Genomic DNA, 911,445 nt, shown 5'->3' on the forward strand with positions numbered 1-911,445 from the left:
AAGAACCTGCACGACGCGTCGATCGCGGCGATCCTCGAGCGCACCGGCGCTGAAGACGGCGACATCATCTTCTTCGCGGCCGACCGCGCGAAGGTCGTGAACGACAGCCTCGGCGCGCTGCGCCTGAAGATCGGCCATTCGGAATTCGGCAAGGCGAACGGCCTCGTTCAGGCCGGCTGGAAGCCGCTGTGGGTCGTCGACTTCCCGATGTTCGAATACGACGACGAAGACGCGCGCTACGTCGCCGCTCACCACCCGTTCACGAGCCCGAAGGACGAGCACCTCGAGTACCTCGAGACCGATCCGGGCCGTTGCCTCGCGAAGGCGTACGACATGGTGCTGAACGGCTGGGAAATCGGCGGCGGCTCGGTGCGGATCCACCGCGAGGAAGTGCAGAGCAAGGTGTTCCGCGCGCTGAAGATCGGTGCGGAAGAAGCGCAGGCGAAGTTCGGCTTCCTGCTCGACGCGCTGCAATACGGCGCGCCGCCGCACGGCGGTATCGCGTTCGGTCTCGACCGCATCGTCACGATGATGGCCGGCGCCGACTCGATCCGCGACGTGATCGCGTTCCCGAAGACGCAGCGCGCGCAGGATCTGCTCACGCAGGCGCCGAGCCCGGTCGACGAGCGCCAGCTGCGCGAGCTGCACATCCGCCTGCGCCAGCCGGAACAGCCGAAGGCGTAAGTTCGCAGTCATGCGTGTGCGCGGCGACGCGCACACGCGCACCCGATGAAAGAGGCGCATCCGATGCGCCTTTTTCGTTTTTTGCGGTACAGTCGCAGCACTTGCCGCCCGTTCCGGCACAGGCCCGGCGCACGGCCCTGTGCCGCATGAAACAACGATGACGAAGCCGCCGAAAATCCCCGAATCCGTTCTCGTCGTGATCTACACGCCCGAACTCGACGTGCTGGTGATCAAGCGCGCCGATCAGCCCGACTTCTGGCAATCGGTGACCGGCTCGAAGGACACGCCCGACGAGCCGCTCGCGCTCACCGCCGCGCGGGAAGTCGTCGAGGAAACCGGCATCGCGGTCGGCTCGCACGACGTGCCGGCCGCCGCGCTGACCGACTGGCGCCATCGGATCGAATACGCGATCTATCCGCAATACCTGCATCGCTATGCGCCGGGCGTCACGCGCAACGTCGAGCACTGGTTCGGGCTGTGCGTGCCGCGGCGTGTCGACGTGACGCTGTCGCCGCGCGAGCACGTCGACTACGCGTGGCTGCCGTACCGTGAAGCGGCCGCGCGCTGCTTTTCGCCGTCGAACGCCGAGGCGATCCTGCAACTGCCGGTGCGCGTCGCGCTCGCCGGCGCGACGCACGGCTCGTCCGCATGAATGGGCAGGCCCGCAAGCGCTTCGCGCAATTGCGGCAGATGTTCCTGCAGGAGCGCGGCTCCGCATCGCGGCTCGCGTTCACGACCGGCAACACGGTGCGGCTGTGCGAAACCGGCGCCGAATTCTTCCACGCGCTGATCGAGCGGATCGACGCGGCGCGCGAGCAGGTGATGCTCGAAACCTACATCTTCTGCGACGACGCGGCCGGCCGGCCGGTGTCGGACGCATTGATCCGCGCGACGCAGCGCGGCGTGCGCGTGCGCGTGATCACCGACGGCGTCGGCACCGCGCGCCTGCCGCTGTTCGACGCCTGGGCCGCGGCCGGCGTCGAGCACAGCATCTACAACCGCTATCTGTTCGGCCGCTTCGGCTTCTCGCGCACGCACCGCAAGCTCGCGGTGATCGATCATGCGGTCGCGTTCTGCGGCGGCATCAACATCGTCGACGACTACACGCAGGGCAGCGCGACGCTGCCGTTTCCGCGCTGGGATTTCGCGGTCGAGATGGCCGGGCCGGCGGTGGCCGACGTGCGCGCCGCGTTCGAGCTGCAATGGCACCGCATCCGCTTCGGCCACAAGCCGTATGCGCAGTACGCGGCCGGGCTGCACGGCGGCGAAGCGTTCCCGGACATGTTCCGGCGCTGGATGCGCAACCATCGCTGGATCAAGGCCGGCGCGCTGCGGGTCGTGACCGAGCCGAGCGTCGCGTTCGTCGCGCGCGACAACGTCGTGAACCGCCGCGCGATCGAGAAGGCGTATCTCGCCGCGATCGGCAAGGCGCGCGCGCAGATCCTGCTCGCGAATCCTTATTTCATGCCGGGTCGCAAGCTGCGCCGCGCATTGACGCGCGCGGCGCGCCGCGGCGTCGACGTGCGCATCCTGATCGGCCGCAAGGAGTTCACCGCGCTCGACGCCGCGGTGCCGTTCCTGTACCACGCGCTGCTGCGCGCCGGCGTGCGCGTGGCGGAATACGACAAGACGATCCTGCATGGCAAGGTGGCCGTGATCGACGACAATTGGGCGACGGTCGGTTCGTCGAATCTGGACGCGTTGAGCCTGATGTTGAACAATGAGGCCAACGTGGTGCTGGTGCGCTACGACAAGGTCACCAACGAGCTGCGCGACGCGATCGGCGCCGCGTTCGCCGAAGGCCGCGAAATCGACGCCGCGCTGTACGCGACGCGGCCGCGCATCGAGCGTATCCTGAACTGGCTCGCGTACAACACGTACCGCCTCGTGATGAAGGCGCTGACGGTCGGCGGTTACGACTAAGCGCCCGCTTCAAAAATCTGTCCGCACGTTCGTGCGGAAAAGCCGCTCCGGTCCCGCCGGAATCGCGCAAAATAGCGGCTCGGTTAGACACCGGTTTCTAATAATTTCCTTGTTTCACGAGCGGCCGCACTCAATAATAGTACGGCCGTTCGATTTTATTCGACCCCCCGAACGGTTACAGAAAAAGCTATGCGAAAAGGCGAACAGACGCGTGCCGCGATACTCGAAGCTGCTTTGGATCTCGCCAGCCGTGACGGGCTGGAGGGGCTGACGATCGGCCTGCTGGCCGAGCGCATGCAGATGAGCAAGAGCGGCGTGTTCGCGCACTTCGGATCGCGCGAGGATCTGCAGGTCGAGGTCGTCCGCGAATATCACCATCGTTTCGAGAACGAGGTGTTCTTTCCGAGCCTGCGCGAGCCGCGCGGTTTGCCGCGCCTGCGGGCGATGCTGGCGCGCTGGATCGAGAAGCGCATCCAGGAGGTGACGACTGGCTGCATCTACATCAGCGGGGCCGTCGAGTACGACGACCGGCCGGACAGCCCGGTGCGCGAGCAGTTGATCGCGAGCGTGACCGCCTGGCGTGCCGCGTTGCTGCGCGCCATTTCGCAGGCGAAGGAAGAGGGCCATCTGCGTGCGGATTCCGATCCGGACCTGATGCTCTTCGAGTTGTACAGCTTCACGCTCGGCCTGCATCACGACGCACGCTTCCTGCATTCGCCGGATGCCGTGCGCCTCACGTGGGCCGCGCTGGAAAAGACGATCGTTTCGTATCAGAGCGAGAGCCGTTAGCGGCGCGGGAACCGCCGCCAGGAGCTCGAGCCGTTTTGCCCACCTTTGGAGAGAGTCATGGGACAGTACGCCGCGCCGCTGCGCGACATGCAATTCGTGTTGCACGAGCTTCTGAACGTCGAAGCCGAGGTCAAGCAAATGCCGCGGCATGCGGACCTCGACGCCGACACGATCAACCAGGTCCTGGAGGAAGCGGGCAAGTTCTGCTCCGAGGTGCTGTTCCCGCTGAACCAGGTCGGCGATCGGGAAGGCTGTACCTATGAAGGCGACGGCGTCGTGAAGACGCCGACCGGCTTCAAGGAAGCGTACCGCCAGTACGTCGAGGCCGGCTGGCCCGCGCTCGGCTGCGACCCGGAATACGGCGGCCAGGGCCTGCCCGCGTTCGTCAACAACGCGCTCTACGAAATGCTGAACTCGGCGAACCAGGCCTGGACGATGTATCCCGGCCTGTCGCACGGCGCGTACGAATGCCTGCACGCCCACGGCGCGCCGGAGCTGCAGCAGCAATATCTGCCGAAGCTCGTGTCCGGCGAATGGACCGGCACGATGTGCCTGACCGAGCCGCACTGCGGCACCGACCTCGGCATCCTGCGCACCAAGGCCGAACCGAACGGCGACGGCTCGTACTCGATCAGCGGCACGAAGATCTTCATCTCGAGCGGCGAGCACGACATGTCGAAGAACATCGTCCACCTCGTGCTCGCGCGCCTGCCGGACGCGCCGCAAGGCACCAAGGGCATCTCGCTGTTCATCGTGCCGAAGTTCATTCCGGACGCGTCGGGCGAGCCGGGCGAGCGCAACGGCATCAAGTGCGGTTCGATCGAGCACAAGATGGGCATCCACGGCAACTCGACGTGCGTGATGAACCTCGACGGCGCGAAGGGCTGGATGGTCGGCGAGCCGAACAAGGGCCTCAACGCGATGTTCGTGATGATGAATGCCGCGCGCCTGGGCGTCGGCATGCAGGGCCTCGGTCTCACCGAAGTGGCGTACCAGAACTCGCTGACCTACGCGAAGGAACGCCTGCAGATGCGCTCGCTGACCGGCCCGAAGGCGCCGGACAAGCCGGCCGACCCGATCATCGTCCACCCGGACGTGCGCCGCATGCTGCTCACGCAGAAGGCCTATGCGGAAGGCGCGCGCGCGTTCACGTACTGGTCGGCGCTGCAGATCGACAAGGAGCTGTCGCACGCCGACGAAGCGGTGCGCAAGGAAGCCGCCGACCTCGTCGCGCTGCTCACGCCGATCATCAAGGCGTTCCTGACCGACAACGCGTTCGAGTCGACCAACCACGCGATGCAGATCTACGGCGGCCACGGCTTCATCTCCGAGTGGGGCATGGAGCAGTACGTGCGCGACGCGCGGATCAACATGATCTACGAAGGCACGAACTCGATCCAGTCGCTCGACCTGCTGGGCCGCAAGGTGCTCGGCGACATGGGTGCGAAGCTGAAGAAGTTCGGCAAGCTCGTGACCGAATTCGCGGAAGCCGAAGGCGTGAAGCCGGAGATGGCCGAGTTCATCAACCCGCTCGCCGACATCGGCGAGAAGGTGCAGAAGCTGACGATGGAAATCGGCATGAAGGCGATGCAGAACCCGGACGAAGTGGGCGCGGCTGCCGTGCCGTACCTGCGTACCGTCGGTCATCTGGTGTTCTCGTACTTCTGGGCGCGCATGGCGCGCATCGCGCTCGATCACGAAGCGTCGGGCGACCCGTTCTACAAGTCGAAGCTCGCGACGGCCCGCTTCTACTTCGCGCGCCTGCTGCCCGAAACGGCTGCGACGATCCGCGCCGCGCGCGCCGGATCGAAGACGCTGATGGAAGTCGACGAATCGCTGTTCTGACGCGAGTCCGGGCGGTGCGCATCGCGCGCCGCCCGAACGCAACGGTTCCTGGTACTCACTTCGCCGCGCAGCCCTCATAACCCGCGCTGCACGGCACTATCCGGAGACATCCCGTGAGCAATTTTCTGATTCGCAAGGTCGCCGTGCTCGGCGCCGGCGTGATGGGCGCGCAGATCGCCGCGCATCTCGTCAACGCGCGCGTGCCGGTGCTGCTGTTCGACCTGCCGGCCAAGGAAGGCCCGAAAAACGCGATCGCGCTGAAGGCGATCGAGAATCTGAAGAAGCTGTCGCCCGCGCCGTTCGGCGTGAAGGACGACGCGAAATACCTCGAAGCCGCGAACTACGAGGACGACATCGCGAAGCTGGCCGAATGCGACGTCGTGATCGAAGCGATCGCCGAGCGGATGGACTGGAAGCACGACCTGTACAAGAAGGTCGCACCGCATATCGGGCCGAACGCGATCTTCGCGACCAACACGTCGGGCCTGTCGATCACGAAGCTGTCCGAAGGCTTCTCCGACGAGCTGAAGGCACGCTTCTGCGGCGTGCACTTCTTCAACCCGCCGCGCTACATGCACCTCGTCGAGCTGATCCCGACCGCGCATACGCGCCCGGAGATCCTCGACCAGCTCGAGACGTTCCTGACGAGCGTCGTCGGCAAGGGCGTCGTGCGCGCGAAGGACACGCCGAACTTCATCGCGAACCGCGTCGGCATCTTCTCGATCCTCGCGGTGATCGCCGAGGCCGCGAAGTTCGGCCTGCGCTTCGACGAAGTCGACGATCTGACCGGCGCCCGCCTCGGCCGCGCGAAGTCGGCGACGTTCCGCACCGCGGACGTGGTCGGCCTCGATACGATGGCGCACGTGATCAAGACGATGCAGGACAACCTCGCCGACGATCCGTTCTTCCCGGTCTACGAAACGCCCGCGGTGCTCGCCGAACTGGTGAAGCAGGGCGCGCTCGGCCAGAAGACCGGCGACGGCTTCTACAAGAAGGAAGGCAAGGCGATCAAGGTGCTCGACGCGAAGACGGGCGCCTACGTCGACTCGGGCGCGAAGGCGGACGAAACCGTCGGCCGCATCCTGAAGCGCCCGCCGGCGGAACGCCTGAAGCTGCTGCGCGAGACGGACCATCCGCATGCGCAGTTCCTGTGGTCGATCTTCCGCGACGTGTTCCACTACATCGGCGTGCACCTCGAGTCGATCGCCGACAACGCGCGCGACGTCGACCTCGCGATCCGCTGGGGCTTCGGCTGGAACGAAGGTCCGTTCGAAGGCTGGCAGGCCGCCGGCTGGAAGCAGGTCGCCGAGTGGGTGCAGGAAGACATCGCGGCCGGCAAGGCGCTCGCCAACGTGCCGCTGCCGTCGTGGGTGCTCGAAGGCCCGGTCGCCGAGAAGGGCGGCGTGCATACGGCCGAGGGCTCGTGGGCGCCGGCGTCGAAGCGCTTCGTGCCGCGCTCGGATCTTGCCGTCTACGGCAAGCAGGTGTTCCGCGCTCCGCTGATCGGCGAAACTGGCGCGGACCCGAAGACCTACGGCAAGACGCTGTTCGAAACCGATGCGGTGCGTGCATGGGTCGACGACCGCGCGGGCGAGGACGACGTCGTGATCGTGTCGTTCAAGTCGAAGATGAACACGATCGGGCCGAGTGTGATCGACGGCCTCGTGCAGGCGATCGAGCTCGCGGAGCAGGATTACAAGGGCGTCGTGATCTGGCAGCCGACGTCGCTGAAGCTCGGCACGCCGGGCGGTCCGTTCTCGGCCGGCGCGAACCTCGAGGAGGCGATGCCCGCGTTCATGATGGGCGGCGCGAAGGGCATCGAGCCGTTCGTGAAGAAGTTCCAGGAAGGCATGCTGCGCGTGAAGTACGCGAACGTGCCGGTGGTCGCGGCCGTGTCGGGCATCGCGCTCGGCGGCGGTTGCGAGCTGATGCTGCACAGCGCGAAGCGCGTCGTGCACGTCGAGAGCTACATCGGGCTCGTCGAAGTGGGCGTCGGCCTCGTGCCGGCCGGCGGCGGCCTGAAGGAAGCGGCGCTGCGCGCGGCGGACGCCGCCACGGCCGCGAACGCGACGACCGACATCCTGAAGTTCGTCACTAAGTCGTTCGAGAACGCGGCGATGGCGAAGGTGTCGAGCTCCGCGCACGACGCGCGCGCGATGGGCTACGTGAAGCCGTCCGACACGATCGTCTTCAACGTGTTCGAGCTGCTCGACACTGCGAAGAAGGAAGCGCGCGCGCTGGCCGCGACCGGTTATCGCGCGCCGTTGCGCGCGAAGGACGTGCCGGTCGCCGGCCGCTCGGCGATCGCGACGATCAAGGCGTCGCTCGTCAACATGCGCGACGGCCGCTTCATCAGCGACCACGACTTCCTGATCGCGAGCCGCATCGCCGAAGTGGTGTGCGGCGGCGACGTCGAAGCCGGCAGCCTCGTCGACGAGCAATGGCTGCTCGCGCTCGAGCGCCGCGCGTTCGTCGAGCTGCTCGGCACGCAGAAGACGCAGGAGCGGATCATGGGCATGTTGCAGACCGGCAAGCCGGTGCGTAACTGAGTGAGCGAGCCGACAAGGAGCTTCAAATGAGCAAACAACTGCAAGACGCATACATCGTCGCCGCCAGCCGCACCCCGATCGGCAAGGCCCCGCGCGGTGTCTTCAAGAACACGCGCCCCGACGAGCTGCTGGTTCACGCGATCAAGTCGACGATCGCGCAGGTGCCGGGCTTCGACACGAAGCTGATCGAGGACGCGATCATCGGCTGTGCGATTCCCGAAGCCGAGCAGGGACTGAACGTCGCGCGCATGGGCGCGCTGCTCGCCGGGCTGCCGCAGACGGTCGGCGGCGTGACGGTCAACCGCTTCTGCGCGTCGGGCATCACGGCGCTCGCGATGGCGGCCGACCGCATTCGCGTCGGCGAGTCGGAGGCGCTGCTCGCGGGCGGCTGCGAATCGATGAGCATGGTGCCGATGATGGGCAACAAGCCGTCGATGTCGCCGCACATCTTCGATCGCAGCGAAGACTTCGGCATCGCGTACGGCATGGGCCTGACCGCCGAGCGCGTGGCCGAGCAGTGGAAGGTGAGCCGTGAAGACCAGGACGCGTTCTCGGTCGAATCGCACCGCAAGGCGCTCGCCGCGCAGCAGGCCGGCGAATTCGGCGACGAGATCGCCGCGTACACGATCACCGAGCGCTTCCCGAACCTCGCGACCGGCGAAGTCGACGTGAAGACCCGCGAGATCGCGCTCGACGAAGGCCCGCGTGCCGATACGTCGCTCGAGGGCCTCGCGAAGCTGCGCACGGTGTTCGCGAACAAGGGCTCGGTCACGGCCGGCAACAGCTCGCAGACGTCCGACGGCGCGGGCGCGCTGCTGGTCGTGTCGGAGAAGGTGCTGAAGGAGTTCAACCTGACGCCGCTCGCGCGTTTCGTGAGCTTCGCGGTGCGCGGCGTGCCGCCGCAAATCATGGGCATCGGGCCGAAGGAAGCGATCCCGGCCGCGCTGAAGGCAGCGGGCCTGAAGCAGGACGACATCGACTGGATCGAGCTGAACGAGGCGTTCGCCGCGCAATCGCTGGCGGTGATCCGCGATCTCGGCCTCGATCCGTCGAAGGTCAACCCGGTGGGCGGCGCGATCGCGCTCGGCCATCCGCTCGGCGCGACCGGCGCGATCCGCGCGGCGACCGTCGTGCACGGGCTGCGCCGCCGCAACCTGAAGTACGGGATGGTCACGATGTGCGTCGGCACCGGCATGGGTGCGGCGGGCATCATCGAACGCCTGTAAGCGGGACGCGACGAGCAGCGACGACGGTGCGCGGGCCACGAGCTCGCGCACCGTTTTTCATTCCGGTAGGGGAAAGTCAAAGGAGACGGTTGTGGCCGAAATTCAAGTGGAGCGCGCCGACGGCGTGATCACGATCACGATCGCGCGGGCGGCGAAGAAGAACGCGCTGACCGCGGCGATGTACCAGACGATGGCCGATGCGCTCGCCGATGCGCACGAGGACAACGCGATCCGCGCGATCCTGCTGCGCGGCAGCGACGGCAATTTCAGCTCGGGTAACGATCTGGAGGATTTCCTGAAGGCGCCGCCGACGGACGAGCACGCGCCGGTGTTCCAGTTCCTCGGCCGCATCAGCGGCGCGGCGAAGCCGATCGTCGCGGCGGTGCCGGGCATCGCGGTCGGCGTCGGCGTGACGATGCTGTTGCACTGCGATCTCGTCTATGCGGCCGACACCGCGACGTTCTCGCTGCCGTTCGCGCAGCTCGGGCTGTGCCCGGAGGCCGCGTCGAGCGTGCTGTTGCCGCGGCTGGCCGGACATCAGATCGCCGCCGAAAAGCTGCTGCTCGGCGAGCCGTTCGACGCGCTGGAGGCGCACCGGATCGGCATCGTCAATCGCGTGCTGCCGGCGGCCGAACTCGACGCGTTCGCGGCGAAGCAGGCCGCGAAGCTGGCGGCACTGCCCGCGTCGTCGCTGCGCGTGACGAAGGCGCTGCTCAAGGATACCGGCGGCGTCGCGGTGGCCGCGCGGATGGCGGAGGAGGCTGCGCATTTCTCGGCGATGCTGCGCGCGCCGGAAGCGCGCGAGGCGATGACGGCCTTTTTCGAGAAGCGGAAGCCGGATTTTCGGCAATTCGACTGATACGCGGCGCGAACGCTTCGCGATCCAGAACGAGCGCGCGGCCCGGCGCGGCCGAGCGGGACGCTCGGGCCGGCCGGCGGCTCGCCGCGCGGCCCGTCATCGGCGCGTAGGGAAGACGCGCCGAGCGGCATCTCGGTTCGATCCCGCATCGCCGCGCGTTCGCGTGGCACGCCATACCGCGGCAATCGTCGCCGATCGCCGCGCGCGATCGTCCCCCATATCTACTACCGTGCTCCCCGCCGACACTCACGTCGCGGTGTAGCGCCTTCGCTCCTGCCCCCAGCCTGAACGCGGCCCCACGCCGCGCCGCGAGCCCCGGCAACAGCGACAACCACCAAAAATCCCGCCCCGCCTACCGCGACCCGCTCCCGCTCGCAACGGCAAACCTTGTCCGCCGTCAAGTTGCGCTGCCGCAAATTTCCGTACAGTTCGCGGTCGGGTCGCCGCGGCCGGCTGCGTCGCGCGACGGCGGCGCGCGACCGGTGGTACTCCTCAACGACAATCAGGCGAACGAACAATGATCGGACGAATCACCGGCGGGGCGCGTGCGGCACCCGCCATCGGGCTGCTGGCTGGACTCGCCGGATGCAGCGACCTCCACGTGCTCGATCCGAAGGGCGCCGTCGGCGTCGCGGAAAAGTCGCTGATCGCGACGGCCACGTGGACGATGCTGATCGTCGTGGTCCCGGTGATCCTGCTCACGCTGTGGTTTGCATGGCGCTATCGCGCATCCAACCGCAACGCGACCTACGCGCCGAACTGGTCGCACTCGACCGCGATCGAAGTCGTGATCTGGACGGTCCCGACGCTGATCATCCTGTTCCTCGGCGTGCTCACGTGGCGCACGACGCACGAACTCGACCCGTACCGGCCGCTCGAGTCGTCGGTCAAGCCGATCGACGTCGAAGTCGTCGCGCTCGACTGGAAGTGGCTGTTCATCTATCCGCAGCTCGGCATCGCGTCGGTGAACCAGCTCGCGATTCCCGTCGGCACGCCGGTGAACTTCCGCATCACGTCCGATTCGGTGATGAATTCGTTCTTCATCCCGCAACTCGGCACGCAGGTCTATGCGATGGCCGGCATGCAGACGCGCCTGCACCTGATCGCCGACGAAGCCGGCGACTACGCCGGCGTGTCCGCGAACTACAGCGGTCGCGGCTTCTCGGACATGAAGTTCCGCACGCTCGCCGAGCCGCGCGAGCAGTTCGACGCGTGGGTGCAGAAAGTGAAGGCGTCGGCGGACCGGCTCGACATGACCGCGTACGGCACGGTCGCGCAGCCGAGCGAGAAGGCGCCGGTGCGCTATTTCTCGTCGGTGGACCCGAAGCTGTTCCACAACATCATCGCGAAGTACAACAACGGCCATGTCCTCGATCCGAAGGACGCCGCCTGCACGACGAAGGGGTAACGCATGCTAGGCAAACTCACACTATCGGCGATCCCGTTCGATCAGCCCATCATCATGGGCGCGAGCGCGTTCATGGGGCTCGTCGTGTTCGGCATCGTCGCCGCGCTGACGGTGACCGGACGGTGGAAATGGCTGTGGAGCGAGTGGCTGACGTCGGTCGACCACAAGAAGATCGGCGTGATGTATCTGATCGTCGCGGTGCTGATGCTGCTGCGCGGCTTCGCGGACGCCGTGATGATGCGCCTGCAGCTCGCGCTCGCATACAACTCGCCCGGCTATCTGCCGCCGCATCACTATGACCAGGTCTTCACCGCGCACGGCGTGATCATGATCTTCTTCATGGCGATGGCGCTGCTGGTCGCGTTCTTCAACCTGATCGTGCCGCTGCAGATCGGCGCGCGCGACGTCGCGTTCCCGTTCCTGAATTCGCTGTCCTTCTGGATGACGGCGGTCGCCGCGATCCTGATGAACATCTCGCTCGTGATCGGCGAATTCGCGCAGACGGGCTGGCTCGCCTATCCGCCGCTGTCGGAGCTGCAGTTCAGTCCGGGCGTAGGGGTCGACTACTACCTGTGGGCGCTGCAGATCTCGGGCGTCGGCACGCTGATCACCGCGATCAACTTCTTCGTGACGATCGTCAAGATGCGCGCGCCCGGCATGACGCTGATGAAGATGCCGGTGTTCACGTGGACGGCGCTGTGCTCGAACGTGCTGATCATGGCGACGTTCCCGATCCTGACGGTCGCGCTCGCGCTGCTCGGGCTCGATCGCTACCTCGACATGCACTTCTTCACGAACGATGCCGGCGGCAACGCGATGCTGTACCTGAACCTGATCTGGGCGTGGGGCCATCCGGAGGTGTACATCCTCGTGCTGCCCGCGTTCGGCATCTATTCGGAAGTGATCGCGACCTTCGCGAAGAAGCCGCTGTTCGGCTACAAGACGATGGTCTACGCGTCGTGCGTGATCATGGTGCTCGCGTTCCTGGTGTGGCTGCATCACTTCTTCACGATGGGCTCGGGCGCCGACGTCAACGCGTTCTTCGGGATCATGACGATGGTCATCGCGATCCCGACCGGCGTGAAGATCTTCAACTGGCTGTTCACGATGTACCGCGGCCGCATCGAATTCACGACGCCCGTGCTGTGGACGATCGGCTTCATGGTGACGTTCACGCTCGGCGGGATGACCGGCGTGATGATGGCGATTCCGGGCGCCGACTTCGTGCTGCACAACAGCCTGTTCCTGATCGCGCATTTCCACAACGCGATCATCGGCGGCGTCGTGTTCGGCTACTTCGCAGGCGTGCATTACTGGTTCCCGAAGGTGTTCGGGTTCCGGCTCGACGAGAAGTTCGGCAAGCGCGCGTTCTGGTGCTGGTTCCTCGGCTTCTACGCATCGTTCGTGCCGCTGTACGTGCTCGGCTTCATGGGCATGACGCGCCGTCTGAACCACTACGACAACCCGGCATGGCATCCGTGGCTGGTGGCCGCCGCGTGCGGCGTCGTGCTGATCGCGCTCGGCGTGCTCTGCCAGGTCGCATCGGTGTGGGTCGGCTGGCGCAATCGTCACCAGCCGCAGTATCGCGACGCGACCGGCGACCCGTGGAACGGCCGCACGCTCGAATGGGCGACGTCGTCGCCGCCCGCGGTCTACAACTTCGCGGTGATCCCGAACGTGCACGAACTCGACGAGCTCGCGTATCGCAAGGCGAAGGGCCTCGGGCTCGGCCTCGGCAAGAACGTCCGCTACGACGACATTCACATGCCGTCGAACACGAGCGCGGGCTTCTTCGTCGGCATCTTCAGCCTGCTGCTCGGCTTCGCGCTCGTCTGGCACATCTGGTGGCTCGCGATCGCCGCGCTCGTCGGCATCGTCGCGACGGTGGTGCTGTACAGCGCGCAGGACAACGACGGCTATTACATTCCGGCGGACACCGTCCGCCGCATCGAGGAACAACGCGCGGGCGTGCAGCTCGGCGCCGCGGCGCCGGAAGTTGAACTGGAGACGAACTGATGTCGTATCAATCTCTGTCGGGCGCCGCCCCTCATGCGGCCGCGCACCACCATCCGCCGTCGCATTCGGTGTTCGGCTTCTGGCTGTACCTGATGACGGACTGCGTGATCTTCGCGTCGCTGTTCGCCACGTTCGCCGTGCTCGGCAACCAGTTCGCGGGCGGTCCGACCGCGAAGGACCTGTTCGACATTCCGGGCGTCGCGCTCGAGACGGCCGCGCTGCTGCTGTCGAGCATCACGTACGGCTTCGCGATGCTCGGCGCGCAGCGCCGCCGGCGCGGCGCCGTGTTCGTGTGGCTCGCGGTGACGTTCGTGCTGGGCGCCGCGTTTCTCGCGATGGAACTGCGCGAGTTCTCGCACCTGATCGCCGACGGCGCAGGCCCGCAGCGCAGCGCGTTCCTGTCGGCGTTCTTCGCGCTGGTCGGCACGCACGGGCTGCACGTGGCGGTCGGCCTGTTGTGGATGGTGGTGCTGGTCGTGCAGATGGCGCGCGGCTCGGGCATGACCGAGCGCGACGTGCGGCGTCTCACGTGCCTGAGCCTCTTCTGGCACTTCCTCGACATCGTCTGGATCTGCGTGTTCTCCTTCGTCTACCTCGCGAGCGTGATCTAAATGGCTCATTCGGAACTCATCCACCACGACGAAGCGCACGGCACGGCCCGTGGCTACGTCGTCGGCTTCGTGCTGTCGGTGCTGCTCACGGCAGCGTCGTTCGGGCTGGTGATGGCAGGCGTGCTCGCGCCGAAGGCGGCGCTCATCGCGCTCGCGGTGCTCGCGTTCGCGCAGATCCTCGTGCATCTGGTGTGCTTCCTGCACATGAACACCGCGTCGAGCCAGCGCTGGAACGTGATGGCGTTCAGCTATACGGTGCTGACCGCGCTGATCCTGATCGTCGGGACATTGTGGGTGATGCACAACGTCAGCATGAACATGATGTCGCGCTAAGCGGCGCGGCTTCCCCTTTTCAGGCGCGCGTACCGCGCGCCTTCTCCGCATCATGAACAATCACGATACTCATACTCCGGTTCGCGCCGACGAGCCGATCCCGCATCGCAAGGTCATCCGCGCCTGGCTCGTGCCGTTCGCCACGCGCGAGATCGCGCGCCCGATCCTGCTGCTGGTGCTCGATTACCTGCTGCTGTTCGCCGCGTTCGCCGGCGCGCTGCTGCTCGGCTCGATCGTCGGCAAGATCGTCTGCGGGATGGCGGCCGGCTTCATCACCGGGCGACTGTTCATCATCGGGCACGACGCGTGCCATCAGAGCCTCACGCCGAACCGCGGGCTGAACCGCTGGCTCGGCCGCATCGCGTTTCTGCCGTCGCTGACGCCATACAGCCTGTGGGAAGTCGGGCACAACGTCGTGCACCACGGCTATACGAACCTGAAGGGCTTCGACTTCGTCTGGGCGCCGCATACGCCGGCGGAGTTCGCCGCGCTGTCGCCGACGCGCCGGCTGCTCGATCGCATCTACCGGAGCGGCTGGGCGCCGGGCCTCTACTATCTCGTCGAGATCTGGTGGCTGCGGATGTACTTCCCGAGCCGCGGCTATATCGGCGCGTCGCGGCCGGTGTTCCGGCGCGACTGCCTGCTGGTGACGGCTTTCGCCGCCGTGTGGATCGCCGCCGTCGTCGCGGTCGCGCTGCGCACGCATCAATCGGTCGCGCTGCTGCTCGCGACCGGCGTGCTCGTGCCGTTCCTGTTCTGGTGTTCGATGATCGGCTTCGTCGTGTACGTGCACCATACCGACCCGCGCATCGCATGGCACGCGAACCGCGCCGAATGGTCGAACGCCGCGCCGTTCGTGTCGACCACGCTGCACCTGACGTTCCCGTTCGGCATCGGCGGCCTGCTGCATCACATCATGGAGCACACCGCGCATCACGTCGACATGAGCGTGCCGCTGTACCGGCTCAAGCCGGCGCAGACGAAGCTGGAAGACATGCTGCCCGGCCGGATCGTCGTGCAGCGCTTCAGCCTGCGCTGGTACTTCGACACGGCGCGCCGCTGCAAGCTCTACGACACCGACCTCAAGCTGTGGACCGACTATCGCGGCAAGCGCACGAGCGATGCGGCGCCCGAGGTGCACACGGTGCAGCGTGCGGCGTCCGATGCGGCCGACACGGCGAACCATGCGCCGGCCGCGACCGCTCACGCGGTGCCGTAATCCACGTGGCCGGTCTCGCGGCAGAAGCTCACCAGCCGCAGGCCGGCCGTCTTTGCGATCGTGACCGCGAGCGACGACGGCGCCGAGATCGTCGCGACCATCGGAATGCCGACGCGCGCCGACTTGCGCACCAGTTCGTAGCTCGCGCGGCTCGACAAAAACACGAAGCCGTCGGTCAGGTCGGCGCGCGCGAGCACCAGCGAACCGATCAGCTTGTCGAGCGCGTTGTGGCGGCCGACGTCCTCGAACGCGGTGCGGATCGCGCCCGTTGCATCGCACCACGCGGCCGCATGCAGGCCGCCGGTCAGCTGCGTGAGCGCCTGATGGGCCGGTAGCGCGCGTGCGGCGCGCGCGAGCGCGTCGGGCGCGACGCGCGCGAGAAAGCCGGTGTCGGGCACGCGCTCCGGCGCGAGATCGAGCAGGTCGATGCTTTCGATGCCGCACACGCCGCAGCCGGTGCGGCCGGCGAGCGCGCGGCGCCGCTCCTTCAGCGCGGCGAACGCCTGCTGGACCACTTCGAGGTGCACCTGCGCATACGGCAGCGGCGCGTCGGCGTGCACGCTCACGTCGATGTCCTTGATGTCGCTGCCGCGCTCGACGATCCCTTCGGAGATCGCGAAGCCGACCGCGAACGCCTCGAGGTCGCGCGGCGTACACATCATCACCGCATGCGAGATGCCGTTGAAGACGAGCGCGACCGGCCATTCCTGGCCGACGTAATCGTGCGCGGCCTCGACCGCGCCGCCGCGCGTGCGACGCACCGGCAACTCGATCGCGCCGCGCGGTTCTTCTGTGTCAGTCGGATTCACGGGCACTCCGGTGGATGGGGCGGTTGCGGCGTCGATCATGTCGGCCGCGCGCGCCCGGAGGTTCTAAAATACCTCAGGCAGGCCGGCCGCGCCGGCATCCGACACTCAGGTAACGACCATGGGACTCAGCGACGCTCCGCTGCTATTCGATTTCGAACACGATTCGTCGGAAAACCTGACGTACATCCCGATGATCGTGCGCTTCAATCTCGACCGCTTCGGTCTGCGCATCTCGCTCGAGCAGTGGCAGCTGCTGCCGCTGGAGGACCGCAAGCTGCTCGCACGCTTTCCCGCCGACGACGATACCGCGATCGAGCCCAATTTCGATCACGCGCTGTTCGAGATGCTGCGCACGCATGCCGATCTCGAGCCGTCGTGGTTTCAGCCGGACGAGCAGCCGGGCTGGCGCGACACCGGCTCGGTGCCCGATGCGCTGGTGCAGCAAAGCGCGCTGGCCGGGCTGCCGCCGCCCGCGCTGGCGCAGTGGCAGCAGCTCGCGCCGTTTCAGCGCTACGTGCTGATGAAGCTGTCGCGCAAGCCGACGCTGAACCACGATTTCGTGCCGGCGATGCACGAGTTCGGGCTGACGGCTGCGCACTGACGCGCCTGCTGCGGCCCGTCGGCGCGGCTGCCGGTCACAGCGGCGGCAGCGGCCGCGGCTTGCGGTCGGCGCCGGTTGCGACGTAGGTGAGCGTGGCTTCGGTGACCTTCACGATTTCGCCCATCAGCCGCATGCGCTGCGCGTACACCTCGACGTCGACCGTCACCGACGTGTTGCCGGTGCGCATGATCGTCGCGTAGAAGCTCAGCACGTCGCCGACGAACACCGGCTGCTTGAACACGAACGAATTGACCGCGACCGTCGCGACGCGGCCGTTGGCACGCTGGCTCGCCGGAATCGAGCCGGCGATGTCGACCTGCGACATGATCCAGCCGCCGAACACGTCGCCGTGGACGTTGGCGTCGTGCGGTTGCGGGACGACGCGCAGGGCGGGCTGTTTCTGCGGGAGCTCGAGGATCGGATCGGTCATGGCGGGGGCTTTCATCCTGTAATAAATGCGCCGCCGCGCGCAGCCCGGCCGGCCGGGCCGCCGGCAGCGGCGCGTAGCGGCTTCTGCGACAATACAACGACCATAAATTGTACGAGAAAGCGGGCGAGCGGGCCGCCGCAGCCATGCGCCTGACGCCGCCGCCGATCCTCCCCATGCGCCGATATTCCGCTTCCGGCGAGCCCGCGCCGGCTCCCACCGGGCCCCGCAACGACTGGCAGACCATCCGCTCGCTGCTGCCTTACCTCGCGACCTACAAATGGCGCGTCGCGCTCGCGCTCGGCTGCCTGATCGGCGCGAAGGTCGCGAACCTCGGCGTGCCGGTCGTGATGAAGCGCATCGTCGATCATCTGTCCGCCGTGCAGCAGCTCACCGCGCTCGGCCGCGCCGAGCAGTCGGCCGGCATCGTGCTCGCGGGCGGCGTCGGGCTGCTCGTGGTGGCCTATGCGCTGGTGCGGCTGTCGACGTCGCTGTTTACCGAGTTGCGCGAAATTCTGTTCTCGAAGGTGACCGAGAGCGCGGTGCGCCAGCTCGCGCTGCAGGTGTTCCGGCATCTGCACGGGCTGTCGCTGCGGTTCCATCTCGAACGCCAGACGGGCGGCATGTCGCGCGACATCGAGCGCGGCACCCGCGGCATTCAGCAGCTGATTTCCTATTCGCTGTACAGCATCCTGCCGACGCTCGTCGAGGTCGGCCTCGTGCTCGGCTTCTTCGTGGTCAAGTACGAAGCGTATTACGCGTACGTGACGTTCGCGGCGCTCGTCACCTACATCGTGTTCACCGTGAAGGTCACCAACTGGCGCACGCACTTCCGCCGCACGATGAACGAGCTCGATTCGCGCGCGAACTCGCGGGCGATCGACTCGCTGATCAATTACGAAACGGTCAAGTACTTCGGCAACGAGGAGTGGGAGACGCAGCGCTACGACGAGAACCTGAAGCGCTACCGCCAGGCCGCGATCCGCTCGCAGAATTCGCTGTCGCTGCTGAACTTCGGGCAGCAGGCGATCATCGGCACGGGGCTCGTGTTCATCCTGTGGCGCGCGACGCAGGGCGTGCTGGCCGGCAAGCTGACGCTCGGCGATCTGGTGCTGATCAACACGTTCATGCTGCAGTTGTACATCCCGCTGAATTTTCTCGGCGTCGTCTATCGGGAGCTCAAGCAGAGCCTCACCGACATGGACCGGATGTTCGGGCTGCTGTCGGCTGCGAAGGAAGTCGCGGATCTGCCCGACGCGCGCGCGCTCGCGGTGGCCGGCGCGCAGGTGCGCTTCGAGCACGTGAACTTCGCATACGAGCCGGCGCGGCCGATCCTGCACGACGTGTCGTTCACGATCGATGCGGGCACGACGACCGCGGTGGTCGGCCATAGCGGGTCGGGCAAGTCGACGCTGTCGCGGCTGCTGTTTCGCTTCTACGACCTCGACCGGCACACGGGCGGCGCGATCCGGATCGACGGGCAGGACATCCGCGACGTCACGCAGGACTCGCTGCGCGCCTCGATCGGCATCGTGCCGCAGGACACCGTGCTGTTCAACGACTCGATCTACTACAACATCGCGTACGGCCGCCCGAGCGCGAGCCGCGACGAAGTGATCGCGGCCGCGCGCGCCGCGCACATCCACGACTTCATCGAAAGCCTGCCGAAGGGCTATGACACACCGGTCGGCGAGCGCGGGCTGAAATTGTCGGGCGGCGAGAAGCAGCGCGTCGCGATCGCGCGCACGCTGCTGAAGAACCCGCCGATCCTGCTGTTCGACGAGGCGACCTCCGCGCTCGATTCGCGCTCTGAGCGCGCGATCCAGCAGGAGCTCGACCAGATCGCCCGGCACCGGACCACGCTGGTGATCGCGCACCGGCTGTCGACGGTCGTGCACGCGCAGCAGATTCTCGTGATGGACCACGGGCGCATCGTCGAGCGCGGCACGCACGACGAACTCGTGCAAGCGGACGGGCTGTATGCGCAGATGTGGACGCTGCAGCAGCAGCGTGCGGCGACGGGTGGGGAGGCGGCGGAGGCTGCTTGAGTTGTTGCTTGAGGTGTTGTTTGCGAGCGCGGATGTTGCGGTGCGTGCCGAGGGCGCGCGCTACGCTGCGGGCGGTGAGGCGGTGAGGCGGTGAGGCGGTGCGCCGTTATCGCCGCGTTGCCCGGCGCGGCGATCCGCGCCGATTCAAGGCCTGCCGGTGGTCGTCGACCGCCGGGACGATGCCGCCGCATGCGGCACCCGCCCACCGCGTCGCGTCATGCCGCGCCGCCCCGCGTATCGATCAACCCGCGGCCCGCAGCCGCGCATCGAGTTCACCGAGCTGCGCCGGCGTGCCGACGTTCTCCCACACGCCGTCGTACCGTTCGCCGGTCGCGCGGCCCGCTTCGATCGCCGCACGATAGTACGGCGTCAGCGCGCGCCGCGTGCCGGGTTCGAGATCGCGGAACATCCGCGTGTCGTACAGGCCGATGTTGCCGAACGTGAGCCGCGCGGGGCCGTCGAGCGACAGGCGGTCGTCGTCGCCGAGCGCGAAGTCGCCGGCCGGATGGAACGGCGGGTTCGGGACCATCACCAGGTGCATCGCGGGCGCTTCGAGCGCGGCCATCGGCGCCGCGCGCGACGCGAGCGTGCGGTAGTCGAATTCGCAGAACACGTCGCCGCTGACGGCGGCGAACACCGTCGGCCGGCCGTCGCGCTCGAGCAGCGGCAGCGCCTGCGCGATGCCGCCGGCGGTCTCGAGCGCTTCGCGCTCGGCCGAATACGCGAGCCGCACGCCCCAGCGCGAACCGTCGCCGAGCGCCGCCTCGACCTGCGCGCCGAGCCACGCGTGGTTGATCACGATCGTGTCGATGCCGGCGCGCGCGAGCGCCTCGATCTGCCAGACGATCAGCGGCTTGCCGCCGGCTTCGAGCAACGGTTTCGGGCGGGTGTCGGTCAGCGGGCGCATCCGTTCGCCGCGCCCGGCGGCGAAGATCATCGCGGTGGTCAGGGTCGTGCTCATGTTCGGCAGGTCGTGCGGGCGCTCAGAACGTGTAGCCGACATCGGCCGCGCCCTTGCCCTCGAGCTCGTCGAGCAGCTTCGCGAACGGCACGAGCGGACGGTAGCGCAGCGCGACCTTGCGTGCATAGGCGACGAAGCGCGGCAGGTCGGCCAGGTAATGCGGCTTGCCGTCGCGATAGTTGATCCGCGCGAACAGGCCGAGAATCTTGATGTGGCGCTGCAGCCCCATCCATTCGAGCTGGCGGTAGAACTCGCCGAAATCCGGATCGACCGGCAGGCCGGCCTTCTTCGCCTTTTCCCAGTAATACGCGAAGCAGTCGAGTTCGAACTCCTCGTCCCAGCTGATGAACGCGTCGCGCAGCAGCGACACGACGTCGTAGGTCAGCGGCCCGTACACGGCGTCCTGGAAGTCCAGCACGCCGGGGTTCGGCTCGCACACCATCAGGTTGCGCGGCATGAAGTCGCGCAGCATGAAGCCCTGCGGCTGCGCGCGGGCGCTCGCGATCAGCAGCGCGAACGTGCGGTCGAGCGTGCCGCGCATCGCGTCGTCGACCGGTTTGCCGAGGTGCCGGCCGATCAGCCATTCGGGCAGCAGCTCCATCTCGCGGCGCAGGAACGTCTCGTCGAACGGCGGCAGCACGTCGGGCGCCGACGCCAGCTGGAAGCGGATCAGCGCGTCGAGCGCGGCGCGCATCAGCCCGCGTGCGGCAGCCGGATCGGCCGGATCGAGCACCGAGATGTACGACGTGCGGCCGAGGTCGGTCACGAGCATGAAGCCGGCGTCGAAGTCGTGGGCCAGTACCTCGGGCACGTGGTTGCCGGCCGCGGCGAGCAGTTGCGCGACCTGGACGAACTCGCGGCACTTCTCGGGCGGCGGCGCGTCGACCGCGATCAGCGAGCCGCCCGGGCTGTTTGCCGACGCGACGCGGAAATAGCGGCGGAAACTGGCGTCCGAAGACGCGGGCGCGAGGGTGGACAGATCGAGCGCGTGGCGCTCGGCGAGCGGGCGCAGCCACGCGGTGAGCGCGTCGAGGCGGGCGTCGGGCTGGGATGCGGCGGATGGGGGCGTCATGAAACTCGGCGGAGGGGGGAACGTCTTGCCATATAATACCCCACGACTTTTTTGACGCGCCCCGCGTCAGCTTCCGCCGCACCGGCCAGTTGCCTGTCGCGCCGTCCGCCCGCTCGCCTTCCCGGTTTGCGCTCAGCCGCAGTCGCGGTGCGACGGTGCGGCCCGCCGAGCGCGGCGGTGCCGTGCAGCGACGGTTGACAAGGGGCGATTCGCCAAACGATAGATGCCGCCCAAACCGCTATTCCCGAATGTCTTCCCCGGTGACGGGGCGCCGCGCAAAAGGCGGCTCGCGCTCGCGCTCCTGGCCGTGCCCGGCCTCGTGCCGGCCGTGTCGTACGCGCAGTTGTCGGGCGCGGCCGCGCAACCGCAGCCGCTCGGCTCGCCGTGGGACCTGCGCCTTGCCCCGCAGCTCGAGGATCACCCGCTGAAGGACGGCGCGAAGCCGGCCGCCTTCGTGATCGCCGACCACACGAGCGGCACGGCCGAGCAGGATCTGGCCGCGAAGGGCTCGGCCGAGCTGCGCCGCGGCGACGCGGTCGTGAAGGCCGACGCGATCCACTACGATCAGGACACCGACATGGCCGACGCGTACGGCCAGGTGAGGGTGATCAACGGCGGCACGTCGTTCGCTGGCCCCGAGGCGCATCTGAAGGTCGAGGCGAACCAGGGCTTCATGACGGCGCCGAAGTACCACTTCAACGTGACGGGCGGCTCGGGCAGCGCGGAGCGCGTCGACCTGCTCGACAGCGAGCGCTCGGTGTTCGTGAACGGCACCTACACCGCATGCCAGTGCGCGACCGATCCCGCGTGGTACATCAAGGGCAGCCGCTTCGACTTCGATACGGGCGCCGACGAAGGCACCGCGCGCAACGGCGTGCTGTTCTTCCAGGGCGTGCCGATCTTCGCGAGCCCGTGGCTCACGTTCCCGCTGTCGGGCGACCGGCGCAGCGGCCTGCTGCCGCCGACCTTCTCGATGAACTCGAACAACGGGTTCGAGCTGTCGCTGCCGTACTACTTCAACATCGCGCCGAACCGCGACCTGACGATCACGCCGCGCATCATCTCGCGGCGCGGCGTGCAGACGGAAGCGACGTTCCGCTATCTGTCGCCGTCGTACTCGGGCACGTTCACGGCCAACTACCTGCCGGACGACCGCCTCGCGCACCGCAACCGCTACGCGATCTACTGGCAGCACCAGCAGAACTTCGGCAGCGGTTTCGCCGGCTACGTCTACTACAACAAGGTCTCGGACAATACCTATCCCGAAGACCTTGGGTCGATGAACCAGTTCATCAACGGGACGCAGACGCTGTACCAGCAGGAAGCCGGCATCACGTACAACAAGGGTCCGTGGTCGGTGCTCGCGCGCTACCAGCACTGGCAGACGCTGCCGCCGTCGATCTCGCCGTACAGCCGCGAGCCGCAGTTGAACGTGAAGTACACGAAGTACAACGTCGGCGGCTTCGACTTCGGCGCGGAAGCCGACTATTCGCGCTTTCGCATCACGACCGCCGATTCGACCGAAGGCGACCGGATCGTCTTCAATCCGTACATCGCCTACGGCGTGTACGGGCCCGGCTACTTCGTCGTGCCGAAGGTCCAGTACCACCTCGCGTCGTACGACCTGAACCATCTGTCGTCGAGCACGCCGAACAGCCCGAAGCACTTCACCGAGTCGATCCCGACCGTGAGCTTCGACTCGGGCCTGATCTTCGACCGCTCGGTCCATCTGTTCGGCCAGGACTTCATCCAGACGCTCGAGCCGCGCCTGTACTACGTCTACACGCCGTATCGCGACCAGTCGAACGCGCCGCTGTTCGATACCGCCGAGTCGGATTTCGGGCTCGCGGAGATCTACCAGCCGAACACGTTCGTCGGCAACGACCGGATCGCGGACGCGAACCGGATCACGGCCGGCCTGACCTCGCGCTTCATCGATCCGCGTACCGGCGACGAGCGCGCGCGCTTCGTGGTCGCGCAGCAGTACTACTTCGCGAATCAGCGCGTGGCGCTGAACTCGAACCAGAGCGGCGTGCTGGCGCGCCATTCCGACCTGATCGTCGGCGCGGCGCTGAAGCTCGGCTCCGGCTTCATGTCGGAGACGGCGTTCCAGTACAACCAGAACAACAACCAGCTCGTGAAGTCGAGCATCGGTTTCGGCTTCAGCCCGGGCGAGCGCCGCGTGATCAACGTCGGCTACCGCTATACGCGCTCGAACACGACGCTCGACAACCAGCCGATCAACCAGTTCCTGGTGTCCGCGCAATGGCCGCTCACGCGGCGCCTGTATGCGGTCGGTCGCTTCAACTACGACCTGGCCGCCGATCGGGTCGTCGACGGTCTGCTCGGCTTACAATACGACGCGGATTGCTGGGCGCTCGGCGTCGGGATCCAGCGGTACGCGAACGGCGTGAACACGTCGGGGCAGCAGAACTCGTCGACGCGCTTCATGATGCAGCTCACGTTGAAGGGGCTGTCGAGCATCGACAACGGGCTCGTCGCCGCCTTCCGCGCCGGCGTGCCGGGCTACCAGCCGCTGCCGTCCGCGCCGCCGCCGATGTCCCGCTTCAGCAACTACGAGTAACGCCGGCTTGTCCGCACCGGTCAGCACGCTTTCAATGGAGTATCAGTGGCAATGAAGAAAACCCTTCGTTTCGCGGCAGTCGTGTCCAGCCTCGCCGCGTCCGCCGCGCTGCTCGCCGCTGCGCCGGCCGCGGCGCAGGCGCTCGGTTCGCAAGGCGCGCAACTGACCGACGAAGTCGTCGCGGTCGTCAACAACGACGTGATCACGGGCCGCGAACTCGACCAGCGGGTCGGCCTGATCGCGCGCCGGCTGCAGCAGCAGAACGCGCCCGTGCCGCCGGCCGAACAGTTGCGTGCGCAGGTGCTGAACCAGATGGTGCTCGAGCGCATCCAGGTGCAGAAGGCGAAGGACGACGGCATCCGCATCGACGACGCCACCGTGCAGTCCACGCTGCAGCGCCTCGCACAGGCGAACGGCATGACGCTCGACCAGTATCGCGCGCGCCTGGAGGCGCAAGGCGTGCCGTGGAGCGTCTTCACGAGCGATGCGCGCACCGAGCTGATGCTGTCGAAGCTGCGCGAGCGCGAGGTCGACGGCAAGATCACCGTGTCGGACGCCGAGGTCGCGAACTACATCGCGAGCCAGCGCGGGCCGAACGCGTCGCAGCAGCAGGATCTGCGCTTCCAGCACATCTTCATCAAGGCGCCCACCAACGCGCCGCAAGCCGACATCGAAGCCGCGCAGAAGAAGGCCGAGGCGCTGCTGCAGCAAGCGACGTCGGGCGCCGATTTCGAGAAGCTCGCACGCAACAATTCGGAAGCGAACGACGCGAAGAAGGGCGGCGACCTCGGCTTCAAGGCACCGAGCACGCTGCCGCCTGACGTCGTCGCGGCCGCGTCGAAGCTGCGTCCCGGCCAAGTCAATCCGACGCTGATCCGCGTGCCGGACGGCTTCGAGATCATCCGGCTGGTCGATCGCCGCCAGAGCCAGGGCGCGAGCGCGGCGGCGCCGAAGATCGTGCAGACGCACGTGCGCCACATCCTGCTGCGCGTCGGCGAAGGCAAGTCGGAAAACCAGGCGCGCCAGCAGCTGCTCGACATCCGCAAGCAGGTCGAGGCCGGCGGCGATTTCGCGAAGTTCGCGCGCACTTACTCGCAGGACGGGTCGGCGTCGCAGGGCGGCGATCTCGGCTGGATCAGCCCGGGCGAGACCGTGCCGGAATTCGAGCGCGCGATGAACAACCTGCAGGACGGCCAGATCAGCCAGCCGGTGCGCACCGAGTACGGCTATCACCTGATCCAGGTGATCGACCGGCGCGAGGCCGAAGGGTCGGTGCAGCAGCAGATGGACATCGCCCGCCAGGCGATCGGCCAGCGCAAGGCCGAGCAGGCATATGCCGACTGGCTGCGCGAGCTGCGCGACTCGTCGTACGTGCAGTACAAGATCGACGGCGTCGGGCCGGCGAACTGAGCGAGCTTCAGATGACGGCAGCCGCGTTGCAGATCGCGATCACGACTGGCGAGCCCGCGGGCGTCGGCCCTGAGCTGACCGTGCAGGCGTTGCAGGATGCCGCGCGGCGCTGGCCGGACGCGCAGTTCACCGTGCTCGGCGACGCCGCGCTGCTCGACGCACGCGCGGCTGCCGTCGGCGCCGACCGTGCGGTGCTCGCGGGCGGCCCGGTGTCGGTGCAACATCATCCGCTCGCGGCGCCCGCGCACGCGGGCACGCTGGACGCGGCCAACGGCCGCTACGTGCTCGCGCTGCTCGATGCGGCGATCGACGGCGCGCTGGCCGGCCGCTACGACGCGATCGTCACGGCCCCGCTGCAAAAGAGCACCATCAACGATGCCGGCGTACCGTTCACCGGCCATACCGAATACCTGGCCGAACGCACGCACACGCCGCGCGTCGTGATGATGCTGGCCGGTACCGGCGAGCGGCCGCTGCGCGTCGCGCTCGCGACCACGCATCTGCCGCTGAAGGACGTGTCGGCCGCGCTGACGATCGACGGGCTCGTCGACACGCTCGCGATCATCGATCGCGACCTGCGGCGCGACTTCGGTCTCGCGGCGCCGCGCATCCTCGTGACGGGGCTGAACCCGCACGCTGGGGAGAACGGCTATCTCGGCCGCGAGGAGATCGACGTGATCGCGCCGGCGCTGGCCCGCGCGAGCGAGCGCGGCATCGATGCGCGCGGCCCGTATCCGGCCGACACGCTGTTCCAGCCGCGCTATCTGGCCGGCGCCGATTGCGTGCTGGCGATGTTCCACGATCAGGGCCTGCCCGTGCTGAAGTATGCGACCTTCGGCGAGGGCATCAACGTCACGCTCGGGCTGCCGATCATCCGCACGTCGGTCGATCATGGCACCGCTCTGGATCTGGCCGGCACCGGCCGCGCCGATCCGGGCAGCATGGTCGCGGCGCTCGACACGGCCGTCACGATGGCGCGCCATCGCCGCGCATCCTGACGCGCGCAGTTCCACCTCATTCGTCGCATTTTTGGTTTTTCTCAGTCGATGTCGAACAGCAGACAGCACCAAGGCCACTTCGCGCGCAAGCGCTTCGGGCAGAACTTCCTCGTCGATCACGGTGTGATCGACTCGATCGTCGCGACGATCGGCCCCGTGCGCGGCCAGCGGATGGTCGAGATCGGCCCGGGCCTCGGCGCGCTGACCGAGCCGCTGATCGCGCGCGTCGCCACGCCGGAGTCGCCGCTGCACGCAGTCGAGCTCGACCGCGACCTGATCGGGCGCTTGCAGCAGCGCTTCGGCGCGCTGCTCGAACTGCACGCGGGCGATGCGCTCGCGTTCGACTTCGGCTCGCTCGCGGCGCCGGGCGACGCGCCGTCGCTGCGAATCGTCGGCAACCTGCCGTACAACATTTCGAGCCCGCTGCTGTTCCATCTGATGACGTTCGCGCCTGTCGTGATCGACCAGCATTTCATGCTGCAGAACGAAGTGGTCGAGCGGATGGTCGCGGAGCCGGGCACGAAGGCGTTCTCGCGGTTGTCGGTGATGCTGCAGTACCGCTACGTGATGGACAAGATGCTCGATGTGCCGCCGGAATCGTTCCAGCCGCCGCCGAAGGTCGATTCGGCGATCGTGCGGATGATTCCGTACGCACCGCACGAACTGCCGGACGTCGATCCGGTGCTGCTCGGCGAACTCGTCACGGCCGCGTTCTCGCAGCGCCGCAAGATGCTGCGCAACACGCTCGGCGAGTATCGCGACACGATCGATTTCGACGCGCTCGGCTTCGATCTGGCGCGGCGCGCGGAGGACGTGAGCGTGGCCGAATATGTCGGCGTCGCGCAGGCGCTTGCCCGCGCGCGCAACGTCGCGCAGTGACGCAAGCGCACGGGCGACCGTGCGCGGGTTCGGGGTTCGGAAGGCTGCCTTTGAGGGTGGCCTTTTTGTTTTTGGGGGCCGTGGCGGATGCGGCTGCCGATGCAGTTGTGGATGCGGGTGCGGTAGTGGCGGCGTTTGCGGAGGTGGATGTGGTCGCGGCTGCTGTTGAGGTTGATGCTCCGGATGCCGATGCCGATGCCGATGCGGCTGAGGCTACCGTTGCAGTCCCAGTCCCAGTCTCAGTCCCAGTCCCAGTCCCAGTCCCAGTCCCAGTCCCAGTCCCAGTCCCAGTCCCAGTCGTGGTCGTGGTCGTCGCCTTCATCGCGACCGGCGCGATTAGCGCGACCCGCGCCCTTGACCCCTCCGGCGTGCCGCCGCGCCCCGCTACGCGCGCCGACGCGCCGGTGCGTTGACCAGCGCGATGCCCGTCAGCACGAGCGCCGCGGCCGACATGAAGCGCCAGCCGACCGATTCGCCGAGCAGCAGCACGCCGAACGCGACGCCGAACAGCGGCGACAGGAACGTGAACACCGACAGCCGCGACGCGCTGTAGCGGGTCAGCAGCCAGAACCACGACAGATAGCTGACGAACGCGACGATCACCGACTGATACGCGAGGCTCGCGAGCGCGAGCGGTGTGACGCGCGCGAACGAGATCTGGCCGAGCAGCGCGGCGAGCGCGAGCAGCACGGCAGCCGACACCGCGAGCTGGTAGAACAGCGTCTTGCTGGCGCTGACGCGGGCGAGCGACGTCGAGCGCACGACGACCGTCGTCGCGGCCCACATCGCGCCGCCGAGAATGCCGAGTGCATCGCCGGCCAGCCCCGCGAGCACCGACGTGCCTGGCGCGCGCGGTTTCAGGAAGCCGTCCGCGAACGCGAGCGCGATGCCGGCGAACGCGAGGCCGACGCCGGCCCACTGTATCCGCTGCAGCCGCTCGCCGGGCGCGAACAGATGCAGGCCGAGGGCCGTGAAGCACGGCGCGGTGTACAGGAAGATCGCCATGTGCGACGCGCTCGTCAGCGTCAGCCCGAAGAACACACAAACGAACTCGCCGGCGAATAGCGCGCCGGCCGCGATGCCGGGCCCGAGCGTGCCGTCCGCGCGGAACAACGGCGTGCCGCGCGAGCGTGCCCAGCCCCATAGCAGCAGCGCGGCGATCACCGAGCGCAGCCCGGCCTGGAACATCGGCGCAATCGCGGCGTTGGTGCTCTTGATGGCGACTTGCTGGAAGCCCCAGATCGCGCACAGCAGCAGCATCACGCCGACCGCGCGTGCGTCCAGCGCGCCGCGCGTCGGCGATGCGGCGAGCGCGCTCATCGGCGGACCTCGCCGGCGTGACGCAGGACGGGCAGCGAACGAGACGGGCAGACGGCGCGTTGTTGGCGAACGAGTTGGCGATTTCGCACGGCGGGCAATGTGGCTGAATGGGAAGAGGCGGCGCGGGCCGGCGGCGGGCGGATGCCCACGTTTGGTGCGACGTGCGACGATGTTACCCGATCGATGGACTTGCCGGCGAGCCTCCGGCGGAGCGGTGCCGGTCCGCGCGTGGGCGCAGGCGGTCGGGTGATGGTCTCAAGCACGTCCGAACGCCGCCCAAAATCCCGCCCGATCGCCCCGGAACCGTGACAGCACCGCCCGCAAACCACCCCCAACCCCGCGCCTCCACCCCCGGCGGGATTCACCCGTCTCCGGTAGAATTTCCGGTTCCGGAAAGTCCCCACAGGAGTACACAGATGCGTTTGCTGCATACGATGCTGCGAGTCGGCGATCTCGACCGCTCGATCAAGTTCTACACCGAATTGCTCGGCATGAAGCTGCTGCGTCGCGACGATTATCCGGAAGGCCGGTTCACGCTCGCATTCGTCGGCTACGAAGCGGAAAGCACGGGCACCGTGCTCGAGCTGACCCACAACTGGGATACGCCGTCCTACGATCTCGGCAACGGCTTCGGCCATCTTGCGGTGGAAGTCGACGATGCGTACGCGGCTTGCGAGAAGATCAAGGCGCAGGGCGGCAAGGTCACGCGCGAAGCGGGCCCGATGAAGCACGGCACGACCGTGATCGCGTTCGTCGAGGATCCGGACGGCTACAAGATCGAGTTCATCCAGAAGAAGGCGCACTGAGCGCGGTGCGCGTCGCGGCGCACGCTGCGCGCCGCGCGCAATGAAAAACGGGCGATGCCGCAGGTTGCGCATCGCCCGTTTCGCTTCGCGGTGCGAAGCTCGGCGTTACAGCGACGGCAGCAGCTCGGGCGGATGATGCTTGAGCGTGTGCCGCGCTTCGCGGAATTCGGGGAAGATCGATTCGACGGTCTGCCAGAACGCCGGGCTGTGGTTCATTTCGCGCAGATGCGACAGCTCGTGCGCGACGACGTAGTCGATGATCGACATCGGGAAGTGGATCAGCCGCCAGTTCAGCCGGATCCTGCCGTCGCTCGAGCAGCTGCCCCAGCGCGTCGCAGCCGACGACAGCGCGTAGGTCGAATACGTGACGCCGAGCCTTTGCGCATAGACGGCGAGGCGCTCGCCGAAGATCCGCTTCGCTTCGCCTTGCAGCCAGCCCTGCACGCGGTCCTTGATCTGCTGCATGTCGGCCTGCGCGGGCAGCGGCAGCGACAGCCGCAGCGTGTCGGTATCGAAGGCGACGGCGCTCGCGCCGAGCGCGATCGTCACTGTCTTGCCGAGATACGGGAGTTGCGCGCCGTCGCGCCAGTCGATCTGCGGCAGCGCCCGCTGTTCGGTGCGGGTCTTCCACTCGGCGAGCTTCGCGAAGATCCAGCGCTGCTTTTCGGCGATCGCCGCTTCGATGTCGGTGAGCGTGACCCAGCGCGGCGCGGTGATCGACAGGCCGCTGCCGTCGATCGTGAAGCCGATCGTGCGGCGCGCCGAGCGCTTGAGCCGATATTCGAGCACGCGGCTGTCGATCGCGAACGTGCGCACGCGCGAGCGATCGCGCGCAGGCCCCGGATCGAGCGGCGCGGCAGGCGCGCCGGCCGCGGGCGTGGCCGGCGGTGCGGTGGCGGGAGCGGGCGTGGCAGGTGTAGCCGGCGCGGGCGACGCGGCTGCCGGCCCGTCGAACAGCGGCAGGTCCATCTGGCGATGATCGAGGGCCACGACGGCAGGCCGTGGCCGCGGACGCTTCTTCATCAGTTCGCTTCGTTTCGTCGTACGCAACGGCTGCAGTCCGCGGGAGTCAGACGCGCGCGGCATCGCGCGTGCCGGCATTGCCCGCCTGCCGATAGGCATCGGGATCGATGCGGCGCATTTCCGCTTCGATCCAGGCTTCGACCTGCGAGTTCAATACGTCGGGCGTCTTGCCTTCGACCGGAATCGGTTTGCCGATCGACACCGTGACGACGCCCGGAAATTTCGTGAACGAGTTGCGCGGCCACACGCGACCCGCGTTGTGCGCGATCGGCACGACCGGCGTGCCGGTCTCGATCGCGAAGCGCGCGCCGCCCGTCTTGTACTTGCCCTGCTTGCCGACCGGCGTGCGCGTGCCTTCCGGAAACATGATCATCCACGCGCCTTCGGACAGGCGCTTCTTGCCCTGGCGGATCACCGACACGAACGCGTTCTTGCCTTCCTTGCGGTTGATGTTGACCATGTGCAGCAGCCCGAGCGCCCAGCCGAAGAACGGCACGTACAGCAGCTCGCGCTTGAACACGTAGCAGAGCGGCTTCGGCATCAGCGCCGGAAACGCGAGCGTTTCCCACGCGGACTGGTGCTTCGACAGCAGCACGGCCGGCCCGTCGGGCAGGTTCTCCATCCCTTCGATCCGGTAGCGGATTCCGTTCAGCCAGCGCACGACCCACAGCGTCGACTTGCACCAGCCGGCCGCCATCCAGTAGCGGGCGTCGGGGCGCATGAACGGAAAGGCGATGAAGCACGCGGTGGCGTACGGCACCGTGTACAGGATGAAGTAGATCAGCAGCAGCAGGGAGCGGACGAAGCGCATCGGCGTGGGTCTGACAGTAGGGAGGATGCGCGCGGCCGCCGCATCACTCGTGTTCGTGTGAAAGGAAGTCGAGCGCGAACGCGCGCAGATCGTCGTGGACCTTCGTGCCGGCCGGCAGGTTGCCGGCGGCGAGCGTCTTCTTGCCCTTGCCGGTCAGCACCAGGTGCGGCCGGAAGCCGGACGCGACGCCGGCCTGCAGATCGCGCAGCGAATCGCCGACTGCCGGCGTGTGACCCGGATCGATCTCGAAGCGCTCGGCGATCATCTGCATCATGCCGGGCTTCGGCTTGCGGCAGTCGCACTGGTCCTCGGCCGTATGCGGGCAGAAGAACACCGCGTCGATGCGCGCGCCGACCGCGGCCGCCGCGCGATGCATCTTCAGATGCATCGCGTTGAGCGCGGCCATGTCGAACAGCCCGCGGCCGATGCCGGACTGGTTGGTCGCGACCACCACGCGGTAGCCCGCGTGATTGAGCCGCGCGATCGCCTCGAGGCTGCCGGGCAGCGCGACCCACTCGTCGGGCGTCTTGATGAACGCATCCGAATCGACGTTGATCACGCCGTCCCGGTCGAGGACGACGAGCTTGCGGTTGGGGCTGGTCGGCATCGTCGGGCCTTAAGCGGCGAGCTTCGAGATGTCGGCGACGCAGTTCATCTGCTGATGCAGCGCGAACAGCAGCGCGAGACGGTTCGCGCGCAGCGCCGGATCTTCCGCGTTGACCATCACGTCGTTGAAGAACGTGTCGACGGGCGCGCGCAGCGCGGCGAGCGCCGACAGCGCGCCCGTGTACGCCCGCGCGTCGAGCTGCGACTGCACGTGCGGCGTGACCGCGGCGAGTTGCTCGTGCAGCGCCTTCTCCGCGGCCTCGACGAGCAGCGCCGGCTGGACCGCGCCGTTCACGCCGCCTTCCGACTTCTTCAGGATGTTCGAGATCCGCTTGTTGGCGGCCGCGAGCGCTTCGGCTTCCGCGAGGCGCGTGAATTCGCGCACCGCGTCGAGGCGCGCGACGAGATCGTCGACGCGCGTCGGATTCAGGCTCAGCACCGCGTCGACTTCGCCGGCCGTGTAGCCGCGTTCGCGCAGCAGGCCGCGCAGGCGGTCCATGAAGAACGCGAAGATCGCGTCCGTCGCTTCGGCGACGCCCGGCACCTGCTCGAAGCGCGCATGCGCGGTGCGCAGCAGCGACACGAGATCGAGCGGCAGCTGCTTCTCGAGCAGCAGGCGCAGCACGCCGAGCGCGTGGCGGCGCAGCGCGAACGGGTCCTTCTCGCCGGTCGGCGCGAGGCCGATGCCCCAGATGCCGACGATCGTCTCGAGCTTGTCGGCCAGCGCGACGGCGGTGGACACCGGCGTGGTCGGCAGCGCGTCGCCCGAGAAGCGCGGCTGGTAGTGCTCCGCGCACGCGAGCGCGACGTCGTCGGGCTCGCCGTCGTGGCGCGCGTAGTAGGTGCCCATCGTGCCCTGCAGCTCCGGGAACTCGCCGACCATGTCGGTCAGCAGGTCGGCCTTCGCGAGGCGCGCGGCACGCTTCGCATGCGCGACGTCCGCGCCGATCGCGGGCGCGATCTCGCCGGCCAGCGCCTCGAGGCGCTCGACGCGCGCGAGCGCCGAGCCGAGCTTGTTGTGATAGACGACGTTCGCGAGCAGCGGGACGCGCTCGGCGAGCGGCTTCTTCTTGTCCTGCTCGAAGAAGAACTTCGCGTCGGCCAGGCGCGGGCGCACGACGCGCTCGTTGCCTTCGATGATTTCACCGGGCGTCTTCGTCTCGATGTTCGACACGATCAGGAAGCGCGAGCGCAGCTTGCCGGCGATATCGGTCAGCGCGAAGTACTTCTGGTTCGTCTGCATCGTGAGGATCAGGCATTCCTGCGGCACCTGCAGGAATTCGTCCTCGAAGCGGCACGGATAGACGACCGGCCATTCGACCAGCGACGTCACTTCGTCGAGCAGCGCGTCGGGCATCACGACCGTGTCGCCGTTCGCGTGCTCGTTCAGTTGCGTGCGGATCGTCTCGCGGCGATCGGCGAAATGCGCGATCACGCGGCCCTTGTCGCGCAGCGTGTCCGCATACGCGCGCGCATGCTGGATCGCGACGAGGCCGTCGGACAGGAAGCGATGGCCGAGCGTGGTGTCGCCGGCGTCGACGCCGAACGCGGCCACCGGCACGACGCGATCGTCGTGCAGCACGGTCAGGCGATGCACCGGGCGCACGAACTTGACGTCCGTGCCGTCCGGGCGCTGATAGGTCATGACCTTCGGAATCGGCAGCTTCTCGAGCGTTTCGTCGAGCGCGGCCTGCAGGCCGTCGGCGAGCGTCGCGCCGGCCGCCGAGTAGTTGACGAAGAACGCCTCGGCCTTGCCGTCGTGCGCGCGCTCGAGCTCGGCGATCGTCAGGTCCGGGTGGCCGAGCGCCGCGAGCTTCTTCGCGAGCGGGGCGGTCGGCTTGCCTTCGGCGTCGAGCGCGACCGACACGGGCAGCACTTTTTCGCGGACCTGCCGGTCCGGCGCGACGGCGCGCACGTTCTGCACGACCACCGCGAGGCGGCGCGGCGTCGCGTAGCGTTCGAACACGAGTTCGCCTTCGACGAGGTCGCGCGCCGCGAGGCGTTGCGCGAGACCTTCGGCGAATGCGTCGCCGAGGCGCGCGAGGGCCTTCGGCGGCAGCTCTTCGGTCAGCAGTTCGACGAGCAGGGGGGCGGGATGGTTATGCGTCATGTCTTGAATGAGTCTCGTCTCGTCAGTCCTGATCGATCTTGCGTTCGACCTTCAGCGGCGGCGCCCATGCCGGCTGCGCGGCGTCCTGGGCGTCGGTGGTGAGGCCCGGCACGCCCGGCGGATTGCCGAGCATCGGGAAGCCGAGCTTCTCGCGCGAGTTGTAGTAAGCCTGCGCGACGAGACGCGACAGCGCGCGGATGCGGCCGATGTACGCCGCACGTTCGGTGACCGAAATCGCGCCGCGCGCGTCGAGCAGGTTGAACGTGTGACCGGCCTTCAGCACGAGCTCGTACGCGGGCAGCGCGAGCTGCGCGTCGATCATCTTCTTCGCTTCCGCTTCGTAGCTGCTGAAGAACGTGAACAGCAGATCGACGTTCGCGTGCTCGAAGTTGTAGGTCGACTGCTCGACCTCGTTCTGGTGGTACACGTCGCCGTACGACAGGCGGCGCAGCTCGGGGCCGTTCGGGCCTTGCTCCTCCCATTCGGTCCACACGAGGTCGTACACGTTCTCGACCTTCTGCAGGTACATCGCGAGGCGTTCGAGGCCGTAGGTGATCTCGCCGAGCACCGGCTTGCAGTCGAGGCCGCCGACCTGCTGGAAATACGTGAACTGCGTGACTTCCATCCCGTTCAGCCACACTTCCCAGCCGAGGCCCCACGCGCCGAGCGTCGGGTTCTCCCAGTCGTCCTCGACGAAGCGGACGTCGTTCTGCTGCAGGTCGAAGCCGAGCGCTTCCAGCGAGCCGAGGTAGAGATCGAGGATGTTTTCCGGCGCCGGCTTCAGCACGACCTGGTACTGGTAGTAATGCTGCAGGCGGTTCGGGTTCTCGCCGTAGCGGCCGTCCTTCGGGCGGCGCGACGGCTGCACGTAGGCGGCGCGCCACGGCTCGGGGCCGACCGCGCGCAGGAACGTGTGGACGTGCGACGTGCCCGCGCCGACTTCCATGTCGATGGGCTGGAGCAGAGCGCAACCCTGCTTGTCCCAGTAGGACTGCAGCGTCAGGATGATTTGCTGAAACGTAAGCATGAAGAGCCTTCGTGGCGCTGGCGCTCCGTTGCGGGCGGCGCTCCGGGCAACGCCCGGAGGGTCGGCTCGCGCGGCGGCGCGGCTTGTTAGTGTGCTGAAACGTGCAATTTTACCGGATCGGCGAGCGGATGCGGCCGGAACGCCGCCGATGCGCTGCCGGCGGGGTTCCGGCGCGCCGGGCGCGGCGTGTCGACACGCGCGGCGCGCGCGGTCGTGCGGTGTCGCGACGCGCATGCCGCGCCGGCTTCCGCGCGGCGTTGCGCGCCGCTACGCGACGGCGTGCGGGCGTTAAGATGCGCGTATTGCGGCGCTCGCCGCAGGACCGCTCGCCTATCCCGATCGCATGCAAGACTCGAACGAACTCCTGATTCCGCTGCTGCCGCCGCTGCTCGCGCTGCTCGGCCACGCCGCCGACGCGCGTGCGCGCGGCGATGCCGATGTGCACGCACTGTGGCTGGCCGCGGCCGGCCAGCTGCACGCAGCCGATAGCGCGGCGCTCGCGCAGCTGACCACGACGCTCGTCGCGCGGCAGCGCATCGCCGACGCGCTCGCGCTGGCCGAATGCGCGGCGCGCGTGCATCCCGGTGTCGCGGCGCTGTTCAACCACGGCTACGCGCTGCAGATGGCCGGCCGTCACGCGGACGCGGTCGCGCCGTACCGCGCGGCCTATGCGCTCGATCCGCGCTGGCCGTCGCTGCGCAACAACCTCGCGATCGCGCTGCGGCTGTCGGGCGGCGATCGCAACGAGGAAATCGCGCTGCTCGACGCGGCCGTCGAGGCCGATCCGTACGACGTGCAGGCGTGGATCAACCTGGTCGTCGCGCGGCTCGCGGCGCTCGACCTCGACGGCGCGCTCGCATCCGCGGCGCGGCTCGCGGAGATCGCGCCCGACAACGCGCTCGCGCTGAACAACATCGCGATGGCGATGAAGGAGGCGCAGCGCTGGGACGACGCCGAGCGCTACGCGACGCGTGCGTGCGAACTCGCGCCCGACGACGCATCGTTCCGTTTCAACCTCGCGATCATCCAGCTCGTGCGCGGCAATTACGCGGCCGGCTGGCGCGGCCACGAGGCGCGCTGGGACGGCGCCGGCGAGCTGCGCGGCCGCCGCCCGGCGCTGCCGGGCCCGCGTTGGCAGGGCGAGCCGCTCGCCGGCGAGACCTTGCTCGTCTGGGGCGAGCAGGGGCTCGGCGACGTGCTGCAGTTCGCGCGCTTCGTCGCGCCGCTCGCCGAGCGCGCGCACCGCGAAGGCGGCCGGCTCGTGTGGAACACGTTTCCGCAGCTGGGCACGCTGATGCAGCGCAGCCTCGGCGCGCACGTGGACGCGTTCAGCGCCGGCGGCGGTGTCGACACGCTGCCGCCGTTCGATTACGAGGTGCCGCTGATCGGCCTGCCGTTGATGCTCGGGATGGAGACTTCGACGCTCGGCGCGTCGGTGCCGTACCTGCATGCGGAGCCACATGCGCGCGACGCGTGGCGCGCGCGGCTCGCGGGCGAGCGGCGGCTGAAGGTCGGGCTCGTGTGGACGGGCAGTGCGGGGCACCAGCGCAACCCGTTCCGGCGCGTCGGGCTCGCGCGCTATGCCGATGCGTTCGGCGGCATCGACGGCGTCGCGTTTTATTCGCTGCAGCCGGGCGCGGATGCCGATGTCGCCGCGGCGCGCGCGGCCGGTTTCGCGATCGAGGACTTTACCGCCGAGCTGAAGAGTTTCGACGACACGGCGGCGTTCATCGGCGCGCTCGATCTGGTGATCACGGTGTGCACGTCGGTTGCGCATCTGTCGGGCGCGCTCGGCGCGCGCACCTGGGTCGCGCTCGACGTGAATCCGCATTGGCCGTGGCTGCTCGATCGCACCGACAGCCCGTGGTATCCGAGCGCGACGCTCTACCGGCAGCCGACGTTCGGTGCGTGGGCGCCGGTGATGGACGCGCTCGCGCGCGATTTGCGTGGGCTCGCGGCTGGGCGGGGTTGAGCGGCTGGCAGTCGTTGGGTAGCGGCTCGCATTGGCGGTTGGCCTGAGCGATCAGCCTGAACGACTCGCCTGAGGGATCAGACGGGCCGGCCGGTCCGAGCGACCAACCCCCGCTCACACGTCGCCGCCCCCGTCGCGCATCGCCCGCTCGCGGCGGCGCAGCCCCGGCCCGAACGTGAAGCCGAACGCGAGCAGCATCAGCGACACGGCGAGCACGACGGCGTTGCCGCTCGTCACGTACGGCGTGAAGCCGCTGGTGCCTTCGATCCGCACGTCGAGCGAGCCGATCGTGTATGGCTTGAGCTGGCCGAGCACGCGGCCGCGTGCGTCGATCGCGGCCGTCATCCCGGTATTGGTCGAGCGCAGCATCGGCCGGCCGGTTTCGAGCGCGCGCATGCGGGCGATCTGCAGATGCTGGTCGAGCGCGATGGTGTCGCCGAACCACGCGAGGTTCGTCACGTTGACGAGCACGCCGGGCGGCTGCGGGTTGTCGCGGATCGTCGCGGCGATCTCCTCGCCGAACAAGTCCTCGTAGCAGATATCGGCCATCACCGGCTGGTTGTGAACGAGGAACGGCTTCTGCACCGGTGCGCCGCGCGCGAAGTCGCCGAGCGGCATCTTCATCAGGTCGACGAACCAGCGGAAGCCCCACGGAATGAACTCGCCGAACGGGACCAGATGGTGCTTGTCGTAGTGGTAAATGTCTCGCGAATGCGGCGTCACGCCATACAGGCTGTTCGTGTAGTCGACGTAATGGCCGTCCGGCGTCACCGATGCGCCGACCGCGCCGAACAGCACGGCCGAGCCCGTCGTGTCGCTGAACTTGCGGATCGCGACGGCGAACGGCTCGGGCAGCTCCTGGATCATCACCGCGATCGCGGTTTCCGGCGTGACGATCAGGTCGGCCGGCTTCTCGACGATCATCTGCGTGTACATCTTGATCGCCGCGTCGATGCCTTCCTGCTCGAACTTGATGTCCTGCTTCACGTTGCCCTGCAGCAGCCGCACCGTGAGCGGCGCGTTCGCGGGCACGGTCCAGCTCGCCTGCGACAGCCCGATGCCGAGCGCCGCCAGCGCGACCGCCAGCACGGCCGGCGCGGCCGCCCGGATCGCGGGCGCGCGTGCAGCGCCGGGAGCACCAAGCTCGGCGGTGCGCGGCCGGCGCGCGGCGACGAGCGCCTGCACGGCCAGCGCGGCGAACAGCGCGAGCACCCATGCGATCCCGTACACGCCGACGACCGGCGCGAACCCGGCGAGCGGCCCGTCGACCTGCGCGTAACCGCTCGCGAGCCACGGAAAGCCGGTGAACACGGTGCCGCGCAGCCATTCGCCGAACGCCCATGCGCTCGCGAACGCGAACGCGCCGTGCCACGTCGGCGCGAACGGCCGCGGGTCGGGCGCGCGGCGATGCCACGCGTGGCCCGCGCAAAACGACCACAACGCGGCCGAAAACGCCGGGTACAGCGACAGGTACAGCGCGAACAGCACCAGCGCGCCGCCCGCGAGCGGCGCGGCCATCTCGCCGTACACGTGCATGCTGATGTACAGCCACCAGATGCCGCTGATGAAGTTGCCGAACCCGAATGCGCCGCCGGTGAGCGCGGCGCCGCGCCAGCTCGACGTGCGCGTGAGCTGCGCGAAGAACCAGACGAATACGGCGAGCTGCAGCCAGCCGCCGTGCGGCGTCGGCGCGAAGCTGAGCGTATTGGCCGCGCCGGCGAGCAGCGCGGCCGGATAGTGCCAGCGCGGCAGCGCGCGCCCGGGGGCGGGCGCGAGGAGGCCGCCAGCCGGGCGGGACGGGATCGGATCGTCCATGTGAAGCGAAAGAGGGCGAGCGGTTGAGGAAGGCGCGGCCGGCGCGGCCGGTCAGGTCAGTCGTCGTGCGAGGTTTCGGCGCGCCGGCTCGCGAGCGGGTTGCGGCGCACCAGCAGCACGTGGACCTGCCGCGCATCGCCGCGCTGGATCTCGAACACGAGGTTGCCGAGCTGCAGCTTCTCGCCGCGATGCGGCACGCGGCCGAAATGATGGGTGATCAGCCCGCCGATCGTGTCGACCTCGTCGTCCGGGAAGTCGGTGCCGAAGGTCTCGTTGAACTGTTCGATCTCGGTGAGCGCGCGCACGCGGTAGCGGCCGTCGGGCGCCGAGATGATGTTGCCGGCCTCTTCGTCGAAGTCGTATTCGTCCTCGATGTCGCCGACGATCTGCTCGAGCACGTCCTCGATCGTGATCAGGCCCGCGACGCCGCCGTATTCGTCGACGACGATCGCCAGATGATTGCGGTTCACGCGGAAGTCGTGCAGCAGCACGTTCAGGCGCTTCGATTCGGGGATGAACACCGCCGGGCGCAGCATGCCGCGCACGTCGAATTCTTCCTCGGCGTAAAAGCGCAGCAGATCCTTCGCGAGCAGCACGCCGATCACGTTGTCGCGGTTCTCCTCGAACACCGGATAGCGCGAGTGCGCCTTCTCGAGGACGAACGGGATGAAATCTTCGGGCTTGTCGGTGATGTTGATCGCGTCCATCTGCGCACGCGGCACCATGATGTCGCGCGCACACAGGTCGGACACCTGGAACACCCCCTCGATCATCGACAGCGAATCGGCGTCGATCAGGTTGCGTTCGTGCGCATCCTGGAGGATTTCCAGCAGTTCCGTCCGGGATTCCGGCTCGGGCGAGATGAAGTCGGTCAGGCGCTCGAGCAGCGAGCGCTTTTCTTGCGGTTTGTCGATTGGCTTACGACTGGGATACGAATCGTTCATGGTGGTGCGCCCGGATCATGCCGGGGCGCGCGGTCACGGAGTAGGGAAGGATACACCAAGGGCATGGCGCGGCCGTGTCACCGGCCGTCCGGCCAGGCCGGGCGGCCCGCGCGTCGGCCGGGACTCGACCGCGCGCGGCACGGCGGCCCTGCTTCGGGTCCATCCTATCTCAGAAAGGGCCGGCAGCGCAGCGAAGGCAAAAATACCCGGGCGGGAGCGGGAGCGGCCGGCGGCCGGCGGCCGGCGGCCCGAGGCCCGAGGCCCGCGCGGCGGCATTTCGTCGCGCCGGCCCGGCGGGCGCCGCGTCAGAAGCGCATGCCGGCCGAGCAGCCGCCCGCGGCCGCGCCGTTGGTCGCGGCGCCGCCGCAGCCGAACATTCCGCAGCCCGACACCGCGACGCTCGCGGCGATCAGCAGCGCGGCGACGATGCAGCGCGATCTGGTTGACGGTTTCATCGTGGCCATCCTGGTTCGAATGCAGGGGCGCGGCGGCGCGCTCGCCCGGCGCGGACCGGCGTGCGGCGCCTCACCGGCATCGCGAGAGCAGCGCTTCCAGCGCGCGATCGGGGATGCCGCTCGCGCGCAGCGCGTCGACGGTGCGGCTCACGTAATCGAGCGTCGTGCCGTAGCGGCCCGCCGCGCTGTCGAACACCGCCTTCACGACGGGGTCGGGCAGCTTGCCCGTGTAGGTGGGCGCGTCGCGGCGCATCACGAACGCGAGCGCCTGCACGCGTTCGCCGGTCTCGAGCGAGCACGGCAGCCATGCGGGCCGGTACGAGCCCATCGGCATTTCGCGTTTCCACAGCGTCTCGAGATGCGGCTGGGCGGTCGGGCCCGCGATCCGGAATGCGATGCCCGCGCAGGAGCCGCCGCGATCGAGCGCGAGCACGAGGCCCGGATGCTCGGGCGTGCCGCGGTTCACGCGCGACCACAAATAGAGCCCGCGGTGATAGCCGTGCACCTTGCCGCGCACGGCGGCGACCGTCGGCAGGCCGGGGTTCCAGATCAGCGACCCATAGCCGAACAGCCACAGGTCTTGCCGGCCGTCCCAATCGCGCATCGTGTGCGCGAGCGACGCGGCGAGTTCCTCTTCCGTCAGCAGCCGGCCCTCGCCGATCGACGGCGGGTAGGCGGGCGGCAGCAGCGCGGCGTGGTGCATGGTGCGGACGGCGTTTACTGGTACGGGTTCGGGAAGCCCAGCTTCGCGAGAATGTCGATTTCGAGCGCTTCCATTTCGGCGGCGTCCGCGTCGCTCGTCTCGTGGTCGTAGCCTTGCGCGTGCAGCGCGCCGTGGACCAGCAGGTGCGCGTAGTGGGCCGCGAGCGGCTTGTTCTGCTCGCGCGCTTCCTTTTCGACGACCGGGCAGCACAGCACCAGATCGCCGATCACGGTGCCGTCCGGCGCCGGATCGTAGGCGAACGTCAACACGTTGGTCGGATAGTCCTTATGGCGATAGCCGGCGTTCAGCGTGCGGCCTTCTTCCTCGCCGACGAAGCGCACGGTGAGCTGCGCGCTCGCGAACAGCGCCGGCTCGATCCATTCGGCGATCAGCTTGCGCTTCGGCAGCGTTTTGCGCAGCTCGGCGGTGATTTCGTCGCCGTATTGCACGGACAGTTCGAACTCCAGTTCGCGGCCGCCTTCATCCATTTCTTCGTCGCGCGGCGCGAGTTCGGCGCCGACGTGCAGCGTCACGCTGTCGTAGTGCTCGGGCTGCAGCGCGAGCTTCGCGCGCATGGTCGGATCGTTGTGCTGAGCGACGATCGCGACGGCCGCGTCGCCCGAGCTGCCCGACAGGTCGAACATCAGGCTGCGGCCGTCCGGGAAGTCGATTCGCAGCCCTTGCGCGTTGACGCTCCGGGCCTTGCCCTTCGCATCGAACAGGGAAACACGGGGGGATTCTGGCGCGGCAGACTGCGCGCGCCCGGACTTGCGAGAACGGGATGATTTCATGACTGGGGCGGCGATTGGAACGCGTTGAGGATACACCAAACGGCCGATCGCACCCGAATGCGCCGCGTCCGGACGCGGGTGAAAAAATGCCCGGCGCGCCGTCGGGCGGGCCGGGCCGGTGGCTGCTGCGGCGCGCGGGCGCCGCAGCAGCGTCACGCGTCGTCAGGCGTCCTCATGCGTCCTTGTGTTGCGCGTGGAAGTCGTCGTACGCCTCGACGATGCGCGCGACGAGCGGATGGCGCACGACGTCCGCGCTCGTGAAGCGCGTGAGCGCGATCCCGCGCACGTCGCCGAGCACCTGCTGCGCCTCGACGAGCCCGCTCTTGTGCCCGCGCGGCAGGTCGACCTGGCTCGTGTCGCCGGTGACGACGGCCTTCGAGCCGAAGCCGATCCGCGTGAGGAACATCTTCATCTGCTCGGGCGTCGTGTTTTGCGCCTCGTCGAGGATGATGAACGCGTGGTTCAGCGTGCGTCCGCGCATGTACGCGAGCGGCGCGATCTCGATCATCTGGCGCTCGAACATCTTCGCGGTCTTGTCGAAGCCGAGCAGGTCGTACAGCGCGTCGTACAGCGGCCGCAGATACGGGTCGACCTTCTGCGCGAGGTCGCCCGGCAGGAAGCCGAGCCGCTCGCCGGCCTCGACGGCCGGGCGCGTCAGCACGATCCGCTTGACCTGGTCGCGCTCGAGCGCGTCGACCGCGCATGCAACCGCGAGGTAGGTCTTGCCCGTGCCGGCCGGTCCGATGCCGAACGTCACGTCGTGCTGCAGGATCTGCTTCAGGTATTCGCGCTGCGCGGGCGTGCGGCCGCGCAGGTCGGCGCGCCGCGTGTACAGCTTCGGCGCGGGCTCCTCGTCGGGCGCGGCGTCGTCGAGCGCCGCCGCCGGTTCGTCGAACGGATGGTCGGGATCGCCGCGAAAGCGCACGTCGACCGTGTGCTGCCGGCCGTTGCCGGCGGTGTGACGCACTTCGACCAGCGCGAGCTGGATGTCGTCGACCGACAGCGGATCGCGGGCGCGGTTGTAGAAGTTCTCGAGCGCCGCGAGTGCGAGCTTCGCGCCGCGGCCGCGGATCGTGATCCGGTGGCCGCGCCGCGCGAGCGTCACGTCGAGCGCCTGTTCGATCTGCCGCAGATTCTCGTCGAGCGGGCCGCAGAGGTTCGCGAGGCGCGCGTTGTCGTCGCGCGGTGCGGTGAATTCCAGTGCTTGGACGGTCTTCAAAGTAGCGTCGGGCTCCTGTGGAACGTCAGTCGGTCAGTGGGTGGCCGCGCTCGCGTCGTCGCTCACGAGCAGCAGCTCGCCGCGCAGCGAGTGCGGGTACGCATGGTTGATCTTCACGTCGATCATCTGGCCGATCAGGCGCGGGTGCGATGCGAGCGGCGCCGGGAAGTTCACCACGCGGTTGTTCTCGGTGCGGCCCGACAGCTCGTTCGGATCCTTGCGCGACGGGCCTTCGACGAGAATGCGCTCGACCTTGCCGACCATCGACTGGCTGATGCGCGCGACGTTCTCCTCGATGGTCGCCTGCAGATGTTGCAGGCGTTTGAGCTTGACCTCGCGCGGCGTGTCGTCGTGCAGGTTGGCGGCCGGCGTGCCGGGCCGCGGGCTGTAGATGAACGAGAAGCTGGTGTCGTAGCTCATCTCGTGGACGAGCGCCATCATCTTGTCGAAGTCGTCTTCGGTCTCGCCGGGGAAGCCGACGATCATGTCGGTCGACAGCGACAGGTCGGGGCGGATCGCACGCAGCTTGCGGATCACCGACTTGTATTCGAGCACCGTGTAGCCGCGCTTCATCGCCATCAGGATCCGGTCGGAGCCGTGCTGGACCGGCAGGTGCAGGTGGCTCACGAGCTTCGGCACCTTCGCGTAGGTGTCGATCAGGCGCTGCGTGAACTCCTTCGGATGCGACGTCGTGTAGCGGATCCGCTCGATGCCCGGAATGTCGGCGACGTATTCGATCAGCGTCGCGAAATCGGCGATGTCGGCCGAGCCGGCGCTCAGCGCGCCGCGGTACGCGTTCACGTTTTGGCCGAGCAGCGTCACTTCGCGCACGCCCTGGTCGGCGAGGCCGGCCACTTCGGTCAGCACGTCGTCGAGCGGGCGCGACACTTCATCGCCGCGCGTGTACGGGACCACGCAGTAGCTGCAGTACTTCGAGCAGCCTTCCATGATCGACACGAACGCGCTCGGGCCTTCGACGCGCGCGGGCGGCAGATGGTCGAACTTCTCGATCTCGGGGAACGTGATGTCGACCTGCGCGCGGCCGCTCGCGCGGCGCGCGTCGATCATCTGCGGCAGGCGGTGCAATGTTTGCGGGCCGAACACGAGGTCGACGTACGGCGCGCGCGACACGATCGATGCACCTTCCTGGCTCGCGACGCAGCCGCCGACGCCGATCAGCAGGCCGGGCTTCGCTTCCTTCAGCTCGCGCACGCGGCCGAGATCGGAGAACACCTTTTCCTGCGCCTTCTCGCGCACCGAGCACGTGTTGAACAGGATGATGTCCGCGTCTTCGGGCGTGTCGGTCTTCTCGAGGCCTTCGGCCGCATTCAGCACGTCCACCATCTTGTCCGAGTCGTACTCGTTCATCTGGCAGCCGAAGGTCTTTACGTAAACTTTCTTGGTCATGGGGTTCGCCGTTCGCAGTGGTTGACCTGGGGGCGTCGTCAAGGGTGAATCGGGACGGCCGCGCGCTGCATGCACGCTGCATGATATGGCGCGCATTGGACAGGAAAGGCCGTCGGGAAAGCTTTCCATTATAGCTTTTCGCGGCCCGCCGGACCGGTGGCCGGTTGCGGGCGCGCGCCGCCGTGCCGGTGCGTTCCGGCCCCTTGCTGGCCCCATCCCGGCAAGGGGCGAGCACAGACGTCGCGCGGAACACCCATTGCGCCGCGCTGCTGATAACGGTGTGAAGATAACTTCGTTTGCCCGCTCCGGGCCCGGTGATAGCGTGTCGATACGCGCCGTGCATGGCGCACTCCGATTCCGGCTTACCCCATTGCAGGGCCGCATCGCGGCCCGGAGGTCATGCTATGTCTACACCCCTGGCGCTGGTGCGCGACGTGTCTTCGTTCGAGTCCGGCGACGCCGCCGGCGCGCGGACGTCCGCTTCGCTCGACGCGCTCGAGCACGTCGTCGGCGTGAATCTCGCGCGCCTGCGTGCCGAGCGGCAACTGTCTCTCGATGCGCTCGCGCGGTTGTCCGGCGTGTCGCGCGCGATGCTCGCGCAGATCGAATCCGCGCGCAGCGTGCCGTCGATCAAGGTTCTCTGCAAGATCGCCGCGGCCCTGAAGGTGTCGGTCGCCGCCTTCCTGCGCCGTCACGCGGTGAACGGCTTCGAGCATCTGGCGGCCGAGCGCGCGGTGCGCGTCGTCAGCTCGAACGGCCGCTTTTCCGCGCGCGCGCTGTATCCGGAAGGCGAACCGGCCGCGGCCGAGTTCCACGAGCTGCGCATCGCGCCGCTGCATACGGAGCCTGGCACGCCGCGTGCGCCCGGCACGACGATCAATCTGGTGGTCAGCGAGGGCACGCTCGAAGTCAGCGTGCATGACCGTCGCCAGCTGCTCGCGACCGGCGACGCGATCGTGTTCGACGCCGACCAGCCGTACAGCCTGCGCAACCCCGGCGACAGCGATGCGCGCGCGTTCCGCGTGACGGTCGGCCCCGAGGCGCCGCCGCGCTGGCACGTGCGCGATGCGGCCGCGGCCGGCTCGGCGGCCGGCTGATTGCGCGCGAACGCCGCGATTGCCGCGGCGGGCGGCGGGCCGTAGCGGCGACTTCGTTAGACGGTGTCGCCGGTAAGGGTATAGCCGCGGTTCGCTGCGCGGCGTTTGCAGCTGAGGTATGCTTTGCCCGCTGGTTCCGGGATCGATGTCCCGGCCGGCAATCAGTGCGTCTTCAGGGCGGGGCGAAATTCCCCACCGGCGGTAGGCTGGCGAAAGCCGGCGAGCCCGCGAGCGCCCGCGCAGCTGCGCGGGGTCAGCAGATCTGGTCGAATGCCAGAGCCGACGGTCATAGTCCGGATGAGAGAAGATGTGCAGATAGTCATGTCCGTCAGGGCCGCTTCGCCGTGCGTGCGTAGCGGATTGTCGTTCTGTCTGTTTGCAATGCCCTGAAACGTTTTTCGCCCAAATCGTAATTGCGAGGAGCGTTTCACATGTCCTTCAAGTCCGTTTCGTCGGCACCCGCCGACGCCTTTGCCGATCTCCCGTTGCTCGAATCCGAACCGGTGCCGCCGCGCATCGCCGCCGCGCTCGACGCGTTGCGCGCGGGCCGCGCGGTCGTGTTGCAGGACGATCACGATCGTGAGAACGAGGCCGATCTGATCGTCGCCGCCGAGCGCATCACGCCCGAGACGATGGCGCTGCTGATCCGCGAGTGCAGCGGCATCGTGTGCCTGTGCCTGACCGACGACAAGGTCCGCGCGCTCGAGCTGCCGCCGATGGTGCAGACCAACGAGAGCCGCAACGGCACCGCGTTCACCGTGTCGATCGAGGCGCGCGAAGGCGTGCATACCGGCGTGTCCGCGGCCGACCGCGTGACGACGATCCGCGCGGCGATCGCCGACGATGCGAAGCCGTACGACATCGTCCGCCCCGGCCATGTGTTCCCGTTGCGTGCGCAACCGGGCGGCGTGCTCGCGCGCCGCGGTCACACCGAAGGGACGATCGATCTGTCGATCCTCGCGGGCCTGAGGCCGGCCGGCGTGCTGTGCGAGCTGATGAACCCGGACGGCACGATGACGCGCGGCGACGACGTCGAGCGCTTCGCGCAGCAGCACGGGCTGCCGATGCTGACGATCGCCGAACTCGTGGAATTCCGCGAGGCGCTGGCGGCCGCGCGCGAGCGCTGCTGCGAGCCGGCCTGAGCGTGGCGCACGGGCGCGTCGTTGCGCCCGGCGCACCGCGTGCGCGCAGCCGCGCGCACCAGTCGATTTATCGCGCGGCGGCCAACCGTCAGGACTGCACGTCGCCGAATTCGCCGCGTACGCCGGCCGCGACGAGCGCCGGCAGTTCGTCCATCCGGCGCATGATGCGCGTGATGCCCATCGCGCGCAGCGCGTCCGCGTAGTTGTCCGGGATGTGGCTCGCGCCGACGAACGCGATCGTCTTCATGCCGGCCGCGCGCGCCGCGTTCAGTCCCGACACGCTGTCCTCGACGACGACGCAACGCGTCGGCTCGACGCCGAGCGTCTGCGCCGCATGCAGATAGACGTCGGGGTAGGGCTTCGGCCGCGCGACCTGCTCGGAGCTGAACACGCGATCGCCGAAGATCTCGGTGAGTGCCGCGCGCTTGAGCGAGCTGCGCACGCGCACGAGCCGGCTGTTCGATACCACCGCGGCCGGCAGGCCGACCTGCATCAACGCGTCGCGCACGCCGGTGATCGGCGCGAGCGATTGCGCGAGACCGGTCTCGATGTTGTGCTCGACGGTTTCGATGAAGTTCTCCGGCATCCTGATCCCGAACCGCGCTTCGAGCCCCGCGAGAAAGCGTGACGTCTGCTGGCCGAAGGCCGACTTTGCAGCGTCTTCGAAATCGAGGTGGGGGAACGTGGCGGACAGCGTGTCGAACAGGACGCGGTCGGCGATGACTTCGCTGTCGACGAGCACGCCGTCGCAGTCGCAGATAAGGTGATCGAGCATGATGAAGAAGAGGCGGGGTGTCGGCGACGCCGAACGTGCCGCCATGATACGTGTTTTCGCGATGCGGCCAGCGGGCTTGGGGGATGTGCCGGCGGCGTGCGGCTGACAGATTCGGCTTCGGTGCAGATGATTGGCGACTGCGGCGAGCGGCGTCGGCTGGGTGCCGGCATGCGGGGGCGGGCCTGGCGTCGCTGCGCATGCGAGGCCGCCGTGGCGCGACGCGGCTCGCCCTCGCAATGCCGGGCGCGAGGCAGGCCAGATTCGGCTTCGAGGTAGATGAACGGCTGCCGCGGCGGGTGGCTTCGGCCGGGTGTCGGCATGCGTGAACGGGATGCGCGTTGACGAGCATGCGGAACCGCCGTGACGCGACGCGGTTCGCCACCGGCGATGCTGGCCGCAGGCAGCGGCGGCAGCAGCGGGCGTCACCGGCGCACTGCGCCGTGACGCCGCGTGAGGAGTTCATGAAGCGCGCGACGGCGGCCGCCGCGCGCCGTTTCGAAACCGCCAACCGCCAACCGCCAACCGCCGCCGCCGCCGCGCTCAGGCCATCGCGTGCAGGCGCAGATACAGGCCGGCAGCCGCGGCGCCGCCGAGCAGCGGGCCGATCACCGGCACCCACGCGTAGCGCCAGTCGCTGTCGCGCTTGCCGGGAATCGGCAGCAGCGCGTGCATGATGCGCGGCGACAGGTCGCGCGCCGGGCTCATCGCATAGCCGGTCGGGCCGCCGAGCGAGATGCCGATGCCGAGCACCAGCAGGCCAACGGGCAGCGCGTCGAGCGCGCCGAGGCCGACCTGCGGCGACGCAAGGTACAGCACGCCGAGGATCAGCACGAACGTGCAGATCGCTTCGGTCAGCACGTTGTGCGTGGTGCTGCGGATCGCGGGCGCCGTGCAGAACACCGCGAGCTTCAGGTCCGCGTCGGCTTCGTTCGCGAAGTGCTGGCGATACGCGAGCCACACGAGCAGCGCGCCGGCCATCCCGCCGAGCATCTGCGCGATGACGTAGCCGGCGACCTTCGACCACGCGAACTTGCCCGCCAGCGCGAGACTGATCGTGACGATCGGATTCAGGTGCGCGCCGCTGAACGACGCGGTCACGTAGACGGCGACGAACACCGCCATCGCCCAGCCCATCACGATGACGATCAGGTCCGCGCCTTTGCCCTTGGTCTTCGCAAGCAGCACGTTTGCGACCGCGCCGTTGCCGAGCAGCACGAGGATCGCCGTGCCGATGAATTCCGCAATATAAGGTGACATGTTGTCTCTCTTGGAGTGCGGCGGACTCGCGCATTGCGCGGCCCGCCGGTGTTGTTGTATTTCGTTTGGACGTGTTGCGGCCAGCGCCGCGCTTACTGCGTGTCGTCGGCCCACGCCTTGGCCGCGCGCACCGCGCGCTGCCAGCCGGCCATGCACTGCTTGACCTGCTCCTTCGGCATCGACGGCGAGAAGCGGCGATCGAGCTGCCACTGGCTGCGCACTTCGTCGAGGTTCTTCCAGTAGCCGATCGCGAGGCCCGCGAGGTAGGCCGCGCCGAGCGCGGTCGTCTCGGTGATCTGCGGACGCACCGCGTCGACGCCGAGCAGATCGGCCTGGAACTGCATCAGCAGGTTGTTCGCGCTCGCGCCGCCGTCGACGCGCAGCTCGCCGATGCTGATCCCCGAGTCGGCTTCCATCGCGGCCAGCACGTCGAGCGACTGATACGCGATCGCGTCGAGCGCCGCGCGCGCGAGATGGGCGGACGTCGTGCCGCGCGTGACGCCGAACACCGAGCCGCGCGCGCGGGCATTCCAGTGCGGTGCGCCGAGGCCCGCGAACGCCGGCACCAGATAGACGCCGTCGGTATGCGGCACGCGCGCGGCCAGCGCTTCGATTTCGGCGGCCGTCTTGATGATGCCCATCCCGTCGCGCAGCCATTGCACGACCGCGCCCGCGATGAAGATGCTGCCTTCGAGCGCGTACTGCACGTCGTCGCCGATCTGCCAGGCGATCGTCGTGACGAGGTTGTTCCTCGACTCGATCGGCTTGTCGCCGGTGTTCATCATCAGGAAGCAGCCGGTGCCGTAGGTGTTCTTGACCATGCCCGAGGTCGTGCACATCTGGCCGAACAGCGCCGCGTGCTGGTCGCCCGCGATGCCCGCGAGCGGAATCTTCGACGCGAACACCGTCGTCTTCGTATGGCCGTAGATTTCCGACGAAGCCTTCACTTCCGGCAGCATGCTGCGCGGGATGTCGAGCAGCTCGAGCAGCTCGCTGTCCCACTCGCGCGTATGGATGTTGAACAGCATCGTGCGCGATGCGTTCGTCACGTCGGTCACGTGCAGCTCGTGCTTCGTGAAGTTCCACACGAGCCAGCTGTCGACCGTGCCGAACGCGAGCTTGCCCTGGCGCGCCTTGTCGCGCGCGCCCGGCACGTTGTCGAGAATCCAGCGGATCTTGGTCGCGGAGAAGTACGAGTCGATCGGCAGGCCGGTCTTCGCGCGCACCTTCGCCTCGAAGCCCTGCTGCTTGAGCGAATCGCAGAAGTCGGCGGTGCGGCGGTCCTGCCACACGATCGCGTTGTAGACCGGCTGGCCGGTTTCGCGATCCCAGACGATGGTCGTCTCGCGCTGGTTGGTGATGCCGATCGCCGCGATCGACGTGCCGTTCAGGCCCGTGCGCGTGACGGCTTCGGCGGCGACGCCGGCTTGCGTCGACCAGATTTCCTGCGGGTCGTGCTCGACCCAGCCGGGTTGCGGGTAGATCTGTTCGAATTCCTTCTGGGCGATCGAAACGATGTTGCCCTGGCGATCGAACAGCATTGCGCGGGAGCTCGTCGTGCCCTGGTCAAGCGCGAGGATGTACTGGTCCTGCATGTCTCTCATCTCCATCCGTGGATCGGCGTAGTTGTGATGCGCGCCGCATATTACGCGGCGCGTCGGTGAATCGACATCGGTAAGGCCACTGCAAATGCAAACTGCAACTGCAAACGGGTCAGGCGTGCGGCGCGTGTGCGGCGGCGAACCACGCGTCGAGCGCGGCCGTCACCGCGTCGAGCGTGCCGGGCGCGACGTGCAGGCCGAGCTTCGAGCGGCGCCACAGCACGTCCTGCGCGCAGGTGGCCCACTCGACGTCGCGCAGATAGCGCAGCTCCGCGTCGAACAGGGCCGGTGCGACTTCGGCGCCGAGCTCGGCGAGCGACTGCGCGCCGTCGAGCATGCGCTCCGCGCGTGTGCCGTACGCGCGCGCATAGCGGCGCGCGAGCGCGGCGGGCAGCCACGGGTGGCGTGTCGCGAACGCATCGGCGAACGCGTCGAACTTCGCGCCGGGGATGTCGCCGCCGGGCAGCGGCGCGCCGGCCGTCCACGTCGGCGCGTCGCGGCCGAGCGCGCGGCACAGCATGTCGCCGGCTTCCTCCGCGAGCTTGCGGAAGGTCGTGATCTTGCCGCCGAACACCGACAGCAGCGGCGCGCCGGCGCCGTCGTCCATCTCGAGCCGGTAGTCGCGCGTGACGGCCGACGCGTTCGCGGCGTTTTCGTCTTCGAGCAGCGGGCGCACGCCCGAATAGGTCCAGTGCACGTCGGCCGGCGAGATCTTGCGTTTGAAATAGCGATTGATCGACTCGCACAGATACTGCGTCTCGTCGCGATCGATCGCGACCTTCGCGGGATCGCTGGTGTATTCGACGTCGGTCGTGCCGATCAGCGTGAAGTCGTGTTCGTACGGGATCGCGAAGATGATCCGCTTGTCCGGATTCTGGAAGATGTACGCGTGGTCGTGCTCGAACAGGCGGCGCGTGATGATGTGGCTGCCCTTCACGAGCCGCACGCTGTGATGCGCGCCGCGGCCCAGCGCGCCGTGCAGCACCTCGCCGACCCACGGGCCGGCCGCGTTCGCGACCGCGCGGGCGTGGACGACGCGCATCGAGCCGTCGGCAAGCTGGAGCCGCGCTTCCCATGCGTCGCCGACGCGCTGCGCCGACACGAGCTTGGTGCGCGTGAGGATCTCGGCGCCGCGCTCCTGCGCGTCGAGCGCGTTCAGCACGACGAGACGCGCGTCGTCGACCCAGCCGTCCGAATAGACGAAGCCGCGCTTGATCGAGTCGATCAGCGGCGCGCCGGCCGCGTGGCGGCGCATGTCGATGCCGCGCGAGCCGGGCAGCAGCTCGCGTTTCGCGAGGTGATCGTAGAGAAACAGGCCGACGCGGATCAGCCATGCCGGCCGCAGGTTCGGCATGTGCGGCATCACGAAGCGCAGCGGCCACATGATGTGCGGCGCCGCGCGCAGCAGCGTTTCACGCTCTTGCAGCGCCTTGCGGACGAGGCCGAACTCGTTGTATTCGAGGTAGCGCAGGCCGCCGTGAATCAGCTTCGTGCTGCACGACGACGTGTGCGACGCCAGGTCGTCCTGCTCGCAAAGCAGCACCGACAGGCCGCGGCCCGCCGCATCGCGCGCGATGCCGGCGCCGTTGATGCCGCCGCCGACGACGAGCAGATCGTAGCGATTCGGTTGTGTCACCTGCTGTCCTTATCGTCTGATGGAAATTGGCGAACATGAAATGTTCGAATTCGAAATTTAACGAACGGAATCGAAAAAGTAAAGTTCGAAAAAGCGGGCCAGTGGCGCGCGGCGCGACCGCGGGCGATACTGACGCAATCGACCGTTTCGCGAGGTGAATCATGCGTATTGGGATGTGGGCGGGCGCGTGCGCCGTGTTGCTGGCGGGGTGCGGCGTCGGTGTGCCGCCGCTGGCGGGCAACTGGCGCGCGCCGTCGTTCGTCGACCTGGAGACGAGCTGCGGCGGCGCCGCGCGCGATTGGGGCGACGACGCGGTGCCGGTCTATTCGACGCTGTACGACGCGTACGTGGCGAAACGCTATCGGGGGCTGACGGAAACGAACTATTGTGCGTTCGTAAACGAACTTTCAGCGCGCTACGCGGCGCCGAACTCGGCGCAGCGTGCCGCGTGGATCGCGTATTTCAACGGCGCACGCGCGCAGGCCATCAGTTGGCGCGCGGCGGTCGATCCGACGCTGCGCGGCGGCTGACGCGCGAACGCACGAAGGGCGGCAGGGAGGCGGAAAGCGGCGCGGCCGGGAATCCGGCCGGCGCGCGGGTCATCTGGAACGGCGGTGTGGCGGGCGCTTCATGAATAGCGGTATTTGATGGATCGCAGCGCGGCGTCGCCGGTTTCGGTCACGCAATATCGGCGTCCCGATCCCAGGCCTTCCAGCCGGACGAGTTGCTGTTCGAGCAGCGCGTCGAGTTCATCGCGCTCCATGTCGCCCTGGTCGGGGGCGTCCTTCACAAGCAATAGCGTGGCGAATTCATGCGGACTCAGCATCGTTCTCTCCATGGCAACCGGTCTGCCCGCGCGGCCGGCGTGAACGCCGGTGCGCGATACCCCGCGGGTAGGGCTTGGGGGGAAAAGCTGCATTCGCCGGCCGGGATGTCGCATACGCGCTGCCAGGAGCGGATCGTGCGACGGGCCGGGGAACTGGAGTCTAGTCGAGCGTGCGGGCAACGACAAATCGTGCCCCGTTAATTTTCCGTTTGACACAGGCGCGCGCCGCAAGCGGTTCGGCCGGCGCGCGAACTTCTTGATTTCACTTGAAGTTTCGCGTGCGGTGCAGCATCGCGGCGGTCATTCGGCGACGTACACCTGGGTGCCGGCGGCGGCCACCGTGTCGGTCATCTCGGGCGGCAGCGGCTTGTCGGTGAACAGCGCGTGCACCTGGCTCAGGTGCCCCTGGCGCACCAGCGCGGGACGGCCGACCTTCGAATGATCGGCGACCAGGTAGACGGTGCGCGCATGCTGCATGATCGCCTCGGCCACGCGCACCTCGCGCGTGTCGAAGTCGCGCAGCGTGCCGTCGGCCTCGATCGCCGACGTGCCGATGATCGCGTAGTCGACCTTGAACTGTCGGATGAAGTCGATCGCGAGCTCGCCGACGATCCCCTTGTCCCACGGCCGCACGATGCCGCCCGTGATCAGCACCTCGCAGTCGGGGTAGCCGCTCATCATCGACGCGACGTTCAGGTTGTTCGTGATCACGTGCAGGCCGTGATGGCGATTCAGCGCGCGCGCGACTTCCTCGGTCGTCGTGCCGAGGTTGATGAACAGCGATGCCTGATCGGGGATGTGCGACGCGGCCAGCGCCGCGATGCGCCGCTTCTCGTCGTGGAACATCCGCTGGCGCGCGGTGTAGGAGACGTTCTCCGAGCTGGTCGGCAGGCTCGCGCCGCCGTGGTAGCGGCGCAGCAGGTTCAGGTCGGCGAGCCAGTTCACGTCGCGGCGGATCGTCTGCGGCGTGACCGCGAAGTGCGACGCGAGATCGTCGACCGTCACGAAGCCGTCGCGCTGCACCCATTCGAGCAATTCCTGCTGGCGCGCGTTGAGGGTGAGGCGGGGATCTCGGGTCATGGCTCGGCGGTCGAATCGTGGTGCGGACCGGATATTGTAAGGGCGCGAACCGCGTTCGCAGCGGCCGGCGGCGCACCACGGCCGCGGATACAGTTCGCAGGTGCATGATTTCATGTCGCAAATGAATTTGCGCGAGCACGCGGATCGCGCTGCAATGACGGACCGTTCGCGCGCGGGGCGGGGAGCTCGAGTGCGGGCCGGGACGGCGCTGGAACGGCTCGCGAGCGGAGTCCGAGCCCGAGCCCGAGCCCGAGCCGAGGCCGAACCCCGCGCCCCGCGCGCTCATCCCAGCTTCCAACGAGGTAAAACCGACATGACAGGCTTCGACTGGCACAACCCGTATCCGACGACCCGCATCCCCGTATTCGCGCGCAACGTCGTGTCGACGTCGCATCCGCTCGCCGCGCAGGCCGGGCTGCGGATGCTGTGGAAGGGCGGCAACGCCGTCGATGCGGCGCTGGCCGCCGCGGCCGCGATCACGGTGGTTGAGCCGGTGTCGTGCGGGCTCGGCGGCGACGCGTTCGCGCTCGTATGGGACGGCGAGCGGCTGTCGGGGCTGAACGCGTCGGGCGTCGCGCCGGCGGCGTGGAATCCCGACTACTTCCGCCGGCGTCACGGCGAGGATGCGCACGGCATCGCCAAGCAGCCGACGCGCGGCTGGGACACCGTCACGGTGCCGGGCGTGATCGCCGGCTGGGAAGCGCTGCACGCGAAGTTCGGCTCGCTGCCGTTCGCCGATCTGCTCGAACCGGCGATCGAGCACGCGGAGCGCGGCTATTCGGTGTCGCCGATCGTCGCGCACAAATGGGCGGCCGCCGTGCCCGAGCTGCACGCGCTGCCGGGCTTCGCCCAGACCTTCATGCCGCGCGGGCGCGCGCCGCTCGTCGGCGAGCGCATGTGCCTGCCGGACCATGCGCAGACGCTGCGCACGCTCGCCCACGACGGGCCGCGCGCGTTCTACGAAGGCGCGCTCGCCGCGCGGCTCGCGGCGTTCGCGCGCGAAGGCGGCGGCGCGCTGACCGAGGCCGACCTGCGCGCGTACCGGCCGGAATGGGTCGAGCCGATCGGCAAGCGCTTCGGCCGCCATACGGTCCACGAGATTCCGCCGAACGGGCAGGGCATCGCCGCGCTGATCGCGCTCGGCATCGCGGAGCACGTGGGCGTGACCGACTGGCCCGTCGATTCGGCCGATTCGCAGCATCTGCAGATCGAGGCGATGAAGCTCGCGTTCGCGGACGTCTATCGCTACGTCGCCGACCCGCGCGCGATGGACGTGACGCCGGCCGAGATGCTCGACGACGCGTATCTCGCCGAACGCGCGAAGCTGATCGACCGCACGCGGGCGACGCACTTCGCGGCCGGCCGCCCGCATTCGGGCGGCACGATCTACCTGTCGGCGGCGGACGAGCGCGGGATGATGGTGAGCTTCATTCAGTCCAACTACATGGGCTTCGGTTCGGGGCTCGTCGTGCCCGGCACGGGCATTGCGCTGCAGAACCGCGGGCACGGTTTCTCGATGGACCCGCGCTCGCCGAACGTGGTCGCGGGCGGCAAGCGGCCGTTCCATACGATCATCCCGGCGTTCGTCACCGAGCAGGTCGACGGGCGCACCGAGGCGGTGATGAGCTTCGGCGTGATGGGCGGCGACATGCAGCCGCAAGGCCATCTGCAGACCATCGTGCGGATGCTCGGCTACCACCAGCAGCCGCAGGCCGCGTGCTGCGCGCCGCGCTGGAAGGTCAACCGCGACTTCACGCTCGACGTCGAGGCGACGATGAACCGCCGGACCGTCGACGCGCTCGCCGCGCGCGGCCATACGATCAAGTCGGTCGACGATCCTTACATGGATTTCGGCTCCGGGCAGTTCGTCTGGCGCCTCGATCCCGACGATCCCGAGCGCGGCTACGTGGCCGCGAGCGACAGCCGCCGCGACGGCCTCGCCGCCGGTTTCTGACGGAACGCTTCCAGTCGGTGGCGGCGCCGATCCGAGGGCGATCGGCCAAACAGCCAACCAGCCGACCAGCCGGCTTGACGTGGCGCATGTCGTGGCACGTGCGGGGTTCGAAGAACCCGTCTAACGAAGCGCAACATGGCGGGTGGAACTGCGCGCGCCGGGTACGGTCAGTGGTTGAAGCACGAACATAAATCTCCGGCTAAGATGCCAGGATGGTTCGGCCGGACCAAGTCACTATAAATGCAAGCAAAACGTCGCCTGCGGGCGCCGGGCCGGTGCCGAAGGGAAGGGCCGGCGCGCCGCGCGACGACTGGGAGCGCAACACCATGCCTACTGAAACGACGCATGTCATGCCGTGGCGTATCGAGGACATCGATCTGAACCGGATCGATCGTCAGCGTGCCGCCGCGAACGAGGATCTGCTGCTGCTGTTGTGCGCGTCGTCGTTCATCGAAAGCGGCTCGGATCTCTACACGAGCAATCTGAGCGAGTTCTTCAACGACGATCCGGAAGTATCCGCGTGGCTCAACAGTGCGTGGGAGCACGAAGAATTGCAGCACGGGCGCGCGCTGAAGGCGTACATCGCGCACGTGTGGCCCGAGTTCGACTGGGATACCGCGTTCGCGAATTTCTTCGCCGAGTATTCGAAGACCTGCTCGGTCGACGCGTTCGAGAAAACCCGCGCGCTCGAGATGGTCGCGCGCTGCGTCGTCGAGACGGGCACGGCCACGCTCTATCGCGCGATCAACGAATGCTCGGACGAGCCCGTGCTGAAGGAAATCACCGACAACATCCGCTCGGACGAAGTGCGCCACTACAAGCACTTCTTCAAGTTCTTCAAGAAGTACAACAAGCTCGAAGGAAACGGCCGGCTCGCGGTGCTCGGTGCGCTGATGCGCCGCGTGATGGAGATCAAGAACGAGGACTCCGAGATCGCGCTGCGCCACGTGTTCGCGGTGCGCTATCCCGATCGCGTCGGCGACAATCAGTACAACCGCGAGCGCGCCGCACGCATCAGCTCGCTCGTGCGGCGCAATCTGTCGGCCGACATGTGCGTGAAGATGCTGCTCAAGCCGCTCGACCTGCCCGCGAAGATCCAGCCGAGCGTCCACTATCCGCTCACCAAGATCACGCGGCACGTGTTCATGCGCTGAGCCCCCGGCGCGGCCCGTCGCGCGTATGCTGTCGCCTCGTGTTTCGCTTTCCACCGGGCCCGCCATCATGACCGATACCCATCGCCACGCGCTCGAACAATGGACGTTCGACGCGTGGCCGTCGGCCGTCGTCTCGCTGTTCGACGGCACCGCGCTCGAGCGCCATGCCGACGTTGCGGCGTCGCTGCTCGTCGCGACCGACGACGGCCAGCTGCGCACGACGCTGCTGAGCGCGGGCGAGATCTTCGCACGCGACGCACACACGCTGCTGCTCGCGCTATGGCCGCAATCGCGTGCGGCGCGCGCGCTCGCGCAGCGGCGCGCGGCCGCGCTGACGCTCGTCGCCGACGGCGCGTTCTTTCAGGCACAACTGAGTATCGAACCGCTCGACGCGGATGTCGGCGGCTTGCGCGGATTCGCTGCGACGATCGCACACGGCGATGCGCAGCGGGTCGGCTATGCGCGTCTCGCGACGGGTGTCACGTTCGCGCTGGAAGGGGAGACGCGCGCCGAGGTGCTCGCGCGCTGGCAACGCCAGATCGAGCACCTGCGGCGCGCGGCCGCGCGGCTTCAGTGACCGCGCTGGCCGCTGCGCGACGAACGGTTGCGGTTCGGGTGCGCGGCATTGCCGTTGGCGGGACGTGCGCCGTTGCCGCCGCCGGCCGGGCGGCCGCCGCCGTTGGCGTTACCGCTCGCACCGCCGGCCGCGCGCGGCTTGGCCGCCTTCGCGGCCTTCGGCTGCGCGTTGGCGTCGCGCTTCGCGCCGGCCTGGCCTGAGCCGCCCGCACGCGGCTGACGATTCCCACTGCCGCCGCCACCGCCGCCACCGTTGCCGCCGCCGCGCGGCTGCTGGCCGCGACGCTGCTGAATCGGCTCCGGCTTGACGTTCGGATCGGGTTCGAAGCCCGCGATCACTTCCTGCGGAATCTCGCGCTTGATCAGCCGCTCGATGTCGCGCAGCAACTGCTTCTCGTCGACGCACACCAGCGACACCGCTTCGCCGGTCGCGCCCGCGCGGCCCGTGCGGCCGATGCGGTGCACGTAGTCTTCCGGCACGTTCGGCAGGTCGAAGTTGACGACGTGCGGCAACTGGTCGATGTCGATACCGCGCGCGGCGATGTCGGTCGCGACGAGCACCTGCAGCGTGTTGTTCTTGAACTCGGCCAGCGCGCGCGTGCGGGCCGACTGGCTCTTGTTGCCGTGGATCGCCATCGCGCTGATGCCGTCCTTCGTCAACTGCTCGGCGAGCCGGTTCGCGCCGTGCTTGGTGCGCGTGAACACGAGCACCTGGAACCAGTTGTGCTCGCGGATCAGATGCGTGAGCAGCTCGCGCTTGCGATCGCGATCGACCGGGTGGATCTTCTGCGCGACGGTTTCCGCGGTCGTATTGCGGCGTGCGACTTCGATCAGCGCCGGCGAATCGAGCAGGCTGTCGGCGAGCGCCTTGATCTCGTCGGAGAAGGTCGCCGAGAACAGCAGGTTCTGACGCCGCGGCGGCAGCTTCGCGAGCACGCGCTTGATGTCGTGGATGAAGCCCATGTCGAGCATCCGGTCCGCTTCGTCGAGCACGAGGATGTCGAGATCCGACAGGTCGATCGTCTTCTGCTGCATGTGGTCGAGCAGACGGCCCGGCGTCGCGACGACGATGTCGACGCCGCGCTTGAGCGCGTCGATCTGCGGATTGATGCTGACGCCGCCGAACATCACGGTCGAGCGCAGCTTCACGTACTTGCTGTACGCGCGCACGCTTTCCTCGACCTGGGCGGCGAGTTCGCGCGTCGGCGTGAGGATCAGCGCGCGCACCGCACGCTTCGCGCCGCGATGCTCGGTGTAGAAGGTATGCAGCCGCTGCAGGATCGGCAGCGTGAAGCCGGCGGTCTTGCCGGTGCCGGTTTGTGCGCCGGCGAGCAGGTCGCCGCCGCCGAGGACGGCGGGGATCGCCTGCTGCTGGATCGGGGTCGGCGACGTGTAGCCGAGCTCGTTGACCGCCTTGACGAGCGGTTCGGCCAGGCCGAGAGATTCGAAAGACATAGATACCACTCTTGAGTTTTATGATCGGCGACGCCTCGCGCGGCCAGCGCGGGGAAGTGACGTCGCCAAAAGCAAAGGGGCGCCCCCGTCTGTGTCGCGCGTTATTTAGTCAAGCGGCGCGGAACGCAGGTCGCTCACCTGTTGCGGCGAGATCGGCGTACCGTTGTTGCCCCACGACATCCGGATATACGTGACGACCGCCGCGACTTCCTGGTTCGACAGCGATTGCGCGAACGGCGGCATCCCGTACGGACGCGGATTCTTGAACGTGCTCGGCGGATAGCCGCCATTCAGCACCATGCGGATCGGGTTGACTGCCGATTCCATCACGATCGAATGGTTGCCCGCGAGCGGCGGATAGGCCGGCGGCTTGCCCGCGCCGTTTTCGGCGTGGCAGGTCGCGCAGTTGTCGGCGTAGATCTTCTTGCCCTGGTCGAACAGCGCGTTGCCGAACTGCTTCGACGGCTCGTATTGCATGTTCTTCGGCGCTTCAGCCTTCTGCGGGATCGACTTCAGGTACGTCGACATCGCGCGCGTATCTTCGTCGGTCATGTACTGAAGGCTGTTGTGCACGACGTCGGCCATCGGGCCGAACACCGCGCCCTGGTGCGACACGCCGGCCTGCAGCAGGTCGGACAGCTCCTGCACGTGCCAGTCGCCGAGGCCGAGTTCCTTGTCGTTCGTCAGCGACGGCGCGTACCAGTTCTGCAGCGGGATCAGGCCGCCGGCGAACGCCGCGGAGTTCACCGGGCCGCCCATCATGTTGATCGACGTGTGGCACATCGAGCAGTGGCCGAGGCCTTCGACGAGGTAGGCGCCGCGGTTCCATTCGACCGACTTGGTCGGATCCGGCTTGTATTCGCCTTCCTTGAAGAACAGCGTGCGCCAGCCGATCAGCAGGTTGCGGTTGTTGAACGGGAACTTCAGTTCGTGCGGACGGCTCGGCACCGACACCGGCGCGACCGAGCGCAGGTACGCGTAGATCGCGTCCGAATCGGCACGCGTGACCTTCGTGTAGCTCGCGAACGGGAAGCCCGGGTAGAGCAGGCTGCCGTCCTTCGAACGGCCGGTGTGCATCGCGCGATAGAAGTCGTCCGACGTCCACTTGCCGATGCCGTCCTTGTCGTCCGGCGTGATGTTCGGCGTGTACATCGTGCCGAACGGCGTCGCCATCGGCAGGCCGCCGGCGAACGGCTTGCCGCCGCGCACCGTGTGGCACGCGATACAGTCGCCGACGCGCGCGAGGTATTCGCCCTTCTTGATCAGCGCGGCCTGGTCGGCCGGCGTGGCGGCGACGGCGGCAGCGCCGTGCAGCGTATCGTTGCCGGGCCACAGGACGGGCACGAGAGCGGCAGCCGCGACGATCGCGACGGCCGAGAGTGCAAACAGGGACTTGCGTTTCATTGTGTCTGTCTCCCTTGCCTTATTGCGGTTCGCTGCCGCAGGCGAGCGGAGTCTTCATCGAACGCGCCGGAGCCGGCACGGGGTTGGCGGGCGCCGGTTGTGCGGCGAGCCACGCGGTCACGGCCGTCACGTCTTCGTCGGACAGCTTCGACGCGATCTCGTGCATGCAGTCGGGCGCCTTCGCGCGACGGTTGCCCGAGCGCCATGCGCCGAGCTGTGCGCTCAGGTAATCGGCGTGCAGACCGACGAGACCCGGGATCGCCGGCTGCATGCCGGTCAGGCCCGCGCCGTGGCAGGCCACGCAGGCCGGCAGCTTGCGCGACGGATCGCCTTGCATCACGAGCTGCTTGCCGCGCGCGAGCGTGGCGGCCGGCAGCGTCGGCTTGGCCGGCGTCGGGTACGGCGGACGCTCGGCCGAGAAGTGCTCGGCGATCTCTTTCAGGTAGTCGTCGTTCAGGTACGTCAGCAGGTAGTTCATCGGCGGGTACTTGCGCCGGCCGTCACGGAAGTTGACGAGCTGGTTGTACAGGTACTCGGCCGGCTTGCCGGCAAGCCGCGGGAAGTAGTCGTTGTCGGTGCCCTGGCCGTGGACGCCGTGGCATGCGGTACAGCCGCGCACGCGCTCGGCCATCGTATCGGGTGCCTTGAGCGGCGCCTGCTGCGCGTGCGCTTGCTCCGTGGGCTTGGTCTGCGCTTGGGCAGCGCTCGTAAGGCCCGCGCCGCCGATCAACAGAACGGCGAGCAGCGGACGGAAGAGGCGTCTTGAAGACACACGAGACTCCATGTTTATTCGTCGGGGACCTGTCCGGGCTACGATCGGCTCGGCGCATGGACGGCAGGACAGCCGGGCTGCTGCGACGCGGCATTCTATCACCGATGGGTAATGACGGCTATTTGGCAAAAGGACGTCGGTTCCTGCCTGTTTGCGACTTGCGACAATTTGACGCGCTTTATATGGTCGCAGTCTGAACCGGCGTGCGCGTTGGCCGTCGAAGACCGTACACTCGCGGGTCGCGCGGCGCCGCCTCCGCCGCTGATCCAGTCATTTCTCCCGTTTCCGGATTCATCGATGACGTTCGTTACCGTGCCGTTGCCGTCTTCTCCCTGTCGTTGCACTCGCAGCCGTATCGCCCGCAGCCCGTTTCGCGGAGGTCGCGCATGACGAGGTTCGACAGTCTGTGGATCGGGCAGGTCGCGCTGGCGGCGTTGATGGACGCGACCTTCGCGATGGCGGCCGGCTCGGCGCTGCTCAAGGCGTGGCTCGGCAAGGACGGCGCGCGGCCGGTCGTCGCGCCGTCGCACCCCGCATGGCTGCGCGCGCAACATTCGCTCGTCGCGGCCGCGCTGGCGCTCGTGCTCGCCGATCTCGGCTGGCTGCTGTACGAGGCCGCGTCGATGAGCGGCACGGGGCTCGGCGGCGCATTCGGCGCGCTGCCGACGGTGCTCGCGCAGACCCACGTCGGCTTCGCGTGGAGCGTGGCGTTCGCGGGCGCCGTCGTGCTGGCGATCGTCGCGCTCGCCAAACCGGACGGCCCGCTCGCGCACGCGGTGCTGTGGCTCGCCGTCATCGCGATCGCGGCCGGCAAGGCGTCGCTCGGCCATGCGGCCGACACGGGCGCGCTGTCGGCGGCGGTCGGCGTGCAGACGCTGCATCTGCTCGCGACCGCGGTGTGGGGCGGCCTCGTGCTGGCGGGCGGGCTCGCGGTGCTGCCGACGCTCGGCTCGTCGGTCGCGCGCGGCGCGCTGATCCGGATCGGCCAGCAGCTGTCGCGCACGTCGACGATCGCAGTGGTGTTCGTGCTCGGCACCGGCGTGCTCAACGCGCTGCGCGGGCTCGGTGGCTCGCTCGCGCCGCTCGACGGCAGCACGTGGGGGCGCGTGCTGTTGCTCAAGCTGCTGCTGGTCGCGCTCGCGCTGGTGCTCGGCGGCCTGAATCGCTTCTCCGCGTTGCCGCGGCTGCGCCGCACCGCGTCGACCGAAGACGCGCATACGTTCCGCAACATCCTGCATCTCGAGGCGCTGCTGATGATCGGCGTGTTCGTCGCGGCCGCGGTGCTGTCGTTCAGCGTGCCGGGCTTTGCGGCGCTGGGCTGACCGCAGTTCGGCGCAGCCGCGCGCGCGGCCCGCGCACGGCGCAGATGCAACGACGGCCGCCCGTTCGGGCGGCCGTCTCGAATGCGACGCGCGGCGGGCGCACCGCGCCGCGCGTGCCGCCTTGCTTCACCACTCGGCGACGCTGCCGTCGCTGTGGCGCCATACCGGGTTGCGCCAGCGGTGGCCCGTCTTCGCCATTTCGCGCACCTTCTCCTCGTTGACGTCGATGCCGAGCCCCGGCCCTTGCGGGATCGCGACGAAGCCGTCGTCGTAGCGGAACACCTCGGGATTGCGCAGATAGTCGAGCAGGTCGTTGCCCTGGTTGTAATGGATGCCGAGGCTCTGTTCCTGGATGAACGCGTTGTAGCTGACCGCATCGAGCTGCAGGCACGCGGCCAGCGCGATCGGACCGAGCGGGCAGTGCAGCGCGAGCGCGACGTCGTAGCTTTCCGCGAGCGTCGCGATCTTGCGGCACTCGGTGATGCCGCCCGCGTGCGACGCGTCGGGCTGGATGATGTCGACGTAACCGCCCGCGAGGATGTGCTTGAAGTCCCAGCGCGAGTAGAGCCGCTCGCCGAGCGCGATCGGCGTGTTGGTCTGGTTCACGATGTCGCGCAGCGCTTCGGCGTTCTCCGACAGCACCGGCTCCTCGATGAACATCAGCTTGTACGGATCCAGCTCCTTCGCGAGCACCTTCGCCATCGGCTTGTGCACGCGGCCGTGGAAGTCGACGCCGATCCCGACGTGCGGGCCGACCGCGTCGCGCACCGCCGCGACGTTCGCGATCACCTGCTCGACCTTGTCGTAGGTGTCGACGATCTGCAGCTCTTCCGAGCCGTTCATCTTCACCGCCTTGAAGCCGCGCTCGACGACCGCGCGCGCGTTGTTGGCGACGTCGCTCGGGCGATCGCCGCCGATCCACGAATACACCTTGATGCGCTCGCGCACCTGGCCGCCGAGCAGCGCGTGCACGGGCACGCCGTGATGCTTGCCCTTGATGTCCCACAGCGCCTGATCGACGCCGGCGATCGCGCTCATCGTGATCGGGCCGCCGCGGTAGAACCCGGCGCGATACATCACCTGCCAGTGATCCTCGATCAGCAGCGGGTCCTTGCCGATCAGGTAATCGGCGAGTTCCTGCACCGCGGCCTCGACCGTGTGCGCGCGTCCTTCGACGATCGGCTCGCCCCAGCCGACGATTCCTTCGTCGGTTTCGATCTTGAGGAACAGCCAGCGCGGCGGGACGACGAAGGTTTCGAGGCGGGTGATTTTCATGTCGCGAGTCTCCGAAGGAGGCCGACGCGCCGTGCGATTGCGGTGCCGGCCGAATACATGACGGTGATCCTAGCGTAGCGTGCTAAAAAATAGTATTAATAGCACTATTGTGCAGATAGTGGGCAGTCGTCGCATTGCCCGCCCAACGGAGAACGATCATTCAACGCGACCTGCATGGACAGACGGCGTTCCGGCTTGCGACGGCGATCCTGCGCGGCGACTATCCGCCCGAATCGCTGCTGCCGCGCGAGGCGGACCTGATGGAGATGTTCGGCGTGAGCCGCACGGTGTTGCGCGAGGCGCTGCGCACGCTGACGTCGAAGGGGCTGGTCGAATCGCGGCCGAAGGTCGGCACGCGCGTGCGGCCGCGTCGCGCATGGAACCTGCTCGATGCCGACCTGCTCGACTGGTACGCGCGTGTCGCGCCGCCGATCGCGTTCGCGCTGAAGCTGCAGGAGATGCGCGAGATGATCGAGCCGCATGCGGCCGCGCTGGCCGCCCGCGCGCACGGGCCGGGCGGGTTCGACGCGATCGAGGCGGCGGTGCGCGCGATGGCGGCGGCGCGCAACGTCGACGAATGGGTGCGCGCCGACCTGCGCTTTCACATGAGCGTGCTCGAGGCCGGCGGCAACGAGCTGCTGGTGCCGCTCGGCGCGCTGATCGACCGCACGCTGGAGGCGCAGCTGCATCTGAACGCGCGGCGCGCTCACGTGTTCAACGCGTCGCTCGCCGAGCATACGGCCGTCAGCGATGCGATTCGCGGGCGCGACGAGGACGGCGCCCGTCGCGCGATGGCCGCGCTGCTCGCGGTGACGCGCGCGCGCATCGAGCGCTCGTGACGGCCGGGGCGGTCGCGCCGGCGCGCCGTCGGCGGCTGCGCGCGCTGCGTTCAGACCGATTCGTCGCGAGCGGAATGCCGGTCGGCGCGGTCATGTGACGCGTTCGTCGCGGCTGCCGCGATTGACGTCGCGGCGGCTCGCAGTACGTTGCGGCCGGCGCGGCGGCGCGCTACTGTGCTCGCTCGAGCGCATCCGCGTGACGGCGTCCCGCCGTCATGCGTCGATGCGCCGGTGCCGCTTCGGAGATCACCATGCTGTATCGCGGAAGCTGTCATTGCGGCGACGTGAAGTTCGACGCCCAAGGCGACCTGCAGGGCGTAATGGCCTGCAATTGCTCGATCTGCCGGCGCAAGGGCGCGCTGTTGTGGTTCGTGCCGCGCGCTCACGTCACGTTCTCGACGCCCGACGACAACCTCGCCACCTATACGTTCAACCAGCACACGATCCGGCATCGCTTCTGCAAGCGCTGCGGGATCCACACCTTCGCCGAGGCCACGCATCCGAACGGCACCGAGATGGTCTGCATCAACGTGCGGTGTCTCGAGGATGTCGATCCCGACGTGCTGCCGGTCACGCATTACGACGGCCGCTCGCGTTGAAGCGCGCGGCGCAGCTCGGCACCGGCGCGCGACGCGCCGCGGCCGTCACGACGGTAGCGGCTGCGGCGTTTCGGCCTGCGGTGCGTCGCCAGCCGTCCGCGTGCCGGCCGTCACGGGCCGCTCGATCAGCGGCGCGAGCGCCGGCGCCATCGACTTCAGCAGTTGCACGGCCATCGCGCTCGTGAAGTCGTAGCGCGCCGCGTACGGCTCGTGCGCGGTCGCGGTCAGCACGCCGAAGAAGCGGTCGCCCAGCACGAACACGAACGTGCCGCTGCGGTTGACCTTGCGCGATTCGATCAGCCGCGCGCCGCGTGCGTACACGTTGAAGCGCTGGTCGCCCGTCCCCGTCTTGCCGTACACCTCGAGCGTCTTGCCGTCGGGTAGCGTGAAGCCGCCTGCGAGGCGCCGTGCCGTGCCGTTCAGCACCACGTCGCGCAGCAGCGTGTGCGCCACCTTGACGATCTCCGGCGGCAGCAACGGCTGCGGTTGCGCGGCCGCGCGCACGAAGCGGGTTTCGTACGGCGTGCCCTTCGCGAAATCGAGGCGCGTGATCGTCTCGGTCGGCGCCTTTTGGCCGCCGTTCGCGATCAGCCCGATCAGCTTCGCGAGCGCGTCGGGCTGGTCGCCCGATGCCCCGATCGCGGCCGCGTACGACGGCGTGACTTCGGCGAACGGGTAGCCGAGCGCGCGCCACGCCTTCGTGATCTCTTCGTACGCGCGCAGCTCGACCATGTGGCGGATGCGCCGGTCCTGGGTCGCGTGGTAGCGCGTCTTGTAGAGCCACGAGTAGGTGTAGACGCGTGCGTCGCGGCTGTCGCGCTGCACGTCGCCGAGCGAGGCGTTCGGGTGCGCGCGCAGATAGTTGAGCGTCCACAGCGCGAGCGGATGGACGCTCGCGATGTAGCCGCGGTCGTTCAGGTTGAAGCGGTCGATCGCGTACTTCGCGTAGAGCGCGGCGAGATCGTCGTCGGACAGCGTCGCGGCCGGCGTGCCCTTCAACTGCGCGCGCATCTGCCCATCGAACCACGCGCGCGGCTCGTTCGGCGCGACGCTGCGCAACACCGTCGCGATCTTCGCCGGCGACTTGCGCACGTCGCGCAACATCAGCGCGAGCGCGTCGTCGGGCGCCTTGCCCGCATAGCGCGTGTAGTAGCGCTTCACGTAGACCTTGCTTTCGCCGTCGACGAATTGCGCGAGGTAGCGCTTGCGCTGCTCGGGGTCGCCGAGCCACGACGACGACGGGCCGGCCGCCTTCAGCATCTCGTAGTGCACGATGTCGCGCATCAGCCGCACGAACACGAGGTTCACCGAATGCTCGAACGCCCTATGCAGCGTGAGGATGCGGCCGTTGTCGGACTTCTCGAAGTTCGAGAACACCTGCGCGCCGCCGCCCGTGTAGAACACGTCGGGGCTCGCCGAATACTTGCGCTCGACCGCCGCGTCGAGCATCGCCTGCAGCGAGCGCTCGCGCGTATGCGACAGGTAGTCGACGGCCCAGCGCGACAAGCCGTCGAGCGGATCGAGCTTCACCTGCGCGAGCTGCGCGTTCGACAGGCCGCCGTAGCGCGCATGCAGCTCGGTCACGATCTGCAGGTAGGTGATCAGCGTGCGCAGCTTCGCCGTCGAGCCGAGGTTGATGCGACCGCCGCGATTCACGTCGAACGGCTGGTTCACGCTGTCGGTCTGCACGCGCAGCAGGTTCGCGCCGTTGCGATGCTCGTACAGCGTGAAGCTGTACGTCAGGTGTGACGGATCGTCCTTCGGCGCGAGCATCTCGAAGCCGTACAGGCCGGCGGCCTGCGCGCCGTCGCGCGTCGACGCCTGCGCGAGGCGTTCGGCGACCGCCTGCTGCACGCCGTTGTCGAGCGTGCTGGTCGCTTCGAGGTCGAGCTGATCGAGCTGGTACAGGTCGCTGATGCCGAGCGCGGACAACAGAGACGCGCGCGCCGACGACACCGCCTTGCGCGACACGAACGACTGCACGCGCGCGGCCGGCGGCGGCGCGCTGCGCTCGATCGACGCGGCGAGCGCCGCGTCGCGCAGCGCGGGCGAGATCACGCCGCCGTTCGCGAGCAGCCTCAGGTAGCTGTCGGTCAGCTTCTGCAGCGCCGGATAGCCGCGATTCAGGAAGAACGACGGCGCGCGTTGCGCGATGATCAGCGATAGCACCTCGCGGAACGCCTTGCCCTGTGCGTCGACGTTGTCGCCGGTGGTCGGCGCTGACAGGATCCGGTTCACGTCGTTGAAGTCGCGGCCGTACCACGCGGCGAGGCCGTCGCCGATGCCGGTGATTTCGCCCACGTGCGCGCGCGCCGCGAGCGGCACCGAATTCAGATAGCGCACCAGGATCGCGCGGCGCGCGAGCATCGTCTGCGGGCCGTTCAGGTACGCGAGCACCGACGCGGACGCGATCTGCCGCAGCTTCTCGGGCGGCGTCGCGGTGCGGCCGTCGGGCGAATGGCGGAACTTCTCGATCTGCGTCGCGAGCGTGCTGCCGCCGGGGCGCGCCTGATGACGGTTGACCACGTGCATCGCCTGGTCCGCCAGCGCGCGGCTGAAGCGGCCCCAGTCGATCGCCGGGTTGCGGTTCGGCTGGTTCGGGTCGAGCAGATAACGATCCTCGATGAACATCAGCGCGTCGGCGACCACGCGCGGCACCGCGTCGAAATCGGCATACACGCGTTGCGGGAACACGGTCGCGAACAGCGGCGCGCCGGTCGAATCGAACAGCATCAGCCCGGACTGGTCCTTCTCTTCATACGGGAGGAACAGCCCGCGATCGGCGAGCGACAGCATCCGCTGCGAGTCGCGGGCCTGCTTGCCGACGACGAAGCCGCGGGCGAGCAGCCGTTGCTGAAACGCGGGAATCATCGAGTAGCCGAGGCGCTCGTCGTACGGGCCGTTGGCGGGGAAGCGGATGTGGTCGCTCGGGCCGGCCTCGACCGTGTAGCTGAGGTCGCGGGTGAGTTCCGACAGGTAGTGCGCTTGCAGGCGCGACGTCTGGATCTCGGTTATCACCAGCCGGGCGACGATCGCGATCGCGATCAGCAGCGCGGCCAGCAAAGACCACTTGACCCACGTCCAGACCGATGCACTCCCGGTCATGCGCGGCAGGATGCGATTCAGCGGCCGATTCATGGCGGCGTCTCCCTGAAGGCGCAGGCTCCGGCCGCACCTCATAAAGGACTAGTGTAGTCCTCCGCAGCGGGCTGCCAAGGGTGTTCACTACCGAGATGCGCGGATGCAACGCACGTGCCCGGCCCGGGCCGTCGGCCGGGCGCGCTGCACCGCGTCCGTGCGTGGGGCGCGGGCGACAAATCGGGTTCGATCCCGTTGCCGCGCGACGGTACTACGGGTTGCGGCAAGGGTGGCGCGGCGCCGCTGCGGTACGATCGGCGGACCGCGGCGCCGTGCCGCCGTGCCCGTATTGGCGAGGACCACCATGTCGATCCATCCCGTCGCGCTCTTTTGTACGGCGATTCTCGGGCTGCTGTTGTTCGGGCTCGGGCTCGTCGTGTCGGTGTCGCGCTTTCTTCACACCACGGGTTCGGGATGTCTGCCCGATCCGACCGACCGGTTGCACAAGGTCGTGCGCGCGCACGGCAACACGGCCGAATACGCGCCGTTCCTCGCGGTGCTGTTCCTGTATGTCGGCGCGCATGCGCCGTCTCGCGCGATCCTGTCGCTGATCGTCGCGGCGACCGTGTGCCGCTGCCTGCTGGTGGTCGGATTGATTGTCTGGCCGACGATGGCCAGACCCAATCCGGTGCGCTTCACCGGCGCGTTCGGTACGTATCTGTGCGGCGCGGCGCTGTGCGTATCGTTGTTCTTCTGAGCGAGCGCGCGGCGGCGCGAACGCGGCGCCGGTGATGGGTGTTCGGTGCAGCGCGCGTGCGTGTTACAGCACGCTGCGTGCGAATGCGCTCGCCGTGGCGGCACGTCGCAATCTGAACCGGCCAGCCGCGACCGACGAACCGGCGTGGCGCGCGCGGTCAAACGCTGCCTGCGGATTCGATCACGAGGATGCGCGCTTCGCCGAGCGGATGCGCGACGTGTTCGGTGCCGATCGTCGCGTGGAACAGGTCGCCCGTTTCGAGCACCGTCGCGCGCTCGATGCCGGCTTCGCGATAGCGCATCTCGACGCGGCCGTCGAGCACCGCGAACACTTCCTCGCCGTCGTTCACGTGCCAGCGATACGGCCGATCGGTCCAGTGCAGCCGGACCGTGATGCCGTTCAGGTTCGCGATGTCGAGCGCGCCCCATGGGTGCGCGGCGGTGAAGGTCGTGCTGCGGATGATGTTCATCGACGGGTTCGCAGGTGCGGTTCGAATTTTGCAGGGAGCGACGAGGCCGTGCGGGCCTCGGATCAGGACGTGGATTCGACGCGTTTATCGCACTATCGCGCCATCGCACGCAATGCCGCGTCGATCGTCTGCCGGCGTTTTTCGAGGCCGGCCGCCGAGCGCTGCGTCACGCGCTCGAGGACCGACGCCGGCGCGGTATCCGGCGAGCCCGCGTCGAACGGCGGGGCCGGCGCATATTCGAGCGCGAGTTGAATCGACTGCGCTTCTTCGACGCCGGCGAGTTCGGCCGCGATCGTCAACGCGAAATCGATGCCGGCCGTCACGCCGCCGCCGGTGATCAGATTGCCGTCGCGCACCACGCGTTCGCGCACGGGCACCGCGCCGAGCGGTTCGAGCAACGAGTGAAACGCCCAGTGCGTCGTCGCGCGGCGGCCTTTCAGCAAGCCCGCCACGCCGAGCAGCAGCGCGCCGGTGCACACCGACGTGACGTAGCGCGCGGTGGCCGCGCGTTGCTGCACGAACGCGATCGTCTGCGCATCGAGCAGCAACTCGTTGATGCCGATCCCGCCCGGCACGCAGATCACGTCGAGCGGCGGGCAATCGTCGAACGTGCAGGTCGGCGCGAGCGCGAGGCCGCTGCTCGATGCGACGGTGTCGCGCGATTTCCAGACCAGATGGACGGCCGCATCGGGCAGTGACGCCAGCACGTCGTGCGGGCCGGTGAGATCGAGTTGCTGGACGCCCGGAAACACGAGAAGGCCGATATGCAGGGTCATGCGAACACTCCGGAAGAGAAGGACAAGCGCCGCTGCCGGCGCACGATGGACAGATCGATTCTAGGCGCGTAGTGTTTGGCGAAATTGCCATATCGCCCACGTTTTAAGCCAATCGCCATGCATGCCGCTCCCCGTTCGATCGTCGTCCTCGCGTTCCCTCGTGCGCAGTTGCTCGATGTGAGCGGGCCGCTGCAGGTGTTCGCGTCGGTCAACGAGCTCGCGCAGGAGCGCGGGCAACCGGCGCCCTATGCGCCGCGCGTCGTGGCGGCCGATGGCGGGCCGGTGGAGACGTCCGCCGGGCTCGTCGTGATGGCCGATTCGCTGCGCTCGGCCGGACGGCCGGATACGGTGATCGTCGCCGGCGGCAAGGGCGTGCATGCGGCGTCGCGGGATGCGCGCACGGTGCGCTGGGTGCGCCGGCAGGCGCAGCACGCGCGACGCGTCGCGTCCGTATGCACCGGCGCGTTCCTGCTGGCGGAGGCCGGCCTGCTCGACGGGCGGCGCGCCGTCACGCACTGGGCGCGTTGCGACGAATTCGCCGCGCGCTATCCGAACGTGCGCGTCGAGCCCGATCCGATCTTCATCCGCGACGGCGCGCTGTGGACGTCGGCCGGCGTGACGGCCGGCATCGATCTCGCGCTTGCGCTCGTCGAGGAGGACCTCGGGCGCGCGATCGCACTCGACGCCGCGCGCGAACTCGTCGTGTTCCTGAAGCGGCCGGGCGGGCAGGCGCAGTTCAGCGCGATGTTGTCGATGCAGCGCACCGACGACCGCTTCGGCGAACTGCATGCGTGGATCGCCGAACACCTCGCGGCCGATCTGTCGGTGCCCGCGCTTGCCGAGCGCGTCAGCATGAGCGAGCGCAGCTTCGTGCGTCACTATCGCGCGGGCACCGGCTGCACGCCCGCGCGGGCGGTCGAACAGATTCGGATCGAAGCGGCGCAACGGCTGCTCGGCGAGACCGACTGGCCGATCAAGCGGATCGCCACGCGCTGCGGCTTCGGGTCGGAGGAGACGCTGCGGCGCAGTTTCGTGCGTGTGCTCGGTGTGTCGCCGCAGGGGTATCGGGAGCGCTTCGTGCGGTGATGGGGCGAGGCGGGATGCTCACGATGCGATTACCGGATGTGGTCGGGTGCGATGTGAGGCAATCGCATGGAAGTCGCGCACTTTGAGGCCGAGGCGGCGCGTACTGTTCGGGCTTGCGGAACAATGGGCCGGGGCTTGTGCCGCGGCCGGTGGGCGCTCTATTCTGTCCTGTTGGCGATTTGTAGAGGGGCGCAGCATGGACCGCATTCAGGCAATGGAAGTTTTCACCCGCGTGGTCGACGCGAACAGCTTCACGCGCGCGGCGGACACGCTCGCGATGCCGCGCGCGTCGGTGACGACGATCATCCAGAATCTCGAGGCGCTGCTCGGCGTGCGCCTGATGCATCGGACGACGCGCCGGCTGTCGCTGACGCCGGAAGGTGCGGCGTACTACGAGCACTGCATGAAGATCATCGCGGAGATCGCCGAAGTCGATGCGAGCTTCCAGACCGGCAACCGCAAGCCGAGCGGCGTGCTGCGCGTGCATATGCCGAACTCGCTCGGGCGGCGTGTGGTGTTGCCGTCGCTGTCGATCTTTCGGCAGCGCTTTCCCGACATCGCGCTCGATCTCGGGCTGTCCGACCGCTATGTGGATCCGGTGGAGGAGGGGATCGACTGCATGATCCGCGTCGGTCCGCTGGAGGATTCGTCGATGGTCGCGCGACGGATCGGCATGCTCAAGCGCGTGACCTGCGCGTCGCCCGACTATCTGGCGCGTCATGGCGAGCCGCAGGAGATCGCCGATCTGGCCGACCATCATGCGGTGAATTTCCGGGCGAGCCACGGCGCGCGTCCGATTCCGTGGGTGTTCATGATCGACGGCAAGCCGGTCGAGGTGCGGATGGCCGGCACCGTCACCGTGAACGATTCGGATGCGTACGTGACGAGCGGCCTCGAAGGGTTCGGGATGATCCAGCCGACGCTGTTCATGGTGCTGCCGCATCTGCGCGACGGCTCGCTGGTCGAGGTGCTGCCCGAGTGCAATCCGAAGCCCAAGCCGATCTCGATCGTTTATCCGCACAACCGGCATCTGTCGCAGAAGGTGCGCGTGTTCGCTGACTGGATCGCGGAGCTGTTCGAGGCGACGCCGTCGCTGGAGGGCGGGGAGAACTGGCGCGGGAAGGGGCGGGCCGGAGGGACGGAGGTGCAGAGGGGGGCGGTGGTGGTTTGATTCGCGGGGCGCGCTCGCCGTGATGGTGGTGGGCGGGGGATGCGGGTGGGGCGGTAGCGCGGCAATGAAAAAAGCCGCTGTTCCGAAAGGAACAGCGGCTTTTCGCATTTGGTGGCGAATCAGCGAGATTTCATCTGTTTGGAGGATTTCCTGGTATATCAGCGTCTTAGCTAAAAATGACGGGTCGGCTGCAGAAAAAAGAGACACCAAGTGCCACACGTTCGTCACCGCTGAGCGTCTACCTGTAAAAATCTACAGGTGGGCCACTAACAAAAACTTGCGCTAAAGAAGTGTCGATGAATGTCGTTAACTTTGGCGGGCGACGTAAATTTATGAACAACGTCCTTATTTTCGGAGAAATTTTCATGAATAAATATCGAGTCTTTTACAGTTTTCGCAAAGGTAGTAGCTCAACGAGCGGCACCATTGATGTCGCTGCAGAGTCGGATTTCATGGCGGTGAAAATTGCCGAAGGACAGGCTCGACAAAGGAATAGTGGCCGTGATGGTTATGAGTTCATCGTTACCAAAGTTGAGCGCCGATGACATGGAAAGCGATGATGATAAGTACCTGAGCCTATCTGAGGATTGGTCGGAGCTTGTAGATGGCTATGGAGCGAAGGAGCGCTCTGTAGCCGGGCTTAAGATTTTGGGTAAAAGCATTTTCAATATCGGTAAGTTTGCGTTTACCGAAGCTCTCCCGAAAATAGCGGAGCAGACTGCCAGAATGGCAGAGGAGGCTGCCAAGAATAAAAAATAGTCATTTTTTATTAAAGAAGCCATCTATTTATAGGTGGCTTCTTTAATATGTGGTGCGCAAGCGGGAACAGATAAAATGGAGTCGGCCGGTGATATTCGGGCGTCGAGCCGTCCGTTAGGGCACCGGTCGATCGCAACGACGGGGTACCACGTCCGCTAGGGCAAGGGTGAGAAGGTTGATCCGACTAAGTGAGGTTGGTATGGCGGAAAAGCTGAATTCGATTGAGCGACAGCGCGAGTTTTGTAAGCGGTTTCGTCAGGCGGATGCGATCTCGCGGCAGGTATGAGGCAGGCGAATTTGAGAAGGTTCAGAAGTCGCGTGTGGTCACCGGCAAGATCGCGACGGAGAATTTATTGCGTTGACGGCGGAAGACGTTGGGAAGGGTGCTTTGGACGCGCGAGGACCCCTGGCAAAGATACGGATTTGCGATTATGAACGTTGCTCATCGAGGTCAAGCTGACCCTGAGCTCTCGAGGGGTCCTCTGGCAGCTCATCTGTCGATATCGCATGCAATCCAATAGAGCGTGCGAAGTTGCGCAAACCAGTGTCGTCAGAGTAAATGCACGTTGCAAGGCGACTGCGGGCGATCGCAACGATCTGGTGATCAAATTTGACCTTGCTCCAGGCCGCGTTTTGCTTCCCCTTCTTGTTACCGGTGGATAGCGCTGTGCGAATGCTGAGTGAACACTCGATCGCTGCACGTTGATCGAACGGCACAACTTCGAAGCCCGATGATCGACTGAATTCGTCCGCCAGGTCTGGGGCGTGAACGAGCAACTCGGACAACGCCGGAGTCGGGATGAGTATTTTTGTTCTAGCCTGACGTAGAGTGCGCACGAGAAAATCTAAGCGCTCTCTCTTGTGCAGCTCAGTCTTGCGGGGCGTGAGGAGACTGATAAGAACTCCAGCATCAAAAACAACCATTAATCACGTCCCCGGATCGTTTGGTGTTCTTTTAACGGATCTTCGAGTGTCGCCCATCCGTTACCCGGATGCAAAGCAAGTTTGGCAAGTAATTCGTCGACCGGCGTATCGTCAAGCTCCTCGAAATGAGCAATATGAAAGCTAACTAGACTCCAACCGCCTTCGCTTGAACGCTCCCAAACGCCTTGCCCGTGAACGCGAACGGGCTTGCCGAGGTAGTGGCCGACAAGTGCTCGTGCGGTCTCGGGGGTTGTCTCGATTCCCTTATAGATCGTCTGTTCATCGAGCGATTGCAGCCACACAGGAATCGTTCGGTCCGTACCGCCGATGCGAATGACGGTGCCGTCTAAGCTACCCGCCTCACGCAACCGATACGGCCTCTCATCGGGTATCTCTCGACCTAGAAACTTGACGTAGACGACATTCCCGGCCTTCAGCGTGGCCTTGGCATTGTCCGCTTTCAGAAGGCGATTGATCGCCTCAAACGGCCGCCGAATATCGTCCGGCGCATCGACTGAATGCGCAAGTTGCAGCCGTGCTTGAACCTTAGGTATAGCCGGATAGTCAACTTTGGCCTGGGGAATCGCGCTCCCCTTTTTCACACTCGTGAAGTGCACGTGCTCGTGGCTACCGAGCAAGTCAGCAAGCTGTGCCAAATACTCCGCCAGCCGCGACATCGGGAGCGTGTCCGGCGTGAAAGCGTCGATTCGAAATTGGATGAGTTCGGTCTTGTCCATGGCGCGGTCTTCGTTCCGATTATAAGGTGAAGACTGCCAGCGAGCCTACTGACCGTTGCGCCTTCGCTGCTCGGCGCGGTTGACACTTCGGTGACATGCAGAAACGAACAAGGGGTTACGTTTGCACGTAACCCCTTGATTTTTTTGGTGGCGAATCAGGGACTCGAACCCCGGACCTGCGGATTATGATTCCGTCGCTCTAACCGACTGAGCTAATTCGCCGAAGACTTGAATTATGTAGATCTACCGCCCGGCTGTCAACACCTTTTTCGATCTTCCCTGAAAAAAGTTGCCGACCGTCTCATGCCGGCGCCGACCGCGCGGGCGAAACACCGCCCGCGCACCCGTCGTCAATCCTGCGCGTAGATGTTCGAGTTCTTCGTGTCCTTCACGAACAGCACGCCGATCACGAACGTCGCCAGCGCGATCACGATCGGATACCAGAGCCCCGAATAGATGTCGCCCTTCGCCGCGACGATCGCGAACGCGGTCGCGGGCAGGAAGCCGCCGAACCAGCCGTTGCCGATGTGATACGGCAGCGACATCGACGTGTAGCGGATCCGCGTCGGGAACATCTCGACCAGCATCGCGGCGATCGGCCCGTACACCATCGTCACGTAGATCACGAGGATCGTCAGGATCACGATGGTCATCGGCCAGTTCAGTTGCGCCGGATCGGCCTTCGCCGGGTAGCCGGCGCCCTTCAGCGTCGACGCGAGCGTCTTGTCGAACGCCGCGCCTTGCGCCTTCGCATCGGTGGCTTTGCCGTCATAGGCCGGGATCACCGTGTCGCCCACCTTGATCTGCGCTATCGTACCGGCCGGCGCCGCGACGTTCTCGTAGTTCAGGCCGGCTTTCGCGAGCGCGCTCTTCGCGATGTCGCACGAGCTCGTGAACTTCGACGTACCCACCGGGTTGAACTGGAACGAGCAGGTGGCCGGATCGGCGAGCACCGTGATCGGCGCCTTCTGCGTCGCGAGTTCGAGCTGCGGGTTCGCGTAGTGCGTGAGCGCCTTGAACAGCGGGAAGTACGTGAGCGCCGCGATCAGGCAGCCGGCGAGGATGATCGGCTTGCGGCCGATCTTGTCCGACAGCGAGCCGAAGAACAGGAAGAACGGCGTGCCGATCAGCAGTGCGATCGCGATCAGGATGTTCGCGCTCGCACCGTCCACCTTCAGCGTCTGCGTGAGGAAGAACAGCGCATAGAACTGGCCCGTGTACCAGACGACGGCCTGGCCGGCGGTCAGCCCGACGAGCGCCAGAATCACGATCTTCAGGTTCTTCCACTGGCCGAACGCTTCGGTCAGCGGCGCCTTCGACGTCTTGCCCTCGGCCTTGATGCGCAGGAACACCGGCGACTCGTTCAGCTGCATCCGGATCCACACCGACACCGCGAGCAGCAGGATCGACGCGACGAACGGCACGCGCCAGCCCCAGTTGCCGAACGCTTCCTCGCCGATGAAGGTGCGCACGCCGAGGATCACGAGCAACGACAGGAACAGGCCGAGCGTCGCGGTGGTCTGGATCCACGCGGTGTAGAAGCCGCGGCGGTTGGCCGGCGCATGCTCGGCGACGTAGGTCGCCGCGCCGCCGTACTCGCCGCCGAGCGCAAGGCCCTGCAGCAGCCGCATCGCGATGAAGATCACCGGCGCAGCAATGCCGATCGACGTGTAGCCGGGCAGGAAGCCGACCACGAAGGTCGAGATGCCCATGAGGACGATCGTCACGAGGAACGTGTGCTTGCGGCCGACCAGGTCACCGAGGCGCCCGAACACGATCGCGCCGAACGGGCGCACCGCGAAGCCGGCCGCGAAGCCGAGCAGCGTGAAGATGAACGCGGCAGTCGGGTTGACCCCGGAGAAGAAGCTCTTGCTGATGTAGGCCGCGAGTGATCCGGCCAGATAAAAGTCGTACCACTCGAACACGGTGCCGAGCGACGACGCGAAGATCACCTTCTTTTCTTCGCCCGTCATCGGCGAGTGCGAAATTTGCTCGCCTAGCGTTGCCATGAATCGTCTCCAAGTCCCTTGATATAGATGTGCGGCCGCTTTGGGAGGGCGGGCCTGACGACGATTATTGGCACGGAAACTTACGGCGCACTGACTCGCATGCACAAATTGACTGCGCGTTAACCCGCGACGAATCGGCGGTTTCGCGGCCCGATCGTGCCGCAAACAGGCGGTAAAACACCGGTTTCGCCGCGATTCGTCACGCGCCTGTCAGGGTTAATCCGCAGCGCTGCCTGACAGCGGCAGGCTGATGCGCACCAGCGTGCCCGCGAGGCGCGGCGTCTGCTGGTACACGTGATCGTCGAGCGTCAGCGTGCCGCCGTGCTGCTCGGCGATCTCGCGCACGATCGACAGCCCCAGGCCGCTGCCGTCGCCTTCGCGGCCGAGGATCCGGTAGAAGCGCTCGACCACGCGGCCGCGTTCGGCCGCCGGGATGCCGGGGCCGGTGTCCTCCACTTCGAGGTGGACGCGCTGCGCGTCGCGCTCGGCGCGCACGCGCACCGTGATGCGGCCGCCGTCGGGCGTGTAGCGGATCGCGTTGTCCACCAGGTTGCCGAGCATTTCGCGCAGCATCATGGGGTTGCCGTCGACGTTGAGCGGCGCGTCGTCGTCCGGGCCTTCGTAGCCGAGATCCATCCCCTTCGCGAGCGCGGCCTGCACCCAGTCGCGCACCGTGCGGCGCGCGAGCTCGGCGATCTCGACCGGCTCCAACGTCAGCCCGCTCGCGCGGTTCTCGGCGCGCGCCAGCGCGAGCAGTTGCGTGACGAGCCGCGCGGCCTGTTCGGAACTGGTCGCGATCTGCTCGAGCGAGCGCTGCACGTCGGGCGGCACCGGATGACGCAGCGCGAATTCGGCCTGCGTGCGCAGCCCGGCGAGCGGCGTCTTCATCTGGTGCGCGGCGTCGGCGATGAAGCGCTTCTGCAGCGCCATGTTCTGTTCGAGGCGCGCCAGCAGATCGTTGAACGACGTGACGAGCGGCTCGATCTCGGGCGGCGCGCGCTGCGCCTCGACGGGCGACAGGTCGTCGGGCCGCCGCGCGCGGATGTGCGCCTGCAGCGCGTTGAGCGGCGCGAGCCCGCGCGACAGCCCGAACCAGACGAGCAGGATCGCGAGCGGCAGGATCACGAACTGCGGCAGGATCACGCCCTTGATGATGTCGTTCGCGAGCGCGTTGCGCTTGTCGAGCGTCTCGCCGACCTGCACGAGCACCGGCTGCGGGCCGCCCGGCGTCGGCAACGCGACGGTCGTGTACGCGACGCGCACGTCGTTGCCGCGCAGCAGATCGTCGCGGAACACGACGACGCCCGGCGGCGGCCGGTCTTCTTCGCGCGGCAGCGGCATGTCGGCCTCGCCCGCGACCAGCTCGCCGCGCGTGCCGAGCACCTGGAAATACACGCTGTCGACGTTGTCCGCGCGCAGGAAGTCGCGCGTCTGCTGCGGCAGCGTCAGCTCGGCGACGCCGTTGACCGGGTGGATCTGCCGCGCGAGCACGTACGCGTTGGTCTCCAGTGCGCGATCGAACGGGCCGTTGGCGATCGTCTTCGCGACCAGATAGGTGACGGCGATGCTCATCGGCCACAACAACAGGAGCGGCGCGAGCATCCAGTCGAGGATCTCGCCGAACAGCGAGCGCGGGCGCGCGGCCTCGGGCGTCTCGGTTTCGTCGGGCGGCGCGAACGGGTTCTCGTAGCGCGCATCGCGCGCGGCGTCGGCGGCGGACGGTTGCTCGCCGGCCGAAGGGCGGGAATGGACCGGCGAGGCCATCGCGGCGACGGCCGGGCTCAGCGCAGCGGCGTGCCGGCCGCCGCGGGCGGCGCAGCGGCAGCCGGGTCGGCCGGCGCCGCGGGCGCGGCTTTCTCGAGGCAGTAGCCGAGGCCGCGCACGGTGGAGATCCGCACGCCGCTCGGCTCGATCTTCTTGCGCAGCCGGTGTACGTACACTTCGATCGCGTTGTTGCTGACTTCCTCGCCCCATTCGCACAGATGGTCGACGAGCTGCTCTTTCGACACGAGCCGGCCGATGCGCTGCAGCAGCACTTCGAGCAGCCCGAGCTCGCGCGCGGACAAGTCGAGCACGCGCTCGTTCGCATACGCGATGCGGCCGACCTGGTCGAACGCGAGCGAGCCGTGGCGCACGACGGTCGGGCCGCCGCCGGCGCCGCGCCGGGTCAGCGCGCGCACGCGCGCCTCGAGTTCGTTGAGCGCGAACGGCTTGGCCATGTAATCGTCGGCGCCGAGGTCGAGCCCCTTCACGCGCTCGTCGACGCTGTCGGCGGCCGTCAGGATCAGGACGGGGAGGTTGGAATTGCGCGCGCGCAGGCGCTTGAGCACGTCGAGCCCGGACATTTTCGGCAACCCGAGATCGAGGATCAGGAGGTCGAAGCTTTGCATCGACAGGGCGGTATCGGCGTCGACGCCGGTCTTCACGTGGTCGACCGCATAGCCCGATTGGCGGAGTGACCGGGTGAGGCCGTCCGCGAGTATGCTGTCGTCTTCGGCGATGAGAATTCGCATGTTGCTGACCGATGGCCGGCGGGCGGGCGCGCCGGCGCGGCTGTCTCCGAACTGATCCGTGTACAACGCAGCCTGCATTGCGGGCTTGCATAAAACACTGTTTTTTTATACAGTGTCTGCATTCGTGGGCAGCGCTTGAAGCGGGCGCGCCTCTGACAGACGCTGCTCATCATAGCAAAGGACGATTCATGGAAGATAGCAAGAAGGGCTCCGGGATGACCGCCGAGAAGAGCAAGGCGCTGGCGGCCGCACTCGCGCAGATCGAGAAGCAGTTCGGCAAAGGGTCGATCATGCGGATGGGCGACGGCGACGTGAAGGAAGACATCCAGGTCGTCTCCACGGGCTCGCTGGGCCTCGATATCGCGCTCGGCGTCGGCGGCCTGCCGCGCGGCCGGGTGGTCGAAATCTACGGTCCGGAATCGTCCGGCAAGACCACGCTCACGCTGCAGGTGATCGCCGAGCTGCAGAAGCTGGGCGGCACGGCAGCCTTCATCGACGCCGAGCACGCGCTCGACGTCCAGTACGCGGCGAAGCTCGGCGTGAACGTGCCGGAGCTGCTGATCTCGCAGCCGGACACCGGCGAACAGGCGCTCGAAATCACCGACGCGCTCGTGCGCTCGGGCTCGATCGACATGATCGTCATCGACTCGGTCGCGGCACTGGTGCCGAAGGCCGAAATCGAAGGCGAGATGGGCGATTCGCTGCCGGGTCTGCAGGCGCGTCTGATGTCGCAGGCGCTGCGCAAGCTGACGGGCACGATCAAGCGCACGAACTGCCTCGTGATCTTCATCAACCAGATCCGGATGAAGATCGGCGTGATGTTCGGCAACCCGGAAACCACGACGGGCGGCAATGCACTGAAGTTCTATTCGTCGGTGCGTCTGGACATCCGCCGGATCGGCTCGATCAAGAAGAACGACGAGGTGATCGGCAACGAAACCCGCGTGAAGGTCGTCAAGAACAAGGTATCGCCGCCGTTCCGCGAAGCGATCTTCGACATCCTCTACGGCGAAGGCATTTCGCGTCAGGGCGAGATCATCGATCTCGGCGTGCAGGCGAAAATCGTCGACAAGGCCGGCGCCTGGTACAGCTACAACGGCGAGAAGATCGGTCAGGGCAAGGACAACGCGCGTGAATTCCTGCGCGAGAATCCCGAAATCGCACGCGAGATCGAGAACCGCATTCGCGAGTCGCTCGGTGTCGTCGCGATGCCCGATGGCGTGGTCGACGAAGCCGAGGCGATGGACGAAGAAGAGTGATGGCAGGGCGCCGAGGGCAGGCCGGCGAACCGGAAGCGAGCGACACGTCCGACGTGACGGGGCGCTCCGGCCGGCGAGCCGCATCCTCGGGCACCGACCGGCGCAGCGCGGGCAGTCGTGCCGAGCATCGCACCGAAACGAGGGCATCCGACGATGCCCTCGTTTCGTTTGAGATTGCGCCGCCGGTCGATCCGTTCGACGACGACGAATCGTTCGATGCGCACGACCGGTCGCGTCGGCGCGTGTCGGGTATCGGCATCCTCGGCGCGCGCGCGGCCGATGCCGCGGCGCCGGTCACGGAAGATGTCTACACGCGCAGCAGTCAGCATCCGCGCCGCACGCGTCGCGCGTCCGGCGGTGCTGCCGGCGAGCCTTCCGCCACTGCCGAGCGCAAATCGTCGAAGCCGCCGCGCTCGCTGAAGGGCCGCGCGCTCGGCTATCTGTCGCGGCGCGAGTACAGCCGCGCGGAGCTGGCCCGCAAGCTCGCACCGTACGTCGGCGAGGACGAATCCGTCGAGCCGGTGCTCGATGCGCTGGAGCAGGAAGGCTGGCTGTCCGACGCACGCTTTGCCGAGAGCCTCGTGCATCGTCGCGCATCGCGTGTCGGCGTCGCGCGCATCGTGAGCGAACTGAAACGCCATGCAGTCGGCGACACGCTCGTCGAAGAAGTGAATGCACAATTGCGCGAGACCGAATTGACCCGCGCGCAGGCCGTCTGGCGCAAGAAATTCGGTGCGCTGCCGCAAACTCCGGCGGAGCGCGCGAAGCAGGCGCGCTTTCTCGCGGCGCGGGGCTTCTCGAGCGCGACCATCGTGAAGTTGCTGAAGGCCGGCGACGATCTTCCGATCGACGACTGACGGGCTCCGTCGCGCGCGCTGCGCGCGATTTTGCTGCAACGCAACCGCTTCCGGACAGGCGGGAATACCCGCCGTCGCGCGCCCATGCCTCAGATACCCAATATGCTAAAATCCACGGGTTTTCCTCTTCGGCCTCAACCTCCAGCATGCCGCTATCCGAGCCCGTGCCCCGTCAGTTGCGACATCGACGCGCAATCCGAGCGGAAGCCTACGAGCGCGGCGACGGCTTGTGGGACATCGAAGCCTGCCTGACCGATCACAAGCCGCGCGATGTTGCGCTTGCGTCGGGCATTCGGCCCCAGGGCTTGCCGATTCACGAACTCTGGCTGCGCGTGACCATCGATCGTGACCTCAATGTCGTCGACGCCGAAGCGTCCTCGGAATGGGTTCCCTATCCCGGTCACTGCCAATCTGCTCCTCCCGCCTATCGGGCCCTCATCGGGCTCAACCTCTTCCGCAATTTCCGCCGTAACGCGAACCGGCTGCTCGCCGGCGTCGCAGGCTGCTCCCACCTCACCGAACTGTGCGCCGTGCTGCCGACGGCGGCGATCCAGGCGTTCGCCGGTGACGTGTGGAACGTGCGCGAGGAAGGCGGCGAAGGGCCGGGCCACGGCGTGGAGCACGTCGAGCCGCCGTTCCAGCTCGGCCGCTGCCAGGCGTTGCGGTTCGACGGCGAAGTCGTGCGGCAGTATTACCCGCGCTGGTATGGTCCGATCCGGCCCGATATGCGCGTTGAAGGCAGCACGAAGGAATGAACGGAAATCATTCGAAGAAGCGTCTTAAGCGACATTTCATCCATCTCTCAGACTGAAGGGAATCACGCATGAAGATTCACGAGTACCAGGGTAAGGAAATCCTGCGGAAATTCGGAGTCGCGGTACCGCGCGGCAAGCCGGCGTTCTCGGTTGACGAGGCCGTCAAGGTGGCAGAAGAGCTGGGCGGCCCGGTGTGGGTCGTGAAGGCTCAGATTCACGCGGGTGGTCGCGGCAAGGGCGGCGGCGTGAAAGTCGCGAAGACGATCGAGCAGGTTCGTGAATACGCGAACCAGATCCTCGGCATGCAGCTCGTTACGCACCAAACGGGTCCGGAAGGCCAGAAGGTCAACCGTCTGCTGATCGAAGAAGGCGCCGACATCAAGCAGGAGCTGTACGTCAGCCTCGTCGTCGATCGCGTGTCGCAAAAGATCGTTCTGATGGGTTCGAGCGAAGGCGGCATGGACATCGAAGAAGTTGCGGAAAAGCATCCGGAACTGATCCACAAGGTCATCGTCGAGCCGTCGACGGGCCTGCTCGACGCGCAGGCGGACGACCTCGCCGCGAAGATCGGCGTGCCGGCTGCATCGATCCCGCAAGCGCGCACGATCCTGCAAGGCCTGTACAAGGCATTCTGGGAAACCGACGCGTCGCTCGCCGAAATCAACCCGCTGAACGTTTCCGGCGACGGCAAGGTCACCGCACTCGACGCGAAGTTCAACTTCGACTCGAACGCGCTGTTCCGCCACCCGGAAATCGTCGCGTACCGCGATCTCGACGAAGAAGATCCGGCTGAAATCGAAGCATCGAAGTTCGATCTCGCGTACATCTCGCTCGACGGCAACATCGGCTGCCTCGTGAACGGCGCAGGCCTCGCGATGGCGACGATGGACACGATCAAGCTGTTCGGCGGCGAGCCGGCGAACTTCCTGGACGTCGGCGGCGGCGCGACGACCGAGAAGGTCACCGAAGCGTTCAAGCTGATGCTGAAGAACCCGGGCCTGAAGGCGATCCTCGTGAACATCTTCGGCGGCATCATGCGCTGCGACGTGATCGCGGAAGGCGTGATCGCCGGTTCGAAGGCCGTGAACCTGAACGTGCCGCTCGTCGTGCGCATGAAGGGCACGAACGAGGACCTCGGCAAGAAGATGCTGGCCGATTCGGGCCTGCCGATCATCTCGGCAGACAGCATGGAAGAGGCTGCGCAGAAGGTCGTCGCGGCTGCGGCAGGCAAGTAAGCGCGCTCAATGAACACGCATGGCGGCGCGGTGTGCACGCGACGCCAATCGAACAGAGGTCAAAATACATGTCGATTCTGATCAACAAGGACACGAAGGTCATCACGCAGGGCATTACCGGCAAGACCGGTCAGTTCCATACGCGCGCCTGCCGTGAATATGCAAACGGCCGCGAAGCGTTCGTCGCGGGCGTGAACCCGAAGAAGGCCGGCGAAGATTTCGAAGGCATTCCGATCTACGCAAGCGTCAAGGAAGCGAAGGCTGAAACCGGCGCGACCGTGTCGGTCATCTACGTTCCGCCGGCAGGCGCAGCTGCAGCGATCTGGGAAGCGGTCGAAGCCGACCTCGATCTCGCGATCTGCATCACCGAAGGCATTCCGGTGCGCGACATGATCGAAGTGAAGGACCGCATGCGTCGCGAAGGCCGCAAGACGCTGCTGCTCGGGCCGAACTGCCCGGGCACGATCACGCCGGACGAGCTCAAGATCGGCATCATGCCGGGCCACATCCACCGCAAGGGCCGCATCGGTGTCGTGTCGCGTTCGGGCACGCTGACGTATGAAGCCGTTGCGCAGCTGACGGCACTCGGCCTCGGCCAGTCGTCGGCGGTCGGTATCGGCGGCGACCCGATCAACGGTCTGAAGCACATCGACGTGATGCAGATGTTCAACGACGATCCGGATACGGATGCGGTCGTGATGATCGGCGAAATCGGCGGTCCGGACGAAGCCAACGCCGCTCAGTGGATCAAGGACAACATGAAGAAGCCGGTGGTCGGCTTCATCGCGGGCGTCACGGCGCCTCCGGGCAAGCGCATGGGCCACGCCGGCGCGCTGATCTCGGGCGGTGCGGACACGGCCGAAGCGAAGCTGGAAATCATGGAAGCGTGCGGCATCACCGTCACGCGCAACCCGTCGGAAATGGGCCGTCTGCTGAAGAAGGCGCTGTAAGTTCCGCGTGGTTCGTCCTGCAAGAAACGCCGGCCCAGCCGGCGTTTTTTGTTATGCTCGCGAAATTAATTTGTAAGCCGGGGCGCATGCGCACTGCGTGTGCCGACGACCAACCGGGCCGCCCGTCGGGCGGCCGTCATCCTGCACCTGCCGCCACTCATGCCTGAATTCCTGACGTCGCTGCACTGGGGCGCCGTGTTGCAGATCGTCGTCATCGACATCCTGCTCGGCGGCGACAACGCGGTCGTGATCGCGCTCGCGTGCCGCAACCTGCCGGCCAATCAGCGGCTGCGCGGCGTCGTGTGGGGTACGGCCGGCGCGATCATGCTGCGCGTCGCGCTGATTGCATTTGCAGTCACACTGCTCGACGTGCCGTTCCTGAAATTCGGCGGCGGCCTGCTGTTGCTGTGGATCGGCATCAAGCTGATGGCGCCGGCCGCCGACGCGCACGACAGCGTCAAGCCGGCCGATCGGCTGTGGGACGCGGTGAAGACGATCGTGCTCGCCGACGCCGTGATGAGCCTCGACAACGTGATCGCGATCGCGGGCGCGGCCGAGCAGGCCGATCCGCAGCACCGGCTGGCGCTGGTGATCTTCGGGCTGATCGTGAGCGTGCCGATCATCGTGTGGGGCAGCACGCTGGTGCTGCGGCTGCTCGATCGCTTCCCGATCATCGTCGCGTTCGGCGCCGGCCTGCTCGGCTGGATCGCGGGCGGTTTGATGGTCCACGATCCGGTCGGCGATGGCTGGCCGGTGCTCGATACGCCGGCCGCGATCTACGGCGCGAGCATTGCCGGCGCGCTGTTCGTCGTCGCCGCCGGCTTCCTGCTGCGGCGCCGCCGCGGCGTCCCGCAAGCGCATTGACGGTTGGCCGTCAGGCCGAGTGTCGGCCGCGCGGCCCGCTGGCTACGATCGAAACGCCTGCCCGATTCGGCAGGCGTTTTTCGTTTCTGGAGCCAGTCATGTTCGAAGCCTTTTCCGTTTCCCTGTTTCGTCGCTTTGCCGCCGATATGCGGCGCGCGCGCCGGCCGGTGCCGCGCTGGCATCCGGCCGGCTTCACGCTGATCGAGCTGATGATCGTGCTCGCGATCGTCGGCGTGATCGCCGCCTACGCGATACCCGCTTACCAGGATTACCTCGCGCGTTCGCGGGTGGGCGAGGGGCTTGCCCTTGCGTCGTCCGCGCGCCTTGCGGTAGCCGACAACGCCGCGAGCGGCGCGGCCCTCGACGGCGGCTACAGCGCGCCGGCCGCGACCCGCAACGTCGAATCCGTTCGGATCGACGGCGACACCGGCCAGATCACGGTTGCGTTCACGGCCCGCGTCGCCGCGGCGGGTGCGAATACGCTGGTGCTGGTGCCGTCGGCGCCGGACAAGGCCGACGCGCCGACCGCACGCGTGCCGCTCAAAAAGGGGACGATGCAGGCCGGCGCGATCGCGTGGGAGTGTTTTGCCGGCGGCAAGGACGCTTCGTCGCTGCCGGTGCCCGGCGCAGGCCCGATGCCGGCCGAGGCGGCGACCTTGCCTGCGAAATATGCACCGGCGGAATGCCGCGCGTAACGGCAGGCATGCGCGGGATGGTGCGGGCGGCACGCATCGCGGGGTGCCGGCCGGCCCGGGCCGGCCGCACATGGCGGCTGCCGGGGCGACGGCTCCCGCACAGAGTGGGGAAAGTTTTGTATAGTGCGCCGGTTGCTGACATCCGGTTCGCTCATGCCTTCTACTTTTTCCCGCTCGTTGTCGCTCGTTGCGCTGGCTGTCGCGCTGATCGTGCCGTACTCGATCACGAACCATACGTATCCGATTCCGACGTTCTATTCCGAGTTCGCCGCGCTGGTGCTGTATCTGCTGGTCGGGGTTTCCGTCGTGCTGCTCGCGCGCACCGGCCGCCCGGCCGAACCGTTCGCGGCGCCGGCCGCATTCGTCGCGCCGCTCGGGTTTGGCGCGGTGCTGCTCGCGCAGGTCGCGCTGTTGCCGCTGAAGGTGCCGTCGATGAACTGGCTGGCGCTCGGCTATCTGGCCGCGGCGCTGGTCGCGATGCAGGCCGGCTACACGCTCGCGCGCGGGGGGCTCGCCGAAGCCACCGCCCGGATGATGGCGGGCGCGTTGCTCGTGGGCGGAGTGTTCGCGGTTGCGACCCAGATCGTCCAGTTGTTCCATTTCGAGTCCGCGGTGTCGCCGTTCGTCGTGGTGTACAACATCGCGGTCGACCGTCGGCCGTACGGCAACATGGCGCAGGCGAACCACCTCGCGACCTATATCGCGTTCGCGCTCGCCGGCGCGCTTTATCTGGTGCAGACCCGCCGCCTCGCGGTATGGGCATGGCTCGCGCTGTCGATCGTGCTGTCGGCCGGGCTTGCGCTGACCGTGTCGCGCGGGCCGTGGCTGCAGGTTGCGGTGATGGTCGTCGCCGGTTTCTGGATGGCATGGGTCGAGTCGCGCCGTGCGCCGGGCAATCGCCGTGCGTGGCTGATCCCGGTCGTGCTCGCGCTGGCGTTCGTCGCGGTGAACGTCGCGGTGCGCTGGGCCAACGTGCATTTCCATCTGGGGCTCGCCGAATCGGCGGCCGAGCGCATGCGCGACGCGGGCCAGATTGCGCCGCGCCTTGCGCTGTGGAAGTACGGGCTCGCGATGTTCCGCGAGCATCCGCTGCTCGGCGTCGGCTGGGGCGAATTCCCGTCGCACCAGTTCGCGCTTGCGCGCGCGCTCGGCGGCGTCGAGATCGCGAACAACTCGCACGACATCTTCATCGACCTGCTCGCGAAGTCGGGCCTCGTCGGCCTCGGCGTGCTGGCCCTGGCGCTCGTCGCGTGGTTCGTGCGCGCGGTGCGCGCGCCGCAGTCGAGCACGCGCGTGTTCGGTTTCGCGCTGATCGGCGTGCTGCTGATGCACGCGCTCGTCGAGTATCCGCAGCAGTACATGTTCTTCCTGCTGCCGGCGATGTTCGTGATCGGGCTGCTCGACGTGAAGCCGCTGCGCTGGCTGCCCGGCCGCGCGGCGTTCGCGCTGTTTGCGGTGCTGTCGGTCGGCGGCGTGCTGGCGGCGGTGCCGGTGCTGCGCGACTACCAGCGGGCGGAAGTGCTGTATTACGGCACCGAGCCGGCCGTGCAGTATCGCGATGCGCCGTCGTTGCTGTTCGGCGCGTGGGGCGATTACGGGGCGGCGACGCTGTTGACGATTTCGCCGGACAACCTGCCGCTGAAGCTTGCCGCGCACGAGCGGGCGATCGCGCTGCTGCCCGGCGAGACGGTGCTGCGCCGTTATGCGGCGCTGCAGGCGCTGGCCGGTCGCGAAGCCGACGCGCTCGATACGGTCGAGCGGCTGCATGTGTTCGCGAAGGAATTGAAGGACTGGCCGCAACAACTGGCGTTGCTGTACAAGCTGTGCGACGAGCAGCCGGGGCTGAAGACGTTCAAGGCAGCCGTCGTCGCGAAGTACGGTGAAGTGCCGGCCGACGCGGAAGACGACGACTCCGAAGACGATTCGGAATAACGCGCGCCGCGCCGGGCGGGAAGTCCCGGCGCGCGCCGGATCGTGGTGAAGCGGCGGTGCGGTGGCGGCTCGTGACGGCGCGCACATTGCTTCCCGTCGCGAACGGGTAGCGACGGAATCGCGCGATTCGCGTCAACCATTGTCAAATCGTCGCCACGGGAAAGACGGCACGTGCACAATGCGCGGAAGCGTTCGCGTGCGCGCGGCGATGTCGGCCGCACGAGCGAGCGCAGGTCCGCAGATCCGGGAGCCTGCCTGGAACGATCGCGGCCGATGCCACGCGCGGCCATGCGGCCGTAGCGGGGCGCCGGTCCGATGGCCGCGGCGCGGGGCGATGCTGGCGGTGCGGCGGACGATGTCCGCCGGCGCGACGCTCGCCTGGAACAGTACTGAAGAACGATATTCGACCATGGCCCTTCGCTCGACCCTTCTGATCCTGCCGGCCGTCGCCGTGCTGTTTTCCGGCTGCGCGATGCTGTCGTCGTCGCAGGAAAGCAAGCTGACCTGCCACATTCCGCGCGCCGTCTATCCGGACAATGCGAAGCCGCTTACGCGCCGAGTCACCGTGCTCGTACGCGCGCTGATGACGACGTCCGGCGAAGCGCAGAACGTGACCGTGACGACGAGCAGCCGCAACGCGGCGGCGGACCGCGCGGCCGTCGACGCGATGACGCATGCGAGCTGCGCGCAGACCGGCGCGACCGCGAATCCGTTCCTGCTCACGCAACCATTCGTGTTCGAGCCGCGGCGCGGGGAGTAGTGGGGGCTGGTGCGGGTGATCGTGGTGTGGCGCACCGGCCGGTTGTGGTCGTTGACTGCCTGCCGGCGCGCCGCGGCCACGTCGCGCTTCGCCGCTTCGTCGAGTGGCCTACGCTCGGTGTCGCGGCAGCAGGTTCGCTCTATCGGCGCGCGAGCGCGCCGTTCGCGCGATCAGAAGGTGCGCTTTTTCAGCGTATATCCGTGCAACCAGTACAGCGTGTTGGTCTGCGCGTCGAAGTAACCGCCTTGTGCAACCTTGTCGGCGGTTTGATCCCACGACTTGCCGCCGTCGGTGCTGGTGAACGTGAGGTCGATCGGCGCACCGCCGCGACTGCCCGAGTTCGGGTCGGTGGCATAGACGAGCAGGAGGCCGTCACGGCCGACGCTCAGGCTGTCGAGCCTGAGCGTCTCGTCGAACGTGCGCAGTTGGCGCACCGACTCCGGATGGTCGTTCGTCCACATGGAAATGGCGCCCACCCGGCGGCCGTTGTCGCGACTCTCGCCGTTCTGCGGCTTGTCCAGACGTGACAGCGCGTACAGCGAATAGTGTGTCGCCGGTCCCGGCGTGGTATCGAGCGCAGTGATGACCTGGCCCGGCAGTTCGGTTTCGGTCACGAAGGCGTGCTGCTCCCAGTCGAGCCGGCCGATCACGCTGTGCGCCGGCGTCTCTGCAGTCGGAGCGATGGAGTAGGCGACACGCAGCACACCGTCAGGGCCGAGGCTCACCGCATTGAAATTCTTGCGCGTCTTGCCGGCGACGCGCGCATCGACCGGCACGTCGATCGCCTGCCACGTGTTGCCGCCGTCCGCGGTGCGCCATACTCGCGGACCCCAGCCGATTGCATAGCCGCGCTGCGGATCGATGAACAGCAGGCGGCCGATGTTCTGGTTTTCGGGCCACGCGAGCTGAACCCAGTTCCGCCCGCCGTTGGAGGACTTCCAGAGCTTGGTCGATTGCGGCGTCAGCCCGTCGGCGGGCTGCGGCGACTTGTAGTCCATCCATCCGGTGCTGATGAATACAACCGTCCAGTCCTTGCTACGCCACCAGGCTGCGTTTTGGCCGGCTTGCTTGAATTCGCGGGTCATCTCTGCGCCGACCGGGCCGCGCCAAAGTTCGACGGACGTCCTGTTCAGCGCTTCGCGGCTGTCGTTCATCCAGGCTTCGGCCGGCTCGGCTTTATCCTTGTCCTTCCACTCGGCGTACGGTTTGAACGTGATTTCAGGATCGGCGATCTTCAGCGTGATTGCTTCGTTTCCGGATATCGCGAAGTCGGCGCCGCCGTAGGGCTTGCTGTCTTTCATGAAATTACCGGAAACGATCTGCGAGTCGTCCGACCTGTACGCGTAGCCGACAATCAGAACAATCAGAACAATCAGCACGGCTGCCGCGCCCAGTGCCAGCTTCGTGAACCTTTTGGTCATTTCATTTCGATATCGGTTTTTCGAGCGCGCGCAAACTGGATCGAAGTGGTTTTCGTTGACCGATGGGATGCAGTGGACGGATGGATGTACTCGAACGTGCGAACGGCGCGCTCTCCGCTACGCAGCGGCCGCCTACCGGACCAAGGCGCCATGCGCATAGGCACATCGTTCGCCTCGGCGGCGTGTGGAATCTCCCCTCGCAGACAGCGAGCCGCCCTCAACCCGCCGCATCCTCCGCCGTCCAATCCCCCGACTTCCCGCCGCGCTTCTCCCTGACGCTCACATCGGTGATCACCATCCCGCGATCCACGGCCTTGCACATGTCATACACGGTCAGCAGCCCGACCTGCACGGCCGTCAGCGCTTCCATCTCGACGCCGGTGCGCCCGAACGTCTCGACCTGCGCGACGCAATGCACGCCGGGCAGCGCGTCGTCGAGTTCGAAGTCGACCGCCACGCGCGTCAGCGCGAGCGGATGACACAGCGGAATCAGATCGGCCGTGCGTTTCGCGCCCTGAATCGCGGCGATCCGCGCGACGCCGAGCACGTCGCCTTTCTTTGCCTTGCCGTCGCGGATCAGCGCGAACGTCGCGGGCAACATCCGGATCGTGCCGCGTGCAACCGCGACGCGCTGCGTTTCCTGCTTGCCGCCGACGTCGACCATATGCGCATGGCCGGCGGCGTCGAAGTGGGTAAGTCCTGACATGTCTGGCTCCAGTGGAACGCACGCGCGTGCGAGCGCGTACATCGATCCTGCTTCACGGCCGGCCGGGGCGTTCGATCCGCTATCCGCTTCCCGCTCTCCGCGCCGATCCAACGTTTCAACGGGCGCCTATCATAGCAGCGGCCTCAGCGGCCTCAGCGGCCTCAGCGGCCTCAGCGGCCTCAGCGCCCTCAACGGCGCCGCGCGCACCGGCGGCCGATGCGCCGCAACGAACCGTCGCGATCGCCCCGGTACAATGACCCGATTATCCGGACCACACGCCGCGATGCGCGCCGGGCGCGCGCAAGGCGCCGCTTTCACTCTGCCATGCGTGTCAAACAGTTGCTTGCCGTGTTGCTGTCGGCGGCGCTCGTGCTGCCGCCGAACGGCTATGCGCAGCGCGCGTCGACGCCGCCGCTCGAGTCGGCGGCCGGCGCGTCGCCGTCGATCTCCACCGTCCCGTCCGGCATCGCGACCGGCGTGTTCGGCACCTACGGCGGCGCGGAAAGCCGGTTCTCCGGCGCCGACGGCGCCTCCGCGCCCGTCGCGAACCTGCGCGCGCCGTTGCGCGCACTGGAACTGCCCGATCTCGGCGACGGCTCCGGCGGCTCGCTCACGCCGCAGGCCGAGCGCCGTCTCGGCGAGCGCGTGATGCGCGAGGTGCGGCGCGACCCCGACTATCTCGACGACTGGCTCGTGCGCGACTACCTGAATGCGATGGCGGCGCGGCTCGCGGCCGCGGCGGCCGCGCGCTTCATCGGCGGCTACATGCCCGACTTCGACCTGTTCGCGGTGCGCGACCCACAGATCAACGCGTTCTCGATGCCGGGCGGCTTCATCGGCGTCAACAGCGGCCTGGTCGTTGCGACGCAGACGGAATCCGAGCTCGCGTCGGTGGTCGGCCACGAGATGGGCCACGTGCTGCAGCGGCACATCGCCCGCATGATCGGCGCGAACGAAAAGACCGGCTACACGGCGCTCGCGACGATGCTGCTCGGCGTGCTGGCCGGCGTGCTCGCGCGCAGCGGCGATCTCGGCAGCGCGATCGCGATGGGCGGCCAGGCATACGCGGTCGACAACCAGCTGCGTTTCTCGCGCTCGGCCGAGCGCGAGGCCGATCGCGTCGGCTTCCAGCTGCTCGCGGGCGCCGGCTACGATCCGTACGGGATGCCGGGCTTCTTCGAGCGGCTCGATCGCGCGTCGATGGGCGACGCGGGCGTGCCGGCCTACGCGCGCACGCACCCGCTGACGGGCGAGCGGATCGCCGACATGGAAGATCGCGCCCGCCGCGCGCCGTACCGGCAACCGCGTCAGTCGGCCGAATACGGCTTCGTGCGCGCGCGGCTGCGGGTCCTGCAGAACCGCGCGCCGACCGACATCGCCGCCGAGGCGCACCGGATGCAGCTCGAGATCGACGATCGCACCGCGCCGAACGTCGCGGCGAACCATTACGGCATCGCGCTCGCGAACACGCTGCTCGGCCAGTACGACGCCGCGGACGGCGCGCTCGCGGCGGCGCGCGGCGCATTCGAAGCCGGCGAACGGCGCGCCGACGATCCGACGACGAGTTCGCCGAGCCTCGACGTGCTGGCCGCGGATCTCGCGCGCCGCGCGGGTCGTACCGACGACGCCGTGCGGCTGGCGGCGCTCGCGCAACGCCGCTGGCCCGCGTCGCATGCGGCGATCGTCGCGCACCTGCAGGCGCTGATCGCGGCGCGCCGCTTCGCCGAAGCGCAGACGCTGGCCCGCACGCAGGCGGACGCGGACCCCGAGCAGCCGGACTGGTGGGACTACCTCGCGAAGGCGAGCGACGGCAAGGGCGACGTGCTCACGCGGCGCCGCGCGCTCGCGGAGAAGCTGGCGCTCGACGGCGCGTGGCCGTCGGCGATTCGGCAGTTGAAGGAGGCGCGCGACGCGAAGGACGTGTCGTTCTACGATCAGTCGATCATCGGCGCGCGGCTGCTGGAATTCGAGGCGCGCTACAAGGAAGAGCGCGAAGACGAGAAGAACGGCCGCGGCTGACGACCTTCACACCTATGTGGCGACCGTGCGTCAGCCTTCGCCGCCGCCCGGATCCGCTGCAGCGGCGGTGTCGCGTGCGCGCTGCGCGGGGCTCGCGACGAAGCCGAAGGTCGCGGGCACGTCGGCGCGAGCGATGCTGCCGAGCGGCAGCGTGCGGCCGTCGCGCCAGCGCAGCACGGGCGGCGTCGCGTCGAAATCGGCGTGATCGGCAAAGAGGCCGAGATCGTGATCGTGCAGCACCGCGACGCGCGGCGGCGCGTTCGCAGCGCCCGCCGCACCCGCCGCACGAAACAGCACGCCGCCCGCATCGTCGAGCCACGCGGCCTCGGGCTCGAACGGCGCGCCGGTGTGATCGACGAGCTCGAGCTGCCCGTCGCGTTCGACGAGGCGCACGACCCACGGCGTATAGGCGAGCTCGACATAGACGCGCTGCGGGCCGTTCTGGAAGAACCACTGCCCATGCGCGTCGCATGCGTAGTTGCGGGCGATGAATGCGTTCAGCGCGTCATGCCGCACGGGCGAGCCGAGCTCGCCGGCGGCCTGCGCGGCGTCGTCGCGCAGCCGCCATGCGCCGCGCCGGTCGAGCAGCAGCCAGCCGGTGCAGTGCGGAACGTTCGGCCATTTGGCGATGGCCTGTCGGACGATGTCATCCATGGTCGACGAATTTCGAGCAATAGCCGAACACACGCGCCGACAGCCAGTCGAGTCGGCCGGGGAACGGCCCGGTCATGAATCCCGCGTGACCGCCGTGCGCCGGCTGATCGAGCTCGACGGCCGGCGACACGTCGGCGGCGCTCGGCAGCGCGGATTCGGGCAGGAACGGATCGTTGCGTGCATTGAGGATCAACGTCGGCACGTCGATCGCGCGCAGCAGCGGGCGCGTGGTGGCTTGGGTCCAGTAGTCGTCGGCGTTCGCGAAGCCGTGCAGCGGCGCGGTGACGACTTCGTCGAAGTCGCGCATCGTGACGGCGCGCAGCATCGCGTCGCGGTCGAACAGCCCCGGATATTGATCGAGCTTCGCGAGTGCCTTGCGCTTGAGCGTCTTGAGGAAGCTGCGCGTATAGACCATCGCGAAGCCCTGCGACAGCGCGCGGCCGCCCGCATGCACGTCGATCGGCGTCGAGATCGCCGCGGCCGCGTGCACGATCGACGTGTCGCTGCGATGCTCGCCGAGCCAGCGCAGCAGCACGTTGCCGCCGAGCGACACGCCGGCCGCGACGATCGGCCCGCGATGCTGCGCGGCGAGCCGGCGCAGGATCCAGTCGACTTCGGCGCTGTCGGCGAGATGATAAAAGCGCGGCTGGCGATTCAGCTCGCCGCTGCAGCTGCGAAAGTGCGGGACGACCGCGTGCCAGCCGTTCGCCTGCGCGGCGGCCATCATCGCGAGCGCATAGTGCGAGCCGGAGCTGCCCTCGAGGCCGTGGAACAGCACGAACAGCGGCGCATCGGGTGCCGGCGCCGCGCTGTCGAGGTGCGCGACCCAGTCGAGATCGATGAAGTCGTGGTCGGGGGTTTCCCAGCGCTCGCGTCGGTACGCGACGGCCGGACGCCGCGCGAACAGCGCGGGCACGATGGTCTGGACATGGCTGTTCGGCAGCCAGCGCGGTGCGCGATAGCGCAGTAGGTCGTCGGCGGGGGCCGAGGCCCCGGTCAGCGGCGAGGTAGGCGGGGAGGCCGTACTCATGATCGCCCTGCTAGTGCGTTGCTACGTTGCTTCGTCAGTGCAGCGGACCCTGCCCGTGACGGATCTTCGCGGCGAATTGTCCGGCCGCCTGTTCGGGAATCGGGCTCGCGTGGATATGCGCGATGCGCCACTCGCCACGCTCGTGAATCATCACGTACGTCGCGAACACCATGTCGGGTTCGGCCGTCAGGTCGGCCTGCTGATGGGCCTCGGCGATCGTATAGACGACGGTGCCGAGACTGTCGTACACGCGGATGTCGAGCGGCTCGATCGTCACCGGGCGGGTGGCGAGCCGGTTCGCGAGGCCGCTGCGGATCTGGTCGAGGCCGTGCAGATGCTCGCCGTCGGCCCACACGCAGCTGGCGAAGTCCTCGTCGATCCACAACCCCAGCAGCGCGTCGAGATTGGCGTCGGCGACGGCCTGGTAGTAAGCGTTCAGCGTATCGGCGGCGGCTTCGAAAAGGCGGGCAAAACGTGGCATCGGGGTTATCTCTCGCGCGCGTCGCGCGCCGTATTCAGCACGGCGGCCCGGATGAGGCCGCCGTACACCGGTGAATCGGATTGCCCGGCGCGTCGTGCGACGCCGCCGGCCAGGGTCAGCGCTGCCCGACGAGCATGCCGCGCAAGTCGCCGAATACCTGCTCCGGGCCGAGCTCGCGCAGGCAGTTCAGATGGCCGAGCGGGCATTCGCGTTCGAAGCAGGGACTGCATTCGAGATGCAGCCATTGTACCTTCGCCAGCTCCGACAGCGGAGGGGTGTGGCGCGGATCCGTCGACCCGTACAGCGCGACGAGCGGCCGGCGCAGCGCCGCGGCCACGTGCATCAGCCCGGAATCGTTGGTGACGACGGCGTTCGCGCGCGCGATCAGCGCGCATGCCTCGGACAGCGACGTCTGCCCGCACAGGTTGCGCACGTTCGGCGCGTGGTCGGCGATCGCCTGCGCGGCCGCGGCGTCCTTCTGCGAGCCGAGCGCGACGATCTGCGTATACGGGAACGACTGGTGAACGATCGTCGCCAGCGTCGCGAAATGCTCGGGCGGCCAGCGCTTGGCCGGGCCGTATTCGGCGCCCGGGCAGAACACGACGAGCGGCTTGCGCGTATCGAGATTGAAACGCGCCGACACGCGCGCCGTCTCGTTCAGATCGGCGTCGAGGCGCGGCGCGGGCAGCGTCTTCATCGACTCGGGCAGCTTCGCGCCCGGCGCATAGGCGAGCGCCGCGTAGTGGGTCGTCATCGGCGGCCGCTCGGCCGACTTGTCGGGGTTCGCGTGCCGCACGTTCAGCAAGCCGTAGCGGTGCTCGCCCGTGTAGCCGATCCGCAGCGGGATGTTCGCGAGCCACGGGATCACGGCCGACTTCAGCGAATTCGGCAGCACGTACGCCGCGTCGTAGCCGACGTCGCGCAGGTCGCTCGCGAGTTGCCAGCGGCGCAGCAGCTGCAGCTTGCCATGGGCGAGATCGGTCGCGTGGACATCGTGGATCTCCGGCATCCGCTCGAGCACCGGCGCGACCCAGCTGGGTGCGACGGCATCGATCGCGATGCGGGGATGGAGCTTCTTCAGCAGCGCAAAAAGCGGCTGCGCCATCAATGCGTCACCGATCCAGTTCGGTGCGATAACCAGCGCTCGACGCATCAGGTCGACTTCCGATGTCGTAATGAAGCACGGCGCGCATGCACCGCGTTCGGGTTGTCAGAAAGGGAAAAGGGCGGCGCGCCGGAAACTCCGGCGGCGCCGCCTCGCGTGCGACGGGCCCGCAGGCCCGCGGCCGGGCTCAGTGGCCCTTGACCACCTCGCCGTCGCGCAGCTTGTAGCGCGTGCCGCAGTACGGGCAGCGTGCCTCGCCGTGCGAGACGTCGATGAACACGCGCGGGTGCGCGCTCCAGCGCGCCATGGCCGGGTTCGGGCAATACGCGGGGAGGTCCTTGGCCGTCAGTTCGACCAGCGGCATTTCCTTGATTTCGCTCATGAGACTTTCTCTAATCACTCTTTTTGTGGGCGGTCGGCGGCGCGGCGCGCTCAGACCTTGGACAGCCAGTGCGCGTACTTCGCGTTCTTGCCCGACACGATATCGAAAAACGCCGACTGGAGCTTTTCCGTGACCGGGCCGCGTGCGCCGCTGCCGATCGTGCGGTTGTCGAGCTCGCGGATCGGCGTGACTTCGGCGGCCGTGCCCGTGAAGAACGCTTCGTCGGCCGTGTAGACCTCGTCGCGCGTGATGCGCTTCTCGATCACCTCGATGCCGGCGTCCTTCGCGAGCGTGATGATCGTGTCGCGCGTGATGCCGTCGAGGCACGACGACAGGTCGGGCGTGTAGAGCTTGCCGTGGTTGACCAGGAAGAAGTTTTCGCCGGAGCCTTCCGACACGTAGCCGTCGACGTCGAGCAGCAGCGCTTCGTCGTAGCCGTCGGCCGTGGCTTCCTGATTCGCGAGAATCGAGTTCACGTACCAGCCCGACGCCTTTGCCCGCACCATCGACACGTTGACGTGGTGGCGCGTGAACGACGACGTCTTCACGCGGATCCCCTTCGCGAGGCCATCCTCGCCGAGGTAGGCGCCCCACGGCCAGGCCGCGATCGCGACGTGGATCGTGTTGCCCTTCGCGGACACGCCGAGCTTTTCCGAGCCGACCCAGATGATCGGGCGCAGGTAGCACGATTCGAGCTTGTTTTCGCGCACGACTTCGAGCTGCGCGGCTTCGAGCGTTTCCCGGTCGAACGGCACGTCCATCTGGAAGATCTTCGCCGAATTCAGCAGCCGCTTCGTGTGCTCGCGCAGGCGGAAGATCGCGGTGCTGCCGTCGGCCGTCTTGTATGCGCGCACGCCCTCGAAGACGCCCATGCCGTAGTGCAGCGTATGGGTCAGGACGTGGATCTTGGCGTCGCGCCAGTCGATCAGCTTGCCGTCCATCCAGATCTTGCCGTCGCGGTCGGCCATTGACATAGGATTCTCCTGGAAGCAGTGGGGTGCTGCGGTGGTTGTGCAGCGTTGAACCGGAAAGACGCTTATTTTAGCGTCATTTGGCGCCGATCCGGTCGGTCGCCATGGGGCCGGGGCTATAATCGTCCGGTACCGATTCCAACGACGACGGGCCGTGCCGGCAGGAGACGCCGGAGCCCGGACGAACCGCCCGCTGCGGCCCGCCTCCCCATGCTCGCTCGCTTGTCCGCCACCGACCGCTTCGCGCTGATCCAGGGCGCGCGCGACTATTCCCCGACCTTGATGGCGATCCTCTCCTGGGGGCTCGTCACCGGCATCGCGATGAGCAAGTCGGTGATGACGCTCGGGCAGGCGAGCGCGATGTCGATCCTGGTGTACGCGGGTTCGTCGCAACTCGCGGTGCTGCCGCTGCTCGTCGCGAAGCTGCCGCTCTGGACGATCCTGCTCACCGCCACGATGGTCAACATGCGCTTCGTGATCTTCAGCGCCGGCCTCGCTCCCCATTTCTCCTACCTGCCGCTGTGGCGGCGCGTCGCGATCGGCTATTTCAACGGCGACGTGATCTACCTGCTGTTCCAGAAGCAGGGCTTCGCCTACGGCCACGTGCCGGGCAAGGAGGCGTACTTCTGGGGGATGGCGCTCGCGAGCTGGGCGTCGTGGCAGGCGTCGTCGCTCGCCGGCATCCTGCTCGCGAGCTTCTTTCCGGCGAGCTGGGGGCTCGAGCTGGCCGGCACGCTCGCGCTGATTCCGATCATGGTGTCGGCGGTCGCGAACCGCTCGACGCTCGTGGCGGTCGCGGTGGCCGGCATCGTGTCGCTCGTGCTGTTCGACCTGCCGTACCGGCTCGCGCTGCCGATCGCGGTGCTCGCGGCGCTGGCCGCCGGCTGCACCGCCGATTTCTTCGTCGAGCGCGCCGACTGGCGGCGCATCCGTACCGAAATCGTGCACGAGAAGGAGAGCGAGTGAGTGCGACCGAAATCTGGCTCGTGATCGTCGGGATGACCATCGTCACGGCCGTCACGCGCGCGTTGTTCCTGATCGGCGGCGAGCGCACCGTGCTGCCCGAGCGCGCGCAGCGCGCGCTGCGCTATGCGCCGGCCGCCGCCTTGGTTGCCGTGGTGCTGCCCGACGTGCTGGAGACGCCGGCCGGCCTGTCGTTCGCGCTGACCAATCATCCGTTTTACGCGGCGCTCGCCGGCCTCGGCTGGTTCCTGTGGCGCCGCAGCATGCTCGGCACGATCGTCAGCGGCATGCTCGTGTTCACCGTGCTGCGGATCCTGTTCTGATGAATCGCGGCGGCGGCCGGCCGGCGCCCGGTGCGCCGGCGCCAGCGGATTGCTGCATTGCAGCAGCATGCCGCCGGCCGCCCGCGCTCCCAAATAGGCGGAATTCGGCCGCGCACGGTCAGTCTGCCGGGTGGATCGGCTAGAATGCCCGTTCGAGATTTTTACCCGTGCGCGTCATGCGAACCGCCAGCCACGGCCGCATCCGGCGCCCTTTCGCGGCAGCCCGCGCACGTCCAGCGTGAAGCCCCTTTCCCCATCCACTACTTCAATCTGTCCACCATGAGCCAAGTCAAGCGTCTTACCGACCTGATCGCCGCCGGCCAGCTCGCCGGCAAGCGGGTGTTCATCCGCGCCGACCTGAACGTCCCGCAGGACGATCACGGCAACATCACCGAAGACACGCGCGTGCGCGCGTCCGTGCCGGCGATCCGCGCCGCGCTCGACGCCGGCGCGGCCGTGATGGTCACGTCGCACCTCGGCCGCCCGACCGAAGGCGAATTCAAGCCGGAAGACTCGCTCGCGCCGGTCGCGAAGCGTCTGGCCGAATTGCTCGGCCGCGACGTGCCGCTGGTGTCGAACTGGGTCGAGAACGGCGTGAACGTCGCGCCGGGCCAGGTCGTGCTGCTCGAGAACTGCCGCGTGAACAAGGGCGAGAAGAAGAATTCGGACGAGCTCGCGCAAAAAATGGCGAAGCTCTGCGATATCTACGTGAACGACGCGTTCGGCACCGCGCACCGCGCCGAGGCCACCACCCACGGGATCGCGAAGTACGCGCCGGTCGCCTGCGCGGGCCCGCTGCTTGCTGCCGAACTCGATGCGCTCGGCAAGGCGCTCGGCAACCCCGCGCGTCCGCTCGTCGCGATCGTCGCGGGCTCGAAGGTGTCGACCAAGCTGACCATCCTGAAGTCGCTGGCCGGCAAGGTCGACCAGCTGATCGTCGGCGGCGGCATCGCGAACACGTTCATGCTCGCGGCCGGCCTGTCGATCGGCAAGTCGCTCGCGGAAGCCGATCTGGTCGCCGAAGCGAAGGCGATCATCGACGAGGCGCGCGAGCGCGGCGCGTCGGTGCCGATCCCGACCGACGTCGTGACGGCCAAGGAATTCTCGCCGACGGCCGCGGCCACGGTGAAGCAGGTCGCCGACATCGAAGCGGACGACATGATCCTCGACATCGGTCCCGATACGGCCCGCGCGCTCGCGAGCCAGCTCGAGAAGGCCGGCACGATCGTGTGGAACGGCCCGGTCGGCGTGTTCGAGTTCGACCAGTTCGGCAACGGCACGAAGACGCTTGCCGACGCGATCGCCAAGTCGTCCGCGTTCTCGATCGCGGGCGGCGGCGACACGCTGGCGGCCATCGCGAAGTACGGCATCCACGACCAGGTCAGCTACATCTCGACGGGCGGCGGCGCATTCCTCGAGTTCCTCGAAGGGAAGAAGCTGCCGGCGGTGGAAGTGCTGGAAACGCGGGCGGCCTGAGCGTGGCGGTGCGCGCAGGGGTGACGAAGGCCGCGCGCTCCGCGACAGCGGAGCAGCGGGCCGGCGCGGGCAAGCGCAAACGCGCGCCCGCGCGGGCGGACACCACCCCGCGCGCAGCGGCGGCCGCCGGCGACGCGGTCGTGCAGCACCATGAGATTCAGAACAAAGCGATGCCGGGCGCAAGCACCGGCACGCTCCCCGGGACGGCCGCCGCTGGGCTCGCCGATTCCGGCTCTCGCAGCGTTTCACCCAGCGCATCAACCCTGATCCAGATGAGGAGTTTCATGCAGCGCGCCACCAAGATAGTCGCCACGATCGGTCCGGCCTCCAGTTCGCCGGAGATTCTGCTGCAGATGATGCAGGCGGGCCTCGACGTCGTGCGGCTCAATTTTTCGCACGGCACGGCCGACGATCATCGCCAGCGCGCCGAGATGGTGCGCGAGGCCGCCCGCAAGGTCGGCCGCGAGATCGCGATCATGGCCGACCTGCAGGGTCCGAAGATCCGCGTCGGCAAGTTCGAGAACGGCAAGACCACGCTGGCGCCGGGCCAGGCGTTCATCCTCGACGCGGGTTGCGAGCTCGGCAACGACGAGCGCGTCGGCCTCGACTACAAGGAACTGCCGCGCGACCTGAAGCCGGGCGACCTGCTGCTGCTGAACGACGGCCTGATCGTGCTGACCGTCGAGCGCGTGCTCGGCGAGGAGATCCACACGATCGTCAAGGTGGGCGGCGAGCTGTCGAACAACAAGGGCATCAATCGTCAGGGCGGCGGCCTGTCGGCGCCCGCGCTGACCGCGAAGGACATGGAGGACATCCGCACCGCGATGTCGCTCGGCGCGGATCTCGTCGCGGTGTCGTTCCCGAAGAATGCAACCGACATGGAAATGGCGCGCCAGCTCGCGAACATCGCGGGCGCGCCGTACGGCATCAAGCCGAAGATGATCGCGAAGATCGAGCGCGCCGAGGCGATTCCGGCGCTGCAGAGCATCCTCGATGCGTCCGACGGGATCATGGTCGCGCGCGGCGACCTCGCGGTCGAAGTGGGCAACGCGGCCGTGCCGGCGCTGCAGAAGCGGATGATCCGGATGGCGCGCGAGTCGAACAAGCTCGTGATCACCGCGACGCAGATGATGGAATCGATGATCCACGCGCCGGTGCCGACGCGCGCCGAAGTGTCGGACGTCGCGAACGCGGTGCTCGACGGCACCGACGCGGTGATGCTGTCGGCCGAAACGGCCGCCGGCAAGTATCCGGTCGTCACGATCGAGACGATGGCGGCGGTGTGCGTCGAAGCGGAAAAATCGGAGCACGTCGAACTCGACAAGGATTTCCTCGACCGCACGTTCACGCGTATCGACCAGTCGATTGCGATGGGCGCGCTGTTCACCGCGTATCACCTGGGTGCGAAGGCGATCGTCGCGCTGACCGAATCGGGCGCGACCGCGCTGTGGATGTCGCGTCACTACACGCACGTGCCGATCTTCGCGCTGACGCCGCGCGTCGGCAGCGAGCGCACGATGGCGCTGTACCGCAACGTGACGCCGCTGCACGTCGACTTCAACAGCGACCGCGACGCCGCGCTGCAGGCGGCGCTCGAGATGATCGTCAAGCAGGGCTACGTGCAGCACGGCGACATGGTCGTGCTGACCGTCGGCGAGCCGATGGGGCAGGCGGGCGGCACCAATACGCTGAAGATCGTGCGGGTCGGCGAGCACTATTGAGCGCCGGGCTGGCCGGGTTGCCTCGGGCCGTCGGCCCGGTCGATCCGGCACCGTTTGGACCGAAAAGCCGCGTGGGGTCGGATGCCCCGCGCGGCTTTTTTTCTGTTTTTTGGCGGATTGTGCCGTGCCAAGGTAACAAATTGCGAGCGGGCGCGCCGGCGCGGTCGGAATCGGCGGCGCTTCGCGATAAAATGCCGCTATTCGACGCTCAGCCGTGCCGTGCCGCCCCGTTTCAGGCGGGAGCGAGCGCCGCGCCGGCGTCAGGGCGCACCGGTTTTCATTCCAAGGAGTTCCACAATGCCTCTCGTATCAATGCGTCAATTGCTGGACCACGCGGCAGAGCACGGTTACGGCCTGCCGGCCTTCAACGTGAACAACCTGGAGCAGGTCCAGGCGATCATGGCGGCGGCGGACCAGGTCGGCGCGCCCGTGATCATGCAGGCATCGGCCGGCGCGCGTAAGTATGCGGGCGAGCCGTTCCTGCGCCACCTGATCGAAGCGGCGGTCGAGTCGTATCCGCACATCCCGGTCGTGATGCACCAGGACCACGGCCAGTCGCCGGCCGTGTGCATGGCCGCGATCCGCAGCGGTTTCACCAGCGTGATGATGGACGGTTCGCTCGAAGCCGACGGCAAGACGGTCGCCTCGTACGAGTACAACGTCGACGTGTCGCGCAAGGTCGTCGAGATGGCGCATTCGATCGGCGTGACGGTCGAGGCGGAACTCGGCGTGCTCGGCTCGCTCGAGACGATGAAGGGCGACAAGGAAGACGGCCACGGCGCGGAAGGCACGATGACCCGCGAGCAACTGCTGACCGATCCGGAGCAGGCTGCCGATTTCGTGAAGCTCACGCAGTGCGACGCGCTCGCGATCGCGATCGGCACGTCGCACGGCGCGTACAAGTTCTCGAAGAAGCCGACCGGCGACATCCTGTCGATCCAGCGCATCAAGGAAATCCACGCACGCATTCCGAACACGCACCTCGTGATGCACGGTTCGTCGTCGGTGCCGCAGGAGCTGCTGGCCGAGATCCGCGAATTCGGTGGCGACATGAAGGAAACCTACGGCGTGCCGGTCGAGGAAATCCAGGAAGGCATCAAGCACGGCGTGCGCAAGGTCAACATCGACACCGACCTGCGTCTCGCGATCACCGGCGCGATCCGCCGCTACCTGTTCGAGAACCCGGGCAAGTTCGATCCGCGCGACTACCTGAAGCCCGCGCGCGAAGCCGCGAAGAAGGTCTGCGTCGATCGCTACCTCGCGTTCGGCTGCGAAGGCCAGGCCGCGAAGATCAAGCCGGTGTCGCTCGACAAGATCGCCGAACAGTACAAGTCCGGCGCGCTCGCGCAGGTCGTGCGCTGAGACTGTAGTACGATTGCCCCGCCCGGCGTGGTCGCCGGGCGCGGCGGCTGCCCGCGGCGGACCTGATCCGGCCCCGGCAGCCGTTCCGTCCGGCCGAACGAGGGCCGGCCGGCAACCGCCCGGCGCGTTCGCGCCGGCGGTTCGCCGACGCATTGCAAGACCGCCGTTCCCGCCTGCCGCGGGGAACGGCGTTTCCCTTTTTGTTTGGCTCCTTATCTGCGAAAAGACGATGTCTACCCTTTACGAATCCACGCTCCGCTCGCTGCCGCTCCTCGGTCGCGGCAAGGTCCGCGACAACTACGCGGTCGGCAACGACAAGCTCCTGATCGTCACGACCGACCGTCTGTCGGCATTCGACGTGATCATGGGCGAGCCGATTCCGAACAAGGGCCGCGTGCTGAACCAGATGGCGAACTTCTGGTTCGACAAGCTCGCGCACATCGTGCCGAACCACCTGACCGGCGACGCGCCGGAAGCGGTCGTCGCGGCCGATGAAGTCGAGCAGGTCAAGGGCCGCGCGGCGGTCGTCAAGCGTCTCGAGCCGATCATGATCGAAGCGGTGGTGCGCGGTTATCTGGCCGGCAGCGGCTGGAAGGAATACCAGGCCTCGGGCGCGGTGTGCGGCGTGCCGCTGCCGGCCGGCCTGCAGAACGCGCAGAAGCTGCCGGAGCCGATCTTCACGCCGGCCGCGAAGGCCGAGCTCGGCGAGCACGACGAGAACATCACGTTCGAGGAAACCGAGCGCCGCATCGGCACCGAGCTGGCCGCGACGATCCGCGACATCTCTATCCGCCTGTACAAGGAAGCGGCCGACTATGCGGCGACGCGCGGCATCATCATCGCCGACACGAAGTTCGAGTTCGGCCTCGACAACCACGGCAAGCTGTACCTGATGGACGAAGTGCTGACGGCCGATTCGTCGCGCTTCTGGCCGGCCGACCAGTACCAGGTCGGCACCAACCCGCCGTCGTTCGACAAGCAGTTCGTGCGCGACTGGCTCGAGGCGCAGCCGTGGGGCAAGACGGCGCCGGCGCCGGCGCTGCCGGCCGACGTCGTCGCGAAGACGGCCGCGAAGTACCAGGAAGCGCTCGAGCGCATCACCGGCCAGCCGCTCGCGTAAGCAAGGACACATCGACATGACTGAAGTCCAGACTGCCCACACGCACAGCGCGCCGCTCGTCGGCGTGCTGATGGGTTCGAGTTCCGACTGGGACGTGATGAAGAACGCGGTCGCGATCCTGCAGGAATTCGGCGTGCCGTACGAAGCGAAGGTCGTGTCCGCGCACCGGATGCCCGACGAGATGTTCGACTATGCGGAGAAGGCGCGCGAGCGCGGGCTGCGTGCGATCATCGCGGGCGCCGGCGGCGCCGCGCATCTGCCCGGCATGCTGGCCGCGAAAACCACGGTGCCGGTGCTCGGCGTGCCCGTCGCCAGCAAGTATCTGAAGGGCGTCGATTCGCTGCACTCGATCGTGCAGATGCCGAAGGGCGTGCCGGTCGCGACGTTCGCGATCGGCGAGGCCGGCGCCGCGAACGCCGCGCTGTTCGCGGTGTCGATCCTGTCCGGCACGTCGGTCGACTACGCGAACCGGCTCGCCGCGTTCCGCGTGCGCCAGAACGAAGCCGCGCACGCGATGGTGCTGCCGCCGCTCGCTTGACGGCGCGCCGGCGGCCGCGCGTCGCGCGCGCCGCCTGACTTTCCCCACTGCGGCGGGCCGCGCCCGCCGCGATCGATCACTGACATGACCGCAACTCCTGATTCCGTTTCCCCGATCCTGCCCGGCGCGTGGCTGGGCATGGTCGGCGGCGGCCAGCTCGGCCGCATGTTCTGCTTTGCCGCCCAGTCGATGGGCTATCGCGTCGCCGTGCTCGATCCCGATCCGGCGAGCCCGGCCGGGTCGGTAGCCGACCGCCATCTGCGCGCGGCCTACGACGACGAAGCCGCGCTCGCCGAGCTGGCCGCGCTGTGCGAAGCCGTGTCGACGGAATTCGAGAACGTGCCGGCCGCGAGCCTCGATTTCCTCGCGCGCACGACGTTCGTCGCGCCGGCCGGCCGCTGCGTGGCCGTCGCGCAGGACCGCATCGCGGAGAAGCGTTTCATCGAGGCATCCGGCGTGCCGGTCGCGCCGCACGTCGTGATCGAGTCGCCGGCCGCGCTCGCCGCCCTCGACGATGCCGCGCTCGATGCGGTGCTGCCCGGCATCCTGAAGACCGCGCGGCTCGGCTACGACGGCAAGGGGCAGGTGCGCGTGAGCACCGCACGCGAAGCGCGCGACGCGCACGCGGCGCTCGGCGGCGTGCCGTGCGTGCTCGAAAAGCGCCTGCCGCTGAAATACGAAGTGTCGGCGCTGATCGCGCGCGGCGTGGACGGCCGCTCGGCCGCGTTCCCGCTCGCGCAGAACGTACATCACGACGGCATCCTCGCACTGACGGTGGTGCCGGCGCCGGCCGCCGATGCCGCGCGTGTCGAAGAGGCGCAGCAGGCCGCGATCCGGATCGCCGACAAGCTCGATTACGTCGGCGTGCTGTGCGTCGAATTCTTCGTGCTGGAAGACGGCTCGTTCGTCGCGAACGAAATGGCGCCGCGCCCGCACAACTCCGGCCACTACACGGTCGATGCGTGCGCAACCAGCCAGTTCGAGCAGCAGGTGCGCGCGATGACGCGCATGCCGCTCGGCAACCCGCGCCAGCATTCGCCGGCCGCGATGCTGAACATCCTCGGCGACGTGTGGTTCCCGAACGGCGCCGATGCCGAGCCGGTCACGCCGCCGTGGGACACGGTCGCGGCGATGCCGGCCGCGCATCTGCATCTGTACGGCAAGGAAGAGGCGCGCGTCGGCCGCAAGATGGGTCACGTGAACTTCACGGCCGAGACGCGCGACGACGCGGTCGCGGCCGCCAACGCGTGTGCGCAGCTGCTGCGCGTGCCGCTCGACTGAGGCGCCGGCCGATGTCCATCGCGCTCCCGAACACGGTGACGCCCGCGCAGATCGACGCGGCCGCGGCGCTGCTCGACGCCGGGCAGCTCGTCGCGTTCCCGACCGAAACCGTGTACGGGCTCGGCGGCGATGCGGCGAATCCGGAAGCCGTCGCGCGCATCTACGCGGCGAAAGGGCGTCCGGCGAACCATCCGGTGATCGTGCATCTGCCGCCCGGAGGCGATCCCGGCTACTGGGCCGCCGACGTTCCGGCCGATGCGCGGGCACTGATCGACGCGTTCTGGCCGGGCCCGCTGACGCTGATCCTGAAGCGCCATCCGCGCATCCCGGATGCCGTGAGCGGCGGCCAGGATTCGGTCGGTCTGCGCTGTCCGTCGCATCCGGTCGCGCAGGCGCTCTTGGCCGCGTTCAGCGCGCGCCGCGGCGGCCACGGCGGCGTGGCCGCACCGTCCGCGAACCGTTTCGGCCACGTGAGCCCGACCACGGCGCAGCACGTGCGCGACGAATTCGGCGACACCGTGCACGTGCTCGACGGCGGTGCGTCCGAAGTCGGGATCGAATCGACGATCGTCGATCTGTCGCGCGGCTTTCCCGCGCTGTTGCGGCCCGGTCACGTGACGCCGCAGCAGATCGCCGACGTGCTCGGCCGCGCGCCGCGTCTGCCCGACGGCAGCGACGCGACCGCGCCGCGCGCGTCCGGCACGCTGAAGGCGCATTACGCGCCGCGCACGCCGCTCGCGCTGCTGCCGTTCGATGCCCTCGAGCCGTTGCTCGCGGCCGCGCAGGCGGACGGCGAACGCGTCGCGCTCGTCGCCCGCGCGTCGCGTGCGGGGCGCTGGGCGCAGGCGGACGGCGTGCACTTCATCGCCGCGCCCGAAGATCCGCACGCATATGCGCGCGATCTGTACGGGATGCTGCGCGCGCTCGATCGCGCGCAGGTCGCACGCATTCTCGTCGAGAAGCTGCCCGAGACCGTCGAGTGGATCGCGGTCAACGACCGGCTCGGCCGCGCGGCCGCGGCGTTCGATGCGGGGGACGCGGCCGACTGACCCGGCTCGCTTCGGCCGCTTCGACGCGCACTGCAATGAAAAACGCCTGACCGGCGACTCGCCGGTCAGGCGTTTTCGTATCGGCGTGCCGCGAGCGCGTTACTTGCCGACGCCGGACTTCGCGATCTGCTGCTCGACGTACTGCGCGAACAGCGCATGCAGGCGCGTCGTCGGGTGCACGGTATCGGCGAACATGTAGGTCTGGTCCGCGTTCGGGACCGTGTAGGTCTGCGGCGAGCAGAACAGCGACGAGCCGAACGCGGTCGCGTTCGCGACGCCGTACTGCGTGGCCGCCTGGACCATCGCCTTCAGGTTGCACGCGGTGTCGGTGTTCTTCACGCTGAAGCCGTTCGCCTGGTAGTTGGCCGCGATGCCGTCCTGCCACGTGAACGTATCGACCAACGCGTACTTGGTCGGATCGACCTGCAGCGCGGCGAGCGTGCCGGCCAGCGTCTGGTTGAAGAGGCCCGACAGTTGCGTGAGCGCGGCCTGCGTGCCGCCTTGCAGCGCAAGCGGCGTGCCGCCGATGTCCGGCACGTTCGAGACGAACACGTGCGTCGCGCCGGCCGCGACGATCTGCTGGACGAGGCCGCCGAGCTGCTGCGCGGCGAGGCCGATCGCCTGCGCGGCCGCCAGTTGCGCGGCCGGCGTGTTGCCTTGCGCCTGCGCGACCTGCGCCTGATAGAAGATGTCGTTCGCGCCGCCGTTGATCAGCACGATCTGGCCGGCGTTGAAGCTGCCGTGCTGCGCCAGGTACTGCTTGACCTGATCGGCGATCGGCGTGGTGGTGGCCTGCGCATAGTCGGGGTTCGGCACGCTGGCGTCCGCGTGGCCGATGCCGGGCTGCAGCGTCACGCGCGAGCCGCCCTGCGCGTAGCCGAGGCCGCCGGTCGCCTGCAACGGGATGCCGAAGCCGCCCTGGTTCGCCGGCTGCAGCGTGTCGCCGTAGTACTGCGCGACGTTCTGCGTCCACACCTGGCCCGGGTTGGTCGTGAAGCGGCCGCCGCCGAAGCCGAGCTTGATCTGCGAGTAGGTGCCGACGTCCGACAGGCTGTCGCCGAACGACACGACCTGCATTTTCACGCCGGACGGCGGCGTGTTCGATGCGCTGCTGCTGTTGTCGCCGCCGCCGCCGCAGGCGGCGAGCAGCGCGAGCGCGGCGCCCGCGATCGCGACCTGGGCGGTGCGCAGCAGGCGTTGACGGTTACGCGACGGAGTGGATTGTCGTGACTGCATCGATGGATCTCCTCGTAGATATGGCCCGATGTGTTGTGCATCTGCCGTGTGCCCGCTCAGGTTCGGGCGGCACGGCGGCCGTTGGCTGAAGCGGTTTATTGGTCGCGCACGGCCGCAAGCGGCACGGTGCGCGGATCATGGTTTGCGGCCTCGGCGATCTGCGCATGATAAGCGCTCGCCCATTCGGGCGGGCCGAAAATCGCGCGCAGCCGGTTGCGCCATCCGTGTACGCGCAACGCGTCGGCCGCCATCGACACCCACTCGTGAAACGTCGCGACGAGCGGGTTGTTCGAGCCGAGCGGCTCGACGATTCCGTATTGCGGCGGATCGTCGGCCGATTCGTCGACGTAGCTGCCGAACAGGCGATCCCAGATCACCAGCACACCTGCGTAATTGCGGTCGATGTAGCGCGGGTTGCGCGCGTGGTGCGCGCGATGGATCGACGGCGTGTTCAGCACGTATTCGAGCCAGCCGAGCTTGCCGATCACCTGCGTGTGGACGAAGAACTGGAACGCGAGGTTGATCAGCACGATGCCGACGATCTGCTGCGGCGGAAAGCCGACGAACGCGAGCGGCAGCCAGAACACCCACATGCCCGCGACCGGATACATCAGGCTCTGGCGGAACGCGGTCGAGAAGTTCATCCGTTCGGACGAGTGATGCACGACGTGCGCGGCCCACAGCCAGCGCACGCGGTGGCTCGCGCGATGGAACACGTAGTAGAGGAAGTCCTGGCCGACGAACAGCACGGCGAACGACAGCCAGCCGTCGTGCCAGGTGAACAGCCGGAAATGTGCGTAGCAGTACGCATAAACGGGGATCACGAACAACCATGCGAGCTTGTCGGCGCCCTGGTGCATCAGCGCGAGCGCCGCGTTGCACAGCGTGTCGCGCCACGCATAGACGTGGTCCTGTGCGCGCGTGCGGGCGAGGTGCCAGGCTTCCCACGCGATGCACAGCAGGAAGACGGGCGCCAGCGCGAGCAGAAGCAATTCGACGTCGAATCGCATGGGCGTGTCTCCTCCTTTCCCCTGCAGGCCGTCAGGCCGGGCACGTGGCCCGTTGTAGATATCGTCAGGCCAACAGCCTACGCAATCGCCACGCGCTATGCGAGGGGGCAGCGTAGAGGGTTCCCTCAGAGGACAGGGTTTCTACGGAAGCCGCGCCGCACGGGGCCGGGCGGTGTGGCACCGTTTTGCCGGCACGGCGTGCGGGCGGTGCGCGGCGTGCCTGTGGCCGTGGCCGTTTCAAACCGCGGCCGGTGCTTTCGACGGTCGCGCGGAGGATGCGGGATGGGGTTATTGGCGGGCGAGGGTGAGGCGTGTCGCAGCGCGCTTTCGTACGTGGCGGCTAGTGTGGCACTAGCGCGTGCAGCGGGCGCCGGTAGGCAACAGCAGGCAGCACGAAGCCCGCGTCAGAGGGAGCACTCAGGTAGCAGAAAGAGGACACCGGCAGCCATCGGTAGCCGCCGGCTGACACCACATGCCGCCAGCCGCCCATGCAGCGCCGCAGGCCGAGCAACGGATCAACGGAGCAGGCCGCAGCTCAACCGAACCCAAGCTACAGCACCGCCCCGCATGACACCGTCAATGCGCGCCCGCGTAGATCCATTCGAGCAGCGTATCGTGCGCGGCGCGCGCGGCTTCCGCGTGCTCGTCGTTGATGAAGCTCACGACGACGTAGCTCTGTCCGTCGGCGCCCGCGACGTAGCCGGCAATCGCGCGCACGTCGCGCAGCGTGCCGGTCTTGATGTGGGCATTGCCGAGCACGCCCGCGTTGGTGAGCCGGTTCTTCATCGTGCCGTCGATGCCGGCGATCGGCAGCGAATCGATGAACGTCTGCGCGACCGGGCTCGCGTTCGCGGCCTGCAGCAGCGCGGCGAGCGACAGCGCGCTCACGTGCTCGTCGCGCGACAGCCCCGAGCCGTTCTCCAGTTCCAGCTCGGGCATCGCGATTCCGCTCCTCTGCAGGAACGCGTGAATCGCACGGCTCGACTGCTCGGGCGTCGCGGGCGGCTTGCCGGCCACCGCGCCGATCGTGAGGAACAGGTTGCGCGCCATCACGTTGTTGCTGAACTTGTTGATGTCGTACACGATGCTGCCGAGCACGGGGCTGTGGTGCACGGCGAGCGGCCGCGCGGTGTTCGGCACCTTGCCTTCGTCGACCGGGCCCGCGATCGTGCCGCCGTCCTGCTGCCACAGCGCGAGGAAGCCGCGCGCGAAGAACGCCGTGTGGTCGAGGATCGCGAGATTGGTCGTGTGCGCGCCGCAGCGCAGCGGATAGTCGCCGGAGAACGACGCGGTCATGATCCCGCCCGCCGTGCCGGCGCCCGACAGCGTCGGGCGTGCGGCCGCGGCCGCCGCGCCGCACGATCCGCCGCCCTCGACGAGCTGGTTGTCGATCGACAGGTTCGCGAGCGGCGGCAGCACGTCGACGGCCACCTTGCCGTCGTCGCCCGGCGTGACCGTGAACGACACGGCCTTGAACGCGTACAGCAGCGGATCGGGGCCGACGTTGTACGGCGCGCTCACGTCGTCGTCGAACGACGGCAGGTCGCGCGTCGACGCCGCGAAATAGCTCTTGTCGAGCACGAGGCGGCCGGCCACGCGCCGCACGCCGGCCTTGCGGATCTTGTCGACGAGGTCGATCAGCTCTTCGGGCACGAGCTTCGGGTCGCCGGTGCCCTTGATGTACAGGTTGCCCTGCAGCGTGCCGTCCGGGTCGATCGGACCGTCCGCGTACGCGGTGGTGCGCCAGCGGTAGTCGGGGCCGAGGATCGACAGGCCGGAGAACGTCGTGACCAGCTTCATCGTCGACGCCGGCAGCATCGGCCGGCTGCCGTTCCACGCGATCAGCGGCTCGGGGTCGCCGACGCGCTCGACGACGACGCTGATCGCGGATGCCGGCACGTTCGCGCGCTGCAGCGCGACCAGCACGGACGCCGGCAGGCCGGCCGCGCGCGCGGCGGGCGACACGACGACGGTCTTGCGTGCGTCCTTGTGGAGTTTCTTGCGGGCATGCGCGGGCGGCGCGAACGCAAGCGCGGTGCAGGCGGCGACGACGGCGGCCGTGCGCGCACACAGACGGGTGCGGCTGACGAACCGGGCGGACAGAGCGGAAATCGGCATGGGCGAATACGGGAAAGACACGAGGCTTCGAGCAGGGGCGCGCGGCGCCGGAGCGCACATTGTAGAGACAAGTGCGCATGCGCCACACGCGTGTCGCCTTACTGTTGCATTGCAGACGGCGCAAGCGAGCCGCGGCGCTACAATGGTCGCCATGTTTCACTCGTCCCATGGGTTCCGGTTCCGATGCGCATTCTGCTTGTTGAAGACGACCGCATGATCGCCGACGGCGTGCGCAAGGCGCTGCGCGCCGACGGCTTCGCGGTCGACTGGGTGCAGGACGGCGACGCGGCGCTCACGGCGCTCGGCGGCGAGACGTACGACCTGCTGCTGCTCGACCTGGGCCTGCCCAAGCGCGACGGCATCGACGTGCTGCGCACGCTGCGCGCGCGCGGCCTGGCGCTGCCGGTGCTGATCGTCACCGCGCGCGATGCGGTCGCCGATCGCGTGAAGGGCCTCGACGCGGGCGCCGACGACTACCTCGTCAAGCCGTTCGATCTCGACGAACTCGGCGCGCGCATGCGCGCGCTGATCCGCCGCCAGGCCGGCCGCAGCGAATCGCTGATTCGCCATGGCCCGCTCACGCTCGATCCGGCGTCTCACCAGGTGACGCTCGACGGCGCGCCCGTCGCGCTGTCCGCGCGGGAATTCGCGCTGCTCGAGGCGCTGCTCGTGCGGCCCGGCGCGGTGCTGTCGAAAAGCCAGCTCGAGGAGAAGATGTACGGCTGGGGCGAAGAGATCGGCAGCAACACGGTCGAGGTCTACATCCATGCGTTGCGCAAGAAGCTCGGTTCGGACCTGATCCGCAACGTGCGCGGCCTCGGCTACATGGTCGTCAAGGAAAGCTGACGCGTGAGGTCGATTCGTCATCAATTGCTGATCTGGCTGCTCGCGATCGTCGTCGCGGGCGTGGGCAGTGCCGGCTGGCTGATCTACCGGCAGGCGCTCGCCGAAGCGAACGAGCTGTTCGACTACCAGCTGCAGGAAATCGCGGCGGCGCTGCCGTCCGAACCGTTCTCGCAGGTGTTCGGCTCGCGCACCAACGGCGACGAAGGCATCGTGATCCAGATCTGGAATCGCAACGGCGTGCTGATGTACTTCTCGCATCCGCGCGCGCCGATCGCGCCGCGCGCGGAGCTCGGCTTCTCGACCGAGCGCACCGATCGCGGCGAATGGCGCGTGTACGGCGCGATCGTCGGCGACAACGTCGTGCAGCTCGCGCAGCCGCTGTCGGTGCGCAACCGGCTCGCCGCGAACGTCGCGCTGCGCACGCTGTGGCCGCTGATCGTGCTGTTGCCGTTCCTCGGTGCGGCGGTCTGGATGATCGTCGGGCGCGGCCTCGCGCCGCTCGGCCGCGTGACGCGCGCGGTGGAGGCGCGCCGCCCGGAAGCGCTCGATCCGCTGCCCGACGCGGGGCTGCCGCTCGAGGTGCAGCCGCTGGTGCGCGCGCTGAACGGGCTGCTCGCGCGGCTGTCGGCCGCGCTCGACACGCAGAAGGCGTTCGTCGCCGATGCCGCGCACGAGCTGCGCACGCCGCTCGCCGCCGTGCAGATCCAGGCGCAGCTCGTCGCGCGCGCGAAGGACGATGCGGCGCGCCGCGAGGCGGTCGCCGATCTGCAGGACGGCGTCACGCGCGCGACGCGCCTGACCGAACAGCTGCTCGCGCTCGCCCGCGCGGAGCCCGACGGCGCGTCGGTGCGCGAGCCGATCGACCTGCACGCGCTGCTGGCCGAATGCGTGGCCGCGCACGCGCCGCTCGCGCAGCGGCGCGGCATCGACCTCGGCTTCGAGGAGGCGTGCGCGGCGACCGTCGTCGCGGACGTCGGCGCATTGCGCGTGATGTTCGGCAACCTGCTCGACAACGCGGTGAAGTACACGCCCGACGGCGGGCGCATCGACGTGTCGCTGACGCACGACGCGGCCGGCCGCGCATGCGTGCAGATCGCCGACAGCGGCCCCGGCATCCCGGCCGAGGAGCGCGAGCGCGTGTTCGACCGCTTCTATCGCGACAGCTCGGCGCGCGCGCGGGCGGACGTGTCGGGCAGCGGGCTCGGGCTCGCGATCGTCAAGCGCGTCGCGGCGCAGCAGCGCGCGACGGTGTCGCTCGGCGATGCGGCCGCCGGCGGCCTGCTCGTGAGCGTCGTGTTCCGCGAGGCCGACACGGGGGCGCAGGCACGGTCGGCATCTGCGTAACCGTTCTCGCGCGGGGCTGCTTAAGCCCCGCTTAAGGGCGATTAAGCCTCCTTTAAGTCAGGGTCGTTACGCTGCGACCTAACAACGAGGAGGTCTCACGATGAACACCCGATTCCTTGCGCGTGGCGCCGTTGCGGTCGCCGTCGCTGCTGCGCTGTCCGCCGGCTACGTCGCGGGCACCCGCCATGCCGATCCGCAGATCATCACGCCCGCGCAGGCCGCCGCGCTGATGCCGGCCGAGGCCGCGGCCAAGACCGGCATTCCCGATTTCTCCGGGCTGGTCGAAACCTACGGCCCGGCGGTCGTGAACATCAGCGCGAAGCACGTGGTCAAGCAGGTGTCGCGCCGCGTGCAGCAGCCGCAGCTGCCGATGGATCCGAGCGACCCGTTCTACCAGTTCTTCAAGCACTTCTACGGCCAGGTGCCGGGCATGGGCGGCGACGCGCAGCCGGACGACCAGCCGAGCGCGAGCCTCGGCTCCGGGTTCATCGTCAGTCCCGACGGCTACATCCTCACCAACGCGCACGTGATCGACGGCGCGAACGTCGTCACCGTCAAGCTGACCGACAAGCGCGAGTACAAGGCGAAGGTCGTCGGCTCCGACAAGCAGTCCGACGTCGCGGTGCTGAAGATCGACGCGAGCGGCCTGCCGACCGTGAAGATCGGCGACCCGGCGCGCAGCAAGGTCGGCCAGTGGGTCGTCGCGATCGGTTCGCCGTACGGCTTCGACAACACGGTCACGTCCGGCATCATCAGCGCGAAGTCGCGCGCGCTGCCGGACGAGAACTACACGCCGTTCATCCAGACCGACGTGCCGGTCAACCCCGGCAACTCGGGCGGCCCGCTGTTCAACCTGCAGGGTGAAGTGATCGGCATCAACTCGATGATCTATTCGCAGACGGGCGGCTTCCAGGGCCTGTCGTTCGCGATCCCGATCAACGAGGCGATCAAGGTCAAGGACGAACTGGTGAAGACGGGCCACGTGAGCCGCGGCCGCCTCGGCGTCGCCGTGCAGGGGCTGAACCAGACGCTCGCAAGCTCGTTCGGGCTGCCGAAGCCGGACGGCGCGCTGGTCAGCTCGGTCGATCCGAGCGGCCCGGCCGCGAAGGCCGGCCTGCAACCGGGCGACGTGATCCTCGCGGTCAACGGTTCGCCGGTGGCCGATTCGACGTCGCTGCCCGCGCAGATCGCGAGCCTGAAGCCCGGCTCGCAGGCCGACCTGCAGATCTGGCGCGACAAGTCGAAGAAGTCGATCAGCGTGACGCTCGGCGCGATGACCGATGCGAAGCAGGCGTCGAACGACGGCGGCCCCGTCGAGCAGGGGCGCCTCGGCGTCGCGGTGCGGCCGCTGACGCCGCAGGAGCGCAGCGCGACGAACCTGTCGCACGGGCTGATGGTGCAGCAGGCGGGCGGCCCCGCGGCCAGCGCGGGCATCCAGCCGGGCGACGTGATCCTCGCGGTGAACGGCCGGCCGGTCACGAACCCCGAGCAATTGCGCGACGCCGTCAAGGGAGCGGGCAACAGTCTTGCTCTGCTGATCCAGCGCGATAATGCACAGATCTTCGTGCCGGTCGATCTGAGCTGACCGGCGGCCGCCTCAGGCCGGCTCGGCCGGTCTGGGCGGGCGTCGCCGGGCGTCCGGCGTCGTCGGCACCCGTGATGCAGTGTTCCGACCCGAAAGGAGAGAGCCATGCAACATCTACGCAACGTATCCCGATTCGCGGTGGCCGTCGCGCTGGTCGCGGGCGTCGCCGTCGCGGCGCCCGGCGCCTACGCGCAGTCGGACGGTTTGCCGGAGGCGAGCCAGCAGGGCGATGTCAGCTATGTGTCGGGCGGCATCGGCAAGGATCAGTCGACGGCCTTCGAGCACAACGAATCGGCGTGGCCGCTCGCGCTGCGCTTCACCGGCAAGGGCGGCGAATATCTGGCCGACGTCCATGTGCGGATCGTCGACGCGAAGGGCGCCGAGGTGCTGAGGACCGACGCGCGCGGGCCGTACATGCTGGTGAAGCTGCCGCCGGGGCGCTACACCGTCCATGCGTCGTACCAGGGCAGCGACGAATCGCGCGCGGTCACGGTGGGCGCGAAGGGCGGCACGAAGGCGGCGTTCCAGTGGAGCGCGCAGTAGCGCGGCGGCCCCGTCGCGGGGCGCGCAATCGGACCGAGTTTCGCCGATAATGAAAGCCACGGCCGCGTGCCGTGGCTTTTTCGTTTCCTGCGCCCGGCCTCGATGCCGCGGCCGCCCGGAGGAACAACGATGTCCGATGCCGCCGACCGTCGCCTCGAAATCGTGCCGAACCGCCATCGCGTGCGCGTGATTCACCGCGGCATCACCTATGCCGATTCGCTCGGCGCGCTGACGGTGCGCGAGACCGGTGCGCCGGACACCCATTACCTGCCGCGCGGCGACGTCAACATGCATCGGCTGGTGAAGTCGAGCGTCACGACGGCCTGCCCGCTGCGCGGCCTGGCCGTGTATTTCGATCTGCAGACAGAAGACGGCGTGATCCGCAGCGCCGCATGGAGTTACGAGGAACCAGGGGAGACGGCGTTCGCGCTCGCGCACTACGTCGCCTTCGATGTCGCACGGATCGACAGTCTCGTCGAGACGTCCTGATGCGACGTGTGGTCATCGGGGAGGCATCATGGAACTGAACGACACGTTACGCGTTCCGCTCGCGCCGGCGGTCGTGCGGGACGCGCTCGAGGATCTCGCGTTGCTGCGCGCGAGCTTCGACCATTGCGAATCGTTCGCGAAGCTCGCGCACGGCGAGTTCGCGCTGACGATCACGGTGCCGCTCGGCCCGCTGCGCGCGCGCTACGACGTGCGCGCGCATTCGGCCGGCCAGCAGGACGACGCGCGGCGCGTGATCAGCTTCAAGGCGCGGGCCGATGGACTCGGCGCGCTGCGCGGGCAGGTCGAGCTCGCGCTGCTGCCGGGCGACGACGCAACCACGACGCAGATCGACTACGTGGTGTGGGCGACCGCCAGCGGGCCGCTCGCCGAGCTGCCGGGCCGGCAGATCGAGCGCGCGCTGCACCAGTGGACCGACGATTTCTTCCGCGAATTCGGTGCGGTCGTGCAGGCCAAGCATGGCCTCGTGCCGAACCGTGCGGCGTCGAGCGCGCCGCGTCGCCAGCATGTGTTCCTGCGGCCCGCGTCGCTGATGGCCGCCGCGAAGCGGCCGCTGCCGCATCTCGGCGGCGCGCTGAGCGGCCGCGCGGCCAGTGCGGTGCAACCGCGCGCATCGGGGCCGCTGCCCTTGTGGGCGTGGGCCGCGATCATCCTGTTCGTTGCGGTGCTGTTGTACGCGGCGCGCTGGATCAACGGCGCCTGAGCCGTTGCGTCGCAGGGAGCGTGGGCTGCGCGCCGGCAGCCCGGCGCTCAGGCCGCGCGATGACCGCGACTTTTCCCCTCCGTCATATGCACGTCCGCGCCGTTCAACGACGGCCGCTTCAAGACGGTGCTCGACGCCGCGGCGCGGCGCTACGACATCGTCATCGTCGATCCCGCGCCGATCCTCGCGCTGCACGATGCGGCGAGCATCGGCCGCCGCGGCACGACACTGCTGCTGTGGCTCGGTGTGCCGGGCTTCACCGTGCACGCAGGGCGGCTGACGATCGACGAACCTAACCCCGGCGAAACCGTGTCCGCAGCCGCGGCGCTTTTGGGCGATCGGCCCTACCGCCGCCCGCCGGGCGCCGCGCCGCGAAATTCCCGCCGATAGGCCGACGGCGACGTGCCGAGCGTGCCCGCGAAATGCTGGCGCAACGACACGCTCGACCCGTAGCCGGCCGCCTGCGCGATTGCGTCGATCGATTGTCCGGTGGTTTCCAGCAGATGCTGCGCGTGGGTGAGCCGTTCGGCGTGCAGCCACGCCGTGACGGTCGTCCCCGTGGCCTGACGGAAGCGGCGCGTGAAGGTGCGCCGGCTCATCAGCACGCGCGCCGCGAGCGAATCGACGCTGTGCGCGACGTCGAGATGCGCGCGCACCCAGTCGAGCAGTTCCGCGAGCCGCGCGTCGCGCGGATGCGCGGCGACCGGTTGCGGCACGTATTGCGCCTGGCCGCCCTGGCGATGCGGCGGGATCACGAGCCGGCGCGCGATGCGGTTCGCCGCGTCGGCGCCGAAGCGTTGCCGCACGACGTGCAGGCAGCAGTCGAGCCCCGCCGCCGTGCCGGCCGACGTCATCAGGTTGCCGTCGTCGACGTACAGCACGTCGGGGTCGAGCTTCACGCGCGGAAAGCGCCGTGCAAAATCGTCGGCCCAGGCCCAGTGCGTGGTGGCCGGGCGCTCGTCGAGCAGACCCGCGGCGGCGAGCACGTACGCGCCCAGACACAGCCCGACGACCTGCGCGCCGCGTGCCGCGGCCGCGCGGACGGCGTCGACCAGCACGTCGGGCGGCGCTTCATCGGGGTCGCGCCATGCGGGCACGATGACGATGTCGGCGTCGGCGAGCGCGTCGAGACCGTGCGGCGCGGTGATCGTGAAGCCGCCGGTGGTCGCGAGCGGGCCGCGCTCGGCCGAACACACGCGGAAATCGAATACGGGCGTCGCGGCGGCATCGCGCTCGTTGCCGAACACGACGGACGGCACCGACAGGTGAAACGGGCTGATGCCGTCGTACGCGATCACGGCGACGACGGTCGGGGCGAGGGCGGCGGGCGACGCGGCGGCGGGCATGACGGGCTCCGGAATGGCGATGGCCCGATTCTATCGAAGAATGGCAAACGGGCCACTGTCCGGCCGCGCGGCGCGACCCGACAATGCCTCGCATCGCGTCGCTGGCCGCTCCGCTCCGGAGCAGCGCGGCGCGGCCGATTTTGGAGCTTCCCATGTCGAACGCCACGCCGTCGTCCCCGTCGTCAGTCGTTTCCCGCCGTGCCCTCATCGTGATCGACGTGCAGAACGAATACGTGAGCGGCAATCTGCCGATCGAGTATCCGCCGCTCGATGCGTCGCTGCCGAACATCGGCCGGGCGATCGACGCCGCGCATGCGGCCGGCGTGCCGGTGATCGTGGTCCAGCACGTCGCGCCGGCCGGCGCGCCGATCTTCGCGCCCGGCACCGACGGCGTCGCGCTTCACCCGGTCGTGGCCGAGCGTCCGTATGCGCATCTGATCGTGAAGGCGCAGGCCAGCGCGTTCGCCGCGACCGACCTCGCCGCATGGCTCGACGCGCGCGGCATCGACACGCTCGCGGTCGTCGGCTACATGACGCACAACTGCAATGCGGCGACCGTCCTGCACGCGGCGCACGCGGGGCTCGGCGTCGAGTACCTCGCCGATGCGACCGGCGCGTTGCCGTACGAGAACGAAGCGGGGGCGGCGAGCGCCGAGGAGATACACCGTGCGTACACGGTCGTGTTCCAGTCGAATTTCGCGGCGGTGATGTCGACCGACGCGTGGATCGCGGGCCTGGGCGGCGCGGCGATGCCTGCGCACGATTCGGTGGCGGCGTCGAACCGGCGGGCGCGGGCGCGGCGCGCGCAGGCGGCCTGAGCGGATGGGGTAGTTGAAAAGTCGATCGGACGGCGCGGTGCGCTCGCGATCGATTCAATCGCAGCACATGATGGGGCGATGAACCGCGCCGTCCCCGCGCCCCCCCGTCATCCCCCCGTCTTCAGCATCGCCGGGCTATAACGCATCATGTCGAAGCAGCCGTCGACCAGCTGCTCCGCGTGCTGTTCGGCGTCGATCTCGTCGGGCAGCATCAGCATGTCGCGCACGAAGCCGCTGACGAGCGTATGCAGCATCAGCGTCGCGCGCCACGTGTCGAGCCGCTCGGGCAGCAGCTTGAGCTGCACGGCGAGCGCGAGATCGGCGTCGAGCGCGTGCAGCGCCTCGCTCATGCCCGCGCGATTGCGCTGCAGCAGGGGCTCCAGGTCGGCCACGTATTCGCACTTCATGAACAGGATGCTGAACACGCGCCGCAACTGCGGATCGCGCTGCACGCCCAGCAGGCACCAGATCAGGATCTTGCGGATCTTTTCCAGCGGATCGGCGCCCGGCGCATCGGGCGGCATCCGCTTCAGCTCGTCGATCGGCAGGAACACGCGGTCGAACATCGCGTCGAACAACTCGCTCTTGTTGGCGAAATGCCAGTAGATCGCGCCGCGCGTGACGCCGGCGTGCTGGGCGATGTCCGCGAGCGACGTGTGCGACACGCCTTTCTCGAAGAACACGTGTTCGGCGGCGTCGAGAATGCGGTTGCGCGTCTCGAGTGCCTCCTCCTTGGTGCGTCTGACCATGTGCAGGCCTGAATGGATCGATCGTAGGTGTGAATAGGGGGCTGCGCCCCCGTTGCCGCTGCGGCGGCCGCCATGCTCACAATTCGTAATGTTTCGTAAGACTCAGCATGCGTGACGAGCGTAGGGGCTTTTTTACATACATCCGTGAATGTATATACAATACCACCCTACGATCGAATGACCCAAGGGGCAATCAGTTAATATCCCACTCTGCTGATTCCCGCCAAAGTACCAGGCCGCATTGCGGCATCGCGTCGGCCCGGAAGCCTCGTGCCGACGTACCGTATCCAGTAGTCCAGTAGTCCCGTAATTCAGGTGTTCGATCAGCGCCGCAAGGCGCATCCGTGTGACGCTCGGTCCGGGCGCCGCACTCATTCCAATGGTTATACACAGAGGTCGCTCCATGCGCGTCGAACGGGTTCCATACCGCTTACTCACTGTCGCGACGGCCGCCGTTTTCCTGGCCGCGTGCGGGAAAAAAGAATCGGCACCGCCGCCGCAAACGCCGGAAGTCGGCGTCGTCACCGTCCAACCGCAAGCCGTACCGATCTACACCGAACTGCCGGGCCGCACCAGTGCGTTCCTCGTCGCGCAGGTCCGCGCGCGGGTCGACGGCATCGTGCTGCGCCGTGAATTCGTCGAAGGCAGCGACGTCAAGGCCGGCCAGCGCCTCTACAAGATCGATCCGGCGCCGTATCTCGCGCAACTGAACAGCGCGAAGGCGACGCTCGCGAAGGCGCAGGCGAACCTCGTCACGCAGAACGCGCTGGTCGCGCGCTACAAGGTGCTGGTGGCCGCCAACGCGGTCAGCAAGCAGGACTACGACAACGCGGTGGCCACGCAGGGCCAGGCCGCGGCCGACGTCGCAGCCGGCAAGGCAGCGGTCGAAACCGCGCAGATCAACCTCGGCTATACGGACGTCGTGTCGCCGATCAGCGGCCGCGTCGGCATCTCGCAGGTGACGCCGGGCGCTTACGTGCAGGCGAGCCAGGCGACGCTGATGTCGACGGTGCAGCAGCTCGATCCGGTCTACGTCGACCTGACGCAATCGAGCCTCGAGGGGCTGAAGCTGCGCCAGGACGTGCAGAGCGGCCGCCTGAAGACGAGCGGCCCCGGCGCGGCGAAGGTGTCGCTGATCCTCGAGGACGGCAAGACCTACCCGGTGCCCGGCAAGCTGCAGTTCTCCGACGTGACGGTCGACCAGACGACGGGCTCGGTCACGATCCGCGCGGTGTTCCCGAACCCGAACCGCGTGCTGCTGCCGGGCATGTTCGTGCGCGCCCGCATCGAGGAAGGCGTGAACGAGAACGCGTTCCTGGTGCCGCAGATCGGCGTCACGCACGACCAGAAGGGCCAGGCGATCGCGATGGTGGTGAACGCGAGCAACAAGGTCGAGCCGCGTCCGCTGAAGACGACCGGCATGAACGGTCAGAACTGGATCGTCGAAGGCGGGCTGAACGCGGGCGACCGCGTGATCGTCCAGGGCGGCGACAAGGCGCGTCCGGGCACGACGGTGAAGACGGTCGCCGCGCAGCTGCCGGCAGCCGATGCCGCATCGGGTGCAGCCGCATCCGCCGCGCCGGCCGCCGCCGGTTCCGGTGCCGCAGCCGCGTCGGGCGCAGCGCCGGCCAGCGCCGCCGCTGCGTCGAGCGCGCAATAACAGGGAGCCTGCTTCATGGCAAAGTTTTTTATCGATCGCCCGATCTTCGCGTGGGTGATCGCCATCATCCTGATGCTGGCCGGGGTCGCGGCGATCTTCTCGCTGCCGATCGCGCAGTATCCGACGATCGCGCCGCCATCGATCCAGATCACCGCGAACTACCCGGGCGCTTCCGCGAAGACGGTGGAAGACACGGTGACGCAGGTGATCGAGCAGCAGATGAGCGGCCTCGACAACTTCCTGTACATGTCGTCGACGAGTGACGACTCGGGCAACGCGACGATCACGCTGACCTTCGCGCCGGGCACCAACGCCGACATCGCGCAGGTGCAGGTGCAGAACAAGCTGTCGCTCGCGACGCCGGTTCTGCCGCAGGTCGTGCAGCAGCTCGGTCTGTCGGTGACGAAGTCGAGCAGCAGCTTCCTGCTGGTGCTCGCGTTCAACTCCGAAGACGGCAGCATGAGCAAGTACGACCTCGCGAACTTCGTGGCGTCGCACGTGAAGGATCCGATCAGCCGGTTGAACGGCGTCGGCACCGTCACGCTGTTCGGCTCGCAGTACGCGATGCGGATCTGGCTCGATCCGAACCGCCTGACGAACTACGGCCTCACGCCGGTCGACGTGTCGAGCGCGATCACCGCGCAGAACGTGCAGATCGCGGGCGGCCAGATCGGCGGCACGCCGGCCAAGCCCGGCACCGTGCTGCAGGCGACGATCACCGAATCGACGCTGCTGCAGACGCCCGAGCAGTTCGGCAACATCCTGCTGAAGGTCAACCAGGACGGCTCGCAGGTGCGCCTGAAGGACGTCGCGCAGATCGGCCTCGGCGGCGAGAACTACAACTTCGACACCAAGTACAACGGTCAGCCGACCGCCGCGCTCGGTATCCAGCTCGCGACCAACGCGAACGCGCTCGCGACCGCGAAGGCCGTGCGCGCGAAGATCGACGAGCTCGCACCGTTCTTCCCGCACGGCCTCGTCGTCAAGTATCCGTACGACACGACGCCGTTCGTGAAGCTGTCGATCGAGGAAGTGGTCAAGACGCTGCTCGAAGGCATCGTGCTCGTGTTCCTCGTGATGTATCTGTTCCTGCAGAACCTGCGCGCGACGATCATCCCGACCATCGCCGTGCCGGTGGTGCTGCTCGGCACGTTCGCGATCATGTCGCTGGTGGGCTTCTCGATCAACACGCTGTCGATGTTCGGCCTCGTGCTCGCGATCGGCCTGCTGGTCGACGATGCGATCGTGGTGGTGGAGAACGTCGAGCGCGTGATGGCCGAAGAGGGCCTGTCGCCGAAGGAGGCGACCCGCAAGGCGATGGGCCAGATCACCGGCGCACTCGTCGGCGTGGCGCTGGTGCTGTCGGCGGTGTTCGTGCCGGTCGCGTTCTCCGGCGGTTCGGTCGGCGCCATCTACCGGCAGTTCTCGCTGACGATCGTGTCCGCGATGGTGCTGTCCGTGCTCGTCGCGCTGATTCTGACGCCGGCGCTGTGCGCGACGATCCTCAAGCCGATCCCGCAGGGCCATCACGAAGAGAAGAAGGGCTTCTTCGGCTGGTTCAACCGCACGTTCAACAACAGCCGCGACAAGTATCACGTCGGCGTCCACCACGTGATCAAGCGCTCGGGCCGCTGGCTCATCATCTATCTGGTCGTGATCGTCGCGGTCGGCCTGTTGTTCGTGCGCCTGCCGAAGTCGTTCCTGCCCGATGAAGACCAGGGGCTGATGTTCGTGATCGTGCAGACGCCGTCGGGCTCGACGCAGGAAACCACCGCGCGCACGCTTGCGAATATTTCCGACTATCTGCTGAAGGACGAGAAGGACATCGTCGAGTCCGCGTTCACGGTCAACGGCTTCAGCTTCGCCGGCCGCGGCCAGAACTCCGGTCTCGTGTTCGTGCGACTGAAGGATTACTCGCAGCGTCAGCACGCGAACCAGAAGGTCCAGGCGCTGATCGGCCGGATGTTCGGGCGCTACGGCAGCTACAAGGACGCGCTGGTGATCCCGTTCAACCCGCCGTCGATTCCGGAACTCGGTACGGCCGCCGGCTTCGACTTCGAGCTGACGGACAACGCCGGTCTCGGCCACGACGCGCTGATGGCCGCCCGCAACCAGCTGCTCGGGATGGCCGCGAAGGATCCGACGCTGCAGGGCGTGCGTCCGAACGGGCTGAACGATACGCCGCAGTACAAGGTCGACATCGACCGCGAGAAGGCCAACGCGCTCGGCGTGACGGCCGATGCGATCGACCAGACGTTCTCGATCGCGTGGGCGTCGAAGTACGTGAACAACTTCCTCGACACCGACGGCCGGATCAAGAAGGTGTACGTGCAGGCCGACGCGCCGTTCCGGATGACGCCGGAAGACATGAACATCTGGTACGTGCGCAACGGTTCGGGCGGGATGGTGCCGTTCAGCGCGTTCGCGACCGGTCACTGGACCTACGGTTCGCCGAAGCTCGAGCGCTACAACGGCGTGTCGGCGATGGAGATCCAGGGTCAGGCCGCGCCGGGCAAGTCGACCGGTCAGGCGATGACCGCGATGGAAGGGCTCGCGAAGAAGCTGCCGGTCGGTATCGGCTACTCGTGGACCGGCCTGTCGTTCCAGGAAATCCAGTCGGGCTCGCAGGCGCCGGTGCTGTACGCGATCTCGATCCTGGTCGTGTTCCTGTGTCTCGCGGCGCTGTATGAAAGCTGGTCGATCCCGTTCTCGGTGATCATGGTGGTGCCGCTCGGCGTGATCGGCGCACTGCTGGCGGCGACGCTGCGCGGCCTCGAGAACGACGTGTTCTTCCAGGTCGGTCTGCTGACCACGGTCGGCTTGTCGGCGAAGAACGCGATCCTGATCGTCGAATTCGCGCGCGAACTGCAGATGACGGAGAAGATGGGGCCGATCGAGGCCGCGCTGGAAGCGGCGCGTCTGCGGCTGCGTCCGATCCTGATGACGTCGCTCGCGTTCATTCTCGGCGTGATGCCGCTCGCGATCAGCAACGGCGCGGGTTCGGCGAGCCAGCACGCGATCGGTACGGGCGTGATTGGCGGGATGATCACCGCGACGTTCCTCGCGATCTTCATGATCCCGATGTTCTTCGTGAAGATCCGCGCGATCTTCAGCGGCGAGAAGGAAGACGCCGACGAGGCGCTGCGTCTGGCTCAGGAGCACTCGCACCACGAAGAGACGCCGGGCAACGGCGACGAAGGCAACAAGGGACAGTGATGATGCAAAAACACGCTTTGACTGCAATCGCGGTCGCGCTCCTTGCCACGGGCTGCACGATGGCGCCGCATTACACGCGGCCCGACGCGCCGGTCGCGCAGGCGTACCCGGCCGGCGGCGTCTACGCGACGCAGCCCGCCGCGGCCGGCACGCGCAGCGCCAACGGCCAGGCGGCGAGCGCCATCGGCTGGCGCGAATTCTTCGCCGATCCGCGCCTGCAGCGGCTGATCGAGATCGCGCTGAACAACAACCGCGACCTGCGCGTCGCGGTGCTGAACATCGAGGCGTCGCGCGCGCAGTACCAGATCACGCGCGCAGGGCTGTTCCCGACCCTCGACGGCACCGGCTCCGGCAACATCCAGCGCTATCCCGCTGGCGTGTCGACGACGCGCCAGCCGCTCATCACGCGCACCTACAGCGTCGGGCTTTCCGCGTCCTGGGAGCTCGACCTGTTCGGCCGCGTGCAGAGCCTGAAGGATCAGGCGCTCGCGCAGTATCTGTCGACCTCGTATGCACGGCAGGCCACCGAGATCTCGCTCGTGTCGCAGGTCGCGGACCAGTATCTGACGCTGCTGTCGACCGAGGACCTGCTGAAGGTCACGGAGAACACGCTGAAGACCGCGCAGGCGTCGTACGACCTGACCAAGCTGCAGTTCGACAACGGTACGGGCTCCGAGCTCGATCTGCGTCAGGCGCAGACGGTCGTCGAGCAGGCGCTCGCGAACCAGCAGGCGCAGGCGCGTGCGCGGGCGCAGGCGGTGAATGCGCTGGTGCTGCTGATCGGCGAGCCGCTGCCGGACGATCTGCCGGCCGGCATGTCGCTCGACGCGCAGAACCTGCTCACGGATGTGCCGGCGGGCCTGCCGTCGGACCTGCTCACGCGTCGTCCCGACGTGATGCAGGCCGAGCAGACGCTGCTGGCCGCGAACGCGAACATCGGCGCGGCGCGCGCGGCGTTCTTCCCGCGCATCTCGCTGACGGCCGCGTTCGGCACCGCGAGCCCGACGCTCGGCGGGCTGTTCAAGGCCGGCACGGCGGCGTGGTCATTCGCGCCGCAACTGACGATGCCGATCTTCGAAGGCGGGCAGAACATCGCGAACCTGAACCTCGCGAACGTGCAGAAGCGCATCGAGATCGCGAACTACGAGAAGGCGATCCAGTCGGCGTTCCGCGAGGTGTCGGACGGTCTTGCCGCGCGCGGCACGTACGATCTGCAGATCGCCGCGCTCGAGCGCAACGAGCACGCGCAGCAGCGTCGCTTCGATCTGTCGGACCTGCGTTACAAGAACGGTGTCGACAGCTATCTGTCGGTGCTGACCGCGCAGACGGATCTGTATTCCGCGCAGCAGTCGCTGATCAGCGCGCGCCTCGCGCGCTGGACCAACCTCGTCGATCTGTATCGTGCGCTGGGCGGCGGCTGGATTCAGCACGCCGGCGAGACGCCGCGCGCGCCGGACGTGACGGAAGGCTACGACAAGGCGGCCGCGCCGGCGCCGGCATCCGCCGCGGCGACGAACGGGTAGGCGCGGCGGCGTACGGGGGCAACGCGCCCGTACGCCGTTGCCCGCGCAGGCGACAACGCCACGGACGGAGGTCCGTGGCGTTTCTTTTTGCGCGGCCGCTCGGCGTGGCGATGTCGCGCGCAAGCCGGCGATCGCGCGTATCGCGGCCGCCGTCGCGTGCATGTGCTCGTAGGTCCCAAAAGCAGAACGCCACGGCAAGCCGTGGCGTTCTGCGCTTCCGGTACGCTGCCGGCCGGAGCCGGTCAGTGATGCACGTCGGCCGGGCGTCCGTCGAAGTCGTGGCCGGCGCGGCGAATCTCGCAGCGCGCGTCCTTCTCGCCTTTGACGCCGTTGAACACGATGTTCAGCAGTACGGCGGAAGCCGATGCGAGCAGGATGCCGCTGTGCAGGATCGGTGCGAGTGCGGGCGGCAGCTTCGAGAAGAAGTGCGGCGACACGACCGGCACGAGGCCCATGCCGACGCTCACCGCGACGATGAACAGGTTGTGCGTGTTGTTCACGAAGTCGACCTTCGACAGCACCTTGATGCCGTTCGCGGCCACCATCCCGAACATCACGATGCCCGCGCCGCCGAGCACGAACGGCGGCACTGACGCGACGACCTGCGCCATCTTCGGGAACAGCCCGAGCAGCACCAGGATCACGCCGCCCGTCGCGCATACGTAGCGGCTCTTCACGCCCGTCACGCCGATCAGGCCGACGTTCTGCGAGAACGACGTATGCGGAAACGAGTTGAAGATGCCGCCGATCAGCGTGCCGAGGCCGTCGACGCGCAGCCCGCGCACGAGGCGCTCCTGATCGACCGGCCGATCGACCATGTCGCCGACCGCGAGGAACATGCCGGTCGATTCGATGAACGTGACGAACATCACCGTGACCATCGTCGCGATCGACAGCGGGTCGAAGTGCGGGATCCCGAAATGAAACGGCATCACGAAGCCGACCCACGGCGCGTGCGCGACGCCATCGGTATTGACGCGGCCGATCGCGAACGCGATCGCGAAGCCGGCGACGATGCCGAGCAGCACCGAGATGTTCGCGATGAAGCCGCGACCGTACTTGTTGATCAGCAGGATCAGCGTGAGCACCAGCAGCGACAGGCCGAGATACACGGGGCTGCCGTAGTCGGGGTTGCCGACGCCGCCGGCCGCCCAGTTGATCCCGACCTCCATCAGCGACAGCCCGATCACCGCGATCACGGTGCCGACCACGACCGGCGGGAAGAACCGCAGCAGCTTGCCGATCGTCGGCGCGAGCACGATGCCGATGATGCCGGCCGCGATCGTCGAGCCGAAGATGTCGAGCATGCCGAGGCCGGGGTTGGTGCCGATCGCGATCATCGGGCCGACCGCCGCGAACGTGCAGCCCATGATGACGGGCAGGCGGATGCCGAAGATCCACAGGCCGAGCGTCTGGATCAGCGTCGCGATGCCGCACGAAAACAGATCGGCGCTGATCAGGAACGCGATCTGGTCTTTCGGCAGCTTCAGCGCGGCGCCGACGATAAGCGGCACGGCGACGGCGCCGGCGTACATGACGAGGACGTGCTGCAGACCAAGCGTTACCAGCTTGCCGGTCGGCAGCACCTCATCGCACGGATGGACCGTGTTCGATTGCATCTGTCTCACTCCATGATCTTGTTTTCGGGGTGGTACGAAGTTATGTGGAATGCACCATCGCAACAAGAGCACTGGGTTCTATTCCGTTCTTTGCTGGTTCGATATGCCGTCAGGGCAGGCGATTGGGTGTCGATCATCGGGAAACTCACGCGGGAGCAAGGTTTCCCACTTTTATAGCCGTTCAAAATAGCGCGGACCCCCATGTCAAATATGGCCGGCCTTATGGTCCGTATCGCCGCGCCGGCATAGTGGCAAAAACGACCTGGCGGAAATCGCGCCGGGTTAACCCGCGCGCCGAGGTTTTTGCCGGCGCGGCAGGGGACGCGCAGCATGCGCGCGCGGCGGCGTCGCGTTGCGGCCGTGTCGCGTTGCCGTGGCGTCGAAAAAACCGCGGCGAAGCGGGGCGCGCGGCGCGATCCCGCTATCATCGACATCCGTTCATTCGAATACTGCGTCCCGTCATGCGCCTGCTCGGAATCGACCTCGGCACCGGCTCCGTCAAACTCGTCACGCTCGATGCCGACGCCGTCGAGCGCGCGGTCGCGAGCGAACCTTATGCGTTGTCGTCGCCGCGGCCCGGCTGGGCCGAAATCGCGCCCGACACGTGGTGGCAGGCGCTGGTGCGCGCCGCTGCGCGGCTGCCGTCGGCGGAACGCGAGCAGGTCGCCGCGATCGGCTTCTCCGGACAGATGCACGGCGTCGTGCTGCTCGACGCCGCCGGCCGGCCGGTGCGGCCCGCGTTGTTGTGGCCCGACACGCGCGCGGTGCGCGAAGCCGATGCGTCTGCGTGGCCCGACGCGCCGAACCCCGTCGCGCCGGGGATGGCCGGCCCGCTGCTGAGATGGCTCGCCGTGCACGAGCCGCAGTCGCTGCGCGCCGCGCGCCACGCCGTGCAGCCGAAGGACTGGCTGCGCACCGCGCTCGGCGGCGAGCTCGCCGCCGATCCGAGCGACGCCTGCGCGACCGCGCTCGCGACGCCGGACGGCGCATGGGAGACGGCGCGCATCGACGCGCTCGGTTTGCCGCTCGACGCATTTGCGCCGCCGCGGCCGTCTGGCGCGCGCTGCGGCGTGCTCGACGCGAAGGCCGCGGCCGCGCTCGGCTTGCCGACCGGCGTGCCGCTGGCGACGGGCGCGGCCGACACCGCGTGCGCGGCGCTCGGCAGCGGGCTCGTCGCGGCCGGCGACGCGTTGCTGACCACCGGCAGCGGCGGCCAGATCGTCGTGCTCGCACACGCGTTGCCGCCCGCGCGGCGCGGGCTGCATCGCTATCGCACGGCGGCCGGCGGCGGCTACTACACGATGGCCGCGATGCAGAACGTCGGCCTCGCGCTCGAGGCCGTGCGCGGCTGGCTCGGCTATGCGCACTGGGCCGATGCCTATGACGACGCGTTCGCGCAGCCGGCGTCGGAGCGGCTTGGCTTCCTACCGTACCTGAGCGGCGAGCGCTCGCCGTGGATGAACCCCGACGCACGCGGCGGCTGGCTCGGTCTCGGGCTCGGCGACACGCGCGGCGTCATGATGCGCGCGGCGTTCGAAGGCGTCGCGTTCGCGCTGCGCGCGGGGCTCGATGCGATTCGCGACGCGAATCCGGCCGATCCGGTCGCGACGTTGCGGCTCGCGGGCGGCGGCTCCGTCGACCCGCGCTGGCGCCAGTTGCTCGCCGATGCGCTCGGTGCGTCGCTGGAGGCGGTCGATTGTCCGAACGCGGCGACGCGCGGCGCGGCGCTGCTCGCGGGCGTCGCGCTCGGACATTGGCGCGAGGACGCGCTGCGCGCACTCGCGCCGGCAGCGTCGCCGGTCGCGGCGCCGCGCGACGATCGCGCGCTGGCCGGGCGATATGCGCGCTTCATCGATCTGTATGCGCGAACCGACACGTGGTTCACGAGCGGCGTTTAAACTCGCGCACATGCCGGCGCGAGCCGGCGCATGCTGGCGATGACGTGTCGTGGCAAGCGGGCGGCCGATTCACGCGTGCGACAGTCGGCGCAATCGAGGATCATGGCGGCCACGATGGGGTTGCGGGGACGGTTGCCGGGGCGGTCTCGTTGCGGTTGGAGTTGCAGTCGACGCCGCCCCGCGCGCACGCCACCACGCACGAAGCTCGCCGACGGCTTCAACCGATGAACGCGGGCGATTCGATTGGCCCGGTCACGCAGTATTGAACGGAAGGGAATCCCATGCTCGAACTCATTTCTTCGCATGCTTGCCACTGCGGCGAGCAACGCTTCTATCGCCACGATTCGAAGGCGATCGGCCTGCCGATGAAGTTCTCGGTGTACCTGCCGCGCCAGGCGTCGCACGGTCGCGTGCCGGCGCTGTTCTACCTCGCCGGGCTCACGTGCACCGACGAGACCTTCGCGATCAAGGCCGGCGCGCAGCAGTACGCGGCCCAGTACGGGCTGGCGCTCGTGATGCCCGATACGAGCCCGCGCGGCGCGGGCGTGCCGGGCGAGACCGACGCGTGGGATTTCGGCGTCGGCGCGGGCTTCTACGTCGATGCGACGCAGGCGCCGTGGTCGACCCATTACCGGATGGAGTCGTACGTGACCGACGAGCTGCGCGCGCTGGTCGCGGCCGAGCTGCCGATCGACGGCACGCGGCTCGGGATCTTCGGCCATTCGATGGGCGGGCACGGCGCGCTGACGCTCGCGCTGCGTCATCCGGGCCTGTACCGGTCGGTGTCGGCGTTCGCACCGATCGCCGCGCCGTCGCGTTGCCCGTGGGGCGAGAAGGCGTTCAGCGGCTATCTCGGCGCCGATCGCGAAGCGTGGAAGCAGCATGACGCGAGCGAACTGGTCGCGCGCGCGGATGCGCCGAAGTTCGACGAAGGCATCCTGATCGATCAGGGGCTGGCCGATCAGTTCCTCGCGAACCAGCTGAACCCCGACGTGTTCGAAGCCGCGTGCGAGAAGGCCGGTCAGCCGCTGACGCTGCGCCGCCATCCCGGCTACGATCACGGCTACTACTTCATCTCGACGTTCATCGCCGATCACATCGCGCATCATGCGCGCGTGCTGAATCCGTGAGCTTCGTCCCCGCTGCGTGACCTGCGGCGCGCGCGCATGCCGCATAAGAAAACGCCGGCATGCGCGACGGCAAGCCGGCGTTGCGCGCCTCGTCGCGCGACGCTCAATGCCGCCGCAGCAGGCTCGCGCCGTACACGAGCGCGGACAGGGCCGTGATCCAGAAGCTCGTCGGCCAGTCGGTGTAATACGCGAGCGCGATGCCGACCCACGCTTCGAACAGCGCGAACAGCGCGGCGAGCAGCACGCCGGTCGACAGCCGCGTCGACAGGTTCTGCGCGGCCGCCGCCGGCCCGACCAGCAGCGTGAACACCAGCAGCACGCCGACGATCTGCGTCGCCGCGGCCACCGCCAGCGCACAGACCGCGAGGAACAGCACCGACACCGTGCGCAGCGATACGCCCTTCGCTTCGGCGAGTTCCGGCTGCAGCGACGCGAACAGCAACGGCCGCGCGATCAGCGCCAGCGCGACGAGGCTCACCGCGCCGATGCCGGCGAGCGCCGCGAGCGTGTCGCGGCTGACCGCCAGCACGTTGCCGAACAGCAGCGCGGTGACCTGCGTCGCGAACGACGTGTAGAAATGCAGGAACAGCAAGCCGAAGCCGAGCGCGCCCGACAGGATCACGCCGATCGCGACGTCGCGGCCCGCGAGCCGTTCGCCGAGCGCGCCCATCCCGATGCCGGCCGCGAGCGTGAAGCCGACCATCCCCCAGATCGGCGAAATGCCGAGCAGCACCGCGCCGGTCGCGCCGGTGAAGCCGACGTGCGACAGCGCGTGGCCCGCGAAGGTTTGTCCGCGCAGCACGAGGAAGTAGCCGACGATGCCCGCGAGCACCGCGACGATCCCCGCCGCGGCGAACGCGTTGATCATGAAATCGTATTCAAACATCGTGCGAATGCCCGGGATGAGCGTGTCCGTGGTGTTGATGAGCATGTGCGCCGCCGCCATGCGCGTGGCCATCGTCGTGCTCGTGTTCGTGGTCGTGCTTTTCGATCTCGACGTCGCCCGACATCACGAAGATCTTGCCGTTCACGCGCATCACGTCGATCGGCGAACCGTACAGGCGCGACAGCACCGGCTTCGTGATCACCTCGTCGACGGTGCCGAGCGCCGCGACGCCGTTGCCGAGATACAGCACGCGGTCGAGCGCGTTCAGCAGCGGATTCAGTTCGTGCGCGGAGAACAGCACGGTGATGCCGAGCTCGCGCTGCACGTTGCGCACCAGTTCGACGACGCCGCGCTGATGGTTCGGGTCGAGGCTGATCAGCGGCTCGTCGAGCAGCAGCAGCTTCGGATTGCCGAGCAGGCATTGCGCGAGCAGCAGCCGCTGCCGCTCGCCGCCCGACAGCTCGGACAGCGGGCGGCGCGCGAGCGTGGTCGCGCCGACCAGCTCGAGCACGCGGTCGACGTCGCGCCGCGTCGCGGCGCTCGTATGCGGCAGCCCCCAGCGGTGGCCGTCGGCCGCCATCGCGACGAAGTCGTAGCCGCGCATCCGGCGATTCGCGAGGCCGCTCCTGATCTGCGGCATGTAGCCGATCGACGCGTTGCCGCGCGCGAGCGCCACGCCGCCGACCGACAGCGTGCCGCCGCTGAGCGGCACGAGGCCGAGCACCGCGCGCATCAGCGTCGTCTTGCCCGCGCCGTTCGGGCCGAGCACGCCGACGAATTCGCCGGGTTCGATCGAGAAGCTGACGTCGCGCAGGATCGTGCGTCCGCCGAGTTCGAGCGTGACGCCCTCGAGTGCGAGTGCGGGGGGAGTGGCGTTCATGGCGTGATCGCGATCATTGCTTGCCGGCGGCCAGCGCGGCCGCGAGCGCATCGAGCTGGCCGGCCATCCATTGCTGGAACGTCTTGCCGGCCGGCTGCGTCTCGGTGACGCTCACGGTCGGCACGCCGCCGTCGCGCGCGAGCTTGAGCAGGCGCTTGGTCATCGGCGCTTCGGCCTGGCTGTTGTAGATCAGCACGCGCACCTGCCGCTTGCGCAGGTCGTTCTCGAACGCGGCGACGTCCTGCGCGCTCGCCTCGGTGTCGTTCATCGTCGCGAGCTGGAAGCGCTGGTTGCGCATGTCGAGGCCGATCGCATCCGACATGTAGCCGAACACCGGCTCGGTGGCCGTCACCGGCACGCCGTGGTACTGCGCGCGCAGCGCGGCGACCTTCGCGTCGATCGGCTGCAGCGACGCGACGAACTTCTGCAGGTTCGCGTCGTAGTCCGCCTTGTGCGCCGGATCGGCGCGGCCGAGCTCGGCCGCGAGCGCACGCGCGGCGGCCGGCATCGTCGCCGGCGCGTACCACAGGTGCGGGTTGTCGCCGGCCTTCTTGCCGACCAGATCGGCGACGACGATCGTCGCGCGCCGCGCCTGCGTCGAAGCACCGAGCAGCTTGGCCATCCACGGGTCGTAGTTCGCGCCGTTGTAGATGACGATCTGCGCGTGCTGCAGCGCGCGCGCCGTCTTCGGGCTCGCTTCGAACAGGTGCGGATCCTGGTCGGGATTGCTGAGGATGCTCGTGACCGCGACGTGGCGGCCGCCGATCTGCGACGCGACGTCGCCATAGAAATTTTCGGCGGCGACGACGTTGACGGTCGCGCTCTGTGCGAGCGCGGGCGTGGCGATCGACAGCGCGGCGGCGGCCACACCGAGCAGACGGACAAGCGACCGGGCGCGCCGCGGCGCGCGCTTCAGGGCAATGAACATGGAACTCCTCGTAGGAAGGGGCGGCGCTGCACGCCGCCCGATGCGGGATCAGCGTGACGCGAGCTTGCCCTTGCAGTGCCCGCACAGGCCGTTCAGCTCGACGACCTGGTGATGGACTTCGAAACCGTGCGCCGGCGCGCTCGCGGACAGCTGCTTCGCGAGGTCGCTGCCCGGAATTTCGACGGTTTCGCCGCAGGAATCGCAGATCAGGAACTGGCCTTCGTGCGGCACGCCGATCTCGCAGCACGCGAAGAACGCGTTTTTCGATTCGATCCGGTGGATGAAGCCGTGCTCGACGAGGAAATCCAGCGCGCGATAGACGGTGGTCGGCGGGACGCGGCCGCGCTGCGGCTCGAGCTCCGCGAGCAGGTCGTACGCGCCGATCGGCCGCTGCGCGGCCAGCACGCGTTCGTAGACCTGACGGCGCAGCGGCGTCCACGCGAGCCCGTGCTCGGCGGCGAATGCGTCGGCCCGGGACAGGCGGGCGTCGATGGGCGTTGAGGTAGCCATGGCAGCAAGCAGGCAAGGTGACGGAGTACCGCGATGATATAACGTATCTCGCCGATTTGCACCGCTCTTGCGGCGTCGCCGATGCGCGCCGCCGCACGCGCCGCGCCTCAGCCGCGCTGCACCGAACCCGCGCGCCTTTGCCGGACGGGCATGGACGGCCGCTGCCGCGCATCGGCGTGCCGCAGCGCATCATCGAAAGCCGCCGCGTCGCCTTGACAGCGCGAATCGCGTATCCGATCATTCGACCACAAACAGAGCAATTGATCGGCTGGCGAGCGTTCGCTCACCTCGCGGCCTTCATGCAGCAGAACGAACCGGAGACACCCAGTGAGACTGGAACAGAAGGTCGCGATCCTGACGGGCGCGGCAAGCGGCATCGGCGAGGCGGTCGCGCAACGCTATCTGGACGAGGGCGCGCGCTGCGTGCTGGTGGATCTGAAGCCGGCCAGCGGCTCGCTCGCGCGGTTGATCGAAGCGCATCCGGGCCGCGCGGCGGCGGTCACGGCGGACGTCACGCGGCGTGACGACATCGAGCGCATCGTCGCCACCGCGGTGGAGCGCTTCGGCGGCGTCGACATCCTGTTCAACAACGCGGCGCTGTTCGACATGCGTCCGCTCCTCGACGAATCGTGGGACGTGTTCGACCGGCTGTTCGCGGTCAACGTGAAAGGGCTGTTCTTCCTGATGCAGGCCGTCGCGCAGCGGATGGTCGAGCAGGGCCGCGGCGGCAAGATCATCAACATGTCGTCGCAGGCCGGGCGTCGCGGCGAGGCGCTCGTGTCGCACTACTGCGCGACCAAGGCGGCCGTGATCAGCTATACGCAATCGGCTGCGCTCGCGCTCGCGCCGCACCGGATCAACGTGAACGGCATCGCGCCGGGCGTGGTCGACACGCCGATGTGGGAGCAGGTCGACGCGCTCTTCGCACGCTACGAAAACCGCCCGCTCGGCGAGAAGAAGCGGCTCGTCGGCGAAGCGGTGCCGCTCGGCCGCATGGGCGTGCCGGGCGACCTGACGGGCGCCGCGCTGTTCCTCGCGTCGGCCGACGCCGACTACATCACCGCCCAGACGCTGAACGTCGACGGCGGCAACTGGATGAGCTGACATGCCGCCGCTCGCACGCGCCAGCCTGACGCAGCCGCCGCACGCGGCCGCCGTCGCACGAGGGCCTGCATGATGGCCGAGATCGTGATCGTCGGCGAACTGCTCGCCGAATTCGTCGCGCTCGAGCGCGGGCAGGGCTTCGACGCACCGGGCCTGTTCGCCGGCCCGTTCCCGAGCGGCGCGCCGGCGATCTTGGCCGACCAGGCCGCGCGGCTCGGCGCTCGCGTCGCCTATGCGGGCTGCGTCGGCCGCGATGCGTTCGGCGATGCGATCGTCGCGCGGCTCGAGCGCGACGGCGTGGACATCACGCGCATCCGCCGCGTCGAGCGCCCGACCGGCACCGCGTTCGTCGCGTATCGGGACGACGGCTCGCGCAGCTTCGTGTTCAATCTGGCGACCAGCGCGGCCGCCTGCATCGACGCCGGCGACGTCGATGCCGCGATGTTCGACGGCTGCCGCTACTTCCACGTGATGGGCTCGTCGCTGACGAGCGAGGCGGCGATCGCGGCGGTGCAGCGCGGCGTGATCGAGGCGGCGCGCGCGGGCGCGAAGGTGTCGTTCGATCCGAACGTGCGGCCCGAGATGCTGAGCTTCCCGCCGCTGCGCGCGGCGCTCGACGCGATGCTCGCCGCCTGCCATCTGTTCCTGCCGAGCGACGCCGATCTGCCGTTCTTCTGCGGGCCGCAGCCGGCCGAGCGCGCGATCGCCGGGCTGCTCGCCACGCATCCGCTGCTCGAGCGCGTCGTGCTCAAGCGCGGCGCGGCCGGCAGCGCCGCATTCGACCGGACGAGCCGCGTCGACGCGCCCGCGTGGCCCGTCGACGAACTCGATCCGACCGGCGCCGGCGACTGCTTCGGCGGCACGCTGGTCGCGGGCCTCGTCGCCGGCATGCCGACCGACGCCGCGCTGCGCCGCGCCAACGCGGCCGGCGCGATCGCGGTCACGCGGCGCGGCCCGATGGAGGGCAACAGCGACGCGGCCGAGATCGAGCGGTTCCTGACCGAGCGGGGTGTCGCATGCCCGGCCTGACGAGCACGGTCGAGCCGCCGCGCACCGCGCACGCGCACACCGTGCTGCGGATGATCTTCGACGCGAACCGCGGCGGCGCGCAGCGCGGCATCTATTCGGTCTGCAGCGCGCACCGGCTCGTGCTCGAGGCCGCGTGCGAGGCCGCGCGCGCGGACGGCTCGCCGCTGCTGATCGAGGCGACCTGCAACCAGGTGAACCACGTCGGCGGCTATACGGGGATGACGCCGGCCGATTTCCGGCGCGACGTCGACGCGATCGCGCAACGCTGCGGGCTCGCGCCGTCGGCGCTGGTGCTCGGCGGCGATCATCTCGGGCCGAATCCGTGGCGGCACCGCCGCGCGGCCGACGCGATGCGCGAGGCGGCCGCGATGGTCGCCGCGTACGTCGAAGCCGGGTTCGAGAAGATCCACCTCGATGCGAGCATGGCGTGCGCGGACGATCCGGCGCGGCTCGACGATCGCACGATCGCCGCGCGCGCGGCGCAGCTTTGCCGCGCGGCCGAGAGCGCCGCGTCGCGCGCCGGCCTCGCGCCGGTCTACGTGATCGGCACCGAAGTGCCGACGCCCGGCGGCGAGGTGTCGGCCGACGGCGACGCCGACGGCGCGGCCATCGCACGCATCGCCGTCACGCGCAGCGACAGCATCGGCGCGACGCTCGATGCGCATCGCAGCGCGTTCGCGGCGGCCGGGCTCGACGACGCATGGACGCGCGTGGTCGCGGTCGTCGCGCAGCCGGGCGTCGACTTCGACGATCGCCACGTGCTCGACTACGACAGCGCGAAGGCCGCGGCGCTCGGCGCGAGCATCCTGCGCGTGCCGCGCCTCGTGTTCGAAGCGCATTCGACCGACTATCAGACCGAGCACGCGCTCGCCGCGCTCGTGCGCGATCATTTCGCGGTGTTGAAGGTCGGCCCCGCGCTGACCTTCGCGCTGCGCGAGGCGCTGTTCGCGCTCAGTTTCATCGAGGACGCGCTGATCGGCGACGTTGCGCTGCGCTCGCGGCTGCGCGACGTGGTCGACGCGGCGATGCGCGCGCAGCCCGAACACTGGGCGCCGTACTACCGCGGCGACGAGGCCGAGCAGCGGCTCGCGCGTCAGTTCGGCTACAGCGACCGGATCCGCTATTACTGGCTGCAGCCGGCCGTCGCGGCGGCGGTCGAGCAGCTGTTCGACAACCTCGCGCGCCAGCCGGTGCCCGAGACGCTCGTCGCGCAGTGGCTGCCGGACGTGTACGCGGCGTGCCGCGCGGGCGTGCTCGCGAAGGCGCCGCGCGCGTGGGTGCGCCACCGGATCCGCGACGTGATCGCGCACTATGCGCGCGCATGCGGGATGCAGCGGCCGGTGTGACCGGCTGTGAACGCAGCGCAGCACGACGGATACAGCAACACGCAACAACACGCAACACCAACGCAACACGCACCACCGACGACAGTTCGAACAATCACAGGAGACATGCCATGCAACGAAAGACGCTCGATGCCGCCGTACGCTGCTTCGCCGGAGCCGCGCTCGCGACGGCTGCGTGCGCCGCGTGGGCCGGCACGCTGACGATCGCGACGCTGAACAACCCGGACATGATCGAGTTGAAGAAGCTGTCGCCGGCGTTCGAGAAGGCGAACCCGGACATCAAGCTGAACTGGGTGATCCTCGAGGAGAACGTGCTGCGCCAGCGCGCGACCACCGACATCACGACCGGCAGCGGCCAGTTCGACGTGATGGCGATCGGCACCTACGAGACGCCGCAGTGGGGCAAGCGCGGCTGGCTCGCGCCGATGACCGGGCTGCCCGCCGACTACGACCTCAACGACATCGTGAAGACCGCGCGCGACAGCCTGTCGTACAACGGCCAGCTGTACGCGCTGCCGTTCTACGTCGAAAGCTCGATGACGTTCTACCGCAAGGACCTGTTCGCGGCGAAGGGGCTCAAGATGCCCGATCAGCCGACCTACGACCAGGTCGCCGAGTTCGCCGACAAGCTCACCGACAAGTCGAAGGGCATCTACGGGATCTGCCTGCGCGGCAAGGCCGGCTGGGGCGAGAACATGGCGTACGTGTCGACGGTCGTGAACACGTTCGGCGGGCGCTGGTTCGACGAGAACTGGAACGCGCAGCTCACGTCGCCCGAATGGAAGAAGGCGATCGGCTTCTACGTGAACCTGCTGAAGAAGGACGGCCCGCCGGGAGCGAGCTCGAACGGCTTCAACGAAAACCTGACGCTGACCGCGTCGGGCAAGTGCGCGATGTGGATCGACGCGACGGTCGCGGCCGGGATGCTCTACAACAAGCAGCAGTCGCAGGTCGCCGACAAGATCGGCTTCGCGGCCGCGCCGGTCGCCGTCACGCCGAAGGGCTCGCACTGGCTGTGGGCGTGGGCGCTCGCGGTCCCGAAGACGTCGAAGCAGCAGGACGCCGCGCGCAAGTTCATCGCGTGGGCGACGTCGAAGCAGTACATCGAGATGGTCGGCAAGGACGAAGGCTGGGCGTCGGTGCCGCCGGGCACGCGCACGTCGACGTACCAGCGCGCCGAGTACAAGGCCGCCGCGCCGTTCTCGGAGTTCGTGCTGAAGGCGATCGAGACGGCCGACCCGAACGATCCGTCGCTGAAGAAGGTGCCGTACACGGGCGTGCAGTACGTCGGGATCCCTGAATTCCAGTCGTTCGGCACGGTGGTCGGGCAGGCGATCGCCGGTGCGGTCGCCGGGCAGATGTCGGTCGACCAGGCGCTCGCGGCCGGCCAGGCGGCGGCCGACCGCGCGGTGCGCCAGGCCGGCTACCGGAAGTAACGCAGGCCGCTCGCGCCGCGCCGTGGCGCGCACGTCGCGTGCGCCCCGGCCCGGCGCAGCGCAAGCGCGGGCAGGCCGCATCTGCCCGCGCATCAACCGGAGGAATCCGATCATGCGTCATCTACGTCTTCCCCTGAGCCACGCGCCGTCGGTCGGCGACGCGGCGACGCCGCCCGGTGCGCCGCGCCGCGCGCGCGGCGGCGCGAGCTGGCTCGTGTCGCCGTCCGTCGCGGTGCTGCTGCTGTGGATGTCGATCCCGCTCGCGATGACGATCTGGTATTCGTTCTCGCGCTACAACCTGCTGAACCCGGACGTGAAGGGCTTCGCCGGCTTCGACAACTACCGCTTTCTCGCGACCGATCCGTCGTTCCTGCCGGCCATCTGGCACACGCTCGTGCTGATCGGCGCGGTGCTCGCGATCACCGTGGTCGGCGGCGTGCTGATGGCCGTGCTGTTCGACCGCAAGTTCTACGGGCAGGGCATCGCGCGGCTGCTCGCGATCGCGCCGTTCTTCGTGATGCCGACGGTCGCCGCGCTGATCTGGAAGAACATGATCCTGCATCCGGTGTACGGGCTCGTCGCGAACGCGATGCGCGCGCTCGGGATGACGCCGGTCGACTGGTTCGCCGACTACCCGCTCACCGCGGTGATCGCGATCGTCGCGTGGCAGTGGCTGCCGTTCGCGTTCCTGATCCTGTTCACGGCGATCCAGTCGCTCGACCAGGAGCAGAAGGAAGCCGCGCGCATCGACGGCGCCGGCCCGATCGCGATGTTCTTCTACATCACGCTGCCGCATCTGAAGCGCGCGATCGCGGTGGTCGTGATGATGGAGACCATCTTCCTGCTGTCGATCTTCGCGGAGATCTACACGACGACGGGCGGCGGCCCCGGCAACGCGACCACCAACCTGTCGTACCTGATCTATGCGCTCGGCCTGCAGCAGTTCGACGTCGGCCTCGCGTCCGCGGGCGGGATCATCGCCGTCGTGGTCGCGAACGTCGTGTCGTTCTTCCTGGTGCGGATGCTCGCGCGCAACCTGAAAGGGGAGTACGAGAAATGAGCGACCTGACTTTCGCAAGCCGGCGTGCGCCGGCTCCGTTCGCGCTCGTGCGCCGCGCGCTGCCCGGCGCGCTCGCGTGGCTGATCGCGCTGCTGCTGTTCTTCCCGATCTTCTGGATGGCGATCACCGCGTTCAAGACCGAGCAGCAGGCGTATGCGTCGACGCTGCTGTTCGTGCCGACGCTCGACAGCTTCCGCGAGGTGTTCGCGCGCAGCGACTACTTCGCGTTCGCGTGGAACTCGGTGCTGATCTCGGCCGGCGTCACCGTGATCTCGCTGCTGCTCGCGGTGCCGGCCGCGTATGCGATGGCGTTCTTCCCGAACCGCCGCACGCAGAAGGTGCTGCTGTGGATGCTGTCGACCAAGATGATGCCGTCGGTCGGCGTGCTGGTGCCGATCTATCTGCTGTGGAAGAACGCGGGGCTGCTCGATACCGTGTCGGGCCTCGTGATCGTCTACACGCTGATCAACCTGCCGATCGCCGTGTGGATGACCTTCACGTACTTCAACGAGATTCCGAAGGACATCCTCGAAGCGGGCCGCATCGACGGCGCGTCGACGTGGCAGGAGATCGTCTACCTGCTGATGCCGATGGCGCTGCCGGGCCTCGCGTCGACCGCGCTGCTGCTCGTGATCCTGTCGTGGAACGAGGCGTTCTGGAGCATCAACCTGTCGAGCTCGAACGCGGCGCCGCTCACCGTGTTCATCGCGTCGTATTCGAGCCCCGAGGGCCTGTTCTGGGCGAAGCTGTCGGCCGCTTCGCTGCTCGCGGTCGCGCCGATCCTGATCGTCGGCTGGCTGTCGCAGAAGCAGCTGGTGCGCGGGCTCACGTTCGGGGCCGTCAAATGACGGCGGCCGGCCATGAACCGAGCGTGCTGATCTGCGATTGCGACGGCGTGCTGATCGACAGCGAGGCCGTCGCCGCCGACGTCCTCGTGCGCGAGCTCGAGGCGCGCTGGCCCGGCGTCGACGCGCGGCCGGCCGTGATGCCGCTGCTGGGCCTGCGCATCGAGCGCGTGCTGGCCGGTGCGGCCGGCGCGCTCGGCCGCGCGCTGACGGACGGCGACGTCGAAGCGATCCGGCGCGCGGTCGAGGCGGCGGCCGTCAACGCGCCGATGGTCGACGGCATCGATGCGGCGCTGGCCGAGATCGCGCTGACCACCGCGTGCGCGAGCAACAGCTATCGCGCGTACGTCGAGGCGGCGCTCGCGCGTACCGGGCTCACGCGCTTCTTCGGCGACCGGCTGTTCTGCGCGGACGCGGTCGCGCGGCCGAAGCCCGCGCCCGACGTCTATCTCGCGGCCGCGCGCACGCTCGGCGTCGCGCCCGCGCAATGCCTCGTCGTCGAGGACAGCGCGACGGGCATCACCGCGGCGGCGGCGGCGGGCATGACCGTGCTCGGCTTCGTCGGCGGCGGCCACGCGTCGGCCGCGCAGATCGACGCGCTGCGCGGGATCGGCGCGCGCCACGTATTCGACGACATGCACGAGCTGCCCGGCTACGTCGCGCGCTGGCAGGCGACGGGCGCCGTGCTGCCGAACTAGCAACGATTGCGCGTCGCGGCGAACGCGGCGCATCACGAACGAACGGAGACAGATCATGGCAAGCGTGCACCTGCGCAACATCGCGAAGCGCTACGACGACACCGAAGTGCTGCGCAACGTGAACCTCGACATCGCCGACGGCGAATTCGTCGTGTTCGTCGGGCCGAGCGGCTGCGGCAAATCCACGCTGATGCGGATGATCGCCGGGCTCGAGGACATCTCGAGCGGCGAGCTGCTGATCGACGGCGCGAAGGTCAACGACGTGCCGAGCGCGAAGCGCGGCATCGCGATGGTGTTCCAGTCGTACGCGCTGTATCCGCACATGACGCTGTACGACAACATGGCGTTCGGGCTGAAGCTCGCCGGCGCGAAGAAGCCGGAGATCGACCAGGCCGTGAAGCAGGCCGCGAAGATCCTGCACATCGATCACTTGCTCGACCGCAAGCCGAAGCAGCTGTCGGGCGGCCAGCGGCAGCGCGTCGCGATCGGCCGCGCGATCACGCGCAAGCCGAAGGTGTTCCTGTTCGACGAGCCGTTGTCGAACCTCGACGCCGCGCTGCGCGTGAAGATGCGGCTGGAGTTCGCGCGGCTGCACGACGAGCTGAAGACCACGATGATCTACGTGACGCACGATCAGGTCGAGGCGATGACGCTCGCCGACAAGATCGTCGTGCTGTCGGGCGGCGCGGTGCAGCAGGTCGGCACGCCGAACGAGCTGTATCACGCGCCGTCGAACCAGTTCGTCGCGGGCTTCATCGGCTCGCCGAAGATGAATTTCCTGAAGGGCACGGTCGAGTCGGCCGATGCGGGCGGCGTGCTGGTGCGGTTCGACAGCGGCGCGATGCAGCGCGTCGCCGTCGATGCGGCGGGACTGCAGCGCGGCGCGGCCGTGACGGTCGGCGTGCGGCCCGAGCATCTGCTGGTGGGCGACGCGGCCGACGGCGTGGCAGCGCGGACGATGGCCGTCGAATCGCTCGGCGACGCCGCGTATCTGTATGCGGAGTCGCCGGTCGCGCCGGACGGGCTGATCGCGCGCATTCCGCCGCTCGATACGTACCGCAGCGGCGAGTCGCTGCATCTGCATGCGCAGGCCGGGCATTGCCATCTGTTCGACGAACAGGGGCACGCGTTCCGGCGCCTGGCAGCGCATGCGAAGGCGGCGTGAGCGGGTGCGGGGGCTTGGGGCGGGGTTGTTGGCGAGGTTGTATTGCACGGCGGCGCGCCTAGCAGCAACGATCCGCGACGCACATCGGCCGACGATGCGCACGCATGGCGCAACGACGACGGCCGAGCGCGCGCTCGTTCACCACATGCTTCGCTAGCGATCGCCTGAAATCACGAAGCGGTCGCGATGACCGCCGCCCATTACGCGTCGAGCGCCGCCCGCGCGCAGCTCTCGTCGGTGACGAGCCCCGACAGCCAGCCGCCGCGCAGCGCCGCGATCACCGCGTCGCGCTTCTTCGTGCCGCCCGCGAACGCGATCGTCGGGCGCTTCGGCGGCGTGTCGAGCGCGACGCTCGTCACGCGCGCGCTGGTCGACACGTCGACCAGCTTGCCCTGCGCATCGATCGGCACGCCGAGCAGTTCGGCCACCGCGCCGCGCGCGGTCATCTCGTCGCGTTCCTGTTCGGTGATGAAGCCGTCCTCGTAGAGCGGGCAGTGCGGGCCGATGTTGCCGACGCCGACGAATGCGACGTCGGCCTGCGCCGACAGCGCGTCGACGATCCGGTACAGCCGGTGATTGCACCATTGCGCGCGCTCGGCATCGCTGTCGGCGAACAGCGGCGCCGGCAGCAGGAAGTGTTTGCTGCCGGTCTTCTCGGAGATGTACTGCGCGACGTCGTAGCGGTTCGACGAGCCGTCGGCGGCGATCGCGCCGACCATCGACACGAGCCGGTGCTGCGGCCGGTCGATCTGCGCGATCTGCGCGACGGCCGCCTTCAGCGTGCGGCCGCTGCTGACCGCGATCACCATCGGCCGCGTCTCGTTCAGATACCGCTCCATCACCTGCGCGCCGGCGACCGCGAGCTTGCGGTCGATCGCCTCGGGCGCATCCGCATCGACGGGCACGACTTCGCACATCGTGAGCCCGTAGCGTTTCGACAGCTGCGCGCCGAGGTCCAGGCAGTCGGCGAGCTGATGATCGACGCGTACGCGGATCAGGTTCTTCTCGACCGCGAACGCGACCAGCCGCTGCGCGACCGGGCGCGACACCTGCAGCTTCTCGGCGATTTCGTTCTGCGTGTCGCCGGCGACGTAGTAGAGCCACGCGGCGCGCGTGGCGAGATCGAGTTTTTCTGAGGACTTGGACACGATAGCGATTCGGTTCGGATCTGGGCAGGCCGTCGGGCGGCGCGGCGGCATCCACTGTAACGCATGCCGGGCGCGCCGCCGCGGCGCTCACGCGAGCCGCGCGCGCGACGGCTCGTACAGCGGACGCACGTGGCGATACAGCGCGCGGAACGCGTCGAGGCGCTCGCGCAGCAGCGCATGGCGCGCGGCGTCCGGCGTGTATTCGGCGCGCACCGGCGGCTTGGTCAGCACCGTCTGCGGATCGCCGCCGACGGCGAGCCAGCCGAGCCGCGCGGCGCCCAGCGCCGCACCGGTTTCGCCGCCGCCGTGCCGGCGGGTGCGCACGTTCAGCGCGTCGGCGATCAACTGCGCCCAGAACGCGCTGCGCGCGCCGCCGCCGATCAGCGACAGCCGGTCGGTTTCGACGCCGGCCGCATGCAGCGCGTCGAGGCCGTCGGCGAGGCCGAGCGTCACGCCTTCGAGCACCGCGTAGCCGAGATGCGCGCGCTCGGTCGCGTGCGTCATCCCGAAGAACACGCCTTGCGCATACGGATCGTTGTGCGGCGTGCGTTCGCCGGACAGGTAGGGCAGGAACAGCGGCGCCGTCGCGAGCGCGTCCGCGTCGAGCGCTTCGATCTCGGCGAGCAGCGCGGGCTCGTCGGTGCCCGTCAGCTTGCAGACCCAGCGCAGGCAGCTCGCCGCGGACAGCACGACGCTCATCAGTTGCCAGCGGTCGGGGATCGCATGGCAGAACGCGTGCACGGCCGACGCCGGATTCGGCATGAAGCGGTCGCCGACGACGCTCAGCACGCCCGACGTGCCGAGCGACACGAAGCCGTCGCCCGCGTGGATCGCGCCGATGCCGAGTGCGCTGGTCGCGTTGTCGCCGCCGCCGCCCGCGACGACGACCGCTTCGGACAGCCCCAGCTCGCGCGCGACGTCCGCGCGCAGCGTGCCCGACGGCGCGTTGCCTTCGACGATGCGCGGCATCTGCGCGCGCGTCATGTCGCAGGCGGCGAGCAGCGCGTCGGACCAGTCGCGGCGCGCGACGTCGAGCCACAGCGTGCCGGCCGCATCCGATGGGTCGGACACCTTCGCGCCGGTCAGACGGAAGCGCAGGTAGTCCTTCGGCATCAGCACGCAGGCCGTCGCGGCGAACACGTCGGGTTCGTGCTTCGCGACCCACAGCAGCTTCGGCGCGGTGAAGCCGGGCATCGCGAGGTTGCCGGCGAGGGTGTGCAGGTCGGGTGCGCGCTCGGTGAGCAGCGCGCATTCGTCGGCGCTGCGCATGTCGTTCCACAGGATCGCGGGGCGCAGCACGCGGTCGTCGCGACCGAGCAGCACCGCGCCGTGCATCTGGCCCGACAGGCCGATCCCGCGCACCTGCGCGAACGCTTCGCGGTGCTGCGCGCGCAGCGCCGCGAGCGCGGCCAGCGTGCCCTGCCACCAGTCGTCGGGATGCTGTTCCGCCCAGCGCGGATGCGGCCGCGACACGCTGAACGGCGTGCCGGCGGTGCCGACCACGGTGCCGTCCGGGGCGAGCAGCAGCACCTTCACTTCCGAGGTGCCGAGGTCGATGCCGAGATACATGAGCGATCCGCTCCGTCAGTGAGGAGCCGCTACTTTAGCCGCACGCATGCGTGCATGCCAACGCAGGTTCGCCCGAATGCGCGGGTGCTGGCGTGCTGCCGCGGCGACCGCGGCCGCGGCGGCGCGGGGCGCGCTCAGCGCTGCGCGAGCCATGCGTCCACGCGCGCGAGCGCGGTGCGCAGCGCGTCGAGCAGCGCCGCGTTGCCGGCGAGCGTGCCCCACAGCGCGCGCGATGCGCACAGGGCGAGCACCGGGTCGTCGGCGGCGACGATCGCGCGCGCGGCGCCTTCGTCCATCACGCCGTCCTGGTACGCATACGGCAGCCGGCCGCGCGCCCAGCGCTCCAGAAAGCGCAGGAACAGCGCGGGCAGCACCGCGGTGGCGATCGGCGCGGCGCCGCGCGCGAACGATTCGGCGAGCGTCGGCGCGATGAAGCCGGGGATCTTCGAGAAGCCGTCGGCCGCGACGCGCTGGTTGGTGTCGAGTACGTACGGGTTGCCGAAGCGCTCGAGCACGACGTCGCGGTAGCGTTCGAGGTCGAGCGGACTCGGCGTGAGGCACGGGATCACGTCCTGCGTCACGTAGTCGTGCGCGAAGCGGCGGATCCCGGCGTCGTGCGTGCCTTCGTGGATATACGTGTGGCCCGCGAGCGTGCCGGCCCACGCGATGCAGCTGTGGGTCGCGTTCAGGATGCGGATCTTCGCTTCCTCGTACGGGTGCACGTCGTCCACCAGCTCCGCGCCGGCCAGCTCCCAGCGCGGCCGGCTGGCCGCGAAGCGGTCCTCGATCACCCACTGGATGAAGGATTCGGCCATCACCGGGCAGGCGTCGTCGATGCCGGTCGCCACGCGCACGCGTTCGCGCACGTCCGGGGTCGGGCGCGGCGTGATGCGATCGACCATCGCGCTCGGCGTCGCCACGTGCGCATCGAACCACGCGAGCAGCGCGGTTTCGCCACGCTGCTCGAGGAACGCGCGCATCCCGGCGCGAAAGCGCGCGCCGTTGTTGCGCAGGTTGTCGCAGCTCTGCAGCGTGAGCGGGCCCGCGCCGCGCGCGACGCGTTCGGCCAGCAGCGCGGCGAGCGCGCCGTAGAGCGTCGTGCGCGCGCCTTGCAGATCGGCCGCGAGATCGGCGTTCGCGAGGTCGAGGCGGTTGTGCTCGTCGAGGTAGTAGCCGCCTTCGGTGACCGTGAACGACACGATCCGGCACGCCGGATCGGCGCCGGCATCGATCAGCGCGGCCAGATCGGGCGACCACGGCAGCACGCGCGAGATCGCGCGGATCGTCTCGTACGCGCGCTCGCCTTGCGGCGTGACGGTTTCGAGCGTGTAGGCGCCGTGCTGGGCGGCGAGCGCGTCCATCGTCGTGCGCATGTCGTCACGGATGTTACCGACGGTCAGCGTCCAGCGCTCGCCGGCCGGCACGGCCGCGTTCACGCGGTGCAGATACCACGCCTGGTGCGCGCGATGGAACGAGCCTGCGCCGATATGCAGCAGCACGGGCGGGTGCTCGGAAGGCGATGCGGTCATCCGGTGTCTCCTGTCGCGATCGGATGCCGGCCTGGCAGGGAAGCTGGCGATCCGCGCTGTCGAATACGATCATTTGCTCTGCGTGTGAGCGAATGATCGTATTGGGGCGAGCGAAAGTCAAGGCGGGGACGGGGCATTTCGATGGTGCGGTGCGGCGGGGTGGGGCAGGGAAGCGGGCGGCGAATCAGGCGGCGAATCGGACGGCGAATCGGACGGTGAATCGGACGGTGAATCAGGCGGCGAATCAGGTGGTGAATCAGACCGGCGCGGCGGCGCAGATAGCGGCAGCGTGCCGAAGCGGCTGCACCGGCGCGCCACGGTGGCGGAGGAACGCGTCGAGCGTCGTCTGACCGCCCGCGCCGGCCTTGCCGCGCGCATATGATGCGGCCCGCTCGTCGTCACGACGCGCGGGCCGCGTGAGCCGCGCGTGCGCTACAGCGTGGTGCGCACGTGCCAGAGCTCGGGGAACAGCACGACGTCGAGCATCTTGCGCAGATACGGCGCGCCGCTCGTGCCGCCGGTGCCCTGCTTGAAGCCGATGATGCGCTCGACGGTCGTCACGTGACGGAAGCGCCACTGACGGAACGCGTCCTCCAGATCGACGAGCTCCTCGGCCATCTCGTACAGCTCCCAATGCTGCTGCGGGTGACGATAGACCTCGAGCCACGCGGCCTCGACGGTCTCGTCGTGGCGCATCGGCTGCGTCCAGTCGCGCTCGAGCCGCTCCGGCGCGATCGGGAAACCGCGCCGCGCGAGCAGGCGCACGACTTCGTCGTAGAACGACGGCGCTTCGAGCGTCGCGCGCACCTCGGCGAGGATCTCGGGCCGGTGCGCATGCGGCTGCAGCATCTGCACGTTCTTGTTGCCGAGCAGGAATTCGAGCTGCCGGTACTGGTACGACTGAAAACCCGACGACTGGCCGAGATACGGGCGCATCGCCGAATACTCGGACGGCGTCATCGTCGACAGCACGTTCCACGCCTGCACGAGCTGCTCGAGGATCCGCGACACGCGCGCGAGCATCTTGAACGCGGGCGGCAGCGCGTCGCCGCGCACCGCGTCGAGCGCGCCGCGCAGCTCGAACAGCGCGAGCTTCATCCACAGCTCGCTGGTCTGATGCTGGATGATGAACAGCATCTCGTTGTGATCGGGCGAGAGCGGATGTTGCGCGTCGAGGATCGAATTCAGCGACAGGTAATCGCCGTAGCTCATCGACTTCGAGAAATCGAGCTGCGCGTTGTGCCAGCCCGGTTCGCCCGCGGCATCGCCCGGCGCCTGATGAGCGGACGGCGCGGCGCGCGTGCCCGAGAACGGGCAGCCGGCCGGCGCGTCGCCGCCGGGAGGCTGCATATGACCAGAATTCACGACTTTCTCCAGATTTGCATGACGGGGCCCGGCGCGCCGGGCGTAACGGATCAGGTCACCGCGCCGCGCTCGGCGAACTCGGGCGCCTTCCACGCGTCGGTGGCGAGGATGTCGCGCAGCGTGTCGACGGCGTCCCAGACGTCGACGAAGCGCGTATAGAGCGGCGTGAAGCCGAAGCGCAGCACGTCGGGCTCGCGGTAGTCGCCGATCACGCCGCGCGCGATCAGCGCCTGCATGACTTCATAGCCGTGCGGATGCTCGAAGCTCGCCTGCGAGCCGCGCTGGTGATGCGCGCGCGGCGTGACGAGCTTCAGCGACAGCCCCGCGCAGCGCGCTTCGACGAGCGCGATGAACGCGTCGGTCAGCGCCAGCGACTTGCGGCGGATCGCCTGCATGTCGGTCTGCAGGAACACGTCGAGCCCGCATTCGACCATCGACATCGACACGATCGGCTGCGTGCCGCACAGAAAGCGCGCGATGCCCGGGTCCGGCGCGAACGCCGGCTGCATCGCGAACGGCGCGCGGTGGCCCCACCAGCCGGACAGCGGCTGCGAGAAATGCGCGTGATGGCGATGCGGCACCCACACGAACGCCGGCGAGCCGGGGCCGCCGTTCAGGTATTTGTACGTGCAGCCGACCGCGCCGTCGGCACGCGCGCCGTTCAGGTCGACCGGCACCGCGCCGGCGGAGTGCGCGAGATCCCACAGCATCAGCGCGCCCGCGTCGTGCGCGAGCTGCGTGACGGCCGGCATGTCGTGCATGTAGCCGGTGCGGTAGTTCACGTGCGTGATCATCGCGACGGCCGTGTCGTCGCCGAGCGCGGCCGGCAATTCCGCCGGATCGTCGATCAGACGCAGCTCGTAGCCGCCGCCGAGCTGCTCGATCAGCCCTTGCGCGATGTACAGGTCGGTCGGGAAATTCGAGCGCTCGGACACGATCACGCGGCGCTGCGGCGCGCGCTCGGCCTGATGGCGCAGCATCGCAGACAGCAGCTTGAACAGGTTGATCGAGATCGTGTCGGTCACGACCGTTTCGCCGGCTACGCCGCCGATCAGCGTCGCGAGCTTGTCGCCGAGGCGGCGCGGCAGCGCGAACCAGCCGGCGGTGTTCCAGCTGCGGATCAGGCCTTCGCCCCATTCGGCGCCGATCACCTGTTGCGCGCGGGCGGCCGATGCGCGCGGCTGCGCGCCGAGCGAATTGCCGTCGAGATAGATCACGCCGTCGGGCAGCGCGAACTGGCCGCGCAGCGCGGCGAGCGGATCGTCGCGGTCGAGGGCGAGCGCGTCTTCACGGGTCTTGATCATGATGTCGATGAGGGGTTCGGTAATCAGGAGGAATGGCCGGGCAGCGCGCGCAGCACCGCACGCACGGGGCTCGCATCGAGCGTCGTGAACTTCAGCGGCAGCGCGATCAGCTCGTAATCGCCGGCCGGGACGTCGTCGAGCACGATGCCTTCGAGTATCGCCATCCGGTGCGCGCGCACGCGGTGATGCGCATCCATCGTCTTCGATTCCTGCGGGTCCAGCGACGGCGTGTCGATGCCGATCAGCTTCACGCCGCGGGCGGCGAGCAGGTCGATCGTCTCCGGCGCGACCGCGCTGAAATCGCTGTCCCACCGCTCGACGCTCGCGTGCGCGCAGGTGCGCAGCAGCACGCGCGGCGGCACGCGATCGAGCGCGGCCTCGACGTCGGGCGGCTGCACGCGCGGCGCTGCGCCGACGCAGTGGATCACGCGGCACGGGCCGAGATACGCGTCGAGCGGCACGGCGCCGATCGGCGCGCCGTCGGCGTCGTAATGCAGCGGCGCGTCGCAGTGCGCGCCGGTATGCGGCGACAGCGTCAGGCGCGCGACGTTGACCGGCGAGCCGGCCTCCATCCGCCATACGCGCTCGACCGACAGCGGCGTGTCGCCCGGCCACACGGGCGTGGCGGGGCTGAGCGGCGGCGAGATGTCCCAGAGTGTGTCCATGGCATGACGAATCGGTGAATCGATCCTTCGAATGATAGGTGGACGCTCGCAGAAAGTGCTTGCGAAATAACCATGGACAATCCGCCGGATTGGCAGATAATTCGACTCAGAGGGAAAAGGGGGACCAAAAATGCATGCGATCACGCTCGATGCCACCGACTGCCGGATTCTCGCCGTACTGCAGGAGGAAGGCAGAATCAGCAATCTGGACCTGGCCGAACGCATCTCGCTTTCGCCGTCGGCCTGTCTGCGCCGGATGCGGCTGCTCGAGGAGCAAGGGGTCATCGAACACTACCGTGCGTGCCTGAGCCGCGAGAAGCTCGGCTTCGAGCTCGAGGCGTTCGTGCAGGTGTCGATGCGCAACGAGGAAAACCAGTGGCACGAGCGCTTCGCGGAAGCGCTGCGCGAATGGCCGGAGGTGGTCGGCGCGTTCGTCGTGACCGGCGAAAGCCATTACCTGCTGCGCGTGCTCGCGCACAACCTCAAGCACTATTCGGATTTCGTGCTGAACCGCCTGTACAAGGCGCCCGGCGTGATGGACATCCGCTCGAACATCGTGCTGCAGACGCTGAAGGACGAAGCGGGCGCGCCGGTCGGGCTGGCGCGCACGGGGGCGATCAAAGCGGTGTGAGCCCGTGGAAGCCGCCGCCGTGGAACACCAGCGGCGGCGCGGCGTCGGCTGCGGCGCGCACGCCGCAACGCTCGACTTCGCCGACGAAGATCACATGGTCGCCTTCGTCGTAGCGGCTGCGGTTGTGGCATTCGAACCAGGCGAGCGCGCCGTCGAGCACCGGCATGCCCGAGTTGCCGGCCGCGTGCGCGATCCCTTCGAAGCGATCGCCCTTGTAGGTCGAGAAACGCTTGCACAGGTCGAGTTGCGACGCCGCGAGCACGTTCACCACGTAATGGCTGTTGCTGCGGAATACGGGCGTGGACGCCGATTTGTGCGCGAGGCTCCACAGCACCAGCGGCGGATCGAGCGACACCGAGTTGAACGAGCTCGCGGTGATGCCGATCAGTTGCCCGGACGGCGCACGCGTCGTGATGACGGTGACGCCGGTGGCGAACTGGCCGAGCGCCTGACGAAATGCGGCCGAGTCGAAATCGGGCGGAGTGGCGTGCTTCATCGGGCCGCCATCCACGACGAAACGGACGGGCGCGGCGCGCGGCGGATGCGACGGGCGCGGCGGACGAATGGCGACGGGGCCGGGGCGATCGGTTCGAAAGTGGTGCGCATGGCGCGATTCTAGCGGAATCGCGCGGGGCGGACCTCCGCGCCACGCCCAGCGCGGGGCGAGCGTGAGGTAGCGCACATTGGTGGGGGGCGTTGGCGCCATCGGGGCATCCGCAGCATTCGCGACACCGAATCGGCCGGCGGCATTCGGCATCCAGGGCATCCAACGGCGGCAACCGCGGCAACCGCGGCAACGGCGGCAGCGGCAACCACGCCAACTGCGGCATCCACGGCAACGCCGACATCCACGACGCCGCGCAGCCAGCTCACCGCCAGCGCCCTTCCCGCCATACCGCAGCCATCCGCCTACCGCGCCGCGGCGAGCCCGAGCGACAGCGCCCCGGTCAGTATCAGGCTCGACGCCCATACGGCATCGAGATTGAACCAGCTGCGCGCGACGAATTTCAGCCCCAGATAACGGTAGACCAGCCACGCGAGCACGCCGCCCGCGCCGACCATCGCCGCCGCATGGACGGCCGCGACGACGAGCGCCGTGCCGAGATGCGCGTCGATCAGCGTGGCGGCCGCGCGATGGCCGGCATCCCGGTCCGGCCCGCAGAGCCCGAGATAGATCGGCACCAGCATCAGCCCCGCGCCGTGTGCGAGCGCGACGGCGAACGACCACAGCCCGAGCCGCGCCGGCGCGATGCGGGCGAGCGCGCGCGGGTGCCGGCGCCGGATCAGCAGCGCCGCGCCGAAGCCGATCACGAGCACGCTCGCGCCGATCCGGATCGCCGGCTGCCACGCGAGCAACGCGGCGAGCAGCCCGAACGGCAGCATCACCATGAACACGGCGAGCGCGTGGCCGAGTGCGAGATAGCCGAGCGCCGCGACGAGCGCGTCGACGCGGCGCGTCATCAGCGCGTTCGACACGGCGAGCGGCCAGCCCATCGCGGGGTTCAGCCCATGGTAGACGCCGCTCGCGAGCACGGCCGCCCACAGCGCGAGCGACGCAGGCAGGGTGGCGCTCAACGCCTGACCGACGGGTAGCAGAAGGAATCGGTCGAGCAGTCGCCGCCGTCGAGCCGGATCTGATGCGCGCGATAGCCGTCGGGGAACTCGACCCAGTAGTCGTCGGCGAGCGTGAGGCCGCCGTCCGACCCCGCGTGCGCGAGCACCTGCGCGGCCGGCACGCCGTCCGGATAGAACTGGTCGTCCCAGGTCGAGTACAGCGAGTTGGTCCAGTACACGCGCCGGCCGTCGCGGCTGACTTCGACCATCTGCGGGCCGCCCGCGAACGCGCGGCCGTTCGGATGCGGCGCGCGCCGCACGATGCCGCCGATGCGCACCGAGCCCGCGAGCACCGGCCGATGCGGATCGGACACGTCGTACTGGCGCATCTCGCCGGTGCCCCAGCACGACACGTACAGGAAGCGATCGTCGAGCGACAGGTCGATGTCGGTCACGAGCGGCGGCACCGCGCCGAAGCCTTTCAGCAGCGGCGGCAATTCGTCGGCCGCGGCCGGCTCCGGCGGAATCGTCGCGGTCTTCTTCGCGTGGAACCTGCCGTCTTCGCGCCACCAGGTCCAGATCGAGCCTTCGAGCGTGGCCGTATCGACCACGACGCCGACGAACCCGTATTCGCGCGCCGGATCGTGCGCGGGCCGCACTTCGAGCGCCATCTGGTGCTGCGCGCCGAGGTCGATCGTCTGCACGTTGCGACGCGCGCGCAAGTCCCAGAAGTGCAGACGGTGACCGTAGCGGTTGGCGAGCAGGTCTTCCGGCACGATGCCGTTTTCGAATTGCGGCGGCAGCGCCCATTCGCTCGACACCATGTAGTCGCGCGGCAGGTTCCACCAGAAGTCGTAGTGCTTGTCCTGCGGGCCGCGGTCGATTTCCCAGCGGCCGAGCACGTCGAAGGTCTCGCAGTCCATGATGAAGATGCCGGGCGCGCCGTCGGTGCCGTCCTTGCCTGCGCCGCCGAGCGTGCTGACGTAGATGCCTTCCGGGCCGCAGTGGACCGTGTGCGGCCGCGAGTAGCCGGTCTTCGCGAACACTTCGTCGGGCTCGATGATCTTGTGGATGCGCGCCTGCGTCGGATGCGGCTTCGTGTCGATCACGTAGATGCGCGACGAGCGCAGGCCCGGAATGATCAGGAAGCGGCGCTCGAGAAAGGCGTGGCCCGTCAGCGGCGACAGCGACGACGAGCACGCATTCCACCCGAAGTGGTGAAACTCGTCGCCGGTGTGCGGCATCGTCACCGTGTGGACGATTTTCCCGTAGGTCGCCGAGCCGGGCTTCACGTCGATGACGGCGAGCGCGTCGGGTCTGGAAAAATCGGGGCTCAGCAACAACGTATAGGCGAACGCCTCGGGCGGCGCCTGCATCGCAAGCTCCGGTGAGGCGTGAAAGGTCGGATCGGGCCGCATGTTCATCGTGGTGCCTCCTGTCGGTGGTGTCGAATCACGGGTGCGCCGCGGTCCGGCCGTGCGTGGGCAAGCGCTGCGCGAGGCGAACGCGCCGACGCACGCACGCGCTGGCACGGCGCGCGCTGCGGTACGTCAGGTGGAAACGGTGCGGAAAGGTGCGGAAAGGTGCGGCATCCGACGCGCGCCGCTCACGCACGCGTGTTGCGTCGCAATGCGAGCGGATGAACGACGCGGCGCAATGCGCGTCGGTCGGTGCGCCTGCGAGGCGGACGGTATCTGCTAAGGCGTGCATATCGATGTTCCGGCGGATGATGTTGGCATCGGGGCGGGCATGCATCGGCGCTGCGTGCGGCCGCGGCGGGGTGCCGTCGCGGCGAAGCGTGCCTAAGTGTAGACGAGAAATGCGCGGCGGGTCGGGCGCGGCGCGCGCGTGCCTGCCTGCCGGATTTTCGTGCGAGTGAGATACTTGAACGCGTGCCGCTGCGCGCCGGGCGACCGGGCAGCGGCGATACGGACTGGCGAGCCGGGCACGCGCGCGTGCCGGCCGCTACCTTCAACGAGGTACTCAACTTCATGGTGAACGAGATGCTTGAAACCGCGACGCTCGGCGGCGGCTGCTTCTGGTGCACGGAGGCCGTGTTTCTCGACGTCGACGGCGTGACGGCCGTCCAGTCGGGCTATGCGGGCGGCCACACGCGCAATCCCGGTTATCGCGACGTGTGCGACGGCGACACCGGACACGCGGAAGTGGTGAACGTGACGTTCGATCCCGCGCGCATCGGTTATCGCGAGATCCTGGAGATCTTCTTCGCGACGCACGATCCGACTCAGCTGAACCGGCAGGGAAACGACGTCGGCACCCAATACCGTTCGGTCGTGTTCACGCATTCGGATGCGCAGCGCGACACCGCGCTCGACGTGATCGCCGAGCTCGAGCGCGAGCAGGTGTTCGGGCAGCCGATCGTCACGCAGGTCGTGCCGCTCGACGGCAACTACTGGCCGGCCGAGGATTATCACCAGAACTATTACGCGCGCAATCCGGGGCAAGGGTACTGCTCGGTCGTGATCGGGCCGAAGCTCGCGAAATTCCGGCAGAAGTTCGCGCATCGGCTGAAGTCGCAGCGCGGCGCGTGAGCGGTACGTGAGGGGCGCGTGAGGAGCGCGTCACTCGGCGGCGGCTCGCTGTCCGCCGCTACGTCGCTACGCCGCTTCACTGCTCCACCGCGCACACGCGGCGACGATCTCCCGCGCGAGCGCAATGCACGACAGCGGCGCCGAACCTTCCGCCTTGTTGTTGATCGTGATGATCACCGGCTGGCCGGCCAGCGCGTAGCGCGCGGCCAGCTCGGCGAGCGCCGAACGCGTGGCCGGGTCCTCGTCGACGAGCTGGTCGAACGGCTCGTACTTCGCCTTCGCCTGTTCGTACTTGAAACCGCCGTGCAGGCTCCAGCGCACGATCAGCGGGCCGGGCGCAGCGCCGTCGAGCAGCGCGAGCGCGGCCGCCTGGCGCAGCGGGTCCGGCATGCGCGCATGCAGGCCGACGCAGTAGCGAACGCCGAGCGCCGCAAGCGTCCGGATGAAGCGCGGCGTGAGCAGGCAGGCGTCGCGGATCTCGATCGCGTAGCGCGTGCCGTCCGGCTCCGGCGGCAGCGGCGGCAACGCCGCGAAGAACGCGGCCAGCCGCTCGATCAGCGCGGCCGGGTCGGCGAGCAACTGATCGGGCATCGGCGAAAACTGGAACACCAGCACGCCGGCCTTTTTGCCCAGGCCATCGATGCACGGCTGCACGAATTCATGCGTCGCGAGCGCGGCGTCGAGGAACGTCGGGTTCGGTCCCGACGGTTCGCCGCGCCGGCCGCGCACCACGGCGTCCGTTACGGACGCCGGCGCTTTCACGACGAAGCGGAAATCGTCCGGCACCTGCTGCGCGTAGCGCAGATAGTCGGCCACCGACAGCGGGCCGTAGAACGACCGGTCGAGGCTCACGCTCCGGAGCAGCGGATGCGCGCCATACGCGCCGAGCCCTTCGCGCGATAGCTTCGACTGCGCGAAGTCGCCGTCGAAGACGATGCCGTTCCAGCCGGGGAAGTACCACGACGACGTGCCGAGCCGCACGTTCGGCGGCAGCGCGGCCGCCAGTTCGGCGACCTCGGCGGACACCGGCGCAGGCGGCACGCCGCGCCCGCGCCGCGTGCGCTTCGGCGGTGCGGCCGGCGGAGGCGGCTCGTCCCACAGCAGGCCGGATTCAGGCGAGGGCGGTTCGGGGTCGTCGGTAGCGCGCGGCGACGCTCGATCAGCGCGCGCCGGGCGTCGTTCTTGCGGCGCCGCGTGCTCGCCGGCCGGTTCGGGATTGCCTGCGGCACCGGGGCCCGGGCCCGCGCATGCATCGTCGGCGGACGCGCCGAACAGGTCGAATTGCGCGTCGGCACCCGGTCCCGGCGTCCCGTCGCGCTGCTGTCGTTGCGGTCGCGCGTTGCGCCGCGTGCTGCCGTCACCCATGCATGCCCAGCGTGAAGCGCCGCCTAGCGCGGCAGCGCGTGTTCGTACATGTAGCGCCGCGACCACGGCAACGTTTTCGCGCTGCGGCCGGCCTTGCGGCACACGATCTGGAAGATCGACACGTCGTCGTGCTCGAACGCATACGCGCAGCCGGCGAGATACACGCGCCAGATACGGAATTTCTCGTCGTCGACGAGCCCGCGCGCCTGTTCGGCGTTCGCCTCGAAATTCTCCGTCCAGATTTCGAGCGTGCGCGCATAGTGCCGCCGCAGGCTCTCGATGTCGACCGCCTCGAGCCCGCCGCGCTGCGCCGCTTCGAGCGCGAGGCTGATGTGCGGCAGCTCGCCGTCCGGGAACACGTAGCGATCGATGAATTCGCCGCCGCCGAGCGCCGTTTCGCCGCTTTCCGCGTCGGTCGACGTGATGCCGTGGTTCATCGCGATGCCGTCGTCGACGAGCAGCTCGCGCACGCGCGAGAAGTAGAGCGGCAGATTCTTGCGGCCGACGTGCTCGAACATCCCGACGCTCGTGATGCGGTCGAATTGCCCGTCGATTTCGCGATAGTCCTGCAGGCGGATCTCGATCTTGTCCTCGAGGCCGGCGGCCTTCACGCGCGCGGTGGCGAGATCGAACTGGTTCTGCGACAGCGTCACGCCGAGACACGTCGCGCCGAACTTCTGCGCGGCGCGCAGCACGAGCGCGCCCCAGCCGCAGCCGATGTCGAGCAGCCGCTGGCCGGGCTCGAGCTGGATCTTCGTCAGGATATGGTCGATCTTCTTGATCTGCGCGGTCGCGAGATCTTCATCGCCGTTCTCGAAGTACGCGCACGAGTACACCATGTTCTCGTCGAGCCACAGCTTGTAGAACTCGTTCGACACGTCGTAGTGGTACTGGATCGCCTTCTTGTCGGTGCTCTTCGTGTGATTGAAGTAGCGCCGCACGCGCGCGAGCTTGCTCGCGCTGGTGACCGTGCTGCGCGCGAGCGAGTAGCTGATGTTGATGATGTCCGACAGCCGGCCTTCGATGTCGATCTTGCCCTTCACGTACGCCTCGCCGAGGTTGTCGAGGCTCGGCTCGAGCAGCAGCGGCAACGCCGATGCGCTGTTGACCTTCAGCGTGACCTGCGGCGCGCTGAACGTGCCGAAATCGAGTTGCTCGCCGTTCCACAACACGAGGCGCGCCGGTAAGTTCGCCTTCGTCCGTACTTCGTCCGCCCACTGTGCCAGCTTCTTTTCCCAGAACATTTGGAATCTCCGTTTGTTCGTTGAATCGAATACAGCCAGGTTTTCTGACCGGGCGCCGCATCTTGCGATGCGGGCGCCCGGTTGCAACACGAGATACGGCCGGCGCCGGCGCTGCTGCGGCGTCGCTTACGGCGCCAGGCGCGAGATCGACCAGCCCGTCGCCGCGGCGTCGTCGCGCGTATAGAGCAGTCGATCGTGCAGCCGCGACGGGCGGCCCTGCCAGAATTCGATCGCGTCGGGCACGAGGCGGTAGCCGCCCCAGTGCGGCGGGCGCGGCGGGTTCTCGCCGTAGCGGGCGGCGACTTCCTTCTCGCGCGCCTCGAGCGTCGCGCGGCTGTCGATCACCGTGCTCTGCTCGGACGCCCATGCGCCGATGCGCGAGCCGAGCGGGCGCGAGGCGAAATAGCGGTCGCTTTCGTCGGCGCTGGTCTTCTCGATCCGGCCTTCGATGCGCACCTGGCGCTCGAGCTCGATCCAGTAGAACAGCAGCGCCGCATGCGGATTGACGGCGAGGTCGTGCCCCTTGCGGCTTTCGTAATTGGTGAAGAAGACGAACCCGCGTTCGTCGACGGCCTTGATGAGCAGGATTCGGGCCGACGGCCGGCCGTCGTCGCCGACCGTGGCGACCGTCATCGTGTTCGGCTCGGGCAGCTTGGCGGCGAGCGCCTCCTTGAACCAGCGGTCGAACTGGACGAACGGGTCGGGGGCGGCGTCGGCCTCGTCGAGCGAAGCACGCGAATAGTTGATGCGGAGATCGGCGAGTGTCGTCATGTTATGCAAACGCTTCAATCGGGGGCCAGTATAGCGAACGCGCGAGAATCGTGCGTACACCGTCGCGAGGAAAGGCGGGGGAGTTCAGGCAAAATAGAGGGCCGCACGACTTACGTTTTCCTTGCTGCCATGCCCGCTGCCGACGCTGCCCTGCCCAGTTCCTCCGATCTTACCGCGAGCCCGCCGATCCAGCTTGACGTGGATCGCGAGCGCCGCTTCGGCGGTATCGCACGGCTGTACGGCGCCCCGGCGCTCGCCGCGTTCGAGCGCGCGCACGTGGCGGTGATCGGCATCGGCGGCGTCGGGTCGTGGACGGCCGAGGCGCTGGCGCGCAGCGCGGTCGGCACGCTGACGCTGATCGATCTCGACAACGTCGCCGAAAGCAATACGAACCGGCAGATCCACGCGCTCGACGGCAATTTCGGCAAGCCGAAGGTCGACGCGATGGCCGAGCGCATCGCGCTGATCGATCCCGCGTGTCGCGTGAACCGGGTCGAGGATTTCGTGGAGGCCGACAACTTCGATGCGCTGCTCGGCGGCGGCTTCGACTACGTGATCGACGCGATCGACAGCGTGCGCACGAAGGTCGCGCTGATCGCATGGTGCGTCGCGAAAGGGCAGCCGCTCGTGACGGTCGGCGGCGCGGGCGGGCAACTGGACCCGACCCGGATCCGCATCGACGATCTCGCGCTGACGATCCAGGACCCGCTGCTGTCGAAGGTGCGCGCGCAGTTGCGCAAGCAGCATGGCTTTGCGCGCGGCCCGAAGGCGCGCTTCAAGGTCAGCGCGGTGTATTCGGACGAGCCGCTGATCTATCCGGAAGCTGCCGCGTGCGACCTCGAGGACGGCGCGGAGCCGTCGGCCGCCGCGCACGTCGCGGGGCTCAATTGCGCGGGGTTCGGATCGAGCGTGTGCGTGACCGCGAGCTTCGGCTTCGCGGCCGCCGCGCATGCGTTGCGGGCGATTGCGGCGCGGGCCGTGCGCTGATCGGGGATCGGTGGCTGGCGGGTGCGCCTTGGGTGAAGTGGCGCGGCTGACGAGCGTTGTGCGGTGGGGGGTGGGGGCGCTGGTTGGATCGTTGTGGCCTGGGCAGGGAGCGGTGGTCGTCGCAGCTCGCGCATCGAGGACCCACCAACGAGGTATATCAGCGAGCCTCGTTCAGCTAGGCTCAACTAAGTGAGGCTCGACCGGTGAAGCCCGACCAGCGAGGCCCGACCAGCGAGGCCCGCTTAGCGAGGCCCAACCAGCGAGGCCCAACCAGCGAGGCCCAACCAGCGAGGCCCAACCAGCGAGGCCCAACCAGCGAGGCCCAACCAGCGAGGCCCAACCGGCGAGACTCAACCGGCGAGACTCAACCAGCTAGGCCCAACCAGCTAGACCCGATCAGCTAGACCCAACCAGCCAGCCCCCGCCTCCACCATCAATTGAGCGCCATGCTCAGCTTGCGCCGCCACGCGGCGACCAGCTCGGGGCGGTCGCCCGCCAGTTCGAACACCGAAATCATCGTGCGGCGGCCGAGGTCGTCGCCGTACGCGCGGTCGCGCAACACGATCTCCAGCAACTGCTCGAGCGCGCCTTCGTACGCGCGACGCGCGATCAGGCTCTGCGCGAGGTCGAAGCGCGCGTCCAGATCGCCGGGATTCGCGGCGATGCGGGCTTCGAGCGCGTCGGTCGGCGGCAGGTCGGCCGTCGCGTCCAGCGCGTCGAAACGGGTCTTGATCGCCTGGTAGCGCGGATCGGCCTGCAGCGTCTGCGGCGACAGGCGCTCGGCCTCGGCACGCGCCGCGTCGACCTCGTTGTTCGCGAGCAGCAGTTCGATCAGGTCGAGCCGTGCGTCGTCGAAGCCGGGGTTCAACGCGAGGGCCGCTTCGAGGTGCGCGAGCGCGTCGTCGAAGCGCGACTCGGCGAGCGCGTATTGTGCGGCGCGGCGTTCGGCTTCGTCGGGCGCCGGCAGCAGCCGATCGAGGAACTCGCGCAGTTGGCCTTCCGGCAGCACGCCGATGAACTGATCGACCGGGCGCCCGTCGGCGAACGCGATCACGTGCGGGATGCTGCGCGTCTGGAAATGCGCGGCAAGCTCCTGGTTCTCGTCGACGTTCACCTTGACGAGCTTCCAGCGGCCGGCGTAATCGGCTTCGAGCTTTTCGAGCAACGGCCCGAGCGTCTTGCAGGGGCCGCACCACGGCGCCCAGAAGTCGACCAGCACGGGCGTGTCCAGCGACGCCTCGATGACGTCTTTCTCGAAAGTGGCAAGCGTGGTGTCCATGTCGTTCTCTGCAGTTCGAATGTGTTCAGGATGGGGGCGGCGCGCGCGTTTTTCAACGCGGCTTCGCTGCGGGCAACGGAATCCACTCGGTTTCTCCGGGCACGTTGCCCATTTCCTGCTTCGTCCACGCCTGTTTCGCCTGCTCGATCGCATCGCGGCTGCTCGCGACGAAATTCCATTCGATGAAGCGCTCGCCGTCGAGCTTGTCGCCGCCGAGCAGCATCGCGCGCGCGCCGCCGCTGCTCGCGAGCGTGACGGTCGTGCCCGGCACGAGCACGGCCATCTGTTGCGCCGGCACCGGCGTGCCGTCGATCGTGAGGTCGCCGTCGACGACGTAGACGGCCCGCTCCTCGTGCGACGCGTCGAGCTCGAGACGGCTGCCGGCCGCGAACCGGGCGGCGACGTACAGCGTGCGCGAGAACGTCGTGACCGGCGAGCGCAGGCCGAAAGCGTCGCCGGCGATCACCGTCAGCGACACGCCGCCTTCGTCGCGCGTCGGCAGCGTGTCGGCCGCATGGTGCTCGAACGACGGCTCGGTGGTTTCGTGCGCGACCGGCAGCGCGACCCAGGTCTGGATCCCGTGCACGGTATGGCCGCTCTCACGCAGCGCGTCGGGCGTGCGCTCCGAGTGGACGATCCCGCGGCCGGCCGTCATCCAGTTGACGTCGCCCGGCACGATTTCCTGCAGCGAGCCGAGGCTGTCGCGGTGCAGGATCGCGCCGTCGAACAGATACGTGACGGTCGCGAGCCCGATATGCGGATGCGGGCGCACGTCGAGGCCGGTGCCCGGCGGCAGCGCCGCGGGCCCCATGTGATCGAAGAAGATGAACGGGCCGACGAGGCGGGCGGCGAGTGCGGGAAGCGTGCGGCGCACCTGCAGGTTGCCGATGTCGCGCAAGTGCGGTTTCAGCAGAGCTTTGATCGAATCGGTCATGACGGGTCTCGTGGGGAGCGGCGCGGTGCCGGTCATTGTACTGGGGCGGTGGCGGCGCGCGTGCGGGCAGCGTGGGCAATTCGGGGCGAGGCGGGCAAGGTGGGCGAGGCGGGCGAAGCGCACGAAGCGCATGAGGCGAGGTGGGTGAGGTGGGTGAGGTGGGTGAGGCGGGCGAGGTGGGCGAGGTGGGCGAGGCGGGCGAGGTGGGCGAGGTGGGCGAGGTGGGTGAGGCGGCGTGGCTCGGCGGCCGGGCGGCCGGGCGGCCGGGCCGCGACGGCGAAGCGGTGGGGCGGCGATGAGAAAGCGATTCGGATGCGGCGGCGAATCGGCGGTGCAGCGGCGGCGAATCGCAGCCGAATCGCCCGCGAAACGAAGTCACCTCGCGGGCACGCACGATGCGCCGCACCGCTCGTCGCGGCACGGCGCGATTCGATGCGCGCCGCGCGGGTCGCGGATCGCGCCGCGAATTCGGTAGACTGGCCGGCTCGGCACCCCGGCCGATTATCGAGGAGACTTCCCATGATGGCCCCGAAGGACCTGCTGCTTGCGCTGATCGTGATCCTCGCATGGGGCGTGAACTTCGTCGTGATCAAGGTCGGCCTGCACGGCATGCCGCCGATGCTGCTCGGTGCGCTGCGCTTCACGCTCGCGGCGGTGCCCGCGGTGTTCTTCGTGCGCAGGCCGCAGATCCCGTGGCGCATGCTGATCCTGTACGGCGCGACGATTCAGCTCGGCCAGTTCGTATTCCTGTTTACCGGCATGTACGTCGGGATGCCCGCCGGCCTCGCGTCGCTGGTGCTGCAGTCGCAGGCGTTCTTCACGCTGGTGTTCGCGATGCTGTTTCTCGGCGAGCGGCTGCGCGCCGAGAACCTCGCGGGGCTCGCGATCGCCGCGGCCGGGCTCGTCGTGATCGCGGTGCAGGGCGGCGCCGCGATGACGCTCGCCGGCTTCCTGCTGACCATCGGCTCGGCCGTGATGTGGGCGTTCGGCAATATCGTCACGAAGAAGGTCGGCCGCGCAAACCTCGTGTCGCTCGTCGTGTGGGCGAGCCTCGTGCCGCCGCTGCCGTTCTTCTTGCTGTCGCTGTGGTTCGAGGGGCCGCAGCGGATCGGCACCGCGCTCGCGGGGCTGAACGGTACGTCGATCTTCGCGGTGGTCTATCTGGCGTTCGTCGCGACGCTCGTCGGCTATGGCTTGTGGAGCCGTCTGATGTCGCGCTATCCGGCCGCGCAGGTCGCGCAATTCTCGCTGCTGGTGCCGATCGTCGGGCTCGCGTCGTCGGCGCTGCTGCTCGACGAGCACCTGAGCCGCATGCAGCTGATCGGCGCCGCGCTCGTGATGGGCGGGCTCGTGGTGAACGTGTTCGGCGGGAAACTGTTGCGCCGCTTCGCGGCGTCGTGATGCGCCGGCACGCGGCGCGTGCCGGCAGCGGGACAGGCAGCGGCCGGGAAGCCGGTGCAGACGCGGGACAGGTCGGCCAGGACGAGCGGGCCGTGCCGCTCGCACCGGCCGTACGTCAGGCCATCCGGTTCTTCGCGAGCGGCGGATTGGCCGCGAAGTAGCGCTTGATGCCGCGGAAGATCGCGTCGGCCATTTCCTCGCGATAGCTGTCGTCGTTGAGCCGGCGTTCTTCGTCCGGGTTGCTGATGAACGCGGTCTCGACCAGGATCGACGGAATGTCGGGCGCCTTCAGCACCGCGAACCCGGCCTGCTCGACCGAGCCCTTGTGCAGCTTGTTGATGCCGCCCACTTCCTTCAGCACGTAGTTGCCGTAGCGCAGCGAATCGCGGATCTGCGCGGTGGTCGACATGTCGAACAGCGCGCGGCTCACGGCCGCGTCCTGCGTCTTGATGTTGATGCCGCCGATCAGGTCGGATGCGTTTTCCTTGTTCGCGAGCCAGCGCGCGGCGGCGCTCGAGGCGCCGTGGTCGGACAGCGCGAACACCGACGAGCCGCTCGCGGACGGCGTCGTGAACGCGTCCGCGTGGATCGACACGAACAGGTCCGCGCCGACGCGGCGCGCCTTCTGCACGCGCACGTTCAGCGGCACGAAGAAGTCGGCGTCGCGGGTCATCATCGCGCGCATGTTGGGCGCGCCGTCGATCTTCGCGCGCAGCTTCTTCGCGATGTCGAGCGCGACGTGCTTCTCGTAGGTGCCGGCGCCGCCGATCGCGCCCGGATCCTCGCCGCCGTGGCCGGGATCGATCGCGACCGTCAGCAGCCGCATCGTGCCGCCCTTGCCGGATTTCGGCGCGGTGAACTTGTAGGTGTCGGCGTCGTCGTCGCTGTCGTCGCGGCGCGCGATGACGGGCGGCGGCTTGACGGCCGGCTTCGCCGGCGTCGAAGGCGCGGCCTGCGGCGTGCGCGGCGCGGCCGGCGTGTTCTGCGCGAAGCGCTGGAAGAACGCGTCGCTGTTGTCGGCCGCGGCGGGCGGCGTGGCCGGGCCCGTGAGCCTCGACGGCGGCTGCATCTGTTGCGCGCGCGCGCTGTCGTTCAGCGCCTGCTCCTTGCGTTCGGTCTGTGCGATCAGGTCGGTCAGCGGATCGGGCGCGACCGCCGGATACAGGTCGAACACGAGCCGGTACTTGTAGGTGCCCACCGGCGGCAGCGTGAACACCTGCGGTTTCACCGACCCCTTCAGGTCGAACACCATCCGCACCACGTGCGGCTGATACTGGCCGACGCGCACCGACTGGATCTGCGGATCGTTTGGCGCGATCTTCGACACGAGGTCGCGCAGCGCCTGGTCGAGATCGAGGCCGTTCAGGTCGACGACGAGGCGGTCCGGCCCCTGCAGCAGCTGCTGGCTGTTCTGCAGCGGCTGATCGGATTCGATCGTGACGCGCGTGTAGTCGCGCGCGGGCCAGACGCGCACGCCGAGCACCGAAGATGCGTGCGCGACGCGCGGCGCGACGAGACCGAGCACCAGCGTCGACGCACCGGCGCGCAGGATCTGGCGGCGCCGCCAGTTGTGCGTCGCGGTGGCCGCCGATTCGATCGAGCGGAACGGTTTGATCAACATCTTTCGAGACATGCCTTTCCTGAAGCGCTGAACGCCCGGACGGTGAGGGCGCGGCCGTCGCCGTCCACGTCGAGCGAGAAAACCAGATCGGGCACGCCGAGTAGCGCGCCTGCCTGTTGCGGCCATTCGACGAGGCAGATCGCGCTCGAATTGAAATATTCGCGAAAGCCTGCGTCGGACCATTCGGCCGGATCGTTGAATCGATACAGATCGAAGTGATAGACCTCGAGTTCCCCGTCGTCGCGCGCGAACGCGTATGGTTCGACGAGCGTGTAGGTCGGGCTGCGCACGCGCCCCGTGTGGCCGAGGCCGCGCAGGATCGCGCGCACGAGGGTCGTCTTGCCCGCGCCGAGATCGCCGATCAGCTGGATCTGCAGCCCCGCGAACGCGTGGGTGCGCGCCAGCTCGGTGCGTGCGGCGTCGAGCGCATGCGCGAAGCGGGCGCCGAAGGCCTCGGTCGCCGCTTCGTCGGCGAGTGCGATCACGCGCTGCGCGAGCGGAGCGGGCAGCGTGTCTGCATGAGGCGGATGGGGCGTGGCTGGCATTCTCGTAAAATAGTGCGATGAACCGCTTACCGGAACTCGCCGCATCCGACGGCCCTTCGACTCGTGCCGAGGGCGCGGCGCCGTGCGCGCTCGACGATGCGGCGTTGACTGCGCTCGCCGCGCGCATCAGGGCGTGGGGGCGCGAATTGGGTTTCGGGGCGATCGGCATCAGCGATACCGATCTCTCGGATGCCGAAGCGGGCCTCGCCGCCTGGCTGGAAGCCGGGTACCACGGCGAAATGGATTATATGGCGAAACATGGGATGAAACGCGCGCGGCCGGCCGAACTTGTGGCCGGTACGCGACGCGTGATCTCCGCGCGGCTCGCCTATCTGCCGGCCGCGACGCTCGCCGCCGACGCGCCCGACGCGTCGTCCGCGCCGCACGACTGGCGCGCCCGCGAGCGCGCCCGGCTCGACGATCCGCAGGCGGCCGTCGTGTCGATCTACGCGCGCGGCCGCGACTATCACAAGGTGCTGCGCAACCGGCTGCAGACGCTCGCGGAGCGCATCGAGCGCGAGATCGGCGCATACGGCTACCGGGTGTTCACCGATTCGGCGCCGGTGCTCGAGGTCGAACTCGCGCAGAAGGCCGGCGTCGGCTGGCGCGGCAAGCACACGCTGCTGCTGCAGCGCGACGCGGGCTCGCTCTTCTTCCTCGGCGAGATCTACGTCGACGTCGCGCTGCCGACCGATGCGCAGACGGCGCCCGATGCGGCGCCCGAAACGCCCGGCGCGCACTGCGGCAGCTGTACGCGCTGCCTCGGCGCGTGCCCGACCGGCGCGATCGTCGAGCCGTATCGCGTCGACGCGCGCCGCTGCATTTCGTATCTGACGATCGAGCTGAAGGGCAGCATTCCGGAGCCGCTGCGGCCGTTGATCGGCAATCGCGTGTACGGCTGCGACGACTGCCAGCTCGTGTGCCCGTGGAACAAGTTCGCGCAGGCCGCGCCGGTCGCCGATTTCGACGTGCGGCACGGGCTCGATCGCGCGACGCTCGTCGAGCTGTTCGGCTGGGACGCCGAAACCTTCGACACGCGGATGCAGGGCAGCGCGATCCGGCGCATCGGCCACGAAAGCTGGCTGCGCAATCTCGCGGTCGGGCTCGGCAACGCGCTGCGTGCGCCGGCCGGGCGGCTCGCGCCCGCTGCGCGCGACGCGATCGTCGCCGCGCTGCGCGCGCGAGCGGACGATCCGTCGCCGGTCGTGCGCGAGCACGTCGAATGGGCGCTGCGCGCCGCATGAACGCGGCGTAAAGTGTCGTCGGCGCGGCGGCGCCGCGCGTTTCACCGGGAGGAGAATGATGTTCAACGCAGTGATCGACGCACCGTTCGGCAAGGTCGGCATCCGCACCGACGCCGCGGTGGTGCGCGAGATCGTCTATCTGCCCGAATCGATCGGGTCGGTCGCGCCCGATTCGCCGCTCGCCGAGCGTGCGGTCGAGCAGATCGAGCGCTATTTCGAGCGGGCGTCGGCACGCTTCGACCTGCCGCTCGCGCCCGTAGGCAGCGCCTTCCAGCAGCGCGTGTGGGACGTGATCAGCGACATTCCGCCGGGCACGGTGCTGACCTACGGGCAGGTCGCGAAGCGCATCGGCAGCGCGCCGCGCGCGGTCGGCCAGGCGTGCGGCGCGAACTACTTTCCGCTCGTGATTCCGTGTCACCGCGTCGTCGCGGCGGGCGGCCTCGGCGGTTTCGCGAACCACGACGACGGCGGTTATTTCCAGACAGTGAAGCGCTGGCTGCTCGCGCATGAAGGCGTGCCGTACCGATGAACGAACCGTTGCTTTCCCCCGCTTCCGATGCCGATGCCGCCGGCGATCCGCTCGCCGCTTCGCCGGCGCAGCTCGCGAGCCGCGCGTCGATCGACCTGTTCTGCGACGCGCTGTGGCTCGAGCACGGGCTGTCGCGCAATACGCTCGATGCGTACCGGCGCGACCTGATGCTGTTTTCCCAATGGCTCGCGGCCACCCACCACGCGGCGCTCGACTCCGCCGACGAAGCGATGGTGACCGGCTATATCGCCGCGCGCAGCGACGGCAAGGCGACGTCGTCGAACCGGCGGCTGTCGGTGTTCCGTCGCTACTACGGCTGGGCCGTGCGCGAGCATCGCGCGAGCGCCGACCCGACGTTGCGGATCGCGTCCGCGAAACAGGGCGCGCGGTTTCCGTCGACGCTGTCGGAGGCGCAGGTCGAGGCGCTGCTCGGCGCACCGGACATCGGCACGCCGCTCGGGCTGCGCGATCGCACGATGCTGGAGCTGATGTACGCAAGCGGGCTGCGCGTGAGCGAACTCGTCACGCTGAAGACCGTCGAGGTGGGGCTCAACGAGGGCGTCGTGCGGGTGATGGGCAAGGGCTCGAAGGAGCGCCTCGTGCCGTTCGGCGAAGTCGCGCACGGCTGGATCGAGCGCTATCTGCGCGACGCGCGGCCGGCGCTGCTCGGCGCGCGCGCGGCCGACGCGCTGTTCGTGACCGCGCGCGGCGACGGGATGACGCGCCAGCAGTTCTGGAACATCATCAAGCGTCACGCGCAGCGCGCGGACGTGCGCGCGCACCTGTCGCCGCACACGCTGCGGCACGCGTTCGCGACGCACCTGCTGAACCACGGCGCGGACCTGCGCGTCGTGCAGCTGCTGCTCGGCCACAGCGACATCTCGACCACGCAGATCTATACGCACGTCGCGCGCGAGCGGCTCAGGACGCTGCACGCGCAGCACCATCCGCGCGGCTAGCGCCGGCGCCGCGCGCTACGCGAGGTCGCGCAGCCGGTGTTTCAGCACCTTGCCGGTAGAGGCGGCCGGCAGCGCGTCGAGCACGCGGATGCGGGCCGGGCGCTTGTACGGCGCGAGGCGTTGCGCGCACCACGCATGCAGTTCGGCGTCGGCCGCCGTCGCGCCGGGCGCGAGCTCGACGAACGCGAGCACTTCCTCGTTGCCATCGACCGCGCGCCCGATGACGGCCGCCTGCACGACGTCCGGATGTGCGTTCAGCACCTGTTCGACCTCCACCGGATACACGTTGAAGCCCGAGCGGATGATCAGCTCCTTGCTGCGGCCCGCGATCGTCACCGCGCCGTCGGCGTCCTGGCGGGCGAGATCGCCGGTGCTCAGCCAGCCGTCCGGCGACACGGCCGCGCGCGTCGCGTCCGCGTTGCGGTAGTAGCCGAGCATCACGTTCGGCCCGCGCACGCGGATTTCGCCGACCTCGCCGCGCGGCACGTCGGCGCCGTCCGGCGCGACGATCCGCATCTCGACGCCGGGAATCGGCGTACCGACCGAGCAGTCGGCGCGCGGCGCGTCGAGCGGCGTCTGCGTGATCGTCGGGCTGCTTTCGGTCATTCCGTAGCCGTTGTGCAACGGCACGCCGTACACGCGCTCGACGCGCGCCTTCAGGTCGGCGTCGAGCGGCGAGCCGCCCGAATACGCGAAGCGCAGCCGCGGCGCGCGCCACGCGTGCCTGTGCGTGTGCAAGTGCTCGAGCAGCTTCGCATGCATCGCGGGCACGCCCTGGAAGATCGTCACGCGTTCGTCCGCGAGCGCGACGCGCACCGCTTCGGGCGAGTAGCGCGGCGCGAGGCGCAGCGTCGCGCCTGCGTACAGGCTGCCGAGGCAGACCGACGCGAGCCCGTACACGTGCGACACGGGCAGCACCGTATAGACGACGTCGTCGGGCGACACGCGGCGCAGCGCGCTCGACGTCGCGGCGACGAACAGCAGGTTGCGATGCGACAGCATCACGCCTTTGGGCGCGCCCGTCGTGCCGGTCGTGTAGATCAGCGCCGCGCACTGAGCGGCGCCGTCGGCCGCGACCGGTTCGGCCGGCGCGTCGGCGTCGACGTGATGCGACCACGCGCCGATGTCGATCGGCAGCGCGTCGGCGGGCGCGGCGCGGTAGCGCGCGGCATGCGCGCGCGCATCGGGCGAGGCTTCGGTCGCGAACGCGATCAGCTTCGGGCGCGCATGCGCGGCGATCGCGTCGAGTTCGCTGGCTGCCAGGCGCGCGTTCGACACCAGCGCCCACGCATCGACGCGCGCGGCCGCGAGCAGCAGCACGATCTGCGCGACGCTGTTTTCCGCGACGATCATCACGCGATCGCCGCCGCGCACGCCGAGCGCGACGAGCCGGGCCGCGGCCGTGTCGACGGCCTCGGCGAGTTCGGCGTACGACAGGCGGCGCGCGTCCTCGATCAGCGCCGGGTGCGTGGGCGCTTGCGCGGCCCGCAGCGCGGGCACGTCGGCGATGCGAGCGGGCAGCGCGGCGAGCAGGGCCGCGACGTCGGGCGGCGCGGATGAGCGAACGGACGAGGACATGACGTCTCCATGAAGAAGGGCACGGGCAGCGGCGCGGGCAGCGTTGCGAACGATCGTGCCATGGCGGCCGGGCCGCCACAATCGGCCGTTCGGTCAATAGCGCGTCGCGATGTCCGCAATGATGGCGCAGCGGCCGGCCGGCTGGGCTGCGCCAGCGGGCCGCGAGTATACCGCCGACGTCCGCACGCGATCGTGCGATGGCGCAATGGCGCGCATGCCGGTCGTTCGCCATTAAAATGCGGCGATGAGCAAATCCAGACACGTGTCCGAAACCCCCGCGACCCAGTTGCTGCGCCGCCACGGCGTCGCGTTCGACGAATATCCGTACGACTACGTCGAGCACGGCGGCACCGGCGAGTCGGCGCGCCAGCTCGGCGTGGACGAGCACTGCGTCGTGAAGACGCTCGTGATGGAAGACGAGCACGCGAAGCCGCTGATCGTGCTGATGCACGGCGATCGTACGGTGTCGACCAAGAACCTCGCGCGGCAGATCGGCGCGAAGCGCGTCGAGCCGTGCAAGCCGGACGTCGCGAACCGCCACTCGGGCTATCTGGTCGGCGGCACGTCGCCGTTCGGCACCCGCAAGACGATGCCCGTCTACGTCGAGTCGACCATCCTCGAATTGCCGACGATCTATCTGAACGGCGGCCGCCGCGGCTATCTCGTGAGCCTCGCGCCGGCGGTGCTCACGACGCTGCTCGGCGCGACGCCCGTGCAGTGCGCGAGCGTCGACTGAGGGTTTCACCTTCGTCGCACGCGCTGCACGTTCGGTAGAATGGGCGCCGTTTCGGCCGGTCGGCCCGCCCGGCCGGCCGCCGCGGCTCGTGTGTAACGCGGCCGCGCTTCACCGCGCGGCGCGCGTGCCTGCCCGGCCGCCCCCATCATCGATACGTTGAAAGAAGAGTTCTCCGCATGCAGATCCTGCTCGCCGCACTTGTTGCCTATCTGATCGGTTCGGTGTCGTTCGCCGTCATCGTCAGCGCCGCGATGGGCCTGGCCGATCCCCGTTCGTACGGGTCGAAGAATCCCGGCGCGACCAACGTGCTGCGCAGCGGCAACAAGAAGGCCGCGATCCTGACGCTCGTCGGCGACGCGTTCAAGGGCTGGCTCGCCGTGTGGCTCGCGCGGCACTTCGGGATGCCCGACGTCGCCGTCGCATGGGTCGCCATCGCCGTGTTCGTCGGTCACCTGTATCCGGTGTTCTTCCGCTTCCAGGGCGGCAAGGGCGTCGCGACCGCTGCCGGCGTGCTGCTGGCCGTGCATCCGGTGCTCGGCCTCGCGACCGCGCTGACCTGGCTGATCGTCGCGTTCTTCTTCCGCTATTCGTCGCTCGCGGCGCTGGTGGCCGCCGTATTCGCGCCGGTGTTCGACGTGTTCCTGTTCGGCACGCGCAACAATCCGATCGCCTGGGCGGTGCTGGCGATGAGCGTGTTGCTGGTGTGGCGTCACCGCGGCAACATCGCGAAGCTGCTGGCGGGGCAGGAGAGCCGGATCGGCGACAAGAAGAAGGCTGCGGCCGACGGCGGCGCGCAAGGCGGCGGAAAGGTCTGACGCGCGGTGTCGAGGCGTCGCGGCTGCCGCGCGGTGCGGCAGCCGGTGTGCGCGGCCGGCCGACTTGGCGGCCGGCGACGTCGCTCAGTCGCGGAAGTTGTTGAAGTCGAGCGGCGTGTCGGTCACGTCCTTGCGCAGCATCGCGATCACGCTCTGCAGATCGTCGCGCTTCGTGCCGGCCACGCGCACCGCATCGCCCTGGATGCTCGCCTGCACCTTGATCTTGCTGTCTTTCACGAGCCTGACGATTTTCTTGGCGAGGTCGCCCGTCACGCCCTTTTTCACGGTGACGATCTGCTTGACCTTGTCGCCGCCGATCTTCTCGACCTTGCCGTAGTCGAGGAAGCGCACGTCGACGTTGCGCTTCGCGAGCTTGCCGATCAGTACGTCCTTGACCTGGCCGAGCTTGAAATCGTCGTCGGCGAACAGCGTCAGCTCGCGCTCCTTCTGCTCGACGCGCGCGTCCGAGCCCTTGAAGTCGAAGCGTGTCGAGATTTCCTTGTTCGACTGCTCGATGGCGTTCTTCACTTCGATCATGTTCGCTTCGGAAACGACGTCGAACGATGGCATGGCATTCTCCCTTGAGGTGCGGCGCCCGGCTCACGCGCGGGCACTCGCTATAATTGCGGACTGTTTGCCATTTTACCGATGCCCCTGCGTTTGCCCAAGGCCGGCCGTCCGGCCGCCCGGCTGACGCCACGCGAATGCCGATGCCTCCTGACGATTCCCCGCTGTCGCTGCTTCCCGACCATCCGCTCGCCGCGCACAACACGTTCGGCATCGCCGCGACCGCGCGCTATGCGGCGCGCATCACGCACGCCGCGCAGTTCGAGGCGCTGCACCGCGATCCGCGCGTCGCGTCGCTGCCGCAGCTCGTGCTCGGCGGCGGCAGCAACGTCGTGTTCACGCGCGATTTCGACGGCGTCGTGCTGCTCGACGAGATCGGCGGCCGCCGCGTGGTGCGCGAGGACGACGACGCGTGGTACGTCGAAGCCGGCGGCGGCGAGCCGTGGCACGCGTTCGTCGCGTGGACGCTCGAGCAGGGGATGCCGGGGCTCGAGAACCTCGCGTTGATTCCGGGCACCGTCGGCGCGGCGCCGATCCAGAACATCGGCGCATACGGCCTCGAGATGAAGGCGTACTTCGACTCGCTGATCGCGGTCGAGCTGGCGACGGGACGCAGCGAGCGCTTCGACGCCGCGCGCTGCGCGTTCGGCTATCGCGATAGCTTCTTCAAGCGGGACGGGCGCGGCCGCTTCGCGATCGTCGCGGTGACGTTCCGGCTCCCCAAGCGCTGGACGCCGCGGCTCGGCTACGCGGACGTCACGCGCGAACTCGACGCGCGCGGCATCGCGCCCGACGCGGCCACGCCGCGCGACGTGTTCGATGCGGTCGTCGCGATCCGCCGCGCGAAGCTGCCCGATCCGCGCGTACTCGGCAATGCCGGCAGCTTCTTCAAGAACCCGGTGATCGACGCCGCGCAATTCGATGCATTGCGCGCGCGCGCGCCGGACGTCGTGTCGTATCCGCAGCCGGACGGCCAGGTGAAGCTCGCGGCCGGCTGGCTGATCGACCAGTGCGGCTGGAAAGGGCGCGCGCTCGGCGCGGCGGCCGTACACGAGCGGCAGGCGCTCGTCCTGGTGAATCGCGGCGGCGCGACCGGCGTCGACGTGCTCGCGCTCGCGCGGGCGATCCAGCACGACGTGCGCGTGCGCTTCGGTGTGGAGCTGGAGCCCGAACCCGTCTGCCTGTAGCGCGGCCTCGGGTCGCGCGGCGCGTGGGCTGTCGCGGCGAAAAAAAGCGCCGATCGACGATCGGCGCTTCTTCGTTCGCACGTGCTGCATTGCGCGGCGATGCGGCTGCTGCGTTCAGTGCTTGAGGCGGCCCAGCAGCAGGAACTCCATCAGCGCCTTCTGCACGTGCAGGCGGTTTTCCGCCTCGTCCCACACGACGCTCTGCGGCCCGTCGATCACGCCGGCCGTCACTTCCTCGCCGCGGTGCGCGGGCAGGCAGTGCATGAACAGCGCGTCCGCGTTCGCATAGCCCATCATTTCCTCGTCGACGCACCAGTCGGCGAACGCCTGCTTGCGCGCTTCGTTCTCCGCTTCGAAGCCCATGCTCGTCCACACGTCGGTCGTCACGAGATCGGCGCCCTTGCACGCTTCGTTCGGATCGTCGAACACTTCGTAGAACGGCGCGCTGTCGGGCGACACGAGCTTCATGTCGAGCGCATAGCCCGGCGGCGTCGACAGGCGCAGCTTGAAGCCGAGAATCTGCGCGGCTTCGATCCACGTGTACAGCATGTTGTTCGCATCGCCGACCCACGCGACCGTCTTGCCGGCGATCGGGCCGCGGTGTTCGTAGTACGTGAAGATGTCGGCGAGGACCTGACACGGATGGTATTCGTTGGTCAGACCGTTGATCACCGGCACGCGCGAGTTTTGCGCGAAGCGCGTGATCACGTCCTGCTCGAACGTGCGGATCATGATGATGTCGACCATCCGCGAGATCACCTGCGCGGAATCCTCGACCGGCTCGCCGCGGCCGAGCTGCGTGTCGCGCGTGCTCATGAACACCGCGTGGCCGCCGAGCTGGAAGATGCCGGCTTCGAACGACAGCCGCGTGCGCGTCGAGCTCTTCTCGAAGATCATCGCGAGCGTGCGATCGTGCAGCGGATGGTAGGTCTCGTAGTTCTTGAACTTGCGCTTCAGGATACCCGTGCGTTCGAGCACGTACTCGTAGTCTTCCAGCGAGAAATCCTTGAACTGCAGGTAGTGACGAATGGTTTTGGCGGTCATGAAACGAAATACGGCGGGTCTCACCCGGCAGCGGAGCCGGACGGCGCCGCCGTCGGATGTGGATAACTCAAAGCAGCATAATGGATTTTCTGTGCTTTGACGAGCCGTGGCGAAAAGCGGGGAGCGATCGTCGCGCGCACGGGCCGCGAGTCGGGCAGTGGGGCTCGGCACGACGCGCGATGGCGCGCTGCGGTATAATTCAAAAGTTTTCTCCAGCCCGGCAGACAAGCCTCTTCGCGTACTGCCGGACACAAGCGGGTGCGCTGCACAAATCCGGTGCGGCGCGCTGGCGGCATGGCGCGACGGCCTCTTTTCGGGATGTCGGAGCATCTGCGCCGCCGTCCACTCCAGCTCGTGTTCGCATCTCCAGGCAGCGTCGCCTGGGCATTGCCGGGCCGTCACTTGGGTAACCACATGGCTGAAACCCCTCCGACCGAATTCTTCATCCAGGGCATCACGAAAGACGGGAAAAAGTTTCGCCCGAGCGACTGGTCGGAGCGTCTGGCCGGCGTGATGGCCTGTTTCGGGCCCGGTGCAAGCGGACCGAATGCACGGCTGAAGTATTCGCTGTACGTGCGCCCGACGATGCTCGGCGATCTGAAATGCGTGATTCTCGATTCGCGGCTGCGCGACATCGAGCCGATGGCATTCGATTTCGTGCTCAACTTCGCGAAGGACAACAACCTCGTCGTGACCGAAGCCTGCGAATTGCCGGACTACAACGACAAGAAGTGAGCGAGGCGCGCGACGCCTGCTTGCGCGTGGTGCCCATGCGGCCCGACGCGCGCGGCGCGCGCACAGCAAAAAAGCCCGCCTAGGCGGGCTTTTTCACGATCGCAGGAAACAGGGCGCCCGCCGAAGCGGGCACACCGGATTTACGCTGCTGCCTGCAGGCCCTTGACGGCTGCGGCGAGGCGGCTCTTGCTGCGAGCGGCCTTGTTCTTGTGAACGATCTTCTTGTCGGCGATCGTGTCGATCGTCTTCACGGCAGCCTTGAACAGCTCGGCAGCCTTTGCCTGGTCGCCGGCTTCAACAGCCTTGCGAACCGACTTGATCGCGGTGCGGAATTTCGAGCGCAGCGCCGAGTTGTGCGAATTTGCCTTCGCGGCCTGGCGGGCGCGCTTGCGTGCTTGTGCGGAGTTAGCCATGACGGTTCCTTATCCTGTCCTGTTTCCAGAGCTTGGAGCCTGACGGCCAAGCGCTGCTTTTCGATCCGTCCCCTGAGAACGATTGCCCAGGGGCGCATAAAAAAACGGTGATTTTAACCGAGGCCGAGACATGAAAACGACAGGCGCCGTGCATGTAACAGGCTCAGAAACCGGCGATTATAGCAACAAAATCAAGTGCGTGGCAAGCCGGAAGTGACTGGCGCCCGAGAGAGGCCGCGCGCGGCATGCGCTTTTCCGCATCCGTCCGTGCCGGCACACACAAGCCCCGTATAATAAGCGCCTCATGAATCTATTCCGAGCCCTGCTGACGGTCAGCGGCTTCACGCTGCTGTCGCGCGTGACCGGACTGGCCCGCGAGACGCTGATCGCCCGTGCGTTCGGCGCCAGTCAATACACCGACGCGTTCTACGTCGCGTTCCGCATTCCGAACCTGCTGCGCCGCCTGTCCGCCGAAGGTGCGTTCTCGCAGGCGTTCGTGCCGATCCTCGCCGAGTTCAAGAACCAGCAGGGGCACGACGCGACCAAGGCGCTCGTCGACGCGATGTCGACCGTGCTCGCGTGGGCGCTCGCCGCGCTGTCGGTGCTCGGCATCGCCGGCGCGTCGTGGGTCGTGTTCGCGGTCGCGTCCGGCCTGCACGCCGACGGGCAGGCGTTCCCGCTCGCGGTCACGATGACGCGGATCATGTTCCCGTACATCGTGTTCATCTCGCTGACGACGCTCGCGTCCGGCGTGCTGAACACCTACAAGAGCTTTTCGCTGCCCGCGTTCGCGCCGGTGCTGCTGAACGTCGCGTTCATCGCGGCGGCGCTGTTCGTCGCGCCGCACCTGAAGGTGCCGGTGTTCGCGCTCGCGTGGGCAGTGATCGCGGGCGGCGTGCTGCAGTTCATCGTGCAGCTGCCGGGCCTGAAGAAGATCGACATGGTGCCGCTGATCGGCCTCAACCCGGTGCGCGCGCTGCGTCACCGCGGCGTGAAGCGCGTGCTCGCGAAGATGGTGCCCGCCACCTTCGCCGTGTCGGTCGCGCAGCTGTCGCTGATCATCAACACCAACATCGCATCGCGGCTCGGGCAGGGCGCGGTATCGTGGATCAACTACGCGGACCGGCTGATGGAGTTCCCGACCGCGCTGCTCGGCGTCGCGCTCGGCACGATCCTGCTGCCGAGCCTGTCGAAGGCGCACGTCGATGCCGATACGCACGAATATTCCGCGCTGCTCGACTGGGGGCTGCGCGTCACGTTCCTGCTCGCCGCGCCGAGCGCGCTCGCGCTGTTCTTCTTCGCGACGCCGCTCACCGCGACGCTGTTCAACTACGGCAAGTTCGACGCGCACACGGTCACGATGGTGTCGCGCGCGCTTGCGACCTACGGGATCGGCCTCGTCGGCATCATCCTGATCAAGATCCTCGCGCCGGGCTTCTACGCGAAGCAGGACATCAAGACGCCGGTGAAGATCGCGATCATCGTGCTGATCGTCACGCAGATCTCGAACTACGTGTTCGTGCCGCTGATCGGCCATGCGGGTCTGACGCTGAGCATCGGCGTCGGCGCGTGCCTGAATTCGCTGCTGCTGTTTTTCGGCCTGCGCAAGCGCGGCATCTATCAGCCGTCGCCGGGCTGGCTGCGTTTCTTCGTGCAGCTGACGGGCGCCGCGCTCGTGCTCGCGGGCCTGATGCACTGGTGCGCGATCAATTTCGACTGGACCGGCATGCGCGCGCAGCCGCTCGATCGCATCGCGCTGATGGCCGCGTGCCTCGTGCTGTTCGCTGCACTATATTTCGGTATGTTGTGGGTGATGGGCTTCAAATACGCTTACTTCAAAAGGCGCGCCAAGTGACCACCGCAATGACCCGCGTCCTTGATTACTTCAGCACGCTCGTGGCGGACGACGACAGTCTGCCCGTCACGGAAGCCGCGCTGTCGCTCGCCCAGGACGCGTATCCGGACCTCGACCTGCAAGGCACGCTGGCCGAGATCGACATGCTCGCCGCGCGGCTGCGCCGTCGGCTCACCGACGATACGGGGCTGAAGGACCGCGTCGCCGCGCTCAACGAGTTCTTCTTTCGCGAGCTCGGCTTTGCGTGCAATCACAACGATTATTACGACCCCGATAACAGCCACCTGAACGCGGTGCTGAAACGCCGCCGCGGGATTCCGATCTCGCTGTCGGTGCTGTATCTCGAGCTCGCCGAGCAAATCGGCGTGCCGGCGCGCGGCGTATCGTTTCCCGGCCATTTCCTGCTGCGCGTGACGCTGCCGGACGGCGACCTGATCATCGATCCGACCAACGGCCATTCGCTGTCGGAAGCCGAAATGGTCGAGATGCTGGAGCCGTACGTCGCGCGGGCGGCGGGCGCGGTCGACAGCGCGTTGCGCGCGCTGCTGCAGCCGGCGACGAGCCGCGAGATCATCGCGCGCATGCTGCGCAACCTGAAGACGATCTATCTGCAGACCGAACGCTGGCAGCGGCTGCTCGCGGTGCAGCAGCGGCTCGTGATCCTGCTGCCCGAACAGCTCGACGAGGTGCGCGACCGCGGTTTCGCGTATGCGCGGCTCGATTACCTGCGCCCGGCGCTCGAGGACCTCGAGCAGTATCTCGGCGAACGGCCCGATGCCGACGACGCGACCGTCGTCGAATCGCAGGTGAGCGAGCTGCGGCAACGCATGCAGCGCGACGGCGAAGACTGACGCTGCACGCGCCCGCTCGGCTGCGGAGAATGGTAGCGCGCACAACGCCGAACGCGGCACGCCGCGCATCGCGGCCCGATGCCGGCCGCCACGGTCGAAAAAAAGCCGCCCCGACGGGGCGGCTTGCGGCTCACGGCCGATCGTGCTGCTTACTTCAGCGCGTCGAACGCACGCTCGCGGATTTCCTCGACGCTGCCGAGGCCCGAGATCTTCCGATACTGCGGCGCCTTCAGGCCGTTTTCCTCGCCGCGCTGCGCCCAGTCGCCGTAATACGTGATCAGCGGCTTGGTCTGCGCTTCGTACACTTCGAGGCGCTTCTTGACGGTTTCTTCCTTGTCGTCGTCGCGCTGGATCAGCGGCTCGCCCGTCACGTCGTCCTGGCCTTCGACCTTCGGCGGATTGAACTTCACGTGGTAGGTGCGGCCCGATGCCGGGTGCGTGCGACGACCGCTCATGCGCTCGACGATTTCCGAGAACGGCACGTCGATCTCGAGCACGTAGTCGATCGCGACGCCGGCTTCCTTCATCGCGTCGGCCTGCGCGATCGTGCGCGGGAAGCCGTCGAACAGGTAGCCGTTGGCGCAATCGGATTCCTTCAGGCGTTCCTTCACGAGGCCGATGATCAGCGCGTCGGGGACGAGCTTGCCGGCATCCATGTAGCCCTTCGCCTCGACGCCGAGCGGCGAGCCGGCCTTGACGGCCGCACGCAGCATGTCACCCGTCGAGATTTGCGGGATGCCGAATTTTTCCTTGATGAAGTTTGCCTGGGTGCCCTTTCCCGCGCCGGGCGCGCCCAACAGGATCAAACGCATGGTGATATCTCCGGTATGTAGATTCGTGTGGCGAGACGCTCAAGCGTCGGCGATAACGTGCGCGGGGCTTGCCTGGTGCGCGGCGGACCGGTCTGACGCGGCGCGTCGGCGATGGCGACGCGCGGCTGCCGGCACGGGTCGCGGCGGGGTCAAGCGAGGACGCGCGGGTCGCGGACGGCTCGCACAATCGCCTGATTATGCCACGGGTTATTTTGAACTCGGCCGAAAAAGGGCCTGCACGCGTGCGAGATCGGCCGGCGTATCGACGCCGGCTTCGGGTGCGCGCTCGGTAATCAGCACCGCGATGCGTTCGCCGTGCCACATCGCGCGCAGCTGTTCGAGCTGCTCGGCCTGCTCGATCGGCGCCTGCGCGAGCGACGGATAGGTGCGCAGAAAGCGCGCGCGATACGCGTAGAGACCGATGTGCCGATACACCGGAAAGGCCGGTGCGGGCATCGCCGCGACGTCGGGCCAGTGCGGCTGGTATGCGTCGCGGCTCCACGGAATCGGCGCGCGCGAGAAGTACATCGCGACGCTGCGCGCGTCGAGCGCGACCTTCACGACGTTCGGGTTGAACACGTCGGCCGCATCGTGGATCGGATGCGCGGCGGTCGCGATCGCGCAGTCCGGATGCGCGGCCAGGTGCGACGCTACGTCGCGCACCAGCGTCGGGTCGATCAGCGGTTCGTCGCCCTGCACGTTGACGACGACCGTGTCGTCACGCCATCCGAACGTCGCCGCGACTTCCGCGAGCCGATCGGTGCCGGACGGATGGTCGGCGCGCGTGAGCACCGCGTCGAAACCGTGATCGCGCGCGGCGTCGAGGACGGCCTGCGTGTCGGACGCGACGAGTACCTGCTGGGCGCCGGCTTCGCGGGCCCGCTCGGCGACGCGCACGACCATCGGCTTGCCGCCGACGTCGGCGAGCGGCTTGTTCGGCAGGCGCGTCGACGCGAGCCGGGCAGGAATGACGGCGATGAAGGGCTGCGGATGAGTCATCGGAACGGGGCGAAGAGAAGAGCGGGGCGGGCGGCGCGTCGAATGCGGGTGGCCCGGCAGGGTTCGGCGCGTACGACCGCGGAGGGCCGCGGTCGTGCGCCGTAGCGGCGTTCAGCTGCCGGCGGGGCCGGCCGGATCGACCGGTGTGCCTTCGACGGTCTGGCGCGCTTCGTCGACGAGCATCACGGGGATGCCGTCGCGGATCGGGTAGGCGAGCTTGTCCGCGTTGCAGATCAGCTCCTGCGCGGCACGGTCATAGTGGAGCGGGCCTTTGCAGATAGGGCACACAAGAATTTCAAGCAGGCGAGCGTCCACGGAGTTTCTCCACAACGAGGGCAATGAGGCGAGGATCGAGCGCGGCTTCGACGGGGACGACCCACAGCCGAGCGTCGCGCCAGGAAGCGCCCAATTTTACTGCATCCTTCTCGGTGATCAGGATCGCGTCGACGGCGTCGTCGACGAACGGATTGTCGGCGAACGCGTAATGGTCGGGCAGCGCGCGCGTCGCCGGGGTGAGGCCGGCCGCGCGCAGCGTCGCGAAGAAGCGCTCGGGCGCGCCGATGCCGGCCGCGGCGAGCACGCGCTCGTTCGCGAACTGCGACAGCGGACGGCGCAGCGTCGGCTGGTCGAGATGCCATGCGGCGCCCGGCGTGAGCGCGAGCGCGTAGGTGTCGGGCCACGGCGGCAGCGCGCCGCTGTACGGATCGTTGACGAGCGTCGCGTCGCGATGGCGCGACAGCGGCTCGCGCAACGGCCCGGCCGGCAGCAGGAAGCCGTTGCCGCCGAGCCGGTGGTCGAACACGACCAGTTCGACCGTGCGGGCGAGACGGTAGTGCTGCAGCCCGTCGTCGCTGACGATCACGTCGACCTCCGGATGCGCGGCGCGCAGCGCCTGCGCGGCCGCCACGCGGTCGGGGCACACCCACACGGGCGCGCCGGTGCGGCGGGCGATCAGCAACGGCTCGTCGCCGGCCGCGCTCGCGCGCGACGCGGCGGTGACGGCGGTCGGCGCCTGCACGTTCGCGCCGTAGCCGCGCGATACGACGCCCGGCGTGAAGCCGGCCGCGCGCAGGGCATCGACGAGCGCGATCACGGTCGGCGTCTTGCCGGTGCCGCCGACGGTCACGTTGCCGACCACGACGACCGGCACGCCGACGTCGATGGGCTGCTTCCAGCCCTGCGTGTACGCGGTCCGGCGCAGCGCCGCGCACAGGCCGAATACGCACGCGAACGGCGTGAGCGCCCACGCGAGCGCGCCGCGGCGCTGCCATTCGCGCGTGATGCGCGCTTCGAGCCGCGCGAGCGGGCCGCCGCGGGCGCTCATCGGGCCGGGCGCGGCGTGTCGTGCGCCGCGGCGTGGAACGGATTCGTCAACACGGATGCTCCGTTGGGCGGCGGATGCCGCTAGGTCTTCGGAAGGCGGCACTCTAGCGCGCCGCAGGCGCACGCGGCAAGCGCCGCCGCCCGACGCCGCTGGTGGGGCCGGATCGAGGTGGCCTGTGGACAACTCTGTGAAGAACTCCCCGTCCGCTCCCGCCGAATGCCCGTCGGACGGACATCGAATCGACTCCGAATCGCCTTGCAAGGTTTAAAAATATATAAAAATCAATGCGTTGCGAAGAATCGTCTGGCTTTTTCCGGGCTTTTCAAATGGTTTTGCCGGACGATTGTCGGAATGTGGAAACATTTTCAGCGGCGCGCCGCGGACGGTCGGCGCTGGACGCGGCGCGCGTGTCGGACTATCGTGTCGCCGCCAGCATTCATCCGACCGCTCATGCCTTCCGATACTCCTTTTTCCGCGCCCGGCGCCTCGCGCGGCGGCGACGAAGTGATCCCCGTTTCGGCGCTCAACCGGGCGATTTCGACGATGCTCGAGCGCTCGTTTCCGCTGCTGTGGATCGCGGGCGAAGTGTCGAACTTCACGCGCGCCGCGAGCGGGCACTGGTATTTCTCGATCAAGGACCAGCAGGCGCAGATGCGCTGCGTGATGTTTCGCGGCCGGGCGCAGTATGCGGAATTCACGCCGCGCGAGGGCGATCGCATCGAGGTGCGCGCGGTCGTCACGATGTACGAGCCGCGCGGCGAGGTGCAGCTCAACGTCGAGGCCGTGCGGCGCACCGGACAGGGGCGCCTGTACGAGGCGTTCCTGCGCCTGAAGGCGCAGCTCGAGGCCGAGGGGCTGTTCGCGCCCGAGCGCAAGCGGCCGTTGCCCGTGCATCCGCGCGCGATCGGCATCGTCACGTCGCTGCAGGCGGCCGCGCTGCGCGACGTGTTGACCACGCTCGCGCGCCGCGCGCCGCATCTGCCGGTGATCGTCTACCCGGCGCCCGTGCAGGGCGCGGGCGCCGCCGAGAAGCTCGTCGCGGCCGTGCAGACCGCGAACGCGCGGCACGAGGTGGACGTGCTGCTCGTGTGTCGCGGCGGCGGATCGATCGAGGATCTGTGGTCGTTCAACGACGAAGCGCTCGCGCGGGCGATCGCGGCGAGCGAGCTGCCGGTCGTCTGCGGCGTGGGCCACGAAACCGATTTCACGATCGCGGACTTCGCGGCCGACGTGCGCGCGCCGACGCCGACCGGCGCGGCCGAGCTCGCGAGTCCGCAGCGCGCGTTGTTGCTGCGAGAGTTGAGCGAGCGGCAACGTGCGCTCGCGCGCTGCGTCGCGCGCGGGCTCGAGCAGCGCGCGCAGCAGCTCGACTGGCTCGCGCGCCGGCTCGTCAGCCCGGCCGAGCGGCTGCAGCGGCAACGCGCCCACGTCGACCAACTGGCCGCGCGGCTCGCGTCGGCGGCGTCGCGCCCGGTGCGCGACGCGCGTGCGCGCTTCGCGCTCGCGCAGCTGCGCTGGCAACGCGCGCGTCCCGATCCGGCGCAGGCGCGTCACGTGCTCGCCGGTTTGTCGCAGCGTCTCGCGGTCGCGCTGCAGCGCCGCCACGAGCGCGACAGCGCGCGCGTGGCGGCATGCGCGGCGCGGCTCGAGGTGCTGAGCCCGCAACGCACGCTCGAGCGCGGCTACGCGGCGCTGATCGATGCGCAGACGGGCCGTGCGGTGCGCTCGCCGAGCGCGCTGAAGCCGCAGCGGCGCCTGACCGTGCATCTCGCCGAAGGCTCCGCCGACGTGTCGCTCGCCGACGTGCAGCCGCGGCTCACCGACACGATCTGACCGCCCGCGGCGGCTGCGCTGCGCACGTCGCGCGCACGTGTGCGCCGTGCGCGCGGCAGGAACGGATACTGCGCGCCGCATCGGCTTGCCCGCTATCCCGCCGGATGCAGCGCCAGCGCCGATTTTCCGCATACGGCGGACGAATACCCGTGAGTTTGCGGGGATATTCGGACTCGCCTACAATCGGACGCTCGGCAGCATTCAACACAGCCCCCCTACATACTCAACGAAGGAATTGCCATGGCTCATACGCTCCCGCCGCTCCCGTACGCAGAAGACGCACTCGCGCCGACCATCTCGAAAGAGACGATCGAGTACCACTACGGCAAGCATCACCAGGCATACGTCACGAACCTGAACAATCTGATCCCGGGCACGGAATTCGAAAACCTGCCGCTGGAAGAGATCGTGAAGAAGTCGTCGGGCGGCATCTTCAACAACGCCGCGCAAATCTGGAACCACACGTTCTTCTGGAACAGCCTGTCGCCGAACGGCGGCGGCGCACCGTCGGGCGCGCTGGGCGACGCGATCAACGCGAAGTGGGGTTCGTACGACGCATTCAAGGAAGCCTTCACGAAGGCTGCGGTCGGCACGTTCGGTTCGGGCTGGGCATGGCTCGTGAAGAAGGCCGACGGTTCGCTCGACATCGTGTCGACGAGCAACGCCGCGACGCCGCTGACGACGGCCGACAAGCCGCTGCTGACGATCGACGTGTGGGAACACGCGTACTACATCGACTACCGCAACGCACGTCCGAAGTTCGTCGAAGCGTTCTGGAACATCGTGAACTGGGACTTCGCAGCGAAGAACTTCGCGTAAGTCCGCGGGTGTAGCGTGACAATATAGTCTGGAAAGTGCAATAAAGATTGGAAAATCCAGACTGAGCAGTGCAATAAAGTTTTGAAACTGTAGTGAAATTGAAAGCCCTCGATATGAGGGCTTTCTGCTTTTTGTGCGCCCAGTATGGACGCAATCTTGTGGGTGCAGGCCCGCAAACCCAGCATCCAAGCTCGGCTCATTGCAGGGCGACTGTCGCTGCCTTAAAATCGCCCGACAACACATTGAACGCATCAAAAATTCGGGGAAGCCATGGATTGGTTGAAATACGTCGTCGCGGCCGTCGCAGCCATTGCAGCTGGATGGAGCGTAAAGGTGCTCATCTCGAATCGATCCACGCGTTCGAAACGCACAACAATCGTTTCACAAAAGAACAATCGCGCGGGCGGAGACATCGTCGGCGGGGACATGCACAAGAACAACCGTGAGTAGAGTTTGTGTTCACGAGCCAAAGTCACAATGACGTCGGCGGCGACCTCGTCGGCGGCGACAAGGTCGATAACAGCAAAACGACCGTCATCCAGCTCGTTACGAACGGCGGGGCTGGGCGAGAACTCGAGGCACTCTATGAGAAGCTCAAGGCTGACGGTGTCGGTGACCCGTCGCACGGGCAATTTTCAGCGAAACTGCAACATTACATGTCAACCACAACTGACGGTGATGTTCGCGGCCTCGAAGCCAAGCTTCGGGACAGCGGTCGGGAGGACCAGATTTGGTCGGCAACGGACCTGAAGGAACGTGCGTTCAAGTCGATCATGAGGCATCAGACATCGCGTACGGCGCAGCGGGTCTACACGATTGTCCTGTCGGAGCTGCACGCAGCGTTCACGCTGACAGTTACCCCGGTGATTCAACAAGGAGCCGACCGCGTTGCCGTCGACCAATGCATAAATGCCATTCTGCAAGGGACCAAAAACCTCCTTGGCGAAAACGTTCTTGAGTTCGATGCGATGGACCTGCTTGCGCTTCTGTACTACCTCGGTGGCAATTGCCATATAAGGTGGGACAAATGCTGATATATCACCCCGCATATGATGCCTACCACTGCGTGTTCCGCATGCTCCTCATTGCGGAGCACGTTACAAATATTGAGATAGAAAAAGCGCGATTATTAGATTTTTATCTCATCTTCCCCGGTATGGTTCGGACGATTCGGTTGCCTGATACGCTCAAAACGCTGCGTTCACAGGCCAAGGTGGCCGCCAATGTTTATCGCGACCCAGTTAGCGGACTATCGACCTTCCGTGATATGCGCCATATCCAGGAAGCGGCACTAAAATCCATCGCCGCGTCCGGGTTGATCAATATCAAACGATTCGAGCGCGGGTTTGTCACGCGCACGGAGATGCCCATTGCTCCAATATTGAAAGAGAAGCTCAACGCTTTCGTTTCTGCGAACGGACCGATGATCGAGGGTATTCTCACTGGCCTTTCGCAAATCCCTTTGCGCGGCCCTGACGGACTGAAGCATCGCTCTCAACTCATGGAACATCGGTATGACTTTGCTTGAACCCACGTTGAGAATCAACCGTCTTAAGGTTTATCAGGGGGGGCATGTCGCCTTTGATTGCCCTTTCCATCCCGGGGTGAACGTAATTCGTGGGCGGAACAGTTCGGGTAAAACGACAGTCATGGACCTACTGGCGTTTTCCCTTGGCGCGGAGAACATCCGGTGGAAGCCTGAAGCGCTGCGGTGTACATCCACCTACGTGGAGGTGCTACTCAACGGTGAGGTCGCTTGCTTGCGTCGAGACATCGACACGGCACTCCAGCGTCCGATGTCCATCTTCTGGGGAGCGATGGAAGAGTCGCTGAAGGCTGGTCCGCAGCTGTGGGAAACGTACCCGTTCAAGCGTAGTGCGCACCGCGTTAGCTTTTCGCAAGCGCTTTTCGAAGCCATGAACATGCCGCAGGCTCAAGGCGATGGAGCATCGAATCTGACGATGCACCAGTTACTGCGCGTGCTCTACGCCGACCAGCCATCCGTGCATAGCCCAATTTTCCGATTGGATAGTTTCGACAGCCCGCTAACTCGTGAGATGGTAGGCGGCTATCTCGGCGGCGTGTACGACGACGTGCTTTACTCTGCGCAGCTACGCGTTCGAGAACTAGACGCTCAAATCAGCAAGCAGGAAGCGGAGCTTCGCAGTATATTCAACGTGCTTGGACGTTCTGGCCAGTCCCCAGATCTAGAATTCCTCAACACCAAGATTGTTGAGCTTGAAGCAGCGCGTGGAGCCCTTTCGGCCTCGCTTGTAACACTCAAGCAAAAGCGAGAACTTCCGCGCAAAGACTCGAACAAGGCGCGCGCCTCGGCCGACGGGCTGCGTCAGAGTCTGAATGTTGCAAGGCAAGCTGAATCTGCTGCAAAGGACAAGCTCGCGGCCCTTGACCTCGATATCGCCGACTCCTATCTGTTCGTGAAGGAGCTTGAGTCGCGACTGCTGAGCCTCGACGAATCCAAGGAAACACGCAGCTATTTCAGCAACGTGCAATTCCGTTTCTGCCCAAGTTGTCTGAGTGAGCTTCCTCAAGCGCGAGCAGACGCCGAACATTGTCACCTCTGCACGACTGCTCTCGGTGATGGGCGTGGAGATTCGCAACTGCTTCGCATGCGCAACGAGCTGAATGTCCAGCTGAAGGAATCGAGGTCGCTTATTGACGGACGCACGCGAGAAGCGGACGCGCTGCGGGTCGAAATCCCGCTCTTGTCCCAGCGAGTGCGGAAGCTGGAACAGGATTACCGTGCCGAGGCGAACGCTTGGTCAAGTGATGTCGAAGTTGCACTGGAAGAGGTCGCACGCAAGCTCGGAGCTCTGGACGAAGAAATCAAGCAGGCGTATGAACGTCAGAAGCTGGCTAGCGTCATCTCCGACCTGCAAATGCGACGCGACGCATTGACGGCGGAAAGCAAGCGACTAGCAGAAAGCATTGAGCAGCTAGAGCAGAAGCAGGCGCAACGCAAGATTGAGGTTGCGAAAACGGTAAACGACGCGACCGTGCGACTCTTGAAGCTTGACCTTCCGCTCCAGCCCGAATTCGTAAATGCGAAAGAGGCGAACTTCGATTTCGTCGAGAACTCCGTCTATGTGAATGGCTCCCGAAACTTCTCGGAGAGTTCGGCGGTGGTTCTCCGTCACGTCTTCCACCTTGCGCTGTTGACGGCGAGCGTGCAGAAACCGTTCATGCGCCTTCCGCGCTTTCTGATGCTTGACGGCATTGACGATGGCGGGATGGAAAAGGATCGCAGCCACCGCCTTCAGGAAATTATCGTCGAAGAATGCGCGACGTATGAGGTGGACTACCAGCTCATTTTCGCGACGTCGGAAATCAATCCGGTTCTCGAAAAGTCTGAGCTTGTCGTCGGGCGCTTCTTCACACCGGAAGCGCGCTCTCTTGACGTACGCGACTCGTGACTTCGTGAAACGCCACACTCCAATTCGGTTGCTCGACGCCTTTAAAGGTACGTTGACCAACCAACTTGTGCCAAAATCAGGAATTAGGAATCGATCGAGGAGGGGGCTTTAATGGCTTTGGATTTCAACAGGCTGAATACTGCAACGGCCGCAAAACAAACGGATCCCAGGAAGATTTTTACCACTTTGAAGCGCGATGGACGCTTCAAGCGCCCGTCGGATGAGCAGGCGGATGTCCTTGACGCGTGGTATGAGCGTAAGACCGCGAAGGATCTGACAATTAAAATGAACACTGGCGGGGGTAAGACCGTAGTCGGCTTGCTCTGCCTTCAGAGTTCGCTGAACGAGAATGTCAAGCCTGCCGTCTACATAACTCCGGACAGCTTCCTTGTGGCGCAAGTACTCGCGGAAGCCAAGGCACTCGGGATTGCAGCTACGGACAATGAGCATGATCCGGACTTTATAGCGGGACGCTCCGTACTCGTGGCCAATGTCCACAAGCTTTTTAATGGTCGATCAGTCTTCGGAGTTGGTGAGAAAAAAATACCAATTGGCAGCATCGTCGTAGATGATGCCCATGCCTGCTTGAGCGTGGTGCATGATCAATTTTGTATAAAGTCAAAGGCCGGGAATCCGATTTACGACGGGCTTTTGAGCATGTTTGAAGCGGACCTAAAGGCGCAATCCCCGTCAAATTTGCTAGACGTAAAGGACGAAGATCCCAATGTTGTCATGACTGTTCCGTATTGGGCATGGATGGCTCGGCAGGATAAGGTCGTCGAGCTCTTGCACGCCCAACGGAAGGAAAGGGATCTTGAGTGGTCTTGGCCACTGTTGAGCGACTGCATACCGCAATGCACCTGCGTCTTTGGAGGCGGGCGACTAGAAGTCGCGCCCCGGTTTGTGCCAATTGACCGGATCCCGTCATTCGCTGGGGCGCAAAGGCGCATTTATATGACCGCAACCCTCGCAGATGACACAATTCTTGTCAGTCATTTTCAGGCCGACGCCGACGAGGTCGTTAAGCCGATTCGTCCAAAGGGTGGTGGAGACATAGGGGATCGGATGATTCTTGCGCCTCAGGAAATCAACCCTGAGTACACCTTCGAGGATATCAAGGCGTTGGTTGTCGAAATCGCAGTCGACCGCAACGTCGTTGTTATTGTCCCGTCAAAACAACGGGCTGGATCGTGGAATGACGTTGCCGCGCAGGTCTTGGACAAAGACACAATTCGTGAGGGCGTGGAGCGTCTTAGGACGGGGCATGTTGGTCTGACGGTGCTGATAAACAAGTACGACGGCATCGACCTTCCTTCAACAGCGTGCGAAATGCTTGTTATTGATGGTCTACCAGAGGTGTACGGTTTGGGCGAACGCCTAGAAATGCAACTGCTTGACGGTACGAAGAGGCAGTTAGTCCGGCAAGTCCAGCGAATCGAGCAGGGCATGGGCCGTGGCGTCCGGTCCAGTGACGACAACTGTGTCGTACTGCTTTTGGGCAGGAAGTTGACCCAAAAGCTTCACGAGCCCGAAGCAGAGGAAATGTTCTCGTCGGCGACTCGCGCGCAAATTGCTCTCGGGAAAGAAGTTGCGGCGCAAGTCCGCGGGAAGCCCCTTGAAGAACTCAAGCCGATTCTCAACTTGTGTCTGGATCAAAATGATGCTTGGACGGAAGCCGGCAGAAATGCCGTAGTGAATGCGCCACCGATTGAGGGTGGACGACTAGATTCGACCGAAGTCAAACTACGCGAGGCGTTCGATGCCATCCGCATTGCAAGAGCAGACACCGCTATCAAAAAGGCACAGGAAGCGGTAACGGAGACGACGGAAAAGAAAGTCAAGGGGTACCTAAAGCAACAACTGGCTGAGTACACGAATTTCGTTGATCAGGCAAAGGCGCAAGAGCTACAGTTGGCTGCACTGGGACTCAATCCGCGCTTGCTGAAGCCTATCGCTGGTGTCACCTATAACAAGGTCAGTGCACCGGTGAAGGGTCAGGCTGTGGCCGCTGCCATGTTCATGGAGCGATTCCTCGAAGGTAACGACCTTGTAATTTGGGTCAACGGTCTTATCGAGGATCTGGAATGGGGCGAGGAAGGCAGTAAGCGGTTCGAGGCCGCAATGCAAGAGTTGGGCGCATTTCTGGGGTTCGGATCTCAACGACCAGAAGAGCAGGTGGGCCGGGGCCCGGACAACTTGTGGGCTCTCGGAGAGAACAAATATCTAGTCATTGAATGTAAAAGCGGGGCGGTGTCGGCCGACAAGATTTCCAAAGGCGATACTAACCAGTTGAATGGCTCGATTGTTTGGTTCCATGAGAAGTATGGTGCGGATGCGTTCAGAACCCCGATCATGGTGCATCCCAAGACTGTCTTTGAATATGCTGCGTCGCCGAATCCGGACATTCGCATCATCAATAGCAAGGGGCTCTCGAAATTGCACGAAGCAATTCGGGCCTACTCGGTCGCGCTGGCTACCTCGGGAGCCTTTAAGGAAGTTAAGGAGGTGGAGAAGCAATTGCAGCAACATAAGCTCTCAGCCGCAAACATCGTGGTGCTGTGTACCGTTGCCCAAGGGTCGAAATAGTGGTGCAGTGACGTAACCCTCGCTAAGGCGGCATCGTTGTCGACAACGGTAATCGGGTATGGCTCACGTGGGCATGTGGGCCACACTCGGCGATATTGTCTCTGCAGGTTTTTTCCGAGCTTCGCATTGCAAACGTTGTACTTCACTGCAAGAACGCACTGACGCCGCGAACCGGCATAGTACGATCACTACAACGCTTCGCGCTCCAGCACCGCGCGATGGCCTTGAACCGCACCGGGAATCGTGGAGGCCGGTTGGTTTAAGTTAATGCAGGCACTTCAGCAGCATTTCTGAGTTGCCTGTAGTAGTTTGCCTCAGCCTCGGCGGGCGGGATATAGCCGAGCGGTTCCATCAGCCGATGATGGTTGTACCAGGCGACCCATTCCAGCGTTGCCAGTTCGACGGATTCCCTCGTTTTCCAAGGGGCGCGCCGATGAATCAGTTCCGTCTTGTAGAGACCGTTGATCGTTTCAGCCAGCGCGTTATCGTAGCTGTCGCCACGGCTGCCGACGGACGGCTCGATACCCGCCTCGGCCAAACGTTCGCTATACCGAATGCTGACGTATTGAGCCCCCCTATCGGAGTGGTGTATCAAGGTCCCATCGTCGCCCGGTTGGCGCGCGTACAGCGCCTGTTCGAGCGCATCCAGAACGAAGTCCGTGCTCATCGACGAACTGACGCGCCAACCGACGATGCGACGGGCAAACACGTCGATCACGAACGCCACGTACAGCCAACCCTGCCATGTCGAGACATAGGTGAAGTCAGACACCCAGAGCTGATTTGGGCGCTCAGCCTTGAACTGCCGGTTGACCCGGTCCAGCGGGCGCGGGGCGCTCGTATCGGGATTCGTCGTGCGAACTCGCTTGCCGCGAACTGTGCCTCGCAAGCCCTGCAGCTTCATCAGCCGCCCGACCGTGCAGCGTGCGACCACAATGCCCTCCCGGTTCATCTGCTTCCAGACCTTCGGCACACCGTAGACCTGCATGTTGGCCCGCCAGACACGCTTGATCTCGGGTTGCAGGACCTCATCGCGTTTGGCACGAGCGCAGCGTTTGGACGGATCACGAAGCTGCGCAGCATGGCGTCGGTAGCCCGACGGGGCGATCCGCAATACCTTGCAGATCGGCTCGACCCCGAAGGTGTCGCGATGCTGATCAACGAAGGCCTTCAGGACTTGAATCGGCGGTCGAGCTCCGCCTGGGCGAAAAACGCGCTCGCCAGCTTGAGAATCTCGTTGGTACGGCGCAGTTCCTTGACCTCACGCTCCAGGGCCTTGATGCGTTCACGCTCGGCCGTGCTCACGCCATCACGTTCCCCACGATCGATCTCCTCGCGCTTGACCCAATCCAGCAGCGTCTGCGGCGTACAGCCGATCATCGGCGCAATCGATTCGACCGCCGCCCACATCGACGGATGTTCGCTACGCTGCTCACGTACCAGACGCACTGCGCGCTCCCGGACTTCCGGGGAAAACTTGGTTGCCTTCTTGTTCATGGCTCGATTCTCTCAAGAATCCGAGCCTCCACAAAATTCGGTGCGGTTCAGCTCCCTCGTCGGCCCAGAGCAATCTTAGGAAAAACGCCCGTGCTCCGCTAGACGGAGTGGAGAGGTTCGTGTCGGCTGGGGCGCGAGCTGGCGAGTACCATGCGCGGCGGGCGCGAGGACTGAACGTTTGCGCATGCGGAACCCCTTTGAACGGGGACGTCCGCTGGACGTCATCACCGCGACACTGCGCCGAAGTCGCAGTGGAACTGGAGACCGACCACGTGGGTGGCGTCGCCTGCGGCGGTGTCGAAGTAGGTCAAGGTGCCGTCAGAAATCACGCTCGATCAACATTTCATCGTGAAAGACTGCAAAAACGGCGGGCAGAATTCGTTCAGAATTTCGCAAAGACGGTGTGGCGACGTCGTGTTTCTGGGTTCGATCGAGTATGAAATATCGTCAAATGCGTGCGATATCATATTGGTGATTTGATACGATGTTTGGCGTATCAATGGGATGAGCGTCGTTCTCCGTCGCCTACATTTTCCCAACAGTGATTTCGATACAGTGAGAGCGACGTGACCACCGGTCCGGACGTTCTTGCCTCCGCGGCCGTGCGGGGTATCTGAGAGGAAGGAAGAACAAAATGGAAGCCAGGGCATCCTCGGTCGGGGAGCTGTCGTCGAGCGGTCTTTTTGACGCTTTTCACCGGGGTATTTTGCAGAATGATCGGCTGCTGAAACTCGATACGCCCCTTGGCGCGAATACCCTCGTTGCATTACGTGCCGAGGGGTATGCAAAAATAGGGCGCGATTACCGGTGGACTGTCGATGTAGCGTCGATGCGCACCGATCTTACGCTTCTGTCGTTGATGCATCAGCCCGTCACGTTGTGGATTCAGCAGGAGACCGCGCCATTCGCTGAGTCGACCTACCTTCCCGTCCACGGCTTTGTACACCGTATCGGGATGCTGGGTGCAGATGGTGGCCTGGCTGTCTACCAGCTAGAGATCTCGTCGGCTTTGCACTTCCTCGGGCATACCCGCGACGATCATTTTTGGCTCGAAAAGGATGCACGGGAGATTCTGGCGAATGTGTTCGACCGATATCCGCAGCTGCAAGGTCTCTATCGATTCGACACCGTCAGCACCCCGCGGGTGCGCTCGTATTGCAGACAGGCAGAGTCCGACCTGAATTTCGTCCATCGGCTCCTCGAGGATGAGGGTTGGTATTTCTACTGGGAACATGCGACCACCCAGTCAGGGGAGCCACCGAAGACGACCCTAGTCATCGTCGACCGTGTTTCCTCGCTACCCCAGCCAAAGGATGCGACCTATACCCGCGGCAACGCGAGCAATGAAAGCAATGGCGTAGCGCAATGGGCAGCTATCCAGACACTCCAAAGCGTGCGTTATACAACGCGTTCATTCGACTACAAGCGCCCGAATTACGACTTCGAGGCAGTTAGCGAAATCGAGTCGACGACCTACGAGATCGAGCAGCGTCGACAACGTGAAACGCAAAGCATCCCGACGGTGCCAATGGAGGTCTTCGAATCGACGCCGTATGGGTATCCCACCACGGATGCCGGTGGATCTCGCGCGCAATTGCATACGCAGGCCTGGGATGCACAGGCATTGCGCTATGCGGCAGTCGCCGGATTGCGTTGGATCGACGCTGGGAGGCGTTTCGTGCTGCACGACCACCCCCGGCATTCGAACCCGGACGCCAAGCACCGCGAGTTTGTCGCAATCGAAGCGCGATGGCTCGTCGAAAATAATGTGCCTATCGCTCGCCAGGGAGCTGCTTTCCCGCACAGTTTGCAGCGGCGAGTTTCCGACGCAAAAGCAGTTCGCGGGAGCGATTTCCAGTCGCCGCCACACCCGGCCGACGGCGAAACTGGATTCTTCGTCGTCGACGTCGAAGCTCAACCTACGACTATCGAATATCGGAGCCCGTTCGAGCACCGCAAACCAATCATGCATATCGAGCATGCGATCGTGGTGGCGCCAGAGGGGGAAGAAGCTTGGGCCGACGAATCGAATCGAATTCGCGTGCGGCACGCATGGGACCGTCAGAGTCCTGCAGGGGCTTTCAATACATCGCCGTTGCTGTTGTCGTTGCAGTCCGACACTGGGAATTCGTACGGCTCCGTACACGTTCCGCGCGCGGGCGAATGGGTGGCGATTAGCCACTGGGGCGGCGATTGTGATCGCCCGTTCGTGCTTGGACGGCTCAATGGCGGTACGACTCCACCGCCTTGGCATACGAATGTGTTGCTATCGGGTTTTCAGTCGAGTGGGTTCGGCGGTACGGGCGCTTTCAACTCGTTCGTTCACGACGACTCAACCAATCAAGGTGCGACGCGACTGACCTCCTTCACGGGTTCAAGCTACAGCTCGTTCCATCAGGGATATCTGATCAGCCAAGACCGGAACAAACGTGGGCGTTACCTTGGTGCCGGTTTCCAGATTCACACCGACGACTACGGCGCGGTACGAGCGAACCGCGGCCTTTATTTGAGTACGCATGCCAAAGCGCACGACGCAGAGCAGCTCGACGTCGTTGAGGCGAGGGATCAGCTGACGCGATCGGGCATGCTTGTTGAATCGCTATCAAGCGCCAGCGCGACGGCGCAGGCTGAGTCGTTGGAGGGAAGTCAAGACACTCTGAAAGCCGTAGCCAAGGCCACCGAGCATCCCATTTCAGGACAAACGTCCGGGGGTAGGACCGATGGCGGCGGAACAGGGGAGGCCAACGGATTCGCCACACCGATGATCATGATGGCCACGCCAGCCGATATCGGATTAACGTCCCGACAGTCGACTAGCATCGCAGCGGATCGACACATCAATCTGACCAGCGGCGAACACACTCACGTTGCCACGGGCAAATCCCTCATCGTTGCGGCCGCAGAAAAGATCAGCCTGTTTGTGCAGAAGGCGGGGGTGAAGCTGTTCGCTGCAAAGGGCAAGGTCGAAATCGCTGCGCAAAGCGACGCGTTGAGCCTGTTCGCCGATCGCGACGTAACGGTTACCAGCAATCAAGGTAGAGTCGTAATCGAGGCGAAGCAGGAGCTGATTCTGAAGTGTGGTGGCTCGTACATTCGCATCACCGCGGAAGGTATCGAAGACGGCTCGCGAGGACCTCGTACGATCAAATCGGCCTCATTCAGTCGTCAAGGTCCGAGCTCGATCGCTGAACACATGAACAGCTTGCCTAAGACTGCGTTCAACGACCCCTATGTGCTTCGCCACTCCATCACAGGTGAAGTGCTCAAGAATCACCCGTACGAGTTCGTACGGAGCGATGGAACAGTCATCAAGGGCGTGACGGACGAACTCGGTAAGACTTCGGTGCAGAAGAACGTGGACGTCGAGACGATGACTGTGCGTGTGTTGCCTCGCACGCTCAACGACGTCGGCTAGCGGTCCGAATCGTGGATCGCGTCAATCGCCATCAGCACATCTTGAATCTCTCCGATCAACCGCAGTAATCGTAGGTACCGGTATGGGTCCGAACAATTCCGGCAGCAACAACGCAGCGAAGCAATCCGATACGGTCGTCATTCAAGGGCAGCACGAGCCAGGCGGCGGGTCGTCCGCAAAAGTGACGTTAACGCCGGATGCCAACAAATGCACTAAAGAGTTTCATTGCGATCCGCGGCCACCTATCCCGGTGATTTTTATTCCCGGGGTGATGGGCTCCCTGCTAATCAACAGAAATACCGGGCAGGAGATTTGGAATCCGCCGAATGAAACCAACCGCGCTGCGATAGCATTCGGCTGGAATGGATACTTCTCAGATGCGTCGGAGCGCGAAACAAAATACGACACATCGTCGGCAGTCGTCTCCACGCTCGGCGCGATCGTGACGACAGGTTGCGATCTGACGGCCGACGAAGCGCGAAGGCGAGGCTGGGGATCGGTCCATTCGAAGAGTTACCATGGATCGCTCGCTTGGCTTGAGCGCGAGCTCAACCACCCGATGAAGGCGGGAAAGCTCCTTGGCGCCTGGGCAAGCGGTGACCCGAAAGGTGAAGACTTCACTTTGAATCCGGTCATCGGGACAGCGCCATCGAGCTACGGCGCGAATGGTCCGGGTATCGACCCGCTTAAGGTCGACTCGGATGAATTTAAGAAGTTCTGCCAGTACCGATATCCGGTGTATGCGATCGGCTACAACTGGTTGCAATCGAATCTGCTGTCGGCCGAAGACACAGTGAAGGGCGTTGACTATGTCGATCAGAAAACCCACAAGAAATACCATTTGATGGGTATCAAGGAGATCTGCGCCGAGAACAAAGTAAAGAAGGCAATCATCATCACCCACTCCATGGGGGGGCTCGTCGCCCGCATGGCTTCAGTGATAGCGGGTTACGACGACTTGATGTACGGCGTGATCCACGGGGCGCAGCCAGCGACTGGCGCACCGTTGGCCGCACGACGGTTTCGCGCCGGCGCTGAAGGGGAGGGGGCAATCCTCAATAAGGTACTCGTGGGGCGAAACGCGCCGGAATTCACGGCAATCACGGTCAACGCACCCGGGCCGTTGGAGCTCCTTCCGATGCCCGACTATCACGACTATGAACCATGGTGGGTTGTTCGCGACATGAAGCGACAGGAAGTACTCGCCCTGCCGAAGAAGAACGACACGCTGAAGTTGTTCACGTCACAGGCGTGGTACGGCTTGGTCCCCAACCAGTCCGACGCAATGCTCGATCCTGCTGGAATTGCCAAACAGCGCCTGCAAACGACTCAGCCTGGCATGACGCTGCAGAAGAACTTTCTGACGACAATGCAGGACGTGGTTGACCGCCAGCATCAACTGATAAACAACTATCATCCGAACACCTTTGCCTTCTACGGTAACGGTCCCTTGCGACGGTCGAGCGAGGTTGACCCGACAAAGGGCGGTACAGCCAAGGCTCCTACCAAGCAGGAGACCACCGCACCAGCGGATAAGCTGCTCACCTTCGGCCGAATCTATTGGCGTGGTGACTTCCCAGCAGGTACGACCGAAGAGGACCTGATGAAGGCCGAACTCTTGAGCGACGACCAGAAGGGCCAGGTCCGTATCCGCGTCAAGGGGCTTGTCTGTACACTCTTTGCGGAGATCATGGATCCCAATTTTCCGCAGGAGCGAGGCTTGATCTTTGGGGATGGCACGGTGCCGAGCTGGTCTGGGGAATCCGTCGCACGTGGCTTGAAGGCCGGTGTCCCTGGCGAAAAGGCGAAGGGTGTGCAGATCGCCTTCACGCAGAACGGGTTTGATCACCAAGGCTGCTTCGGGCATCCGTGGGCGAAGTGGGCCACACTCTATAGTATGGTCAAGGTCGCAAAATCGATCGACGTTCCCGTATGACAACATTAAACCAGTTCACAAATCGAATCGCAGTCGCGCTCGTGGCCTTCTCGGTAGGGATGGCCGCGTGCTCGAAGAGTAATCCGTCGGAGTTGCCTATGACCACCCCCGTGATGCATGACACCCGCCCGTGGTGTATTGGCCGTTTCGTTGTCGACCTTCCCCATGATGCAGAGGTGTACAACCAAGAATATAAGTACATGGGGTACTCGATCGATGTAGCGAAGAACGTAGGTCAACAGGAATTCGTACGGAGAGTAGAGGCGCGCGAGCACGAGCTGAAGACCAAGCTGCGGGTTGATCCGCATAATTCCTTCTCGCCGACGAAGACACCGTGGCTCCATCAGGCGGTACAGCCCAATGACTACTCGCGTCTCTTTGTTTTCGGGCGATACGACGTCCCGCCCGCCGAGCTCTCATACGACGTGGAAGGGTACGCGTGGTCGCACGACACGCAATTCACCTTGAAGAACAAGTTCGGCGATGGCTATGACCAGAGCGCGGTCCAGAATGCGTCCGAGATCCTACGAAATATTCGTCCGCGTGATGAAGGGGACGTGCCGAACGATGGCGCATTTTGCTTTAACGGCGGCTTGATCGGCGGCAAGCAACTTCCGGCTTTCGATGCCACCGTCGCGGCCGGTCTTGTTCCGGGGCGGCCGTCTAATCTGATCGTGAAGCTGCGCGAATCTGTTGCTGCCGATCAGAAGGCGTCGCTGTTGAGCGGGCTTTCGGAATTTGAGGCTCAGCTGAAGCCGTACGCGGGGCACTATAAGGTATTGCGAAAGGGCAAGCGTCAAGTCGCCGGCATTCAAGCCGAGGAAATTCTCGTCGACATCCATGAAGATGGCGTCCAGAAGTACCAGTTCTATCTGTTGGCGGCCGGGGTAGAGGGAGATCCATCAAAACCGCACACCGCCATTCAATTGTTGTTCGGTGCGGAACCTGACGCGGTGAATCCCGCCTCCGTGACGACGTCACCAGTGAACGAGGAACAGGCCGTCCAGGCGTGGGATACGGTCCTGAACAGCTTCCACTATCGTGGTGCCGCGAAGTAAGGAGGACGTGGAGGAATGCCGCGCTATGACATTGTGAAGGGCGATCTGACAACCGTTGGCGGAGTGGTGCAGGACGGTGATGGGGCAGACTTGATAAACGGTCGCGAGCAAGCCTACGAACATGATCCCGTCTTTTGTCCAGTCTGCAAAACCGTCGGGAAAATCGCGTGCGATGGCCCGCGGATTTCCACCACCGGTCCCGATGGCCGGCAGGCAGCGCTCAGTGACGATCTTTGCATCTGTCTTTGTTCTCCGCCACCACGTCTGGTCGCCTCGCAGACGACGTCGTGCAGCGACACTTAACGTACCGCAAAAGACATGAATCTGATCACTCAACTTCCCGACAGCACCGCTCAAGCCACCGAAGATCTCACCTACTCACGCGTCTTGTGCTGGCGTGTGGTACAGCCCACCGGAAGCGAAAATCGCGTCTTCAACATTCTGCTGCGCTCGTCGCGCGAGGGATACCTTGTACGCCTGTCGGAGGTGCTCCGGAAACGCGAAGGCGATAGGGTTAATACCCGTGAATACGTCACGCTTACGAACCCTCCAAACATAGGCGCCCCGTCCGGTGAGTCGTTCTATAGGGAGCGGGTGCGGCTGCGCAACGAGATGATTGGCTGGATTAAGGCGCAGCTGGCGGTAGGTGCCGTTGCACTAACACGCGAGCTTCCAGTTCCGGTCGGGGTTACTGTCACGCGCGCGACTGGCGAGTACCATCTCCTGGCTTTCCCTCACCCGAGAGCGCGGATTGTCGAAGTCGTGGCGACGTCAGACGATCTGTCCGATCTCGACGGGGACATTAGCTGGCGGGTACCGACGGACGGTGATCAGTCGTGGGCCGACTGATCGATTCGACAGGGAAGATGCGGCTGGCACCGCCGCCGCAAGAGCGCCGGTGACCTAAGACACGGAAAGCGCGCTTAGCCAGGTCGGTGGCATCATCGTGGCGCTATGCGTCTCTCCTTAAACTAGGAGCGGTCGAAAATCCGAACCGGGAGCCTCGATCGACATTCAAGTATGTCGTAAGCCATTTCAAGATGTCGGGGTGCCAGCCAGACAGATGGAATGGTCCCTTCGTGCACAACGCAAAAAGGGCGAGGCCAGCGGTCCGTGCAGACTTTGAACAGAGCCCCCGGTACTCTGAATAGAAGGTCGCATTCGCTTCCCGACGGTGACTTCAGTTCACGGAGGCGCAGGATAGCCCCTCCCGTGAACTAAGCTAAGCATCGCATGAACGGCGCGCGACGAGCATAAGTTATTGCTGCATAAAGCTTTTCAAGATATTCTGGCTTGTAGATCCTGCACCTATATCTAGATACATTTTCCTAAAGTCGATAAATTCCGGTTCATCAGCTCAACGTCCGAAAGGAAGGACCAGATGAACAAGGAGTTGCTGCTTTTCTGCTTGGATTGGTTGTCGGCAAACGCGCCGTCGCTGGTCCAGCTGCTCGCCGCGCTGGTGCCCGTCATGGCGCTTGGGGTCGCCGGGTACGCGCTTTACGTCGCGTCGAAGAAGGGGGGCCAGAAGTGATCCGATCCTCGCAATGGCATCGACTGCCCTCCGCACCTGTGCTCGCGGCTCTGCCTGAGATGAAATGGAGCACTGCTGACAATGCGAGGCCTGCAGCTGAAACGTCGGCGCTGATGTTGTTTGTTGCGCTCAACTTCATGGCGACGGCATGGCTCGACGAGCAAGGGCGGTACGTGGCAGTCGCCGAAGGGACGTACGTTGATCTCGGCGAGGCGACCGGCTTATCGCGTGCGCTGATCTCGGCAGGACTGCAACGCCTGGTGGCGCTCGGTCTGATTGCGCCTGAGGGTTCGCATCAGAAGCGCCGCTATAAGATCAATTGGCCGGAGGAGCACCGCTTCTTCAAGTTGCCCTGCCATGCGATCGTGGCGGGCAATGTGATCAAGCCGTTCGCGCATTTCACAATGCGCTCGAAGCACGAACTGCACGCGATGAAGCTTTACCTCTACTTCGCGGCGGTTCGTAGCAACCACGCCTATTTTTCGATGGCATCGTACGAAACCATCTCCGAGCGGACTGGCATCTCCGAGCGGGACATCCGCAAGGCGATCAGTCTGCTGATCGGCACCGGGCTGCTGGTCGGAATCAACCGCGACCACAGCCACGTCTCGACCGTGAATGAGCCAAACAAGTACTACCTGACGGGCTATCAGGCGCTGGTGCAGCAGAAGAGCGGCACCCCCGACGGAGGGACCGCCGTCACGCCGCCATCGACGGTCGCAGTTACCATTACCTAGCGTGAGTGGGTGCACCGAGCAGGATTCCCGCGGCGGCTTCGTTCTGCCAACAGAAGAAGGAAACATCGCGGGCATGGTGTGCATGGCGGACAGGACGGAGTATGGGATGCAGGTAAGACAACTGAAGATCAGCAACTTTCGTGGGATCGGTGCACTCGACTGGAAACCGCAGTCTCCGCTCTGCTGTCTCATCGGCGTGGGCGATACCGGTAAATCCACGGTCCTCGACGCCATCGAGGCAGCCCTGTCCTCACGCTGGCTCACCTTCAGCGAAGTTGATTTCCTCGATGGAGATACGGCGACGCCAATCTGCGTCGAGGTCACGGTCGGAGAATTGTCGAAGGCACTGAAGTCAGACGAGCGCTTTGGCCTGTACATCGGCGGCTGGTCGGTAACTGGGACGCTGAACGACGAGCCGGAAGACGGCGATGAACCGGTGCTCACCGTGCGACTAACTGTCGACGCCACGATGGAACCAATATGGGAGCTAGTGCGCGACTCTGCCACCCACCCGCGCACACTCTCGAACAGGGACCGAGCGTTGTTCGGCCTGGTGCGGCTGGCAGGTGACGACGCCCGACACCTGACTTGGGGCCAAGGCTCGGTGCTTGCCAAGCTGACGGGTGATGCCGACGACGCCGCTCGCAACCTTGCCGATGCCTACCGCACGGCGCGCAGCAGCGCGAAGCTCGACAAGGTGACGGCACTTGCGGATGCCGCGAAAGTGGCGCAGGCGCAGGCCTCCTCCCTCGGCGCTTACGTGCAGGATGAGTACGGCCCCGGCCTTGAGCTGCTGCGGGGTGGGTTCTCCACCAGTTCGATCGCACTCCATGACGGCAGCGTCCCCTTGCGGCTCGCGGGCCTAGGAACCCGGCGGCTGGCGACGCTGGCAATTCAGCGTTCCGCCATCACGGAAGGTGCCATCGTCCTAATCGACGAAATCGAACATGGCCTTGAACCGCACCGTGTGATCGGCGCGATTGCACGCCTCAAGGAGGCACAGGCGGCCGCCGCGACGGAGAAGAGGGCGGTGGGACAGCTTCTCATGACCACGCATTCCGATGTCGCTATCGGCGAGATCGAGGCGCGCAACCTCTATGTCGGGCATCGCGACAGGGCCAGCAAGTGCGTCGAATTCCACGCACCTTTGATGCTCTCATCCTTTGCGAAGTTGATGAAGAAAACGCCGCGGGCTCTGTTCGCGCGCCGCATCGTCATCTGCGAGGGCGTGACAGAGGTGGGTCTGTTGCTTGGCTTTCGCGATCCCTTGTGCTCACGCAATAGGGGTGTCCCCGTCGAACAGCGCGGCGTCGCTTTTGCAGATGGCGAAGGAGCGCAAGCCCCGCAACTGGCAATAGCGCTTGCGGCGCTCGGCTACCCCGTCGCCTTGTATCGGGACTCCGACCGTCCGATGACACCGGACGAGACGCGCGACATCGTCGCCGCCGGCGTCGTAGTCTTCCAGTACGATGGCGCGATGGATACGGAGACGTCGCTGTTCACAGCAGCCAGCGATGCGCAGGTGCAGGCGCTGCTAGACTACGCTCGCGCCGAGAAGACCGAAGAATCGGTCGCTGCGACCCTGAAGGCCAGGGACGCCGAGCTGACGCCTGAGACGACGAGCCTTGCCTTCGACACGTGGGAACTGTTTGTTACCGCAGACGGGGCTGCCCTTCGCGCGACTCTGGCGGAAATTGCATCAAAGAAAAACTGGTTCAAGGAACTGCATTCGGGGCGCGCCATCGCGCCCATCGCATGGGAGATTGTCGAGCAAGCGCCCGCATCGGCTTTCTCGAGGTGCGTACGAGCGCTGGAGGCTTGGCTCTATGCCTGAGGCCCGCATCTTGGCCGAGCTTCCCGTCGGCTCTCTAATCGCACCGGCGGGCCACGGAAAGACCGAGGCCATCGCGAAGACGGCGGCGCTAGGTATCCGGACGCTTATCCTCACGCATACACATGCAGGCGTAAACGCGTTGCGCAGCAGGCTGAAGCGTCTCGGCATACCTGCAGGTGCGGCGAACGTAGACACCATCGATGGATGGTGCATGCGCTATGTGCGCGCCTTCCCCAAGCGCGGCCACCCGCCAGCGGGCATGCCCACCGGGGCCGAATGGAGCGCGCTTCGGCAGAACGCCCTCAACGTGCTGAAGATCTCGGCGGTCCGCGACGTGGTGCGATCCTCGTATGACCGTATCCTGATTGACGAGTATCAGGACTGCGATCCCGGCCAGCATGCGCTTGCCATCGCGCTCTCCGAGATTGTTCCTACGATCGTATTCGGCGATCCGATGCAGGGCATCTTCGAATTCGCGAACGCCCGGCTGCGCTGGCAGCGCGATGTTTATCCGATCTTCCCGCTCGCGCTCGAACTGGAAGAGCCGCGCCGCTGGCAGAAGAAAAACCCGGCCCTTGGTGCTTGGATCGCCGAGACGCGCCAGCGCCTCATCCGCGGCGAGCGCATCGATCTGGACTCCGGTCCGGTCACGTTTCGGTACACCGACGAAGCCTTCGACATGGGCGCGTTCTTCGAAGGCATCGGGGATCGCGAGGGAACATCCGCTGCGATCCATTGCCGCCGGGGCATGTGTGACAACCTGGCCCGCGCAACGCGAGGCATGTACCAGTCCATCGAGGAGGTTGCTGCTAGGCGGCTGACGAGATTCGCTTCCGACTGGGATGGCAGCGCAGACGCACAACAGCGTCTGGACACCGTCTTGGCCCTGAGCAAAGATTGCTTCCATAAGCGCGAGAAGCAACCCAACGAGGAGTTGTCGCCCGACCAAACGCAGGTCATCGACGAAATGAAGACTGCCGCGCGACAACTGGGAGGCGCTGACTGTGCCGAAGCGGCTCGCGAGTTCATGCGGCTCGCGCGGCGTCACCCGCGCTGGCGGTTATTCCGGGGGGAACTATGGCGCGACGCCGAGCGTGCACTGGGCGAACTGGCTGCCGATCGGGCGGCTAACCTCGCCGAAGCCGTGCTGAAGATCCGACTGCGTGTGAGTGCTGCGGGCCGCTCTCTGCAGCGACGGACGATCTCGACGCCCCTGCTGCTCAAGGGCCTGGAGTTCGATCACGTGCTGATTCCCGACGCCTCGCACTTCGGCAACGAGGACTACGCGCAGGCGAAGCTCTTCTACGTCGCAATCTCCCGAGCGACGCAGAGCCTGACTATCACCGCACCGGGTCGGTATGTTCAATTTCCACGGCCCGATCTATGAGGGGGATGCTCTTTAGGTGGGGCAATCGGGACACCGCGCGCACGACCTTGATGGCCGCTGTTCGTGCCTCGACGGCGGGGTTCTTGTACGGCGGCGGTGGAAGTCGTCGACAACCCAGAGTCTTCCGCAATTAACGCTGGCGGTGTGATCGTCTTTACCCGCCCACTGCGATTGCACAGATGAACAAAAAAGCTAGGAAATATGCTTTCAATGAGATTTCATGTCGGGCTGAAAACGCAGATGACATAGGAAACATACGCAATTTTTATGATTGAATAGAATTTCATGCGAAATTTGATATAAAGAGCCGATGATTTCCTGTTCCAACCGCGCATGCGCGAGGTTGGTGCGTTCCAAACTTAATTGCGAAACATTCCAGACTTTATTGTCACGGGACACGCAGGTGCCGCGCGCCGTCACGGCGCGCCGTGCGCTCCAGCTAAAAGCCCTCGAAACGGAACGCTTCGAGGGCTTTTTCGTTTTCCGTCGCGCTGCGCCTCACGCGGCGCGGGATCAGATCAACGTCGTCGCCGCCCAGCCGAGCGCCGCGCTCGCGATCACGACGGCCCACGGCGGCACGCGCCAGAACACCAGCGCAATGAACGCGACGAGCGCGGCCGCGAAATCGCGCGCCGACACGATCGTCTCGCGCCATACCGGCTGATACAGCGCGGCGAGCAGCAGCCCGACGACCGCCGCATTGACGCCCGCGAGCGCCGCCTGCATGCGCGTGCTGCGGCGCAGGCGTTCCCAGAACGGCGTGGTGCCCGCGACCAGCAGGAACGACGGCGCGAAGATCGACACGAGCGCGAGCGTTGCGCCGAGCCAGCCGTTCGGCGCATCGCGCAGCGCCGCGCCGAGGAACGCCGCGAACGTGAACAGCGGCCCCGGCACCGCCTGCGCGACACCGTAGCCGGCCAGAAACGCCGAATCGCCGACCCAGCCCGGCGCGACGACGGCGGCCTGCAGCAGCGGCAGCACCACGTGGCCGCCGCCGAACACCAGCGCACCGGTGCGGAAGAACGCGTCGACCACTGCGAGCGCGTGCGAATGGAGCGCATCGGCCGCGAGCGGCAGCGCGACGAGCAGTGCGGCGAACAGCACGAGCCACAACGCGCCCGCGCGGTGCGAGACGTGCAGCGGCAACGGCTCGTGCGCGCTGCGCTCGGGCTGCGGCAGTAGCACGAGGCCGGCCGCGCCGGCCGCCGCGATCACGACGACCTGCAGCCATGCGGCCGGCGCGAACAGCGCGACGCACGCGGCGAGCGCCATCAGGGTGACGCGGCGCGCATCCGGGCACAGCGTGCGCGCCATGCCCCACACCGCCTGCGCGATCACCGCGACCGACACGATCCGCAGCCCGTGCAGCGCGCCGGTCGCGACCGGCATGCCGGCCGCGTGCATGCCGAGCGCGACCAGCGTCATCGCGAGCGCGGACGGCAGCGTGAAGCCGAGCCACGCGGCGAACATCCCGGCATAGCCGGCGCGCGACAGCCCGATGGCCATCCCGACCTGGCTGCTCGCCGGGCCCGGCAGGAACTGGCACAAGCCGACGAGATCCGCATACGCGCGCTCGCTGAGCCAGCCGCGCCGCGTGACGAACGCCTCGCGGAAGTAGCCGAGATGCGCGACGGGACCGCCGAACGACGTGAGGCCAAGCCGCAGGAACGCGACGAACACGGGCCATGCGTGGCGCGGTGCAGCGGTGACGGTCGAGGTGTCGTGGTTCAAGAGTGGATTCGGGCAAGAGGTGAGAGGGGAGGCGTCGCCACGATAGCGGGATAGTGCGATCGTAACGACGGAAATGCGGCGCTGCGATAGCGCGGCGGCGTCATGCACGCGGCCGCAGCCGCCGTCACGGCATGTCGTCGGGCAGTCCGCTGGCGCGCCGCAGCGCGTCGAGGTCGACGATTTCGATTTCGCCGACGTGCAGCCGCACCGCGCCGTCCGCTTCCAGCGCCTTCAGCAGCTGGTTGGTGGTCTGCCGCGTCAGCGACAGCATTGCCGCCAGCTTCTCCTGCGACAGCCGGACCCGCGTGCGGCCGACGCTGACTCCGCCGTAGCCGTCCGCGATCATCGCGAGGCGCGCCGCCAGCCGCTGCGCGGCCGTCATCATGCTCAGCGATTCGACCGACACGAAGCTCAGCCGCAGCTTTTGCGCCATCAGCAGCGCGAACTCCCGCCAGTATTGCGGCGTCGCGTCGAGGATCGCGAGCAGCGCTGGCTGCGGCACGTGCAGCAGCAGCGTGTCGTCGAGCGCGGCTGCATCGTGGGTGCGCGCCAGGCCGTCGAACAGTGCGATTTCGCCGAACCACGTGACGGGCTCGGCGACCGTCAGCAGCGCTTCCTTGCCGTGCGCGTCGACGGCGCCTATCGTGATGGAGCCGCTCAGCACCGCATACAGCCCGCACGGCGGATCGCCGCGCCGGAACAGCGGATGGCCGGCCGGCAGGCGGCGCAGCGCGGCGCGCTCGAGCAGCGCCGCGCGCAACGCCGGCGGCAGCGCGGCGAACCACGGGTGCGCTTCGAGTTGCGGCAGGTACGGGGCGAGCGACGAGGTCATGGCGGCGCGATGTCGGATAGCTGACAGAGGTTCTCGGGCGTGACGCGCATCATAGCGCTCGATGACCGTTCAGGAGACGCGATGAAGACCCTCGAAGACTACCTGTCCCAGTATGCGGCCTACCACCGCGACGTGCGCAACATCGCGACCCATCTGGTCGGCATTCCGCTGATCGTGTTCGCGGTCGAAGTGCTGCTGTCGCGGCCGCTGCTCGGCACGCTGGCCGGCGTCGCGGGGTCGCCGGCGCTGCTGTTCGCGACCGCGTTCGCGGCGTTCTACCTGCGCCTGGATCTGCGCTTCGGGCTCGCGATGACCGCGCTGCTCGCCGTCGGCCTGTGGGCGGCGCACACCGTCGCGCTGTTGCCGACGGCGCGCTGGCTCGGCATCGGCATCGGCGCGTTCGTGGTCGGCTGGATCGTGCAGTTCGTCGGTCATTGGTTCGAGGGACGCAAGCCCGCGTTCGTCGACGATCTGATCGGGCTGGCGGTCGGGCCGCTGTTCGTCGTCGCCGAAGTGGCGTTTTTCGCCGGCCTGCGCGGCGACCTGCGCCGCGAAGTCGAGCGGCGCGCCGGGCCGCTGCGCGGCGGCGCGCATTCGCACGTGTGAGCGTCGCCCGCGCGGCGCAGCGGCTAAGATGCTGGGTGCGTCATCCGACGCTTACGTGGAGCAATCGCCATGGTGGATCGCCCGACTCTGGATGCGTACGACACGCATGCCGCGCAATTCGCGCAGGACTGGCTCGACCAGGCCGCGCCAGACGACATGTATGCGCTGCTCGAGCAGTATTTCACGCCGGGGCCGACGGCCGACGTCGGCTGCGGCGTCGGGCGCGACGCCGCGTGGCTCGCGTCGCAGGGATACGACGTGCGCGGCTACGACGCGAGCGCCGCGCTGCTCGCCGAGGCGCGCGCGTCGCATCCGTCGCTGACGTTCGAGCTCGCCGCGCTGCCGGCGCTCGACGGCGTGCCGTCCGGCGCGTTTCGTAACGTGCTGTGCGAGACGGTGGTGATGCACCTCGAGCATGCCGATGCGGCCGCGGCGGTTGCGCGGCTGGCCACGTTGCTGATGCCCGGCGGCACGCTCTATCTGAGCTGGCGAGTCGCCGGCAACGGCGCGCTGCGCGACGACCGCGGCCGGCTCTATACGCCGCTCGATGCGGCGCGCATGCGTGCCGCGCTCGGCGCCGGCATGGACGTGCTCGACGAGCACGAAGTGGTCAGTGCGTCGTCAGGCAAGCGCGTGCACCGGCTGATCGCGCGCCGCACGGCCACGGCATGAGCGCGGCCCGCGCGTTCATGCGCGGGTGAGCGCCGCTTCCCAGTTGATGTCGACGCAGAGCACCTGCATGCCCTGCGCGGCCGGCGCGGCGATCGACGCCGTCACGCACAGGTGCGCCTCGTTGATCGACAGGTACGGCGCCGTCAGATGTACGCGGCCCGGCGCGCGCATCGCTTCGATGAAGTACGGCCGGCGTTCCCAGCTCGCACCTTCCGAATGCAGCAGCGGCCGGAAGCGTTTCGCGCGCTGCGAAACGCTGCCGCGTGCGAGCACGTTGTCGCCGATCTGGCGGCCCGATGCGTCGAGCAGGAAGCAGCGCGCGGTCTCGGCCAGCCCGAGCACGCAGCCGGCCGCGTCGATCAGCGGTTCGCCCGCGGCGAGCTTGCGGCTCGCTTCCTCGAGCGCGGCGACGTACGGCGCGAGCCGTTCGGCCTGCGTGCGCTCGCGCTGCGCGACGCGCAGCCGCAACGCGGCCGACAGCGTATCCATGCAGCCGGCCGCGGCCTGCGGCTGCACCGGGTCGACGCTCGGACCGGCGAAGTATTGTCCCTGCACGAAATCGACGTCGCACTCGAGCGCGATCAGCGCGTCGCGCTCGGTCGCGAGCCCGCCCATCAGCACGAGCTGCCCGGATTCGTGCAGCAGCGACACGAGCCCCGGCAGCACGCGTTCCAGATGCGAGTGTTCGCTCGCCTGCGCGAGGATGCCGCGGTCGAGCGTGACGATGTCCGGATGCAGATGCCACACGCGGTCGATGTTCGAATGCTTCGCGCCGAAGCCGCCGAGCGCGATCAGGAAGCCGGCCTTGCGCAGCCCGTCGACGATCGCCGCGTAGCGCGGCGTCTCGCCGCCGGCCTGCTCGGGCACCTCGAGCACCACGCGATGCGGCGGCAGCCCGAGCGCCTTCAGGTTCGCGAGCAGCGCGTCGCCGTAGATGGTGTCCATCAGCGCGGCCGGATGCAGGCTCAGGAAGAGCCATTCGTCGTGACTGTCGAACGCGTGAAAGTTACCGAGGTGCAGTGATTCGGCGAGACGGCCGAGTTCGAGCAGATCGCCGCGCCGCGCCGCCTGCGTGAACACCTCGTGCGACGCGACCTGCCGGCCTTCCTCGTCGTGCGCGCGCAGCGACGCGTGATAGCCGATCGCGCGGCGATGCGACACCGAGAAGACCGGCTGGAACACGCTGAATACGGTGTAGGCGCCGTACAGCACGGTGCGGCGCTTGCCGTCGTCGCCGGCAACGGGGCGGGGTGGCTGAAAGCCGGGGGGATCGATGTCGATCATGCTCATGATGTCGGCCGGAGGAAGACTGCCAGTTTACCTACAGAATAGGTCAGCAAGAAGCATGCACGGCATTGCGCCCCGTGCAGCGGCCCGCCGCGACCGTCTGCCGTCCTTTGCTGCGGCCCGATGCGGCGGCGCTGCACCGACATGGTGCGCCACGCGCCGTCGTGGCGATCGCGGGCGTGCCGTGGCGATCGCGGGCGTGCCGTGGCGATCGTCGGCGCATGATCGGCGCCCGTGGGCGCGCATCATGTGCGTTCGGACGGATCGGTCTTGTGCTGCGCGCGGCCGCGGATTTCCGGCGCGAGCTGCGCGAAGATCCACGCGGACGCCGCGGTGATGATCCCGACGCAGACGAAGGTCGCGTGAAACGCCGGCAGCGTGTTGCTCGGCGTCACCGTGCGCAGCATTCCGGTGAAGGTGGCGAGCAACGCCCCCGCGACCGTGACGCCGAGGCTCATCGACAGCATCTGCACGAGCGAGAACAGGCTGTTGCCGCTGCTGGCGCCGCCGGTGCCGAGATCCTTCAGCGTCAGCGTGTTCATCGCGGTGAACTGCATCGAGTTGAAGCCGCCGAACAGCGCGAGGTGGACGACCTTCACCCAGACCGGCACCGTGTCGCGCATCAGCGCGAAGCTCGCCATCATCACGCCGACCATGATCGTGTTCACCAGCAGCACCTTGCGGTAGCCGTGCCGGGTGATCAGCTGCGTGATGATGGGCTTCGAGAACATGCCCGCGGCGGCGACCGGCAGCATCATCAGCCCGGCCTCGAACGCGGAATAGCCGAGGCTCACCTGCAGCAGCAGCGGGATCAGGTACGGCATCGCGCCGCTGCCGATGCGCGCGAACAGGTTGCCGAGCAGGCCGACGCTGAACGTGTGGATCCGGAACAGCTCGAGCGAGAAAATCGGCTGCGGCGCGCGCACCGCGTAGAGCCCGTACGCGACGAAGCACGCGAGGCTCAGGATCAGCAGCACGAGCACCGCCGCGTGCTGCATGCCGAGATCGGCGAGGCCGTCGAGCGACAGCGAGATCGCGACCATCCCGATCGTCAGCAGCAGATAGCCCTTCAGGTCGAAGCGGCCGACGGCCGGATTGCGCGAATCGGGCATCGAGTAGAACGTCGCGACGCAGCCGGCGATGCCGACCGGCACGTTGATCAGGAAGATCCAGTGCCACGACGCGATCTTCACGAGCCAGCCGCCGAGCGTCGGGCCGATCAGCGGGCCGATCAATCCCGGAATCGCGACGAACGACAGCGCGGGCAGATAGCGCTCGGCCGGAAAGGTGCGCAGCACCGCGAGCCGCCCGACCGGCAACAGCATCGCGCCGCCCACGCCCTGCACGACGCGGAACACGACGAGTTGCGACAGCGTATGCGCGTTCGCGCACAGCAGCGAACCGAGCGAGAACACGAGGATCGCGCTGAAGAACACGCGGCGCGTGCCGAACGTGTCGGCGAGCCAGCCCGACACGGGGATCATCACGGCCATCGTCAGCGAATACGCGATCACGACCGACTGCATCCGCAGCGGCGATTCGCCGAGGCTCACGGCCATCGACGGCAGCGCCGTGTTGACGATCGTCGCATCGAGCGTCTGCATGAAGAAGCCCGTTGCAACGAGCCAGAGCATCACGGTGAGGTTCTTTTCGCCGGGAGCGGCGGCGGGCGGGCGCTGGAACATGGAGTGGACCGATGGTGCGGGACAGCCGCCATTGTAGGGAAAGCCGCCGCACCCCGCAGAACGGGGCAGCCGCCGCAGCAGCGTCGAACGGACGCTCGTGCGCCGGCGCGCCGGTACAGTTCAGCCGAAACTGTCCGCAGGCGTATCTGTCGGCGTCGTGCCCGGGTCCGGAATACTGGAGCCATCGAAACCACGCGGACCGGAGGCGACCATGCGCGAACTGCGACTCTACGAAATGGACGGCAACGAACCGGCCGCGCGGTGGCGCATCGTCGATCGTACCGACCTGCACGTCGCCGACGGCGACCTGTGGGTGACGATCGAGGGCCGCCCGGCCGATTACTGGCTGCACGCCGGCGAATCGCTGGCGCTGCTGCCCGGCATGCGCGTGTGGGTCAGCGCGGCGGCCGGCGGTGCGGTGTTCGCGTTCGGTCCGCAGGCCGCTCGCGCTCGCCAGGCTGTGCCGCTCACGTGGCGCTGGCTCGACGCTGCGCGCGGCCGCGTGGGTCAGCCCGGCGCGTCGCTGCCGACGTAACGCGCGCGCGGCCGGATCAGCTTGCCGTCCGCATACTGTTCGATCGCATGCGCGATCCAGCCGGCCGTGCGGCCGGCCGCGAACAGCGTGAAGGCGGCGCCTGCGGGCAGCGCGAGCGTGCGCTCCAGCACCGCGAGCGCGAAATCGATCGTCGGCCGCAGGCCGGTCGCCGCCTCGACGCGAGCGGCCAGCGCGCCCGCTGCGCGCAGCGGCTGCCGTTCGGGCTGCGTCGCGCAAAGCGCATCGAGCAGCGCGCGTGCGCGCGGATCGCCGTCGGGATAGAGCGGATGCGCGAAGCCGGCCAGCGCCGTGCGCGCGCCCTCGCTGCGCTCGTCGCGCGCGAGCCGCTGCGCGAGGTAGCGATCGAGGTCGGCGGCGTGCGCCGCTTCGTCGAGCAGCGCACCGGCGCGCAACGTCTCGCCGCCGTGCCGCGGGCCCGACAGTGCGGCGAGCCCGCCCGCGATCGCGCCGAACAGATGGGTGCCCGTCGACGCGATGCAGCGCACCGCGAAGGTCGACGGGTTCAGCTCGTGGTCGGCGCACAGCACGAGCGCACGGCGCAGCAGATCGGCGTCGGCGCGCCGCCGGATGCCCCACGCGGCGGCGAGCTGCCGATGCACGGGCGCGTCGCGCGGCGCGACGCCGGCCAGCGCCGCGGCCGTCACGCGCAGCAGCAGCGCGGCGGTGTCGAGTTGCGCGTCGCATCCTGGCGCCCACCGGCCGGGCAGCGATGCGGCCGCGGCCGGCAGCAGCACCAGCGTGCGCTCGAGCGGCGCGAGATGCGCCCAGCGGCGCGCCCAGTCGCTCCATTGCGCGGCGTCGAAACCGGTCGACGCGAGCGACGCAGCGGCAAGCCGCGCCGGCGCGCAATCCCATAGCCGCGCGGCCGTTTCCTCGAGCGTCGCGTCGTGGGCGAGCGTGAGCGCATCGATGCCACGATAGTAGAGGCGGCCATCGGCGATCTGCGTGATCCTCGATTCGAGCACGGGCACACCCCAGTCGAGCGAGCGCTCGGCGACGCCGCCCGCGCGCTTCGCATCGGCGCGGCGGCGTGCGAGCAGACGCACTTCGTCGGCATCGTAGCGGCGGCGCTTGCTGGCGCCGTCCGGCAGCGAGCGCAGCAGGCCGCGGCTCACGTACGCATAGAGCGTGCTGATGCTGACGCCGAGAATGTCCGCGGCTTGCGGCGCGCTGAGAGACCTCATTCGATCACTCCTGTCGGTGCGCATGAAGCGCGGCCCGGCTACAACTATTCGTTATGCGTTGATTCGCGCAATCAAGATTGATCGCGTCCGTCGCGAATTCTAGACTCGATTCCGTTTTCCCAACGGCGCACTCGCACGATGACACCCGAACTCGCATTGACCCGTTTGTGGCAACTCGCACACGGCGAGCCCGACGCACTGGCTCGCGTGACCGTGACCGGGCAGGACCCGACGTTGCCGTCCACCTTCCACGTCGGCACGCTGGCCGCGGCGACGATCGCGGCGGCCGGGCTCGCGGCCGCCGAATGTCATCGGCTGCGCACGGGCGTCGCGCAGCGTGTCGACGTGTCGCTGCGCGACGCGCTCGTCGCGTTCCGCAGCGAGCGCTATCTGCGCGTCGACGGCGGGCCGCCGCCGGAGCCGCGCCATCCGGTCACCGGCTTCTATGCGACGCGCGATGCGCGCTGGATCCAGTTGCACGCGAACTTCCCGCACCATCTGCACGGGATTCTCGACGTGCTGGGCTGCGGCCCGCAGCCCGATGACGTCGCCGCGGCGATTCGCACCTGGGACGGCGCGGCGCTCGATACCGCGCTGGCCGAGGCCGGCCTGTGCGCGGCCTTGATCAGGAGCGCAGACGAATGGGCCACGCACGAGCAGGCGCGCGCGCTTGCGGCGCTGCCGTTGTTCGAGATCGAGCGGATCGGCGACGCGCCGGTCGAGGCGATCGGCCGCGGCGAGCCGGACCGGCCGCTCGCCGGCGTACGCGTGCTGGACCTCACGCGCATCATCGCGGGGCCGGTCGCCGGCCGCACGCTCGCATCGCACGGGGCGCAGACGCTGCTCGTCAACGGCCCGCACCTGCCGAACATCGCGTCGCTCGTGATCGACAACGGCCGCGGCAAGCGCTCGACGTGGATCGACCTGCGCGACGCCGCAGGCGCCGCCGCGCTGCATGCGCTGGCGCGCGACGCGGACGTGTTCGTGCAGTCGTACCGCCCGGGCGCGCTCGCGGCATGCGGCTTCGCGCCCGAGGCGCTCGCGCAGCGACGGCCGGGTATCGTCTGCGTGTCGGTGTCCGCGTACGGGCATGCGGGGCCGTGGTCGAAGCGGCGCGGCTTCGACAGCCTCGTGCAGTCGGCGAGCGGCATCGCGTGGCAGGAGCAGCACGCGGCCGGTGCGGCGAGCCCGCGCCATCTGCCGTGCCAGGCGCTCGACCATGCGACGGGTTATCTCGCGGCGTTCGGCGCGATGATCGCGCTCGCGCGGCGTGCGACGCAAGGCGGCAGTTGGCACGTGCGCGTATCGCTCGCGCAGACGGGGCGCTGGCTGCAATCGTTCGGTGTCGTGCCCGACGGCCTGCAAGCGCCGGAGTTCGCGCCGGACGACGTGCGCGACCGGCTGGCGCGGATGGCGTCGCCGTTCGGCACGATCGATGCCGTGCGTCCGGCCGAACGCCTGTCGGCGACGCCGCCGCGCTTCACGCAACCGCCGGTGCCGCTCGGCAGCGACGACGCGCGCTGGCTGTGAGCCAAGGCGGCGCGCCCCGCGCTACCTGCGCAGTTCGACGACGAAGTCGTAGTAGTCGTTGCGGCAGTAGGTGTCGGTCAGCTCGATCGCGCGCTGGTCGGCCGTGTAGCCGATGCGCGTGATCAGCAGCAGCGCGTCGTGCGGCGCGATGCCCATCTGCTGCGCGATCTCGTCGCTCGCGTTGACCGCGCGGAAATGCTGCAGCGCGCGCACGATCGGCGTGCCGCGTGCTTCGAGATAGCTGTACAGCGAACCGCTGATCGCCTGCGGATCGGGAATCAGCGTGGCCGGAAACGTCGAGTTCTCGACGGCCATCACGATGCCGTCGGCGAGGCGCAGGCGCTTGAGCCTCGTGACCGATGCGGCCGGCGACAGGCCGAGCTGGATCACTTCGTCGCGGTTCGCCGGCTGGATCTCGCGCTCGAGCCATTGCGAGCTCGGCTTGAAGCCGCGGCGCTCGAGCATCTCGCTGAAGCTCGATAGCCGCGACAGCGGATCCTCGTAGCGCGGCTGGATGAAATTGCCGGCGCCCTGCGTGCGGCGGATCAGCCCTTGCTCGACCAGCAGCGCGATCGCCTTGCGCGCGGTGATGCGCGACACGCCGAGCGCTTCGGACAGCACGCGCTCGGACGGCAGCGCCTCGCCGGCCGCCCAGCGGTTGTCGTGGATCGCGTCGCCGAGCTTGCGGGCGAGCTGCAGATAAAGCGGCGTGTCGTTGTCGGGGTCGGGGCGCAGGTCCTGCCAGCGGTCGTCCGTGGGTGCCTTCATGGAATGGGTATCGATCAGGTTGCCGGCCATTCTAAGTCAACATGCGGTGCCGTTATAACGGGATTTTGCCCAGTAACAGGCGGGCCGCGCGGCGATTGACTACACTGGCCCATGCGTCGGCCGCGGTGTGCGGCCGACTATCCGCAGCGAGGAGCGCATGACAGACACGATCGCCACGGTCGTCCTGCCGAACGGTGAGACGATTCCGAAGCTCGGCCTCGGTACTTGGGAAATGGGCGAGCGGCCCGCCCGGCGCGCGGACGAGATCGCCGCGCTGCGCGAGGGCATCGCGCTCGGGATGACGCTGATCGACACCGCGGAGATGTATGGCGACGGTGCGACCGAGGAATTGGTCGGCGACGCGCTCGCCGGCCTGCGCGACGATGTCTTCATCGTCAGCAAGGTGTATCCGCATCATGCGAGCCGGCGCGGCGTCGTCGCTGCGTGCGACGCGAGCCTGAAGCGCTTGCACACCGATCGCATCGACCTGTACCTGCTGCACTGGCGCGGCTCGGTGCCGCTCGACGAGACGGTCGACGGCTTCGAAGCGCTGCGGCGCGCCGGCAAGATCCGCCATTGGGGCGTCAGCAATTTCGACACGTCGGACATGGCCGAACTCGTCGACGACGCGGGCGGCGGCGCCTGCGCGACCAACCAGATCCTGTACAACCTGGCGCGCCGCGGTCCGGAATTCGATCTGCTGCCGTGGCTGCGCGAGCGCCGGATACCGGCGATGGCGTACAGCCCGGTCGATCACGGACGGTTGCCGAAGCATTCGCCGCTCGACGAGATCGCGCGGCAGCGCGGCGTGTCGGTCATGCGCGTCGCGCTTGCATGGGTGCTCGCGCAGCCGCAGGTGATCGCGATTCCGAAGGCGTCGCGGATCGAACACGTGCGCGACAATCGTGCGGCGCTCGATCTCGTGCTGAGCGTCGACGAGCGCGCGCAGCTCGACGCGTACTTCCGTCCGCCGCGCAGCAAGCGCGCGCTCGAAATGCTCTGAAGCGATCGCGGGATGCGGTGCGCCGGTTGGTGGCCGCAGGTGTTGCCGCGGTTGCCGTTGTCGTTCGTTTCTGCGCACACGGACGGCCGTGTACCACGCAGATGGCGAGCCTCGCGCCATCGATCGACTACGCGCCGATATGCCGCACGACAGCGCCGGAAACACCGTCGCCGGTGTGCGCTGTGTTGCCGCGATGAAGCGTCCGACTCCGTTCAGCGCGCCGTCGTGTCGGCCGCGCGCGGCCAGCGATGACAGAGGATCGACGCGACCCAGGCGACGACGAACAGCGCGACGATCCCGTAGCCGAGCGCGCCGAAGTGCTGAGCGACCGCATCGAGCGCATCGCGCACGGGGCCGGTCAACGACAGCTTGTCCGCCAGCAGGCCGGCCGCCTCGATCCCGCCGACCGCCAGTGCCACGACCGCCGACACCAACGTGATGCTCGCGTTGTAGAGCAGCTTGCGTTGCGGGTCGTCCATCGCCCATCCATACGCGTGCATCATCAGCACGTTGTCGGTCGAGTCGATCAGCGTCATGCCGGCCGCGAACAGCGCGGGGAACAGCATGACCGCATAGACCGGCAGCGCGTGACTCGCGTGTGCCGCCGCGATCGCGAGCAGCGCGATTTCCGTCGCGGTGTCGAAACCGAGTCCGAACAGCACGCCGACCGGATACATGTGCCAGCTCTTCGACACGAACCGGAACAGCGGGCGCAGCAGCCGCGCGACGAAGCCGGCCGGGCGATGCGTATGCGTGCCGCCGTGCGCGTGACCGGGCGCGCGGCGATAGCGCCGCCACACGTCGCGCAGGATCGCGAGGTTCATGCATGCGAGCACCAGCAGGAAGGCCGCCGACACCGCGGTGCCGAGCGTGCCGCCGAGTTCGCGGAACGCGTCGAAGCGCTCGCGCAGCGCGAACGCGGTCAGCGCGACGCCGAGCGTCGCGGCGACCACGATCGTCGAATGGCCGAGCGAGAAGAACAGGCCGACCGTGACCGGCCGCCGGCCGTCGTGCATCAGCTTGCGGGTCGCGACGTCGATCGCCGCGATGTGATCGGCGTCCACCGCATGACGCAGCCCGAGCCCGTACGCGACGGCGGCGGTGCCGAGCAGCAGCGGATGGTCGCGCAGCACCGCGAGCGCCCAAACCCAGACGGCGACGTTGGCGGCGATCAAGCCTGCATACAGCATCAGCAGGCGGCGCAGGGCAGGGGTTGGCGGCATCGCGGCGTTTCCTTCGGACGAATCGAGCGCCGATTGTGTCACGCGAAAAACTCGCCGGGTTTGCGGGTCAAAAACGCGTGCCCGCGCGCGGACGAAAAAAAGCCCGTCCGGATTCGGACGGGCTGGACGGATGGCAGCTTGCCGCGCAGCGGCGCGCGCCGCCCCGCGCTTACTTCGTTTTCGCGTTGATCACGGCTTCCGACACGTTCGCCGGCGTTTCCGCGTAGTGCTTGAACTCCATCGTGTAGGTCGCGCGGCCCTGCGTCGCCGAGCGCAGCGACGTCGAGTAGCCGAACATCTCGGCGAGCGGCACTTCGGCGCGCACCAGCTTGCCGCCGCCGCCCGCGATGTCCTCCATCCCCTGCACGATGCCGCGGCGGCTGGAGAGGTCGCCCATCACGTTGCCCATGAAGTCCTCGGGCGTCTCGACCTCGACGGCCATCATCGGCTCGAGCAGCACCGGCTTCGCGCGGCGCATCGCTTCCTTGAAAGCCATCGAGCCGGCCATCCGGAACGCGTTTTCGTTCGAGTCGACGTCGTGGTACGAGCCGAACACCAGATGCACCTTCACGTCGACGACCGGGTAGCCCGCGAGCACGCCGCTCTTGAGCGTGTCGACGATGCCCTTGTCGACGGCCGGGATGTATTCGCGCGGAATCACGCCGCCCTTGATCTCGTCGAGGAACTCGTAGCCCTTGCCGGGATTCGGTTCGAGCGTGATGACCGCGTGACCGTACTGGCCGCGCCCGCCCGACTGCTTGACGAACTTGCCCTCGACGTCGGTCGCCGTGGTGCGCACCGTTTCGCGATACGCGACCTGCGGCTTGCCGACCGTCGCCTCGACGCCGAATTCGCGCTTCATCCGGTCGACCAGGATTTCGAGGTGCAGCTCGCCCATCCCGGAGATAATCGTCTGGCCCGATTCCTCGTCGGTCTGCACGCGGAACGACGGATCTTCCTGCGCGAGACGGTTCAGCGCGAGGCCCATCTTTTCCTGGTCGGCCTTCGTCTTCGGCTCGACGGCCTGCGAGATCACCGGCTCCGGGAACTCCATCTTCTCGAGGATGATCGGCTTGGCCGGGTCGCACAGCGTGTCGCCGGTGGTCGCTTCCTTCAGGCCGACCGCCGCCGCGATGTCGCCCGCGCGCACCTCCTTGATTTCCTTGCGCTCGTTCGCGTGCATCTGCAGGATCCGGCCGAGCCGCTCCTTCTTGTCCTTGGTCGCGTTCAGCACGGTGTCGCCCGACTCGACGACCCCCGAATACACGCGGAAGAAGATCAGCTGGCCGACGAACGGGTCGGTCATGATCTTGAACGCGAGCGACGAGAACGGCTCGTCGTCGCTCGGATGACGTTCCGCAGGCTTGTCCGGATCGGCGAAGTCGTGGCCGAGGATCGCGGGCACGTCGACCGGCGACGGCAGATAGTCGATCACAGCGTCGAGCATCGCCTGCACGCCCTTGTTCTTGAACGCGCTGCCGCACAGCATCGGCACGATCTCGTTGGCGATCGTGCGTTTGCGCAATGCGCCCTTGATCTCGTCCTCGGTCAGCGATTCATGGTCGTGCAGGTACTTCTCGAGCAGCTCCTCGCTCGCTTCCGCAGCCGCCTCGACCATCTTCTCGCGCCACTCGTGCGCGAGCTCGACGAGATTCGCCGGGATGTCCTCGTACGTGAATTTCACGCCCTGGCTTTCGTCGTCCCACACGATCGCCTTCATCTTGACGAGGTCGACGACGCCCTGGAAATGATCTTCCGCGCCGATCGGAATCTGGATCGGCACGGCGACGCCCTTCAGGCGCTCGCCGATCTGCTTCTGCACGCGGAAGAAGTCCGCGCCGATGCGGTCCATCTTGTTGACGAACGCGATGCGCGGCACCTTGTACTTGTTCGCCTGACGCCACACCGTTTCGGACTGCGGCTGCACGCCGCCGACCGAGTCGTAGACCATGCACGCGCCGTCGAGCACGCGCATCGAGCGCTCGACCTCGATCGTGAAGTCGACGTGCCCGGGGGTGTCGATGATGTTGATGCGGTGTTCCGGATAGTTGCCGGCCATGCCCTTCCAGAAGGCCGTGGTGGCGGCCGACGTGATCGTGATGCCGCGTTCCTGCTCCTGCTCCATCCAGTCCATCGTGGCCGCGCCGTCGTGCACTTCACCGATCTTGTGGCTCACGCCGGTGTAAAACAGGATGCGCTCGGTCGTGGTGGTCTTGCCGGCATCGATGTGAGCGCTGATCCCGATATTGCGATAGCGCTCGATGGGGGTTTTGCGGGGCACGTGAACCTCCTGGTGGTTCGGATCGTAAGCGGGCCGGCTGATATGGCGGCCCGGACTGGAACTAGCGAGATTTAAAGGATAGCGCTTGTCCGTGGCTTTTGCAGATGCGGTCGGCGGCGACCGAATCAAGGCGAAGGCCGGCGGGCGGCGCAAAAAAAGCCGGTGCGCCACGGGCGACCGGCCTGGTTCGATGCGCGGCGGTGCCGCCGCCGATGTATTACGGGGCCTTGGGCAGCCCGTCGAGCTTCATGCCCGGCTTGATGCCTTTCGCCGCGAACCAGCCCTTGCTCATTTCGAGCGCATACACGCCGTTGTTGCGCGGGCAGTGGTTGTCGATCGTCTCGGCCTTCATCTCGTCGATGTCGGTGATCGTGCCGTCGGCGCGGATGAACGCGATGGACAGCGGGATCAGCGTGTTCTTCATCCAGAAGCAGTGCACGGCGTTCTCGTTGAACACGAACAGCATGCCTTCGTTCGGCGCGAGCTGCGAGCGGTACATCAGCCCCTGTTCGCGATCGGCGTCGTTGGCGGCGACGGCCGCGTCGATCACGTACATGCCGGCGCGCAGCTTCACGCGCGGGAACTCGCTCGGCTGCTTCGCGCCGGGCGGCACCTGGGCGTGGACGGTCTGCATGCCGAGCGCGAGCACGGCGAGCGCGGCGGGAAACACGGCGGCGCGCGCAAGGCGGCCGAGCGACGAGCGCAGGGAGAGTCGCACAGCAAGGCTCCTATCGGGAAAACGAGACCCGCATGGTACGCGAAGCGTAGCGGCGGGCACAAAAGGAAAAAGGCAGATCGCCTCGCGGTGATCTGCCTTTCAACGCCGTAAGAACGGCAAGACTGCGTGTTCTTGACTGCGTTATTACAGCAAGCTTGCTTAGTTCGAAGCAGCTGCCGGAGCTTCGGCTTCGCTAGCTGCCTTCTTAGCTGCGTGGTGCTTCTTCTTTGCGTGGTGCTTCTTGGCAGCGTGCTTTGCCGGTGCCGAAGCAGCTGCCGGAGCAGCAGCCGAAGCAGCTTCCGGAGCCGAAGCTTGTGCGAAAGCAGCCGTTGCGAAGAGGCCAGCGACCAGAGCGGCGATCAGTTTGTTCATGTTGTGTTCCTCAGCTTTAGTTAATTAACCAAATGACCCGGCATAGGAGTCATGACGTCTAACGGTGCCATCCACCTTTCGGTTGACAGACGCTTCGAGAAATTTCTCATTGCGCTGCGGGCGCCGAATCGTATTCGAAGAAAACGTCACTTTCGTGACGCAAACGCGTAAATAACGGCTCGGCTGCCAATGCCGGATAGCTCAGGGTGGCATCTGCGTGGTTTAACGCGCGATCTTCGCGGACGGTTGACGAAACAGATGACGAAAAAATCGACGCTCGATTTTCGGCCCGGCCGAGCTTTCAGTCGGCACGCGCGAAACCGTCCCATGGCGCCCGCGGCGGCAGCTCGATTGTTTCGCCCGGCGCAATGCCGAGCGCGAATATATCTAGTGCGCCGATGCCGACGCGCACGAGACGCAACGTCGGGAAGCCGACCGCGGCCGTCATCCGGCGCACCTGGCGGTTCTTTCCTTCGGTGATCGCGAGTTCGATCCAGGTGGTCGGGATCGCGGCGCGGTAGCGGATCGGCGGCGTGCGGGGCCACAGCGCGGCGGGCGGCTCGATGAATTCGGCGCGGCACGGGCGCGTCACATAGTCGCCGAGATCGACGCCGCGCGCGAGCGCCTTCAGGTCGGCCGCGTCCGGCGCGCCGTCGACCTGCGCCCAGTAGCGCTTGACGAGCTTGTGGCGCGGCTCGGCGATGCGCGCCTGCAGTGCGCCGTCGTCGGTGAGCAGCAGCAGCCCTTCGCTGTCGGCGTCGAGCCGGCCGGCCGCGTACACGCCGGGCGTTTTTACCCAGTCGCCGAGCGACGGCCGCGTCTCGTGCGCGGAAAACTGGCAAATCGTGCCGAACGGCTTGTTGAGGGCGATCAAGGTCATGGCGGGGCGGCCCGCAGCCTGTCGTGCGCAAGGCGCGGGCGGCGCGGCGGGCGGTCTATGGCAAATGGCGGAATCTTAATGCATAATACGGAACGGCAAGTCCTCTGTCTTATATAAGACATAAGGGAAGACTTGATACGCAGCGTCGCGCTTCGTGCCGCCGGCCGCGGTTGGGGCGCTAGAATAGCGGCTCGCTGTTGCCGTCACGACGGTGGCAAGGGCCACCCGCCGCGCGCGCAGTTTCGACCAGCATCACCTGCTCAGCCACGTCACTGGAGTCGATCATGCCGTATCAGCACATCAAGGTTCCGGAAGGCGGTGACAAGATCACCGTCAACAAGGACTTCTCGCTCAACGTTTCCGATCAGCCGATCATCCCTTACATCGAAGGCGACGGTACCGGCTTCGACATCACGCCGGTGATGATCAAGGTCGTCGATGCGGCGGTCGCGCATACGTACAAGGGCAAGCGCAAGATCCACTGGATGGAGATCTTCGCCGGCGAGAAGGCGACGAAGGTGTACGGCCCGGACGTATGGCTGCCCGACGAAACGCTGCAGGTGCTGAAGGAATATGTCGTTTCGATCAAGGGGCCGCTCACGACGCCGGTCGGCGGCGGCATCCGCTCGCTGAACGTCGCGCTGCGCCAGGAGCTCGACCTCTACGTGTGCCTGCGCCCGATCCAGTATTTCAAGGGCGTGCCGTCGCCGGTGCGCGAGCCGCAGAAGATCGACATGGTGATCTTCCGCGAGAACTCGGAAGACATCTACGCGGGCATCGAGTGGGCGGCCGGCTCCGAGCAGGCGAAGAAGGTCATCAAGTTCCTGCAGGACGAGATGGGCGTGAAGAAGATCCGCTTCCCGGAAACCTCGGGGATCGGCATCAAGCCCGTGTCGACCGAAGGCACCGAGCGTCTCGTGCGCAAGGCGATCCAGTACGCAATCGACAACGATCGCAAGTCGGTCACGCTGGTGCACAAGGGCAACATCATGAAGTTCACGGAAGGCCTGTTCCGTGACGCCGGTTATGCGCTCGCGCAGAAGGAATTCGGCGGCGAGCTGATCGACGGCGGCCCGTGGATGCGCGTGAAGAACCCGAAGACGGGCGCCGAGATCGTCATCAAGGATTCGATCGCCGACGCGTTCCTGCAGCAGATCCTGCTGCGTCCGGCCGAATACGACGTGATCGCCACGCTGAACCTGAACGGCGACTACGTCTCCGACGCACTGGCCGCGCAGGTCGGCGGGATCGGGATCGCGCCGGGTGCGAACCTGTCGGACTCGGTCGCGATGTTCGAGGCGACCCACGGCACGGCGCCGAAGTACGCGGGCAAGGACTACGTGAACCCCGGTTCCGAGATCCTGTCGGCCGAAATGATGCTGCGCCACCTCGGCTGGACGGAAGCGGCCGACACGATCATCGCCGCGATGGAGAAGTCGATCCTGCAGAAGCGCGTCACGTACGACTTCGCGCGCCTGATGGAAGGTGCGACGCAGGTGTCGTGCTCGGGCTTCGGCGACGTGCTGATCGAGAACATGTAAGCGCCCCTCGCGGGCAGGCCGGCGCATGCCGGCCGCCCCGGCGCCTACTGCCGGCGCCGGGGCGTTTCACGAACGGCAGGTTTGTTGGCAGGACGGTCCGGCATGCGGGCCGCGGCGCCGCGAAGCGGCGTGCATGCCCTGCAAGGTAGAACATGACGGCCCTCGCAACACCACCGCCCGGCTAGCCGGCGCGCTCCTTTCGCGATCCACCCGGTCGCTCCCCCGCCGGTTACCGCCGGCGCTATTCAGCCCCAAATTTTCACGTAGCAACGCATCGACCATGTCCACTTCGCCCAAGATCATCTACACCCTCACCGACGAAGCGCCCGCGCTCGCGACCTACTCGCTGCTGCCGATCGTCAAGGCCTTCACGCACTCGTCGGGCGTCGCCGTCGAAACGCGCGACATCTCGCTCGCCGGCCGCATCATCGCGGCATTCGCCGACGTGCTGCCGCCGGAGCAGAAGGGTTCCGACGATCTGGCCGACCTGGGCCAGCTCACGCTGAAGCCTGAAGCGAACATCATCAAGCTGCCGAACATCAGCGCATCGGTGCCGCAGCTGAAGGCGGCGATCGCCGAACTCCAGGCTCAGGGCTACAAGCTGCCCGCCTATCCGGAAGAGCCGTCGACCGACGAGGAAAAGGCGGTCAAGGCCCGTTACGACAAGATCAAGGGCAGCGCGGTGAACCCGGTGCTGCGCGAAGGCAACTCGGACCGCCGCGCGCCGCTGTCGGTGAAGAACTACGCACGCAAGCATCCGCACAAGATGGGCGCATGGAAGCCCACGTCGAAGTCGCACGTCGCGCACATGACCGACGGCGATTTCTACGGCAGCGAGAAGTCGGCGCTGATCGCCGACGCCGGCAGCGTCAAGATCGAACTCACGACGACCGACGGCGTGAAGAAGGTGCTGAAGGAAAAGACGGCCGTGAAGGCCGGTGAAGTCATCGACGCATCGGTGATGAGCCGCAAGGCGCTGCGCAGCTTCATCGAAGCGCAAATCGCCGACGCGAAGGCGCAGGACGTGCTGTTTTCGGTGCACCTGAAGGCGACCATGATGAAGGTCTCGGACCCGATCATGTTCGGCCACTTCGTGTCGGTGTTCTACGGCGACGTGCTCGCGAAGCACGCCGACGTGCTCGCGCAGGCCGGCTTCAACCCGAACAACGGGATCGGCGACCTGTACGCGCGCCTGAAGGACCTGCCGGCCGATACGCGCGAAGCGATCGAAGCCGACATCAAGGCCGAGTACGCGGTGCGCCCGCGCCTCGCGATGGTCAACTCGGACAAGGGCATCACCAACCTGCACGTGCCGAGCGACGTGATCGTCGACGCGTCGATGCCGGCGATGATCCGCGATTCGGGCGGCATGTGGGGCGCCGACGGCCAGCTGCACGACGCGAAGGCCGTGATTCCGGACCGCTGCTACGCGGGCGTCTATCAGGCGGTGATCGAGGACTGCAAGCAGCATGGCGCGTTCGACCCGGTCACGATGGGCAGCGTGCCGAACGTGGGCCTGATGGCGCAGGCGGCCGAGGAGTACGGTTCGCACGACAAGACGTTCCTGATCCCCGCTGACGGCGTGGTGCGCGTCACCGACGAAGCCGGCAACGTGCTGCTCGAACATGCGGTCGAGTCGGGCGACATCTGGCGCATGTGCCAGACGAAGGACGCACCGGTGCAGGACTGGGTCAAGCTCGCGGTCAACCGCGCGCGCGCGACCGGCGCACCGGCCGTGTTCTGGCTCGACCCGGTGCGCGCGCACGACGCGCAGATCATCGCGAAGGTCGAACGCTACCTGAAGGATCATGACACGAACGGCCTCGATATCCGCATCATGACGCCGGTCGACGCGACGCGCTTCTCGCTCGAGCGCATCCGTGCGGGCAAGGACACGATCTCGGTGACCGGCAACGTGCTGCGCGACTACCTGACCGACCTGTTCCCGATCATGGAACTCGGCACCAGCGCGAAGATGCTGTCGATCGTGCCGCTGATGGCCGGTGGCGGCATGTTCGAAACGGGTGCGGGCGGTTCGGCGCCGAAGCACGTGCAGCAGTTCGTCGAAGAAGGCTTCCTGCGCTGGGATTCGCTCGGCGAATTCCTCGCGCTGGCTGCGTCGCTCGAGCACCTCGGCAACGCGTACCACAACCCGAAGGCGCTGGTGCTCGCGAAGACGCTCGATCGCGCGACCGGCAAGTTCCTCGATGAAAACCGCTCGCCCGCGCGCAAGGTCGGCGGCATCGACAACCGCGGCAGCCACTTCTACCTGTGCATGTACTGGGCGCAGGCGCTGGCGGAGCAGACCGAGGACGCAGCACTGAAGGCGCAATTCGAAGGCGTCGCGAAGTCGCTCGCCGACAACGAAGCGCGCATTCTGGAAGAACTCGGTGCGGCGCAGGGCAAGGCGCAGGCGATCGGCGGCTACTACCGTCCGGACGTCGCGCTGACGAGCCAGGCGATGCGTCCGAGCGCGACGCTGAACGCGATCGTCGATGCAGTCGCCTGACAGCGGCCGCGTCGCGGCGACGGCAGCAGCCTGCGCGGCTCGCCGTCGCGCCGAACATGAAAACGCCCCGGTCGCCCGGGGCGTTTTGCGTTGCGGGGCGTTCATTCAGACGTGAACGATTTCCCATTCGGCGATTTCGTGCGGCACTTCGAGCGTGGCCGTGTCGAGGTCGGACAACTGCTCGCAGTCGCCGCGGGAGATGTGGTCGGCTGCGACTTCGGGGCACGAGAACGCGCCGAGCCGAGCGTTGCCGAAGCTGGCTTCCCAGCCGCCGTTGCCGGGCAGGATATAGAACGACCCGAGCGCCGAACCAAAGCGAAATCCCTTCATTTCCGTTCTCCCTATCTGATTGCAAGCGATTCTGTTGTGACGTCTGCCGGTTGGTCCGACGGTGGCCCGGCCGGTGGTCCGTGTCGGGTGCCGTGTCGAACGTCGCGGCGAAGCGTCAGTGCATGGAACAAAGTCTACGTCTGCGGCCGCGTCCGATGGTGCGCGTAGAGTGCTTTTTCGAGAGAAAAATATCGCTTTATAAACATTGGTTTACGTCGTGTGTTTTGTATTGCGGAACGATTTTTGGCATCGCGAAACAGCGAATTTGTGCCCTGCACCACGAATTTTTATAACGCAAGGCGTTGTTCCGCATCGTGAAAAATTGGCGGATTTTCGACCGGGCGCGCCTGTCGCGCGGGTTAGGCCGGTAGATACAACCGGCGAACGCTGTGTCGATTGCGCATAGCGTGTGGTGTGGCCGGGCTCGTTGGAGCGGGGTCTGGAGCGCGTCGGGGCGTCGGGAATCGCGCGCAGGCGCCGCTCGAGGCAGGCGAGTCATGCGAGCCCCCGAGCGCTGCGGCGTATTGACGCGGGCAGGCCCTTGGCGGCCCGCGCTGCGCCGTCGCCCGAGGCTGCGGTTATGATGGCGCGGCCATCCGGTTTCTCGTCGCGGCGGGTCCATTACGCACCGGCGGCACCGGCGGCACCGGCGGCACCGGTGGCACCGGTGTCGCGGCGGCCGCGCGATACAGCACCCATAACGAGGAACGATTGATGATACGGAGAACCTTCCTGTCGCACGCGATCGGTGTCGCAGCCGCATCGCTGTTTGCACGCAGCGCGTGGGCGCAGCATGCCGCTCATGCGGGCATGGCCGGCATGGAACCGATGGACGACATGCGCGGCATGGCGGGGATGGCGGATCACGCGCAGCACGCGAAGCCGGCACCGGCCGCGCTCGCGGCCGTCGACGCGCTGCCGGCCGGCGCGCCGCTCGCACCGTTGCGCACGCTCGCGAACGAAAGCGGCGAAGCCGGCACGTTCCGCGCGACGCTGGTCGCGCAGCCGGTCGCGCGTCCGATGTTGCAACATACGCATCCGACGACCTTCTGGCAGTTCGGCGCGGGCACTGCCGGGCCGGTGGTCGGCCCGCTGATCGACGTGCACGAGGGCGACACCGTCGAAATCCGCTTCGTGAACAAGCTGCCGCAGCCGTCGACGATCCACTGGCACGGCCTGCCGGTGCCGCCCGAGCAGGACGGCAACCCGTCGGATCCGGTCGCGCCGGGCGCGTCGCGGGTCTATCGCTTCACGCTGCCGAAGGGCAGTGCGGGCACGTACTGGTATCACCCGCATCCGCACATGATGACGGCCGAGCAGGCGTTTCGCGGGCTGGCCGGTCCGTTCATCGTGCGTGCGGCCGACGATCCGCTCGCCGGCTGGCCCGAGCGCCACCTGTTCGTGTCGGATCTGAAGCTCGCGAGCGACGGCTCGATTCCGCCGAACGACATGATGGACTGGATGAACGGCCGCGAAGGCCAGTTCGCGCTGGTCAACGGCGCGCGCCGGCCGCGCATCGACGTCGCGGGCGACGAGCGCTGGCGCGTCTGGAACGCATGCAGCGCGCGCTACGTGTGCGTCGCGTTCGACGACGGACGCGCATTCGAGCATGTCGGCACCGACGGCGGGCTGTTCGAAACGCCGCGTCGCGTGACGTCGCTGCTGCTGGCTCCGGGCGAGCGCGCGGAACTGCTGGTGCGGGCCGGCGATCGCGCGTCACGCGCCGTGCTGCAGGCGGCCGAATACGATCGCCGCAAGATGGCGATGTCGCACGACGGCGGCCGCGGCAGCCTGCCGCCCGATCCGGCGCTGCCGCTGGCCGACGTCACGTTCGTGCCGGCCGCCGCGCGGGCGCTGCCGGCCACGTTGCGCGCCGTGCCCGCGCCGGGCGAGCCGGTGGCGGACAAGGACGTCGCGCTCGGCGAGGCGATGGACATGAACGCGATGATGAGCGGCCCGGCGCACGGCCGGCCGGCCGGGATGCGCTTCATGATCAACGGCGCGACCTACGCGCCGCACCGGGCGACGCTGACGAGCCGGCGCGGCGAACTCGAGCGCTGGACGATCCGCAACACCACCGACATGGATCATCCGTTCCACTTGCACGGCACGCAGTTTCAGGTGACCGAACGTGCATCCGGCGGCACGCGCACGGCCGAGCCGTTCCGTGCCTGGCGCGATACGGTGAACGTGCGCAGCGGCGAAACCGTCACGCTACTGGTGAAGCAGGACATGCCCGGCGAGCGCATGTTTCACTGCCATATTCTGGAGCACGAGGACCTGGGCATGATGGGCACGCTGAAAGTCGTGTAACGGCGAATCATTTTGTTTCACGCGTATGAACGCATTCGATTTGCGTGTACGCGTGGACAATGCGCGTTCAATTATTGGGATTGAACGAAAAGGCCGGCCAATCGAATTAACGATTGGCCGGCCTGAAAAAAAGAAACCCGGCGCAATGCCGGGTTTCTTCGTCCGATATCCGGTGCCCTTACGCGGCCTGGATGTTCGACGCTTGCTTGCCCTTCGGCCCTTGAACGACCTCGAAGCTTACCTTCTGGCCTTCCTTCAGGGTCTTGAAGCCCTGCATGTTGATGGCCGAGAAGTGCGCAAACAGATCTTCACCGCCCTCGTCGGGAGTGATGAAACCGAAGCCCTTCGCGTCGTTGAACCACTTAACGATACCAGTTGCCATTTCCTACTTCCCCTGTCACACAGTCGCTGCTACTTACCACGAGCACGCTCGAAAAGCTAAACGACCGTAAATACAGCCGTTCCCCCCTCACAAGCTCACCTTCGGCCCTTTTCATTTCGCCAGCCGGCGAATGAAAAAAGGTGCCAGCTTGATTGTTGGCGCTCTTTATTTGAGTGTCAAGCGGAATTTTTAGACGTTTGGAGGGACGTTGTAAAGAACCCATTTTCAGGGTTTTTCCGGCTTTGCTTCGCAGCATGCCGCCGAGCGCGCGCACTTGAAAAGTCGCATAATCGGTCCATATACCAGGCTCGAGTGACACGCGATCGAGTCGTCCCGGCTTGTGGGATACTGGATGCGGATGCGACGGTCCGGTGCGGTTTCCTCCTGACGGTTCGTGTTCCGCGCCACGCGTGAAAGCCGGCACCGCAGCCGGCTTTCGCATGGCACGAAGACGATCGCGCGTCGTCGGGAACCACGAAGGGCGCCGGCCTGTCGGTCGGGTAATGGCAGGATTGCGGGCCTGTCCGAGTTGTTTAGAATGGGTGTATGGCGATTATCCCGGACAAGCAGGACAGCACCGTCCTGGAACGCAAGCAGCAGAAGCTCAAGCCGCCTTCGATGTACAAGGTGGTGCTGCTCAACGACGACTTCACGCCAATGGAGTTCGTCGTCATGGTCGTCCAGGAGTATTTCAAGAAGGATCGCGAGACGGCCACGCAGATCATGCTGAAGGTCCATCGCGAAGGGCGAGGGGTATGTGGGGTCTATACGCGGGACATCGCGTCGACCAAGGTTGAGCAAGTCGTTACCCATGCGCGGCAGGCCGGGCATCCGCTGCAGTGCGTGATGGAGGAAGCATGATTGCCCAGGAATTGGAAGTCAGCCTGCACATGGCGTTCATGGAAGCACGTCAGGCGCGCCATGAATTCATTACGGTAGAGCACCTGTTGCTGGCCCTGCTGGATAATCCGACGGCAGCCGAGGTGTTGCGCGCGTGTGCGGCCAATATCGAGGACTTGCGTCAGAACCTGCGCAATTTCATCCACGACAACACGCCGACCGTGCCGGGCACCGACGATGTCGATACCCAGCCGACGCTCGGTTTCCAGCGCGTGATCCAGCGCGCGATCATGCACGTCCAGTCGACGTCGAACGGCAAGAAGGAGGTCACCGGCGCGAACGTGCTGGTCGCGATCTTCGGCGAGAAGGATTCGCATGCCGTCTATTACCTGCAGCAGCAGGGCGTGACGCGTCTCGACGTGGTGAACTTCATTTCGCACGGCATCGCGAAGACGAACGGCGGCGAAGCCGCGAAGTCGACCGACGGCAATGCGGAAAGCGAAGACGCGAACGCGCAGAAGGAAACCCCGCTCGCCCAGTTCACGCAGAACCTGAACCAGATGGCGAAGGACGGCCGCATCGATCCGCTGATCGGCCGCGAGCCGGAGGTCGAGCGTGTGGTGCAGGTGCTGTGCCGTCGGCGCAAGAACAATCCGCTGCTCGTCGGCGAAGCCGGCGTCGGCAAGACGGCGATCGCCGAAGGGCTCGCCTATCGCATTACGCGCGGCGAGGTGCCGGACATTCTCGCGAACGCGCAGGTGTATTCGCTCGACATGGGCGCGCTGCTCGCGGGCACCAAGTATCGCGGCGACTTCGAGCAGCGTCTGAAGACGGTGCTCAAGGAGCTCAAGGAGCGTCCGCACGCGATCCTGTTCATCGACGAGATCCACACGCTGATCGGCGCGGGCGCCGCGTCGGGCGGCACGCTCGACGCATCGAACCTGCTGAAGCCCGCGCTGTCGTCGGGCACGCTCAAGTGCATCGGCGCGACCACCTTCACCGAATATCGCGGCATCTTCGAGAAGGATGCGGCGCTGTCGCGGCGCTTCCAGAAGGTCGACGTGTCGGAGCCGACCGTCGAGCAGACGGTCGCGATCCTGCGCGGGCTGAAGTCGCGCTTCGAGGAGCATCACGGCGTCAAGTATTCGTCGGGCGCGCTGTCGGCCGCGGCCGAACTGTCGGCGCGCTTCATCACCGACCGCCATCTGCCCGACAAGGCGATCGACGTGATCGACGAAGCGGGCGCCGCGCAACGCATCCTGCCGAAGTCGAAGCAGAAGAAGACGATCGGCAAGAGCGAGATCGAGGAAATCATCTCGAAGATCGCGCGCGTGCCGGCCCAGAGCGTGTCGCAGGACGACCGCAGCAAGCTGCAGACGCTCGATCGCGACCTGAAGAGCGTCGTGTTCGGCCAGGATCCGGCGATCGACGCGCTCGCGGCGTCGATCAAGATGGCGCGCGCGGGCCTCGGCAAGATGGACAAGCCGATCGGCGCATTCCTGTTCTCCGGCCCGACCGGCGTCGGCAAGACCGAAGTGGCGCGCCAGCTCGCGTTCACGCTCGGCATCGAGCTGATCCGCTTCGACATGTCGGAATACATGGAGCGTCATGCGGTGAGCCGTCTGATCGGCGCGCCGCCCGGCTACGTCGGGTTCGACCAGGGCGGGCTGCTGACCGAAGCCGTCACGAAGAAACCGCATTGCGTGCTGCTGCTCGACGAAATCGAGAAGGCGCATCCGGACATCTTCAACGTGCTGCTGCAGGTGATGGACCACGGCACGCTGACGGACAACAACGGCCGCAAGGCGGATTTCCGCAACGTCATCATCATCATGACGACGAACGCGGGCGCCGAGTCGATGCAGAAGGCGACCATCGGCTTCACGACGCGGCGCGAGACGGGCGACGAGATGAACGACATCAAGCGCCTGTTCACGCCGGAGTTCCGCAACCGTCTGGACGCGATCATCAGCTTCCGCTCGCTCGATGAGGAAATCATCATGCGCGTGGTCGACAAGTTCCTGATCCAGCTCGAGGAGCAGCTGCACGAGAAGAAGGTCGATGCGCTGTTCACCGACGCGCTGCGCAAGCATCTGGCCAAGCACGGGTTCGACCCGCTGATGGGCGCGCGGCCGATGCAGCGGCTGATCCAGGACACGATCCGTCGTGCGCTGGCGGACGAGCTGCTGTTCGGCAAGCTGGTCGCGGGCGGCCACGTGACGGTCGACGTCGACGAGAACGACAAGGTGCAGTTGTCGTTCGACAAGCTGGCGAATCCGCCGCACAAGCCGAACGAAGAGACGGTCGAAGTCGAGTAAGCGATAATTGGCGGTTCATGCGAACGGCGCGGGAAGTTCTCCGCGCCGTTTCGTTTTATCCGGCGCCAGCGGCGCCACGGCGGTGCAGGGGAGTGGTAACGCAGTGACACAACAACAACGATCGTTCGACAACATCGTCGCGCGCGAACAAGGGTTGCGCCACGCGCTCACATCGGGGCAGATGGCGATGATCGCGATCGGCGGCGCGATCGGCACGGGGCTGTTCCTCGGCAGCGGATTCGCGATCGGGCTCGCAGGCCCGAGCGTGCTGGTTTCGTATGCGATCGGCGCGCTGATCGCGCTGCTGCTGATGGGCGCGCTCGCCGAAATGACGGTCGCGCATCCGACGGCCGGCTCGTTCGGCGCCTATGCGGAGCACTACGTCGGCCCGCTCGCGGGCTTTCTGGTGCGCTACGCGTACTGGTTCGCCGTGGTGTTCGCGATCGGCACCGAGATCAGCGCGATCGCCGTGTTCATGAAGTACTGGTTTCCCGCCGTGCCCGGCTGGTACTGGGTGATCGGCTTCTCCGCGCTGCTGATCGCCGTGAACCTCGCGAGCGTCACGTTGTACGGGTCGGTCGAATACGCGTTCTCGCTGCTGAAGATCGCGGCGATCATCGTGTTCATCGTGCTCGGCGCCTATCTGGTGTGGTCGGCGCCGCCGGCGTCCGGCATCGGCTTCGCGAACTACACCGGCCACGGCGGCTTTATGCCGAAAGGGCCGTGGGGCACCTGGGTCGCGGTGATCGTCGCGATCTTCAGCTACATGAGCATCGAGGCGGTCGCGATCGCGGCCGGCGAGGCGCGCGATCCGCAGCATGCGGTCACGCGCGCGTTCCGCTCGACGGTATTCCGGCTCGTGCTGTTCTATCTGCTGACGCTGGCGCTGATGCTCGCGATCGTGCCGTGGACGCAGGCCGGCACCGACGAAAGCCCGTTCGTGAAGGTGATGGCCGCGACGCACGTGCCGTACGCGGCCGGCGTGATCAACTTCGTGCTGTTGATCGCGGCGCTGTCGGCGATGAACAGCCAGCTCTACGTGACGACGCGGATGATGTTCAGCCTGTCGCGCGCGCGGCTCGCGCCGGCGGTGTTCGGGCGGGTGGGCGACAACGGCGTGCCGCGTGCGGCGCTGTGGATCTCGACCAGCGGCGTCGCGGTCGCGGCCGTGCTGGTCGCGCTGTCGCCCGGCACCGCGTTCACCGTGATGATGGCGATCGCGATGTTCGGCGCGCTGTTCACGTGGCTGATGATCTTCGTCACGCACCTGCGCTTTCGTGCGCGTTACAGCGGCCCGGCGCTCGCGTTCCGCATGTGGGCGCATCCGTTCGGCAGCCTGCTCGGTGCGGCGCTCGTCGGCGCGATCCTGCTCACGACCGCGTTCACGCACGAATTCCGGATGACGATGGTGGTCGGCGTCGTGTTCGTCGTGCTGCTGACGCTCGCGTACGCGCTGCATTACCGGCACCAGCACGCGCGGTGATGCATGGCGGCACGCGGCCGGGCGTGCTGGCGAGCCGCTAAGCTTGCGTTAAGCCGGCGGCGCGTACAGTCGAACCCGTTCGCGATTCAGGGCCGCCTGGCGGCCCATCGCCATTCGCAAAGGGGTTCGGATGAAGAAGCTTCCTGAAATCACGCTCGCGTTCTGGATCATGAAGATCTGCGCGACGACGCTCGGCGAAACGGGCGGCGACCTGCTGTCGATGACCCTCGACGTCGGCTACGCGGCAAGCTCGCTGCTGCTGCTCGGTTTCTTTCTCGTCACGCTCGGCGCGCAGCTGCGGGCCACGCACTATCGCCCGGCGCTCTACTGGGCCGTGATCGTCGCGACCAGCACGGCTGGCACGACGATGTCCGACTTCATGGACCGCACGCTCGGCCTCGGCTACGCAGCCGGCTCGTCGATTCTCGTCGCGATCCTGCTGGCGACTTTCGCGGTGTGGCGGCTCAGCGGCGAATCGCTTTCGGTGGACCTGATCCGCACGCGTCGCGTCGAGCTGCTGTACTGGGTGGCGATCCTGTTCTCGAACACGCTCGGCACCGCGCTCGGCGACTTTCTCGCGGACAGTTCGGGCCTCGGTTTCGGCGGCGGCGCATTGCTGATCGGCAGCCTGCTCGCGGCGATCGTGCTCGCGCGCTATCTCACCCGCGTCTCCGGCGTGCTGTTGTTCTGGGCGGCGTTCGTGCTCACGCGTCCGTTCGGCGCGACGCTCGGGGACTGGCTCACGAAACCGGCCGCCAAGGGCGGCCTGGCACTCGGCACGGTCGGCTCGTCTGCCGTATTGCTCGGCGTGCTGGTCGCGATGGTGATCTACGCGAGCATCGCGCAGGCGCGGCGCCGCGAGCGGACACCCGTGCGCATCGCGCAAACGGCCGGCCGCTGAGCGGCACCCGGAAAAGCAAAAGGGGCCGCGCGGCCCCTTTTCGATGCGGCGCGGCTCAGTGCCGGCCGGTGCTGCCGAAGCCGCCTTCGCCGCGCTCGCTTTGCGCGAAGTCGTCGACGATGTTGAACTGCGCCTGCACGACCGGCACGATCACCAGTTGCGCGAGCCGTTCGAACGGGTTCAGCACGAACTCGCTCTGGCCGCGGTTCCACGTCGACACCATCAGCTGGCCCTGGTAGTCGGAATCGATCAGGCCGACGAGGTTGCCGAGCACGATCCCGTGCTTGTGACCGAGGCCCGAGCGCGGCAGGATCAGCGCCGCATAGCCGGGGTCCGCCAGATGGATCGCGAGGCCGGTCGGCACCAGCGTGGTTTCGCCCGGTTGCAGCGTGACGGGCGCGTCGAGGCACGCGCGCAGGTCGAGGCCTGCGCTGCCGGTAGTCGCATAGGCGGGCAGGTAGTCGCGCATGCGCGCGTCGAGAATCTTCAGATCGAGTTTCATGCGGTGGTCGAGTCGTTCGGGTAGGGCGCGGCGGCGCGAGCCGCCGCGCGGGAGATCAGATCAGTCGGTTGTCGGGCAGGCGCCGCGCGATTTCGGCGACGAGCACGTGGGCGAGTTCGTCCTTCGGCGCGCGCGGCAGCGGCGTGAGGCCGGCCGCCTCGAACAGCACCACTTCGTTGTCGTCGCGGCCGAACGTCAGCGGGCCGAGGTTGCCGATCAGCAGCGGCACGTTCTTGCGCTTGCGCTTTTCGTCGCCGTGCACGTCGAGGTCGCCGCTTTCGGCCGCGAAGCCGACGCAGTACGGCGGATCGGGCAGCGCGGCGACCGACGCGAGGATGTCGGGGTTCTCGACGAACGTGAGCGCCGGCATCTTGCGATCGGCGGTCTTCTTCATCTTGTGCTCGGCCGGCTGCTCGACGCGCCAGTCGGCGACCGCGGCCACCGCGATGAAGATGTCCGCGTCCGATACCGCATGCATGACCGCGTCGTACATCTGCTGCGCGGTCTGCACGTCCTGCCGGTACACGCCCCACGGCGTGTCGAGCGCGACCGGCCCGGCCACCAGATGCACGTCCGCGCCGGCCTGCTGCGCGGCGCGCGCGAGCGCGAAGCCCATCTTGCCGCTCGAGCGGTTCGTGAGGCCGCGCACCGGATCGAGCGGCTCGAACGTCGGGCCGGCCGTGATCAGCACGCGGCGGTGCGCGAGCAGCTTCGGCGCAAAGTGCGCGACGATCGCTTCGTAGATCGCCTCGGGCTCGAGCATGCGGCCGTCGCCGACCTCGCCGCACGCCTGCGCGCCCGAATCGGGGCCGAGCACCGACACGCCGTCGGCCCGCAGCTGCGCCGCATTGCGCTGGGTGGCCGGGTTCTGCCACATCTGCCGGTTCATCGCCGGCACGACGAGCAGCGGGCAGTCGCGCGCGACGCACAGCGTCGACAGCAGGTCGTCGGCGAACCCGTGCGCGAGCTTCGCGAGGAAGTCGGTGGAGGCCGGCGCGATCACGATCGCATCGGCTTCGCGCGACAGGTCGATGTGCGCCATGTTGTTGTCGACGCGGGCGTCCCACTGGCTCGTGTAGACGGGCCGGCCGGACAGCGCCTGCATCGTGACGGGCGTGATGAACTGCGCGGCGGCTTCGGTCATCACGACCTGGACGGTCGCGCCGGCCTTCGTCAGCAGCCGTGTGAGCTCGGCGATCTTGTAGCAGGCGATGCCGCCCGTGAGGCCGAGGACGAGGTGTTTTCCTGCGAGTTCTGCGTGTGCCAACTCGGGTCTCCAAGGATCAAACGGAACGGCCGGCGTGAAGCCGGCCGTCGACACGGAGTATGCGCGCTCAGCGCGTGCCGCGCACGCGACGCAGTTCGTCGTAGATCAGCAGCACCGCGCCGACCGTGATCGCGGAATCGGCGAGGTTGAACGCCGGGAAATGCCAGCCGCCGAGATGGAAATCGAGAAAGTCGATCACGTGGCCGTACAGCAGCCGGTCGATCACGTTGCCGAGCGCGCCGCCGAGGATCAGCGCGAGCGACAGGCTGAACAGCCGCTGCTGGCCGTGCCGGCGCAACAGGTAGCAGATCACCAGCGTCGCGCCGATGCCGAGCGCGGTGAACGCCCAGCGCTGCCAGCCGCTCGCGGTCGACAGGAAGCCGAACGCGGCGCCGCGGTTGTACACCAGCACGAGATTGAAGAACGACGTCAGCGCATGCTGCGCGCCGTACGCGAACGTTTTCAGGATCGCGATCTTCGACAGCTGGTCGAACAGGATCACGATCAGCGAAATGCCGAGCCAGGGCGCGAGCGCGCCGCTGGCCGGTTTCGACAGGGTTTTCGCCATGGTTACGCAGCGCTCCGGATTTCGCCGTTTTCAAACAGGTTCGAGAAGCAGCGGCCGCACAGCGTCGGATGCTCGGCGTGCGCGCCCACGTCTTCACGGTAGTGCCAGCAGCGTTCGCACTTCTGGTACTTCGACGCCGCGACGTCGACGCTTTCGTGCGCTTCGTCGTCGACCTTCACGACGCTTGCCGCCGACGTGATCAGCACGAACTTCAGATCGTCGCCGAGGCTCGTGAGCGCGTCGTAGCGCGCGCCGCTCGCGTGCACGGCCACTTCGGCCTGCAGCGACGAGCCGATGCGGTTGGCGGTGCGGGCTTCCTCGAGCGCCTTCGTCACGTTGCCGCGCACGTCGCGCAGCAGCGCCCACTTCTCGATCAGCGCGGCCGCGCCGGCGACTTCCGGATACGCGTAGTACGTCTCCGTGAACACGGTGTCGCTCGCCGGCTGGAACACCTTCCATGCCTCTTCCGCGGTGAACGACAGGAACGGCGCGAGCACGCGCAGCAGCCCCTGCGTCAGATGGTAGAGCGCCGTCTGCGCGGAGCGGCGCGCGCGCGAATCGGCCGCGCTTGTGTACAGCCGGTCCTTCAGCACGTCGAGGTAGAAGCCGCCGAGATCTTCGGAGCAGTACGTCTGCAGCTTCGCGACGACCGGATGGAACTCGTATTTCTCGTAGTGGCCGAGCAGCTCCGTCTGCAGTTGCGCGGAGAACGCGACCGCATAACGGTCGATCTCGAGCCATTCGTCGACCGGTACCGCGTGCTGCGCGAAGTCGAAGTCCGACAGGTTCGCGAGCAGGAAGCGCAGCGTGTTGCGGATGCGGCGGTAGCCTTCCGTCACGCGCTTGAGGATCTCTTCGGAGATCGCCAGTTCGCCCGAATAGTCGGTCGACGCGATCCACAGCCGGATGATTTCCGCGCCGAGGCGGTTCGCGACTTCATGCGGATCGATGCCGTTGCCGAGCGACTTGCTCATCTTGCGGCCTTCGCCGTCGACCGTGAAGCCGTGCGTGAGCAGCCCCTTGTACGGCGCGCGGCCGTCGATCATCGACGCGGTCAGCAGCGACGAGTGGAACCAGCCGCGATGCTGGTCCGAGCCTTCGAGGTAGAGGTCGGCCGGGAACTGCAGCTGATCCTTGTGCGAGCCGCGCAGCACGTGCCAGTGCGTCGTGCCCGAGTCGAACCACACGTCGAGCGTGTCGCGGTTCTTCTCGTAGAGGTTCGCGTCGTCGCCGATCAGCTCGCGCGGGTCGAGCGACTGCCACGCCTCGATGCCCGACTGCTCGACGCGCTTCGCGACTTCCTCGAGCAGCTCGAGCGTGCGCGGATGCAGCTCGCCGGTTTCCTTGTGCACGAAGAACGCCATCGGCACGCCCCATTGGCGCTGGCGCGACAGCGTCCAGTCGGGACGGTTCGCGATCATGCTGAACAGCCGCTGCTTGCCCCACGACGGGTAGAACGCGGTCGCGTCGATGCCTTCGAGCGCCGTTTCGCGCAGCGTCTTGCCGCCGGCGTGCGGCGTCACGTCCATGCCGGCGAACCACTGCGACGTCGCGCGGTAGATGATCGGCGTCTTGTGGCGCCAGCAGTGCATGTAGCTGTGCGTGTACTTCTCGCTGCGCAGCAGCGAGCCGGCCGCGCGCAGCGCCTCGACGACCTTCGGGTTTGCATCCCAGATCGACAGGCCGCCGAACAGCGGCAGCGATTCGATGTAGCGGCCGTCGCCCATCACCGGGTTGATGATGTCGGAGTCGGTCATCCCGTGCGACTTGCACGAGACGAAGTCTTCGATGCCGTACGCGGGCGACGAATGGACCACGCCGGTACCGGTGTCGGTCGTCACGTAGTCGCCGAGGTAGACGGGCGCGGTGCGCTTGTAGCCGGGGTGGGCCGAGGCGAGCGGATGGTGGAAGCGCAGGTTCGCGAGCTTCACGCCCGGCGCGGTCGCGACGATGCGGCCGGTCAGCTTGAAGTCGGCCATGCAGGCTTCGACGCGCTCCTCGGCGATGATCAGCAGCCCGCGCTCGGTGTCGACCAGCGCATAGACGATCTCGGGATGGAGGTTCAGCGCCTGGTTCGCCGGGATCGTCCACGGCGTGGTGGTCCAGATCACGATGCCGCCGTCGGCGCGCGGCAGCGCCGGCAGGCCGAACGCCTGTGCGGTCTTTTCCGGCTCCGCGAACGCGAACATCACGTCGATCGTCGGGTCGGTGCGGTCCTTGTACTCGACTTCCGCCTCGGCGAGCGCCGAGCCGCAGTCGAAGCACCAGTTCACCGGCTTGAGCCCGCGGTACACGTAGCCCTTCTCGATGATCTTGCCGAGCGCGCGGATCTCTTCCGCCTCGTTCACGAAGTTCATCGTCTTATACGGATTGGCCCAGTCGCCGAGCACGCCGAGGCGCTTGAAGCCGACCTTCTGCTTCTCGATCTGCTCGGTCGCGTACGCGCGCGCCTTGCTCATCACTTCGGCGGCCGGCAGCGACTTGCCGAACTGCTTTTCGATCTGGATCTCGATCGGCATCCCGTGGCAATCCCAGCCGGGCACGTACGGCGCGTCGAAGCCGGCCATGTTGCGCGACTTCACGACGATGTCCTTCAGGATCTTGTTGACCGCGTGACCGAGGTGGATGTCGCCGTTCGCATACGGCGGGCCGTCGTGCAGGATGAACTTCGGCCGGCCCTTGCTGGCCGCGCGGATTTTCTCGTAGATGCCGCGCTCTTCCCACTCCTTCACCCACTGCGGCTCGCGCTTGGGCAGATCGCCGCGCATCGGGAACGGCGTGTCGAGCAGGTTGACCGGATACTTGGCCTGCGGTTTCGAATCGGCTTTCTTGTTGCTCATGGTGGGATCGCTATCTAAATCGGGGGACGCTCGAGCGTCGTGAATCGGAGATGCGCGCGGTTCGGCGGCGCGAGGGTGCGGCGCGCGGCGCCGCCGTCCGGATCAGCTAATTCGGTCGGTCGCCGACGTCGAGAAGCCGGTCGCGCGGCTGCCCGGTGCGCGTGCGCGCTCCACGAAATACGCGCGCGCGTTCGCGACGTCGAGCGCGATCGCGCGCGACAGCGCCTCGAGATCGTCGTATTTGGCCTCGTCGCGCAGCTTCTTCAGGAATTCGACGCGGATCAGCTTGCCGTACGCGTCCCCATGCCAGTCGAGCAGGTGGACTTCGAGCAGCACGCGGCCGGAATCGTCGACGGTCGGGCGCACGCCGAGGCTCGCGACGCCCGGCAGCGGCGCCGGCTCGAGGCCGTGCACCTGCACGACGAAGATGCCGGCGAGCGCCGGCCGCTTGTGCGCGATCGGCAGGTTCAGCGTCGGGAAGCCGAGGTCGCGGCCGAGCTTCAGCCCGTGCGCGACGTGGCCGCTGATCGCGTAGCCGTGGCCGAGCGCCTGCGCGGCCGCGTCGAGATCGCCGGCGGCGAGCGCCGCGCGCACGCCGGAGCTCGAAATGCGCGTGCCGTCGCTGCCGGCCACCGTGTCCATCTGCTCGACCTCGAAGCCGTGCAGCTCGCCGGCGGCCTTCAGCGTGTCGAAGGTGCCCGCGCGCTTCGCGCCGTAGCAGAAATCGTCGCCGACCATCATCCAGCGCGTGTGCAGGCCGCCGACCAGCGTGCGTTCGACGAACGCCTGCGGCGACTGGCTCGCGAACGTGTGGTTGAAGTGCTCGACGACGACGCGATCGACGCCGTGCTCGCGCAGCGCCTCGAGCTTGTCGCGCAGCATCGCGATGCGCGGCGGCGCGCCGGCCGGGTTGAAGAACTCGCGCGGATGCGGCTCGAAGGTCATCACGCACACGGGCAGCCCACGCGCGTCCGCTGCCGCGCGCACGCGCGCGAGCAAGGCCTGGTGGCCGCGATGGACACCGTCGAAGTTGCCGATCGTCAGCGCGCAGGGCGCGCGGCTCTCGGCGTTGGGCAGGCCGCGGAAGACTTTCACGATAGCGGATGCAGCGTCGGGGAATGAGCGGTGGAATGCCGCAAAGCAGAAGATTATAAACGTTCGGGCGGCCTGGCGGCCGAGAAGGCAGGAAACGCGGGGGCGAATGGTAAAATTCGCGGATGAAAAAACTCGTGATCCTGATTTCCGGTCGCGGCAGCAACATGGAGGCCATCGTCCGCGCGTGCGCGCAGGAACGCTGGCCGGCCCAGGTCGCCGCCGTGATCGCCAACCGGCCCGACGCGGCCGGCCTGGCTTTTGCCGCGTCGCACGGCGTGGCGACCGCGGTGGTCGACCATCGCGCCTTCGACGGCCGCGACAGCTTCGACGCGGCGCTGGCCGCCGAAATCGACCGCTTCGCGCCCGATCTCGTCGTGCTGGCCGGCTTCATGCGCATTCTCACCCCCGATTTCGTCAGACGATATGAGGGCCGGCTGCTGAACATCCATCCGTCGCTCCTGCCGAGCTTCAAGGGCGTGCACACGCATCAGCAGGCGCTGGACGCCGGCGTCGCGCTGCACGGCGTGACCGTGCATTTCGTCAGCCCCGAACTCGACAGCGGCGCGATCGTCGCGCAGGGCGCGGTGCCCGTGCTGGCCGGCGACGACGCCGCGGCGCTCGCGCAGCGCGTGCTGGCGGTCGAGCACGTGCTGTATCCGCGTGCGGTGCGCTGGTTCGTCGAAGGCAGCCTGCGCCTCGAGAACGGCCGGGCAGTGGTGGCGCCGCAAGAGGCGCGCTGGATTTTCGCGGATCAACCGCATACCGAAACGAGCGAGGGCGTATGAAGCTGCACGGATTTCTGATTGGCCAGACCGAGACCTTGCTGGCGGAGGTGCTCAAGTTCGCCGGCCCGGCCGACGCGACCACGAGCCGGTTCTTCCGCGCGCACCCGAAGCTCGGCCATGCCGAGCGCGGCGTGATCGCCGAGGCGGTGTTCGCGGTGCTGCGCCGCAAGATGGAGTTTTCGCACCTCGCCGAAAGCGGCACGGGCAGCCCCGCGCGGCGCCTGACGCTGCTGGGCCTGATGCAGACGCTCGGCCGCAACGCGCTGAAGCCGTTCGTGTCGGACAACGAGGCCGCGTGGCTCGAGCACGTGTCGAAGATCGACCCGGCGAGCCTGCCGGTGCGCGTGCGCACGAACCTGCCGGACTGGATCTACCAGGCGCTGTCGGCGCGTTTCGATGCCGACGAGCTCGCGCAGCTCGCCGCCGCGCTGAACTACCCGGCGCCGCTCGACCTGCGCGCCAACGTGCAGAAGGCGACGCGCGACCAGGTGATCGACGCGCTGCGCGCGAACGGTATCGAGGCGGGCGCGACGCCGTTCGCGCCGAACGGCGTGCGCGTGGTCGGCAAGCCGGCGCTCACGCGCCTGAAGCTGTTCGAGGAAGGCCAGATCGAAGTGCAGGACGAGGGCAGCCAGCTGCTGTGCTCGCTGGTCGCGCCGCGTCGCGGCGAGATGGTCGTCGATTTCTGCGCGGGCGCCGGCGGCAAGACGCTCGCGCTCGGCGCGATGATGCGTTCGACCGGGCGCCTGTACGCGTTCGACGTGTCGGAAAAGCGTCTCGCGAAGCTCAAGCCGCGCCTCGCGCGCAGCGGGCTGTCGAACGTGAACCCGGTGTTGATCGACAGCGAGCACGATGCGAAGATCAAGCGGCTCGCCGGCAAGATCGACCGCGTGCTGGTCGACGCGCCGTGCAGCGGGCTCGGCACGCTGCGCCGCAATCCCGACCTGAAGTGGCGCCAGACGCGCACGTCGATCGACGAGCTCGCGCCGAAGCAGGCGTCGATCCTCGCGAGCGCCGCGCGGCTCGTGAAGAAGGGCGGCCGGCTCGTGTACGCGACCTGCAGCGTGCTGGACGCCGAGAACGAGGCGATCGTCGAGCAGTTCCTGGCCGATCACCCCGACTTCGTGCTCGTGCCCGCGCAGAAGGTGCTGGCCGACCAGCGCATCGAGCTCGATACCGGCGACTACCTGTCGCTGTGGCCGCATCGCCACGCGACCGACGGCTTCTTCGCCGCGGTGCTCGAGCGGCGTGCGCAGTAACGACGGCGGGCCGGCATGATGGAGAGTCTGCAGAGCCGTCTGCTGTCGCACCGGCTGGCGTCGGTGATTCGCGATTTCCACCAGCCGGTGATGATCTGGCAGGCGGCGATCCTCGTCGGCGCGCTGTGCTTCGCGTGGCTCGCCGCGCGCTTCGCGCATGCGCGCATCGACGCGCGCCGCCGGGCGGCCGGCCGCGCACCCGGCGCGGGCGCGCAGAGCCTGCAGCGTGCGCTGTTTCCGCTGTTCGGCGGGGTGTTCGTCGGCATTGCGGAGCTCGGTTTCGAGCCGTTCATGTCGACGTCGCTGCTGTCGCTCGCGCTGGTGCCGCTGTTCGGCATCGGCTTGATCTACGTGCTGTTCTTCTTCGCGCGGCGCGTGTTCGCGCGCGACGGACACACGCATGCGTGGCTGTCGATCGTCGAGAAGATCGTGTCGAGCGTCGTTTGGGTCGCGATGGTGCTGACCGTGCTCGGCATCCAGCGCGACGTGCTCGGCTGGCTCGACAGCGTGCAGTTTCGCGTCGCGAACGCGCATCTGACGCTGCTGTCGGTGATCTCCGGCGCGCTGTGGGTCTGCGTGACGCTGATGGTCGCGATGTGGCTCGGCTCGGTGCTGGAGGAGCGTCTTGCGCGCGCGACCACGCTCGACGCGAACCTGAAGGTCGTGATGTCGCGGGTCGGCCGCGCGCTGCTGGTGTTCGCGGCGGTCCTGATCGGCCTGTCGCTGGTCGGCATCGACGTGACCGTGCTCGGCGTGTTCGGCGGCGCGCTCGGCGTCGGCCTCGGCTTCGGCTTGCAGAAGATCGCCAGCAACTACGTATCGGGCTTCATCATCCTGCTCGATCGTTCGCTGCGGCTCGGCGATGCGATCAGCGTCGGCGGCCTGCAAGGCGTCGTCACGCAGATCCGCACGCGTTATACGGTCGTGCGCGGGCTGGACGGCAACGAGACGCTGATTCCGAACGAAAAACTGATCACGGACGTCGTGCAGAACCAGTCGTCGTACCTGACGCGCGGCTATGCGAAGCTCGCGGTCCAGGTCGCCTACACGAGCGACGTCGAGCAGGCACTCGCCTTGCTGGCAGAAGCGGCGCAGGGCGTGCCGCGCGTGCTCGACGAACCGGCGCCGACGCCGTATCTGGTCGGCTTCGGGGCGGACGGGATCGACCTCGAGCTGGGTTTCTGGATCGAGGATTCGGCGAAGGGCACGTCGGGCGTGCGTTCGGCCGTGAATCGCAACATCTGGCGGCTGTTCACCGAGCACGGCATCTCGATCCCGTTTCCGCAGCGGGAAGTGCGCGTGGTCGGGCTGCCGGAAGGTTTTGGTTTTGGCGCGACCGGCGTGGTGGCGGAAGGCTCGCCGGTTTCGGCCGATGCCAGCGCCCCGGCCGGGCATGCGTCGGCGGCGTAGCGCGGCGGGCGCTGCGAGTCTGACGCAGCGGCGGCCACAACCGGATCGTTGGCCGTCACCGGTCCGGAGGTGGACTATCGTCGTTGCGTCATGACAAGAAAATATTCATTTTTTACAAAGACTTGGAACGGTTGAAGTAAAATTCCGGTCTACACGCGGTATGCTTTCATTTTTCTGACGTCGGCTTGGCCGGCATCGCTCTCACCACAGGTAACTGCCTTGTTGAATTCCCTGCTCGATTTTCTTTCCCACGGGCTTCTGCGCTTTTCGTGGTGGCAGGTCGCGCTGTTCGCGCTGGCCGTCACGCACGTGACGATCATCGGCGTGACGGTGTATCTGCACCGCTGCCAGGCGCACCGCGCGCTGGAGCTGCATCCGATCGCCAGCCACTTCTTCCGCGTATGGCTGTGGATGACGACCGGCATGCTGACGGGTCAGTGGGCCGCGATCCACCGCAAGCATCACGCGAAGTGCGAAACCGAGGAAGACCCGCACAGCCCGCAGACGCGCGGCATCTGGAAGGTATTCCTCGAAGGCGCCGAGCTGTATCGCGCCGAAGCGAAGAACGAGGAGACGATGCGCAAGTTCAGTCACGGCACGCCGAACGACTGGATCGAGCGCAACGTGTACTCGAAGTATCCGATCCTCGGCGTGAGCCTGATGATGGTGATCGACGTCGCGCTGTTCGGCGTGCTCGGTCTGACCGTGTGGGCCGTGCAGATGGTCTGGATCCCGTTCTGGGCCGCCGGTGTCGTGAACGGTTTCGGCCACTTCTGGGGCTACCGCAACTTCAACTCGGCCGATGCGAGCACGAACCTGTTCCCGTGGGGCATCGTGATCGGTGGCGAAGAGCTGCACAACAACCACCACACGTTCGCGACGTCGGCGAAGCTGTCGAACAAGTGGTACGAGTTCGACATCGGCTGGATGTACATCCGCATCATGTCGGCATTCAGCCTCGCGAAGGTGAAGAAGATCGCGCCGACGCCGCGCCTGAACAAGCCGAAGACGGTGCTCGACCAGGAAACGCTGCAGGCCGTGCTGTCGAACCGCTACGAAGTGATGGCGCGCTACGGCAAGGCCGTCAAGCGTGCGTACCGTCAGGAGCTTGCGCATCTGAAGGAGCTCGGTTCGCGTGACAAGTACCAGCTGATGCGCGGCGCGCGCAAGTGGTTCCACAAGGATGCCGACGGTCTCGACGAGCCGCAGAAGAAGCTGCTCCCGGAGATTTTCGCGAACAGCCAGAAGTTGCATACGTACTACCAGCTGCGCCAGGATCTGGCTGCGATCTGGGATCGCTCTACCGCATCGCGAGAACAGCTGCTCGCGCAATTGCAGGATTGGTGCCATCGCGCGGAACAAAGCGGCATCAAGTCGCTGCAGGAATTTGCGACGCGCCTGCGTCGCTACGCCTGATTCGAAATCGATTAGAATCTTAGGACGTCACAAACCCCGCGCTGGCGGGGTTTTTTCTTTTGGGCCGACGTTCTGTCCAGGTCGGATGAAGGCGGCGGAATAGGGTTGAAACTTCGGGCGACCGGGAAGTGTGGAGTTCACGTAGGCGCTGAAGCGCCAAGGTGGGCCGACCGCAAAGCATGGGACCCACGCAAGCGCTGAAGCGCCAACGTGGGTCGACCGCGAAGCATGGGACTCACGTAAGCGCTAAAGCGCTAACGTGGGTCGACAGGAGATATGGAGATGGAATCGACGATCAAAGCCGTCGAGTACGACCGACCGGTCTCGGCCGGGACCGTCTGTAGCGTCGGGCAAGCATGGGCCAAAGTGCCCGATGCACCGTCCGCCGAAGAGCGCGCCGCTCTCAAGGCACGCATCAAGACGCTGCTCGCACGCGAAAAGGCCGTGCTGGTCGCCCACTATTACGTGGACGCCGAACTGCAGGAACTGGCCGACGAAACCGGCGGATGCGTCGCCGATTCGCTCGAAATGGCCCGCTTCGGCCGCGACCACGACGCACAAACGCTCGTCGTCGCCGGCGTGCGCTTCATGGGCGAAACCGCGAAGATCCTCAGCCCCGGCAAGCGCGTGCTGATGCCCGATCTCGACGCCACCTGCTCGCTCGACCTCGGCTGCCCGGCCGACGAATTCTCGGCGTTCTGCGACGCCCATCCCGATCGCACCGTCGTCGTCTATGCGAACACCAGCGCCGCCGTGAAAGCGCGCGCGGACTGGATGGTCACGTCGTCGATCGGCCTCGAGATCGTCGCCGACCTGCACGCACGCGGCGAAAAGATCATCTGGGCGCCGGATCGCCATCTCGGCAGCTATATCCAGAAGAAGACCGGCGCGGACATGCTGCTGTGGCAAGGCTCGTGCCTCGTGCACGACGAATTCAAGGGCATCGAGCTCGACTTGCTGCGCGCCGAATACTCGGACGCGAAGGTGCTCGTGCACCCCGAGTCGCCGGAAAACGTCGTCGCGCAGGCGGACGTCGTCGGTTCGACGACGCAGTTGATCGACGCCGCGGTGAAGCTCGACGCGACGCACTTCATCGTCGCGACCGATCTCGGCATTCTGCACAAGATGCAGCTCGCCGCACCGGGCAAGACCTTCATCGCCGCGCCGACGGCAGGCAACAGCGCAACCTGCAAGAGCTGCGCGCATTGCCCGTGGATGGCCATGAACGGCCTCGCGAACCTCGCCGACGTGCTCGAGCGCGGCCACAACGAGATCTTCGTCGATCCGGTGATCGCCGCGCGTGCGCGCGTGCCGATCGACCGGATGCTCGATTTCGCAGCGGCCCACAAGAAGCGCGTGCAGGCGAGCGGCGATCTGCAGCGCGATCAGCAACTGTTCGCGAACGTGGGGGCGGCATGAGCGACGCGGTATCCCCGCTGTTCGACAGCGTCCGTGTGCAATACGGCGCGGCATTCGACGAAGCGATCGCGCGCAACGTCGCCGACGCGATTGCCGAAGACGTCGGCGCTGGCGACCAGACCGGACGCCTCGTGCCGGCCGACGAGCGGCGGCGTGCGCGCATCATCGTCCGCGAGGAAGCGGTACTGTGCGGCGTGCCGTGGTTCGAGGCCGTGATCGCGCGCATCGATCCGTCGATCGTCGTGCAGTGGCGCTATCGCGAAGGCGACCGGATGATGGCCGACTCGACCGTCTGCGAGCTCGACGGGCCGGCGCGTGCGCTGCTCACCGCCGAGCGCAACGGCTTGAACTTCCTGCAGTTGCTGTCGGGCGTCGCGACGGCGACGCGCCGTTACGTCGATCGTGTCGAAGGCACGCGCGCGAAGATCCTCGATACGCGCAAGACGCTGCCGGGCCTGCGGCTCGCGCAGAAGTACGCGGTGCGCGTCGGCGGCGGCGAGAACCAGCGGCTCGCGCTGTACGACGGGATTCTGATCAAGGAAAACCACATCGCGGCGGCCGGCGGAGTGGGCGAGGCGCTCGACGCCGCGTTCGCGCTGAACGCCGGCGTGCCGGTGCAGATCGAGGTCGAGACGCTCGCGCAGCTCGACACGGCGCTCGCCCATGGCGCGCAGTCGGTGCTGCTCGACAACTTCACGCTCGACATGATGCGCGAGGCCGTGCGCGTCGCGGCCGGCAAGGCGGTGCTCGAAGTGTCGGGCGGCGTCAATTTCGATACGGTGCGCACGTTCGCGGAGACGGGCGTGGACCGCATCTCGATCGGCGCGCTGACGAAGGACGTGCGCGCAACGGACTATTCGATGCGCATCGTCGACTGAGCCCGACCTGTCGTCCGATATGAAAAGGCCGCCGGCGCTTGCACGCCGGCGGCTTTTTTTTGCGACCTGCGTAGCCGCTCAGCGGCGCGAGCGCGGCGTGAGCACGCTCGGCAGCGCCTTCGGCAGCGTGTGCGGCCAGTCGCGGCTGAAGTGCAGCCCGCGGCTTTCGCGGCGCGAATACGCGCTCTTCACGATCAGCGTCGCGACATCGACGAGATTGCGCAGTTCGAGCAGATCGCGCGTCACGCGGAAGTTCGCGTAATACTCCTGGATCTCGTCGCGCAGCAGCGACAGCCGGTGCTTCGCGCGTTCCAGGCGCTTGTCGGTGCGCACGATGCCGACGTAATTCCACATCAGGCGGCGCAGTTCGTCCCAGTTGTGCGCGACGACGACTTCCTCGTCCGCATCGGACACGCGGCTTTCGTCCCATGCGGGCAGCTCGGCCGGCGTCTGGGTGTCGAAGCCCGCCGCTTCGATCGCCTCGGCGGCCGCGCGGCCGATCACGAGACATTCGAGCAGCGAGTTGCTCGCGAGCCGGTTGGCGCCGTGCAGCCCGGTGTACGACGTTTCGCCGACCGCATACAGGCCGGTGAGGTCGGTGCGTCCGGCGAGGTCGGTGACGACGCCGCCGCACGTGTAGTGAGCGGCCGGCACGACCGGAATCGGCTGCTTCGCGATGTCGATGCCGAATTCGAGGCAGCGCGCGTAGATCGTCGGGAAGTGCTCGCGCAGGAACGCCTCCGGCTGATGGCTGATGTCGAGATACACGCAGTCGATGCCGCGCTTCTTGATTTCGAAGTCGATCGCGCGCGCGACGATGTCGCGCGGCGCCAGCTCGGCGCGCGGATCGTGCGCGGGCATGAAGCGCGTGCCGTCGGGCAGTTTCAGCAGGCCGCCTTCGCCGCGCACGGCTTCCGAAATCAGGAACGACTTCGCATACGGATGGAACAGGCAGGTCGGATGGAACTGGATGAACTCCATGTTCGACACGCGGCAGCCTGCGCGCCACGCCATCGCGATACCGTCGCCGGTCGCGGTGTCGGGATTGGTCGTGTACAGATAGACCTTGCCGGCGCCACCGGTGGCGAGCACCGTGTGCGGCGCCTCGATGGTGATCGTGCGGTCGTTGTCGACGTCGAGCGCGTACAACCCGTGACAGCGCCGGCCGGGCAGGCCGAGCCGGTCCGACGTGATCAGGTCGATCGCGTGGTGGTTCTCGAAGAACGTGATGTTCGGATGCTGGCGTGCGCGCTCGGACAGCGTCGCGAGCACCGCATGGCCGGTCGCGTCGGCCGCGTGGATGATCCGGCGGTGGCTATGGCCGCCTTCGCGCGTGAGGTGGAAGCCAAGTTCGGCCGCGTCGTCCTTCGTGAACGGCACGCCGTGGGAGATCAGCCATTCGATCGCTTCTCGGCCGTGCTCGACGATGTAGCGCGTCGCGCCTTCGTCGCATAGCCCGCCGCCGGCGACGAGCGTGTCGTCGACATGATTCTCGATGCTGTCCGCCGAGTCGAGCACGGCGGCGATGCCGCCTTGTGCGTAGTCGCTGGCGCCTTCCATCATCGATCGTTTCGCGATCAGCGCGACGCGCCGCGTGCTGGCCAGATTCAGCGCGACCGACAGCCCTGCCAGGCCGCTGCCGACGATCGCTACATCGAATTTCATGCTATCTCCATCTTTACGCTTCAGGTCTCGTGCGCTCCGTCGGCCGTCGCGACGGAAAGGGGAGAGCATACCGCGTCGGGCTTGCATGTGCGTGCGGAAACGTGCGTGCAAAACGAAAAGCCCCGCATGTGCGGGGCTTTTCGGTCGCCGTCAGGCTGCAGAAACCAGGAGATTACTTGATCTTGGTTTCTTTGTATTCCACATGCTTGCGGACGACGGGATCGAACTTCTTGATCGCCATCTTTTCCGGCATGTTGCGCTTGTTCTTCGTGGTCGTGTAGAAATGACCCGTACCAGCGGTCGACTCGAGCTTGATCTTGTCGCGTGCGCCTTTTGCCATGATTGTGCTCCTTGGGCTTAGGCTTCGCCGCGTGCGCGCAGGTCAGCGAGCACGGAATCGATGCCGTTCTTGTCGATCAGGCGCAGGCCGGCGTTCGAAACGCGCAGGCGCACCCAGCGGTTTTCGCTCTCTACCCAGAACCGGCGGTTTTGCAGGTTCGGCAGGAAGCGGCGCTTCGTCTTGTTGTTGGCGTGGGAAACGTTGTTGCCGCTCATCGGCGCTTTCCCAGTTACTTGGCATACGCGTGCCATGAGAGCACTCCTAATACGCTAAATTCGGGGTTCGATCGCCGGTGAAGGTTCTCATCGCACCGCCACGTGATCCATGGCTGCACTCAGAACGCCGAAGCCCTTACAGACAAGGCCCTTCGATGGCTAGAACTGGTTGGAAAAAAGACAGACGGCGATTCTAGCAGAAAAAGTTCAGAAAAATCAAACCTAATTTCGCGTTGCCGTCGCGGCGACCCGCAAACGGTTCGCCGGGCCACAGTCTACAGCCAACCGGCGCGTGCGAAGGAAAATGTATCGGCCGTGCCGACCACGACGTGATCGAGCAGCTTCGCGTCGACGAGCGCGAGCGCCTCGTGCAGCACGCGCGTGAGCCGACGGTCTTCCGCGCTCGGCTGCACGGCGCCCGACGGATGATTGTGCGCGATGATCAGCGACGCGGCATTGAGCATCAGCGCGCGCCGCACGATTTCGCGCGGATAGACGGCCATCCGCGTGAGCGAGCCGCGCGCGCTTTCCTCGACCTCGATGAGGCCGTGCCGCGCATCCAGATACAGCGTGACGAACACTTCGTACGGGCGCATGCCGATCCTGAGCCGCAGATAGTCCTCCACCGCGCCGGGCGAGTCGATCGGCATCCGCCTGCGCGCCTTCTCGACCAGCGCGCGCCGCGTGATCTCGGTCACGGCGATCAGCACCGCGGCGCGCGCGTCGCCGATGCCGGGATGCGTGGTGAATACGCCGGGCTGCGCATCGAGCATGTCGCGCAGCGAGTCGCCGAACCGGGCGAGCAGGGCGCGCGCGCTGTCGAACACGTCGCGGCCGCCGCCGCCGGTGCCGAGCAGCAGCGCGACCAGTTCCGCGTCGGTCAGCGCCGCCGGCCCGCGTTCGAGCAGCCGCTCGCGCGGCAGGTGCGGCTTCCAGTTCCGCGCGCGCCGCTTGCGCGGCCACTCGATGGCGACCCGGTGGGCCGGAGCGGGCGCGGGGTCCGCGAGGTCGCGACATTCCGTCGCCGGGGCGGCGACGCAGGATGAAGGCATGTTCGAAACTCCAATGGCGGCGGGCGCGGGCGCGACGTCGTCGCACTTTCAGCCTTGCGCGCGAAGGTGACTTACAATATTGACTTTGCGCCGGGCCTTGCGGCCCGTTCGGGCGCCGACGAACACGAGTCATTCATGAGCCTCATCGATCTATCCGAAGTGAAGCCCGGTTCCCATGTCACGCTGCATTACCGGCTTGCGCTGGCCGACGGCGCCGACATCGTCAACACCTTTTCCGACAAGCCAGCCACGCTGCTGCTCGGCGCTGGACAACTGGCGCCGTCGCTGGAACAGATTCTGCTCGGGCTGCGGGTCGGCGACCATTCGACTTTTCAGCTAACGCCGGAGCAAGGGTTCGGTCCCCGCAATCCCGAGATGCTGCAGCGCGTGACGCTGTCGACGCTGCGTGAGAACGGCATGGTCGGCGAAGACTTCACGCCGGGCGACCTGATCGAATTCAACGCGCCGGACGGCGGCCGCTATGCAGGTGTGCTGAAGGAAGTCAGCGAAACCTCGGCCCTGTTCGATTTCAATCATCCGCTCGCGGGCCAAGCGCTCACGTTCGAAGTGAAAATCATCGGAATTCTGTAACCATGAGCAACACCGATACGCTGCCCGGGCAGACCGTCGCAGCCGATGCCGAAATCCTGCTGGCACAGCCGCGCGGCTTCTGCGCCGGTGTCGACCGCGCGATCGAGATCGTCGAGCGCGCGATCGCGATGCACGGTGCACCGATCTACGTGCGTCACGAAATCGTCCACAACAAGTACGTGGTCGAGGATCTGAGGAAGAAGGGCGCGATCTTCGTCGAAGAGCTCGAGGAAGTGCCGGCCGGCAACACGGTGATCTTCAGTGCGCATGGCGTGTCGAAAGCCGTGCGCGACGAGGCCGACGTGCGCGGCCTGCGCATTTACGACGCGACCTGCCCGCTCGTCACGAAAGTGCACGTCGAAGTCGCGAAGATGCGCCAGGACGGCGTCGACATCGTGATGATCGGCCACAAGGGCCACCCGGAAGTCGAAGGCACGATGGGGCAGGTCGAGCGCGGCATGCATCTGGTCGAAAGCGTCGAGGACGTCCAGAAGCTCGAACTCGCCGATCCCGAGCGCATCGCGCTCGTCACGCAAACGACGCTGTCCGTTGATGACGCAGCCGAAATCATCGGCGCGCTGAAGGCGAAGTACCCGAAGATCCGCGAGCCGAAGAAGCAGGACATCTGCTATGCGACGCAGAACCGCCAGGACGCGGTGAAGTTCATGGCGCCGCAGTGCGACGTCGTGATCGTGGTCGGCAGCCCGAACAGTTCGAATTCCAGCCGCCTGCGCGAAGTCGCGGAGAAGCGCGGCGTGGCCGCGTACATGGTCGACGCGCCCGAGCAGATCGATCCGGCGTGGGTCGCCGGCAAGCGCCGCATCGGCGTGACGGCCGGCGCATCGGCGCCGGAAGTGCTCGCGCAGGCCGTGATCGCCCGGCTGCGCGAACTCGGCGTGCGCAATGTCCGCGCACTCGAAGGCATCGAGGAAAACGTGGCGTTTCCGCTGCCGCGCGGGCTGAATCTGCCGCCCGCCGCCTGATTGTCCGCTCCGCTTTCGCAATACCCGAAGCGCGCCTCCCGGCGCGCTTTTTTTTGCACCGCGAAAATGCAGGCGCAACCATTATTCACACCATTGGTGCAACCGGGTTGCTATCCGCGCGATTAAGCCCCTCTCAAAATTGGTTGCAATGCAGGAAAACCCCATCGCATCAGGATTATTGGCGTCTTGTAAATGGAGTTACAATGCGCCCGTTTTCAGGCCGGAATGGCTTTGAAATCGGGTTTTGGCAAGGCGCGGGAGACCTATTCAATGCATGTGAAGTTGGTGTACGCCATGTCCGTCGCCGCACCGGTTGCAATGCTCGGCCGGGGCAGCAAAAAGAGCGATGGCAGGGCAGTAGTGGCATATGCGGTTCCGGCAGCCAACGACGTGCGCGTTGCCATCACCGGTCATGCGCGGCGGGCCGTGTGCCGCATCGCGCAATCGGACAGTGATACGGATAACGGGGCAGGTTTGGCGAGCGACGCATTCAACGCGCAGCGCCCGAAGCACGGCATGCATTCGGCACGGTGCGCCGCGCGCGGCAGCGCAACGGGCACGGCGATTGCCGCAGCCCGCGCGGGCAACCGCGAGGCGACGACGGCGGCACGCGGCACACCGCCGGCGCGTGCGCTTTGCGGCCAGATTCGCGGCAAGACCCGCGGCAACGCAGGCGACGTGCAGATGGCACCGCTCTCCTTTCATATCGATTCGACCTGGCAGCGTGTCGGCACGACGCATCGCGTCGTGGCCGGCGGCCTGTTTCGGTCCATGAATTCCGACGCGTGCCGGACGAAAGTCGGGCGCGTTCTTCGCGCAGCCGGTTCCGGCGCCGCGCGGGCAGCGGACGGCGGGCTTGCAGCGCAGGCGGCGCCGTTCGGCATCGGAGTACAAACCCTTGGCGACATCGGCGCGTGCGTCGCCAAGGTGGTCGAGCCCGCGGGCGACGCGGCGCGGAACCTGATCGGCCCGGACACGGCGTTCGCCGCGGCCCGGACGGAAAAAGGCACGGATTCCGGACAGCCGGACGCCGGGCGTGTCGGCACGCTGCCCTACGACTTCAAGGAGGCCAAGTACACCGTCCTCGACGTCGTGACGATTTAGCGACAGGACTCATGATGGCACCGAAACAGTGCGGTGCCGTTTTTGTATCCGCTCCGGCGGCAAGCCCGGCCGTACAGGCCGGGCGGTGCGCGCCGGGACGATCCACCCTTACCGGTATCGACTAGTACCCGCAGTGTCGCCGAGAAGGCGCGATTCCTCGCTTACCCGCGGGGCGCAACGTCATCCGGCAGCATGGGCCAAGGAGCTTTAAATGGATATTTTCATCCAACAGATCCTCAACGGGCTGGTGCTCGGCAGTGTGTACGCCATCATCGCGTTGGGTTACACGATGGTGTACGGCATTCTCGGCATCATCAACTTCGCGCACGGCGACGTGCTGATGATCGGCGCAATGGTCGCCCTGTCGGCGATCACCGTGCTGCAGAATCACTTCCCCCAACTCGGCAACGTCGCGACGCTGACGATCGGCCTGGGTATCGCGGCGGTCGTCTGCGCGTGCGTGGGCTACACGATCGAGCGCGTCGCATACCGGCCGCTGCGCCGCGCGCCGCGTCTCGCACCGCTGATCACCGCAATCGGCGTGTCGATCCTGCTGCAGACGGCCGCGATGATCATCTGGTCGCGTAACCCGCTGCCGTTCCCGCAATTGCTGCCGACCGATCCGATCAACGTGATCAAGGCAACCGACACGACGCCGGGCGCCGTGATCTCGGTGACCGAAATCGTGATCATCGCGGTGGCGTTCATCGTGATGGCCGGCCTGCTGCTGCTGGTGCACAAGACCAAGCTCGGCCGCGCGATGCGTGCGATCGCCGAAAGCCCCAACACCGCGAGCCTGATGGGCGTGAACCCGAACTTCGTGATCTCGGCGACGTTCATGATCGGCTCCGCGCTCGCCGCGCTGGCCGGCGTGATGATCGCGTCCGAATACGGCAACGTGCACTTCTACATGGGCTTCATCCCCGGCATGAAGGCGTTCACCGCGGCGGTGCTCGGCGGGATCGGCAACCTCGGCGGCGCGATGGTCGGCGGCGTGGTGCTCGGTCTGATCGAGCAGCTGGGTGCGGGCTACATCGGCAACCTCACGGGCGGCGTGTTCGGCAGTAACTACCAGGACGTGTTCGCGTTCGTGGTGCTGATCATCGTGCTGGTGTTCCGTCCGTCGGGCCTGCTGGGCGAACGTGTCGCGGACCGCGCGTAACGGAAGGGGAGCAAACAACATGACATCCATTCAACCGATCGAATCGTCGACGTCGCTCGTCGAAGAGCGCAACACGACGAAGACCGTCCTCATCGGCATCCTGACCGCGGCCTTCGTGATTGCCGCGCCGATCATCATCGGCTCGGCAGGCGGCAACTACTGGGTCCGCGTGCTCGACTTCGCGATGCTGTACGTGATGCTCGCGCTGGGCCTGAACGTCGTGGTCGGCTTCGCCGGCCTGCTCGACCTGGGCTACATCGCGTTCTACGCGGTGGGCGCCTACACGGCCGCGCTGCTGAGCTCGCCGCACCTGACCTCGCAGTTCGAGTGGATCGCGGCGCTCGCGCCGAACGGGCTGCACATCCCGTTCCTGATCATCGTGCCGATCGCGATGGCGCTGGCGGCGACCTTCGGGATCCTGCTCGGTGCGCCGACGCTGCGCCTGCGCGGCGACTACCTGGCCATCGTGACGCTCGGCTTCGGTGAAATCGTCCGGATCTTCATGAACAACCTCGACCGTCCGGTGAACATCACGAACGGCCCGAAGGGGATCACGGGTATCGATCCGGTGCACATCGGCGGCTTCAACCTGTCGCAGACGCACTCGCTCTTCGGCTTCCAGCTGCCGTCGGTCTACATGTATTACTACCTGTTCGTGCTGTGCTCGCTGCTGGTGATCTGGGTCTGTACGCGTCTGCAGCACTCGCGTATCGGCCGTGCATGGGCGGCGATCCGCGAAGACGAAATCGCGGCGAAGGCGATGGGCATCAACACCCGTAACGTGAAGCTGCTCGCGTTCGCGATGGGCGCATCGTTCGGCGGCCTGTCGGGCGCGATGTTCGGCGCGTTCCAGGGCTTCGTGTCGCCCGAGTCGTTCACGTTCTGGGAATCGATCGTCGTGCTCGCATGCGTCGTGCTCGGCGGCATGGGCCACATCCCCGGCGTGATCCTCGGCGCGGTGCTGCTCGCGATCTTCCCGGAATTCCTGCGTTCGACGATGAGCCCGCTGCAGCACGCGCTGTTCGGCCACGACATCGTCGACACCGAAGTGATCCGTCAGGCGCTGTACGGCCTCGCGATGGTCGTCATCATGCTGTATCGCTCCGAAGGCCTGTGGCCGGCGCCGAAGCATGAGGACAAGATCGCGAAACTGGCGAAGCGCAACAGCAAGAAGCCGGTGCGCGCTTAACCAACGGACAAGGGGATATCACACATGAGCGACAAGCAAATCCGATTGTCCGTCCAGGGCGTGAACAAGCGCTTCGGCGGCCTGCAGGCGCTGTCCGACGTCGGCCTCCAGATCAGGGAGGGCGAGATCTACGGGCTGATCGGCCCGAACGGCGCCGGCAAGACCACGTTCTTCAACGTGATCACCGGCCTCTACACGCCGGACTCCGGCGACTTCAAGCTGGACGGCCAGAACTACACGCCGACGGCCGTGCACCAGGTCGCGAAGGCCGGCATCGCCCGTACGTTCCAGAACATTCGCCTGTTCGGCGGGATGACGGCGCTCGAGAACGTGATGGTGGGCCGCCACGTGCGCACCAAGCACGGCCTGCTCGGCGCAGTGTTCCAGACGCCGGCCGAGCGCCAGGAAGAGCGCGAGATCAAGGAGCGCGCGATCGAGCTGCTCGATTACGTGGGCGTGCTGCAGTACGCGGACTACACGTCGCGCAACCTGTCGTACGGCCACCAGCGCCGTCTCGAGATCGCCCGTGCGCTCGCGACCGATCCGAAGCTGCTCGCGCTCGACGAGCCGGCGGCCGGGATGAACGCGACCGAGAAGGTCGAACTCACGCGCCTGCTCGACAAGATCCGCTCGGATGGCCGCACGATCCTGCTGATCGAGCACGACGTGAAGCTCGTGATGGGTTTGTGCAACCGGATGACGGTGCTCGATTACGGCAAGGTGATCGCCGAGGGTCTGCCGCAGGACGTGCAGAAGGATCCGAAGGTGATTGAGGCATATCTCGGCGCAGGGGTGCACTGATGGCAGCGGCAATGTTGAAAATCAAGGGCTTGCAGGTCAACTACGGCGGCATCCAGGCCGTCAAGGGCGTTGACATGGAAGTTCGCCAGGGCGAGCTCGTGACGCTGATCGGCGCGAACGGCGCAGGCAAGACCACGACGATGAAGGCGATCACCGGCCTGAAGCCGTACTCGGCGGGCGACATCGAGTACGAGGGCAAGTCGATCAAGGGCATTCCGCCGCACGAGCTGCTCAAGCGCGGCCTCGCGATGGTGCCGGAAGGCCGCGGGATCTTCGCGCGGATGTCGATCATCGAGAACATGCAGATGGGCGCCTATCTGCGCAACGACAAGGACCAGATCAAGAAGGACGTCGACCGCATGTTCGGTTTCTTCCCGCGTCTGAAGGAGCGTGCGACGCAGCTCGCCGGCACGCTGTCGGGCGGCGAGCAGCAGATGCTCGCGATGTCGCGCGCGATCCTGTCGAAGCCGAAGCTGCTGCTGCTCGACGAGCCGTCGATGGGTCTGTCGCCGATCATGGTCGAGAAGATCTTCGAAGTGGTGCGCGAGATCTCGAAGGAAGGGATCACGGTGCTGCTGGTCGAGCAGAACGCACGCCTCGCGCTGCAGGCCGCCGACCGTGGCTACGTGATGGATTCCGGCATGGTGACGATGGAAGGCGACGCGAAGCAGATGCTCGACGACCCGAAGGTGCGCGCCGCGTATCTGGGCGAATGAACGCCGCGGCGATGCGCCGGCGCATGCCGGCGCGTCGCCGGGTGCTTTCGAAAGGCTGTCACGGGATACCGTGGCAGCCTTTTTTCATGCGGCGCGCCGCGCGGCGAACTGTGCGCGCGGATGCGACTCCATTGTCTCGACAGGACGCAAGCCGTGCAGGCGAATGCCGGCAGCCGGCGCTGCGCAAACCGAGACGCGGATTGCGTAGCATGGTCGATCCATCAGGACACGGAGAGCACGCATGAGTCTGGACTACGGTTTCGTGAAGGCCAAGGTGACGTCGGTGGCGCGGCTCAAGGGCTCGCCGCATGGCGGCGAGATCCAGTATCACGTCCACCTGACGCTCGCATTGCCGGGCGGCGACTGGGACGTCGCGATCAACGTCGGCACCAACGACGCGGACGACTTGCTGAACTACAAGCTCGTCTACGATTTCCACCATCCGCTCACGGCGACGCTCGCGGCGGCGGCCGAAGGCTATACCGATCTCACCGGGCAGAGCACGCTGCCGGCGCTCGACTATCTGCGCAGCGACATCCTGAACGAGACGGGCACCTGGCGCGCGAGCGCGGTGATGGACGGCACCGAGCACGCGGAGCCGATTCCGTCGCTGCTGCGGCTCGTGAACGCGGCGCAGTCGCACGGGCTCGACGTGGTCGTGTTCGGCCGCACCTATTCGGAAGGCAACGGGATTCACGACACGCACATGAACCAGGGCTCGACGGGCTCGAACTACCTGCATCGCGCCGGCGACGACCACAACGATCACAACGACGTGTGGCAGGACGGCGCGCTGTTCGTGCGCGTGAGCGAGTCGCAATGGGCCGCGTATTTCGCGGCGTTCGAGCAGCAGGCCGTGCCGACCGACGCGCTCGGCAACCCGCTGCCGGGCGCCGGGCCGATCACGCGCTGACGCCGGCGTGCGCCGGCGGGCCGGCGCCGTCAGGCAGCCGGCAGCGCCTTGCCGAAGGTGATGCGCTCCTCGACGCGATAGCCGAGCGCCGCATAGAAGCGGCATGCATCGTCGTTGCCCGGCAGCACCTGGAGATTGATCTTCAGGCAGCCGCGCGTGGCGAGTGCGCGCTCGGCATGATCGAGCAACGCGCGGCCGATGCCGAGTCGTCGCGCGTCGTTCGCCACGCCGAACGAGTAGAGCCAGCCGCGATGTCCGTCGAAGCCCGCCATCAGCGTGCCGACCAGCCGGCCACCGCAGATCGCGACGAAGAACAGCTCCGGCTGCGTCGCGAACTTCAGCTCGATCGATCGCAGCGGATCGCGATGCGGCGGCGCGCCGGCCGCGCTGTAGTTCGGGAACGCGTCGCGCCAGACGGCGAGGACCGCTGCGGTGTCGGCGCGTTCGAACGGACGGATGGTGACGACATCGGCGGCGGCATCCATCGCGGCGGTCTCCTTAGAGCGTGTCGAGAATCGACCGCAGCATCGCCATCATCTGGTCGATTTCTTCGGTCGTGACGTTCAGCGCCGGCATGAAGCGCAGCAGGTTCGGACGCGCGGCGTTCAGCAGCAGGCCGTCGGGCTGCATGTCGCGTGCCTTCTCGACGATCTGCGGGCCGATGTCCTTGCCGAGCAGCAGCGCGCGCAGCATGCCTTCGCCGCGTTCGCCCTCGAAGCCGCGCTCCTCCGACAGCTCGAGCAGCTTGCGCTTCAGGTATTCGCCGCGCGCACGCACGCCTTCGAGGAAGCCGGGCGCGACGAGTTGCGAGATCACCGAATAGCCGGCCGCCGTCATCAGCGGGTTGCCGTTGTAGGTGCCGCCCTGGTCGCCGGCCTCGAACACCGCGACGTCGGCCTTCGACAGCAGCGCGCCGAGCGGTACACCGCCGCCGATGCCCTTCGCGAGCGTCATGATGTCCGGCTCGATGCCCGACAGCTCGTACGCGAACAACGTGCCGGCGCGGCCGCAGCCGCTTTGCACTTCATCGACGATCAGCAGCAGGTTGTGCTGCCGCGTCAGCGCGCGCAGCGCCTGCATGAATTCACGCGTCGCGGGGATCACGCCGCCTTCGCCCTGGATCGGCTCGAGCATCACGGCGACGGTCTTGTCGGTGATCAGCTTCTCGACCGACTCGATGTTGTTCAGCTCGGCCTTCGGGAAGCCCGGCACCTGCGGTGCGTAGATCGTGTCCCAGCCCGGCTTGCCGCTCGCGGACATCGTCGCGAGCGTGCGGCCGTGGAAGCTGTGGTCGAACGTGATGATCTCGTATGCGCCGTTCCTGAACTTGCGGCCCCATTTGCGCGCGAGCTTGATCGCGCCTTCGTTCGCTTCCGCGCCGCTGTTGGTGAAGAACACCTTGTCGAACACGCTGTGCTGCGTGAGCAGGCCCGCGAGCTTCGCCATCGGTTCGTTGTAGAACGCCGGCGACGGGTTCAGCAGCTTTTCGGCCTGCGTCTTCAGCGCTTCGACGATGCCGTCGTTACAGTGACCGAGGCTGTTGACCGCCCAACCCTGGATGAAGTCCAGATAGCGCTTGCCCGTGTGATCGTAGAGCCACGAGCCCTTGCCGTGCGTAAACACGATGTCGGGGCGGTTCGTGATGTACATCAGCGAGTCGATCGGGTAATCGTTCAGGGGCATGGCAACAGACTCCAGCGGGCGTTGAAAGGGAAACGGGCAATAAAAAAGCCACGGAAGGCCGTGGCTGGTGGATCGAACAGCTTGTGCGTAACCGGTGAAGCGGAGGTGGGTTACGCGCGAGTCCGTGACGAGCCGGCGGCATCCGGGAGGAGCGGCGAGCGGCGACGTCGGAGAGCGGACAGGAAGCGGTTCATGTGCGCAAGCATAAGGCATCCCGCGCCCCACTGTAAACCGCCGCGATGCCACGGATGTGACACGGCGGCGCGCAGCGGGGCGCGCGTGCGCCCGGCGCTCAGACCGGATTCACGAGATCGGCGGCGCTCGTGAACGAGTCGGCGTAGAACTCGTCGGCCGGCAGCGCGTGGTGTTGCGTGAAGTCGCGCTGCGCGGATTCGACCATCACCGGCGCGCCGCATGCGTATACCTGGTAGCCGGACAGGTCGGGCAGATCCTCGATCACCGCGCGGTGGACGAAGCCGGTGCGGCCGGTCCACTGGTCGGCGTCTTCGGGTTCGGACAGCACCGGCACGTACTTGAAGTTCGGGATCTCGCGCGCCCATTGCTCGGCGAGTTCGCCGAGATAGATGTCCTGCTTGCGGCGCGCGCCCCAGTAGAGCGTCATCGGGCGCGTGATGCCCGCGTGCTTCACGTGCTCGATGATCGCCTTGATCGGCGCGAAGCCGGTGCCCGACGCGAGCAGCACGATCGGCTTGTCGGAATCCTCGCGAAGGAAGAACGTACCGAGCGGGCCTTCGAAGCGCAGGATGTCGCGTTCCTTCATCGCGCCGAACACGTGATCGGTGAACTTGCCGCCCGGCATGTGACGGATGTGCAGCTCGATCGGGCCTTCCTCGTGCGGCGCGTTCGCCATCGAGTAGCTGCGGCGCGAGCCGTCCTTCAGGATGAATTCGACGTACTGGCCGGCCAGGTATTGCAGGCGTTCGTTCGCCGGCAACTGCAGCTTCACGATCATCACGTCGTCGCCGCGGCGCTCGAGCGCGGCGACCCGGCACGGCAGCTTCTTGACCTGCACGCCGTCGACGCCGGCGATTTCACGCACGTCGATCTCGAGGTCGCATTGCGCCTTCGAGCAGCACAGCAGCGCGAGGCCGCGCGTGCGTTCGTCGCTGGACAGCGCCGATGCTGCGTGCGGGCCCTGTTCGATCTGGCCCGACACGATCTGCCCCTTGCAGGAGCCGCATGCGCCGTTCTTGCAGCCGTACGGCAGGTGGACGTTCTGGCGCAGCGCCGCCGCCAGCACGGTTTCGTCCGACTCGACCTGGAACTGCCGGCCGCTTTGCTTGAGAGTAACGTTGAATGCCATAGAACCGAATAGAACAAAATGGGGAAACCGTGCATGTCGCGCACGGCAGCTACAATGCAAAACCGTTGTGCGCCGCGCAACGGTGGCTACTCATTTCGCAACCAACATGATCGCGACTCGAATCCTTCGCCGGCCGCGCGCCTTGATCGTCGGCTGCGGCGACGTCGGGCTGCGGTGCGTCGCGCAATGGCGCGCCGCGCGCCGCGACCTGCGCATCGTCGCACTGACGAGCCATCCGGACCGCCGCGACGCATTGCGTGCGGCAGGCGTGACGCCGATCGTCGGCAACCTCGACCAGCGGGCCACGCTCGAGCGCATCGCGCGAGTCGCGCGCACGATCCTGCATCTCGCGCCGCCGCAATCCGACGGTCGCGACGACCGGCGCACTCGCGCGCTGATCGCCGCATTGTCCATGCCCGCGCGGCAGCTGCACGCGCCGGCGGTAGCGTCGGTCGGCCGGCTGCGCACGCTGCGCGCCGCGACCCGACAGGCCGGCGTGGTGCCGCGGGCAGCGCGTATTGTACCCGAGGCCCTTCGCGCGCCCACGCTCGTCTATGCCAGCACGACCGGCGTATACGGCGATTGCGGCGGCGCGCGGATCGACGAGACGCAGCCGCTGCGGCCCGCGAATCCGCGCGCGTTCCGGCGCGTGTCGGCCGAGCGTCAGCTGCGGGCGGCGACGGTGCGCGGCGTGGTGTCCGCCCGCATCGTGCGCATCCCGGGCATCTACGCGGCGAACCGCTTGCCGCTCGCGCGGCTCGAGCGCGGCACGCCGGCGCTGCTGCCGGCCGACGACGTCTATACGAACCACATCCACGCGGACGATCTCGCCGTGATCCTGCGGCGTGCGGCCGTGCGCGGCCGGCCGGCGCGCGCGGTGCACGCGTCGGACGACAGCGAACTGCGGATGGGAGAGTACTTCGACCGGGTCGCGCAGGCGTTCGGCCTGCCGCCGCCGCCACGCATCAGCCGCGCGGACGCCGAAGGCCGGCTCGAGCCGACGCTGTTGTCGTTCATGCGCGAGTCGCGGCGCCTGTCCAATGCCCGCCTCAAGGCCGAATTGTGCGTGACGCTGCGCTATCCGACCGTAGACGAATTCCTTCAAACGCTGGCGCAGCGTCGCGCGTCAGGTGAGGGCCGGTAGCGCCTCGATCAACAGGAAGCACAGCAACGCGCCGATCAGCGCGCCGATCAGGTTCGGGTGATAGCGGTGCTTCAGATGCATCGCGGCCAGCAGCGCGCCGATTGCCACGACACCGATGATCGCGAACGCGATCATCACGTACGATAGTTCGAAAGAGTGGTTGACGCCCATGATGTCTCCCCTGCTTCGCTGCTCGGACAGCTTGTGATTTGAGTATAGCGGGGGATCGGGCGGCCGCGATGCGCAGCGGCGTCGAACGGTCGTGCGGATTTTCCCTTACAGGGTTTCGACCGGATTGCGCAGCGCTGCGAGGTCAGCCTCTGCGAGCCAGCACCAGCTACCGGGCGCCAGCCCGGCCGGCAGCGCGAAACCGCCGATACGCTCGCGGTGCAGCGCCTCGACGCGGTTGCTGGCGGCCGCCACCATCCGCTTGACCTGATGGTATTTGCCTTCGAGGACGGTCAGCGCGAGCGTGTGGGTATCGCGCGCGACCGCCGCGACTGCCGCGATCGGCTTCGGCTCGCCGTGCAGCTGGACGCCGCTGCGCAGCGCGTTCAGCTGGGTTTCGTCGAGCGGATGGCGCACGGTCGCGACGTAGGTCTTCGGCACCTTGCGCTTCGGCGAGGTGTACGCGTGCACGAACTGGCCGTCGTCGGACAGCAGCAGCAGGCCGGTCGTGTCCTGGTCGAGGCGGCCGACGCACTGCACGCCGCGCGCGACGAGCGGCGCGGGCAGCAGGCTGAACACGCTCGCGTGGTGTTGCGGGTCGCGCGAGCATTCGTAGCCGGCCGGCTTGTTGAGCGCGAGATAGGCGCGCGCGTGAAACGGCCACGCGGTGCCGTCGAGCGTGAACACGAGGCCGTCCGTGTCGAAGGCTGCGTCCGGGTCGGTCGCGCTCGCGCCCGCGACGGTGACGCGGCCCGATTCGATCAGGCCGCGGCACTGGCGGCGCGAGCCGAAGCCCTGCGTGTAGAGAATGCTTTCGAGGTCCATAGCGCGCGCATTCTATCAAGCGGCGGCGCAGGGACGGCATGAACGCGCATGCGCCGGTAAGCTGCCGGAACGCCCGGCGGCGGCCGTTCGTTCAGTTCGAGCGTATCGGCGAGTTCGACGGCTACGGTTCGCTGACCGTGCGCGGGCTCGTCCACGACCTGTGCCGCCGCGACCGGCGGCATCTGGCCGGCATGCAGTGGCTGCTCGGCAAGATCGACGCGGCGCGCAGCCGCGCGCGCACTTCGCGCTCCATGCCGACCATGTTGCGCGCGTACGCGTACGCGTACGCGTACGGCGTGTCGCGCGCGCCAGCAGCACGGTGCCGGCCGGCCCGGCGCGCGAAGGATCAGCCGCCGACGCGCGGCGCGAGCAGATCGGCGAGCCCGATGTTCCTGAACATCTCGCGGCGGATGCGATCGCCGACGCGGAACACTTCCTCGGCGCCGTCCTGCGACGGGTCGACGAATACGCGGTAGGGGCGCTTGCCGGCCGGCGCCGCGACGAGTTCGGCAATGGCCGTGGCGACGGCGCCGGCGTCGGCGTCGGCCGGTTCGAGCGCGGCGAGGCCCTTCAACGCCTGATCGGCGACACCCGCGTACGGCCCGCCGTCGTAGGCGGCCTGCACGGCGGTATCGGCCGGCTTGCCCGCATGGAGGAAGTGATTCGTGCCCCGGGTGAACGCGCCCGGCACGACGATCGACGTTTCGATGCCCCAGCGGGCGAGCTCGGCCGCATAGGACACCGCGAGCGAGTCCATCGCGGCTTTCGCGGCGAAGTAGGGCGCGAGGAACGGCGGGGTGCCGCCGCGCGCCGACGAGGACGACACCCACACGAGCAGGCCACGGCGCTGGCGGCGCAGGTGCGGCAGCGCCGCGCGGTTCACGCGCTGGGTCGACACGACGTTGACGTCGTAGAGCTGCGCCAGCTGTTCGGGCGTGAACGCTTCGGCCGGCCCGAACACCATGTGACCGGCGTTGTGGACGACGATGTCGAGGCGGCCGTTGTCCGCGATCACGCGATCGATGGCGGCGTCGACCGATGCGTCGTCGCCGACGTCGAGTTCGACGCTGCGCAGATCGACGCCGTGTTGTTGCGCATAGGCGGCGACGGCGGCGACGCGCGGTGCATTGCGCCCGGCGCTCTCGCGCATCGAGGCGTAGACCGTGTGACCGGCGCGGGCGAGCGCCTGGGCCGTCAGCAAGCCGAAGCCGCTGGACGCGCCGGTGACGAGGACGACTTCCTTCATGAGCAATCTCCTGGCGGAAAGATGAGGGGGCGGCGAGCGGTCCGTCAGCACATGCCGCCGTTGGCGCGCAGGATCTGGCCGTTGATCCACGCGCCGTCCGGGCCGGCGAGGAACGCGACGATGCGCGCGATGTCGTCGGGCTGGCCGAGCCGCTCGAGCGGGTTCAGCTTCGCGAGCCGATCGATAAGTTCGGGGCTCTTGCCCTGCAGGAACAACTCGGTCGCGACCGGTCCCGGCGCGACGGCGTTCACGCGGATGCCGCGCCCGCGCATTTCCTGGGCGAGCACCTGCGTCATGCTTTCTACCGCCGCCTTGCTCGCGACGTACAGCCCGTAGGTCGGCATGCGCATCCCGATCACGCTGGTCGACAGGTTGACGATCCGGCCGCCGTCGCGCACGCGCTGCGCTGCCGCGCGGCATACGTTGAACGTGCCTTTCACGTTGATCGCGAACGTGTCGTCGAACACCGCGTCGTCGAACTCGGCGATCGCCGCGAGCTTCATCACGCCCGCCGAGTTCACCACCACGTCGATCCCGCCGAAGGCATCGCGGGCCGCGTCGAACAGCGCGGTGACGGCGGCCGGATCGGCGACGTTCGCCTGCACGGCGATCGCCTGACCGTCGTCGGCGATGATCGCGTCGACCACTTCGCGGGCCGGGCCGGCGCTCCCGGCATAGTCGACGACGACCCGGAAGCCGTCCCGGGCGAGTTGGCGCGCGATTTCCGCGCCGATGCCGCGCGACGAACCTGTGACGATGGCGACCTGTTCCGATGTGCTCATGTTCTGCTCCTGTCGAGTGGATGAGTGCCGTTCGATCCGGCGACAGGACCACTGTAGGCTTCCTCGATAAATAAAAATAATGAATAATGATCAGTCAATGAATGACTGAAAGTATGTCTCATGGGATTCGACAGCAGATTGCTCAGCGGTATCGGCGTGCTCTCCGCGGTGATCGAGGCGGGTACCTTCGCGCGGGCGGGCGAGGCGATGGGATTGACGCAGCCGGCGGTGAGCCGTGCGGTGGCGCGGCTGGAGGAGCGCGTCGGGATCCGGATCTTCAACCGGACGGCGCGTGCGATCACGCTGACCGACGAAGGGCGGCGCTTCTACGAGACGGTCGCGCCGCTGCTGGCCGGCATCGAGGAGGCGGCGCTCGACGCCGGTCAGTCGAAGGCGCGCGTGAGAGGGCGGCTGCGGGTCAATGTGGACGGCACGTTCGGCCACTACGTGCTGGCGCCGCGGATGGCGGAATTTCTCGATCGTTATCCGGAGCTGTCGGTCGAGATCAGTGTGCGCGACCGGATGGGCGACCTCGTCGCGGACGGCTTCGACGTGGCCGTGCGCTTCGGCATCCCGGAGCCGTCGTCATATCGCGCGCGATTGCTGCTCGAGACGCGCGTGCTGACGTGCGCGTCGGCGGCCTACATCGCGCGTCATGGCGAACCGCTGCACCCGCGGGATCTCGCTGACGGTCACCGGTGCGTGCTGATCCGCGATCCGGTGACCGGGCGGCCGTATGAATGGGAGTTTCATCGCGGCAACGAAGTCGTGCCGGTCGACGCCGTCGGCAGGCTGACGGTGAACGATACGGGCGGACTGCTCGGCGCGTGCCTGGGCGGCGTCGGCATTGCGCAGTTGCTCGAACTCTATGCGCGGGACGTCCTGGCCGACGGAAGGTTGGTGCAGTTGTTGCCCGAGTGGGCGGACGAGACTTTCCCGCTTTACGCGTATCACCATGCGTCGAATCTCGTTTCGGCGAAGGTGAGGGTGTTTCTGGACTTCGTCCGCGAGCTGATGGTCTGAGCGCACCGGGCGGCTGGCCGCCGCCGGTTAGCCGATGCGCTGCGGAACGCGCGGCACCAACAAAAAACCCGCGAAGCGGCGAGCTTGCGCGGGTGTCGACAGACGCAGCGCACGACGCTGCGAAAGACTGGTGCCAGGGCCTGAACGAAATAACCTTGCTAATTCATTGATATTTAACGGGTTCGTGGCGTGCCAGCAACGCTGGTACCCCTGTTTGTACCCCTGCGGCTGTCGGTTGTCCAAATGTGCGCGATGCGTTCGGACAAGGTGCGGCGACCCATTGTGTTGCGAACGAGTCGAAACGTTGGGGTACCTGACAGGCTAACGTGCATCTGCGGCGCATCAGCATAAGAAATGCGCCCGATGCTCGCGGAGAGCACGGGCGCGTCGGATTGAATGAAATACGCCGTCGAGCGTGACGACGGCAGCACCGATCCATCCTAGCGACGAGGCTTCGGGGCCATGCCAGCATCAATCAGCCACGTCGGCGTGCGGGCAATAGCGCCTTTTCGGCTGAGAATTTCAGCGAGTGGTACTTCTCGCTCCAACTGATGCGGGCAGTCTAGATTGATGCCACGCTTCCGAAAATAGCTCTTATGGCGTGCACGTGTCACATCCGCATAGAACATCCGCCAGTCGGCACCTAGCATGTGAAGAGCGAGAACAGGCCGCATGCGATCATCAATTTCTTCAAAACAAAACTCTGACAATGGGCCATACGAAATTCCCGTCAACGGAAGCCGACTAAAGTAATCTCGGAACACCTTTTTCGCAGTGTCGTCCGTCCAGTCGCAAACACGTGGCAGGCCGAGCTTGCGCAGTTCCGATCTTCTCAAACGAACTTCAACGCGAAGCAAGGATTCGCAGGCGATAACGAGGCGCTCGTAAAGAGGGTCATCATGGAACTTGGATTTTTTCGCACGCATTTGTGGGCCTTTGGCATAGGCAACGACTGAATACTCCTTGCTATTTTTAGGGGATAGTGCGGCGTAGCGTTCGTGAAGATGACACTGGCAGCGCTGTGCGGCGAGCAGATACTTCAGTTGCGTTAATGCAGAATCAACTTGATTTACTGAGTCAATTTGGAAATTTACTGCTAAATCGACACGATGAAGTTCGATATCGCCGTTGCACCACTTCTTTTGCGTGTCCTCGTCGGGTTTGAAATGAAGCTTCTCGCAGATATCGAAGATAACTGGAAGGGTTGCATCTGTCATGTCATCCGACGTCCATACGTTTTGGCCGTAAAAGTATGCGTACGGAGAACCTTCTATCGTTAATTCGCCTGATGGGGAATTTGGCGACGAGCGATGACGAATTTGCATTGCTGAGCCGCCATCAATTGAAAGCATCGCTTTACGATTCGACCGCTTTTGAATGATTTCGCCATCTGGCGTAACAATCAAGGCGGATAGCGTATCAGGGATGTCAACGTCAATGCCAGTAACGGAAAATGCTACGGTATCGATGTTGACCTGGAAATTGCCCGAAAGAATTTTGTTGTAAATATCTTTCATGTTGATGATCGACCAAGAATATCAAAATGATGATGGAGGTTATGTATTACTGTGAATCAGTGCGCGAGTATTTGATATCGCGATCACGTTTGCGATCGTTGATCCATTGAGTAATCTCGGCCAAAATCCATGCGACGCTGCGTGCGGACAAATTGATTTGGCGTGGGAACTTGCCTTCTTGCATGAGTGCGTAGATTTGCGTTTTCGACAGGCTTGTCATTTTTTCAACAGTCGTGCGATCGACCAACTGGATTGAACTGTCGGTGTTTGAAAGGTCGCTCATCGTTCCCTCGAATTGATTGGTGATGAAACGATTCTGCCAGCGACTCAGATGCTTGGCTCGGTGGGAATTTTTTAACGAAAACACTCCTGCGGAATTATTGTTTTGATGTCTTTGCTCCGCATTGGGGGTCGAAAGATATTCTGGTGGAGTGTTTTTGTAGATTTTTTGTTTCCGGGGAGTGTGGCGGTCGGCTTGCGTGCTTGATCTAATGTGGCGGAAGAGGTTTTTTAAAATATTTCTTCCGCCTGCCGTGCTATGCTGATTTGTCGTGCTGTGGTTTAATTTCCGCTCTTTGGTATTTTGCTTCTTGTTGATTTCGATGTCACAAGTGCAACGTAACCAAGTTCGATATACTTAATCGCTTCCGGATAAAGATGCTTTCGCGCAATCTCTCCGAGCGTGTCGCAGTCTCGTTGATCCTTGGCTGCGCGAAGAATTTCTCCGATGTCTTTCCATCGTCTCTCTCCAGAATTCTTTAGGTCGAAGCACCGAATTCGAAGGAGGTGATCGTCAAGGCTAATGGTTGGACTCGGGAGTTGTTGGGTTTGAGGGTATAGCCTTCGAAGATTGGTTGCACGTTGCTCAATTGCCTTCGTTACCAATTCGATCTGTCGAGGAAGCGCATCTTGTGAGTATATCGATGTTCGAAGGTCTAAGGTAATGGCGACCTGATGATGTTTTAAGGTGCGGGAGAATTTTAAATTCCGAACGCCATCGGGCGCGCGGGAGATTTCAAACTGTGCCGAAATGCCTTCGCCTCGACCAAGATTTTCTTCGCGAAAATCTTTGTACCTTCTGAGGAAAAACTCATCAGCGATATCTTGCATGCATTGTTCTGCGTCAGGGTCGCTTGCGTTCAATGCGAGACACTTTTTCTGAAAATTCCTGTTGCGTCGCGCATATTGCCATGCCAAATCTTGGTAGTTCCAAGACTCCCATTCATCATATTCGCTGATATCTTCCCCGCTCGGGAAGTAGGAATTCTTGTTCATATCGGTAAGTGAAAAGTGTTCAGCGCCGAGGTTGAGAGGCAATGGCTCGGCGTGCGTACGCTTGCGATTCGCAGCGTCGCATTGTTGAAAACAGCGGATGATGGGTGCGGTTGCCGTCGATGTAGTGCCGCGCTTCAGAGGCGCAAGACACCCTTCGCAACAATTGCGAAGAACGACAGTTCCATTTCACGAGTTGCCGACCGGCAACGAGGGTTTCTTGACGGTAGGCGCTGCCCCGATTGCCTGGGGTGGCGCGTCCGATGGACAGCATAGCGCGACCGCTACCGATCCCGCAAGGTGCGGTCGGTTGTGTGGTCGGTGGATTCGGGAATGGTGGTGGGGCCGATGCGCAGAAGAAAGCCGTCGTGATGACGGCTCCGGCTACGATACGTTTACTCTGCCAGTGACCGTTCGAGCTTCGCCTGTTCGATCAGCGAATCGAACTTGGCGACTCCTTCGCTTCCCGCTTTTTCCGCTCGGAAGTACCACGCAGCCAAACACGGCACGTCGTTGCACTGATTGCGCTGCTGTAGTGCAAGTCGCAGTGAGTCCGTGAATTTCTGAGCGAGCGCGGTTGAATTTGCCAGATTGTCAGCCGCTTGTGCACGATTCTTGAGTCCGAGCATGATGTGATCAAGCCGAACATCAGCAGCTGCAAGGTCCGCGTCGTGGCAGATCAGCCAGTACACTGCCCCTTTCTGTTTCGTGCAGTCGAACGACGGCTGATAGATGGGATCGTCGGTCGCAGCCGCCGAATCACGGCTTTGCAGTGCTGCGTACGGCGCTGACACGTAATCGCCGGTCAGGAAACTGCACGACGCGAAGCGGGGCGTAGCAAGGCCCTTGCCGTCACCCTGACAGGACAAGTCAATGATTTGTCCCGGCCGCACGTTCGCGACATCCTGTAGTCCGTCTGCATCGAAGCGTACCGACACGTGATCATTCGATGCCGGATCGGTCGGCTTCACGTACAGGAACGGTTTGTCGCCGATGTCCTTTTCGACGCTTCCGGCGACACCCCGGAAGTGCACCCATTTCCCCCGGTATTTATTGTCGCCGTCAACTTCGTTCGCCTTGTAGTCGGCGATGATCGTTGAGAGCGGCGTCACGATTCGCGCTTGCGCCTGCTGTCCGGCGATAGCGAGTTGCGCTTGCACCTGCGACGGGATATCCGAAGCGCTCGACGCGGCTTGCGCGGGTGCTGTGGCTGTCTGGTTCGCGCTGGTCGTCGCGACATCCGTGCCGCCGTCTTTTACGGCCCTAACTTCGTCCTGCGTCGGTGACAGGTGCTGAACCGCACCGAATTTTGTGGAGGCTCGGATTCTTGAGAGAATCGAGCCATGAACAAGAAGGCAACCAAGTTTTCCCCGGAAGTCCGGGAGCGCGCAGTGCGTCTGGTACGTGAGCAGCGTAGCGAACATCCGTCGATGTGGGCGGCGGTCGAATCGATTGCGCCGATGATCGGCTGTACGCCGCAGACGCTGCTGGATTGGGTCAAGCGCGAGGAGATCGATCGTGGGGAACGTGATGGCGTGAGCACGGCCGAGCGTGAACGCATCAAGGCCCTGGAGCGTGAGGTCAAGGAACTGCGCCGTACCAACGAGATTCTCAAGCTGGCGAGCGCGTTTTTCGCCCAGGCGGAGCTCGACCGCCGATTCAAGTCCTGAAGGCCTTCGTTGATCAGCATCGCGACACCTTCGGGGTCGAGCCGATCTGCAAGGTATTGCGGATCGCCCCGTCGGGCTACCGACGCCATGCTGCGCAGCTTCGTGATCCGTCCAAACGCTGCGCTCGTGCCAAACGCGATGAGGTCCTGCAACCCGAGATCAAGCGTGTCTGGCGGGCCAACATGCAGGTCTACGGTGTGCCGAAGGTCTGGAAGCAGATGAACCGGGAGGGCATTGTGGTCGCACGCTGCACGGTCGGGCGGCTGATGAAGCTGCAGGGCTTGCGAGGCACAGTTCGCGGCAAGCGAGTTCGCACGACGAATCCCGATACGAGCGCCCCGCGCCCGCTGGACCGGGTCAACCGGCAGTTCAAGGCTGAGCGCCCAAATCAGCTCTGGGTGTCTGACTTCACCTATGTCTCGACATGGCAGGGTTGGCTGTACGTGGCGTTCGTGATCGACGTGTTTGCCCGTCGCATCGTCGGTTGGCGCGTCAGTTCGTCGATGAGCACGGACTTCGTTCTGGATGCGCTCGAACAGGCGCTGTACGCGCGCCAACCGGGCGACGATGGGACCTTGATACACCACTCCGATAGGGGGGCTCAATACGTCAGCATTCGGTATAGCGAACGTTTGGCCGAGGCGGGTATCGAGCCGTCCGTCGGCAGCCGTGGCGACAGCTACGATAACGCGCTGGCTGAAACGATCAACGGTCTCTACAAGACGGAACTGATTCATCGGCGCGCCCCTTGGAAAACGAGGGAATCCGTCGAACTGGCAACGCTGGAATGGGTCGCCTGGTACAACCATCATCGGCTGATGGAACCGCTCGGCTATATCCCGCCCGCCGAGGCTGAGGCAAACTACTACAGGCAACTCAGAAATGCTGCTGAAGTGCCTGCATTAACTTAAACCAACCGGCCTCCACGATTCCCGGTGCGGTTCAGTGCTGCACCACGAAGGCCGTGATCGCTGCGGCGACAAGAGAGAGTCCTACGACTGCGGCGATCGCATTTTTCGTTCTGGATTGCATGTTGTTCCCCGTTTCATTGGCCGGACGTGTTGAACGTGCCTTTCTCGATGTACGTCTTTTCCCACGCCTGTACGTCGTTCTGCCACGAACCGATCGGGAGGCTGTACTTGAAGTCGGTGGCAGGTCCGACGCTGTAGACATCAATTTCGCCGTGCCTGCCCGGGTTCAAGAACTGGTACGCATGCCCCCAAGGATCGTTCGGGAGGCGCGTCAGATATCCGCTTTCCTTCCAGTTGTTCGGGATCGGATCGGTGGTCGGTTTCTCGATCAGTGCTTGCAGCCCCTGCGCTTGCGTCGGATACGCGCCGTTGTCGAGGTGGTAGAGCTTGAGAGCGACCGTGATGACCGCGACATCTTGCGCAGCGGCGATCCGCCTAATTTGGTACGCCCGATCCTCTTCGGCGGCGGCACCGACGTGCGATGCAGTGGCGTTGACGCAGTTCGGATCGGAGCGCAGTTCGCCGGGATTTGCGGCGCAGGCGGACAGCGCCGTTTGCCGCATCCCGAAATTGTTGGTGAACTCGCCCACGGTGTAGACGCGATCGAGCGCAGTGACTTTTGTTGCGGGTTTGTTGCAGGATGTGAGCGCTACGGCAAGTGGTAGCGCCGCCAGTATCCGGGTGATATTTTTGGTCTGCATGTATTTTCGTCGGTGTCTGTGGGGCGCGAGTGCGTCCGGCCCGCTGAATAAAAAGCGCCGACAGGGGACCATCGGCGAAAAGTAGTTCTGGCATCCGAGGTGTTGCCGCATTGCCAGAACCGGCCAAAGCTCTGTCGGGATCGATTTCGTACGGCGGCAGTATGCTACGAAAATCGTAGTATCCGGGTGTGTAGTTTATAACGATATTCGTAGCCTTTGGAACCACAGGCTATGCGATGTCAACCGAGGAACGATCTATTTTCGGGCTGCGCCTGAAGGAGGCGCGTCTGCGAGTTGGGCTATCGCAACGGCAACTCGGCATTGATGCGGGGCTAGACCCGTTTGTCGCCAGTACACGTGTCAATCGTTACGAGTTGGGTGTGCACAAGGTCGATTTTCAGTTCGCAAGTAAGCTGGCTGCAGTCCTCAAGGTTCCCGTGGCGTACTTCTATGCCGATGATCCCGAATTGGCAGAGTTGATCCGAACGTACGGCGCGCTCCCAAGTCGAGCGAAAACGCGGTTGCTGCGCAGTGCGCGGGAACTTGCCGGAACTTAGTTGCGGTATGTCGGTTAGTTGTTTCGACTCAGCGCCCCCCATGTTTCTTGGTGACAGAGGCGCAGTCGCAGATCGGAGCGTGATGCGTTACCAGAACCGGAAAATCCGATGCGCGATTTTGGGCGGCTCAGGGGCAGGCCGGAAGATGTTGCGTGCGGCACGAGGATCATCCGCTCGACTTTTGTGAAATAGCGTCAAATGCAATATTTGGGGCGCGACAGTCTGGTATAGGTTCGTTTGTTCTGATCTTCGAGAGAGCGAAGTGGCAAACGAACTCAAAGCGGGCGTGGGCGTCGGGCAATGGATTGCGGGCCGTCAGTCGTATTTCTTCGATGTCCCCGGCACCGACAGCGCAGCGGCACTTTCGGTCGTTTCTGTCGTTGCAACCGAAAAAATGGGTGCACCGACTGAGGTGCGCGTTGTGCTCACGCATCCGCAGCAACTTGCGTATGCGGACTACCTGAATCGTGATGCCGCTTGCACGATTGTCCCGGATGACGGTGTACCCCGGAGATTTTCGGGATTCATCGAGCGCTTCTCAACGTTGCAGACAACGAACGATTTCACCAAATACGAAATCGTCCTGAAGTCGCATTTCGCACGCCTCGAAGCGGTCACGACGAGCCGCATCTACCAGCAGCAAACCACCCCGCAAATCATTGAGTCGGTGTTGCGCAGCCACAGCCTTGAAGGCCATCAATTCGCCTTCCGCCTGCGTCGCGAGTATCCGCAACACCTCTTTCGCTTCCAGCATAAGACTGACGATCTGTCGTACGTGCAGATGCTGATGCAGAAAGCAGGCATCTACAGCTACATCGTGGAAACAGAATACGGCGATCAAGTCGTGTTCGCGGACGACATCGACCATTACCTGTGGGACCCACACCTGACGGTCCCGTATCGCGAAGTAGCAGGGCTGGAAGCGAGCGGGACCGAAGCCGTTAGGGCGCTCAAGACGCACACCACAACGGTTCCGCAGTCGTTCATCGTGGCGGATTACAACCCGGAACAGGCGTGGGAACGCTTCCGGGACGAGGCTAACATTGCGCCGCAGGACCCGACCACCTACGGCCAGCCGTACATCTACGGTACGCATCATCTTGATCAGGTGGGCGCGAAATGGGAAGCGCAGCTACGGCATGAGGCGGCGATTGCGTGGCAGGTCGTCTATGACGGCGAAAGCAATGTGCTGGCGCTACAGCCCGGTCGTGTGTTGGAACTCGACACGGCGTTACCCGATGCGCCGGATGGTCAAGTCGTCATCGAGGTGATCCACACGGGGGCGCGGGATCAGGCGTACACGAACACATACCAAGCCATCCCGGCGGACCGGCGTTTCCGGTTGAAACTCGATGAGGCGAAGTGGCCGAAGATTGCCGGTACGCTGAGCGCGCGGGTGACGAGTCCCGATAAATACAAATATGCGTATTTGAACGCCGCCGGGTACTACACCGTGCGCTTTGATGTGGATTTCGCGGACTGGCCGTCCGGCGGCGAAAGCGTGCCGCTACGGCTCGCCAAACCGTTCGCGGGCAAGCTACAGACAGGGATGCACTTCCCGGCGCTGGACAACGATGAAGCGGTCATTTCGTTCCGGGATGCAGACCCGGACAAGCCTGAAATCATCGCGTTCCACCACCATAGCCAAGCACGCGACTTGGTGACAAGCGATCGCCGCTGGCTGTCGCGCAACATGATCCGCACGCAGGCGAACAACAAACTGCGGATGGAGGATTGGGCCGGTCAGGAAGGTATCAAGCTCAGTACCGAGCACTCGGGCACGACGCATCTGGACCTTGGCTATCTGGTCGATGAAAAACTGGAACGGCGCGGCGAAGGTTTCGAGTTGCGCACGTCCGGTCATGGCGTCGGACGCGCGGGTAAGGGCCTGCATCTGACGGCATACGACCGGCCCGGTGCGACCGGTCAGCAACTCGATATGCAGGAGGCCCTTGCACAGATTGAAAGTGCGTTGGCGCTTGGGAAGTCGCTGGCGGATGCTGCGCGCACGGCAAAGGCGGTACCGGCCGATATCGATGCGCAGCAGAAGGTAAAGGACGAACTCGACGGACTGAAGGAACCCGGCATTTTGGCGAGCGCTCCCGCTTCAATCGGTATCGTAGCGGGCGGCGGTGTACAGATCGCCGCGCAGGACAACATTGCAGCCACGGCAGGCAAGAGCGCCGATTTCAGCGTCATGGGGCGGTTAACGGCCGCAGCGGGCGAACTCGTCTCGCTGTTCGCGCAGAAGCTCGGCATCAAGATATTTGCCGCGAAAGGGCCGGTTGAGGTGCAAGCCCAAAGCGACGCCATGTCACTCGCAGCAGCGAAGGATGTAACCGTCGCAAGCGTCAACGGCAAGGTCAAGGTGTCCGCCGCCAAAGAACTCATTCTGGAAAGCGGAGGCGCGTTCATCCAGCTGAAGGACGGCAACATCACACTCGGCGGTCCGCTCGACCTGTTCCTGAAGGTCATCACGATCCAGAAGAAAGGCCCGGAATCACTCTACGGTGTGACGCCTTGGTCGGTGCTTCCGCAGCCGACTATCTGTCTGGAATGCATGATTCACGCCGCATCGGTCGGTGCCGCAACGATGGAGCGCCAATGATCCCCGTATCCGTCGTGGAACGTTTTCGTACGTATCCAAACCGCCACTTCGACGCCATGCGCATCTATGCGCTGGTGGATGGCCTGCAGTATCAGCAACACACCGGCCAACCGCTGGAAGCCATTGACGACGTAGCGGCTTCGCTATTCGCGGGCACAACCGATATTGCGCTTGCCCATGCGGGGCCGTGGTTGATCTACACCAAGGACGCGCAAGGCCGGATCGCGGAATTGGACGATCTGGAAGCGGCGCGTCCCGGCGTCATCTGGTTGTTTGCATCGTTGGACCTCGAAGGTCTGGCGGGAAAGCTGCGCCCGCATCTAAGCGTCAGGTTACCGAACTCAAGGTCAGCGATGCTGCGCTTTTGGGACCCCCGCGTACTGCATGGCCTGAATCAGTCGTTTCAATCCAAGCAGGAGCGCACGCTGTTTAGCGCAGCGACCGAGTGGCTTTACCTCAACGAAGGGCAACGCCTGCATATCAATGCCGACACTTCAACTATCTGAAAAGACTTGGGCGGCGTTGCAAGCCGTTGACGAGCGCAATTTCGTTGCGACCGTGCGTGATGACATCGTGAGAGATTACCCGGCGGTGGCCGACGATCCGACCTTGCTCGAACGACTCAATGCGGCCTACGCGTGGACCAAGGAGCACGGCTTTACGCACGACGGACCCATCGTTGAATTCCTCGACACGGAGGCGTTGACACCGGGTTTCTACAAGAATCCGCCGGTCGCGACGTGGCTGAACAAACCGGGCGTGTCAGGCGAGCAGCGATTCGAAATGCTGATGCAGGCAACGCGGAAACGACAACAAGAAATGCAGGAGAACCACTGATGGGTATTCCATTTCCTCCCGTGCTTGGGAGCGCCGCGAACGCGATGGCGCAAGTACCGGTCCCTGTTTCCGTTCCTGTCCCGACGCCAGCACCGACGCCAGCACCGACCGCTGGTGCTCCGAGCGGTAGCGGCGCGGGCGCAGACGGCGGATGGGGATCGCTGCCGCGCGATCGCAGCCGCGAACGGGATCGGCCGTGCAAATGTCCGCCGGAGAAGGGCAGGCCGGAACCAGCCAACCACTCAATGTCAGAATTATCCGCTGAATATCAACAGTACATCACCAACTTTCCACGCGGCGTGGAATGGCTTTTTGCGTATACGGAATTCGATGGATTTGACAAGGCCCAATGCCTTCTGCAAGAAGCAAAGGCAAAGTACGATCAATTTTTCAACCCAAAAACAGGGAAGCCAAAGTTTTTCTTCTTGATCGGGAAAAGTGAAAAAACAGTTGGTGCGCCCCAAAAAATTTCTGGCTGGAAAAAGATGCTGGATCAAGCGACGAGGCAAAGCGATATAGTGCGGGAGAATGCTCCCGCCAAAATGAAATGGTATTTTATGCAACCTCTACTGTTCGGATATGCTACGAGTGAGTTTGCAAAGAGAGGGCTTTTTATTTCGACAGAGCACCGGCCGATGCCGGGAATGGTGGGCGACAAATGAATGCGAGTCTCAAGGATGTTGATGTCGATATTGATGTTTTGTTTCGCTTCAAGAATTCAAAGTTGCCATCCAATTTCGAGCAATGCCGAGATTTGTGGGTAATCGCGAAGGCGCTTGAGCGCGAAAGGATTGGTATCGGCCAGTGGGGAATTGGTGATGTAAGTGATGCGGGGAATCTTGTGAATACTCTCGCATTTTCGGATTCAGGGCCAACCGATGCGGCAGTCCAATCGGTAACAGAAACCCCTGATATCGGGGAGCAGTCAATTTCGGTTTGGAATGGCATCGAGGGGCAAGGTGGCGTATCTCTCTCGGTAAGCTACAGTCTGAGCAATCTTTCTGTATTTGAGCTTAAATCAGAAGGCTTGGAAGTGCTGTATTCATCAACAAAACTCGCCGATCTTCTTACCGAAGCGGTAAAGACATGGCCCGCCGCAGTGGCGCAAGTCGGACCATTTCTATATTCGCAGAAGAAAGTTTTCCCGGATCGACCCGGCGTCGGCTGGATGCTCTACCTACCGCACGCTCTTACGCCGTCTCAAGTACCCGAAGCACGCGCCCTGATTCCGGTCATGGGCGAAAATAAGCAGCAAGGCACGATTATTGTCAGCGTGACGGATGGGCCGTTCGACGTGAGTAATCGTGATCACGTCAAAGTGGCAAACGATATCGAAATCCGCCTTGCCGATCAGGACCTGTTACCGCGATACGTCGATCTTTGATGGTTTGAACCCGGCGTCGTGGGTGATGCCGGGTTGTAACTGATTGTGCGCTCACCGGCATCTTCATTGGAAGTGGGGTAATTGCTCAAATTGACCCATTAATTGCGGGGTGCAAATGCTACAAGAGTTTATGAACCGAACGATTGATATTTATATCGCCCTCGTGGCCGGGTTCTTGGCAGAAATTCAAGCCGATGGCATAAGGAGTGGAAATGGAGCCGCGCCAAGACAAGAGTGGTGATATTGAATTTAGGCTTTTTATTCGGACGATTTCACATCAGATTCCAGCCGCACAGCATCGGTGCGAAGAGTTGTGGAAATTTGCCAAGTTGCTAGAGGGTGTCGGACTAGGCATGAAACAATGGCTTGTCAATGGTGACTCGACCATTCCGGCTTTTGATTCGGCAGGTCCAACGAAAGCACTGACAACATCCGCTGAGGATGATCACAGTTCGCCCATTCAGTTTGCTGACGTTTGGAATGGGAGAGAGGGGGAGGGGGCTGCTGGCCTAATGTTGAAATACAGATTGAACCGGCCTTCCGGGTTCGATTTTCGTGCAATAGGGATTAATGGTCTGCAGTCTTACGATCGAGTTGCTGTTCTTATTGACGGCGCATTGGAAATCTGGTCAAGTCTTTTGGGCGAAGTCGCCCCGTATGCTTACTCTGATGAGAAAGTTTTCCCGGATCGACCCGGCGTCGGCTGGATGCTCTACCTACCGCACACTCTTACGCCGACTCAAGTACCCGAAGCACGCGCCCTGATTCCGGTCATGGGCGAAAATAAGCAGCAAGGCACGATTATTGTCAGCGTGACGGATGGGCCGTTCGACGTGAGTAATCATGATCACGTCAAAGTGGCAAACGATATCGAAATCCGCCTTGCTGATCAGGACCTTTTGCCGCGATACGTCGATCTTTGATGGTTTGAACCCGGCGTCGTGGGCGATGTTGGACCTCCAATGAATTGACCATTCCGCGGGAGTTTCAAACAGTGCCAAAAATGATGGCTGGCTTTTCCAAATTGGTCAGCGTGTATTGATCTGACGCGAAATCCGATTGGTGAATTTTCGATCATCCGCAGTCTCGGACGATTGTACAGCGTATCGGCACAAATTGGTTGGGTAATTGTCCGCTTCATGCTTGTTGAAAATAAATAATCTCTTATGTATTCTCCTTCAAAGATGCTGGCAAGGGCTTTTGGAAATGGGTGGTTTAAAATAATCATCATATTATTTTCAAGTCTGGTTCTGTCGGGTTGTGCTTTGGCTTACTTGGGCGTCTATGCTCTTTCGGGGAGAAGCGGAACGGGGTCAACCAAAACCACTACTTTTTTTGAGCCGGGAATCATCTATAAAATCGATGAAAATCGCGCGTTTGTTATTGTAAGCTCAGATGACCCATATGTCACCAAGACATACCTTCGAGGGAGAATTTGTCGAGGGTACGTCTATTACTGGACGCGCGGCAAGCGCCCTGTATTTTTATGGTCTGGACAGGTCGAGAATGTCAGCAAGGCGGGACTGCATATTTCAGTGGATTCCGATTGGGGGGTAACTCCGGATGTTTGGGGTGGGCTGAAGATTGTTACGGCGGATGGCGTGAAGAAATCTATTGTCCCGCAGCGAGAGGATGGACAAATTCCAACGGGTATCCAGCGATTGTTCATTGATTTTGTGGCCATTAAGGGTCACGATTTTGTTTATGCTGGAAGTATCGAAGATGGCGAATATTATTCTTATTCAATTAAAGATGGGGTGTGGAGTTTCATAAGGAAGGATGATATCCCGAAAATAAAAAGCCCATCGGGTGATATTGAGCCATACTGCTTCCCTGCGACGCCGCTGGCGAAGCCGCAGGAAATAAATTATGAAAGACCGCCTGAAGCGCTATTTGATAGCATCAAGATTGGCGGGAGTCCGTGACATGGTCTGAAAACTTCTGATCTGTGCGTTTGCAAGTGTCCGGCACTGCCGCTACTCGTCCCATTGCAGCAGGTCATGTCGGTGGATGCGTAAAGCCGCTAGTGATTGCTCGGCTGATAGTGGGGCGTCGTCGGGCGGTTCCATCACCCCGGATGCCTATGTATCAAGAAGTCCGTCCGGCACACTTCGATTTTTCCCATCCCACCAATCAGCGGTATTCGTCAATTTCGACCGTGCCGCCCATAGCTTCCATCATGCTTCGGATGTCGGCAGGTACGTCGGGTACGCGATCCCCCGTCTCGTTCATCCAGTAGCACCAAAACCGTACCTTTACCCCTTCGCGTTCCAGCAGTTCACGAAGGCCCGGGCGCGACAGGTCTAGGCGTTCGATGAGATATCGCAGGTGCGGTTCGAGTTGATCACTATGAACAAAGGATTTGCTTCCGACGCCCCACAATCCGACTCTCCCCGGTGCGCGACTAGGCCGACCGGAGGGCGTCGTGAAGTGCTTGCCTTTGGTAATGGCGGTATCCGGTTCAACGCCAAAATAGTCGGTCCAAAACGCGGGCGTTACCGAGTCACCCATTGCATGAAACGTTGCATGTGCGAGTTGATGCTCGTTCATCGGCGATCCTGACTGTTGATCAGGGACCGAATCTTGATCAGGCTGCTCGCGCACTGAGCGGAATAACTTCTGCCCCGACTTTTTGCCGCTCAAGATAGTCCGCCCATAGCTGCATCATTGCACGACGTTCCTTGATGAATTTAGTCCGGTTGTACGCCCCGCCAAGAGCGTCTGGTACAGCGTGCGCTAACTGGTGCTCGATGACTTCCGGCTTTTGCTCAAGTTCTTCGTGCAGGATGGTACGAGCCATCGCACGAAATCCGTGCCCGGTAATTTCGGTTCGTGTGTCATAACCCAAGCGGCGAAGTGCTGCGTTGATCGCGGCTTCGCTCATTGGTCGCTCGGCAGAACGGGCACCGGGAAAAACATAACGACCGCGACCTGTCAGCGCGTGCAGTTCACGCAAGATGACGACGGCTTGCTTAGCGAGCGGAACGAGGTGATCGGTCTTGGTTTTCGTGACGAGATAGCGCCATTCGCCCTTGTCGAGGTCGAACTGGCTCCATTCAGCCTTGCGCAGTTCGCCGGGGCGAACGAACAGCATTGGCGCAAGCTTGAGCGCGCAGAGTACCGGAAATGTGCCGCTGAACCCATCGAAAGCCCGCAGCATTTCACCGACCTTCTTCGGATCGGTGATCGCGGCAAAGTGCTTTTCGACTGCTGGCTCAATCGCGTCGAACAACTCCCTTGCAGGATCGATTTTGGCCGCGCCCTTCGTGATCGCGAAGCGGAAAATCCGGCTGATTTCGCTGCGAACGCGGTGTGCTGTGTATCGCGCGCCACGTTGGTCGACGCGCTCAAGTACCGACAGAATTTCCGGCGGGGTAATTTCCTTGATGGGGCGAGTGCCAAGCCACGGAAACACGTCTTTGTTCATCCGGGCCAGCGTCTTTGTGTACTGTCCGATTTCTACAACAGTCTTGCGATTTTCGAGCCAAGCAAGCGCAATCGCTTTGAACGTGTTGTCGGCGTTCAGCGTGGATTCGCGCTTCTCCATTTTCCTCGCTTCGCTTGGATCGATGCCGTCGGCGAGCTTGGAGCGTGCCTCGTCGCGCTTTCTGCGAGCTACGGCCAACGAAACATCGGGGTAGACGCCGAGCGCAAGCAGCTTTTCCTTCTTTGCAAAGTAATACTTGAGCCGCCAGTATTTTTGGCCGCTTGGCATGACTTGCAAGAACAGTCCGTTGCCGTCGTAGAGTTTTTGAATCTTTGGCCCGGGCTTGGCAGTCCGGATTGCCGTATCGGTCAAGGGCATCAGGGGTATCTCCGTTTGTTGGAGCCTCGAAGCGAGGACATACCCCTAAAAGTACCCCTGCGTACCCCCGGCTTTCAACGAACCGAGCCGGACTCTTCCGGAACGAAATTTCCCTCCGCGCCTTTATTTATCAAGGTTTTCGCGACCCGCCGGGAATTTCGAGGAACATTTGATGGTGCCCAGGGCCGGAATCGAACCGGCACGCCTTGCGGCGGGGGATTTTGAGTCCCCTGCGTCTACCAATTTCACCACCTGGGCTTGTGATCGTTGCCGCACCAGCGATGCTGCGCGGCGAAACGCGGATTATGGCGGAAAATGGGGCGCCGGGCAAGCCATCGGCGCGCCGCGCCGCCCGTTACCGGCTCAGGTAGACGAACCGGCCCTGTTTCACGATCCCCATCACGCTCGCGCGCTGATCGAGTCCGACGTGGTCCTTGTCGCTCGTGTTGACGACGCCGTTCGGCACGACCAGCTCGTGCGCCCGTTCGAGTTCGCGCCGCAGCGCCGTCCGGAACGCCGGCGTGCCCGGCTGCGCCGCCTTCAGCGCGCGGCCGACCGCGTCCGCGAGGCGCGGATACACGCCGGCCGCGTCGCCCGCGAACTGCGTGACCGTGCCCGCGCCGTAGCGCGCTTCATATGCATCGACGAACGCCAGCGCCGCCTTGCGCGCCGGGTCGTCGGCCGGCAACGTGCGGGCGACGACGACCGGCTGCGTCGGGAACAGCGTGCCTTCCACGTCCTTGCCGCCGAGCCGGATGAATTCCGGCGTCGCGATTCCGTGCGTCTGGTAGATCGCGCCCTTGTAGCCGCGCTCGATCAGCGTGCGCTGCGGCAGCACGGCCGGCGTGCCCGAGCCCGCGATCAGGACGGCATCCGGCTTCGCCGCGATCAGCTTCAGCGCCTGCCCGGTCACGCTCGCGTCGGTCCGGTTGAAGCGCTCGGTCGCGATCACGCGGATCTTGCGGATCTCGGCGAAGCGCGTGAACTCGTTCAGCCAGCTGTCGCCATAGCTGTCCGCGAAGCCGATGAAGCCGACCGTCTTCACGCCGTGATTGGCCATGTAGCGCGTCATCACGTCGGCCATCGCGCTGTCGCTCTGCGCCATCTTGAACGCCCAGGTGCGCGCGCCTTCCTGCGGCTCGACGATCGCGCCCGAGCCGACCAGCGTAATCATCGGCGTTTGCGACGCGGCCACCGCGTCCAGCGCCGCAAGCGCGGCCGGCGTGATGTTCGGCCCGACCACGACGTCGACGTGATCCTCGACGACCAGCTTGCGGATATTGCGCACGGCCGCGCCCGGATCGGACGCATCGTCGAGCACCGTCAGCTGCACCGGCTGGCCGGCGATCGTCTTCGGCCACATCAGGATCGCGTTCTTGCTGGTGATGCCGATCGCGGCGGCCGGGCCGGTCGACGACAGGTCGACGCCGACCTTCAGGTCGGCATGCGCGGCCGCGCAGCCGAGCAACAGGGCGCCGGCAGCGGCGCGGCGCAACAGGGCGGGAAGCGTCATGCGGAAGTCTCCATCTGCATCGGGCAACCAAAAGGGCGCGATATCGAACCGCGCCCCCGCGTTCATACCGCGTGTGTCAAAGCTCGTACGATTCGGCTTCGCCCTTGAGCGCCTGCTCGATCAGCTTGCGGTTCAGCGTCGGCGACAGCAGCTCGACGAGCGTATACACATAGCTGCGCAGGTACGCGCCCTGCTTGAGCGCGACGCGCGTCACGTTGCTGCCGAACAGATGGCCGACCGGAATCAGCCGCAGGTTGCGGTCGCGCTCCGGATTGAACGCGATGTCGGCCATGATCCCGACGCCCAGCCCGAGCTCGACGTAGGTCTTGATCACGTCGGCGTCGATCGCCTCGAGCACGATGTCCGGCGATAGCCCGCGCAGCGCGAACGCATGGTTGATCTTCTTGCGGCCGGCGAACGCGTTGTCATACGTGATCAGCGGATACTGCGCGAGGTCGTCGAGCGTGATCGGCTTGCGCTCGAGCAGCGGATGGTCGGCCGGCACCACGGCCGCGTGATGCCACTGGAAGCACGGCAGCGACACGAGCTCCTTGTAGTCGGAGATCGCCTCGGTCGCGATCGCGAGGTCGGCCTGGTCGTGGATGACCATCTCGGCGACCTGCGTCGGGCTGCCCTGCAGGATCGACAGATGCACCTTCGGGAAGCGCTTCTTGAATTCGGCGATCGCGGCCGGCAGCGAATAGCGCGCCTGCGTGTGCGTGGCGGCGATGGTCAGGTTGCCCTGGTCCTGCGCGGCGTAGTCCTTTCCGACCCTTTTGAGGCTCTCGACTTCCTGCAGGATCCGCTCGACCGACGCGAGTATGATTCTGCCCGGCTCGGTGAGCGAGCGAACCCGCTTGCCGTGGCGGGTGAAGATCTCGACGCCGAGCTCGTCCTCCAGCTCGATGATCGCCTTCGACACCCCCGGCTGCGACGTATAGAGCGCCTTGGCGGCCTCGGTGAGGTTGAAATTCTGCCGGACGGCCTCGCGCACGAAGCGAAATTGGTGCAGGTTCATTTATAACCCTTCCGCATATCAACAGAATTTTTTAGTCGTTTGAAATATAAGGCGAGTTTATTACGATTCACCGGAGTTTTTCAAATATGGATATCTGTTTTCGTCATTAGCAATCCAGCCGGGCAGCGGAAGGCCGGCCGGAGCGGCGAAACAGAGATTCGGGCGCGACGTGGCTAGGACGTCGCGCGGTCACCACGAACACCCTGGGGTCCCCGAATGTATCAGTACGACCAGTACGACCAGACGATCGTCGACGAGCGTGTCGCACAGTACCGCGATCAGGTGCGCCGCCGCCTGTCGGGCGAGTTGAGCGAAGACGAATTCCGTCCGCTGCGCCTGCAGAACGGCCTGTACATGCAGCGCCACGCGTACATGCACCGCATCGCGATTCCGTACGGCAACCTGCGCAGCAACCAGCTCCGCATGCTGGCGCGCATCGCCCGCGAGCACGACCGCGGCTACGGTCACTTCTCGACCCGCTCGAACATCCAGTTCAACTGGGTCGAGCTCGAAGACACGCCCGAGATCCTCGCGAAGCTCGCCTCGGTGCAGATGCACGCGATCCAGACGTCGGGCAACTGCATCCGCAACATCACGGCCGACCAGTTCGCCGGCGTCGCGCAGGACGAGGAGATCGATCCGCGTCCGTGGGCCGAGATCCTGCGTCAGTGGTCGACGTTCCATCCCGAATTCGCGTGGTTGCCGCGCAAGTTCAAGATCGCGGTGTCCGGCTCGCACGACGACCGCGCGGCCGTGCAGATCCACGACCTCGGCGTCTATCTGAAGAAGAACGCGCAGGGCGAGGTGGTCGCGAGCATCCTCGCGGGCGGCGGCCTCGGCCGCACGCCGATCGTCGGCGCGGTGATCAAGGAAGATCTGCCGTGGCAGCATCTGCTGACGTACTGCGAAGCCGTGCTGCGCGTGTACAACCGCTACGGCCGCCGCGACAACCTGTACAAGGCGCGGATCAAGATCCTCGTGAAGGCGCTGTCACCGGCGAAGTTCGCGCAGCAGGTCGAAGAAGAGTGGCAGCACCTGAAGGACGGCCCGTCCACGCTGACGCAGGCCGAACTCGACCGCGTGTCGCAGTATTTCGCGCCGCCCGTCTACGAGAAGCTGGCCGACACCGACGCGTCGTTCGAACAGCATCTGCTCGAGAACAAGGCGTTCGCGCGCTGGGTCGAGCGCAACGTCGCGCCGCACAAGGTGGCCGGCTACGCGGCGGTCACGCTGTCGCTGAAGGATCACCGCGTCGCGCCGGGCGACGCGAGCGCCGAGCAGATGGATCAAGTGGCCGAATGGGCCGACGCGTACTCGTTCGGCGAAGTGCGCGTATCGCACGAGCAGAACCTGATTCTGGCCAACGTGAAGAAGCGCGACCTGTTCGCGCTGTGGGAAAAGGCGAAGGCGGCCGGCTTCGCGACGCCGAACATCGGGCTGCTGACCGACATCATCGCGTGCCCGGGCGGCGACTTCTGCTCGCTCGCGAACGCGAAGTCGATCCCGATCGCGCTGGCGATCCAGCAGCGTTTCGACGATCTCGACTACGTGTACGACCTCGGCGACCTGTCGCTGAACATCTCCGGTTGCATGAACTCGTGCGGTCACCATCACGTCGGCAACATCGGCATCCTCGGCGTCGACAAGGACGGCGCCGAGTGGTACCAGGTGTCGCTCGGCGGCGAGCAGGGCACGGGCCAGAACGGCGCGCGCCTCGGCCGCGTGATCGGGCCGTCGTTCTCCGCCGACGAAGTGCCCGACGTGATCGCGAAGCTGATCGACACGTTCGTCGATGCGCGCGCCGACGGCGAGCGCTTCATCGATACGTACGACCGCATCGGCATCGCGCCGTTCAAGGAGCGCGTCTATGCGGCGCGCCAGGCAGTGAACGCCTAACCCACCGGCTAGAAGGAATTTGCAGATGGCTTCGATTATCAAGAACCGCGCAGTGATCGACGACGCATGGCAGGTCGTGCGCGCGGCGGAAGACGGCGCGCTGCCCGCGGTCGACGCACTGCCGGCCGGCAAGGTGCTGGTGCCGTTCGCGTTGTGGCAAGCGGAGCGCGCGGCGCTCGTCGCGGCGAAGACGAAGGACGAACTCGGCGTATGGCTCGCGCCGGACAGCGAGCCGGCCGAGCTGGCGGCCGACTTCGGCGCGATCTCGCTGATCGCGGTCGACTTCCCGCGGTTCGCGGACGGCCGCGGCTACAGCATCGCGCGGCTGCTGCGCGAGCGCTACGGCTGGACCGGCGAGCTGCGCGCGATCGGCGACGTGCTGCGCGATCAGTTGCTGTACATGTCGCGCTGCGGCTTCGACGCGTTCGCGGTGCGTGCCGACAAGGACATCCACGACGCGCTCAACGCGTTCGGCGAATTCACGCAGCGTTACCAGGGCGCGTTCGACGAGCCGGCGCCGCTGTTCCGCCGCCGCGCGGCTGCATCCGACGCGAAGGTGAACGCATGAGCGCCGCGACCGCACTCACGCCCGAACTGGCCGCCAAGGTCGAGCGGCTCGACGCGCTGCTCGCGCAGATCGGCGCGCGCCACGACAAGGTCAAGTTCGCGAGCAGCCTCGCCGCGGAAGACATGCTGCTGACGCACGCGATCCTGTCGAAGCAGGTGCCGATCGGCATCTTTTCTCTGAACACCGGCCGCCTGCACGCGGAGACGCTCGGCATGATCGACCGCGTGCGCGAGCGCTACGGCTACGAGATCGAGCAGTTCCATCCGAACCAGGAGGCGGTCGATCAGTACGTCGCCGAGCACGGCGCGAACGCGTTCTACGACAGCGTCGAGCTGCGCAAGTCGTGCTGCCACATCCGCAAGGTGGAGCCGCTGAACCGCGCGCTGGCCGACGTCGGCGCGTGGGTCACGGGCCAGCGTCGCGAGCAGTCGGTCACGCGCGCGGAGCTGCACGAGGAAGAAAGGGACGAATCGCGCGGGATCGCGAAGTACAACCCGCTCGCCGACTGGACGGAAGCCGACGTGTGGGCGTACCTTAACGCGTTCGAAGTGCCGGTCAATCCGCTGCACGCGCGCGGTTACCCGAGCATCGGCTGCGAGCCGTGTACGCGTGCGATTCGCCCCGGCGAGGACAGCCGCGCGGGCCGTTGGTGGTGGGAGTCGCGCGACACCAAGGAATGCGGTCTGCACATCACGACGATCACGCCGATTCCCGCGAGCGCCGAAGCCGGCGCCGCGCACTGAACGCCGACCAGAACCCGAATATTGCGCGGCCCGCGACAACGGGCCGCACGAACCCAGAAGAGAAGGACCGAAATCATGAGCACGACGCTCGAGCAATCCGCCTTTGCCCCGCCCGCCGGTGCCGACAACCGCATGGGCCACCTCGACTGGCTCGAAGCCGAGTCGATCCACATCCTGCGCGAACTGGTCGCCGAATGCAGCAAGCCGGCGCTGTTGTTCTCGGGCGGCAAGGATTCGGTCGTCGTGCTGCACCTCGCGCTGAAGGCGTTCGGCCTCGGCGCGAACCGCAAGACGACGCTGCCGTTCCCGCTCGTGCACATCGACACGGGCCACAACTACGAGGAAGTGATCGACTTCCGCGACCGCCGTGCACAACAGCTCGGCGCCGAGCTGGTGGTCGGCCACGTCGAGGATTCGATCAAGCGCGGCACGGTCGTGCTGCGCCGCGAAACCGATTCGCGCAACGCCGCGCAGGCCGTCACGCTGCTCGAGACGATCGAGCAGCACGGCTACACGGCGCTGATCGGCGGCGCGCGCCGCGACGAAGAGAAGGCGCGGGCGAAGGAGCGGATCTTCTCGTTCCGCGACGAATTTGGCCAGTGGGACCCGAAGGCGCAGCGCCCCGAGCTGTGGAGCCTGTACAACGCGCGTCTGCACAAGGGCGAACACCTGCGCGTGTTCCCGATCTCGAACTGGACCGAGCTCGACGTGTGGCAGTACATCGCCCGCGAAAACCTCGAACTGCCGTCGATCTACTACGCGCACCAGCGCGAGATCGTGCGCCGCAACGGGCTGCTCGTGCCGGTCACGCCGCTCACGCCGATGCGTGACGGCGAGACGAGCGAGCTCGCGCAGGTGCGCTTCCGCACGGTCGGCGACATCAGCTGCACGTGCCCGGTCGAGAGCGATGCGGACGACGTCGAGAAGATCATCGCCGAGACGGCCGTGACCGAGATCACCGAACGCGGCGCGACGCGGATGGACGATCAGGCGTCGGAAGCTGCGATGGAGCAGCGCAAGAAGCAAGGCTATTTCTGAAGCACACGAGGACATTCACATCATGAGCATCATCGAGAACACCGAAGACCTCGGCGTGCTGCGTTTCATCACCGCGGGCAGCGTCGACGACGGCAAGAGCACGCTGATCGGCCGCCTGCTTTACGACAGCAAGGCCGTGCTGTCGGACCAGCTGTCCGCGCTGTCGCGCGCGAAGAACAAGCGCACGGTCGGCGACGAGCTCGACCTCGCGCTGCTGACCGACGGGCTCGAGGCCGAGCGCGAGCAGGGCATCACGATCGACGTCGCGTACCGCTATTTCGCGACCGCGAAGCGCAAGTTCATCATCGCCGACACGCCGGGCCACGAGCAGTACACGCGCAACATGGTGACGGGCGCGTCGACCGCACACGCGGCGATCATCCTGGTCGACGCGACGCGCGTGACGATCGAGAACGGCGTCGCGCAGCTGCTGCCGCAGACGAAACGCCACAGCGCGATCGTCAAGCTGCTGGCGCTGCAGCACGTGATCGTCGCGATCAACAAGATGGACCTGGTCGACTACAGCGAAGCGCGCTTCAACGAGATCCGCGACGCGTACGTCGCGCTCGCGCAGCAGCTCGGCCTGACCGACGTGCGCTTCGTGCCGGTGTCGGCGCTCAAGGGCGACAACATCGTCGGCGCGAGCGAGCGCATGCCGTGGTACGCGGGCGAGCCGCTGCTCGACGTGCTCGAATCGCTGCCGGTCGAGACGCAGGCGCATGACGCGCTGCGCTTCCCGGTGCAGTGGGTCGCGCGCCAGGACGGCAGCTCGGCCGACGATTTCCGCGGCTACATGGGCCGGATCGAATCGGGCGAGGTGAAGGTCGGCGACGAGATCGTCGTGCTGCCGTCGAACCGCACCGCGACGATCGCCGAGATCATCGCGCCGGTGCCGGGCGGCACCGCGGCAGTCCCGTACGCGTTCGCGGGCCAGACGGTCACGATCCGCCTCGGCGAAGACGTCGACGTGTCGCGCGGCGACATGTTCGTGACGGCGGCCGAGCCGGTCGTACCGGCGAAGAAGCTCGACGCGGACCTGTGCTGGTTCGACGAGACGCCGCTGTCGCCGCAGCGCAAGTACCTGCTGAAGCAGACCACCAGCACGGTGTTCGCGAAGATCGGCGCGGTCAACGAGGTGCTCGACGTGCATACGCTGTCGCACGCGACCGACCGTCAGGAACTGAAGATGAACGACATCGGCCGCGTCGCACTGACGCTGCAGAAGCCGATCGTCTGCGACACCTACGACGCGCATCCGGGCACGGGCGCGTTCGTGCTGATCGACGAGGCGACGCATCACACGGTCGCCGCCGGCATGATCCGCGCCTTCTCGGCGTAACGGGCACTGCGGGGCACCGCGCGCCGCCTCTGCGGCGGCGCGCGAGCCGCCATGGCACGACTAGCGAAGCGACAAACATGGGCAAGGTGTATCTGATCGGAGCGGGGCCGGGCGCCGCGGACCTCATCACGGTGCGCGGCGCGCGGCTGCTCGAGCAAGCCGACGTCGTGCTGCACGACGCGCTCGTCGAGCCGGCGATGCTCGACTACGCGCCGAACGCGCGCCGCATCGCGGTGGGCAAGCGCTGCGGCCAGCGTTCGACCGCGCAGCACTTCATCAACAAGCAGATCGTCGATGCGGCGCGCGAGCATGCGTGCGTGGTGCGTCTGAAGGGCGGCGACCCGATGCTGTTCGGTCGCGCCGAAGAGGAAATGCGCGCGCTCGAGGCAGCCGGCATCGACTACGAGGTCGTGCCGGGCATCACCGCGGCGCTGGCCGGCGCGGCGACGCTGAAGCGCTCGCTGACGCTGCGCGGCGTGTCGCGCAGCGTCGCGTTCGCGACGCACAGCCGCGCGCCCGGCAGCGACGAGATCCGCGAGGCCGCGCGCGCCGATTCGATCGTCTACTACATGGGGCGCGACAGCGCGCCGGGCATCGCGCAGCAGCTGATCGACGCGGGCCGCGCCCCGGCGACGCCGGTGGCGATCGTCGAGGCATGCAGCACCGCGCGCGAACGCACGCTGACGCTGACGCTCGCGCAGATGGCCGCGGGCGACGCGCAGTCGTGGCTCGATCCGGCCGAACCGAGCCTGCTGATGATCGGCGACGCGTTCGCCGAACGCGCCGCGCGCGCGAACGAGGGTGATGCGTTGCGCAACGCCGCCTGAATCGACCTGGCGTCCGGGCAAAAAAAAGCGCTGGCTTCGATGAAGCCAGCGCTTTTTTGTTTGGATGCCGCCGATTCGGCTACGCGTCGCGGCCGATCTGATCGATGCAGTAGCGCGCGATCGCGTCGAGCACGCCGTCGTCCTCGCCGACGGCCGTCGCGCAGCGGATGTCGAGGTGCGGATGCGCGGCGCGGCACGCGTCGATCAGCTGCGGCAGGTCGCGCCGCACGTGGCCGCCTTGGCCGAAGAACACGGGCACCACGGTGATCCGCGTACATCCCGCCGCGACCTGCGCGGCGACGGCCGCGTCGAGCGACGGCGTCATCAGTTCGAGGAACGCGAGCGACACGTGAGCGGCCGGTTCGCCGGCGCCGCGCAACCGCGCGGCGAGCCGTTCGAACGGCTCGGCCCAGCGCGGATCGCGCGCGCCGTGACCGAACAGGACGATGCCGTGCGAACTCATGTCGTGATCTCCATCGTGGCGGCGCTCAGTGCCGGTCGACCCACTTCAGCGCGAACAGGCCGAGCGCGAGATAGATGAGGCCCGGCGTTGCCGCGGTGAGCGGCGCGGGCCACGTGTTCAGCGTGCCGATGTGCGAGAACAGCGTGTTGAGCAGCTGGAAGCTCATGCCGAGCATGATGCCGCCGAACACCTTCACGCCCACCACGCCGGCGCGCGTATGCAGGTACGCGAACGGCAGCGACAGCACTAGCATCACGAACACCGCGAACGGGTAGAGCAGCTTGCGCCACAACGCGATGTCGTAGCGCTGCGTGTCCTGCTGGTTCTCGCGCAGATGCTGGATGTAGCGGAACAGGTTGATCAGCGACATCCGTTCGGGCGACACGAGCAGCACCGACAGGATCTGCGGCGTCAGATCGGAGCGCAGCCGGTATTCGGGCAGCGACACCTGCTGCGACCGGTACACCGGGTTCAGCGCGTCGGCCGGCTGACCGGCGATCGGCTTGATCGGCGTCAGTTCGGTTTCCGTCACGCCCTTGAGCAGCCAGTGGCCGGGCGGCTCGTAGCGGCCTGTCTGCGCGATCCGAACGTTCTGCAGCTGGAATTTCGAATCGAACTCGTAGATGCGCACGTTGCTGATCGTCGAATCGGGCGACAGGCTGCCGACGTTGACGAAGCGCGTGACCTGCTCGCCGTTCTCGCGCGCCGCGAGCGTGTCCTTCACCCACACGCCCGACTGGAAGTTCGACGACACCGATGCGCCGAGCGCCTGCAATCGCACCCGCTCCGACAGCTGGTCGGCGTACGGGCCGACGAATTCGCCGATCAGATAGGTGATGATCACGAGCGGCACGCCGATCTTCAGCAGCGAGCGCAGCGCCTGGTTGGTCGCGAGGCCCGACACGCGGAAGATCGTGAATTCCGAGCTCGCGGCCATCTGCGCGAACACGTAGATCGCGCTGATCAGTGCGGCGACCGGGATGATCTCGTAGAAGCGCGACGGCGTCTGCAGCGCCACGCGCAGCACCGCGTAGCCGAACTTGTAATTGCCGTGGCCGACCGAGTTCAGTTCGCTGATCAGGTCGAAGAAGAAGAACAGCCCCGAGAACGCGAACAGGATGAAGACGAACGTGACGTAGATCTGTCGCGCGAAATACTTTTCATAGAGCCGCATCGATCATGCTCCCGAGCGGCCGAACAGCGCGCGTGTAAACAGCGGGCGATTGCGCACGCGCAACCAGAAGATCACCGCGACGATCACCGCGACGGCCAGATGCAGCCCGACGAGCCCGACGCCGAACGACATCTTGCCCTGCTCGATCTGCGCCTGCACGACGTTCAGCAGGTTCGAGTAGGTGAGGTAGATCAGCACGGCCATCACGAGGTTGATCGTGCGGCTGCGGCGCGGGTTCTGGTACGACAGCGGAATGCCGAGCACCATCAGGTTGATCGCGATCAGCGGCAGCCCCGCGCGCCATGCGAACTCGGCGAGGTTGTTGCGCGTCGGGTTGCTCAGCAGCTCCGGCGTCGGCGTGCTGTTGGTGGTCGGCACGTTGGTGACCGGCGTGCTCGTGATCTTCACGCCGTAACGCTGGAACTCCATGATCTTGAAGTTCGGCTGGCCCGGCGTGCCGTCGTAGCGGCGGCCGTCCTCCAGCACGACGAAGCGGTCGCCGTCGCGCGTCTCGGTATGGCCCGCGTGCGACACGACGACGTTGACCTTGCCGTTCTCCGTCGACGTGACGAACACGTTCTGGACCTTGCTCTGATCCGGCGACATTTTTTCGATGAAGAACACGCGATGGTTCGACGCCGATTCGCGGAACTGGCCCGGCGCGAGCAGCGAGATTTCGTCGCGCTGCTGGAAGCGCGCCTTGATCATCTTGCTCTGCTGGTTCGACCACGGCCAGCCGACGAACGCGAAGAACGCGATCAGCAGGATGATCGGCGTCGCGAACACGCCGATCGGCTTGATCAGGCGCGTGAGGCTGACGCCCGACGCGAGCCAGACGACCATTTCGGAGTCCCGGTACCACCGGGTCAGCACGAACAGGATCGACACGAACAGCGTGACGACGAGCATCACCGCGAGATAGCCGATCACGGTCAGGCCGATCAGCACGAGCACGTCCCGCGGATCGATTTCGCCGGACGCGGCGTAGCCGACGATGCGGATCATCATCGTCGTGAGCATGATCGTGAGCAGCACCATGAACACGGCGCCAGCCGTATACGCAAGCTCGCGCTGGAGGGAGCGTTCGAAGATCATTCTTGATGAGAAGAGGGCGGGAGGCTGCGCACGCGTGGTGGAGCGCTCGCGCCGCCACGGGAAAAATAGCGGATAATTGCGGCTTTCATCCTTAGCCCAGATTTTATCCGAGGACAAGCGCGATGGACTTTAGCATAAAAGGCTGTGATTGGAGCAAAGGCGAGGCCAAGGGGTTCCTGACCGGGAAGTCCGATTGCATCGTACTCGGCATCTTCGAGGCGCAAACTCTTTCGGGCGCGGCGCTCGACATCGACACGGCCACCAAGGGGCTGATCTCGCGCGTGGTGAAGGCCGGCGACATGGACGGCAAGCGCGGCAAGACGCTGTTCCTGCCGGAGGTCTCGGGGATCGGCGCATCGCGCGTGCTGCTGGTCGGTCTCGGCAAGCAGGATGCTTTCAATCAGAAAGCCTATAACGATGCGGCCACCGCCGCGTGGCGCGCGCTGCTGGCGACCAAGGTCGGGCAGGTCACGTTCACGCTCGCGCAGCTGCCGGTCGACGAGCGCGGCTCCGACTGGGGCGTGCGCGCCGCGATTCTCGCGCTGCGCAACGAAACGTACCGCTTCACGCAGATGAAGAGCAAGCCGGAGCCGGCGTCGCACGCGCTCAAGCGCGTCGTGTTCAGCGTCGATCCGTCCGACGAAAAGGCGGCGAAGCTCGCGGCGAAGCAGGCCGTCGCGCTGGCCAACGGGATGGACCTCACGCGCGATCTGGGCAATCTGCCGGGCAACGTGTGCACGCCGACCTATCTCGGCAACACCGCGAAGAAGCTCGCGAAGGATTGGGGCCTGAAGGCCGAGGTGCTCGGGCTCAAGCAGATCCAGGCGCTGAAGATGGGCTCGTTCCTGTCGGTCGCGCGCGCATCCGTCGAGCCGCCGCAGTTCATCGTGCTGCACTACCAGGGCGCCGCGGCGAAGGCCGCGCCGGTCGTGCTGGTGGGCAAGGGCATCACGTTCGACACCGGCGGCATCTCGCTGAAGCCGGGCGAAGGCATGGACGAGATGAAGTACGACATGTGCGGCGCCGGTTCGGTGCTCGGCACGATGCGTGCGGTCGCCGAAATGGGCCTGAAGATCAACGTCGTCGCGATCGTGCCGACCTGCGAGAACATGCCGGGCGGCAACGCGACGAAGCCGGGCGACATCGTCACGAGCATGAAGGGCCTGACGATCGAAGTGCTGAACACCGACGCCGAAGGCCGTCTGATCCTGTGCGACGCGCTCACCTATGCGGAGCGCTTCAAGCCGGCCGCGGTGATCGACGTGGCGACCCTCACGGGCGCGTGCGTGATCGCGCTCGGCGGCCACAACAGCGGCCTGTTCTCGAAGGACGATGCGCTCGCGGGCGAACTGCTCGACGCATCGCGCGAAGCGAACGATGCGGCGTGGCGCATGCCGCTCGACGACGAATACCAGGATCAGCTGAAGTCGAATTTCGCCGATATCGCGAACATCGGCGGCCGGCCGGCCGGCGCCGTGACGGCGGCGTGCTTCCTGTCGCGCTTCACCGAAAGCTACCCGTGGGCGCACCTGGACATCGCCGGCACCGCATGGAAGAGCGGCGCGGCGAAGGGCGCGACGGGCCGTCCGGTGCCGTTGCTCGCGCAATTCCTGATCGACCGCGCCGGGCAGTGATGGCCGGTCACACGACGATGCGGGCGAGCGGGCAATGACGCGAATCGATTTCCATTCAAACGTCGGCGATTCGCTCGCGTATGCATGCCGGCTGCTGCGCAAGGCCTATCAGGCCGGGCAGCCGGTCGTCGTGCTCGCCGAAGCCGCGCGCCTGCGCGCGCTCGACGAGCGGTTGTGGACCTTTTCGCCGCTCGACTTCATCCCGCACTGCAGCGTGGACAGCCCGCACGCGGCCGCCACGCCGATTCTGCTCACCGCCGATCTCGACCAGGCGCCGCATCATCAGGTGCTGCTGAACCTCGGCGCGACGGTGCCCGCGCAGTTCGCGCGCTTCGAGCGCCTGCTCGAAGTGGTCGGCAACGCGCCCGACGAGCTGGCTGCGGGCCGCGACCGCTACCGCTTCTACCGCGATCGCGGATACGCGCTGAACAATTACAAGCAGGGCAGCTAGCCGAAACCGGCGACGGAGCGTTCCCGTGACACAAGCCGAACCATTCTCGATCCCGACGCTGACCGACGTGCTGGTGCCCGGCAAGCCGGTGCCGGCCGCGCCGTCAGTGGGCGACGCACGATCGCGCGACGATGCCGACATTCCGGTGCTGAACGACATGATTGCGCGCGGCCGAACGGCAGCGTTCGACGCGCTCGATCACGACACGGTGGGCACCGAGGCGGTGATCGTCGAGCCGGTGCCGACGCCGTATCTGCCGACCGTCGAGCTGCCCGGCGACAGCGATGCGCCGGCGCAACCGGCCGCGGCCGGGCACGTGGTGGCCGAGGAAGCGGCCGCCACGCCGGCGCCGCTGCGCTCGGTCCTGGCGGACGATGCGCCGTCGCAGCCCGAGCTCGCCGCGGCGCCGCTCGACGACGCGACACTGCCGCAGGCACTCGTGCCGGCTGCGGCCGCTGCCGCGGCGCTCGCGGATCGACCGGCCGACGCGTCGCCGCCGCCGCTGGGCGCGCCCGCCGCCGCGGCGGCGCTGACGCCCGAGGACGCGCAGCATATCGCCGAGCGTTTGCGCAACCGGCTCACGAACTATTTGACCGGTGCCGGGCGCGACGCGATCGAGGCGCGCTGTCGCGACGCGCTGCACGACCACACGGCCTGGCTGGTCGGCCAGATCACGCGCGAAGTCGCGCTTGCGTTGGAAACCGAAGTGATGGAATGGGTGCGTGACGCGGTCGACGAAGAGATCGATCGTCGCCGCGCCGGTCATTCGGGCTGAGAGGCCGGCACGCGGCGTGTGTAGTCGTTTCGGGTAACGCGCTGCGCGGCTAGGATGACGCGCGCGGCCTGCTGCGCGGCGGCGTGCCGGAGCGGCCCGCGTCGCACGACGCCGCCGCGCGCGCCGGGTTGTGCCCGGAATTGCGTTAACGCAGCGACAGCACCCATTGCGCGAGCGTGTGCGCTTCGGCGCTCGTGAGCTGCGTATTGGCGGGCATCGGCACGCCGCTCCACACACCGACGCTGCCCTTCACGATCGACTGCGCGAGGTAGTCGGCCGCATCGGCGCGCGCCGCGTACTTGCCGGCGATGTCGCGGAATGACGGACCCATCAGTGGCTTGTTGACCGCGTGGCACGCCATGCAGTTCTTGCGTTGCGCGAGTGCGAGCCCGTCGCCGGCCGGCTCGGCGTGCGCCGCCGCTGCGCCGGCCGCCAACAGCGCCGCGAGCAGCGCGGCGGATATCGTCTGTTTCATGCAGTCCTCCGCCGGCGCGAACGGCCGGCTTCACGGTCCGCGCATTATAAGAGCAAAGGGAACGCGCGTTTTGCGCGTTTCCCGAGTCGGGGCGCGCTACGCGGTCGCAGGTGCGGTGCGCTGTATCGTGACGGTAGTCGCGCTGCGGTATGGCGGGCGCGGTGGCCGTGATGGCGAGGTCGGTGGGCGCGGCGCCTGCCGCTGACGCTGATGAAGCCGAAGCCGAAGGGCCAGTGCGCTCGACCGACCTCGCCGCGTCGCGACGCGTGATCTCCCGGCTTCGTTTGGCACCCGGCTTTTATGACATCATTACGGCCTGCTACGGTGCAGCCGGGCAAACCCGCCGATCGACCCGCAGGCGATTCAGATGCAGACGATCGTCAGCCTCGTGTCGGCCGGCCTGGATGTCGCACGGATGCCGCAGTCGCTGCGTAACCTGCGGCGCACCGGCGTGCTCGACGCGCCGGTCGTCGACGCGCGGCTCGTGTGGTGCACCGGTGACGTCGGCGCGGTGCTCGCCCGCTTCGTCGACGTCGCGCGTGCACGGAGTCGCCGCGCGATGCGAACGATGGCGCGCCGGCGCCGTCCAACGCGCGGTGCGTGCCCTGTGCGAGCCGTACCGCATTCGAAAACTTCATCGCGAACTCATGATCATTCACCCGAATTTCGACCCCGTAGCGATCCATCTCGGCCCGCTGGCCGTGCGCTGGTACGGCCTCATGTATCTCGTCGGCTTCATCGCGGCGATCGTCGTCGGCCGGGTCCGCCTGAAGCTGCCGCACGTCGCGGCGCAGGGCTGGACCGCGAAGGACATCGACGACATGATGTTCTACGGCGTGCTCGGCACCGTGCTCGGCGGCCGGCTCGGCTACGTGCTGTTCTACAAGGCCGACTTCTACCTGTCGCACCCGCTCGACATATTCAAGGTATGGGAAGGCGGGATGTCGTTTCACGGCGGCTTTCTCGGCGTGACGCTCGCGATGATCCTGTTCGCATGGCAGCGCAAGCGGCACTGGCTGCAAGTGACCGACTTCGTCGCGCCGATGGTGCCGACCGGGCTTGCGGCCGGGCGGCTCGGCAACTTCATCAACGGCGAGCTGTGGGGCCGCGTGACCGATCCGAGCGCGCCGTGGGCGATGCTGTTCCCGGGCGCGATGCGCGACGACGCCGCATGGCTGCCGAAGCACCCGGCGCTCGTCGAGAAGTGGCATCTCGCCGACGTGTTCATGCAGTACCAGATGCTGCCGCGCCATCCTTCGCAGCTCTATGAAATCGCGCTCGAAGGCGTCGTGCTGTTCTTCGTGCTGTTCTTCTTCTCGCGCAAGCCGCGGCCGATGGGCGCGGTGTCGGCGCTGTTCCTGATCGGTTACGGCCTCGCGCGCTTCACCGTCGAGTTCGCCCGCGAGCCCGACGATTTCCTCGGCCTGCTCGCGCTCGGCCTGTCGATGGGGCAATGGCTGTCGCTGCCGATGATCGTCGCCGGCATCGCGATGCTGGTGTGGGCGTATCGTCGCCGTGGAGCGAATGCGGCTGCGTGACATGCGTGACGCGCGACGCCACGCCGACGGGCTCGCCACACGTGCTCGTCGCATGCAGATGCTCGAACGAAAAACGCCGGCCCGAGGGCCGGCGTTTTCGCATCTGCGCGGCGTTGCGCGCCGCGCGTTGCTTCGTGCTTACTTCATCTGCACCGAGCCGTTGACCGTGACCGACACGGTGGCCTTGCCGCCTTCGACGGAAATCGGTGCGCTCATCTTCGCGTTGTCCATCGGCGCCGCGGCCATCGCCATCATGCGCGGATACGGCTGCACGTTGCGGCTGCCGCCGACGTTCACGTCGCGGATCGAGTAGCTGCTGTAGCCGAACGCCTTCGCGGCTTCGTCCGCGCGTGTGCGGAACGACTTGATCGCTTCGGTCGTCAGCTTCTGCTCGGCCGCGCGCTGCGCTTCGGGCGACAGCGAGAATTCGACGTTCGCGATCTGCATCTGGTTCGACAGCTGGCCCGCGAGCTTCGACGCGGCCGCGAAGTCGCGCGACTCGAGCACGACTTCCGTGCGGCCGCGCCATGCGGAAATCTTGCCGTCGCGATCGGTGCTCGGATAGACGGAGAACGCACCGGTATGCGCGGTGACGCCCGACACGCCCTTCGCCTGCGCGAGCGCGGCGTCGGCGCGCTGGTTCAGCGTAGCCGTCAGGCTACCGGCGTCCTTGGCCTGCTGTTCGTAGAACAGCGTGATATGAATGATGTCTTGCGGCACGTCGGCGCTCGCCTGCGACGACAGCGACAGCACGCCGGCCGGCTCCGGAAAATGCGGGTTGGCGGTTTGTGCGTGCGCGGCCGGCGACGCGAGCGTCAGCGCGACGGGCACGGCGGCGGCGAGCGCGAGCGACAGCGCGAGAGCGGATTTCTTGGTCATTGTTGGACTCCTTGTGCGAGAGCGCGCATGCGGATCGCGCGTGCGCGACGCGGGCGTACCGCGCGACGAAAAAACGGCCGTCGGCCCGTTCGGGCGACGGCCGTTGCTTAGGCTGCGCAAGCGCGCCGCGAGTTCCTCGACGGCCGCGCGTTCTGACCGGATTTGACCTTCGATGCGCGACTACTTCATCAGCCTTTCGGTGATGAAGCGCCATTCGGCGCGCGTGACCGGCGTGATCGACAGCCGGTTGCCGCGCGCGAGCACGCGCATGTCGGCGAGCTCGTCGTGTTCGCGCAGCGCGGCGAGCGGCACGAGCGCCGACTTCTTCACGAAGCGCACGTCGACGAGCAACCAGCGCGGCGTTTCGTGCGTCGACTTCGGGTCGTAATACGGGCTCTTCGGATCGAACTGGGTCGGGTCGGGGTAGGGCGCCGATGCAACTTCGGCGAGGCCCGCGATGCCCGGTTCGGGGCAACTCGAGTGATAGAACAGCACGCCGTCGCCGATCTTCATCGTGTCGCGCATGAAGTTGCGCGCCTGATAGTTGCGCACGCCGGTCCATGGCAGCGAGCGCTGCGGTGCGTGTGCGAGATCGTCGATGCTTGCTTCGTCCGGTTCGGACTTCATCAGCCAGTATTGCATGGATCGTGATCGACGCAGAAAGGGCTGTTGCAAAAGGAAACGGCATCGGGACAAGCCCGATGCCGTTGAATAGGCCCCCGCCTTGGCCGCTAGGCCGGCATCCTGAACCTGGGGTTCAGAATTGGTCGCAGTTAGCAGCACATCGGGTACATCAGACAGAGTGACGCGCGCGCCCGTGCTACAAATTTCCGCAACCGTGCACATGGCATTGGTTCAAGGAATATATGACCTTGGCGAACCAGGCAGGGAAGCTGACTAAACTGTGTTTCGTTGCGCCAATTTGAACACCGTTGATCGCCGAGATCAAGGGGAATCGACACAACAATCAAACGTTACTGCGCTTGTTACTGCGTCTCGTGCTGTGCGAGCACAGCGCCGAGCTGTTCGTTCATCTGGTGCATTGTACGACGGATTTCCTCGGCCGGAAATGCTTCACCGTGCCGCACGCTCGTTTGCAGCCGCAGCAATTCGGACGCGAGCGACAGCGCGGCCATCACCGCGATGCGATCGGTGCCGCGCACCGAGCTGTTCGCGCGGATCTTCGACATTTCGGCATCGACGCGCGCGACGGCCTCGAGCAGTGCCGCTTCGGTCTCGGCCGAACAGGCGAGCCGATACGGCTGACCGAGAATCGAGACTTCGATCTGCTTGGTGCTCATGCATGTTCTCCGTGGCTGGCCGCGTCGTCGCTATCGGGGCGCGCCTGCCCGTCCAGCAGGTCGAGCTGGTTGTCGGCTTGCTCCACGCTCTTCGTGCGCGGCAGCTTCTCGAGGATCGCGTTCAGTTTGACCTGGGCGTCGTCGATCTTTGCCGACAGCGTGTCGCGCTCGGCCGCAAGCGCATTGCGTTCTTCGCGCAGCTGCGCGAGTTCCGCACGGACCGTGTCCGCGTCCGCGCGCAATTGCGTGACCTGCTCCTCGAGCGCGAGCCGTTCCGAGTGATAGCGCTTGTTCAGCGAAATCAGACGGCCAATATTTTGAGATAAGGTTTCGAGTTCGTTGAGCATCTGCTGCGTCCTCTAAAGACCCAGCATTTTAGCGCGGAATACCCCGCTTTCCGACATCTGTAACGTTTCCAGTCGTAACACCCCGGCTTCTTGCCGCGAATATGCGCATCCGACGCATGCGCCGCGTGCGTGCCGACGCTTTCTTGACGCTCGCGCGGCCCGCTCCTAAACTGGCGCGGCCTCGGTGCTCGCGCGTGCGTCGCGCGGTTAAACGGGAAGCAGGGCGTGCGCTTCGCCAGGAGCTCGCCAACCTGCGCTGCCCCCGCAACGGTAAGCGGCCGCGTCGTACGACGCAGGCCGGCTCGGGCGCGTTTCGCATGCAAGTTGCGCATGCGGGCGCGGGCCACTGCGCGCGATGCGCGCGGGAAGGCGAGCCGGCACGCCGTCAGCCCGGATACCGGCCGAGACGAGGAGCCCGTCGGGCTTCATGACGCGCGCGCTGCGGGGAAGCAGGGTGCGCAGCGCTTCACGGGAACTGTCTTCGATGCCGACCCCAATCATTCGCACGACGCTGCGCATGCCGCCGCGTGCCGTGTGCCGCCGTCACGTTGCGTGCGGCCAGTGCGGCTGCGCCGGGCTCGGCGAGTTCGGCGAGTTCGGCGAGTGCGGCGGTCTCGCACGCGAGCGCGATGCCGCACGACCGGCAAGCGCGCGAGGCGCGAGCGTGCGCGCGACGCCGTGCGCGCGGACCGGCCGTTCGATGGATCTCGACCGTCACGGGCCGGCGTCGCCGAAGTGCGGCGCAGCAACTCGCCGTACGGGGGCCGGCAACCTGCACATCGGTTCGACACGTCGCAGCGCGACGTCCGTTCGGTGTTCGCCTCAGCGCAACGCAATCTCCGTCATGCGTTCGTCTCACCGCAGCGCCACGCGCGTGTGCTGCTGCTCGACCCTCGTCGGATGCGGCGCATGAATGCCGCGCGTGCCGTCGCGATCTGGACCGCGCTCGCCGGCGTGGTGGCGCTGCTGTTCGTCGCGTCGCTGTCGATCGGCAGTGTGCCGATGTCGCCGTGGCAGGCGCTCGCATCGCTCGTGTCGCACGGCGGCGACGCGCTGTTCGCCGACATCGTGCGCACGTTGCGCTTGCCGCGCGCGCTCGCGGGTTTCGCGTGCGGCGCGCTGCTCGCGCTGGCCGGCGCGCTGCTGCAGGTGCTGCTGCGCAACCCGCTCGCGGAACCGTACGTGCTCGGCGTGTCCGGCGGCGCGGCCGGCTTCGCGCTCGTCGCGATGATCGCCGGCGCCGCGTGGTGGCTCGTCGATGCGTGCGCGTTCGCGGGCGCGCTCGTGTCGATCACGCTCGTGCTCGGCCTGGCGCGCCGCGAATTGCGGCGCGGCGACTCGCGCGATGCATCGCCGCGGCTGCTCCTTACCGGCGTCGTGATTGCGGCCGGGTGGGGCGCGCTCGTCACGCTGCTGCTGTCGCTCGCGCCCGACGCGCGGCTGCGCGGCATCATCTTCTGGCTGACCGGCGACCTGAGCGGCGTGAGCGCGCCGTGGTTCGCATGGGGCGCGTTGCTGCTCGCCGCCGCGGCGGCGCTGCCGGCCGCGCCGCAGCTGAACGTGATGTTGCGCGGCGACGCGACAGCGCTGGCGCTCGGCGTGCCGGTCGCGCGCGTGCGCGTGCGCATTTACCTGGTCGCGTCGCTGGCCGCCGCGGCCGCGGTGACGACGGCCGGCACGATCGGCTTCGTTGGCCTCGTCGTGCCGCATGCGCTGCGGCTCGCGTTCGGCAACGACCAGCGCATGCTGCTGCCGGCCGCGATGCTCGCGGGCGGCGGCGGCGTGATGGCGGCCGACCTGCTCGCGCGCACCGCGATCGCGCCCGCGCAATTGCCGGTCGGCGTGATGACCGCATTGATCGGCGTCCCGGTGTTCCTGTGGATGCTGCTGAGGAGGCCGCCGCGATGACGCACGCTGCCGACGCGGATTGCACGGCGCTCGCGCTCACGCTCGAGGCCGGCGAGCGGACGCTGCTCGACGGCTTCACGCAGGCGTTCCGGCCGGGCGAGATCTGGTGCGTCGCCGGGCCGAACGGCGCCGGCAAGACGACGCTGCTCGCGACGCTCGCGGGTTTGCAGCAGCCGGCCGGCGGGCACGTCGAGTACGACGGCCGGCCGCTCGCGGCATGGCAGCCCGAGCAGCTCGCACGCCGCCGCGCGCTGATGCCGCAGCAACTGCACGACGCGTTCAGCGCGACGGTGTTCGATACGGTTTTGCTGAACCGTTTCCCCTATCTGGGCGGCTGGGGATGGGAGCGCGACGGCGACCGCGCCGCGGCGCGCGATGCACTCGCGACGTTCGGGCTCGCCGCGCTCGCCTCGCGCGACGTACTGTCGCTGTCGGGCGGCGAGCGGCAGCGCGTCGCGCTGGCTGCGACGCTGTGTCAGGACGCGCCGCTGCTGCTGCTCGACGAACCGCTCGCGCATCTCGACCTGCATCACCAGATCGACGCGCTGACCGCGCTCACCGCGTGGGTCGACGCAGGCCCGCGCACGGTGCTGTTCTCGTGTCACGACCTGAATCTCGCGCGCCGCTTCGCGACTCACGCGCTGTTGCTCGACGGCCGCGGCCATGCGTGGGCGGGCCGCGTGCACGACGTGCTGACGCCTGCGCGCGCGAGCGATGCGTTCGGCTATCCGCTCGTGCTGATTCGCGAGAGCGGCCGCGACGCGCTGCTGCCGGCCTGGCCCGAGCGACGATGATCCACCTTCCTTCTTTCGCACGCGGCACCGGCCGCGCCAACGAGGCACTTTCCCGATGACGAACCCGACCGACTTCCCGCCCGCGCTCGCGCCGCTCGACGCTACGCTGCGCGAGCGCCTGCAGCACGTGATCGATCACAAGACCAAGCCGCCCGGCAGTCTCGGCCAGCTCGAGGCGCTCGCGTTGCAGCTCGCGCTGATCCAGCGCACCGAGCGGCCGCAGGTGCAGCGTCCGGTCACGATCGTCTTCGCCGCCGACCACGGGATCGCGGCCGAGGGCGTGAGCCCGTATCCGCAATCGGTCACCGCGCAGATGGTCGCGAACTTCCTGGCCGGCGGCGCCGCGATCAACGCGTTCGCGGGCGTCGCGCAGAGCGTGCTGGAGATCGTCGACGCGGGCGTCGCGTCGCCGCTGCCGGCGTCGGAGCGGCTCGTGTCGCTGCCGATCGCGCGCGGTACGCGCAACTTCGCGCTCGAGCCCGCGATGACGCTCGACGAAGCGAACGCGGCGCTCGCCGCCGGCGCCGCGCGGGTCCGCCAGCACGCAGCGCTCGGCACGAACGTGATCGGCTTCGGCGAGATGGGGATCGCGAACACGTCGTCGGCCGCGTGCCTGATGAGCCGCCTGCTCGACGTGCCGATCGATGCGTGCGTCGGGCGCGGCACCGGCCTCGACGACCAGGGGCTCGCCCACAAGCGCGCGGTGCTCGGCCGCGCGCTCGCGCGGCATGCGCATGCGATCGCGCCGCTCGACGTGCTCGCCACGTTCGGCGGCTTCGAAATCGCGATGATGACCGGCGCGTATCTGGCCGCCGCGAGCGAGCGGATGACGATTCTCGTCGACGGGTTCATCGCGACGTCCGCGTTGCTCGTCGCGGAACGCATCGCGCCCGGCGTGCGCGACTACTGCGTGTTCTCGCACGCGTCGCACGAAGCCGGGCATCGGCGCATGCTCGAGCATTTCGGCGCGAAGCCGCTGCTCGCGCTCGACCTGCGGCTCGGCGAGGGCACGGGCGCCGCGCTCGCGCTGCCGCTGGTGCGCGCGGCCGCCGCGTTCCTGACCGAGATGGCGAGCTTCGAATCCGCAGGCGTCGACGATCGTGATGCGTGAGCGCGCACGCGGCGTGCGCGCGGAACTGCGCTACTTCTTCGTCGCGCTCGGCTATTTCACGCGCGTGCCGGTGCCGCGCGCGATCGGCTACGCGGCCGGCGATCTCGATCAGGCGGCGCGCTACTTCCCGCTGGTCGGCGCATGCGTCGGCGCATGGGGCGCGCTGGTCTATCTGGCCGCGCTGCGCGTGCTGCCCGCGGCGATCGCGGTCGGGCTGTCGATGGCCGCGACCTTGCTCGCGACCGGCGCGTTCCACGAGGACGGGCTGGCCGACAGCTGCGACGCGTTCGGCGGCGGCTACACGCGCGACGACGTGCTGCGGATCATGCACGATTCGCGGATCGGCACGTTCGGCGCGGCGGCGCTCGTGATCGCGCTCGGCCTGAAATGGCAGGCGCTGTCCGCCATGCCGCCGCTGCGCGCCGCGTGGACGATGATCGCCGCGCATGCGGCGAGCCGCGCGGCGGCGGTGAGCCTGCTGATGTCGCTCGACTACGTCCGCCCGGAAGGCAAGGCGAAGCCCGTCGCGCAACGCATGAGCGCGCGCGCGGCCGCCGCCGCCGCAGTGTTCGGGCTGCCGTGGCTGTTCTGGCCGGACTGGCGCGCGGGCGTCGCGGCGTTCATCGCGCTGGCGCTCGTGCGCGCGTGGGCCGCGCGCTACTTCGTGAAGCGGATCGGCGGTTATACGGGCGACTGCCTCGGCTTCGCGCAGCAGCTGAACGAACTGGCGATCTATCTCGTGGTGCTCGGATGGACGTCGTCCTGATTCGCCATCCGGCCGTCGGCGTCGAGCGCGGCGTGTGCTACGGGCGCAGCGACGTGCCGCTCGCGGAATCGGCGGACGCCGGTGCGCAGGCCGTGCGTGCGCGTCTCGCGGCGCTGGACGCGCCGTTGCCGGAGCAGATCTGGACGAGCCCGCTCGCGCGCTGCGCGTCGGTCGCCGCACGGCTCGCACACGTATTCGACGCGCCGTTGCGGCCGGACCCGCGCTGGCAGGAGATGGACTTCGGCGCGTGGGAGCTGCAGCGGTGGGACGACATCGACCGCGCCGCGCTCGATGCGTGGGCGGCCGATCTGCTGCATGCATGCGCGCACGGCGGCGAGAGCGTCGCGCAGTTCGCCGCGCGCGTCGCGCAGATGGCGGCTGCGGTCGAGCAGGCGGGCGTCGCGCAATGGGCGCTCACGCATGCGGGCGTGATTCGCGCGTTCGCCGCGCACGCGTTGCGCGTGCCGCTCGACACGCTGCTCGCGCGACCGGTGCCGACGGGCGGGGTCGTGTGGCTGCGGATGAGCGAGGCGGCCGGTGCGTGGAAGATCGTCCACTGGGACGCGTAGACGCCGCGTGCCGATCTTGGACCGGCGGGCGCTCGCGCGCCGCCCTCAATGCGCGGGCCGCCGTGCGCGCGCCGCGTCGAGATCCGCGCACAGCGCGGCCGCGCCCTGCGCGATCCGCGGCGACGGCCGCGTCAGCAGATCGCCGTCGATCGCGAACAGGTTGTTGCGTGCAACGGCCGTCAGCGCGGGCCACGCACGCCAGCGCGCGAGGCTCGGCAGCGGCGCGTCCGAGCGCGTCGCGCCGGCGCTCGTCGTCACGATCGCTTCCGGATTCGCGGCGAGCACGGCCTCGTCGGTGACGGTCGGTGCGAGCGGCTCGAGCGCGGCGAACACGTTGTGGCCGCCGCACAGCGCAATGACGTCGTTGAACAGGTGCGCGCCGTTGAGCGTGGTCAGCGGCCGGTCCCATACCTGAAAGAACATCGTGACGGCCGGGCGCGCCGCGTAGCGTGCGCGCAGTGCCGCGATGTCGCGCGAGTACGCGGCCGCGGCCGCATCGGCGGCAGCGTTGGTGCCCAGCAGCGTGCCGAGCCGGTGCAGCGACGTCGCGACGTCGTCGAGATGCTTCGGCTCGCTGAAGAACAGCGGAATGTGCAACGCACGCAGCGCATCGGTCTGCCGCTCGGCGTTGCCGTGCCGCCAGATGACGATCAGGTCGGGTTTGAGCGCGGCGATCCGTTCGAGGTCGAGCGCCTTGTTGTCGCCGACGCGCGGCACCGCGCGCGCGGCGGGCGGATAGTCGCTGTACGTCACGGTGCCGACCAGCTTCGCGCCGCCGCCGGCCGCGTAGATCAGTTCGGTCGCGTGCGGCGCGAGGCTGATCACGCGTTGCGCGGGCGCCGGCAGCGTGACGGTATTGCCGGCGTCGTCGTGGGCCGTGACGTCGGCGCGCGCGATCGGTGCGAACGCAACGATCGCCGCGAGCGCGGCCGGGACGCGCCACACGGCGGCGCTCATGCGGATGCCCGGTGCAGCATCGGCACGCACTGCGCGAGCGCATGCGCGAGGCGCTGCCATTGCGCGTCGTTGCCCGGCAGGCCGACGCGCACGCTCGGATGCGCGGCAAAGTACCGGGTCCAGATGCCTTGCGCGGCGAGCGCCTCGTGCAAGGCGGCTGCGCGCGGATCGTCGGTCCAGCTGAACAGCGGCGTCGCGCGCACCGCGAAGCCGTGTGCGCGCAGCAGCGCGGCGAGTCGTTCGCCGTCGGCCGTGAGCCGCGCGCGCGCGGCGGCCTGCCAGGCGCGATCGGCGAAGGCGGCCGTGACCGCGTGACGGGCGGGGCCGCTGACGGTCCACGCGCCGAGCATGTCGCCGAGCGCGGCGATCCGTTCCGGCTGCGCGAGCACGAAGCCCGCGCGGATCCCGGCGAGCCCGAAGAACTTGCCGACCGAGCGCAGCACGACGAGGCCGGGGCGATCGACGTGCGCGGCGAGCGACGGCGTCGCGCCCGTATCGGCGAACGCCTCGTCGACGATCAGCGTGCCGCCGCGCGCCGACAGCTGCGCATGCCAGCCCAGCAGTCGCTCGACCGGCACCGCGTCGGCGGTCGGATTGTTCGGGTTCCCGACGATCGCGTGCAGCAGCGTCGCGGGCAGGCGGTCGGCTTCGATGTCGAGCGCGACGATGCGATGGCCGTGACGCGAGAACGCTGGCGCATATTCGCCGTAGGCGAGCGCCGCGACGGCGGCGTCGCCGGGCGGCAACAGCGCGGGCAGCGCGCGGATCGCCGCCTGGCTGCCGGCGACCGGCAGCACGTGCGCGGCGTCGGGCGCGTGATAGTAAGCGGCCGCGCGCGCGGCGAGCGCGTCGCCGTCGTCGGGCAGGCGGCGCCATGCGTCGGCGGGCACCGGCGGCACCGGATAGCCGACCGGATTGATGCCGGTCGACAGATCGAGCCACGCGTCGTACGGAATGCGATGGCGACGCGCGGCTTCGTGCAGGTTGCCGCCGTGCGTGATACGTGCGTCAGACATGATGGGTAGCGAGGATGAGCGCGCCGCTCGCGACCAGTAGCGCGAGCCACAGGGCGAGCGTACGCGTGACGAGCGACAGCGCGGCCGCGACGTGGATGGCCGACGCCGGCGCGCCGGTGCCGAGCGTCGGGCGCTCCTCGAGCGCGCCGTGATAGACGGCCGGGCCGCCGAGCCGCACGTTCAGGCTGCCGGCGCCGGCAGCCATCACGGGCCCCGCGTTGGGGCTGTCCCAGTGGCGCGCCTGCGTGCGCCAGCAGCGCCATGCGGCGGCCGTGTCGCCGAGCAGCGCATAGCTCGCCGCCGTCAGTCGTGCGGGAATCCAGTTCAGCGCATCGTCGATGCGCGCGGCGGCCCAGCCGAAGGTCAGGAAGCGCGGCGTGCGATAGCCCCACATCGCGTCGAGCGTGTTCGCGAGCCGGAACAGCAGCGCGCCGGGGCCGCCCGCGACGATGAACCAGAACAGCGCGCCGAAGATCGCGTCGTTGCCGTTCTCCAGCGCCGATTCGACGGCCGCGCGCGACAGCGCGCCTTCGTCGGCGTCGCTCGTGTCGCGCGAGACGATGCGAGCGGTCAGCGCGCGCGCGGCGGCGAGATCGTGCCGCAGCAACGCGGCGGCGATCGGCGCGACGTGCTCGCCGAGGCTCTTCGCGCCGAGCGCGAACCACAGCAGCGCGACGTGCAGCGCGGCCGCGAGCGGCCACGGCAGCACGCTCGCGAGCCACGCGGCGACGGCCACCGGCGGCAGCACGGCCGCGCCCCACGCGGCGACGCCGACGATGCGGCCGCGCCGGCCCGTGTTCAGCGCGGCCTCGATGCGCGCGGCGAGCCGGCCGAACGCCACGAGCGGATGCCAGCCGGCCGGTTCGCCGATCAGCCGATCGACCAAGGCGGCGGCGACCGCGAGCACGGCGACGACCGGCAGCGACAGCATCAGCATGACGGCGCTCCGGCCTTGATCGTCAGCGGCAGCCCGGCGACCAGCAGCGTCACGCGCGTGGCGAGCGCGGCGATGCGCTGATTGAGCCGCCCGAGTTCGTCGACGTAGCGGCGGGTGACCGAGCCGAGCGGCACGACGCCGAGCCCGATTTCGTTGCTGACGACGATCACCTTCGCGCGCGTCTCGCACAAGGCGCGCTCGAGCCGCTCGACCTCCGCCGTGTACTGCGCGTCGTCGAGCGGCTCGCCGTCGAGCGGGCACAGCAGATTGGTGAGCCACAGCGTCAGGCAGTCGACGAGCACGCATGCGTGCGGATCGTCGAGCCGCGCGAGCGTGCCGGCGAGATCGACCGGCGCGGCGGCGAAGCCCCAGTCGGCCGGCCGGCGCGCGCGGTGATGGGCGATGCGGCGTTCGAATTCGGCGTCGTCGGCGCTTGGCGTCGCGGTCGCGACATAGGTGACGGGGCGGCCGCTGTCGGCGGCGAGACGCTCGGCGTGCGCGCTCTTGCCCGAACGCGCGCCGCCGAGGACGAAGGTGAGGTCGTGCGGAATCATCGCGTGATTGTAACGGCGCGCGCAGCACGACGCGGGCGATAATGCCCGCTTTGTGTCGCCACGATTTTTCTTCCCGATCCCCACGATTCCCACGATGAACGCACCCGAACCGCCGCGCGGCACGTTGATGATCCAGGGCACGACCTCCGACGCGGGCAAGAGCACGCTGGTCGCGGGCCTGTGCCGTCTCGCGCGGCGCGCGGGCGCGCGCGTCGCGCCATTCAAGCCGCAGAACATGGCGCTGAACAGCGCGGTGACGGCCGACGGCGGCGAGATCGGCCGCGCGCAGGCGCTGCAGGCGCTCGCGGCCGGCGTGGCGCCCCATACCGACTTCAACCCGGTGCTGCTGAAGCCGACCAGCGATCGCGGCGCGCAGGTGATCATCCACGGCGCCGCGCGGATGAACCTCGATGCGCGCGCGTATCACGACTACAAGCCGGTCGCGTTCGACGCGGTGCTCGAGTCGTATGCGCGTCTGCGCGACGGCTACGACACGGTGATCGTCGAAGGCGCCGGCAGCCCGGCCGAGATCAACCTGCGCGACGGCGACATCGCCAACATGGGGTTCGCCGAACGCGTCGATTGCCCGGTGGTGCTGGTGGCCGACATCGACCGCGGCGGCGTGTTCGCGCATCTGGTCGGCACGCTCGCGTGCCTGTCGGACAGCGAGCGTGCGCGCGTGCGCGGCTTCGTGATCAACCGCTTCCGCGGCGACATCGGACTGCTCGAGCCGGGGCTCGACTGGCTGCGCGCGCAGACGGGCAAGCCGGTGTTCGGCGTGCTGCCGTACCTGCACGGACTGCTGCTCGACGCCGAGGACATGCTGCCGCGGCAGGCGCGCAGCGCCGCCACGCGCGACGGCGCGGGCGTGCTGCGGGTGGTGGTGCCGGCGCTGCCGCGCATCAGCAACCATACGGATTTCGATCCGCTGCGTGCGCATCCGCAGGTCGAATTCACCTACTGGAAGAGCGGCCCGGTGCCGGCCGCCGATCTGCTGATCCTGCCCGGCTCGAAGAGCGTGCAGCGCGATCTCCAATGGCTGCGCGACGCGGGCTGGGACACGGTGATCCGCCGGCATCTGCGCTATGGCGGCAAGGTGATCGGCATCTGCGGCGGCATGCAGATGCTCGGCCGCACGCTCGACGATCCGCTCGGCCTGGAAGGCGCGCCGGGCAGCGTGCCGGGCCTCGGGTTGTTCGATTTCGACACGACGCTGCTGCCGCACAAGACGCTGAAGAACGTGACCGGCCAACTGGCGCTGCCCGGCGCGCCCGCCGTGCGCGGCTACGAGATCCACATGGGCGACACGCGCGGCCCCGCGCTCGCGGCACCGGCGCTGCAGCTGGCGGCGGACGATGCAGCGGGCGGCAGCCGCGCCGACGGCGCGCTGTCCGCCGACGGCCAGCTCCTCGCCACCTACGTGCACGGCCTGTTCGACACGCCCGCTGCGTGCGCGGCACTGCTCGCATGGGCGGGGCTCGACGGTGCGGAGCGCATCGATTACCCGGCGCTGCGCGAGGCGTCGATCGAGCGGCTCGCCGATTCGTTCGCCGAGCACCTCGACCTGCGCGCGCTGTACGCGGAATTTCGCTGACGGGGCCGAGAGGGCGGGCGCCGCATGGTGCGTGCGTCCGCGTTCGGCTTGGCCGGGCGGGAGTTCGGTGCGGCGGGTGCCGCATGGTGCGACAGCGGCGGCGCGGAGGCCGTCGCGCGGCAGAGGGCACAAGGCATAACCGGCCCACGGCCCACTCATGCCCCTTTTTGCGGGCCAATTCGTTCCTGTCGAGAATCATTCAAAGCCATATCGCGCATTTATCGGTGAAATAGCTTCGAATAGAGTGCGATCCATCGTCATCCACTCACGAAGGAATCCGCCATGAACCCCACCCGTCTGCAAGATCTCGGCGCGACGCTGCTGCGTGTCGCGCTCGGCGTGCTGTATCTCGCGCACGTCGCACAGAAGGTGTTCGTCTTCACGCTGCCCGGCACCGCGCAGTTCTTCGCGTCGATCGGCCTGCCCGGCTGGCTCGCGTATCTGACGACGGCCGTCGAGCTGGCCGGCGGCCTCGCGCTGCTCGCGGGCGTGCGCGTACGGACTGCCGCGCTCGTGCTGCTGCCGTTCATGCTCGGCGCGGTGTGCGCGCATTTGCCGAACGGCTGGAGCTTCGCGTCGCCGCACGGCGGTTGGGAATATCCGGCGTTCTGGGCCGTCACGCTGGCCGTCCAGGCGCTGCTCGGCGGCGGCGCGTTCGCGCTCGGCGCGCCGCGCAGCGCGTAACCGCCCGCCGCCCGCGTCGGCTCCACCGGTTTCGGTGATGCCCCGTTTGCCGATATCATCGCTCCCTGTATCCGCAATCGAGCGGCGCCTGCCGGACGGTGGGCGCCGCGCGGCTTTTTCGGGGGAATTCATGACGGTCATCGTGGTGGCGAATCCGAAGGGCGGCGTCGGCAAGAGCACGCTGTCCACCAATCTTGCCGGCTATTTCGCGGCGCAGGGCGCGTGGGTCGCGCTCGCCGATCTCGACCGGCAGCAGTCGGCGCATGCGTGGCTCGATCTGCGGCCGGCCGGGCTGCCGCAGATCGAGGCGTGGAATCTCGACCCCGACGCGCCTTCGAAGCCGCCGCGCGGCCTCGAATATGCGGTCATCGACACGCCGGCCGGGCTGCACGGCAACCGGCTCGACGTCGCGCTGCGGCTGGCCGACAAGGTGATCGTGCCGCTGCAGCCGTCGATGTTCGATATTCTCGCGACCCAGCAGTTTCTGGAGCGCCTCGCGGGCGAGAAGGCCGTGCGCAAGGGCAGCGTCGAGGTCGGGATCGTCGGGATGCGGGTCGACGCGCGCACGCGCTCGTCCGACCAACTGCACCGTTTCGTCGAAGGGCTCGGGCTGCCGGTGCTCGGCTACGTGCGCGACACGCAGAACTACGTGCAGATCGCCGCGCACGGCCTGACGCTGTGGGACGTCGCCAGGAGCCGCGTCGAGAAGGATCTCGAACAGTGGCGGCCGATCGTCGAATGGGCCGAGCGCCGCGCGCCGAAAGCGGAGAAGGCCGCCCGCGCGTCGTGAGTCGGCCGGCCGCTGCCGCGTCGGCGGCAGGCGGGCGTCGCCCGCCTGCCGGCTCGTTCAGTGACGCTCAGCGAAGCTCGGCCGAATGACGAAGGGCCTGATCCGGCAGCGTGCCCGATCAGGCCCTTCGTGCCTCGGCGGCGCAGCGGCCGCCTCGGGCAAGCCGCTGCGACGTGCCGGCGGCCGTGCGCATCAGGTCCAGCTCTGTGTCGGGACGTGATCGCGGTGGCCCTTGATCTTGTTGCCTTCGTCGATGAACACGAGCTTGGGCTTCCAGCCGGCCTGCAGCTCGGCTTCATCGACCATCGCGAACGCCGCGATGATCACGAGGTCGCCGAGTTGCGCGCGACGCGCGGCCGAACCGTTCAGCGAAATCATCCCGCTGCCGCGCTCGCCCTTGATCGCGTAGGTCGAGAAGCGCTCGCCGTTGTTGATGTTCCAGATGTCGATCCGTTCGTTTTCGATCAGGCCCGCCGCTTCGAGCAGGTCTTCGTCGATCGCGCACGAGCCTTCGTAGTGCAGCTCGCAGTGCGTGACGGCCGCACGGTGGATCTTCGATTTGAGCATATGGCGCTGCATGGTATCTCCGTGATGCGTGACAGGCGGCGCGGCCGGTCAGATTTCCAGGTTGTCGATGAGGCGCGTCGCGCCGAGTTTCGCGGCCGCGAGCACGACGAGCGGCTCGCCCGCCTCGAGCTCGGCGGCGCTCGGCGCGATCAGGTTCGCGCGGCGGCGGATCGCGATGTAGTCGGGCGCCCAGCCGCGTTCGGCCAGATGCGCGCGGGCGTGCTGCTCGAGCTTGCCGAGGTCGCGCTCGCCGCCCAGCACGCTTTCGCGCACGCGCTGCAGCGTTTTCACGAGCTCGGGCGCCTCGGTGCGTTCGTCGGCCGTCAGGTAGCGGTTGCGCGACGACAGCGCGAGGCCGTCTTCGTCGCGCACGGTCTCGGCCGCGATGATCTCGACCGGCAGCGCCAGCTGCTGGCACATGCGGCGCACGATCATCAGCTGCTGGTAGTCCTTCTTGCCGAACACGGCCACGCGCGGCTGCACGCACGACATCAGCTTCGTCACGACCGTGCATACGCCGGCGAAGAAGCCGGGCCGGAACTCGCCTTCGAGGATGCCGCCGAGGTCGTCGGGCGGCAGCACGCGATACTCCTGCGGCTCGGGATACATGTCGCGCTCGGTCGGCGCGAACAGCACGTAGACGTTTTCGTTCTGCAGCTTCTCGATATCGTCCTGCAGCGTGCGCGGATATTTGTCGAAATCCTCGTTCGGACCGAACTGCAGCCGGTTGACGAAGATGCTCGCCACGACCGGGTCGCCGTGCTGGCGCGCGAGGCGCATCAGCGACAGGTGACCTTCGTGCAGATTGCCCATCGTCGGCACGAACGCCGTGCGGTTCTGGCCGCGCAGCTGGTCGCGCAGTTCCTGGATCGGGCTGATGACTTTCATGATCGGGTAGCGGGTTCCTCGCGCATGCGCGCGTTGGCGCCGCAGCAGCGGCGTCGGGGTCGAAGCGGAGCACGCCGGTGCGCGGGCGGCGCATCGGGCGTCGGCGGATTGTAGAGGATTTGGCCGCCGCACGCACCGCAAAGAGAACGGTCGTTCACTTTTTATCCGGGCATGGCGCGGCGGGGCGGCGCGGGTGGGTGCGCGCTCGATGCTGCATTGCAGGGGAGGCGGGCGCTGCGACCGTGCCGGAATCAGGCGGGCAGGTAGGCGAGGCGCACGTAGATCGGCGCGAACGGTTCGGGTTGCGTGATCTCGACGAGCGATTCGCGCGCGAGCTCGAGCATCGCGATGAAGTTCACGACGACCACCGGCACGCCGCGCGACGTGTCGAACAGCTCGGCGAACTCCATGAAGCGCGCATTCTGCAGCCGGCGCAGGATCAGGCTCATGTGCTCGCGCACCGACAGCTCCTCGCGCGAGATCTTGTGATGCTGGACGAGCTTCGCGCGCTTGAGCACGTCGGCCCACGCGGCGCGCAGGTCGTCCGAGTTCACGTCGGGAAAGCGCGGCGTGATGCTCTGCTCGATATAGACCTCGGCGCGCAGGAAGTCGCGGCCGAGCTGCGGCAGTTGATCGAGGCGCTGCGCGGCGAGCTTCATCTGCTCGTATTCGAGCAGCCGGCGCACCAGCTCCGCGCGCGGATCCTCGGCTTCCTCGCCGGTGTCGGCCTTCTTGACCGGCAGCAGCATCCGCGACTTGATCTCGATCAGCATCGCGGCCATCAGCAGATATTCGGCTGCCAGCTCGAGATTCGACGTGCGGATCTGGTCGACATAACCGAGGTATTGCGCGGTGACCTGCGCCATCGGGATGTCGAGCACGTTGAAGTTCTGCTTGCGGATCAGGTACAGCAACAGGTCCAGCGGGCCTTCGAAGGTCTCGAGGAACACCTCGAGCGCATCGGGCGGGATGTACAGATCCTGCGGCAGCTTGAAGAGCGGCTCGCCGTACAGACGTGCGAACGCCGCGACACCGTCGACGGTGTCGGGCGTCGAATCGGCGCCCGCGGGCGCGGCGATCGCGTCGTCCTTGCGGGCGGCGCTGGCCTCGTCGGCGGCGCTCACGTCGTCAGAAGTTCTGGTAGTAGACGTAGGACGTTTGCTTCACGCGCGACTCCTGCTGCTCGGCGCGCTCGTCGAGGTCGATCGGCTGCTTGTCCCACAGCAGGGCACGACCCTTGCGTTGCTCTTCCTCGAGCGTCGGCTTCTGTTGCTTGAGCTGGTTCAGGAACTGCGTGACGTCGGACTGGTACGGCATGGCTTGGCTTTCCGTTTCTGGCGGCGCACGATGCGCCGGATTCGCGATGGCGGGATTTTACCGCATAGCGGGGAACAGCCGGTGTCAATCGCACGTCGAACGCGCTGGCCGGGCTGCCGGCCGCCGGCGTTGCGTGCAAGCATCAAAGCGGCGCCGCTGCGGGCGCGGCCGCGGCCGTGTGGTCAAATACAGGGTTTTCCACGAAATCACGACAACCGAGGGCGAGGTCATATTTGGCGGGTCCGGCGAACCACTACCACGCAGATACGGCGCACGACGCGGCCGCACGTTCGGCCCGCGATTCGCGCCGGCGCTCGCGGCGCGGCGCCGCCACCGCGGCGCGGGCCGCCGTCGCGGGCTGCGTCGCCGCATTCTTCGCGCTGCCCGCCTATGCCAAATACGACGTCGACATCGACGCGCCGCGCGCGATCCGCAAGCTGCTCGGCGCGCACCTCGACATCGCGCGCTTCGCGAAGCGCGACGACATCAGCGACGATCAATTCGACTTCCTCGTGACGGCCACGCCGCAGCAGGTGCGCGACCTGACCGCGACGGCCGGCTATTTCTCGCCGGTCGTGCGCACCGACGTGCGCAGCCGCGAGGGCAAGCGCGACGTGCGCGTCGCCGTCGACCCGGGGCCGCAAACCGTCGTCTCGGCGGTCGACCTGACGTTCAAGGGCCCGGTCGACGCCGAAGACCCGAAGCAGGAGGCCGCGACGCGCTTCGCGTTCTCGCTGAAACCGGGCGACCCATTCACGCAGTCCGACTGGGACGGCGCGAAGAACGCGGCGCTCAAGCAGTTGCAGTCGCGCCGCTACCTCGGCGCGAAGATCGTGTCGTCCGAGGCGCGCGTCGATCCGCGCACGCAGCGCGCGACGCTGGCCGTCACGTTCGACAGCGGCCCGACCTTCACGATCGGCAAGCTCGATGTCGACGGCGTGCGCCGCTATCCGGAAAAGATCGTCACGAACGTCAATCCGCTGTCGGAAGGCGAGATCTACGACGTGCAGCGCATCGCCGAGCTGCAGCGGCAGCTGCAGAACACGCCGTACTACGCGAGCGTCGCGATCGACGTCGGCGACGACACGTCGAAGCCCGAACGCACGCCCGTACACGTGAAGGTCAGCGAGTTTCCGTACAACAGCATCCGCGGCGGCGTCGGCTACGCGACGGACACGGGCCCGCACGTGCAGGGGTCGTACACGTACCTCGACACGTTCGGCGCCGCGTGGCCGCTCACCGTGTCGGGCCGGCTCGACCAGATCCAGCAGTACGGGCTGGTCCAGCTGTCGATGCCGCCCGGCCAGAAAGGATGGACCAACAGCGTGCTCGCGTCGTACACGAACACCAACGTGTCGGGCACGCGGATCTACAGCGCGCGGGTCGGCGCGCAGCGCACGCGCTCCGGCCAGTTCATCGACTACGCGTACTCGCTGATGTACTACCAGGACCGGCTCGACCAGAACAGCGCCGGCCCGACCACGAGCCGCGCGCTGGTGCCGCAGTGGTCGTGGACGCGCCGCAACGTCGACGATCCGCTGTTCCCGCGTTCGGGCAACCTGATCCACGCGGAAGCCGGCTTCGCGATCAAGGGCGTGCTGACCGACCAGACCTTCATCCGCGGCTACGCGCGCGGCCAGCAATACCTGCCGATCGGCAGGCGCGACCTGTTCGTGTTCCGCGCCGAGCTCGGCGGCGTGTTCACCAGCGGCAGCTCGGCCGGCGTGCCGGCATCGCTGCTGTTCCGCGCGGGCGGCTCGAACTCGGTGCGCGGCTACGGCTATCAGAGCATCGGCAACAACGTCGACGGCTCCGTGCTGCCGACCAAGTACCTCATGACCGGCACCGCCGAATACCAGCACTGGTTCAACCACGACTGGGGCGCCGCGACGTTCTTCGACATCGGCACCGCGACCGATGCGTGGGGCGAGCGCGTGTTCTATCCGGGCGTCGGCATCGGCGCGCGCTGGCGCAGCCCCGTCGGCCCGATCAACGTCGACGTCGCATACGGGCTGCGCAACCGCAGCGTGCGCCCGTACCTGACGCTCGGCATCGCTTTCTGACCTCGCAGCCCGATCCACGACGAACCGCATGACGAAGGACCCGAACGACACGCCGCCGCCTCACGATCCGGACTCGCCCGAGGGGGCGCCCCACGGTGAGCCCGACCCGCCGCCGCGTGCGCGGCGGCGCGGCCGCGCGTGGCGCGTCGTCGCGTGGACGCTCGCGACGCTCGTGTTGCTGGTCGTGCTGGCGGTCGCGCTCGTGCTGGCCGCGGCGACCACCGAGCGCGGCACGCGGCTCGCGTGGCAGAGCGCGGTGCGCGTGCTGGGCGGGCGCCTCGCCGGCACGCTCGAGGGCGGGTCGCTCGCGACCGGCGTGCGGCTGCGCGACTTCGCGTGGACCAGCCCGGCCGGCGCGGGCACCGAAGTGCGGATCGATCGGCTCGACGGCCGCTGGGCGCTGACGCGCGCGCCGTGGCGCCTGTCGATCGCGTATCTGCGCGCGGGCACCGTCGACGTGCGGATCGTGCCGGGACCGTCGAAGCCGTCGACGCCGCCGCAGGATCTGCGCGTGCCGCTGCAGTTGCGCATCGACGACCTGCGCGTCGATCATCTGGCGATCCACGAAGGCGCATCGACGACCCAGCTCGACCATCTCGCGCTGAACGGCCGCAGCGACGGCCGTCACCACGAGCTCGCGCTCGACGGCGTCGACACGCCGTACGGCGCGCTGACCGCGCGCGCCAAGCTCGACGGCGTGAAGCCGTTCGCGCTGACGGGCACCGCGACGTACGCGGGCAAGCTGTCGGACGAACCGGTCAACGCGAGCGCGAACGTGTCGGGTTCGCTCGAAGCGCTCGTCGCCGACGTGTCCGCGAGCGGGATGAAGCTGAACGGCCGCGCGCACGTCGAGGCCGCGGCGTTCGGCGCGGTGCCGCTCACGCGCGCGTCGCTGGCGTTCGATCACGTGAATCCGCAGGCGTTTGCGCCCGGCGCGCCGGCCGCCGACCTCGCGCTGCGCGCCGAGCTCGCGCCGGTCACCGCCGCGCCGGGCGCCGCGGCCGCGAAGGGCTTCGCCGTGACGGGACCGGTGTCGATCGTCAACGCGAAGCCGGGCACGCTCGGCGAGCACCTGCTGCCGGTCGTCGACGCGCATGCGACCGTGAAGCTCGACGCGCATGCGCAGCGCATCGACGGCCTCGCGCTGAAGCTGATCCGCGACGGCAGCGTGACGGGCGGCGGCACGCTGACGGGCGGCAAGGGCCGCTTCGATCTGAAGGCCGCGAATCTCGACCTCAACGCGTTCGTCGCCCAGTTGCGGCCGATGCGTCTGGGCGGCCTGCTCGGCGTGACGCTGGCCGGCGGCGTGACGACCGTCGACTTCGACCTGAACGATCCGAAGCTCGCACTGGGCGCGCGCGCGAAGGTCGCGCTGACGTCGCAGCAGACGGTGCTGTCCGACGCGCGCGTGACGGCCGGCAAGGGCCGCATCGACCTGACCGGCGTGTTCCGCCACGACGCGCATGCGAGCTACGACGCGAAGGCGACGCTGACCGCGTTCGATCCGCTGCTGCTCGCGGCGCTGCAGGCGCCGGCCGCAGGCGGCGGCAAGCAGCCGAAAGCGCCGGCGACGGCGCGGCCCAGGCGCGGCGAAACGCGCGTGTCGGGCACGCTGACCGCATCCGGCGCCTTGGCGCCGCAGTTGTCGACCAAGGCGACCTTCAAGCTCGGCGACAGCCTGTACGACGGCGTGCCGCTGACCGGCGCCGGTGTCGTGCAGCTCGCCGGGACGCGCATCCTGCCGAGCAACGTGAACCTGACGATTGCCGGCAACCACGTCGACCTGCACGGCAGCTTCGGCGCGCCGGGCGACCGGCTGCGCTTCGTCGTCGATGCGCCGGCGCTCGACCGGCTCGGCTTCGGCTTGCAGGGGCTCGTGCAGGCGCAGGGCGACCTGACCGGCAGCTTCGCGCATCCGAACGTGACGGCCGCCTACAAGGTGCAGCACTTGGTGATCGGCTCGAACCGGATCGGCGCCGCCGATGGGCACGCGGACATCCGCGACGGCGCGAACGGCACGCTGGTGTTCACCGCCGACGCGACCGACGTCGCGCTCGGCTCGCTGCAGCTGAAGTCGCTGCGCGCGAACCTGAACGGCACGCGCGCGAAGCACACGCTGGAGGCATCGGCGACGGGCGCGGCCGGCGGCCGCATGATCGACCTGACGGTCGCGGCCAACGGCGGCGTGGTCGAGAATCGCGACGGGATGCGCTGGGACGGCACCGTCACGCGCCTCGCGAACCGCGGCACGCCGACGCTCGCGCTGCAGGCGCCGCTCGCCGTGTCGGCCGGCGCCGGCCGGGTGACGCTCGGCGCCACGCAGCTCACGCTCGAAGGCGCCGCGATCGACCTGAAGTCGTTCGTGTTCGATCACGGCCAGATGCGCTCGGCCGGCGCCGTGCGCGGCGCGTCGGTCGCGCGCTTCCTCGAGATCCGCCAGGCGCTGACGGGGCAGCGCTCGCCGGTGCGAACCGACGTCGTGCTCGACGCCGACTGGGACTTCTCGCTCGGCGCGAACTCGACCGGCTACCTGCAGGTGAAGCGGCGCGGCGGCGACGTGACGATCGAGACGGGGCGCGGCATCGCATCGCTCGGGCTGACCGATCTGTCGGCGCGCGCGAACTTCGTGCCGGGCAACCGCCTCAACGTCGTGGCGCTCGCGAAGGCGAACCGGGTCGGCACGCTCGACGCGAACGTCACGGTGCCGGTGGCGCTGCGCGACGGCGTGTTCGGCGTCGTCGACGACGGCCCGCTGGCCGGCCGCATCGACGCCGACATCCCGTCGCTGCGGGCGACCGGCAACCTGTTCGGGCCGAGCTACCTGCTCGGCGGGCGCGCGGCGCTGAAGCTGACGATCGCCGGCACGCCGGTCAAGCCGAGCGTGTCCGGGATGCTGACGGGCGACGAGCTGTCCGCGACGCTGGTCGATCAGGGCGTGCAGCTGAAGGACGGCATCGTGCGCGTCAAGCTGGCGGAGAACCTCGTCGAATTCCAGCAGGTCGAGTTCCACGGCGGCGACGGCACGCTGCGCGCGATCGGCCGCGTGCGGCTCGACGGCGAGGCGCCCGACCTGACCGCGAGCATCGTCGCGGACAAGCTCGAGCTGTTCGCCGCGCCGGACCGCAAGCTGTCGCTGTCGGGCAAGGCGACCGTCGCGAACGACGGGCCGCGCGGCGCGCTGTCGATCGACGGCAAGTTCGTCGTCGATCACGCGCTGTTCGACCTGCCCGAGCAATCGGCGCCGCACCTGTCCGACGACGTCGTGATCGTCGGCCCCGAGGGCACGGTGCGCGGCGACGTGCAGACGGGTACCGCGGCGGCCAAGCCGCAGAAGGTCGAGAACAAGCCCGCGCCGTCGCTTGCACCGCGCGCGAACATCGACATCGGCCTCGGCAACGATTTCCGCTTCAAGGGGCACGGCGCGGATCTCGGCCTGCGCGGCACGATCACGGTGATGAGCGCGCCGGGCGTGCCGCTGCGCGCGGTCGGCAACGTGCGCGTGACCGAAGGCTCGACCTACACGTCGTTCGGCCGCAAGCTCGCGATCGAGAACGGCTTCTTCACGTTCAACGGCCCCGTGTCGAACCCCGGCGTGAACATCCTCGCGATGCGGCGCAATCAGGAGGTCGAGGCCGGCGTGCAGGTGACCGGCACGATCCAGTCGCTGACGGTCAAACTGGTGTCGGAGCCGAACGTCACCGACAACGAGAAGCTGTCGTGGCTGCTGTTCGGGCACGGCACCGACCAGGGCAACAACGTCGGCCAGCAGGGCACGATGACGGCCGCGCTCGCGCTGCTCGGCAGCGTGACGGGCAAGCGGGTCGCGCAGACCTTCGGCCTCGACGAATTCTCGATCGGCCGCAGCGACGTCGGCCTGACCGATCCGCAGGTGATCCAGGTGTCGAAGGCGATCAACGAGCGCTTCGTGCTCGGCTTCGAGCAGGGCTTGCAGTCGGCCAGCAACGCGTTCAAGGCGACCATCAACCTGACGCGCTTCTGGTCGGTGTCCGCGTACGGCGGCACGTTCCAGGGCGTCGATCTGAACTACACGCGGCGCTTCGACCGCTGGTTCAGCCAGCGCTGAGCGAGCCCACGCACGCACGGCCCGTGGCGCGACCATGAAAAAAGCCCCGCACGTCATCGTGCGGGGCTTTTTCGTTGTTGCGAGTGCGGTGCGCCGCTTACTTCACGCGCATGCCGGGCTTCGCGCCGCTGTGCGGCTCGAGGATGTAGAGGCCCGGCTCGGCCTTCTCGTCGGCGGCCGACGCGGCGAGCACCATCCCTTCGGACAGCCCGAACTTCATCTTGCGCGGCGCGAGGTTCGCGACCATCACCGTCAGCTTGCCGACGAGCTGCTCGGGCTGATACGCCGACTTGATGCCCGAGAACACGTTGCGGGTCTTTTCCTCGCCGACGTCGAGCGTGAGCTGCAGCAGCTTGTCCGAGCCTTCGACGGCCTGGCACGCGACGATCTTCGCGATGCGCAGATCGATCTTCGCGAAGTCGTCGATCGAGATCGGGCCGTCGTCCGCGGCGTTCGCGGCGGCGGCCTTCGCGTTCGCCTTGGCCGGCTTCGCGTCCTTCGCGGCGGCGGCGCCGGTCGCGCCCGAGGCGGCCGCCGCAGCAGCGCCGTCGGCCTGCAGCGAACCGCGGTTCGCGGCGAGCAGCGCGTCGATCTGCTTCGCGTCGACGCGCGTCATCAGATGCTGGTACGCGTTGATCGGCTGCGCGGACGACAGCGGCTTCGCGGCATCGGCCCATGCGAGCGGCGCGATCCCGAAGAACGCCTCGACGGCCTGCGCGACGCGCGGCATCACCGGCTTCAGCGCGAGCGACAGCAGGCGGAACGCCTCGAGGCTCACGCTGCAGGTCTCGTGCAGCGCGACCGCGTTGGCCGGATCCTTCGCGAGTTCCCACGGCTTCGCGCCGTCGACGTACGCGTTGACTTCGTCGGCGAGCTCCATCGTCTGGCGCAGCGCGCGGCTGTATTCGCGGGCTTCGTAGTGCGCGGCGATCGAGCCGATCGCGTTGCGCAGCTTCGCGACGAGCGGATGATTCATCGCGCTGTCCTGCACGCGGCCGTCGAAGCGCTTGATCAGGAAGCCGGCCGCGCGGCTCGCGATGTTCACGTACTTGCCGACCAGATCGCTGTTCACGCGCGCCTGGAAGTCGTCGAGGTTCAGGTCGATGTCTTCCATCGTCGCGTTCAGCTTCGCGGCGAAGTAGTAGCGCAGCCACTCGGGGTTCAGGCCCGTGTCGATGTAGCTCTGCGCGGTGATGAACGTGCCGCGCGACTTCGACATCTTCGCGCCGTCGACGGTCAGGAAGCCGTGCGCGAACACGTTGGTCGGCGTGCGGTGGCCCGAAAATTCGAGCATCGCCGGCCAGAACAGCGTGTGGAAATACAGGATGTCCTTGCCGATGAAGTGATACTGCTCGGCCGTCGCGCCCGGGCGGACCCACGCGTCGAAGTCGATGCCCTTGCGCTCGCACAGGTTCTTGAAGCTCGCGTAGTAGCCGACCGGCGCGTCGAGCCACACGTAGAAATACTTGCCGGGCGCGCCGGGGATTTCGAAGCCGAAGTAGGGCGCGTCGCGCGAGATGTCCCAGTCGGCGAGCTTCGCTTCGCCGGCGTCGCCGAGCCATTCGCGCATCTTGTTGGTCGCTTCGGGCTGCGCGAGGCCGCTGACCCAGTCGCGCAGGAACGACTCGCAGCGCGGGTCGGACAGGCGGAAGAAGTGGTGCGTCGACGTCTTGCGCACCGGCGTCGCGCCGGACACGACCGAGTACGGATTCAGCAGCTCGGTGGGCAGGTAGGTCGAGCCGCACACTTCGCAGCTGTCGCCGTACTGGTCCTTCGCGTGGCACTTCGGGCATTCGCCCTTGATGAAGCGGTCCGGCAGGAACATTTCCTTGACCGGGTCGTACGCCTGCTCGATCTCGCGCTCGGCGATCAGGCCGTTTTCCTTCAGCGCGACGTAGATCTTCTCGCTGAGCACGCGGTTTTCGTCCGAATCGGTCGAATAGAAATTGTCGAACGACACGCCGAAGCTGTCGAAGTCGCGCTTGTGCTCGGCCCACACGCGGTCGATCAGCTGCTTCGGCGTGAGGCCTTCCATCTCGGCGCGCAGCATGATCGGCGTGCCGTGCGTATCGTCGGCGCCGATGTAGTAGACCTCGTGCCCGTGCATTCGCAGCGTCCGCACCCAGATGTCGGTCTGGATGTACTCGACCAGATGGCCGATGTGGATCTGGCCGTTGGCATAGGGAAGGGCGGACGTAACGAGGATCTGGCGGCTGCCTTGCGGCGCCGCGGCCTGCACGGAAGCGAGGTCGGTTGCGGACATAGGGTCTGTAGAAGGAACGGCTAAACGACGGAAACTGCGATTCTAGCAGGGGCGCGGGTCGCCCAGTCGGGCCGGGGCGGTGCGAGGGCGGGCGCGGCGTGCGGCGCCCATGAAGTGCCGTGCCCGGCACTGCGATGTTGCATCGCAGCACGAAAATTCCGGGCAAAAAAAACCGGGGCGGATACGGCCCCGGAGCAACAACGACAAGAGGAGAATGGTGACGCGCCGGCTGCGCCAGCCGCGTACCGTAAAGACAGACCGCGGGTCGCGACAGAAGTTCGAAATTTTTTTCGATTTGTTACGGAGCCCGCGGCAAGCCTTGTGGCACGCGGCCGCGCGCCGAATGCGCGGCCTCGTCTCCGGTCGTCGTGCCGCTTACTGCTGCGCTGCGCGCAGGTAGATTTCGACGCGGCGGTTCTGCGCGCGGCCGGCTTCGGTCGCGTTGTCCGCGATCGGGTTCGACGCGCCCATGCCCTGCGCCGACAGGCGGCCGCCGGCGACGCCGCGCTGCACGAGCGCATTGACGACGCTCTGCGCGCGGTTCTGCGACAGCGTCTGGTTCAGCTGTGCCGAGCCCGTGCTGTCCGTGTAGCCGACGATCGAGGCCGTCACTTGCGGGTTCTGGTTCAGCGTCGTCGCCAGATCGTTCAGCAGCGGCGTGAATGCCGGCGTGATCGCGTACTGGTTGGTGGCGAACGTCACCGAGCTCGGCACGTTCAGCTTCAGCGAGCCGTCCGGCTGCTCGGTCACCTGCGTGCCCGTCTTCGCTGCCGACGGCGCGAGCTTGTTCTTGATCGCCTGCCAGTTGTAACCCGTCACGCCGCCGACCAGCGCGCCGACGCCCGCGCCGATCGCCGCGCCCTTGCCGCCGCCGGCCAGCGCGCCGATGCCCGCGCCCAGCGCCGCGCCCGTGCCGGTGCCGACGGCCGTGTTGTTGCCTTGCTGCGTGGCGCAGCCGGCGAGCAGTGCGCCGGCGAGTGCGAAGACGGACAGGCGAGTCGCGATTTTCATGTTCATCTTGGATTCCTCTGTTGGTTGAACGAGTCGACAACGACGACAAACATCAGGTGCGGCTCCGTTGCACGGACGCCCGGAAAACGGCGGGCAGGCCCGTGTAGACGGTTGCCGCGAAGGCGGCTGCATGCCCTGTTCGCCAGCGGGGCTGTTCGTACAGGGCGACGCATCAGCCTCTACAATATAGGCGGTTCGCGGCCGATTTGGCCCCATAGCATACCGCACGCGAAGATTGCGCCGTCGTGCGCATTCGCGCAATGGCGTGCAACAGATTCTTTCACTTTTCCTGATTTTTGCTGCGTAATTTGATCTTTTTTGACGATTGCGCGTGGAAAAACGATTTCACGGAGTTTCGATGAGCATTGACCGGGCACAAGTCGACGCCGCGCTGGCGGCTGTCGTCGACCCCAACACCGGCCGTCCGTATGCGGCCAACAAGGGCGTGCGCAACGTCGCGATCGATGGCGACGTCGTGGCGGTCGACGTGGTGCTCGGCTATCCGGCGCGCAGCCAGCACGATGACGTGCGCGCGCGCGTCGCGGCGGCCCTCCAGGCCGTGCCGGGCGTGCGTGACGCACGTGTCGCCGTGTCGCAGGAGATCGTCGCGCACACGGTGCAGCGCGGCGTGAAGCTGCTGCCGAACGTGAAGAACATCGTCGCGGTCGCGTCGGGCAAGGGCGGCGTCGGCAAGAGCACGACGGCCGTGAACCTGGCGCTCGCGCTCGCCGCCGAAGGCGCGTCGGTCGGCATTCTCGACGCCGACATCTACGGCCCGTCGCTGCCGACGATGCTCGGCATCCACGGCCAGCGCCCCGAGTCGCCGGACAACCAGTCGATGAACCCGCTGGTCGGTCACGGGCTGCAGGCGAACTCGATCGGCTTTCTGATCGACGAGGACAATCCGATGGTGTGGCGCGGCCCGATGGCGACGTCGGCGCTCGAGCAGCTGCTGCGGCAGACCAACTGGCGCGAGCTCGACTACCTGATCGTCGACATGCCGCCGGGCACCGGCGACATCCAGCTCACGCTCGCGCAGCGCGTGCCGGTGACGGGCGCGGTGATCGTGACGACGCCGCAGGACATCGCGCTGCTCGACGCGAAGAAGGGGCTGAAGATGTTCGAGAAGGTCGGCATTCCGATCCTCGGCATCGTCGAGAACATGAGCATCCACGTCTGCTCGAACTGCGGGCACGAGGAGTACATCTTCGGCGCGGGCGGCGCCGAGCGGATGGCGAAGGACTACGACGTCGACGTGCTCGGCAGCCTGCCGCTCGACATCGCGATCCGCGAGCGCGCCGACAGCGGCACGCCGACGGTCGTGGCCGACCCGGACGGCGCGCTGGCGCGGCGCTATCGCGACATCGCGCGCGGCGTCGCGCTGGCGATCGCGGAACGGGCGCGCGACATGACGTCGAAGTTCCCGTCGATCGTTGTTCAGAATACTTAAAGCCCTTGCGGGGCGGGCCTGCACGCTGTTTACGGCGCCGCGAGGCGCGGTATCATGGCGACTTTCCCCGGGTCCCTTTACCCGCCCGGCATGGCCGCCGTGTTACAACGGCCGCCAGCCGGCATGAGGATCGAATGAACCAACGACACCACGGCGCGCGCGTCGGCCGCGCGCGGCGCGCGCTGCTGACCGCCGCCGCGCTGGGCCTGCTGGCCGGCTGTACCTCCTTTTCCTCGACGCACGAGAAGCGCGCCGACGCCCAGTTGCAGCCGACCGTCGGCTCGCAGGCGCGCGGCGCGGTCACGTTCGTCGAGCGCCCGGACGGCGTCCAGGTCACTTACAACCTGGTCGGGCTGCCGCCGAACACCGATCACGCGCTGCAGGTGCACGAACGCGGCGACTGCAACGCCGGCGACGGCTCGAGCGCCGGCCAGGTGTTCGCGCCGGCCGCCGACCGGCTGCGCGCCGGCGCGCGCGTCGCCGGCGATCTCGGCAACATCCACGCGGACGCGAACGGCGTCGCCGCCGGCTTCATCGTCGCGCCCGATCTGGCCCTTGACGGCGTGCGCTCCGCGCTGAACCGCGCGGCGCTGGTCTACCGCGACCCGAGCGATCCGGCGTTCGCGCAGCACGGCGCGGGGCCCGCGCTCGCCTGCGGCGTGATCCGTTGAGCGCCGCCGCGTACACGCGGCGATCATCGCGTAAAATGTCCGGTTTTCCCGGCTGCCGCGTCGACGCGGCAGCCGCCGTCTGTCACCGTCACGCACCGTTTCCTGGCGCCCCGTTATGAGCATCAAGTCCGACAAGTGGATTCGGCGCATGGCCGAAGAACACAAGATGATCGAGCCGTTCGTGCCCGATCAGGTTCGCGCGTCCGAGGACGGCCGCAGGATCGTCAGCTACGGCACGTCGAGCTACGGCTACGACATCCGCTGCGCGGACGAATTCAAGATCTTCACCAACATCAACTCGACGATCGTCGATCCGAAGAACTTCGACGAAGGTTCGTTTGTCGATTTCAAGGGCGACGTGTGCATCATCCCGCCGAACTCGTTCGCGCTGGCCCGCACCGTCGAATATTTCCGCATCCCGCGCACGGTGCTGACCGTCTGCCTCGGCAAGTCGACGTACGCGCGCTGCGGAATCATCGTCAACGTGACGCCGTTCGAACCCGAATGGGAAGGCTACGTCACGCTGGAATTCTCGAATACCACGCCGCTGCCCGCGAAGATCTACGCGAACGAAGGCGTCGCGCAGGTGTTGTTCTTCGAAAGCGACGAAGTGTGCGACGTGTCGTACGCCGATCGCGGCGGCAAGTATCAGGGTCAGCGCGGTGTCACGCTGCCGAAAACCTGATCTGCTTGCATAACGTCTCACCAGTTTCCGGGTGACCGCTGCGCGTGACGCGCCGCGGTCGTTCTTTTTGGAGAATCGCCCATGAAGTTTCGTTTCCCCGTCGTCATCATCGACGAAGATTTCCGCTCCGAGAACATCTCGGGCTCCGGCATCCGGGCGTTGGCCGAAGCGATCGAGAAGGAGGGCGTCGAAGTCCTCGGCCTCACGAGCTACGGCGATCTGACGTCGTTCGCGCAGCAGTCGAGCCGCGCGTCGTGCTTCATCCTGTCGATCGACGACGACGAACTCATGCTCGGCGAAACGGGCCCGGACGGCGAGCTGCCCGAACTCGCGACCGCGATCATCGAGCTGCGCGCGTTCGTCACCGAAGTGCGCCGCCGCAATGCGGACATCCCGATCTTCCTGTACGGCGAGACGCGCACGTCGCGCCACCTGCCGAACGACATCCTGCGCGAGCTGCACGGCTTCATCCACATGTTCGAGGACACGCCGGAGTTCGTCGCGCGGCACATCATCCGCGAGGCGAAGGTCTATCTCGACTCGCTCGCGCCGCCGTTCTTCAAGGAACTCGTGAAGTACGCCGACGAAGGCTCGTACTCGTGGCACTGCCCCGGCCACTCGGGCGGCGTCGCGTTCCTGAAGAACCCGCTCGGCCAGATGTTCCATCAGTTCTTCGGCGAGAACATGCTGCGCGCCGACGTGTGCAACGCGGTCGACGAGCTCGGCCAGCTGCTCGATCACACCGGCCCGGTCGCCGCGTCCGAGCGCAACGCCGCGCGGATCTTCAGCGCCGATCACCTGTTCTTCGTGACCAACGGCACGTCGACGTCGAACAAGATCGTGTGGCACGCGACGGTCGCGCCCGGCGACATCGTGCTGGTCGACCGCAACTGCCACAAGTCGATCCTGCACGCGATCACGATGACCGGCGCGATTCCGGTGTTCCTCACGCCGACGCGCAACCACTTCGGCATCATCGGGCCGATCCCGCGCGACGAATTCAAGCCGGAGAACATCCGCAAGAAGATCGAGGCCAACCCGTTCGCGCGCGAGGCGCTGCGCGAGAACCCGGACATGAAGCCGCGTATCCTCACGATCACGCAGAGCACCTACGACGGCGTGATCTACAACGTCGAGATGATCAAGGACCTGCTCGGCGACCTGCTCGACACGCTGCACTTCGACGAAGCGTGGCTGCCGCACGCGACCTTCCACGACTTCTACCGCGACATGCACGCGATCGGCGACGGCCGGCCGCGCACCGGCGCGCTGGTGTTCGCGACGCACTCGACGCACAAGCTGCTCGCCGGCATCTCGCAGGCGTCGCAGATCGTCGTGCAGGATTCGGAGAATCGGACGTTCGACAAGCACCGCTTCAACGAGGCGTATCTGATGCACACGTCGACGAGCCCGCAGTACGCGATCATCGCGTCGTGCGACGTCGCGGCCGCGATGATGGAGCCGCCGGGCGGCACCGCGCTCGTCGAGGAATCGATCGCCGAAGCGATCGACTTCCGCCGCGCGATGCGCAAGGTCGACGCCGAATACGGCGACGACTGGTTCTTCAGCGTGTGGGGCCCGGACGACCTGTCGGCCGAGGGCATCGGCTCGCGCGAAGACTGGATGCTCAAGCCGAACGATCACTGGCACGGCTTCGGCTCGCTGGCCGAAGGCTTCAACATGCTCGACCCGATCAAGGCGACGATCATCACGCCGGGGCTCGACGTCGACGGAGAGTTCGGCGACACGGGCATCCCGGCCGCGATCGTCACGAAGTATCTGGCCGAGCACGGCATCATCGTCGAGAAGACGGGCCTGTACTCGTTCTTCATCATGTTCACGATCGGCATCACGAAGGGCCGCTGGAACTCGATGGTCACCGAGCTGCAGCAGTTCAAGGACGACTACGACAACAACCAGCCGCTGTGGCGCGTGCTGCCGGAGTTCGTCGCGCAGCATCCGCGCTACGAGCGCGTCGGCCTGCGCGACCTGTGCACGCAGATCCACGACGTGTACCGCGCGAACGACATCGCCCGCCTGACGACGGAGATGTACCTGTCCGACATGGAGCCGGCGATGAAGCCGTCGGATGCGTTCGCGAAGCTCGCGCACCGCAAGATCGACCGCGTGCCGCTCGACGAGCTCGAAGGCCGCGTGACGAGCATTCTGCTCACGCCGTATCCGCCGGGCATCCCGCTGCTGATTCCGGGCGAGCGCTTCAACAAGACGATCGTGAACTACCTGCGGTTCGCGCGCGACTTCAACGAGCGCTTCCCCGGCTTCCATACCGACATCCACGGTCTCGTCGCGGAAGAAGTGAACGGCCGCGTCGAGTACTTCGTCGATTGCGTGCGCGACTGATGGCGACGCGCGGACGAATCCGGACGATGCGCGCGGCGGCGGCCGCGCTCGTCGTCTGGGCGGCGGGGATCGCCGGGCAGGGCGCCGCGCACGCGGAAGTCGCGGCCGCCGACCCGATCGACGTCGCGATGCGGCAATGCCTCGCGCGGCGCGACCGGTCGTCGACGGCTGGCCAGATCCAGTGCATGGGCGAAGCGCAACGGCAGTGGCAGACGGTGATGGACGGCGCGTACCAGCGCCTGTCGAACGACGCGCCGGCCGACGTGAAGCGCGGCTGGCAGGATAGCCAGCGTCGCTGGGTCACGTGGCGCAAGGACGAGATTCAACTGCTGAAGGCCGTGTACGACACGACGCGCGGCACGTCGTATGCGATGTCGAGCGCCGACATGCAGCTGCAACCGGTGCGCGATCGCGCGCTGGCGCTGCGGGCGGCGGCCGACCGCTACGCGCCGCCGCCGGCGGCGGTGCCGGTCGCGGCCACGAGCGGCGCGGCAGCGGCCGCCGCGGCAACGGCCGCCGCGGCAACCGGCGGCAAGCCGGCGAACGCGGCGCCGCGCGATGCCGCGCTCGCCCGCGTGCGGCCGTGCGCGCAGGATGCTTCGTGCGAGCACGCGCTGTTCGACCTGAACCGCTATTACCAGAAGCTGCGCCGCAAGATGCCCGCGCATTCGGCGGCGACGCTGGTGCGCGCGCAGCGCGCGTGGGTCGCGTTCCGCGACGCGACCGCGCCGCTCGTCGGCGAGGAAGGGCGTGTCGATCTGATCGGCGCGCGGATCGCGACGATGAAGCGGCTGTCGGAGACGGCGGGGAACAAGTAACGCGCGTTGTACCGCCGGTTGGCGGGCACGTCACGCATGAACGAACGGGCACCTTCGGGTGCCCGTTTGCATATGGGCCGCGCCGGCCGCGCGGTGCCGGGCGTCAAGCCGGCTGCTGCGTGTCCAGACGGCCGAACCACGACGGCACGAGCGCGAGCGCGTCGTCGAGCGATGCCAGTACGTGCAGGCTCAGCGCGACGATCTCGGGCGTGGGCGCCTTCAGGTCGGGCACTGTGACGACCGCGGCGCCGGCGCCGGCCGCCGACTGCGCGCCGAAGTCGCTGTCCTCGAACGCGACGCACGCGTGCGCGGGCACGCCGAGGCGCTCGGCCGCGAGCCGGTAGACGGCCGGGTCGGGCTTGCCGCGCGCGACTTCGTCGCCGCCCGCGATCGCGTGGAAGTACGGCAGCACGCCGACGGCGTCGAGGCGCGTACGGATCACGTCGCGCGCGGACGACGACGCGACCGCGCACGGAATGCCGGCCTGCGCGAGCGTGTCGAGCAGCGCGCGCGCACCGGACTTCAGCGGAAACTTCGGATGCGGCTCGGGCGCGGCGAGTTGCTCGCGCACGCGGGTGCGTACGGCGTCGAACGTGTCGGCGTCGCCGATCAATCGCGCGAGGATCACCTGGCCTTCGGCGAACGAACGGCCGACGATCTGCAGGTAGTCGATCTCGGTGAGCACCACGCCGTGCGCGGTCGACACGTCGATCCACGTGTTCATGATGGTCCGCTCGGAATCGACGAGCAGGCCGTCCATGTCGAAGAGCGCGGCGGAGAAGGTCATCGTCGGTTTCCGGGAAGCGGCGAAGCGGGGCAGGCAACGGGCGGCGCGACGGCCGCCCGGATCATGGGAATGGGACGCCGAAGCGTCCGTGCGCGACGGCCGCTTACTCGCCGAGGGCGGCGCGCGCGGCCTTGATCGCCGCACGCACCTGGTCGGGTGCGGTGCCGCCCGGATGGTTGCGGCTCGCGACCGAACCTTCGAGCGTCAGGTAGCCGAACACGTCGTCGCCGATCAGGTGCGCGACGTTCGGCAGTTCCTGCTTCATCTCGTCGAGCGTCAGGTCGGCGAGATCGATGCCGCGATCGTCGCAGATCCGCACCGCGTGCGCGACGGCTTCGTGCGCGTCGCGGAACGGCAGGCCGCGCTTCACTAGGTAATCGGCGAGGTCGGTCGCGGTGGAGAAGCCCTGCAGCGCGGCCGCGCGCATCGCGTCCGGCTTCACGGTGATGCCCGCGACCATCTCGGCGAAGATCCGCAGCGTGTCGGCGACGGTGTCGACCGTGTCGAACAGCGGCTCCTTGTCTTCCTGGTTGTCCTTGTTGTACGCGAGCGGCTGGCCCTTCATCAGTGTGAGCAGCGCCATCAGGTGGCCGTTGACGCGGCCCGTCTTGCCGCGTGCGAGCTCGGGCACGTCGGGGTTCTTCTTCTGCGGCATGATCGAGCTGCCGGTGCAGAAGCGGTCGGCGATGTCGATGAAGCCGACGCGCGGGCTCATCCACAGCACGAGCTCTTCCGAGAAGCGCGACACGTGCGTCATCACGAGCGCGGACGCGGCCGTGAATTCGATCGCGAAGTCGCGATCCGACACCGCGTCGAGCGAATTCGCGCAGATGCCGTCGAAGCCGAGCGTCTTCGCGACCGCATGACGGTCGATCGGATAGCTGGTGCCGGCGAGCGCGGCCGCGCCGAGCGGCAGACGGTTCACGCGCGTGCGGCAGTCGCGCATGCGCTGCGCGTCGCGCGTGAACATCTCGACATAGGCGAGCAGATGGTGGCCGAACGTGACCGGCTGCGCGACCTGCAGGTGCGTGAAGCCCGGCATGATCGTGTCGGCGTTTTGTTCCGCGAGATCGAGCAGCGCGCCGCGCAGGTCGTTGAGCAGCCCGCCGATCCGGTCGATCTCGCCGCGCAGCCACAAGCGGATGTCGGTCGCGACCTGGTCGTTGCGCGAGCGGCCCGTGTGCAGACGCTTGCCGGCGTCGCCGATCAGCGCGGTGAGGCGCGCCTCGATGTTCAGGTGGACGTCCTCGAGATCCAGCTGCCATTCGAATTCGCCGCGCTCGATCTCGCCCTTGATCTGCGCCATCCCGCGTTCGATCGCGGCGAGGTCGTCGGCGCTGATGATCTTCTGCGCGGCGAGCATGCTCGCGTGCGCGAGCGAGCCGGCGATGTCGACGAGCGCGAGGCGCTTGTCGAAAAACACCGACGACGTGTAGCGCTTGACCAGCTCCGACATCGGTTCCGAGAAGCGGGCCGACCAGGCCTCGCCCTTTTTGTGCAGTTGGGACGTCATGGCGATTCTTCGAAGGGGAGTTGGGCGACCGTATGCCGCCGAGGGAATCCCGCAATTCTAGCATTCGTGACTCGCGCGGCCGCGCGGGGCATGGGGCGGCGTGGGGCGGAGGCCGGGACGTGCAGCCGTGCAGCGGGCCAGCGTGCAGATGCGCAGACGCCAGAGGTGCAGACGCGCTCAGGAGTGCAGGCGTACGGACGCGCCGGGGTTCAGGCGCCGGGCGCCCTGCCGCGCTGACATATCAGGCCCGGGCGCCGATGCCGGTGTCGCAGATCGCAAGTCGCGGACCGCAGATCGCAGATCGCGCACCAAGCACCGCCGCCCGCGCGCCTCCCCCGCCTCAGTCGCGCACGAGCACGACCAGCTTCAAATCTTCGCGGTGCGCGGGTTTCAGCGTGATCTGCTGATAGACGACGCGGCCGTCGGCCGGATGATCGAATTCGCGCCGACCGCCCTCGCGCTCGAACACGTCCTGCGACGCCCAGTACTGCGCGAACGCCTCGCTGCCGGCCATCAGCGCATCGATCAGCGCGCGGGTCGGCGCATCGGCGAGGTGGCGGATCGAGTCCGCGCGGAATTCGGCCGCGAGCCGGCGCGCGCGCGTCTCCCAGTCGACGATCAGCGTACGCGCGGACGGCGCCATGAACGTGAAGCGCAGCAGATTGCGATCGTGCTCGCCGTCGAGCCAGCCGGTAAACAACGCGGCGGCCGGCGCGTTCCACGCGAGCGCGTTCCATTGCCGGTCGAGTACGTACGCGGGCGTGGCGATCGCGGCGACGGTCGCCGCGAGCGTCGGCGGCAGGTCGCCCGCCGCGACGTCGGGCTCGGCCGGGTCGCGCTGCGCGGCCAGCTCGAACAGGTAGGCGCGCTCGGCCTTCGACAGCTGCAGCGCGACGGCGATGCGCGCGAGCGCGTCGGCCGACGCGGACACCGGCCGGCCCTGCTCGATCCACGTGTACCAGGTCGGGCTGACGCCGCACAGCTGCGCGACTTCCTCGCGCCGCAACCCCGGCGTACGGCGGCGCGGGCCGGGCGGCAGGCCGACGGCCTGCGGCGACAGACGTTCGCGGTGCGCGCGGATGAATTCGCCGAGCGCACGGGCGGGCGTGGCATCGAGCGGCGGGTGAGGGGCAGTGGACGGCTGGTTCATGCGAATGCGGCTGAAACGACTCGGGCGAACGGATCGACGTAAAAGGGCACGCCGGGCGCGGCAAGCGCCAGGCAGGTGTAACGAATACCAGAATAACCGCTTAACTTGTACTGGTACCAACGCGGCCCTATTGTAGCGATTCGCGCGCTGGCAGGCAGCGGGCGCATCCAACCAAGGAGCGAACGATGAAACACCACGACCAGGTCGCCGACGCATTCGGCACGACGGCTGCCGCCTATCTGACGAGCACGGTCCACGCGACGGGCGCCGATCTCGACATGCTGGCGGCCGCCGTGCGCGCGACGCCGGCGGCCGCGGTGCTCGATCTCGGCTGCGGCGCGGGCCATGCGAGCTTCGCGGTGGCGCCGCACGTGCGCGACGTGGTCGCGTACGATCTCGCGGCGCCGATGCTCGCGACCGTCGACGCCGCCGCGCGCGAGCGCGGGCTCGCGAACGTCCGCACGCAGCAGGGGCCGGCCGAGCGGCTGCCGTTCGAGGCGGCCAGCTTCGACTGGGTGATCAGCCGGATGAGCGCGCATCACTGGCACGACGTGCCGGCGGCGCTCGCCGACATGCGCCGCGTGCTGAAGCCGGGCGGGCGCGTGCTGATGATCGACATCGCGGGCAACGATCATCCGTTGCTTGACACGTATCTGCAGGCGGCCGAAGTGCTGCGCGATGCGTCCCATGTGCGCGATTACCGCGCCGACGAGTGGCTCACGATGTTCCGTGGCGCCGGGTTCGACGCGCAGGTGCAACGCCGCTGGCGTCTGCCGATCGATTTCGACACGTGGGTGCAGCGGATCCGCACGCCGGCCGACAGCGTCGCGGGCATCCGCGCGCTGTGGGCGCATGCACCGGACGAAGTGCGCGGCTACTACGCGGTGCAGCCGGACGGTTCGTTCGAGCACGATGCGCTGCTGATCGAAGCGTGCTGATCGGCGCGCAGTGACCGAAGCCCACTGAGCAACGCCCGCACCGACCGGCGCGCGCAACGCGCCGCGCCGTGCGATGAAAAAAGCCGCGATACGCAAGAGCGCGTATCGCGGCTTTCGTTTGGCCGCTGCCGTTCGCGGCGGCCATGGCGACCGTGGCGCGAACCCGGCGCGAAGCGATGCGCCACGCCCCCGCCACCGCCCCGGACGCGGATCAGCCCGTGTTGCGCAGCCCGGCCGCGATCCCGTTGATCGTCAGATGAATCCCGCGGCGCAGACGCGCGTTCGTGTCGCCCGCGCGGTGACGCTTGATCAGCTCGACCTGCAGGTGGTTCAGCGGATCGAGATACGGGAAGCGGTTCTTGATCGAGCGCGCGAGCAGCGGGTTGGTCGCGAGGCGCCCTTCGTGCCCGGTGATCTCCGCGAGCGCCTGCGCGGTGCGCTCCCATTCGGCGACGATCCGCTCGAACACGTGCTTGCGCAGCTTGCGGTCGGCGACCAGCTGCGCGTAGCGCGACGCGACCGCGAGATCGGTCTTCGCGAGCACCATGTCCATGTTCGACAGCAGGTTCGCGAAGAACGGCCAGGTCTTGTTCATCTTCTTCAGCAGCGCGACGCGCTTCGTGCGCGCGGCCACGTCCGGCGCGCCGTCGAGATACGCGCTCACCGCGCTGCCGAAGCCGTACCAGCCGGTCAGCAGCAAGCGGCACTGGCCCCACGAGAAGCCCCACGGAATCGCGCGCAGATCCTCGATCCGGCGGTTCTTCGGGTCCTGCAGCTTGCGCGACGCCGGGCGGCTGCCGATGTTCAGCTCGGCGATCTCGGTGATCGGCGTGGCCGCGAAGAAGTAGTCGGTGAAGCCGGGCGTTTCGTAGACGAGCGCGCGATACGACGCCATCGCCGCGTCCGACAGCGCCTGCATCGCGGCTTCGAACGCGGGCAGTTGCGCGGGCGCGTTCGACTGCGGCAGCAGCGACGCCTCGAGCGTCGCGGCCACCACGGTTTCGAGGTTGCGCCGGCCGATCTCCGGGTTGGCGAACTTGCTCGCGATCACCTCGCCCTGTTCGGTGAGGCGGATCTGGCCGTTCACGGTGCCCGGCGGCTGCGACAGGATCGCCTGATAGGTCGGGCCGCCGCCGCGGCCGACCGTGCCGCCGCGGCCGTGGAACAGGCGCAGCGTGATCTTGCGGTCGCGGAACAGGTCGACGAGCGCGAGCTCCGCGCGATACAGCTCCCAGTTCGACGTCAGGAAGCCGCCGTCCTTGTTGCTGTCCGAATAGCCGAGCATCACTTCCTGCTCGGCGCCCTGATGCGCGATCAGCGCCTCGATGCCCGGCAGCGCGAAGTATTCGCGCATGATGCGCGCGGCGTCGCGCAGGTCGGGAATGGTTTCGAACAGCGGGATCACCATCAGGCCGTTGCGCGCGCTGTCGTGCGCCGCGCCGAACGCACCTTCGAGCAGGCCCGTTTCCTTCTGCAGCAGCAGCACCTCGACGAGGTCGCTGACCGTCTCCGTGTGCGAGATGATGTAGTTGCGCACCGCGCGCGGCCCGAACTGCGCGCGCACCTCGCGTGCCTTCTCGAACACGCCCAGCTCGCTTTGCGCGAGCGCCGAGTATTCGATGTACGGCGAGCGCAGCGGGCGCGGATCGGCGAGCGCGGCCAGCAACGCGATCAGCTTGTCGTCCTCGGACAGCGACGCGTAGTCGGCATGCACGCCCGCGCGCGCGAACAGCTCGGCGACCACCGCTTCGTGGATGTCGGAGCTCTGGCGCAGGTCGATGCTCGCGAGGTGGAAGCCGAACACTTCGGCTGCGCGCATCAGCGGCGTGAGGCGCGGCGCGGCGAGCGACGCGCCGTGATGTTCTTCGAGCGACGCGGTCAGCACCTTCAGGTCGGCGACGAACGCTTCGGAATCGGCGTACGGCACCGCGCGCACCGGCGGCGCACCGCGGCCCGCGCTGCGCACCGGCACGGTGCCCTCGCCGAGGCGCACGCGCGCGCTCGCCGCGAGCCGCGTGTAGATGCCGATCAGCGCGCGGCGGTAGGGTTCGTCGACGCGGTGCGGCGACTGGTCCGGCGACGCGGCGGCGAGCGCCTTCACCGCGTCGTTCGCGCCCACCAGCAGGTTCGACACGGAGAGTTCGGCGCCGAGCTTGTGCACCTGTTCCAGATAGTGTTCGAGGATCACCGCGGCCTGGCGGTTGATCGCTTCGTCGAGCGTCGCGGCCGTCACGTTCGGGTTGCCGTCGCGATCGCCGCCGATCCAGCTGCCCATCTGGAAGAACGCGGGCACGCGTGCGGGCAGGCCGTGCTCGGCGAGCGCGGCTTCGATGTCGCCGTACAGCGCGGGCAGTTCGTCGAGGAAGGTGGCGCGGTAGTACGACAGCGCGTTCTCGATCTCGTCGCCGACCGTCAGGCGCGCGTCGCGCAGCATGCGCGTCTGCCACAGCGCGGTCACGCGCGCGCGCAGCATCGATTCGTTGTAGGCGCGTTCGCGCGCGGTCAGCGGCTGGTCGCGTTCGGCGAGCAGGCGCGCGATGTCGTGCTGCGCGTCGAGGATGCTCTTGCGCTGCACCTCGGTCGGGTGCGCAGTCAGCACCGGCACGATCAGCGCATCGTCGAAGAAGCGCTGCAGCACGCGCTTCGATGCGTTGCCGCTCGTCTTCAGCTGTTCGAGCGCGTACGCGACGGTGCCCGGTTGCGGCGCGGAGCCCGCGAGCGCGTGAATGCGGCGGCGGCGGTTGTGATGGCGATCTTCCGCGATGTTCGCGAGATGCGAGAAGTAGCTGAACGCGCGCACCACGCTCACCGTCTGTTCCGGCGTCAGCTTGCGCAGCTTCTTCTCGAGCGTCTGCGCGGCTTGGCTGTCGTCCTCGCGGCGAAACTTCACCGCGGTCTGACGAATCGTTTCGACGACGTCGAACACGGTGTCGCCTTCCTGTTCTCGCACGACGTCGCCGAGCAGGCGGCCGAGGAAGCGGATGTCCTCGAACAGCGGGCCGTCCTTGTCCTCGCGCGTGCGCGCGGCGGGCTTCGACGCGCCGGCCGCCTTCGTCGTGCGTTTTGTCTGACGTATCGAGTCTTTCGGTTTCGTTGCCGGTTTCGCACGGCCGTTCGCGACGGTGGCGAGGGCGCCCGTCTGGGCGTCGGTGGAGGGCAGGGCAGCATTGCGGCGCGCCGTACGCGCCGATCCGGAAGACTTCACGATGGGTTTCCTTGGGAAAGCTCGAGTCAAAAGGGACTGCGGGGACTGCGGAACTGCGATCAAGCAACCAGCTACGTGCGGCACATCCGCGCATTGGTGGCGCCGCGGTGGCGCCGCGCGCGCCCGGGCGCCGCGGATGCAGGCGCCGCGCCCGGGCGGGCGGGGGCCTGCGTGCTACCATTGTTCGGTCTTCAATCCCGTCCTTCGATGTTCCAGCAATGAATTCCGAGACCTTTTCGGCCGGGCCGAAATCGGCGCCAGCCCCCGCGACGTTGACGATTGCGTCGCGCGAGAGCCGCCTGGCGATGTGGCAAGCCGAACACGTGCGTGATGCGCTGCGCAAATTATATCCAGCTTGTGACGTGAAAATCCTCGGGATGACGACGCGCGGCGATCAGATTCTCGATCGCACGCTGTCGAAGGTCGGCGGCAAGGGCCTGTTCGTGAAAGAGCTGGAGAATGCGCTCGCCGACGGCCGTGCCGATCTCGCCGTGCATTCGCTGAAGGACGTGCCGATGGCGCTGCCCGACGGCTTCGCGCTGGCCGCGATCATGGCGCGCGAGGACGCGCGCGACGCGTTCGTGTCGAACGACTACGCATCGCTCGACGCGCTGCCGGCGGGCGCCGTCGTCGGCACGTCGAGCCTGCGCCGCGAAGCGATGCTGCGCGCCCGCTATCCGCATCTGAACGTGCTGCCGCTGCGCGGCAATCTCGACACGCGCCTCGCGAAGCTCGACCGCGGCGACTACGCGGCGATCATCCTCGCGGCCGCCGGCCTGAAGCGTCTCGGCCTCGAGGCGCGGATCCGCGCGCTGATCGACGTCGAAGACAGCCTGCCGGCCGCCGGCCAGGGCGCGCTCGGCATCGAGATCGCCGCGCACCGCAGCGACGTCGCGCAATGGCTCGCGCCGCTGCACGACCCGCACACCGCGCTCGCGGTCGAAGCCGAGCGGATGGTGTCGCGCGCGCTCGGCGGCAGCTGCGAAGTGCCGCTCGCCGCGCATGCGGTGTGGCGTGCCGGCGAGCTGTACCTGACCGGCCGCGTGTCGACCACCGACGGCCGGCGCGTGCTGAGCGCGCAAGCGTGCGGCGCGGTCATGACCGCCGCCGATGCGCTCGCGCTCGGCCGCGCGGTGTCCGACGAGCTCGACGCGCAGGGCGCGCGCGACATCGTCAATGCATTGCTCGCCGGCTCGCAGGTCGGCAAGGGCGACGCCTGATGGCGGGCGGCGCGCGCGCGTTCACCGCTGTCCTGACCCGCCCGGACGGCCAGTCGGCCGCCCTTGCGGCGCAGCTCGCCGACGCCGGCTGCGACGTGCTCGAATTTCCGCTGATTGACATCGCGCCGCTCGACGATCCGGCGCCGCTCGTCGCCGCGTTCGCGACGCTGGCCGACTACGCGCTCGTGATCTTCGTGTCGCCGAACGCGATCGACCGTGCGCTCGCGTACTACGGCGCGATCTGGCCGAATGCGCTGCCGGTCGGCGTCGTCGGCCCCGGCAGCGTCGCGGCGCTCGCGCGTCACGGGATCGCGGCGCCCGCGCATCGCGTGATCGCGCCGCAGGCCGGCGCCGACGGCGGCGTGCCGCGCTACGATTCGGAAAGCCTGTTCGCCTGCATCGAGGCCGCCTTCGGCGGCGCGCAGGCGCTCGCAGGCAAGCGCGTGCTGATCGTGCGCGGCGACGGCGGCCGCGAATGGCTCGCCGAGCGCCTGCGCGAAGCCGGCGCCGAGGTCACGCTGGTCGCGGCATACCGGCGCGTCGTGCCCGAGCCGCGGGTCGGCGCGTGGGAGCGCGTGCATGCGCTGCTGGCCGGCGCACCGCACGCGTGGCTCGTCACGAGTTCCGAAGGCGTGCGCAACCTGCACGAACTCGCGCGGACCCATTTGAACGACGCCGAGATCGACGCCTTGAAGCATGCGCGGCTCCTCGCGCCGCACCCGCGGATCGAGCAGACCGCGCGCGCACTCGGTTTTGATAGGATTACGCTGACCGGCGCGGGCGATGAGCGCATCGTCCGCGCGTTTCGAACGATGGCCGACGAGGCCGTCCAACCGGCGACAGCCGCACCGGTGACTAAACGCATGACAGATACCAACGATTCCAAAAGCGTCGCTTCCCAGCCGGCCGCTGCCTCCGCGCCGCCGCGCAGTCCCTCTTACGTTGCGTCCGAACCGCCGGCGCGCCGCGGCGGCAGCGCGGCGCTGTGGTTCGTCATCGTCGTGCTCGGCTGCGCGGCGGGCGTCGGCGGCTATGCGCTGAACCGCAAAGTCGACCGGCTCGACGCTTCGTTCGTCGCACGCCAGAAGTCGCTCGACGCGCAGACGGCCGAGCTGCGGACGAAGACCGAACAGGCGCTCACGGGCACGCACCAGGTCGACACGCAGCTCGCGCAGCTCGACGGCAAGCTCGCCGACGCGCAGAGCGCCCAGCAGGCGCTGCAGCAGCAATACCAGGACCTGTCGCGCAACCGCGACGCATGGATGCTCGAGGAAGTCGACCAGATGCTGTCGAGCGCGAGCCAGCAGCTGCAGCTGACCGGCAACACGCAGCTCGCGCTGATCGCGCTGCAGAATGCCGACGCGCGCCTCGCGACGTCGCAGAGCGCCCAGGCCGTCACGGTGCGCAAGGCGCTCGCGCAGGACATCGAGAAGCTGAAGGCCGCGCCGTCGGCCGACCTCACGGGCCTCGCGATCAAGCTCGACGACGCGATCGCGAAAATCGACGCGCTGCCGCTGTCGGGCGAGGCGATCGTCGCGCACGCGGCGCCGAAGGCCGCACCGTCCGCCGCCGCGTCGTCCGCTGCGCCCGCCGCCGCGGCCGGCGAGCCGCGCTGGAAGGTGTGGTGGCACGATTTCTCGGCGGGCCTCGGCCAGCAGTTGAAGGGCCTCGTGCAGGTGCGCCGCATCGACAACGCGGACGCGATGCTCGCGTCGCCCGACCAGGGCTACTTCGTGCGCGAGAACGTGAAGCTGCGCCTGCTCACCGCGCGGCTGTCGCTGCTCGCGCGCAACGACGCGGCGATGAAGTCCGACCTCCACGCTGCGCAGGCGTCGCTCGGCAAGTATTTCGATCAGGCCTCGAAGGACACGCAATCGGTCGAGGATCTGCTCAAGCAGGTCGACGGCGCATCGCTGACGGTCGCGGTGCCGAACCTGAACACGAGCCTGAACGCCGTTCAGCAGTTCAAGAGCCGGGGGTAACGATGACGCTTCGAGGAATCGTCTGGCTCGCGATCCTGTTCGCGATCGCCGCGGCACTCGCCACCGTCGGCCGCTTCGACGCGGGGCAGGTGCTGCTCGTCTATCCGCCGTACCGTGTCGACGTGTCGCTGAACCTGTTCGTGATCGGCATCGTCGTGCTGTTCATCGTCGTCTATGCGCTGATGCGCATCGTGCGCAACATCTGGCTGATGCCGCGGCGCGTCGCCGCGTATCGTGCGCGTGCGCGCAACGAGAAGGCGCAGTCGTCGCTGCGCGATGCGATCGCGAACCTGTACGCGGGCCGCTTCTCGCGCGCCGAGAAGGCCGCGCGCGATGCGATGGCGGTCGACGCGAACCAGGGTGCGGCGAGTCTCGTCGCCGCGACCGCCGCGCACCGCATGCACGAGTACACGCGTCGCGACGACTGGCTGTCGAAGGTCGACGCGCCCGAATGGCAGGACGCGCGGCTGCTCGCGACGGCCGACATGCGCGCCGATGCACGCGACGCCGACGGTGCGCTCGCCGCGCTGGCCGATTTGCAGGCGGGCGGCAAGCGCATCCATGCGCAGCAGGTCGCGCTGCGTGCGCAGCAGCAGCTGAAGAACTGGGCCGAGGTGCTGAAGCTGGCGAAGGCGCTCGAGAAGCGCGACGCGCTGCATCCGGCCGCGGCGGTCCGGCTGCGCCAGCAGGCAGCCGAGAATCTGCTGCGCGAGCGTCGGCACGATGCGGACGCGCTGCTCGAAGTGTGGCAGTCGCTGTCGGCGCTCGAGCGCCAGTCGCCGCGCCTCGCCGATCTCGCGGCCGAGCTGCTGGTGTCGCTGGAGCGCCGCACGGAGGCGCGCCGCATCGTCGAGGATGCGCTCGCGCACAACTGGGATGCTCGGCTGTTGCGCCGCTATCCGGACACGGCCGGCAACGACGCGCTGCCGCTGATCCAGAAGGCCGAGGGCTGGAAGAAGGATCATCCGGACGATGCCGACCTGCTGTTCGCGCTCGGCCGTCTGTGCCAGCAACAGCAGCTGTGGGGCAAGGCGCAGTCGTTCCTGGAGGCCGCGCTGAAGCAGGCCGACAACGACGCGCTGAAGGTGCGCACGCATCGCGCGCTGGCCCGCCTGTTCGAGCATCTCGGCGAAACCGACAAGGCCGCGAAGCACTATCGCGAAAGCGCGCTCGCGATCACGACGGTGTGACGCGCGCGGCGCGCGTTCGCCGCACGATCACAAGCCCCGAACGCCTTCCGGCTTCGGGGCTTTTTTGCGCGTGTGCGCGGCGGGGCGGCGGCCGGCCGCGGCGTCACGCCGCGCGCCTCATTTGTCGACGAGCCGCTTCGGCACCGACAGCGCGAGCAGGCCGCCGAGCACGAGGAACGCGGCGAGCAGATACATGCCGGCATCGTTGGCGCCCGTCGCCTGCTTGAGCCAGCCCATCATGTATGGGCTCAGGAAGCCCGCGAGGTTGCCGATCGAGTTGATCATCGCGATGCCGGCCGCGGCCGCCGCGCCGCCGAGGAACGCCGTCGGCAGGCTCCAGAACAGCGGCAGCGTCGTGAGGATGCCGATCGTCGCGAGCGTGAGACCGAGCATCGCCAGCGCCGTCTCGTGCGCCCACATCACCGACAGCACGAGCCCGAGCGCGCCGATCGCGGCCGGGATCGCGAGGTGCCAGCGCCGCTCGCGCCGCTTGTCCGCGCTGCGCGCGATCAGGATCATCGCGACCACCGCCGCCGCATACGGAATCGCGGACAGCAGGCCGATCTTCAGCGTGTCGGTCACGCCGGTCGCCTTGATGATCGTCGGCAACCAGAAGCCCACGCCGTATAGCCCCATCACGAACGAGAAGTAGATCAGCGCCATCAGCCACACGCGCGGGCTCGACATCACGGCGCCGAGCGCGAGGTCTTGCTTGGTCGCTTCCTCCGCGTCGACGTTGCGCGCGAGCAGCGCCTTTTCCTCGTCGGTGAGCCACGCCGCGCGCGCGATGCGGTCGTCGAGCGCGAAGAACACCAGCACGCCGGCCAGCACCGACGGAATCCCCTCGAGCAGGAACAGCCATTGCCAGCCGTGCCAGCCGCTCACGCCGTTGAACGCCTTCAGGATGAAGCCGGAGAGCGGCCCGCCGATCACGCCGGACAGCGCGACGGCCGTCATGAAGAAGGTGGTCATCCGGCCGCGCCGGTGCGCGGGATACCAGTACGTGAGGTACAGGATCACGCCGGGGAAGAAGCCGGCCTCGGCGACGCCGAGCAGGAAGCGCATCACGTAGAACATCGCGGGTGTCGTGACGAACATCGTCAGGATCGAGATCACGCCCCACGTGGCCATGATGCGTGCGATCCACACGCGCGCGCCGACCTTGTGCAGGATGATGTTGCTCGGCACCTCGAACAGGAAGTAGCCGAAGAAGAAGATCCCGGCGCCGAGCCCGTAGACGGTATCGCTCAGATTCAGGTCGCTCGCCATCTGCAGCTTCGCGAAACCGACGTTGACGCGATCGAGATACGCGACCACGTAGCACAGCAGCAGGAGCGGCGTGAGCCGCCACGACACCTTGCGGTAGGTCGCTTCCTCGAATGCGCCGGACGAGCCCGGCAGCGAATGCGTCGATGTTGCCATGTTGTCTCCTGTCCTTTCTTGTCGTGGGTCGTGATGGGCCGGATCGGGCGCGCGATCCGGTGTCGTGCGAAGCATGGCCGGTGCGTGACGCCGGCGCCGGCCGGCCGCGGCGGCGCGGCGCCGTTGCCGTCGTGCTAGATGCAGCGGCCGCCGTCGACTTCGAGGCAGACGCCCGTGATGAACTCGGCTTCGTCGGATGCAAGGTAGAGCGCGGCGTTCGCGATGTCCTGCGGCGTCGAGAAGCGGCCGAGCGGAATCGTCGACAGGAACCGGCGGCGGTTTTCGGGCGTGTCCTCGCAGCCCATGAACTCGGTCATCAGGCCCGTTTCGCCGAGCACCGGGTTGATGCAGTTCACGCGGATCCGGTCGGGGCCGAGCTCGGCTGCGAGCGACTTGCTGGCGGTGATCATCGCGCCCTTCGTGCTGTTGTACCAGACGAGGCCGGAGCGCGGCCGCACGCCGGCCGTCGATGCGACGTTGACGAACACGCCGCCGCCCTGCGCGCGGAAGTACGGGACGAAGGTCTGCACGCTCCAGAACAGGCTCTTCATGTTCACCGCGTACACGCGATCGAATTCGGCTTCCGTCACGTCGAGCACCGGCTTGTTGCGGTGCGTGGTGCCCGCGTTGTTGACGACGATCTGCACCGCATGGAAATCGTCGAGCGCGGCCTGCAGCAGCGCACGCCAGTCGGCGTCGCGCGACACGTCGCCGGCGAATGCGATCGCCTTGCCACCGGCCAGCGCGATCTCGCTCGCCACGCGCTCGGCCGCCGCGCCGTTCAGGTCGTTGACGACGACGTTCGCGCCTTCGCGCGCATACGTCTTCGCGATCCCTTCGCCGAAGCCCGAGCCGCCGCCCGTGACGACGGCCGTCTTGCCGCTCAACCGCATGGTTTGTCTCCTGTGTTGGAAGAGTGCAGGGTGCGCCGCTGCCGGCTGCTTCCGCCCGCGCGGCGCGGTTCAGCCGTGCCGGATCGCGATCGTCTTCAGCGCGGTGAAGCCGTACAGCGCCTCGAAGCCTTTCTCGCGCCCGTGGCCCGAATGGCCGACGCCGCCGAACGGCAGCTCGACGCCGCCGCCCGCGCCGTAGTTGTTGATGAACACCTGGCCCGCGCGCACGCGCCGCGCGAGGCGCAGCTGGCGCGCGCCGTCGCGCGTCCAGATGCCGGCGACGAGCCCGTACGGCGTGCCGTTCGCGAGCGCGACGGCTTCTTCCTCGTCGACGAAGCGCATCGCCGCGAGCACCGGGCCGAATACTTCCTCCTGCGCGAGCCGATGCGACGGCGGGACGTCGCGCAGCAGCGCGGGCGCCTGGTAGAAGCCGCTTTCCGGCGCGTCGGCGACGACCTGGCCTTGCGCGGCCATCGGAATGCCGTCGTGCTGCGCATCGGACAGGAAATCCCAGACGCGCTGCTGCTGCTTCGCGTTGATCAGCGGGCCGCAGTCGAGGTCCGCGCGGCTCGGGCCGACGCGCAGCGCGTTGAACGCGGTGGCGAGCCGCTCGACCAGCGGCTCGTAGGCCGCATGCTCGATCAGCACGCGGCTGCCGGCCGAGCAGGTCTGCCCGCCGTTCTGCACGATCGCCGACACGAGCACCGGCAGCGCGGCGTCGAGGTCGGCGTCGGCGAACACGATCTGGGGCGATTTGCCGCCGAGCTCGAGCGTGACGGGCACGTGATTCTCGGCGGCCATCTGGGCGACCAGCTTGCCGGTCGCGGGCGAGCCGGTGAACGAGATGTGGTCGATGCCGGGGTGGCGCGCGAGCGCGGCACCGGCTTCGTGACCGTAGCCGGTGACGACGTTCAGCGCACCGGCCGGCAGCCCGGCCTCGATAGCCAGCTCGGCGACGCGCAGCACCGACAGGCATGCGTCCTCGGCCGGTTTCACGACGCACGCGTTGCCGGCGGCCAGCGCCGCGCCGACGCTGCGCCCGAAGATCTGCATCGGGTAATTCCACGGCACGATGTGGCCGGTGACGCCATGCGGCTCACGCACCGTCAGCACCGTGTAGCCGGCTTGGTAGGGAAGCGTCTCGCCGTGCAGCTTGTCGGCGGCGCCCGCGTAGAACTCGAAATAGCGCGCGAGCGCGGCGGCGTCCGCGCGCGCCTGCTTCAGCGGCTTGCCGGTATCGCGCGCCTCGATCGTCGCGAGTTCTTCGATGCAATCGGTGACGCGCGCGGACAGCCGCATCAGCACGCGGCCGCGCTCGGCGGCGCTCGCCGCGCCCCACGGGCCCGCGAAGGCGTCGCGCGCCGCGGCGACGGCGCGCTCGATGTCCGGCGCCGTGCCGCGCGCGATCGTCGCGAACGGCCGGCCGTCGGACGGGTCGACGACGGCAATCGGCTCCAGCTGCGCGGGCAGCGTCCATTCGCCTGCGATGAAGTGCTTCGCCTGTTCCATGCGTGCTCCTGTCTCCGGGTGGGCGCGTACCGCGGGTGCCGCGGCGGCCGTGCATCGCGGCCGCCGTGCGGCATCGCTCGCGGTCAGTGGCAGAACGTCCGGACCGATTATCACGCCGATCGTCATCCGGACGCCACCGGTCGATTGGCTATAATGGCGCATTCCCTGCGGGGAGGCCCGCGGCCGCGCACCGGTCGAGGCACCCTGCGCCGCATTCCCATCGACCAACAGAGAGCGCTATGAGCTTCAATCATGTTCCGGCCGGCAAGGACCTGCCGCACGATTTCAACGTGATCATCGAGATCCCCGCGCAAAGCGATCCGGTGAAGTACGAAGCCGACAAGGAGCTGGGCCTCCTCGTCGTCGACCGCTTCATCGGTACCGGCATGCGTTATCCGGTGAACTACGGCTACATCCCGCAGACGCTGTCGGGCGACGGCGATCCGGTTGACGTGCTGGTGATCACGCCGTTCCCGCTGCTGGCCGGCTCGATCGTGCGTTCGCGCGTGCTCGGCATGCTGCAGATGACCGACGAGTCGGGCGTCGACGCGAAGCTCGTCGCGGTGCCGCACGACAAGGTCTGCCCGATGACGGCGAACCTGAAGTCGATCGACGACGTGCCCGAGTATCTGAAGGACCAGATCAAGCACTTCTTCGAGCAATACAAGGCGCTCGAGAAGGGCAAGTGGGTGAAGGTCGAAGGCTGGGCCGGCATCGACGCCGCGCACAAGGAAATCGCCGACGGCGCTGCGAACTACAAGAAGTAAGCCGAATGGCCGACTTCGCGGCCGGTTCGCTCGCATCGCAAACCGCGCGTGTCTCGTCAGGAGGCCGCGCGGTTTTGTTTTGTGTGCGGTTTGCCGCGGGCGCCGGGCGGGCGCGGTGCGGCGGAGGGCGGTGCGGATTGCGCGCGTTTCGCGGCGGTCGTGCGGCGGGGGGCGGTGGTGACGGGTGGGGTTGCGGCGTCCTTCGCAGCGGGTTTGGCGTCGGGCTTCGCACCCGACCTTGCGCCGGACTTCTCGTCGGATTTCGCTCGGAGCTTTGCGTCGGAGTTGGCCTGCGGCTTGGCAGCGGGCCTCGCACCTGGCCTCCTGCCGGACTTCACACCGGGCTTGGCGTCGGACTTGGCCTGCGGCTTAGCGGCGGGCTTCGAACCGGGCCTCGCATCGGACTTCTTGTCGGACTTGGCGTCGGGCTTCGCATCTGACTTGGCACCGCGCCTCACCCCAGACTTCGCTCGCGACTTCCGCGCGTCGCCGGCCGACACCTCGCTCTCGTTCGCGTTCTTCGCACCGCCCGACGCGACGCGTGCCTCGGCGCCCCCGTCGCTCGATATCCCATCCGGCAATACCGAAGCGAGCGTCCGCCCGCCAGCCGCCAGCTCCCGTTTCTGCGCGGCCGTGAGGCGTTTCACCCAATACTCGGCGCGCGATGCGCTCGACCGGTCGGGCAACGGGAACGACGCGAGCACCGCGCGCGGCTTGCGCGAGCGCGTGTAGCGGGCGCCCTTGCCGGACGCGTGCTCGTCGAAGCGGGCGGCGACGTCGGTCGTGATGCCCGTGTAGACGCTGTCGTCGGCGCACTCGATCAGATACAGAAACCAGGACATGGGAACGCGGCAGGCTGCGAAGCCGTCAGTGTCTCAGAAATGAAGGCGGCCGCCGCGAAACACGCGTGGCGCGAGCGTCGTCACGTGCCGCGGCGGAACGGATCGTGTTCGCGCAATTCGTCGACGTAGGCGTGGATATGCTCGGTCTCGCGCTCCAGAAAGCGCGCGACCGCATCGGAGAACGCCGGATGCGCGAGCCAGTGCGCGGAATGCGTGACGGTCGGCAGAAAGCCGCGCGCGAGCTTGTGCTCGCCTTGCGCGCCGCCCTCGAAGGTATCGAGCCCGGCCTCGATGCAGAACTCGAGCAACTGGTAGTACGCCGTCTCGAAATGGAGGCACGGCACGTGTTCGAGCGCGCCCCAGTAGCGGCCGTACAGCGTGCCGCCGCGGCCGTCGGCGCCGCGCCGGTACACGGCGAGCGAGCTCGCGATCGGCCGCCCGTCTGCTTCGGCGATGACCAGCAGCAGATTCTCGGGCATCGTCGCGCCGATCGTGCGGAAAAACTCGAGGTTCAGGTACGGGCTCGAATAGTGCTCGCGATAGGTCTGCCGGTAGCAACGCGTGAAGAAGCGCCAGTCGGCATCGGTGATCTGCTCGCCGGCGAGCCGCCGGAACGTGATGCCGGCGTCGCGCACCTTGCGCCGTTCCGCGCGGATGTTCTTGCGCTTCTTCTGCTCGAGCGTGCCGAGGAAGTCGTCGAAGTCGCGATAGCCGTCGTTGAGCCAGTGGAACTGCACGCCCTCGCGCAGCATCATGCCCATCGATTCGAGCAGGCGGGCCTCGTCGCCGGTCGGAAACAGCACGTGCAGCGACGACACGTCGCTCTGCTCCGCGAACGCGAGCAGCGTGGCCGCGAGGCGGCGGCGCGCGTCTTCGTCGGCGGCGAGCAGGCGCGTGCCCTGCACCGGCGTGAACGGCACCGCGCACAGCAGCTTCGGGTAGTAGGGCAGGTCGTTGCGCTGGTACGCGTCGGCCCATGCCCAGTCGAACACGTATTCGCCGTACGAATGCTGCTTCGCGTAGACGGGCGCAGCGGCCGCGAGGCGGCCCGTGTGCGCGTCGGTGAGTGTGACGAAGTGCGGCAACCAGCCGGTGTCGTCCACTGCGCAGCGCGCGACGTGCAGCGCGTCGAGGAACTCGTGGCGCAGGAACGGCGTCGGCTGCGCGTCGCGTTCGAGCAGCGCGTTCCATTCGTCGGCCGGCACCTCCGCGGGAGACGACAGGATGCCCGTGCGATAATCGATGCGTTCGTGTTTCAAGCGTGAATCCGTACTGTTGGATGCCGCCGGAAGCGTGCCGCGGTGGCTCGCGTCCGGGGCGTTTCGTCAACCGTTCAGCGCGCGCCGCCCGGCTGCGCCGATGCCGTCATGAAGACCCGACTCGCTCTTGCCCAGATCAACGTCACCGTCGGCGATTTCGCCGGCAACGTCGCGCGGATCGTCGCGGCCGCCCGCGCAGCGCACAACGATGGTGCGCATCTGATGATCGCGCCCGAACTCGCGCTGTCGGGCTATCCACCCGAAGACCTGCTGCTGCGGCCCGCGTTCTACACGGCGGCCGCCGCCGCGCTCGAGGCGCTCGCCGACGCATTGCGCGAGTTTAACGGGCTCGCGGTGCTGGTCGGCCATCCGCTGCGCAGCGCGGCGGGCGAGGCGGCCGGCGGCGAGCCCGCCGTCGATGGTAATGCAAACCGCCCGATCGAGCGCGGCGTGCCGCCGGTCGACACGTACAACGCGGCGTCGCTGATCGTCGGCGGCAAGATCGTCGGCACCTACCGCAAGCAGGATCTGCCGAACGCCGACGTGTTCGACGAGAAGCGCTACTTCGCGACCGACACCGAGCCGCTCGTGTTCGAGCTGAACGGCGTGAAATACGGCGTGATCATCTGCGAGGACGCGTGGCACGCATCGGCCGCGCAGATCGCCAAGGCCGCCGGCGCGCAAGTGTTGCTGATCCCGAACGGCTCGCCGTATCACATGAACAAGGAGGCGCTGCGCATCGACATCCTGCGCGCGCGGATCCGCGAGACCGGCTTGCCGATGGTGTACGTGAACCTGGTCGGCGGCCAGGACGAGCTCGTGTTCGACGGCGGCTCGTTCGTGCTGGACGGCGACGGTGTGCTGGTCGCGAAGATGCCGCTGTTCGACGAAGGCCACGCGATCGTCGAATTCGACGGCGCACGGCCGCTGCCGGGCGCGATCGCCCCCGAGTTGCCGGTCGACGCGCAGGTTTATCGCGCGCTCGTGACCGGCGTGCGCGACTACATCGGCAAGAACGGTTTTCCCGGCGTGCTGATCGGGTTGTCGGGCGGCGTCGATTCGGCGCTGGTGCTGGCCGTCGCATGCGATGCGCTCGGCCCCGAGCGCGTGCGCGCGGTGATGATGCCGTCGCGCTACACGGCCGACATTTCGACGACCGACGCGGCGGAGATGGCGCGGCGCGTGGGCGTGCGCTACGACGAGATTGCGATCGCGCCGATGTTCGACGCGTTCCGCGCGGCGCTCGCGGGCGAGTTCGCCGGCCGCGCGGAGGACGCGACGGAGGAGAACATCCAGGCGCGCATTCGCGGCACGCTGCTGATGGCGCTGTCGAACAAGTTCGGCTCGATCGTGCTGACGACCGGCAACAAGAGCGAGATGGCGGTCGGCTACTGCACGCTGTACGGCGACATGGCCGGCGGCTTCGCGGTGATCAAGGACATCGCGAAGACGCAGGTGTACCAGCTGTGCCGCTACCGCAACGCGACGCCCGATTACGGCACGCGCGACGTGATCCCCGAACGGATCCTGACGCGCGCGCCGTCGGCCGAGCTGCGCGAGAACCAGACCGACCAGGACAGCCTGCCGCCGTACGACGTGCTGGACGCGATCATGCGGATGTACATGGAAGAGGACCGGCCGCTCGGCGAGATCGTCGCGGCCGGCTACGCCGAGGCCGACGTCGCGCGGGTGACGCGGCTCATCAAGATCAACGAATACAAGCGCCGCCAGGCGCCGATCGGCATTCGCGTCACGCACCGGGCATTCGGACGCGACTGGCGCTATCCGATCACGTCGCGCTTCACCGAGCGGGTCGACTGACCGGCGCCCGGCTTAGCCCTGATTAGCGCCTACTAGCGCTTACAATCGGGATCGCGATTCTGCATCCAAACGAGCATTGAGGGACAACCATCATGAAACGCATCACCGCCATCATCAAGCCGTTCAAGCTGGACGAAGTCCGCGAAGCGCTCGCCGAAGTGGGCCTCACCGGCCTGACGGTGACGGAAGTGAAGGGCTTCGGCCGCCAGAAGGGCCACACCGAGCTGTACCGCGGCGCCGAATACGTCGTCGACTTCCTGCCGAAGATGAAGATCGAGGTGGTCGTCGCGGAAGCGCAGGTCGATCAGGTGATCGATGCGGTGATCGGCGCCGCGCGCACGGGCAAGATCGGCGACGGCAAGATCTTCGTGTCCGACGTCGAACGCGTGATCCGCATCCGCACCGGCGAAGAGAACGAAGCGGCGGTCTGAGCGTCGCCGCCGGCCCGCGCGGTCGTACCGCGCAGCGGGGCGCACGATTGCGGGCCGCCCAATAAAAAACGGTGCGGATACCCGGTTGGGTACCGCACCGATACGCGCCTCTCGCAGCAGCGTGGAAAGTGTTGTCGATTCGTTCTTTGACGGCGCCCGATCAGAACAGGTGCTGGATGCCGGCGTAGACGCCGGTCTGGCTGCCGCCCGGATGCGGGTTGCCGGTCGACACGGCGGTGCCTGCACCGTTCGCGTTCAGACCGAAGTTGGCCGTCGAGCTGTTGCGCACCGTCGCGGCCTGCAGGTCGAACAGCGTGCGCTTCGAGATGTTGTACGAACCGCCGATCGTGTAGATGTTCGCGTTGCCGCCGCCGTGGTTCGCGTTCACGTGATACACGGCCGCGATCAGCGCCGCTGCCGGCGTGGCCTGCCACGTCACGCCGCCCCACACCTGTTGCGTACCCGTCACGCCGGCGTTGACTGCCGGGCCGCCGCTGCCGTCGGCGCGCGAGGCCTGGTAGGCCGCCTGAACCTTGAACTGGCCGAGGAACACGTTCACGCCCGCGAAGTATTCACGCGAGTAGTTGAACACGTCCGAGAAGCGGCCGTTGCTGTCGCGCGTTTCGTCGTAGATGCCGCGCAACTGGAACAGCGAGTTCGTGTAGGTGACCTGACCGCCCATTGCACGACCCGGTTGGCCGGCCGTCGTGTTGCCGTTGAAGCTGGTCGAGTTCGAGAACGAGAACTGGCCGTAGAAGTCGAGGCCGTAGAGCGACGGCGACTGGTACGACACGTTGTTGCTGGTCTTGTTCCAGTTGCGGCCGCGCACCAGCGATGCCGTCGACCAGGCCGACTGGCCGAACGGGTCGAAGTCCCACACGCCGTTCGCGATCGCGAGTTCGCGACCCAACAGCAGCGTACCGTAGCGATCGTTCGAGATCCCGACCGTCGCGAAACGATCCCAGATCGAGCCGCTCGTGCCCAGGCCGCCGTTCATCGTGTTGAACGCGCCTTCGAGGTGGAACAGGACCTTGTTGCCGCCGCCGATGTCCTCGCTACCCTTCAAGCCCCACAGGCTCGTGCCCCAGTCGCCGCTTTCCGCGCGCACTTGGTGGCCGTTCTGAAGGCCGTTCAGGTACTCAATGCCGGCATCCAGGCGACCATACAGCGTCACGCTGCTCTGCGCGTGCGCCGTCACCACCCCAGCAGCCATCAGCGCGGCCGCGACCAAAGCTTTCTTCATCATCTCCTCCATACCCTGTCAAAAAGTCAACCCAGACTGCACGAGATGCCCGTAGCAGCGAGCGCCGGGCAAAAGCGAAAAGCGGGATAACCAGGGAGACCTCGTGCAAGGCCGGTTCGGCGCCGCACGCGGGCAAGCAGACGGAAAACCGTTGAGCGGTCCCGCGCGGCCGGGTGGGCTTGCGGGGTCTCCTTGTTGTGTCGTGAAGCTAAACTACATTTCACGAACTTCGTTTTGCTACTTTGGTTACTAATTTAGCAAAAATACAATTTTGTGGCGATGGAAATCGTTGTTTGACTAGCGCATGTCGCCAAATTGCCATGCAACACGGGTCGTCACGGTGGCAAGGACTACCGTCGATCGCCGGAAAACCCTTGTCCTGCAAGGGATACATGGATTCTCCAGACATGGGTCAAGGATTGCCACTATTGACGACGCCGCGGGTGTCGGCGTAAGCGGCGGGAAGGCAGGATTGGTAAGTAATTCGTAATAAGTTGGCGGCGCTTCGACGTCGTGTCGACGCGGCCGCGCACGGCCGTCGGCGCCCGTCGGCGGCGCGCGAGGCGGGGCTTGGGTGCGTGTCGGGTCAGTCGGGCGCCGGCCGCGCGGCGAGCAGTTGCGCGCGAAGCCAGCGATGCGCGTCGGTGCGCGCGTGCTTCGCGTGCGAGTAGATCTTCACCGTGTAGCGCGGGATGTCGAACGGCGCGGCGTAGATGCGGATCGGCGCCGCGTACTGCAGCACCTGCGCGGCGCGGTTCGGCACCGTCATCAGCAGCGTCGACCCGGCGATCACGAACGGCGCGGCCAGCACGCTCGGCAACTGCATGGCCACCTGCCGGGCAAGGCCGAGCCGGTCGAGCACGTAGTCGACCACGCCGCGCGGCTCGTTCCACGGCGTGACGACCACGTGGCGGGCTGCGAGGTACTGATCGAGCGTCAGCCGGCTGCCCACGTCCGGGTGCGTCGCGCTTGCGATCACCACGTAGTCGTCGGAGAACCAGTCGAAGTCCTCGATGCCCGGCGCGGCGGCGACCGATTCCTCGTGATAGCCGAGCGCGAAGTCGATCCGGCCTGCCGCCAGCTCGTCGATCGCGATCTTGCGGTCGGAGTGAACGATGCGGAAGCGCAGATGCGGCGCGACGCGCTCGATGCGCGCGAGCAGCGCCGGCAGCACGGCGAACGCCGTGTAGTCGCTGGCGGCGAGCACGAACGTGCGGTCACTCTCCGCGGGATCGAAGCGACGCGCGCGGGCGAGCCCCTTCGACATCGTGTCGAGCGCCTCGGCGGCCCAGCCGGCGATATCGTCGGCGCGCACGGTCGGCTGCATCTCGTTGCCGAGCCGCACGAACAGCGCGTCGCCGATCGCGTCGCGCAGCCGCGCGAGCGCGTGGCTCAGCGCCGACGGGCTCATCGCGAGTTCGTGCGCGGCAGCGGCGACCGAGCGGTGGCGGTACAGCGCGTCGAACGCGAGCAGCAGGTTCAGATCGAGACGGCGCAGGTCGGGATGCATCATGTTCAGATCCGGATGAAGAAACTGCACTTCCTGCAGCAGTGCCGCGACCGTAGCATGTCGCTACGCGCAGCGCCACGTGCAACCGCGCGCTCGCTGCAATCCGCCGTCAATCCGGGCCGAAGGAGGGCTCCCCGCCGTGCAAATCGACATCCGTTCCGCGACCGTCGCCGACGTGCCGCAAATCCTGCGTTTCATCACCGAACTGGCCGTCTACGAGAAGGCCGAGCATGAAGTGGTCGCGACGCCCGCGTCGCTCGAGCGCAGCCTGTTCGGCGAAGGCTCGCCCGCGCGTGCGCTGATCTGCGACGTCGACGGCGAGCCGGCCGGCTTCGCCGTGTATTTCTTCTCGTACTCGACGTGGCTCGGCCGGCAGGGGCTGTATCTGGAGGACTTGTACGTGTCGCCGCGCTTTCGCGGCGCGGGCGCCGGCCGGCGGCTGCTCAAGGCGCTCGCGCGGATCGCCGTGGACACCGGCTGCGGGCGGTTCGAATGGAGCGTGCTCGACTGGAACGAGCCGGCGATCCGCTTCTACGAAAGCGTCGGCGCGGCGCCGCAGGACGAATGGGTGCGCTACCGCCTCGCAGGCGACGCGCTGCGCGCGTTCGCCGACGGCGCGCCGGTCGACGCCGCGTAAACGCAAAAACGGGCGCCGCGTGGGCGCCCGCTTCGGGTTTACGCCGCGCCTGGCGGGCTTACTTGAGGCTGCCCGACAGGAACGCGCGCAGTCGCTCGCTCTTCGGGTTGGCGAACACGTCGGCCGGCACGCCTTGTTCCTCGACGCGCCCCTGATGCAGGAACATCACGTGGTTCGACACGTTGCGCGCGAAACCCATCTCGTGCGTGACGACGATCATCGTGCGGCCTTCCTCGGCGAGCTTCTGCATCACCTTCAGCACTTCGCCGACGAGCTCCGGATCGAGCGCCGAGGTCGGCTCGTCGAACAGCATCACGTCCGGATGCATCGCGAGCGCGCGCGCGATCGCGACGCGCTGCTGCTGGCCGCCGGACAGATGCGACGGATACTGCTTCTCGACGCGCGGCGCGAGGCCGACCTTCTCGAGGTATTCGCGCGCGCGGTCCTCGGCTTCCTTCTTCGGGATGCCGAGCACGTTCACGGGCGCTTCCATCACGTTCTCGAGCACGTTCATGTGCGACCACAGGTTGAAGTGCTGGAACACCATCGCCAGCTTGGTGCGCACGCGCTGCAGCTGCTTCGCATCGGCCGCGCGCAGCGCGCCGGTCTTGTCGGGCGTGGTGCGCACTTCCTCGCCGTCGACGACGATGCGGCCCGCGTTCGGCTGCTCGAGGAAGTTGATACAGCGCAGCATCGTGCTCTTGCCGGAGCCGGACGAGCCGATCACGCTGATCACGTCGCCGGAGTTCGCCTTCAGCGACACGCCCTTGAGCACCTCGTTGTCGCCGTACCGCTTGTGCAGATCGTCGACGAAAAGCTTCTGAGTCTGGGAATTCATCAATAGTCCTGCGAAAACTTACTTGCCTTGCGGGCGCAGATACGCGAGCCAGCGGCGCTCGGCCTGGCGGAACAGCCACACGAGCGTGAACGAGATCACGAGATAGAGCAGGGCGGCGATGCCGAATGCGTGGAACGACATGTAGGTCGCCGAGTTGACGTCGCGCGCGATCTTCAGGATGTCCGGCACGGTCGCGGTGAACGCGACGGTGGTGGCGTGCAGCATCAGGATCACTTCGTTGCTGTACAGCGGCAGCGCGCGCCGCAGCGCCGACGGCAGGATCACGCGACGGTACATCGTGAAGGTGGACATCCCGTACGCGCGCGCCGCTTCGATCTCGCCGTACGACGTCGCCTTGATCGCGCCGGCGAAGATCTCCGTGGTGTACGCGCAGGTGTTCAGCGTGAACGCGAGCAGCGTGCAGCGCATCCCGTCGCGGAAGAACGCATCGAGCAGCGGCGTGCCGCGCACGATCTGCAGGCTGTAGAGGCCCGTGTAGCAGAGCAGCAGCTGCACGTACAGCGGCGTGCCGCGGAACACGTAGGTGTAGAGCCACACCGCGCCCGACAGCCACTTGCGCTTCGACACGCGGGCGACCGCGAGCGGCACCGACAGGCAGAAGCCGAGGCCGATCGACACGACCAGCAGCCACAGCGTGATCGCGACGCCGGTGGTGCGGAAGCCGTCGGTATAGAGGTAGTTGCGCCAGTATTCTTGGATGAGTTCGATCATAGGTCAGCCTTGCGGACACCGGTCGAGTAGCGCTTTTCGAGCCACATCAGCACGAAGTTCGACATCGTCGTGATCGCGAGATACACCGCGCCGGCGATCAGCGTGAAGAAGAAGAACCGCAGCGTGCCCTTGCCGGCGTCCTGCGACGCCTTGACGACGTCGGCGAGGCCGATGATCGACACGAGCGCCGTCGATTTCACGAGCACCTGCCAGTTGTTGCCGATGCCCGGCAACGCGAAGCGCATCATCTGCGGGAACATGATCCGCGTGAACACCTGCCAGTTCGTCATCCCGTACGCGCTGCCGGCCTCGAGCTGGCCGCGCGGCACCGACAGGAACGCGCCGCGGAAGGTCTCGGTGAAGTAGGCGCCGTAGATGAAGCCGAGCACCAGCACGCCGGCGAGAAACGGATCGATGTCGATCTGGTCCCAGCCGAGCGCGTCGGTCGCCATGTTCAGCCAGATCTGCAGGCTGTAGAACAGCAGCAGCATCAGCACGAGGTCGGGGACGCCGCGAATCAGCGTCGTGTAGACGGTGCCGATGCCGTTCGTCAGGCGGTTGCGCGACAGCTTCGCGCCCGCGCCGAGCAAGCCCAGCAGGAACGACAGCGCGAGCGACAGCACCGACAGTTTGATGGTTTGCCAGGTGCCCGCGAGGATCAGCGGGCCGTAACCTTGTAGAAACATATGTGGTCCCTGGTGTGGTCCCAGAAGGCGCACGTCGTGCGCCGCGAAAGACGCGCCCGCCAAGCTGCGCGGAACGCCCCGTGCATATCATGACCGTCCGCCCCCGGCAGCGATGCCGGGCCGGCCTGCCGCGACCCATGACGGGCGGCAGGCGGTGGAGGCGGGCGGCGCGTGGTCGACTGCCTGTGTTGCGCGGATGCGGGGCCGCCCCCGCATCCGCTTCCCGTCATTGTCCGGGCTCAGCGAGCCGAATAGACGCTGAACGAAAAATACTTGTGCGACAGCCGGTCGAAGGTGCCGTCCTTGTGCATGTCGGCCAGCGCGTTGTTGATCTTCAGCTTCAGGTCGGTGTCCTGCTTGCGCAGGCCGATCGCGGTGCCGTCGCCGATCGTCTTCGGATCCTTCACTTCCGGCCCGGCGAACGCGAAGCCCTTGCCGCGCGGCGTGCGCAGGAAACCGTAGTCGGCCTGCAGCTCGTCCTGCAGCGTCGCGTCGAGGCGGCCCGAGCCGAGGTCGGTATAGACCTGGTCCTGGTTCTGGTAAGGAATGACCGTCACGCCTTGCGGTTCCCAGTAGGCCTTCGCGTAGCTTTCCTGCGTCGAACCCTGTTCGACGCCGACGCGCTTGCCCTTCAGCGATGCGACCGTCGGCTGCAGCGGCGAGCCGGCCTTCGCGATCATTCGCGCGGGCGCGTCGTAGACCTTGTCCGAGAAGTCGATCTGCTCGCGGCGCTTGTCGGTGACGGTCAGCGACGACACGATCACGTCGTACTTCTTCGCCTTCAGCGCCGGAATGATCCCGTCGAGATCCTGCGCGACCCACACGCACTTCACGTTGATCCGCTTGCAGATTTCCTTCGTGAGGTCGACGTCGAAACCGACGATCTCGCCGCTCGGCGCGGTCGACTCGAACGGCGGGTAGCTGGCATCGACACCGATCCGCACGGTCTTCCACTCTTTCGCGAAGGCGCTTCCCGCCACGAGGGCGAGGGCGGCGCACAGGGCGGCCTTCTTCATTTCCATCCTTTTGTCGCTCACTTCCGGGTGACGCTCGCGGCCGGTCGTGCCGGGCGCCGCGGCGTATTCTAGACGGCCAAAATTCGTGTTTCGGCGCGCTGACATCGGCGCTTGCCGCACGGGCGAACGCCAAAAGGGCGGTATTTTACCCGAACGCGAAAGCCGGAAAACGGCAATCCGGCTCGATCGACGGATTCTTCGAACCGGCTGTTGCGGCAATCGATGTATTGATAACGGGCAGCGCGTCGATTGGGCTCGTCAGTGCAACGATTCGATTGCGGCGCTCGTGGGCTCCACGTAAACCCCGGGGGGCAAGGAGGGCGACGGCAGGGCGGGCAGGGCGGGCGAAACGCGCGCGAAGCCCGCTCCGGACCGAGACGCGTTCGGACTTGGCCGGTTCGACGCTGCCTGAAATGAAACAGGAGACGCGGGCACGAAGCCACGCGTCTCCTGCAATGCCGCCGGCGAGCGGCCGACTTACTGCGGGCCGGCTTACTGCGCCGGTGCCGACGCGGCCTTCGCCGCGCGGTGCTGCTCCCAGCGCTGCTTCATCTTCTCGTGACGCTGCTCCATCCGCGCGAATTGCTGCTTGAGCGCCGTGCTGACGGTGGTCTTCTGCTGGTCGTTCAGCCCGTTGTAGAAGGCGAGCCATGCGGCGGCGCTCTGCTCGCGCAGCTGCGCGTTCTGCTGCTCGGCCTGCTGGCGGGCCGCGTGCATCGCGTTCAGGTCGAGAATCGGCTGGTTCTGCTGCGCGCTGAACTGCTCGCGCAATTGCTCGTGGCTCTTGCGCATCGCCTCGTGGTTCTGCTTCATCGTGTTGACGGCCGCTTGCCACTGCTGTTCCTGCGACGCGTTGAGCTTGAGTTGATCGTGCAGCTTCATGATCGCGCCGAACGGGCCGCCGTCGTGACCGCCATGCATCATGTGCATGCCGGGGCCGCCGGGCGGCGGCATGTCGGCGGGCGGCGCGGCATGCGCGGTGCCGAAGGCGAGAGCGAGCACGGTGGCGGCTGCGAGGGCCGCGCGGGAAGTCTTGTACATTTCGGAAACTCCTTGAATCGAACGGGTCCGGCGATGCGATGCGCGGGGTGGCCCGCGTGCCGCATCCGGTAAGACGCAGGTTAGCGGGGCGTCCGCAGGCCGGTGTTACGCGGGGAGGTTGGCGGGTTACCGCGCATTACAGTTGGCTTGCGCGGTAACCCGCAGTAACCCTTTCGCGCGTTTGTCCCGTTCTTTCATGCCGCGCTCGCGCGCTAAACTTGCGGCCATGACTACCCAGATCCTCATCGTCGACGACGACCAAGAACTCCGAGACCTGCTGCGCGACTATCTCGTGCGGCAGGGGATGGAAGTGTCCGTGCTGCACGACGCGGCGACGCTCGAAAAGCGCCTCGAGCGCGAGCGCCCCGACCTGATCGTGCTGGACCTGATGATGCCCGGCGTGGACGGCCTGACCGCGCTGCGCCAGCTGCGCGCGGCCGGCGACGACATCCCCGTGATCATGCTCACCGCACGCGCGGACGACGTCGATCGCATCGTCGGCCTCGAGCTCGGCGCCGACGACTATCTCGGCAAGCCGTTCAACCCGCGCGAACTGCTCGCGCGCGTGCAGGCGGTGCTGCGCCGGCGCCGCGCGACGCCGTCGGCGGCGGCGCCCGAACAGCGCGAGCCGTTCGCCTTCGGCCGCTTCGTGCTCGACTTCCAGGCGCGCACGCTGTCGGTCGACGGCAAGCCGGCCACGCTGTCGAGCAGCGAATTCGCGCTGCTCAAGATCTTCGTGAACCATGCGCTGCGCACGCTCACGCGCGAGCGGCTGCTCGAGCTGCTGCACGGGCCCGAGTACGACGGCACCGACCGCGGCATCGACGTCCAGGTGTGGCGCCTGCGGCGCATCCTCGAAACGGATCCGTCGACGCCGCGTTTCATCCAGACCGTCCGCGGGCGCGGCTACGTGTTCGTGCCCGACGGCGAGGCCCATGCGCAAACCCATTGATTCGCTGTTCGGGCGGCTCGCGCTGCTCGTGATCGGCGTGCTGCTGTTGTCGCACTTCGCGTGGTTCTTCGCGATCCGGCTCGAACGCAGCCAGATGCAGACGCGTTATGCGGTCGAGGAGGCCGCGTTCCTCGTCGATGCAGTGCGCCAGCACATCCAGCGCACGCCCGACCAGCCGCTGCCGTCGCGCGTGCGGCTGGTGGCGCCCGACAGCCCCGACGTGCCGAAGACCGACGATTCGAATCTGCCGGTGCCGCTCAAGCGTTTCCGCGACGATGTGAGCGAGCGGATGCCGCGCGGCACGCAGGTCGAGATCGGCGCGCCGGGCCATCCGCCGGTGCTGTGGGTCAAGGAGCCGACCGACCGCAACTGGATCGTCGTGCCGGTGCAGCCGTTGCGCCCGCCGCGCTCGCTCGACCGCATGCTGCTGTGGCTCGGCACGATCTTCTCGGCCGGCGTGATCGCCGCGCTGTTCGCCGCGTGGCAGCTGCAGCAGCCGCTGCGTTCGCTGGCGCGTGCGGTCGCACGCTTCGGCCGCGGCCAGCCGGTGCCGCCGCTGCGCGAGCGCGGCCCGCGCGAGCTGCGTCAGCTCACGCACGGCTTCAATCAGATGGTGGAACAGGTGTCGCAGGCGGAGAACGACCGCGCGGTGATGCTGGCCGGCGTCGCGCACGATCTGCGCACGCCGCTCGCGCGGATGCGCCTGCGCGCGGAAATGATGGACGACGCGCGGCTGCGCGACGGCGTGGTGCGCGATGTCGACTCGATGTCGCACGTCGTCGATCAGTTCCTGGTGTTCGCGCACGGCGGCGCGGACCGCAGCGAGCCCGTGCCGGTCGACGAGGCATGCGAGCGGATGGCGCGCAGCTATCGCGCGGTCGCGCCGAACGCACCGCCAGTCCAGACCCGTCTGACGGCCGGCGCAGGCTTCCTGCTGCCGACCGCGACGCTCGACCGGATTCTGTCGAACCTGCTCGACAATGCGCATGCGTATGGTGCGCCGCCCGTATTGATCGAGACGGCGCGGACTCAGGCGGGGTATCTGTTGTCGGTCAGCGACAGCGGCGGCGGGATCGCGCCGCGCGACCTCGCGGTTGCGACGCGGCCGTTCGTGCGGCTGGACCCAGCGCGCGGCGGGAACGGCCACAGCGGGCTCGGGCTCGCGATCGTCGAGCGGCTCGTGCTGAGGCTGGGTGGAGCGTGCGAGATCGGCAACCGCCCGGAGGGTGGCCTGCGCGTGGCGATGACGTTCCCGTTCGACGCGGTGCCGAAGGACGATCTGCGCGCACCAGGCGCGTAAGCGCCCGATGCGGCGCCTGCCCGGCAGGCGCCGCGCGGCATCATTCGCCGAACAGTGAGCCGAGCGTTTCGGCGGCGTTGCTGTCGATCGTGTTGTAGGTCACGCTCGTGGCCTCGAAGATATAGACGGTCGTATAGCGGCCGAGGCGCTCCAGGATTTCCTCCTGGAGCGATTCCGGTACGACGTTCATGTTCAGGTACCACGCCGTCGACGACAGCCGGGTCTGGAACGACCCGTATTCCTGCATCAGCTCGTAGAACGCATCGGCGTCCTGATCGCGGCAGACGATCACCAAGTTTCCTGCCATTCCCTTCCTCCCGCTGGTCGGTCGATCCCCGGCAGCGGTCGGACGACCGACGCCCGGGGGCCAGCCCCGATCATACCCGCTTCGTCGCGATCGCCCGTGACGCCCGACGCTGTTTGCGGCCGAGTGCGGCGGGCGGGTTCCCGCCCGGCCCGGATCACGGCATAATTCGGGCCTGCATGCTGGCTGAAAGACTGCGGCCGCGCTGCCTCGCGCCGCGGGGCCGCCGCATACGGCGCCGCGTGCGCGCCGGGCACGCACCGTGCGCTGCCCGCGCGGCGCCGTGCCGCTCCCGCACGGTTGTACCTGAAATACAGGTTGGTGTAGTGTCGTGCCGTCGCGGCCCGACTCGGCTCCGCCGGGGCGCAGCGTGCACGCACGGCGCATCGCGCCGGCGTGAGATCGTGAATCAATCGAATTACCGCGTCGAATTACCGCGCCCGTGCGCTTTGCCATGAATCAACATCGTCTGCCGGCTTCGTTCGGCCTTACCGGGGAGGGCGCCTGATGGACGTCGGATTCTTCAATCCGAACCGGACCGCCAACGCGTCCGCGTGGCGCGTCTTGCCGAACCGATGGGACTTCATCGCGTTCCCGCTGATCATCTGTCTGATCGCGATGGCGGTCGTCGGCTTCCACGAAACGATGGCGCCGATCGCAACGCTGCAGACGCAGAAGATCTCGCTCGACCCGTCGAACCTGCCCGAATACGCGTTGCGCACCACGCTGCGGATGCTCGCCGCGATGGTCGCGTCGCTCGCGTTCACGCTCATCTACGGCACGCTGGCCGCGAAAAGCCGGCGCGCGGGCATGGTGCTGATTCCGATCCTCGACATCCTGCAGTCGGTGCCGGTGCTCGGCTTCATCTCGTTTACGGTCACGTTCTTCCTCGCGCTGTTCCCGAGCCGCGTGCTCGGCGCGGAGCTCGCCGCGATCTTCGCGATCTTCACGAGCCAGGCGTGGAACATGACGTTCAGCTTCTATCAGTCGCTGCGCACCGTGCCGCGCGACCTCGACGAAGTCTCGCGCGGCTTCCATCTGACGTCGTGGCAGCGCTTCTGGAAGCTCGAGGTGCCGTTCTCGATGCCGGGGCTGATCTGGAACATGATGATGTCGATGTCGGGCGGCTGGTTCTTCGTCGTCGCGTCGGAGGCGATCACCGTCGGCAACCAGACGATCACGCTGCCCGGTATCGGCGCGTATCTCGCGCAGGCGATCTCGGACAAGAACCTCGGCGCGATCGGCTGGGTGATCCTGACGATGACCGTCGTGATCCTCGCTTACGACCAGTTGCTGTTCCGGCCGCTGATCGCGTGGGCCGACAAGTTCCGGATGGAGAACACCGCGTCTGGCGACACGCCGCAATCCTGGCTGCTCGACCTCGTGCGCCGCACGCGGCTGATCCATCAGCTGCTGGTGCCGGCCGGCTGGTTCTTCGCGAAGGCCGCGCGGATTCCGCTGCGCCTGCCGGTGTCCGGCGCGATGCGCTTCTCGCTGCCGAAAGTCGAGAAGAAGGCGTCGCGCACCGTCGACATCGTGTGGGCCGTGCTCGTGGTGCTCGCCACCGCGTACATCGTGTGGCGCGTCGTCAGCTTCGTGGCGACCGGCGTCACGCTGGCCGAGGTCGGCCACGTGATCGTGCTCGGGCTCATCACGCTGCTGCGGGTGGTCGTGCTGATCTCGATCGCGTCGGTGGTGTGGGTGCCGATCGGCGTGCTGGTCGGGCTGCGCCCGAAGCTCGCCGAGAAGCTGCAGCCGCTCGCGCAATTCCTCGCCGCGTTCCCGGCCAACCTGCTGTTCCCGGTGTTCGTGATCGTGATCGCGCGCTTTCACCTGAACCCCGACATCTGGCTGTCGCCGCTGATCGTGCTCGGCACGCAGTGGTATATCCTGTTCAACGTGATCGCGGGCGCGACGTCCTATCCGAACGACTATCGCGAAGCCGCGACGAATTTCCGCATCCGCGGCTGGCAGTGGTGGCGCCAGGCCATTTTGCCCGGCATCTTCCCGTACTACGTGACGGGCGCGATCACGGCCTCGGGCGGCGCGTGGAACGCGAGCATCGTGTCCGAAGCGGTGCAGTGGGGCACGACGAGGATCGAGGCGCACGGCCTCGGCGCGTACATCGCGCAGACCACCGCCGCGGGCGACTTTCCGAAGATCATCCTGGGTATCGCCGTGATGTCCCTGTTCGTTACCCTGTTCAACCGCCTGCTGTGGCGCCCGCTGTATGCCTTTGCCGAAGCGAAGCTGCGGCTCGACTGAGACCGATTGAGAGCGAAACGCGATGCACAATCCGAATGCTGTAAACGCCCCCGTCCAGACGTCCCAGCCGCTTCAGCCGCCGCGGCCCGGCGCCGAAATCCTGCGCGTCGACCACGTGAGCCGCGGCTTCAACAAGACGCAGGGCGAATTGCTCGTGCTCGACGACGCGAACCTGTCGCTGCGTGAAGGCGAAATCGTCGGGCTGCTCGGCCGTTCCGGCTCGGGCAAGTCCACGCTGCTGCGGATCATCGCCGGGCTGATCGAGCCGACCGGCGGCGAAGTGACCTATCTCGGCAAGCCGCTGACCGGCCCGGCCGAGGGCGTCGCGATGGTGTTCCAGACCTTCGCGCTGTTCCCGTGGCTGACCGTGCTGCAGAACGTCGAAGCCGGCCTCGAAGCGCTCGGCGTGGGCGCGCGCGAGCGTCGCGAGCGCGCGCTGGCCGCGATCGACCTGATCGGCCTGGACGGCTTCGAGAACGCGTACCCGCGCGAGCTGTCGGGCGGCATGCGTCAGCGCGTGGGCTTCGCGCGCGCGCTCGTCGTCGATCCGACCATCCTGCTGATGGACGAGCCGTTCTCCGCGCTCGACGTGCTGACCGCCGAGACGCTGCGTACCGACCTGCTGGACCTGTGGACGCAAGGCCGCATGCCGATCAAGTCGGTGCTGATCGTCACGCACAACATCGAGGAAGCGGTGTTCATGTGCGACCGGATTCTGGTGCTGTCGTCGAATCCGGGGCGCGTGATCGCGGAGATCAAGGTGCCGTTCAAGCATCCGCGCAACCGGCTGGACCCGGCGTTCCGCAAGCTGGTCGACGACATCTACGCGAAGATGACCGCGCGCCAGACCGGCGAGGCGACCAAGAAGGGGCTCGAGCTCGGCAGCTGGCTGCCGCAGGTGTCGACCAACCTGATGGCCGGTCTGATCGAAACGCTGGCGATGGCGCCGTACCACGGTCGCGCCGACATGCCGGAGATCGCGCGTACGCTGCATCTGGAGGTCGACGATCTGTTCCCGATCGCCGAGGTGCTGCAGTACCTGGGCTTTGCCGACGTGCGCGAAGGCGACGTGTTCCTGACGCCGCCGGGCCGCGTGTTCGCCGAATTCGGCACGCAGGAACGCAAGCTGATGTTCGCCGATCATTTGCTCAAGCACGTGCCGCTCGCCGCGCGGATCAAGAAGGTGCTGAACGAACGGCCGGGCCATCGCGCGCCGCGCGTGCGCTTCGAGCAGGAGCTGGAGGATTTCCTGTCCGACGGCGCGGCCGAGGAAACGCTCGACGCGGTGATCGACTGGGGGCGTTACGGCGAGATCTTCTCGTACAACGACCAGACCGAAATCTTCAGTCTCGAGGACGTCGAGTCCTGATTCGCCAGGCCGGGCCGCGCGGCCCGGCACACCGCAGCGCGGCGGCGTCCGGCCGCCGTGCCGCGCAGCATCACTGCAGCGCGCCCCAGCGGTCGACGGCCGGTTCGGCCGACGCCCATATCCATTGCTTGCCTTGCTGGCACGCGTTCGCGAAATACCAGTCGGCCTTGTCGCCATCCTTCACCGAGAACGCGAACTCCTTGCACAGCGCGAGCGCCGTCGAATAGGCGCGCGTCACGCGCACTTCGCCTTCGCCGTTCTCGAGCGGCAGCGTGTTGCTGACCTTCCACGGCTTCGCTTCGCCGACGGCCAGGCTGCCGGCCGCGTTCGCGATCGCGTCCTGCTGGTTCTGGTGAAGCTGTTTCATCGTGCGATTGACGGCTTCGTCGGTCGCCGCCTGCACCGCGATGCCGACACCGATGCCGACGGCCGGGTTCGCGGTCACGAGGCCCGTGGCCGCACCGGCGAGCGCGCCGCTCGCCGCGCCGACCGAGCCGCAGCCCGACAACGCCGCGCTCGCCGCCGCGCACAGCAGGCCGAGCGCCGCGATACGGATCGGGACGCTCATTGCAGCGCGCCCCAGCGTCCGGTGGCCGGCTCGGCCGACGCCCATTTCCACACCGGCCCGTCGCGGCAGATCGTGGCGACGTAGAACGCCGATTGCGCAGCCTTGTCGGCCTTGGCCGGCGTGTCGACGGCGAACACGATCTCCTTGCAGTCGAGCGGGCCGACGCTGATCATCCGGCTGACCGTCACGCGGCCTTGTTCGTCGTCTTCGATCGGAAACGAATGGTGCGTCGACCATGGCGCGACGCCGCCGACCTCGAGCGGGCCGGCAGCCTTCGCGATCTGCTCCTGCGTGTAGCGGTGCGCGACGCGCTGCGTGTACTGCACGCCCGCACGCGCGCCGGCCACGGCGCCGAGGCCGATGCCCGTCGCGACGGCCGCGTTGTTGGTGACCTTGGACGCGATTGCGGCGCCCGCGATACCGGCGCTGGCCGTCGCGCCCTCGCTGTACAGCGAGTTGCAGCCGGACAGTAGTGCGGCCGCGGCGAGCGCGGCCAGTGCGACGCGCGCCGGCATGACCGGGCGCCGCGGTTCGAAACGAATCTTCATCCCTGAGTGCAAGTCCTGTCTGGATGGGCGGCGCCGCATGCGCGCCCCGTGCCGCATCATTGTTTCGCAATTGTCATACGAAAACTGCAAAGCTTTGACAAATCGCCGTGCGACGGCTCGCGCGCGGACGCGCGGCGCTATTGTCGGACAGGCCGCCGGCGCAGGGTCGAATCGTTACAAATTGAAGGTAATTGTTACCTTCGCTCGCAATGAAGCGACCTAGACTCATTGTCTGTGGAATGTTTCAACGACGGCTTCGAGCCGCGCCGACCATGAGACACCCAGCCATGCACCGTTCGAAACGGTTTTCACCTCGGTCGTCCGATACGGGCGCCGAGCGCCCGCCGCCGCAGCCGGACGGGCCAGCGGCGCCGCCGGCCGGCGCACCCGACGATGCGCCCACCGACGGCGATCACAACCAGGGCGGCGCCCGCCCGGAAGGGCTCGACTATCAGCGCGACCTCGGCCACGAGCAGGACGCTTGATTTCGTCGGCGCATTCCACTGCCGTAGTTCCCGGCATTTCCCGCAACTGAATCGCCGCGCGTCCGCCTGCGGGCGGCCCGCGTCCGCCGCGGCTTGCGCTGCGCGGCGACCTATCGAATCGAGGAGGGAAGTCGCATGAGCAGATTGATCGTGGTATCGAACCGTGTCGCCGCCGGCGAGGACACGCGCCCGAGCGCCGGCGGCCTGGCGGTCGGCGTGATGGACGCGCTGAAGCAAACCGGCGGCGTGTGGTTCGGCTGGAACGGCGAGATCGTCGGGACGCCCGACGCCGCGCCCGCGGTGCGGCGCGACGGCAACGTCACGTATGCGACGCTCGGCCTCACCCGGCGCGACTACGATCAGTACTATCGCGGCTTCTCGAACGCGACGCTGTGGCCGGTATTCCACTACCGAAGCGATCTCGCGCGCTTCGACCGGCAGGAGTACGCGGGCTATCTGCGCGTGAACGCGATGCTCGCCCGGCAGCTCGCCGCGCTGTTGCGGCCCGACGATCTGATCTGGGTGCACGACTATCATCTGCTGCCGTTCGCGCATTGCCTGCGCGAGCTCGGCGTGAAGAACCCGATCGGCTTCTTCCTGCACATCCCGTTTCCGTCGCCCGACATACTGCGCGTCGTGCCGCCGCACGACGAGCTCGTGAAGTTCATGTGCGCGTACGACATCGCGGGGTTCCAGACCGACGCCGACAAGCGCGCGTTCACCGACTACATCGAGCGGCGCGGGATCGGCACGGCGAGCGACGACGGGATGCTGCATGCGCACGGCCGGGTCGTGAAGGTCGCGGCCTATCCGATCGGCGTGTATCCGGACGCGATTGCCGAGGCGGCCGTCCAGTACGGCGGGCGCAAGCCGGTGAAGATGCTGCGCGACGCGCTCGGCGGCCGCAAGCTCGTGATGAGCGTCGACCGTCTCGACTATTCGAAGGGGCTGGTCGAACGTTTCCAGTCGTTCGAGCGTATGCTCGCCGGCGCGCCGGACTGGCAAGGGCGTGTGTCGTTCGTGCAGATCGCGCCGCCGACGCGCTCGGACGTGCAGACCTACCAGCGCATTCGCGAGACGCTCGAACGCGAGGCCGGCCGCATCAACGGACGCTTCGCGCAACTCGACTGGACGCCGATCCAGTATCTGAACCGCAAGTACGAACGCAATCTGCTGATGGCGTTCTTCCGGATGTCGCAGGTCGGCTACGTGACGCCGCTACGCGACGGGATGAATCTGGTCGCGAAGGAATACGTCGCATCGCAGGACCCGGCCGATCCCGGCGTACTCGTGCTGTCGGAATTCGCCGGCGCGGCCGCCGAGCTGGGCGGCGCGCTGCTCGTCAATCCGTACGACCACGCGCAGATGGCCGATGCGCTCGCCCGCGCGCTGGCGATGCCGCTCGCCGAGCGGCAGGCGCGCCATGAGGAGAACCTCGCCCAGCTGCGCAACAACGACCTGTCGGTGTGGCGCGACACGTTCGTCGCCGATCTGCGCAGCGTCGCCGCCGCCGCCTCGGTCACCCAGCGCGCGGGCCGGCGGACCGCGCATGTCTGAGCGCGTCGACGGCGAAAGCCTCGACCAGGCGTGCGCGCGCTTCTTCGTCGTCACGGGCGGCCCGGGCTCCGGCAAGACGACCTTGCTCGATGCGCTGGAGCGCAGCGGCTTCGCGCGCTCGCACGAGGCCGGGCGCGGCGTGATTCGCGACCAGATGGCGATCGACGGCCCGGCGCTGCCGTGGCGCGACCGCGCCGCGTTCGCCGAGTTGATGCTGAACTGGGAACTGCGTTCGTACGAGCTGGCGCGACGCGCACGCGGGCCGGTGTTCTTCGATCGCGGCGTGCCGGACGTGCTCGGCTACCTGCGGCTGACGGGCCTCGAGGTGCCCGCGCACGCGGAGGCCGCGGCGCGGCGGTTTCGCTATCACCGGCGCGTGTTTGTCGCGCCGCCGTGGCGCGAGATCTACACGCAGGACGCCGAACGGCGGCAGGATTTCGACGAGGCCGTGCGTACCTTCGACGTGATGGTCGCGTGCTATACGGCGTATGGCTATCGGCCGATCGAGCTGCCGCGCGCGAGCGTGAAGGCGCGCGTGCGGTTCGTGATGGACGCGCTCGACGCCGCGTGAGCGGCGCGAGCGGCGAGCGGCGGCGTCACGCCGCGGTATCGGCCCGCGGCGACGCGATGCGTAGCGTGCTGACCACCGCGGCGACGGCTGCGAAGGCCGCCGCGGCATAGAGCGCGATGGTCGGCCCGTGCTGCGGCGCCACGCCGAAAATCAATGCGACCAGCGCGGCGCCGAGCGTCTGGCCGGTCAGCCGTGCGGTACTGAGCATCCCGCCTGCGCCGCCGCTTCGCTCGCGCGGCGCCGACGACAGCATCGCGCGATTGTTCGGCGACTGGAACAGCCCGAAGCCCGCGCCGCACAGCGCCATCCGCCACACGATGTCGACGGTGCCCGGATGCGCGCCGATCGTCGCCAGCGACAGCAGGCCGGCCGCGAACAGCGCGAGCCCGATGCCGCCGAGGATGCCGGCCGAGTAGCGATCGGACAGCACGCCCGCGAGCGGCGCGGCGAACACGATCACGAGCGGCCACGGCGTCATGTACAACCCGGTTTCGACCTGCGAGAAGCCGAGCGAATGCTGCAGCCAGAACGGCAGCGCGACGAACGCGAGCATCTGCGACGTGAAGGAGGCGACCGACGTGCCGATCGACAGCGCGAACATCGGAATGCGCATCAGGTCGACCGGCAGCAGCGGCGCCGGCTGCGACAACTGGCGCTTCACGAAGAAGTAGCCGATGCCGAGCGCGACCGCGAGTTCGGCCGCGACGTATGCGCGGCTTTCGCCGTGGCCGAGCCCGTCGACGGCCATGATCAGCAGCCCGAACACGCACGCGTTCATCAGCGCGCTCGCAAAGTCGTACGGTGCGTCGTGCAGCGGGTTCGCCGGCAACGCGCGCACGCTGCCGAACACTGCCGCGATGCCGATCGGCACGTTGACCGCGAACAGCCACGGCCACGGCGCGAACGACAGGATTGCGGAGGCGACCGTCGGCCCGATCGCCGACGACAGCGCGACCACCATCGCGTTGATCGAGAGCCCGCGTCCGAGCATCGACGACGGGTAGATCATCCGCACGAGCGCCGCGTTCACGCTCATGATGCCGGCCGCGCCGAAGCCCTGGATCACGCGCATCACGGCGAGCGTCGGCAGCGAGCCGGACAGCGCGCAGCCGAGCGACGCCGCGGTGAAAACCGCCAGCCCGGAGATGTAGACGCGGCGATAGCCGATGCGCTCGCCGAGCGATGCGAGCGGCAGCAGCGTGATCGTGACGGCGAGCTGATAGGCGTTGACGATCCAGATCGATGCGGCGTCGGAGGCGTGCAGGTCGCGCGCGATCGTCGGCAGCGCGACGTTCGCGATCGCGCCGTCGAGCACGGCGAGCGTGATGCCCAGTGCGACGCAGACGATCGCCCAGTAGCGTTGCGGAAGCGGCAGGCCGGTATCGGCGTTCATGTCGGGAGCGAAAGCGTGGTTGTCCGCGCGCCCGGGCGCCGGTTGCGTGCGCAACCACGCTCGCGGGCGCTGGCGATGGGGAATGACCCGGCCGGCACGACGGCGCCGAAGCGGGGCCGGTCGAGTGTATCACCGGGCCGCGTTGCGCGACGCCGGCGTACCGAGCCGCTTGCCGGCGCGCGCACTCAGCCTTCGAAGTCGAGCCCGCCGAGCCGTACCAGCGGTTCCGCCTGCGTGCGCGACGCGAGATCGATGTCGCGTGCGCTTTCCCAGGCATTCAGCTTCTTCGGCAGCGCGCTCAGGTAATGTTCGAAGCGCGCCGCGCCGTCGGGCTCCATCAGCCGTTCGATTTCGTCGGTGTCCCAGGTCAGTTCGAGGTTCAGCGGATAGGCGAAGCCGCTGACGTGCTCGTGCGGTGCGCTGCTGATGTGTACGCGGGTCGGTTGGCCGTGGCCGCCATACGGGACGACGTCGGCGTGCACGTGTTCGGCGAAGAAAGCGGCGATCGCGTGCGCGATGCGCGGCGCGAATTCGGTATCGAAACGGCGGGCGGTTTCGGGCTGCATGCGGGGCGTCTCCTATATGCCGAAAATCGTAGCACGGCAGCGCAGCGTTTCGCTGGGCGCGTGCCCGGTAATCGCGCGTTACCACTTGCTGCATCTATTACGGGCGGGCGCAGCCACAATGCATCGCATTCAGTACCACTTCGCGTGGGAGTCCATCATGAAGAAGATTGCCGCAGTATGTGTGCTCGCCGGTTCGCTCGTCGCGGCGGGGCCGGCCTCCGCGCACGGCCGCGACGGCGGTGCAGTGATCGGCGCGTTGATCGGCGGCGCGGTGCTCGGGGCGATCGTGACGTCGGCGATGAATCCGCCCGTCGCGTATCAGGCGCCCGTGTATCAGGCGCCGGCTTACCAGCCGCCGACCTACTACCAGGCGCCGGCGTATCAACAGCCCGCTTATCCGGCCTATCAGCAGGCGCAGTATCAGGACGACGGACCGAACTATTGCTACGACCGGTATCAGCGCGCGTATGTGTGCGGCGCGCCGGTGTCGGGCGGGTATGCGCAGCCCGGCGGATGGTGAGCGATTTCACCGCTGCACGCGGCGCCGAGCGGGGCGCGGCGTGCAGCATCACGTCACGGAAGGCGAAAGGCCCTCGCACGATGCGAGGGCCTTTCGTCATTTGATGGGGGGCTGGAGGAGCGCGGGCGGCCGGTGTGAGGATACAAACGGTTGCAATTGCGCGGCGCGACGATCAGTGGCGGTGGCCGCCGCCGTCGCCGGGACCGCGTCCGCCGTCGTTCCAGTCGCCCCGACGTCCGCCGCCGCGGCCCCAGCCGCCACGGTTGCCCCAGCCGCCGCGGTCGCGGTCCCAGTGGCGGTTGTCGCGGTGTCCGCGATCCCAGTCGCCGCCGCCGCCCCAGATATTGACGGTGCCATAGACCGGCGCGGCGCCGTAGGCCGGCCCGTAGGCATAGCCGGGATCGGAATAGTACGGCTGCCCGTAGCTGTATCCGGCGTCCGGGGCGACGACGCAACCGGCGAGCAGCGTGGCGACGCTGGCGGTGGCAATGAGCTTCAGCATGATGATCTCCGTGGGTTCCGCTATGAATACCGCGGGCGGAGATCGGCGGCTGTTTGCAATTGTGTCGCGAAATTACGGTGCCGTAAGGTCTTGAGGTGAAAGTGTTAGCATCGGGAGCCTATTTATCAGACAGGAGCACATCGATGAAATACGCGATCCGGGCCGCTTTGGCCGCCTTTTGCGTGACGACCGCCGGTGCGTGGGCGGCGGGGCCGGCATCGGCGCCTGCCGTGTCGGCCGAGTCGATCAAGATGTTCCCGCAACCGGCCGCCGGCCAGCAGCGCGCGGTGATCGCGCTGCCCGCGCTCGACAACGAGGCCGACGCGCGCGTCGAGCTGATGATCGGCAAGACACTGCCGACCGACTGCAATCAGCAGTGGTTCGGCGGCGAGCTTACCGCCGAGGACGTGAAGGGCTGGGGCTATACCTACTATCGGCTCACCGACGTGAAGGGGCCGGCGTCGACGCTGATGGCATGCCCCGGTCAAGCGCCGCAGCAACGCTTCGTGCAGGTGCGCGGCGATGGTCAGCTGTTGCGGTACAACAGCCGGTTGCCGTTGGTCGTGTATGTGCCGGAAGGGTTTGAGGTGCGGTATCGCGTCTGGCATGCGTCGAAGGATATGGGGCAGGCGGGGATGCAGTGAGGCGATGATGCGCGGCCGTGTTCTGCGCGGTGATGGGCTTGCGCATGGGGCCTCAGGCATTGATGAGGTCCGCGTGGGCGGAGAATGCGAGGGGCACTATGCCGTCGCCGAGCCGGGGACGTAGCGAGGCAATCGGCTACTCGCGCATTGCGATTACCGTTTGCCGCACCGTGTCGGAGCGCTCTGCCTAAGGCAGTTCTCGACCTCTTCATACTGAATCGCGGCCCAAGCCTCGCGTTCATCGGGTGAGGTTGCCTGAAACAGACTACTCAGATGCGGACGTCGCTAATGACCCATTGTCGACCTTCCGTAGACGCGCGAGTTGCTGAGAGGATCTCGCTCGATCAGAATAACTTTCCAAATTGCGGTGAGGCAGCGATGGTCAAACCCGTGGTGACAGCGTCGATGTTCCGCTGCGCTCGACCAATACTATTTCGGACCGGTCACCCTAGCTTTCCATTCTCCGTTTGTGGGTCGGGCTTCGTCGTTCGCTACTGCGATAGATTATTCGCAATAACGAGTCGTCATGCAGGTGCCAACTTTAATCTTGCTGATACGCGCGTCCAATATCATCCCAACGCACCAGAAGTTATTGTGACATCGCACTGGTACGTTATTCACGGCGGCAGCGCGTCCGATACAGACCAGTACGATATCGTCGTTCATGGAGCCGACGGTGCGCGGTTGGACTCATCGCTGTTCGGAAACTATCTCCCTTACAGTTTGCCCGACTTAGGTGCGCGGCCGGCTTTTGGCAGGGATTCAATCTTTGCTATCCAAGGGTATCCGACGCACTTACGGGAGTTCGAGTGCGATACAGAATGCGAGTCCATCATCTCTAGCGCAATGCTAATGGACGCAGAGTACGTAGGTCCTTGCAAGACTGCAGAGATGCACCGACTCCGAGTCCACTGCGCGAGCCAGATAGAGTCTTTTGACGGAATGAGCGGGGCACCGGTGTTTCAAGTGTCGGCGGATCATACGCAAGAGGGAAAACAGTGGTTCGCTGGGATGCTGCTCCGGGGCACCCCACAATCCGGCGAAGTCCAATTCCTCGGATACGAGAAAATAATTGGCGTACTCGCGAGGATTGTGAACGGCGACATCGCGCACGCTTACACCGCTCCTCCAACCGCGGTTTAACGGATGGCCAACTTATTGATGCCTTGATGGAGCGGAGTCGCTATCGGCTTACGCGATATGGACTATCTCGGCCCCGGGGGCGAGCGTCTTCTGCTTGCCAAGGAAGCGGTATGAGAAGCGCCAGAACTTCGCGCCGTTCGGGTGGACGAGCAAGGACATTCCATTGCCGTCCGTGAGTTTGTACGGGGCCGCGCCGGCCTTCGCGTTCCGTACCTGTATGTCAGTGAGAGGCATCGTTGGTATCTGTGTTGTTGGTATCTGCTGATACCAACAACACAGATACCAACACTTTCTCCGGCTGTTACTGAGCAACGTTGGGTAACGATGGGAGCTGGAGGTCCGCCAGACGGGCTTGAGCGATGGACTTCTTGTGAATCTTGGGAATGGTTTGAAGTCGACTGGTCCCCCGACAGAATTCATATCTACATGACTATATGGCAGTGGGCGTGGGTATTTGATGAAAAGACCCCCAAAAGAACCCCCAGGCAACCGAGGTCATGTGGGCGACTGCCGCTGACAGCCGCGGTGTCCGCTAAGTATCCTTTTCCGCGGCCATCAGGCGAACCACCGCTTCCTCCAGTGATTCGCCTGACAGAAGTGCTACATACGCGGCGCTGTTGCACGAGTAATCATCTGCTCAACCTGTGGGCTCACGTGAACTGGAACTAGCTCAACCTCAGGGTGGGCGTTCGCGTACACCCGGAAAATTTCGTCAGCAAAAGCCTGGCCTACTGTTTCCACATCTCGGAAGTCGAAGAGCACGACCTTGAACCGATCAACGCGAGCCAGGAGACGCTGTGCCTGTGATCGCGAAACCAAGCTCTCCGCTCCCATTCTCGCCAAACGAACAGGAACGATGGTTTTGCTGAATGTGTATTCGTCGGCCTGAGCAAATTCGTCGAAAACATCCGTCAGCAACCTCTCGGTATGATTGCCATGAGCCATCATGACCCATGTTCCTTCACGGGAGTGATCTCGTTCAAATAGATAATCATCTTCGCCATCAAGATGGTCGAACATCAATCCGCCAGATACGATGCAAAAATGATCGAATGCCCTCGAAGAGAAGAACACTCCCTCACCGGTATGGTTGTCCGGATCCGTAGTCAGCTTACCTTTCGCGAGCTCAAGAATTGCCTGCCGCTCGTCCGGGAGTTTACAGATGCGACTAATACGCTTGAAGATCCCCTCTCCATCATCCTCGATTGAACACACGGTTCCACCAGCATGTAGGTTTGCTCGAACAGTTACAGTCGTTCCCTGTGAGTGCTCAATTGCGTTGTTTAGCATCTCAGTGAAGCCATAGTCCCAAATTTTTAGTGCGTTCTCGCACATAACCTCGGAAAAACCCGGGCGAAAATCTTCTACCCAAACTACATGCTCCTCGATTGATTCGAGTGGATATTTCTTTTCGAGAGACGCGAGTGGAGGTTGCGTATATGTCTTGGGGCGCTTCCCGCTCCCCTCTGCGAGCAATCCGGCGGTCACTAGGCGCGACAGAAGTCCGTTCGCAGCTTGCCGAGAGATGCCGCGACGCTCCTGGAAAACATGGCTTAACGCCGCTTCTTTACCGTCAAATTGCCACAGGATGCGGCTGATTTCGGGGTCAAGTTTCTTCAGGTGCTCAATCGCTGTCATGGAAATTTCTCGTTAGCGCTATGTCAACATGGCGTTCATCGATGTTGACATAGAAGCCCCCCTCAGCGCAAGAAAAAAGCCCGCTTGCTTTCGCACAGCGGGCTTCGATGTTGGTTGCGGGGATAGGATTTGAACCTATGACCTTCGGGTTATGAGCCCGACGAGCTGCCAGACTGCTCCACCCCGCGGCACGGAGGGTAATTGTACTCCGGCACTGCGTCAAACGAATCGTCCTGGCGAGAGCGTTGCGGACTCAATGTTGCTAGGGTGCCACGCGTTCCACACTGGACCGAATTGTGGCCTCAGTTCGACCATCCTTTACAATCTTCTCCCAACTTTTCCAACATTTAGCCGGTATGACCGTTCAGCAATTCCTCGCCCGGCAGCGATCTGGCTTCGTCCTTGCCCGCGACTTGATCGCTCAAATGATGCGCACGAGCGAGTGTACGGAAGCGGAGGCCGCGGCGGCCCTCGAGCAACTGTTGCTGTCGGCCGGGGACGAAGCGCCTCGTTGGTATGAATGGCAAGGGTTCGGCGTTCCTGAAGAGCTGGAAGAGCACGGTGTCGGTAGTGCGCTCCTCATGTTGGCGGAGCTGCAGGGGGAGAACTCACTCTATGACCCACACGTTTCGAAAGCGGAGGTTTACGATCTGTGGATCAATGTCAGTCGCGCGGAGCTTCTGACGCATCACTCAGTTTGGTTCGCATATTCGTTTTGTGGGTTCCGTGCCCAAGAGATATACGCGTCGTTGCGTGGCAAGGAAATTCATATACCTGAAGCAGACGCGATTCTCGGTCCGGCCATGCAGGGCGACGGAAAGGCGTCCTCTGACGCTGCGCCATTGAGTGCCGCGGATAAGCGCGAGATTGCCCTGATGTACTGTGCTGGGGTGTCGGGGACAAAAATTGCGGCCAAATTTCGTAAAAGCCGCCGCACGATCTACGACGTTTTGGATGATGCGGATATCCCGAGGCGGGAGACTAGGCGCCGTAATTGATTGGGTGCGGGTTCACACAGGTTCACATACGCCTGCTTAATGGTCGCCGATACCTTATCGGGTAAGGCCGAGAGGTTCACATTTGCTTCACTCAACTTCACACGCGTAGCGTTGCGCCATGTTCAACTGACCGCGAGGTTCTAAGCATGGCCGCAAATATCCGCAATGCTCCGTCTGCTGGCGGTACAGAGCATGGGCCCCAATCGCTGCCGCTCGACGGCTATACCCGCTGGGGTGACCTGAAGCGCTTCGTTCCGCTGTCGCACGAGTCTGTCCGCAAGCGCGAACTGGCCGGTCGCTTTCCGCGCCGCGTGCAGCTCGGCTCGGCGCGCTGTGTCGCGTGGAAAAATTCCGAGGTTCATCGCTGGTTTGCCGATCCGGTTGGCTACCGCGCACCGGAGGCCCCATAGTGTTGGCTGTCGCGACTTGCGTTCGTGCGACGTTATGGCAGGATGTGGACGCCGTTTTCGCCTTACTGGCGGGATTCGGCAAGAGCGGCGGGAACGATGCGCCAACATCGTTCCCGTCTGACCGCAAAACAACCTATGACGAGGTTCGTTCTATGGCTATCGCCAATTCTACAGGGCAAACACGCCCGCACCTTCAAATCATTCGCGACACCTTGTGTGAAGCAGACCAGATCGCGCCAGCTGCGGGCGCCGAGGTCGAGTCGCTCTGCGACGGGCTCGTTGACCTGGCCTCGCGGCTGACCTCAATCATCGAAGCCGGTTCGACAGATGCCGCTCTTGTTGTCGCTGAACATCTGGCATGGGATCTGGTTGCGAAGGCCGACGATGCGGCGATGCGATTCGCGCCGGCGAAGTCGGTCGCGGACAACCGGCGCGACATCGGGGCCGTGAGGCACGCGTAAGCCCTTATAACCTGCATGCGCGTTTTCTCGGTGGAATCATGAAAATCGCATATTAGCCGATTTCGAGTGGAAAACGCTGGATTTTCAGGTGTGGATGGCGGCGAGCCTTGCTGGATCAGGCTTTCTCGGCTTTCCCCTGTTTCCTTTCTAAGTGAAGATTTGCTTTGGCTGATCTGGAAAAGAAAAAGGCCACCTGTAGCGAGGTGACCTTTGGAAATTCCAGATTTATCCAGCTACGAGAATGTGCCATTAGCGGCAGCGAGCGGATTAAAACGGACAAGTACAGTGAGATTGTGCGGCATGTGCAATTGCCGCACAAGTGAATTAGGCGTCCGACTGGTTGCCGCATCCTTTTCCGGGATGCCATGAAACTTTTGATAAATGAGCGCAGTGCTCTCACCGCTGCGCTCAAAGAAGTAACTCACTCCTATCTCGATTTCTGTGTGATCGTCAGGGGCTCCGTCACGTTTGCGTACAGAGGATTGCGTGGCGCGACTCGATCGCGAGGCGGTGCGCGATGAGCGTACAAGCGATGTCTTGGGCGATTGAGCAGCAGGTCATGCAAGACGCGCCCGCGCGGCACGTGCTTCTCTGTCTCGCGAATTATGCGGACAAGTGGGGCAAGACGGCGTTCCCGTCTGCGTCTACGCTTTCGGCCGATACCGGGTTGTCCGAGCGAACCGTGCGAACGAAGCTCGATCTGCTCGAGCAGGCTGGTTTGATCGCCAAGGGAAACCAGCGAATCGTCGCGGCGCAGATCCCCCGTGCTGACCGTCGCCCGGTTTGCTACGACCTCTGCATGCAACGACCTGAAAGTGTTGCACCCCGGAACCAAGAACGGGGTGCAGGAGACGACGCTACGGGGTGCAGCTCACGCGCGGACGGGGTGCAGCTCACGCAGGAACGGGGTGCGACAGCTGCAGCCAATCCGTCATGTAAACCGTCAATAGAACCGTCAATGATCCGTGAAGCTGCTTCGCTGGCGGCAAATCCGCCCGCTGCGCGCGCTTCGCGCTTGCCGCAAGACTGGGTATTGCCGAAGGCTTGGGGTGACTGGGCGCTTGAAGAGACGGCGCGGCTCGCTTCCGACCATGGTGCTTGGAGTAGCGGCGCGTGGACGGTGGAGCACGTGCGCTTCGAGGCGGAAAAGTTTCGCGACCACTGGCACGGCAAATCGGGCCGCGCCGCGGCGAAGGTGGACTGGCTGGCGACGTGGCGCAATTGGGTTCGCATTGCGGGGCCGATGCGAGGGGCTGAGAAGAAGTCGGGCAGTGCGTGGTGGCGGTCGGACGAGTCAGCGTTCGCGAAGGCGATGGAGGTCGGCGTCGGTTCGGCCCACTTCGGTGAATCGAAGGAGTCGTGGCACGCGCGCATCCAAGCCGCGATCGACAACGGCGGCAAGCCGCCGGCACCGGCCCAAACGCAGCGCCAGTTAGAGCCGATTGCATTGCCTTCGGACGACCGCACTGGCCCGTCCGACGCTAGTCGATCGGCGATGGGCAGCATCAGCTCGCTCCTGAAGACCAAGGTCATCGGCGGAGGGATCTCTGCATGACCGCTGGCCGGTGGATGGCGCCGGATTGGCTTTCGTGACGCGACCATATGTGTGACCGCAAGGTCGTTTCAAAATCCGCTTCTTTCTTGCGCCGCTCTCCGCGGCGCTTTTTTTGCCTGCCTTCCGATTGACGCACTTGGATCGTACAGCCCGGAGCAGTCGTGACGCGCAAATGAAACCTCTAAAACCGTTTGGAGTTTGCGATGAGATCGAATCCCTCGCGCATGAGCGCTGCGCAGATCGCCGAAGTTGCCGGCGTGGGAGTGGCCACGGTTCGCCGATGGGCTGCATGCGGCAACTTCCCGAAACCGATTGTGCTGGGCCCGCGGAGCCAATACTGGCCACGAGTTGATGTGGAGGCGTGGCTGTCCGCGCGTGGTGCGAGCGGCCATGTCGCGGCGCAGGAGGTCGTGTGATGGCGTTGTCGATTCGATGGACGCCTGAGGCCGTTGCGCGACGTGGAGCGGAGTTGCTGCGTGCGCAAGGGGCACTCCGCGATGCAAAGTACGCGTATCAGTGCGCCTGTCAGCGTTACAAAGAACGCATCGGTGGGGATATCGACGTGAGCTCACCGGCATTCCGCCGCGCTACCCGAAAGTCCTACGGGGCGTACCAGCAGGCTCGCGCCGGCACGTACAACGCGCGCCGTCGCTTTGAGACCGCCGTCCGCGGCAGCCGCGCATTCATGGAGGCGATACGATGACAGCGCTCATGAGCCTCAATCCCTCGCCGATCCTCAGCGGCCTGATGATGAGCAGCCGCGAGATCGCGGATCTGGTCGAGTCGCGCCACGACAACGTGAAGGTAACGATCGAGCGCCTTGTCTCGCGCGGGGTCATCGCTTCTCCTGCAATGCAGGAAAAGGCCACAGCAGGCCGCCCGGTGGTCGAGTATTTGGTCGGCAAGCGCGACAGCTACGTGATCGTCGCGCAGCTGTCGCCGGCATTCACCGCGCGACTGGTCGACCGCTGGCAGGAGCTCGAGGCAGCGGAGGCCAAAGCGCCGCAGCCGGGTGTCTCGTCGGGTTCGTTGCAACTCGCTCGCCATATGCTCGATGCGTTGGAGCACCAAGCGCATGAGCTTGCGCTGGCGCGAGCTGAGCAGGCGCAGCAAGCCGTTCAACTGCAAGCGATCGAGCGTCGCGTCGATGATCTCGGCCGGCGTTCGGCGCTTGTGACGGTCCTCGACGAGCGTCCGGCCGGCACAGAGTCGCTTACCCGTGCGACCGAGCGCGCATGGGCGACGTTTGGTCTGCCGACCGAGATTGCGAAGTTCGCCCTGACCGAGTCGGCGCACCAGATCGCACCGCTTCACGAAGTCAAGAACAAGCATGTGGCGAACGCGCCCCCGTACAAGGTGTATCAGCGCGCGCAGGTGACGGTAGCCATTCGCAAGTTCATCTCCGAATGCCACCTGGTATCGAGCTGCGTCGCAGAGCACTGGGCGTACGCGGCACCGTTCCGCATCAATCCGACGGTTTTCCGGATTCCTCGCACGGCGTGACAGCGTGCCGCTCGGGTGCTGCGGCGACCGGGTCGCTGAAGTTCGGCAGTGCGGCGACCGGCGCGACATACGTGCCGGTCTTACGGATCGACGGTAGCACCTCTCCGACGACCCACTCCTCGAAGCGCCCGGCAGACGGCAGCTTCGATCGCATGACGAGGCGGTACACGTCGCGCTCCGGGATGATCTTGAAGTGCCGAACCTGCCCCGAGGAATCCCCGGCATAGGTCTGCGCGCCCTTGCAGTGGGCTCGGATCGCATAATCCGTGTCGGCATAGCCGAGCACGCTTGCCACATCACGCGCCACGAACAACGGCTCCCCATCAACAGTCACCACGCGAACCTGCGCGCCATCGAAAGCGAAGGGGGCCCTGAATCGAGGCACCGTATCGTGCGTCCAAGCCATCAACTCACTGAAACGACGGAGAATTCTGCGCTTCGATCGGCTGCTCCTGGACGGGATGGACGGTCTTTCGTTGTCTGCCGTCCATCGTGACGTGAAACTTTGCTCATAATGGACGCGCCTCTGTAATCCGATGCCTAAGCGAATGCCAACCGATGTCGAGTGGGCCGCTGCACGTCACCGGTACGAAACTGAACCGGGTGTCGGGCTGTCCGCGATTGCCGTTTCTCTCGGAATATCAAAGGGTTCAGCGGGCAACAGGGCGAAAACCGAGAGCTGGCGGAAGTGCGAGAAGGGTACCGCTCTGCCTCATGAACGCGGCAATGGCGAAGCGGGAAAAGTTGCGGAAGGGCCAGCGCCGGCGCCTGAGAGCGCGGCCGCCGTTTACTCTCCGCCATCCACACCGGCTGTCGCGGTGGCTGTCGTCGCTGATGAGCGTGCGCAGGTGGTAGCCACTCATCGGCAAGAGGCCCGCGCGGTTCGTGGTGCCGTTTATCGGGCGCTGAAATCGAAGGATGCGGACGATGTTCGCCTGGCGAAGCTGGCGGCCGAGGCGATGCAGATCGTCCAGAATATGGAGCGTAAGGCGTGGGCGCTCGACGGTGAGCCGAACGTCGGGCCGGGACGGGCTCGGGCCATGTCGGGCCGTATCACCATCAATCGGAAGCCGGGGGTGTCGATTGTCTGATATGAATTTCGCTGACGTCCACGTCGGCGATGAACTGCTCGTCCGCGTCGATGCGATCGATGTCATCGACAATGCCCCACCGCCGGCGGATGAGCCGGATCCAGACGCGCTACTCGCCGATATGCCGGCTGCCGCCCCGGATGCCTCGGAGCGTGCGGCTCGTCTCGGGGCGCTCGTCGTACAGCAGCACGAGGACTGGCAGGCCAACCGGCGCATGGCGCTCGATGCCGCGGCGCGTGGTGATCCAGCCTCGGCTCGTGCTGCGTGGCGCAGCGCCGAGGCGTTGGCAATAGCGTGGCCGTGCCTGTTGGCGACTGCCTGACACGTGCTGCACCTACTATGCTGCGGCAGCATCGCGAAGACGCATGATGGTTTGTCGGGAGACACCGAGGGCTCGTGCAACTGCTGCAACTGTTTCGCCGGCACCGAGGCGTTCGGCGACTTCGGCACGCTTCCCGTCAGAGAGGACGCGTGGGCGGCCTAGCGCTTTTCCGTCCTGTCGTGCGCGTTCTAGCCCTGCTGCGGTGCGCTCGATCAGCAAGTCGCGCTCGAATTCGGCGATCGTCGTCAGGATGCCCATGATCATCTTGCCGGCCGGGCTGGTCAGGTCTGCGCCGCCCAACTGCAGGCAGTGGACGCGCACGCCGATCGCGGCGAGTCGCTCGATCGTTGCTCGCACATCCATTGCATTCCGGCCGAGGCGGTCGAGCTTTGTGACGACGAGCACGTCGCTGTCCTCGAGGCGGTCAAGCAGCTTGGCAAACCCGGGCCTCAATTCTGCGGCGACGCTCCCGCTGATTTTCTCGGTGATGATTCGTTTCGTGTCCACGTGGAATCCGGCTGACTGTACTTCGAGCACCTGATTGGCGGTGGTTTGGTCGGCAGTGCTCACCCGTGCGTATAGAAACGTTCGGCTCATCCCGTTTTCCCTTGTTCTTTGCTGCAAATGTCCAATAACGGTGTCCACACTACTGGGGGTGTCCAGAATTAGCAACCGTAGTTTTTGGACAGGTGGATTCAGGGTGTACAGATACGGTCGGTTTAGGACTGGGTACTGGCGCGCAAGTGCGCGTGGTGACCGTTGAGGGTGAGCCGTGGTTTGTTACGCGTGACCTCTGCGCGATTCTTGGGATCGCCAACTCGGGGAATGCCCTTGCCGGGCTGGAGGAAAACGAAAAGGGTATCCGTACTGTGGATACCCTTGGGGGCCCCAAAAAAGTCGGGGTATGTAATGAATCTGGCCTCTATGTGCTGATATTCGAAAGCCGAAAGCCCGACGCGAAGCGCTTCCGCCAGTGGGTGACGTCGGAGGTGCTGCCGTCGATCCGCAAGACGGGCGCGTACGTCGCGCTGGACTCGGTTTCGGGGGCGCTCGACCTGCGGACTCAAGTTCTCTCGAGGAGCTCGAGTAGCTGTCCGGCGTGGCAGTCGAATCCCGCGCACGGGAGGGGTGCTAGAGTCTAGCATCCGTTTTTTCGGTGAAATCGGGCGTCAGAGTCTGACATGGACGCGCCCTCAATTTGTATCGCATAGGAAGCGGCCGGCAGACTACGGCACCGCAGAGCCCGGCGTCGCTCAACATACTCGAGGCGCAACGAACGCTTTACGGTATTGGTATGCTCTGGTGGATGCTTGCATTCCTTGTGCGTTGCCCTATTGGGCGTCTGCGGGGCGAGCGACTCAAGTCGGCCGAGGCCGTGTAAAAACGCGCAGAACGGCCGACCGATCCCTCCCTGGCGGGAGCACAGTTGCGTTAGGACGTGACGCAGGCAAATGAAGTGATCGTGTTTTACTGGCAAACAGCGTCGGCGCACGCATTCACGCGCCTGCCAGCTTCATCGCTCGCATCGTCTTTGCGAATCCGAGGATCCTGATGACTCGCTTGAGGTTGTATGCCAGCACGTGCAAACTCATTTCAGCGGCGACATGGCCAAGTCCGCGCGTCTGGAAGTGCGTCGTCCCCATCCAGTGCTTGAGTGTGCCGAACACGTGCTCGACCGTGCGCCGTCGCATCGTCATGGCATCGAGCTGGCGATCCAGCCTGGACTGCATCGCCTCAAGCACCGCTTCGTGTTCCCATCGTCGAATACGCCGGTAGTCAGTGGGCGTACACCGGTTCTTTATCGGGCATTTCGGGCAAGCGCTGCTCCAGTAGGTACGCAGGGCCATCGGAGTTTCGCGCTCGACGGAAGTAAATCTGTAAATCGCCCGTTGCCCCGCTGGATATAGGTATTGGTCGTCTTTGGCGATGTAGACGAAGTCGGCCCGATCGAACCGTCCATCTGCCTTTGCACTGGAGGTTTGTGTTTTTGGCACCAGCGCTGCAATACCAGCGTCATCGCATGCTTTGATTTCCGTGGCGCTGTAGTACCCGCGATCGGCCAGCGCCTTGAGCTTCTTCTTGCCCATCGCTTCGCGTGCGGCTTTGGCCATCGGGCTTAGCTGAGCGCGGTCACTACCGACGTTCGTCACTTCGTGTGTCACGATGAGGTGGTGCTTCGTATCAACAGCCACCTGAACGTTGTAGCCCACCACGCCTGTGCCCTTGGCTTGCGACATCATCGAACGTGAGTCGGGATCAGTCAGCGAAACCTGTTTTTCCGGTAAATCATTCAACAGTTCCGCGGCCCGATCCAGATCGCGCATCTGCTCGCGCAGCGTCTCGATCTTTTCCCGCAGCCGTTTGGTTTTCGCTTCGACTTCTGCGGGTTGCGTGCGATCAGCAGTTTCCAGCGCATCCAGATAGCGCTGGATACTTTGCTCGATCTGCTCCTGACGCTTTGCGATCTTGTTGGGCGCGAAGTTGTTATCGCGGCTGTTGACCGCCTTGAACTTGCTGCCGTCGATGGCAACGACTGCTTGCGTGAACAGCTTCAGGTCGCGGCATATCACCACGAAGCGGCGGCATACATTGCGAACGCCGGCGCCATTGCTGCGTCTGAACTCGGCAATCCTCTTGAAGTCCGGCGCGAGGCGACCGGTCAGCCACATCAGTTCGACGTTACGCTGGCACTCGCGCTCCAGACGTCGGCTCGACTGCACGCGATTGAGATAGCCGTAGATGTAGAGTTTGAGCAGAACGGACGGATGGTAAGACGGTCGGCCCGTGATCGCCGGCGTGGTGCCTTCGAAGCCCATGGAAGCCAGATCGAGTTCGTCTACGAATGCGTCGACGATCCGCACGGGATTGTCTTCAGCGATAAAGTCTTCGAGACACTCCGGCAGCAACGTGGCCTGATTGCGGCTTGCACCTTCGACGAATCGCCCCATCTCCGCCTCTCGCGCTAACAGGTTGATTCAGTCTAGGCGATCGCGCGGGTTTTGACACACCCTCGACCCTGAGCGGACCTTGAAATTTTCGGAAACAGCCGTTCATGCTAGGGTGACGCCACTTATCGACGGGGCGATGTAAATGAACGTCATCGAAATTAAATCTTGCGACTCCCAGACAGTGCTGACGTTGTCACCGTACAGCCGGAAACCCGACGAGATTCTGTTTCTGGCCAAGATTTCGGCGGCCTCATTTTCAGGCGAAGTTGTTGCGTCCACTTACGTTAGCGGTCCTCCGACAACGCTGTTCGAAGACATGGCAACGTCGTGGACCGGCTGGAGCGGAGCGAAGGATTGGCATGCGATCGACGGTGACTTGTCATTTGCAGCAACGATTACTTCTCTTGGGAATGTGACGCTAGTCGTAGAGATGAGCGCAAACTCTGGCGGCGACACTCTCAAAGCGACATTGAAACTTGAGGCTGGCAGCCTTGATCGCATCGCCCACGACGTGCGCTCCGTTTTTCGATCTGAATGAGAGCGTTCCACAGAAGTTGTGTTTGGCGCGCCTCATGCAAAAGGCATATCCCGACCCGTTGCGGACATCCATCGGGAAAAATTTGGATGGCCGCTATCCATTGGAGATAGGTCATTGTTCCGAGCCTGCTAGAGGCACGAGTAGCGCAGACCTTTTGTTAACTCCGCACAGAGATTGCGTGCTGTCTACGGTTAGTGGCGTTAAAGTCACGTAGCACACAAGGCCCGAAGCGGCGAATAGAGATTATCAGAGTAGTTCTATCGGCCACGCCGCAGGATAATTCGAGCCTCGCGAACCCGCTAGGCAAGGCGGATCGACCTTGGCCCTGTTTCACGAATCCCAGAGCCGAGGCGATCAGGCCGCTTGTCCACGAGACATTGATTGACTCGTTGCGAATTGAGTACAACAACAAGCGACCGCACAGCTTGCTCGAATCGCTTACGCTTCCGCAATTCACCCGCGCGCACAAAAGCAGCCATTATTGATCTCGACCGCTAGCAGCGACCCGGACTAAAGCAGGAGGCAGATCAGTATCATTTCATATATCAAATATTCAATGTATCATAGCGAACATACATCACCGCGATGTTGTTAATTTTTTTTACATCGAAGTGATCGATGGTGAATTTCGTCGAATTAACATTAAAATTTTTGGATAAAACATGTTAGAAAAAATCATAACCATCGAAAATATTGGAAAATTCAAGAAATTTAGTGGCTCTTCGTCGGCAGAATGGGATGGGGGGCTGAGAAAAATAACAACAGTCTATGCGCCGAACGGGGCCGGGAAGACCACACTCTCGCTTATTATGCAATCACTTTCCGGAAAGCCGGGGTTGCTCAAGAGAAAACAGTCTTTCAAAGATGAAAATTCGGCATCAGATGAACAGTCCGTTTCTTTGCGATTTGATGGCGAGATAATAAAATATAAAAATGGCGCATGGTCATTGCGCAAGAATAATATTGAAGTGTTCAATATACATTTTATTGAGGATAATTTATTTTCTGGATCCATTCAGTCGCAGAAAACACGCCAAAGTCTCTTCTCCTTGATAAATTCGGAGGCGACTCGAGATCTGGCCGCGCGCTCTTCTGCGCTCGACGGTCAGATAAAGAGGCTACGCTCAGAACAGAGTCTTAAGAAACGGATGGGAAAAAAGGATGGATCGTACTATACGCCGAAATTTCGAGATTCTGCGAAAGAATACGGGATGACAATGAATTTACTGAGGCAGCAACGATCGGAAATAAACAACGAAATCGGGAAGGCTGCACAGGCGGCATTTTCTGCGTTCATAGCTGAAACAAACAAACACCTAAAAAAATTCTCTACAACGTTGTCATTGGAAAAAATTTCAAACTCGATAGAGAACGAGTCAACATTTTATGTGAAATATGGATCAAATAGAATTACTTTTGATGAAAATTCACCGCATCAGTTTAAATACACTTTGTCTGAGGCGGAAAGAAGTGCGCTCGCCTTCTCAATGTTTTTGGCGAAAATTTCACTTCGTAATAATATCGAAGAATTGGTTGTGGTGTTCGATGATCCGGTTTCAAGTTTCGATTCATCCCGTCGCTTTGTTACGATAAATGAGCTGGTAATCCTTGCTTCGAAAGTGGGCCAGCTTATTGTATTGACACATGATAATGTCTTTGCGTCCGAACTTGAGGCAAGGGCGGGGACGGATGCCGTCTCACTCTCTTTGCAGAGTGATATTAACGGAGTGAAATTCTCCCACGTTCGTCATAGTGACGGAACTCTAAGCGGGATGACAAGGGACATTCTATCGGTAACCAACTTTCTTAAATTCGGAGGTGCCGATCAAGGGCAGATGGTTGGCGTTGCGCGCTGTCTGCGTCCTATTTTGGAGGGCATTGCAAGAATCAAATATTGGGATGTTTTTTCGGGGCTTCAATGGCTTGGTGATTTCATTAAAATGATAAGAACAGCTGATGAACATTCCATTTTGAGTAGGCTGAAACGTGACGAAATATATGAGGAGCTCGTTGCGATAAATAACTACAGCTCACCTTTTCATCATTCGTCTCCTGGAAGCATTACCCCGCTAATAGACGAAGCTGAGCTCAGAATAATGGCAACGCGCACGCTCAATGTTCTTCGCCTCATTTGACGAACGGGACAGTCTCTAAGAGAGAGTGCGATGCTTGGCGAGGCCGGCTCTCCCTCGGGGTCAGCACGCCGAGCGTCTACGATGTAGTCAATGCGCCGGTGTACAGTAGGAAAGGGAGTTCGCTTCCAAACCGCTGTTGCGTATGTCTCGCGCGCGGACTGTGCGCAGGTCCGGAAATCGACCGGTAACGATCATACATACATGCATCGACGCCTGAATGTCACCAGAGGTCGAGGGAGAAAAGTACGTCTTCACCGACCGAATGGTCGGTTGCTGGGCAGAGCCAACGTCAGAGTGACCTAGTGAAGTCGCGAACAAACGGCGGCTCTTGGGCCGACAGCCGCCGGCCGTGATCTCCAACAACCGGCCGGATGGCGAACTTCGAGCCGTCCCGTTCAGGCCGCTGGTGAACTCAAGGACGCAAAGCAACTTTTCCCGATCACATGAGCACCCAACCCAACGCAGCACCTGCACCCGTCACCCCAATGATGCAGCAGTACCTTCACCTTATCTGACAAGGCGAAGATCAGAAACCTACGCCCAGACCTACGCCAGCCGTTTCAGCAATGGGCAGTTACTGACCCAAACTGTCCCTTTAGATTATTCGAGAACGGTCGTCCTTTCCCACGGAGAGGATCAATTTGGCTCCGTGCGGTCGGCGTCTAGATCCGGGGTGGCGCGGCATTTTTTTCCCTTGCTGGCTAGCGTCTTGAGTTCACATATCTGAAAATTTCGATGTCGACTGAACCCCGGCACTGCCAGCAGCAGGTGAGCCCCTCGTCGTCCCGTCAGGTTTCTGGAGAGTTGTTGGGCGCAGCATTAGCGTCTGTTTTGACAGGTCGCGGGGACCGATGCTGATCCCGCAGATGAACAGCGGTCTGGTCGATGCTGGGATATACGGTCGTTGCATTGATGTTGATTCGGTCGAGCTGTTCGAGAATGTGCGCCTTCTCCCGGATCGTGACCCGGCTGATTTCGATCCCACCCTGGCCGGCATCGGGAAGCGTCGCCTCGTGCCCGAACAGCAGGAAGGCGCCGGACTGCGATTTGATGCGCGTATTAGTGCGTTTTGCCTTCACGCAGATGATGGACCCTAGATCGTCCGGGACGATTCGCCCCTCGAAAAAGCCTTTCTCCGACTTAATGTGGTGGAGCAACTTTCCGGCGACGTCCGTTCCATTAAATTTTTCTTTGTCGAGGCTGAGATTGATTTCATTCTTCTGGGCATACGTCAGGTTGGAGAGATTTGAAAGGCAACTGACGGTATCCGAGTCATAGTATTTCACTAGCTCCGACGAGACTTGGAAGACGATGACCTCACCGTCAATTTCCGATTGGTCCGGCTCGAAGGAGCAGGCGAAGAAGAGCGCCACCAGCGGGTTGCCGGAGATGTCCAGCAGCCTCGTAGGCAAGCCGTAGTGCTGCATGCGCACAAGGCGGTCGAAGCAAAACTGATCGCCGTGGAACTCATCATGATGCGCAATCAATAGTTCCTTGCAGAGTCGATCCTCGCTCGGCATGAACTGCCAGTCGCCGTTGTCCCATTTGCGAAGCAATGACGGCGTCAGTTCATAACGAGCGTTACTGTGGCCTCGGAAGAAGGTCTCAGTCGCGGCTTTTCCCGGCGAGCCGTAGAGCAGTTGGAGGAAGGACTCCACACTGTCGGCGACGCCGAGGATCTTCTTGTCGCGTGGCGGAGGCTGGATTTCTGCATCGTCAGCAGCGGGCGTCACTTGCTCCGCAACGCGAGGAGCAAGGTCGGGATTAAGTTTGGTCAATCGGTCCAGCACCTCCCGCGCGTCGCCTTCACGGACTGCCCAGTGAGTGCGGTGGAGCTGGAACCGATCCGCGCCGAACACCTCCCCGGCTTCCTTAACGTCGTCGAATTCGACCTCGCCGAAATCGATCAATGTCTCGAAAGTGGTGGAGACTTCCTTCGGGCTGGGCGTGGTGCCGGAAATCCGACCGTACTTGATGAGCATGGAGACGGTGTTTTCGTTTAATTTGGTCTCGCTGCACAGAAAGGTCGGCAATTTTTCGAGAAAGGCGATTGCCGTCGAGTCGAGGCCTTCAAGCCGCTTTTCGGTGTCGGACGGCGTGTACTCGAACATGCGCCCCCGGCCCATGATGACGCGATCGACGTTTCCCTTGAGATATTCCCAGTTACCGAAGGAGATGTAGTTGTTGATTTTCACCGAATCTTGACCCACCGTTTTCATCTAAATCTGACCCACCCCGAGACAGCGTAGTACATCTATTCCGGTGTGGATAACTCCTCACTGCCTGCTGCTTTTGCTGCTCTCTTTCTGGTTGCCTTCGCCTTGGCAGAACTGGACTTGAAGCGCCAGGATTCATTGCCCGTTTCGACGATGTGGCAGTGATGGGTGACGCGGTCCAGCAGCGCCGTCGTCATCTTTGCGTCCCCGAACACGGTCGCCCACTCGCCGAAGCTGAGGTTGGTGGTGATCACGACACTCGTGTGTTCATACAGCTTCGAGAGCAAGTGGAACAGCAATGCGCCACCGGTCTGGCTGAACGGCAGGTAGCCCAGTTCGTCGAGGATTACCAGGTCGACGTACATCAGCTTATGGGCGATCTGGCCTTGTTTGCCGATGGACTTCTCCTGCTCCAGTGCGTTGGTCAGCTCGACGGTCGAGAAGTAGCGCACGCGCTTGCCGTGGCGCTGCACGGCCTCAATTCCGATCGCTGAGGCGAGGTGCGTTTTGCCGGTGCCGGGGCCACCGATGAACACGACGTTGTGTGCGCTTGCGAGGAACGACAGGTCACTGAGTTCTCGAACCAGCGCTTCGTCGACGTGCGCCTGCGCGAAGTCGAAGCCCTTCAGGTCGCGGTGAGCCGGGAAGCGAGCGGCGGTCATCTGATAGGCGATCGAGCGCACCTGTCGCTCCGCCGTCTCAGCCATCAGCAGCTGCTTCATGAAGCGCTCCGGGTCGAACTCCGTGTGACGCGACTGCGCCAGCAGCTCTGGCCAGGTGCTCGCCATGCCATGCAGTTTGAGCCCCTTGAGTTGGGCGGCGATGTCGTTAGACATGACGGTCCTCCGGTGGGTTGGCGCGCAGGGTTTCGTAGCGGCTCACGTCGGCAGCCGGCTCTTCGGTAAGCTGGAGTTTCGTCGTCGCGAGGTTGGTACTCGTGGTGGGCGCCTTCAACCGGCTCAGCACGTTCAGAACGTGCTCCCCACTGGGGCGTCCCGAGTCCAGCGCTGCCTGCACGGCAAGCAGCACGGCATCGAGTCCGTGTTCGCGCACCGCGGCGAGCACCTGCGTCATGATGCGATCGCCTCCCTGGTGCTTCAGTAGGTGTCGCTGCAACTGCTGCAGCGGCTGTGGCATCGTGACGAACGGAGCGCCGTTGCGCAACGCGCCGGGTTTGCGCTCAACCAGCGTGATGTAATGGCGCCAGTCGTAGAAGGTCATGTGCCGCTCGAAGCTGCGTTCGTGGCGTGCGATCTCCTGGGCGTCGGCGACGACGCTGAGATATGCCGGATAGCAGCGCACGCTCACCAGCTGGTTCGATACTCGGTGGGCACGCTGTAGCGGTTGCGCTGAAAGTGGATGAGGCTGGTCGACGACACCCGCAGGGTCTGCTCGACATAGCCGTCGAACGGGCGTGGATTGGGCATCAGCCTGGTGCGCTCGTCCTGCAGCACGTCCTCGACCGTCAGCTCGGGCCACTGCGGGTGCCGCATCTGCCAGGCCTGACGACACTGGCCCGCGACCCATTCGTTCAGAAGCTCCAGCGTTTCCCAGCGTCGTAGCGCAGCCTCGTGCCAGATCTGGCGGCGCCGGTCCTGCACGTTCTTCTCAACTATGCCCTTCTCCCAGCCGGCGGCACGGTTGCAGAATTCCGGCTCGAACAGGTAATGGCCGCACATTGCCTCGAAGCGGGCGTTGACCGCGCGCTCCTTGCCGCGGCCGACCTTGTCCACGGCGGTCTTCATGTTGTCGTAGATGCCGCGGCGCGGCACGCCGCCGAACGCGGCGAATGCGCGGGCGTGCGCATCGAACAGCATCTCGTGACTCTGGGTCGGATAGGCGACCAGCCAGAACGCCCGGCTGGCATTGAGCTTGACGTGGGCGACCTCCAGGCGTCGCCGCAACCCGCCGATGAAGGCATATTCGCAGCTCCAGTCAAACTGGAATGCTTCGCCGGGTTCGAAGGCCAGCGGTACATAGGCCTTCCTGCGCGGGGCTTCAGCCTGCTCCTCGTGCCAGCGTCTCACGAAGGCGCTGACGCGGCCGTAGCTGCCGGCGTAGCCCTCGCCGCGGATGGCCTCGAACATGAACCGGGCCGTGCGCCGGTCACGCTTCGGGCGATGACTGTCTGCCCGCAGCCAGCCCGTCAGTTGCGCGGCCCACTCGTCGACGACGCTCGGGCTGACGCGCTTCGGGTACTTCGGCTCAACGGCATCCGTCTGCCGAAGCCAGCTGCGCACCGTGTTCCGGGACAGGCCCGTGCGCCTGGCAATCTCGCGCAGCGGGACCTTCTCGCGGAAATACATCCGCCTGATCTTGGCCAATATGCCCACCGTGATCACCTCTGTATCCCCTGCTCAAAGATTGAGCAGGGCATTCAATCACGTGGGTCAAAATTCGATGAAAACTACAGCCTCAGGTGGGTCAGTTCTGCGTGGACATCAACAGTCGGGGAGACAGAATTTTCGGAACCCCCAGAACGACCCCCGTCAGGGGGGTGTTTGTGCTGGCGGTCGATTGCGGAAGTGTGCAACAAAAAACCCCGCAAAGCCAAGCTTGACGGGGTTCTCTTGTGAAAATTTGCGCAACCTTGGGGGATATCTGGTCCCCCCGACAGGAATCGAACCTGTATCTAGCGCTTAGGAGGCGCTTGTTCTATCCATTGAACTACGGGGAGGGCCATGTCCGCGATATCGCGTGCTCAAGACGCGACCGGGACGGCAAGGTGGACAGCGCGCAGAGTATAGCAAACGCGCGGCGCGCCGGCGGAGCGAATACGATTCGCTCCGCGCGATCGCCTCAGAAGCTGCGCCTCAGAAACCCCGCCTCAGAAATCGACAACCACGAAATCTTCCTTGCCCACATCGCACAGCGGGCATCGCCAGTCGGCGGGGATATCGGCGAAACGCGTGCCGGCGGGGATGCCGTCGTCCGGCAGGCCTTCCGCTTCGTTGTAGACCCACCCGCAAATCAGGCAGACCCAGCTCTGGTATTCGGTTACTTCGCTCATGTGGTGCTCGGGAGGATGAAAGTCGCTGACGTCGTCCGCGGCGCGGCCAGCGGACGAGAGGCGCAATGGTACCGGAATTCCGCCGAACGCCCGCGCAACGTCGTTCAAGCGTGCGCATCGCGAACAACGTTCGCCGTCGCGCGGCCGGGACGCGCAGTGTATGCTTCGTGAACCTTTCAATCCGAAGGAGAAAACATGCTCAACAAGAAGTGGATCGCGGGTGCGGTTTGTGTCGCGGCACTGGCCGTGTCGACGCTCGCGCGGGCCGAGGCGCGCGTGTTCTTCGTCGAGCCGCAGGACGGCGCGACGGTATCGAGCCCGGTGCACGTCAAGTTCGGCCTCGAAGGCATGGATCTGAAGCCGGCCGGCGACATGACGCCCGACACCGGTCACCATCACCTGCTGATCGACGGCAAGCCGGTGCCGAAAGGCGACGTGATTCCCGCCACCGACCATTCGCTGCACTTCGGCAAGGGCCAGACCGAAACCGACGTCAAGCTGCCGTCCGGCCAGCACACGTTGACGCTGCAACTCGGCGACGGCGCGCACCGCTCGTACGGGCCGGAGATGAGCTCGACGATCACGGTCAACGTGAAGTAAACGCGTCCTGCAAGCGGGCGCCCGGCTGCGAAGCGGCTGCCAGGAAGCGGCCGTCAAGCGGCGGCCGGCCGCCCGCCGCATCGTTCGCACGATGCCGGCGCCGCGGCGCGCCGACACGCTGCCGCCGTCAGCGCCGGCCGATACCCAAAAAGCCGCTCACCGCCATCGTCCATCCGGCCATCCCGGCGCACGCGTGCGCCACCGGTACAATGGGCGCTTCCGATTTCTCTCTTCGCCGTCTGCCCATGTCGCTTTATTCCATTACCGGTGCGCAACTCGCGTTCGGTCACGTCGCGTTGCTCGATCACGCGGACTTCTCGCTGGAGGCCGGCGAGCGCGTCGGTCTGATCGGTCGCAACGGTGCGGGCAAGTCGTCGCTGCTGAAGATCGTCGCGGGGCTCGCGAAGCCGGACGACGGGCTGATCACGCGCCAGCAGGAGCTCGTGACCGTCTACGTGCCGCAGGAGCCCGAATTCGAGCCGGGCGCGACTGTGTTCGATGCCGTTGCGTCGGGGCTCACGCACACGCGCGAAGTGCTCGAAGAATACGATTCGATCGCGCATCGCCTCGCCGAAACGCCCGAAGGCGCCGAGCACGACGCGCTGCTCGCGCGAATGAACGCGCTGCAGTCGTCGCTCGATACGCACGACGCGTGGAACTGGCGCACGCGCGTATCGATGACGCTCGCGCAGATCGGCCTGACCGACGGCGACGCGCCCGTCGACGCGCTGTCGGGCGGCATGCAAAAACGCGTCGCGCTGGCGCGCGCGCTGGTGCTGCAGCCCGACGTGCTGCTGCTCGACGAGCCGACCAACCATCTCGACTTCGACGGCATCCGCTGGCTGGAAGAGCTGCTCGTCGCGCAGCGCGCCGGCCTGCTGTTCATCACGCACGATCGCGCGTTCCTCGACCGTGTCGCCACGCGCATCGTCGAGCTCGATCGCGGCCGGCTGCTGTCCTATCCGGGCAATTTCTCGGCCTACCAGACGCGCAAGGCGCAGCAGCTCGAAGTCGAGCGCGTAGAAAACGAGAAGTTCGACAAGCTGCTCGCGCAGGAAGAAGTGTGGATCCGCAAGGGCGTCGAGGCGCGCCGCACGCGCAGCGTGGGCCGCGTCGCGCGGCTCGTGCAGATGCGCAACGAACGCGCGGAGCGTCGCAACGCGCAGGGCAACGTGAAGCTCGACGTCGCGCAGGGCGAGAAGTCCGGCAAGATCGTCGCGGAGCTGACCGACGTGACGAAGCGCTACGGCGAACGCACGGTCGTCGACAGGTTCTCGACGACGGTCATGCGCGGCGACAAGATCGGTTTCGTCGGTCCGAACGGCGCCGGCAAGACGACGCTGCTCAAGCTGATCCTCGGCGAGCTGAAGCCCGACGGCGGCACGGTGCGCATCGGCACGAACCTGCAGGTCGCGTACTTCGACCAGATGCGCGCGCAGCTCGACCAGGAAAAGAGCCTTGCCGACACGATCAGCCCGGGCAGCGAATGGATCGAGATCGGCGGCGTGCGCAAGCACGTGATGAGCTATCTCGGCGACTTCCTGTTCGCGCCGGAGCGCGCCCGCTCGCCGGTGAAGTCGCTGTCGGGCGGCGAACGCAACCGGCTGCTGCTCGCGCGCCTGTTCGCGCGTCCGGCGAACGTGCTGGTGCTCGACGAACCGACCAACGACCTCGACATCCCGACGCTCGAACTGCTCGAAGAACTGCTGGCCGATTACGACGGCACGGTGCTGCTGGTCAGCCACGATCGCGCGTTCCTCGACAACGTCGTGACGTCGGTGATCGCGGCCGAGGGCGACGGAAAGTGGCGCGAATACGTCGGCGGCTTCACCGACTGGCAGATCCAGAGCGAGCGCTCGCAGCAACTGGCGCAACAGGAAGCGGCGAAGCGCACGGTGAAGGAGGCCGCGCCGCTCAAGGACGACGCGGCAAAGAGCGCGGCCGGCCGTAATGCGCAACGCACGGTGAAGCTGTCGTTCAACGAGCAGCGCGAGCTCGATGCGCTGCCGGAAAAAATCGCGGCGCTCGAAGCGGAACAGAAAACGATCAATGCGCAGCTCGAGGACGGCTCGATCTTCGCGAAGGATCCGCAGGAAGGCACGCGCCTGACCGAGCGGTTCGCGGCGATCGACGATGAACTCCTCGCCGCGCTCGAGCGGTGGGAAACGCTCGAGGCGAAGCGCAAGCCGGTGTGACGGGCCGCCGCGGCGCGCCGCGGCCGGCAGCGGCCGGCCGCCGTCATCGCAACCGGGCCGTCGCGCGGAACCAGTAAAATACCGCGCGTTCCGGGCCGCGCATGTCGCGCCCGCTTTCGGAGCAGTCCGAGCACACCGTTGTTTCGATTCGCTTTTTTACGGAACTCAACGTTTTGTCCACGACGTTATCCACACGAGATGTGGACAACGTCCCGATGAATGACGAAATTCAGCATCTATGTCAACGAAGAAGCCCAGCGCGGCCTATAGCGAAGCATCGATCAAGGTGCTCAAGGGTCTCGAGCCGGTCAAGCAGCGGCCCGGCATGTACACCCGTACCGAAAATCCGCTGCACATCATCCAGGAAGTGATCGACAACGCGTCCGACGAAGCGCTCGGCGGCTACGGCAAGCAGATCACGGTCACGCTGCACGCCGATCAGTCGGTGTCGGTCGAGGACGACGGCCGCGGCATTCCGTTCGGGATGCACCCGGAAGAACGCGTGCCGGTCGTCGAGATCGTGTTCACGCGCCTGCACGCGGGCGGCAAGTTCGACAAGGCCGCCGGCGGCGCATACACGTTCTCGGGCGGTCTGCACGGCGTCGGCGTGTCGGTGACCAACGCGCTCGCGACGCGTCTGGACGTGACGGTCTGGCGCGAAGGCAAGATCGCCAGCCTCGGTTTCGCCGACGGCGACGTGGTGAAGCCGCTCGCGACGCAGGCGGCCGGCCGCGGCGAGAAGAAGTCCGGCACGCGCGTGCAGGTGTGGCCGAATCCGAAGTACTTCGATTCGCCGAACCTGCCGCTCGGCGAGCTGCAGCGCCTGCTGCGCTCGAAGGCCGTGCTGCTGCCGGGCGTCGAGGTCGTGCTCGTCAACGAGAAGACGGGCGAGCGCCAGGCGTGGAAATACGAAGACGGCCTGCGCGGCTACCTGCTCGACGAGATGAACGGCAGCGAGCTGCTGATTCCGTTGTTCGAGGGCGAGCGTTTCGCCGATGCGCGTTCGACCGACGACACCTTCGCCGAAGGCGAGGGCGCGTCGTGGGTCGTCGCATGGAGCGAGGAAGGCTCGCTCGTGCGCGAATCGTACGTGAACCTGATCCCGACGCCGGCCGGCGGCACGCACGAGTCGGGCCTGCGCGACGGGCTCTACCAGGCGGTGAAGAGCTTCGTCGAACTGCACAACCTGCAGCCGAAGGGCGTGAAGCTGCTGGCGGAAGACGTGTTCGCGCGCGTGTCGTTCGTGCTGTCCGCGAAGGTGCTCGATCCGCAGTTCCAGGGGCAGATCAAGGAGCGGCTGAACAGCCGCGACGCGGTCAAGCTGGTGTCGTCGTTCTCGCGTCCGGCGCTCGAACTGTGGCTGAACCAGCACGTCGAGCACGGCAAGAAGCTCGCCGAGCTCGTGATCAAGCAGGCGCAGGCGCGCACGCGCGCCGGCCAGAAGGTCGAGAAGCGCAAGAGCTCGGGCGTCGCGGTGCTGCCGGGCAAGCTGACCGACTGCGAGACGGAAGACATCGCGCGCAACGAGCTGTTCCTCGTCGAGGGCGACTCGGCGGGCGGCTCCGCGAAGATGGGCCGCGACAAGGAATACCAGGCGATCCTGCCGCTGCGCGGCAAGGTGCTGAACACGTGGGAAACCGAGCGCGACCGCCTGTTCGCGAACAACGAGGTGCACGACATCTCGGTCGCGATCGGCGTCGATCCGCACAGCCCGGACGATACCGTCGACCTGTCGAACCTGCGCTACGGCAAGATCTGCATCCTGTCGGACGCGGACGTCGACGGCTCGCACATCCAGGTGCTGCTGCTCACGCTGTTCTTCAAGCACTTCCCGCAGCTGATCGAGCGCGGCCACGTGTACGTCGCGCGCCCGCCGCTGTTCCGCGTCGACGCGCCGGCGCGCGGCAAGAAGCCCGCGCAGAAGCTCTACGCGCTCGACGAAGGCGAGCTCGAAGCGACGCTCGACAAGCTGCGCAAGGACGGTGTGCGCGACACGCAGTGGAGCATCAGCCGCTTCAAGGGCCTCGGCGAAATGAGCGCCGAGCAGCTGTGGGACACGACGATGAACCCCGACACGCGCCGCCTGATGCCGGTCAAGCTCGGCGAGCTCGACTACGAGGCGACCGTCGCGCGGATGACGATGCTGATGGGCAAGGGCGAGGCAGCCGCGCGGCGCGGCTGGCTCGAGGAAAAGGGCAACGACGTCGAAGCGGATATCTAAGCCGGGCATCCGCACGGCCGGGCCGCGCGCCCGGCCCGCCTCATGTCAGTTAAGAATACGGAATTCAGATGGACGACAACACTGCCGATCTCTTTGCCGGCCCCGACGCACCGGACACCGATGCGCTGACGCTCGGCAACTACGCCGAGCAGGCGTACCTCAGCTACGCGGTCAGCGTCGTGAAGAGCCGCGCGCTGCCGGACGTCTGCGACGGCCAGAAGCCGGTGCAGCGCCGCATCCTGTTCGCGATGAACGAAATGGGTCTCGGTCCCGACGCGAAGCCGGTGAAGTCGGCGCGCGTGGTGGGCGACGTGCTCGGTAAATACCACCCGCACGGCGACCAGTCGGCGTACGACGCGCTCGTGCGCCTCGCGCAGGATTTCTCGCTGCGCTATCCGCTGATCGACGGGCAGGGCAACTTCGGCTCGCGCGACGGCGACGGCGCGGCGGCGATGCGGTACACCGAAGCGCGCCTCACGCCGATCTCGAAGCTGCTGCTCGACGAGATCGACCAGGGCACGGTCGACTTCATGCCGAACTACGACGGCTCGTTCGAGGAGCCGAAGACGCTGCCGAGCCGCATGCCGTTCGTGCTGCTGAACGGCGCGTCGGGCATCGCGGTGGGCCTCGCGACGGAAATCCCGTCGCACAACCTGCGCGAGGTCGCGGCCGCCGCGGTCGCGTTGATCCGCAATCCGAAGCTCACGCACGCGGAGCTGATGAACCTGATCCCCGGCCCGGACTTCCCCGGCGGCGGTCAGATCATCTCGAGCGACGCTGAAATCTCGGCGGCGTACGAAACCGGCCGCGGCAGCCTGAAGGTGCGCGCGAAGTGGAAGATCGAGGATCTGGCGCGCGGCCAGTGGCAGCTGGTCGTCACCGAGCTGCCGCCGAACACGTCGGGCCAGAAGGTGCTCGAGGAAATCGAGGAGCTGACCAACCCGAAGCTCAAGCTCGGCAAGAAGACGCTCACGCCCGAGCAGCTCAACACGAAGAAAGCGATGCTCGACCTGCTCGACGCGGTGCGCGACGAGTCGGGCAAGGAAGCGGCGGTGCGGCTCGTGTTCGAGCCGAAGTCGCGCACGATCGACCAGACGGAATTCGTCAACACGCTGCTCGCCTACACGAGCCTCGAATCGAACGCGACGCTGAACCTCGTGATGATCGGCGCCGACGGCCGGCCGGGCCAGAAGGGCCTGCTGACGATCCTCGACGAATGGGTGAAGTACCGCCAGTCGACGATGACGCGGCGCTGCCGCCATCGTCTCGCGAAGGTCGACGACCGCATTCACATCCTCGAAGGGCGGATGATCGTCTTCCTGAACATCGACGAGGTGATCCGCATCATCCGCGAGTCGGACGAGCCGAAGAGCGCGCTGATGAGCGCGTTCGGCCTGACCGAGCGCCAGGCGGAAGACATCCTCGAGATCCGCCTGCGTCAGCTCGCGCGGCTCGAGAAGATCAAGATCGAGAAGGAACTCGACGCGCTGCGCGACGAGAAGGCGAAGCTCGAGGAGCTGCTCGCGAACGAAAGCGCGATGAAGCGGCTGATGATCAAGGAGATCGAAGCCGACGCGAAGCAGTACGGCGACGATCGCCGCACGCTGATCCAGCAGGAAAAGCGCGCGACGTTCGAGGCGAAGGTCGTCGACGAGCCGGTGACGGTGGTCGTCTCGCAAAAGGGCTGGGTACGTGCGCTGAAGGGTCACGGGCTCGACCCGGCCGGCTTCTCGTTCAAGGCCGGCGACGGCCTGTACGCGGCGTTCCAGTGCCGCACGCCCGATCGGCTGATCGCCTGGGGCAGCAGCGGACGCGTCTATTCGGTCGACGTGTCGGTGCTGCCGGGCGGGCGCGGCGACGGCGTGCCGGTCACCTCGCTGATCGAGCTCGAATCGGGCTCGCATCTGATGCACTACTACGCCGCGCCGGTCGATCAGCAATTGCTGCTGGCGTCGAGCAACGGCTTCGGCTTCCTCGCGAAGGTCGGCGACATGGTGAGCCGCGTGAAGGCCGGCAAGTCGTTCATGACGATCGACGCGGGCGCGGTGCCGCTCGCGCCGATGCCCGTGCTGCCGAATGCGACGCAGGTCGCGTGTCTGTCGAGCGGTGGCCGGCTGCTGGTGTTCGCGATGGACGAGATGAAGACGCTGTCCGGCGGCGGCCGCGGCGTGACGCTGATGGCGCTCGACGACAAGGAAACGCTCGTGCAGGCGCTCGCGATCGACCCGGCCGGCGTCGTACTGATCGGCACCGGCCGCGGCGGCAAGGTGCAGGACGAAACGCTGTCGTACGCGGGGCTCGCGCCGCACATCGGCAAGCGCGCACGCAAGGGCCGCGCGCCCGACACGAAGCTGAAGGTCGTCAACGAGCTGCGCCCGCTGCTCGGCTGACGACGCATCCGCCGGCGCGCGCCGGCACGACGGGCCGCACCCGCGCTTCGGCGCCGGTGCGGCCTGTGCTTTTGCGGCGACGAATGTGCGAAGAATGGGCGACGGCGCGGCGCTGGCGTCGTCGCGCGGAAGTTGCAAAATATTGTCAAATGCGGCCATGCGCCTGAACCGAGCGCTGGCCGGCCGGTCGAACGTCGCGCGAGACCGCGTGCGATGCGGTCGTTCGTTGCACTGAACCCGCTACCTCAGGATCGTCACCATGTCCCACGCCGTTGCCGTCGCGCTGTTTCTTCATCTGCTGGCCGTCGCCGTGTGGGTGGGCGGGATGGTGTTCGCGCACTTCTGCCTACGCCCGGCGCTGTCCGATCTGACGCCGCAGCTGCGGCTGCCGTTGATCGAGGGCGTGTTCGGCCGGTTTTTCAACTGGGTGTCGGGCGCGGTGCTCGTGATCCTGCTGTCGGGCGGCTTCCTGCTCACCGCGTTCGGTGGCGCGCACGCGACCTGGCCGCTGCATGCGATGGCCGGGCTCGGCGTCGTGATGATGCTGATCTTCGGCCACATCCGCTTCGCGCTGTTTCCCCGTATCCGTCGCGCGGTGCAGGCGCAGAACTGGCCGGACGGCGCGCGCGCGGTGAATGCGGTGCGGCTGCTGGTGGTCGTCAACCTCGTGCTCGGCGTCGTGACGATCGGCGTGGCCGTGTTGGCGCGCGGCTTCTGAGCGGGGCCGGCTGACGGGTTCGTGCCGCTCGGCGCGGCCCGGCGCTGGCGCCGACGCGGGCAGAGCGGCGCGCCGCTACGCGGCCAGCATCGCATCGAGCAGCCACGCGCCGGCCGGGCCGAGCGGCCGGTTGCGCGACCACACCGCATCGACGCGGACCCGGCGCGGCCAGCCGCGCGCACGCAATTCACACAGCCGGTCGCGCGCGAAGTGCTCGACCATCCAGCGCGGCAGTTCGGCCCAGCCGAACCCCAGCACCGCCATTTCCAGCAGCATCAGGTAGCTCGGCGCGAGCCAGCGCTGCGTGCCGACGACGATCCGGTCCTCCGCGCGCTGGTCCTCCGGTTTCACGTACGTGTTCAGGCGCAACTCGCGCGCGTCGCGCAGCGCCGCATGCGGCACCTCGGCGTCGCCGTAGGCGGCCAATGCATGCATGCGCCCGACGAACAGGCCGATCTCCGATTCCTCCGCGACCGTCGCCGCGCCGATATCGGCCGGGTAGACGGCCCGCGCCGCCATCAGCCCGAGCTGCGCGCGGCCTTGCTGGATCAGGTCGAGCACGTCGTCGTGCTCGGCGATCTGGCATTCGAGCTCGAGCGCCGGAAAACGCCGCTCGAGCGCCATCAAGGTTTCCTCGTAACGCTTCGACTGGTAGGTGTCCGACACGACCAGCGTCAGGCGCGCTTCCTCGCCGTGCGCGAGCCGCGCGGCGATGCGGTCGATCGCCGCGCCGGCCTCCAGCGCGCGCTGCACCTGCGGCAGCAGCGCGCGGCCGGCATCGGTCAGCGTCGGCGTGCGCGTCGCTCGGTCGAACAGCCGCACGCCGAGGTCGATCTCGAGGTTCGCGATCGCTTCGGATACCGTCGACTGGCGCTTGCCGAGCTTGCGCGCGGCGGCCGAGAACGAGCCGAGCTGGGCGGCTTCGGCAAAGGCGAGCAGGGCTTCGGGAGCGTGGCGCATGCGGCGGGTCTCATCTCGTTATATCGGCAAAACCGATGGTATCAAACTGGATGAGCGTCGTCGGACCGATCAGAATGGCCGCATCGGTTGAAACCAACGCATCGGAGGGAATCATGCAACAGACCAGCAAGACGCTGATGGAGCGCTTCGTTCACGCGCTGACGTTCGAACTCGTGGCGATCGCGCTGTGCGCGCCGCTCGGCGCGTGGCTGCTCGACATGCCGGTGTCGCACGTGGGCGCGTTGACGGTGATGGTGTCGTTGATCGCGATGGCGTGGAACATCGCGTTCAACGCGCTGTTCGACCGCTTCGAGCGCCGGGCGCGCGTCGCGCGTACGCTGCGCATGCGCGTCGTGCATGCGGTGGCGTTCGAGCTCGGCCTCGTCGCGATGGTGGTGCCGCTCGCCGCATGGTGGCTGAACGTCGGCATCGTCGACGCGCTGCTGCTGGATCTCGGCATCGTGCTGTTCTTTCTGCCGTACACGTTCGGCTTCAACCTCGCGTACGACGCGCTGCGCGCCCGCATCGTCGCGCGCCGCGTCGCCGCGCAGGCGGGCTGACCGCGCGCCGGCGGCGCACGGCGCGGCGTCAGTAAGTCAGTGCGCGGCGGCCCACAGCCACGCGCCGCACGCGATCGCGACCGCCCCGTACACCGCATACACGGGCGCCTTGAAGCGCGCGAAGCACAGCGTCGCGAACGCGCCGGTGAGCCAATAAACGGGATCGACCGGCTCGCGATGCAGGATCTTGACGACGGCGACGACGAGAAAGCCGGTGGTTGCCGCACGCAGCAGCCGCATTCCGTGCTCGAAGCGCGAATGGCGCTTGAGCCGCGACAGGTGGTTCTGCGCGAACACGACCAGACACCCGGACGGCACGAACAGCGCGGTCGTCGCGAGCAGCGCGCCGAGCCAGCCGTCGGTCAGATAGCCGAGAAACGGCACGACGTTCAGCAACGGGCCGGGCGAGACCGGCGACAGCGCGAACGCGAGCGTGAAGTCGTGATCGGAGATGCCGGTCGCGGGCGACACGAACAGCGTCTTGAGCACCGGCAGCGCGGAGAAGCCGCCGCCGAACAGCGTCATGCCGGCGCCGGCGAGCCGCGGCCACAACAGCGTCGCCTGGTAGTCGCCCGGCAGCGGCACGGCGAACACCGCGACGAGCACGGCGAGCAGCACGAGCAGGTTGCGATCGCGCGCGGACAGCGTGAAGTCGACCGCCGCGTGTTGCGGCGGCCCACTGAGCCAGCCCGCGGCGAACGCCGCGAACAGGATGCCGACGAACGCGGCCGGGCTGTGCGCGAAAGCGAGCAGGATCGTCGACAGCGCGGCGATCAGCTGCTCCAGCGGCGTGCGAGCGAGCGTGCGCAACTGCTTGAGCCACGTGACGCCGATCAGCGCGGCCAGCACCATCCCGAAGTGATTGATCAGCATCGGCGTGGTCAGCGAACGCACGATCGGCGTGCGATAGAACGCCGCGAACAGCGTCATCAGGAGGAAGAACGGCAATACGCTCGCGATGCCGGCGATCCATGCGCCCACGCGGCCGTGCAGCGTCTGCCCGACCTGGATCGCGACATTGCAGCCGACCGGGCCCGGCACGAGCCATGCGAGCGCGACGAGATCGGCGAATACCTGCGGGTCGATGCGCTGCAGGCGGTCGACATAGTGGCGTTCGAGTTGCGCCATCATCGACAGGCCGCCCCAGGACACGGCGGAAATGCCGGCGACGACCTTGAACAGGGTCCACAGCGACGCCTGAGCCTGATCGATACGTTCGGCCGCTTCGACTTCGACGGTAGTCATGACGAGTGCAGTTGGCGCCGGATCCGGTCGCGCGTGAGGGCGTGCCGGCGGAGCGCCGGCACGATGGCCCTCCCGATTGTCCGCCGCGCATCATGACACTGCCATGCGCGAAAACGCTAATTAATGAACTAAACAACCGGATCGGAAACCGAAACAATCGGCATGCAGCGCAACGCGCCGCGTATGGCGGAACGTCAGGTGCCCGTGCTGCCGGCGGCGCGCAGCGCGCCGCCGCTCGACCCGCCGCCGTACACGCCGTAGCGGGCGATCAGGGCGGGGATCGCGTCGGCCGGCACCGGCCGCGAGAACAGGAAGCCTTGCGCTTCGATCTCGCCGAGCGCCGACAGCCACGCGATCTGCTCCTCGGTCTCGGTGCCTTCGACGACCACCGTCAGGCCGAGCGAGCGCGCGAGATGCACGATCGACGACACCATCACGCACACGCTGCGATCATTCGGGATCGCCTGCACGAACGAGCGGTCGACCTTCAGCGTATCGACGGAGAAGCGGTGCAGGTACGACAGCGACGAGTAGCCGGTGCCGAAATCGTCGAGCGCGATGCGGATGCCGAGCTTCTTCAGCGCGACGATCTTCTCGGACACCAGCTCCGGATATTCCATCATCGCGGTCTCCGTGATCTCGAGTTCGAGCCGGCTCGCGTCGATGCCGGTGTCCTGCAGCGCCTGCGAAATCGTCTCGATCAGGTCGCCGCGCCAGAATTGCACCGGCGAGATGTTGACCGCGAGCGTCAGCGTGTCGTGGCCGTCGTCGCGCCAGCGCGCGAGCTGCTCGCACGCAGTGCGGATCACGAAGTCGCCGATCGGCACGATCAGCCCGGTCGATTCGGCCGTCGAAATGAATTCGTTCGCGGAGATGATGCCGTGTTCGGGGTGGTCCCAGCGCGCCAGCGCCTCGAAGCCGGTGATCGTGCGGTGGGTGAGATCGATCTTCGGCTGGTACGCGAGGAACAGCTGCGCTTCGGCGAGCGCGACGCGCAGCTGCTGTTCCCAGCGCATCAGGTGATCGGCGCGGTGCGACAGATGCGGCGCGTAGAACTGATAGCAGTTCTTGCCGGCGTCCTTCGCGCTGTACATCGCGAGGTCGGCCTTCTTCAGCAGGTCGATCTCGCTTTCGTTCGCGACCGTGTGCAGCGCGATGCCGATGCTGGCGTGCAGCACGAACGAGCTGCCGCGCACGTCGAACGGCTCGGCGAACATCCGGATCACCGATTCGGCGAGCCGCACCGCGCGGCGTTCGATGTCGTCGCCCTTCATCACGACGACGAACTCGTCGCCGCCGATCCGGGCGAGCGAGCCCTCGTCGCCGACGGCGTCCGACAGGCGCGACGCGGTCATCTGCAGCACGATGTCGCCGGCGTTGTGGCCGAGCGTGTCGTTGACGGTCTTGAAGTTGTCGAGGTCGATGAACAGCAGGCCGAGCCGCGACAGGCTGGCCGGCATCGACACGTCGTTGCGCAGCCCGCGCAGCGTCGCGTAGCGGTTCGCGAGCCCGGTCAGCAGATCGTATTCGGCGAGTTGCGTCATTTCGCGCTCGCGGCCGAGCAGCTTGCCGATCAGCCCGGTCGCGACGCCGAAGAACGCGAGCATCGCGAGCGTGATGAAGCTCGTCATCAGCAGATAGACGTTGCGCGTGTGATAGTAGTCCGCGAATTCTTCCCGCTGCGACAGCCCGACCATCACCGCGAGCGGATAGCCGTCGAGGTGGCGGTACGACACGATGCGCGTGACGCCGTCGATCGGGTCGACGATCGTGCCGGTCACGCGCTCGGCGATCGGATAGACGCCCGAGGCGGAGAACGCGCCCGGCGCGTTGCTGAACGAGCCGGTGCGCCGCGCGAGCACGGCGCCCGTGTCCGACACGACGGCGATCACGCCTTCCTTGCCGATCGCCGCGTTGTTGTAGAAGTCGTTGGTGAAGTAGCTCGGATCTTCGGATACCACGACGATGCCCGCGAAGCTGCCGTCCGGGTTGTTCAGGCGACGCGTCATCTGCAGCGTCCAGTGGCTCGACACGCGGCCGAGCACGGGCTTGCTGATGTACAGACGGTCGTCGTTGTGCGCGAGATGGACCTTGAAGTGCTCGCGATCGGCGAGGTTGATCGGCTTCGGATGCGGTTCGGTGGTGTTCGCGAACAGCACGCCCTTGGCGTTGACGAGCGATACCTGGATCAGCGTGTCGCTGGGCACCACGCCTTTCTCGACCGCGCTCGCGAGATTGAAGCGCGCGGGCGACTTCTCGAACTCGAACTTGACGAAGCGGGTGATCTGGTCGACCTGGTGAATCGCCTTCACCGTGTGCTGTTCGAGCGCGGACGACAGGATCGCCGCGGACGCCGCCGCTTCCTTGTACGCGCTGTCCTTCTCCACCGACAGCCGCGCGACGATCACCGCCCACAGCAGTGCAAGCGCCAGCATCCCGAGCAGCGGGATGGCGAACAGCGCACGCCGGCGCGACCTACGCGGCGCGCGCAGCGGCCGCGTCGGCGGCGTGTGATTTGACCGGGCGGAGCTCATCGAAGAGGGCGGCGTTCTGCTCGCGTGCGTCATCCCGTGTCGGGATGGTCGGCTAGGGTTGGGGCGCACCGGCGTCTGTTCGTTCGCGGGATGCGCAATCAAGGACAGACCCGCCGAAGCGACGGATTAGGCCCGATATTACTGGCTGGAACGCTTTTGCGATAGCCGGGGAATCGTAGGGGGCACCGGCATCGCCGGCGCCGTCGCACATTGCGAAACGTCAGGCGGGCAGGGAGAAGGTGCCGTCCACGATCGTGACGACGTTGCCGCCGATCCAGATCGTGCCGTCGTCGTCGTAGCGTACGGCGATGCGGCCGTCGCGGCCGATCGCGGTGCCCTGGCGCGCCGTATACGACGCGCCGGGCCGCCGTTGCTGGCGGCTCAGCAGGCCGGCGATCGCGGCGTTGGCGCTGCCGGTGACCGGGTCTTCGCCGGTCGCGAAGCCGCCGCCGCTCATCAGGCAGCGAATTTCGAACGTTGCCGGGCCGCCGTCGGGATGCGGCGCGTAAGCGGCGAGCCCGTGCGTGCCGTAGCGGTGGGTGAGCGCGGCCAGCGCGGCCGGATCGGGCGCGAGGCCGACGCACGCGTCGGCCGACGTCAGCCGCACGACGAGCCACGGCGCGCCGTTGTCGACCGCGCACGGTTCGGCGTCCGGATCGATCGCGTCGCTGCGCAGCGCGGCTGCCAACGCCGGGTAGTCCGAACGGTCGAGCGGCGTGAAGCGCGCCGGCGGCGCGGCGAAGGCCCAGCCGTCGGGCTGCTCGCGCAGCTCGACGCGGCCGACGCCGCACTGCTGGATCAGCCGGCCGGGCGTGCGCGGCCGCGCGCCGCTTTCGAGGAACGCGTGCGCGGTGCCGAGCGTCGGATGACCGGCGAACGGCAGTTCGCCGCCCGGCGTGAAGATCCGGACGCGATAATCGGCCTGCGGATCGCTCGGCGTGCAGACGAACGTGGTTTCCGACAGGTTGGTCCAGCGGGCGATCGTCAGCATGTCGTCGTCGCCGAGCGAGTCGGCGTCGAACACCACGGCGAGCGGGTTGCCCTTGAACGGTACCGACGTGAAGACGTCGACCTGTTTGAAACGGACGCGGCGGCCGGTCATCGCGATGCGCGCGTTACGCGACTTCGGCGATCAGCTCGATCTCGACGCACGCGCCGAGCGGGATCTGCGCGACGCCGAACGCCGAGCGCGCATGCTTGCCGGCGTCGCCGAACACTTCGGCGATCAGCTCCGACGCGCCGTTCGTGACGACGTGCTGCTCGGTGAAGTCGAGCGTCGAGTTGACGAGGCTCATCAGCTTCACGATGCGCGTGACCTTGTTCAGGTCGCCGGTGTGAGCGTGCAGCGTCGCGAGCAGGTCGATCGCGATCGAGCGCGCGGCCGCCTTGCCGTCTTCGGTGGTCAGATCGGCGCCGAGCTTGCCGGCCCAGACCTTGCCGTCCTTCTTCGCGATGTGGCCCGACAGGTACACGGTGTTGCCGCTTTGCGCGCTCATCACGTAGGCGGCGGCCGGTGCGCCGGCGGTCGGGAGCTCGATGCCGAGCGACTTGAGCTTGTCGTAGACGTTAGCCATGAATTCGATTCCTCGTAGAGAGTCGTGACAGGTGAAAGGGGTCAAAGGCGCTCGCGCAGCAGCTTGCCCAGGCGCGCGACGCCTTCCTCGATCTTTTCCGGCGGCACCGTCACGAACGACAGGCGCAGCGTGTTGCGCTGCGCGTCGTTCGCGAAGAACGGCGCGCCCGGCACGAAGGCGACGTGGTCGGCGACCGCCGCCTCGAGCAGCTTCATGCTGTCGATCTGCGCGGGCAGGTTCACCCAGATGAACATGCCGCCTTCCGGGCGGTTCCACGTGACGCCTTCCGGCATGTGACGCGCGAGCGACGCGAGCATCGCGTCGCACTGCGCGCTGTACAGCTTGCGGATCGTCGGGATGTGCTCGTCGAGGAAGCCGTCCTTGATCACTTCGTGCGCGATGCGCTGCGTGAGCGTCGGCGTGTGCAGATCGGTGGCCTGCTTGGCCTGCACGAGCTTGAAGTGCAGCTCCTCGGGCGCAATGATGTAGCCGAGCCGCAGGCCCGGCGCGAGCACCTTCGAGAACGTGCCGAGGTGGACGACGTGATCCGGCGCCATCGACAGCATCGTGGGCAGCGGCTCGCCCTGGTAGTTCAGCGCGCCGTAAGGATCGTCCTCCAGCACCGGGAACGGGCTCGATTGCGCGAACGCGGCGAGCGCGCGGCGGCGCTCGACGGGCAGGCGGCGGCCGGTCGGGTTCTGGAAGTTCGGTTGTGCGTACAGCAGGCGCGCGCCCTGGGTCAGGGCCGGCGTCAGGCCTTCCGGCAGCAGGCCCTGCTCGTCGGTCGGCACCTGCACGTAGCGCGGCTCGTACAGCGAGAACGACTGCAGCGCGCCGAGGTAGGTCGGGGTTTCGACGAGGACCGGGCTGTCCGGATCGATCAGCGCCTTGCCGAGCAGGTCGAGCGCCTGCTGCGAGCCGGTCGTGATCAGCACCTGCGACACGCGCACGCCGTAGCGCTCGGCGATCCATTCGCGCAGCGGCAGGTAGCCTTCGGTCGCGCTGTACTGGAGCGCGGCGGCCGGCGCGTCGCGCAGCACGAGGTCGGCGGCGGCGCGCATCCGTTCGGCCGGGAACGTGACGGGGGCGGGCAGGCCGCCGGCGAACGAGATGACCTCGGGGCGTTCCGTTACCTTCAGGATCTCGCGGATCGCCGAGCTGGTCAGCTTGCGGGCGCGTTCGGAAAGCTGCCAGTGCGGCGGGTGCAGGTCGCTCGGATTCATAGTCTCCTCGTTCGGATATCGGGGTAAGTCAAGAAAGGTCGGGTCGGGCTGATGGCGTCGCCGCCGCCGGGTGGGCGTGCGGGAGCGCGCTCTGGCCTTCGCGGCCGGGTGGGCAGAACCGTTCAGGCAAAGCGAACATTATGGCGCACCTCATCAGCCGGCGCGAGCGGGACGCGCGGCCATGGCCACCGCCGAGCGGCGGCCGAGCATCACGGTCGCGATCACGGCGGCCGCGAACAGCCACGTGGCGGGCGTTACCGTTTCGCCGAACAGCAGCGCGGAAAACGCGATCGTGAAGAAGATCTGCAGCAGCTGCACCTGGCCGACGCGGGCGGTGCCGCCCATCGCGAGCCCGGCGTACCACGCGAAAAAGCCGATGAACTGCGAAAACAGCGTCACGTAGCCGAACGCGAGCCACGTGCGTAGCGCGAGCGGCGCCGGGTGCGCGACGTGCTGCGCCCACGCGAGCCAGCCGACCGGCAGCACGAGCACCGGCGCGGACACGACCAGCGCCCAGCAGATCACCTGCCAGCCGCCGATCTGGCGCGCGAGGCGCGCGCCTTCCGCATAGCCGAGCGCGCCGATGCCGACCGCGACGAGCATCAGCGCATCGCCCGCCTGCACGGTGCCGCCGCCGTCGCGCAGCGCGAACGCGATCACGAGCGCGCTGCCTGCCAGCGCGCTGGCCCAGAACGCCTTCGACGGCCGTTCGTGCGACAGCCACGCCGCGTACAGCGCGACGAACAGCGGCTGCAGCCCGTTGACGACGGCGCCGTGCGACGCCGGCACCGTCTTCATCGCCCACGCGGAGAACACCGGATACGCGACGATCACGCCGGCCGACACGACGGTGAGGCTTTTCAGCTGCGCGCGCGTCGGCAGCCGCTCGCGGCGCCACCACAGCAGCAGGCCGGCCGGCACCGACGCGGCGAGCGCGCGGCCGAGCCCGTTCAGAAGCGGATTGAGCTCCGAGACGACGATGCGCGTCATCGGCAGCGTGAGGCTGAAGATCATCACGCCGACGAGGCCGAGCAGCATGCCGCGGGTTTCGCGGGAATTCATCAGGTAGGTGCTCCTTATCGGCGTATCGGTGTATCGCTGTAGCGGCGGGTTTCGTGAGCGGGCGCGCGGCGGCGTTCAGCGCAGCGTGCGGGTGCCGTGCGGCGTATCGAAGTGCGCGACGAGGGCGGGCAGCCCGTCGCCGGCTTCGACGCCGAGCAGGTGAGCGGCGCCGAGCCAGTCGAGCTGCTCGCGGATCGCCTCGGCACGCGGATGGACGCCCTCGAGCGACTTCAGCGCGACGCCGGTGTCCGGCAACGAGGCGGCCGGGTGCTGCGCGCTGTCCCACTGGATCAGCGACGGCACGAGGCCGTCGCCGGCGCCTTGCCAGGCGGGGAACGCGCCGTCGTCCGGCACCGTCAGGCCCCAGCTGAGGTCGCCGCGGCGCATCGCCACGACCGGCGCGATCCGCTCGGGGTACTGGCTCCCCCACAGCGCGAGCGAGCGCGGCCGGTCGACGCGCGCGACCCAGTGCGCGAGGAACGGACCGTCGGCGAGCCGTGCGTGCATCGCCGGATCGTCGAGCGCGAACAGCCGCGGGCGCGGCGGCGTCGAGTCGGGGGCAGCCGTGTCAGGCGCGTCGGGGTCGATCGCGATCACTTCGACGTACAGCCCGCCCCATGCGCCGAACAGCGCGTTGTGGGTGCGCATCAGCGGATGGCGGCCGCCGCCGGACGGTTCGATGCCGAGCGCGCGGGCGACATGGCGCACGCCTTCGTCGAGCGTGCGCGCAGCAATGACGAGATGGTCGATGGACAGGGAACGGGAGGGCATGAACGTCGGTCGGGAAAGGAGGGTGTCACGGTGGGCGGTCGGTCGCACGGCCGGCCGAGGCCGCAGGCGCCGCCGATGCGGCACGCCCGCGATGGCCGCACGATCGCCATTGCGGACAACTGTAATCGTCCGGACCGGCACAGTAACGGTACAATCGGCGCGATAGCCTTCGGTACAGTTGGAGCTGCCGCCCATGTCCACCGTCCCACTCGCCCAGATTCCCGCGCCGCACGACACGGCGACGCTCACGCTCGTCGACCAGCTCGTCCAGTGGGCGCGCCGCCGCATCGACGAACGTGTGTTCCGGCCCGGCATGCGGATGCCGTCGATCCGCAAGCTCGCGCTCGACAAGAGCGTGTCGCGCTTCACCGTCGTCGAGGCGTACGAGCGGCTGGTGGCGCAGGGCTACCTGGACTCGCGGCGCGGCTCCGGCTTCTACGTGAGGGAACGCACGGCCGCGGGCCCGCAACCGGCCGACCACGTCGGCCGCGCGGCCGAGGCCGTGCCGGTGCACAACACGATCGACGTCGTCTGGCTGCTGCGCAACATGCTGCACACCGTCAGCCCGGAGAAGGGGCCGGGCCTCGGCTATCTGCCGGCCCGCTGGCTCGACGGCGAGCTGATTACCGGCGCGCTGCGCGCGCTCGGGCGCCAGTCGGGCGCGCAAATGCTCGGCTTCGGCACCGCGCAGGGCTTCCTGCCGCTGCGCCAGCAATTGCAGACGCGCCTCGCCGAAGTCGAGATCGGCGCCAAGCCCGAGCAGCTGGTGCTGGTGTCGGGCATCACGCAGGCGATCGACCTGATCTCGCGCATCTACGTCCGGCCCGGCGACGCGGTGATCGTCGGCGATCCGGCGTGGTTCCAGATGTTCGGCCGCTTTGCGGCGCAGGGCGCGCAGCTCGTCGGGATGCCGTACACGCCCGACGGCCCCGATCTCGACGCGCTCGAGACGCTCGTGCAGATGTGGCGGCCGAAGATGCTGGTGATCAATTCGGTGCTGCAGAACCCGACCGGCACGTCGCTGTCGGCCGCGCAGGCGTTCCGCATCCTGAAGCTGGCCGAGGCGTACGATTTCCTCGTCGTCGAGGACGACGTGTACGGCGACCTGTGCCCGCCGAGCTATCCGGCCACGCGGCTCGCGAGCCTCGACCAGCTCAAGCGCGTCATCTACCTGGGCAGCTTTTCGAAGACGCTCGCGGCGAACCTGCGGGTCGGCTACGTCGCGTGCGCGCCGGAGATCGCGAAGGCGGTGACCGACCAGAAGATGCTGGTCGGGATGACGACGCCCGAGCTCAACGAGCGCGTGCTTTACAAGATCCTGACCGAAGGGCACTACCGGCGCCACGTCGAGCGGCTGCGCGCGCGGCTCGACGGCGTGCGCGACAAGACCGCGCGGATGCTGGAGCGCACCGGGCTGCGGCTCTTCACGATGCCGGCGGCCGGGATGTTCCTGTGGGCCGACACGGGCGTCGATTCGGACGCGCTCGCGGCTGCCGCGCACGAGGCAGGTTTCTTGCTGACGCCCGGCAGCCTGTTCTCGCCGCAGCAGTCGACGTCGACGTGGACGCGCTTCAACGTCGCGAATTGCGGGGATCCGGCGCTGCCGGGGTTTCTCGCGCGCTATATCGAGTCGGCCGCGCGACGCGCATCGTGACGCTGCGGCGGCCGCCCCCTTGAAAACCGGGCGGCCGTCCCCAGATTTGCGCGCACACCGCTTGCGCCAGGCGGTCGTCCTTGACGGGCCAGCCCGCGTCACGTACCGGGCGCCCGCGCCACACCATTCGAGTTCAAGTAAGAGGAAAAGCATCCATGGCACACGAAACGATGAGCTTTCAGGCAGAGGTCAAGCAACTCCTCCACCTGATGATCCATTCGCTCTACAGCAACAAGGAAATCTTCCTGCGCGAACTGGTGTCGAACGCGTCCGACGCGGCCGACAAGCTGCGTTTCGAAGCGCTCGCCGACAACGCGCTGTACGAGAACGATCCGAACCTGCGCATCCGTATCGGCTTCGACAAGGCGGCGCGCACGATCACGATCGAGGACAACGGCATCGGCATGAGCCGTGACGAGGCGATTGCGAACCTCGGAACGATCGCGCGTTCGGGCACCAAGGAATTCTTCACGAAGCTCTCCGGCGACCAGCAGAAGGATGCGGCGCTGATCGGCCAGTTCGGCGTCGGCTTCTACTCGGGCTTCATCGTCGCCGACAAGATCACCGTCGAGACGCGCCGCGCCGGCCTGCCCGCGAACGAAGCGGTGCGCTGGGAAAGCGCCGGCGAGGGCGACTTCACGATCGACGCGATCGAGCGCGCGCAGCGCGGCACGACGATCACGCTGCATCTGCGCGAAGGCGAGGACGAGCTGTTGTCGTCGCACCGCCTGAAGTCGATCATCCAGAAGTATTCCGATCACATCGCGCTGCCGATCCTGATGCGCAAGGAAGAGTGGGACCAGGAAAAGGGCGAGATGGTCCTGAAGGACGAGGACGAGACGGTCAACCAGGCCAGCGCCCTGTGGACGCGCTCGAAGAGCGACATCAGCGACGAGCAGTACACGCAGTTCTACCAGCACATCGCGCACGACCACCAGGATCCGCTCACGTGGACGCACAACCGCGTCGAAGGCCGCAGCGAATACACGCAGCTGCTGTTCGTGCCGGCGCACGCGCCGTTCGATCTGTGGAACCGCGACTACCGCGGCGGCCTGAAGCTGTACGTGAAGCGCGTGTTCATCATGGACGACGCCGAGCAGCTGCTGCCGCAATACCTGCGCTTCGTGAAGGGCGTCGTCGATTCGGCCGACCTGCCGCTGAACGTGTCGCGCGAAATCCTGCAGGAAAGCCGCGACGTGAAGGCGATTCGCGAGGGCGTGACCAAGCGCGCGCTGTCGATGCTCGAGGAGCTGGCGAACGCCGAAGACGACGCCGGCAAGGAGAAGTACAAGACGTTCTGGAGCGCGTTCGGCCAGGTGCTGAAGGAAGGCCTCGGCGAGGACCACGCGAACCGCGAGCGCATCGCGAAGCTGCTGCGCTTCGCGTCGACGCACGGCGACACCGACGCGCAGGACGTGTCGCTCGCCGATTACGTGTCGCGCATGAAGCCCGAGCAGAGCAAGATCTACTACGTGACCGCCGATACGTGGCAGGCCGCGAAGAACAGCCCGCATCTGGAAGTGTTCCGCAAGAAGGGTGTCGAGGTGCTGCTGCTGACCGATCGCGTCGACGAATGGATGCTGTCGTTCCTGCACGAGTTCGACGGCAAGCCGCTCGCGAGCGTGGCGCGCGGCGATCTCGACCTCGGCGAGCTGAACGACGAGGAGAAGAAGGCGCAGGAGCAGGCGGGCGAAGCGATCAAGCCGGTCGTCGAGAAGATGAAGGAAGCGCTCGGCGACAAGGTGAAGGAAGTGCGTGCCACGTTCCGCCTGACCGATTCGCCGTCGTGCCTCGTCGCCGACGACAACGACATGAGCGGCTACCTGCAGCGCATGCTGAAGGCGGCCGGCCAGAACGCGCCGGCGATGCAGCCGATCCTCGAGATCAATCCGGACCACGCGCTCATCAAGCAGCTCAACGTCGACAGCGCCGATTTCGGCGACTGGTGCCATCTGCTGTTCGACCAGGCGCTGCTGGCCGAAGGCGGGATGCTCGACGATCCGGCGAGCTTCGTTAAGCGCACCAACACGCTGCTGCTGTCGCGCGCCGCGTGAACTCGCGCATGCGATTCGACGGCGCACGCTCGGGCTGGCGCGCAACGCCCCGGCCCGGCTGCACGCTCGAGCAGCGCGACTGGCTCACGCGCGGCGGTTCGCTGACCGCGCATCTCGCGCGGCTCGGCAGCGTGAGCGTGCGCGTGACGCGCGAGGCCGTCGATTGCCCGTGGTTCGACGAGCCTGCCGCGGTCGGACGCGCGCCGCGCGCGCCGATGTGGGTGCGCGAGGTGATCCTGTCGGTGGACGGCGTGCCGTACGTCGCCGCGCACAGCATCGCGCCGCTCGCGGCCAGCAAGGGCGTATGGCAGGCGATGCGGCGGCTGCGTACGCGCCCGCTCGCCGAATTGCTGTACAGCGACCCGCAGGTCGCGCGCTCGGCGCTCGTGAGCCGGCGCGTGATCGCCGGCCATCCGCTGTATGCGCTCGCGAGCCATGCGCTGCAGCGCGAGCGCGCACCGCATGCGTTCGCCGCGCGGCGCTCGGTATTCCAGCGGCACGGCGAGCCGCTGATGGTCACGGAATGCATGCTGCCGGCGTTGTGGCGCCATCTCGCCGCGCACGGCGACGGCCCGCGCTCGCTCGGGCCGCGGGCAGACGCGTGATGCTGCAAGGCTTTCCGCCCGTCGTCGCGCGCGACACGCACACGATGATCCTCGGCAGCTTTCCCGGCGAGGCGTCGCTCGACGCCGCGCAGTATTACGCGCATCCGCGCAATCAGTTCTGGCGCCTGCTCGGCGCGGTGCTCGGCGAGCCGGGGCTCCACGAACTCGCCTACGACGCGCGGCTCGAGCGCGTGCTGTCGCACGGCGTCGGCATCTGGGACGTCCTCGATGCGTGCCATCGGCAAGGCAGTCTCGATTCGGCAATCCGCAATGCGAAGCCGAACGACTTCGCGTCGCTGCGCGCGCATGCGCCGTTGCTGAGGAAGGTGTGCTTCAACGGGAAGACGGCCGGGCGGTTTGCCGACGTGATCGGCGAGGCCGGCTACGAGACGCTCGTGCTGCCGTCGTCGAGCCCGGCGTATGCGATGCTGTCGTTCGAGCAGAAGCTGGTGCAGTGGCGGCGCATCGTCGGCTGAACGGGCTTGGGCGGCGGGCGAACGTCAGTGGTAGTCGCTTTCTCGCTGGTGACGCACGGCAAGGACCGTCACCGTCCGGCTGTCGTCGATTTCGAACAGGGCGACATAGCCCGATGCGCCGAACGGGATGAGCAATTCCCGCAGAAACGGCATCGACGGATGAGCCTTGCGGCACGTGAACGGCGACGATTCGAGCGTGACGATGCCCGAAACGATGGCGGCCGCTGCACATTCGGGCCGTCCAGGATCTGCATCGTCGTGACCGACGACGCCAGCACAGAGCCGCTCGAGGTCGTCCGCTGCCGCGGGCGTGAAGCGAACCGTACGGATCATCGGGTCGGGCGCTTCCCGTCGCGCAGTGCTTCGAGCCGTCGACCCAGTCGTTCCAGCACGTCGGCCGCCGATACATACTCGCCGGTGCGCCGCGCGTCGTCGCGCGACGTGATACCGCGCGCGATGAATTCGCTCTGGAGGCGACGGCATTCGATGCCTTCGCGGATCGACTGCTCGACGAATGCCGATAGCGTTTCGCCTTCCTGAAGGACGTTCTCGGCCGCTTCTCGCAATTCCGGTTCGACCCGAATCGACGGAAAAGTCGCAGTTTTCATCATGACCTCTTCTGTATCGCAGTTGCGATGCATTGTCGCGCACGGCCTTGTCGCCGGCAAGAGTCGCCACCGTGGCCGCCCCGTCCGCCGGGCACGCCGCGCCGACCCGCGACCGAGCAATGCTATCCTCTCGTCCGCTTATCCAGCGTCATCCAACGAGATTCAACATGACCCGACTCATCAAGCGCGCGTCCGCCGAGGCGCGCGCATTCAAGCAGCGCAAAGCGTCCGCGTACAACGGCTCCGAAAAACTGCAGCCGCCGCGCCTGAAGCGCCGCCCGGAAATCGGCGAGCACGACGACGTGCCCGTTCTCGAAGCGCCGCGCAAGCCGCGCTTCGCGCCCGTCACGTTTTCGGAGGAGCGCGGCGTGCGCTTCCTGCATTTCGGGACCGAATGGGTGCAGGGCGCGATGCGCCTGTCGAAGCCGTTCGCGATCGAACTCGAATACGCGCAGCAGATGATGGCATGGCTGCTGTTCCTCGAAACGCCCGCGCGCATCGTTCAGCTCGGCCTGGGCACCGGCGCGCTGACCAAGTTCGCGCATCGCTTCCTGCCGCACGCGAAGGTCGAGGCCGTGGAGCTGAACCCGGCCGTGATCGTCGCGGCGCGCACGATGTTCGCGCTGCCGCCGGACGACGCGCGCCTGGTCGTTCACGAGGCCGACGCGTGGGACTTCGTCAACGATCCGGCCAACCGCGGCACGACGGGCGCGCTGCAGATCGACCTGTACGACGCGACCGCCCGCGGCCCGGTGCTCGACAGCGTCGCGTTCTACCGCGCGGTGCGCGGCTGCCTCGCCGACGCGGGCATCGCGACGATCAACCTGTTCGGCGATCATCCGAGCTTCGTGCGCAATATGAAGCACCTGAACGCGGCGTTCGATCATCGCGTGGTCGCGCTGCCGGAAGTGCACGACGGCAACCGGATCGCGATCGCGTTCTCCGGCCCCGCGCTCGACGTGTCGTTCGCGCAGCTCGAAGCACGCGCGAAGCTGATCGAAGACACGCTCAAGCTGCCCGCCCGCAGCTGGGTGAAAGCCTTGAAAGAAACGACCGGCGCACGCGACGCCTCGTTCGCGATCTGACGCTGAGGCACCGGCCGCATGCCGGTGCAACCGCGCGTGCGGGGGCGGATCACCTCGGGTTCGCCCCCGCTTGACCACGCAGCCGCGGCTCCTATACTTGCGCGAAGCCAGGGGAGCCGCAGCTTACCCGTTTTGCCGCTCCTCTCGCCGCCGTACCCGCTCAACAAGATCGATAACCGGGAATGATGAGGAGACGTCATGGCTCACGATGCCGACGCCAATCGGGCCGCGAAGCGCTGGCTCTGGCTGCTGGTGCTGCCGCTGATCGCGATGGTCTGGGTGCCGTCGTACAGCAAGATCGAACCGCAATGGTTCGGGTTTCCGTTCTTCTACTGGTACCAGCTGCTGTGGGTGTTCATTAGCGCGGTGATCACCGCGTTCGTGTACCGGAAGACCAAGCACGCATGGAAGGCCGGCGGCTCGCAGGGAGGTGCGCAATGAACCTCGGCGCCACCTTCGTCTTCGTCCTGCTGTTCATCGGCGTCACCATCCTCGGCTTTCTCGCCGCGAACTGGCGGCGCGGCGATCTCGCCCATCTCGACGAATGGGGCCTCGGCGGCCGCCGCTTCGGCACGATCGTCACGTGGTTCCTGCTCGGCGGCGATCTCTATACGGCCTACACGTTCGTCGCGGTGCCCGCGCTCGTGTTCGGCGCCGGCGCGATGGGCTTCTTCGCGTTGCCGTACACGATCCTGATCTATCCGTTCGCGTTCGTCGTGTTCCCGAAGCTGTGGAGCATCGCGAAGCGCCACGGCTACGTGACCGCGGCCGATTTCGTCCACGCCCGCTACGGCAGCCGGATGCTCGCGCTCGCGATCGCGGTGACGGGCATCGTCGCGACCATGCCGTACATCGCGCTGCAGCTGGTCGGCATCGAAGTGGTGATCGGCGCGCTCGGCTTCGACACCACCGGCTTCGTCGGCGACCTGCCGCTGATCATCGCGTTCGCGATCCTCGCCGCGTACACCTACACGTCGGGGCTGCGCGCACCGGCGATGATCGCGATCGTGAAGGACATCCTGATCTACATCACGATCGCCGCGGCGATCATCGTGATCCCGGCCAAGCTCGGCGGCTTCGGGCACATCTTCGCGACGGTGCCGCCGGCCAAGCTGCTGCTCAAGGCGCCGGACGCGACGAGCCTGAACGGCTACAGCGCCTACGCGACGCTCGCGATCGGCTCCGCGCTCGCGTTGTTCCTGTATCCGCATTCGGTCACGGCGATCCTGTCGTCGTCGTCGGGCAACACGATTCGCCGCAACATGGCGATGCTGCCCGCGTATTCGTTCGTGCTCGGCCTGCTCGCGCTGCTCGGCTACATGGCGCTCGCCTCCGGCGTGAAGGACATGCCGCAGTACGCGCCGTACTTCAAGGCGTTCGGCCCGAACTTCGCGGTGCCCGCGCTGTTCCTCAACTACTTCCCGTCGTGGTTCGTCGGCGTCGCGTTCGCGGCGATCGGCATCGGCGCGCTGGTGCCGGCGGCGATCATGTCGATCGCGGCCGCGAACCTCTATACGCGCAACATCCACCGCGAGTTCGTCAACCGCAACATGACGCACCACCAGGAGACGCACGTCGCGAAGCTGGTGTCGCTGATCGTGAAGGTCGGCGCGGTCGCGTTCATCCTCGGGCTGCCGCTCACGTATGCGATCCAGCTGCAACTGCTCGGCGGGATCTGGATCATCCAGACGCTGCCGGCGATCGTGCTCGGCCTGTACACGCGCGTGCTCGACCATCGCGGGCTGCTGGCCGGCTGGGCGGCAGGCATCGTCTGCGGGACGTGGATGGCGATCTCGCTGAAGCTGGCGAGTTCGATCTTCACGATCCATCTGTTCGGTCTCGCGATTCCCGGCTATGCGGCGGTGTGGTCGCTGATCGTGAACCTGGTCGTGTCGGTGGTGGTGAGCGTGCTGGTGCGCGCGATGGGCGTCGCGCATGCGGAGGATCGCACGCGGCCCGAAGACTATCTCGACGTGATCGAGGGCTGAAGCCGGCCGCGCCGCAGGAAGGACGCCCGCCGCTGCGCAGCGGCGGGCGTTGTCATTTGCGTCAGGCTTGCGCGTGCTTCGCGAGGTCGTCGCGCTGCGACAGGTCCTCGACGTTGACCATCCAGTGCACGCCGAAGCGATCCTTCGCCATCCCGAAGCCGAGCGCCCAGAACGTCTTGCCGAACGGCATCGTCACTTCGCCGCCGTCGGCGAGCGCGTCGAACAGCTTCTGGCCGTCTTCGACCGTCGCCGGGTTCAGCGACAGCGAATAGCCGGCGTGCGCGCCGCCGCCCGGCTGGCTGCAGTCGCCGTCCGAGCACATGATCATCGAGTCGCCGATCGTGAAACTGGCATGCATCACCTTGTCGGCCATCTCCGGCGACATCGGGAAATCGGGGTTCGGCGGCGCATCCTTGAAGTGCATCTTGAACATCGTCTTCGCGCCAAGCGCCCGTTCGTAGAACTGAAGGGCTTCTTCCGCACGGCCATAGAACGTCAGATACGGTTGGACCTGCATCGTTGTCTCCTGTTGACCGGAGCGGCATGTCGGCGCCGCGCCGGGTGCTGCGACGATTGACCGAAACGGCGCGCCGGGATGCGGCCGGCGCACTCGTGACGTGGATTGTAGTGCGCGGGCCCGGAGATCGAACGAAAAATAAAAACGGCCGCGAACATGCAGTTCGCGGCCGTCGGGCACGCATGGTGACGGCTGCTGCCAGTGCGGCGGCATGCTTGCCCGCCGCGCTCGCGCGCCGCCAGGCTCAGCGCAGCGCAGCGATCAGTTTCTCGAGCTTGACCGCATCGGCGGCGAATACGCGGATGCCTTCGGCAAGTTTTTCCGTCGCCATCGCGTCGTCGTTCAGCTGGAAGCGGAACGACGCTTCGTCGATCGCGACGCGTTCGGTGGGCTTGTCGTGCAGCGCGTCGGGCGACAGCTTGCGCTCGACCGGATCGTTGCTGTCCTGCAGCTTCTGCAGCAGATCGGGGCTGATGGTCAGCAGATCGCAGCCGGCCAGCTCGATGATCTGGCTCGTCGTGCGGAAGCTCGCGCCCATCACCTCGGTGTGGTATCCGAACGTCTTGTAGTAGGTGTAGATGCGGCGCACGGACTGCACGCCCGGATCGTTCGCGCCGCCGTCCTTCGCTTCGTCCCAGTCGGCGCCGGCCTGCTTCTTGTACCAGTCGTAGATGCGGCCGACGAACGGCGAAATCAGCTGCGCGCCCGCTTCGGCGCACGCGGCGGCCTGCACCAGCGAGAAAAGCAGGGTCATGTTGCACTTGATCCCTTCCTGCTGCAGCACCTGCGCCGCGCGGATGCCTTCCCAGGTCGAGGCGAGCTTGATCAGGATGCGTTCGCGGCCGATGCCGGCTGCTTCGTACAGCTTGATGAGCTCGCGGCCCTTGTCGATCGAGCGCTGCGTGTCGAACGACAGGCGCGCGTCGACTTCGGTCGACACGCGGCCCGGGATCAGCTTCAGGATCTCGGTGCCGAATGCGATCAGCAGGCGATCGATGATGAAATCGGTGCTTTCGTTGCGGTGATCGCGGACGGTTTTCTCGAGAATCGGCTTGTACGCGTCCTTCTGGACGGCCTTCAGGATCAGCGACGGGTTCGTGGTCGCGTCCTGCGGCTTGTATTGCGCGAGCTGCTGGAAATCGCCCGTGTCGGCGACGACGGTCGTGTACTGCTTCAGCTGGTCGAGTGCGGTAGTCATGGCGATTCGGGAGGAGGGCGCAAGGCGCCTGGGTTCTCACGGGCCGCGCGAGCGCGGCAGCGAAGCGAGACGGCGCGGGGCGCCGCCTGCGATCCACTATTCTAGGCCCGATTCGCGTCGCGCACGTGATGGCGCGCCGCTCGGCCGGCACGAGGCGGCGCCGTGCGCGCGGTTATGCGGGGCGTCGCGCGTTCAGGATCACTTGCGTGACGATCCCGGCCACGAGCCCCCAGAACGCCGATCCGATCGACAGCAGCGTGAGGCCCGACGCCGTGACCATGAACGTGACGAGCGCTGCTTCGCGCTGCTTCACGTCCTGCATCGCATTCGCGAGCCCGCTCATGATCGAGCCGAACAGCGCGAGCGCTGCGACCGACACGACCAGCGCCTTCGGCAGCGCCGCGAACAGCGCGGCGATCGTCGCGCCGAACACGCCGGCGATCAGATAGAAGGTGCCGCACCAGACGGCGGCCGTGTAACGCTTCGCGTGATCCTCGTGCGCTTCGGGGCCGGTGCAGATCGCGGCCGTGATCGCCGCGAGGTTCACGCCGTGCGAGCCGAACGGCGCGAGCAGCAGCGAGGCGAGCCCGGTCGTCGCGATCAGCGGCGACGACGGCGTCGCATAGCCGTCCGCGCGCAGCACCGCGATGCCCGGCACGTTCTGCGACGCCATCGCAACGACGAACAGGGGAATGCCGATGCTGACGATCGACGCGATCGAGAACGCCGGCATCGTGAACACCGGCTGCGCGAGCGCGATGTGGAAGCGGCTGAAGTCGAGCAGGCCGAGGCCGCCGGCCACCGCGGTGCCGACGATCAGCGTCGTGACGATCGCGTAGCGCGGCGCGGCGCGCTTGACGATCAGGTAGGTGAAGAACATCGCGAGCACGAGGGCGGTCTGGAACTGGGCCGCGCGGAAGATCTCGATGCCGATCTCGAACAGGATGCCGGCGAGCAACGCGGCCGCGATGCCGGCCGGAATGCGCTTCATCAGCGTATCGAACAGCCCGCTCACGCCGACGGCCGTCAGCAGCAGCGCGCAGACGACGAACGCGCCGATCGCTTCGGGATACGGCACGCCGGGCAGCGACGCGATCAGCAGCGCGGCGCCCGGCGTCGACCACGCGACGACGACCGGCGCGCGAAACCGCAGCGACAGCCCGATGGTCGTGAGCGCCATGCCGATCGACAGCGCCCAGATCCACGACGAGATTTGCGCATCGGTGAGGTGCGCGGCGCGGCCGGCCTGGAACATCAGCACGAGCGAGCTCGTGTAGCCGGTCATCATCGCGACGAAGCCGGCGACGAGCGCCGACACCGACGTATCGGCGAAAAAGCGGCGGCCGCCGGCGCGGCCTGCGCTCGCGGTGGGCGAGGGATTCATGCTATCTCCGAGGGGGAGGCCGCGCGCGCGGCCTGCGGGTCTGCTGGGTGGGTTCGTTATTTGCTGAGCGTGCGCATCGCGGTTTCGAGGCCCGCGAGCGTGAGCGGATACATGCGCTGGCCGAGCACGTCGCGAATGATCGCGATCGACTGCCGGTATTCCCATAGCCGCTCGGGCTCCGGGTTCAGCCATGCATGGTGGGGGAACTGGTCGGCGAAGCGGCGCAGCCACACGGCGCCGGCCTCCGGGTTGTTGTATTCGACCGAGCCGCCGGGCTGCAGCACTTCGTACGGGCTCATCGTCGCGTCGCCGACGAAGATCAGCTTGTAGTCGGGCGTGAACTTGTGCAGCACGTCCCACGTCGCGGTGCGCTCCGACTGGCGCCGGCGATTGTTCTTCCACAGGTGGTCGTACACGCAGTTGTGGAAATAGTAGAACTCGAGGTGCTTGAACTCGGCCTTCGCAGCCGAGAACAGTTCTTCGGTGCGCTTGATGTGGTCGTCCATCGAGCCGCCGACGTCGAGCAGCATCAGCACCTTCACGTTGTTGTGGCGCTCGGGCACCATCCGCAGATCGAGCCAGCCGGCGTTCGCGGCCGTGCTGCGGATCGTGCCGGGCAGGTCGAGCTCCTCGGCCGCGCCTTCGCGCGCGAAGCGGCGCAGGCGGCGCAGCGCGACCTTGATGTTGCGCGTGCCGATCTCCACCGAGTCGTCGTAGTCGCGATACGCGCGCGCCTCCCACACCTTGACCGCGGTGCGGTTGCCGTTCGACGGGCCGCCGATGCGGATCCCTTCGGGGTTGTAGCCGCCGTGGCCGAACGGCGAGGTGCCGCCGGTGCCGATCCACTTGTTGCCGCCTTCGTGGCGCTCCTTCTGCTCGTCGAGCAGCGCCTTCAGGCGCGCCATCAGCTTGTCGAGCCCGCCCATCGCTTCGATCTGCGCCTTCTCGTCCGGCGACAGCTCGCGCTCGAGGCGCTTCTCGAGCCAGTCGAGCGGGATGTCGAACGCGTCGGACGGCAGCGCGGACACGCCGTGGAAATACGCGCCGAACGCCTGGTCGAACTTGTCGAAGTACTGCTCGTCCTTCACGAGCGTCATCCGCGCGAGGAAGTAGAACGCGTCGATCGACGGCGAGATCAGGCCGGCCTTCAGCGCTTCGAGCAGCGTCAGGTATTCCTTCACCGAGACGGGCAGCTTGGCTGCGCGCAGCGCGTAGAAGAAATTGAGCAGCATGGCCGGGCCTTCGCGCGTGGGTTACCGGTTGTGCCGGTTCATGTAGACGAGCCGCTCGAGCAGGCTCAGATCCTGCTCGTTCTTCAGCAGCGCGCCGGCGAGCGGCGGGACGATCTGCTTCGCGTCGGCGCCGCGCAGCGCGTCGGCGGGGATGTTCTCGGCGAGCAGCAGCTTCAGCCAGTCGAGCAGCTCGGACGTCGACGGCTTCTTCTTGAGGCCCGACACGCTGCGCAATTCGAAGAAACTCTGCAGCGCGGCCTGCAGCAGCTCCTCGCGGATGTTCGGGAAGTGGACCGCGACGATCTTCTGCATCGTCGACGCATCGGGAAACTGGATGTAGTGGAAGAAGCAGCGGCGCAGGAACGCGTCGGGCAATTCCTTCTCGTTGTTCGACGTGATGATCACGAGCGGGCGATGCTTCGCGCGCACCGTCTCGCGCGTCTCGTACACGTGGAACTCCATGCGGTCGAGCTCGCGCAGCAGGTCGTTCGGGAATTCGATGTCGGCCTTGTCGATCTCGTCGATCAGCAGCACGCTCGGGCGCTCGGCGTCGAACGCCTGCCACAGCACGCCTTTCACGATGTAGTTCGCGATGTCCTTCACGCGTTCGTCGCCGAGCTGCGAGTCGCGCAGGCGCGAGACGGCGTCGTATTCGTACAGGCCCTGCTGCGCTTTGGTGGTCGACTTGATGTGCCACTGCAGCAGCGGCATGTCGAGCGCGGCGGCCACTTCCTCGGCGAGCATCGTCTTGCCGGTGCCGGGTTCGCCCTTGATCAGCAGCGGGCGCTGCAGCGTCAGTGCGGCGTTGACCGCGAGCTTCAGGTCGTCGGTGGCGACGTAGTGCGAGGATCCTTCGAAACGCATGGCGGCGCTCTTTTCTGGTCTCAAAAAAACCCAGTATAAGTCAGAAGGGCTGTCCGGTTGGCGCGCTCCCGCGTATCGTTGCCGGGGCTGCGGCGGGCCGGGCGCGGGCGCCGTGTGGACGCATTCCCCGCCGACGCGGTACAATCTGGCCGTTTTTTTTGGCCTGCGTGGCGACCGATAAGCAAAACGGCGCGGGCCGTTGCCGCTTCGGCGCCAGTTTCCCCTCAAGCTAGGTTACAAGAGCTATGAACAAATTCGTCGGCAAACACGTCGTTGTCGCGGCGCTCGTGGCGCTCGCGGGCAGCGCGCAGGCGGCCGGTGTGGTCGGCAACCCGAAGGACGGGGCGAGCAAGGCCGCCATGTGCATCGGTTGCCACGGCATCCAGGATTACCGCGCGGCGTACCCGGAGGTCTACCGGGTGCCCGTCCTCGGCGGCCAGAACCAGCAATATCTCGAGAACGCGCTGAAGGCCTACCGCAAGAAGGATCGTCACTTCCCGTCGATGAATGCGATCGCCGGTTCGCTGACGGATCAGGACATCGCGGATCTGGCGGCCTACTATGCCGCCCAGAAGGCCGACACGAAGGACAATCCCTACAAGTAAAGCGCGCGCCGCCGATCAGACCGGCGGGACAGGAGCATTCATGAACAACGCATTCAAGACGGCGGCGGTGGCACTGGCGGCCGGCCTCGCGATCGGTACCGCGCATGCGGCGGACACGACGAAGGGCAAGGAACTGGTCGAGTCGCACAACTGCGCGGCCTGCCACGGCGCGCAACTGAACAAGCCGATCAACGCCGAATATCCGCGCCTCGCGGGCCAGCACGCCGACTACCTCGTGTGGGCGATGCGCCAGTACCAGATGGGGCTGACGAACCCGCTGCTCGGCCGCAACAACGCGATCATGCAGGCGCAGGTGCAGAACCTGTCGGTGAGCGACATGAAGGACATCGCCGCCTACATCGAGTCGCTGAAAGAAACCGATCTCGTCTTCAAGAAGTAAGTGTGCCGGGCCGAGCGGCCCGTGCAGCGAAATACCCCGCGGCGGCGGGGTATTTTTTTGTCCGCGCGGCGGCCGGCGATCGCGCTGCGGCCCGCGGTCAGTCGCGCGACGCGCGGCGCAGGATGCGTTGCAGATAGGCGTCGGTGTCCGGCGGCGTGCCGGTGCGCTGCGCTTCCCAGATCGTCTCACCGAGACATTCCATGATCGTGTGCTGCGCTTCGTGCGTCGAGTCGAGCTTCGCGGCCAGCTTGTCGTGCGCGGCGCGGATGCCGGGCGGCTGGTCGATCGATAGCTGCTCGCTGATCGCGAGGTGCATCGACAGGTGCAGGAACGGGTTCGTGCGACCTTCCTCGGGCGTGTAGTTGCGCGCGGCGGCGCCGTCGGCGTCCGCGAGCTCGTCGTGGTATTCGGGGTGTTCGACGATCCAGTCGGCGGCCATCGCTTCCAGCGGCGTCAGGATTTCGCCTGCGCGCTGCTTGCGCCAGGTTTCGGTGAAAAAGCGACGGACTTCGTCGCGACTCGGATTGAACATGATCGGGGAGACGTCGTGATTCGGACGGCCTGATGCCGCGTCGCGCATTGTACGCCGGGTCGGCGAGCGGTGCTGGCGGGCGGTTGGGCGCGAGCGGAACGCGCGTTGCGGGATGCGGCGGGCGGCCGCGATTGGGTGCGCAGGCCGCGTTGGCCGCGCGCCTCGCAACGGATGAGCGGGGGCTAGGCTTGCGGACGCCGGACCGCTAGACTCCGTCGATCGCCGTCGTCGCGCTCGTTGCGCTCCATCATGTCCGCCACCGCCCGTTCATCGTCCGCCGCGCTGCGAGGCGCGTTCTATGTCGCGCTGTCCGCCGCCGCGTTCGGCGCGATGGCGATCTTCGGCCGCTATGCGTATGCGGCCGGCGTCGACGTGCTCGGTCTGCTGATCGTGCGCTTCGCCATCGGCGGCGCGATCCTCGCGGCGATCGCGCGGCGGCGGCGCGTCGCGTGGCCGCGCGGGCGCAGGCTCGCGCCGCTCGTCGCGATGGGCGCGCTCGGCTACGTCGGGCAGTCGTTCTGCTATTTCAGCGCGCTTCAGCATGCGCAGGCGAGCCTCGTCGCGTTGCTGCTCTATCTGTACCCGGCCTTCGTCACGCTGCTCGCAGCATGGTGGCTCGGCGAGCGCCTGACGCGTGCGAAGGCCGTCGCGCTCGTGCTGTGCGTGGCCGGCTCGGCGCTGATGGTCGGCGGCGGGCACGGCGAACCGCTCGGCATCGCGCTCGCGCTGGCGGCCGCGGTGATCTATTCGCTGTACATCGTCGGCGGCACGAAGGCGACGCGCGGCGTCGATCCGCTCGCGACCACCGCGATCATCTGCCTGTCGGCCACCGCGACGCTCGTCGCAATCGCTGTCGTGCGGACAGCGGCGTTCGGCGCGCCGCCGCGCTGGCCAGCGACGGCCGGCGGCTGGGCGTCGATGCTGGCGATCGCGCTGGTCTCGACGGTCGCCGCGATGCTGGCGTTCTTCGCCGGCCTCGAGCGGCTCGGCGCCGCGCGCACGTCGATGCTGTCGACGCTCGAGCCGGTCGTGACGGTCGCGCTCGCGGCGCTGCTGTTCGGCGAGGCGTTGTCGCCGCTGCAGTGGGCGGGCGGCATCGCGATTCTCGCGGCCGTGCTGGCGCTCGTGCGTGCGGGCGGCGCGGCGGTCGACGATACGACGGCGACGTCCAACGCGTAGCGGGGGGCGGAAGGGCGGCGGTGGTGCGGGTGGGGGCGGCGTGGTATGGCATGGCGCGAGATGTCGCGATACGGCACGGCGCAACACGGCACGGCCCAGAACGACTCGGCACGACAGCGCCCCTCGCGACACGCGTGCCGCACCGCGTTCAATGCCGTGATGCACAGCCGGCCGGTACGATCTGCCGGCCGCCGACGTTCACTCGCTAGGCGGTGGCGTCTTCGGCCGGAACTCGCACAGCGGCTCGATCGCGCAGTGCCAGCATTCGGGCCGGCGCGCCTTGCACACATAGCGTCCGTGCAGGATCAGCCAGTGATGCGCGTCGTGCAGGAATTCCTTCGGCGTGAATTTCTCGAGCGCGGCTTCGACGGCCCGCACGTCCTTGCCGGGCGCTAGGCCCGTGCGATTCGCGACGCGGAAGATGTGCGTGTCGACCGCGATCGTCGGCTGGCCGAACGCGGTGTTCAGCACGACGTTGGCGGTTTTGCGGCCGACGCCCGGCAGGCTCTCGAGCGCCTCGCGATCGGCCGGCACTTCGCCGCCGTAGCGCTCGAGCAGGATATGGCAGGTGGCGACCACGTTCTTCGCCTTGGTGCGGTACAGGCCGATCGTCTTGATGTAGTCGGCCACGCCTTCCTCGCCAAGCGCGACGATTTGTCGCGGGGTGTTCGCGACCGGGAACATCTTGCGCATCGCCTTGTTGACCGACACGTCGGTCGCCTGCGCGGACAGCATCACGGCGATCAGCAGCTCGAACGGCGTCGTGTATTCGAGCTCGGTGGTCGGATGCGGATTCAGGCTTTGCAGCGTTTCGTAGATCGCGCGTCGTTTCGTGGCGTTCATGGACGGTTCTTGTCGGGCGGCGCGGACGCGCCGTTCCGGTCGTCGTGTTGTGCGTCGGGCGCCGCCGCTTCGCCGTCGCGCTGCGCGTGCTGCTCGGCGAGCCGCTTGCGGCGGGCTTCCGCCGCATCGATCTGCGCCTGCACGGCCGCGCTGACGTGTTCGGTGTTCTTCGGCGCCGCGCCTTGCTCGGCCAGCGCTTCCTTCTTCTGGCGTGCGCGTTCGAGGGCGGCGGCGATGATCGCGCGTTTCTTCGCGTCGGCGTCGTCGGACGCTGCGCCCGGCGCTGCTTCGGCGGGCGCCGCCTTCGCTGCGCCGGCGCTCGCCGCGCGCCGGGCCGCCGCACGCGCTTCGGCGGCTTCGCGTTCGCGGCGCTGGCGGGCGAGCCGGCGATCATGCCGCGCGCGCGCGGCATCAGCCTGCTCCTGCGACCATGCGTCCCAGCCCGTGCGATCACCGGTCACGGGTACCATCGCGATGCAGTCGACCGGGCAGGGCGCCACGCACAGGTCGCAGCCGGTGCAGAGCGGCTCGATGATCGTGTGCATCTGCTTCGGCGCGCCGATGATCGCGTCGACCGGGCACGCCTGCAGGCACAGCGTGCAGCCGATGCACAGGCTTTCGTCGATGAATGCGATGGCGCGCGGATGCTCGGCGCCGTTCACCGGATTCAATGGAATCACCGGCTTGCCGAGCAGGCTCGCCAGGCGCGCGATGCCTTCGGCGCCGCCCGGCGGGCACTGGTTGTAGTTCGCGTTGCCGGCGGCGATCGCTTCCGCGTATGGGCGGCAGCCGTCATAGCCGCACTTCGTGCATTGCGTCTGGGGGAGCAGATCTTCGAGGCGATCCGCGAGGGTCTTGGAATCGGTCACGGTGACAACGGGCGCGGCAGCGCCGAATGGCTTTCGGCCGCGTGCGGCGCGGCCGGAAAGGTTTGCCAAACCTTGATTATCGCCGATTTCCCGCATTGCGCTGGACGCGCTCTGTGCGCATAATCGAACCGCTTTTTTGCAGGGGCTCAGCAGGAGGGCGGCCGCCCGCGGTGCGACCGTTCCAGGTTGCGCCGGCACCGAGGCGGTGGGGGTGCCGGTCCGGATCACGCGGCTCACATAGCAAAACGCCACCATGAATCAGCCAAAAATCAAAAGAGATCCTGAAGGTACACGCCGTCGCATCCTGATGGCGGCGGCCGAAGAGTTCGCGACTGGAGGGCTGTTCGGCGCGCGCGTCGACCAGATCGCGCGTCGCGCCGAGACCAACGAGCGCATGCTCTATTACTACTTCGGCAGCAAGGAGCAGCTGTTCACCGCTGTGCTCGAACACGCGTTCTCCGCGCTCACGGACGCCGAGCGCGTGCTCGATCTCGATGGCGTCGCACCGGTGGAAGCCGTCACGCGGCTCGCGCATTTCGTGTGGGATTACTACCGCGACCATCCGGAACTGCTGCGCCTCATCAACAACGAAAACCTGCACGAAGCGCGCTACCTGCACAAGTCGACGCGCATCCGCGAGATGATGTCGCCGATCGTCGCGACGCTCGGCAACGTGCTGACGCGCGGCCAGAAGGCCGGGCTGTTCCGCAACGACGTCGATCCGCTGCGCTTTTACGTGACGCTGTCGGGGCTCGGCTACTACATCGTGTCGAACCGCTTCACGCTCGCGGCGACGCTCGGCCGCGATTTCAGCGACACCGACGAGCGCGCCGAGATGGTCAGGATGAACACCGAAGTGCTGCTCGCCTATTTGCTGCGCCGCTGATGCGGTGCTCGCGGGCCGCGTCGCTGCGCTCGACCCGTGTAAAGAAAAACGCCGCCGTGCATGAAGCATCGGCGGCGTTTTTGCGTCGGCGCGCGTCGCGCGTCAGGCGGCCTTGCGCGCGCGAACCGACTTGGCGCGCGTGCCGGCCGCCCGCTTCGCGCCCGGTGCGGCCTTCGCGGCTGCCGTCTTGGCCGGGGCGACGGTCGCAGCCGGTGTCTTCGGGCGCGAGCGTTTCGCGACGGCGGCCGTCGTGCGCGTCGCCGTTTCGGGCTGGGGCTTGTCGGCCGACACGGCGGCGAGCGGCGCCGCGGTCGTTCCGGTTGCTGCGGTCGATTCTACCGGCGCGTTGCCGGGCGTCTTCGTCGCGCCGTGTTTCGGCTCGGGAGCGTGCTCGCGAATGAAGTCGCGCAACTGCGGATAGATGATCGTGCGCCAGCGGCGGCCCGAGAAGATCCCGTAATGGCCGCATTTCTCGGCGGTCAGGCTGCGGCGGTCGTCCTGCGGAATGCCCATGCACAGCTCGTGCGCGACGTGGGTCTGGCCGCTGCCCGAGATGTCGTCGAGCTCGCCCTCGATCGTCATCAGCGCCGTGTGCTTGATGTCCTGCGGGCGCACGCGCTCGCCTTCGACGTCCCACGTGCCTTCGGCGAGCCGGAATTCCTGGAACACGACGCGGATCGTCTCGAGGTAATACTCGGCAGCCATGTCGAGCACCGCGTTGTACTCGTCGTAGAACTGGCGGTGCGCTTCGGCGTCGTCCTCGTCGCCGCGCAGCAGGCTCTGATAGAAGTCCCAGTGCGATTGCGCGTGACGTTCCGGGTTCATCGCGACGAAGCCCGTATGCTGCAGGAAGCCCGGATACACGTGGCGGCCTTCGCCCGGATAGTTCGCGGGCACCGTGTGGATCACGTTGTTCTCGAACCATGCGGTCGAATGCTGCGTCGCCAGCGAGTTCACCGACGTCGGGCTGCGGCGCGCGTCGATCGGGCCGCCCATCATCGTCATCGTGAGCGGCGTGTCCTCGCCGCGGCTCGCCATCAGCGAGATCGCCGCGAGCACCGGCACCGTCGGCTGGCACACGGAGATCACGTGCACGTTGCGCGCGCCGATGTGGCGGATGAACTCCTGGATGTACGCGATGTAATCGTGCAGATGGAACGGGCCGACTTCGACCGGCACCATCCGCGCGTCGATCCAGTCGGTGATGTACACCTTGTGATCCTGCAGCAGCGTGCGCACGGTGTCGCGCAGCAGTGTGGAGTGGTGGCCCGACAGCGGCGCGCAGACCAGCACGACCGGTTCGTCCTTCAGCTGCGTGACGGCGTCGGCGTCGTCCGCATAGCGCTTGAAGCGCAGCAGCCTGCAGAACGGCTTCTCGATGATCGTCTGCTCGACGATCGGGATGTTGTGGCCGTCCTTGACGATCTGGTGAATGTTGAATTCGGGCTTCTCGTAATCCTTGCCGAGCCGGTACAGCAACTCGTACGCGGCCGCCATCCGCGGCGCGCCGGGCATCAGCGAGAACGGGCTCGACGGGTTCGCAAAGGATTTCGATGCGGCCTGGGCCCAGGCCGTGAGCGGGCTCAGCATGGCCCGCTGGAATTCGTGCAGTTGATAAAGCATGCAGACTACTCCCGCGTGGGGGACGGTGCGCAGGGGCGGCGTGAGCGTCGCGGCGTGCCGTGTGGATCAGCGCCCGGCCATGTTGCGCTGCGGCCGGACAATCGAATCGATCATATCGGACAACCCTTCGTGCCGCAATGCAACATTTCCCTGATTTTTCATCAAATTTTTGTGAATTGACGATCTCTGAACAAGCCGCCGCCCGGCCCGTAGGCGCCCGCCAGCATCCCCTTCAGCGCCCGGTCGCCACGGCCGGCGCGGGCTGGCCGGCCGCGCGCGCCATCGCATCTTCGTGGTGCATCAGGTTCATCGCGGTGTGCACCAGCGCCACGTGCGAGAACGCCTGCGGGAAGTTGCCGACCAGCCGGCCGTCGACGGGGTCGTATTCCTCGGCGAGCAGGCCGAGGTCGTTCGACAGCGCCAGCAGCCGGCTGAACAGCCGGTGCGCATCGTCGATCCGGCCGAGCAGCGCGTAGTTGTCGACCAGCCAGAAACTGCATGCCAGAAACGTGCCTTCGCCGGGCGGCAGCCCGTCGTCGTATTCGGTCGTGCGGTAGCGCATCACGAGCCCGTCGTGCAGCAATTCCCGTTCGATCGCCTCGACCGTGCCGACGATGCGCGGATCTTCCGGCGGCAGGAAGCCCATGAGCGGCATCAGCAGCACGCTCGCGTCGAGCTCGTCGCTGCCATAGCTCTGCGCAAACGCCTGTTTGCCTTCATGCCACGCGTTGTCGCAGACGTCCGCGTGGATGCTGTCGCGCAGTGCGCGCCAGCGGTCGAGCGAGCCGGGCAGACGGAACATTTCGGCCGACTTGATCGCGCGATCGAACGCGACCCACGCCATCACCTTCGAGAATGTGAAATGGCGGCGGCCGCCGCGCGTTTCCCAGATGCCTTCGTCGGGCTCCTGCCAGATTTTCTCGAGGTGGTCGAGCAGCGCGCACTGCACGGACCAGACGGTGTCGTCGGCCTGCAGGCCGCCCACGCGCGCCAGATGCAGCGCGGCCATCACCTCGCCGAATACGTCGAGCTGCAGCTGGTTCGCGGCACCGTTGCCGACCCGCACCGGCTTCGAATTCTGATAGCCGGGCAGCCAGTCGAGCTCCATTTCGGGGAGCCGGCGCTCGCCGGCGATCCCGTACATGATCTGGATCTGTTCGGGCGAGCCGGCCATCACGCGGCCGAGCCAGGAGCGCCACGCACGCGCCTCGTCGTAGTAGCCGCCGCGCATCAGCGCGAGCAGCGTGATCGTCGCGTCGCGCAGCCAGCAATAGCGGTAGTCCCAGTTGCGGTTGCCGCCGATCTTCTCGGGCAGCGACGTGGTCGGCGCGGCGACGATGCCGCCGGTCGGCTCGTAGGCGAGCGCCTTCAGCGTGAGCAGCGAGCGGCGCACGGCGGCCGCATAGCGGCCCTGCACCTGGCAGCGGCCCGACCATTCGAGCCAGTAATTCTCGGTGCGGGCGAGCATCGACAGCGGGTCGCGTGCGGGCGGCAGCCGCAGATGCGACGCCGCATAGCCGAGCGAGAACGGGATGCGCTCGTCGGCGCTGACCGTGAATTCCGCGAGCGTATGCAGATTGCGGCCGGTGAGCGGCACGGGCGTGCGCAGCACGACCGTATCGGGACCGGCGATTGCTTTCATGCCGTTCTCGCGGGACAGCTGCGTGACCCACGGAATCGAGAAGCCGTAGTCGAAGCGCAACACGAGCTCCATGCGCATCTTCATCGTGCCGTGCCGGCCGACGACGATCCGTACCAGCTCCGACCAGCCGTTGCCGGGCGGCATGAAGTCGACCACGGTGACGGCGCCGTCCGCGCTTTCGTAGTCGGTTTCGAGGATCAGCGTGTCGCCGCGATAGCGGCGTGTCGTGTGCGTGATCGCGGCGTCGGCGGCCGGCGCGAGCAGCCAGCGGCCATGCTCGGGCGTGCCGACCAGCGCCGCGAAGCAGGCGCCCGAATCGAAGCGGGGCCAGCACAGCCAGTCGACGGAGCCGTCTCGTGAAATCAGGGCAGCGGTGTGGCCGTCGCCGACGAGGGCGTAGTCTTCGATCAGGGCGGGCATGGGCAAGCGGTCCTTGGATATTCGAGTTCACAATGCAGGCAGCGGCGCTCGCGCTTCGCGTTCGGGCGCCGCGCCCCGTATACTCGGCCGGGCGGCGGAGCGCGTGAACGGCAGGCGTTTCGTCCTATCTCAACACTTGAAGCGACTCGATGCAAGGAGGATTGAATGCCCAACCGTTTACGCGAGCATGACGCACGCGCTGCGACACGAGGGTCCCCGCTTAGGCTCGCTCACTGGATGAAAGGTTTCGCACTCGTGCTGTCGCTGTCGGCGACCCACGCGTTCGCGCAGCAGGCGCCGGCCGCCGCCGACGGCGTCTACAACCTGCTCGTCGGCACCTATACGGGTCACGGCAGCGAAGGCATCTACGTGTACCGCTTCGATACGAAGACGGGCAGCGTCGCGCCCGTGTCGTCGGCCAAGACGGTGAATCCGTCGTATCTGTTGCCGAGCCGCGACGGCCGCACCGTGTATGCGGTCAACGAGCTGCCCGGTGACAACGGGCCGGCCACGCAGCGCGGCGGCATCAGCGCGTTCGGCTTCGATCCGAAGACCGGCACGCTCACCTTCATCGATCGCGTGTCGTCGGAAGGGAACGACCCGTGCTATCTGGCGCTCTCGCCGGACGGCAAGTACGTCGTGACTGCCAACTACTCGGTCGCGGCCGATCCGGGCGGCAGCTTCGCCGTATTCCCGGTGCGCGACGGCGGCGCGGTCGGCACGGCCGTGTTGACCGTGCACCACGAAGGCACCGGCCCCGTGAAGGGGCGGCAGGACGGCGCGCACGTGCATTCGACGGTGTTCTCGCCCGATGGGCGTTATCTGTTCGTGCAGGACCTCGGCGCCGACAAGATCTACGGCTACCGCTACACGGTCGACGGCAGCCGCGGGCTGATCAGTCCGACCGACACGCGCTACACGCCGGTGAAGCCGGGCTCGGGGCCGCGCCACATGGTGTTCGGCGCGGACGGCCGGTTCGCGTACGTGACGAGCGAGCTGAACGCGTCGGTCGAGGTGTTCGGCTATCACGACGGCAAGCTCACGCCGGTCCAGACGCTGCCGATGAGCGCGCCGGGCTTCAAGGGCAAGGTGGGCGGCGGCGCGATCCACGTGTCGCCGGACGGCCGCTTCGTCTACGCGAGCAATCGCGGCGACGCCAACGACGTCGTGATCTACGCGGTGAACCAGGCCGACGGCCGGCTCAAGACGGTCGGCCGCCAGTCGAGCCTCGGCAAGACGCCGCGCGAATTCCTGATCGATCCGAGCGGCAAGTGGCTGATCGTCGGCAACCAGGACAGCGACACGTTCTACGTGTTCAGCCGCGATGTCGAGAGCGGGCAGCTCGGGCCGAATCCGCAGAAGGTCGCGGTCGGCAGCCCGGTCGACTTCAAGCTGGTGCCGGTCGAGCAATAACGCGCAGGCGATGTAAAAAGGGCGCTGCCGATCAGGTCGGCAGCGCCCTTTGCGTTTGTGGACTGGCGTCGCGGTGCGGGCCGCGGCCCGCCGGTGCGCTCGGCTTCGCCCCGTTCTTCGCCCCGTCTCGCTCAGTCGGCGGCGGCCGGCACGAGCACCTCGCGGCTGCCGTTGATCCCCATCGGCGACACGAGGCCGGCTGCTTCCATCTGTTCGACGAGACGCGCGGCGCGGTTGTAGCCGATGCGTAGCTGGCGCTGCACCGACGAGATCGACGCGCGCCGCGTGCGCACGACGAACGCGACGGCTTCGTCGTAGAGCGGATCGGCTTCCGCGTCGGGCGCATCGCCGAACAGGTCCTGCGTCGCGCCGTCGGCCGCGGGACCGTCGAGGATACCTTCCTCGTACTGCGGCTCGCCGAACTGCTTCAGGTATTCGACGATGCGGTGCACTTCCTCGTCGGCGACGAACGCGCCGTGCACGCGCTGCGGGTAGCCGGTGCCCGGCGGCAGGAACAGCATGTCGCCCTGGCCGAGCAGCGATTCGGCGCCCATCTGGTCGAGGATCGTGCGCGAGTCGATCTTCGACGACACCTGAAACGCGACGCGCGTCGGAATGTTCGCCTTGATGAGGCCGGTGATCACGTCGACGGACGGGCGCTGGGTCGCGAGGATCAGATGGATGCCGGCCGCGCGCGCCTTCTGCGCGAGCCGGGCGATCAGCTCCTCGATCTTCTTGCCGGCGACCATCATCAGGTCGGCCAGCTCGTCGATCACGACGACGATCAGCGGCAGCGTCGACAGCGGTTCCGGATCGTCGGGCGTCAGCGAGAACGGGTTGCCGATCTTCTTTTCCTTTGCCTCGGCGTCGCGGATCTTCTGGTTGAAGCCCGCGAGGTTGCGCACGCCGACGGCCGACATCAGCCGGTAGCGCTTCTCCATTTCGCCGACGCACCAGTTCAGCGCGTTCGCCGCGAGCTTCATGTCGGTGACGACGGGCGCGAGCAGGTGCGGGATGCCCTCATAGACCGACAGCTCGAGCATCTTCGGATCGATCATGATGAGCCGCACTTCCTCCGGCGTCGCCTTGTACAGCAGCGACAGGATCATCGCGTTGATCGCGACCGACTTGCCCGAGCCGGTCGTGCCGGCGACCAGCATGTGCGGCGCCTTAGCCAGATCGGTGACGACCGGATGGCCGGTGATGTCCTTGCCCATCGCGATCGTCAGCTGCGACGTCGAATGCTGGTACTGACGCGATTCGAGAATCTCCGACAGGCGGATCATCTGGCGCTTCGCGTTCGGCAGCTCGAGGCCCATGCAGGTCTTGCCGGGAATCGTCTCGACGACGCGGATCGACGTGAGGCCGAGCCCGCGCGACAGGTCCTTCATCAGGCCGACGATCTGGCTGCCGCGCACGCCGAGCGCGGGTTCGATTTCGAAGCGCGTGATCACCGGGCCCGCCGACGCGCCGACGACCGTCACCGGCACCTTGAACTCCTGCAGGCGCTGCTCGATCACCTGGCCGGTCTGCGCGAGGTGTTCTTCCGAGATGGGCTCGATGTCGTCCGATGCCGGCTCGAGCAGGTCGAGCGTCGGCAGCTCGACGTTGAAGGACGCGGGCGCGTGGAATTCGAACGCGTTCGGACGCGGCGGGCGGGTTGGGGTGGTCGCGGCTTCCGCTTCGGCGTCGGGTGGCGTGGCCGGTTCCGCGGGGGCGGCGTTTGCGGCGGACGATGCGGGGGCGTCGGTCGGTGCTACGGCTTGGGCGAAGGTGACGGTGGCCGGTGTGGGCACTGCTGCGATTGCCGTAGCAGCGGCAGGCTCGGCGGCCGCCGCCGCGGGCGAGGTGCCGGCCAGCATGGCGCCGGGGAGCGATGCAGCGGTGAGCGTCGGCAGTGCGGCGCCGACGGGCGCGGCCGTCGACGTCGCGATCGTTGCTGCGGGCATCGGGTTGGTCGGCGACGAAGTAGCGGGCGCCGGCGTGCCGGTGTACGACTGGGCCTGCTGCGCGGGCGTGGACGCGATTGCGCGATCCGGAGCCGCAGCGTCGAGCGGCGCGTGGGAAACGGTGAAGGATGACGTGGGCGCTGCTGCCTGAGTCGAGGACGGCGGTGCCGCGAATGGCGCAATCGCTGCGGTCGGCGTCATAGATGTCATTGACGCGGGCGTACCGCTCGCCGTCGACGTGCCGCCAAATGCAGCGGTCGACCCGAACGTGGGCGTGGCCGTACCGACGGCAGCAAGTGCGCCCGCAGACGGCGCCGGCGCGATGCCGGCGGTTGGCGCTTGCGTTGCATGTGTCTGCGTGGCGGACTCGGCCGGTGTATCGACCGCCGGCGCGTCTGGCGTGCGGCTCGCGTGGGATGCCGACTCCGTGGCCGATGCAGGCGACGCGCCGGTGGCTGCGCGCTCCGTCGACATCGAGAACGATGCGGCCGTCTGCGTCACGGGAACGTTTGCCGTCGGATGCAAGACCGTCGAGCCGAGGGCGGCGGGGAGCGATGCGGTCGCAACGGCCGACATCGGCTCGGCGGCGCGCATCGCGGACTGCGCCGACGCATCGGTCGAAGGTGCGCGGGCAGGCGTCGCCGGTGCGATCGGCGATGCGAACGCGCGCGCCGCGGAAGCGGCGGTGTCGCTAGTCGTTGCCGTGGCGGGCGGGGCAGTCGAGACGGTCGATGCGGTGTTGGGCGTGTGGCTGCCGGGTTCGTACGGGCTTCCGGGCATGCTGGCGCGTGCCGGGGATGCTGCGGACGGTATCGGCGACGCGGGCGTTGCAAACGATGCAGGCAGACTCGGCGCGATGGGCGCTTCCGAGGACACTGCCGATGCAGGCGATGCCGATGCGGCCATCGCCGCGGCCGATTCCAGCGACGCTGACGGGCTCGGCGCGATGGGCGCTTGCGACGACGCTGCCGCTGCAGGCGACGCCGACGCCGCAGGTGCCGCGGGCGTTGCAAACGATGCGGGCAGACTCGGCGCGACGGGCGCTTGCGACGACGCTGCCGCTGCAGGCGACGCCGACGCGGCTGATGCCGTGGGCGTTGCAAACGATGCGGACAGACTCGGCGCGCCGGGCGCTTGCGACGGAGCTGCCGCTGCATGCGATGCCGACGCGGCCATTGCCGCGGGCGTTGCAAAAGATGCGGACAGACCCGGCGCGACGGGCGCTTGCAACGACGCTGCCGCTGCAGGCGACGCCGACGCGTCCGCAGTCGGCGAAGCCGGCATAGATGCGTTCAGCGCTCCGTGCGCAATTTGTTTCGCGGGTTCGGGCGTCCCTGCCATACCGTCGTTCGCGTCGACGAATCGGGCGATATCGGCGCTAACCGCTGGTTGCGCGACGGCCCCGTCGCTGCTGCCAGCGCCCGCGCGGTCGACGTCACGACCCGACGCATTCGCCGACGGCGTACCGGCGATCGAACCCGCTCCGTCGACATCGCGAGTCGCCATCCCTTCCTGCACCTGGCGTGCCGAAATCGGTTGCGACTGCGACGTATCCAATGCGGAACTGGGCGTGTCGACGACGTCTTCCCAGGGCGCAACGTCGATCGGTGCATGGGATTCCGGCGCGGCAGCGCCGTTGACGGCATGTTCGCGTTCGCTGCCCGGACGGTCTGCGTGCGCGTGCGTTTCGACGCCGGGCGCTTTCGGCGCGTCCTGCGCTGGCTGATCGACGAGCCAGGAGCTGATGTCCACGATGGGAGCGTGCGCGCCCGAGCCTAATGGCATGAACGCATCCAGCACGATCGGTTCGCTGTCGGCGGAAGCAGCGGGAGCCGATGTGGACGCAGATGCGGTTGCGAGCGCATCCGCCCGTCCGACGTCGTGCGGGGCGACCGGATGCTCATCCGAAGCGAGGGCGCCCGACGCGGCAACGGAGGCCGACTCGGACGCAACCACGCCGCCTGCCACACCAACCGCACCAACCGCCGCGACTGTCGCCTCGCTCCCCGAACTGCCAGCCGCTGCTGCCGTACCCGCCGCATTCCCCGGCCGCACCCCATCCAGCGCCGCCCACTGCGCGGTGCTGGCTTCGATCGAGCGCAGCGTGTCGTGAACGCTCGGCGCCGGCGTGATCGGTTCTGCGGGCTGCTGCACCCACGCGTAAAGCGGTGCGCGGGCGGGCGTCGGCGGCGCGGGGCGGCGCCGTGCCGGGTCAGCAGCCGGGCCGGCGGCGGCTCCCGTCGCCGGACGCGCTGCCGTGCGCGGCGGCGTCGCACCAACCGGGCGCGGCGCGATCGTGGCGCGCGGCGCGCTCGGCTGCTTCGACGCCGCCACGGCTGCCGTCGCGGCTGCAGCGGCAGCCGGCCGCGCGGCGGTCGGTTGCGGTCGAACCGGCTGGAACCCGGCCGGCAGCGGCGCCGGATTCGGGCGCGGCCCCTGCGCGTTCGCGGCGGCGCGCGCGAGGCTGGCGGTGCTGCCGGTCGTCGGCGGCGGCATCGCGCTCGGCGTAGCCGGGACGGGCGGCGCCGGCATGCGCTTGGCCGGCGTCGGCTTCAGCCATCCCGACGGCGCGACCGGTTCCGCCAGCGGGCGCGTCGCGGCCTTGTTGCGCGGTTTCGGCCGGGCCTGCGGATCGGGCTTCCACAACGTCGGGCGCGAATACCGCCCGTTCTGGCGCGGCGCCATCGAATTGACCGTATGGGCGGTCGTCGGCTGCACGATGTCGTCGTCGCGATGCAGCGCGCCGCGCGGCAGGTCGGCGACGCTGCGCACGTCGTCGTCCGCGACGTCGCGCGCGAGCTTCACGCCGAACGACGCGTCGACCCACGCGGCGAACTGGCGCCAGCGAATGCCGGTCAGCCACGGCAAGCCGGCGAGCAACAGCACGACCATCGCGACCGGCGTGCCGATCGGGCCGAGCACGTGGGCGAAGCCGGCGGAGAGCGCATGGCCGAGCGCGTTGGTGTCCGGGCCGGACAACGGGCTCGTTAGCGCGCAGCTCGCGACGAACACCGCCGCGAAGCCGATCCAGAGGCGAATCGAGCCGTGGCCGGCGAGGCCGCCGCCGCCGGGCAGCATCGCCTGAACGAGACGCCAGAAGAGAAGGAGGAACCAGACGGCAGAGATGCCGAACCAGCCGAAGACTACCGTGTGCATGCTTTGATGAAACAGGAAGAAGGGCGGGGCGCGGTGCGCGATCCGCCGAGTTTAACCGGCCGACGAACGAGATTGACGAGACTGACAGCGCGCCGGCGCAACATGAAGACGGCGAGGCCGGTTCAGGCTGCGCGACGCATGGATTCGAGGCCGCGCGACGCGGCGGCGCATGGCCCGCCCGCGCTCGGGCGCCGCATCAGCCGCCCCGACGCGTGAAGGTGAGCGTCTCGCCGGCTTCGGTCACGATCTGCAATTGCTGCGGCTCGCGCATCTGCACGCCGGTCTTCTGCACGTGGGCGAGCGCATCGAGGTACGCATGCTCGAGCTGGCCGCCCAGCGCGTTCGGACACGCCATGCGCGTGCCGGCGAGCGGCCCGAAGCTGAGCAGCCCGTTCTTGATCGCGTAGGTGCCCATATAGCGGTTGCAGCCCGAAAAGCCGCTCGCGCGCCGCACGCCCGACTCGGTCGACAGCGCGAGCCTGATCGGCTCGCCGTTGTCGCCGTGCGGAATCGTGCGCGGCGTGCCGTCGGCGGCGACCCAGCTCGTGAGTTCCCAACTCGTGTCGTCGAGCAGCTGGACGGCGGCCGGATTGTACGGGTCGGGCGCGGGGGCGGCGGAATCGGGGTGGGTCGGCATCGCACAGGCGGCGAGAAGCGTGGCAAGCGTCAACGCGCAGAGCGGCGCGCGCAACGGGCGAAGCAGGCCGGTGCGTGCGCGGGCGGCGGACAGGTGGGACATGAGCCTCGTTCCTCTACGGATTCTGATCAAGGCGTAAGAGTAACGCACCGGCCCCGCGCGAGGCGAGCCGACACTTCGTGCGCGAAAACGTTCGCGCCCGCCCGGGCCGGCCACGCGGCGACGAAACGGGCCGAAGCGCCGACGGTGCGCGTGTTAACATCGACGCCGTTTCGTCCTCCAACAGAACCAGCGGGAAATCACATGCAGATCGGTCAGCGGCTCGGTACGCCGCTTTCACCTTCGGCCACGCGCGTCATGCTGCTCGGCGCGGGCGAACTCGGCAAGGAAGTCATCATCGCGTTGCAGCGCCTCGGCGTCGAAGTCATCGCCGTCGACCGCTATCCGGACGCGCCGGGCCATCAGGTCGCGCATCGCGCCCACGTGATCGACATGACCGACGCGGCCGCGCTGCGCGCGCTGGTCGAGGCCGAGCGCCCGCATCTGATCGTCCCCGAGATCGAGGCGATCGCGACCGACGCGCTCGCGGCCATCGAGGCGGCCGGCCTGGCCGAGGTGATCCCCACCGCGCGCGCGACGCAGCTCACGATGAACCGCGAGGGCATCCGCCGGCTCGCCGCCGAGGAGCTCGGGCTCGCGACCTCGCCGTACGCGTTCGCCGATTCGTTCGACGCCTTCAGCGCAGCGGTCGCGAAGATCGGGATGCCGTGCGTCGTGAAGCCGGTGATGTCGTCGTCGGGCAAGGGGCAGTCGGTGGTACGCAGCGAGGCCGACGTGAAGGCCGCGTGGGACTACGCGATGGCGGGCGGCCGCGTGAACCACGGGCGCGTGATCGTCGAGGGCTTCATCGAATTCGACTACGAGATCACGCAACTGACCGTCCGTGCGATCGACCCGGCCACGCTGGCGACGCGCACCTACTTCTGCGAGCCGGTCGGCCACGTGCAGGTGGCGGGCGACTACGTCGAATCGTGGCAGCCGCAGCCGATGAGCGCGGCCGCGCTGCAGAAGTCGCGCGACATCGCGCACAAGGTGACCGAGGCGCTCGGCGGGCGCGGGCTGTTCGGCGTCGAGCTGTTCGTGCGCGGCGACGACGTCTGGTTCTCCGAGGTGAGCCCGCGGCCGCACGACACGGGCCTCGTCACGCTCGCGTCGCAACGCCAGTCGGAATTCGAGCTGCACGCCCGCGCGATCCTCGGGCTGCCGGTCGATCCGACGCTCGGCTCGCCGGCTGCGTCGGCGGTGATCTACGGCGGCCTCGACGAGCGCGGCATCGCGTTCGAAGGCGTGCGCGACGCGCTCGCCGTGCCGGGCGCCGACCTGCGCCTGTTCGGCAAGCCCGAGAGCTTCGTGAAGCGGCGCATGGGCGTCGCGCTCGCGACCGGGGCGAACGTCGACGAAGCCCGCGAGCGCGCGAAGCGCGCGGCGGCGGCCGTGCGGCCCGTGTCGTCGCGCTGACCGCCCGGGAGCGCGCGATGGCATCCAGATTGTCACGGCTCGGTCGGATCGCGACGCTCGGCGCCGCGCTCGCGCTGCTCGCGAGCCTGGCCGGCTGCGGCGTCGCGGCCGCGCCGTGCCGGATCGCATCGGCCGGGCTGAAGATCGTCCCGCTGGTCGGTCATGTGGCTGCCGCGCCGACCGACGCATGCGCCGACGTCATCGATCCATGATGGCCCGGGCGTCGGGCGTCGACGCGTCGTCTCCGACCCGCGCACGCCGCGTGCGTGCGTTCTCACCGTCTCATCCAAGGACCAGCATGATTCGCCAAACCTTCGTCGCGCTGGCGCTGGCCGGCGCCGCCGTTTCCGCTGCTTCGGCCGCGCATGCGGCGCAACTGACCGTCGAGGAGATCGACGCCGATGCGCGCCAGCCGACCGTGTACCAATGCGCGAACGAGAAGCAGCCGCTGCGCGTGTCGTACTGGCGCGCCGGCAACGGCCAGAGCTTCGCGCTCGTGCCGGTCAACGGGCAGCAGATGCTGTTCGTCGACACCGTCTCGGCGTCGGGCGTGCGCTATCAGGCCGGCCGCTATACCTGGTGGACGAAGGGCAGGGAGGCGACGTTGCGCGACGAGATCGCCGACCCGAATGCCGCGCCGATGCTCGGCGACTGCGTGCAGGTCGACAAGAAGAAAAAGAAGAAGGGTTGAACGGTGCGGGGTTGCTGGTCGGCGGGGGCGGTTGATCGGCCTGGCGCGCCGCGGTGCGCGAAGGTAGGTGACTGCGGCGGGCCTGCGCTTCGGGCGACGGGGACTGGTTGCGGCGGCGCGGCTTGGGGCGATCCCGGCGATCCCAAGCGCCCCGCCGCCCTGAGCGACCGAAGCGCCCTGACCGACTGCAGCGACCGAAGCGACCGAAGCGACCGAGGCGACCGAGGCGACCGAGGCCCCGAGCCCCCGAGCCCCCGAGCCCCCGAGCCCCCGAGCCCCCGAGCCCCATACGGCCCCGAATCTCATCCATCGCCCGATCGGAATGTTTTGCCCGCGCGACGCCTTGTCGGCGTACATGACAAACCGGCGCGGGAGCCCATTCGCAGCGTTGTCACGGACAGATTCCGGCTCAGTGCTACAATATGTCCCTTTCCGCCGGCATTCGCGCCGAACGGAGTCCGCACGACCTGTGGCGCCCGATGTTCGATGTGAACCGGCCCCGGGCGCCAGAGCGGCGTCGCGCGGCGCGCCGCGGCTCCGTCTACTTCCGAAATGTGATGAGCGCAGGCCCGGCCGGCCTGACGCACGATGTCCCCGCCGCGCCTTTTGAGCGAAACGCCACCATGTCCGATTCTGTCGCCAAGCCTGCCGACGCAACCTTCGATCAATTCGGCCTCGCGCCCGATATCCTGAAAGCCATCGTCGAGCAGGGCTATACGACGCCGACGCCGATCCAGGCGCAGGCCATTCCGGTCGTGCTCGCCGGCCGCGACGTCATGGGCGCCGCGCAAACGGGCACCGGCAAGACCGCGAGTTTCTCGCTGCCGATCATCCAGCGGCTGCTGCCGCACGCCAGCACGAGCGCGTCGCCGGCGCGCCATCCGGTGCGCGCGCTGATCCTCACGCCGACGCGCGAGCTCGCCGACCAGGTCGCCGCGAACGTGCATGCGTACGCGAAGCACACGGCGCTGCGCAGCGCGGTCGTGTTCGGCGGCGTCGACATGAATCCGCAGATGGCCGAGCTGCGCCGCGGCGTCGAGATCCTGATCGCGACGCCGGGCCGCCTGCTCGATCACGTTCAGCAAAAGACGGCGAACCTCGGCCAGGTCCAGATGCTCGTGCTCGACGAAGCCGACCGGATGCTCGACATGGGCTTCCTGCCCGACCTGCAGCGCATCCTGAACCTGCTGCCGAAGGAGCGTCAGACGCTGCTGTTCTCCGCGACGTTCTCGCCGGAAATCAAGAAGCTCGCGTCGACCTACCTGCGCAACCCGCAGACGATCGAAGTCGCGCGCAGCAACTCGACCAACGCGAACGTCACGCAGATCGTCTACGACGTCGCCGAAGGCGACAAGCAGGCGGCCGTCGTGCAGTTGCTGCGCGGGCGCGGGCTCAAGCAGGTGATCGTGTTCTGCAACAGCAAGATCGGCGCGAGCCGGCTCGCGCGCAATCTCGAGCGCGACGGCGTGGTGGCCTCGGCGATCCACGGCGACAAGTCGCAGATCGAGCGGATGCAGGCGCTCGACGCGTTCAAGCGCGGCGAGATCGAGGCGCTGGTCGCGACCGACGTGGCCGCGCGCGGGCTCGACATCGCCGAACTGCCGGCCGTGATCAACTTCGACCTGCCGTTCAACGCGGAAGACTACGTGCACCGGATCGGCCGCACGGGCCGCGCCGGGGCGACGGGCGACGCGCTGTCGCTGTGCAGCCCGAACGAGCGCAAGCAGCTCGCCGATATCGAGAAGCTGATCAAGCGTCCGCTCGAAGTGCAGACGCTCGCACTCGACAAGCCGGCCCGCCATCGTCACGACGAGCGCGGTGAGCGCAATGAGCGCGGCGAACGTAGCGAGCGCGGCGGCCGTCGCGACCGCGACGAGCATCGCGGTGCGTCGGCGCGTCGTTCAGGCAGCGCCGAGCGCGGTGGTCATCATCGCCGCCACGACGCGCCGGTCGACGATTTTTTCCTGAAGCCGTACGAACCGTCGACGCCGGCGCAGCAACCCGAGGAGACGACGTCCGTCCAGCAGCCCGAGAAGAAAGGGCCGAAGCGGCAGGTCGCCGCGCTGCTCGGCGGGTTCGGAATGCCGCGCAAGCCTTCCGCATAAGCGGTCGGTTCAGGCAGTCGCCGCGGCGCGCGAGCGCCGTGGCAGCAACGGGTGCATGCGACGCGCATGCACCCGTTTTTCATTGGGCCAAGGGTTTGCGGCGGCGCGGCGCAGCGATGCGCAACGGTTCCCAACAATTCCCGACGGTCCTCCGCAGTGCGGCGTACGGCGGCGCGGTTGCCAACCGTGTGCGAGGCGTTCGGGTCGGCGCGCGATGCCACAAGCGGCTTGCGACGTCCGCCGCAGGCCGTTCTCGAAGGGACCAAGCCGCCGCTGACTGCGACCTACGCGCAGCGAGCCGCCGACACGCTTTGCATCACGCGCTTCGCGGCCCGAAACGCCGTGCCCACGCAGCGGTTGCGGCCGCGTAGAACGACTCGAGCGTGTCGCCCGCCAACTCGCCGTCGCCGGCGAGGCCGAGGTGTGCGGCGGCGGCACGCAGCGCCGGCAACGGATCGTCGCGTTCCAGCGCGAGCGCGCCCGTCTGTTTGCTGAGCTTTTCGCCGTTCGCAGCGACGACGACCGGCACGTGCAGATATGCGGGCGTCGGCACGCCGAGACAGCGTTGCAGGTAGATCTGGCGCGCGGTCGAATCGAGCAGGTCGGCGCCGCGCACCACGTGGGTGATGCGGGCGTCGGCATCGTCGACCACGACTGCGAGCTGATACGCCCATTGGCCGTCGGCGCGCTTGAGCACGAAATCGCCGACTTCGGTGGCGAGGTTCTGCTGTTGCTCGTGCTGCCAGCGATCGTCGAACCGGATGATTGCGTCCGCGCCGTCGGGCACGCGCAGGCGCCACGCACGCGCCGGTTTGCCGTGCAGCCCGGTGCGGCAGGTGCCCGGGTACGCGAGCGTCGTATGGCGCTCGTGCGCGGCGCGCAGCGAATCGGCGATTTCCTTGCGCGTGCAGCCGCACGGGTAGACGAGGCCCGCGGCGCGCAGGCGCTCGAGCTCGGCCGCATAGCGCGCGTCGCGCGTGCTTTGCCATACGGGCGGCTCGTCGGGCGTCATGCCGAAATGCGCGAGCGTCGCGAGGATGTCGTCGTCGGCGCCCGGCACGGTGCGCGGGCCGTCGATGTCCTCGATCCGCACGAGCCATGCGCCGCCGTGTGCGCGCGCGTCGAGCCAGCTCGCGAGCGCGCCGACCAGCGAGCCGAAATGCAGGGGGCCGGTCGGCGACGGCGCGAAGCGGCCGCGGTAGCCGTTCATCGGGAGCCGCAGCGGCCCGTGCTTACGCGGCCGCTGCGGCCTGCGCGCACGCCGGGCACGACTTGCCGGGCACGTAGTCCGGCGATTGCTGCGCTTGCGGCGTGACGACCGCGCGGCAAGCGAAGCACGTGACGTTCTCGGTCGGCTGCAGCTGCGGGTTCAGCGCGGTGCGGTAATCGAACACGAAGCAGTCGCCGTGGTAGTGCGCGCCGCCGACTTCCTCGAAGTATTTGAGGATCCCGCCTTCGAGCTGGTACACGTGGTCGATGCCGATTTCCTTCATGTGGATCGCGGCCTTCTCGCAGCGGATGCCGCCGGTGCAGAACGACACGACCGTCTTGCCTTCGAGATCGGCGCGGTTCGCGTCGATCACTTCGGGGAACTGGCTGAACTTGTCGATCCGGTAGTCGAGCGCGTCGTCGAACGTGCCGACGTCGACCTCGAACGCATTGCGGGTGTCGAGCATCACGACCGGGCGGCCGTCGTCGTCGTGGCCGCGGTCGAGCCACGCCTTCAGCGTGCGCGCGTCGACCGACGGCGCGCGGCCGAGTTCGGGCTTGATCGCGGGCTTCTTCATCGTGATGATCTCGCGCTTCAGGCGCACGAGCATGCGGCGGAACGGCTGCGAGTCGGACAGGCTTTCCTTGAACTGCAGCGTCGCGAATTTGCCTTCGAACAGCGGATCGTGGCGGAGGTAGTCGACGAACGCGTCGGTCGCTTCGCGCGGGCCGGCGATGAACAGGTTGATGCCTTCCGGCGCGAGCAGGATCGTGCCGCGCAGGCCGAGTTCGTTGCAGCGGGCGGTGACGAGCGGGCGCCATTGCTCGATCGCGTCGAGCGACACGAAGTGGTAGGCGGCGAGGTTGACGATGGTCATGATGGTCCGACGGGAAAACGGCCGCGGCCGTGCGGCGCACGCACGGCGGCCCCGCAAAAAAGGGTGCGAAGCCGGGACGGTGATTCGAAAACCCGTATTATCCCGCAAACCGGTCGCGCTCCGACACTTGGCCGTTCGGATATGGCGCCGCGTGCATCGGCCGAACGGCCAGGCACGGGGATTTTTTGGGCAGCCGTCGCGGCGACGCGGCTACAATATCGCCCATGTCAGATCCCCGCTTCGTCCATCTCCGCGTTCACTCCGAATTCTCGATTGCCGACGGCATCGTGCGTCTCGACGACATCGTCAAGGCCGCTGCCGCCGACGGTCAGGGTGCGCTCGCCCTCACCGATCTCGGCAACGCGTTCGGCCTCGTCCGTTTCTACCAGGAAGCCCGTGGCAAGGGCATCAAGCCGATTGCCGGCTGCGACGTCTGGATCACGAATCCGGACGATCGCGACAAACCGTCGCGCCTGCTGCTGCTGGTGAAGGACAAGACCGGTTATCTGAATCTGTGCGAGCTGCTGTCGAAGGCGTGGCTCACGAACCAGTACCGCGGCCGGGCGGAGCTCGACGCGAGCTGGCTCGACGGCGAGTTGTCGCAAGGGCTGCTCGCGCTGTCGGGCGCGCAGCAAGGCGATATCGGGCTCGCGCTGGCGGCCGGTAACGAGGAAGCCGCGCGCCGTCACGCGCAGCGCTGGGCCGAGGTGTTTCCCGGCGGCTTCTACATCGAGTTGCAGCGTTACGGCCAGCCGGGCGCCGAGGCCTACATCCAGCAGGCCGCGACGCTCGCCGCGTCGCTGCAGCTGCCGGTCGTCGCGACGCATCCGATGCAGTTCATGACCGAGGACGATTTCACCGCGCACGAAGCGCGCGTGTGTATCTCCGAAGGCGACATGCTCGCGAATCCGCGGCGCCAGAAGCGCTTCACGACCGCTCAGTACTTCCGCACGCAGGACGACATGGTCGCGCTGTTCGCGGATATTCCGTCGGCGGTTGCGAACACGGTGGAAATCGCGAAGCGCTGCAACCTGAAGCTCGAGCTCGGCAAGCCGAAGCTGCCGCTGTTCCCGACGCCGGACGGCATGTCGCTCGACGATTACCTGGTCCAGCTGTCGAAGGAGGGGCTCGAGAAGCGCCTCGAGCAGCTGTACCCGGATGCCGCCGAGCGCGATGCGCAGCGCGACACCTACTACAAGCGGCTCGAATTCGAGTGCGGGACCATCACGAAGATGGGCTTCCCCGGCTACTTCCTGATCGTGGCCGACTTCATCAACTGGGCGAAGAACAACGGCGTGCCGGTCGGCCCGGGCCGCGGCTCGGGCGCCGGCTCGCTGGTCGCGTACGCGCTCGGCATCACCGATCTGGATCCGCTGCGCTACAACCTGCTGTTCGAGCGATTCCTGAATCCGGAACGCGTGTCGATGCCCGACTTCGACATCGACTTCTGTCAGCACGGCCGCGATCGCGTGATCCAGTACGTGAAGGAGAAATACGGCGCGGACGCCGTGTCGCAGATCGCCACGTTCGGCACGATGGCCGCGAAGGCGGCCGTGCGCGACATCGGCCGCGTGCTCGATCTCGGCTACATGTTCACCGACGGCGTTGCGAAGCTGATCCCGTTCAAGCCGGGCAAGCACGTGACGATCGCCGACGCGATGAAGGAAGAGCCGCAACTGCAGGAGCGCTACGACAACGAGGACGAGGTGCATCAGCTGCTCGATCTCGCGCAGCGCGTCGAGGGCCTCACGCGTAACGTCGGCATGCACGCGGGCGGCGTGCTGATCGCGCCGGGCAAGCTGACCGATTTCTGTCCGTTGTACACGCAGGGCGACGACGCCGGCGTCGTCAGCCAGTACGACAAGGACGACGTCGAAGCCGTCGGCCTCGTGAAGTTCGACTTTCTGGGCCTCACGACGCTGACGATCCTCGACTGGGCCGAGCGCTACATCCGTCGCCTCGACCCGACCAAGGCCGACTGGTCGCTCGCGCAGGTGCCGCTCGACGATCCGGCGTCGTTCCAGCTCCTCAAGAAAGCCAACACGGTCGCGGTGTTCCAGCTGGAAAGCCGCGGCATGCAGGGCATGCTGAAGGACGCGCAGCCCGACCGCTTCGAAGACATCATCGCGCTCGTGTCGTTGTACCGTCCGGGGCCGATGGACCTGATCCCGAGCTTCTGCGCCCGCAAGCACGGGCGCGAGAAGGTCGACTATCCGGATCCGCGCGTCGAACCCGTCCTGAAAGAGACCTACGGGATCATGGTCTATCAGGAGCAGGTGATGCAGATGGCGCAGATCATCGGCGGCTACTCGCTCGGCGGCGCGGACTTGCTGCGTCGCGCGATGGGCAAGAAGAAGCCCGAGGAGATGGCCAAGCACCGCGAGATCTTCGCCGAAGGTGCGGCGAAGAACGGCCTCACGCGCGAGAAGTCCGACGAGATCTTCGACTTGATGGAGAAGTTCGCGGGCTACGGCTTCAACAAGTCGCACGCGGCCGCGTACGCGCTGCTCGCTTATTACACCGCGTGGCTGAAGGCGCACCATCCGGCCGAATTCATGGCGGCCAACATGACGCTCGCGATGGACGACACCGACAAGGTGAAGATCCTGTTCGACGATTGCGTCACGAACAACCTCGTGGTGCTGCCGCCCGACATCAACCAGTCGCATTACCGCTTCGAGCCGGTTGCGCAGGCCGACGGCACGCGTTCGCGCACGATCCGCTACGGCCTCGGCGCGGTGAAGGGCAGCGGCCAGAACGCGATCGAGGAAATCCTGCGCGCGCGCGAGGAGAAGCCGTTTGCCGATCTGTTCGACTTCTGCGAGCGGGTCGATCGGCGCATTGTCAACCGTCGCACGGTCGAGGCGCTGATCCGCGCGGGCGCGTTCGATTCGCTGAACCCGAACCGCGCGCAGATGCTCGCGTCGGTTCCGCTTGCAATGGAGGCGGCCGAACAGGCCGCTGCGAACGCGATGCAGGCCGGCCTGTTCGACATGGGCGCCGAGTCGCCGCACGCGCATGCGCTCGTCGACGAACCGGCATGGGACGACAAGCGCCGGCTGCAGGAAGAGAAGGGCGCGCTCGGCTTCTACCTGTCCGGCCACCTGTTCGACGCGTATCGCGACGAAGTGCGCCGGTTCGTTCGCCAGAAGGTCGGTGATTTGAAGGAAGGCCGCGACAAGCTCGTCGCGGGCATCATCGCGTCGCTGCGCACGCAGATGACGCAGCGCGGCAAGATGCTGATCGCGTTGCTCGACGATGGGTCGGGGCAGTGCGAAATCACGATCTTCAACGAGCAGTTCGAGGCGAACAAGGCGCTGTTCAAGGAAGACGAGCTGCTGATCGTGCAGGGGCAGGCGCGTAACGACGCGTTCACCGGCGGCATCCGCTTCACGGCCGACACGGTGATGGATCTCGAACGCGCGCGCAGCCGCTATGCGCAGGCGGTGCGGCTGACGATGAACGGCAACGCCGATGCGGCGGTGCTGCGCCGCGTGCTCGAGCCGCACGTGTCGAAGGATGAACCGGGCGCCGCCAACGTGATCGACGCCCCCGCGCCGCGCGGCGGCGGGCGCGACGGCGGCCGTCGCCCGCAGGCGCCGCTGCCGAACGGGCTCGCGGTGCAGATTCACTACAGCAACGCGCGCGCGCAGGGCGAAATGCGTCTGGGCGATGCGTGGCGCGTGAAGCCGAGCGACGCGTTGCTCGCGGAGCTGCGCGCGACGTTCGGCGGCAGCGTCGTCGAAATCACGTACTGAACGCCTTGTTGCCGGCTTGATCGCCTGCGGCCCGCTGCATCGCGATCGCGCGGTGCAGCGGGCCGTTTTGTTCGGGGCAGGGATTGGGGCCGTCATCCGGACGCTATACAATCGGTCGCTCGCCACCCAGCGGCGGCGCCGCGAGCCTTTGCGCCGCGCCAGGGGCAGCAGGTAGGGCGGGGGCTTCCTCCGGCCGTAACGATAAAAAACGACAGCTACATTACATCGATGGCCAACGGTAAGCCGAGGGGCCGGATCCTCGTGATCCGGATTGATTTTCTGGGCGACATGCTTTGCACGACCGCATTTCTGAGTGCCTTGAAGCAGCGCTGGCCCGAAGCGGAACTGCACGTGGTCGCGAACCGCTACAACGCGGCAGTCCTCGCCGGCAACCCGCATGTGCATACCGTCCATACCTACGTGTATAGCCGGCAATGCGAGCGCAACGATCGTCCTGGGCGCATGCGCGCGTTCGTCGACCGGCTGCGGCTCGTGCGCCGGCTGCGCCGCTTGCGGTTCGACCTCGTCGTCGTGCCCAATGGCGGCATGCACCGCAGCAGCATCCAGTTCGCGCGCCAGCTCGGCGCCAAGGACTGCCGCTGGCACGATGCGGACTCCGAATTCGACGATCGCAAGCCCGATCATGTCGCGACACGGCCGATCGCCCATGAGGCACTGTCGGGCTTCCGGCTCGTGCCGGAACTCGGCCATACCAACCTCGACGGTCTCGCGCTGTCCGTTTATCCGGATCGTGCGCTGCAAGACACCTGGCATCGACTGCTCGGGCCGCGCGGCAAGCCGCGTGTCGGGCTGTTCGTGTCGAACAAGGCGGCGGAGCGCCGCTGGCCGGCCGACCGCTGGTGCGAACTGGCGCGGCGGCTCGGCGCGATTGCCGATGTGATCGTGTTCCGCGATCCGGTCGTGTCGGCCGCCCACGATGCCGATGCGCACGCGTGGCGAGACGTGGACGCGCGGCACGTCGCGCCGCCGTCGGTCGCGGAGATGATGGCGGCGGCGAGCCTGCTCGACGTGATCGTGTCGGCCGACAGCGCACCGGTGCATCTGGCGTCGGCGCTCGGTGTGCCGGTCGCCGCGCTGTTCGAGGACCGTCCGGAGAAGTATCTGCGCTGGCATCCGGTCGGCGTGCCGCACATGATTCTGCGGGCCGGTGCGACGGTGGAAGCGATCGGCGTCGACACGCTGGAGCGTGCGGTGCGCCATCTGTTGACGCAGCCCGTGCAGATTGATGCAGCGCCGGAGCGTGCGCTGCCGCCGGGTGGCGCAACGGCTGAGTTTGCCAGCGCCTCGGCTTCGTAATTCGCGGTGCGCCAGCGTTGCGTCGCTGCGGGTGCCGCGTTTGCTGGCCGGTGCGGCGCATCGCGCTGCTTGCCGCACTTGGAACACCTTGGGCGGCTTGTGAAGCTTCGATGAGGCATGGCGTGGATGCGCCGGGTCGCGAGCCCCGAGCCCCAAGCCCCAAGCCCCAAGCCCCAAGCCCCAAGCCCCAAGCCCCAAGCCCCAAGCCCCAAGCCCGCGTGCCGCAGGCCCGCACCGTGCCCAGATGTGATCGCCGTCCATCGCCAGTACGCCACGCCTGCCGCCGCAAAATCCTGTACATTGCGAGCCTTGTTCAGCCAGCTAGCCGGATCCATCGCCGTGGCCCTGTTTTCCTCCGCCCGCCCGCCCAGAACCATTCTCGTTGCCGCACCGCGCCGGATCGGCGACGTGCTGCTGACGACGCCGCTCGTGCGTTCGCTGAAGGCGCGCTGGCCCGACGCGCAAATCGACATGCTGGTGTTTCGCGGCACCGAAGGCGTGCTGGAGCACAACCCGGACGTGCGGCGTGTGATCGTCGTCGCCCAGCGCGCGCGGTTCAGCGAGCGGCTGCGCGACGCGCTGTCGATCTGGCGCCGCTACGATCTCGCCTGCGCGGCACTGAGTTCGGACCGCCCGCGCTTCTACAGCTGGTTTGCCGGCCGCAAGCGCGTTGGCCTCGTCGACCCGAATCGCGTCACGTGGCTCACGCGGATGATGCTCGACGGAATCGCGATCAATCACCACGAATCCGCGCACACGGTCGTCAGCACGCTCGCGCTCGCGCCGGTGATCGGCATCGAGCCGGTGTCGGAGGTCGTTGCGCCCGGAATCGGCGACGACCCGGCGCGGCGCGCGCGCTTCGATGCGTGGCTCGCGGAATCGCCGGCGATTCGCGACGGCAGGCCGCTCGTCGTGCTGCATCCGTATCCGATGTTCCGCTACAAACAATGGCGGCTCGACGGCTGGGTCGAGATGATCGACTGGCTGCGCGGGCAGGGATTCGCGGTCGCGCTGTCGGGCGGCCCGGCCGATCGCGAGCGCGAATATGCGGAGCAGGTCGCGGCCGAGGCGGGCGGCGACGTGCTGAATCTGGTCGGCCGCCTCACGTTCGGCGAGAGCGCGGAGCTGGTGCGGCGCGCACGCCTGTTCATCGGCCCCGATACCGGCGCGACGCACGTCGCGGCCGCGACGGGAACCGACACGATCGCGCTGTTCGGCCCGTCCGATCCGGTGCGCTGGGGGCCGTGGCCGCAGCACTGGCCGCCGACCGAAAATCCGTGGGCGTTGCGCGGCTCAGGCCGGCACGGCAACGTGTGGCTGCTGCAGGGCGAAGGTGATTGCGTGCCGTGCCGGCACGAGGGCTGCGAGCGTCACGTCGACAGCCGCAGCGACTGCCTCGCCCATCTCGGCGCGCAGCGCGTGAAGGCCGCGGCGGCCGAGATGCTTGGGCTGAATCCGCCGGACCCGGCGGGTGTGATCATCGATACGTCGCGGCTCGATCGGGCGCGTCGGGACTGACGCGTACCAGCCGCACGGTTTGCAGAGCTGAATACGGGTGGCGACGCACGCGTGCCGCCGTACACGAGACGGTGCGGCAGGCGACTCTGTGACCGCCAGTCGCCAGTCGCCAGTCGCCAGTTGCCAGTCGCCAGTTGCCAGTCGCCAACCGCCAACCGCCAACCGCCAACCGCCCAGCCTCAGGCGCTGCGCCGCAGCGCCGCCGTCTCGCGCGGCAGCGTGTCGCTGCGCGCCGCGCCGCAGCCGAGCAGGATGCCGGCGAGCAGCACGAGCAGATGCCCTTCGGCGAAATCGAGCAGCAGCGAGTTCGCGAGACTGCCGATCGTGAAAATCGCGAGCCACGCGAGCAGCAGATGCTTCGAGCGCGGATCCAGCCCACGGCTGCCGCGCGCGATCTGCACGATCAGGTTCACGAACAGCAGCACGCCGATCGTGCCGAGCTGCACGGCCATCAACAGGTACTCGTTGTGCGGATTCGACGTGAGCTGGCCTTCGGCGGCCGTCTTGCCGGCCGCGAGCTTCTGGAATTCGAACTCGAGGCCGCCGGCGCCGTAACCGATCACCGGACGCATCCGATACAGCTCGAGGCCCTTCTTGTACCACTCGAGACGCAGCCCCGTCGACGTCACGGCGTCGGTCTGCCGGTACTGCTGCACTTCGGAGACGACCTTCGTGAGCCGGCCGTTGTGCACGGTACAAGCAGCGGCGACGAGCGCGGCGCCCGCCAGCACCAGCGCGCCCGCGGCGAGGCTGGCGCGCAGCGGCGACTGGCGGCGCAACACCAGCACGAACCGCACGGCCACGACGAGGATCAGCAGCAGCGCGATCACCTGCCCGGTGCGGCCCTGAAGCATCACGAAGACGTTGATCAGCGACCACGCGGCCACGCCGGCGTAGGCCGCGCGCGCGAGCGCGCTGCGCGCCGACAGCGCGAGGTCGGCGGCCTGGTAGAACAGCAGCGCGCCGAACATCCCGGCCGCGATGTGGTTCTTGAACACCCACGCGCGCGACAGCGGCAGCTCGGTCGAATGCGCGGGCCCGATCGACGTCAGCCCGAGATAGTTGGTCGTCGACAGCACCAGGATCACGCACAGCGTGCCGAACCACGCACGGCGCACGATCGGCGCCCAGTTCGAGTGGCGGAACGCGAGCGCGGCAAACGGCAGCAACAGCAGCTTGTCGTACTTCGCGACCCAGTTCCACGCCTTCGGGTGCGGCGCGACCGTGTACGTGATGCTCGCGGCGAGCGCCGCAAGAATCAGCAGCGCCGCGAGCGACGCCGGCTCGGTGACGAACGAGCGCAGCTCGCGCCAGAATTCAGGAGAGATGACGAGCGCGGCCGCGAACAGTCCGCAGAACACGTTGGTCAGCGCGGTCGACACGGGCACCATGCAGAGCGCGATGACGGCGAAGGCGCGGGCGGCGGTGAGGCGCCGCGTGGCGGAGGCGGAAAACGAAAGCATCGGAACCTGTCGAATGAACGAATGCGGCGTGCGGGCGTCGCGCTGTTGCCGCGCGCTACGCCGGCACCCGGGGGCGAAGCGCGCAGTATACGCGAAGCCGCCCGGGCCTCAGCATCGTTGCCGGGGCCGACTCAGCTGAACGCGCGCTTGATCCGCGAGCGCAGCAGCGCACGCTTGAGCCGCCCTTCGACGGCCGGCGTGTCGAGGGCGACGCGCGAGCCGGCGGCTTCGCCGCGATGCAGGTAATAGCGGTCGAAGGTTGCCTGCGTCATGCCCCATTTGTTCAGGAACTGACGGCGCCCGTCGTTCTTGACGATCTTGCCGGTGCTCTTCTGCTGGAAGTGATAGACGAGGCTGTCGCCGACGCCGAGGAAGATCCGGCAGCCGGCATCCCAGAATTTCATCGAGAAGTCGTTGTCGCTGCTCATCCCGGGCGACAGCTCGCTGCTGTAGCCGCCGATGCGGTGCCACCAGTCGCGGTGCACGAGCGTCGGCGGCCACGTCGAGCCGAGCCAGTCGGCGCGGGCGAGTCGCGGCGCGGCCGCGACCAGCCCCGCCGCGTCGAAATGTTCGGCATCCCGGCCGAAATTGCTGACGACGACGCACGGATTGCGCGTGTCGACCGGCTCGACCATCGTGCCGGACAGCATGAACAGATCGGTCGGCATCTGCTCGATGCGGCGCACGAGCGCGGCGTCCCAGCCGGGGCAGCAGTACATGTCGTCGTTCATGTAGACGACGTAGTCGCGCGTCGCGCGCGCGGCGGCGAGGTTCACCGCGTGGCAGATGCCGATGTTGGCCGGCGACGCGGTGTGCTCGATGCCTTCGCTGCGCACCCAGTCGAGCGTGCCGTCCGAGCCGTCGTTCACGTGCACGATGATCTGGTGGTCGAACGCGGAATGGCGGCGCAGGCTGTCGACGACGAGCTTGAGGTACGGCAGGTTGTTCCAGGTCGGAATGATGATGGAGAACATGGCAGGTCGAGTCGGTGGTCGTCGTGTCGGCGGCGCGGGGCAGGGCTCGCGCCGCGCGGGCAGCCCGGCATTGTAACGCCGGGCCGGCCCGATTCCCGCACGCCGGCTCCCGCGGATGTCCGGCATGCGGCGGTGCTCAGCGCGCCGCTTCGTGGCCGAGCTTCAGGAACCGGTAGTACACCGTTTCCGCGTTGAAGACGGCGATCATGAAGCCCGCCCGGCCGTCGAGGAAGCCGCGCCGCAGCACGTAGGTGCGCACGAACGCCCATGCGCCGCGCGCAAGCGCCTTGCCGAAGCCGCCGCGCTGGCCGGCCGCGCGGCGCTGACGCGCACCCGCGGTCGAATAGGCATCGAGCTTGCGCACGACCGTTTCGAAATCCTCGTACGAATAGTGCATCAGCTTGCCGGCCAGTCGCAGCGCGGGCGTGTCGAACACGAGCCGTTCGTGCACCAGATCGTCGGAAAAGCGCGCCGTGCCGCGCCGGAACAGCCGCGGCACCCAGTCCGGATACCAGCCGCTGTGGCGGATCCACTGGCCGCAGAAGCTCGACAGCCGGTCGAGCGCGTAGACCTGGGCGGCTGGCGCGCGGATCGCCGCGCGGATCGATTCGGCGAGTTCGGGGCTCACCACCTCGTCGGTGTCGAGCGACAGGATCCAGTCGGTGTCGAGCGCATCGAGCGCGCGGTTCTTCTGCGGACCGAAGCCCGGCCAGTCGCGCTCGACGATCACGCGCGCGCCGTGCGCGCGGGCGATCGCGACGGTATCGTCGGTGCTGCCGCCGTCGATCACGACGATGTCGTCGGCGAAGGTCAACGCGTCGAGGCATTGCGCGAGCCGCGCGGCCGCGTTGAGGGCGATGAGAGCGACGCCGAGGGTGGGTTCTGCCATGAAATCGTCGAAAGGGCGGAGAAAACGGTGAGCGGGAGTATACCCGCGCGTCGGCAGCGGCCGTGCCCGCGGGGGCGGTGCAGCTATAATGTTGGGCCTTTTTCGGCACCCGCCGGACGAGGCGAATCCCTGGCGCCGACGCGCCGGGCGCCGCGTCACGGCTCAAGAAGGATTGCCTTGGAAACCCAGAACACTCTTCGCAAACCGATGGACGGCACCAGCACGTCGCCGGTCACGGTCCTCAAGCGCCTGTGGCCGTACATCCGGCCGCTGATCGGCATCGTGGTGCTCGCCGTGATGACGATGGGCGTCGTCGCCGCCACCGAGGCCGGCATTCCGGCGCTGCTCAAGCCGCTGCTCGACCACGGGTTCGGTTCGCACGGCAGCGATCGCGCGAAATGGTACGTGCCGATCGCGGTGATCGGGCTCGCGCTCGTGCGCGGCGTGTCGCAGTACGCGTCCAATTACCTGCTCAACTACGTATCGAACCGCATCCTGCTGCAGCTGCGGCTCGAGATGTTCCAGCGGATGATCCACACGGGCGCGTCGTTCTTCCAGCGCGAGACCGCGAGCACCGTGATCAACGCGATCGTGTTCGAGGTCAACCAGATCCTGTCGGTGCTGACCGGCGTGATGGTCACGCTCGTGCGCGATTCGCTGACCGTCGTGTTCCTGCTCGGCTACCTGTTCATCCTGAACTGGCGGCTCACGCTGATCGTCGCGGTGATCCTGCCGGGCATCGGCTGGCTGGTCAGCAAGATCAATCGCCGCCTGCGCCGCCTGAACCGCGAGCACCAGACGCTGACCAACGAGCTGTCGTACATCGTCGAGGAGACGGTCGGCGGGTACAAGGTCGTCAAGGTGCACAACGGCGAAGCGTACGAACTCGACCGCTTCACCTCGATGAGCAAGCGCCTGCGCGGCTATGCGATGCGCATGACGATCTCCGGCGGCCTCGCGCAGCCGCTCACGCAATTCCTCGCGTCGATCGCGCTCGCGGTGGTGATCACGATCGCGGTCGTGCAGTCGACGAACGACCAGACGACGGTCGGCGGCTTCGTCGCGTTCGTCACGTCGATGCTGCTGGTGATTTCGCCGCTCAAGCATCTGATCGACGTGAACCAGCCGCTGCAGCGCGGCATGACCGCCGCCGAGCTGATCTTCGGGCTGATCGACGAGCCGGCCGAGCCGCAGGGCGGCGGCCGCGAGCTGCCGCATGCGCGCGGTGAGATCGAATTCCGCGACGTGTCGTTCGACTACGGCGCGGCCGAGCGGCCGACGCTCGACCGCATTTCGTTCAAGGTCGCGCCGGGCGAGATGATCGCGCTCGCGGGGCCGTCCGGCAGCGGCAAGACGACGCTCGTGAACCTGCTGCCGCGCTTCTTCGATCCGACCGGCGGCACGATCCTGGTCGACGGCGTGCCGGTCCGCGACTTCGACATCCACGCGCTGCGCGGGCAGATGGCGATGGTCAGCCAGGACGTGGTGCTGTTCAACGACACGATCGCCGCGAACGTCGCGTACGGGCAGACGCCGGACCGCGCGCGCGTCCAGGCCGCGCTCGAAGCCGCGAACCTCGCCGACGCGGTCGCCGCGATGCCGGATGGGCTCGACACGCTGGTCGGCGGCAACGGCATGCGCCTGTCGGGCGGCCAGCGGCAGCGGCTCGCGATCGCGCGCGCGATCTACAAGGACGCGCCGATTCTGATCCTCGACGAGGCGACCTCCGCGCTCGACTCCGAATCCGAGCGTCACGTGCAGGCCGCGCTCGAACGGCTGATGGAAGGGCGCACGACGCTCGTGATTGCACACCGGCTGTCGACCATCGAGCGCGCGGACCGCATCCTCGTGCTCGAGGCCGGCAAGATCGTCGAGTCCGGCAGCCACGACGAATTGCTGCGTCACGGCGGGCTCTACGCGCATCTGCATCGAATCCAGTATCAGCAGCAGGCGGCCTGACGTTCGGCACATGCGCCGTGCGCCCCGCGTGCCATGTGCTAGCCTTGATCGTGCAGGTCCGGTTGTTTCCTGTTCGGCATGACGACACGGAGGGAAGAACGATGACGAAGATGCACGGGATGATGCTGGCCGCGCTGGTCGCGGCAGGTTTCGCGGCGCCGGCCGCGATGGCGCAAGGTCACGGCAACCAGGGCAACTACGGCGATCACGGCGGCCCCGGCATGCACCGCGGCCACGGCCCGAAGCACATGCCGCCCGGTCAGGCGATGCATCGCGACGACGACGTACCGCCGCGCTGGGCCGATCAGCCTCGCCGCGACTGGCACCGGGGCGACCGGCTGCCGCCCGAATTCCGCGATCGCCAGTACGTCGTCGACGATTGGCGCGGCTACCATCTGAGCGCGCCCCCGCGCGGCTATCAGTGGGTCGGCGTCGGCGGCGATTATCTGCTCGTGCAGATCGGCTCGGGCATCGTGTTGCGGGTCGGCCCCTAACCGTTTCGCCCGATCGCTGCCGCACCAGGCTGCCGGGGCCGGCGCCCCGGCGATCGCCTCGCGTGCGGCCGGACCTAGCCCGCGGCGCGGCGAAACCAGCGTCGCTCGATCAGCGACATCGCCCAGCACACGCCCAGCGCGCACACGGTGCCCAGCGCCACTTCGCCTAGCCGCATCAGCGGAATGTCCCACAGCGGGCCGTTGCCCGGAAACAGCAGCACGATCGTCGCGGTCACGCCGCCGAGCCGTGCGGCACTCCCCACGTTCAGACACCAGCACACGACGATCGCGACGGCGACCGTGATCGCATACGCGAGCAGCCGGTCGCCGCCGAGCGCCGCGCCCGCGAAGCCCGTCAGGCCGCCGATCATCGCGCCGACGAACTGGTCGCGCGACAGCGACATCGTGTCCGAATAGTTGTGCTGCGTGACGGCGATCGCCGTAATGGCGGCCCACACGGCCTGCTCGGTGTGCAGCGCGCGGCCGATCGCGAAGGCGAGGCACGCGCTGCAGACGGCCTGCAGCGCCATCAGCGCGCCTTGCGCGAGCCGTTCGCCGAAGGTCAGCCCCTTGAGCAGATCGAAGATCGACTGCTGGATCTGCCGGCGGGCTTCGTTGAATGTCCTGATCGTATTCATCTGGTCGGTCGGGGAAACAGCGGACGGCAGCGCGGCGTCAGTGCGCCTGTTCGGGCGACGCGGGCGCCGGCTCGCCGACGTTCGCGTCGCCGTTTTCGACGCGCGTTTCCGGCATCGCGAGCCACACGAGCAGCACGGCCAGCGCGCCGGCCGCGGCCAGCCCGAAGAAGCTGACGGCGTTGCCGAAGTGATCGGCGACGTAGCCGGCCACTGCCGTGCTGAGCGTCGCGCCGATGCCGGCCGCGAGGCCGAACAACCCGATGCACAGGTTGTAGCGGCCCTTGCCGGCGGCGACGTCGGCCGCGATCAGCGGCAGCATCACGCCGAACACGGCCGCGCTGATGCCGTCGAGCATCTGCACCGGCACCAGCAGGTACGGGCTGCCCACGCCGGCAAACAGCAGCGCGCGCACCGGCAGCGCGGAGAAGCCGAGCAGCAGGATCGGCCGGCGGCCCCAGCGTTGCGCGGAGCGGCCGACCCACGGCGACAGCATCGCGACGATCGCTTGCGGCACGATGATGCACGCGGCGATCACGAGCTGCACGTTCTCGCCCATCCCGGCCGTGACTTCGCCGGCCGCCAGGTTCAGCATCGCCGCGTTCGACAGGTGGAACAGCACGACGCACGCCGCGAAGGTCAGCATCCGGCGATCGCGCAATAGCTCGAGCAGCGTCTCGCGATCCTCGCCTTCGTCGGCATCGTCGCGCTCGTCGGCCTTCGACGCATGCGGGATCACTTCGTGCGTCGGCTGGATCATCGCGAGCGCGAACAGCGCGGGCAACGCGAGCACCGCGGTCAGCCAGAACACCGCGCGCGCGGAGAAATACTCGCCGGTTAGGCCCATCAGGCCGGCGGCCACCGCGCTGCCGATCGAGGCCCAGCGCGCGTTGCGGCCGAGGCGGTCGCCGAGGTCGGCGCGGCCCACCAGCGAAAACGAAATCGCGGCCATCGCCGGCACCAGCATGCAGCTCGCGAAGCCGTGGAACACCTCGGCCGCGATCACCGGCACGATCGTCGGGCTCGACGCGAGCAGCACCGCGGACAGGATGATGGCCGCGATCGCCCATGCGGCCGCGCCTTTCTTGTTCTTCAGCGCGTCGACCGCGGCGCCGCCCGGCACCTGGCTGACCATCGCGCTGATCGTGCCGATCGACAGCACCATGCCGATCTCGCCCTGCGTCCACTTGTGCGACGCGAGGTAGGACGCGATGAACGGCCCGAATCCGGTTTGAACGTTTGCAACGAAGAAGTTGAGCCAGTCGAGCGCCCGGAGGCTGCGCACGCTGACGGCATGCTTGATCGTCATCGGGCAGCACTCGCAGGCGAAGCCGGCGCGGCGGCAGGCGGTGGCGATACCACGACGATCGGCTTGTCGGCCGCATAGGGCGGCGCCGCCTTGATCTGCGCGTCGTTCAGGTCGAGCTGCGGATGCAGCGCCTTGTCGCGCGTGACGAAGCGCAGCGCGCCCCAGCTGGCCACAATCGAGCGTCGCTCGGTATTGACGAGGCCGCCGAGGTCGAGCACGACGGCCTGCGGCTGCGCGCCGCGGTCGATCAGCACGTCGATGACGCGGCCGATCTTCGTGCCGTTCGGGCGTTCGACGTCGCTGTCGAGCATCGGCAGTCGCGTCGCCGGCGACGCCGCGGCCGAGCCCGACAGCGGCACGGCCTTGGGCCGTGCGGCGGGCGGCAGGTCGCCCGCCGGCACGTCGAGCACGATCGGCTCCTGCTTGCCGCCCGGCGTGAAGCGGAACACGCTCCACGGGAAGCTGACCTTACGGTCGCCGATGCCCATGAAGCCCTGCAGATTGACGATCATCTCGCGCGGCTTGCCGCCCGCGTCGACGACCATGTCGACCGCGCGGCCGACCACCTTGCCGTTGCGGCGGGCGACTTCGCTGTCGAGCAGCGCGTGGATCTGCGAACGCTCGATCGGACGCGTTGCAACGAGCGGGGGCGGCGGTGGGGGCGGCGGCGTGGGCGATTCGGGGCGCTGCACGGGCTTCGAGCGCGTCACCTCGCGGTGCGGCTTCTTCGGCGCTTCCTGTCCTTCGGGCTGTACGAGCGGCGGGACGGGCGGCATCGTCAGGGGTTCGCCGGCGGTTTCGCCGATGGGCTCGACGAGCGCCTCGCTGATCGGCGCGGGCGGATTCTGCACGGGCAGCAGCCCGCAGCCGGACAGCAGTGCGGCGGCCGCGAGAGCGACCATGACCGTCGACGACGGGAACGACATGCGGGATGCGGGAAACGGAAGTCCGCCGCTCATTGACACTCACTCCATGGGTCGGGGGGCGGGCCGTCAGGCTCGCGTCTGGCGATGGATGGCGGGTGCGGGCGGCGCACCACGCGAGGTGAGAGTTTAACGTGTCTTCCTTTCAGCACCCGATTTCTGCCGAGGAATGGGAGCGGGGCGCGGGGATTGCGCCGAACGGCGGGAACGGGAAGGGGCGGGGAAGGGTGCGGAAGCGCGCCTGACCGCGTGGCGGCGGACAGGCGGCGTCGGTGGTGGACGGGCCGGGCGGCCCCTGGAACGTCAGGCGTCCGGGTACCACGCGTCGCTGAATTCGCTGACCTGCACGTCGGTCAGCTCGGCGCGGGCGGCGAGCCATGCGCGCACGGTCTCGCGGTCGGCGTCGGTGGTCGTGCCGCGCGGCGCGCCGGAGATCACGTATGCGCCGATGCCTTCGTCGGCGGATGCGACGGTCAGCAGGCCGTTCGCTTCGACGAAGTCGATGAAGGCATCGATCAGCTGGCCGCGCTCGAGGTCGGACAGCTCGGTGCGGTATTGCGCGGTCGCGTTGAACGCGAGCTCCTGGAATTCGCCGATGTGGAGCTTCTTGCGTTGGCGGCGGTTGTGGCTTTTGCTCATGGTGTAGGTGCTGAGTGAATGCGGGGTGGAAAAGCGCAGCGCACCGGCGGGTGCGGAACGATTTGAGGCGTGCTGCCGTGATGCGAGATGATACGGGAAGGTTAGCGCTGCCGTCCGCGCCGCCAAAGGAGCATCGTCGGTTTACCTAAACAAACCTCAATATTTCGGGGCGGCCGCTGTTCGTCGATTGCGGATCGTCATCGGGCGGGCCCCATCGGGACTGATCGGGCGCTCCTGTCGTGCTCCAGCGCTCCGATCGGGCGATGCTACTTGCCGGTGCAGCATTTGTTCGGGCAATCGGGTTCAAACGAGATTTCTACGCGCCGCCCGTTGTCCACATCGCCGTGCGAATAGACTCGCGCACTCGTTTTGACGGTGCCACGCAGGAAGCCCAGTTGCTCGAGCAACGTTCGCCCTGCTTCCAGGCGAGACCGAGCAAGTTTCGATGCCTGGTGCTCGGCTTCTTCAGCGTGGCCGCTGACGAGTGTTGCTTCGTCAGTGGTGTGATTGGCGTAAGTGATCTGCTGATCGATTATCCAATTCGTCAGGCGAACGATCTCTGCATTCGGAACCGTCGAGCTGTTCGCGGGAAAATAAATATCGAAATTCTCGCTTGCGGTGCATGCAAATGAGGAATTGGATAGGGTGAGAAGTAGCGGGGTAAGATATTTATGCATTGTAGATTACATATCCTGCGATGCTGTCGGCATTGTTGATCGTCTGTTCCGGATTTTCGGTTCCAAGAGTCAAACACTTGTCCATGAAGTAGCGGTGATCTTTGGTTCCCATGGTGTCAAATTCGGATCGAACGACGCCCGCGGCTCCAATTTCTCGGGCGCCCGATTCGTCGAATGCAATTTTTCTGCGACACGGCTCGACGACGCGCGTCTGGTCCGAACGTCGTTCGAGAACTGCGACCTGAGCGGCGTCGATTTCCGAGGGGCGAACCTGGAAGGCGTGGATTTTCACGGCGGCACGTTCTGGAGCGCACCCGACGGATCGGTGCTGGACCAAACGAAGTTCGACGACACGCCGGAGGCGCGCCGTACGATCGAACGGAGCACGATCGCGAGAAAGGACCGGATCGAATGGTGCCCGGTTGCCCCGCGCGCCGACGCAGAACCGGCTTCGCTCGTTTCACGCACGAGGCTGAAAGGCAGGCCGGGCGAAGTCGTGCCGCGGAGCGGCTGGTGGATCAGCCCGGCGCTCGGGAGCGAGCAGGGGCGGCGCTATTTCAGCGCCGGAGAGAAGTTTCCGGACATCGAGTCGACCAGCTGGGGGCGCGTGATCTGGAGTTACAACGCCGACGATCAACGTTGAGACCGACGCGCGCCCGTCCCGGACGAGACGGGCGCGCCACCAGCGCTACATCAGCACGATGTCGTACTGCTCCTGACTCAGATTCGACTCGACCTGCAGCGACACCGGCTTGCCGATGAAGTCGATCAGCATCGCGAGATGCTGCGACTCCTCGTCGAGGAACAGGTCGATCACCTGCTGCGCGGCGATCACGCGGAATTCGCGCGGATTGAACTGGCGCGACTCGCGCAGGATTTCGCGCAGCACGTCGTAGCACACGGTGCGCGCGGTCTTGACCTGCCCCTTGCCCTGACAGGTCGGGCACGGCTCGCACAGCACGTGCGCGAGCGATTCGCGCGTGCGCTTGCGGGTCATCTCGACGAGCCCCAGCTGCGAGAAGCCGTTCACCGTCACGCGCGTGCGGTCGCGCGACAGCGCCTTCTTCAGCTCGGAGAGCACCGCGTCGCGATGCTCGGCGTTCTCCATGTCGATGAAGTCGATGATGATGATCCCGCCGAGGTTGCGCAGCCGCAGCTGGCGCGCGATCGTGTGCGCCGCCTCGAGATTGGTCTTGAAGATCGTGTCGTCGAAGTTGCGCGCGCCGACGTAGCCGCCGGTGTTCACGTCGATCGTCGTCATCGCCTCGGTCTGGTCGATCATCAGATAACCGCCCGACTTCAGGTCGACGCGGCGCGACAGCGCGCGCTGGATCTCCGTCTCGATGTTGTACAGGTCGAACAGCGGCCGCTCGCCGGTGTAGTGATGCAGCTTCGGGCTCACCGCCGGCGTGAACTCGGCCGCGAATTCCGCGAGGCGCTGGTACGTCTCGCGCGAATCGACCTGGATGCGCGTCGTCTGGTCGTTCGCGAAATCGCGCAGCACGCGCTGCGCGAGATCGAGATCCTGGTACAGCAGGCTCGTCGCCGGCAGCCGCTGCGCCTGCGCGACGATCGTCGCCCAGGTCTTGCGCAGATACGCGACGTCGCCGGCGAGCTCCTCGGAGCTCGCATCCTCGGCGATCGTGCGCACGATGTAGCCGCCTTTCTCGTCCGGCGGAACCACGGCGGTCAGCCGCGCACGCACGGCCTCGCGCTCGGCCTCGCTCTCGATCTTCTGCGAGATGCCGATGTGCGGCTCCTGCGGCAGGTAGACGAGCGTGCGGCCCGCGATGCTCACCTGCGTCGACAGGCGCGCGCCCTTCGTGCCGATCGGGTCCTTGATCACCTGGACCATCAGCGTCTGACCTTCGAACACGATCTTCTCGATCGGCTGGTGCGGCGCGCCCGACTGCGGCTCGCCCGCGAGCCGCGGATGCCAGATGTCCGCGACGTGCAGGAACGCCGCGCGCTCCAGACCAATGTCGATGAACGCCGACTGCATGCCGGGCAGCACGCGCACGACCTTGCCGAGATAGATGTTGCCGACCCGCCCGCGCGACAGCGTGCGCTCGACGTGAAGCTCCTGCACCGCGCCCTGCTGCACGAGTGCGACCCGCGTTTCCTGCGGCGTGAGGTTGATCAGGATTTCTTCGTTCATGGTGGGATTCAGAAGGCGACGCGCGCGGCACGGAGCAACGCGGCTGTCTCAAAAAGGGGCAGACCCATGATACCCGAATGGGAACCGGCGATTCGCTCGACGAATTCGGCCGCACGGCCCTGGATCGCATATGCGCCCGCCTTGCCGAACGGTTCGCCGGTTTCGACGTAGCGCTCGAACGCGTCGCGCGGCGCGGCCGCGAAGCGCACCGACGAGCGCGACAGCGCCGGCGGCAGCAGCGCGCCGTCGGCGCCGATCACCGCGACGGCCGTCAGCACTTCGTGTTCGCGGCCGGCGAGACGCGTCAGCATCGCGAGCGCGTCGTCGGCGTCGGCCGGCTTGCCGAGGATCGCGCCGTCGATCGTCACCGTGGTGTCGGCGACGAGCACGGGCGCGGCCGGCTTGCCGCTCGCGACGAGCCGCGCACGCGCGGCCTCGGCCTTCGCGACCGTCACGCGCTGCACGTACGCGTCGGCCGCTTCGCCGGCGAGTTCGGCTTCGAGCGCCTCGGCGTCTTCGTCGGGGCGCGGCAGCAGCAATTCGAAGCGCACGCCGATCTGCTGCAGCAGCTCCTGGCGGCGCGGGCTTTGGGATGCGAGGTAAAGGATCGGGAAAACTGCGGGGGACGTGCTGGACGGCATGGTGTCGTTATCTCGGTGAACGCGCGCGGCGCGCGTCCCGAGGACGACGCGTCATGCGCGGTGGTAGGGGTGATTCTGCGTGATGCTCCACGCGCGGTAAAGCTGTTCGGCAAGCAGCACGCGCACCATCCCGTGCGGCAGCGTCATGCTGGAGATGCGCAGCAGCAGATCGGCGCGCGCCTTCAGTTCCGGATCGAGCCCGTCGGCGCCGCCGATCACGAACGCGACGTCGCGGCCGTCCTGCTGCCAGCCGGGCAGCGCCTGCGCGAGCTGCATCGTGGTCCAGTCGCGGCCGCGCTCGTCGAGCGCGACGATGCGCGCGCCCTTCGGCAGCGCGGCCTCGATCTTCTGCCGCTCGGCCGCCATCACGCTTTCCGCGCTGCGGCCGCCCGAACGCAGTTCGGGCTTGATCTCGCGCAGCTCGATGCGCAACTCCGGCGGCATCCGCTTCGTGTACTCGTCGAAGCCGGACGCGATCCAGCCGGGCATCTTGTGGCCGACCGCGAGGATGTAAAGCTTCATCGAAACGACCGCCTGCGACTCAGCGGCGGCGGGCCGCCGTCTTGCGCGCCGGACGGGCGGGCGCTTCCTCTTCCTCGTCGTCGCCTTCGCTCGCGGTCGCGAAGCCGCTCTGGCCCTTGTCGCCGCCGAGCTTCATCCGCACCGGCTTGTCGCCCCAGATTTCCTCGAGGTTGTAGTACTGGCGCAGCGCGGGCTGCAGGATGTGGACGACCGCGTCGCCGCAATCGACCAGCACCCATTCGCCGGTGTCCTCGCCCTCGGAGCTGACGATCTCGCCGCCGGCTTCCTTGACCTTGTCGCGCACGCTCGAGGCGAGCGCCTTGGTCTGGCGGTTCGACGTGCCCGACGCGACGATCACGCGGTCGAACAGTTCGGTCAGATGGCTGGTGTTGAACACCTTGATGTCTTGCGCCTTGATGTCTTCGAGAGCGTCGACGATCACGCGCTGCAGTTTGCGGATATCCATGGAATCAGGAATGGTAGAGACGATGTTGAAGAATATAGGCCCAGACGGCGGCCGGCACATGCTCGGCCGACGCGTCGGGCATTTGCGCATGACGCGCGATGCATTCGCGCAGGTGCGCACGGATGTCGGTTGCGGCGATATCGAACGAGAGCGTCGTATCGATCAGCAGACGCCCGGATGGCGTCGCCTTCAGCTGCTCGGCATCGGCCCGACGCCGCGCGATTTCGCGTGCGACGTCGGCCGACGCCGCGCCGAGGTCGAAGCCGGGGCGCGTCGACGCGCACACGTGCGCGTAGTCGAACAGCTTGCGCCAGTCGCGCCAGGTGTCGAGGCGCACGAGCTGGTCGGCGCCGATCAGCAGCGACAGCGATGCATCGGGGCCGATGCGCTCGCGCCAGCGCGCGAGCGTCTCGACCGTGTAGGTCGGCCCGGCGTGCTCGATCTCGTCGGTCGCGACGGTGACCGCGACGCCCGGCAGCGCCAGCGAGCCGGCCGCGGCGCGGGTCATCGCGAGCCGATGCTCGGCGGCCGACACGTCGCGCTTCTGATACGGCTGTCCGGCCGGCAGCAGCACGAGCTCGGTCAGCTGCAGCACGTCGGCGAACCGGCGCGCGAGTGCGAGATGGCCATCGTGGATCGGGTCGAACGTGCCGCCGAGCAGGCCGATACGTTGTGACGGCGGCTGCGACGGCGGCTGCGGGGTGGGGCGGGCGGAGGTGTCCAGAAAAACGTGTCCTGTCGTTGAGGCGGCCGGTCAGACCCAGTCGCGCGGCACGAGGAATTCCGCGAGACGCGCTTCCGCCGAGCCGGGCGCCGGTTGCCAGTCGTAGCGCCAGGTGGCCACCGGCGGCATCGACATCAGGATCGACTCGGTCCGGCCGCCGCTTTGCAGCCCGAACAGCGTGCCGCGGTCGAACACCAGGTTGAATTCGACGTAGCGGCCGCGCCGGTACGCCTGGAACTCGCGCTCGTGCTCGCCGTACGGCAGCGCCGCGCGGCGCTCGACGATCGGCAGATACGCGTTCAGGAACGCGTCGCCGACGCTTTGCATCATCTCAAACGAGCGTTCGAAACCGGGTTCCGAGAAATCGTCGAAGAAGATCCCGCCGATGCCGCGCGTCTCGTTGCGGTGCTTCAGGAAGAAGTACTCGTCGCACCAGGTCTTGAAGCGCGGGTAAAGCTCGGCGCCGAACGGGTCGAGCGCGGCCTTGCAGGTCTGGTGGAAATGCCGTGCGTCGTCCTCGAACGGATAAACCGGTGTCAGATCCATGCCGCCGCCGAACCAGAAGACCGGCGCTTCGCCGGGCTTCGTCGCGATCAGCATGCGCACGTTCATGTGGACGGTCGGGCAGTACGGGTTGCGCGGGTGCAGCACCAGCGACACGCCGAGCGCCTCGAAGCCGCGGCCGGCCAGCTGCGGGCGCGCGGCGCTCGCCGACGGCGGCAGCGCATCGCCCGCGACGTCGGAAAAACCGATGCCCGCGCGCTCGAACACGCGGCCGCCTTCGAGAATCCGCGTGCAGCCGCCGCCGCGCAGCCGCTCTTCAGGGCCGCGCTGCCACGCGTCGGTCGCGAGCGGCGTGCCGTCGAGCGCGCCGAGCGCGTCGGCGATGCGTGTCTGCAGGCCCTGGAGATACGTGCGCACGCGCGCTACGTCGTAGGTCGAATCGGTCATGTCTGGACTGGGCGCTCCCGCCGCAGGCGGGAGTCGCAAAAAAGGACGTCTGCCGGCCATTCTAGCGAACCCGGCAGCAGGGGCCGCCGGCTGCTCGCGCAGCGCGGCGGTGGCGGCATCACGTGCTCTTGCGGTTCAGCGCGCGAAAGCCGATGTCGCGGCGGTACTGCATGCCTTCGAAATTGATCTGGTTGATCGCGTCGTACGCATGCTGCTGCGCTTCGCGCACCGAATCGGCGAGGCCGACCACGCACAGCACGCGGCCGCCGGACGTGACGAGCTTGTCGCCGTCGAGCGTCGTGCCCGCATGGAACGTCACCGCCTGCTCGGTTTCGGCCGGGATGCCGTTGATGCGGTCGCCCTTGCGCGGCGCATCCGGATAGCCGTGCGCGGCCAGCACCACGCCGAGCGCGGTGCGGCGATCCCAGTCGAGCTCGACCGTGTCGAGCGTGCCCGCGATCGCCTGTTCGACGACCTTCGAGAAATCGCTCTTCAGGCGCGCCATGATCGGCTGCGTCTCGGGGTCGCCCATCCGGCAGTTGAATTCGAGCGTGCGCGGATTGCCGTCCTTGTCGATCATCAGGCCCGCATACAGGAAGCCCGTGAAGCGGATGCCGTCCTTCTCCATGCCGCGCACCGTCGGCATGATGATCTCGCGCATCACGCGCGCATGCATTTGCGGCGTGACGATCGGTGCGGGCGAATACGCGCCCATGCCGCCCGTGTTCGGGCCGCGGTCCTCGTCGAGCAGGCGCTTGTGGTCCTGGCTGGACGCGAGCGCGAGCGCATGCTTGCCGTCGACCATCACGATGAAGCTCGCTTCCTCGCCGTCGAGGAATTCCTCGATCACGACGCGCGCGCCCGCATCGCCGAGCTTGTTGCCCGACAGCATCATGTCGACTGCCGCGTGCGCCTCTTCCAGCGTCATCGCGACGACCACGCCCTTGCCGGCCGCGAGGCCGTCGGCCTTCACGACGATCGGCGCGCCCTTGGCGTCGAGGTACGCGTGCGCGGCGGCTGCATCGGAGAAGGTTTCGTAGTCGGCGGTCGGAATGCCGTGGCGCTTCATGAACGCCTTCGCGAAATCCTTCGAGCTTTCGAGCTGCGCGGCTTCGCGGGTCGGGCCGAACACCTTCAGGCCGCGCGCGCGGAACAGGTTGACGATGCCGGCCGCGAGCGGCGCTTCCGGCCCCACCAGCGTGAACGCGACGCCTTCGCTTTCCGCGAAATCGGCCAGCGCGTCGAGCGACGTGATGTCGACGTTCTTCAGACGCTCGTCCTGCGCCGTGCCGCCATTGCCCGGCGCGACGTAGACCATCTGGACGCGCGGCGATTGCGCGAGCTTCCACGCCAGCGCATGTTCGCGGCCGCCGGAACCGACGACGAGTAGTTTCATGGGATTCCCCGCAGACTAGAAAACAGGGCGGCCGGCACGCTCAGGCGCGCCGGCCGCGAAATCGGTCGGGCCGCCGTCGCCACGAGGCGCACGGCGGCCGGCATCTCATTCCTCGACGATGACGGCGTTCGTATACACCTCCTGCACGTCGTCGAGGTTCTCGAGCGCGTCCAGGAGCTTCTGCATCTTCGCCGCATCGTCGCCGGTGAATTCGACTTCGTTCTGCGGCTTCATCGTCACTTCGGCGAGTTCGGCCTTGAAGCCGGCGGCTTCGAGCGCATCCTTCACCGCCGAGAACGCCTGCCAGTCGCACAGCACTTCGATCGAGCCGTCGTCGTTGGTGCTGACGTCGTCCGCGCCGGCCTCGAGCGCCGCTTCCATCAGCGCATCTTCCGACGTGCCGGGCGCGAACAGGAACTGGCCCACGTGATCGAACATGAACGCGACCGAGCCGTCGGTGCCCATGTTGCCGCCGAACTTCGAGAACGCGTGGCGGACTTCTGCGACCGTGCGCGTGCGGTTGTCGGTCAGCGTGTCGACGATGATCGCCGCGCCGTTGATGCCGTAGCCTTCGTAACGGATTTCTTCGTAGTTCGCGCCGTCCGCGCCGCCGACGCCGCGGTCGATCGCGCGCTTGACGTTGTCCTTCGGCATGTTCGCGTCGGCCGCCTTGTCGACCGCGAGACGCAGCCGCGGGTTCGAGCTCGCGTCGCCGCCGCCGAGGCGCGCCGCGACCTGGATTTCCTTGATCAGGCGGGTCCAGATCTTGCCGCGCTTCGCGTCGGCCGCTGCCTTCTTATGCTTGATGTTGGCCCATTTCGAATGACCAGCCATACCTTTCTCCGTGCCCGGGCGCGTGGCGCGGGCGATTGTGCCAATGTGTCGTTGAATCGGCGGCCGTATCGGCGGGCGTGATGCCGCGGGGCCGCGCGTGTCGAGTGGAACGGGATTTTATCACGCGCAGACCGTCGCTTCGGGGCCGCCGCGCTTGGCCGAACGGCCGGCGCAGGGCCACGCGGCCCCGTGCGGCATGCGGGTCAGTTCTTGGTGCCGAACAGGCGGTCGCCCGCGTCGCCGAGGCCCGGCACGATGTACGCGTGCTCGTTCAGGTGCGAATCGAGCGACGCGACGTACAGCTTCACGTCCGGATGCGCGTCCTGGAACACCTGCACGCCCTCGGGCGCGGCCACCAGCGCGACGAACACGATGTTCGCGGCCGGCACGTTGCGGCGCTTGAGCACGTCCACCGCATGCACGGCCGAATAGCCGGTCGCGACCATCGGGTCGCACAGGATGAACACGCGGTCTTCCAGGTCGGGCAGGCGCACCAGGTATTCGACCGGGCGGTGGTCGTCGGCGCGGTACACGCCGATGTGGCCGACGCGCGCCGACGGCACGAGGTCGAGCAGGCCGTCCGACATCCCGATGCCGGCCCGCAGCACCGGCACGATCGCGAGCTTCTTGCCCGCGATCACCGGCGCGTCGACCTCGACGAGCGGCGTGGCGACGCGCCTGGTCGTGATCGGCAGGTTGCGGGTGATCTCGTAGCCCATCAGCAGCGTGATCTCGCGCAGCAGCTCGCGGAACGTGCGCGTGGACGTGTCCTTGTCGCGCATGTGGGTCAGCTTGTGCTGGATCAGCGGGTGATCGAGGATGAAGAGATTCGGGAAACGGCTGTCCTGTTTCATGACGGGGTGCCTTGACGGCAAAAGGGAATGGGGGGCGAAGCCGGCGCCGGGCCGGCCGTCGCCGATGGCCGCAATTTTACCAAGGCGGGCCATCCGATCCGGATATTATCGACGTCTCACGACAATCCGCGCGCCGCACCGGCCGGCGCCCGCCCGTTCGCGACCGTTCGCCGGTCCGGCGCCGCGGGCCGGCCTACCGCGGCGCGCGTCGCCATGAAGGAATCGACGATGGATCTCGGCATCGCAGGAAAGACCGCGCTCGTCTGCGCGGCGAGTAAGGGCCTCGGGCGCGGCTGCGCGGAAGCGCTGGCCGCCGAAGGCGTGAACCTCGTGATCGTCGCGCGCACGCGCGACACGCTCGAGCGAACCGCGGACGAGATCCGCGCGGCGTCGAACGTGTCGGTTGCCACGGTCGCGTGCGACATCACGACGCCCGACGGCCGCGCGGCCGCGCTCGCCGCGTGCCCGCAGCCGGACATTCTCGTGAACAATGCCGGCGGCCCGCCGCCCGGCGACTTCCGCGACTTCTCGCACGACGACTGGATCCGCGCGCTCGAGTCGAACATGCTGACGCCGATCGAGCTGATCCGCGCGACCGTCGACGGGATGATCGCGCGCGGCTTCGGCCGCATCGTCAACATCACCAGCTCGGCCGTGAAGGCGCCGATCGACGTGCTCGCGCTGTCCAACGGCGCGCGCTCGGGGCTGACCGGCTTCGTCGCGGGCCTCGCGCGCAAGGTGGCCGGGCAGGGCGTGACGATCAACAACCTGCTGCCGGGGCTGTTCGACACCGACCGGATCGCGACCACGCTTGCCGCGGCGGCGAACGCGCAGGGCGTGACGGTCGACGAGCTGCGCGCGCGCCGCACGCGGGACATCCCGGCCGGGCGGCTCGGCACGCGCGCCGAATTCGGCGCGGCATGCGCGTTCCTGTGCAGCGTGCATGCCGGCTACATCACGGGCCAGAACTGGCTGCTCGACGGCGGCGCCTATCCGGGCACGTTCTGAGCCGCCGCGCCGCTTCCCCCACGACGACAACCGAACCAAGAAGGAATCGCAGATGAGCAAACCCCGCATCGCATTGATCGCGCACGACGCGAAGAAGGACGAGATCGTCGCGCTCGCGGGCCAGTACCGCGACACGCTCGCGCAATGCCGGCTGGTCGCGACGGGCACGACCGGTGGGCGCATCGCCGCCGCGCACGGGCTCGAGGTCGAGCGCAAGCTGTCGGGGCCGCTCGGCGGCGATCTCCAGATCGGCGCGGAGCTGGCCGACGGCCGCGTCGACGTCGTCGTGTTCCTGCGCGACCCGATGACCGCGCAGCCGCACGATCCCGATATCACCGCGCTGGTGCGCGCGTGCGACGTGCACGACGTGCCGGTCGCGACCAACGTCGCCACCGCGCGGATGCTGCTCGACGATCTGGCGCGCAACATGCAGGACGTCTGCTAGGCCCGCTTGCCCCTGCTCGCGGCAGGGCCGTGCGCTGCGCGCGGCGACGCGCGAGAATCGGGCGTCGGGCGTCGGACTGCGCGACGGCCGCCGGCGCGTGCCTGCACCGGCCGTCGCCGGCCCGCGCGGCGGCGCGCGAACCTTCCCTTGAAGCATTCACCCACGAGGAGCGAAACGATGCCGAAAGCAATCCGATACGACCAGCCGGGCGGCCCGGAGGTGATGAAGTGGGTCGACGTCGAGGTCGGCGAGCCGAAGGCGGGCGAGGTCCGCATCCGGCAGCACGCGGTCGGCCTCAACTACATCGACGTGTATTTCCGCACGGGCCTCTATCCGCAACCGCTGCCCGGCGGCCTCGGCATGGAGGCGGCCGGCGAAGTGACGGCCGTCGGCGACGGCGTGAGCGCGCTCAAGGCCGGCGACCGGGTCGCCTACGTCGGCCAGCCGCCCGGCGCGTATGCGCAGGAGCGCGTGATGCCGGCCGAGCGGCTCGTGAAGCTGCCCGACGCGATCGGCTACGACGACGCGGCGTCGGTGATGCTCCAGGGGCTCACCGCCCACTACCTGCTGCGCCGCACTTATCCGGTGAAGGCCGGCGACACCATCCTGATCCATGCGGCGGCCGGCGGGGTGGGGCTGCTCGTGTGCCAGTGGGCGAAGGCGCTCGGCGCGACCGTGATCGGCACGGTCGGCTCCGACGAGAAGGCCGCGCTCGCGAGCGCGCACGGCTGCGATCATCCGATCGTCTACACGCGCGAGAACTTCACGCAGCGCGTGAAGGAGATCACCAATGGCGCGGGCGTGCCGGTGGTCTACGACTCGATCGGCAAGGACACCTACATCGGCTCGCTCGACTGCCTCGCGCCGCTCGGCTACTTCGTCAGCTTCGGCAATGCGTCGGGGCCGCTGCCGCCGATCGACTCGAAGGAATTCTCGTCGCGCGGCTCGCTGTTCTTCACGCGCCCGACGCTGTTCTCGTACATCGCGAAGCGCGCCGATCTCGAAGCCGCGGCCGCCGAGCTGTTCGACGTGATCCTGTCGGGCAAGGTGAAGACCAGCATCAACCAGCGCTATCCGCTCGCGGAAGTCGGCCGCGCGCACGCCGACCTCGAGTCGCGCAAGACCACCGGCTCGACCGTCCTCGTGCCGTGACGCCGCGCCTGCGTGCCGGCGCTGCGCCGGCACGCAGCGTGGCGACGCCGGCGGCGGCCGAACGTGCGGCCGCCGGCGCCTCTTCGATTCCCTCGCTCCCGCGCGCCGGCCATCTCGCCGCTGCTGCGCCGGCCGCTCGCCGCGCGCCGCGTTTACGCGTTTTTTATACCGCCCCGATCACCTTTGACCCGTCCTTTACGCACGTTCCCATAAGGTTCTAGTCGTCCGATTACGACGACGGAGAACACAAAAATGGATGGGGTTTTCATCGGCGCACTGGTGCTGTTCACCGCGCTGATCCTCGGCTTGCTTGCCGGTTGCGAGAAGCTCGCGCAATCCGGCCGCGGGGGACGCGCATGACCTGGATGCTTTGGCTCGCGGGCGCCTCGACGGCCCTGCTGTTCGCGTATCTCGTGTTCGCGCTGCTGCGCGCGGAGGACATCGAATGAACGCGAACGACGTGTTTCAGATCGCGCTGTTCATCGTCGTGCTGCTCGCGGCCGCGGTGCCGGTCGCGCGTTACCTGACGGGCGTGATGGACGGCAGCTCGCGCGTGGTGCGCGTGTTCGGGCCGCTCGAGCGCGCGCTGTACCGCATCGCCGGCGTCGATGCGGGCACCGAGATGAACTGGAAGCAGTACGCGCTCGCGACGATCGCGTTCAACGCGCTCGGCGCGCTGTTCCTGTACGGGCTGCTGCGGCTGCAGGGCGTCCTGCCCGGCAATCCGCAGCAGTTCGGCGCGATGACGGCCGACGGCGCGTTCAACACCGCGGTCAGCTTCGTCACCAACACTAACTGGCAGGACTACACGCCCGAGCAGACCGTCAGCTATCTGACGCAGATGCTCGGCATGACCGTGCAGAACTTCCTGTCGGCCGCGACCGGGATCGTCGTCGTGATCGCGCTGATCCGCGGCTTCGCGCGCCATACGGCGCAGACGATCGGCAACTTCTGGGTCGACCTCACGCGCGTGACGCTGTACGTGCTCGTGCCGATGGCCGCGCTGGTCGCCGCGCTGCTGATGAGCCAGGGCGTGATCCAGAACATGAAGGCATACCAGGACGTGCCGGTGCTGCAGGCGAGCACCTATGCGGCGCCGAAGCTCGACGCGCAGGGCAACGCGGTGAAGGACGACCACGGCAATCCGGTCACGGTGCCGACTCCGCTCGTCAAGCAGACGCTCGCGATGGGACCGGTCGCGTCGCAGGAAGCGATCAAGATGCTCGGCACCAACGGCGGCGGCTTCTTCAACGCGAACTCCGCGCATCCGTACGAGAACCCGACGCCGTTCGCGAACTTCGTGCAGATCTTCTCGATCCTGATCATCCCGGCCGCGCTGGCGCTGGTGTTCGGCCACATGATCGGCGATCGCCGGCAGGGTGTCGCGGTGCTCGCGGCGATGACGGTCGCGTTCGCGATCGCGCTCGGCGTCGAGGTGAGCGCCGAGCAGGCCGGCAATCCGACGCTCGCGGCGCTGCACGTCGACCAGCAGGCGAGCGCGCTGCAGCCGGGCGGCAACATGGAAGGCAAGGAGACGCGCTTCGGCATCGCGCAGACGGGCATCTTCACGGTCGCGACCACCGCCGCGTCGTGCGGGGCGGTCGACACGATGCACGATTCGCTGACGCCGCTCGGCGGCCTCGTGCCGATGCTGCTGATGCAGCTCGGCGAGGTGATCTACGGCGGCGTCGGCTCCGGCCTTTACGGGATGCTCGTGTTCGCGCTGCTGGCGGTGTTCGTCGCGGGCCTGATGATCGGCCGCACGCCCGAATACGTCGGCAAGAAGATCGAGTCGTACGAGATGAAGATGGTGTCGATCGTCGTGCTGCTCACGCCGCTGCTCGTGCTGGTCGGCACGTCGATCGCGGTGCTCGCCGACGCCGGTCGGGCCGGCATCGCGAACCCCGGCCCGCACGGCTTCTCGGAGATCCTGTACGCGTTCAGCTCGGCGGCGAACAACAACGGCAGCGCGTTCGCGGGCCTGACGGTCGGCACGCCGTTCTACAACTGGACGACCGCCATCGCGATGTGGTTCGGCCGCTTCGGCACGATCGTGCCGGTGCTGGCGATCGCCGGCTCGCTCGCCGCGAAGAAGCGCATCGCCGCGACGAGCGGCACGCTGCCCACGCATGGGCCGCTGTTCGTCGTGCTGCTGCTCGGCACCGTGCTGCTGGTGGGCGCGCTGACCTACGTGCCGGCGCTCGCGCTCGGGCCGGGCGTCGAGCACCTGATGATGTGGCTGGGCGCGTGACGCGCGCGCATCGCGACACGTTGACAAGACTGAAGAGATTGAAGAGATCGCCATGACTCAACATTCCGCAACACGGTCCATGTTCGATCCGGCGCTGCTGCGCCCGGCGATCGTGGATTCGTTCAAGAAGCTCACGCCGCGCACGCAGCTGCGCAATCCGGTGATGTTCTGCGTGTACGTCGGCAGCATCCTGACGACCATCCTGTGGATCGCGGCGCTCGCCGGCCAGGCCGAGGCGCCCGCGGGCTTCATCCTCGCGATCGCGCTGTGGCTGTGGTTCACGGTGCTGTTCGCGAACTTCGCCGAAGCGCTCGCGGAGGGGCGCTCGAAGGCGCAGGCCGCGTCGCTGCGCAGCGCGAAGAAGGACGTGATGGCCAAGAAGCTCAACGAGCCGCATCCGAAGTCGCCGATCCGCATCACGACGGCGTCGGACCTGCGCAAGGGCGACGTCGTGCTGGTCGAGACCGGCGACGTGATTCCGGCCGACGGCGAAGTGGTGGACGGCGTCGCGTCGGTCGACGAATCGGCGATCACCGGCGAGTCCGCGCCGGTGATCCGCGAGTCCGGCGGCGACTTCTCGTCGGTGACGGGCGGCACGCGCGTGCTGTCCGACTGGATCGTCGTGAAGGTCACCGCGAACCCCGGCGAGGCGTTCCTCGACCGGATGATCGCGATGGTCGAGGGCGCGAAGCGCAAGAAGACGCCGAACGAGGTCGCGCTGACGATCCTGCTGGTCGCATTGACGATCGTGATGCTGCTCGCGACCGCGACGCTGCTGCCGTTCTCGATGTTCTCGGTCGAGGCGATGAAGTCCGGCCACGTGGTGACGATCACGGTGCTCGTCGCGCTGCTGGTGTGCCTGATTCCGACCACGATCGGCGGGCTGCTGTCCGCGATCGGCGTCGCGGGCATGAGCCGGATGATGCAGGCGAACGTGATCGCGACGTCGGGCCGCGCGGTGGAAGCGGCCGGCGACGTCGACGTGCTGCTGCTCGACAAGACCGGCACGATCACGCTCGGCAACCGTCAGGCGTCGGCGTTCGTGCCGGCGCCGGGCGTGACCGAGGAAGCGCTGGCCGACGCCGCGCAGCTGTCGTCGCTCGCCGACGAAACGCCGGAAGGCCGCAGCATCGTGGTGCTGGCCAAGGAGCGCTTCAACATCCGCCAGCGCGACCTCGCGCAGCTGCAGGCGACGTTCCTCGGCTTCTCCGCGCAGACGCGGATGAGCGGCGTCGATCTGCCCGGCCGCGAAATCCGCAAGGGCGCCGCCGATGCGATTCGCCGCTACGTCGAGCTGCACGGCAGCCGCTTTCCGGACGACGTGCGCCGCGCGGTCGACGAGGTCGCGCGCCGCGGCAGCACGCCGCTCGTGGTCGCGGAGCTGCACGACGGCGCCGCGCGCGTGCTCGGCGTGATCGAGCTGAAGGACATCGTGAAGGGCGGCATCAAGGAGCGCTTCGCGGAGCTGCGCAAGATGGGCATCAAGACGGTGATGGTGACCGGCGACAACCGGCTGACGGCCGCGGCGATCGCGGCGGAGGCGGGCGTCGACGATTTCCTCGCGGAAGCCACGCCGGAAACCAAGCTCGCGACGATCCGCGAACACCAGGCGGCCGGGCGCCTCGTCGCGATGACCGGCGACGGCACCAACGACGCGCCGGCGCTCGCGCAGGCCGACGTGGCGGTCGCGATGAACACCGGCACGCAGGCGGCGAAGGAGGCCGGCAACATGGTCGACCTCGACTCGAACCCGACCAAGCTGATCGAGATCGTCGAGATCGGCAAGCAGATGCTGATGACGCGCGGCTCGCTGACGACCTTCTCGATCGCGAACGACATCGCGAAGTACTTCGCGATCATCCCGGCCGCGTTCGTCACCACCTACCCGCAGCTGCGCGTGCTCGACATCATGCATTTGACGTCGCCGGCGTCGGCGATCCTGTCGGCAGTGATCTTCAATGCGCTGATCATCGTCGCGCTGATCCCGCTCGCGCTGAAGGGCGTCGCCTACCGGCCGCTCGGCGCCGCGACGCTGCTGCGCCGCAACCTGCTGGTGTACGGGCTGGGCGGCGTGCTGCTGCCGTTCCCGTTCATCAAGCTGATCGACATGACGCTCGCCGCGCTCGGCTGGGCCTGAGCGCACCGGATTCGAAGGAACCCTCATGAAAACGTTGATTCGCCCGCTGGTCGTGATCTTTGCCGTGCTGACCGTCGTGACGGGCATGGCCTATCCGGCCGTGATGACCGCGTTCGGTCAGGCCGTGTTTCCGGCGCAGGCCGACGGCAGCCTGATCGAGCGCGACGGCCGGGCCGTCGGCTCCGCGCTGATCGGCCAGCCGTTCGATGCGCCGCGCTACTTCTGGGGCCGCTTGTCGGCCACCGCGCCGATGCCGTACAACGCGGCCGGCTCCGGCGGCTCGAACCTCGGGCCGCTCAATCCGTCGCTCGCCGAGCAGGTGAAGGCGCGCATCGCCGCGCTGCGCGACGCGGGCACCGATTTGTCGAAGCCGGTCCCGGTCGACCTCGTGACGGCGTCCGCGAGCGGTCTGGACCCGGACATCACGCCGGCCGCGGCCGCGTACCAGATCGAGCGCGTCGCCAAGGCGCGCAAGCTGACGGCCGACGCGGTCGCGCAGCTCGTCGCCGCGAACACGACGGGCCGCCAGTTCGGCGTGCTCGGCGAGCCGCGCGTGAACGTGCTGAAGCTGAACCTCGCGCTCGACGCGGCGCAGGGCGGGCATTGAGCCGGGCGGGCGCGCTGGGCGTGGCTTGCGGCGAGGTGAGTCGGAAGCTACGTCAATCGCAAGCCGCCCGCCACAGGCCGCAAGCCGCGCGCGCCGTGAGCCGCCAAGCCGCAAGCCGGTCTCGCCCTGAACGACGGCGCGTGCGCCGTCTTTGCCTTTTGCGGCGATTTGGAACAACAATGCCGGTACTCGCGCGCAGTCCGGCGCTTCGCCTTCCTCCCGGATGAACCGTCCCGATCCCGACCAACTCCTCGACAAGCTGCAGCGAGATGCGGCAAAGCAGCGGCGCGGCCAGCTCAAGGTCTTCTTCGGCGCGTCTGCCGGCGTCGGCAAGACCTACGCGATGCTGCAGGCCGCGCGTCAGCGCAAGCAGGACGGCGTCGACGTCGTCGTCGGCATCGTCGAGACGCACGGCCGCAGCGAAACCGCCGCGCTGCTCGATGGGCTCGACGTGCTGCCGCTCGCCCATATCGAGTATCGCGGCCGCACGCTCGCCGAATTCGATCTCGACGGGGCGCTCGCGCGTGCGCCGCAACTGATTCTCGTCGACGAGCTCGCGCATTCGAACGTGCAGGGCGCGCGCCATCTGAAGCGCTGGCAGGACGTCCACGAGCTGCTCGATGCGGGCATCGACGTCTACACGACCGTCAACGTCCAGCATCTCGAGAGCCTGAACGACGTGGTGGGCGCGATCACCGGCATTCGCGTGTGGGAGACGGTGCCCGACCGTGTGTTCGACGCGGCCGACGAGGTCACGCTGGTGGACCTGCCGGCCGAGGAGCTGCTCGAGCGGATGCGCGACGGCAAGGTGTATCTCGCGCAGCAGGCCGAGCGTGCGGTGCGCAACTTCTTCCGCAAGGGCAACCTGATCGCGCTGCGCGAGCTCGCGCTGCGGCGCACGGCCGACCGCGTCGACGCGCAGATGCGCGAGTACCGTGCCGATCGCTCGATCCAGCGCATCTGGCAGGCGCGCGAGCGGCTGCTCGTGTGCATCGGGCCGGGGCCGGAGGCGCCGACGCTGGTGCGCGCCGCCGCGCGGCTCGCCGCGAGCCTGAAGGCCGACTGGATCGCCGCGTACGTCGAGACGCCGCGGCTGCAGCGGCTGCCCGACGCGCGCCGGCAGCGCACGCTCGATGCGCTGAAGCTCGCGGCCGAGCTCGGCGCGGAGACGGCCACGCTCGCGGGCGACGACGCGGTCGCCGCGCTGATCGGCTATGCGAAGGTGCGCAACGTGTCGAAGATCGTCGCGGGCGGTTCGCCGAAGGTCGGCGTCGTGCGGCGCTTCGCGCGGCCGTTCGGCGAGCAGCTCGCCGAGCGCGCGGGCGACGTCGATCTGATGCTGATACGCGCGTCGGCGAGCGACGAGGTGCGCGCGGCGCCGCTCGACGCGCGCGCGCGCGACTGGCGCGACGCGTTCGCGCAGTTCGGCACGCGGCGCTCGCCGCCGCGCCACTACCTGTACGCGGCCGCGATCTGCGCGGCGATCACCGGCTTGGCGAGCGTCGTGTCGGGGCGGCTCGACCTGACCAACCTCGTGATGCTGTACCTGCTCGGCGTCGTGTTCTCGGCCGTGCGGCTCGGGCGCGGGCCGGGCGTGCTGCAGTCGTTCCTGTCGGTCGCCGCGTTCGACTTCTTCTTCGTGCCGCCGCGCATGTCGTTCTCGGTGAGCGACACGCAATACCTGCTGACCTTCTTCGGCATGCTGCTCACGTCGCTCGTGATCAGCCATCTGACGTCGACGCTCACGCGCCAGGCGAGCGTCGCGCAGCGCCGCGAGCGTCGCACCGGCGCGATCTACGCGATGGCGCGCGAGCTGGGCGCCGCGCTGACGACCGAGCAGATCGTCGAGATCGGCAGCCGTCACGTGAGCGAGGTGTTTCGCGCGCGCGTCGCGTTTCTGCTGCCCGACAGCGCCGACCAGGTGCGCCAGAAGATCGAGGACCCGGACGCCGCCGTCACGCTGACGGGCGCCGAGCTCGACAGCGACGTCGGGCAATGGGTGTACGACCAGCAGAAGCCGGCCGGCCGCGGCACCGACACGCTGCCCGCGACGGCCGCGCTGTATTTGCCGCTGAAGGCGCCGATGCGCACGCGCGGCGTGCTGGCGGTCGTGTCGCGCGAGCCGCACGAGCTGGAGGTGCCCGAGCAGCAGCGGATGCTCGATGCGTTCGCCGCGCAGATCGCGCTCGCGCTCGAACGCGTGCATTACGTCGAGATCGCGCGCGATGCGCTCGTCAACATGGAGTCCGAGCGGCTGAGGAACTCGCTGTTGTCGGCGATTTCGCACGACCTGCGCACGCCGCTCACCACCATCGTCGGCTTCTCGTCGATGCTCGCGAACGGGCGCGCGGCGGGGGAGGGGGCATCTGCGTCGCTCGCATCGCCTGCTTCGCCGGAGTCATCCGCTTCGCCGGTGTCATCAGCGGCACCAGCGGCACCGACGACACCGACGACACCCGCGCCACCCGCGCCACCCGCGCCACCCGCGCCACCCGCGCCACCCGCACCCCTCGACGCCGCCGCTGCCCAGCGCTTGGCGCAGCGCGAACGCGAGCTCGTCGACGCGATCCACGACGAGGCGCTGCGGATGACGGGCATCGTCACGAACCTGCTCGACATGGCGCGGCTGCAGGCTGGCAGCCTGCAGATCAAGCGTCAGTGGTCGCTGCTCGAGGAAACCGTCGGCGCGGCGCTCGCCGCGTGCAAGCGCGTGCTCGCGCGGCATCCCGCGCGCGTGTCGCTGCCGGCCGACCTGCCGCTGCTGCAGATGGACGCGGTGCTGATGGAGCGGCTGTTCACGAACCTGTTCGAGAACGCCGCGAAATACACGCCGGCCGACGCGCCGATCGAGATCGGCGCCGAGCGTGTGAGCGACGACGGCCAGCCGTTCGTGCGCGTGTACGTCGACGATTACGGCCCCGGTCTGCCGCACGGGATGGAGACGCGCATCTTCGACAAGTTCACGCGCGGCGAGAAGGAATCGGCGACGCCGGGCATCGGGCTCGGCCTCGCGATCTGCCGCGCGATCGTCGAGGCGCACGGCGGTAAAATCGGCGCGCTCAACCGCACCGCGCCCGACGGACGCGTGACGGGCGCGCGCTTCTGGTTCACGCTGCCGGTCGACACGCCGCCGGCGGTGCCGGCCCCACCCGATGACGACATCGACGACGAAATCGACGCGCCCGGCGCATCGTTCCCCTCCGAGCCCTTGCCTGACCATGACTGAACCGAGCCTGACCGTCGTCCTGATCGAGGACGAGAAACAGATCCGCCGCTTCGTGCGCGCCGCGCTCGAAGAGGACGGCATCGCCGTATTCGACGCGGAGACGGGCAAGCAGGGGCTGATCGACGCGGCGACGCGCAAGCCCGATCTCGTGATCGTCGACCTCGGGCTGCCCGACACCGACGGCCTCGACGTGATCCGCGAGCTGCGCGGCTGGTCGGAGGTTCCGGTGATCGTCCTGTCCGCGCGCACGCAGGAAGACGAAAAGGTCGCCGCGCTCGACGCCGGCGCCGACGACTACCTGACCAAACCGTTCGGCGTATCGGAGCTGCGCGCGCGCATCCGTGCGCAACTGCGTCGGCGCAACCAGGGCGGCGCGAGCGAATCGCCGAAGGTCGCCTTCGGCGGCGTGAGCGTCGATCTCGCGCTGCGCCAGGTGTGGCGCGACGGCGAGATCGTGCATCTGACGCCGCTCGAATACCGGCTGCTCGCGACGCTGGTGCGGCATGCGGGGCGCGTGCTCACGCACCGCCAGTTGCTGCGCGACGTGTGGGGGCCGTCGCACGTCGAAAGCCATCACTATCTGCGCATCTACATGGCGCACCTGCGCCAGAAGCTCGAACGCGATCCCGCCCAGCCCGAGCACATCGTGACCGAGACGGGGGTCGGCTACCGGCTCGTCGGCGTCGCGTGATGCGCGGTGCGTGATGCGTGACGCAGCGAGCGGTGCCGCACACACGGCCCGATTCCCCGTTATGCTGAGCGCTGCATGAACGAAACCGAGGAGGGTGCCATGTCCGTCCGTCTGGTCGTCATCTGTGCGCTGGCGCTCGTCGGGCCCGGCGCGTTCGCACAGCCGCTGCCGCCCGGGCAGGCGGCGCAGCCGGTGCTCGCGAACCCCGCGACCGTCAATTGCGAGAAGCTCGGCGGCCGGCACGTGGTGCGCACGCTACCGCGCGGGCAGGTCGGGATGTGCGTGTTCAAGGACGGGCGCGTGTGCGACGAATGGGCGCTGTACCGCGACGACCGCTGCGTCGGCGACGCCGGCGCGGCGCGCGTCTCGAACTGAGCGCTCGGCCGCTGCGGCGAACCGGGCTGTGGTGTGGCCGCCGGCGTTCATCGGCTACACCTGGCCCAGCTCGGTCCCGACCGGTTCCCGCCGCTCGGGCAGTCCGCGCCGCCGTTGCTATACTCGGCGCCGCCCGGGGACGGCCCCGGGCCATTCGCTGCAACGGGGACGACCCCATCCGATCCGGAGTACGTCGAGATGGCGTGGGTATTGCTGTTGATTGCCGGTTTGCTCGAAGTGGCGTGGGCGGCCAGCATGAAATCGTCCGAGGGCTTCACAAAGCCCGGACCGTCGGTGTTTACGATCGTGACGGCGCTGGCGAGCTTCGCGCTGCTCGCGATCGCGATGCGCCAGCTGCCGCTCGGCACCGCGTATGCGGTGTGGACGGGCATCGGCGCGGTCGGGGCGTTCGCGTTCGGCATCGTGATGCTGGGCGAGGCGCTGACGGTGGCGCGCGTGGCGAGCGCGGTGCTGATCGTGCTCGGGCTGGTGGGCCTTAAGCTGTCGTCGGGCGCTTGACGCCCCTGATGCCCGTGACGCCGGCAGGCACGTCCCCATGCGCCTGCGCCACCCTGTGGAATTGCGCGGCGCTGCCGATAGCCTGTCTATAATGGAACGCATTCGGGCCTGAATGCCGGTGCGCCGTTCGCGGCCGGCGGCACCGGTCGCCACGCGCCGCGCGGCCGTCACACCGACTCGATCCGATCAATCGGCAAAGCGCACGCAACGTGCAAGGAGAGGCCCATGATCGAAGCCATTTCGCTCGGCGCGGGGCTCGCGTGGGCGAGCGGGCTGCGCCTTTATCTGACGGTCCTGATTGCCGGTGTGCTCGCGCGAGCCGGCTGGCTCCATCTGCCAGACACGCTCGCGGTGCTGACGTCGCCGTGGGTGATCGGCGCGGCCGGCGTGCTCGCGGTCACCGAATTCCTTGCCGACAAGATCCCCGCGTTCGATTCGCTGTGGGACGCCGTCCATACCTTCATCCGCATTCCGGCCGGCGCGGTGCTCGCCGCCGGCGCGCTCGGCCATGCCGATCCGACCGTGCTCGCGATCGCCGGGCTGGCCGGCGGCTCGCTCGCCGGCGCCGCGCACGTCGCCAAGGCCGGCACGCGCGCGCTGATCAACCTGTCTCCGGAGCCGATCTCGAACTGGGTCGCGTCGTCCACCGAGGACGGGCTCGTGTTCGGCGGCCTCGCGCTCGCATTCTTCGTGCCGCTCGCGTTCCTGGTGCTGCTGGCGGCGTTCATCGCGGCGTCCGCGTGGGCGCTGCCGCGTCTGTGGCGCGGCGTGTCGGGCGGGTTCCGCGGCATGGCCTACCACATGGTGTCGCGGCTCAATTCGCTTGGAGGCAAGCGCGATTGAAGCCGCGCGCCTCGCTCGAACGTCAGCACGCTGACCCGTCGCCGGCCGGGCGGCCCGCGCATGCCGGCCGCTTCGGCTGGCGTGACCTGGTGCGCCAGGCCGCGCGGATGACCGCGCGCGACTGGCGCGCGGGCGAACTCACGTTGCTCGTGCTGGCGCTGGTGCTCGCGGTCGCCGCGCTGACGAGCGTCGGTTTTCTCGCCGACCGGCTGCGCCAGGGGCTCGAGCGCGACGCGCGACAGATGCTCGGCGCCGATTTCGTCGTGCGCGCCGATCATCCGGTCGATCCGTCGTTCGCGCGCGACGCACACGCGCTCGGCCTGCGCACCGCGACGACGGCCATCTTCCCGAGCATGATCGCGGCGGCCGCCGCGCCCCGGCCGGGCGACGCGGCGCCCGCGCGCCTCGCGGCCGTGAAGGCGGTGTCGGCAGGCTACCCGCTGCACGGCGCGGTCGAGATCGTGCCGGCCGGCGCGTCCGCCGCGCGCCAGACGACCGACATCCCCGCGCCCGGCACCGTGTGGGCCGATCCGGCGCTGCTCGACGCGCTGCATCTGAAGGCCGGCGACACCGTGCGCGTCGGGCTGCGCACGTTCACGGTCGCCGCGTCGATTTCCCGCGAGCTCGATCGTGGCTTCTCGTTCGTCAATTTCTCGCCGCGGCTGATGATGCGCGCGGACGAGCTCGCCGCGACGGGCCTCACGGGCTACGGCAGCCGTGTGATGTACCGGTTGCTGGTCGCCGGCGACGCACGTGCCGTCGCGCGCTTCGAAGCGGATGCGCACGGGCGCGTCGACGGCGGCAAGCTGCGCGGCGTCGGGCTCGAATCGCTGCAGGAAGGGCAGCCGCAGGTGCGGCAGACGCTCGATCGCGCCCGCCATTTCCTGACGCTGGTCGCGCTGCTCACCGCGCTGCTGGCCGCGGTCGCGATCGCGATGGCCGCGCAGCGCTACATGCGGCGTCATCTCGACGGCTGCGCGACGATGCGCTGCCTCGGCGTGAGCCGGCGCACGCTAGGCGCGCTGTTCGCGCTCGAATTCGCGGGGCTCGGCATCGTGTCGGGCGTGGCGGGCGCGGTGCTCGGCTACGGCGGCCACTGGGCGCTGCTCGGCGCGCTCGGCGGCCTGATCGAGGTGGCGCTCCCGCCGCCGACGCTGCAGCCCGCGCTGATCGGCATCGGCGCGGCGCTCGTGCTGCTGCTCGGCTTCGCGCTGCCGCCGCTCGCGCCGCTCACGCGCGTGCCGCCGGTGCGGGTGCTGCGGCGCGACTGGGGCGACGCGTCGCGCATCGCGTGGGCCGCGTATGCGGTCGGCGTCGTATTGTTCGCGGGGCTGCTGATCGTCGCGGCCGGCAACCTGAAGCTCGGGCTGATCGTCGCGGGCGGCTTCGTCGGCGCGCTGGTCGGCTTCGCGCTGATCGCGCGGCTCGTGCTGTACGCGGCCGCGCGCGCGGTGCGCAACGCGCGCGTGGCGGCGGGCGTCGGCTGGCGTTATGCGCTCGCGTCGCTGCATCGGCGCGGCACGGCCAGCGCGCTGCAGATCACCGCGCTCGCGCTGGGCCTGATGTGCCTGCTGCTGATCGCGATCACGCGCAACGACCTCGTGGCCGGCTGGCGGCAATCGACGCCGCCCGATGCGCCGAACCAGTTCCTGATCGACATCCAGCCGGACCAGCGCGCCGACGTCGCCGCGTGGCTCGCCGCGCACGGCGTGCGCGACGCGGTGCCGGCGCCGATGGTGCGCGGCCGGCTCGTCGCGATCAACGGCAAGCCGGTGAACCCCGACGCCTACCAGTCCGACGACGCGCGCCGGCTGGTCGATCGCGAATTCAACCTGTCGTATACGACCGAGCTGCCGGCCGACAATCGGGTCGTCGCCGGCGACTGGTTCGGCGCGTCGGCCGCGCCGCAGATCTCGATCGAGGCCGGCCTCGCGAAGACGCTGAACGTGAAGATGGGCGACACGCTGCGCTTCGACGTGACCGGGCTGACGGTCGATGCGCCGATCACCAGCGTGCGCAAGCTCGACTGGGGTTCGTTCCGCGTCAACTTCTTCGTGCTGATGCCGCCGCCGGTGCTGAAGGATTTCCCGGCCGTCTATCTGACGAGCTTCCATCTGCCGGCCGCGCAGGCGTCGTTGCTCGATCCGCTGATCGCGCGCTATCCGAACCTGACGGCGATCGACGTCGCGCCGATCCTCGCGCAGCTGGAGCGGATGATGCTGCAGGTGGTCGGCGCGGTGCAGTTCCTGTTTGCGTTCACGCTCGCGGCCGGCGTGCTGGTGTTGTACACGGCGCTCGCCGGCTCGCGCGACGAGCGCGTGCACGAGGCCGCGCTGCTGCGCGCGCTCGGTGCGTCGCGCGCGCAGGTTCGCGCGGTGCAGCGCGCGGAATTCGTGGTCGTGGGCGCACTGGCGGGCGCGCTCGCGTCGGCGGGCGCGATCGCGGTCGGCTGGGTGCTCGCCGCGCGCGTGTTCGACTTTCGGCTCGCGGTCGATCCGTGGCTCGTGCCGGCCGGCATCGCCGCCGGCATCGCGTGCGCCGCTGCAGCGGGCTGGCTGAGCCTGCATAATGTGTTGCGGCGCCCTGCGCTGCAGTCGCTGCGCGACGCGTGAGCGTCGCCGGCGGCCCCGATCATCCCGTTTCCGACTATTCGTATGACCGATGTGAATGACGAAGCGCCGTCGCAGCCGACGGCGTTCGAACTCGTGGGCGGCGAAGCCCGCGTGCGCGAAATGGTGGACCGCTTCTACGATCTGATGGACCTCGAGCCGGAATTCGCCGAGCTTCGCGCGCTGCATCCGACCTCGCTCGACGGTTCGCGCGACAAGCTGTTCTGGTTCCTGTGCGGCTGGCTCGGCGGTCCCGACCACTACATCAGCCGGTTCGGCCACCCGCGCCTGCGCGCGCGCCATCTGCCGTACCCGATCGCATCGGACGGCCGCGACCAGTGGCTGCGCTGCATGGCTTGGGCGATGGAGGACATCGGCTTGCCCGAGCCGCTGCGCGTGCGCCTCATGCACTCGTTCTACGAAACGGCCGACTGGATGCGCAACCGGCCCGGTTGATCGACCGGTACGCCGCAGCGGCGCGCGCGGACGAGGTGGATCTGGGCGCCCGCCGGATGCGGCGCGACACTGGCCGTCTCCCCATTGCTGCGAGGCTTCTCGATGACGACTCATGCGCTGTTCCGTGAAGACGCCTACCTGACACGATGCGAGGCCGTCGTCGCGGCCGTCGGCGACGACGGCATCCGGCTCGACCGCACCGTGTTCTATCCGCTCGGCGGCGGCCAGGCCGGCGACGCCGGGACGCTCACGCTGCCCGACGGCGGCACGATCGCGATCGCCGACACGCACAAGGCGCGCTTCGACGGCGCCACGCCCGACGACGCCGTGCACGTGCCGGCGCCCGGCCAGGAGGCGCGCATCGCCGCGCTGCGGCCCGGCGCGCGCGTGGTCGCCGACATCGACTGGGCGCGCCGCTACCGGCACATGCGGCTGCACACGGCCGCGCACCTGATGTGCGCAGTGCTGCCGTATCCGGTCGACGGCTGCAGCGTGACGGCCGACTACGTGCGGCTCGATTTCGCGACGTCGGACGCGATCGAGCGCGCCGACGTCGAACAGCGGCTCGCGGCGCTGGTGCACGGCGCGCATGCGGTCACGACCGAATGGATCACCGACGCCGAAATGGCCGAGCGCCCCGATCTCGTCCGCACGATGAGCGTGAAGCCGCCGATGGGGCTCGGCCGCGTGCGCTTGCTGCGCATCGAAGGCGTCGATCTGCAGCCGTGCGGCGGCACGCACGTGCGCAACACGGCGGAAGTTGGCGCGCTGCGGGTCGCGAAGCTCGAGAAGAAGAGTGCGCGGACACGGCGCGTGGTGCTGGCGTTCGCATGACCTTCGACGGCCCCACCGATCGCACGGATCGCACCGATCCCGCCGCGAGGCTCGATCTGCAAGCGCGCGAGATACTGGATTTCTGGTTCGGCGCGCCGGGTTCTGCGACGTTCGGCCGCGGGCGCAAGATCTGGTTCAACGGCGGCGCGGCATTCGACGATCTGCTGCGCACGCGCTACGGCGCGCTGCACGATGCCGCGTGCGACGGCGCCTGCGATCACTGGGCGGGCACGCCGCTCGGCGCGCTGGCGCTGATCGTCGTCCTCGACCAGTTCTCGCGCAACATCCATCGCGGCACGCCGCGCGCATTCGCCGCCGATTCGCAGGCGCTGACGCTTGCGCGGCGCGTCGTCGCGGCCGGCTGGGACGCGCAACTGCCGAGCGGCCATCATCGTGCGTTCGTTTATCTGCCGTTCGAGCACGACGAATCGGAGCAAAGCCAGCGCGAGGCCGTGCGGCTCTGCGCGGGCATTCGCGACGAGGCCGGTTGCCGCGGCTATCACGACCACGCGTTGCGCCATGCGGCGGTGATCCGGCGCTTCGGCCGCTTTCCGCACCGCAACGCGATCCTCGGCCGTGTTTCGAGCGACGAAGAAGTCGCGTTCCTGCGCGAGCGCGGCGCGTCGTTTTGACGCGTGAAGCCGGGTTCACGCCGTTCGCGGAGCCAGCCGCGTCAGGCGGCCGCGCCGCGGACGGCGCTCACTGCAGCGCGTGCTGGTCGGGCGTGCGCACGTAGACGCGCAGCAGTTCTTCGTTGTCGCCCGGGCGCGCTCCGGTCCAGAACAGCTTCCATTCGCTGCCCGGCGCCGGATCGACGGCCCGCACGCCCTGGACGATCATCCACGTGCAGCGCGTCGTCGTCGCGTCGTCGATCGGCGTGTGGCGGATCCCGGAGAAGTAGTACAGCATCGGCGCTTCCGATTCGCCGAGCCCGTGCAGGCTCGCCATGCAGTCGCCGTCGTTCCATTCGAGCGCGAGATGCGCGTTCAGGTCTTCGAACACCGACCGGTAGCTTTTCGCGACGTCCAGCCACGGCAGCAGCAGCGTGTACACGAGCCCCCATGCGACCAGCGCGCCCGCGCCCCACGACAGCGCGCCGCGCCACGGGCCGGTCGTGCGCAGCTTCGGCAGCAGCCACAGCCAGCCCACCGTCAGCGCGAGCGCGCCGATCACGAATCCGGGCACGAGCGGCATCGTCCAGTCGAGCGGCAGCCAGCGGCCGAGCACCGCGACGCCGGCGCGCGACGCGTTCGGATCGGCCATCACCGCCCAGATCGCCCACGCGAGCATGACGACCGTGCCGAACAGCGCGCGGCTCAGGTAATCCCAGGCGAGATGCAGCGCGCGCGGCAGACGCTCGATCGCCTGCGCGGCGACCAGCGCGAGCGGCGCGAAGAACGGCAGGATGTAGAGCTGGCGGGATGTGGCGGACACCTGCAGCACGGCCAGCCCGATGCCGGCGAACAGCACGGGCAGCGCAATGCGCGGCGTGCGCCATTCGCGCCACGCGCCGCGGGCGAGGGCGGCGATCGCGAGCGGCGCGACCGGGAAGCCGAGCAGCACGAACGCACGCAGGATGAAGAACGGCTTGTCGTTCTCCGCGCCGAGTTCGGGCACGGAGAAGCCGAAGAAGCGGCCGACGTTGTTGTCCCAGAACCACGTCATGAAGAGCGTCTCGGAGCGCAGGAACAGCGCGATCGGCCAGATCAGCGCGAATGGGGCGAACACGAGCGCCGCGAGCCCGAGCGAGCGCGCGAACGCGCGCGTGCGGCACGCGGGGTAGAGCGCCATCGCGGCCACGAGCGTCGCCGCGAACACCAGCGGCACGAACAGTCCCTTCGACATCAGTGCGATACCGACGCCGGCGCCGAACAGCGGCGCAGCCCAGGGGCCGGACGGCCGCACCGGCAGCCCGTGCTGCAACTGGCGCCCGCGCGCGACGTGCTGCATCACCAGTTCGAGCAGTCCGCAAAAGCCCATCGCGGTGCCGGCGAATAGCGCGACGTCGGTCATCATGTCGTGCACGTGCTTGACGACGACGAGCGTGCCCGCGCTGAGCACCACGGGGCCGAGCACGCGCAGGTCGAGCCAGCGCTCGGCGCGGCTCGCGCTGCGCGCCGCGCGCGCGATGAAGCCGAACGCCAGCGCGGCGAACAGCGCGCTCGCGAGGCGCGCCGCATCGTGCAGCGGCATCACGCGCTGCAGCAACCATGCGAGGCTGGTCGCGACCGCCGCGTAGAGCGGCGGCTTCTCCATGAAGGGCTGGCCGGCGTTGGTCGGCACGACGAAGTCGCCGGTCTCCAGCATGTGCTGGATGATGCCGAACGTATAGGTTTCGTCCTGCTTCCACGGATCGTGGCCCACTATGCCGGGCAGCAGGTACGCAGCCGCCAGTGCCGCGACCAGCAGCCACGCGCGCCAGGCCAGCCGCAGCGCGCGGTCGCGGGGCGCGTCGGCGACGCTCACGGCCACCGTCACGGCCGCAGCCGCGGCCGCGGCTGCCGCCCCGGACGGCGAGCCGGCGGTATGAAGCGTCGTATCGAGGTCGGGATCGGCGGTCGATCGGGTGTGGTGTGCCGAGGCGGGCACGGGCGTGCGTCGCCGGCCGGGCGCTGCGGTTCCTGGCATGGAAAAGATCTCGGTCTGGTGAAGCCGGGCCGGCGACATTGGCCGGGCCGTTTTGGTTTGCATCGACGCGACCTGGCAGCCGGATGGCCGGTTGCGTCGCTGGGCGCTAGTAGACCACGGAACTGTTACGAATGTTTACTGGGAGCGCCACGATATTGTGGAGATTTGTGGTGTTGTGACCACCGGGCGAGTCGGGCGGCGGCCGGGGCGGCCGCCCTGGGGCCGGATCAGCGGCCGCCGCCGACGTCCAGTAGCGCGCCGGTCGTGTACGACGCCGCGTCGCTGATGAGCCACACGATCGCTTCGGCGATCTCGTGCGCTTCGCCCGCGCGGCCGAGCGGCGTCTGCGCGCCGAGCCGGGCCGCGCGGTCGGGCTGGCCGCCGCTCGCATGGATCTCGGTCTCGATCAGGCCGGGGCGCACCGCGTTGACCCGCACACCATGCGGGCCCAGTTCCTTCGCGAGGCCGATCGTCAGCGCATCGACCGCCCCTTTCGAGCCGGCATAGTCGACGTACTCGTTCGGCGAGCCGAGCCGCGACGCGATCGACGACACGTTGACGATCGCGCCGCCGCGCCCGCCGCGGTCGGTGGACAGTCGGCGCGCGGCTTCGCGCGCGCACAGATACGCGCCGAGCACGTTGGTATCGAACATGCGCCGCAAGCGGTCGACCGACATGTCGGCGAGCGGCATCGACGGCGCGACGATGCCCGCGTTGTTGACGAGCGCGTCAAGGCGGCCGAACGCGGTCGCGACGGCGTCGAACATCGCGATGACGTCCGCTTCGTTCGACACGTCGCCCGCGACCACGCACGCGCGGCCGCCGGCGTCGCGCACGGCTCGTGCGGTCAGTTCGGCGGCCGCCGCGTCGCGCGTGTAGTTGATGCCGACGTCCCAGCCGCGCGCCGCCGCGAGCACGGCGCTCGCGCGGCCGATGCCGCGGCTCGCGCCGGTGATGAGAACGGTCTTGCGGTCGGACGGCGAGGGCATCATCTGCGGACTCGGGTGAGTGCTCGGGCGGCCGAGCGTTGGAGCGTTGTCGGCGCGTTATTTGGCGGCGTCGGGCGCCCACTTGTCGCGCGCGGGCGGCTGGTAGCGGCGTAGCTGCTCGATCAGCGCGACCGGTTCGGCGCCGATGCACAGGGTGTCGAAATAGGTCGGCCGCATGAAGCCTTCGTCGACCGTATGGCGCAGCATCGCGATCAGCGGGTCGTAGAACGAATCGATGTTGTACAGCGCGACCGGCTTGCGGTGATAGCCGAGTTGCGCCCAGGTGTAGACCTCGAACAGCTCCTCGAGCGTGCCGGCGCCGCCGGGCATCGCGACGAATGCGTCGGCGAGGTCGGCCATCATCTTCTTCCGGTGGTGCATGTCCGGGACGACGTGCAGCTCGGACAGCCCCGTATGGCCGACTTCCTTGTCGACCAGCAGTTCGGGAATCACGCCGACCGCACGGCCGCCGGCCGCCATCACTTCGTCGGCGATCGTGCCCATCAGGCCGACGCGCCCGCCGCCGTAGACGAGCGTGAGGTCCGCCGCGACGAGCGCACGGCCGAACGCGCGCGCGGCGTCCGCATAGACGGGCCGCACGCCGGACGACGAGCCGCAATACACGCAGACTGCCTTCATTGCTTCACGTCCTTCGCGGCCGGCTTCGTGGCGGCGGCGGCGGTGCTGCCGGCGGCGCGCGGCGACCCGTCGCGCGGCGGCAGGTAGTCGGTGAACTCGCGCTTGGGCAGCTTGCCGGACACCAGATCGTCGAACAGCTGACGCGAACGGCCGCGCAGGTACGGGGCCATGATCGAGATCACGTGCATGCTGACCTGGTGCAGCTCTTCGCGGATCGCATCCTGGTCGTTGTACTTGCGCGGATGCATCACGTACTGATACGACAGCCAGTACGTCGAGATCACGGCCATGTTGGTGGCGATGACTTCGATTTCGGCAGGCGTCGCGACCATCTCGGCGTCGGACACGAGCAGCTCGCACATGTCGTGCGCGAAGCGCACCTTGTGGCTGATGATCTGCTTGAAGTGGGTTTCGAGCGTGCGATTGCGCGCGAGCAGGTCGTTGAGGTCGCGATACAGGAACCGGTAGGTCCACATGAAATCGGCCATGTACTGCAGGTACGACCAGGTCTCGTCGATGGTGGGACGGTGATCTTCGGGAAAGCGCAGCCGCCGTTCGATCTGCTGCTCGAACTGCGCGAAGATGCTGTTGATGATGTCGTCCTTGTTGCGGAAATGGTAGTACAGGTTGCCTGGACTGATTTCCATTTCCTCGGCGATCGTCGTGGTCGTGACGTTCGGCTCGCCGATCTCGTTGAAGAGTTTCAACGACAACTCGAGAATCCGTTCGCGGGTGCGGCGGGGAGGTTTCGCTTCCATGTCGTCCGGCCCTTTGTATGCCGGACAGGCGGGCGCTGCAATCGATGCTGCGAGATTCGTCCGGCGCGGGTTGCTGTTCTAAGTCTGGCGGACGATTATAAACCGCTGTTTCCCCGCGTCGCGCGCATTTCGTCATCGCAATGCGCGCGACGCATGGTGCGCCGCCGCACCGGCGCGCCGGCGTGTTCGGCTAGAAGCCCAGCCAGCCCGCCACCACCGGCCCCAGCACGAAGCCCCAGGTCGTCACGCAGGCGAACAGCGCGATCGTCACGGCCGCACTGCCGAAGTCCTTGGCGCGTTTGGACAGCTCGTGGCGCTCGAGCGAGATGCGGTCGATCGCGGCCTCGACGCTCGAATTCAGCAGTTCGACGATCAGCACCAGCAGCACCGACGCAATCAATAGCGCGCGCGATGCGGCCGGCACCGGCGCGAACGCGCCGGCCGGCAGCATTACCGCGGCGAGCGTGAGCTCCTGCCGGAACGCGCTTTCCTCGCGGATCGCGACGCGCAGCCCGTTCAGCGAATGGCGCAGCGCGTACCACGCGCGCGTGATGCCGCGATGGCGCTTGTACGGGTTCGGCGGCAGCGGCGCGAGGCCGTCGTCGGGGCCGAGCGGCTCGGACGCGTGCGCGTCGGTGTCGGCGTGCGGCTCTTCTTCGTCGAACGGGCGATGCGTGGGTGCCGTTGCGGCAGTCGGTGAGGTGTGGTCGTTCAGGTCTCGTTTCAAATGGCAGCACCTTCGGCGGGCGAGTACGCAGTCTTCGGCAGCGGCTGCAGATGCGACGCGAACTGCTCGGACGCCGCGCGCCACGAGAAGCGCTCGGCCCACGCGCGCGCGGTGTCGCGTTCGATCTTCAGCGCCTCGAGGCAGGCTTCCTGCAGGTCCTCGTGCATCGCGCCCGCATTGCCGCCGCCGAGCACGTCGATCGGGCCGGTGACGGGGTACGCGGCAACCGGCGTGCCGCACGCGAGCGCCTCGAGCAGCACGAGGCCGAACGTGTCGGTGCGACTCGGGAACACGAACACGTCGGCCGCAGCATACACCTTCGCGAGCTCGGCTTGCGACAGGACGCCGAGATAGTTCGCTTCCGGGTAGCGCGATTTCAGCTCCGCGAGCGCCGGGCCTTCGCCCGCGACCCACTTCGAGCCCGGCAGATCGAGACGCAGGAACGCCTCGACGTTCTTCTCGATCGCGACGCGGCCGACGTACAGGAAGATCGGCCGCGCCGTGTTGAGCACCTTCGAGTCCATCGGCCGGAAGATGTCGAGGTCGACGCCGCGGGTCCACAGCACGACGTTCGTGAAGCCGAACTTCTCGAGATCCTGCTTCACGACCGGTGTCGGCGCCATCACCGCGCGCGACGGCGCGTGGAACCAATGCAGGAAGCGGTAGGTCGCCGCCAGCGGGATGCCGAAGCGCGCCTGCACGTATTCGGGAAAGCGCGTGTGATACGCGGTCGTGAACGGCAGCTTGCGCGCGCGCGCGTAGCGGCGCGCGGCGAGACCGAGCGGGCCTTCGGTCGCGATGTGCAGCGCATCGGGCGCGAACGCGTCGATCCGCGCGCGCAGCTTGCGGTACGGCAGGATCGACAGACGGATCTCCGGGTAGGTCGGGCAGGGCACCGTACGGAATTCGAGCGGCGTCAGCATCTCGACCCGATGGCCGAGCGCGGCGAGCTCGCGTGACGTGCTCTTGAGCGTGCGTACGACGCCGTTGACCTGCGGTTCCCACGCGTCGGTGACGAGCATGATCTTCATCGCGGCTGTGTCCTGTAAGTTGGGTTGTGTCAGGCGGCCGCCTTGGCCTTGCGCGACGGGGCTGCGGACGGTGCGGCGCGCATCGCCGTCCAGTAGACGACCTTCAGTTCGCCTTCCGTCGTCTCGACGAGCGCGGACAGGCTTTCGACCCAGTCGCCGTCGTTGCAGTACAGGACGCCGTCGATGTCGCGGATTTCGGCCTTGTGGATGTGTCCGCACACGACGCCGTCGCAGCCGCGGCGGCGCGCTTCGTCGGTCATCACGTTCTCGAACTTCGAGATGAAATTGACGGCGTTCTTCACCTGGTGCTTCAGGTACTGCGACAGCGACCAGTATTGGAAGCCGAGCCGGCTGCGGATCCGGTTGAACCACCGGTTCAGCACGAGGATCAGCGTGTACAGCGTGTCGCCGAGGTACGCGAGCCACTTCGCGTGCTGGATCACGCCGTCGAACAGGTCGCCGTGCACGATCCACAAACGTTTGCCTGCGAGCGTCGTGTGGAACGCTTCGCCGCGCACCTGGATGTCGCCGAACGCGAGATCGCAGAACTGCCGCGCGCCTTCGTCGTGATTGCCGGGGATGTAGACGACCTGCGTGCCCTTGCGCGCCTTGCGCAGGATCTTCTGCACGACGTCGTTGTGCGCCTGCGGCCAGTACCAGCCCTTCTTCAGCTGCCAGCCGTCGATGATGTCGCCGACCAGGTACAGGTATTCCGAATCGTTGTGGCGCAGGAAGTCGAGCAGGTACGGCGCCTGGCAGCCGCTCGAGCCGAGGTGGATGTCCGACAGCCAGATCGTGCGGTAGCGATGCATCGACGATTCGGAATCGTCGTGCTGCGTCGCGTGCGCAGCGGGCGGCTCATGCGGCGACAGCGCGCCGGCCGCGGCGGCGCCGGACAGGAAGGCGGTGGCGGCGCGGGCGCCGATCGGTTGACGGAACAGTGAGGTCGCGGACGTTTTCTGGCCCATGCATGACTCGCGCCGGTTGACATTACCGGCATTGCGCCACGGGGGCGTGACCATGCCATGACAGTCACGAGACGTTCTTATTACTGTCGTGATTGCTTGTTTAGTCGGGGGTGGGGTGGCGTTGCGTGATTGGGCGCCCGGGTTTGGGGTGCTGGCTCGCGGGTGGCGGGACGGCCGGGCGTTTGCGGAGACCGCGTGCGGTTTCGTCAGGGGAATGTGAAGCCGGCCGCTAGCGGCGACGGAGCAGCGGGGAAGCAAAGCAGGCCGAGGAAGCGGCCCGAGCAGCTCAGCGCATCAACGCGAAACCGCGACGACGCGCGTGCGCGCGAGTCGATCGTGCGGAAATTGCCGCCCCGCGTGCAGACGGGCGGCGCCGGCCCAGGCCGCGATCCACGCGGCCGCGAGCGCGAGCGTGACGGGCACCGACAGCCCGAGCAAAGGATGCAGCGCGAGCGGCGGCAGGAACCACAGCCAGGCGAGCGCATAGCGCACGAGCGCGTGACCGGCGGTCAGCGGCCGGCCGTTCGACGATTCGAGCCGCAGCCGCCAGGTTTTCATCGGCAACGTCTGACCGCCGTGGGTCCAGAACCATAGGAAGTACGCGCCGACCACGAGCGCGATCCATGCGGCGAGCAGGTCGTGATGGACGAGGCCGTTGCGCTGTTGCAGCACGACGCTGAAGGCGAGCGTGGCGAAGAACACCACGCCGAACAGCAGGACGGCTTCATACAGCATCGCGGCGAGGCGCCGGCGCACGGACGGCACGGCGTCGCTCGAGTCTTGGGTGGCTGCGGGAGCGCTCGCCACGGCAGTTCAGGAACCCTTGAACAGTGACGGGGCGTCGACGGGCGACACCGGCGTGGCGGCCGGCGGTGCGCCGGAGGTGGCCGAGGCGGCGGGCGGCACGCCCGCGCCGGCCGAAGCGGGTACCGCGGCGGCCGGGTTGCTGGCCGGATGCTCGCGCGCATGCACGAGGCGGCGCACGTCGCGGTCCGCGCCGGTCGGCGGCGCGCTGACGACGCTCGGCCGGCGCCGGCGTTCGGTCGCGGCGAGCCGCTCCTTCTGTTCCTCGGGCAATTGCTGATAGGCCTTCCACGCGCGTTCGCGCGCCTGCGCGGACAGTTCCTTCGCGCTCTGATAGTTCTCTCGCGCGACGCGTCGCTGCTCGGGCGTCATGTGCGCCCATTCGGCCATTCGCTCCTGCAGTTGTTTCTGCGCTTCGGGTGTCAACTTCGCGAAACGTGACGCGATCCTCAGCCATTTTCGCTTGCGAGCGTCGCTGAAGCCGTCCCACTGATCGGCAAACGGCGCGAGCGCCGCGCGCTGGGCCGCGCTCAGGCGCGCCCACGACAGCGGGCCGTTGGCGGCCGGCAGCGGAAGCGGAAGTGGCGCGAGATCGGCGGTCAGCCCGACGGCGGAGGAGGTCGGCGCGGGCGCACTGGTGGCCGCGGGCGAGACCGCCGCGGGCGGCGGGTTGAATCGGGAGTAGGTGGCGACGTACGAAACGGCGATCGCGATCACGCATCCGAAAAATACGGCCAGGCCGCGTTTCTGACTCACCCGTGCGATCCCCTCGTTTATTGTCTGTTAGCGTGCGCGCGAAAGATACGCGTTGAACCCGTGATCGAGATACGCGTTGAGCGGCAGGTCGTCGCTGAGCATCGCCGCGTCGATGTCGGCGAGTTCGGCGGTGCGCTGCATGTCTTCCCAGTAAGCAATGCCGACGAGTCCCGCGAGCAGCAGGGCGAGCGGCCACGCGCGCAGCAGCCGGCGCGCGAACGACGCGCGCGGGCGGCTCGCGGGCGGCGTGCCGTAGGCACCGGCCGCACCGGCGAAGGCCGGCACGAACACCGGCGCGCTGGCCGCTTCCGGCTTCTTGCGCGCGAGCGCGGCGCGGCGCGCGGCGGCCAGGCGATCGGTGGTCGCGGCAGGCAGCGCCGCGGCACGTTCGTCCAGCGCGCGGCGAACCTTCAGCGCGAATTCGTGTTCTCGATTTACGGGGGCGGAGCTCATAGCGTGATTCCTTTGGCCTTGAGCGCGTGCGCCAGCGTGTGGGTGGCTCGCGAGCAGTGCGTCTTGACGCTGCCTTCGGAGCACCCCATTGCGGCGGCAGTCTCGGCGACATCCATATCTTCCCAATAACGCATCAGGAACGCTTCCCGTTGACGCGTCGGGAGTTTCTGGATTTCCTCGTCGATGAGGGCCAGGACCTGCTCGCGCTCGAGGCGGTGCTCGGTGCTTTCGACTCCTGCATTGTCATCCGCGGATTCGAGCGTTTCCAGCGGATCGAAGTCTTCGTCGTCGCCGCTGTTGAGCGACGAGAACAGCGTGACCCACGTATTGCGGACTTTCTGACGGCGGAACCAGTCGTGGATCGCGTTCTGCAGGATCCGCTGGAACAGCAGCGGCAGCTCGGCCGCCGGCCGGTCGCCGTATTTCTCCGCCAGCTTGATCATCGCGTCCTGCACGATGTCGAGCGACGCATCGTCGTCGCGCACGGCGTACGCAGCCTGCTTGAACGCGCGCCTTTCGACGCCCGCCAGAAAGTCGGCGAGTTCCTTGTCTGATGCCATTCCGTAAAGGTATGCGCTGCGGACTGCGGCGTGTGAAAGGTCGAAAAATTTCGTAAAACCCGCGGATGCTAACAAATTTTCGCGCGGCTTGGCACCGGTTGCGGCGCGGCACGTTGCGCGCGAGCACCGGGCATGGGGCCGGCGGCCGCGGCAATGATGCGGCGCGGGATATTTTGCTTGACGACCCTTTCGCGACCGGATATCGTCAGCGATTCGCAACATGAAGTGATGGTCTCATTTGAGGCTGGCCCATGAAGCCCGCCCTTCAAACTAGACGCGCCGCTTGAACCCGAGCCACAAGCCCGGCAGAGAGCACCCGATCAATTTTTTGCCGAAAATTCGAAAGGTCAAAATGAACATGCCCAGCGCGGAATTCTCCACGTCGGAACCCCTTTCCCCTCCCGATAGCGACTCCATCGGCGCCACCGTGCTCATGAAGGCACTGGCCGACGAGAAGGTCGAATTCATCTGGGGTTATCCCGGCGGCTCGGTACTCTACATCTACGACGAGCTCTACAAGCAGGACAAGATTCAGCACGTGCTGGTGCGCCACGAACAGGCGGCCGTGCACGCAGCCGATGCGTATGCGCGTTCCACCGGCAACGTCGGCGTCTGTCTCGTCACGTCCGGCCCCGGCGTCACCAATGCGGTGACCGGCATCGCGACGGCCTACATGGATTCGATCCCGATGGTCGTGATCAGCGGCCAGGTGCCGACTGCCGCGATCGGTCAGGACGCGTTCCAGGAGTGCGATACGGTCGGCATCACGCGTCCGTGCGTGAAGCACAACTTCCTCGTGAAGGACGTGCGCGACCTCGCCGAGACGGTCAAGAAGGCGTTCTACATCGCCCGCACCGGCCGTCCGGGCCCCGTGCTGATCGACATCCCGAAAGACATCTCCAAGACGCCGTGCCCGTACGAGCCGGTCAAGAGCGTTTCGCTGCGCTCGTACAACCCGGTCACGAAGGGCCATTCGGGCCAGATCCGCAAGGCCGTGTCGCTGTTGCTGTCCGCGAAGCGCCCGTATATCTACACGGGCGGCGGCATCATCCTCGCCGATGCGTCGCGCGAGCTGAACCAGTTCGCCGATCTGCTCGGCTACCCGGTCACGAACACGCTGATGGGCCTCGGCGGCTATCGCGCGTCGGACAAGAAATTCCTCGGCATGCTCGGCATGCACGGCACGTACGAAGCGAACATGGCGATGCAGCACTGCGACGTGCTGATCGCGATCGGTGCGCGCTTCGACGACCGCGTGATCGGCGACCCGGCGCACTTCGCGTCGCGTCCGCGCAAGATCATCCACATCGACATCGATCCGTCGTCCATTTCCAAGCGCGTGAAGGTCGACATTCCGATCGTCGGCGACGTGAAGGAAGTGCTGAAGGAGCTGATCGAGCAGCTGCAGACGGCCGAGCATGGCCCCGACACCGAAGCGCTCGCGCAGTGGTGGAAGGACATCGAAGGCTGGCGCGGCAAGAACTGCCTGAAGTTCGACCGCGAAAGCGAGATCATCAAGCCGCAGTACGTGGTCGAGAAGGCGTGGGAGCTGACGGACGGCAACGCGTTCGTGTGCTCGGACGTCGGCCAGCACCAGATGTGGGCCGCGCAGTTCTACCGTTTCAACAAGCCGCGTCGCTGGATCAACTCCGGCGGCCTCGGCACGATGGGCTTCGGCCTGCCGGCAGCGATGGGCGTCAAGATGGCGCACCCGGACGACGACGTGCTGTGCATCACGGGCGAAGGCTCGATCCAGATGTGCATCCAGGAACTGTCGACCTGCCTGCAGTACGACACGCCCGTGAAGATCATTTCGCTGAACAACCGCTATCTCGGCATGGTCCGCCAGTGGCAGCAGATCGAATACAGCAAGCGCTATTCGCATTCGTACATGGATGCGCTGCCCGACTTCGTGAAGCTCGCCGAGGCGTACGGCCATGTCGGCATGCGGATCGAAAAGACTTCGGATGTGGAGCCGGCGCTGAAGGAGGCGCTGCGCCTGAAGGACCGCACCGTGTTTCTCGACTTCCAGACCGATCCGACCGAAAACGTCTGGCCGATGGTACAGGCCGGCAAGGGCATCACCGAGATGCTGCTCGGCTCGGAAGACCTGTAACGGCGCGACGCGCGCTTGGTCCGGAGCGGCCGCCTTCACGAAGGGCGGCGCGGCACCGGGCGGCGCGCGGCGCGAGTGAATCGACACGGACACATTCTGGAAGAAGCGAACATGAGACACATCATTTCCGTCCTGCTGGAAAACGAACCGGGCGCGCTGTCGCGCGTGGTCGGTCTGTTTTCCGCACGCGGCTACAACATCGAAACCTTGACGGTGGCGCCGACCGAAGACCAATCGCTGTCGCGGCTGACCATCGTTTCCATTGGCTCGGACGACGTGATCGAACAGATCACGAAGCATCTGAACCGCCTGATCGAGGTGGTGAAAGTGGTGGACCTGACCGACGGTGCCCACATCGAACGCGAGCTGATGCTGATCAAGGTACGTGCAGTGGGCAAGGAGCGCGAAGAAATGAAGCGGATGTCGGATATTTTCCGCGGCCGCATCATCGACGTGACCGAAAAGACCTACACGATCGAATTGACGGGCGCGAGCGACAAGCTCGACGCATTCATCCAGGGGCTGGACGCGAGCGCGATCCTCGAGACCGTGCGCACCGGCAGCTCCGGCATCGGACGCGGCGAGCGCATCCTGAAGGTGTGATGCCGACCAGGTGGCAACCAGCACGCCGGGTGCGCCGTCATGTCCCGGCTCGCAGTATCCAATCCGAACGAATTGTTGAATTTTTGAATTAGCGAAGGAACCATCATGAACGTTTTCTACGACAAAGACGCCGACCTCTCCCTCATCAAGGGCAAGCAAGTCACGATCATCGGCTACGGCTCGCAAGGCCATGCGCACGCGCTGAACCTGAAGGACAGCGGCGTAAACGTGACGGTCGGCCTGCGCAAGGGCGGCGCGTCGTGGAGCAAGGCCGAGAACGCCGGCCTGTCGGTCAAGGAAGTCGCCGAAGCGGTGAAGGGCGCTGACGTCGTGATGATGCTGCTGCCCGACGAGCAGATCGCCGACGTGTACGCGAAGGAAGTCCACGCGAACATCAAGCAAGGCGCGGCGCTGGCATTCGCACACGGCTTCAACGTCCACTACGGCCAGGTGATCCCGCGCGCCGACCTCGACGTGATCATGATCGCGCCGAAGGCACCGGGCCACACCGTGCGCGGCACGTACTCGCAAGGCGGCGGCGTGCCGCACCTGATCGCGGTCGCGCAGAACAAGTCGGGCGCAGCACGCGACATCGCGCTGTCGTACGCGGCAGCGAACGGCGGCGGCCGTGCCGGCATCATCGAAACGAACTTCCGCGAAGAAACCGAAACCGACCTGTTCGGCGAGCAGGCCGTGCTGTGCGGCGGTACCGTCGAGCTGATCAAGGCTGGTTTCGAGACGCTGGTGGAAGCCGGCTACGCGCCGGAAATGGCGTACTTCGAATGCCTGCACGAGCTGAAGCTGATCGTCGACCTGATCTACGAAGGCGGCATCGCGAACATGAACTACTCGATCTCGAACAACGCCGAGTACGGCGAGTACGTGACGGGCCCGCGCGTCGTCACCGAAGAGACGAAGAAGGCGATGAAGCAGTGCCTGACCGACATCCAGACGGGCGAGTACGCGAAGAGCTTCATCCTCGAAAACAAGGCCGGCGCACCGACGCTGCAATCGCGCCGCCGCCTGACGGCCGAGCACCAGATCGAGCAGGTTGGTGCGAAGCTGCGCGCGATGATGCCGTGGATCGCGAAGAACAAGCTCGTCGACCAGACGAAGAACTAAGCTCCGCGAGCTGTTCCGGCCCTCCGAGTGGAGGGTCGGTAGCAAAAAGCCGCCCGAAGGCAACGGTGCCCCGGGCGGCTTTTGCTATCCTACGGGCTTTGCAATTCACCGAACACCGAACGAACCCATGAACTATCCTCATCCGATCATCGCGCGCGAAGGCTGGCCGTTCATCGCGATTGCAGCCGTCATCGCGTTGTTGATCCACGCCATCGGGGGCTTCGGCTTCGCATGGCCGTTCTGGCTGCTGCTCGTCTTCGTGGTCCAGTTCTTCCGTGATCCGCAGCGCCCGATTCCGGCGCAGCCGAACGCGGTGCTGTGCCCGGCGGACGGCCGTATCGTCGCGGTCGAGACCTCGCACGATCCGTATGCGAACCGCGAAGCGCTGAAGATCAGCGTGTTCATGAATGTCTTCAACGTCCATTCGCAGCGCTCGCCGGTCGATGGCGCGATCTCGAAGGTCGAGTACTTCCCGGGCGCGTTCCTGAACGCGGCGATCGACAAGGCGTCGACCGAGAACGAGCGCAACGCGGTCGTGATCCAGACGGCGAGCGGCAAGACCGTCACCGCCGTGCAGATCGCCGGCCTCATCGCGCGCCGGATCCTCTGCTACGTGCGCGCGGGCGAGCCGCTGTCGCGTGGTCAGCGTTACGGTTTCATCCGCTTCGGTTCGCGCGTGGACGTCTATCTGCCGCTCGGCAGCCGCGCGAAGGTGTCGATCGGCGAGAAGGTGTACGCATCGTCGACGATCCTCGCCGAACTCGAACAGTAAACGGCGGAACGCACGATGGCCGCATTCAAACCGCGCCGGCCGCGCAACGGCACCAGCCAGACGCCGCGCCCGTTTCGCCGCAACAAGGTGATGGCATCGGATCCGGTGCCGAGCGAAAGTCGCCGCGCCGCGCGCCAGCGGTTCCTGAAGACGCGCGGCATCTATCTGCTGCCGAACGCGTTCACGACCGCTGCGCTGTTCTGCGGCTTCTTCGCGGTCGTGCAGGCGATGAACGTGCGCTTCGAGATCGCCGCGATCGCCATCTTCGTCGCGATGGTGCTCGACGGGATGGACGGGCGCGTCGCGCGCATGACGCATACGCAGAGCGCGTTCGGCGAGCAGTTCGACAGCCTGTCCGACATGGTGTCGTTCGGCGTGGCGCCCGCGCTCGTGATGTACGAATGGGTGCTGAAGGATCTCGGCCGCTGGGGCTGGCTTGCCGCCTTCGTCTACTGCTCGGGCGCGGCGCTGCGGCTCGCGCGCTTCAACACCAACATCGGCGTCGTCGACAAGCGCTTCTTCCAGGGGCTGCCGAGCCCGGCCGCCGCCGCGCTGATCGCCGGCTTCGTGTGGCTCGCCACCGACAACCGCGTGCCGATGAAACTCGGCTGGCTGCCGTGGGTCGCGTTCGTGCTGACGATCTACGCGGGCGTGACGATGGTGTCGAACGCGCCGTTCTACAGCGGCAAGGCGCTCGACGTGCGGCATCGCGTGCCGTTCGCGGCGATCCTCTTGGTGGTGGTGGCGTTCGTGCTGGTGTCGTCCGATCCGCCGCTGATGCTGTTCTGCCTGTTCGTGCTGTACGGGCTGTCCGGCTACGTGTTCTGGGCGTACATGGCCGTGCGCGGCCGTGCCAACCCGGCGCGCTCGTCGCAGCGCGAGCACTGACGCACATCTGCACCGAACCACGGAACGACGGCGGCCATGAGGCCGCCGTTTTCATTTGTCCCTTATCCTGCTGCGCGCCCGCGCATCCCGGGTGCGGGCGGATTGCACACCCGGCGGATTGTCGCTATAGTCGTCGGCATGACCGCATTTTCCCGCCTTTCCCTCCTTCTAGCCGGTGCGCCGCTACGCGCGCTAGCTTTGGTGCGCCTGCCGCGCTGACCGTTCTCGCCCCCCGTCAAGCTTCGTCTGTTGTTGAGCGTCGCCAGCGGTGGCGCGATCTCATTACGTTTGATTCCCGCATAAAGAGCCCTGGAGCCCCCCATGACAGACAAGCTGATCATTTTCGATACGACGTTGCGTGACGGTGAACAATCGCCCGGCGCGTCGATGACGAAGGAAGAGAAAATCCGCATCGCGAAGCACCTCGAGCGGATGAAGGTCGACGTGATCGAGGCCGGTTTCGCGGCCAGCTCGAACGGCGACTTCGACGCGATCCACACGATCGCCGGGCTCGTGAAGGACAGCACGATCTGCTCGCTCGCGCGCGCCAACGACAAGGACATCCAGCGCGCAGCCGATGCACTGAAGCCGGCCAGCAGCGCGCGGATCCACACGTTCATCGCGACGTCGCCGCTGCACATGGAAAAGAAGCTGCGCATGACGCCGGACCAGGTGTTCGAGCAGGCGCGGCTCGCGGTGCGCTTTGCACGCAAGTTCACCGACAACGTCGAGTTCTCGCCGGAAGACGGCAGCCGCTCGGATCTCGACTTCCTGTGCCGTGTGCTGGAAGCGGTGATCGCCGAAGGCGCGACGACGATCAACATCGCCGATACGGTCGGCTACGGCGTGCCGGAGCTTTACGGCAACCTGGTGAAGACGCTGCGCGAACGCATTCCGAATTCGGACAAGGCGATCTTCTCCGTGCATTGCCACAACGACCTCGGGATGGCGGTCGCGAACTCGCTCGCGGGCGTGAAGATCGGTGGGGCGCGTCAGGTCGAATGCACGATCAACGGTCTCGGCGAGCGCGCGGGCAATACGTCGCTCGAAGAAATCGTGATGGCCGTGAAGACGCGCAAGGACTACTTCGGCCTCGACGTCGGCATCGACACGACGCAGATCGTGCCGACCTCGAAGCTCGTGTCACAGATCACCGGTTTCGTCGTGCAGCCGAACAAGGCCGTGGTCGGGGCGAACGCGTTCGCGCACGCATCGGGCATCCACCAGGACGGCGTGCTGAAGGCGCGCGACACCTACGAGATCATGCGCGCGGAAGACGTGGGCTGGACCGCGAACAAGATCGTGCTCGGCAAGCTGTCGGGCCGCAACGCGTTCAAGCAGCGGCTGCAGGAGCTCGGCGTGTCGCTCGACAGCGAAGCCGAACTGAACGCCGCGTTCATGCGCTTCAAGGATCTCGCCGACCGCAAGGCCGAGATCTTCGACGAGGACATCATCGCGATCGTCTCCGAAGAATCGGCGCTCGCGCAGGAGCAGGAGCACTTCAAGTTCGTGTCGCTGTCGCAGCATTCGGAAACCGGCGAGCAGCCGCAGGCGAAGGTCGTGTTCGCGGTCGAAGGCAGCGAGGTGACCGGCGAGGCGCGCGGCAACGGCCCGGTCGATGCGACGTTCAACGCGATCGAGGGCGAGGTCGGCAGCGGTTCCGAGCTGCTGCTGTATTCGGTGAACGCGATCACGACCGGCACGCAGGCGCAGGGCGAAGTGACGGTGCGGCTGTCGAAGAACGGACGCATCGTGAACGGCGTCGGCACCGACCCGGACATCGTCGCGGCTTCCGCGAAGGCGTACATCGCCGCGTTGAACAAGCTGCACTCGAAGGACGACAAGCTCAACCCGCAACGCGCGTAAGCGTCGCGCGCCGAGCGCCGGTAACACCTGACATGCCCCGTGCGGCCATACGCCGCACGGGGCATTCTTCATGGGCCGGTCATTCGGCGGCCGGCGTACGCCACGACCAGCGGCGGGCAGCCGCGGCGGCGGCCGGCTTGCGGCGCCGGAACTCGACCGTGATCCCGCGCCGCGGCGCCTCGGCGATGAACGCGTCGAGCAGTTCGAGCACGTCGTGATCGATGTAGTCGGCGCGCGTCGCGTCGATGATCACGGCAGCCCGATCGGGGATGTGGCGCAGGTGATGCTTGACCTGCACCTTGCCGAGGAACGACACGTCCTTGCGGAACGACAGCAGGAAGTGGTCGTCGTGCTGCGCGAGCGTGACGGGGCTCTTCAGGTTCGCGACCGCGACGGCCAGCACGCTGCAGGCGAGGCCGAGCGCGATGCCGAACAGCAGGTCGACGGCCAGCACGCCCGCGATCGTCGCGGCGAACGGCACGAACGCCGCGGGGCCCTGGTTCATCACCGAGCGGAACAGCGCGGGTTTCGCGAGCTTGATGCCCGTATGGATCAGGATCGCGGCGAGGCTCGCGAGCGGGATCAGGTTGATCAGGCCGGTGAGCGCGAACACGCTGGCGAGCAGCAGGATGCCGTGCACGATCGCCGACATCCGGCTTTGCGCGCCGGCGTTGACGTTGGCCGAGCTGCGCACGATCACCGACGTGATCGGCAGGCCGCCGAACGCGCCCGCGACGAGGTTGCCGACGCCCTGCGCCTTCAACTCGCGGTCCGGCTGCGCCGGCCGCCGCTTCGGATCGATCTGCTCGACCGCTTCGAGGCACAGCAGCGTCTCGAGGCTCGCGACGACCGCCAGCGTGATCGCGACGCGCCACACGTCCGGATTGACCAGTTGCGCGAAGTTCGGGCCGAGTTCCGCGTGCTTGAGCGACGCCGCGAGCGCGGCGAACGAGTCGAATTCCGGCAGCGTCACGCGATGCGCGGCGCCCGGCGCGGCCGACGGCGCCAGCGCGCCGAGCACGAGCGTCGCGCCGATGCCGAGCGCGACGACCGCGAGCGGCGCGGGCACCGAGCGCACCCATGCGAAGCGGCGCAGCGCGGGCGTGTCCCAGGCGAGCAGCAGCGCGAGCGACGCGATCGCGATGGCGGTTGCCGCCCACGCGGTCGGCAGCGCCATCCACGAGGCAAGCGATGGTGAGCCTGCGCCGCCGATGCCGAGCGCATACGGAATCTGTTTGACGATCAGCAGGATGCCGATCGCGGCGAGCATGCCCTTGATCACGGGCGACGGGACGTAAGCGGCGAAGCGGCCGGCGCGCAGCATGCCGAAGCCGAACTGCAGCACGCCGGACAGCAGCACGGCGAGCAGGAACGCGGAGAAGCTGCCGAGCTGCGCGATGCCTTCGACGACGATCACGACGAGGCCGGCCGCGGGGCCGCTCACCGACAGCGACGAGCCGCTGAGCAGCGCGACGACGATCCCGCCGACGATGCCGGACACGAGCCCGGCGAACGGCTCGACGCCGGATGCATTCGCGATACCGAGGCAAAGTGGCAGCGCGACGAGGAACACGACGATGCCGGCGACCACGTCGCGCGGCAGGGTGGATAGATGCTCGTTCAGTTTCATGATGGGGGCGATGTCATTGGCGTGGAAGAAGGCGCGGATCAGCCGACTGCCGCGGCCGTGGCGGCGTGCTCGAGGTCGGATTCGGCCGGCTCGGGCGCCGTATAGCCGGAGTCGAGCTCCTTCAGGCGGCCGTCGGCGAGCGAAAAGATCCAGCCGTGCACGAGCGGCGGGCGCTCGCGGCCGCGCACGATCGGCGACGCGCGCAGCAGCCGCACCTGTTCGAGGACGTTCAATTCGGCCAGACGATCGGCGGCAGCCGTTTCGTCGAGGCCGCCGAGCGTGTCGCGATGGCGTCGTGCGAGCGCGCAGAGCGGAGCGATGCGCCGCGCCACGTGCGGCAGGTCGGCCGGCGGCGGCAGCAGCGACGCGCGCACGCCGCCGCAACCGTAGTGACCGCAGACGATCACGTGGTCGACCTTCAGCACGCGCACGGCGTACTCGAGCACGCTCGCGGAATTGTCGTCGTCGGGATGGAACAGGTTCGCGATGTTGCGATGGACGAACAGCTCGCCGGGCACGCTGTGCGTGATGGTTTCGGCGGGCACGCGGCTGTCGGAGCAGCCGATCCACAGCACGCGCGGATTCTGACCGCGCGCGAGCGTATCGAAGAAGCCGGGCGTGTGTTCGCGCGTCTCGCGGGCCCAGGCGATGTTGGCAACCAGCATGCTCTTCGGGCGGTTCATGAGGACTCCTTTTCGACAGAAACGAATAGACACCGCACAAAACGTGAGCGGTCATATGCTTTCTAAATTGAAAGGTTTGATTCGACCGATATTAGGGGTACGCCCTAGTGCCAGGGGTCATTGATACAAATTGTTTCAACTCGATTCGGCAAGGTGCATCAATTGCACCAATTCAACGCACGGAACGGATAGTCCATGCGCGGGGCTGCTGGCATTGCGCCACAAGCGATTCGGCATGTCGCCACGCGAGCGTTGTGGCATCGGAAAGCATTACCGCGGAGGAATCGCGATTAATGAACCAGGGCGGAAAAAACGAAATGGCCATTTACGCATCGATACGTAAATGGCCATTGTGAAAATTGCGCGAAAATGCGCAATCGAAGCTCAGAACAGATTACGACGATCGGGGTCGTGCAGCGGATCGGGGGTTTTCTGCGCCGTGCGCAGGATGCCCTGCGGATCGAAATAGAAGCTGTACATCATGTACCAGACGTTGTCCTCGAGATACCGGTACGTCCACACCTCGCGCTTCATCAGCGGGAAGTACGAGGTTTCGACCGGGCGGCCGAAGTTGACGAGCACGTCGGTCTTGGTCCACTTGCCGATTTCCGCACGATAGAACTCGCTCGGCTGCAGCACCTGGCGCACGTTGACGATCCGATGGGCCGCATCGATGTCGGCCGCGATCGTGATCTCGCCCATCGGCTGGGTCGGCCACATCATCCGCTTGCCGCCGCCGGGGAGGTCGTAGATCTCGCGCGGCGGGCCCATGCGCGCGACGATCGCCGACTCGTCCTGGCCGGCCTGGTATTGCTGCCACGGTTGGGCGCAGCCGGCGACGAGCGTCGCCGCGCAGGCGATCAGCACCGGCAGGCGCATGGGAATGCGAATGCGCATGGGTTTCTCCAGAACTCGCTAACCGTTCAGTTGTATCACGGACCGCGCGTGCCCGCGCACGCGCGCGCAAAAATCGGTGCGGATCGCCGGCCGGCGCCGCGTCGCGCGATGCTTGCGGGCGGCGGCGCGGGCGACCTATGATCCGCGCTTTCCCCGGACAGATTCAGCGGCAGGTAACGGATGCAATCATGGAAGCGATGGGCGCTCGCGTGGAGCGCCGGATGGATGCTGGCGTCGTGCGCGCAGGCGGCAGGCGAGCCGGTGCGGATCGCCTTGATCGAAGGGATGTCGGGCCCGTTCGCGAATGCGGGCGCGGCAGTCGAGCGCAACCTGCGGTTCGGCGTCGAGCAGGTCGATGCGGCGGGCGGCGTGAAGCTGCGCGACGGCAAGCATCCGCTCGAACTCGTCGTGCTCGACAGCAAGGGCAGCCCGGAAGATGCGCTCGTGCAGTTGCGCGCGGCGGCCGACCGGCACATCGGCTTCGTCGCGCAGGGCAACAGCTCGGCGGTGGCGGCCGCGCTGGTCACCGCGCTCGACAAGCTGAACGCGCGCACGCCGGACAACCGGATGCTGCTGCTCAATTATTCGGCCGACGATCCGGCGCTCACCGGCGCGCGCTGCAGTTTCTGGCATTTCCGTTTCGACGCGCACGCCGGGATGCGGATGGCCGCGCTCGCCGACGTGATGGCGCGCGACCGCGCGCTGCGCAAGGTCTATCTGCTGAACCAGGACTACAGCTTCGGCCATGACGTCAGCACGCTCGCGCGGCAGGCGCTGGCCGAGCGGCGCCCCGACGTGACGATTGCCGGCGACGAATTCCATCCGATCGGCCGCATCAAGGATTTCTCGCCGTATATCGCGAAGATCCGCGCGAGTGGCGCGGACGCCGTCGTGACCGGCAACTGGGGCAACGACCTCACGCTGCTCGTGAAGGCGGCGCGCGAGCAGGGGCTGAACGCGAAGTTCTACACGTTCTACGGCAACAGTCTCGGCGCGCCGGCCGCGCTCGGCGACGCGGGCGTCGGACGGGTCGTGGCCGTCGCCGACTGGCACCCGAACGCGGGCGGCGCGAAGTCGGACGCGTTCTACCGTGCGTTCCGCACCCGTTTCCCCGCCGCGCAGGACGACTATCCGGTGCGGCGCATGAGCCTGATGATCGAGATGCTGGCGGCCGCGATGGAGCGGGCCGGTTCGGCCGACCCGGTCGCGGTGGCCCACGCGCTGGAAGGGCTGTCGTTCGACGACGGCTTCCATGCGTCGACGATGCGCGCCCAGGATCATCAACTGATCCAGCCCCTTTACGTGATGGAGATGGACAAGGCCGGCACGCCGGGCGTTCGCTTCGACAACGAGGGCTCGGGCTACGGCTTCCGGACGATTCTGGCGGTGCCGGCGCAGCGCACGCCGCTGCCGTCCGCGTGTTCGATGACGCGCCCGTGACGGGCGGCGGTAGGAGCGGCGCGTAGTTGTGCTACAATGCGCGCCGGTTGTAAGTCACGGCACGGCCATTCTTCCGTGTCCGCGTGTACAGTTGGAAAGTCGAAATCAAGGAAATCACATGTCTGTTGCAGATATCAAGAAGTCGGAAGTCGTTGCTCAGTTCGCTCGCGGTACCAACGACACGGGTTCGCCCGAAGTCCAGGTCGCACTGCTGACCGCACGTATCGTCGAACTGACGGGTCACTTCAAGACCCACGCGAAGGATCACCACAGCCGCCGCGGCCTGCTGCGCATGGTGAGCCGCCGCCGCAAGCTGCTCGACTACCTCAAGGGCAAGGATGCCGACCGTTACCGCGCGCTGATCGAGAAGCTGGGTCTGCGTAAGTAATCGAGGCGATTGCCGCCAGCAAGATGCCTGTGTCAGTCCGCTGATGCAGGCATTTTGTTTTTGCGCGGTGCGTAGCGTCACACGCATCGCAGGTAGTCCGGCACATCGCGGCCGGGCTGCCGGAACGGCTGATGCCGGGGTCGGGATTTGTGTCATTCCAGCGCGCCGCTCGACGAGCGTCGCGCTGGAATGGCATAAAAAACACACCTTGCTCCGGGTGATTCGGTCGGGACGCCGCCGCGCGGGATGGCCCACGCGGCGAATGAAACGAATGAGTTCAAAGGAGCAACCATGTCCATGTTCAACAAGGTCGTGAAGGAATTCCAGTGGGGCCAGCACAAGGTGCGCCTCGAAACCGGTGAAGTCGCCCGTCAGGCGAGCGGTGCCGTCATCGTCGACGTGGAAGACACCGTCGTGCTGGCGACCGTCGTCGGCGCCAAGTCGGCGAAGCCGGGCCAGGATTTCTTCCCGCTGACCGTCGACTACCTCGAAAAAACCTACTCGGCCGGCAAGATCCCCGGCGGCTTCTTCCGTCGCGAAGGCCGTCCGTCGGAGCATGAGACGCTGACGTCGCGCCTGATCGATCGTCCGCTGCGCCCGCTGTTCCCGGAAGGCTTCTACAACGAAGTGCAGGTCGTGATCCACGTGCTGTCCGTGAACCCGGACATCCCGGCCGACATTCCCGCGCTGATCGGCGCGTCGGCCGCGCTGGCCGTGTCGGGCCTGCCGTTCAACGGCCCGGTCGGTGCCGCGCGCGTCGCGTACATCGACAACGCCTACGTGCTGAACCCGACGCGTGATCAGATCAAGGCATCGAGCCTCGACCTCGTCGTCGCCGGTACGGAGCGCGCGGTGCTGATGGTCGAATCGGAAGCCGACCAGCTGCCGGAAGACGTGATGTTGGGCGCGGTCGTGTTCGGCCACGAACAGATGCAGATCGCGATCGACGCGATCCACGAGCTCGTGCGCGAAGGCGGCAAGCCGGAGTGGGACTGGCAGCCGGCCCCGAAGAACGAAGCGCTGATCGCGCGCGTGACGGAACTTGCGCACGGCGATCTGCTCGCCGCTTACCAGCTGCGCGACAAGCAGGCGCGCTCGACGAAGCTGAAGGAAGTCTACGCGGCGACCTCGGCGAAGCTCGAAGCAGACGCGCTGGCGGCCGGCACGGTCGCGGCCGACAAGGCCACCGTCGGCAACATCCTGTTCGACATCGAAGCGAAGATCGTCCGCTCGCAGATCCTGAACGGCGAGCCGCGCATCGACGGTCGCGACACGCGCACCGTGCGTCCGATCGAGATCCGCACCGGCGTGCTGCCGCGCACCCACGGTTCGGCGCTGTTCACGCGTGGCGAGACGCAGGCGCTCGTCGTCGCGACGCTCGGCACGAAGGGCGACGAGCAGATCATCGACGCGCTCGAAGGCGAATACCGCGAGCGCTTCATGCTCCACTACAACATGCCGCCGTTCGCGACGGGCGAAACGGGCCGCGTCGGCTCGCCGAAGCGTCGTGAAATCGGCCACGGCCGTCTCGCGAAACGCGCGCTGGTCAAGTGCCTGCCGAGCGCCGACGAATTCGGCTACTCGATCCGCGTCGTGTCGGAAATCACCGAATCGAACGGTTCGTCGTCGATGGCGTCGGTGTGCGGCGGCTGCCTCGCGCTGATGGACGCCGGCGTGCCGATGAAGGCGCACGTCGCCGGTATCGCGATGGGCCTGATCCTCGAGGGCAACAAGTTCGCGGTGTTGACCGACATCCTCGGCGACGAAGATCACCTCGGCGACATGGACTTCAAGGTGGCCGGCACCGAGCACGGCGTGACCGCGCTGCAGATGGACATCAAGATCCAGGGCATCACGAAGGAAATCATGCAGGTCGCGCTCGCGCAGGCGAAGGAAGGTCGCATGCACATCCTCGGCAAGATGACGTCGGCAGTGTCGGGTGCGAACACGCAACTGTCCGAGTTCGCGCCGCGCATGATCACGATCAAGATCAACCCGGAAAAGATCCGCGACGTGATCGGCAAGGGCGGTTCGGTGATCCGCGCGCTGACCGAAGAAACCGGCACGACGATCGACATTTCGGACGACGGCGTCGTGACGATCGCGAGCACGAGCAGCGAAGGCATGGCCGAAGCGAAGAAGCGCATCGAGAACATCACGGCCGAGATCGAAGTCGGCCAGGTGTACGAAGGCACGGTGCTCAAGCTGCTCGATTTCGGCGCGATCGTGAACCTGCTGCCGGGCAAGGATGGCCTGCTGCACATCTCGGAAATCGTCAACGAGCGCGTGAAGGACATCAACGACTACCTGAAGGAAGGCCAGCAGGTTAAGGTCAAGGTGATCCAGACGGACGAGAAGGGTCGTGTGCGTCTGTCGGCGAAGGCGCTGCTGAACGAAGCGGCTGCCGCGTCGCAGTCGGACACGCCGCCGCAGCAGTAAGCGGACCCGCGTGAGAACGGCCGGCAGCGCGAAAGCGCGCCGGCCGTTTTTTCTGTAGCATCGTTGTGCGGCGCAGCAGCGCCGGCGCAGCATCCGCGCCGCGCGCGGGCGCCTCATTCGCCATCCGATTCCGAGCCTGGAGCCATCACCATGAAAGCCATTGAAATCACCGAATTCGGTGCCCCCGACGTGTTGAAGCTGACGGAGCGCGTGCGCCCCGAACCGGCGCGCGGCGAGGTGCTGATCAAGGTGGCGGCTTCGGGCGTGAACCGGCCCGACGTGTTCCAGCGCAAGGGCGCGTATGCGCCGCCGCCCGGTGCGTCCGACCTGCCGGGCCTCGAGGTCGCGGGCGAGATCGTCGGCGGCGACCTGTCCGATCCGGCGCTGAACCCGTTCGGGCTGAAGCTGGGCGACCGCGTCTGCGCGCTGCTCGCCGGCGGCGGCTACGCCGAATATGCGGTCGCGCCGCTGCCGCAATGCCTGCCGGTGCCCGACGGGCTGACCGACATCGAAGCCGCGTCGTTGCCCGAAACGTTCTTCACGGTGTGGAGCAACGTGTTCGACCGTGCGCTGCTCGGCGCGGGCGAGGGCGGCGAGCAGGAAACGCTGCTGGTGCAGGGCGGCTCGAGCGGGATCGGCGTGACGGCCATCCAGATCGCGCATGCGCTCGGTTTCCGCGTGTTCGCGACGGCCGGCACGGCGGACAAATGCCGGGCATGCGAGGCGCTCGGCGCCGAGCGTGCGATCAACTACAGGACCGAGGATTTCGTCGAGGTCGTCAAGTCGCTGACGCACGACCGCGGCGTCGACGTGATCCTCGACATGGTCGGCGCGGCGTACCTGCCGCGCGAACTCTCCGCGCTCGCGGACGGCGGCCGGATCGTGCTGATCGCGCTGCTCGGCGGCGCGAAGGCCGAGATCAACCTGGGCGAGATCCTGCGCCGCCGCCTGACGGTGACGGGCTCGACGCTGCGTCCGCGTCCGGTCGAGTTCAAGGCGCGCATCGCCGCCCAGCTGAAGGCGCGCGTGTGGCCGCTGCTCGCGGACGGCCGCATCAAGCCGGTCATCTACCGCGTGCTGCCTGCCGGCGACGCCGCCCAGGCGCATGCGCTGATGGAAAGCGGCGAGCACATCGGCAAGATCGTGCTGGATTGGGGCGCGATCGCGTGACGGTCGTGCGGCCGGGCTTGACATCGGCGGTTTGACCGGTTCAAGCCGGGCGCAGTAAAATCGCGGGTTTGCTTCGCCAGAATCCAACCTGACGGCCGGTTTTTCGGCACGTTAATGACAAGATAGTGACGAGACGGACACGATGTCGAAACAACGAACAAAGCGAGTGATCGGCAACTGGAAGATGCACGGCCGGCTGGCCGGCAACCAGGCGCTGCTGAACGAAGTGGTGCAGGGCGCGGACGCAGTGGCGGCCGGCACGTCGATCGGCGTATGCGTGCCGTTCCCCTATCTCGCGCAGGTTCAGGCGGTGCTCGGCGGCAGCCGGGTGGCGTTCGGCGCACAGGACGTGTCGGCGCACGAGCAGGGCGCGTACACCGGCGAAGTGGCGGCCGCGATGGTCGCGGAATTCGGCGCGCAGTATGCGATCGTCGGTCACTCGGAGCGTCGCGCGTATCACGGCGAGCGCAACGAGACCGTCGCTGCGAAGGCGCAGCGCGCGCTCGCGGCGGGCCTCACGCCGGTCGTGTGCGTCGGCGAAACGCTCGACGAGCGCGAAGCGGGCACGACCGAGCGGGTCGTCGGTGCGCAGCTCGACGCCGTGCTTGCCGTGCTGACGGCCGACGAGGCGGCGCGCATCGTCGTCGCGTACGAGCCGGTCTGGGCGATCGGCACCGGCAAGAGCGCGACGTCGGCGCAGGCGCAGGACGTTCACGCGTTCCTGCGTGCGCGTCTCGCGGCGAAGGGTGCGGCGCACGTGTCGGTGCTGTACGGCGGCAGCGTCAAGCCGGACAACGCGGAAGAACTGTTCGCGCAGCCGGACATCGACGGCGGCCTGATCGGCGGCGCGTCGCTGAAGGCTGAAGATTTTCTGGCGATCTGCCGGGCTGCGCGTTGAGCGGTCCGCGATCGAATTGAACCATGATGGCGGCCGGGTGGTCCGGTCGCCAGATCCAACCGGGTGGGTGTGATGCTGTTATTCAAAACGCTGATTATTGTGGTGCAGGTGCTGTCCGCGCTGGGCGTGATCGGGCTCGTGCTGCTGCAGCACGGCAAGGGTGCCGACATGGGCGCCGCATTCGGCAGCGGCGCGTCGGGCAGCCTGTTCGGCGCGACCGGCTCGGCGAACTTCCTGTCGCGTACGACGGCCGTGCTGGCCACGGTTTTCTTCATTGCGACGCTCGCATTGACGTATCTCGGCTCGTACAAGGCGACGCCGTCGGCAGGTGTGCTGGGCGCGGCCGCGACCGCGCCGGCATCTGCGCCGGCGGCCTCGGCGCCGGTCGTCGCAGCCTCTGCCGCAGCGGGTTCCGCCGCGTCGGCGGCAAGCGCCCCGGGGCAGGACGTGCCGAAATAAAAAGTTAAAATTTTTGCCGTTGTGCGTTGAACAAACCGAGAACTCGGGTTAGAATTTAATTCTTGAAGCGATTCGCGGGAAACGTGCAGTACGACCCGAGTTGCATGCAGTGCCGACGTGGTGAAATTGGTAGACACGCTATCTTGAGGGGGTAGTGGCGAAAGCTGTGCGAGTTCGAGTCTCGCCGTCGGCACCAAAGTTACTCAATGCCAGCCGCTTCTAGTGGCTGGCATTTTTCATTTGTGGGGTGTGTCTTGCGATTGTCTTGGGATCGCGCGTACTCCGAAATGATTCCTTCCGCCGGAAGTGGTATTCTCCGGACGCTCAGAACCAACCGATAGAGGATTGCCTTGAACCTCGCAGCCTATTACCCCGTCTTGTTGTTCCTCCTCGTGGGCACTGGTTTAGGTATAGCGCTGGTCAGTATCGGCAAGCTCCTTGGGCCCAACAAGCCGGACGTCGACAAGAATGCACCGTACGAGTGCGGCTTTGAAGCCTTTGAAGACGCCCGGATGAAGTTCGACGTCCGGTACTACCTCGTCGCCATCCTGTTCATCATCTTCGATCTCGAAACCGCATTCCTGTTTCCGTGGGGCGTCGCGCTCCGGGACATCGGCTGGCCGGGTTTCAGCGCAATGATGATTTTTCTGCTCGAATTCCTGCTGGGCTTTGCCTATATCTGGAAGAAAGGCGGGCTCGACTGGGAGTGATGGGTTTAATCGCCGGTTTGCATGGGCGACCACGCTGGGTCGCTCGTCTGGAGTGGAAAGCAAATGAGTATCGAAGGGGTCTTGAAGGAAGGGTTTGTCACCACGACGGCTGACAAGCTGATCAACTGGACGCGCACCGGCTCGTTGTGGCCGATGACGTTCGGGCTCGCGTGTTGCGCCGTCGAAATGATGCATGCGGGCGCGGCGCGCTACGACCTGGACCGGTTCGGGGTCGTGTTCCGCCCGAGTCCGCGCCAGTCCGACGTGATGATCGTCGCCGGCACGCTCTGCAACAAGATGGCGCCGGCACTGCGCCGCGTGTACGACCAGATGGCCGAGCCGCGCTGGGTGATCTCGATGGGGTCGTGCGCGAACGGTGGCGGTTACTACCACTACTCGTACTCGGTGGTGCGCGGCTGCGACCGGATCGTGCCCGTCGACGTCTACGTGCCGGGCTGCCCGCCCACGGCCGAGGCGCTGGTCTATGGCGTGATCCAGCTGCAGGCGAAGATCCGCCGCACCAATACCATCGCCCGTCAATAAAGGCCCCGAGCGTCCCCTCAATATGGCAAGCAAAATCGAGACTCTCAAGGCAAACCTCGAAGCCGCGCTCGGCGCGCGCGTGGTGAGCCTCACCGAAGCAATCGGTGAACTGACGCTCGTCGTGAAGGCGAGCGATTACCTCGAAGTCGCAAAGACGCTGCGCGACGATCCGAAGCTCCGTTTCGAGCAGTTGATCGACCTCTGCGGCATCGACTACCAGACGTACGGCGACGGCGCGTACGACGGCCCGCGTTTTGCGGCCGTGTCGCAGCTGCTGTCGGTCACGAACAACTGGCGCCTGCGCCTGCGCGTGTTCGCGCCGGACGACGATCTGCCGATCGTGCCGTCGCTCGTCGACACCTGGTCTTCCTCGAACTGGTACGAGCGCGAAGCGTTCGACCTGTACGGCCTCGTGTTCGAAGGGCACCCCGACCTGCGCCGCCTCCTCACCGACTACGGCTTCATCGGCCACCCGTTCCGCAAGGACTTCCCGGTGTCGGGCTACGTCGAAATGCGCTACGACCCGGAAGAGAAGCGGGTCGTCTACCAGCCGGTGACGATCGAGCCGCGCGAAATCACGCCGCGCGTGATCCGCGAGGATCGCTATGGCGGTCTGAAACATTAAGGGGGCGTCATGGCAGAAATCAAGAACTACACGCTCAACTTCGGCCCGCAGCACCCGGCAGCGCACGGCGTGCTGCGCCTCGTGCTCGAGCTCGACGGCGAAGTCATCCAGCGTGCCGATCCGCACATCGGCCTGCTGCACCGCGCGACCGAAAAGCTCGCGGAAAACAAGACCTTCATCCAGTCCGTGCCGTACATGGACCGTCTCGACTACGTGTCGATGATGGTCAACGAGCACGGCTATGTGCTCGCGATCGAGCGTCTGCTCGGCATCGACGTGCCGGAGCGCGCGCAGTACATCCGCGTGCTGTTCGACGAGATCACGCGCGTGCTGAACCACCTGATGTGGATCGGCGCGCACGCGCTCGACGTCGGCGCAATGGCCGTGTTCCTGTACGCGTTCCGCGAGCGCGAAGACCTGATGGACGTGTACGAAGCGGTGTCCGGCGCACGGATGCACGCGGCGTATTACCGTCCGGGCGGCGTCTATCGCGACCTGCCGGATGCGATGCCGCAATTCAAGGCGTCGAAGATCCGCAACGAGAAGGCGCTCGCGAAGATGAACGAAGCGCGCAGCGGCTCGGTGCTCGACTTCATCGACGACTTCTTCACGCGCTTCCCGAAGTGCATCGACGAATACGAAACCCTGCTGACCGACAACCGGATCTGGAAACAGCGTCTGGTCGGGATCGGCGTCGTGAGCCCGGAACGTGCGTTGCAGATGGGCCTCACCGGCCCGATGCTGCGCGGCTCGGGGATCGCGTGGGACCTGCGCAAGAAGCAACCGTACGAAGTGTACGATCGCATGGATTTCGACGTGCCGGTCGGCGTGAACGGCGATTGCTACGACCGCTATCTGGTGCGTGTCGAAGAAATGCGTCAGTCGGTCCGTATCGCGAAACAGTGTATTGAGTGGCTCCGCAAGAATCAGGGGCCGGTGATGACCGACAATCACAAGGTTGCGCCGCCGTCGCGCGTCGGCATGAAGACCAACATGGAAGACTTGATTCACCACTTCAAGCTCTTCACCGAAGGTTTTCACGTGCCGGAAGGCGAAGCGTACGCGGCAGTCGAGCATCCGAAGGGCGAGTTCGGCATCTATCTCGTGTCGGACGGTGCCAACAAGCCGTATCGCCTCAAGATCCGCGCACCGGGCTTCGCGCATCTCGCGTCGCTCGACGAAATGGCGCGCGGCCACATGATTGCCGACGCCGTCACGATCATCGGTACGCAGGACATCGTGTTCGGCGAGATCGATCGCTAATGGTTGCGCCGCCCGCGCGAGCGGGCGGCGAGCAGTAAGTCACACGCGAAGTCTGATGCTGCATGCGCTGAACCGGCGCGGCTTCGCAAGCTGTCAACAGTGAGCGCCAGGTCTGCCGTCCATGCACAGCAGTGCGGCAGGTTGTTCGTTCGGTAGGAATTGAAAGAGTCGTGTCTGAAAATGATCTCAGCTGAAGGCCTGAAAGAAATCGATCGAGCGTTGACGAAGTATCCCGCCGATCAGAAACAGTCCGCCGTGATGTCGGCGTTGGCCGTCGCTCAGGAAGAGCACGGCTGGCTGTCGCCCGAACTGATGCAGTTCGTCGCGGACTATCTCGGCATGCCGGCCGTTGCCGTGCAGGAAGTCGCGACGTTCTACACGATGTACGAGCTCAAACCGGTCGGCAAGCACAAGATCACGCTCTGTACGAACCTGCCGTGTCAGCTTGGCCCGCACGGCGGCGCCGAGGCGACGGCCGACTACCTGAAACAGAAGCTGGGCATCGGCTTCGGCGAGACCACGCCTGACGGCAAGTTCACGCTGAAAGAAGGCGAATGCATGGGCTCGTGCGGCGATGCGCCGGTGCTGCTGGTGAACAATCACAGAATGTGCAGCTTCATGAGCCGCGAGAAGATCGACCAGCTGCTTGAGGAGCTTTCGAAATGACGTCCCTTCACGACCGTCACATCAAACCGCTGATCCTCGCAGGCCTTAACGGCGAGAACTGGCATCTCGAAGATTACGTCGCGCGCGGCGGCTACAAGCAGCTGCGTCGCATTCTCGAAGAGAAGATTCCGCCGGAGCAGGTGATCGCCGACGTGAAGGCGTCGGGCCTGCGCGGCCGTGGCGGTGCGGGCTTCCCGACCGGCCTCAAATGGAGCTTCATGCCGCGCCAGTTCCCGGGGCAGAAGTACCTCGTCTGCAACTCGGACGAAGGCGAACCGGGCACGTTCAAGGATCGCGACATCCTGCGCTGGAACCCGCACGCACTGATCGAAGGGATGGCCATCGGCGCATACGCGATGGGCATCACCGTCGGCTACAACTACATCCACGGCGAAATCTTCGAAGTCTATCGACGCTTCGAGGCTGCCCTGGACGAGGCGCGCGCCGCCGGCTTCCTCGGCGACAACATCATGGGCTCGGAATTCTCGTTCCAGCTGCACGCGCACCACGGTTACGGCGCGTACATCTGCGGCGAGGAAACGGCGCTGCTCGAATCGCTCGAAGGCAAGAAGGGCCAGCCGCGCTTCAAGCCGCCGTTCCCGGCGAGCTTCGGCGTGTACGGCAAGCCGACCACGATCAACAACACCGAGACGTTCGCCGCGGTGCCGTTCCTGCTGTCCATCGGGCCGCAGAATTACCTCGAGATCGGCAAGCCGAACAACGGCGGCACGAAGATCTTCTCGGTGTCGGGCGACGTCGAGCGTCCGGGCAACTACGAAGTGCCGCTCGGCACGCCGTTCGCGACGCTGATGGAGCTCGCCGGCGGGATGCGCGGCGGCAAGAAGATCAAGGCCGTGATTCCGGGCGGCTCGTCGGCGCCGGTGATTCCGGGCGACATCATGATGCAGACGGATCTCGACTACGACTCGATCGCGAAGGCGGGCTCGATGCTCGGCTCCGGCGCGGTGATCGTGATGGACGAGACGCGCTGCATGGTGCGTTCGCTGCTGCGCCTGTCGTACTTCTATTACGAGGAATCGTGCGGCCAGTGCACGCCGTGCCGCGAAGGCACCGGCTGGCTGTATCGCGTCGTGAACCGCATCGAGCACGGCGAGGGCCGCCAGGAAGACCTGGACCTGCTGAACTCGGTGGCGGAGAACATCATGGGCCGTACGATCTGCGCGCTCGGCGACGCGGCGGCGATGCCGGTTCGCGGGATGCTCAAGCACTACTGGGACGAATTCGCGTACCACGTCGAGCACAAGCACTGCATGGTCGGCGGCCACACACACGCGGCGGCAGCCTGAAGCGAAGTACCGGTTGCGGAATTTGAGCGCACGGTCGGGCGAACGCGCGAACGGGCGGAAATAGGTTAAGGACCATTCACCATCATGGTTGAACTTGAAATAGACGGCAAGAAGGTCGAGGTGCCCGAAGGCAGCATGGTGATCCAGGCTGCGCACAAGGCGGATACGTACATTCCTCACTTCTGCTATCACAAGAAACTGTCGGTTGCGGCCAACTGCCGGATGTGCCTCGTCGAAGTCGAGAAGATGCCGAAGGCCGTGCCTGCCTGCGCGACGCCCGTGTCGGCCGGCATGGTCGTGCACACGCAATCCGACAAGGCCGTGAAGGCGCAGCAGTCGGTGATGGAATTCCTCCTCATCAACCACCCGCTCGACTGCCCGATCTGCGATCAGGGCGGCGAATGCCAGCTGCAGGATCTGGCGGTCGGCTACGGCAAGTCGTCGTCGCGCTATTCGGAAGAAAAGCGCGTGGTGTTCCACAAGAACGTGGGCCCGCTGATCTCGATGGAAGAAATGTCGCGCTGCATCCACTGCACGCGCTGCGTCCGCTTCGGCCAGGAAATCGCCGGCGTGATGGAGTTCGGCATGCTGGGCCGCGGCGAGCACTCGGAAATCACGACGTTCGTCGGCAAGACGGTCGACTCCGAGCTGTCGGGCAACATGATCGACCTGTGCCCGGTCGGCGCGCTGACCAGCAAGCCGTTCCGCTACAGCGCCCGGACCTGGGAACTGTCGCGCCGCAAGTCGGTGAGCCCGCACGATTCCGTCGGCGCGAACCTCGTCGTGCAGGTGAAGAACAACCGCGTGATGCGCGTGCTGCCGTTCGAGAACGAAACGATCAACGAATGCTGGATCTCGGACAAGGACCGCTTCTCGTATGAAGCGCTCAACAGCGCCGAGCGCCTGACGAAGCCGATGCTGAAGCAGGGCGGCCAGTGGATCGAAACCGACTGGCAGACCGCACTCGAATATGTCGCGAAGGGCCTGAAGGGCATCGCCGCGGATCACGGCGCGAACGCGCTGGCGATGCTCGCGAGCGCGCACAGCACGGCCGAAGAGCTGTTCCTCGTGAAGCAGCTCGCCAATGAACTGAAGACGCCGAACGTCGACTTCCGTCTGCGCCAGCAGGATTTCTCGGCGCCGGTCGCCGGTGCGCCGTGGCTCGGCATGCCGATCGCCGATCTGTCGAACCTCGGTGCCGCGTTGGTTGTCGGCTCGTTGCTGCGCCGCGACCACCCGCTGTTCGCCGCACGCCTGCGTCAGGCCGCGAAGAACGGAGCGAAGCTGCACTTCCTGAACGCAACCGGCGACGACTCGCTGATCCCGACCGCGCAGCGCATCGTCGCCGCACCGTCGGCATGGCTCGACGAACTGGCCGGCATCGCCGCGGCGGTCGCGCAACTGCGCGGCGTCGCGCTGCCCGATGCGCTCGCCGGCGTCACGGCGTCGGCGGCCGCCCAGGCCGTCGCGCAATCGCTCGCGAACGGCGAACGCCGCGCGGTGCTGCTCGGCAACGTCGCCGTGCGTCACCCGCAATTCGCGCAGCTGCACGCGCTCGCACAGTGGATCGCCGAGAACACCGGCGCGACGCTCGGCTTCCTGACGGAAGCAGCGAACACGGTCGGCGCGCACGCGGTCGGCGCACTGCCGGGCGAAGGCGGCCTGAACGCTCGCGAAGCGTTCGCGCAGCCGCGCAAGGGCTACGTGCTGCTGAACGTCGAACCGGAATTCGACACCGCCGATCCGGCGCAGGCGCTTGCCGCGCTGAACCAGGCGGAAATGGTCGTCGTGATGTCGCCGTTCAAGCACGGCGTCGATTACGCCGACGTGCTGCTGCCGATCGCGCCGTTCACCGAAACGGCCGGCACGTACGTGAACGCCGAAGGCACGGTGCAGAGCTTCAACGGCGTCGTGCGCGCACTCGGCGACACGCGCCCCGGCTGGAAGGTGCTGCGCGTGCTGGGCAGCCTGCTCGGCCTGCCGAACTTCGAATACGAGACGGCCGAAGAAGTACGTCTCGCCGCGCTCGGCGACGCAGGTGTCGCAAGCCGCCTGTCGAACCGCACGTCGGTCGCGCCGGCACGTGTCGCAGCCAGCGCCGCGAACGGCGGCTTCGAGCGCCTCGCCGACGTGCCGATCTATCACGCCGACGCACTCGTGCGCCGCGCAGGTGCGCTGCACCTGACGGCCGCCGCGAAGGCCGCGAACACCGTCGGCCTGCCGGCCGGGCTGTTCGACAAGCTGGGCTTGAAGGAAGGCGACGCGGTGCGCGTGCGTCAAGGCGAGCGTGCGGTGCAGTTGCCGGCCGTGCGCGACGCGAATCTTGCGGAGACGGTCGTTCGCGTGTCGGCGGCGACGCCTGCCGGCGCAGCGCTCGGCAGCCTGTTCGGTGAACTGGTGGTGGAGAAGGCGTAAATGAGCTTGTTCGATACGATCAACGCGGGCGGAGCCCAGCTTCTCGGCGTCGCGTGGCCGACGGTGTGGGCGCTCGTGCGCATCCTCGTCGTCGCCGTCGTGATCCTGCTGTGCGTCGCGTACCTGATTCTGTGGGAACGCAAGCTGATCGGCTGGATGCACGTGCGTCTCGGGCCGAACCGCGTCGGCCCCGCCGGTCTGCTGCAGCCGATCGCCGACGTGCTGAAGCTGCTGCTGAAGGAAGTGATTCAGCCGAGCGCAGCGAGCCGCTGGCTGTACCTGGTCGCGCCGGTCATGACGGTCGTGCCCGCGTTCGCGGTGTGGGCGGTGATCCCGTTCCAGGCCCAGGCGGTGCTCGCGAACGTCAACGCCGGCCTGCTGTACGCGATGGCGATCTCGTCGATCGGCGTGTATGCGGTGATTCTCGCCGGCTGGGCGTCGAACTCGAAGTACGCGTTCCTCGGCGCGATGCGCGCCGCTGCGCAGATGGTCTCGTACGAAATCTCGATGGGCTTCGCGCTGGTGCTCGTGCTGATGACGGCCGGCAGCCTGAACCTGTCGGAAATCGTCGGCTCGCAGCAGCACGGCTTCTTCGCCGGCCACGGCGTGAACTTCCTGTCGTGGAACTGGCTGCCGCTGCTGCCGGCGTTCGTCGTCTACTTCGTGTCCGGCATCGCCGAAACGAACCGTCACCCGTTCGACGTGGTGGAAGGCGAGTCTGAAATCGTCGCGGGTCACATGATCGATTACTCGGGTATGGCGTTCGCGCTGTTCTTCCTCGCCGAGTACATCAACATGATCGTGATCTCGGCGCTGGCGGCGACGCTGTTCCTCGGCGGCTGGGACGCGCCGTTCGAATTCCTGTCGTTCATTCCGGGCATCTTCTGGCTGGTGCTGAAGGTATTCGCGCTGCTGTCGGTGTTCATCTGGGTGCGTGCGACGTTCCCGCGCTACCGTTACGACCAGATCATGCGCCTGGGCTGGAAGGTGTTCCTGCCCGTCACGGTGATCTGGGTGGTCGTGGTCGGCTTCTGGATGATGTCGCCGCTGAACATCTGGGTGAAGTAAAGATCGGACGAAATCATGACGGCAATCCAACACTTCTTTAAGACCTTCTTCCTGACGGAGCTGCTGAAGGGGCTCGCGCTGACCGGTCGCTACACGTTCCGGCGCAAGTTCACGGTGCAGTTTCCGGAAGAAAAGACCCCGATCTCGCCGCGTTTCCGCGGGCTGCACGCGCTGCGCCGCTACGAGAACGGCGAAGAGCGCTGCATCGCGTGCAAGCTGTGCGAGGCCGTGTGCCCCGCGATGGCGATCACGATCGAATCGGAAACGCGTGCGGACAACACGCGCCGCACGACGCGCTACGACATCGACCTGACGAAGTGCATCTTCTGCGGTTTCTGCGAAGAAAGCTGCCCGGTCGATTCGATCGTCGAGACGCAGATTCTCGAGTACCACGGCGAAAAGCGCGGCGACCTGTATTTCACGAAGGAAATGCTGCTCGCGGTGGGCGATCGCTACGAGAAGGACATCGCCGCGGCGAAGGCTGCCGACGCGCCGTATCGTTGATTGTGTTTGCAGTGCCGGCCCGGCATCGACGGGCCGTGCCGCCGCGACGGGTGCGGCACGCGAGAGCGTCCCGCAAGCCGCGCCTGACTATGGCCTAACGATGAACCGGTAATCATGGAATTCACGACCGTACTGTTCTACATCTTCGCGCTGCTCCTGGTGGTATCAGGGCTGAAGGTGATCACTTCGCGCAACCCGGTGGCGTCTGCGCTTTTCCTTGTGCTGGCGTTCTTCAACGCCGCCGCGATCTGGATGCTGCTGGAAGCGGAGTTCCTCGCGATCCTGCTGGTGCTGGTCTACGTGGGCGCCGTGATGGTGCTGTTCCTGTTCGTCGTGATGATGCTCGACATCAACATCGACTTCCTGCGGCGCGACTTCAAGAAGTTCGTGCCGATGGCCACCGTCGTCGGCGCGATCATCGTGGTCGAGACCGCGCTGATCCTGTGGCGCGGCTACGGCGACACGCACACGGTCCACGCGATGGCGACCGGCGCGATGGCCGACTGGTCGAACACGCGCCTGATCGGCAAGGTGATCTACACCGACTACATCTTCGCGTTCGAAATCGCCGGCCTGGTGCTGCTGGTGGCGATCATCGCCGCGATCGGGCTGACCGCGCGTCACGGCAAGGACAGCAAGCGCCAGCGCGTGTCGGATCAGGTCAAGGTGCGCCGCAACGATCGCGTGCGCCTCGTGAAGATGGAAGCGGACAAGCCGCAGCCGGCAACGGCGCAGAGCGAAGCCGGTACGAGCACCAACGGCTAAGCGGAGGAAACCCATACCATGCTGACTCTTGCCCATTACCTCGTGCTCGGCGCGATCCTGTTTGCGATGTCGATCGTCGGGATTTTCCTGAACCGCCGCAACATCATCATCATCCTGATGGCGATCGAACTGATGCTGCTGGCCGTCAACACCAACTTCGTCGCGTTCTCGCACTATCTCGGCGACGTACACGGCCAGATCTTCGTGTTCTTCGTGCTGACGGTCGCCGCAGCGGAAGCCGCGATCGGCCTCGCGATTCTGGTGACCCTGTTCCGTAAGCTCGACACGATCAATGTCGAGGATCTCGATCAGCTCAAAGGTTAATTTCAGGCAACGCTGTTATGTCAACGACACTCAATGAAAACCTGCTGCTGGCGATTCCGCTCGCTCCGCTGGCCGGCTCGCTGATTGCGGGGCTGTTCGGGAACGCAGTGGGGCGCAAGGGCGCACATCGGATCACGATCCTCGGCGTATTGATCGCGTTCCTCCTGTCGGCGAAAGTCTTCTTCGACGTGATGGGCGGCGCGAGCTTCAACGCGACCGTCTATGAATGGATGAACGTCGGCTCGCTGAAACTCGAGGTCGGCTTCCTCGTCGATTCGCTGACCGCGATGATGATGGTGGTCGTCACCTTCGTCTCGCTGATGGTGCACGTGTACACGATCGGCTACATGTCGGAAGAGGACGGCTACCAGCGCTTCTTCTCGTACATCTCGCTGTTCACGTTCTCGATGCTGATGCTCGTGATGAGCAACAACTTCCTGCAGCTGTTCTTCGGCTGGGAAGCGGTGGGTCTGGTGTCGTACCTGCTGATCGGCTTCTACTTCACGCGTGAGAGCGCGATCTACGCGAACATGAAGGCGTTCCTCGTGAACCGCGTGGGCGACTTCGGCTTCCTGCTGGGCATCGGCCTGCTGCTCGCGTTCGCGGGCTCGATGAACTACGGCGAAGTGTTCGCGAAGCGCGCGGAACTCGCGAGCCTGCACTTCCCGGGCACCGACTGGGGCCTGCTGACCGTTGCCTGTATCTGCCTGTTCATCGGCGCGATGGGTAAGTCGGCGCAGTTCCCGCTGCACGTGTGGCTGCCCGACTCGATGGAAGGCCCGACGCCGATCTCCGCACTGATTCACGCGGCGACGATGGTGACCGCCGGCATCTTCATGGTGTCGCGCATGTCGCCGCTGTTCGAGCTGTCGGATACCGCGCTGTCGTTCATCACGGTGATCGGCGCGATCACGGCGCTGTTCATGGGCTTCCTCGGGATCGTCCAGAATGACATCAAGCGCGTCGTCGCGTACTCGACGCTGTCGCAGCTCGGCTACATGACCGTCGCACTCGGCGTGTCCGCTTACCCGGTCGCCGTGTTCCACCTGATGACGCACGCGTTCTTCAAGGCGCTGCTGTTCCTCGGCGCCGGTTCGGTGATCATGGGCATGCACCACGACCAGGACATGCGCAACATGGGCGGCCTGCGCAAGTACATGCCGATCACGTGGATCACGTCGCTCGTCGGTTCGCTCGCGCTGATCGGCACGCCGTTCTTCTCGGGCTTCTACTCGAAGGACTCGATCATCGACGCGGTGAAGCTGTCGCACCTGCCGGGTTCGGGCTTCGCATACTTCGCGGTCGTCGCCAGCGTGTTCGTCACGGCGCTGTACTCGTTCCGCATGTACTTCCTGGTGTTCCACGGCGAAGAGCGCTTCCGCAAGCCGAAGCATCCGGAATCGCCGATGGGCATCGCCGCCGCACACGGTCACGACGATCACGGCCATGGCCACGGTCATGACGACCATGCGCACGAGCCGCACGAGACCCCGTGGGTCGTGTGGGTGCCGCTGGTGCTGCTGGCGATCCCGTCGCTGATCATCGGTGCGATCGCGATCGGTCCGATGCTGTACGGCGACTTCTTCCAGCACGGCGTCGCGTTCGACAAGGTGATCTTCATCGGCCAGAACCATCCGGCACTCGCCGAGATGGCCGAAGAGTTCCACGGCTGGGTCGGCATGGGCCTGCACTCGGTGTCGGGTCTGCCGGTGTGGCTGGCGCTCGCCGGTGTCGTCGTCGCGTGGTTCCTGTACCTGAAGCGTCCGGATCTGCCGGCGTCGATCCGCCGCGCGTTCGGTCCGATCTACACGCTGCTGGACAACAAGTACTACATGGACAAGATCAACGAAGTGGTGTTCGCCCGCGGTTCGGTGGCGATCGGCCGCGGCCTGTGGAAGGAGGGCGACGTCGTCGTGATCGACGGTCTCGTCAACGGCAGCGCCCGGTTCATCGGCTGGTTCGCCGGCGTGATCCGCTTCCTCCAATCCGGTTACATCTATCACTACGCGTTCGCCATGATCATCGGCATGCTGGGGCTCCTGACCCTGTTTGTAACGCTCGGCGGCAAATAAGGCGGGGGGACAACTAATGCACGCTTTTCCGATTCTCAGTACCGCGATCTGGCTGCCGATCGTTTTCGGCCTCCTCGTGCTCGCGGTCGGTAACGACAAAAACCCGGGGGCGGCCCGCTGGCTCGCGCTGATCGGCTCGCTGCTGGGCCTCGCGGTCACGCTGCCGCTGATCACCGGCTTCGATTCGAGCACGGCCGCGCTGCAGTTCGTCGAGCAATCGACCTGGATCGAACGCTTCAACATCTCGTACCACCTCGGCGTCGACGGCATCTCGATGTGGTTCGTCGTGCTGACCGCGCTGATCACGGTGATCGTCGTGATCGCCGCGTGGGAGGTGATCACCGAGAACGTCGCGCAGTACCTGGCGGCCTTCCTGATCCTGTCCGGGATCATGATCGGCGTGTTCTCGGCGGCCGACGGCCTGCTGTTCTACGTGTTCTTCGAGGCCACGCTGATCCCGATGTACATCATCATCGGCGTGTGGGGCGGCCCGAACCGCGTGTACGCGGCGTTCAAGTTCTTCCTGTACACGCTGGCCGGCTCGCTGCTGATGCTGGTCGCGCTGATCTACCTGTACACGCAGACGCATTCGTTCGATCTCGCGACGTGGCAGAACGCCAAGATCGCGATGACGCCGCAGATCATGCTGTTCATCGCCTTCTTCCTCGCGTTCGCGGTGAAGGTGCCGATGTGGCCGGTGCACACGTGGCTGCCGGACGCGCACGTGGAAGCGCCGACGGGCGGCTCGGTCGTGCTGGCCGCGATCATGCTGAAGCTCGGCGCATACGGTTTCCTGCGCTTCTCGCTGCCGATCACGCCTGACGCGAGCCACTTCCTGGCGCCGGTCGTGATCACGCTGTCGCTGATCGCGGTGATCTACATCGGCCTCGTCGCGATGGTGCAGGCCGACATGAAGAAGCTGGTCGCGTATTCGTCGATCGCGCACATGGGCTTCGTGACGCTCGGCTTCTTCATCTTCAACCAGCTCGGCGTCGAAGGCGCGATCGTCCAGATGATCTCGCACGGCTTCGTGTCGGGCGCGATGTTCCTGAGCATCGGCGTGCTGTACGACCGCCTGCACTCGCGCCAGATCGCCGATTACGGCGGCGTCGTGAACGTGATGCCGAAGTTCGCCGCATTCGCGATGCTGTTCTCGATGGCCAACTGCGGCCTGCCGGGCACGTCGGGTTTCGTCGGCGAGTTCATGGTGATTCTCGCGGCCGTCCAGTACAACTTCTGGATCGGCTTCGGTGCGGCATTCACGCTGATCCTCGGCGCTGCCTACACGTTGTGGATGTACAAGCGCGTGTATTTCGGCGCCGTCGCGAACGACCACGTCGCGAAGCTGACGGACATCGGCCGTCGCGAATTCGTGATGCTGGCCGTGCTCGCCGCGTTCACGCTGCTGATGGGCCTGTATCCGAAGCCCTTCACCGACGTGATGCACGTTTCCGTGGAAAACCTCCTCTCCCATGTCGCGCAGTCGAAGCTGCCGCTGGCCCAGTAAGCGCGAGCGGAGGAACTCAAGATCATGAACGCACCTATGAATGTCCTGTTGCCTGACGCGCTGGTGATGGCCGCCATCATCGTCGCGTGGCTGAACGACACCTTTACCGGTGCCGCCGGCCGCCGCCTGACCTATCTGATCGCGGTGGTGGCGTCGGTCGTCGCCGGCGTCTGGTTTGCCGTGCAGGCGCTCGATCCGCACCAGTACTACTTCTTCTCGCGGATGGTCGTCGTCGACTCGTTCGCGAGCATGATGAAGGCCGTCGTATCGTTCGGCTTCGCGGTCACGCTCGTCTACTCGCGCAAGTACCTCGAAGACCGCGACATGTTCCGCGGCGACGTGTTCCTGCTGGGCATGTTCTCGCTGCTCGGTCAGCTGGTGATGGTGTCGGGCAACAACTTCCTGACGCTGTACCTCGGCCTCGAACTGATGTCGCTGTCGCTGTATGCCGTGATCGCGCTGCGCCGCGACGCCGCGCAGTCGAGCGAAGCCGCGATGAAGTACTACGTGCTGGGCGCGCTCGCATCGGGCTTCGTGCTGTACGGCATCTCGATGCTCTACGGCGCGACCGGCTCGCTCGAGCTCGGCGAAGTGTACAAGGCGGTCAGCGGCAACACCGACGCGGCCGTGCTGATGTTCGGCGTGATCTTCATCGTCGCCGGTATCGCGTTCAAGCTCGGCGCCGTGCCGTTCCACATGTGGGTGCCGGACGTCTATCAGGGCGCACCGACCGCGATGACGCTGTTCGTCGGCGGCGGTCCGAAGGTTGCCGCGTTCGCGTGGGGCCTGCGCTTCCTGGTGATGGGCCTGCTGCCGCTCGCGCAGAACTGGCAGACCGCGCTCGTGATCCTCGCCGCGCTGTCGCTGATCGTCGGTAACATCACCGGTATCGTCCAGCGCAACATCAAGCGGATGCTCGCTTACTCGGCGATTTCGAACATGGGCTTCGTGCTGCTCGGCCTGCTGGCCGGCATCGTGAAGGGCGACGCGGCCGCACCGGCGAACGCATACAGCTCGGCGATGTTCTACGCGATCGTCTACCTGATCACGACGCTCGGCTCGTTCGGCGTGGTGATGCTGCTCGCACGCCGCGATTTCGAAGCCGAAACGATCGACGACTTCAAGGGCCTCAACAAGCGCAGCCCGGTGTTCGCGTTCGTGATGATGGTCATGATGTTCTCGCTGGCCGGCATCCCGCCGACCGTCGGCTTCTACGCGAAGCTCGCGGTGCTCGAGGCCACGGTCAACGCCGGCCTCACGTGGCTCGCGGTGCTCGCGGTGATCACGTCGCTGTTCGGCGCGTTCTACTACCTGCGCATCGTGAAGCTGATGTACTTCGATGCACCGCAGGACGCGTCGCCGATCACGGGCGACTTCTGCAAGCGCACGATCCTGGTGGTCAACGGCCTTGCGGTCGTCGCGCTCGGCCTGGTTCCGAGCCCGCTGCTGACGGCTTGCCTGCAGGCGATCCGTCATACGCTGCAAACGCTGCCGCTGTAATGTCGGCAGCCGGCTGGTTCATCGTGCTGTTGGCGCTCCTGTTCGCCAACCTGCCGTTCCTGAATCAACGCCTGTTCGCCGCCGTGCCGATCGGCGCGGCGAAGAAGAGTGCGTGGATTCGGATCGGCGAGCTGATCGTGCTGTACTTCGTGGTCGGCGCGCTCGGCTTCTGGCTCGAATCGCGCGCCGGCAACCGCTTCGAACAGGGCTGGCAGTTTTATGCGATCACGTTCAGCCTGTTCATCGTGTTCGCGTTTCCCGGCTTCACGTTTCAGTATCTCGTCAAACGACGCTGACGGCTGCGGCCGTCGCGTGCTCATTTCTCCGGAGCCCGCCGATGGCCGAACTACCCAATCACGACGCCGCACTCACCGAAACCTGTCTCGACAGCGAGGCGATTTTCGACGGCGCGTTCCTCAAGCTCAAACGCGATACGGTGCGTCTGCCTGACGGCAAGCAGGCGACGCGCGAGTACGTCCAGCATCCGGGCGCGGTGATGGTGATCCCGCTGTTCGACGACGGCCGCGTGCTGATGGAAAGCCAGTACCGCTATCCGATCGGCAAGGTCATGGCCGAATTCCCGGCCGGCAAGCTCGATCCGAACGAAGGCGCGCTCGCATGCGCGGTGCGCGAGCTGCGCGAGGAAACCGGCTACACGGCCCGCGAGTACGTGTTCCTGACGCGCATTCACCCGATCATTTCCTATTCGACCGAGTTCATCGACCTGTACCTCGCGCGCGGGCTCACGGCCGGCGAGCGCAAGCTCGACGAAGGCGAATTCCTCGAAACCTTCACGGCGACGCTGCCCGACCTGCTCGAATGGGTGCGCACCGGCCAGATCTCCGACGTGAAGACGATCATCGGCACGATGTGGCTCGAGAAGGTGCTGTCCGGCAACTGGCCGCTCGGCGCGCTGCAGAACCCCTGAGCGGGCGTCGGCGGCGAGCCGGACACGGCGTTACAATCGCGTGACGCGCCGGCCGCCGGGCCGCGCGAAGCCGGTTTAGCACGGTCGTTCAAAAAAGCGCGATTTGCGCTACACTCGTCACACGCCCTGATTCAGCATGAAGGTCCTCGATTTACAGTGTCCGCACGGTCATCGGTTCGAAGGCTGGTTCGCTTCCGCCGATGAATTCGAAGCGCAGTTGTCTCGCAAGCTGGTCGAATGTCCGGTGTGCGGGACGACCGACATCAACCGGATGCCGTCGGCGCCGCGTCTGAACCTTTCGGGCGCGACGCAGGCGCAGCCGCAGCCGGCCGATCCGCGCGCGCTGCAGGCCCGGGCGATGCGGGCGCTGCGCGAGGTGCTGGAGAAGACCGAGAACGTGGGCGAGCGCTTCGCCGAGGAAGCGCGGCGCATTCATTACAACGAAGCGCCGGCACGCAGCATTCGCGGCGTCACGACGCCCGAGGATGCGCGATCCTTGGTCGAAGAAGGCATCGAAGTGATGCCGCTGCCGATTCCCTCCGCGCTGAAAGAACCGCTGCAATGACCTTGCGCAGTGAGTCCTGGCCGGGCCGGACGGCCGCGGACAGGAGACACTGCGCATGGATCTGAATTACTCCCCCGCCGACGACGCATTCCGCGCCGACGTCCGCGCCTGGCTCGAGGCGAATCTGCCTCATGCACTGCGCGCCAAGGTACTCGACCATAAACGGCTGAACCGTGACGATTTCGCAAGCTGGCACCGCATCCTCGGCGAGCGCGGCTGGTCCGCGCCTGCGTGGCCGGTCGAGTACGGCGGCCCGGGCTGGAACGCGACGCAGCGGCACATCTGGGAAGAAGAGTGCGCCCGCATCGGCGCGCCGATCGTGCTGCCGTTCGGCGTGTCGATGGTCGCGCCGGTGCTGATGAAATACGGCAGCGAAGCGCAGAAGCGCCACTACCTGCCGCGCATCCTCGACGGCACCGACTGGTGGTGCCAGGGCTATTCGGAGCCGGGTTCCGGTTCGGATCTCGCCTCGCTGCGCACGCGCGCCGAGCGCGACGGCGACCACTACGTGGTGAACGGCCAGAAGACCTGGACGACGCTCGGCCAATATGCGGACATGATGTTCTGCCTCGTGCGCACCGATTCGTCGGCGAAGAAGCAGGAAGGCATCTCGTTCCTGCTGATCGACATGAAGACGCCGGGCATCACGGTGCGCCCGATCATCACGCTCGACGAGGACCACGAAGTCAACGAGGTGTTCTTCGAGGACGTGAAGGTGCCGGTCGAGAATCTCGTCGGCGACGAGAACCGCGGCTGGACCTATGCCAAATATCTGCTGGGGCACGAGCGCACCGGCATCGCGCGCGTCGGCGCGTCGAAGCGCGAGTTGGCCTTCCTGAAACGCGTCGCATCGAACCAGCGCAAGAACGGCAAGCCGTTGCTCGCCGATCCCGTGTTCGCCGCGAAGGTCGCGGTGCTGGAGGTCGAGCTGATGGCGCTCGAGGTGACGGTGCTGCGGGTCGTGAGCCGTGAGACGAGCGGCAAGGGGCCGGGTCCCGAGGCGTCGATGCTGAAGATCAAGGGCACCGAGGTCCAGCAGGCGCTCACCGAGCTGATGTTCGAAGCGATCGGGCCGCTCGCCGCGCCGTTCGACATCCCGTTCCTCGACGGCGAGCGCGAGCACAGCTGCGCGGGCGACGATGACGCGGCGCCGCTCGCCGCGTACTACTTCAATTACCGGAAGACGTCGATCTACGGCGGTTCGAACGAGATTCAGAAGAACATCATCGCGCAGATGATTCTGGGGCTGTAACCAGGCAACGGAGACAACCATGGATTTCAGCTTTACCGACGAGCAGCAACAGTTCGCCGACGCGCTGCGCCGTTACCTCGGCGAGCAATACGGGTTCGACGCGCGGCAGGCGATCGTGCGCAGCGATGCGGGCGTATCGGAAGCGCAATGGAGCGCGTTCGCCGAACTCGGCCTGACCGCGCTGCCCGTGCCGGACGCGCAGGGCGGCTTCGGCGGCGGCCCGGTCGACATGCTGGTCGCGATGCAGGAGCTCGGCCGTGCGCTCGTGGTCGAGCCGTACTGGGCGACCGCGGTCGCGGTCGAGGCATTGCGGGTCGCGGGCTCGGGCAGCGGCGACGATGCCGCGCTGCTGGAAGCGGTCGCGCAGGGGCACAAGCGGCTGGCCGTCGCATTCCACGAGCCGCACGCGCGCTACGACCTGTACGAGCTCGGCACGCATGCGCGCGAGCAGGGCGGCGCGTGCCGGCTGAGCGGCACCAAGTCGGTCGTCCAGCATGGCGCGCAGGCGCATGCGTGGATCGTGCCGGCGCGCGTCGACGGCGGCGGTATCGGCCTGTTCGTCGTCGAGCGCGACGCCGCGGGCGTGACGCTCACCGATTACCGGACCATCGACGGCCAGCGTGCCGCGACGATCGCGTTCGACGACACGCCCGCGCGGCAATTGGCGGGCGGCGTGCGCGATGCGGCCGCGCTCGAGCAGATTGCCGATTACGCGACGTTCCTGCTCTGTGCGGAAGCGGTCGGCGCGCTCGACGAACTGAACCGGGCGACCGTCGAATATACGAAGACGCGCGAACAATTCGGCGTGCCGATCGCGCGTTTCCAGGCGCTGCAGCACCGGATGGTCGACATGCTGATACACGCGGAGCAGGCGCGTTCGCTGACCTACCTCGCCGCGGTCCGATATGCGGGCGACGATGCCGATGCGCGGCGCAAGGCCGTGTCGGCGGCGAAGGCGCGCGTCGGCGCGGCCGCGCGCTTCGTCGGACAGCAGGCCGTGCAGTTGCACGGCGGCATGGGCGTGACCAACGAGGTCGCCGCGGCGCACCTGTTCAAGCGGCTGTCGATCATCGAGACGACACTCGGCGACACCGATCATCACCTTGCGCGCATCGCGGCCCTGCCGGATTTCGCGCAAGCCGACGCGGCATGACGGTCACGCGCGAGCGTGGCACAGGAGAGACACAGTGGGAATCAGTTTCGAAGATCTGGAAGTCGGCAGTACCACCGAAATCGGACGCTATACGTTCGAAGCGGACGACATCAAGGCGTTTGCGCAACGCTACGATCCGCAGCCGTTTCATCTCGACGAGGAGGCGGGCAAGGCATCGCCGTTCGGCGGCCTGGTCGCGAGCGGCTGGCATACGTGTTCGGTATTCATGGGCCTGCTGATCGCGAAGCTCGGCTCCGATTCGACCAGCATGGGCTCGCCCGGCGTCGACTCGATCAGCTGGCTCAAGCCCGTGCGCGCCGGCGACACGATCACGATGTATCAGAAGATTCGCGACAAGCGCGTGTCGGCGAGCAAGCCGGATCGCGGCATCGTGTCGACCGAATGGATCGGCGTCAACGGCGCCGGCGACACGGTGATCATCGTGCTCAGCAAGGTGATCTTCGGGTTGCGCGATCCGCAGGGAGCGAGCGCATGAGCGACGTCGCGTTGCCGCTGATCGCGTCGGCGCAGGCGCTGCGTGCGCTCGTCGGCGCCGAGCCGTTCGCGAGCGGCTGGGTCGAGATCGATCAGCGTCGCGTCGACGGTTTCGCCGACGCGACCGGCGATCACCAGTGGATTCACGTCGATCCGGAGCGTGCGCGGCGCGAGTCGCCGTTCGGCGGCCCGATCGCGCACGGGTTCCTGACGCTGTCGCTGACTCCCGCGCTGATGACCGACGCGATGCGCTTCGAGCAGAAGATGGGCGTGAACTACGGTCTGAACCGCGTGCGGTTCCTGAAGCCGGTGCCGGTCGGTGCGCGCGTGCGTGCGCTGTTCGCCGTGAAGGAAGCAGCCGACGCCGCGCAGGGCGGCGTGCAGGTGACGTGGCGGGTGTCGATGCAGGTCGAGCAAGCCGATGCGCCGATGCTCGTCTGCGCGGCGGAATTCATCACGCTGCACTACTTCTGACGCTGCGGCATCGCCGATGCCGCAGCGTCGCACGCGGCGCGTCGTTCAGTGCTTCGCGTATTGCGTCGCCCCGAACAGGATCTCGCGCGCCTTGTCGTCCTGCAGCGCCTTGCGCAGCGACGCGAGCACCTCGACGCCGCGCTGCACGGCCGGGCGCGCGGCGATCGCCTCGTGCCAGCGTTTCACGTTCGGCAGCTCGTCGAGCACGATGCCCTGGTTCTGCCACGAACGCGTCCACGGGAACGTCGCGATGTCGGCGATCGTGTACGTGTCGCCCGCCAGATATTCGGATTGCGCGAGGCGTTTTTCCATCACGTTGTACAGCCGCTTCGCTTCGTTCGTATAGCGATTGATCGCGTATTCGATCTTCTCCGGCGCGTACAGGCGGAAGTGATGCGCCTGGCCGAGCATCGGGCCGACCCCGCCCATCTGAAACATCAGCCATTCGAGCGTCGCGTAGCGCTCGGCCGGATCGGCGGGCAGGAACTTGCCGGTCTTCTCCGCGAGGTACACGAGAATCGCGCCCGATTCGAACAGCGAGATCGGTTTGCCGCCGGGCCCATCCGAGTCGACGATCGCGGGAATCTTGTTGTTCGGGCTGATCTTCAGGAACTCGGGCTTGAACTGGTCGCCGGCACCGATATCGACCGGATGCGCGCGGTATGCGAGGCCCGTTTCCTCGAGCATGATGTGGACCTTGTGGCCGTTCGGGGTCGCCCAGCTGTAGACGTCGATCATCGTCAACTCCTTGGTTGCATGCGCGAACACGGCGCGCGGAGCGCGCCGCGACAGGCGGCCATTACAGCACGGATCGGCGAGTGCTGCAGGCGCTGCCCTGCTTGCTCCTCGCCGCGGCCGCGGCAAGGCGGCCGGCACGTTGCGAACGCGCGCGATCAGCGCTTGTAGTGCGGCTGACGCTTCTCCAGGAACGCGGTGATGCCTTCGAACGCGTCGGCGTGATGCAGCGCCGCGACGAAATGATCGCGCTCGGTCACGAGGTGTGCGTCGAGCGGCTGGGCGGTCGCGTCGTCGAGCAGTTGCTTGATGCGCGCAAGCGCGTTCGGCGAGACGCCGGCAAGCGAGTCGGCCCACGCGAGTGCGTCGCGCAATGCGGCGCCGGGCACCGCGAGCCGATTGACGATGCCGAGCGCATGCAGCCGTTCGGCCGCGATCGGTTTGCCTTCGAGCAGGATTTCGGCCGCGAGCGCCCGCGGCAGTGCGCGCGCGAGAAACCACGATCCGCCGCCATCGGGCGTGAGGCCGACGCGCGCGTACGACATCACGAACTTCGCGTCGTGAGCGGCCACGACCATGTCGCAGGCGAGCGCGAGCGAGAAGCCGGCACCGGCCGCCGCGCCTTCCACTGCGGCGATCACGGGCTTCGTCGACGCGCGGATCGCCGTCACCCACGCGGCGAGCTGATCGATGCTGTCGGCCTGACAGGACGGATCCTTCGAACGGTTGTCGAGCAGGCGGTTCAGGTTGCCGCCCGCGCAAAAGAAGCGATCGGCGCCCGTGAGCACCACGGCGCGAATCTCGGGATCGCGTTCGGCGGTCGCGAGCGCTTCGACGCCGGCCGCATACATGTCGGGATGCAGCGCGTTGCGCGCGCCGGGATTGGACAACGTGAGGACGAGCGTCGATTCGCTCTCGGGCGGCCGCGAAGCCAGCAGTTCGGCACTCATGCGAGTGTGTCTCCATCGAATGGCGCGGCGGCGGTGAGCCGCGCGTCGCGCGTGCGGACCGGCGGCTGCCGCAGCGGATGTAATGTCGTCGTGGCGGGCGGGAAACTGCTTTAGACTAGCACGAACGTGCTTTTCAGCGCGACGAATCCCGAGCCGGTCGGGCTCTGCCGCGACCGCGCCCACGCCACGAAGGAGGCTCCGATGCTGCAGTTGTGCGGTATTCCGTTGTCCAACTACTACAACAAGGTGAAGTTCGTGCTGATCGAGCACGACATCCCGTTCGAGGAAACCAAATGCAGCCTGCCGATCAGCGATCCGGCGCTGCTGGCCGATTCGCCGCTCGGCAAAATCCCGTTCGTGAAGACCGAAGAGGGCGCGCTGTTCGAGTCGCAGGCGATCATCGAGTATCTGGCCGCGCGGCATCCGGACAAGGCGATCTTCCCGTCGGCGCCGTTTGCGGCCGCGAAGGTGCGCGAGCTCGTCGAGACGCTCGAGCTGTATCTCGAATGGACCGCGCGCGAGGTCTATACCGAGGCGTTTTTCGGCGGGAAGGTGAGCGACGCGATGAAGGCGCACGTCGAGAAGCGCCTGCCGCGCGCGATCGACGCGTTCAAGCGGCTCACGCAGTTTTCACCGTACGTGCTCGGCGATAGCTTCGGTCTTGCCGACATCGCCGCGTTCGTCCATCTGCCGGTGCTCGGGATGGCGACGAAGGCGATCTACGATCGTGATTTTCTCCTCGACGCGGGCATCGACTGGAAGGCGCACGCGAAGCTGGTGGGCGCACGGCCCGCCGCGCAGCGCGTGGCCGCCGACCGCAAGGCGTACGTTGAAGCGGCAAACCTCGCGCGTTCGTAAGCACGGCCCGGCCGCCCGCGCGGCTCGCGGCGGCGCCCCGGTTACAGGCGCGCCAGCCGTTCCAGTGCGGACGCGAGCGTGCTCTCCTGTTTGGCGAAGCAGAAGCGCACGACGCCCGATTCGTGCGGCGCGTGATAGAACGCCGACACGGGAATGGCCGCCACACCGATCTCCGCCGTGAGCCACTTGGCGAATTCCGCTTCGGACACGTCGCTGATCGCCGAATAATCGACGCACTGGAAGTACGTGCCCGTGCACGGCAGCAGCTTGAAGCGCGTACGCTCGAGGCCGGCCCGGAAGAAGTCGCGCTTCTTCTGATAGAAGTCGGGCAGCGTCAGATACGGCGCCGGGTCGCGCAGATAATCGGCGATCCCCACCTGCATCGGCGTGTTCACCGTAAACACGTTGAACTGATGAACCTTGCGGAATTCCGCGGTCAGCGCCGCTGGCGCCGCGACGTAGCCGATCTTCCAGCCGGTCACATGGAAGGTCTTCCCGAAGCTCGACACGATGAAGCTGCGCGCGGCCAGTTCGGGATAGCGCGCGACGCTCTCGTGCCGCGCGCCGTCGTAGACCATGTGCTCGTACACCTCGTCCGACAGGATCAGCACGTTGGTGCCGCGCACGATCTCCTCGAGCCTGCGCAGGTCCGCCTCGCGCCACACGGTGCCGGTGGGGTTGTGCGGCGTATTGATCAGGATCATGCGCGTCTTCGGCGTGATCGCGGCGGCGAGACGGTTGAACGGAATCGCGTAGTCGGGTGCGTCGAGCGTGACGAACACCGGCTTGCCGCCGGCGAGTTCGATCGACGGCAGGTAGCTGTCGTAGGTCGGCTCGATCACGATGACCTCGTCGCCCGGATGCACCGCGCAGAGAATCGCCGTGAGCAGTGCCTGCGTCGCGCCGGCCGTCACCGTGATCTCGGTGGCGGCATCGTAGCGCCGGCCGTACAGGTGTTCGATCTTGTCGGCGATCGCGCCGCGCAGCGACGCGACGCCCGCCATCGGCGGATACTGATTCTGGCCGTTGCGCATCGCGGCCGCGACCGCGTCGACGATGCGCGGGTCGCAGTCGAAATCGGGGAAGCCCTGGCCGAGGTTGACGGCGCCTTTTTCGGCGGCGAGCGCGCTCATGACCGTGAAGATCGTCGTGCCGACGTTCGGCAGGCGCGAAGGGAAAACGGGAGCGGTGGGCATGTCGGAAGGAGCGTTCATCGATACGGTCGCAAGCGGTTGGCGCCGGGCCGTTCAGGCCGGCGTGGGAGTGGTGGCCGACGCGGTGTCGAGTGCGCACGCTTCGGCAAACGGCGCGGGCTGCGCGATCCGGAAGCCGAAGTCGCGCGCGGTGCGTTTCGCGAGCTTGAGCAGCGCGCGATCCTTCGACACGAGCCAGTCGGCCTGTGCCGCGCGCGCGAGTTCGAGAAACTTCTGGTCGTCGCGGTCCTTGCACTTCGGCAGCGGTGGCGCGTCGGCCGCAAGCGGCGGCGGCTCGACGAGGCTCGCCAGGCGCGCGACGATCGCGAGCGCTTCGGTCTTGTCGATCGCGCGAGCCTGGAACTGCGGGTAGTCGAGCACGAGCGTGAGTTCGTTCAGGCAGCGGCTGTCGATCACGGCGGCGAGCGTGCCGTGTTCGAGCGCGGCGCGGATCGGGCGCGTGGCAGGGTCGTCGAATACGAGAATGTCGATCCAGACGTTCGAGTCGAGCACGACGCGGTGCGCGGCATGCGGGGCGAGTGAGCGGGTCATTCGTTACAATCGGTGGTTTTCGTCTGACCGCAAGGCACGGCGTGCCAGCGAGCCTCTATGATAATCGTTCTCTCTCCCGCCAAATCTCTCGACTACGACACGCCCGCCCACGTCCCGTCCTACACGCAGCCCGCCTTCGTCGACGATGCCTCGGAGCTGATCGACGGCCTGCGCAAGCTGTCGCCGCAGGACATCGCGACGCTGATGGACATCTCCGACCCGCTCGCGCGCCTGAACTTCCAGCGCTACGCGGACTGGTCGCCGACCTTCACGCCGGCCAACGCGAAGCAGGCCGTGCTCGCATTCAACGGCGACGTGTACGAAGGGTTCGATGCGAAATCGCTGTCGGCCGCGGATCTCGACTACGCGCAGCAGCACGTGCGCGTGCTGTCGGGCCTGTACGGGCTGCTGCGGCCGCTCGATCTGCTGCAGCCGTACCGGCTCGAAATGGGCACCCGTTTCGCGAACGCACGCGGCAAGGATCTGTATGCGTTCTGGGGCGACCGGATCACGCGCGCGCTGAACGAGCAGCTCGAGACGCGCAGCGGCGCGGCGCGCGTGTTGATCAACTGCGCGTCGACCGAGTACTTCAAGTCCGTCAAGCCGAAGCTGCTGGCCGCGCCGGTCGTCACGCCGGTGTTCGAGGACTGGAAGGGCGGCCGCTACAAGATCATCAGCTTTCATGCGAAGCGCGCGCGTGGCCTGATGGCGCGCTACATCGTCGAGAACCGCATCGCCGAGCCGGCGGCGCTGAAGGATTTTGCGCTGGAAGGCTACGCGTTCGACGCAGCGGCGTCGAACGATTCGACTTACGTATATCGCCGGCGCATCGGCGAGTGAGCTTGCCGGCCGTTCACGAGACGGCCGGTCCATGGACGCCCCCGGGCGCGGCAATCCGCCGTTGCGCTCGACACTGGAGAGACAGATGACCCTTTCGATCACCAGCAATTTCGATGCGGGCGCGATCGACGTCGTGTCGTGCGAGCGCGCGGACGCGATCCGGCTGCGCGTACGCGGCGACAGCCGCTCGGAGTTCGCGCAATGGTTCTACTTCCGGTTGACGGGCGCACGCGGCGAACGCTGCGTGATGTCGTTCGAAAATGCAGCGGAATGCGCGTATCCGGCGGGGTGGCGCAACTACCACGCGGTCGCGAGCTACGACCGCGTCGACTGGTTCCGCGTGCCGACGACGTTCGACGGCAAGACGATGACGATCGACCATACGCCCGAATTCGACAGCATCTACTACGCGTATTTCGAGCCGTACTCGGAAGAGCGGCACGCGGCGTTTCTCGGCGCGGTCCAGCAGTTGCCGCAGGCGAGCGTCGTCGAGCTCGGCCGCACGGTCGAAGGCCGGCCGATGTCGCTGCTGACGCTCGGCACGCCGGAGCTCGACGGCGTGCCGAAGAAGAAGGTGTGGATCATCGCGCGCCAGCATCCGGGCGAGACGATGGCCGAGTGGTTCGTCGAAGGGCTGGTCAAGCGGCTTGCCGGATGGGGCGATTGGTCCGGCGATCCGGTGGCGCGCAAGCTGTACGACCGCGCGACGTTCTACATCGTCCCGAACATGAATCCGGACGGCAGCGTGCACGGCAACCTGCGCACCAACGCGGCGGGCGCGAACCTGAACCGCGAGTGGATGGCGCCCGATGCCGAGCGCAGTCCCGAAGTGCTGGCCGTGCGGGATGCGATCCATGCGACCGGTTGCGACATGTTCTTCGACATCCACGGCGACGAGGATTTGCCGTACGTGTTCGTCGCGGGTTCCGAGATGCTGCCGAGCTTTACCGATCAGCAGCGCATCGAGCAGGCCGCATTCATCGATGCGTTCAAGGTGGCGAGCCCGGACTTCCAGACCGAGCACGGCTACGCGGCGAGCAAGTACCGGGAAGACGCGCTCAAGCTCGCGTCGAAGTACATCGGTCATCACTTCGGCTGCCTGTCGCTGACGCTCGAGATGCCATTCAAGGACAACGCGAACCTGCCCGACGAGCGCGTCGGCTGGAACGGCCAGCGCAGCGCGGCGCTCGGTGCGGCGATGCTCGCGGCGATCTTGGCGCAGGTGGAGGCGTTCGCGTAAGCGCAGGGTTGGCACGATGAAAAAAAGCCGGCGCATCGTGCGATGCGCCGGCTTTTCTGCTTCTGTCGTTGCCGCTCCGTCGTATTAGGACTTCTTCGCGGTCTTTTTCTTGACGGCTTTCTTCGTGCCGCTCGATTTCTTCGTTGCTGCGGCCTTTTTGCCGGTGCGGCCGGACGCCTTGACCTTGCCGCGGTGCGACCTGCCCTTGAACTTCTTCGACGACGACGGGCGCTCGACGTGCGCCTTCAGCGGCGGCACCGGGTCGTTCCAGCTGAACGCCAGCATTTGCTGACCGACGTAGCCGCAACGGAACTTCAGCGGTGTCGGGTCACTGCCGTCACTGTGGACGCCGAGACCGTCGACGGTGACGATGTTGTCGACCTTCACGCGTTGCTTGCCCTGATCGAACGAATCGTTCCACGGCGTGATCGTTGCGTTGCCGCTTTCGAATGCGTTCGGCGCGAAGTCGACGCGGTCGAATGCCGACGACGTACTGGCGATGAAGCTGCCGTGCGCCGCACAATCGGCGACGATCGGATCGGCATGCATGTCGTTGACGAACTTGTTGATCAGTTCGGAGCGCTGGTCGAGGAGGTCGGCGAATACCGGTGCCGGAAGCGCAAGCGACAAGCCCGCGACACAGGCTGCCAGCTTGCCGAGCGCCCGAACGATCCGGAGCGAGGCAGAAGTGCTGTCCATCTGGTTATTGGTGAGGAGCGAATGAGGCATCGGGCAGGTATAGAGGCCCGATGAAGATCAGGAGTTCAATCTTAGCGTAAAAAAGTTGTGCGGCCTTAGATGCCGTACTCTGCCGCGCTGCGCAATACGACCCGGCGCACGGCGCGTGCCGTTTACGCCCGCGGACCGCCGAGGCGATAGCGCCGGACGTCGAACGTCGTCACCCACGCGGGCCGATAGATGGCGATCAGTGCTGTCGCCATGCCGGTGAACCACGCTTCACCGAGCGCGAGCAGTGCGGTGTTGAGCAGATAGCCGGCCGGAATCACGACGGGCACGCCGTCCGCCAGCGCGAGCTGCACGCCGGCTGCGGCCGCGGCGACCGAGATGATCGCGATGGCCGGTGAGAAAAAGCCCTGGCCGATGATGAACGACGCGAGGTTATGCGGCAGCCACGCGATGGCGGCGCGCTGCAGCACCGCGGACACGGCGACGGGCAGCGCGCCGTACACCAGATAAGTGAGGCCGATGCCTTGCCATGGCGCATCGAAGACCACTGCGGCGATGCACGTGACCACGCCCATCGCAACCAGCGCGAGCGTCCAGTCGAACAGCGTGACGAGCAGCGTCGCGCCGAGCAGATGCATGACGATGCCGTCTTCGAGCCATGCATTCGACGCCCACAGGACGGTGATCGCGGTGACGAGCGCCAGCCACACGTGCTGAAGCGTCGCGTCCTGCAGACGAATGAATGGGCGCTTCCAGATCGCGAGCGCGAGCAGCATCGCGGCGGCGATCCAGCCACCAACACCAACCCAGAGCGGAAGCGGTGTGAAGAGAAAACCCATGGCTTCCATATTACTCGTTGAGCATCAAAGCTGGGAATTCGCGAATGCCGACCGTCGCAATATCGATACTGTCCGGCGAGGACCTGTTACATGCTAATAACGGGTCAACCCCGCGGCCGAATTTTTCCAAACAGGGGAACGTGCCTTTGCGCCCGTATGGCGGCGCCGCTCGTCGTTGCAATAGCTACGCAGCTATTGCGCCTCCTCCCTTCTTGCCCCGCGGGCGCAAAGGCACGTTCGCCAGCCTGTTATTCGCGTGAACAGGCCCTAGCAGGCTGTTGAAAAGCGCCTCGTTCCGACGATCGGGGCACTGTTTAAAAGGGTTTCGTATGCGATTGGCCGCTGAGTTGCTGACGAATCGTGCCGGATGCCCCGCTTGCGAGCGGGCCGGCCGGCGCGTTGCCGCGCAACAGCTACGGTTGGGCGGCTCATCGCGCTGCTCCCTGCGGCACCGCTGCCAGTATTCGAGCCATTCGAGTCAGGTTGCTCGCCAGCATCGTCAGCTTGAAGTGCTGGTCGACTCGCTTGATGCCGCGATACGCGGTCTGTCGGATCCTGCCGACGGTCTTGCCCCAGCCGAAGTGCTCTTCGATGCGCTTGCGAATCACCTGGCTGATGCCATAACCGGCGTGCCGCGAGGTGCGGCCATCGATCGCGCTGCCGCCTTGATGCGCGTCGTTGCGCGCGACATGCGGCGTCACCTTGCGCGCACGACAGTCCCGCACAAAGTCGCGCATGTCGTAACCCTTGTCGGCGCCGAGCGTCTTGGCGTGACGGCCCGGCACGCAATCGAGCAAGCGCAACGCACTTGCGCGTTCGCCGAAACCGTCAGCGTGGCTGACCACCGCGCCGACCACCAAGCCCGAGCGGTTCTCCATCAGGATGTGCCCCTGATAACAAAGGATGGCTCCGCTTTGCCGCCCCTTGCGGAACAGGCGCGCGTCCGGATCGGTGCTCGATTCATGCGTATCGTTGCTGCGCCGCTTGCCCTTCCAGTCGGTGTCGACATTGCGACCACCGCCGGCTGGTGGATCGTCCGAGCCGTCCTTGGGCCGGAAGCTCTTGTGGCTGGCCCAAGCCTGGATCAGCGTGCCATCGACCGAGAAGTGTTCTCTGGACAGCAGCCCTTGCTTGTCGGCCAAGCTCATGACTTCGGTAAAGAACGCTTCGACCACTTCGTGCTCGAGCAGACGATCACGGTTCTTGGAGAACACCGAGTGGTCCCAGACGGCGTCTTCGATCGCCAGTCCGACGAACCAACGGAACAGCAGGTTGTAGCGCATCTGTTCCATCAACATGCGCTCGCTGCGCACCGAGTACAGCACCTGCAGCAGCAATGCACGCAGCAGTTTCTCCGGCGCAATCGACGCACGGCCGCTATCCGCGTAGATCGTGCCAAACAGCCCATTGAGCCGCTTCAGCGCTTGATTGACCAGCAGCCGAAGCGGCCGCAACGGGTGATCGGCCGGCACGAAGTCTTCCAGCTTCACCGTCGTGAACAGCGGTTCTTGCATCTCGTCCATTCCGCGCATCGCTCTCGTCTGCCCAAGATCATGAACACGATATCTCTAACGCACCGCTCGCAACGCCCGTTTACACCGTATCCAATTTCAACAGCCTGCTAGCGCTCGCGCCGAAACCGTACGCTCGGCTCGGCTGCGATCGGCAGATCGTGGGGGCCGGCGTTCGCCGCGGGCGACGGATAGCGGCGATCGTTCCGGTGCTTGCGCAGCGGAATCGGGCCGCGCTCGCCGATGGCGGGTTTGCCGGCCCGGTCGCGGTTGGCCAGCAACACCTCGAGATGCGGCGACAGCCAGCCGTTGTAGATCGCCACCGCGGCCGCCCGGTTTGCGGCGCCGAGCTGCTGGAAGATACTGGCGAGATGGATTTTCACCGTGCCCTCGCTGATGCCCAGCGTCCGGGCGATCATCTTGTTCGTGCTGCCCATGTGGACGAAGCGCATGATCTGCGCCTGTCGCGGCGATAGCAGCCCGCTCGGCGGGCGGCGCGGCAACGTGCCGGCGAGCGTCTGGAAATGGGTGTCGTTGCGTGTCCCGGCAGGCGAGGGCAGCAGGCTCAGCGCGATGGGCGGAATGTAATGTCCGCCGAGCAGCACGATTTCAAGTGCGCGCACGATCAGATGTGGCCGTGTGGCGTGCGGGATCACGCCGGCGACGCCGTAGTCGTAGAACCGCTGGATGGCTGCCGGCGTCGACTCGTCGACCATCACCGCAACGGGCGTCGGCGAGCACGCGCTGCAGAGCGCCTGCAGCTCACCGTGGCGGCCGACATCCGGCCAGTTGATCGCGACCAGGTCGAAGCGCTCGGTGCGCAGCAGCCGACGCGCCTGGAAACCGTCGGGCGCATCGTTGATGGTGGCGTGACGGTCGATCTGTCGTAGCAGCACCTTCAGTCCGTCACGCCGTTCGGCGTCTGAGTTCAGCACCAGGAACCGCATATCCAACCTCCATGAGATGAGTCGTTGATCCGCCGTCGGCATGTCTTCGATCCGATAGTGACAAAGACCTTACACGATGTCTGCTTGGCTGAAAGGCTTAGGAGAAGTCTGAAATTTGGACGGGAAGGCGCGCCGGTGCGAAAAAAAGCCGCTCCGGCAGAAACCGGAGCGGCTTCGGGCAGGTGGCCAGCGGCGTGGTTCAGTGAAAGTGCGGCTGGGCGGGAGAGGCGTCTTCCGGCATTTCCGCATGGACGATTTCGCCGAGCGGATCCGCATAGAGCGGCACACCGCAGTCGTCGCAATACTCGGGCTCGAAACGGCCTGCGTGCCGTCGGACGTCGGTTACACCGCATTCCTTCAGCAGACTCACGATCTCTTCGAGCGGGCCTTCGATCGGCGCCTCGCCTTCGAGCGTCGCGTTGTCGGTCGACACGTCGCCGTTCTCGCGACCGTAGAGCGGCCACACGACGCCATAGATCACGTCGTTGCTCGCCCTTCGCGTAAAGCCCACGCGGTACTCGTCGATCCGGCGTTCGCCGAAGCCTGCGACGACGGCGCGCAGTTCCTGCGGAGCCGCACCAAGTGTGTCGAAAAGATAACGAATGGCCGTTCGGACGGTGTGCGGACGGATTCGTTCGTCTGCATCACGGCATGCCGAATAGTACGCGTCCGGAAGCAGGCATTCGAACTCGCAGCCGGGAAGGGCGATCGACAGGTTCGGGCCGCCTTGGGCGGTCCATTGCTCGAGGCACTGGCCGCGCTCGATGCGATTGCCGTGTTCTTCTTCCTGCCAGCGGAACAGCGGCGCGCCGGCCGGCGCGGCGACGACGGCGAGCAGGAAGCGTGGATCGGCAAGAATCGGTGACGTTTCCGGCAAGTCGCCGAAGCTCAGCTTGGCGGCGTGCTGCCCGATCGCCGCATGCGCGAGTTGCTGCGCGAGCCGGTACGTTTCGACGTGGTGCCGCGGCAACTGGTCGATGCTGTACAGGAATGGGGCTAGGCCGACCCGCGTGCCGCTTGCGAGCACGTGCGCTTGCAGGTGCGCACGCAGTGCATCGGCGACGTCGCCTTTCAGCGGCCCCGACGGAATCATGTAGCGCGTCCAAGCGAGCACGGGCACGGCGACCAGCAGCGCATCGTACGGTTGGCCATCGTGCTCGATCACCAGCGACTCGCTGTGGGTCTCGGCCATGTCGGCGAGCGCCCCGTATGCGTCGGGGTGATTCTGTTGCAGATGGTCGAGTGCGGCGTCGAGCGTCGTCTGGTTGCCGTTGCGAACGATCTTCGCGAGCAGCGCATCGAGCTTCGCTTCCCAGAAGCGATCCTCGATGCGGCTGCCCGAGGCAAAGAGCGCAAGCGACAGGCCGACCAGTTTGTCGGCATCGGGGGGGAGGCGTTTGGCGATTCGCTGGCGCATATTAAATACATATAAAGGGGCGAAGAACCTCACATTCTAGTCCGTTCTTCGCACCTTAAGCGCCATCGTGCCCGGGCATGCCTCCGGGCCGGCGCCGGGAAGACGAAGAAAAGTTCGTCAAACCCCTTGCGCGATTGCCGTGAGCTGCATAGAATCACGCCTCTTTCGCGCTACCGGAAACGCGGCGCGGAAGGAAGAAGGGAAGCGGTGCGGTTGGGGCGGTTGTAACGACCCGAACGCACACGAAGCTGAACCCCTCACCGTCACAACGAAGCAGTTCAAAAAGTTGTTGACGAGTGAAGAAAGACGGTTCATAATCTCGCTTCTCTGCTGCTGAAAACGCAGCGCTGCTGAGAAACGCGAAGTTCCTCGCAGAAATGCTCTTTAAAAATTAACAGCCGATAAGTGTGGGCGCTTGATGGAAGCGAGCTGATCTTCGGATCAGAAAGCGAAAGTATCAAGAGTCTCACACTAAAGTAAGTCAGGTTTATGAAGTGATTCATATACCTGTCAGCTTTGAGTGAGCGACCGGTTCTTAACGGAACCGAAAACAGTAACAGGTTTAAACTGAAGAGTTTGATCCTGGCTCAGATTGAACGCTGGCGGCATGCCTTACACATGCAAGTCGAACGGCAGCACGGGTGCTTGCACCTGGTGGCGAGTGGCGAACGGGTGAGTAATACATCGGAACATGTCCTGTAGTGGGGGATAGCCCGGCGAAAGCCGGATTAATACCGCATACGATCTATGGATGAAAGCGGGGGACCTTCGGGCCTCGCGCTATAGGGTTGGCCGATGGCTGATTAGCTAGTTGGTGGGGTAAAGGCCTACCAAGGCGACGATCAGTAGCTGGTCTGAGAGGACGACCAGCCACACTGGGACTGAGACACGGCCCAGACTCCTACGGGAGGCAGCAGTGGGGAATTTTGGACAATGGGCGAAAGCCTGATCCAGCAATGCCGCGTGTGTGAAGAAGGCCTTCGGGTTGTAAAGCACTTTTGTCCGGAAAGAAATCCTTGGCTCTAATACAGTCGGGGGATGACGGTACCGGAAGAATAAGCACCGGCTAACTACGTGCCAGCAGCCGCGGTAATACGTAGGGTGCAAGCGTTAATCGGAATTACTGGGCGTAAAGCGTGCGCAGGCGGTTTGCTAAGACCGATGTGAAATCCCCGGGCTCAACCTGGGAACTGCATTGGTGACTGGCAGGCTAGAGTATGGCAGAGGGGGGTAGAATTCCACGTGTAGCAGTGAAATGCGTAGAGATGTGGAGGAATACCGATGGCGAAGGCAGCCCCCTGGGCCAATACTGACGCTCATGCACGAAAGCGTGGGGAGCAAACAGGATTAGATACCCTGGTAGTCCACGCCCTAAACGATGTCAACTAGTTGTTGGGGATTCATTTCCTTAGTAACGTAGCTAACGCGTGAAGTTGACCGCCTGGGGAGTACGGTCGCAAGATTAAAACTCAAAGGAATTGACGGGGACCCGCACAAGCGGTGGATGATGTGGATTAATTCGATGCAACGCGAAAAACCTTACCTACCCTTGACATGGTCGGAATCCTGAAGAGATTCGGGAGTGCTCGAAAGAGAACCGGCGCACAGGTGCTGCATGGCTGTCGTCAGCTCGTGTCGTGAGATGTTGGGTTAAGTCCCGCAACGAGCGCAACCCTTGTCCTTAGTTGCTACGCAAGAGCACTCTAAGGAGACTGCCGGTGACAAACCGGAGGAAGGTGGGGATGACGTCAAGTCCTCATGGCCCTTATGGGTAGGGCTTCACACGTCATACAATGGTCGGAACAGAGGGTTGCCAACCCGCGAGGGGGAGCTAATCCCAGAAAACCGATCGTAGTCCGGATTGCACTCTGCAACTCGAGTGCATGAAGCTGGAATCGCTAGTAATCGCGGATCAGCATGCCGCGGTGAATACGTTCCCGGGTCTTGTACACACCGCCCGTCACACCATGGGAGTGGGTTTTACCAGAAGTGGCTAGTCTAACCGCAAGGAGGACGGTCACCACGGTAGGATTCATGACTGGGGTGAAGTCGTAACAAGGTAGCCGTATCGGAAGGTGCGGCTGGATCACCTCCTTTCCAGAGCTATCTCGCAAAATTGAGCGCTCACGCTTATCGGCTGTAAATTTAAAGACAGACTCAGGGGTCTGTAGCTCAGTCGGTTAGAGCACCGTCTTGATAAGGCGGGGGTCGTTGGTTCGAATCCAACCAGACCCACCATTTGTCTGGCGGTAACACCCTGAGGCATCTGTACTCATGGGGGCATAGCTCAGCTGGGAGAGCACCTGCTTTGCAAGCAGGGGGTCGTCGGTTCGATCCCGTCTGCCTCCACCAATCCTCAATGACAAGCGTTCGACGCGTCGAGCTTTTGTCATTGGCGATTGAGCCAGTCAGAGTGATATGAGTAACACCATATCGGCTGTCGTTCTTTAACAATCTGGAAGAAGTAAGTAATTTGGATAGCGGAAGCGTCTTGAGATGGACGTGAAAACTATCCGGGTTGTGATTGTATCGATGTATCTCAAGATGATTCGAACTCTATGTTCGACTCAATTGGAATACGGCACAACGCGAGAACTCAACCTGTAGCGACTGTCGATGAGACAGACTCGTTATAGGGTCAAGCGAACAAGTGCATGTGGTGGATGCCTTGGCGATCACAGGCGATGAAGGACGCGGTAGCCTGCGAAAAGCTACGGGGAGCTGGCAAACGAGCTTTGATCCGTAGATGTCCGAATGGGGAAACCCGGCCCTTTTGGGTCATCCTGGACTGAATACATAGGTCCAGAGAAGCGAACGCGGTGAACTGAAACATCTAAGTAACCGCAGGAAAAGAAATCAACCGAGATTCCCAAAGTAGTGGCGAGCGAAATGGGATGAGCCTTGCACTCTTTATTTGTATTGTTAGCCGAACGCTCTGGAAAGTGCGGCCATAGCAGGTGATAGCCCTGTAGGCGAAAACAGTATGAAAGAACTAGGTGTGCGACAAGTAGGGCGGGACACGTGAAATCCTGTCTGAAGATGGGGGGACCATCCTCCAAGGCTAAATACTCGTGATCGACCGATAGTGAACCAGTACCGTGAGGGAAAGGCGAAAAGAACCCCGGGAGGGGAGTGAAATAGATCCTGAAACCGCATGCATACAAACAGTCGGAGCCTCGTAAGGGGTGACGGCGTACCTTTTGTATAATGGGTCAGCGACTTACGTTCAGTAGCAAGCTTAACCGTATAGGGCAGGCGTAGCGAAAGCGAGTCCGAATAGGGCGTTCAGTTGCTGGGCGTAGACCCGAAACCAGGTGATCTATCCATGGCCAGGATGAAGGTGCGGTAACACGTACTGGAGGTCCGAACCCACTAACGTTGAAAAGTTAGGGGATGAGCTGTGGATAGGGGTGAAAGGCTAAACAAACCTGGAAATAGCTGGTTCTCTCCGAAAACTATTTAGGTAGTGCCTCGTGTCTCACCTTCGGGGGTAGAGCACTGTCATGGTTGGGGGGTCTATTGCAGATTACCCCGCCATAGCAAACTCCGAATACCGAAGAGTGCAATCACGGGAGACAGACATCGGGTGCTAACGTCCGGTGTCAAGAGGGAAACAACCCAGACCGCCAGCTAAGGTCCCCAAATATAGCTAAGTGGGAAACGAAGTGGGAAGGCTAAAACAGTCAGGAGGTTGGCTTAGAAGCAGCCACCCTTTAAAGAAAGCGTAATAGCTCACTGATCGAGTCGTCCTGCGCGGAAGATGTAACGGGGCTAAGCTATATACCGAAGCTGCGGATGCGAGCTTTGCTCGCATGGTAGGAGAGCGTTCCGTAAGCCTGCGAAGGTGCCTTGTAAAGGGTGCTGGAGGTATCGGAAGTGCGAATGCTGACATGAGTAGCGATAAAGGGGGTGAAAGGCCCCCTCGCCGTAAGCCCAAGGTTTCCTACGCAACGTTCATCGGCGTAGGGTGAGTCGGCCCCTAAGGCGAGGCAGAAATGCGTAGCTGATGGGAAGCAGGTCAATATTCCTGCACCATTGTTAGATGCGATGTGTGGACGGATCGCGGAAGGTTGTCCGGGTGTTGGAAGTCCCGGTCGCTGCATTGGAGAAGGCACTTAGGCAAATCCGGGTGCGTAATTCAAGGGTGCGGCGCGAGCTCCTTCGGGAGCGAAGCAATTGGAAGTGGTTCCAAGAAAAGCCTCTAAGCTTCAGTCTAACGATGACCGTACCGCAAACCGACACAGGTGGGCGAGATGAGTATTCTAAGGCGCTTGAGAGAACTCGGGAGAAGGAACTCGGCAAATTGGTACCGTAACTTCGGGATAAGGTACGCCCTTGTAGCTTGACTGGCCTGCGCCAGGAGGGTGAAGGGGTTGCAATAAACTGGTGGCTGCGACTGTTTAATAAAAACACAGCACTCTGCAAACACGAAAGTGGACGTATAGGGTGTGACGCCTGCCCGGTGCCGGAAGATTAAATGATGGGGTGCAAGCTCTTGATTGAAGTCCCGGTAAACGGCGGCCGTAACTATAACGGTCCTAAGGTAGCGAAATTCCTTGTCGGGTAAGTTCCGACCTGCACGAATGGCGTAACGATGGCCACACTGTCTCCTCCCGAGACTCAGCGAAGTTGAAGTGTTTGTGATGATGCAATCTACCCGCGGCTAGACGGAAAGACCCCATGAACCTTTACTGTAGCTTTGCATTGGACTTTGAACCGATCTGTGTAGGATAGGTGGGAGGCTATGAAACCGGAACGCTAGTTTCGGTGGAGCCGTCCTTGAAATACCACCCTGGTTTGTTTGAGGTTCTAACCTTGGCCCGTGATCCGGGTCGGGGACAGTGCATGGTAGGCAGTTTGACTGGGGCGGTCTCCTCCCAAAGCGTAACGGAGGAGTACGAAGGTACGCTAGGTACGGTCGGAAATCGTGCTGATAGTGCAATGGCATAAGCGTGCTTAACTGCGAGACCGACAAGTCGAGCAGGTGCGAAAGCAGGTCATAGTGATCCGGTGGTTCTGTATGGAAGGGCCATCGCTCAACGGATAAAAGGTACTCTGGGGATAACAGGCTGATACCGCCCAAGAGTTCATATCGACGGCGGTGTTTGGCACCTCGATGTCGGCTCATCTCATCCTGGGGCTGTAGCCGGTCCCAAGGGTATGGCTGTTCGCCATTTAAAGAGGTACGTGAGCTGGGTTTAAAACGTCGTGAGACAGTTTGGTCCCTATCTGCCGTGGGCGTTGGATATTTAATGGGGCTGCTCCTAGTACGAGAGGACCGGAGTGGACGAACCTCTGGTGTACCGGTTGTCACGCCAGTGGCATCGCCGGGTAGCTATGTTCGGAAGAGATAACCGCTGAAAGCATCTAAGCGGGAAACTCGCCTTAAGATGAGATATCCCTGGGGACTAGATCCCCTTGAAGGGTCGTTCGAGACCAGGACGTTGATAGGTCAGGTGTGTAAGCGCAGTAATGCGTTCAGCTAACTGATACTAATTGCCCGTAAGGCTTGATCCTATAACAAGTCTGCCTTGTAGATCGGCGCCGTGCGAAAGCACTGGCCGCGATCCGGAGCGACATGTTGGATTCTCGTGTGTGATACACACAACCTAAATTACTGCTTCTTCCAAGATTGGTTCTGTTGGCCACGCCAGCAGAACAACCCTCTTTGCCTGATGACCATAGCGAGTCGGTCCCACCCCTTCCCATCCCGAACAGGACCGTGAAACGACTCTACGCCGATGATAGTGCGGATTCCCGTGTGAAAGTAGGTAATCGTCAGGCTCCCCTAAGCCAAGAACCCCCGCCCGAAAGGCGGGGGTTTTTGCATTGGCGCGGCAGAAAGAGCACTCGGCCAGTTGCATCGGCTCGAGTCGGCAGGATCGAACGAACCCGGTCGGTTTGCGATAGCTCGGTGATGTGCCCAGGACCGACTCGCTAGAAGCCACGCTGCTCACCAGGTTCACGACGAGTCGGCTCATATCCCCTGATCGTCACGCTGCCGCGGAACTGCTCATCGCCGGAACGCGCGATGCATCAAGCTGGCGATATCTGCGATGCATGTCCGGCGGCCACGCGCCAACGATCTCCTACTAGGCGCCACAGCCCCGCACGGCGATTATGGCAGTGACTATCGTCCCGCCAACCGCTGTCTCCCCATCGCCGGAGTGCCGTCATGCAATTTGATACGATGGAAATAGGATCGATGGTCGCTGCCATCGGCGTTACTTGAATCGAAACAGGGCGGGGCAATGAATATTGGCGAGACATCGCGTGAATCAGGCGTCAGCGCAAAGATGATCCGGTATTACGAGCAGGTCGGCCTTCTCGCTCCCAGCAAGCGGAGCGACGCCGGTTACAGGCTCTACGGTCCGGACGAAATCCATACACTGCGTTTCATCAGACAGGCGCGGCGGCTCGGCTTTCTCGTCGAGGATATCCGCAAGCTGCTGACGCTCTGGCAAGACCGGTCGCGGGCCAGTGCCGAGGTGAAGTCGATCGCGCTCGAACATGTGGCCGAGCTCGACAAACGCATCGCCGAATTGACCGACATGCGCGATACGCTCGCCGATCTGGCCGCGCACTGTCACGGTGACGGACGGCCAGAATGCCCGATTTTGGCGCGTCTGGCCGAACCGGTAGGCGAACCAGATTAGTGCATGTCTTCCAGGCCGCGAAAGACCCAGAAGCTAATTCGTATAAAAATCAATGCATTACGAAGGTTGCCTCACGTGCCATTCCAAATTGGAATGACAGCCATGCACGCATTTCACTGGCAACTTGGTGCAGCCTCGCTATAATCCGGGATAACCCTATACGGGAAATCCCTGAATCTCGATTCGCCAGGGGTCCCCCTTCCTTGGAGAACATCATGATCGCCTACATCGTTGAAAAGCTGAGCAACTGGTTCGAAACCGCCGAGCGCGAGCGCCGCGAAGCTTACCTAGCTACCTCGTCGGACATCGTCCAGCTCGAGAGCCGCATCCGTTCGCTCGAAACGAACGGCTACTCGCTGTAATCGAAGCAGTTGTCCGGTGCCGCGTGGCGCCGAATGAAAAGCAAGCCCCGTATTGACGGGGCTTTGTCTTTTTTGCGCCGCGGATCTGGCGGAATCGTCAGCGGGGCGCTATGGTATGGACCTGCTTTTCACCGGAAAAACGATCATGCGCTGGCATCCTGATGTGCGTCACCTTGCTTCCCGCGCGCGTCTCGGTCTGGGCGCTGCGGTGCTCATCCATGCGGTGGCCGCCGGCGCCGCCGCTTCGTCTGCATCCCAGGCGTTGATTCTCGACACGCAACGCGGAATCGTCGATGGCAAGGGTGGCCTGGTGCTGCAAACGGCGCCGCTGTCGTCGGAGCCGATCGTCGAGCCCGCCGGCATACGCGCGCCGGCAGGACAAGGCGCGAATTCGTCGGTGCCGCTATTCGTTGCGCCCTATATCAACGTGCCCGGCTGGAACGTCGGGCCGGCGAATCAGCCGCGCCCGGCGCCGAGACCGCAGCCCTGAGGGCGGCCCACGCGTTCAATTGCCGCGGTGTTCGATCTGATACCGCGCGCCACTGTCCTGTCCCAGGCGTTCGACGAGATACGGCAGCACTTCTTTCATGCTTTGCGCGAGCGTGTACGGCGGATTCAGGATGAACATCCCGCTGCCGTACAGGCCGAGTCCGTCCGCGGGCGGGTTCGACACCGTCAACGTCAAATGCAGCCAATTGTTCGGCTGCAGACGCTTGAGCTGTTCCGGAAAACGCTGCGACTCCATTCTCGCAACCTGCGGGTACCAGATCGCGTAACAACCGGTCGCGAAGCGCTTCAGGCATTCCGTCACGCAGCTGATGGTGCGCGCGTAGTCCTTCTTGTCCTCGTAGGACGGATCGATCAACACGAGCGCCCGTCGCGGCGGCGGCGGCAGCAGCGCCTTGATGCCCTCGAAACCGTCGCCGGCGAAGATCATCGCGCGACGCCCCGCATCGCGGAAGTTGTGACGCAACACGTCGATCTCCGTCGTGTGCATTTCGAACAGGCGCATCCGGTCCTGGTCGCGCATCAGTCGCCACGCGAGATACGGCGAGCCGGGGTAGTAGTGCAGTTCGCCGTCGGCGTTCAGTGCGCGCACTTCGTCGATGTAGTCGCTCAGCGCCTCCGGTACGCCCTTGTCGTTCCACAGCGGGCCGATGCCGGTGTCGAATTCCCCCGTCTTGGCCGCATAGCCGTCGCGCAGCGAATACACGCCGGCGCCGGCATGGGTGTCGACGTACCAGTACGACTTGTCCTTCTTGTTCAGATAGCGCAGCAGCTGGACGACGACGGTGTGCTTGAGCACGTCCGCGTGGTTGCCTGCGTGAAAACCGTGACGATAGCTGAGCATGACGAGCTGCCTGGAACGAGAGATGAATCGATGAAAGCGTGCGGTCGCGCGCGACGGTCGGGTCGCGCGCCGATGCGGCCGCGTATTGTACGCGACTGCACGTGAGTCGCCTTACTCGTATGCGTCGCCGACGACGTCGTCGATGCGTTGCTTGAGCTCCGGCGTGAGCTTCGTCGCGACCTCGACGGCGCGCATGTTGTCGCCGATTTGCTCGAGCCGCGACGCCCCCGTAATGACCGAGCTCACGCGCGGATTCGCGAGCACCCATGCAATCGCCAGCTGCGCGGTGCTGCATCCGAGTTCCGCCGCGATGTCGCCGAGCCGCTCGACCACCTCGTTGCGAGCGCGGTCCGTGAGCCGCTCGCGCAGCCAGTCGTAGCCGTGCAGCTCGGCGCGGCTGCCCGGCGGCACGCCGTTGCGGTACTTGCCGGTGAGCAGGCCCGATGCCAGCGGGCTCCAGGTCGTCAGCCCGAGCCCGCAGTCGTCGTAGAGCCGCCCATATTCCTGCTCGACCCGCGTGCGATGAAACAGGTTGTATTGCGGTTGCTCGACCACCGGCTTGTGCAGATGATGGCGCTCGGCGATTTCATACGCGGCGCGGATGTCGTCGGCATTCCATTCGGAGGTGCCCCAATACAGCGCCTTGCCGCGCACGATCATGTCGCTCATCGCCCAGACGGTCTCCTCGATCGGCGTGTTCGGGTCCGGCCGATGGCAGTAGACGAGATCGACGTAGTCGAGCTGCAGCCGCCGCAGCGAGCCGTCGATCGCATTCAGCAGGTACTTGCGGTTCAGCGTGTGGTACTGATTCGGCGCTTCCGCGAGGCCCCAGAAGAACTTCGTCGACACGAGGTAACTGACGCGCGGCCAGCCGAGCGACTTGAGCGCCTGGCCCATGATCTCCTCGGATTTCCCACCCGCATAAACTTCCGCGTTGTCGAAGAAATTGACGCCGGCATCGCGCGCCGCTGCGAGACATTCGCGGGCCGCCCGCTGATCCACCTGATTGCCGTAGGTCACCCACGAGCCGAGCGACAGTTCGCTGATCTGCAGGCCGGAGCGGCCGAGCCGTCGATAGTGCATACCAACCTCCGCGAGTCGTAACCGACCTTAAGCTTAGGCGTTTTGCGCGCGAACGGCGGGACCGATCGTGCACAATAGCGGCTGGCTCGCCCGCACGGACAGGCTATGACGGCTGCTGCTGCGGCGCGCGATTTTTCGAACGGGTAACGTAAGGAGACGGACATGGCAGCAGACCTGAATGGCAAGACCGCAGTCGTCACGGGCGCCGCGAGCGGCATCGGCAAGGAAATCGCGCTGGAGCTGGCGAAGGCCGGCGCGGCCGTCGCGATCGCCGACCTGAACCAGGACGGCGCGAACGCGGTGGCCGACGAGATCAACAAGGCCGGCGGCAAGGCGATCGGCGTCGCGATGGACGTCACCAGCGAGGACGCGGTGAACAGCGGCATCGACAAGGTCGCCGAGACGTTCGGCTCGGTCGACATCCTGGTGTCGAACGCGGGCATCCAGATCGTCAACCCGATCGAGAACTACTCGTTCGCAGACTGGAAGAAGATGCAGGCGATTCACGTCGACGGCGCGTTCCTCACGACCAAGGCTGCGCTCAAGCACATGTACAAGGACGACCGCGGCGGCGTCGTGATCTACATGGGCTCGGTGCACTCGCACGAGGCGTCGCCGCTGAAGTCGGCATACGTGACGGCCAAGCATGGGCTGCTGGGGCTCGCGCGCGTGCTGGCCAAGGAAGGCGCGAAGCACAACGTGCGCTCGCATGTGGTGTGTCCGGGCTTCGTGCGCACGCCGCTGGTCGACAAGCAGATCCCGGAGCAGGCGAAGGAGCTCGGCATCAGCGAGGAAGAAGTGGTGAAGAAGGTGATGCTCGGCAACACGGTGGACGGCGTGTTCACGACGGTGCAGGACGTCGCGCAGACGGTGCTGTTCCTGTCGGCATTCCCGAGCGCCGCGCTCACCGGCCAGTCGTTCGTCGTCAGTCACGGCTGGTTCATGCAGTGACGTGGCGGCCGCCACGGCGCGGGCCGTAGCGGCGCTCTCGCGCGCAGCGCATATGCAACGGCACAAAAAACGCGCTCCATGGAGCGCGTTTTGCGTTTCGGCGCAGTCGGCAGCAGGCGGCGATGACGGCCGCCTTGCCGCCGCCGACTTACTTCAGCACCGCGGCGATGGCGTTCGCGACCGCGTCGAGGTTGCGCGTATTCAGCGCAGCCACGCAGATCCGGCCGGTGCCGACCGCGTAGATGCCGAATTCTTCGCGCAGACGATCGACTTGCGCCGACGTCAGCCCCGAATACGAGAACATCCCGCGTTGCGCGTTGATGAAGCTGAAGTCGCGCTCGACGCCGCTCGCCTTCAGGCGCTCGACGAGGCCGTTGCGCATCGCGCGGATGCGGTCGCGCATTTCGCCCAGTTCCTGCACCCACGATGCATGCAGTTCCGGCGATGCGAGCACCGCTGCGACGACGGCGCCGCCATGGGTCGGCGGGTTCGAGTAGTTGGTGCGGATCACGCGCTTGAGCTGCGACAGCACGCGCGTCGCTTCTTCCTTGCTCGACGTGATGATCGACAGCGCGCCGACGCGCTCGCCGTACAGCGAGAACGACTTCGAGAACGACGACGACACGAACGCGTTCAGGTCGGCGGCTGCGAACAGGCGCACGGCAGCCGCATCGGCGTCGATGCCGTCGCCGAAGCCTTGATACGCGATGTCGAGGAACGGCACGAGGTTGCGCGCCTTGACGACGTCGACGACCTGCTGCCATTGCGCTTCGGTCAGATCCACGCCGGTCGGGTTGTGGCAGCACGCATGCAGCACGACGATCGTGCCGGCCGCATAGCCGTTGAGCGCCGCCAGCATCGCTTCGAAGTTCACGCCGTGGGTCGCCGCGTCGTAGTACGGATATGCGACGACTTCGAAGCCGGCCGCTTCGAACAGCGCGCGGTGGTTTTCCCAGCTCGGATCGCTGATCGCGACCTTCACGTTCGGGTTCACGGTGCGCAGGAAATCGGCGCCGATCTTCAGCGCGCCCGTGCCGCCCAGCGCCTGCGCGGTGACCACGCGGCCTGCGGCGATCAGCGGCGAATCGTTGCCGAGCAGCAGCTTCTGCACGGCGGCGTCGTACGCGGCGATCCCGTCGATCGGCAGGTAACCGCGCGGCAGGCCCGCGTCGACACGCGCCTTCTCCGCTTCGCGAACCGCGCGCAGCAGCGGAATCTTGCCTTCTTCGTTCGTGTACACACCGACGCCGAGGTTGACCTTGGTCGGACGCGTATCGGCGTTGAAGGCTTCGTTCAGGCCCAGGATCGGGTCGCGGGGAGCAAGCTGGACAGCGGAGAAGAGCGACATGATGATTCGGCAGTAGTGAAAAGAGGGTCGGGCTTTCAGCCGGCGGGGCAGGCGCGGCGGACCGCGCGCCTGCGGCACGGCGCCGGAAAGCGCAGCAGCCCGATATTGTAGCGAATTCACGCTGGCCACGGCGGCGATTGCACCGCGTATCGCGATTTCGGACCCGGTTGGCGCGACCCCGCTCGTCAGGAGCCGTCAGCGGCCCGCGGCGCCGCGAAGCGCTAGAATGTTTTTTTGCCCACGCTCCGGCCGCACTCCATGTCCGAACATCACGCCGCAGTCGGCGACGCACTCGACGAATCGAAATTCGTGACCTTCGAAGGGTCGCCGTTCCAGCTGTACCAGCCGTATCCGCCCGCGGGCGACCAGCCGACCGCGATCGAGACGCTCGTGGAAGGCGTTCACGACGGGCTTTCGTTCCAGACGCTGCTCGGCGTGACCGGCTCGGGCAAGACCTTCACGATGGCCAACACGATCGCGCGGCTCGGCCGCCCGGCGATCGTGTTCGCGCCGAACAAGACGCTCGCGGCGCAGCTCTACGCCGAATTCCGCGAATTCTTCCCGCGCAACGCCGTCGAGTACTTCGTGTCGTACTACGACTATTACCAGCCGGAAGCGTACGTGCCGCAGCGCGACCTGTTCATCGAAAAGGACTCGTCGATCAACGAGCACATCGAGCAGATGCGGCTGTCGGCGACCAAGAGCCTGATGGAGCGCCGCGACGTGGTGATCGTCGCGACGGTGTCGGCGATCTACGGTATCGGCAACCCGTCCGAATATCACCAGATGATCCTGACGCTGCGCACCGGCGACAAGCTCGGCCAGCGCGACGTGATCGCGCGGCTGATCGCGATGCAGTACTCGCGCAACGAGCAGGACTTCCAGCGCGGCACGTTCCGCGTGCGCGGCGACACGATCGACATCTTCCCGGCCGAACATGCGGAGATGGCCGTGCGCGTCGAGCTGTTCGACGACGAGGTCGAGACGCTGCAACTGTTCGATCCGCTGACCGGCCGCGTGCGGCAGAAGATTCCGCGTTTCACCGTGTATCCGTCGTCGCACTACGTGACGCCGCGCGACACCGTGATGCGCGCGATCGAGACGATCAAGGACGAATTGCGCGAGCGCCTCGAGTTCTTCCACCGCGAAGGCAAGCTCGTCGAGGCGCAGCGGCTCGAGCAGCGCACGCGCTTCGACCTCGAGATGCTGCAGGAGCTGGGCTTCTGCAAGGGCATCGAGAACTACTCGCGGCACTTTTCCGGCGCGGCGCCCGGCGAGCCGCCGCCGACGCTCGTCGATTACCTGCCGCCCGACGCGCTGATGCTGCTCGACGAATCGCACGTGCTGATCGGCCAGCTGAACGGCATGTACAACGGCGACCGGGCGCGCAAGGAAAACCTCGTCAACTACGGCTTCCGGCTGCCGTCGGCGCTCGACAACCGGCCGCTCAAGTTCCCCGAGTTCGAGCGCAAGATGCGCCAGGTGGTGTTCGTATCCGCGACGCCGGCCGATTACGAGCAGCGCGTGACGGGCCAGATCGCCGAACAGGTCGTGCGCCCGACCGGGCTCGTCGATCCGGAGATCGAAGTGCGTCCGGCAAGCTCGCAGGTCGACGACGTGCTCACCGAGATCAACGCGCGCGTGAGCGCCGGCGAACGCGTGCTGATCACCGTGCTGACCAAGCGGATGGCCGAGCAGCTGACCGAATTCCTCGCCGATCACGGCGTGAAGGTGCGCTACCTGCACAGCGACATCGATACGGTCGAGCGCGTCGAGATCATCCGCGACCTGCGCCTCGGCACGTTCGACGTGCTGGTCGGCATCAACCTGCTGCGCGAGGGGCTCGACATTCCGGAAGTGTCGCTGGTCGCGATCCTCGACGCGGACAAGGAAGGCTTCCTGCGCGCGGAGCGCTCGCTGATCCAGACGATCGGCCGCGCGGCGCGCAACGTGAACGGCAAGGCGATCCTCTATGCCGACAACATGACCGAGTCGATGAAGCGCGCGATCGGCGAAACCGAGCGGCGTCGCGCGAAGCAGATCGCGCACAACGAGAAGATGGGCATCACGCCGCGCGGCGTCGTGAAGCGCATCAAGGACATCATCGACGGCGTGTACAACGCCGACGACGCACGCGCGGAGCTGAAGGAAGCGCAACAGCGCGCGAAGTTCGAGGACATGTCGGAAAAGCAGCTCGCGAAGGAAATCAAGCGGCTCGAAAAGCAGATGGCCGACTACGCGAAGAACCTCGAATTCGAAAAGGCCGCGGCGACCCGCGACCAGCTCGCGCTGCTGCGCGAGCGGGTGTTCGGCGCGAACGTGGGCGATCACGTGAATGGCGCGGGCCGGTAAATTCTTCTTCCTGACGTCTCTGAAATGCACCGAAACCTGTTGGTAACACCGTTGTAAGCCTTGTCGGATCAGGGGTTTACGCGGTGTCTCGTTTGTTCCGAAGCCGGTTCGGTGCTAAACTCCGCATGTATTGAGAATAGTTCGCATTAACGTTCTTCATTGCGTTAGTGTTCCTGGCGGACCCTCCGGGAGGACGGCCCGCCGCGTACCAGGCAAATAACAAGGAGTGTCCATGTTGGGTTCTTCGTTCATCCGCACGTCGGTTGCGGTAGCGGCGGCGCTTGCCGCGATGTCGGCCTCGGCGGCCGAGTACCCGATCGGCAAGCAGCAGATCCAGGGCGGCATGGAAATCGGCGCGGTGTATCTGCAGCCGATCACGATGGATCCGGAAGGGATGATGCGCAAGGCATCGGATTCCGACATCCACCTCGAGGCCGACATTCACGCGGTCAAGAACAACCCGACCGGCTTCGCGGAAGGCGACTGGATGCCGTACCTGCAGGTCACGTACAAGCTGACGAAGCAGGGCGACGCGAAGTGGAAGGCCGAAGGCGACCTGATGGGCATGGTCGCGAGCGACGGCCCGCACTACGGCGACAACGTGAAGCTGGCCGGCCCCGGCAAGTATCACCTGACGATGATCGTCAAGCCGCCGATGCAGTCCGGCCACATGGCGTTCGGCCGTCACGTCGACAAGGAAACGGGCGTGGGCGCGTGGTTCAAGCCGATCACGCTCGAATACGACTTCCCGTTCGCCGGCATCGGCAAGAAGGGCGGGTATTGACCGGTGGCATCACGGACGGCGCGCCCGCGCGCCGTCGACGTAGAGAACCCAGAATGAAATTTCCCCAGAAAATCGCCGCCGCAGCCGCCGCGCTGTGGCTCGCCGGCGCCGCGCATGCCGCAGATCTGCCGACCTTCAAGCTCGAGATGACGGACGGCAAGCTCAACCCGGCCCGCATCGAAGTGCCGGCCGGCCAGCGCTTCAAGATCGAGATCCGCAATACGGGCAAGGGCGCCGCCGAATTCGAGAGCGTGCAGTTGCGCAAGGAGAAGGTGCTCGCGCCGGGCGCCGATTCGTTCGTGGTGGTCGCGCCGCTGTCGCCGGGCGAGTACAAGTTTTTCGACGATTTCCACCAGCAGGCGCAGGGCGTGATCGTCGCGAAGTAATGCGTTTTATCTGATTGCGGGCATGCGAGTGCGTGGCCCGCGCGTCAGGAGGATTCAATGGGTCAGATCTTGTTCATCGTGTGGCGAGAGAGCGTCGAAGCGCTGCTCGTCGTCGGCATCCTCTATGCGTGGCTGAAGAACGGCGACGACGACGCGCGCCGCGGCCTGCCGTTTCTGTGGGCGGGCGTTGCCGTCGGGCTGCTGATGGCGGTCGGTCTCGGCGCCGCGCTCGTCGGCTTCACCGAAGTGCTGTCCGGCGACGCGCAGGATTACTTCCAGACCGCGATGGTGCTGATCGCGTGCGTGCTGATCGTGCAGATGGTGCTGTGGATGCGCCGGCACGGCCGCACGCTCAAGCGCGACATGGAGCAATCGTTGCAGCGCAGTACGCGCGACTCGAACTGGTGGGGCGTCGCGGTGCTGGTCGCACTCGCGATCGCGCGCGAAGGCAGCGAGACGGTGATTTTCCTGTACGGGCTCGGCTTCGGTCAGTCGGGGCATGTGGACGGCAGCCAGATGCTCGCGGTGCTGATCGGCCTCGGCCTCGCGTTCCTCACGTTCTATCTGCTGCAACTCGGCGGCAAGTACTTCTCGTGGCGGCATTTCTTCCGCGTCACCGAAGTGATGCTGCTGTTCCTCGGCGCCGGCCTGTTCCAGACCGGGGTCGACAAGCTGATCGACAAGGAGATCCTGCCGCTCGGCATCTCGCAGCTGTGGGATACGTCGGCGATTCTCGACGATTCGGGCACGTTCGGCTCGCTGGTGGCGACGCTGACCGGCTATCGCGCGCATCCGGCGCTGACCAACCTGATCGCCTATGCGGTGTACTGGGCCGTGGTGTGGCTGCTGATGAAGCGCGCGAGCCGTCGCCCGGCCGTTCCCGCGGGTCGCGCAGCATGAGTGTGGTCGCCGCAGCGAAGCCGGGCCGCCTCGCGCAGGTCGGCCAGTGGATGCAGCGCCACGGCGCGGTGATCCGCGGCATCCAGTGGGTCGTCGTCGCCGTCTATGCGTTCCTGATCATCGTGCCGGCCGTGCTGCCGTTGCCGGACGACTCCGCGCATCTGTGGAACAACCTCACGCTGATCGCGCAGTTCGTATTCTGGGGCATCTGGTGGCCGTTCGTGCTGCTGTCGATGGTGATGCTCGGCCGCGTCTGGTGCGGCGTGCTGTGCCCCGAAGGCGCGTTGACCGAATATGCGAGCAAGTTCGGCCGCGGCCGCGCGATTCCGCGCTGGATGCGGTGGGGCGGCTGGCCGTTCGTCGCGTTCGGGCTCACGACCATCTACGGGCAGATGGTCAGCGTCTACCAGTACCCGCTCGCGGTGCTGTTCGTGCTCGGCGGCTCGACCGTCGGCGCGATGGTGATCGGCCTGCTGTACGGCCGCGAAAAGCGCGTGTGGTGCAAGTACCTGTGTCCGGTGAACGGCGTGTTCGGTTTGCTGTCGCGGCTCGCGCCGATGCGCTACAAGGTCGACGAGGATGCGTGGCGCCGTTCGTACCGGAACGGCGAACACGGGCATCGCGTGATTCCGATCAACTGCGCGCCGCTGGTGCCGCTGCGCAACATGAAGGGCGCCGCCGGGTGCCATATGTGCGGCCGCTGCAGCGGCCATCGCGATGCGATCGCGCTGTCGTGGCGCGCGCCGTCTGACGAAGTCGTGAACCTCGGCGCGCAGCAGGCGAACCCGTGGGATACGGCGCTGATCCTGTACGGCCTGCTCGGCGTCGCGATCGGCGCGTTCCACTGGACCGTCAGCCCGTGGTTCGTGCAGATCAAGCAATGGCTCGCCGGCTGGCTGATCGATCGCGACATCACGTGGCCGCTCGAGACCAATGCACCGTGGTTCCTGCTCACGCACTATCCGGATCGCAACGACGTGTTCTCGTGGCTCGACGGCGGGCTGATCGTCAGCTACATCGTCGGCACGGGGCTCGTGTACGGCACCGCGCTGCTCCTGCTGCTGGCCGGCGCGACGCTGATGCTCGGCCGTTTCGACCGCGTGCGTCTGCATCATCTCGCGCAGGCGCTGATCCCGATCGCCGGAGCCGGCGTGTTTCTCGGCCTGTCGGCGACGACGCTGTCGCTGCTGCGGGCCGAACACGTGCCGCTCGACTGGGCGGCCGACGTGCGCATCGCGATCCTGGTGGCCGCGAACACGTGGAGCGCGTGGCTCGCATGGAAGGTCACGGGGCGCTATGCGCAAGGGCTGCGCCGCGTGGCCGCGTTCGCGTGGTTCGCGGTCGGCCTCGCGGTGGTCGATAGCGCGTGGTGGCTGATGTTCTGGGGATTCTGATGCGGCGTTGACGGCGTCGTCGCGGTGTAGTCTGCGATGCGTCTCGAGAGCACGTCGCGGCGGGGGGGTGCCCCTATGTGTTTCGTCAAGCGTTAGGGACTGACTTGGGTTGGTAAATGGTGCCGTCGCGCAGCATGGCGAACAGAACGTCGCAGCGTCGCCGCGCGAGCGCGATGAGCGCTTGGTTATGACGCTTGCCTTGCTGGATCTTGCGCGAGTAATAGGCCCGTGAGACTGGGTCCCGCAAGGCCGCGAAGGCGGATAGGAATAAGGCGCGCTTGAGCACCTTGTTGCCGCGTCTGGATGGATGTTCACCGCGTATCGATGAACCTGAGCGTCGGGTAACCGGCGCGAGGCCGGCGTAGGCCGCCAGATGCGCCGCCGAAGCGAACGCCTTATGAGCGACCTCGGTCAGGAGTCTGGCGGCGGTCCTGACGCCGACTCCCGGCATGCTGGTCAGGACCAGCCAAAGAGGGTGAGCAAGCACCAATCGCTCCACTTCGGCAGCGATCTCGTCGCGTTGCTTACGCAATGCCGCAAGCTGCTGGGCTAAACGGGGCATGACGATGGTGGCGGCTTGCGTGCCGGGCACGGTCACGGCTTGTTCGCTCAGTGCCTGAACGATTTCGGCCGCTAAGCCTTTGCCCATGCGCGGAGCGAGCTTGGTCAGGCGATTGGCGAGCGTCTTCTCGCTGGTGCCGGCAAGCGCGGCGGGCGACGGATAGCGCTCAAGCAGATCGAGTACCGCTGGATGGTCAAGGCGCGGTCCGAGAACACGCTCGAGCGCCGGATGGATCTGGGTAAGCAGCCCGCGAATGCGGTTGCTGGTTTGCGTGACCTGAGCGGCGAGGTCGTCATCGAAGCCGCAGAGCATGGTGAGTTCGGCGAGTTGCTCGTCGGCCAGTCGAAGCGAGCGCAGCGTATGCGGCATCGAGCGAGCGGCTGCGGCGATGATCGCGGCGTCGCGGGCATCGGTCTTGGCTTCGCCGGCGTGCAAATCAGCGATGCGGCGCATGGCCAGTCCGGGCAGATAGGCGACGAGTACGCCTTCGGCGCGGGCGACGGCTACAGGAAGCGCACCGATGGTGGAAGGCTGATCGACGACGAACAGCAGTCGACCGTGAGTCTTGAGTTCGGCGATGAGGGCGCGCAGCTTGGCCTCATCGTTGGGCAGTGCCTTGTTGTACAGGCGCTTACCGTTCCGATCGAGTGCCACGGCGTGATGGTGGCCCTTACCGACATCGACGCCGACAAAGACATCGACGGCGTCACGTTGTTGAGTGTCTTGCATCGAAGTTTATGCAGAGTGAACGGATTGGCCTGCAACAACGGTGGCAAGTCTCGGCATCCACGTTACGGACGGCGTCGGGATATCCCGGCCAAACCCCTATCAGCGATCACCAGCCACCCACCAGGCCCGGTGACAACACCCCCCGGATCATGACTGCGACTGGGGGCGAGAATCATGCCGGGCCTGGCTGGCCATAGCCCCGATTATCGGGGCGTGAAGATAGTAACGGGGGCGCATCGCGGCGCAGTAGCCGGCATTGCCCATTCGCCTGCGTTTTCTCTGGCGCACAAATGAAAAGCGACACGTCCTTCGACGTGTCGCTTTTTTGTTGCCTGTGCGAGAACCAAAAAAGTGGCTTGGCTTGCTGCAACGGCTGCTTGAGTAGGTTTGCACGAAGGGGTCTAGATCTCGCGTGCAAGCCGTTGCGCTGGCTAATGCCCAACACCTCTCAGGGAGGTGGTCCCCACAATACCCGGTTGCTACTTCGTCAGGATCAACTTGCCGAGCCGCGTGGCGCGAAGCTGATACGTCTCACCGTTATGCGCGATGCTGATGTGGCTGTGGCCTTGCAGCAGCGCGTCGCTGTTCAGCGTGCGCGTGCCGCTGTCGCGGCTTGCCGCAGGCTTCGCGGACGTCGTGACCGCTGCCGTCTTCGGACGGTTGCCGCTTGCGGCGCCAGTGGTTCGGCGCAAGGTCAGCGTGGTCGGGCGCATGGTGTCGGTCATTCGGTTGATCGGTGACTGTCGATACGATGGAATGAATTCTAAATGATAATCATTCCCATTGAAAAGAACTCTTTCGCGATCGGGAAGGGTCGCTCGATAGACAAAGCCAAAGAGGCGGCCCGCAGGCCGCCGCGCTCGATGAGCCGGTGAATCAGTGAAGCGGGTCGGGCGCCTTGCGGCCCTGCGCGTACTCGCGGATCAGGCGCACGGTGTCGATATCCGACGTGCGATACGCTTCCTTCACGATGCCGTGCGTCTGACGCGCTTCCTCGCTGTCGTCGGAGACGGTCAGCGTCGTCCGGTATTCGAAACGCAGGAATAACTCGCGATCGTCGCGTTCTTCGATCGTCATCGTCAGCGAGCCGCCGATTTCGCCGGTGGCCGCATGGATGTCGTAGCGCACCTGCTGATACGGCGTGAACGTCACGCGGTCGCGCACGGTCGCGTGGCCGTAGTGCAGTTCGCGCTCCAGCGTGGTTTCCGTGCGCTCGTGGACGACACAGCTGTCGAGGCCGATCACGAACAGCTGCGGCTGTTCGGCACGCAGCACGAGGCCTTCCCACAACTGGTCGCGGGTCAGGGACGGCACGGCCGGATCGTCGGAGTTGATCTGGATCAGATGTTCGAAGTTCAAGGGGACGGGTTCCTTCTGGTGGCCGGCGGCCACGTGGTTCAAGAAGTTATTGTGACGCAAAACGAATCGCTTCGCGGCGCCTGCGGCCCGTCGCGCGGCGTCACGCGTGAATCGTGCCCATCCGGCCCGTCTGGTAATCGACGACGGCCTGGCGGATCTCTTCTTCGGTGTTCATCACGAACGGGCCGTAGCGCACGATCGGCTCGTTGAGCGGGACGCCGCCGATCAGCAGCAGCTCGAGCGGCGTGTCGCCGGCCTCGAATGTGACCGCGTCGCCGTCGTCGCCGTAGACGATCATGTGCCGCGCCTCGACCGGCCGCCGCTCGGGGCCGTAGCGGCCCGTGCCTTCGAGCGCATAGGCGAACACGCGATAGCCTGCCGGCACCGGCTGCGCGACGGTGGCGCCCGGTTGCAGCGTGAAATGCTGATACAGGATCGGCGTGCGCGTTTCGATCGCCGCGCGCACGCCGAGCGCTTCGCCGGCGATCACGCGCACTTCCACACGACCGTCCGGCGACTTCGCGCGCGGAATGCGATCTGCGGCGATTTCCTGGTAGCGCGGCGCGATCAGCTTGTCGCGCCGTGGCAGATTGACCCACAGCTGGAAGCCGTGCGAGCGCCCGCCCGTCTGCGCGAACGCGGGGTCCGGCATTTCGCTGTGGACGACGCCGGCGCCGGCGGTCATCCACTGCACGTCGCCGGGCCCGAGCGTGCCGGCATGGCCGGCCGAATCGCGGTGGCGAAAGCGCCCGTCGAGCACGTACGTGACGGTTTCGAAGCCGCGATGCGGATGGTCGGGCGCGCCCTTGGCCTCGCCGGGCGCGTAGTCGACGGGCCCCATCTCGTCGAGCAAGAGGAACGGATCGAAATCCATCAGCAGGCGCGTCGGGAACGGGCGGTGGACCACGAAGCCGCCGCCTTCGGTCGTGCGAAGCGCGGGGTAGGTGCGGTCGAGCGAACGAGCGGTCGTCATGCAGTAGCCCTCGGTGATATCGGAATAGCGTTATTTTTGAAACATGGCGCTATTATATTGGGCGTTTTCCGGTCCGATTTGCGGTGCTCCGCAATGGATTGTTCTGAAATTGGAACGATGACATGAACATCGATGCACACAACCTGAACGACCTCATGTACTTCTCGCAGGTCGTCGAGCATGGCGGCTTCTCGGCCGCGGAACGCGTGCTCGGTATCTCCAAATCGCGCCTGTCGCGACGGCTGACGGAACTCGAGGCCGCGCTCGGCGTGCGGCTGCTGCAGCGTTCGACGCGCAAGCTCGCGCTGACCGAGGCCGGCGAGCTGTTCTACCAGCATTGTCAGGCCATGCTGGCCGAAGCGCAGGCGGCGATGAACGCGGTGCAGCAACTGCGCGCGTCGCCGCGCGGGTCGGTGCGCGTGAGCGTGCCCGTCACGCTGTCGCAGACGATGCTGTCGCGCATCCTCCCCGAATTCCTGCACCGCTATCCGGAGGTGAAGGTGCACATCCGCGTGACGAATCGCGTGATCGACCTGTTCGAGGATTCGATCGACGTCGCGTTGCGCGTGCGCTCGGAGCCGCCGCAGAACGCGAATATCGTCGTGCGGCCGTTGTGGCGCACCGAGCAGATGCTGGTCGGCGCGCCGAGCCTGCTCAGCCAGCACGCGCCGCCGCTCGTGCCGGCCGATCTCGCGCGCTTCGAGACGCTCGATACGCCGAGCGTGGACGGGCGGCACGTGTTCACGCTGATCGCGCCGGACGGCACGCGCCACCTGCACGAACACGACCCGCGGCTCGTCACGGCCGACCTGATGACGATCCGCGAGGCCGTGCTCGACGGCCTCGGCATCGCGGCGTTGCCCGAGATGATGTACGGCAATGCGTTGCGCGCCGGGCAGCTGTCGCCGGTGATGCCGGGCTGGACGCTGCCGGTGCCGCAACTCTATGCGGTGTTCGTGTCGCGGCAGGGCATGCCGCCGGCGGTGCGCGCTTTCGTCGACTACCTGGTGGAGAAGCTCGACCACGGCGAATACAAGCAGCCCGGTTGCCCCGAACGTGCGAAGCAGGAAGCGGCAGCGGCGGCCGCCGCCGTTACGGCCCAGTGAAGCCAGCGCGCCGCGCGCCGGCAAATTTGTTTTGTCATTGAAGCGCGGGCTGCAATCGCAAAGTTCAATCGGCGGGTTCTTGAATGCGTGCGCGGGCCGGCCTATATTGAAATCCCATTTCGCGAAGGAGGTTCTGAGCGGAATCCGGTGGCCGCATATGTTGCGAGCCAGATAGGGCAGAGAAGCGCAGTCCGTGCAGACCACGGTAGCCGCATTTGCGTTGCTCGAGGCGTAACCGATACCGCCGAAGAGCCCGCCGCCCGAAGGCGCCCGCGTGCGCATGAAAAAAGGCCTTCATCTGGCGATGAAGGCCTTTTACTTTGTGGCGGACCAGTCAGGTACGGGCGCGCGTGCCGGCCCGCGCGCGCCGCGTCACTTCGCTTTGGCGGCCGGCACCGTCACGAAGCCGAGTTTCGTCAGGCCGCCGGCCTGCGCATCGGACATCACTTCGGCCACCCGTTCGTAGGCCACCTTGCGATCGGCGCGCAGATGCAGCTCCGGCTGCGGCTGATGCTTCGCCGCTTCCGCGATATGCGCCTGCAATTGCTCGCGCGTGACCGTCTGGTCGTTCCACAGGATCGTGCCGTTGCCCTGGATCGCGACGTCGACCGTCTGCGGCTTTTCGTCGACGGGCTGGCTGCTCGCGTGCGGCAGGTCGATCTTCACCGCGTGCTGCATGGCCGGGATCGTCACGAGGAAAATGATCAGCAGAACGAGCATCACGTCGACGAGCGGCGTCATGTTGATCTCGCTCATCACGCCATCGTCGTCGTCGTCGCTGAAGCCGGTGTTCATTGCCATGGTCGACCTCGTCTCAGCTTGCGCGCGTCGCGAGGCGCAGGCCGTCGCGCGGCGACGACGAGGCGAGGCGCGCGCCCGTCACGAAGTACGCGTGCAGCCCGTGTGCGAAGCGGCGCAGCTTGCTGGCGATACCCTTGTTCGCGCGCGTCAGCGCGTTGTAGCCGAGCACCGCCGGAATCGCGACGAACAGGCCGAAGGCCGTCATGATCAGCGATTCGCCGACCGGGCCCGCGACCTGGTCGATCGACGTCTGGCCGGTCGCGCCGATCGCGAGCAGCGCGTGATAGATGCCCCACACCGTGCCGAACAGGCCGACGAACGGCGCCGTGCTGCCGATCGACGCGAGAATCGCGAGGCCGGCCTGCATCCGCGAAATGCCTTCGTCCATCGTGTCCTTCAGGCAGCGCGTGACCCAGTCCGACACGTCCATGCGGTCGTGCAGGTGCGGCTGCGTCTGATGGTGGTGGTCGGCCGCTTCCTTGCCCGACAGCGCGAGCGCGAGGAACGGGTTGTCGCCCGGCGTCGATGCGGTGAGACCGAGCTTCTTGATGCCGTCGTCGAAGTCGTCCGAATGCCAGAACGCCTGCTCGGCATTCTTCGTCAGCCGGTTCAGGCGAATCACGTTCCAGCCCTTGACGACGATCACGATCCACGACAGGACCGACATCACGAGCAGCGTGATCGCGATGGCGCGTGTGACGAAATCACCTTGCGCCCAGACGTGCGCGATACCGTAGCTTTGCATTTTTGTTTCCTTTGAATCTTCCGGATAAGGCAGGTTAGTCGGTGAGCCCGAAGTTGTAGGGCTGTGTGCGGGCGGCGCGGATCGCCTGCCCGTTCTCGATGTAGGGGCGGCAGGTCGTCGCGCGCATCGCGTCGAGGGCGGCATCGTCGAGGCGCGGATAGCCGCTGCTCTTCTGCAGTTCGACGCTTTCGATCTTGCCGGTCACGCCGACCACGAAATGAACATAGGCGGTACCCGCTTCGCCGCGACGACGCGACATCGACGGATAGTCGGGCTTCACGAAGTTGCACTGTAGCGCCGCCACGTTCTTCGGCGCGCTGACCTGCATCGTTTCGCGGGCGGGAGCCGGCGTCGCGGCCGGTGCCGCCGGTGCCACGGCCGCGGGCGCTGCCGGTGCGGGCGTCGGGTCGGCTGCCGGGGCAGGCGTCGGCGACGGCGCGGGCGACGGTGCGAGCGGCTGCGGCGTCGGCTTCGCCGCCTTCTGCACGGGCTTCGGTTCGGCCTTCGGCTTCACGCGCGGCACGGGCTTCGGCGGCGCGGGCTGCGCGATCGATTCGGCGGCGACCTGCTGTGCGATCGGCTCCGGCGGGATGAGCTGCGCGGTGATCGACTGGACTTCGACGGATTTCGGCGGTGGCGCGCTGCGATGGAGCCACGCGGCCGTCAGCATGAGCGCGTGTGCGGCGAGCACACCGATCGCGACGGTGATGACCCGGGGATTCATACGTGATGCAGCCGGCATGATGCCGGCAGGAGCGGATTGCGAAGCCTGCATGTTAGCTTGAAAGAACGATGTCGCACCCTGAGCGCGGCGGGCGGGGCGGCATCATTTGCGGAAGATCAGCAGCGAGATGCACACGGTAGTCACGAATCCGATCAGCAATTCCATCACAGGCTCCTTCGCAGGTAAGCCGCTGGCTCGCACGGACGGTGGCTGGCTGACGGTCGAAACAAAAAATGCGGCCGCGGCCGCATGCGCATACCGGCGCCGCTCAGGCGGCCTTGCGATCGTAGAACGTCACCGGGATCGGGTGAGCGTGGTGTTCGACACCGCACCGGCTCGCACAGACGCCTTGCTCGGCCATCAGGTCGCGTACGGACTCCTCGCACTTGCCGCAGCACGTGGCCACGCCGAGTTCGAACTGGAGTTCATCGAAAGAGCTCACGCCCTCGGCGAGGGACGCGCGGATCTTGCGATCGGAGACGGACTTGCACACGCAGACGATCATGATGAGTTGCGATAGCTAACGGTAATGCGAATTATTATCATTAAATTTATGCGGGTTGACAAGGGCGGTGCGGGCTTTTTTTAAGACCATCGGACCCCTCAAACGCGCGGCGTGGCGGCGTGCGTAGGCAGCAGGAGGCGGGAAGCAGGCAGGAAGCGGAAACCGACGGACAGCCGCGGGTGCGTCAAACGGTCGCGCAGTCGCGCGCGTTCGGTGACGCAATGGTGACGGTCTCGACGGGCACGTCGAGGCCAAGCAGCGTCGACGCCAGTGCGCGCAATTGCACGCCGTCGCTGGTCGAGCAGAAGCGTGGCGGCGCGGCAGGCGCGCCGGCCGGCGCGCGCAGCCCGCGCTCGTCGAGCACGCGGGCGAGTTGCCGCGCGATCGCGTCGCTCGTGTCGACGATCGTCAGGCGATCGCCGACGAGGTCGCGAATCGCCGCCGTGAAGAACGGGTAATGCGTGCAGCCGAGCACGAGCGTGTCGGCGCCCGCGTCGATCATCGGTTGCAGGTAGCGTTCGAGCAACGCGCGCAAGGCGGGGGAGTTCGTGTCGCCGCGCTCGATCGCCTCGACGAGCCCGTGGCCCGGCTGGCAGATGAAGCGTCGGCCGGCGCCGTAGCGATCGAGCAGCGCCTGAAAGCGCGGGCTGTTCAGCGTCGATTGGGTGGCAAGCACGCCGGCGACGCCGGTCGCGGACACCGCGGCGGCCGGCTTGATGCCCGGCTCGACGCCGACGAGCGGGATCGACAGCCGTTCGCGGACGGCCGCGATCGCGCGTGCCGTGGCTGTATTGCATGCGACGACGAGCGCTTTCGCTCCGTCGCGCGCGAGCCATTCGCAGATCGCCAGCGTGCGCTCCGTGATGAACGCCTCGTCGCGCGGGCCGTACGGCGCATGGCGCGAGTCGGCGACGTAGACGAACGATTCGCCGGGCAGCTGCGCGCGCACGGCGCGCAGCACCGACAGCCCGCCGAGCCCCGAATCGAAGATGCCGATCGGCGCGGTGGGGCGGGCTGCGGAAGCGGTGGAACGGTTCGTCGTCATGCGCGGGCGAAGCGGGCGATCCTGGCGAGCGTGCCGGTTACTCCGGCGAGCCCATCATCGTCTGCTGATAGTTCTGCAGGCCGACCTTGCCGATCAGGTCGATCTGCGTTTCGAGCCAGTCGATATGCTCTTCGGTGTCGTCGAGGATCTTTTCGAAGATCTCGCGCGATACGTAATCACGCACCGATTCGCAGTAGGCGATCGCCTCCTTGCACGTCGCCTGCGAGATCTGCTCGAGCTTCAGGTCGCACTTCAGGATCTCTTCGGTTTCCTCGCCGACCAGCAGCTTGTGCAGGTCCTGCAGATTCGGCAGGCCGTCGAGCATGAACACGCGCTCGATCAGCCAGTCGGCGTGCTTCATTTCGCCGATCGATTCGTCGTATTCGTGCTTGCCGAGTTTTTCGAGGCCCCAGTGCTTGTACATGCGCGCATGCAGGAAGTACTGGTTGATCGCGGTGAGTTCGTTCTTCAGTTGGGCGTTCAGATATTCGATGACTTTCTTGTCGCCTTGCATGGCTGTTCCTTGATCGGTGGGGCTTCAGAAACCGAACGATAATCGCTCGAACGGGAAAAGCCAAGCGTCGAAGCCTGGCCGCGGCTGGCCATTGCGCGCGATGCGCGGCGGCCGTCGCGCGCGTGCCGCGGCCGATGTCGGCCACGACAAGTAAAAAGGCCGGACTTGCGTCCGGCCTTGTGCGCAAGCGGGTTCGCGCCGCTTAAGCGGTTGCGACCGGGATCTTGCCGATCTTCGCCTGCCATTCCTTCGGACCGGTCTGGTGCACCGACGTGCCCGACGAATCGACCGCCACCGTCACCGGCATGTCCTGCACGTCGAACTCGTAGATCGCTTCCATGCCGAGGTCTTCGAATGCGAGCACCTTCGCGCCGCGGATCGCCTTCGACACCAGGTATGCCGCGCCGCCGACCGCCATCAGGTACGCGGCCTTGTGCTTCTTGATCGCGTCGATCGCGACCGGGCCGCGTTCCGCCTTGCCGACCATCGAGATCAGGCCCGTCTGCGCGAGCATCATCTCGGTGAACTTGTCCATCCGCGTGGCCGTCGTCGGGCCGGCCGGGCCGACCACTTCGTCACGCACCGGATCGACCGGACCGACGTAATAGATCACGCGGTTGGTGAAGTCGACCGGCAGCTTCTCGCCCTTCGCGAGCATGTCGGCGATGCGCTTGTGCGCGGCGTCGCGGCCCGTGAGCATCTTGCCCGACAGCAGCAGCGTCTGGCCCGGCGTCCAGCTCGCGACTTCTTCCGGCGTCAGCGTGTTCAGGTCGACGCGCTTGCTCGTCTCGGTGTTCGGTTCCCACTGGACCTTCGGCCATGCGTCGAGCGACGGCGCTTCGAGCTTCGCCGCGCCCGAGCCGTCGAGCACGAAGTGCGCGTGGCGCGTCGCCGCGCAGTTCGGGATCAGGGCGACCGGCTTCGACGCCGCGTGCGTCGGCGCGGCCATGATCTTCACGTCGAGCACGGTCGCCAGGCCGCCGAGGCCCTGTGCGCCGATGCCGAGGGCGTTGACCTTCTCGTGCAGCTCGACACGCAGTTCCTCGATCCAGTCCTTCGGGCCGCGCGCGATGATTTCCTGGATGTCGATCGGCTCCATCAGCGATTCCTTCGCCATCAGCATCGCCTTTTCGGCGGTGCCGCCGATGCCGATCCCGAGCATGCCCGGCGGGCACCAGCCCGCGCCCATCGTCGGGACCGTCTTCAGCACCCAGTCGACGATCGAATCGGACGGGTTCAGCATCACGAACTTCGACTTGTTCTCCGAGCCGCCGCCCTTCGCCGCCACCTGCACGTCGACTTTGTCGCCCGGCACGATCTCGTAGTGGATCACGGCCGGCGTGTTGTCCTTGGTGTTCTTGCGGGCGCCTTCAGGCGGATTGACGATCGACGCGCGCAGCACGTTGTCCGGGTGCGTGTAACCGCGGCGCACGCCTTCGTTGATCATGTCGGTGACGCTCATCGTCGCGCCGTCCCAGCGCACGTCCATGCCGACCTTCACGAAGACCGTCACGATGCCGGTGTCCTGGCAGATCGGGCGCTTGCCTTCCGCGCACATGCGGCTGTTCGTGAGGATCTGCGCGATCGCGTCCTTCGCGGCCGGGCTCTGCTCGAGCTCGTACGCGCGGCCGAGCGCCTGGATGTAGTCGAGCGGGTGGTAGTAGCTGATGTACTGCAGCGAATCCGCGATGCTCTGGATCAGGTCTTCCTGTTTGATGACGGTCATGGCTGAGACTCTGTGGGACAGTGGGGAATGCATGGGCGGCCGTCAGGCCGCCGGTCGGGACGCCGCTGACGCGTGCGCCTCGTGGAAATGGGCCGGGTGCGTGTGCGTCGTCAGGCGGTCGACCCACGCCATCACGAGCGCCGACACCAGGAACGACAGGTGGATGAGTACCTGCCACATGATCGCGTGCGTCGTGTGCTGATCGGGATTGATGAAGGTCTTCAGCAGGTGGATCGACGAGATGCTGATCAGCGCCATCGACAGCTTGACCTTCAGCACGCCGGCGTTCACGTGGTCGAGCCACTCGGGCTCGTCGGGATGGCCTTCGATGCCCAGGCGCGACACGAACGTTTCGTAGCCGCCGACGATCACCATGATCAGCAGGTTCGAGATCATCACCACGTCGATCAGGCCGAGCACCGCGAGCATCACGGTGACCTCGTCGAGGCCGCTCGCGTGCGACAGCAGGTGCCAGACTTCCTTCAGGAACAGGAACACATAGATGCCCTGCGCGACGATCAGACCCAGATAAAGCGGAACCTGGAGCCAGCGGCTCATGAAGATCAGCGCGGGCAGCGGGCGCAGCGAGCGGCGGCCGGGGCCGGGCGAATGCGGGGCGGACATGGTGGCGGTGCGGGCGCGGGGCGCAGGTATCGGGGGTAACGATGAAACGCGATGAAACGGCGCGCTATTGTAACGCGTTGGCCGGCGCGGCTGCAGCGACGCGCCGACGGGGCGGGGACGGATCAGGCCGCGGCGCTCGGCGCGCGCTTCACGCGCAGGCTCGCGAGCACGATTCCGGTGACGACGCATGCGAGCGCGACGCCGTGCGCGAGCGTCGGGCGCTCGCCGAGGAACGCGATCCCGTAGGCGGCGGCCGCGACCGGCAGCACCGCGCTGAACACGCCCGCGAGGCTGCCCGGCACGTGGCGGATGCCCTTCATCCACAGCCAGAACGAGAAGATGCTGGCCGACAGCCCGTACCAGACGACGAGCCCCCACGTGCCGGCCGGCACGCTCGCATAATCGAAATGCCACAGCGCGCCGGCGCCGAGCGGCAGCATCAGGAACAGGCCGAACAGGTGCGTGTAGGCGCAGATGTCGATCGGGGCGAGCGTCTGCGTGAGCCGACGCGACAGGATCACGTAGATCGATTCGCAGCACACCGCGCCGAGCATCAGCAGGTTGCCGGTGAGCGAGCCGGCGGAGGCGCTGCCTGCGTTGCCGGAGTTGCCGTTCGCGAGGTTGATCGTCACGACGCCGGCGATGGCGAGCGCGATCGATACGAGCGCACGGCCGTTCGGTTTTTCGCGCAGGATCAGCCAGGCGAACAGCGCGACGATCGCGGGAATCGTGCTGGTGATCACGCCGGCGGCGACCGCGCTCGTGCGCTGCACGCCGTTGAGCATCAGCAGCGTGAACATGAAGGTGCCGAAGAATGCCTGCAGAAACAGGTTCAGCCATTCGGCGCGGCGCACCGCGCGCATCTTCACGGGGCTGAACAGCGGCCACAGCACGGCGATCGCGATCACGAAGCGCAGCGTGGCGAGAATGGCGACCGGAACGAACACGACGATGGATTTGCCGATACCGACGTTGCTGCCGACGAGCAGCATCGACAGGATCAGGAAGAAGGCGTAGCGATTCAAGCTGGAGTCCGGGGGGCGAGTTCAGTTAGGATTGTAGGGTCGCGTTTGTAACAGCGTAAAGCGGCCGTCCGCTACGCAGTGCACGTGTGTGCTGCGCACGGCCGCGTAAGTGATGGGTAAGTTCGAACGCTTATCGTGGAAACCGCCGGGCTGCACGCGCGTCGCCGTTTGACGTGGTGCGGCGCAGCATCGTGCGCAGCCTCCTCCGGGCCGCGCGCGGGTGAGTGGGAGACAGCGGCGCGCAAGCGCCGGCCAAGACGCGGCGCGCACGATCGCGCCGCCATGCAGAGGATTCATGTTCACCAAGGGGTAGTCGATGTCTGCGATTGAATCGGTTCTTCACGAAACCCGTCAGTTTGCGCCGCCCGCGGCGCTCGAGAAGACGGCGACCATTTCCGGCATGCCGGCCTACCGCGCGCTCGTCGCCGAGGCCGAGCAGGACTACGAGGGCTTCTGGGCGCGTCTCGCGCGCGAGAACCTGAGCTGGCACAAGCCGTTCACCAAGGTGCTCGACGAGAGCAACGCGCCGTTCTGCACGTGGTTCGACGACGGCGAGCTCAACGCGTCGTACAACTGCCTCGACCGTCACGTCGAAGCCGGCAACGGCCAGCGCGTCGCGGTGATCTTCGAGGCCGACGACGGCACCGTCACGCGCGTCACCTACGCCGAGCTGCTCGCGCGCGTGTCGCGCTTCGCCAATGCGCTGAAAAAACGCGGCATCGGCAAGGGCGATCGCGTCGTCATCTACATCCCGATGTCGATCGAAGGCATCGTCGCGATGCAGGCCTGCGCGCGCATCGGCGCCACGCACTCGGTCGTGTTCGGCGGCTTCTCCGCCAAATCGCTGAACGAGCGGCTCGTCGACGTCGGCGCGGTCGCGCTGATCACCGCCGACGAGCAGGCGCGCGGCGGCAAGACGCTCCCGCTCAAGAGCATCGCCGACGAAGCGATCGCGATGGGCGGCTGCGACGCGGTCAAGAGCGTGATCGTCTATCGCCGCACCGGCGGCAAGATCGACTGGCATGCCGGGCGCGATCTGTGGATGCACGAGCTCGCCGACGCCGAGTCCGACCACTGCCCGCCAGAATGGGTCGGCGCCGAGCATCCGCTGTTCATCCTCTACACCTCCGGCTCGACCGGCAAGCCGAAGGGTGTGCAGCACAGCACCGGCGGCTACCTGCTGTGGGCCGCGCAGACGATGAAGTGGACCTTCGACTGGAAGCCCGACGACGTGTTCTGGTGTACGGCCGACATCGGCTGGGTCACCGGCCACACGTACATCACCTACGGGCCGCTCGCATGCGGCGGCACGCAGGTCGTGTTCGAGGGCGTGCCGACCTACCCGGACGCCGGGCGCTTCTGGAAGATGATCGCCGACCACCAGGTCAGCGTGTTCTACACCGCGCCGACCGCGATCCGTTCGCTGATCAAGGCCGCCGACGCCGACGACAAGGTCCACCCGAAGAGCTACGACCTGTCGAGCCTGCGCATCATCGGCACGGTCGGCGAGCCGATCAATCCGGACGCATGGATGTGGTATCACAAGCACGTGGGCGGCGAGCGCTGCCCGATCGTCGACACCTGGTGGCAGACCGAAACCGGCGGCCACATGATCACGCCGCTGCCGGGCGCGACGCCGACGGTGCCCGGTTCGTGTACGCTGCCGCTGCCGGGGATCATGGCCGCGGTGGTCGACGAGACGGGCCAGGACGTGCCCAACGGGCAAGGCGGGATCCTGGTGGTCAAGCGTCCGTGGCCGTCGATGATCCGCACGATCTGGGGCGACCCGGAGCGCTTCAGGAAGAGCTACTACCCGGACGAGCTCGGCGGCGGGCTGTATCTGGCGGGCGACGGCACGGTGCGCGACAAGGACACCGGTTACTTCACGATCATGGGGCGCATCGACGACGTGCTGAACGTGTCGGGCCACCGGCTCGGCACGATGGAGATCGAGTCGGCGCTGGTGTCGCACGAGCTGGTGGCGGAAGCGGCCGTGGTCGGCCGGCCGGACGACACGACGGGCGAGGCGGTGGTCGCGTTCGTGGTGCTCAAGCGCTCGCGCCCTGAAGGCGACGAGGCCGCGGCGCTGGCCAAGGCGCTGCGCGACTGGGTCGGCAAGCAGATCGGGCCGATCGCGAAGCCGAAGGACATCCGTTTCGGCGACAACCTGCCGAAGACGCGCTCGGGCAAGATCATGCGGCGCCTGCTGCGCTCGCTCGCGAAGGGCGAGGCGATCACGCAGGACACCTCCACGCTCGAGAATCCGGCGATTCTGGAGCAGCTCACCGAGGTGCGGTAAACGTTCCTGTCGCGCGCGTTGCGCGCACGAGCCCCTGCGCGGCAATCCCGATTGCTCCGCGCAGGGGCTTTTTGCTAAATAACGGCATGACCGTTTCGTCCCGTCCGGCGCGCGCTGCGCCGCCGCCCGTCCCAGAGCCGCTCGCGCGCGCCCATGCGCGCTATTGGCGCTTCAACGTCGCGCTGATCGCGGTGCTGATGACGATCGGCTTCACCGTGTCGTTCGTCGTGCCGTTCTTCGCACCCGCGCTCGCGGGCATTCGCTTCGCCGGTTTCAGCCTGCCGTTCTACTTCGGCGCGCAGGGGGCGATCCTCGTGTACCTCGTGCTGATCGTCGTGTACATCGGCCTGATGCAGCGCGCCGATCGCTTGCTGCGGCGCGCGTACGACCAGCATGCCGCGCATGCCGACGACGTCGGAACCGGAACCGGGCGCTGATCCATGCTCACGCATCGACTGATTCGCGCCTACGCGCTCTACACGCTGGGTTTTCTCGGCTTCGTGCTGCTGCTGTGGCGCATCGAGCGCGCGACCGGCTCCGGCGTGTGGATCGGCTACGTATTCCTGTTCGTGCCGATCGCCGTGTATGCGGTGATCGGGTTGCTGTCGCGCACGTCCGATCTCGTCGAATACTACGTGGCCGGGCGGCGCGTGCCGTCCGCGTTCAACGGGATGGCGACGGCGGCCGACTGGCTGTCGGCGGCGTCGTTCATCGGGCTGGCCGGCTCGCTCTATGCAACCGGTTACGACGCGCTCGCCTACGTGATGGGGTGGACGGGCGGTTTCTGTCTGGTCGCGTTCCTGCTCGCGCCGTACGTGCGCAAGCTCGCGCGGTACACGATCCCGGACTTTCTCGGCACGCGCTTTTCGAGCACCGCGGTGCGGGCGCTCGCGGCGGGTGCGGCGATCCTGTGCTCGTTCGTCTATCTGGTCGCGCAGATCCAGGGGATCGGGCTGATCGCGACGCGCTTCATCGGCGTCGATTTCGCGATCGGGATCTTCTGCGGACTCGCCGGCATTCTCGTGTGCTCGTTTCTCGGCGGCATGCGTGCGGTCACGTGGACGCAGGTCGCGCAGTACGTCATTCTCATCAGTGCGATTCTGGTTCCGGTGTCGCTGATCGCGATGAAGAACGGGCTCGGGCCCGTGCCGCAGTTCAATTACGGCAAGCTGATGGAGCGCATCGCGGCGCGCGAGGCGCAGGTGCGCGACGCCGCCGACGAGCAGCAGGTGCGCGCTGAGTATCGGCGGCAAGCCGCGCTCGTGCAGGCGCAACTGGATCGCCTGCCGGCGTCGTATGCGGACGCGCGCCGGCGACTCGTCGAGCAGCTGGCGGACCTGCGGCGTCACAATGGGCCGCTGCGCGAGATCAACCAGCGGGAACGGGAGCTTGCCGACTTTCCGCGCGACCCGACGGCGGCGCGCGTGGCGTGGGGCCAGGCGCGCGACGACCTGCTCGCGCGGGCCGAGCCGCCGGTGCCGATGCACGCGCCGTTTCCCGCGGCGAGCGAAGATGCGCGCAAGCCGCGCGAGCGGAATTTTCTTGCGCTGCTGTTGTGCCTGTCGCTCGGGACCGCGAGCCTCCCGCACATCCTCACGCGCTACAACACGACGACGTCGGTGGCATCCGCGCGGCGCTCCGTCGGCTGGACATTGTTCTTCATCGCATTGTTCTACCTGAGCGTGCCCGTGCTCGCGGTGATGATCAAGTACGAGATTCTGACGAACCTCGTCGGGCGGCCGATCGCGGAGCTACCGGCGTGGGTCACGCAGTGGCATCACTTCGAACCGGACCTGATCAGCGTGGTCGAGGTGATACGCGACGGTATCGTCCACTGGTCGGAGATCCAGATGCAGCCGGACATGGTCGTGCTCGCTGCGCCGGAGATCGCGGGCCTGCCGTACGTCGTGTCGGGGCTGATTGCGGCGGGCGCGCTGGCGGCGGCGCTGTCGACCGCGGACGGGTTGCTGCTGACGATCGCGAACGCGTTGTCGCATGACGTCTATTACTGCATGGTCGCGCCGCACGCCACGAGCCAGCGGCGTGTGACGATTTCGAAGGTGCTGCTGCTCGGCGTGGCGCTGTTCGCGTCGTATGTCGCGTCGCTCAATACGGGGAAGATTCTGTTTCTGGTGGGCGCGGCGTTTTCGCTCGCGGCGTCCAGTTTCTTTCCGGTACTCGTGCTCGGTGTGTTCTGGAAGCGGACCACCACGCGCGGTGCAATCGCCGGGATGGTGACCGGGCTCGCGGTGTGCGTGTATTACATCGTGTCGACGTATCCGCTTTTCACGCAGCTTACCGGGTTTGCGGGGCCGACCTGGTTCGGTATCGAGCCGATCAGTTCGGGCGTGTTCGGCGTGCCGGCCGGGTTTGCGGTGGCGATCGCGGTCAGTTTGGTCGATCGGGAGCCGGATGAGTATACGCGGGCGTTGGTGGATTACATTCGGCATCCTTGAGGGGGAGGGAGGGGCGGCGTCATGCGGTCAGCTCAGTGCTAGTGATCGATGGAAGACGCGTTCGAGCAATATGAGCGGGTGTCGCCGCAACGGCGCGGCTGACGGCTTCCAGCGCCCGCGGAGCGGCTCCTCCGAGAGCGCGGATTGTCGTGGACGACGTATAGGCTGTTCGAACTCTGGATTATGCAAGACTCGAGATCAGATGACAGCCGCACGTGGCGCGATGGCCATGCCGTGCGATCGGGATGCCGTCGTCCGTCATCGACGGATCGCCTTCTTCGATGAGGTTCGGTGAGACATCCGGATGCTGCGGGCACGATACGCGGTCGCCCTTGCGGGCGACATAGCGGCCGTCGAAGCGCATCGAAGTTGACCCTGTTTCGACCTTGCCGCCGTGGTCGGTGTCGTCACCTACCCGAATCAAATTGATCATCTTCGTTCCGGGCTATGGGCATGCGTTAACTGTGCCGCACTCAATCCAGCGCTCTATAATCCTTCCGTCTTTTGCAGTATATCTAACCCTCCAGAACTTGAGGTCGTCAGAAATATTCAACAATTCAACCACATCCCCTTTTATTATGTAGGATTTTGATTTATTTTTACTGAATGGTTCTGCGTATAGGTACGCTCGATTCGCTGTCACCTGCCTATTCTTGGATGCTTTGCTGTCCTTGGTCAGGTAAACGTCGAATGGGCCGTAAAAAAAATCACCATCTGGACTTTTTGTCACCTTCCAGTGTAGCTCTCCGTTATTTAGTGAAATATCCGAGACTCCATTTTTTGCCCCAAAGAACGAGAAGAAGTTGATCGTGGCGTGCAAGCCGTCGGGCGACATCGTGCCATCCAGATTGTTCGTTCCTTCTGGGTCGCAATCAATTCTTCGCCCTTCATCGGTGATAAAGCAATAGCTCCCTGCGACTTGATTGCCTGAGGATTTGTGTAATTTAATGACAAAAGTGGAATAAGGCTTCTTGCCTTCGTGTTGAGCAGACACATACCGCCATTCCCCAAGAAGTGGGCTCACCTCAGTTTGAGGCACTTGCGCAATCGCCGCCTCGAATCCAATAAGAAGACACAGGCCAATAAAAATGCGCATCAATCTATTCATAGTTTTACCTGAAGGCAATCGTCAACACGGCCAAGCCAGCCCTTCAAAAAAACGACTTGGCTAGAATCATTGTCGACCAGCATCTTGTAATATTTTCGGCGAATTTCTGCGATATCCTGGAGCAACTGGTCCTGATCTTGAACCGCGTTTATCGCTTTGATTGTATTGGGGCCAAGACCGCCATCTTCACCCACCCCGGCTCCGTATTTCGAATTCAGCATTTTCTGAATTTGCTTCACGGCGCCGCCAGATGTAATCGTCCAGTCGTACGTCATAAGAGCAACGCGGTCGTCACGGAATTGGCAAAATCCTTTAGGTTCCCAGAATCTCTTCAAATAAATTACCTCCGCTTGACTCTCGGTAAGCGCTTTTAGATTTTCGACGGTTGGCTCAACCCCAAGGTCTTCCTTGGCATATTTCTGCCACGTCGGCCAAGCTATCCCTCTATTTGTGAACCCACCTTTATCGTTTTTGTTGTTCACAATTCCACCCTCGTGATTCAGAATAATTTTAGATATCTTCTTGAAGCGAGCGGCGCAATCGCCACAACCCTCTTCGCTTTTTTGGGCGAAGTTTCCAATCAACCCGATCGGATGGAGATGCCACGGGTTAGGGTCCTTCGGAAAACCCTTCACGCTGGTGACCTGCTCCCACCACTGCAACTTACCGATTCGTTCGATTTCGGTCTTCCACAGCCACAGCAGCTTCTTCATCAGCGGCGACAGCGCTTCCCACTTACCCAGGCCGCCGCCCCATTCACTTTCGCAGCGCACGACGAGGTGGGAGAGGGCTTCTGCCATCCACCGCGTTTCCTGCGCGTGCTTCAGCTCCTGAGCCGTCACTTTCCCATCGTGGTTCGCGTCAATGGCCTTCTCGAGCGTCGTTATAAGCGGACTTCCGTTGACCGTGGCCGCGCTCGTCTCGAATTCGGTTTTATCTTCGTCGGCCAGAAACAGTTCTGCGACGTGGATGTAGCGCTTGAGCATGTCGATCGGCATGATGCTACTGTTATCGATCAGTTCGAAGCCCGGCCAGTCCCACGGCCCGCACATTCGCACGAGCGGATGGTCTCGCTCGCATACCCATCCATCGCGTGTTTTGCCGTCCTTGGCGCCGATCGTCACGTAATACCAGCGGCGCCCCTTGTCGTCTTTCGCGATGCTCCCCGCGCCGTTCTTCTCCAGGTCGGCAGTTCGGAACACGTCACGGAAATCCGCGCCCGGCCCCTTTGCGTTCGAGAAGCTCAACGGGAAATCCTTCCAACCGGGTACGATTGCGGTAGTGGTCGTGTCGGCGAGGCTGCCGTCGACCCAGACAGGCGTACCGGCGTCGTTGAATGCCGGTTTCGCGTGGCGGCTGCCATGTACGGGGGCGGCCGTTTTCGGTTGTACCTTGACCCACTTGCCCTTCGAGTCGCCGGCGAGAGGTGCAAGTTTGACGCCGGGTTGCAGCTTCTGGTCCGGTTCCGGCAGATCGCTGACCAGCCGCGCGCCCCGCGAGATTTCCAGAAACGCTTTGGACGCAGGTAACTGCTTGGCTCGCTCTCGACTCCTTTGGATAAACGCTTCGAGCTCGGGGCCGGCGAACACCTCCAAGTGCAGCAGTGGCCGAGTCGGTTTCGCTGGCAACAGCTTCGCATCCGGGTAGCGCAGATAATGACCGAGGTGGCCGATCACGTCGCCTGCCTTGACTGCGTATGGTTGTTTGAGCACCACGACCGTGTCCAGCGGTTTCGGGTCCACTATAGGATCAAGCTCCCCCAGGAAGACGTATCCGTACGGTGCGTGCGGTGATACAGGCTGACCGACGATTGCTGCGACCGCGGTACCGGTTTTGATCGTCTTGATCTTCGCCCAACCGGGCTTTGCCTTTGCCTGTTCGTCCGTATCCGAGACAATCAATTCCGCACCCTTCGGCAAGATGCCAATGATCTTGCCGTTCGGCAGATCACGGATGCGGAGCCCCATGATCGGGGAGGGGAGCGGTGTCGCGTCTTTCCCTGCTTGATCCGGTTCGGCCGGCGGTTCGAAATTGTTTCGGATGAGGTCGCCCAGCGGATCACTATCGGCACTGTTTCGCTGCGGCGGCATAGGTGCCTTCGGCAATGGGCCATCTTGCTTGTCCTGCGCTTTTTCGCCGACCCGGTAGTAACGGTCGCCTTCCCAATACGGCATCGGCGCTATGTTCAGCTTGGATAGGTCGACTCGAGCGACCTTTGCCTGTTCCGCTACCGACTGGTAGCTATTCCAGTCCATCGTATGCATGTACAGGCTGAAGAGTGTGAGCGTCTCATCCGGCGCCGGTTTGTTCTGTGCCGGCGTCGAATTGGACGCTGGTACGGGCTCCCCATCAGAATTTTTCGCGGGGGCCGGTTTCGGCGGCAGAGGCGGTGGCAATTGCAGTCGATGGCGGACCAGTACGAAGCCCGTCGAATATAGCGCGTGCCGGCCGTCCTGGTAATCCTGCTCCGGATATTTGCTGTCGAGTCTGTACGCGACGACTTCACCGTCGGCAATCGCGCGAATGCCGTCGCCTTGCTTCAGTTGCGCGCTCGTGTTTTGGTCGAAGTGGATGCCGCCGTGCCACATACCGTTCGCGCCTAGTGGATAGGATCCATCCTCAGCGACCGCAAGAGCCTTCATGTAGGTCATCGGATCGGATGCGTCCTCCTTGCCGGCGGGAGTGAATGGGAAGGCCCAGTTCAGCGGCGTGTAAGGCGGTGTTGCGGGTGTGCTCGGCGCGGCTGCGGGGTTGGCCGGCGCGGCTGGCTTCTGGGAAGGGTTTTTTTTGCTCATGTTTCTCGGAATCTCTCGTTTTCTCTTTTTTGTCGCTACGGGGTTGCCAGGCCAGGCGTCAGCCGGAGAAGAGCGAACCCCGCCCGCCGTCAGTCGACACCGGTGTTGCCTGCAACGGATCGCGAATCGTCCCGCTCGCGCCGCTCGACTTGTCCCAATTCCCGCATTTTTCCAGAATCTGTCCGGTCGTCACGTTCTCGATCAAACCGCCCTTGATGCTGATATACGAGCCGCCCGCGCCGATCCACACCTCCTTCGCGGCCGTCAGAATCAGCCGTCCGTCCGCGCTTTCGATCTTCACGTCCTGCAGCCCCACCAGCGAGGCCGAGCCGCTTTGCGCCTGAATGTCTACCGGTCCCTTTGCCGCGAAAATCTTGACGCCGAGGTTTTGCGCGAACAGGCTGATTCTGTCGAGCACACTGACCAGTAACGCTTTACCGGCGGCCAAGTTAACGTTCTTGCCTGCAACAACGTTCGCGTGCTGGTTCGCGGTCACATGCACCGATTGCTGCGTCGACGCGGCGATACCTTCAGGACTCGACAGCAGCATCACCGGTTTCGAAAAACCGTTCGCATTGCCCGTGCCGCCGCCGGCAGTACGGCCGCCGCTGGCAGAACCCGCGACCGTGTGCTGCGTTGCGTCGGTGAACGACTTCAGCGCGGCCTGACCGTCCTGGAGGCTTTCGGCGCGGTTCGTTTCACTGGCCTTCGACACGGTCTCGAGCACGGCTTCCGCGCCGGCAAGCGGATCGGTGGCGGCCGTTACGTTCAGCGGCTGGGCGGTGGCCGGCTGCGTCGATACATAGAGGCCCTGTTCGGCGCGCACAGCGCCGTATGCGCCGGACTTCAGGTCGAACCCGTTGCCAAGGAACGAGCCGCGCGTGTTATCGGATTGTTCGATCAGGTAACCCAAATGCAGGTGAGAACTGTAGCTAGACGAGTAGAGCTGAACCCGGTTCTGCCCCGTCGCATCGTCCATGACGAGCTGGTTGAAGCCGTCGCCGCCATACTCACGCGAACGAAACCCGGACAGCAGGCCGTGCGTGTGCCACACCGGCATCGTCGCGCCCCCATGCAAACGCGACACGATGACGGGCCGGTCGCAGTCGCCATTGACGAATCCGAGGAGCACCTGATCACCTTTGCGCAACGGGAAGTAGCCGCCGCGCTTCGAGCCTGCGTCCGGCATCGCCGCGCGAATCCACGACGTCGACTTTGTATTGCGATCGTTCCGGCTGTTCGACGTCCGGACCCGCACGCGATTGCCATCGTCCGTGGCGATTTCTTCGTCGCTGTCGGTTACGACGATCGCCGTCTGCAAGTGCATCTCCGGCTTGTCATGCTCGAACGGGCTGCGGAACGGCGTCTTGCGGCGTTGCGCTTCGATCTCGACGTGGAAGAATCCGATACCGCCATCGCGGTGGCTCACAGTCGCGCCGGCCCCGGCCGCCTTCACCTGTTCGATCTCGCTGCGCAGGCTGCGCGGGAAGCGGGTTAGGGCGTCCATTCCTGGCAGGTTGTTTTGAATCAGCCAATCGCTCGCGATGATCGACAGTTCGCGCTCTTCGTCAGGCAATGCGTCGAGGACGGGATGCCCCGACACTTTGAACCAGTAGCCGGGCAGCGCGTAGCGGGGACTACCGATCGCAAAATAGCGCTTTGCTCTGGACGCCCATTCCTCGGTTCGAATACGCGCCTGTTGTTGTCCGGCATCGGATTCGGCCCAGGTCTGTGAGCCGGTATATAGATAATCCTCGCCTTGGCCCGGCAGATCTTCCAGGTCGGCCGCCGGCATGCTGATTTGTTTGTCGAGATCCGGGCGCTTGTAGTCGACGGTGCCGAGCGCAAGCGTTGCGCTTTGTGCATCTTGCTGCTCGCTCAGCTGCGTGAGGCCATCGAAATCCTCGTCGGTACCCGCGTGGCTGAACTTCATCTCCGAATTCGGCAGTGACGGCCCGAAATACAGGTCGTCCATCATCACGACCTTGTGCGACTTGCCATCCTTCGCGAAATCGAAGCGCGCAAATACGCCGACTTCCTCCAGGCTGCGATGCACGAAATTCCAGTCGGTTTCCCACTGCACGCGGTGCGAATACGAGCGCATCGCCGCGCGCAGTTCCTGCCCATAGTTACCGGAAGCCTGCGAATGCTTGTCGAACACGTCGGTGAGAATTTGCCAGCCGCTCGCTTCCTGCCAGTCGCGCCGATCGCTGCTCAGCTTCAGAAAGCTCAGCCACGAAGAAAACTGAAGCTGGAAATACGAGACGCTCCCGTCGTTTCCGAGGCGGCGAGCCCGCTGCACATAGCCATGGATCGGCAGATAGCCGCCGTCGGTCTGGCGAATCCACAGCGTGACGGGTTGCAGCATCAGCGCGCTGAGCTTGATCTTGTCGCCCATGACGGACGACGCGTCGACGGTCACTTCGAAATTGCGCCCGAGTCGCGCGTTGACCTTGACGTACAGCGGCGTGAGCCAGTCCTCGCCGAGCGGCGTGTCGAGTTTGACGATGCGATCGAACTGCGCGTAACCGCCGCGCAACACCTTCAGCAATACTTCCCCGCTCATGCCATTACCCCGTTTCTCGAGAACGCGATCGTTATCCGACATCCCGGCGCCGGAATTGTGTCAGTGCCAAATGAATCTTTCAAACAAATAACGATTTATTTGGATTTGCTTTCATTTTGGTGCGGAAATCCTAAAAGCCGCGCCTCGGCTGATCGCGCGAAAGATCATATCAAAGGGAATTCAATACGGTAAATGTCCGGTAACCATTTTTGAAAGTCTTCTCGAAACCATCGGGCATGTAATTTTTACTATTTTGTGGCTGTCTCGTTATGTGATGAGTAAATAATTACCGATTTTCGATGCGGCGTCATATCCCGTCACCGGATGATAAGGGGCACATCGTCTTTCCGTCGGCAACGTCGAGCACGAGTGCGCACGCGCCCCCTACCTGGACGTACGCCAGCATCAGTCACTTTCCTGACCGGAGTTTTCATCCGGATAAGACGGATGGGTGCTTGATATCCTGCCTTTGATATAGGCGATTCGGTTGCGATATGCGTCGAGTAAGCACGCACTGTCTGCGCAGGAATTGCGGACCGTCCTGAGCCATTCGATTTGATCCAGCCGAATCGGGTCCTGATATGAGATTTCTTTCGAATCGGCTTGGCGCATCGCGACGTAGCCACGATTGACGGTTGCATCCAGCTTGAGCAGTTCTCGGTTTCTACAAATGAGAGATGCTCGCCATTCGTGCCGGGCTTACTGCAATCAAAAACTCTCCCTGCATGCGCCGGCGCACGGGGCGAGCGCTCGAACACGTATGCCCACGAACCGTCGGGGAGTACCAGTTTGTCCGGCGATCACCCGTGCGTAACGAAATTGACCGTTCGCCGGTGACGCCTGCCACGGAGGCTTGGGCGGAAGTAGAGAACGCCGAGCTGCGATGTAGCGACGTACGAAGAAGGTAGCGCGAAGGCGGGTTGATCCACGAAAAACTCAGGCTCGCTCGGCGAAACGAGTGTCGTGAACCAATGAAAAAAGCCCTTGAAGACTCAAGGGCTTTTAGGGTGTTCTGGCGGAGAGAGGGGGATTCGAACCCCCGATAGGCGATTAACCTATACACGCTTTCCAGGCGTGCGACTTAAACCACTCATCCATCTCTCCGGAAGACCGAGAGTATAGCAAACTCTGGTGGCGGCCCGCCAGCCCCTCGATTTCCCGGCAGAGCGTCCCACGCTGGCAGGGCTGCCGGGGCTGGTCATGCGTCTTCGGCCCGCCAGGGACGTCGTGCCTGCCACGGACATTGGCGCTCTGTTCGATCAGGCGACCGATGCGCATCGATCGCATCCAGACGAACACGCATGCAATCGCGCGGCGCACACCTCCAAGTCGACACCCCCCGACGCCGGCTGACATCCACTGCACACTGCACACTGCGCACGCAGACCAATGCAATCCCTTCGCTCTACTGCGCATGAAGCCCGCCTTCATCGTGACGAGCAATTCGACGTACTACGCGGTTCATCACGGCCAGCTTGCCGCGCTTTATTGCCCGATCACGGTCAATCAAGCCAGCCGCCGAGCATTCCATCTTCCGAGCATCGAATGCCCACCGATCCGTCGCGCCACCCCTTCGAACCCCGACATTTCATTTCTCTTTCGCATTCGTCGCGCGTGTAAGGTTGTGCGCCTTCCGCAGTCCCGAAAACTTCCCCGATAGCGGAATAACCGCAGCCTTTTCACCACCAGGCCCGCGCAAGACCTTACAAAACGAATGGAAATTGTAAAAATCACGTCGCTTGACGCGATGCGCGTCGGCATTTATTGTCCGTCTGCCGTACGTGAGAGAGCACGTACGTCAATCGCAGATGCGCGCATCTGCGCACACCACAACGCGTAGCAAAAAGCAGAAAAGGAAACGTGGTAGCCACATGAAGCCGCTATTCGACGACAAGAAATCCGATGCGGTCAGCGATCGTCCTTCCATGCCGTCTTCGGCGCCCGTCGCAGTGTCCGCCGCGACCAATGCAGCCAACGTTCTTCGAGTGCCGCCGGCGTATCCGACAGAACCCGCGCGCCTGATCACCGTCGACGAAATCGATCAACTCGGTGCCACGCAGGGCGCGCGCATCGCCGCCTTCTCGCAGCAGATCCTGGCGAGCGTGCGCGCGTCCGACGCCGACCAGTTCGGTGACAAGCTCAACGAACTGATCGCGACGGCGAAGGGGCTCGACCCGCGCGGCGCCGACAAGGGCGGCCTCCTCACGCAGGTCACGCGCCTGTTCCGCTCGACCAAGGAGAAACTTCTTTCGCAGTACGAGTCGGTGAGCAAGCGCATGGACACGCTCGTCGTCGAGCTCGAACACCACGCACAGCGGCAGAAGGCCGGCATCGACGAGCTCGAGCGGATGTACAACGACAACTACGCGCTGCATCAGGATCTCGCACAGGCCAAAGCGCACGGCGAAGCGGCGCTTGCGGCGTTGCGCGCGCACGCCGCGGCAGGCCATCCTGCGGACGACGCGTTCGCCGCGCAACGCCTGCTCGACGTGAAACGCAAGATCGACGCGCTCGAAAGCAAGCTCGACGACCTCGATCGCGCGATGCTGATGTCGAAGCAGCTTGCGCCGCAGATCCGGATGGAGCAGGACCAGAAACGCACGCTCACGTCGAAGTTCATGACGATCAAGACCGTGCTGATCCCGGCATGGACCAACGCGTTCGCGCTCTACCTCGAGCAGTTGAGCACGAAGCGCGCGGCGGCGCTGGCGAACGCGACCTACGACGCGGCCGACGAGGCGATCCGCGCCCAGGCCGACCTGAATCGTCAGAACGCGCAGGACATCGCGAAGCTGGGCCAGCGTCCGGTGATCTCGACCGACACGTTCGAATACGCGCAGCAACAACTGTTCGGCGCATTCGACGACGTCACGCAGATCATCGCCGACGGCAAGCGTCAGCGCGAGCAGGACGCACCGCGCCTGCGCCAGCTCGAACAGGAACTGATCACCCGATTCGCTCCGAAGCACAACTGAGAGAACCCCGCATGATTACGCTTGAGAAACGCGCGGCGAAGGTCGCGATCGTCCTCGAAAAACGTCAGCTGCTGAAGCCGCCCGTCGTGCGCGTCGGCGCCGCGCTCGATATCTCCGGCTCCGCGAAGCCGCTGTACGAATCGGGCGTGATCCAGGAGACGCACGACCGGATCCTCGGCATTGCGCTGAAGTTCGACGACAACGGCGAAGTCGACACGTGGACCTTCACCGAAGGCTACGACCGCCTGCCGACCGCGACGCCCGACAACTACGGCGCGTACATCTCCGACCACGTGCTGAACGCGCGGATCGACAAGTGGGGCGGCACGCAGTACGCGCCGGTGATGAACGACATCGTCGACTTCTTCTTCAGGGCGCCGGAGCCGAAGCGCGCAGCGAAACGCGGCTTCCTGAGCCGGCTGTTCGGCGCCGCAGAGGAGGCGGCGCCGGCCGCGTCGACGCCCGCGAACGGACACCTGCCCGCATGGGTGCTGTTCGTCACCGACGGCCAGAACCCGAAGAACGACCGCAAGCGCGTACGTCAGCTGCTGGCCGAATCGCAGCACTTCCCGCTGTACTGGTCGCTCGTCGGCGTCGGCGATCCGAGCGAATTCGACTTTCTCGCGGAAGTCGCCGATGACATGCCGAACGTCGGCTTCCTGCATCTCGAATCGCTCGACGTCAGCGACGAGCAGATCTACGAGCAACTGATCACGCAGGAATTCTGCGACTGGGTGCGCGCGAAGTAAGCGCGACCCGCTCGCCCATTTTTCCCCAACCCGATTACTCCATCATGTTGAAAGACTTCAAGATTCCGCTGGCCCTTACGGTGCTCGCACTGGTCGCCGCCTATCTGCTCGGCGGCGTGAAGGACATGCTGATCGTCGCCGTGCTGTCGGTGCTCGAAATCTCGCTGTCGCTCGACAACGCGGTCGTCAATGCATCGGTCCTCAAGAACTGGTCGGAGAAGTGGCGCAACCGCTTCATGGTGTTCGGCCTGCCGGTCGCGGTGTTCGGCATGCGGCTCGTGTTCCCGCTGCTGATCGTCGCGGTGATCGGCCATATCGGCCTGCTCGACGCACTGACGCTCGCGATCGAAGCGCCGGAGAAGTACGCGGCGGTGCTGACGTCCGCGCATCACGAGGTGTCGGCGTTCGGCGGCGCGTTCCTGCTGATGGTGTTCTTCAAGTTCATGCTCGACAAGGAGAAGGACGAACACTGGATCGGCTTCCTCGAAGGCCCGATGCGTCATCTCGGCCGCATCACGGCGCTCGAAGTGGCGCTGACGCTCGCGATCGTGATCGTCGCGTCATTCTACGTGCCCGCGGCCGAGCAGGTCAGCTTCCTGCTCGCCGGCGCGTTCGGCGTGATCGGCTTCGTGATCGCGCATGGCGTGGGCGACCTGGTCGGCGGCGAGGATACGGGCACGCGCGTGGTGCGCGAAGGCGTCGCGGGCTTCATGTATCTCGAAGTGCTCGACTCGTCGTTCAGCTTCGACGGCGTGATCGGCGCCTTCGCGCTGTCGAACAACATCTTCCTGATCGCGCTGGGCCTCGGCGTCGGCGCGGCCTACATCCGCGAGATGACGCTCGTGCTGCTCAAGAAGGGCACGCTCGCGCAGTACCGCTATCTCGAGCACGGCGCGTTCTGGGCGATCGGCGCGCTCGCGACGATCATGTTCGTCGGCGTGAAGCTCGACGTGCCCGAGGTCGTCACCGGGCTGATCGGCGCGGCGACGATCGCAGCGGCGGTGGGGTCGTCGATCGTCGTGCAACGCAAGGAAGACCGGGCCGCCGTCGTGGGCGAGTGAGCGCGCGGCGCGCAAGCGATCAAACGAAGGGCCGCGCGGTGCGGCCCGGCATTGCCGCCGGCGCAACGGCGGTTCCAGCAGAAGAGGTTCAGATGATCAATTTGTCGAAAGGCGGTCGCGTCAACCTGTCGAAGGAAGCGCCCGGCACGCAGAAATTCCGCATCGGTCTCGGTTGGGACGCGAACGGGACGGACACGGGCACGGACTTCGATCTCGACGTGTCGGTGTTTCTTTGCAAGTACGACGCGCAGAGCAATCCGAAGCTGATCTCGGATCAGCACTTCGTGTTCTACAACAGCGAGGTGCGCACGATGGATCGCAACGAAACGTACATCCAGCCCGGTGACGACTTTCCGAAGCGCGGGATGCCCGCGTCGAAGTGTCTGGGCGTCGTGCACAGCGGCGACAACCGCACCGGCAGCGGCGACGGCGACGACGAAGTGATCTTCATCGACATGACGAAGCTGGCGGCCGACATCGACGAGATCTCGGTGATCGTGACGATCGATCAGGCTGAAGCGCGCCGCCAGAATTTCGGCCAGGTGCGTAACAGCTACATCCAGATCGCCGACGAAGTGTCCGGCGCGGTGATCGCGAAGTACGCGCTCGAGGAAGACTTCTCGATGGAGACGTCGGTGCAGGTCGGCAGCTTCTATCGGCGCGATGGCCAGTTCATGTTCAAGGCGGTCGGCGCGGGCTACAACCGCGGGCTCGGCGACTTCGTGCGCGCATACGGCGGCGCCGTCTGACCGGCGGCCGCGCCAAGCGAACCGCCGCGGGGCAGGACAGACGCGATGAAGAAGCCGTCCGACGGGCCGAAGCCGCTCGAATTCGACACGACGTCCGTGCGCACGGTCGGGCGACCGCTGTTCGACCCGCCGCCCGCCGCGGGCGCGTCGGGCGAACGCGCGCCCACGCGGCCCGTGCCGCAAGCGCTCGAGTTCGGGCCGGTGCCCGAGCGTGCGCCGCGCGCGGCGCCCGTCGATGCGCCCGGCCGCGCCCTGTTCGGCGAATCGAATCACCCGCAGCTCGACGCGTGCTTTCGCGCGGCGCAGGCGCGCTTCCCGAATCTTTATCCCGATTGCGCGCCGCGCATCGAGCGGCACATCCGGCAACTGGTGCCGCTCAAGCTCGCGACGGTCGCGACGATCGGCGACGCTGCGTTGGAGACGGCCGGCAACCTCGTCGAGGCCGTCGCGGCGACGACCCGCGAGTTCAACGCGCTCGGCGCGGCCGACATGATGGCCGGCATGCTCGCGCAGGCGACGCGCAAGGCGGGCAGGTTCGAGCGCTGGTTCGGCGCGGCGTCCGCGGAGGTCGACTACCGCGCGGCGCTCGGCGCGCTCAAGCATTCGCTCGGCTTCTTTCCGCGCCGCACCGAAGAACTCGCGGCGAAGGTTCGTCACGCGGAGGAGCATCTCGTGATCGTGCTCGCCGCGTTGAGCGCAGTCGCGGACGTCGTGCGCGCGCCGGATGACGCGGGCGTCGAACGCACGCTGCACGATCGCCGCAACATCGTCGCGCAGGCGGTTCGGCAGATCGGGATGCAACCGGCGCAGCTGCGCGCGCTCGACGAACGCGTGACCGATCTGTTGTCGCGCGCGGATCATCTGATGAACATCGTGCTGCCGGCGGCGCTGGCGGCGCGGCCGCAGCGCTGAGCGGCGGCGGTGAGCGCACCGACAGCACCGACAGCACCGATCACAACGCCGGGTGACACAAGCAACGCCAGCAACACCATCGACGCCAGCAGCGCCCCCACCATGCCCGCATGCTCCACCGCACGCGATCCGGTTTCACGTGTCTTGCCTAGAGTCTGCTATCTTCCCCGGCATTTCATCGTTATCCCGTTGCCATGACCGACCGCATCGTCGCCGCATTCGATTTCGACGGCACCATCACGACCTCCGATAGCTTCCGTCATTTCGTTCGCTACGCGGTCGGCACGCGGCGATTCGCGTGGGCCGGCCTGCGCGCGCTGCCGTGGATCGTCGCGATGAAAGCGGGGCTGCTGTCGCGCGGCGACGCGAAGGCGAAGTTCGCATGGTTCGCGCTCGGACCGGCCGATGAAGCCGCGCTCGACGCGCTCGCGTGCAGCTTCGTCGACGACTATCTGCCGCAGCTCGTGCGCGCCGACATGCTCGAGCGCGTGCGCGAGCATCACGCGCGCGGTCACGAGGTCGTGCTGGTGAGCGCATCGCCGTCGCTGTATCTCGAGAAGTGGGCGAAGACGGCCGGCATCGATACGGTGCTCGCCACGCGCCTTGCCTTCGAGCGCGGCAGGTTCACGGGCCTGCTCGCGGGCGAGAACTGCTGGGGTCCGCAGAAGGTCGTGCGTCTGCGCGGCTGGTGGGGGAACCGGCCGCCCGCCACGCTGTTCGCGTACGGCGACAGCCGCGGCGACAAGGAAATGGCCGAACTCGCGAACCACGCATGGATCCGCGGACAAGGCCCGCTGCCGCCCATCGCCGAATGACGCGATCGGCGCATGCCGTGCTCACGCGTCTTGCTGCACGCGCGGCGCGCCGCCGGCCGGACCGCGGCGCGCACCCCATCGGTTCGCACGCTTGAACGTCGCGACGTCGTTGAAGCGCACGCCGACGTCACGCAGCGCCGCGTGCGCGGTGCGCGCGGTCAGCTGCCGGATATAGAACGGATCGCGCACCACGAAGTGATGGATCGCGTGCGTGCTGCCGAAATTGCAGCAGAACAGCTGAAACGGCAGCATCCACCACGGGTTGAGCACCTGGGTCTGCTGGATCACGTTGCGCGGATCGATGTCGCCGAAATAATGCATGTTCGAGCTGACGAAGTTGATGCAGAAGCTGCGCACGAAGTTCGGCGCCAGCCACACGACCGCGACGAAATCGACGACGTGCATCGCGCGCGCGACGACGACCGGCACGCTCGCCGCGTAGCCGAACGCATGCAGCACGAGCGACCCGGCGTGGTAGACGATGAACGCATGCCACAGCGCGTAATACAGGTGTCCGAGCGGCATGTACGACGACACCTGCTCGATGCGCAATTGCGCGCGCTCCGCCGCGTCGCGCACCGGTTGCGCGGCCACGTACTGGCCGACCTTGCGGCGCATCGTCTGCGGCCGCAGCACGACGGCGAGCATTCCGTCCGCGAGCATCAGCAGCCGCTTGATACCCCACGGCTCGCCGTTGGTGATGCCGAATTCCTCGAGATCCGATTCGCCGCCCGACACCTTGTGATGATGCAGGTGCATGCGGCGGCGCGTCCACGGGTTGATCGTGCCCGGCCGGGCGAGCCAGCAGAGCGCCATCATCAGGTGATGGGCCCACGGCGTCTTCTTGAAGTACATCAGATGGATCAGGTCGTGTTCGAGCTCGTGAATCAGCGACGTGACGAACGCGACGGCCGGCACCGCGACGTACCACGCGATCGCGCCGCGCGCGTACAGCCACGCGATCGCGAGCATCGCAGCGACCGATACGGCCATCACGGTCGCACCCACGAGGCTCTGCTGGTCGAGCAACGGAAAGCGCGCGCGCAGCGCGTCGCTCGCCGCATTGACCTCGCGGCGCACGTACGCGACCTTGTCCGCGTCGTCGCGAAAAACGGGTGGTGCGGGTTGGCTCATCGACCGGAATCCATGTGGAAAAAGTGAGGCGCAATGCCGATCCCGGCAGGATAGGCCGCACGAGCCGCGCGCGCGAGGGCCGCCGGTGCCAATTGCGGTGTCATTTCGGGCCATCGCGTGCGGGGCGCCGGCCATTGCCGCAGGCAGCAGGCAGCAGGCAGCACGCCCTAGAGGCGCGCCGCGGTGTCATCACGGGCCGCCGACGCTACAATCCGCCGAAACCGCCCGGGAGTCCGCCGCATGGCCCAGTCAGTCCCGGATGCCGCGCGCCAGCTGCACAAGGCGACGGTGTCCTCCGCGTATGCGCTGTTCATGCTGATGCTGGCGGAGGAGCGCGGCATCGACGGCGATCGCATCCTCGCCGGCTCGGGCGTCGAGCGTGAGCGGCTCGCGCAACCCGACGCGCGCATCACGCCGTTGCAGCAGGCGGCGATCGTGTTCAACCTGCTCGACGCGACGAACGACCCGTCGATCGCGATCGAGATCGGCCTGCGCAGCAGTCTGACCAAAGCCGGCTTGATCGGCTTCGGGCTGATGAGCTGCGCAACGCTCGGCGAGGCCATCGCGCTCGGGATCCGCTATCTGCCGACCCGTGTGCCATTCTTTTCGGTGCGGCTCGTGCAGCTCGACGGGACGGTCGACATCGACGTGTACGACGCGTTTCCGCTCGGCCGGCTGCGTCAGTTCGCGGTCGAGAATTTCCTCGTCGAGACGGCGATGCTGTTCAACTCGCTGCTCGATCCGGCGCCGGCGCGCACGTGGCAGTCGCGCGCGGAGCTGCATTTCGAATGGCCGGAGCCGCCGTGGTTCGAGCGCTACCGGGCGCGGTTGCCGCGCTGCCATTTCGATGCGAGCGTGAATCGCATCCGCTGCGACGCCGCGCTGCTCGACGAGCCGATCGGCACGGCGAACGCGCAGACCGCGCAGATGATCGTGCAGCAATGCGACGCGGAGCTCGCGCGGCTCGGCTATGCGGAAAGCATCGTCGAGCGCGTGCGCAACCTGCTGATCTGCGGCGCGCACGGCTATCCGTCGGTGGACGACGTCGCGCGCGAGCTGCATGTGTCGACGCGCACGTTGAAGCGCAAGCTCGCGGAATTCGGCGCAACCTATTCGGCGCTGCTCGACGAAATCCGGCTGCGCGACGCGCTGCGGCTGCTCGAGGGCACGCAATTGCCGGTCGACGAGATCGCGGCGCGGGTCGGCTACACCGACCGCGCGAATTTCACGCGCGCGTTCAAGCGTTGGACCGGCGTGGCCCCAAGCGCGCGGCGCTGATCGCGCCGGCGGCGCGGCCCGTCGGCGGTCCGATCGTTCAAATCATCGCGATCCAGTTCGCACCGCGTCCGCCCGCCACGCGTGCATGCGGCGTGAGCGTGCCGTCGTCCGGCGCGATCGCGTACACCGACACGTATTCCGACAGCTCGCCGCACGCGACGAGCCAGCGTCCCGACGGATCGATTGCGAAGCCGCGCGGCTGCGTTTCGGTGGGCGTCGCATGCGCGGGCGCGTACGTGCCGTCGGGCGTACGGCGATAGCACAGCAACTGGCTCGACGTCCGCTCGCTGACATAGGCGAACCGTTCGTCGGGCGTCAGGTGCAGATCCGCCGCCCATACGGACGGCACGGCGGGCGCCGGCGGACGCGCATGGCCGTGCGCGAGCCCCGCGACGGCCGGGTGATGGGCGCTGACCTGCGCGTCGCCGAGGCGGCCGCTCGCCGCGTCGCGCGTGAAGGTCGCGAGCGTCGCCTGGAATTCGCTGACCGCGACGAGTGCATGGCCGTCGCGCGCGAAGTGCAGGTGACGCGGCCCGAAGCCGCCCGGCACGCGGGTTTCGCCGTGTTCGAGCACACGCAGGCCGTCGGCATCCTCGACCAGCGCGAACGTGAAGATCCGGTCCGAACCGAGCGAGCTGACGTAGGCGAAACGATTGTCCGGCGACACGACGACCGCATGCGCTTTCGCGAGGTCGGTCACGACCTGCAGCGGCGTGCCGTCGCCGTCGCGCACGCGCGCGGCGTCGTAGACGCTCAACGAGCTGCCGCCGTACGACGCGCCGAGCAGCCAGCGGCCGCTGCGGTCGAGCGACAGATAGGCATGGCTCGCGTCGATCGCGGTCGCGCCGACGCGCGCGAATGCGCCGCTCGCCGGCGCGATGCGGAACGCGACGATGGCCGGTTGCTCGCCGCGGGCCGCGACGTACAGACGCGCGCGATCGGGCTGCACGGCGATCGGCATCACGGCGTCGCCGGCCGGGTAGCGGGCGAGCGGCGCCAACGCACCGTCGGACGCGAGCGAGAAGGTGGCGAGCTCGCCGTCGGCGGCATTCGATACGACGACGGTCAGGCGATCAGTGTTCGGCATGGCGGAGCATCGTGGTGGGTGTGATGAGGCTGGGGTCGGCGGGCCGCGCGGTCGGCATGAGCGGGCGCAGCGGGCGCACGTGCGACTTCACTTTCGGGACGGCCGGTGCGCAGGCGGCGCGGGCGGGCAGAGCGGGCGAGGTCAAGGAGTCTCCAGTCGGGCGACGCGCGGGGCGAAGGCCTTGGGTGGCGTCAGCGGTGGTGTATCGAGTAGCGGACGGGTATTTGTGGTATGTCGTCGTATGACATGGTACGACGTTGACTTCGAGGTGGCGTCACGGGTTTACCCGAGAGGCCGCGGCGAAGGTCGCCCCCGCGCAGCTTTTCGGCGTACCCACAAGCGGTTGCGGCAAAATACGCGCCGCAACCGCGCGCCATCGGCGGCGCTATTGCGCGGCGCGGTTCGCGTGCCGGAAGATGATGGGCAAGGAGCGACGCGCCATGCGAACGCCAGCGATTTCACGCGCCGACGAAGGGACAACGGATCATGCAGGAACAACGACAGGGGCGGCACTTCTTCGCGTTCAACGGCGACGCGGATGGCTTGTGCGCGCTGCAACAACTGCGGCTCGCGGAGGGCGAGTGCGGCACGCTCGTGACCGGCGTGAAGCGCGACATCAGGCTGCTCGAGCGCATCGACGCGCGGGCGGGCGACTGCGTGACCGTGCTCGACGTGTCGCACGACCAGAACCGCGACGCCTGCGCACGGTTGCTGCGCGACGGCGCGGCGGTGCGCTATTTCGATCATCACTTCGCGGGCGAACTGCCCGGCGCGCCGCATTTCGACGCCCATATCGACACGTCGGCCGACGTATGCACGAGCGCGCTCGTGAACCGCTACCTCGCCGGGCGGTACGTGCGCTGGGCGATCGTCGCCGCGTTCGGCGACGAACTGCCGGCGCTCGGCTGCGCGCTCGCGCGCGACTGCGGGATCGACGAAGCCGACCGCCGCACGCTCGCCGAGCTGGGGCTGTACCTGAACTACAACGCGTACGGCGACTGCGTCGACGATCTGCATTTCGATCCGGCCGCGCTGGCCGATGCGATGCTGCCGTGTGTCGATCCGCTCGAATTCGTGCGCGACACGGCGGTGTTCGCGGCGCTGCGCGACGGCTATCGCGACGACATGGCGCGCGCCCGCGCGCTCGTGCCGCTGCGCGACGTGCCGGGCGCCACCGTGATCCGGATGCCCGCTCAGCCCTGGGCGCGCCGCGCCACCGGGATGCTTGCCAACGAGCGGATGCGCCATGCACCGCATGCGGCGCTTGCGGTGCTGTCGCCGTGTGCGCAGGGCGGGCTGGTGGTCAGCGTGCGCGTGCCCGACGGCCGGCCGCTCGGCGCCGACGACTTCTGTCGCGCGTTCCCGACCGGCGGCGGACGCAAGCGCGCGGCGGGCATCAACTACCTGCTGGAAGCCGAGTTCGACGCGTTCGTCGAGCGCTTCGAAGCGGCGTTTCGCCTCGACTGACCGACGCGCGCGACGCGCATGTGACGCTCATGTGACACGCCCGCGGCGGCCGGCGAACAATCCGGCGCACTGGCAGTGGATGGACGGCTGCGGCACGGACGCCGCGCCGTACTTCCGCATCTTCAACCGGGCCACGCAGGGGCGGAAGTTCGATTCGCAAGGTGCCTGCGTGCGCCGTTGGGCGCCGGAACTCGCGGGCCTCGACGCGGCGACGCGCCATGCGCCATGGCACGCGTCGCTGCTCGCGCGCGTGGCGGCCGGTGTGCGGCTCGGCGTCGACTATCCGGCGCCGATCGTCGATCACGACGACGCGCGTCGCCAGCGCTCGATGCCTCGCCACGTTGCGGAAGCCGCGTTAAGCGCTGCACACACGCCGGCTTGCCACATCAGTTGCACGACGCCGCGCGCTCGAGCAGCGCGAGCGCGACGCCCGCGTCGAAGTAGGCCGCGCCGCACCACGCGACGAACGCGAGCACGCCTGCGGCCAAGGCCGCGCGCATCATGCCCATGCGGCCCCGCGCGGCGCGGCGCGCACGATGCGCGCATCGTCGATCGGCAGGTGCAGCAGCGCGGCCAGCACGCCGAGCGCGATCGAGCCGATCCACAGCGGCAGGTACGAGTGCGTCGCGTCGTACACGCGTGCGCCGAGCCATACGCCGAAGAAGCTGCCGAGCTGGTGGCCGAAGAACACGAAGCCGAACAACGTCCCGATGTAGCGCACGCCGAACACCTGCGAGATCATGCCATTCGTCAGCGGCACGGTGCCGAGCCACGTGAACCCCATCACGGCCGCGAACACGTAGACGCTCGCGGGCGACAACGGCGCCGCGACGAACACGGTCATCACCAATGCGCGCACGAGATACAGCACCGCCAGCAGATACTTGCGCCGCAGCAGCCCGCCGAGATGACCGCACGCGTACGTGCCGGCCACGTTGGTCAGCGCGATCAGCGCGAGCGCGACGCTCGCGTGCCGCGCCGGCAGGCCGTGATCGAGCAGGTAGGCGGGCAGGTGGGTCGCGATGAACGCGAGCTGGAAGCCGCAGGCGAAGAATCCGATGTTCAGCAGCCAGAAGCCGCGGTGCGCGAATGCCTCGCGCAGCGCCGCGCCGATCGACTGGTCGGCGCCGTGCGCTCGTGCGGCGGCCGCTGCGGGCCGGTCGCGCACCAGCACGGCGAGCGGTGCGAGCAATGCCGCGACGAGCGCGAGCGCGACGAATGCATGCTGCCAGCCGATCCCGCCGATCAGCACCTGCGCGACCGGCACCATGCAGAACTGTCCGAGCCCGCCGATCGCGCCGGCGACGCCGAGCGCCCAGCCGCGCTGCTCGGGCGCAAACAGCCGGCTGAGCGCGCCGTAGATCGACGCGAACGCCGAGCCCGACAGCGCGATGCCGATCACGAGCCCGGCGCCCACGGTGAAGGTGCCGGTCGATGCGGCCAGCGCCATCGTGACGAGCCCGGCCGCATACAGCAGCATCCCGACGACGATCACGCGCACCGACCCGAAGCGGTCGGCAATCATTCCGGTGAACGGTTGCGCGACGCCCCAGACCAGGTTCTGCAGCGCGAGCGCCAGGCCGAACGCTTCGCGCGACCAGCCGTGCTCGAGCGTCACCGGCGTGAAGAACAGCCCCTGCACGTGGCGGATGCCGAGCGCGGCGCCCATGATCAGGCCGCCCGCGAGCACCGGCAGCCAGCGGCGGCGAGTGTCTTGTTCGATCGGGGTCATGCGTGTCTCCGGATGAAGGCGTGCGGCGCGACGGCCGCGTTCGAACCGATTAGACGATCGCGCCGCGTCGTCGCTCAAGCGATCATTCGGTCGGATTCGCATGCGTGACGGGAATGTGAGTCCGGGCGGCTACGGGCACGCCGGGCGCGGCGATGCAAACCCGGCCGGGGCGAAGGCGGTCGGCCTCGGCGATGCAAACGCGGACGGGGCGCAAGCGGTCGGCGTGTAATCGGATCGACGTGAGAGGAGGGTGAGCCGGTTCGGCTGCAAGTGCGCCGCGCGCGGAGGTGCAAGCGGGACAGGCCGACAGCACTCGGCGCGAAGCGGATCAACGTGACGGGAATGCGAGCCGATGCGACTGAGCTGAGCGCGGCGATGCAGACGGGACAGGCCGCAAGCGTTCCGCGCGCAGCAACTCAACGCGGCGCGCGCCAACGATGGGGCGGCGTGCCCCGGCTTGCTGCCCGCCGCCGCGATCACCCCTGCGCGACGTCGTACGCGCGCATCGCCTCCGCGCAGTCGGCGGCTTCCGCGAGAATCCAGTCGCGTACGTCGGCCACTTCGTGGCGCGGCGCCGCATCGTGCCGGAACAACCAGTAGCCATACGCATTCGAGCGCACGTGCGAGTGCGGGCCGACCACCGCGAGGCGGCCGTCGGCGAGCATCGGCGCGACGAGCGCGAGCCGTCCGAGCGCGATGCCCTGGCCCGCGATCGCCGCGTGGATCACCTGATCGTACTGGTTGAAGCGCAGCACGCCCTTCGGCCGCGCGTCGTCGAGGCCCGCCGCGTGCAGGTGCGCGCGCCACTGCAGCTGCGTCTGCGGCGGCCCGTCGAATTCGAGCAGCACGTGGTCGGCGATCGCCGCAGCATCGGCGACGGGACGCGCGGCGAGCGCCGGGTGCGCGACTGGCACGACGATCTCGTCGAACAGATGCAGCGCGCCGGCCGGCGCGCGCTCGCGCGGGCAGTAGCGGATGCCGAGGTCGATGCCTTCCGCACGCAAATCGAGTACCTTGTCGTTCGCGGCCACGCGCAAGTCGATGTCGGGCAGGCGCGCCTGCAGGCGGCCCAGCCGCGGCAGCAGCCACAGCGCCGTCACGCCGATGCTCGCGGTGATCGTCACGGGCTGGCGCTCGCGCGCGGCGGCGAGCGCGGCGACGGTGTCCTGCAGGCTGAGCAGCGCGGCGTCCGCGACGCGGAACAGTCGCTCGCCCTCGGGCGTGAACGCGATCTTGCGATAGCCGCGCTGCAGCAGTGCGACGCCGAGATGCGCTTCGAGCGCATGCACCTGGCGGCTGACCGCCGACTGCGTGACACAGAGATCCTGCGCGGCGAGCGTGATGCTCATGCGGCGGCCGACGGCGACGAAGCCGCGCACGAGGTCGAGCGACGGGAGGCGGACGAGCGGCGTTGACATGCGTATGGCTCATGCGAACGGAGCAGCAAGATTGGTTGAGAACGCCGCAAGCGTCAAGTTCAATGGAAGCCGGTCGAGCAGATGGAGCGCCGCCGCATCCGCGGCGGCACAGGAGACGGGATGACGAATTCGAACCACGCACGCGAGGCCGTGCACGACGCCGCGCCGGCCGACGAGCGTACGGCCGATGCGCTGCCGCCGCAGGCCGTGACGCTGACCGCCGCCGACGGCTACACGCTGCGCGCGCACGTGTGGCGGCATCGCGGCGGCGCGAGCGCCGGCCGGCCGGTGACGGTCGTCAATTGCGCCACGTCGGTGCGCTGCGACTATTACTTCCGCTTCGCCGCGTGGCTGTTCGCGCATGGCCGCGAGGTACTCGTCTACGACTACCGCGGGATCGGCGGGTCGCGCCCCGCGCGGCTCGCGACGCTGCGCGCGAACTGGCTCGACTGGGGGCGGCTCGATTGCGAGGCCGCGTTGCAGTACGCGCGCGATGCGTTTCCCGGCCAGCCGGTCGACGTCGTCGCACACAGCATCGGCGGCTGCGTGCTCGGGCTCGCGGCGTCGAACGCAACGGTGCGTCGCGTGGTGACGGTCGGCGCGCAGTACGCGTACTGGCGCGACTATCGGCAGCAGCAGCGGCGCCGCATGTGGTGGAAGTGGCACGTCGCGATGCCGGCGCTCGCCGCGGTGTTCGGCTACGTGCCCGCGAAGCGGCTCGGCTGGATGGAAGACACGCCGCGCGGCGTCGCGCTGTCGTGGGTGCGCTCGCAGGCCCGCTTCGAAGACGCATACACGCGCGGCCCGCTCGCCGAGTCCGCCGCGAGCCGCGCCGCGCTGCCCGGCCGCTTCGCACGGCTGTCGGCGCCGATGCTGGCGATCGGACTCGACGACGACGCATTCGGCACGATCGACGCGATCGAACGGCTGGCCGGCTACTACACCGGCAGCGACGTCACGCATCTGCGGCTTGCGCCGCACGACATCGGCGTCGCCGAGATCGGGCACTTCGCGTTCTTCCACAGCCGCTTCGCCGACACGCTGTGGCCGCTCGCGCTGCACTGGCTGCAGCACGGCGCGTTGCCGGCCGATGCGCCGGGCCGCGTCCACGCACGCCGTCGCGCGACGGTCGCGGCAAGCGGCATGCCGGGCGCCGCGGCGCAGGGGTGACGCGCCACGCACTTGCAGCCGCGCGACGCCATCGCCCCAAGCCCGCGATATGCACACGATATGAACCCAATACGCCCGCGACCGGGCGCGCACCGTGACGATGTTCGAGCGCGCATTCGATTAACATCGGACGTTTGATTCGACCACCCCCTACGTGCCGATGTCCTGTTCGCCCGCTTCCGCCTCCGCCTCCGACTCCGCCCCCGATGCCGATCCGTGCCGCGCGTGGCGCGTGCAGATGCTCGATCTGCCGCCGGCCGCAGCGCATGCCGGCGTGCGCGTCGCGCGCGTCGATTTCGACTGGCGCGTGCCGCTCGCGTCGCCCGCTTACGCGGCATTGAGCGACGTCGAGCGTGCGCGCGCCGCGCGCTATCTGCGCCACGAGGACACGATACGCAGCGCGTCGACGCGTGCCGCGCTGCGCGACGTGCTCGGCGCGGCGCTCGGCATCGCGCCGCGCGAGGTCGCGCTCGTCGTCGACGCGTCGGGCCGGCCGTCGCTGGACCCCGTGCATCGCGCCGCGCTCGACTTCAACGTGTCGCACGCGGGCGCGCACGCGCTGATCGCGTGGGCCGTGGCGCGCCGGGTGGGGGTCGACATCGAAAGCTGCAAACGCCCGGCCGACTGGCGCGCGTTGACGGCCGAAGTCTGCGCGCCGGCCGAAGCCGCCTACCTCGACGGCCTGCCGCTCGCCGCGCGCGCCGACGCCTTCATGCGCGTATGGTGCGCGAAGGAGGCGTTGCTGAAGGCATTGGGCACCGGCATCGTCGGCGGACTGCGCGCGTTCGCGGTCGTGCCGCCCCACGACCCGGTGACGCCAGCCACCACCATCGTCGAGCCTGCTGCGCCTGCTGCCGGCGTGGCGGCGTTCGACGCCGGCTGGTTCGACGCGGCGCCCGGCTATGTGGCGTGCGTCGCGTGGGCGCGCCGAGCCGAGGACGCTCCGTCGAGCGGCGCCGCGTAGCGCGGATCGCGTCGCTCATCGGGAAGTCGCAAGCGAGTCCGTTCGGCGGCATCGGCTTCGTGAATCACTTGTCGTACGGCCCACGATCTCGCCGATCTCGCCGCGCTTCATCAGCGGCACGAGTACGCCGTCGACGAGCGCGTTGAACGGCGGATCGTCCTTGCGCAGCATGAAACCGTACGCTTGCGCTGACTGCTGCGTGCCGACGATCGCCCAGTCGGCCGGCTTCGCCGCGAGCTGGCGCACGCCGGCGAGCAGCACGTCGTCCATCATCTACGCGACCGCGCGGCCCGATTCGAGCGCGAGGCTCACTTCGCCGTAATCCTTCGCGCTGATGATCTGCGCGTTCATCCTCCTTTCCTCGTTCATCTTGCGCAGCAGCCGCTCGGCCGTCGCGCCCTGATTCCTCACGACCGTCTTGCCGGCGAGCTCGGCGAAGTCGCGGATACCGGCGCGCGTGAGCACGCCGCTCGCCGCGACGAAGAAGGTGATCGAGAACGCGACCTGCGCATGACGGGCGGCGAAGTGTGGTCGTGACGCCGCTTTCGAGGTCGACGGTGCCGTTCCGCACGAGCGGAATGCGGTTCCGCGACGCCGCCGGCGTCATTTCACCGAGGCGCCGCCGCGCTCAGGCCGGCCGTGTCGCGCCTCAGGGAAACTCCCGAGCCGGAATTATGAAATTCGGGTTGTCTAGACAAGTCGCGATCGCTACACTTCAATCCATCCCGAACTTGTCTAGACAGGATTGCACCCATGATTACGTTGACCCCCGGCCACCTGACCCTCCCGCAACTGCGCCGGATCGCACGCGAGTCCGTGCAGTTGCAGCTCGATCCCGCGAGCTTCGCGAAGATCGACGCGGGTGCGAAGGCCGTCGCCGACATCGCGGCGAAGGGCGAGCCCGCGTACGGCATCAACACGGGCTTCGGCCGGCTGGCCAGCACGCACATCCCGCACGACCAGCTCGAGCTGCTGCAGAAGAACCTGGTGCTGTCGCATGCGGTCGGCGTGGGCGAGCCGATGGCGCGCTCGTCGGTGCGGCTGCTGATGGCGCTGAAGCTGTCGAGCCTCGGCCGCGGTCATTCGGGCATCCGTCGCGAGGTGATGGACGCGCTGATCACGCTGTTCAACGCCGACGTGCTGCCGCTGATCCCGGTGAAGGGGTCGGTCGGCGCATCGGGCGATCTCGCGCCGCTCGCGCACATGTCGGCCGTGCTGCTCGGCGTCGGCGAAGTGTTCATCCGCGGCGAACGCGCGAGCGCGCTCGACGGGCTGCGCGTCGCGGGCCTCGCGCCGCTGACGCTGCAGGCGAAGGAAGGCCTGGCGCTGCTGAACGGCACGCAGGCGTCCACCGCGCTCGCGCTCGACAACATGTTCGCGATCGAAGACCTGTACCGCACCGCGCTGGTCGCGGGCGCGCTGTCGGTCGACGCGGCCGCCGGCTCGGTGAAGCCGTTCGACGCGCGCATCCACGAGCTGCGCGGCCATCGCGGCCAGATCGACGCGGCCGCGTCGTACCGCGAGCTGCTCGAAGGCTCGCCGATCAACCAGTCGCATCGCGATTGCGACAAGGTGCAGGACCCGTACAGCCTGCGCTGCCAGCCGCAGGTGATGGGCGCGTGCCTGGACCAGATGCGCCACGCGGCCGACGTGCTGCTGGTCGAGGCGAACGCGGTGTCGGACAACCCGCTGATCTTCCCGGATACCGGCGAAGTGCTGTCGGGCGGCAACTTCCACGCGGAGCCGGTCGCGTTCGCCGCCGACAACCTCGCGCTCGCGGCCGCGGAAATCGGCGCGCTCGCCGAGCGCCGCATCGCGCTGCTGATCGACGCGACGCTGTCGGGCCTGCCGCCGTTCCTCGTGAAGGACGGCGGCGTGAATTCGGGCTTCATGATCGCCCACGTGACGGCTGCCGCGCTCGCGTCGGAGAACAAGACGCTCGCGCACCCGGCGTCGGTCGATTCGCTGCCGACTTCCGCGAACCAGGAGGACCACGTGTCGATGGCGACGTTCGCCGCGCGCAAGCTCGCCGACATCGCCGACAACACCAAGCACATCCTCGCGATCGAGCTGCTGGCCGCCGCCCAGGGCGTCGACCTGCGCGCGCCGCATCACACGAGCCCGAAGCTCGCGCCGGTGATGGAGACGATCCGCAGCAAGGTCGCGCACTACGAGCTCGATCACTACTTCGCGCCGGACATCGCGGTGATCGCGCAGCTCGTCGGCGAGCGCGCGTTCGCGAAGATCGCACCGTTCTCGTTCGCCTCGGAACAGTGAGTCGATGAGCGCGCCGGTCTACCAGGAGATCAAGGATTTCATCCTGGGTCGCATTCACGCCGGCGAGTGGGCGGAGGGCGATCAGGTGCCCTCCGAGAACGAACTGGCCCGCGAGTTCAAGGTGGCGCGCATGACCGTCAACCGGGCGCTGCGCGAGCTGGCGGCCGAGCAGGTGCTCACGCGCATGAAGGGCGCGGGCACCTATGTCGCGCGGCCGAAGTACGAGTCGACGCTGGTGGCGATCCGCAGCATCTCGGAGGAGGTCGGCGCGCGCGGGCATGCGTATCGCGCGAGCGTGCTCGGCCTCGATACGGTGCGCGCCGACGAGGCGCTCGCCGACGAGATGCAGGTGGCCGTGCGCGCCAGGCTGTTTCATTCGCAGGTGCTGCACTTCGAGAACGACGAGCCGGTGCAGCTCGAAGAGCGGTGGGTGAATCCGGCGGTCGCGCCGGATTACGCCAAGCAGGATTTCACGAACACGACGCCGAACCAGTACCTGATGCGCGCGGCGCCGCTGCTGCGCGTCGAGTACCGGATCGAGGCGGCGGCGCCCGGCGCCGAGTTGCGCGAGCAGCTGCGGATGGACGACGTCGAGCCGTGTCTGGTTTTACATCGGCGCACGTGGTCGCAGGGCGTGGTCGCATCGGTCGCGAATCTGTGGCACCCCGGCAGCCGTTATCGCTTCACCGGGCATTTCTGATTCCCCCATTGATATTCATTTTCCTTCGGGAGCAGTCGTCATGAACCATCCGAAACACATCGATCCCCGTCTCGATCCGACCCGCACGATCCGCGCGCCGCGCGGCAGCGAGAAGGTCTGCAAGACCTGGCTGGCCGAAGCGGCCTACCGGATGATCCAGAACAACCTCGATCCCGAAGTCGCCGAGCATCCGCATGCGCTCGTCGTCTACGGCGGCATCGGGCGCGCTGCGCGCAACTGGGAATGCTACGACCAGATCCTCGCGTCGCTGAAGGATCTGAATGAAGACGAAACGCTGCTCGTGCAGTCGGGCAAGCCGGTCGGCGTGTTCCGCACGCACAAGGATGCGCCGCGCGTGCTGCTCGCCAATTCGAACCTCGTGCCGCACTGGGCCACCTGGGACCACTTCAACGAGCTCGACCGCAAGGGCCTGATGATGTACGGCCAGATGACGGCCGGCAGCTGGATCTACATCGGCAGCCAGGGGATCGTGCAGGGTACCTACGAAACCTTCTTCTCGGTCGCGAACCAGCACTTCAACGGCGACCCGTCGGGCCGCTGGATCCTCACCGGCGGCCTCGGCGGGATGGGCGGCGCGCAGCCGCTCGCGGCGACGATGGCCGGCTTCTCGATGATCGCGGTCGAATGCGACGAGACGCGGATCGACTTCCGTCTGAAGACGCGTTACGTCGACAAGAAGGCGACGACGCTCGACGAAGCGCTCGGCATGCTCGACGAAGCGAAGCGCACCGGCAAGCCGGTGTCGGTCGGCCTGCTCGGCAACGCGGCCGACGTGTTCACCGAATGCGTCGCGCGCGGCATCACGCCGGATTGCGTGACCGACCAGACGAGCGCGCACGATCCGATCAACGGCTACCTGCCGCAGGGCTGGAGCGTCGCGCAATGGCGCGAGACGCAGAAGGTCGATCCGCAGAGCATCGTGAAGGCGGCGAAGCAGTCGATGGCCGTCCAGGTGCGCGCGATGCTGACGCTGCAGGAGCGCGGCGCGGCCACGCTCGACTACGGCAACAACATCCGCCAGATGGCGCTGGACATGGGCGTCGAGAACGCGTTCGACTTCCCGGGCTTCGTGCCGGCCTATATCCGCCCGCTGTTCTGCGAAGGCAAGGGGCCGTTCCGCTGGGTCGCGCTGTCGGGCGATCCGGAGGACATCTACAAGACCGATCAGAAGGTGAAGGAGCTGATCCCCGACGATGCGCACCTGCACAACTGGCTCGACATGGCGCGCGAGCGCATCGCGTTCCAGGGCTTGCCGGCGCGGATCTGCTGGGTCGGCGTGAAGGACCGCTATCGCCTCGGCCAGGCGTTCAACGAGATGGTCAGGAACGGCGAGCTGAAGGCGCCGATCGTGATCGGCCGCGACCACCTCGACACCGGCTCGGTCGCGAGCCCGAACCGCGAGACCGAATCGATGAAGGACGGCTCGGATGCCGTGAGCGACTGGCCGCTGCTGAACGCGCTGCTGAACACCGCGGGCGGCGCGACCTGGGTGTCGCTGCACCACGGCGGCGGCGTCGGGATGGGCTTCTCGCAGCATGCGGGCGTCGTGATCGTCGCGGACGGCAGCGCCGACGCGCACGAGCGCCTCGGCCGCGTGCTGCTGAACGATCCGGCAACCGGCGTGATGCGCCATGCGGACGCCGGCTACGAACTCGCGCAGCAGACGGCCCGCGAAGTGGGCCTGAAGCTGCCGATGCTCGGCCGCTGAGCATGACGGCGCTCGACCAGGCGCCGGCCGACGCGCGGCCCGCCGTCGCGACGATCCGCGGCGCGGCGCTCGTCGCGTCGCCGTGGAAGAACGGCGGCGGCGTGACGCGCGAGATCGCGGCCTATCCGCCGGGCGCCGCGCTCGATGCGTTCGCGTGGCGCGTGAGCGTCGCGGACGTCGGCGCGGGCGGCCCGTTCTCGCGTTTCGACGGCGTCGACCGCACGCTCGTGCTGCTGTCGGGCGCGGGCATGACGCTGGCCGAAGCGGGCGGTGCGCGCCATGTGCTCGACACGCCGCTCGCGCGCGCGGACTTCGCCGGCGAAGCGGCCATCGACGCGACGCTGCACGCCGGCGCGACGCGCGACTTCAATCTGATGACGCGCCGCTCGGCCGCGCGCGCGACGCTCGCCGTGTGGCGCGCCGGCACGCATCGCGTCGAACCCGCCGACACCGTGCTGCTGTTCTGCGCGGCCGGCGCGCTCGACGTCGCGATCGGCGGCGCGCGCTACGCACTGCAGGAACTGGACACGCTGCGGCTCGACGCGCCGCAGCGTGCGTTTGACGTCGTGGTGAGCGCGGGCGGCGCGTTGCTCGCCGTGTCGCTCACCGTCGATGCACGAGACTGAACGCATGAAACCGACTGTCTGGCATCACCTGAGGCTGTGTGCGCACGGCCATCCCGACGAAACGATCGACGATGCGGCGATCGTCGTCGATGAAACCGGCACGATCCGGTGGCTCGGCGCGTTCTCCGCGCTGCCGCGCGACTATGCGCACTGGCAGCGCGAAGACCTGCACGGCGCGTGGGTGACGCCGGGCCTCGTCGACTGCCATACGCACCTCGTGTACGGCGGCACGCGCGCGGACGAATTCGCGCAGCGCCTCGCCGGCGTCAGCTACGAGGAGATCGCGCGGCAGGGCGGCGGGATCGTGTCGACCGTGCGCGCGACGCGCGCGGCCGACGAGACCGCGCTGTTCGTGCAGGCCGCCGCGCGTCTGCAGCCGCTGCTCGCCGAAGGCGTGACCGCGATCGAGATCAAGTCGGGCTACGGCCTCGATCTCGCGAGCGAGCGCAAGATGCTGCGCGTCGCGCGCCAGCTCGGCGAGCGTTTCCCCGTCGCCGTCTACACGACCTTCCTCGGCGCGCACGCGCTGCCGCCCGAATATGCGGGGCGCGCCGACGCATACATCGACCACGTGTGCGAACGGATGCTGCCGGCGCTCGCCGACGAAGGGCTGGTCGACGCGGTCGACGTGTTCTGCGAGCGCATCGGTTTTTCGCTCGCGCAGACCGAGCGCGTGTTCGACGCCGCGACGCGACGCGGGCTGCCGGTGAAGCTGCATGCGGAGCAGCTGTCGAACGCCGGCGGCACCGCGCTGGCCGCGCGCTATCGCGCGCTGTCGGCCGATCACCTCGAATTCCTCGACGAGGCCGGCGTCGCCGCGATGAAAGCGGCCGGCACGGTCGCCGTGCTGCTGCCCGGCGCGTATTACTTCATCCGCGAAACGCAGTTGCCGCCGCTCGAGCTGCTGCGCAAGCACGGCGTGCCGATTGCGCTCGCGACCGATCACAACCCCGGCACGTCGCCGCTCGAATCGTTGCTGCTGACCATGAACCTCGGCTGCACGCTGTTCCGGATGACCGTGCCGGAGGTGCTGCAGGGCGTGACGCGCCATGCGGCGGCGGCGCTCGGCCGCGCGGATCGGCATGGCGTGCTCGAGGCCGGACGCCCGGCCGATTTCGCGGTGTGGTCGATCGGCTCGCTGTCGGAGCTCGCGTACTGGATCGGCCGTCCGCTGTGCGAGCAGGTCGTGCGCGGCGGCGCGACGGTGTTTCGCCGGATCGACGGCTAGCCTTGCAACGGACCACATTGACGATGACCGAAACGACGTTGTTCGCGGACCATGCATACCTGCCCGACGGCTGGCGCCGCAACGTGCTGCTGCGCTGGGACGCCACCGGCACCCTGACCGGCGTGCGTGCCGATACCGACGCGCCGGCGGGCGCGGCGCGCGCGGCCGGGCCCGTGCTGCCCGGCATGCCGAACCTGCATTCGCACGCGTTCCAGCGCGCGATGGCGGGGCTCACCGAATACCGCGCGAATCCCGCCGACAGCTTCTGGAGCTGGCGCGACCTGATGTACCGCTTCGCGCTGAAGATCACGCCCGACGCGCTCGCGGCGATCGCGCGCTGGCTGTACGTCGAGATGCTCAAGTGCGGCTATACGTCGGTGTGCGAATTCCATTACGTGCACCACGCGCAGGACGGTTCGCGCTATCCGCAGATCGCGGAACTCGGCACGCGCGTGATCGACGCGGCGCGCGCGGCCGGCATCGGCATCACGATGCTGCCGGTGTCCTACCAGTTCGCCGGCTTCGGCAACAAGCCGCCGCGCGACGACCAGCGCCGCTTCATCAACACGCCGGACGGCCTGCTCGAACTGCTCGACACGATGCGTCGCGTCGCGCCCGAGCATGGCGGGCTGCGCTACGGCGTCGCGCCGCATTCGCTGCGCGCGGTGTCCGAGAACGGCCTGCGTGCGCTGCTCGACGGCGTGCCCGACGATGCGCCCGTGCATATCCACATCGCCGAGCAGACGGCCGAAGTCGACGACTGCGTGCGCGCGTACGGCGCGCGCCCGGTGCAATGGCTGCTCGATCGCTTCGACGTCGATGCGCGCTGGTGCGTCGTGCACGCTACGCACGTCGATGCAGCCGAGACGGCGGCGCTCGCGAAGCGGCGCGCGGTGGCGGGGCTGTGCCTCACTACCGAGGCGAATCTCGGCGACGGCGTGTTCCCGGCCGTCGACTATCTCGCGCAGGGCGGCGTGTTCGGCGTCGGCTCCGACAGTCACGCATCGGTCGACTGGCGCGCGGAGCTGCGCCTGCTCGAATACGGGCAGCGGCTCGTGCATCGCGCGCGCAACGTGCTCGCCAGCGACGCGCAGCCGCGCGTGGCCGACCGGCTGTTCGACGCGGCGCTCGCGGGCGGCGCGCAGGCGAGCGGGCGGCGCATCGGTGCGCTGCGCGAAGGCTGCCGCGCCGACTGGCTCGTGCTCGATCCCGCGCATCCGGCGATCGCCGAACACGACAGCGGCGCATGGCTGTCGGGCGCGGTGTTCGCCGAGCATGGCGACACGCCGGTGCTCGACGTGTATGCCGGCGGCGAGCGCGTCGTGAGCGGCCGCCGCCATCGCGACGAGGCCGAGGCCTATGCGGATTACCGCGCCGCGCTCGCGCAACTGCTGCGCTGATGCGCGACCCCGGCGCACGCCGCGCGCGTGCGCCGGCACACTTTTACGGTGAGGCGACATGACTGAACAACCGGCTGTATTCACGCTGAAGCAGGGCACGCTGCCGCTGCTGATCTCGATTCCGCATGCGGGCACCTACATCCCCGACGACATCGCCGCGACGATGACGCCGGACGCGCGCTTCGTCGACGATTGCGACTGGCACCTCGAGCGGCTGTACGGATTCGCCGCGCAGCTTGGCGCGTCGATCCTGGTGCCGTCGCATGCGCGCTACGTCGTCGACCTGAATCGTCCGCCCGACGACGAGAACCTCTACCCGGGGCAGGATACGACCGGGCTCGTGCCGGTCGACACCTTCGACAAGGCGCCGCTGTATCGGGCCGACACGCTGCCGGGCAGCGACGAGATCATGCGCCGTCGCGACCGCTACTGGCGTCCGTATCACGACGCGCTGCAACGCGAGATCGCACGGCTGAAGGGCGAGCACGGCCGCGTGCTCGTCTGGGAAGCGCATTCGATCCGCTCGCACGTGCCGCGCTTCTTCGAAGGCCGCTTGCCGGACTTCAACTTCGGCACGTCGAGCGGCGCGAGCGCGGCGCCTGGGCTCGCCGAGGCGCTCGCCGCCTGCGTGCACGCGCACGGCGGCTACACGGCGGTCGCGAACGGACGTTTCAAGGGCGGCTACATCACGCGTCACTACGGCGTACCGGCGAGCGGCGTAGAAGCCGTGCAGCTCGAGCTGTCGCAGATCACCTACATGGACGAGACGCGCCCGTATGCGTACGACGACGCGCGTGCCGCGCAGGTCGTGCCGTTGCTGCGCACGCTGGTGGAGACTGCGCTGGCGCATCGCGGATAGCGTGTCGCGGCGTGCGTCGTTGGATGGTGCTGCGGCGTGCCCGGTGTGTTGACGCGCCGCACAAAACGGCATCGACTGCGCCGGTCGATGCCGTTTTTTCATTCGTACGATGCGTGGAGCGACCGCCGAAAATTTGACGCAATTTTTGGGTGATATAAGCTGAATGTCAGGCAGTCGTCACGCGAGCCGGTGCGTTCAGCGTCACGCCGCATTGCCGCATTCGCTCGAACGCGACCCGTGTGCTGCCTCAATCAAGTCAGTCGAGTACGATCGTGAAAGCCGCCAGCCCATCGATACGCCGGACCCGAAGTCCGTCGGCGGGCGCGCCGCCTCAGGCCGGGTCGATCCGGCATGCTGAGCGCGGCACGCACGCCGATCTCCTGCATGCGCCTCGTCTTTTCGCCGCCTCCGACCGCGGCGTGCGCCGCTTCAACGTCGTCACCGCGCATGTGTTCAGCGCAGTGCAGTGCGACGGCAGCGCTTCATTGTTGCCCTAGCGTCCTTGTTTGTTTTCTCTTCGTGCCGCAGCGAGCGTTGCCGCGTCGCGCGCACGTGCGCGGCTGCGCGCGACGCAGCACCAGATGTCCATCGGCCGGTGCATGCGCATGCGCATGCATTGTGCGCTCGACGCGGAGGCGCTCATGCGCGCGCGGCCGATCGTAGCGGTCAGCGCCGACCGCGTGCTGCGCGGCGCACACCCGAACCACACGGCCGGCGAGAAATATCTGGTCGCGGTGGTCGACGGCGCCGGTGCGCTCGCGTTCGTGTTGCCGGCGCTGGGCGCGCGGCAGCCGGTCGACGCGATCGTCGCGTCGCTCGACGGGCTGCTGCTGACCGGCAGTCATTCGAACGTCGAGCCGCATCACTACGGCGGCCCGGCAAGCGCCGCTGACACGCTGCACGACGCCGCGCGCGACGCGACCGTGCTGCCGCTCGTGCGCGCGGCGATCGACGCCGGCGTGCCAGTGCTCGCGATCTGCCGTGGCATGCAGGAGCTGAACGTCGCGTATGGCGGCACGCTGCATCAGCGGCTGCATGCGAGCGTCGGGTTCCACGATCATCGCGAGCGCGACGGCGATCCGCTCGAGCGGCAATACGGCCCCGCACACCGCGTGCGATTCGCGCCGGGCGGCCTGCTGCAACGCATCGCGCGCGGTGCGCATGACGCAATGGTCAATTCGCTGCACGATCAGGGCATCGCGCGGCTCGGTGCGGGGCTCGCGGTCGAGGCGAGCGCGCCGGACGGGCTGATCGAGGCCGTGAGCGTGCGCGGCGCGCGCGCGTTCGCGCTGGGCGTGCAGTGGCATCCCGAATGGCGGTTCGCGGAACGGCCGCTTTCGCGCGACATCTTCGCGGCATTCGGCGCGGCGTGCCGCGCGCGCATGACGCATCGCCTTCATGCGGCCGGCGGCGCGATGCCGTCTCGGGAGGCGAGCGATATCGACACCGATACTGATACCGACACCGACTAAACGAGAACGATCATGCAATCCGAACTGAGCGAATTCCTGCGTCAGCACCGCATCACCGAGGTCGAGGCGATCATTCCGGACATGGCCGGCATCGCGCGCGGCAAGATCATTCCGCGCAACAAGTTCGAATCCGGCGAGTCGATGCGGCTGCCGCAGGCCGTGATGGTGCAGACGGTCACGGGCGATTATCCGGAGGACGGCTCGCTGACCGGCGTGACCGATCCCGACATGGTGTGCGTGCCCGATCCGTCGACGATCTGCCTGATTCCGTGGGCCGTCGATCCGACCGCGCAGGTGATCCACGACTGCGTGCACTTCGACGGCTCGCCGGTCGAGATCTCGCCGCGCTATGTGCTGCGGCGCGTGCTGGATCTCTACGAGGCGAGGGGCTGGAAGCCGGTGGTCGCGCCGGAGCTGGAGTTCTATCTGGTCGACATGAACGCCGATCCCGACTTGCCGTTGCGGCCGCCGGTCGGCCGCACGGGGCGCGCGGAGACGGGGCGTCAGTCGTATTCGATCGAGGCGGTCAACGAGTTCGATCCGCTGTTCGAGGACATCTACGAATACTGCGAGATGCAGGGGCTCGACATCGAGACGCTGATTCACGAAGTGGGCGCCGCGCAGATGGAGATCAACTTCATGCACGGCGACGCGCTGTCGCTTGCGGATCAAGTGTTCCTGTTCAAGCGCACGGTGCGCGAGGCCGCGTTGCGCCACAACATGTACGCGACGTTCATGGCCAAGCCGATGGAAGACGAGCCGGGCTCGGCGATGCACATTCACCAGAGCCTCGCCGATGCGCGCACCGGCCGCAACCTGTTCGCCGACGAAGGCGGCGACGTGTCGCCGATGTTCCAGAGCTATCTCGCCGGGCTGCAGAAGTACACGCCGGCGCTGATGCCGATCTTCGCGCCGTACATCAACTCGTATCGCCGGCTGTCGCGCTTCATGGCCGCGCCGATCAACGTGCAGTGGGGCTACGACAACCGCACGGTCGGCTTTCGCATTCCGCAGTCGGCGCCTGCGGCGCGGCGCATCGAGAACCGGATTCCGGGCGTCGACTGCAACCCGTACCTCGCGTTCGCGGCGACGCTCGCGGCCGGTTATCTCGGTCTCACGCAGCAGCTCGCGCCGACCGAGCCGATCGCTTCGGATGGCTACGACCTGCCGTATCAACTGCCGCGCAATCTCGAGGAGGGCATCTCGCTGATGGCCGCCTGCACGCCGCTCGCCGGCATTCTCGGCGACAAGTTCGTGAAGGCGTATCTGGCGTTGAAGGAGACGGAGTACGAGGCGTTCTTCCGCGTGATCAGTTCGTGGGAGCGCCGTCATTTGCTGCTTCATGTGTGAGGGGCGCGAGGGGAAAGGGGAGTCGATAGGATCGAACGGAGCGCGGCCAGCGCCGGCGCAGCGATGGGCTGGTTCGGGCGCGGCGACGAATGGTTCACTCAGCTACATTCCGCCTCCGGACCGGACTTGCTCGCGATGGCTAAGGCGTGGCGTCGGGCCATGTGTGGATGAGCGGGGCGGCATTCCTGAACGCGTCGCGGGGGCGATACGCGCGTTGATTCGACGACGGCTCGGCGCGAAATCTGCGCGTTTGCTCAACGATGGTCGAGGAGCAGATGGACTGCTCCTCATCTCTTCCGCTTGCAGATGTGGTTGCCGCGTTGTGCGCTGAGTTCGAGTCACAGTTAGCGGTTCATTCCGCTTCTGCCGGCACTGCGATCAGATGCGGTTCGGCGCGCGGCCATATCTTGAGTGCTCGCTCAAGAAGTTCGTGCCCGCGCTGTTCGATAGTAGCCTCGTCCCAGCTATCGTATTGCGATAGTCTCCCGTTGATCGGTAGGACGGAGTTGGCCAGAATGCCAGCGCGTTTTTCTACCCAAGCGCCGTGCTTTATCGCGCTATTGAGGCTGCCGGTGATTAGCGTGAGATTCCCAAACGTGTGTATCAAATTGTCTCGACGTTTACTTGCCAAAATTTCGGGCGTTTCTTCGTCACGAAGCCAGGCATCCTTAACGCCCTGTAACCCGTTTTGAAGCGGCCAGTGCTCGATCCAGCTTTGCGGCATCACATGCTCAATCGTGACTTGACTGTCGAATTTAATAACTTCAGTTTTTGCCGATCGATAGGTTTCGCTCACCCGAGCTAGGATGTAGGTGAGACGTCGGTTGTTGAGCACGTTATAAATGTCGCTGCTCATCCAGGCGCGAGCAAATACCTCGTCACTTAACCATTGGTCGGTTGCACTGCGGAGGGATGAAAGATAATCATACACGACTTTGGCGGTGGGGCCACTTTCGCGAATGGCACGGGTCAAGCCCATGAAAATACGGTTGTATGCTTTCGTTTCCGCGCCGCACACTGCGCGTCGGATCAGATAGCTTTCCAACATTTCTGCCGCACGCAACACTTCAACATCTGTGGCGCCTCGATCGAACATGGCAAGCAGCGGCGGATAGACCGTGCTCACGTCGAATACGTCAAGAAAGTGTGCAAGTTTGCTGAACGTCTGGTCATCACTGTCCGGTGCAATTCGTCTATACGAATCCCGCTGATTAACAAGCGCTATCAGTTCATCTTCGACCGTCAAAAATGGCTTGTCACGTTCGATCCAGTATTTATACTCAACAAAAAGATGTTTAATGGGAATGTCGCGCGCCTGTTTGCTGGCGAGGAAGTGCTGCATGAACAGGTCGCTACGCGGCCGCTTGAGACGGCCCTGTGTTACCTCTTCTCGCCAAAAAATCTGATCGAACCCTGCCCAATATTGTTCATAAAGTTTCTCTTGGGCCTCTTCTTGGCGAGCCGCGCGCAGAAAGATGTAGTTACGCAGCAAGTCTGCCGGCAGAAGGGGTTCGCCGCGCGCGTTGAGAGTCTCAAAGATAACTTGAGCATCATCTTCGCGATCAAGATCGATGGCCACGACTTTGAGGGCGGTTTTCAGTGCCTCGAAGCACTCTTCGACACGATCGGCAAGCGGCATATTCTCGGCGACCGCAGGTATCCCCTCGGAGCCTTTGAAAAATTCGGCGAGCTGGTCATAGAAGAACAGATATGCCTCGACCATTCTGGGGCGAGGTAAGGGCTTGCGGGCGTACTTCTCGCGAATCAGCGGATAGGCAGCTTCCAGTGCTGCCTTTGATCCAGCCAAAATCACGGATGTGAACTGAGCTCGATCGGAGAGTGTTGGCCAAACCTTGAAACGTTCAACTTCCGACTCTGCCATGCGCCCTTTATTCGTGACGTAGGCATCGCACTCTTCGGCGAAGTCATCCAAGCCTTCGGCACGGCAAAAGTCCCGGAATGCCGCGAGGAAAATTTGAAATGTAGTGAGTCGCTGCTGTCCGTCGATGACGCTACGTCGCTCGACTTTGCCAGTTTGCGTCTGCTTTTGGTCGATAACCATCGCTCCAAGGAAGTGAACCGGAGCATCTTTTCTATCTTCGATGAACTCGGAGAACTTGCGGGCAATGTCTTCCCAAAGCGGTTCCCATTGATGTTCCCGTCGCCAGACGTATTGGCGTTGAAAAGTGGGAATCTCTAGGCGCATCTTTTTCTCGAAGATATCGAGCAACGTTATTGCGTTGGCATCCATTGGATAGGTCTCTTCTTGCTCTTAGGGTGTGGCTTCGTTTGGTCGCCGCCATGATACCAACCTCCGTTCACACGTGCGCTCGCAGCCCTTCATTTGCCTGATGGTCATCTACTTCGGGTAGTAGCTGATTCGCCGCGCCTAGGCTTCATCAACCGCTCGGTCAGGTTTGCGGTGCCAATAGGTCGCTTTTTGGGCGACTCGGCGCGGATGCTTGGCCCCGTTTCGACAAATGAAGAGCGAAGACGGATTGCTTTTGCGGCGGTTGCTCGTATCGTTCGGCCAGAGTTGAGTGGTCACTGGTAGGTCGTCACCAAGAGCACTCATAGCACCGTGAAAGGTTGATGTAACGAGGAGCACCGCAATCGCCCTCAATCGGGGCGATTTTTTAATGCCGCTCTCGCGTTAGGCCGCGTAGCGATGGACTCGGCTGGTAGTTGATATTAGTTCCCGCATTCGGACTACACCCGGCCTTTGCCAAATGAAGAAGGAAAATCATGGCTGACCTCAATGCCGCGTTTATCGCGTTGCTCGGAGTGCTCGTTGGCGGGTACCGGATCAGCAGTTTGCTCAACGGCGTTTTGCTGGATTCGGTCGGCCTCGAGAACGACCCGGCCAGCATTTCGGATTCGATGCGGGCAGCCCGGGCCTCAGCCTCTTTGCGACTGATGAAGGTTTTGGTTAGTGGGGGGATCCCTGACGACGGACGATCGCCTGAAATTGGCAGTCGCCGCGTTTGCGAATGGTTGGCACCAGACACCTCGAAGAAGAAGTGTGACAAGAACGTGCCAACAATCCGGTTGGGCGAGAGGACACTTGACGAACAATTCGCCAAGTGCTGACCCGGAAAGCAAGAAGGGCCGGCGATTGCCGGCCCTTCGAATCTTTGGTGGGCGGTACTGGGATCGAACCAGTGACCCCTGCCGTGTGAAGGCAGTGCTCTACCGCTGAGCTAACCGCCCAAAGAAGCTGAAATTATGTCAGAGCTTTTTCGCTTCGTAAAGTACTTTCTTCAAATATTTTTACGGGCCGCAGCGAACGGACCGCGCGCAAGCACCGCACCGCTCGCACATCCCCAAAAGCAAACGGCACCGCGCGATGCACGGTGCCGTCCGTTCGACATCGCGCCGCGACGCCCCCGTCGCAACGCGCATCGCGTCAGCCTTCGGTCGGCGGCACGTAGCCGGACGCCTGGTCCGCGCCGTCGCCGAAGAAATACTTCTCGGTCTGCTTCATCAGGTACTGACGCGCGCGCGGGTCGGCCATGTTCAGGCGGTTCTCGTTGATCAGCATCGTCTGCTGCTTGAGCCAGCCTTGCCATGCTTCCTTCGAGACGCTTTCGTAAATGCGCTTGCCGAGCTCGCCCGGCAGCGGCGGGAAATCGAGACCTTCGGCTTCCTTGCCGAGCTTCGCGCATTGGATCATTCGAGCCATCGTGTACTTCTCCTGTAATCGGTCTGGGGGAAGGGCAGTCGTACCTGCGCTCAGAGCTGCTTCATCAGCACGAGCGACTTGCGCTGCCAGTTGTAGAGCTTGCGGCGGTCTTCCGGCAGGTCGTCGACGCTGACCTTGACGAAGCCGCGCTTGAGGAACCAGTGCTCCGTGCGCGTCGTCAGCACGAAGATATGCGTGAGCCCGCGTGCGCGCGCACGCTGCTCGATGCGCTTGAGCAGGCGCTCGCCGTCGCCCGAACCCTGCGCTTCCGGCGCCACCGTCAGGCACGCCATCTCGCCGATCTTTTCCTGCTGGTACGGATACAGCGCCGCACAGCCGAACAGCACGCCATCGTGCTCGATCACCGAGAAATGGTCGATGTCGCGTTCGATCTGGTGACGCCCGCGCCGCACCAGCGTGCCGTCGGACTCGAGCGGCTCGATCAGCGACAGGATGCCGCCGACGTCGTCCGGCGTCGCCTCGCGCAGGCTCTCCAGATTCTCGTACGAGATCATCGTGCCGACGCCGTCGTGCAGGAACAGTTCGAGCAGCATGCTGCCGTCGAGCGATTGCGGAATCAGATGCGCACGCGTCACGCCGCCGCGGCATGCGCGAATCGAATGCTTCAGGAAGAACGCATCGTCGCCCTGAATGTTGCCCGAATCGAGCAGCTCGGCGGCCGCATCGAGCGACATTTCGCGGACCAGCTCGCCTTCGTCGTCGACGATGCCGGGCGCTTCGGTCAGGAAGATGATCTTGTCGGCGCGCAGCGCGATCGCGGCGGCCGACGCGACGTCTTCCATCGACAGGTTGAACGCCTCGCCGGTCGGCGAGAAACCGAGCGGCGACAGCAGCACGAGCTTGCGGCTCGCGAGCGAATGACGGATCGACTCGGCGTCGATCTTGCGCACGATGCCGGTGTGCGCGAAGTCCACGCCGTCGAGAATCCCCACCGGCCGTGCGGTCACGAAGTTGCCGGACACGACGCTGATGTGCGCATGCGCCATCGGCGAGTTCGGCAGCCCCTGGCTGATCGCGGCCTCGATGTCCAGCCGCACTTCGCCGGCCGCCTCCTTCGCCGATTCGAGCGCGCGCGCATCGGTGATGCGCAGCCCGTGCGAGAACTCCGACTCGACGCCATGCAGGCTCAGCTGCTCCTCGACCTGCGGCCGCGAGCCGTGCACCAGCACGATCTGGATGCCCATCGCCTGCAACAGCGCGATGTCCGACACGAGCGCGTTCAGCAGCCCTTGCTGCACCACCTCGCCACCGAACCCCACGACGAACGTGCTGTTGCGGAACTTGTGGATATAGGGCGCGACGGAGCGCATCCAGTCGACGAACTGCGCGTGGCTGACGGCCGAATCGTCGGGAGCCGGCGGCGTCGTGGCGCCGGTCTGGGCGGGAGGGAGGTCGGTTTGGGAATTCATGGGCGGGATTATAATGCGCCCCCATGTCGAATGTACCTAAAAGTCCCGCGCCGACGCGGGCCAACGCGGACCCGGCGCAGCACCCGGACGGTGCAGCCGATGCGCGTCAGCAGCCGGGCCGGCAGCAGCAATCGCGGCAGGGCGGCAAGCCGCCGCGCGACGACGAACGGCGCCGCGATGCGGGCCAGCCGGCCGCGCCGGCTACGCGCGCGGCCGACGGCGAGCGTACGCCGCGTCGCGAACGTGCGCCGCGCGCGCCGGTCGCACCGAACCCCGTCCCGAAGATCAGCTATCCGGAAAGCCTGCCCGTGTCGGGCCGGCGCGACGAGATCGCGCGCGCGATCGCCGCGCATCAGGTCGTCATCGTTTGCGGCGAAACAGGTTCGGGCAAGACCACCCAGCTGCCGAAGATCTGCCTCGATCTCGGCCGCGGCCTCGGCGCCGGCGGCACGGGCCTGATCGGCCACACGCAGCCGCGGCGGCTCGCCGCGTCGTCGACGGGCCGGCGCATCGCCGAGGAGCTCGGCACGCCGTTCGGCGAAGTCGTCGGCTACAAGGTGCGCTTCACCGACAACCTCGCGCCGGGCGCGTCGGTCAAGCTGATGACCGACGGCATCCTGCTCGCCGAGACGCAGAACGATCCGCTGCTGAAGGCGTACGACACGCTGATCATCGACGAGGCGCACGAGCGCAGCCTGAACATCGACTTCCTGCTCGGCTACCTGAAGGAGATCCTGCCGCGCCGGCCGGACCTGAAGCTGATCGTCACGTCCGCGACGATCGACGCCGACCGCTTCGCGCGCCATTTCGGCAGCGACGCGCGCCCGGCGCCCGTGATCGAGGTGAGCGGGCGGCTGTATCCGGTCGAGGTCCGCTATCGGCCGGTGGCCGAGGACCGCCCGGCCGTGAAGAACGCCGAAGGCACCGGCGGGCGCGACCGCGTGAAGACCGCGCGCGAGGCCGAACGCGACCTGATGGACGCGATCGTCGACGCGGTCGACGAACTGTGCCGCGAAGGCCCCGGCGACGTGCTGGTGTTCCTGCCCGGCGAGCGCGAGATCCGCGACGCGGCCGAGGCGCTGCGCAAGCACCATCCGCCGCATACCGAGATCCTGCCGCTGTTCGCGCGGCTGTCGGCGGCCGACCAGGACAAGGTGTTCAAGGCGTCGAACGCGCGCCGCATCGTGCTCGCCACCAACGTGGCCGAAACGTCGCTGACCGTGCCGGGCATCCGCTACGTCGTCGACACCGGCCTGGCGCGCGTGAAGCGCTATTCGTACCGCAACAAGGTCGAGCAGCTGCAGGTCGAGTCGATCTCGCAGGCCGCCGCGAACCAGCGTGCGGGCCGCTGCGGCCGCGTGGCCGACGGTATCTGCATCCGTCTGTACGAAGAAAGCGACTTCCAGGCGCGCGCGCGCTTCACCGATCCGGAAATCCTGCGCTCGTCGCTCGCGGCGGTGATCCTGCGGATGAAGTCGCTGCACCTCACCGCGATCGAATCGTTTCCGTTCCTCGAGCCGCCGCCCGGCCGCGCGATCGCCGACGGCTATCAGCTGCTCAACGAGCTCGGCGCGGTCGACGACGACAACGCGCTGACGCCTCTCGGCCGCGAGCTCGCGCGCTTGCCGCTCGACCCGCGCGTCGGCCGGATGATCCTCGCCGCGCGCGACCAGCAGGCGTTGCGCGAAGTGCTGATCATCGCGAGTGCGCTGTCGGTGCAGGATCCGCGCGACCGTCCGAGCGACGCGCAGGAGCAGGCCGATCAGGCGCACCGCCGGTTCGCCGACGAGCGCTCCGAATTCCTGCAATGGCTGAAGATCTGGGCGTGGTTCGAAGAGGCCGTCGCGCACAAGAAATCGAACCGCCAGCTGGTCGATGCGTGCCGCCAGAACTTCCTGTCGCACCTGCGGCTGCGCGAATGGCGCGACGTTCATTCGCAACTGCTGACGGTCGTGCGCGAGCACGGCTGGCGTCTGAACGAAGCCGAGGCAACCTACGAGCAGATTCATCTGGCCCTGTTGACCGGCCTGCTCGGCAACCTCGGCCTGAAGGCCGACGACGATCCGCATTACCTCGGCGCGCGCGGGATCAAGTTCTATCTGTGGCCGGGCTCCGCGCTCGCGAAGAAGGCCGGCCGCTGGGTGATGGCGGCCGAGCTCGTCGAGACGAGCCGGCTGTACGCGCGCTGCCTCGCGAAGATCGAGCCGGAGTGGGTCGAGAAGGTCGGCGCGCATCTGTTGAAGAAGTCGCTGTCGGAGCCGCATTGGGAGAAGCGTCCCGCGCAGGTCAGCGCGTTCGAGCGCGCGACGCTGTACGGGCTGCCGATCTACCATCGGCGGCGCGTCGCGTTCGGCCGGCAGGACCCGGCGCGCGCCCGTGAGCTGTTCATCCGCGGCGCGCTGGTCGAAGGCGAATTCGACACGCGGCTGCCGTTCTTCGCGCACAACCGCAAGTTGCTCGCCGACATCGAGCAGCTCGAGCACAAGTCGCGCCGCCAGGACGTGCTGGTCGACGACGAGCTGATCTACGCGTACTACGACCAGGCGATTCCGCAAGGCATCCATACGGGTGCGGCGTTCGAGCGCTGGTATCGCGACGAGGTGAAGAAGGGCGGTCAGCCGGAGGACAAGCAGCGCCTGCTGTATCTGTCGCGCGACGACCTGATGCGTCACGAGGCGGCCGGCGTGACGACCGAGCTGTTCCCGAAGCGCATGACGATGGCCGGCGTCGAGATGGCGCTCACCTACCATTTCGAGCCCGGCACGCCGCGCGACGGCGTGACGCTCGCGGTGCCGCTGTACGCGCTGAACCAGGTCGACGCGCGCCGTTGCGAATGGCTGGTGCCGGGGATGCTGAAGGAGAAGGTGCAGCTGCTGCTGAAGTCGCTGCCGCAGAAGCTGCGCCGGCACTGCGTGCCGCTGCCCGAGTACGCGGCCGGCTTCGTCGAGCGCATGGGTCGCGAGCGCTTCGGCGCGGGCGGCCTCGTCGACGCGCTGATCGCCGACGTGCGCGGCGAAACGCAGGTCGCGATGAAGACGGCCGACTTCAAGCTCGAGACGTTGCCCGCGCACCTGTTCATGAACTTCAAGGTGATCGACGAGCACGGGCGCCAGCTCGCGATGGGCCGCAATCTCGCGCAGCTGCGCCAGGAGCTCGGCGCGCAGGCGCAGCAGCAGTTCCAGAAGATCGCGGCCGCGTCGTCGATCGCGGCGAGCGGCGATGCGGCCGGCGACGCCCCGGCCGGCGCATCGGCGCCGGGCGGAGCGGGTGCGCCAGGCGCGCTGGCGAAGGGCGGCAAGCCGGCCAGGGGCGCGGCGCCGCACACGGCGGCGCCCGCGGAAGCCGGCGCGACCGCGCTGTACGAGAACCTGACGACGTGGAATTTCGGCAAGCTTCCCGAGCTGCTGGAGATCCGCCGGCGCGGCCAGACGCTGTACGGCTATCCGGCGCTCGTCGATCGCGGCACGCATTGCGACGTCGAGGTGTTCGACTCGCCCGAGGAAGCCGCGCGCATCCATCGTGCGGGCTTGCGGCGGCTGTTCGCGCTGCAGCTGAAGGAGCCGATCAAGTTCCTCGAGAAGAACCTGCCGGGGCTGCGCGAGATGGCGATGCAGTACATGTCGCTCGGTACGCAGGACGAACTGCGCGATCAGCTGATCGACACGGCGCTCGACCGCGCGTGCCTGCAGGAGCCGCTGCCCGACGACGACGCGAGCTTCCACGCGCGCCGCGACGAGGGCCGCAGCCGCCTGAACCTGCTCGCGCAGGAGATCGCGCGGCTCGTCGCGCAGATCCTCGCCGAATACGCGGGGCTCGCGAAGAAGCTCGCGCAGGCGAAGCCGTTCGCGCAAGCGCACGCCGATCTGCAGCAGCAGCTCGCGGCGCTGGTCGGCAAGCGCTTCGTGATCGACACGCCTTACGTGCAGCTTGCGCACTTTCCGCGCTATCTGAAGGGCATCGCGCTGCGGATCGACAAGCTGAAGGCGGACCCGGCGCGCGACGCGAAGCAGTTCGCCGAGCTGCAGCCGCTCGTCCAGCAGTACCAGCGCGCGGTGTCGCAGCGCGGCGGCGTCGTCGATCCGCGGCTCGCGGAATTCCGCTGGCTGCTCGAGGAACTGCGCATTTCGCTGTTCGCGCAGGAACTGCGCACGCCGATGCCTGTCTCTGTCAAGCGTCTGCACAAGGTGTGGGAGTCGATGCAGCGCTAGCGCCGCCGCGGCCCGATGCACGTCACGGCGAGCGGCCACGGCCGGTCGTCGCGGCGTGCGTCGAAATGGCGCAATGCTGTCCGCGGTCAACCGGGCGGGCCGGTCGGGCGTTTTACAATGACAGTAGTTCCACGACGTGAGTCTTCATGCGCACTTTCCTCTCCTTCGGCCGCACGCTCGCGCTGGCCGCCGCCGTGCTGGCGCCCGCCGCACACGCGAATAACGTGATCATCCTCAACTCGGCCGAGGCGACGCTTTCCCTGATCGATCAGCAGACCCGTCAAGTCGTGGCGACCATGCCGACCGGCAAGGAGCCGCATCACCTGATGGCGACGCCCGACAATTCGTCGCTGATCGTCGCGAATTCGGTCTCGAACAGCCTGATGTTCGTCGATCCGAAAACGGGCAAGCTGCAGCGCACCGTCGAAGGCATCGAAGATCCTTACCAGCTCGGCTTCTCGCCCGATCGCAAGTGGTTCGTGTCGACCGGGCTGCGCCTCGATCGCCTGGACATCTATACGTACGACGGCCACGACGTGCATCTCGCGAAGCGCCTGCCGCTCGCGGTGATGCCGAGCCACCTCGCGTTCACGAAGGACAGCAAAACGGTGCTCGTGTCGCTGCAGGTGTCCGGCGAGATCGCGGCGGTCGATCTGGCGACGCAGACGCTCAAGTGGCGGATGAAGGTCGGCAAGGTGCCGGCCGGCCTGTGGCTCACGCCGGACGACAAATACCTGCTGGTCGGGATGACCGGCTCGGATTACGTCGCGGTGGTCGACTGGCGCAACCAGAAGATCGTCAAGCAGATCGTCACCGGCAACGGCGCGCACAACTTCCGTTCGCTCGCCGACGGCACGCACGTCGCGATCACCAACCGCGTCGCCAACACGATCAGCATCATCGACGAAAACACGCTCACCAACGTCGGCGACATCACTGGCCTGCTGCCGGGGCCGGACGACATGGAGCTGTCCGCCGACCGGAAGACGCTGTGGGTGACGTTCCGCTTCGCGAAGAAGGTCGGGATCATCGATCTCGCGTCGCGCAAGCTGGTGCAGACGATTTCCGTCGGCCGATCGCCGCACGGTATCTACTTCTACGACCGCGCGCCCTGGAAGGCGGCGAACGGCGCGTGACGAGCGGAGACGAACGATGCTGCACCTGATCGATGCGTTCGTGTCGGACATCCAGACCTGGCTGTACATCGACGTCGTGCAGCCGCTGCTGTTCAAGTTCAACCTGATGGGCTACGACGAGGGCACCTACGACGCGCTGTACTGGGTGATCGTCGGCGCGCTGCAGATGGTCCTGATGTTCGCGGTGCTGCGCCCGCTCGAGGCGCTGCTGCCGGTCGAACGCTGGACCAACCGCCGCGCGGTGCGGGTCGACGTGATCTACACGGCGATCGCGAAGCTCGGCATCTATTCGCTGTTCTTCTTCTTCGCGCTGCAGCCGCTGTTCGACCGTTTGCAGGGCTGGTTGCGGCTGCACGGCGTGTCGAACGTCAATCTCGACTATTTGTGGCCGGGCGTGACGTCGCAGCCGATCGTCGCGTTCGCGATCTACCTCGTGGTGCTCGATTTCGCCGGCTACTGGTATCACCGCTGGGAGCACAAGTTCGGGATCTGGTGGGAGCTGCACGCCGTGCATCACAGCCAGCGGCAGATGTCGCTGTGGTGCGATGACCGCAACCACCTGCTCGACAACGTGATCCAGTCGTGCTTCTTCGCGACGATCGCGCTCGTGATCGGCGTGACGCCGTCGCAGTTCGTCGTGCTGACCGCGTTCACGAACTTCATCCAGAGCATCCAGCATGCGAACGTGCGGCTGCGCCTCGGCTGGCTCGGCGAGCGCCTGATCGTGAGCCCGACGTTCCACCGGCGTCATCATGCGGTCGGCTACGGTCACGAAGGCACCAAGTACGGCTGCAACTTCGGCGTGCTGTTTCCGTGGTGGGACATGATGTTCGGCACCGCGTCGTGGAACCGCACGGTCGAGCCGACCGGCATCCGCGAGCAGATGGAGGGTGTGTCCTACGGCGACGGCTTCTGGGCGCAGCACGGCCTCGCGTTCGTGCGGATCTTCCGCCGGCTCGTGCCTGCGAAGCGCGATGCGGCATCGGCCTGACCCGTCGTTTCCCGTCGAGCGGTAGCCTGCGCGGCCCGCATGTGCTTTGGCGCATGCGGGCCGCGTGGTTTATCCTTTCCCCGTTTTTCATCGTCGATACAGGGTCCGCATGAACGATCTGCTGCGCTCCTTCCTCCGCGCGTTCGCGAGCGCGCTGCATCCGCGCATGCTGTGGCTCACGCTGATGCCGTTCGTCGTGTCGGCGCTGTTCTGGGGCGTCGTGCTGTGGTTCTCGTGGCAGACGCTGATCGACGCCGCGCGCGGCGCGCTCGACGGCTTCGTGCTGACCGCCGCGCTGTACCGCGCGTTCGATGCGTTGGGGATGTCGCAGCTGCATGCGGTCGTCGCGCCGTTCATCGTCGTGTCGCTCGCGATCCCGTTGATCGTGCTGACCGTGCTGCTGCTGATCGCGACGATCTCGATGCCGGTCGTGATCAAGCATCTGGCGAGCCGGCAGTTCGCCGCACTCGCCGCGAAGCGCGGCGGCACCTTCTTCGGCAGCGTGGTCAATTCGCTCGGCGCGGCGCTGGTCGGCGTCGTGCTGCTCGTCGTGACGATCCCGCTGTGGCTGATTCCGCCGTTCTTCGCGCTGCTGCCGCCGGTGATCTGGGGCTGGCTCACCTATCGCGTGATGACCTACGACGCGCTCGCGCTGCACGCGAGCCGCGACGAGCGCCGCGAGCTCGTGCGGCGCCACCGCTGGCCGCTGATCGGCATCGGCGTCGCGACCGGCCTGCTCGGCACCGTGCCGACTTTCGTGTGGGTGTCGTCGGTCTGGATGATGGTGCTGTTTCCGTTCGTCGCGGCGGCCATGATCTGGGTTTACGCTTTCATTCTCGTTTTCTCGGCGCTGTGGTTCGGGCACTACTGCCTGCGCGCGCTGGACGACCTGCGCGCGAGCTCGCGCGCCACCGCAATCGACATGGGGCAGGCATGAGCATCGGCATCATCATCATCGGCGACGAAATCCTTTCCGGCCGCCGGCAGGACAAGCATCTGGCGAAGGTCATCGAGCTGCTCGGCGCGCGCGGGCTCGCGCTCGACTGGGCCGAATACGTCGGCGACGATCCGGCACGGATCACCGCGACGCTCGCCCGCGCGATCGCATCCGGCGACATCGTGTTTTCGACGGGCGGCATCGGCGCGACGCCGGACGACCACACGCGCCAGTGTGCGGCCGCCGCGCTCGGCGTGCCGCTCGAGTTGCACCAGGAAGCGCGCGCGCTGATCGCCGAGCGTATCCGCGAGACGCAGCCCGACGCAAGCGCGCCGGTCGACTTCGATTCGCCGGAGAACCAGCACCGTTTCAACATGGGCGTGTTCCCGGTCGGCGCGACGATCATCCCGAACGGCTACAACCGGATTCCCGGCTTCTCCGTCGGCGATCTGCATTTCGTGCCGGGCTTCCCGGTGATGGCGTGGCCGATGATCGAATGGGTGCTGGACACGAAGTACGCGCATCTGCACCATGCGACGCCGCACGCGGAGCGCTCGCTGTACGTGTTCGAGCTGCCCGAGTCGACGCTGACGCCGCTGATGGAGCGGATCGAACGCGACTTCCCCGGCGTGCGCGTGTTCAGCCTGCCGAGCGTCGGCGACGCCGAGCGCGGCGGCATCTATGCGCGCCGGCACATCGACCTCGGTGTGAAGGGCGAGCCTGAAGCGGTCGCGGCCGCGTTCGTGAAGCTGCGCGAAGGCGTGCATCTGCTCGGCGGCGACGTCGTCGAGCCCGATGCGCCGCGGGCGTGAGCGTCGCGTAGATCGCGCACGATTCTCTCGGCGCGTACAGCGCGCATGGCCCGCTGAACGGGCCGTGCAAAAGAAGCGGGCCGCGCAACGCGGCCCGTCATCGGGGTGTCATCGCCCGGCTCGACGATGTCGCAGTCGGGCGTGCGGGAACGGATGCGCGTTCAGGCGCCGATCCACGGCAGTTTCCGGAAGCACCAGCCGTCGACCGTCTTGCGATGGCCTTCGGCATCCTTGCCGCCCTCGAACCCTTCGAGCAGATCGAAAGCCTTCGTGAAGCCGGCCTGCTTGGACGCAACTGCCGCGAGCTTCGAGCGTGCAGCGCTGCGGCACAGGAACAGCACCGGCGTATCGGGCGACACGGCCGCCTTCAGTTGCTCGACGAATTCCGTGTTCGGCACGCCGCCGGGATAGCGCGTCCACTCGATGTGCAGATACTGGCCGTCGCCGACGAGCGGGCGGCCAATCCAGTCGAGCTCGGCGCGCGTGCGCACGTCGACGAGGCGGGCGGACGGGTCGAGCTGCAGCAGTTCGAACGCCTCGACGGGCAGCAGGGCGCCCGCATAGTCGAGCGCGCTCTCGGCGCGGCGTTGATCGGCCTTCGCGTAAAGCTGGTCGAGCGTACTCATGGCAGGAGGTCTCCGTATCGGTCAAACGAACATTCTAGCGCGCCGGTGCCGCGCGGACGTCGGTACGCTGGCCGGCCGCATGCACCGCGCACGGGTTCACCAAAAAAGTGCAGAATGGCGTGCATGCACCGAATCGGCGCTCGCAAAATGCTGTCACACGCTCGTTGCACCATGGAGGTGCCAAAGCGCGAATGCCGGTGCGTCCCGTGGCCCCGGAATCGCGCAGCGCGGCCCCGCTGCGGCGCGGGCCGGCACGATTCGCGTCGGATTTGCGATGATTGGCACGGAAGCTGCTATATAGAATTCGGTCGACCCGGGGCGCGCTGCGCCAAAGCCAGACTCCGGGCAGCTCGATAAACGAGGCGGTTCCCAGTCCGCCGGAATTGTTCAATCAGGAGAAGAGGTTATGAGTAAAACCGTCGCCGACGTCATGCAGCTCGTGAAGGACGAGGACGTCAAGTTCGTCGATTTCCGCTTCACGGATACGCGCGGCAAGGAGCAGCACGTGTCGGTGCCGGTTTCGGCGTTTGACGAAGACAAGTTCGAAAGCGGCCATGCCTTCGACGGTTCGTCGATCGCCGGCTGGAAGGGCATCGAGGCGTCGGACATGCTGCTCATGCCGGATCCGACCGCGGCGTTCATCGACCCGTTCTACGAAGAGTCGACCCTCGTGATGACCTGCGACGTGGTCGAGCCGGCCGACGGCAAGGGCTACGAGCGCGATCCGCGCTCGCTCGCGAAGCGCGGCGAAGCGTACCTGAAGAGCACGGGCCTCGGCGACACCGCGTACTTCGGTCCGGAGCCGGAATTCTTCATTTTCGACTCGGTCCAGTGGAACACGGACATGTCGGGCTGCTTCGTGAAGATCAACTCCGAAGAAGCACCGTGGTCGGCAGGCAAGGAATTCGAAGGCGGCAACACCGGCCACCGTCCGGGCACGAAGGGCGGCTACTTCCCGGTCGCGCCGGTCGACACGTTCCAGGACATGCGTTCGGAAATGTGCCTGCTGCTCGAACAGCTCGGCATTCCGGTCGAAGTGCACCACCACGAAGTCGCGGGCCAGGGCCAGAACGAAATCGGCACGAAGTTCTCGACGCTCGTGCAACGCGCCGACTGGACGCAATGGTCGAAGTACATCATCCATAACGTCGCGCACTCGTACGGCAAGACGGCGACGTTCATGCCGAAGCCGGTCGTCGGCGACAACGGTTCGGGCATGCACGTTCACCAGTCGATCTGGAAGGACGGCCAGAACCTGTTCGCGGGCAACGGCTACGCCGGCCTGTCGGAATTCGCGCTGTTCTACATCGGCGGCATCATCAAGCACGCCCGTGCACTGAACGCGATCACGAACCCGACGACGAACTCGTACAAGCGTCTCGTGCCGCACTTCGAAGCACCGGTGAAGCTCGCCTACTCGGCGCGCAACCGTTCGGCATCGATCCGCATTCCGCACGTGTCGAACCCGAAGGGTCGCCGCATCGAAACGCGCTTCCCGGACCCGATGGCCAACCCGTACCTGTGCTTCACCGCGCTGATGATGGCGGGCCTCGACGGCGTGCAGAACAAGATCCATCCGGGCGAAGCAGCCGACAAGAACCTGTACGACCTGCCGCCGGAAGAGGATGCAAAGATCCCGACCGTCTGCGCAGGCCTCGACCAGGCGCTGGAAGCACTCGACAAGGATCGCGAGTTCCTGACGCGCGGTGGCGTGTTCACCGACGGCATGATCGATGCGTACCTCGCGCTGAAGGAGCAGGAGCTGGCGAAGTTCCGCATGACGACGCATCCGATCGAGTTCGAGATGTACTACTCGCTGTAAGTGGCGATGGCGCTTCCAGTCAGCGCCGTCACGCCGCTTCGTTCCCGTCGGGCAGTGTGCGGCGGGAGCGGCGGAGTCTGAAAGGGGACGGCGTCCAGCCGTCCCTTTTTTGTTCCGAAATTCCTCATTCACGGCCCCGGTGGGGCGCGACGATACGCACGATGGCTCTGAAGAATCTGATCAAGGCGAAGACGGGGCAGCCCGAGCGACTGACGGAAGACGAGCGGCTCGCGCGCTCCGGGCTGCTTGCCGGGCTCGAAGCGCTGCCGACGGTCGTGCTCGTGCTCGACCGCAAGACGCTGCGGGTCGCGTTCGCGAACCCGTCCGCGGAGGCGATGCTCGACATCTCGCGCCGGCAGCTCGCGCAGCGGCCGTGGGGCGAGATCTTCCCGAACGCGAACGAGCTCGCGTCGACGATCACCGCGATCGGCGAGGAGCGCTTTCACGCGACGCATCTCGACACCGTGCTCGATCGGCCCGGCCACGAGGCGTTGCACGTGCATGCGATCGTCGGCTTCCTCGAGACCGCGCCCGATTTCGTGCTCGTCGAGCTGTTCGAGAACGAACGCCAGTCGCGCACCGATCGCGAGGAGCGCATCCACGACCTGACCGCGGTCAACAAGCAGCTGATCCGCAATCTCGCGCACGAGATCAAGAATCCGCTCGGCGGCATTCGCGGCGCCGCGCAGCTGCTCGAATTCGAGCTGGGCGAGCGCGAGCGCGGCGAGTTGCGCGAATACACGCAGGTGATCATCAAGGAGTCCGACCGCCTGCAGACGCTCGTCGACCGGTTGCTGGAGCCGCATCGGCATCCGCACATCGTCGGCGACGTGAACATTCATGAAGTATGCGAACGCGTGCGCGCGGTGATGCTCGCGGAGTTTCCGCGCGGCCTCACGATCGAGCGCGACTACGACGTGAGCGTGCCGGACCTGCGCGGCGACAAGGAGCAACTGATCCAGGCGCTGCTGAACATCGTGCGCAATGCGGCGCAGGCGCTGCGCGAACGCATCGCGCAGGGCGACGCGAGAATCGAATTGCGCACGCGCATCGCGCGCAAGGTGACGATCGCGAAACGCCTGTACCGGCTGGCACTGGACTTGCACGTGGTCGACAACGGCCCCGGCATTCCGGAGGAGATTCGCGACCGCATCTTCTACCCGCTCGTGTCCGGGCGCGACGACGGCAGCGGGCTCGGCCTCACGCTCGCGCAAACCTTCGTGCAGCAGCACGACGGGATGATCGAGGTCGAGAGCCGGCCCGGACGTACCGAATTTCAGATCCTGTTGCCGCTCGATCACTGAGCGGCGGCATGGCGATTCACCGGATTCACCAATATCTGACCGACCTATGAAGCCGATCTGGATAGTAGACGACGATCAATCGATTCGCTGGGTGCTCGAAAAGGCGCTCGCCCGCGACAGCTTCGCGACGCGCAGCTTCGCGAACGTGCGCGATGCGCTGGCCGCGCTCGATCACGAGTCGCCGCAGGTGCTCGTATCCGACATCCGGATGCCGGGCGGCTCGGGCCTCGAGTTGCTGCAGGCGATGCACGAGCGTCTGCCCGGCTTGCCCGTCATCATCATGACGGCGTTCTCCGATCTCGACAGCGCAGTGGCCGCGTTCCAGGGCGGCGCGTTCGAATACCTCGCGAAGCCGTTCGACGTCGACAAGGCGGTCGAACTGATCCGCCGCGCGGTGGAGGAAAGCCTGCGCGGCGGCGCACCGCAGGACGAACGCGTGGCCGAGGCGCCTGAGATGCTCGGGCAGGCACCGGCGATGCAGGACATGTTCCGCGCGATTGGCCGGCTGTCGCATTCGGCCGCGACGGTGCTGATCACCGGCGAGTCGGGCACCGGCAAGGAGCTCGTCGCCCGGGCGCTGCACCGTCACAGCCCGCGCGCGAACGGCCCGTTCATCGCGCTGAACACCGCCGCGATCCCGAAGGATCTGCTGGAATCCGAACTGTTCGGCCATGAGCGCGGCGCGTTCACCGGCGCGCAGACGACCCGCCAGGGCCGCTTCGAGCAGGCCGAGAACGGCACGCTGTTCCTCGACGAAATCGGCGACATGCCGTTCGACCTGCAGACGCGCCTGCTGCGCGTGCTGTCGGACGGCCAGTTCTATCGGGTCGGCGGCCACAACCCGCTGCGCGCGAACGTGCGCGTGATCGCCGCGACGCACCAGAACCTCGAATCGCGCGTGCGGCAGGGGCTGTTCCGCGAGGACCTTTACCACCGGCTCAACGTGATCCGCCTGCGCCTGCCGCCGCTGCGCGAACGCAGCGAAGACATTCCGCTGCTCACGCGCCACTTCCTGCAGAAGAGCGCGCGCGATCTCGGCGTCGAGCCGAAGCGCGTGTCCGACGAAGCGCTCGCGTATCTGACGTCGCTGCCGTTTCCGGGCAACGTGCGGCAACTCGAGAACCTCGCGAACTGGCTGACGGTGATGGCGCCCGCGCAGACGGTCGAGATCAAGGACTTGCCGCCCGATCTCGTGCCGAGCGGCGCGCCGGTGACGGCAGCCGTCGACGGCGCGGACGCGCCCGCTGCCCTCGGCGGTGGCGACGTGTCGCGCGTGCAGCCGTCGGTCGGCGCGGCGGCGCTCGCTAGCGCGCCCGTTGCGGCCGCATCGAACGGCGCGCCGGCCGGCTATCCGATGTGGGAGAGCGGGCTGCGCACCGAAGTCGCGCGACTGCTGCGCGAAAATTCCGCCGACGTGATGGACGAACTCGCACGCCGCTTCGAGGCTGCCGTGATCCGCGAGGCGCTCGACTTCACGCGCGGCCGCAAGGTCGAGGCGGCCGAGCGGCTCGGCATCGGCCGCAACACGATCACGCGCAAGATCCAGGAACTGCATCTGGAGCCGTAAGCCGTCGTCGCGGCATGCGCGCGCCGCGCATGCCGCGATCGGACATAATCGCGGTTTGCCGTCACGCGCACGCCCGTCATGTCCGATTCCTTCCGCTGGCCCGCCGGGGCCGATCCTTTCCGATTTCTCGAAGCGCTCGACAGCAAGCGCGCCCGCACGTGGGTCGACGAGCAGAACGCGCGCACGCGTGCTGCGCTGCGTGACGACGACGGCTACCGCACGCTGACCGCGCGGCTCGCGCAGGCCTACCTGCCGCGCGAGCGGCCGGTGATTCCGACCCGCTGGCGCGAATGGGCGTACGACCTGTGGCAGGACGATCAGCACCCGAAGGGGCTGTGGCGCCGCGCGCGCTGGGACGACTGGCGCGCCGGCCGGCCCGATTGGGAAACGCTCCTCGACGTCGACGCGCTCGGCGCGCAAGAGGGCGAATCGTGGGTGTTCGAGCAGGACGCGATCCTCTATCCGGACGGTGACCGCGCACTCGTGTCGCTGTCGCCGGGCGGCGCGGACGCGGTCGTCGTGCGCGAATTCGATCTGGTGCAGCGCCGCTTCGTCGACGGCGGCTTCACGATCGACGAGCCAGGGCATCACACCGTCGGCTGGATCGATCGCGACACCGTCTACGTGAGCTGGGATCGCGGCGAAGCGCATGCGACCGCGGCCGGCTATCCGTACGATGCGCGCCGCTGGGTGCGCGGCACGCCGCTCGCCGACGCGCCCATCGTGTTTCGCGGCGAACCGGACGACATCAGCGCGGGCGCATGGTTCGATCCGATCGACGGCCGCCATGTCGCATGGCGCAGCGTGGACTTCTTCGACGCGCATGCGTACCGGCTCACCGAGGCGGGCGAATGGGCGCGCTACGACGTGCCGACGCACGTCGAGGTCGGCTTCTGGGAAGGCTGGCTGGTGCTGGAGCCGCGGCTCGACTGGGACTGCGGCGGCGTACGGCATGCGGGCGGCTCGCTGCTCGCGATTCGCGAGCACGCGTTTCTCGCCGGCTCGCGCGAATTCACGACGCTGTTCGCGCCGCAAGCATCGACGTCGGCGTGCACGTGGACCCACACGCGCACGATGCTGATCGCGAGCTGGCTCGACGACGTGCACAACCGCACGATGCTGTGGACGCCGCGCAAGGGCGAGGGCAGCGACGGCGGCGAAGGCGGCGAATGGACGTGGGACGCGCATGCGTTCGACTGGCCGCGCGATGCGCAGATCGACGTCGAGCCGGTCGAGTCGACGCTGAACGACGACGTGTACGTGGACGTCGACACCTATCTCGATCCACCCGAATGCTGGCTGGCCGATCTCGCCGATCGCGCGGCCGATGCGCAAGCGCGCCGCGTGCTGCTCGACCGGCCGCCGGTGCGCTTCGATGCGGCAGGGCTCGTCGTGCGGCGCGCGAATGCGCGCTCGCGCGACGGCACGATCGTGCCGTACACGTTGATCGGGCCGCGCGATGCCGTCGAGGCAGCCAACCGTGATGATGGCGGCGATGGCGGCACGCGCGTCGCGCGGCCGTGTCTGTTGTCAGGCTATGGCGGCTTCGCGATTCCGAACCTGCCGGGCTACAGCGACGCACTCGGCATCGCGTGGCTCGAGCGCGGCGGCGTCGCGGTGTTCGCGCACATCCGCGGCGGCGGCGAATTCGGGCCGCGCTGGCACGTCGACGCGCAGCGCGAACATCGGCAGCGTTCGTTCGACGATTTCATCGCGGTAGCCGAGGACCTGGTCCGCACCGGCGTGACGACCGCGGCGCAGCTCGGCATCGAAGGCGGCAGCAACGGCGGCCTGTTGGTGGGCGCGTGCATGGTGCAGCGTCCCGAACTGTTCGGCGCGGTGCTGTGCCGCGTGCCGCTGCTCGACATGCGGCGTTATCCGAAACTGCATGCGGGCGCCGCCTGGCTCGACGAGTACGGCGACCCGGACGATCCGCGCGAGGGCGCGGCGCTGGCCGCCTATTCGCCGTATCACCGCGTGGGCGACGGCGTCGTCTATCCGCCGCTGCTGCTGACGACGTCGACGCGCGACGACCGCGTGCATCCGGCGCATGCCCGCAAGATGGCGGCGCGCATGCACGCGCTCGGGCACGAGCGCGTGTGGTACTGGGAGAACACCGACGGCGGCCACGGCAGCGCCGACGATCTCGAGCGGGCCGAGTCCGATGCGGCGGAATTCGGCTTCCTGTGGGCGCATCTGGGGCCGGCGCCCGCGCGCGGCTGAGCGAGCGGGCGGGGCGGCAGGCCAGCGGCCTCAGCCCACGACCGCGACGACCGGCGTGTGATCGGACGGCTGCTCCCACGTGCGCGGCACGCGGTCGACTTCGCACGACGTGCAGGTGGCCGCGAGCGCCGGCGACAGGAGAATGTGGTCGATGCGCAGCCCGGCGTTGCGACGAAACGCGAACATCCGGTAGTCCCACCACGTGAAGGTCTTCTCGGGCTGCTCGAAGCGCCGGAACGCGTCGACGAAGCCGAGCTCGAGCAGCTTCGCGAAGTGCGCGCGCTCCTGCGGCGACACCAGGTTCTGGCCTTCCCATTTCGCGGGGTCGTGCACGTCGCGATCTTCCGGCGCGATGTTGTAGTCGCCGAGCAGCGCGAGCTTCGGATAGCGCTGCAGCTCGGCGCCGAGCCACGCATGCAGCGCGTCGAGCCACTGCATCTTGTAGAGAAACTTGTCGGAGTCCGGCGCCTGGCCGTTCGGGAAATACGCGGACACGATGCGCACGCCCTCGACCGTCACGGCGACCACGCGCTGCTGCGGATCGTCGAAGCCGGGAATGTTGCGCACGACGTCCGATTCGTCGACGGCCAGCGTGTCGCGCACGAGGATCGCGACGCCGTTATACGTCTTCTGGCCCGTGAACCAGCTGCGGTAACCGACGGCCTCGAGATCGGCGCGCGGATATTTTTCGTCCGGCAGCTTCAGCTCCTGCAGGCACAGCACGTCGGCGCCGCTTTGCGCGAGCCAGTCGAGCACATGCTGTTTGCGGACGTTGAGCGAGTTGACGTTCCAGGTGGCGATTTTCATGAACGGGAAGGCGGGCGGCATGGATTCGAAGGCCGCCATCTTACCGCGAGCGCGGCGCGCGAACGCGTGCAACACGCGATCGGCAGCGCATCCCGTGCACGTCGCGAGCCTCGCGATATTGGCGCCCTGCCAATAAATTGTGACAAAAGTGTTGACGTAAGTGCTTCCTCACCCTATAATTTATTTCTCTGACGCGGGGTGGAGCAGTCTGGCAGCTCGTCGGGCTCATAACCCGAAGGTCGTAGGTTCAAATCCTACCCCCGCAACCAAGCACACCAGACGATGTGCAGCGCAACTGACCGATGCGCGCTTCGTCGACAGGAACCCGGCCCCGTGCCGGGTTTTTTGTTTTCAGCCTACCGCCCACTCGACCGCCGCCTTCGCATGCAGCGTGGTCGTGTCGAACACCGGCAGCGGCGAGTCTGCGTCGCCGATCAGCAGCGTGATTTCCGTACAGCCCAGTATGACCGCCTGCGCGCCGCGTCGCGCGAGTTCGTCGATGATCGCGACATAGGTCGCGCGCGAATGCGCGTCGATCCGGCCGTGACACAGCTCGTCGTAGATGATCCGGTGCACGTCGGCGCGCGCCGGTTCGTCCGGCACCAGCACGTCGAGCCCGAACCGGTCGCGCAGCCGCTGCGCATAGAACGGCAGCTCCATCGTGTAGCGCGTGCCGAGCAGCGCGACGCGCTCGACGCCCGCGGCGCGCAGCGCGTTGCCGGTCGGGTCCGCGATGTGCAGGAACGGCAGCGTTACCGCCGCCTCGATCGCGTCGTGCACGCGGTGCATCGTGTTGGTCGTCAGCACGATCAGGTCGGCGCCGGCCGCTTCGAGCCGGCGTGCGGCGTCGGCCATCCGCTCGCCGAGCGCGCGCCAGTCTTGCGCGCGCTGCAGCGCCTCGATCTCCGCGAAGTCCACCGTGACCAGCACGCTCTTGGCGTTGTGATGGCCGCCGTGCAATGCCTTCGAATAGCGATTGATCATCCGGTAGTACTCCGCCGACGATTCCCAGCTCATCCCGCCGATCAGGCCGATCGTCTTCATTCGTCACCTTTGCGTTTCATCTGTCGTGGCGAACGAGTATAGGGGCCGACCGGCGCGCGCGGCGGTACGATCCGTGCGCAGCCGACCGGTACGGCGCCGCTGGCCGAGCTGGGTCGGCGCCGCGTCGGACTGTCCGTATTCGCCGGTACGTGGCAGCACGCGGCAGTTGAAACGGTCACTGTGTTTTTGTACAGTATCGGCACCGTGAAGCCGACCACTCCCGAGCCTGCCGATTCGCACCTGCCGCCGCCTGGCGACGCGCCGCCGCGCGTGCGCAAGATCATCCATTGCGATTGCGACTGCTTTTACGCATCGGTGGAGATGCGCGACGATCCGTCGCTGCGCAATCGGCCGCTCGCCGTCGGCGGCCGGCCCGATCAGCGCGGCGTGATCGCGACCTGCAACTACGAGGCGCGGCGCTACGGCGTGCATTCGGCGATGTCGTCGGCGCTCGCGATGCGCAAGTGCCCGGACCTGCTGATCCTGCCGTCCGCGATGGACAAGTACCGCGCGGCATCGCGGCAGATCATGGCGATCTATCGCGACTACACGCGCGACGTCGAGCCGCTGTCGCTCGACGAGGCGTATCTCGACGTGAGTGGCTCCGAGCTGTGCCACGGCAGCGCGACGCTGATTGCGCGGGAGATCCGTCAGCGCGTGTACGAGACGGTCGGCGTGACGGTGTCGGCGGGCGTCGCGCCGAACAAGTTCATCGCGAAGATCGCGTCCGACTGGAACAAGCCCGACGGGCTGTTCGTCGTGCGCCCGCACGAGGTCGATGCGTTCGTCGCGGCGCTGCCGGTGCGCAAGCTGCACGGCGTCGGGCAGGTGACGGCCACGCGCCTCGACCGGCTCGGCATCCAGACCTGCGCGCAATTGCGCGACTGGTCGCTGATCGATCTGCATCGCGAGTTCGGCGCGTTCGGCCGGCGTTTGTACCAGCTCGCGCGGGGCATCGACGAGCGGCCGGTGCAGGCCGATCAGGAGCGCAAGTCGGTCAGCGTCGAGACGACCTATGTGACCGACCTGACGACGCTCGAGCAATGCGCGCAGGAAATCCGTCGTCTCGTCGAGCAGCTCGATGCGCGTATCGCGCGCGCGGGCGCCGCGCGATCGATCCGCAAGCTGTACGTGAAGATCCGTTTCGCCGATTTCCAGCGCACGACGGTCGAATGCGTGGCCGACGCGACGAATGCGCAGACGGCCGTCGCGTTGCTCGCGAAGGGGCTGCAGCGGCGCGCGCAGGCCGTGCGGTTATTAGGCGTCGGCGTGCGCATCGACGAGAACACGGCCGAGCGCCATGGGCAGTTCTCGCTGTTCGGCGATGCAGTGGATGAGTCGGTTGAGGGGGGCGCCGATGCGGCAGCCGAGGAGTTGACCGAGGAGTCGAACGAGGACCCAGCCGAGGAGTCAACTGAGGAGCCGACCGAGAACGCAGCCGGCGCGTCAATCGAGGATCCGGCCGAGGGCTCAACTGCAGAGTCAACCAATGACCCAGCCGACCATTCAACGAACGCCCGGACCGACGCCCCGACCAGCGGTTCAAACCCGGCCGCCGAGCCATCCGGTCCAACGCCCGCACAATGAAAAAAGCACCGCCGAAGCGGTGCCTGCCGAAGCCACCGGGCGAACCGCCCGGCAACGCGCGATCACTGCGCGGGCGCTGCCATACCGTTGTGACGCAGCAGCGCGTCGATTTCCGGCTCGCGGCCGCGGAACGCCTTGAACGAATCCATCGCCGGACGGCTGCCGCCCACTTCGAGGATCTCGCGGCGATAGCGCGTGCCGGTCGTCGCGTCGAGCACGCTGCCGCTTTCGGCCGCTGCTTCCTCGAACGCCGCATACGCGTCGGCCGACAGCACCTCGGCCCACTTGTAGCTGTAGTAGCCGGCCGCATAGCCGCCCGCGAAGATGTGGCTGAACGTGTTCGGCCAGCGCGAGAAGGCCGCCTGCGGGATCACGTGGTAGCGCTCGTTGATCTCGCGCGCGAAGGCGTTCACGCCGGTCGCGCCGGCCGGGTCGAAGTCGACGTGCAGCAGCATGTCGAACATCGAGAACACGATCTGCCGCAGCGTGCCGAGCCCGCTCTGGAAGTTCTTCGCGGCGATCATCTTGTCGAACAGCTCGCGCGGCAGCGCGGCGCCGGTTTCCACGTGCGACGACATCGACGACAGCACGTCCCATTCCCAGCAGAAGTTCTCCATGAACTGCGACGGCAGCTCGACCGCGTCCCATTCGACGCCGTTGATGCCCGACACGCCCAGCTCGTCGACGCGCGTGAGCATGTGATGCAGCCCGTGGCCGAATTCGTGGAACAGCGTGATCACTTCGTCGTGCGTGAAGCACGCGGGCTTGCCGCCGACGGGCGCCGAGAAGTTGCAGGTGAGGTACGCGACCGGCGTCTGAACGGCGCCGTCGCGCTTCGCGCGCGCACGCGCATCGTCCATCCACGCGCCGCCGCGCTTGCCTTCGCGTGCGTACAGGTCGAGATAGAACTGCGCGACGAGCGAGCCGTCGCGGTTCTCGACGCGGAAGAAGCGCACGTCCTTGTGCCAGACCGGCGCATCGTCCGGCTTGATCCGTACGCCGAACAGCGTTTCGGTGACGGTGAAAAGGCCCTTCAGCACTGCCGGTTCCGGGAAGTACTGTTTGACTTCGTTCTCCGAGAACGCGTAGCGCTGCTGGCGCAGGCGCTCGGCCGCGAACGCGACGTCCCACGGCGCGAGCTCGGTGAACCCGAGCTCCTTCGCGGCGAACGCGCGCAATTCGTCCCAGTCCTTCTCCGCGTGCGGGCGCGCACGCGTCGCGAGATCCTCGAGGAAGGCGATCACCTGCTGCGGCGATTCGGCCATCTTCGGCGCGAGCGACACTTCGGCGAAGTTGCGGTAGCCGAGCATCTGCGCTTCTTCGCGGCGCAGCTTCAGCTCGTCGGCGACGATCGCCGTGTTGTCCCACTCGGCCTTGCCGCCGCCGTACTGCGGCCCGAGTTCCGACGCGCGCGTCGCATAGGCGCGGTACATCGTTTCGCGCATCGCGCGGTTCTCGGCGTATTGCAGCACCGGGAAGTACGACGGGAAGTGCAGCGTGAATTTCCAGCCTTCCTTGCCGTCCTTCTGCGCGGCTTCGCGGGCCGCCTCGATCGCGTCGCCCGGCAGCCCGGCCAGCTCGGCTTCGTCCTGCGCGAAATACGCGTACGCGTTGGTCGCGTCGAGCACGTGATCGGAGAACGCCTTCGACAGCGCGGCCTGCTGCTCCTGCAATTCCGCGAAGCGCGGCTTCTGATCTTCGGGCAGCTCGGCGCCCGACAGGCGGAAATCGCGCAGCGCGTTATCGAGGATCTTCTTGCGTTCGGCGGACAGCGTCGCGTATTCGGCGCCCGCCGCGATCGCCTTGTACTTTTCGTACAGCGCGAGGTTCTGGCCGACGCTCGACCAGAACTCGGTCACGCGCGGCAGATTTTCGCCGTACGCGGCGCGCAGTTCGGGCGTATCGGCGACCGCGTTCAGGTGGCCGACGACGCCCCACGCGCGCCCGAGCGGCTCCGTCGCCTGCTCGACCGTCTCGACGATCGCAGCCCAGGTCGCCGGCGTCTCGCTTGCGCTGGCGGTGTCGACCGCGCGGTTGGCGGCGGCCAGCAGTACGTCGAGCGCGGGCGTCACGTGTTCCGGGCGGATCTCGCCGAAACGGGGCAGGCCGGAGAAATCGAGGAGCGGATTGGTATTGGCGCTGGCGGACATTAAGACTCCCTGTCTGTTGCCGGATGAACCGGAGTGAAAAGGGTGGGGCGCGCTGCGGCGGCGCCCGATACCGACATTATTGGGGCGCACGGCGCGGTTTCCAATCGTTAGTTTCTAACGATGCGATTGCGTGCGGGCGGCGGCGCGGGGTCGGATTGTGACGACACGCGACGAGCGGCGGCGGTGCGGGCGCGGCGGCGCGGTGCTGACACGGCCGCGGGCATGGCCGCGGCCGGGGAGACGCCGGCGCGCGAATGCGCGTCGGCAGAAGGGGCGGGCGCGAGCGCGCGGCGCTCAGGCTGCGGCTGCGCGCTCCGCGGCTTCGATCGTGTTGATCAGCAGCATCGTGATGGTCATCGGGCCGACGCCGCCCGGCACCGGCGTGATGTGGCCGGCCACGTCCTTCACGCCGGCGAAGTCGACGTCGCCGCACAGCTTGCCTGCGTCGTCGCGGTTCATGCCGACGTCGATCACCGTCGCGCCCGGCTTGACCATGTCGGCCGTCAGGATGTTGCGCTTGCCGACCGCGGCGACGACGATGTCGGCCTGCCGCGTGTGCGCGGCGAGGTCACGCGTCTTGCTGTGGCAGATCGTCACCGTTGCGCCGGCTTCGAGCAGCAGCATCGCCATCGGTTTGCCGACGATGTTCGAGCGGCCGATCACGACCGCGTTCGCGCCTTGCAGCGGGATGTCGTGCGCCTCGAACATCTTCATCACGCCATACGGCGTGCACGGGCGGAACAGCGGCTTGCCGGTCATCAGCGCGCCGGCGTTCGCGACGTGAAAGCCGTCGACGTCCTTCTCCGGCGCGATCGCCTCGATCACCTTGTGGCTGTCGATATGCGCGGGCAGCGGCAGTTGCACGAGGATCCCGTGGATCTTCGGGTCGCGGTTCAGCTCGTCGATGCGCGCGAGCAGGTCGGCCTCCGACAGCGTGTCCGGGTAGGCGTCCTTCAGCGAGAAGAAGCCGTTGTCCTCGCACGCCTTGATCTTGTTGCGCACGTAGACTTCGCTCGCCGGGTTCGCGCCGACGAGGATCACCGCGAGACCGGGCTGGTGGCCGCGTGCGGTCAGGGCGGCGGCGCGTTCGGCGGCCTGCGCGCGCAAGGTCTTCGAGAGGGCGTTGCCGTCGATGAGGAGGGCTGTCATGGTGGTGGTCCTGCCGGGAAGTTGGAATGCGGTCGTGCGGCGCGCGAAGCGCCGCAGCAAAGCACGCAATTATACCGTTCGCCTGCCGTCGTCCGACAGTGAATACAAGGAAAGCGTCATGACGGCGGGGCCGGCGCCCCGGGAGGAGGCGCCCGGCCGTGCCGCGCGAGTGGGGCGCAGCGCGCGGCGCGAGGGAACGGCGAGGCGGCCGGGCGGGCGCCCGACGGCCGTGCGCAACGTCAGGCCTGCTTTTTCGACAGCGCGAGGCGCAGCAGATCGGCCACGGTGTTGACGTTGAGCTTCTCCATGATGTTCGCGCGGTGCGCTTCGACCGTCTTGATGCTGATGCCGAGATCGTCGGCGATCTGCTTGTTCAGGCGGCCGGCGATGATCCGCTCGAGCACCTGCTGCTCACGCGCCGTCAGCTTCGACAGGCGCTCGCTCGCGGCACGCTGTTCCTGCACGCTCTTGCTTTCGCTTCGGGCCTTGTCGAGCATCCGCTCGACGAGCTTGCGCAGCTCGGCTTCGTCGAACGGTTTCTCGATAAAGTCCATCGCACCCTTTTTCATCGTCGAGACGGCCATCGGCACGTCGCCGTGACCGGTGACGAAAATGATCGGCAGCGCGGCGTTGTCGGCGATCAGGCGTTCCTGCAACTCGAGGCCGCTCATGCCCGACATCCGCACGTCGAGGATCAGGCATGCGATCTGGCCGGCCTGCTGCGCCGGCTGGTATGCATCGAGGAACTGCTCGGCGCTCGAGAAGCACTGCACGCGATAGCCGTTCGCCTCCAGCAGCCAGCGCAACGAGTCCCGTACGGCCTCGTCGTCGTCGACGACGAAGACGGTTTCCTGAGTGGTGGTAACAGGGCTATTCATAGTTCTCCCGTGACGGTATGTGATGCCGATGACTCGCGCCCCCCTTGGGCGAGATCAGCGGGTTCCCCAATGGGCAGGCTGCAGTGGAATGTCGCGCCGGAAATGCGGCCGTCCGGTTCGACATTGTTGACCACCCACAGACGCCCCCGATGCGATTCGATGATCGAACGGCAGATGTTCAGCCCCATGCCCATGCCGTCGGACTTGGTGCTGTAAAACGGTTCGAACAGGCGCTCGGCGGTCGCTTCGTCGACGCCCGGGCCCTGATCGATCACGCGGATGTCGACGAAGCCCGCGTCGATGTCGGCGACGACGCGAATCACGCCGTCCGCCGACGCCGGCTTCACGTCGGCCATCGCCTCGGCCGCGTTCTTCATCAGGTTCACGAGCACCTGCTCGATCAGCACGGGGTCGACATAAATAATAGGCATTCTTGCGAGGATTTCCGTGACGATCCGGATCCTGCGCTTCCTGGCCTCGATTTCGGCGAGCCCGACCGCATCCGCGACGATGTCCGCGACGCGCGCCGGCTGGCGCTTCGGCTCGCTGCGCTTCACGAATTCGCGAATCCGCTTGACGATCATCCCCGCGCGCAATGCCTGCTGCGCGGTCTTCTCGAGCGCCGGCTGCAGCGTCTCGGGCGTGCTGCGGCCGCTCTTCACGAGCGCGAGCGTGCCCGAGCAATAGTTGTTGATCGCGGCGAGCGGCTGATTCAATTCGTGAGCAATCGACGACGCCATTTCGCCCATCGTCATCAATCGGCTCGTGAACTGCAGTTTCTCTTCCTGCTGGTGCGCGAGTTCCTGCGCCTTCTTGCGGGTCGTGATGTCGGTCGCGATCTGCATCTGCGCGAGGTGGCCGTCGACCCACTGGATGTATTGGCGGCGCACCTCGAACCACTTCTGGATGCTCTCGACGTAGACCTCCTGCGCGTCGGCCGTGCTGTTGGTCAGCGCGGCGGCCGGCAGGCCGGCGAAGGCGTCGACCATGTCGATCGAGTCGGACGATGCCTGCGCGCGATCGAAGCCGCCGCCCGACAGCTCGAGATGGCCGTCCGGGCGAATGCCGAACAGGTGGCGGTAGTAGCGGTTCGCGAACAGCAGCTCGGCCTCGTCCGCGGCCAGCACCGACACGGCGGCGTCGAGGCTTTCGAGCACCGTCGTGAAGCGTTCGTGCGCGGCCGCGAGCTCCTCGCGTGCGCGCTTCGGCTCGGTGATGTCGGTCATCGACGACATCCAGCCGGTCTGCCGGCCCGAGCTGTCGATCAGCGGCGACACGTACAGGCGCGCATGGAACAGCGTGCCATTCTTGCGCCGCACGCGCAGCTCGAAGCCCGAGCTCGGCGCCTTGCCGCGCAGCGTCATGTCGAGCTGGCGCTGCATTTCCGGGTAGGCGTCGCGCGGCCAGTACGGGAACGGCGCGACCTTGCCGACCAGGTCGCTTTCATCCCAGCCGGTCATCCGGCAGAACGCCGGGTTCACGTGGGTGATGCGGCCGTGCATGTCGAGCACGCGCATGCCGATCAGCACCGAGTTCTCCATCGCGCGGCGGAAGAACGCTTCCGCGTACAGCGCCTGCTGCGCCTCGAAGCGCTGCCGCGTGTGCTTCCACAGGCTCCAGAGGCTCCACAGCACGAAGCACGACAGGCCGGCCACGAGCCACACGAGCGTGTTGTTGGTGAGGTTCGTCAGCTGCGGGAACGCGTACACGCGCACGGTCAGCCCCTGGCCGGGCGGGTCGAGCGGCAGGTCGTAGTGGGAGTCGCGCGGCAGGCGCGGGCGCGTCGACGTCGACGACAGCTCGCGATTGTTCGAGTCGGTGATCGAGATCTTGTACTTCGACGACAGCTCCTGCGGGATGTCGTGCTTCAGGATCCCTTCGACCGAGAACACCGCGGCGATCGAGCCGAGGTATTCGCGATCGCCGCGCATCACGGGCGTCTGCAGCGTGATGAAGCCGTTGCCGAAGTCGTCGTAGATCAGCGGCGAATAGGCCTGGCGGCGCGTGCTGCGCGCTTCGTCGTAGGCGCCGCGCACGGCGTCTTCCATCTGCGCGTCGCCGGGCTTCGCGAGCCGCTGGCCGAGCAGCGGCGGATGCACGGTCGGCCAGCGCTGCACGCCGGGCGCCGTGTACCAGTTCAGATAGAGGATTTCCGGATGGGTCTGCATCACGTCCGCGACGGCCATCTGGAAGGCGTTCTGGTCGAGGCGGCCGGATGCGAGATCGCGCGACAGCGCCTGCAACTGCTCCTGCGCGCCCGTCATCGACAGGCGGATCTGCTGCTGCGCCCACGCAACGTTACGGAACAGCGTGTCTTCCTGCTGCTGCTGTTCGCGGCGATTGAGGCTCCATAGAATCAGGCTCATCACCACGAGGAACACGAGGATCGACAGCAGCGGCGTCAGCAGATAGGAGTTCGACCACCACGGTCCGTGGTGCCAGCGGGACGGCTGCGACTCCGCCGGCGGGCCCGACGGTCGCGCCGAGCGTGCGAAAAGCCGATCGGTCAACATGGCAGGATTGTAGCGCAGCGCAATACATGGAAAACCCATACCGGATATGTTGAGCGGAAACGAATTTGTGCGCGCCGCGCGTGCCGCCGAGCCCCGACGCATGGGTGCGCCGCAACAATATTCCGCATTACGAGAAAAGATCTCACAATTCGAAAATTTTGTTGCGCGCGGCCGTAGGCGCTCATTACAATCCGTCGAGCTTGCCCGCAGCCGGCCGCGACGCGTCGTCTGCACGAGAGCGATCCTCACATTCCAGGACCCAGGAGACGAGAATGTCCGCTGTACCGAACGAAGTGATGAAATACGTCGCCGCCGAGCGTGACGACGATCCGCAAGAAACCGTTGAATGGCTCGAGTCGCTCGACGGCGTGATCTCCTCCGTGGGCACCGGCCGCGCGCACTACCTGATCGAAAAGCAGATCGAATTCGCGCGCATGCACGGCGAACACCTGCCGTTCTCCGCGAACACCCCGTACATCAACACGATTCCGGTCGAAGCCCAGGCGAAGATTCCGGGCGACCAGGACATCGAGCACCGCATCCGTTCGTACACGCGCTGGAACGCGCTGGCGATGGTGCTGCGCGCAGGCAAGGACACGAACGTCGGCGGCCACATCGCGTCGTTCGCATCGGCCGCGACCCTCTATGACGTCGGCTACAACCACTTCTGGCACGCGGCGTCCGACCAGCACGGCGGCGATCTCGTGTTCGTCCAGGGCCACTCGTCGCCCGGCGTATACTCGCGCGCGTTCCTGCTCGGCCGCCTGTCGGAAGAACAGCTCGACAACTTCCGTCAGGAGGTCGACGGCAACGGCATCTCGTCGTACCCGCACCCGTGGCTGATGCCCGACTTCTGGCAGTTCCCGACGGTGTCGATGGGCCTCGGCCCGATCATGGCGATCTACCAGGCGCGCTTCATGAAGTACCTGGAATCGCGCGGCATCGCGCAGACGGCCGGCCGCAAGGTCTGGGCGTTCCTCGGCGACGGCGAGACGGACGAGCCGGAATCGCTCGGCGCAATCGGCATGGCGAGCCGCGAAAAGCTCGACAACCTCGTGTTCGTGATCAACTGCAACCTGCAGCGCCTCGACGGCCCGGTGCGTGGCAACGGCAAGATCATCCAGGAGCTCGAATCGGAGTTCCGCGGCGCCGGCTGGAACGTGATCAAGGTGATCTGGGGCAGCCGCTGGGATGCGCTGTTCGCGCGCGACAAGACGGGCGCGCTGATGCGCCGCATGATGGAAGCGGTCGACGGCGAATACCAGACGTACAAGTCGGAGTCGGGCGCCTACGTGCGCGAGCACTTCTTCAACACGCCCGAGCTGAAGGCGCTCGTCGCCGACTGGTCGGACGACGACATCTGGGCGCTGAACCGCGGCGGTCACGATCCGCACAAGATCTACGCGGCGTTCCACGAGGCGAGCAACTCGCAGGGCGCGCCGACCGTCATCCTCGCGAAGACCATCAAGGGCTACGGGATGGGCGAGTCGGGCCAGGCGATGAACATCACGCACCAGCAGAAGAAGCTGCCGGTCGAGCAACTGAAGAAGTTCCGCGATCAGTTCCGCCTGCCGATCACCGACGAGCAGATCGCCGACGTGCCGTACATCAAGTTCGAGGAAGGCTCGAAGGAACTCGAATACATGCGCCAGAAGCGCATGGAGCTCGGCGGCTATCTGCCGCACCGCCGCCAGAAGGCGACGTCGCTGCCGGTGCCGGCGCTCGACGCGTTCGAGCCGCTGCTCAAGGGCACGGGCGAGGGCCGCGAGATCTCGACGACGATGGCGTTCGTGCGGATCCTGAACATCCTGCTGAAGGACAAGGCGCTCGGCAAGCGCGTCGTGCCGATCGTCCCGGACGAATCGCGCACGTTCGGCATGGAAGGGCTGTTCCGCCAGATCGGCATCTGGAACCAGGACGGCCAGAAGTACGTGCCGGAAGATTCCGACCAGCTGATGTTCTACAAGGAATCGAAGACCGGCCAGATCCTGCAGGAAGGCATCAACGAAGCGGGCGGCATGTGCGACTGGATCGCGGCGGCGACGTCGTATTCGACGCACGGCGAGATCATGGTGCCGTTCTACATCTTCTATTCGATGTTCGGCTTCCAGCGGATCGGCGATCTGGCCTGGGCGGCTGGCGACATGCGCTCGCGCGGCTTCCTGCTCGGCGGCACGGCCGGGCGCACGACGCTGAACGGCGAAGGGCTGCAGCACGAAGACGGCCACTCGCTGCTGTGGGCCGCATCGGTGCCGAACTGCGTGAGCTACGACCCGACGTTCGGCTACGAACTCGCGGTGATCATCCAGGACGGCCTGCGCCGCATGGTGCAGGAACAGGAAGACGTGTACTACTACGTCACGGTGATGAACGAGAACTACGAGCACCCGGCGATTCCGCAGGGCGAGCACGTGGCGGCCGACATCATCAAGGGCATGTACGCGTTCCGCAAGGCCGAGGCCGACAAGAAGGCGCCGCGCGTGCAGCTGCTCGGCGCGGGCACGATCTTCAACGAAGTGATCGCCGCCGCCGATCTGCTGAAGAACGACTGGGGCGTCGCGGCCGACCTGTGGAGCGTGCCGAGCTTCACCGAACTCGCGCGTGAAGGTCACGACGTCGAGCGCTGGAACCTGCTCCATCCGACCGAGGAGCGTCGCCTGTCGCACGTGCAGAAGTGCCTGAAGGACACGCAAGGTCCGGTCATCGCGTCGACCGACTACGTGCGCGCGCTGGTCGACCAGATCCGCGGCCAGATCGATCGCCGCTTCGTCGTGCTGGGCACCGACGGCTTCGGTCGTTCGGACACCCGCGCGAAGCTGCGTCACTTCTTCGAAGTCGACCGTTACTGGGTCGCCGTCGCAGCGCTGAACGCGCTTGCCGACGAAGGCACGATCGAGCGCAAGGTGGTCGCGGACGCGATCGCCAAGTACAACCTCGATCCGTCGAAGCCCAACCCGATGACCGTTTAACGCACACGCGCCGTGTGACGCCGCGCGCCGCTTCCGGGAGGGGCGCGCGCGGCCATGGAGACACAAAAAGATGAGTCAAGCGATCGAAGTGAAGGTGCCGGATATCGGCGATTACAAGGACGTGCCCGTCATCGAGGTGCTCGTCAAGGTGGGCGACACGGTCGAGCCCGAGCAGTCGCTCGTCACGCTCGAGTCGGACAAGGCGACGATGGACGTGCCGAGCCCGGCAGCCGGCACGGTCAAGGAAGTGAAGGTCAAGGTCGGCGACGCCGTGTCGGAAGGCACGCTGATCATCCTTCTCGAAGGCGGCGCGGCCGCGCAGGCGAACGGCGCCGCGGCAGCGGCCGCCGCGCCGGCGCCGGCTGCTGCGCCCGCTGCCGCAGCACCGGCTGCTGCGCCGGCTGCGTCGGGCGGTACGCTCGAAGTGAAGGTGCCCGACATCGGCGACTACAAGGACGTCCCGGTGATCGAGATCGGCGTGAAGATCGGCGACACCGTCGAGAAAGAGCAGTCGCTCGTCACGCTCGAGTCGGACAAGGCGACGATGGACGTGCCGAGCCCGGCCGCCGGCGTCGTGAAGGACATCAAGGTCAAGGTCGGCGATGCGGTGTCGGAAGGCACGCTGATCGTGCTGCTCGAAGCGGCAGGTGCGGCTGCACCGGCCGTTGCGCCGGCGAGCGCGCCGGCTCCGGCCGCCGCTGCACCGGCACCGGCGGCAGCGCCTGCGCCCGCACCGGCAGCATCGGCACCGGCCGCTGCTGCGCCGGCTGCCGCCCCGTCGGGCGAATACCGCGCCAGCCACGCGTCGCCGTCGGTGCGCAAGTTCGCGCGCGAGCTCGGCGTCGACGTCGCGCGCGTGCCGGGCAGCGGCCCGAAGGGGCGCATCACCAAGGACGACATCACGGGCTTCGTGAAGGGCGTGATGTCGGGCCAGCGCGCGGCGCCGGGCGCGGCAGCCGCGCCGGCAGGCGGCGGCGAGCTGAACCTGCTGCCGTGGCCGAAGGTCGACTTCGCGAAGTTCGGCCCGTTCGAGGCGAAGCCGCTGTCGCGCATCAAGAAGATCTCGGGCGCGAACCTGCATCGCAACTGGGTGATGATCCCGCACGTCACGAACAACGACGAAGCGGACATCACCGAGCTCGAAGCGCTGCGCGTGCAGCTGAACAAGGAGCACGAGAAGGCGGGCGTGAAGTTCACGATGCTCGCGTTCGTGATCAAGGCGGTGGTGGCCGCGCTGAAGAAATTCCCGACCTTCAACGCGAGCCTCGACGGCGACAACCTGGTGTTCAAGCAGTACTACCACATCGGGTTCGCGGCCGACACGCCGAACGGTCTCGTCGTGCCGGTGATCCGCGATGCGGACAAGAAGGGCCTCGTCGACATCGCGAAGGAAATGGCCGAGCTGTCGAAGGCCGCGCGCGACGGCAAGCTCAAGCCCGACCAGATGCAGGGCGGCTGCTTCTCGATCTCGTCGCTCGGCGGGATCGGCGGCACGCACTTCACGCCGATCATCAACGCGCCGGAAGTGGCGATCCTCGGGTTGTCGCGCGGGCAGATGAAGCCGGTGTGGGACGGCAAGCAGTTCGTGCCGCGGTTGACGTTGCCGCTTTCCCTGTCGTACGACCATCGCGTGATCGATGGCGCCGAAGCCGCGCGGTTCAATGCGTATCTCGGCGCGTTGCTCGCGGATTTCCGTCGCATCATTCTTTGATGAGAAGAGGGGCTCGCGGGGGCGTGCGTTTTTCGTTTTTGTCGGTGCGCCCCGTACTGTCGTTGAACCTGTTTTGCATGCGGTCTGCTGGCGTCGCCCCTGCGCGGTGGCGGTCACTTTTATTTGTATTCCAAAGAAAAGTAACAAAAAGAAAGGATCGTACTTGGGCGGACAGCAAAGGTGGTTCTGCCCAGGTTCGCGTTCTCTTGTCAGGCCGTGGCCGGTTCGTCGCGCGAGTTTCCATTCCCCTCTCCGTAGCCAACAAGAAGGGGACGTACATGAGTCTCATCGAAGTCAAAGTTCCAGATATCGGCGATTTCAGCGGCGTCGATGTCATCGAAGTCAACATCAAACCCGGCGACGTGATCGAAAAAGAGCAAACGCTCCTCACGCTCGAATCCGATAAGGCATCCATGGAAGTGCCCAGCGACATCGCCGGCACCGTCAAGGAAATCAAAGTCAAAGCCGGCGACAAAGTCTCGCAAGGCACCGTGATCGCTCTCGTCGAAGCGTCCGCAGGGGCAGCCGCACCCGCACCGGCAAAAGCACCAGAGCCTGCCAAGCCCGTCGCGGCCGCGGCACCGGCAGCGGCTCCGGCACAGGCCGCAGCCGCCTCGGCACCCGCGCCGCAAGCCGGCAGCTACGGCGGCTCAGTCGACATCGAGTGCGACATGCTCGTGCTCGGCGCCGGCCCCGGCGGCTACTCGGCCGCGTTCCGCGCCGCCGACCTCGGCATGAAGACGGTGCTCGTCGAACGCTATTCGACACTCGGCGGCGTATGCCTGAACGTCGGCTGCATCCCGTCGAAAGCACTGCTGCACACGGCGCTCGTCGTCGAGGAAGCCGCAGCGCTCGCGTCGCACGGCATCACGTTCGGCAAGCCCCAGGTCGACCTCGACAAGCTGCGCGACTTCAAGGGCGGCGTCGTCAAGAAACTGACCACCGGCCTCGCCGGCATGGCGAAGGCGCGCAAGGTCGAAGTCGTGACCGGCATCGGCGCATTCGTCGACCCGTTCCACATGGAAGTGCAGGGCGACAACGGCAAGAAGATCGTCAAGTTCAAGCAGGCCATCATCGCCGCCGGCTCGCAGGCGGTGAAGCTGCCCTTCATGCCGGAAGACCCGCGCGTCGTCGATTCGACCGGTGCACTCGAGCTGCGCCAGCTGCCGAAGCGGATGCTCGTGATCGGCGGCGGCATCATCGGCCTCGAAATGGCGACGGTGTACTCGACGCTCGGCGCCGAGATCGACGTCGTCGAAATGATGGACGGCCTGATGATGGGCGCCGACCGCGATCTCGTGAAGGTCTGGGAAAAGTTCAACGCGAAGCGCTTCGGCAACGTGATGCTGAAGACCAAGACGGTGGGCGCGGAAGCGAAGGAAGACGGCATCTACGTGAAGTTCGAAGGCGAGAAGGCGCCCGCGGAAGCGCAGCGCTACGACCTCGTGCTCGTCGCAGTGGGCCGCAGCCCGAACGGCAAGAAGATCGGCGCGGACAAGGCGGGCGTCGCGGTCACCGAGCGCGGCTTCATCGACGTCGACAAGCAGATGCGCACGAACGTGCCGCACATCTTCGCGATCGGCGATATCGTCGGGCAGCCGATGCTCGCGCACAAGGCCGTGCATGAAGGCCACGTCGCAGCCGAAGCCGCGCACGGCGAAAAGGCGTACTTCGACGCGCTGCAGATTCCGTCGGTGGCATACACCGATCCGGAAGTGGCATGGGCCGGCAAGACGGAAGATCAGTGCAAGGCCGAAGGCATCAAGTACGGCAAGGCGGTGTTCCCGTGGGCCGCGTCGGGCCGCGCGATCCGAACGGCCGCGACGAAGGCTTCACGAAGCTGATCTTCGACGAGGAAACTCATCGCGTGATCGGCGGCGGCATCGTCGGCCTGAACGCGGGCGACCTGATCAGCGAAGTGTGTCTCGCAGTCGAAATGGGCGCGGACGCGGAAGACATCGGCAAGACGATTCACCCGCACCCGACGCTCGGCGAATCGGTCGGCATGGCCGCCGAATTGTATGAAGGCGTCTGCACGGATTTGCCGCCGCAACGCAAGAAGTGACGCAGCCTTAACGACCGGCCTCGCGCCGGTCGCGAAAAAACGCCGCCGTCCGGTCGTACCGGGCGGCGGCGTTTTGTTTTGTTCTGTCTCGTGCGGGCGCAGCGTCACGCCAACGCCGAACGCGGGCACACGCGCGAATCCGCTGCCGAATATGAAATAGGCCGCGCACTGCGCGGCCTTTCCCGGAGCAGCTGACGCTTACGCGGCCGGCTTGCTCGAACGGCGCGATGCGGCGGCGGTCGCAGCCTTCGTCGCGACTGCAGCAGCGGCGTTGAAGTTCGTCTCGGCGATCTCGACGGCTTGCTTCGCAGCCTTCTGGACCGTTTCGTACGTGGTGTTCGCTGCGTTCAGCGCCGACTTCAGCGCGGCAACCGCGGTTTCCGAACCGGCCGGCGCGTTCTTCGCGACGTTGTCGACGAGCGCCTGGACCTTCTTGTTCTGCTCGTCGAATTGCGCTTCGGCAACCTTCGCGAACTCGGCTTGCGTAGCCGACGCGATTTCATACAGGTGACGGCTGTACGACAGCACCTTCTCGGCAACCGGCTGCGACAGGCTTGCCTGCAGCGCGATCAGCTCCTGCGCGTCCTTAACCGACAGCAGGCGCTGTGCGTTTTCCTGGCTTTCCGTCAGCGTCGACTTCACGACCTGCAGGTTCAGTTCGATCAGCTTTTCGACGCCTTCGAACGCCTTGGTCGTCAGACCGAACAGGCTTTCGAGATTGGCTTTCTGTGCGGCGGCGATTTGCTCGGGGGTCAGCAAGGACATGTCAAGCTCCTGAAAAGCGATCGCGTCGATCGCAGGGATAAAGGGCACTACGACGGGGAACTTCGTGTTGACGTGCTTTGTGCAACGCAACAATGAGTCCTATTTTAGGGCACAGAAAAGTCTTGTCAAGCACTTTTTGTGCATTGCACAATGGGGACAAATTATCTATAAAACAACGAGTTAACTCGCCCGTCCGGAACCGATTTCAGTCGCAATCCCACATGTTGCGCGGCCTGCCCCGGCAGCGCGCAGTGCACCATCGGCAAGCACAGGTAAACCTGACAGGCACCTGGAACGTTATGCTTCTGTTCCGGTCGAAAAGCGCGTCGTTTCGATGCGTACCATGGCGACGTGCCGCCGCCGTGGTTGAAACCGATGCCATTGGCCCGCCGAGCGCCGGATCCGTACTTTCCCCGCTTTAATTTGTCGCCAAAGTGACGTTATCTCAATTAACCGTGTGGTTATCGGGAGGCGGGTACTGTCGGGCAGCGCGGCCCATGAAATTTTTCGATGGGGGCGGGAGGATCGATCGACGCATCATGGTCGACCCTTACATTCCGGTTTAAAGACGATCGGTAAGTGCCTAATATTGCTCTTTTTTTCAGCTTTAACTACACTTGCGGAAACCTCCCGCCCGCTTTGTCCAGACCCCAATGAAAGCCGAATCGTTTTCACCGCGCAGATTGTTGCAGAGCATGACGCTCGGCACGGCTGTGTCGGTCGCCGTCGCGTTGCTCGCGACTGCCGCGACCGTCGCGCCCGCTGACGCCGTCGCCGCCACTGCGAAGACCCACCAGGCCGCCAAGAAAGCCGCTTCCGCTTCGTCCGCGAAGAAGAAGACGGTGAAGGCCGCCTCCGCCAAATCCGCGAACGTCGCGTCGGCCGAAGCGCCGCGCGCCACGCGCAAGCGGGCGACGCTCGCGGCCAACGTGCGCGGCCATCACGGCGCGGTGCGCAAGGTCGCGTTCCAGCCGCGCCGTCCGACGGTCGGCCAGGCATTCGGCCTGCACGACACGCCCGACGCGCTCGCGCTGCGCTCGAGCGTCGCGTACGTCGTCGACCAGAACACCGGCGAGCCGCTGTTCGACAAGAATTCGCACGCCGTCGTGCCGATCGCGTCGATCTCGAAGCTGATGACTGCGATGGTCGTGCTCGACTCGAAGGCGCCGATGACCGACCAGATCGAGGTCACCGACGAAGACCGCGACTACGAGAAGGGCACGGGCTCGCGCCTGTCGGTCGGCTCGGTCCTGTCGCGCGAGGACATGCTGCACATCGCGTTGATGGCATCGGAGAACCGTGCCGCCGCGGCGCTGTCGCGCTATTACCCGGGCGGCCGCCCGGCGTTCATCGCGGCGATGAACGCGAAGGCGAAGTCGCTCGGCATGAACGACACGCACTTCGAGAATTCGACGGGCCTGTCGAGTTCGAACGTGTCGAGCGCACGCGACCTCGTCAAGATGGTCAACGCCGCGTACCAGTATCCGCTGATCCGCCAGTTCTCGACCGACCGTACGTACGACGTGAACACGGGCAAGCGCACGCTGGTCTACAACAGCACGAACGCGCTGATTCGCGGCAATGGCTCGTGGGACATCGGCCTGCAGAAGACGGGCTTCATCAACGAAGCCGGCGAGTGTCTGGTGATGCAGGCGACGATCCACGGCCGCCCGATGGTGATGGTGCTGCTCGATTCGTTCGGCAAGTATTCGCGCTTTGCCGACGCGTCGCGCCTGCGCAACTGGCTCGACGCCGGCGGCGGCGAGCGGCTCACGGCAGCCAATACGCCGAACGGCGGCACCTGATCGCGCTGCGGCGGCCGGCCCGCCGCACCGATGTCCCAACAACGAAAAAGCCCCGCGATGCAATCGCGGGGCTTTTTCGTTGCAGCCGTCGGCGCGGCGCGGATTACGCCTGCCGCTGCAGTCCTTCCGTCTCTTTCGCGGGCGCCGGGCGGTAGCCGAGCGCCTCGGAGATCGTCAGCGCGGTGCGGCTCAACTGGCCGAGCCACGCGTCCTGCAGGCGATCGGCCGGGGCCGACAGCGACAGGCCGGCCACCAGCTTGCCCGAGTCGTCGTAGATGCCCGCGGCGATACAGCGCACGCCGAGCTCCAGCTCCTCGTTGTCGCGCGCGCACGATTGCTGGCGCACGATGGCCAGCTCGCGCTCGAGCTTCGCGATGTCGGTAATGCTGTTCTGCGTGTGGCCGGACAGCCCGGTGCGCGTCGCATAGGCGCGCACGCGCGCGGTTTCGTCGGCGGCGAGAAACAGCTTGCCGACCGACGTCAGGTGCAGCGGCGCGCGGCCGCCGATCGCGCGGACCACCTGCATCCCCGAGCGCTCCGAGTAGGCGCGCTCGATGTAGACGATTTCGTCGCCTTGGCGCACCGACAGGTTCACCGTCTGGCCGGTGAGGCGATGCAGCTCGCGCATCGGCATCAGCGCGGCGTCGCGTACCGACAGCCGCGCCTTCACCAGGTTGCCGAGCTCGAGCAGCCGCATGCCGAGCCGGTAGGTGCCGGGGTCGGAGCGGTCGACGAGGCGGCAGGTCACCATGTCGTTGAGAATGCGGTGCGCGGTCGACGGATGCAGTTCCGTGCGTTGCGCGAGTTCCTTCAGACTGACGGGGTCGCTGTGCGCGGCGAGCGCGTCCAGCAGCCGCATCATCCGTTCGATCACCTGGATCGAGGTTTTGGAATCCGGGGTGGGTTGGGTCATATCGGCGGAAAAATCGGCGGAGAATCGGTTGACGCATCAAGCGGGTTGCGTCGATTGTATCTCGTATCGTGAAAAAAGCGAACGCCGTTCGAGGAACCCCTCGTTTCCGGCGGGCCGGTTACGGCGTGCGCGCCGGCGTTGGTCTTGCCGGCCAAACGGCGGATAATGAGACCCGTTTTCTCGAAGGAGCACGTATGCGAGTCGGTTTGTTCGTGACCTGTCTGGTCGATCTGATGCGTCCGGAAATCGGTTTTTCGGCGCTGAAACTGATTCGCGAAGCCGGCTACGAGGTGTTCGTGCCGCCTGCGCAAACCTGCTGCGGGCAGCCGGCGTACAACTCCGGCGACCGCGCGCTCGCGCGCGACCTCGCGGAGAAGACGCTGCGCGAGTTCGAGCAGTTCGATTACGTGGTCGCGCCGTCGGGTTCGTGCGGCGGAATGATCCGCGCGCATTACGGCGACCTGTTCCGCGACGATCCCGAACTGATGGCGCGCTACGGGCGACTCCAGCAGAAGGTCTACGAACTCACCGATTTTCTCGCGAACGTCGCGAAGGTCACGCTCGCGCCCGGCGAATTCACCGGCCCCGTCACCTATCACGACTCGTGCTCCGGCCTGCGCGAGCTCGGCGTCAAGGCGCAGCCGCGCGCGCTGCTCGCGCAGCGCGGCGTGGCGATCAACGAGATGAAGGACTGCGAGCACTGCTGCGGATTCGGCGGCACGTTCTCGGTCAAGTACGGCGACATTTCGGCGGCCATCGCGGACGAAAAATGCGCGAACGTGCGCGCGTCCGGCGCCGGCGCGGTCGTGCTCGGCGATCTCGGCTGCATGCTGAACATCGAAGGGCGGTTGCGCCGCACCGGCGACCGCGACACGCGCGTGCTGCACATCGCGCAAGTGCTGGCGGGCGACGTCTGACGCCCGGTTCCGCTCACTTTTTCCCGATCCCGCGATGCAAGTCCAATCGATGCATTTCAAGGCGCGCGCCGGCCAGAAACTCGCCGACCAGCGTCTGCAGCAGAACCTGAAGAAGCTGTCGACGAAATTCGTGTCGGCGCGCGCCGACGCGATGACCGCGATCGACTTCCCGGCCACGCGCGCCGCGCTGAAGGCGCGCCGCAACCGTGCGCTCGAGAATCTCGACGTGTGGCTCGAGGCGTTCGAGCGCGAGGCGACGCGGCGCGGCACGACGGTGCTGTACGCCGAAACGACCACGGACGCCGCGCGGCTCGTCGCCGACATCGCGCGCCGGCACGACGTCAAAAAGGTCATCAAGACGAAGTCGATGGTGTCCGAGGAGATGCGTCTGAACGCGGTGCTCGCCGAGATGGGCGTGCAGTCGATCGAGACGGATCTCGGCGAATACATCCTGCAGATCAACGACAACGAGCCGCCGAGCCATATCATCGCGCCCGTCGTGCACAAGGACAAGGACGAGATCGCCGACCTGTTCGCGCGCACGCATCACCGCGAGCGGCTGACCGAGATCACCGACATGACGCGCGAGGCGCGCGACGTGCTGCGCCCGCACTTCATGTCGGCCGACATGGGCGTGACGGGCGGCAACTTCGTGATCGCCGAGACGGGTTCGGTCGCGGTCGTCACGAACGAAGGCAACGAAGGGATGTGTACGGTGATGCCGCGCGTACACGTCGCGGTGACCGGCATCGAGAAGGTGCTCCCGACGCTCGAGGATCTCGCGACCGCGATGCGCCTGCTGCCGCGTTCGGCCACCGGGCAGAAGACCTCGAACTATTTCTCGCTGCTCACCGGCCCGCGCGGCCCCGGCGACGAGGACGGCCCCGAGCACAACTACGTGGTGCTCGTCGACGGCGGCCGCACGGGGCTGATCGGCGGCGAATTCCAGGAGATGCTGCGCTGCATCCGCTGCGGCGCGTGCATGAACCACTGTCCGGTCTACCAGAAGGTCGGCGGCCACGCGTACGGCTGGGTCTATCCGGGCCCGATGGGCTCGGTGCTGACGCCGAGCTACGTCGGCATCGATCGCGCGCTCGACCTGCCGCAGGCCGCGACGCTGTGCGGCGAATGCGACAGCGTGTGCCCGGCCGGCATCCCGCTGTCGCACCTGCTGCGCACGTTGCGCGAGAAGCAGGTGGAGCGCCATCTGCGGCCGTGGCGCGAGCGCGCGGGGCTCGCCGCGTGGGGCTTCTTCGCGCGGCGCCCGATGTTGTACGCGCTGACGACCAAGCTCGCGGTGCGCATCCTCGAGCGCCTGGGCGGCAGCGGCGGGACGCTGCGCCGCCTGCCGATGATGGGCGGCTGGATGGACACCCGCGACATGCCGACGCCGACCGGCCGCACGTTCCGCGAACTGTACGCCGCGTCGCAAAGCCATCTCGGCTGAGGACTGTTCATCGAGCGACAACAGTGCGTTCGCTATTCGCATATTTATCTTGATAGATGCGGTCTATAGAATCTTGCTTATCGTCACCGAAACCGGGTTTCGGGACATCAGGTCAAGGAGCCGCATCATGAGAAAGACAATATCGATGTACTGGCCGCTGGCAATCGTCGTTCCGCTCGCCGCGGCCGCCTATCTGCACGCAATGAGCGACGAACCGTCGCGGGGCCCGCTCGCCGTGCATCAGGCGTCGGCGGAACTCGCGCGCGCCGTGTCGTTCGGCCTGGTCGACGACGCCGCGAAGCCGATCTCGGGCGCGTCCGGCGACGCGATGCTCGCCGCGCCGAAGGCGCTGTAGGACAGGCGGCCGGCGCTTTGCGCCGCGGCGCGATTTCGTGCGCCTTTGTATAATGGCGCGTTCCTCTCCGACGCGGCTTGCCGCGGCTTTCCGATAGTGCGATGACCCGCGTTGCGATCTGTTTCGTTTGTCTGGGCAATATCTGCCGTTCGCCCACCGCGGAAGGCGTGATGCGTCATCAGATCGACGCGGCCGGGCTGGCTGATCGGATCGCGGTCGATTCGGCCGGCACCGGCGACTGGCACGTCGGCGAGCCGCCCGACACGCGCGCACAGGCGGCCGCCCGCACGCGCGGCTACGATCTTTCGACGTTGCGCGCGCGGCAGGTGAGCGCGGCCGACTTCGAAGCGTTCGACCTGCTGCTCGCGATGGACGAAGCCAATCTCGCGGAACTGCGCCGGCGCTGCCCGCCCCGGCATCGCGACAAGGTGCGGCTACTGATGGAATTCGCGCCGGGCGCGACCGTCACCGAAGTGGCCGATCCTTACTTCGGCGGCGCACACGGCTTCGAACAGGTGCTCGATCAGGTCGAACACGCCTGCGCGGGCCTGCTCGACACGCTGCGTCGCGACGTCGCACGCTGAAGCGCGGCCTGTATTCAGCGTTCTGCGAATACCCTTTCGAAGACATGGATACTTGACTAAAAACGTCAAATATTTATACTTGACCAAAATCGTCAAGATTGCAGTCCCCTAGACACCATGAGACTCACCACCAAAGGCCGTTTCGCCGTCACGGCGATGATTGACTTGGCACTGCGCCAGGAGCAGGGCCCGGTGACGCTTGCAGGCATCAGCCAGCGCCAGCGGATTTCGCTCTCGTATCTCGAACAGTTGTTCGGCAAGCTGCGCAGGCATGAAATCGTCGAATCCGTGCGCGGCCCGGGCGGCGGCTACAACCTCGCGCGCCGCGCGCAGGACGTCACCGTCGCCGACATCATCATCGCGGTCGACGAACCGCTCGACGCGACGCAATGCGGCGGCAAGGGCGCGTGCGACGGCTCGAAGCAGCCCGACGGTCATTGCATGACGCACGAGCTGTGGTCGACGCTGAACCAGAAGATGGTCGAGTACCTCGATTCGGTTTCGCTGCAGGATCTTGTCGATCAGCAGCGCGCCCGCGAGGGCGCGCCGGCCGTGCTGCGCGACCGGCGTACGCCCGAGCCGGCCGCCGCGCCGGCCGAGCCGGTTCGCACGATGCCCCTCGGCCCGAATTCGGTGTTCAACATCGCGAGTTCGTGAGCGTCGTACACCACCGCGCACCCCGCACACCCATAACGCACATAGTCCCTGCACAGAATCCCCGGAGCGACAGATGACCCAACAGACCCTCCACCTGCCCATCTACATGGATTACAGCGCGACGACGCCGGTCGATCCGCGCGTGGTCGACAAGATGGTGCCGTACCTGCGCGAGCGGTTCGGCAACCCGGCGTCGCGCAGCCACGCCTACGGCTGGGACGCGGAGCACGCGGTCGAGGAAGCGCGCGAGCAGGTGGCTGCGCTCGTGAATGCGGACCCGCGCGAGATCATCTGGACGTCGGGCGCCACGGAGTCGGACAACCTCGCGATCAAGGGCGCCGCGCACTTCTACAAGGGCAAGGGCAAGCACATCATCACGGTGAAGACCGAGCACAAGGCCGTGCTCGACACCTGCCGCGAACTCGAGCGCGAGGGCTTCGACGTCACCTATCTCGACGTGAAGGAAGACGGGCTGCTCGACCTCGACGTGTTCAAGGCCGCGCTGCGCCCGGACACGATCCTCGTGTCGGTGATGCACGTGAACAACGAGATCGGCGTGATCCAGGACATCGCGACGATCGGTGAGATCTGCCGCGAGAAGGGCATCGTGTTCCACGTCGACGCCGCGCAGTCGACCGGCAAGGTCGAGATCGACCTCGCGAAGCTGAAGGTCGACCTGATGTCGTTCTCGGCGCACAAGACCTACGGCCCGAAGGGCATCGGTGCGCTGTACGTGCGCCGCAAGCCGCGCGTGCGCATCGAAGCGCAGATGCACGGCGGCGGCCACGAGCGCGGCATGCGTTCGGGCACGCTGGCGACGCACCAGATCGTCGGCATGGGCGAAGCGTTCCGCATCGCGCGCGAAGAAATGGCGACCGAGAACGAGCGCATCCGGATGCTGCGCGACAAGCTGCTGCGCGGCCTGTCGCAGATCGAGGAAACCTACGTGAACGGCGACATGGAGCACCGTGTGCCGCACAACCTGAACATCAGCTTCAACTTCGTCGAAGGCGAGTCGCTGATCATGGCGATCAAGGACGTCGCGGTGTCGTCGGGCTCGGCGTGCACGTCGGCGTCGCTCGAGCCGTCGTACGTGCTGCGTGCGCTCGGCCGCAACGACGAACTCGCGCACAGCTCGATCCGCTTCACGGTCGGCCGCTTCACGACGGAAGAGGAAGTCGACTTCGTGATCGATCTGCTGAACAGCAAGATCGCGAAGCTGCGCGAGCTGTCGCCGCTCTGGGAAATGCACCAGGAAGGCATCGATCTGTCGACGATCGAATGGGCTGCACACTGAACACCGCATTGCATACATTCGCGCGCGGATTTACGCACGCAGACGTAACGAGTCAAGGAGTCTGAGTCATGTCATACAGCAACAAGGTTCTGGATCACTACGAAAACCCGCGTAACGTCGGTTCGTTCGCGAAAGACGACGACGCGGTCGGCACCGGCATGGTCGGCGCGCCCGCCTGCGGCGACGTGATGAAGCTGCAGATCCGCGTCGGCGCGGACGGCGTGATCGAAGACGCGAAGTTCAAGACCTACGGCTGCGGTTCGGCCATCGCATCGAGCTCGCTCGTGACCGAATGGGTGAAGGGCAAGACGCTCGACGAGGCGCTCTCGATCAAGAACACGCAGATCGCCGAAGAACTGGCGCTGCCGCCGGTGAAGATTCACTGCTCGATCCTCGCGGAAGACGCGATCAAGGCAGCCGTGGCCGACTACAAGAAGCGCCACGACACCAAGGAAGGCGATCAGGCAGCAGCCTGAGCGGCAACGAGCGGCTTGTGAAGGAACCGGGTGCGCGCTGGCCGCGCACCGCGGCAAGGACATCATGGCAATTACACTGACCGAAAAAGCAGCACAGCACGTCCAGAAATACCTCGTCCGGCGCGGCAAGGGTGTTGGCCTGCGGCTTGGCGTTCGCACGACCGGGTGCTCGGGGCTCGCGTACAAGCTCGAGTATGTCGACGAGCTGGCCCCCGAGGATCAGGTGTTCGAGAGCCATGGCGTGAAGGTCGTCGTCGATCCGAAGAGCCTCGCGTACATCGACGGCACCGAGCTCGACTTCGCGCGCGAAGGTCTGAACGAAGGGTTCAAGTTCAACAACCCGAACGTGAAGGACGAGTGCGGGTGCGGCGAATCGTTCCGCGTGTGACGATGCGGGTTTCCGCGCAATGCGGGCAAGAGGCGGCACGAGCCGCCTTTTTAATGTGCGGCGTTCGCCGCGCAACGAACCGGAATTGAACGCGACGATGGTTTCGCTGAAAGACAGCCACTTCGACCTGTTTCACCTGCCGGCGCAATTCGCGCTCGACGACGCGGCGCTCGACGACGCGTATCGCACGGTGCAGACGCAGGTGCATCCGGACCGCTTTGCAGCGGCGGGCGACGCGCAAAAGCGCATCGCGATGCAATGGGCGACCCGTGCGAACGAGGCGTACCGCACGCTGCGCGATCCGCTGCAGCGCGCGAGCTATCTGCTGTCGCTGCGCGGCGTCGACATCGGCGCGGAAAACAACACCGCGATGGAGCCCGCGTTCCTGATGCAGCAGATGGAATGGCGCGAAGGCATCGAGGATGCCGCGGCCGCGCGCAACGTCGACGCGCTCGACGCGCTGCTCGCCGAGCTGCGCGACGAAAAGCGCGTGCGCATCGAGCGCCTCGGCACGCTGCTCGACAGCGGCGCCGACCAGGCTGCCGCCGAGGCCGTACGCCAGTTGATGTTCATCGAACGGGTCGCGTCGGAAGTCGGCGCGCAGATCGAGCGTCTCGAAACTTAACCGCGTGCCTCGCGGCACGCGCAGCAAACGGGCCGAGCGCCCGAACGAACCAAGATGGCTTTACTGCAAATTTCCGAACCGGGCATGGCGCCGGCGCCGCACCAGCGGCGGCTTGCCGTCGGCATCGATCTCGGCACGACGAATTCGCTCGTCGCCGCCGTGCGCAACAGCGTGCCCGAAGTGCTGCCGGACGAAGCGGGCCGCGTCCTGCTGCCGTCGGTGGTGCGCTACCTGGAGAAGGGCGGCCGCCGCATCGGCTACGAAGCGAAGGAGCAGGCCGCGACCGATCCGCGCAACACGATCGTGTCGGTCAAGCGCTTCATGGGCCGCGGCAAGGCCGAGGTCGAAGGCGGGGCGAACGCGCCGTATGAATTCGTCGACGCACCGGGGATGGTGCAGATCCGCACGATCGACGGCGTGAAGAGCCCGGTCGAAGTGTCGGCCGAGATTCTCGCGACGCTGCGCTACCGGGCCGAGGACACGCTCGGCGACGAGCTGGTCGGCGCGGTCATCACGGTGCCCGCGTATTTCGACGACGCGCAGCGCCAGGCGACCAAGGACGCCGCGCGTCTCGCCGGCCTGAACGTGCTGCGCCTGCTGAACGAACCGACCGCGGCCGCGATCGCCTACGGCCTCGACAATGGGTCGGAAGGCCTCTATGCGGTGTACGACCTGGGCGGCGGCACGTTCGACCTGTCGATCCTGAAGCTGACCAAGGGCGTGTTCGAAGTGCTCGCCGCGGGCGGCGATTCCGCGCTCGGCGGCGACGATTTCGATCACGCGCTGTTCGGCCACGTGCTCGCGCAGGCCGGCATCGACGCGCACACGCTCGCGCCCGAGGACGTGCGGCTGCTGCTCGATCGCGTGCGGGTGGTGAAGGAGGCGTTGTCGTCGGCGCCGCACGCGTCGCTCGATGTGACGCTGTCGAGCGGCGCGCATCTCGTGCAGACGATTTCGCACGACACGTTCGCCGCGCTGGTCGAGCCGCTGGTGCAGCGCACGCTGACGCCGACCCGCAAGGCGCTGCGCGACGCGCAGGTGAGCCCGGCCGACATCAAGGGCGTCGTGCTGGTCGGCGGCGCGACGCGCATGCCGGTGATCCGCGCGGCCGTGGAGCAGTTTTTCGGCCAGCCGCCGCTCGTCAACCTCGATCCCGATCAGGTCGTCGCGCTCGGCGCGGCGATTCAGGCCGATCTGCTGGCCGGCAATCGAGGCAACGGCGACGACTGGCTGCTGCTCGACGTGATCCCGCTGTCGCTCGGCGTCGAGACGATGGGCGGCCTCGTCGAGAAGATCATTCCGCGCAATTCGACGATTCCGATCGCGCGCGCGCAGGAATTCACGACCTTCAAGGACGGCCAGACCGCGATGGCGATCCACGTCGTGCAGGGCGAGCGCGAACTCGTCGCCGACTGCCGGTCGCTCGCGCGTTTCGAGCTGCGCGGCATCCCGCCGATGACGGCCGGTGCGGCGCGCATCCGCGTGACCTATCAGGTCGACGCGGACGGCCTGCTGTCGGTGTTCGCGCGCGAACAGCTGTCGGGCGTCGAGGCGTCGGTCGTCGTGAAGCCGTCGTACGGCCTCGCCGACGACGATATCGCCAAGATGCTCGAGGACAGCTTCAAGACCGCCGAGATCGACATGCGCGCGCGCGCGCTGCGCGAAGCGCAGGTCGAGGCCGAGCGGATGATCGAGGCGACGCAGGCGGCGCTCGCGGCCGACGGCGAATTGCTCGACGCGGACGAGCGCGAGCAGGTCGACGCGCTCGTCGCGGCGCTGCGCACGATCGCCGCGGGCGACGACGCCCACGCGATCGAAACCGCGACCAAGGCGCTCGCCGACGGCACCGACGAATTCGCGGCGCGCCGCATGGACAAGAGCATCAAGCGTGCGCTGTCCGGCCGGCGGCTCGACGAGATCTGAACGAACCGCACCGGCCCGGCGACGGCCGGTGCGATATTGAACCGTGCGGCGCGAGCCGCCGCACCTTGACTGACGGAACCGACATGCCTCAACTGGTGGTGCTGCCTCACGTCGAACTGTGCCCGGACGGCGCGGTGATCGACGCGACGCCCGGCAAGAGTATTTGCGACAACCTGCTCGACAACGGGATCGAGATCGAGCATGCATGCGAGAAGTCGTGCGCATGCACGACCTGTCACGTGGTGATCCGCGAGGGCTTCAACGCGCTCGAGCCGTCCGACGAGGACGAGGACGACCTGCTCGACAAGGCCTGGGGCCTCGAGCCGACGTCGCGTCTGTCGTGCCAGGCGATCGTGACGGAAGATTCGGATCTGGTGGTCGAGATTCCGAAGTACTCGATCAACCACGCGAAGGAAAATCACTGACGCGTCGCCGCGGCAGCGCATACGGGAGGGCAGGCGATGAAATGGACCGATTCGCGCGAAATCGCAATCGCGCTGGCAGACAAGCATCCGGACGTCGATCCGCAGCGGATCAACTTCGTCGAGTTGCGCCAATGGGTGATCGAGCTCGACGGCTTCTCGGACGACCCGGCACACTCCGGCGAGAAGATTCTCGAAGCGATCCAGGCGCACTGGATCGACGAATCCGACTTCGACGACGAAGACTGAGTCGTTACACCGTAGCCCGCCCATGCAAAAAGGCTCGTGAGGATTCACGAGCCTTTTTTCGTTTCAGTGCGACGGTGCGAGTGACCGTGCCGCGTTACGTGCCGACGTTACGCGCCCACCAGCGTACCGTTCTCGATCCGCACGCGCTGGCCCTGGCCGAACGGCGGCGGGTTGTGGTACGTGAACGTGCGGGTCGCGCCGCTTTCCATCTGGACCTCGACCTGATAGTCGGTTTCCGCGCGCACCTGCTTCTCGACCTGGTTGCCGGCCAGGCCGCCGCCGAGCGCGCCGATGATGGTCATCGCGGTGCGGCCGTTGCCGCGGCCGAACTGGTTGCCGAGCAGGCCGCCGGCCGCTGCGCCGCCGACCGCGCCGATCCCCGAGCTCTGGCCCGGCGTACGCGTTTGCGTGATCGCGACGATCGTGCCGCAGCTCTGGCAATAGGCCGGCTGCGCGGGCGCGCCCGACTGCTGCGCATATTGCGGCGGCTGCGGCGCCGGGGCACGGCGGTGGTGCGTGGCCGCCGGGCGCGGAGCCGGCTTCGGCTCGGCCTGCGCGATGGCCTTTTGCTGCTCGGCCTTCTGCTGCGCCGCTTCCTGCTCGGCTTGCGCGGCACGCGCGGCGCTGGCCGCAGCGGCCGTGTCGACGGCCGGCTGCGACGCGATCAGCGCGGCCTGGGTCTGGCCGTTCTGCTCGTTGTTGCTGCTGGCCTTCGGGAAGATGCCCGTGATGGCGGCGGTGGCCGCCAGGCTGGCGACGATGACGGCGCCTGCGGCGGTCGCGATCAGCGGGTGCAGGCGTTGCTTTTGCGGCGTGGTCTGATTCTGGTTGTCCATTTTCTTCTCCGGTGTCGATTCGGCCGGCAATAGCGCGGCGGCCGGATCCCACGCTCGGGAGCGATCGGACGTGGCGTGCGATGCCGCGTTCCGGTCCCGTGGTCATGCGTGGTGACGCAACAGGAGTGTCGTCGACGCGCGCTGCGCGCACCGTATCAAGGTGTAACCAATTGAAGCAGCGCATTGGCGGCCGATCTCGGGAAAACCCGAGGCAAGCCGTCGCGGCGAGGAAATAAAACGGGGAGGGAGCGAATGCCGGCGAGCGCCGGCAGGCGGGATTTACGCGCGGTTACAAAGCCGCCGCGTGGGCACCGCGCGGCGTGCGGGCGCACACGCGGCGCGGCCGGTCAGTCTTCGCGGCGCAGATGGGGGAACAGCAGCACGTCGCGGATCGTCGGGCTGTCGGTCAGCAGCATCACGAGACGGTCGATGCCGATCCCGCAACCGCCGGTCGGCGGCATCCCGTGTTCGAGCGCGCGGATGTAGTCGGCGTCGAAGAACATTGCTTCCTCGTCGCCCGCGTCCTTTTGCTCGACCTGCTTCTTGAAGCGTGCAGCCTGATCTTCCGGATCGTTCAGCTCCGAGAAGCCGTTTGCGATCTCGCGGCCCGTCATGAACAGCTCGAAGCGCTCGGTGATGCCCGGCACCGTATCGGACGCGCGCGCGAGCGGCGACACTTCGACCGGGTAGTCGATGATGTAGGTCGGCTCCCACAGTTGCGATTCGGCGGTTTCCTCGAACAGCGCGAGCTGCAGCGCACCGATGCCGGCGTTCAGGAAGGCCGGCTGCGACACGTCGACGCCCAGGCGCTTCAGTTCGGTGCGCAGGAATGCGTCGTCCGACAGCTGGCCGTCGGTGTACTGCGGCGCGTACTTCTGGATCGCCTGCGTGATCGTCAGACGATGGAACGGCTTCGCGAGATCGAGCTCGCGGCCTTGATACTGGATCGTCGCAGTGCCGAGCGCATCGATCGCCGCCTGGCGGATCAGCTGCTCGGTGAAGTCCATCAGCCAGCGGTAGTCGGTGTACGCGGCGTAGAACTCCATCATCGTGAATTCCGGGTTGTGGCGCGGCGACACACCTTCGTTCCGGAAGTTACGGTTGATCTCGAACACGCGCTCGAAGCCGCCGACGATCAGCCGCTTCAGATACAGCTCCGGCGCGATGCGCAGGAACATCTGCATGTCGAGCGCGTTGTGATGCGTGATGAACGGCTTGGCCGCCGCGCCGCCCGGGATCGGGTGCAGCATCGGCGTTTCGACTTCCATGAAGTCGGCGTTCTCCATGAAGCGGCGGATCGACGAGATCGTCTTGGTGCGCGCGCGGAACGTGTCGCGCGTCTCCGGCGTGACGATCAGGTCGACGTAGCGCTGGCGATAGCGCATTTCCTGGTCGGCGAGGCCGTGGAACTTGTCCGGCAGCGGGCGCAGCGCCTTCGCCAGCAAACGCAGCTCCTTGCACTGCACCGACAGCTCGCCCTTGTTGGTGCGGAACAGCACGCCGCGCGCGGCGACGATGTCGCCGAGGTCCCACTTCTTGAACGCGTCGTAGGTTTCCGCGCCGACGTCGTTCGGCGTCACGAAGAACTGGATCTGGCCCGAACCGTCCTGCACCGTCGCGAAGCTCGCCTTGCCCATCACGCGCTTGAGCATCATGCGGCCGGCGACCGACACCTCGACCGGGTTCGCTTCGAGCGCAGCCTTGTCCGAGTCGGCGTAGGTCGACTGGAGCTCGGCGGCGTGATGCGTCGGCCGGAAATCGTTCGGATACGCGACGCCTTGCTCGCGCAACGCGCGCAGCTTGTCGCGGCGCTCGGCAATGATCTGGTTTTCGTCCGCCGCGACGGCGGGCTGCGTTTGGGTCGGTTCGGTCATGATGGTCGGAATTCGGAATGGGTGCGGCAACGCAAACGGGAAGGGCGGCGCGACCGAGGGGCCGCGCCGCGGCGCTTACACGCCCTGTTTGAGGCTCGCGCTGATGAAGTCGTCGAGATCGCCGTCGAGCACGGCTTTCGTGTTGCTCATTTCGACGTTCGTGCGGAGATCCTTCACGCGGCTTTGGTCGAGCACGTACGAACGGATCTGGTGGCCCCAGCCCACGTCGGTCTTGCTCGATTCGAGCTTGTCCTGCTCGGCCTGGCGCTTGCGCATCTCGGCTTCGTACAGGCGCGACTTCAGCATGGCCATCGCTTCGGCGCGGTTGCGGTGCTGCGAACGGTCGTTCTGGCACTGCACGACGATGCCGGTCGGCATGTGCGTGATCCGCACCGCGGAGTCGGTCTTGTTGATGTGCTGGCCGCCCGCGCCCGAGGCGCGGTAGGTGTCGATGCGCAGGTCGGCCGGGTTCACTTCGACTTCGATCGAGTCGTCGATTTCGGGATACACGAACACCGACGAGAACGACGTATGGCGGCCGCCCGACGAGTCGAACGGCGACTTGCGCACGAGCCGGTGAATGCCGGTTTCGGTGCGCAGGAAGCCGTACGCGTATTCGCCCGACACCTTGATCGTCGCGTTCTTGATGCCGGCGACGTCGCCGTCGGATTCTTCGAGCACTTCGGCCTTGAAGCCCTTGCGCTCGCAGTAGCGCAGGTACTGGCGCAGCAGCATCGACGCCCAGTCGCACGCCTCGGTGCCGCCGGCACCGGCCTGGATGTCGATGAAGCAGTTGTTCGGGTCGGCCGGGTTCGAGAACATCCGGCGGAATTCGATGTCGCCGACGCGCGCGGCGAGCTTGTTCGCGTCGTCTTCGGACGCGAGCAGCGTGTCTTCGTCGCCTTCTTCGCGGGCGAGCTCGAACAGGTCGAGCGCGTCGCGCAGGTCGCTATCGAGCGCGGTCAGCGTCGTGACGACGCCTTCGAGCAGCTTCTTCTCGCGGCCGAGCGCCTGGGCGTTCTTCGAATCGTTCCAGACGTTCGGGTCTTCCAGTTCCTTGTTGACTTCGGTCAGACGCGCAGCCTTGGCGTCGTAGTCAAAGATACCCCCGAAGCTCGCCCGCGCGGTTGCGCAGGTCGAGCAGGGAGCTTTCGATCGCGTTGAGACGTTCCGCTTCCATGATCGTTCGCTGTTCTTGCTTCGTAAAAAAGCGGAATTATAGCCGATCGGCGGGGTGTCCCGGTGACGCGGAGTGTGCTTGCATGCGTGCGGCGGCCCGTTGCCGCGCGCCGCACGCGCGGCCGGCGGGATGGCGCGCGGCCGCCGTTCAGCCGGCCGCGTGCTCGACGACGAGCTGCACGCGCGTTACGCCGTTCCACGTGTCGGCGACCAGCCGGTATGCGATCAGCGCGCTCGCCGGCAGCGGCTCGGTGTGGTTGAACCAGATCGCGTTGAAGCGCTGCCGGCCGCGCGCCAGCTGCAGCTTCAGGTGCTTTTCCTTCACGAGCGATTGCGACACGACGTCGAACTCGCCGGAGAAAAGCGGGGCCGGAAAGCCCTGGCCCCAGACGGCCTCGTCGAGCAGCCCGACGAACTGCGGCGTGAAATAGGCGTCCTCGAGCTCGCCGTCGGTCTCGATCACGCGCGCCAGCGCGTCGTCGGACAGCCACTCGCGTGCGACGGCCTCGAACGCGGCCGCGAAGCGCGGCACGTTGGCGGTGTCGAGCGTGAGGCCCGCGGCCATCGCATGACCGCCGAACGCGACGATCAGGTCCGGCTCGCGCTTCGAGACGAGGTCGAGCGCGTCGCGCAGATGGAAACCGGCAATCGACCGTCCCGAGCCCTTCACGCGCGTGCCGCTTTCGTCCGCATGCGCGAACGTGAACGACGGGCGGTGGAATTTTTCCTTGAGCCGCCCGGCGACGATGCCGATCACGCCCTGGTGCCATGCGGGGTTGAACAGCGTGATGGTGCACGCGTCGGCGGGATCGACGTCGGCGAGATCGGCGAGCGCCTGCTGCTGCATGCCGGCCTCGATTTCGCGGCGCTCGCGGTTCATCGCGTCGAGCTGCTGCGCGAGCTCCCATGCGCGGCCGATGTCGTCGGTGATCAGGCATTCGATCCCGAGCGACATGTCGGAGAGCCGTCCCGCCGCGTTCAGGCGCGGCCCGACGCCGAAGCCGAGATCGAAGCCCGACGCGGTGCGCGCGTCGCGGCCCGCGGCGCGGAACAGCGCGGCGATGCCCGGCTGCATGCGGCCGTTGCGGATCCGGTGCAGCCCCTGCGCGACCAGCACGCGGTTGTTGCCGTCGAGCCGCACCACGTCGGCGACGGTGCCGAGCGCGACCAGATCGAGCAGCCCGTCCAGGCGCGGCTCGGCGTCCTTGCTCGCGAACGCGCCGCGCCGGCGCAGCTCCGCGCGCAGCGCGAGCAGCACGTAGAACATCACGCCGACGCCGGCGATGTGCTTGCTCGGGAACGCACAGCCCGGCTGGTTCGGGTTGACGATCGCGCGCGCGGCGGGCAGCGCGTCGCCGGGCAGATGGTGGTCGGTCACCAGCACGTCGATGCCGCGCGCGTTCGCGGCTTCGACGCCGGCGACGCTCGCGATCCCGTTGTCGACGGTGATCAGCAGGTCCGGCTTGCGTGCCGCCGCCAGCTCGACGATCTCCGGCGTGAGCCCGTAGCCGTATTCGAAGCGGTTCGGCACGAGGTAGTCGATCTGCGCGCCGAACATGCGCAGGCCGCGCACCGCGACCGCGCAGGCGGTCGCGCCGTCGCAGTCGTAGTCGGCGACGACCAGCAGGCGTCGCCGCTCGGCGATCGCGTCGGCGAGCAGCGCGGCGGCGTCGGCGCAGCCTTTGAGGTCGGTGGGCGGGACGAGGCGTGCGAGCGCGGTCTCGATGTCGGTCGGCGACTGCACGCCGCGCGACGCGTACAGGCGCGCGAGTACGGGGTGCAGGCCGTGGCGCGCGAGCGCGGCGGCGTCGGCGGGGGCGACGGGGCGGGTAACGATGCGGGTCATACGGATGCGGTCATTCGAACAGGGACGCCAGCGCGCGGCGGCGCCAGAACTTGCGCAGGTCGCCGCGCGTCGCGTGCAGCGTGACGGAGCTCGTGTCGCCGCACAGCGTGAATTCGACGCCGGCCAGCTCGCCGTTCTGCAGCGCGGCGAGCGACGGTGCGAACCAGTCGCGCTCGAGCACGGCGAGCGCGTCGTGCCAGCGTGCCCAGTCCTGTTCGATGTACGGCGCGGACAGCGACGGCAGCTCGACGAGCGTCGCACCGGCCGCGGCGGGCAGCGCGCCGAAGGCGCTCGGCACGGCGCCGGTCTCGGCCTGCGCGGCGCGCGCAAGGCCCAGTGCCGCGGGCGATGCCGACAGCACGCGCCCGAACGGCTTGCCGACCGGCTTGAGCGTGCCCTGCGCATGGAACCAGATCGAATTGACGGCCGGCAAGCCGCGCGCTTCGCGCGCTTCGTTGACCGGATGCTGGAACCACGCCATCTGGACTTCGTTCTGCAGCTTCATCCACATCCGCGACCGCTCGCCGGTGTGCGCCTCGTGCGGCAGCCAGATCTCGATGTTGCGGCCGCTCGCGCGCAGCGGCGCGGCGCCGGCAAGGCGTGCGAGCTGCTCGCTCGACAGATACCAGCGCGCCGGCTGCGGCGCTTCGAGCCGCACGCCGAGTTCCTCGATCAGCGGCCGCGCGACCGCGAGCAGGGCGGCCGCGTCGCCTTCGTCGAGCGCGAGGCTCGCCGGATCGACGAGCACCAGGTGATCGTGCGCGATTTCGACGTGCACGGGTTCGACGCACGCCCACGCGAGCGCGCCTGGGTCGCCGCCGTCGGCCAGCAGCATGTACGGGGCGAGCGGCGCCTCGTCGGCCGCGTTGCCGTGGGTCGCGCCGAAGCGGCGGGCGAGCCAGCGCTCGTGCGGCAGCGTGCGCTGGAAGTCCTCGCCGGCCACGCGCTCGACGACGCTCGCGCGGGCGAGCAACTTTTCGAGCGCGGGACTGTCCAGCGTGTGCAGGGACGAGGCCGCATCGGCCGCCGACGGCAGCGCGAACGGAACGAGAAAATGGAGGCGTCGGTCGTGCATGATGCTGCGCATTGTATGGCAAACTGCGCGCGTGATCGGGCCGGCTCAGGGTTCGAACCGAGGTTCGGGCCGGCGCGATCGGGCCCGATCGCGCGGCGGCTGCCGCCGCGGTCGCGCTTGCGGCGGCCGGCTGGCCGTCGCCGCAGCGCACCGCGCCGGATCGTTGCCCGTCCCCGCCGTCACCCGCAGAACCCGCCGTAACCAGCAGAAAGGATTCGCTTGAAACTTCCGTACGAATGGCAGATCGGCTGGCGCTATACGCGCGCCGGCAAACGCACGACCGGCAACGGCTTCATTTCCTTCATCGCGCTCGTATCGATGCTCGGGATCGCGCTTGGCGTCGCGGCGCTGATCGTCGTGCTGTCCGTGATGAACGGCTTCCAGAAGGAGGTGCGCGACCGCATGCTGTCGGTGCTCGCGCACGTCGAGGTGTTTTCGCCGACCGGCTCGATGCCGGACTGGCAACTCACGGCGCAGGAGGCGCGGCGCAATCCGTCGGTGATCGGCGCGGCGCCGTACGTCGACGCGCAGGCGCTGCTCACGCGCCAGGACGCGGTGAGCGGCGTGATGCTACGCGGCGTCGAGCCGTCGCTCGAGCCGCAGGTGTCCGACATCGGCAAGGACATGAAGGCCGGCCGCCTCGACGCGCTGGTGCCCGGCCAGTTCGGCATCGTGCTCGGCGATGCGCTCGCCGGCAATCTCGGCGTGACGGTCGGTGACAAGGTCACGCTGGTCGCGCCGGAGGGCACGATCACGCCGGCCGGGATGATGCCGCGGCTCAAGCAGTTCACGGTCGTCGGCGTGTTCGAATCGGGCCATTACGAATACGACAGCACGCTCGCGATGATCGACATCCGCGACGCCGAGGCGCTGTTCCGGATGAGCGCGCCGACCGGCGTGCGGCTGCGGCTCAGCGACATGCAGAAGGCGCCGCAGGTCGCGGTCGAGCTGTCGCACACGTTGTCGGGCAGCCTCTACATCCGCGACTGGACGCAGCAGAACAAGACCTGGTTCTCGGCCGTGCAGATCGAGAAGCGGATGATGTTCATCATCCTCACGCTGATCATCGCGGTGGCCGCGTTCAACCTCGTGTCGTCGCTCGTGATGACGGTGACCAACAAGCAGGCCGACATCGCGATCCTGCGCACGCTCGGCGCGCAGCCAAGCTCGATCATGAAGATCTTCGTCGTGCAGGGTGTGACGATCGGCTTCGTCGGCACCGCGTCGGGCGTCGCGCTCGGCTGCCTGATCGCATGGAGCATTCCGTGGCTGATCCCGATGATCGAGCATCTGTTCGGCGTGCAGTTCCTGCCGCCGTCGGTGTACTTCATCAGCGAGCTGCCGTCCGAACTCGTCGCCGGCGACGTGATCAAGATCGGGCTGATCGCGTTCGTGCTGTCGGCCGTCGCGACGCTGTACCCGAGCTGGCGCGGCGCGAAGGTGAAGCCGGCGGAGGCGCTGCGCTATGAATGACCGCGCGACCGCATTCGCGGATTCACGACAACCCATCAGACAGGATTCGGCTGGTATGCAGGAATACGTGCTTCAGGCGCGCGGGATCACGAAGGCGTTCGTGCAGGGCGGCTTCAACGTGCAGGTGCTCAACAACACCGAGCTGACGGTGCGGCGCGGCGAGAAGCTCGCGGTCGTGGGCGCGTCGGGCTCCGGCAAGAGCACGCTGCTGCACGTGCTGGGCGGCCTCGACGAGCCGAGCGCCGGCGAAGTGTCGCTGCTCGGCAAGCCGTTTACGCAGCTCGCCGAGCGCGAGCGCAACGACCTGCGCAATCGCGCGCTGGGGTTCGTCTACCAGTTCCACCATCTGCTGCCGGAGTTCACGGCGCTGGACAACGTCGCGATGCCGCTGCGCATTCGCCGGATGACCACCGAGGACGCGCGCGCGCAGGCACAGGCGATGCTCGAGCGCGTCGGGCTCGGCCCGCGTGCGAAGCATCGGCCGGGCGAGCTGTCCGGCGGCGAGCGGCAGCGTGTCGCGATCGCGCGCGCGCTGGTGACGAAGCCGGCCTGCGTACTCGCCGACGAACCGACCGGCAACCTCGACGGCGCGACGGCCGACACGGTGTTCAACCTGATGCTCGAATTGTCCGAGACGCTCGAAACCAGCTTCGTGATCGTCACACACGATCCGGAGCTCGCCGCGCGTTGCGACCGCATCATGCGCTTGCGCGACGGCGTGCTGCACGAGGAGCCGGCGCAGCCGGCGTGAGCGCACGCTCGCGCCGCATGCGCGGCCGGGCGACGCATCGCGACGGAGGAGGGAAGCTAGCCATGTGGATCGATACGCATTGCCATCTCGATGCCGGCGAATTCGATGCCGATCGCGACGCCGTCGCGCAGGCGGCGTGCGCGGCCGGCGTGTCGCGCATCGTGATCCCGAGCGTCGGGCGCGACAATTTCACGACCGTGCGCGAGCTTGCGCAGCGCACGCCGGGCGCCGTCTATGCGCTCGGCATCCACCCGCTGTTCACGCCGCACGCGCGCGACGCGGATCTCGACCGGCTGCGCATGGAGATCGAGGCGAGCGTCGACGATCCGCGCTTCGTCGCGATCGGCGAGATCGGCCTCGACTACTTCGTGCCGGGGCTCGACGAAGAACGGCAGCAATTCTTCTATCAGGGGCAGCTCAGGCTCGCGCGCGAATTCGATCTGCCGGTGCTGTGCCACGTGCGCAAGTCGCAGGATCGCGTGCTGGCCGAGCTGCGCCGTTTCGGCGTGCGGCGCGGCATCGCGCATGCGTTCAACGGCAGCTTCCAGCAGGCCGATGCGTATCTCGCCCAGGGGCTGCATCTCGGTTTCGGCGGCAACGTGACGTTCGGGCGCGCGTTGCAGATCCGCCGGCTCGCGGCGCAGCTGCCGCTCGATGCGATCGTCGTCGAGACCGACGCGCCCGACATCGCGCCCGAATGGGCGTACAAGTCGCGCAATACGCCCGACCAGGTGCCGCGCATCGGCGCCGTGCTCGCCGAACTGCGCGGCCTCGACCCCCACGCGCTGTCCCTATCCACAACGGCCAACGCGCTCGCCGCGCTGCCGCGCCTCGCACTTTCGTCCGCATAATCGTCGTCACGTGGTGCGCGCGCCGATGACGGCGGCGCCGGATGGACGAAGGAGGCGCGATGCGCGTGTGGTGGATCGCGTTCGCGCTCGGCGTCGTCGTGCTGCAGCGGCAGGCGGCGTTGCCGGGGGCGGGCGGCTGGGCCGGCGCGGCGATCATGGTGGTCGTATGCGGGGCGGCGTACGTCGGGTCGGCGCGGTGCGCTCGGAGCCGCCCGCTCGTCGCGCTCCGTTGGGTGCTTTGTGCGTGCATCGCGTCTGCAGTCGGCTTCGGCTATGCGGCCGCCCGCGCCGAATGGCGGCTGCGCGATGGGCTGCCCGTCGAGTGGGAAGGGCGGGACATCGTCGTCACGGGCGTGATCCGCGGCTTGCCGGCCATCGACGAAACCGGCGCGCGGCTGCTGCTCGCGGTCGAGTCGAACGATGCGGCGCTGGCCCGCTTCGCGCCGCTGATCCGCTTGTCGTGGCGCAGCTACGGTGAGCCCGCAGCGCGCGGCACGCTGCCCGCGTTGCACGGCGGGCAGCGCTGGCGGCTCGTCGCGCGCATGAAGCGGCCGCATGCGGAGGCCAATCCCGGTGTGCGCGACAGCGAGGCCGCGTGGCTTGCCGCCGGCATTCGCGCGATCGGCTACGTCGTCGCGCCCGAGCGCGCAATCTTGCTCGACGAGCGAGCATCGGGATGGCTTGCGTCGATTGACCGGATGCGCGACACGCTGCGCATGCGCATCGGAGATGCGCTCGGCGACGAAGCGCGCCATCGCGGCATCATTACCGCGCTCGCGGTCGGCGATCAAGCCGTGATCGGCGACGACGACTGGCGCGTGCTGCGCAATACCGGCACGAGTCATCTGGTCGCGATCTCGGGGCTGCACGTCGGCTTCGTCGGCGCGCTCGCGGGCGGGATCGCGTCGCTCGTGTGGCGGCGTCTGCGCTGGCGCCGGCGCGCCGTTACGCTGGCGGTGCCGGCGCCTTACGCGGCGTCGCTGGCATCGCTCGCGGCCGCCGGCGGCTATGCGGCGCTGGCCGGCTTCAACGTGCCCGCGCAGCGCGCCTGGTGGATGATCGCAACCGCAGCGGTAGCCTATCTCGCCGGGCGCAGCGCGCCGACATCCGCGGTGTTGTGCGCGGCCCTCGGCGGCGTGCTGCTGGTCGATCCATGGGCCGTGCTGTCGGCTGGCTTCTGGCTGTCGTTCGGAGCGGTCGCCGCGATCCTGCTGACCGTCGCGGGCTGGCGAGCGACGCCGGAAATCGAACGCGCTGACGACGGCGCTGGCGACGGCAGCAGCGACGCGACGCAGCAGCGCGTTGCGCAGGATCGTCGGCGCGTGCTTCACGCATGGTGCAAGCGTGCAGCGCAGCGGCTCGCGGACGCGACCCGCGTGCAGTACGCGGTGACGATCGGCCTCGCGCCGTTGACCGCCGCGTGGTTCGCGCAGATGTCGGTATCGGGGCCGTTCAGCAACGCATTCGCGATTCCGTGGGTGAGCTCCGTCGTGACGCCGCTCGTGCTGGCCGGCGTCGCGCTGCCGGCGCCGCTCGACGCGTACGCGTTCCGGCTCGCGCATGCGGCGCTCGGACCGATGATGACGCTGCTCCGCCATCTCGCCGACTGGCCGGCCGGCGTGTTCTGGCTGCGCATACCCGACTGGCCGGTGCTCGCGCTCGCGTGCATGGGCGCAGCGTGGGCGCTGATGCCGCGCGGCTGGCCACTGCGCTGGGCCGCGCCGATCACATGGCTGCCGCTCGTCGCGCCGGCCCCCGATGCGCCGCCGCCCGGCGGCTTCCGACTGACCGTGCTCGACGTTGGGCAGGGCGAGTCGGTGCTGGTCGAGACCGCCCGGCGAACGCTGCTGTTCGATGCGGGGCCGGGGCCCGAGTCGACCCATGCCGGCACGCGGATCGTCTTGCCGGCATTGCGCGCACGCGGCATCCGCGTCGTCGATACGCTCGTCCTCAGTCATGGGGACGCCGATCATGCGGGCGGCGCGGCGGCCGTCTATGCCGGCACGGAGGTTCGCCAGCTGCTCGCCGGCATCGTGCCGCAACACCGGCTGTGGCGCGATGCGCAGGCGGCCGGCGTCACCGATCGCGTGCCCTGCGCGGCCGGCCAGCGGTGGACCTGGGACGGCGTCGTGTTCACGATGTTGTGGCCGTCCAGCATCGCATCGGGCCGGTCGAACGAGCAGTCATGCGTGCTGCGCATCGACGCGGCCGGCACGTCGGCGCTCTTGACCGGCGACCTCGACGCACGCGCCGAACGCCGGCTCGTCGCCGGCTCGCGCGACGCGCTCGCCGCGCAAATCCTCGTCGTTCCGCACCACGGCAGCCGCACATCGTCGGTCGAGCCTTTCCTCGATTCGGTCGAGCCGCGCGTCGCGGTATTTCCTGTAGGCTATCGCAATCGCTTCGGGCATCCGCACCGCTCGGTCCTTGCCCGCTACGAGGCGCGCGCAATCCCGCTGCCGCGCACCGATCGCGACGGCGCCGTGCGGTTCGACGTCGCGCCGTCGAACGGGGGTTTCACGTTCGAACGGTATCGCGACGCGCGGCGACGTTACTGGATGGATCGGTGAGCGCCGCACCGAAGCGTCGAGCAAAAACAGGCCGCGTCGGGTGCGCCAGCGCCGACGGCGCGGCACGGGGCGCGATAACGGTGCGACGCGCGGCGCGTGCCGACACAGGAGACATCGGCATTTGAAGGACATCCTCCACTTCTCGCATGCGAACGGCTTTCCGGCATCGACGTACCGGACCATCTTCGCCGAGCTGGCAGACGATTACGAGCTGCGTTACATCGAGCGCATCGGTCATGACCGCCGCTATCCGGTGACGCGCGACTGGCCGCATCTGGTCGATCAGTTGCTCGACGACATCGGCCGCCGCTACGAGCGCCCGGTGTGGCTCGTCGGCCATTCGCTCGGCGGCTACCTGTCGCTGATGGCCGCGCTGAAGAAACCGCACTGGGTGCGCGGCGTCGTGATGATCGATTCGCCGATCATCGCGGGATGGCGCGCCGGTGCGCTGCGCGCGAGCCAATGGGCCGGGCTCGACGAGCGGCTGTCGCCGGCGGCCGCGACGCGCAAGCGGCGCACGCACTGGGCGAGCCGCGACGAAGCGTGGCGGCACTTTCGCGAGAAGCCCGCGTTCGCGCGCTGGGACGAGCGCATGCTGTCCGACTACATCGACTACGGCATTCCGCAGGCCGGCGCCGACGGCGCGCGCACGCTCGCGTTCGACCGCCAGGTCGAATACTTGATCTACCGCACGCTGCCGCACACGCTCGGTCCGCGGCTCGCGCACGGCGCGCCGGTGCCGGTCGGCTTTCTCGCCGGCACGCGCTCGCGCGAAGTGCGCCAGGTCGGCCTCGATGCGACGCACCGGGCCGCGCACGGGCGCATCGAGTGGCTCGAGGGCAGCCATCTGTTCCCGATGGAGCGGCCGATCGAGACGGCCCGCGCATTGCAGCGGATGCTGAATTCGCTGAAAGCGGCGGAGGGCGACGGGCCGCGCGATCGCGCGGCGCTCGTGCAGCGGGGCTGACGCGGCGTCCGCCGCGCCGCGCAGCGCAAGGCGCCGCCGCACCGGCCGGCCGGTCGTTTCGCCCGGCCGCGCACGGCTGGCGCGGCACTGCGCGAAAGGGCGCGATCATCACGTCAATTGCTGAGAGAAGGGCGGGCTTTACGGTATAATCCGTTTTTCCCGCGAGCATTCAGCGATGACCAAATATGTTTTCGTCACCGGCGGCGTAGTTTCTTCCCTCGGCAAGGGTATTGCCGCCGCCTCCCTCGCCGCGATCCTCGAATCGCGCGGTCTGAAAGTCACCCTCCTCAAACTCGATCCCTACATCAACGTCGACCCCGGCACGATGAGCCCGTTTCAGCACGGCGAAGTGTTCGTGACGGAAGACGGTGCGGAGACGGACCTCGACCTCGGCCACTATGAGCGCTTCATCAGCACGAAGATGCGCAAGGCCAACAACTTCACGACGGGCCAGATCTACGAATCGGTGATCCGCAAGGAGCGCCGTGGCGATTATCTCGGCAAGACCGTGCAGGTGATCCCGCACATCACGAACGAAATCCAGGCATTCATCGAGCGCGGCGCGGCATCGGCCACCTGCGGCGAGCCGGACGTCGCGATCGTCGAGATCGGCGGCACGGTCGGCGACATCGAATCGCTGCCGTTCCTCGAGGCCGCGCGCCAGATGAGCCTGCGCCTCGGCCGCAACAGCGCATGTTTCGTGCACCTGACGCTCGTGCCGTACGTCGCGACGGCCGGCGAGCTGAAGACGAAGCCGACCCAGCACAGCGTGCAGAAGCTGCGCGAGATCGGCATCCTGCCGCACGTGCTGCTGTGCCGTGCGGACCGCCGTATTCCCGACGACGAGTCGAAGAAGATCTCGATGTTCTCGAACGTGCCGGAAGACGCGGTGATTTCGGTGTGGGATGCCGACAGCATCTACAAGATTCCGCAGATGCTGCACGACCAGGGCCTCGACCGGATCATCTGCGACGAACTGAAGCTGTCGCCGAAGGAAGCCGACCTCAGCATGTGGTCGGAGCTCGTCGAGAAGCTCGAGCACCCGAAGCACGAAGTGACGATCGGCATGGTCGGCAAGTACGTCGATCTGACGGAGTCGTACAAGTCGCTGATCGAGGCGCTGCGCCACGCGTCGCTGCACACGTCGACGAAGGTCAACATCGAGTACATCGACTCCGAAGAGATCGAGTCGAACGGTGTCGACAGCCTGAAGCATCTCGACGCCGTGCTGGTGCCGGGCGGCTTCGGCCGTCGCGGCACGGAAGGCAAGATCGCGGCGATCCGCTATGCGCGCGAGGCGAAAGTGCCGTATCTCGGCATCTGCCTCGGCATGCAGCTCGCGGTGATCGAGTTCGCACGCGACGTCGTCGGCCTGAAACAGGCGAACAGCACGGAGTTCGATCCGGACACGCCGGAACGCGTGGTCGCGCTGATCACCGAGTGGTACGACCGCGAAGGCAAGGTCGAGACGCGCACCGAGTCGTCCGATCTCGGCGGCACGATGCGGCTCGGCTCGCAACGCTGCCCGATCAAGCCCGGCACGATGGCCGAAGAGATCTACGGCAAGGACGTGAACGAGCGCCATCGCCACCGTTATGAAGTCAATAACCGCTTCGTGCCCCAGCTCGAAGCCGGCGGCCTTATCATCAGCGCCCGTACCCCGAGCGAGGATCTGCCGGAGATGATGGAACTGCCGCGTTCGATGCACCCGTGGTTCGTCGGCGTCCAGTTCCACCCGGAATTCACGTCGACGCCGCGTGACGGTCATCCGCTGTTCAAGTCGTTCGTCGAAGCGGCGCTCGCCAACAAGCAAGCGCGCGGAGCAGAAGCATGAAGCTGTGCGATTTCGAGGTCGGCCTCGACCAGCCCTTCTTCCTGATCGCGGGTACCTGCGTCGTCGAATCGGAGCAGATGACGATCGACACCGCGGGCCGCCTGAAGGAAATCTGCGCGAAGCTGAACGTTCCGTTCATCTACAAGTCGTCCTACGACAAGGCGAACCGCAGCTCGGGCAAGTCGTTTCGCGGCCTCGGAATGGACGAGGGGCTGCGCATCCTCGGCGAGGTGAAGCGCCAGCTCGGCCTGCCGGTGCTGACCGACGTGCATTCGATCGACGAGATCGAGCAGGTCGCGTCGGTCGTCGACGTGCTGCAGACGCCCGCGTTCCTGTGCCGCCAGACCGACTTCATCCACGCGTGCGCGCGCTCGGGCAAGCCGGTCAACATCAAGAAAGGCCAGTTCCTCGCGCCGCACGACATGAAGAACGTGATCGACAAGGCGCGCGACGCCGCACGCGAAGCCGGTCTGTCGGAAGACCGCTTCATGGCGTGCGAGCGCGGCGTCTCGTTCGGCTACAACAACCTCGTGTCCGACATGCGCTCGCTCGCGATCATGCGCGAAACGAATGCGCCGGTCGTGTTCGACGCGACGCACTCGGTGCAGCTGCCGGGCGGGCAGGGCACGAGCTCGGGCGGTCAGCGCGAATTCGTGCCGGTGCTCGCGCGCGCCGCGGTCGCGACGGGTGTCGCCGGCCTGTTCATGGAAACGCATCCGAATCCGGCCGAAGCGAAGTCCGACGGCCCGAACGCGGTGCCGCTGCACCGGATGGGCGCGCTGCTCGAGACGCTCGTCACGCTCGACCAGGCGGTGAAGCGCAATCCGCTGCTGGAAAACGATTTCAACTAAGACCGAATGAACCTTGCGGCGGCTTCGCGCGTCTGTAGCGACAGCAGGTTCGGCACGCGTGCCGTCGCAGCTTGAAGAATCCATCGTCATTCTCAGAGGAAACCCATGAGTGCAATCGTAGATATCATCGGCCGCGAGATTCTGGATTCGCGCGGCAACCCCACCGTCGAATGCGACGTGCTGCTCGAATCGGGCACGATGGGCCGTGCGGCGGTGCCGTCGGGCGCGTCCACCGGCTCGCGCGAAGCGATCGAACTGCGTGACGGCGAAGCCGGCCGCTACAACGGCAAGGGCGTGCTGAAGGCAGTCGAGCACATCAACACCGAAATCTCCGAAGCCATCATGGGCCTCGACGCGTCGGAACAGGCGTTCCTCGACAAGACGCTGCTCGAGCTGGACGGCACCGACAACAAGTCGCGCCTCGGCGCGAACGCGATGCTGGCCGTGTCGATGGCCGTCGCGAAGGCAGCGGCCGAAGAAGCCGGCCTGCCGCTGTACCGCTACTTCGGCGGCTCGGGCGCGATGCAGCTGCCGGTGCCGATGATGAACATCGTGAACGGCGGCGCGCACGCGAACAACAGCCTGGACATCCAGGAATTCATGATCGTGCCGGTCAGCCAGCCGACGTTCCGCGAAGCGCTGCGTTGCGGCGCGGAAGTGTTCCACGCGCTGAAGAAGATCCTGAGCGACCGCGGCATGAGCACGGCAGTCGGCGACGAAGGCGGTTTCGCGCCGAACTTCGGCAGCAACGACGAGTGCCTGTCGACGATCCTGCAGGCGATCGAAAAGGCCGGCTACCGTGCGGGCGAAGACGTGCTGCTCGCGCTCGACTGCGCGGCATCGGAGTTCTACCACGACGGCAAGTACCAGCTCGCGGGCGAAGGCCTGCAACTGTCGTCGGCCGAATTCACCGACTACCTCGCGACGCTGGCCGACAAGTTCCCGATCGTGTCGATCGAGGACGGCATGCACGAAGGCGACTGGGACGGCTGGAAGCTGCTGACCGAACGCCTCGGCAAGAAGGTCCAGCTGGTCGGCGACGACCTGTTCGTCACGAACACGCGCATCCTGAAGGAAGGCATCGAGAAGGGCATCGCGAACTCGATCCTCATCAAGATCAACCAGATCGGTACGCTGACCGAAACGTTCGCGGCGATCGAAATGGCGAAGCGCGCGGGCTATACGGCCGTGATTTCGCACCGCTCGGGCGAAACGGAAGACTCGACGATCGCGGACATCGCGGTCGGCCTGAACGCCGGTCAGATCAAGACGGGTTCGCTGTCGCGCAGCGATCGCATCTCGAAGTACAACCAGCTGCTGCGTATCGAGGAAGACCTCGGCGACATCGCCAGCTACCCGGGCAAATCGGCTTTCTATAACCTGCGCTAACGCGCTACTATCGGGTTCGTCATCTCGACGCCGCTCTGTGCACATGCGCTGAGCGGCGCTTCTTATATCTGCGTCTCTTACATGCGGCTTGTCACTGTCGTCCTGATTGCCTTGCTGGCGCTCATTCAGTACCCCCTATGGTGGGGACACGGCGGCTGGCTGCGGGTGCACGAACTGCGCCAGCAGCTCGGCGACCAGCTGCAGAAGAACGCGGACGAGAAGCTGCGCAACGAGCGGATCGCCGGTGAGGTGCAGGATCTGCAGAGCGGCACCGCGGCCATCGAGGAGCGTGCGCGCTACGAGATGGGGATGGTGAAGGACGGCGAGGTGTTCGTGCAGTTCGTGTCGCCGAACGCGCCGGCCTTGCCGCTCAACAACACGCCGTCGAGCACGTCGACGCGCGGCGCGGTGTCCTCGGCGCCGGTGCGCGTCGTACCGAATCCGCAGTCGATCGCGCGGCCGTCACGACATCACGGTGGCGAGAAGAAGGGCGCTCATCACTGAGCGCTGCGGGCAGCCGAATCATTGAAAAAGCGCGGGAAATACCGCGCTTTTTTATTTCCCGACGGTTTTCAATCGAAGCCGCCGCCGCGCTCGGGTGTCACCACCACCAGCCCGGATAGCCGTAGGTCACGCCGGTGCCCCACCGGTTTCCCCAGCCGCCGCTCGAATAGCCGCCGTAGAAGTTCACCGGCGGCGGCGTGTAATTCGCCCACGCACGCGCCGCGGCTTCGGCCGCCATCGCTTCGTGCTGTTCGCGCATCGCCTGCCGATCGATCTCGTCGTAGCGCTTGCGCTCGGCGCTCGACAAGGTCGGCGGCTGGCCGCCGGCTGCGCCCGGCTCGGGCAGACGGCTCAGGATCGTCGACGAAGGCGGCTGCACCGCGCAGCCGGCGAGTGCCAGCGTGCCGGCTGCGATGCCGGTCAGAAGGAGCGTGCGGAAGGTTTGATGCATGGGTTTCTCCAGCGGCGCGCCGGACGCGGGCAAGGCCCGCGGCAAGCGGCTTGTGACTGAGGCCGGGCCGGTGATGCGTCGGCGCCGGCCCCGTGTTGCGAGTGCCTCCATTATGCGCCCGCGCCGACGTCGCACTCGCGAGTCGGGACGCGAGGCTGCAGGCTCAGTGGCGCTGTTCGGTCGCGGGCGTGATGCTCGTCCCGAGTTCCGGCGCGGCGAACAGCTGCGCGACGTCGACCGGATCGAATTCGTAGCGCTGGTTGCAGAACTCGCAGTGGATTTCGACGTGGCCGCGCTCGACGATCACGCTGTCGACTTCGTCGCGGCCCAGCATGCGCAGCATCGCACCGACCTTTTCGCGCGAACACGTGCACTGGAAGCGCGTGCCGGCCGGCTCGAAGTGCTGCACGTTCTCCTGCCAGAAGAGGCGCCGGAACACGACCTCCGGCTCGACTTCGAGCAGCTCCTTCGCCGACATCGTGCCGCCGAGCGTACAGACGCGCTCCCACGTGTCGGCGTCGGTCTCGGCATTGCGCGGCACGATGCCGCCGTCGCCCGGCAGCTTCTGCAGCAGCATGCCGACCGCGCGGTCGCGATCGGCCGCGAGCCACAGGCGCGTGTCGAGCTGCTCCGAATGGTGCATGTAGTGCTCGAGCACCTGCGACACCGATTCGAGCGGGCCGTCGACGCCGTTCAGCGGCACGATGCCCTGGTACGGCTGCTGGCCCGGCAGCTTGTCGGCCGGGTCGAGCGTGATCACGCAACGGCCATGGCCGCTCGCGTTGACGAGCGACGCGAACGCCAGGTCGTCGCCGATCGTACTGGCTTCGCCGGCGAACTTGGCCGTGGCGCGCATCGACAGGTCCGAGCTGCACTGGACGACCAGCATCTGGACCGGCCCGTCGCCGAAGATCTGCATGATCAGGGTGCCGTGAAATTTCAGGTTCGCGGACAGCAGCGCACACGCGGCCATCATCTCGCCGAGCACCGTGCGCACCGGGGCGGGGTAGTCACGGCGGGTCAGCACCTCCTGCCAGGTGTTGCGCAGCGACACGATCTCGCCGCGCACGGGTGCCGAATTGAACATGAATTTCTGTAACTGGTCGCTCACTCTGGTTCCTTGAAATCCGCGCGGATCAGCCGATCCGCACGAGTTGCTCCTTGAAATGCGCACGGCGCTCGACGTACGTCTTCGCATTGGCGCGCAACCGCGCGATGTCGTCTGCCGACAGCTCGCGCACGACTTTCGCCGGTGCGCCGAGAATCAGCGAGTTGTCCGGGAACGTCTTGCCTTCCGTCACGACCGCGCCGGCACCGACCAGACAGTTGCGGCCGATCACCGCACCATTCAAGACCACCGCCTGAATCCCGATCAGCGAACCTTCGCCGACCGTGCAGCCGTGCAGCATCGCCTGATGTCCGATCGTCACGTTCTCGGCGATCGTCAGCGGGAAACCGGGGTCCGTATGCAGGACCGCACCTTCCTGGACATTGCTGCCGGCGCCGACGGTGATCGTCTCGTTGTCGCCGCGAATCGTCGCGCCGAACCACACGCTCGCGTTCTGCTCGAGCACGACCTTGCCGATGATGGCCGCCGTATCGGCGACGAACACGCTTTCGTGGATCGTCGGGGCCGTATCGCCCAGTTTGTAGATCGTCACGGAGTCTCCTGGTCTCTTCGATGATGGGCGCCGGTAGAATGACGCGTCTGGCGTGCCGGGCGCGACGCGATGGATGCGGCGCGGCACAAACCTCTATTGTAAACCGTCGCGTGCCGGCGCTCTCGCGCCGTGCATGGACGATTCCCGTTCGATGAGCATCGAGTCTTCCCAATCCGCCACGGCGCCGGTCTGCGTGCGCCGCGCCGCGCTCGACGCGCTGCGCGTATGCGAGCCGGTCGCGAAAGCCGCGCAAGTCGGCGAGCTGCAGCGGGCCTGGCTTGCCGGCCTGGCCGTGATCGCGCCGGCGCTCCGCTTCGACGAGCCGGCCGGGCTGCCGGGCCGGCCGGCGCGCCCGCCGCTGGTCGAGCCGCGTCAGCTCGAGCGGCGCAGCATGCGTTCGCCGGCGGGGCGCGCGGTGCTGCTGCACGCGCTCGCCCACATCGAGTTCAATGCGATCAACCTCGCGCTCGACGCCGTATGGCGCTTCGCCGCGATGCCGCAGGCGTTCTACGCGGACTGGCTGAAGGTCGCCGCGGAAGAGGCCCATCATTTCACGCTGCTGTGCGGGCGGCTCGCCGAGTTCGGTCACGCATACGGCGATTTCCCTGCACACAACGGCCTGTGGGAAATGTGCGAGCGGACCCGCGACGACGTGCTCGCGCGGATGGCGCTGGTGCCGCGCACGCTCGAGGCGCGCGGGCTCGACGCGTCGCCGCCGATCCGCGCACGGCTCGTGCAGGCAGGCGACGATGCGTCCGCCGCGATCCTCGACGTGATCCTGCGCGACGAAATCGGCCACGTCGCTATCGGCAATCGCTGGTTTCGGCACCTGTGCGACGAAGCCGGCCGCGATCCGGTCAGCGCGTACCGCGAACTCGCCGTGCAGTACCACGCGCCGCGGCTGCGCGGCCCGTTCAATTTCGAGGCGCGCCGCACGGCGGGCTTCGAGCAGGCGGAACTCGACGAACTGGCCGCACACGACGCGGCAAGCGGCAGCGCAGCGGGTTAGCCGGGCCGCGCGGTCGATGCGTGCTGCGAACGCTGCGAAAAATCGCCGTGATGTCCGTGAGGCCAGCACGCGTCGTCACGACACGCGGCGCGTTCCGTCCCGCGCGGCGGTGCCCGGCGCGGTCGATGCGCCGGGTGCGCCTCTCAGCCCATGCGGCCGCACCGCTAGAGCGCCGCCTCGACGGCGCCCCGGACAGCGGCACGCCGGAAAATTGGCGCCCTCGCTATAATCGAACGATCATTCTTTTTTGGCGGTTGCAATGGGTATGTCGAGTTCTGTTTCCGATTTCATCACGGTGCGCGGCGTCAAGCTGCATGTGCGGCGCTGGGGCCGGCCCGATGCGCCGACGCTGTTCATGCTGCACGGCTGGATGGACGTCGCGGCGTCGTTCCAGTTCGTCGTCGAGGCGCTGGCGGGCGACTGGCAGGTGATCGCGCCCGATGCGCGCGGCTTCGGCCTGTCCGACTGGCCGGTCGCACGGCAGGGCGGCGGCCATTACTGGTACCACGACTACCTGGGCGACCTCGATGCGCTCGTCGATCACTACGCGCCGACCGGCGAAGTGAATCTGGTCGGGCACAGCATGGGCGCGAACGTCGTCTGCATGTATGCGGGCGTGCGGCCCGAGCGCGTCCGGCGCGTGGTCGACCTCGAAGGCTTCGGGCTCGCGCCGGCGCGCGCCGAACAGGCGCCGCGCCGCCTGCGCAACTGGCTCGACGAGCTGCGCGAGCCGCCGGTCCTGCGTCCTTACGCGTCGCTCGACGACGTGGCGGCCCGGCTGATCAAGACGAATCCGCGCCTCGATCCGCGTCGCGCCGCGTTTCTTGCCGCGCACTGGTCGAAGCGCGGCGACGATGGCCAGTACCACCTGCTGGCCGATCCCGCCCACAAGATGGTCGGCCCGCAGCTGTACCGGCTCGACGAGGTAATGGCGATCTGGAAGCAGGTGCGCGCGAAGGTGCTGCACGTCGAGGCCGTCAATTCGCCGACGCTCGCGTATCTCGCCGGCGACATTCCGCTGCCGGAGTTCAAGGCGCGCTTCGCCGCGTTCGCCGACTGGCGCGAGAAGCTCGTCGAGGATGCCGGCCACATGGTCCATCACGACCAGCCGGCGCAGATCGCGGCGCTGATCGAGGCGTTCTGCGCGTGAGCCGGCGGCGTCGGCGGCAGGGCAGGCGGCCAGCGCAATTGCCGCATTGCAGTAGAATGAAGCTTCACCTGCCATACCGACAATGAACGCTGATCTCCACTGCCATTCGAATGTTTCCGACGGGTTGCTGTCGCCTGCCGACGTCGCGCGCCGCGCCCATGCGGGCGGCGTGACCCTGTGGGCGCTGACCGACCACGACGAGCTCGGCGGTCAGGCGGCGGCGCGTCGCGAAGCGGAAGCGCTGGGCATGCGTTACCTGAGCGGCGTCGAGATTTCGGTCACGTGGGCGTCGCGCACGGTGCACATCGTCGGGCTGAACATCGATCCGTCGAACCAGGCGCTCATCGACGGCCTCTATCAAACCCGCCACGGCCGCGCGGCGCGCGCGCGGGCGATCGGCGCGCAGCTCGAGACGCTCGGCATCGCGGGCGCCTACGAAGGCGCGCTGAAGTACGTATCGAACCCCGATCTGATCTCGCGCACCCATTTCGCGCGCTTCCTGGTCGAGAACGGCCACGCCGAATCGCTGACGGACGTGTTCGACCGCCTGCTCGGCGACGGCAAGCCGGGCTTCGTCGCGCATCGCTGGGCCACGCTGTCCGACGCGGTCGCGTGGATTCGCGCGGCCGGCGGCGAGGCCGTGATCGCGCATCCGGGGCGCTACCGCTACACGCCGGTCGAGTTCGACGCCTTCTTCGCGGAATTCATCGATCTCGGCGGCCGCGCGATCGAAGTCATTACGGGCAGCCACACGCCCGATCAATATCGCGAATACGCGGACGTCGCGCGCCGCTTCGGCTTCGAGGCGTCGAGCGGGTCGGATTTCCACGCACCGGGCGAAGGTCGCGTCGAGCTCGGCAGCCTGCCGCCGTTGCCGTCCGACCTGAAACCGGTCTGGGAGCGCTGGCTCTGACGCGGCGCGGCCGCGCGCCGCGCGCCGTTCGCGCGGCCGCCCGGGCGCGCTCCGACTCCTTCCTCTTTACGTGCCTCCATGTCCCAGTTCTTCAGGATTCATCCCGATAATCCGCAGCCGCGCCTCGTCAAGCAGGCCGCCGACATCGTCAGCAAGGGCGGCGTGATCGCGATGCCGACCGATTCGAGCTACGCGCTCGCGTGCCACCTCGACGACAAGGACGCGGTCGAGCGCGTGCGCCGGATTCGCGGCCTCGACGAGAAGCAGCATCTGTCGCTGCTCGTGCGCGACCTGTCGGAGCTGGCCAATTTCGCGATGGTCGACAACCGCCAGTACCGGCTGATCAAGTCGGTGACGCCGGGCCCTTACGTGTTCATCCTGCAGGCGACGAAGGAGGTGCCGCGCCGGCTGTCGCACCCGTCGCGCAAGACGATCGGGCTGCGCGTGCCGGATCACGCGATCACGCTCGCGCTGCTCGAATCGCTCGGCCAGCCGCTGCTCGGCACGACGCTGATCCTGCCGCCCGACGACGAGCCGCTCAACGATCCGGAGGACATCCGCGCGCGGCTCGAGAAGCAGGTCGATCTGGTGATCGACGGCGGCGCGTGCCCGCGCGAACCGTCGACCGTGATCGACCTGACGGGCGACGCGCCGCAGCTCGTGCGCGCCGGGCGCGGCGCGCTCGAACCGTTCGGGTTGTCGGCCGCGTAAGCGCCATTCATTTTTGCGCGAGCGCGCTTGTTACAATAACGCGATATGGATGCTTCCCTGATACAGACCATCGCCGTCTACGCGCTGCCCGTGATCTTCGCGATCACGCTGCACGAGGCCGCGCACGGCTATGCCGCGCGGCTGCTCGGCGACAACACCGCGTACGTGATGGGGCGCGTGTCGTTCAATCCGATGCGGCACATCGATCCGCTCGGCACGATCGCGATCCCGCTCGCGATGTACGTGCTGACCGGCGGCGCGTTCCTGTTCGGCTATGCGAAGCCGGTGCCGGTATCGTTCGGCAATCTGCGCAATCCGCGCTGGGGCAGCCTGTGGGTGTCGCTCGCGGGGCCGGCCTGCAATTTCGTGCAGGCGCTGCTGTGGGGCATGCTGACCGTCGTGCTGGCCGCCGCCGGCATCGACGAGCCGTTCTTCACGCGGATGACCTATGCGGGCGTCAGCGCGAACCTGGTGCTCGGCGTGCTGAACCTCTTTCCGCTGCCGCCGCTCGACGGCGGCCGCATCCTGGCGGCGCTGCTGCCGCCGAAGCAGTCGATCGCGCTGTCGCGCATCGAGCCGTACGGTTTCATCATCGTGCTGCTGCTGGTCATGACCGGCGTGCTGACGAACTTCTGGCTGCGTCCGCTCGTGAATGCCGCAGCCGGCGTGCTGAGCGCCATCCTGTCCCCCTTCGCCTCGCTTTTCTAACGACAACCATGTTCCCAGATCGTATTTTCTCCGGCATGCGACCCACCGGGTCGCTGCACCTCGGCCACTACCACGGCGTGCTGAAAAACTGGGTGAAGCTGCAGTCCGAGTACCCGTGCTTTTTCTGCGTGGTCGACTGGCATGCGCTGACGACGCACTACGAAACGCCCGAGGTCATCGAGAAGAACGTGTGGGACGTGCTGATCGACTGGCTCGCGTCCGGCATCGATCCGACCCAGGCGACGCTGTTCATCCAGAGCAAGGTCCCCGAGCATGCCGAGCTCGCGCTGCTGCTCGGCATGAGCACGCCGCTCGGCTGGCTCGAACGCGTGCCGACCTACAAGGAGCAGATGGAGAAGCTGAAGGACAAGGATCTGTCGACCTACGGCTTCCTCGGTTACCCGGTGCTGATGGCGGCCGACATCCTGCTGTATCGCGGCTCGCTGGTGCCGGTCGGCGAAGACCAGGTGCCGCACGTCGAGATGACGCGCGAGATCGCACGCCGCTTCAACTACCTGTACGGCCGCGAGCCGGGCTTCGAGGAGAAGGCGCTCGAGGCGGCGAAGAAGCTGGGCGGCAAGCGTGCGAAGCTCTATCACGAGCTGCGCAACGCATACCAGCAGGAAGGCGACGACGAGGCGCTCGAGCAGGCGCGCGCGATGTTGCAGGAATCGCAGAGCCTGTCGATGAGCGACCGCGAGCGGCTGTTCGGCTATCTCGAAGGCGCGCGCAAGATCATTCTCGTCGAGCCGCAGGCGCTGCTGACCGAAGCGTCGCGGATGCCGGGCCTCGACGGCCAGAAGATGTCGAAGTCGTACGGCAACACGATCGGCCTGCGCGAGGATGCGGAGACCATCACCAAGAAGGTCCGCACGATGCCGACCGATCCGGCGCGCGTGCGCCGCACCGATCCGGGCGATCCCGACAAGTGCCCGGTGTGGCAACTGCATCAGGTCTATACCGACGCCACCACGCACGAGTGGGTGCAGAACGGCTGCCGTTCGGCCGGCATCGGCTGTCTCGACTGCAAGCAGCCGGTCGTCGAAGGCATCCTGCGCGAACAGCAGCCGATGCTCGAGCGTGCGCAGAAGTACATGGACGATCCGTCGCTGCTGCGCGCAATCGTCGCGGACGGTTGCGACAAGGCGCGCAAGCACGCGGTCGAGACGATGCGCGACGTGCGCGAGGCAATGGGCCTGTCGTACACCTGAGTCGAGCGCATGCGCGAACCCATCATCGCGGCCGCCGGCTGCCACGTCGCCGCGACCGAGCCGTCAGGCTGGGTCGCGCGCTGGTCGCATCTGGCGCCGGCGGGCGGCGCGGTGCTCGACGTCGCCGCGGGCGGCGGCCGCCACGCGCGCTGGTTCGCGTCGCGCGGGCACGCCGTCGTCGCGCTCGATCGCGATCCGGCCGCGCTCGCGGCGCTGCGCACGATTCCCGGCGTGGACGTGCGCGAAGCCGATCTCGAAGGCGCGCCGTGGCCGTTGCCGGCCGGCGCGTCGTTTGCCGCGGTGGTCGTCACCCATTACCTGCATCGGCCGCTCTGGCCCCATCTGGTCGATGCGGTGGCGCCGGGCGGCGTGCTGATCTACGAAACCTTCGCGCAAGGAAACGAAACGGTCGGCAAGCCGTCCAATCCGGCATTCCTGCTCGCGCCGGGCGAGTTGCTGGACGTCGTGCGCGGGCATCTGCGGGTGGTCGCGTACGAGGACGGATTCGTCGCCGGGCCGCGCGCCGCGTTCGTTCAGCGCATCTGCGCGGTGCGCGAGTGCGCACCCGCGACGGCAGGGGCGGGAATTCCACGTTACGAACTGCGCGGCTAATCCGCTACAATCTCAACGTTTACCGGTACATCAATCAATCGCGTTTCATGGCTAACGGCACCCAAGACGGCATTCAAATCCGCGGCAGCATCCCCGCGATCGTCACCCCGATGCTCGAAGACGGCAGTCTCGATCTGCCGGCGTTCCGCAAACTGATCGACTGGCACATCGAGGAAGGCACCGATGCGCTGGTCGTGGTCGGCACGAGCGGCGAGTCGGCAACGCTCAACGTCGAAGAACACGTGCTGATGATCCGCACGGCGGTCGAGCATGCGGCCAAACGCATCCCGATCATCGCGGGCGCGGGCGGCAATTCGACCGCGGAGGCGATCGAGCTGACCAAGCAGGCGAAGGCGGTCGGCGCCGACGCGACGCTGCAGGTCGTGCCGTACTACAACAAGCCGACGCAGGAAGGGATGTACCGGCACTTCAAGGCGATCGCCGAAGCGGTCGACCTGCCGGTGATCCTGTACAACGTGCCGGGCCGCACGGTGGCGGACATGGCGCACGAGACGACGCTGCGCCTCGCGCAGGTGCCCGGCATCATCGGCATCAAGGAAGCGACGGGCAACATCGACCGTGCCGCCCACCTGATCAAGGCCGCGCCGAAGGATTTCGCGATCTACAGCGGCGACGACCCGACCGCGATCGCGCTGATGCTGCTCGGCGGCCACGGCAACATCTCGGTGACGGCGAACGTCGCGCCGCGTGCGATGAGCGACCTGTGCCGCGCGGCGCTGGCCGGCGACGTGGCGACGGCGCGCACGCTGCACATGAAGCTGCTGTCGCTGCACAAGAACCTGTTCATCGAAGCGAACCCGATTCCGGTGAAATGGGCGCTGCAGGCGATGGGCAAGATGCAGGGCGGCATCCGCCTGCCGCTCACGCCGCTCGACGAGCGCTGCCACGACGCGGTGCGTTCGGCCCTCGTCGAGGCCGGCATCCTCGCCTGATGCGCGGGCGGCCGCGTCCTGCGGCCGCCGGCTCGACCCCTCATCAACCCGCACCGGCCGGCTCCGTCCGGCGCCGCTCCTGACGAGCGTTCTAGCAAGACGAAGGATTTCATGAAACGTTTCGCCTTTTCCTCACGCGCCATCCAGGTCTCGGTGATGACGCTGGCGCTGGGTGCGCTCGCCGGCTGCGATACGCTGAACGATTATCTGGCTCCCGATCGGGTCAACTACAAGAACACGGGCTCGGCGCCGCCGCTCGCGGTACCGAGCGACCTGAAGCCGGTGCCGACCACGCAGCAGTTCGTCGCGCCGCCGAGCAATGCGGGCCTCGGCACGCTGCCGCCGCGGGCGCAGACGGCTGCCGGCAATGCGACCGACGGCGTTCCGAGCGCGCAGGACCCGCTCGGCATGCACATCGAGCGCGACGGCGATCGCCGCTGGCTTGTCGTCGACGGCCGCACGCCCGAGCAGCTGTGGCCGATCCTGAAGGAGTTCTGGCAGGAGAACGGCTTCTCGCTGAAGACCGATGCGCCGTCGACGGGCATCATGGCCACCGATTGGGCCGAGAATCGCGCCAACATCCCGGACGACTGGTTCCGCCGCACGATCGGCAAGGTCATCGACTTCGCATATTCGTCGGGCACGCGCGATCGCTTCCGCACGCTCGTGAACCGCACGCCGGACGGCAACACCGACATCTCGATCACGCACAGCGCGATGGAAGAAATGATGGTCGGCCCGCAGGGCGGCACGTCGTCGCGCTGGGAAGAGCGGCCGCGCAATCCGGTGCTCGAGGCCGTGTTCCTGTCGAAGCTGATGCAGAAGTTCGGCCTCACCGACGCGCAGGCGAAGCAGCTGCTCGCCGACGCGCATCCGGCCACCGCGCCGGCTCAGGTCCGCGACACGAGCGGCGGCGCCGCGACGCTGCAACTCGCCGAATCGTTCGATCGCGCATGGCTGCGCGTGGGTCTGGCGCTCGACCGGACCAACTTCGCCGTCGACAACCGCGACCGCGAGAAGGGCCTGTACACGGTTCGTTACGCGAACACGATGGAAGAGCTGAAGCGCGACGGCCTGTTCGGCAAGCTGTTCTACGGCGGCCCGTCGGCAGCCAAGCCCGGCAAGGAATATCTGGTCAACGTGCGTGCGCAGGGCAACGGCGGCACGCAGGTCGCGGTGGTCGACGCGAACGGCCAGATCGACAATTCGTCGGACGCGCAGCGGATCATTTCGCTGTTGCAGGCGCAACTGAACTAAGCGCGTGCGCTTCGCGAGCCTTGGTAGCGGCAGCGAAGGCAACGCGCTGGTCGTCGAAGTCGCGAGCGGCACGACGACCACGCGCGTGCTGCTCGACTGCGGTTTTTCTGCGAAGGAGGTCGAGCGCCGCCTCGGCCGCCTGAATCTCGGCGTCGACGATCTCGATGCGATTCTGATCACCCACGAGCACAGCGACCACGTCGGCAGCGCGTTGACGCTGGCGCGGCGCGCTTCGCTGCCGCTCTACATGAGCTGGGGCACGGCGCGCGCGGTGGGCGCGGACGAGGCCGATGTCGATCTGCACGTGCTGTGGGGCGACGAGACGGCCGCCATCCGCGATCTGGCCGTGATCCCCTATACGGTGCCGCACGACGCGCGCGAGCCGCTCCAGTTCGTCTTTATGGACGGTAGCCGCCGGCTCGGCGTGCTGACCGACGTCGGGATGGCCACGCCGCACATCACGACCGTGCTGAGCGGCTGCGACGCGCTGGTGCTCGAATCGAACCACGATACGGCGATGCTCGCCGGAAGCCGCTATCCGCAGTCGCTGAAGGCGCGGATCGGCGGCAGTCACGGCCATCTGAGCAACGATGCGGCGGCCGGCATTCTCGCCTCGCTCGAACGTAGCCGGCTGCGGCATCTGGTGGCCGCGCATCTGAGCCAGCAGAACAACCGTCCCGAACTGGCCCGCCAGGCGTTTGCGGGCGTGCTGGGCACCGATGGCGACGAGGTGGTCGTGGCGACGCAGGACGCGGGTTTCGACTGGCTGGCGCTCGACTGAGCGAGCGGGGGATAGCGCAAGGCGGCGGAGCGGGAGAGCAGAAGCGGCGCGCGTCAGCGCCCGGGCCGAATGGCCTTCGATGCGGTGCGCGATGCGCGCAAACCGCAGGCATAAAAAAACCGGCCCATCGGGCCGGTTTTTTTTCAGCTGACGCTGAGGCTTACTGGCTTGCGCCCGAAGCCGGAGCTGCCGAAGCAGCCGATGCCGGCGCAGCAGCAGCTGCGTCGCTTGCAGCAGCCGAAGCCGACGAAGCTGCAGCCGAAGCGTCGCTCGCAGCACCAGCAACTGCCGAAGCAGCCGACGAAGCAGCAGCAGCGGCGTCGCTAGCAGCCGACGAAGCAGCTTGATCAGCGCTCTTGTTGCAAGCAGCCAGTGCAACAGCAGCCAACAGGGAAGCTACGAGGAGGGATTTCTTCATGATCACGTCCTTTTATGGTTAAAGGTAAGCAACAGCGCGAAACAATACCGGTAATGTGCTCCAACACCGACCTGGGCCGCTGGTGGAGACGCACTTCTAGAGCGTGAATCTTCCCTACGGCTTGGGCGGAAATTATATGCACTTTCCTATCGACCGTCGACAAATGCGGGGTCAATACGTTGTCTTTCCCATACAAAATTTGATCTGCATGGGCATACGGGGTAGTCCACTAAATCCGGCTTCCGACCCGTATCCAGCCCGCACAATACCACTCGTGCAGTAAGGCTGTCATTGAGGGAACCCGGGATAGTGTTACAAACCGTTTCGCCTCCATGTGGCGCAGATTGGCCAGTTCGGGCAGCCATTCGCCGGCTTGCTCGAGCGGTTCCTCTTCGCCATTAATGAAGTACGAGCGCGCGTTATACATCAATGTGGCCCTTCTGTCGAGAGATACGCCGCGACGGGCAGCCTGCTTGACGAATGCCGCCTCCGACAGCGGGCGTGCCGGCGGCTCGAATACCACGTTGGATTTGGGCTCGCTCAGATAGCAGCCGAGGAATTCGGCGACGTCGCGCTTGCGCCAGCGAATCGCGTCGACGATCTCGGCGACGCGTTCGACCATCGCGGGCGGCAGCTCGGCCGGCGTGTCCACGGCCGGTTGCTTCGGGTCGCGGTACAGTTCGTCGCCGCGCGCGTCGCGCAGGCCGCCGCGTTCGGCGAGGTAGTACAGGAATTGCGCGCCGAGTTCGCCGGCCGACGGTGCCCGGAATCCGATCGAGCAGGTCATGCATTCGCCTTCGGCCACGCCGTCGTGTGCGATGTGCGGCGGCAGGTACAGCATGTCGCCCGGCTCCAGCACCCATTCGTCGCTCGGCTCGAAATGCTCGAGGATCTTCAGCGGCACGTCCGGCAGCAGCGACAGGTCCTTCTGCGCGCCGATGCGCCAGCGGCGTCGGCCTTCGACCTGCAGCAGGAACACGTCGTACGAGTCGAAGTGCGGGCCGACACCACCGCCGTCCGTCGCGTACGAAATCATCAGGTCGTCGAGCCGCGCGTCCGGAATGAAACGGAAGCGGTCGAGCAGGGCGCGCGCTGCGTCGACGTGCAGGTCGAGCCCCTGCACGAGCAGCGACCACGCCTTGCGCGATACGGCCGGCAGCGCGCCCGGTTCGAACGGCCCGTGCGCGAGTTGCCACTTGTTACGAAAATGCGTGATCAGACGCGATTCGGCGTCATAGTCTGCAGCCAGGTCGAACAGCGCATCGCGCGTGAGCGGCGGCTTCACGCCGGGAATCGCCTGGCGGATCAGCAGCGGTTTTTTCTGCCAGTAGCGGCGCATGAACTGCGCCGGCGTGAGACCGCCGAGCAGCGGTGTGGGAAGATCGGAAGGCGGCGCGCCGAATGGGGCGGCAGCGGCTTCCCGCGGTTCGGCTGGAGACCGGTTGCGCATCGTATAATGACAGTTGTAATTGGGAGAATTGGATGAAAATCGCAAAAAACACCGTCGTGTCGGTCGCTTACAAGCTGTCGGATGCGCAAGGCAATCTGATCGAGGAAAGCGACGAGCCGATGGTCTATCTGCACGGCGGCTATGATGGCACGTTCCCCAAGATCGAGGAACAGCTCGACGGCCAGGAGCCCGGCTACCAGGCGCAGGTTCAGCTCGAGCCGCAGGACGCGTTCGGCGACTACGATCCCGAACTCGTGAAGGTCGAGCCGCGCGATCGTTTTCCCGAACCGCTCGAAATCGGCATGCAGTTTGAAGGCACGCCGGAGGACGCCGACGAGGAAGTGGATTCGCTGATCTACACGGTCACCGACATCGCCGAAGACAAGGTCGTGCTCGACGGCAATCATCCGCTCGCCGGCATGGCGCTGCGCTTCGCACTCACCGTCAAGGACGTTCGCGAAGCGACCGAGGACGAGATCGAGCATGAGCACGCGCATGGCGCGGAAGGCCTCGAGATCGTCGACGAAGACGAGGACGAAGAGGAAGACGGCGACACGCCGTCAGGGCGCACCCTGCACTGAGCTGGCAGGCTGGCCGGACGCCGGCCCTGAAGCAGGGGGCGGCGCCGGCCACGACGCGCCGGCCGGCGTCGTGCCGTCGCCCTGCAGCGGCGGCGCGACCGATGACGCATCGGGCAGCGCCGGCAACGCGGGGATCTCGGGCATCTGCGGCAGCGGCACGTCGTTGCGGGGTGCCGCCGGCAGGGCAGGCGGCACCGGCACGTCTTTCGGCACGTCCTGCAGGCTCACGCTGAAGACGGTCTGCCGGGCCGGCGACACATTGACCTTCACCCACTGATGCGCCGGATGGCGCGGGCCGAACGCGACGCGCGTCACGTTGCCGACCAGCGCGCCATCGTCCGCATGCAGCGGGCGATCGATCAGAAAACCGTTCGCGAGCGGCTCGCCGCTCGCGTGCATCACGAGGATCGGGCCGCGGAATGTCGCGGCCGCCTTCACCAGCGCCCGTTTCAGTTCCCGAAAGCCGTCGCGTGCGCGCGGCCGGTTGAAGCGCAGCCACGCAAAGCGTTCGGCGCGTTCGTAGCGATCGAACTGCGGGTCGCCTTCGAAGATCACCACCATCGCGCGCGCTTCGCGCCGCTTCGCGAATTCGGCTGCATGGTCGAGCCAGAAACCGTTCGCGATCACACGATCCTCGAATTCGCCGTTGCGGCCGCCGGCCGTCAGGAAATGGTTGTTTGGCCCAGGTGCGTTCAGCGCGATATAGACGACGTCATCGCGGATCCAGCGTGCATTTTCGCGATACGGCCGGAACCGTGCGACTTCGCTTTCGCGCGTGATCGGCAGCGCGCCGGGATCGGGCAGCGCGGTGTCGGCAAGCAAGGTCTGCCGCAGGAAATCCAGCCGTTCGACGGGATCGTAACCGCCGCCGGCCGCGGTGCCGCACGTGACCCAGTCGTGGTTGCCGGGAATGAACACCAGAGGCACGCGCGTCGCGCTCAGGATTGCACCGCGCTGCGCATACAGCGAATCGCGGCACGCTTCCTTCGCGCCCTTGATGTCGCCCGCATAGACTACGAACGCGACGCTGCGTTCGCGTGCGATCGCTTCGAACAGCCGTTGCGCGGCCGGTTCGTCGGCCGGCACGTCGATCACGCTCGACACGACCGCGAACGAGTAGGGCGCCGCACCGCGTTTGGGCGTGGCCGCCAACGCGCCGGCCGTGGCGAGCGTGAGCGCCGCCACAGTCAGCGCGGCGGCAAGGCCGGCGCGCCGGCCCCGTGCAACGCGTTTATGCGTGCCCGTCGGCATCGTGCGAGCGGACGAGCGTCCGCAGTTCATACAGCAAGTCGAGCGCTTCGCGCGGCTTCAGGTCGTCGGGATCGATGTCGCGCAGCCGGTCGAGCGCCGGGTGCGTGGCGTCGGACGGCGCCGGCGCGTCGGCGCATTCGACATCGTCGGCCGCCGCGGGCGGGGCGCTGAACAGGTCGAGCTGCGGCGTATGCTGGGCGGCCGACTGCTGCTCGAGATACGCGAGATGCTTGCGGGCCGCGCGGATCACCGGCGCCGGCACGCCCGCGAGCTGGGCGACCTGCAGCCCGTAGCTCTGGTTCGCCGGCCCCTCGTTGACCGCATGCAGGAACACGATGCCGTGGCCGTGCTCGACGGCCGACAGGTGGACGTTCGCCGCCTGCGGGAATTCGCTCGGCAGTTGCGTCAGCTCGAAGTAGTGCGTCGCGAACAGCGTGTAGCAGCCGTTCTGCGCCAGCAGATGACGCGCGATCGCCCATGCGAGTGCGAGGCCGTCGAACGTCGACGTGCCGCGCCCGATTTCATCCATCAGCACGAGACTTTGCGGCGTCGCGTCGTTGAGGATCGCCGCGGCTTCGGTCATCTCGACCATGAACGTCGAGCGGCCGCCCGCGAGGTCGTCGGCCGCGCCGATCCGCGTGAAGATGCGGTCGATCGGCCCGAAGCACGCCGACTTCGCCGGCACGTAGCTGCCGACGTACGCCATCAGCGCGATCAGCGCCGTCTGCCGCATGAACGTCGACTTACCGCCCATGTTCGGGCCGGTGATCAGCAGCAGCTTGCGATCGGCGCCGAACCGGCAGTCGTTCGCGATGAATTGCTCGACCTGCGCTTCGACGACCGGATGGCGGCCCTGCTCGATCTCGATGCCGATGTCGTCGGTGAAGGTGGGCGCAACCCAGTCGAGCGTGCGCGCACGTTCGGCGAAGGCCGCGAGCACGTCGAGCTCCGCGAGCGCCGACGCGACGCGCTGGCATTCGGGGATGAACGGCAGCAGCGCCTGCAGCACGCCGTCGTACAGCGCGCGCTCGCGAGCCAGCGCGCGCTCCTGCGCGGACAGCGCCTTGTCTTCGAAGGTCTTCAGCTCGGGCGTGATGTAGCGCTCGGCGTTCTTCAGCGTCTGGCGGCGGCGATAGTCGTCGGGCACCTTGTCGGTCTGGCCGCGCGTGACCTCGATGTAGAAGCCGTGCACCTTGTTGTATTCGACGCGCAGGTTCGCGATGCCCGTGCGTGCGCGCTCGCGCGCTTCGAGGTCGATCAGGAACTGACCGCAGTTCTCGGAGATGTCGCGCAGTTCGTCGAGCTCCGCATCGTAGCCGCGCGCGATCACGCCGCCGTCGCGCACCATCGCGGCCGGCTCGGGCGCGATCGCGCTCGTCAGCAGGTCGAGGCATTCGGCGGGCGGCGCGAGCGCCGCGTCGACACGGGTGAGCGCATCGGCGTTCGCGACGATCGCGCTGATGCGCTCGCGCAGTGCCGGCAGGGCGGCGAACGTGTCGCGCAGGCTAGACAGATCACGCGGCCGTGCGGACAACAGCGCGAGACGCCCGGTGATCCGTTCGACGTCGGCGATCTGGCGCAGCGCGCTGCGCAGTGCGTCGAGGTTTGCGTCGGCGGGCGCATCGAGCAGCGCGCCGATCGCTTGCTGGCGTGACTGCGCGGCGACCGATGCGCGCGGCGGGTGGTGCAGCCAGTGACGCAGCAGGCGGCTGCCCATCGTCGTGCAGCAGGTGTCGAGCAGCGAATACAGCGTCGGCGATTCGGTGCCGCGCAGCGTTTCGGTCAGCTCGAGGTTGCGGCGCGTCGCCGGATCGAGGCCGATGTATTCGGTTTCGCTTTCGACCTTCAGGCTGCGCACGTGCCGTAGCTGCTGGCCCTGCGTAGCTGCCGCATACAGCAGCAGCGCGCCGGCTGCGCCGCATGCGCTCGTCAGCGAATGGGCGCCGAAGCCGTCGAGGCCGGCAACGTCGAGCTGGTCGCACAGGCGCTGCGTGCCCGACGCGATGTCGAAGTGCCACGCCGGCACGCGCTTGACCGCGCCTGCGCCGGCCGGCACGGCGTCGGTCGCGCCGTCTGCGGTGAGAATTTCGGCCGGGCGGATGCGCTCGAGTGCCGCGCCGAGCTGGTCGGGTTCGATTTCGGCGAGCCGCAGCGCGCCGCTGGCGAGATTCAGCCACGCGAGGCCGATATTGACCGCGACGCCGCGCTTGTTGTGGCCGGTGCACATCGCCAGCAAATAGACGTCGTTCTTGTCCGACAGCAACGCCGCGTCGGTCAGCGTGCCGGGCGTGACGACGCGCACGACCTTGCGCTCGACCGGGCCCTTCGAGGTGGCCGGATCGCCGATCTGCTCGCAGATCGCGACCGATTCGCCCATCTTCACGAGCTTCGCCAGATACTGTTCGACCGCGTGGTGCGGGACGCCGGCCATCTTGATCGGGTTGCCCGCCGATGCGCCGCGCTGGGTAAGCGTCAGGTCGAGCAGACGCGCGGCTTTCTCGGCGTCTTCGAAGAACAGCTCGTAGAAGTCGCCCATCCGGTAGAAGACGAGCGTGTCCGGGTGGTCGGCCTTGATGCGCAAGTACTGCTGCATCATCGGGGTGTGGCCAGCAAAGGCCTCGGGCGACAGCGTGGTCATAGATCCGGCGTAAAGTTGTTGCTTGGGTTGCCCGAGTTTACCAGCGGCCCCGACCGACAAGCGCGAAGTTCACCGTTCGGCCAGTTGCGCGCATTCAGTGCGGGGCGCTTCCGGTCTGTCGACATCGCGCCCGATCACATACGATTCCACGGCGTGAACAACCAAGCAGGAGATCAGCGATGGAAGTCTTTTGGACGTTGAAGAGCATCCCTGAGCTGGCGAATCTGTCGGCGCGCGACAGGCGCGTCAACTGGCGACGCGCGTATTTCCGTAGCTGGCGCCATTGGCAGACCTGGACCGGTTTGCTCGCGTGCGCCCTATGCGCGGCACTCGGGGCCGGGCTCGGCGCAACGGCGGGGCACCCGGTCGCGGGAGCGGTTGTCGGAGGCGCCGTGGGCGGATTCGTCTTCGGGCAAGCTGTGGTCCGTGTCGCGCGCGCCCATTACAGAAACGTGCTACTCGGTCTTGACGATTAGCAGGATGATCGCTGCGGTGGCTTCTTTACGTAAGGTCGCCGACGATCGCCGTAACGACGCCCGCATGACCGTTCGCTTGCCGCTTGACCGAGTATCGTGCGTATCGACCGATGATGGCCGACCGTCGAAAGCGCGAGCGCGGCGGTTCGCGTAACCGGCGCACGACGCACTCTCACGGAACGCGAACGTTCTGGAGCAGGGCCGCGACGGCATGACGATCGGCTCGGCGCCGCAGCCATCGCGCGCCGAGCCTGCCGACGACGTCAGGACGCCTGCTTCGACATCAGGTCGAGCGCCAGCGCCTGCGCGACTTCGATCCCGTCGATGGCCGCCGAGTAGATGCCGCCCGCATACCCGGCGCCTTCACCGGCCGGATACAGACCTTCGACGTTCACGCTCTGGTAATCGTCCTTGCGCCGAATGCGGATCGGCGACGACGTGCGCGTCTCCACGCCGGTGAGCACCGCATCGTGCATCGCGAAGCCGGCGATCTTTTTGTCGATCTGCGGCAGCGCTTCCCGAATCGCTTCGATCACGTAGTCGGGCAGCGCAGTGCTGAGATCGGTCGGCCGCACGCCCGGCTTGTACGACGGCACGACGGAGCCGAGCGACGTCGACGGCCGGCCCGCGATGAAATCGCCGACCAACTGGCCCGGTGCGCTGTAATCGCCGCCGCCGAGCTCGAACGCGCGTTCCTCCCATTTGCGCTGGAACGCGATGCCCGCGAGCGGGCCGCCCGGATAGTCTTCCGGCGTGATGCCGACGACGATCCCCGCGTTCGCGTTGCGCTCGGCGCGCGAATACTGGCTCATGCCGTTGGTGACCACGCGGCCGGGCTCGGACGTCGCCGCGACGACCGTGCCGCCCGGGCACATGCAGAAGCTGTACACCGCGCGCCCGTTGCTGCAGTGGTGGACCACCTTGTAATCCGCCGCGCCGAGCTGCTTGTGGCCCGCGAACTTGCCGAACCGGCTGCGGTCGATCAAGCCCTGCGGATGCTCGATCCGGAAGCCGAGCGAGAACGGCTTCGCCTCGATGAACACGCCGCGATCGTGCAGCATCTGGAACGTGTCGCGCGCGCTGTGGCCGACGGCCAGCACCACGTGATCGCAGCGCAGCGTTTCGCCGTTCGACAGCTTCAGCGCGCGAACCTTGCCCTGCTCGATGTCGATGTCCTCGACGCGGGTTTCGAAGCGCACTTCGCCGCCGAGCGCGTGGATCGTCGCGCGCATCTTTTCCACCATGCTGACGAGGCGGAACGTGCCGATGTGCGGCCGGCTCAGATACAGGATGTCCTCCGGCGCTCCGGCCTTGACGAACTCGTCGAGCACCTTGCGGCCGTAGTGATGCGGATCCTTGATCTGGCTGTACAGCTTGCCGTCGGAGAACGTGCCGGCGCCGCCTTCGCCGAACTGCACGTTGGACTCGGGATTGAGGACGCTCTTGCGCCACAGTCCGAACGTGTCCTTGGTGCGCTCGCGCACGGCCTTGCCGCGCTCGAGGATGATCGGGCGAAAGCCCATCTGCGCGAGGATCAGCCCGGCAAAGAGCCCGCACGGCCCCATCCCGATCACCACCGGGCGCAGGAAGTTGCCGTGCTCGGGCGCCTTCGTCACGAAGTGGTACGTCATGTCGGGCGTGACGCCGCAATGCGGCGTGCCGGCGAGTCGCGGCAGCACGGCCGCTTCGTCCTTGACCTCGACATCGATGATGTAGGTGAGCTTGATGTCGGCGCGCTTGCGCGCATCGTGCGCACGGCGGAACACCGTGTAGCGCAGAAGCCCGTCTGCCGGCACGCCGAGCTCGTCGAGGCGCGCGCGGATGGCGGCCTCGAGAGCGCTCTCGGGGTGGTCGAGCGGGAGTTTGATTTCGCTTAGCCGTAACATGAGTATTCGGATACGGTCGCCACGAAGCCGTGGCGGTGTTGAAACAGGCGAGAGCCGGCGCGCAGGCGAGGCGGTGGCGCGAAAAGCCGCGCCGTGCGGGCGCGGCCCGAGCTTACTCCGCTGCCGGGTGCATGCGGCTGTAGCGGTTCAGGATCGGGATCATCTGCGCGTAGATCTTCGGGTTCGCGGCGACGATCTCGTGGCGATGCAGGAAGTCCGCGTCGCCCGTGTAGTTGCCCACGAGACCGCCGGCCTCGGTGATCAGCAGGCTGCCCGCCGCCATGTCCCACACGTTGATGCCCTGCTCGAAGAACGCGTCGAGACGGCCGGCCGCGACGTTCGCGAGGTCGAGTGCGGCTGCGCCCGGGCGGCGCAGGCCCGTGCACGCTTGCGTCATTTCGGTGAACAGGCGCGCATACGCGTCGAGGCCGTCCTTCTCGCGGAACGGGAAGCCCGTGCCGACCAGCGCGTCGGCGAGGCGGTCACGACGGCCGACGCGAATGCGGCGGTCGTTCAGGTACGCGCCGCGGCCGCGGGTGGCCGTGAACAGGTCGTTGCGGTTCGGATCGTAGACGACGGCCTGCGTGACGACGCCCTTGTGCTCGAGCGCGATCGACACGCAGTAGTACGGGAAGCCGTGGATGAAGTTGGTGGTGCCGTCGAGCGGATCGATGATCCACTTGAACTCGGATTCGTTCTCCGATTCGCCCGATTCTTCCGCGAGGATCGCGTGGTCGGGGTAGGCGGTCTTCAGCGTCTCGATGATCGCCTCTTCGGCGGCCTTGTCCACTTCGGTGACGAAGTCGTTCTGCTGCTTCTTGCGGATCTCGATGAGGTCGAGATCGAGGGACGCACGATTGATGATCTGTCCGGCGCGGCGCGCAGCCTTGACAGCAATGTTGAGCATGGGATGCATGAGCCTGGATCCTGTAGCCGGCGGCACGGGCCGCCACGAAGTGGAACACACCGCCCGGCGCGGCGCAAACGTGCCGGGCGACATGAGACGCGAATTGACAAAGAGCGGGGTACGACCGCGGCGCACGGGATGCGACGCGTAAGCACATGATTTTAGCCGATTTTCGCGCATTTCGGTGCGCCGCGATGCGGGGAAACCCCCACTAGCCATCCGGACGAGTGGGTTTGCCGGGGCGATGGCGATACCATACGGCCATTCCGATGAACCGAGTCGTATCGAGTGGAAACTCCGCAGAACCCCGCCATGCCGTCCGAACCGGACGCAGCCTCGTCCCTGCCGCCGTCCGGCGGTTTCACCTCCACCCGCTTCGTGCTCGTCGAGCCGAGCCATCCCGGCAACGTCGGGGCGGCCGCCCGCGCGCTGAAGACGATGGGTTTCTCGCGGCTCGTGCTGGTCGCGCCGCGCGTGCCGCACGTCCAGAGCGACCCCGAAGCGATCGCGATGGCGAGCGGCGCGGACGACGTCCTCGCCGGCGCGCACGTGGTGCCTACGCTCGGCGACGCGTTGTCGGGCGTGCACTGGTCGATCGCGCTGACCGCCCGCACGCGCGAGTACGGCCCGCCGCGGCTCGCGCCGCGCGCGGCGGCCGCGCAAGCGCGCGCGCAGGTCGGCGCCGGCGACATCGCGCTCGTATTCGGCAACGAGCGCACCGGCCTCGCCAACGAGCACGTCGAGCAGTGCAGCGCGCTCGCGCACATCCCGGCGAATCCGGCCTACAGCTCGCTGAATCTCGCGCAGGCGATCCAGGTGCTCGCCTATGAACTGCGCGTCGCGTTCCTGGAGCACGGCGGCGCGCAGTCGCAGCCGGTGCAGGCCGAGGTCGGCACGCTCGCGCAGAGCGACGAGATCGAACGAATGTATGGCCACCTCGAGCGCGCGCTGATCGCGCTCGATTTTCTCGATCCGCGCAATCCGAAGAAGCTGATGCCGCGGTTGCGACGCCTGTTCGCGCGCACCGGTCTCGAGCGCGAGGAGGTCAACATTCTGCGCGGCGTCGCGAAGCATATCCTGCTGAAGACGGGCGCACCGGACGGCGATGCGTGAGCCGCCGTCGCACGCGCCGCGCACGAATACCCGTGCCGGCGGCGGGGTGAACGCGCGCCCGCGTGCGACCGCATGCGAGTGGCCCTACAATCGCCGAACGTCATAAGCAAAGAACCCGGCGCGATAACGGCCGGGCATGGCCGGCGGGCGCGCCGGCCGTTCCAGCCCACACCAGATCATGTTCACTAGACTGCGCGAAGACGTTGCGACGATTCGCGAGCGGGACCCCGCCGCTCGCAGTGCCTGGGAAGTGCTCACCTGTTATCCGGGGCTGCACGCGCTCGTGCTGCATCGGTTCGCGCATGCCTGCTGGCGCGCGAAACGCTACTGGCTCGCGCGGTTCGCGTCGCAGCTCGGTCGCTTCTTGACGGGGATCGAAATCCATCCGGGCGCGACGCTCGGCCGGCGCGTCTTCATCGATCACGGGATGGGCGTCGTGATCGGCGAGACCGCGATCGTCGGCGACGACTGCACGATCTACCAGGGCGTGACGCTCGGCGGCACGTCGCTCACGCGCGGCGCGAAGCGCCATCCGACGCTCGAGGCCGGCGTGATCGTCGGCGCGGGGGCGAAGGTGCTCGGCGGGTTCACGGTCGGTGCGGGCGCGAAGATCGGTTCGAACGCGGTCGTCGTGAAGCCGGTGCCGGCGGGCGGCACCGCGGTCGGCAACCCGGCGCGCATCGTGATGCCGGCGCAACCGAAGCCGCAGCCCGAACGCGCGGCGTTCTGCGCGTACGGGATCACGCCGAACGCGGACGACCCGATGTCGCTCGCGATACACGGGCTGATCGATCATGCGGCGAAGGAAAGCCGACGCGTCGACGAGATCGTCGCCGCGCTCGAGCAGCTCGGCACCCATCTGGAAACGCTACAGGGCGCGGACGCAGCGCGTCTCGATCTGCGCCGCCTGTCGGCCGTGCTGGAGGGGAAGTCGGTCGAGCGTCAAACGTGACGCGACCCGCGCGGGCGGCGAGCCCGCGATAGCCGTATCGCTTGGCCGGTCGATCGGTCGGTCGAGGTCAGTCGAGCGGCATCGCGTGGATGCCTTCGGCATCGACGCGCAGATAGCCGCCGCGCGGCATGCCGTGATCGAGATCCCAGTCGGGCAGCACCCAGCGAATGCCGCCGGGCTCGGCGTGACGCGCGGGGCGATGCGTGTGGCCGTGAATGATCACGCTCGCGCGGCCTTTGCGGAACAGCGCGGCCACGCCGTCACGCGTGACGTCGTAGGCGGCCGAGACCGGGCGCATCCGGCCCGCTTCGCTGTTCGAGCGCATGCGTTGCGCGAGCGCGCGGCGCCAGCGAAACGGCCACGCGAGGAACAGCGCCTGCGCGACGCGATTGCGCGCGAAGCGCCTGAAGATCTGATAACGACGGTCGGCCGTGCATTGCGCGTCGCCGTGGGCCAGCACGATGCGTTGACCGAACGCCGTGATCAGCGCCGGGTCGGGCAGCAGCATCGCGCCCGCCGCCTTCATGAAGCGCCGGCCGAGCAGGAAATCGCGGTTGCCGTGCATCACGTAGAGCGCGATGCCGCGCTCGGAGAACGTGTGCATCAGCGCGGCCATGCGCGCCGCGAACGGATCGTCGTCGAGCACGTCGTCGCCGATCCAGTATTCGAACAGGTCGCCGAGGATGAACACCGAGTCGGCGCTGTCGGCGGTGTATTTCACGAAATGCTCGAACGCGGCGACCGTCTTCGGGATCGCGTCGCTCAGGTGCAGATCGGACAGAAACAGGAACGGGCGTGCGGCGTGCGCGTATTCGCGCTCACCCGGCACGCCCGCGGAGACGCTTCGCGGCGGACTCTCCTGCAGCATCGAAGTGCCTCCGTAGCAACCGTGCGTCAGACCACCACGGCCTTTTCGATCACGACGTCGTCGGCCGGCACGTCCTGGTGGAAGCCAGCGTTGCCCGTCTTTACGGCCTTGATCTTGTCGACCACGTCCTGGCCTTCGACGACCTTGCCGAACACCGCGTAGCCCCAGCCCTGCGGCGTCGGCGACGAGTGGTTCAGGAAGTCGTTGTCGTTCACGTTGATGAAGAACTGCGCGGTGGCCGAATGCGGATCGTTGGTGCGCGCCATCGCGATCGTGTACGTGTCGTTCTTCAGGCCGTTGTTCGCTTCGTTGTCGATCGGCGCGTCGGTCGGCTTTTGCTTCAGGCCCGGCTCGAAGCCGCCGCCCTGGATCATGAAGCCGTTGATCACGCGGTGGAACACCGTGCCGTCATAGTGGCCCTTCTTCACGTAGTTCAGGAAGTTCTCGACCGTCTTCGGTGCCTTCGCGGCGTCCAGCTCGAGCTTGATCACGCCGTGGTTCGTATGCAGTTCAACCATGATGAATTCCTTCGGTATGGCGGTTTAAATGGCACGCGGCCGGTCGTGCGACGCGGCCGCGTGTGGCGCCGGACGTGCCGGCAGGTGCTTATTTCGAGACGACGCTGGCCGATTCGATCACGACCGGCTGGGCCGGCACGTCCTGCATCGGGCCGCGCGAGGTCGTGGCCACGCCTTCGATCTTCTTCACGACGTCGAGGCCGGACACGACCTTGCCGAACACCGCATAGCCGTTGCCGTCCGGGTTCGGGTAGTCGAGGCCGCTGTTGTCGACGGTATTGATGAAGAACTGCGCGGTGGCCGAATTCGGATCGCTGGTGCGCGCCATCGCGATCGTGCCCGTCAGGTTCTTCAGACCATTGCGGCTTTCCAGCGGGATCGGCGCACGCGTCGGCTTTTCCTCGAAGTTGGTCTTGTAGCCGCCGCCCTGGATCATGAAGCCCTTGATCACGCGATGGAAGATCGTGCCGTTGTATTGGCCGGCCTTCACGTAATCGAGGAAGTTGGCGACCGTTTTCGGCGCCTTCTCCGGGTAGAGCTCGACGCGAATGTCGCCCTGCGAGGTCTTCAGCTGCACGACGGGGTGCGCGGTAGCCGATTGCGCAAAAGCAGGCGCGGTCGCGACAAGGGCGGCGCCGCCAAGCGCCAGCAACAGACGTTTCATTGCGATCCTCAGATGGGGAGGGAAGGGAGGCCGCGCCGCTTACTGCGACGGCGCGACGTACGGCGCGGCCAGCGCGCCGGACGGACCGTTGAACTGGAACGTCGGCGACAGCGGCAGCGTGGTGGTGCTCACGTTCGCGGCGGCGCGCTCGGTGTACGCGCGCGTGGACGGCGTGACCGCGCGTGCGTTGCCCGCCGTTTTCGGCGGCGTGACGATCTTCTGCAGATCGGCAAGGCGCTGCGCGGTTGCGCCGCTCGTGCGGCCGAGTGATTGCGCGCGCTTGTACGATTCGGCGGCGAGACGCAGGTACAGGTCGCCGAGGTTCTCGTACGCGAGCGAGTAGCTCGGGTTCGATTGCGTCGCGGTGACGAGCGCGCTGCGCGCTTCGTCGTAGCGGCCGTGCTTCGCGTACAGCGCCGCGAGGTTGTTGTACGGTTCGGGCAGTTCGGGGTACGCCTGCGTGATCGCGACGAACTGCTGGATCGCGTCGTCGTCGCGGTTCAGGCGTGCGAGCACCGTGCCGCGCTTGAACTGCGCCTGCACGTCGTGCGGATTCGCCGCAATGCGCGCATCGAGCTGCGCGAGCGCCTGTTGCCACTGCTTGCCGGAGATCGACGCGTCGATTTCGGGCGTGCCGTCGGCGATGGCGGGCGCTCTTTGCGCATGGGCTGCCGGGGCTGCGAAAAGCGTCAGCGCGACGCCCATGATGGCGGTTGCAACGAGGGTCGCAGCGCTCGGCGCGCGGCCGCGATGAGGTTTCATAGGCGTAAATCGGAATGTTATACTCCGAGCCATTCTAACAAAACGTCTGCGCGTTCCGGCGAGCGGCAGACAGTCTTTCTTTGCCTCTCGTGGCCGTCACCGCTGTGCTTGCAGCCTGACCGCCCCATGTGATATCGAGGACGTCCGGCGTCATGCCGCGGCAGGTGGTCCGTCCGTTTCGCATGCAGGGCGAGCTTCGCCAGGGCGGTTTCCTTCGGCTCACGGTTCATCTCTATGGAATCACTGCGCATCTACAACACGCTCGCGCGTGACAAGCAAGTTTTCGTGCCGCGCCAGCCCGGCGAAGTGCGAATGTACGTATGCGGGATCACCGTCTACGACTATTGTCACGTGGGCCACGCGCGCATGCTGGTCGTGTTCGACCTCGTCCAGCGCTGGCTGCGTGCGATCGGCTACCGGGTCACGTACGTGCGCAACATCACCGACGTCGACGACAAGATCATCCGCCGCGCGGTCGAGAACGGCGAGTCGATCAAGTCGCTGACCGATCGCTTCATCGGCGCGATGCACGACGATGAAGCAGCGCTCGGCATCCAGCGGCCCGACATCGAGCCGCGCGCGACGCAGTTCATTCCGCAGATGCTCGGGATGATCGAGCAGCTCGAGGCGAACGGCTACGCGTATCAGGCGAGCGACGGCGACGTCAATTATTCGGTCCGCAAGTTCGCGAACTACGGGAAGCTGTCCGGCAAGTCGCTCGACGATCTGCGCGCGGGCGAACGCGTGGCGGCCAACGACGCGAAGGAAGATCCGCTCGATTTCGTGTTGTGGAAGCGCGCGAAAGCTGAGGACCCCGAAGGCGCATCGTGGGCATCGAAATACGGGATGGGCCGGCCGGGCTGGCACATCGAGTGCTCCGCGATGGGCTGCACGTTGCTCGGCGAGCATTTCGACATCCACGGCGGCGGGCAGGATCTGCAATTCCCGCACCACGAGAACGAGATTGCGCAGAGCGAAGGCGCGACCGGTCAGACGTTCGTCAATTACTGGATGCACAACGGCTTCGTGCAGGTCGACAACGAGAAGATGTCGAAATCGCTCGGCAACTTCTTCACGATCCGCGAAGTGCTCGAGCGGTACGACGCCGAGGTCATGCGCTTCTTCATCGTGCGCACGCACTACCGGTCGCCGCTGAACTACAGCGACGTGCACCTCGACGATGCGCGCGCGTCGCTCACGCGTCTGTATACGGCGCTGAAGGACGTCGAGCCCGATGCGCTCGCGCTCGACTGGAACGAGCCTTACGCGCAGCGGTTCGCGGCCGCGATGAACGACGACATCAATACGCCGGTGGCGGTGGCGACGTTGTTCGAGCTCGCGGGCGAGGTCAACCGCACGCGCGATGCATCGCTCGCGCGGCAACTGAAACAACTGGCGGGCCTGCTGGGCCTGCTCGGCCGCGAGCCGCGCGCGTTCCTGCAGCAGGGCGCCGGCTCCGCGCAGGCGGGCGCGCTCGCAGCCGACGAAATCGAAGCGAGGATCGCCGCGCGCGTCGCGGCGAAACAAGCGAAGGACTATGCCGAAGCGGACCGGATTCGGGCGGAATTGCTCGAGGCCGGCATCGCACTTGAAGACAAACCGGGCGGATCGACCGAATGGCGTCGCGTATGAGCGCGGCGCGTTCCACTGATCGATCCGTCGGGTAGGAGGCAAGATGGCAACGGCCAGAAAAGCGCCGGTCAGGCGTGCGACTCCGCTCGCCGCGCGTCCGGCAGCCAAGCGCGGCTCGGCGGCGAAGTCGGACGCGACGCGCGCCGTGCTGAACGGCGCGCTCAACGGTCATGCGAAGCCGGTGCGCGCGAAAGGCGTCGACCCGGCTCAGCCGGAAACCACGTCGGCGGCTACCGACACGGCTCGCAAGGTGCGCGCATCCGACGATGCGGGCAGCGCCGACGTCGTGCGTCCCGCATACTGGGACAAGGCATGCGCCGATCTCGTCAAGCGCGACCGCATTCTGAAGAAGCTGATCCCGAAGTTCGGCCCGGCGCATCTCGTGAAGCGCGGCGAGCCGTTCGTCACGCTCGCGCGCTCGGTCGTCGGCCAGCAGATTTCGGTGCCGTCGGCGCAGGCGCTGTGGGCGCGCATCGAGGATGCGTGTCCGAAGCTCGCGCCGCAACCGGTGATCCGGCTCGGCGCGGACAAGCTGATCGCGTGCGGCCTGTCGAAGCGCAAGACCGAATACATTCTCGATCTCGCGCAGCACTTCGTGTCGGGCGCGCTGCATGTCGACAAATGGACGTCGATGGACGACGAGGACGTGATCGCGGAACTCACGCAGATCCGCGGCATCAGCCGCTGGACGGCCGAGATGTTCCTGATCTTCAACCTGTCGCGTCCGGATGTCCTGCCGCTCGACGATCCTGGCCTGATCCGTGCGATCAGCGTCAACTACTTCAGCGGAGAGCCCGTCACGCGCAGCGAAGCGCGCGAAGTGGCCGCCAACTGGGAGCCGTGGCGTACCGTCGCGACCTGGTACATGTGGCGCAGCCTCGACGTGCCCGATGGCGACGTCGATTGACGCCTATCAGGTTTTAAACATCAATAGTTGAGAACCGGTTTTGCGCATCGCCCGCGCGGGTAGAATACGCGCTGCCGCAAGACCCAAGGATTCGAACACATGAAGACCACGTTTCTGGATTTCGAACAGCCGATCGCCGAACTCGAGGCCAAGATCGAAGAACTGCGGTTCGTGCAGGACGACTCGGCTGTCGATATTTCGGAAGAAATCGAGCGGTTGTCGAAGAAGAGCCAGCAACTGACGAAGGATCTGTACGCGAACCTGTCGCCGTGGCAGGTCTCGCAGATCGCGCGACATCCGCAGCGTCCGTACACGCTCGACTACGTTGCCGAACTGTTCACCGATTTCCACGAATTGCACGGCGACCGCGCATACGCGGACGACGTTTCGATCGTCGGCGGTCTCGCCCGCTTCGGCGGTCATCCGTGCATGGTGATCGGCCACCAGAAGGGGCGCGATACGAAGGAACGTGCGGCGCGCAACTTCGGGATGCCGCGTCCGGAAGGCTATCGCAAGGCCGAACGGCTGATGCGGCTCGCCGAGAAGTTCGGCTTGCCGATCTTCACGTTCGTCGACACGCCGGGCGCGTACCCGGGCATCGGCGCGGAAGAGCGCGGCCAGTCCGAGGCGATCGGCCGCAACCTGTACGTGATGGCCGAGCTGAAGACGCCGATCATCACGACGGTGATCGGCGAGGGCGGTTCGGGCGGCGCGCTCGCGATCGCCGTGGGCGATACCGTGATGATGTTGCAGTTCTCGACCTATTCGGTGATCTCGCCGGAAGGCTGCGCGTCGATCCTGTGGAAGAGCGCGGCGAAGGCGCCCGAGGCGGCGGAAGCGCTGGGCTTGACCGCACATCGACTGAAGGCGCTCGGCCTGATCGACAAGATCATCAACGAGCCGCTCGGCGGCGCGCACCGCGATCCTAAGGGCATGGCCGCGTTGCTGCGCCGTGCGCTCGCCGATTCGCTGCGCCAGTTCCAGGGCATGAGCATCGACGCGCTGCGCGAGCGCCGCTTCGAGCGCCTGATGGCCTACGGCAAGTTCAAGGAAACCACACCCGGCGCATGACCGGCGTGTTCACATCGCGCGCCGTCCGGCGCGCGTCCCTCACGTGATTCCTCCAACCGAATTCCGCGCCGACCGCGTCGTCCTCGATGCGGTCGGCGCGGCGCTTTCCGGGCTGCCGGCCGATGCGCGCATCGCCATCGCATACAGCGGCGGCCTCGACTCGACGGTGCTGCTCGACGCGGCTGTGCGCGTCGCCGGTGCCGCTCGCTGCGTCGCGCTGCACGTGCATCACGGGCTGAGCGCGAACGCCGACGCCTGGGTCGCATACGCGCAGGCGACCGCGGAGCGGCTCGGGGTCACGTTCGAATCGGAGCGGGTCGACGTCCCGCGCGACAGCGGCCTCGGCATCGAGGCGACGGCGCGCGAGCGCCGCTATGCGGCGCTCGACGCGATGTGCGAGCGTCACGGCGTCGCCGCGCTCTGGATTGCGCAGCACGCCGACGATCAGGCCGAGACGGTGTTGCTGCAATTGTTGCGCGGTGCGGGAATCGCCGGCCTGGCCGCGATGGCGCCGCGCTACCGTCCTGACGGCGCGAGCGTCGAGCGCGTGCGGCCGCTGCTGCGACTGTTGCGCGCGCAACTGGAGCGCTATGCGGCGCAGCGCGAGCTCGCGTGGATCGACGACGAATCGAATGCCGACACGCGCTATGCGCGCAATGCGTTGCGGCTCGACGTGCTGCCGGCGCTCGCCGTGCATTTCCCCGGTTTTCGCGACGCGCTCGGCCGCGCGGCCCAGCATGCGGCCGCCGCGCAGCGCCTGCTCGACGACCTCGCCGAGCTCGATTTCGCGGGCGCGGCGCGCGACGACGGCCGCGCCTTGTCGCGCGACGCGCTGATCGCGTTCGACGACACGCGCGGCGCGAACCTGCTGCGTTACTGGATGCGCAAGCTCGGGTTGCCCGGCGCGTCGGCGGGCAGGCTGGCAAACATGATGCGGCAGCTTCGCGATGCGCACGACGCGCATGCGCTGCGGGTCGATCACGCGGGCCAGTGCCTGCGGCTCTACCGCGATGCGGTGTATTGGGAGCTGGCCGACAGCGCGGAGCCACCGGACGACGGCACCGGCACGCCGCATCCCGACTCGTCGCTCGTGTGGAACGGCGACGAGGTGTGGCATCTGCCGGCATGGCGCGGCACGTTCGTGTTCGCCGCGGCGGAGGCGGGCAGCGACGGGGCGGTGCCGGAGGCGCTGCTGCGCAGCGGGGCGCTCGTCGCGCGCGCACGCAGCGGCGGCGAGCGGCTGCGTACGTCGCCGGGCGGCCCCGGTCGGACGCTGAAGAACCTGTTCCAGGAGCGCGGCGTGCCGGCGTGGCAGCGCGACGTGCCGCTGCTGTATGCCGGCGAGCGGCTCGTGTACGTGCCGCGGCTCGGCATCAATCATGGCGACGGGTTGGCGGCCGACGGCCGCTGGCGCCGCATCGAATGGCGGCCCGACCTGCTGATCGCTTAGCGGCGGCTCGCTGGCGGCGGTGATCGCGCGCCGGTTTTCACCATTTGGTAAACAGCGCCGGAACGCTTGCCAAACGGGCGGGGCGGCTTGTCAAGCGGGCCTCTATCGGGTACGCTCGGACGTTTGCTCGGCTCGATTTTTGAGCGTTTTGTGCAGGTTTTCCGCGTGACGTACCCGGTTTGCGCGGCCTGATCGGCCTTCCGGGCAAACTCCGTCACGCTTGCGTGTTGCGTCCCAGCCGTCCCCCTCGTCGTCCGTCCACAGCCACAAGCCGCGTGACCGAACGGCAACGCGGCCTGCCCAGCGCGCCCGTGCGGCTTCTCCTTCAGTTCAGAACGACAATGGCACTCATCGTACACAAATACGGCGGCACTTCGATGGGCTCGGTCGAGCGCATCAAGAACGTCGCGAAACGCGTCGCAAAATGGCATCAGGCCGGGCACCAGATGGTGGTCGTGCCGTCCGCGATGTCCGGCGAAACCAACCGCCTGCTCGGTCTCGCGAAAGAGATTTCGAGCCAGCCGAGCCCGCGTGAGCTCGACATGATTGCGTCGACCGGCGAGCAGGTCAGCGTCGGTCTGCTGTCGATCGCGCTGCAGGAAATCGGCGTCGAAGCCGTGAGCTATGCCGGCTGGCAAGTGCCGATCAAGACGGACAGCGCGTTCACGAAGGCGCGTATCCACTCGATCGACGACGAACGCGTGAAGGCGGATCTGAACGCCGGCAAGGTCGTGATCATCACGGGCTTCCAGGGTGTCGATCCGGACGGCCACATCACGACGCTCGGCCGTGGCGGCTCGGACACGTCGGCGGTGGCGGTTGCGGCTGCGCTCGGTGCCGAAGAGTGCCTGATCTATACGGACGTCGACGGCGTCTACACGACCGACCCGCGCGTGGTCGAAGAGGCGCGCCGCCTCGACCGCGTGACGTTCGAGGAAATGCTGGAAATGGCGAGTCTCGGCTCGAAGGTTCTGCAGATCCGCTCGGTCGAATTCGCCGGCAAATACCAGGTGAAGACGCGTGTGTTGTCGAGCCTGACCGACCCGCTGATTGCGCTCGACGAAGAGATGCGCTCGGGCACCCTGATTACTTTTGAAGAAGACGAGACCATGGAAAAGGCAGTCATTTCCGGCATCGCGTTCCAGCGCGACGAAGCACGCATTGCGGTGATGGGCGTGCCCGACAAGCCGGGCATCGCGTATCAGATCCTCGGCCCGGTCGCCGATGCGAACGTCGACGTCGACATGATCATCCAGAACCAGAGCGTCGAGGGCAAGACCGACTTCACGTTCACGGTCGGTCGCGGCGACTACCAGAAGGCGATGGACATCCTGACCAATCAGGTGAAGGGCCATGTGAACGCGGAGCGGGTGCAGGGCGACCCGAAGGTGTCGAAGGTGTCGGTGGTCGGCGTCGGCATGCGTTCGCACGTCGGTGTCGCGAGCAAGATGTTCCGTACGTTGTCGGAAGAGGGCATCAACATCCAGATGATCTCGACGTCCGAAATTAAGATTTCGGTGCTGATCGACGAGAAGTACATGGAACTGGCGGTCCGCGCGCTGCACAAGGCATTCGAACTCGACCAGGCACCGTGAATTTTTCGTGATGCATTGAAGAAAATGCATCGCGGAAATTGACGGGCGGTTCGAAACCCTATATTATTTCGTTCTCGTCGCACTGCCTCCCTGGTGCGAGCGAAAGTTTGGGAGACGTGGCCGAGAGGTCGAAGGCACTCCCCTGCTAAGGGAGCATCTGGGCCAAAACCTGGATCGAGGGTTCGAATCCCTCCGTCTCCGCCAAAAGCGGTGACAAAGCCCCGTAAGTTCTCGGACTTGCGGGGCTTTTTCTTTTGGTTGTCACGTCGCCCCCCCAATCCCCCTCGACTTCCTCCAAGCTCCCGCGCTAAATAGCGATATAGCCTCGCGCCCCTCAGCCGGAGTCCCGCCCCGCATGCATTCCGTCCTCACGCTTCTTTCGCATCGCCCCGTCGACGGGCTCGTCGCCAACCACGCCGATTACGCGCACAGCCACGGCTACCGCCACGCGGTCGTCGACAGCGCGCACATCTACGGCGAGCGTCAACAAGTGCTTCACAAGTACCACGCGATCATCGCGCAGCTCGCGGCGATGGAGCCGCAGGCATTGCTTCTCGTGCTCGACCCATTCTCCGTCGTACTGGCCCGGCACGCACTGCCGGAGATCGCCGACGGCTACGACGCGATCGTCACCACCCAGACGCCGACGTCGCCATTACCCGCGCCCAGCGGCATGATCTTCCGCAACGTCCCCGACGTTCGCGAGCGCTTGCGGCGTCTTACGGTCGAACTCGGCAAGTGGGCGATGCATCTGCCCGAGCGGCAGAACGAATGCGAAGCGACGCTGCTCGCCGAACACTTCCCGCCGTTGCCGTTCGATCAGCCGCTGTCGAACCGCCATTACGCATCGGCCCAGACCGTGTGGCGCGACGGCCATGCAATCGACGTGGTCGTGAGCGCGCGTCCGCTCGTCGCGCATCAGGCGCCCGAATGGCGGCAGATCGACGGCGTATGGGCGCCGACGCCCGACTACGACTTCCGCTACGTGCTCGCGCTCGTCGACGATGCGGCGCGCGTGCTGCACGGCGAACAGCCGCACGCGATGGCCGACTGGCGCGCCGCGCAACAGCGCACGCGCGAGCCGGTGCGGCATCTGAATCCGCAGGCGCGCATTGCATTCGTGAGCCTGCATACGTCGCACATCGCCGGCTACGGCGATCTGCACGAAGAGAACTTCGTTCGCTATTGCACGCGACACGGCTACGCGTACCACGCCTATCGCGAGCCGCCGTCGTTCCTGCCGCCCGGCGTCGACGCGAACTGGGCCAAGCTGCATCTGATTCGCGAACACCTGCCGCAGCACGACTTCGTGTTCTGGGTCGATGCCGACATCCTCGCGATCGACCAGCGTCAGCCGGTCGACGGCGTGATCGACGGCCGCGATTTCGTGATCGGCACCGATCACACGGCCTGGGCGATCAACTCCTGCATGATCGGCGTGCGCAACGTCGCGCCGATGCATGAACTGGTCGGCCGCATATGCGCCCGCATCGAGAGCTTCGACGACCGCTCGTCGGTATACGCGAGCGGCGGCGACCAGCAGGCGATCTACGTTGAACTGCTGGCGGCCGGCATGATCGATGCGCGCTACATCGTCGATGCGACGTCGCTCGCATCGTCGCCGGTCTATGCGACGCGCGACAGCCGCTTCGTCCATTTCCCCGCGCAGCACAATCACTATCGCGCGGTGTCGATGCAAGTGTGGGACCGGCTGAGCCGCGAGCGCTGACACGACGCGCGGCCGCCGATGCCGCGCGTTGAAGCCAAAACGAAAGGGTGCCTGTAAGGATCGAGCGACGCGCAGACCTCGCACGCTGCGGCTCGTCGTTGCATGCACAGCAGCATGCTTCCGGAAAAAAATGCGACGACGCGCGCCATCCGGCACGCCAGGTGCCCGTTCAATACGAAAAATTACGCATAAAAATCAGCGGCCTATCGGGCGAACGGAATTTCATGTTCTGTTGCGCTGCAAAAAATAATTAATCGCCTTATGCTGGTTAACCCGATAGCGCTTGAGCGGCATCAATCTTTGTTCTGATTCCGCTTTACATTTTGCCAACATTGTCGATCCACGAAATCTATCTGTCGATTTGATTTCGTTCCTTCGTCGCGTCTGTTCCCGATGCAGCGCGCGACCCACCCAGGGCCTGTTGACATGCATGAGTTCCCCTTTCTGAGCCTGGCGATCTGGGCTCCGATCCTGTTCGGCGCGTGTTTGCTGCGCGCCGGTTCCGACGATCGCGTACATCGCATCAGAGTGATCGCGCTCGTCGGCGCGCTTGCCGGCCTGGCCGCGGTCGTGCCGCTCGTCGCCGGTTTCGACGCGCATTCGGCCGCGATGCAGTTCACCGAATCGCGCGACTGGCTGGCCGCTTTCCACGCCGGCTGGCGCGTGGGCATCGACGGTGCGTCGCTGTGGCTCGTCGTGTTGACGGCGTTCACGACGCCCGTCGTCGTGATCGCCTCGTGGGAGTCCGTCACGGTGCGCGTCGCGCAGTATTACGCGTCGTTCCTGATCCTCTCCGGGCTGATGGTCGGCGTGTTCGTCGCGCAGGACGGGCTGCTGTTCTTCATCTTCTTCGAAGCGACGCTGATCCCGCTGTATCTGCTGATCGGCACGTGGGGCAGCGAGCGTCGCGTCTACGCCGCGGTGAAGTTCTTCTTCATGTCGTTCGCCGGTTCGCTGTTGCTGCTGATGGCGATGCTGTACCTGTCGGCGAAGTCGCATACGTTCGACATGAACGCATGGCGCACGCTGCAGCTCGGCTTCACGCCGCAGCTGCTCGTGTTCCTCGGCTTCTTCGCCGCGTTCGCGGTCAAGGTGCCGATGTGGCCGGTTCACACGTGGCTGAGCGACGTCTACAAGGACGGCCCGACCGGCGCCGCGCTGATGCTCGCGATGCTCAAGCTCGGCGGCTACGGCTTCCTGCGCTTCGCGCTGCCGATCACGCCGGACGCGAGCCACTTCTTCGCGCCGGCCGTGATCGCGCTGTCGCTGTTCGCGATCGTCTACGCAAGCCTGATCGCGCTGGCGCAGACCGATCTCGGCAAGCTGCTCGCGTATTCGACGGTCGCGCACATGGGCATCGTCACGCTCGGGCTGTTCCTGTTCAACCGCATCGGCGTCGAAGGCGCGATCGTACAGCTGGTGTCGTACGGCTTCGTCGCGGGCGCGATGCTGCTGTGCGTGAGCGTGCTGGTCGATCGCACGAAGCAGCGCGAGATCGCCGCGTACGGCGGCGTGGCCGGCGTGATGCCGCGCTTCGCGACCTTCTCGATGCTGTTCGCGATGGCGAACATCGGCCTGCCGGGCACCTCGGGCTTCGTCGGCGAGTTCATGGTCATCATGGGCGCGATCCGCATGAACTTCTGGATCGGCGCGATCGCGGCGCTGACGCTGATCCTCAGCGCGTCGTACACGCTGTGGATGGTCAAGCGCGTGATCTTCGGCAAGGTCGCGAGCCCGCGCATCGCGAAGCTCGCCGACCTCGGCCGGCGCGAGGTCGTGCTGTTCGCGTCGCTCGCGCTGATCGTGCTGATGGTCGGCGTCGATCCGAAGCCGTTTACCGACGCGATCGACCCGACGGTCGGGCGGCTGATCGAAGACGCGAGCCATTCGAAGCTGCCTGCCGGCGACGACGCCGCGCCGGCACGACCCGCCTACATGGCCGCCGCGCACGGCTGACCGGAGGAGGCCGCGCGCAGCGGCCGCCTCGTCAGACGAATGCGATGGTTGCGCGCACATCCAGTGGCGCGGCGCTTGTCGCGCCGGCTTCCGGCACGCGGCCGGCTGCGTGAAATTGCCCCGCGACAATGTGTCTCACATCGGATTTTGCAATGATGATTTGTCGTACATCAAGGTTTTTGCTTGCGTCCGGGCGACGTATGATGCGGCCACTTTCGTGGATCGAATGCGCATCGGGCATACGCAAACGGTTTCAATGACTCTCGGGCTGTGTGATGAAAAGAAGAGCTTCAAGAGGCTGGGCGGCGCTGATGTCAATCGGCGCGGCACTGAGCCTGTCAGGCTGTAATTTTGACGTACTTAATCCGAAAGGAAGCGTCGGCGCTGCCGAAAAGGCGCTGATCGCGACGTCGACATGGGCGATGCTGATCGTCGTCGTGCCGGTGATCCTGCTCACGCTGTACTTCGCGTGGCGTTATCGCGCGTCGAACCGCAACGCGACCTATGCGCCGCACTGGTCGCACTCGACCGCGATCGAAGTCGTGATCTGGACGGTCCCGACGCTGATCATCCTGTTCCTCGGCGTGCTCACGTGGAAGACCACGCACGAGCTCGATCCGTACAAGCCGCTCGAATCGGCGGTCAAGCCGATCGACGTCGAAGTCGTCGCGCTCGACTGGAAGTGGCTGTTCATCTATCCGGAGCTCGGCATCGCGTCGGTGAACCAGCTGGCGATTCCGGTCGGCACGCCGGTGAACTTCCGCATCACGTCGGACTCGGTGATGAATTCGTTCTTCATCCCGCAGCTCGGCGGCCAGGTGTACGCGATGGCCGGCATGCAGACGCGCCTGCATCTGATCGCCGACGAAGCCGGCGACTACGCGGGCACGTCGGCCAACTTCAGCGGCCGCGGCTTCTCCGACATGAAGTTCCGCACGCTCGCCGAGCCGCGCGAGCAGTTCGACGCGTGGGTGCAGAAGGTGAAGGCTTCGCCCGACCGGCTCGACGCCACCGTGTACGGCACGGTCGCGCAGCCGAGCGAGAAGGCGCCGGTGCGCTACTTCTCGTCGGTCGATCCGAAGCTGTTCCACAACATCATCGCGAAATACAACGATGGCCACGTCCTCGACCTGAAGGACGCCGCCTGCGGCACGAAGGGGTAACGCATGTTCGGCAAACTCACACTATCGGCGATCCCGTTCGATCAGCCCATCATCATGGGAGCCGGCGGCTTCATGGGGCTCGTCGTGCTGGGCATTCTCGCCGGCCTCACGATCACCGGCCGCTGGAAGTGGCTGTGGACGGAATGGTTGACGACGGTCGACCACAAGCGACTCGGCGTGATGTACATCATCGTCGCGCTGATCATGCTGCTGCGCGGCTTCGCCGACGCGATCATGATGCGCCTGCAGCTCGCGCTCGCCTACAACTCGCCCGGCTACCTGCCGCCGCATCACTATGACCAGGTCTTCACCGCCCACGGCGTGATCATGATCTTCTTCATGGCGATGGTGTTCATGGTCGGTCTGATGAACCTGATCGTGCCGCTGCAGATCGGCGCGCGCGACGTCGCGTTCCCGTTCATCAACTCGCTGTCGTTCTGGATGACGGCGGTCAGCGCGATCCTGATCAACGTGTCGCTCGTGATCGGCGAATTCGCGCAGACGGGCTGGCTCGCGTATCCGCCGTTGTCGGAGCTGCAGTTCAGTCCGGGGGTAGGGGTCGACTACTACCTGTGGGCGCTGCAGATCTCGGGCGTCGGCACGCTGCTGACCGGCGTGAACTTCTTCGTGACGATCCTGAAGATGCGCGCACCGGGCATGTCGCTGATGAAGATGCCGGTGTTCACGTGGACGGCGCTCTGCACCAACGTGCTGATCATGGCGTCGTTCCCGATCCTGACCGCGACGCTCGCGCTGCTCGGCCTCGACCGTTACCTCGGCATGCACTTCTTCACGAACGAAGCCGGCGGCAACGCGATGCTGTACCTGAACCTGATCTGGGCGTGGGGCCATCCGGAGGTGTACATCCTGATCCTGCCCGCGTTCGGCATTTTCTCGGAAGTCATCGCGACGTTCTCGAAGAAGCCGCTGTTCGGCTACAAGACGATGGTCTACGCGTCGTGCGCGATCATGGTGCTGTCGTTCCTCGTGTGGCTGCATCACTTCTTCACGATGGGTTCCGGTGCGAACGTGAACGCGTTCTTCGGGATCATGACGATGATCATCGCGATCCCGACCGGGGTGAAGGTGTTCAACTGGCTGTTCACGATGTATCGCGGCCGGATCGAATTCACGACGCCGGTGCTGTGGACGATCGGCTTCATGGTGACGTTCACGCTCGGCGGGATGACCGGTGTGATGATGGCGATCCCGGGCGCCGACTTCGTGCTGCACAACAGCCTGTTCCTGATCGCGCACTTCCATAACGTGATCATCGGCGGCGTGGTGTTCGGCTATCTCGCGGGCTTCAACTACTGGTTCCCGAAGGCGTTCGGCTTCAAGCTGAACGAGAAGCTCGGCAAGGCGGCGTTCTGGTTCTGGCAGATCGGCTTCTACGTCGCGTTCGTGCCGCTGTACGTGCTCGGCTTCATGGGCATGACGCGTCGTCTGAACCACTACGACAACCCGGCATGGCATCCGTGGCTGCTGGTCGCCGCGTTCGGCGCCGTGCTGATCGCGATCGGCATCGCGTGCCAGCTGCTGCAGCTCGTCGTCAGTATCCGCAACCGCAACCTGCCGGCCTATCGCGACACGACGGGCGACCCGTGGGGCGGCCGTACGCTGGAATGGGCGACCTCGTCGCCGCCGGCCGACTACAACTTCGCGGTGCTTCCGCAGGTGCGCACGCTCGACGCGTATGCCGACATGAAGGCGCGCGGCGACGCCCGGCCGAACCCGGCAGCGATCCGCGACATCCACATGCCGTCGAATACCTGCGCGGGCCTGGTGATCGCGATCTTCAGCCTGGTGCTCGGTTTCGCGCTGGTGTGGCACATCTGGTGGATGGCGATCGGCGGGCTGATCGGGATCGTCGCGACGCTGGTGATCTACAGCTCGCGCAATAACGACGGCTACTACATCCCGGCATCGAAGGTGCGCAAGATCGAAGAGAAGCAACCGGCGGCGCGCGTGTCGACGCGTGTCGACGTGGAACTGGAGGCCAACTGATGCTGCAGAAAACCTTGAGCGCAACCTTGCTCGAGCACGACGACCATCCGCCGTCGCACTCGGTGTTCGGCTTCTGGCTGTACCTGATGACGGACTGCGTTATCTTCGCGGCGCTGTTCGCGACCTTCGCGGTGCTGGGCAACCAGACCGCGGGCGGTCCGACCGCGAAGGACCTGTTCGACATCCCGGGCGTCGCGGTGGAAACCGCCGCGCTGCTGCTGTCGAGCATCACGTACGGCTTCGCGATGCTGGCCGGCTACAAGCAGCGGCGCGGTGCGCTGCTCGGGTGGCTCGCAGTCACGTTCGTGCTCGGCGCCGCGTTTCTCGCGATGGAGCTGCGCGAGTTCTCGCACCTGATCGCGGACGGCGCGGGCCCGCAGCGTAGCGCGTTCCTGTCGGCGTTCTTCACGCTGGTCGGCACGCACGGGCTGCACGTAACCGCCGGCCTGTTGTGGATGATCGTGCTGGCCGGACAGATCGTGCTGCGCGGCGGCGATCTGACCGATCGCGATCTGCGGCGCCTGACGTGCCTGAGCCTCTTCTGGCACTTCCTGGACATCGTCTGGATCTGCGTGTTTTCCTTTGTCTATCTCGCGAGCGTGATCTAAATGGCTCATTCGCATTCGTCTCAAATGGAAGAAGGGCACGGCAGCGTTGGCGGCTATTTCGCCGGTTTCATCCTGTCGGTGCTGTTGACGGCCGCGTCGTTCGGCCTCGTGTTGGGCGGCGTGCTGTCGCCGCATGCGTCGCTGATCGCACTGGCCGCGCTCGCGTTCGTGCAGATCGTCGTGCACCTCGTGTACTTCCTGCACATGAACGGCTCGTCGGGCCAGCGCTGGAACGTGATGGCGTTCAGCTATACGGTGCTGACCGCGGCGATCCTGATCGTCGGCACGTTGTGGGTGATGCACAACGTCAGCATGAACATGATGTCGCGTTGAGCGACGGCGCGCCGCAGCGGATCTGCTGCGGCGCGCATCTCATGTAAGGAAGGGCGGCACGCGAGTGCCGCCTTTTTTCGTTCGGCGCGTGCAGTTCGCGCGGGACTCGGCGGCGAGGCGGCGCTTCGCGTTGTCCAGGCCCGCCGCGGAGTAGGGGCTCGCGTATGCCGGCCAGCCGGCCGGCGCAAATACTGGCGTCAATTGTTACGAGACGTTAGCTCGCATGTGCGGCTGCGATGCCGCGAATCAGTTCTTACAAAGTGGAAATATGCGGTGAGGCGGCTTGTCGCTATAGTCGAATCACACATCACACGACTCGAAGAGGATCCATGAAGACTTTGCGTGTTGCCTCGCTCTTGACCGGTATGACGGCCTTGCTCGTGTCGGGCGCAGCAATGGCGGGAGTCAACGTCGGTATCAACGTCGGCGTGCCGGCGCCGGTCTACGTCGCTCCGGCGCCGGTGTACGCGCCGCCTCCTCCTCCGCCGCCGGTCGTCTACCAGCCGGCACCGGTCTACGCACCGGCGCCTGTTTATGCGCCCGCGCCGGCCATCGTGATCGGCTGGCATGGCGACCGTTACTGGGATGGCCGCCGCTACTGGGGCCGCGACGAGTGGTATCGCCATCATGGCCGCGGCTGGGATCGCGGGCATGGGCACTGGGACAACGGGCGTCACAACGGCTGGCGGTGATTGGTTGAGGTGCGCCGAGTCGCTCGAGCGGCGCGAGCAGGTCGGGCGTCCGAGCACCGGAGCACCGACTGGCCGGGCACCCAAGCACCCGAACGTCGCGCTCCCAATGGCCGCGCGGCTGCGCGCCCCAAGCGCTCCAACGACACGCCCGCCCACCCGACGAACCGCCCATCGGCACACCCGCCCACGGGCGGTTTTTCTTTGCCCGTGCGGACGTGCGCGCAGTTCCAGCCAAGCGTCGCTACGCCGCACGCAGGCCGCCATCTGGCTCGATGTCGACTTGAATGGGTAGAATCGACCCCGTTCCATCCCTCAATCGACCGACAGGGCCTCTATGACGAAGGGTTCGCGCCACGCTGCCGCCGCGTCCATCCGCTGCGGCGTCGCGCACGTGCTGCGCACGGCCGGCCGCAGCGCGGCCGTATTGGCAATACAGGCGGTGCTGGCCGCGACCGCCGCGCACGCCGCCTATGCGATCGCACAGTATGGCGAGCCGAAATATCCGCCGGGCTTCAAGCACTTCGACTATGTGAACGCCGACGCGCCGAAGGGCGGCACGCTCGTGCTCGCGAACCCGAACCGGCTGACGTCGTTCGACAAGTTCAATCCGTTCACGATGCGCGGCAATTCGGCGCCCGGCATCGACATGCTGTTCGAAAGCCTCGCGACCGGCAGCATGGACGAACCGTCGTCCGCGTACGGGCTGCTCGCCGACGACATCGACATCGCCGCCGATCGCCGCTCGGTCACGTTCCACCTGAACCCGCGCGCGCGCTTCTCGAACGGCGATGCGGTCACCGCCGACGACGTCAAGTTCTCGTTCGACACGCTGAAGAGCAAGCAGGCCGCGCCGCAATTCGCCGCGTATTTCGCCGAGATCACGAAGGCGGTCGTGGTCGATCGCGCGACCGTGCGCTTCGAGTTTCGCAGCGCGAATCGCGAGTTGCCGCTGATCGCCGGCGGCGTGCCGGTGTTCTCCCGCAAGTGGGGCTTGCGCGCCGACGGTTCGCGCATCCCGTTCGACCAGCTCGCGTTCGAGCAGCCGATCGGCAGCGGCCCGTATCTGATCGAGCGCTACGACAACGGCCGCACGATCACGTACCGGCGCAATCCCGCGTACTGGGGCGCCGACCTGCCGGTGCGGGTCGGCACCGACAACTTCGAGCACATCGTCTACAAGCTGTACGGCGACGGCGTCGCGCGGCTGGAGGCCTTCAAGGCCGGCGAGTACGACGTGCTCGTCGAATACATCGCACGCAACTGGGCGCGCCGCGACGTCGGCAAGCGCTTCGACAGCGGCGAGCTCGTCAAGCGCGAATTCCGCCAGCACAACGGCGCGGGGATGCAGGGCTTCTTCATGAACCTGCGCCGGCCGCTGTTTCGCGACGTGCGCGTGCGTGAGGCGCTCGACCTCGCGTTCGACTTCGAATGGCTGAACCGCCAGTTGTTCTACGGCGCCTACACGCGGCTCGACAGCTATTTCGCCGACACCGACCTGCAGGCGACCGGCACGCCGGGCGCGGGCGAGCTGAAGCTGCTCGAGCCGCTGCGCGCGCAGCTCGACCCGGCCGTGTTCGGCCCGATGGTCACGCAGCCGAGCACGAATCCGCCCGGTTCGCTGCGCGCGAATCTGCTGAAGGCGCGCACGCTCCTCGCGCAAGCCGGCTGGACCTATCGCGACGGCGCGCTGCGCAATGCGCAGGGCGAGCCGTTCAGGTTCGAGATCCTCGACGATTCGGGCGCCGCGATGGAAGGCATCGTGACCGCGTATCAGCGCAACCTCGCGAAGCTCGGCATCGACGCACGCTTTCGCACGGCCGACTACGCGCTGCTGCAAAAGCGGCTCGACGCGTTCGATTACGACATGACGACGGTGCGCCTGCCCGGCGTGCAGGTGCCGGGCGCCGAACAGTATTCGCGCTACGCGAGCAAGTTCGCCGACGAACCGGGCTCCGACAACCTGATCGGGCTGAAGTCGCCGGCCGTCGACGCATTGCTGCACGCGCTCGGCACCGCGCAGACGCGCGACGAGCTGCTCGATGCGACTCACGCGCTCGATCGCGTGCTGATGCACGGCTATTACGCGGTGCCGCAGTGGTACAGCACCACCCACCGCATCGCGTACAAGCGCTCGCTCGGCTACCCGCAGACGCTGCCGCTGTACTATTCCGCCGAGGGCTGGGTCGTGTCGACGTGGTGGGCGAAGCCCGACCACTGAAGCCTGCCTGCCGTTCGTTCAACCCAGCCTATCGATCACGAGTCGCCGCCCTATGTGGAGCTACATCCTCAAACGTCTGCTGCTGATGATTCCGACGCTCGTCGGCGTGCTCACGCTCACCTTCGCCGTGATCCAGTTCGTGCCGGGCGGCCCGGTCGAACAGGCCGTGCAGGAATTGCGCAAGGGCGCCACGGGCGAGGGCGCGGTGCCGTTCGGCATGCGCGCGCATACCGGCGTCGACGCGCAGCAGCTCGCGCAGCTCAAGGCGCTGTACGGCTTCGACAAGCCGCCGCTCGAACGCTACTGGCTGATGCTCAAGCGCTTCGCGCGCTTCGATCTCGGCGACAGCTACTTCCGCCACCAGAGCGTCTGGTCGCTGATCGTGCAGAAGCTGCCGGTATCGATCAGCATCGGGCTGTGGACCTTCTTCCTCACGTACCTGATCTCGGTGCCGCTCGGCATCGCGAAGGCCGTGCGCAACGGCTCGCCGTTCGACGTCGCGACGAGCCTCGTCGTGCTGGTCGGTTATGCGATTCCCGGCTTCGTGCTCGGCGTGCTGCTGCTCGTGCTGTTCGGCGGCGGCTCGTTCTGGCAGCTGTTTCCGCTGCGCGGCCTCACGTCGGACAACTTCTCGCAGCTGTCGCTGCTCGGCAAGGTGCTCGACTATCTGTGGCACATCGCGCTGCCGATCACCGCATCGGTCGTCGGCAGCTTCGCGGTCGTCACGATGCTCACGAAGAACGCGTTCCTCGACGAGATCCGCAAGCAGTACGTGCTCACCGCGCGCGCGAAGGGGCTCACCGAGCGCACCGTGCTGTGGAAGCACGTGTTCCGCAACGCGATGCTGCCGCTGATCGTCGGCTTTCCGGCCGCGTTCATCGGCGCGTTCTTCACCGGCAGCCTGCTGATCGAGACGCTGTTCTCGCTCGACGGCCTCGGGCTGCTGTCGTACGAATCGGTCGTGCGGCGCGACTATCCGGTCGTGCTCGGCACGCTGTACCTGTTCACGCTGATCGGGCTCGCGACCAAGCTCGTCTCCGACCTCTGCTACGTGTGGGTCGACCCGCGCATTCAATTCGAAAACCTGGAGCGCTGACATGAAACCGTCCGTTCGCACGCCGATCGCCGGCGCGCCTCTACGCCTGCCCGCGCGCGCCGGGCGAGGTGCGCGATGAGCCGGGCCATCGCGTCGTCCCGCATCGACGCCGCGCGGGCGCGCGTGTCGCCGTCGCCCGCGCGGCGCGTGTGGCAGCGCTTCCGCCAGCAACGGCTCGGCTACTGGAGCTTCGTGATCTTCGTCGTCGCATTCGCCGCGAGCCTCGCGGCGCCGCTGTGGTCCAACGACAAGCCGCTCGTCGTGCGCTACGACGGGCACACCTATTTCCCGATGTTCCATGCGTATCCGGAGACGACCTTCGGCGGCGACTTCCCGACGCCGGCCGATTATCTCGATCCGTACGTGCGCAAGCGCCTCGAAGCGCCGGGCAACTTCGCGATCTACCCGCCGAACCGCTATTACTACGACACGCTGAACTATTTCTCGAACGTGCCGAACCCCGCGCCGCCGTCGCGCGCGAACTGGCTCGGCACCGACGCGCAGGGCCGCGATCTGCTCGCGCGCCTCGTGTACGGGTTTCGCGTGTCGGTCGAGTTCGCGCTGATCCTCACCGCCATCGGCACGCTGCTCGGCATCGCCGCGGGCGCGGTGCAGGGCTTCTTCGGCGGCCGCATCGACATCGTCGGGCAGCGTCTGATCGAAATCTGGAGCTCGCTGCCGGAGCTGTATCTGCTGATCATCTTCGCGTCGATCTTCGAGCCGAGCTTCCTGCTGCTGATCGTGCTGCTGTCGCTGTTCGGCTGGATCGGCCTCGCCGACTACGTGCGCGCCGAATTCCTGCGCAACCGCACGCAGGACTACGTGCGCGCGGCCCGCGCGATGGGCCTCACGAACTGGCAGATCATCTGGCGCCACGTGCTGCCGAACAGCATGACGCCGGTGATCACGTTCCTGCCGTTCCGGATGAGCGGGGCGATCCTCGCGCTCACGAGCCTCGATTTCCTCGGCCTCGGCGTGCCGCCGCCGACGCCGAGCCTCGGCGAACTGCTCGCGCAGGGCAAGGCCAATCTCGACGCGTGGTGGATCTCGCTGTCGACGTTCGGCGTGCTGGTCGCGACGCTGCTGTTGCTGACCTTCATGGGCGACGCACTGCGCAATGCGCTCGACACGCGGATCGCCGACTCGGTGCGCGCCGCAGGAGGCCAGCGATGAGCGCCATCGACGCCTCGCAGCCGGGCGAACCGCTGCTGTCGCTCGAGCATCTGCACGTTCGCTTCGGCGACACGGTGGCCGTCGAGGACGTGACGCTCGCTATCGGTCGCGGCGAGCGCGTCGCGCTGGTCGGCGAGTCGGGCTCGGGCAAGAGCGTGACCGCGCTGTCGATCCTGCGGCTGCTGCGGGATGCGGACGTGAGCGGCACCATCCGCTTCGCCGGGCAGGATCTCGCCGGCAAGAGCGAGCGCGAGATGCGCGGGCTGCGCGGCTCGGACATCGCGATGATCTTCCAGGAGCCGATGACGGCGCTCAATCCGCTGTACACGGTCGGCGCGCAGATCGCCGAGACGATCGTGCTGCACGACGGCGTGACGGCCGGCGAAGCGCGCAAGCGCACGATCGCGCTGCTCGCGCGCACCGGCATCGCGGAGCCCGAGAAGCGCGTCGACAGCTACCCGCACGAGCTGTCGGGCGGCCAGCGGCAGCGCGCGATGATCGCGATGGCGCTCGCCTGCCGGCCGCGGCTGCTGCTCGCCGACGAGCCGACCACCGCGCTCGACGTGACGATCCGCGCGCAGATCGTCGACCTGCTGCTCGAACTGCAGCGCGACGAGGCGGAAAAGCGCGGGATGGCGATCCTGCTGATCACGCACGATCTGAACCTCGTGCGGCGCTTCGCCGAGCGGGTCGCCGTAATGGAGCACGGCAGGCTGGTCGAGAGCGGGCCGGTGGAGCGGATCTTCGCGCAGCCCGAGCATCCGTATACGCAGCGGCTGCTGAACAGCCGGCCGCAGCGCACGGTCGCGCCGGTGCTGCCGATCGCGCCGGTCGTGCTCGACGCGCGCCACGTCAGCGTGCAGTTCGCGCGCAAGCGGCCGGGGCTGGCCGGCTGGTTCGGGACGCTGCCGGTGACGGCGGTGGATGACGTGTCCGTGTCGGTGCGGCAGGGCGAGACGCTCGGGATCGTCGGCGAATCAGGCTCCGGAAAGTCGACGCTCGCGATGGCGCTGCTCGGGCTGCAACGGACGGTGGCCGGCGAGATCGAGTTCCAGGGGCGCGCGCTGTCGACCTATCGCGGCCGCGAACAGACCGCGCTGCGCTCGAACATGCAGGTCGTCTTTCAGGATCCATTCAGTTCGCTGTCGCCGCGTCAGACGATCGAGCGGATCGTCGGGGAGGGGCTCGAGTTGCATCGCCCGGAACTGAGCGCGGACGCGCGCCGCGCGAAGTCGCTGACGGTGCTGCGCGAAGTCGGCCTCGACCGCACGGTGCTGCATCGCTATCCGCACGAGTTCTCCGGCGGCCAGCGGCAGCGGATCGCGATCGCACGCGCGCTCGTGCTCGAGCCGCGCATCCTGATCCTCGACGAGCCGACTTCCGCGCTCGACGTGTCGATCCAGCAGCAGGTGCTGAAGCTGCTCGCGAATTTGCAACAGAAATACAACCTGGGCTATGTATTCATCAGCCACGATCTGGAGGTGATCGGCGCGATGGCGCACCGCGTCGCGGTGATGCAGGGCGGGGCGGTCGTCGAGTCCGGCGACGTGGCGGATATCTTCACGAGACCGTCACATCCTTACACACAAAAGCTGTTGAAAGCCGTCTGGAAAGCATGATAGCGGGTCCAATGGTCCAACCATCTCGATTGTATTTTTTAATTTGTTTTGACAAACGATTACGCGCTGGCTAGTATCGACCGAAATTTTCCGCCAATCAGCTGATTTTTAAGCAAATTCCATCGACCAATGCAGCATCGATCCCTGTCCCAGGCATGTGTGCGCACCGTCGCCGGGCTGTTCATCGGCGCCCTGATCGCAGCAGCTCCCGGCGCGTTCGCCGACGAAGTCAGCAGTTTCAATCAGAATGTCAGCAATTCGACTCAAATCGGGTCGACTTCCCTCCAGCAGACCTCTGCGCAGCCGGCTAGTGGCGGCGCGAAGTCGTTCCTGTCCGGCATGGCGGGCAAGGCGGGCGACGTCGTGGTCAGCGCGCTGAACATGATCGGCGTGCGCTATCGCTGGGGCGGCAATTCGCCGGACTCCGGCCTCGATTGCAGCGGCTTCGTGCGCTACGTGTTCCAGGATACGCTCGGCATGTCGCTGCCGCGTCGCGCGGAAGAAATGAGCCGCGTCGGCGAGAAGGTCAGCATGAGCAACCTGAAGCCGGGCGATCTCGTGTTCTTCAACACGATGCGCCGCACGTTCTCGCACGTCGGCATCTACATCGGCGACAACAAGTTCGTGCATTCGCCGTCGACCGGCAGCACCGTGCGCGTCGACGATCTCGACAGCGGCTACTGGGAAAAGCGTTTCACCGGCGCGCGCCGGCTCGAATCGACGTTTCCGATGAACGCCGAGGATCTGCGCCAGCGCGTGCGCGCCACGATCGGCGACGACGCCGCGAACGGCAGCAACTGATCGTTCGTCAGGTCGAAAGAAACCCTGTCACCGAAAGGCGACAGGGTTTTTTGCTTTTGGGGCCGCGTGAGCGGCGGGCGCCGTGCGCGCTTATGCGGCCACGCCGCCGCGCGCGGCCGCGAGCTTGCGCTGCAGTTCGGGCATGATGCGCGCCACCGCTTCCTCGCCCGCGAGGATCGCCGCGTTGCGCTGATTGAAGTCGCTGCCGCCCATCGCGGCGAGATTCGGGCGGATCACGACGTCCGCATACTTGTCGAGCTCGTAGGTCTTGATCGTCTGGCCCATGATCGTGAAGGTCTGCAGCAGCATCTCGATCGGGTTGTCGGTCGCCGCGCCGTCCGGCCGCGACGAGATGTCCACCGCGATCACGAAGCTCGCGCCCATCTTGCGGGCGAACGACGCGGGCACCGGGCTCACGAGGCCGCCGTCGACGTATTCGCGGTTGCCGATCTTCACGGGCTCGAACACCGACGGCACGCTGCACGACGCGCGCACCGCGAGCCCCGTGTTGCCCTGCTGGAACAGGATCGGCTGACCGTTCTGCAGGTCGGTCGCGACGACGCCGAGCGGCTTGGCCATCTTCTCGATCGGCCGGTTGTTCAGCGTCTTGTTCAGGAAGTTCTGCAGCGCGATGCCCTGCAGCAGCCCGCGCGAGCGGAACGGCAGCGCCCAGTCGCTGATCGCGGCCTGATCCATGTCGAGCGCGATCTTGTTGATCTGCAGCCCGCTCATGCCCGACGCGTACAGCGCGCCGACCACCGAGCCCGCGCTGGTGCCGGCGACGAGGTCGATCGGGATGCCGCGCGCCTCGAGCGCCTTCAGCACGCCGATGTGCGAAAAACCGCGGGCGGCGCCGCCGCCGAGCGCGATGCCGATCTTCACGGGCTTCTGCGCGGTCGCGGCATTGTCGGGACGGGACTTCTCGCCGAACGACGTGCATGCGGCGAGAGTGGCGGACGCGCATGCGATCGTGAAGTGGCGGCGCGACAGGCGAGGGGACGACATCGAATGATTCTCCGGCGGCTGGGTGGCGGGCCTTGCGGCCCGCGGCGGCGATGGATTGCGAGCGGCCGCGCGGGGCAATCCGGGCGGCCGGCGCCGCGCCCGCGGGCGGTGGCGGCGCGCACATCATAAAGCAAGCGGTGCGCTTGGCGCGCAGACCGGCGCGAGTATAATTCCGGCTTCTTTCCCGTTCCGGGCGCGGCCGGCCCCGTCGTTGTGCGGTTTGCCGCCGTCGTCCCGCGTCGAATCATTCATGCGCCCCAGGCGTTCGAGTTACCGTTTATGACCCGTCCTGTCCGTACCCGCTTCGCACCGAGTCCAACCGGCTTCATCCACCTCGGCAACATCCGCTCCGCGCTCTATCCGTGGGCGTTCGCCCGCAAGATGAAGGGCACGTTCGTGCTGCGTATCGAGGATACCGACGTCGAGCGCTCGTCGCAGGAAGCCGTCGACGCGATCCTCGAAGGGATGCAATGGCTCGGCCTCGATTTCGACGAAGGTCCGATCTACCAGATGCAGCGCATGGATCGCTATCGCGCGGTGCTGGCGCAGATGCTCGAACAGGGCCTCGCTTACCCGTGCTACATGTCGGCCGAGGAGCTCGATGCGCTGCGCGAACGCCAGCGCGCGGCCGGCGAGAAGCCGCGCTATGACGGCACGTGGCGCCCGGAGCCTGGCAAGGTGCTCCCCGAGCCGCCGGCCGGCGTGAAGCCGGTGCTGCGCTTCCGCAACCCGCTGACCGGCACGGTCGTGTGGGACGACGCGGTGAAGGGGCGTGTCGAGATCTCGAACGAGGAGCTCGACGACCTCGTGATCGCGCGTCCTGACGGCACGCCGATCTACAACTTCTGCGTGGTCGTGGACGACATGGACATGAACATCACGCACGTGATCCGTGGCGACGACCATGTGAACAACACGCCGCGCCAGATCAACATCCTGCGCGCGCTCGGCGGCGAGCCGCCCGTCTACGCGCACCTGCCGACCGTGCTGAACGAGCAGGGCGAGAAGATGAGCAAGCGCCATGGCGCGATGAGCGTGATGGCGTATCGCGACGCGGGTTTCCTGCCGGAGGCCGTCGTCAACTATCTCGCCCGCCTCGGCTGGTCGCACGGCGACGCGGAAATCTTCTCGCGCGAACAGTTCGTCGAGTGGTTCGATCTCGAGCACCTGGGCAAGTCGCCCGCGCAGTACGACCACAGCAAGCTGAGCTGGCTGAACGCGCACTACATCAAGGAAGCCGACAACGCACGCCTCGCCGCGCTCGCGAAGCCGTTCCTCGACGCGCTCGGCATCGACGACGCGGCGATCGCGACCGGCCCCGCGCTCGACGCGGTGATCGGCCTGATGAAGGACCGCGCGACGACGGTCAAGGAAATCGCGGAAGGCGCTGCGATGTTCTATCGCGTCCCGGCGCCCGACGCCGATGCGCTCGCGCAGCACGTGACCGACGCGGTGCGCCCGGCGCTGGCCGATCTCGCAGCCGCGCTGAAGGCCGCCGACTGGACCAAGGAAGCGGTATCGGCAGCGTTGAAGGCGACGCTCGCGACGCACAAGCTGAAGATGCCGCAGCTTGCGATGCCGGTCCGGCTGCTGGTGGCGGGTACCACGCATACGCCGTCGATCGACGCGGTGCTCGTGCTGTTCGGCCGCGACGCGGTCGTATCGCGTATCGAGGCCGCGCTGGCTTGAGGTTGGGGCGGCGCGAGGCTGCCGTCCGGCGACGCGATGGCGGCTTCGCAAAAAATTTCGCGCCAATCGCAAAAAGGGTATTTACAAGTTCAAATTCGGTCCATATAATCTCATTTCTGTTCTGCAAGGGGGTATAGCTCAGCTGGGAGAGCGCTTGCATGGCATGCAAGAGGTCAGCGGTTCGATCCCGCTTACCTCCACCATCAGAACAAAACAAATTGATTTGCGAAGCGCTGGTAGTAATAAATGCTTCACAAAAAGATTTAAAGCAGTTAGAATTCCGGCCTTCGCTGTTGACGGTAAGTGAATAGCGAAAGTCAGACAGATCTGAAAAGATCATGTCCCCTTCGTCTAGAGGCCTAGGACATCACCCTTTCACGGTGAGTACAGGGGTTCGAATCCCCTAGGGGACGCCAGAATTTAGCGGCGTTTCGTAGAAGTGTCGCGAGGCTTGCAGGAACGTAACCGACGTCCTGCGGGTAACGGTGCAGAAAGTTGGAGCGGTAGTTCAGTCGGTTAGAATACCGGCCTGTCACGCCGGGGGTCGCGGGTTCGAGTCCCGTCCGCTCCGCCAGAACGAAGCCCGTTCAAGACGTATTTGAGCGGGCTTTTGTATTAAGGATGTAAGCAGTACGTTGTCCCCTTCGTCTAGAGGCCTAGGACATCACCCTTTCACGGTGAGTACAGGGGTTCGAATCCCCTAGGGGACGCCAGATTCAGCGGCGTTTCGTAGAAGTGTCGCAGCGCTTGCAGGGCGTGAACGAGGTCCTGCAGGTGGTGATGAAGAAAGCTGGAGCGGTAGTTCAGTTGGTTAGAATACCGGCCTGTCACGCCGGGGGTCGCGGGTTCGAGTCCCGTCCGCTCCGCCAGAACGAAGCCCGTTCAAAGAACGTATTTGAACGGGCTTTTTCGTTAAAGATGTAAGCAGTACGTTGTCCCCTTCGTCTAGAGGCCTAGGACATCACCCTTTCACGGTGAGTACAGGGGTTCGAATCCCCTAGGGGACGCCAGATTTCGGCGTCGTTCGAACAAACGATGCGCCGGCAGGAAGTAACCGACGCCTGCCAGGCAAGAAGCAAGACTGGAGCGGTAGTTCAGTCGGTTAGAATACCGGCCTGTCACGCCGGGGGTCGCGGGTTCGAGTCCCGTCCGCTCCGCCAGAAAATGAAGAAGCCCGCCTCGTGCGGGCTTTTTCATTTGCGTGTTCCACGCGTGGCGCGCTTGCGGGCGCCTTGATCCTCATCGCGGCTCCGAGAAATTCGCGATTGCATCCGCCGGCGACTGCGCTATCGTGGCGGAGTGCGATCTCGACCCAAGCGCGATGCTCGATCCGACCGACCTGCGACTGCTGTATCAGCTCCGACCTGCGGAGTCCGGCGATTTCCCGTTTGCCGAGGCGCTCACGCACGGCAACATGGGCGCCTATTACAAGCGCCATGGGCTCGTGTGGCGCAGCGACCTGTTCTACGCGAGCTGGCGCGAATCCGAGAACTTCATCCTGGAAGCCGACGGCGAGCGCATCGGCGTGCTGCGCGTGACCGAGGAGGGCGATTCGCTGCATATCCGCGACGTGCAGATCGCCGCCGGTCATCGAGGGCAGGGCGCCGGCACCTACATGCTCGACATGTCACATCGCTGGGCGCGCGCGCGCGGCCTGCACGAACTGCAGTTGCGCGTGTTCGTCGACAACCCGGCCGCCCGCCTTTATCAGCGCATGGGCTATCGCGTCACCGGGCCGCGCCCGGCGCAGCTCGGCTCGATCCGGCACATGGTACGCGCGGTCTGAGCGCACGCACCCGGCACACCGTGCGAGTTACCCGATCGTGTCGAGCGCACCGCGGCCGTCGGTGTCGTCCTCGTCATCATCTGCGGCCGGCACGCGGTCTTCCGTGCCGCGATGCTCGAAGCCGCGCAGCATGAACGCGCGCGGGCTTTCGCCGAATGCACGGCGGAACATCGCCGAAAACGCGCTCTGGCTCTGGTAGCCGAGCTCGCGCGCGACATGCGACAGCGCGCGCCCCTGGTTCAACAGCGGAATCGCCCGCGCGAGCAGCGCCTGCTGCCGCCACTGCGAAAAACTGACGCCCAGCTCCTGCTTGAACAGCCGCGAAATCGTGCGCGTGCTCGCGCCGACCTCGCTCGCCCAATGCTCGAGCGACTCCGCATGCGCCGGCTGCGCGAGCACCGACTCGCACAGCATGCGCAGCCGCTTTTCTTCCGGCATCGGCACCGCGAGCGGCAGCGGTTCGGCATGGCTCAGCTCGTCGAGCACGAGCCCGCACAAGAGCCGCTCGCGCGCGCTGCTCAGCGCGCGGGCATCGAGCGCGACGATCAGCTCGCGCAACAGGCCCGTGACCTCGACGACTCGGCATGCGTCGAGCCCGTCCGGCACGATCGATTCGTCGAGATAGACCGTGCGCAGGTACGCCTCCTCGACGATCACGACCTCGTGCGTCACGTGCGGCGGCACCCAGATCGCGCGCGACGGCGGCACCATCCAGGTCGTGCCGGTCGTGGCGACCCGCAGCACGCCGCGCGACGCATACGCGAGCTGCGCCCATGCATGCGTGTGCCGCGGAATCCGCCGGCCCGCGTCGACCTGCCGCGCGCGCACGCGCATCGGGTGCACGCGGGTCGGTGCGAATTCGGGCGGAATGTCGATGACGTCGTACGGGTTCGATGCGTCGGCTTGGGCGGGCGGATTCATGGGCGATTCGGTCGGCGCGGCTGCGATGCCGTTATTTTAGAAGGCGCCGCGCAGGCGCATGCGGCGGTTTTTCAGCTGATAATGACCGGCCCGAATGAACTTTGTATGGAGCTGCGCGCATTCCGTCCGGCGTAACGCACGCCGTCGCCGCGACGCCCCGGCCATACCAGAATCGAAGAGGAGAACCACGATGCGCCATGTATTCGTCTACGGCACGTTGCGAGCGGGCGAGGCCAACGACATCGGCCATGCGGCCGCGCGCCACGGCATCCCTGCGCCCACGCTCCTCGGAGCCGTCGCGCTGCCCGGCGAACTGTACGATTTCGGCACTTATCCAGGCATGGTGGCCGGTGCGGCCGGTCAGTCGCTCGTGTGGGGCGACGTGTACGCGGTCGACGAACTGTTGCTGCCCGTGCTCGACGAGATCGAACGCGTCTATCCCGGCGTCGACACGTTGTTCCGGCAGGAACCGGTGACCGTCGAACTCGGCGGCCGAGCCTATGCGTGCGTGTACTACCCGGTCGCCGCGCATGCGGCCGCCGACCGCCCGCGCATCGCGTCCGGCGACTGGGTCCAGCATCGCCGCGAGCGCGAAGCGGCCTGAGCCTGCGCGCCGCGCACGCTCACGCGGCCAGCGAAAAGCGCCCCACGGGGCGCTTCGTTCGGCCGGCCGCGGTGTCGTCCGACCGGCGGCGGCCTGGCGGCGTCGGCCGGATCCCGCAGGATCCGGCCGCGCGGTCAGATTTCCTCGTACAGCGGCAGCGTCAGGAATTCGGTGAAGCCTTCCGACGTCGACATCTGTTCGAAGATCGCCGCGGCCCGCTCGTACGGCTGCGTGTTGCCGCCGACCGAGCGCTTCACGTTCTCCAGCTCGGCCTTCGTGTATTCGCGCACGAGCTCGGCGGTCACCTTGCGGCCGTCGTCGAGTACGCCCTTCGGCGAGCGGATCCACTGCCATACCTGCGAGCGCGAGATTTCCGCGGTGGCCGCGTCTTCCATCAGGTTGTGGATCGGCACGCAGCCGTTGCCGTCGAGCCACGCGCCGAGGTAGTGGATGCCGACGTTGATGTTGTTGCGCAGGCCGGCTTCGGTGATCGGCGCTTCCGGCTGGAAATCGAGCAGGTTGCGGCCTTCGATCTGCACGTCGTCGCGCTGCTTGCCGATCTGGTTCGGCTTGTCGCCGAGCACCTTGACGAATTCCTCCATCGCGATCGGCACCAGGCCCGGATGCGCGACCCAGCCACCGTCGTAGCCGTCGGTCGCGTCGCGCTGCTTGTCCGAGCGCACGCCGCCCATCGCCTTGTCGTTCGCTTCCGGATCGTTCTTGATCGGAATCAGCGCGCTCATCCCGCCGATCGCCGGCGCGTTGCGCTTGTGGCAGGTCTTCAGCAGCAGCAGCGCGTAGGCGCGCATGAACGGCACCGTCATCGTGATCTTCGAGCGATCGGCCAGGCAGAAGTCGCGGTCGTTCTTGAACTTCTTGATCGCCGAGAAGATGTAGTCCCAGCGGCCGGCGTTCAGGCCCGAGCTGTGTTCACGCAGTTCGTACAGGATCTCGTCCATCTCGAACGCGGCGAGGATCGTCTCGATCAGCACCGTCGCGCGGATCGTGCCGCGCGGGATGCCGACGGCTTCCTGCGCGGCGACGAAGATGTCGTTCCACAGGCGCGCCTCGAGATGGCTTTCCATCTTCGGCAGATAGAAGTATGGGCCCGAGCCGCGCGCAATCAGTTCCTTCGCGTTGTGGAACAGGTACAGCGCGAAATCGAAGATCCCGCCGGAGACGCGCTGGCCGTCGACCGTCACGTGCTTTTCGTCGAGGTGCCAGCCGCGCGGACGCACGATCAGCGTCGCGACCTTGTCGTTCAGCTTGTAGGACTTGCCGTTCTGCTCGAGCGAGATCGTGCGGCGCACCGCGTCCTTCAGGTTGATCTGGCCGTCGATCTGGTTGGTCCAGCTCGGCGCGTTCGAATCCTCGAAGTCGGTCATGTACGAGTCCGCGCCCGAATTCAGCGCGTTGATGATCATCTTGCGCTCGACGGGGCCGGTGATTTCGACACGGCGGCATTGCAGGTCGGCCGGCAGCGGCGCGACCTTCCAGTCGCCTTCGCGGATCGCCTTCGTCTCGGCGAGGAAATCGGGGCGCTCGCCGGCGTCGAGGCGCTTCGTGCGCTCGACGCGCGCCTGCAGCAGCGCCTGGCGACGCGGCTCGAATGCGCGATGCAGCGCCGCGACGACGGCGAGCGCGTCGGGCGTCAGGATCGCTTCGTAGCCCGGCTTGATTTCGCCGGTGATCGCCATGCCTTGCGGCAGCGTGATCGGGGTGCTCATGAGTGTCATCTCCTTGGTCGGTCAGTTGCGGTTTCGGTGAAAGGGTGAGGCGGCAGCGCGGCGCGCGTCATGCGCCCGGGCCGGGGCGCGCGCGGTTGGCCGTTCTGCCGGACGAAGCCGGGGTGGCGAGGAATGCGAGCAGGTCGGCCATGCCGCTGCCGGTGCCGTCGGGCGACACGCCGAGCTCGTCGGCGGGCGCGCCGGTGCGGTTCAGCCAGAACGTCGTGTAGCCGAACCAGGCGGCGCCCGCGACGTCCCACGCGTTCGACGACACGAACACGAGCTCGCGCGGCCGTGCGCCGAAGGCGGTGGTGCCGAGCGCATACGCGAGCGGGCTCGGCTTGTACGCGCGCACGGTGTCGGCGGACAGCACGCGATCGAACAGGCCGGCCATGCCGGCGCTCTTGATCGCGATGTCGAGCATGTCGGGGTTGCCGTTCGACAGGATCGCGAGCGCCGGGCGCGGTTCGAGCGCGCGCAACCGGCGCAGCGCGGGCACCGTGTCGGGATAGGTCGACAGGCATGCGTATTGGTCCATTAGCCGCTTCTCGGCCGCGCTGTTCAGCGCGAGGCCGAGCGCGCGTGCGGCGAAGCGCAGCGCGTCGAGCGTGATGTCGCGAAACGGGCGATAGCGCGCGCCGGCCGGATCGGCGAGCGTGCGCAACTGCGAATATTCGATCTGCTTGCGCCGCCACAGCTGCGACAGCCGGTCGCCGTGACCGGGAAACATCTGCTCGGCCGCGGCCACGACCGCATGCACGTCGAACAACGTGCCGAATGCGTCGAACAGGATGGCGGCGGGAGAGGAGAGTGTCGTTGTGGCCGACATAGCCTTGCGCTCGAGTTTCAGAGGTCGAATCGATTCTATTCGTGATCGCAGCTTCTAAAAAAGACGCGAATCATCACTTGATTTTTTACTTTCATATACATAATCTTGGTCGCTCAGACGAATTGAAGGGCGGCGGCGCTGCCGCCCGTTGCGAGTCATGGACCGGTTCAAGCAGATCGAAACGTTCGCCGCGGTCGCGGCGAAGGGCAGCCTGTCGGCGGCCGCGCACGCGGAGGGCGTCGCGCCGGCGATCATCGGCCGCCGCCTCGACGCGCTCGAGGAGCGGCTCGGCGTGAAGCTGCTGGTGCGCACGACGCGCAAGCTCACGCTGACCTTCGAAGGCTCGGCGTTCCTCGAGGATTGCCAGCGGATCATCAACGACATGCAGAACGCCGAGGCCAGCGTGTCGGCGGGCGGCGTGAAGGCGAGCGGCCATCTGCGCATCTCCGCGCCGGCCGGCTTCGGGCGGCGTCACGTCGCGCCGCTCGTGCCGGAGTTCAGCGGCGCGCATCCGGACGTATCGGTCACGCTCGACCTGTCCGACCGGATGGTCGATCTCGTCAACGAAGGGTTCGATTGCGCGGTGCGGCTCGGCGAGCTGCCCGATTCGTCGCTGGTGTCGCTGAAACTGGGCGAGAACCGCCGCGTGTGCGTCGCGTCGCCCGCGTATCTCGCGCGCCGCGGCACGCCGGCGACGCTCGCCGAGCTCGCGCGCCACAACTGCCTCGCGCTCGCCGCCAATGCGAACCAGCAGCGCGGCTGGACGTTCCAGGAGGACGGCAAGGTCGTGTCGATCCGCGTGAGCGGCACGATGGAGTGCTCGGACGGCGCGGTGCTGCACGAATGGTGTCTCGCCGGCTACGGCCTCGCGTGGCGATCGTGGTGGGAGGTCGGCGACGACGTCGCGGCCGGCCGTCTGGTCAGCGTGCTCGACGCGTTCGCGGCGCCGCCGATCGGCATCCATGCGGTGTTTCCGCAGCGCCGCCATCTGCCGCTGCGCGTGCGCCTCTTTCTCGACTATCTGAAGCACACGTACGAACGGCCGGGGTATTGGGGCGCATAGGGCGCATGGCATGCTGCCGCGTCGTCCCGCGCGTTTCCGATATGAGGGCGAACCCGCTGCCGGCGTCGGCAGCCGGGTTTCGCGCACTACAATCGAAGCTGGCGTGCGCGACGTTCCGCGGCGGCTTGGCTCGCGGACGCGGCGCGCGCGGTCCGACTGACGCAGGAGGGCGCGATGTTCCGGCACATCCTCGTTCCAACTGACGGCTCCGAGCTGTCGCAGAAGGCGATCGACGGCGCGATCGATCTCGCGCGTGCGGTCGGCGCGCGTGTCACCGCCTATGCGTGCCTGCCGCAGTACCCGTACTCGCCGTTTTCCGAGGTGATCATCGAGCCGCCGGCCGATTTCCGGGCCCGCAGCGAGCGCGAGGCGCGCGCGCATCTCGACGACGTGCAGGCCGCCGCAAAGGCAGCCGGCGTCGCATGCGACAGCTGGACGAGCGTGCATCCGTCGCCGTACCTCGGCATCATCGAGGCGGCCGAGCGCGGCGGCTGCGACGTGATCTTCATGGCGTCCCACGGACGTCGCGGGCTCGGCAGCCTGCTGATCGGCAGCGAAACGCAACGCGTGCTGACCCATACGAAAATTCCGGTGATCGTCTATCGGTAATGGCGGCGGCCTCGGCGGTACGGCCGAACGACCGCGCCGAAAAAGGGCGCGCCGGACCAGGCCGGCGCGCGTCGTTGCAGGCGGCCGAAGCCGCGCGGCCGGTCGCGCGACTTTCGTCGCGCGCCTGCCGTCTCCTCCCTGATTGTTGTCCGGTGCGGTGCTGGCGCGCCTTATGCCACCTTCTTGCCGTCGAAGAACTGTTCGTCCTCGGTCGAGCCGTGCAGCGCGGTGGTCGACGCTTCGCGCTCGACCGTCTGCGTCACCGCGTCGAAGTAGCCGGTGCCGACCTCGCGCTGGTGCTTGACCGCGGTGAAACCCTTGTCGGCCGCTTCGAACTCGGCCTGCTGCAGTTCGACGAACGCGCTCATCTGTGTGCGGGCATAGCCGTGCGCGAGGTTGAACATCGAGTAGTTCAGCGCGTGGAAGCCGGCCAGCGTGATGAACTGGAACTTGTAGCCCATCGCGCCGAGTTCCTTCTGGAACTTCGCGATCGTCGCGTCGTCGAGGTTCTTCTTCCAGTTGAACGACGGCGAGCAGTTGTACGACAGCATCTTGCCCGGGAACTGCTTGTGGATCGCCTCCGCGAACTTCTTCGCGTACTCGAGATCCGGCTTGCCCGTCTCGCACCACACGAGGTCCGCATACGGCGCATACGCGAGGCCGCGCGAGATCGCCTGCTCGAGTCCCGGCTTGGTGCGGAAGAAGCCTTCGACCGTGCGCTCGCCGGTGAGGAACGGCTTGTCGTTGTCGTCGATGTCGGACGTGATGAGGTCCGCGGCTTCCGCGTCGGTACGGGCGACCAGAACGGTCGGCGTGCCCATCACGTCGGCGGCGAGCCGCGCCGCCGACAGCTTCGCGACGGCCTCGCGCGTCGGCACGAGCACCTTGCCGCCCATGTGGCCGCACTTCTTCACCGACGCGAGCTGGTCCTCGAAGTGGACACCCGACGCGCCGGCCTCGATCATCGCCTTCATCAGCTCGAACGCGTTCAGCACGCCGCCGAAGCCGGCTTCCGCGTCCGCGACGATCGGCGCGAAGAAATCGACGTAGCCTTCGTCGCCGGGGTCCTTGCCTTCCGACCACTGGATCTGGTCGGCGCGTGTCAGCGTGTTGTTGATGCGCTTGACGACGAGCGGCACCGAGTTCGCCGGATACAGTGACTGGTCCGGGTACATTTCACCGGCGACGTTCGCGTCGCCGGCCACCTGCCAGCCCGACAGATAGATGGCCTTTAGCCCGGCCTTCACCTGCTGCATCGCCTGGTTGCCGGTGAGCGCGCCCAGCGCATTGACGAACGGTTCCTCGTTGATGAGCCGCCAGAGCTTTTCCGCGCCGCGCTTCGCGAGCGTGTGCTCGACGGCGATCGAGCCGCGCAGGCGGACCACGTCGTCGGCCGTGTAGCCGCGCTTGATGCCCGTCCAGCGCGGATCGGTGTCCCACTGCTTCTGCAGTTCCAGTGCCTGTTGCTGTCGCGACATGATGTGCTCCTTGATACGGTGTATTGCCTGATGGTTCGAATCGGACGCTGACGATGCTGTTTCGCGAGACCGGTGAAGGTCGCGAAGTCTTGTATAAGAGTCTAGGCAAACCGCTGGAGCGGAAACAGAGGCTTTTCGGAACCCGCTGAAATTTTTTAATCGTTATGAATCAGTGGGATATGCGGAGCGTGTCGCATTGAGAAACGGGTTTTTCCATCACGCAACGGCGCAGGTTGTGCCACGCAGCATGATTTTTTACGACGCAAAAAAATTTCCCGCATCGTGAAATGTGGCGCAAGACGAAAAAAAACCGGCGCGGGTGCGCCGGTCTTGCCGATGGCTGGGGCGGCGGGGCCGCCCGGGACGTGCTTACGACGCCGAGTTGCTGCGACGCGGGCCGCCGCTGCGCTGGCCGTCGCGGCGCGGACCGCCGTCGCGGCTGCCGCCCGGCTTGCCGCTCCAGCCGCCGCCGTTGCCGTTACCAGTGCCGCCGCCGTAGCTACGGCCATTGCCGCTGCCGTAGCCGCCGCCCGGCTTGCCGCCGAAACGGCGACCGCCGTTACCGCCGCCCGGACGGCCGCGACCGCCGCTGCCCGGCGTGCGGGTCGGTGCCTTGCGCGGCTCGAAGCCTTCGATCACGTTGACCGGCAGCGGCGAGCGCACGAAGCGCTCGATGCGCTTGAGCGCGCCTTGTTCCGCGTGGTGCACGAGGCTCACCGCGGTGCCCGAGCGACCGGCGCGGCCGGTGCGGCCGATACGGTGCACGTAGTCTTCCGCGAACTTCGGCAGGTCGTAGTTGAACACGTGCGTGATGCCGGGGATGTCGATGCCGCGGGCCGCGACGTCGGTCGCGACCAGCACGCGCACGCGACGCTCGCGCAGCGCACGGATTGTGCGGTTGCGCGCGCCCTGCGGCAGGTCGCCGTGCAGCGCGGCCGATTCGAAGCCGGCGTCGGCGAGGCGGCCGGCGAGCTGGTCGGCGTCGATCTTGGTGGCCGTGAAGATGATCGCCTGGTCGAGCGCGTCGTCGCGCAGCAGGTGATCGAGCAGGCGATCCTTGTGGTCGCGGTCGTCGACGTAGTGCACCGTTTGCGCGATGTTCGCGCGCGACTCGATCTTCGCGACGATCTCGATGCGCTCCGGGTTGTTCAGCAGACGGCTCGTCAGCGAACCGATCTTGCCGTCGAGCGTGGCCGAGAACAGCATCGTCTGGCGCGACGCGGGCGTCGCGGCGACGATCGTTTCGATGTCGTCGATGAAGCCCATGTCGAGCATGCGGTCGGCTTCGTCGAGCACGAGCATCTTCAGTTCCGACAGGTCGATGCGGCCGCGCTCGAGGTGGTCGAGCAGGCGGCCCGGCGTCGCGACGAGGATCTCGGGGTTCTTCGCGAGCAGCATCAGCTGCTGGCCGTAGGCCACGCCGCCGAGGATGCTGACCGTGCGCAGGCGACGCAGGTGCTTGCCGTAGGTCGTCGCGGCCGTGGTGACCTGCATCGCGAGTTCGCGGGTCGGCGTCAGCACGAGCAGGCTCGGACGAGCGACCGGTTGCGGGCGGCGCGCACGGCGGTCGCCCTGGTTCGGTTCACGCGGCGCGCGCGGTTGCTGCGCCTGCGATTTCTGGAGCTGCGCGAAGCGTTCGATCGCGGGCAGCATGAAGGCGGCCGTTTTGCCCGAACCGGTCGGGCTCGATACCAGTAGATCCCGGCCGGCGATACCGGCCGGAATCGCGCGCTGCTGCACCGGCGTCGGCTTGGCGTAGCCGGCTGCCTCCAGCGCGGAGACGATCTCCGGCGACAGCCCGAGCGACGCGAAAGTCGGCTCGTCCGACGCCGGTTCGACTGCGGCCGGTGCGGCGGCGTCGAGACCGAGCGCCTGGTCGGCGATCGCGTTGAGCGGGCTGGTGTTGATGCTCGAAGTCATAACAATCCTTGAAACACAGTGGGTGAAACGTCGGCGCCAATCGCGCATACCCAAGTCGTCGGATTCAGCGAGCAAATCGGGAAACGGGTGCAATCCGCCGAACCGTCGGCAGATGAGGCATTAGAAGCTGTTTTGGGTGCGGCGCGCTTCTGGAGCGGGGCCGCCAGCCTGATACGTGACGACCGCGAGGGTCGAAGCAGGAGGGGACAGGTTCTAAACCGGATTGGAGCTTAACGCTACGAGGCGTCGTGCCGGAACGGCTTACGAGCCGAGCGCGGGAGGTGACGCAGCCAGCATTATAAGGATATTTGCTGCGCTGCGCCACTGATTTGAGCAGTGCTTGCGGCGGGCGGGCCCGATCAGGACGCCGTGCCGTTCTTCAGCGATTCGACCAGCTCGACGTATTGCTGCTTCGCCGCGTCCTGCGACGTGCCTTTCAGCGCTTCCCACGCGTCGTACTTGTACTTGCCGACGATGTCGGTGAAGCCCGGCTTGTCGCCGTGCGCGTCGCCGTCGGTCGCCTGCTTGAACAGCGCGTACAGACGCAGCAGCGTCAGGTTGCCCGGGCGCTCGGTCAGTTGCTTGACGTCGATCTGGGCCTGGTCGAATTGGGCGGTGAGGTCGCTCATCGCGTGTCTCCGTAAATAGTTCAGTAAGGGTTTCAGGTCCGGCCGATCTTAACAAGCGCCGCGCCGCGCGGGGTCGAGCGATCCTTCCAAACCGCCCGCGGCGCGCCGCGAGCGCCGCGATCATCGCCGAACGCCCGTCGGAGCGGGGCGCCGCATTACAATGTCGGCCATGACGCAAACAGTGCTCCTCGCCATCGATACGTCGACCGAATACTGCTCGGTCGCGCTGCTGCGCTCGGCTCCGGCCGACGCCGCCGTTTCCTCCCCGCAAACCTGGGTCCGCCACGAGCTGACGGGCGCCGTGTCCAGCACCCGCGTGCTGCCGGCCGTCCAGGAGCTTTTCGCCGAATCGGGCCTCGCGCTCGCCGATTGCGATGCGATCGCGTTCGGCGCGGGCCCCGGCTCGTTCACCGGCCTGCGTACCGCGACCGGCATCACGCAGGGTCTCGCGTTCGGCCGCGGGCTGCCGGTCGTGCCGGTCGGCACGCTGCTCGTGTGCGCCGAGCACGCGCGGCTGCGCGCGCCGGGCACGACGCGCGTGCTGGCCGCGCTCGATGCGCGGATGGACGAGGCGTACTGGGCCGATTTCGCGTGGGACGAGCGTGCGGGCGACTGGCAGACGCTGCATCCGGCGGCGCTCGATGCGCCGGGCGCAGTCGGCGTGCCCGATGCGCCGTTCACGCTCGCGGGCAACGCCGCCGCCGCGTTCGGTGCGCAATTGCCGGCTGCCGCACGGGCCGCCGTGATCGACGGCGAAGCGCTGCCGCATGCGCTGGCGCTCGCGCATGTCGCGCTGCGCGCGTTCCGCGCCGGCCGGACGGTGCCGGCCGAGCATGCCGCGCCCGAATACGTGCGCGACAAGGTCGCGCAGACCACCGCCGAACGCATGGCCGCGCGCGCCGCGCAGGCAGGCGGAGCGAAGCCATGACGGGTGTGTTGCTCAGCGATCGCTACCTGTCGCCGATGACCGATGCCGATCTCGACGAAGTCGTCGCGATCGAGCAGGTCGCGTACGAATTCCCGTGGAGCCGCGGCAACTTCGAGGATTCGCTGCGCAACGGCTATTTCGGCGTGTGCCTGCGGCACGTGACCGGCGCGCTCGTCGGCTATTGCGTGCTGATGCCGGTGATCGACGAGATGCATCTGTTGAATCTGTGCGTCGCGCCGGCCGTTCAGCAATCGGGCGCCGGCCTCGCGCTGCTGCGCGAAGCGGTGCGCATCGCGCGCGCGGAACGGCTCGACGGCGTGTTGCTCGAGGTGCGGCCGTCCAATGCGCGCGCGATCCATCTGTACGAGCGCTTCGGCTTTGCGACGATCGGCCGGCGCAAGAACTACTATCCGGCGAAGCATCGCAGCCGCGAGGACGCGATCGTGATGCGTCTGACGCTGAACAAGGACGAGGGGGACGCGCATGGCGTGGGCTGAAGCAGCGCTCGAGGAAATGGGTCTCGCGCAGATCTGGGTGCGGCGCGGGCAGGGGAGGCAGGGCAGTGCGGCGGGTGATGCGGTGGCGGGCGCGATGGATGATGCGGTGGCTGCAACGACCGCAACGACCGCGACCGCCGTGCCGGCCGACGTCGCTGAGGCCGCGGCCTCGCCAGCGCAACGCACGACGCGATCGGCACAGCCGGCCCAGCCCGTGCAAGCGCGCGAGGATGCGACGCGCGTCGGCACAGCCATGCCGAGAGCCGAATCGGACCGTCCCGCCCACGCCGCCGCCGCGGCCGACCATGCATCGATGCCCGCTACATCGCCCGCTCCCGCGAGCGACATGCCGCTCGCCGCCGAGGACGATTTCGCCTGGTTCGACGCGACGCCGCCCGGCGATCCGCTGCCGCCGGCCGAGATGCGCGCCGACGTCGCGCCGGTCGCGACGCTCGACTGGGACGCACTCGCCGCGCGCGTGGCCGGCTGCACGAGCTGCCGCCTGTGCGAGAAGCGCACGCAGACGGTGTTCGGCGTCGGCGATCGCGAAGCGGACTGGATGCTGATCGGCGAGGCGCCGGGCGAGAACGAGGACAAGCAGGGCGAGCCGTTCGTCGGCCAGGCCGGCAAGCTGCTCGACAACATGCTGCAGTCGCTCACGCTCGCGCGCGGCACGAACGTCTACATCGCGAACGTGATCAAGTGCCGCCCGCCCGGCAACCGCAATCCGGAGCCGGACGAGGTGGCGCGCTGCGAGCCGTATCTGCAGCGCCAGGTCGCGCTCGTGAAGCCGAAGCTGATCGTCGCGCTCGGCCGCTTCGCCGCGCAGACGCTGCTGAAGACGGACGCGAGCATCGCATCGCTGCGCGGCCGCGTGCACGCCTACGAAGGCGTGCCGGTGATCGTCACCTACCATCCGGCCTACCTGCTGCGCAGCCTGCAGGACAAGTCGAAGGCATGGGCCGACCTGTGCCTCGCGCGCGATACGTTCCGGCAGTCGGCGGCGACCGACGCGAGCGGGCTGGCCGGCCGATGACGCACGACGCGGCGTTCGCATTCGTCGATACGCTGCGCGATGCCGCGGTACGCGATCTGGGCTGGCTCCTCGCGAGCCCGAGCCTGCTGACGGCGGCGCCCGGTGCGCCGCTCGCGCATCCCTGGTCGGATGCGATCGAGCGGGTGGCCGTCGAAGCATGGCTCGCCGCGCTCGACGCCGCGCCGCAGCCGCTGCACCGCGCGCTCGACGGCGTGCGCCCGGTGCGGCTCGGCCGCTATGCCGAATGTCTGCTCGAATATTTCCTCACACACGGGCCGTCGTTGCGGCTCGTCGCCGCGAACCTGCCGCTGCGCAGCAACGGCAAGACGCTCGGCGAAGTCGACTTTCTCGTCGACGCACCGGACGGGCAGCGCCTGCACTGGGAACTCGCGGTCAAATGCTATCTGTGCGCGCCGGTCGCCGGCGCGGCATCGCTCGCCGATTTCGTCGGCCCGAACCTCGCCGACCGTCTCGATCGCAAGCGCAGCCGGCTGCTCGAGCACCAACTGCGGCTCGGCGATCGGCACGGCTTCGCGCTGCTCGGCTACGGCGCGCCGTCCGACGCGCAGATGTTCGTCAAGGGCTGGCTGTTCTATCCGCACGGCGTGCCGCTGCCGCCGGTGTCCGCCGAAATCGCCGACGATCATCCGCGCGGCTTCTGGCTCACGCACGCGCAATGGCCGGCGTGGGCGGCCGCGCAACCCGACGGCGCGGCATGGAGCGTGCTGCCGCGGCTCGCGTGGCTCGCGCCGCGCCGGCTCGCGCCGGATGCCGCGCCCGAAGCGCTGGCGGATACGTCCGGCGTGCCGTCCGCGCTCACCGCGCGCCAGGCGCCCGCGCTGATCGGCGTCTATCGGCAGCGTAACGATCGCCTCTGGCGCGAGACGGCGCGCGGCTTCATCGTGCCCGACGACTGGCCGGCGCGCGCTGTCGCGTTCGCCGCGCCGGACCGCTGACGCACGCTCGGCCGGCGCTCACCACCACCGATGGAAGTGATGCACCGGGCCGACGCCGCGACCGACGTCGAGCCGGCCGCTCGCGGCGATCGCGCCGGTCAGGTAGGTCTTCGCGTCGCGTACCGCGCTGTCGAGGTCGGGCCGTTGCGGCAGCAATGCAGCGATCGCCGACGCGAGCGTGCAACCGGTGCCGTGCGTATTGCTGAGCGGCATGCGCGCGCCGTCGAGCCGCACCGCGTGCGCGGCGTCGACGAGCCAGTCGGGACTCACGGCCGCATCGGGCAGGTGACCGCCTTTCATCAGCACCGCGCGCGCGCCGGTCTGCAGCAGCGCGCGGCCTTGCCGGACCATGTCGTCCTCGGTCGTCGCGTGCGCATCGCCGAGCAGCGCGGCCGCTTCGGGGAGGTTCGGCGTGACGACGGTTGCGAGCGGCAGCAGCGCGCTGCGCAGCGCATCGACCGCGTCGGGCGCGAGCAGCGCGTGCGCGCTCTTCGAGATCATCACCGTGTCGAGCACGACGAACCGCGGCGCGTAACGCCGCAGCGCCTCGGCCACCGCATGCACGATCGACGCGTTCGCGAGCATGCCGATCTTCACCGCGTCGATCCGGATGTCGTCGAACACCGCATCGAGCTGCGCGGTGACGAACGCGGCGTCGGGCGCATGCACGCCGGTCACGCCGCGCGTGTTCTGCGCCGTCAGCGCGGTGATCGCGCTCGCGCCGTACGCGCCGAGTGCGGAGAAGGTCTTCAGATCGGCCTGGATGCCCGCGCCGCCGCCCGAATCGGAACCGGCGATCGTCAGGACGTTGGGTATCGGGTGCGTCATGATGGCAACGCGCCGGTTCGACGACCGGCGCGGATGGACTGGAGCGGAAGGAACGGCAAGTGTAGCGTCAGTGCCGCGATTCGCCGATCAGCGCGACCGAGTCGAATTGACGCTGATTCGCCTGATGGCGGCGCATCACGAGCCACATCGTCAGGCAGACGAACGTGCCGAACAGCACGATCACGATGCCGACCGGCACGTCGAGCCAGACCAGCACCGCATACAGGCACAGCATCACGAGCACCGACAGGTTCTCGTTGAAGTTCTGCACCGCGATCGAGTGGCCGGCCGACAGCAGCACGTGGCCGCGATGCTGCAGCAGCGCGTTCATCGGAACGACGAAGTAGCCGGACAGCGCGCCGACGGCGATCAGGAAAAGGTAGGCGACGATCAGGTAGACCGGCAGGCGCAGATGGCCGATATGCACGGCCCAGTGCGCCGGGAACAGGTTGCGCGTATAGAACGCCATCAGCATCACGGCGATGCCCATCATGATGCCGACCGGCAGCACGGTGAGCGACTTCTTCAGCGGGATCCGCGCGGCAGCGGCGATTGCGCCGCCCGCGACGCCGACCGCGACGACCGCCTGCAGGATCGCGCCTTCCGACAGCGACATGTTCAGCGATACCTCGGCCCACTTCAGCACGATGAACTGCAGCGTCGCGCCCGCGCCCCAGAACAGCGTCGTGACCGCGAGCGAGATCTGGCCGAGCTTGTCGCGCCAGAGCACCATGAAACAGTCGGCGAAGTCGGTGAGCAGCTTGACCGGGCCGCGCTCCTGCTTCGGGTAGCGGGCGCCGGTATCGGGAATGCGCAGATTGAACAGCGCGGCGACCACGTAGATCATCATGATGATCGCCATCGCGGCTTCGGCCGGCGTGGCGATCCACGCAGGCGTGTGCGCGATCACGTGCACCGCGATGTGCGGGCTGATCAGCGCGCCGCCGAGCACGGTGCCGAGAATGATCGAGCTGACCGTCGTGCCTTCGATCCAGCCGTTCGCGGCCACCAAGCGGTCGGCCGGCAGCAGCTCGGTCAGAATCCCGTATTTGGCCGGCGAGTACGCGGCGGCGCCGAACCCGACGATCCCGTACGCGAACAGCGGATGGGCGCCGACCAGCATGATCAGGCAGCCGAGGACCTTGATCGTGTTCGTGATGAACATCACGCGACCCTTCGGGCGCGAGTCGGCGAATGCGCCGACGTACGCGGCCAGCACCACATAGGACAACACGAAGAACAGCTTGAGCAGCGGTGTCATCCAGTTGGGCGCGTGGAGGTCTTTCAGCAGGGCGATGGCGGCGATGAGAAGCGCATTGTCGGCCAGCGACGAGAAAAACTGCGCGGCCATGATGGTGTAAAAACCTTTTTTCATCTGATGCGATGCTTTCGTCGCTGCGGTAGGGCCGCGTAGGCCGCCTGGTATGCGATCGGCTTATTCCGTTCGAAATGGGTTGTGCGCAGGGCTTTATAACACGAAAATACGGCAGTTCGGACTAGCAAGATCCCCCGATCGTTCCGCAAAGTGTCGGCTTCGGTGCTCAAAAGGCGCGGTAAGCTGCTGATTTGCAAGCGTCTTTACGTAAATTTCCCATGCCGCGCCCGATCTCCGCCACCATCCATACCGCCGCTCTCGCGAACAATCTCTCCGTCGTGCGTCGCTTTGCCGGTCCGTCCAAGGTCTGGGCGGTCGTCAAGGCCAATGCGTACGGCCACGGTCTCGCGCGCGTGTTTCCCGGCCTGCGCGGCACCGACGGCTTCGGCCTGCTCGATCTCGACGAAGCGGTGAAGCTGCGCGAGCTCGGCTGGGCCGGCCCGATCCTGTTGCTCGAGGGGTTCTTCCGCTCGACCGACATCGACGTGATCGACCGCTACAGCCTCACGACCACCGTCCACAACGACGAGCAGATGCGGATGCTCGAGACGGCGCGGCTGTCGAAGCCCGTCAACGTGCAGCTCAAGATGAACAGCGGGATGAACCGGCTCGGCTACCAGCCGGAAAAATACCGCGCCGCATGGGAGCGTGCGCGCGCGTGCCCGGCGATCGGCCAGATCACGCTGATGACGCATTTTTCGGATGCCGACACCGAGCGCGGCGTCGCCGAGCAGCTCGCGACGTTCGAGCGCGGCGCGGAAAACATCGCCGGCGCGCGCAGCCTCGCGAATTCGGCCGCCGTGCTGTGGCATCCGGACACGCACTTCGACTGGGTGCGGCCGGGGATCGTGCTGTACGGCGCATCGCCGTCGGGGCTGTCGGCCGACATCGCCGACACGGGCCTGCAGCCGACGATGACGCTCACGTCCGAGCTGATCGCCGTCCAGACGATCGCGAAGGGGCAGGCGATCGGCTATGGGTCGACGTTCTCGGCGCCGGCCCGGATGCGCATCGGCGTCGTCGCGTGCGGTTACGCGGACGGCTATCCGCGCGTCGCGCCCGAAGGCACGCCGGTGATCGTCGACGGGGTCCGCACGCGGATCGTCGGCCGCGTGTCGATGGACATGATCACCGTCGACCTGACCCCGTGCCCGCAGGCCGGCGTCGGCGCGCGCGTCGAGCTGTGGGGCAACACGCTGCCGATCGACGACGTCGCGCGCCATTGCGGAACCATCGGCTATGAATTGATGTGTGCGGTCGCGCCTCGCGTACCGGTGCGGGCGGAATAAGGGCGACGCGTGGCGAAACAGAAAACCGTCTACGTCTGCAGCGAGTGCGGCGGACAAACCCCGAAATGGCAGGGCCAGTGCCCGTCGTGCCATGCCTGGAACACGCTCGTCGAGTCGGTCGCGGAATCGCCGGCCGCCCATCGGTTCCAGTCGCTCGCGAAACGCGCGCCGGTGCAGCGCCTGGCCGACATCGAGGCAGCCGACGTGCCGCGTTTCTCGACTGGCATCGGCGAATTCGACCGCGTGCTGGGCGGCGGCCTGGTGCCCGGCGGCGTGGTGCTGATCGGCGGCGATCCGGGCATCGGCAAGTCGACGCTGTTGCTGCAGTCGCTCGCCGACATCGCGAGCGAGCGGCGCGCGCTGTATATCAGCGGCGAGGAGTCGGCCGCGCAGATCGCGTTGCGCGCGCAGCGGCTCGCGCTGCTCGACGGCGGCGCGCCGGTGGCCGAGTTGAAGCTGCTCGCCGAGATCCAGCTCGAGAAGATCCAGGCCGCGATCGACACCGAACGGCCCGACGTGGCCGTCGTCGACTCGATCCAGACGGTGTACTCGGAGGCGCTGACCTCGGCGCCCGGGTCGGTCGCGCAGGTGCGCGAGTGCGCGGCGCAGCTCACGCGCATCGCGAAGCAGTCGGGCACCGCGATCATCATGGTCGGCCACGTGACGAAGGAGGGCAATCTCGCGGGCCCGCGCGTGCTCGAGCACATCGTCGACACGGTGCTGTACTTCGAAGGCGACACCCATTCGTCGTTCCGGCTCGTGCGCGCGTTCAAGAACCGCTTCGGCGCGGTCAACGAGCTCGGCGTGTTCGCGATGACCGAGCGCGGGCTGCGCGGCGTCGCGAATCCGTCGGCGCTGTTCCTGTCGCAGCATGAGCAGGTCGTGCCCGGCTCCTGCGTGCTGGTCACGCAGGAGGGGACGCGCCCGCTGCTCGTCGAAATCCAGGCGCTCGTCGATACGGCGCACGTGCCGAATCCGCGCCGGCTCGCGGTCGGCCTCGAGCAGAACCGGCTCGCGATGCTGCTCGCGGTGCTGCACCGGCACGCGGGCATCGCGTGCTTCGACCAGGACGTGTTCCTGAATGCGGTGGGCGGCGTGAAGATCACCGAGCCGGCCGCCGACCTCGCGGTGCTGCTGGCGATCCATTCGTCGATGCGCAACAAGGCGTTGCCGAAGGGGCTGATCGTGTTCGGCGAAGTGGGGCTCGCGGGCGAGATCCGGCCGTCGCCGCGCGGCCAGGAGCGGCTGCGCGAGGCCGCGAAGCTCGGTTTCACGGCCGCGCTGATTCCGAAGGCGAATGCGCCGAAGCAGCCGATCGAAGGGCTGAACGTGATGGCCGTCGAGCGCATCGAGCAGGCGATTGACCGCGTGCGCGAGCTCGAATGAGGCGGTGCGGCCGGCGTCGCCGCAGACGGTCGGTCGCGTAACGTGCTGTAAACGATATGTAGGCAGTTGTAACCCGCCGGACATCGCTTTTCCCTATCCTTTGCCCGATTGTCGAACCGCGCAATGCGAAGGGAACCTATGTTGAAACCGTATAGGGAAGCGCCGAGCGGACGCCTTTACCAGCTGCGCGGCTGCCGCGTGTCGGAGCCGATCGTCCAGCCGTGGGGCGGCGGATGCCGGATCGTCGAATGGATCGACGACGAAGGACGCCTCGCGCGCCGCGTCGTGTCCCAGGACGTGACGGAAGCGGAAGTCGCCGCGGCGATTCGCCGGCCGATCGAAGGGCGGCGTCACCTGATGGGCGACGACGAGCAGTTGCCGCGCGATACGCTGCCGCGGCGTTGAGCGGCGGTGCGATCGGGGCAGGTCGGTGCATCGACGTCGAACGCGGTATGGGCAAAGAGGCCGGGCAAATGCCCGGCCTCTTTGCATTCGGGCCGGCAAACCGGTAAACCGGCACGTCCGTCGACGTGCGGCGCGCCGCCGCCGCGCGGCTGCCGTGGGCGCGCACACGACGGCGTCCGACTGGCGTTGCCGTTCAGCGTTGCCGTTCAGCCGATCTGCTCGAGCTCTTCCTGCACCGCGAGCCACTCCGCCTCGACGGCTTCGAGGCGCGTCGTGACTTCGCCGAGCGTGCGGATCGCGTCGGTCAGCTCCGTCTTGCGGGCGGCCTCGTAGCTCGCCGGATCGGCGACGAACGCATCGAGCCGCGCCTTTTCCGCATGCAGCGTTTCCATTTGCTTTTCGAGCTTCGAGATGCGGTTCTGCAGCGGCTTCTTCAGCTGCGACAGGCGCTGACGCTCCTCGGCGGCCTGGCGCTTCTGATCCTTGCGATTGACGCCGGGCTCCGTAGCGGACGCCGCGCTGTCGGCCTTCGCGGCCGCGCGTTGCTCGGCCGCGTGCTGTAGCAGCCAGTCGCGGTAATCGTCGAGGTCGCCGTCGAACGGCTGCAGCCGGTGCTTGGCGACGAGCATGAACTGGTCGGTCGTCGCGCGCAGCAGATGGCGGTCGTGCGACACGAGGATCAGCGTGCCTTCGAACTGCGCGAGCGCCATCGTCAGCGCGTGACGCGTTTCGAGATCGAGGTGGTTGGTCGGCTCGTCGAGCAGCAGCAGATTCGGCTTTTGCCAGATGATCAGCGCGAGCGCGAGCCGCGCCTTCTCGCCGCCCGAGAACGGGCCGACCGCGCTCGTCGCCATGTCGCCCGAGAAATTGAAGCCGCCGAGGAAGTCGCGCAACTCCTGCTCGCGCGTGTCGGGCGCGAGCCGGGCGAGATGCGCGAGCGGCGAATCGTCTTCGCGCAGCGTTTCCAGCTGATGCTGCGCGAAATAGCCGATCGTCAGCCCCTTGCCTTCGCGCACGTGGCCGGACAGCGGCGCGAGCGTGCCGGCCAGCGTCTTGATCAGCGTCGACTTGCCCTGGCCGTTCGCGCCGAGCAGGCCGATGCGCTGGCCGTTCTGGATCGACAGCGTGACGCGCTCGACGATCGGAATTTCCGCACCGTCGTCGGCATGGTAGCCGCAGCGGACGTCTTCCATCACGAGCATCGGGTTCGGCGCCGCGTCGGGCGTGCGGAACTCGAACGTGAACGGCGACGCGACGTGCGCGGGCGCGATCAGCTCCATCTTCTCGAGCGCCTTCATCCGGCTTTGCGCCTGCTTCGCCTTGGTGGCCTTCGCCTTGAAGCGGTCCACGAAGCTCTGCAGATGCTCGATCGTCTTCTGCTGCTTCTCGTAGGCGCTTTGCTGCAGCGCCAGCTGCTGCGCGCGCAGCACTTCGAACTGCGAGTAGTTGCCGCCGTAGCGCTTCACCTGGCGATTCTCCAGATGCAGCGTGACGTTGCAGATCGAATCGAGGAATTCGCGGTCGTGCGAGATCACGACCAGCGTGCCGGCGTAGCGGTGCAGCCAGTCTTCGAGCCAGACGATCGCGTCGAGGTCGAGGTGGTTGGTCGGCTCGTCGAGCAGCAGCAGGTCGGAACGGCACATCAGCGCCTGCGCGAGGTTCAGCCGCATGCGCCAGCCGCCCGAGAAGCTGGCGACCGATTCGCGCGTCTGCGCGAGCGTGAAGCCCAGGCCGAGCAGCAGCGCTTCGGCGCGCGCCGGCGCCGTATAGCCGTCGGCGTCGGCGAATGCCGCGTGCGCGTCGGCCTCGGCTGCGCCGTCATGCGCGGCCGAGGCCGCGGCGATGCGCGCCTCGATCTCGCGCAGCGCGGTGTCGCCGTCGAGCGTGTAGTCGAGCGCCGAGCGGTCGACGGCCGGCGTTTCCTGCGACACGTGGGCGATGCGCCACGACGGCGGCATCGCGAAATCGCCTCCGTCGGAATGCAGCTCGCCGCGCAGCACCGCGAACAGCGTCGATTTGCCGGCGCCGTTCGCGCCGATCAGGCCGGCTTTCTCGCCGGGATTGAGCACGAACGAGGCCGACTCGAACAGCGGCTTGGTGCCGCGCGCAAGGCTGAACTGATTGAAACGGATCACGGCGGGAATGGCTGACGAAAACCGCTATTCTAGACTGCGCGCGCGCCGCGCCGGAGATCGTCCGTTCGGCCAGCGCCGCAACGGCGCGATTTCGCCTAGACTCCACGTCGGTCCGGTTTCATATAAGGAGTGCCCGATGTCCACCCTGTATTCGTTCAGCGCAGAGACGCTCGCCGGTGAGCCGGTGTCGCTCGACGCGTATCGCGGCAAGGTCCTGCTGATCGTCAACACCGCGAGCGAGTGCGGTTTCACGCCGCAGTACGCGGGCCTGCAGAAGCTGTACGACCGGTACGCGGCGCGCGGCTTCTTCGTGCTCGGCTTTCCGTGCAACCAGTTCGGCAAGCAGGAGCCGGGCGATGCGACGCAGATCGGCGCGTTTTGCGAGCGCAACTACGGCGTCACGTTCCCGATGTTCGCGAAGATCGACGTGAAGGGCGACCACGCGCATCCGCTGTACCGCTACCTGACTGACGAGGCGCCCGGCATCCTGGGCCTGAAGGCGATCAAATGGAACTTCACGAAGTTTCTGATCGGTCGCGACGGACGCATCGTCAAGCGCTACGCGCCGTCGACGAAGCCCGAGGAGATCGCCGCGGATATCGACAAGCTGCTGTGATGGTCGGCTGAGCGGGTTCGTATCGAGCGAGGCGGTAAGGCGGCACCGCACGAGCGGCGCGAATGCATGCGGGCCGTGCCGCGTGGCGGCCCATACGGCCCGCTACAGAATCGGCGCGAACAGCCGGGCGACGTGCATCGCGATGCGCCGCCATGCAGGCGAGCGCCGATACTCGGTGGCGTCGACCTCGTCCGCCAGCGCGAAGTCGGCATCGAGCATCGTCGCGACGTCCGCTGCGAACGCCGCGTCGACGGTCAGCACCATGATCTCGAAGTTGAGCCGGAACGAACGGTTGTCGAGGTTCGCGCTGCCGACCGCGGCCGCGACGCGATCGATCAGCACGACCTTCTGGTGGAGGAAGCCGCTGCGGTAGCGGAACACCTTGACGCCGGCGTCGACGAGGTCGCGCGCATAGAGCTTCGACGCTTCGAACACGACGTAGTGGTCGCGCCGGCTCGGTATCAGGATGCGCACGTCGACGCCGCGCATCACCGCGAGCTTCAGCGCGGCGAGCACCGCTTCGTCGGGCACGAGATACGGCGTCGTGATCCACACCCGTTCGCGCGCGGCGTTGATCGCCTCGACGAAGAACAGCGAGCCGGTTTCCTGTTTGTCGGCCGGCCCCATCGGCACGGCCAGGCAGTGCATCGTGTCGCCGGGCAGGGCGGCCGGCGGCGCGGCGAGCGCCGGCAGCGTCTGGGTGGCCCAGTGCCAGTCTTCGGCGAACACGTACTGGATGCTCGCGACCACCGGGCCGCGGATCTCGATATGGGTATCGCGCCACGGCGACAGGCGCGGGTTCGCGCCGAGATATTCGACGCCGACGTTGTGGCCGCCGACGAACGCGCGGTCGCCGTCGACGACGACGATCTTGCGATGGTTGCGGAAGTTCAGCTGGAAGCGGTTGACGAACTTGCGGCGGGTCGCGAACGGATGCACGTCGACGCCACCGCGGCGCAGCGTGTCGACGTAGCTGCGCGGCAGATCGAAGCTGCCGATGCTGTCGTACAGCAGATAGCAGCGCACGCCGGCTGCGGCGCGCGCGAGCAGTGCATCGCTGAGCATCCGGCCGAGCGCGTCGTCGCGCACGATGAAGAACTGGACGATCACGTAGTCGCGCGCGGCGTCGATCGCCGCGAGGATCGCCGCGAAGGTCGCATCGCCGTTGACCAGCGTGCGCACGGTGTTGCCGCCGACGAACGGCATCCCGCCGAGACGCGTGAGCGCGAGCACGGCGGCCGGGCCGATCGCGGCGGCTGCCGGCCCGTCGGCGCCGTGCGCATCGAGCCACGGTGCGCGCTGCGTATGCGTGCGCAGCGCCCGCAACTCCTGGCGGCGCGCGTCGACGTAGCCGGAGAACTTGCTGCGGCCGAGGAACAGATAGGGGACCAGCGTGAGGTACGGCATCGCGACGAGCGACACGGCCCACGCGACCGCGCCTTGCGACGTGCGCGTGTTCATGATCGCGTGGCACGCCGCGACGATCCCGAGCACATGGATGGCCAGGAGCAGGGTGCCGAGGTGAAGCCAGTCATGAAGCCAGTCGAAGGTCATAGGCGCGTGGCGGACGGCTGGAGTCGTGCGGCGCGACGGCCGCTTACGCGCATCTTACCGAACCGTGCGGGGCGGCGGGGCACCGCATCGCACGGTTCGCGTCCGGCATGCGCGGGGCGTTCAGCCCTTGCGCGGCAGGTCCGACGCCTGGATCAGGAACACCGCGTCGTCGCCGGCGCTGGTCGGCAGCCACGTGAGCTCCAGGCCGCCGAACGCCGCTTCGACGTTCTCGCGCTCGTTGCCGATCTCGACGACGAGCACGCCGTCGTCGTGCAGCCACCGGTGCGCTTCGCCGACGATCCGCCGCACGATGTCCATGCCGTCGTCGCCGCCGGCGAGCGCCATCTCGGGCTCGTGGCGGTATTCGGGCGGCAGCGCCGCCATCGACGCCGCATTCACGTACGGCGGGTTCGTCAGGATCACGTCGTAGCGCCCGTCGGGCTCGGCGCGGAATGCGGGCAGCGGCGCGTAGAGGTCGCCGCGATGCAGCGTGATGCGGTCGTCGAGCCCGTAGTCGCGCACGTTGATGCGCGCGACTTCGAGCGCGTCGTCGGACAAGTCCACCGCGTCGATGTCCGCATTCGGAAACGCGCTCGCCGCAAGGATCGCGAGGCAGCCCGAGCCGGTGCACAGCTCCAGCACGGCGCCGACCTGCTCCGGATCGGCCACGTAGGGCTGCAGCCCGTCGTCGAGCAGCTCGCCGATGAACGAGCGCGGCACGATCACGCGCTCGTCGACGTAGAAGCGGTGGCCGTGCATCCACGCTTCATGGGTCAGGTACGCGGCCGGCACGCGGTCCGCCGCGCGCCGTTCGATCACGGCGAGCACGGCCGCGATTTCGTCGGGTAGCAGGCGCGCGTCGAGGAACGGTTCGAGCGTGTCGAGCGGCAGGTCGAGCGTGTGCAGTACGAGGTAGGCGGCTTCGTCGTAAGCGTTGTCCGAGCCGTGGCCGAACGCGAGCTTCGCTTTCGAGAAGCGCGTGACCGCGTAGCGCAGCAGGTCGCGAACGGTTGCAAAAGGTGTCGTCATGCGAGGCTCCGTCAGGCGATCAGTTGTTCGAGCACGCGGCGGTACACGTTTTTCAGCGGGTCGACGAAGCGCAGCTCGATGTGCTCGTCGATCTTGTGGATGCTGCCGTTCGGCGGCCCGAACTCGATCACCTGCGGGCAGATGCGCGCGATGAAGCGGCCGTCCGAGGTGCCGCCCGTCGTCGACAGCTCGGTCGTGACGCCGGTCTCGGCGCGGATCGCGTGCTCGAGCGCGTTCGACAGCTCGCCGCGCGGCGTGAGGAACGGCAGGCCGCTCACCGACCACTTCAGCGTGTAGTCGAGGCCGTGCTTGTCGAGGATCGCATGCACGCGTGCCTGCAGGCCTTCGACGGTACTCGCGGTCGAAAAGCGGAAGTTGAACATCAGGTCGGCGTGGCCGGGGATCACGTTGGTCGCGCCGGTGCCGGCGCGCAGGTTCGACACCTGCCAGGTGGTCGGCGGGAAGTACTCGTTGCCGGCGTCCCACTGTTCGGCGGCGAGCTCGGCGAGCGCCGGCGCGAGCAGGTGGATCGGGTTCTTCGCGAGGTGCGGGTAGGCGATGTGGCCTTGCACGCCCTTGACGATCAGTTCGCCCGACATCGAGCCGCGGCGGCCGTTCTTCACGACGTCGCCGAGCTCGGCGCTGGAGGTCGGCTCGCCGACGATGCAGTAGTCGAGTTGCTCGCCGCGCGCGTCGAGCAACTCGACGACCTTCACGGTGCCGTCGGTGGCCGGGCCTTCCTCGTCGCTCGTGATCAGGAACGCGATCGCGCCGCGATGGTCGGGATGCGCGGCGACGAATTCCTCGGACGCGACGATGAACGCCGCGAGCGACGTCTTCATGTCGGCCGCGCCGCGGCCGTACAGCTTGCCGTCGCGATGTGCGGGAATGAACGGCGGCGAGGTCCATTGCTCGAGCGGGCCGGTCGGCACGACGTCGGTGTGGCCCGCGAACGCGAGCAGCTTGCCGTCGCGGCCGGCGGTGCCGCGCTTCACGGCCCACAGGTTGGTCACGCCGTGCGACGCGATGGTCTCGCATTCGAAGCCGAGCGCGGCGAGGCGCTCGGTCATGATCTGCTGGCAATGCTGGTCGTCGGGCGTGACGGACGCGCGGGCGATCAGCTGTTCGGTAAGGGCTAGGGTGGCGGACATGGTTCGGACCACTTTCGATGAAAAATGCCGGCGCGGTGGCCGGCAGCGATGAGACGGCGGGCCGCGCCCGCGGGCGCGGCGCGGGCGACCCTAGGCGGCGAACAGCGCCGCGTATTGATCGGCCGCGAAGCCGAGCGACTTCACGCGACCGTTGACGACGAGCACCGGGCGCTTGATGACCGACGGCTTGTGGATCATCAGCGCGACCGCGCCCGACTTCGTTTCCGCGGCCGCCTTCATGGCGTCGTCGAGGCCGCGCCAGGTGGTGCCGCGCTTGTTCACGAGCGCGTCGAGCGACACGTCCTTCAGCCAGTCCTCGACGAGCGGTGCGCTGACGCCGAGCTTCTTGAAGTCGTGGAATTCGAACTCGACGCCGTGCTCGTCGAGCCAGACGCGGGCCTTCTTCACGGTGTCGCAGTTCGGAATGCCGTAGACCACCACGGTGCGCGGCTTGGCCATCAGTCGCCTCGCAGCAGCTCGTTCAGGCCGACCTTCGCGCGGGTCTTCGCGTCGACCTTCTTCACGATCACCGCGCAGTACAGGCTGTGCGAGCCGTCCTTCGACGGCAGGTTGCCCGCGACGACGACCGAGCCGGCCGGGATGCGGCCGTAGCTCACTTCGCCGGTTTCGCGATCGTAGATCTTCGTGCTCTGGCCGAGATAGACGCCCATCGAGATGACCGAGTTTTCCTCGACGATCACGCCTTCGACCACTTCCGAGCGCGCGCCGATGAAGCAGTTGTCTTCGATGATGACCGGGTTCGCCTGCAGCGGCTCGAGCACGCCGCCGATGCCGACGCCGCCCGACAGGTGGACGTTCTTGCCGATTTGCGCGCACGAGCCGACGGTCGCCCACGTATCGACCATCGTGCCTTCGTCGACGTAGGCGCCGATGTTGGTGTACGACGGCATCAGCACGACGTTCTTCGCGATGAACGAGCCGCGGCGCGCGATGGCCGGCGGCACGACGCGGAAGCCGCCCGCGGCGAAGTCTTCGGCCGTGTAGTTCGCGAACTTCGACGGCACCTTGTCGTAGAACTGCGAGTAGCCGCCGGCGGGCATCGGCGCGTTGTCCTCCAGACGGAACGACAGCAGCACCGCCTTCTTCAGCCACTGATGCACGGTCCAGTTGCCGTCGATCTTCTCGGCGACGCGCAGCGCACCTTTGTCGAGTTGCTCGATCGCGTGAGCGACGGCTTCGCGCACGTCGGCGGGCGCGGCCTTCGGCGACAGCTCGGCGCGGTTTTCCCAGGCGGTATCGATGATTTGCTGAAGTTGTTGCGACATGTTCGTTTTCGCAGGAGATGAATGGAATTGATCGGGATGGACGTGTTACCGCGCGAGAGCGCGGCAGAACTCGACGATGCGTTGCGCGCCCTCGACGCATTCGGGGGTGCCCGCGACGAGCGCGATCCGGATGAAATCGCGGCCCGGATTCGTGCCGTGCGCATCGCGCGCGAGGTACGAGCCGGGCAGAACCGTCACATTATAGTCGGCGTACAGGCGGCGGGCGAACTCGGTGTCCGACAGGCCGGTGCGCGCGACGTTGGCCCACAGATAGAACGCGGCGTCGGGCAGCTTCACGTCGATCACGTCGGCGAGCATCGGCGTGACGGTCGCGAACTTCTGCAGATACAGCGCGCGGTTGTCGCGCACGTGCGCCTCGTCGTTCCACGCGGCGATGCTCGCGTGCTGCCAGACCGGCGACAGCGCGGCGCCGTGGTAGGTGCGGTACAGGAGGAATTTCTTCAGCAGCGCGGCGTCGCCCGCGACGAAGCCCGAGCGCATGCCCGGCACGTTCGAGCGCTTGGACAGGCTCGACAGCATCACCAGCCGCTCGAAGCCGCGGCCGAGGCGGTGCGCGGCCTCGAGGCCGCCGAGCGGCGGCGCCGCTTCGTCGAAATAGATTTCCGAATAGCACTCGTCGGACGCGATCACGAAACCGTGGCGGTCCGACAGCGCGAACAGCTCGCGCCAGTCGTCGAGCGTCAGCACGGCGCCCGTCGGGTTGCCGGGCGAGCACACGTACAGCAGCTGGGTGCGCGCCCACACTTCGTCGGGCACGGCCGCGTAGTCGCACGCGAAATTGCGCGCCGGGTCGCTGTTCGCGAAATAGGGTTCGGCACCGGCCAGCAGCGCCGCGCCTTCGTAAATTTGATAGAACGGATTCGGACAGAGTACGATCGCTTTCTTGCCGTCCGCGCGCGGTCGCGCGTCGATCACCGTCTGCGCGAGCGAGAACAGCGCTTCGCGCGAGCCCGACACCGGCAGCACCTGCGTGGCCGCGTCGATCGCCGGCAGCCCGTAGCGGCGTTCGAGCCAACGGGCGATCGACGCGCGCAGCGCGTCCGAGCCGGCCGTGGCCGGGTACGACGCGAGGCCGTCGAGCGATGCCACGACGGCGTCGCGGATCAGCGCCGGGGTCGGGTGCTTGGGCTCGCCGATGCCGAAGCTGATCGGTTTCAGGCCGGCGGTCGGCGTCACGTCCTTGAACAGGGCGCGCAGCTTTTCGAAGGGATAGGGCTGGAGCGAGTCGAGTCGAGGGTTCACGGGCGAAGCGGCCATTGCGGCCGGTTGGAGCGAAAGGAGCGGCGCGCAGGCCGCACGGTTGCGAACGGGCGCGGAAGGCGCGCGGCTCGCGACCGACGATTATAACGTGACGCCATGCGCTCACGGCCCGCCGCGACGGCGGCCGGGGCGGGCGAACCAAGGGTATCGAAGCACATGAACAACGCGGTACGCGGCAGCCTGCCGACGCTCGCCATCCTGATCGGCGCATCGGTGTGGGGCCTGATCTGGTATCCGCTGCGCATCCTCGCGTCGCTGGGGCTGACCGGCACGCTCGCCAGCGCGCTGACGAGCGCGGTCGCGTTTCTGTTCGTGATCGTCGTGCGGCGCCGCACCATCGCGACGCTGCGCTGGCACTGGGTGCTGCCGGGCATCGCGATCACGGCCGGCGTGACGAATCTCGGCTTCGTATGGGGCACGATGCACGGCGAAGTGCTGCGCGTGATGCTGCTGTTCTATCTGACGCCGGCATGGACGGCGATCTACGCGCACTTCCTGCTGCGCGAGCGGCTCACCTGGGCCGGCGCCGGGCTCGCGGCGCTGTCGATCGGCGGCGCGATGCTGATGCTGTGGTCGCCGGCGCTCGGCTTGCCGCTGCCGGCCAATCCGGCGGAATGGGCGGGGCTCGCGGCCGGGCTCAGTTTCGCGATGAGCAACGTGCTGGTGATCAAGGCGAGCCGTGAAGTGCCGCAGATCCGCGCCGAGATGCGTACCGCGACGCTGTTCGGCGGCGCGGCGGTGTTCGGCGCGATCGCGTCGCTGGTCGAAGGGCTGCCGGCCGCGCCGGCCGGCGGCCACCTCGGGCTCGCCGCCTCGATCGTCGTCGCGATCGGCGTGACGATGGCCGCCAACAACCTGCTGGTCCAGTACGGGCTCGCGCGCGTGCCGGCGAACCGCGCATCGATCATCATGCTGTTCGAGATCGTGATCACCGCGCTGTCGGCGTGGGTGTTCGCGAATGAACTGCCGAGCGCGCGCGAGTGGGCGGGCGGCGCGTGCATCGTGCTCGCGACGCTGCTGTCGAGCCGCGTGCATCGTGCGGCGCCGAAGTCCGGCGAACCCGGCGACGGGCGGGACGGTGCACGCGCGATGGTATGATGAACGCCGTTTGCGGGGCCCAACGCTGGAAATGCGCGCGGCCCCGTTTTTGAATTCCGGGGCGCATCGCGCATACGGGGCATGTGGCCCCGCACCGCGCGGCTCCGTCCGTTTCACCTCTTCTTCACATCCGATACCGCCGTGCGTCTGAGCTCGATCAAACTCGCTGGCTTCAAATCCTTCGTCGATCCCACGCATTTCCAGGTTCCGGGCCAGCTCGTCGGCGTGGTCGGCCCGAACGGATGCGGCAAGTCCAACATCATCGATGCCGTGCGCTGGGTGCTCGGCGAGTCGCGCGCGTCCGAGCTGCGCGGCGAGTCGATGCAGGACGTGATCTTCAACGGCTCGACCGCCCGCAAGCCCGGCAGCCGGGCGAGCGTCGAACTGATCTTCGACAACTCCGACGGCCGCGCGGCCGGCCAGTGGGGCCAGTACGGCGAGATCGCCGTGAAGCGCGTGCTCACGCGCGACGGCACGTCGAGCTACTACATCAACAACCTGCCGGCGCGGCGTCGCGACATCCAGGACATCTTCCTCGGCACTGGCCTCGGTCCGCGCGCATACGCGATCATCGGCCAGGGGATGATCGCGCGGATCATCGAGGCGAAGCCCGAAGAACTGCGCGTGTTCCTCGAAGAAGCCGCCGGCGTGTCGAAGTACAAGGAACGCCGCCGCGAGACCGAGAACCGCCTGCACGACACGCGCGAGAACCTGACGCGCGTCGAGGACATCGTGCGCGAACTCGGCGCGAACCTCGAGAAGCTCGAGGCGCAGGCCGTCGTCGCCACCAGGTACAAGGAACTCGTCGCCGACGGCGAGGAGAAGCAGCGGCTGTTGTGGCTGCTGCGCAAGAACGAGGCCGCGGGCGAGCAGCAGAAGCAGCAGCGCGCGATCGAGCAGGCGCAGATCGACCTCGACGCGCAGACCGCCAAGCTGCGCGAAGTCGAGGCGCAGCTCGAGACGCTGCGCGTCGCGCATTACTCGGCGAGCGACGCGATGCAGGGCGCGCAGGGCGCGCTCTACGAGGCGAACGCCGAAGTGAGCCGCCTCGAGGCCGAGATCAAGTTCATCGTCGAATCGCGCAACCGCGTGCAGGCGCAGATCGCCGCGCTGAACGCGCAGCGCGAGCAATGGCGCGCGCAGGCCGAGAAGGCGCAGGACGAGCTCGAGGAAGCGGAAGAAGCGCGCGCGATCGCCGACGAAAAGGCTGCCTTGGCCGAGGACGCGGCCGCCGCGAAGCATGACGCGCTGCCGGCGCTCGAAGCGAAATGGCGCGACGCGCAGGCGCAGCTCAACGACGAGCGCGCGCGCATCGCGCAGACCGAACAGTCGCTGAAGCTCGAAGCCGCACACCAGCGCAACGCCGACCAGCAGCTGCAACAGCTGCAGCAGCGCCACGAGCGGCTGAAGTCGGAGGCCGGCGGTCTCGACGCGCCCGACGAGGCGCAGCTCGAGGAGCTGCGCATGCAGCTCGCCGAGCAGGAAGAGGTGCTCGCCGAAGCGCAGGCGCGTCTGGCCGATGCGCAGGAAACCCTGCCGCGGCTCGACGGCGAACGCCGCGCCGCGCACGAGCGCGTGCAGGCCGAAAGCGCGCAGATTCACCAGCTCGAGGCGCGCCTCGCCGCGCTCAAGCAGCTGCAGGAGAACGTGCAGACCGAAGGCAAGATCCAGCCGTGGCTCGACAAGCACGAGCTCGGCGCGCTGCCGCGGCTGTGGAAGAAGCTGCATGTCGAAGCCGGCTGGGAAGCCGCGCTCGAAGCGGTGCTGCGCGAGCGCCTCGCGGCGCTCGAGGTGTCGAATCTCGACTGGGTGAAGGCGTTCGCCACCGATGCGCCGCCCGCGAAGCTCGCGTTCTACGCGCCGCCCGCGGCGGGCGAGCCGCCGGTCGCCGCAGCCGGGCTGCGCCCGGTGCTGTCGCTCGTGCGCATCGACGATGCGGGCATCCGTGCGGTGCTGAACGACTGGCTCGGCAACGTGTACGTCGCCGACGACGTCGCGCAGGCGCTCGCGACGCGTGCGCAACTGCCGGCAGGCGGCGCGTTCGTCGTGAAGGCCGGTCACATCGTGACGCGGGTCGGCGTGCAGTTGTACGCGGCCGATTCGGAGCAGGCCGGGATGCTGGCCCGCCAGCAGGAAATCGAGAACCTCGCGCGCCAGGTGCGGGCACAGGCGCTGCTCGCCGACGAGGCGCGCACCGCCGCCGTGCGCGCGGAGGCCGCGCACACGCAGGCCGCGCAGGCGCTCGGCGACGTGCGCGCGCAGGCCGACCGCGCGACGCAGCGCGTGCATGCGCTGCAGATGGACGTGCTGAAGCTCGCGCAAGCGCACGAGCGCTACACGCAGCGCAGTACGCAGATTCGCGAGGAGCTCGAGGAAATCGGCGCGCAGATCGACGAGCAGCGTGCGCTGCGGGCGGAATCGGAAGCCAACTTCGAGCGTTTCGACGGCGAACTGGCGGAGCTGCAGGCGCGCTTCGAGGACAACCAGCTCGCCTTCGAGGCGCTGGACGAATCGCTGACGCAGGCGCGCCAGGAAGCGCGCGACCTCGAGCGCGGCGCGAACGACGCGCGCTTCGCGGCGCGCAACGCGGTCACGCGCATCGACGAGCTCAAGCGCAGCATCCAGGTCGCGCACGAGCAGAGCGAGCGCGTCGCCGTGTCGCTCGAGGACGCACGCGCGGAACTCGAAACGATCAACGAGCAGACCGCGCACACGGGCCTGCAGGACGCGCTCGAGATTCGCGCGGCGAAGGAGCAGGCGCTGCAGGCCGCGCGGCTCGAACTCGACGACCTGACCGCGAAGCTGCGCGCATCGGACGAGCAGCGCCTCGTCGCCGAGCGTTCGCTGCAGCCGCTGCGCGACCGCATCACCGAGCTGCAGCTGAAGGAGCAGGCCGCGCGCCTCGCGGTCGAGCAGTTCGCCGAGCAGCTCGCGGCGGCCGAGGTCGACGAGGAAGCGCTGCGCGAGAAGCTCACGCCCGATCTGAAGCCGTCGTACCTGCAGGGCGAAGTCACGCGCCTGAACAACGCGATCAACGCACTCGGCCCGGTCAACATGGCCGCGCTCGACGAGCTGAAGGCGGCGAGCGAGCGCAAGGTGTTCCTCGACGCGCAGTCGGCCGACCTGACCGACGCGATCACGACGCTCGAGGACGCGATCCACAAGATCGACCAGGAAACCCGCACGCTGCTGCAAGGCACCTTCGACGAGGTCAACCGCCATTTCAGCGATCTGTTCCCGCGCCTGTTCGGCGGCGGCCAGGCGAAGCTGATCATGACGGGCGACGAGATCCTCGACGCGGGCGTGCAGGTGATGGCGCAGCCGCCGGGCAAGAAGAACGCGACGATCCACCTGCTGTCGGGCGGCGAGAAGGCGCTCACCGCGACCGCGCTGGTGTTCGCGATGTTCCAGCTGAATCCGGCGCCGTTCTGTCTGCTCGACGAGGTCGACGCGCCGCTCGACGACGCGAACACCGAGCGTTTCGCGAACCTCGTGCGCGCGATGTCCGACAAGACGCAGTTCCTGTTCATCTCGCACAACAAGATTGCGATGGAGATGGCGCAGCAGCTGATCGGCGTGACGATGCAGGAGCAGGGCGTGTCGCGCATCGTCGCGGTGGACATGGAAACCGCCGCGGGTTTTGCCCAGAATTGACGTTTGACGAAACCGGACCGCGTTCGCGCGGCGCATGGGCGCCCGTTCGCGGTTCCGACGAAAAAGAATTGCTGATGGAGCGTGCATGGACGAGTTGACACTCGGTTTGATCGGCGCGGGCGCCGTCGTGGTGGGCGGCGTCGTGGTCTACAACGCATGGCAGGGTGCGAAGGTGCGGCGCAGGATGCCGCGTCCGATGCCGGAAGAGGCGGCCGACGCGATGAACCGCCCCGAGCGCGACGAAGAGCTGCCGTTCATCGAGCCGGTGCGCCAGCCGGTGCGCCGCGAACCGGCAGCGCCTGCGCCCGCCCCGGCCGCGAGCGCGGCGTCGGAAGCCGCACGCGTAGAGCCGACGTTCGGCGGCGTGGCGCCGGCCGATGAGCCGGTCGACCTGCAGGCCGAGAGCGTCGGCGTCGGCGCCGATGTGTCGGCCGAGTCCGACGGCGCGGCCGAGCAGGCCGCCGACGAAGGCACGCCGGCCGCCGCCGCGCACGAAGCGCCGGCCGCCGGCGTAGCGGACGACGAGCACGTCGAGCCGGTGCTGCCGGCCGCGACGACCATCTCGTCGGCTCCGCCCGCGATCGTCGATCGCCGCATCGACTGCATCGTGCCGATCCGGCTCGGCGCACCGCTGCCGGGCGACAAGATCCTGCCGGTCGCGCAGCGGCTGCGGCGCGCGGGCAGCAAGCCCGTGCATATCGAAGGCAAGCCGGAAGGCGGTCAGTGGGAGCTGCTGCAGAACGGCGTTCGCTACGAGGAACTGCGCGCGGCCGCGCAGCTCGCGAACCGCAGCGGCGCGCTCAACGAGCTCGAGTTCTCCGAGTTCGTGACGGGTGTCCAGCAGTTCGCCGACGCGATTGACGGCGCGCCGGAATTCCCCGACATGATGGAAACGGTCGCGATGGCGCGCGAGCTCGACGGATTCGCCGCGCAGTGCGACGCGCAGCTGTCGATCAACGTGATGTCGGACGGCGCGCCGTGGTCGGCGAACTACGTGCAGGCCGTCGCGTCGCAGGACGGGCTCCTGCTGTCGCGCGACGGCACGCGTTTCGTGAAGCTCGACGCGAAGCAGAACCCGGTGTTCATGCTGCAGTTCGGCGACACCAACTTCCTGCGCGACGACCTGACGTACAAGGGCGGCAACATGATCACGCTGGTGCTCGACGTGCCGGTCGCCGAAGAGGACATCCTGCCGTTCCGGCTGATGTGCGACTACGCGAAGTCGCTGTCCGAGCGCATCGGCGCGCGGGTCGTCGACGATTCGCGCCGGCCGCTGCCGGAGTCCGCGCTGGTCGCGATCGACCAGCAGCTGATGAAGCTGTACGCGAAGCTCGAGGAAGCCGGCATTCCGGCCGGCTCGCCGGTCACGCGCCGCCTGTTCAGCCAGTAACGCGTTCGGCGCGCAGCGGCCGCGACGCCGCTGCGCGTCGCTGCAGTGCCGCATCGGCGCGGTGCGGCGAGCCGGCGTGGGCGCGCATCGCGCGCCCACGTCGCGGCGTCAAACTGAGATAATCGGAATTCCGATTTTTCAGAACGCACCTGCCGCCAGCATGGCCCGAACCCAAGCCGAACCGCCAGCCAGCCAGCCCGACGCGCGCGCCGCGTGGCTGCGCGATCAACTCGAGCGGGCGAACTACGCCTACTACGTGCTCGATCAGCCGGACCTGCCCGACGCCGAATACGATCGACTGTTCGGCGAGCTGCAGCAACTCGAAGCCGATCATCCCGAACTCGTGACGCCCGATTCGCCGACGCAGCGCGTCGGCGGCGCAGTGGCGAGCGGGTTCACGCCGGTCGTTCACGACGCGCCGATGCTGTCGCTGAACAACGGCTTCAGCGACGACGACATCGTCGCGTTCGACAAGCGCGTCGCCGATGCGCTCGACAAGCCGACCGATCTCGCCGGCTCGGTGACGGACCCCGTCGAATACGCGTGCGAGCTGAAGTTCGACGGGCTCGCCATTTCGCTGCGCTACGAGCGCGGCGTGTTCGTGCAGGCGTCGACGCGCGGCGACGGCACGACCGGCGAGGACGTGACCGAGAACGTGCGCACGATCCGCTCGATTCCGCTGAAGCTGAAGGGCGCCCACGTGCCCGCGCTGCTCGACGTGCGCGGCGAAGTGCTGATGTTCAAACGCGATTTCGCGCGCCTGAACGAACGCCAGCGGGCGGCCGAGCAGCGCGAATTCGCGAACCCGCGCAACGCGGCGGCCGGCAGCCTGCGCCAGCTCGATCCGAAGATCACCGCGCAGCGTCCGCTGTCGTTCTTCTCGTACGGGATCGGCGTGCTCGACGGGATGCCGATGCCCGATACCCACAGCGCGCTGCTCGACTGGTACGAAGCGCTCGGCCTGCCGGTGAACCGCGAACGCGCCGTCGTGCGCGGCGCGCAGGGGCTGCTCGAATTCTTCCGCAAGATCGGCGAGCGGCGCGAATCGCTGCCGTACGACATCGACGGCGTCGTCTACAAGGTGAACCGGCGCGACGAGCAGGACCGCCTCGGCTTCGTATCGCGCGCGCCGCGCTTCGCGCTCGCGCACAAATTCCCCGCGCAGGAAGCGCTGACGAAGCTCGTCGCGATCGACGTGCAGGTCGGCCGCACCGGCGCGATCACGCCGGTCGCGCGGCTCGAGCCGGTGTTCGTCGGCGGCGCGACGGTGACCAACGCGACGCTGCACAACGAGGACGAAGTGCGCCGGAAAGACATCCGGATCGGCGACACCGTGATCGTGCGGCGCGCAGGCGACGTGATTCCGGAGGTCGTCGGCGCGCTGCTCGAGCGCCGGCCGGTCGACGCGGCCGAATTCGTGATGCCGACCGAGTGCCCGGTGTGCGGCTCGAAGATCGAGCGCCTGCCGGACGAGGCGATCGCGCGCTGCACGGGCGGCCTGTTCTGCCCGGCGCAGCGCAAGCAGGCGCTGTGGCACTTCGCGCAGCGCCGCGCGCTCGACATCGACGGGCTCGGCGAGAAGATCATCGATCAGCTGGTCGAGCTGAACCTCGTGCGCACGCCGGCCGACCTGTTCAATCTCGGTTTCGCGACGCTCGCGGAGCTCGACCGCTTCGCCGAAAAGTCCGCGCAGAATCTGCTCGATTCGCTCGAGAAGGCGAAGCACACGACGCTCGCGCGCTTCATTTACGGGCTCGGCATTCGCCACGTCGGTGAATCGACCGCGAAGGATCTCGCGAAGCATTTCGGCTCGCTCGATCCGATCATGGACGCGTCGATCGAGGAACTGCTCGAAGTCAACGACGTCGGGCCGATCGTCGCCGAGTCGATCCACCAGTTCTTCGCGGAGGAGCACAACCGTACCGTGATCGACCAGTTGCGCGCGCCCGGCAAGGTCACGTGGCCGGAAGGGCCGCCCGCGCCGAAGGCGCCGCAAGGCGTGCTCGCCGGCAAGACGGTCGTGCTGACCGGCACCTTGCCGACGCTCACGCGCGACGCGGCGAAGGAGATGCTCGAAGCGGCCGGCGCGAAGGTGGCCGGATCGGTATCGAAGAAGACGGATTACGTGGTCGCGGGCGCCGAAGCCGGCAGCAAGCTCGCGAAGGCCGAGGAACTCGGCATCCCGGTGCTCGACGAAGACGGACTGCACCAACTCCTGGAGGGCAATACGCAATGATTCGCGAGATCCTGAAGATGGGCGACCCGCGCCTGCTCGAAATCGCCGAGCCGGTCGGACAGTTCGATACGCCGGAACTGCACGAGATCGTCGCGGACATGTTCGAGACGATGCATCACGCGAACGGAGCGGGGCTCGCCGCGCCGCAGATCGGCATCGGGCTGCAGATCATCATCTTCGGCTTCGGCAACAACAACCGCTATCCGGACGCGCCGCCGGTGCCCGAGACGGTGCTGATCAATCCGAAGGTCGAATACATGCCGCCGGACATGGAGGAGGGCTGGGAGGGCTGCCTGTCGGTGCCCGGCATGCGCGGCGTGGTGAGCCGTTATGCGAAGGTCCGCTACGTCGGCTACGACCAGTTCGGCGCGAAGATCGACCGCGTCGCCGAAGGCTTCCATGCGCGCGTCGTGCAGCACGAATACGATCATCTGATCGGCAAACTCTATCCGATGCGGATCACCGATTTCACGCGCTTCGGGTTCACCGACGTGCTGTTCCCCGGGCTCGATCCGAGCGACGACGACTGACGATCGCGCGGCGATGTCCCGCTGTAAACGAACAAAGCCCGCGTGCAGCGGGCTTTGTTCTTCGTGCTCGCGGCAAGCGCGTGCGGGCCGTCAGAACGACTCGTCGGGCGACAGATAGCGCCACTGGCCTTGCGGCAGCGCGCCGAGCATCACGCGGCCCATCCGCACGCGCTTCAGGCCGATCACTTCGAGGCCGACCATCTCGCACATGCGGCGGATCTGACGCTTCTTGCCTTCGCGCAGCACGAAGCGCAACTGCTCGCCGTTCTGCCAGCTGACCATCGCCGGCTTCAGCGGGACGCCGTCGAGCTCGAGGCCGTGGCGCAGCTTCGCGAGCGATTCGGCGGGGAAGTGCTGATCGATGTCGATCAGGTGTTCGCCGTAACGCACGCGCACCAGATATTCCTTGTCGATGTCCGACTGCTCGCCGATCAGCTGCTTCGCGATCCGGCCGTTCTGCGTCAGCACGAGCAGCCCGGTCGAATCGATGTCGAGCCGTCCCGCCGGCGCGAGCGCGTGCAGGTGCTGCGGCGAGAAGCGAATCTGCGAACGGTCGCCGCTCCACTGGTTCGCGCGCGTGATCAGCACCGCCGCAGGCTCGTAGCCGTCTTCCGCCTGGCCCGACACATATCCGACCGGCTTGTGCAGCAGGATCGTCACTTGCGCGGCCTGCGCGGCGCTTGCGCGCTCGTCGATCTCGATCTTCTGATCCGGGCGCACCTTGGTGCCGAGCGTGTCGATGCGTTCGCCGTCGACGAGGACCCAACCCTGTTCGATCCATTCGTCGGCTTCGCGACGCGAGCACAGGCCGAGTTCCGACATGCGCTTCGACAGCCGCATCAGGCCCGTTTCGTCACCGTGATCGATGTCGGCGGCGCGGTGCTTGACCGGCTGGGTGGTTTTCAGCGCGGGGCTGCTCGCGCGGCGCTCGGTGCTGCTGCGCTCGGTGGGGCGTGCCGGGCGCGCGGGGCGGTCGCCGAAGCTGCGCTTTGCGCCCGCGCCGGCTGCCTTGTCGCGGTAAGGCGCGCGTGCGCCGCCTTCGGCGCCTGCGCGGCGCGGGCGTGCATCGTCATTGCGTGCGGGACGCGCCGGGCGGTCACCGAAGCTGCGCTTCGCGCCTTCACCGGCCGCCTTGTCGCGATACGGCGCGCGTGCGCCGCCTTCGCCACCTGCGCGGCGCGGGCGATCGTCATCGCGTGCGGGACGTGCCGGGCGGTCGCCGAAGCTGCGCTTCGCGCCTTCACCGGCCGCCTTGTCGCGATACGGCGCGCGTGCGCCGCCTTCGCCACCTGCGCGGCGCGGGCGATCGTCGTCGCGAGCGGGACGTGCGGGGCGGTCGCCGAAGCTGCGCTTCGCACCTTCACCGGCTGCCTTGTCGCGATACGGCGCGCGTGCGCCGCCTTCGCCACCTGCGCGGCGCGGGCGATCGTCGTCGCGAGCGGGACGTGCGGGGCGGTCGCCGAAGCTGCGCTTCGCGCCTTCACCGGCCGCCTTGTCGCGATACGGCGCGCGTGCGCCGCCTTCGCCACCTGCGCGGCGCGGGCGATCGTCATCGCGTGCGGGACGCGCCGGACGGTCGCCGGTCGCACGACGTTCGCCGAAGCTGCGCTTCGCGCCTTCGCCGGCATCCTTGTCGCGATACGGCGCACGCGCACCGCCTTCGGCGCCTGCACGGCGCGGCCGCGCGTCGCCGCGCGCTGCGCCGGCGTCACGCGGCGCGCGCTTCGCCGGCGCGCGATCCGCGCCCGGCCGTTGTGCATCGCGCGACTCGGCGGCACGCTTGCCGGCGCCGGCCGCGGCGGGCTTCTGCGCACGCGGCGGCTTGTCGCCGGGGGCCGGCGCGGCGGGGCGCACGGCCTTGCGGGCGACGAGGCTGCCGGAGCGGACGGGTGCGCGGGTCGGCGACGCCGGCCGCGGATTCTTGACGGTCAATTTGGTGCGCATAAACGCTGGGATTCATTCAGACTGCGATCGCGCGCAGCAATTCGGTTTCAAGCTGGATCTGCAGGCGGTTGTCGGACAGGCCGGCACCATCGAGCAGGAAGATGTCCTCGACGCGTTCGCCGAGCGTATTGATCCGCGCCGCATGGACGCCGACCCGATGCTCGGCCAGCACGCGCGCGATCGAATAGAGAAGGCCCGGCCGGTCGTTCGCGGACACGGACAGGATGTAGTACTGGCCGCGCTCGTCGGCCCGCAGGTCGACGCGCGGCGTGATCGGAAAAGTGCGGGACAGTCGCGACAGCCGGCCTTTCGACGGTTCCGGCAGCGGCGCGGTTTCGGCGAGCCGCGTCGCGAGCTGCTGTTCGACGAGATTCGCGATGTCGCGGTAGCGCACGTCGCGCTCGGTCTGCGTGACGATGAAGTTGTCGAGCGCGTAGCCGTGCCGCGTCGTGCTGACGCGTGCATCGAGCACCGACAGCCCGTTGCGGTCGAAATACGCGCAGATGCCCGCGAACAGGTCGGGGCGGTCCTTCACGTACACGAGCACTTGCAGCGCGTCGCCGATCGGTGACGGCCGCGCCCGCACGATCGCGGTCTCGGCGTTCACGTGGCGGTACAGCACGCGCGTCTGCCACGCGATGTCGGCCGCGTCGTGACGCAGGAAGAAGCCGACGTCGAGCTGATCCCACAGCGCGCGATGCGCGTCGTCGGGCACGGTCTCGAGGCGCAGCAGCGCGAGCGCCTGCTCCTGGCGCGACTTCAGTTCCGAATGCGCATCGGGCTTCGCGCCGCCGAGCACCGCGAGCGTGATGCGGTACAGATCCTCGAGCAGCTTGCCCTTCCAGGTGTTCCACACCTTCGGGCTGGTGCCGCGGATATCGGCAACGGTCAGCAGATAGAGCGCGGTCAGGTAGCGTTCGTTGCCGACGATCGCGGCGAAGCGCCTGATCACTTCCGGGTCGCTCGTGTCCTGCTTCTGCGCGACCTGGCTCATCGTCAGGTGATGCTGGACCAGCCATACGATCAGCGCCGCATCGTCGCCGCCGATGCCGTGTTCGCGGCAGAAGCGTCGCGCGTCGGCCATGCCGAGCGTCGAGTGATCGCCGCCGCGGCCCTTCGCGATGTCGTGGAACAGCGCCGCGACATAGAGCACCCACGGGCGCTCGAAATTGCCGATCAGCTGGCTGCAGAACGGATATTCGTGCGCATGCTCGGCCACCGCGAAGCGGCGGATGTTGCGCAACACCATGAGGATGTGCTGGTCGACCGTGTACACGTGATACAGGTCGTGCTGCATCTGGCCGACGATGCGGCGAAAATTCAGCAGATAGCGGCCGAGCACGCTGGTCTGGTTCATCAGCCGGAACGCATGCGTGATGCCTTCGGGCTGCTGCAGGATCTGCATGAACGTGTGGCGGTTCTGCGCATCGCGCCGCCACGTGTCGTTCATGATTTCGCGCGAGTTGTACAGCGCGCGCAGCGTGCGGGCCGACAGGCCCTTCACGCCGCGCGTCGTCTCGTACAGCAGGAACGCTTCGAGGATCGCGTCGGGATGGCGCTCGAACACGCCGTCGTCGACGATCTCGAGCATGCCCTGCTTCTCGACGAAGCGATCGTGCGACAGCACGCGCGTGATGCCGCTCGTCGCGGGGAACAGCTGCGCCTCGATGTTCTGGATCAGGATCGTCGCGAGCTGCGTGACGGCCTTCGCCGCCCAGTAGTAGCGGCGCATCAGCTGCTCGCTCGCGCGCTTGGCCTGCGTCGGCCGATAGCCGAAGCTCTCGGCGGCCTGCGTCTGCAGGTCGAACACGAGTACGTCCTGACGGCGGCCGGCGATCACGTGCAGCCGCGCGCGCAGCGCCTTCAGGAACCCTTCGTTGCGGCGCAGCTCGCGCGCCTCGCGCTCGGTGATGAGGCCGCGCGTGTCGAGCTCGCGCCAGCTGCTGCCGAAGCCTGCCGCGCGCGCGATCCAAAGGATGGTCTGCAGGTCGCGCAGCCCGCCGGGGCTTTCCTTCACGTTCGGTTCGAGGCTGTACGGCGTGTCCTGGAACTTCGCGTGGCGCTGACGCATCTCGAGCACCTTCGCGGTGAAGAACGCGCGCGCATCGAGCGCCTCTTCGTGATAGCGAACGGTGAAGCGCTCGAACAACGCGGTGCTGCCGAAGATGCGGCGCGCCTCGAGCAGCGAGGTCTGCACGGTGACGTCCTGCGACGCCTCTTCGATACATTGCGCGACCGTCCGTACGCTGCTGCCGATCTCGAGGCCGAGATCCCACGCCATCCCGATGAAGCGCTCGATGCGCGCATCGAGCGCCGGATCGTGCGCATCGGGCAGCAGGACGAGGATGTCGACGTCGGAGTGGGGCGCGAGTTCGCCGCGCCCGTAGCCGCCGACGGCGACCAGCGCGAGCGTCGCGGGCAGCCCGCAGTCGTCCCATACGCGTTTCAGCGCGCTGTCGGTGAGTTTCGACAGCGCGTGCATCAGCGACGTGACGTTGGTCGCGCTGCGAAAGCGCTCGAGCAGGTCGGCCTTGGCGGCCTTGAATTCGGCGCGCCGCGACAGCGCTTCGGGCGAGGGGGCGGCGTGAGCGCTCATGGGCGGCCGTTCAGATGAGAAAGCTGGGTGGGGCGGGCGGCGCGGCGGCGCTCAGACCGCGGCGGCCGGTTGCGCGAACACGGGGCGCGCCGGCGTGCCGGCCGACACGGTCAGCACTTCGTAGCCGGTGTCGGTCACGAGCACCGTGTGCTCCCATTGCGCGGACAGGCTGCGATCGCGCGTCTTGACCGTCCACTGGTCGGGCATCGTGCGGATGTCGCGCTTGCCGGCGTTGATCATCGGCTCGATCGTGAAGATCATCCCGGCCTTCAGCTCGATGCCGGTGCCCGGCCGGCCGTAGTGGACGACCTGCGGATCTTCGTGGAACACCGTGCCGATGCCGTGGCCGCAGTATTCGCGCACGACGCTGTAGCCCTGCGCTTCCGCATGCTTCTGGATCGCGTGGCCGATGTCGCCGAGGTGCGCGCCGGGCTTGACCTGGTCGATGCCGAGCCACATGCACTCATAGGTCGTCTGCACCAGGCGCTTCGCGAGGATCGAGCCCTCGCCGACGATGAACATCCGGCTGGTGTCGCCGAAGTAGCCGTTCTTGATCACGGTGATGTCGATGTTCAGCGCGTCGCCGTTCTTCAGCACCTTCTCGCCCGGAATGCCGTGGCAGATCACGTCGTTGACCGAAATGCAGGTGGCCTTCGGGTACGGCGGATAGCCGGGCGGCTGATAGTTGAGCGGCGCGGGAACCGTGCCCTGCTCGTTCAGCATGAATTCGTGACAGAGCCGATCGAGCTCGGCGGTCGTGACGCCCGCGACGACGTGCGGCGTGATGAAGTCGAGCACTTCGCTCGCGAGACGGCAGGCGACACGCATCTGTGCGATGTCGTGTTCGTTTTTGAGCGTAATAGCCATCGAGGTATGCCTGGAATGCGGTGAATTGACGGATTATCGCACCTTATGGCTGCGGTCGCAGCCCCTGCCGATCGGGCGCGTGCGGGTTTTCGCCGATTGTTCGGCCGGCAGCCGCACGGCAAGCGAAAGTGGTGCGCGACTTGAGAGGTGACAAATCGGCATGCTATACTCTTTGGCTAAGTCGACATCCAAATGCCGAACGTTGCCCGCTTTTTGGGGTGGCATCGAGATGAAGGACTTGCGGCACGCGCATTCGCACGTGCCGAATCGCAAGCCGGCGCAACCAGGGTGCCGGCCGCGCGGAATGGCGGTCCTTCGGGGCGCTCGCGCGGCGGTACGGCAGCCGGCTTAAGACCCAACCCTCGTGGAGAATTTACATGGCAGTCACGATGCGCCAAATGCTGGAAGCAGGTGTCCACTTCGGTCACCAGACGCGCTTCTGGAACCCGAAGATGGCTCCGTTCATTTTCGGTCACCGCAACAAGATTCACATCATCAACCTCGAAAAGACGCTGCCGATGTTCACGGACGCACAGAAGTACGTGCGCCAGCTGGCAGCGAACCGCGGCACGATCCTGTTCGTCGGCACGAAGCGCCAGTCGCGTGACACGATCGCCCAGGAAGCGCAACGTGCGGGCATGCCGTACGTCAACGCGCGCTGGCTCGGCGGCATGATGACCAACTTCAAGACGCTGAAGGTGTCGATCAAGCGCCTGAAGGACATGGAAGCGGCCGTCGAAGCGGGTGAAACCGAAAAGATGAGCAAGAAGGAAGCGCTGCTGTTCGAACGCGAAATCGCCAAGCTGCAAAAGTCGATCGGCGGCGTGAAGGACATGGGCGGCATTCCGGACGCGATCTTCGTGATCGACGTTGGCTACCACAAGATTGCCGTCACCGAAGCGAACAAGCTGGGCGTGCCGGTCATCGCCGTGGTCGACACGAACCACTCGCCGGAAGGTGTGGACTACGTGATCCCGGGTAACGACGACTCGAGCAAGGCCGTTGCGCTGTACGCGCAAGGCGTGGCCGACGCGATCCTCGAAGGCCGTGCGAACGCGGTCAACGAAGTGGTCCAGGCCGTGCGCGGCGACGACGAATACGTCGAGGAAAACGCGTAACTGGCCCCGAGCCGGCGCAAAAAGGGGGCTCTCAACAGGCCCCCTTTTTTTAAGCTTGTGCGCCGGACCTGATCGCGCCGAAACGGCGCGGGTCCGGAAACGAAATTCGGCCGTTCGCGTCCAAGCGGGCGGTGTGGTGAATACAGACTCAAGGAGCGAATGATGGCGGCAATTACCGCAAGCATGGTGGCAGAACTGCGCGCAAAGACCGATGCACCGATGATGGAGTGCAAGAAGGCGCTGACGGAAGCCGACGGCGATCTGGCCAAGGCCGAAGAGCTGCTGCGCGTCAAGCTCGGCAACAAGGCGAGCAAGGCCGCATCGCGCGTGACGGCCGAAGGCGTCGTCGCATCGTTCGTCGGCGGCAATGCCGGCGCGCTGGTCGAGCTGAACTGCGAAACCGACTTCGTCGCGAAGAACGACGACTTCCTCGCATTCTCGAAGACGGTTGCAGAACTCGTCGCGACGCAAAACCCGGCCGACGTGGCTGCGCTGTCGGCGCTGCCGCTCGACGGCTCGACGGTCGACGCAGTCCGTCTGGCGCTGATCGGCAAGATCGGCGAAAACGTCTCGATCCGCCGTTTCGTCCGCTTCGAAACCGCGAACAAGATCGCCACGTACCTGCACGGCGCGCGCATCGGCGTGATCGTCGAGTACACGGGTGCTGAAGAGCAGGTCGGCAAGGACGTCGCGATGCACATCGCGGCAATGAAGCCGGTCGCCCTGTCGGCAGCCGACGTCCCGGCTGAACTGATCGACACGGAACGCCGCGTGGCCGAGCAGAAGGCTGCGGAATCGGGCAAGCCGGCCGAAATCGTCGCGAAGATGGTCGACGGCAGCGTCCAGAAGTACCTGAAGGAAGTGTCGCTGCTGAACCAGACGTTCGTGAAGAACGACAAGCAGACGATCGAGCAGATGCTGAAGGCGGCGGATGCGGCAGTGCAGAAGTTCGCGCTGTTCGTCGTCGGCGAAGGCATCGAGAAGCGTCAGGACGACTTCGCCGCCGAAGTGGCCGCGCAAGTCGCAGCAGCAAAGCAGCAGTAAGCAGTCAGGTAGTATCCGCGGCGGGCGTCCGCTCCGCCGCGGCCGGCGGCGCCGCCGGCCGGCCGGGAACCCCGGTCCGGTCGTCGGCGCTTGCCCGAATCAGTATTTCGCCCCTACAGTTCGTGGTTGTCATCCTCTCGTCGCTCGGAAGCCCCTATGTCCAATGCCTATAAACGCGTCCTCCTCAAACTCTCCGGCGAAGCGCTGATGGGCGACGATGCCTTCGGCATCAATCGCGCGACGATCGAGCGGATGGTGGCGGATATCGCCGAAGTCGTGGGTCTCGGTACGCAGCTGGCCGTCGTGATCGGCGGCGGTAACATTTTCCGCGGTGTCGCGGGCGGCGCGGCCGGCATGGACCGTGCGACGGCCGACTACATGGGGATGCTGGCGACGATGATGAACGCGCTGGCGCTGCAGGACGCGATGCGCCACGCCGGCATCGTCGCGCGCGTGCAGTCGGCGCTGCGGATGGACCAGGTCGTCGAGCCCTACATCCGGCCCCGTGCGATCCGTCAGCTCGAGGAAGGCAAGGTCGTGATCTTCGCGGCCGGCACCGGCAACCCGTTCTTCACGACGGACACGGCCGCCGCGCTGCGCGGCTCGGAAGTCGGCGCCGAGGTGGTGCTGAAGGCGACCAAGGTGGATGGCGTATATTCTGCCGATCCGAAGAAGGATCCGTCGGCCACGCGCTACACGACGATCAGCTTCGACGAGGCGATCAGCCGCAATCTGCAGGTGATGGACGCGACGGCCTTCGCGCTGTGCCGCGACCAGAAGCTGCCGATTCGCGTGTTTTCGATAAACAAGCCGGGTGCGCTCAAGCGTATCGTGCTGGGCGAGGACGAAGGTACGCTCGTCCACGTGTAAACTCCCGCGGATGCGGGCAAGCGGCGTGGGCAGCCGGCCGAGGCGCGTGACGCGCCGGGCGCCGCCCGCGTTCTTTGAAGGTTGGAAGGTTCGGAGGTTGAAATGAGTGTCGCTGATGTCAAGAAGGGCGTAGAGCAGAAAATGCAGCGCTCGATCGAAGCGTTCAAGAACGATCTGGCAAAGATCCGCACGGGCCGTGCGCACACCGGTCTGCTCGATCACGTGCAGGTCGATTACTACGGTTCGATGGTGCCGATCTCGCAGGTTGCGAACCTGACGCTCGTCGACGCACGCACGATCGGCGTGCAGCCGTGGGAAAAGAACATGGTCGCGAAGGTCGAGAAGGCCATCCGCGAAGCCGATCTCGGCCTGAATCCCGCCACGTCCGGCGATCTGATCCGCGTGCCGATGCCCGCGCTGACCGAAGAGCGCCGCCGCGAGCTGACCAAGGTGGTCAAGAGCGAAGGCGAGACGGCGAAGGTTGCGATCCGCAACCTGCGTCGCGACGCGAACGAAGCGCTCAAGAAGCTCGTGAAGGACAAGGAAATCTCGGAAGACGACGAGCGTCGTGCCAGCGACGACGTGCAGAAGCTGACGGACAAGCACGTTGCCGAGGTCGACAAGCTCGTGCAGACCAAGGAAGCCGAGATCATGACGGTCTGACGACCGTCCTCGCGCGCCGCCTTCATTCCGCCTTACTGTCTCAACGGCCATGACCTATACCAGCTCTACCGTTCGCGTGCCTGACGTCGGCGCCGTGCCGCGTCATATCGCGATCATCATGGACGGCAACGGCCGTTGGGCAACCGAACGCCGCTTGCCGCGCGTCGCCGGGCACACCCGCGGCGTGGACGCCGTGCGGTCGGTGGTCGAAGGCTGTGCGCGCGCCGGCGTCCAATATCTGACGCTGTTCGCGTTCAGTTCGGAGAACTGGCGGCGCCCGAACGACGAAGTGTCGTTCCTGATGCGGCTGTTCATCACCGCGCTCGAACGCGAAATCGGCAAGCTGCATGCGAACGGCATCCGCCTGCGGGTGGTCGGCGATCTCGATCGCTTCGAGCCGCGCATCCGCGACCTGATCCGCCGCGCCGAAACCAAGACCGCGCGCAACACGCGCCTGACGCTGACGATCGCCGCGAACTACGGCGGCCGCTGGGACATCCTGCAGGCGACCAAGAAGCTCGTCGCCCAGGCCGTGCGCGAAGGCCGCGAGGTCGACGTGACCGAGGAAGCGTTCGCGCCGCACCTGGCGATGGCCTATGCGCCGGAGCCCGATCTCTTCATCCGCACCGGCGGCGAGCAGCGCGTCAGCAATTTCCTGCTGTGGCAGCTCGCGTACGCCGAGTTCTACTTCACCGACAAATACTGGCCGGACTTCGACGGCGCGGCGCTGGCCGATGCGATCGCGTCGTATACCGAGCGCGAGCGCCGTTTCGGGCGCACCAGCGCCCAGCTCGAGCCGCAATCGCAAAACGCCGATTCCCTTTCATGCTGAAGACCCGTGTGATCACGGCGGTCGTGATGCTGGCAGTGCTGCTGCCGGTGACGCTGTTCGCGCCGCTGGCCGGCTTCGGCGCGCTGATCGGCGTCGTGCTCGTGTTCGCCGCGTGGGAATGGGCGCGGCTGCTGAAGCTCGGCGCGACCGGCGCCGTCGTCTATGCGCTCGCCGCCGCGCTCGCGCTCGCGGCGACCGTGCCGCTCGGCGTCGGCGCGGCTTCGTCCCGTCCTCTTTTCATGGCAGCCGGCGTGTTCTGGCTGCTGGTCGGCCCGTTCGCGCTGCGGCGCAAGCCGCTGCTCGCGGGCGCTGTGTGGCGGCCGTTCCTGCTCGCGGCCGGCTTCGTGGTGTTCGCGGCCTGCTGGCACGCGCTCGTCGCCGCACGTGCGCAGGGCGTGCCGTTCGTGCTGTCGCTGCTGCTGGTCGTCTGGCTCGCCGATATCGGCGCATACTTCGCAGGCAAGGCGTTCGGCAAGCGTAAGCTCGCAATCACGATCAGTCCCGGTAAAAGCTGGGAGGGCGCGATCGGCGGCTGGCTCGCCGTGATGGTCGTCGCGGGCGCCGCGATGGCCGCGCACTGGTTCGAGCCGACCCTGTTTTCCGCATTCGCCACGCATTACGGGATGCCCGGTGCGTGGGCCGCGCTGACGTTGCTCGTCGTCTACAGCGTGATCGGCGATCTGTTCGAGTCGCTGCTCAAGCGCCAGGCCGGCGTGAAAGACTCCAGCGGGCTGCTGCCCGGTCACGGCGGCGTGCTCGATCGCGTCGACGCGCTGCTGCCGGTGCTGCCGCTCGCAATGCTGCTGCTTGGTTAATCCACTATCTCTGTTATGCAAAAACGTCTGACACTGCTCGGTTCCACGGGCTCGATCGGAGACAGCACGCTCGACGTGGTCGCCCGCCATCCCGAGCGTTTTTCGGTGTACGCGCTGACCGCGCATCGCAACGGCGACAAGCTCGTCGAGCAATGCCTGCGCTTCGCGCCGGAAGTCGCGGTGGTCGGCGACGCGGCGACCGCTGCGCACGTCGAAGCAAAGCTGCGCGCCGCGGGCAGCAAGACCACGGTGCTGTATGGTCCGCAGGCGCTCGTCGACGTGTCGGCGAGCGACGGCTGCGACACGGTCGTCGCGGCGATCGTCGGCGCGGCCGGCCTCGCGCCGAGCCTCGCGGCCGCGCGCGCGGGCAAGCGCATCCTGCTCGCGAACAAGGAATCGCTGGTGATGTCGGGCGGGATCTTCATGGACGCGGTGCGCGACCATGGCGCGATCCTGCTGCCGGTCGACAGCGAGCACAACGCGATCTTCCAGTGCATGCCGCGCGACGAGAACGAGCACGGCGGCATCTCGAAGATCATCCTGACGGCGTCGGGCGGCCCGTTCCGCACGCGCGAGCCGGCCACGCTCGCCGACGTGACGCCGGACGAGGCGTGCAAGCATCCGAACTGGGTGATGGGCCGCAAGATCTCCGTCGATTCGGCGACGATGATGAACAAGGGCCTCGAGGTGATCGAGGCGCACTGGATCTTCGGTCTGCCGGGCGAGCGGATCGACGTGCTGATCCACCCGCAGAGCGTGATCCATTCGCTGGTGTCGTATCGCGACGGGTCGGTGCTCGCGCAGCTCGGCAACCCCGACATGCGTACGCCGATCGCGCACGCGCTCGCGTTCCCGGAGCGCGTCGACGCCGGCGTCGATCAGCTCGACCTCGCGCAGATCGCGCAGCTGTCGTTCGAGAAGCCGGATTACGCACGCTTCCCGTGTCTCGCGCTCGCGCTGAAGGCGCTTGAAGAGGGCGGGATCGCGAGCGCCGCATTGAACGCGGCGAACGAAGTCGCGGTCGAAGCGTTTCTCGAGCGCCGGATCGGCTTCATGGCGATCGCGGCGACGGTCGACGCGGTGCTCAACGCACTGCCGAACCGCAGCCCGAACGGGCTCGACGACGTCCTGGCGGCCGATGCCGACGCGCGTCGTCTTGCCGCCGGGTTCATTGCAAAAGCGCCTGCGCCTCGCGTGGAGCGTATCGTCTGAATGAGGTGCTCATGAACGTGCTGGTCGAACTGGTCGCGTTTGCGGTGGCGATCGGGGTGCTGGTCGTCGTGCATGAGTACGGACATTATCGCGTCGCGCGCTGGTGCGGCGTGAAGGTGCTGCGTTTCTCGATCGGCTTCGGCCAGCCCATCGCGCGCTGGGTGAGCCCGCGCACGGGCACCGAGTGGACGCTCTCCGCGTTGCCGCTCGGCGGCTACGTGAAGATGCTCGACGAGCGCGAACCGGGCCCCGGCATCAATCCGGACGAGCTCGACCAGGCGTTCAACCGCCAATCGGTGTTCAAGCGCATCGCGATCGTCGCCGCCGGGCCGATCGCGAACTTCCTGTTGGCAATCGTGCTGTTTTCGGCGGTATTCGCCACCGGCGTGACCGAGCCGGCCGCGCTGGTCGCGCCGCCGGCCGCCGGCACGGTCGCGGCCCGCGCGGGCTTCGACGGCAGCGAGACCATCGTGTCGATCCGCGACGCCGACGGCGGCGCCGCCGTGCCGGTGCGCTCGTGGTCCGACTTGCGCTGGAAGCTGCTGTCCGCCGCATTCGACCATCGCGAGGTCGTGCTCGGCGCGCGCGACGGCGGCGCGGCGACGTTCGACTTCCGCGTCGATCTGCGCAATATCCCCGAGAGCGACATCGATGACGATTTCATGGCGCGCCTCGGCTTCGAGGCCGGCGGCGGCACGCTGTCGATCGCGTCGGTGCAGCCCGGCAGCGCGGCCGAGCGGGCGGGGCTGAAGGCCGGCGACAAGCTGCTGGCGCTCGACGGCCAGCCGATCGGCGGCGCGTCGCGCTTCATCGACGCGGTGAAGCATCACGCCGGCCGGGCGGTCGACCTGCAGGTCGAGCGCGGCGGTACGACGCAGACGGTAGCGATCGTGCCTCAGTTGCAGCGCGACGACGAGACGGGCCAGCAGGTCGGCCGCATCGGCGCGGCGCTGTCGATGCACACGCCGTCGGTCGACGTGCGCTACGGGCCGCTCGACAGCGTTCGGCTCGGTGCGCACCGCACGTGGGACATCGCCGTCTATTCGCTGAAGATGTTTGGGCGGATGATCACGGGCAACGCATCGCTGAAGAATCTGTCCGGCCCGGTGACGATCGCCGACTATGCGGGCAAGAGCGCGCGGCTCGGTCCGTCGGCCTTCGTATCGTTCCTCGCCCTTGTCAGCATTAGCCTCGGGGTGCTGAACTTGCTGCCGATTCCCGTTTTGGACGGGGGGCATCTGTTATATTATCTGGTTGAAGCCGCGACCGGGAAAGCCGTCTCGGAGCGCTGGCAGCTGATTCTGCAAAGAGCCGGGCTGATCTGCATCGTCGCATTGTCGGCGATCGCATTGTTCAACGACCTGGCTCGGTTAATCCATTTCTGAAGCGTCAGGCGGCGGCCGGTCGGTCGCCGCCTGATTTGATGCAGCTAAATATTGGGGATGCACGTTGTTCAAACCTCATCGCTTTGTACCTAAGACAGTTGCAGCGGCCGCGCTCGCCGCGCACGGCCTCGCGGCGCATGCAGCGGCACCGTTCGTGGTGCAAGACATCAAGATCGAGGGTTTGCAGCGCGTCGAACCCGGTTCGGTATTCGCGTACCTGCCGATCAAGCAGGGCGATACCTTCACCGACGACAAGGCATCCGAAGCAATCCGCGCGCTGTACGCGACGGGCTTCTTCAACGACGTGCGCGTCGCCACGCAAGGCAACGTCGTGATCGTGCAGGTGCAGGAGCGTCCGGCCATCGCGTCGATCGACTTCACCGGCACGAAGGAATTCGACAAGGACAACCTGACCAAGGCGCTGCGCGCGGTGGGTCTGGCCGACGGCCGCTACTACGACAAGGCGCTCGTCGACAAGGCGGAGCAGGAGCTCAAGCGCCAGTACCTCACGCGCGGCTTCTACGCGGCCGAGGTCAAGACGACGATCACGCCGGTCGACGCGAACCGCGTGTCGATCCTGTTCGCGGTCGCCGAAGGCCCGAGCGCGAAGATCCGCCAGATCAACTTCATCGGCAACAAGGCGTTCAGCACCAGCACGCTGCGCGACGAGATGCAGCTGTCCACGCCGAACTGGTTCTCGTGGTACACGAAGAACGACCTGTACTCGAAAGAAAAGCTGACCGGCGACCTCGAAGCCGTGCGCTCGTACTACCTGAACCGCGGCTACCTCGAGTTCAACATCGAGTCGACCCAGGTGTCGATCTCGCCCGACAAGAAGGACATGTACCTGACGGTCACGCTGCATGAAGGCCAGCCGTACACGGTGTCGGGCATCAAGCTGTCGGGCAACCTGCTCGATCGCGAAGCCGAACTCACCAAGCTGATCAAGATCAAGCCGGGCGATCGTTTCTCGGCCGAGAAGCTGCAGCAGACGACCAAGTCGATTGTCGACAAGCTCGGCGAATACGGCTACGCATTCGCGACGGTCAACGCGCAGCCGGACATCGATCAGGCGAACCACAAGGTGAACCTGAACCTCGTCGTCGATCCGAGCCGCCGCGTGTACGTGCGCCGCATCAACGTGGTCGGCAACACGCGCACGCGCGACGAAGTCGTGCGCCGCGAAATGCGCCAGCTCGAAAGCTCGTGGTTCGATTCGAACCGTCTCGCGCTGTCGAAGGACCGCGTGAACCGTCTCGGCTACTTCACCAACGTCGACGTGACGACGGTGCCGGTCGAAGGCACGAACGACCAGGTCGACGTGAACGTGAAGGTCGACGAAAAGCCGACCGGCGCGATCACGCTGGGCGCGGGCTTCTCGTCGACGGACAAGGTCGTGCTGTCGGCCGGCGTGTCGCAGGACAACGTGTTCGGCTCGGGCACGAGCCTGTCGGTGAACGTCAACACCGCGAAGAGCTACCGCACGCTGACCGTCACGCAGGTCGACCCGTACTTCACGGTCGACGGCATCAAGCGGATCACCGACGTCTACTACCGCACGTACCAGCCGCTGTACTACTCGACGAGCTCGAGCTTCCGCATCATCAGCGCGGGCGGCAACCTGAAGTTCGGCATTCCGTTCTCGGAAGTCGACACCGTCTATTTCGGCGCGGGCTTCGAGCAGAACCGTCTCGACGTCGATTCGAACACGCCGCAGAGCTACCAGGACTACGTGAACGAGTTCGGCCGCGTGTCGAACACCGTGCCGCTGACGGTCGCGTGGTCGCGCGACGCGCGCGACAGCGCGCTGATCCCGAGCCGCGGCTACTTCACGCAGGCGAACGTCGAGTACGGCGTGCCGGTCGGCAAGATCCAGTACTACAAGGCCGACCTGCAGGCGCAGTATTACTATTCGTTCTCGCGCGGCTTCATCCTGGGCCTGAACCTGCAGGGCGGCTACGGCAACGGTATCGGCAACCCGTACCCGATCTTCAAGAACTACTACGCGGGCGGTATCGGCTCCGTGCGTGGCTACGAGCCGAGCTCGCTGGGCCCGCGCGACACCAAGACGAACGACCCGATCGGCGGCTCGAAGATGCTGGTCGGCAACATCGAACTGACGTTCCCGCTGCCGGGCACCGGCTACGATCGCACGCTGCGCGTGTTCACGTTCATCGACGGCGGCAACGTGTGGGGCAACGCGCCGGGCGGCACGAGTACCGGCGCGAACGGTCTGCGTTACGGCTATGGTGTGGGCCTCGCGTGGATCTCGCCGATCGGCCCGCTGAAGCTGAGCCTCGGTTTCCCGCTGCAGAAGCACGAGGGCGACCAGTACCAGAAATTCCAGTTCCAGATCGGGACGGCGTTCTGATCGAACGCATGACAACAGCAACGAGAGGGTAATTTTGCTAACCGGTAAGTTTTCGAAACGAGTGATCGGGGCGTTGACCATTGCGCTGGCCTTGGGCGCGGCGACGGCACACGCTCAGGACGTCGCCCGCATCGCGGCGGTCAATTCGGATCGGATCCTGCGCGAGTCGGCGCCCGCGAAGGCGGCGCAGACGAAGCTCGAAGCCGAGTTCGCGAAGCGCGACAAGGATCTGCAGGACCTGGCGGCGCGTCTGAAGTCGATGTCCGATTCGCTGGACAAGAACGGTGCGTCGCTGTCGGCGGCCGATCGCGCGCAGAAGCAGCGCGATCTCGCGCAGCTCGACACCGACTTCCAGCGCAAGCAGCGCGAGTTCCGCGAAGATCTGAACCAGCGCCGCAACGAGGAGCTCGCGGCGGTGCTCGAGCGCGCGAACAAGGTCATCAAGCAGATCGCGGAGCAGCAGAATTACGACCTGATCGTGCAGGAAGCCGTGTACGTCAGTCCGCGCATCGACATCACCGACAAGGTGCTCAAGGCGCTCGCGTCCGGCTCGACGAACTGAACGGAGCAGACGACGAATGGCATTGACGCTCGAGGCACTCGTAAAGCGGTTCGGCGGCGAGATCGTCGGCGACGCCCAGTGCAAGGTCAGCGGCCTCGCGCCGCTCGACCAGGCCGGCCCTCAGCAGCTCGCGTTTCTCGCGAATCCGAAGTACCTGTCGCAGGTCGAGACGAGCGGCGCCGGCGCGGTGCTGATCGCGCCCAAGGACCTCGAAAAGCTTGGCGCGGCCGAGGGATCTCCGACATCCGGCCCCCGGATGGCCGGCCCCCGGACGGCCGGCCCCAGCAACTTCATCGTGACGGCGAATCCGTACGCGTACTTCGCGCGCGTCGCGCAGATGTTCATCGATCTGGCCACGCCGCCGCGCGTGGCCGGCGTGCATCCGAGCGCGACGATCGACCCGTCCGCGCAGGTCGCCGCGAGCGCGGTGATCGGTCCGCACGTGACGATCGAGGCCGGTGCGGTGATCGCCGATGACGTGCAGCTCGACGCCGGCGTGTTCGTCGGCCGCGGCACGACGATCGGCGCGGGCTCGCACCTGTATCCGAACGCAGCGGTGTACCACGGCTGCAAGATCGGGCCGCGTGCGATCATTCATGCGGGCGCGGTGATCGGCTCGGACGGCTTCGGCTTCGCGCCGGATTTCGTCGGCGACGGCGACGCGCGCACCGGCAGCTGGGTCAAGATCCCGCAGGTCGGCGGCGTGTCGATCGGCCCGGACGTCGAGATCGGCGCGAACACGACGATCGATCGCGGCGCGATGGCCGATACCGTCATCGAAGCGTGCGTGAAGATCGACAACCAGGTGCAGATCGGCCACAACTGCCGGATCGGCGCATATACGGTCATCGCGGGCAGCGCCGGGATCGCCGGCAGCACGACGATCGGCCGCCATTGCATGATCGGCGGCGCGGCCGGGATCGCCGGCCACGTGACGCTCGGCGACTACGTGATCATCACCGCGAAGTCGGGCGTATCGAAATCGCTGCCGAAGGCCGGCATCTATACGAGTGCGTTCCCGGCCGTCGACCACGGCGAATGGAACCGCAGCGCCGCGCTCGTACGCAACCTCGACAAACTGCGCGACCGCATCAAGGCGCTCGAAACCGCGCTGGCCGCCCAGGGCGGCACGGACGCCTGACCACCATGCGAGACCACCAACCGGGCACGGCCAGCGCATCCGCCCGGTTAGCCGGACCGGGCCGCACGACGGCCCGCATCAGCCTTTGCATCACCACCGCGCAGCCTCTGCGTGAGACGAACCATCATGAGCACTGAAAAAATCAATCTCGACATCCACAAGATCCTCACGCTGCTGCCGCATCGCTACCCGATTCTGCTGGTCGACCGCGTGCTCGAACTCGAGCCGCACAAGGGGATCAAAGCGCTGAAGAACGTGTCGATCAACGAGCCGTTCTTTCAGGGACATTTCCCGAAGCGGCCGGTGATGCCGGGTGTGCTGATCCTCGAGGCGCTCGCGCAGGCGGCCGCGCTGCTGACCTTCGCGGAAGAGCAGCCGAAGGATCCGGAGAACACGCTGTACTACTTCGTCGGCATCGACGGCGCGCGCTTCAAGCGCGTGGTCGAGCCGGGCGACCAGCTGATCCTGAACGTGACGTTCGAACGATACATCCGCGGCATCTGGAAGTTCAAGGCGGTGGCCGAAGTGGACGGCAAGGTGGCGGCGGAAGCCGAACTGATGTGCACGGTCAAGACGGCCGACGCGGCGCCCTGAGCGACGCGGCACGCATGAGCAACATGACGCGGGCAACGCGACACATCATAACGAGAGGCAACGGCGCATGACCAGGATTCATCCTACCGCGATCGTCGAACCGGGCGCGCAGATCGACGAGTCGGTCGAGATCGGGCCGTACGCGATCGTCGGGCCGCATGTGACGATCGGCGCGCGCACCACGATCGGCTCGCACAGCGTGATCGAAGGTCACACGACGCTCGGCGAAGACAACCGCATCGGCCATTACGCGTCGGTCGGCGGCCGTCCGCAGGACATGAAGTACAAGGACGAGCCGACCAGGCTCGTGATCGGCAACCGCAACACGATCCGCGAATTCACGACGATCCACACCGGCACCGTGCAGGACGCCGGCGTGACGACGCTCGGCGACGACAACTGGATCATGGCGTACGTGCATATCGGCCACGACTGCCGGGTCGGCAACAACGTGATCCTGTCGAGCAACGCGCAGATGGCCGGTCACGTCGAGATCGGCGACTTCGCGATCATCGGCGGGATGTCGGGCGTGCATCAGTTCGTGCGCATCGGCGCGCACTCGATGCTCGGCGGCGCGTCGGCGCTCGTGCAGGACGTGCCGCCGTTCGTGATCGCTGCAGGCAACAAGGCCGAGCCGCACGGCATCAACGTCGAAGGCCTGCGCCGGCGCGGTTTCTCGCCGGACGCGATCTCGGCGCTGCGCAGCGCGTACCGCCTGCTGTACAAGAACGGCCTGTCGCTCGACGAGGCCAAGGTACAGCTGCGCGAGCTCGCGAGCGCCGGCGGCGACGGCGATGCGCCGGTGGCCGCGCTCGTCGCGTTCGTCGACGCGTCGCAACGCGGCATCATCCGCTAACCGATGCCGCTGCCGACCAATCAGCTGCGGCTCGCCATGGTGGCCGGCGAGCCGTCGGGCGACCTGCTCGCGGCGTCGCTGCTCGGCGGGCTGCAGGCGCGACTGCCGGCGTCGACCCACTATTACGGGATCGGCGGGCAGCGCATGCTCGCGCACGGCTTCGACTCGCACTGGCAGATGGACAAGCTGACGGTGCGCGGTTACGTCGAGGCGCTGGGCCAGATCCCCGAGATTCTGCGCATTCGCGGCGAACTGAAGCGCCAACTGCTCGCCGAGCGGCCCGACGCATTCATCGGCGTCGATGCACCCGACTTCAACTTCAACGTGGAACAGGCCGCGCGCGACGCGGGCATTCCGTCGATCCACTTCGTGTGCCCGTCGATCTGGGCGTGGCGCGGCGGGCGGATCAAGAAGATCGCGAAGTCGGTTGACCACATGCTGTGCCTGTTCCCGTTCGAACCGGCGATCCTCGACAAGGCGGGCGTCGCGTCGACGTACGTGGGCCATCCGCTCGCCGACGAGATCCCGCTCGAGCCCGACACGCACGGCGCGCGCATCGCGCTCGGCCTGCCGGCCGACGGCCCGGTGATCGCGGTGCTGCCGGGCAGTCGCCGCTCGGAGATCGCGCTGATCGGCCCGACGTTCTTCGCGGCGATGGCGCTGATGCAGGAGCGCGAGCCGGGCGTGCGCTTCGTGATGCCGGCGGCGACGCCCGCGCTGCGCGAGCTGCTGCAACCGCTCGTCGCCGCGCATCCGCAACTCGCGTTGACGATCACCGACGGCCGCTCGCAGGTCGCGATGACGGCCGCCGACGCGATCCTCGTGAAGAGCGGCACCGTCACGCTGGAAGCCGCGCTGCTGAAGAAGCCGATGGTGATCTCGTACAAGGTGCCCTGGCTGACCGGCCAGATCATGCGCCGCCAGGGCTACCTGCCGTACGTCGGCCTGCCGAACATCCTGGCCGGGCGCTTCGTCGTGCCGGAGCTGCTGCAGCACTTCGCGACGCCGGAGGCGCTCGCCGACGCGACGCTCACGCAGTTGCGCGACGACGCGAACCGCCGCACGCTGACCGAAGTGTTCACCGAAATGCACCTGTCGCTGCGGCAGAACACGGCCGCGAAGGCGGCCGAAGCGGTCGTGCGGGTGCTCGAGCAACGCAAGGGGCGCGCATGACCGCCACTCGCGCACCACGTGCAGCGCGCGGCCGCGTGCCGCTCGACCAGCGCGGCTTCGATTTCAGCCGGCCCGACGACATCGTCTGCGGCGTCGACGAAGCCGGGCGCGGCCCGCTCGCGGGCCCGGTGGTCGCCGCCGCGGTGATCCTCGATCCCGCGCAGCCGATCGAAGGCCTCGACGATTCGAAGGCGCTGTCCGCGAAAAAGCGCGACGCGCTGTACGACCTGATCGTCGCGCGTTCGCGTGCGTATTGCGTCGCGTCGGCCAGCGTCGACGAGATCGATACGCTGAACATCCTGCATGCGACGATGCTCGCGATGAAGCGCGCGGTCGAAGGCCTGTCGCTCATGCCGACGCTCGCGCAGATCGACGGCAACCGTTGCCCGACGCTGATGGTGCGCGCCGAGGCGATCGTCAGCGGCGACGCGCTCGTGCCGAGCATCTCGGCGGCGTCGATCCTCGCGAAAGTCACGCGCGACCGGATGCTCGTCGAGCTGCATGCCCGCCATCCGGTGTACGGCTTCGACGTGCACGCCGGCTACGGCACCGCGAAACATCTTGCCGCGCTGCGCGAGCATGGGCCGTGCGAAGCGCATCGGCGCTCGTTCGCACCCGTGCGCGCGGCGCTCGACCTGATTCGATGAAAAGCATCACCTCACGCGACAACCCGCTGTACAAGCGGCTGAAGGCGCTCGCGGGTTCGACGGCGCAGCAGCGCCGCGGCGGCCACGCGCTGCTCGAAGGTTTCCATCTGGCCGGCGCCTATCTCGACACGGGCGCGATCCCCGAGTTGTGCGTCGCGACCGAAGGCGCGCTCGCGCATGCCGAAGCGCGGGCGATCGTCGCGCGCATCGACGCGCCGCGGGTCGTCACGCTGCCCGACGCGCTGTTCGGTCAGCTGTCGAACGTGGTCAGCGGCGTCGGCCTGCTGCTGCTCGTCGAGCGGCCGGCGCAGCCGTTGCCGGCGCGCGTCACCGATACGTCGGTCGTGCTCGACGGCGTGCAGGACGCCGGCAACGTCGGCTCGATCCTGCGCAGCGCGGCGGCGGCCGGCGTGCGCCACGTGTTCTGTGCGCCGGGCACCGCGTATGCGTGGTCGTCGAAGGTGCTGCGCTCGGGCATGGGCGCCCACTTCCTGTTGTCGATTCACGAGGACGTCGAGCCGGACGCGCTCGCCGAGCGTCTCGACGTTCCGGTCGCGCTGACCGATTCGCACGGCGCGCAGGCCGTCTACGACTGCGACCTGTCCGGCCCCGTCGCATGGGTGTTCGGCAACGAGGGGGCGGGCGTGTCGGCCTTCTGGCGCGATGCGGCCACCCATCGCGTGACGATCCCGCAGCCGGGCGGGATGGAGTCGCTCAACGTCGCGGCGGCGGCGGCCGTGTGTCTGTTCGAGCAGGTGCGGCAGCAGCGGCGCAAATGAGACGCGCGCGCCGCGCGCCAGGTCGTCGGCGCGCAGCGCCCAGCAAAAAGCCGCGTTGAACGCGGCTTTTTGCTTTCTGGCGGCGGCGTGAGCGCCGCCGATGCAGCGCACGTCAGTACGACTGCCGCTCCAGGCGGATTTCCTGCAGGATCGTCGTCGCGATTTCCTCGATCGACTTGTGCGTCGACGACAGCCACTTGATCCCTTCGCGGCGCATCATCGCCTCCGATTCGTTGATCTCGTAACGGCAGTTCTCCGGCGCCGCGTACTTGCTGCCCGGGCGGCGCTCGTTGCGGATCTCCGACAGACGCTGCGGGTCGATCGACAGGCCGAACAGCTTTTCGCGATGCTGCGTCAGCGCCGACGGCAGCTTGCCGCGCTCGAAGTCTTCCGGAATCAGCGGATAGTTCGCCGCCTTCACGCCGTACTGCATCGCGAGATACAGGCTCGTCGGCGTCTTGCCGCTGCGCGACACGCCGACCAGGATCACGTCGGCTTCGGACAGGTTGCGGTTCGACTGGCCGTCGTCGTGCGCGAGCGAGAAGTTGATCGCCTCGATCCGCGTCTTGTATTCCTCGGTATCTGCGTTCTGGTGGCCGCGCCCCATCGCGTGGCTCGACTTCAGCTCGAGCTCCTGCTCGAGCGGCTCGACGAAGCGCTGGAACATGTCGAGCACGAGCGCGTTCGAGCGCTTGACGATGTCGTTCGACACGCTGTCGACGAGCGTGGTGAACACGATCGCGCGACGGCCGTCGTGCACGGCCGCTTCGTTGATTTTCTCGACGGTCGAATAGGCCTTTTCGAGCGAGTCGACGAACGGCACGCGCACGAGGCGGAATTTCTGGTCGAACTGGGACAGGATCGAATGCGCGAAGGTTTCGGCAGTGATCCCGGTGCCGTCGGAGACGATGAAAACGGTAGGCAGCATGAATCTGGGCGTCGAGCGTGAAGGGCGGTTGCGCGGGCGGCTGGAGGTTCGCCTCCACACGCGGTGACAAGGTCGCGCCACATCCGGCAGCCGGCACGGTAGAATAGCGGCAACCTGTTGGATAAGCAATTGCGGGGACGGTGCGCACAGGGCGCCCGGCGCTTGCCGCGAGCCATCCAAAATTCCCGGCAAGTTCGGCGATTCATCTGCATACGTCGCCTTTCTGCCGGGTTTTTGCACATCGAGGGTCGGAAGATTTCCACCGCTGCGATTGTTTCTCCAACAGGTTGCGCAAGACGCGTCGCGCCTTTTTGCAAGCGCCCGCGTTCGAGCCCACTTGCGCAATCGAGCATTTTTTTCACACTTAGGGGCTTGTATGACTAACGCAGCAAACGTCGCAAAGGACCAGGCGTATGTAATCCCGTTCGAGCAGTTGCGGATGACCGATGTGGAGATCGTGGGCGGCAAGAACGCGTCGCTCGGCGAGATGATCAGCCAGCTTTCCGAGGCAGGCGTTCGCGTCCCCACCGGCTTTGCCACGACCGCGCTCGCATTCCGCGATTTCCTCAAGCACAACGATCTGACCGATCGCATCGCCAAGCGTCTCGAGTCGCTCGACATCGACGACGTGAAGGCGCTCGCCGAAGCAGGCGCCGAAATCCGTAAATGGATCGTCGACGCACCGCTGCAGGCGCGTCTCGAGCAGGAAATCCGCGCGCAGTTCGAAATCCTGAAGAGCGGCTCGCCGGCCGAACTGTCGTTCGCCGTGCGCTCGTCCGCGACCGCGGAAGACCTGCCCGACGCATCGTTTGCCGGCCAGCAGGAGTCGTATCTGAACGTCGTCGGCATCGACGACGTGCTCGATCGCATGAAGCACGTGTTCGCGTCGCTGTACAACGACCGCGCGATCTCGTATCGCGTGCACAAGGGCTTTACGCACGCCGAGGTCGCACTGTCGGCAGGCGTGCAGCGCATGGTGCGTTCGGACGTCGGCGCGGCCGGCGTGATGTTCACGATCGACACCGAATCGGGCTTCAAGGACGCCGTGTTCATCACGTCGAGCTACGGCCTCGGCGAAACCGTCGTGCAGGGCGCCGTGAACCCGGACGAGTTCTACGTGTTCAAGACGACGCTCGCGCAGGACAAGTACCCGATCATCCGCCGCTCGATCGGCTCGAAGCTGATCAAGATGGAGTTCACGCAACCCGGCGAACCGGGCCGCGTGAAGACGGTCGACGTGTCGCACGAGCAGCGCAACCGTTATTCGATCACCGACGAAGACGTGATCGAGCTCGCAAAGTACGCGGTCATCATCGAGAAGCACTACCAGCGTCCGATGGACATCGAGTGGGGCAAGGACGGTCGCGACGGCAAGATCTTCATCCTGCAGGCACGTCCGGAAACGGTGAAGAGCCAGGCGAGCGGCAAGGCCGAGCAGCGCTTCAAGCTGAAGGGCCAGTCGCAGGTGCTGGCGACGGGCCGCGCGATCGGTCAGAAGATCGGCGCGGGCCCCGTGCGCGTGATTCAGGACCCGTCGGAAATGGAACGCGTGCAACCTGGCGACGTGCTGGTGGCCGACATGACCGACCCGAACTGGGAGCCGGTGATGAAGCGCGCATCGGCGATCGTCACGAACCGCGGCGGGCGCACCTGCCACGCGGCGATCATCGCGCGTGAGTTGGGCGTGCCGGCGGTCGTCGGCTGCGGCGACGCGACCGACGTGCTGAAGGACGGCGCGCTGGTGACGGTGTCGTGCGCGGAAGGCGACGAAGGCAAGATCTACGACGGGCTGCTCGAGACGGAAGTCACGGAAGTGCAGCGCGGCGAGTTGCCGGAAATTCCGGTCAAGATCATGATGAACGTCGGCAACCCGCAACTCGCGTTCGACTTCTCGCAGCTGCCGAACGCCGGCGTCGGTCTCGCGCGCCTCGAGTTCATCATCAACAACAACATCGGTGTGCACCCGAAGGCGATCCTCGAGTACCCGAACATCGATCAGGACCTGAAGAAGGCCGTCGAGAGCGTCGCGCGCGGTCATGCATCGCCGCGCCAGTTCTACGTCGACAAGCTGACCGAAGGCGTCGCGACGATCGCCGCGGCGTTCTACCCGAAGCCCGTGATCGTGCGTCTGTCCGACTTCAAGTCGAACGAGTACAAGAAGCTGATCGGCGGTTCGCGCTACGAGCCGGACGAGGAAAACCCGATGCTGGGCTTCCGCGGCGCATCGCGCTACATCGCCGAAGACTTCGCGCAGGCGTTCGAGATGGAATGCCGCGCACTGAAGCGTGTGCGCGACGAGATGGGCCTGACCAACGTCGAGATCATGGTGCCGTTCGTGCGTACCGTGAAGCAGGCGGAGCGCGTCGTCGGCCTGCTCGAGAAGTTCGGCCTGAAGCGCGGCGAGAACGGCCTGCGCCTCGTGATGATGTGTGAAGTCCCGACCAACGCGATCCTCGCCGAAGAGTTCCTGCAGCACTTCGACGGTTTCTCGATCGGCTCGAACGACCTCACGCAGCTCACGCTCGGCCTCGATCGCGACTCGGGCATGGAACTGCTGGCCGTCGACTTCGACGAACGCGACCCGGCCGTCAAGTTCCTGCTCAAGCGTGCGATCGACACCTGCCGCAAGATGGGCAAGTACGTCGGTATCTGCGGCCAGGGCCCGTCCGATCACCCGGATTTCGCGCAGTGGCTGGCCGACGAAGGCATCGTGTCGATTTCGCTGAACCCCGACACGATCATCGATACGTGGCAGGCGCTGGCCAAGCGGAAGTAACGGCAGCCCGCCGCTGCATCGAAAGGGCGGTCCGCCGCTCTTTCGATGAAGGCAAAATGCAAGCTTCGTGCTATAAACACCCCGGTATCTACCGGGGTGTTTTTTTATCTGCGCCCGCCGGATCGCTCGACGGTGCCGACCGCCACGCGCGGTCCGACAGCGAATATAGTGCGTAGTGGGGCGCAAGCGTTTTTCTGGAGACCACAATGATGTCGGGGCATCTGTTCTGGTGGATCGGGGTCGGCGTGCTGGTCGTGGCCGAACTGCTGACCGGCACCTTCTATCTGCTGATGATCGCGCTCGGCTTTCTCGCCGGCGGCCTGCTGCAGTTCGCCGGCTTCGCGCCGCACGTGCAGCTGGGCGCGGCCGCCGCGGTCGCGATCGTCGCGATGATCGCGCTGCGCCGCTCGGGGCTCGGGCGCAAGCAGAAGCGCGACACGTCGACCAATCCGGACGTCAATCTCGATATCGGCGCGACCCTTACGGTCGACGCGTGGCATGACGGCCGCGCGCGCGTGCAGTATCGCGGCGCCGACTGGGACGTCGAGCTGGCGAACGGCGAGCGCGACGATGCGCACGTGTACCGCGTCAGCGCCGTGCGTGGCAACTGTCTGGTCGTCGTCGCGAAAGCCGCGGGCTGATCGTCCACCGATAAAACAAGGAGGGAATATTTCATGGATTCGCTGATCGTCTGGGTCGTCCTGCTCGTCATCGCCATCGTGATCGTGTCGAAGACGGTGAAGATCGTGCCGCAGCAGCATGCGTGGGTGCTCGAGCGCTTCGGCCGGTATCACGCGACGCTGTCGCCCGGCCTGAACATCGTGCTGCCGTTCGTCGACCGGATCGCCTACCGCCACGTGCTGAAGGAAATTCCGCTCGACGTGCCGAGCCAGGTCTGCATCACGCGCGACAACACGCAGCTGCAGGTCGACGGCGTGCTGTACTTCCAGGTCACCGACCCGATGAAGGCGTCGTACGGATCGAGCAACTTCGTGCTCGCGATCACGCAGCTCGCGCAGACGACGCTGCGCTCGGTGGTCGGCAAGCTCGAACTCGACAAGACCTTCGAGGAACGCGACTTCATCAACCACAACATCGTGTCGGCGCTCGACCAGGCCGCGGCGAACTGGGGCGTGAAGGTGCTGCGCTACGAGATCAAGGACCTCACGCCGCCGAAGGAAATCCTGCACGCGATGCAGGCGCAGATCACCGCCGAGCGTGAGAAGCGCGCGCTGATCGCGGCATCCGAGGGCCGCAAGCAGGAGCAGATCAACCTCGCGTCGGGTGCGCGCGAGGCAGCGATCCAGAAGTCAGAAGGCGAGCGGCAGGCGGCGATCAACCAGGCGCAGGGCGAGGCGGCCGCGATTCTCGCGGTGGCCGACGCGAACGCGCAGGCGATCCAGAAAATCGCGAACGCGATCCAGTCGCAGGGCGGCATGGATGCGGTCAATCTGAAGGTGGCCGAGCAGTATGTCGGCGCATTCTCGAATCTGGCGAAGCAGGGCAATACGCTGATCGTGCCGGCCAACCTGTCGGATCTCGGGACCGCGATCGCCTCGGCGCTGACGATCGTCAAGAACGCGACGCCGGCAGCGGGCGGTAGGGGCTGAGCGTCCGCGGGGCTTGCAGCGGCGTCGGCCGCTGCCGGCTTCCGGCTTCCGGCGTGCGGCGTATCGTCGCGCGGCTGCATTGCCGTGGCTGCGTCGGCGCGCAATTCCATCGGCACCGGCGTGGCAGTGCTGCACATGCGCCGGATCGCTACGCCGCCCACAGCAAAACGGCCCGCATCGAGCGGGCCGTTTCGTTGCTGCGGCAGCGCGTGCGTGTCACGTGCCGGCGCGCATGATGCGCGCCTTTTCGCGCTCCCAGTCGCGCTTCTTCTCGGTTTCGCGCTTGTCGTGCAGTTTCTTGCCCTTCGCGAGCGCGATGTCGCATTTCACGCGACCGCCCTTGTAGTGGAAGTTCAGCGGCACGAGCGTGTAGCCGCGCTGCTCGACCTTGCCGATCAATTTCTTGATTTCCTCACGGTGCAGCAGCAGCTTGCGTGTGCGGACCGGATCGGGCTTGATGTGCGTCGAGGCTTCGGGCAGCGGGCTGATGTGGGTGCCGATCAGGAAGATCTCGGCGTTCTTCACCACCACGTAGCCCTCCTTGATCTGGCCGCGCCCGGCGCGCAGCGCCTTGACTTCCCAGCCCTCGAGCACGAGCCCGGCTTCATAGCGTTCCTCGATGTGATAATCGAAGTGCGCTTTCCTGTTGTCGATGATGCTCATGAAAGGATTGGGCCAACTCGTTTAAAATCACGATTTTAGCAAAGCGGGGCGTGAATCGCCCGGCTTGCGTTCCCACTTCAAGCGATGCCGCGCGATTTATGGCAGATGTCCAGAAAACCGTATTGATCCGTCACTCGGCGGAACAGATGTTCGACCTCGTCACCGACGTGGCCGATTACCCCAATTTCCTGCCCTGGTGCGGCGGCGTCGAAGTTCGCCGCCAGGACGACCGCGGGATGGAAGCGCGCATCGACATCAACTTCAAGGGCATCAAGCAGCATTTCGCGACGCGCAACACGCAGCAGCGTCCGAGCCGGATCGACATGGAGTTCGCCGACGGCCCGTTCAAGAAGTTCACGGGCTCGTGGCGGTTCATCCCGCTGCGCGCCGATGCGTGCAAGATCGAATTCGCGCTGCACTACGAGTTCTCGAGCATCCTGCTCGAGAAGATCATCGGCCCGGTGTTCAGCCACATCGCGAACACTTTCGTCGATTCGTTCGTCAAGCGCGCCGACCAGCGCTACGGCAAGGGGTGAGGCGATGCTGTCGATCGAAGTCTGCTACGCGCTGCCGGACCGCCAGACGCTGATTCCCGTTTCATTGCCCGAGGGCGCGACCGTGCGCGCCGCGATCGACGCGAGCGGCGTGCTCGCGCTGCATCCGGAGATCGATCTCGCGCAGGCGAAAACCGGCGTGTTCGGCAAGCTCGCACCGCTCGACGCGCCGCTCGCCGACCACGACCGTGTCGAGATCTACCGGCCGCTGATCGTCGATCCGAAGCTCGCGCGCCAGCGGCGCGTCGACAAGACCCGCCGCGAAGGCTCGATCGAGGGCCGCAAGTGGATGCACAAGGACGCGCGCTGACGCGTCGCGTCGGCGTCGCGTCATCTCGTTTCTTTCCTGTTCATCGGCCGTACCGGCTCGATCGGCGGCCCGTTCAGTGACGTGTTCAGTGAGCCGTGGCGTTCGCGTTCGCCGCGGCGTGCTCGCGCGTGCCGTCGCCTGCATGCGGATCGCCGTGCCGACGCACCGACCCGTAGACGCCCGCGAGCAACAGCGCGAGCGCCGCGATCTCGAGCACGCGCGGCATCCGGTGGTCGTAGACGAACGCATAGAGCATCGCGAACACCGTTTCGAACACGATCAGCTGGCCCGATAGCGTGAGCGGCAGCCGCTTCGACGCCGCGTTCCAGAGTCCGTTGCCGAGCCACGACGCGCCGATCGCCAGCGCGAGATTCAGCAGCCAGAACAGCTGCCAGCGCGATGCCGGCAGCGCGGCCTGTATCGTGCCGGCCGGCAGCGCCAGGATCGCGAGCCAGCACAGGCCGCCGATCAGCCCGGTCACGACGCCCCATAGCACCGACCACTCGTTGCCGCCGAAGCGATGGTGGCGCTGCAGGTAGCGCGCGTTCGCGACCGCGTACCAGGTCCAGCTTGCCAACGCGCCGCTGGCGCAGGCGATGCCGAGGAGCTTCTCGCCGAGCGTGGTCGCATGCGCGGCGGCCGACGTGAACAGATCGACGTTGATGCAGACGATGCCCGCGATCACCAGCGCGAGCGGTGCCGCGAGGCGCCGCAGCGGCACCGCGCCGTGGTCGCTCAGGCCCGCGAGCGTGACGGTCACGGGCAGCACGCCGACGATCAGCGAGCTGGGGCCGATGCCGATCAGATGCACGGCGCCGGACAGCAGCATGTAGTACGCGACGTTGCCGATCAGCGCGAGCTTCGCGAGCGCCACGACGTCTTCGCGGGTCAGCCGCGCGAGCAGCGAGCGGGCGGCCGGCAGCGCGGCCGCCAACGACACGAGACCGTACATCGCGTAGCGGCCGGCGCTCAGCAGCAGCGGCGAGAAGTCGGTCAACAGCCGCGGCACCAGAAACACCATGCCCCACAACGCGCCCGCCAGGACGCCATACACTACACCGCGCTGCATCGACTGCTCCGAACAAAAGACTGACGAGCGCGCATCTTAGCGAGGGTCGAGCGAAGGCGTCTTGTTCATTCCTGCACCGGGGGGTGGACGTGGTGCGCGTGCGGCCGCGGTGCGATCGCAGGCGTATCAGCGTTCTGCTGCTGCGTCGGCGTCGCTGTCGTGCACGGCGTTCCCCGACGCGGGGCGGCGCACCGCGCGCAGCGTGCCGCTGTTGCCGCCGCCGCAGTAGAACGTGTCGCGGCCGTCGGATTCCAGTCCCGACACGCCGACGCCGGCCGGCATGTCGACCTGCTCGAGCACGTGTCCGGTGCCGGGGTCGACGCGTCGCAGCGCGCTTTCGTCCGCTTCCCACGTGCCGTGCCACAGTTCGCCGTCGACCCAGGTCACGCCGGTGACGAAGCGGTTCGATTCGATCGTGCGCAGCACGGCGCCCGACTGCGGATCGATCTGATGAATCTTGCGCTCGCGGTATTGCCCGACCCACAGCGTGCCTTCGGCCCAGGCGAGCCCGGAATCCGCGCCGCCGCCGGGCGCGGGGATCGTCGCGAGCACGCGGCCCGAGTCGGGGTCGATCGTTTCGATGCGGTCCTCGACGATCTGGAACAGGTGGCGGCCGTCGAACGCGGTGCCCGCATGCGCGGCGACGTCCAGCGTGCGCACCGTCGTGCCGGCACCGGGATCGAGCGCATTGAGCTTGTCGCCGGACGCGAACCACACGTGCTGCCCGTCGAACGTGACGCCGTGCACGCCGTCGACGCCGGCAAACGGGCCGTATTCGCGCAGGATGCTTGCGGTGGAACGTTTCATGTCTGTCTCCTCGTCGTGGGTTGGCCCATCCTAGTCGCCCGGCAGCGTCACGGGGAGTAACAATGCGGTCGCGAATCCGGGCGGCGCGGGCGTGAGCCAGCGGCGCGCACGGCCGCGACCGAGCGCCTGCGCCTTGCCGGCGGCCGCCAGCGCTTCGAGCGCACGCTGCACGGTGCGCTGGCTGGCGCCGAGCGCCAGCGCCAGCGCGGAGCTCGACCATGCGTCGCCGTCGGCGAGCAGCGCGAGCACGGCAGCGTGGCGATCGTCGACGACGCGCGCGAGCACGACGATGTCAGCGGCGCCGAGCGGCTCGAGCGCGAAGCCGTCGGCGGTGGCGGTCAGCTTCGCGAGCGGCCGCAGCATCGCGCGCAGACGGCCGATCTCGACGCGCAGGCGCGCGCGATGCGAATCGTCCGCGTGTCTCGCGCGAAACGCGGCGGCGACGAGCGCGTTCCTCGACACGTCGCGCGGCCACGCTTCGCCGAGCACGCGCGCGAGCGTGAACAGCACCGGGCGGCGCGCGAGCGACACGCTTGCGCGCGCATCGCGCACGGCATGCCGGCACGCGTCGACGACCAGCGCGTCCGACTCGAACAGCGCCTGTACTTCGTCGAGCCGCACGAGCCGCGATGCCCCGCGTGCGATGAGCCGCGCGGCCGGCGTATCGAGCGCGCGCGCGGCCGTCTCGACTTCGGCGCTCAGTGCGGCGATGCCGGCATGTTGCGCGGCCGCGCGCGCACGGGCCAGCGCGGCGCGCGCCGCGTGCGGGCAGATGCGGCGGATCGCGATGCCGGCCGCGATCAGTTCGTGTGCCGCGCGCGACGCCGGCGGCAGCGCGGCGGGCTCGAGCTGCGCGAGTTGCTGCTCGGCGTCGTCGACGCGTCCGATCAGCAGCAGCCGGCGCACGCCGAGATAACGCGCATGGGCCGCGTTCGCGCGATCGCCGTGCGCGTCGAGCGTCGCGCATGCGGCGTCGAGTGCGCGCGACGGCCAGCGCAGATCGCGCGACGCCAGCGCGATCTCGGCTTGCGCGACCACGCAGCGCGCGCGTGCGACGGCTTCGTGCGGGCCGAACGCGCGCGCCGCCGCGCGCATGAGCGCGCGGGCGCGCTCGAAGTCGCCGAGTTGCGCCAGCGCGATGCCGCGCAACGCGAGCGCGGGCGCGTCGCCGCGCAGTGCGACGCGGTTCAGCGCGCCGAGCGGGTCGCCGGCCGCGAGCGCGCGGGCGGCGGCGGTGATCAGCGAATCCATGTGAATCCCGACACAGTTGTCACTCCCTCGCGTCCGATCCCGGGCCCTAATCTAGCACCACGCACACGGCGAAGCGGCCGTGCCCGAATCCCGACGAAAGGAGAAACCCGCAATGACGACCCATCTCACCGGAACGCGCGACGAATGGCTGACGGCGCGACGCGCGCTGCTCGACGCGGAAAAGACGCTCACGCGCCATAGCGACGCGCTCGCACGGCGTCGCGAGGCGCTGCCGTGGGTGCGCGTGGACAAGACCTACCGGTTCGACACCGAGCACGGCGCGGCGACGCTCGACGATCTGTTCGACGGCCGTTCGCAGCTGCTCGTCTATCACTTCATGTTCGGCCCCGACTACAAGGCCGGCTGCCCGTCGTGCTCGGCGCTCGCCGATGGCTTCGACGGTTTCGCCGTCCATCTCGCGAACCACGACGTGACGCTCGCGGCGGTGTCGCGCGCGCCGCTCGCGAAGCTGCTGGCGTACCGGCAGCGCATGGGCTGGCGGTTTCCGTGGGCGTCGTCGGAAGGCGGCGCGTTCAATTTCGACTTCAACGTGTCGTTCACCGAAGCGCAGCAGCGCACCGGCGAGGTCGAATACAACTATGCGCGCGCCGCTCACGCGATGGACATGGATCCGCCGCCGGCCGCGGTCGCGCAGTTCGCCGCGACCTGCGGCACCGATGCCGCGACGTATGCGCGCGACCGCCCGGGGATGAGCGCGTTCGTGCGCGAGGACGGCGTCGTCTATCACACGTATTCGACCTATGCGCGCGGGCTCGATGCACTGTGGGGCATGTACGCGTGGCTCGACCGTGCGCCGCTCGGCCGCAACGAGACGGGCGTGTGGTGGCGCCGTCACGACGAATACGCGCGCGATTGAGCGCGGAGGCGGGCGATGCGTCGCGCGACTCGATCGGGCCGGCACTCCGTTGCCCCGCGCAGCGCGGACCGCGCGTTCTGCGCGGCGCTCGCGGCCGCATTCGCCGCGGCGCTGTGGGCGACGCTGGCGCTGCATGCGTCGATGGACGCGATGGGCGGCACGCCGATGGCCGGCGGCTGGACGCTGTCGGCCGCGTGGGGCGGATCGTGCGGATGGCGGCCGGGCAGGGCGTTCGGCGAGTTCGTCGGCATGTGGGCGGCGATGACGGCGACGATGATGCTGCCGGTGCTGGCGCCCGAGCTGTGGCGGTATCGCCGCCGGATGGGCGCGTCGGGCGATGCGCGCGCGGGATGGCGCGTCGTGGTGGCGGGTGCCGGGTATCTCGGCGTATGGCTCGTGCTTGGCGCGATGGTGTTTCCCGTGGGTGCCGGGCTGGCGGCCGCGGCCGCGCGGCCGCCCGCGCTCGCCGCCGCGATGCCGGTGGAGGCCGGTGCGGTCGTGCTCGGTGCCGGCGCGCTGCAGTTTTCCGGGTGGAAGCGCCGCCGGCTTGCCTGCTGCCGGCACATGGCCGCGGCGGACGACGACGGCCCGCGAGCCGGCGTGGGCGCTGCATGGCTGTACGGCCTGCGGGCCGGCGTGCGCTGTGCCGCGTGCTGCGGCAATCTGATGGGCGCGGCCGTCGCAGCCGGCATGATGGATCTGCGCGTGATGACGATCGTGACGGCCGCGATCGCCGCCGAACGGCTCGCGCCTGGCGGCGCGTGCGTGGCGCGCGTCGTCGGCGGCGTGGCGCTCGGCGCGGGTGCGGTGATGGTCGTGCGTGCGGTGGCTGCGCTGGCGTAGCCGCGCGTCGGGCGCTGGGTGCCGCCGCTGCATATCGAAGCCGACTGGCGGCTCGCTACAAGCAGTGCGGCGCCGCCGCGCCACTTCGTCGCGCGCGGGCCGATTCCGGCCGCTTCGCCCTGCCTGCGCGAATGCTGCGAGCGCCGGGTGAAACGAAAGGCGATCGAAAACGAACCGAACGGCGATCCGAACGATTCGGCCCCCGAACGCTCCCGAACGGCTAACCCGTTGTTCGTGTTGTGAAAATCCGCGGCGCTTCGCGTATAATTCGCTTTTGCGCCCATAGGATTTGCCATGCGTCTGATCCAAAAAGCACTCACTTTCGATGACGTGCTCCTCGTTCCCGCCTTCTCCGACGTTCTCCCGCGCGACACCAGCCTGAAAACCAAGCTGACCCGCAACATCTCCCTGAACATGCCGCTCGTGTCCGCCGCGATGGACACGGTAACCGAAGGTCGCCTCGCGATCGCGATGGCGCAGCAGGGTGGCGTGGGGATCGTCCACAAGAACCTGACGCCGGCCGAGCAGGCCCGCGAGGTCGCGAAGGTCAAGCGTTTCGAATCGGGTGTCGTCCGCGACCCGATCACCGTTCCGCCGCAGATGAAGGTGCGCGACGTGATCGCGTTGTCGCGCCAGCATGGCATCTCGGGTTTCCCGGTCGTCGAAGGCCCGCAGCTCGTGGGCATCGTCACGAACCGTGACCTGCGTTTCGAATCGCGCCTGGACGAGCCGGTCAAGTCGATCATGACGCCGCGCGAGCGTCTCGTCACGGTCAAGGAAGGCACGCCGCTCGCCGAAGCGAAGGCGCTGATGCACAGCCACCGCCTCGAGCGCGTGCTGGTCGTCAACGACGCGTTCGAACTGCGCGGCCTGATGACCGTCAAGGACATCACGAAGCAGACCGAGCATCCGGACGCGTGCAAGGACGAGCACGGCAAGCTGCGCGCAGGCGCGGCGGTCGGCGTCGGCCCCGACAACGAAGAGCGCGTCGAGCTGCTGGTGCAGGCGGGCGTAGACGTGATCGTCGTCGATACCGCGCACGGTCACAGCAAGGGCGTGCTCGAGCGCGTGCGCTGGGTCAAGCAGAACTTCCCGCACGTCGAGGTGATCGGCGGCAACATCGCGACCGCGGCTGCCGCGAAGGCACTCGTCGAATACGGTGCGGACGCCGTCAAGGTCGGTATCGGCCCAGGCTCGATCTGCACGACGCGGATCGTCGCGGGTGTCGGCGTGCCGCAGATCAGCGCGATCGCGAACGTCGCCGAGGCGCTGAAGGGCACCGGCGTGCCGTGCATCGCCGACGGCGGCGTGCGGTTCTCGGGCGACGTGTCGAAGGCCCTCGCGGCCGGCGCGAATGCGGTGATGATGGGCAGCATGTTCGCCGGCACCGAAGAGTCGCCGGGCGACGTGTTCCTGTACCAGGGCCGCCAGTACAAGTCGTACCGCGGCATGGGTTCGGTCGGCGCGATGAAGGACGGCGCGGCGGACCGCTACTTCCAGGACAACTCGGCGAACATCGACAAGCTCGTGCCGGAAGGCATCGAAGGCCGCGTCGCGTACAAGGGCTCGGTCAACGCGATCCTGTTCCAGCTGGTCGGCGGCGTGCGCGCGAGCATGGGCTACTGCGGCTGCCGCACGATCGACGAGCTGCACGAGAAGGCGGAATTCGTCCAGATCACCGCGGCGGGCATGCGCGAGTCGCACGTGCACGACGTGCAGATCACGAAGGAAGCGCCGAACTATCACGTGGATTGAGCGCCGATGAAACCGCTGCTGCGAGCCGTGCTGATCGTCGACGCCGTGCTGCTGCTCGCGTTCGGCACGTTGTTCGTGCTGACGCCGTGGCAGGCGCTGTTCAATGCGCTGCAGCTCGCGAACGTCCAGCCGGCGATGCTCGGCCAGGCGTTCGGCATCGCGCTGCTCGGGCTCGCGTGGCTCGCGTTTCATGCGGCGGTCAACGGTGAACTCACGGCGCCCGTCGCGCGGGCGGTCGGCCATGTGAACTGGCTGATCGGCGTGCTTGCGGTCGTGTGGTCGCTCGGCACCGGCAACGGCCCGGCGATCGCGGCGGCCGGCCGCGTGCTGTCGGTCGCGGCCGGGGTCGCGCTGATCGTGCTCGGCCTCGGCGGCGTGCGGCTCGCCGCGGCCGTGCGGCGGCGCGACAAGGCGCTGGCGCTCGAGGCCCGCGGCGCGCAGCGTCCGGCCGAGCCGGCGCCGGTCGTCGTGCCGCAGCCGCGGGTCGAGCCGAGCGTCGCGCGTCCGGCAGCACCGGCAGCAGCAGCCGATGCCGCGGCAGCGGCCCGTTCGTCCGGCAGCGTCGCGTTCGACGCCCGCCCGCCGGCCGAGGATTGACCGGCGATGCGTCGCGCGAGCCGCCGCCCGCCCGACGCCTCCGTCCATGCTATTGACGCAGCGCTTCGTGCGCTGCTTTTCTTATCATCTTCATCCCGTCCGCAGCCATGCACGACAAAATCCTGATTCTCGACTTCGGTTCGCAAGTCACCCAACTGATCGCGCGCCGCGTGCGCGAAGCGCACGTCTACTGCGAGATCCATCCGAACGACGTGTCCGACGCGTTCGTTCGCGAGTTCGCGCCGAAGGCGGTGATCCTGTCGGGCAGCCACGCCAGCACCTACGAAGACCACCAGCTGCGCGCGCCGCAGGCCGTGTGGGACCTCGGCGTGCCGGTGCTCGGCATCTGCTACGGCATGCAGACGATGGCCGTGCAGCTCGGCGGCAAGGTCGAGTGGAGCGACCATCGCGAATTCGGCTATGCGGAAATGCGCGCACATGGTCATACGCGCCTGCTCGACGGCATCGACGATTTCAAGACGGCCGAAGGCCACGGGATGCTGAAGGTGTGGATGAGCCACGGCGACAAGGTGGCCGAGCTGCCGCCGGGCTTCACGCTGATGGCGTCGACGCCGAGCTGCCCGATCGCCGGCATGGCCGACGAGGCGCGCGGCTACTACGCGGTGCAGTTCCATCCGGAAGTCACGCACACCGTGAAGGGCCGCCAGATCATCGAGCGCTTCGTGCTGCAGATCGCCGGCGCGAAGCCCGACTGGATCATGAAGAACCACATCGAGGAAGCGGTCGCGAAGATCCGCGAGCAGGTCGGTGACGAGGAAGTGATTCTCGGCCTGTCGGGCGGCGTCGATTCGAGCGTCGCGGCGGCGCTGATCCATCGCGCGATCGGCGACCAGCTGACCTGCGTGTTCGTCGATCACGGCTTGCTGCGCCTGAACGAAGGCAAGATGGTGCTCGACATGTTCGAGGGCCGCCTGCACGCGAAGGTCGTGCACGTCGACGCATCGGAGCAGTTCCTCGGCCATCTGGCCGGTGTGACCGATCCGGAGCAGAAGCGCAAGATCATCGGTCGCGAGTTCGTCGAGGTGTTCCAGGCTGAGGCGCAGAAGCTGTCGAAGGCGAAGTGGCTTGCGCAGGGCACGATCTATCCGGACGTGGTCGAATCGGGCGGCACGAAGACGAAGAAGGCGACGACGATCAAGAGCCATCACAACGTCGGCGGGCTGCCGGAAACGCTCGGCCTGAAGCTGCTCGAGCCGCTGCGCGACCTGTTCAAGGACGAAGTGCGCGAGCTGGGCGTCGCGCTCGGCCTGCCGCCGGAGATGGTGTACCGCCATCCGTTCCCGGGCCCGGGCCTCGGCGTGCGGATTCTCGGCGAAGTGAAGCGCGAATATGCGGAGCTGCTGCGTCGCGCGGATGCGATCTTCATCGAGGAGCTGCGCGGCACGACCGCCACCGCGCAGGACGCGGCAGCCGGCCTGTGCGGCGAAGCCGACGTCGGCAAGAGCTGGTACGACCTGACGAGCCAGGCGTTCGCGGTGTTCCTGCCGGTGAAGTCGGTCGGCGTGATGGGCGACGGCCGCACGTACGACTACGTGACGTCGTTGCGCGCGGTGCAGACGACCGACTTCATGACCGCACACTGGGCGCATCTGCCGTACGCGCTGCTCGGCCGTGCGTCGAACCGGATCATCAACGAGGTGCGCGGGATCAACCGGGTGGTGTACGACATCTCGGGGAAGCCGCCGGCGACGATTGAGTGGGAGTGATGCGGCGCCGGGGTGCGCCCCGGTAGCGGATCGCGGCATCGGAGGATGCGAGCGCCCGGCAGGGAAGCCTGCCGGGCTTTTTTTCGTGCCGGGCGCCGCGTACCACGACATACCCACTCCGAACCAGCCAAACCCCCGCCCAGCCCGCCGCGGCGCAGCACAGCCCCAAGTCGCCCCGATCTTCACACATGCGCGCCGATTCGGCCCCTAAAAAGACAATATCGAGCAGGTCTTCGAAGAGCCTGTCATACGCACGTCACCCTGCTAGAATTCGGCTGCCGCATTTGTTCCGATTGACTAATGAGATTGCTTGACGCACTGGTCGAACAACGCATCGCCGCCGCCGCCGCGCGGGGCGAGTTTGACGATTTGCCCGGTACCGGCGCGCCGCAGGCGCTGGATGACGACCTCCTCGTCCCCGAGGAGGTCCGGGTGGCCAACCGTATCCTGAAGAACGCCGGCTTCGTGCCGCCGGCCGTCGAGCAATTGCGCGCGCTGCGCAACCTGCAGGACGAACTGCAGGCGGTCGGCGATCGTGCCGCACGTTGCCGGCTTCAGGCGAAGATCCTCGCGCTCGACATGGCGCTGGAATCGCTGCGCGGCGGTCCGATGGTGATGCCGCGCGACTATTGCCGCCGCATCGCCGAGCGTCTGTGCGAACGCGGGCTCGACGAAGCGCCCGCCGAAGCGGGGCCGATGTGAGCGCAGACGCGCTGCACGACGCGGCCCCCGAATCCGTCGGCGCTGCCGATTCCCCCGTATCCGAGCCCACGATCGAGCCCGCGCCCGCGTCTGCGCGCGACCTGCATTTCATGCGGCTCGCGCAGGCCGCGGCCGAAGAGGCGCGCGCCGCGGGCGAAGTGCCGGTCGGCGCGGTGCTGGTGCGCGGCGACGAAGTGATCGCACGCGGCTTCAACCATCCGATCGGCGGGCACGACCCGTCGGCCCACGCGGAAATGGCCGCGCTGCGCATGGCCGCGCAGCATCTGCGGAATTACCGGATGCCCGGCTGCGAGTTGTACGTGACACTCGAGCCTTGTCTGATGTGCGCGGGCGCGATCATGCACGCGCGCATCGCACGCGTGGTCTACGGCGCGGCCGACCCGAAGACGGGCGCCTGCGGCAGCGTGATCGACGCATTCGCGAATCCCCAGCTGAACCACCACACCGAAGTGACCGGCGGCGTGCTCGCCGACGAATGCGGCGCCGCGCTGAAGTCGTTCTTCGCGGAGCGCCGCCGCGCGGTGCGCGAAGCGCGGCTCGCCCGCGACGCCGAATCGGGCGCGGCATGACCGCCGCGCGCGCTGCGCCGGCCGCGGCCTCCGCGCGTGATCGCTGAACCGGCAACGATCCAGGCCCTCTAAGCAGTGTTTGACGACCCGACTCCTCTCGCCATGTCCTTCCAGCCCGCCGCGTCCTATACCATTCGCCTGCTTGCGCCGTCCGGTTATCCGCACGATCCCGACGCGATCAATCGCGCGCTCGAGCGTTTGAGCAGCGCCCAGCAGCGCATCGAAAACATCGAGGCGACGCAGCGCCGCTTTCAGCGCTTCGGCGGCACCGACGGCGAACGCGCCGGCGACCTGAACCGCCTCGCCGATCCGCAGCGGGCGCTGCCCGACATCGCGCTCGCGGTGCGCGGCGGCTACGGCGCCGCGCGCATCCTCCACGGGCTCGACTATCGCGGGCTCGAGCGCCGGCTGCGCGATCAGCCTATCGCGCTGGTCGGCCATAGCGACTTCACCGCGATCCAGCTCGCGCTGTACGCGAAGGCGCGCATCAAGACCTTCGGCGGCCCGATGCTGTCGGCCGATTTCGGTGCTGAAACGCCGAGCGACTTCACGATGCAGCACTTCTGGCAGACGCTGTCGCAGCCGAGCACGACGATCGTCGCCGATGTGCCGCAAGTGCAGGCCGTGACCGCGACGGGCACGCTGTGGGGCGGCAATCTCGCGATCCTGTCGTCGCTGGTCGGCACGCCGTACATGCCGGACATCGAAGGCGGCATCCTGTTCATCGAGGACGTCAACGAGCAGCCGTTCCGGATCGAACGGATGATCTATCAGCTGCATCTGTCCGGGCTGCTCGCGCGCCAGCAGGCGCTCGTGATCGGGCAGTTCACGGGCGCGCGGCCGTTCGAATACGACAACGGCTACGACATGGAGGCCATGATCGAGCAGGTGCGCTCGGTGATCGGCATCCCGGTCGTCACGGGCTTGCAGTTCGGCCACGTGCCCGATCTGTTGACGCTGCCGTTCGGCGCACACGCCGAACTCGTCGCGAACGCGCACGGCTTCCGGCTCACGCTGTCCGACTATCCGCATCTCGGCTGACGGCCGATCGCTAACCTCGAAAGGCGGGTCTCCCGCCTTTTTCTTTAAGTGGGCGCGCAACTAACCGTCGCTAATTTTCGACGACACGAAGCGCGTCGGTGCCGTTGCATGCACCAGTTTTGTCGACAAAATTCCCGGCAGGGTAAACGCCGTAAGCTGCCATGGATGGTGGTTGCAGCCTTGCCGTGCGCGGGTTTCGTGCGCCGCGCACTGCTCTGGCACACCGGGATGCACGCCGATTGTGCGAATTCCGGGAAAAGAATTGTTGACAATCTTTATGTCCGTCCTAGGATGAGGACCATCACACGATGCAGAACATGAACGAGCCCGATATCCCTGCGTCCGGCGCCGCCGGCCCCGAAGCGATCGCCGAGCGGATTCGCACCGCGATCCTCGAGCATCGGCTCGCGCCCGGCGCGAAGCTGACGGAGGCGCAGCTGTGCGACGTGTTCGGCGTGAAGCGCGGGACGATCCGCCAGGCGCTGTCGCAGCTCGCGGCCGACAAGCTCGTCGATCTCGAGCCGAACCGCGGCGCCTTCGTCGCGAGCCCGACGCTGCAGGACGTGCACGAGGTGTTCGAGATGCGCCGCATCATCGAGCTGGCCGTCGTCGAGCGGCTCGCGACGGGGCCGGGCGCGAAACGGTTGAAGGGCGTCGCCGCGCTGATCGACAAGGAGCGTCGCGCGTTCGAGCGTCACGATTTCGCCGCGTGGATCCGCCTGTCGGGCGAATTCCATACGGCGCTCGCCGCGCTCACGGGCAACGCGACGCTGTGCGAATGCCTCGACGGGCTCGTCGCGCGCTCGACGCTGATGTCGGCGCTGTACGAGTCGCACGGTCGCAGCCCGTGCTCGTGCGACGACCACGACGGGATCCTGGCCGCGCTGGAAGCGGGCGATTCGAAGCGGGCGGTGACGCTGATGGCGCACCACCTGCAGCATGTCGAACTGAAGATGCTGGACCGGCCCGCGCAAGGGCAGGTCGATTTGCGCGAAGTGTTCGGCGGCGCCTGAGCGGCGACGCGAACCGGCCCGCGCGCCACACGACGAGAGCAATGCAGGCCGGCGGTCAGCGCCGCCGGCCGCCAGTCCGACTCCGGGCGACGACCCGGAGCGATATCGATGACGGTGGAGCGGCCGCACGGCCGCGTCAAGGAGAAGTCATGGCTCAGTTCAGTGTGGCGCACGACAGCGCATATCCGGCGGAACAAGGCGGCGAGGGCGGCGATCCGGCCTTGCCGGACGGTTACAGCGAGCGTTTGTACAACGAAGATTTGGCACCACTGAAGAACCAGACGTGGGGCGCGTACAACATCTTCGCGTTCTGGATGTCCGACGTGCACAGCGTCGGCGGCTACGTGTTTGCCGGCAGCCTGTTCGCACTCGGGCTGACGAGCTGGCAGGTGCTGATCGCGCTGATCGTCGGCATCACGATCGTGAACCGGCTGTGCAACCTGATCGCGCGACCGAGCCAGCAGATCGGCGTGCCGTATCCGGTCGCGTGCCGCGCGACGTTCGGCGTGCTGGGCGCCAACGTGCCGGCCGTGATCCGCGGGCTGATCGCGATCGCGTGGTACGGCATCCAGACCTATCTCGCGTCGAGCGCGCTGGTGATCGTCGTGCTGAAGTTCTTCCCGCAATGGATGCCGTACGCGGACGTTCATCGCTACGGCTTCCTCGGGCTGTCGGCCGTCGGCTGGGCCGGCTTCATGCTGCTGTGGGTGCTGCAGGCGTTCGTGTTCTGGAACGGGATGGAGACGATCAAGAAGTTCATCGACTTCGCGGGGCCGGCCGTCTACGTCGTGATGTTCATCCTCGCCGGCTACATGGTGTGGCGTGCGGGCTGGCGCAACATCGGCATCAATCTCGGCGGCGTCAAGTATCACGGCGCGCAGGTGATTCCGGTGATGATCACGGCCGTGTCGCTCGTCGTGTCGTATTTCTCCGGGCCGATGCTCAATTTCGGCGACTTCTCGCGTTACTGCCGCTCGTTCGGCGACGTCAAGCGCGGCAACTTCTGGGGGCTGCCGGTCAACTTCCTCGCGTTCTCGCTCGTCACGGTAGTCACCACGGCCGCGACGCTGCCGGTGTTCGGAGAGCTGATCACCGACCCGGTCGCGACGGTCGGCCGCATCGATCATCCGACCGCGGTGATCCTCGGCGCGCTGACGTTTACGATCGCGACGATCGGTATCAACATCGTCGCGAACTTCGTGTCGCCCGCGTTCGATTTCTCGAACGTCGCGCCGCGGCTGATCAGCTGGCGCGCAGGCGGGATGCTCGCGGCCGTCGCGTCGATCTTCATCACGCCGTGGAACCTGTTCAACAACCCGGCCGTGATCCATTACACGCTCGATGTGCTCGGCGCGTTCATCGGCCCGCTGTACGGCGTGCTGATCGCCGACTTCTACCTCGTCAAGCGCGGCCGGCTGGTGCGCGACGATCTGTACACGATGTCGGAGCGCGGCGCGTACTGGTACACCGGCGGCGTGAACCGTCGCGCGCTCGCCGCGCTGCTGCCGGCCGCGGTGATTGCGGTCGTGTGCGTGATGGTGCCGGGCTGGGAGGCCGCCGCGAATTTCTCGTGGTTCATCGGCGCGGGGCTCGGCTTCGCGTTCTACCGGTTGCTCGTGAGCACGAACGCGTGAGGAGCGCGAGATGAAGATCAAGCTGATCAACCCGAACACGACGCAGCGCATGACCGACGCGATGGGCCGTTGCGCGCGCGAGATCGCGGCCGCCGGTACGGAGATCGTCGCGGTGAGCCCGCCGATGGGGCCGCCGTCGATCGAAGGTTATTACGACGAGGCGCTGGCGACGCCGGGGCTGCTCGCCGAGATCGCGCAAGGCGAACGCGACGGCTGCGACGCGTACGTGATCGCGTGCTTCGGCGATCCGGGGCTGTACGCGGCGCGCGAATTGGCGCGCGGCCCGGTGATCGGAATCGCCGAGGCGGCGATGCATGCGGCGAGCGTGCTCGCGCCGGGCTTCTCGGTCGTCACGACGCTCGCGCGCACCTGCGGGATGGCCTGGCATCTCGCCGAGCGCTACGGGATGAAGCGCTTCTGCCGCAACGTGCGCGCGACCGACGTCGCGGTGCTCGAGCTCGACCGGCCCGGTTCGGCCGCGCGGCGCATCATCGTCGACGAATGCCGGCGGGCGCTCGACGAGGACGGCGCCGATGCGATCGTGCTCGGCTGCGCCGGGATGGCCGAGTTCGCGCACGAGATCGAGCAGCAGATCGGCGCGCCGGTGATCGAGGGTGTCACGGCGGCCGTGAAGTGGGCCGAGGCGCTGGTGTCGCTGCGCCTCGCGACCGCGAAGCGCGGCGATTATGCGCGGCCGCTGCCGAAGCGCTACGACGGCGAATTCGCGCGCTTCAGCCCGCCCGACGATGCGTCGGCGGCCGCGCCGGCGAGCACGGGCGCGCGCAGCGGCAGCGCTACGTCGCCCGACGCCGGTTTGCCGCAACCGCACATACACGCGGTCTGACCTGCACTATCTGCGCCGCTGTATGGGCGCGTCCCGACCTTTTCGCTACACTGGGCCGTCGTCGTATCGGCCCGCGCGGCCGGCCTTCGGGCCCCGTGCGGGCCGATGCGAACCCACCATTTCAGCGAGCTTCAGCGGCACTCCGAACCCATGTCACTCGATCCCAACTATCCTCGCGACCTGATCGGCTACGGCCGCCATCCCGTGCAGGCGAACTGGCCCGGGCGCGCGCGCGTCGCGGTGCAATTCGTCCTCAATTACGAGGAGGGCGGCGAGAACTGCGTGCTGCACGGCGATCCGGGCTCCGAGCAGTTCTTGTCGGAAATCGTCGGCGCGGCCGCGTATCCCGACCGTCACATGAGCATGGAGTCGATCTACGAGTACGGGTCGCGTGCCGGCGTATGGCGCATCCTGCGCGAGTTCGAGAAGCGCGGGCTGCCGCTGACGGTGTTCGGCGTCGGCATGGCGATCGAGCGCCATCCGGAGCTCGCGCGCGCCTTCGTCGAGCTCGGCCACGAGATCGCATGCCACGGCTGGCGCTGGATTCACTACCAGAGCATGACGCCCGAGCTGGAGGCCAAGCACATGCGTCTCGGCATGGAGGCGATCGAGCGCGTGACCGGCGAGCGTCCGCTCGGCTGGTACACCGGCCGCGACAGCCCGAACACGCACCGCCTCGTCGCCGAATACGGCGGCTTCCTGTACGACTCCGACAACTACGGCGACGACCTGCCGTTCTGGATGGACGTCGCAGTGTCGGGCGGCCGCACGACGCCGCAATTGATCGTCCCGTACACGCTCGACACGAACGACATGCGCTTCGCGACGCCGCAGGGCTTCAACACCGGCGAACACTTCTTCGATTACCTGCGCGACGCGTTCGACGTGCTGTACGCGGAAGGCGACGAAGCGCCGAAGATGCTGTCGATCGGCATGCACTGCCGGCTGCTCGGGCGGCCGGGGCGTTTCCGCGGGCTGCAGCGTTTCCTCGATCACATCGAGAAGCACGAACGCGTATGGGTGACGCGGCGTGCCGATATCGCGCGCCATTGGCGTGAACATCATCCGTATCAGCCCAATCATCGAGACGAAGGGAAAGCATGAAGGCGATGCGTTACACGTTGGAGCAACTGAACACGATGACGCCGAGCGCATTCGTCGCCGCGCTGTCGGGCATTTTCGAGCATTCGCCGTGGGTGGCCGAGCATGCGGCGGCGAAGCGGCCGTTCGCGAGCATCGACGCGCTGCACGAGACGATGTCGAACGCGGTGGAAACGGCCGGCGACGCACGCCAGCTCGCGCTGATCAATGCCCACCCGGAACTGGCCGGCAAGGCAGCCGTGCGCGGCGAGCTCACGGCCGAGTCGACGCGCGAGCAGAGCGGCGCGGGCCTCGATCAATGCACGCAGGAAGAGTTCGACAAGCTGCTGACGCTGAACCGCACCTATCGCGAGAAATTCGGCTTCCCGTTCATTCTGGCCGTGCGCGGCTATGACCGGCACGGCATCATCGCGAACTTCGAGTCGCGCGTGAATCATTCGCGCAGCGAGGAGCTGCGCGCGAGCCTCGACCAGATCTACCGGATCGCGCGCTTCCGGCTCGACGACCTGATCGACGCGTGACGTCGCGCCGCAGCGGCCGCTTCGCGTCACCGTTTCGCATCACCGCTTTGCATCACCGAACAAGGACACATCATGGCTGTTCCGCTTCTCGATCCCGCCGCGCCCGATTTCACCCGGCGCTACGTGAACCTCGCCGACCCGCGCCTCGGCGCGCAGGCGCTCGAAGCCAGCGACGACTTCTTCGCGCCGAAGGAGCGGATGCTGAACCCGGAGCCGGCGGTCTTCATTCCGGCCAAGTACGACGACCACGGCAAGTGGATGGACGGCTGGGAGACGCGCCGCAAGCGCACGACCGGTTATGACTGGTGCATCGTCAAGCTCGCGCGGCCCGGCGTGATCAAGGGCGTCGACATCGATACCAGCCATTTCACCGGCAACTTCCCGCCGGCCGCTTCGATCGACGCCGCGTACGTCGCCGACGGCGCGCCGACGCAGGCGACCGAGTGGATCGAGATCGTGCCGTCGACGACGCTGCAGGGCAACAGTCACCATTACGTCGAAGCGCGCGACGCGCGCGCGTTCACGCATCTGCGCGTGAACATCTATCCGGACGGCGGCGTCGCGCGGCTGCGCGTGTACGGCCAGCCGCAGCTCGACTGGGCCGGCGCGAGCGCGACCGAGCAGTTCGACCTCGCGGCGATGGAAAACGGCGGCTACGTCGTGGCCGCGAACAACCAGCACTTCGGGCTCGCGTCGAACCTGCTGCTGCCGGGCCGCGGCGTGAACATGGGCGACGGCTGGGAAACGCGTCGCCGTCGCGAACCGGGCAACGACTGGGCGATCATCGCGCTCGCGCAGCCGGGCGTGATCCGGAGGATCGAGGTCGATACGGCGTTCTTCAAGGGCAACTACCCGGACCGCTGCTCGATCCAGGCCGCCTACATGTCGGGCGGCACCGACAGCTCGCTGATCACGCAGTCGATGTTCTGGCCGGTGCTGCTCGGCGAGCAGAAGCTGCAGATGGACAAGCAGCACTTCTTCGAACCGGAGATCGCCGCACTCGGGCCGGTCACGCACGTGCGCCTGAATATCATCCCGGACGGCGGCGTATCGCGTCTGCGCCTGTGGGGGACGCTCGACAAATGAAGACGCTTGCAATCGAACCGCTGACCAGGCAAGCGTTCGCCCCGTTCGGCGACGTGATCGAAACCGACGGCGCGAAGCAGATTCCGATCAATCTCGGCACGACGATGCGCTTTCACGATCTCGCGAACGTCGACGTGACCGACGCGGGCGGCCGCACGCTGGTCAACCTGTTTCGCGGCCAGCCGCGTGAGCTGCCGTTCGAGGTCAGGATGCTCGAGCGGCATCCGCTCGGCAGCCAGGCGTTCGTGCCGCTGAACGAGCGGCCGTATCTCGTCGTCGTCGCGCCGGCGGGCGAGCTCGATCCGTCGAAGGTTCGTGCGTTCGTGACGAGCGGCTGGCAGGGCGTCAACTACGCGAAGGGCGTGTGGCATCACCCGCTGATCGCGTTGGGCGAGGTCAGCGACTTCATCGTCGTCGATCGCGGCGGCGACGGCCTGAACCTGAACGAGCAGGACCTGCCGGAATCGCTGTGGCTCACCGAAGATGCGCTCGAGGCGGTGATGGTCTGAGCGCCGTTGCCGTAGCAGCGATCGTCGAACCAGCCCGCGCGACACGCGCGGTTTTTTTTATGTCGGTGCGCTTGGGGATCGCGGTGTGGGTGGTGGTCGGCATTCGTCAGCAACACTGCGAGGCAGTGCGGCGCACGGCCACGAACCGACACGCAGGGCAGTACGTGTGGCTCGATCGCGCCGATGCGCATGCGATCGTCGCGACGCGTTGGCGCGTGAAGTACGGTTGCCGGCCCGGTGCCGATGCGTCGATCTGAAAGCGAACGCACGGCCTCGCTGAGCACGAAGCGGACGGGGCGTCGTCGTTCGAGGCGATCGTCGCGTTTCGTCGAAGCCGACGCGATGACCGTCGCGGCTGGCTGGTGTTCGTGTCGCCGTCCGGCGATTCGCACAGCGCCGTTTCGCCGTCCCGTCGCAAATCTTCGGGCTGCAATCGTGATGGGCGTGCAGCTGGAACGAGCGTTCCGGGTCCATTCATGATGCCGACCAGGAAGCCCGCCGCGAGACGGCGGCCGTGCGACGCAACCGGCCCGTGTTTTTCCGCGCCGCATGAATCGCGCTGAGCGCGCATTCCGATCGCGCCGCGTCGCATTCTCTACACATTGTTCACAGCAGGGCGCAACTGTACCGTGACGACGGTCACGCATCACGATCACATCTTCCTGCCGTTCGACGACCTCCCATGAATCTACTGCTCGTGCTGCAGCGTGAAGCGATGTGCGGCTGGCGCGACGGCCGTACCTTCGCGCCTTCGCACGTGCCCAAAAAAACGGGTCCGTCTCCGGGCCCGCATCCACCAACGTATCCCACCGGCGATCACACGCCGGCTCACAGCGCCTCACCTCACCGCGCCGCCCTCGAACCAAGCGGCGAGCTTCACGCGCTCGTCGTCGGTCATGTGCGTGACGTTGCCGATCGGCATCGCCTTCAGGCGCACGGCTTGTTCGTAAATGCGCTGCGCGTTCTTCGACACTTCGTCCGGCGTGTCGAACATCACGCCGGCCGGCGCGCTGCCCATCAGCGTCGGCTTGGCCGAGTGGCATTCGATGCAGCGCTGCTGCAGGATCGGCATGATGTCGTTGACGGCGAGCTTCGGCGCGTTCGCGGCCTCGGCCTGCGGCGCGACCGGCTTCGGCATCGTCCACACGAGCGCGCCCGACAGCAGCGCGACGCCGCCGATCGGCAGGTACCACAGCTGCTTGCCGCGATGACGCATCACGAAGAACTGACGAATCAGCGCGCCGGCCAGCATGATCAGCACGAGCACGACCCAGTTGAAGCGGTTCGTGTACGTCATCGCATAGTGGTTCGACAGCATCGCGAACACGACCGGCAGCGTGAAGTAGGTGTTGTGCACCGAGCGCTGCTTGCCGCGCTTGCCGTAGATCGGGTTCGGCTCTTCGCCCTTGAGCATCTTGTCGACCATCTTGCGCTGGCCGGGGATGATCACGAAGAACACGTTCGCCGACATGATCGTCGCGAGCATCGCGCCGACGATCAGATACGCGGCGCGGCCCGCGAAGATGTGACACGCGAGGTACGCGGCGATCACGACGTAGATGCCGACGCAGATGCCGAGCACGCGATCGTTGGTGCCGAGGATGCGGCACAGCGAGTCGTAGACGATCCAGCCGGCCGCGAGAAAGCCGAGCGCGGACGCGACCGCTACCACCGGCCCCATGTCGAGCACGCTCTTGTCGATCAGGTAGGTGTTCGGCGCGAGCAGGTAGAGCACGAAGAACAGCGAGAAGCCCGACAGCCACGTCGTGTACGACGGCCACTTCGACCAGTGCAGGTCGTCGGGCATTTCCGGCGGCGCGACCGTGTACTTCTGCATGTTGTAGAAGCCGCCGCCGTGCACATGCCACAGCTCGCCGAACACGCCGCGCTTGCGCTGGTTCGCGTCGGTCGGCGGCTTGAGGCTGTTGTCGAGCGCGACGAAATAGAACGACTCGCCGATCCACGCGATCGCGACGATGACGTGCAGCCATCGCAGCGCGAGGTTCAGCCAGTCGGTGATGAAGCCTTCCATGAAACTCCTCCAGACTCAGATCGTTGTCTTCGATGCAGGCGCCGATGCGTATGTCAGCTGCCGCGATAGGTGCTGTACGACCACGGCGACACGAGCAGCGGCACGTGGTAGTGCGATGCGGCGTCGGCGATGCCGAAGCGCAGCACGACGCGGTCGACGAAGCGCGGTTCGGGCACCTTCACGCCGAGCGACGCGAAGTAGTCGCCGGCATGGAACACGAGCTCGTATTCGCCGGCGGCGAGCGCCGCGCCTTCGAGCAGCGGTTCGTCGCAGCGGCCGTCGCTATTGGTCAGCACGGTCTTGAGCGCGCGGCGCGTGTCGCCGTCGAGCGCGTAGAGGTCCACCTTGACGGCAGCGCCGGGACGACCGTGTGCCGTATCGAGTACGTGGGTAGTGAGCTTTCCCATTCGTTGTGTCCTTATGTGAATGCGAGGTTCGGCGGCGACTCGATCCATTGACTGTGCGGCGGATCGAGGCTCCACGTCACGTGGCTACATACCCGTCGGCGAAATTGATGCGAGCGCCGTGCAGGCATTGTAAGAAGGTTCCCGCGCAAATACGGACGCGATATCAAAGATAATGCGCCGCGCATGAACGGCTGTCGACGGCCGTCCATGCGCGGCCGGGGCGCGTGTGCGCTGCGTCCGATCGCGCTGCGCCGCGTACCATATCGAAACCGTGAAGCGCAGTATTCGGTTTCGCGCATTGTGCGCGGCGCGCGCTTGCGCGATGCTGCCGCGCGTACCCCGAAGACGGCATGCATGCCGGGTAACCGGGCCAGCGCGTTCGAACGGACGCAGGCACCGGTGCGTGCCGCGCAGCAGCGTTCGAACGGCCTTCAGCGTCTGCGGGAGCGGCTCCCGCAGACGGAACGACGCGGAGAACGCATGAACCTCGAGCAGCACGCCGGCGCACGCGCGCCACAGCCATCCTCATCCCGCCCGACGACCTTGCTGGTCAAGCACGCCGACGTGCTCGTGACCATGGACGACACGCGCCGCGAGCTGCGTGACGCCGGGCTTTACATCGAGGGCAACGGGATCGTCGCCGTCGGGCCGAGCGCCGAGCTGCCCGACACCGCCGACGAAGTGCTCGACCTGCGCGGCCATCTGGTGATCCCGGGGCTCGTGAACACGCATCACCACATGTACCAGAGCCTCACGCGCGCGGTGCCGGCCGCGCAGAACGCCGAGCTGTTCGGCTGGCTCACGAGCCTGTACCGGATCTGGGCGCATCTGACGCCGGAGATGATCGAGGTGTCGACGCTCACCGCGATGGCCGAGCTGCTGCAGTCGGGCTGCACGACGTCGAGCGATCATCTGTACATCTATCCGAACGGCAGCCGGCTCGACGACAGCATCGGCGCCGCGCAACGCATCGGCATGCGCTTTCACGCGAGCCGCGGCGCGATGAGCGTCGGTCAGCGCGACGGCGGGCTGCCGCCCGATTCGGTCGTCGAGCGCGAGCCGGACATCCTGCGCGACACGCAGCGGCTGATCGACGCCTATCACGACGAAGGACGTTACGCGATGTTGCGCGTGGTCGTCGCGCCGTGCTCGCCGTTCTCGGTGAGCCGCGGCCTGATGCGCGACGCGGCGGTGCTCGCGCGCGAGCGCGGCGTGTCATTGCACACGCATCTGGCGGAGAACGTCAACGACATCGCGTACAGCCGCGAAAAATTCGGCATGACGCCCGCCGAATATGCGGAAGATCTCGGTTGGGTCGGTCACGACGTCTGGCATGCGCACTGCGTGCAGCTCGACGATGCGGGCATCGGCCTGTTCGCGCGCACCGGCACCGGCGTCGCGCACTGCCCGTGCTCGAACATGCGCCTCGCATCGGGCATCGCGCCGATCGGGAAGATGCGGGCGGCGGGCGTGCCGGTCGGGCTCGGCGTCGACGGGTCGGCGTCGAACGACGGCGCGCAGATGGTCGCGGAAGTGCGGCAGGCGCTGCTGCTGCAGCGGGTCGGCTTCGGGCCCGACGCGATGACCGCGCGCGACGCGCTCGAGATCGCGACGCTCGGCGGCGCGAAGGTGCTCAATCGTGACGATATCGGCGCGTTGAAGCCCGGCATGGCCGCCGACTTCGCCGCGTTCGACCTGCGCCAGCCGCTCTTTGCCGGTGCGTTGCACGACCCGGTCGCGGCGCTCGTGTTCTGCGCGCCGTCGCAGGCGGCCTATACGGTGGTGAACGGCAAGGTGGTGGTGCGGGAAGGGTGGCTCGCGACGCTCGATCTGCCGCCGGTCATCGAGCGCCACAACGCGCTTGCGCAGGCGCTCGTGGATGCGTCGCGCTGACGCGGCGCGCGCGAACATGCGCGGCCGGCGTTGCGTCTTCCGGCCGTGCCCCGCCCGCTACGCTTACGCCTCGATCAACGTGCGCGTCGCTTCGGCAACCAGGCTGCGCAGCCAGCGCACTTCGTCCGAGTAATGGCAGCGTTCGTGCCACAGCTGGTAGTACTGCATCGGCGGAAAGTCGAGCGGGGCCGGCACGACCGACAGCGGCAGGAACTTCGCGTAATGGTCGGCGAACAGGCGCGTCGTCGTGAAGATCAGGTCGGACTTCACGAGCACATACGGCGCGAGGTTGAAGTACGGCAGCGTGACGACCACGTGACGCTTGAGCCGTTCGCGCGCGAGATGCACGTCGATCGCGCCGCGCTGGCCGACCGAATACGGCGTCGGCGCGAGGTGCGGCGCGTTCAGGTACTGATCGAGCGTAAGCCCGCCGCGCTTCGCGAACGGATGCGTGTTGCTCATCAGGCAAACGATTTCGTCGACGAACAGGTTGGACAAATGCAGCTGCTCGGGCGGCTCGGGCCAGTTGCCGACGACGATGTCGAGCTTGCCGTCTTCGAGTGCCAGTTCGTAGTCGAACGCGGGGCCGAGCGAGTGGAATTCGAGTGTCGCATTCGGCGCGGCCTGTCGGAAGCGTTCGACCACCGTCGGCACGAACAGCACGTTCAGATAGTCGGGACAGCCGATCCGGTAGCAGCGGATCGACGTGGCCGGGTCGAAGCTGTGCTGCTGAAACTTGATGCGCTCGATCTCGCGCAGCGCGTTCTGTACCGGCTCGAGCAGGCGCAGCCCGTATTCGGTCGGCACCATGCCGGACTTGCCGCGCACGAGCAGCGGGTCGCCGGTGATGTCGCGCAGGCGGCGCAGCGCGGCGCTGATCGCCGGTTGCGACTGGTTCAGTTTGACGGCCGCGCGCGTGACGCTGCGCTCCATCAACAAGGTGTGCAAGACGCGCAAGAGGTACGTGTCGATCGCCTCGCGTTGCTGACTCATGGTATCTCCGTTTATATGTCCAGGCTGATCGAGGGGGAGGTGGGGTATATCGTTTTTAATATGGAAGAAAATCAGCGTCAAGCGATGGATACCCGCGGCCGCGAGCCGGACGGGCCTCGCGCGAAGGGCGGTACACGGGCGCGAAGACCAACGCGGACGCGCGTTGCACGCATCCGCGGGCTTCGCGCGCCGGGCTTCCGGGCGCGTTCGGCGCGTCAGTCGTCGATGCGCATGCCGACTTTCAGCGTGACCTGCCAGTGGATCACCTGATCGCCTTCGATGTGTCCGCGCGTTTCGGTGACCTGAAACCAGTGCAGGTTGTGCAGCGTCTTGCCGGCTTTCGAGATCGCGTTGCGGATCGCGTCGTCGCACGATTGCCGCGACGATCCGGTCAGTTCGATCAGCTTGTACACGTGGTCGCTCATGATGGGCTCCGTGAAATGTCGGTATGTGCGGGGCCCGACGCGCGGCCGCGCGCACCAGGCCTGTTTGAGTGATAGGTATGATGGGCGGCAACTGCAACCTTGATTGGAGGCGACGAATATCGTGGAAATCGGATTTTGCGGACCGGGACTGATGGGCGCGCCGATGATTCGGCATTTGCTGGCGGCGGGGCACCGCGTCGGCGTATGGAATCGCACGCGCGCGAAGGCGGAGGCGCTCGAGCAGGACGGCGCGCGGGTGGTCGACACGCCGCGTGAACTGGCCGAGCAGGTCGATACGGTGTTCGTGTGCGTGCTCGACGGCCGCGCGGTCGGCGACGTCGTGTTCGGCGCGCACGGGCTGCTCGCCGGCGACGCGAACGCGCGCCGCGTGCAACGCATCGTCGATCACTCGAGCATCGCGCCTGCCGCGACGCGCGATTACGCGGCGCGTGCGGCGGCGCTCGGCGTCGGCTGGGTCGACGCGCCGGTATCGGGCGGCGTGCCGGGCGCGCAGGCCGGCACGCTCGCGGTGATGGCCGGCGGCAACGCTGTGGACCTCGAGGCGGTGCGGCCGCTGATCGACCGCTACGCGTCGCGCATCACGCATATGGGCGACGCGGGCGCGGGACAGACGGCGAAGCTGTGCAACCAGGCGATCGTCACCGCGACGGTCACCGCGATTGCCGAAGCCGTGGGCCTCGCGCAGGCGAGCGGCATCGACGCCGCGCGTCTGGCCGACGCGCTGGCGGGCGGCTGGGCGGATTCGGTACTGCTGCAGACCTTCGTGCCGCGGATGACGTCAGCCGGTCATCCGTCGATCGGCGCGCTGAGCACGTTTCAGAAGGATGTCGATGCAATCGCGGACGCGGCCCGCGACACGGGCGCGGTGATGCCCGTAGCGGCGACGGTGCAGCAGGTGTTGCGGCTGGGCGCCGCGCAGGGCCTTGCCGGCGCGGATTTCGCCGCGTTCATCGACATCCTGCGGCCCGGCAACGGACGCGGCGCCGCGACATGAGCGCGGCACGGCCGAAACGGTACGCGTGAATGGCAGATGGGCCGCCCTCGGGCGGCCCATCTTGCTGTGTCGGTTCAGCCGAGCGAGCGCGGCGTCGTGTCGCCGGCGTTCTGGCGTCCGAGCCCGCCGCGCAGGCTCGCCTTCGTGCCCGCACCAAACTCGGGCAGGATGCGCGTGCGGGCGCGGCTCGCGAACACGAGGAAGCCGAAGCCGTTTGCCTCGTACCAATAGCCGCCGTTCTCGAGACCGTCGAGCGGCTGTTCGAGTGCGTTGGCGATCGATTCGATGCAGCGCTTGCGGAGCTCGGCAATGGCCGGATAGGGCGGGTGTGCGCCGCGCACGCTGCACAGGAGCACGTCGAGGCCGGGCAGCACGTGGGCATAGAGGACGGGCTCGTCCTGCGCACGGGCGCGGGCAATCTTGGTGTCGAGTTGCGCGAACGGCTTCGAATGGCGCAATACCGCGAGGAACGACTCGTGGCCATCCTGTTGCGCGCGTCGACGTTTTTTCGGGAAGGACATAAACACTCGCCTCAAAAACAATTGCAAGAAATGCGGCACTTTCATGCGACCCACTCCCGGCTATGTACGCCGCATGTCGATCCTTTATAGCACACGAAAATGCTGCATTCGTGAGGTACGACGATCAATGTCTCCCGTCGACCCGCTTGCCACGATGATCGACACAGCCAGCGTCTTGGCGCCCGTACTGTCGTTTAGTCTCCATCATAGACCTGCTTTTCGCGCGCGTGCATTCGCGCGTCACAAAAAAGTGCGAGGCGTGCCGCGCCGATGAAAAAGGCCCGCACGTGGCGGGCCTGGCAGATACGGCATGACGCGGCGTGAGCCGGCGTGGTGCGGCGCTCAGCGCTGCTTCAGCGAATCGCGGATCTCGCGCAGCAGCAGCACGTCTTCGGGCGTCGCGGCCGGAGCGGCTTCGGCGGGCTTGCGCAGCTTGTTGATGAATTTCACCATCAGGAAAATGATGAACGCAAGGATCACGAAATTGATCGCCACGGTGATGAACGAGCCGTAGCCGAATGCGGCGACGCCTGCGGCCTGCAGGTCCTTGAACGAATCGGGATTACCCTTGAACGACGGCGGGATGGTGCCGAGCAGAATGAATTTGTTCGAGAAATCCAGACCGCCGGTCAGCACGCCGATCACCGGCATGATGAGGTCCTTCACGACCGAGTCGACGATCTTCGAGAACGCGCCGCCGATGATCACGCCGACGGCGAGATCCATCACGTTGCCTTTGACGGCGAACTCCTTGAATTCCTTGATTATGCTCATGAGCGGCTTTCTCCTGGTTGGGGCGGGGACAGGCGTGCCGCGACGCGCAGGGCTGCGAAGCGTCTGATCGGTGGGGTATCGGAGGCACGCCGATGGCCGCATGATAGCGAACGTGCCCCATTGTCGGTAGCCCATCTTGAGATGATTAACAAATCGATGGGCGCGCGCACTTCGATGCGGGAAGGCGCGCAGGCGGGCGTCGTGCGAGGTGTCGACGGGAACGCTCAGCTGTTGTCGTCGGTCCAGCCGTCGTCGTTCCCGCCGAGATCGACGCCGCCGCCGTTGCCGTCGCTCCAGTCGGTGTTGTCGCCGCGGCCGAGGTCGAAGCCCGCATCGTTGTTGTCGGGGCGGCGGCGCTGATCGTCGACGATCACCTCGCGCTCGACCACGCGCTCGCGTCCGCCGGACATCGCTTCGCCGAGCAGCACGCCGGTCAGCAGCCCGCCCATGCCGCCGCCGAAACCGCCGCCTTGCTGCACCACGACGGGCGGCTGCTGGGGCGGGTACGGTTGCTGCGGGTATGGTTGTTGCTGATACGGCTGGCCCTGCATGCCGGTCACGCGATCGGCTTCCTGCGCATACACGGAGCCGCTGCCGTTCGCGGGCGCGGCCGGCGGCGCGCTCGGATCGGGACGGCCTTCGACGCGAGCCTTCACGCTCGCATGCCGCTGTTCGAGTTCGTCGATCCGATAGGGCGGCACCGGGCTCTTGCCGCTCGACAGCGCTTCGACCAGTGCGCGCGCATCGGTTTCGATGCCTTCGAGCTCGCCGGTGAGCGCGGCGGCGCCGGGCGCCGTCGACAGCTTCGCGTCGAGTTTCAGCGGACGGATGTCGTTCAGCACGTCGGTGGCGCGCTTCAGCTGCGTGCGCCGTTCGTCGTCGGCGCGGCTGTCGCCCGCGGAGCGCGCGCGGCGCAGCGTCCAGCGCAGCACCAGCGCAATGATCGCGACGAGCAGGCCCAGCACGATCCACATGCCGGCGGACGGCCCGTGTTTCGCGGGCGGCGCGATCGGCGCGACCGAGGGCTGCAACGAGCCGGCTTGCGGCGCGGCAGGCGCAGTTGCGCGCGTACGTCCGGCATCCGCACGGATGCGCGCTTCGGTTTGCGCGAAGCGCGACGCGTCGGTGAAGCGCAGTTGCGGATCGAGCGTCCTGGCCTGCTGCAGCTGGGCGAGCGCGTCGGACGCGCGGCCTTCGCGGTCGAGCACCTGCGCGTACAGATAGCGCGCGTGCGCGTTGTTCGGATGGGCGTCGATGACTTGCGACAACTGCGTGTCGGCGCGTTGCCAGTCGCGCTGGGCGATCGACTGCTCGACCTGTTGCAGCGACGGGACCGCAAACGCGGCGGACGACAGCAGCATCAGCGAGAGGCCGAGTGCGGCGAGGGATTTCTTCATGATCGAACCGGGCATGCTTGCCCGCCTCCTGGATCGGTGCGCGCCGTGGACGCTCGGCCCGCGGCGCGCGTGCCGTTACTGCGCGGGCGTGTCGAGCTGCTTCTTCAGCGCTGCGAGGCGGTCTTCGACCGACGGGCCCTTGTTCAATGCGGCGAGCTTGTCGTCGAGCGCCTTGCCGCTCGACGTGTCGGCCGAGTTCAGGCGTGCGTCCGAGCGCGCATTCTGCAGCGCGACCTTGTCCTCGAGCTTCTGGAAGTCTTCCGACAGGTTCTTGCCGCCGATGCCGCCCAGTGCGCTCGCCGCGACGTCCTTCGCCTGCGCGATTTCCTGCTTCGCCTGCAGGATGTTCGAGCGGGCGTTCAGATCGTTGCGGCGCGCCCGCATGTCGGCGATCTGCCCCTTCAGCTTGTCGACCGATGGTTCGAGCGTGGTCAGCTCGGCCGCGAGCGCGTCGCGCTCGGCTTCCGCGTTCGCCTGCGCGGCGAGCGCCTCGCGCGCGAGCGCTTCGTCGCCGGCCTGCAGCGCGCGCTTCGCGCCGTCCTCGTACTTCTTCACCTTGTCGTCGGCCGCATCGCGCTTGCTGCGCTGGGTCGCGACCTGTGCCTCGATTTCGATCAGCGAATTCTCGGCACGGCCGATGCTGTCGTCGAGCTCCCGCACGATCTGCCGTGCGTCGCGCGACGGATCCTGTACCGAATCGGCCGCGTCGTTCAGCAGGCCCTTGATCGTGCGCGAAACAGAGTCGAAAAGCGACATGAAATCCTCCGTGGTTTGAAAGGTGCCGCGTGAGCGGCAACGCCCGTCGCGAATCGGTTCCGACCCGCGTGAGCCGGCGGATATTACACCGCCGCCCGCTTAAATACGGCTTAAGTGCGCGAGTTCAAGCGCTGCGGGTCGCGTCGATTCGATGCTTTCGCGATTGAAAGCAACGGCGCGGCGCGCAGCGCGCTGCGCGACCATGATAGGCGCAGCCTGCGGCGAATACGTTCCGCAATTCGCCGCAGTGCGGGAATTTTTACAAAAAATCGCGAAGTCAACCGGTCGATTTCATTAAAATGCGCTGTCACGTCGCGGGAACGGATCGCTGCGCCACGCGGTCTGTCGACGTGACAGTGCCACGATGCACCCACTCTGATTCATCCGCTTGCCTATCCGCATGCGTCCGAGGGCGCCACGTTCGCCCGCCATTCCGACATGCCAATCATCAAACGACCGTCTTCCTCCTCCGATCGGAAAGAACCTCACTACTCGCTGCGCCGTTCGCCGTCGGGAGCCTATTACCCCGATGACGACGAGCCCGACGACGCCCGTCGCGCATCGCGCCGCGGCGGCGGCCGCGACGGCGACGGGCGTCGCTCGTTCGGCTCGCGCGTCGCGCTGTGGTTCGTCGGCCTGTTCGCGACGCTCGCGATCGTCGGCGCGCTGATCGTTGGCTATGCGCTCGTCGTGATGGCGCCGCAGCTGCCGTCGCTCGACGCGCTGACCAACTACCAGCCGAAGGTGCCGCTGCGCGTGTATTCCGCCGATCACGTGCTGCTCGGCGAGTTCGGCGAGGAGCGCCGCAGTCTCGTGCGCTTCCAGGACATTCCCGACGTGATGAAGAAGGCGGTGCTCGCGATCGAGGACTACCGCTTCTACGAACACGGCGGCGTCGATTTCCTCGGCATCCTGCGCGCGGGCGTGGCCGACCTGCTGCACGGCGGCGCGCGCCAGGGCGCGAGCACGATCACGATGCAGGTCGCGCGCAACTTCTTCCTGTCGAGCGAGAAGACCTACACGCGCAAGATCTACGAGATGCTGCTCGCGTACAAGATCGAGCGCGCGCTGACGAAGGACCAGATCCTCGAGCTGTACATGAACCAGATCTATCTGGGCCAGCGCTCGTACGGTTTCGCGGCTGCCGCGCGCGTGTACTTCGGCAAGGACCTGAAGGACATTACGCTCGCCGAGGCGGCGATGCTCGCGGGGCTGCCGAAGGCGCCGTCCGCGTACAACCCGGTCGTCAATCCGAAGCGCGCGAAGGTGCGTCAGGAATACATCCTCAAGCGCATGCTCGAAATCGGCTACATCACGCAGCCGCAGTACGACCAGGCGGTGAAGGAGGAGATCCACGTGCGCACGCCGGGCAACCAGTACGCGGTGCACGGCGAATACGTTGCCGAGATGGTGCGGCAGATGATGTACGAGCAGTACAAGGATGAAACCTATACGCGCGGGCTGACCGTCACCACGACGATCAACGCGGCCGATCAGGAAGCGGCCTATCAGGCCGTGCGGCGCGGCATTCTCGACTACGAGCGCCGCCACGGCTATCGCGGGCCGGAAGGGTCGATCAATCTGCCGGCCGCCGGTGACGATCGCGACGAGGCGGTCGACGACGCGCTCGCCGATCACCCCGACAACGGCGATCTGCAATCGGCCGTGGTGCTGTCGGCATCGCCGAATGCGGTCGACGTGCAGTTCGTCGGCGGCGCGACCACGACGATCGGGCCGGCCGGCCTGCGCTTCGTGTCCGCCGCGCTGAGCCCGCGCGCGAACGCGACGCTGCGGATCAAGCCGGGCTCGATCGTGCGCGTGCTGAAGGACGGCAAGACGGGCTGGCAGGTCGTGCAGCTGCCGCAGGTCGAAGGCGCGCTCGTCGCGATCGCGCCGCAGGACGGTGCGATCCGTTCGCTGGTCGGCGGCTTCGACTTCAACAAGAGCAAGTTCAACCACGTGACGCAGGCGTGGCGCCAGCCGGGCTCGTCGTTCAAGCCGTTCATTTATTCGGCATCGCTCGACAAGGGCATGGGGCCGGCGACGATCATCAACGATGCGCCGCTGTACTTCCCGCCGAGCGTGCCGGGCGGCACCGCGTGGGAGCCGAAGGACGACGATCAGCCGGACGGCCCGATGTCGATGCGCACTGCGCTGCAGCGCTCGAAGAACCTCGTGTCGATCCGCATCCTCGCGTCGATCGGCACGCAGTACGCGCAGCAGTACGTGACGCAGCGCTTCGGCTTCGATCCGGCGAAGACGCCGCCGTACCTGCCGATGGCGCTCGGCGCCGGGCTCGTCACGCCGTTGCAGCTCGCGACCGGCTACGCCGTGTTCGCGAACGGCGGCTACAAGGTCGATCCGTATCTGATCGCCGAAGTCGACGACGCGCGCGGCCAGCCGCTGCAGAAGTCGCAGCCGGCGGTCGCGGGCAGCACGGCGCCGCGCACGATCGAAGGCCGCAACGCGTACGTGATGAACAGCCTGCTGCATTCGGTCGCGACGGCCGGCACCGGCGCGGGCACCAACGCGCTCGGCCGCAGCGACCTGCAGGGCAAGACGGGTACGACCAACGATGCGAAGGACGGCTGGTTCGCCGGCTATCAACAGTCGCTCGTCGCGGTCGCGTGGATGGGCTTCGATCAGCCGAAGAGCCTCGGCAGCCGCGAATTCGGCGCGCAGCTCGCGTTGCCGATCTGGGTGAACTACATGCGCACCGCGCTGAACGGCGTGCCCGAGCAGCAGATGCCGATGCCCGACGGGCTGACGACGATCGACGGCGAGCTGTATTACGCCGACCGCACGCCGGGCAACGGCTTCGTGGCGAGCGTCGACATCAACCCGGCCGAGAACGCGATCAGCGCGAACGACGCACTCGGCTCGGCCGGTGCGGCGGGGCTCGCGCCGCCGCCCGTCACGCAGCAGGAGAAGCAGCAGATCATGGACATGTTCGAAAGCAAGTAAGCGGAACACTGACGTGTCGACTGCAACGGGCGCCTTCGGGCGCCCGTTTCGTTTGCGTGCGGCCGCGCGTCGACGGCGATCGCGAACCCGAGCGCGACCGGATGCCGGATGCCGGATGCCGGATGCCGGCGCGACACGCACGCCGATGGTTCGATCGTTCGTGTGAGGAATCGCCCGCGCTACGCGTGGCGGATCGCCGCGGTGCAGCGGACGGCGATGATCGGGATCACGAAGGGTGGGTTGCGCCGCGCAAAGCGCCGATGGATCGCGTTCGCCGGCCGCATCTGCCTATTTTGCGTCCGGCCCCGTGCGCGCACGTAAAACGCTGCGCGCTCAACCACTTGCAGAGAGGTGCGGCGGGTTATCAACAGGGCTGTCAACAAAAACTGGGGATAACCCTGAGCGTCGCGAGCGGGTTCAGCGCTGCAGCTGCGCGTGCGCGAGATGCATGCCGAGCGTGGCCGGATCGGTGTTCGTGCCCGGCAGCAGCACGCCGACCCGCTTGCCCTGCAGCGTTTCGCGCAGCGGGCCGAGCAGCCCCGCGAGCGCGGCCGCGCACGCGGGCTCGACCGCCAGCTTCAGATGCGAGAACAGGAACAGCATCGCCGCGCGCAGCGCGTCGTCCGACACGGTGACGATCCGGTCGACGTGACGCCGGCACAGCTGATAGCTGTATTCCTCGGTGTGCGGCGCCATCAGCGAATCGGCGATGCTCTGCATCGCGCCCATCTTGATCGTGTGGTTCGCCGCGAAGCTGCGGCACATCGCGTCGGCGCCTTCGGGTTCGACACCGTACACGTGCACGCGCGGATTCGCGAGGCGCAACGCGGTGGCCATGCCGGCCGCGAGGCCGCCGCCGCCGATCGGCACGATCACCGCATCGAGGTCGGGCGTCTGCGTTGCCCATTCGTAGCCGAGCGTCGCGGTGCCGAGAATCGTGCGATAGCCGTTGAACGGATGGATGAAGAAGCGGCCTTCCTCGGCCTCGACGCGCCGCACGAGGTCGAATGCCTGCGACGCGCTGCCGGCCAGCACGACTTCCGCGCGATACGCGCGGCACTGCGCGATGCGCGCCGGGCTCGCGGTATGGGGCATCACGACCTTGGCGCTGCTGCCGAGCCGCATCGCCGCATATGCGACGGCCGCCGCATGATTGCCGGCCGACACGCAGGTGACGCCGGCGTTCTTGCGCGCTTCGTCGAGCGCGAGCACGTGCGTGAACGCGCCGCGCGCCTTGAAGCTGCCGCTCGCCTGTAGCAGCTCAAACTTGAAGTTGACGTGCGTACCTTCGAGCGTCGGCAGATCGGCGCGTTCGAATACCGGCGTGCGCGCGACCCAGGGCGACAACGCGAAATGCTGCGCGGCGATTTCGTCGAGCGTCGGAATCGGCTCGCCGTCGATCGTCGTGTGGGCCGGGCCCGTTGATTCAGTCGACATGACGTGGCGGATGGGGAGAGTGGGGCCGGCCCGCGTGCGCAGGCCGGCGCGGGCGGTCAGTGCGCGTCGACCGACATGCTGCGGATGAATTTGCGCAGGAACTGCTCGCACGCGGCGAGCTGTGCGAGCTCGACGTATTCGTTCGGCTTGTGCGCCTGCTCGATGTTGCCGGGCCCGCACACGATGCTCGGAATGCCCGCGCGTTCGAACAGGCCGGCCTCGGTGCCGTACGCGACCTTGCGCTTGTCCTGATCGGCCGTGAGCGCGCGCACGAGCTGCGTGATCGCGGCCTGCTCGGTCGCGTCGAGGCCCGGCGCGGCGGCGATCTTCGAGAACTCGATGGCCGCGTTCGGATGCTCGCGGCGCATCTGCGGCAGCAGCGTTTCCTGCGCATACGCTTCGATGCGCGCGAAGATCTGCTCGGGGTCGAGCGTCGGCAGGTTGCGGAACTCGAAGTCGAACCGGCATTCGGCCGGCACCGTGTTGATCGCGTTGCCGCCCTGGATCGTGCTCGTCTGCGCGGTCGTGAACGGCACGTCGTACAGCGCGTCGAACGGCCCTTCGGCGCGGAAGCGCTCCGCGAGGTCGCGGATGTGGCAGATCAGGCGCGCCGCGTACTCGATCGCGTTCAGCCCCTTCGGCGTCAGCGACGAGTGCGCCGCATGGCCGCGCACGCAGCAACGGTATGCGTTGATGCCCTTGTGCGCGATGATCGGGCGCATGCTGGTCGGCTCGCCGACGATGCAGCCCGATGGCTTCACGCCGCGCTTGACCAGATCGGCGATCAGCAGCGGCGCGCCGGCGCAGCCGATTTCCTCGTCGTAGGACAGCGCGAAGTGGATCGGCTTCGCGAGCCTGGCTGCCTGCATCTCGGGCAGCAGCGCGAGCGCCGCGCCGATGAAGCCCTTCATGTCGCAGGTGCCGCGACCGTACAGGCGGCCGTCGCGCAGCTGCGGCGCGAACGGGTCGCTGTCCCACTGCTGGCCGTCGACCGGCACGACGTCGGTGTGACCCGACAGCACGATGCCACCATCGGTCGAGCCGTCGTGCGCGGGCACCGTGGCGAACAGGTTCGCCCAGCCGTCGCGCGCGTCGTGCGTGAGCGTCGACTCGATGCCGCTCGCGGCGAGCGCGTCGCGCACCGTTTCGATCAGGCCGAGGTTCGGCACGCGGCTCGTCGTGTCCATCGACACCAGCCGCTCGATCCACGGCAGGCTGACGAGCGACGCGTCGGGTTGGTCGGCGGCGGAAGGTGCCGGCGCGTCGAGGATGGACATGGCAAAACTCCGTCTGAGGAATGGGAAAATCATACTCAAAAACGCGTCGCGCCGCCTTTGCCGCACGCGATGCGGCGCAGCATCGCGTGCGTGGTGCCTGGTGCGTGCGTGCCGCCGCTCAGCGTGCGGCGCTCGGCGCGAGTGCGCGCAGCGTCTCCTTGATCGTCGACACGCGGATCGCCAGATCCGGCGAGCGCGTCTCGATGCGCAGCTTGTCCTGCCCGGCGAGCTTGATGTGCCGATGCTTCTGCACCATCTCGATGATGCGCATCGGATCGATCGGCGGGTTCGGCTCGAACTGCAGCCCGATCGCGACCTCGCTCGCGTCGATCTTGACGATGCCGAGCGGCTTCGCGGCGAGCCGCAGCCGGTGCGTTTCGACGAGCGCCTGCGCCTGCGGCGGCAGCTTGCCGAAGCGGTCGATCAGCTCTTCCTGGATGCCGTCGATCGCATCGCCGTGCTCGCAATTCGCCAGCCGCTTGTAGAGCGACAAACGCTCCTGCACGTCCGCGCAGTAGTCGGCCGGCAGGATCGCGGGCGCATGCAGGTTGATCTCGGTCGTCGCGGCGAGCGGGGCGGTGAGGTCCGGCTCCTTGCCGTTCTTCAGCGCCTTCACCGCGTCGTTCAGCATGTCGGTGTACAGCTGGAAGCCGATCTCGTGGATCTCGCCCGACTGCTTGTCGCCGAGCACCTCGCCGGTGCCGCGGATCTCGAGGTCGTGCATCGCCAGATAGAAGCCCGAGCCGAGCTCCTCCATCTGCTGGATCGCCTCGAGCCGGCGCTGCGCCTGCTTGGTCAGCGACTGCGGATCGTGCACCAGCAGGTACGCATAAGCCTGGTGGTGCGAGCGGCCGACGCGGCCGCGCAGCTGGTGAAGCTGCGCGAGGCCGAACTTGTCGGCGCGGTGCATGATGATCGTGTTCGCGCTCGGCACGTCGATGCCGGTCTCGATGATCGTCGTGCAGAGCAGGACGTTCGCGCGCTGCGCGACGAAATCGCGCATCACGCGCTCGAGCTCGCGCTCGTGCATCTGGCCGTGCGCGATCACGATGCGCGCCTCGGGCACCAGCGCCTCGAGCATCGCCTTGCGGTTCTCGATCGTCTCGACCTCGTTGTGCAGGAAGTACACCTGGCCGCCGCGCTTCAGTTCGCGCAGCATCGCCTCGCGGATCACACTTTCTTCCTCGCGCCGCACGAAGGTCTTGATCGCGAGCCGCTTCTGCGGCGCGGTCGCGATCACCGAGAAGTCGCGCAGCCCTTCGAGCGCCATGCCGAGCGTGCGCGGGATCGGCGTCGCGGTGAGCGTCAGCACGTCGACCTCCGCGCGCAGCGCCTTCAGCGCTTCCTTCTGACGTACGCCGAAGCGATGCTCCTCGTCGATGATCACGAGGCCCAGGCGCTTGAACTGCACGTCGGACGACAGCAGCTTGTGCGTGCCGATCACGATGTCGACGCTGCCTTCGTTGATCTGCGCGATCGCCGCATTGACTTCCTTCGCGGTCTTGAAGCGCGACAGCTCGACGATGCGCACCGGCCAGTCGGCGAAGCGGTCGGCGAAGGTCTGCGTGTGCTGCTCGGCGAGCAGCGTGGTCGGCGACAGCAGCGCGACCTGCTTGCCGCCCATCACCGCGATGAACGCCGCGCGCAGCGCGACCTCGGTCTTGCCGAAGCCGACGTCGCCGCACACGAGGCGGTCCATCGGCTTGCCGCTCGTCATGTCGCCGATCACGGCGGCGATCGCGGCGGCCTGGTCGGGCGTTTCCTCGAAACCGAAGCTCTCCGCGAACTTCACGTAGTCGCGCGGATCGAGCGCGAACGCGTGGCCTTCGCGCGCGGCGCGGCGCGCGTACAGGTTCAGCAGCTCGGCGGCCGTGTCGCGGATCTGCTGCGCGGCCTTGCGCTTCGCGCGTTCCCACTGGCCCGAACCGAGCGCGTGCAGCGGTGCGCTGTCGGGATCGGCGCCGCTGTAGCGCGAGATCACGTGCAGTTGCGCGACCGGCACGTAGAGCTTGCTGTCGCCCGCGTATTCGAGATGCAGGAATTCCGTCTCGCCTTCGCCGAGATCCATCGACACGAGGCCCATGTAGCGGCCGATCCCGTGTTGCGCATGGACGACCGGATCGCCGACCTTCAGCTCCGACAGGTCGCGCACCATCGCGTCGACGTTGCTCGCCTGTTCCTGGCGCCGGCGCCCCGCGCGGCGGCCGAGCGCGCCGTACAGCTCGGTTTCGGTGACGATCGCGTAGCCTTCGGCCGGCACCGCGAAGCCGCTGGCGAGCGGCGCGACGCCGAGCGCGAACGGCGCGTCGCTGTCGAGCCAGCCCGCGAAGTGGTCGTTCGACGTGGGGCGCAGCCGATGCTCGGCGAGCAGTTGCAGGATCGTTTCGCGGCGGCCGGCCGATTCGACCGTCAGCAGCACGCGCTTGCCCGACGACTCGACGAACGTGCGCAGCGCGGCGAGCGGATCGTCGGCATGGCGGTCGACCGTCAGCTCGGGCAGCGCCGTCGCCCAGCCGCCGGCCGGCTGCGCGGGCAGCACGACGCGCGCGAACGGTTTTGCGAACGCGAAGAAATCCTCGTCCGACAGGAACAGCCGCTGCGGCTCGAGGATCGGCCGTTCGCGATCGTGCGCGAGGAACGCGTGGCGTTGCTTCGTATCGGCGGTGAAGCGGCGGATCGACGCCTCGAGGTCGCCGGTGAACACCAGATGCGCGTCTTGCGGCAGGTAATGAAACAGCGTGGCCGTCTCGTCGAAGAACAGCGGCAGGTAATACTCGATGCCGGCCGACGGGACGCCGTTGCCGATGTCCTTGTAGATCGGCGCGCGGCTCGGATCGCCTTCGAAGGTCTCGCGCCAGCGGCTGCGAAACGCCGTGCGTGCGGCCTCGTCGAACGGAAATTCGCGGCCGGGCAGCAGGCGCACGTCGCGCACCGGGTACAGGCTGCGCTGCGTATCGGGATCGAACGCGCGGATCGAGTCGACCTGATCGTCGAACAGGTCGATCCGGTACGGCAGCGGCGAGCCCATCGGATACAGGTCGATCAGCGAGCCGCGCACGCAGTATTCGCCGGGCCGCACGACCTGGCTCACGTGCTCGTAGCCGGCGAGCGTCAGCTGCGCTTTCAGCTTCGCCTCGTCGAGCCGCTCGCCCTGCGCGAACGCGAACGTGTAGGCGGCCATGAACGACGCGGGCGGCATCCGGTACAGCGCGGTGGTCGCGGGCACCAGCAGGATGTCGCAGCGGCCCTCGCCGAGGTCGTGCAGCGTCGCGAGCCGCTCGGAGACGAGATCCTGGTGCGGCGAGAACGTGTCGTACGGCAGCGTCTCCCAGTCCGGCAGCAGGCGTACGCGCGCATCCGGCGAGAAGTAGCGCAGCTCCTGCGACAGCCGCTGTGCGTCGACTGCATTCGCGCAGATCACCGCGAGGAGCGGGACCGCGTCGCGGTTCTCGGCAAGATAGCGGGCGATGGCGAGTGCGTCTGCGGAGCCGTGCGCGCCGTCGAAGATGAAGCGCTGGCCCGGTTTGACGCGGGCGACGGGCGAGGCGAACGGGTTGGTAGCGGTGTCTGGCATAGGGACGGCAGGGGTGGCGGGCACGGGCGCAGCGCGGTGCGCCGGTCGAGACGAAAGACCTATTATAAAATCCGCTTCTCGATTTCACCTTTCCGGCGTTCTCCGTTCGTGACACCCCGACTTTTTGCCCTGATTCCCTGCGCCGGCACGGGCAGCCGCTCCGGTTCGGCCGTGCCGAAGCAATACCGCACGCTGGCCGGTCGCGCGCTTCTCCATTACACGCTCGCCGCGTTCGACGCCTGCAGCGAGTTCGCCCAGACGCTCGTCGTGCTCGCGCCCGACGATACCCATTTCGACGCACGCCGCTTCGCGGGCCTGCGCTTCGCGGTGCGCCGCTGCGGCGGCGGCTCGCGTCAGGCGTCGGTACTCAACGGGCTGCTCGGGCTCGCCGAGTTCGGCGCGACCGACCAGGACTGGGTGCTCGTGCATGACGCCGCGCGCCCCGGCATCACGCCGACGCTGATCCGCACGCTGGTCGCGACGCTGAAGGACGATCCGGTGGGCGGCATCCTCGCGCTGCCGGTCGCCGATACGCTCAAGCGCGTGCCGACGGGCGGCGACGCGATCGCGCGCACCGAGTCGCGCGACGCGCTGTGGCAGGCGCAGACGCCGCAGATGTTTCGCATCGGCATGCTGCGCGACGCCATCCTGCGCGCGCAGCGCGAAGGGCACGACCTGACCGACGAGGCGAGCGCGATCGAATGGGCGGGCCATACGCCGCGCGTCGTGCAGGGCAGCCTGCGCAACTTCAAGGTCACGTACCCGGAAGACTTCGCGCTCGCGGAAGCGATTCTCGCGGCTCCCGCGCACGCCTCCTGACTTTCACTTCATCTCAACCGGAACACGCATGGATTTCAGAATCGGACAAGGCTACGACGTGCATCAGCTCGTCTCGGGGCGCCCGCTCATCATCGGCGGCGTGACGATTCCGTACGAGCGCGGGCTGCTCGGCCACTCGGATGCGGACGTGCTGCTGCACGCGATCACCGACGCGCTGTTCGGCGCGGCGGCGCTCGGCGACATCGGCCGCCATTTCTCCGACACCGACGCCGCCTTCAAGGGCGCGGACAGCCGCGTGCTGCTGCGCGAATGCGCGGCGCGCGTGAAGGCGGCCGGCTTCACGATCCAGAACGTCGACAGCACCGTGATCGCGCAGGCGCCGAAGCTCGCGCCGCACATCGACGGCATGCGCGCGAACATCGCGGCCGACCTCGGCTTGCCGCTCGAACGTGTGAACGTGAAGGCGAAGACCAACGAGAAGCTCGGCTATCTCGGCCGCGGCGACGGCATCGAGGCGCAGGCGGCCGCGCTGCTGGTGAAGTAGCGGTTGCGCGTGCGCGTCGCAGGCCGGTTCGATCCGGCGTGCGGCGTGCAGCGTGTGCCGCCCGAATGACAAATGCCACGCTGATGCGTGGCATTTGTCGTTTTGCGGGTCGGGCCGCTGCGGCCCGCGCGCTTATGCGCCTTCGGCGGCGATCACCTGCGCGGCGGCGTTGATCACCGACGCGATGCGGCCGACGTCGCGCAGCTGCGTCGTCGTCATGCCTTGCTCGTTCTTCAGCAGCGCATAGTGCGACTGCACGCAGAAGTGGCACTTGCCGACGATCGACGCGGCGAGCGCATACATCTCGAAGCGCCGCTTGTCGACGCCGCCGTGCGACGCATACGCGCCCATCCGCAGCTCGGCGCGCTGCGTCTTCAGGTCGGCGTCGTCGGCCATCTCGACATACGGATACCAGGTGTTGTTCATCCCCATCAGCGCGGCCGCGGTCAGCGCCGCGTTCGTCTCTTCGGGCGACAGCACGCCGGCTTCGCGGATCGTCTTGACGAGCACCGTGCTCTTCGCCGCGAACGCCGCCGCCAGCGCGACGCCGACCGCATCGTTGCCTTCCAGCGACGAGCGCGAGATCGTGCCGTCGAGGTTCAGGCGAATGTCCTTCGCGTAGTCGGGGATGCGTGCCTTAATCGAGTCGATGAATTCCATTGACATCTCCTATGGGTTGGCCGTTAAAAAAGCCCGCAGGCAGCACGTGCGCCGCGGGCTTCGAGCATCGATGCGCTTTACAGCGTTGCGCCGCCGACTGCGCGGTTGCACGGGCACAGTTCGTCCGTTTGCAGGCCGTCCAGAATGCGCAGGACTTCTTCCGGGCTGCGGCCGACGTTCAGGTTGTTCACCGAGACGTGCTGGATCGTGTTGTCCGGATCGACGATGAACGTGGCACGCAGTGCGACGCCGGCTTCCTTGTCGCGCACGCCGAGCTGGTCGATCAGTTCGCCCTTGACGTCGCCGAACGAGTAGTGGTTCAGCTTGTCGAGATCCTTGTGCTCACGGCGCCATGCGAGCTTGACGAATTCGTTGTCCGAGCTGCCGCCGAGCAGCACGGCGTCGCGTTCTTCGAACTGCTTCGCCAGCTTCGCGAATTCGACGATTTCCGTCGGGCACACGAACGTGAAGTCCTTCGGATAGAAGTAGATGATCTTCCACTTGCCCGGGAACGACGTTTCGGTGACGGTTTCGAACGCCGACTGGCCGTTTTCCTCATGATTGTTGAAGCCCGGCTTCGCGGCTACGACGGTGAAAGCTTCGAGTTTATCGCCCACGGTTTTCATGCGGATACTCCTGTATGTGTTGGGAAGAAGACTGAGTCAAGCTACCTCGGTGCTGCAACGTCGTTGTGACAGCATAGGGCAAACTATAGCACTATTAATAAAGCCATTCAATAGATTTTGACTAACACACGCCATAGTTTTTTTCAACTGCGGCGATAGTGCGGCGCGCACGAAACGTGCGTACACGCGTCATGCGGTCGCGCGCGCCTTGCCGGCGGCGGGGAATTCGAGCGAGACCTCGAGGCCGGTCTCGGGGCTGCGGTTGCGCAGCCGCAGCGCGCCGCGATAGCGGCCGACCAGGCGCAGCACGATCGCCATCCCGAGGCCCGTGCCGTCCGCCTTGGTGCGTGCGGTGTCGACGCGGTAGAACGGCCGCATCACGAGCGGCAGCTGGTCTTCCGGGATGCCCGGGCCTTCGTCGCTCACCGACAGCTCGACGCGCGCGTGCGTGACGCGCGTCTCCAGCGTGATACGCGAGATGCCGTCGTCGCGGCTCTGGCCGTATTTACGCGCGTTCTCGACGAGGTTGCCGATCACGCGGCGCATGTCGGTTTCGTCGGCTTCGATCACGGCGCTCGGCGCGAGCCGCGTGCGGATCTGGACGCCGTCTTCGTTCGACACGCGCGCGGCGACCTCGTGCGCGATCGACGACAGGTCCACCGGCTCCGGCTTGCGCTGGGCCGGGCGCGCATAGTCGATGAAGGCCGCGATGATGCGGTCCATCTGCTCGATGTCGTCGACCATCGCGTCCTTGGTCGCCTGATCGGACGGGCTCATCTCGGTTTCGAGCCGCAGCCGCGCGAGCGGCGTGCGCAGGTCGTGCGAGATGCCCGCGAGCATCAGCGCGCGGTCTGCCTCGAGCTGTTCGAGGTCGCGCACCATCTGGTTGAAGCTGCGGTTCGTGTCGGCCGCGACGCCCATCCCGCGCTCGGGCAGCGGCTCCGGCGCCTGGCCCGAGCCGACCTGACGCGCGGCGAGCGCGAGCCGCGAGAACGGCCGGTTCACGAGGCTCGTGATGAAGGCCGAGCCGAACAGCGACAGCGCCAGCGCGAACAGGCCCCAGCCGGCCCACTGCAGGCCGGTCACGTTGTCGAGCTGATCGCGATCGAGTGCGACCCAGTAGTCGTCGTCGTCGATCTTGAAGCTGATCCACACGCCGGGAATGTCGTTGACCGACTGCGCGATCACGGTGTCGTCGCCGAGGCGGCTACGGATGTCGTGTTCGATCAGCCGGTTCAGCGATTCGTCGGGCTGCAGCTTGAACTTGTCGGTCTTTTCGCGCGGATAGACGCGCACGCCCTCGTTGCTCTCGAGGTCCTGCAGCAGCGCACGCCGCAAGTCGGGATCGGAATAGAGCAGGGCGGTGCGCGTGAGCTTCACGACCGCGACGAGCTGGAGCGCGACGCGCTGCGCGCGCGGCTCCCGCTCGATCACGCGAAAGCTCTGGAACCACGCGGCGAGGCTGACCGAGATCAGCAGCGCGATCAGCAGGAAGGTGCGCCAGAACAGCCCGCCGAACGCGAGCTGCAGGAGGCGCCGGTCGATACGCATGGGACGGGCCGTAGGCGGGGCGAAACCGGAAGAAAGGCGATCAGGCCGCGCCGTCGGGGATGAACACGTAGCCGAGGCCCCAGACGGTCTGGATGAAACGCGGGCTGCCCGGGTCCGGCTCGATCAGCTTGCGCAGGCGCGAGATCTGCACGTCGAGGCTGCGATCGAAGACTTCGTATTCACGGCCGCGCGCGAGTTCCATCAGCTTCTCGCGCGACAGCGGCTGGCGCGGATGGCGCGCGAACACCTTCAGCACCGAGAACTCGCCGGTCGTGAGCGGGATCTCCTGGCCGGACTTCGTCAGCGTGCGCGTCGCGAGGTTCAGCGAGAACTCGCCGAACTCGAACACCTCGGTGGTTTCCGACGGCGCGCCCGGCAACTCGGCCGGCGCCTGACGGCGCAGCACCGCGTGAATGCGCGCGACGAGTTCGCGCGGGTTGAACGGCTTCGGCAGGTAATCGTCGGCGCCCATCTCGAGCCCGACGATGCGATCGACGTCTTCGCCCTTCGCGGTGAGCATGATGATCGGCGTGCGGTCGTTGCTGCCGCGCAGCCGGCGGCAGATCGACAGGCCGTCTTCGCCGGGCAGCATCAGGTCGAGCACGAGCAGATCGAAACGCTCGCGCACCCAGAGCTTGTTCATCGCCGTCGCGTTCTCGGCGACGTATACGTTGAAACCCTGCTCGCCGAGATAGCGGCGCAGCAGATCGCGCAGGCGCGGGTCGTCGTCGACGACGAGAATCTTGGAGGGGTTTTTCGTTTCCATGAGCGGCATCTTATCGCGAATGGGAAATGACGCACGCTTGCGTATTTTCGCGCGTTACAGTCGGTTACAAAATTTACCCGTAGTGTCGCACGGAGTAAAGGCAGGCTATAGAGATTCCTTTACTCGAAGCCGAAATTCGGTAGATACTCCCCTGCACTCCATCTTTCATCTTTGTACGCCCGAATTCGCAGGGTTTTTCAAGTACCAGAGGTAACCGGTTGCCGCGTGACGAAGCGAACAAATCGACCAAAGAAGCGAGGACGGTCATGCGATCTGCCCGGATTGCACTGATGCTGACGATCGCGCTCGCCGGTCCATATGCGTCGAACGTCGCGTATGCGCAGCGCCCCGAGCAGGGCGCATCGTCGCGCAAGCTGTCGCGGGGCAAAGCGACGCAGTCCGACCACGCGGCCGATTCCGCCGGCCGTTCCGCCGTGCCTCCCGATCTCGAACAGCGCCGCCGCGACGGGCACATGACGCCCGAGGAGCGCCACCTGTTGCGCCAGCACATCGAGGACGCCGTCCGCGAGTTGTACAAGCGCTGATCCGCGCATGCGTTGCGCGGTCACGGAAAGATTCCGTAGCAATTTCCCCGTCAACGTGCGCGTCGGTGCTGCCGTTGTACCGGCATCCGCACCGCCGGTGCGCTCCGGGAGCCCCCGACGATGAAAGCGAACGCTGCCGCACCGACATCGCCTGCGATGCAGGCGCCGCTCGACGCCGACGATGCGCTGTTCTTCTTGAGCCGTACCGGCTTTTCCCCCGCACCCGCCGACGTCGCACGCCTCGTCGGCATGACGCGCGCGCAAGCCGTCGCCGACACGCTCGGCAACGTGCGCCGCGACCCCGTGACGACCTGGCCCGACTGGCTCGCCGAGCCGCCGCCAACCCGCGCGCAGCGTCAGGCGTTGACGCCCGAGCTGCGGCGTGACGAGCAGCGCGAACGCAACCGCCGCTACGATGCGCTGCGCGCGGCGTGGGTCAACGAGATGGTCGCGACGCCGTCGCCGCTCACCGAACGCATGACGCTGTTCTGGCACGGCCACTTCACGTCGGGGCAGGACAAGGTCCCGTATCCGCAGACGATGGCCGCGCAGAATGCGCTGTTTCGCCGCGAGGCGCTCGGCAATTTCGGCACGCTGCTGCATGCGGTCGCGAAGGACCCGGCGATGCTGCAGTATCTCGACGGCGTGAGCAACCGCAAGGGGCGCCCGAACGAGAATTTCGCGCGCGAGGTGATGGAGCTGTTCACGCTCGGCGAAGGCCGCTACACGCAGCACGACGTGACCGAAGCCGCGCGTGCGCTGACCGGCTGGAGCGTCGATCCCGATACGCTCGGCTTCGTGGTGCGGCCGGACTGGCACGATACGGGCGAGAAGACGATCCTCGGCGAGACCGGCGCGTTCGACGGCGACGCGTTTCTCGACATCCTGCTGGCGCGTCCTGGCACCGCGCGCTTCATCGCGGGCAAGCTGTGGCGCGAGTTCGTATCCGATACGCCCGATGCGGCCGCGCTCGACGGCGTGGCCGAACGGTTTCGCGCGAGCGGCTACGAGATCCGTGCGGCGCTCGCCGCGCTATGGTCGACCGATGCGTTCTGGGATCCGCGCAATCGTGGCGTGCTCGTGAAGTCGCCGGTCGAGTTCGTCGTCGGGACGGTGCGGCTGTTCGACGTCGCGTACGGCGACCCGCAGATGCTTGCCAACACCGTGCGCACGCTCGGTCAGAACCTGTTCTATCCGCCCAACGTGAAGGGCTGGCCCGGTGGCGCGGCGTGGATCAACAGCACCACGCTGCTCGCGCGCAAGCAGTTCGTCGAGCAGCTGTTTCGTGCGACGGAGACGGCCGGCATGCACGCGGCGGCGCACGCGATCGCGCAGGCATCGGCGGCGCCCGCCCATGCGCTGCAGCCGATCGATGCGGCGTCTGCCGCCGGCGGGATGCGTGCGGCGTCGGCGAAGCCCGCGCGCGGCGGCTTGCGGTTCGACCTCGAACGCTGGCTCGCGCAGTTTCGTGCGCGACCGCAGGCGATCGCCGGGCTGTCGACCGAACTGCAGTTGCAGCACGCGGTGCTGCAGCTTTCACCGGTCGCTGCGATCGACACGGACTCGACCGGTAGCGCGTATCTCGAGGCGCTGCTGATGGACCCGGCCTACCAACTGAAATGATTCAACCGACGATGAAGTGCAACGCCGGCGCGTCCAGAATGCGCGACGGCGAGCAAAAGGACGTGCGATGAACCGACGTGATTTTCTGACGCTGACCGGCGCCGCGGCTGCGGCCGGCGTGTCGCTGTGGCAAGTGCCTGCGCTGGCTGCGGCCGCGCCGGGGCGGCAGGGCGCGTATGCGAACGTGTTGATCCTCGTCGAGCTGAAGGGTGGCAACGACGGGCTGAACACGGTGGTGCCGTACGCGGACCCGCGCTACTACCAGTTTCGTCGCAGCATCGGCGTCAAGCGCGATCAGGCGCTGCAGCTCGATGCGCAGACGGGGCTGCATCCTGCGCTCGCGCCGCTGATGCCGCTGTGGCACGACGGGCAGCTCGCCATCGTGCAGGGCGTCGGTTATCCGCAGCCGAACCTGTCGCATTTCCGCTCGATCGAGATCTGGGATACCGCATCGCGCGCCGACCAGTATCTGCGCGAGGGCTGGCTCACCCGTACCTTCGCGCAGGCGCCGGTGCCGCCCGGGTTCGCGGCCGACGGCGTCGTGCTCGGCAGCGCGGAGATGGGGCCGCTCGCGAACGGCGCGCGTGCGATCGCGCTCGTCAATCCCGCGCAGTTCATCCGTGCAGCGCGGCTTGCCGAGCCGTCGTCGCTGCGCGAACAGAACCCGGCGCTCGCGCACATCATCGACGTCGAGAACGACATCGTGAAGGCCGCCGACCGGCTGCGCCCGCGCGGCGGGATGCGCGAGTTCCGGACCGCGTTTCCGGCCGGTGCGTTCGGCACGTCGGTGAAGACCGCGATGCAGGTGCTGGCCGCGTGCGAGGCATCGGGGCCGGGCGCGCAGGATGGCGTCGCGGTGTTGCGCCTGACGCTGAATGGCTTCGATACGCATCAGAACCAGCCGGGGCAGCACGCTGCGCTGCTCAAGCAGTTCGCGCAAGGGATGAGCGCGATGCGCGGCGCGTTGCTCGAGCTCGGACGCTGGAACCAGACGCTCGTGATGACGTATGCGGAATTCGGGCGGCGCGTGCGCGAGAACCAGAGCAACGGCACCGATCACGGCACGGCCGCGCCGCATTTCGTGATGGGCGGCCGCGTGGCGGGCGGGCTGTATGGGGCGCCGCCGGCGCTCGCGCGGCTCGACGGCAATGGCAACCTGCCGGTCGCGGTCGACTTCCGGCAGCTTTACGCGACCGTGCTCGGACCGTGGTGGGGACTCGATGCGACGCGCGTGCTGCAGGCACGCTTCGACACGCTGCCGCTGCTGAAGGTGTAAGGCGGGCGGCTCAGTGGCGGCGCGCCGCGCGCCACGCGATCCACAGCTTGCGGATCGGCGTCAGCGCGATGCGCTGATGCAGCACCTGGTAGCCGTCGCGTTCGATTTCGTCGAGCAGTGCGCCGGCCAGCGCGATCTGCGCGCGCAGCGTGCGCTGCGCGCGGCGTTCCGCTGCGGGGATCGCCGCGTCGGCGGCGGTGAGCGCTGCGCGTGCGCGGCTGGTCTGAAACTGCAGCAGCTCGGTGAAGGCGGGGCTGTAGCGACGATTGAGCAGATCGGCCGCGGTCACGTTGTAGCGTTGCAGCTCGTCGATCGGCAGATAAATGCGGCCATGGCGCGCATCGTTGCCGAGTTCCTGCACGAACTGCGCGAGCATCAGTGCGTGGCCGGCGTCCGCGGCCCACGATTGCGGGTCGGCTGGATTCGTGGCGCTCGCGCGCGCGACCAGCGAAGCAAACGCGCCGCCGACCTGCGCGATGTAGCGCTGCAGATTGGCGAAGTCGAGATAGCGCGCCTGTTCGAGGTCCATTCCGAAACCGTTCACGAGCGTGCGCAGCGCATCGGCTTCGGCGGCGATCGTCGGATGATGCTGCGCGAGCGACTTCGTGACCGGATGCGTCGGCGCGCCGGCGGCGAGCGCTGCGAGTTCCTTGTGCCACCACGCGAGCTTCGTGTGCCCTACGGTCGGGTCGCTGATTTCCTTGACGGTTTCCTCGAGTTCGCGGCGCAGCGCGAACAGGGCGGTGAGGCGCGGCTCGGTGGCGCGCGGCGCCTGGCGCAGCGCGTAGTAGACGCTGGAGCCCGCGGGGGCGGCCTTGTGCTGGCAGTAGTCGTCGAAATTCACGGGTGGGATCGTGGCGGAGGCAGGTTCGGGGATGCGCGCGGCGGCGCTTGGACGACACGTCGAGCGCGGCATTCTAGCACCGCTGTCCGGCAGGCGCCGGCCGGGCAACACAACGCGGCGGAGATCGGGTAGAATCTCGCGCTCGCCTGATCGGGCGTGCCGGTTTCCGAGCCGGCGCGGGATCCGTGGCTGCGTGCGAGACGCATGTTTGCGTGCCGCGCGGTCAGGGCGACAGAAATGCGCGTGAGTGGCGAAATTGGTAGACGCACCAGGTTTAGGTCCTGACGCCCGCAAGGGTGTGCCGGTTCGAGTCCGGCCTCACGCACCACACGTCCGACGCGCTCCTCTCTTGGGGAGCGCCTCAGAAAAGCGCTGCCGGTCTTCTGACCGCAGCGCTTTTTTCATTCCCACGCCGCATCCCCGCCCCGCGCCCGCCTAATCCCAGAAGCTGCGCACCGCGACCGCCACGATCACTGGCACCGAGAACACCAGCGGAATCGCGAAATACTGCGCTTCGCGATCGACGAACCAGTTGTAGATCAACCATCCTGCGCCGATCGCGAACGTGATCAGGCCGACCAGTACGGCGACGATATTCAAAACCAGCTTCGACGGCTGGCGGCGCGCTTTGTCGTTGCTGTCGGGGTCGCGCGGGGACGAGTTCATCTGAAGAGCGGCTGAGCCAGGCAGGGTTAAACGCACAGGAGACCCCATCCGCGCGGATCGCGCAAGGGCCGAGGCATCGCGGCGGTGTATCGTGGGTCAGCGCGCGTGACGAACCGAACGACGCGGCCCGCCCGTCCGGCAGGGCCGCTGCACGATCACAGGGCAGGGCGCCGCGTCTGCGACGTCGAAGCGCCCGCATGCCACCACGCCCCGACGGGAGACGAAGCAGCTTCCGGCAGCACGCCGCGTCGAACCGTTCCCGCCATTTCGCCGCAACCGCGCTTCGACAAATCGTTGTACCCACAACCACCGAGCGTTATGCTCGTCTTCTTCCAGCAGACGGATTCCCCTCATGAACGACACGAATTCAGGGATTGTGCGCGCAGCGGTGGTCGGTGTCGGCGCGATCGGCGGCTTGCTCGCGATGGCGTTGTCGAAAGCCGGCATGACCGTGAGCGCCTATGCGCGCGGCGCGACGCTCGATGCGTTGAACGCGCACGGCGTGCGCGTGATCGACGAAACCGGCGTCGTGTCGTCCGTCCCGGTGCGGGCGAGCGACGATGCGGCCGTGCTGGGCGTGCAGGACTACGTGGTGATCGCGCTGAAGGCCCAGGCGTTGCCGGCGTTGGCGGCGCGCATCGCGCCGCTGGTCGGGCCCGATACGGTGATCGTCGCGGCGATGAACGGGCTGCCGTGGTGGTTCACGCACGGTCTCGCCGGGTCGGTCGACGGCGTGCCGCTCGACGCGATCGACCCGGCCGGCGCTGTTTCGGCCGTGCTGCCACCCGCGCAGGCGATCGGCTGCGTCGTGCACCTGTCGTCGAGCACCGACGCGCCCGGTGTCGTGCGTCGCGGGCGCGGCAACCGCCTGCTCGTCGGCGCGCCGGACCGGCGCCTCGACGCAGCGGCGGCGCGCTTGGCCACCGCGCTCGCCGCGGGCGGCTTCGACGTCGAGTCGACCCCGGCGATCCGTACCGAAATCTGGGCGAAGCTGTGGGGCAACATGAACATGAATCCGCTCAGCGCGCTGACGGGCTCGACGGCCGAGCAGTTGCTCGACGATCCATACACCCAGACGCTCGCGCTGCGGATGATGGAGGAGGCGGCCGCGATCGGCGCGACACTCGGCCTCGATACGGGGATGAGCGCGCCCGAGCGGATTGCCGTCACGCGCAAGCTCGGCGCCTTCAAGACGTCGATGCTGCAGGATTTCGAGGCCGGGCGATCGCTGGAGATCGGGCCGATCCTCGGTGTGTTCCCGGAGCTGGGGCGCAGGCTCGGCGTGCCGACGCCTTATTGCGACGCGGTACTCGGCTTGCTGCGCCAGCGTGCGGCGAACAGCGGGCTATAGCGGGCGAGGGCGCCGCGAACGAACGGGCGCCGAAGCGTGTCGATGCGGTTCGGGAAATCGATCAGTGCTTCGGGGTTTTCGAAGAGCCAAGCCGGCTATGCAACTCGGCGACAAGCGGATTCACTCGAACAGCCGGGAAGGCAGTTGATCGCAATCCGAAGTCAGCCCGCCGCAGGCCGACTACACGCGCGTGAAAATCGATCGCGTGAGTACCCGCCCGTTTCAGTCGTCGCGCTCGGCCGCATGCGTGACGACCTTGTCGAGCAAGCGCTCGAACGTCTGGCGCTCGCTGTCCGACAGGCACGCGAGCAAGCCTTCGTTCCACTTGCGCACGATCGGCATGATCTTCCGATACAGCGCGCGGCCGTCGACGGTCAGCGCGATCAGCACGATCCGCCCGTCTTCGTCGCTTGCGCTGCGTTCGAGCAGCCCCTTGCGCAGCAGCGCCTCCGCCGCGCGGCTCGCCTGACTCTTGTCGAGGTTGGTGTGCCGCGCGAGCTCCATGATCGAAAACGGCCCGAACGCGCCGACTGCGGCGATCACGCGCGCTTCGGGCAGCGAAATGTCGAGCTTGTGCCGATACACGTCGGCGATGCCGCGATCGGATCGCTTCGTGAGTGCATGGAGGCGATAGGTCAGAAACTGATCGAGCCCGGCTTGGCGGCGGCCTTTCATGTCGAATCCTGAAGAAAATGGGCGGGCCCGATTGTTCCTGTATCGCGCGCCCGGGTCAACGGTCAGTGTGCGCCGTACTTCAGCCGTGTCAACTGTTCGGCTTCGTTGGCGAGCAGATTCGCCGCGTCGCGGATCGCCACGTCGAGCGTGATCGGCCCCGGCGCCGGCGAAAAGCACCCGCTGAAATGCTCGGACAGCCGCGTCAGCGCGGCCGGATCGATCGCGCCCGACAGCAGCGACGCCGGCACGCCCGCGGCCCGCGCGTGGCGGCACGCGATGAACGGCGCCTTGCCGTGCAGCGTCTGCACGTCGGAGCGGCCTTCGCCGGTGATCAGCCAGTCGGCGCCGGCGAGCGCCGCATCGAGGCCGATCTGGCGCGCGACGACTTCCGCGCCGGCTTCGAACCGCGCGCCGAGCATGTGCAGCGCGAAACCGAGGCCACCGGCCGCGCCGGCGCCGGCCGCGTCGCGGCAGCGGCGGTCGAGCGCCTGCTCGAGCAGGTCGGCGAAGTGGCCGAGCGCCGCGTCGAGCATCGCGACCTGCGCGGGCGCCACGCCCTTTTGCGGGCCGAACACGGCGGTCGCGCCGTGCGCGCCCGTCAGCGGATTGTCGACATCGGACATCCCGATGAATTCGGCTTCCTTCAGCCGCGGATCGAGCGCCGACGCATCGATCCGCGCGATATCGGCGAGCCGCGCCGGCACCGGTTCGACCGGCTGACCGCCCGCATCGAAGCATTGCAGGCCGAGCCCCGCGAGCAGGCCGGCGCCCGCGTCGTTGGTGCTGCTGCCGCCGAGCGCCACGAAGAACCGGCGCACGCCTTCATCGAGCAGCGTGCGGATCGCTTCGCCCATCCCGCGCGTGCTGCGCGCATCGACCGGCACGCTCATGCCGATCGCGTCCGTGATGCCGACGATCTCCGCCGTCTCGACGATCGCCGTGCGTTCGTCGATCACGCCGACCGACGCGTCGCGCGCCGCGAGCGATGCGCCGGCCACCCGCAACGTGCGCCGCGTGCCGCCGCCGGCCAGCATCGCGTCGAGCGTGCCTTCGCCGCCATCGGCCATCGGGCAGCAGCGCACGACCGCATCGGGGCGGGCGCGGCGGATGCCGGTGGCGATCGCGTCCGCGACCTGCTCGGCAGAAAGCGAGCCTTTGAACGAATCGGGCGCGATGACGACGACAGGCGCGGACGGGTGTTGCGGCATGGTGTCTCCGGAAGGCGTGATTGGTATGAAGAATGGGGCCGCGAGCGCGGCGCACCTTCAATCGGAGATTACAGGATGGCGGGCCGGCGGTGGATACGCGCGCCGGCATAGCGGCGATCCGCGCGCATTGCGCCGAAAGGGCGCGGGCGCCACGGCGGGTATTCACGTACGCAGTGGGGTTCTGGCGGTATGAGGAAAATTGTTTGCTAGAATAGTCGATTCTTCCGGCCAAAGCCGTGCTCCGAGCTGCTTGCGCTAGCCATCCGGCGCGTGCAGGGATGGCGTGGCGCTCCGGCGCGGCGTGGGTTTGTGGCTCACGTAAGGGTTCACATATGTGGCTCACTTCGCGTGACGCACCTCATGCTGCAGGCAGGCACGGCAAGGAAAACCCGATTCGCTCGAATAATTTTAGGACGATTGAAGCCATGGCTAACGTTGTTGAGAACCTCGGCAAGCTTGAACGCCGTGTGACGATTTCCCTGCCGAAGGACACCGTGCAGAAGGAAATCGACGCCCGTATCCAGAAACTCGCAAAGAACGTGCGCATGCCGGGTTTCCGCCCGGGCAAGGTGCCGCTGAAGATGGTTGCGCAGCAGTACGCGGGTCAGGTCGAGGCGGAAGTGCTGAGCGACAAGATCGGCCAGGAATTCTTCACGATCAGCCGCGCGGAAAACCTGCGCGTCGCAGGCCAGCCGAGCTTCGAGCCGAAGCAGGAGCAGGCCGAGGACGCATACGCGTTCGACGCGACGTTCGAGGTGTACCCGGAAGTGAAGATCGGCGATCTGGCGACGGCTGAAGTCGAGCGCTCGACGACGTCGATCGGCGACGCCGAGATCGACCGCACGCTGGACATCCTGCGCAAGCAGCGCGTGCACTACCACGCACGCGGCGAAGCCGGCGAGCACGGCGACGGCGGCGCGGACACCGCAGCGAAGAACGGCGACCGTGTGACGGTCGACTTCGTCGGCAAGATCGACGACGTCGCGTTCCAGGGCGGCACGGCCGAAGACTTCCCGTTCGTGCTCGGCGAAGGCCGCATGCTGCCGGAATTCGAAACCGCGGCGCTCGGCCTGAAGGTCGGCGAAGCGCGCACGTTCGATCTGAAGTTCCCGGACGACTACCACGGCAAGGACGTGGCGGGCAAGACGGCGCAATTCACGGTCACGATGAAGAAGATCGAATGGCCGCACATGCCGGAAATCGACGCCGAATTCGCGAAGTCGCTCGGCATCGAAGACGGCGACCTGACGAAGATGCGCGCCGAGATCAAGGAAAACCTCGAGCGCGAAGCCAAGCGTCGCACGCAGTCGATCGTCAAGAACCAGGTGATGGACGCGCTGCTGAAGATTTCCGAACTCGACGTGCCGAAGGCGCTGATCGAGCAGGATCAGCAACGCCTCGTCGAAATGGCGCGTCAGGATCTCGCCCAGCGCGGCGTGCCGAACGCGAAGGACGCACCGATCCCGGCCGAGATGTTCGCCGAGCAGGCCGAGCGTCGCGTCAAGCTGGGCCTCGTGCTGGCCGAACTGGTGAAGGCCAACGGCCTCGAAGCGAAGCCGGAACAGATCCGCGCCGAAGTCGACGAGTTCGCGAAGAGCTACGAAGACCCGAAGGAAGTGGTCCGCTGGTATTATTCCAACCAGCAGCGCCTCGCCGAGATGGAAGCGTTCGTCGTTGAAAGCAACGTCGTCGAGTTCGTACTGGGCAAGGCAAAGGTGACGGACAAGGAAGTGAGCTTCGAGGCACTCGCGAGCGCATCGGCGCAAGCGTAAGTGTCGCTCTAGCGGCGTGCCGGCTGTCGGAGCGACGGCCCGCACGCCGTTTTTACGTCAAGCGCACGGTTGCCATTAATATGGCAATTGAGCGGGCGGCTTCCCTCCGTTCAATTTTCCAATCGAACAAGGTTCATTGAATGATCACTCGCGCTGAATTGCTGGACATGCTTGCTTCGAATGCGCCGCAGGGTTTCGAGGCGCAAGCGCTGGGGCTGGTGCCGATCGTCGTCGAAACGAGCGGCCGCGGCGAGCGTTCGTACGATATCTATTCGCGTCTCCTGAAGGAGCGCCTGGTGTTCATGGTCGGCGAAGTCAACGACCAGACGGCGAACCTGGTGGTCGCGCAACTGCTGTTCCTGGAGAGCGAGAATCCCGACAAGGACATCAGCCTCTACATCAACAGCCCGGGCGGCTCGGTGTCGGCCGGCATGGCGATCTACGACACGATGCAGTTCATCAAGCCGGACGTGTCGACGCTCTGCATGGGCCTCGCGGCCAGCATGGGCGCGTTCCTGCTCGCGTCGGGCGCGAAGGGCAAGCGCTTTGCGCTGCCGAATTCGCGCGTGATGATCCACCAGCCGCTCGGCGGCGCGCGCGGTCAGGCGTCGGACATCGAAATTCAGGCACGCGAAATCCTGTACCTGAAGGAACGGTTGAACAACCTGCTCGCGCAGCACACGGGCCAGGACGTCGAGCGCATCGCGCGCGACACCGACCGTGATAACTTCATGTCGAGCGACGACGCGAAGGCGTACGGGCTGATCGACCAGGTGCTGTTGAAGCGCCCGTGAGCTGAAGTGGGGTGCCGCCCCGATTCGCGGCGCCCCCGCACTGTCCGGCGCCCCTGAGCATCTGCGGCAAGCGCATCCGGCCGGCTCCGGTCGCGCCCTAGGCGCGGCGTTCGGAGCAATCGGCGTATCATGTCATTTACCTGTCCGGAGGCTCTACATTCATGGCGGACAAAAAAGGTTCGAACAGCGAGAAGCTGTTGTATTGCTCGTTTTGCGGCAAGAGCCAGCATGAGGTGAAGAAACTCATCGCGGGCCCGTCGGTGTTCATCTGCGATGAGTGCATCGACCTCTGCAACGAGATCATTCGCGACGAGGCCGCTGCGGCCGGCGTCGAGGCCAGCCTGTCCCGGTCGGATCTGCCGAGCCCGCAGGAAATTCGCGACATCCTCGATCAGTACGTGATCGGCCAGGAGCGCGCGAAGAAGATCCTCGCGGTGGCCGTCTACAACCACTACAAACGGCTGAAGCATCTCGACAAGAAGGACGACGTCGAGCTGTCGAAGAGCAACATCCTGCTGATCGGCCCGACGGGCTCCGGCAAGACGCTGCTCGCGCAGACGCTCGCGCGGTTGCTGAACGTGCCGTTCGTGATCGCCGACGCGACGACGCTGACCGAAGCCGGCTACGTCGGCGAGGACGTCGAGAACATCATCCAGAAGCTGTTGCAGAACTGCAACTACGAGGTCGACAAGGCGCAGCGCGGGATCGTCTACATCGACGAAATCGACAAGATCAGCCGCAAGTCGGACAACCCGTCGATCACGCGCGACGTGTCGGGCGAGGGCGTTCAGCAGGCGCTGCTGAAGCTGGTCGAAGGCACGATGGCGTCGGTGCCGCCGCAGGGCGGCCGCAAGCATCCGAACCAGGATTTCATCCAGGTCGACACGACCAACATCCTGTTCATCTGCGGCGGCGCGTTCGACGGTCTCGAAAAGGTGATCACCGACCGTACCGAAAAGACGGGCATCGGCTTCGGCGCGTCGGTCAAGAGCAAGCAGGAACGCGACGCCGGCGAAGTGCTGCGCGAGACCGAACCGGAAGACCTGATCAAATTCGGTCTGATCCCCGAATTGATCGGCCGTCTGCCGGTGGTGGCGACGCTCGGCAAGCTCGACGAAGCCGCGCTGATGAAGATCCTCGTCGAGCCGAAGAACGCGCTCGTCAAGCAGTATCACAAGCTGTTCGCGATGGAGCGCGTCGAGCTGGAAATCCGGCCGGCCGCGTTGCAGGCAGTCGCCCGCAAGGCGATCCGCCGCAAGACCGGCGCGCGCGGTTTGCGTTCGATCATCGAACAGGCGTTGCTGGACGTGATGTACGAGCTGCCCACGATGAAAGGGGTCAGCAAGGTCATCATCGACGAGAACGTCATCGATGGCGACGGCAAGCCTTTGTTGATCTATGAGGACACGCCGAAGGTGGCGGGTTCGAACTGACCGGCTTGCCGACGATGTTCTGCGAAAAAGGCCGTTCATGAGACCGTGGGCGGCTTTTTTTCGTTTATCTTGTGGGTAACTCTGACTCGATACGCGGTGGTTACTTTCTTACCGAATATTTCCCGCACTTGAAGGCTTGCAATTCGTTGTGGCGGCCTCAATTACCGAACAATTGATTCCACTCATGGGGAAATGAAATGTCAGGCACCCAACTTCTTCCGCCGGAACGCATCACGCTCCCGCTGCTGCCGCTGCGGGATGTCGTCGTTTTCCCGCACATGGTGATTCCGCTCTTCGTGGGCCGGCCGAAATCGATCAAGGCCCTCGAAGCAGCGATGGAAGGCGGCAAGCACATCATGCTCGTCGCGCAGAAAACCGCGGCCAAGGACGAGCCGACCGAGAAGGACATGTACGAGGTCGGCTGTATCGCCAACATTCTGCAGATGCTGAAGCTGCCGGACGGCACCGTGAAGGTGCTCGTCGAGGGGCTGCAGCGCGCGAAGGCGTTGTCCATCGAAGAGCAGGAGACGCAGTTCTCCTGCGAAGTGATGCCGCTCGAGCCCGATCATGCCGACAGCGCGGAAACGGAAGCGCTGCGCCGCGCGATCGTGTCGCAGTTCGACCAGTACGTGAAGCTGAACAAGAAGATCCCGCCGGAGATCCTCACGTCGCTGTCGGGCATCGACGAAGCAGGCCGTCTCGCGGACATGATCGCCGAGCGTCTGCCGCTCAAGCTCGACCAGAAGCAGCACATCCTCGAGATGTTCCCGGTCATCGAGCGTCTCGAGCACCTGCTCGCGCAGCTCGAGGCGGAGATCGACATTCTCCAGGTCGAAAAGCGCATCCGTGGGCGCGTGAAGCGTCAGATGGAAAAGAGCCAGCGCGAGTACTACCTGAACGAGCAGGTCAAGGCGATCCAGAAGGAACTGGGCGAAGGCGAAGAGGGTGCGGATCTCGAGGAACTCGAGAAGCGCATCAACGCCGCGCGCATGCCGAAGGAAGCCAAGAAGAAGGCCGACGCCGAGCTCAAGAAGCTGAAGCTGATGTCGCCGATGTCTGCGGAAGCGACCGTCGTGCGCAACTACATCGACACGCTGATCGGCCTGCCGTGGCGCAAGAAGAGCAAGGTCAACAACGACCTGTCGAACGCCGAGCAGGTGCTCGACGAGGATCACTTCGGCCTCGAAAAGGTGAAGGAACGCATTCTCGAGTACCTCGCGGTGCAACAGCGCGTGGACAAGGTGAAGGCGCCGATCCTGTGTCTCGTCGGGCCTCCGGGCGTCGGCAAGACGTCGCTCGGCCAGTCGATCGCGCGTGCGACGAACCGCAAGTTCGTCCGGATGGCGCTCGGCGGTGTGCGTGACGAAGCCGAGATCCGCGGTCACCGCCGCACCTACATCGGCTCGATGCCGGGCAAGATCCTGCAGAGCCTGGCGAAGGTCGGCGTGCGCAATCCGCTCTTCCTGCTCGACGAAGTCGACAAGATGGGGATGGATTTCCGCGGCGATCCGTCGTCGGCGCTGCTCGAAGTGCTCGATCCGGAACAGAACCACACGTTCGCCGACCACTACATCGAAGTCGACTTCGATCTGTCGGACGTGATGTTCGTCGCGACGTCGAACTCGCTGAACATCCCGCCGCCGCTGCTCGACCGGATGGAAGTGATTCGTCTGTCGGGCTATACGGAAGACGAGAAGGTCAGCATCGCGCAGCGTTACCTGCTGCCGAAGCAGAAGAAGAACAACGGTCTGAAGGACGGCGAGATCGAGGTCACCGAGCAGGCGATCCGCGACATCATCCGCTACTACACGCGCGAAGCCGGTGTGCGTTCGCTCGAGCGGGAAGTGTCGAAGATCTGCCGCAAGGTCGTGAAGATGCTGCTGCTGAAGAAGGCGTCGGGCGCGATCAAGGTCGATGGCGAGAATCTCGATACGTTCCTCGGCGTGCGCAAGTACGACTTCGGCCTCGCGGCGAAGGAAAACCAGGTCGGTCAGGTGACGGGCCTCGCGTGGACGGAAGTCGGTGGCGATCTGCTGACGATCGAAGCCGCGGTGATGCCGGGCAAGGGCAACGTGATCCGCACCGGTTCGCTCGGCGACGTGATGAAGGAGTCGGTCGAGGCAGCGCGTTCGGTCGTGCGCTCGCGTTCGCGTCGTCTCGGCATCAAGGACGAAGCGTTCGAGAAGCAGGACATTCACATCCACGTGCCGGAAGGCGCGACGCCGAAGGACGGTCCGTCCGCCGGCGGTGCGATGACGACCGCGCTGGTGTCGGTGCTGACGGGCATTCCCGTGCGTGCCGACGTCGCGATGACGGGCGAGATCACGCTGCGTGGCGAGGTGCTGCCGATCGGCGGGCTGAAGGAGAAGCTGCTGGCTGCGCATCGCGGCGGCATCAAGCTCGTGCTGATTCCGGAAGAGAACGTGAAGGATCTCGCGGACATTCCGGACAACGTGAAGAACGCGATCGAAATCGTGCCGGTCCGCTGGATCGACAAGGTGCTCGAACTCGCGCTCGAACGTGCGCCGACTCCGCTGCCGCCGGAAGAAGAGGCGAAGGCTGCGGCACCGGTCGGCGAGGCGGCGAAGGATGCCGGCTCGACGGAAGTGGTCAAGCACTGAGAACCTGAACGCCGTCGCTGACGGCAATCGACGAAAACCCGCGGCGTGTCCGCGGGTTTTTTATCTGCGGCGGTATCGCGCGTCGCGCGCCCCGTTGAAAAATTTCGCGCGTGGGCTTGGCAAAGTGATCTGGAATGAATTAAACTCGCAGGCTCGCTGGTTGTTGATGCCGAAACGCAGATCGCAACTAGAACGAATCGGGAACGGGTGCTTAGCTCAGCTGGTAGAGCGGCGCCCTTACAAGGCGTAGGTCGGGGGTTCGAACCCCTCAGCACCCACCAGTTTCACGATTCAGCCAGACCAAGGAGCGGTAGTTCAGTCGGTTAGAATACCGGCCTGTCACGCCGGGGGTCGCGGGTTCGAGTCCCGTCCGCTCCGCCAGAAAATGAAGAAGCCCGCCTCGTGCGGGCTTTTTCATTTTTATTTTCGGCGGTGCCCGCATGCGGGCACGTGACTGCGCGGCTTCCGGGGAGACGCGAAGGGTTGCGCGTGCACGCGCAGCCGCGGCCTGCAGGATGTAGGCGAGTCCCGTCCGCTTCGCCAGAAGATGAAGAAGCTCGCCTCGAGCGGGCTTTTTAATTGGCAACGCCGTTCGCACGCCTGCGATTTTTCCCGTCCCACCCCGTATGTTGTAATATCGGTCGTTTTGTCCAATTTTCCCGTCACGCATGCTCGATTTCTTCCGTAATCACCAGCGCCTGATGATGGCGCTCCTGCTCCTCATCGTGTTGCCGGGGCTGGGTTTCGTCGGGATCCAAGGTTTCCGCGGCTTCTTCGACGACAGCGCGAACGTCGCAGCGGTCAACGGACACAAGATCACGCGGGTCGAATTCGACGGCGCGTTCCGCCAGCAGATCGACCAGGCGCGCCAGGCGCTCGGCGGGCAGTTCGACATCAAGATGTTCGATACGCCGGAGCATCGCAAGCAGGTGCTCGACGGCCTGATCCAGCAGCGCGTGCTCGCCGACGAAACGCAGCGCCTGCATCTGACCGCGTCCGACAACGCGGTGCGCGACGCACTGATGAGCGACCCGATGATCGCGTCGCTGAAGAAGCCCGACGGTACGATCGACGTCCAGCGCTACGCGCAGCTGCTGTCGTTCCAGGGCATGACGCCCGAGCAGTATCAGGAACGTGTGCGCTACAGCCTCGCGCTCCAACAGATTCCCGCGAGCATCGTGTCGAGCGCGTTCACGCCGAAGGGCCCGGCCCAACGCCTGTCGGAACTCGCCGCGCAGCAACGTGAAGTGCAGGCGCTCGTGCTGAAGTCGAGCGACTTCGCGGCGAAGGTGCAGCCGACCGACGCGCAGCTCACCGCCTACTACGACGCGCACAAGCAGAGCTTCGCGACGCCGGAAACCGCGACGATCCAGTATCTGGTCTATTCGCCGGCCGCGGCTGCCGCGAGCGCGCAGCCGACCGACGCCGACATCAAGAAGTTCTACGACGACAACCCGACGCACTTCCGCTCGGAAGCGCAGGTGCGCATCAGCCACATCTTCATCGCCGCGGCGAGCAACGCAAGCGCAGCCGACAAGGCGGCCGCTAAGGCGAAGGCCGAGCAGCTGCTGGCCGACGTAAAGGCGCATCCCGACCAGTTCGCGCAAATCGCGCAGAAGAGCTCGCAGGACGCGCCGTCGGCGGCGAAAAGCGGCGATCTCGGCTTCATCACGCGCGGCTCGACGGCGGGCGGCAAGGCGTTCGACGATGCCGCGTTCGCGCTGAAGCAGGGCGAGGTGAGCGGTGTCGTGGAGTCGGACCTCGGCTTCCACATCCTGAAGGCGACCGAAGTGAAGCCGTCGGTGGTCAAGCCGTTCGCGGACGTGAAGGATCAGATCGCAGTCGACCTGAAGCAGCAGTACGCAGCGAAGGCCTTCACGGACAACGCGGAGGGCTTCACGTCGACCGTCTACGAAAAGGCGAAGTCGCTGCAACCGGCCGCCGACAAGTACAAGCTGACGATCCAGACGGCCACCGTCACGCCGACGCCGAATCCGCAATTGCCGCCGACGAGCCCGCTGAACAATCCGAAGTTCCTCGCGGCCGTGTTCGCGAGCGATTCGGTGAAGAGCCGCAACAACACGCAGGCGGTCGACGTGGGCAACAACACGCTGATCTCGGCGCACGTGGTCGACTACAAGCCGGCCGCCGTGCCGGCGCTCGACGCGATCAAGGACGTGGTGCGTCAGAAGGTGGTCGCCGAGCAGGCGGCCGAGCTCGCGAGGAAGGACGGCGCGGCGAAGCTCGCCGAGCTGCAGAAGTCGAAGTCCACCGACGGCTTCACGCCCGCGCAGAAGGTGTCGCGCACGCAATCGCAGGGGCTGACGCCGGCCGCGCTGAGCGCCGTCTACAAGGTCGATTCGAAGACGCTGCCGGCGTACGTCGGCGTCGATCTCGGTGCCGATGGCTACGCGATCTATCGCGTGAACGCGGTGATTCCGGGCACGGCCGTCGATCCGCAGCAGCTCGCGGCCGCGCAGCAGCAGATGGCGCAGGTCGAAGCGCAAAGCGAAGGCGAGGCGTATCTCGCCGCGCTGCGCGATCGCTCGAAGGTCAAGCTGTACGGCACCACGCAGAGCCCGTCGCAGGACAGCGGCAACTAACTGAGCCGACGGCGGCGGCGCGTTGAAGCGCCGCTCGGCCGCCGGCAAGCGAAACGCCTCGCTCGCCGGTCAGGCTCACAATGACAAGAAGCCCCGCATCCGCGGGGCTTCTTGCATTTGGGCGATCGTGGTCGCGACCGCGCCAGCGACCGCGCCGCTCAACCGCGCGGCGTGCCGAGCAGCGGCTTCAGCGTCGGCCACACGTTGTCGAGCAGAACCCGCTGCGCCTGTTCGCCGGGATGCATCTGATCCGACTGGAACATCTCCGGCTTGTTCTCGATGCCGGCCAGCAGGAACGGCACGAGCGGCACGCCGAGTTGCTTCGACAGGCGCGTATAGACCGCGTGGAATTTCTGCGTGTAGTCGGGCCCGTAATTCGGCGGCACGTACATGCCGACCAGCACGACCTGCGCATGCGCGCGTCGCGCAGCGGCGATGATGTCGCGCAGATTCTGTTCGGTCGTCGCGACCGGCACGCCGCGCAGCGCATCGTTCGAACCGAGCTCGACGATGACGATCGACGGCTTGAGCCGTTGCAGCACGGCGGGCAATCGCGCGCGTCCGCCGCTCGTGGTGTCGCCGCTGACGCTTGCGTTCGCAACGCTATAATCGATTCGCTCGGTCGCGAGCCGTTGCCGCAGCAACGCCACCCAGCCGGTGTCGCGCGGCAGCCCGTACTCGGCCGACAGGCTGTCGCCGAGCACGACGAGCGTGGGCCGGCCCTCAGGTGCGGCCGGCGCGGCGCTCGCCGCGCGCGCGGGCACGGTCGCTGCGCACAATGTAGCCAGCAGCGCGGCGAGCGCCGTGCGCCTTTTCCAGCGGAATGTCGTGTCCATGTTCAAGATTACCGATCCGATCATCGAAGTCCGAGACGTGTGCAAGCGGGTTGCCGACGCAAGCGGCGAGCTGACGATACTCGACGGCATCACGCTGACCGTGCGACCCGGCAGCAGTCTCGCGATCGTCGGCGCGTCGGGGTCGGGCAAGTCGACGCTGCTCGGCCTGCTCGCCGGGTTGGACAGCGCGACGAGCGGGACGGTTCGCCTGCTCGGCCGCGCGCTCGAGCAGCTCGACGAGGACGAGCGCGCCGCGCTGCGCAGCGGCGCAGTCGGGTTCGTGTTCCAGTCGTTCCAGCTGATGCCGCATCTGACGGCGCTCGAAAACGTGATGTTGCCGCTCGAACTACAGGGCGGCATCAGCGCGCGCGACGCAGCCGCTCGTGCGCGCGCGCTGCTCGTGCAGGTCGGCCTCGGCGAGCGCACCGCGCATTATCCGAAGCTGCTGTCCGGCGGCGAGCAGCAGCGCGTCGCGCTCGCGCGCGCGTTCGTCACGCAGCCGGCGATCCTGTTCGCCGACGAGCCGACCGGCAGCCTCGACGCGGCCACCGGCCACGCGGTCATCGACTTGATGTTCGAGCTGAACCGCACGCACGGCGCGACGCTCGTGCTCGTCACGCACGACGCCGAGCTCGCCCGGCGCTGTACCACGACGGTGACGATCGAAGCCGGACGCATCGTCGTGCCCCATACTGCCCAAAGCGGCGCCTGAACGCGCGCCGGCCGCACCGAGGCGCTGAGCCCCGGTGCGGCCGGTACGCGCGCAGGCGATGACGTCAGCGCTTGAGCGCGGCGCGTGCGCGTTCGATCAGCGCGGTCGTCGACGAGTCGTGCTTCGCGGGATCGACCGAGTCGGCCGACAAATCGGCTTCGACCACCTTGCCGAGGATCTTGCCGAGCTCGACGCCCCATTGATCGAACGGATTGATATCCCACACCGTCGCCTGTACGAGCACCTTGTGCTCGTACAGCGCGATCAGCGCGCCGAGCGTGCGCGGCGTCAGCGCGTCGACCAGCAGCGTCGTCGTCGGCCGGTTGCCGGGGAACGTCAGATGCGGCGCGAGCGCTTCCTCGCCGGGGCCGGCGATCTTGCGCGCTTCGTCGAGCGTGCGGCCGAGCATCAGCGCTTCGCTCTGCGCGAAGCAGTTCGCGAGCAGCTTCGGATGATGGCTCGCGAGCGGATGCTCGGGCGTCAGCACCGCGATGAAGTCGATCGGCACGATCGTCGGGCCCTGATGCAGCATCTGGAAGAACGCGTGCTGGCCGTTGGTGCCCGGCTCGCCCCACGTGACGGCCGACGTCGGGTAGTCGACGAAGGTGCCGTCCAGGCGCGCCGACTTGCCGTTGCTCTCCATCTCGAGCTGCTGCAGATACGACGGCAGGTAGTGCAGCGCTTCCGAATACGGCGCGACGAGATAGCTCTGCGAGCCGAAGAAGTTGCGATACCAGATGCCGATCATGCCCAGCAGCACGGGCAGGTTGCGCTCGAGCGGCGCTTCGCGGAAATGGCGGTCCATGTCGTTCGCGCCGGCGAGCAGTTCGTCGAACTGGTCGGGCCCGACCGCGATCATGATCGACAGGCCGACCGCCGACCACAGCGAATAGCGGCCGCCGACCCAGTCCCACATTTCGAACACGTTGTCCGCCGCGATGCCGAACTTGACGACTTCGGACGGGTTCGCCGACACGCCGACGAAGTGCTTCGCGAGCGCATCCTCGGGGCAGCCGCGCGCGATGAACCAGTCGCGCAGCGAGCGTGCGTTCGTCATCGTCTCGAGCGTCGTGAAGGTTTTCGACACGATGATCGCGAGCGTTTCTTCCGGATCGACCTGCTCGAGCACGCGCGCGAGATCGGCGCCGTCGACGTTCGACACGAAGTGGGTCGAGATGTCCGGCGTCGCGACGTGATGCAGCGCGTGCGTGACCATCTTCGGCCCGAGATCCGAGCCGCCGATGCCGATATTGATCACGTGGCGGATGCGCTTGCCGGTATGGCCTGTCCACGCGCCGCTGCGCACGGCGCGCGCGAAGCTCGCCATCTTCGCGCGTTCGGCGCTGACCTGCGCGTGGAACGGGGCGTTCGGATCGGTCGCGCGCAGCGCCGTATGCAATGCGGCGCGGCCTTCCGTCGGGTTGACGACGTCGCCGGCGAACATCGCGTCGCGGCGCGCTTCGACGCGTGTGTCGCGCGCCAGTTGCACGAGCAGGCGCAGCGTGTCGTCGTTGATGCGATTCTTCGAGAAATCGGCGGCGAGGCCGCCGCCGGCGATCGTGAAGCGTTCGGCGCGGGTCGGCGCGCGATCGTTTTCGGGTGCGAACCAGTCGCGCAGCCGCGCATGGCGGATCTCGGCGAAGTGGGATTGGAGGGCAGTCCAGGCGGGGAGCGAATTCAGCGTCATGGCGGTTCGAGTGAAGCGTGAATCGGGAGGAATGCCGCGCCGGCGCATCGCGATCGCGAGGCCGGCGGACGAGCGGGCCCGCCGTGCGGCGGGGCACCCAGTATAGCGGCGTTATATGTCCGCGCGCGGCGACGGGTAAAAAAGGCGATTGATCAGCGTGCGCACCATCGGCGCGAGCTCGCCGGCGGTGAGGCCGGCCGGGCCCGTGCCGCTCGCGGTCAGCGTGTCGGCCGCGAGGCCGTGCAGGTAGACGCCGGCCAGCGCCGCTTCGTACGGCGCGACACGTTGCGCGAGCAGCGCGCCGATCAGGCCGCCGAGCACGTCGCCGGTGCCGCCCGTCGCGAGCGCCGCGTTGCCGGTGGGGTTGATCGTCAGGCGTCCGTCGGGTGCGGCGATCACCGTGCCCGAACCCTTCAGGACGACGATGCTTGCATAGCGGGCGGCGAGCGCCTGCGCCGCGGCCAGCCGGTCGTGCTGCACCGACGCGGTGTCGCTGCCGAGCAGCCGTGCGGCCTCGAGCGGATGCGGCGTCAGCACGCACGCGCCGTCGCGCGCGGCGACGGCGGCCGCGAGATCGGCGTGCGTCGCGACGAGGTTCAGCGCATCGGCGTCGAGCAGCGTCGCGGCGCCGTGCGCGAGCACGCGGCGCACGAGCGCGGCCGCCGCGTCGCGGGTGCCGAGGCCGCAGCCGGCGGCGATCGCGGACATCGCATCGAGATCGACGCCGTCCGCCGGATGCAGCATCAGCTCGGGAAACGGCGGGTCGTACGGCGGCGCGCCGGTGCCGAGAAAGCCCACGTGCACCTTGCCGGCGCCGGCGAACAGCGCCGCGCGCGCGGCGAGGATCGGCGCGCCGCACATGCCCGTGTCGCCGCCGATCACCGCGAGGCTGCCGAACGTGCCCTTGTGCGACGCGAACGCGCGCGCGGGCAGGGCGGCGGCGAACCGCGCGGGCGCGTTCAGCACGACGGCCGGCGCAGCCGGCGGCGCGACGTCGAGCGACGCGATCTCGATGGCGCCGGCGAGGTCGCGGCCGTCGCCCGTGTAAAGGCCCGGCTTCGCGCCGATGAAGGTGAGCGTATGTGTGGCGACGACCGCGGCGCCGGCGCCGACGATGCGCCCGGTGTCGCTGTCGAGCCCGCTCGGCACGTCGAGCGCGAGCACCCGGCCGCCGCTGCGCGCGTGCGCGGCGATGCGCTCGGCCTGGGCGGCGAACGGGCCGTCGAGCGCGCGCGCCAGGCCGATCCCGAACAATCCGTCGACCACCCATGCGTATTCGTCGAGCGACGCGGGCGGCTCGGTCGACAGCGGCACGCCGGCCGCGCGCGCCAGCCCGAGCGCCCATTGTGCGTCGTCCGGCTTCACGGTCACGGGCATCCAGGCGTGGGTCGCGACGCCGAGCTGCTGCAGCTGCGCGGCGGCCACCAGCGCGTCGCCGCCGTTGTTGCCGGGGCCGACCGCGAACCACACCGGGCGTTCATCGTCGGTCATTCGTTCGGACAGCCAGCGGGCGGCGGCCGCGCCGGCGCGCGCCATCAGCGTATGCGGCGGCAGCGTGGCCGTCGCGGCGGCTTCGGCGGCGCGCAGATCGGCGACGCGCAGCAGGGCGATCGGAGCGGCGGCGAGGGGCGGGTGGGCAGTGGTGGTCATCGCGGGGTCGAGGTGCGGAACAAGGAGCCGCCCCGGACGTCGGCCCGCGGCGGTCAGGTCGTGAAGCGTGCGGCGCCGAGCGCCGCGAGCGTGTCGGCGGGCCATTGCTGCGCGGCGCCGCCCAGATAGTCGGTCACCACTTTAGCAGAGCCGCACGCGAGCGCCCAACCGGCCGGGCCGTGCCCGAAGTTGACGAATACGCGCGGATGCGCGGTCGGACCGACGACCGGCAGGCCGTCCGGCGACAGCAGCTGGGTGCCTTGCCACGACAGCGCGGCCGAGATACGCGCGGCGCCCGGCACCCAGTCGTGAACGGCCTGGCCGAGCAGGGCGAGCGCGGCTTCCGACAGCGGCTCCGGCAGCGGTTTCGCGGTGTCGGCGCTGCTTTGCAGCACGGCGCCGCCGCCCACGCGCAGCCGCTGCTGCGTGCGCGTGATCGAGATCCGCTTGATCGCGTCGACGACGCACAGGTGCGGCGCATGTTCTTCGTATGCGACCGGCGCGGTCAGCGTATGGACGCGCACCGGATGCAGCGGCAGCCGCCAGCCGAGGCGCGCCAGCAACGGCAGGCTGCCGGCGCCGGCGGCGACCACGACTGCGTCGGCCGAAATCACGTCGACCTCGCGCGCGTTCGCCGCATGCCGGCCGTCGGCCGGCGCGAGTTCGACCGCGGCACGCCCGGCGTCGGCGCGGATCGCGGCGACTTCCGCGCCGAAGCGGAACTGCACGCCGTGCTCGTCGAGCGCCTGCTTGACCAGTTTCGCGAACAGCGGGCAATTCCCGGTGCGCTCCGTCTCGAACAGCACGCCGCCCGCGAACCGCGGCTCGGCCGGCACCGACGGCTCGAGCGCCGCGCAGGCGTCGGCGTCGAGCACGCGGTATGGCTGGTCGAGCGTGCGCAGCAGGTCGAGCGCGGGCTGCAGCGCGTCCCAGTCGCGCGCGTCGCGCACGACGTGCAGCACGCCCGATTTCTGTTCGTATTCGAGCTGCAGGCGCGCCTCGATGTCGGCGACGGTGTCGCGCGCCGCGTCGATCAGCGGACGCAGCCGCCCGTACTGCGCGGCGAACGCGTCGGGCTCGCGCAGCGCCGCGAGCTGCTTGACGAAGCGGCGCACGCCGCCGTTGAAGCCGGGCTTGTACAGGATGCCGGTGTCGCGCGGCTGGCGCTGGCGCATGAAGGTCGGGCCGAACCAGACGTCGAGCGGGCTCGGCAGCAGCGTGCCGCCGTCGCCGTAGGTGGCGCCCTGCGCGACGGTCGCGTGACGTTCGACCACACACACGCGATGGCCGGCCGCACGCAGCTGGTAGGCGGTGGCGACGCCGCTGATTCCGCCGCCGATGACGATGACATCCATGGATTGCTTCGATGACGGCGGCACGCGCCGCCCGATGAGAATTCGCTGACGGGCCGCCGGCCCGGGGAACCGGGAATGATAGCGCCAAAATCGCGGCAACCGGCGCGTACGCGCCGTCCGGTTCCGCCAACCGGGCGCGGCCGCGCATCCAGTGGGTCGGCCGGGGGCCGGCCGGGGCCGCCCGACGGCCCGGCAGGCCCGACCGCGGCCGAAGCGCCGTCGCGGTGGGCCGCCCGTGCCGATCGGCCGGTCCGGGGGCCGACTTCCGGGTATAATTACGGCCTTCCTTTCGCCACACGTCGCCACCTCGCGCGACTCATCGACGTCAGTCCAGCCCATGGCTCACTTCTCGTGTTTTCCCGGCGCTTCGGCCCTCTCCGATTTCCGTCAAACCCGTCTGCTCGACACGCTCAGGCAGATCGACGCCAACATCGTCGCCGTGCGCGGCCAGTTCCTGCACTTCGTCAATGCGTCCGAGCCGCTGTCGGCCGACGACAGCGCGCGCATCGACGCGCTGATGCACTACGGCGCGCCGTTCGAGCCGGCGGCCGAGAAGGGCACGACGGAGACCTTCGTCGTGCTGCCGCGCTTCGGCACGGTTTCGCCGTGGGCCAGCAAGGCGACCGACATCGCGCAGCACTGCGGCCTCGTGCAGGTGCGTCGCATCGAGCGCGGCGTCGAATTCACGGTGACGCTGAAGTCGGGCCTGCTCGGCGGCAAGAAGGCGCTGTCCGACGACGCGCGTGCGGCCGTCGCCGCGGCGCTGCATGACCGGATGACCGAGAGCGTGGTCGCCGCGCGCGACGACGCGCGGCATCTGTTCGACGAACTGCCGGCCAAGCCGCTCGCGACCGTCGACGTGCTGGGCGCCGGCCGCGCGGCGCTCGAGCGGGCGAACGCCGAGCTGGGCCTCGCGCTCGCCGACGACGAGATCGACTACCTGGTCGACGCGTTCCGCAAGCTCGAGCGCAACCCGACCGACGTCGAGCTGATGATGTTCGCGCAGGCGAACAGCGAGCACTGCCGTCACAAGATCTTCAACGCGCAGTGGACCATCGACGGCGAAGCGCAGGACATGTCGCTGTTCGCGATGATCCGCAACACCGAGAAGCTGAGCCCGCAGGGCACGATCGTCGCGTATTCGGACAACTCGTCGATCATGGTCGGCGCCGAAGCGGAGCGCTGGTTCCCGCGCGGCGCGGGCGCGGCCGGCGAGCCGGGCGAACGGTATGGCCGCCATACCGAGCTCACGCACACGCTGATGAAGGTCGAGACGCACAACCATCCGACGGCGATCTCGCCGTTCCCCGGCGCGGCGACCGGCGCGGGCGGCGAGATCCGCGACGAAGGCGCGACCGGCCGCGGCGCGCGGCCGAAGGCCGGGCTCACCGGCTTCACGGTGTCGAACCTCGATCTGCCCGACGCACGCCAGCCGTGGGAAAACGCCCGCGATGCGGCGCAGCCGGTCGGCGAGCGCAACCCGAACGAGCAGCACGGCCCGTACGGTCGTCCGGACCGGATCGCGTCGCCGCTGCAGATCATGATCGACGGCCCGCTCGGCGGCGCCGCGTTCAACAACGAGTTCGGCCGTCCGAACCTCGGCGGCTACTTCCGCGTGTACGAGCAGAACGTCGGCGGCACGGTGCGCGGCTATCACAAGCCGATCATGATCGCGGGCGGCCTCGGCAACATCGCCGATCAACACACGCACAAGCACGACGTGCCGGCGGGTTCGCTGCTGATCCAGATCGGCGGCCCCGGCATGCGCATCGGCATGGGCGGCGGCGCGGCGAGCTCGATGGCGACCGGCGCGAACACCGCCGAACTCGACTTCGACTCGGTGCAGCGCGGCAACCCGGAAATCGAGCGGCGCGCGCAGGAAGTCATCAACGGCTGCTGGCAGCTCGGCGCGGAAAACCCGATCCTGAGCATTCACGACGTCGGCGCGGGCGGCCTGTCGAACGCGTTCCCCGAGATCGTCGACGGCGCGGGCAAGGGCGCGCGCTTCGAGCTGCGCAAGGTCGCGCTCGAGGAGTCGGGCCTGTCGCCGCGCGAGATCTGGTCGAACGAAGCGCAGGAGCGCTACGTGCTGGCCATCGCGCCGGCCGACCTGCCGCGCTTCGAGGCGATCTGCGCGCGTGAGCGTTGCCCGTTCGCCGTGGTCGGCGTCGCGACCGACGAGCGCCAGCTGCAGCTGGTCGACGCCGAAGCGACGGGCGCCGACGAATTCCCGGTCGACATGCCGATGGAAGTGCTGCTCGGCAAGCCGCCGCGCATGCATCGCGACGTCGCGCGCGTCGCGACCGAGCGTGCGCCGGTCGACGTGACGGGCATCTCGCTCGCGCAGGTCGCGCTCGACGTGCTCAAGCATCCGACGGTCGGCAGCAAGTCGTTCCTGATCACGATCGGCGACCGCTCGGTGGGCGGCACGTCGGTGCGCGACCAGATGGTCGGGCCGTGGCAGGTTCCGGTGGCCGACTGCGCGATCACCGCGCTTGACTACGCGGGCTTCAAGGGCGAGGCGATGACGATGGCCGAGCGCACGCCGCTCGCGGTGATCGACGCGCCGGCGTCGGGCCGCATGGCGGTCGGCGAGGCGATCACGAACATCGCGAGCGCGCCGATCGCGTCGCTCGACAAGCTGAAGCTGTCGGCGAACTGGATGGCCGCGTGCGGCACGGCCGGCGAGGATGCCGCGCTGTTCGACACGGTGAAGGCGATCGGCATGGAGCTGTGCCCGGCGCTCGGGATCGGCATCCCGGTCGGCAAGGACTCGCTGTCGATGAAGACGAAGTGGGACGAGCAGGGCGTCGCGAAGGAAGTGGTGTCGCCGGTGTCGCTGATCATCTCCGCGTTCGCGCCGGTCGAGGACGTGCGCCGCCACCTGACGCCGCAACTGCGCCGCGTCGCCGACGCGGGCGACAGCGTGCTGATCGCGATTGATCTGGGCCGCGGCAAGAACCGGATGGGCGCGAGCATCTTCGCGCAGGTCACGCAGCAGGTCGGCGACACGACGCCCGACGTCGACGATCCGGAAGACCTGAAGCGCTTCTTCAACGCGATCCAGTCGCTCAACGCGCAAGGCAAGCTGCTCGCCTACCACGACCGCTCGGACGGCGGCCTGTGGGCGACCGTCTGCGAAATGGCGTTCGCGGGTCACGCCGGCGTGTCGCTGAACGTCGACATGCTGACGCTCGATCCCGACCACGAATCCGACTATGGCGACGCGAAGGACTGGGCGAAGCAGACGAGCGGCCGCCGCGACGACCGCACGCTGCGCGCGCTGTTCTCCGAAGAGCTCGGCGCCGTCGTGCAGGTGCGTGCGAGCGAGCGCGACGCGGTGCTCGGCGCGCTGCGCGAATTCGGCCTGTCGGCATGCTCGCACGTGATCGGCACGGTCAACGATCGCGACGTGATCGAGGTGTACCGCGACGCGAAGAAGATCTTCGACGCACCGCGCGTGGAACTGCATCGCGCGTGGAGCGAAGTGAGCTGGCGCATCGCGCGCCTGCGCGACAACCCCGCGTGCGCCGATGCCGAACACGACGCGCTGCTCGATGCGGCCGACCCGGGCATCTCGCCGGTCCTCACGTTCGATCCGGCCGACGACATCGCCGCGCCGTTCATCGCGACGGGCGCGCGCCCGCGCGTGGCGATCCTGCGCGAGCAGGGCGTGAACTCGCACCTCGAAACCGCGTATGCGTTCGACCGCGCGGGCTTCGATGCGCACGACGTGCACATGAGCGACCTGCTCGCCGGCCGTGCGACGCTCGCCGATTTCGCGGGCGCGGTCGCGTGCGGCGGCTTCTCGTATGGCGACGTGCTGGGCGCCGGCGAAGGCTGGGCCAAGACGATCCGCTTCAACGCGCAGCTCGCCGACATGTTCTCGGCGTTCTTCGCGCGCCCCGACACGTTCGCGCTGGGCATCTGCAACGGCTGCCAGATGCTGTCGAGCATCGCGTCGATGATCCCGGGCGCGCAAGCGTGGCCGAAGTTCACGCGCAACAAGTCCGAGAAGTTCGAGGCGCGTTTCTCGTTCGTCGAAGTCGAGAAGTCGCCGTCGATCTTCTTCGCGGGGATGGAAGGCTCGCGCATTCCGGTCGCGGTCGCGCACGGCGAAGGCTATGCCGACTTCTCGCAGCAGGGCGACATCGACCGCGTCGCGGTCGCGATGCGCTACGTCGACCATCGCGGCGAGGCGACCGAGCGCTATCCGTTCAACCCGAACGGGTCGCCGGCCGGCATCACGTCGGTCACGACGGCCGACGGCCGCTTCTCGGTGCTGATGCCGCACATGGAGCGCGTGCACCGCACAGTCACGATGAGCTGGCACCCGGAAGGCTGGGGCGAAGCGAGCCCGTGGCTGCGCGTGTTCCGTAACGCGCGCCGCTGGATCGGCTGATGTTCGATCCGCACGCGCCGGTCGACATCGTCACGTTGCGCGACGAACGCGCGCGCGACGTCGATGCGATCGGTCGCGTGATCGCGGCCGCATTTGCCGGCGAGCCGCGGCAAGGGCAGCGCGAGCGGCAGATCGTCGACGCGCTGCGCGCGGCCGGCGCGCTCGGCGTGTCGCTGGTCGCCCAGCGTGACGACCGCGTGATCGGCCACATCGCGTTTTCGCCGGTTGCGATCGGCGGCGCGTCGCCGGACAGCCGTTGGTATGCGCTCGCGCCGCTCGCGGTGCGGCCCGATTGCAGGCGGCAGAGCGTCGGCGCGGGGCTCGTGCGCACCGGGCTCGATGCGCTGCGCCGGCTCGGGGCACATGGTTGCGTCGTGCTCGGCGATCCCGCGTACTACGCGCGGTTCGGCTTTGCGCCTTGCAGCGATCTGGCGTTGCACGGTGCGCCGGCCGGGCGTTTGCTTGCGCTGGCGCTCGATGCACACGCGCCGCGGCCGTCGGGCGACGTTCGCTATCACGACGCGTTCGATCTCGGCTAGCGCGGGCGCTTTACTGTCCGCCGTCCCGTCGCACCGAAAGCCGCCTCGAAGCGGCTTTTTTTGCGCCCGCCGCACGGCCTGCGCACAAAAGAAAAAGGCCGCTCGATCGAGCGGCCTCGTGCGTGGGCGCGGGGCGCCGACGTTACTGGATCTTCGCCTGCTGACGCAGACCTTCCTCGAACGCCTGCAGCTTCTGCTGCACGATCTGCTGTGCGATCTGCGCCTTCACCTGATCGAACGGCGGCGGCGCGACGTCGCGGACGTCGTCGACACGGATGATGTGCCAGCCGAACTGCGTCTTCACCGGCTGATCGGTCATCTGGCCTTTCTGCAGCTTCTGCGCGGCGGCCGCGAATTCCGGCACGTACGCCTTCGGATCGGACCAGTCGAGATCGCCGCCGTTCTTGCCCGAACCCGGATCCTTCGAATACTGCTTCGCCAGATCCTCGAACTTCGCGCCGGCCTTGATCTTCGCGATCAGGTCCTTCGCCTGCTGCTCGTTGTCGACGAGGATGTGGTGCAGGTGGTACTCGCGGTTGCCGCCCGCGCCCTTGACCAGATCGTCGTAGCGCGCCTTCACTTCGGCGTCGGTCGGCTGGTTCTTCTTCAGGAAGTTTTCGATCATCGAGCGCAGCACGACCGTCTGCTGCGCGACGGCGATTTGCGCCTTCACGTCGGGACGGTTCGGGATGCCTTCGCGAATCGCTTCCTGCATCAGGATTTCGCGGTTCACGAGTTCCTGGCGCACGGCTTGCTGAAGTTGCGGGCTATCGGCCTGGCCTTGCTGGACGAGCTGCGCGACCATCGCATCGACGCGCGACTTCGGAATCGGCGTGCCATTGACGACGGCGATGTTCTGGGCGAATGCCGGTGCCGCTGCAAAAGCAGCCGCCGCGACCCACAGGCGGGGGGATTTCAGGATCATCGGGAATTCCTGTTGAGACTAGATTGAAGATTCGTTGAATTCTTCGGGCGTGTAAGCCACGATTGCGAGCGCGTGAATGCCGCGCTGCATCGCATCAGCGAGCGCATCATACACCAGCCGGTGCCGCGCGACGCGCGACTTGCCGGCGAATGCGGCGGACACGATCGTGACCGTGTAATGGCCGCCGGCGGACGCGCCCGCGTGGCCCGCGTGCTGCGCGCTGTCGTCGCGCACCGCGAGCGACAGCGGCGCGAGCGAGGCGCTCAGGCGGGCTTCGATCAGCGCGATGCGTGCGTCGGGCGACGCGTTCAGAAAGGCGTCGGTCATCTCACTCGTCCTTCAGATATTTCGTGAGCCACAGGCTCTGCAGGATGATGAACACGACCATCGCGCCGGTCGTGCCGAACAGCTTGAAGTTCACCCATTGCGATTCGGTGAAGTTGTGCACCACGTACAGGTTCGCGAGGCCGAGCACCGCGAAGAACAGCGCCCATGCGACGTTCAGCTTGTCCCACACGGGGTGCGGCAGCGTGAGCTGCTTGCCCATCATTTTCTCGATCAGGTTGTTGCCGAACGCATAGCGCGCGGCGAGCAGCCCGATCGCAAACAGCCAGTACAGCACAGTCGGTTTCCATTGAATGAATTTCTCGTCATGCAGGACGAGGGTGGCGCCGCCGAACACGACGATCACACCGAGACTGACCCACAGCATCGTGTCGACTTTCCGGTGCCGGAACGCGACCCACGCGACCTGGGCCAGCGTTGCCGCGATCGCGACGGCGGTGGCGGTGAAGATGCCCCAGACCTTGAAGGCGGCGAAAAACAGGATGATCGGAAACAGATCGAACAGGAATTTCATGGCGCTCGCAGCTGCGTGAAAGGCCGCGTCGAGCGGCCTTTCACCGTGGTGGGGACCCGCGGGGCGCTACCGCCGGGAGCGGCGCAGCGGGCGACGCTGTGCCGATCGATCCGCGCGGTGACGCTCATTCGTTTTCGGGTCGGGACTCGAAGTTTAACGCAGCCGAATTGATGCAGTAGCGCAAACCGGTCTGGTCGCGCGGGCCGTCCTCGAACACGTGGCCGAGATGCGCGCCGCAATGATTGCAGCGCACTTCGACGCGCACCATCCCGTGCGAGCGGTCGATCTTCTCGTCGATCACCTCGCCGTTCAGCGGCTTGAAGTAGCTCGGCCAGCCGCAGCCCGAATGGAACTTCGCGCCGGACTCGAACAGCGGCGTGCTGCAGACGACGCACTTGTAGATGCCGGCGTCCTCGGTGTCGGTGTATTCGCCGGTGAACGCGCGCTCGGTCGCCGCATGCTGCGTGACCTCGTACTGCATCGGCGTGAGGCGGCGACGCAGCTCGGCGTCGTCCTTCTGATACGGGTAGGTCTTGTCGTCGGAATCGTGTGACATGGGGGAGTTCTCCTGATCGGTCGGCCGGGTCGTGCGCATCACGACGAGCAGCTCACTTCGAGCGACCCGGCCCAGTCGGGCGGCAATGCCGCATACGCTTCATGTTCCGGTTGTTCGTCGAACGGGCGGCGCAGTATCTGCGCGAGCCGTTCGACTTCGGAAAAGTCCTTGTCCTTCGCGCGCCGGATCGCGACTTCGGCCAGATGGTTGCGCAACACGTATTTCGGGTTCACGCGATTCATCGCGGCCGCGCGGGCCGCGTCGTCGCGCGTTTCCTCCGACAGCCGCGCGCGGTAGAGGTTCGCCCATGCGTCGAACGCGGCGCGATCGACGAACAGGTCGCGCACCGGCGCGTCGCGGCTCGCGTCGTGCTTCGACAGCTGCGCGAGCCGGCGAAACGTCAGCGTGAAGTCCGCATGGCTCGCGTGCATCGTTTCGAGCAGCTGGTTCGCGAGCTCGGCGTCGTGCTCGCGTTCGAGCTCGAGGCCGAGCTTCGCGCGCATCGCGCACTCCAGCGCCGGGCCGAAGCGCTCCGGGAACTTCGCGAGCACGGCCTGCGCGTCGTCGACCGCGCGTTCGGCGCGCGCATCGTCGTCGGCGATGCCGTGCTGCAGGCCGATCAGCGGCAGCAGCGCCTGCGCGAGGCAGTAGCAGTTCCAGTGCGCGATGCGCGGCTGCATCCGGTACGCGTAGCGTCCGCTCGTGTCCGAGTGGTTGCAGATGTGGTTCGCATCGAACGCGTCGACGAAGCCGAACGGGCCGTAGTCGATCGTGACGCCGAGGATCGACATGTTGTCCGTGTTCATCACGCCGTGGCAGAAACCGACCGCCTGCCACTGCGCGACCATGTCGGCCGTGCGCAGCATCGCGGCTTCGAGCAGCGCGAGGTAGGGATCGTCGGCTTCGCGGCAGGTGGGGTAGAAGCGCTCGATCACGTGGTCGGCGAGCCGGCGCAGCAGGTCGGGGCGATCGTTCGAGAAGAAGTGCTCGAAGTGGCCGAAGCGCACGAAGCTCTCGGACACGCGCGTGACGACGGCCGACGTCTCGATCTCCTCGCGCACGACCGGCTGGTCGGAGCCGATCACCGTGAGCGCGCGCGTGGTCGGAATGCCGAGGTGATGCATCGCCTCCGAACACAGGTATTCGCGGATCGACGAGCGCAGCACCGCGCGCCCGTCGCCCATGCGCGAATACGGCGTGCGGCCGCCGCCTTTGAGCTGCAGTTCGTAGCGCCGGCCGTCGCTGCCGGGCAGCTCGCCGATCGTCAGCGCGCGGCCGTCGCCGAGCTGGCCGGCCCAGACGCCGAACTGATGGCCCGAATACACCGATGCGTACGGCAGCGCGTGGGCCGGCCAGTCGCGTGTCGGATTGCCGGCGAACAGCTCGGCGAATTGCGCGTGCGCCGCGAGCGACGGCGGCAGGCCGAGCAGTTGCGCCACTTCGGCGGAAAAGCCGACGACGTACGGCGCGGGCAGCGGCGCGGCCGGCAGCCGCGTATGAAACGCGTCGCCGAGCGTAACGAACGCGTCGTCGCCGGGCGCCGCGAGCGTCGCGGCGAGGTCGGGAAGAGTGTCAGCCGGATCGGCTGCGCTTCGGGAAAACGACATGTTGAGCGCCTCTGGGTAAGCCGATATTGTAAGGCGGCGTCGCGCCGCCCGCATGGCGGCCCGCGCGCCGCGCGCGGCGGCCGTTCGGGCCTGGGCCCGGGTCCGGGCACGGCGGCGCGCACGCGCAGCGCTGCGGGGCCGGTCACCGATTCGCGTCCTTCCGGAGAACAAGACGATGGGTAAGCCGTTGCTGGGCCAGATGATGGACATGCCGTTGCTGGTGTCGTCGCTGATCGCGCATGCCGCGCGTCATGCGGGTGACACCGAGATCGTGTCGCGCCGCGTGGAAGGCGACCTGCATCGCTACACGTACCGCGACTGCGAGCACCGCGCGAAGCGCGTCGCGCAGGCGCTCGCGCGGCTCGGCGTCGAGGCGGGCGAGCGGGTCGGCACGCTGGCGTGGAACGGCTATCGGCATCTCGAGGCTTACTACGGGATCGGCGGAATGGGCGCCGTGTGCCATACGATCAACCCGCGTCTGTTTCCCGAGCAGATCGCCTATATCGTCAATCACGCGGAAGACCGCTACGTCCTGTTCGACCTCACTTTCGCGCCGCTGGTCGACGCCATCGCGCCGCAGTGCCCGCACGTGAAGGGCTGGATCGCGATGACCGATGCCGCGCACCTGCCGGCCGGCAGCACGCCGTACCTGTGCTACGAGACGCTCGTCGAAGCCGAGGACGGCCGCTACGACTGGCCGCGCCTCGACGAGCAGCAGGCGTCGGGCCTCTGCTACACGTCGGGCACCACCGGCAATCCGAAGGGCGTGCTGTATTCGCATCGCTCGACGGTGCTGCACGCATACGGCGCCGCGCTGCCCGACGCGATGAACCTGTCGGCGCTCGACGCGGTGCTGCCGGTCGTGCCGATGTTCCACGTGAACGCATGGGGGCTGCCGTACGCGGTGCCGCTCACCGGCGGCAAGCTCGTGCTGCCCGGCAAGGATCTCGACGGCAAGTCGCTGTACGAACTGATGGAAGCCGAACGCGTGACCTTCTCCGCGGGCGTGCCGACCGTGTGGCTCGGGCTGCTCAACTACATGCGCGAGGCCGGCGTGCGCTTTTCGACGCTGAACCGCACGGTGATCGGCGGCTCGGCGTGTCCGCCGGCGATGCTGCGCACGTTCGAGGACGAATACGGCGTGCGCGTGATCCATGCGTGGGGGATGACCGAGCTGTCGCCGCTCGGCACGCTCGCGACGCTGAACTGGGCGCAGTCGCAGCGGCCGCGCGATGCGCAGCGCCGCTTGCTGGAGAAGCAGGGGCGCGTGATCTGCGGCGTCGACATGCGCATCGTCGGCGACGACGGCCGCGAACTCCCGTGGGACGGCGTCGCGTTCGGCGAATTGCAGGTGCGCGGCCCGTGGGTGATCGACCGCTACTTCAAGAGCGACGCGTCGCCGCTGTCGGACGGCTGGTTCCCGACCGGTGACGTCGCGACGATCGACCACGACGGCTTCCTGCAGATCACCGATCGCAGCAAGGACGTCATCAAGTCCGGCGGCGAGTGGATCAGCTCGATCGACATCGAGAACGTCGCGATCGCGCACCCGGGTGTCGCCGAAGCCGCGTGCATCGCGTGCGCGCACCCGAAATGGACCGAGCGGCCGCTGCTCGTCGTCGTGCCGCGCGACGGCGCGAACCTGACGCGCGACGCACTGCTCGCGTTCTTCGACGGCAAGGTCGCGAAGTGGTGGGTGCCCGATGACGTCGTGTTCGTCGACGCGCTGCCGCACACTGCGACCGGCAAGCTGCAGAAGCTGAAGCTGCGCGAAACGTTCCGCGATTACGTGCTGCCGACCGCGGTCGGCGCTCAGTAAGCGCCGGCGACGGCCGGGACTGCTGCGGCGCGGCGGCGCAATCGCGCCCCGGATCGTCGCAAAATTCAAATTGAACGACCGTTCTTTTTCGTTGTATGCTGCCTCCGTTCTATCCGGACATGCGGCCGTTCGACCGCGCACAATCCAGCGCAGCCACCGTGGCGCGCGATGCATGGAGGCAGGCAGATGGCAGTGGATTACACGACTCGCGACGGCGTGGCCGTCATCACGCTCAACAATCCGCCCGTCAACGGGCTCGGCCTGTCGACGCGCCAGGGCGTCATGGAGGGCCTCGAACGCGCCGCGCAGGATCCGGCCGTCACCGCAATCGTGCTGACCGGCGCGGGGCGCGCGTTCTCGGGCGGCGCGGACATCACCGAATTCAACACGCCGAAGGCGCTGCAGGAGCCGACGCTGCACACCGTGATCCGCGCGGTGGAGGCGAGCGCGAAGCCGGTGGTCGCGGCGCTGCACAGCGTCGCGATGGGCGGCGGGCTCGAGCTTGCGCTCGGCGCGCACTACCGGATCGCCGCGCCCGGCGCCCAGATCGCGCTGCCCGAGGTGAAGCTCGGCCTGCTGCCCGGCGCGGGCGGCACGCAGCGGCTGCCGCGCGCGGTCGGCCTCGAAACCGCGCTGAACATGATCGTGTCGGGCGCGCCGGTGCCGTCGGAGCAACTCGCGACGAGCGGGCTGTTCGACGCGATGGCCGACGGCGACCTGCTCGATGCCGCCGTCGCGTTCGCGCGCCAGGCCGGCGCGCAGAGCGGCCCGCATCCGCGCGTGCGCGATCGCAAGATCGTCCACGAGAACGCCGCCGGCTTCATCCAGTTCGCACGCAATTCCGCGCGGGCGGCCGCGCCGAATTTCCCCGCGCCGCACAAGTGCATCGACGCGATCGAGGCCGGCGTGCTGCACGGCTTCGACAAGGGCAGCGTTGCGGAGCGTGACGGCTTCGTCGCGCTGATGATGACGCCGGAGAGCCGCGCGCTGCGGCATGCGTTCTTCGGCGAGCGCGCGGCGAGCAAGATCCCCGACGTGCCGGCCGATACGCCGGTGCGCGAGATTCGCCGCGTCGGCGTGGTCGGCGCCGGCACGATGGGCGGCGGCATCGCGATGAACTTCGTCAACGCGGGCTTGCCGGTCACGCTGCTCGAAACGACGCAGGAGGCGCTCGACCGCGGGCTCGCGACGATCCGCAAAAACTACGACGCGCAGGTCAGGAAGGGCAAGCTCACGCAGCAGAAGCTCGATGCGCGCATGGCGCTGATCGCGCCGACGCTGTCCTACGACGATCTGCACGATGCCGACCTGATCGTCGAGGCCGTGTTCGAGGAACTCGGCGTGAAGGAGCAGGTGTTCGGCCGGCTCGACGCCGTCGCGAAGCCCGGCGCGATCCTCGCGTCGAATACGTCGACGCTCGATATCGACCGCATCGCCGCGTTCACGAAGCGTCCGCAGGACGTGGTCGGCATGCACTTCTTCAGCCCCGCGAACGTGATGAAGCTGCTCGAGGTCGTGCGCGGCGCGAACACCGCGAAGGACGTGCTCGCGACCGTGATGGCCGTCGCGAAGAAGATCCGCAAGACGGCCGTCGTGTCCGGCGTGTGCGACGGCTTCATCGGCAACCGGATGATCGAGCAGTACATCCGCCAGGCGCTGTTCATGCTCGAGGAAGGCGCGCTGCCCGCGCAGGTCGATCGCGCGATCGAGAAGTTCGGCTTCGCGATGGGGCCGTTCCGGATGAGCGACCTGGCCGGCAACGACATCGGCTGGGCGATCCGCAAGCGCCGCTACGTCGAGCAGCCGGACCTGCATTACTCGAAGATCGCCGATCGCCTGTGCGAACTCGGCCGCTTCGGCCAGAAGACGAGCGGCGGCTGGTACGACTACGTGGCGGGCGAGCGCACCGCGAAGCCGTCGGCGCTCGTCGACGAGATGGTGGTCGCCTATTCGAACGAGCGCGGCGTCGAGCGACGCAAGATCGGCGACGACGAGATCGTCGAGCGCCTCGTGTTCGCGCTCGTCAACGAAGGCGCGAAGATCCTCGAGGAGAAGATCGCGTCGAAGGCATCCGACATCGACATGGTCTACCTGACCGGCTACGGCTTCCCGTTGTGGCGCGGCGGCCCGATGCTGTACGCGGACACCGTCGGCCTCTACAACGTCGAGCGCGCGATCCGCCGCTACGCGGCCGCGCCGAACGGCGACGCATGGCGGCTCGCGCCGTCGATCGTCGAGCTGGCGAAGGCCGGGCGCGGCTTCAATGGCTGACGGCCGCACGCGGCGGCGCGAGCGCCGCCTGCACGGAGGAACGCAATGAAATCAACCGAAGACGTGTTGCTCGTGATCGACGTGCAGAACGATTTCATGCCGGGCGGCGCGCTCGCGGTGCCGGACGGCGACGCGGTCGTGCCCGTCATCAACGCGCTCGCGCAGCGCTTCGAGCAGGTCGTGTTGACGCAGGACTGGCATCCGCGCGAGCACGTGTCGTTCGCCGCGAACCATCCCGGCCGCACGCCGTTCTCGACGCTCGCGCTGCCGTACGGCGAGCAGGTGTTGTGGCCCGTGCACTGCGTGCAGGACACCGAAGGCGCGGCCCTGCATCGCGACCTCGACATACCGCACGCGCGGCTCGTGATCCGCAAGGGCGGGCATGCGCAGGTCGACAGCTATTCCGCGTTCGTCGAAGCCGATCGCACGACGCGCACGGGGCTCGCCGGCTATCTGCGCGAGCTCGGCGCGAAGCGCGTGTGGTGTTGCGGCCTCGCGACCGACTATTGTGTCGCGTGGTCGGCGCTCGATGCGCGCGCGGCCGGTTTCGACGCCGCGGTGATCGACGATGCGTGCCGCGCGATCGACCTGAACGGCTCGCTCGCGCACGCGTGGCAGCAGATGCAGGCGGCGGGCGTCGCACGTGCGGCGTCCGCGAGCGCGCGCCCGGCGGCGTAGCGCATTTCCATCAGTACATGAAGCAGGACCGAAGGAGACTCGCATGACCGAAGCCGTAATCGTATCGACCGCACGCACGCCGCTCGCGAAGTCGTGGCGCGGTGCATTCAACATGACGCACGGCGCGACGCTCGGCGGCCACGTGGTCGCGGCCGCGCTCGAACGCGCGAAGCTCGACCCGGCGCGCATCGAGGACGTGATCATGGGCTGCGCGAACCCCGAAGGCGCGACCGGCGCGAACATCGCGCGGCAGATCGCGCTGCGCGCCGGGCTGCCGGTCAGCGTGCCGGGGATGACGGTGAACCGTTTCTGTTCTTCAGGGTTGCAGACGATCGCGCTCGCCGCGCAGCGGATCATCGCGGGCGAGGGCGACGTGTACGTCGCGGGCGGCGTCGAGTCTATCTCGTGCGTGCAGAACGAAATGAACCGGCACATGATCCAGGAAGGCTGGCTCGTCGAGCACAAGCCCGAGATCTACTGGAACATGCTGCAGACCGCGGAGAACGTCGCGAAGCGCTACGGGATCGCCAAGGAGCGTCAGGACGAATACGGCGTGCGCTCGCAGCTGCGTGCGGCGGCCGCCCTGGAAGCCGGGCGCTTTCGCGACGAGATCGTGCCGATCACCGTGCGCGCGGGCATCGCCGACAAAGCGACCGGACGGCTCTACACGCAGGAAGTGACGGTGTCGGCCGACGAAGGCATCCGGCCCGACACGACGCTCGAAGGCGTGTCGAAGATTCGGTCGGCCGTGCCGGGCGGCGTGATCACCGCGGGCAATGCGAGCCAGTTCTCGGATGGCGCGGCGGCATGCGTGGTGATGAACGCCGATATCGCGCAGCGCGAAGGGCTGCAGCCGCTCGGCGTGTTCCGCGGGTTCGCGGTGGCCGGCTGCGAACCGGACGAGATGGGCATCGGTCCGGTGTTCGCGGTGCCGAAGCTGCTGAAGCAGACGGGCTTGAAGATCGACGACATCGGCCTGTGGGAACTGAACGAAGCGTTCGCCGTGCAGGTGCTGTACTGCCGCGATACGCTCGGCATCCCCGACGAGCGTCTCAACGTGAACGGCGGCGCGATCGCGGTCGGCCATCCGTACGGCGTGTCGGGTGCGCGCCTCACCGGCCATGCGTTGCTCGAAGGCAAGCGGCGCGGCGTCAAATACGTGGTCGTCACGATGTGCATCGGCGGCGGGCAGGGCGCGGCCGGCCTGTTCGAAATCGTCTGATTTTTTCGGCGCGGCGGCTGCGGCGGCGCGTTTCAGCGGCCGCCGTAACCGCGTCGCGAATCGGCGAGATTCGTCCGCAATTCGTAAGGATGGGGAAGCAAACGGCGCGGCTGCGATGCTGCCGTTTCCCCTTACTTGTCAAACGAATTGCCGCACCTATACTTGCTCTGACATTTGCCTTTCGGCCGGATGGGCCGGCGCGCGTCGTCCCGATGCGCGCGATGCGTCGCCGGCTGCCGACGCGCACGATGCAGCGCGCGTGTCCGGCGCCGCGGACGTTCGCACCACGCAGCAGACCGAACGGGGATCGAATTGAGCACGACCTATGCAGCCGGGGAACCGCCGCGCGTCGTCAGTGCGGCCGCGAAGCTCTACGCGAAATGCCTGCTGGTCGCATTCGCATTGTTTCCGGCCTATCTGATCGGCTATCTGTGGTTCTTCAGCGACCCGCGCGTCGTATTCGAGAATCACGCCTTCCATGAGTTCGCGATCGCTGCGGCGACGCTCGAGGGCGCCTTCGTCACGTACGTCACGTGGGTCTGCTACCGCTCCTCCGGCGAGCCGTTGCTGCGCTGGCTCACGCTCGGCTTTCTCGGCTTCGCGATGATCTACGCGCTGCACGGCCTGTTCACCGGGATGGCGCATCACAATATCTGGCTGTTCCTGCTGTACGGTCCCGCGTCGCGGCTCGTGATGGCGATGCTGCTGCTGACAGGGCTGCTGTCGTATTTCCAGCCGCCCGATCGCGTCGAGAAGCGCACGCGCGCGCGTACCTGGCTGCCCTGGATCGTGGCGTTCCTGCTGATCGATGCGGCCGTTGCATACATCGCGTATTCGCCGGTCGCCGGCGCGCTCGGCACGCGGCTGTCGATGGAAGGCGGCGCGCTCGTGTTCTCGTTGCTGAACGTCGGCGTGCTGCTCACGCGGCGCATCCGTTCGCCGCTGATGGTGATCTACGGCATGTCGATCATGGCGTTCGCGCTGTCGTCGCTCGCGTTCATTCTGGGCAAGCCGTGGAACCACATGTGGTGGCTCGCGCATGCGATCTTCGCGGGCGGTTTCTTTCTGCTCAGCTACGGCGTCGTGCAGGCGTTGCAGTCCACCCGCTCGTTCTCCGCGATCTACAGCCAGGAAGACCTGATGAGCCGGCTGTCCGAATCGATGGCGCGCACCGAGAGCGCGCTGCAGGAACTGCGACGCACGAACCAGAAGCTCGAATACATGGCGGCCACCGATCCGATGACCGGCGCATCGAATCGCCGCCAGTTCATCGCGCAGGTCGAGCGCGAGATCCAGCGGGCCGAGCGCGACGGCACACCGTTTTGCCTGCTCGCGCTCGACCTCGACAACTTCAAGAACATCAACGGCGCGTACGGTCACCAGATCGGCGACGAAGTGTTGCGCGGCGTCGTGCGCCAGTGTCTCGAAGCGATCCGGCCGACCGGTGCGCTCGCGCGCGTGGGCGGCGAGGAGTTCATGGCGCTGTTGCCCGACATGCCGCTCGAAGGCGCACGCATGACGGCCGAGCGCGTGCGCTCGTCGATCGCCAGCTCGCCGTTCGGGCTCGACTTCAAGCGCGTGCAGGTGACGGTCAGCGTCGGCGTCGCGCAGTACGGCGTCGACGGCAGCACGGTCGACGCGTTGCTGCGCGTGGTCGATGAACGGCTGTATCAGGCGAAGCGCGACGGACGCAATCGCGTCGTCGCGCATTGATCGTCGCGCGCCGCGCGCTGAAAAGGCCACGGAGGTGGACGCGCGCCATGCGGCTCGTGCCGGTCGCGCGTCCTTGGCGGGTCAGCGCGCCGCGACCGCCGTCGCGGTTTCCATTTGCTGCGACGCCTGCCACCAGTACTTGCCCGCACGCAGTTGCGGATCGCGGATCGCCAGATACGTGGTGCTCCAAAGCTGCGCGGCGTTGGCCTCCGTCGCATCGGCGCTGCGCGTACCGAACGCATCGGCGTGGTATTGGCCGTTGGTATAGGACCACGTCCACATTTCCGACGTGCGCATGTCGCGTCCGTTCGAGATCACCTGCCAGATCGTCTGCCGGGCCTGCGTGAGCAGCGTGCGCGTCGCGGCCGACAGATCCTGGCGCGCGAGCTGACGGTCGAGCCCGGCCACCCACATCGCCTGCTGCCACGACCAGATCACCGTGCCGTGATACGCGGAGCTCGTGAACTTCGGCCACAGCGCGGTGCTGGCATACGCGGGGTTCGCGATCAGCATGCCGACGTCGGTGACGAGGCCGGTCGGGAACGGCCGCGTGACGTCGGCGACGATGCGCTGCAGCTCGGCGTCGGGCGGCGTGCCGAACAGCAGCGCGAAGCCGCCGTCGGAATTCATCACCGGGATCGGCGTGCCTTGCTGATCGAGCGACAGCGCGTAGAAGGTCAGCGGCGCGCCGGGCGCGGCGCCGGCCGGCACGCCGGCGCTCGGCGCATAGGCGGACACGTCGGCCGCCGCCTGCGCGGCCGGCACGCTGACCTGGAACAGCGGCGGCGCCTGCTGCTCCCAGACGGCCGCCTCCGCCGCGGTGTTCGCGAGCGCGGCGCGTTGGCCGGCGTCCAGGTACGGATCGAGCAGGCCGCGCGCGAGGAACGCATTGGCCGCGCGCAGCGCGGCCGGCACGAGCACGGCGTTCACGTCGTACGGATAGACGCCGCCGCCGAGCCCGTCGGTGCTGTCGCGCCAGTTGCCGACGATCTCGCCGTCACGCAGATGGATCAGGTTGGCGACCGACGGCTGCTGCGCGAACGGCTGCGCGGTGGCCGCGACGTGCAGCAGGTTCACGACGAGGCGGCTGCCGTTGGTGCGGCCGTCGCTGCCGCGTTGCGCGAGGTAGGCCGCTGCGCGCGCCTGGCCGCGCGCGTCGTCGACCAGCCACGCCGCGGCGATCGGCGCGAGCAGGTAGTCGCTGTCGATCATCTTGTAGTCGTAGGTCGGCGTCGCGTCGTTCGCGCGGCCGTGCTTCGCGTTGTCGATCAGCGCGAACTCGCCGATGCCTTCCTCGTGCGCGACCTTGCCGTCGTCCGACAGGCGGCTCAGCACCGACGTCAGCCCGGCCTCGATCGCGGCGGGTTCGAGCATCGGCATCAGCATGCGCACCGAGATCAGCGTGTCGCGTCCGAAGTAGGTGTCGTATTGCCACGAGCCGGCCAGCAGCTTGTCGTGGAAGCTGAGGAATTCGAGCACGTTCTGGCTCACCGGGTCGGGGTTCACGGACGGCGCGAACAGCTCGGCGCGTGCGATCGGCGACAGCGGCGATTCGCCCGACAACGCGTCGACGTGCAGTTTCAGCGTATGCGAGCCGGCCGCCGCGCGCAGCACCAGCTTGCCGCCGGCGGCCGTCGCGATGCTGCCGCCGTCGCGCAGCGTGATGCGCAGCGCATAGCCGGGCGCGCCGTCGATCCGGTCGCGCTGCCATTGCGCGGCGCTGCCCTGGACGGCGGGCGCGGTGACGATCTCCGCCGGGATCGTCGCGCCGCCGTTGAAGTCGCGCAGGAAGCGCACGCTGCTGAGCAGTCCCTGGCGGATCGTCAGCGTGTCGGTGTCGACCGACACGTCCGCGCCGATGCCGTACAGCGGACGGCCGTGCGCGTCGGGCGCGGACAGCGCCGACGGCGGCGTGTCGAGGCTCCAGTTCACCGGCTGCGCGGTGTCGTCGAACCACAGCCCGGTGCCGCTGTTGCCGGCCGGTAACACCACCAGCAGACGCGGCTTCGTCGACGAGCGCACCAGCAGATGGGCGGCCACCTGGTCCTGCCGGTAGAACGCGTTGATCTGGCCGCCCGCATCCATCCGGAACGACAGCGCGGCGCTGGACGACGGCGGCGGGCCGCTCGACTGGACGTCGTCGTCGTTGCACGCGGCGAGCAGGGCGGCGCAGACGAAGCCGAGACACAGCGATTTCGTGAAGCGATGAATCTTCATGACGACCCTCCTGACGACTGCGATTGTTATCGACATGCTCGAATCGGCGGAATGCTCCGGCCGTTGTGCGTGGCATTGCGGGCATTCTTCAAATGCCCGTTTTAATCGTCGTGTGATACGCGGCGCGAATTGATTGGGAATTAGTCGGACGCGCGATAAATTTCGAAGCGGAAGCAAAAAGACGGCCTGCACCGGCGAAACGCGGTCGGATACGACGAGCGAGCTGAGTGAACGATGCGGTCCACGTGCAAACGCAAATTCGGTCGAAAGATGATGTAGGCGATTCTAGATATCGGCGGAAGTCGGAGTCAATATCGGTTTGTCGAGATTTGAGTGCGCTTATTTGTCGAAAATTGTAATTGTTACTCTGCGAATCGACTAAATGTGTAAATATGGATCGCTTGATAATGGAATGCTGATAAATAGCGAATGCGGCGAGTAAATATCGACGGCACCCCGTAGTCGATACCGAACCGGAGCGGGTCATTTCGGGCTGCAATGCACAACGACTTTGCGATTGCGGCCATTGCATGCGCTTGCCCGCATTCCATCGGGACGCCGCTTCCGCCAGCACGTGCGGGCTGCCGGAGTCGCCGAGCCTTCGCGCCGTTGCGGTCGTGGTACGCCGTTCACGGCTACGAGCGCGAGACGGCGACACCTGCGGCAATTGCCGCCGTAAAGCCCAGTCCCGCCGCGCCGCCCGGCTCCAGCGGGCAGCAGCGGCGCATCCTTCCCCGAAGCCCTATGCGGATGTCAGCTTTTGGGCTGGTGGATCGAGCCGGACGGGTAGTGCGTGTCCACGACCGACAGCGTTCCGCCATCGAGGTCGTAGATGCTCGCGCCGGCCGCTGCGGTGTTGCCGCGCAACTCGCCGTTCGTGACGGTGACGTTGGTCGCGCCGACCTGCGACGCACGGCTGATCATGTAAATCGCGCCGCCGTTGCGGCGTGCGGCGTTCGCTTGAAACCGCGTGTCGCGAAACGTGACGAGCGAGCCGTAGTCCGCGTACGCGCCGCCGCCGTCGTGCGTGGCCGCGTTGCGCAGAAACGCGGAGCGCCGATGCGTCGCCGTCACGCCCTCGCGGTCGAGCACCGCACCGCCGTAGATCGCGCGGTTGCCGTCGAACGTGGTGTCGACGATCGTCAGCACGGCCTTGCCGAACGCATAGATCGCGCCGCCTTCGAGCGCCTCGTTGCGTTCGAACCGGCAGTTGCGCACGGTCATCGTGAAGCCGACCGGATCGCTGTACGACTCGAGCGCGCGTCCGGCCCGGTATGCCTTGAGTCCGTTGGGCAGATACGTCTTGCCTGCGTGATAAGCCAGCAGTCCGCCGCCCTTGCCGTTGTAGGTGAAGCCCACCGCGTTGCCGTCGCGGATCGTCAGCCCGTCGAGCACGGCCTGATTCGCGCCGTAGACGACGTGCGGATAGCGATCGTCGCCCGCGGCAAGTTTCGCGCTGAGCACCGTCGGCGCCGCGTCGCGGCGGCGCTGTGCGACGTCGGTTTCGGTGCCCGCGAAGCCGCCATACACCTCGACGCCGTCATACAGCGTGAACGCGGCAATCCGGTCCGCGTCGCGCCGCGCCGGATGATAGCGCCCGGCCTTCACCCAGACGGCGGCCTTCGAAACCGACGCCAGATCGATGGCGGCCTGCAGGTCGGTCAGCGCCGTCGCCCACGACAGGCCGTCCTGCGTCGCCGACGCCGATGCCGGCACGACGTGGATCACCTTGGCCGCGACCGCGTCACGCGTCACGACGGGCCGCGTGTACTCGCCGCGGTATTCGACCACGCCCTCGTTGCGCGAATAGAACTGCACGAGCGTCGCGACCACGGGCGCCTTCAGCAGTTGCGCGCCGTACGGACGCGGCTGATAACCGACGCCGGTCGGCAGCGGCGCGAGATCGGCCGCGCGGACCTGGCCGTCGAGATTGCTGATCGGCAGAAAGTCGGCGAGCGGCAGCGTCTGCCCGGCGGGCACGTGCGAGCCGAGCGCGGCCACGATGTCCTCGTGCCAGTTGTAGACGTCGTCGATGCTGCAATTCACGACGATCGGATTGTTGTTCGCGCCGGTGCCCTGATAGAGGCCGGCGCCGAGCCCGCTGGTCGCCTTGTTGCCGACGATCGTCACGTTCGCGAGCAGCGGCGACGAGCCGCCGTCGTTGCCGATGCCGCCGGCCGTCGTCGCTTCGTTGCCGGTCACCAGCACGTTGAACAGCAGCGGCGTCGACGCGAAATCGTTGTAGATCGCGCCGCCCTTGTCCTGGCTGCGGTTGCCGACGAAACGACAGTCGATGAACACCGGCATCGCGCCGAGGTCGTTGCTGACCGCGCCGCCGCGCTGACTGGCCTCGTTGTCGACGAACTCGACGTTCGTGAACGTCGCCTGCTCGGCGCCGGGCTTGTGGACGTTGTAGACGGCGCCGCCTTTCGGCGAGAAGTTGTTCCGGAAGATGCAGTTGCGCACGACCGGACTCGTCATGAAGTTGCGCATGCCGCCGCCGACCACCATGTCGCCCTTCAGGATGTCGTCCGGCGTCAGATGCAGGCGCGGCTTGTCGGCGCCGTACGCGTGCGCGATCGTGAAGCCGTCGAGCACGGCCCGATCCGCGCCCATCACGATGGTGTGCGTGTTGCGGGTGCGATCGCCGTTGCCGATGTCGCCGCTGAGCGTCGTGACGTGCTGCGCGTAATCGCGCTGGTCGCGTGCGGTTTCGCCGCCGGCGAAGCCGCCGTACAGCGCGACGTCGGCCTTGAGCGTGAACGATTGCGTGGCGTCGTCCGGATGCGGATGGTAGGTGCCGTGCGCGACCCAGATTTCGTCGCCGGCCGACGCGGCCGCGAGCGCGTCGCGCGGCGACTGGAATGCGGTGCGCCAGGTCTTGCCGTCTCCGCCTGATGCGGCGCGCTGGTCCACGTACCAGAGCTTGCCCGGCAAGGACGCAGCGTGCGCGCCCCAGCCGTGCGCGAAGATACCGGCACACGCGGCCGAGATGGCCCGGATTGCTTGTCGGCGATGCATGTCCACTTCAGATCTCCTCGTCACGTCATGTCGTCCGGCGCTGCGCCTGCGCAGCACGGCTACCGGCAAATGTCGCAAGTCTGGAAGCGGGAAAGCGGTTTTGCTTTAACTCAGATCAATGGCGATGCAACCAACAGAGATCAAGATCGACCATCGCCATCGAGACGGCGCACGTCGCCGCGGGCCGAACCCGCGGCTTCTTCGAGGTATCAGGGAGTTTCCCCATGTCGTTGTTTGAAAAGGTCCTGACGGCGCTTTCGCCCGAACAGGAACACGCTGCATCGAATGGCGCGGTCAATCGTCCGCGGCGCAATTTGATGTTGGGCGCCGGCGCGGTCGCGATCGGATTGGCGAATGCGCGGGCGGCCGATGCGGCGGGCAACGAGGCGGGCCACGCCGGGATCGACCGTTCATGCCGGGTCAGTGCCGCACGGCTCGACAAGCTGGTCGCGGACGCGTATCCGCTGTTCAACAAGCCGGCGATACTCCCGGCGTTCGACGCGAAAACCCACGGCGCGCGTTTCGACGTCGACCTGCATCGTCTCGTCACGTACACCGTCAACCCGCAAAGCGGCGAGAAGATCAAGGTCAGCGGGCTGCTGGCATTGCCGGTCGGCGCAAGCGGCAAGCTGCCGCTCGTGTCGTGGCAGCACGGCACGATCCTGTCGTTCGATCAGGTGCCGTCCAATCTCGTTCTGCTCGCCGACCCCGACCGTCAACTGACGGACGCCGCCGACTCGCTCGAAACGCTCTTCAACGTGCATCGGTTCGCGGCGCAGGGCTATGCCGTGATCGCCGCCGATTACGTCGGCAAGGGGCCGTTCCGCGATGGCCGGGGCGAAGCGTATGCGGTCAAGGACGTGACGGTGCGCACCTGCGTCGACGTGTTGACGGCAGGCGAGGCCGCGATGCGCGCGCTGGGCGTCGTGCCGTCGAAACTGTTCCTGCACGGCTGGTCGCAAGGCGCGCTCAACACGCAATGGCTGCATCAGGCGTTGCGCAAGCAGTCGCGGCCGATCGCCGCAACGGCCGTCGCCAGCCCGTTCAACGACCTCAGCGAGGCATGGCGGTTCTGGGCCGGCGCGCAGACGTTTGCGCTTCCGCGCGGCGTACAGGCCTATCCGGCGCTTCCGGACTGGATCTCGCTCTGCATGATCGTCACGCTCGGCAGCTACGAGTTGCAGTACGGGCTGAAAGGCTTGATGAAAAGCGCGATCCGGCCGGAGTTTCAGCACCTCGCGGCGCAGTACTGGTCGGATTACACGCTCGACGCCGAGCGGGCAAAGTCGCTGCCGACCGGCGCCGGATTGTTGAATCCCGGCTTCTTCGAGCACTACACGGCGACGCAAAACAGCGCGTTTCTTCGGCAGCTCGCGGCCAATCGCGCGACTTACTGGAATTACGACAGTCCGATCCGCTTCGATTACGGGCTTGCCGATGAAGCGATTCATCCGGCGATGGTGTATCCGGTACTCGCGGCGGGCGGTTCCTACGTGAGCGGGGTGGCCGTCCCGGCGGCGAGCCATCGCGGGACGTTTCTCGCCGGGCTGTACGGCGATGCGTCGACGCTCGGCGGAGCCGAGAACATTCTCGCGTGGTTCGACGGGCTGCGATGAGCGCGTTTGGGCCAGCGGCCCGAGGCTGCGTGTTCGCCGGGTTCCATCTCGGCAACGTGCCGGTTCAATAGAACGGGCCACGGTGGAAAGGGCGGCGAGCGCGACGGGCTGATGGCCTTCAGTCGGGATGGCAGTGAAGAACGGATGTCGCGCCTGCGTTTCGGGAACTCACATGCGCGCTTCGTGGCGGCGATCTTTACGGCGTCGATTCGTCGGCAGGGTGGTGATGCATCGCGTCGTGATCGTGCCCGGCCTTCGCATCGTGCCCATGATCGGACAACTGCGCGTCGAACCAGTCGTGAAGCGCCGCGATCAGACGCGGCTGCTCGCTGCGGTAGACGATCTCGCCGCCGTCGCGCACGTCCCGATAGTCGATCTCGAGCTCGCCCGGCTGTGCCGTACGCAATGCGGCGAGCCCCGGCATGTCGGCGCCGTGGATCTTCTCCGGTGCACCGAAATCGCCTGACGAGAAGCGACGCGCGATCGTGGCCAGATGCTCGCGGATCAGCGCGGTCTGCTTTGCGTCGCGACGCTTGGTGACGACCCGCTGGATGCCGCCGTCGGCGGTCTTCGTGAAGATATGGGTCGTGGCCGCGAGCGAGAACGGCATCACCTGCGCGCCGTGTCGGGCGACGTCCTGCTGGCGTGGCGTGACTTCGGCAAAGGCGGGCGGCGAGGCGACGACCATGCCGAACACGATGGACATCGACGCCGCGACGACTGCTGCTGAACGGTAGTTCATGGGGTGTTCCACGTGGTGTGAATCCATCGCTGCCGACAGCGGGGCGATGCGTTGCTCGATGGTGGCGCGTACGGGTCATGGTCCGCCGGCTGGTCACCGGATTCTTGCCTGGTTCAGGCCGCTTCGGCAAGACTTCCTCGCTTTCGTTGAGCACGCTCTAGTTGTCCGCGAAAATTCCGCCATTCGATGCGTGATCATCGAATCTGCCCGGTGTCTCCATTGTGAGGTTGAAGGTCGGCGCGATTCCGAGCCGGCACGGATGGAACGACGAGCGCGCCGATCATGGCCGCCGCGGCCGTTGAAATCGCCGCCAACAAGACGAGCGGTTCCCAACCCGCGCTGGTGACGACGAGACCTGCGATGGCCGTACCGATCGCGCCCGCGACGTAGTAGAAGGTCAGGTACGCCGAGTTCAGTGCGCCGGCGCGCGCCGGCTCGATCGCAACGACGCTGGCCTGATTGGCGACCTGGGCGGCGAAACAACCGGCATCGAATACGGCCAGCGCGGCCGCCGTCGCGGCTGGGTGGCCGAGCGAGACGGTCAGCGCACATGCGGACGCCGCCGCAACCGCCAGGCCGCAGACGATCACGGCGCGGCTGCCGAACCGGTCCGCCAGGCGGCCCGCGACACGCGTGACGACGAGGCCGAGGAGTCCGGCCAGGCTGTACAGTCCGATGGCCGCCGCATCCAGGTTGTACGGCGGCGCGGCGAGCCGCACCGCAAGCCCGACCCAGATCAGGTTGAAAGCAAGGAACCACAGCATCCCGGCATAGATGCGCAACCGCAGCTGCCGGGAGGCCCGCAACAACGACGGCATCGAACGCAACGTCGAGAAGTAGCCCGTATGCCCGGGCGGCCGTTGCGCGGGTAGTAATGGCATGACGCAAAGGGCTGAAACGACCGCGAAGGCCGCGAACGTCAACAGCGCGCCTCGCCATCCATACCACTGCGCGAGAACGCCGCCCACGAATCGGCTCAGCAAGATCCCCGCCGATATGCCGGCGGAGATCGTCCCCATGAGCCGCGCGCGGCGGTGCGGATCGGCGCACTTGCCGACGACGGCGCTGCTTTGCGCCGCAACCGTCGTCGTCGCGCCGATGACAACGAAGCACGCAATCAGCGCGTCCGGGCCTGGCGAGTACGCGGCAAGCGCCAGCGCGCACGCGAGCGCCGCAAGCTGCCCCGGAATCAACGTGCGCGGACTGAGTTTGTCGACCAGCGGCACGAGCAGCACCAGGCCGAGCAGATAGCCGATCATCGCGCCGGACGCGACGGCGGTAATCGGTGCGACCGGCACCCCGAAATCGGCGGCGATGAAGGAAAGCGCCGGTTGCATCGCGTAGTCGTTCGCGATGGCGCCGCCCGCGGCGATCGAAAGCACCGCTACCGCGCGGCCCGACAGCCGCGCGTTCTGCTCGGCCCGGCCCGTCATTTGCCGGCCCTGACGGCAATGGCCTCGACTTCGGCGAGGATCGCGTCGTCGACGAACGGCAGCGCATGCACGAGCGAGAACGCCGGTCGAATCTCGCCATAGACCTCGCCGTGCGCGCGCGCAGCGTCTTCCCAGTGTTCGAAGTCCGCGACGACCAGCCGGCTTTGCACCACGTCATCCAACCGGAATCCGTTGTCGAGCAGCACCTTCTCGACAGTGGCGAGGGCATCCCGCGTTTGCGTGTAGACGTCCGGGCCTTTGCCGGCCGTCCCTGAAATGTAGATCGTGTCGTTCACGATCACGGCCCGCGAGTAACCGACCTTCGGTTCCCACGGGGAGCCGGTGCTGATGAGTTGACGCATATGGATCGTCCTTCGATGAGAGGAGGGTTCTGGAATAACTACTTGGGTAGTAGTTGAATGCGATCGTATACTACTGCGGTAGTTAGTCAACTCCCTTTCCACAGAAAAGAGTCCCGAATGACGGCAGACGCAGAATTGATCGCTTCCATGACGCGACTGGGATTCACCCAGTACGAAGCGCAGGCATACGCGGCCCTGGTTGGTCAGGCCGCGCTGACGGGAGCGGAAGTCGGGCGCAGGGCATCGATGCCGGCCTCGAAGGTGTATGAGACGCTGGCTCGTTTGGAAACGCGGGGAGCCGTGCTCGTCAACCGCTCGGAGCCGGTGCGGTACGCGGCCGTGCCGCACACGTCACTGTTGGCCGAGCTGCGCTCGCGCTTCAACGCCGACCTCGAGTCGGCAGCGTCCGCGCTGGATCGGCTGCCGGTTCAACAGGAACCGGGGCTGGTCTGGTCGCTCAGTGGCGCGGAGTCGATCGTGCAGGCCTTTGCGCGGGTGATCTCGAATGCGCAGACCAGCCTGTTCGCCGGTATCTGGGACGAGGAGCTCGACGAACTGGGCCCGCTGCTCGAAGCGGCCAGCGGGCGGGGGATCGACACCCATGTCGCCATCTATGGCAAGCGGACGTTGAAAGGGCCGCACACGTACGACATGGCCGAATGTGGGGCCAGCGCGAGACTGCGCCTGTCCGGCCGTCGCCTTGCGGTGGTGGTCGCAGATGAAGACGATGCGGTGGTGGCCGAGTTCGGCGACCACACGCCCGATCAGGCCACGGTGACAACCAACCCGGTCATTGCGCTGCTGGCCGTCGAGTACATCAAGGCCGACGTCAGCGGCCGCCTGATGATCGATGCGATGCCTTCGGCGGCATACGAGAAGTTGCTGACGAGTCGCGCGATGCGGGCGATGCTTCGGCCGGTTTCGGGGAAGGGGGTGAAAGAGGGTGGTGGCGGTTAGGCGTGTGAGCCGGGCGAGGGTATGACGGACGCACGGCGCATCGACAGGGCGAAGGAGCAGGGGCGCAAGCCGCCCGTCATGCGCCGCACGGATTACAACCTGTGGACGTCGCCCGCTCGATGGGCCGATGTGGCGATCAGGTGGCCGCTGCTTGATTCCAGCCCGATACGTGATCGAGCCGTCAGACGTGAGCGTGGCAAGGCGGTCGTCTTGACGAGAGATCAGACGTCCGCTGGATTGATCAGTGACGTCAGGACATGATCCTCCCAGACGCCATTTATTTTTAAGTAGGCGCGCGCGATGCCTTCCTGCTCGAAGCCCAGCTTATTGAGCAACTGCGCGCTTCGCTTGTTCTCGGGTCGATAGTTCGCCATGACACGGTGTAACCCAAGCTCGGCGAACAGATACTGGATAGCGGTAGAGAGACATTCGCGCATCAACCCGCGTCCCTCATGATCATGCGCAATCGAGAAGCCAAGGTGACATGCCTGGAACGGCCCTCGTACGATGTTCGTAAAATTGCAGTCGCCGATCAGCCGGTCTTCCTCTTTGTCGAACAACAACAGATGTATGGCGAGCCCAGCCGCGATCTCCCTTTCCATGGATTCGAGCCGTGCCTCAATCGACGGCAACGTGTAGAACGATTCGGACCGGGACGGTTCCCATGGCGACAAATGTGCGCGATTGGCAATGCAATGACGCTCCTATGTCAAGTGGTACGGGCTGAATCGGCTAAGTCGGCAAGAATGAGCGGGTACATCTCCCTGACGATATAACGCTTCAGACAGCGATGAATTTCCTTGTTCGACATTCCTTCCTTGGTCCGTCGCTCGACGTATGCGCGGGTTCTCGGGTCACTGCGCATTCGCACCATGGCAATGGTCCACAAGGCGTTGTTCGCAGCGCGGTCGCCGCCTCGATTCAGGCGATGTCGGACCGTTTTTCCGGAAGATGCTTGCAATGGACTCGTGCCACAAAGCGCGGCGAGCGCGGCATCGCTTTTCAACCGTTCCGGATTGTCGCCTGCAACGGCAACAAGCACTGCCGCCGTTTGAGGCCCAACACCGAATCGTTCCCGAAGCCGTCTGGCATGCTTGAGGGTTAGTTGTTCGAGCATCGCATCGAGCGTCGTGAGTTCTTCCGCCAGCGCGAGATAGCGCTTTGCCAACAAGCGCAGCGTGGTGGCCAGAGTCTGCAACATCGGCGTGTTACCCAACGAGCGCAGCCGTGAGCAGTTGGCAACGCATTCGGCGGTCTTTGTCTTCAGAAGGCGTTCGCGGATGTCCTGCGGCGCGCTCACCAGCAAGGCTCGCAACTGATTGATCGCCTGCGTCTTGGCTTTGACGGCGCTGCGACGAGCAACGGAAACAGCTCGCATTGCTTCGGCCGCCCCAGATTGCTCTTTGGGAATCGCAGTTGCCTTCCCGGCGAGGACCGCACGCGCGGCGTTTTCTGCATCGGTCGGATCGGACTTTCCGCGCGATCGACGCGCAGCCCGATCCGGACGATTGACCTCCAGCACCTCAATCTCGTGATCGCGCAACACGCGGGCAAGGCCTGCGCCATAGGTGCCGGTACCTTCAACGCCAGCCCGACGCAGGTGACCGAGAGAATTCGCCCAGGTCAGCAGCTTGAGATATCCCGCGGTCTCGGCCGGCACCGAAAGGGTTCCAAGGAGTTTTCCTGTTTCGCTGATTACTGCTCCGACATGTGTATCGAGATGCGTGTCGACGCCCAGGATGACTTCGTGTTGTTCCATGCGTGTTTCCGTCGTGGTGGACGCATCGCCAATCCCACTCGCTGGACAGGACACTCACGGTGCAGGACAAAGCTCCTATCAGGTCACAAACGCTGGGCCCGGCAACGCTCGGGGAACGCCGGAGCTCGATCGACAGGTCAATGCCAAGGCAACTCGGCCAATCCCAGCACGGGTCAGATCGATCCGACGTTCGAGGCGTATTCTGAACTGAGTATCCCAGCAAAGCGGACGCATGTCGGCGGCTCGCTAGCCGTAGCGACAGACGCTCAGTGATCAGAATGTCGGACGGTTCGCTTAGAGCGGGTTTCATCGGTCGATTGACGAGGAGGAGAATCCGAGGACTCGAAGATAGCGCAGTCGAGCGGATTCGTTGCTCTTGTCTTGGACTAGTACGCTCGCGCGATGAATGACCAGATCGGATCCATCGCACGGAGAGTTGCGGCGTCCGATGGCTACTCCGCGTCGTGGTGGAGCCGGACGGCTTCACCAACAGATACAGTCCATTGCCGCCGGTAAGTTTGGTAGGCTTGTTGTCTGCCTCGCTCGTCGGATCCTGATGTCGATAAGTGGCCAGATGAAAAAGGCGTATCGTCTCTGGATGGTCGAAGTGATACGCCTTTTTTCTCGGATGGACGCGACTTCCGACGAACGATAGCGAACGATGAAAGGGCGTCCAACGCCCGACTGGCAAGGGTTCCAGGCAAATCGCCGAACCAACACGAACTGGAGCGAACGAAGTGATCAGACATATCGTCATGTGGAAGCTGAAGGAATCTGCCGAGGGCGGCACGCGCGCGCAGAACGCGCTGAAGCTGAAAGAAAAGCTCGAAGGCTGCCGCGACCTCGTACCGGGCATCCTGCAACTCGACGTCGGCGTCGCGACGCCGGGCCTCGAAGCGACGTCCGACATCGTGCTGGTGTCCGATTTCACGGACCAGGCGGCGCTCGATGCGTACCAGGTTCACCCGGTCCATCAGGAAGTGAAGAAATTCGTGATGGCGGTGGCCGAATCGCGCCAGTGCGTCGACTATCTGTGCGACAACGCAGCACGATGAGCGACGCGGCATCTCCGACGGACGGCCCGTCGATCGAAAGCCCGTTCGTCGATCTGCTCGGCGTGCGGCTCGTCAGCGCGAAGGACGGCGCGAGCGAGATCGTGCTGCCGCTCGACGAGCGGCACATGAACACGTGGAGCATCGCGCACGGCGGCGTGACGATGACGCTGTCCGACATCGCGCTCGCGATGGCCGCACGCAGCCTGACCGACGACGGCGTCGGCGTCGTGACGGTCGAGATGAAGGTGAACTTCATGCAGCCGGGTCGCGGCGAATTGCGCGCGTACGGCCGCGTGATGCATCGCTCGACGACGATGGCGTATTGCGAAGGCGAAGTGCGCGACAGCGACGGCAACTTCGTTGCGAAAGCGCTCGGCACGTTCAAGTACATGCGGCGGCTCGCGGTAGGCCGCGACATCAAGCGGCAACGCACGCGCACGGCGCCCGACGCCCATCCGGGCCCGAGCGACGCGTAAGCGTCCGCACGCACGGCCCTGCCGATCACGGCAGGGCCGTTTCATTTTGCGCGGCGCGTCCGGCGCGCCGCCGGCTCGGCAGTGCGCGGCAAACGAAGCCATCGTTGCCTCACGCACACCTCGGCCGCAGCCTTCGCCACACCCTCCGCAGTGCCGCCGCCGCCCAACGGCTCGGCGCATGGCATCATGTGACGCTTGTCCGTTCACGGCGCCGCGCGCGCCGTCCTCACCGATGCCGCTGAATCCGAAGATCGCGCAGGTGCTCGACATGATCGAGCGTGCCAAACGTCCGTCCTATCATCATCAGACGCCGCAGCAGGCGCGCGCCGCGTACGAGAAAAGCGCGCCGATCCTCGACGTCGCGCCGGCGCCGATGCATTCGGTCGACGCCTGCGTCGTGCCGACCCGCGACGGCCGCACGATCGGCGCACGGCTTTACCTGCCGGTCGCACCGAGCCTCGCCGAGCCGCTGCCGGCGCTCGTCTACTACCACGGCGGCGGCTTCACGGTCGGCAGCGTCGACACGCACGACGCGCTGTGCCGGATGTTCGCGCGCGACGCGCAGTGCGCGGTGCTGTCGGTCGACTACCGGCTCGCGCCGGAACACAAGTTCCCGACCGCCGTGCACGATGCCGAAGACGCGCTGCGCTGGCTGCATCGCGAGGCCGCCGCGTTCGGCATCGACGCCGCGCGGCTAGCGGTCGGCGGCGACAGCGCGGGCGGCACGCTGGCGACCGTGTGCGCGGTGCTGGCGCGCGACGCGGGCATCCATCTTGCGCTGCAACTGCTGATCTATCCGGGCGTGACCGGCCACCAGGCGACCGAATCGCACGCGCGGCTGGCGAACGGTTATCTGCTGACGCAGGACACGATCCAGTGGTTCTTCTCGCAATACGTGCGCGAGCCGGCCGACCGCGACGACTGGCGCTTCGCGCCGCTCGACGGCACGCGCGGCGCGCCGTCGTCGTTCGCCGGCGTCGCGCCGGCGTGGATCGCGACCGCGGAATACGACCCGCTGAGCGACGAGGGCGCCGCGTACGCACAGAAGCTGCGCGCGGCCGGCAATACGGTCGCGCTGGTGTGTTACCCGGGGATGATCCACGAGTTCTTCAAGATGGGCGGCTACATACCCGAGGTGCGCGTCGCGCATGCCGACGCGACGGCGGCGCTGCGGGCCGCCTTCGACGGCGTTTGACGAAGGTTCGACGGCGTTTGACGGCGGCGGCGCCCGGCGTCGCGCGGAGGAAGCGATGACGGACGGCTGGGTCGAAACGGAAACGCAGACGGGCGACTGGGCGGTGCTCGGCGCGGATGCCGCGCGGATCCGCGATGCGGTGTTCGTGCGCGAGCAGCGGATTCCGCCCGAGTGGGAGCTCGACGATGAAGATCCGCTGTCGCTGCACGCGGTGGCGTACCGCGTCGATCGGGCGAGCGGCGCACGGCGCGCGGTCGCGACCGGGCGGCTGCTGCGCACCGGCACGATCGGCCGCGTCGCGGTGCTGGCGGACGCGCGCCGGCAAGGCGCCGGCTCCGCCGTGCTGCATGCGCTGCTCGAGGCGGCGCGGCATCGCGGCGAGCCGCTCGTGCGGCTCTATGCGCAGGACGAAGCGGTGCCGTTCTACCTGCGCCACGGCTTCACGACGATCGGCGAACCGTTCGACGCGCTCGGCGTGCCGCACGTCGAGATGGTGCGCGCGCCATAGCGCCTAACGCCCAGCGACGCGTGTCAGCGGACGGCGCGCGGCGGTGTCGCGTCGATGTCGAACGTGAACGCGCGCTCGAACGTGCCGGGGCGGACGGTGCGATGCGAGCCGTCGTCGTCGCAGCGCTCCTTGATGTCGACCGTGAGTCGCACGCCTTCCTTCATCGTCACGCGCAGCGCGGTCGTGCCGCGCGTGCCGTATTCGGGCGTCTCGATGAACGCGGCCGACAGCGCGCGCTCGCGCTCGAGCGGAATGCCGGTGTGCGGCAGCGCGTCGTCGTCCGCGACGCGCGGATCGCGCAACAGGTCGATCAGTTCGTCGAGCGACGGCGTCGCGTTGTCGGTCAGCAGCGTGCCGAGTTCCGCGCGCTTGCGCACGACCTTCGGCCACGGCGTGTCGAGCCGCGCGTTGGACAGCGCATGCACGCCGGCGCCGACCGCCATCGGCGCGGCGACACGGCTTTCGCCTTCGGCCGCGCGATTGCAGAGCCACGCGAGCTCGCGCCGCTTCCAGTCGCCGACCAGCAGGTTGAAGCCGTTGTAGACGGCCGCGTGCTCGGCCAGTGCGCCGAGGTAATCGAGCGGCGCGACGCCCGGGCCGCCGAGGAAATCCGACACGAGCTTGCCGCGGGTCGGCGCGCCGGCGCGAATGTCGAACGGCGCACGGTAGTTCGTGAGCGCGGCGAAGCGGCCGTCGCGCGACACGCCGAGCCATGTGCCGCCGGCTTCGAGATCGCGGCCGGCCAGCACGCCCGGCACGTCTTCCCACCACGAAAGCGGCGCACTCGTCCGGCGAAAGAACTCGTCGCGGTTGGCGGCCAGCGTAAATACAGGACCGGCGGCGGCATCAGGCTGCCAGTCGAAGGCAATCAGACACATCGGGCGAATCTCTCGCAGGAAAGCTCGGGCGCCGGCCGCGAAGGGCGAACCGGCGTGCGAACGGGTTGGCGGTGCGCTACGCGTCGGTCGGCCACGCGTACGGCAGCGTGTCGAAGGCGAGCGCCGGGCCGTCGGCCGCGCCGACGTGCACGCTGCCGCTGTCGAGCGCGGCGAGCTTGATCTCGACCAGCGCATCGACGCCGCCCGCGGGCGCGGCCGCCGCGTTGACGATCATCCCGCACGGCTGGCCGGGGTCGTCGCTGTGGAACAGCTCGACGCCGGCATGCACGCTGTCGGTCTCGCCGGCGACGTGCGCGAGCGCGGTGCGGCGCTTGATCGTCCCGCGATACTGGCTGCGCGCGACGACTTCCTGGCCCGGGTAGCACCCCTTCCTGAAGTTAACGGCACCGATCACGTCGAAGTTGACCATCTGCGGGACAAACTGTTCGACGACCGGCTGCGTGATGCGCGGCTCGCCCGCGCGAACGTCGAGCCAGTCCCACACGGCCGGCGACACGACCGGCAGCGTGCCGGCGAGCGCGGCGATGCGCGCGTCGACCTCGGCGCGCGGCCCGATCCACAGGTAGCGCTTGCGCCCGGCCGCGTCCGGCACGCGGATCAGCACGCCGGCCGGGCCGTCGACCTTCACGTGCACGCCGTCGGGCAGCGCGTCGAACACGCCCGACAGCGCGTCGCGCACGTCGCCGCTGAAGCCGACCACCGCGACGGCGTCGCTCGCGTCCGACAGCTTCGCCTTCGCGCGCAGCACGAACATCGACAGCCGTTTCTGGACGGCGGCCTGCACGTCCTTCGACACCAGCAGGCGCACGCCGTGGCCCTCGCGCCACGCGAGGAACGACGCGAGCAGCCGGCCCTTCGGCGAACAGTAGCCGGCCACGCGCGCACTGGCCGCATCGAGATGCTCGATGTCGTTGGTGAGCTGGCCGTGCAGGAACGTCGCGGCGTCGTCGCCGGCCACGTCGATCACGCCGAACTGCGCAAGCGGCATGCACGCGGCCGGCGCGTCGAAATCGGCGGCGGACGGGCGGGGGAAAACGGGGAGCGAGGCGGATGCGGGCTGGGCAGCCGGTGAAGCGAACGGTGTGCTCATGGAATGAGGGAACAGTCAACCCTGACTTTGACGAAGGCGAGCAAGTATTATATGGGTCTTACCCGAGTCTCGTTTCCATGTCCCTACTGAAGAAATGCGTCGCGACGGTCGCGGCGCTGGCCGTCGTTGTGGCCGCTGCCGGCGCGGGCGCCGGTTATTACTGGGCGACCCGGCCGCTGTTGTTGGGCGCGGCGTCGCTCGACGTGACGATCAAGCCGCGCAGCAGCGTGAAAAGCGTCGCGCTGCAGCTCAAGCGCGGCGGCGTGCCGGTCGAGCCGCTCGGCTTCGTCGCGATGACGCGCGTGCTCGGGCTGTCGAGCCGCCTCAAATCCGGCAACTACGAATTCAAGAGCGGCATCACGCCGTACGCCATCCTGCAGAAGATCGCGCGCGGCGACGTGAACGAGTACGTCGCCACGGTGATCGAAGGCTGGACCTTCAAGCGCATGCGCGCCGAACTCGACGGCAATCCCGACCTCGCGCACGCGAGCGCCGGCATGAGCGACGCGGAGCTGCTGCGCGCGATCGGCGCACCGGACACCGTGATCCGGCGCGGCAGCGGCGAAGGGCTGTTCTTCCCCGATACCTACCTGTTCGACAAGGGGACGAGCGACCTGAACATCTATCGCCGCGCGTATCGCCTGATGCAGACGCGCCTCGAAGAAGCCTGGGCGGCGCGCGCGCCGGGGCTGCCGTACAAGACGCCTTACGAAGCGCTGACGATCGCGTCGGTCATCGAAAAGGAAACCGGCCATGCGGCCGACCGCGCGTTCGTCGCGGCCGTGTTCGCGAACCGGCTGCGCATCGGGATGCCGCTGCAGACCGATCCGTCGGTGATCTACGGCCTCGGCGACGCGTACGACGGGCATCTGCGCAAGCGCGACCTGCAGGCCGACACTCCCTACAATACCTACACGCGGCGCGGGCTGCCGCCGACGCCGATCGCGCTGCCGGGCGTCGCGTCGCTGCAGGCGGCGATCAACCCGGCCCCGACGAGCGCGCTCTATTTCGTCGCGAAGGGCGACGGCACGAGCGTGTTCTCGGATACGCTCGGCGATCACAACAAGGCCGTGGACAAGTACATACGAGGTCAATGATGGCGCGCGGTAAATTCATCACGTTCGAAGGCATCGACGGGGCGGGCAAGACGACCCATCTGCAATGGTTCTGCGAGCGTCTGCAGGCGAAGCTCGCCGCGGGCGACCGGCAGGTCGTCGTCACCCGCGAACCGGGCGGCACGCCACTTGGCGAGGCGCTGCGCGAGATGCTGCTGAACCAGCCGATGGATCTCGAGACTGAAGCGCTGCTGATGTTCGCCGCGCGCCGCGAGCATCTCGCGCGCGTGATCGAGCCGGCGCTTGCACGCGGCGACTGGGTCGTGTCCGACCGCTTCACCGACGCGACGTTCGCCTACCAGGGCGGCGGCCGCGGGTTGCCGCGCGACAAGCTCGAAGCGCTCGAGCGCTGGGTGCAGGGCGGGTTTCAGCCCGATCTGACGGTGCTGTTCGACGTCGCGCCGCAGGTGGCGAGCGTGCGGCGCGGCGCCGCGCGCGCGCCCGACAAGTTCGAGAGCGAGACGGACGCGTTTTTCACGCGCACCCGCGACGAATACCTGCGGCGCGCGCAAGAGGCGCCGCATCGCTTCACGATCGTCGACGCGACGCAGACGATTCCCGAGATTCGCGGACGGCTCGAGCGCGTGCTCGCCGCGCTGTAACCCGAAGGAACGCATCCGATGATCTATCCGTGGCAAACCGACGACTGGAACCGCCTGCAGCAGCTGCGCGCGCAATGGCCGCATGCGCTGCTGTTGCACGGTCAGGCCGGGATCGGCAAGCTGCAGTTCGCGCAGCATCTCGCCAAGGGCTTCCTGTGCGAGTCGCCGCGGCCGGACGGCCAGCCGTGCGGCGCCTGCGCGGCCTGCACGTGGTTCGCGCAGGGCAACCACCCCGACTACCGGATCGTGCTGCCCGAGGCGCTCGCCGGTGAGGCGCCCGGCGCGGCCGACGACGCGAAGCCGGCCGACGCCGACGAAGGCGGCAAGAAAACCCGTGCGCCCAGCAAGGAGATCAAGATCGAGCAGGTGCGCGCATTGCTCGATTTCTGCGGCGTCGGCTCGCACCGCGGCGGCGCGCGCGTCGTCGTGCTGTATCCGGCCGAGGCGCTGAACGTCGCCGCGTCGAACGCGCTGTTGAAGACGCTCGAAGAGCCGCCGGCGGGCGTCGTGTTCCTGCTGGTGTCCGCACGCATCGACCGGCTGTTGCCGACCATCATCAGCCGGTGCCGGCAGTGGCCGATGACCGTGCCGGCGCCGGATGCGGCCGCGGCGTGGCTCGCCGCGCAGGGCATCGACGATGCGCGCGCGCTGCTCGCCGAAGCGGGCGGGGCGCCGCTCGCGGCGCTCGCGCTCGCGAGCGACGAGAACCGTCCGCTGCGCGATTTCACGCTCGGCCAGCTCGCGGCGGGCGCCGCGTGCGATCCGTTCGCCTGCGGCGAGACGCTGCAGAAGCTGCCGGTGCCGCTGGTGCTCGGCTGGCTGCAGCGCTGGTTGTACGATCTGCTCGCGCAGCGGATGGCCGGCGCGCCGCGCTACTTCCCGATGCAGTCGGCCGCGCTCGCGCGGTGCGCGCACGCGGTCGACGCCAATGCGTTCGCGCGCTTCATGAAGACCGTGACGCGCCAGCGGATGGTCGAGAACCATCCGCTCAACGCCCGGCTCGTATTCGAGGAACTGTTTCTCGGTTATCGGGAAATCTTCGTCTGAGCAACGATTGTTTCCGTATTGTGCGGAAACGATTGCCGGCGAGCGCCTCGCGCCCGTCCCAAGAATTCAGGAAACACGATGTTCGTCGATTCTCACTGTCACATCAATTTCAAGGGTCTCGCCGACCGCCTGCCGGCCGTGCTCGAGAACATGCGCGAGCACGACGTCACCCATGCGCTGTGCGTCTCGGTCGATTTCGAGACGCTGCCCGAGGTGCTCGCGATCGCGCAGGCGCACGACAACGTGTACGCGTCGGTCGGCGTGCATCCCGATCACGAGGACGCGCATGATCCGACGCTCGCCGAGCTGATCGAGCTGGCCGCGCATCCGAAGGTCGTCGCGATCGGCGAGACGGGCCTCGACTACTACCGTCTCGAAGGCCGCTCGATCGCCGACATGGAATGGCAGCGCGAACGCTTTCGCACGCATATCCGCGCGGCGACCGCGACGATGAAGCCGCTGATCGTTCATACGCGCTCGTCGTCGGAAGACACGCTGCGGATCATGGCCGAGGAGCGTGCGCACGTGCCGGGCGGCGTGATGCACTGCTTCACCGAGCCGTGGCCGGTCGCCGAGCAGGCGCTCGCGCAGAACTTCCATATTTCGCTGTCGGGGATCGTCACGTTCAAGAACGCGACCGACGTGCAGGACGTCGCGCGGCGCGTGCCGCTCGAGCGGCTGCTGATCGAAACCGATTCGCCGTACCTTGCGCCGGTGCCGTATCGCGGCAAGCCGAATGAACCTGCGTACGTGAGCCATGTCGGACGCTTTATCGCCGCGCAACGCGGGATCGCCGTCGAGGCGCTCGCCGATGCGACGACGCAGAATTTTTTCCGGCTGTTCAGGATCGCCCGTTGAGCACGCGCGACCCGGCCGACAACCCAGGGAAGGAGCCCACAACAATGACGAAGTCGACCACATACCTGCCCAAACGCGCACTCGCCGCCGCCGTCCTCGCCGCGAGCGGCCTGATGGCCGCTGCCGGCGCGCATGCCGAGTCGCTCGATGCGATCGTCAAGGCCGTCAAGTTCGACGACATCGCCGACATCGGCAAGCAGCTGAAGGCCGGCAAGCTCGATCCGAACACGCTCGCGCCGAACGGCGACCCGCTGCTCGTGATCGCCGCGCGCGAAAAGTCCGACAAGGTCGCGGCCGCGCTCGCGGCTACGCCGAACGTCGATCTCGAGAAGGAGGACAAGGCCGGCGAGAACGCGCTGATGCTCGCCTCGCTGAACGGCGACGCCGGGCTCGTCAAGCTGCTGATCGACAAGGGCGCGGAAGTCAGCAAGAAGGGCTGGGCGCCGCTGCACTACGCGGCGACCAACGGCCACGACGACGTGGTGAAGATCCTGCTCGACCACGACGCGTACATCGACACCGCGTCGCCGAACGGCACCACGCCGCTGATGATGGCCGCGCGCGGCAACCACGCGTCGACGGTCAACCTGCTGCTCGACCAGGGCGCCGATCCGCAGGTGAAGAACCAGCTCGGCATCACCGCGCTCGAGTTCGCGAAGCACTACAACGCGCCGGATGCGATCGAGATCCTGAGCAAGCGGACGGTGCGCGTCGGCGCGTCTGCGCCGGCAGATGCCCAAAAGAGTGCAAAATGACGGTTTTCGGCGCGGCGGCCGGTTGCCGCCGCACCGATCGTCGCAGTAAGCGGCCTCGCGCCGCATTGACATAAGGAACACCATGTTGCGGGCTATGTTTTGTGCCGCGGCGTTCGCCGTGCCGTTGTCGGCGGCGGCTTTCACGGGCGCGGATCTCGACCGGCTGTGCGCGAAGACCGACGTCAAGTCGCGGGCGTCGTGCGCGGCCTATATCGAAGGCGCGGCCGATGGCGTCTACAACACGATCGACGCGATCGGCGGCACGACGGGGCCGCGCGTCGGCCAGTATTTCTGCCTGCCGCCCGACATCCGGGCGCAGCAAATGACCGACGCGGTGCGCAAGTACATCGCCGAGAACCCGAAGTTGGCCGACTACAACGCGAGCACCGCGGTGTCGCTCGGACTCGGCAAGGCGTTCCCGTGCAGGGGCGGCAACTGATTTGACGCCGCGTCCGGGCGCGCACGCCGCCCGGACCTCGCCGACGCATCCAGGACGACGCCAGTACGGGTCATAACCGAAGCATCCCGGACGCCGATGATTTCAATCGAGGAAGTGCAGCGCATCGCCGATGCGCCCTTGCATTCGTGGCTCGGCACATTCTGCGTGTCGGCGCTCGTCGTGCTCGTTTTCGTGATCGTGCATCGCATCGGCGCGCGCATCGTGCATCGCATCGCGCGGCCGTATCCGCTGCTGAGCGTGATCCTGCGCTACATCGACAAGCCGTCGCTCGTCACGCTCGTGCTGCTCGCGCTCGAGTTCGTATGGCTGCAGGCGAACGACGCGATGTCGTTCGTCGGCGGGATGCGCTCCGCGGCCGCGGTCGGCACCATCGTTTCGCTCACGTGGCTGCTGGTGCGACTCGCGGCCGGCGTCGGCGACGCGATCATCCAGGCCCATCCGATGGATACGGCCGACAATCTCCACGCGCGGCGCATCCATACGCAGGCCAAGGTGCTGGTTCGGACCGTCATGGTACTGATCGTGATCATCGGCACGGGCGGTGCGTTGATGACGTTTCCGAACGTGCGCCAGGTGGGCGCGAGCCTGCTCGCGTCGGCCGGCGTGGCCGGCCTCGTCGCCGGTATCGCCGCGCGGCCGGTGCTCGGCAATCTGATCGCCGGGCTGCAGATCGCGCTGACCCAGCCGATCCGGCTCGACGACGTCGTCGTGATCCAGGGCGAATGGGGCCGTATCGAGGAAATCACCGGGTCGTTCGTGTCGGTGCGGCTGTGGGACCAGCGGCGGCTCGTCGTGCCGCTACAGTGGATCATCGAAAATCCGTTCACGAACTGGACCCGCAGCAGCTCCGAGATCATCGGCACGGTGTACCTGTCGGTCGACTACCGCACGCCGCTCGCGCCGCTGCGCGAGGAGCTCGCGCGGCTCGTCCATGCCGCGCCCGAATGGGACGGCCGCGTGCAGGTGCTGCAGGTGACCGACGCGAGCGAGCGCACGATGCAGTTGCGTGCGCTGGTGAGCGCGGCCGATTCGTCCACGTGCTGGGACTTGCGGTGCCGCGTGCGCGAGGGCCTGATCGCGTATCTGCAGGCCAACTATCCGCAGTGCCTGCCGCGCGACCGGATGGAGCTGTATCCGCATGAGGCGGCGCCGGAGGGCCCGCGTCCCGAACGGCCGCACACGCGGTCTGCCGCCGCCAGCACCGCGGCCAACACGGCGGCCGACCCGCAGGTCGCCGAAGGCCGCTGATCGCGTGCCGCGACTGGTGGCCGCTTCCTGCCCATGACCGCGCTCAAGACACTCGCCATCGCCAACTACCGCTCGCTGCGCGAGCTGATCGTGCCGCTCGCGGCGCTCACCGTCGTCACCGGGCCGAACGGCAGCGGCAAGTCGAGCGTCTATCGCGCGCTGCGGCTGCTGGCGGACACCGCACAGGGGCGCGTGATCCCGTCGCTCGCCCGCGAAGGCGGGCTGCCGTCGACGCTCTGGGCCGGCCCCGAGCGCTTCTCGCGCGCGATGCTCGCCGGCGACACGCCGGTGACCGGCACGGTGCGCAACCGGCCCGTGAGCCTGAAGCTCGGCTTTGCGTGCGCCGACTTCGGCTATGCGATCGATCTGGGCCTGCCGGTGCCGAGCAGCTCGCAATTCACGCTCGATCCCGTCGTGAAACGCGAATGTATCTGGAGCGGCGCGCTGCTGCGGCCGTCGACGCTGCTGGTCGAACGACAGGGCGCACAGATCCGCACGCGCACCACGTCGGGCGACTGGCGCACGGTGCCGCAGCCGGTGGCGAGCTTCGACAGCATGATGACCGAATTCGCGGATCCGGTCGGCGCGCCGGAGATGATCGCGGTGCGCGAGCGCATCCGTTCGTGGCGCTTCTACGACCATTTCCGGACCGATGCCCGGGCGCCGGCGCGGCAGTCGCACATCGGCACGCACACGCCGGTGCTCGCGGACGACGGTGCCGATCTCGCGGCGGCGCTGCAGACGATCCGCGAGATCGGCGATGCCGCCGCGCTCGATGCGACGATCGACGACGCGTTTCCGGGCGCGTCGATCGACATCGACAATCCGGGCGGGCGCGGCCGCTTCGATGTGCTGATGCGTCAGCCGGGGCTGCTGCGACCGCTGGCGGCGGCCGAACTGTCGGATGGCACGCTGCGTTATCTGCTACTCGCGGCCGCGCTGCTGACGCCGCGCCCGCCCGCGCTGATGGTACTGAACGAGCCGGAGACGAGCCTGCATCCCGATCTGCTGCCGGCGCTGGGCCGCCTGATCGCGCAGGCCGCGCGGCGTTCGCAGGTGCTGGTCGTGTCGCACGCGGCGCGGCTGATCGCGACGCTCGAGCGCGAGGCCGGTTGCGAGTCGCTGGTGCTCGACAAGCAGCTCGGCGCGACGGCGCTCGTCGATGCGGACGCGCGCGATCTGCCGCCGTGGAAGTGGCCGGCGCGCTGACGGGCATGCGTGGCGGCGCGCGTTCGAAGCGGCGCGGCGAATGTATCCGCGCTGTAACAAGCCCCATAAAGTGAAAGACGCGGCAGCGCGGTGCGACGCGATCGCGAATAATGACGGGATATCGGTGTCGACGGCCATGCTGGCCCGCTTTGCGTCGGACGATCGGTCGGCACCGCGTTCGCCGGCCCGCCGAGCACAGGAGACGTGGACTATGAGAATTGCGCAGATCGCCCCGCTGACCGAATCCGTGCCGCCGAAGCTCTACGGC

At 66.9% G+C, this 911,445-nt stretch carries 811 protein-coding genes, 21 tRNA genes, 3 rRNA genes, 1 other RNA gene, 14 pseudogenes, 2 riboswitches and 2 other annotated features (2 of these 854 running past the window's edge); of the genes and pseudogenes, 490 read left to right on the forward strand and 360 right to left on the reverse strand.

Translation table 11 applies throughout. From position 1 onward, the window contains the following. The 13 genes from aspS to MBR110_RS04480 form a co-directional block, all read left to right on the forward strand. Positions 1-684 carry the final stretch of an aspartate--tRNA ligase gene (aspS, locus tag MBR110_RS04420; RefSeq protein ID WP_014723620.1) on the forward strand. 1,119 nt of this gene lie to the left of the window's left edge, so the window shows 684 of its 1,803 coding nt (coding positions 1,120-1,803); its start codon lies off the left edge, out of view; it ends in the stop codon at positions 682-684. 157 nt (positions 685-841) lie between these two features. Next, positions 842-1,336, forward strand: a complete 495-nt coding sequence (gene nudB / locus MBR110_RS04425; RefSeq protein WP_011885993.1) for a dihydroneopterin triphosphate diphosphatase — start codon at positions 842-844, stop codon at positions 1,334-1,336. Further along, positions 1,333-2,607 (forward strand): cardiolipin synthase ClsB, encoded by a 1,275-nt coding sequence (gene clsB, locus MBR110_RS04430; protein WP_011885992.1) that lies wholly within the window; start codon positions 1,333-1,335, stop codon positions 2,605-2,607. Before nudB ends, clsB begins: the two co-directional genes overlap by 4 nt. 189 nt (positions 2,608-2,796) lie before the next feature. Beyond that, on the forward strand, positions 2,797-3,396 hold the full coding sequence (locus MBR110_RS04435; protein WP_011885991.1) for a TetR/AcrR family transcriptional regulator: 600 nt from the start codon (positions 2,797-2,799) through the stop codon (positions 3,394-3,396). 57 nt (positions 3,397-3,453) lie between these two features. Continuing rightward, entirely contained in the window at positions 3,454-5,241 is a 1,788-nt protein-coding gene (locus MBR110_RS04440; protein ID WP_034192699.1) for an acyl-CoA dehydrogenase C-terminal domain-containing protein, read from the forward strand. A gap of 113 nt (positions 5,242-5,354) precedes the next feature. Then, positions 5,355-7,790, forward strand: coding sequence for a 3-hydroxyacyl-CoA dehydrogenase/enoyl-CoA hydratase family protein (locus tag MBR110_RS04445; protein ID WP_059461495.1), 2,436 nt, complete (start codon positions 5,355-5,357; stop codon positions 7,788-7,790). A gap of 26 nt (positions 7,791-7,816) precedes the next feature. Further along, positions 7,817-9,016: an acetyl-CoA C-acyltransferase gene (locus tag MBR110_RS04450; RefSeq protein WP_011885988.1), complete on the forward strand. Its 1,200-nt coding sequence runs from the start codon at positions 7,817-7,819 to the stop codon at positions 9,014-9,016. Between the two features lie 91 nt (positions 9,017-9,107). Further along, a complete protein-coding gene (locus tag MBR110_RS04455; RefSeq protein WP_034192697.1) occupies positions 9,108-9,875 on the forward strand; it encodes an enoyl-CoA hydratase in 768 nt (255 codons plus the stop codon). Positions 9,876-10,392: 517 nt separating this feature from the next. Continuing rightward, positions 10,393-11,283, forward strand: coding sequence for a ubiquinol oxidase subunit II (gene cyoA, locus MBR110_RS04460; RefSeq protein ID WP_014723614.1), 891 nt, complete (start codon positions 10,393-10,395; stop codon positions 11,281-11,283). Between the two features lie 3 nt (positions 11,284-11,286). Further along, positions 11,287-13,299 carry a cytochrome o ubiquinol oxidase subunit I gene (gene cyoB, locus MBR110_RS04465; RefSeq protein ID WP_059622613.1) on the forward strand — a complete coding sequence of 671 codons (2,013 nt, stop codon included), beginning with the start codon at positions 11,287-11,289 and terminating at the stop codon, positions 13,297-13,299. Next, positions 13,299-13,910 carry a cytochrome o ubiquinol oxidase subunit III gene (cyoC, locus tag MBR110_RS04470; RefSeq protein WP_011885984.1) on the forward strand — a complete coding sequence of 204 codons (612 nt, stop codon included), beginning with the start codon at positions 13,299-13,301 and terminating at the stop codon, positions 13,908-13,910. Before cyoB (MBR110_RS04465) ends, cyoC (MBR110_RS04470) begins: the two co-directional genes overlap by 1 nt. Next, a complete protein-coding gene (gene cyoD, locus MBR110_RS04475) occupies positions 13,911-14,243 on the forward strand; it encodes a cytochrome o ubiquinol oxidase subunit IV (RefSeq protein ID WP_059455747.1) in 333 nt (110 codons plus the stop codon). Between the two features lie 52 nt (positions 14,244-14,295). Beyond that, entirely contained in the window at positions 14,296-15,462 is a 1,167-nt protein-coding gene (locus tag MBR110_RS04480; protein WP_059474997.1) for a fatty acid desaturase, read from the forward strand. Here MBR110_RS04480 and fdhD read toward each other — a convergent pair. After that, positions 15,447-16,310: a formate dehydrogenase accessory sulfurtransferase FdhD gene (gene fdhD / locus MBR110_RS04485; protein ID WP_232356056.1), complete on the reverse strand. Its 864-nt coding sequence runs from the start codon at positions 16,308-16,310 to the stop codon at positions 15,447-15,449. The genes MBR110_RS04480 and fdhD overlap by 16 nt on opposite strands. A 79-nt stretch (positions 16,311-16,389) precedes the next feature. Here fdhD and MBR110_RS04490 point away from each other — a divergent pair, with 79 nt between their 5' ends. Beyond that, positions 16,390-16,872, forward strand: coding sequence for a nitrate reductase associated protein (locus tag MBR110_RS04490; RefSeq protein ID WP_059461494.1), 483 nt, complete (start codon positions 16,390-16,392; stop codon positions 16,870-16,872). A 34-nt stretch (positions 16,873-16,906) separates the two neighbouring features. Here MBR110_RS04490 and MBR110_RS04495 read toward each other — a convergent pair whose 3' ends face one another. After that, positions 16,907-17,302: an acyl-CoA thioesterase gene (locus tag MBR110_RS04495; RefSeq protein ID WP_014723611.1), complete on the reverse strand. Its 396-nt coding sequence runs from the start codon at positions 17,300-17,302 to the stop codon at positions 16,907-16,909. A gap of 173 nt (positions 17,303-17,475) precedes the next feature. Here MBR110_RS04495 and MBR110_RS04500 point away from each other — a divergent pair, with 173 nt between their 5' ends. Next, entirely contained in the window at positions 17,476-19,347 is a 1,872-nt protein-coding gene (locus MBR110_RS04500) for an ABCB family ABC transporter ATP-binding protein/permease (protein WP_041493985.1), read from the forward strand. Positions 19,348-19,588: 241 nt separating this feature from the next. On the opposite strand, the gene murU is transcribed toward MBR110_RS04500, so the two are convergent. Together murU and MBR110_RS04510 are read right to left on the reverse strand one after the other, a co-directional pair. Further along, on the reverse strand, positions 19,589-20,308 hold the full coding sequence (gene murU, locus MBR110_RS04505) for an N-acetylmuramate alpha-1-phosphate uridylyltransferase MurU (RefSeq protein ID WP_059735418.1): 720 nt from the start codon (positions 20,306-20,308) through the stop codon (positions 19,589-19,591). Positions 20,309-20,330: 22 nt separating this feature from the next. After that, the gene (locus MBR110_RS04510) at positions 20,331-21,380 is read right to left on the reverse strand and encodes an aminoglycoside phosphotransferase family protein (protein WP_175899768.1); all 1,050 of its coding nucleotides are present in this window, start codon (positions 21,378-21,380) and stop codon (positions 20,331-20,333) included. A 223-nt stretch (positions 21,381-21,603) separates the two neighbouring features. Between MBR110_RS04510 and MBR110_RS04515 the strand changes: the two genes are divergently transcribed. The 4 genes from MBR110_RS04515 to rsmA are packed head-to-tail and all read left to right on the forward strand — an operon-like array spanning position 21,604 to position 27,251. After that, on the forward strand, positions 21,604-23,964 hold the full coding sequence (locus MBR110_RS04515; protein WP_034192694.1) for an LPS-assembly protein LptD: 2,361 nt from the start codon (positions 21,604-21,606) through the stop codon (positions 23,962-23,964). A gap of 51 nt (positions 23,965-24,015) precedes the next feature. Continuing rightward, entirely contained in the window at positions 24,016-25,374 is a 1,359-nt protein-coding gene (locus MBR110_RS04520; protein WP_011885974.1) for a peptidylprolyl isomerase, read from the forward strand. 11 nt (positions 25,375-25,385) lie between these two features. Further along, the gene (gene pdxA, locus MBR110_RS04525; RefSeq protein ID WP_011885973.1) at positions 25,386-26,372 is read left to right on the forward strand and encodes a 4-hydroxythreonine-4-phosphate dehydrogenase PdxA; all 987 of its coding nucleotides are present in this window, start codon (positions 25,386-25,388) and stop codon (positions 26,370-26,372) included. A 48-nt stretch (positions 26,373-26,420) separates the two neighbouring features. Continuing rightward, a complete protein-coding gene (gene rsmA / locus MBR110_RS04530) occupies positions 26,421-27,251 on the forward strand; it encodes a 16S rRNA (adenine(1518)-N(6)/adenine(1519)-N(6))-dimethyltransferase RsmA (protein ID WP_034192693.1) in 831 nt (276 codons plus the stop codon). 384 nt (positions 27,252-27,635) lie between these two features. Here the strand turns inward: rsmA and MBR110_RS04535 are convergent, their stop codons facing one another. Then, the gene (locus tag MBR110_RS04535; RefSeq protein WP_011885971.1) at positions 27,636-28,571 is read right to left on the reverse strand and encodes a DMT family transporter; all 936 of its coding nucleotides are present in this window, start codon (positions 28,569-28,571) and stop codon (positions 27,636-27,638) included. A 416-nt stretch (positions 28,572-28,987) separates the two neighbouring features. Here MBR110_RS04535 and gloA point away from each other — a divergent pair, with 416 nt between their 5' ends. Beyond that, positions 28,988-29,377, forward strand: a complete 390-nt coding sequence (gloA, locus tag MBR110_RS04540; protein WP_011885970.1) for a lactoylglutathione lyase — start codon at positions 28,988-28,990, stop codon at positions 29,375-29,377. A gap of 105 nt (positions 29,378-29,482) precedes the next feature. On the opposite strand, the gene MBR110_RS04545 is transcribed toward gloA, so the two are convergent. From MBR110_RS04545 to glyQ, 5 genes are read right to left on the reverse strand one after another with little or no spacing between them, the layout of a single operon-like run. Continuing rightward, a complete protein-coding gene (locus tag MBR110_RS04545) occupies positions 29,483-30,400 on the reverse strand; it encodes a M48 family metallopeptidase (protein WP_059461506.1) in 918 nt (305 codons plus the stop codon). A gap of 46 nt (positions 30,401-30,446) precedes the next feature. Then, on the reverse strand, positions 30,447-31,211 hold the full coding sequence (locus tag MBR110_RS04550; RefSeq protein WP_011885968.1) for a lysophospholipid acyltransferase family protein: 765 nt from the start codon (positions 31,209-31,211) through the stop codon (positions 30,447-30,449). A gap of 43 nt (positions 31,212-31,254) precedes the next feature. Then, positions 31,255-31,818, reverse strand: a complete 564-nt coding sequence (gmhB, locus tag MBR110_RS04555; RefSeq protein WP_181709201.1) for a D-glycero-beta-D-manno-heptose 1,7-bisphosphate 7-phosphatase — start codon at positions 31,816-31,818, stop codon at positions 31,255-31,257. 9 nt (positions 31,819-31,827) lie between these two features. After that, positions 31,828-33,927, reverse strand: a complete 2,100-nt coding sequence (gene glyS / locus MBR110_RS04560; RefSeq protein WP_011885966.1) for a glycine--tRNA ligase subunit beta — start codon at positions 33,925-33,927, stop codon at positions 31,828-31,830. Between the two features lie 22 nt (positions 33,928-33,949). Continuing rightward, a complete protein-coding gene (gene glyQ / locus MBR110_RS04565; protein WP_081057394.1) occupies positions 33,950-34,954 on the reverse strand; it encodes a glycine--tRNA ligase subunit alpha in 1,005 nt (334 codons plus the stop codon). A gap of 343 nt (positions 34,955-35,297) precedes the next feature. Here glyQ and MBR110_RS04570 point away from each other — a divergent pair, with 343 nt between their 5' ends. Next, a complete protein-coding gene (locus MBR110_RS04570) occupies positions 35,298-36,926 on the forward strand; it encodes a tetratricopeptide repeat protein (RefSeq protein WP_181709202.1) in 1,629 nt (542 codons plus the stop codon). Positions 36,927-37,040: 114 nt separating this feature from the next. On the opposite strand, the gene lnt is transcribed toward MBR110_RS04570, so the two are convergent. The 7 genes from lnt to miaB all read right to left on the reverse strand — a co-directional run bounded on the left by lnt (position 37,041) and on the right by miaB (position 44,260). Continuing rightward, the gene (gene lnt, locus MBR110_RS04575) at positions 37,041-38,741 is read right to left on the reverse strand and encodes an apolipoprotein N-acyltransferase (RefSeq protein WP_181709203.1); all 1,701 of its coding nucleotides are present in this window, start codon (positions 38,739-38,741) and stop codon (positions 37,041-37,043) included. 56 nt (positions 38,742-38,797) lie between these two features. After that, positions 38,798-39,685, reverse strand: a complete 888-nt coding sequence (locus tag MBR110_RS04580) for an HlyC/CorC family transporter (protein WP_011885962.1) — start codon at positions 39,683-39,685, stop codon at positions 38,798-38,800. 305 nt (positions 39,686-39,990) lie between these two features. Continuing rightward, on the reverse strand, positions 39,991-40,140 hold the full coding sequence (locus MBR110_RS04585; protein WP_164716012.1) for a hypothetical protein: 150 nt from the start codon (positions 40,138-40,140) through the stop codon (positions 39,991-39,993). Positions 40,141-40,210: 70 nt separating this feature from the next. Continuing rightward, the gene (locus MBR110_RS04590; RefSeq protein ID WP_011885961.1) at positions 40,211-40,843 is read right to left on the reverse strand and encodes a gamma-glutamylcyclotransferase; all 633 of its coding nucleotides are present in this window, start codon (positions 40,841-40,843) and stop codon (positions 40,211-40,213) included. Between the two features lie 14 nt (positions 40,844-40,857). Further along, complete coding sequence (gene ybeY / locus MBR110_RS04595; protein WP_041493888.1) at positions 40,858-41,634, reverse strand: rRNA maturation RNase YbeY; 777 nt, start codon at positions 41,632-41,634, stop codon at positions 40,858-40,860. A 172-nt stretch (positions 41,635-41,806) separates the two neighbouring features. Continuing rightward, positions 41,807-42,853: a PhoH family protein gene (locus MBR110_RS04600; protein ID WP_011885959.1), complete on the reverse strand. Its 1,047-nt coding sequence runs from the start codon at positions 42,851-42,853 to the stop codon at positions 41,807-41,809. Positions 42,854-42,886: 33 nt separating this feature from the next. Next, positions 42,887-44,260, reverse strand: coding sequence for a tRNA (N6-isopentenyl adenosine(37)-C2)-methylthiotransferase MiaB (miaB, locus tag MBR110_RS04605; RefSeq protein WP_011885958.1), 1,374 nt, complete (start codon positions 44,258-44,260; stop codon positions 42,887-42,889). Positions 44,261-44,664: 404 nt separating this feature from the next. On the opposite strand from miaB, the gene MBR110_RS04610 reads away from it, so the two are divergent. Further along, a complete protein-coding gene (locus MBR110_RS04610) occupies positions 44,665-45,357 on the forward strand; it encodes a helix-turn-helix domain-containing protein (protein WP_011885957.1) in 693 nt (230 codons plus the stop codon). A gap of 164 nt (positions 45,358-45,521) precedes the next feature. Next, a riboswitch (FMN riboswitch) is annotated at positions 45,522-45,670 on the forward strand. A gap of 118 nt (positions 45,671-45,788) precedes the next feature. Beyond that, positions 45,789-46,499, forward strand: a complete 711-nt coding sequence (gene ribB / locus MBR110_RS04615) for a 3,4-dihydroxy-2-butanone-4-phosphate synthase (protein ID WP_011885956.1) — start codon at positions 45,789-45,791, stop codon at positions 46,497-46,499. A gap of 88 nt (positions 46,500-46,587) precedes the next feature. Here the strand turns inward: ribB and MBR110_RS04620 are convergent, their stop codons facing one another. The 4 genes from MBR110_RS04620 to glpD all read right to left on the reverse strand — a co-directional run bounded on the left by MBR110_RS04620 (position 46,588) and on the right by glpD (position 51,768). Continuing rightward, complete coding sequence (locus MBR110_RS04620) at positions 46,588-47,274, reverse strand: HAD family hydrolase (RefSeq protein ID WP_011885955.1); 687 nt, start codon at positions 47,272-47,274, stop codon at positions 46,588-46,590. Positions 47,275-47,814: 540 nt separating this feature from the next. Beyond that, positions 47,815-48,531 (reverse strand): MIP/aquaporin family protein, encoded by a 717-nt coding sequence (locus tag MBR110_RS04625; RefSeq protein WP_011885954.1) that lies wholly within the window; start codon positions 48,529-48,531, stop codon positions 47,815-47,817. A gap of 92 nt (positions 48,532-48,623) precedes the next feature. Continuing rightward, on the reverse strand, positions 48,624-50,126 hold the full coding sequence (glpK, locus tag MBR110_RS04630) for a glycerol kinase GlpK (RefSeq protein ID WP_059735415.1): 1,503 nt from the start codon (positions 50,124-50,126) through the stop codon (positions 48,624-48,626). A 118-nt stretch (positions 50,127-50,244) separates the two neighbouring features. Then, positions 50,245-51,768, reverse strand: coding sequence for a glycerol-3-phosphate dehydrogenase (gene glpD, locus MBR110_RS04635; protein WP_059735413.1), 1,524 nt, complete (start codon positions 51,766-51,768; stop codon positions 50,245-50,247). 161 nt (positions 51,769-51,929) lie between these two features. Here glpD and MBR110_RS04640 point away from each other — a divergent pair, with 161 nt between their 5' ends. Next, positions 51,930-52,298 carry a hypothetical protein gene (locus tag MBR110_RS04640; protein WP_011885951.1) on the forward strand — a complete coding sequence of 123 codons (369 nt, stop codon included), beginning with the start codon at positions 51,930-51,932 and terminating at the stop codon, positions 52,296-52,298. A gap of 98 nt (positions 52,299-52,396) precedes the next feature. Here the strand turns inward: MBR110_RS04640 and MBR110_RS04645 are convergent, their stop codons facing one another. Further along, positions 52,397-52,594 carry a hypothetical protein gene (locus tag MBR110_RS04645; RefSeq protein ID WP_011885950.1) on the reverse strand — a complete coding sequence of 66 codons (198 nt, stop codon included), beginning with the start codon at positions 52,592-52,594 and terminating at the stop codon, positions 52,397-52,399. Between the two features lie 300 nt (positions 52,595-52,894). Next, positions 52,895-53,674, reverse strand: coding sequence for a DeoR/GlpR family DNA-binding transcription regulator (locus MBR110_RS04650; RefSeq protein WP_011885949.1), 780 nt, complete (start codon positions 53,672-53,674; stop codon positions 52,895-52,897). Between the two features lie 313 nt (positions 53,675-53,987). Between MBR110_RS04650 and MBR110_RS04655 the strand changes: the two genes are divergently transcribed. The 3 genes from MBR110_RS04655 to MBR110_RS04665 all read left to right on the forward strand — a co-directional run bounded on the left by MBR110_RS04655 (position 53,988) and on the right by MBR110_RS04665 (position 57,359). Next, positions 53,988-55,628 (forward strand): gamma-glutamyltransferase family protein, encoded by a 1,641-nt coding sequence (locus tag MBR110_RS04655; RefSeq protein WP_046423957.1) that lies wholly within the window; start codon positions 53,988-53,990, stop codon positions 55,626-55,628. 326 nt (positions 55,629-55,954) lie between these two features. Further along, positions 55,955-56,782: a ferritin-like domain-containing protein gene (locus tag MBR110_RS04660; protein WP_011885947.1), complete on the forward strand. Its 828-nt coding sequence runs from the start codon at positions 55,955-55,957 to the stop codon at positions 56,780-56,782. Between the two features lie 67 nt (positions 56,783-56,849). Further along, on the forward strand, positions 56,850-57,359 hold the full coding sequence (locus MBR110_RS04665) for a hypothetical protein (RefSeq protein ID WP_043291532.1): 510 nt from the start codon (positions 56,850-56,852) through the stop codon (positions 57,357-57,359). Here MBR110_RS04665 and MBR110_RS04670 read toward each other — a convergent pair. The 3 genes from MBR110_RS04670 to MBR110_RS04680 all read right to left on the reverse strand — a co-directional run bounded on the left by MBR110_RS04670 (position 57,353) and on the right by MBR110_RS04680 (position 61,001). Continuing rightward, positions 57,353-58,813 (reverse strand): DEAD/DEAH box helicase, encoded by a 1,461-nt coding sequence (locus tag MBR110_RS04670; RefSeq protein ID WP_059475635.1) that lies wholly within the window; start codon positions 58,811-58,813, stop codon positions 57,353-57,355. The two genes, MBR110_RS04665 and MBR110_RS04670, sit on opposite strands and share 7 nt — an antisense overlap. Positions 58,814-58,918: 105 nt before the next feature. Next, positions 58,919-60,217, reverse strand: coding sequence for a c-type cytochrome (locus MBR110_RS04675; RefSeq protein WP_014723593.1), 1,299 nt, complete (start codon positions 60,215-60,217; stop codon positions 58,919-58,921). A gap of 19 nt (positions 60,218-60,236) precedes the next feature. After that, the gene (locus MBR110_RS04680) at positions 60,237-61,001 is read right to left on the reverse strand and encodes a c-type cytochrome (protein ID WP_034192684.1); all 765 of its coding nucleotides are present in this window, start codon (positions 60,999-61,001) and stop codon (positions 60,237-60,239) included. A 374-nt stretch (positions 61,002-61,375) separates the two neighbouring features. Here MBR110_RS04680 and MBR110_RS04685 point away from each other — a divergent pair, with 374 nt between their 5' ends. After that, positions 61,376-62,311 carry a copper resistance D family protein gene (locus MBR110_RS04685; protein WP_011885942.1) on the forward strand — a complete coding sequence of 312 codons (936 nt, stop codon included), beginning with the start codon at positions 61,376-61,378 and terminating at the stop codon, positions 62,309-62,311. Positions 62,312-62,437: 126 nt separating this feature from the next. Here MBR110_RS04685 and dgoD read toward each other — a convergent pair whose 3' ends face one another. After that, complete coding sequence (dgoD, locus tag MBR110_RS04690) at positions 62,438-63,586, reverse strand: galactonate dehydratase (RefSeq protein WP_011885941.1); 1,149 nt, start codon at positions 63,584-63,586, stop codon at positions 62,438-62,440. Positions 63,587-63,720: 134 nt separating this feature from the next. Here dgoD and MBR110_RS04695 point away from each other — a divergent pair, with 134 nt between their 5' ends. Continuing rightward, the gene (locus tag MBR110_RS04695) at positions 63,721-64,425 is read left to right on the forward strand and encodes a FadR/GntR family transcriptional regulator (RefSeq protein ID WP_011885940.1); all 705 of its coding nucleotides are present in this window, start codon (positions 63,721-63,723) and stop codon (positions 64,423-64,425) included. Between the two features lie 251 nt (positions 64,426-64,676). Then, a complete protein-coding gene (locus tag MBR110_RS04700; RefSeq protein WP_011885939.1) occupies positions 64,677-65,024 on the forward strand; it encodes a GFA family protein in 348 nt (115 codons plus the stop codon). A 45-nt stretch (positions 65,025-65,069) separates the two neighbouring features. On the opposite strand, the gene MBR110_RS04705 is transcribed toward MBR110_RS04700, so the two are convergent. Next, positions 65,070-68,162, reverse strand: coding sequence for a transglycosylase domain-containing protein (locus MBR110_RS04705; protein ID WP_181709204.1), 3,093 nt, complete (start codon positions 68,160-68,162; stop codon positions 65,070-65,072). Positions 68,163-68,466: 304 nt separating this feature from the next. Here MBR110_RS04705 and MBR110_RS04710 point away from each other — a divergent pair, with 304 nt between their 5' ends. Beyond that, entirely contained in the window at positions 68,467-68,859 is a 393-nt protein-coding gene (locus MBR110_RS04710; protein ID WP_011885937.1) for an MAPEG family protein, read from the forward strand. A 157-nt stretch (positions 68,860-69,016) separates the two neighbouring features. On the opposite strand, the gene MBR110_RS04715 is transcribed toward MBR110_RS04710, so the two are convergent. Next, positions 69,017-69,328 carry a cupin domain-containing protein gene (locus MBR110_RS04715; protein WP_011885936.1) on the reverse strand — a complete coding sequence of 104 codons (312 nt, stop codon included), beginning with the start codon at positions 69,326-69,328 and terminating at the stop codon, positions 69,017-69,019. A 92-nt stretch (positions 69,329-69,420) separates the two neighbouring features. Further along, complete coding sequence (locus MBR110_RS04720; protein WP_011885935.1) at positions 69,421-70,104, reverse strand: DJ-1/PfpI family protein; 684 nt, start codon at positions 70,102-70,104, stop codon at positions 69,421-69,423. A 117-nt stretch (positions 70,105-70,221) separates the two neighbouring features. Between MBR110_RS04720 and MBR110_RS04725 the strand changes: the two genes are divergently transcribed. From MBR110_RS04725 to MBR110_RS04740, 4 genes are all read left to right on the forward strand, one after another. Continuing rightward, entirely contained in the window at positions 70,222-71,190 is a 969-nt protein-coding gene (locus MBR110_RS04725; protein WP_059735410.1) for a GlxA family transcriptional regulator, read from the forward strand. Positions 71,191-71,386: 196 nt separating this feature from the next. Continuing rightward, a complete protein-coding gene (locus MBR110_RS04730; RefSeq protein ID WP_011885933.1) occupies positions 71,387-72,361 on the forward strand; it encodes a LysR family transcriptional regulator in 975 nt (324 codons plus the stop codon). Positions 72,362-72,657: 296 nt separating this feature from the next. Beyond that, on the forward strand, positions 72,658-72,906 hold the full coding sequence (locus tag MBR110_RS04735; RefSeq protein WP_146230212.1) for a hypothetical protein: 249 nt from the start codon (positions 72,658-72,660) through the stop codon (positions 72,904-72,906). Between the two features lies 1 nt (position 72,907). Beyond that, on the forward strand, positions 72,908-73,120 hold the full coding sequence (locus tag MBR110_RS04740) for a hypothetical protein (protein WP_155416583.1): 213 nt from the start codon (positions 72,908-72,910) through the stop codon (positions 73,118-73,120). Positions 73,121-73,549: 429 nt separating this feature from the next. Here MBR110_RS04740 and MBR110_RS04745 read toward each other — a convergent pair whose 3' ends face one another. From MBR110_RS04745 to MBR110_RS04770, 6 genes are all read right to left on the reverse strand, one after another. Beyond that, complete coding sequence (locus MBR110_RS04745; protein ID WP_059888388.1) at positions 73,550-74,044, reverse strand: hypothetical protein; 495 nt, start codon at positions 74,042-74,044, stop codon at positions 73,550-73,552. Beyond that, complete coding sequence (locus MBR110_RS04750) at positions 74,044-74,781, reverse strand: hypothetical protein (RefSeq protein WP_046423941.1); 738 nt, start codon at positions 74,779-74,781, stop codon at positions 74,044-74,046. Before MBR110_RS04750 ends, MBR110_RS04745 begins: the two co-directional genes overlap by 1 nt. Positions 74,782-74,926: 145 nt before the next feature. Further along, a tRNA-Met gene (locus MBR110_RS04755) sits at positions 74,927-75,003 on the reverse strand. Positions 75,004-75,131: 128 nt separating this feature from the next. After that, the gene (locus MBR110_RS04760; RefSeq protein ID WP_014723584.1) at positions 75,132-76,790 is read right to left on the reverse strand and encodes an MFS transporter; all 1,659 of its coding nucleotides are present in this window, start codon (positions 76,788-76,790) and stop codon (positions 75,132-75,134) included. A 216-nt stretch (positions 76,791-77,006) separates the two neighbouring features. Beyond that, a complete protein-coding gene (locus MBR110_RS04765; protein ID WP_045578814.1) occupies positions 77,007-78,554 on the reverse strand; it encodes a sensor histidine kinase in 1,548 nt (515 codons plus the stop codon). Positions 78,555-78,571: 17 nt separating this feature from the next. Continuing rightward, complete coding sequence (locus MBR110_RS04770) at positions 78,572-79,303, reverse strand: response regulator transcription factor (protein ID WP_011885929.1); 732 nt, start codon at positions 79,301-79,303, stop codon at positions 78,572-78,574. A gap of 188 nt (positions 79,304-79,491) precedes the next feature. On the opposite strand from MBR110_RS04770, the gene recA reads away from it, so the two are divergent. From recA to MBR110_RS04815, 9 genes are all read left to right on the forward strand, one after another. Beyond that, positions 79,492-80,562 (forward strand): recombinase RecA, encoded by a 1,071-nt coding sequence (recA, locus tag MBR110_RS04775; RefSeq protein ID WP_011885928.1) that lies wholly within the window; start codon positions 79,492-79,494, stop codon positions 80,560-80,562. Continuing rightward, entirely contained in the window at positions 80,562-81,419 is an 858-nt protein-coding gene (gene recX, locus MBR110_RS04780) for a recombination regulator RecX (protein ID WP_181709205.1), read from the forward strand. The genes recA and recX overlap by 1 nt, the downstream gene beginning before the upstream one ends. A gap of 146 nt (positions 81,420-81,565) precedes the next feature. Then, positions 81,566-82,174 carry a DUF2889 domain-containing protein gene (locus MBR110_RS04785; protein ID WP_011885926.1) on the forward strand — a complete coding sequence of 203 codons (609 nt, stop codon included), beginning with the start codon at positions 81,566-81,568 and terminating at the stop codon, positions 82,172-82,174. A gap of 68 nt (positions 82,175-82,242) precedes the next feature. Continuing rightward, positions 82,243-83,409 carry an ADP-forming succinate--CoA ligase subunit beta gene (sucC, locus tag MBR110_RS04790; RefSeq protein WP_011885925.1) on the forward strand — a complete coding sequence of 389 codons (1,167 nt, stop codon included), beginning with the start codon at positions 82,243-82,245 and terminating at the stop codon, positions 83,407-83,409. Between the two features lie 68 nt (positions 83,410-83,477). After that, positions 83,478-84,359, forward strand: coding sequence for a succinate--CoA ligase subunit alpha (gene sucD, locus MBR110_RS04795; protein ID WP_011885924.1), 882 nt, complete (start codon positions 83,478-83,480; stop codon positions 84,357-84,359). Between the two features lie 159 nt (positions 84,360-84,518). Beyond that, positions 84,519-85,223: a TerC family protein gene (locus MBR110_RS04800; RefSeq protein WP_059669393.1), complete on the forward strand. Its 705-nt coding sequence runs from the start codon at positions 84,519-84,521 to the stop codon at positions 85,221-85,223. A 98-nt stretch (positions 85,224-85,321) separates the two neighbouring features. After that, a complete protein-coding gene (locus MBR110_RS04805) occupies positions 85,322-85,918 on the forward strand; it encodes a pilin (RefSeq protein ID WP_279610091.1) in 597 nt (198 codons plus the stop codon). 153 nt (positions 85,919-86,071) lie between these two features. After that, positions 86,072-87,850 (forward strand): PglL family O-oligosaccharyltransferase, encoded by a 1,779-nt coding sequence (locus tag MBR110_RS04810; protein ID WP_060121996.1) that lies wholly within the window; start codon positions 86,072-86,074, stop codon positions 87,848-87,850. A gap of 409 nt (positions 87,851-88,259) precedes the next feature. Beyond that, a complete protein-coding gene (locus MBR110_RS04815) occupies positions 88,260-88,610 on the forward strand; it encodes a TonB family protein (protein WP_041493884.1) in 351 nt (116 codons plus the stop codon). A gap of 170 nt (positions 88,611-88,780) precedes the next feature. Here the strand turns inward: MBR110_RS04815 and MBR110_RS04820 are convergent, their stop codons facing one another. Then, positions 88,781-90,031, reverse strand: a complete 1,251-nt coding sequence (locus MBR110_RS04820) for a WD40/YVTN/BNR-like repeat-containing protein (protein ID WP_408913014.1) — start codon at positions 90,029-90,031, stop codon at positions 88,781-88,783. Between the two features lie 217 nt (positions 90,032-90,248). Beyond that, entirely contained in the window at positions 90,249-90,737 is a 489-nt protein-coding gene (moaC, locus tag MBR110_RS04825; RefSeq protein WP_011885918.1) for a cyclic pyranopterin monophosphate synthase MoaC, read from the reverse strand. 324 nt (positions 90,738-91,061) lie between these two features. On the opposite strand from moaC, the gene MBR110_RS04830 reads away from it, so the two are divergent. Further along, complete coding sequence (locus MBR110_RS04830; RefSeq protein WP_059735408.1) at positions 91,062-92,756, forward strand: M48 family metalloprotease; 1,695 nt, start codon at positions 91,062-91,064, stop codon at positions 92,754-92,756. A gap of 30 nt (positions 92,757-92,786) precedes the next feature. Here MBR110_RS04830 and MBR110_RS04835 read toward each other — a convergent pair whose 3' ends face one another. From MBR110_RS04835 to MBR110_RS04860, 6 genes are all read right to left on the reverse strand, one after another. Beyond that, positions 92,787-93,410, reverse strand: a complete 624-nt coding sequence (locus MBR110_RS04835; RefSeq protein WP_045578819.1) for a DUF2946 family protein — start codon at positions 93,408-93,410, stop codon at positions 92,787-92,789. Next, positions 93,403-94,440, reverse strand: a complete 1,038-nt coding sequence (locus MBR110_RS04840; RefSeq protein ID WP_011885915.1) for a hydrolase — start codon at positions 94,438-94,440, stop codon at positions 93,403-93,405. Before MBR110_RS04840 ends, MBR110_RS04835 begins: the two co-directional genes overlap by 8 nt. Before the next feature lie 34 nt (positions 94,441-94,474). After that, a complete protein-coding gene (locus MBR110_RS04845) occupies positions 94,475-94,921 on the reverse strand; it encodes a nuclear transport factor 2 family protein (RefSeq protein ID WP_006749968.1) in 447 nt (148 codons plus the stop codon). A 115-nt stretch (positions 94,922-95,036) separates the two neighbouring features. After that, positions 95,037-96,074 carry a lipopolysaccharide heptosyltransferase II gene (gene waaF / locus MBR110_RS04850; protein WP_011885914.1) on the reverse strand — a complete coding sequence of 346 codons (1,038 nt, stop codon included), beginning with the start codon at positions 96,072-96,074 and terminating at the stop codon, positions 95,037-95,039. Positions 96,075-96,213: 139 nt separating this feature from the next. Beyond that, the gene (locus tag MBR110_RS04855; protein ID WP_006749970.1) at positions 96,214-96,408 is read right to left on the reverse strand and encodes a zinc-finger domain-containing protein; all 195 of its coding nucleotides are present in this window, start codon (positions 96,406-96,408) and stop codon (positions 96,214-96,216) included. A gap of 50 nt (positions 96,409-96,458) precedes the next feature. Continuing rightward, positions 96,459-97,382, reverse strand: coding sequence for a branched-chain amino acid transaminase (locus MBR110_RS04860; RefSeq protein ID WP_034192665.1), 924 nt, complete (start codon positions 97,380-97,382; stop codon positions 96,459-96,461). A gap of 207 nt (positions 97,383-97,589) precedes the next feature. Here MBR110_RS04860 and MBR110_RS04865 point away from each other — a divergent pair, with 207 nt between their 5' ends. The 3 genes from MBR110_RS04865 (at position 97,590) to MBR110_RS04875 (ending at position 100,141) form a co-directional block, all read left to right on the forward strand. Then, on the forward strand, positions 97,590-98,345 hold the full coding sequence (locus tag MBR110_RS04865) for an AzlC family ABC transporter permease (RefSeq protein ID WP_011885912.1): 756 nt from the start codon (positions 97,590-97,592) through the stop codon (positions 98,343-98,345). After that, positions 98,342-98,665 (forward strand): AzlD domain-containing protein, encoded by a 324-nt coding sequence (locus MBR110_RS04870; RefSeq protein WP_011885911.1) that lies wholly within the window; start codon positions 98,342-98,344, stop codon positions 98,663-98,665. Before MBR110_RS04865 ends, MBR110_RS04870 begins: the two co-directional genes overlap by 4 nt. Positions 98,666-98,944: 279 nt before the next feature. Then, positions 98,945-100,141, forward strand: coding sequence for a phosphoglycerate kinase (locus MBR110_RS04875; protein WP_011885910.1), 1,197 nt, complete (start codon positions 98,945-98,947; stop codon positions 100,139-100,141). Between the two features lie 157 nt (positions 100,142-100,298). Here the strand turns inward: MBR110_RS04875 and MBR110_RS32025 are convergent, their stop codons facing one another. Further along, the gene (locus tag MBR110_RS32025; RefSeq protein WP_257785811.1) at positions 100,299-100,427 is read right to left on the reverse strand and encodes a hypothetical protein; all 129 of its coding nucleotides are present in this window, start codon (positions 100,425-100,427) and stop codon (positions 100,299-100,301) included. Between MBR110_RS32025 and pyk the strand changes: the two genes are divergently transcribed. From pyk to MBR110_RS04905, 6 genes are all read left to right on the forward strand, one after another. Then, positions 100,426-101,862 (forward strand): pyruvate kinase, encoded by a 1,437-nt coding sequence (gene pyk / locus MBR110_RS04880; RefSeq protein ID WP_011885909.1) that lies wholly within the window; start codon positions 100,426-100,428, stop codon positions 101,860-101,862. The two genes, MBR110_RS32025 and pyk, sit on opposite strands and share 2 nt — an antisense overlap. 297 nt (positions 101,863-102,159) lie before the next feature. Continuing rightward, positions 102,160-103,224 carry a class II fructose-bisphosphate aldolase gene (gene fba, locus MBR110_RS04885; RefSeq protein WP_014723568.1) on the forward strand — a complete coding sequence of 355 codons (1,065 nt, stop codon included), beginning with the start codon at positions 102,160-102,162 and terminating at the stop codon, positions 103,222-103,224. Between the two features lie 229 nt (positions 103,225-103,453). Beyond that, complete coding sequence (locus tag MBR110_RS04890) at positions 103,454-104,344, forward strand: phosphoribosylaminoimidazolesuccinocarboxamide synthase (RefSeq protein WP_011885907.1); 891 nt, start codon at positions 103,454-103,456, stop codon at positions 104,342-104,344. A gap of 16 nt (positions 104,345-104,360) precedes the next feature. Continuing rightward, a complete protein-coding gene (gene purE / locus MBR110_RS04895) occupies positions 104,361-104,882 on the forward strand; it encodes a 5-(carboxyamino)imidazole ribonucleotide mutase (RefSeq protein WP_011885906.1) in 522 nt (173 codons plus the stop codon). Positions 104,883-104,966: 84 nt separating this feature from the next. Next, on the forward strand, positions 104,967-106,163 hold the full coding sequence (locus MBR110_RS04900) for a 5-(carboxyamino)imidazole ribonucleotide synthase (protein WP_011885905.1): 1,197 nt from the start codon (positions 104,967-104,969) through the stop codon (positions 106,161-106,163). Positions 106,164-106,174: 11 nt separating this feature from the next. After that, positions 106,175-107,212, forward strand: coding sequence for an L-threonylcarbamoyladenylate synthase (locus tag MBR110_RS04905; RefSeq protein WP_011885904.1), 1,038 nt, complete (start codon positions 106,175-106,177; stop codon positions 107,210-107,212). 99 nt (positions 107,213-107,311) lie between these two features. On the opposite strand, the gene MBR110_RS04910 is transcribed toward MBR110_RS04905, so the two are convergent. The 3 genes from MBR110_RS04910 to dacB form a co-directional block, all read right to left on the reverse strand. After that, positions 107,312-108,448, reverse strand: a complete 1,137-nt coding sequence (locus MBR110_RS04910) for an SGNH/GDSL hydrolase family protein (protein ID WP_059735407.1) — start codon at positions 108,446-108,448, stop codon at positions 107,312-107,314. Positions 108,449-108,543: 95 nt separating this feature from the next. Beyond that, on the reverse strand, positions 108,544-109,458 hold the full coding sequence (locus MBR110_RS04915; RefSeq protein ID WP_059694435.1) for a sterol desaturase family protein: 915 nt from the start codon (positions 109,456-109,458) through the stop codon (positions 108,544-108,546). A gap of 576 nt (positions 109,459-110,034) precedes the next feature. Beyond that, the gene (dacB, locus tag MBR110_RS04920) at positions 110,035-111,576 is read right to left on the reverse strand and encodes a D-alanyl-D-alanine carboxypeptidase/D-alanyl-D-alanine endopeptidase (RefSeq protein WP_011885901.1); all 1,542 of its coding nucleotides are present in this window, start codon (positions 111,574-111,576) and stop codon (positions 110,035-110,037) included. A gap of 183 nt (positions 111,577-111,759) precedes the next feature. On the opposite strand from dacB, the gene MBR110_RS04925 reads away from it, so the two are divergent. From MBR110_RS04925 to MBR110_RS04955, 7 genes are all read left to right on the forward strand, one after another. Further along, on the forward strand, positions 111,760-112,422 hold the full coding sequence (locus MBR110_RS04925) for a response regulator (RefSeq protein WP_011885900.1): 663 nt from the start codon (positions 111,760-111,762) through the stop codon (positions 112,420-112,422). 3 nt (positions 112,423-112,425) lie between these two features. Further along, positions 112,426-113,766, forward strand: coding sequence for an ATP-binding protein (locus MBR110_RS04930; RefSeq protein ID WP_045578824.1), 1,341 nt, complete (start codon positions 112,426-112,428; stop codon positions 113,764-113,766). A 100-nt stretch (positions 113,767-113,866) separates the two neighbouring features. Next, on the forward strand, positions 113,867-115,351 hold the full coding sequence (locus tag MBR110_RS04935) for a DegQ family serine endoprotease (RefSeq protein WP_059735405.1): 1,485 nt from the start codon (positions 113,867-113,869) through the stop codon (positions 115,349-115,351). A gap of 105 nt (positions 115,352-115,456) precedes the next feature. Then, a complete protein-coding gene (locus MBR110_RS04940; protein ID WP_014723562.1) occupies positions 115,457-115,894 on the forward strand; it encodes a carboxypeptidase-like regulatory domain-containing protein in 438 nt (145 codons plus the stop codon). A 129-nt stretch (positions 115,895-116,023) separates the two neighbouring features. Then, positions 116,024-116,383 (forward strand): DUF427 domain-containing protein, encoded by a 360-nt coding sequence (locus MBR110_RS04945; RefSeq protein ID WP_011885896.1) that lies wholly within the window; start codon positions 116,024-116,026, stop codon positions 116,381-116,383. Between the two features lie 28 nt (positions 116,384-116,411). Further along, entirely contained in the window at positions 116,412-117,104 is a 693-nt protein-coding gene (locus MBR110_RS04950; RefSeq protein ID WP_045578825.1) for a CoxG family protein, read from the forward strand. A gap of 126 nt (positions 117,105-117,230) precedes the next feature. Then, positions 117,231-117,494 carry a tyrosine-protein kinase Wzc gene (locus MBR110_RS04955; protein ID WP_014723560.1) on the forward strand — a complete coding sequence of 88 codons (264 nt, stop codon included), beginning with the start codon at positions 117,231-117,233 and terminating at the stop codon, positions 117,492-117,494. Here MBR110_RS04955 and MBR110_RS04960 read toward each other — a convergent pair. After that, complete coding sequence (locus MBR110_RS04960) at positions 117,449-118,450, reverse strand: helix-turn-helix domain-containing protein (RefSeq protein WP_011885893.1); 1,002 nt, start codon at positions 118,448-118,450, stop codon at positions 117,449-117,451. The two genes, MBR110_RS04955 and MBR110_RS04960, sit on opposite strands and share 46 nt — an antisense overlap. A gap of 152 nt (positions 118,451-118,602) precedes the next feature. Here MBR110_RS04960 and MBR110_RS04965 point away from each other — a divergent pair, with 152 nt between their 5' ends. Further along, the gene (locus MBR110_RS04965) at positions 118,603-119,268 is read left to right on the forward strand and encodes a cysteine hydrolase family protein (RefSeq protein ID WP_034192660.1); all 666 of its coding nucleotides are present in this window, start codon (positions 118,603-118,605) and stop codon (positions 119,266-119,268) included. 107 nt (positions 119,269-119,375) lie between these two features. Here the strand turns inward: MBR110_RS04965 and MBR110_RS04970 are convergent, their stop codons facing one another. Next, complete coding sequence (locus tag MBR110_RS04970; RefSeq protein WP_011885891.1) at positions 119,376-120,017, reverse strand: TetR family transcriptional regulator; 642 nt, start codon at positions 120,015-120,017, stop codon at positions 119,376-119,378. A gap of 403 nt (positions 120,018-120,420) precedes the next feature. Here MBR110_RS04970 and MBR110_RS04975 point away from each other — a divergent pair, with 403 nt between their 5' ends. Genes MBR110_RS04975 through MBR110_RS04985 form a run of 3 tightly spaced genes read left to right on the forward strand, consistent with a single transcriptional unit; the run spans position 120,421 to position 126,416 of the window. Continuing rightward, the gene (locus MBR110_RS04975; protein ID WP_011885890.1) at positions 120,421-121,677 is read left to right on the forward strand and encodes an efflux RND transporter periplasmic adaptor subunit; all 1,257 of its coding nucleotides are present in this window, start codon (positions 120,421-120,423) and stop codon (positions 121,675-121,677) included. Between the two features lie 15 nt (positions 121,678-121,692). Continuing rightward, a complete protein-coding gene (gene bpeB, locus MBR110_RS04980) occupies positions 121,693-124,893 on the forward strand; it encodes an efflux RND transporter permease BpeB (RefSeq protein ID WP_059455711.1) in 3,201 nt (1,066 codons plus the stop codon). Next, on the forward strand, positions 124,893-126,416 hold the full coding sequence (locus MBR110_RS04985) for an efflux transporter outer membrane subunit (protein ID WP_011885888.1): 1,524 nt from the start codon (positions 124,893-124,895) through the stop codon (positions 126,414-126,416). Before bpeB ends, MBR110_RS04985 begins: the two co-directional genes overlap by 1 nt. 242 nt (positions 126,417-126,658) lie before the next feature. On the opposite strand, the gene MBR110_RS04990 is transcribed toward MBR110_RS04985, so the two are convergent. Continuing rightward, complete coding sequence (locus MBR110_RS04990; RefSeq protein WP_059735290.1) at positions 126,659-128,035, reverse strand: nucleobase:cation symporter-2 family protein; 1,377 nt, start codon at positions 128,033-128,035, stop codon at positions 126,659-126,661. A 461-nt stretch (positions 128,036-128,496) separates the two neighbouring features. Between MBR110_RS04990 and MBR110_RS04995 the strand changes: the two genes are divergently transcribed. Together MBR110_RS04995 and fghA are read left to right on the forward strand one after the other, a co-directional pair. Next, the gene (locus tag MBR110_RS04995; protein ID WP_181709206.1) at positions 128,497-129,933 is read left to right on the forward strand and encodes a xylulokinase; all 1,437 of its coding nucleotides are present in this window, start codon (positions 128,497-128,499) and stop codon (positions 129,931-129,933) included. Between the two features lie 281 nt (positions 129,934-130,214). Continuing rightward, positions 130,215-131,063 (forward strand): S-formylglutathione hydrolase, encoded by an 849-nt coding sequence (gene fghA / locus MBR110_RS05000; protein WP_059455047.1) that lies wholly within the window; start codon positions 130,215-130,217, stop codon positions 131,061-131,063. Between the two features lie 103 nt (positions 131,064-131,166). Here fghA and MBR110_RS05005 read toward each other — a convergent pair whose 3' ends face one another. Genes MBR110_RS05005 through MBR110_RS05020 form a run of 4 tightly spaced genes read right to left on the reverse strand, consistent with a single transcriptional unit; the run spans position 131,167 to position 134,267 of the window. Next, positions 131,167-131,949 (reverse strand): metal ABC transporter permease, encoded by a 783-nt coding sequence (locus MBR110_RS05005; protein WP_014723551.1) that lies wholly within the window; start codon positions 131,947-131,949, stop codon positions 131,167-131,169. Beyond that, on the reverse strand, positions 131,942-132,829 hold the full coding sequence (locus MBR110_RS05010) for an ABC transporter ATP-binding protein (protein ID WP_014723550.1): 888 nt from the start codon (positions 132,827-132,829) through the stop codon (positions 131,942-131,944). Before MBR110_RS05010 ends, MBR110_RS05005 begins: the two co-directional genes overlap by 8 nt. A 13-nt stretch (positions 132,830-132,842) precedes the next feature. Further along, positions 132,843-133,757, reverse strand: a complete 915-nt coding sequence (locus MBR110_RS05015) for a metal ABC transporter solute-binding protein, Zn/Mn family (protein ID WP_011885881.1) — start codon at positions 133,755-133,757, stop codon at positions 132,843-132,845. A gap of 48 nt (positions 133,758-133,805) precedes the next feature. Further along, positions 133,806-134,267, reverse strand: coding sequence for a Fur family transcriptional regulator (locus MBR110_RS05020; RefSeq protein ID WP_059735294.1), 462 nt, complete (start codon positions 134,265-134,267; stop codon positions 133,806-133,808). A gap of 327 nt (positions 134,268-134,594) precedes the next feature. On the opposite strand from MBR110_RS05020, the gene MBR110_RS05025 reads away from it, so the two are divergent. The 8 genes from MBR110_RS05025 (at position 134,595) to MBR110_RS05060 (ending at position 142,950) form a co-directional block, all read left to right on the forward strand. Further along, the gene (locus MBR110_RS05025) at positions 134,595-135,371 is read left to right on the forward strand and encodes an L-iditol 2-dehydrogenase (RefSeq protein WP_011885879.1); all 777 of its coding nucleotides are present in this window, start codon (positions 134,595-134,597) and stop codon (positions 135,369-135,371) included. Between the two features lie 72 nt (positions 135,372-135,443). After that, complete coding sequence (locus MBR110_RS05030; RefSeq protein ID WP_181709252.1) at positions 135,444-136,400, forward strand: sugar kinase; 957 nt, start codon at positions 135,444-135,446, stop codon at positions 136,398-136,400. After that, a complete protein-coding gene (locus MBR110_RS05035; protein WP_014723547.1) occupies positions 136,388-137,746 on the forward strand; it encodes a D-tagatose-bisphosphate aldolase, class II, non-catalytic subunit in 1,359 nt (452 codons plus the stop codon). Before MBR110_RS05030 ends, MBR110_RS05035 begins: the two co-directional genes overlap by 13 nt. Positions 137,747-137,856: 110 nt before the next feature. Continuing rightward, positions 137,857-139,182, forward strand: a complete 1,326-nt coding sequence (locus MBR110_RS05040) for an ABC transporter substrate-binding protein (RefSeq protein ID WP_011885876.1) — start codon at positions 137,857-137,859, stop codon at positions 139,180-139,182. 112 nt (positions 139,183-139,294) lie between these two features. Further along, positions 139,295-140,242: a carbohydrate ABC transporter permease gene (locus MBR110_RS05045; protein WP_011885875.1), complete on the forward strand. Its 948-nt coding sequence runs from the start codon at positions 139,295-139,297 to the stop codon at positions 140,240-140,242. Continuing rightward, on the forward strand, positions 140,239-141,090 hold the full coding sequence (locus MBR110_RS05050) for a carbohydrate ABC transporter permease (protein WP_011885874.1): 852 nt from the start codon (positions 140,239-140,241) through the stop codon (positions 141,088-141,090). Before MBR110_RS05045 ends, MBR110_RS05050 begins: the two co-directional genes overlap by 4 nt. Then, on the forward strand, positions 141,087-141,785 hold the full coding sequence (locus tag MBR110_RS05055) for an HAD family hydrolase (RefSeq protein ID WP_011885873.1): 699 nt from the start codon (positions 141,087-141,089) through the stop codon (positions 141,783-141,785). Before MBR110_RS05050 ends, MBR110_RS05055 begins: the two co-directional genes overlap by 4 nt. Positions 141,786-141,840: 55 nt before the next feature. Next, positions 141,841-142,950, forward strand: coding sequence for an ABC transporter ATP-binding protein (locus MBR110_RS05060; RefSeq protein WP_011885872.1), 1,110 nt, complete (start codon positions 141,841-141,843; stop codon positions 142,948-142,950). A 200-nt stretch (positions 142,951-143,150) separates the two neighbouring features. Here the strand turns inward: MBR110_RS05060 and MBR110_RS05065 are convergent, their stop codons facing one another. The 6 genes from MBR110_RS05065 to kynB form a co-directional block, all read right to left on the reverse strand. Next, positions 143,151-144,149, reverse strand: coding sequence for a sugar-binding transcriptional regulator (locus MBR110_RS05065; RefSeq protein ID WP_011885871.1), 999 nt, complete (start codon positions 144,147-144,149; stop codon positions 143,151-143,153). Positions 144,150-144,185: 36 nt separating this feature from the next. Then, positions 144,186-145,667 carry a xylulokinase gene (gene xylB / locus MBR110_RS05070; RefSeq protein ID WP_011885870.1) on the reverse strand — a complete coding sequence of 494 codons (1,482 nt, stop codon included), beginning with the start codon at positions 145,665-145,667 and terminating at the stop codon, positions 144,186-144,188. 134 nt (positions 145,668-145,801) lie between these two features. Then, positions 145,802-147,196 (reverse strand): D-arabinitol 4-dehydrogenase, encoded by a 1,395-nt coding sequence (dalD, locus tag MBR110_RS05075; RefSeq protein WP_014723538.1) that lies wholly within the window; start codon positions 147,194-147,196, stop codon positions 145,802-145,804. 432 nt (positions 147,197-147,628) lie between these two features. Continuing rightward, positions 147,629-148,546, reverse strand: coding sequence for a tryptophan 2,3-dioxygenase (gene kynA, locus MBR110_RS05080; protein WP_014723536.1), 918 nt, complete (start codon positions 148,544-148,546; stop codon positions 147,629-147,631). A gap of 65 nt (positions 148,547-148,611) precedes the next feature. Continuing rightward, positions 148,612-149,862: a kynureninase gene (kynU, locus tag MBR110_RS05085; RefSeq protein ID WP_155625013.1), complete on the reverse strand. Its 1,251-nt coding sequence runs from the start codon at positions 149,860-149,862 to the stop codon at positions 148,612-148,614. A gap of 26 nt (positions 149,863-149,888) precedes the next feature. Further along, on the reverse strand, positions 149,889-150,530 hold the full coding sequence (gene kynB / locus MBR110_RS05090) for an arylformamidase (protein WP_059463164.1): 642 nt from the start codon (positions 150,528-150,530) through the stop codon (positions 149,889-149,891). Positions 150,531-150,660: 130 nt separating this feature from the next. Between kynB and MBR110_RS05095 the strand changes: the two genes are divergently transcribed. Beyond that, positions 150,661-151,161: an Lrp/AsnC family transcriptional regulator gene (locus tag MBR110_RS05095; RefSeq protein ID WP_006477992.1), complete on the forward strand. Its 501-nt coding sequence runs from the start codon at positions 150,661-150,663 to the stop codon at positions 151,159-151,161. On the opposite strand, the gene MBR110_RS05100 is transcribed toward MBR110_RS05095, so the two are convergent. The 4 genes from MBR110_RS05100 to MBR110_RS05115 all read right to left on the reverse strand — a co-directional run bounded on the left by MBR110_RS05100 (position 151,148) and on the right by MBR110_RS05115 (position 154,470). Beyond that, positions 151,148-151,657 carry a flavin reductase family protein gene (locus tag MBR110_RS05100; protein WP_011885865.1) on the reverse strand — a complete coding sequence of 170 codons (510 nt, stop codon included), beginning with the start codon at positions 151,655-151,657 and terminating at the stop codon, positions 151,148-151,150. The two genes, MBR110_RS05095 and MBR110_RS05100, sit on opposite strands and share 14 nt — an antisense overlap. 413 nt (positions 151,658-152,070) lie before the next feature. Further along, positions 152,071-152,736, reverse strand: a complete 666-nt coding sequence (locus tag MBR110_RS05105) for a hypothetical protein (RefSeq protein WP_014723533.1) — start codon at positions 152,734-152,736, stop codon at positions 152,071-152,073. After that, positions 152,733-154,139, reverse strand: coding sequence for a selenium-binding protein SBP56-related protein (locus MBR110_RS05110; protein ID WP_059621825.1), 1,407 nt, complete (start codon positions 154,137-154,139; stop codon positions 152,733-152,735). Before MBR110_RS05110 ends, MBR110_RS05105 begins: the two co-directional genes overlap by 4 nt. A 28-nt stretch (positions 154,140-154,167) precedes the next feature. Continuing rightward, entirely contained in the window at positions 154,168-154,470 is a 303-nt protein-coding gene (locus MBR110_RS05115) for a hypothetical protein (protein WP_155625011.1), read from the reverse strand. Between the two features lie 236 nt (positions 154,471-154,706). On the opposite strand from MBR110_RS05115, the gene msrA reads away from it, so the two are divergent. Then, positions 154,707-155,267 carry a peptide-methionine (S)-S-oxide reductase MsrA gene (gene msrA, locus MBR110_RS05120; RefSeq protein ID WP_034192711.1) on the forward strand — a complete coding sequence of 187 codons (561 nt, stop codon included), beginning with the start codon at positions 154,707-154,709 and terminating at the stop codon, positions 155,265-155,267. Between the two features lie 66 nt (positions 155,268-155,333). Here msrA and MBR110_RS05125 read toward each other — a convergent pair whose 3' ends face one another. The 3 genes from MBR110_RS05125 to pdxH all read right to left on the reverse strand — a co-directional run bounded on the left by MBR110_RS05125 (position 155,334) and on the right by pdxH (position 158,647). Further along, positions 155,334-156,632 (reverse strand): DUF72 domain-containing protein, encoded by a 1,299-nt coding sequence (locus MBR110_RS05125; RefSeq protein WP_059735299.1) that lies wholly within the window; start codon positions 156,630-156,632, stop codon positions 155,334-155,336. 23 nt (positions 156,633-156,655) lie between these two features. After that, positions 156,656-157,876 carry an SAM-dependent methyltransferase gene (locus MBR110_RS05130; protein WP_011885832.1) on the reverse strand — a complete coding sequence of 407 codons (1,221 nt, stop codon included), beginning with the start codon at positions 157,874-157,876 and terminating at the stop codon, positions 156,656-156,658. Between the two features lie 126 nt (positions 157,877-158,002). Continuing rightward, a complete protein-coding gene (gene pdxH, locus MBR110_RS05135) occupies positions 158,003-158,647 on the reverse strand; it encodes a pyridoxamine 5'-phosphate oxidase (protein WP_014723527.1) in 645 nt (214 codons plus the stop codon). Positions 158,648-158,776: 129 nt separating this feature from the next. Here pdxH and tcdA point away from each other — a divergent pair, with 129 nt between their 5' ends. Beyond that, complete coding sequence (gene tcdA / locus MBR110_RS05140) at positions 158,777-159,634, forward strand: tRNA cyclic N6-threonylcarbamoyladenosine(37) synthase TcdA (protein WP_034192646.1); 858 nt, start codon at positions 158,777-158,779, stop codon at positions 159,632-159,634. Positions 159,635-160,067: 433 nt separating this feature from the next. Here tcdA and trxA read toward each other — a convergent pair whose 3' ends face one another. Together trxA and MBR110_RS05150 are read right to left on the reverse strand one after the other, a co-directional pair. Further along, positions 160,068-160,913, reverse strand: coding sequence for a thioredoxin (trxA, locus tag MBR110_RS05145; protein WP_034192645.1), 846 nt, complete (start codon positions 160,911-160,913; stop codon positions 160,068-160,070). Positions 160,914-160,965: 52 nt separating this feature from the next. Next, positions 160,966-161,847, reverse strand: a complete 882-nt coding sequence (locus MBR110_RS05150) for a pirin family protein (protein ID WP_069264670.1) — start codon at positions 161,845-161,847, stop codon at positions 160,966-160,968. A 522-nt stretch (positions 161,848-162,369) separates the two neighbouring features. Between MBR110_RS05150 and MBR110_RS05155 the strand changes: the two genes are divergently transcribed. Next, positions 162,370-163,248: an EamA family transporter gene (locus MBR110_RS05155; RefSeq protein WP_176155007.1), complete on the forward strand. Its 879-nt coding sequence runs from the start codon at positions 162,370-162,372 to the stop codon at positions 163,246-163,248. Between the two features lie 115 nt (positions 163,249-163,363). Here MBR110_RS05155 and MBR110_RS05160 read toward each other — a convergent pair whose 3' ends face one another. Together MBR110_RS05160 and MBR110_RS05165 are read right to left on the reverse strand one after the other, a co-directional pair. Further along, the gene (locus tag MBR110_RS05160; RefSeq protein ID WP_011885826.1) at positions 163,364-164,881 is read right to left on the reverse strand and encodes an N-acetylmuramoyl-L-alanine amidase; all 1,518 of its coding nucleotides are present in this window, start codon (positions 164,879-164,881) and stop codon (positions 163,364-163,366) included. After that, positions 164,863-165,414 carry a bifunctional tRNA (adenosine(37)-N6)-threonylcarbamoyltransferase complex ATPase subunit type 1 TsaE/phosphotransferase gene (locus MBR110_RS05165; protein ID WP_014723523.1) on the reverse strand — a complete coding sequence of 184 codons (552 nt, stop codon included), beginning with the start codon at positions 165,412-165,414 and terminating at the stop codon, positions 164,863-164,865. Before MBR110_RS05165 ends, MBR110_RS05160 begins: the two co-directional genes overlap by 19 nt. A 17-nt stretch (positions 165,415-165,431) precedes the next feature. Here MBR110_RS05165 and queG point away from each other — a divergent pair, with 17 nt between their 5' ends. The 3 genes from queG to xerD are packed head-to-tail and all read left to right on the forward strand — an operon-like array spanning position 165,432 to position 168,146. After that, positions 165,432-166,658 (forward strand): tRNA epoxyqueuosine(34) reductase QueG, encoded by a 1,227-nt coding sequence (gene queG / locus MBR110_RS05170; RefSeq protein WP_034192642.1) that lies wholly within the window; start codon positions 165,432-165,434, stop codon positions 166,656-166,658. Positions 166,659-166,716: 58 nt separating this feature from the next. Beyond that, the gene (locus MBR110_RS05175; protein WP_046427522.1) at positions 166,717-167,187 is read left to right on the forward strand and encodes a methylated-DNA--[protein]-cysteine S-methyltransferase; all 471 of its coding nucleotides are present in this window, start codon (positions 166,717-166,719) and stop codon (positions 167,185-167,187) included. Continuing rightward, positions 167,184-168,146, forward strand: a complete 963-nt coding sequence (gene xerD / locus MBR110_RS05180) for a site-specific tyrosine recombinase XerD (protein ID WP_011885822.1) — start codon at positions 167,184-167,186, stop codon at positions 168,144-168,146. The genes MBR110_RS05175 and xerD overlap by 4 nt, the downstream gene beginning before the upstream one ends. A 15-nt stretch (positions 168,147-168,161) precedes the next feature. On the opposite strand, the gene MBR110_RS05185 is transcribed toward xerD, so the two are convergent. After that, positions 168,162-169,724 carry a class I adenylate-forming enzyme family protein gene (locus MBR110_RS05185; protein WP_011885821.1) on the reverse strand — a complete coding sequence of 521 codons (1,563 nt, stop codon included), beginning with the start codon at positions 169,722-169,724 and terminating at the stop codon, positions 168,162-168,164. A gap of 244 nt (positions 169,725-169,968) precedes the next feature. On the opposite strand from MBR110_RS05185, the gene ybaK reads away from it, so the two are divergent. Continuing rightward, positions 169,969-170,460, forward strand: coding sequence for a Cys-tRNA(Pro) deacylase (gene ybaK, locus MBR110_RS05190; protein WP_011885820.1), 492 nt, complete (start codon positions 169,969-169,971; stop codon positions 170,458-170,460). A 176-nt stretch (positions 170,461-170,636) separates the two neighbouring features. Beyond that, the gene (gene plsY / locus MBR110_RS05195) at positions 170,637-171,275 is read left to right on the forward strand and encodes a glycerol-3-phosphate 1-O-acyltransferase PlsY (RefSeq protein ID WP_011885819.1); all 639 of its coding nucleotides are present in this window, start codon (positions 170,637-170,639) and stop codon (positions 171,273-171,275) included. An 84-nt stretch (positions 171,276-171,359) separates the two neighbouring features. Here plsY and MBR110_RS05200 read toward each other — a convergent pair whose 3' ends face one another. Beyond that, positions 171,360-171,845, reverse strand: coding sequence for a YajQ family cyclic di-GMP-binding protein (locus MBR110_RS05200; RefSeq protein ID WP_011885818.1), 486 nt, complete (start codon positions 171,843-171,845; stop codon positions 171,360-171,362). Between the two features lie 134 nt (positions 171,846-171,979). Here MBR110_RS05200 and murB point away from each other — a divergent pair, with 134 nt between their 5' ends. After that, positions 171,980-173,029, forward strand: coding sequence for a UDP-N-acetylmuramate dehydrogenase (gene murB / locus MBR110_RS05205; RefSeq protein WP_011885817.1), 1,050 nt, complete (start codon positions 171,980-171,982; stop codon positions 173,027-173,029). Between the two features lie 114 nt (positions 173,030-173,143). On the opposite strand, the gene argF is transcribed toward murB, so the two are convergent. After that, positions 173,144-174,073: an ornithine carbamoyltransferase gene (gene argF, locus MBR110_RS05210; RefSeq protein ID WP_011885816.1), complete on the reverse strand. Its 930-nt coding sequence runs from the start codon at positions 174,071-174,073 to the stop codon at positions 173,144-173,146. A 414-nt stretch (positions 174,074-174,487) separates the two neighbouring features. Between argF and MBR110_RS05215 the strand changes: the two genes are divergently transcribed. Then, positions 174,488-174,808 (forward strand): DUF3579 domain-containing protein, encoded by a 321-nt coding sequence (locus MBR110_RS05215; protein ID WP_011885815.1) that lies wholly within the window; start codon positions 174,488-174,490, stop codon positions 174,806-174,808. A 140-nt stretch (positions 174,809-174,948) separates the two neighbouring features. Here the strand turns inward: MBR110_RS05215 and rpsT are convergent, their stop codons facing one another. Then, positions 174,949-175,221, reverse strand: a complete 273-nt coding sequence (rpsT, locus tag MBR110_RS05220) for a 30S ribosomal protein S20 (protein ID WP_006482211.1) — start codon at positions 175,219-175,221, stop codon at positions 174,949-174,951. A gap of 304 nt (positions 175,222-175,525) precedes the next feature. On the opposite strand from rpsT, the gene murJ reads away from it, so the two are divergent. Continuing rightward, entirely contained in the window at positions 175,526-177,076 is a 1,551-nt protein-coding gene (gene murJ, locus MBR110_RS05225; protein ID WP_011885814.1) for a murein biosynthesis integral membrane protein MurJ, read from the forward strand. An 8-nt stretch (positions 177,077-177,084) separates the two neighbouring features. Then, positions 177,085-177,927: a SirB1 family protein gene (locus MBR110_RS05230; RefSeq protein WP_011885813.1), complete on the forward strand. Its 843-nt coding sequence runs from the start codon at positions 177,085-177,087 to the stop codon at positions 177,925-177,927. A gap of 149 nt (positions 177,928-178,076) precedes the next feature. On the opposite strand, the gene adk is transcribed toward MBR110_RS05230, so the two are convergent. The 4 genes from adk to lpxK all read right to left on the reverse strand — a co-directional run bounded on the left by adk (position 178,077) and on the right by lpxK (position 181,062). After that, the gene (gene adk, locus MBR110_RS05235; protein WP_034192639.1) at positions 178,077-178,739 is read right to left on the reverse strand and encodes an adenylate kinase; all 663 of its coding nucleotides are present in this window, start codon (positions 178,737-178,739) and stop codon (positions 178,077-178,079) included. Positions 178,740-178,946: 207 nt separating this feature from the next. Next, positions 178,947-179,738 carry a 3-deoxy-manno-octulosonate cytidylyltransferase gene (gene kdsB, locus MBR110_RS05240; protein ID WP_014723514.1) on the reverse strand — a complete coding sequence of 264 codons (792 nt, stop codon included), beginning with the start codon at positions 179,736-179,738 and terminating at the stop codon, positions 178,947-178,949. Between the two features lie 111 nt (positions 179,739-179,849). After that, positions 179,850-180,053, reverse strand: coding sequence for a Trm112 family protein (locus MBR110_RS05245; protein WP_006750935.1), 204 nt, complete (start codon positions 180,051-180,053; stop codon positions 179,850-179,852). Beyond that, complete coding sequence (gene lpxK / locus MBR110_RS05250; protein ID WP_059475728.1) at positions 180,034-181,062, reverse strand: tetraacyldisaccharide 4'-kinase; 1,029 nt, start codon at positions 181,060-181,062, stop codon at positions 180,034-180,036. The genes MBR110_RS05245 and lpxK overlap by 20 nt, the downstream gene beginning before the upstream one ends. Before the next feature lie 450 nt (positions 181,063-181,512). Here lpxK and xseA point away from each other — a divergent pair, with 450 nt between their 5' ends. The 6 genes from xseA (at position 181,513) to MBR110_RS05280 (ending at position 189,734) form a co-directional block, all read left to right on the forward strand. After that, the gene (gene xseA / locus MBR110_RS05255; RefSeq protein WP_034192709.1) at positions 181,513-182,895 is read left to right on the forward strand and encodes an exodeoxyribonuclease VII large subunit; all 1,383 of its coding nucleotides are present in this window, start codon (positions 181,513-181,515) and stop codon (positions 182,893-182,895) included. A gap of 240 nt (positions 182,896-183,135) precedes the next feature. Further along, the gene (sodB, locus tag MBR110_RS05260; RefSeq protein ID WP_014723511.1) at positions 183,136-183,714 is read left to right on the forward strand and encodes a superoxide dismutase [Fe]; all 579 of its coding nucleotides are present in this window, start codon (positions 183,136-183,138) and stop codon (positions 183,712-183,714) included. Positions 183,715-184,169: 455 nt separating this feature from the next. Beyond that, positions 184,170-184,748 (forward strand): ABC-three component system protein, encoded by a 579-nt coding sequence (locus MBR110_RS05265; protein WP_059735302.1) that lies wholly within the window; start codon positions 184,170-184,172, stop codon positions 184,746-184,748. After that, entirely contained in the window at positions 184,742-185,242 is a 501-nt protein-coding gene (locus tag MBR110_RS05270; protein ID WP_059735304.1) for an ABC-three component system middle component 5, read from the forward strand. The genes MBR110_RS05265 and MBR110_RS05270 overlap by 7 nt, the downstream gene beginning before the upstream one ends. After that, positions 185,229-187,148, forward strand: coding sequence for an ATP-binding protein (locus MBR110_RS05275; RefSeq protein WP_059735305.1), 1,920 nt, complete (start codon positions 185,229-185,231; stop codon positions 187,146-187,148). The genes MBR110_RS05270 and MBR110_RS05275 overlap by 14 nt, the downstream gene beginning before the upstream one ends. 111 nt (positions 187,149-187,259) lie before the next feature. Then, entirely contained in the window at positions 187,260-189,734 is a 2,475-nt protein-coding gene (locus MBR110_RS05280) for a DEAD/DEAH box helicase (RefSeq protein WP_059735306.1), read from the forward strand. A 259-nt stretch (positions 189,735-189,993) separates the two neighbouring features. On the opposite strand, the gene MBR110_RS05285 is transcribed toward MBR110_RS05280, so the two are convergent. Further along, a protein-coding gene (locus MBR110_RS05285; protein WP_105819029.1) for an IS3-like element IS1416 family transposase occupies positions 189,994-191,231 on the reverse strand; the annotation gives its coding sequence in 2 pieces (ribosomal slippage) (positions 189,994-190,940 and positions 190,940-191,231; 1,239 coding nt in all). After that, positions 190,834-190,950 (reverse strand) — a sequence feature (AL1L pseudoknot). Its footprint overlaps the gene before it by 117 nt. A 634-nt stretch (positions 191,232-191,865) precedes the next feature. Between MBR110_RS05285 and MBR110_RS05290 the strand changes: the two genes are divergently transcribed. The 9 genes from MBR110_RS05290 to MBR110_RS05330 all read left to right on the forward strand — a co-directional run bounded on the left by MBR110_RS05290 (position 191,866) and on the right by MBR110_RS05330 (position 203,132). Further along, complete coding sequence (locus MBR110_RS05290; RefSeq protein ID WP_060091468.1) at positions 191,866-194,646, forward strand: type VI secretion system Vgr family protein; 2,781 nt, start codon at positions 191,866-191,868, stop codon at positions 194,644-194,646. Between the two features lie 82 nt (positions 194,647-194,728). Continuing rightward, on the forward strand, positions 194,729-196,582 hold the full coding sequence (locus MBR110_RS05295) for a lipase family alpha/beta hydrolase (protein ID WP_258569969.1): 1,854 nt from the start codon (positions 194,729-194,731) through the stop codon (positions 196,580-196,582). A gap of 98 nt (positions 196,583-196,680) precedes the next feature. Then, positions 196,681-197,640 (forward strand): T6SS immunity protein Tli4 family protein, encoded by a 960-nt coding sequence (locus MBR110_RS05300; protein ID WP_175949545.1) that lies wholly within the window; start codon positions 196,681-196,683, stop codon positions 197,638-197,640. Positions 197,641-197,655: 15 nt separating this feature from the next. Continuing rightward, positions 197,656-197,943 (forward strand): PAAR domain-containing protein, encoded by a 288-nt coding sequence (locus tag MBR110_RS05305; protein ID WP_175949546.1) that lies wholly within the window; start codon positions 197,656-197,658, stop codon positions 197,941-197,943. A 15-nt stretch (positions 197,944-197,958) separates the two neighbouring features. After that, positions 197,959-198,489 (forward strand): hypothetical protein, encoded by a 531-nt coding sequence (locus MBR110_RS05310; RefSeq protein WP_181709207.1) that lies wholly within the window; start codon positions 197,959-197,961, stop codon positions 198,487-198,489. Between the two features lie 532 nt (positions 198,490-199,021). Further along, positions 199,022-199,174, forward strand: coding sequence for a hypothetical protein (locus tag MBR110_RS05315; RefSeq protein WP_155624964.1), 153 nt, complete (start codon positions 199,022-199,024; stop codon positions 199,172-199,174). 59 nt (positions 199,175-199,233) lie between these two features. Further along, positions 199,234-199,911: a helix-turn-helix domain-containing protein gene (locus MBR110_RS05320; protein ID WP_155624963.1), complete on the forward strand. Its 678-nt coding sequence runs from the start codon at positions 199,234-199,236 to the stop codon at positions 199,909-199,911. A gap of 106 nt (positions 199,912-200,017) precedes the next feature. Continuing rightward, positions 200,018-201,745, forward strand: coding sequence for an ATP-dependent nuclease (locus MBR110_RS05325; RefSeq protein WP_059734274.1), 1,728 nt, complete (start codon positions 200,018-200,020; stop codon positions 201,743-201,745). Positions 201,746-201,755: 10 nt separating this feature from the next. Further along, a complete protein-coding gene (locus MBR110_RS05330) occupies positions 201,756-203,132 on the forward strand; it encodes a UvrD-helicase domain-containing protein (RefSeq protein ID WP_196481723.1) in 1,377 nt (458 codons plus the stop codon). Positions 203,133-203,645: 513 nt separating this feature from the next. On the opposite strand, the gene chrA is transcribed toward MBR110_RS05330, so the two are convergent. Together chrA and MBR110_RS05340 are read right to left on the reverse strand one after the other, a co-directional pair. Next, positions 203,646-204,863 (reverse strand): chromate efflux transporter, encoded by a 1,218-nt coding sequence (gene chrA / locus MBR110_RS05335; protein WP_059890676.1) that lies wholly within the window; start codon positions 204,861-204,863, stop codon positions 203,646-203,648. A 124-nt stretch (positions 204,864-204,987) separates the two neighbouring features. Beyond that, a complete protein-coding gene (locus tag MBR110_RS05340; RefSeq protein ID WP_011885797.1) occupies positions 204,988-205,695 on the reverse strand; it encodes a Crp/Fnr family transcriptional regulator in 708 nt (235 codons plus the stop codon). Positions 205,696-205,776: 81 nt separating this feature from the next. Between MBR110_RS05340 and MBR110_RS05345 the strand changes: the two genes are divergently transcribed. Together MBR110_RS05345 and MBR110_RS05350 are read left to right on the forward strand one after the other, a co-directional pair. After that, positions 205,777-206,301, forward strand: coding sequence for an Mpo1 family 2-hydroxy fatty acid dioxygenase (locus MBR110_RS05345; protein ID WP_034192637.1), 525 nt, complete (start codon positions 205,777-205,779; stop codon positions 206,299-206,301). A 69-nt stretch (positions 206,302-206,370) separates the two neighbouring features. Then, on the forward strand, positions 206,371-206,973 hold the full coding sequence (locus MBR110_RS05350; RefSeq protein ID WP_014723509.1) for a class I SAM-dependent methyltransferase: 603 nt from the start codon (positions 206,371-206,373) through the stop codon (positions 206,971-206,973). Between the two features lie 15 nt (positions 206,974-206,988). Here MBR110_RS05350 and MBR110_RS05355 read toward each other — a convergent pair whose 3' ends face one another. Next, complete coding sequence (locus MBR110_RS05355; RefSeq protein ID WP_011885794.1) at positions 206,989-208,263, reverse strand: EAL domain-containing protein; 1,275 nt, start codon at positions 208,261-208,263, stop codon at positions 206,989-206,991. Positions 208,264-208,505: 242 nt separating this feature from the next. Next, positions 208,506-209,945 (reverse strand): multidrug transporter subunit MdtD, encoded by a 1,440-nt coding sequence (mdtD, locus tag MBR110_RS05360; RefSeq protein WP_045578842.1) that lies wholly within the window; start codon positions 209,943-209,945, stop codon positions 208,506-208,508. A gap of 211 nt (positions 209,946-210,156) precedes the next feature. Between mdtD and MBR110_RS05365 the strand changes: the two genes are divergently transcribed. Further along, on the forward strand, positions 210,157-210,480 hold the full coding sequence (locus MBR110_RS05365; RefSeq protein ID WP_014723505.1) for a DUF2917 domain-containing protein: 324 nt from the start codon (positions 210,157-210,159) through the stop codon (positions 210,478-210,480). On the opposite strand, the gene MBR110_RS05370 is transcribed toward MBR110_RS05365, so the two are convergent. Then, a complete protein-coding gene (locus MBR110_RS05370) occupies positions 210,453-211,685 on the reverse strand; it encodes a citrate/2-methylcitrate synthase (RefSeq protein ID WP_014723504.1) in 1,233 nt (410 codons plus the stop codon). The genes MBR110_RS05365 and MBR110_RS05370 overlap by 28 nt on opposite strands. 138 nt (positions 211,686-211,823) lie before the next feature. Here MBR110_RS05370 and MBR110_RS05375 point away from each other — a divergent pair, with 138 nt between their 5' ends. After that, on the forward strand, positions 211,824-213,215 hold the full coding sequence (locus tag MBR110_RS05375; protein WP_175984238.1) for a CoA transferase: 1,392 nt from the start codon (positions 211,824-211,826) through the stop codon (positions 213,213-213,215). A 21-nt stretch (positions 213,216-213,236) separates the two neighbouring features. On the opposite strand, the gene MBR110_RS05380 is transcribed toward MBR110_RS05375, so the two are convergent. Beyond that, on the reverse strand, positions 213,237-213,983 hold the full coding sequence (locus MBR110_RS05380) for a GntR family transcriptional regulator (protein WP_034192708.1): 747 nt from the start codon (positions 213,981-213,983) through the stop codon (positions 213,237-213,239). A gap of 157 nt (positions 213,984-214,140) precedes the next feature. Here MBR110_RS05380 and MBR110_RS05385 point away from each other — a divergent pair, with 157 nt between their 5' ends. Continuing rightward, positions 214,141-214,986 (forward strand): aldo/keto reductase, encoded by an 846-nt coding sequence (locus MBR110_RS05385; protein WP_011885789.1) that lies wholly within the window; start codon positions 214,141-214,143, stop codon positions 214,984-214,986. Positions 214,987-215,198: 212 nt separating this feature from the next. On the opposite strand, the gene MBR110_RS05390 is transcribed toward MBR110_RS05385, so the two are convergent. The 5 genes from MBR110_RS05390 to MBR110_RS05410 form a co-directional block, all read right to left on the reverse strand. Beyond that, positions 215,199-216,209: a HoxN/HupN/NixA family nickel/cobalt transporter gene (locus tag MBR110_RS05390; protein WP_060091498.1), complete on the reverse strand. Its 1,011-nt coding sequence runs from the start codon at positions 216,207-216,209 to the stop codon at positions 215,199-215,201. A 169-nt stretch (positions 216,210-216,378) separates the two neighbouring features. Beyond that, the gene (gene fusA / locus MBR110_RS05395; RefSeq protein ID WP_034192633.1) at positions 216,379-218,490 is read right to left on the reverse strand and encodes an elongation factor G; all 2,112 of its coding nucleotides are present in this window, start codon (positions 218,488-218,490) and stop codon (positions 216,379-216,381) included. A 217-nt stretch (positions 218,491-218,707) separates the two neighbouring features. Continuing rightward, a complete protein-coding gene (locus MBR110_RS05400; protein ID WP_034192632.1) occupies positions 218,708-219,208 on the reverse strand; it encodes a DUF192 domain-containing protein in 501 nt (166 codons plus the stop codon). A 159-nt stretch (positions 219,209-219,367) separates the two neighbouring features. Then, positions 219,368-219,580, reverse strand: coding sequence for a hypothetical protein (locus MBR110_RS05405; RefSeq protein ID WP_072465376.1), 213 nt, complete (start codon positions 219,578-219,580; stop codon positions 219,368-219,370). Between the two features lie 301 nt (positions 219,581-219,881). Beyond that, the gene (locus tag MBR110_RS05410) at positions 219,882-220,460 is read right to left on the reverse strand and encodes a pseudouridine synthase (RefSeq protein ID WP_014723498.1); all 579 of its coding nucleotides are present in this window, start codon (positions 220,458-220,460) and stop codon (positions 219,882-219,884) included. A gap of 284 nt (positions 220,461-220,744) precedes the next feature. Between MBR110_RS05410 and icd the strand changes: the two genes are divergently transcribed. Next, entirely contained in the window at positions 220,745-222,001 is a 1,257-nt protein-coding gene (gene icd / locus MBR110_RS05415) for an NADP-dependent isocitrate dehydrogenase (protein ID WP_011885784.1), read from the forward strand. A gap of 280 nt (positions 222,002-222,281) precedes the next feature. Beyond that, a complete protein-coding gene (locus MBR110_RS05420; protein ID WP_011885783.1) occupies positions 222,282-224,510 on the forward strand; it encodes an NADP-dependent isocitrate dehydrogenase in 2,229 nt (742 codons plus the stop codon). A 105-nt stretch (positions 224,511-224,615) separates the two neighbouring features. Here the strand turns inward: MBR110_RS05420 and MBR110_RS05425 are convergent, their stop codons facing one another. Next, complete coding sequence (locus MBR110_RS05425) at positions 224,616-224,840, reverse strand: hypothetical protein (protein WP_011885782.1); 225 nt, start codon at positions 224,838-224,840, stop codon at positions 224,616-224,618. Between the two features lie 714 nt (positions 224,841-225,554). On the opposite strand from MBR110_RS05425, the gene MBR110_RS05430 reads away from it, so the two are divergent. Next, positions 225,555-227,153: a multicopper oxidase family protein gene (locus MBR110_RS05430; RefSeq protein WP_011885781.1), complete on the forward strand. Its 1,599-nt coding sequence runs from the start codon at positions 225,555-225,557 to the stop codon at positions 227,151-227,153. A 178-nt stretch (positions 227,154-227,331) separates the two neighbouring features. Here the strand turns inward: MBR110_RS05430 and MBR110_RS05435 are convergent, their stop codons facing one another. Beyond that, positions 227,332-227,535, reverse strand: coding sequence for a cold-shock protein (locus MBR110_RS05435; protein ID WP_004196460.1), 204 nt, complete (start codon positions 227,533-227,535; stop codon positions 227,332-227,334). Positions 227,536-228,081: 546 nt separating this feature from the next. On the opposite strand from MBR110_RS05435, the gene clpS reads away from it, so the two are divergent. The 4 genes from clpS to MBR110_RS05455 all read left to right on the forward strand — a co-directional run bounded on the left by clpS (position 228,082) and on the right by MBR110_RS05455 (position 233,077). Further along, positions 228,082-228,396 carry an ATP-dependent Clp protease adapter ClpS gene (clpS, locus tag MBR110_RS05440; protein ID WP_006398529.1) on the forward strand — a complete coding sequence of 105 codons (315 nt, stop codon included), beginning with the start codon at positions 228,082-228,084 and terminating at the stop codon, positions 228,394-228,396. Beyond that, positions 228,393-230,693: an ATP-dependent Clp protease ATP-binding subunit ClpA gene (gene clpA / locus MBR110_RS05445; protein ID WP_011885780.1), complete on the forward strand. Its 2,301-nt coding sequence runs from the start codon at positions 228,393-228,395 to the stop codon at positions 230,691-230,693. The genes clpS and clpA overlap by 4 nt, the downstream gene beginning before the upstream one ends. A gap of 103 nt (positions 230,694-230,796) precedes the next feature. Further along, positions 230,797-232,176 carry an amino acid permease gene (locus MBR110_RS05450; RefSeq protein WP_011885779.1) on the forward strand — a complete coding sequence of 460 codons (1,380 nt, stop codon included), beginning with the start codon at positions 230,797-230,799 and terminating at the stop codon, positions 232,174-232,176. Between the two features lie 130 nt (positions 232,177-232,306). After that, on the forward strand, positions 232,307-233,077 hold the full coding sequence (locus MBR110_RS05455; RefSeq protein WP_011885778.1) for a COG4705 family protein: 771 nt from the start codon (positions 232,307-232,309) through the stop codon (positions 233,075-233,077). Positions 233,078-233,132: 55 nt separating this feature from the next. Here MBR110_RS05455 and dut read toward each other — a convergent pair whose 3' ends face one another. The 5 genes from dut to MBR110_RS05480 form a co-directional block, all read right to left on the reverse strand. Continuing rightward, on the reverse strand, positions 233,133-233,579 hold the full coding sequence (gene dut, locus MBR110_RS05460; RefSeq protein ID WP_011885777.1) for a dUTP diphosphatase: 447 nt from the start codon (positions 233,577-233,579) through the stop codon (positions 233,133-233,135). A gap of 55 nt (positions 233,580-233,634) precedes the next feature. Further along, entirely contained in the window at positions 233,635-234,846 is a 1,212-nt protein-coding gene (gene coaBC, locus MBR110_RS05465) for a bifunctional phosphopantothenoylcysteine decarboxylase/phosphopantothenate--cysteine ligase CoaBC (protein ID WP_011885776.1), read from the reverse strand. Between the two features lie 67 nt (positions 234,847-234,913). Then, positions 234,914-235,414: a signal peptidase II gene (gene lspA / locus MBR110_RS05470; RefSeq protein ID WP_011885775.1), complete on the reverse strand. Its 501-nt coding sequence runs from the start codon at positions 235,412-235,414 to the stop codon at positions 234,914-234,916. 2 nt (positions 235,415-235,416) lie between these two features. After that, positions 235,417-238,254, reverse strand: a complete 2,838-nt coding sequence (ileS, locus tag MBR110_RS05475) for an isoleucine--tRNA ligase (protein ID WP_011885774.1) — start codon at positions 238,252-238,254, stop codon at positions 235,417-235,419. Between the two features lie 102 nt (positions 238,255-238,356). Continuing rightward, a complete protein-coding gene (locus MBR110_RS05480) occupies positions 238,357-239,349 on the reverse strand; it encodes a bifunctional riboflavin kinase/FAD synthetase (RefSeq protein ID WP_059463182.1) in 993 nt (330 codons plus the stop codon). A 122-nt stretch (positions 239,350-239,471) separates the two neighbouring features. Between MBR110_RS05480 and purN the strand changes: the two genes are divergently transcribed. The 6 genes from purN to nadC all read left to right on the forward strand — a co-directional run bounded on the left by purN (position 239,472) and on the right by nadC (position 246,516). Further along, the gene (purN, locus tag MBR110_RS05485; RefSeq protein WP_011885772.1) at positions 239,472-240,134 is read left to right on the forward strand and encodes a phosphoribosylglycinamide formyltransferase; all 663 of its coding nucleotides are present in this window, start codon (positions 239,472-239,474) and stop codon (positions 240,132-240,134) included. Next, complete coding sequence (locus MBR110_RS05490; protein WP_011885771.1) at positions 240,131-241,393, forward strand: RsmB/NOP family class I SAM-dependent RNA methyltransferase; 1,263 nt, start codon at positions 240,131-240,133, stop codon at positions 241,391-241,393. The genes purN and MBR110_RS05490 overlap by 4 nt, the downstream gene beginning before the upstream one ends. Positions 241,394-241,411: 18 nt before the next feature. Further along, positions 241,412-242,803, forward strand: coding sequence for a mechanosensitive ion channel family protein (locus MBR110_RS05495; RefSeq protein WP_011885770.1), 1,392 nt, complete (start codon positions 241,412-241,414; stop codon positions 242,801-242,803). A gap of 219 nt (positions 242,804-243,022) precedes the next feature. Next, positions 243,023-244,219 (forward strand): DesA family fatty acid desaturase, encoded by a 1,197-nt coding sequence (locus MBR110_RS05500; protein ID WP_069246302.1) that lies wholly within the window; start codon positions 243,023-243,025, stop codon positions 244,217-244,219. A gap of 282 nt (positions 244,220-244,501) precedes the next feature. Next, on the forward strand, positions 244,502-245,638 hold the full coding sequence (gene nadA, locus MBR110_RS05505) for a quinolinate synthase NadA (RefSeq protein WP_059734270.1): 1,137 nt from the start codon (positions 244,502-244,504) through the stop codon (positions 245,636-245,638). Next, the gene (nadC, locus tag MBR110_RS05510) at positions 245,635-246,516 is read left to right on the forward strand and encodes a carboxylating nicotinate-nucleotide diphosphorylase (RefSeq protein WP_059607004.1); all 882 of its coding nucleotides are present in this window, start codon (positions 245,635-245,637) and stop codon (positions 246,514-246,516) included. The genes nadA and nadC overlap by 4 nt, the downstream gene beginning before the upstream one ends. A gap of 78 nt (positions 246,517-246,594) precedes the next feature. Here nadC and nadB read toward each other — a convergent pair whose 3' ends face one another. The 4 genes from nadB to radC all read right to left on the reverse strand — a co-directional run bounded on the left by nadB (position 246,595) and on the right by radC (position 249,788). Further along, a complete protein-coding gene (nadB, locus tag MBR110_RS05515; protein WP_011885766.1) occupies positions 246,595-248,181 on the reverse strand; it encodes an L-aspartate oxidase in 1,587 nt (528 codons plus the stop codon). A 172-nt stretch (positions 248,182-248,353) separates the two neighbouring features. Next, positions 248,354-248,521, reverse strand: coding sequence for a 50S ribosomal protein L33 (gene rpmG / locus MBR110_RS05520; protein ID WP_006478046.1), 168 nt, complete (start codon positions 248,519-248,521; stop codon positions 248,354-248,356). Positions 248,522-248,538: 17 nt separating this feature from the next. Next, complete coding sequence (rpmB, locus tag MBR110_RS05525) at positions 248,539-248,772, reverse strand: 50S ribosomal protein L28 (RefSeq protein ID WP_004186391.1); 234 nt, start codon at positions 248,770-248,772, stop codon at positions 248,539-248,541. 239 nt (positions 248,773-249,011) lie between these two features. Beyond that, positions 249,012-249,788: a RadC family protein gene (gene radC / locus MBR110_RS05530; protein ID WP_011885765.1), complete on the reverse strand. Its 777-nt coding sequence runs from the start codon at positions 249,786-249,788 to the stop codon at positions 249,012-249,014. Between the two features lie 135 nt (positions 249,789-249,923). On the opposite strand from radC, the gene MBR110_RS05535 reads away from it, so the two are divergent. From MBR110_RS05535 to MBR110_RS05570, 8 genes are all read left to right on the forward strand, one after another. Then, complete coding sequence (locus MBR110_RS05535) at positions 249,924-250,379, forward strand: FKBP-type peptidyl-prolyl cis-trans isomerase (RefSeq protein ID WP_011885764.1); 456 nt, start codon at positions 249,924-249,926, stop codon at positions 250,377-250,379. Between the two features lie 2 nt (positions 250,380-250,381). Further along, positions 250,382-251,362: a 4-hydroxy-3-methylbut-2-enyl diphosphate reductase gene (ispH, locus tag MBR110_RS05540; RefSeq protein WP_011885763.1), complete on the forward strand. Its 981-nt coding sequence runs from the start codon at positions 250,382-250,384 to the stop codon at positions 251,360-251,362. A 270-nt stretch (positions 251,363-251,632) separates the two neighbouring features. Next, a complete protein-coding gene (locus tag MBR110_RS05545) occupies positions 251,633-252,466 on the forward strand; it encodes a hypothetical protein (RefSeq protein ID WP_011885762.1) in 834 nt (277 codons plus the stop codon). A gap of 211 nt (positions 252,467-252,677) precedes the next feature. Next, positions 252,678-253,628 (forward strand): branched-chain amino acid ABC transporter permease, encoded by a 951-nt coding sequence (locus tag MBR110_RS05550; RefSeq protein WP_011885761.1) that lies wholly within the window; start codon positions 252,678-252,680, stop codon positions 253,626-253,628. A gap of 19 nt (positions 253,629-253,647) precedes the next feature. Beyond that, positions 253,648-254,817, forward strand: coding sequence for an ABC transporter permease subunit (locus MBR110_RS05555; RefSeq protein WP_011885760.1), 1,170 nt, complete (start codon positions 253,648-253,650; stop codon positions 254,815-254,817). A gap of 24 nt (positions 254,818-254,841) precedes the next feature. After that, positions 254,842-255,618 carry an ABC transporter ATP-binding protein gene (locus tag MBR110_RS05560; protein ID WP_011885759.1) on the forward strand — a complete coding sequence of 259 codons (777 nt, stop codon included), beginning with the start codon at positions 254,842-254,844 and terminating at the stop codon, positions 255,616-255,618. Beyond that, positions 255,618-256,334 (forward strand): ABC transporter ATP-binding protein, encoded by a 717-nt coding sequence (locus MBR110_RS05565; protein ID WP_176044422.1) that lies wholly within the window; start codon positions 255,618-255,620, stop codon positions 256,332-256,334. The genes MBR110_RS05560 and MBR110_RS05565 overlap by 1 nt, the downstream gene beginning before the upstream one ends. Before the next feature lie 241 nt (positions 256,335-256,575). Further along, positions 256,576-257,247, forward strand: a complete 672-nt coding sequence (locus tag MBR110_RS05570) for a DUF2278 family protein (protein WP_175898873.1) — start codon at positions 256,576-256,578, stop codon at positions 257,245-257,247. A gap of 29 nt (positions 257,248-257,276) precedes the next feature. Here MBR110_RS05570 and MBR110_RS05575 read toward each other — a convergent pair whose 3' ends face one another. The 3 genes from MBR110_RS05575 to MBR110_RS05585 form a co-directional block, all read right to left on the reverse strand. Further along, positions 257,277-257,732 (reverse strand): GNAT family acetyltransferase, encoded by a 456-nt coding sequence (locus MBR110_RS05575; protein WP_059455001.1) that lies wholly within the window; start codon positions 257,730-257,732, stop codon positions 257,277-257,279. 13 nt (positions 257,733-257,745) lie between these two features. Continuing rightward, positions 257,746-258,930: an acetylornithine transaminase gene (locus MBR110_RS05580; RefSeq protein ID WP_011885755.1), complete on the reverse strand. Its 1,185-nt coding sequence runs from the start codon at positions 258,928-258,930 to the stop codon at positions 257,746-257,748. 292 nt (positions 258,931-259,222) lie between these two features. Further along, positions 259,223-260,254, reverse strand: a complete 1,032-nt coding sequence (locus MBR110_RS05585; protein WP_011885754.1) for a CDP-6-deoxy-delta-3,4-glucoseen reductase — start codon at positions 260,252-260,254, stop codon at positions 259,223-259,225. A gap of 106 nt (positions 260,255-260,360) precedes the next feature. Here MBR110_RS05585 and MBR110_RS05590 point away from each other — a divergent pair, with 106 nt between their 5' ends. Then, complete coding sequence (locus MBR110_RS05590; RefSeq protein WP_034192622.1) at positions 260,361-261,398, forward strand: NAD-dependent epimerase/dehydratase family protein; 1,038 nt, start codon at positions 260,361-260,363, stop codon at positions 261,396-261,398. Here the strand turns inward: MBR110_RS05590 and MBR110_RS05595 are convergent. Together MBR110_RS05595 and MBR110_RS05600 are read right to left on the reverse strand one after the other, a co-directional pair. Beyond that, complete coding sequence (locus tag MBR110_RS05595; protein WP_011885752.1) at positions 261,381-261,569, reverse strand: hypothetical protein; 189 nt, start codon at positions 261,567-261,569, stop codon at positions 261,381-261,383. The genes MBR110_RS05590 and MBR110_RS05595 overlap by 18 nt on opposite strands. A gap of 105 nt (positions 261,570-261,674) precedes the next feature. Continuing rightward, complete coding sequence (locus MBR110_RS05600; protein WP_034192621.1) at positions 261,675-262,391, reverse strand: pseudouridine synthase; 717 nt, start codon at positions 262,389-262,391, stop codon at positions 261,675-261,677. 5 nt (positions 262,392-262,396) lie between these two features. On the opposite strand from MBR110_RS05600, the pseudogene MBR110_RS32575 reads away from it, so the two are divergent. Beyond that, positions 262,397-262,615: pseudogene (locus MBR110_RS32575) on the forward strand (DinB family protein); the annotation flags it as partial. Here the strand turns inward: MBR110_RS32575 and MBR110_RS32035 are convergent. The 3 genes and pseudogenes from MBR110_RS32035 to MBR110_RS05610 form a co-directional block, all read right to left on the reverse strand. Continuing rightward, positions 262,609-262,718: pseudogene (locus MBR110_RS32035) on the reverse strand (LysR family transcriptional regulator); the annotation flags it as partial. The pseudogenes MBR110_RS32575 and MBR110_RS32035 overlap by 7 nt on opposite strands. 19 nt (positions 262,719-262,737) lie before the next feature. Further along, complete coding sequence (locus tag MBR110_RS05605) at positions 262,738-263,637, reverse strand: SDR family oxidoreductase (protein ID WP_046427468.1); 900 nt, start codon at positions 263,635-263,637, stop codon at positions 262,738-262,740. A 44-nt stretch (positions 263,638-263,681) separates the two neighbouring features. After that, complete coding sequence (locus MBR110_RS05610) at positions 263,682-264,419, reverse strand: SDR family oxidoreductase (RefSeq protein WP_059734248.1); 738 nt, start codon at positions 264,417-264,419, stop codon at positions 263,682-263,684. A gap of 120 nt (positions 264,420-264,539) precedes the next feature. Between MBR110_RS05610 and MBR110_RS05615 the strand changes: the two genes are divergently transcribed. Next, complete coding sequence (locus MBR110_RS05615) at positions 264,540-265,442, forward strand: LysR family transcriptional regulator (protein ID WP_034192619.1); 903 nt, start codon at positions 264,540-264,542, stop codon at positions 265,440-265,442. Between the two features lie 440 nt (positions 265,443-265,882). Here the strand turns inward: MBR110_RS05615 and MBR110_RS05620 are convergent, their stop codons facing one another. The 4 genes from MBR110_RS05620 to MBR110_RS05635 form a co-directional block, all read right to left on the reverse strand. Then, complete coding sequence (locus MBR110_RS05620) at positions 265,883-266,959, reverse strand: phage/plasmid replication protein, II/X family (protein ID WP_081058928.1); 1,077 nt, start codon at positions 266,957-266,959, stop codon at positions 265,883-265,885. A gap of 46 nt (positions 266,960-267,005) precedes the next feature. Beyond that, on the reverse strand, positions 267,006-267,242 hold the full coding sequence (locus tag MBR110_RS05625) for a helix-turn-helix transcriptional regulator (protein WP_059734245.1): 237 nt from the start codon (positions 267,240-267,242) through the stop codon (positions 267,006-267,008). Between the two features lie 278 nt (positions 267,243-267,520). Beyond that, positions 267,521-268,234 (reverse strand): hypothetical protein, encoded by a 714-nt coding sequence (locus tag MBR110_RS05630; protein WP_155624962.1) that lies wholly within the window; start codon positions 268,232-268,234, stop codon positions 267,521-267,523. Positions 268,235-268,626: 392 nt separating this feature from the next. Beyond that, the gene (locus tag MBR110_RS05635) at positions 268,627-269,391 is read right to left on the reverse strand and encodes an OB-fold protein (RefSeq protein WP_408913019.1); all 765 of its coding nucleotides are present in this window, start codon (positions 269,389-269,391) and stop codon (positions 268,627-268,629) included. A gap of 183 nt (positions 269,392-269,574) precedes the next feature. Here MBR110_RS05635 and MBR110_RS05640 point away from each other — a divergent pair. Next, positions 269,575-270,812 (forward strand): IS3-like element IS1416 family transposase gene (locus MBR110_RS05640; RefSeq protein ID WP_105819029.1). Its coding sequence is split into 2 segments (ribosomal slippage): positions 269,575-269,866 and positions 269,866-270,812, totalling 1,239 coding nucleotides; the frame shifts between segments, so codons are not numbered across the junction. Continuing rightward, positions 269,856-269,972: a sequence feature (AL1L pseudoknot), on the forward strand. (Overlaps the previous gene by 117 nt.) Before the next feature lie 200 nt (positions 270,813-271,012). Here the strand turns inward: MBR110_RS05640 and gspG are convergent. Further along, positions 271,013-271,324, reverse strand: a pseudogene (gspG, locus tag MBR110_RS32580) (type II secretion system major pseudopilin GspG); the annotation flags it as partial. Positions 271,325-271,366: 42 nt separating this feature from the next. Then, positions 271,367-271,684, reverse strand: a pseudogene (locus MBR110_RS32585) (EexN family lipoprotein); the annotation flags it as partial. A 125-nt stretch (positions 271,685-271,809) separates the two neighbouring features. Here MBR110_RS32585 and MBR110_RS05650 point away from each other — a divergent pair. From MBR110_RS05650 to MBR110_RS05685, 8 genes are all read left to right on the forward strand, one after another. Further along, positions 271,810-272,130, forward strand: coding sequence for a helix-turn-helix domain-containing protein (locus MBR110_RS05650; RefSeq protein ID WP_059734242.1), 321 nt, complete (start codon positions 271,810-271,812; stop codon positions 272,128-272,130). Positions 272,131-272,392: 262 nt separating this feature from the next. Then, on the forward strand, positions 272,393-274,738 hold the full coding sequence (locus MBR110_RS05655; protein ID WP_081058926.1) for a type VI secretion system Vgr family protein: 2,346 nt from the start codon (positions 272,393-272,395) through the stop codon (positions 274,736-274,738). Next, positions 274,735-275,244 (forward strand): DUF4123 domain-containing protein, encoded by a 510-nt coding sequence (locus MBR110_RS05660; protein ID WP_181709209.1) that lies wholly within the window; start codon positions 274,735-274,737, stop codon positions 275,242-275,244. The genes MBR110_RS05655 and MBR110_RS05660 overlap by 4 nt, the downstream gene beginning before the upstream one ends. Next, on the forward strand, positions 275,222-275,575 hold the full coding sequence (locus MBR110_RS05665) for a hypothetical protein (RefSeq protein ID WP_155624959.1): 354 nt from the start codon (positions 275,222-275,224) through the stop codon (positions 275,573-275,575). The genes MBR110_RS05660 and MBR110_RS05665 overlap by 23 nt, the downstream gene beginning before the upstream one ends. Beyond that, positions 275,575-276,237 carry a restriction endonuclease fold toxin 5 domain-containing protein gene (locus MBR110_RS05670; RefSeq protein WP_081058924.1) on the forward strand — a complete coding sequence of 221 codons (663 nt, stop codon included), beginning with the start codon at positions 275,575-275,577 and terminating at the stop codon, positions 276,235-276,237. Before MBR110_RS05665 ends, MBR110_RS05670 begins: the two co-directional genes overlap by 1 nt. After that, a complete protein-coding gene (locus MBR110_RS32045; RefSeq protein WP_081058923.1) occupies positions 276,234-276,959 on the forward strand; it encodes an immunity 52 family protein in 726 nt (241 codons plus the stop codon). The genes MBR110_RS05670 and MBR110_RS32045 overlap by 4 nt, the downstream gene beginning before the upstream one ends. 212 nt (positions 276,960-277,171) lie before the next feature. Next, positions 277,172-277,882: an immunity 52 family protein gene (locus MBR110_RS05680; protein WP_230948543.1), complete on the forward strand. Its 711-nt coding sequence runs from the start codon at positions 277,172-277,174 to the stop codon at positions 277,880-277,882. 243 nt (positions 277,883-278,125) lie between these two features. After that, positions 278,126-278,884, forward strand: a complete 759-nt coding sequence (locus tag MBR110_RS05685) for a hypothetical protein (protein ID WP_181709210.1) — start codon at positions 278,126-278,128, stop codon at positions 278,882-278,884. A 208-nt stretch (positions 278,885-279,092) separates the two neighbouring features. Here MBR110_RS05685 and MBR110_RS05690 read toward each other — a convergent pair whose 3' ends face one another. The 5 genes from MBR110_RS05690 to MBR110_RS05710 all read right to left on the reverse strand — a co-directional run bounded on the left by MBR110_RS05690 (position 279,093) and on the right by MBR110_RS05710 (position 283,295). Beyond that, positions 279,093-279,509 (reverse strand): DUF4279 domain-containing protein, encoded by a 417-nt coding sequence (locus MBR110_RS05690; protein WP_081058922.1) that lies wholly within the window; start codon positions 279,507-279,509, stop codon positions 279,093-279,095. A 37-nt stretch (positions 279,510-279,546) separates the two neighbouring features. Continuing rightward, complete coding sequence (locus MBR110_RS05695) at positions 279,547-280,764, reverse strand: tyrosine-type recombinase/integrase (RefSeq protein WP_181709211.1); 1,218 nt, start codon at positions 280,762-280,764, stop codon at positions 279,547-279,549. Between the two features lie 173 nt (positions 280,765-280,937). Further along, positions 280,938-281,022, reverse strand: a tRNA-Leu gene (locus MBR110_RS05700). 97 nt (positions 281,023-281,119) lie between these two features. Then, entirely contained in the window at positions 281,120-282,277 is a 1,158-nt protein-coding gene (locus tag MBR110_RS05705) for an ABC transporter substrate-binding protein (protein ID WP_014723480.1), read from the reverse strand. A 76-nt stretch (positions 282,278-282,353) separates the two neighbouring features. Further along, complete coding sequence (locus MBR110_RS05710; RefSeq protein ID WP_014723479.1) at positions 282,354-283,295, reverse strand: CysB family HTH-type transcriptional regulator; 942 nt, start codon at positions 283,293-283,295, stop codon at positions 282,354-282,356. Positions 283,296-283,511: 216 nt separating this feature from the next. On the opposite strand from MBR110_RS05710, the gene MBR110_RS05715 reads away from it, so the two are divergent. The 6 genes from MBR110_RS05715 to cobA all read left to right on the forward strand — a co-directional run bounded on the left by MBR110_RS05715 (position 283,512) and on the right by cobA (position 289,706). After that, positions 283,512-285,191, forward strand: coding sequence for a nitrite/sulfite reductase (locus MBR110_RS05715; protein WP_011885745.1), 1,680 nt, complete (start codon positions 283,512-283,514; stop codon positions 285,189-285,191). A gap of 25 nt (positions 285,192-285,216) precedes the next feature. Continuing rightward, positions 285,217-285,759: a DUF934 domain-containing protein gene (locus tag MBR110_RS05720; RefSeq protein ID WP_011885744.1), complete on the forward strand. Its 543-nt coding sequence runs from the start codon at positions 285,217-285,219 to the stop codon at positions 285,757-285,759. Continuing rightward, entirely contained in the window at positions 285,756-286,502 is a 747-nt protein-coding gene (locus MBR110_RS05725) for a phosphoadenylyl-sulfate reductase (protein ID WP_011885743.1), read from the forward strand. Before MBR110_RS05720 ends, MBR110_RS05725 begins: the two co-directional genes overlap by 4 nt. A gap of 75 nt (positions 286,503-286,577) precedes the next feature. Further along, entirely contained in the window at positions 286,578-287,540 is a 963-nt protein-coding gene (cysD, locus tag MBR110_RS05730; protein ID WP_011885742.1) for a sulfate adenylyltransferase subunit CysD, read from the forward strand. Positions 287,541-287,562: 22 nt separating this feature from the next. Beyond that, complete coding sequence (locus MBR110_RS05735) at positions 287,563-288,879, forward strand: sulfate adenylyltransferase subunit 1 (RefSeq protein WP_175898888.1); 1,317 nt, start codon at positions 287,563-287,565, stop codon at positions 288,877-288,879. 77 nt (positions 288,880-288,956) lie between these two features. Further along, on the forward strand, positions 288,957-289,706 hold the full coding sequence (gene cobA / locus MBR110_RS05740) for a uroporphyrinogen-III C-methyltransferase (RefSeq protein WP_011885740.1): 750 nt from the start codon (positions 288,957-288,959) through the stop codon (positions 289,704-289,706). Positions 289,707-289,785: 79 nt separating this feature from the next. On the opposite strand, the gene MBR110_RS05745 is transcribed toward cobA, so the two are convergent. Genes MBR110_RS05745 through lptF form a run of 3 tightly spaced genes read right to left on the reverse strand, consistent with a single transcriptional unit; the run spans position 289,786 to position 292,438 of the window. After that, entirely contained in the window at positions 289,786-290,169 is a 384-nt protein-coding gene (locus tag MBR110_RS05745) for a sirohydrochlorin chelatase (RefSeq protein WP_011885739.1), read from the reverse strand. Positions 290,170-290,194: 25 nt separating this feature from the next. Next, positions 290,195-291,343, reverse strand: coding sequence for an LPS export ABC transporter permease LptG (lptG, locus tag MBR110_RS05750; RefSeq protein WP_011885738.1), 1,149 nt, complete (start codon positions 291,341-291,343; stop codon positions 290,195-290,197). A gap of 3 nt (positions 291,344-291,346) precedes the next feature. After that, on the reverse strand, positions 291,347-292,438 hold the full coding sequence (gene lptF / locus MBR110_RS05755) for an LPS export ABC transporter permease LptF (protein ID WP_034192615.1): 1,092 nt from the start codon (positions 292,436-292,438) through the stop codon (positions 291,347-291,349). 122 nt (positions 292,439-292,560) lie between these two features. Here lptF and MBR110_RS05760 point away from each other — a divergent pair, with 122 nt between their 5' ends. Genes MBR110_RS05760 through MBR110_RS05770 form a run of 3 tightly spaced genes read left to right on the forward strand, consistent with a single transcriptional unit; the run spans position 292,561 to position 295,298 of the window. Then, the gene (locus MBR110_RS05760) at positions 292,561-294,072 is read left to right on the forward strand and encodes a leucyl aminopeptidase (protein WP_011885736.1); all 1,512 of its coding nucleotides are present in this window, start codon (positions 292,561-292,563) and stop codon (positions 294,070-294,072) included. 34 nt (positions 294,073-294,106) lie between these two features. After that, the gene (locus MBR110_RS05765) at positions 294,107-294,523 is read left to right on the forward strand and encodes a DNA polymerase III subunit chi (protein WP_011885735.1); all 417 of its coding nucleotides are present in this window, start codon (positions 294,107-294,109) and stop codon (positions 294,521-294,523) included. A 25-nt stretch (positions 294,524-294,548) separates the two neighbouring features. Next, complete coding sequence (locus tag MBR110_RS05770; RefSeq protein WP_059463186.1) at positions 294,549-295,298, forward strand: DUF2486 family protein; 750 nt, start codon at positions 294,549-294,551, stop codon at positions 295,296-295,298. Between the two features lie 145 nt (positions 295,299-295,443). On the opposite strand, the gene MBR110_RS05775 is transcribed toward MBR110_RS05770, so the two are convergent. Then, on the reverse strand, positions 295,444-295,773 hold the full coding sequence (locus tag MBR110_RS05775) for a c-type cytochrome (RefSeq protein ID WP_011885733.1): 330 nt from the start codon (positions 295,771-295,773) through the stop codon (positions 295,444-295,446). Positions 295,774-295,940: 167 nt separating this feature from the next. On the opposite strand from MBR110_RS05775, the pseudogene MBR110_RS32050 reads away from it, so the two are divergent. Together MBR110_RS32050 and lgt are read left to right on the forward strand one after the other, a co-directional pair. Further along, positions 295,941-296,332 (forward strand): annotated as a pseudogene (locus MBR110_RS32050) (LysR family transcriptional regulator); the annotation flags it as partial. Positions 296,333-296,420: 88 nt separating this feature from the next. Beyond that, positions 296,421-297,311, forward strand: coding sequence for a prolipoprotein diacylglyceryl transferase (gene lgt, locus MBR110_RS05780; protein WP_034192612.1), 891 nt, complete (start codon positions 296,421-296,423; stop codon positions 297,309-297,311). Positions 297,312-297,449: 138 nt separating this feature from the next. On the opposite strand, the gene MBR110_RS05785 is transcribed toward lgt, so the two are convergent. The 5 genes from MBR110_RS05785 to MBR110_RS05805 all read right to left on the reverse strand — a co-directional run bounded on the left by MBR110_RS05785 (position 297,450) and on the right by MBR110_RS05805 (position 299,838). Beyond that, on the reverse strand, positions 297,450-298,190 hold the full coding sequence (locus tag MBR110_RS05785; protein ID WP_011885732.1) for an SIMPL domain-containing protein: 741 nt from the start codon (positions 298,188-298,190) through the stop codon (positions 297,450-297,452). Between the two features lie 180 nt (positions 298,191-298,370). After that, the gene (locus MBR110_RS05790) at positions 298,371-298,832 is read right to left on the reverse strand and encodes an EVE domain-containing protein (RefSeq protein WP_011885731.1); all 462 of its coding nucleotides are present in this window, start codon (positions 298,830-298,832) and stop codon (positions 298,371-298,373) included. A 70-nt stretch (positions 298,833-298,902) separates the two neighbouring features. Beyond that, positions 298,903-299,084: non-coding RNA, 6S RNA (ssrS, locus tag MBR110_RS05795), on the reverse strand. A 92-nt stretch (positions 299,085-299,176) separates the two neighbouring features. Then, on the reverse strand, positions 299,177-299,491 hold the full coding sequence (locus MBR110_RS05800) for a cell division protein ZapA (protein WP_011885730.1): 315 nt from the start codon (positions 299,489-299,491) through the stop codon (positions 299,177-299,179). Further along, positions 299,488-299,838 (reverse strand): hypothetical protein, encoded by a 351-nt coding sequence (locus tag MBR110_RS05805; RefSeq protein WP_011885729.1) that lies wholly within the window; start codon positions 299,836-299,838, stop codon positions 299,488-299,490. Before MBR110_RS05805 ends, MBR110_RS05800 begins: the two co-directional genes overlap by 4 nt. Positions 299,839-300,003: 165 nt before the next feature. Then, positions 300,004-300,258, forward strand: a riboswitch (cobalamin riboswitch). A 480-nt stretch (positions 300,259-300,738) separates the two neighbouring features. On the opposite strand from MBR110_RS05805, the gene MBR110_RS05810 reads away from it, so the two are divergent. Genes MBR110_RS05810 through cobC form a run of 5 tightly spaced genes read left to right on the forward strand, consistent with a single transcriptional unit; the run spans position 300,739 to position 304,986 of the window. Then, positions 300,739-301,746, forward strand: a complete 1,008-nt coding sequence (locus tag MBR110_RS05810; protein WP_230946861.1) for a FecCD family ABC transporter permease — start codon at positions 300,739-300,741, stop codon at positions 301,744-301,746. Continuing rightward, a complete protein-coding gene (locus tag MBR110_RS05815) occupies positions 301,743-302,540 on the forward strand; it encodes an ABC transporter ATP-binding protein (RefSeq protein WP_034192611.1) in 798 nt (265 codons plus the stop codon). The genes MBR110_RS05810 and MBR110_RS05815 overlap by 4 nt, the downstream gene beginning before the upstream one ends. Before the next feature lie 55 nt (positions 302,541-302,595). Next, positions 302,596-303,651 (forward strand): nicotinate-nucleotide--dimethylbenzimidazole phosphoribosyltransferase, encoded by a 1,056-nt coding sequence (gene cobT / locus MBR110_RS05820; RefSeq protein ID WP_011885726.1) that lies wholly within the window; start codon positions 302,596-302,598, stop codon positions 303,649-303,651. After that, on the forward strand, positions 303,644-304,417 hold the full coding sequence (locus MBR110_RS05825) for an adenosylcobinamide-GDP ribazoletransferase (RefSeq protein ID WP_059567048.1): 774 nt from the start codon (positions 303,644-303,646) through the stop codon (positions 304,415-304,417). The genes cobT and MBR110_RS05825 overlap by 8 nt, the downstream gene beginning before the upstream one ends. After that, on the forward strand, positions 304,402-304,986 hold the full coding sequence (gene cobC / locus MBR110_RS05830) for an alpha-ribazole phosphatase (protein ID WP_059735683.1): 585 nt from the start codon (positions 304,402-304,404) through the stop codon (positions 304,984-304,986). The genes MBR110_RS05825 and cobC overlap by 16 nt, the downstream gene beginning before the upstream one ends. 45 nt (positions 304,987-305,031) lie before the next feature. Here the strand turns inward: cobC and MBR110_RS05835 are convergent, their stop codons facing one another. Genes MBR110_RS05835 through cobU form a run of 4 tightly spaced genes read right to left on the reverse strand, consistent with a single transcriptional unit; the run spans position 305,032 to position 308,450 of the window. Beyond that, entirely contained in the window at positions 305,032-305,943 is a 912-nt protein-coding gene (locus MBR110_RS05835; protein ID WP_059735681.1) for a cobalamin-binding protein, read from the reverse strand. After that, positions 305,940-306,959 (reverse strand): threonine-phosphate decarboxylase CobD, encoded by a 1,020-nt coding sequence (cobD, locus tag MBR110_RS05840; protein WP_181709212.1) that lies wholly within the window; start codon positions 306,957-306,959, stop codon positions 305,940-305,942. Before cobD ends, MBR110_RS05835 begins: the two co-directional genes overlap by 4 nt. Next, on the reverse strand, positions 306,952-307,896 hold the full coding sequence (cbiB, locus tag MBR110_RS05845; RefSeq protein WP_014723468.1) for an adenosylcobinamide-phosphate synthase CbiB: 945 nt from the start codon (positions 307,894-307,896) through the stop codon (positions 306,952-306,954). The genes cobD and cbiB overlap by 8 nt, the downstream gene beginning before the upstream one ends. Then, positions 307,890-308,450 carry a bifunctional adenosylcobinamide kinase/adenosylcobinamide-phosphate guanylyltransferase gene (gene cobU, locus MBR110_RS05850; protein ID WP_011885720.1) on the reverse strand — a complete coding sequence of 187 codons (561 nt, stop codon included), beginning with the start codon at positions 308,448-308,450 and terminating at the stop codon, positions 307,890-307,892. The genes cbiB and cobU overlap by 7 nt, the downstream gene beginning before the upstream one ends. Before the next feature lie 94 nt (positions 308,451-308,544). Between cobU and MBR110_RS05855 the strand changes: the two genes are divergently transcribed. The 3 genes from MBR110_RS05855 to MBR110_RS05865 all read left to right on the forward strand — a co-directional run bounded on the left by MBR110_RS05855 (position 308,545) and on the right by MBR110_RS05865 (position 311,518). Further along, positions 308,545-310,044, forward strand: a complete 1,500-nt coding sequence (locus tag MBR110_RS05855; protein WP_059463190.1) for a cobyric acid synthase — start codon at positions 308,545-308,547, stop codon at positions 310,042-310,044. 282 nt (positions 310,045-310,326) lie between these two features. Beyond that, positions 310,327-310,728: a DoxX family protein gene (locus tag MBR110_RS05860; protein WP_014723466.1), complete on the forward strand. Its 402-nt coding sequence runs from the start codon at positions 310,327-310,329 to the stop codon at positions 310,726-310,728. A 130-nt stretch (positions 310,729-310,858) separates the two neighbouring features. Next, positions 310,859-311,518 (forward strand): ParA family protein, encoded by a 660-nt coding sequence (locus MBR110_RS05865; RefSeq protein ID WP_011885717.1) that lies wholly within the window; start codon positions 310,859-310,861, stop codon positions 311,516-311,518. Between the two features lie 192 nt (positions 311,519-311,710). Here the strand turns inward: MBR110_RS05865 and panD are convergent, their stop codons facing one another. From panD to MBR110_RS05885, 4 genes are all read right to left on the reverse strand, one after another. Then, entirely contained in the window at positions 311,711-312,097 is a 387-nt protein-coding gene (gene panD, locus MBR110_RS05870; protein ID WP_011885716.1) for an aspartate 1-decarboxylase, read from the reverse strand. 36 nt (positions 312,098-312,133) lie between these two features. After that, positions 312,134-312,973: a pantoate--beta-alanine ligase gene (gene panC / locus MBR110_RS05875; RefSeq protein WP_181709213.1), complete on the reverse strand. Its 840-nt coding sequence runs from the start codon at positions 312,971-312,973 to the stop codon at positions 312,134-312,136. A 251-nt stretch (positions 312,974-313,224) separates the two neighbouring features. Then, entirely contained in the window at positions 313,225-314,097 is an 873-nt protein-coding gene (locus tag MBR110_RS05880) for a segregation and condensation protein A (protein ID WP_011885714.1), read from the reverse strand. Positions 314,098-314,101: 4 nt separating this feature from the next. Next, positions 314,102-314,290: a DUF3460 family protein gene (locus tag MBR110_RS05885; RefSeq protein WP_011885713.1), complete on the reverse strand. Its 189-nt coding sequence runs from the start codon at positions 314,288-314,290 to the stop codon at positions 314,102-314,104. 233 nt (positions 314,291-314,523) lie between these two features. On the opposite strand from MBR110_RS05885, the gene MBR110_RS05890 reads away from it, so the two are divergent. Further along, positions 314,524-316,353 (forward strand): autotransporter assembly complex protein TamA, encoded by a 1,830-nt coding sequence (locus tag MBR110_RS05890; protein WP_181709214.1) that lies wholly within the window; start codon positions 314,524-314,526, stop codon positions 316,351-316,353. Between the two features lie 28 nt (positions 316,354-316,381). Then, a complete protein-coding gene (locus tag MBR110_RS05895; RefSeq protein ID WP_181709215.1) occupies positions 316,382-320,437 on the forward strand; it encodes a translocation/assembly module TamB domain-containing protein in 4,056 nt (1,351 codons plus the stop codon). Positions 320,438-320,534: 97 nt separating this feature from the next. Here the strand turns inward: MBR110_RS05895 and metG are convergent, their stop codons facing one another. Both metG and MBR110_RS05905 read right to left on the reverse strand, forming a co-directional pair. After that, positions 320,535-322,700 (reverse strand): methionine--tRNA ligase, encoded by a 2,166-nt coding sequence (gene metG, locus MBR110_RS05900; protein WP_059460527.1) that lies wholly within the window; start codon positions 322,698-322,700, stop codon positions 320,535-320,537. Positions 322,701-323,075: 375 nt separating this feature from the next. Further along, positions 323,076-323,717 carry an OmpA family protein gene (locus MBR110_RS05905; RefSeq protein WP_011885709.1) on the reverse strand — a complete coding sequence of 214 codons (642 nt, stop codon included), beginning with the start codon at positions 323,715-323,717 and terminating at the stop codon, positions 323,076-323,078. A 352-nt stretch (positions 323,718-324,069) separates the two neighbouring features. Here MBR110_RS05905 and apbC point away from each other — a divergent pair, with 352 nt between their 5' ends. The 5 genes from apbC to MBR110_RS05930 all read left to right on the forward strand — a co-directional run bounded on the left by apbC (position 324,070) and on the right by MBR110_RS05930 (position 329,696). Continuing rightward, positions 324,070-325,161, forward strand: a complete 1,092-nt coding sequence (apbC, locus tag MBR110_RS05910) for an iron-sulfur cluster carrier protein ApbC (RefSeq protein WP_060044851.1) — start codon at positions 324,070-324,072, stop codon at positions 325,159-325,161. 134 nt (positions 325,162-325,295) lie between these two features. Beyond that, the gene (gene sodC, locus MBR110_RS05915; protein WP_011885707.1) at positions 325,296-325,832 is read left to right on the forward strand and encodes a superoxide dismutase [Cu-Zn]; all 537 of its coding nucleotides are present in this window, start codon (positions 325,296-325,298) and stop codon (positions 325,830-325,832) included. A 115-nt stretch (positions 325,833-325,947) separates the two neighbouring features. Continuing rightward, a complete protein-coding gene (gene dcd, locus MBR110_RS05920) occupies positions 325,948-326,517 on the forward strand; it encodes a dCTP deaminase (protein WP_006398615.1) in 570 nt (189 codons plus the stop codon). Positions 326,518-326,598: 81 nt separating this feature from the next. Beyond that, positions 326,599-328,878 carry an arginine/lysine/ornithine decarboxylase gene (locus tag MBR110_RS05925; RefSeq protein ID WP_011885706.1) on the forward strand — a complete coding sequence of 760 codons (2,280 nt, stop codon included), beginning with the start codon at positions 326,599-326,601 and terminating at the stop codon, positions 328,876-328,878. Beyond that, complete coding sequence (locus MBR110_RS05930; RefSeq protein ID WP_034192600.1) at positions 328,878-329,696, forward strand: lysozyme inhibitor LprI family protein; 819 nt, start codon at positions 328,878-328,880, stop codon at positions 329,694-329,696. Before MBR110_RS05925 ends, MBR110_RS05930 begins: the two co-directional genes overlap by 1 nt. 103 nt (positions 329,697-329,799) lie before the next feature. Here MBR110_RS05930 and MBR110_RS05935 read toward each other — a convergent pair whose 3' ends face one another. The 3 genes from MBR110_RS05935 to MBR110_RS05945 all read right to left on the reverse strand — a co-directional run bounded on the left by MBR110_RS05935 (position 329,800) and on the right by MBR110_RS05945 (position 333,146). After that, positions 329,800-330,483 (reverse strand): HAD family hydrolase, encoded by a 684-nt coding sequence (locus MBR110_RS05935; protein WP_011885704.1) that lies wholly within the window; start codon positions 330,481-330,483, stop codon positions 329,800-329,802. Positions 330,484-330,586: 103 nt separating this feature from the next. Then, the gene (gene argH, locus MBR110_RS05940; RefSeq protein ID WP_011885703.1) at positions 330,587-331,996 is read right to left on the reverse strand and encodes an argininosuccinate lyase; all 1,410 of its coding nucleotides are present in this window, start codon (positions 331,994-331,996) and stop codon (positions 330,587-330,589) included. 340 nt (positions 331,997-332,336) lie between these two features. After that, the gene (locus MBR110_RS05945; protein WP_011885702.1) at positions 332,337-333,146 is read right to left on the reverse strand and encodes a helix-turn-helix transcriptional regulator; all 810 of its coding nucleotides are present in this window, start codon (positions 333,144-333,146) and stop codon (positions 332,337-332,339) included. A gap of 185 nt (positions 333,147-333,331) precedes the next feature. Between MBR110_RS05945 and MBR110_RS05950 the strand changes: the two genes are divergently transcribed. Further along, on the forward strand, positions 333,332-334,084 hold the full coding sequence (locus tag MBR110_RS05950) for a class I SAM-dependent methyltransferase (RefSeq protein WP_181709216.1): 753 nt from the start codon (positions 333,332-333,334) through the stop codon (positions 334,082-334,084). Positions 334,085-334,295: 211 nt separating this feature from the next. On the opposite strand, the gene ppc is transcribed toward MBR110_RS05950, so the two are convergent. Beyond that, complete coding sequence (gene ppc, locus MBR110_RS05955; RefSeq protein WP_014723456.1) at positions 334,296-337,289, reverse strand: phosphoenolpyruvate carboxylase; 2,994 nt, start codon at positions 337,287-337,289, stop codon at positions 334,296-334,298. A 218-nt stretch (positions 337,290-337,507) separates the two neighbouring features. On the opposite strand from ppc, the gene hemC reads away from it, so the two are divergent. From hemC to MBR110_RS05970, 3 genes are read left to right on the forward strand one after another with little or no spacing between them, the layout of a single operon-like run. After that, a complete protein-coding gene (hemC, locus tag MBR110_RS05960) occupies positions 337,508-338,509 on the forward strand; it encodes a hydroxymethylbilane synthase (protein ID WP_011885699.1) in 1,002 nt (333 codons plus the stop codon). Then, positions 338,509-340,491 (forward strand): fused uroporphyrinogen-III synthase HemD/membrane protein HemX, encoded by a 1,983-nt coding sequence (gene hemDX / locus MBR110_RS05965; RefSeq protein WP_126220395.1) that lies wholly within the window; start codon positions 338,509-338,511, stop codon positions 340,489-340,491. Before hemC ends, hemDX begins: the two co-directional genes overlap by 1 nt. A 2-nt stretch (positions 340,492-340,493) precedes the next feature. Continuing rightward, positions 340,494-341,681, forward strand: a complete 1,188-nt coding sequence (locus tag MBR110_RS05970; protein WP_014723454.1) for a heme biosynthesis protein HemY — start codon at positions 340,494-340,496, stop codon at positions 341,679-341,681. 117 nt (positions 341,682-341,798) lie between these two features. On the opposite strand, the gene MBR110_RS05975 is transcribed toward MBR110_RS05970, so the two are convergent. The 3 genes from MBR110_RS05975 to MBR110_RS05985 all read right to left on the reverse strand — a co-directional run bounded on the left by MBR110_RS05975 (position 341,799) and on the right by MBR110_RS05985 (position 345,505). Beyond that, a complete protein-coding gene (locus MBR110_RS05975) occupies positions 341,799-343,103 on the reverse strand; it encodes an MFS transporter (protein ID WP_011885696.1) in 1,305 nt (434 codons plus the stop codon). A gap of 134 nt (positions 343,104-343,237) precedes the next feature. Further along, positions 343,238-343,996, reverse strand: coding sequence for an SDR family oxidoreductase (locus MBR110_RS05980; RefSeq protein WP_014723451.1), 759 nt, complete (start codon positions 343,994-343,996; stop codon positions 343,238-343,240). Positions 343,997-344,065: 69 nt separating this feature from the next. Next, positions 344,066-345,505 (reverse strand): aldehyde dehydrogenase family protein, encoded by a 1,440-nt coding sequence (locus tag MBR110_RS05985; RefSeq protein ID WP_011885694.1) that lies wholly within the window; start codon positions 345,503-345,505, stop codon positions 344,066-344,068. A gap of 239 nt (positions 345,506-345,744) precedes the next feature. On the opposite strand from MBR110_RS05985, the gene ppa reads away from it, so the two are divergent. Further along, entirely contained in the window at positions 345,745-346,272 is a 528-nt protein-coding gene (ppa, locus tag MBR110_RS05990) for an inorganic diphosphatase (RefSeq protein WP_011885693.1), read from the forward strand. A gap of 56 nt (positions 346,273-346,328) precedes the next feature. Here the strand turns inward: ppa and MBR110_RS05995 are convergent, their stop codons facing one another. Together MBR110_RS05995 and MBR110_RS06000 are read right to left on the reverse strand one after the other, a co-directional pair. Next, positions 346,329-347,114 carry a GIY-YIG nuclease family protein gene (locus MBR110_RS05995; protein WP_011885692.1) on the reverse strand — a complete coding sequence of 262 codons (786 nt, stop codon included), beginning with the start codon at positions 347,112-347,114 and terminating at the stop codon, positions 346,329-346,331. Between the two features lie 80 nt (positions 347,115-347,194). Beyond that, positions 347,195-348,373 carry a GNAT family N-acetyltransferase gene (locus tag MBR110_RS06000; RefSeq protein WP_059475178.1) on the reverse strand — a complete coding sequence of 393 codons (1,179 nt, stop codon included), beginning with the start codon at positions 348,371-348,373 and terminating at the stop codon, positions 347,195-347,197. 108 nt (positions 348,374-348,481) lie between these two features. Here MBR110_RS06000 and MBR110_RS06005 point away from each other — a divergent pair, with 108 nt between their 5' ends. Both MBR110_RS06005 and MBR110_RS06010 read left to right on the forward strand, forming a co-directional pair. Next, the gene (locus MBR110_RS06005) at positions 348,482-350,194 is read left to right on the forward strand and encodes an NAD+ synthase (RefSeq protein ID WP_069264646.1); all 1,713 of its coding nucleotides are present in this window, start codon (positions 348,482-348,484) and stop codon (positions 350,192-350,194) included. Between the two features lie 92 nt (positions 350,195-350,286). Beyond that, positions 350,287-350,625, forward strand: coding sequence for a P-II family nitrogen regulator (locus MBR110_RS06010; protein ID WP_006398637.1), 339 nt, complete (start codon positions 350,287-350,289; stop codon positions 350,623-350,625). A 160-nt stretch (positions 350,626-350,785) separates the two neighbouring features. On the opposite strand, the gene MBR110_RS06015 is transcribed toward MBR110_RS06010, so the two are convergent. Next, positions 350,786-351,871, reverse strand: coding sequence for a porin (locus MBR110_RS06015; protein WP_011885689.1), 1,086 nt, complete (start codon positions 351,869-351,871; stop codon positions 350,786-350,788). Between the two features lie 583 nt (positions 351,872-352,454). After that, positions 352,455-353,381, reverse strand: a complete 927-nt coding sequence (locus tag MBR110_RS06020) for a LysR family transcriptional regulator (protein ID WP_041493980.1) — start codon at positions 353,379-353,381, stop codon at positions 352,455-352,457. A 136-nt stretch (positions 353,382-353,517) separates the two neighbouring features. Here MBR110_RS06020 and MBR110_RS06025 point away from each other — a divergent pair, with 136 nt between their 5' ends. After that, positions 353,518-354,015, forward strand: coding sequence for a GNAT family N-acetyltransferase (locus tag MBR110_RS06025; protein WP_034192592.1), 498 nt, complete (start codon positions 353,518-353,520; stop codon positions 354,013-354,015). Between the two features lie 58 nt (positions 354,016-354,073). On the opposite strand, the gene MBR110_RS06030 is transcribed toward MBR110_RS06025, so the two are convergent. From MBR110_RS06030 to MBR110_RS06050, 5 genes are all read right to left on the reverse strand, one after another. Next, positions 354,074-354,853, reverse strand: coding sequence for an ABC transporter ATP-binding protein (locus tag MBR110_RS06030; protein WP_034192591.1), 780 nt, complete (start codon positions 354,851-354,853; stop codon positions 354,074-354,076). Between the two features lie 18 nt (positions 354,854-354,871). Beyond that, positions 354,872-355,585: an ABC transporter permease gene (locus tag MBR110_RS06035; protein WP_011885685.1), complete on the reverse strand. Its 714-nt coding sequence runs from the start codon at positions 355,583-355,585 to the stop codon at positions 354,872-354,874. Further along, positions 355,582-356,271 carry an ABC transporter permease gene (locus MBR110_RS06040; RefSeq protein ID WP_011885684.1) on the reverse strand — a complete coding sequence of 230 codons (690 nt, stop codon included), beginning with the start codon at positions 356,269-356,271 and terminating at the stop codon, positions 355,582-355,584. The genes MBR110_RS06035 and MBR110_RS06040 overlap by 4 nt, the downstream gene beginning before the upstream one ends. Positions 356,272-356,510: 239 nt before the next feature. Continuing rightward, positions 356,511-357,287, reverse strand: coding sequence for an ABC transporter substrate-binding protein (locus tag MBR110_RS06045; RefSeq protein ID WP_034192590.1), 777 nt, complete (start codon positions 357,285-357,287; stop codon positions 356,511-356,513). Between the two features lie 492 nt (positions 357,288-357,779). Further along, positions 357,780-358,328: a periplasmic heavy metal sensor gene (locus tag MBR110_RS06050; RefSeq protein ID WP_011885682.1), complete on the reverse strand. Its 549-nt coding sequence runs from the start codon at positions 358,326-358,328 to the stop codon at positions 357,780-357,782. A gap of 226 nt (positions 358,329-358,554) precedes the next feature. On the opposite strand from MBR110_RS06050, the gene MBR110_RS06055 reads away from it, so the two are divergent. Together MBR110_RS06055 and MBR110_RS06060 are read left to right on the forward strand one after the other, a co-directional pair. Continuing rightward, positions 358,555-359,280, forward strand: coding sequence for a response regulator (locus MBR110_RS06055; protein WP_009693256.1), 726 nt, complete (start codon positions 358,555-358,557; stop codon positions 359,278-359,280). After that, entirely contained in the window at positions 359,264-360,580 is a 1,317-nt protein-coding gene (locus MBR110_RS06060) for an ATP-binding protein (protein ID WP_011885681.1), read from the forward strand. Before MBR110_RS06055 ends, MBR110_RS06060 begins: the two co-directional genes overlap by 17 nt. Before the next feature lie 40 nt (positions 360,581-360,620). Here MBR110_RS06060 and MBR110_RS06065 read toward each other — a convergent pair whose 3' ends face one another. After that, on the reverse strand, positions 360,621-360,887 hold the full coding sequence (locus tag MBR110_RS06065) for a double-stranded DNA-specific endonuclease (RefSeq protein ID WP_011885680.1): 267 nt from the start codon (positions 360,885-360,887) through the stop codon (positions 360,621-360,623). A gap of 504 nt (positions 360,888-361,391) precedes the next feature. Here MBR110_RS06065 and MBR110_RS06070 point away from each other — a divergent pair. Beyond that, positions 361,392-363,149 carry an ABC transporter permease gene (locus MBR110_RS06070; RefSeq protein WP_069224274.1) on the forward strand — a complete coding sequence of 586 codons (1,758 nt, stop codon included), beginning with the start codon at positions 361,392-361,394 and terminating at the stop codon, positions 363,147-363,149. 22 nt (positions 363,150-363,171) lie between these two features. After that, positions 363,172-364,518: an ABC transporter ATP-binding protein gene (locus MBR110_RS06075; RefSeq protein ID WP_014723441.1), complete on the forward strand. Its 1,347-nt coding sequence runs from the start codon at positions 363,172-363,174 to the stop codon at positions 364,516-364,518. A 70-nt stretch (positions 364,519-364,588) separates the two neighbouring features. Here MBR110_RS06075 and MBR110_RS06080 read toward each other — a convergent pair whose 3' ends face one another. Both MBR110_RS06080 and MBR110_RS06085 read right to left on the reverse strand, forming a co-directional pair. Continuing rightward, a complete protein-coding gene (locus tag MBR110_RS06080) occupies positions 364,589-365,086 on the reverse strand; it encodes a hypothetical protein (RefSeq protein ID WP_059474959.1) in 498 nt (165 codons plus the stop codon). After that, positions 365,083-365,673, reverse strand: a complete 591-nt coding sequence (locus MBR110_RS06085) for a hypothetical protein (protein ID WP_224020498.1) — start codon at positions 365,671-365,673, stop codon at positions 365,083-365,085. The genes MBR110_RS06080 and MBR110_RS06085 overlap by 4 nt, the downstream gene beginning before the upstream one ends. A 248-nt stretch (positions 365,674-365,921) precedes the next feature. Between MBR110_RS06085 and MBR110_RS06090 the strand changes: the two genes are divergently transcribed. The 3 genes from MBR110_RS06090 (at position 365,922) to MBR110_RS06100 (ending at position 368,247) form a co-directional block, all read left to right on the forward strand. Then, on the forward strand, positions 365,922-366,119 hold the full coding sequence (locus tag MBR110_RS06090; protein ID WP_014723439.1) for a hypothetical protein: 198 nt from the start codon (positions 365,922-365,924) through the stop codon (positions 366,117-366,119). Positions 366,120-366,254: 135 nt separating this feature from the next. Continuing rightward, a complete protein-coding gene (gene otsA, locus MBR110_RS06095; RefSeq protein WP_059474961.1) occupies positions 366,255-367,676 on the forward strand; it encodes an alpha,alpha-trehalose-phosphate synthase (UDP-forming) in 1,422 nt (473 codons plus the stop codon). Then, on the forward strand, positions 367,669-368,247 hold the full coding sequence (locus MBR110_RS06100; RefSeq protein ID WP_059734629.1) for an AAA family ATPase: 579 nt from the start codon (positions 367,669-367,671) through the stop codon (positions 368,245-368,247). The genes otsA and MBR110_RS06100 overlap by 8 nt, the downstream gene beginning before the upstream one ends. Before the next feature lie 25 nt (positions 368,248-368,272). Here MBR110_RS06100 and MBR110_RS06105 read toward each other — a convergent pair whose 3' ends face one another. Both MBR110_RS06105 and MBR110_RS06110 read right to left on the reverse strand, forming a co-directional pair. Then, the gene (locus MBR110_RS06105; RefSeq protein ID WP_059568432.1) at positions 368,273-369,640 is read right to left on the reverse strand and encodes an MFS transporter; all 1,368 of its coding nucleotides are present in this window, start codon (positions 369,638-369,640) and stop codon (positions 368,273-368,275) included. Between the two features lie 185 nt (positions 369,641-369,825). Continuing rightward, the gene (locus MBR110_RS06110; RefSeq protein ID WP_014723435.1) at positions 369,826-370,206 is read right to left on the reverse strand and encodes a DUF5594 family protein; all 381 of its coding nucleotides are present in this window, start codon (positions 370,204-370,206) and stop codon (positions 369,826-369,828) included. 118 nt (positions 370,207-370,324) lie between these two features. Between MBR110_RS06110 and MBR110_RS06115 the strand changes: the two genes are divergently transcribed. Further along, complete coding sequence (locus tag MBR110_RS06115) at positions 370,325-370,726, forward strand: hypothetical protein (protein ID WP_011885671.1); 402 nt, start codon at positions 370,325-370,327, stop codon at positions 370,724-370,726. Positions 370,727-370,898: 172 nt separating this feature from the next. On the opposite strand, the gene MBR110_RS06120 is transcribed toward MBR110_RS06115, so the two are convergent. Next, complete coding sequence (locus MBR110_RS06120) at positions 370,899-371,228, reverse strand: hypothetical protein (RefSeq protein ID WP_011885670.1); 330 nt, start codon at positions 371,226-371,228, stop codon at positions 370,899-370,901. A gap of 143 nt (positions 371,229-371,371) precedes the next feature. On the opposite strand from MBR110_RS06120, the gene eco reads away from it, so the two are divergent. After that, the gene (gene eco / locus MBR110_RS06125) at positions 371,372-371,872 is read left to right on the forward strand and encodes a serine protease inhibitor ecotin (RefSeq protein WP_059734631.1); all 501 of its coding nucleotides are present in this window, start codon (positions 371,372-371,374) and stop codon (positions 371,870-371,872) included. A 1,215-nt stretch (positions 371,873-373,087) separates the two neighbouring features. Here the strand turns inward: eco and MBR110_RS06130 are convergent. From MBR110_RS06130 to MBR110_RS06140, 3 genes and pseudogenes are all read right to left on the reverse strand, one after another. Continuing rightward, positions 373,088-373,249 (reverse strand): annotated as a pseudogene (locus MBR110_RS06130) (Arm DNA-binding domain-containing protein); the annotation flags it as partial. Positions 373,250-373,615: 366 nt separating this feature from the next. After that, entirely contained in the window at positions 373,616-374,653 is a 1,038-nt protein-coding gene (locus tag MBR110_RS06135) for an STAS-like domain-containing protein (RefSeq protein ID WP_175916811.1), read from the reverse strand. A 111-nt stretch (positions 374,654-374,764) separates the two neighbouring features. After that, positions 374,765-374,841 (reverse strand) — tRNA-Met (locus tag MBR110_RS06140). A 168-nt stretch (positions 374,842-375,009) separates the two neighbouring features. Between MBR110_RS06140 and MBR110_RS06145 the strand changes: the two genes are divergently transcribed. From MBR110_RS06145 to MBR110_RS06170, 6 genes are all read left to right on the forward strand, one after another. Next, positions 375,010-375,651 (forward strand): helix-turn-helix domain-containing protein, encoded by a 642-nt coding sequence (locus MBR110_RS06145; RefSeq protein WP_181709217.1) that lies wholly within the window; start codon positions 375,010-375,012, stop codon positions 375,649-375,651. A gap of 146 nt (positions 375,652-375,797) precedes the next feature. After that, positions 375,798-376,061, forward strand: a complete 264-nt coding sequence (locus MBR110_RS06150; protein WP_181709218.1) for a helix-turn-helix transcriptional regulator — start codon at positions 375,798-375,800, stop codon at positions 376,059-376,061. Continuing rightward, positions 376,061-376,522, forward strand: coding sequence for a hypothetical protein (locus MBR110_RS06155; RefSeq protein WP_181709219.1), 462 nt, complete (start codon positions 376,061-376,063; stop codon positions 376,520-376,522). The genes MBR110_RS06150 and MBR110_RS06155 overlap by 1 nt, the downstream gene beginning before the upstream one ends. A 517-nt stretch (positions 376,523-377,039) precedes the next feature. Continuing rightward, positions 377,040-378,077: a helix-turn-helix domain-containing protein gene (locus MBR110_RS31980; protein ID WP_220138102.1), complete on the forward strand. Its 1,038-nt coding sequence runs from the start codon at positions 377,040-377,042 to the stop codon at positions 378,075-378,077. A 203-nt stretch (positions 378,078-378,280) separates the two neighbouring features. Further along, complete coding sequence (locus MBR110_RS06165; RefSeq protein WP_181709220.1) at positions 378,281-378,493, forward strand: helix-turn-helix transcriptional regulator; 213 nt, start codon at positions 378,281-378,283, stop codon at positions 378,491-378,493. Between the two features lie 283 nt (positions 378,494-378,776). Continuing rightward, complete coding sequence (locus tag MBR110_RS06170) at positions 378,777-379,580, forward strand: Rha family transcriptional regulator (protein WP_212183899.1); 804 nt, start codon at positions 378,777-378,779, stop codon at positions 379,578-379,580. Here the strand turns inward: MBR110_RS06170 and MBR110_RS06175 are convergent. Further along, positions 379,543-379,917: a BRO-N domain-containing protein gene (locus tag MBR110_RS06175; RefSeq protein WP_212183900.1), complete on the reverse strand. Its 375-nt coding sequence runs from the start codon at positions 379,915-379,917 to the stop codon at positions 379,543-379,545. The genes MBR110_RS06170 and MBR110_RS06175 overlap by 38 nt on opposite strands. Before the next feature lie 481 nt (positions 379,918-380,398). Between MBR110_RS06175 and MBR110_RS06180 the strand changes: the two genes are divergently transcribed. Further along, positions 380,399-380,671, forward strand: coding sequence for a hypothetical protein (locus MBR110_RS06180; protein ID WP_181709222.1), 273 nt, complete (start codon positions 380,399-380,401; stop codon positions 380,669-380,671). Between the two features lies 1 nt (position 380,672). Then, on the forward strand, positions 380,673-380,993 hold the full coding sequence (locus MBR110_RS06185; RefSeq protein ID WP_060044809.1) for a hypothetical protein: 321 nt from the start codon (positions 380,673-380,675) through the stop codon (positions 380,991-380,993). A 15-nt stretch (positions 380,994-381,008) separates the two neighbouring features. Here MBR110_RS06185 and MBR110_RS06190 read toward each other — a convergent pair whose 3' ends face one another. Then, on the reverse strand, positions 381,009-381,590 hold the full coding sequence (locus MBR110_RS06190; RefSeq protein ID WP_060044808.1) for a recombinase family protein: 582 nt from the start codon (positions 381,588-381,590) through the stop codon (positions 381,009-381,011). A gap of 155 nt (positions 381,591-381,745) precedes the next feature. Here MBR110_RS06190 and MBR110_RS06195 point away from each other — a divergent pair, with 155 nt between their 5' ends. Next, positions 381,746-382,135, forward strand: coding sequence for a BRO-N domain-containing protein (locus MBR110_RS06195; RefSeq protein ID WP_226188268.1), 390 nt, complete (start codon positions 381,746-381,748; stop codon positions 382,133-382,135). 354 nt (positions 382,136-382,489) lie between these two features. Here MBR110_RS06195 and MBR110_RS06200 read toward each other — a convergent pair whose 3' ends face one another. Then, the gene (locus MBR110_RS06200) at positions 382,490-383,941 is read right to left on the reverse strand and encodes an IS1182 family transposase (protein ID WP_181709223.1); all 1,452 of its coding nucleotides are present in this window, start codon (positions 383,939-383,941) and stop codon (positions 382,490-382,492) included. A 142-nt stretch (positions 383,942-384,083) separates the two neighbouring features. On the opposite strand from MBR110_RS06200, the gene MBR110_RS06205 reads away from it, so the two are divergent. Next, positions 384,084-384,479: a DUF6228 family protein gene (locus MBR110_RS06205; RefSeq protein WP_181709224.1), complete on the forward strand. Its 396-nt coding sequence runs from the start codon at positions 384,084-384,086 to the stop codon at positions 384,477-384,479. Between the two features lie 662 nt (positions 384,480-385,141). After that, positions 385,142-386,614 (forward strand): AAA family ATPase, encoded by a 1,473-nt coding sequence (locus MBR110_RS06210; protein ID WP_181709225.1) that lies wholly within the window; start codon positions 385,142-385,144, stop codon positions 386,612-386,614. A 788-nt stretch (positions 386,615-387,402) separates the two neighbouring features. Here the strand turns inward: MBR110_RS06210 and MBR110_RS06215 are convergent. The 5 genes and pseudogenes from MBR110_RS06215 to MBR110_RS06235 form a co-directional block, all read right to left on the reverse strand. Beyond that, positions 387,403-388,809: an FRG domain-containing protein gene (locus MBR110_RS06215; RefSeq protein ID WP_220138103.1), complete on the reverse strand. Its 1,407-nt coding sequence runs from the start codon at positions 388,807-388,809 to the stop codon at positions 387,403-387,405. Between the two features lie 59 nt (positions 388,810-388,868). Then, positions 388,869-389,666 (reverse strand): IS21-like element helper ATPase IstB, encoded by a 798-nt coding sequence (gene istB, locus MBR110_RS06220; RefSeq protein WP_011875575.1) that lies wholly within the window; start codon positions 389,664-389,666, stop codon positions 388,869-388,871. Then, positions 389,659-391,163, reverse strand: a pseudogene (gene istA / locus MBR110_RS06225) (IS21 family transposase). Before istA ends, istB begins: the two are co-directional and overlap by 8 nt. A 269-nt stretch (positions 391,164-391,432) precedes the next feature. Then, positions 391,433-391,507: transfer RNA gene (locus tag MBR110_RS06230), tRNA-Arg, on the reverse strand. 150 nt (positions 391,508-391,657) lie between these two features. Next, positions 391,658-391,840 carry a rubredoxin gene (locus MBR110_RS06235; RefSeq protein WP_011885645.1) on the reverse strand — a complete coding sequence of 61 codons (183 nt, stop codon included), beginning with the start codon at positions 391,838-391,840 and terminating at the stop codon, positions 391,658-391,660. Between the two features lie 195 nt (positions 391,841-392,035). Here MBR110_RS06235 and MBR110_RS06240 point away from each other — a divergent pair, with 195 nt between their 5' ends. The 5 genes from MBR110_RS06240 (at position 392,036) to MBR110_RS06260 (ending at position 399,964) form a co-directional block, all read left to right on the forward strand. Next, on the forward strand, positions 392,036-392,440 hold the full coding sequence (locus MBR110_RS06240) for a DUF4399 domain-containing protein (RefSeq protein ID WP_045578890.1): 405 nt from the start codon (positions 392,036-392,038) through the stop codon (positions 392,438-392,440). A gap of 245 nt (positions 392,441-392,685) precedes the next feature. Further along, positions 392,686-394,635: an ATP-binding cassette domain-containing protein gene (locus MBR110_RS06245; RefSeq protein WP_034194018.1), complete on the forward strand. Its 1,950-nt coding sequence runs from the start codon at positions 392,686-392,688 to the stop codon at positions 394,633-394,635. 238 nt (positions 394,636-394,873) lie between these two features. Next, the gene (locus tag MBR110_RS06250; protein ID WP_011885642.1) at positions 394,874-396,856 is read left to right on the forward strand and encodes a DNA topoisomerase IV subunit B; all 1,983 of its coding nucleotides are present in this window, start codon (positions 394,874-394,876) and stop codon (positions 396,854-396,856) included. A 68-nt stretch (positions 396,857-396,924) separates the two neighbouring features. Continuing rightward, on the forward strand, positions 396,925-399,246 hold the full coding sequence (gene parC, locus MBR110_RS06255) for a DNA topoisomerase IV subunit A (protein ID WP_011885641.1): 2,322 nt from the start codon (positions 396,925-396,927) through the stop codon (positions 399,244-399,246). A gap of 259 nt (positions 399,247-399,505) precedes the next feature. Beyond that, complete coding sequence (locus tag MBR110_RS06260; protein ID WP_011885640.1) at positions 399,506-399,964, forward strand: CopD family protein; 459 nt, start codon at positions 399,506-399,508, stop codon at positions 399,962-399,964. 75 nt (positions 399,965-400,039) lie between these two features. Here the strand turns inward: MBR110_RS06260 and MBR110_RS06265 are convergent, their stop codons facing one another. Next, positions 400,040-400,924: a LysR family transcriptional regulator gene (locus MBR110_RS06265; RefSeq protein ID WP_011885639.1), complete on the reverse strand. Its 885-nt coding sequence runs from the start codon at positions 400,922-400,924 to the stop codon at positions 400,040-400,042. A gap of 113 nt (positions 400,925-401,037) precedes the next feature. On the opposite strand from MBR110_RS06265, the gene MBR110_RS06270 reads away from it, so the two are divergent. Then, positions 401,038-401,484 carry a multidrug/biocide efflux PACE transporter gene (locus MBR110_RS06270; protein ID WP_011885638.1) on the forward strand — a complete coding sequence of 149 codons (447 nt, stop codon included), beginning with the start codon at positions 401,038-401,040 and terminating at the stop codon, positions 401,482-401,484. 36 nt (positions 401,485-401,520) lie between these two features. Here the strand turns inward: MBR110_RS06270 and MBR110_RS06275 are convergent, their stop codons facing one another. The 7 genes from MBR110_RS06275 to MBR110_RS06305 all read right to left on the reverse strand — a co-directional run bounded on the left by MBR110_RS06275 (position 401,521) and on the right by MBR110_RS06305 (position 409,893). Then, entirely contained in the window at positions 401,521-402,729 is a 1,209-nt protein-coding gene (locus MBR110_RS06275) for a chromate transporter (RefSeq protein ID WP_011885637.1), read from the reverse strand. 194 nt (positions 402,730-402,923) lie between these two features. Further along, a complete protein-coding gene (locus tag MBR110_RS06280; RefSeq protein WP_059461263.1) occupies positions 402,924-405,263 on the reverse strand; it encodes a bifunctional diguanylate cyclase/phosphodiesterase in 2,340 nt (779 codons plus the stop codon). A gap of 220 nt (positions 405,264-405,483) precedes the next feature. Next, positions 405,484-406,365, reverse strand: coding sequence for a PhzF family phenazine biosynthesis protein (locus tag MBR110_RS06285; protein ID WP_014723426.1), 882 nt, complete (start codon positions 406,363-406,365; stop codon positions 405,484-405,486). Positions 406,366-406,378: 13 nt separating this feature from the next. Beyond that, positions 406,379-406,837 (reverse strand): RidA family protein, encoded by a 459-nt coding sequence (locus MBR110_RS06290; RefSeq protein WP_011885634.1) that lies wholly within the window; start codon positions 406,835-406,837, stop codon positions 406,379-406,381. 41 nt (positions 406,838-406,878) lie between these two features. Continuing rightward, positions 406,879-408,060: an aminotransferase-like domain-containing protein gene (locus tag MBR110_RS06295; RefSeq protein WP_011885633.1), complete on the reverse strand. Its 1,182-nt coding sequence runs from the start codon at positions 408,058-408,060 to the stop codon at positions 406,879-406,881. A 153-nt stretch (positions 408,061-408,213) separates the two neighbouring features. Further along, complete coding sequence (locus tag MBR110_RS06300) at positions 408,214-409,122, reverse strand: DMT family transporter (RefSeq protein WP_059606825.1); 909 nt, start codon at positions 409,120-409,122, stop codon at positions 408,214-408,216. Positions 409,123-409,197: 75 nt separating this feature from the next. Further along, positions 409,198-409,893 (reverse strand): VOC family protein, encoded by a 696-nt coding sequence (locus tag MBR110_RS06305; RefSeq protein ID WP_045578896.1) that lies wholly within the window; start codon positions 409,891-409,893, stop codon positions 409,198-409,200. 193 nt (positions 409,894-410,086) lie between these two features. Here MBR110_RS06305 and MBR110_RS06310 point away from each other — a divergent pair, with 193 nt between their 5' ends. The 4 genes from MBR110_RS06310 to MBR110_RS06325 all read left to right on the forward strand — a co-directional run bounded on the left by MBR110_RS06310 (position 410,087) and on the right by MBR110_RS06325 (position 414,682). Continuing rightward, on the forward strand, positions 410,087-411,547 hold the full coding sequence (locus MBR110_RS06310) for an aminotransferase-like domain-containing protein (protein ID WP_011885630.1): 1,461 nt from the start codon (positions 410,087-410,089) through the stop codon (positions 411,545-411,547). Between the two features lie 155 nt (positions 411,548-411,702). Further along, positions 411,703-413,601: a molecular chaperone HtpG gene (gene htpG, locus MBR110_RS06315; protein ID WP_014723422.1), complete on the forward strand. Its 1,899-nt coding sequence runs from the start codon at positions 411,703-411,705 to the stop codon at positions 413,599-413,601. An 8-nt stretch (positions 413,602-413,609) separates the two neighbouring features. Then, positions 413,610-414,206, forward strand: a complete 597-nt coding sequence (locus MBR110_RS06320) for a chorismate--pyruvate lyase family protein (RefSeq protein ID WP_011885628.1) — start codon at positions 413,610-413,612, stop codon at positions 414,204-414,206. Then, positions 414,206-414,682: a DNA-deoxyinosine glycosylase gene (locus MBR110_RS06325; protein WP_011885627.1), complete on the forward strand. Its 477-nt coding sequence runs from the start codon at positions 414,206-414,208 to the stop codon at positions 414,680-414,682. The genes MBR110_RS06320 and MBR110_RS06325 overlap by 1 nt, the downstream gene beginning before the upstream one ends. A gap of 24 nt (positions 414,683-414,706) precedes the next feature. On the opposite strand, the gene MBR110_RS06330 is transcribed toward MBR110_RS06325, so the two are convergent. Both MBR110_RS06330 and MBR110_RS06335 read right to left on the reverse strand, forming a co-directional pair. Further along, positions 414,707-415,015: a type II toxin-antitoxin system RelE/ParE family toxin gene (locus tag MBR110_RS06330; protein WP_059734572.1), complete on the reverse strand. Its 309-nt coding sequence runs from the start codon at positions 415,013-415,015 to the stop codon at positions 414,707-414,709. Then, positions 415,012-415,323 (reverse strand): YlcI/YnfO family protein, encoded by a 312-nt coding sequence (locus MBR110_RS06335; RefSeq protein WP_408913020.1) that lies wholly within the window; start codon positions 415,321-415,323, stop codon positions 415,012-415,014. Before MBR110_RS06335 ends, MBR110_RS06330 begins: the two co-directional genes overlap by 4 nt. A 134-nt stretch (positions 415,324-415,457) precedes the next feature. On the opposite strand from MBR110_RS06335, the gene MBR110_RS06340 reads away from it, so the two are divergent. From MBR110_RS06340 to mctP, 3 genes are all read left to right on the forward strand, one after another. After that, entirely contained in the window at positions 415,458-416,375 is a 918-nt protein-coding gene (locus tag MBR110_RS06340) for a spermidine synthase (RefSeq protein ID WP_014723418.1), read from the forward strand. Positions 416,376-416,573: 198 nt separating this feature from the next. Beyond that, a complete protein-coding gene (locus MBR110_RS06345; RefSeq protein ID WP_011885623.1) occupies positions 416,574-416,816 on the forward strand; it encodes a DUF3311 domain-containing protein in 243 nt (80 codons plus the stop codon). Next, entirely contained in the window at positions 416,813-418,363 is a 1,551-nt protein-coding gene (gene mctP, locus MBR110_RS06350) for a monocarboxylate uptake permease MctP (RefSeq protein WP_011885622.1), read from the forward strand. Before MBR110_RS06345 ends, mctP begins: the two co-directional genes overlap by 4 nt. A 61-nt stretch (positions 418,364-418,424) precedes the next feature. On the opposite strand, the gene MBR110_RS06355 is transcribed toward mctP, so the two are convergent. The 5 genes from MBR110_RS06355 to MBR110_RS06375 all read right to left on the reverse strand — a co-directional run bounded on the left by MBR110_RS06355 (position 418,425) and on the right by MBR110_RS06375 (position 423,558). Continuing rightward, the gene (locus MBR110_RS06355) at positions 418,425-418,880 is read right to left on the reverse strand and encodes a VOC family protein (protein WP_011885621.1); all 456 of its coding nucleotides are present in this window, start codon (positions 418,878-418,880) and stop codon (positions 418,425-418,427) included. 244 nt (positions 418,881-419,124) lie between these two features. Further along, positions 419,125-420,078: a transaldolase gene (tal, locus tag MBR110_RS06360; RefSeq protein ID WP_011885620.1), complete on the reverse strand. Its 954-nt coding sequence runs from the start codon at positions 420,076-420,078 to the stop codon at positions 419,125-419,127. 172 nt (positions 420,079-420,250) lie between these two features. Next, complete coding sequence (locus tag MBR110_RS06365; RefSeq protein ID WP_014723415.1) at positions 420,251-421,462, reverse strand: benzoate/H(+) symporter BenE family transporter; 1,212 nt, start codon at positions 421,460-421,462, stop codon at positions 420,251-420,253. 56 nt (positions 421,463-421,518) lie between these two features. Then, on the reverse strand, positions 421,519-422,694 hold the full coding sequence (locus MBR110_RS06370) for a vWA domain-containing protein (protein ID WP_011885618.1): 1,176 nt from the start codon (positions 422,692-422,694) through the stop codon (positions 421,519-421,521). Positions 422,695-422,715: 21 nt separating this feature from the next. After that, a complete protein-coding gene (locus MBR110_RS06375) occupies positions 422,716-423,558 on the reverse strand; it encodes an AAA family ATPase (RefSeq protein WP_034194030.1) in 843 nt (280 codons plus the stop codon). 245 nt (positions 423,559-423,803) lie between these two features. Here MBR110_RS06375 and MBR110_RS06380 point away from each other — a divergent pair, with 245 nt between their 5' ends. Next, entirely contained in the window at positions 423,804-424,163 is a 360-nt protein-coding gene (locus MBR110_RS06380; protein WP_011885616.1) for a c-type cytochrome, read from the forward strand. A 40-nt stretch (positions 424,164-424,203) separates the two neighbouring features. After that, positions 424,204-424,563 carry a c-type cytochrome gene (locus tag MBR110_RS06385; protein ID WP_011885615.1) on the forward strand — a complete coding sequence of 120 codons (360 nt, stop codon included), beginning with the start codon at positions 424,204-424,206 and terminating at the stop codon, positions 424,561-424,563. A 97-nt stretch (positions 424,564-424,660) separates the two neighbouring features. On the opposite strand, the gene MBR110_RS06390 is transcribed toward MBR110_RS06385, so the two are convergent. After that, on the reverse strand, positions 424,661-425,209 hold the full coding sequence (locus tag MBR110_RS06390) for a DUF1841 family protein (RefSeq protein WP_374702171.1): 549 nt from the start codon (positions 425,207-425,209) through the stop codon (positions 424,661-424,663). Positions 425,210-425,344: 135 nt separating this feature from the next. Between MBR110_RS06390 and MBR110_RS06395 the strand changes: the two genes are divergently transcribed. After that, entirely contained in the window at positions 425,345-426,274 is a 930-nt protein-coding gene (locus MBR110_RS06395) for a DMT family transporter (protein WP_059454385.1), read from the forward strand. Positions 426,275-426,472: 198 nt separating this feature from the next. On the opposite strand, the gene nth is transcribed toward MBR110_RS06395, so the two are convergent. Together nth and rsxB are read right to left on the reverse strand one after the other, a co-directional pair. Further along, entirely contained in the window at positions 426,473-427,117 is a 645-nt protein-coding gene (gene nth / locus MBR110_RS06400) for an endonuclease III (RefSeq protein WP_014723413.1), read from the reverse strand. Continuing rightward, positions 427,114-428,082: an electron transport complex subunit RsxB gene (rsxB, locus tag MBR110_RS06405; RefSeq protein WP_059461268.1), complete on the reverse strand. Its 969-nt coding sequence runs from the start codon at positions 428,080-428,082 to the stop codon at positions 427,114-427,116. The genes nth and rsxB overlap by 4 nt, the downstream gene beginning before the upstream one ends. A 157-nt stretch (positions 428,083-428,239) precedes the next feature. Between rsxB and MBR110_RS06410 the strand changes: the two genes are divergently transcribed. After that, a complete protein-coding gene (locus MBR110_RS06410; RefSeq protein ID WP_011885610.1) occupies positions 428,240-428,872 on the forward strand; it encodes a TetR family transcriptional regulator in 633 nt (210 codons plus the stop codon). A gap of 102 nt (positions 428,873-428,974) precedes the next feature. Here MBR110_RS06410 and MBR110_RS06415 read toward each other — a convergent pair whose 3' ends face one another. Together MBR110_RS06415 and MBR110_RS06420 are read right to left on the reverse strand one after the other, a co-directional pair. Then, the gene (locus tag MBR110_RS06415) at positions 428,975-430,495 is read right to left on the reverse strand and encodes a polyhydroxyalkanoate depolymerase (protein ID WP_011885609.1); all 1,521 of its coding nucleotides are present in this window, start codon (positions 430,493-430,495) and stop codon (positions 428,975-428,977) included. A gap of 232 nt (positions 430,496-430,727) precedes the next feature. Further along, on the reverse strand, positions 430,728-432,557 hold the full coding sequence (locus MBR110_RS06420; protein WP_059734574.1) for a glycoside hydrolase family 15 protein: 1,830 nt from the start codon (positions 432,555-432,557) through the stop codon (positions 430,728-430,730). A 165-nt stretch (positions 432,558-432,722) separates the two neighbouring features. On the opposite strand from MBR110_RS06420, the gene MBR110_RS06425 reads away from it, so the two are divergent. Next, entirely contained in the window at positions 432,723-433,970 is a 1,248-nt protein-coding gene (locus tag MBR110_RS06425; RefSeq protein ID WP_081054286.1) for a lactonase family protein, read from the forward strand. A gap of 131 nt (positions 433,971-434,101) precedes the next feature. On the opposite strand, the gene MBR110_RS32690 is transcribed toward MBR110_RS06425, so the two are convergent. From MBR110_RS32690 to MBR110_RS06435, 3 genes and pseudogenes are all read right to left on the reverse strand, one after another. Beyond that, entirely contained in the window at positions 434,102-434,365 is a 264-nt protein-coding gene (locus MBR110_RS32690; protein ID WP_407061797.1) for a DNA translocase FtsK, read from the reverse strand. Further along, a pseudogene (locus tag MBR110_RS32495) lies at positions 434,362-439,075 on the reverse strand (DNA translocase FtsK); the annotation flags it as partial. The gene MBR110_RS32690 and the pseudogene MBR110_RS32495, both read right to left, overlap by 4 nt. 196 nt (positions 439,076-439,271) lie before the next feature. After that, a complete protein-coding gene (locus tag MBR110_RS06435; protein ID WP_011885605.1) occupies positions 439,272-439,814 on the reverse strand; it encodes an META domain-containing protein in 543 nt (180 codons plus the stop codon). A 201-nt stretch (positions 439,815-440,015) separates the two neighbouring features. Here MBR110_RS06435 and purT point away from each other — a divergent pair, with 201 nt between their 5' ends. From purT to MBR110_RS06455, 4 genes are all read left to right on the forward strand, one after another. Beyond that, positions 440,016-441,230 (forward strand): formate-dependent phosphoribosylglycinamide formyltransferase, encoded by a 1,215-nt coding sequence (gene purT / locus MBR110_RS06440; protein ID WP_045578906.1) that lies wholly within the window; start codon positions 440,016-440,018, stop codon positions 441,228-441,230. 17 nt (positions 441,231-441,247) lie between these two features. Continuing rightward, a complete protein-coding gene (locus MBR110_RS06445) occupies positions 441,248-441,442 on the forward strand; it encodes a DUF6726 family protein (protein WP_011885603.1) in 195 nt (64 codons plus the stop codon). Between the two features lie 86 nt (positions 441,443-441,528). Continuing rightward, positions 441,529-441,921 carry an MliC family protein gene (locus MBR110_RS06450; RefSeq protein ID WP_011885602.1) on the forward strand — a complete coding sequence of 131 codons (393 nt, stop codon included), beginning with the start codon at positions 441,529-441,531 and terminating at the stop codon, positions 441,919-441,921. 557 nt (positions 441,922-442,478) lie between these two features. After that, positions 442,479-444,026 carry a DEAD/DEAH box helicase gene (locus MBR110_RS06455; protein WP_034194038.1) on the forward strand — a complete coding sequence of 516 codons (1,548 nt, stop codon included), beginning with the start codon at positions 442,479-442,481 and terminating at the stop codon, positions 444,024-444,026. Between the two features lie 316 nt (positions 444,027-444,342). Here the strand turns inward: MBR110_RS06455 and gluQRS are convergent, their stop codons facing one another. Together gluQRS and MBR110_RS06465 are read right to left on the reverse strand one after the other, a co-directional pair. Continuing rightward, positions 444,343-445,236 (reverse strand): tRNA glutamyl-Q(34) synthetase GluQRS, encoded by an 894-nt coding sequence (gene gluQRS / locus MBR110_RS06460; protein ID WP_011885600.1) that lies wholly within the window; start codon positions 445,234-445,236, stop codon positions 444,343-444,345. Positions 445,237-445,258: 22 nt separating this feature from the next. Next, positions 445,259-446,113: a sulfurtransferase gene (locus MBR110_RS06465; protein ID WP_014723400.1), complete on the reverse strand. Its 855-nt coding sequence runs from the start codon at positions 446,111-446,113 to the stop codon at positions 445,259-445,261. Between the two features lie 224 nt (positions 446,114-446,337). Here MBR110_RS06465 and dnaE point away from each other — a divergent pair, with 224 nt between their 5' ends. The 3 genes from dnaE to MBR110_RS06480 all read left to right on the forward strand — a co-directional run bounded on the left by dnaE (position 446,338) and on the right by MBR110_RS06480 (position 452,706). Next, positions 446,338-449,871 carry a DNA polymerase III subunit alpha gene (gene dnaE / locus MBR110_RS06470; protein WP_175994478.1) on the forward strand — a complete coding sequence of 1,178 codons (3,534 nt, stop codon included), beginning with the start codon at positions 446,338-446,340 and terminating at the stop codon, positions 449,869-449,871. Between the two features lie 228 nt (positions 449,872-450,099). After that, positions 450,100-451,188, forward strand: coding sequence for a glycosyltransferase family 9 protein (locus MBR110_RS06475; RefSeq protein ID WP_041493870.1), 1,089 nt, complete (start codon positions 450,100-450,102; stop codon positions 451,186-451,188). Between the two features lie 339 nt (positions 451,189-451,527). Beyond that, positions 451,528-452,706: a glycosyltransferase family 9 protein gene (locus tag MBR110_RS06480; RefSeq protein ID WP_014723397.1), complete on the forward strand. Its 1,179-nt coding sequence runs from the start codon at positions 451,528-451,530 to the stop codon at positions 452,704-452,706. A gap of 179 nt (positions 452,707-452,885) precedes the next feature. Here the strand turns inward: MBR110_RS06480 and MBR110_RS06485 are convergent, their stop codons facing one another. The 3 genes from MBR110_RS06485 to MBR110_RS06495 form a co-directional block, all read right to left on the reverse strand. Continuing rightward, the gene (locus MBR110_RS06485; protein WP_011885595.1) at positions 452,886-454,169 is read right to left on the reverse strand and encodes an O-antigen ligase family protein; all 1,284 of its coding nucleotides are present in this window, start codon (positions 454,167-454,169) and stop codon (positions 452,886-452,888) included. Between the two features lie 131 nt (positions 454,170-454,300). Next, positions 454,301-455,143 carry a glycosyltransferase family 2 protein gene (locus tag MBR110_RS06490; protein ID WP_011885594.1) on the reverse strand — a complete coding sequence of 281 codons (843 nt, stop codon included), beginning with the start codon at positions 455,141-455,143 and terminating at the stop codon, positions 454,301-454,303. Between the two features lie 136 nt (positions 455,144-455,279). Continuing rightward, on the reverse strand, positions 455,280-456,032 hold the full coding sequence (locus tag MBR110_RS06495) for a glycosyltransferase family 2 protein (protein WP_059696050.1): 753 nt from the start codon (positions 456,030-456,032) through the stop codon (positions 455,280-455,282). Positions 456,033-456,239: 207 nt separating this feature from the next. On the opposite strand from MBR110_RS06495, the gene msbA reads away from it, so the two are divergent. Beyond that, a complete protein-coding gene (gene msbA / locus MBR110_RS06500; RefSeq protein WP_034194045.1) occupies positions 456,240-457,991 on the forward strand; it encodes a lipid A export permease/ATP-binding protein MsbA in 1,752 nt (583 codons plus the stop codon). A gap of 101 nt (positions 457,992-458,092) precedes the next feature. Beyond that, positions 458,093-458,485, forward strand: coding sequence for an RcnB family protein (locus MBR110_RS06505; RefSeq protein WP_011885591.1), 393 nt, complete (start codon positions 458,093-458,095; stop codon positions 458,483-458,485). A gap of 74 nt (positions 458,486-458,559) precedes the next feature. Here the strand turns inward: MBR110_RS06505 and MBR110_RS06510 are convergent, their stop codons facing one another. The 5 genes from MBR110_RS06510 to MBR110_RS06530 form a co-directional block, all read right to left on the reverse strand. After that, the gene (locus tag MBR110_RS06510; RefSeq protein WP_011885590.1) at positions 458,560-459,123 is read right to left on the reverse strand and encodes an FUSC family protein; all 564 of its coding nucleotides are present in this window, start codon (positions 459,121-459,123) and stop codon (positions 458,560-458,562) included. A gap of 37 nt (positions 459,124-459,160) precedes the next feature. Continuing rightward, the gene (locus MBR110_RS06515) at positions 459,161-460,429 is read right to left on the reverse strand and encodes an MFS transporter (RefSeq protein ID WP_059668663.1); all 1,269 of its coding nucleotides are present in this window, start codon (positions 460,427-460,429) and stop codon (positions 459,161-459,163) included. Beyond that, the gene (locus tag MBR110_RS06520; protein WP_181709227.1) at positions 460,426-461,388 is read right to left on the reverse strand and encodes a PRC-barrel domain-containing protein; all 963 of its coding nucleotides are present in this window, start codon (positions 461,386-461,388) and stop codon (positions 460,426-460,428) included. Before MBR110_RS06520 ends, MBR110_RS06515 begins: the two co-directional genes overlap by 4 nt. Before the next feature lie 267 nt (positions 461,389-461,655). Further along, positions 461,656-461,991 carry a YggL family protein gene (locus MBR110_RS06525; protein WP_011885587.1) on the reverse strand — a complete coding sequence of 112 codons (336 nt, stop codon included), beginning with the start codon at positions 461,989-461,991 and terminating at the stop codon, positions 461,656-461,658. Between the two features lie 266 nt (positions 461,992-462,257). Then, a complete protein-coding gene (locus MBR110_RS06530; protein WP_181709228.1) occupies positions 462,258-462,668 on the reverse strand; it encodes a hypothetical protein in 411 nt (136 codons plus the stop codon). Between the two features lie 94 nt (positions 462,669-462,762). Here MBR110_RS06530 and MBR110_RS32060 point away from each other — a divergent pair. Further along, positions 462,763-462,906 (forward strand): annotated as a pseudogene (locus MBR110_RS32060) (pentapeptide repeat-containing protein); the annotation flags it as partial. Between the two features lie 42 nt (positions 462,907-462,948). After that, a complete protein-coding gene (locus tag MBR110_RS06535) occupies positions 462,949-463,311 on the forward strand; it encodes a hypothetical protein (RefSeq protein ID WP_230973108.1) in 363 nt (120 codons plus the stop codon). 45 nt (positions 463,312-463,356) lie between these two features. Here the strand turns inward: MBR110_RS06535 and rng are convergent, their stop codons facing one another. The 9 genes from rng to upp all read right to left on the reverse strand — a co-directional run bounded on the left by rng (position 463,357) and on the right by upp (position 471,214). After that, a complete protein-coding gene (gene rng / locus MBR110_RS06540; RefSeq protein WP_011885582.1) occupies positions 463,357-464,826 on the reverse strand; it encodes a ribonuclease G in 1,470 nt (489 codons plus the stop codon). An 8-nt stretch (positions 464,827-464,834) separates the two neighbouring features. Continuing rightward, positions 464,835-465,467, reverse strand: a complete 633-nt coding sequence (locus tag MBR110_RS06545) for a Maf family protein (RefSeq protein WP_045578914.1) — start codon at positions 465,465-465,467, stop codon at positions 464,835-464,837. Between the two features lie 51 nt (positions 465,468-465,518). Then, on the reverse strand, positions 465,519-465,989 hold the full coding sequence (gene rlmH / locus MBR110_RS06550) for a 23S rRNA (pseudouridine(1915)-N(3))-methyltransferase RlmH (protein ID WP_011885580.1): 471 nt from the start codon (positions 465,987-465,989) through the stop codon (positions 465,519-465,521). A gap of 19 nt (positions 465,990-466,008) precedes the next feature. Further along, positions 466,009-466,455, reverse strand: a complete 447-nt coding sequence (rsfS, locus tag MBR110_RS06555; protein ID WP_011885579.1) for a ribosome silencing factor — start codon at positions 466,453-466,455, stop codon at positions 466,009-466,011. Between the two features lie 4 nt (positions 466,456-466,459). Beyond that, positions 466,460-467,179 carry a nicotinate-nucleotide adenylyltransferase gene (locus tag MBR110_RS06560; RefSeq protein ID WP_181709257.1) on the reverse strand — a complete coding sequence of 240 codons (720 nt, stop codon included), beginning with the start codon at positions 467,177-467,179 and terminating at the stop codon, positions 466,460-466,462. A 30-nt stretch (positions 467,180-467,209) separates the two neighbouring features. Then, on the reverse strand, positions 467,210-468,130 hold the full coding sequence (gene hemF, locus MBR110_RS06565) for an oxygen-dependent coproporphyrinogen oxidase (RefSeq protein ID WP_014723389.1): 921 nt from the start codon (positions 468,128-468,130) through the stop codon (positions 467,210-467,212). Positions 468,131-468,248: 118 nt separating this feature from the next. Continuing rightward, a complete protein-coding gene (gene purD / locus MBR110_RS06570; protein ID WP_011885576.1) occupies positions 468,249-469,526 on the reverse strand; it encodes a phosphoribosylamine--glycine ligase in 1,278 nt (425 codons plus the stop codon). 105 nt (positions 469,527-469,631) lie between these two features. Continuing rightward, positions 469,632-470,360, reverse strand: a complete 729-nt coding sequence (locus tag MBR110_RS06575; RefSeq protein WP_011885575.1) for a YebC/PmpR family DNA-binding transcriptional regulator — start codon at positions 470,358-470,360, stop codon at positions 469,632-469,634. 203 nt (positions 470,361-470,563) lie between these two features. After that, positions 470,564-471,214 carry a uracil phosphoribosyltransferase gene (upp, locus tag MBR110_RS06580; RefSeq protein WP_011885574.1) on the reverse strand — a complete coding sequence of 217 codons (651 nt, stop codon included), beginning with the start codon at positions 471,212-471,214 and terminating at the stop codon, positions 470,564-470,566. Between the two features lie 228 nt (positions 471,215-471,442). Between upp and MBR110_RS06585 the strand changes: the two genes are divergently transcribed. The 16 genes from MBR110_RS06585 (at position 471,443) to MBR110_RS06660 (ending at position 488,999) form a co-directional block, all read left to right on the forward strand. Further along, on the forward strand, positions 471,443-472,222 hold the full coding sequence (locus MBR110_RS06585) for an SDR family oxidoreductase (protein WP_041493976.1): 780 nt from the start codon (positions 471,443-471,445) through the stop codon (positions 472,220-472,222). A gap of 52 nt (positions 472,223-472,274) precedes the next feature. Next, positions 472,275-472,667, forward strand: a complete 393-nt coding sequence (locus MBR110_RS06590; protein WP_014723386.1) for a methylglyoxal synthase — start codon at positions 472,275-472,277, stop codon at positions 472,665-472,667. Between the two features lie 177 nt (positions 472,668-472,844). Beyond that, positions 472,845-473,819: a quinone oxidoreductase family protein gene (locus MBR110_RS06595; protein ID WP_034194052.1), complete on the forward strand. Its 975-nt coding sequence runs from the start codon at positions 472,845-472,847 to the stop codon at positions 473,817-473,819. A 356-nt stretch (positions 473,820-474,175) separates the two neighbouring features. Next, positions 474,176-474,268 (forward strand): K(+)-transporting ATPase subunit F, encoded by a 93-nt coding sequence (gene kdpF, locus MBR110_RS06600; RefSeq protein ID WP_006752209.1) that lies wholly within the window; start codon positions 474,176-474,178, stop codon positions 474,266-474,268. Next, positions 474,265-476,070 carry a potassium-transporting ATPase subunit KdpA gene (gene kdpA / locus MBR110_RS06605; protein WP_034194054.1) on the forward strand — a complete coding sequence of 602 codons (1,806 nt, stop codon included), beginning with the start codon at positions 474,265-474,267 and terminating at the stop codon, positions 476,068-476,070. Before kdpF ends, kdpA begins: the two co-directional genes overlap by 4 nt. 52 nt (positions 476,071-476,122) lie before the next feature. Next, a complete protein-coding gene (gene kdpB / locus MBR110_RS06610) occupies positions 476,123-478,207 on the forward strand; it encodes a potassium-transporting ATPase subunit KdpB (protein ID WP_041493868.1) in 2,085 nt (694 codons plus the stop codon). Positions 478,208-478,232: 25 nt separating this feature from the next. Beyond that, entirely contained in the window at positions 478,233-478,814 is a 582-nt protein-coding gene (kdpC, locus tag MBR110_RS06615; RefSeq protein WP_014723380.1) for a potassium-transporting ATPase subunit KdpC, read from the forward strand. A gap of 223 nt (positions 478,815-479,037) precedes the next feature. After that, positions 479,038-482,040 (forward strand): DUF4118 domain-containing protein, encoded by a 3,003-nt coding sequence (locus MBR110_RS06620; protein ID WP_181709229.1) that lies wholly within the window; start codon positions 479,038-479,040, stop codon positions 482,038-482,040. Continuing rightward, positions 482,033-482,731 carry a two-component system response regulator KdpE gene (kdpE, locus tag MBR110_RS06625; protein ID WP_011885566.1) on the forward strand — a complete coding sequence of 233 codons (699 nt, stop codon included), beginning with the start codon at positions 482,033-482,035 and terminating at the stop codon, positions 482,729-482,731. Before MBR110_RS06620 ends, kdpE begins: the two co-directional genes overlap by 8 nt. Before the next feature lie 99 nt (positions 482,732-482,830). Further along, complete coding sequence (locus MBR110_RS06630; protein WP_181709230.1) at positions 482,831-483,106, forward strand: putative hemolysin; 276 nt, start codon at positions 482,831-482,833, stop codon at positions 483,104-483,106. A gap of 198 nt (positions 483,107-483,304) precedes the next feature. Next, the gene (locus MBR110_RS06635) at positions 483,305-483,625 is read left to right on the forward strand and encodes a DMT family transporter (RefSeq protein ID WP_059461283.1); all 321 of its coding nucleotides are present in this window, start codon (positions 483,305-483,307) and stop codon (positions 483,623-483,625) included. A 225-nt stretch (positions 483,626-483,850) separates the two neighbouring features. Continuing rightward, positions 483,851-484,468 (forward strand): DUF4126 domain-containing protein, encoded by a 618-nt coding sequence (locus MBR110_RS06640; RefSeq protein WP_059461284.1) that lies wholly within the window; start codon positions 483,851-483,853, stop codon positions 484,466-484,468. A 107-nt stretch (positions 484,469-484,575) separates the two neighbouring features. Next, entirely contained in the window at positions 484,576-487,080 is a 2,505-nt protein-coding gene (locus tag MBR110_RS06645) for an ABC transporter permease (RefSeq protein ID WP_258569972.1), read from the forward strand. A gap of 42 nt (positions 487,081-487,122) precedes the next feature. Further along, a complete protein-coding gene (locus MBR110_RS06650) occupies positions 487,123-487,533 on the forward strand; it encodes a group II truncated hemoglobin (protein ID WP_011885561.1) in 411 nt (136 codons plus the stop codon). Positions 487,534-487,635: 102 nt separating this feature from the next. Then, positions 487,636-488,367 carry an alanyl-tRNA editing protein gene (locus MBR110_RS06655; RefSeq protein WP_046424368.1) on the forward strand — a complete coding sequence of 244 codons (732 nt, stop codon included), beginning with the start codon at positions 487,636-487,638 and terminating at the stop codon, positions 488,365-488,367. Next, positions 488,364-488,999, forward strand: coding sequence for a DUF924 family protein (locus MBR110_RS06660; RefSeq protein WP_069264606.1), 636 nt, complete (start codon positions 488,364-488,366; stop codon positions 488,997-488,999). Before MBR110_RS06655 ends, MBR110_RS06660 begins: the two co-directional genes overlap by 4 nt. 67 nt (positions 489,000-489,066) lie before the next feature. Here the strand turns inward: MBR110_RS06660 and MBR110_RS06665 are convergent, their stop codons facing one another. From MBR110_RS06665 to MBR110_RS06715, 11 genes are all read right to left on the reverse strand, one after another. Beyond that, complete coding sequence (locus MBR110_RS06665; protein ID WP_014723372.1) at positions 489,067-490,995, reverse strand: ArnT family glycosyltransferase; 1,929 nt, start codon at positions 490,993-490,995, stop codon at positions 489,067-489,069. A gap of 227 nt (positions 490,996-491,222) precedes the next feature. Then, the gene (locus MBR110_RS06670; protein WP_034194084.1) at positions 491,223-491,984 is read right to left on the reverse strand and encodes an SDR family oxidoreductase; all 762 of its coding nucleotides are present in this window, start codon (positions 491,982-491,984) and stop codon (positions 491,223-491,225) included. Between the two features lie 57 nt (positions 491,985-492,041). Next, positions 492,042-492,623, reverse strand: a complete 582-nt coding sequence (locus tag MBR110_RS06675; RefSeq protein WP_034194062.1) for a TIGR00730 family Rossman fold protein — start codon at positions 492,621-492,623, stop codon at positions 492,042-492,044. Further along, a complete protein-coding gene (locus tag MBR110_RS06680) occupies positions 492,620-493,381 on the reverse strand; it encodes a TetR/AcrR family transcriptional regulator (RefSeq protein ID WP_045578920.1) in 762 nt (253 codons plus the stop codon). The genes MBR110_RS06675 and MBR110_RS06680 overlap by 4 nt, the downstream gene beginning before the upstream one ends. Positions 493,382-493,571: 190 nt before the next feature. After that, complete coding sequence (locus tag MBR110_RS06685; RefSeq protein WP_011885554.1) at positions 493,572-494,108, reverse strand: diacylglycerol kinase; 537 nt, start codon at positions 494,106-494,108, stop codon at positions 493,572-493,574. Then, on the reverse strand, positions 494,105-495,139 hold the full coding sequence (locus tag MBR110_RS06690) for a glycosyltransferase family 4 protein (protein ID WP_011885553.1): 1,035 nt from the start codon (positions 495,137-495,139) through the stop codon (positions 494,105-494,107). The genes MBR110_RS06685 and MBR110_RS06690 overlap by 4 nt, the downstream gene beginning before the upstream one ends. Before the next feature lie 29 nt (positions 495,140-495,168). After that, positions 495,169-496,107, reverse strand: a complete 939-nt coding sequence (locus tag MBR110_RS06695; protein ID WP_011885552.1) for a UDP-2,3-diacylglucosamine diphosphatase — start codon at positions 496,105-496,107, stop codon at positions 495,169-495,171. Positions 496,108-496,401: 294 nt separating this feature from the next. Further along, the gene (locus MBR110_RS06700; RefSeq protein ID WP_230939067.1) at positions 496,402-496,842 is read right to left on the reverse strand and encodes an RDD family protein; all 441 of its coding nucleotides are present in this window, start codon (positions 496,840-496,842) and stop codon (positions 496,402-496,404) included. A gap of 78 nt (positions 496,843-496,920) precedes the next feature. Next, the gene (locus MBR110_RS06705; RefSeq protein WP_011885550.1) at positions 496,921-497,667 is read right to left on the reverse strand and encodes a DUF3106 domain-containing protein; all 747 of its coding nucleotides are present in this window, start codon (positions 497,665-497,667) and stop codon (positions 496,921-496,923) included. A gap of 27 nt (positions 497,668-497,694) precedes the next feature. Continuing rightward, positions 497,695-498,120 carry a DUF3619 family protein gene (locus MBR110_RS06710; RefSeq protein WP_011885549.1) on the reverse strand — a complete coding sequence of 142 codons (426 nt, stop codon included), beginning with the start codon at positions 498,118-498,120 and terminating at the stop codon, positions 497,695-497,697. Further along, positions 498,117-498,680 (reverse strand): RNA polymerase sigma factor, encoded by a 564-nt coding sequence (locus tag MBR110_RS06715; RefSeq protein WP_011885548.1) that lies wholly within the window; start codon positions 498,678-498,680, stop codon positions 498,117-498,119. Before MBR110_RS06715 ends, MBR110_RS06710 begins: the two co-directional genes overlap by 4 nt. 352 nt (positions 498,681-499,032) lie before the next feature. Between MBR110_RS06715 and MBR110_RS06720 the strand changes: the two genes are divergently transcribed. From MBR110_RS06720 to MBR110_RS06745, 6 genes are all read left to right on the forward strand, one after another. Further along, positions 499,033-500,796 (forward strand): acetolactate synthase 3 catalytic subunit, encoded by a 1,764-nt coding sequence (locus MBR110_RS06720; RefSeq protein ID WP_014723366.1) that lies wholly within the window; start codon positions 499,033-499,035, stop codon positions 500,794-500,796. Between the two features lie 111 nt (positions 500,797-500,907). Continuing rightward, a complete protein-coding gene (ilvN, locus tag MBR110_RS06725) occupies positions 500,908-501,399 on the forward strand; it encodes an acetolactate synthase small subunit (RefSeq protein ID WP_006750445.1) in 492 nt (163 codons plus the stop codon). Positions 501,400-501,504: 105 nt separating this feature from the next. Beyond that, entirely contained in the window at positions 501,505-502,521 is a 1,017-nt protein-coding gene (gene ilvC / locus MBR110_RS06730) for a ketol-acid reductoisomerase (RefSeq protein WP_006478252.1), read from the forward strand. Between the two features lie 127 nt (positions 502,522-502,648). Next, entirely contained in the window at positions 502,649-503,293 is a 645-nt protein-coding gene (locus MBR110_RS06735; protein ID WP_011885546.1) for a phosphatidylserine decarboxylase, read from the forward strand. Between the two features lie 15 nt (positions 503,294-503,308). Next, on the forward strand, positions 503,309-504,181 hold the full coding sequence (gene pssA / locus MBR110_RS06740) for a CDP-diacylglycerol--serine O-phosphatidyltransferase (protein ID WP_011885545.1): 873 nt from the start codon (positions 503,309-503,311) through the stop codon (positions 504,179-504,181). A gap of 321 nt (positions 504,182-504,502) precedes the next feature. Beyond that, complete coding sequence (locus tag MBR110_RS06745) at positions 504,503-506,047, forward strand: 2-isopropylmalate synthase (RefSeq protein ID WP_045578922.1); 1,545 nt, start codon at positions 504,503-504,505, stop codon at positions 506,045-506,047. A gap of 79 nt (positions 506,048-506,126) precedes the next feature. On the opposite strand, the gene MBR110_RS06750 is transcribed toward MBR110_RS06745, so the two are convergent. The 3 genes from MBR110_RS06750 to MBR110_RS06760 form a co-directional block, all read right to left on the reverse strand. Beyond that, complete coding sequence (locus MBR110_RS06750; protein WP_059734593.1) at positions 506,127-507,677, reverse strand: SulP family inorganic anion transporter; 1,551 nt, start codon at positions 507,675-507,677, stop codon at positions 506,127-506,129. Between the two features lie 38 nt (positions 507,678-507,715). After that, a complete protein-coding gene (locus tag MBR110_RS06755) occupies positions 507,716-508,360 on the reverse strand; it encodes a carbonic anhydrase (RefSeq protein WP_014723363.1) in 645 nt (214 codons plus the stop codon). Between the two features lie 384 nt (positions 508,361-508,744). After that, positions 508,745-509,257: a hypothetical protein gene (locus tag MBR110_RS06760; protein WP_059734594.1), complete on the reverse strand. Its 513-nt coding sequence runs from the start codon at positions 509,255-509,257 to the stop codon at positions 508,745-508,747. Positions 509,258-509,437: 180 nt separating this feature from the next. On the opposite strand from MBR110_RS06760, the gene MBR110_RS06765 reads away from it, so the two are divergent. The 28 genes from MBR110_RS06765 to MBR110_RS06900 all read left to right on the forward strand — a co-directional run bounded on the left by MBR110_RS06765 (position 509,438) and on the right by MBR110_RS06900 (position 536,187). Beyond that, positions 509,438-510,697, forward strand: coding sequence for a branched-chain amino acid ABC transporter substrate-binding protein (locus MBR110_RS06765; protein WP_034194067.1), 1,260 nt, complete (start codon positions 509,438-509,440; stop codon positions 510,695-510,697). A 118-nt stretch (positions 510,698-510,815) separates the two neighbouring features. Continuing rightward, positions 510,816-511,085 (forward strand): 30S ribosomal protein S15, encoded by a 270-nt coding sequence (gene rpsO / locus MBR110_RS06770; RefSeq protein WP_006398792.1) that lies wholly within the window; start codon positions 510,816-510,818, stop codon positions 511,083-511,085. Between the two features lie 291 nt (positions 511,086-511,376). Then, a complete protein-coding gene (gene pnp / locus MBR110_RS06775) occupies positions 511,377-513,524 on the forward strand; it encodes a polyribonucleotide nucleotidyltransferase (RefSeq protein ID WP_059568455.1) in 2,148 nt (715 codons plus the stop codon). Between the two features lie 150 nt (positions 513,525-513,674). Continuing rightward, positions 513,675-514,694, forward strand: a complete 1,020-nt coding sequence (locus MBR110_RS06780; RefSeq protein ID WP_059734596.1) for an NAD(P)H-quinone oxidoreductase — start codon at positions 513,675-513,677, stop codon at positions 514,692-514,694. Between the two features lie 142 nt (positions 514,695-514,836). Continuing rightward, positions 514,837-515,592 (forward strand): triose-phosphate isomerase, encoded by a 756-nt coding sequence (gene tpiA / locus MBR110_RS06785; RefSeq protein WP_014723359.1) that lies wholly within the window; start codon positions 514,837-514,839, stop codon positions 515,590-515,592. A 72-nt stretch (positions 515,593-515,664) separates the two neighbouring features. Beyond that, positions 515,665-516,051, forward strand: a complete 387-nt coding sequence (gene secG, locus MBR110_RS06790; RefSeq protein WP_041493866.1) for a preprotein translocase subunit SecG — start codon at positions 515,665-515,667, stop codon at positions 516,049-516,051. Positions 516,052-516,162: 111 nt separating this feature from the next. Beyond that, a tRNA-Leu gene (locus MBR110_RS06795) sits at positions 516,163-516,247 on the forward strand. 154 nt (positions 516,248-516,401) lie between these two features. Next, positions 516,402-516,761 (forward strand): NADH-quinone oxidoreductase subunit A, encoded by a 360-nt coding sequence (locus MBR110_RS06800; protein WP_011885535.1) that lies wholly within the window; start codon positions 516,402-516,404, stop codon positions 516,759-516,761. 63 nt (positions 516,762-516,824) lie between these two features. After that, entirely contained in the window at positions 516,825-517,304 is a 480-nt protein-coding gene (locus MBR110_RS06805) for a NuoB/complex I 20 kDa subunit family protein (protein ID WP_006398799.1), read from the forward strand. Positions 517,305-517,326: 22 nt separating this feature from the next. Further along, the gene (locus tag MBR110_RS06810; protein WP_011885534.1) at positions 517,327-517,929 is read left to right on the forward strand and encodes an NADH-quinone oxidoreductase subunit C; all 603 of its coding nucleotides are present in this window, start codon (positions 517,327-517,329) and stop codon (positions 517,927-517,929) included. 9 nt (positions 517,930-517,938) lie between these two features. Next, entirely contained in the window at positions 517,939-519,192 is a 1,254-nt protein-coding gene (locus tag MBR110_RS06815; protein WP_011885533.1) for an NADH-quinone oxidoreductase subunit D, read from the forward strand. A 180-nt stretch (positions 519,193-519,372) separates the two neighbouring features. Continuing rightward, positions 519,373-519,858: an NADH-quinone oxidoreductase subunit NuoE gene (gene nuoE, locus MBR110_RS06820; RefSeq protein ID WP_006478266.1), complete on the forward strand. Its 486-nt coding sequence runs from the start codon at positions 519,373-519,375 to the stop codon at positions 519,856-519,858. Next, a complete protein-coding gene (gene nuoF / locus MBR110_RS06825) occupies positions 519,855-521,165 on the forward strand; it encodes an NADH-quinone oxidoreductase subunit NuoF (RefSeq protein ID WP_011885532.1) in 1,311 nt (436 codons plus the stop codon). Before nuoE ends, nuoF begins: the two co-directional genes overlap by 4 nt. 84 nt (positions 521,166-521,249) lie before the next feature. Continuing rightward, positions 521,250-523,580, forward strand: a complete 2,331-nt coding sequence (gene nuoG, locus MBR110_RS06830; RefSeq protein ID WP_014723356.1) for an NADH-quinone oxidoreductase subunit NuoG — start codon at positions 521,250-521,252, stop codon at positions 523,578-523,580. Further along, complete coding sequence (gene nuoH / locus MBR110_RS06835; protein WP_011885530.1) at positions 523,581-524,648, forward strand: NADH-quinone oxidoreductase subunit NuoH; 1,068 nt, start codon at positions 523,581-523,583, stop codon at positions 524,646-524,648. Positions 524,649-524,663: 15 nt separating this feature from the next. Beyond that, positions 524,664-525,152 (forward strand): NADH-quinone oxidoreductase subunit NuoI, encoded by a 489-nt coding sequence (gene nuoI / locus MBR110_RS06840; protein ID WP_011885529.1) that lies wholly within the window; start codon positions 524,664-524,666, stop codon positions 525,150-525,152. Positions 525,153-525,266: 114 nt separating this feature from the next. Further along, a complete protein-coding gene (locus tag MBR110_RS06845; RefSeq protein ID WP_011885528.1) occupies positions 525,267-525,917 on the forward strand; it encodes an NADH-quinone oxidoreductase subunit J in 651 nt (216 codons plus the stop codon). An 18-nt stretch (positions 525,918-525,935) separates the two neighbouring features. Beyond that, complete coding sequence (nuoK, locus tag MBR110_RS06850) at positions 525,936-526,241, forward strand: NADH-quinone oxidoreductase subunit NuoK (RefSeq protein ID WP_011885527.1); 306 nt, start codon at positions 525,936-525,938, stop codon at positions 526,239-526,241. Between the two features lie 17 nt (positions 526,242-526,258). After that, the gene (nuoL, locus tag MBR110_RS06855) at positions 526,259-528,313 is read left to right on the forward strand and encodes an NADH-quinone oxidoreductase subunit L (protein WP_059463495.1); all 2,055 of its coding nucleotides are present in this window, start codon (positions 526,259-526,261) and stop codon (positions 528,311-528,313) included. Between the two features lie 16 nt (positions 528,314-528,329). Further along, complete coding sequence (locus MBR110_RS06860; protein ID WP_011885525.1) at positions 528,330-529,820, forward strand: NADH-quinone oxidoreductase subunit M; 1,491 nt, start codon at positions 528,330-528,332, stop codon at positions 529,818-529,820. 36 nt (positions 529,821-529,856) lie between these two features. Next, the gene (gene nuoN, locus MBR110_RS06865) at positions 529,857-531,320 is read left to right on the forward strand and encodes an NADH-quinone oxidoreductase subunit NuoN (RefSeq protein WP_172820461.1); all 1,464 of its coding nucleotides are present in this window, start codon (positions 529,857-529,859) and stop codon (positions 531,318-531,320) included. Beyond that, on the forward strand, positions 531,320-531,616 hold the full coding sequence (locus tag MBR110_RS06870) for a DUF2818 family protein (protein WP_059696077.1): 297 nt from the start codon (positions 531,320-531,322) through the stop codon (positions 531,614-531,616). Before nuoN ends, MBR110_RS06870 begins: the two co-directional genes overlap by 1 nt. A 41-nt stretch (positions 531,617-531,657) precedes the next feature. Beyond that, positions 531,658-532,248 (forward strand): NUDIX domain-containing protein, encoded by a 591-nt coding sequence (locus tag MBR110_RS06875; RefSeq protein ID WP_014723354.1) that lies wholly within the window; start codon positions 531,658-531,660, stop codon positions 532,246-532,248. 136 nt (positions 532,249-532,384) lie between these two features. Further along, positions 532,385-532,813: a DUF1178 family protein gene (locus MBR110_RS06880; RefSeq protein WP_059474989.1), complete on the forward strand. Its 429-nt coding sequence runs from the start codon at positions 532,385-532,387 to the stop codon at positions 532,811-532,813. A gap of 55 nt (positions 532,814-532,868) precedes the next feature. After that, the gene (locus MBR110_RS06885; protein ID WP_181709232.1) at positions 532,869-534,065 is read left to right on the forward strand and encodes an acyl-CoA dehydrogenase family protein; all 1,197 of its coding nucleotides are present in this window, start codon (positions 532,869-532,871) and stop codon (positions 534,063-534,065) included. Between the two features lie 19 nt (positions 534,066-534,084). Beyond that, on the forward strand, positions 534,085-535,218 hold the full coding sequence (locus MBR110_RS06890) for an acyl-CoA dehydrogenase family protein (RefSeq protein WP_181709233.1): 1,134 nt from the start codon (positions 534,085-534,087) through the stop codon (positions 535,216-535,218). Between the two features lie 34 nt (positions 535,219-535,252). Then, positions 535,253-535,714, forward strand: coding sequence for a MaoC family dehydratase (locus MBR110_RS06895; RefSeq protein WP_011885518.1), 462 nt, complete (start codon positions 535,253-535,255; stop codon positions 535,712-535,714). Next, positions 535,711-536,187, forward strand: a complete 477-nt coding sequence (locus MBR110_RS06900; RefSeq protein ID WP_060081960.1) for a MaoC family dehydratase — start codon at positions 535,711-535,713, stop codon at positions 536,185-536,187. Before MBR110_RS06895 ends, MBR110_RS06900 begins: the two co-directional genes overlap by 4 nt. A 45-nt stretch (positions 536,188-536,232) precedes the next feature. On the opposite strand, the gene MBR110_RS06905 is transcribed toward MBR110_RS06900, so the two are convergent. Together MBR110_RS06905 and MBR110_RS06910 are read right to left on the reverse strand one after the other, a co-directional pair. After that, on the reverse strand, positions 536,233-536,925 hold the full coding sequence (locus MBR110_RS06905) for a glutathione binding-like protein (protein WP_014723350.1): 693 nt from the start codon (positions 536,923-536,925) through the stop codon (positions 536,233-536,235). Positions 536,926-537,080: 155 nt separating this feature from the next. After that, complete coding sequence (locus MBR110_RS06910) at positions 537,081-537,872, reverse strand: oxepin-CoA hydrolase, alternative type (RefSeq protein ID WP_011885515.1); 792 nt, start codon at positions 537,870-537,872, stop codon at positions 537,081-537,083. A gap of 201 nt (positions 537,873-538,073) precedes the next feature. On the opposite strand from MBR110_RS06910, the gene MBR110_RS06915 reads away from it, so the two are divergent. Next, entirely contained in the window at positions 538,074-538,730 is a 657-nt protein-coding gene (locus MBR110_RS06915; protein ID WP_059560719.1) for a glutathione S-transferase family protein, read from the forward strand. Between the two features lie 41 nt (positions 538,731-538,771). On the opposite strand, the gene MBR110_RS06920 is transcribed toward MBR110_RS06915, so the two are convergent. Together MBR110_RS06920 and MBR110_RS06925 are read right to left on the reverse strand one after the other, a co-directional pair. Next, positions 538,772-539,944, reverse strand: a complete 1,173-nt coding sequence (locus MBR110_RS06920; protein ID WP_059734601.1) for a pyridoxal phosphate-dependent aminotransferase — start codon at positions 539,942-539,944, stop codon at positions 538,772-538,774. A gap of 33 nt (positions 539,945-539,977) precedes the next feature. Then, positions 539,978-540,475, reverse strand: a complete 498-nt coding sequence (locus tag MBR110_RS06925) for a putative toxin-antitoxin system toxin component, PIN family (RefSeq protein WP_011885512.1) — start codon at positions 540,473-540,475, stop codon at positions 539,978-539,980. Positions 540,476-540,532: 57 nt separating this feature from the next. On the opposite strand from MBR110_RS06925, the gene yaaA reads away from it, so the two are divergent. Beyond that, positions 540,533-541,315 carry a peroxide stress protein YaaA gene (gene yaaA / locus MBR110_RS06930; protein ID WP_014723345.1) on the forward strand — a complete coding sequence of 261 codons (783 nt, stop codon included), beginning with the start codon at positions 540,533-540,535 and terminating at the stop codon, positions 541,313-541,315. A gap of 85 nt (positions 541,316-541,400) precedes the next feature. Next, on the forward strand, positions 541,401-542,555 hold the full coding sequence (locus MBR110_RS06935; RefSeq protein WP_059734603.1) for a M14 family metallopeptidase: 1,155 nt from the start codon (positions 541,401-541,403) through the stop codon (positions 542,553-542,555). Between the two features lie 84 nt (positions 542,556-542,639). Here MBR110_RS06935 and MBR110_RS06940 read toward each other — a convergent pair whose 3' ends face one another. From MBR110_RS06940 to MBR110_RS06960, 5 genes are all read right to left on the reverse strand, one after another. Next, positions 542,640-543,284: a BspC domain-containing protein gene (locus MBR110_RS06940; RefSeq protein WP_046424331.1), complete on the reverse strand. Its 645-nt coding sequence runs from the start codon at positions 543,282-543,284 to the stop codon at positions 542,640-542,642. 122 nt (positions 543,285-543,406) lie between these two features. Beyond that, the gene (locus MBR110_RS06945; protein WP_034194078.1) at positions 543,407-544,081 is read right to left on the reverse strand and encodes an energy-coupling factor ABC transporter permease; all 675 of its coding nucleotides are present in this window, start codon (positions 544,079-544,081) and stop codon (positions 543,407-543,409) included. 428 nt (positions 544,082-544,509) lie between these two features. Beyond that, positions 544,510-545,604 (reverse strand): IS5 family transposase, encoded by a 1,095-nt coding sequence (locus MBR110_RS06950; RefSeq protein WP_009961431.1) that lies wholly within the window; start codon positions 545,602-545,604, stop codon positions 544,510-544,512. Between the two features lie 98 nt (positions 545,605-545,702). Beyond that, the gene (locus MBR110_RS06955) at positions 545,703-546,539 is read right to left on the reverse strand and encodes a response regulator transcription factor (RefSeq protein ID WP_011885507.1); all 837 of its coding nucleotides are present in this window, start codon (positions 546,537-546,539) and stop codon (positions 545,703-545,705) included. Positions 546,540-546,738: 199 nt separating this feature from the next. Next, positions 546,739-547,956 (reverse strand): DUF2863 family protein, encoded by a 1,218-nt coding sequence (locus MBR110_RS06960; protein WP_011885506.1) that lies wholly within the window; start codon positions 547,954-547,956, stop codon positions 546,739-546,741. A 564-nt stretch (positions 547,957-548,520) separates the two neighbouring features. On the opposite strand from MBR110_RS06960, the gene MBR110_RS06965 reads away from it, so the two are divergent. From MBR110_RS06965 to MBR110_RS07000, 8 genes are all read left to right on the forward strand, one after another. Then, a 16S ribosomal RNA gene (locus tag MBR110_RS06965) occupies positions 548,521-550,053 on the forward strand. 64 nt (positions 550,054-550,117) lie between these two features. Then, a tRNA-Ile gene (locus tag MBR110_RS06970) sits at positions 550,118-550,194 on the forward strand. Positions 550,195-550,232: 38 nt separating this feature from the next. Beyond that, positions 550,233-550,308 (forward strand) — tRNA-Ala (locus tag MBR110_RS06975). 284 nt (positions 550,309-550,592) lie between these two features. Further along, positions 550,593-553,473, forward strand: a 23S ribosomal RNA gene (locus MBR110_RS06980). Positions 553,474-553,627: 154 nt separating this feature from the next. After that, positions 553,628-553,740: ribosomal RNA gene (gene rrf / locus MBR110_RS06985) — 5S ribosomal RNA — on the forward strand. Together the 16S, 23S and 5S rRNA genes with 2 tRNA genes alongside form the textbook arrangement of a ribosomal RNA operon. A 467-nt stretch (positions 553,741-554,207) precedes the next feature. Then, positions 554,208-554,612 (forward strand): Cu(I)-responsive transcriptional regulator, encoded by a 405-nt coding sequence (gene cueR / locus MBR110_RS06990; RefSeq protein ID WP_041493865.1) that lies wholly within the window; start codon positions 554,208-554,210, stop codon positions 554,610-554,612. A gap of 215 nt (positions 554,613-554,827) precedes the next feature. Then, positions 554,828-554,974, forward strand: coding sequence for a DUF3563 family protein (locus tag MBR110_RS06995; RefSeq protein ID WP_011885504.1), 147 nt, complete (start codon positions 554,828-554,830; stop codon positions 554,972-554,974). Between the two features lie 115 nt (positions 554,975-555,089). After that, entirely contained in the window at positions 555,090-555,464 is a 375-nt protein-coding gene (locus tag MBR110_RS07000; RefSeq protein WP_011885503.1) for a hypothetical protein, read from the forward strand. 15 nt (positions 555,465-555,479) lie between these two features. Here the strand turns inward: MBR110_RS07000 and MBR110_RS07005 are convergent, their stop codons facing one another. Beyond that, complete coding sequence (locus tag MBR110_RS07005) at positions 555,480-556,325, reverse strand: 23S rRNA (adenine(2030)-N(6))-methyltransferase RlmJ (RefSeq protein WP_011885502.1); 846 nt, start codon at positions 556,323-556,325, stop codon at positions 555,480-555,482. A 111-nt stretch (positions 556,326-556,436) separates the two neighbouring features. Beyond that, positions 556,437-557,408 (reverse strand): potassium channel beta subunit family protein, encoded by a 972-nt coding sequence (locus MBR110_RS07010; RefSeq protein ID WP_059462767.1) that lies wholly within the window; start codon positions 557,406-557,408, stop codon positions 556,437-556,439. Positions 557,409-557,570: 162 nt separating this feature from the next. Between MBR110_RS07010 and MBR110_RS07015 the strand changes: the two genes are divergently transcribed. Beyond that, the gene (locus MBR110_RS07015; RefSeq protein WP_011885500.1) at positions 557,571-558,359 is read left to right on the forward strand and encodes a 3-hydroxybutyrate dehydrogenase; all 789 of its coding nucleotides are present in this window, start codon (positions 557,571-557,573) and stop codon (positions 558,357-558,359) included. Positions 558,360-558,507: 148 nt separating this feature from the next. On the opposite strand, the gene MBR110_RS07020 is transcribed toward MBR110_RS07015, so the two are convergent. Next, a complete protein-coding gene (locus MBR110_RS07020; protein WP_014723338.1) occupies positions 558,508-559,707 on the reverse strand; it encodes an amino acid aminotransferase in 1,200 nt (399 codons plus the stop codon). A gap of 258 nt (positions 559,708-559,965) precedes the next feature. Here MBR110_RS07020 and uvrB point away from each other — a divergent pair, with 258 nt between their 5' ends. From uvrB to MBR110_RS07045, 5 genes are all read left to right on the forward strand, one after another. Beyond that, entirely contained in the window at positions 559,966-562,059 is a 2,094-nt protein-coding gene (uvrB, locus tag MBR110_RS07025) for an excinuclease ABC subunit UvrB (RefSeq protein WP_011885498.1), read from the forward strand. 232 nt (positions 562,060-562,291) lie between these two features. Further along, positions 562,292-562,843: an iron transporter gene (locus tag MBR110_RS07030; protein ID WP_011885497.1), complete on the forward strand. Its 552-nt coding sequence runs from the start codon at positions 562,292-562,294 to the stop codon at positions 562,841-562,843. A gap of 53 nt (positions 562,844-562,896) precedes the next feature. Continuing rightward, entirely contained in the window at positions 562,897-563,229 is a 333-nt protein-coding gene (locus MBR110_RS07035; protein WP_011885496.1) for a cupredoxin domain-containing protein, read from the forward strand. A 57-nt stretch (positions 563,230-563,286) separates the two neighbouring features. Further along, on the forward strand, positions 563,287-564,129 hold the full coding sequence (locus MBR110_RS07040) for an FTR1 family iron permease (protein ID WP_011885495.1): 843 nt from the start codon (positions 563,287-563,289) through the stop codon (positions 564,127-564,129). After that, complete coding sequence (locus tag MBR110_RS07045) at positions 564,126-565,523, forward strand: 4Fe-4S binding protein (protein ID WP_059696514.1); 1,398 nt, start codon at positions 564,126-564,128, stop codon at positions 565,521-565,523. Before MBR110_RS07040 ends, MBR110_RS07045 begins: the two co-directional genes overlap by 4 nt. An 85-nt stretch (positions 565,524-565,608) precedes the next feature. Here MBR110_RS07045 and MBR110_RS07050 read toward each other — a convergent pair whose 3' ends face one another. The 4 genes from MBR110_RS07050 to MBR110_RS07065 form a co-directional block, all read right to left on the reverse strand. Then, the gene (locus MBR110_RS07050; protein WP_181709234.1) at positions 565,609-566,814 is read right to left on the reverse strand and encodes an IS110 family transposase; all 1,206 of its coding nucleotides are present in this window, start codon (positions 566,812-566,814) and stop codon (positions 565,609-565,611) included. 479 nt (positions 566,815-567,293) lie between these two features. Then, positions 567,294-567,539 (reverse strand): hemin uptake protein HemP, encoded by a 246-nt coding sequence (hemP, locus tag MBR110_RS07055; protein ID WP_011885493.1) that lies wholly within the window; start codon positions 567,537-567,539, stop codon positions 567,294-567,296. Positions 567,540-567,690: 151 nt separating this feature from the next. Continuing rightward, positions 567,691-568,173: an SRPBCC family protein gene (locus tag MBR110_RS07060; protein WP_059734554.1), complete on the reverse strand. Its 483-nt coding sequence runs from the start codon at positions 568,171-568,173 to the stop codon at positions 567,691-567,693. Positions 568,174-568,273: 100 nt separating this feature from the next. Then, positions 568,274-569,146: a pirin family protein gene (locus MBR110_RS07065; protein WP_059734553.1), complete on the reverse strand. Its 873-nt coding sequence runs from the start codon at positions 569,144-569,146 to the stop codon at positions 568,274-568,276. A 122-nt stretch (positions 569,147-569,268) separates the two neighbouring features. Here MBR110_RS07065 and MBR110_RS07070 point away from each other — a divergent pair, with 122 nt between their 5' ends. Continuing rightward, positions 569,269-570,252, forward strand: coding sequence for a LysR family transcriptional regulator (locus MBR110_RS07070; RefSeq protein WP_014723335.1), 984 nt, complete (start codon positions 569,269-569,271; stop codon positions 570,250-570,252). A gap of 372 nt (positions 570,253-570,624) precedes the next feature. On the opposite strand, the gene MBR110_RS07075 is transcribed toward MBR110_RS07070, so the two are convergent. The 9 genes from MBR110_RS07075 to MBR110_RS07115 all read right to left on the reverse strand — a co-directional run bounded on the left by MBR110_RS07075 (position 570,625) and on the right by MBR110_RS07115 (position 577,961). Next, on the reverse strand, positions 570,625-571,053 hold the full coding sequence (locus tag MBR110_RS07075) for an ExbD/TolR family protein (protein WP_011885489.1): 429 nt from the start codon (positions 571,051-571,053) through the stop codon (positions 570,625-570,627). 13 nt (positions 571,054-571,066) lie between these two features. Next, complete coding sequence (locus MBR110_RS07080) at positions 571,067-571,798, reverse strand: MotA/TolQ/ExbB proton channel family protein (protein WP_011885488.1); 732 nt, start codon at positions 571,796-571,798, stop codon at positions 571,067-571,069. A gap of 34 nt (positions 571,799-571,832) precedes the next feature. Then, complete coding sequence (locus tag MBR110_RS07085; protein WP_011885487.1) at positions 571,833-572,573, reverse strand: energy transducer TonB; 741 nt, start codon at positions 572,571-572,573, stop codon at positions 571,833-571,835. Positions 572,574-572,790: 217 nt separating this feature from the next. Next, the gene (locus MBR110_RS07090) at positions 572,791-573,027 is read right to left on the reverse strand and encodes a (2Fe-2S)-binding protein (RefSeq protein ID WP_011885486.1); all 237 of its coding nucleotides are present in this window, start codon (positions 573,025-573,027) and stop codon (positions 572,791-572,793) included. Positions 573,028-573,211: 184 nt separating this feature from the next. Next, positions 573,212-574,072 (reverse strand): glutamate racemase, encoded by an 861-nt coding sequence (gene murI, locus MBR110_RS07095; RefSeq protein WP_046428678.1) that lies wholly within the window; start codon positions 574,070-574,072, stop codon positions 573,212-573,214. Positions 574,073-574,109: 37 nt separating this feature from the next. Further along, positions 574,110-574,586, reverse strand: a complete 477-nt coding sequence (bfr, locus tag MBR110_RS07100; RefSeq protein WP_011885484.1) for a bacterioferritin — start codon at positions 574,584-574,586, stop codon at positions 574,110-574,112. Positions 574,587-574,788: 202 nt separating this feature from the next. Further along, entirely contained in the window at positions 574,789-576,312 is a 1,524-nt protein-coding gene (locus MBR110_RS07105; RefSeq protein ID WP_034194836.1) for a fumarate hydratase, read from the reverse strand. A gap of 42 nt (positions 576,313-576,354) precedes the next feature. Continuing rightward, the gene (locus MBR110_RS07110; RefSeq protein WP_011885482.1) at positions 576,355-576,936 is read right to left on the reverse strand and encodes a TIGR00645 family protein; all 582 of its coding nucleotides are present in this window, start codon (positions 576,934-576,936) and stop codon (positions 576,355-576,357) included. Between the two features lie 122 nt (positions 576,937-577,058). After that, positions 577,059-577,961 carry a DMT family transporter gene (locus MBR110_RS07115; RefSeq protein WP_011885481.1) on the reverse strand — a complete coding sequence of 301 codons (903 nt, stop codon included), beginning with the start codon at positions 577,959-577,961 and terminating at the stop codon, positions 577,059-577,061. Between the two features lie 316 nt (positions 577,962-578,277). Here MBR110_RS07115 and acs point away from each other — a divergent pair, with 316 nt between their 5' ends. From acs to MBR110_RS07130, 3 genes are all read left to right on the forward strand, one after another. Next, positions 578,278-580,260: an acetate--CoA ligase gene (acs, locus tag MBR110_RS07120; RefSeq protein WP_181709235.1), complete on the forward strand. Its 1,983-nt coding sequence runs from the start codon at positions 578,278-578,280 to the stop codon at positions 580,258-580,260. An 86-nt stretch (positions 580,261-580,346) separates the two neighbouring features. Then, positions 580,347-580,697 (forward strand): DUF4212 domain-containing protein, encoded by a 351-nt coding sequence (locus MBR110_RS07125; protein ID WP_011885479.1) that lies wholly within the window; start codon positions 580,347-580,349, stop codon positions 580,695-580,697. A gap of 3 nt (positions 580,698-580,700) precedes the next feature. Then, on the forward strand, positions 580,701-582,716 hold the full coding sequence (locus MBR110_RS07130; protein ID WP_011885478.1) for a sodium:solute symporter family protein: 2,016 nt from the start codon (positions 580,701-580,703) through the stop codon (positions 582,714-582,716). Between the two features lie 181 nt (positions 582,717-582,897). Here MBR110_RS07130 and MBR110_RS07135 read toward each other — a convergent pair whose 3' ends face one another. From MBR110_RS07135 to MBR110_RS07155, 5 genes are all read right to left on the reverse strand, one after another. Then, positions 582,898-583,149, reverse strand: coding sequence for a PAAR domain-containing protein (locus tag MBR110_RS07135; protein ID WP_059719197.1), 252 nt, complete (start codon positions 583,147-583,149; stop codon positions 582,898-582,900). A 12-nt stretch (positions 583,150-583,161) separates the two neighbouring features. After that, complete coding sequence (locus MBR110_RS07140) at positions 583,162-583,824, reverse strand: hypothetical protein (protein ID WP_081059005.1); 663 nt, start codon at positions 583,822-583,824, stop codon at positions 583,162-583,164. Then, positions 583,821-586,619, reverse strand: a complete 2,799-nt coding sequence (locus tag MBR110_RS07145; protein ID WP_059735821.1) for a glycoside hydrolase family 108 protein — start codon at positions 586,617-586,619, stop codon at positions 583,821-583,823. The genes MBR110_RS07140 and MBR110_RS07145 overlap by 4 nt, the downstream gene beginning before the upstream one ends. A gap of 58 nt (positions 586,620-586,677) precedes the next feature. Next, complete coding sequence (locus tag MBR110_RS07150; protein ID WP_059735819.1) at positions 586,678-589,185, reverse strand: type VI secretion system Vgr family protein; 2,508 nt, start codon at positions 589,183-589,185, stop codon at positions 586,678-586,680. 1,013 nt (positions 589,186-590,198) lie between these two features. Next, positions 590,199-590,289, reverse strand: a tRNA-Ser gene (locus MBR110_RS07155). A 767-nt stretch (positions 590,290-591,056) separates the two neighbouring features. On the opposite strand from MBR110_RS07155, the gene MBR110_RS07160 reads away from it, so the two are divergent. The 6 genes from MBR110_RS07160 (at position 591,057) to MBR110_RS07185 (ending at position 596,446) form a co-directional block, all read left to right on the forward strand. Further along, positions 591,057-592,160 (forward strand): toxic anion resistance protein, encoded by a 1,104-nt coding sequence (locus MBR110_RS07160; RefSeq protein ID WP_181709236.1) that lies wholly within the window; start codon positions 591,057-591,059, stop codon positions 592,158-592,160. A gap of 11 nt (positions 592,161-592,171) precedes the next feature. Next, complete coding sequence (locus tag MBR110_RS07165) at positions 592,172-592,909, forward strand: VWA domain-containing protein (protein ID WP_011885465.1); 738 nt, start codon at positions 592,172-592,174, stop codon at positions 592,907-592,909. 44 nt (positions 592,910-592,953) lie between these two features. Continuing rightward, positions 592,954-593,970, forward strand: a complete 1,017-nt coding sequence (locus tag MBR110_RS07170) for a DUF475 domain-containing protein (RefSeq protein ID WP_045578939.1) — start codon at positions 592,954-592,956, stop codon at positions 593,968-593,970. A gap of 92 nt (positions 593,971-594,062) precedes the next feature. After that, positions 594,063-594,719 (forward strand): TerD family protein, encoded by a 657-nt coding sequence (locus tag MBR110_RS07175; RefSeq protein ID WP_181709237.1) that lies wholly within the window; start codon positions 594,063-594,065, stop codon positions 594,717-594,719. A 45-nt stretch (positions 594,720-594,764) separates the two neighbouring features. After that, positions 594,765-595,631, forward strand: coding sequence for a hypothetical protein (locus MBR110_RS07180; RefSeq protein ID WP_059568299.1), 867 nt, complete (start codon positions 594,765-594,767; stop codon positions 595,629-595,631). A 194-nt stretch (positions 595,632-595,825) separates the two neighbouring features. Then, the gene (locus MBR110_RS07185; RefSeq protein WP_059475957.1) at positions 595,826-596,446 is read left to right on the forward strand and encodes an HAD family hydrolase; all 621 of its coding nucleotides are present in this window, start codon (positions 595,826-595,828) and stop codon (positions 596,444-596,446) included. 21 nt (positions 596,447-596,467) lie between these two features. Here the strand turns inward: MBR110_RS07185 and MBR110_RS07190 are convergent, their stop codons facing one another. Beyond that, complete coding sequence (locus MBR110_RS07190) at positions 596,468-597,580, reverse strand: fatty acid desaturase (protein ID WP_181709238.1); 1,113 nt, start codon at positions 597,578-597,580, stop codon at positions 596,468-596,470. Positions 597,581-597,820: 240 nt separating this feature from the next. On the opposite strand from MBR110_RS07190, the gene MBR110_RS07195 reads away from it, so the two are divergent. Beyond that, positions 597,821-598,858, forward strand: a complete 1,038-nt coding sequence (locus MBR110_RS07195) for an AraC family transcriptional regulator (protein ID WP_045578942.1) — start codon at positions 597,821-597,823, stop codon at positions 598,856-598,858. Between the two features lie 37 nt (positions 598,859-598,895). Here MBR110_RS07195 and MBR110_RS07200 read toward each other — a convergent pair whose 3' ends face one another. Beyond that, positions 598,896-599,945: a lactonase family protein gene (locus MBR110_RS07200; RefSeq protein WP_011885459.1), complete on the reverse strand. Its 1,050-nt coding sequence runs from the start codon at positions 599,943-599,945 to the stop codon at positions 598,896-598,898. Positions 599,946-600,431: 486 nt separating this feature from the next. Here MBR110_RS07200 and MBR110_RS07205 point away from each other — a divergent pair, with 486 nt between their 5' ends. Next, positions 600,432-601,412: a hypothetical protein gene (locus MBR110_RS07205; protein WP_059735813.1), complete on the forward strand. Its 981-nt coding sequence runs from the start codon at positions 600,432-600,434 to the stop codon at positions 601,410-601,412. A gap of 31 nt (positions 601,413-601,443) precedes the next feature. Next, a pseudogene (locus tag MBR110_RS07210) lies at positions 601,444-601,722 on the forward strand (FAD-binding domain-containing protein); the annotation flags it as partial. 76 nt (positions 601,723-601,798) lie between these two features. Here the strand turns inward: MBR110_RS07210 and MBR110_RS32065 are convergent. The 3 genes from MBR110_RS32065 to MBR110_RS07220 form a co-directional block, all read right to left on the reverse strand. Next, on the reverse strand, positions 601,799-601,921 hold the full coding sequence (locus MBR110_RS32065; protein WP_014723320.1) for a hypothetical protein: 123 nt from the start codon (positions 601,919-601,921) through the stop codon (positions 601,799-601,801). Next, complete coding sequence (locus MBR110_RS07215) at positions 601,912-603,144, reverse strand: MFS transporter (RefSeq protein WP_181709239.1); 1,233 nt, start codon at positions 603,142-603,144, stop codon at positions 601,912-601,914. The genes MBR110_RS32065 and MBR110_RS07215 overlap by 10 nt, the downstream gene beginning before the upstream one ends. 476 nt (positions 603,145-603,620) lie before the next feature. Continuing rightward, positions 603,621-604,562, reverse strand: a complete 942-nt coding sequence (locus MBR110_RS07220; RefSeq protein WP_059475959.1) for a LysR substrate-binding domain-containing protein — start codon at positions 604,560-604,562, stop codon at positions 603,621-603,623. Between the two features lie 120 nt (positions 604,563-604,682). On the opposite strand from MBR110_RS07220, the gene MBR110_RS07225 reads away from it, so the two are divergent. Both MBR110_RS07225 and MBR110_RS07230 read left to right on the forward strand, forming a co-directional pair. After that, positions 604,683-605,732: an alpha/beta hydrolase family protein gene (locus MBR110_RS07225; protein ID WP_181709240.1), complete on the forward strand. Its 1,050-nt coding sequence runs from the start codon at positions 604,683-604,685 to the stop codon at positions 605,730-605,732. 160 nt (positions 605,733-605,892) lie between these two features. Continuing rightward, a complete protein-coding gene (locus MBR110_RS07230; protein WP_011885454.1) occupies positions 605,893-606,696 on the forward strand; it encodes a 4'-phosphopantetheinyl transferase family protein in 804 nt (267 codons plus the stop codon). On the opposite strand, the pseudogene MBR110_RS07235 reads toward MBR110_RS07230, so the two are convergent. Next, positions 606,668-607,297, reverse strand: a pseudogene (locus tag MBR110_RS07235) (transporter substrate-binding domain-containing protein); the annotation flags it as partial. The gene MBR110_RS07230 and the pseudogene MBR110_RS07235 overlap by 29 nt on opposite strands. Positions 607,298-607,449: 152 nt before the next feature. Here MBR110_RS07235 and hutH point away from each other — a divergent pair. From hutH to MBR110_RS07285, 10 genes are all read left to right on the forward strand, one after another. Further along, a complete protein-coding gene (gene hutH, locus MBR110_RS07240) occupies positions 607,450-608,973 on the forward strand; it encodes a histidine ammonia-lyase (RefSeq protein WP_014723315.1) in 1,524 nt (507 codons plus the stop codon). A gap of 4 nt (positions 608,974-608,977) precedes the next feature. Beyond that, positions 608,978-609,673, forward strand: a complete 696-nt coding sequence (hutC, locus tag MBR110_RS07245) for a histidine utilization repressor (protein WP_011885452.1) — start codon at positions 608,978-608,980, stop codon at positions 609,671-609,673. A 40-nt stretch (positions 609,674-609,713) separates the two neighbouring features. Continuing rightward, on the forward strand, positions 609,714-611,402 hold the full coding sequence (gene hutU, locus MBR110_RS07250) for a urocanate hydratase (RefSeq protein ID WP_011885451.1): 1,689 nt from the start codon (positions 609,714-609,716) through the stop codon (positions 611,400-611,402). Between the two features lie 2 nt (positions 611,403-611,404). Further along, complete coding sequence (locus MBR110_RS07255) at positions 611,405-612,028, forward strand: HutD/Ves family protein (protein ID WP_059580852.1); 624 nt, start codon at positions 611,405-611,407, stop codon at positions 612,026-612,028. Between the two features lie 4 nt (positions 612,029-612,032). Next, on the forward strand, positions 612,033-613,256 hold the full coding sequence (gene hutI, locus MBR110_RS07260) for an imidazolonepropionase (RefSeq protein ID WP_059735809.1): 1,224 nt from the start codon (positions 612,033-612,035) through the stop codon (positions 613,254-613,256). Between the two features lie 23 nt (positions 613,257-613,279). Next, positions 613,280-614,656 (forward strand): formimidoylglutamate deiminase, encoded by a 1,377-nt coding sequence (locus tag MBR110_RS07265; RefSeq protein ID WP_046428789.1) that lies wholly within the window; start codon positions 613,280-613,282, stop codon positions 614,654-614,656. 58 nt (positions 614,657-614,714) lie between these two features. Continuing rightward, positions 614,715-615,515: an N-formylglutamate deformylase gene (gene hutG, locus MBR110_RS07270; RefSeq protein WP_045578947.1), complete on the forward strand. Its 801-nt coding sequence runs from the start codon at positions 614,715-614,717 to the stop codon at positions 615,513-615,515. Positions 615,516-615,787: 272 nt separating this feature from the next. Next, a complete protein-coding gene (locus MBR110_RS07275) occupies positions 615,788-616,012 on the forward strand; it encodes a hypothetical protein (RefSeq protein WP_080938748.1) in 225 nt (74 codons plus the stop codon). Between the two features lie 144 nt (positions 616,013-616,156). After that, positions 616,157-616,987, forward strand: coding sequence for a gamma-glutamyl-gamma-aminobutyrate hydrolase family protein (locus MBR110_RS07280; RefSeq protein WP_034194584.1), 831 nt, complete (start codon positions 616,157-616,159; stop codon positions 616,985-616,987). A 12-nt stretch (positions 616,988-616,999) separates the two neighbouring features. Further along, a complete protein-coding gene (locus MBR110_RS07285) occupies positions 617,000-618,337 on the forward strand; it encodes a glutamine synthetase family protein (protein ID WP_034194568.1) in 1,338 nt (445 codons plus the stop codon). 352 nt (positions 618,338-618,689) lie between these two features. Here the strand turns inward: MBR110_RS07285 and MBR110_RS07290 are convergent, their stop codons facing one another. Continuing rightward, positions 618,690-620,588, reverse strand: a complete 1,899-nt coding sequence (locus tag MBR110_RS07290; RefSeq protein WP_041493861.1) for a DUF262 domain-containing protein — start codon at positions 620,586-620,588, stop codon at positions 618,690-618,692. 494 nt (positions 620,589-621,082) lie between these two features. Between MBR110_RS07290 and MBR110_RS07295 the strand changes: the two genes are divergently transcribed. Then, on the forward strand, positions 621,083-621,427 hold the full coding sequence (locus MBR110_RS07295; RefSeq protein ID WP_041493860.1) for a hypothetical protein: 345 nt from the start codon (positions 621,083-621,085) through the stop codon (positions 621,425-621,427). 45 nt (positions 621,428-621,472) lie between these two features. Here MBR110_RS07295 and MBR110_RS07300 read toward each other — a convergent pair. The 3 genes from MBR110_RS07300 to argA form a co-directional block, all read right to left on the reverse strand. Further along, positions 621,473-621,547, reverse strand: a tRNA-Val gene (locus MBR110_RS07300). A gap of 196 nt (positions 621,548-621,743) precedes the next feature. After that, positions 621,744-622,019 (reverse strand): oxidative damage protection protein, encoded by a 276-nt coding sequence (locus MBR110_RS07305; protein ID WP_006478357.1) that lies wholly within the window; start codon positions 622,017-622,019, stop codon positions 621,744-621,746. Positions 622,020-622,069: 50 nt separating this feature from the next. After that, on the reverse strand, positions 622,070-623,449 hold the full coding sequence (gene argA, locus MBR110_RS07310) for an amino-acid N-acetyltransferase (RefSeq protein WP_014723300.1): 1,380 nt from the start codon (positions 623,447-623,449) through the stop codon (positions 622,070-622,072). A 23-nt stretch (positions 623,450-623,472) separates the two neighbouring features. On the opposite strand from argA, the gene hrpA reads away from it, so the two are divergent. The 5 genes from hrpA to MBR110_RS07335 all read left to right on the forward strand — a co-directional run bounded on the left by hrpA (position 623,473) and on the right by MBR110_RS07335 (position 631,533). After that, on the forward strand, positions 623,473-627,657 hold the full coding sequence (gene hrpA / locus MBR110_RS07315; protein WP_181709241.1) for an ATP-dependent RNA helicase HrpA: 4,185 nt from the start codon (positions 623,473-623,475) through the stop codon (positions 627,655-627,657). Positions 627,658-627,803: 146 nt separating this feature from the next. Further along, entirely contained in the window at positions 627,804-628,793 is a 990-nt protein-coding gene (locus tag MBR110_RS07320; protein WP_011885441.1) for a YVTN family beta-propeller repeat protein, read from the forward strand. A gap of 16 nt (positions 628,794-628,809) precedes the next feature. Continuing rightward, positions 628,810-629,784, forward strand: coding sequence for a sterol desaturase family protein (locus tag MBR110_RS07325; protein WP_059456367.1), 975 nt, complete (start codon positions 628,810-628,812; stop codon positions 629,782-629,784). Positions 629,785-629,893: 109 nt separating this feature from the next. Then, positions 629,894-630,721, forward strand: a complete 828-nt coding sequence (locus MBR110_RS07330; protein ID WP_059474586.1) for an EI24 domain-containing protein — start codon at positions 629,894-629,896, stop codon at positions 630,719-630,721. Then, the gene (locus tag MBR110_RS07335; RefSeq protein ID WP_011885438.1) at positions 630,718-631,533 is read left to right on the forward strand and encodes a competence/damage-inducible protein A; all 816 of its coding nucleotides are present in this window, start codon (positions 630,718-630,720) and stop codon (positions 631,531-631,533) included. The genes MBR110_RS07330 and MBR110_RS07335 overlap by 4 nt, the downstream gene beginning before the upstream one ends. 161 nt (positions 631,534-631,694) lie before the next feature. Here MBR110_RS07335 and MBR110_RS07340 read toward each other — a convergent pair whose 3' ends face one another. Then, positions 631,695-632,159 (reverse strand): rhodanese-like domain-containing protein, encoded by a 465-nt coding sequence (locus MBR110_RS07340; protein ID WP_011885437.1) that lies wholly within the window; start codon positions 632,157-632,159, stop codon positions 631,695-631,697. Positions 632,160-632,565: 406 nt separating this feature from the next. On the opposite strand from MBR110_RS07340, the gene glnA reads away from it, so the two are divergent. The 4 genes from glnA to MBR110_RS07360 all read left to right on the forward strand — a co-directional run bounded on the left by glnA (position 632,566) and on the right by MBR110_RS07360 (position 639,075). Beyond that, positions 632,566-633,981 carry a type I glutamate--ammonia ligase gene (gene glnA / locus MBR110_RS07345; RefSeq protein ID WP_011885436.1) on the forward strand — a complete coding sequence of 472 codons (1,416 nt, stop codon included), beginning with the start codon at positions 632,566-632,568 and terminating at the stop codon, positions 633,979-633,981. 161 nt (positions 633,982-634,142) lie between these two features. Beyond that, positions 634,143-635,285, forward strand: coding sequence for a nitrogen regulation protein NR(II) (glnL, locus tag MBR110_RS07350; RefSeq protein WP_014723296.1), 1,143 nt, complete (start codon positions 634,143-634,145; stop codon positions 635,283-635,285). A 46-nt stretch (positions 635,286-635,331) separates the two neighbouring features. Next, a complete protein-coding gene (gene ntrC / locus MBR110_RS07355; protein WP_181709242.1) occupies positions 635,332-636,852 on the forward strand; it encodes a nitrogen regulation protein NR(I) in 1,521 nt (506 codons plus the stop codon). Between the two features lie 78 nt (positions 636,853-636,930). Beyond that, positions 636,931-639,075: a prolyl oligopeptidase family serine peptidase gene (locus MBR110_RS07360; protein ID WP_059463491.1), complete on the forward strand. Its 2,145-nt coding sequence runs from the start codon at positions 636,931-636,933 to the stop codon at positions 639,073-639,075. A gap of 30 nt (positions 639,076-639,105) precedes the next feature. On the opposite strand, the gene xth is transcribed toward MBR110_RS07360, so the two are convergent. Continuing rightward, entirely contained in the window at positions 639,106-639,882 is a 777-nt protein-coding gene (gene xth, locus MBR110_RS07365) for an exodeoxyribonuclease III (RefSeq protein WP_059462111.1), read from the reverse strand. A 192-nt stretch (positions 639,883-640,074) separates the two neighbouring features. On the opposite strand from xth, the gene MBR110_RS07370 reads away from it, so the two are divergent. Next, a tRNA-Met gene (locus tag MBR110_RS07370) sits at positions 640,075-640,151 on the forward strand. Between the two features lie 82 nt (positions 640,152-640,233). Here the strand turns inward: MBR110_RS07370 and MBR110_RS07375 are convergent. Continuing rightward, positions 640,234-640,926 carry an aspartate/glutamate racemase family protein gene (locus tag MBR110_RS07375; protein WP_011885431.1) on the reverse strand — a complete coding sequence of 231 codons (693 nt, stop codon included), beginning with the start codon at positions 640,924-640,926 and terminating at the stop codon, positions 640,234-640,236. 180 nt (positions 640,927-641,106) lie between these two features. Between MBR110_RS07375 and dinB the strand changes: the two genes are divergently transcribed. Further along, positions 641,107-642,513: a DNA polymerase IV gene (dinB, locus tag MBR110_RS07380; protein ID WP_081053541.1), complete on the forward strand. Its 1,407-nt coding sequence runs from the start codon at positions 641,107-641,109 to the stop codon at positions 642,511-642,513. A gap of 62 nt (positions 642,514-642,575) precedes the next feature. Here the strand turns inward: dinB and MBR110_RS07385 are convergent, their stop codons facing one another. From MBR110_RS07385 to fixL, 4 genes are all read right to left on the reverse strand, one after another. Beyond that, a complete protein-coding gene (locus MBR110_RS07385) occupies positions 642,576-644,663 on the reverse strand; it encodes a M3 family metallopeptidase (protein ID WP_014723292.1) in 2,088 nt (695 codons plus the stop codon). 294 nt (positions 644,664-644,957) lie between these two features. Beyond that, the gene (gene folD, locus MBR110_RS07390; protein ID WP_046428805.1) at positions 644,958-645,812 is read right to left on the reverse strand and encodes a bifunctional methylenetetrahydrofolate dehydrogenase/methenyltetrahydrofolate cyclohydrolase FolD; all 855 of its coding nucleotides are present in this window, start codon (positions 645,810-645,812) and stop codon (positions 644,958-644,960) included. Between the two features lie 239 nt (positions 645,813-646,051). Beyond that, on the reverse strand, positions 646,052-646,690 hold the full coding sequence (gene fixJ / locus MBR110_RS07395; RefSeq protein ID WP_006493245.1) for an oxygen response regulator transcription factor FixJ: 639 nt from the start codon (positions 646,688-646,690) through the stop codon (positions 646,052-646,054). Next, positions 646,687-649,203: an oxygen sensor histidine kinase FixL gene (fixL, locus tag MBR110_RS07400; protein WP_011885427.1), complete on the reverse strand. Its 2,517-nt coding sequence runs from the start codon at positions 649,201-649,203 to the stop codon at positions 646,687-646,689. Before fixL ends, fixJ begins: the two co-directional genes overlap by 4 nt. Between fixL and MBR110_RS32590 the strand changes: the two are divergent. From MBR110_RS32590 to lpdA, 4 genes and pseudogenes are all read left to right on the forward strand, one after another. Then, a pseudogene (locus MBR110_RS32590) lies at positions 649,123-649,340 on the forward strand (hypothetical protein); the annotation flags it as partial. The gene fixL and the pseudogene MBR110_RS32590 sit on opposite strands and share 81 nt — an antisense overlap. A gap of 135 nt (positions 649,341-649,475) precedes the next feature. Beyond that, a complete protein-coding gene (gene aceE / locus MBR110_RS07405) occupies positions 649,476-652,172 on the forward strand; it encodes a pyruvate dehydrogenase (acetyl-transferring), homodimeric type (RefSeq protein WP_011885426.1) in 2,697 nt (898 codons plus the stop codon). A 70-nt stretch (positions 652,173-652,242) separates the two neighbouring features. After that, positions 652,243-653,883, forward strand: a complete 1,641-nt coding sequence (aceF, locus tag MBR110_RS07410) for a dihydrolipoyllysine-residue acetyltransferase (protein WP_059603722.1) — start codon at positions 652,243-652,245, stop codon at positions 653,881-653,883. Positions 653,884-654,161: 278 nt separating this feature from the next. Then, positions 654,162-655,948 (forward strand): annotated as a pseudogene (gene lpdA / locus MBR110_RS07415) (dihydrolipoyl dehydrogenase). Between the two features lie 198 nt (positions 655,949-656,146). On the opposite strand, the gene MBR110_RS07420 reads toward lpdA, so the two are convergent. Beyond that, positions 656,147-656,713, reverse strand: a complete 567-nt coding sequence (locus MBR110_RS07420; protein ID WP_011885423.1) for a phasin family protein — start codon at positions 656,711-656,713, stop codon at positions 656,147-656,149. Positions 656,714-657,366: 653 nt separating this feature from the next. Here MBR110_RS07420 and pbpG point away from each other — a divergent pair. After that, positions 657,367-658,518 (forward strand): D-alanyl-D-alanine endopeptidase, encoded by a 1,152-nt coding sequence (gene pbpG / locus MBR110_RS07425; RefSeq protein WP_011885421.1) that lies wholly within the window; start codon positions 657,367-657,369, stop codon positions 658,516-658,518. Positions 658,519-658,621: 103 nt separating this feature from the next. Here pbpG and MBR110_RS07430 read toward each other — a convergent pair whose 3' ends face one another. Further along, entirely contained in the window at positions 658,622-659,431 is an 810-nt protein-coding gene (locus MBR110_RS07430) for an IclR family transcriptional regulator (RefSeq protein ID WP_011885420.1), read from the reverse strand. Positions 659,432-659,625: 194 nt separating this feature from the next. Between MBR110_RS07430 and MBR110_RS07435 the strand changes: the two genes are divergently transcribed. The 12 genes from MBR110_RS07435 (at position 659,626) to iscX (ending at position 668,771) form a co-directional block, all read left to right on the forward strand. Then, a complete protein-coding gene (locus MBR110_RS07435; RefSeq protein ID WP_011885419.1) occupies positions 659,626-660,348 on the forward strand; it encodes a (Fe-S)-binding protein in 723 nt (240 codons plus the stop codon). A 34-nt stretch (positions 660,349-660,382) separates the two neighbouring features. Then, entirely contained in the window at positions 660,383-661,795 is a 1,413-nt protein-coding gene (locus MBR110_RS07440; RefSeq protein ID WP_176000787.1) for a lactate utilization protein B, read from the forward strand. Between the two features lie 127 nt (positions 661,796-661,922). After that, positions 661,923-662,150, forward strand: coding sequence for a hypothetical protein (locus MBR110_RS07445; protein ID WP_014723283.1), 228 nt, complete (start codon positions 661,923-661,925; stop codon positions 662,148-662,150). Between the two features lie 101 nt (positions 662,151-662,251). Then, positions 662,252-662,734 (forward strand): low molecular weight protein-tyrosine-phosphatase, encoded by a 483-nt coding sequence (locus MBR110_RS07450; RefSeq protein WP_059456377.1) that lies wholly within the window; start codon positions 662,252-662,254, stop codon positions 662,732-662,734. Between the two features lie 117 nt (positions 662,735-662,851). Next, entirely contained in the window at positions 662,852-663,391 is a 540-nt protein-coding gene (gene iscR, locus MBR110_RS07455; RefSeq protein ID WP_011885415.1) for a Fe-S cluster assembly transcriptional regulator IscR, read from the forward strand. Positions 663,392-663,464: 73 nt separating this feature from the next. Then, a complete protein-coding gene (locus tag MBR110_RS07460) occupies positions 663,465-664,688 on the forward strand; it encodes an IscS subfamily cysteine desulfurase (RefSeq protein ID WP_014723281.1) in 1,224 nt (407 codons plus the stop codon). 68 nt (positions 664,689-664,756) lie between these two features. Next, the gene (gene iscU, locus MBR110_RS07465; RefSeq protein ID WP_009691729.1) at positions 664,757-665,164 is read left to right on the forward strand and encodes a Fe-S cluster assembly scaffold IscU; all 408 of its coding nucleotides are present in this window, start codon (positions 664,757-664,759) and stop codon (positions 665,162-665,164) included. A gap of 64 nt (positions 665,165-665,228) precedes the next feature. Continuing rightward, the gene (iscA, locus tag MBR110_RS07470) at positions 665,229-665,552 is read left to right on the forward strand and encodes an iron-sulfur cluster assembly protein IscA (protein ID WP_011885413.1); all 324 of its coding nucleotides are present in this window, start codon (positions 665,229-665,231) and stop codon (positions 665,550-665,552) included. A gap of 97 nt (positions 665,553-665,649) precedes the next feature. Then, the gene (gene hscB, locus MBR110_RS07475) at positions 665,650-666,177 is read left to right on the forward strand and encodes a Fe-S protein assembly co-chaperone HscB (protein ID WP_011885412.1); all 528 of its coding nucleotides are present in this window, start codon (positions 665,650-665,652) and stop codon (positions 666,175-666,177) included. A 54-nt stretch (positions 666,178-666,231) separates the two neighbouring features. After that, a complete protein-coding gene (gene hscA, locus MBR110_RS07480) occupies positions 666,232-668,100 on the forward strand; it encodes a Fe-S protein assembly chaperone HscA (protein ID WP_011885411.1) in 1,869 nt (622 codons plus the stop codon). An 83-nt stretch (positions 668,101-668,183) separates the two neighbouring features. Next, positions 668,184-668,525 carry an ISC system 2Fe-2S type ferredoxin gene (fdx, locus tag MBR110_RS07485; RefSeq protein WP_011885410.1) on the forward strand — a complete coding sequence of 114 codons (342 nt, stop codon included), beginning with the start codon at positions 668,184-668,186 and terminating at the stop codon, positions 668,523-668,525. Positions 668,526-668,561: 36 nt separating this feature from the next. Further along, positions 668,562-668,771: a Fe-S cluster assembly protein IscX gene (gene iscX / locus MBR110_RS07490; RefSeq protein WP_011885409.1), complete on the forward strand. Its 210-nt coding sequence runs from the start codon at positions 668,562-668,564 to the stop codon at positions 668,769-668,771. A gap of 107 nt (positions 668,772-668,878) precedes the next feature. Here iscX and MBR110_RS07495 read toward each other — a convergent pair whose 3' ends face one another. The 5 genes from MBR110_RS07495 to MBR110_RS07515 all read right to left on the reverse strand — a co-directional run bounded on the left by MBR110_RS07495 (position 668,879) and on the right by MBR110_RS07515 (position 675,593). Continuing rightward, on the reverse strand, positions 668,879-669,607 hold the full coding sequence (locus MBR110_RS07495; protein ID WP_014723279.1) for a glycine zipper 2TM domain-containing protein: 729 nt from the start codon (positions 669,605-669,607) through the stop codon (positions 668,879-668,881). A 347-nt stretch (positions 669,608-669,954) separates the two neighbouring features. Then, the gene (gene lysS, locus MBR110_RS07500) at positions 669,955-671,481 is read right to left on the reverse strand and encodes a lysine--tRNA ligase (protein WP_011885407.1); all 1,527 of its coding nucleotides are present in this window, start codon (positions 671,479-671,481) and stop codon (positions 669,955-669,957) included. A gap of 75 nt (positions 671,482-671,556) precedes the next feature. Further along, positions 671,557-672,661 (reverse strand): peptide chain release factor 2 gene (prfB, locus tag MBR110_RS07505; protein ID WP_106919330.1). Its coding sequence is split into 2 segments (ribosomal slippage): positions 671,557-672,579 and positions 672,581-672,661, totalling 1,104 coding nucleotides; the frame shifts between segments, so codons are not numbered across the junction. 147 nt (positions 672,662-672,808) lie between these two features. Further along, complete coding sequence (recJ, locus tag MBR110_RS07510) at positions 672,809-674,506, reverse strand: single-stranded-DNA-specific exonuclease RecJ (RefSeq protein ID WP_011885405.1); 1,698 nt, start codon at positions 674,504-674,506, stop codon at positions 672,809-672,811. A 10-nt stretch (positions 674,507-674,516) separates the two neighbouring features. Then, positions 674,517-675,593, reverse strand: coding sequence for a hypothetical protein (locus MBR110_RS07515; protein WP_011885404.1), 1,077 nt, complete (start codon positions 675,591-675,593; stop codon positions 674,517-674,519). 207 nt (positions 675,594-675,800) lie between these two features. On the opposite strand from MBR110_RS07515, the gene MBR110_RS07520 reads away from it, so the two are divergent. From MBR110_RS07520 to ftsB, 9 genes are all read left to right on the forward strand, one after another. Beyond that, the gene (locus MBR110_RS07520; protein ID WP_014723277.1) at positions 675,801-677,054 is read left to right on the forward strand and encodes a lipoprotein-releasing ABC transporter permease subunit; all 1,254 of its coding nucleotides are present in this window, start codon (positions 675,801-675,803) and stop codon (positions 677,052-677,054) included. After that, on the forward strand, positions 677,047-677,805 hold the full coding sequence (lolD, locus tag MBR110_RS07525) for a lipoprotein-releasing ABC transporter ATP-binding protein LolD (protein ID WP_011885402.1): 759 nt from the start codon (positions 677,047-677,049) through the stop codon (positions 677,803-677,805). The genes MBR110_RS07520 and lolD overlap by 8 nt, the downstream gene beginning before the upstream one ends. Before the next feature lie 62 nt (positions 677,806-677,867). Beyond that, positions 677,868-678,656, forward strand: coding sequence for a TatD family hydrolase (locus MBR110_RS07530; protein WP_011885401.1), 789 nt, complete (start codon positions 677,868-677,870; stop codon positions 678,654-678,656). 59 nt (positions 678,657-678,715) lie between these two features. Continuing rightward, positions 678,716-681,226, forward strand: a complete 2,511-nt coding sequence (locus tag MBR110_RS07535; RefSeq protein ID WP_181709258.1) for a DNA internalization-related competence protein ComEC/Rec2 — start codon at positions 678,716-678,718, stop codon at positions 681,224-681,226. 121 nt (positions 681,227-681,347) lie between these two features. Beyond that, positions 681,348-682,193 carry an alpha/beta fold hydrolase gene (locus MBR110_RS07540; RefSeq protein WP_011885399.1) on the forward strand — a complete coding sequence of 282 codons (846 nt, stop codon included), beginning with the start codon at positions 681,348-681,350 and terminating at the stop codon, positions 682,191-682,193. 175 nt (positions 682,194-682,368) lie between these two features. After that, positions 682,369-684,027, forward strand: a complete 1,659-nt coding sequence (locus MBR110_RS07545; RefSeq protein ID WP_011885398.1) for a CTP synthase — start codon at positions 682,369-682,371, stop codon at positions 684,025-684,027. Then, the gene (gene kdsA, locus MBR110_RS07550) at positions 684,024-684,878 is read left to right on the forward strand and encodes a 3-deoxy-8-phosphooctulonate synthase (protein ID WP_011885397.1); all 855 of its coding nucleotides are present in this window, start codon (positions 684,024-684,026) and stop codon (positions 684,876-684,878) included. The genes MBR110_RS07545 and kdsA overlap by 4 nt, the downstream gene beginning before the upstream one ends. 105 nt (positions 684,879-684,983) lie before the next feature. Next, positions 684,984-686,267 carry a phosphopyruvate hydratase gene (gene eno / locus MBR110_RS07555; protein WP_011885396.1) on the forward strand — a complete coding sequence of 428 codons (1,284 nt, stop codon included), beginning with the start codon at positions 684,984-684,986 and terminating at the stop codon, positions 686,265-686,267. Positions 686,268-686,348: 81 nt separating this feature from the next. Further along, positions 686,349-686,771: a cell division protein FtsB gene (gene ftsB, locus MBR110_RS07560; protein WP_011885395.1), complete on the forward strand. Its 423-nt coding sequence runs from the start codon at positions 686,349-686,351 to the stop codon at positions 686,769-686,771. Between the two features lie 97 nt (positions 686,772-686,868). On the opposite strand, the gene MBR110_RS07565 is transcribed toward ftsB, so the two are convergent. The 3 genes from MBR110_RS07565 to MBR110_RS07575 form a co-directional block, all read right to left on the reverse strand. Further along, the gene (locus MBR110_RS07565) at positions 686,869-687,222 is read right to left on the reverse strand and encodes a hypothetical protein (RefSeq protein WP_011885394.1); all 354 of its coding nucleotides are present in this window, start codon (positions 687,220-687,222) and stop codon (positions 686,869-686,871) included. Positions 687,223-687,385: 163 nt separating this feature from the next. Further along, positions 687,386-688,333, reverse strand: a complete 948-nt coding sequence (hslO, locus tag MBR110_RS07570; RefSeq protein ID WP_059668749.1) for an Hsp33 family molecular chaperone HslO — start codon at positions 688,331-688,333, stop codon at positions 687,386-687,388. Positions 688,334-688,358: 25 nt separating this feature from the next. Further along, the gene (locus MBR110_RS07575; protein ID WP_011885392.1) at positions 688,359-688,883 is read right to left on the reverse strand and encodes a gamma carbonic anhydrase family protein; all 525 of its coding nucleotides are present in this window, start codon (positions 688,881-688,883) and stop codon (positions 688,359-688,361) included. A gap of 151 nt (positions 688,884-689,034) precedes the next feature. Between MBR110_RS07575 and MBR110_RS07580 the strand changes: the two genes are divergently transcribed. The 11 genes from MBR110_RS07580 (at position 689,035) to MBR110_RS07630 (ending at position 698,515) form a co-directional block, all read left to right on the forward strand. Then, the gene (locus tag MBR110_RS07580) at positions 689,035-689,892 is read left to right on the forward strand and encodes a ferritin-like domain-containing protein (protein WP_043291336.1); all 858 of its coding nucleotides are present in this window, start codon (positions 689,035-689,037) and stop codon (positions 689,890-689,892) included. Positions 689,893-690,151: 259 nt separating this feature from the next. After that, entirely contained in the window at positions 690,152-691,042 is an 891-nt protein-coding gene (locus MBR110_RS07585; protein ID WP_011885390.1) for an alpha/beta fold hydrolase, read from the forward strand. Positions 691,043-691,124: 82 nt separating this feature from the next. After that, on the forward strand, positions 691,125-691,955 hold the full coding sequence (locus MBR110_RS07590) for a 3',5'-nucleoside bisphosphate phosphatase (protein WP_011885389.1): 831 nt from the start codon (positions 691,125-691,127) through the stop codon (positions 691,953-691,955). A gap of 78 nt (positions 691,956-692,033) precedes the next feature. Continuing rightward, a complete protein-coding gene (locus MBR110_RS07595) occupies positions 692,034-692,666 on the forward strand; it encodes an L-threonylcarbamoyladenylate synthase (RefSeq protein WP_011885388.1) in 633 nt (210 codons plus the stop codon). Between the two features lie 45 nt (positions 692,667-692,711). After that, entirely contained in the window at positions 692,712-693,374 is a 663-nt protein-coding gene (locus MBR110_RS07600; protein ID WP_011885387.1) for a site-2 protease family protein, read from the forward strand. Between the two features lie 8 nt (positions 693,375-693,382). Further along, positions 693,383-694,585 (forward strand): tryptophan--tRNA ligase, encoded by a 1,203-nt coding sequence (locus tag MBR110_RS07605; RefSeq protein WP_011885386.1) that lies wholly within the window; start codon positions 693,383-693,385, stop codon positions 694,583-694,585. Between the two features lie 9 nt (positions 694,586-694,594). After that, a complete protein-coding gene (locus MBR110_RS07610) occupies positions 694,595-695,197 on the forward strand; it encodes a class I SAM-dependent methyltransferase (protein ID WP_034192436.1) in 603 nt (200 codons plus the stop codon). A 47-nt stretch (positions 695,198-695,244) separates the two neighbouring features. After that, entirely contained in the window at positions 695,245-696,150 is a 906-nt protein-coding gene (gene dapA, locus MBR110_RS07615) for a 4-hydroxy-tetrahydrodipicolinate synthase (protein ID WP_046428328.1), read from the forward strand. A gap of 111 nt (positions 696,151-696,261) precedes the next feature. Continuing rightward, positions 696,262-697,407 carry an outer membrane protein assembly factor BamC gene (gene bamC, locus MBR110_RS07620; protein ID WP_181708979.1) on the forward strand — a complete coding sequence of 382 codons (1,146 nt, stop codon included), beginning with the start codon at positions 696,262-696,264 and terminating at the stop codon, positions 697,405-697,407. A gap of 4 nt (positions 697,408-697,411) precedes the next feature. Further along, entirely contained in the window at positions 697,412-698,188 is a 777-nt protein-coding gene (locus MBR110_RS07625) for an MBL fold metallo-hydrolase (RefSeq protein WP_011885382.1), read from the forward strand. Between the two features lie 168 nt (positions 698,189-698,356). Continuing rightward, positions 698,357-698,515: a hypothetical protein gene (locus MBR110_RS07630; RefSeq protein ID WP_014723266.1), complete on the forward strand. Its 159-nt coding sequence runs from the start codon at positions 698,357-698,359 to the stop codon at positions 698,513-698,515. A gap of 20 nt (positions 698,516-698,535) precedes the next feature. On the opposite strand, the gene MBR110_RS32595 is transcribed toward MBR110_RS07630, so the two are convergent. Together MBR110_RS32595 and MBR110_RS07635 are read right to left on the reverse strand one after the other, a co-directional pair. Continuing rightward, the gene (locus MBR110_RS32595; RefSeq protein ID WP_011657350.1) at positions 698,536-698,781 is read right to left on the reverse strand and encodes a hypothetical protein; all 246 of its coding nucleotides are present in this window, start codon (positions 698,779-698,781) and stop codon (positions 698,536-698,538) included. Positions 698,782-698,835: 54 nt separating this feature from the next. Beyond that, a complete protein-coding gene (locus MBR110_RS07635; protein WP_034192437.1) occupies positions 698,836-700,056 on the reverse strand; it encodes a cupin domain-containing protein in 1,221 nt (406 codons plus the stop codon). 32 nt (positions 700,057-700,088) lie between these two features. Here MBR110_RS07635 and MBR110_RS07640 point away from each other — a divergent pair, with 32 nt between their 5' ends. Further along, complete coding sequence (locus tag MBR110_RS07640) at positions 700,089-700,637, forward strand: FKBP-type peptidyl-prolyl cis-trans isomerase (RefSeq protein WP_011885380.1); 549 nt, start codon at positions 700,089-700,091, stop codon at positions 700,635-700,637. Here the strand turns inward: MBR110_RS07640 and MBR110_RS07645 are convergent. Both MBR110_RS07645 and mutS read right to left on the reverse strand, forming a co-directional pair. After that, positions 700,617-701,888 carry a metallophosphoesterase family protein gene (locus tag MBR110_RS07645; RefSeq protein WP_011885379.1) on the reverse strand — a complete coding sequence of 424 codons (1,272 nt, stop codon included), beginning with the start codon at positions 701,886-701,888 and terminating at the stop codon, positions 700,617-700,619. The two genes, MBR110_RS07640 and MBR110_RS07645, sit on opposite strands and share 21 nt — an antisense overlap. Next, positions 701,869-704,526: a DNA mismatch repair protein MutS gene (gene mutS / locus MBR110_RS07650; RefSeq protein ID WP_034192439.1), complete on the reverse strand. Its 2,658-nt coding sequence runs from the start codon at positions 704,524-704,526 to the stop codon at positions 701,869-701,871. The genes MBR110_RS07645 and mutS overlap by 20 nt, the downstream gene beginning before the upstream one ends. A 179-nt stretch (positions 704,527-704,705) precedes the next feature. On the opposite strand from mutS, the gene MBR110_RS07655 reads away from it, so the two are divergent. Further along, the gene (locus MBR110_RS07655; RefSeq protein WP_059734891.1) at positions 704,706-705,002 is read left to right on the forward strand and encodes a hypothetical protein; all 297 of its coding nucleotides are present in this window, start codon (positions 704,706-704,708) and stop codon (positions 705,000-705,002) included. Between the two features lie 263 nt (positions 705,003-705,265). On the opposite strand, the gene MBR110_RS07660 is transcribed toward MBR110_RS07655, so the two are convergent. Together MBR110_RS07660 and MBR110_RS07665 are read right to left on the reverse strand one after the other, a co-directional pair. After that, positions 705,266-706,888: an NAD(P)/FAD-dependent oxidoreductase gene (locus tag MBR110_RS07660; protein WP_011885206.1), complete on the reverse strand. Its 1,623-nt coding sequence runs from the start codon at positions 706,886-706,888 to the stop codon at positions 705,266-705,268. A 112-nt stretch (positions 706,889-707,000) separates the two neighbouring features. After that, positions 707,001-707,804 carry an inositol monophosphatase family protein gene (locus MBR110_RS07665; RefSeq protein ID WP_011885205.1) on the reverse strand — a complete coding sequence of 268 codons (804 nt, stop codon included), beginning with the start codon at positions 707,802-707,804 and terminating at the stop codon, positions 707,001-707,003. 279 nt (positions 707,805-708,083) lie between these two features. Between MBR110_RS07665 and MBR110_RS07670 the strand changes: the two genes are divergently transcribed. Then, positions 708,084-708,908, forward strand: a complete 825-nt coding sequence (locus MBR110_RS07670; protein WP_014723261.1) for an RNA methyltransferase — start codon at positions 708,084-708,086, stop codon at positions 708,906-708,908. A gap of 178 nt (positions 708,909-709,086) precedes the next feature. After that, a complete protein-coding gene (gene cysE / locus MBR110_RS07675) occupies positions 709,087-709,860 on the forward strand; it encodes a serine O-acetyltransferase (protein WP_011885203.1) in 774 nt (257 codons plus the stop codon). 67 nt (positions 709,861-709,927) lie between these two features. On the opposite strand, the gene MBR110_RS07680 is transcribed toward cysE, so the two are convergent. From MBR110_RS07680 to MBR110_RS07695, 4 genes are all read right to left on the reverse strand, one after another. Continuing rightward, positions 709,928-710,728 (reverse strand): UDP-2,3-diacylglucosamine diphosphatase, encoded by an 801-nt coding sequence (locus tag MBR110_RS07680; protein WP_011885202.1) that lies wholly within the window; start codon positions 710,726-710,728, stop codon positions 709,928-709,930. 26 nt (positions 710,729-710,754) lie between these two features. Continuing rightward, complete coding sequence (locus MBR110_RS07685; protein WP_011885201.1) at positions 710,755-711,246, reverse strand: peptidylprolyl isomerase; 492 nt, start codon at positions 711,244-711,246, stop codon at positions 710,755-710,757. An 88-nt stretch (positions 711,247-711,334) separates the two neighbouring features. Further along, on the reverse strand, positions 711,335-711,910 hold the full coding sequence (locus tag MBR110_RS07690) for a peptidylprolyl isomerase (RefSeq protein WP_014723258.1): 576 nt from the start codon (positions 711,908-711,910) through the stop codon (positions 711,335-711,337). Positions 711,911-711,949: 39 nt separating this feature from the next. Further along, positions 711,950-712,672 (reverse strand): tetratricopeptide repeat protein, encoded by a 723-nt coding sequence (locus tag MBR110_RS07695; RefSeq protein ID WP_060044880.1) that lies wholly within the window; start codon positions 712,670-712,672, stop codon positions 711,950-711,952. 234 nt (positions 712,673-712,906) lie between these two features. Here MBR110_RS07695 and cysS point away from each other — a divergent pair, with 234 nt between their 5' ends. From cysS to tilS, 4 genes are all read left to right on the forward strand, one after another. Further along, positions 712,907-714,304, forward strand: a complete 1,398-nt coding sequence (cysS, locus tag MBR110_RS07700; protein ID WP_014723256.1) for a cysteine--tRNA ligase — start codon at positions 712,907-712,909, stop codon at positions 714,302-714,304. A 43-nt stretch (positions 714,305-714,347) separates the two neighbouring features. Further along, positions 714,348-715,211 (forward strand): DNA-3-methyladenine glycosylase family protein, encoded by an 864-nt coding sequence (locus tag MBR110_RS07705; RefSeq protein WP_011885197.1) that lies wholly within the window; start codon positions 714,348-714,350, stop codon positions 715,209-715,211. Between the two features lie 99 nt (positions 715,212-715,310). After that, positions 715,311-716,282 (forward strand): acetyl-CoA carboxylase carboxyltransferase subunit alpha, encoded by a 972-nt coding sequence (locus MBR110_RS07710; RefSeq protein ID WP_011885196.1) that lies wholly within the window; start codon positions 715,311-715,313, stop codon positions 716,280-716,282. Positions 716,283-716,325: 43 nt separating this feature from the next. Then, positions 716,326-717,732, forward strand: coding sequence for a tRNA lysidine(34) synthetase TilS (gene tilS / locus MBR110_RS07715; protein ID WP_011885195.1), 1,407 nt, complete (start codon positions 716,326-716,328; stop codon positions 717,730-717,732). Between the two features lie 121 nt (positions 717,733-717,853). Here tilS and MBR110_RS32600 read toward each other — a convergent pair. Next, a pseudogene (locus MBR110_RS32600) lies at positions 717,854-718,091 on the reverse strand (hypothetical protein); the annotation flags it as partial. On the opposite strand from MBR110_RS32600, the gene MBR110_RS07720 reads away from it, so the two are divergent. The 4 genes from MBR110_RS07720 to MBR110_RS07735 all read left to right on the forward strand — a co-directional run bounded on the left by MBR110_RS07720 (position 718,074) and on the right by MBR110_RS07735 (position 723,012). Further along, positions 718,074-719,327 carry an aspartate kinase gene (locus MBR110_RS07720; protein WP_011885194.1) on the forward strand — a complete coding sequence of 418 codons (1,254 nt, stop codon included), beginning with the start codon at positions 718,074-718,076 and terminating at the stop codon, positions 719,325-719,327. The pseudogene MBR110_RS32600 and the gene MBR110_RS07720 overlap by 18 nt on opposite strands. A 110-nt stretch (positions 719,328-719,437) precedes the next feature. Then, positions 719,438-719,531: transfer RNA gene (locus MBR110_RS07725), tRNA-Ser, on the forward strand. 151 nt (positions 719,532-719,682) lie between these two features. Then, the gene (locus MBR110_RS07730) at positions 719,683-721,056 is read left to right on the forward strand and encodes a hypothetical protein (protein ID WP_034195293.1); all 1,374 of its coding nucleotides are present in this window, start codon (positions 719,683-719,685) and stop codon (positions 721,054-721,056) included. Between the two features lie 426 nt (positions 721,057-721,482). Further along, positions 721,483-723,012: a complex I subunit 4 family protein gene (locus tag MBR110_RS07735; RefSeq protein WP_014723252.1), complete on the forward strand. Its 1,530-nt coding sequence runs from the start codon at positions 721,483-721,485 to the stop codon at positions 723,010-723,012. Positions 723,013-723,043: 31 nt separating this feature from the next. Here the strand turns inward: MBR110_RS07735 and MBR110_RS07740 are convergent, their stop codons facing one another. Further along, positions 723,044-723,253: a hypothetical protein gene (locus MBR110_RS07740; protein WP_080484203.1), complete on the reverse strand. Its 210-nt coding sequence runs from the start codon at positions 723,251-723,253 to the stop codon at positions 723,044-723,046. A 34-nt stretch (positions 723,254-723,287) separates the two neighbouring features. Between MBR110_RS07740 and cyoA (MBR110_RS07745) the strand changes: the two genes are divergently transcribed. The 10 genes from cyoA (MBR110_RS07745) (at position 723,288) to MBR110_RS07790 (ending at position 734,722) form a co-directional block, all read left to right on the forward strand. After that, positions 723,288-724,175: a ubiquinol oxidase subunit II gene (gene cyoA / locus MBR110_RS07745; protein ID WP_011885191.1), complete on the forward strand. Its 888-nt coding sequence runs from the start codon at positions 723,288-723,290 to the stop codon at positions 724,173-724,175. 3 nt (positions 724,176-724,178) lie between these two features. After that, the gene (cyoB, locus tag MBR110_RS07750) at positions 724,179-726,182 is read left to right on the forward strand and encodes a cytochrome o ubiquinol oxidase subunit I (RefSeq protein WP_011885190.1); all 2,004 of its coding nucleotides are present in this window, start codon (positions 724,179-724,181) and stop codon (positions 726,180-726,182) included. Further along, positions 726,182-726,790, forward strand: a complete 609-nt coding sequence (gene cyoC / locus MBR110_RS07755; RefSeq protein WP_011885189.1) for a cytochrome o ubiquinol oxidase subunit III — start codon at positions 726,182-726,184, stop codon at positions 726,788-726,790. Before cyoB (MBR110_RS07750) ends, cyoC (MBR110_RS07755) begins: the two co-directional genes overlap by 1 nt. Then, positions 726,791-727,123, forward strand: coding sequence for a cytochrome o ubiquinol oxidase subunit IV (gene cyoD, locus MBR110_RS07760; RefSeq protein ID WP_011885188.1), 333 nt, complete (start codon positions 726,791-726,793; stop codon positions 727,121-727,123). It abuts the gene before it with no gap. Positions 727,124-727,452: 329 nt separating this feature from the next. After that, a complete protein-coding gene (locus MBR110_RS07765; RefSeq protein ID WP_059695630.1) occupies positions 727,453-727,815 on the forward strand; it encodes a hypothetical protein in 363 nt (120 codons plus the stop codon). Positions 727,816-728,149: 334 nt separating this feature from the next. Continuing rightward, positions 728,150-730,033, forward strand: coding sequence for an extracellular solute-binding protein (locus MBR110_RS07770; RefSeq protein ID WP_181708980.1), 1,884 nt, complete (start codon positions 728,150-728,152; stop codon positions 730,031-730,033). A gap of 52 nt (positions 730,034-730,085) precedes the next feature. Next, positions 730,086-731,129, forward strand: a complete 1,044-nt coding sequence (locus MBR110_RS07775; protein ID WP_059602703.1) for a microcin C ABC transporter permease YejB — start codon at positions 730,086-730,088, stop codon at positions 731,127-731,129. Positions 731,130-731,204: 75 nt separating this feature from the next. Further along, positions 731,205-732,302: an ABC transporter permease gene (locus tag MBR110_RS07780; protein WP_011885184.1), complete on the forward strand. Its 1,098-nt coding sequence runs from the start codon at positions 731,205-731,207 to the stop codon at positions 732,300-732,302. Next, on the forward strand, positions 732,299-733,921 hold the full coding sequence (locus tag MBR110_RS07785; RefSeq protein ID WP_011885183.1) for an ABC transporter ATP-binding protein: 1,623 nt from the start codon (positions 732,299-732,301) through the stop codon (positions 733,919-733,921). The genes MBR110_RS07780 and MBR110_RS07785 overlap by 4 nt, the downstream gene beginning before the upstream one ends. A 129-nt stretch (positions 733,922-734,050) precedes the next feature. Next, positions 734,051-734,722 carry a C40 family peptidase gene (locus tag MBR110_RS07790; protein WP_011885182.1) on the forward strand — a complete coding sequence of 224 codons (672 nt, stop codon included), beginning with the start codon at positions 734,051-734,053 and terminating at the stop codon, positions 734,720-734,722. A gap of 90 nt (positions 734,723-734,812) precedes the next feature. On the opposite strand, the gene MBR110_RS07795 is transcribed toward MBR110_RS07790, so the two are convergent. After that, positions 734,813-735,727 (reverse strand): patatin-like phospholipase family protein, encoded by a 915-nt coding sequence (locus tag MBR110_RS07795; RefSeq protein ID WP_011885181.1) that lies wholly within the window; start codon positions 735,725-735,727, stop codon positions 734,813-734,815. A gap of 279 nt (positions 735,728-736,006) precedes the next feature. Here MBR110_RS07795 and gltX point away from each other — a divergent pair, with 279 nt between their 5' ends. The 9 genes from gltX (at position 736,007) to MBR110_RS07840 (ending at position 739,202) form a co-directional block, all read left to right on the forward strand. After that, entirely contained in the window at positions 736,007-737,416 is a 1,410-nt protein-coding gene (gltX, locus tag MBR110_RS07800) for a glutamate--tRNA ligase (protein WP_011885180.1), read from the forward strand. Positions 737,417-737,543: 127 nt separating this feature from the next. Beyond that, positions 737,544-737,619: transfer RNA gene (locus MBR110_RS07805), tRNA-Ala, on the forward strand. Positions 737,620-737,756: 137 nt separating this feature from the next. Continuing rightward, positions 737,757-737,832: transfer RNA gene (locus MBR110_RS07810), tRNA-Glu, on the forward strand. Positions 737,833-737,913: 81 nt separating this feature from the next. Beyond that, positions 737,914-737,990 (forward strand) — tRNA-Asp (locus tag MBR110_RS07815). A 63-nt stretch (positions 737,991-738,053) separates the two neighbouring features. Continuing rightward, positions 738,054-738,129 (forward strand) — tRNA-Glu (locus MBR110_RS07820). A 79-nt stretch (positions 738,130-738,208) separates the two neighbouring features. Further along, positions 738,209-738,285 (forward strand) — tRNA-Asp (locus tag MBR110_RS07825). A gap of 65 nt (positions 738,286-738,350) precedes the next feature. Next, a tRNA-Glu gene (locus tag MBR110_RS07830) sits at positions 738,351-738,426 on the forward strand. Positions 738,427-738,499: 73 nt separating this feature from the next. Further along, positions 738,500-738,576, forward strand: a tRNA-Asp gene (locus tag MBR110_RS07835). 161 nt (positions 738,577-738,737) lie between these two features. Further along, complete coding sequence (locus MBR110_RS07840; protein WP_011885179.1) at positions 738,738-739,202, forward strand: GNAT family N-acetyltransferase; 465 nt, start codon at positions 738,738-738,740, stop codon at positions 739,200-739,202. A 27-nt stretch (positions 739,203-739,229) separates the two neighbouring features. Here the strand turns inward: MBR110_RS07840 and MBR110_RS07845 are convergent, their stop codons facing one another. Continuing rightward, on the reverse strand, positions 739,230-740,123 hold the full coding sequence (locus tag MBR110_RS07845; protein ID WP_011885178.1) for an AraC family transcriptional regulator: 894 nt from the start codon (positions 740,121-740,123) through the stop codon (positions 739,230-739,232). A gap of 190 nt (positions 740,124-740,313) precedes the next feature. On the opposite strand from MBR110_RS07845, the gene MBR110_RS07850 reads away from it, so the two are divergent. Next, the gene (locus MBR110_RS07850) at positions 740,314-740,727 is read left to right on the forward strand and encodes a gamma-glutamylcyclotransferase family protein (protein WP_011885177.1); all 414 of its coding nucleotides are present in this window, start codon (positions 740,314-740,316) and stop codon (positions 740,725-740,727) included. A gap of 134 nt (positions 740,728-740,861) precedes the next feature. Here MBR110_RS07850 and aceB read toward each other — a convergent pair whose 3' ends face one another. Continuing rightward, the gene (gene aceB, locus MBR110_RS07855; protein ID WP_046429624.1) at positions 740,862-742,454 is read right to left on the reverse strand and encodes a malate synthase A; all 1,593 of its coding nucleotides are present in this window, start codon (positions 742,452-742,454) and stop codon (positions 740,862-740,864) included. A 67-nt stretch (positions 742,455-742,521) separates the two neighbouring features. Next, complete coding sequence (locus MBR110_RS07860; protein ID WP_059734886.1) at positions 742,522-743,283, reverse strand: haloacid dehalogenase type II; 762 nt, start codon at positions 743,281-743,283, stop codon at positions 742,522-742,524. A 157-nt stretch (positions 743,284-743,440) separates the two neighbouring features. Here MBR110_RS07860 and MBR110_RS07865 point away from each other — a divergent pair, with 157 nt between their 5' ends. Together MBR110_RS07865 and MBR110_RS07870 are read left to right on the forward strand one after the other, a co-directional pair. Beyond that, positions 743,441-744,346 (forward strand): LysR family transcriptional regulator, encoded by a 906-nt coding sequence (locus tag MBR110_RS07865; protein ID WP_011885174.1) that lies wholly within the window; start codon positions 743,441-743,443, stop codon positions 744,344-744,346. Between the two features lie 174 nt (positions 744,347-744,520). Continuing rightward, positions 744,521-744,955, forward strand: a complete 435-nt coding sequence (locus tag MBR110_RS07870) for a universal stress protein (protein ID WP_011885173.1) — start codon at positions 744,521-744,523, stop codon at positions 744,953-744,955. Between the two features lie 170 nt (positions 744,956-745,125). Here MBR110_RS07870 and aceA read toward each other — a convergent pair whose 3' ends face one another. The 3 genes from aceA to MBR110_RS07885 all read right to left on the reverse strand — a co-directional run bounded on the left by aceA (position 745,126) and on the right by MBR110_RS07885 (position 748,982). Further along, a complete protein-coding gene (aceA, locus tag MBR110_RS07875) occupies positions 745,126-746,433 on the reverse strand; it encodes an isocitrate lyase (protein ID WP_014723240.1) in 1,308 nt (435 codons plus the stop codon). 369 nt (positions 746,434-746,802) lie between these two features. Further along, a complete protein-coding gene (locus MBR110_RS07880) occupies positions 746,803-748,353 on the reverse strand; it encodes a DEAD/DEAH box helicase (RefSeq protein WP_011885171.1) in 1,551 nt (516 codons plus the stop codon). Positions 748,354-748,712: 359 nt separating this feature from the next. Beyond that, positions 748,713-748,982 carry an acyl-CoA-binding protein gene (locus MBR110_RS07885; RefSeq protein WP_011885170.1) on the reverse strand — a complete coding sequence of 90 codons (270 nt, stop codon included), beginning with the start codon at positions 748,980-748,982 and terminating at the stop codon, positions 748,713-748,715. A gap of 160 nt (positions 748,983-749,142) precedes the next feature. On the opposite strand from MBR110_RS07885, the gene tsaB reads away from it, so the two are divergent. Genes tsaB through MBR110_RS07905 form a run of 4 tightly spaced genes read left to right on the forward strand, consistent with a single transcriptional unit; the run spans position 749,143 to position 752,399 of the window. Continuing rightward, entirely contained in the window at positions 749,143-749,910 is a 768-nt protein-coding gene (gene tsaB, locus MBR110_RS07890; RefSeq protein WP_011885169.1) for a tRNA (adenosine(37)-N6)-threonylcarbamoyltransferase complex dimerization subunit type 1 TsaB, read from the forward strand. Then, positions 749,907-750,407, forward strand: a complete 501-nt coding sequence (rimI, locus tag MBR110_RS07895; protein ID WP_014723236.1) for a ribosomal protein S18-alanine N-acetyltransferase — start codon at positions 749,907-749,909, stop codon at positions 750,405-750,407. The genes tsaB and rimI overlap by 4 nt, the downstream gene beginning before the upstream one ends. Continuing rightward, a complete protein-coding gene (locus tag MBR110_RS07900; RefSeq protein WP_059461318.1) occupies positions 750,394-751,443 on the forward strand; it encodes a uracil-DNA glycosylase in 1,050 nt (349 codons plus the stop codon). Before rimI ends, MBR110_RS07900 begins: the two co-directional genes overlap by 14 nt. Next, positions 751,440-752,399: a DUF1853 family protein gene (locus MBR110_RS07905; protein ID WP_059734885.1), complete on the forward strand. Its 960-nt coding sequence runs from the start codon at positions 751,440-751,442 to the stop codon at positions 752,397-752,399. Before MBR110_RS07900 ends, MBR110_RS07905 begins: the two co-directional genes overlap by 4 nt. Before the next feature lie 18 nt (positions 752,400-752,417). Here the strand turns inward: MBR110_RS07905 and thiD are convergent, their stop codons facing one another. Together thiD and lplT are read right to left on the reverse strand one after the other, a co-directional pair. Continuing rightward, positions 752,418-753,227 carry a bifunctional hydroxymethylpyrimidine kinase/phosphomethylpyrimidine kinase gene (gene thiD, locus MBR110_RS07910; protein ID WP_059734883.1) on the reverse strand — a complete coding sequence of 270 codons (810 nt, stop codon included), beginning with the start codon at positions 753,225-753,227 and terminating at the stop codon, positions 752,418-752,420. Between the two features lie 67 nt (positions 753,228-753,294). Continuing rightward, positions 753,295-754,602: a lysophospholipid transporter LplT gene (lplT, locus tag MBR110_RS07915; protein WP_045578976.1), complete on the reverse strand. Its 1,308-nt coding sequence runs from the start codon at positions 754,600-754,602 to the stop codon at positions 753,295-753,297. Between the two features lie 218 nt (positions 754,603-754,820). Here lplT and alr point away from each other — a divergent pair, with 218 nt between their 5' ends. The 3 genes from alr to MBR110_RS07930 all read left to right on the forward strand — a co-directional run bounded on the left by alr (position 754,821) and on the right by MBR110_RS07930 (position 757,682). After that, positions 754,821-755,891 (forward strand): alanine racemase, encoded by a 1,071-nt coding sequence (alr, locus tag MBR110_RS07920; protein ID WP_011885163.1) that lies wholly within the window; start codon positions 754,821-754,823, stop codon positions 755,889-755,891. Between the two features lie 9 nt (positions 755,892-755,900). Beyond that, a complete protein-coding gene (radA, locus tag MBR110_RS07925; RefSeq protein WP_011885162.1) occupies positions 755,901-757,277 on the forward strand; it encodes a DNA repair protein RadA in 1,377 nt (458 codons plus the stop codon). A 138-nt stretch (positions 757,278-757,415) separates the two neighbouring features. Then, positions 757,416-757,682 (forward strand): DUF2866 domain-containing protein, encoded by a 267-nt coding sequence (locus tag MBR110_RS07930; protein WP_011885161.1) that lies wholly within the window; start codon positions 757,416-757,418, stop codon positions 757,680-757,682. Positions 757,683-757,888: 206 nt separating this feature from the next. Here MBR110_RS07930 and MBR110_RS07935 read toward each other — a convergent pair whose 3' ends face one another. Then, the gene (locus MBR110_RS07935) at positions 757,889-759,817 is read right to left on the reverse strand and encodes an ATP-binding cassette domain-containing protein (RefSeq protein ID WP_011885160.1); all 1,929 of its coding nucleotides are present in this window, start codon (positions 759,815-759,817) and stop codon (positions 757,889-757,891) included. A gap of 136 nt (positions 759,818-759,953) precedes the next feature. Here MBR110_RS07935 and MBR110_RS07940 point away from each other — a divergent pair, with 136 nt between their 5' ends. Further along, positions 759,954-760,433: a glutathione peroxidase gene (locus tag MBR110_RS07940; RefSeq protein ID WP_014723231.1), complete on the forward strand. Its 480-nt coding sequence runs from the start codon at positions 759,954-759,956 to the stop codon at positions 760,431-760,433. A 102-nt stretch (positions 760,434-760,535) separates the two neighbouring features. Here the strand turns inward: MBR110_RS07940 and cls are convergent, their stop codons facing one another. From cls to dapC, 6 genes are all read right to left on the reverse strand, one after another. After that, positions 760,536-761,987, reverse strand: coding sequence for a cardiolipin synthase (gene cls, locus MBR110_RS07945; protein WP_014723230.1), 1,452 nt, complete (start codon positions 761,985-761,987; stop codon positions 760,536-760,538). Between the two features lie 120 nt (positions 761,988-762,107). Then, positions 762,108-763,016, reverse strand: a complete 909-nt coding sequence (prmB, locus tag MBR110_RS07950) for a 50S ribosomal protein L3 N(5)-glutamine methyltransferase (protein ID WP_034195306.1) — start codon at positions 763,014-763,016, stop codon at positions 762,108-762,110. A gap of 11 nt (positions 763,017-763,027) precedes the next feature. Then, positions 763,028-764,167 carry a succinyl-diaminopimelate desuccinylase gene (gene dapE, locus MBR110_RS07955; protein ID WP_011885156.1) on the reverse strand — a complete coding sequence of 380 codons (1,140 nt, stop codon included), beginning with the start codon at positions 764,165-764,167 and terminating at the stop codon, positions 763,028-763,030. Positions 764,168-764,257: 90 nt separating this feature from the next. After that, a complete protein-coding gene (locus MBR110_RS07960; protein WP_011885155.1) occupies positions 764,258-764,626 on the reverse strand; it encodes an ArsC family reductase in 369 nt (122 codons plus the stop codon). After that, positions 764,626-765,453: a 2,3,4,5-tetrahydropyridine-2,6-dicarboxylate N-succinyltransferase gene (gene dapD, locus MBR110_RS07965; protein ID WP_006478479.1), complete on the reverse strand. Its 828-nt coding sequence runs from the start codon at positions 765,451-765,453 to the stop codon at positions 764,626-764,628. The genes MBR110_RS07960 and dapD overlap by 1 nt, the downstream gene beginning before the upstream one ends. Positions 765,454-765,498: 45 nt before the next feature. Further along, on the reverse strand, positions 765,499-766,731 hold the full coding sequence (dapC, locus tag MBR110_RS07970) for a succinyldiaminopimelate transaminase (protein WP_011885154.1): 1,233 nt from the start codon (positions 766,729-766,731) through the stop codon (positions 765,499-765,501). A 159-nt stretch (positions 766,732-766,890) separates the two neighbouring features. Between dapC and MBR110_RS07975 the strand changes: the two genes are divergently transcribed. From MBR110_RS07975 to def, 5 genes are all read left to right on the forward strand, one after another. Continuing rightward, positions 766,891-767,832: a DMT family transporter gene (locus MBR110_RS07975; protein WP_011885153.1), complete on the forward strand. Its 942-nt coding sequence runs from the start codon at positions 766,891-766,893 to the stop codon at positions 767,830-767,832. A 141-nt stretch (positions 767,833-767,973) separates the two neighbouring features. Then, on the forward strand, positions 767,974-771,486 hold the full coding sequence (gene smc, locus MBR110_RS07980) for a chromosome segregation protein SMC (protein ID WP_011885152.1): 3,513 nt from the start codon (positions 767,974-767,976) through the stop codon (positions 771,484-771,486). Between the two features lie 85 nt (positions 771,487-771,571). After that, on the forward strand, positions 771,572-772,876 hold the full coding sequence (locus tag MBR110_RS07985; protein WP_034195308.1) for a cell division protein ZipA C-terminal FtsZ-binding domain-containing protein: 1,305 nt from the start codon (positions 771,572-771,574) through the stop codon (positions 772,874-772,876). A 160-nt stretch (positions 772,877-773,036) separates the two neighbouring features. After that, positions 773,037-775,112, forward strand: a complete 2,076-nt coding sequence (gene ligA, locus MBR110_RS07990; protein WP_059474486.1) for an NAD-dependent DNA ligase LigA — start codon at positions 773,037-773,039, stop codon at positions 775,110-775,112. After that, a complete protein-coding gene (gene def, locus MBR110_RS07995; protein WP_011885149.1) occupies positions 775,109-775,642 on the forward strand; it encodes a peptide deformylase in 534 nt (177 codons plus the stop codon). The genes ligA and def overlap by 4 nt, the downstream gene beginning before the upstream one ends. Before the next feature lie 90 nt (positions 775,643-775,732). Here the strand turns inward: def and MBR110_RS08000 are convergent, their stop codons facing one another. From MBR110_RS08000 to map, 3 genes are read right to left on the reverse strand one after another with little or no spacing between them, the layout of a single operon-like run. Beyond that, complete coding sequence (locus tag MBR110_RS08000) at positions 775,733-777,586, reverse strand: pseudouridine synthase (RefSeq protein ID WP_081054438.1); 1,854 nt, start codon at positions 777,584-777,586, stop codon at positions 775,733-775,735. Between the two features lie 16 nt (positions 777,587-777,602). After that, positions 777,603-780,182, reverse strand: coding sequence for a [protein-PII] uridylyltransferase (locus tag MBR110_RS08005; RefSeq protein ID WP_046426981.1), 2,580 nt, complete (start codon positions 780,180-780,182; stop codon positions 777,603-777,605). A gap of 51 nt (positions 780,183-780,233) precedes the next feature. Continuing rightward, the gene (gene map / locus MBR110_RS08010) at positions 780,234-781,049 is read right to left on the reverse strand and encodes a type I methionyl aminopeptidase (RefSeq protein ID WP_011885146.1); all 816 of its coding nucleotides are present in this window, start codon (positions 781,047-781,049) and stop codon (positions 780,234-780,236) included. 377 nt (positions 781,050-781,426) lie between these two features. Between map and rpsB the strand changes: the two genes are divergently transcribed. From rpsB to MBR110_RS08090, 16 genes are all read left to right on the forward strand, one after another. Then, a complete protein-coding gene (gene rpsB / locus MBR110_RS08015) occupies positions 781,427-782,167 on the forward strand; it encodes a 30S ribosomal protein S2 (RefSeq protein WP_011885144.1) in 741 nt (246 codons plus the stop codon). A 162-nt stretch (positions 782,168-782,329) separates the two neighbouring features. Further along, positions 782,330-783,211: a translation elongation factor Ts gene (gene tsf / locus MBR110_RS08020; RefSeq protein ID WP_011885143.1), complete on the forward strand. Its 882-nt coding sequence runs from the start codon at positions 782,330-782,332 to the stop codon at positions 783,209-783,211. Positions 783,212-783,367: 156 nt separating this feature from the next. Further along, positions 783,368-784,081, forward strand: a complete 714-nt coding sequence (pyrH, locus tag MBR110_RS08025; RefSeq protein ID WP_011885142.1) for a UMP kinase — start codon at positions 783,368-783,370, stop codon at positions 784,079-784,081. 102 nt (positions 784,082-784,183) lie between these two features. Then, positions 784,184-784,744, forward strand: a complete 561-nt coding sequence (gene frr, locus MBR110_RS08030) for a ribosome recycling factor (RefSeq protein ID WP_011885141.1) — start codon at positions 784,184-784,186, stop codon at positions 784,742-784,744. 49 nt (positions 784,745-784,793) lie between these two features. Then, positions 784,794-785,576 (forward strand): polyprenyl diphosphate synthase, encoded by a 783-nt coding sequence (uppS, locus tag MBR110_RS08035; RefSeq protein ID WP_011885140.1) that lies wholly within the window; start codon positions 784,794-784,796, stop codon positions 785,574-785,576. After that, positions 785,570-786,391, forward strand: coding sequence for a phosphatidate cytidylyltransferase (locus MBR110_RS08040; RefSeq protein WP_014723217.1), 822 nt, complete (start codon positions 785,570-785,572; stop codon positions 786,389-786,391). The genes uppS and MBR110_RS08040 overlap by 7 nt, the downstream gene beginning before the upstream one ends. Before the next feature lie 15 nt (positions 786,392-786,406). Continuing rightward, positions 786,407-787,603, forward strand: a complete 1,197-nt coding sequence (locus tag MBR110_RS08045; protein WP_011885138.1) for a 1-deoxy-D-xylulose-5-phosphate reductoisomerase — start codon at positions 786,407-786,409, stop codon at positions 787,601-787,603. Positions 787,604-787,614: 11 nt separating this feature from the next. Continuing rightward, a complete protein-coding gene (rseP, locus tag MBR110_RS08050) occupies positions 787,615-788,988 on the forward strand; it encodes an RIP metalloprotease RseP (protein WP_014723215.1) in 1,374 nt (457 codons plus the stop codon). Positions 788,989-789,052: 64 nt separating this feature from the next. Beyond that, complete coding sequence (gene bamA, locus MBR110_RS08055; protein ID WP_011885136.1) at positions 789,053-791,359, forward strand: outer membrane protein assembly factor BamA; 2,307 nt, start codon at positions 789,053-789,055, stop codon at positions 791,357-791,359. Positions 791,360-791,393: 34 nt separating this feature from the next. Further along, positions 791,394-791,921 carry an OmpH family outer membrane protein gene (locus tag MBR110_RS08060; RefSeq protein ID WP_011885135.1) on the forward strand — a complete coding sequence of 176 codons (528 nt, stop codon included), beginning with the start codon at positions 791,394-791,396 and terminating at the stop codon, positions 791,919-791,921. Positions 791,922-791,937: 16 nt separating this feature from the next. Beyond that, a complete protein-coding gene (gene lpxD / locus MBR110_RS08065; RefSeq protein WP_045578982.1) occupies positions 791,938-793,062 on the forward strand; it encodes a UDP-3-O-(3-hydroxymyristoyl)glucosamine N-acyltransferase in 1,125 nt (374 codons plus the stop codon). 126 nt (positions 793,063-793,188) lie between these two features. Next, on the forward strand, positions 793,189-793,656 hold the full coding sequence (gene fabZ / locus MBR110_RS08070) for a 3-hydroxyacyl-ACP dehydratase FabZ (protein WP_006495559.1): 468 nt from the start codon (positions 793,189-793,191) through the stop codon (positions 793,654-793,656). A gap of 67 nt (positions 793,657-793,723) precedes the next feature. Continuing rightward, the gene (gene lpxA / locus MBR110_RS08075) at positions 793,724-794,512 is read left to right on the forward strand and encodes an acyl-ACP--UDP-N-acetylglucosamine O-acyltransferase (RefSeq protein WP_046426975.1); all 789 of its coding nucleotides are present in this window, start codon (positions 793,724-793,726) and stop codon (positions 794,510-794,512) included. A gap of 3 nt (positions 794,513-794,515) precedes the next feature. Further along, complete coding sequence (gene lpxB / locus MBR110_RS08080) at positions 794,516-795,685, forward strand: lipid-A-disaccharide synthase (RefSeq protein ID WP_011885132.1); 1,170 nt, start codon at positions 794,516-794,518, stop codon at positions 795,683-795,685. After that, entirely contained in the window at positions 795,682-796,332 is a 651-nt protein-coding gene (rnhB, locus tag MBR110_RS08085; RefSeq protein WP_011885131.1) for a ribonuclease HII, read from the forward strand. Before lpxB ends, rnhB begins: the two co-directional genes overlap by 4 nt. Further along, positions 796,329-797,111 carry a TrmH family RNA methyltransferase gene (locus MBR110_RS08090; protein ID WP_034195314.1) on the forward strand — a complete coding sequence of 261 codons (783 nt, stop codon included), beginning with the start codon at positions 796,329-796,331 and terminating at the stop codon, positions 797,109-797,111. The genes rnhB and MBR110_RS08090 overlap by 4 nt, the downstream gene beginning before the upstream one ends. A gap of 112 nt (positions 797,112-797,223) precedes the next feature. Here the strand turns inward: MBR110_RS08090 and ppsR are convergent, their stop codons facing one another. Beyond that, positions 797,224-798,039, reverse strand: a complete 816-nt coding sequence (gene ppsR / locus MBR110_RS08095) for a posphoenolpyruvate synthetase regulatory kinase/phosphorylase PpsR (RefSeq protein WP_011885129.1) — start codon at positions 798,037-798,039, stop codon at positions 797,224-797,226. Between the two features lie 376 nt (positions 798,040-798,415). On the opposite strand from ppsR, the gene ppsA reads away from it, so the two are divergent. The 3 genes from ppsA to MBR110_RS08110 all read left to right on the forward strand — a co-directional run bounded on the left by ppsA (position 798,416) and on the right by MBR110_RS08110 (position 802,425). Beyond that, a complete protein-coding gene (ppsA, locus tag MBR110_RS08100; protein WP_011885128.1) occupies positions 798,416-800,815 on the forward strand; it encodes a phosphoenolpyruvate synthase in 2,400 nt (799 codons plus the stop codon). 206 nt (positions 800,816-801,021) lie between these two features. Beyond that, positions 801,022-801,456 carry an NfeD family protein gene (locus MBR110_RS08105; RefSeq protein WP_011885127.1) on the forward strand — a complete coding sequence of 145 codons (435 nt, stop codon included), beginning with the start codon at positions 801,022-801,024 and terminating at the stop codon, positions 801,454-801,456. Positions 801,457-801,489: 33 nt separating this feature from the next. After that, on the forward strand, positions 801,490-802,425 hold the full coding sequence (locus MBR110_RS08110; protein ID WP_011885126.1) for an SPFH domain-containing protein: 936 nt from the start codon (positions 801,490-801,492) through the stop codon (positions 802,423-802,425). A gap of 216 nt (positions 802,426-802,641) precedes the next feature. On the opposite strand, the gene smpB is transcribed toward MBR110_RS08110, so the two are convergent. Further along, a complete protein-coding gene (gene smpB, locus MBR110_RS08115; protein ID WP_006478511.1) occupies positions 802,642-803,088 on the reverse strand; it encodes an SsrA-binding protein SmpB in 447 nt (148 codons plus the stop codon). A 98-nt stretch (positions 803,089-803,186) separates the two neighbouring features. Between smpB and MBR110_RS08120 the strand changes: the two genes are divergently transcribed. Next, positions 803,187-803,624, forward strand: a complete 438-nt coding sequence (locus MBR110_RS08120) for a type II toxin-antitoxin system RatA family toxin (RefSeq protein WP_011885125.1) — start codon at positions 803,187-803,189, stop codon at positions 803,622-803,624. Positions 803,625-803,628: 4 nt separating this feature from the next. Next, the gene (locus MBR110_RS08125) at positions 803,629-803,952 is read left to right on the forward strand and encodes an RnfH family protein (RefSeq protein WP_011885124.1); all 324 of its coding nucleotides are present in this window, start codon (positions 803,629-803,631) and stop codon (positions 803,950-803,952) included. Positions 803,953-804,037: 85 nt separating this feature from the next. Here the strand turns inward: MBR110_RS08125 and MBR110_RS08130 are convergent, their stop codons facing one another. The 3 genes from MBR110_RS08130 to MBR110_RS08140 form a co-directional block, all read right to left on the reverse strand. After that, positions 804,038-805,021 (reverse strand): DMT family transporter, encoded by a 984-nt coding sequence (locus MBR110_RS08130; protein WP_014723206.1) that lies wholly within the window; start codon positions 805,019-805,021, stop codon positions 804,038-804,040. Positions 805,022-805,147: 126 nt separating this feature from the next. After that, positions 805,148-805,828 (reverse strand): Vgb family protein, encoded by a 681-nt coding sequence (locus MBR110_RS08135; protein WP_045578985.1) that lies wholly within the window; start codon positions 805,826-805,828, stop codon positions 805,148-805,150. 30 nt (positions 805,829-805,858) lie between these two features. Then, positions 805,859-807,079: a hypothetical protein gene (locus MBR110_RS08140; RefSeq protein ID WP_059734882.1), complete on the reverse strand. Its 1,221-nt coding sequence runs from the start codon at positions 807,077-807,079 to the stop codon at positions 805,859-805,861. Between the two features lie 112 nt (positions 807,080-807,191). Here MBR110_RS08140 and MBR110_RS08145 point away from each other — a divergent pair, with 112 nt between their 5' ends. From MBR110_RS08145 to MBR110_RS08225, 17 genes are all read left to right on the forward strand, one after another. After that, the gene (locus tag MBR110_RS08145) at positions 807,192-807,956 is read left to right on the forward strand and encodes a DUF899 domain-containing protein (RefSeq protein WP_181708981.1); all 765 of its coding nucleotides are present in this window, start codon (positions 807,192-807,194) and stop codon (positions 807,954-807,956) included. Between the two features lie 15 nt (positions 807,957-807,971). Then, complete coding sequence (locus tag MBR110_RS08150; protein ID WP_181708982.1) at positions 807,972-808,799, forward strand: DUF2182 domain-containing protein; 828 nt, start codon at positions 807,972-807,974, stop codon at positions 808,797-808,799. An 18-nt stretch (positions 808,800-808,817) separates the two neighbouring features. Beyond that, on the forward strand, positions 808,818-809,042 hold the full coding sequence (locus tag MBR110_RS08155) for a hypothetical protein (RefSeq protein ID WP_059734876.1): 225 nt from the start codon (positions 808,818-808,820) through the stop codon (positions 809,040-809,042). Between the two features lie 51 nt (positions 809,043-809,093). Beyond that, positions 809,094-810,554, forward strand: coding sequence for an IMP dehydrogenase (gene guaB / locus MBR110_RS08160; RefSeq protein ID WP_011885118.1), 1,461 nt, complete (start codon positions 809,094-809,096; stop codon positions 810,552-810,554). A 6-nt stretch (positions 810,555-810,560) separates the two neighbouring features. After that, positions 810,561-811,151 (forward strand): hypothetical protein, encoded by a 591-nt coding sequence (locus tag MBR110_RS08165; RefSeq protein WP_059734875.1) that lies wholly within the window; start codon positions 810,561-810,563, stop codon positions 811,149-811,151. A gap of 107 nt (positions 811,152-811,258) precedes the next feature. Next, on the forward strand, positions 811,259-812,878 hold the full coding sequence (guaA, locus tag MBR110_RS08170; protein WP_011885116.1) for a glutamine-hydrolyzing GMP synthase: 1,620 nt from the start codon (positions 811,259-811,261) through the stop codon (positions 812,876-812,878). A 300-nt stretch (positions 812,879-813,178) separates the two neighbouring features. Continuing rightward, a complete protein-coding gene (locus MBR110_RS08175; RefSeq protein ID WP_011885115.1) occupies positions 813,179-813,580 on the forward strand; it encodes a DnaJ family domain-containing protein in 402 nt (133 codons plus the stop codon). Then, the gene (tadA, locus tag MBR110_RS08180; protein WP_181708983.1) at positions 813,577-814,170 is read left to right on the forward strand and encodes a tRNA adenosine(34) deaminase TadA; all 594 of its coding nucleotides are present in this window, start codon (positions 813,577-813,579) and stop codon (positions 814,168-814,170) included. Before MBR110_RS08175 ends, tadA begins: the two co-directional genes overlap by 4 nt. A gap of 102 nt (positions 814,171-814,272) precedes the next feature. Beyond that, on the forward strand, positions 814,273-815,211 hold the full coding sequence (gene ldcA / locus MBR110_RS08185; RefSeq protein ID WP_059669242.1) for a muramoyltetrapeptide carboxypeptidase: 939 nt from the start codon (positions 814,273-814,275) through the stop codon (positions 815,209-815,211). Positions 815,212-815,519: 308 nt separating this feature from the next. After that, entirely contained in the window at positions 815,520-816,224 is a 705-nt protein-coding gene (locus MBR110_RS08190) for a GntR family transcriptional regulator (RefSeq protein ID WP_011885112.1), read from the forward strand. A 149-nt stretch (positions 816,225-816,373) separates the two neighbouring features. Further along, positions 816,374-817,858 (forward strand): NCS1 family nucleobase:cation symporter-1, encoded by a 1,485-nt coding sequence (locus tag MBR110_RS08195; protein WP_014723198.1) that lies wholly within the window; start codon positions 816,374-816,376, stop codon positions 817,856-817,858. Between the two features lie 10 nt (positions 817,859-817,868). Beyond that, positions 817,869-818,702, forward strand: coding sequence for an aspartate/glutamate racemase family protein (locus MBR110_RS08200; protein WP_014723197.1), 834 nt, complete (start codon positions 817,869-817,871; stop codon positions 818,700-818,702). 150 nt (positions 818,703-818,852) lie between these two features. Then, positions 818,853-819,806, forward strand: coding sequence for an allantoinase PuuE (gene puuE, locus MBR110_RS08205; protein WP_034195325.1), 954 nt, complete (start codon positions 818,853-818,855; stop codon positions 819,804-819,806). After that, positions 819,803-820,324, forward strand: coding sequence for a 2-oxo-4-hydroxy-4-carboxy-5-ureidoimidazoline decarboxylase (uraD, locus tag MBR110_RS08210; protein WP_011885108.1), 522 nt, complete (start codon positions 819,803-819,805; stop codon positions 820,322-820,324). The genes puuE and uraD overlap by 4 nt, the downstream gene beginning before the upstream one ends. 72 nt (positions 820,325-820,396) lie before the next feature. After that, on the forward strand, positions 820,397-821,410 hold the full coding sequence (gene alc / locus MBR110_RS08215; RefSeq protein WP_059734897.1) for an allantoicase: 1,014 nt from the start codon (positions 820,397-820,399) through the stop codon (positions 821,408-821,410). Then, positions 821,407-821,919, forward strand: coding sequence for an ureidoglycolate lyase (locus MBR110_RS08220; protein ID WP_059457004.1), 513 nt, complete (start codon positions 821,407-821,409; stop codon positions 821,917-821,919). Before alc ends, MBR110_RS08220 begins: the two co-directional genes overlap by 4 nt. A gap of 59 nt (positions 821,920-821,978) precedes the next feature. Further along, the gene (locus MBR110_RS08225; RefSeq protein ID WP_034195327.1) at positions 821,979-822,176 is read left to right on the forward strand and encodes a hypothetical protein; all 198 of its coding nucleotides are present in this window, start codon (positions 821,979-821,981) and stop codon (positions 822,174-822,176) included. Positions 822,177-822,757: 581 nt separating this feature from the next. Here MBR110_RS08225 and MBR110_RS08230 read toward each other — a convergent pair. Further along, complete coding sequence (locus MBR110_RS08230; protein WP_059474460.1) at positions 822,758-823,951, reverse strand: urate hydroxylase PuuD; 1,194 nt, start codon at positions 823,949-823,951, stop codon at positions 822,758-822,760. Between the two features lie 53 nt (positions 823,952-824,004). Continuing rightward, on the reverse strand, positions 824,005-824,358 hold the full coding sequence (uraH, locus tag MBR110_RS08235; protein WP_046426965.1) for a hydroxyisourate hydrolase: 354 nt from the start codon (positions 824,356-824,358) through the stop codon (positions 824,005-824,007). A gap of 480 nt (positions 824,359-824,838) precedes the next feature. Here uraH and MBR110_RS08240 point away from each other — a divergent pair, with 480 nt between their 5' ends. Then, positions 824,839-826,251 (forward strand): 8-oxoguanine deaminase, encoded by a 1,413-nt coding sequence (locus MBR110_RS08240; protein WP_059696430.1) that lies wholly within the window; start codon positions 824,839-824,841, stop codon positions 826,249-826,251. A gap of 63 nt (positions 826,252-826,314) precedes the next feature. On the opposite strand, the gene MBR110_RS08245 is transcribed toward MBR110_RS08240, so the two are convergent. Beyond that, positions 826,315-827,244 (reverse strand): LysR substrate-binding domain-containing protein, encoded by a 930-nt coding sequence (locus MBR110_RS08245; RefSeq protein ID WP_011885102.1) that lies wholly within the window; start codon positions 827,242-827,244, stop codon positions 826,315-826,317. Between the two features lie 215 nt (positions 827,245-827,459). Further along, the gene (locus MBR110_RS08250; RefSeq protein ID WP_006755984.1) at positions 827,460-827,669 is read right to left on the reverse strand and encodes a dodecin; all 210 of its coding nucleotides are present in this window, start codon (positions 827,667-827,669) and stop codon (positions 827,460-827,462) included. 121 nt (positions 827,670-827,790) lie between these two features. Here MBR110_RS08250 and MBR110_RS08255 point away from each other — a divergent pair, with 121 nt between their 5' ends. Continuing rightward, a complete protein-coding gene (locus tag MBR110_RS08255; RefSeq protein ID WP_014723191.1) occupies positions 827,791-828,684 on the forward strand; it encodes an NAD(P)-dependent oxidoreductase in 894 nt (297 codons plus the stop codon). Between the two features lie 74 nt (positions 828,685-828,758). Here the strand turns inward: MBR110_RS08255 and MBR110_RS08260 are convergent, their stop codons facing one another. The 4 genes from MBR110_RS08260 to MBR110_RS08275 form a co-directional block, all read right to left on the reverse strand. Further along, positions 828,759-829,205: a hypothetical protein gene (locus MBR110_RS08260; RefSeq protein WP_014723190.1), complete on the reverse strand. Its 447-nt coding sequence runs from the start codon at positions 829,203-829,205 to the stop codon at positions 828,759-828,761. Positions 829,206-829,547: 342 nt separating this feature from the next. After that, positions 829,548-829,979 (reverse strand): large conductance mechanosensitive channel protein MscL, encoded by a 432-nt coding sequence (gene mscL, locus MBR110_RS08265; protein ID WP_011885098.1) that lies wholly within the window; start codon positions 829,977-829,979, stop codon positions 829,548-829,550. A gap of 224 nt (positions 829,980-830,203) precedes the next feature. Then, a complete protein-coding gene (locus MBR110_RS08270) occupies positions 830,204-831,376 on the reverse strand; it encodes a tetratricopeptide repeat protein (RefSeq protein WP_046426989.1) in 1,173 nt (390 codons plus the stop codon). A gap of 75 nt (positions 831,377-831,451) precedes the next feature. Beyond that, positions 831,452-832,132, reverse strand: a complete 681-nt coding sequence (locus tag MBR110_RS08275; RefSeq protein ID WP_011885096.1) for a PspA/IM30 family protein — start codon at positions 832,130-832,132, stop codon at positions 831,452-831,454. A gap of 438 nt (positions 832,133-832,570) precedes the next feature. Here MBR110_RS08275 and MBR110_RS08280 point away from each other — a divergent pair, with 438 nt between their 5' ends. Beyond that, a complete protein-coding gene (locus tag MBR110_RS08280; RefSeq protein WP_034195329.1) occupies positions 832,571-835,096 on the forward strand; it encodes a penicillin-binding protein 1A in 2,526 nt (841 codons plus the stop codon). 417 nt (positions 835,097-835,513) lie between these two features. On the opposite strand, the gene MBR110_RS08285 is transcribed toward MBR110_RS08280, so the two are convergent. The 3 genes from MBR110_RS08285 to mfd all read right to left on the reverse strand — a co-directional run bounded on the left by MBR110_RS08285 (position 835,514) and on the right by mfd (position 841,384). Further along, the gene (locus tag MBR110_RS08285) at positions 835,514-836,533 is read right to left on the reverse strand and encodes a threonine/serine dehydratase (RefSeq protein ID WP_014723184.1); all 1,020 of its coding nucleotides are present in this window, start codon (positions 836,531-836,533) and stop codon (positions 835,514-835,516) included. A 56-nt stretch (positions 836,534-836,589) separates the two neighbouring features. Beyond that, positions 836,590-837,810, reverse strand: coding sequence for an acetylornithine deacetylase (argE, locus tag MBR110_RS08290; protein WP_011885093.1), 1,221 nt, complete (start codon positions 837,808-837,810; stop codon positions 836,590-836,592). 118 nt (positions 837,811-837,928) lie between these two features. Further along, positions 837,929-841,384, reverse strand: coding sequence for a transcription-repair coupling factor (gene mfd, locus MBR110_RS08295; RefSeq protein WP_059456997.1), 3,456 nt, complete (start codon positions 841,382-841,384; stop codon positions 837,929-837,931). Between the two features lie 108 nt (positions 841,385-841,492). Here mfd and ispD point away from each other — a divergent pair, with 108 nt between their 5' ends. Continuing rightward, positions 841,493-842,203: a 2-C-methyl-D-erythritol 4-phosphate cytidylyltransferase gene (ispD, locus tag MBR110_RS08300; RefSeq protein ID WP_011885091.1), complete on the forward strand. Its 711-nt coding sequence runs from the start codon at positions 841,493-841,495 to the stop codon at positions 842,201-842,203. A 28-nt stretch (positions 842,204-842,231) separates the two neighbouring features. Then, on the forward strand, positions 842,232-842,708 hold the full coding sequence (ispF, locus tag MBR110_RS08305; RefSeq protein ID WP_014723181.1) for a 2-C-methyl-D-erythritol 2,4-cyclodiphosphate synthase: 477 nt from the start codon (positions 842,232-842,234) through the stop codon (positions 842,706-842,708). A gap of 132 nt (positions 842,709-842,840) precedes the next feature. Here ispF and MBR110_RS08310 read toward each other — a convergent pair whose 3' ends face one another. The 4 genes from MBR110_RS08310 to ompR form a co-directional block, all read right to left on the reverse strand. Then, on the reverse strand, positions 842,841-843,368 hold the full coding sequence (locus MBR110_RS08310) for a carboxymuconolactone decarboxylase family protein (RefSeq protein ID WP_011885089.1): 528 nt from the start codon (positions 843,366-843,368) through the stop codon (positions 842,841-842,843). Positions 843,369-843,445: 77 nt separating this feature from the next. Further along, the gene (locus MBR110_RS08315; RefSeq protein WP_011885088.1) at positions 843,446-843,994 is read right to left on the reverse strand and encodes a peroxiredoxin; all 549 of its coding nucleotides are present in this window, start codon (positions 843,992-843,994) and stop codon (positions 843,446-843,448) included. Positions 843,995-844,183: 189 nt separating this feature from the next. Further along, entirely contained in the window at positions 844,184-845,545 is a 1,362-nt protein-coding gene (locus tag MBR110_RS08320; protein ID WP_011885087.1) for an ATP-binding protein, read from the reverse strand. 40 nt (positions 845,546-845,585) lie between these two features. Next, on the reverse strand, positions 845,586-846,320 hold the full coding sequence (gene ompR / locus MBR110_RS08325; protein WP_004192636.1) for an osmolarity response regulator transcription factor OmpR: 735 nt from the start codon (positions 846,318-846,320) through the stop codon (positions 845,586-845,588). A 257-nt stretch (positions 846,321-846,577) separates the two neighbouring features. Here ompR and MBR110_RS08330 point away from each other — a divergent pair, with 257 nt between their 5' ends. The 3 genes from MBR110_RS08330 (at position 846,578) to MBR110_RS08340 (ending at position 849,755) form a co-directional block, all read left to right on the forward strand. Next, entirely contained in the window at positions 846,578-846,856 is a 279-nt protein-coding gene (locus MBR110_RS08330; RefSeq protein WP_014723178.1) for a hypothetical protein, read from the forward strand. A 120-nt stretch (positions 846,857-846,976) separates the two neighbouring features. Beyond that, the gene (locus MBR110_RS08335; protein WP_059734871.1) at positions 846,977-848,479 is read left to right on the forward strand and encodes a DUF1800 domain-containing protein; all 1,503 of its coding nucleotides are present in this window, start codon (positions 846,977-846,979) and stop codon (positions 848,477-848,479) included. A gap of 67 nt (positions 848,480-848,546) precedes the next feature. After that, the gene (locus MBR110_RS08340) at positions 848,547-849,755 is read left to right on the forward strand and encodes a DUF1501 domain-containing protein (protein ID WP_059734870.1); all 1,209 of its coding nucleotides are present in this window, start codon (positions 848,547-848,549) and stop codon (positions 849,753-849,755) included. A 10-nt stretch (positions 849,756-849,765) separates the two neighbouring features. Here MBR110_RS08340 and hpnD read toward each other — a convergent pair whose 3' ends face one another. Next, positions 849,766-850,599, reverse strand: a complete 834-nt coding sequence (gene hpnD / locus MBR110_RS08345; protein WP_046426940.1) for a presqualene diphosphate synthase HpnD — start codon at positions 850,597-850,599, stop codon at positions 849,766-849,768. Between the two features lie 241 nt (positions 850,600-850,840). Here hpnD and MBR110_RS08350 point away from each other — a divergent pair. After that, positions 850,841-850,927 (forward strand) — tRNA-Leu (locus MBR110_RS08350). Between the two features lie 107 nt (positions 850,928-851,034). Here the strand turns inward: MBR110_RS08350 and MBR110_RS08355 are convergent. Further along, the gene (locus MBR110_RS08355; protein WP_043291101.1) at positions 851,035-851,265 is read right to left on the reverse strand and encodes a membrane protein; all 231 of its coding nucleotides are present in this window, start codon (positions 851,263-851,265) and stop codon (positions 851,035-851,037) included. 352 nt (positions 851,266-851,617) lie between these two features. Here MBR110_RS08355 and MBR110_RS08360 point away from each other — a divergent pair, with 352 nt between their 5' ends. Further along, positions 851,618-852,616: a 2-dehydropantoate 2-reductase gene (locus MBR110_RS08360; protein ID WP_059734868.1), complete on the forward strand. Its 999-nt coding sequence runs from the start codon at positions 851,618-851,620 to the stop codon at positions 852,614-852,616. Between the two features lie 222 nt (positions 852,617-852,838). Here MBR110_RS08360 and MBR110_RS08365 read toward each other — a convergent pair whose 3' ends face one another. Together MBR110_RS08365 and MBR110_RS08370 are read right to left on the reverse strand one after the other, a co-directional pair. Then, positions 852,839-853,291 carry a MarR family winged helix-turn-helix transcriptional regulator gene (locus MBR110_RS08365; protein ID WP_059568338.1) on the reverse strand — a complete coding sequence of 151 codons (453 nt, stop codon included), beginning with the start codon at positions 853,289-853,291 and terminating at the stop codon, positions 852,839-852,841. A gap of 62 nt (positions 853,292-853,353) precedes the next feature. Continuing rightward, the gene (locus tag MBR110_RS08370) at positions 853,354-854,499 is read right to left on the reverse strand and encodes a glycerate kinase (RefSeq protein WP_059560066.1); all 1,146 of its coding nucleotides are present in this window, start codon (positions 854,497-854,499) and stop codon (positions 853,354-853,356) included. Positions 854,500-854,924: 425 nt separating this feature from the next. On the opposite strand from MBR110_RS08370, the gene tig reads away from it, so the two are divergent. The 7 genes from tig to MBR110_RS08405 all read left to right on the forward strand — a co-directional run bounded on the left by tig (position 854,925) and on the right by MBR110_RS08405 (position 863,722). Beyond that, on the forward strand, positions 854,925-856,271 hold the full coding sequence (gene tig, locus MBR110_RS08375; RefSeq protein WP_011885078.1) for a trigger factor: 1,347 nt from the start codon (positions 854,925-854,927) through the stop codon (positions 856,269-856,271). A gap of 140 nt (positions 856,272-856,411) precedes the next feature. Further along, positions 856,412-857,065 (forward strand): ATP-dependent Clp endopeptidase proteolytic subunit ClpP, encoded by a 654-nt coding sequence (clpP, locus tag MBR110_RS08380; protein ID WP_011885077.1) that lies wholly within the window; start codon positions 856,412-856,414, stop codon positions 857,063-857,065. Positions 857,066-857,226: 161 nt separating this feature from the next. Then, positions 857,227-858,498 carry an ATP-dependent Clp protease ATP-binding subunit ClpX gene (clpX, locus tag MBR110_RS08385; protein ID WP_011885076.1) on the forward strand — a complete coding sequence of 424 codons (1,272 nt, stop codon included), beginning with the start codon at positions 857,227-857,229 and terminating at the stop codon, positions 858,496-858,498. A 197-nt stretch (positions 858,499-858,695) separates the two neighbouring features. Continuing rightward, positions 858,696-861,119, forward strand: coding sequence for an endopeptidase La (gene lon / locus MBR110_RS08390; RefSeq protein WP_011885075.1), 2,424 nt, complete (start codon positions 858,696-858,698; stop codon positions 861,117-861,119). A 205-nt stretch (positions 861,120-861,324) separates the two neighbouring features. Then, positions 861,325-861,400: transfer RNA gene (locus MBR110_RS08395), tRNA-Val, on the forward strand. Positions 861,401-861,423: 23 nt separating this feature from the next. Next, positions 861,424-861,500, forward strand: a tRNA-Asp gene (locus MBR110_RS08400). A 287-nt stretch (positions 861,501-861,787) separates the two neighbouring features. Continuing rightward, complete coding sequence (locus MBR110_RS08405) at positions 861,788-863,722, forward strand: SurA N-terminal domain-containing protein (RefSeq protein WP_059734866.1); 1,935 nt, start codon at positions 861,788-861,790, stop codon at positions 863,720-863,722. 158 nt (positions 863,723-863,880) lie between these two features. Here the strand turns inward: MBR110_RS08405 and MBR110_RS08410 are convergent, their stop codons facing one another. Beyond that, on the reverse strand, positions 863,881-864,558 hold the full coding sequence (locus MBR110_RS08410; RefSeq protein WP_059734864.1) for an arylesterase: 678 nt from the start codon (positions 864,556-864,558) through the stop codon (positions 863,881-863,883). Between MBR110_RS08410 and MBR110_RS08415 the strand changes: the two genes are divergently transcribed. Then, positions 864,557-865,270: an ABC transporter ATP-binding protein gene (locus tag MBR110_RS08415; protein ID WP_045579003.1), complete on the forward strand. Its 714-nt coding sequence runs from the start codon at positions 864,557-864,559 to the stop codon at positions 865,268-865,270. The genes MBR110_RS08410 and MBR110_RS08415 overlap by 2 nt on opposite strands. A gap of 64 nt (positions 865,271-865,334) precedes the next feature. On the opposite strand, the gene pgi is transcribed toward MBR110_RS08415, so the two are convergent. From pgi to MBR110_RS08430, 3 genes are all read right to left on the reverse strand, one after another. Then, positions 865,335-866,957 (reverse strand): glucose-6-phosphate isomerase, encoded by a 1,623-nt coding sequence (gene pgi, locus MBR110_RS08420; protein ID WP_059734863.1) that lies wholly within the window; start codon positions 866,955-866,957, stop codon positions 865,335-865,337. A gap of 111 nt (positions 866,958-867,068) precedes the next feature. Continuing rightward, on the reverse strand, positions 867,069-868,607 hold the full coding sequence (locus MBR110_RS08425) for a bifunctional ADP-dependent NAD(P)H-hydrate dehydratase/NAD(P)H-hydrate epimerase (protein WP_011885070.1): 1,539 nt from the start codon (positions 868,605-868,607) through the stop codon (positions 867,069-867,071). Positions 868,608-868,660: 53 nt separating this feature from the next. After that, positions 868,661-869,962, reverse strand: coding sequence for an FAD-dependent oxidoreductase (locus MBR110_RS08430; RefSeq protein WP_034195349.1), 1,302 nt, complete (start codon positions 869,960-869,962; stop codon positions 868,661-868,663). A gap of 337 nt (positions 869,963-870,299) precedes the next feature. Here MBR110_RS08430 and purL point away from each other — a divergent pair, with 337 nt between their 5' ends. Both purL and MBR110_RS08440 read left to right on the forward strand, forming a co-directional pair. Continuing rightward, on the forward strand, positions 870,300-874,364 hold the full coding sequence (purL, locus tag MBR110_RS08435; protein WP_014723163.1) for a phosphoribosylformylglycinamidine synthase: 4,065 nt from the start codon (positions 870,300-870,302) through the stop codon (positions 874,362-874,364). Then, a complete protein-coding gene (locus MBR110_RS08440) occupies positions 874,364-874,903 on the forward strand; it encodes a GNAT family N-acetyltransferase (protein WP_034195350.1) in 540 nt (179 codons plus the stop codon). Before purL ends, MBR110_RS08440 begins: the two co-directional genes overlap by 1 nt. Positions 874,904-875,045: 142 nt before the next feature. Here the strand turns inward: MBR110_RS08440 and MBR110_RS08445 are convergent, their stop codons facing one another. The 5 genes from MBR110_RS08445 to MBR110_RS08465 all read right to left on the reverse strand — a co-directional run bounded on the left by MBR110_RS08445 (position 875,046) and on the right by MBR110_RS08465 (position 878,850). Continuing rightward, positions 875,046-875,828: a peptidylprolyl isomerase gene (locus MBR110_RS08445; RefSeq protein ID WP_011885066.1), complete on the reverse strand. Its 783-nt coding sequence runs from the start codon at positions 875,826-875,828 to the stop codon at positions 875,046-875,048. Positions 875,829-875,846: 18 nt separating this feature from the next. Continuing rightward, positions 875,847-876,155 carry a BolA family protein gene (locus tag MBR110_RS08450; RefSeq protein ID WP_011885065.1) on the reverse strand — a complete coding sequence of 103 codons (309 nt, stop codon included), beginning with the start codon at positions 876,153-876,155 and terminating at the stop codon, positions 875,847-875,849. Position 876,156: 1 nt separating this feature from the next. Continuing rightward, positions 876,157-876,687 (reverse strand): septation protein A, encoded by a 531-nt coding sequence (locus MBR110_RS08455; protein ID WP_014723160.1) that lies wholly within the window; start codon positions 876,685-876,687, stop codon positions 876,157-876,159. A gap of 124 nt (positions 876,688-876,811) precedes the next feature. Beyond that, positions 876,812-877,243, reverse strand: a complete 432-nt coding sequence (gene msrB / locus MBR110_RS08460; protein WP_011885063.1) for a peptide-methionine (R)-S-oxide reductase MsrB — start codon at positions 877,241-877,243, stop codon at positions 876,812-876,814. A 38-nt stretch (positions 877,244-877,281) separates the two neighbouring features. Next, entirely contained in the window at positions 877,282-878,850 is a 1,569-nt protein-coding gene (locus tag MBR110_RS08465; protein ID WP_181708984.1) for a protein adenylyltransferase SelO, read from the reverse strand. Positions 878,851-879,025: 175 nt separating this feature from the next. Between MBR110_RS08465 and MBR110_RS08470 the strand changes: the two genes are divergently transcribed. The 5 genes from MBR110_RS08470 to MBR110_RS08490 all read left to right on the forward strand — a co-directional run bounded on the left by MBR110_RS08470 (position 879,026) and on the right by MBR110_RS08490 (position 886,553). Beyond that, a complete protein-coding gene (locus MBR110_RS08470) occupies positions 879,026-880,669 on the forward strand; it encodes a 3-(methylthio)propionyl-CoA ligase (RefSeq protein WP_011885061.1) in 1,644 nt (547 codons plus the stop codon). A gap of 186 nt (positions 880,670-880,855) precedes the next feature. Continuing rightward, complete coding sequence (locus tag MBR110_RS08475) at positions 880,856-882,940, forward strand: 3-hydroxyacyl-CoA dehydrogenase NAD-binding domain-containing protein (RefSeq protein ID WP_059696403.1); 2,085 nt, start codon at positions 880,856-880,858, stop codon at positions 882,938-882,940. A 45-nt stretch (positions 882,941-882,985) separates the two neighbouring features. Further along, positions 882,986-883,618 carry a bifunctional nicotinamidase/pyrazinamidase gene (gene pncA / locus MBR110_RS08480; RefSeq protein WP_011885059.1) on the forward strand — a complete coding sequence of 211 codons (633 nt, stop codon included), beginning with the start codon at positions 882,986-882,988 and terminating at the stop codon, positions 883,616-883,618. Positions 883,619-883,661: 43 nt separating this feature from the next. Further along, positions 883,662-884,840: an acetyl-CoA C-acyltransferase gene (locus MBR110_RS08485; protein WP_059461301.1), complete on the forward strand. Its 1,179-nt coding sequence runs from the start codon at positions 883,662-883,664 to the stop codon at positions 884,838-884,840. A 312-nt stretch (positions 884,841-885,152) separates the two neighbouring features. Further along, entirely contained in the window at positions 885,153-886,553 is a 1,401-nt protein-coding gene (locus tag MBR110_RS08490) for a sensor domain-containing diguanylate cyclase (RefSeq protein WP_181708985.1), read from the forward strand. A gap of 81 nt (positions 886,554-886,634) precedes the next feature. On the opposite strand, the gene MBR110_RS08495 is transcribed toward MBR110_RS08490, so the two are convergent. Both MBR110_RS08495 and MBR110_RS08500 read right to left on the reverse strand, forming a co-directional pair. Further along, positions 886,635-888,764 (reverse strand): hypothetical protein, encoded by a 2,130-nt coding sequence (locus tag MBR110_RS08495; RefSeq protein WP_131753749.1) that lies wholly within the window; start codon positions 888,762-888,764, stop codon positions 886,635-886,637. A gap of 759 nt (positions 888,765-889,523) precedes the next feature. Further along, a complete protein-coding gene (locus MBR110_RS08500) occupies positions 889,524-891,791 on the reverse strand; it encodes a right-handed parallel beta-helix repeat-containing protein (RefSeq protein ID WP_181708986.1) in 2,268 nt (755 codons plus the stop codon). Between MBR110_RS08500 and MBR110_RS08505 the strand changes: the two genes are divergently transcribed. Continuing rightward, positions 891,773-893,407, forward strand: a complete 1,635-nt coding sequence (locus MBR110_RS08505; RefSeq protein ID WP_224383388.1) for an alpha/beta hydrolase family protein — start codon at positions 891,773-891,775, stop codon at positions 893,405-893,407. The two genes, MBR110_RS08500 and MBR110_RS08505, sit on opposite strands and share 19 nt — an antisense overlap. 196 nt (positions 893,408-893,603) lie before the next feature. On the opposite strand, the gene MBR110_RS08510 is transcribed toward MBR110_RS08505, so the two are convergent. The 3 genes from MBR110_RS08510 to MBR110_RS08520 form a co-directional block, all read right to left on the reverse strand. Further along, the gene (locus MBR110_RS08510) at positions 893,604-894,149 is read right to left on the reverse strand and encodes an aspartate carbamoyltransferase (protein WP_181708987.1); all 546 of its coding nucleotides are present in this window, start codon (positions 894,147-894,149) and stop codon (positions 893,604-893,606) included. A 194-nt stretch (positions 894,150-894,343) separates the two neighbouring features. Then, on the reverse strand, positions 894,344-895,582 hold the full coding sequence (locus MBR110_RS08515) for an MFS transporter (RefSeq protein WP_181708988.1): 1,239 nt from the start codon (positions 895,580-895,582) through the stop codon (positions 894,344-894,346). Then, positions 895,579-895,944 (reverse strand): RidA family protein, encoded by a 366-nt coding sequence (locus tag MBR110_RS08520; RefSeq protein ID WP_045579018.1) that lies wholly within the window; start codon positions 895,942-895,944, stop codon positions 895,579-895,581. Before MBR110_RS08520 ends, MBR110_RS08515 begins: the two co-directional genes overlap by 4 nt. A 117-nt stretch (positions 895,945-896,061) precedes the next feature. Here MBR110_RS08520 and MBR110_RS08525 point away from each other — a divergent pair, with 117 nt between their 5' ends. After that, positions 896,062-896,901 carry a TrmB family transcriptional regulator gene (locus MBR110_RS08525; RefSeq protein WP_059463330.1) on the forward strand — a complete coding sequence of 280 codons (840 nt, stop codon included), beginning with the start codon at positions 896,062-896,064 and terminating at the stop codon, positions 896,899-896,901. A gap of 221 nt (positions 896,902-897,122) precedes the next feature. On the opposite strand, the gene MBR110_RS08530 is transcribed toward MBR110_RS08525, so the two are convergent. Then, entirely contained in the window at positions 897,123-897,575 is a 453-nt protein-coding gene (locus MBR110_RS08530) for a GNAT family N-acetyltransferase (RefSeq protein WP_306306638.1), read from the reverse strand. 35 nt (positions 897,576-897,610) lie between these two features. Then, on the reverse strand, positions 897,611-898,660 hold the full coding sequence (locus MBR110_RS08535) for an IS110 family transposase (RefSeq protein ID WP_041493840.1): 1,050 nt from the start codon (positions 898,658-898,660) through the stop codon (positions 897,611-897,613). 737 nt (positions 898,661-899,397) lie between these two features. Here MBR110_RS08535 and MBR110_RS08540 point away from each other — a divergent pair. From MBR110_RS08540 to MBR110_RS08555, 4 genes are all read left to right on the forward strand, one after another. Next, on the forward strand, positions 899,398-899,715 hold the full coding sequence (locus tag MBR110_RS08540) for a Dabb family protein (protein WP_034195362.1): 318 nt from the start codon (positions 899,398-899,400) through the stop codon (positions 899,713-899,715). Then, on the forward strand, positions 899,712-900,191 hold the full coding sequence (locus MBR110_RS08545) for a PaaI family thioesterase (protein WP_011885047.1): 480 nt from the start codon (positions 899,712-899,714) through the stop codon (positions 900,189-900,191). The genes MBR110_RS08540 and MBR110_RS08545 overlap by 4 nt, the downstream gene beginning before the upstream one ends. A gap of 232 nt (positions 900,192-900,423) precedes the next feature. After that, positions 900,424-901,386: an alpha/beta hydrolase gene (locus tag MBR110_RS08550; protein ID WP_034195363.1), complete on the forward strand. Its 963-nt coding sequence runs from the start codon at positions 900,424-900,426 to the stop codon at positions 901,384-901,386. Positions 901,387-901,441: 55 nt separating this feature from the next. Next, positions 901,442-901,894: a GNAT family N-acetyltransferase gene (locus tag MBR110_RS08555; RefSeq protein WP_011885044.1), complete on the forward strand. Its 453-nt coding sequence runs from the start codon at positions 901,442-901,444 to the stop codon at positions 901,892-901,894. A gap of 23 nt (positions 901,895-901,917) precedes the next feature. Here MBR110_RS08555 and MBR110_RS08560 read toward each other — a convergent pair whose 3' ends face one another. Next, a complete protein-coding gene (locus tag MBR110_RS08560) occupies positions 901,918-902,772 on the reverse strand; it encodes an NRDE family protein (RefSeq protein ID WP_014723141.1) in 855 nt (284 codons plus the stop codon). A gap of 76 nt (positions 902,773-902,848) precedes the next feature. Next, positions 902,849-903,883: a CAF17-like 4Fe-4S cluster assembly/insertion protein YgfZ gene (ygfZ, locus tag MBR110_RS08565; protein WP_011885042.1), complete on the reverse strand. Its 1,035-nt coding sequence runs from the start codon at positions 903,881-903,883 to the stop codon at positions 902,849-902,851. Between the two features lie 77 nt (positions 903,884-903,960). On the opposite strand from ygfZ, the gene mltG reads away from it, so the two are divergent. The 9 genes from mltG to MBR110_RS08610 form a co-directional block, all read left to right on the forward strand. Continuing rightward, a complete protein-coding gene (mltG, locus tag MBR110_RS08570; RefSeq protein WP_011885041.1) occupies positions 903,961-904,980 on the forward strand; it encodes an endolytic transglycosylase MltG in 1,020 nt (339 codons plus the stop codon). Continuing rightward, positions 904,980-905,600, forward strand: coding sequence for a dTMP kinase (tmk, locus tag MBR110_RS08575; protein WP_059461296.1), 621 nt, complete (start codon positions 904,980-904,982; stop codon positions 905,598-905,600). The genes mltG and tmk overlap by 1 nt, the downstream gene beginning before the upstream one ends. Positions 905,601-905,618: 18 nt before the next feature. Continuing rightward, positions 905,619-906,647 carry a DNA polymerase III subunit delta' gene (locus MBR110_RS08580; RefSeq protein WP_059461295.1) on the forward strand — a complete coding sequence of 343 codons (1,029 nt, stop codon included), beginning with the start codon at positions 905,619-905,621 and terminating at the stop codon, positions 906,645-906,647. A gap of 78 nt (positions 906,648-906,725) precedes the next feature. Continuing rightward, on the forward strand, positions 906,726-907,505 hold the full coding sequence (locus MBR110_RS08585) for a TatD family hydrolase (protein WP_011885038.1): 780 nt from the start codon (positions 906,726-906,728) through the stop codon (positions 907,503-907,505). Positions 907,506-907,549: 44 nt separating this feature from the next. Continuing rightward, positions 907,550-908,260, forward strand: coding sequence for an ankyrin repeat domain-containing protein (locus MBR110_RS08590; protein WP_011885037.1), 711 nt, complete (start codon positions 907,550-907,552; stop codon positions 908,258-908,260). An 82-nt stretch (positions 908,261-908,342) separates the two neighbouring features. Further along, positions 908,343-908,699 carry a Rap1a/Tai family immunity protein gene (locus MBR110_RS08595; RefSeq protein WP_011885036.1) on the forward strand — a complete coding sequence of 119 codons (357 nt, stop codon included), beginning with the start codon at positions 908,343-908,345 and terminating at the stop codon, positions 908,697-908,699. A 96-nt stretch (positions 908,700-908,795) separates the two neighbouring features. After that, entirely contained in the window at positions 908,796-909,968 is a 1,173-nt protein-coding gene (locus MBR110_RS08600; RefSeq protein WP_011885035.1) for a mechanosensitive ion channel family protein, read from the forward strand. Between the two features lie 33 nt (positions 909,969-910,001). After that, positions 910,002-911,177, forward strand: coding sequence for an AAA family ATPase (locus tag MBR110_RS08605; protein ID WP_014723137.1), 1,176 nt, complete (start codon positions 910,002-910,004; stop codon positions 911,175-911,177). Positions 911,178-911,388: 211 nt separating this feature from the next. Then, on the forward strand, positions 911,389-911,445 hold the beginning of the coding sequence (locus tag MBR110_RS08610; RefSeq protein ID WP_011885033.1) for a glycosyltransferase family 4 protein. It continues 1,008 nt past the right edge of the window; only the first 57 of its 1,065 coding nucleotides appear in the window; the start codon lies at positions 911,389-911,391; the stop codon falls past the right edge of the window.

The sequence above is a fragment of the Burkholderia sp. MBR-1 genome (assembly GCF_013822785.1).
Taxonomy (GTDB): Bacteria; Pseudomonadota; Gammaproteobacteria; order Burkholderiales; family Burkholderiaceae; genus Burkholderia; species Burkholderia vietnamiensis.

Bases quoted from the DNA above. Each gene is read 5' to 3' on its own strand.
- MBR110_RS07940 (WP_014723231.1), top strand. From the start codon at position 759,954: ATGTCCACCCTGTATTCGTTCAGCGCAGAGACGCTCGCCGGTGAGCCG.
- queG (WP_034192642.1), top strand. From the start codon at position 165,432: ATGAACCGCTTACCGGAACTCGCCGCATCCGACGGCCCTTCGACTCGT.
- cueR (WP_041493865.1), top strand. From the start codon at position 554,208: ATGAATATTGGCGAGACATCGCGTGAATCAGGCGTCAGCGCAAAGATG.
- hutH (WP_014723315.1), top strand. From the start codon at position 607,450: ATGATTACGTTGACCCCCGGCCACCTGACCCTCCCGCAACTGCGCCGG.
- MBR110_RS04675 (WP_014723593.1), bottom strand. From the start codon at position 60,217: ATGAAACGCAAGTCCCTGTTTGCACTCTCGGCCGTCGCGATCGTCGCG.
- MBR110_RS05620 (WP_081058928.1), bottom strand. From the start codon at position 266,959: ATGAAAGATATTTACAACAAAATTCTTTCGGGCAATTTCCAGGTCAAC.
- MBR110_RS06275 (WP_011885637.1), bottom strand. From the start codon at position 402,729: ATGACTACCGTCGAAGTCGAAGCGGCCGAACGTATCGATCAGGCTCAG.
- rpmB (WP_004186391.1), bottom strand. From the start codon at position 248,772: ATGGCACGCGTATGCCAAGTAACTGGGAAAGCGCCGATGAGCGGCAAC.
- MBR110_RS06525 (WP_011885587.1), bottom strand. From the start codon at position 461,991: ATGAGCAAAAGCCACAACCGCCGCCAACGCAAGAAGCTCCACATCGGC.
- MBR110_RS05815 (WP_034192611.1), top strand. From the start codon at position 301,743: ATGACGCACGCTGCCGACGCGGATTGCACGGCGCTCGCGCTCACGCTC.
- MBR110_RS06715 (WP_011885548.1), bottom strand. From the start codon at position 498,680: ATGGCATCAGACAAGGAACTCGCCGACTTTCTGGCGGGCGTCGAAAGG.
- purL (WP_014723163.1), top strand. From the start codon at position 870,300: ATGGCTCACTTCTCGTGTTTTCCCGGCGCTTCGGCCCTCTCCGATTTC.
- MBR110_RS05355 (WP_011885794.1), bottom strand. From the start codon at position 208,263: ATGAGCATGATCGACATCGATCCCCCCGGCTTTCAGCCACCCCGCCCC.
- trxA (WP_034192645.1), bottom strand. From the start codon at position 160,913: ATGGACACCACGCTTGCCACTTTCGAGAAAGACGTCATCGAGGCGTCG.
- MBR110_RS07685 (WP_011885201.1), bottom strand. From the start codon at position 711,246: ATGGTTGAACTGCATACGAACCACGGCGTGATCAAGCTCGAGCTGGAC.
- MBR110_RS05320 (WP_155624963.1), top strand. From the start codon at position 199,234: ATGAAATGGAGCACTGCTGACAATGCGAGGCCTGCAGCTGAAACGTCG.
- MBR110_RS07280 (WP_034194584.1), top strand. From the start codon at position 616,157: ATGCGCGCGCGGCCGATCGTAGCGGTCAGCGCCGACCGCGTGCTGCGC.
- MBR110_RS05775 (WP_011885733.1), bottom strand. From the start codon at position 295,773: ATGAAACAGACGATATCCGCCGCGCTGCTCGCGGCGCTGTTGGCGGCC.
- hemP (WP_011885493.1), bottom strand. From the start codon at position 567,539: ATGACCGACACCATGCGCCCGACCACGCTGACCTTGCGCCGAACCACT.
- MBR110_RS06945 (WP_034194078.1), bottom strand. From the start codon at position 544,081: ATGGGTTTTCTCTTCACACCGCTTCCGCTCTGGGTTGGTGTTGGTGGC.
- MBR110_RS05950 (WP_181709216.1), top strand. From the start codon at position 333,332: ATGAAACACCACGACCAGGTCGCCGACGCATTCGGCACGACGGCTGCC.
- MBR110_RS05160 (WP_011885826.1), bottom strand. From the start codon at position 164,881: ATGTCTCGAAAGATGTTGATCAAACCGTTCCGCTCGATCGAATCGGCG.
- argH (WP_011885703.1), bottom strand. From the start codon at position 331,996: ATGACGTCCCAACTGCACAAAAAGGGCGAGGCCTGGTCGGCCCGCTTC.
- clpX (WP_011885076.1), top strand. From the start codon at position 857,227: ATGGCGGACAAAAAAGGTTCGAACAGCGAGAAGCTGTTGTATTGCTCG.
- MBR110_RS07230 (WP_011885454.1), top strand. From the start codon at position 605,893: ATGTCCTGTTCGCCCGCTTCCGCCTCCGCCTCCGACTCCGCCCCCGAT.
- waaF (WP_011885914.1), bottom strand. From the start codon at position 96,074: ATGCGTCGAGCGCTGGTTATCGCACCGAACTGGATCGGTGACGCATTG.
- adk (WP_034192639.1), bottom strand. From the start codon at position 178,739: ATGCGTTTGATCCTGTTGGGCGCGCCCGGCGCGGGAAAGGGCACCCAG.
- dalD (WP_014723538.1), bottom strand. From the start codon at position 147,196: ATGACCGCATCGCCTTCCGAGCACCCGCCCGTGCTGCTGCATATCGGC.
- MBR110_RS06050 (WP_011885682.1), bottom strand. From the start codon at position 358,328: ATGTACAAGACTTCCCGCGCGGCCCTCGCAGCCGCCACCGTGCTCGCT.
- MBR110_RS05420 (WP_011885783.1), top strand. From the start codon at position 222,282: ATGTCCACTTCGCCCAAGATCATCTACACCCTCACCGACGAAGCGCCC.
- MBR110_RS07085 (WP_011885487.1), bottom strand. From the start codon at position 572,573: ATGCAGGCTTCGCAATCCGCTCCTGCCGGCATCATGCCGGCTGCATCA.
- MBR110_RS07695 (WP_060044880.1), bottom strand. From the start codon at position 712,672: ATGAAACCTCATCGCGGCCGCGCGCCGAGCGCTGCGACCCTCGTTGCA.
- MBR110_RS06530 (WP_181709228.1), bottom strand. From the start codon at position 462,668: ATGCATAAATATCTTACCCCGCTACTTCTCACCCTATCCAATTCCTCA.
- istB (WP_011875575.1), bottom strand. From the start codon at position 389,666: ATGTCTAACGACATCGCCGCCCAACTCAAGGGGCTCAAACTGCATGGC.
- MBR110_RS07495 (WP_014723279.1), bottom strand. From the start codon at position 669,607: ATGGACAACCAGAATCAGACCACGCCGCAAAAGCAACGCCTGCACCCG.
- MBR110_RS07450 (WP_059456377.1), top strand. From the start codon at position 662,252: ATGACCCGCGTTGCGATCTGTTTCGTTTGTCTGGGCAATATCTGCCGT.
- MBR110_RS07325 (WP_059456367.1), top strand. From the start codon at position 628,810: ATGCTGCACCTGATCGATGCGTTCGTGTCGGACATCCAGACCTGGCTG.
- MBR110_RS04830 (WP_059735408.1), top strand. From the start codon at position 91,062: ATGCGTGTCAAACAGTTGCTTGCCGTGTTGCTGTCGGCGGCGCTCGTG.
- argE (WP_011885093.1), bottom strand. From the start codon at position 837,810: ATGTCCATCCTCGACGCGCCGGCACCTTCCGCCGCCGACCAACCCGAC.
- pbpG (WP_011885421.1), top strand. From the start codon at position 657,367: ATGAAAGCCGAATCGTTTTCACCGCGCAGATTGTTGCAGAGCATGACG.
- MBR110_RS05215 (WP_011885815.1), top strand. From the start codon at position 174,488: ATGGCTGAAACCCCTCCGACCGAATTCTTCATCCAGGGCATCACGAAA.
- MBR110_RS06065 (WP_011885680.1), bottom strand. From the start codon at position 360,887: ATGGCAGGAAACTTGGTGATCGTCTGCCGCGATCAGGACGCCGATGCG.
- MBR110_RS06485 (WP_011885595.1), bottom strand. From the start codon at position 454,169: ATGCTTTCGTTTTCCGCCTCCGCCACGCGGCGCCTCACCGCCGCCCGC.
- MBR110_RS06765 (WP_034194067.1), top strand. From the start codon at position 509,438: ATGCAATCATGGAAGCGATGGGCGCTCGCGTGGAGCGCCGGATGGATG.
- MBR110_RS05660 (WP_181709209.1), top strand. From the start codon at position 274,735: ATGATCCCCGTATCCGTCGTGGAACGTTTTCGTACGTATCCAAACCGC.
- msrB (WP_011885063.1), bottom strand. From the start codon at position 877,243: ATGTCACACGATTCCGACGACAAGACCTACCCGTATCAGAAGGACGAC.
- nuoN (WP_172820461.1), top strand. From the start codon at position 529,857: ATGAATGTCCTGTTGCCTGACGCGCTGGTGATGGCCGCCATCATCGTC.
- MBR110_RS05800 (WP_011885730.1), bottom strand. From the start codon at position 299,491: ATGAGCACCAAGCAGATCGAAGTCTCGATTCTCGGTCAGCCGTATCGG.
- MBR110_RS07645 (WP_011885379.1), bottom strand. From the start codon at position 701,888: ATGCCGACGGGCACGCATAAACGCGTTGCACGGGGCCGGCGCGCCGGC.
- lysS (WP_011885407.1), bottom strand. From the start codon at position 671,481: ATGACCGAACCGACCCAAACGCAGCCCGCCGTCGCGGCGGACGAAAAC.
- MBR110_RS06905 (WP_014723350.1), bottom strand. From the start codon at position 536,925: ATGATCGACGTCTACAGCTGGGCGACCCCGAACGGCCACAAGGTCCAC.
- MBR110_RS07285 (WP_034194568.1), top strand. From the start codon at position 617,000: ATGCAATCCGAACTGAGCGAATTCCTGCGTCAGCACCGCATCACCGAG.
- MBR110_RS07005 (WP_011885502.1), bottom strand. From the start codon at position 556,325: ATGCTCAGCTATCGTCACGGTTTTCACGCAGGCAACCACGCGGACGTG.
- MBR110_RS07430 (WP_011885420.1), bottom strand. From the start codon at position 659,431: ATGACCCAACCCACCCCGGATTCCAAAACCTCGATCCAGGTGATCGAA.
- MBR110_RS07145 (WP_059735821.1), bottom strand. From the start codon at position 586,619: ATGAGCAAAAAAAACCCTTCCCAGAAGCCAGCCGCGCCGGCCAACCCC.
- MBR110_RS05690 (WP_081058922.1), bottom strand. From the start codon at position 279,509: ATGAACGAGCATCAACTCGCACATGCAACGTTTCATGCAATGGGTGAC.
- MBR110_RS07360 (WP_059463491.1), top strand. From the start codon at position 636,931: ATGTCCGATTCCTTCCGCTGGCCCGCCGGGGCCGATCCTTTCCGATTT.
- MBR110_RS06635 (WP_059461283.1), top strand. From the start codon at position 483,305: ATGGCGTGGGTATTGCTGTTGATTGCCGGTTTGCTCGAAGTGGCGTGG.
- MBR110_RS05200 (WP_011885818.1), bottom strand. From the start codon at position 171,845: ATGCCATCGTTCGACGTCGTTTCCGAAGCGAACATGATCGAAGTGAAG.
- MBR110_RS06645 (WP_258569972.1), top strand. From the start codon at position 484,576: ATGACCGCGCGCGACTGGCGCGCGGGCGAACTCACGTTGCTCGTGCTG.
- uraD (WP_011885108.1), top strand. From the start codon at position 819,803: ATGAAGGCGATGCGTTACACGTTGGAGCAACTGAACACGATGACGCCG.
- MBR110_RS06750 (WP_059734593.1), bottom strand. From the start codon at position 507,677: ATGAAACTGAACGAGCATCTATCCACCCTGCCGCGCGACGTGGTCGCC.
- lnt (WP_181709203.1), bottom strand. From the start codon at position 38,741: ATGGACGATCCGATCCCGTCCCGCCCGGCTGGCGGCCTCCTCGCGCCC.
- MBR110_RS07930 (WP_011885161.1), top strand. From the start codon at position 757,416: ATGTTGAAACCGTATAGGGAAGCGCCGAGCGGACGCCTTTACCAGCTG.
- MBR110_RS07585 (WP_011885390.1), top strand. From the start codon at position 690,152: ATGGGTATGTCGAGTTCTGTTTCCGATTTCATCACGGTGCGCGGCGTC.
- MBR110_RS07860 (WP_059734886.1), bottom strand. From the start codon at position 743,283: ATGTCGGCCACAACGACACTCTCCTCTCCCGCCGCCATCCTGTTCGAC.
- MBR110_RS04705 (WP_181709204.1), bottom strand. From the start codon at position 68,162: ATGAATCGGCCGCTGAATCGCATCCTGCCGCGCATGACCGGGAGTGCA.
- cyoA (WP_014723614.1), top strand. From the start codon at position 10,393: ATGATCGGACGAATCACCGGCGGGGCGCGTGCGGCACCCGCCATCGGG.
- MBR110_RS05230 (WP_011885813.1), top strand. From the start codon at position 177,085: ATGACCCGCGTCCTTGATTACTTCAGCACGCTCGTGGCGGACGACGAC.
- MBR110_RS06805 (WP_006398799.1), top strand. From the start codon at position 516,825: ATGAGTATCGAAGGGGTCTTGAAGGAAGGGTTTGTCACCACGACGGCT.
- thiD (WP_059734883.1), bottom strand. From the start codon at position 753,227: ATGACGCACCCGATACCCAACGTCCTGACGATCGCCGGTTCCGATTCG.
- MBR110_RS05595 (WP_011885752.1), bottom strand. From the start codon at position 261,569: ATGGGCGTCAACCACTCTTTCGAACTATCGTACGTGATGATCGCGTTC.
- MBR110_RS08125 (WP_011885124.1), top strand. From the start codon at position 803,629: ATGCTGTCGATCGAAGTCTGCTACGCGCTGCCGGACCGCCAGACGCTG.
- MBR110_RS05625 (WP_059734245.1), bottom strand. From the start codon at position 267,242: ATGAGCGACCTTTCAAACACCGACAGTTCAATCCAGTTGGTCGATCGC.
- MBR110_RS05410 (WP_014723498.1), bottom strand. From the start codon at position 220,460: ATGACCTTGATCGCCCTCAACAAGCCGTTCGGCACGATTTGCCAGTTT.
- MBR110_RS05725 (WP_011885743.1), top strand. From the start codon at position 285,756: ATGAGCGCCGCGACCGCACTCACGCCCGAACTGGCCGCCAAGGTCGAG.
- MBR110_RS04450 (WP_011885988.1), top strand. From the start codon at position 7,817: ATGAGCAAACAACTGCAAGACGCATACATCGTCGCCGCCAGCCGCACC.
- MBR110_RS05545 (WP_011885762.1), top strand. From the start codon at position 251,633: ATGCATGTGAAGTTGGTGTACGCCATGTCCGTCGCCGCACCGGTTGCA.
- MBR110_RS06745 (WP_045578922.1), top strand. From the start codon at position 504,503: ATGACAGACAAGCTGATCATTTTCGATACGACGTTGCGTGACGGTGAA.
- MBR110_RS05315 (WP_155624964.1), top strand. From the start codon at position 199,022: ATGAACAAGGAGTTGCTGCTTTTCTGCTTGGATTGGTTGTCGGCAAAC.
- MBR110_RS05435 (WP_004196460.1), bottom strand. From the start codon at position 227,535: ATGGCAACTGGTATCGTTAAGTGGTTCAACGACGCGAAGGGCTTCGGT.
- MBR110_RS05350 (WP_014723509.1), top strand. From the start codon at position 206,371: ATGGTGGATCGCCCGACTCTGGATGCGTACGACACGCATGCCGCGCAA.
- ftsB (WP_011885395.1), top strand. From the start codon at position 686,349: ATGCGGCTTGTCACTGTCGTCCTGATTGCCTTGCTGGCGCTCATTCAG.
- MBR110_RS07020 (WP_014723338.1), bottom strand. From the start codon at position 559,707: ATGTCGCTCTTCTCCGCTGTCCAGCTTGCTCCCCGCGACCCGATCCTG.
- MBR110_RS04435 (WP_011885991.1), top strand. From the start codon at position 2,797: ATGCGAAAAGGCGAACAGACGCGTGCCGCGATACTCGAAGCTGCTTTG.
- MBR110_RS04875 (WP_011885910.1), top strand. From the start codon at position 98,945: ATGAGCCAAGTCAAGCGTCTTACCGACCTGATCGCCGCCGGCCAGCTC.
- MBR110_RS05745 (WP_011885739.1), bottom strand. From the start codon at position 290,169: ATGAGTTCGCACGGCATCGTCCTGTTCGGTCACGGCGCGCGCGATCCG.
- MBR110_RS06950 (WP_009961431.1), bottom strand. From the start codon at position 545,604: ATGGACGAGATGCAAGAACCGCTGTTCACGACGGTGAAGCTGGAAGAC.
- MBR110_RS08175 (WP_011885115.1), top strand. From the start codon at position 813,179: ATGAGATTGCTTGACGCACTGGTCGAACAACGCATCGCCGCCGCCGCC.
- MBR110_RS08455 (WP_014723160.1), bottom strand. From the start codon at position 876,687: ATGAAATTCCTGTTCGATCTGTTTCCGATCATCCTGTTTTTCGCCGCC.
- MBR110_RS07440 (WP_176000787.1), top strand. From the start codon at position 660,383: ATGCAAGTCCAATCGATGCATTTCAAGGCGCGCGCCGGCCAGAAACTC.
- MBR110_RS07775 (WP_059602703.1), top strand. From the start codon at position 730,086: ATGTGGAGCTACATCCTCAAACGTCTGCTGCTGATGATTCCGACGCTC.
- MBR110_RS07690 (WP_014723258.1), bottom strand. From the start codon at position 711,910: ATGAAACGTCTGTTGCTGGCGCTTGGCGGCGCCGCCCTTGTCGCGACC.
- MBR110_RS06585 (WP_041493976.1), top strand. From the start codon at position 471,443: ATGGATCTCGGCATCGCAGGAAAGACCGCGCTCGTCTGCGCGGCGAGT.
- MBR110_RS07460 (WP_014723281.1), top strand. From the start codon at position 663,465: ATGACCCAACAGACCCTCCACCTGCCCATCTACATGGATTACAGCGCG.
- MBR110_RS06210 (WP_181709225.1), top strand. From the start codon at position 385,142: ATGTTAGAAAAAATCATAACCATCGAAAATATTGGAAAATTCAAGAAA.
- MBR110_RS05115 (WP_155625011.1), bottom strand. From the start codon at position 154,470: ATGCATGCCCGCCCCGATGCCAACATCATCCGCCGGAACATCGATATG.
- MBR110_RS06115 (WP_011885671.1), top strand. From the start codon at position 370,325: ATGCATCGCATTCAGTACCACTTCGCGTGGGAGTCCATCATGAAGAAG.
- rpmG (WP_006478046.1), bottom strand. From the start codon at position 248,521: ATGGCAAAAGGCGCACGCGACAAGATCAAGCTCGAGTCGACCGCTGGT.
- MBR110_RS06425 (WP_081054286.1), top strand. From the start codon at position 432,723: ATGCCCAACCGTTTACGCGAGCATGACGCACGCGCTGCGACACGAGGG.
- MBR110_RS05835 (WP_059735681.1), bottom strand. From the start codon at position 305,943: ATGAGCGCCGCCGTGTGGCGCGTCCCGGCCGCGCTCGCGGCGATCGTT.
- MBR110_RS07320 (WP_011885441.1), top strand. From the start codon at position 627,804: ATGCGCACTTTCCTCTCCTTCGGCCGCACGCTCGCGCTGGCCGCCGCC.
- MBR110_RS04845 (WP_006749968.1), bottom strand. From the start codon at position 94,921: ATGCCACGTTTTGCCCGCCTTTTCGAAGCCGCCGCCGATACGCTGAAC.
- MBR110_RS07960 (WP_011885155.1), bottom strand. From the start codon at position 764,626: ATGGCCAAGCCGCGCACCGTGGTGGTCTACGGCATTCCGAACTGCGAC.
- MBR110_RS04510 (WP_175899768.1), bottom strand. From the start codon at position 21,380: ATGACGCCCCCATCCGCCGCATCCCAGCCCGACGCCCGCCTCGACGCG.
- rsmA (WP_034192693.1), top strand. From the start codon at position 26,421: ATGTCGAACAGCAGACAGCACCAAGGCCACTTCGCGCGCAAGCGCTTC.
- MBR110_RS04985 (WP_011885888.1), top strand. From the start codon at position 124,893: ATGATGCAAAAACACGCTTTGACTGCAATCGCGGTCGCGCTCCTTGCC.
- MBR110_RS08140 (WP_059734882.1), bottom strand. From the start codon at position 807,079: ATGGATTCGCTGATCACCGCCGCCGCCCGCGCGCTCGCGGCCGGCGAC.
- rimI (WP_014723236.1), top strand. From the start codon at position 749,907: ATGACGGGTGTGTTGCTCAGCGATCGCTACCTGTCGCCGATGACCGAT.
- MBR110_RS05825 (WP_059567048.1), top strand. From the start codon at position 303,644: ATGCGTGAGCGCGCACGCGGCGTGCGCGCGGAACTGCGCTACTTCTTC.
- MBR110_RS06300 (WP_059606825.1), bottom strand. From the start codon at position 409,122: ATGAATTCCCGCGAAACCCGCGGCATGCTGCTCGGCCTCGTCGGCGTG.
- nadB (WP_011885766.1), bottom strand. From the start codon at position 248,181: ATGAAATTCGATGTAGCGATCGTCGGCAGCGGCCTGGCAGGGCTGTCG.
- MBR110_RS05575 (WP_059455001.1), bottom strand. From the start codon at position 257,732: ATGGATGCCGCCGCCGATGTCGTCACCATCCGTCCGTTCGAACGCGCC.
- nuoE (WP_006478266.1), top strand. From the start codon at position 519,373: ATGATCTCAGCTGAAGGCCTGAAAGAAATCGATCGAGCGTTGACGAAG.
- MBR110_RS06445 (WP_011885603.1), top strand. From the start codon at position 441,248: ATGGCATCCAGATTGTCACGGCTCGGTCGGATCGCGACGCTCGGCGCC.
- MBR110_RS04835 (WP_045578819.1), bottom strand. From the start codon at position 93,410: ATGGATGACATCGTCCGACAGGCCATCGCCAAATGGCCGAACGTTCCG.
- MBR110_RS04970 (WP_011885891.1), bottom strand. From the start codon at position 120,017: ATGGTCAGACGCACCAAGGAGGAGGCACTCGAGACGCGCAACCGCATT.
- guaA (WP_011885116.1), top strand. From the start codon at position 811,259: ATGCACGACAAAATCCTGATTCTCGACTTCGGTTCGCAAGTCACCCAA.
- MBR110_RS05380 (WP_034192708.1), bottom strand. From the start codon at position 213,983: ATGAAGGCACCCACGGACGACCGCTGGCAGGACCTGCGCCCCGACCCC.
- kdsB (WP_014723514.1), bottom strand. From the start codon at position 179,738: ATGACTCATCCGCAGCCCTTCATCGCCGTCATTCCTGCCCGGCTCGCG.
- puuE (WP_034195325.1), top strand. From the start codon at position 818,853: ATGTCACTCGATCCCAACTATCCTCGCGACCTGATCGGCTACGGCCGC.
- MBR110_RS04590 (WP_011885961.1), bottom strand. From the start codon at position 40,843: ATGCACCACGCCGCGCTGCTGCCGCCCGCCTACCCGCCGTCGATCGGC.
- MBR110_RS08330 (WP_014723178.1), top strand. From the start codon at position 846,578: ATGCGATCTGCCCGGATTGCACTGATGCTGACGATCGCGCTCGCCGGT.
- ribB (WP_011885956.1), top strand. From the start codon at position 45,789: ATGTCCTTCAAGTCCGTTTCGTCGGCACCCGCCGACGCCTTTGCCGAT.
- MBR110_RS06295 (WP_011885633.1), bottom strand. From the start codon at position 408,060: ATGAATCCGAGCGACCTGCACCCGCCGCACTGGCAGCTTTCCGAACGC.
- MBR110_RS05290 (WP_060091468.1), top strand. From the start codon at position 191,866: ATGGAAGCCAGGGCATCCTCGGTCGGGGAGCTGTCGTCGAGCGGTCTT.
- hemC (WP_011885699.1), top strand. From the start codon at position 337,508: ATGAATTCCGAGACCTTTTCGGCCGGGCCGAAATCGGCGCCAGCCCCC.
- MBR110_RS07200 (WP_011885459.1), bottom strand. From the start codon at position 599,945: ATGCCGAACACTGATCGCCTGACCGTCGTCGTATCGAATGCCGCCGAC.
- rpsO (WP_006398792.1), top strand. From the start codon at position 510,816: ATGTCTGTTGCAGATATCAAGAAGTCGGAAGTCGTTGCTCAGTTCGCT.
- MBR110_RS05270 (WP_059735304.1), top strand. From the start codon at position 184,742: ATGCTGATATATCACCCCGCATATGATGCCTACCACTGCGTGTTCCGC.
- glnA (WP_011885436.1), top strand. From the start codon at position 632,566: ATGAGTAAAACCGTCGCCGACGTCATGCAGCTCGTGAAGGACGAGGAC.
- MBR110_RS05405 (WP_072465376.1), bottom strand. From the start codon at position 219,580: ATGAACAAACTGATCGCCGCTCTGGTCGCTGGCCTCTTCGCAACGGCT.
- MBR110_RS08440 (WP_034195350.1), top strand. From the start codon at position 874,364: ATGTTCGATCCGCACGCGCCGGTCGACATCGTCACGTTGCGCGACGAA.
- MBR110_RS06960 (WP_011885506.1), bottom strand. From the start codon at position 547,956: ATGCGCCAGCGAATCGCCAAACGCCTCCCCCCCGATGCCGACAAACTG.
- MBR110_RS05665 (WP_155624959.1), top strand. From the start codon at position 275,222: ATGCCGACACTTCAACTATCTGAAAAGACTTGGGCGGCGTTGCAAGCC.
- MBR110_RS05930 (WP_034192600.1), top strand. From the start codon at position 328,878: ATGGCGACGCGCGGACGAATCCGGACGATGCGCGCGGCGGCGGCCGCG.
- MBR110_RS04915 (WP_059694435.1), bottom strand. From the start codon at position 109,458: ATGCGATTCGACGTCGAATTGCTTCTGCTCGCGCTGGCGCCCGTCTTC.
- MBR110_RS07050 (WP_181709234.1), bottom strand. From the start codon at position 566,814: ATGCAAGACACTCAACAACGTGACGCCGTCGATGTCTTTGTCGGCGTC.
- purT (WP_045578906.1), top strand. From the start codon at position 440,016: ATGCAGATCGGTCAGCGGCTCGGTACGCCGCTTTCACCTTCGGCCACG.
- MBR110_RS06935 (WP_059734603.1), top strand. From the start codon at position 541,401: ATGACCCTTTCGATCACCAGCAATTTCGATGCGGGCGCGATCGACGTC.
- dacB (WP_011885901.1), bottom strand. From the start codon at position 111,576: ATGCCGATTTCCGCTCTGTCCGCCCGGTTCGTCAGCCGCACCCGTCTG.
- MBR110_RS05040 (WP_011885876.1), top strand. From the start codon at position 137,857: ATGCAACGAAAGACGCTCGATGCCGCCGTACGCTGCTTCGCCGGAGCC.
- MBR110_RS05325 (WP_059734274.1), top strand. From the start codon at position 200,018: ATGCAGGTAAGACAACTGAAGATCAGCAACTTTCGTGGGATCGGTGCA.
- MBR110_RS04535 (WP_011885971.1), bottom strand. From the start codon at position 28,571: ATGAGCGCGCTCGCCGCATCGCCGACGCGCGGCGCGCTGGACGCACGC.
- MBR110_RS07530 (WP_011885401.1), top strand. From the start codon at position 677,868: ATGTGGATCGATACGCATTGCCATCTCGATGCCGGCGAATTCGATGCC.
- msrA (WP_034192711.1), top strand. From the start codon at position 154,707: ATGGTGAACGAGATGCTTGAAACCGCGACGCTCGGCGGCGGCTGCTTC.
- MBR110_RS08240 (WP_059696430.1), top strand. From the start codon at position 824,839: ATGAACCTCGAGCAGCACGCCGGCGCACGCGCGCCACAGCCATCCTCA.
- MBR110_RS06495 (WP_059696050.1), bottom strand. From the start codon at position 456,032: ATGGCAGAACCCACCCTCGGCGTCGCTCTCATCGCCCTCAACGCGGCC.
- cobU (WP_011885720.1), bottom strand. From the start codon at position 308,450: ATGATTCCGCACGACCTCACCTTCGTCCTCGGCGGCGCGCGTTCGGGC.
- MBR110_RS06760 (WP_059734594.1), bottom strand. From the start codon at position 509,257: ATGCGCATTCGCATTCCCATGCGCCTGCCGGTGCTGATCGCCTGCGCG.
- MBR110_RS05030 (WP_181709252.1), top strand. From the start codon at position 135,444: ATGGCCGAGATCGTGATCGTCGGCGAACTGCTCGCCGAATTCGTCGCG.
- eco (WP_059734631.1), top strand. From the start codon at position 371,372: ATGAAATACGCGATCCGGGCCGCTTTGGCCGCCTTTTGCGTGACGACC.
- MBR110_RS07900 (WP_059461318.1), top strand. From the start codon at position 750,394: ATGGCGTGGGCTGAAGCAGCGCTCGAGGAAATGGGTCTCGCGCAGATC.
- MBR110_RS08245 (WP_011885102.1), bottom strand. From the start codon at position 827,244: ATGAGTCAGCAACGCGAGGCGATCGACACGTACCTCTTGCGCGTCTTG.
- MBR110_RS08410 (WP_059734864.1), bottom strand. From the start codon at position 864,558: ATGGACACGACATTCCGCTGGAAAAGGCGCACGGCGCTCGCCGCGCTG.
- mltG (WP_011885041.1), top strand. From the start codon at position 903,961: ATGTCCCTACTGAAGAAATGCGTCGCGACGGTCGCGGCGCTGGCCGTC.
- MBR110_RS08000 (WP_081054438.1), bottom strand. From the start codon at position 777,586: ATGCGCACCAAATTGACCGTCAAGAATCCGCGGCCGGCGTCGCCGACC.
- MBR110_RS05295 (WP_258569969.1), top strand. From the start codon at position 194,729: ATGGGTCCGAACAATTCCGGCAGCAACAACGCAGCGAAGCAATCCGAT.
- secG (WP_041493866.1), top strand. From the start codon at position 515,665: ATGCTGTTATTCAAAACGCTGATTATTGTGGTGCAGGTGCTGTCCGCG.
- MBR110_RS07720 (WP_011885194.1), top strand. From the start codon at position 718,074: ATGGCACTCATCGTACACAAATACGGCGGCACTTCGATGGGCTCGGTC.
- MBR110_RS05020 (WP_059735294.1), bottom strand. From the start codon at position 134,267: ATGGCTACCTCAACGCCCATCGACGCCCGCCTGTCCCGGGCCGACGCA.
- MBR110_RS08165 (WP_059734875.1), top strand. From the start codon at position 810,561: ATGAAACCGCTGCTGCGAGCCGTGCTGATCGTCGACGCCGTGCTGCTG.
- MBR110_RS04860 (WP_034192665.1), bottom strand. From the start codon at position 97,382: ATGTCAATGGCCGACCGCGACGGCAAGATCTGGATGGACGGCAAGCTG.
- MBR110_RS08555 (WP_011885044.1), top strand. From the start codon at position 901,442: ATGACGGACGGCTGGGTCGAAACGGAAACGCAGACGGGCGACTGGGCG.
- MBR110_RS08190 (WP_011885112.1), top strand. From the start codon at position 815,520: ATGCAGAACATGAACGAGCCCGATATCCCTGCGTCCGGCGCCGCCGGC.
- tmk (WP_059461296.1), top strand. From the start codon at position 904,980: ATGGCGCGCGGTAAATTCATCACGTTCGAAGGCATCGACGGGGCGGGC.
- MBR110_RS05980 (WP_014723451.1), bottom strand. From the start codon at position 343,996: ATGCGGTTGAGCGGCAAGACGGCCGTCGTCACGGGCGGCGGCTCGGGC.
- MBR110_RS05710 (WP_014723479.1), bottom strand. From the start codon at position 283,295: ATGAACCTGCACCAATTTCGCTTCGTGCGCGAGGCCGTCCGGCAGAAT.
- rng (WP_011885582.1), bottom strand. From the start codon at position 464,826: ATGAACGAAGAAATCCTGATCAACCTCACGCCGCAGGAAACGCGGGTC.
- MBR110_RS06015 (WP_011885689.1), bottom strand. From the start codon at position 351,871: ATGATGAAGAAAGCTTTGGTCGCGGCCGCGCTGATGGCTGCTGGGGTG.
- MBR110_RS07790 (WP_011885182.1), top strand. From the start codon at position 734,051: ATGCAGCATCGATCCCTGTCCCAGGCATGTGTGCGCACCGTCGCCGGG.
- MBR110_RS04950 (WP_045578825.1), top strand. From the start codon at position 116,412: ATGGAACTGAACGACACGTTACGCGTTCCGCTCGCGCCGGCGGTCGTG.
- frr (WP_011885141.1), top strand. From the start codon at position 784,184: ATGAGTGTCGCTGATGTCAAGAAGGGCGTAGAGCAGAAAATGCAGCGC.
- MBR110_RS06320 (WP_011885628.1), top strand. From the start codon at position 413,610: ATGCGATTCGACGGCGCACGCTCGGGCTGGCGCGCAACGCCCCGGCCC.
- MBR110_RS07190 (WP_181709238.1), bottom strand. From the start codon at position 597,580: ATGAGCCAACCCGCACCACCCGTTTTTCGCGACGACGCGGACAAGGTC.
- uvrB (WP_011885498.1), top strand. From the start codon at position 559,966: ATGTCCGAACATCACGCCGCAGTCGGCGACGCACTCGACGAATCGAAA.
- fdx (WP_011885410.1), top strand. From the start codon at position 668,184: ATGCCTCAACTGGTGGTGCTGCCTCACGTCGAACTGTGCCCGGACGGC.
- MBR110_RS08600 (WP_011885035.1), top strand. From the start codon at position 908,796: ATGATTTCAATCGAGGAAGTGCAGCGCATCGCCGATGCGCCCTTGCAT.
- MBR110_RS07535 (WP_181709258.1), top strand. From the start codon at position 678,716: ATGCGCGTGTGGTGGATCGCGTTCGCGCTCGGCGTCGTCGTGCTGCAG.
- fba (WP_014723568.1), top strand. From the start codon at position 102,160: ATGCCTCTCGTATCAATGCGTCAATTGCTGGACCACGCGGCAGAGCAC.
- ntrC (WP_181709242.1), top strand. From the start codon at position 635,332: ATGAAGCCGATCTGGATAGTAGACGACGATCAATCGATTCGCTGGGTG.
- dapA (WP_046428328.1), top strand. From the start codon at position 695,245: ATGGCTAACGGCACCCAAGACGGCATTCAAATCCGCGGCAGCATCCCC.
- nadC (WP_059607004.1), top strand. From the start codon at position 245,635: ATGAGCGACGCGGTATCCCCGCTGTTCGACAGCGTCCGTGTGCAATAC.
- MBR110_RS32025 (WP_257785811.1), bottom strand. From the start codon at position 100,427: ATGAAACTCCTCATCTGGATCAGGGTTGATGCGCTGGGTGAAACGCTG.
- MBR110_RS07045 (WP_059696514.1), top strand. From the start codon at position 564,126: ATGAGTGTGGTCGCCGCAGCGAAGCCGGGCCGCCTCGCGCAGGTCGGC.
- MBR110_RS07565 (WP_011885394.1), bottom strand. From the start codon at position 687,222: ATGCATCAAACCTTCCGCACGCTCCTTCTGACCGGCATCGCAGCCGGC.
- MBR110_RS04490 (WP_059461494.1), top strand. From the start codon at position 16,390: ATGGGACTCAGCGACGCTCCGCTGCTATTCGATTTCGAACACGATTCG.
- MBR110_RS06875 (WP_014723354.1), top strand. From the start codon at position 531,658: ATGGCCGAACTACCCAATCACGACGCCGCACTCACCGAAACCTGTCTC.
- nuoG (WP_014723356.1), top strand. From the start codon at position 521,250: ATGGTTGAACTTGAAATAGACGGCAAGAAGGTCGAGGTGCCCGAAGGC.
- MBR110_RS06090 (WP_014723439.1), top strand. From the start codon at position 365,922: ATGCACCGTTCGAAACGGTTTTCACCTCGGTCGTCCGATACGGGCGCC.
- MBR110_RS05130 (WP_011885832.1), bottom strand. From the start codon at position 157,876: ATGTTCTGGGAAAAGAAGCTGGCACAGTGGGCGGACGAAGTACGGACG.
- MBR110_RS06450 (WP_011885602.1), top strand. From the start codon at position 441,529: ATGATTCGCCAAACCTTCGTCGCGCTGGCGCTGGCCGGCGCCGCCGTT.
- MBR110_RS05050 (WP_011885874.1), top strand. From the start codon at position 140,239: ATGAGCGACCTGACTTTCGCAAGCCGGCGTGCGCCGGCTCCGTTCGCG.
- tal (WP_011885620.1), bottom strand. From the start codon at position 420,078: ATGACTACCGCACTCGACCAGCTGAAGCAGTACACGACCGTCGTCGCC.
- pncA (WP_011885059.1), top strand. From the start codon at position 882,986: ATGAAATCAACCGAAGACGTGTTGCTCGTGATCGACGTGCAGAACGAT.
- MBR110_RS06385 (WP_011885615.1), top strand. From the start codon at position 424,204: ATGAACAACGCATTCAAGACGGCGGCGGTGGCACTGGCGGCCGGCCTC.
- MBR110_RS06670 (WP_034194084.1), bottom strand. From the start codon at position 491,984: ATGCCCTCGCCGTCCGACCGCAAGACCGTTCTCATCACCGGCGCGAGC.
- pdxA (WP_011885973.1), top strand. From the start codon at position 25,386: ATGACGGCAGCCGCGTTGCAGATCGCGATCACGACTGGCGAGCCCGCG.
- MBR110_RS04495 (WP_014723611.1), bottom strand. From the start codon at position 17,302: ATGACCGATCCGATCCTCGAGCTCCCGCAGAAACAGCCCGCCCTGCGC.
- MBR110_RS05630 (WP_155624962.1), bottom strand. From the start codon at position 268,234: ATGAACAAGAATTCCTACTTCCCGAGCGGGGAAGATATCAGCGAATAT.
- metG (WP_059460527.1), bottom strand. From the start codon at position 322,700: ATGTCCGCAACCGACCTCGCTTCCGTGCAGGCCGCGGCGCCGCAAGGC.
- hutG (WP_045578947.1), top strand. From the start codon at position 614,715: ATGACTGAACAACCGGCTGTATTCACGCTGAAGCAGGGCACGCTGCCG.
- MBR110_RS04820 (WP_408913014.1), bottom strand. From the start codon at position 90,031: ATGACCAAAAGGTTCACGAAGCTGGCACTGGGCGCGGCAGCCGTGCTG.
- MBR110_RS06655 (WP_046424368.1), top strand. From the start codon at position 487,636: ATGACGACTCATGCGCTGTTCCGTGAAGACGCCTACCTGACACGATGC.
- gltX (WP_011885180.1), top strand. From the start codon at position 736,007: ATGACCCGTCCTGTCCGTACCCGCTTCGCACCGAGTCCAACCGGCTTC.
- cobC (WP_059735683.1), top strand. From the start codon at position 304,402: ATGGACGTCGTCCTGATTCGCCATCCGGCCGTCGGCGTCGAGCGCGGC.
- MBR110_RS04815 (WP_041493884.1), top strand. From the start codon at position 88,260: ATGGCCCTTCGCTCGACCCTTCTGATCCTGCCGGCCGTCGCCGTGCTG.
- MBR110_RS07150 (WP_059735819.1), bottom strand. From the start codon at position 589,185: ATGAGCGGGGAAGTATTGCTGAAGGTGTTGCGCGGCGGTTACGCGCAG.
- MBR110_RS05865 (WP_011885717.1), top strand. From the start codon at position 310,859: ATGACGGTCATCGTGGTGGCGAATCCGAAGGGCGGCGTCGGCAAGAGC.
- acs (WP_181709235.1), top strand. From the start codon at position 578,278: ATGTCTGCGATTGAATCGGTTCTTCACGAAACCCGTCAGTTTGCGCCG.
- lspA (WP_011885775.1), bottom strand. From the start codon at position 235,414: ATGGCGAAAACCCTGTCGAAACCGGCCAGCGGCGCGCTCGCGCCCTGG.
- MBR110_RS07030 (WP_011885497.1), top strand. From the start codon at position 562,292: ATGTTGGGTTCTTCGTTCATCCGCACGTCGGTTGCGGTAGCGGCGGCG.
- MBR110_RS06280 (WP_059461263.1), bottom strand. From the start codon at position 405,263: ATGAGCTCCGCCCGGTCAAATCACACGCCGCCGACGCGGCCGCTGCGC.
- MBR110_RS08475 (WP_059696403.1), top strand. From the start codon at position 880,856: ATGGCAGTGGATTACACGACTCGCGACGGCGTGGCCGTCATCACGCTC.
- MBR110_RS04625 (WP_011885954.1), bottom strand. From the start codon at position 48,531: ATGTCACCTTATATTGCGGAATTCATCGGCACGGCGATCCTCGTGCTG.
- MBR110_RS05685 (WP_181709210.1), top strand. From the start codon at position 278,126: ATGTATTCTCCTTCAAAGATGCTGGCAAGGGCTTTTGGAAATGGGTGG.
- MBR110_RS06335 (WP_408913020.1), bottom strand. From the start codon at position 415,323: ATGCATCGCAACTGCGATACAGAAGAGGTCATGATGAAAACTGCGACT.
- MBR110_RS04925 (WP_011885900.1), top strand. From the start codon at position 111,760: ATGCGCATTCTGCTTGTTGAAGACGACCGCATGATCGCCGACGGCGTG.
- MBR110_RS04910 (WP_059735407.1), bottom strand. From the start codon at position 108,448: ATGCAGTCACGACAATCCACTCCGTCGCGTAACCGTCAACGCCTGCTG.
- MBR110_RS06845 (WP_011885528.1), top strand. From the start codon at position 525,267: ATGGAATTCACGACCGTACTGTTCTACATCTTCGCGCTGCTCCTGGTG.
- clpA (WP_011885780.1), top strand. From the start codon at position 228,393: ATGATTGCCCAGGAATTGGAAGTCAGCCTGCACATGGCGTTCATGGAA.
- MBR110_RS06325 (WP_011885627.1), top strand. From the start codon at position 414,206: ATGCTGCAAGGCTTTCCGCCCGTCGTCGCGCGCGACACGCACACGATG.
- MBR110_RS05975 (WP_011885696.1), bottom strand. From the start codon at position 343,103: ATGGCAACATCGACGCATTCGCTGCCGGGCTCGTCCGGCGCATTCGAG.
- MBR110_RS08510 (WP_181708987.1), bottom strand. From the start codon at position 894,149: ATGAACTACCGTTCAGCAGCAGTCGTCGCGGCGTCGATGTCCATCGTG.
- MBR110_RS05720 (WP_011885744.1), top strand. From the start codon at position 285,217: ATGGCTTCGATTATCAAGAACCGCGCAGTGATCGACGACGCATGGCAG.
- recJ (WP_011885405.1), bottom strand. From the start codon at position 674,506: ATGACCCGCATCGTTACCCGCCCCGTCGCCCCCGCCGACGCCGCCGCG.
- MBR110_RS04655 (WP_046423957.1), top strand. From the start codon at position 53,988: ATGACAGGCTTCGACTGGCACAACCCGTATCCGACGACCCGCATCCCC.
- MBR110_RS07605 (WP_011885386.1), top strand. From the start codon at position 693,383: ATGTTCCCAGATCGTATTTTCTCCGGCATGCGACCCACCGGGTCGCTG.
- MBR110_RS06810 (WP_011885534.1), top strand. From the start codon at position 517,327: ATGGCAAGCAAAATCGAGACTCTCAAGGCAAACCTCGAAGCCGCGCTC.
- MBR110_RS07655 (WP_059734891.1), top strand. From the start codon at position 704,706: ATGGAAGTCTTTTGGACGTTGAAGAGCATCCCTGAGCTGGCGAATCTG.
- MBR110_RS04585 (WP_164716012.1), bottom strand. From the start codon at position 40,140: ATGAAACCGTCAACCAGATCGCGCTGCATCGTCGCCGCGCTGCTGATC.
- MBR110_RS07305 (WP_006478357.1), bottom strand. From the start codon at position 622,019: ATGGCTCGAATGATCCAATGCGCGAAGCTCGGCAAGGAAGCCGAAGGT.
- MBR110_RS05305 (WP_175949546.1), top strand. From the start codon at position 197,656: ATGCCGCGCTATGACATTGTGAAGGGCGATCTGACAACCGTTGGCGGA.
- MBR110_RS05905 (WP_011885709.1), bottom strand. From the start codon at position 323,717: ATGAACATGAAAATCGCGACTCGCCTGTCCGTCTTCGCACTCGCCGGC.
- MBR110_RS04640 (WP_011885951.1), top strand. From the start codon at position 51,930: ATGCGTATTGGGATGTGGGCGGGCGCGTGCGCCGTGTTGCTGGCGGGG.
- MBR110_RS06060 (WP_011885681.1), top strand. From the start codon at position 359,264: ATGCGCAAACCCATTGATTCGCTGTTCGGGCGGCTCGCGCTGCTCGTG.
- MBR110_RS04670 (WP_059475635.1), bottom strand. From the start codon at position 58,813: ATGTCTTTCGAATCTCTCGGCCTGGCCGAACCGCTCGTCAAGGCGGTC.
- ligA (WP_059474486.1), top strand. From the start codon at position 773,037: ATGGCCCGAACCCAAGCCGAACCGCCAGCCAGCCAGCCCGACGCGCGC.
- parC (WP_011885641.1), top strand. From the start codon at position 396,925: ATGGACGACAACACTGCCGATCTCTTTGCCGGCCCCGACGCACCGGAC.
- MBR110_RS07180 (WP_059568299.1), top strand. From the start codon at position 594,765: ATGAAGAAGCCGTCCGACGGGCCGAAGCCGCTCGAATTCGACACGACG.
- ispF (WP_014723181.1), top strand. From the start codon at position 842,232: ATGGATTTCAGAATCGGACAAGGCTACGACGTGCATCAGCTCGTCTCG.
- MBR110_RS05585 (WP_011885754.1), bottom strand. From the start codon at position 260,254: ATGGCATTCAACGTTACTCTCAAGCAAAGCGGCCGGCAGTTCCAGGTC.
- MBR110_RS06925 (WP_011885512.1), bottom strand. From the start codon at position 540,475: ATGACCCGCTCACTCGCCCCGCATGCCGCGCACCGCGTCGTGCTCGAC.
- xylB (WP_011885870.1), bottom strand. From the start codon at position 145,667: ATGTATCTCGGCATCGACCTCGGCACCTCGGAAGTGAAGGTGCTGCTG.
- MBR110_RS06395 (WP_059454385.1), top strand. From the start codon at position 425,345: ATGTCCGCCACCGCCCGTTCATCGTCCGCCGCGCTGCGAGGCGCGTTC.
- bamC (WP_181708979.1), top strand. From the start codon at position 696,262: ATGAAACGTTTCGCCTTTTCCTCACGCGCCATCCAGGTCTCGGTGATG.
- prmB (WP_034195306.1), bottom strand. From the start codon at position 763,016: ATGACGACACCTTTTGCAACCGTTCGCGACCTGCTGCGCTACGCGGTC.
- MBR110_RS06070 (WP_069224274.1), top strand. From the start codon at position 361,392: ATGGACGTCGGATTCTTCAATCCGAACCGGACCGCCAACGCGTCCGCG.
- MBR110_RS06105 (WP_059568432.1), bottom strand. From the start codon at position 369,640: ATGAACGCCGATACCGGCCTGCCGCTTCCGCAACGCTACTGGGCGATC.
- MBR110_RS06380 (WP_011885616.1), top strand. From the start codon at position 423,804: ATGAACAAATTCGTCGGCAAACACGTCGTTGTCGCGGCGCTCGTGGCG.
- MBR110_RS08285 (WP_014723184.1), bottom strand. From the start codon at position 836,533: ATGTCGACTGAATCAACGGGCCCGGCCCACACGACGATCGACGGCGAG.
- icd (WP_011885784.1), top strand. From the start codon at position 220,745: ATGCCGTATCAGCACATCAAGGTTCCGGAAGGCGGTGACAAGATCACC.
- dapC (WP_011885154.1), bottom strand. From the start codon at position 766,731: ATGGCCGCTTCGCCCGTGAACCCTCGACTCGACTCGCTCCAGCCCTAT.
- hemF (WP_014723389.1), bottom strand. From the start codon at position 468,130: ATGACCGATTCGACCTACGACGTAGCGCGCGTGCGCACGTATCTCCAG.
- MBR110_RS07870 (WP_011885173.1), top strand. From the start codon at position 744,521: ATGTTCCGGCACATCCTCGTTCCAACTGACGGCTCCGAGCTGTCGCAG.
- pgi (WP_059734863.1), bottom strand. From the start codon at position 866,957: ATGACGCTGAATTCGCTCCCCGCCTGGACTGCCCTCCAATCCCACTTC.
- MBR110_RS05490 (WP_011885771.1), top strand. From the start codon at position 240,131: ATGAAGCTGCACGGATTTCTGATTGGCCAGACCGAGACCTTGCTGGCG.
- MBR110_RS05535 (WP_011885764.1), top strand. From the start codon at position 249,924: ATGAGCCTCATCGATCTATCCGAAGTGAAGCCCGGTTCCCATGTCACG.
- MBR110_RS05605 (WP_046427468.1), bottom strand. From the start codon at position 263,637: ATGAAGGAAGTCGTCCTCGTCACCGGCGCGTCCAGCGGCTTCGGCTTG.
- MBR110_RS07640 (WP_011885380.1), top strand. From the start codon at position 700,089: ATGAAAATCGCAAAAAACACCGTCGTGTCGGTCGCTTACAAGCTGTCG.
- MBR110_RS08230 (WP_059474460.1), bottom strand. From the start codon at position 823,951: ATGGAAGGCTTCATCACCGACTGGCTGAACCTCGCGCTGCGATGGCTG.
- MBR110_RS08545 (WP_011885047.1), top strand. From the start codon at position 899,712: ATGAGCGACGCGGCATCTCCGACGGACGGCCCGTCGATCGAAAGCCCG.
- MBR110_RS04940 (WP_014723562.1), top strand. From the start codon at position 115,457: ATGCAACATCTACGCAACGTATCCCGATTCGCGGTGGCCGTCGCGCTG.
- gloA (WP_011885970.1), top strand. From the start codon at position 28,988: ATGCGTTTGCTGCATACGATGCTGCGAGTCGGCGATCTCGACCGCTCG.
- MBR110_RS06415 (WP_011885609.1), bottom strand. From the start codon at position 430,495: ATGCTTTATCAACTGCACGAATTCCAGCGGGCCATGCTGAGCCCGCTC.
- MBR110_RS07795 (WP_011885181.1), bottom strand. From the start codon at position 735,727: ATGTCGTCCCCTCGCCTGTCGCGCCGCCACTTCACGATCGCATGCGCG.
- MBR110_RS04805 (WP_279610091.1), top strand. From the start codon at position 85,322: ATGTTCGAAGCCTTTTCCGTTTCCCTGTTTCGTCGCTTTGCCGCCGAT.
- MBR110_RS07985 (WP_034195308.1), top strand. From the start codon at position 771,572: ATGGACGAGTTGACACTCGGTTTGATCGGCGCGGGCGCCGTCGTGGTG.
- MBR110_RS06675 (WP_034194062.1), bottom strand. From the start codon at position 492,623: ATGAAGGCAGTCTGCGTGTATTGCGGCTCGTCGTCCGGCGTGCGGCCC.
- MBR110_RS07885 (WP_011885170.1), bottom strand. From the start codon at position 748,982: ATGAGCGACCTCACCGCCCAATTCGACCAGGCCCAGATCGACGTCAAG.
- MBR110_RS06005 (WP_069264646.1), top strand. From the start codon at position 348,482: ATGAAGACCCGACTCGCTCTTGCCCAGATCAACGTCACCGTCGGCGAT.
- tig (WP_011885078.1), top strand. From the start codon at position 854,925: ATGGCTAACGTTGTTGAGAACCTCGGCAAGCTTGAACGCCGTGTGACG.
- MBR110_RS06435 (WP_011885605.1), bottom strand. From the start codon at position 439,814: ATGTCCCACCTGTCCGCCGCCCGCGCACGCACCGGCCTGCTTCGCCCG.
- MBR110_RS07290 (WP_041493861.1), bottom strand. From the start codon at position 620,588: ATGGATGCCAACGCAATAACGTTGCTCGATATCTTCGAGAAAAAGATG.
- kdpE (WP_011885566.1), top strand. From the start codon at position 482,033: ATGACTGAACCGAGCCTGACCGTCGTCCTGATCGAGGACGAGAAACAG.
- cyoA (WP_011885191.1), top strand. From the start codon at position 723,288: ATGAAAAGAAGAGCTTCAAGAGGCTGGGCGGCGCTGATGTCAATCGGC.
- MBR110_RS04990 (WP_059735290.1), bottom strand. From the start codon at position 128,035: ATGCAATCGAACACGGTCCATCCGTGCGATGAGGTGCTGCCGACCGGC.
- MBR110_RS04740 (WP_155416583.1), top strand. From the start codon at position 72,908: ATGGAAAGCGATGATGATAAGTACCTGAGCCTATCTGAGGATTGGTCG.
- guaB (WP_011885118.1), top strand. From the start codon at position 809,094: ATGCGTCTGATCCAAAAAGCACTCACTTTCGATGACGTGCTCCTCGTT.
- MBR110_RS08135 (WP_045578985.1), bottom strand. From the start codon at position 805,828: ATGAAACGTTCCACCGCAAGCATCCTGCGCGAATACGGCCCGTTTGCC.
- MBR110_RS05560 (WP_011885759.1), top strand. From the start codon at position 254,842: ATGAGCGACAAGCAAATCCGATTGTCCGTCCAGGGCGTGAACAAGCGC.
- MBR110_RS07035 (WP_011885496.1), top strand. From the start codon at position 562,897: ATGAAATTTCCCCAGAAAATCGCCGCCGCAGCCGCCGCGCTGTGGCTC.
- MBR110_RS07015 (WP_011885500.1), top strand. From the start codon at position 557,571: ATGGCAGCAGACCTGAATGGCAAGACCGCAGTCGTCACGGGCGCCGCG.
- MBR110_RS07330 (WP_059474586.1), top strand. From the start codon at position 629,894: ATGAACGATCTGCTGCGCTCCTTCCTCCGCGCGTTCGCGAGCGCGCTG.
- MBR110_RS05365 (WP_014723505.1), top strand. From the start codon at position 210,157: ATGCGCGAACTGCGACTCTACGAAATGGACGGCAACGAACCGGCCGCG.
- recA (WP_011885928.1), top strand. From the start codon at position 79,492: ATGGAAGATAGCAAGAAGGGCTCCGGGATGACCGCCGAGAAGAGCAAG.
- MBR110_RS07420 (WP_011885423.1), bottom strand. From the start codon at position 656,713: ATGTCCTTGCTGACCCCCGAGCAAATCGCCGCCGCACAGAAAGCCAAT.
- cyoD (WP_011885188.1), top strand. From the start codon at position 726,791: ATGGCTCATTCGCATTCGTCTCAAATGGAAGAAGGGCACGGCAGCGTT.
- nuoH (WP_011885530.1), top strand. From the start codon at position 523,581: ATGAGCTTGTTCGATACGATCAACGCGGGCGGAGCCCAGCTTCTCGGC.
- murJ (WP_011885814.1), top strand. From the start codon at position 175,526: ATGAATCTATTCCGAGCCCTGCTGACGGTCAGCGGCTTCACGCTGCTG.
- MBR110_RS06900 (WP_060081960.1), top strand. From the start codon at position 535,711: ATGAGCGACGTCGCGTTGCCGCTGATCGCGTCGGCGCAGGCGCTGCGT.
- MBR110_RS05310 (WP_181709207.1), top strand. From the start codon at position 197,959: ATGAATCTGATCACTCAACTTCCCGACAGCACCGCTCAAGCCACCGAA.
- sucD (WP_011885924.1), top strand. From the start codon at position 83,478: ATGTCGATTCTGATCAACAAGGACACGAAGGTCATCACGCAGGGCATT.
- MBR110_RS07545 (WP_011885398.1), top strand. From the start codon at position 682,369: ATGACCAAATATGTTTTCGTCACCGGCGGCGTAGTTTCTTCCCTCGGC.
- MBR110_RS04720 (WP_011885935.1), bottom strand. From the start codon at position 70,104: ATGACCCTGCATATCGGCCTTCTCGTGTTTCCGGGCGTCCAGCAACTC.
- MBR110_RS06815 (WP_011885533.1), top strand. From the start codon at position 517,939: ATGGCAGAAATCAAGAACTACACGCTCAACTTCGGCCCGCAGCACCCG.
- MBR110_RS06310 (WP_011885630.1), top strand. From the start codon at position 410,087: ATGTCCACCGTCCCACTCGCCCAGATTCCCGCGCCGCACGACACGGCG.
- uppS (WP_011885140.1), top strand. From the start codon at position 784,794: ATGACCTATACCAGCTCTACCGTTCGCGTGCCTGACGTCGGCGCCGTG.
- nuoK (WP_011885527.1), top strand. From the start codon at position 525,936: ATGCTGACTCTTGCCCATTACCTCGTGCTCGGCGCGATCCTGTTTGCG.
- MBR110_RS05110 (WP_059621825.1), bottom strand. From the start codon at position 154,139: ATGAACATGCGGCCCGATCCGACCTTTCACGCCTCACCGGAGCTTGCG.
- dcd (WP_006398615.1), top strand. From the start codon at position 325,948: ATGAGCATCAAGTCCGACAAGTGGATTCGGCGCATGGCCGAAGAACAC.
- MBR110_RS08250 (WP_006755984.1), bottom strand. From the start codon at position 827,669: ATGAGCGACCACGTGTACAAGCTGATCGAACTGACCGGATCGTCGCGG.
- MBR110_RS05790 (WP_011885731.1), bottom strand. From the start codon at position 298,832: ATGCAATACTGGCTGATGAAGTCCGAACCGGACGAAGCAAGCATCGAC.
- MBR110_RS07220 (WP_059475959.1), bottom strand. From the start codon at position 604,562: ATGTCAACGCCGCTCGTCCGCCTCCCGTCGCTCGACCTCGTGCGCGGC.
- MBR110_RS07125 (WP_011885479.1), top strand. From the start codon at position 580,347: ATGACCGTTTCGTCCCGTCCGGCGCGCGCTGCGCCGCCGCCCGTCCCA.
- MBR110_RS32045 (WP_081058923.1), top strand. From the start codon at position 276,234: ATGAATGCGAGTCTCAAGGATGTTGATGTCGATATTGATGTTTTGTTT.
- hutI (WP_059735809.1), top strand. From the start codon at position 612,033: ATGAAACCGACTGTCTGGCATCACCTGAGGCTGTGTGCGCACGGCCAT.
- MBR110_RS06660 (WP_069264606.1), top strand. From the start codon at position 488,364: ATGACCTTCGACGGCCCCACCGATCGCACGGATCGCACCGATCCCGCC.
- cobD (WP_181709212.1), bottom strand. From the start codon at position 306,959: ATGTCTGACGCACGTATCACGCACGGCGGCAACCTGCACGAAGCCGCG.
- MBR110_RS07445 (WP_014723283.1), top strand. From the start codon at position 661,923: ATGAGAAAGACAATATCGATGTACTGGCCGCTGGCAATCGTCGTTCCG.
- rpsB (WP_011885144.1), top strand. From the start codon at position 781,427: ATGGCAGTCACGATGCGCCAAATGCTGGAAGCAGGTGTCCACTTCGGT.
- MBR110_RS05015 (WP_011885881.1), bottom strand. From the start codon at position 133,757: ATGTTCATTGCCCTGAAGCGCGCGCCGCGGCGCGCCCGGTCGCTTGTC.
- MBR110_RS08445 (WP_011885066.1), bottom strand. From the start codon at position 875,828: ATGATCCTGAAATCCCCCCGCCTGTGGGTCGCGGCGGCTGCTTTTGCA.
- MBR110_RS06020 (WP_041493980.1), bottom strand. From the start codon at position 353,381: ATGATGCATCCCGACCTGCGCCGTCTCGATCTGAACCTGCTGCTCGCG.
- MBR110_RS04855 (WP_006749970.1), bottom strand. From the start codon at position 96,408: ATGAGCGAAATCAAGGAAATGCCGCTGGTCGAACTGACGGCCAAGGAC.
- MBR110_RS06150 (WP_181709218.1), top strand. From the start codon at position 375,798: ATGGCCGCAAATATCCGCAATGCTCCGTCTGCTGGCGGTACAGAGCAT.
- MBR110_RS07785 (WP_011885183.1), top strand. From the start codon at position 732,299: ATGAGCGCCATCGACGCCTCGCAGCCGGGCGAACCGCTGCTGTCGCTC.
- MBR110_RS08195 (WP_014723198.1), top strand. From the start codon at position 816,374: ATGGCTCAGTTCAGTGTGGCGCACGACAGCGCATATCCGGCGGAACAA.
- tsf (WP_011885143.1), top strand. From the start codon at position 782,330: ATGGCGGCAATTACCGCAAGCATGGTGGCAGAACTGCGCGCAAAGACC.
- MBR110_RS05590 (WP_034192622.1), top strand. From the start codon at position 260,361: ATGATCGCGACTCGAATCCTTCGCCGGCCGCGCGCCTTGATCGTCGGC.
- MBR110_RS06490 (WP_011885594.1), bottom strand. From the start codon at position 455,143: ATGTTCTCCATCATCATTCCGACCTGGAACAACCTGCCGTACCTCAAG.
- MBR110_RS08405 (WP_059734866.1), top strand. From the start codon at position 861,788: ATGCTCGATTTCTTCCGTAATCACCAGCGCCTGATGATGGCGCTCCTG.
- MBR110_RS06245 (WP_034194018.1), top strand. From the start codon at position 392,686: ATGTCGCTTTATTCCATTACCGGTGCGCAACTCGCGTTCGGTCACGTC.
- tcdA (WP_034192646.1), top strand. From the start codon at position 158,777: ATGCCCGCTGCCGACGCTGCCCTGCCCAGTTCCTCCGATCTTACCGCG.
- htpG (WP_014723422.1), top strand. From the start codon at position 411,703: ATGGCACACGAAACGATGAGCTTTCAGGCAGAGGTCAAGCAACTCCTC.
- pssA (WP_011885545.1), top strand. From the start codon at position 503,309: ATGGCCGCATTCAAACCGCGCCGGCCGCGCAACGGCACCAGCCAGACG.
- MBR110_RS08280 (WP_034195329.1), top strand. From the start codon at position 832,571: ATGCCAATCATCAAACGACCGTCTTCCTCCTCCGATCGGAAAGAACCT.
- cyoC (WP_011885189.1), top strand. From the start codon at position 726,182: ATGCTGCAGAAAACCTTGAGCGCAACCTTGCTCGAGCACGACGACCAT.
- MBR110_RS05600 (WP_034192621.1), bottom strand. From the start codon at position 262,391: ATGGACCTCGAAAGCATTCTCTACACGCAGGGCTTCGGCTCGCGCCGC.
- hrpA (WP_181709241.1), top strand. From the start codon at position 623,473: ATGTCGAATGTACCTAAAAGTCCCGCGCCGACGCGGGCCAACGCGGAC.
- MBR110_RS07730 (WP_034195293.1), top strand. From the start codon at position 719,683: ATGCATTCCGTCCTCACGCTTCTTTCGCATCGCCCCGTCGACGGGCTC.
- sodC (WP_011885707.1), top strand. From the start codon at position 325,296: ATGAACCAACGACACCACGGCGCGCGCGTCGGCCGCGCGCGGCGCGCG.
- MBR110_RS04610 (WP_011885957.1), top strand. From the start codon at position 44,665: ATGTCTACACCCCTGGCGCTGGTGCGCGACGTGTCTTCGTTCGAGTCC.
- cysE (WP_011885203.1), top strand. From the start codon at position 709,087: ATGTTCACTAGACTGCGCGAAGACGTTGCGACGATTCGCGAGCGGGAC.
- alr (WP_011885163.1), top strand. From the start codon at position 754,821: ATGCCGCGCCCGATCTCCGCCACCATCCATACCGCCGCTCTCGCGAAC.
- lptF (WP_034192615.1), bottom strand. From the start codon at position 292,438: ATGATCTTCGAACGCTCCCTCCAGCGCGAGCTTGCGTATACGGCTGGC.
- dut (WP_011885777.1), bottom strand. From the start codon at position 233,579: ATGAAACTCGATCTGAAGATTCTCGACGCGCGCATGCGCGACTACCTG.
- MBR110_RS08105 (WP_011885127.1), top strand. From the start codon at position 801,022: ATGATGTCGGGGCATCTGTTCTGGTGGATCGGGGTCGGCGTGCTGGTC.
- MBR110_RS04770 (WP_011885929.1), bottom strand. From the start codon at position 79,303: ATGCGAATTCTCATCGCCGAAGACGACAGCATACTCGCGGACGGCCTC.
- MBR110_RS07195 (WP_045578942.1), top strand. From the start codon at position 597,821: ATGGCCCAGTCAGTCCCGGATGCCGCGCGCCAGCTGCACAAGGCGACG.
- MBR110_RS06080 (WP_059474959.1), bottom strand. From the start codon at position 365,086: ATGAGCGTCCCGATCCGTATCGCGGCGCTCGGCCTGCTGTGCGCGGCG.
- MBR110_RS06410 (WP_011885610.1), top strand. From the start codon at position 428,240: ATGAATCAGCCAAAAATCAAAAGAGATCCTGAAGGTACACGCCGTCGC.
- MBR110_RS06030 (WP_034192591.1), bottom strand. From the start codon at position 354,853: ATGAATTCCCAGACTCAGAAGCTTTTCGTCGACGATCTGCACAAGCGG.
- kynB (WP_059463164.1), bottom strand. From the start codon at position 150,530: ATGGACACACTCTGGGACATCTCGCCGCCGCTCAGCCCCGCCACGCCC.
- pnp (WP_059568455.1), top strand. From the start codon at position 511,377: ATGTCCATGTTCAACAAGGTCGTGAAGGAATTCCAGTGGGGCCAGCAC.
- MBR110_RS08450 (WP_011885065.1), bottom strand. From the start codon at position 876,155: ATGACCGACGCCTTTCTGAACGCGTCGCCCGACGCACGCATCGCGCTG.
- MBR110_RS05035 (WP_014723547.1), top strand. From the start codon at position 136,388: ATGCCCGGCCTGACGAGCACGGTCGAGCCGCCGCGCACCGCGCACGCG.
- MBR110_RS06860 (WP_011885525.1), top strand. From the start codon at position 528,330: ATGCACGCTTTTCCGATTCTCAGTACCGCGATCTGGCTGCCGATCGTT.
- MBR110_RS08260 (WP_014723190.1), bottom strand. From the start codon at position 829,205: ATGTCCTTCCCGAAAAAACGTCGACGCGCGCAACAGGATGGCCACGAG.
- lpxD (WP_045578982.1), top strand. From the start codon at position 791,938: ATGGCATTGACGCTCGAGGCACTCGTAAAGCGGTTCGGCGGCGAGATC.
- lon (WP_011885075.1), top strand. From the start codon at position 858,696: ATGTCAGGCACCCAACTTCTTCCGCCGGAACGCATCACGCTCCCGCTG.
- MBR110_RS07680 (WP_011885202.1), bottom strand. From the start codon at position 710,728: ATGCTGCAGGAGAGTCCGCCGCGAAGCGTCTCCGCGGGCGTGCCGGGT.
- MBR110_RS04935 (WP_059735405.1), top strand. From the start codon at position 113,867: ATGAACACCCGATTCCTTGCGCGTGGCGCCGTTGCGGTCGCCGTCGCT.
- dapE (WP_011885156.1), bottom strand. From the start codon at position 764,167: ATGTCCGCCACCCTAGCCCTTACCGAACAGCTGATCGCCCGCGCGTCC.
- MBR110_RS06510 (WP_011885590.1), bottom strand. From the start codon at position 459,123: ATGAATACGATCAGGACATTCAACGAAGCCCGCCGGCAGATCCAGCAG.
- plsY (WP_011885819.1), top strand. From the start codon at position 170,637: ATGCAGATCCTGCTCGCCGCACTTGTTGCCTATCTGATCGGTTCGGTG.
- iscR (WP_011885415.1), top strand. From the start codon at position 662,852: ATGAGACTCACCACCAAAGGCCGTTTCGCCGTCACGGCGATGATTGAC.
- cbiB (WP_014723468.1), bottom strand. From the start codon at position 307,896: ATGCTGATGCTGTCGCTGCCGGTCGTCGCCGTGCTCGCGGTCGCCGCC.
- fghA (WP_059455047.1), top strand. From the start codon at position 130,215: ATGCTCGAACTCATTTCTTCGCATGCTTGCCACTGCGGCGAGCAACGC.
- MBR110_RS05895 (WP_181709215.1), top strand. From the start codon at position 316,382: ATGACGAAGGACCCGAACGACACGCCGCCGCCTCACGATCCGGACTCG.
- MBR110_RS05055 (WP_011885873.1), top strand. From the start codon at position 141,087: ATGACGGCGGCCGGCCATGAACCGAGCGTGCTGATCTGCGATTGCGAC.
- kdsA (WP_011885397.1), top strand. From the start codon at position 684,024: ATGAAGCTGTGCGATTTCGAGGTCGGCCTCGACCAGCCCTTCTTCCTG.
- MBR110_RS04900 (WP_011885905.1), top strand. From the start codon at position 104,967: ATGACCGCAACTCCTGATTCCGTTTCCCCGATCCTGCCCGGCGCGTGG.
- iscX (WP_011885409.1), top strand. From the start codon at position 668,562: ATGAAATGGACCGATTCGCGCGAAATCGCAATCGCGCTGGCAGACAAG.
- nth (WP_014723413.1), bottom strand. From the start codon at position 427,117: ATGAACGCCACGAAACGACGCGCGATCTACGAAACGCTGCAAAGCCTG.
- MBR110_RS05985 (WP_011885694.1), bottom strand. From the start codon at position 345,505: ATGGAACAGGCGAAGCACTTCATCGCAGGCGAATGGACGCTGCCCGCG.
- MBR110_RS07660 (WP_011885206.1), bottom strand. From the start codon at position 706,888: ATGTTACGGCTAAGCGAAATCAAACTCCCGCTCGACCACCCCGAGAGC.
- MBR110_RS06475 (WP_041493870.1), top strand. From the start codon at position 450,100: ATGGCCAACGGTAAGCCGAGGGGCCGGATCCTCGTGATCCGGATTGAT.
- MBR110_RS04515 (WP_034192694.1), top strand. From the start codon at position 21,604: ATGCCGCCCAAACCGCTATTCCCGAATGTCTTCCCCGGTGACGGGGCG.
- cyoB (WP_011885190.1), top strand. From the start codon at position 724,179: ATGTTCGGCAAACTCACACTATCGGCGATCCCGTTCGATCAGCCCATC.
- MBR110_RS07385 (WP_014723292.1), bottom strand. From the start codon at position 644,663: ATGTCCGCCAGCGCCAATACCAATCCGCTCCTCGATTTCTCCGGCCTG.
- MBR110_RS07135 (WP_059719197.1), bottom strand. From the start codon at position 583,149: ATGATCAATTTGATTCGGGTAGGTGACGACACCGACCACGGCGGCAAG.
- aceF (WP_059603722.1), top strand. From the start codon at position 652,243: ATGAGTCAAGCGATCGAAGTGAAGGTGCCGGATATCGGCGATTACAAG.
- MBR110_RS07740 (WP_080484203.1), bottom strand. From the start codon at position 723,253: ATGCCCGATGCGCATTCGATCCACGAAAGTGGCCGCATCATACGTCGC.
- MBR110_RS06695 (WP_011885552.1), bottom strand. From the start codon at position 496,107: ATGGGCCAGAAAACGTCCGCGACCTCACTGTTCCGTCAACCGATCGGC.
- MBR110_RS07065 (WP_059734553.1), bottom strand. From the start codon at position 569,146: ATGACGACCGCTCGTTCGCTCGACCGCACCTACCCCGCGCTTCGCACG.
- MBR110_RS08580 (WP_059461295.1), top strand. From the start codon at position 905,619: ATGATCTATCCGTGGCAAACCGACGACTGGAACCGCCTGCAGCAGCTG.
- MBR110_RS04735 (WP_146230212.1), top strand. From the start codon at position 72,658: ATGAATGTCGTTAACTTTGGCGGGCGACGTAAATTTATGAACAACGTC.
- MBR110_RS04785 (WP_011885926.1), top strand. From the start codon at position 81,566: ATGCCGCTATCCGAGCCCGTGCCCCGTCAGTTGCGACATCGACGCGCA.
- MBR110_RS06620 (WP_181709229.1), top strand. From the start codon at position 479,038: ATGAACCGTCCCGATCCCGACCAACTCCTCGACAAGCTGCAGCGAGAT.
- MBR110_RS06305 (WP_045578896.1), bottom strand. From the start codon at position 409,893: ATGCCCTCCCGTTCCCTGTCCATCGACCATCTCGTCATTGCTGCGCGC.
- alc (WP_059734897.1), top strand. From the start codon at position 820,397: ATGGCTGTTCCGCTTCTCGATCCCGCCGCGCCCGATTTCACCCGGCGC.
- MBR110_RS07295 (WP_041493860.1), top strand. From the start codon at position 621,083: ATGGCTGACCTCAATGCCGCGTTTATCGCGTTGCTCGGAGTGCTCGTT.
- MBR110_RS08110 (WP_011885126.1), top strand. From the start codon at position 801,490: ATGGATTCGCTGATCGTCTGGGTCGTCCTGCTCGTCATCGCCATCGTG.
- panD (WP_011885716.1), bottom strand. From the start codon at position 312,097: ATGCAGCGCCATATGCTCAAATCGAAGATCCACCGTGCGGCCGTCACG.
- MBR110_RS04865 (WP_011885912.1), top strand. From the start codon at position 97,590: ATGCTCGCTCGCTTGTCCGCCACCGACCGCTTCGCGCTGATCCAGGGC.
- MBR110_RS06665 (WP_014723372.1), bottom strand. From the start codon at position 490,995: ATGCCAGGAACCGCAGCGCCCGGCCGGCGACGCACGCCCGTGCCCGCC.
- MBR110_RS32065 (WP_014723320.1), bottom strand. From the start codon at position 601,921: ATGGGCATGATGCGCGCGGCCTTGGCCGCAGGCGTGCTCGCGTTCGTC.
- MBR110_RS06915 (WP_059560719.1), top strand. From the start codon at position 538,074: ATGCTGCAGTTGTGCGGTATTCCGTTGTCCAACTACTACAACAAGGTG.
- nudB (WP_011885993.1), top strand. From the start codon at position 842: ATGACGAAGCCGCCGAAAATCCCCGAATCCGTTCTCGTCGTGATCTAC.
- MBR110_RS07080 (WP_011885488.1), bottom strand. From the start codon at position 571,798: ATGCAAAGCTACGGTATCGCGCACGTCTGGGCGCAAGGTGATTTCGTC.
- cyoB (WP_059622613.1), top strand. From the start codon at position 11,287: ATGCTAGGCAAACTCACACTATCGGCGATCCCGTTCGATCAGCCCATC.
- MBR110_RS08120 (WP_011885125.1), top strand. From the start codon at position 803,187: ATGGCAGATGTCCAGAAAACCGTATTGATCCGTCACTCGGCGGAACAG.
- MBR110_RS08415 (WP_045579003.1), top strand. From the start codon at position 864,557: ATGTTCAAGATTACCGATCCGATCATCGAAGTCCGAGACGTGTGCAAG.
- MBR110_RS06465 (WP_014723400.1), bottom strand. From the start codon at position 446,113: ATGACCATCGTCAACCTCGCCGCCTACCACTTCGTGTCGCTCGACGCG.
- MBR110_RS05010 (WP_014723550.1), bottom strand. From the start codon at position 132,829: ATGAACGCCACTCCCCCCGCACTCGCACTCGAGGGCGTCACGCTCGAA.
- MBR110_RS08550 (WP_034195363.1), top strand. From the start codon at position 900,424: ATGCCGCTGAATCCGAAGATCGCGCAGGTGCTCGACATGATCGAGCGT.
- murU (WP_059735418.1), bottom strand. From the start codon at position 20,308: ATGAGCACGACCCTGACCACCGCGATGATCTTCGCCGCCGGGCGCGGC.
- MBR110_RS07595 (WP_011885388.1), top strand. From the start codon at position 692,034: ATGTCCCAGTTCTTCAGGATTCATCCCGATAATCCGCAGCCGCGCCTC.
- MBR110_RS04685 (WP_011885942.1), top strand. From the start codon at position 61,376: ATGACGAGGTTCGACAGTCTGTGGATCGGGCAGGTCGCGCTGGCGGCG.
- MBR110_RS04710 (WP_011885937.1), top strand. From the start codon at position 68,467: ATGTCGATCCATCCCGTCGCGCTCTTTTGTACGGCGATTCTCGGGCTG.
- MBR110_RS05860 (WP_014723466.1), top strand. From the start codon at position 310,327: ATGAACCCCACCCGTCTGCAAGATCTCGGCGCGACGCTGCTGCGTGTC.
- panC (WP_181709213.1), bottom strand. From the start codon at position 312,973: ATGAAAGTCATCAGCCCGATCCAGGAACTGCGCGACCAGCTGCGCGGC.
- MBR110_RS05280 (WP_059735306.1), top strand. From the start codon at position 187,260: ATGGCTTTGGATTTCAACAGGCTGAATACTGCAACGGCCGCAAAACAA.
- dgoD (WP_011885941.1), bottom strand. From the start codon at position 63,586: ATGAAAATCACCCGCCTCGAAACCTTCGTCGTCCCGCCGCGCTGGCTG.
- MBR110_RS05375 (WP_175984238.1), top strand. From the start codon at position 211,824: ATGACACCCGAACTCGCATTGACCCGTTTGTGGCAACTCGCACACGGC.
- MBR110_RS05995 (WP_011885692.1), bottom strand. From the start codon at position 347,114: ATGTCCTGGTTTCTGTATCTGATCGAGTGCGCCGACGACAGCGTCTAC.
- MBR110_RS06250 (WP_011885642.1), top strand. From the start codon at position 394,874: ATGTCAACGAAGAAGCCCAGCGCGGCCTATAGCGAAGCATCGATCAAG.
- MBR110_RS04520 (WP_011885974.1), top strand. From the start codon at position 24,016: ATGAAGAAAACCCTTCGTTTCGCGGCAGTCGTGTCCAGCCTCGCCGCG.
- MBR110_RS08090 (WP_034195314.1), top strand. From the start codon at position 796,329: ATGAAAAGCATCACCTCACGCGACAACCCGCTGTACAAGCGGCTGAAG.
- MBR110_RS06455 (WP_034194038.1), top strand. From the start codon at position 442,479: ATGAGCGCAGGCCCGGCCGGCCTGACGCACGATGTCCCCGCCGCGCCT.
- MBR110_RS07635 (WP_034192437.1), bottom strand. From the start codon at position 700,056: ATGCGCAACCGGTCTCCAGCCGAACCGCGGGAAGCCGCTGCCGCCCCA.
- MBR110_RS04965 (WP_034192660.1), top strand. From the start codon at position 118,603: ATGTCGAACGCCACGCCGTCGTCCCCGTCGTCAGTCGTTTCCCGCCGT.
- cobA (WP_011885740.1), top strand. From the start codon at position 288,957: ATGGGCAAGGTGTATCTGATCGGAGCGGGGCCGGGCGCCGCGGACCTC.
- MBR110_RS06710 (WP_011885549.1), bottom strand. From the start codon at position 498,120: ATGAGCTCCGCCCCCGTAAATCGAGAACACGAATTCGCGCTGAAGGTT.
- MBR110_RS04745 (WP_059888388.1), bottom strand. From the start codon at position 74,044: ATGGTTGTTTTTGATGCTGGAGTTCTTATCAGTCTCCTCACGCCCCGC.
- lpxB (WP_011885132.1), top strand. From the start codon at position 794,516: ATGCCGCTGCCGACCAATCAGCTGCGGCTCGCCATGGTGGCCGGCGAG.
- MBR110_RS06055 (WP_009693256.1), top strand. From the start codon at position 358,555: ATGACTACCCAGATCCTCATCGTCGACGACGACCAAGAACTCCGAGAC.
- gluQRS (WP_011885600.1), bottom strand. From the start codon at position 445,236: ATGAACGGCTACCGCGGCCGCTTCGCGCCGTCGCCGACCGGCCCCCTG.
- xseA (WP_034192709.1), top strand. From the start codon at position 181,513: ATGCCTTCCGATACTCCTTTTTCCGCGCCCGGCGCCTCGCGCGGCGGC.
- MBR110_RS06170 (WP_212183899.1), top strand. From the start codon at position 378,777: ATGACAGCGCTCATGAGCCTCAATCCCTCGCCGATCCTCAGCGGCCTG.
- MBR110_RS04975 (WP_011885890.1), top strand. From the start codon at position 120,421: ATGCGCGTCGAACGGGTTCCATACCGCTTACTCACTGTCGCGACGGCC.
- MBR110_RS07780 (WP_011885184.1), top strand. From the start codon at position 731,205: ATGAGCCGGGCCATCGCGTCGTCCCGCATCGACGCCGCGCGGGCGCGC.
- pyk (WP_011885909.1), top strand. From the start codon at position 100,426: ATGCAGCGCGCCACCAAGATAGTCGCCACGATCGGTCCGGCCTCCAGT.
- dapD (WP_006478479.1), bottom strand. From the start codon at position 765,453: ATGTCGCAACAACTTCAGCAAATCATCGATACCGCCTGGGAAAACCGC.
- kynA (WP_014723536.1), bottom strand. From the start codon at position 148,546: ATGCAGCCTCCCGGCGGCGACGCGCCGGCCGGCTGCCCGTTCTCGGGC.
- MBR110_RS06145 (WP_181709217.1), top strand. From the start codon at position 375,010: ATGACCGTTCAGCAATTCCTCGCCCGGCAGCGATCTGGCTTCGTCCTT.
- MBR110_RS06680 (WP_045578920.1), bottom strand. From the start codon at position 493,381: ATGGAAGCGAAACCTCCCCGCCGCACCCGCGAACGGATTCTCGAGTTG.
- ybaK (WP_011885820.1), top strand. From the start codon at position 169,969: ATGAGCAAATCCAGACACGTGTCCGAAACCCCCGCGACCCAGTTGCTG.
- MBR110_RS08340 (WP_059734870.1), top strand. From the start codon at position 848,547: ATGAACCGACGTGATTTTCTGACGCTGACCGGCGCCGCGGCTGCGGCC.
- MBR110_RS05735 (WP_175898888.1), top strand. From the start codon at position 287,563: ATGAGCATCATCGAGAACACCGAAGACCTCGGCGTGCTGCGTTTCATC.
- ompR (WP_004192636.1), bottom strand. From the start codon at position 846,320: ATGCCGCTCATGGAAACGAAAAACCCCTCCAAGATTCTCGTCGTCGAC.
- MBR110_RS04645 (WP_011885950.1), bottom strand. From the start codon at position 52,594: ATGCTGAGTCCGCATGAATTCGCCACGCTATTGCTTGTGAAGGACGCC.
- nadA (WP_059734270.1), top strand. From the start codon at position 244,502: ATGGAATCGACGATCAAAGCCGTCGAGTACGACCGACCGGTCTCGGCC.
- uraH (WP_046426965.1), bottom strand. From the start codon at position 824,358: ATGGGAAAGCTCACTACCCACGTACTCGATACGGCACACGGTCGTCCC.
- murI (WP_046428678.1), bottom strand. From the start codon at position 574,072: ATGACGACGAACCGTTCCACCGCTTCCGCAGCCCGCCCCACCGCGCCG.
- MBR110_RS06995 (WP_011885504.1), top strand. From the start codon at position 554,828: ATGATCGCCTACATCGTTGAAAAGCTGAGCAACTGGTTCGAAACCGCC.
- MBR110_RS07170 (WP_045578939.1), top strand. From the start codon at position 592,954: ATGTTGAAAGACTTCAAGATTCCGCTGGCCCTTACGGTGCTCGCACTG.
- purN (WP_011885772.1), top strand. From the start codon at position 239,472: ATGAAAAAACTCGTGATCCTGATTTCCGGTCGCGGCAGCAACATGGAG.
- MBR110_RS07340 (WP_011885437.1), bottom strand. From the start codon at position 632,159: ATGAGTACGCTCGACCAGCTTTACGCGAAGGCCGATCAACGCCGCGCC.
- MBR110_RS08605 (WP_014723137.1), top strand. From the start codon at position 910,002: ATGACCGCGCTCAAGACACTCGCCATCGCCAACTACCGCTCGCTGCGC.
- MBR110_RS05060 (WP_011885872.1), top strand. From the start codon at position 141,841: ATGGCAAGCGTGCACCTGCGCAACATCGCGAAGCGCTACGACGACACC.
- MBR110_RS07225 (WP_181709240.1), top strand. From the start codon at position 604,683: ATGACGAATTCGAACCACGCACGCGAGGCCGTGCACGACGCCGCGCCG.
- MBR110_RS08515 (WP_181708988.1), bottom strand. From the start codon at position 895,582: ATGACGGGCCGGGCCGAGCAGAACGCGCGGCTGTCGGGCCGCGCGGTA.
- fdhD (WP_232356056.1), bottom strand. From the start codon at position 16,310: ATGATCGACGCCGCAACCGCCCCATCCACCGGAGTGCCCGTGAATCCG.
- MBR110_RS05550 (WP_011885761.1), top strand. From the start codon at position 252,678: ATGGATATTTTCATCCAACAGATCCTCAACGGGCTGGTGCTCGGCAGT.
- MBR110_RS05340 (WP_011885797.1), bottom strand. From the start codon at position 205,695: ATGACCTCGTCGCTCGCCCCGTACCTGCCGCAACTCGAAGCGCACCCG.
- MBR110_RS06375 (WP_034194030.1), bottom strand. From the start codon at position 423,558: ATGCGTTTCGAAGGATCCTCGCACTACGTCGCCACCGACGACCTGAAG.
- MBR110_RS04995 (WP_181709206.1), top strand. From the start codon at position 128,497: ATGCGCCTGCTCGGAATCGACCTCGGCACCGGCTCCGTCAAACTCGTC.
- MBR110_RS05045 (WP_011885875.1), top strand. From the start codon at position 139,295: ATGCGTCATCTACGTCTTCCCCTGAGCCACGCGCCGTCGGTCGGCGAC.
- MBR110_RS07770 (WP_181708980.1), top strand. From the start codon at position 728,150: ATGACGAAGGGTTCGCGCCACGCTGCCGCCGCGTCCATCCGCTGCGGC.
- MBR110_RS04665 (WP_043291532.1), top strand. From the start codon at position 56,850: ATGACCGATACCCATCGCCACGCGCTCGAACAATGGACGTTCGACGCG.
- MBR110_RS07880 (WP_011885171.1), bottom strand. From the start codon at position 748,353: ATGACTTCGAGCATCAACACCAGCCCGCTCAACGCGATCGCCGACCAG.
- MBR110_RS08225 (WP_034195327.1), top strand. From the start codon at position 821,979: ATGTCGGTGCGCTTGGGGATCGCGGTGTGGGTGGTGGTCGGCATTCGT.
- MBR110_RS05765 (WP_011885735.1), top strand. From the start codon at position 294,107: ATGACGCGAATCGATTTCCATTCAAACGTCGGCGATTCGCTCGCGTAT.
- smpB (WP_006478511.1), bottom strand. From the start codon at position 803,088: ATGAGCATCATCGACAACAGGAAAGCGCACTTCGATTATCACATCGAG.
- MBR110_RS07600 (WP_011885387.1), top strand. From the start codon at position 692,712: ATGGATGCTTCCCTGATACAGACCATCGCCGTCTACGCGCTGCCCGTG.
- iscU (WP_009691729.1), top strand. From the start codon at position 664,757: ATGTCATACAGCAACAAGGTTCTGGATCACTACGAAAACCCGCGTAAC.
- MBR110_RS06200 (WP_181709223.1), bottom strand. From the start codon at position 383,941: ATGGGGCGATTCGTCGAAGGTGCAAGCCGCAATCAGGCCACGTTGCTG.
- MBR110_RS06120 (WP_011885670.1), bottom strand. From the start codon at position 371,228: ATGCTGAAGCTCATTGCCACCGCCAGCGTCGCCACGCTGCTCGCCGGT.
- hscB (WP_011885412.1), top strand. From the start codon at position 665,650: ATGGTTTCGCTGAAAGACAGCCACTTCGACCTGTTTCACCTGCCGGCG.
- MBR110_RS06575 (WP_011885575.1), bottom strand. From the start codon at position 470,360: ATGGCTGGTCATTCGAAATGGGCCAACATCAAGCATAAGAAGGCAGCG.
- MBR110_RS07845 (WP_011885178.1), bottom strand. From the start codon at position 740,123: ATGAATCCGCCCGCCCAAGCCGACGCATCGAACCCGTACGACGTCATC.
- glyS (WP_011885966.1), bottom strand. From the start codon at position 33,927: ATGACGCATAACCATCCCGCCCCCCTGCTCGTCGAACTGCTGACCGAA.
- MBR110_RS05125 (WP_059735299.1), bottom strand. From the start codon at position 156,632: ATGGGTGACGGCAGCACGCGGCGCAACGCGCGACCGCAACGACAGCAG.
- MBR110_RS05615 (WP_034192619.1), top strand. From the start codon at position 264,540: ATGGGATTCGACAGCAGATTGCTCAGCGGTATCGGCGTGCTCTCCGCG.
- MBR110_RS05785 (WP_011885732.1), bottom strand. From the start codon at position 298,190: ATGACCAAGAAATCCGCTCTCGCGCTGTCGCTCGCGCTCGCCGCCGCC.
- kdpB (WP_041493868.1), top strand. From the start codon at position 476,123: ATGACTCAACATTCCGCAACACGGTCCATGTTCGATCCGGCGCTGCTG.
- MBR110_RS06720 (WP_014723366.1), top strand. From the start codon at position 499,033: ATGAACATGCCCAGCGCGGAATTCTCCACGTCGGAACCCCTTTCCCCT.
- lpxA (WP_046426975.1), top strand. From the start codon at position 793,724: ATGACCAGGATTCATCCTACCGCGATCGTCGAACCGGGCGCGCAGATC.
- MBR110_RS07175 (WP_181709237.1), top strand. From the start codon at position 594,063: ATGATCAATTTGTCGAAAGGCGGTCGCGTCAACCTGTCGAAGGAAGCG.
- hutU (WP_011885451.1), top strand. From the start codon at position 609,714: ATGAACCATCCGAAACACATCGATCCCCGTCTCGATCCGACCCGCACG.
- MBR110_RS04730 (WP_011885933.1), top strand. From the start codon at position 71,387: ATGGACCGCATTCAGGCAATGGAAGTTTTCACCCGCGTGGTCGACGCG.
- MBR110_RS08320 (WP_011885087.1), bottom strand. From the start codon at position 845,545: ATGCGTATCGACCGGCGCCTCCTGCAGCTCGCGTTCGGCGGGCTGTTC.
- iscA (WP_011885413.1), top strand. From the start codon at position 665,229: ATGGCAATTACACTGACCGAAAAAGCAGCACAGCACGTCCAGAAATAC.
- sodB (WP_014723511.1), top strand. From the start codon at position 183,136: ATGGCTCATACGCTCCCGCCGCTCCCGTACGCAGAAGACGCACTCGCG.
- MBR110_RS06270 (WP_011885638.1), top strand. From the start codon at position 401,038: ATGCAACAGACCAGCAAGACGCTGATGGAGCGCTTCGTTCACGCGCTG.
- MBR110_RS05945 (WP_011885702.1), bottom strand. From the start codon at position 333,146: ATGAACCAGCCGTCCACTGCCCCTCACCCGCCGCTCGATGCCACGCCC.
- miaB (WP_011885958.1), bottom strand. From the start codon at position 44,260: ATGACCAAGAAAGTTTACGTAAAGACCTTCGGCTGCCAGATGAACGAG.
- argF (WP_011885816.1), bottom strand. From the start codon at position 174,073: ATGACCGCCAAAACCATTCGTCACTACCTGCAGTTCAAGGATTTCTCG.
- MBR110_RS04550 (WP_011885968.1), bottom strand. From the start codon at position 31,211: ATGCGCTTCGTCCGCTCCCTGCTGCTGCTGATCTACTTCATCCTGTAC.
- MBR110_RS05005 (WP_014723551.1), bottom strand. From the start codon at position 131,949: ATGTTTGAATACGATTTCATGATCAACGCGTTCGCCGCGGCGGGGATC.
- MBR110_RS07580 (WP_043291336.1), top strand. From the start codon at position 689,035: ATGAGCATCGAGTCTTCCCAATCCGCCACGGCGCCGGTCTGCGTGCGC.
- fabZ (WP_006495559.1), top strand. From the start codon at position 793,189: ATGAGCACTGAAAAAATCAATCTCGACATCCACAAGATCCTCACGCTG.
- MBR110_RS08145 (WP_181708981.1), top strand. From the start codon at position 807,192: ATGACGACCCATCTCACCGGAACGCGCGACGAATGGCTGACGGCGCGA.
- MBR110_RS06345 (WP_011885623.1), top strand. From the start codon at position 416,574: ATGGCTCACGATGCCGACGCCAATCGGGCCGCGAAGCGCTGGCTCTGG.
- dnaE (WP_175994478.1), top strand. From the start codon at position 446,338: ATGTCAGATCCCCGCTTCGTCCATCTCCGCGTTCACTCCGAATTCTCG.
- MBR110_RS05165 (WP_014723523.1), bottom strand. From the start codon at position 165,414: ATGCCAGCCACGCCCCATCCGCCTCATGCAGACACGCTGCCCGCTCCG.
- ppa (WP_011885693.1), top strand. From the start codon at position 345,745: ATGAGCTTCAATCATGTTCCGGCCGGCAAGGACCTGCCGCACGATTTC.
- MBR110_RS04905 (WP_011885904.1), top strand. From the start codon at position 106,175: ATGTCCATCGCGCTCCCGAACACGGTGACGCCCGCGCAGATCGACGCG.
- MBR110_RS06890 (WP_181709233.1), top strand. From the start codon at position 534,085: ATGGATTTCAGCTTTACCGACGAGCAGCAACAGTTCGCCGACGCGCTG.
- MBR110_RS04570 (WP_181709202.1), top strand. From the start codon at position 35,298: ATGCAAGACTCGAACGAACTCCTGATTCCGCTGCTGCCGCCGCTGCTC.
- MBR110_RS05300 (WP_175949545.1), top strand. From the start codon at position 196,681: ATGACCACCCCCGTGATGCATGACACCCGCCCGTGGTGTATTGGCCGT.
- MBR110_RS07265 (WP_046428789.1), top strand. From the start codon at position 613,280: ATGACCGAAACGACGTTGTTCGCGGACCATGCATACCTGCCCGACGGC.
- MBR110_RS05935 (WP_011885704.1), bottom strand. From the start codon at position 330,483: ATGACCTTCTCCGCCGCGCTCTTCGACATGGACGGCCTGCTCGTCGAT.
- MBR110_RS05275 (WP_059735305.1), top strand. From the start codon at position 185,229: ATGACTTTGCTTGAACCCACGTTGAGAATCAACCGTCTTAAGGTTTAT.
- MBR110_RS05345 (WP_034192637.1), top strand. From the start codon at position 205,777: ATGAAGACCCTCGAAGACTACCTGTCCCAGTATGCGGCCTACCACCGC.
- MBR110_RS07665 (WP_011885205.1), bottom strand. From the start codon at position 707,804: ATGCATCCCATGCTCAACATTGCTGTCAAGGCTGCGCGCCGCGCCGGA.
- MBR110_RS08335 (WP_059734871.1), top strand. From the start codon at position 846,977: ATGAAAGCGAACGCTGCCGCACCGACATCGCCTGCGATGCAGGCGCCG.
- MBR110_RS05175 (WP_046427522.1), top strand. From the start codon at position 166,717: ATGTTCAACGCAGTGATCGACGCACCGTTCGGCAAGGTCGGCATCCGC.
- clsB (WP_011885992.1), top strand. From the start codon at position 1,333: ATGAATGGGCAGGCCCGCAAGCGCTTCGCGCAATTGCGGCAGATGTTC.
- MBR110_RS07075 (WP_011885489.1), bottom strand. From the start codon at position 571,053: ATGGCAATGAACACCGGCTTCAGCGACGACGACGACGATGGCGTGATG.
- MBR110_RS07905 (WP_059734885.1), top strand. From the start codon at position 751,440: ATGACGCACGACGCGGCGTTCGCATTCGTCGATACGCTGCGCGATGCC.
- MBR110_RS05570 (WP_175898873.1), top strand. From the start codon at position 256,576: ATGAGTCTGGACTACGGTTTCGTGAAGGCCAAGGTGACGTCGGTGGCG.
- MBR110_RS05430 (WP_011885781.1), top strand. From the start codon at position 225,555: ATGATACGGAGAACCTTCCTGTCGCACGCGATCGGTGTCGCAGCCGCA.
- MBR110_RS08315 (WP_011885088.1), bottom strand. From the start codon at position 843,994: ATGAAAACCGTGGGCGATAAACTCGAAGCTTTCACCGTCGTAGCCGCG.
- hemDX (WP_126220395.1), top strand. From the start codon at position 338,509: ATGGCGGGCGGCGCGCGCGCGTTCACCGCTGTCCTGACCCGCCCGGAC.
- MBR110_RS04810 (WP_060121996.1), top strand. From the start codon at position 86,072: ATGCCTTCTACTTTTTCCCGCTCGTTGTCGCTCGTTGCGCTGGCTGTC.
- MBR110_RS04760 (WP_014723584.1), bottom strand. From the start codon at position 76,790: ATGGCAACGCTAGGCGAGCAAATTTCGCACTCGCCGATGACGGGCGAA.
- MBR110_RS06940 (WP_046424331.1), bottom strand. From the start codon at position 543,284: ATGCCTCATTCGCTCCTCACCAATAACCAGATGGACAGCACTTCTGCC.
- MBR110_RS05925 (WP_011885706.1), top strand. From the start codon at position 326,599: ATGAAGTTTCGTTTCCCCGTCGTCATCATCGACGAAGATTTCCGCTCC.
- MBR110_RS08040 (WP_014723217.1), top strand. From the start codon at position 785,570: ATGCTGAAGACCCGTGTGATCACGGCGGTCGTGATGCTGGCAGTGCTG.
- MBR110_RS04480 (WP_059474997.1), top strand. From the start codon at position 14,296: ATGAACAATCACGATACTCATACTCCGGTTCGCGCCGACGAGCCGATC.
- MBR110_RS08525 (WP_059463330.1), top strand. From the start codon at position 896,062: ATGACGGCAGACGCAGAATTGATCGCTTCCATGACGCGACTGGGATTC.
- lplT (WP_045578976.1), bottom strand. From the start codon at position 754,602: ATGAAAAAAGGTTTTTACACCATCATGGCCGCGCAGTTTTTCTCGTCG.
- glyQ (WP_081057394.1), bottom strand. From the start codon at position 34,954: ATGCTTACGTTTCAGCAAATCATCCTGACGCTGCAGTCCTACTGGGAC.
- cysS (WP_014723256.1), top strand. From the start codon at position 712,907: ATGGAATCACTGCGCATCTACAACACGCTCGCGCGTGACAAGCAAGTT.
- MBR110_RS06190 (WP_060044808.1), bottom strand. From the start codon at position 381,590: ATGAGCCGAACGTTTCTATACGCACGGGTGAGCACTGCCGACCAAACC.
- aceB (WP_046429624.1), bottom strand. From the start codon at position 742,454: ATGAGCACCCCGATCACGCTGCCGCAAGGCATGGCGATCACCGGCGAA.
- MBR110_RS08310 (WP_011885089.1), bottom strand. From the start codon at position 843,368: ATGGAATTCATCGACTCGATTAAGGCACGCATCCCCGACTACGCGAAG.
- MBR110_RS06265 (WP_011885639.1), bottom strand. From the start codon at position 400,924: ATGCGCCACGCTCCCGAAGCCCTGCTCGCCTTTGCCGAAGCCGCCCAG.
- MBR110_RS06010 (WP_006398637.1), top strand. From the start codon at position 350,287: ATGAAACGCATCACCGCCATCATCAAGCCGTTCAAGCTGGACGAAGTC.
- murB (WP_011885817.1), top strand. From the start codon at position 171,980: ATGCCGATGCCTCCTGACGATTCCCCGCTGTCGCTGCTTCCCGACCAT.
- MBR110_RS07865 (WP_011885174.1), top strand. From the start codon at position 743,441: ATGGACCGGTTCAAGCAGATCGAAACGTTCGCCGCGGTCGCGGCGAAG.
- rseP (WP_014723215.1), top strand. From the start codon at position 787,615: ATGAACGTGCTGGTCGAACTGGTCGCGTTTGCGGTGGCGATCGGGGTG.
- MBR110_RS07070 (WP_014723335.1), top strand. From the start codon at position 569,269: ATGAACATCGATGCACACAACCTGAACGACCTCATGTACTTCTCGCAG.
- MBR110_RS07000 (WP_011885503.1), top strand. From the start codon at position 555,090: ATGGACCTGCTTTTCACCGGAAAAACGATCATGCGCTGGCATCCTGAT.
- glnL (WP_014723296.1), top strand. From the start codon at position 634,143: ATGGCTCTGAAGAATCTGATCAAGGCGAAGACGGGGCAGCCCGAGCGA.
- clpS (WP_006398529.1), top strand. From the start codon at position 228,082: ATGGCGATTATCCCGGACAAGCAGGACAGCACCGTCCTGGAACGCAAG.
- otsA (WP_059474961.1), top strand. From the start codon at position 366,255: ATGAGCAGATTGATCGTGGTATCGAACCGTGTCGCCGCCGGCGAGGAC.
- MBR110_RS04440 (WP_034192699.1), top strand. From the start codon at position 3,454: ATGGGACAGTACGCCGCGCCGCTGCGCGACATGCAATTCGTGTTGCAC.
- MBR110_RS06365 (WP_014723415.1), bottom strand. From the start codon at position 421,462: ATGAATCCCTCGCCCACCGCGAGCGCAGGCCGCGCCGGCGGCCGCCGC.
- gmhB (WP_181709201.1), bottom strand. From the start codon at position 31,818: ATGCCGACCAGCCCCAACCGCAAGCTCGTCGTCCTCGACCGGGACGGC.
- MBR110_RS06165 (WP_181709220.1), top strand. From the start codon at position 378,281: ATGAGATCGAATCCCTCGCGCATGAGCGCTGCGCAGATCGCCGAAGTT.
- MBR110_RS08150 (WP_181708982.1), top strand. From the start codon at position 807,972: ATGCGTCGCGCGACTCGATCGGGCCGGCACTCCGTTGCCCCGCGCAGC.
- MBR110_RS08200 (WP_014723197.1), top strand. From the start codon at position 817,869: ATGAAGATCAAGCTGATCAACCCGAACACGACGCAGCGCATGACCGAC.
- ygfZ (WP_011885042.1), bottom strand. From the start codon at position 903,883: ATGAGCACACCGTTCGCTTCACCGGCTGCCCAGCCCGCATCCGCCTCG.
- MBR110_RS05810 (WP_230946861.1), top strand. From the start codon at position 300,739: ATGCGGCGCATGAATGCCGCGCGTGCCGTCGCGATCTGGACCGCGCTC.
- cyoD (WP_059455747.1), top strand. From the start codon at position 13,911: ATGGCTCATTCGGAACTCATCCACCACGACGAAGCGCACGGCACGGCC.
- MBR110_RS05580 (WP_011885755.1), bottom strand. From the start codon at position 258,930: ATGCCCCTGAACGATTACCCGATCGACTCGCTGATGTACATCACGAAC.
- MBR110_RS07975 (WP_011885153.1), top strand. From the start codon at position 766,891: ATGAACAACGCGGTACGCGGCAGCCTGCCGACGCTCGCCATCCTGATC.
- xth (WP_059462111.1), bottom strand. From the start codon at position 639,882: ATGAAAATCGCCACCTGGAACGTCAACTCGCTCAACGTCCGCAAACAG.
- cobT (WP_011885726.1), top strand. From the start codon at position 302,596: ATGACGAACCCGACCGACTTCCCGCCCGCGCTCGCGCCGCTCGACGCT.
- MBR110_RS06640 (WP_059461284.1), top strand. From the start codon at position 483,851: ATGATCGAAGCCATTTCGCTCGGCGCGGGGCTCGCGTGGGCGAGCGGG.
- MBR110_RS06235 (WP_011885645.1), bottom strand. From the start codon at position 391,840: ATGAGCGAAGTAACCGAATACCAGAGCTGGGTCTGCCTGATTTGCGGG.
- sucC (WP_011885925.1), top strand. From the start codon at position 82,243: ATGAAGATTCACGAGTACCAGGGTAAGGAAATCCTGCGGAAATTCGGA.
- MBR110_RS08130 (WP_014723206.1), bottom strand. From the start codon at position 805,021: ATGCAGCGCGGTGTAGTGTATGGCGTCCTGGCGGGCGCGTTGTGGGGC.
- fixL (WP_011885427.1), bottom strand. From the start codon at position 649,203: ATGTTGACCGATCGGCTTTTCGCACGCTCGGCGCGACCGTCGGGCCCG.
- radC (WP_011885765.1), bottom strand. From the start codon at position 249,788: ATGCCTTCATCCTGCGTCGCCGCCCCGGCGACGGAATGTCGCGACCTC.
- MBR110_RS04840 (WP_011885915.1), bottom strand. From the start codon at position 94,440: ATGAGTACGGCCTCCCCGCCTACCTCGCCGCTGACCGGGGCCTCGGCC.
- MBR110_RS07105 (WP_034194836.1), bottom strand. From the start codon at position 576,312: ATGACCGTCATCAAACAGGAAGACCTGATCCAGAGCATCGCGGATTCG.
- MBR110_RS08535 (WP_041493840.1), bottom strand. From the start codon at position 898,660: ATGGAACAACACGAAGTCATCCTGGGCGTCGACACGCATCTCGATACA.
- MBR110_RS07765 (WP_059695630.1), top strand. From the start codon at position 727,453: ATGAAGACTTTGCGTGTTGCCTCGCTCTTGACCGGTATGACGGCCTTG.
- rpsT (WP_006482211.1), bottom strand. From the start codon at position 175,221: ATGGCTAACTCCGCACAAGCACGCAAGCGCGCCCGCCAGGCCGCGAAG.
- MBR110_RS06955 (WP_011885507.1), bottom strand. From the start codon at position 546,539: ATGCGGTTCCTGGTGCTGAACTCAGACGCCGAACGGCGTGACGGACTG.
- def (WP_011885149.1), top strand. From the start codon at position 775,109: ATGATTCGCGAGATCCTGAAGATGGGCGACCCGCGCCTGCTCGAAATC.
- nuoF (WP_011885532.1), top strand. From the start codon at position 519,855: ATGACGTCCCTTCACGACCGTCACATCAAACCGCTGATCCTCGCAGGC.
- MBR110_RS07435 (WP_011885419.1), top strand. From the start codon at position 659,626: ATGCGAGTCGGTTTGTTCGTGACCTGTCTGGTCGATCTGATGCGTCCG.
- hscA (WP_011885411.1), top strand. From the start codon at position 666,232: ATGGCTTTACTGCAAATTTCCGAACCGGGCATGGCGCCGGCGCCGCAC.
- MBR110_RS06240 (WP_045578890.1), top strand. From the start codon at position 392,036: ATGCTCAACAAGAAGTGGATCGCGGGTGCGGTTTGTGTCGCGGCACTG.
- MBR110_RS07850 (WP_011885177.1), top strand. From the start codon at position 740,314: ATGCGCCATGTATTCGTCTACGGCACGTTGCGAGCGGGCGAGGCCAAC.
- lgt (WP_034192612.1), top strand. From the start codon at position 296,421: ATGATCATTCACCCGAATTTCGACCCCGTAGCGATCCATCTCGGCCCG.
- MBR110_RS05680 (WP_230948543.1), top strand. From the start codon at position 277,172: ATGGAGCCGCGCCAAGACAAGAGTGGTGATATTGAATTTAGGCTTTTT.
- rsfS (WP_011885579.1), bottom strand. From the start codon at position 466,455: ATGGATATCCGCAAACTGCAGCGCGTGATCGTCGACGCTCTCGAAGAC.
- MBR110_RS04750 (WP_046423941.1), bottom strand. From the start codon at position 74,781: ATGGACAAGACCGAACTCATCCAATTTCGAATCGACGCTTTCACGCCG.
- MBR110_RS07140 (WP_081059005.1), bottom strand. From the start codon at position 583,824: ATGAATAGATTGATGCGCATTTTTATTGGCCTGTGTCTTCTTATTGGA.
- MBR110_RS08370 (WP_059560066.1), bottom strand. From the start codon at position 854,499: ATGCCGCAACACCCGTCCGCGCCTGTCGTCGTCATCGCGCCCGATTCG.
- MBR110_RS05805 (WP_011885729.1), bottom strand. From the start codon at position 299,838: ATGCTCAACGAACTCGAAACCTTATCTCAAAATATTGGCCGTCTGATT.
- lolD (WP_011885402.1), top strand. From the start codon at position 677,047: ATGAATGACCGCGCGACCGCATTCGCGGATTCACGACAACCCATCAGA.
- mctP (WP_011885622.1), top strand. From the start codon at position 416,813: ATGAACCTCGGCGCCACCTTCGTCTTCGTCCTGCTGTTCATCGGCGTC.
- MBR110_RS06630 (WP_181709230.1), top strand. From the start codon at position 482,831: ATGTCCGTCCGTCTGGTCGTCATCTGTGCGCTGGCGCTCGTCGGGCCC.
- MBR110_RS08360 (WP_059734868.1), top strand. From the start codon at position 851,618: ATGAACGACACGAATTCAGGGATTGTGCGCGCAGCGGTGGTCGGTGTC.
- MBR110_RS05565 (WP_176044422.1), top strand. From the start codon at position 255,618: ATGGCAGCGGCAATGTTGAAAATCAAGGGCTTGCAGGTCAACTACGGC.
- MBR110_RS04660 (WP_011885947.1), top strand. From the start codon at position 55,955: ATGCCTACTGAAACGACGCATGTCATGCCGTGGCGTATCGAGGACATC.
- MBR110_RS04500 (WP_041493985.1), top strand. From the start codon at position 17,476: ATGCGCCGATATTCCGCTTCCGGCGAGCCCGCGCCGGCTCCCACCGGG.
- MBR110_RS06545 (WP_045578914.1), bottom strand. From the start codon at position 465,467: ATGCCGTCCAGCACGTCCCCCGCAGTTTTCCCGATCCTTTACCTCGCA.
- ybeY (WP_041493888.1), bottom strand. From the start codon at position 41,634: ATGAAATCATCCCGTTCTCGCAAGTCCGGGCGCGCGCAGTCTGCCGCG.
- moaC (WP_011885918.1), bottom strand. From the start codon at position 90,737: ATGTCAGGACTTACCCACTTCGACGCCGCCGGCCATGCGCATATGGTC.
- MBR110_RS04680 (WP_034192684.1), bottom strand. From the start codon at position 61,001: ATGGAGTCTCGTGTGTCTTCAAGACGCCTCTTCCGTCCGCTGCTCGCC.
- MBR110_RS05855 (WP_059463190.1), top strand. From the start codon at position 308,545: ATGAACGCACCCGAACCGCCGCGCGGCACGTTGATGATCCAGGGCACG.
- MBR110_RS06650 (WP_011885561.1), top strand. From the start codon at position 487,123: ATGACCGATGTGAATGACGAAGCGCCGTCGCAGCCGACGGCGTTCGAA.
- MBR110_RS06285 (WP_014723426.1), bottom strand. From the start codon at position 406,365: ATGACCGGCCGCCGCGTCCGTTTCAAACAGGTCGACGTCTTCACGTCG.
- MBR110_RS08585 (WP_011885038.1), top strand. From the start codon at position 906,726: ATGTTCGTCGATTCTCACTGTCACATCAATTTCAAGGGTCTCGCCGAC.
- MBR110_RS05610 (WP_059734248.1), bottom strand. From the start codon at position 264,419: ATGAGCACATCGGAACAGGTCGCCATCGTCACAGGTTCGTCGCGCGGC.
- MBR110_RS08465 (WP_181708984.1), bottom strand. From the start codon at position 878,850: ATGTCGTTTTCCCGAAGCGCAGCCGATCCGGCTGACACTCTTCCCGAC.
- MBR110_RS05695 (WP_181709211.1), bottom strand. From the start codon at position 280,764: ATGCCCTTGACCGATACGGCAATCCGGACTGCCAAGCCCGGGCCAAAG.
- MBR110_RS08520 (WP_045579018.1), bottom strand. From the start codon at position 895,944: ATGCGTCAACTCATCAGCACCGGCTCCCCGTGGGAACCGAAGGTCGGT.
- MBR110_RS08590 (WP_011885037.1), top strand. From the start codon at position 907,550: ATGACGAAGTCGACCACATACCTGCCCAAACGCGCACTCGCCGCCGCC.
- MBR110_RS07705 (WP_011885197.1), top strand. From the start codon at position 714,348: ATGGCAACGGCCAGAAAAGCGCCGGTCAGGCGTGCGACTCCGCTCGCC.
- MBR110_RS05885 (WP_011885713.1), bottom strand. From the start codon at position 314,290: ATGCCGTACCAGTCCGACGTCACGCAGTTCCTGAACCAGCTCAAGCAA.
- rlmH (WP_011885580.1), bottom strand. From the start codon at position 465,989: ATGAAGCTTTACATCCTCGCGGTCGGCCACAAGATGCCCGGCTGGATC.
- MBR110_RS06290 (WP_011885634.1), bottom strand. From the start codon at position 406,837: ATGGCTAACGTCTACGACAAGCTCAAGTCGCTCGGCATCGAGCTCCCG.
- MBR110_RS07515 (WP_011885404.1), bottom strand. From the start codon at position 675,593: ATGCGCAGCATCATGCACGACCGACGCCTCCATTTTCTCGTTCCGTTC.
- ldcA (WP_059669242.1), top strand. From the start codon at position 814,273: ATGTCCTTCCAGCCCGCCGCGTCCTATACCATTCGCCTGCTTGCGCCG.
- aceA (WP_014723240.1), bottom strand. From the start codon at position 746,433: ATGTCGCGACAGCAACAGGCACTGGAACTGCAGAAGCAGTGGGACACC.
- MBR110_RS06595 (WP_034194052.1), top strand. From the start codon at position 472,845: ATGCCGAAAGCAATCCGATACGACCAGCCGGGCGGCCCGGAGGTGATG.
- MBR110_RS08425 (WP_011885070.1), bottom strand. From the start codon at position 868,607: ATGACCACCACTGCCCACCCGCCCCTCGCCGCCGCTCCGATCGCCCTG.
- MBR110_RS07215 (WP_181709239.1), bottom strand. From the start codon at position 603,144: ATGACCCCGATCGAACAAGACACTCGCCGCCGCTGGCTGCCGGTGCTC.
- MBR110_RS05095 (WP_006477992.1), top strand. From the start codon at position 150,661: ATGCATGCGATCACGCTCGATGCCACCGACTGCCGGATTCTCGCCGTA.
- MBR110_RS07165 (WP_011885465.1), top strand. From the start codon at position 592,172: ATGATTACGCTTGAGAAACGCGCGGCGAAGGTCGCGATCGTCCTCGAA.
- MBR110_RS08365 (WP_059568338.1), bottom strand. From the start codon at position 853,291: ATGAAAGGCCGCCGCCAAGCCGGGCTCGATCAGTTTCTGACCTATCGC.
- MBR110_RS06085 (WP_224020498.1), bottom strand. From the start codon at position 365,673: ATGCGGCGCCGCCCATCCAGACAGGACTTGCACTCAGGGATGAAGATT.
- MBR110_RS06870 (WP_059696077.1), top strand. From the start codon at position 531,320: ATGTCGGCAGCCGGCTGGTTCATCGTGCTGTTGGCGCTCCTGTTCGCC.
- clpP (WP_011885077.1), top strand. From the start codon at position 856,412: ATGATCACTCGCGCTGAATTGCTGGACATGCTTGCTTCGAATGCGCCG.
- MBR110_RS06885 (WP_181709232.1), top strand. From the start codon at position 532,869: ATGGATCTGAATTACTCCCCCGCCGACGACGCATTCCGCGCCGACGTC.
- MBR110_RS08430 (WP_034195349.1), bottom strand. From the start codon at position 869,962: ATGGATGTCATCGTCATCGGCGGCGGAATCAGCGGCGTCGCCACCGCC.
- MBR110_RS07375 (WP_011885431.1), bottom strand. From the start codon at position 640,926: ATGAAGACGATCGGCCTGATCGGCGGGATGAGCTGGGAATCGTCGGCG.
- xerD (WP_011885822.1), top strand. From the start codon at position 167,184: ATGAACGAACCGTTGCTTTCCCCCGCTTCCGATGCCGATGCCGCCGGC.
- MBR110_RS04800 (WP_059669393.1), top strand. From the start codon at position 84,519: ATGCCTGAATTCCTGACGTCGCTGCACTGGGGCGCCGTGTTGCAGATC.
- MBR110_RS08595 (WP_011885036.1), top strand. From the start codon at position 908,343: ATGTTGCGGGCTATGTTTTGTGCCGCGGCGTTCGCCGTGCCGTTGTCG.
- pyrH (WP_011885142.1), top strand. From the start codon at position 783,368: ATGTCCAATGCCTATAAACGCGTCCTCCTCAAACTCTCCGGCGAAGCG.
- MBR110_RS07010 (WP_059462767.1), bottom strand. From the start codon at position 557,408: ATGCACTATCGACGGCTCGGCCGCTCCGGCCTGCAGATCAGCGAACTG.
- MBR110_RS08500 (WP_181708986.1), bottom strand. From the start codon at position 891,791: ATGCATCGCCGACAAGCAATCCGGGCCATCTCGGCCGCGTGTGCCGGT.
- MBR110_RS07090 (WP_011885486.1), bottom strand. From the start codon at position 573,027: ATGATCGTCTGCGTGTGCAAGTCCGTCTCCGATCGCAAGATCCGCGCG.
- MBR110_RS04650 (WP_011885949.1), bottom strand. From the start codon at position 53,674: ATGACCCGAGATCCCCGCCTCACCCTCAACGCGCGCCAGCAGGAATTG.
- cysD (WP_011885742.1), top strand. From the start codon at position 286,578: ATGAGCACGACGCTCGAGCAATCCGCCTTTGCCCCGCCCGCCGGTGCC.
- MBR110_RS07255 (WP_059580852.1), top strand. From the start codon at position 611,405: ATGACGGCGCTCGACCAGGCGCCGGCCGACGCGCGGCCCGCCGTCGCG.
- pdxH (WP_014723527.1), bottom strand. From the start codon at position 158,647: ATGACGACACTCGCCGATCTCCGCATCAACTATTCGCGTGCTTCGCTC.
- lpxK (WP_059475728.1), bottom strand. From the start codon at position 181,062: ATGAGCGCCCGCGGCGGCCCGCTCGCGCGGCTCGAAGCGCGCATCACG.
- MBR110_RS06110 (WP_014723435.1), bottom strand. From the start codon at position 370,206: ATGCAGCCCGAAACCGCCCGCCGTTTCGATACCGAATTCGCGCCGCGC.
- map (WP_011885146.1), bottom strand. From the start codon at position 781,049: ATGGCTATTACGCTCAAAAACGAACACGACATCGCACAGATGCGTGTC.
- MBR110_RS05065 (WP_011885871.1), bottom strand. From the start codon at position 144,149: ATGCCGCCGCGCCGCCCGACGGCCTGCCCAGATCCGAACCGAATCGCT.
- cls (WP_014723230.1), bottom strand. From the start codon at position 761,987: ATGACCTTCGACTGGCTTCATGACTGGCTTCACCTCGGCACCCTGCTC.
- MBR110_RS04725 (WP_059735410.1), top strand. From the start codon at position 70,222: ATGCATGCCGCTCCCCGTTCGATCGTCGTCCTCGCGTTCCCTCGTGCG.
- MBR110_RS06590 (WP_014723386.1), top strand. From the start codon at position 472,275: ATGAGCAAACCCCGCATCGCATTGATCGCGCACGACGCGAAGAAGGAC.
- MBR110_RS04715 (WP_011885936.1), bottom strand. From the start codon at position 69,328: ATGAACATCATCCGCAGCACGACCTTCACCGCCGCGCACCCATGGGGC.
- MBR110_RS07590 (WP_011885389.1), top strand. From the start codon at position 691,125: ATGAACGCTGATCTCCACTGCCATTCGAATGTTTCCGACGGGTTGCTG.
- MBR110_RS05970 (WP_014723454.1), top strand. From the start codon at position 340,494: ATGACGCTTCGAGGAATCGTCTGGCTCGCGATCCTGTTCGCGATCGCC.
- MBR110_RS06505 (WP_011885591.1), top strand. From the start codon at position 458,093: ATGACGAAGATGCACGGGATGATGCTGGCCGCGCTGGTCGCGGCAGGT.
- MBR110_RS08005 (WP_046426981.1), bottom strand. From the start codon at position 780,182: ATGAGCGCTCACGCCGCCCCCTCGCCCGAAGCGCTGTCGCGGCGCGCC.
- MBR110_RS06920 (WP_059734601.1), bottom strand. From the start codon at position 539,944: ATGAACGCTCCTTCCGACATGCCCACCGCTCCCGTTTTCCCTTCGCGC.
- kdpA (WP_034194054.1), top strand. From the start codon at position 474,265: ATGAACGCGAACGACGTGTTTCAGATCGCGCTGTTCATCGTCGTGCTG.
- tsaB (WP_011885169.1), top strand. From the start codon at position 749,143: ATGTCGGCCATGACGCAAACAGTGCTCCTCGCCATCGATACGTCGACC.
- MBR110_RS06040 (WP_011885684.1), bottom strand. From the start codon at position 356,271: ATGTTTCTACAAGGTTACGGCCCGCTGATCCTCGCGGGCACCTGGCAA.
- MBR110_RS06515 (WP_059668663.1), bottom strand. From the start codon at position 460,429: ATGACGATCAAGCATGCCGTCAGCGTGCGCAGCCTCCGGGCGCTCGAC.
- MBR110_RS05150 (WP_069264670.1), bottom strand. From the start codon at position 161,847: ATGACCGATTCGATCAAAGCTCTGCTGAAACCGCACTTGCGCGACATC.
- nuoI (WP_011885529.1), top strand. From the start codon at position 524,664: ATGACGGCAATCCAACACTTCTTTAAGACCTTCTTCCTGACGGAGCTG.
- mfd (WP_059456997.1), bottom strand. From the start codon at position 841,384: ATGCCAGACACCGCTACCAACCCGTTCGCCTCGCCCGTCGCCCGCGTC.
- mscL (WP_011885098.1), bottom strand. From the start codon at position 829,979: ATGAGCATAATCAAGGAATTCAAGGAGTTCGCCGTCAAAGGCAACGTG.
- MBR110_RS31980 (WP_220138102.1), top strand. From the start codon at position 377,040: ATGAGCGTACAAGCGATGTCTTGGGCGATTGAGCAGCAGGTCATGCAA.
- cyoC (WP_011885984.1), top strand. From the start codon at position 13,299: ATGTCGTATCAATCTCTGTCGGGCGCCGCCCCTCATGCGGCCGCGCAC.
- bpeB (WP_059455711.1), top strand. From the start codon at position 121,693: ATGGCAAAGTTTTTTATCGATCGCCCGATCTTCGCGTGGGTGATCGCC.
- MBR110_RS06100 (WP_059734629.1), top strand. From the start codon at position 367,669: ATGTCTGAGCGCGTCGACGGCGAAAGCCTCGACCAGGCGTGCGCGCGC.
- argA (WP_014723300.1), bottom strand. From the start codon at position 623,449: ATGAATTCCCAAACCGACCTCCCTCCCGCCCAGACCGGCGCCACGACG.
- kdpC (WP_014723380.1), top strand. From the start codon at position 478,233: ATGAAAACGTTGATTCGCCCGCTGGTCGTGATCTTTGCCGTGCTGACC.
- rsxB (WP_059461268.1), bottom strand. From the start codon at position 428,082: ATGCGGGAAATCGGCGATAATCAAGGTTTGGCAAACCTTTCCGGCCGC.
- MBR110_RS07160 (WP_181709236.1), top strand. From the start codon at position 591,057: ATGAAGCCGCTATTCGACGACAAGAAATCCGATGCGGTCAGCGATCGT.
- purE (WP_011885906.1), top strand. From the start codon at position 104,361: ATGACTGAAGTCCAGACTGCCCACACGCACAGCGCGCCGCTCGTCGGC.
- MBR110_RS06330 (WP_059734572.1), bottom strand. From the start codon at position 415,015: ATGATCCGTACGGTTCGCTTCACGCCCGCGGCAGCGGACGACCTCGAG.
- MBR110_RS07735 (WP_014723252.1), top strand. From the start codon at position 721,483: ATGCATGAGTTCCCCTTTCTGAGCCTGGCGATCTGGGCTCCGATCCTG.
- folD (WP_046428805.1), bottom strand. From the start codon at position 645,812: ATGACAGCCCTCCTCATCGACGGCAACGCCCTCTCGAAGACCTTGCGC.
- bfr (WP_011885484.1), bottom strand. From the start codon at position 574,586: ATGCAAGGCGACAAGAAAGTCATCGAATATCTGAACGCCCAACTGAAG.
- MBR110_RS06735 (WP_011885546.1), top strand. From the start codon at position 502,649: ATGAACTATCCTCATCCGATCATCGCGCGCGAAGGCTGGCCGTTCATC.
- MBR110_RS05385 (WP_011885789.1), top strand. From the start codon at position 214,141: ATGACAGACACGATCGCCACGGTCGTCCTGCCGAACGGTGAGACGATT.
- MBR110_RS06340 (WP_014723418.1), top strand. From the start codon at position 415,458: ATGACCCGACTCATCAAGCGCGCGTCCGCCGAGGCGCGCGCATTCAAG.
- MBR110_RS06370 (WP_011885618.1), bottom strand. From the start codon at position 422,694: ATGCTGCTCAATTTCTTCTACGCGCTGCGCGCAGCCAAGCTGCCCGTC.
- mdtD (WP_045578842.1), bottom strand. From the start codon at position 209,945: ATGTTCCAGCGCCCGCCCGCCGCCGCTCCCGGCGAAAAGAACCTCACC.
- rnhB (WP_011885131.1), top strand. From the start codon at position 795,682: ATGACCGCCACTCGCGCACCACGTGCAGCGCGCGGCCGCGTGCCGCTC.
- MBR110_RS04890 (WP_011885907.1), top strand. From the start codon at position 103,454: ATGTCTACCCTTTACGAATCCACGCTCCGCTCGCTGCCGCTCCTCGGT.
- MBR110_RS05555 (WP_011885760.1), top strand. From the start codon at position 253,648: ATGACATCCATTCAACCGATCGAATCGTCGACGTCGCTCGTCGAAGAG.
- MBR110_RS06045 (WP_034192590.1), bottom strand. From the start codon at position 357,287: ATGAAGAAGGCCGCCCTGTGCGCCGCCCTCGCCCTCGTGGCGGGAAGC.
- MBR110_RS05670 (WP_081058924.1), top strand. From the start codon at position 275,575: ATGGGTATTCCATTTCCTCCCGTGCTTGGGAGCGCCGCGAACGCGATG.
- MBR110_RS06260 (WP_011885640.1), top strand. From the start codon at position 399,506: ATGTCCCACGCCGTTGCCGTCGCGCTGTTTCTTCATCTGCTGGCCGTC.
- MBR110_RS07610 (WP_034192436.1), top strand. From the start codon at position 694,595: ATGCGCGAACCCATCATCGCGGCCGCCGGCTGCCACGTCGCCGCGACC.
- MBR110_RS05425 (WP_011885782.1), bottom strand. From the start codon at position 224,840: ATGAAGGGATTTCGCTTTGGTTCGGCGCTCGGGTCGTTCTATATCCTG.
- MBR110_RS04765 (WP_045578814.1), bottom strand. From the start codon at position 78,554: ATGGCCTCGCCGGTCCATTCCCGCCCTTCGGCCGGCGAGCAACCGTCC.
- MBR110_RS06075 (WP_014723441.1), top strand. From the start codon at position 363,172: ATGCACAATCCGAATGCTGTAAACGCCCCCGTCCAGACGTCCCAGCCG.
- apbC (WP_060044851.1), top strand. From the start codon at position 324,070: ATGAGCATTGACCGGGCACAAGTCGACGCCGCGCTGGCGGCTGTCGTC.
- glpK (WP_059735415.1), bottom strand. From the start codon at position 50,126: ATGCAGGACCAGTACATCCTCGCGCTTGACCAGGGCACGACGAGCTCC.
- MBR110_RS05100 (WP_011885865.1), bottom strand. From the start codon at position 151,657: ATGAAGCACGCCACTCCGCCCGATTTCGACTCGGCCGCATTTCGTCAG.
- MBR110_RS06420 (WP_059734574.1), bottom strand. From the start codon at position 432,557: ATGCCCGCCCTGATCGAAGACTACGCCCTCGTCGGCGACGGCCACACC.
- MBR110_RS08485 (WP_059461301.1), top strand. From the start codon at position 883,662: ATGACCGAAGCCGTAATCGTATCGACCGCACGCACGCCGCTCGCGAAG.
- MBR110_RS08355 (WP_043291101.1), bottom strand. From the start codon at position 851,265: ATGAACTCGTCCCCGCGCGACCCCGACAGCAACGACAAAGCGCGCCGC.
- MBR110_RS07840 (WP_011885179.1), top strand. From the start codon at position 738,738: ATGCTCGATCCGACCGACCTGCGACTGCTGTATCAGCTCCGACCTGCG.
- MBR110_RS07205 (WP_059735813.1), top strand. From the start codon at position 600,432: ATGCAGGAACAACGACAGGGGCGGCACTTCTTCGCGTTCAACGGCGAC.
- ppsR (WP_011885129.1), bottom strand. From the start codon at position 798,039: ATGCTGCCTACCGTTTTCATCGTCTCCGACGGCACCGGGATCACTGCC.
- MBR110_RS08270 (WP_046426989.1), bottom strand. From the start codon at position 831,376: ATGAAGAAATCCCTCGCCGCACTCGGCCTCTCGCTGATGCTGCTGTCG.
- MBR110_RS08470 (WP_011885061.1), top strand. From the start codon at position 879,026: ATGGGTAAGCCGTTGCTGGGCCAGATGATGGACATGCCGTTGCTGGTG.
- MBR110_RS07130 (WP_011885478.1), top strand. From the start codon at position 580,701: ATGCTCACGCATCGACTGATTCGCGCCTACGCGCTCTACACGCTGGGT.
- kdpF (WP_006752209.1), top strand. From the start codon at position 474,176: ATGACCTGGATGCTTTGGCTCGCGGGCGCCTCGACGGCCCTGCTGTTC.
- purD (WP_011885576.1), bottom strand. From the start codon at position 469,526: ATGAAACTACTCGTCGTCGGTTCCGGCGGCCGCGAACATGCGCTGGCG.
- MBR110_RS06700 (WP_230939067.1), bottom strand. From the start codon at position 496,842: ATGCTGTATGAAGCCGTCCTGCTGTTCGGCGTGGTGTTCTTCGCCACG.
- MBR110_RS06355 (WP_011885621.1), bottom strand. From the start codon at position 418,880: ATGCAGGTCCAACCGTATCTGACGTTCTATGGCCGTGCGGAAGAAGCC.
- MBR110_RS07040 (WP_011885495.1), top strand. From the start codon at position 563,287: ATGGGTCAGATCTTGTTCATCGTGTGGCGAGAGAGCGTCGAAGCGCTG.
- aceE (WP_011885426.1), top strand. From the start codon at position 649,476: ATGTCCGCTGTACCGAACGAAGTGATGAAATACGTCGCCGCCGAGCGT.
- MBR110_RS07110 (WP_011885482.1), bottom strand. From the start codon at position 576,936: ATGTCCGCCCCGCATTCGCCCGGCCCCGGCCGCCGCTCGCTGCGCCCG.
- MBR110_RS06520 (WP_181709227.1), bottom strand. From the start codon at position 461,388: ATGAGCGGCGGACTTCCGTTTCCCGCATCCCGCATGTCGTTCCCGTCG.
- MBR110_RS05715 (WP_011885745.1), top strand. From the start codon at position 283,512: ATGTATCAGTACGACCAGTACGACCAGACGATCGTCGACGAGCGTGTC.
- nuoL (WP_059463495.1), top strand. From the start codon at position 526,259: ATGTCAACGACACTCAATGAAAACCTGCTGCTGGCGATTCCGCTCGCT.
- upp (WP_011885574.1), bottom strand. From the start codon at position 471,214: ATGAAACAGGACAGCCGTTTCCCGAATCTCTTCATCCTCGATCACCCG.
- tpiA (WP_014723359.1), top strand. From the start codon at position 514,837: ATGTCGAAACAACGAACAAAGCGAGTGATCGGCAACTGGAAGATGCAC.
- MBR110_RS05185 (WP_011885821.1), bottom strand. From the start codon at position 169,724: ATGTCCTCGTCCGTTCGCTCATCCGCGCCGCCCGACGTCGCGGCCCTG.
- MBR110_RS08560 (WP_014723141.1), bottom strand. From the start codon at position 902,772: ATGTGTCTGATTGCCTTCGACTGGCAGCCTGATGCCGCCGCCGGTCCT.
- fixJ (WP_006493245.1), bottom strand. From the start codon at position 646,690: ATGAATAGCCCTGTTACCACCACTCAGGAAACCGTCTTCGTCGTCGAC.
- MBR110_RS04580 (WP_011885962.1), bottom strand. From the start codon at position 39,685: ATGAACGATTCGTATCCCAGTCGTAAGCCAATCGACAAACCGCAAGAA.
- recX (WP_181709205.1), top strand. From the start codon at position 80,562: ATGGCAGGGCGCCGAGGGCAGGCCGGCGAACCGGAAGCGAGCGACACG.
- MBR110_RS06690 (WP_011885553.1), bottom strand. From the start codon at position 495,139: ATGAAGATCATGCTCGTCACCGACGCGTGGGAACCGCAGGTCAACGGC.
- MBR110_RS04960 (WP_011885893.1), bottom strand. From the start codon at position 118,450: ATGCCCGCCGCCGCGTCGCCCGCCGCCCTCGCCCCGACCGTCGTCGCC.
- MBR110_RS05455 (WP_011885778.1), top strand. From the start codon at position 232,307: ATGAAGAAGCTTCCTGAAATCACGCTCGCGTTCTGGATCATGAAGATC.
- MBR110_RS06755 (WP_014723363.1), bottom strand. From the start codon at position 508,360: ATGAACCGCCCGAAGAGCATGCTGGTTGCCAACATCGCCTGGGCCCGC.
- MBR110_RS06780 (WP_059734596.1), top strand. From the start codon at position 513,675: ATGAAAGCCATTGAAATCACCGAATTCGGTGCCCCCGACGTGTTGAAG.
- MBR110_RS05495 (WP_011885770.1), top strand. From the start codon at position 241,412: ATGGAGAGTCTGCAGAGCCGTCTGCTGTCGCACCGGCTGGCGTCGGTG.
- lptG (WP_011885738.1), bottom strand. From the start codon at position 291,343: ATGCGGCTCTATGAAAAGTATTTCGCGCGACAGATCTACGTCACGTTC.
- MBR110_RS07185 (WP_059475957.1), top strand. From the start codon at position 595,826: ATGACCGACCGCATCGTCGCCGCATTCGATTTCGACGGCACCATCACG.
- mutS (WP_034192439.1), bottom strand. From the start codon at position 704,526: ATGACCACGCTGTCGCCCGAGGCCTTTGCTGGCCACACCCCGATGATG.
- MBR110_RS06880 (WP_059474989.1), top strand. From the start codon at position 532,385: ATGAAGGTCCTCGATTTACAGTGTCCGCACGGTCATCGGTTCGAAGGC.
- MBR110_RS08045 (WP_011885138.1), top strand. From the start codon at position 786,407: ATGCAAAAACGTCTGACACTGCTCGGTTCCACGGGCTCGATCGGAGAC.
- eno (WP_011885396.1), top strand. From the start codon at position 684,984: ATGAGTGCAATCGTAGATATCATCGGCCGCGAGATTCTGGATTCGCGC.
- MBR110_RS04620 (WP_011885955.1), bottom strand. From the start codon at position 47,274: ATGCTCGATCACCTTATCTGCGACTGCGACGGCGTGCTCGTCGACAGC.
- MBR110_RS05370 (WP_014723504.1), bottom strand. From the start codon at position 211,685: ATGAGGTCTCTCAGCGCGCCGCAAGCCGCGGACATTCTCGGCGTCAGC.
- ilvC (WP_006478252.1), top strand. From the start codon at position 501,505: ATGAACGTTTTCTACGACAAAGACGCCGACCTCTCCCTCATCAAGGGC.
- MBR110_RS06205 (WP_181709224.1), top strand. From the start codon at position 384,084: ATGAACGTCATCGAAATTAAATCTTGCGACTCCCAGACAGTGCTGACG.
- yaaA (WP_014723345.1), top strand. From the start codon at position 540,533: ATGATAATCGTTCTCTCTCCCGCCAAATCTCTCGACTACGACACGCCC.
- MBR110_RS05155 (WP_176155007.1), top strand. From the start codon at position 162,370: ATGGCCCCGAAGGACCTGCTGCTTGCGCTGATCGTGATCCTCGCATGG.
- MBR110_RS05650 (WP_059734242.1), top strand. From the start codon at position 271,810: ATGTCAACCGAGGAACGATCTATTTTCGGGCTGCGCCTGAAGGAGGCG.
- MBR110_RS08275 (WP_011885096.1), bottom strand. From the start codon at position 832,132: ATGTCGCTTTTCGACTCTGTTTCGCGCACGATCAAGGGCCTGCTGAAC.
- MBR110_RS04700 (WP_011885939.1), top strand. From the start codon at position 64,677: ATGCTGTATCGCGGAAGCTGTCATTGCGGCGACGTGAAGTTCGACGCC.
- MBR110_RS07710 (WP_011885196.1), top strand. From the start codon at position 715,311: ATGAAGACCACGTTTCTGGATTTCGAACAGCCGATCGCCGAACTCGAG.
- ilvN (WP_006750445.1), top strand. From the start codon at position 500,908: ATGAGACACATCATTTCCGTCCTGCTGGAAAACGAACCGGGCGCGCTG.
- ispH (WP_011885763.1), top strand. From the start codon at position 250,382: ATGAGCAACACCGATACGCTGCCCGGGCAGACCGTCGCAGCCGATGCC.
- hutC (WP_011885452.1), top strand. From the start codon at position 608,978: ATGAGCGCGCCGGTCTACCAGGAGATCAAGGATTTCATCCTGGGTCGC.
- MBR110_RS06910 (WP_011885515.1), bottom strand. From the start codon at position 537,872: ATGAGTGCCGAACTGCTGGCTTCGCGGCCGCCCGAGAGCGAATCGACG.
- MBR110_RS05390 (WP_060091498.1), bottom strand. From the start codon at position 216,209: ATGCCGCCAACCCCTGCCCTGCGCCGCCTGCTGATGCTGTATGCAGGC.
- MBR110_RS07335 (WP_011885438.1), top strand. From the start codon at position 630,718: ATGAGCATCGGCATCATCATCATCGGCGACGAAATCCTTTCCGGCCGC.
- MBR110_RS05705 (WP_014723480.1), bottom strand. From the start codon at position 282,277: ATGACGCTTCCCGCCCTGTTGCGCCGCGCCGCTGCCGGCGCCCTGTTG.
- MBR110_RS06035 (WP_011885685.1), bottom strand. From the start codon at position 355,585: ATGATCGAACTCATCCAAGAATACTGGCGCAACTACCTCTATACCGAC.
- MBR110_RS06185 (WP_060044809.1), top strand. From the start codon at position 380,673: ATGAATTTCGCTGACGTCCACGTCGGCGATGAACTGCTCGTCCGCGTC.
- ileS (WP_011885774.1), bottom strand. From the start codon at position 238,254: ATGAGCAACAAGAAAGCCGATTCGAAACCGCAGGCCAAGTATCCGGTC.
- MBR110_RS04545 (WP_059461506.1), bottom strand. From the start codon at position 30,400: ATGAAGAAGCGTCCGCGGCCACGGCCTGCCGTCGTGGCCCTCGATCAT.
- msbA (WP_034194045.1), top strand. From the start codon at position 456,240: ATGGACGGCACCAGCACGTCGCCGGTCACGGTCCTCAAGCGCCTGTGG.
- MBR110_RS06135 (WP_175916811.1), bottom strand. From the start codon at position 374,653: ATGACAGCGATTGAGCACCTGAAGAAACTTGACCCCGAAATCAGCCGC.
- ppsA (WP_011885128.1), top strand. From the start codon at position 798,416: ATGACTAACGCAGCAAACGTCGCAAAGGACCAGGCGTATGTAATCCCG.
- MBR110_RS08220 (WP_059457004.1), top strand. From the start codon at position 821,407: ATGAAGACGCTTGCAATCGAACCGCTGACCAGGCAAGCGTTCGCCCCG.
- MBR110_RS04945 (WP_011885896.1), top strand. From the start codon at position 116,024: ATGTCCGATGCCGCCGACCGTCGCCTCGAAATCGTGCCGAACCGCCAT.
- MBR110_RS05760 (WP_011885736.1), top strand. From the start codon at position 292,561: ATGGACTTTAGCATAAAAGGCTGTGATTGGAGCAAAGGCGAGGCCAAG.